The following is a 915,215-nucleotide window of genomic DNA, read 5'->3' as shown; positions in this document are numbered from 1 at the left end:
GACAGCAGCACGAAGTCCACGACGGTGTTCCACAGCCGCTCGAACTGGACGCGGCGGAAGCCCGAGCCCGAGATGAGCCAGTCCACGTGGGGCGGCCGGTGGGCGGGCTGGTCGAAGTGGCCGATGGCGTCCAGGTGGTCCGCGCGCACGGCGGCCAGCACGCGGCCGTAGACCTGCGAGCGCGTGGGGACGATGCCGTCACAGGCCTGGGGACCGGGCAGCGCGCCGTAGGCCTCCACCAGGGCCTCGGCCTGCACGGAAGTGAGGGGCGGAATGGCCGTGAGCGGCATGCGTTGCGTGCGCCCGTACAGGAACGCGTACACGGTGTGGGTGATCTGCGCGTAGGGGTCCAGGCCCGCGCTCAGCCGCGCGCGGAAGGAGGGCGGCCGCGCCTGGGTGATGACGGAGCCGTAGCGCACCCCGGGCCGGTCCTGACAGCTCGCGTTGAAGAGGTCGATGCCCTCCGGCGTGAGCTGGGGAATGAGCGAGGCGTCGTTGCCCACGTCCCCGAGGAAGCGCACCAGGTCCTCGCGGCGCTCGGCGGAGAAGTCCCCGAGCAGCTGCTCGAAGAGCTGGTCCAGGATGGTGGGCCGGAAGCCGAGCTGCTCGTCCCAGCGCGTGAGCAGGCTGCCCATGCGGAAGGCCACGCTGAGCGGCAGCCGGCCAAAGCGCAGCACGTACACGGTGAAGAGCGACAGGAGCTGCAGGAGCTTCTGGCCGAACAGGCCCAGGAAGAAGGACGCGAGCGGCGTGCCCGCGTGCGGCGTGGAGACGGTGACGACGGTGCGCACCCGGCGGGCGTAGCGCTCCGCGTCCAGGTCCTCGCCCAGCAGCACCCCGGGGCTCACGAAGAGCCGCGCGTCCAGTCCGCCCGTGGAGTGGCCGATGAGGTGGATGGGCCCGTCGTCGTCCTTCACGTGGGTCTGGATGGAGCGCAGCAAGTCCCCGGCGCGCGTGCGGATGGAGCCGGTGGGGTGGCTGAGCACCTGCACCACTTCCACCTCCACGCCGCGCCGCGCCATCTCCGCGACGAAGTAGTCGCGCACGTGGCCGAAGTACAGCAGCTCTCCCAGGTTGGCGAAGCCGAAGAAGCCAGGGACCAGGAGGATGTAGTGCTTCGTCGCCATTCCACCCGAACCTTCCGGGGTCCGGGCCTGCAACTCAAGCCCTAATGCATCCGGGACGGCTCCGGGTTGACGAGGCGACCCGTCGGGTCCACAACCGGACCCGTTCCCCCCTTGACTCACTGGAGTGCGCTTCCGTGTCGCGACGCCTTCTCGCCCTCGGCCTCTTGCTCGCCCTTCCCGCCGCCGCGGAGGAGGGCATGTGGACCTATGACGCCTTTCCCCGGGACGCGGTGGAGAAGGCGTATGGCTTCGCGCCTTCCCAGGCCTGGCTGGATCACCTCCGCCTGTCCTCGGTGCGGCTCGCGGGCGGGTGCTCCGCGAGCTTCGTGTCGCCCGGGGGCCTGGTGATGACCAACCACCACTGCATCCGCTCGTGCATCGAGGACCTGTCCTCCCCGAAGAACGACTATCTGGCCAAGGGCTTCCTCGCCCGCTCGGCCAAGGAGGAGCTGCGCTGTCCCAAGGTGGAGGCCAACCAGCTCGTGGAGATGACGGACGTCACCGCGCGGCTGGAGGGCGCCACCCAGGGCAAGCGCGGCGCGGACTTCAACACCGCGCTCAAGGGCGAGATGTCCCGCATCGAGTCCGAGTGCGCCCAGGGCCCGGACGTGCGCTGTGACGTGGTGACGCTGTTCAACGGGGGCCGCTACCAGCTCTACAAGTACCGCCGCTTCCAGGACGTGCGGCTGGTGTTCGCCCCCGAGTTCTCCATGGCCGCCTTCGGCGGGGACGCGGACAACTTCAACTTCCCGCGCTACGGCTTCGACGCCGCCTTCCTGCGCGTGTGGGACGCCGCGGGCCAGCCGCTCCAGACGGAGCACTGGCTGCCCTGGGCGAAGCAGGGCGCCAAGGAGGGGGACCTCGTCTTCGTGTCCGGGCACCCGGGCGGCACCGAGCGCCAGCGCACCGTGGCCGAGCTGGAGTTCCAGCGGGACGTGGCGCTGCCCTACCACCTGCTGTACCTGGCCGAGGAGCGGGGCATGTTGCGCGAGTACGCCGCGTCCTCCGCCGAGCGCTGGCGCACCACGCGCTCGCCGCTCCGGGGCGTGGAGAACGGCCTCAAGGCGCTGCGTGGTCGGCACCAGGCCCTGGCCGAGCCCGGCCTGCTCGCCGACAAGCGCGCGGCGGAGGCGGCCCTGCGCGAGCAGCCCGGCGTGGACGAGGCCCTCACGGCCACCGCGCGCGCGCTGGACACGTGGCGGCCCCTGTTCGCCGCGCACCGGCTGAAGGAGGGCGGAGACGGCTTTCCCTCGGAGCTGTTCGACCTGGCGCGGGGGCTCGTGCGCGCGGCGGAGGAGCTGCCCAAGCCCAACGCCGAGCGGCTGCCCGAGTTCACCGAGGCGCGCCTGCCCTCGCTGCGCCAGCGCCTCCTGCGCGACGCGCCCATCCCCGCGGACCTGGAGCGCGTGCGGCTCACCTTCGGCTTCAACAAGCTGCGCGAGACGCTGGGCGCGGACGATGCGTTCGTGCGCACGGTGCTCGGCCGCGAGGCGCCGGAGGAGCTGGCGCGCGCGCTGGTGAAGGGCACGAAGCTCTTCGACGTGAAGGAGCGCCAGCGGCTGCTCGACGGCGGCGCGGCGGCCATCGCCGCGTCCAAGGATCCGCTCGTCCTGCTGGCGCGCCGGGTGGACGCGCCCGCGCGCGAGACGCGCAAGCGCTACGAGGACACGGTGGAGTCGGTGCTCAAGAAGAACGGCGAATTGCTCGCCCGGGCGCGGCTGGCGGCCCTGGGCACCTCGGGCTACCCGGACGCGACCTTCACCCTGCGCCTGAGCTACGGCACGGTCCAGGGCTGGACGGAGCCGGACGGCGCGCGCGTGGCCCCGCTGACGACGTTCGCGGGCGCCTACGCGCGCCAGACGGGCAAGGAGCCCTTCCGCCTGCCGGACCCGTGGATGAAGGCCCAGGGCCAGGTGCCCGGCGAGACGCCGCTCGACGTGGCCACCACCAACGACATCATCGGCGGCAACTCGGGCTCGCCGCTGGTGGACCGCGAGGGCCAGGTGGTGGGCCTCATCTTCGACGGCAACCTGCACTCGCTCGGTGGCCGCTACGCCTACGTGCCGGAGACCCACCGCGCCGTGGGCGTGCACGGCGAGGGCCTGCTCCTGGGCCTCGAGCGGGTGTACGGCGCCGAGCGGCTGGTGAAGGAATTGCGCGCCGCGCGCCGCTAGGCCCGGGGCGGGGGCGGAGGCCACTCGGCCGGGGGCGGAGGGGGGGGCGCCCAGGCCCAGTAGAGCAGGGTGCCCAACAGGCCCGCCCACGGCACATAGGGCACCCCGGCGATCACGCCGTCCAGACACAGGTGGATGCGGCACTCGGGCCGCGCCCACGTGGAGAAGGCGCCCAGCAACAGCGGCACATGGCTGGTGATGAAGCCCATGCCGAGCCCGCGCACCACGTCGCCCGGGCGCCACTTCCGGGTGAGCAGCCGCCAGAGGCTGGGCAGCAGCACGAGCGTGGCGAGCGCGGTGAGCACCAGCCGCTCGTGACGCGCCGCGGTGGCCAGCAGCAACACGCCCAGCGCGAGCAACAACGGCGTCCACGGCGGGGGAGCGCGTTCCTCCGGAGTGGGCTCGGGCGCGGGCGCGGGCATGGGGTCCTCATCCTACAAGAGCCGTGCGACGCGGGCCGCCCCGACGCCCGCCCATCCCGGGATGATGACTGGTCAACCTCCGCGAGCGCCCTCGGGTTGTGCGCCGCGTCAGGGCAACCCTACCCTTGGCCTGAGCAGAAGATTCACTTTGACCAGGAAGCACGCCGGCTTGTCACCACGACGGTCGGCGCACCGATTTCCTCTTTGCGTGTGGAAGGGGGCGGACTGGAAACAGTCGAGTGTTGCTGAGGTAACATTCGAAGCCGGTCGGGATTGGGGGGGTGAAAGTGGAGACACGCGGATGTTGGCGGCTGAAGCGATGCAGCAGGACACGGTGAAGCAGGCGGTCATCATGTTCACGGACGTGGTGGTGCCGGGAGGTCGGCCCCTCGGGGACGCGGCGCTCGACAACGAACTGCGGGAGGAGCAGGGGCGGCTCGTCCGGGGCTTGCTGCCGGGCCACGGCGGACGGGAGATCAAACGGCTGGAGGATGGCTTCCTCGTGGAGTTCGACGGCGCGCTGCCCGCGGTGGCCTGTGCGCTGGAGCTCCAGTCCGCGTTGTGTGCGCGCAACGAGTGCGTGCCGCACGAGCGTCGGGTGCAACTGCGCATCGGCATCCACGTGGGCTCGGTGGTGCACCAGGACGGGGACGTGTTCGGCGAGGGCGTGAACCTGGCGGCCCGACTGGAGTCGCTCGCGCGGCCCGGCACCCTCTACGTGAGCGAGCCCGTGGCGCGCGAGGTGCGCGATCAGGGCGTGAGCGGCATGGTGCGGCTGGGCCGGGGTGACCTCAAGAACATCCGCCTGCCGGTGTCCGTCTACCGCATCGATCCGCCCGGGGCGCGCCCGCGCTCGTGGATGGCGCGGCTCAAGGCGCTCCTGCCCACGCGGGGGTGAGCCACCGCGGACGTCCCCGGGAGCGCTAGGGTCGCGCCCCATGCTCGAGCGGAACCCTGACGCGTTGACCCTCGTCGTCGCATCCAAACACCTGTCGTCCTGGTCCTTGAGGCCCTACCTCGCGCTCGCCCACACCGGGCAGCCCTTTGGCGAGGTGGTGATCGCCTTGGGCCAGGCGGACACGCCCGAGAACATCCGGAAGCATTCACCCAGCGGCAAGGTGCCGGTGCTGGTGCACGGCGCGCTGGCCATCTGGGATTCACTCGCCATCTGCGAGTACCTGGCCGAGCAATTCCCCGAGGCACGGCTGTGGCCCGAGGCGCGCGAGGCGCGGGCCTGGGCGCGCGCGGCCACCGCGGAGATGCACGCGGGCTTCCAGGCGCTGCGCGCGAACATGTCCATGGACTTGAGGAACATGAAGCCGGGCCAGGGCCGCGCGCCGGGCGTGGCCGAGGACATCGCGCGCATCACCTCGCTGTGGACGGAGTGCCGCGCGCGCTTCGGCCAGGGCGGGCCATTCCTCTTCGGCGCCTTCTCCATCGCGGACGCGTTCTACGCGCCCGTGGTCACGCGCTTCGTCACCTATGGCGTGGAGTTGGACGCCGGGTGCGCCGCGTACCGCGACGCGTTGCTCGCGCTGCCGGCGCTCCAGGCCTGGACCCGGGCGGCCCAGGTGTAGACCACCGCTCGCTCAGGCCCTGGGCTTGTCTGGGTTGCGAGGCCGCAGCTTGTAGATGAACAGCTCGAGGAGTTCGACCGGAGCCATGAGCGGGGCGTGGGCCTGCAGGTCATCACTGCCCGGATGGAAATGGCTCCGCATCCCGATGTCGTCGTTGTTGTGCTTGGGCGGGTTGAGGTCGAACCGCAGGAACCCAGGCACCATGCCCTCACCGTGAAAGCGAATCTCGAAGTCGTAGGCGATGAGCGTCAGTTTTCCTTCCGACGCTTCCTGGAGGGTGAGCGAGAAGCTGATGAGCGCGCCGTCGCGACGCTCGAACAGCTCTGCCTTGGTCCGCTCGCGCCGGAAGTCCTTGGCCTTCTCGACCATCCCTCCCGTGATGACATGCGTCTGGCTCTGTCCATCTTTCGAGGGGGTGAGCTTGAGTAACTTGAGAACCTGTTGAGGAGGGGACTTCAACTCCTTCTCGTCACTGGCGGACAACAGATACGCGGAGATCTCCTGGCGCAGTTGTTTCGCGGTCGAGGGCAAGGGCAGGTCCGCGCCACAGATCCGCTCCTGCAAGCGGCGAGCGTGTTCGCGGTTCACTTCAGAGGCCAAGCAGATCACCCCGATTCAGGAGAACGAGCCATTCGGCGTAGGCCGGGTCTGCCGGGAGCTGCCCTTGCATGGCCATTTCAACAACGCGCTCGTCTGTCATGCGGGCCCACTGACGAAGCGACTGGAGACGGGCTTCACGCTGCTCGGAGGAGAGGCTGTCCGCCTCGGGCTGGAGCACCCAGACGGAGCCACTGATCCAGCTCATCAGATTGGGTGCCGCTCGTTGGAGACGTTCCGCCGTGGACGTCTCCAGGATGAGCACGACGGCCTCCTCGCGCTGGAACTGACTGCGAAGCAGATCCACGTGGCGCCATTCATCCTCGGAAAACCCATCCAGGCCAGAAACCACGAGAACGCCGCTCGTCTCTTTTGACTGGCGAGCCAGTTCGCTCCCGTTGGTGGGGCGGTCCACGACACGGGCATCCTCGATACCGAGAGCGGGAAATTCCTCCAACAAGGCATCCGCTATCTGCTTGCCCTGTCTCTCGGGAATCAGCATCACGAACCAACCTCCGCGCCCGGGACGCGCCGAGATACGGAGCGCGAACTCTCCCAGGCTGAGCATTCTGGGAGGACCGCTCATTTCCCACCCGTGAGTTGCTTCAACAGAGGCTCGATCGTGGGATGCACCGTGTAGCGCACTCCGGGCGACCGGTACTCGAGTATCCGGCGCGTTGCCAGCAGTGCGAGGTCATCCTCCGAGGTCATGACGAACGAGCCTTGCTCTCGGACCAACTGGAGGACGTTGAGCTCGGCGGGTCTGAGTCCAATCATGAGACTGCGTCCGAGTGCATCCGCCGCGGTTAACACGTGACCACTGTTCACCGTGTCCGCCCCATCCAGATAAGCCTCTTCGACAGCTTGCCTCGCCAGGGAGATCAAATCCCTGAGCGCTCCTCCTGAGTACCTGACCAGCTGCATGCAAAGCTCTGCGGATATCAATGACTCTGGAGCGCGCTGCCGCAGGACCTGGAAGAGGAAGTCACGTCCGTGCGGGTCTTGTTGCACGTCGAGAAATGCTTGATGGTAGACGTAATCGAAGCGTTCCGCGGTGAGTCGCTGGAGCCCATGGATGGCTTGGATGGGACCTACGAGAACCAGCCCAATTCCAAGTGCCGAAATGGCCGCGATGTCTTGCTCCAAGAGCTTGGAAAGCGGCGCCAGTGTTGAGAGTCGATCGAGCGAGTCGATGATGAAGACGAGGTTTGGGCATTGGGTTGCCAAGGCCTCGCGTAGTTCGCCAAGCGAACTCTTCATGCGAGCCACGTCGAATTCGAGATCATGCGAAGGGGATGTGACGACCCCACCTACCCAAGGCCCAGGAGCCTCGTCGTATGCGAATGGATCCTCTTCGTATCCGTTCGCCCATAGCAGGAACCTGTTTTCGATTTTCGGACGAAGATCGCTTTCTTCATCCAACAGGCGAGAAAGGTCTAATCCCGCCAGGGTCAACAACACTCCAGGTTGGAGCTTCCTCAAATCTTGGTGCTTGCTGACATCAATATAGATGGCGAGGGTATCGCCTAGTTCCGTGAGCCGATCATTCGCCACCAGGAGCTGGGTCGTCTTGCCCGCGCCCACTCCACCCACGACAAGATGGGTGGACGCCGGCCGCAGTTCGAGGCGGCCAGCGATTTGCTCGGCGGTCCCTCGACCGGGCATCTGGACATAGAACCCCCGCTCAATGGCCAGGCGCGGATCCGCCGCCGCGTCGAGCAGGGACATGTACTCACGGAACTTTTCACGGCGATTGCTCACGTGGGAAGTATGGGAGCGGGTATTTGGGGTGTCCAGCGGGTGCACGGCTCCTCCGTCCTCGTCAGCGGTAGCCCGGTGGGGCCAGATCGATGAGGGGCGTCGGGTAGCCCTCGGGGCCCTGCAGCACGGTCTCGAAGCGTGGCACGTTGAGCACCACGGAGCCAGGAGTCTTGTCCACGAGCGCTGGATCCACCACGTTGCCGTCGAAGGGCACCTTCGCGTAGGTCGGGATGCCGTACTGGTGGATGGCGTCCACGGCCACGCCGCAGATGGGAAGCGTGGTGCCATCCGGCAGTCGCAGTCGGTTGAACTGGATGTAGACCCGAACGGGCGTGGTCACCGCCTCTCCAGTAATCTGTGTCTCCAGTTCGACTCCCTTGATCTTCGGGTACATGGTGGCGGTCACGGGTCCGGACTTGAGGTTCAATGCGCCACCGTCCTCAACGGAGAGATCCGAGGCCGGTGTTCCCACATCCAGGAACGTTGGGTTTTCACGGGGATCGAGCCCCAACTTCGCGGGCGTGGCACGTGCTTCGGGAGAACAGCGCGCGAGATAGCCCTCGGGGTCAGGCCGAGTGGGCACGGTCGCACAGCCCAGCAACTGCGCGACGGAGAGACCCACGACGTGGGTGAGCCACGTGCATGGGCGCGAGGGCGTGGATGGGGATGGCATGGCGGAGGTTCCTTGGTTGTGGGTGATGGGCGGGCCCAGTACACGGAGGATCATCCATCCCAGCCCGAGTAACAGCACCAACCCGGACGCTCGCATGAGAAGACGCCGGGCTCGCTCACGAGGCCAGCCCGCCCGATGCTGGGCGGAGGGGTCCGGTGAGTCTTCCCCCGTTTGTTCCAGGCGGTCGACGTCCGGGAACTGCTCCCGGAGTCGGGCACATTCGGAGGGACGCTGGGCGGGAGTCTTCCAGGACGTACCGTGGCCCTCCTCGCGGAGCAATCGTTCCAGTTCCTCTCGGACCACACGAGCACTCGGTGGACGGTGCTCGGGCTTCTTCGCCAGCAGTCGCATCGTCAGCGCGCAGAGCTCCGCTGGCACTCCAGGCGCGAGCCTCTGGGGTTCCAGGGGGGAGGTGGTGGCGATGGTCACGAGCAAGGCGTCCAACGTCAGTGCCGTGCTGAAGGGACGGCAGTTGGTGAGCGTCTCGTAGAGCAGCACACCGAAGGCATACAGGTCCGCCGAGGGCCGGGCTTCCAGCCTCTCCCCCTTCCGCGCCGCATCGGACACGAGAAAAGCGATGGCCTCGGGCGGCTGGCAGTAGAGCGTGCCCGGCGCCAACCCCTCCGTGACGGGTCGTGCCCACGGCAGGTGCGCCGCGCCGAAGTCGATCAGCAAGGGCATGTCGTCTTCCCGCCTCACGAGGATGTTGTCCGCCTTGATGTCCCGATGGCACACGCCGCGTGCATGCAGCGCCTCCAGGGTCTTCAAGTGCTCGCACAGCACGACCATGCACCGGTCCAGGGCGGCGCGCTCACGCCAGCGCCACTCATGGAAGGTGGAGGCCGCCTTATAGGGCATCACGAAGTAGCCGTAGCCCCCCACGGGCTCGGGCCAACGGCCCCACTCCAGCACGGGCAGCAGGTGGGGATGCTCCAAGGACTCCAGGGAGAGCACCTCGCGGCGCATCCAGGCGTCGACCCTGTCCACGTCCGTGGCGGATGCGGGTTGGGCCGCCATCTTCAACACATAGAGTTGACTCGCGCGCTCCACGAGGAAGACGAAGGCGTAGCCGCCCACGCCCAGTCGGCGCACGATCCGGAAGTCCCGCACGTGGTGGCCGATGCTCAGTTGATTGGGATGCAGGGGCCTGTTCATGGCGCCTCGGGCTCGTCGCTCGCGGACAGGGGACGAAAGCCGCCGGCCGTGTTCTCCTCGTCCAGCGCCAGCTCGAGTCTGGACGCGCCTTCGGGCAGAACGCTGGTGAGGACATGATGCTGTCGTCTGTTGTCTGGATCTCCCGACAGGAGGCGTCCAGGCCACTCCCACTGGGCGTTATCAACAACCTTTGCTCTCAGCCGTACCTGGACCAATCGTCGGAGCCGACCGCTCCTTCGAGGGCTCTGCACGCTCAACGTGATGAAGACGCGCCGACCCATCCACAGCACGGCGTCCACCTGGGCGAACGAGTTTCGCTGCGGGTATCTCACCTCTTGCTGTGGACGGGCGAGCGATGCGCGGGCCCGCGCCGTGGCGAGCAGTTGCTGCGCCAGCGTCTCCGCGGCGTCTTCCTCGGAGGACGTCGGAGCGGGGACGACCCGCACCCGCACGTCCGTTTCCTCATGCCGGGTCACGAGCGTGAAGCGCAGCACGCCCGTGGCGGTGCGCACGAGGAGTGGAATCCGCTCTCCCCGAGGAACATCGGAGGAGGGGAGGAGGATGAAGGCGCTCTCCTCGACGGGAATCAGCCGGACGGGCGCCTCTCCCGTGGGCAACTCCGGGGCGCCGGAGGCCCGTGGCACGTCCAGTCGCAAGAGCGTGGGGACCTGGCCCGCCACGCGGATTTCAAGGGGCGGGACTTCACCGGAGTGGGTGGGCGCCACCAGGACCCGCTCCCTCGACGGCCACGAGGCCTTTACCTCCTGCGCCGCAGCGGAAGAACACAGCACGAGCGGCGGGAGGATCAGCCAGCGAGCAAGGCGCACACGAGCCCTCGGTGAGTGGGCTCGCACGCTAAGGGAGAGGGGCGGGACGTGGCAAGCGCAAAACCACTTCCGCCGTCACCCCGTGCCGCACGACCTGTGCGGTTCGCTCCGCCCCACGAGGTGGCCTCGGTTTAGGAAACCCGGGGGTCCGCGTGCGGCGTCTTGCGGTCGAGGATGAACCACTCCTTGGCCTGGGCGCCGACGTAGCGGGTGAGCGCGTAGTTGGCGCTACTGCCGATGACGACGCCCACGCCGAAGGGCAGGGTGCGCTCGAGCGCCTTGCGCGTGAAGACGAGGCCCACGCGCCGGAAGAACTCCTTGAGGGCCTGGAGCGTGGCGCCCTTGATGTAGCTGCGCAGCAGCCGCACGCCCGCCTCGCTCGCGAGCTTCACGCCCACCGTCTCGCCCGCCTTCTCGATGGCGCCGCCCGCGGCGATGAGGAAGGCCAGGTGCCGGGCGTCCTCCTTGTTCAAGTCATAGCCGAAGCACTCGGCCAGGCAGCAGGCCATGTCCACCTGCAGCTTCATGCACACGGCCGTGTCCGCGAGCCCGCCGCCGAGCGCCGCGAGCGCCGTGCCGATGCCGGGCACCACGCCGGTGAGCGCCGTGGCCCCGCCCGACATGGCGGACAGCTTCGCGTACCGGCCGATGATCTTCTCCGCGACCCGCTCCTGATGCCGGGCCGGCTCGTCCTGGGGATGGGCGGACTCGGACTGCTTGCGGTAATTGCGCGCGATCTCCTTGGCATCCTCCGGGGACATCGCCCACCGGTGGATGAACTTGAGCAGCTTCGAGTCCTCGGGGTTCTCCGCTTCGGCCGTCATGGCGCACCTCTTTCCGTGGAATGGGAGCGTACTCCCAGTGATTTCCAGGGAACAGAAGCGTGTCACGGGCGCCGGAGGCTCAGGGCGGGCCCGCGCAATCCAGGAACAGCCGGGCCTGGTAGCGCGCCGTGGGGTCCTCGGGCTCGGGCAGCAGGATGCTGCGCGTGCAGTCCATCGCGAACGGATGTCGCAGCAGGTGGGCATGGCCCTGAACGGCCTCGGCGTAGGAGGGCCACTCCAGGGTGGTGACACAGGTGTGGCTCCGGCAGTCGATGTCCCGCACCGTGAAGGGCTGCTCCCGGGTGAGGGCCGCGAAGTCCGCGCCGAAGGCATCCCGGGCGCCTCGGGACCAGGTGGCATCGCCCGGCGCCCGGGCATGCTGGTCGAGTCGTTCCTGCTGATAGCGCAGCAGCCGCCGTCGCGCTTCCTCCCGCGTCGGGCGCTGCTCCATCCAGGCGGCCGGTCGCGGGTGTTCCCCATCCCGAGCGAGGGTGGCGGACGGGGTTGGCCGGGCCTCCCGTGGGACGGGGGGCGGGGGCTCGTGCTTCCGAGATGGCTCCCGCGGTGGATCCGGGTCCTCCACGGGAAGCGGCTCCTGGGGCAGGTAATGCGCGAGCGTGACGCCAGTCCCCGCGAACAGCACGGGAAGCATGAACAGCACGGCCTGTCGTTTCACCGGGTGCATGGCATCCTCCCGAGCGTCGGGCTCACGGATACAACTCGTAGCCGTGCACGGAGCTGGCCGTGCCGCTGGTGAAGGCCGGCAGGTTGATGACGAGGTAGCCGTAGTCCGAGGGGTAGGTGCTCCACACGCCAGGGCTCGGCGAGAGGGTCATCATGCCCATGCCCGTGCTGCTGGTGGAGGCGGCGGGACCGCATGCGCCGCCCATGCTGGACCAGAAGCTGACGCACGCGCGGACATCCACGACGGCCGCCGACGCGCCGTCATACACATCCACGAGCGTCGAGAGGATCTGCGACTTGGGCAGGACGCCGTCGTCGAGGATGGGACAGACGAGCCGCATCACCGAGGTGCTCCCGTTGCCGAGGGCGCCCGCGTCACTGCGCACGGACTGATAGGTCGAGGTGATGGGCGTGCAGAAGGCCGCGGATTGCCGCCGGTAGCCCTGCGCGGACGCCTCTTGGGGCACGCCCAGCAGCAGTCCCGCCCCCACGCATGCCGCCCCCATCACCCTGTGTGTCCACCGCATGGTCCGCTCCTTTCACCGCGTTCACCGCGGAGACCATGCTGGGCATGCGTGTCGCGGGTCGACAGTGCGCCGGCCGGACAATGGCCGCGAGGACAGGGCGCCGGGGCCTACAGCCCGAGCGCGCGCAACTGGGCGTCGAAGGCGTCGGCGGTGGTGAACAGGTGGCCCCGGATGCCCAGGGTGTTCGCCGCAGCCACGTACTCGGGCAGGTCGTCGAAGAAGGCCGCCTCGTCGGGCGCGCAGCCCGCGTGCCGCAGGGCCTCCTCGTAGATGGCGGGCTCGGGCTTCACGTGGCCCGTCTCGCAGCTGAGCACCAGATGGTCGAAGCGCTCGAGCACCGGCAGCCGGGGCTTGAGCCAGGCCACGTGCAGCACGTTGGTGTTGGACAGGAGCAGCCGCTTCACCTGGCCCTCCAGCCGCTCCACGTGGGGCATCACGGCGTCATGCAGGGTGAAGTGGCAGTTCCACAGCGCGGTGAATTCTTCCATGGGCACGTCCACGCCCAGGGCCTCGCACACGTCGCGCCGGATGCCCTCGGGGCCGAGCAGCCCCCGGTTGGCCGCCGTCCAGCCCGCGCCCGACAGCCGGCGGGCGGCCTCCTCGGCGTCCAGCCCCGCGCGCGCGCCCAGGCGGCGAAAGAGCAGGGCGTTGTCGTGGAAGGCGAGCACGTTGCCCAGGTCCAGGATGACGGCGCGCACGGGCGGGCTCATACGCGGTAGCTGCTCGCCATCTCGTGCATCTGTTGGGCGACGTCGCGCAGCTCGCCGGTGACCTCTTGGGTGGCCTGGAGGCTCGTCATGGTGTCGTGCATCATGCCGGACAACTCGGTCATGGCGTTGAAGATCTCCTGGAAGCCCGCGTTCTGCTGGCTCACCGCCGTGGCGATCTGTCGCACCGCGCTCATGTTGTCCTGCACGATGCCGCTGAGCGCCTGGATGCTCTCGCCGCTGATGCGCGCCTGGGTCATGCCCTCGTCCATGCGCCGCTGTCCCGCCTCGTGCAGCTCCACCGTCTTGTGGATGGAGTGGGTGATGTCCTCGAGCAGCGTGCCCACCTGGGTGGTGGAGTGGATGGACTGGTTGGCCAGGGTGCGGATCTCCTTGGCCACGATGGCGAAGCCCTTGCCGTGCTCGCCGGAGCGCACCGCCTCGATGGCCGCGTTGAGCGCGAGCATGTTGGAGCGGTCGGCGAGCCCCTTGACCGCCAGGGTGATGCCGCCGATGCGCTGGGCGCGCTCGTTGAGCTGGCTCACCTGGCCGGACATCTCCTCCACCTTGGTGCGCAGGGCCTCGAAGCCGCTCATGCTCTCCTCGAGCGAGCGCGCGCCGCCGCGGCCCAGCTCCTCCGCCTTGGAAGCCACCCGGAGCACCGCGCTGGCGCGCTCCGCGGCGATCATGGACGTCTGGCGGATCTCCTCCGCGGTGACCTGGGTCTGCTGCAGCGCCGAGGCCTGACGGGTGAGGTTGCTCTGCTCCTGTTCGGCCGCCCGGGTGAGCGCCGCCACGGTGTCGCCGAGCACGCGCGTGCCCCGCTGCAGGCCGCGGGTCGTCTCGCTCAGGTTGTGCACCATCTGCCGGAAGGACTCGGCGAGCTCGCCCACCTCGTCGTCGCCGTACACCTCGAGCTTGCGCGACAGGTCCGCCGTCCGCACGATGCGGCGCACCGCCTCGTTGAGCTGGGTGATGGGCTGGGTGATGCGGCGGGCGAACAGGTAGGTGAGCAGCACCACCACCGCGCCCACCACCAGGATGCCGACATAGAAGTGCACGCGCTGCGCGTCGACCTCGGCATAGACCTCGGCCGGGTCCGACAGCGCCACGAAGTGCCAGCCATCGCCCACGTCCGGCACGTCCGGACCGTTGATGGCCTGCTCGGCGACGGGCTCGGCCGTGTGCGGGGCCGCCGCGTCCCGCGAGTCGAACAGCACGCTGCCCGTGGCCGTGCGCACCTCCAGCGCGAAGCTGTTGTTCTTGCGCGCCTGAGCCCGGGCCAGCGCCGCCTTCACCACCTCGCCCACCTGTCCCCAATCATACGCCGCGAGCAGCACGCCCAGCCGCCGCCCGTCCGTGGACTTCCCCGAGCCCTCCATGACGGGCGCGGCCAGGTGCAGCACCCGCATGGCGAAGATGGGATCCTCCTCCATCAGGGTCTCGCTGGTGACGCGCCCTTGCTGGGCCGCCTTGAACCAGGGCGTCTGGCGCACCCGCCCCTCCTGACCCATGAAGGCGTCGCGCAGGGCCTCGGTGCTGGCGGAGATGGCCTTGCCCTCCTCGTTGAAGAGCACCAGGCCCGCGAACGTCGTGTAGCGCAGTTGCAGCCGCTCGAGCACCGCATCGCTGTCGCGCGTGTCTCCGGTGCGCAGGGCCTCGCGCAGCAGCGCGTCCTCGGCCCAGCTGCGCACGCTCGTCTCGCGCTCCACGAGCGAGGCTTCCACGAGGTCACGCAGCCCCTCGGCCTCGATGCGCAGCATCTCGTGCACCTGGGCGCTCATGGCCCGTTGGCTGTTGGTCAGCCCGGTGACCGAGACGCTCACCAGGGGAATGAGCGTGAGCAGGGTGACATACCAGGTCAGACGGCCGCGCAGCTTCAGGGTGCCGATCAAGGGTACTCGCATCAGCCTCCGGTCTACCACGGCACGGGACGGCGGACGTCGGCCCATCCGAGGCGACCCACGCACGGCCGCCCGGATGGCGGCTTCCAGGACCCGAAGGCCCCGGAAGTCCGTCAAATCATCACGTGAGCGGGATGCGGTCGGGCAGCTCGCGAGCGGGGATGTTCGAGAAGTCCGCGCGCATGTCCAGCATGAGGTGCTTGTGCACCCGGTCGCTGATGACCTTGCGCAGCCGGCCGAGGAACTCCGGCGGCGCGGCGATCACCAGCCGCTCGTACGCCCGCTCGTTGAGGCCCTGCTCGAGCCGCTCGGCGAGCTGCCGGGCGAAGCGCTCATGCTCCAGGGACTGCCGACCATTGGGCTCGTTCTCCGCGGAGGGCTTGCGCAGGGTGCCGGCGTTGGGGTTGTCCGGCTGGTTGAGCAGCTCCGTGGAGCGCTGCCGGCTCTCCTCGTGGAAGAGCTCCTCGCGCAGGTCCCACTTCTCCGCCCGCTCGTCCGTCGAGAACAGCCGGGCCCGGCTCGCATTGGCCACCAGAATCCACAAAGCATCCGCCATGGGTTCTTCCTCCTGGGGTTGAGGTGCGAAGCCTCCCGGCCCCCGGCAAGCTTCCCCGGGCTGGCGGTGTCTCGCTGGTGCGCCGGGCGGGCGGGCGGCGTCGTGGCTTCCGCCCACCCCGGGGGCTGGCATATGCCAGGGGGGGTCCGCCGGAGATGGCCTCCGGCGGGGCGGGAGGTCCCGACGATGCACGAGATGGGTGAAGCGGCGGCGCGCTGGCTGGTGGGCCGGGTGGGGGAGATGGAGCAGGCCCTCGCCGCGCTGGTGGAGGTCAACTCGTGGACGGAGAACCCGGAGGGCGGCCGGAAGGTCGGCGCCCTGCTGCGCGAGCAGCTCGCCCTTCCCGGGCTGACGGCCGAGGTGGTGGCGAGCACCCGCTACGCGGATCACCTCGTCTTCCGCTCCCAGGGGGCTCCGGGACGCGCGCCGCTGGCGCTGGTGGGGCACCTGGACACCGTCTTTCCGCCGGGCAAGTTCGAGGGCTACCGCGTGGACGGGCCGCTGCGGCGCGGGCCGGGCGTGCTGGACATGAAGGGGGGCCTGGTCGTCATCGCCTGGGCGCTCAAGGCGCTCGCGGCGGCGGGGGGCCTGGAGCGGCTGCCGCCCCTGCGGCTGGTGGTGGTGTCGGACGAGGAGGTGGGCTCGCCCGAGGGCACGCGCGTCATCCGCGAGGCCATCGCCGGGGCCGAGGCGTGCCTCGTCTTCGAGTCGGGCCGGGCGGGGGACGCCATCATCACCCGGCGCAAGGGCACCGGCATGGCCGTGGCCACGGCCCATGGCAAGGCGGCCCACGCGGGCAATGCCCACCAGGAGGGCGCCAACGCGCTCTGGGCCCTGGCCCGGTTCGTGGACCTGGTGCAGCAGCTGACCGACTACCCGCGCGGTCTCACCGTCAACGTGGGCAAGGTGACGGGTGGACAGGGCAAGAACACGGTGCCGGACCAGGCCGTGGCGGAGGTGGACCTGCGCTTCTGCACCCGGGCGGACGGCGAGAGCCTGGTCCAGCGCTTCCACGAGGCGGCCCGGGAGGCGGCGGCGGGGGTGCCCGGTACTCGCGTGGAGGTCCAAGGAGGGGTGGCGCGCGAGCCCCTGGAGCGCACCGAGGCGTCCGCCGCCCTGATGGACGCGTACGGCGCGTGTGCGCATCTGTCGGGACTGGGCCGGGGGGAGTCCCCCCTCGTGGGCGGTGGCTCGGACGCGAGCACCTCCTCGGCCATGGGGATTCCGTCCATCGACGGGCTGGGCCCCCGGGGCAAGGGCTTCCACACGGTGGAGGAGTTCATCGAGGTGGACACCCTGGTGCCCAAGGCCCAGGCCCTGGCGCGCTACCTCGCTTCTCGGGCGGGATGACGCCTGGAGTGCTCCCGCCGGGCAGGTGTTCAGGGTAGAACAGGGGGCATGCCTAACCGTTTCGTGTTGTCTGGTGCCTTGTTGCTGGCGCTCCTCGCGCTGGCCCCGGCGCCCGCCCGGGCCCAGGGTGGCTTCGGGCTGGATCTCTCCGGGGACTCGACGCCCCAGGCTCCGCTGGAGCAGGGCGAGGAGCCGCCCCCGGACTCGGGCTCGCTGGGCCTGGACTTGAGCTCGGGCCCGAACGCCGAGCTGCAGCCGCGACTGGCCTACGTGGGCCTGGACACGCCCGAGCGCGCGGGCGCCGCGGTGTCCAAGCGCTGGGTGGGGTGGTTGCAGTCGGCCGCCTTCCGCACGGGCCGCGTGGTGCGGGCGGCGGACCCCGCCGAGACGCGCAAGCAGCTCGGCGCCGAGTACGCGGCGCTGGTGCGCTGCCAGGAGGCCGAGTGCATGAAGGCCGCCGCGGACACGCTCGACGCGGACCTGCTCACCACGTCGCGGCTGGCGCTGGAGGACGACGGCTGGACGCTGCGGCTGTGGACGTATGACCGTGACCGGGGCGTGGTGGAGACGGACACGGTGACGGGCCGCAAGCCGGCCGACAGCGCCTTCATCCGCGAGGCGGGCACGGTGCTGGCCCGGCGCGTGACGGAGCTGGCGCGGCCGCGCGCGCTGCTCAAGGTGACGTGCAACGTGTCCCAGGCGGTGGTGCGCGTGGGCGAGCGCATGCTGGGCGTGGGCAGCGTCGAGGCGAAGCTGCCGCCCGGCGAGGTGCAGCTCATCGTGGAGGCGGACGACTACACCCCGTCCACGCGGACGCTCACGCTCGTGGCCGGCGAGACGAAGGAAGTGGCGGTGCGGCTGGAGCTCAATGGCCCCTCGCCCGAGGGCCCGGGCCTGGACGCGGTGGCCAACCTCAAGTCCTCGCGCAAGAAGTCCTCGGGCCCCTCGGTGTTCAGCCGGCCCGCGCTCTACACCACGGTGCTGGGCCTGGCGGCGGTGGGCGCGGGCGTGGCGCTCGGCATGGGCCTGCGTGACGTGGGGCAGGCCACCGACGCCGAGGGCGTGCGGCAGATCACCCGCACCGAGTACCTGGCCGCCCAGCGCAAGGACGCGCTCGCCACGGCGCTGATGGCTGGCGGTGGCGCGGTGGCGGCGGGCAGTCTGGTGTGGCTCATCGTGGTTCCGGCGCGCTCGGAGCCCGTGTCTTCCTCGGTGGCGCCCGTGGCGGGCGCTCCGGCGAGCCCGGGCATGGCGCTGCACTTCGTGTTTGGCGGGAGCTTCTGATCATGAAGTCCTTCAAGGCGTTCTCTTTCCTCGTGGGCTGTCTGGTGTGGGCGCTCGGCGCCTCGGCGTGTTGGGTGCCGGCGCTCCCGGACGACACCATCTTCAGCTGTGACTCCAATGCGGACTGCGCCGCCACGGGCGTGGTGTGCGCGCCCCGCGCGGAGCAGCGCGGCTACTGCTGCGTGCCCACCGCCGAGGTGTGCAACGGCGTGGACGACAACTGCAACGGCCTGCGCGACGACCTGAGCGAGGACCCCTGCTACACGGGGCCCGAGGGCACCGAGGGCGTGGGCCAGTGCCGCGGCAGCCAGTTCTCCTGCGTGGCGGGCAGCGGCGCCAAGGCGTGCACGGGCGAGATCCTCCCCACCGCCGAGGCCTGCAACGGCCTGGATGACGACTGCGACGGTCAGGTGGACGAGGACTTCGACCTGCAGAAGGACCTGCGCAACTGCGGCGCGTGCGGCAACATCTGCAACGCGGTGCGCGACCTGTGCGTCGAGGGCGTGTGCGTGCTGCGCAAGGAGCTCAACTGCTCGGACGGCGTGGACAACGACCAGGACGGCTTCACCGACTGCGAGGACTCGGACTGCGACACCCAGGTGTGCGGCGAGGGCCGCGCGTGCATCGCCCGCAAGTGCGGCGAAAGCGTGTGCACGGACAAGGTGGACAACGACGGCGATGGCACGACCGACTGCCAGGACTCGGACTGCGACAAGAAGGTCTGCGGCACGGGCGCGGGCTGCATCTGCGAGCGCACGGTGGCCAAGGAAGTCGACTGCTCGGACAAGGTGGACAACGACCAGGACGGCTTCACCGACTGCGCGGACAGCGACTGCACCGCGTGCGGCACGGCCTGCGTCTGCACGGGCGGCGTCGCCGTGGAGCTGAGCTGCACGGACGGCGTGGACAACGACAAGGACGGCAAGACGGACTGCGAGGACACGGACTGTGCCGGCAAGGATTGCGGCGGCAGCGGCGCCTGCATCTGCACCAACGGCGCCAGGCAGGAGCGCAACTGCGTGGACGGCGCGGACAACGACGGCGACGCGCTCATCGACTGCGCGGATCCGGACTGCACCGCGTGCGGCACGGGCTGTGCCTGCCGCAACAGCCAGCCCGCCGAGACCATCTGCTACGACGCCGCGGACAACGACCGCGACACGCTCATCGACTGCGCCGATTCCGACTGCAACAACCAGTCGTGCAACTCGGCCGGTGGCTGCACGTGCCGCTCCGGCGTCAAGGCGGAGACCACGTGCACCGACAACAAGGACAACGATGGCGACTCGCTCATCGACTGCGCGGATCCGGACTGCACCACGTGCGGCACCGGCTGCACCTGCACGGGCGGCGTCAAGGTCGAGACGACGTGCAACGACGGCCGGGACAACGACGGCGACACGCAGATCGACTGCGCGGACGCGGACTGCAACGGAAAGGTCTGCGCCAACGGCAAGACCTGCAAGTCCGGGGCGTGTAGCTAGCTGATCCGGCTCCGGGTGTCGTCCAATGGGCCCTCCTTCCCTACCGGAGGGAGGGTCCGGTTCGTACCCGTGGGCGAAGGGGCTTCACCGCAAGCGGATCCAGGGGTTTGAGAGGTCGTCCAGGTGACGACAATCGTGCGGGACGGGTTGCCAGGGAAAGAGAGGATGGAGAGGTTTGCCATCCAATGGGCGGCGACGACCTCATCCCGGGTACGGTACTCTCCACGGCTCCTCGAACCGCGAAGTCGGGTGGTTCATCTCAAGAGGAGAACGCGTTGCAGCCGGGTGACATCCTGGGCAGTTATCAACTGGAGCAGCTCCTGGGTGAGGGCTCCATGGGTCAGGTCTTCCAGGCGCGCCATGTGCGTCTGGGTCGCCAGGTAGCGCTCAAGGTACTGCGCTCGGCGTTCGCCCACGACTCCACCTTCGTGCGGCGCTTCTTCCAGGAGGCCCACGCGGTCAATCAGATCAACCACGAGCACATCGTGGAGATCTTCGACTTCGTCGAGGACACGGCCCACGGTCACGTCTACTGCGTGATGGAGCTGCTGCGCGGCCAGAGCCTGTCGGACCTGCTGCGCGACGAGAAGCTGTCGCTGGCGCGCATCCGCCGGCTCATGGTGCAGGTGTGCGCGGCGCTCGGCGCGGCGCACCACCTGGGCGTGGTGCACCGGGACATCAAGCCGGACAACCTCTTCGTCGCGCACAAGAACGGCCAGGAGGACTTCGTCAAGGTGCTCGACTTCGGCGTGGCCAAGGTGCTCACCGCCGAGGGCCTCAATGGCACCCTGGACGGCACCATCATCGGCACGCCCACGTACATGTCGCCCGAGCAGGCCGCGGGGCTGCCGGTGGACGCGCGCGCGGACATCTACGCCGTGGGCACGGTGCTCTACGAGCTGCTCAGCGGACGGCCGCCCTTCGTGGCGTCCAACTTCGGCCAGCTCATGGTGAAGATCCTCACCGAGGCGCCGCCCGCGCTGCCCACGCTCACGCCCGGGGGCGAGGCCATTCCTCCGGCGCTGGCGCACCTGGCGCTGCGCTGCCTGTCCAAGGATCCCGAGGCGCGGCCCGCCCAGCTCTCCGAACTCATCTCCGCGCTGGTGGCCGACTCCGTGGTGCCGGTGGCGCCCGAGGACCGGCCCACCCAGCCGGTGCGCGTGCCCCTGGCGCTGATCGCGCGGCGGCCCGTGGTGCGCGCCTCCGCGGGGCTGCTGGTCGCGGCCGTGGCGGGGCTCGGCGTCTGGTGGACGACCTCTCATGGCCACGCGTCCTCCGCGACGCCCGTGGCGCCGACCCCGGTCGCCGAGCGGCCCGTGCCCACGCCCGCGCCCGTGCCCGTGTCGCTCACCGTGCGCTCGGCGCCGGCGGGCGCCCGCGTGGTGCGCGCCGACACGGGCGAGATGCTGGGCGTGACGCCGTGGGTGGCGAACCTGCCCGCGTCCGCCGCGCCGCTGGGCCTGCGCGTGGAGCTCGCGGGCTACACGCCGAGCGAGCACAAGGTGTCGCTGGATGCGTCCTCCACGCTCGAGGTGCCCCTGGTGCCCGTGCCGGTGGTGACCAAACCCGCGCGGAGCACGTCGGCGCACACCCGCGCCTCCACCTCGCGCAAGTCCACCTCGGGAAGCCGTGATGCCGTCATCGATCCGTTCGCGCCGTGAGTTCTCCGGGCGCTGGTGGGGGCTGCTCGCCCTGGTGCTGCTCGCCCTGGCCCCGCTGTCCGCGCGCGCGGCCCCCGTCGGCAAGGCCCAGGTAGAGGCCCAGGCGCGCGCGAAGTTCGCCGAGGGCAACAGCGCCTACGAGAAGGCGGACTTCCAGGCCGCGCTGGACGCCTATGTCGAGGCCTACCGGCTGATGCCGCTGCCGGGCTTCCTCTTCAACATCGCCCAGTGCCACCGGCAGTTGGGTCGGCCCGAGCAGGCCGCCTTCCACTACCGGCGCTACTTGGCGCTCTCCAAGCGCCCGCCGCCCAACGCGCCCCTGGTGCGCGACCTCATCGCGGAGATGGACGCGGCGGCGAAGAAGCAGGAAGAGCCACGGCGCGACGAGCCCAAGACGGCGCCCCTGCGCACCCAGACGCAGGAGATCGCCGCGCGCCACGCCCGGGAGGACACCGCGCGCAAGCAGGCCGTGACCCCCCCCGCCGCGGAAGTGCAGGGCGAGAGCCTGGCGCGCAAGTGGTGGGTGTGGGCGGGCGCGGGCGCCGTGGCGGTGGTGGCTGGCGGCCTCATCTACGCGGCCACCGCGCCGGACCCCCGGCCCACCACGCTGGGCACCATCCGCTGAGCCTCAGAGCGGGCGGCCCGGGCCCCCGCGCGCGCTGGCCATCAGCAACTGGGCCGTGTCGGCCATGCGCTGGTGGAAGCTGTCCGAGTCGTGGAAGGTGAGCCGCACGTCCCCCAACATCAGGTGCATGCCGGGCCCCAGGGGCGCGGGCTGGCCGGGCGGCAGCCGTTGGCCCTCGAGCAGCGTCTGCCCGCTGTGCTCGTGCGCCTCCACCGTCCAGCTGTCGTCGCTCCGGGCGCGCAAGACCAGGTGCTCGCGCGACACCGTGGCGTCGTTGATGACGAACTGGTTGTGCGAGGCGCGTCCAATCGTCAGCACCCCCCGGCCCGGGCTCAGCTCGAAGCACATGGCGTCGCCGGTGGGCAGGCAGTCACTGAGATCGTCGTTGGGGACCCGTGTGGCGCCGTGGTTCTGCTCGCGGCCCTCCGACACGTTCCACGCGCCGGACTCCCAGACCAGCCAGCTATGCGGATAGCGGGCGCGGAACTTCTCCTTCAGTGCGAGGTGCTGCCGCACGAGCAGCGACAGCAAGAGGGAACGTGCCATGGCGGGGGCCAGCCAATCACCTTCACGCGGTGATCTCCACCCCGCGGTGCGGGGGTGATGCGGGCTTGTCCAGGAGTGCGCGTTTGCGCGGGGTGAAATCCGGGCTGGCCAGGCGTCCAGGTGTCGCCCGCGATTTTTCACCCGGCCCACCTCCGACGTAAGGTGTGGCTCGAATGTTTCAGTGGGTCGCGAGTCGTCGTGGCACCAACGAGGCCCCCTGCATTCCTACCCCGCCTCCGTTCCTCCCCAGCCCCAGGATCCGCATGCAACAGCTCCCCCGACCTCTCCTGGCCCTCCTCAGCGCGCTCTTCCTCCTCTCCGCCGCCTGCTCCTCGCCGTCCGAGGTCTGCGGCAACGGTGTCATCGAAGGAGAGGAGCAATGTGACGACGGCAACCGCGTGGACGACGACGCGTGTTCCAACAGCTGTCAGCTCGCCGAGAAAGCGGTGTGCGGCAATGGCAAGGTGGAGGTGGGCGAGCTGTGTGACGACGGCAACCAGGTGGACGGGGATGGGTGCCAGCGCGATTGCAAGCCGACGCCGCCGGATCAGGAGGTGCTGGCGATCTGCGGCAATGGCATCCGGGAGACGGGCGAGGCGTGCGATGACGGCAACCGGGTGGACGGGGATGGGTGCGAGCACGACTGCCAGGTGACGCCGCTGGTGCAGGAGGCGTGCGCCCCGGCGGAGAGCATGCCCCAGCCGGCCGCGGGCCAGACGTGCGCGGTGGTGGAGGCCGGCAGCGGCGGCGCGCGGCTGTTCCAGGGCACGGTGCTGATGGAGGGCCGGACGCTCCAGGGCGGCCAGGTGCTGGTGAACCGCGATGGCCTCATCTCCTGCGCGGCGTGTGACTGCTCGACCCATCCGGATGCCGCGGGCGCCACGCGCCTGTCCTGCCCCCAGGGCGTCATCTCCCCCGCGCTCATCAACGCGCACGACCACATCGACTACCAGAAGCCGCCCTCGGCCTCGCTGGAGGAGCGCTACGAGCACCGCCATGACTGGCGCTCGGCGGGCCCGGTGTCCCCCGGTCACACCAAGGTGCCCAGCGGCAGCACGGCGAAGATCGACACCATCCTGTGGGCGGAGCTGCGCCAGGTGATGTCCGGCACCACGGCCATCGCCAGCAGCGGCGGCCGCGCGGGCTTCCTGCGCGACCTGAGCACGGACGACTCGGCGGCGGAGGGCTACGCCCAGGGGGGCCTGCGCGCGCCCAAGCTGGACTTCCAGACGTTCCCGCTGGGGGACAGCTCCGGCCCGCTGCTCGCCAATGGCTGCGGCTACAAGAGCATCGACACGCCGAGCGCCATCCCCGCGCTGGGCGCCTACCTGCCGCACGTGTCCGAGGGCATCACCGAGGCGGCGCGCAACGAGTTCCGCTGCCTGTCCGGCCAGGGCGACAAGAGCCAGAACCTGATGACGGGGCGCACGGCCATCATCCACGGCGTCGGCGTGACGGCGGCCGAGGTGGCCACCATGGCCAAGACGGGCACGGGCCTCATCTGGTCGCCGCGCTCCAACGAGTCGCTGTACGGCGACACGGCCCAGGTGACGCTCTACAAGCAGATGGGCGTGGCCATCGCGCTGGGCACGGACTGGTTGCAGTCCGGCTCCATGAACATGCTGCGCGAGCTGCAGTGCGCCGACTACCTCAACCAGGTCCAGCTCGCCTACTCCTTCACCGACGAGCAGCTCTGGCGCATGGCCACGGGGACCGCCGCGGACCTGACGCTCACGGGCAACAAGCTGGGCCGCATCGCGCTGGGCAAGGTGGCGGACCTGGCCATCTTCCGCCTCAACGCGCACGTGCGCTCGCCCCACCGCGCCGTCATCGCCGCCAACCCCGAGGACGTGGTGCTCACCCTGCGCGGCGGCAAGCCGCTCTTCGGCGATGCGAACCTGGTGGCCGCCCTGACGGCGGACACGCTGTGTGACGCGCTGGACGTCTGCGGCTCGGCCAAGACGGTGTGCGTGAAGTCGGAGACCATGGCCGACGCCTCCAAGGGCGAGGCGACGGGCAAGAGCCTCGCGGACCTCCAGGCGGCCAACGCGACCTCCTACCCGCTGTTCTTCTGCGGCGCGCCGCCCACCAACGAGCCCACGTGCGTGCCGCGCCGCACCGCCACCACCGGCGCGCTCGCGTCCGTCAACGGCTCCAACCTCTACAACGGCCAGCGCCGGCTCGGGGACATGGACGGCGACGGCATCGACGACGCGCAGGACAACTGCCCCTTCCTCTTCAACCCCATCCGCCCCCTGGACAACGGCAAGCAGGCCGACACGGACGGCGATGGCGTGGGCGATGCGTGTGACCTGTGCCCGCTGGACGCCAACAGCAAGGCGTGTCTGGCCGCCGAGCCCATCGACCGCGACGGCGACGCCGTGCGCGACTCCGACGACAACTGCCCGGGCACCTACAACCCGGACCAGGCGGACTCGGACGGTGACGGCCATGGCGATGCGTGCGACGCGTGCCCCACGCCCAACCCCGACGACTCGGTCTGCTCCGTCTCCATCTACGCCATCAAGAAGCCCGTGGGCGGCAAGTACCCGCTCGTGGGCACCACCATCTCCATCCCCAGCGCGGTGGTGACGGCGGTGACGGGCAAGAATTACTACCTCCAGGTGCCCGAGGCCGAGCGCAGCCCCGACGGCGAGAAGTGGTCCGGCGTCTACGTCTACTCCTCCGGCACCACGCCCAAGGTGGGCGACCGCCTCACCATCAACTCGGCCAACGTGGTGGAGTACCACGGGCAGATCCAGCTGAGCGGCCGGGTCACCTTCACCAAGGGCGCGGCGCTGCCCGTGCCCGCCCCCATCCTCGTCACGCCCGCCGAGGTGGCCACGGGGGGCGCGCGCGCCGCGGAGCTCGAGGGCGTGCTGGTGCAGCTCAACGACGTCACGGTGACCCAGCAGGAGCCGCCCCTGGGCGCCGGGGACTCCTCGCCGAGCAACGAGTTCGTCGTCGACACCACCCCGGCCACGGGCGGCGTGCGCGTGAACGACTTCGTCTACGCCTACTCGCCCCTGCCCGCCGTGGGCACCCAGTACCGCTGGGTGCGCGGCGTGCTGGAGTGGCGCAACGGCAACTCCAAGGTGGAGCCCCGGGACGCGAGCGATCTGCTCGGGCCGCCCCCGGGCCTCCAGTCCTTCGGCGCGGCCTCGGGCCAGTTCATCCGGGTGCACGCGGGCTGTGACACCACGGGCTGCGCGCTCATCGGCCCGACGAAGCTCGAGCTGGTGCTCGCCGGGACGGACGGGCAGGACGTGGAGGTCACCGTCACCTCCAGTGACCCGAGCGCGCTCGGGGTGGCCAACGGCGGCCGGATCCTCATCCCCAAGGGCTCCACCCGCGTCGAGGTGCCGCTGATTCCCCTCGCGCAGGCGGCGCATGTGACGCTGTCGGCCCGGGTGCGTGGCTACGCGGCGCTCCAGACGGAGGTGCGCGTGCTGGGCACCAACGAGGCCCCCTCGCTCGTGTCCCTCTCGCCCAACCCCCTGCTCACCGCGCCGGGCTTCGCCCTGCCGGTGACGGCCACCCTGGACATCCCCGCCCCGGCGGGCACGACGTTCCAGGTGGCCGTGGCCCCGGAGCTGGGCTCGGCGCCCGCCACGGTGAGCTTCGCGGCCGACGCCACCACCGCCTCCTTCTCCTTCCTGGCCAACCGCGACGCGTCCACCTCGGCCACGGGCGCCATCGCGGTGCAGGGGGCCCAGGGCGTGGTGGGCTCGGCGCAGACCGAGGTCCGCTTCACCGCGGACTTCCCCAAGCTCCAGGCGCTCACGCCCGCGACGTCCACCGTCGTCCAGGGCGCGGCCCAGGAGTTCACCGTGACGCTCAACAAGGTGGCGGAAGGGGACACGTCCGTGTCCCTCACGGCCGCCGCCTCCGTCGCCGGGGCCACCTTCGGCGCGGTGCCCTCCACGGTGACGGTGCCCCGGGGCAGCGCCTCGGCCACGTTCCTCTTCACCGCCGACACCAAGGCCTCCGGCTCCGGCACCGTGCACGCCTCGCTCGGGCCCTCGGATGTCTCCGTGGCCATCTCCACGCGCGTGCCGTACCCCAAGCTCTTGAGCATCACCCCTTCCACGTTGCGCATCGCCCCTGGCGCCACGCGCACGCTCGTGGTGACGCTGGACAAGGCGGCCGAGGCGGGCGGCTTCCCGCTGACGCTCTCCCTGTCTTCCCCCGCGCTGGGCACGCTCGACAAGCAGAGCGTCACCATCGCGGAGAAGGCGAAGACGGCCGAGGTCACCTTTACCGCGGGTTCGGTGGAGACGACCGGCTGGCTGGACGCGCTGAGCCAGGTGGGCCCGGGCAGCTCGGTGGCCACGGGCCTCCAGGTGGCGCCGCCCCAGCCGCACGTGGTCATCAGCGAGGTGAGCGCGCGCGGGCCCACCGCCGCCTCGGATGACTTCGTGGAGCTGTACAACCCCACCGACTCGGACATCGACCTGAGCGGCTGGGTGCTCCAGTACCGCACCGCCAGCACGACCAGCGCCGCCGTGAACTACACGAACCTCAAGGTCATCGACACGGGCAAGGTCATCAAGGCGCACGGCTACTTCCTGCTCACCAACAACGCCTACTCGACCATCGGCACCAACAGCGTCCTCTCGGACCAGTCGTGGGGCGGCACGGACGTCTCGGCCACCGCCGCCAACCTGCGGCTGGGCACGAGCGCCGTCACCGTGGACCCCACGGTGCTCACGGGCGTGGTGGACACCGTGGCCTTCGGCACCGGCCGCATGCTGCCCGAGGGCAACGCCATCCCCTCGCATCCCGCGGCCGGAGGCAGCCTCGAGCGCAAGGCCCTGTCCACCTCGACGGCGGCGAGCATGGCCGCGGGCGGCGCGGACGCGCTCAAGGGCAACGGCTACGACGCGGACGACAACGCCACGGACTTCGTGGCGCGCGCCGCGCGGGATCCGCAGAACTCCGCGAGCCCCACCGAGGCGCCCTGAGCGCCGGGCCGCCGGAGCCCGTCAGCCCGCGCGCAGCGTGAGCCTGACGATCTCCGGCGGCGCGCCCACCCGCAGGGGCGGGCCCCAGAAGCCCGTGCCCCGGCTCACGTAGAGCGAGTGCGCGCCTTCCTGGAAGAAGCCCGCGTCGTGCTCCCACACGGCGGCCACCACCCCGGTGAAGGGGAAGAACTGGCCGCCGTGGGTGTGTCCGGACAGTTGCAGGCCCATGCCCGCCTTCTGCGCCTGCTCCCGCCAGCCCGCCGGCTGGTGCGCGAGCAGCACGGACGCCCGCGAGGGGTCTCGCCCCCGGGTGGCCGCCGCCAGGTCGTAGGAACGCGTGGGGAAGCCCGAGCGCGCCGCCGCCCAGTCATCCACGCCCACCAGGTCGAACGAGCCGCCCGCGTCGCCCACGCGCACGAAGCGGTTGCGCAGCACCGTCACGTCCATGCGGGTGAGGGCCTCGGCCCATTCCTCGTCGCCCGAGTAGTACTCGTGGTTGCCCGTGCAGAAGAACGTGCCGTAGCGCGAGCGCAGGTCGCGCAGCGCCGCCGCCGCCGGGCCGAGCTCCTCCACGCTGCCGTCCACCAGGTCTCCCGTGATGCACACGAGGTCACCCTTGAGCGCGTTGGTGCGGGCGACCAGCTCGTCCATGAAGCGGCGCTGGATGAGCGGGCCCACGTGGATGTCGCTGAGCTGCACGATCGTGAGGCCGTCCAGGACGCGCGGCAGCCCCGGCAGCTTCACCTCCGCCTCGTTCACCACGGGGGGGTGGAAGGCGCGCCACATGCCATAGCCGCTGAAGCCCCCGGTGACCGCCAGCGCCGCGCCCGCGCCCGCCCGGGCCAGCAGCTCGCGCCGCTCCTCGGACACGGGGGCCGGGGCCGCGAGGGTCGCGGAGGCGGGTGCCTTCGCGCGTCTCCGGGCCACCCACTCGACGAGGCCGCGCACACCGCCGAGCGTCATCACCGAGAGCAGCAGGTAGGTGGCCACGCCCATCCAGTACCAGCTGAACTGGGACAGGGCGCTCGTCGCGGCCGAGGGCAACAGGGCCGAGAGCGGCCGGGCGGTGACCAGCGTCGCGCCGAGCAGGGTCCACAGCACGAGCCCCACGCGCCGCCAGGTGGGGTGCCGGCCCGTGTCCCGCACGAGGCGCCGGTACAGATAGATGTGGCTGCTGATCACCAGGATGGACAGCAGACCGAGGAAGACGAGGAGCCGGGGGGGAATGGGCATGCGCCCCCTGTCTTAATGGGCCCCTGTTTCCACGCAACCACCGCGTGGGTGAAGAAGCGTGAAGTGTGCGTTCCTCCCGCCTCAGAGGGGCTACCGCCTTCGGGGTTCGCGCATCCTATCGTCCAGGACCATTGCAATCGGAAGAAGGCCCGTGCCATGGCGAATGCGCACAGAAGTCCATCGGAGTGAGCAGCGAGGCGCACAAGGCCGCGCTGAAGCGCACGGACCTGAACTTTGATGTCGCTGCCACGGGGTGCACCCGATGACCACTCGAGCCCGCATTCATCTGCACGTCTTCGCGCCAGCACTCACGGGCGACGATGGTCGTCCACTCGCCGCCGTTGAAGGGATGGAGCGCGCGCTCACCGGCTTGCGCCTGGCGTGGAAGATCTCCAAGGAGGGCCAACCCATCGCGCTGCCGCGACGCGAGGCGTGGCTGGCGGAGACCGCGGCGAGCGGCAAGTTCGGGTTGCTGTGCAATGGAGATGAGTATTACCCGGTGACGATGGGCGGCCGACGTCACTCCGGGGACTCGAGTCCTGGAGGGCAGCCCCGGTTGGTGGTGCATGCCGAATTGCCACAGGACACGGCCGTTGTCGCGGCGGCTGCGGACATGCTGGAGCGCGTCGCGGAGGGTGCTCTCGCCTGGTGGGGCGTCATCGCGCCCGGCCCCATGAGGGACATCATCGCGGACCAGATATGCCCCGAGGAGGTGGGGCCACATGCGCCGCCTCTCGGGTTGCCCGCGTTGAATCTCCCATGGAACATCCGCTCACCCGAGATTCCAGAGCACCTGGGATGGTTGAACTATTGGTCGGCGTCAGCCGCCCAGGCCATTGGTTTTCCGGAGGCCGCGTGCCATGCCGAGCTGATGTCACGGTCCCGACGAACGGCGTCGGGAGGGTGGGTGGTACGGCTCACGGATGCGCCACTCGATCCGAGCAATGCCGCGCATCTGGGGGTCCTCCGGCGGACCTACGAGCGCTTCCCCGTCATTGGCGGTCGCGCCGAGTCTTGAGGGAGGGTCTGGGCTTGATCCGCTGACGTGGCTCTCCCGCGCTTTATGTGCTTCGAAGAGGCAAGCAGGCACGGCGCGCTCGGGCAACTGGCCAGATGCACACGGGCTGCACACAAACTGCGGAAGAGCCGGTCGCAGGTACCACGTAGAGGGCCTCGGTTCCGGGGCCCGCATACGCCGGACGCAGCAGTAGCTTCAGCAAGACAGCACCACCACGCACACGAACAAGGCCGACAAGCCCAACAGCCCTCCATCAGGAACGGCAGCGCTCGGCCACGCGGTAGAGTTGCGTGAGGGAGTAGTCCAGCAGCGACTGGCGGGAGCGCATGTAACGGTGAGCCCGGACGAAAGGGAACCAGACGCGGTTGCCGACGAGAACCTGTGCCTCTTCGAGCTTCTTGCGCGGTATCCATTGTCCTCCCAGGTTCCGCACCAGCACCTCGCCCAGGTACGCGCCCACGGCCGGCACAGCATGCTCGTCGATGACTTCTCGTAGGCGGGTCTTCGGGAAGTCCTCGGACCAGAAGTAGACGTCGGTGTCCGTGAGCGACTCGGGGGTCGCCTTGAAGACCGAGGGCACGTTGGAGTGCAGGAGCGCCACGAGGCGTTCAGCGAGGTAGCCGTAGTGCTCGAGGACGCGCTCCGCTTCCTCCACGTCGGAAGGCAGCGCGGCGTCGGCGGGGAGCCACTCCTCCGGCTCGGGAGGCTGCCAGGCGTTGAGTTCGGTGATCTTGCGCTGGCGTTCACCGAGGGCGAAGTCGTCCACCGCGCGCGAGAGGAGCGGAGCCACGTCCGGGTGGAAGCGGGGCGCTACGGGGGCGAGCGTGGCGCTGCGCTCGCGCAGGGTCCGCAGGACGGTGTCCAAGTCCAGGTCCGGCCGGAGATGGACGAGCGCCCGGGCCTGGGCCTGGCGTGCCTCCTCGGAAGCGAAGTCCGCGGCGGTGGGCCAGGTCAGCAGGAGGATGGAGCCATTGGGGAGCTCCTCCACCCGGTGGGCCGGGGTGGAAAGCATGCGCTCGCGGCCGACGGTTTCCACCAACCTCGGGCCGAAGACATTGAGCCAGAACACCTCGTATACCTTGTCGAATCCATCTCGCCGCGTGGTCTCGTCGTCGCGGCCAAAATTGGGAGCACCCGACAACTGGTCATCCGCCATGCTGTGAGCCGAGGCACGAGTGACCGGGTAGCGGGAGGCCCAGGCGCGGACCATGTCCACGAATCCGCCGCAACGCTCCGTCCCCGCGAAGAAGGAGAGGGGTTGCACGTCGAGGCTGATGTCCAATACGGGAGGCTCTCGCGAAGACCGGAGCGCGAACGTCAGCAACAGGGCAGGCAATGCGGTGCGACGGAATTCGATGATTGAACCGTACGCATCGCGCTCCTCCTCCAGGGCCTTCCAAACAGCCGCGCGGGAGTACTTGCGTCGTCGCTTGCCCTCTACGATGTCCGGCATCCACTGGTCCGCGCCCCCCTCAAGTGCCTGGAGGAAAGATTCCAGTTCGCGCTCGAGTGCAGGCTGACGGTCGAGAGCGCCCTCGAAAAAGAACCTGAGACGGTCCTCCACGTTCAAGTTCCGAAACTTCAGCGCCTTCATTCGAACAGCACCTCTACCCCTCTGAGATTCCCTTCAACCGCCGTCGCTGCCTTCTTCACTGCTCGTGGGTCCGGGGTGAGCAAGCCGCCTTCATAAATGAGGCAGACCCTTTGGATCTGCACCTGCGTGCCGCGAAGGCCAAGGGAAGGCCGACGAATGTCCAGCGTCCCGCCGTAGTACTGCAAGGCGTCGTTCGCATCCACCCTCATCTGCGTCTCCAAGGATCTGCCCTCGAGCAGCTTGAGATTGCGGCTCTTGAAGCTGAAGGTCTCCATGCGGGGCGGCTGGCCCGCGGGCGGCTGCTTCTCGATGACGAGCACGTCCGCGAATCGGATGCCAGGAGTGCCCGGCTTCGCGACGCCCACGTACGTTTCGATGAGGGGCTGGTTGAAGTCCTTGAGGAAGCGGCGTTGCGCTCGTGGGAGGGCTGCATCGGCGCGCAGCAGGTCCACCATGGTCCTCTCGAATGCGAGCCCTCGGGCGAACAGCCCGCGCATCTGCTCGTAGCCCGCCCACGCCAGGGGCGGTTTGACTGCCTTGCGCTGATGGAGCTCCGCGAGGCGGTTCTCCCAATAGGCGACGTACTCGCTCCAGAGCGGGTGCCCCTGGGCTTCCGGCGGTGCCTTGACGGAGGGGCGCTGTTTCTCCAGCACCGCCACGTTCCCGGGCAGGCGCGGGCCCGCGGAGTCGAGTTCCACCTGAGAGAGCCTGGCTTCCACCACCTCCTGGGTGAGACCCGCCGCCTCGTCCAATAGGGATGCCGTGCTGCCGAGGCCCTTCCCGATACCGGCCCTCGTCGAGGTGGGCACCCCCGCGCTTCCAGACTTCGCTTCCGACAGCCACGCCTGCGCCCTGGCCACATTGCCCCGGGCCTCGTAGAGGGCCAAGGCACCCGCCTCTCCCCCCTCGTACACCAACAGGGCCGCCTCTCGGTTGGTCTGCATGTACCTGGCCAGCTCGCGGATACCCTCCCCTCCCAGCCGGTTCAGCAGCCGCTCCGCCACCTGCGCCAGTCCCTGGAAGCCCAACTCCGGTACCTGGAACTGCCCCACCCGTACCCACCGGCTGCCCGTGACCCCCCTCGCCTCTGAGAGGTAACGCATGCCCTTGCCTCCTGCGTACAAGGACACCAGCACCGCCGCGGCCGACAGCTCGCGCGTGGCCTGCTCGTAGCGGCCCTCCGACAGCGAGTACACCCCGTGGCACGTGCCGGCCACCAGGTTGTAGAAGCCCACCGGCACTCCAAACGTCAGCCTATCGAAGCCGCCCAGCAACACGTTGCCCGGTGAGAAGGCCGCCTCCATCTCCGCTCGCTCCACCTCGTCGAGCAACGCCTGGTAGGGCGGAGGCAGTTGCCCGCGCTGCGCGGAGTACGTCATGGCGAGGGCCCCCTGGACCAGATCGCTGGTGGACAGGGCCTCGCCGGCGGCGCTCATCAGTCCGCGGCCGATGTCACCCAGGCGCTCGGGCCGGTCCTTGTAGTCCGAGAGGCTCAGTCCCCGCTGCCGCAGCGCCTCGCGGACAGCGCCCATGCGTCCCAGTGTGTCTCCGAGCTGCTTGTCCCCGGCCAGCAGGAGGAGGACCTGCTGCAGGTCGTCGTCGAAGGCCGAGTGGATGAGGAAGAGGGCAAACAGCTCAGCCCGAGCGGCGCCATACTCCCGGGTGGCGGTGACGAGAAAGGCGGCGCGCTTGCGGTTGAGGACATCGGCACCCGCGCGCACAGGCCCCAGGGAGCCGAGCCGCACAGCGGACCAGTCATCCAGTTCCTCCACCAGCCGGACCATGTCCACCCCGCGCTGAAGCTCGATGAACTCCGCGGGCGAGTCGCACGCCAGGAAGGGGGCGAGCACCTCCTGGCTGGAGGACAGGTCGGGCCAACCTGGAGGCCCGCCTTGCAATGGGTCCACCGTCTGCCCGGGGAAGCCGCCCCCGCCTCCCGCCACATCCACCAGCGCAGGAGACGATGCCGACTGCCGTGGCCCGGCACTGGAGCGGAACGCGGAGGATCGCGAGTGCATGCCAAAGCCGCCCAGCAGACTCCCGCGTGGGTGGCCCGTGGCGCACCCGCCCAATAGCACCAGCGCCCACAGGGCCAGGAGGACCGGGCCGAGGTGATGCCGCCTCAAGCCTTCCGCGTGAAGCCGCTCCTCCCATCCGCTCAAAGGGACCAACGCACCACCCGGGGGTGGTGTCGCGCGCCTGATGGGCGCGGACCAACAAGACGGTTGGACATGCCGCACCTCCCCAGCGAACCACATGGCCTGGAAATCGTACTCCCGGAATTACACGGGGGTACGGATGCGGCCGTCAATTCACTGGGTGCGCAGCTGGCTGGGGGCTGCGGAAGGTGGGAAGCTGGCCCTCTCCTCCCGTCTCGCGCCGCAGCGCTACGGGAACGTCACGTTCCCGAGGGTGGGCATGATCCGCTGACGTGGACGCCGCAGCTTGTTCGATTTCCGCAGTGAGTCAGTGCGTCGTTCGAATCAACTCTCCTTGTCGGGGAGGAGCATGCTCAGCAACGCGTCATCGGGACCGTTCGGGCGCCAGCCGGGGGGCGGTGGCTGGGCGAGGAGCGCGTCACTGGCACGGTTGACTCGTCCCTGATGTGTCACGGGAGTGAAGCCGAACCAGGATCCGAGCGCCAATGCGATTTCCAGGCGGGTTTCCTCGTCCAGGACGGGGGGCCAGCCGTCAGGAAAGCTCTCGTGCAATTCACGAACGAATTGGCCGCGCACGAGACGGGTCACCTGATGGCTTCGTTCCGCCTCGTGCACCAGCCGTTTGAAGAGATGTACCGCGCTGAAGTCGTTCCCGAGCTGCTCGGCCAGTTCCACCAGGGGACGCGTCGGGTGCGCGTCCGCGAAGGCAGTGAGCGAGCTGAAACCGCGCTCGTGGAGCCGCTGCTCCAACTGGGCCGTCCAGTGGTCCTGCCCGAAGCGCTCTTCCGCCATGCCTCTTCTCCTCGCGCGTGTGCGCTCAAGCGAGCAGGGCGCGCAGGGCCGGGGCGAGGGCGGTGTACTGGAACGTGTAGCCCGCGTCCTGGGCCCCACGCGGCAGCACGCGCTGGCCGCCCAGCACCACGAGCGACATCTCCCCGAGTGCCGCCTTGAGCGCGAAGCCCGGCAGGGGCAGCAGGGACGGGCGGCGCAGCGCCGCGCCGAGCGTGTGCGCGAAGTCCTCGTTCGTCACCGGCTCGGGCGCCGTCACGTTGAGCGGCCCGCGCAGGGCCTCCTGCTCCAGCGCGAAGAGCAGCAGGCCCACCGCGTCGTCCCGGTGGATCCAACTGAGGTACTGCTTGCCCGAGCCCATGCGGCCCCCCACGCCCAGGCGGAAGGCGGGCAGCATCTGGCGCAGCGCGCCCCCGGACGGGTGCAGCACCACGCCCAGCCGCGCCACCACCGTGGGGATGCCCGCGGCGTCCGCCTCGTGGGCCTCGGCCTCCCACGCGCGGCACACGCGCGCGAGGAAGTCGTCCCCGGGCGCGCCCGTCTCCGTGAGTGGCTCGGCGCCCCGGTCCGCGCCGTAGTAGCCCGAGGCCGAGGCGGACACGAAGCGGCGCACCGTGCCCGCGGCCTTCATGGCCTCCACGAGCATGCGTGTGCCCACCACCCGGCTCTCCTGGATGCGCCGGCGCGCCGACTCTGTCCAACGTTGGTTGACCGTCTCGCCCGCCAGGTGGATGACCGCCTCGGCGCCCGCGAGCGCGTCCGGAGACAAAGGGGTGATGGTGTCGAAGTAGGAGCCCGTCACCCCCGAGGGCAGGCCCGAGAGGGCGCGCTTCACGTCACGCGCCAGCACGTGCACCTCGTGGCCTCGCTCCAACAGCCGCTGGACGAGGATGGGCCCCAGGAAGCCGCTCGCGCCGGTGACGGCCACCTTCATGGGTGGGCACCCTCGCCGGCTCCGGCGCCCGCGCCCATGTCACGCCCGAGCAGCTGTCCGAGCTTCTGGAAGAACTCGTCCATCTCCTCGCGGTCCATGCGACCCGAGTAGCGGAAGACGACCTGGCCCTCGGGGGTGAGCAGCATCACCGAGGACGTCTTCTTGGGCAGGCTCCAGGGCGCGCCGCTCATCGTGCCCTTGAGGTCCACCAGGATGGGGATGTTCCACTTCTTCTCCTCGTCCCGCACGTGCGACAGCGCGATGTCCCGCGCGGGGAAGAAGTCGAAGGACTCCAGGTTGGCCACCGCCACGACGAAGGCCGCGTCGAGCAGTCCCATCTGGCGTCCCCGGTTGAACAGGCTCTCCTTGAGCTGGCCGTTGAGTGTCGTGGAGTGGCGATCCTCGTAGAAGAGAATGACGGGTTTTCCCCGCCATTTGGACAGCGCCACTTCCTTTCCATTCGAGTTCCACAAGCTTGCATCCATCGGGCCTGCCTCCGGTGATGCGGCGAGTGCTGGGCTGGTGGCCAGGAGAGCGGTCATCAGCAGCCCCATCAGCCGCCGGGTCTTCAGGGATTGTCGTGAGTGGGTCATGTACAAACCTTGAACATAGCCTTGACAAACCTTATACGCAAAGCTTACATCTCCTTACGAGGGTAGGCAGGATCGCGAAGGAGTGCCGCATGGGGCTCATGCCGTTCATCAACCCGTCGGCCCCGCCTGCTCCCTCCGCGGAGCGGAACTGGCTGACGTTGGTCCGAGCCCAGGTGGACGGGGCGCTGGCGGGGCTGCTCGAGCTGCCGGACGAGGTGCGCCTGGACACGCAGTGGGCGGAGGCGCTGGCGCGGGTGCGGGGCGTGGTGCTGCGCCCGGCCGAGCGGCCCCGGGCCGCGCTGCTCCTGGCGGGCTATTGCCTCGTGCGGGGCTCGCCGGTGGTGCCCGCGGGGCTGTGGCGCTTCGCCGCGGGGCTGGAGCTGCTGCACGCGTCCCAGGCCATCCATGACGAGGTACTGCGGCAAGGGGATGCGCGGCGGCCGGCGGGGCTGTGCGCGCGGCTCGCGCCCGAGCGGACGGGCGAGCACCTGGCGGTGGTGGTGGGCGACCATCTCTTCGCCCGGGCCCTGGAGACCATGCTCGAGGCGGGAGTGCCGGGGGCCGGCGAGGCGGGCGAGCACTGCCTGCGCCTGCACCGTTACACGAGCGCCGGGCTGTTCCGCGCCGAACAGGGCGGCGGGCTCCTGGAGCCGGGCGGCGTGGGGCGGGCCATGCGCCTGGTGCGCTTGAGGGCCGTGCGCGAGGGCCTGGCGTCCTCCCTGGTCTGTGGGGCGCTGCTGGCCGGGGCGGACGCGGACACGCGGCTGCGGCTGGCGCGGGTGGGGCTCGGGGTGGGGCTGACGGTGGAGCTGCGCCGCGAGGGGGCCGGACTGGGCGAGGGCCCGGAGGCGGGCGGTGGGGTGGGGTTTGTCCAGGGCCGGTGCGGCTTTCCGCTGGTGGCCGCCTGGTGCCGCGCGCGGCCCGAGGTGCGCGAGGAGCTGTGGGCCCTGGCGCACCTGGCGCCCGAGGCGCGGGAGGGCGCGAGCCTCGCGCGGGTGCGCGGCCTGGTGGAGGACGCGGGCGGATTCGCGGCCACCGAGTCGGTGATGGCGCGCTCGACATTCATGGCGCTCCGGGCGCTCGCGTCCCTGCCCAATCCGCAGGGCGTGCGCGACCTGTTGCAGGCGCTCATCGGGCCCATGGCCCATCAGTCCGTGAGAGGAGAAGCACCGTGAAGCCAGGCAAACAACAGGCGGTGGTGGTGGGCGCCGGAGTGGGCGGACTGTCCGCCGCGGCGCGGCTGGCCCACGCCGGCTTCGAGGTCCACCTCTTCGAGAAGACGAACGGGCCGGGGGGCCGCTGCAACCAAATCAAGGTGGACGGCTTCACCTGGGACCTGGGCCCCACCATCGTGCTCATGCCCGAGGTGTTCCAGGAGACGTTCACCGCGCTGGGCCGGCGCATGGAGGACTACCTCACGCTGGAGCGGTGCGATCCCAACTACCGCATCCACTACCGGGACGGCTCGGTCATCACCTTCACCTCGGAGCTGTGCGCCATGGGGCGCGAGCTGGAGCGGGTGGAGCCCGGCAGCTTCCAGCGCTACCTGGCCTTCCTCGCCCAGGGCCGCACCCAGTACCGCACGGGCCTGGACCACCTGGTGGGGCGCAACTACTCGGGCATCTCCGACTACTTCGTGCCCTCGGTGCTCAAGCGCGTGTTCGAGGTGCGGGCCCACCGGCGCATGTACTCGGACGTGGGGCGCTTCTTCAAGGACGAGCGGCTGCGCGCGGCGATGACGTTCCAGTCCATGTACCTGGGCGTGTCGCCCTACGCGGCGCCGGGCGTGTTCGCGCTCCTGCCCTTCACGGAGCTGGGCGTGGGGGTGTGGTTCCCCAAGGGCGGCCTGTACGCCATTCCCCTGGCGCTGGAGAAGGTGGCGCGCGAGGAGGGCGTGCACCTGCACTACGGCCGTCCCGTGGAGCGCATCCTCACCGAGGGCAAGCGCACCACGGGGGTGCGGCTCGCGGACGGCGAGGTGGTCAAGGCGGACGTGGTGGTGTGCAACGCGGACCTTCCCTACGCGTACGAGAAGCTGCTCGATCCGTCCGTCACGCGGCTCAAGCGCAAGGACTCGCTGCGCTACACCTCCAGCGGCTACATGCTCTACCTGGGCATGAAGAAGCGCTACGACGGCTTCCTGCACCACAACGTCTACTTCGGTCGGGACTACAAGGGCTCGTTCGACGACATCTTCGAGCGCTTCCGCGTGCCCGAGGATCCGAGCTTCTACGTCAACGCCCCGGCCCACACCGACCCCAGCATGGCGCCGCCGGGCAAGGACGCGCTCTACGTGCTGGTGCCCGTGCCGCACCAGCACTCGGGCCTGGACTGGAAGGTCGAGGGCCCCCGGGTGCGCGCCAAGGTCTTCGAGCGGCTCGGGGAGCTGGGCTTCCCGGACCTGGAGCGGGACATCGAGGTGGAGCGCGTGGTGACGCCGGACGACTGGGCCACGAGCTTCAACCTGGCCAAGGGCAGCGCGTTCGGGCTCGCGCAGAACTTCTTCCAGATTGGCCCCTTCCGTCCGTCCAACCAGGACCCGCGGGTGAAGAACCTCTTCTTCGTGGGGGCCTCCACGCAGCCGGGCACGGGACTGCCCACGGTGATGATCTCCGCGCGGCTGGCGGTGGAGCGGATTCTGCAGTGGACGGGGGCGGGTGTGAGTACGGTGCGCGAGCCTGGGGGGACCGGGCGTGAATCTCTGGAGGAGGCGGCATGACGTCGCGGGACGAGAGCCTGGTGGCTGAGGGGTACAAGATGGCGGAGCGCGTGACGCGACATCACGCCAAGAGCTTCTTCTTCGCCTCGTTCATGCTCTTTGGCATGCGGCGCAAGGCGGCGTTCGCGCTCTACGCCTTCTGCCGACGGCTCGACGACATGGTCGACGTGGCGGACGGAGCGGACAAGGGCGCGGTGCCCGAGGACCTGGCCGAGCGGCTGGTGCGCGCGCGCCGGGCGGTGGCGGAGCTGTACCTGGAGACGCCCGAGCTGGCGGACCCGCGCATGCCGCCGCCCTCCACGCGCGCCTCGGGCGGCGAGGGGCCGTGGCACCCCGCCGAGATGGCGGCGCTCGTGGACTGCATCCGCCGCTTCCGCGTGCCCGAGTACCCCATGCAGGAGCTCATCTCTGGCATGGAGATGGACCTGACGCTGCGCCGCTACGAGACGGCCTCCCAGCTCGACCTGTACTGCTACCGGGTGGCGGGCGTGGTGGGGCTGATGATGGCGGCCATGCTCGGGTGCTCGGAGGAGTGGGCGCTGGGGCCGGCGGCGGACCTGGGCCGGGGCATGCAGCTCACCAACATCCTGCGCGACGTGGGCGAGGACCTGGAGCGCGACCGCGTGTACCTGCCCCTGGAGGAGCTGGCCGCGTACGGGCTGAGCGTGGAGGACCTGCGCCGGGGCGTGGTGGATGACCGCTGGCGCGCCTTCATGCGCGCGCAGATCGCCCGGGCGCGCGCCTACTACGCGCGCGCGGCCGAGGGGATTCCGGCGCTCCAGGGCTTCGGGGCCCAGCGCATGGTGAAGCTGATGGGCGCCATCTACGGGGACATCCTGCGCGTCATCGAGGCGCGCGACTACGACGTGTTCCACGGCCGCTCGTTCGTGACCAAGCCGCGCAAGCTGGCGCTGGCGGCCCAGGTGCTGTTCCTGCCGTCGGCGGTGCCGCTCATGGCGCTGCCGGCTCCCGGCGCCCAGGGCAAGAGCAAGGTGCCCCTGCTCTCCCCCGAACCCACGACAGGGACCGTGCGATGAGTGACGACAAGGTGCATCCCCTGCGACCGCCGCGCTCCTCGCGCCTGTCGGGCTTCTACCGGCAGACGCCCGCGCAGCGGCGCACGCGGCTGGTGGAGTCGCGGTGGCTGTCCGCCGAGGAGGCCGAGGCGTGCGCGAGCCTGGCGGGCTTCGACGAGGCGTGCGCGGACACGATGGTGGAGAACGTCATCGGCCTGCATGGCCTGCCGCTCGGGCTGGCGCTCAACTTCCGGGTGAACGGGCAGGAGCGGCTGGTGCCCATGGCGGTGGAGGAGCCGTCCATCATCGCCGCGGCGAGCTACGCGGCGCGGCTGTGCGCCGAGCACGGCGGCTTCGAGGTGACGGCGGACGAGCCCATCACCACCGCCCAGGTGCAACTGCTCGACGTGCGCTCGCCCGCCGAGGCCGAGGCCGCGCTGCGCGCGCGCTTCCCGGAGCTGCTCGGGGAGGCCAACTCGCACCTGGGGCCCATGTGCGCCCGGGGCGGCGGGGTGCGCGAGCTGGAGGTGCGCGTGCTGGACGCCACCACGCTCGTGGTGCACCTGCACGTGGACACCCGCGACGCCATGGGGGCCAACCTCGTCAACGGGCTCGCGGAGAAGATGGCGCCCCGGTTCGTGGCGCTCTCGGGGGGCCGCGCGGGGTTGAAGATCCTCACCAACCTGGCGGATCGCCGCAAGGTGTACGTGCGGGCCTCGGTGCCGGCGGACGCGCTCGTGTCCGAGGGCTTCGCCGACGGTGGCGCCGTGCGCGACGCCATCCTCGAGGCCCAGCGCTTCGCCGAACTCGACCCGTACCGGGCCGTCACCCACAACAAGGGCGTGATGAACGGCGTGGACGGCGTGCTGGTGGCATGCGGCAACGACTGGCGCGCGGTGGAGGCGGGCGCGCACGCGTGGGCGGCGCGCTCGGGCGTGTACCGGCCGCTGACCACCTGGCGCGCGGGCGAGGACGGCGCGCTCCGGGGCCTCCTGGAGATGCCGCTGGCGACCTCCACCGTGGGCGGCGCGGCGCGCACCCATCCCGGCGTGCTCCGGGCGCTCAAGCTCGCGGGCGTGTCGGGGGCGCTGGACCTGGCGGGGCTCGCCGCGGCGGCGGGGCTCGCCACCAACCTGGCCGCGCTCAAGGCGCTGTCCACCGAGGGCATCCAGAAGGGCCACATGGCGCTGCACGCGCGGCGCGTGGCGGCCGAGGCCGGCGCCGAGGGCGAGTGGGTGGCCGTGGTGGCCGAGCAGCTCGCGCGTGAGCGCGTCTACCGCCCGGAGCGGGCGCGGGAAATCCTCGACGAAGTCCGCCAGCAGCAAGGAGCGGTGCAATGAAATCCACGCGGGTGGCGGTGGTGGGTGGTGGCATCGGGGGCCTGACGGCCGCCGGACTCCTGGCGCGCGAGGGACATGACGTCACGCTCTTCGAGGGCAGCGCGTCCCTGGGCGGCAAGGCGCAGAGCGTCCAGGTGGACGGGCTGCGGCTGGACACCGGGCCCACGCTGCTCACGCTGCCCCACGTGGTGCGCGAGGTGTTCGAGGGCCTGGGGGCCGCGGATTTGCTGCCGCCGTTCTCCGAGCTGGAGGCGCAGTGCACCTACCGCTACCCGGACGGGTGCGGCTTCGTGGCGCACCGCGACCTGGACCGCACGGCGGAGAGCGCCGGGGCGCTGTGGCCGAGCGAGAAGCGCGGCGTGTATGGCTTCTACGCGGAGGCCGAGCGCATCTGGCGCGCCGCGGGCGAGCCCTACCTGGAGGCCCCCTTCGAGGGGATGACGGGCTTCATGGCGCGCGTGCTGCGCCGGGGCATGGTGGCCATGGCCCGGGGCATGAAGCTGGCCACGATGGATCAGCTCGCGCGGGCTCACTTCAAGACGGAACATCTATGGCAGTTCGTGGGCCGCTTCGCCACGTACACCGGGGCATCGCCCTACGAGGCGAGCGCGGCCTTCGCCCTCATCCCGCACATCGAGCGCGTCTATGGCGTGCACCACGTGCGCGGCGGCATGGGCGCGCTGGTGGACGCGCTCGGGGCGGCGGTGGCGCGGCAAGGGGTGCGCATCCACCTGAACACCCGGGTGCGCTACACGCGGGAGGCCCAGGGCTACCGCGTGGGCCCGAGCGGGGCCGAGGAGCCCTTCGACTCCGTGGTGGTGAACGCGGATCCGCTCGCGGGCCTGGGGCGGGGCAAGGAGCCGCTGTCGCTGTCGGGGTACGTGCTGCTCTTGGAGGTGGACGGCCGTCCGGCGCTGCCGCACCACACGGTGCTCTTCGGCGGCAACTACCGGCACGAGTTCGACGCGCTCTTCGCGGGGGAGCTGCCCGAGGACCCCACGGTGTACTTCTGCAACCCCTCGGCCACGGATGACACGGTGGCGCCCGCGGGCAAGACGGGCCTGTTCGTCATGGTGAACGCCCCGGCCCTGCCCCAGGCGCCCGAGGCCGCGGAGCAGGCGAGCGCCGCGTGGGAGCTGCACGCCGAGCGGGTGAAGCGGCAGATGATGGAGAAGCTGCTCAAGCACTACCCGGAGCTGCGCGGGCGCATGCGGGTGGTGGGGCAGCGCTCGCCGGTGGACCTGGCGGCGCTGGGCGCGCCGGGCGGCTCCATCTACGGCTTCCTGCCGCATGGCCGCTTCGGGGCCTTCCGGCGGCCGCGCATCCGCGGCGCCACGCCGGGCCTGTTCTACGCGGGAGGCGGCACGCACCCGGGCGGGGGCGTGCCCATGGTGATGCTGTCGGGCCAATTCGCCGCGCGCATGGCCTCCAACCACTTGAGGGAGGTCGCATGAGGCTCCTGGACGAGGTCTCCGTGCCCAGCGCCCATCGGGGCTACCAGTGGCGTGACGGGCTGCCCCACCTGCCGGACCGCCCGGGGGCCTATCGCTGGTTCTACGCCGACGCGACGGTGGGCGAGTACAGCGCCGTCTTCATCTTCATGCTCGGCTCGCTCTTCTCCCCCCGCTACTCGGTGGGGGTGAGTCGGGGGGCGCTGCCCCTGGGGCACAGCGCGGTGAACTTCGCGCTCTACCGGGGCGGGCGCCGCCTGTGCTGGGTGCTCAGCGAGTACGCGCACGCGTCCGTGGGGATGGCGGGCCGGGAGCTGCGCATCGGCCGCTCGCGGCTCGTGTACACCCCGGAGGGCCGGGTGAGCATGGAGGTGGACGAGCGGTGCGCGCCCTTCGGCGGCCAGATGCGGGCCCGGCTGCTGCTCACGCCCGAGGCGCCCGCGGCGGAGGAGGTGCAGCTCGTGCCCGGGGTGCCCCATTACTGGCGGGCCCTGGCGCCCCGCTCCTCGGCGCGGCTGGAAGTGTCGACGCTGGGCGTGGACGCCGACGGCCGCGGCTACCACGACACCAACCACGGCGCGGAGCTCCTGGGCTCGCGCCTGCCGGGCTGGCACTGGGCGCGGCTGCACGGGCCGGACGAGACGGTGGTGGAGTACCACCTGCCAGGCGGCGTGGCGCCGCTGCGCGTGACGTCGGGCGGCGGGGTGACGCGCGCGGAGCGCTCGCCGCTGCACGCCGGGACGCGGCCCTCGCGGCTGACGGGCTGGGGCCTGCGGGTGCCCCAGCACCTGAGCGCGGGCCCCACGGTGCGCACCGAGCCCCACCTCATCGAGTCCTCGCCCTTCTACGCCCGCCTGGAGGCGCGGCGCGGCGGCCTGGACGTGATGGGGGAGGTGGCCGACTTCCAGCGCTTCCACTCGCCCTACATCCGCTGGATGGCGCACTTCCGCACGCGCGTGGAGCGTCAGGCATGAGCGCGGGGACGGTCCTGGGCCTGGGGTGGGTGGTGCTGGCCGCGGGCTTCAGCGCGGTGGCGCTGGCGCGGCTGATGCGCCCCCGGGGCCCGGGGGCGTCCACGCACGTACCGGTGCTGCTCCTGCGCCCCATGGATGCGCCCAGCGCGCGGGAGCTGGAGAACCTGGCGGCGCCCATCGACTACGCGGGGCCCCTCGAGCAGGTGGTGCTCTCGCCCACGCGTCCCGCGCTGCCCGAGGGCGTGCGCTGGGTGCCGAGCGAGCCCCGGACGCCCAACCGCAAGGTGGGGCACGTGCTGCACGCGCTCGACACGCTGCCGCGCGAGGGGCGGGTGGTGTTGGTGGTGGACGCGGACGTGGCGGTGACGGGCGCGCTGGTGCGGGGGCTGGCGGCGCCCGTGGCGGCGGGTGTGGCGCTGAGCACGGCGGTGCCCACGCCGGTGGAGGCCCGGGGCCTCTCCGGACGCGCGGTGGCGGGCCTGCTGCGCCGCACGCACCACAGCTTCCGGGCCCTGCACGTGATGAGCGCGGGCGCCCAGGCGGTGTGCGGCAAGGCGCTGGGCCTGGGGCCGGCGGCGCTCGAGGAGCTGCCCGCGCTGGCGGACCACATCGGCGAGGACCTGGAGCTGTCCAAGCGGCTGTACGCGCGGGGGCTCGGCGTGGCGCTGTGCGAGGTGCCCGCGCGGGTGCCGCTCGCCGCGGGAGACTGGCGCGCCGCCCAGGAGCGCTTCACCCGGTGGATGCAGGTGCTGCGCAGCCACCGTCCGGGCCTCTACCCGACGGTGCCGCTGCTCTTCACGCCCACCTGGCCCTTGCTGGCCCTGGCCCTGCTCGGGGGCTCGGCCCCGCTGGCGCTGGGCGTGCTGGGGCTCGTGGCCGTGCGCTCGCTGTTGTCCTGGCGGCTGGCGGTGTTGAGCGCGTCCGGCGAGCCGGGCACGTTCCAGGGGGCCGACTGGCTGTTGGGCGAGGCCCTGCTATTGGCCGCCTTCGTTTCCTCCCTCGTGCGGGCCCCCCGGGTGACCTGGCGGGGGCGGACCTACGCATTGGATTCGGGAGGCCGCATGTCATTGCTCTGGGTGGGATTGAAGGAGGGTAGGCCATGACCTACGCGCGTTTCCTGGGGTTGTTCGTCGTGTTGCCCATTCTCTTCCTCGCCATCCGCTACGGGCGCACCTACACGCGCCGGGAGATGGGGGCCCTGGGCATCCTGATGCTCGTGGTCTACGGCGCGACGATGCCGTGGGACAACCTGGCGGTGAAGTGGGGCCTGTGGCACTTCCGGCCGGATCTCATCTGGGGCATCGTCGTGGGCTACCTGCCGCTGGAGGAGTACCTCTTCTTCGGCCTGCAGACCTTGCTGGTGGGGCTGTGGGTGATGGTGCGGCTGCGCGGCGTGTCGCTCGCGCCCTCGGCCCGGACCGTCACGCCCAAGGGGGCGTCCGAGCCCGAGCGGCGGCTGGGCACCCGGGAGGTGACGCCATGATGGACTCGCGCTGGGCGTACTTCATCCACCTGATGGCGTGGGCGGGCCCCTTCATCCTGTTGCAGGCGGTGGTGCTGCGCCTCTACTTCCGCGAGCGCGCGGGCCCCATCTTCCGCGCGGCGCTCGTACCCGCGCTCGTGGTGGGCGTGTACCTGTCCATCGCGGACCACCTGGCCATCGCCGAGGGCATCTGGGGCTTCGGCGAGGGCAAGCACCTGGGCATCTACCTGGGGGCGGTGCCCCTGGAGGAGCTGCTCTTCTTCGTGCTCACCAGCGTGATGGTGGCCCTGGGGCTCACCCTCTTCCTGGCCTTGTTGTCCCGGCGAGAGGCGCGTGTGCCTTGATCCACGCGGCCAAGGGGGGGCTTCTCGGCGGGGTGGCCGACGGGTACGTGGGCTGGAAGTTCCGGTCCGCCTTCCGAGGCTTGTGGGTGCGCGGACCCTTGGAGGGCGGCGCCCAGGCGCGGCTCGTCTACGCCAACCACACCAACTGGTGGGATGGGTTCGTGCTGCACCAGCTCGGGCGGGCGGCGGGTTGGGATGCGTACTGCGTCATGGAGGAGCACAACCTGGCGCGCTACCGCTTCCTGTCGCGGCTGGGGGCGTTCAGCATCCGCCGGGGTGAGGGGTCCTCGTCCCTGGAGACCCTGCGCTATGCGCGGGGCCTGCTGCGCAAACCCCGGGCCGCGGTGTGCATCTTCCCCGAGGGCGAGCTGCGGCCCTTCGGAGCGCGGGAGCTGCGGCTCGAGCGCGGCGTGGAGCTGCTCGCGCGGGTGGGGCAGGTGCCGTGCGTGCCGCTCGCCATCCGCTACGTCTTCTTCGAGCACGAGCGGCCCGACGTGCTGGTGCAGGTGGGCGAGGCCCATGCGGCCGGGCCCCTGGCGCGCTTCCAGGAGGCCCTGAGCGCCACGGTGCGCGCGCTGGAGTCGGTGACGAGCCTGGAGGGCTTCACCCGGTGCGTGGCGGGGGCCCGGGGCGTCGCGGAGCGGTGGGACGCCGTGCGCGGGCGGTCCCATGGCTGAGCGCACCTACCGCATCCACGTGGCCGCGGAGTTCTCCGGCGTGCGGGTGGAGCTCATCCGCGCCTGGGAGCGGCGCTATGGGGTGCTCTCCCCCCGGCGCACGCCCGCGGGCTACCGCGTCTACACGGACCGGGACGTGGCCCTGCTCAAGCGGCTCAAGCAGCTGACCGAGGAGGGGGTGTCCATCAGCGAGGCGGCCACGATGCTGCCGCAGCTCCTGGCGGAGATCGACGCCGCCCAGCCCGCCGTGTCCACCGCCCCCCAGGAGCCGGGTCCGGTGAGCGTCCAGTCCTGGCGCGAGGACATCCTCGAGGCGGTGCGCGCGCTGGACCAGCGGCGGGTGTCGGAGACGCTGGACGAGGTGCTGGGGGCGCTCTCGCCCCTGAGGGCCTACGAGGACGTGCTGGTGCCCCTGCAGCGCGAGGTGGGGGACCTGTGGCACTCGGGCGTCTTCTCCGTGGGCCAGGAGCACCTGGTGACCCAGGAGGTGCGCGCGCGGCTCATCAGCCTGCTGCACGCGGCGCCCAACAAGGGGCGGCGCCACGTGCTGCTCGCGTGCTTTCCGGAGGAGATGCACGAGATGGGGCTCCTGGGGCTGGCGCTGCGGATGCGGCATGCCGGCATGACGGTGACGCTGCTGGGCCAGCGCACCCCCGGCGACGAGGTGGTCCGCATGTCCCGGGCCCTGAAGGTGGACCTGGTGGGGCTCTCGGCGGTGCTGGATCCGGGCGCCGAGGCGTTCGAGGCCATGCTCAAGCCCATCATGCAAGGGCTGACCCCCGGCGGTCCTCCCGTCTGGGTGGGCGGGCAGGGCGCCCTGACCCATCGGGCTCTCTGCGAGCGCTGGGGCGCGCGCGTCTTCGCGGGTCCCAGTGACTGGGCACGGCTGCTGAGTAGCTGAGCCCCCCGGGCGTATACTCCCCAGCGGGTATGCAACGAAGGGACTTGTCATGAAGACCCCGCGCGTCCTGGCCAGCCTGGGCGCCTGTCTGTTGTTCGTGGTGGGGATGTTGTCGGGTTGTCGGAGCGCGCCGCTGTCGGTGCCCGTGGTGTCCGAGCGCGCCGTCGCCTTCGTGGGGGTCCACGTCGTCCCCATGGACACCGAGCGTGTCCTGATGGACCAGACGGTCGTCGTCCGCAATGGCTTCATCACCGCCCTGGGGCCCAGCGCGTCCATCACCGTGCCCGCCGACGCCGAGCGCATCGAGGGCCGGGGCCACTTCCTGATGCCGGGGCTGGCGGACTTCCAGATCCACCTGCACTCGGACGAGCAGCTGCTGTCGTACCTCGCCCACGGCGTCACCACCGTGTTCGACCTGAACGGCTCGCCGCGACAGCTCGCCCTGCGCGCCCAGCTCACCGAGCAGCAGCGCTTCGGTCCCCGGCTCTACACGAGCAGCCCGCTGTTCGACGGGCAGCCGGGACGCGGGGACGCGGTGGCGGTGACGAGCGCGGAGCAGGCGCGCATCGCCGTGGTGCGGCAGAAGCTCGCGGGCTACGACGCCATCAAGGTCTACCACACGCTGGATCCCGAGGTGTACGCGGTCATCTCCGGGATGGCGCGCCAGCAGAAGCTGCCCGTGGTGGGCCACGTGCCGCGCAAGGGCGGCGTGGACACGGTGCTGCGCGCGCGTCAGGCGCTCGTGGCGCCGGGCGCGGAGTTCTTCGCGCGGACCCTGCCGGAGGAGGCCGCCCTGGCCGAGCTCGCGCGCGCCACCAAGGCCGCGGGCACCACGGTGGCGCCGGGCCTGGTGCAGATCCACGCGCAGCTGCGGATGCTGGAGAACGTGGAGGGCGTCTTCGCGGACCCCGAGGCGCGCTACCTGTCCCCGGAGGTGCTGCGCACGTGGAGCTACACCAACCCGACGCGCCGCATCGACGTGGCGGCCTATGGGGAGCGCGAGCGCGCGCTCTACCCGCTGATGCGCGCCTTCACGCGGGCGCTCCAGAAGGAGGGCGCGCGGCTGGTGGTGGGCACGGACGCCTCGGACGTGGGGCTGTTTCCCGGCGCCTCGGTGCACCGCGAGCTGGGGGAGCTGGTGGACGCGGGCCTGAGCCCCTACGCGGCCCTGTGCGCGGCCACCCGCGACGCGGGCGCCTTCATCCAGGAGCACGTGGACCCGGCGGCGCGCTTCGGCACGGTGGCGGTGGGCCAGCACGCGGACCTGATGCTCCTGCCCGCCAACCCCCTGGAGGACGTGGGCCGGGTGGGGCAGGCGCTCGGGGTGATGTCGCGCGGCCTGTGGCTGCCGCGCGAGAAGCTCCAGCGCATGCGCGACAAGGCCGCCAAGGCGCTGCCAGGCCGCTAGCGCACCCCGCCCATCATCCCGCGCAGGGGCTTCACGCAGGCGGCGAGCACCCCGCCCGCCACCAGCGTGACGAGCGCCACCTGACCGAAGAGCTGGGGCAGGGGCATGGACTCGAACTGCCCCGCCACCCGGCCGGCGATGAGGTTGCCGAGCGCCATGGACAGGAACCACACGCCCATCATCTGGCCCACCGCGCGCGGGGGGGAGAGCTTCGTCACCGTGCTCAGGCCCACCGGGCTCAGGCACAGCTCCCCGAAGGTGTGCAGCAGGTAGGTGAGCACCAGCCACATCGGGCTCACCTTCTGGCCCCCCGCGGCGGCGAGCGACGCGGCCACCATGACGAGGAAGCCCGCGCCCAGCATCACCAGGCCGAGCGAGAACTTGGCGGGGCTGGAGGGCTCGCGTCCGCGCCGGCTCAACCGCACCCACAGCCAGGCGAACACCGGGGCGAGCGCGATGATGAACACGCCGTTGACGGACTGCAGGAAGCTGGCGGGCATGAGCCAGCCGAACACCTCGCGGTCCGTGAGCGAGCGGGCGAAGAGGTTGAGCGAGGAGCCCGCCTGCTCGAAGCCCGCCCAGAAGATGAACGAGCCGAGGAAGAACACGCCGATGACGCCCAGCCGCCGCTTCTCCTGGGCGTCCAGCCCCCCGGCGGTGAAGTAGTAGCCGAACACGGCCACCGACAGCGCCACGATGATGAGCAGCACCGTGTGGGCCAGACCCACCGCGCTCGTCATGTCCACGATGCCCAGCGCCTGCGCGCCCCCGAGCAGCGCCACCACCGCCACGCCCAAGCCCAGCGCCACGCCGCCGCTCGAGCCCCCGGACGCGGAGGCCTCCCCCGCGCGCGGCGTGGGCCGCCCCACGTCCCCCAGGTGCCGGGCGCCCGCCACGTACTGGATGAGCCCGAACACCATGCCCACGCCGGCCAGGCCGAAGCCCGCGTGCCAGCTCACGTTCTCGCCCAGGTAGCCGAGCACGATGGGCGCCACGGACACGCCGATGTTGATGCCCATGTAGAAGATGGAGAAGCCCGCGTCGCGCCGCGCGTCGCCCGGGGCGTAGAGCCCGCCCACCATGGCGCTGATGTTGGGCTTGAGCAGGCCCGTGCCGGTGACGATGAGCAGCAGGCCCAGGTAGAAGAAGGCCACCCCGGGCAGCGCCATGCTGAAGTGCCCGAGCGCGATGATGATGCCGCCCACGAGCACCGCGTGCCGCTGGCCGATGAAGCGGTCCGCGATCCACCCGCCCGGCAGCGCCGTGAGGTACACCGCCGCCGTGTACAGCCCGTAGATGGCGCTCGCCTTGTTCGTGTCGAAGCCCAGGCCCCCCTGCGCCGCCGAGGCCGTCATGAACAGGATGAGCAGCGCCTTCATGCCGTAGTAGCTGAAGCGCTCCCACATCTCCGTGAAGAAGAGCGTGGACAGGCCACGGGGATGTCCGAAGAAGCCATGGGGCTCACGGGGGAGGACGGCGCCGTCCTCCGCGCCCGCGGGCGGCGGAGGAGGCGGAGAAGCCAGGGTCTGCATCGTCACCGGATTCCGGAGAGAGAGGCCCCGGAGTCTAATGGATTTTTCCAGGAGCAATGGAGACCCGGACCGCGCGTGATGTTCGGGTGACGGCGGGTGGTTCACGCTACACTCGCGCGCCCGAGCGAACCGGAGCGCTCGGGCTCGCGTCTGGCGAGTCCACGAGGAAAGCGCATGCCTGTCCCTCAGAACGTGAGCACGGCGTATGGCTTTCGCGTGCAGGCGCCTGGCTACGTGACGCCCGCGGACGCACGGGCCTGGTTCGAGGATCTCCAGCGTCAAGTCTCAGCCCTGGAGGGACGGCCTTTCGGCCTGCTGCTGGACGCGCGCACGCAGCGCGCCAATCCCCCCGACACCCAGGCGCTCGTGCGCGAGGCGATGGCGTGGTCCCGGGCCCACGGACTGGAGCGCGCGGCGGTGGTGCTGGACAGCACGGTGGCGCTGATTCCCCTGCTGCGCGCGGCCAAGTCCTCGGGCACGGACGTCTACGAGCGCTACCTGGACGCGGAGAAGGACGCCGACTGGGAGGCTCGGGCGGAGGACTGGATCGTCCGCGGCACCGACCCGGACCTGCTCCCGCCCCCGTTCCCCAGGAACCGCTGAGTCGCTCCAGGGATGTCGCTTGGTGGGGCCCGCGTTATGTATGCCGTGTCTTCCTCCGTGGAGCCCCTGTGTCCGAGTCCCCGTCCGACATCGATCGCATCGCCCCCACGCGCAGGCCCGACGAGCGGCCGGTCATGTACCAGCGCTGGCGCCACCTGCTCTTCCTGCATTGGTCGCTGCCCGTGGACGTCGTGGCGCCCCTGCTGCCCAAGGGCCTGACGCTCGACACGTTCGAGGGGCGGGCCTGGATAGGCCTCGTGCCCTTCACCATGCGCGGCGTGCGCCCCCGGGGCCTGCCCGCCGTGGGCTTCCTGTCGGACTTCCACGAGACCAACGTGCGCACGTACGTGCATGCCGGAGGCAAGGATCCCGGCGTCTGGTTCTTCAGCCTGGAAGCCGCCAACGCCATCGCCGTGCGGCTGGCGCGGGCCTGGTTCAAGCTGCCCTACCACTACGCGCGCATGTCCCTGGACCTCGCGCCCGGAGGCGGCTCCCTGGCCTACCGCTCCGAGCGCCGCTGGCCCCCGCCGGCGCCCGCCTCGTGCGCGGTGCGCTGCACGCCCCGGGGCCCGGCGGCCCCCTCGGTGCCGGGCTCCTTCCAGCACTTCCTCGTCGAGCGCTACTTCCTCTATTCCCAGGCGCACGGCGAGCTGTTCCGCGGCCAGGTGCACCACGCCCCCTACCAGGTGCGGGAAGCCGACGTGGAGGGCTTGGAGGAGACGCTCCTGGCGGCCTCGGGGCTGCCGCGCCCCGCCGCGCCGCCCCTGGCCTTGTTCTCCGAGGGCGTGGACGTGGACGTGTTCCGGCTGCGGCGCGTGGCGCCCTGAGGCGGCGGGGCTAGCAGCCGCAATCGCTCGCGCACTGGCTGGGCAGGCCGCAGACCTCCGGCGCCTCGCAGGTGCCATTGCCGCAGTGGGCGATGTCCGCGACCTTCATGCGCGTGGAGAGCGGCCGCGTGTAGGTGGTGCCCCCGTAGGTGCAGGACGTGTAGAAGCCGCCGCTCGCGTCCAGGGTGCAGTGCGCCGCGCAGCTGCCCACGTACACCATGGGCTGGCACTGGGAGCCGGAGGGCACGCCCGGCAATCCGCACACCCGCGGGCTGCTCTCCCCGCTGCCCAGGCTCAAGCCGTCGTTGCCGCTGAAGACGCCCGTCTGGCCATCGAAGAGGTTGCCGAAGAAGCACGCCTCCTGGACGCCATAGACGGTGCTCTCCTGCAGGCTCACGGGCAGCACGTTGCCCCCCCCGTCCCGGCCGCGCACGGAGATGGTGACGTGGATACCGAACTTGTTGGCGTGGGCCGCCATGCAGGCGCTCACCACCTGGAGCTCCTCCAAGGTGGCCTCCTCCCCGTCGCTCCAGCCGGGCGCGAGCCCCAGCAGGCCCTCCCACCGGTAGGTCGTGCCCGTGGCGGTGTTCGTGAACGCGCGCGCCTGTCCCGCGGGCACCGCGCAGGCCACCACGTACTTCATCACCTCGGCGCGCTGCGTGGGCGCGCCCTGGAACCAGTCGCTGAAGCCCTTCGTCGCGAAGCCCTCGAGGCTCAGGCCCTGCGCCTCCAGCCCGTTGAGGTTGAGCCCGTTGAGGTTGAGCCCGTTGAGGTTCAGCCCGTTGCCGTGCTCCACCGCCCGAGACAGGGCGAGCACGGGTTCCTCCGGCTCCTGGAGCGGCCCCTCCGCGGGTCCGCACCCCCAGGCGCCGCCCAGCGCCCACAGCGTCGTGACCGCCCAGCCCGCTCCCCGAAGGACTCCGTCGCCGCGTCGTGACCCCAGCGTCTGCTTCAGCATGGACACTCCCTCCTGCGTTCGGATGTGGATGCCTTGATGGATTGACCGCCCCCCCACATGGAGTCTCGGAAACAGCCCGACAAGCCGTCCTCCATGTCTTCACTGTGACTCATGCCAAAGCAGGAAAAAAGGAGACCCCTCCAAGTCGGTTATTCCCCGGTTGCGCGGGGAACAGCCGTCTCGTTCCGCGGGGCAGGAAAACGCCCGCGGGGTGTCGTGCAGTGGAAAGCCCTCGGGACGCCCGGGCGGACAGACGGGGGGCCCCGGAGGGCCACGCCCCGTCTGTGGGGGTGAAGGAGGGTGAGGCAGGAGGGTGAGGCGGAGGAGCGACGGGGCCGCGCGGGGCGCGGCGGCTCAGGCGCGTGAGGCGGCGGGGGTGATGCCGAAGCCGCTCGCGTCACGCACCGACCAGTCGGTGATGTCCGTCAGGGGACCGCCGGTGATGTCGATGCCCTCGGGGCCGCGGCGGGCATCCACCTGGCCCACGTGGACACACGAGTGCACGCTCACGCGCGTGCCGCGGGCGAGCTCCCGGGCGTGCTCGTGCATGCGGCGCGCCGTGTCCAGCAGCGCGCGCACGTCGGTGGCGGGCGGCTCGTCCACGGGCCGCACGCCGAGCAGCGCCATGCCCGTCTGCACCGCGAGCACGAAGCCCGCGGCGCGCAGGTCCTGCTCCAGCCCGTCGAGCACCTCGGACACGGTGGTGTAGGCGGCGTCGTCCTCGGCGCCCTCGTCGATCACCACCTCGGTGTGCAGCGCGAAGGCGCGCACGCCGCGGCTCGTGCCGGTCAGGCTCGGGGTGGACGCGGGCAGCACCGCCTCGCGCAGCGCGGTGCGGAAGGTGTCCACGTCGGGGTAGCGCCGGTCGGCTTCCTTCTCCAGGCAGCGCAGCACCACGGCGTCCACCGCGGGCGGCACGGGCGCGGAGGAGCTCGGCCGGGGCGGGGGCGCCTCCAGGTGCATGCGCTCCACCTCCAGCCGGTCCTCGGACTGGAAGGGGTAGTGCCCGGTGAGCATCTGGTAGAGCAGCACGCCCAGCGCGTACACGTCCGTGGTGGGGCCGATGTGGCCGCTGCGGAACTGCTCGGGCGCCATGGCCTGGGAGGTGCCCAGGCGCTGGCCCGCCACCGTCAGGCCCTCCTGGCCCGGCTCGGGGTGGATGAACTTGGCGATGCCGAAGTCCAGGAGCTTCACCACCGGCGGCTCCGCCTCGGACACCACGGCCACGTTGCTCGCCTTGAGGTCGCGGTGCACCACGCCCGCGCGGTGCGCCGCCTCCAGCGCCTGGCACACCGGCTCCAGGTAGGCCAGGGCCCGCTCCGGCGACAGCCGCCCGCGCTCCTGCAACAGCTGGCTCAGCGTGCGCCCGGGCAACAGCTCCATGACGTAGTAGGGGCTGCCGTCCGGCAGCATGCCGAAGTCATACACATCCACGATGTGCGGATGGCGGATCTGATTGACGACCCGCGCCTCGCGCACGAAGCGCTGGAGCATCTCGCCCTGGTCCGTCAGGTGGGAGTGCAGGACCTTCACCGCCGCGCGCCGGCCGAGGATGCGGTGCTCGGCCTCGTACACGGCGCCATGCCCGCCCGAGGCGAGCACGGCCTTGAGCACGTACTCCCCCGCGAGCACGCCGGGGGCCACCTTGACGCGGGTGGCGGGGCTGTCTCGGGAAGGAGTGCGCTCCTTGTGGGGAAGGATGTGGAAGGTACTGTCCAGGTCCGCCATGCCCGGGATGGTAGCACCGGGTATTCCGTGCCCTCACCCCGCGGGGGGGCCACTGTCGAGCGGCGGGCAGTTGGGTTAACGTCCAGGCTCGGGGTGTTGGTTGGACGATGGATGCGGCGGCGGGTGTCCGGAGGGGTGTGATGCGGACGGCCCCGACTCTGCTGGATACTCCCCCTGGCGATGAACCCCTGGCCCTGGAAGAGCATGCCCATGAAGATGGTGGACGATCTCACGATGTGTGGAGGGCCCGCGAAGCCGCTCCCGTCCTCCGAGAGTGCGTGCCTCATCCTCACGAGCACCACGACCCCGGCGGCCATTGGCAAGGTGTTCCGCATCGACGCGCTGGAGCACGTGCTCGGCCGGGGCGCGGACGCGGGCTTCCAGATCAACGACCATGGGGTGTCGCGCCGGCACGCGCGCATCCAGCGCTCGCCCGAGGGCCACTACCAGCTGGCCGACCTGGGCTCCACCAATGGCACCTACCTCAACGGGGTGCGCATCGCGTCCGCCGACCTGCACGAGGGCGACCGGGTGCAGATCGGCACCGTGACGGTCCTGCGCTTCTCCATGCGCGAGTTGGTGGAGAAGGGCGAGGAGCAGATGCGCCAGGCGCTCAGCGCGGCGCGCGTGGGCATCTGGGACTGGAACGCGGTGACGGGCGCGGTGACGTGGAGCGAGCAGGTGGACCGGCTGCTGAGTCTGCCGGTGGGCACGCTGTCCGGACGGCCCACGGACCTGGCCGAGGTGGTGCAGGCCGCGGAGCTGCGGCGGGTGCGCGACGCGCTCGCCACGGCGCTGGCCCAGCGCGCCCACCTGGACGTGGAGTACCGCATCGAGGTGACGGGGGCGCGGGGCCGCTGGCTGTCGTGCAAGGGCGACGTGCTGTGCGACGAGACGGGCACGCCGGTGCGCATCACCGGCACGGTGATGGACATCACCGACAAGAAGCTCGCCGAGCAGGAGCTGCGCCGCCAGGCGCTCATCTTCGAGAGCCTGTGCGAGGGCGTGGTCGTCACCGACCGGGGCGGCCGCATCATCGATTGGAACGCGAGCGCGGAGAAGATGTTCGGCCGGGGCAAGGCCGAGGCCCTGGGCCAGACGCTCTTCTCGCTGCTGCACCCGCAGCAGGAGGACAAGCAGACGGGCGAGGTGCTGGCGGCGCTGGAGGCGCAGGGCCGGTGGACGGGGGAGCTGGACTTCCAGCGGCCCGACGGCACGCGCTGCTCGTGCGAGTCCGTGGTGGCGCCGCTGCGCGACGCCGAGGGGCGGACCATCGCGCACATCCTCGTGCACCGCGACACCACCGAGCGGCGGCTCTTGCAGAGCCGGTTGCAGACGGCGGACCGGCTCGCGTCGGTGGGCACGCTGGGCGCGGGCGTGGCGCATGAAATCAACAACCCGCTGGCCTACATGCTGGTGAACCTGCACCTGGTCTCCGATCGGCTCGACAAGCTCAAGAGCCGCGTGGAGGAGGCCGAGGTGGAGCCCCTGCAGCAGGTGGTGCGCGAGACGGTGGAGGGCGCCGAGCGCATCGCGTCCATCGTGCGGGACCTGAAGACGTTCGCGCGGGGCCAGCAGGAGGAGCGGCTGGGGCCGGTGGACGTGAGCAAGGCGGTGGAGCTGGCCTGCAAGATGGCGGACAACGTCATCAAGCACCGCGCGCGGCTGGTGACGCAGTTCGAGCCCGTGCCCACGGTGCAGGGCACCGAGTCGCGGCTGTGCCAGGTGTTCCTCAACCTGCTGCTCAACGCGGCGCACGCCATTCCGGAGGGGGACGCGCTGGAGCACGAGATTCGCGTCGTCATCCGGGCGGCCGGTCCGGGGCAGGTGGTGGTGGAGGTGCGCGACTCGGGCGTGGGGATGACGCCGGAGGTGCGCGCGCGGGTGTTCGACCCCTTCTTCACCACCAAGCCGGTGGGCGAGGGCACGGGGCTGGGGCTGTCCATCTGCCACGGCATCGTCGACTCCATGGGGGGCCGCATCAACGTGGAGAGCCAGCCGGGCAAGGGCAGCACGTTCTTCGTGTTCCTGGGCGTGGCCGGGGTGGCGGTGGAGGCCCGGCCGGAGCCGGTGGCGATCCCGTCCTCGGGCCGCGCGCGCATCCTGGTGGTGGACGACGAGCCGTACGTGACGCGCGCCCTGCAGCGCTCGCTGTCGCCCGAGCACGAGGTGGCCACCGTCAACGGCGCCCGGGCCGCGCTCAAGCTGATGGAGCAGGGGGGCCGCTTCGACATCATCCTGTGTGACGTGATGATGCCGGGCATGACGGGCATGGACCTGTACGCCGAGCTCAACCGCAGCCTGCCGGATCAGGCGCAGCGCGTGGTGTTCATGACCGGCGGCGCCTTCACGCCGCGCGCGCTGAGCTTCCTGCAGGAGGTGCCCAATCCCAAGCTCAGCAAGCCGTTGGACTTGCGCCAGTTGCGCGCCCTGGTGAGCCGCTCCGCGCAGCCGCTCGTCCCCGACGCCCCGCGCGCGCCCACGCCCGTGCCGCTGCGGCTCCAGGAGGTCGCGCGATGAGCGAGGGCTCCGCGGAGTTGGTGACCCCGACTCCGCCGGAGGCCGCGGGAGACGGCCCCCGACTCGTGCCGCGGGGGGCCCCGGTGGCGGCGCCCCGGGCCGAGTGGACGGGACGCGCCTGGGGCCTGGGCCTGGGGTTCGGCGCGCTGCTCGCCGTCACCAACGTGTACACGGGCCTCAAGGTGGGCTTCTGGGAGTCCGGGTGCGTGCTGTCCGCGCTGCTGGCTTTCGGAGGCCTGTCGGCGCTGGGACGGCGCGGCGTGGCGCCGACGGCCCTGGAGACGAACCTCGCGCAGACGACGGCGGTGTCCGTGGGCGCCCTGCCCGCGAGCGCCGGACTCTTGGGCACCGTGCCCGCGCTCGTGCTGATGGGCCTCCAGCCGCCCGGGTGGGCGGTGGCCGCCTGGGGCGTGGGCCTGGGTCTGCTCGGGGTGCTGTTCGCCTTCGCGCTGCGGCGGCGCCTGCTGGAGGAGGAGGCCCTGCCGTTCCCCACGGGCGTGGCCACCGCGGAGCTCATCACCTCGCTGCACACCACGGACACGGCCTATGCCACGCATTCGCGGGGCCTGTGGGGCGGAAGCCTCGTGTCCGCGCTCGTCGTGGGGCTCCGGGACGCGGTGGGCGCCATTCCCTCCGTGTCCTTGCTGCCCGCGGCGCTGCGGGTGGGCGGCCTGGGGGCGGACAGCCTGCAACTGGGCGTGCACTGGAGCCCGATGCTGCTGGGCATCGGCTCGCTCGTGGGCCTCCAGACGGCGCTGAGCCTGCTCGGGGGCGCGCTGCTGGGCTGGTGCGGCCTGGGGCCGGTGCTCGTGGGCCAGGGCCACGTGGCGGTGGGGGACCTGGCGTCCTGGCTGCTGCTGCCCGGCGTGGGGTTGATGGTGGGCGCCTCGCTGCCCTCGCTGCTGCCGCTGGTGCGCGCGCTGCCGTCCCTGTGGGGCGACGTCCGGGGCCTGGGCGCGGGCGGGGGCTGGGAGTCCACCGCGGGTCGGTGGGTGCGCCGGGGCGTGCTGCCGCTCGTGCTGGTGGCCCTGGCGGTGGGCGCGTCGGGCTTCGCGGTGGGCCCGCTGGCGCTCTTCCTGGCGCTGGTCCTGGTCTTCCCCCTGTGCGCGGTGTGCGCGCGCGCGACGGGGCAGTCGGACCTGGCGCCCATGAGTGTGGTGGGTCAGCTCACGCAGGTCGTCTTCGGGACGTGGGTGCCGGGGCAGCCCGGCCTGGGCGTGGCGGCGAGCGGCGTGGTGGCGGGTGCCGCGTCCCACACGAGCGCGAGCCTGTGGTCGCTCCAGGCGGGGCGGCGGCTGGGCGCGAACGTGTCCCGGCAGTTCCTCGCGCAGCTGTCCGGGCCGCTGGTGGGCGCCGCGGTGGCCATCCCCACCTTCTACCTGCTCGCGTCCACGCACCCGCTCGGCTCGGCCGCGCTGCCCGCGCCCACGGCGCAGCAGTTCAAGGTCTTCGCCGAGCTCACGTCGCGGGGCTTCGCCGGACTGCCGGCCGGGGCCGCGCCGGCCCTGGGCGTGGGCCTGCTCGTGGGCGTGGGCCTGTCGCTGGGCGTGTGGGGCCGGTGGGCGCGGGTGCTGCCCTCGGCGGTGGCCCTGGGCCTGGGCATGGTGCTGCCGCCCTTCTATTCGGTGACGATCGCCCTGGGCGCGCTCGTGACGTTCGCGGTGGGTCGGCTGCGGCCCGCGGCGGCGCCAGTGGCCCGCTCGGTGGGCATGGGCGCCATCCTCGGCGAGTCCGTGCTGGGCGTCGTCATCGCGGCGCTCGCGGCGCTGGGCCTCATCGCTTCGGGGTGATGCGCCGGCCGCCCGCCGCGGCCTCCGGCGCGAGCACCTCGGCGCTCGCGCCCTGCTCGGTGGATTGCTGCTGCGCGCGCTTGAGCATGCCCCGGAGCCGGTGGCCCATCAGGTTGGGCGTCGTCTCGGCCCGGCTCAGCGCCTCCTCGAGGATGCCCTGGGCCCGGAGGGGCTCGCCCCGCCGCAGCAGGTCCAACCCGCGCAGCTCCAGCACCTCCAGGGGCTCCTGCTCCACCGAGTACTCCTGCGAGCGGGTGAGCAGCTCGCTCCACTCCGTGTCGCTCGCGTCGCGCGTGGTCAGCTCCACCGCGGAGAAGAGCACCTCCTCCGAGGGGGTGAACTCCGCGCCGCTCTGCTTGAGGGTGCGGCGGATGTCGCGCAAGAGCTCGCCCGCCTTGTCGCGCTGGCCGTTGTAGGCGAGCGAGCGCGCCTTGAGCAGCTGCGCCCAGGGCCGGGGCGCCATCTCCGGGTGGTGCTTCTCCAGCTCGATGGCGCGCGTGATGTGGGGCAGGGCGTCGGCCACCCGGCCCGCCTGGTAGAGCAGCTCGCCCATGTTGTGCTCGGCGAAGTACTCCCAGCCCACCATGCCCAGCTCGCGGCCCAGGTGCATGAAGCGCTCCTGATCCTGCATGGCGCCCTGCAGGTCGTTGCGCGCCACCCACAGGTTGCGGCGGTTGCAGATGGCGCTGCCCAGGTGCAGCCGGTCTCCGCGCTCGGTGCACGCGTGGATGACCTCCTCGAAGAGCCTCTCCGCCTCGTCGATGCGGCCGATGTTGGGCAGGATGACGCCGAGCAACAGCTGCGCCACCACGCGCGACTCGTAGCCCGCGTCCCCGAGCTGGCGCGCGCGCTCGGCCGCCTCCTGCAGGGGCTCGCAGCACTCCTCCCAGCGGCCGTTGCGGAACTGCGCGCGCCCGACGCCGAGCAGCAGCCGCACCTGGAGCAGGGGCGACTTGTGGTTGCCCGCGAAGGCCATCTCCTGGGCCGCGTACACCCGCTCCTCGGAGCGCGCGTAATCGTTGATCCAGTCGTACGCCATGGCCTCTTCCAGCATGAGGTCCACCTCGTCCGCGGGAGCCCCGAGCTGGCGCGCCAGCTCGCGCGCGCCGGCGAAGTCCGCGAGCGAGTCCTCGTAGCGGCCCACCCGGTAGCGCATGAGGCCCCGGCCCCGGAGCACGGTGAGCTTGCGCCGCCGGTCCTCCGCGTCGAGCAGCTCCAGCGCGCGCGTGTAGGTGGACTCGGCCTCGATATAGGCGTGGCGGCCCCGGGCGGACTCGGCCAGGTCGATGTAGAGCGCGGCCGCCTCGTCGCGCATGCCGGCCGCCGCGGCGTGCAGGGCCAGGCGCGGCAGGCGCTGGCGCTCGGCGGCGCCCGCGTCGCTCAGGTAGAAGCGGAAGGCGGCGCGGTGGATGCGCTCGCGGTCCGCCTCGGGCAGGGAGCGCTCCACCGTGACGCGCAGCAGCTCGTTGCGGAAGCTCAGGCCCTCCAGGCGGTGGGACAGGAGCAGCCCCAGGTCCTGCAGCCGGCGCGTGGCGTGGCGGGGATCCAACGGGAAGTCCGCGGCGCCGCCCTCCTCCTCCAGCTCGAACACCACGCCCTCGGCCTCGGCGGCGGTGAAGTCCGGCCCGAGCAGGGCACACAACCGCGCGTGCGCCGCCAGCTCCACGGGCAAGGCCCCGAGCTCGCGGTCCGCCAGCCAGTCCACCAGCCGCAGCTCGGGCATCCGGTCCAGCTCGTCCGTGGCCAGGAACCAGCTGCCGCCGCTCGGCCGCTGGCGCACGAGCCCCTGGCGCTTGAGGCCGCGCACCAGCTCCACGAGGAACAGGGGCACGCTCTTGGCGCGCGCGACGAGCGATTCCAGCGCCGCGGCGGGCACGTTCTCCGCGGGGCGCAGAAGCGCGCGGCACAGCTCCATGGCGCTCGGGGGCGAGAGCGGCCCGAGCGGCAGCACGTGCCGGTAGGCGGCGCGCGTGCCCCACGAGGGCCGGATGCGCTCGAAGCCCGGGCGGGCGAACACGCACACCCACAGGGGCAGGTGGGACTCGGCGAGCGCGGCGTACTCCAGCGCGTCCAGGGCCGTCTCCTCGGCGAAGTGCGCGTCGTCGAGGATGAGGCACAGGCGCTGCGACTTGGCGCGCGCGGCGAGCAGCTCGCCCGTGGCGCGCATGGCCAGCGAGCGCAAGGCGCCAGGGGCGGCGGCCCAGTTCTGCAGGCCCGCGGCGCCGGGCGCCAGCCACCCCAAAGTGGAGGCCACGCCGGGCCACAGCTCCTGGGCGAGCGGCTCGCCGAGCAGCTTCACGCACCGCGCCTTGCCCTCCTCCTCGGAGCCCGTCAGGTCGTAGTCGCTGCGGAAGTCGTAGAGCGCGCCGCGCAGCAGCATGCGCAGGGTGCCCTCGGGGTCGCCCTGCACGGGCTCGCGGGCGCGCCACGTGGCGATGCGCGTGTGGGGCAGCGCCATGTGCAACTGCTGGACGAGCGCCGCGCTCAGGTGGGTCTTGCCCGCGCCCCGGTCTCCGAGCACCGTGCACAGCGTGGGCGCCTTCTCCACCAGCGCCCGGCCCGCGCTCTCCAGCAGCTCGGCCAGCTCGCTGCCCCGGCCCACCAGCACGCCGCTGCCATGCTGGAGGATGGTGACGTCCTCGGGTCCGCTGGCGGTGGTGGCGTTGCGGAAGATGCCCTCGCGGCCCGGCACCGGCTCGCACAGGAGGTCCGGCAGCGCCTCGGCCGCGGCGCCGGTGAACAGCAGCGGGGTGGGATCCTGATCCGTGGGGTAGCGATCCTGCTCCTTGAAGACGGGGCCGAAGTAGCGCGCGGGGCCCCCGGGGCGGTGGCGCACCGTCACCGAGGCCACGTCCACCAGCGCCGCCGAGGCCAGGTTCTGCGCGGCGAGCCCCTCGGCCGCCTGCCGTGCGCGCTGCACGGGATTCTCCCCGGCGTTGGGATCGAACACCCCGGCGAAGCGGGTGCCGTCATTGGAGGCCAGGTTGCCGCCGAAGCTGGCGAGCGCCTTCTGCACGGTGACGGGGTTGGCGCCCGAGCGGAAGAAGAGCACCGCCACCGAGCGCATCACCCCGGTGGGGGCCGACGCGGCGGGCCGCTCCGGCGGGGGCGTCTTCTCGGACGGGGCGCCCGGCGTGGCGCGGGCCGCCTGGGCCAGGGCCTCCTGGAGCGCCGCGCGCAACTCCTTCACCGTGTCGAAGCGGCGCTCGCGCTCCTTGGCCAGACAGCGCAGCACCACCTGCTCGATCGCCGGGTGCACCGGCGCGTGCTCCGAGGGCCGCGAGGGCCGACGCGCCAGGTGCGCCTGGATGACGTCCGTGGCGGTGCCCAGGAAGGGGGGCCGGCCGGTGAGCATCTCGTAGAGCAGCACGCCCGACGAGTAGAGATCCGAGCGGAGATCCAACCCCTGGGGACCGGAGCACTGCTCGGGGGACATGTACTCGGCCGTCCCCGCGAAGGACTCGCCCACGGGCGGGGTGGGCTCGTCGGCGCTGACGGAGGCCGGCGCGTTGACGAGCCGGGCGAGGCCGAAGTCGAAGAAGCCCACCCGCGACGCCTCCTCGTCGAGGAAGACGTTCTCCGGCTTGAGGTCTCCGTGCAGGTAGCCCCGGCCGTGCACCTGCTCCAGCGCTTCCAGGAGGGCGCTGCCCCAGCGGGCGAAGTCCGGCGGAGGCATGGGCCCGGAGGGCCGCGCCAGCCGCTGGGCCAGGGTGGGCGAGGCGATGTACTGCATGACCAGGTAGGGCGTGCCTTCCGGGAGCCAACCGCTCGCGTGCAGGGCGGGCACGGTGGGCGCGCCAATGGCCCCGAGCACCTGCGCCTCGCGCTCGAGCTGCATGCGCGCGAGCGGGTGGTCCGCGTGGGCCACCTTGATGGCCACGAGCTGGTCGTCCGATTCACGCCGCGCCGCGTAGAGCGTGCCGAACCCGCCCCGGGCCACCTCCCGCGTCACGGCGTAGCCCGGGATGAGACACGATGGCACCATCCGACCGCGCTCCTCGGAGAGCGAGTCGGTCGGGGTGGCCCCCCGGGGACATTGCGCGTGGGCCCCCTCCCAACGCTGTCCGCATGTCACGCACCGCGGCACGCCCTCAGTCTACCACCCCCCGGGCCGGGCCTCGTCGAAATGACCCCGGACGGTGGACATCGGGCGGCGCTCCAGGGCTCGCTGTGTTCACCGCGCGCCAGAAGGCCACCTGTCGGGGTGGGTTGTGTGGAGCCGACCCGGACACGCGGTGGGCGCGCGGCCGGCTACCGGCCGCCGAATCGGGCGCGGAACATGCCCACCAGGTCGTCGTCGAGCAGGTAGTCCTCGACATACGGGCGGGCCGCCTCGAAGCGCAGCTCGCGCAGCTTGCGGTAGTGCAGCTCCAGGTCGCGCAGGCCGGGCGTGCCCACCAGGCACGGCGCGTCCTCGAAGCGCGAGCTGAGGATGCTGGAGAAGACACAACCCATCAGGGTGTCCTCGGTGGGGTGCAAGAGCCTGAGCGCGGCGCGGATGCGCTGGTCCCACCCGGTGGCGAAGGTGAGCTCGCGGATTTCTCCAATGGGGCGGTGACTGCGCAGGGCGCCCGCCTCGCTGAAGAGCACGTCGCGCTTCTCCTGGAAGCGGCGGATGGCGCGGCGGGGCTCGAAGCAGTGGGGGGCCGAGTCGTCCACCACCAGGGTGCCGGGCCGCAGCCGGTGGACGTCCAACAGGCCGGGCACGTTCGTGGCGCACAGCACCAGCGAGGACGCGTACACCTCGTCGGGCAGGCCGTCGCCGGAGACGAGCGTCACCTCGAGCGCGCCCGGGCCGCCGGGCTCGGCGCTCAATTCCTCGACGAGCCGCGACAGGTGCTCGCGCCGCGCGGGCACGTCGCACAGCCGCAGCGAGCGGGGCGCGGGCAGGGTGCGGCGCAGCAAGCGCAGGATGGCGGTGCCGATGGAGCCCGCGCCGAGCAGCACCACGTCCTCCCCGTCCATGCGACGGCCGCCCGCGGCGAGCACCCGCTCCACCATCATCACGAAGCAGGCGGCGGTGGTGGCATGGCCGGTGGTGAAGCGGGGCAGGCCCGTGCGACCGCGCGTGGCCTCCTCGAGCGCGCGGCCGTAGTCGGTGGCCGAGGGGACCAGCCCCGTGAGCGACACCGTGTCCGCGCCCAGCCGCGCCGCCTCCTCCAGCCCCCGCACGACGGCGCCCACGGTGTGCCGCCGGTCCACGTACAGCTCCGCGTCCTCCATGGGCAGCACCACCAGCCCGATGCGGCCGAGGAACGTCTCGTACACGGTGACGAGCGTGGCCTCCTCGCGCATGCAGTCGCGGATGAACTCGCGGGGCGTGAACTGGAGCTGCTCCAGGAAGGCGCGGGGCAGGGTGGCGAGCGCCACCGCGTCCACGGACATGCGGGCGCTGTACTTCACCTCGCGCGAGGGGCGGCGCTCCCCGGCGAGCGTGTCGCCGTACACGTCCGTCACCTTCAAGAGGTGCACCGCGCTCTCGGGCAGCGTGGGCCCGGCGTAATAGAGCGGGAAGAGCACGCGCTCGAAGAGCACGGGGAAGGACAGCCGCGACTCCACGAGCGCCTCCAGCCGCGGGTCCAGCCGCGCGTGCGCGCCGGGCCGCTCGGCCCGCAGGTGCACGCACAGCCGCTCCCAGACGTGGAGGACGGAGAGCGTGTCCAGGAAGTCGGGCCCCTGGAACTGGTGGGGGAAGGGTGGGGGCCGGTGGGTGGTGCCGTTGCCCTCGGCCGCGAGGAAGGTGCGCACGGTGCCCGCCAGCAGGTTCAGCATGGCGAGGAAGTTGGCGTAGAACTCCCGGTCCGTGGTCACCTGGTGCATGGGCAGCACCGAGTCCACGTCCGCGAAGGCGCCGTTGAGCAGCACGTTCTGCGGCTCGATGCACTGGCCGTTCTTGAAGTGCTGGATGTCGCTCGGGAAGTAGCCCAGCCACAAGAAGCGCGCGGTGAGCCGCACCCAGGAGTCCACCACGGCGCCGGCGTCCAGGTTGTGCTTGAGCGTGGCGTGGATGAGGCGCGTGTTGGTGAAGCCCCCCGTGCCCGTGCGCTGGCTCTCCTGGGCGAGCGTGCCGGCGAAGTGGCTCACCCGGGGAAAGGGCGCCTGGGGAAACCAGTACACGTAGCAGGCGAGCCCGTCGCGCAGCTCCCCCTCGGCGATGCCCAGCGTGAAGCCGGAGAGCAGGGGCAGCAGCCGGCCCCGGAAGCGCGCCACCACCTCCTCGCTCCAGCGCACCACCAGCAGCGGCACCGGCAGCTCTCCCGGCGCGCCGTACTCCTCCAGGAAGCGGCCCTGGAGCTCGGCGGCGCGCCGGGCCTCGGTGAGCGCCTCCGGCAGCGTGAGCGCGCCAGGCACCTTGCGCTCCTGGAGCAGGAAGTACTCCAGCGTGTTCGTCACCGAGTAGCGCGCCTGACGCTCGAAGAGCCGCTGCCGCAAGAGCTCGAGGAAGCCCGCTTGATCCTCGCAGCGCACCTCCCCGCCCTTGAAAGCGAGCACGCCCTCGCCGGGGCCTCGCTGGTAGAAGGCGCGGAAGTGGCCGGCGGGCCGGAAGTGCTCGCCGGTGTCGAAGGTGCCGTTGGTGGGCGGCACGGGCAGCTCGCGTCGCAGCCCCTCCAGGAGCTCGGCCAGCCAGGGCTCGCGCTCCTCCAGATGGCGCCAGAGCGCCGGGGCCTCGCGGGCCACGTCCCAGACGGGGGCGCTGTCCGGCCGGGGCGCGGGCGCGGGGGGGCGGGGCAGGGCGCGCAGCCGCTGCTCCAGGAGCTGGCGCAGCTCGAGCTGCTGCAGGGAGTCCAGGCCCAGCTCGGAGATCGCGCGGGCCAGGGCCTCGTCGGTCGCGAGCGAGGGGCGCTCCCCCAGGGGCGCCGTGGGCGTCACGGCGCGCAGCACGTCCAGCCGACCCTCGAGGAAATCCTGGCGGCACGCGTGGCGTTGGATCTTCCCGCTGGACGTCTTGGGGATGGAGCCCGCGCGCACGAGCACCAGCGTGTCCAGGTGCACGCCATGGGCCTCGGCCACGGCGCGCCGCGCGGTGTGGGCGAGCGCGTCCAGGTCGGCGTGCGTGTGGTCGCGGTGCACCTCCTGGACGACGACGAGCCGCTCGGTGCCCCCGGTGTCCAGCGCGAACGCGGCGCCACAGCCCGGGCGCAGGGCGGCATGGCTCCGCTCGACGGTGAGCTCGATGTCTTGAGGGGCGTGGTTGCGGCCCCGGATGATGACCAGGTCCTTGAGCCGGCCGGTGAAGAACAGCTCGCCCTCGCGCAGGAAGCCCAGGTCCCCGGTGCGCAACCACCGCTCGCCGCCGGCGGCCTCGCCGCTGGCCAGCTCCGCGTGGAAGGTGGGGTCGCTCGTCTCGGTCTGGTTCCAGTAGCCCTGGGCCACGCTGGGCCCCGCCACCCAGATCTCCCCCACGCGCTCCGGCTCCAGGCGCACGCGGGTGTCGGGCGCCACGATGGCCACGCGCAGCTCCGGGCCTGGCTGGCCCAGGCCGACGAGGCGCCGGGTGTCGGCGGAGCCCTCGGGCCGCGGGACGACCTGGCCCGCGTCCAGCGGCGCGCCCTCCACGGTGAGCACCCGGGGCCGGGTGCCGCCCCCGCGCTCGCCCGTCGTCATGAGCGTGGCCTCGGCGAGCCCATAGAGCGGGTGCCACGCCTCGGCGCGGAAGCCGCTGGGCGCGAACGCGCGGGTGAAGCGCTCCAGGGTGTCGGCGCGCACGGGCTCGGCGGCGTTGAAGGCGTGGCTCCAGGTGCTCAGGTCGAGCGCCGCCGCCTGCTCGGGCGTCACCTTCCGGGCGCACAGGTCGAAGGCGAAGTTGGGGCCTCCGCTGATGGTGGCGCGGTAGCGGGAGATGGCGGCGAGCCAGCGCAGGGGCCGCCGCAGGAACTGCTCCGGGGGCATGAGCACCATGGGGAAGCCCGCGTACAGGGCATGCAGCACGCAGCCGATGAGCCCCATGTCGTGGTACAGCGGCAGCCAGCTCACCCCCACGCTCTCCTCGCAGGTGCCGAAGGCGCGCTGCATGACGCCCTGGTTGTGCATCAGGTGGGCATGGGTGAGCCGCACGCCCTTGGGCCGCGCGGTGGAGCCCGAGGTGTACTGGAGGAAGGCGAGCGTGCCCGGGGTGACGTCCAGGGGCCGCCAGTCCGCCTCCAGGTCCGGAGGCAGCGTGTCCGTGGCCAGCCAGTGCAGGGCGGCGAGCTCGGGGGCCTGCTGGGCCAGACCCTCCACCCACTCGCGGATGGCCTGGGTGGTGAGCACGCGGGTGGCCTGGGCGTCCTGGGCGATGGCGCGCAGCCGCGGCAGGGTGCGCTGGAGCCGCGAGGGGTCCGGCGGGTACACCGGCACGGCCACGACGCCCGCGTACAGCGCGCCGAGGAAGGCGGCGATGAAGTCCAGGCCGAAGGGGTAGAGCAGCAGGGCCCGCTCTCCGGGCCGCAGCTGCCGCCGCAGGAGCGTGGCGATGGCGCGGGCGCGTCGGTCCAGCTCCGCGTAATCCCAGACGGCGCTCTCCGCCTCACCCTCCTCGAGCAGGACGAAGGCGCGGCGCGAAGGCTGCTCGAGCGCCCGGCCCCTCAGGAGATCCACCCAGGTCGACTCGGGGGCCCGGCGTACCACCATCAAGGACTTCATCCCGGAATTCTCATCCGGCGTCCCTGTCCGCTTCAACAACGCAAGAAGGCCGCTCCCCCGCCGCGAGGGGCGTGGGAGCGGCCAGGGAGGGTACGGCTCGGTTTAGCGCCGGGTGGAACGGGGCGCGTGGGCGAGCGCCTTCTTGCGGCGGCTGGTCGCCAGCGCGATCGCCGTGAAGAGGCCCGCCATCAGCGCGGGCATGCCGCCGGTGGCCGAGGCGCCGCAGCTCGCGGCCGCCATGCCCTCGCCATAGGCGCCGTCGCCGGGGACGAGCCCCGCGGTGCCGGGCGAGTTGCCCGAGGTGGGCAGCGAGCCGATGACCCCGGACTCATCCAGGCTCTCGTCGAAATCGGGCGGACCCTCGTTGGGATCGGCCTGCTCGGGCACGGGGGCGACCTCGGGCTCGGCGACGATGACTTCGTTGGGGAGCACGTCATCGCGGTGGGTGCTCTGGGTGAAACCGTCGTGGTAGACGACGCCCTCCTGGGCGATGGACGCATCGCGGTACAGGCCCAGCTTGAGGTAGTTGCTCTGGTTGGAGAACTGCGTGGCCATGTAGGTCCGGGGCACGACGAGCTTGCCGTCGTGGAACAGCTCGATGAAGCCGGTGTCCTTCTTGGGGGACCACTTCACGTGCAGCACGAAGTCGTTCCAGTGCTCACGCTTCACGGGCTGGGTCCAGAGGATCTTCCCGGAGCTGCCACCCACGCGCAGCTTCATCTGATCGCCCGCCACGTACATCTCGAGCGGGGGCGAGCCGCTGTTGCCCTCCTGGTGCCACTGGGTGAAGAGCGCCCACTTGTCCGACTTGGGGAAGCTCTGGGGGAACATCGTGCTCCACTTGTAGAAATACTCGGAGCCGGGCTTCTCGTGGCTCAGATAGACCAGCTCGTTGCGGTTGCCGCTGGCGTTGATGGGATTGTCTCCCTTTCGCACGGTGACCTTGAGCGCGTACTTCCCCTCGCGCACGGGCGAGGAGACGACCATCAGGCGGTTCGAGGACACGCTCTGCTCTTTCGACCACTGCGAGAGGTTGCCGGTCTCGAGGTCGCCCTTCCAGACGACGGCGGCGGAGGCCAGCGTGGGCAGCAGCAGTGCGAAGGAGGCAATGTTCAACAGTCGCTTCAATCTGTGTCCTTTCGTCGTTGAGCCCGTAAGGACACGCGGCGCCTTTTCCAACTTCCCGCCCAGGCCCCTTGTCAGCCCTCCGAGTGACAAGTCCGAGCCCGCCCGCCTGGGCTCCCACCCGGCGCCCGAGGGCCCTGGGCGGGGCCCCCAGGCGGGGCAGCACGAAAAGACAGACGAATCAGGCGGTTAGCGCGGCGGCGTGGTGCCGCAAGTGGTCCGCCATGAAGGTCGAGACGAAGTAGTAGCCGTGGTCGTAGCCGTCCTGGGAGCGGAGCGTCAGGGGCTGCCCCACTTGCTCGCAGGCCTGGCGCAGTAAATCCGGCTTCAATTGCTCCGCGAGGAACTTGTCGCGCGTGCCTTGATCCACCAGGAGCGGGGGCACCTGGGCCCCACCGCGCAGCAGCTCCGTGGCGTCCCACTCGCGCCAGGCGTCCTGATCCGCGCCGAGGTACTTGCCGAAGGCCTTGTGCCCCCAGGGGCAGCTCCGGGGCGCGCTGATGGGCGCGAACGCGGAGACGGAGCGGTAGCGCCCGGGCTGGCGCAGGGCGCAGACGAGCGCGCCGTGGCCCCCCATGGAGTGGCCGAAGATGCCCTCGCGGTCCATGCGGGCGGGGAAGTGCTTGCCCACCAGCTCGGGCAGCTCCCGGGTGACGTAGCTGTACATGCGGAAGCGCGAGGCCCAGGGCGCCTGGGTCGCGTCCACGTAGAAGCCCGCCGCGGTGCCCACCTCCCAGTCGGCGTCCTCCTGGGGGATGCCGGTGTTGCGGGGGCTCGTGTCCGGCACCACGAGCATCAGCCCCAGCTCCGCCGCGAGCCGCTGGGCCCCGGCCTTGATCTGGAACGTCTCCTCCGAGCAGCTCAGGCCCGACAGGAAGTAGAGGACGGGGACCTTGCCCGCCCGGGCCTGGGGCGGCGTGTACACGGAGAAGCGCATCTCGCCGCCACACTCGCGCGAGGGGTGCTTGTAGAAGCCCACGGTGCCCCCGAAGCAGGCGTGCTCGGAGGCGGTCTGGAGGGTCGTCTCCATGGCTAGTAGGTCACCACCGTGCGGATGGACTCGCCCTTGTGCATCAGGTCGAAGCCCTCGTTGATGCGCTCGAGCGGCAGCGTGTGGGTGATGAGGTCATCCACGTTGATCTTCTTCTCCATGTACCAGTCGACGATGCGGGGCACGTCCGTGCGGCCCCGGGCGCCGCCGAACGCGCTGCCCTTCCACACGCGCCCGGTGACGAGCTGGAAGGGCCGGGTGCTGATCTCCTGGCCGGCCGCCGCCACGCCGATGACGACGCTCTCGCCCCAGCCGCGGTGGCAGCACTCGAGCGCCTGGCGCATGGTGTTCACGTTGCCGATGCACTCGAAGCTGTAGTCCGCGCCGCCCCCGGTGAGGTTGACCAGGTAGGGCACCAGCTCCGCGGCGGGCATGTCCGCCGGGTTCACGAAGTGCGTGAGGCCGAACTTCTCCGCCATCTCGCGCCGCCGGGGGTTCAGGTCCACGCCGACGATCTGATCCGCGCCCACCATGCGGCACGCCTGCACCACGTTGAGCCCGATGCCGCCCAGGCCGAAGACGACCACCCGCGCGCCCGCCTCCACCTTGGCCGTGTACACCACCGCGCCCACGCCCGTGGTGACGCCGCAGCCGATGTAGCAGACCTTGTCGAAGGGCGCGTCCTCGCGGATCTTCGCCACGGCGATCTCCGGCAGCACCGTGTACTGGGCGAACGTGGACGTGCCCATGTAGTGGTGGAGGGGCTCCTTGCCCAGGTGGAAGCGGCTGGTGCCGTCCGGCATCATCCCCTTGCCCTGCGTGGCGCGGATGGCCGTGCACAGGTTCGTCTTGCGCGACAGGCACGACTTACACTGGCGGCACTCGGGCGTGTACAGCGGGATGACGTGGTCGCCCTTCTTCACGGACGTCACGCCCGGGCCCGTGTCCACCACGATGCCCGCGCCCTCGTGGCCGAGGATGGCCGGAAACAGGCCCTCGGGATCCTTTCCGGACAGGGTGTACGCGTCCGTGTGGCACAGGCCCGTGGCCTTGAGCTCCACGAGCACCTCGCCCGCCTTGGGCCCCTCCAGCCGCACCGTCTCGATGCGCAGGGGTTTGCCGGGTTCGAACGCGATGGCGGCCTTGATGTCCATGGAAGGGGCTCCTGAAAAGGGATGGGTGGGGGTCGGAAACGACGAGACGCCGCGGAGCGTAACGGACGGGCTTGGCGCCCCTCGCGGAGATCTTCTCCGGCGGCCGAAGAATTGCGCTTGGTCTGCGTCGAGGTAACACATCCACCCTACATGAGTGTCGAGGTCGACAGAGCACACGCACGCGGAGGGGCCCGAGGGACACGGGCCGTCCTGGCGTTGCTGCTCGTGGTGTCGACCCTGGGCGGTGTCTCCTCGGCGGCCCTGGCGGCCCCGGGCGAGCCCCGCCCCACGTCCTTCCCCGGCTCCGCCAGGATCCGGGGAACCCTGCTCGTGGGCCTGGCGGTCCGCGAGTCCGGGACTTCGTCGCTCCCTCCGGGCGCCACCGTCGTGACGGTGGCGGCCCGGGCCACGCACCGGTGGGCACACCCGGCGCGTTCCCCGGAAGTCCAGGGGCGGGCGCATGCACTCCGTGAGGCGGTTGCCGGAGTCACGCGCCCGGATGGGGAGTGGGGGAAGGCGGGCACGCGGTTGGGCAGGGTCCGCGGCCAATGGATCGGGATTCCCCCGTCCATGGCCGAGCCCCCGCGGCATCCGTTCACGACCGGCGACTCCGCCGGGACCTCGGGTGCGCTGAACGACATTCGACTCGCGCGCCAGGCGCCCGGACCTTCCGGACCGCTTGTTGTCGCGGGGCGTCATCCCCAATTCCCCCTCCACCTCGACGCCGCCATCGCCTCGCGAGGATGGGCGGGCGCCGACAGGGGGAGACGCTCACATGAAGTGGGGTGGAGTGTGCCGGGCCTCTCGGTCGTGGGGGCTCGTGACGCTGCTGTCATGTCCGATGGGGGGGGCCGCGGTCGCGGCGCCGCTGACCTTTCCGGTGCTCCTGCCGGAAGGCGGGGGGCTGAGCGTGGAGAAGGCCTCGGCGCCTTCGCCTCGGGGGCCCTGGTGGTACGCCTGGCAGCGGGGGACCGAGTCCGTGGTCTGCCCGCCGAGCACGTGCACGCCGCCGCCCGGCGTGGAGGCGTGGCGCGTCTACCCGCAGGCCCATCCCGGCCAATGGCGGGCGGGCGTGGCCGTGGGCTCGCCGGGCCAGCCCGTGAGCGTGTCCGAGGTGGACTGGAGCGACCCGCTCGAGAACTCCACGGGCACCACCGCGTCGCGCATGCGGGTGGAGGTGGCGCTGTACACCGGGCTCGACGAGCCCCTGCCGACCTACGATCTGATGCGGCTGCCGGGCTCCGGCCCGCGGGGCGAGGCGTGGGGCGTGCGGGCCACGAACAGCGAGCCGGCGTCCGCGCTGGGCTCGTGGAGTGGGGACGCCACCGTCATCTCCCCGTGCGCGCGGCTCACCGTGCAGAAGCTCGTCGCGTCGGACGCGGCGGCGCGCCCTCGCGAGGACGCCTACCGCTGGAACGCCGTGACGGGCGAGTGGTCCGGCTCGGCCGCCACGCTCGTCAACCGGGCCGTCTGGGAGGACGACGGGCGCGGTGACGGTCCGCGCGCCTGGGTGGATGACCGGGGCAAGGCCGTGGTGCGTCTGGACTGGGAGCCCGGCCGGGCGCCGCTGCCCGCGCGGGTGTCCGCCGCGGGCTGGTACCGCCTGACACTCAGCCTGGATGGGAGCGTGGCCGGTGGCCGACGCTGTGGCCCCTTCGTGCTCAACACCTCGGTCACCGAGGCGGAGGTGGAAGCGGGCGAGCCGTACCGCGCGGTGATCGACGCGGTGTGGAACCTGTCCTACCTGGACGTCTTCGTGCGCGCCGAGGCACCGGAGCCCTCGGCCGACGTCGCTCAGATGTCCGCGGGCGAGTCGTAGTCCGGCGTCAGGTCCGCCCCGTACACGGTGAGCAGGTGGTAGACGATGACGTTGCTCACCCAGAAGAAGAGGGCCGGGAAGCTCACGTACACCAGCGCCGCGCCCGGCCACACCTGCAGGTGCTTGCCGGTGAGCTGCACCGCCATGAAGCCTCCCACCCACTCGCCCACCCAGCACACCGCCGAGGCGATGCCGATGCGCGTCCACAGCCGGTACTGCTTCGGGTGGAACCAGTAGTAGTGCAGCGTCCACATGAGGAACACCGCGCCCACCCACAGCACCATGCTCCCGAACGAGAACCACTGGTAGGGCGAGTCCGGGTACACCCAACCGAACGTGCCGTTCGCCGCCTTCCAGGCCTGGTTCTGCAGCAGCTCCAACAACCACAACAGGGGGGCGACGTAGAGGATCTGGGTGGCGAGCACCCGAGCGTACACGCCGAAGGAGCGCCGCTGGGCGGCCGCCTGGGTCAACGACATCGCGTTCATGGAACCCTCCCTGGACGCCTGCCGGCGCCGTGGTCCTCGCTGATTGCCTTGTTTTGGACCCGGGCGGCTTGTCTGGAACCGCCAACCGCTTGCGTCAAGGCGCCAATCCTCCGGGGGACGCCGTAGGCTCCCGGGCATGCCCTCGACCCCTGCCCGCAACATGACCGATTACGAGGCCACCCGGCGTGGCTTCCAGTGGGAGCGTCCCGAGTTCTTCAACTTCGCCGTGGACGTCACCGACCGGTGGGCGCGCGAGCGGCCCGAGGCCCTGGCCCTGCACTGGAGCGACGAGGGGGGCCGCGAGCGGACCTTCACCTGGGCGCAAGTGCGCGAGCGCTCGCTGCACGCGGCGCGCTTCCTCGCGGGCCTGGGCCTGGGCGCGGGGGACCGCGTCTTCGTGATGATGCCGCGGGTGCCGGAGTGGTGGTTCCTGGTGCTGGGTTGCATCCGCGCGGGCATCGTCTTCATGCCGGGCACGCCCATGCTCACGCCCAAGGACGTGCGCTACCGGCTGGAGGCCGCGCGGGCCCAGGCGGTGCTCACGGAGACGAGCTGCCTGGACCGCTTCGAGGGCCTGGTGGGCACGGGGGCCGTGAAGCACTGGGTGACGGTGGGGGCGGGGCCCGTGGGGTCCGCCTGGGTGGAGTACACCTCCGCCGAGGCGCCGGACGCGGGCGGCGCGACCTTCCCCCGCACGCGGGCGGAGGACCCGATGCTGCTCTACTTCACCTCGGGCACCACGGGCATGCCCAAGATGGTGGAGCACACCCAGGCGAGCTACGGCCTCGGGCACGCGGTGACGGGCCGCTACTGGCTGGACCTGGTGCCCGAGGACCGACACCTGACGCTGTCGGATACGGGCTGGGCCAAGTGCGCGTGGGGCAAGCTGTTCGGCCCGTGGAGCCAGGGCGCGTGCAACGTGGTGTACGACTTCCGGGGCCGCTTCGTGGCGGCGGCCTTCCTGCGGATGCTCGAGCGGCAGCGGGTGACGACGTTCTGTGCTCCGCCCACGGCCTGGCGGGCCATGGTGCTGCAGGACCTGTCCCGCTACGACCTGTCATCCCTGCGGCACGTGGCGAGCGCGGGCGAGCCGCTCAACCCCGAGGTCATCGACGCGTGGAAGAAGGCCACGGGGCTGCACATCCGCGAGGGCTATGGCCAGACGGAGTCGGTGGTGGTGGTGGGCATGTTCCCCTCGCTGGAGCCGCGCGTGGGCTCCATGGGCAAGCCCTCGCCGGGCTTCGACGTGTCCGTCATCGACGACGCGGGCCAGGAGGTGGAGGCGGGCCAGGAGGGAGACATCGCGGTGCGCATCCGGCCCGAGCGCCCGGTGGGCCTGTTCCAGGGCTACCTCGAGGACGACGCGGCGAACGCGAGCGCCTTCCGGGGGGACTGGTACGTGACGGGGGATCGGGCGGTGAAGGACGCGGACGGCTACTTCTACTTCGTGGGCCGGCGCGACGACGTCATCAAGACGTCCGGCTACCGGGTGGGGCCCTTCGAGGTGGAGTCGGCGCTCCTGGAGCACGAGGCCGTGGCGGAATCGGCGGTGGTGGGCGTGCCGGACGAGCGCCTGGGCCAGCGCATCAAGGCCTACGTGGTGCTGGCGCCGGGCTTCACGGGCTCGAGCGCGCTCGCGCGGGAGATCCAGGAGCACGTCAAGCGCGTCACCGCGCCCTACAAGTACCCGCGGGACATCGAGTTCGTGGCGGAATTGCCCAAGACGGTGAGCGGGAAGATCCGCCGCACGGACCTCCGGGCCCTGGCGCTCAAGGGATCTCCGAGCCCTCCCTGACAGGGCTGTCGCGGATGGGCCAGGCACTCTCTCGGGAGCGGGCGCTCCTCGTCTCCCTGGTTCATGCCTTGCAGTGGGGGAGCGTCCCTCCTTCCCCCTGAGGCGCTTGGATTCCACCGCACCGCACGTCATTCGTCCCCTCGAGGGCTGGTTGGACCGCTGGTTCCGGCCGCTGCTCCTGCTGGGCGTGCTCCTCAACCTGAGTGGCCTGACCACCGTGCTCATGGAGCCGGATGCCGCGCTCTACGCCTCGGTGGCGCGGCGCATGGCGGAGCACGGCGATGCCGTGAACCTCCTCTCCCAGGGGAGGGGTTGGCTCGACAAGCCACACTTTCCCTTCTGGATGACCGCGCTCGCCTTCCACCTGTTCGGCGTTGGCACGGCCGTCTACAAGCTGCCCGGGCTCGTGTTCTGGGCCGTGGGCGCGGTGTACACGTATCTCTTCGCCCTGCGCTTCTACTCCCGCGCGGTGGCGCGGCTCGCGGTGCTCCTGCTGCTCTCCGCGCAGCACCTGGTCATGTCGAACAACGACGTGCGGGCCGAGCCCTACCTGCTCGGCCTGGTGATGGGCGGGCTGTATCACTTCACGCGGGCCCAGGCGCATCGCTTCAGCCTCCATCTGGTCTGGGGAGCGGCGTGGGCCGCGTGCGCGGTGATGACCAAGGGGCTCTTCGTGCTGATTCCCATCGCCGGGGGCCTGGCCTTTCACTGGGCCCGTCGTCGGGACGGGTCCCAGTTCTGGCACCCGCGCTGGTGGCTGGCATTGCTCCTGGTGGGCGTGTTCACCGCGCCCGAGCTGTATTGTCTCCACCAGCAGTTCGACCTGCACCCCGAGAAGGAAGTCTTTGGCCAGGTGGGCGTGTCCGGCCTGCGCTTCTTCTTCTGGGACAGCCAGTTCGGCCGCTTCTTCAACACCGGCCCCATCCAGGGCAAGGGCAGTCCCTTGTTCTTCCTGCACACCGTGCTGTGGGCCTTCCTGCCCTGGTCACTCTGGTTCTACGCGGCCGTCGTCGGTGCACTCAGGCGGCGCGCCTCGTCCGAGCGACCCGGAGAGGACTACACGCTCGGCGCGGCGTTGCTCACGCTGCTCGTCTTCTCGCTGTCCCGCTTCCAGTTGCCGCACTACACGAACGTCCTCTTCCCTTTCTTCTGTGTCATCACCGCGGCCTGGCTGGACCGGCTGTCGGAGGGGCAGGCGCGCCAGGCCGCTCGGGTGCAGGGGGTCGTGGTCGCCGCGATGCTCCTGCTGCTGCCCGTGCTGCTGTGGACCGTCACGCCCGAGGGACTGAGGGGCGGCACGCTCGGGCTGGGCGCCGCCGTGGCGCTGACCCTGCCCGGGTGGTCCCGCGCCGACCTTCCCGGCGCCATCGGCAAGAGCTTTGGCGCATGCGTGGCGCTCAACCTCGTGCTCAATGTGCTCGTCTATCCCCGGCTCCTGGACTACCAGGCCGGAGACAAAGCGGCGGCCTTCCTCAATGGCCTGCCTTCCCGGCCCACCGGGCTGTATGGCTTCAACTCGTTCGCGCTCGACTTCTACGCGCGCGCCCCCATCGAGCGCTGGAGCCTGTCGGACCTCCAGGCTCGCACCGGGCCGGTCTATGTCGTCCTGGAGGCGCGGGCGGTCCCGGAATTGATGGAGGTGGGTCTGCGCGTGCAACCCCTGCGCGCGTTCAAGGACTACCGGGTGACGCGGCTCACGGGCCGCTTCCTGAATCCCGCCACGCGGGACGAGGCCACCCGCGAGGTGCTCGTGGCGCTAGTCTCCTCGGCTCCTCTCGCCGGAGTCCGATGATGCCTCCCTCGCCGCGTGCCGCGTTGCTCCTGTGTTGGCTGTGCTGTCTGGGCGCGGGTGACGCTCGGGCCGAGGAGATGCCCGAGCCCATCGACGCGGAGCGGGTGTCGCGCATCATCCAGACGCTCGCTTCCGACGCGTTCGCGGGCCGCGCGCCCGGCGGTCCCGGGGAGGCCCGGACGGTCGCGTACCTCATCGAGCAGTTCAAGGCGGTGGGCCTCCAGCCCGGCGGCGAGAAAGGGGGGTGGACCCAGAAGGTGCCCCTGGTCCACTTCCAGGTGGACAACGCCCGGGCCCGGCTGAGCCTCACGACGGGAGATCAGACGCTCGCCCTGCGCGTGGGCGAGGACGTCACGGTGGCCACCGCGCGCCCGGTGAAGCAGGTGCGCATCGACCAGGCCCCGCTGGTGTTCGTCGGCCATGGCGTCTCGGCGCCCGAGCGCGGCTGGGATGACTTCAAGGGCGTGAGCCTGCGGGGGAAGATCGCCGTCTTCCTCATCAACGATCCGGACTTCGAGGCCCAGCAAGGCGAGCCCGTCCGGGGCCGCTTCGGCGGGCGCGCGGCGACCTACTACGCCCGGTGGACGTACAAGTTCGAGGAGGCGGCGCGCCGGGGGGCGCTCGGGGCGCTCATCATCCACGAGTCCGAGGGCGCGGGGTATGGCTGGTCCGTCCTCCAGTCGGGCATGGGGGACACCTTCGACATCCGCCGGGCCCATCCCGAGCGCGACAAGGTGCTGCTCCAAGGCTGGCTCCAGCGCGAGGTCGCCGCCGGGCTCCTCGCCCGCTCGGGCCTGGACCTGGACACGCTCAAGCGCCAGGCGCGCCAGGCGGACTTCACGCCCGTGGAACTCCCGGGTGCCCGGTTCAGCGCGCGCTACGCCCTGACCCACACGCGCGTCGAGAGCCACAACGTCATCGGGCGTCTGCCCGGCGCGCGCTTCCCGAACGAGTCCCTCCTCTATGGCGCCCACTGGGATGCGTATGGCCTCGGGCCGCCGGATGCCTCCGGGGACCGCGTGCGCCGGGGCGCCGTGGATGACGCCATCGGCGTGGCCGGGCTCATCGAGATCGCGCGGGGCTTCCAGGCGGGGCCTCCCCCCGAGCGCTCGCTGCTGTTCGCCGCGTGGACCGCCGAGGAGCCGGGCCTCCTGGGCTCGGAGTACTACGGCGCGCACCCGCTCCAAGCCCTGGACACCCTGGTGGCCAACTTCACCCTGGACGTGCTGCAGACCGCCGGGCCCGCCCGGGACGTGGTGCTCGTGGGCCATGGTCAGAACGACTTGGAGGACCTGCTCACCGAGGCCGCCGCGAAGCAGGGCCGCACCGTCACGCCCGACGCGAAGCCCGAGCGCGGGCTGTTCTACCGCGCGGACCACTTCTCCCTGGCCCGGCGGGGCGTGCCGGTCCTCCTGCTCATGGGACTGGGCGGAGGCCATGACCTGGTGGCGGGCGGCCGGGAGGCGGGAGACCGCTGGGTCGCGGACTACACGGCGCGCTGCTACCACCAGCCGTGTGACGCCTGGCGCGCCGACTGGGACCTGCGCGGCGCCGTCCAGGACATGCGCCTGCTGCTCGACATGGGCCGGACCCTGGCCGGCTCCCGCCGCTGGCCGGAGTGGAAGTCCGGCTCGGAGTTCAAGCCCGCGCGGGACGCGAGCGCCGCCGCGCGGAAGGCCACCCCCCCGGACAACTAGGGGAGGTGCTCGCGGCCACGCGGCTCCTGGCGCGAGCGGTGCCGGAGCCGCTCGGACACGAGGTACACGACGATGACGGCGTTGAGCACCAGCACGATCGCCTTGGCGGCGCTCGGCTTGTGCCACAGCTCGTAGCCCTCGAAGGGCAGGAGCAGTCCCACGCTGAACGCCACGAGCCACTCGCCCCAGGGCTTGCCCAACGCGAGCAGGGTGCCCTCCAGGGCGGTGGTGAGCCCATCCAGCCACGCCACCAGGGCGGCCTGGTGGATGATCCGCTCCGTCAGGTGCGTGTGGAGCCACTCCCCGAGCCGCACGAGCACGGGCCGCGCCTCGACGAGCTCGTGGGCGACATGCTGGCCGAAGGTGTACGCGGCCGACGGGTCCACCGTGAACCACAACGCCAGGGCCAGCATCAGCGCGCCCTTCACGAACTTGTAGGCGATGATGAGCCGCAGGCCGAGCGTGCGCGGCACCGGGGTCATTTCCCGGGCCGCTCGATCCGGCCATCCGCGTGCCGGGCGAACCGTCCCTCCTCGCGGCCGTGCACCGGGTCCTGGTCGCCGAATGGCCAGCCCCCGAAGCGCGTGCGCTGGTAGTCGGTGACGGCCTGTTGGATCTCCGTGCGGGTGTTCATCACGAACGGGCCGTACTGCACGACGGGCTGCCCGATGGGGCGGCCCTGGAGCATCAGCAGCTCGACCGTTCCGCCCAGGGCCGCGAGCCGCAGGGGCACGTCGCTGCTCACCGCGAGGATCTGGTGCTCGCGGAAGGCCTGGTCCTCCACCCGGAGCCCGTCGCCCGCGAAGAAGTAGAGGGTGCGGTGGGCGCGCGGGTCCTTCGCCGGGGGGAGCGTCCAGGTGGCGCCGGGCTCCATGCGCACGGTCCAGATGGCCACGTCGGTGTCCGGCCGCGACGCCCAGGAGCGCGGGGGCGGAGGCGGCGCGCGCCGGCCCTCGAGCTCGCCCGCGGCGAGGGTGACCGTGGTGCGCCGGCCCTCGGAGTCGGTGAAGGGGATGCAGGGGATGTCCTGGCTCCAGAGCATCGCGAAGTGCGGCGGCGCGTGCTTGTCCTCGGCCGGCAGGTTGAGCCAGATCTGGAACAGCTCGGTGGGGTTGGGCTCGCCCTTCTTCACCAGCGGGAACATCTCCGAATGGACGATGCCCGTGCCCGCGGTGAGCCACTGCACGTCCCCGTGTCCGAAGCGCGCCGTGGCCCCGAGCGAGTCGGAGTGATCGATGAGCCCGTTGCGCACGATCGTCACCGTCTCGAAGCCCCGGTGGGGGTGCCCCGGGAAGCCCGGGATGCGCTCGCCGTGGTACATGCGCCAGCCGTCCTTGCCCGCGAAGTCCTGGCCCAGGTCGCGGCCCTCCAGCGATGCCTCGGGCCCCAGGTGCTCGTTGCCGGCGGGGTACTGGTCGTCGTGGTGCACGCAGAACAGGAAGGGATCCACGGTCACCCACGGGGGCGACCCGAGCGGCAGGGTCTGGAGGATGGGGCTCTTCATGCTCCCTTCTCTAACGGGCTCCCCCCGCGGTGTCAGGGACTCTCCGGACCGTCGCGCCCCCAAGCGTCGATTCCCTTGACAAAAAGACTGGAAACAACGGGAGTGCGGATATTCCTGGAATATCAGGAATTGAATCGTTCCCCCTGATCAAGGCGAGCCCCTCATGTTCCACTCCAGCAGGTCCAAGCTGTTCCTGGGCGCCACGTGCGCGGTGTTGTCCCTCACGAGCGCGTGCGCGCCGGAGGCCGAGCCCACGAGCGCTCCCGCGCCGGTGACGTCCTCGGCCGCGCCGCTGCTCTCGGGGGTGAGCTTCAAGACGGTGCTCGGCGGCCGCTATCTGGGGGCGCAGAACAACGGCGGCGGGGCGGTCAACGCCACGGCGACGGCGGTGCAGGCGTGGGAGCAGTTCGCCCTCGACGACATCAATGGCGGCGCGCTGCAGAGCGGCGACCAGATCTTCATCCAGGCCGGCACGGGCCAGTACTTCCAGGCGGCCAACGGCGGCGGCTCCTCGCTCAACGCCGCCAGCACCAACCGCCAGGGCTGGGAGACGTTCCGCATCGTCAAGCAGAGCGGCAGCGGGACGATCGTCAACGGGGACGTCGTGGGCCTGCAGACGGTGACGACGGGCCACTGGGTGTCCGCGGCCAATGGCGGCGGCGGCACGGTGTTCGCGTACGGCGGGGCGCTCGGGGACTGGGAGAAGCTGACCATCTCCGGCCTGTCCGGCGGCGGCACGACGCCGCCCCCGTCCACGTCGGGCACGCGCGTGATTGGCTACCTGCCCAACTGGAACGGCTCCTACGCGAGCTGGGTGGGCAAGGTGGACTTCAGCAAGCTCACGCACGTGAACCTGGCCTTCGCGCTGGGCGATTCGAACGGCAACCTCCAGCTCGCGTCGAGCGCGGACCTGGCCACGTTCGTCAACGCCGCGCACGCCAAGGGCGTCAAGGTGTTCCCCTCGCTGTGCGGTGGCGGCGGAGATCCGTACATCACGCCCTTCTACCAGCCGGGCCGGGTGGATGCCTTCGTGGACCACATCATCAACTACGTGGTGGCCAACAACATGGATGGCATCGACGTGGACGTGGAGGCCCCGGATCGCATGGGCGCCGCCTACGACACGTTCATCGCCAAGCTCATCGCGAAGGCCCGTCCGCGCGGCCTGCCGGTGACGGCCGCCGTGGCGCAGTGGATGCAGTACGGCATGTCGGACACGACGCTGCGCTCCTTCGACTTCATCACCATCATGTCCTACGACAACACGGGCACGTGGACGGGCGCGGGCGAGCACTCGAGCTACGCCCAGGCCCAGGCGGCGATCAACTTCTACGCGAGCAAGGGCGTGGCGCGCGAGCGCATGGTGCTCGGCGTGCCCTTCTACGGATACTGCTGGGGCAACTGCAACGGCAAGAGCTCCGACTACGTGCTCTACAAGGACCTCCTGGCGAAGTACCCCACCGCGGCCAACTCGGACTGGATCAGCGCCAACGGCGCCCAGTACTCCTACAACGGCCTGGCCACCATGCGTTCCAAGACGGCCCTGGGCAAGCAGTACGGCGGCATCATGATCTGGGAGCTCTCGGGCGACGTGGCCACGACGAGCGACCAATCGCTGCTGCGCGCCATCGACGGCGCGCTGCGCTAGTTTCGGTCTGATGGATGCAGGCGGCGCGAGTCACTGAAGAGGCGCGCCACCTGCACCAAGCAGAACTGTCGGGGTCAAGGGGCTCTCGGCGACGGCGGAGGAGCGCGTTACATGAAGAGCCCAGGAGCCGTCTCCAGGACGGCGCGCAGCTCGTCGACCGTGGTGCCACTCTTCTTGGAGATGGTGGGCGCGTGCCAGGCCGACGCGCTCGTGCCCGTTGGCGGATCGCACACCGTCCTGATCACCGAGTCGAAGGACCCGGGCCACACACGCCGCGCCAGTTCCGTCGCGTGCCGGCGTGCGTCCAGGAAGGTGAAGCACGGCCAGCGCGGCAGTTGAATCGTACGCATGTCGCAGTTGAAGAACCGACAGCCATTGAGCACTGCCTCCGAGAAGTCGCAGTCCTCGATTCCACCCGCTCGCCACCTCTCATCCACGTCCTCGCGGAACCCGAAGTCATTGCCGGTGAAGCGGCCCTTGAATCGGCATCCCTTCACCTTCATGGACGCCCAGGGCAGCGTTTTCAGCTCGCTCTTGGCCTGGATGGTGCAATCGCTCAGGGTTCCCGATACGAGATGAAGCCACCTCGCCGAAATGTTCGTGACCAGCGTGCAGCCCCGGAGCGTGACGTTCGGCCCGAACCAGTAGATGGCCGTCTTGTCCGTCAGTTCCAGGTGCTCGCCCTCGAGCTCTCGATTCGCGTAGTGGATGTTGAGAGTCACTTGGGCCTCAGAAGAAGATCATGCGGAAGAAAGTGCTCGCCATCCGGCGTCCGTGGAGCGCGAAGTTCGACTCCGTACCAGACAGGATTTCGTAGTGGTAGCCCTGGCCTCCAGGGCCGGTGACGTCCACGCCACGATTGTTCCAGGTCAGGTGCGGGAAACGGTTGGCCATCTGCCTCTCCACCCACCGCCCACGCGCCTGGCGCTCAATCAGATTTGACCGATGCTCCTTGCCAGCGCGCAGCATCAAGTCGATGGCCCGCGCCTCGTCATCGCTCAGCAACGCTCGGGACCATTTCGCCGCTTCCTGCCGCACGGCGGCCTGCAGTTCGTCGCCCAACGGGTCGTTGGCCGGAATGTCCCGGTAGCTCTTGCCTCGCGGAAGGTGCCACCGCTCCCCGTTGCCGAGGATGACCTGCGTGTTGCCCCCGCGATGCTGGAGGGCCACGGTCCCCGAATGCCCTTCTTGTGCGCCCGAGTCGCCGCTCCTCGCCAGGATGTCGAGGGCGATGCGTGCGTGCTGAGACGTGAGGACGACGAGGGTGCGACTTTGTTCCAGCACGACCTCCACCGCGACTGCTTCCTCCACGGCCACCGCCACCGAGCCCTCCATGCCCTGGGCCGACCACTGGGCTCGCACCTGGTTGAACCTGGGCAGCGAGCGCAGGTGCGTGGCCACCTCGCCCAACGTCCGCCCGGTGAGGGTGGCCACCGCGAGAATGAGGGCTCGGGCCGCGTCCGTCCCGATTCGCCTGCCGAAGGACTCGCCGACGTCGCGGAGCTCCTCGAAGGTGGTGGCTTCGTGCGCCGCGCGCGCCATGCGGGTCCACCCGTCCATGAGTCCCCACATGGCGTCCACGCCCAACCAAGCCAGCAGCATCACCGAGAGCGCGGCGGCCACTGCCTTCGTGCTCGGCTCCGGTAGGAGCCAGAGCGCCAGGTACAGGCCCGCCGCCCACACCAGGGAGGAGAGCATCGCCTGCGGACTGAGTTCGTGTCCGAGAGCCGCGCGCGTCTCGTCGAGCACTCCTCCGAAGGCCAGGGCGAGCGCGAGGGTGCGCCTGTCGTCGGTTCGCAGGTAGGGCCCATCCGTGAAGAGGCCCAGGCAGTCTCCGCTTCCGCGCGGTTGGCACCACCGGAGGTACTTTTCCTTGAGCGCCGCCTCTGCCTCGGGGACAAGTGAGCCCCTGTCAGTGAGGGGCACCAGCGTGAGGACCTTGTCCCGGTACACCTCCGCGAGCAGTTCCTCCTCGGGCATGGCCTGGAGCAGGCTTTGAGCGGACTCCTGGGCCGTCCCTCGCACCTGATGGTGCTGGAGGAGCCGCTTCACCGCGCGCTGGTATTCCTCTCTTTCGACCACCACCACCCGCGTCTGCCCGTGCGCCTCCACCTCGGCCGCGTGCACGACCAGTACCGGCCGCGGGTCCCTCGGCGCCGCTCGCGCCTCGCTCGCGGCGGCGTCGCCTCTTGTCCTGATGCCCCCGGCCTCCCTCCTGGTCGTGGGTCCCCGCGACGCACAGGCCGCATGGAGGAACAGAACGATGAGCCAGAGCGCCCCGGCAGGCGCCCATCGTGGAGGGCCCCTCCGGAGTGTCAGCCGTGGTTCGCTGCCCTTCTCCAACGCGGGATTTGGTTGCTTCTTCGACATGGCTCCGGCTCCTCCAGGAGCAGTCAGTCCAACAGGCCGCCCAGGCTGAGGTCGAGCCGGCTGTTCACGAGACCGAGGAGGCTCTCCAGCTCCCGGTCCTCGAGCTTCAAGCGGGCCTGGAGCTCGTGGCGCGTGAGGCGCAGGAGCCGCTCGCGCGCCTGGGCCACGTGGCGCGCGATGTTGGAGCGGGACTCGCCGTACATCGTCGCGAGCCGGTCCATGGTGAGGCCGTGCAGGTGGTGCAGGCGCAAGAGCGCGCGCTGGCGCTCGGGCAGCGCCGCCAGCGCGGCCTTCAGGGCCTCGGAGAGGACCTCGTTCGAGGCGGCGCGCACCAGCGCGCGCTCCGGATCGTCCGGCGCCAGCAGTTGGGTGAGGGCCTCCGGGGGCTCGGCGGTGGGCCGCTCGCGCCCCCCTTGCTCGGCCAGGACGGCGACGAGGCGCGCGGCGACGATGCGCACCCAGGCGCGCAAGGGGCCCCGGCCCGCGTAGTCGGCGATGCGCGGGGGCGCGTCCCCCACGCCCAGGAGCAGCCGCTGGCGCAGCCCCTGGAGCAGCTCGTCCACGGTGCTCGCGGGCAGGGGGCCCAGGCGCGCGGGCACCTTGCGCAGCACGTGCTGCTCGAAGGCGAGCAGGGCCTGGGGCTCGCCCTCCGCGCACGCGCAGGCGAGGTAGAGGTCCGCCGCGTGCAACCGCGCCAGCGCGTCCTCGGGCGCCTGGGGCTCGGGCAGGTGCCGGGCCAAGTGGCGCAGGAAGCGCTCGGGGGACAGCCGCACGCCGGGCCAGGCCGCCTGGGCCGTGGCGAGGTGCTCGGCGAGCAGCGCCTCCAGTCCGGGCCGCGTCCGGAGCCACTCGCGCCGGGCCTCGGGGGCATGGGTCCACAGCAGTCGGGACAGGGGCGCCGGGGTGTCGTCCGTCATGGGTGGTGGTCCCGCCAGGCCCGCAGGGCGCGGAGCTCCTCTCGGGCGCGGATCCCCAACCCTTCCAGCAACCCCTGGGCCTCGTCCAGCAGGGCCCGGGCGCGCGGCGCCGGGGCCTCCAGGGCCCGGGCGAGCAGGAAGCGCACCCACGCCGCGTCGCGCGTGTCCCCGGGGGCGCGCTCGTGGATGTCGAGGGCCCGCTCGAGCAGGGGGAGGGCCTGGGCCGGCTGGCCGAGCGCGAGCCAGGCCTCGCCCAGGCAGGCGAGGTCCAGCGCCACGTCCGGGCTCCCGGCGCCCTGGGAGCGCTCGTCGAGCGCGAGGGCCTGCTGGCACCCGGCGAGCGCCGCGCGGGGCGCGCCCGCGCGCAGCTCCACGAGGCCCAGCTCGCGCCGGGCGCCCGACGTCACGGCGCTGTCCGGGCCGTTCTCCTTCTGCAGGAGCCGCAGGGCGTGCTGCAGGCTCTCGCGTGCCTGGGCGGGACGGCCCGCGCGCAGGTGGATGAGGGCGAGCGTGCGCAGGGGCAGCTCGGCGCGGGGCGTGTCGGGTCCCATGCCCCGCTGGATGCGCGCGAGCGCCTGTTGCGAGAGGTCGAGCGCCTCGTCGAGCTTCTGCGCGTCGTAGGCCACCATGCCCAGGCCCCCGAGCGCGGTGACGGAGTTGGGGTGATCCGGGCCCTTGCTGCGCTCGAAGATGGCGAGCGCGCGCTCGAAGAAGCGGCGCGACTCCTCCAGCCGGCCCTCGCGCCGCAGCAGCACGGCCAGGTTGTTGAGGGGCGCGCCGAGGCTCGGGTGGTCCGGGGAGCGGGCGGCCTCCAGCAGCGCCAGGGCGCGATGGAAGGCGGCGAGCGCCTCGTCGGGCCGGCCCTGCTGCAACAGCTCGCTGGCGAGGTTGTTGAGGTTGAGCGCGAGGGTGGGGTGCTCCGGGCCCCACAGCCGCTCGCGCAGCTCCTGGGCCTGGCGGTAGAAGGCCAGGGCCTCGGGGCCGCGGATCTGCCGCGAGCGCACCCGGCCCATGCCGGACAGGAAGTAGGAGGTGCGCAGGCTCTCGGGGCCGTAGGCGCGGCGCGACAGCGCGAGCCCCTGGGAGAACTCCTCGTCCGCCTCGTCCAGCTTGCCCTGCACGAGCAGCTGCCCGCCCATGCGCAGGTGCAGCTCGGTGGCGAGCGCGGGGAAGCGCTCCCGGCCCAACCGGTCCACCGCGGCCCGGGCGTGGTGCACCAGCCGGTTGACCTCGTCCATGCGCGCCATCTGCTCGCCCACCACCCACAAGAGGAGGATCCACGCGCGCGCGGCCGTCTCGTCGTCGCGGCCGGCCTCGGCGGCCCACACGGCGCGGTAGAGGAAGTCCTCGGCCTCCTTGGGCTTGCCCGTCAACCCGTGCAGCTGGCCGTGCAGGGTGAGGACCTCGGCCTCCAGGGGCCGGTAGCCGATGCCCTTGAGCGCGGGCAGCAGGGCGGTGGTGACCTCGAGCGCGGCGGCGTGGTTGCCGGCATCCAGGCGCGCATGGGCCTCGGCGAGCTGGCGGAGCACGGCGTCCACCTGGGGGCGCAGGGTGTCCGGGGGTTGGGGCCGCAGGGCCAGCACCGGGGCCTCGGCGCACGCCTCCAGGCCCTCGAGCGAGGCGATGAGCTGGGGGGCGTTCTGCACCGTCTGGGCATCCGCCTTCTCCAGCACGCCGGTGACGGCGGCGAAGTGCCACAGCCGGGTGTCCAGGCAGGCCGTCGTCAGCCACGCGGCGCGGGGATCCTCCCGGTCGGCCGCCATGCAGGACTCGGTGCGCAGGGCGCGCCAGCGCGTGGCGTGGGCCTCCAGCGCGGGCGCGGCGGCCTCCCACGCCGCGGCGGCGTAGGGCTTGCCCGTGGCGAGGAAGGCCTCGTGCACGCGCTCGCGCTTGTCGGGGCTCCACGCCACGGCGAGCTTCTCCACCTCCTGCGCGCAGCGCGCCTCGCGCCGGTGGGCGGCCACGTACCCGAGCGCCACGCCCAGCAGGCTGGCCGCCACGGCGGAGCTGGCCACCCAGGCCCGGACGCGTCGGGGCGCGGGGGTGAGCTCCGCGAGCAGCGCCTCCATGGAGGGGTGGCGGGCCTCCGGCGCGGCCCTCAGCCCCCGACGCACCGCCCGGCGCACCCGCGCCGAGCCCTTCGCCTCCCCCAGGGCGGGCCGGATGCGCTCGGCGCGCATGGCCCGGGACAGCGCCCCGATGGTGTCGCCCTCGAAGGGCCGCAGGCCGTGGAGCGCCTCGTGCAGCGCCACGCAGAAGCTGAACTGGTCGGAGAGCGCGTCCGCGCCCTGGCCCGCGAGCTGCTCGGGGGCCATGTAGGCCGGCGTGCCCAAGAGCGCGCCCGTGCGCGTCAGGGGGGACACGGTGTCCTCGGGCGCGGGGGTCGCGGCGTCCTCGGGCGCGTCCGCCTGCTCCATGGCGCGCGCCAGGCCGAAGTCCGTCACCCGCACGCGCCCGTCCCGGCCCACCAGCACGTTGGCGGGCTTGAAGTCGCGGTGCACGAGGCCCGCGGCGTGCGCGGCGGCCAGTCCGCGTCCCGCGTCGATGAAGACCCGCAGCACCTCGGCGGTGGGCCGCGGCACGCGCAGCCAGTCGGTGAGCGTGTCGCCCTCCACCCGCTCCATGGTGAGGAAGACGCCCTGCTCGCACACCCCCGCGTCGTGCACCGCGACGACATGCGGGTGCGACAGCCGGGCGAGCGCCTGGGCCTCGCGCATCAGCCGCTGGCCCAGGGCCTCCACGCGGCGGCCCTCGGGGCGCAACAGCTTGAGCGCCACCTGGCGCGCCAGCTCCGGGTCGTACGCCGCGTACACCTCGCCCATGGCGCCGCGCCCGATGCGCTCGAGCACCACGTAGCGCGCCAGCCGGGCACCGGGCGCCAGGGGCGCGTCCGCCTCGCGGGCGAGCGGCACCTCTGGCAGGGAGCTGGTGCCGAGCGCCACCTGGCGCTGACACGCCTCGCAGCCCTCCAGGTGCGCGAGCACCTCGACCCGTGCGTCCTCCGGGAGCATGCCCGAGAGGAAGTCGCTCAGGGTCGTCTCATCCGGACACGCGGAGGGGGCCGTCACGATCCTCCAAGGAGTACACCGTTTGGAACTCCCTGGGAATCCGGCCCCCCGGTGGCACTAGCCGACCGTGCCGACCTTCTGGTCGCGGGCGAGGAACTTGCCCTTGGTGGTGCCCGAGTACCAGGCGGTGTTGTTCGTGCCGCTCTTGTCGTACTGCATGTGGGTGTGGGGACCGGTCACGTTGCCCGTGCCGCCCTCGTCGCCCACCTGGCAGCGGTCGCAGGTGCGGCTCTTGGACGTGGTGGACACGTACAGGAAGTGCCACTGGCGGAAGGTGTAGCCGTTGGAGAAGGTGTGCCGCACCTCGTTCTGGTTGCCGCTGCCGTTGCCGTTACAGACCCGGGCGGTGGTGCGCACGTTCACGGTCCAGGCGAGCGAGGCCTGCACGGCCGTCTCCACGCCCCAGTAGCCGCAGCCGTCGCCGCTGGCGAGGTCGATGGCGCCGTGGAAGGAGCCGCTCGAGTAGTAGGTGGCGGCCGTGACGGTGCCCGGGAAGGGCGCGCCGACGGTGTAGGCGCTCGCGGCGGTGGGCAGCAGGGACAGGGACAGCAGGGACGCCAGGGTCGTCTTCATCAGGTTGCGCATCGTGGCTCCTCGGGCCGATGGGTCGGCCCCCGGGGGGAATGGGGTGCTGCGTGGTCGGGCCTGGGACAGCCGCGGCTAAGCGCTCGGGAGCAGGCCCTACTCCAGAAGGTTCTCAGGGGTTCTGCCGCTTGCGGGCCGCCTGGATGAGCGGCCACTCCTGCAGGTTCATCTCCAGCACGCGCGTCCACGCGTCGATCTCCGGCGCCATGCGCGGATCCACGTCGCGCAGGCGCTTGAGCTCGGGAATGGCGCTGGAGAAGCCCAGCCGCGCGATGCTCTCGATCATCGCCTTGCGCGCCTGGGGATTGCTCTCCGCGCGGTACTGGGCGCTGAGGCTCTGGCGCGCGCTGGCCATCTCGGTCGCCGGCACGCCGCCGAGCGCCGTGCTCGCCGAGGCCCGCACCTCGGCGGAGTCGCTGCCCAGCATCCGCTCGAGCGTGCGCGCCGAGTCCGCGCTCACCTCGCCCGTCATGAGCTTGCCGAGGATGCGCGCCGTCGCCGCCGGATCGTTCGAGGCCGCCGCCGCCGCCACCGCCGCGTCCGCCGCCGGGCCGTGCCGCCCGCCGTACACCTCGAGGTTGTCGGTGACGAGGTTGGTGGCCGCCTCCTGCCGCACCTCGGGCGAGGGGTCGCGCATCAGGCGCTCGTACATGTCCCCGGTGCGCTCCAGGGCGCCCGTCTGGCGCATGGCCCGCACGGAGGCGGCGCGCAGGGTCGGGTCGCGGTCGCCCAGCGCCCGGCGCACCACGCTCTGCATCGCCTCGTCCTCCAGGCCGCGCTCGGTGCGCGCCACGAGCGCCGCCGCCAGGTGCTCGACCATGGCCGGGTCGTACTCCCGCTCGAAGGCCGCCAGGAGCTCGGGCAGCGGCAGGGTGACGGCGGACTCGCGCAGGAGCTTGCCCAGGTAGCGCTTGTAGGCCTCGGACTTGGAGCCCATGCCCTGGCGGATCTGCGTGAGCAGGCCGTCCAGCGAGCAGGTCTGGCGCTCGAGCGCGGGGGCCTCGGCCGCGGGCGGGGCGGTCCAGGCGGCGGCCGGGGCGAGCAGGGCCAGGGCCAGGGTCAGGGAGGACAGGGGGGACGGGCGGGGCATGGGGAGAGCGCTCGGGACTCAGTCGTCGTGGTGGTCGAGGCAGCCGTGGGCGTTCTGGTCGGGCAGGCCGAACCAGATGCGGTCGTAGTCGACGACGCCGCTCGCGTAGAGCCGCTCGATGTCCTGGTAGTTGGCCTGGAAGCGCGGGTCGATCATCGCCATGTTCGCCATGGTCGGCAGCGCGTCCTTGCCGGCCGCCCGCGCCGAGAAGCGGAAGAGCGCCCAGCGCACGCACAGGTCCCGCTCGGCGGCGAAGGCCTTGGCGTAGATGTCCAGCACCTGCTTCTTGTCCTCGGCGAGCGACAGGTCATGCGCCACCACCCGCCGCACGTGCTCGCTGCCCTCGGTGGACAGCAGCCTGGCCAGCCGCGCGGTCGACTTCGCGTCGAGCGGCGCGTCCGCGTGCATCTCCATCTCCAGCGCCAGGTAGCGCACGGGCTCGTCCTGGGACTCGGTGCCGATGGTGAGCAGCTTGTCGAGGTAGGGCTTGGCGGTACCCGTGCGCGCCAGGTCCTCCATCATCACCCGGCCGATGGCGCGGGTGGCCACCCAGCCCGCCTCCCCGGACGCGGCGTCCTTGGCGAAGTGGCCGAGGCGCTCGAGCTGGTGGGACTCCAGCCGGTGCAACTGCTGCACGCCGTCGAGGTAGCCCGCGCGGCGCTCCAGGTCCATCTTCGGATCGAGGCCCAGGTCGATGAGCCGCTCGGCCACCCGGGGCTTGAGCAGCGCCGAGGCGCCCCGGACTCCGGCGAGGAACAGCTTGAACTCTTCCGGAGGGGCCTCGCGCGCCCACTCCAGCACCTCCAGGGCCCGGCCCTCGTCGCCGCCGATGAGCTCGGCGAGGCGCTCCTGGAGGTAGGCGAGCACGTGCGGGTCGTTCGAGGCGATCAGCGGCCCGGCCCACGCGCGGAACGTGTCGATCGTCACCGCGTCATTGAAGCGCGCCAGGTCCGGCCAGCACGTGGTGGCGCTGAAGCGGGGGGCCTTCGCCTGGGCCTCCTCGGGGCCCGCGGCGGGGGCCGCCGCCCGGGAGGGGCCCGTGGAGGGCGCGGGGGGCGGGGCCGCCGCGGCCTGCTCGGCCGGACGGGCCTCCTCGGTGCCCTGGATGATCACCGCCACGGCCGCGACGACGGCCGCGATTCCCACGGCGACGGCGATCCGCGGACCCCGAGGGGTCGGTTTGCGCTCGGAAGGGGCGGCGGAGCGGGGCGGGGCGTCGGAAGTCATGGGGTCCAGGGCTGGGGTTGCACTGGCTAGGAGCGGCCCCGCCGACCCTCATCCCGGAAAAGATTAAAAAATCATTTTCTGATTATTTCCCGGAACTCCCCGGAGGTCGTCCGGGACAGCGCCTCCCGGAACCGACCCGTCCGCGCGGCCACACAGACCGTGAACCCCTCCAGCACGCCGCACGTCAGACGCTCGCCCATCCGCCGCATCCAGCCGTGCCGGGACGCATCCACCACATAGAGGGTGTCCTCGGAGAGCCGCCCGCCCTCCAGCGTGGCCTCGAGCGCCGCGCAGACCTCGGCCACGTGCCGCTCGTCCAGCCGGGCCGAGTAGCCACTGTTGGTGCTCAGCCCCCGGCGGTAGGCGAGGTCCCCGAAGCGCAGGTACTCGTCGTCCGGGAAGGTGTTGCGCACACACGGCACCCCCGAGCCATGAATGGACGGCGGATAGAGGACGATGTGCCGGTAGAAGGAATCCACCTGGGCCCACTCCGGGGCGCGCAGGCGGCGCCAGGGGTCCTCCAGGAAGCGGATGCGCCGCCACAGGTCGGGGGTGTCCAGGGCCTGCAGGAGCACGGCGACGCCCAGCACGGCGGTGGCCACCCGGGGCCGCGTGCGGGTCCGCCACAGCACCAGCGCGAGGATGCCCGTCATCAGCGTGTAGTGGAGCACCCAGATGAAGCGGCCCGAGGAGCGGAACGCGCCGAGCAGGGGCAGCAGGGGTTTGACCAGCGAGCGCAGGGTGAGCACCTCCTGGCCCGCCACCGTCATGACCGACGAGAAGGCGAGCAGCGCGCAGAGCAGCGCCACCCCCACGAGCGGCGCATGGGCCCGCACCGCCGCCCGGAGCGGGGGCCCCCACGACACGCGCCGGCCCACGAGCGCGCCCACGCCGAGCGCGAGCACCCCGGTGCCCAGATAGCCAAAGCCCTCGTACTGACCATCCCCGCTGGGCAACGAGGGCAGCACGCGGGTCCAGCCCCGGGGATTCACGAGCGTGAGCAGGTCGGCGCTGAAGAAGCCGAAGCCGCCCGCGCCACTGCTCACGCCCTGGCCCACGTAGCCGAAGAGCAGGAACAGGCCGCCCACGAGCACCCCCACACCCGCGAGCCCCGCTCCCACCGCGCGCCAGGACAGCCGCCGCGTCCGGGCCACGTCCAGCGCGAGCGCGAGCGTGAGCCCGAAGACCATCACCTCCAGATAGGGGTGGATGCCCGAGGCCAGCGCGTTGACACCCGCCGCCTGGCCGAGCGCGCGCCACGCGGCCCGGGCGTCCTCCCGCGGACGCAGGTTCAGGTAGAGCATCGCGAGCAGCAGCCAGTGGGCGCACAGCGTGTCGTGCTCGAAGCGGAAGAGGAGTACGGGCGACATCACGAACAGGGCGGAGCCGAGCAGCCGGGGCAGGGCGCGGGGCGTGAACAGGCCCACGAGCTTGACGCCCATCCACCCCTGGAGCGCGAAGCACAAGAGCAGCCACGGCCCGATGAACTGGAAGTCCCGGGGCAGCCAGCGCGAGAAGGGCTTGAGCAGGAGCGACACCCAGGGATTGGCGTCGGAGAAGCCCACCGTGGTGAGCAGGGGCCGCATGAGGCTGGGGGTGCGCCCCAGCGGCAAGCCCCACGGGGCGTCACGGAAGTGGAGCCAGCCGAGCGTGTGCTGCGCGAGATCGCTCGCGCCGAGCCAGTCCAGGTAGGTGGGGTCGAGGGTCCGGCCGCCCCCCACGGCGATGAACCAGAGCGCGCCAATGAGCGCTCCGGCCCAGGGGAGCGCTCCGGATGTCCTGGAGGAGATGCGGTCGTGTGGCACGGGGACTGCTTGACGCAGAATTCCGCCGATGGCGAGCGAGATTCTCAGATGCTCAACCGCCATCGAGGACGAGCCTGCCCAGGTCCAGGTCCTTCTCCTGTTCCACGGACACGGTGCGCTTCAGGGGCACGGCGCCCGGCTTGGAATCAATTTCCGACAGCTCGAGCGTGAGCGGGCCCGTGCACCAGAACTCCTGGACGAACCACCCCTGGGGGCTCGCCCGGGCCAGGCCATTGATGGTGTAGACGGTCACGGGTGAGCCGTCCGCGTGGATGAGCTTGCCTCGGACGACGGCCTTCTTCACCAGGACGGCACGCACGTCCTGAGTCCCAGGTGCCAGGCGCACCCCCCGACGTCCAGGTGGTGGGCCCGAGCAGGCCAGCACGAGTCCTTCCCTGGACACCTTCAGCTCGGCGTCGTCCGGAACCTGTTGGAAGGAGAAGCGGCCATCGGGTCCTGTCTTCCCCCCGAGGGGGCCCCCACAGCGCAGCACTTCCGCGCGCAGGGGCGAGACGACCTCGACGACGGCGCCCTCGACGGGCTGTCCTCGCGAGTCCACCACGACCCCGGAGAGCGCATGGCCTTTCTCCAAAACCAGACGGGTGTCCGCCCCCTGGGGTCCGACCGTCACGAGTGTCGTCGCGGTCTGGGTGATGTCCCCGAGGATGAACTCGGCGGTGAGCCGGTAGCGTCCCTCGGCGGGCGCGCGCAGTTGGAATTGGCCCCGTGCGTTCGTGTGGCCGTACGTGAGATGCCGTTGTGCGTCGCCAGGGGCCTCGGGCCACAGGGAGACCTCGACGCCAGACAGGGCCAATCCCGTGTCGTCCACCACCTCGCCTCGGAGGGTGGGCAGCCGCTGCACGGACAGACGCAATTCCGCGGGCGCGGTGACCTCCACCGGGGCCTGGGCCTGGCTGGTCCGGCCCATCACCTGCAAGTGATAGCGCCCCACCCGAGGCACATCGAAGGCGAAGCGCCCGTCCTGTCCGGAATCCGTCCGGAGCGTCTCCGCGAGCGCGGGCGACGTCAGTTGAAGGGACTCGTCCGCGACCGGTTGTCCGTCTTCGTCCACGAGCACGCCGCTGAGCACCGTCGCGGGGGCGAGGGTGAAGTCCTGCTCACGGGCGCCTCGGGTCAACTCCACCTCCTGACTCTCGGAGTCGAGATGACCCGCGGCGCCGGCGTGAACCCGGTAGTGGGCGGGGACGAGGTCTTCGAGGACATAGGCGCCGTGTTCATCCGTGCGTGCCGACCCTCCGAGCGCGTTGCCCTCCTCGTCCGAAGGCGCGACCTCGGCCTCGACGTGCGCGTCTGGAATGGGCCGACCCGTGGGATCCCGGACGACCCCTCGCAGTGCGACGGCGGGGGCCATCTCCACGGTCAGCGTGTCCGCCGACTCTTGCGGGTCGACCTCGAGGCTGCTCATCAATCCCGGGTGTCTGGCTTCGAGGGTGTAGTGTGGCTGGGCGGGCAGACCCTCGAAGGCGAAGTGTCCGCGCGCGTCCGTGCGCACGCTCCGCGCGAGGGCATCGCGGTAGCAATGGACGCTCACGCTCGCGTCCCCCACGGGCCGCCCCTCATGCAGGACGACGCCGGAGAGATCGCGGGGTCGGGTGAGCACGGGCTCCAGGCGCAACCGGGGCGCATGGGCCTTGAACTCGAAGGTGGTGGGGCTCAGTCCCGTCCGGGTGACGACGAGGGTGTAGTCGCCCCGGGGAAGGGTGCCCAGGTCGAACTGTCCCGCGCCGTCCGCGAGCGCCTCGAAGAAGCGGCTGTGCCGCGTGTAGATGGCGGTGACGAGCGCTCCCGGAATGGGCGCCTCGTCCTCGCCGCGCACGACCCCCGAGACCCGCGCACCCGGGTCGAGTTCGAGCGCGAGCTCCTCTTCGCCCGCCCGCACGTCGTGCCGGATCGCCACGCCCTCGGTGGACTCCACCCAGAGGGTATAGTGGTCCGCCCGAGGCACCTCGAGGGAGAACGTGCCATCCGACGCGGACGTGCCCTGGGCGAGCACGGGGACCTCGCCCGCGCGCTGGGCCACGAGCTCGAACAGCGCGTGGGGGTTGTGGCACTCGAGCAGCGGAAGATCGATGCCCTCGTGGCACGGCAGCGCCGACAGCGACTCCCCGGCCACGGACGTGGTGGCGAGCACCCGCGCACCGGCCACGGGCCCTCGGGTGTCCTTCACCCGGCCCCGGAGGCGCACGGCTTCGGTCGGCGGCACGCTGGCCGTCAGGGGAGACGTCGGGTCAATCCTTGGGAAGACGCCCGTCACGGCGGCTCTCCCTGCTGCCACGGGCGGAGGTGTCCGCGTGTCTCGCCACAGGGCCAAGGCCCCGGCGAGCACCAGTAGGGTGGCGACCCCCCACATCCACGCTTCGCGTCTCATGGCGATGTCTCCCGGGGCCCAGTCCAGATCAGGGAGGGAGGGCGAGTCAAACGCCGCTCTTCGGCCCCGGGTCATTCCAGGTTCAGGCCTCCGTCGATGCTGGTGGGCTCGGGCCGTGATTTCGGGACCGGCCAGAGGCACTGGCCTTTGTAGGCGACTGTTTGAGGAGGGCAGTCCGGGGGGTGTTGTTTGACGAGGGAATGCCAGCACCCGTCGGACAGCTCCACCTCCAGTCCCTTCGTACACGGCGCCCGCTTCTGATTCCGCACGGGGAGGGGCGCCTGTTCGGGCTGCACGGAGAGCGGATCCACGCGGGCCTCCGCCGTCCACCCGGCGTCTGGGAGGGGCGCCTCCGGGGGAGGCCGGGGCGCCTGGCCCACGGGGAGCAGCAGCCACGCCATCGCGGCGGCGAGCACCAGCCGACGAGGCCAGACGTGATGCCGACGCGGGGGAGTCGGCGACTCCGAGGTCCAGGCGGGGCGGGGCCTGGGCGGCCGGAGGATGTCTTGCTGCTCCCGCTCGAAGATGTCCGCGTCCCACGCGGCGTCTTCCTGTCGGGCCACCGCGACCAGGGCGTCGTGCAGGGCGGCGCCGCTCGGGTAGCGCGCCCGGGGGTCCTTCTCCAGCAGCCGGACGATGACCTCGCTCAAGGCCCGAGGCACCCGGGGATGGACGAGCGCGGGCGGGACGGGCCGCACATGGACGATGGCGGATTGCAGGACATCCGGAGGCCACCACTCGGGAAAGGGGTAATGCCCCGTGGTGGCCCGGTAAAGACAGACCCCCAGGGCATACAGGTCATCGGTGGGTTGATGGGCGTAATGCGTGCCGGGATGCTCGGCGCTCCGCCAGAGGAAGTTCACGGCCTCGGGGCTGACGAGGTAGCGCGTGGCCGGGGGCAGGGGGCCGGTGGTGAGCGGCGGGGCGTTCGGGTACCAGCCCACGCCGAAGTCGAGCAGCACGGGCTCTCCATCCGAGGCGCGTACCTGGATGTGCTCGGGCTTGAGGTCGCGGTGCAGGACGCCCCGGGCGTGCAAGTCTCCGAGGGTCCGCGCCACCGTGGCGCCCATCGTGGCGAGCCGCCGGAAGGTGGCTCCGGGTGACTCGGCCCAGACATCCAGGGCCTGGCCGGGCACCCAATCCATGACGAAACCCAGACGGCCCTCGCGAGGATGGGGCCAGCGGGCGCAGCCATGGAAGCGCACCACATGGGGATGCGCGGCCCGGCCCATCATCAGCGTGATTTCCCGCTCGACGCGTTCGTCTCGCGCGTGCAGCGCGAGCTTGAGCGCGTAGAAGTCACCGGGGCGCGCCATGTCCTCCACGCGGTACACGGCGCCCTGGCCGCCCATCCCCAGGCGTTCCACCACGCGCCAGGTGCCCACCTGCGTTCCGGGGGCCAGGGGCGCGTCTTCAGGACTTCGGGTCACTCGTTCACCTCCGCGTGCATCCGTTCGCCTGGGGGCGAGCGGATACCACGAGGTGACGGCGGAAGTCACGTCCGGGCGGAGGACCTGGGAGGCCGCTACCCGCCGCCGTAGGGCTTGGTGATGGCCTCCATGTAGTGGCCCGAGGGATCCTGGAAGTAGACGCCCCGGCCGCCATGGTCCGTGTTGATCTCCCCGGGGTGCTGGCCGCGCGGGTCGGCCCAGTGCGGGATGCCGCGCGCGCGGATCTTCGCGATCAGCGCGTCGAACACGTCGTCCGACACGAGGAAGGCATAGTGCTGGGAGGCGATGTCCTCGGTCGTGTCGATGTAGTCGAGCGACACGCCATGGGCCAGCTCCACCACCAGGAAGTGCCAGGCCGGTCTCGGCTCGGGCAGCCCGAGCAGCTCGGCGAGGAAGCGCGCGGAGCGGACCTTGTCCTTCGCCGCGACGATGGTGTGGTTGAACTGGACGCTCATCAGAAGGCGCCGCCGAGCGCGAGGGACACCCGGGGCGTGATGCTCCAGCCCTCGGGCTCGTACCCGCCCAGCAGGGAGCCGAGCCCACTGCCGACCTGGCTCGCGAGGAGGCGCCCCACCGCTGGCCGCGAGTCGGTGTCCAGGTGGTTGAAGCGCGCCACGAGATCCACGCCCACCTGCACGGCCAGGCCCGGCCCCAGGATGGCCGTGTAGCCCGTGCGCAGACTGCCTCCGTAGCTCACCGTCCGTCTCCAGACCTCCTGGACATCGGGTTGAGGTGCGAGTGGGTAGAAGCGCTCCGTGGTGTGTTGCGTGGAGACCTCCAGGTGGGGGCCGATCCAGAACCCCTCGGGAGCCCGGCCGGAGAGGTAGACGTGCACGCCCGGCTCCAGGGACAGGCCTTTGCGCTCGGTGCCGAGGTCGGTGGACTCGCGCGCGGGCATGAGCCGCGCCGTCACCCGCGCCGTGCCCGCCACGGTGAGCCGGGGCGTCAGCGTGTGCTCCGCGTCGAGCGCGACCGTGTCCAGCAGCAGGTCCAGCACCCGCGCCATCACCAGCGTGCGCGGCCGCGGCGGCGCCTCCTGTTCCTCCTGGGCCGCGCCCAGGCCCGGTGCCAGCAGCAGCATGATGCCCGCCGCGCGGGCCCCCCACGTCGTCTTCATCGTCTTCTCCAATTGAACCCGTGTGTCTCAGACCTCCGGACCGGTGGGCCCGGAGGCGTGTGGATCCCGCTCCTCGCGCTCGAGCGAGTCGGGGAGCAGGGCGTGGGCGAGGATACCCACGAGCGCGGCGAGCGCCATGCCGTGCAGCTCCAGGTGCAGCCCGCCCACGCTCACCGGCACCTTGGCGCCGCCCAGGCCGAGCACGAGGATGAGGCTCACCACGATGAGGTTGCGGCTGTGGGCGAAGTCGATGCGCGCCTCGGACAGCGTGCGGATGCCCACCGAGGCGATCATCCCGAAGAGCAGGATGCTCACCCCGCCGAGCACGCCCGGCGGGAAGCTCTGGAACACGGCGGCCAGCTTGGGTGACAGGCCAAAGAGCAGCGCGAAGCCCGCGGCGATGCGCAGCACGGCCGGGTCGTACACGCGCGTGACGGCGAGCACGCCCGTGTTCTCCGCGTAGGTGGTGGCCGCGGGCCCGCCGAGCGCGGCGGAGGTCATGTTGGCGATGCCATCGGCGAACAGGGTGCGCGGCAGGCCGGGCGACTGGAGGAAATCCTTGCCCACCACGCGGCCATTCACGATGACGTCGCCCACGTGCTCGATGAAGGTGACGAGCGCCACCGGGGCGAGCACGAACACCGCCGACCACGACAGGCTCGGCGCGTGGAAGGGCGGCAGGCCCACCCAGGCCGCGGCGCGGATGGCGTCGAGCCGGGCGGGCTCCACCGCCCCCAGCGCGAGCGCGGACAGGTAGCCCACCACCACGGCGACGAGGATGGGGATCATCTTGAAGAGGCCGCGGGCGAAGACGCTCGTGAGGATGGCGGCCAGCAGCGTGGTGACGGAGAGCCCCCAGTGGCTCTGCGCCTGCTGGATGGCGACAGGGGCCAGGCTCAGGCCGATGACGATGATGACCGGGCCGGTGACGACGGGTGGAAACACCCGCTGCACCCGCGCCACGCCCACCGCCTTCACCGCCGCGGCGAAGACCACGTACATGGCGCCCGCGGCGATGAGCCCTCCGCCCACCGCGCCCGGGCCCTCGGACTGGAGCACCGCGATGATGGGCGCGATGAAGGCGAAGCTGCTGCCCAGGAAGATGGGCACGCCCCACCCGGTGAGGGCGTGGAAGAGCAGGGTACCCAGCCCCGCGCCGAACAGCGCCACGCTCGGGTTGAGCCCGGTGAGCAGCGGCACCAGGACGGTGGCGCCGAACATGGCGACGGTGTGCTGCAGGCCCAGGACGACCTTCTTGCGCAGGGGGAGAGGCGTCATGTCGCCCGCCATAGCCCAACCCCCCGCGTCCGGCGACTAACCGGCGACATTGTAATTTTACTCCTACACTGCATTTTCCTGCTGTCTTTCCCGGATTAGTCGGTTAGAACTCCAACCGTCGCTCACGCCCTGAGCGGCGGGTTCTCCGGAGTTCCGGCGTCTGGCCGGTGTCTTGGGTTCCTTGTTCGTGGTCACTCCACAAGGAGAAAGCCTGTGAAGAATCAGTCCCTTGGATGGTGGGTGCTTCTCGGAATCGCCGCGTCGGCGTGCGGCGGGGTCTCGGAACTGGAGGCCGAGAAGGTCCAGGATGGCGTGGAGCAGAACGCGCGCTACACGGCTCAGGACGAGGGACAGACGGGCGACGAGGGCGGCAGCGGCGACGACGACGGTGAGCTGCCGTGGTGGGGCGAGGGTCCGCCGCCGTGGTGGAACGGCGGCGACGAGCCCGGTGATGGCGGGACGGGTGGCGGTGACGAGAACCCGGGCGGCGGCGAGGGCGGTGACGGCGGCACGGACGGGGGCGGCACGGACGGGGGCGGCGACGGTGGCACGGAGAACCCGAATCCGCCCAACCCCCCCAACCCGCCCAACCCGGAGCCCCCGACGCCTCCGGCGCCCAACCCCTGCGCCCAGGTGGAGCTGGGTGAGTACAACCTGTTCGTCAAGGGCAACTACACCCAGGGCCACGACGTGCAGGGCAAGGTGGCGGCCGGTGGCGACGTCTCGATGACGTACTTCGCGGTGGGCGGCAGCCTCGCGGCGAACAACACCAGCAACGTGCTGGTGGCGGGCGGCAACCTGTTCGTCAACAGCGGCTCCATCTACGGCAACGCCTACTACGGGGGCTACACCACCGCGGGCCAGAACGTGACGGTGCACCGCGGCACCCTGAGCAAGGGCACGCCCATCGACTTCGCCGCGCGCTTCACCCAGCTCGAGGCGCTGTCCGCGCACCTGGCCAGCAACCCCAACCCGACGGGCACCACCCGCATCGAGACCTGGGGCGGGCTGTTCCTGGAGGGCAACAAGCCCGGCGTGAACACGTTCAACGTGGACGCGAGCACCTTCGGCCGCACGGTCTATTTCAACATCAACGCGCCGGCCAACTCGCGCGTCGTCATCAACATCCGGGGCGCCTCCGCCCGCTTCGCCAACTTCGGTCAGTCGTTCAGCGGCGGCATCAACCAGAAGGGCGTGCTCTTCAACTTCGTGGACGCCACGAAGATCGAGGCCACCAGCTACGGCTTCTGGGGCACCATCCTCGCGCCCTACGCGGACATGACGTTCAACAACGGCAGCTGGGATGGCGGCATCTACGCCCGCTCGCTGACGGGCACCGCCGAGGGCCACGTCAACCCGCTCGACAACTTCGAGTACTGCAAGCCGGGTGGCGGGGTGTAATCCCACGCGCCGCGAGGCCCTGACGTGAACGACCCCGGAGCGCCACGTGGCGCTCCGGGGTTTTCTTTTGCCCCTTAAGCGCGGCGCGAGCGCCTTCGGGCCACGAGCAGCAGGGCGCCCAGGGCGAGGCCGCTGGGGAGCGCGCCGCCCGTGGCACAGCCGCCCTTGTCGGTGTCGGAGAGGGGAGGGCTCGTGGGCGCGCGCCGGCCCGTGCCGCTCACCGTCAACGTGGAGTCGGGCGTGCGCTGCTCCGCGAGCCACACCTCCACTTCATCCCGCAGATTGCCTTCCGCCTGGGGCTGGAACGTCACCGGCAGGGTCACGCTCGCCCCGGGCGCGAGGGGCTCGGCCAGTGGGGCATCATCCACCAGGAAGGACGCGCCGCTCGCCTCGCGTGGCTTGAGTGTCACGCGCTGGGGCTCGTTGGAGACGTTGGTCAGGGTGACGGCGCGAGGCTCGGAGCGCTGGCCCACCTCCACCTCTCCGAAGTCCAGGGCGCGTGCCGAGGTCTGAATGGAGTGGAGGCTGCCCTGGCCGCGCAACTCCACCTGGGTGCTCGGGCTCACGGGGTCGTCCGACTCCAGGCGCAGCAGGGCCGTGTACGCCTGGTCCCCCGATGGCAGGAAGACCACGTTCACCTCGAGCCGGGCCTCGGGCGCGAGGGTGTGGGGCAATGCGATGGGGTCGAGGGTGAAGGCCGCCCCCTGTGGGCCCTCCAGACGCAGGGTGCGCAAGGTGAGGGGGCTCGTGCCCGTGTTCTGGAGCGTGAGGCGCCGGGGGGCGGCGCTCTGATTCACCCGGATCGCGCCGAAGTCGAGGGACGTGGGGGTCAGTTGGGCACGGGGCGCGAGTCCCCGGCCATCGAACCTCACGGCACTGCGCACCTGCTCCCCGTCCTGCGTGTAGGCGATGGGGATGGCGAAGAGGGGGGGCAGGGGCGCCGTCTCGGTGGGAGAGAACGTCACGGGGACGGAGAGCTGGCTCTTGGCCTTGAGCCGCAGGGGCAGGGCGAGGTCAATCGAGACGCCCATGGACGTCCAGGCGCGCGGGGCGAAGTCGAGCCCTCCCGTCAGGAAGCCGATGGAGCGCAGCTCCACGTCGTCCTCACCCAGGTTGGAGAGGGTGAACACGCGGGATGCCGTCTGCCCCACGAGGACCGCGCCGAAGTCGATGGCGCGGGGCTCCGCCTCCAGTGAAATGCCGCCGCCCTGGCCCTGGACGGACAGCGCCACGAGCGGGGGGGCGGCGGCGTCGGTCTCAAGGGTGAACGTGCCGGAGGTGTCTCCCTCCGCCCGGCTCACGACGACGGGAGCGCGGGCACCCGGGGCGCTCGCCGGAAGGGCTCCGGCGGTGGTGCTCCAGGCGAACAGGACTCCCAGACAGGTCCAGCGCGAACGGCCTGATCGATACATGCGGCTTCCCCCAGAATGGATGCGTTCAACCCGGGAGCCGTGGGGCTCCCGGGCGTGCCCATCCTAGGGGAAAAGCCCTCAACTCCAGTCGGAGTGGACGAAGCCGGCGTCGGGGCGGTCCCGGCGCTGGTAGGTGTGGGCGCCGAAGGCGTCGCGCTGGGCCTGGGTGAGGTTCTGCGGCAGCTCCGCGCTGCGGTAGCTGTCGAAGTAGGCGAGGCTCGCGCTGAACACGGGCGTGGGGATGCCCAGCCGCGTGGCCACGCCCACCGTCTTGCGCCAGGCGGGCGCCAGCTTCGCGAGCACCGGGGCCATGTTGCCCGCGAGCATCAGGTTGGCCAGGTCCGGCTGCTGGGTGTAGGCCTCGCGCAGGGGCGTGAGCAGCTGCGCGCGGATGATGCAGCCGGCCCGCCAGATGCGCGCCAGCTCCGCGAGCGGCACGCTCCACTTGTACTCGCGCGAGGCGGCCTGGATGAGCCGCAGGCCCTGGGCGTAGGTGGCCACGCGCGCGGCGTACAGCGCGTCATGCACCCAGGCGGCCAGGTGGGCCTTCTCCTCGGCGGACAGGGACTCGCCCGAGGGGCCCGCGAGGACGCCACTGGCCGCCACGCGCTCGTCCTTGAGCGAGGACAGGTTGCGCGCGTCGAGCGCCCCGGCGATGGACGGCAGGGCCACGCCCAGGTCCAGCCCCACCTGCACCGTCCACTTGCCGGTGCCCTTCTGGCCCGCCTTGTCGAGCACCTGCTCCACCAGGGGCGTGCCCGTGTCCGGGTCCTTCTTGCGCAGCACCTGGATGGTCGTCTCCAGGAGGAAGGACTCGGCGATGCCCTGGTTCCACTGGGTGAAGAGGTCCGCGAGCGCGTCCGCGGACAGTCCGAGCCCCCGGCGCAGCAGGTCATATGTCTCCGCGAGCAATTGCATGTCCGCGTACTCGATGCCGTTGTGCACCATCTTCACGAAGTGGCCCGCGCCATCCGGGCCCACGTGGGTGACGCACGGCGAGCCATCGCGCTTGGCGGCGATGGCCTCCAGCACGGGGCGCACCAGGGAGTAGGCCTCGGTGGGGCCGCCGGGCATGAGCGAGGGGCCGTGGCGCGCGCCCTCCTCGCCGCCGGACACGCCCATGCCCATGAACTGCAGGCCCTTCTGCTTCCACGCCGCCTCGCGCCGCCGGGTGTCCTGGAACCAGGAGTTGCCCCCGTCGATGACGATGTCCCCCGGCTGCAGGAGCGGCTCGAGCCGCCCCATCACCGAGTCCACGGGCGCGCCCGCCGTCACCATCATCAGGATGCGGCGCGGGCGCTCCAGCGCGGCCACGAAGTCCTCGAGCGCCGCGTGGCCGTGGAGGCTCGGCGGCGCGCCCTTCTGCTTGAGGTCCTCGAAGCGCTTGGGCTCGATGTCCCAGACGGCCACCCGCACGCCCTGATCCGCCACGTTGAGCGCCAGGCTCTGGCCCATCACACCCATGCCCAGCACGCCGAACTGCGCCTGTTCCCGCTGCATGCTCCCGCCTCCCGCGTTGTCGGGGCCCGCCGCGGCCCGGTCCATCATCCACTCCGCTTGCCGAACCCGGGCCGCGGGCAGGTCCTCGCCCGCGCGAAAGCGCGCCACGATGTCGCGCTTGCCCGCGCCGGTGACCAGGCCCAGCACCTTCCGGGCCGCCTGGAGCACCGGCAGCGTGAGCGTCATGCGCCACGGGGGCGGCTTGGGGCCCACCACCGCGAGCACCCGCCGCCGCCGCTCCTCCAGCGCCGTGTGACCCGGGAAGAGCGAGGCGGTGTGCCCGTCCTCGCCCATGCCGAGCACCACCACGTCCAGCACGTCCGGCAGGAGCGCCTCGTAGTCGCGCGCCGCCTGATCGCGGTCCGTGCGCTCACCCTGCATGCGGAAGACCTGGTGGGCCTGGATGCCCAGGGGCTTGAGCAGCGTCTCCTCCGCCAGCAGGTAGTTGCTGTCGGGGTGCTCGGGCGGCACGAAGCGCTCGTCCACGAAGTAGAAGTCCACGAGCGCCCACGTCACGTCCTGCTTCACGAGCTCCCGGTACACCTGGCCCGTGGTGCTGCCCCCGGACAGGGCGAGGCTCACGCGCTGGCCGCCCGCCATGGCCTCGCGCAGCGCGTGCGCCACCCACCGGGCGCCCTCGGGGCCCAGTGCTTCCTTGTCCATCACCCGCGGCGTGGCGCTCATCCCTTCAGCTCCATCCAGCGCCGGCCGTCGCGCGCCATCAAGTCCCTCGCGGCATCCGGGCCCTCGGTGTTCGGGGCATAGGTGTGCATGGTGCCGCCCTGGCTCGAGTCCAGCGAGTCGATGATGGGCGTCACCCAGGCCCACGCCTGCTCCACGCTGTCCTGACGGGCGAAGAGCGTGGGGTTGCCGCGCATGGCGTCGAGCATCAGGCGCTCATAGGCCTCGGGCACGGGCTTGTCGAAGCTCTTGGCGTAGTCGAAGTCCATGGTGACGCCGGCGATGTTGATGTCCTCGCCGGGCACCTTGGACTCGAAGCTCAGCGCGATGCCCTCGCGCGGCTGGATGCGCAGCGTGAGCACGTTGGGCTGCAGGCGCTGGCACGTCTCGCTGGTGGTGAACAGGCAGTGCGGCACGGCCTTGAAGTGGATGGACACCTGCGTCACGCGCTTGCCCATGTTCTTGCCCGCGCGCACGTAGAAGGGCACGCCCTGCCAGCGCCACGTGTCGACGTACGTCTTGAGCGCCACGTAGGTGGGCACCTTGGAGTCCTTCGCCACGCCCTCCTCGCTCCGGTAGCCCTCGTACTGGCCCTGCACCACGGAGTGGGCCACCTCGCCGCCCTCCATGGGGCGCAGCGCGCGGAACACCTTGTTCTTCTCGTCGCGGATGTCCTCCGCCGCGAAGGAGATGGGCGGCTCCATGGCGCACATGGCGAGCACCTGCAAGAGGTGGTTCTGCACCATGTCCCGGATGACGCCCGTCTCGTCGTAGAAGCCGCCCCGGCCCTCCACGCCCACCTTCTCCGCGGCGGTGATCTCCACGTGGTCGATGTGCTGCCGGTTCCACAAGGGCTCGAAGATGGCGTTGGCGAAGCGGAAGACGAGGATGTTCTGCACCGTCTCCTTGCCCAGGTAATGGTCGATGCGGAAGATCTGCTTCTCGTCGAGCACCGCGCCCAGGGCCCGGTTGAGCTCCTTGGCCGTCTTCAAGTCGCGGCCAAAGGGCTTCTCCACCACGATGCGGCGCCAGGGCTTCTGCGCGTCCTCGGCGCGCTCGCGATAGAGCAGCTTCGCGCCCGCGAGCCCGTCGAGCAGCTGGGTGAAGGTGGAGGCGGGCGTGGCCAGGTAGTAGAGCTGGTTGCCCTGGGTGCCATAGCGTTTGGCCGTGTCGTCCAGGTGCTCGCTCAGCCGCTTGTAGGAGTCCGGGTCGTCATAGGCGCCCGACAGCATCTCCAGCCGCGAGGACAGGGTTTGCCACGCCGCCTCGTCCAGAGGTTTGGTGCGAGCATATTTCTCCAGTCCTTCTCTCACCTGGGCGCGCAGCTTCTCCACGTTGTGTTTTGAGCGGCTGAAGGCCACGATGGCGAACTGTTCGGGCAGGGAGCCCTGGCGGGCCAGCTCGAAGAGCGCGGGGAAGAGCTTGCGCTGGGCGAGGTCTCCCGTGGCCCCGAAGAGCACCATGATGCAGGGGTCGGGTCGGCCCGCGCGCAGCAGGGGATCTCCCTCTCGGGGATGGGTCTCGATGTGCAATCCCGTGTCTTCCATGTCGCCCTCCAGCGGGTAGGTGGGGAGTGAGATGCGCTCGTCCCCACGTCGTCGCGGCCATAACGCGCACGGACGCCATGCGCCAGAGCCATGTCATCTCGCTCTGTGCTATGCGGGACGACGCAACCGTTCGCCGGATGACGTGTGGTCCACCCTGGAGTCCCCCCCTCCAGCAGGAGTTCGCCATGTCCGAAGCCGTGCTGGCCCACCAGGTGCTGCAAACCATCCTCCGGCGCGGTGGACTCTGGACGGGTTCGCGCATTCGTGTGGTGCGCGGATGGGTGGCGGAGACCGACTCGGTGTGTCCCGAGCGCTTGTCCACGCACTTCGCGGCCCAGGCGCGGGGGACCCGGGCGGAGGGGGCCCGGCTCGCGCTGAACGTCATCCACGTGGAGGCGAGGTGCCGCACTTGTGGCCGCACCTACGCCCCCGTGCACTCGCTGTTGCGCTGCCCGGTGTGCGGCAGCGGCAACGGCGAGCAGTTGGGACAGACGGGGCTGTCCGTCACCGCCATCGAGGTGGAGTAGGCGCCGTCACAAGCCGAGCGAGCGCATCGCCGCGCAGCGCTCGAGGTTGAGCGGCGAGCCCGGGGCGACGTGCGTGTCGAGTCCGAGCACCGCCTCGTGCTTCGGGGTGAAGGCGGGCCACGCGGGGGCGCCCGTGCCGTTGGGGTCGCCCTGGGCGGCGAAGCGCGTCCAGTAGCCGATGATGGTCGAGGACAGGGCGCGCTCCGCGTCCGAGTCCAGGGCATAGCGGCCCTTCTGGAGGCCGAAGACGAAGGGCAGCTCCGCGGAGTGGTAGGACCCGAGCTTCAGGAAGCGGCCGAAGAAGCTGCCGAAGGCCCGCTTGGGTGCATAGGTGAAGGCGTAGACGTGCACCGGCGCGCCGCGCGCGCTCACCACCTGGGCGAACTGGTGGGTGGGGCAGCCGAAGATGGCATCGCCCAGCATCTGGCTGAACGCCGCCTTGGGCGAGTCGTAGTCGCTCGCGGGGTAGAGCTTGAGCAGTGCCTCGGCGTGCGCGGGCGAGCGCGTGCGCACCGCCTGGGCGTACTGCTCCGGCGTCTTGATCTCCGCCTTCATCGTGAAGAGGGTGCCCTCGTCCTTGTTGCTGCCGATCAGCACGGGCAGCTCGGGGACCTTCCCCGCGGACAGGAGCTCGGCGGGGGCCTGGGGAAGCACCGCCCCATCCACCACCGGCGCGAAGCTCACGTGGGGCTGGAGCAGATCCAACGCCACGCCGCTGGCGCCGAGCACCTGCTCGGGGCTGCGCGCGCGCAGGCACGCGGCGAGGTCCCCCTCGGTGCAGCCCAGGTCCCGGGCGAGGCGCTCGCCGCGCTCCTCGGCGCTGTCCTCGATGCCGGGCGTGCCCGGGTCGCGCAGGGGCGTGCTGCCCAGGTAGCAGGTGCCGCTCTGGGCGATGAGCCGGTGGAACAGGCCCTGGGCGGCGGGCGACAAGAGCTGCAGGCACGCGGAGATGGCGCCCGCGGACTCGCCGAACAGGGTGACGCGGGTGGGATCTCCCCCGAAGCGCGCGGCGTTGTCCCGCACCCACTCCAGCGCGAGCCGCTGATCCATGAGCCCGTAGTTGCCCGAGCTCCGGGTGTCCGTCTCGGCGCTCAGCGCGGGGTGGCCGAGGAAGCCCAGCGCGCCGAGCCGGTAGTTCATGCTCACGACCACCACGCCCGCCTGGGCCAGGGAGTAGCCGTCGTACAGCTCCTGGCTGGAGGCGCCCATGGTGAAGCCGCCGCCGTGGATGTAGACCATGACGGGCAGGGGCGCCGGGGGCTGGAGCGCGGGCGTCCACACGTTGAGGGACAGGCAGTCCTCGCTCGTGCCCTTCACCGGCTCGCCCTTCTGGAAGTCCACCTGGGGGCACATGGGGCCGAAGTGGGAGGCGTCCCGCGGGCTCGTCCAGGGGGAGGCGGGCGCCGGGGCCCGCCAGCGGCGCTCCCCCACGGGGGGCTCGGCGAAGGGGATGCCGAGGAAGGCGGCGCTGCCATCCTCATAGGCGATGCCCTGCACGGGGCCCGCGGCGGTGGGGACCACCGGAGCGGGGCCCGGGGCGGGGCGGGGGCCCGAGTGGGCGCAATGGGTGAGCAGCAGGGGGAGGGCGAGCGTCGCGAACCACTTCGCGGAGGCGGTCAGTCGCATGCGGCCCTTTAACCTATTGGACGCTCGCTTGTTGGGGCGGGTATGGGGACGGCGTCGAATAAGGGACGCCTCCCTTCGTCTGGAGAACCATGAACCGCTTGCTTGGCCCTGCTTCCCTCGGTGTGTCCCTCCTGGCGCTCGGCGTGGCCCTCTGGGGGCCGCGAGCGGAGCCCGTCGATGCGCCCCCGCCCGTCGCCGTCGCCCCGCCGGCCCGGTCCGCCCCGTCGCCCGAGCTGGAGGAGTCGGTGGAGGACCTGGAGGTGCGCATCAAGCTGCTCGAGGACAACGCGCTGAGCCTGTCCAAGCGCCTGATGCTGCTCGAGCAGCGCCCGGGCGGCGCGGGGGGCGCGGGTGCTCCGGCGTCCCTGGCCGCGGAGGTGGAGCAGCTGCGCGCGGAGGTGCGGGGGCTGGGCACGGGCCAGACGCTCCAGTCCGAGGGCGGACGGCAGTACTTCAAGGAGATGATGGTGTCGGTGCAGAACGAGATGCGCACCGAGCAGCTCCAGGCGCGCCAGCAGCGCGTGGAGCAGGACCAGGCGCAGGTCCAGGCCCAGCGCACCGAGCGCCTGCGCCGCTTCGCCTCCGACGCGCGGCTGAGCTCCTCCCAGGAGCGCGACGTCACGCGCCGCCTGGACGCGGAGAACGCCCAGCGCCAGGCCCTCTTCGACACCATGCGCTCGGGCGGCAAGGAGTTCCGGGACGTGCGGCAGGAGATGCGCGAGCTGCGCGAGAAGACGGACACCGAGGTGAAGGCCCTGCTCGACGAGTCGCAGCGCGCCCAGTACGATGACATGCGGCGCGAGGAGTGGCAGCGCGGCCGTCCCCGCGACTGGCAGCAGGGCTCGCGGCAGGGCCAGGGCCAGGGTCGGGTCGCCGGGGACCGGCAGCGCTAGGCCGTCGCGGGGGGCGACTCCTCGGGGGGCACCTGGAGGGGCTCCACCCGGGAGAAGGCCTCGAGCACGGTGCGCACGATGGCGCCCCGGCCGGTGACGAAGGCGCTCAGGTGTCCGCCGGGCAGGTAGCGCAGCTCCGCGCCCCGCCAGTGCCGCAAGAGGCGCAGCGTGGAGGCGGCGGGGACGAAGCCGTCCTTGCGCGCGGCCATGAGGATGGCGCGGCGCGGCTGGCTCAGGGGCGGCAGGGCGGTGGTGGACACGGCGGCGAGCACCTCCGCCAGCCGCGCGCGCGCCGCCTCGGGGCCGCCGAGCGCGCTTCCCAACGCGTCCCAATCTGGCACGGCGGACAGCACGCCCTCGGTGAAGACCGGGGCCGCGGAGTCGGCCACGGCCAGGGGGATGACGGCCACGGGCAGGGGAAACATGGCCGCGGCGTAGGCGGCGATGCTGCCGCCCATGCTGTAGCCGGAGATGCCCACCTTGGGGTGTCCCCGCGCCAGCAGCCACCCGAGCAGCGCCGTCGCCTCCACCGCCGTGGCGCGGAACATGAGCAGCAGGTCCGTCACCGTGCGCACCGCGGGGCCCACCTGGCCGGGCGGGCGGCGCGCGCCGTAGTAGGGGTTCTCCAGCAGCAGCGCGCCCACGCCCTCGCGCGCGAGCCTCCGGGCGAGGAAGCGCCGCAGGCCGAAGCCCTCGTCCCCCGAGGACGCCAGGAAGACGCACACCGGGGGCAGGGGCCCCGCCCCATGGGGCAAGAGGAACTGGAAGCGGGCCCGCGCGCACGCCTCGGGCAGGGAGCCCACCGCCGCGGGGCTGGGGAAGTGGCCTTCCTGGACGACCAGGGCGCCCTCGCGCCGCGCGGGGCCCAGGGTCACCTCGTGCAGCTCCGGGAAGGCGAAGCCCTGGGGCGCCCGGATGAGCTTCTCCAGGAGCGCGCTCGAGCCCCAGCCCTCCTCGAAGAAGCGGGGCCGGCGCGCCGCCACGAGTCTCGCGGCGAGCGCGTCCAGCCAGTGCATGCGGTTCATGGACCGCATCCTATACGCCGCTTCAGGGCAGGTCGTGGACGAAGCCCTGCGCGGGCTCGGGCGCGTCCGCCACCGACTCCAGCGTGTCCGCGGGCGGCACCACCCCGGGCGTGAGGAAGTCGGGCAGGCGGTGGGGGTCGTACCAGGGGCCCTGGACGGGCGCGCTGTCCGCGGGCTGGGCCGCGAGCGCCTGGGGGATGTCCGCGCCGCTGGCCACCGTCTTGGTGAGCGTGAGGCTGTCGCGCACGACGTTGCTGGAGCTGATGAACTTCGCCGTCAGCGTGCCCCCGTCCACCGCCACGTCCAGGTAGCCCACGTTGGTGTTGTCGCGGAACGCGGACCAGCTCGGCTGCGAGGTGCCGAAGGGGCGCAGGGTGGCGCCCCCGCTGCCCACCACCAGGTAGGGAATGCCGCGCGTGCCCGAGGCCGCCACCTCGCTGCCCTTCATCGGCTTGGAGCGCTCGTAGTTGTGATCATGCCCGGTGAGCACCAGGTCCACCCCGTACTGCTCGAAGAGGGAGGCGAAGGCGTTGCGCGTGCTCGTGCTCGAGCCGTGCTCGCCGCTGGACCACACGGGGTGGTGGAAGAAGACGATCTTCCAGGGCTGGCGGGTGGCCGCCAGGTCCTGCTTCACCCACGCCTGCTGCAGCGCCTTGGTGCACTCGGCCGTCGGGAAGCTGGAGCAGTTGGAGTCGAGCGACACGAAGTGCACCGGACCCCAATCGAAGGAGTAGTAGCGCTCGCTGCCCGCGGGGTTGTTGCTGGGCAGGTAGAAGTTGTCCAGGTAGGGCTGGGCGTTCTTGGTGATGTACTCGTGGTTGCCCGGCGTGGTGAACAGGGGCGTGCTCCGGAGCAGCGCCGCCATGGGCTTGAACATGTTGCTCTGGAACTCCGCCTCGGTGCCGGAGGAGTAGGCGTTGTCGCCGAGCGTGAGCAGGAATTCACCCGCGCGCGAGGACTGGCCGAGCAGGGCGAGCACCTTGGACTGGAGCGAGCCACCCGTGCCGAAGTCCCCCATGGCGGTGAAGCGCACCTTGCGGGTGTCCGGGCCGGTGGCGCTCTGGAAGCTGCGCACGCCGGTGGTGGAGCCGCACGCCTGCACCACGTAGCTGTAGGTGCGGCCGGGGGACAGGCCCGTGAGCTTGATCGCGTGCTGCCAGCCGGTGGCGGTGGCGGTGGCCGTGCGCGACACGTCCGCGCCCTCGCCGTAGCGCACCAGGGGCGAGCAGGAGGCGCTGGTGCGGAACGCCACGATGGCGCTCGTGGTGGTCACGCTCTGCAGGTAGGGCTGGCGGGGCAGCGCGGGGCCGGAGTCCGCCGAGGACGGCGGGGTCGGGGTCGGAGTCGACGACCCGCCCGCGCCACAGGCACGCGCCTCGGTGATGGAGCCCCAGTCGTTGGCGGTGTTGCCATTGACGGTGACGCGCACGTAGCGCGCCGTGCGCGCCGCGGAGAATGCATACGTCTGGGCGGCCGTCGTCAGGGCGCTCGTGCCCGAGCCCGCCTGGGTGAAGGTGGCGCCGTCGGTGGAGGTGGACAGGACGTACTGGTTCTGGCGCTTGTCGCCCTGATGCCAGGCGACGGCGACCCCGGAGAGGGATTGGGCGCTGCCCAGGTCGAGCGTGAGCCACACGCCCTTGCCCAGCGCGCTCCAGCGCGTGCTCAGGTTGTCATCCTGGGTGTGGCTGGCCACGTTGCCATCGCCGTCATCGCCGCTGGCGGACGGGGTCTGCGTGGGCAACACGTTGCAGTTGCTCACGACGATGGCGGACTCGTTGGGCTTGCCCACCTCCTCGCCGGAGGACTCCTCGGCGGGCTGCTCGGTGGGCTGGGAGGGGGCCTTGTCCGTCTCCCCTCCAATGGGCGTGGGCTCGGACGCGGAGGGGACGGGCGGGAGCGCGGAGTCGGTCTCGGGGGAATCACCACAGCCCGCGACGAGCAAGACACCCAGCAGGCGGGACACGGACAACAATCGGTTGGGTTTGTGCATCGTGGGGCCTGCAACGGGTGCGCAACCCCCCCATTTCCCCTTTGGAAATGTTTCCAGGTCTGTCTGGCTACTGTCCGGCCGGGCTGCCCAGGAAGGACCGCAGGAAGTCATCCGCCTCGGCGGCGATGCGGCCGAGGGACGCCACCAGCTCATGGCCGTCGTCCACCTCCACGAGGCGCACGTGGCGCTGGTCCCGGGCCCACTCGCGCGAGTAGCGGATGTCGGTGGTGGTGTCCTGCCGCCCATGGATGAGCAGCGTGGGCACGCGCACGTCCGGCCAGCCGTCGCCGCGCGCCTCGCTGGCGTCGAGCTCCCGGATGAACTCGAAGTGCACCCGGGTGTCGCGCTTCTCCGCGTGGTCCCGCGTGCCCCACCAGCCCGACTCCCGCCACTGGCGCAGCCCCTCCTCGCCCACGTTGCGCCGCATCTGCTCCGAGGCCCGGAGCGCCGGCGCGAGCAGCACCAGGGCACACACCCGCGCGTCCTCCTCCGCGACGCGGCACGCCGTGAGCCCGCCCAGGCTGGAGCCGAAGACGACCGCCCGGTCCCGCTCGCCGCCCAGCGCCTCGCGCACCGTGCGCATCATCGCGCCCAGGCTCAGCCGCTCGAGCGAGGGCTGGCGCAGGTTCAGCCGCTCCAGGTGGATGCCCTTCCGGGCGTAGTGCTCGGCGAGCGCCACGCCCTTGGCGGAGGCGGGGCCCGAGGCGAAGCCGTGCAGGTAGAGCCAACGAGGTGACATGCTCATGGCGGCGCACTCTACCCCCGGGGCGGGAAGGTGGTATGCCCCGGCGCATGACCAATGCTCCCGTGGCGCTCATCACCGGTGGTTCGCGTGGCGTGGGCCGCGCGCTGGCCCTGCGGCTCGCGAAGGCGGGCTACGACATCGTGTCCACCTTCCGCCGTGACGCCGAGGCCGCCGCCTCGCTCATCACCGAGGTGGATGCCCTGGGCCGGCGCTGCCGCACGGTCATCGCGGACCAGCTCGAGCCGGCCAGCCTCCACGCCGCCTTCGACCTGGTGCAGCAGGAGTTCGGCGGGCTGGACGTCTTCGTGGCCAACGCCGCCTCCACCGCCTTCGCCCCGCTGATGCAGACCAAGCTGCACCAGATGGACAAGACGTTCAACGTCACCGTGAAGAGCTTCCTGCTGGGCGCCCAGCGCAGCGCGCCCCTGATGGAGGGCCGCAAGGGTCGCATCGTCATGGTGTCCGGCATGGACTCGCGCATGCCCTTGCCCTTCCATGGCCTGCTGGGCGCCATGAAGGGGGCCATGGAGATCCTGGTGAAGTACCTGGCCGCGGAGCTGGCCGGCAACGGCATCCGCGTCAACGCCGTCAACCCGGGCTACATCGACACGGACTCCAGCCGCTTCTACATGGGCGAGGCCTGGGACGCGCTCGAGTCGAAGGTGCGCGAGAGCGTGCCCGCGGGCCACGTGGCCAGCGCGGACGACATCGCCAAGGCCATCGAGTGGCTGTGCGCCGAGGGCTCCTCGTACGTGAATGGCCAGACGTTGGTGGTGGATGGCGGACTGGAAATCAATTACGCCATGCAATTCGCCAGCGCCATCACCCAGTCCTCCAAGTAACCCCGGCCCCGAACCGACCCATGTCCATCCGTCTGCGCCTGTACCAGGTCGATGCCTTCACCTCCCAGGTCTTCGGAGGCAATCCCGCCGCGGTGTGTCCGCTGGACACGTGGTTGCCGGATGACGTGCTCCAGGCCATCGCCCTGGAGAACAACCTGTCCGAGACGGCCTTCGTGCTGCGCGACGAGGTGAGGGGCTGGCAGATCCGCTGGTTCACCCCCCTTCAGGAAGTGGACCTGTGTGGCCATGCCACGCTCGCCTCGGCCTATATCCTCTTCACGCGGCTGGCGCCGGGTCTGGAGCGGGCCCAGTTCAACTCGCGCTCGGGCCCCCTGGTGGTGACGCAGGGCGAGGACGGTTGGATGGAGATGGACTTCCCCTCGCGGCCGCCCGAGCCGTGCGCGCCGCCAGACGGGCTCGCCGAGGCCCTGGGCGCCACGCCCCGGGAGACGTGGCTGTCGCGTGACCTGCTGGCCGTCTTCGACAGCGAGGAGGAAGTGCGGGCGCTCAATCCAGACATGGGCAGGCTCGCCGCGCTGGACGTGTTCGCGGTGGTGGCCACCGCCCGGGGCGCCCAGGCGGACTTCGTCTCGCGCTTCTTCGCGCCGCGCGTGGGCGTGCCGGAGGATCCGGTGACGGGCTCGGCGCACTGCTCGCTAGTGCCGTACTGGGCCCGGGAGCTCGGCAAGTCCAAGCTGCTCGCGCACCAGGTGTCCGCGCGCGGCGGCGTGCTCCAGTGCGAGGACCGCGGCGAGCGCGTGGGCATCGCCGGCCAGGCCGTGCTCTTCCTGGAGGGCTACATCAGCCTGTGAGCCCCGTGCCGCCGGAGGGGAAAGCTTTGATGTCGCAAGGTGACGGATTGCGTTAAATCAGGGATAAATCATTTAGTCGTGATTTGCGGGAAATCGTGGTATGAGGCGCGCCATGACCACGATCACCCATTCGAAGCGTTCAGGCGGTTGGAAGCGTTTCCTGGCGTTGGGCCTTGGCGGCACGATGCTGCTCGCCGCCGGCTGTGGCGGCGAGTTGGAGCAGGGCGCGCCGGAGCAGGCCGGGCAGCAGGAGCAGAAGCTCGCGGGCTGGGTGCAGATCTGGAGCGACGAGTTCAACGGCACCAGCGTGGACCAGTCCAACTGGTCGTACATCACCGACATCCACGTCAACAACGAGCAGCAGCAGTACACCACCTCGTCGTCGAACGTGTCGGTGAGCAACGGCACGCTCAAGCTCACCGCCCGCGCGGAGTCCAAGAACGGCTATCCGTTCACCTCGGGCCGTCTGGAGAGCGCGGGCAAGCGCCAGTTCGGCCACACCCGCATCGAGGCGCGCATCAAGATGCCGGTGGGCCCGGGCCTGTGGCCGGCCTTCTGGCTGCTCGGCAGCGACATCAACCAGGTTGGCTGGCCCCAGTGCGGTGAGCTCGACATCATGGAGAACGTGGGCTACGGCGACTGGATCTCCGGCGCCCTGCACGGCCCCGGCTACTCGGGCAACACCCCCATCAACTCGCGCTTCTACCCGAACTCGTCGGTGAGCAACTTCCACGTGTACCGCACGGAGTACTCGCCCTCGGACATCAAGTGGTTCATCGACGGCGTGCAGGTCAAGCAGGTCAACAAGGCCGACGTCACCCGCTACGGCAACTGGGTGTATGACAAGCAGTTCTTCATCATCCTCAACCTGGCGGTGGGTGGCTCCTACCCGCAGGGCGTGAACGGCGCCTCCTCGCCGTACCCGGGCGTGCCGCAGTCCACGCTGGACCTCATCCGCAAGACGCCCCAGTCCATGGAAGTCGACTGGGTGCGCGTCTTCCAGTGGCAGTAAGTCCCCCGAGGGGATGACGCGTCCCTCGGCTGCCTGGGGCAGCCGAGGCGGGGCGGGTCTGGAGGCGCTCACGCCACGGACTCGCCCTTTGCTTTTCCCAAATAGGACAGTTGCTGCCGGAGGATCTCGTCCTCGCGGAAGTAGCCCAACAGGGCGACGGTCAGCGCATCGGGAGAACGGAAGCGCTTGTCTCGATCGAACTTGCCCAGGCTCAGGGCCTCCGTGGCCAGGAACACGCTCAACACTGCGGCCTGGTAGACCTCGCGGACCTTGATGGACACCTCTTCGGCGAGGTGGTCCGGGTAGCGCGCCTGCCACCGCTCGATCTGCTCGGTGATGATGCGGTGGTGCTCGTTGAGCTGAATGACGTTCTGCGCGTCGATCCACTGCGCGAAGTGGTTCTCGGGATCCTCGAAGTCCGTCTTCTCCCGCCAGAGGATGTGAGGAGGCTGACGTGGGTGCTCGATGCGCCTCGCGTTCTTCTGGTCACCGCCCTCCGCGTGCGTGTCGTTCGGCGTCCTCGCGGAGAGGGTGTGTGTCCGGCGCTCGCCCTGCCTGTCCGGGAGGAGGGGGTCAACCGGGTCGCCCGAGACGCCTGGACCCCCAGGCAGGGGCGTGTGGGGATCCATGGACTCGGCGCCCCCACCCTCGACGACCATCAACTTGCGCTGCTTGAACTTCTTGCCCCAGAGCTGAAGGTACTGCGACAGGCGCTCCATCAGCTTGGAGGTCAGGCCGGACTCCTCGCGCTGCTCGCCGAAGGCCGCCGCCAGCGCCTGGCGGATCTCCTCGGGCATGTGCCTGGCGAACTCCGCGAGCCAGTCATTCACGGGCAACGAGAGATCTGGCGTGAGCGAGCACTTGAGCGCGCTTCGGGCGCTCTCCGGGTAGACACCGCGCACGTCCGGGGGGTTGTCCAAGGGGGGCTCGATGATGACCCAGAGCCGGGATCGGACGATTTGCGGTGTGACCCCCATCGTGCGGTAGGCGGAGTGGTGCGAGGTCACGTTGTACAACTCGTCCTTGTAGAGCACCCCGATGAAGCTGTGAGCGGGCCCCTGGGCGGCATCCGGGAGATCGCCGCTCCGGAGGAGGAACCAGTGTGCGCGTGTGCTGTTGCTCAGCGCGACGGTGCCCGTGCGCACGTCCGCCTTGTCCCGCTTGCGCTCCTGGGTGATGTGCGTCCGACCCCCGTACAGACCGATGTACGCGCCCTTGCGCATGAGCCCCTCGATGGAGCTGCGGCCCTCGTGGATGGTCTTGGGCCAGTGGGGCTTATGGGTGTCGTTCAGGAACCGGTTGACCGTGACCTCGGCGCCGTCGGGGAGTGTCCAGAAGCGGTGATTCAAGTAGTGGATGAGGTTCTTCGAGGCGCTCTTCTCGGTGATCCTGGACGGGTCGCCGAGCACGGTGTCGTCCTCGGGCCTGTTGCCCAACAGGACGATGACGGTTCCGTGCTGGTCGATGATATCGGGTTTGACCTTGCGCCAATCACATCCGTGCTCGCGGTCATCAAAGGGCTCTACGACGTTCTCATCGTCGAACTCCTCGAAGTCGCGAAGTCCATACTCACCGGTCCGCGGGTCCTTCTGGATCCAGATCATCGAGGCCGAGCCCTCGACCCAGGACACGATGACAAGACCGTAGGTGTTCCAGGGCATCAGCGAAATCTTCGCGCCAATGCCGAAGTTGTCGTGTTCACCGCCGATGCGCTTCTCCCCGCTGCCCGCGTACGAGAAGTAGTCGTACAACTGCTTGCTCGTCATCCCCTTGCCATTGTCGGCGATGAGCCGACGGTACACGCCCAGGTTCGTGACGGCCTGATACTCGACTCCGAAATGGACCTGGGTGGCGCCGGCTTCGAGGGCATTCTTCAACGTCTCACGTGCCCACTGGAATGGCTGGCATTCGTTGTACGCGCGATTGATGAAGTTCTGGACCTCTTTGTATTGCACTGGCTTGAACGCCATCAGTCCCCTCCCGAGGCGTCCATCCTACGTCCATCCCGACGGGCCTGAAATGGCGTGCGGGTGGGGCGCGGCTCACCCCTGCGCGCCTGTTTAGTGGAGCGACTGGTTTGAACGGCGCCCCATACCCCAAGAGGGGTAGTTGCCCTGACCCCCGTGCCTGTCGCGTCTGTCGGTCCAATCCCTGGCGGAAGCGAGGGCGGGTCATGCGTCGGGTACTCCGTGCGGTGGGGTGATTTTCTCCGGGGCCGCGCATAGCCTCCCGGGGATGAGCAACGACCCTCACGACCTCGCCCGGTTCGTCCAGGCGCAAGAGGATGGTGGCACCTACGCGCGGGCCCTCGCCGAGCTGCGCCGCGGGCGGAAGACGTCCCACTGGATGTGGTTCGTCTTCCCCCAGGTGGCGGGGCTCGGCCGCAGCGCCATGGCCCAGCGCTTCGCGATCGGCTCGCTGGAGGAGGCGCGGGCCTATCTCGCCCACCCGGTGCTCGGGCCCAGGCTGCTCGATTGCGCGCGCGCCGTGGCGGAGTCGTCCGCCCCCTCCGCGGATGCCCTGCTCGGGGACATCGACGCGCAGAAGCTCCGCTCCTCGATGACGCTGTTCCTGCGCGCCGAGCCCTCCCAGGCCCTGTTCCAGCGGGTGCTCGACGTGTTCTTCGGCGGGCAGGCGGACGCGGCGACCGATGAGCGGCTGTGAGCCCCCGCCCGAGTGTCCGACATCGCCATGAGTTCGTTGGACGGGCTTCAGGACGCTTGATTGTGCCCGGGTGGGGGGATGGATAAGAGGGGTCCCCGCCTGTCCCTCGCGCCCCCATGACGCCTCCGCCCCCCATGTCCGCTCACTCTGGCCGTCTCGATGTCCTCGCGGGTGGTGAAATGGCCACGCGCGTCCGGGAGTTCGACTGGTCGACCACGCCCCTGGGCCCCCGGGAGGGCTGGCCCCCCTACCTGGCGACGACGGTCCACAGCCTGCTGCGCTCGCCCCTGCCCATGGCCCTGCTGTGGGGGGCCGAGGGGCACCTCGTCTACAACCAGGGCTATGCCCTCCTCTCGGGGACTCGGCATCCCGGGAGCCTGGGGCGCTCGGTCCTGGAGATGTGGCCCGAGGCGGCGGACTTCAACCGCTGCGGCCTCGACGCGGGGCTGCGTGGCGAGTCGCTGTCCTTCAGGCAACAGCCCCTCGTCCTCTCCCGCAACGGGACGCGGGAGGAGGCGTGGATGGATCTGTTCTACACGCCCCTGCTCGACGCCCAGGGGGGGCCCGTGGGCGTGCTGGCCGTGCTGACGGAGAACACCTCGAGCGTGCTGGAGGAGCGGCGCCGCCAGCGCGCCGAGGTGGAACTGCGCGAGGCCAACGAGCGCATCCAGTTGGCGCTGGGGGCCGGCGCGGTGATTGGCCTCTGGGCCTGGGACGTGGTCCACGAGCGCTTCACCGCCGACACCCGCTTCGCGCGCCGCTCCACGCTCTCGGCGGAGGAGCTCGCCGTGGGCGTCCCGATGGCGAAGGTGGTGCAGTCCATCCATCCGGAGGATCTCGCCAGGGCCGAGGCGAACCTCTCCCAGGCGCTCGAGCGGGGAGGCACCAGCCGGGCCGAGTTCCGCGTCCGGCAGCCGGATGGCTCCTGGTTGTGGATCGAGGCCAATGGCCACGTGGAGCGGGATGCCCAGGGCCGGGCCGTGCGCTTTCCGGGCGTGGTGCTCGACATCGACGCGCGCCGCAAGGGCGAGCAGCGCCGGGCCTTCCTGCTGGCGTTCTCGGACCGGTTGCGCACGCTCTCGCGTCCGCGGGACATCCTGGCCGTGGCGACCGAGATGCTGGGTCAGGAGTTGAGCTTGCACCGCGTGGCCTACGCCGAGGTGGACGCCGAGGCGGCCACGGCGACCCCGCTCGCGGAGTGGGGCGAGGGGTCGGCCTTGCTGGAGGCGATGGACGCCGCGTCCATCGCCGAGCTGGCCCGGGGGCGGACGGTGGCGCGCGACGGTCAGTGCCCGGCGGGACGCGCGGTGCTGATGGTGCCGCTCCTGCGGGCGCGGCGGTTGCGCGCGGTGCTCTGTCTGCACCACCCCCGGGCGAGGCCCTGGCCTCCAGAGGACATCGCGCTCGCCGAGGACGTGGCCTCGCGGACGACCGAGGCCGTGGACCGGGCCCGCGTGGAGGCGGAATCGCGCGCGCTCAACGCCACCCTGGAGCAGCGCGTCGCGTTCCAGACCCAGGAGCGCAACCGCCTGTGGGCGCTCTCCCAGGCGCCCTTCCTCATCACCGACCGGGAAGGGCGCTGGCTGAGCATCAGTCCCGCCTGGACGGAGCTGCTCGGCTGGTCCGAGAAGGAGCTGCTCGGCCGGGACGTGTCGTGGCTGGTGCACCCCGAGGACCGGGTCCAGACGCCTGGGGAGCTCGAGACGTTGTCCGCGCAGGGCGGCAACCTCCGCCTGGTCAACCGCCTGCGCCACCAGGATGGGTCCTACCGGTGGTTCTCGTGGCTGGCCGTGCCGGCGGACGGTCTGTTCTATTGCATGGCGCGTGACGTGACCCAGGAGCACGCGCACCAGGAGGAACTGGAGCGGACCCAGGAGCAGCTGCGCCAGTCCCAGAAGATGGAGGCCGTGGGCCAGCTCACCGGGGGCATCGCCCACGACTTCAACAACCTGCTGGCCGGCATCATCGGGGCACTGCAACTGCTCGGGCTGCGGATCCGCAACGGCAAGCTGGACAACACGCAGCGCTACATCGACGCGGCCGTCACCTCGGCCAACCGCGCCGCCGCGCTCACCCACCGGCTGCTCGCCTTCGCGCGTCGGCAATCGCTGGACGTGAAGCCCACGGACATCAATGCCCGGGTGGCGGCCCTGGAGGATCTGCTCCAGCGCACGCTGGGTGAGAAGGTCGCGCTGCGCCTGGCGCTCGAGTCCGGGCTGGGCCCCGCGCTCACCGACAGCAGTCAGTTCGAGAGCGCGGTGCTCAACCTGGTCATCAACGCGCGCGACGCCATGCCCACCGGCGGGGTGCTCACGATCGAGACGTCCCAGACGCACCTGGACGCGGCCGCCGCCCAGGCCTTCGAGGGGCTCGCGCCGGGCAACTACGTGCGGGTGTGCGTCCGGGACACGGGCCAGGGCATGCCACCGCACGTGGTGGCCCGGGCGTTCGAGCCGTTCTTCACCACCAAGCCCATGGGCCAGGGCACGGGGCTGGGTCTGCCGATGATCCACGGGTTCGCGCGCCAGTCCGGCGGCCACGTGTCCATCGAGAGCGAGGTGGGCCAGGGCACCGCCGTCACGCTGCTGCTGCCCCGGCACGCGGCCGAGCTCGCGCCCGCGCTGGCGGGCACGACGACGGGCGAGGCCCCCCGCGCGCTGGCGGGAGAGACCGTCCTGGTGGTGGAGGACGAGCCGTCCGTGCGCATGGTGGTGATGGACGTGCTGTCGGACCTGGGCTACCGGGCCCTGGAGGCGGGCAACGCCCCGGAGGCGATGCCCCACCTGGAGGGCCCCGCGCGCATCGATCTGCTCGTCACGGACGTGGGCCTGCCGGGGATGAACGGCCGGCAGCTCGCGGAGGTGGCGCGCCAGAAGCGACCGGGTCTCAAGGTCCTCTTCATCACGGGGTACGCCGAGGGCGCGGCGGTGCGCGGCGGCTTCCTGGCCGAGGGCATGGAGATGATCACCAAGCCCTTCGCCATCGAGGTGCTGGCGGAGCGGCTGCGCGCCATCCTGAGCCCGGACTAGCCGTTCTTCATCGTCATGTCGGCGTTGAGCTCCACCCATGTGCGCGTGGAGGCCGCGCGGTAGAGCGCCTCGATGAGGCGGATGTCGCGCAGGCCCATCTCCCCGGGGGTCCGCACCTCGCCCTTCTCCGCGATGACCTGGGAGAAGTGGTCGAGCTCCCCGGTGAACTGCTCGGCGCTGCTCTCGGTCAGCACCTCCTCCGCCTTCTGGGCGTTGCTCACCGTCAGCCGGTTGCCGTCGTAGGCGGTCGCCGGATCGAGCGTCGCGACGAGCTTGTCCCCCCACAGGTCGATGCGCTTCTTGTCCGCCGTGTATCCGGAGGAGATGGTGGCGCGCACGCCCGAGGGAAAGACGAGCTCGGCGGTGAAGACGTTCTCGACCTCGGTGAAGCGCGCATCGTCCGGCGGGGAGAACATCGACGCGGACACCGCGTTCGGGCTCTCGCCGAGCAGCCACTGCAGGCCGTTGAGCGAGTAGATGCCGATGTCCACCAGCGAGCCGCCCCCGGCGATGGCCTTCTTCACGCGCCACTGGTCGCGCGGGCGCGAGGGGTCGAGCGGCCGGTGGTGATCCGACGACGCGAACCAGACCTTGCCCAGCTCGCCCGCGTCCCGCATCTCCTTGGCGCGCACGTTGTGGGGCTCCCAGTGCGCGCGGTAGGCGATCATCAACTTGCGGCCCGCCGCCTTGGCCGCGTCGATCATCCGCTGGCACTCGGCGGAGGAGTTGGCCATGGGCTTCTCGCACAGCACGTGCTTGCCCGCCTCGAACGCCTTCACCGTCAGCTCGGCATGCGAGGAGTTGGGCGTGACGATGTAGACCACGTCCACCTCGCGGTTCTGGGCGAGCCGGCCCAGGGTGTCATAACCGTAGAGGTTCGCCGTCTTGATGCCATGGCGCGCGGCGACGGTGCGCGCCTTGTCCGCGTTGCCCGACACCAGCGCCGTCAGCTTCGAGCGGCGCGCCCGGCCGAGCGCCGGCAGCACGTACTGCTGGGCGTAGTGACCGAGGCCGACCACGGCCCAGCCGAGCTGCTTGTCCGCGGGCAGGGGCGGCTCCTGCTCGAGCTGGGGCTGGGGCCGGCCGGTGGGCCCGGTGGGGATGTCCTTCGCGTCGGCGCGGCCCGCCACCACCAGGCTGCCCAGTCCGAGGACCGAGCCAGTCATGAACAGACGGCGGGAGGGGACGGGGCGGGGTTCGTCGGACACGGGGGCTCCTGGGGGAGAGGGCGGAAGGGTCCACCCCAACAGCCCTCGACGGCTCCGGCAATCCACCCCGCGCGCCGCGTGCGCGCGGGCGTGCTCAATAGGTCCGATAGTAGATGAGCTGGCCGGCCTCGCCACCCTTGGCGCCCTCGCTGGGCAGGAACATGCTGACGGCGATGGCCCGCTGTCCGTTGGGCGCGGTCAGCACGGTGAGCGAGGGATTGGCGAACGCCGTGCTGCCCGCGTCGGTGCGCATGGCGAGCGGCTCGGCGTTGCCCGTCTGATAGTCGAAGATGAACGCGCGCCAGGAGCCGAAGTCGTTCTTCGTGTACTGCCCCTCCATGACGCCATAGGTGAACGACTTGTAGGCGAAGGCATCGCGGTCCCCGATGTTGCCGCCCACGCCCCAGTGCAGCAGGGCGTTGTCGAAGGTGCCCTGGGCGCTCGTGCTCCAGGCGCGGAAGTTGGTGAGCCGTCCGCGCTGCTGCCGGTCCCGGTCACAGTTCCAGTAGTAGTGGCCGCCCACCTCGATGACCGAGTGGTCGATGTCCGGCGACAGCGTCACCGAGTAGAGGTTGGGCGTGCCCTCGGCGCAGGAGGACAGGGTGCGTGGCGCGTCGAAGGAGCGCGAGGCCACGCCGCTGAGCAGATCGTTCCGGGTGGCGTAGTAGCGGAACGCCAGGTGGTTGTTGGGCTCCTGCTCCCAGGCCAGCAGATAGGCGCCGTTGGGCAACGCCATGATGTGGGGTTGGGAGGCGAGCGTGCCGAGCTCCCGCTGGAAGGTCCAGTTGAGCAGGTCCGCGGAGGTGGCCACGCTGACGCGGGGCGTTCCATTGAGATACGTGTGGTAGACGGCCAGGTAGCCACCCGCGGGATCCTGGATGAGCTTGGCGGTGTCCATGGTCCGGCCCATGCTGTCCCGGCTGCCATAGCGGCGCGCATTGGCCTGGGTGACGTTCTCGATGAGGCCATGCAGCTCGGCGCGTGGCCCGTCCGAGGGGGGCGCGGCGAGCGCCTCCGTGCTTCCACCCAGCACGCCCGCGAGGGCCATGGCCACCACCATCCTGTGTCGCTTCATCGGGAGCACCTGTCGGCGAGCGCGGTCCCACGTGGACCGGAAGTCCAGCAAAAACCCGTAAAAGCGGGATGTCAATGCTGGCGTCCCCACCCGCAGCGGCTCGGGTATATAGGCGCGTCCCATGCGGCTTCGCCCCTACCAGCCAGGCGATTGGGATGCGGTGTATGACATCTGTGTGCGCACGGGCGCCAATGGAGAGGACGCCCGGGGACACTACCCGCGCGACGCGCTGCTGCCGGACCTCTTCGCGGGCCCCTACCTCGCGCTCGAGCCGGAGCGGGCGTTCGTGCTGGACGCGGGTGAGCGGGTGGTGGGCTATGTGCTCGGCACCGCGGACACGCCGGCGTTCGTGACCGCGTGGCGCGAGCGGTGGCTGCCACGCGTGGCGGGAAGTCATCCCCCGCCCGTCGCATCGCCGCGCACCGCCGAGGAGCGACTCATCGCCCTGCTCCATCGCCCCGAGGCCCAGCTCTTCCCCGAACTGGCGCCCCATCCCGCGCACCTGCACGTCGACCTGCTGCCCGAGGCCCAGGGCGCGGGATTTGGCCGACGCCTGGTGGAGACCTTCCTCACGGCCGTGGCGCGGGCCGGAGCACCCTCGCTGCACCTGGGCACGGGCAGCGGCAACCTCCGCGCGGTGCGCTTCTACGAGCGCATGGGGTTCCAGCGGCTGTCCGTGGCGGGGGTCGAGGGCGCCACGTACTTCTGGCGCTCCACGGCGGTGTCCGGCGCCGAGGGGTGACGCGCCTCAGGCGCTCTTGCGCTCGCGCACCGGGGCCTGGGCCTCGGCGGGCAGGCCGAGCGCCTCGAGGTACAGGCCGCGCACCCGATCGGCGAGCGCCACGGGATCCTCGCCGAACGAGGCCACGGGCACCGGCGGCAGCACGCGCATGCGCACCCGGGCGCTCGGGCCCAGCCACAAGCCATCCCAGCCGAGGATGCGCGTCGTCCCCTCGATGACCACGGGCACCACGGGCACCTGCTCCGCGATGGCGAGCTGGAAGGCGCCGCGCTTGAAGGCCAGGGGCACGGGCGTGGAGGAGTAGGTGCCCTCGGGGTAGATGAGCACCGGCACGCCGCGCCGCAGCCACCCGGTGCAGTCCGCCAGCATGCGCTCCATGGCCTGGGCCGTGCCGCGCCGCACCGCCACGTACCCCATCCACGTCATCAACCAGCCCACCATGGGCGTGCGGAAGAGCGACGCCTTGGCGACGAACTTGTACGGGTGGCCCAGGCCCATGGCCACGAGGATGTCCGAGGCGGACTGGTGGTTGGCGACGATGATCGCCGGCCCCTCGGGCAGGTGCTCCCGACCCTCGATGCGCACCTTCCAGCCCGGCCAGGACAGGTAGAGCACGTGGCACCAGCGGCTCACGAAGGCGTGCAGCGCGGCGTGGTTGCGGTCGAAGGGCCAGGTGACGAGCCACAGCAAGCCGCCCACCGTCGTGCAGATCGGCGCGGTCGTCAGGAAGACGACCCAGAACCAGAGGGTGGCCAGGACCTTCATCTCGTGGGGCTCGTGGAAAAGGGGGGGACGGACGGCGCCGCCATGATGCCCGCCTGGCCTCGTCCGCGCACCGTCCATCCACCCGCCTCCCCGCCGCCCGCCCTCCAGGGAAGAGGACAGGCCTCGCTCGGGGGTTGGCAATCGCGCCCCACCCCGGCACACTGCCCCGTGCCTGAACGTGCGAGCAGGCAGGGGAGCCCTCCCTCCGCTCGCGACGCTCGGAGGGGATCGCACGGATGCGGCTGCTGCACACGTCGGATTGGCACCTGGGGCACACGTTGTACGACACCACGCGCGAGGCCGAGCACGCGGCCTTCCTCGAGTGGCTGCTCGACACCCTGGAGGCGCGCGAGGTGGACGCGCTGCTGGTGGCCGGTGACATCTTCGACACCTCGAACCCCAGTGCCGAGGCCCAGGCGGCCTGGTACCGCTTCGTCGCCCAGGCGCGGCGGCGGCGGCCCGAGATGGACGTCGTCGTCATCGGCGGCAACCACGACTCGGCGGCGCGGCTGGACGCGCCTCATCCCCTGCTGACGGCGATGGGCGTGCGGGTGGTGGGCGGCCTGTCGCGGCCCGGCGAGCCGGTGGACCTGGAGCGGCTGGTGGTGCCGCTGCATGACGCGCGGGGCGCGGTGGGCGCGTGGGTGGCGGCGGTGCCCTACCTGCGGCCCGCGGACCTGCCCCTGTTTCCCGAGGAGGTGGGGGACCGGCTCATCGAGGGCGTGCGCGCCGTCTACACCGAGGTGCTGGACGCGGCGCGGGCGCGGCGGGCTCCGGGACAGGCGCTCGTGGCCATGGGCCACTGCTACATGGTGGGCACGGAGCTGTCCGAGCTGAGCGAGCGGCGGATCCTCGGCGGCAACCAGCACGCGCTGCCCGTGGACCTGTTCCCCGAGGACGTGGCGTACGCGGCGCTCGGGCACCTGCACAAGGCGCAGCGCGTGGGAGGCCGCGAGGGCGTGCGCTACAGCGGCTCGCCCCTGCCCCTGTCCCTGTCCGAGCGGAACTACGCCCACCAGGTGCTGCTCGTGGAAATGGAGGGCGAGCGCCTGGGGCGCGTGGAGTCGCTGCCCGTGCCGCGCACCGCGGAGATCCTCCGCGTGCCCGAGCGGGGCGAGTCGCCCCTGGACGCCGTGGTGAAGGCGCTCCAGGCGCTGCCTCCGGCCGATGCGGCGCTGCCGGACTGGCGGCGCCCGTACCTGGAGGTGGGCGTGGAGCTGTCCCGCCCCGAGCCGTCCCTGCGCCGTCAGGTGGAGGCCGCGCTGGAGGGCAAGCACGCGCGGTTGGTGAAGCTCACCCCGCGCTACACGGGCTCGGGCCACGCCCTGTCCGAGGCCGCGCCGGGCGCCTCGCTCAAGGATCGCACCCCCGAGGACGTCTTCCGCGCGCGGTATGCCCGCGACTACACCGAGCCGCTGTCCCCCCAACTGCTCGAGGCCTTCCACCTGCTGCTCACCCAGGTGCAGGAGGACGCGTCATGAAGATCCTCGCCATCCGGGGCGCCAACCTCACCAGCCTCACGGCGTTCAAGCTGGAGTTGGATCAGCCGCCGCTCAGCGCCATGGGCCTGTTCGCCATCACCGGCGCCACGGGCGCGGGCAAGAGCACCGTGCTGGACGCCATGTGCCTGGCCCTCTTCGATCGCACGCCGCGCCTGGGCGAGGGTCGGGGCGTGCCCGTGGGCCGCGCCGAGGAGGACGAGGACGCGCGACTGCGCTCGCATGACGTCCGGGGCCTGTTGCGGCGCGGCACGGCGGAGGGCTTCGCCGAGGTGGACTTCCTCGGCCGGGATGGCCGCAAGTACCGGGCGCGCTGGTCCGTGCGGCGCGCGCGCAACCGCGCCGAGGGCCGATTGCAGGACCAGGAGATGCAGCTCACCGAGCTCACCTCGGAGGGCGTCGGGCCGCCCATCGGGCGCAAGAAGGGCGAGGTGCTCAAGGCCATCGAGGAGCGGCTGGGCCTGTCCTTCGATCAGTTCCGGCGCTCGGCGTTGCTCGCCCAGGGCGAGTTCGCCGCCTTCCTGCGCGCCAAGGACGAGGAGCGCGCGGAATTGCTCGAGCGCATGACGGGCACGGAGGTGTACAGCCGCATGTCCATCGCCGCGCACCAGCGCCACCGCCAGGCGCAGGAGGAATTGGCGAAGTTGGACCAGGGCGTGGCCGCCATCCAGTTGCTGTCCGAGGGCGAGCGTCAGGCGTTGACGGACGGGCTCGTGGGCGAGGAGCGGGCGCTGGCGGAGGCCCAGGCGTCACGGACGCGGGCGGAGGGCGCGGTGCGCTGGCACGAGGCGCGCGCGAAGCACCTGGCCGAGGAGCAGGACGCGGAGCAGGCGCGCACGCGCGCCGAGGAGGCCCTGCGGGCCGCGGAGCCCCGACGTCAGGAATGGGAGCGGGTCCGCGCGGCCGAGGCCCTGCGCGCGCCGGTGTCGGGCGTGGACGCGGCGGCGCACGAGCGGGCGCGCACGGAAGCGGAGGCGACGTCCCGGCGCGCGGAGGAGGAGTCGGCGCGCACGGGGGTGCACGAGCGGGAGGCGGCGCGCGAGGCGGCGGAGGCCCGGCGCGAGGCCGCGGTGCGCGCGGACGCCGAGGCCCGTCCGACCCTGGTGGCGGCGGAGACGCTGGACACGGCGCTCCAGCACGTCCAGGAGCAGGCGCGCGAGGCGACTCGCAAGTGGGAGGAGGCCCGGAAGCTGGAGGCGGCGGCCCAGGGCGTGCTCACGGCGCTGGCCGAGCAGGAAACCGCCGCGCTCAAACGCGTCGAGGAGATCCAGCTCTGGCGCGACAAGTGCAAACCCGTGGAGGCGGTGGCCCGGGAGTGGCCGCGCTGGGAAGAGGAGCTCAAGCGCTACCAGGCGGTGGTCGAGCGGGAGGCCGCGGTCCGCCCGTCGCTCGAGGACCGCCGCTCGCGCGCCGAGCCCTTGCGCCTGGAGGCCCACCGCCACGAGGTGGCGCACCGCGAGGCGGCCGCGCGGTGGCGTGAGGCGGAGGCGCGCGTCGTCCAGACCGAGTCCGAGCAGGGCCAGGACCTGGGCCCCGAGCGTCGACGGCAGCGCGAGGCATTGCGGACGCGGCGGGAAGTGTTGAAGGAGCTGGACGTGGCGCGGCGGGCGGCGCGGGAGGCCCTGGACGAGGCGGCCCAGGCCACGCGCGACGTGGAGGAGGCCCGGACGGCCCGCGCCACGGCCGAGGCCGAGGCGGTGGCCGCTCGGGCCCGGTGCACCGAGGGCGAGCTGTTCTTGAAGGAGGCGCGGCGCGCGTTCGAGCGGGCGCGGGACGCGCAGGGCCTCACCGCGCGCCGGGCGGATCTGTGTGACGGCGAGCCGTGTCCGTTGTGCGGCGCGACCGAGCACCCCTACCGCCGGGCCGGTGCGGCCCTGGAGGGTCTGGTCGAGGAGGGCCGCGCGCGAGTGGCCGAGCTGGAGGCCGGGCTCCAGGAGGCGACGCGCGCGGAGTCCGCCGCGAGTGCCCAGGCCGAGAGCGCGGGGCAGTCCCTGTCGCGGGCCGAGGCGCGACGCGACGCCGCCACGAAGCGGGGCGGGGTCCAGCGCGAGGCCTGGAGCCAGTCACGTGCCCGTCTCACGGAGCCGCGCCCGCCCGAGTCCGTCGAGGCACCCGACGCGGAGCGCTGGCTCGTGGATGCGCTCGAGGCGGCGCGAACGCGGGACGAGGCGCTGCGGGTGGAAGAGGAAGCCGCCGAGCAGCGGGCCGTCAAGGCCCGGGCCGCGCGCAAGGCGCGGGACGAGGCGCGCGTGGCGGCGGACGCGGCGGAGGGGGCCTGGCGTCAGGCGGACGAGGCCTCGCGGCGCAACGCCGAGGAGGAGACGCGGGGCCAGGAAGAGGTGGAGCGCCTGTCCCTGAGCCGGCGCGAACTCCAGACGGCCCTGGCGGTGGCCTTCAAGGACTGGCCCCAGTGGGAGTCGGACCTGTCCACGAACGCGGGGGCCTTCCACACGCGCTGCAAGAAGGCGGTGACGAACTGGAACGACAAGGAAAAGCTCCTGCGTCAGGAGGAGGGCACCGTCCGCGAACTGGCGGAGAAGCGCGCTCCGGCCGCGGCCACGGTGGAGCTGCGCCAGGGTCAGACGGAGGCGTGCGCGCGGGAGCGGACGCGGGTGGAGGCGGAGCGGGACAAGACGCGGGCCGAGCGCGCGGCGCTGTGCAACGGGCGGCCCACGGCCGAGGTGCGCGCGGAGCTGGAGCGGACGCTGGGCGTGGCGACGCGAGAGGCGGAGGCGCGCAAGGACGACGCCGCGAAGGCGGCCCAGGTGCTGGCCGTGGCGAGCACCCGCACCGAGTCGGCCTCCACGGCCGTGGTGACCGCGACCCAGGCCCACGAGCGCGCCGAGTCGCAGCTCGGCGCACTGCTCGCCGAGCGGGGGTTGTCGCTGGCGGCCGTCCGCGGCCTGCTCGCGCGCGACGCCGCGTGGTGTCAGTCCGAGGAGCGGGCCCTCAACGCGCTCACCCAGGAGCTCGCCCGGTGCGGCTCCGTGTGGGACGAGCGCCGCGCCCGGCGCGAGCGGCACGAGGGCACCGACGTGCCCGCCCTGGCGCGGGACGAGGCCTCGGCGGCGCTGGAGCGCGCCCGGCAAGAGGCGGACGCGCGACTGCGCGCGGCGGAGGGCTCGCGGGCCCGGCTCACGCTGGATGACCAGGCGCGCGCGAAGCAGGGCGAGCAGGCCCGGCTGCGCGCCCAGCGCGAGCGCGACAGCGAGGTGTGGCGCACGCTCAGCGAGCTCATCGGCTCGCACGATGGCAAGAAGTTCAAGGTGTTCGCCCAGAGCCTCACCCTGGACGCCCTGCTGCACTACGCCAACGCGCACCTGCGGGAGCTGGCGCCGCGCTACGGCCTCATGCGGGTGCCGGGGCATGACCTGGACCTCCAGGTGGTGGACCGGGACATGGGCGACGAGGTGCGGGCCGTCTCCAGTCTCTCGGGCGGTGAGAGTTTCCTCGTGTCCCTGGCGCTGGCGCTGGGCCTCGCCTCGCTCTCCTCCGAGACGACCCAGGTGGACACGCTCTTCATCGACGAGGGCTTCGGGACGTTGGATCCCCAGACCCTGGAGATGGCGCTGGCCACGCTCGACGCGCTCCAGGCCACGGGCCGTCAGGTGGGCATCATTTCCCACGTGTCCGGATTGGCCGAGCGCATTGGCGCGCAGGTGCGCGTGGTGAAGCAGGGCGCGGGTCGCAGTCTGCTCAAGGTAGTGGGCGACGGCGGCGCCTTCAGTGAGCTGCCCGCCACCCGTCGGCCCTCCGCGTCGGTGGCCTAGCGCGCTGTCCAACACCCACACCGGACCGGTCCACGGGGACTGGCTCCGGTGTTCGGGCCTCGTGGAATTCTTCGACACCCATGCACTCTCCGGCAGTGAACGGGTGCGTGCGCGTCTGCCCACCAGCCAGCGGATTTCCGCGGGGCTCTGTACGCGCGCGGGCAGCGGCCCTGGACGCGAGGGCAGGGCACCGTGAAACCCACTAGGCGACAAAAAAGCGGATCCCCAGATTCGCGGTCCCCTGTACCCCGCGAGGCTGTGTATGAGAGCCCCTCCCCGTATGCTCGCGGCCGCCCTGGCCGCGTTTGTCTTTGGTTGTGACGATGGTGGTGGCGCCAAACCCGGGCCCTTGGATCCCAACGCGAACTGCACGGATCCCAATGATCCCGCGTGTGTGGTGACGACGCCCACGGGCTGCCCGGACCCCAACAACCCGAGATGTCCTCCCACCGAGCCGCCCGAGCCCGTTCCTCCCGCGCCCCCCTATGGACCGCCCCCGGGGCCGCGCTCCTCCAACAACACGAAGATCGACTCCGACTGTGACGGCCTGTCCGACGCCGAGGAGTGGGGCAACATCTACGCGGTGGACGCGCGCACGGATCCGGGCAATTGGGACTCGGATGGGGACGGCCTGCGCGACGGTCTGGAGGTCGGTCGCACGGCCTCGCTCAATACCCTGCCGCAGTGTCTCAAGAGCTTCCAGTCGGACCTGGACCCCAGCAGCCGCACCAACCCCACCAACCCAGACACGGACGGGGACGGCATCCTGGATGGCCTCGAGGACCGCAACCACAACGGCCGCCTGGATCCGGGCGAGACGGATCCCGCCAACCGGGACTCGGACGGAGACGGGCTCTCGGACGGCGAGGAGGACACCAACCGCAACGGCAAGCTGGATCCAGGCGAGACGGATCCCCGCAAGCGCGACACGGATGGTGACAAGCTGTCGGACGCCACCGAGCGCAACGTCACCGGCACCGACCCGCTCAACGCCGACACGGACGGGGACTCGTGCCTGGATGGCGCCGAGGATCTCAACGGCAATGGCCTCAAGGATCCGGGCGAGACCGACCCCAAGGATGGGACGGATTGCGGCGGCGGTCCCCTCCAGGACTCCGACGGTGACGGCATTCCGGACCACATCGAGGACGCCAACCACAACGGCGTGCACGATCCCGGTGAGACGAACTGGCGCAACCCCGACACGGACGGGGACGGCCTCAAGGACGGCGTGGAGGACCGCAACCACAACGGCCAAGTGGACCGGGGCGAGACGGATCCCCTCTCCAAGGACTCGGACTGTGACGGGCTCCTGGATGGTCCCAACCAGGGCACCTTCCTGGGCGAGGATCTGAACGCCAATGGCAAGCGCGACCCCGGCGAGACGGATCCCACGGATCGCGACACGGACCATGACGGCCTGCTGGATGGCGTGGAGCGCGGGGTGCCGACGAGCGGCGCGCCCGTCACCACGTGCGGCTACGTGGGCGACGCGGACCCCTCCACCCAGACGGATCCGCTCAAGGCCGACTCGGACGGGGACGGCATCGCGGATGGCGCCGAGGACTCCAACCAGAATGGCCGGGTGGACCCAGGCGAATTGGATCCGCTCAATGGCCGGGATGGCAGCGGCCCCGCGGGCCACGCCTGCGCGGCGCAGAACCTGCGCCAGGTGAGCTTCCAGGAGGACAACGGCGGAGACATCCGGTTGGCGCTCCGGCCCTCCTTCAAGGAAGTGAAGCAGATCGTCGTGGGCGGCAAGACGCGGGGCTTCGTGGGGTACGACGACACGAACCAGGTGGCCTTCGTCGCCTACAAGCGCACCCAGGCGGGCTCGTCCACCACGGTGGTGGGCGACGAGCTGTACGTGCGTGGCCAGTTCTCCCCGGCGGTGAAGCCGGGCACCACGCAGACGTTCACCTCGTGGGACGGCTACCCCGCGGTGCAGGCCTTCTATGACCAGGGCTCGGCGGTGTCCCTGCGCGACTACGCCAACACGGTGGCCAATGGGCTGGTGGGCTCGGGCGCGGGCTCGCTCGCCGGGGGCGCGTCCACGCCCGGACCGTTCAAGATCCAGGCGCAGTACGTGCACCGCTCCAACGCGAGCGTGCTCGTGGTGGTGGCCATCACCCCCGCGGCGCGCTTCACCGAGCCGGGTCTCTTCGTGATGGGCGACACGGCGGGCGGCACGGCGCTGGCCCAGTTCGGTGACTCGGACGCGGTGCAGTGCGAGCCCTTCACCACTGGCAACGGCATGGCGGACTTCCTCTTCGTGGTGGATGACAGCGGCTCCATGGCCACGTCCCAGAGCGCGCTGGGCAACGCCGCCGCGGCGGTGGCCAACCGGCTGGGCAACTCGCAGCTCGACTGGCGCATCTCCATGGTGACCTCGTCGTATACCCAGATGGGCTATGGCCTGCCCAACGGCGGCGTGTTCCGCGGCTTCACCCGGGACATCAACCAGTTCAAGGCGTGGCTCCAGCGTGACGCCGCGTGCCCGGATACCACCCAGCGCTGCTGGATCGACGTGTCCGGCTCCAGCGAGGAGATGACCCTGGCGAGCGCGCGGGCCGCGGTGGACTACATGTCCAGCTCCAGCACGGCCGCGGACAAGAAGTACCGCGCCGGGGCGCGCCTGGTGGTCATCATCCTGACCGACGTGCGCGACACGAACGACACCACGCCCGTCAGCTCGTACATCGACTACTTCAAGGGCGCCAACCCCACCGGGACGCCCATCCAGATGCACGGCATCATCTGCGACTCCGCGGACGGCGGGGAGTGCTACCCGGGCGAACCCATCCACGACCTGCGCCACAAGGACGTCATCCAGGCCACCGGCGGCATCGTGGGCAGCATCCGCAGCACCAGCTCCATCCAGAACACCATCGGCAGCATCATGGACAGCGTGATCGCCTCCACGGGCTACCGCACGCTCAAGCCGCCCATCGGCGCCTCGGTGCGCGTGGCCGTGGAGGCGGTGCAGAACGAGTCCCTGTGCAACAAGAACGACCTGCCGCGCAGCCGCGTCAACGGCTTCGACGTGGACGGCATCAGCCAGGCCCTGGCCTTCTACGGCGCGTGCCGTCCGGCCAACGCGGGCGCCACCCGGGCGGCCATCTCCTACCGCTACTGGAGCGACCTGTCGCGCAACGCCGAGGGCAGCCCGCCGCCGTGCGCGACGGACGCGGGCTACTACGATCCCGCGGACCCGGACTTCTGCAAGGGCAACCTCGTGTGCAACCGGCAGACGAACCGGTGCGACTGCCCGTCGGACTGTGGCGGTGGGGGCGCTCCCGGCACGGTGTGCAACACGAACAAGAACGTGTGTGACTTCGCCTGCGGCTCGGAGTGCGGCGGCATGTGCGGCAGCTTCCAGGCCTGCAACACCAGCACCTGCACCTGCCAGTGCGCCGCGTCCGCGAGCTGCTCGCCGGGCTTCCGCTTCGACGCCACCGCCTGTGCCTGTGTCTGTGACACGGCGGCGCTCAACTGCGGCCCGTCCTACCAGGCGGATGCCAACTCCTGCGCCTGCATCTGCCGGGACAACTGCGGGGGCACCTGCGGCGGCGACACGCAGTGCAACATGAGCTCCTGCCGCTGCGAGCCGAAGCTCAACTGAGGCCGCGCGTCGGGTCGTCCCGGGGCCGGTGGTCCTCCTCACCGGAGGGTCGCCGGCCCCGCTGTTTTTTCCCTGGCGGACGGATGCCGGGAAAGTCGTTGGGCGGCGACGCCAGGGCTGGCTAGCCTGCGCGCTCCTGACAGAGCACATGGGGGCTGGGATGTCGCGTCATGCAGGCGTGGTGGCACTGGGACTGGTCGCGGCGCTGGGCTGGGCAACGCGGGCGGCGGCGGCCGAGGAAGAGGAGGCGTTCCAGAGCGGCAAGACGGTCTTCCTGCGGGGCGGCGGGGGCGTCTTCCCGACGGGCCTGGGCGTCGTCTCGCATCTGGGCCCGAGCTGGGGCGTGGGCGTGGCGTTCGAGCCCTCACGCTTCTTCGCCGTCGAGCTGAGCTACGAGGGCTCGAGGAACTTCTTCTATGACGGTGAGCGCTATGACCACCACCTGCTGCGCAACGGCGTCTCCGTGCTGGCCCGGCTCTCGCTGCCGGTGTCCCGGTTCGTGCGGCCCTTCGTGGGCGTGGGCGTGGGCGGCTCGTTCGCCCTGGAGCCGCGCGGTGACGAGCTGTTCGGACGCACGACGTTGCTGGGCGAGGTGCCCGTGTCCGCGGGCATCGAGTTCGGCTCGGGCCGCCTCCGGGTGGGCGCGCGCACGGCGTGGCGGCTGCTGGTGGGCTCGGAGGCGAAGGACCACGCGCTGTGGGACTACCTCGACCTGCTCGCCACCGCGGGCCTGCGCTTCTGATTCGTTCGCCGGGGGATGACCCGAAAATCCGTCGGGTTTCCTCCATTAGGGGAAATCCCGGAATCGGAGTTTTCCCCCATGCGGAACTTTCTCGTCGCGTCGCCCGTGGCCCTGCTGTCCCTGATGAGCGCGGGCACGTCCTTCGCCCACGGTTCCATCGAGGTCCCCCTGAGCCGCGTGTACGGCTGTTACAAGGAGGGGCCGGAGACGCCCAAGTCGGCCGCGTGCAAGGCCGCCATCGCGGCGGGCGGGACGCAGGCGTTCTACGACTGGAACGGCGTGCGGCAGGGCGACGCCAACGGCAATCACCGCGCGCTCATCCCGGACGGCAAGCTGTGCAGCGCCAACAGCGAGGTCCACAAGGGCCTGGACCTGGCGCGCTCGGACTGGCCGAGCAAGCGCATCGCGCCCAATGGGCAGGGCCGCTTCGACTTCGTCTACCACGCCACCGCGCCGCACGCGGCGCGCGACTTCCAGTTCTTCATCACCCGGCAGGGGTATGACCCGACCAGGCCGCTCAAGTGGTCGGACCTGGAGTCGACGCCCTTCTGCACGGTGCCGAGCGCGCCGCTCATCAACAGCCGCTACACGCTCAACTGCCCCTTCCCGCAGGGCAGGACGGGCAAGCACGTCATCTACAATATCTGGCAGCGCTCGGACAGCCCGGAGGCCTTCTACGCGTGCGTGGACGTGGAGCTCGGCGCGGCCAAGACGCTCGGCGGCCTGGCGTGGCGCGAGGTGGAGCCGGTGCTCGCGCGCGAGGCGCTGCCCGCGGGCAGCACGGTGACCTTCCGCGTGTTCGATGCCGAGGGCCATGACGTGGAGCGGCACCAGGTGCGGCTGGACGGCGCGGAGAGCCCCGCGGCGGATTGGCTCGGACGGCTGGCGCGCCGGGTGAACCAGGACTCGCGCGTCATGCGCGTGGGCACGCTCGACGCCGAGGGGGAGATCTCCCCGCTCGACGCGGCCCAGGGCAACAGTGTCTACGTGCGTGAGGACGGCTACCGCTTCCAGATCGACATCCAGAAGCCCGCCACCCAGCCCTGAGGTCCCGGGCGGCGCGACACCACTGTCCAACAATTCCACCGCGGGGGGATGCACACCCACGCGGTGGATGCCTAGCCTGCGCCCACGCATCGGCGAACAGGAGAGTGGACATGTCGCGTCAAGCAATGGCGGTGTTGGGACTGGTGGCGGCACTGGGCACGGCGGGAACGGCGGCGGCCCAGGAGGATCCCACGGGCAAGGTGAAGGTCTTCCTCAAGGGTGGCGTGGGCAACTACACGGGCACCCGAGGCAACTTCGTCCAGGTGGGCCCGTCCTGGGGTGCGACGTTGAATCTGCAACCCTTGCGCTTCCTCGGCTTCGAGATCGGCTACGAGGGGGCGTACAACCCCATCAGCAGCGCGGGCGTGTTCGACCTGGCCCTGACGCGCCACGGTGGCAGCGCGCTGGCCAAGCTGTCCCTGCCCTTCATCGAGGTGGTGCGTCCCTTCGTGGGCGTGGGCGTGGGCGGCTCGTACGTCTTCGCCGAGGGCACGCTGCTGGGCGGCTACCGGTCCGGCCTGGTGGGCGAGCTGCCCCTGGCCGCGGGCGTCGAGTTCAACGTGGGCAAGCTCACCGCGGGCGCCCGTGCGACGTACCGGCTGCTGCTCAGCGAGGACCTGTCCAACCAGGTGGAGGATCCGAGCGGCGGCTTCTTCGACGTCGTGGCCACGGTGGGTCTGCGCTTCTAGCGCGCGGCTACTGCAGGGGCCGGGCGAACGGCGCGTGGGTGTCGCCGAAGAGGCGCAGCCACTCCTCGCGCAGCGTGCGGTGGGTGGGAATGCCCAGGAACGAGCGCTGGAGCGACTCGTCCTGGATCTTCCCCACCAGCGTCTGCATCCGCTGGTGGGCCTGCTCCAGCACGAGCAGGGCGCGCCGGTCTCCCTGGGCGCGCAGCACCCGGAAGCAGGTGAGCCACATCCAGAAGGGCTCCTCCACGCCGTGGAGGCCCTCGGCCTGGAGCGCGGGCAATAGCTGCTCGATATACCCGAGCGCCAGCAGGGGGTGCCCACTGGCGAGCTCCACGGCGGCCAGCCCCGTCACGGCCTCCAACTCCAGGTGGGGCATGCGCGTCTCCACGCGGATGCGCCGCGAGTGGAGGAAGGCGTCGCGCGCCTCGCTCAGGCGCTCGAGCGCCATCAGCGCGAGCCCCCGGCTCATCCAGATGTAGCCCTGGTAGCGCGGACTGCCCGTCTCCTCGGCCAGCCGCAGCGCCTGGTCGGCCCAGTCCAGCGCGCCCTCGGAGTCGCCCAGGTGGTGGTGGATGCGCGCCAGGTTGCAGCAGTCCATGGTCTCCCAGAAGCGGTAGCCGATGACGCGGCTGAACTGGAGCGTCTGCTCGAAGTCGGCCCGGGCCCGGGCGAAGTCACCCAGGTCCTTGTGCATGTAGGCCAGGTAGCGCAGGGCGGAGATCTCCAGCCACCGGTCCCCGAGGGACTGGCAGAAGGGGAGGACCCGCTGGATGTGGGCCAGGCCCGCGGCCAGGTCTCCTCCCTCGTGCAGGGTGGCGCTCAGGTTGAGCATGCTCTCCACCTCCACCTGGACGAGCCGCGCCGACTCGGCGAGCGTGAGGCTGCGCTCGAAGTGGACGCGGGCCTGGACGAAGTCGCCCAGGTGGTGGCGCAGCATCCTGCCCCAGCGCAGGTGGGCGATGGCCTCGCTGGGCACGTCGCCCAACTCCTGGGCGAGCCGGATGGCCTTGTGCACCGCCTCCTCGCCCGTCTCCAGCTCCCCCACCTCCAGGGCGTAGAGCGCGCGGCGCAGGGCCGCCTCCGTCTGCCGTCGCTCGTCCCCCAGCCGCACCGCCAGGGACTCCATGGCGTCCAGGTCCAGGCGCTGCTCGGGCCGGTTGCCGAGGATGGAGTGCACGCGCTCGCGCGCGGCCACGATGGCGTAGCGCTCGGGGTGGTTGTCCTCGGCGCACAGGGCCAGCGCGCGCTCCAGGAAGGCCCGGGCCTCGGTGTGGGCGAACAGGCCCAGGGCCTCCTCCGCCGCGCGCCGCAGGGACGTGGCCGCGCGCTCGCCCTGGCCGGAGGCCTCCAGGTGGTCCGCGAGCAGCCCGAGGTGCTCGCGCGAGCGTCCGCCCCCGCGCGCCAGCAGCCACTCCGCGATGCTGCCATGGATGGTGCGCCGCTCGCGCTTGAGCACCGTTTCGTAGGCCACCTCGCGCACGATGGCGTGCTTGAAGATGTACTCGCGCGCGCCGGAGAACGAGGAGTTGGACTGCTCGAAGATGAGCTCGCGCTCCTGGAGGGCGGCGAGGATGTCGTGCAGCGCGGTGGACGTGGCGCCCTCGGCGTCCATGCTCAGGAGCGACTCGTCCCAGAAGATGCGGCCCACCACGGAGGCGCGCTGGAGGATCTCCCGCTCGCGCGGCGGCAGGCTGTCCAGGCGGGACTGGAGCACCCCGCTGAGGGTGGGGGGCACCTTGAGCGTGGTGAGCCGCCGGGCCTCCACGCGCCAGCGCTCGCCGGAGACGAGGATGACGCCCTCCTCCAGCAGCATCTGGATGAGCTCCTCCAGGTAGAAGGGGTTGCCCTCGGCCCGGGTGACGACGAGCGCCTCGAGCGCCGGGGGGATGTCCTCCACCTTGCGCAGGAGCTCCGAGAGCAGTCGGTGGCTGTCCTCGGGCACGAGCGGCGCGAGCTCCAGGCGCCGGTGCGCGCCGGCGTGGATCCACCGCGTGCGGCGCTCGAAGAACTCGGGCCGCGCGGTGCACACCACCAGCAGGCGCTCGGCGGACAGCGTCTGGAACAGGCGCTCGAGCAGATCCAACGCGCTGTCGTCCGCCCAGTGCACGTCCTCCAGGAAGAGCACCATGGGCTCGCGCCGCAAGAGGGCGTGGAAGTAGTCGCCCAGGGCGGCGAGGCCGCGCGCGCGCAGGCTCTGCTCGTCCATGTGCGTGCCCTTGAGGTGGGGGCTCGCGCTGAAGTCGAAGCCGATGAGGGCGCCGGCCAGGTGGGCGCGGATCTGACTGCCCTCGCCGGGGCCCAGCGCCGCCTGGAAGCTTTCCTCCATGCGCGCGCGGATGACGCCGGCCGAGTCGCTCTCCTGCACCTGGAGGTGGAAGGAGAACAGGTCGCGCAGCAGGGCGTTGGGGTGGCGGCGCATCTCCGGGCTGGCGCGGCCCCGGAGGCACAGGGGCGTCACCTCCAGCGCCTCCAGCCACGTCTCGAACTCGCCGAGCAGCCGCGACTTGCCGATGCCCGCCTCGCCGGTGATGGTGACCGCGCGCGCCTCGCCGCCGGCGATGACCTCGAGCAATTGCTCGCGCAGCGTGCCCAGCTCCCGCTCGCGCCCCACCAGCCGGGCCCAGATGCCCTCCAGGCCGCGGCGCCGCTGGAAGGCGCGGGGCCGGGCGGACAGCACCTGGTACACCTGGAGCGCCTCCTGTTTGCCCTTGAGCCGCAGGGCGGGCTGGGGCTCGGCCACGAAGGCCTCGCTCACCTGGCGCCACGTCACGTGGGACACGAGGATGCCGTCGGGCGGCGCGGCCTGCTCCAGGCGGCTGGCGGTGTTGACGGTGTCGCCCATCACCGTGAGCTCGCCGAGCGTGCCCACCACGCCGAGCAGCACCGGCCCCGTGTGGATGCCGATGCGCATGTGCATGCCCTCGGGCGGCGCGCCGGGAAACGCCGCCAGGCGCGACTGGATGTCCAGGGCCGCGTGGATGGCCCGCTCGGCGTCGTCCTCGCTCGAGCCATCCGCGCCCCAGAGCGCCATGACGGCATCCCCGATGTGTTTGTCGATGCGGCCGCCGTGCCGGAAGATGGCCGCGTCCACGCGCTCCCACAGCCGGTTCATCAGCTCGCCCACGTCCTCCGGATCCATCCGCTCGCTCAGGGCGGTGAAGCCGCACAGGTCCCCGAACAACACCGTGACGTGACGGCGCTCCAGCGGCATGTGGGCCGCCAGGGCGGTGAGCCGCGCGCGCAAGGCGGCCAACGCGGCCTCGGTGGCCTCGGCGCCGAGCACCGCGCGTTGGCCCTCCAGCACCGCCAGGGCCTGCTCGAGCAGGTCACGTTCGTTGTTCATCATCCTCCGGGGGCGGCCCACCTGCTCGACAAGTCCATTCTCCCAGTCGGAGCGCGAACCGTCGAGGGGAGCCCGGAAGTCCGGAGCTTCATCGGCGTACCGGTTTCAGGCCCGGCGGCGCCGTGTCCACGCGGAACACGGGGTAGAGGTTGAAGTGGGTGTCCCGGGCCGGGTGCCGCTCGGCGAAGAAGCGCAGGCGGGCCTTGGGGTCCCCGGCGAAGGTGGGGTCCTTCAGGCGCTCCTCCCAGGCGGCCTTCACGGCGGGGTCGCGCGCCAGCACTTCCCGGGCGAAGGGCTCCACCACGTACTCCTCGATGTACTCCTTGGTCTCGAAGTGGTTGTTGAAGAAGCCCCAGGACACGAGCGAGTCCGGTCCTTGGGGCTCCAGCAGGTGGGCCACGAGGGGCGCGCTCTTCTGGGCGGCGGGCACGTAGAGCGTGCCCTCGGGCAGGGGCCAGGTCTCGTGCGTCCACCCGCCCTGGACGGTGAGGCCCTGGTGGCCCTCGACGGAGTCCTGCCGCAGCGCGGTGGCGGTGGCGCGGAACACCTCCACGTCCGTGGGCGGCCGGGCCTGGCCGAGCCGCTGGAAGGCGAGGCCATGCGCGGCGAGCTTGGGGGCCACCCAGGCGGCATGCGCCGGGGGCACCAGGTAGCCGCCCCGGGGCAGGGTGGCGGTGCGCGCGGGGCGGATCTCCTCGAAGTAGGGAATGGTCCAGACCTGGGGTTTGGACGGGTCGTAGCGAATCCACGGCAATTGGGTGAGGTCGGACTTGGAGCGCTCGTAGGCATAACCCCGGAAGGCGATGGGGTGACTGGCCTTCGTGTTTTCCCAGGCGAGCACCACTTCGCGCACCTGGCCGGATTCGGCCTCGGCGTCCACCTGGGCGCGCGCCTTCATCAGGGCCTGGCCGTCCCGGGCGAACAGGGTGAGCAGGCCCTCGAGCACGTGGCGCGTGGTGGCCACGCGGTGGGCGTAGGGCTTCCAGGAGTGCGTCTCCACCAGCACGCCGTAGCGCCGGTTCACCAGCCAGTACGGGTGGCTGAAGCGCGGCGGGGACACGCCGTAGCTCACCCCGGAGGTCGGGTCGTCCCACTCCTCGAACGCGGGGTAGAAGGGCAGGGGCAGGTGCCCCCGGGCCTCGAGCCCCTGGAGCAGCTCCGCGACCATCTTCTCCCCGGCGCGTCGCAGCGGCTCGGGGCCCGTCTTCTGGGGCTCCATCTGCACGCTCACGTCGTGCTCGAACTGGGCCCCGTCGGTGACGTGCAGGTCGATGAGGACGAGCGGATCCCACGTGTGCAGGAGCGTGAGCATGGACACCATCTCCGGGGCGTCCGCCTTCACGTAGTCGCGGTTGAGGTTGTAGTTCTGTCCGGTGGTGCGCCAGCCCATCTGCTCGGGGCCCACCTGGTTGGGGCGGTTGTTGGGGCCGAAGCGCTCGTGCCCGTCCACGTTGAACACCGGCACGAAGACCGTGGTCACCGCCTGGAGCGTGCCCGGCAGGGCCTTGCCGTCGAGCAGGTCGCGCAAGAGCCAGAAGCCCGCGTCCTTGCCGTCGATCTCCCCGGCGTGGATGCCGCCCTGGAAGAACACCACGGGGCGCTGCTTCTTCGCCGCGGCGGCGGGGGTGAGGGTGCCGTCCGCGCTCGCCACGAGCGCGAGCAGGGGCCGACCCTCGGGCGTGGTGCCGAAGGTGTCACAGCGCACCTTGCCCGGGTAGCGCTTGGGGAAGGCCCGGCACAGGGCCTCCACCTCGGCGTAGCGGCCGGTGCGCGTCCAGCCGCTCGTCTCGGAGGCGGTGGTGAGGGGGGCCTGGTGCAGGGTCAGGGCGAGCAGGGTGGGCAGGAGCATGGGCGGGCCTGGGGTCAAGGCCGTCTGTTGACCACACCCGGCCGTCCGGCTCAACCCTGGCGCACGCCCAGACTCTCGCCCACGGCGAGCACGTGCAGGGGCTCGGAGGGCAGGGCCCGGCGCTTCCACTCCGCGTCCAGCCGCTGGGGCGGCTCGTCCAGGGGCTCGTCGGTGAGCTTGAAGGTGCCCCAGTGCATGGCGAGGAAGCGCCGCGCTCCCAGGTCCACGAAGGCCCTCACCGCCTCCTCGGGGTTCATGTGCTGCCGGGACATGAACCACTCCGGGTCATACGCCCCGATGGGCAGCAGCGCCGCGTCCAGCGCCGGAAAGCGCCGACCGATCTCCTGGAAGCCCTCGAAGTAGGCGGTGTCCCCCGAGTGGTAGACGCGGGCGCTCGTGCCCTCCACCACGAAGCCGCCCCAGAGCGTCTCGTTGGCGTCGTTCACGCCGCGGCGGCTCCAGTGCTGCGCGGGCACGAAATGCACCGTCACGGGCCCCACCCGGGTGGAGCCCCACCAGTCCAGCTCGGTGACGGGCAGCCGCGCGCGCTGGAAGTAGCGCGCGAGGCCCAGGCCCCCCACGATGGGGGCCCCCACCTGGCGCAGCGTGGGCAGGTCCAGGTGGTCGAAGTGGTTGTGGGACACCAGGCTGGCGGTGATGCGCGGCAGCCCGCTCACCGGAACCCCGGGCGGGGTGTTGCGCCGGATGAAGCCGGGAATCGTGTCGCCGAGCACCGGGTCGATGAGCAGGGACACGCCGTCGAGCTGCACGAGCCAGCTCGCGTGGCCGAGCCACGTGAGGCGGGCGCCCTCTCCCGGCGCGGGTGGCACCGCCAGGACGGCCAGGTCGGGCTCCACCCGACGCATGACGCAGGTGGCCGGACTCTGGCGACGCTTGCCCGCCAGCTTGTCGCCCACGGCCCATTTGAAGACGTTGCTCAGGGGATGGGGACCGGTGCCATCCAGGTTCTTGAAGCGCGGCGGCATGAGGGACCTCTCGGTTGGGTTGCCTACGCTAGCAGGCGAGAAATGATTTCTTCCCGAGTTCTCGGGGGTGGAGAAGTATCGGCCCATGAGCGTGCGGCATTTCGACATCGTGGTGATTGGTTCCGGTCCGGGCGGCGAGGGGGCGGCCATGAAGGCGGCCAAGTCCGGCAAGCGGGTCTGCGTGGTGGAGCAACAGCCCCTGGTGGGCGGCGCCTGCACCCACACCGCCACCATTCCGTCCAAGGCGCTGCGCCACGCCATCCAGCGGCTGGTGGACGTGCAGATCGATCACCCGGACCTGCGGGTCGAGCTGGCCCACCGCTGGAAGTTCAAGGACATGATGCGCAGCGCCACCTCGGTGGTGTCGCGCCAGGTGCAGCTGCGCACCACCTTCTATGAGCGCAACCGGGTGGAGCTGGTGGTGGGCCGGGCGCGCTTCCTGGACGCCAACACCCTGGAGGTGAGCGAGCCGCGGGGCGCCAGCGAGCAGCTGTCCGCCAAGTCCGTCGTGCTGGCCACGGGCTCGCGGCCCTACCACCCGCCGGACCTGGACTTCCAGCACCCGCGCATCTTCGACTCGGACACCATCTTCAACCTGCGCGACACGCCGATGACGATGATCATCTACGGCGCGGGCGTCATCGGCTGCGAGTACGCCTCCATGTTCCGCATGCTGGGCGTGAAGGTGGACCTGGTGAACACGCGCGAGCGGCTCCTGTCCTTCCTGGACGATGAGATCTCCGACGCGCTCAGCTACCACCTGCGCGAGCAGGGCGTGCTCATCCGCCACCAGGAGCAGATGGAGCGCGTGGAGACGAGCGACGACGGGGTGGTGCTGCACCTCAAGAGCGGCAAGCGCCTGCGCGCGGACATCTTCCTGTGGGCCAACGGGCGCACGGGCAACACCCAGGACATCGGCCTGCAGGCGCTGGGCATCCAGACGGACTCGCGCGGCAACATCCAGGTGAACGACGCCTACCAGACGGTGGTGCCCCACATCTACGCGGTGGGCGACGTGGTGGGCAATCCCTCGCTCGCGAGCGCGTCCTATGACCAGGGCCGCTTCGCCGCCACGCACATCGTCGAGGGCCGGCTGGAGCACAAGCTCGTCAAGGACATCCCCAGCGGCATCTACACGAGCCCGGAGATCAGCAGCCTGGGCCGCACCGAGCAGGAATTGACGCGCCAGGGCGTGCCGTATGAAGTCGGCCACGCCTTCTTCAAGAGCCTGGCGCGCGCGCAGATCACCGGCCGCACGGTGGGCATGCTCAAGATGCTCTTCCACCGGGACACGCGGGAGATCCTCGGGCTGCACTGCTTCGGGGACAACGCCTCGGAGATCATCCACATCGGCCAGGCCATCATGTCGCAGGAGGGCCCGGGCAACAGCATCGACTACTTCATCAACACCACCTTCAACTACCCCACCATGGCCGAGGCCTATCGCGTGGCGGCGCTCAACGGCCTCAACCGGCTGTTCTGAGCCCCGGGCGTCCCGCCCTCCACGACATTCCTGTCAGGGATTGGCGGAGGCGCGGGGGCATTCACCGGGCGTCTCTCCTCGGAGCGTCCCGGGCCCTCCCGGTTGGGAACACATCTTGCTCTGGCGGGGAGTCCCCCTCTCCTCGGGAGCAACGACATGATGCGACGATTCCTGGCCGTGGGTTGTCTGGCCTTGCTGTGGGTGGGTTGTAGCGGCCCGAGTCCGGAAGGGTTCCCCTCGGACATCGGAGGCGGGTTTGGCGCCACGCCCGGCGGGGCTCAGGACATGGCGCTGGCGCGGCGGAAGATCGCCGAGGGCCAGGTGCCCCACCCCGACGACTTCCTCGCCGAGGGGCTGTTCTCCGAGCATGACCTGCCCCTGGAGGGGCCGCCCTGTGAGCAGGTGTTGTGTCTGCGCACGGCCACGGGGATCGCCACCGCCCTCGACACGGACCGCCAGGAGGTGTTCGTGCAGGTGGGTTTCTCCTCCAATGTGGACCCCGCCACCTTCCGGCGCAAGCCGCTCGACGTGGCGCTCGTCATCGACCGCTCGGGCTCCATGATGGGCGAGCCCATGACTGCGGTGAAGGAGGCCGCGCGCCGCCTGGTGGGCAAGCTGGACGAGCGCGACACCTTTTCCCTGATCACCTTCGACGATGTGGCCGAGACGCTCGTCCCGCAGACCGCCCTGTCGGACCGCGCCGCCTTGCTGCGCGCCATCGACACCCTCGAGGTCCGGGGCTCGACCTGCATCGAGTGTGGGCTCCAGAAGGGCTATGCCCAGCTGTCCTCGCGTCCGCCAGACGCCGCGCGGGCCCGCCGCCTGTTCCTGTTCACCGATGCCATGCCCAACGTGGGACCGACGGGGGAGGGCGAGTTCATGCGCCTGGTTCGCGAGCAGTCCCAGCGGGGCCAGGATCTGACCGTCTTCGGCGTGAACATCGCCTTCAACCAGGAGTTCGTGGCCCAGATCTCCTCCGTGCGGGGCGCCAACTCCTTCTATTTGAGCGATGCCGAGCGCACGCGCTCCGTCTTCGATCAGGACTTCGACTACCTGGTGACGCCCATCGCGTATGACTTGAAGATGGAGCTCACCCCCGCCGAGGGCTACCGGATCGAGGCGGTGTATGGCCTGCCCGGGGTGAAGCCGGGTGATGCCCGGGCGGGCATGACCGTGTCCTCGGTGTTCCTGTCCCGCAACCGGGGCGCCGTCCTCGCGCGGCTGTCCCGCGTGGGCGAGGCGGTGCCGCCCGGTCAATCCCTGGCCGCCAGCGCGCTGTCGTTCCAGTCCACGGCGGGCGAGCCGTCCGCCACCCTGTTGACGGCGCGCTACGAGGGGAGCGAGCCGCTCACGGCCGAGGCGTCCTGGTACTCGCAGGAGCCGGTGCGCAAGACGGTCGCCCTGACCAACTTCATCCTCGGCGCGCAGGTGGCGTGCGAGAAGTGGCACGGGGGCGACAAGGTGGGGGCGCACGCCCTGGCGGAGCGAACGGCGCAATCCCTGGCCAAGGCGGCGGAGCAGCTGGACGACGCGCCCCTGCGCGCCGAGGCGGAGCTGGCGCGCAAGCTGACGGCGCTGCTCAAGCCCTCGGAGACCTAGTCCTTCTCGGCCCTCGGGGGGCTGACCTTGGCGACCTCGGGCTCGACTGGGGCCGCCAGGGGATCCGCCGGAGAGATCTGGGGCTCGGCGGGCGCCACCTCGGGCTCGCCCTTCTTCTTGTTCAACGCCCGCTTCCATCGCCCGGAGAAGTAATAGGCCATGCTGGCCGTCAGCGAGACGAAGAAGCTCAGGGCGATGGCGTACCAGATGCCCTTGACGCTGTGCATCTGGCGCGACAGCAGATAGGCCACCGGCACGCGCACCATCCACAGGGACACGAGCGACATGACCGTGGTGACGATCGTGTCGCCCGCGCCGTTGATGATGCCGTTGCTCACGAACATGAGCCCGAAGACGACATAACAGGCCCCGACGATGTGCAGGTACGACGTGCCCAGCTCGATGACGACCGGGTCCGTGACGAAGATGCGCAGCAGGGCCTCCGGAAACAGCACGGCCACCGCGGAGATGACGATCGTGATGGCGCCGCTGAACAGACACCCCGTCTTGAAGATCTGCCGGACCCGCGACTCGTGGCCCGCCCCGATGTTCTGTCCGGCGAGCGTGGAGATGGCCATGCCGAAGTTGATGGCGGGCAAGAAGGCGATCTGATCGATGCGCGAGGCCGCGCCATACGCCGCCGTGGCCACCTCGCCAAAGCCATTCACCACGCCCGTCACCAGCAGCATGCCAATGGACACGAGGCTCTGTTGGACGGATGCGGGCGCGCCGATGCGCACGGTCTTCTGGAGCATGGGCCGGAGCCCCCGCAGGACCGGCCAGCCCGGGGCGATGGGCGCCTTGGCCTTGTGCACGTAGACCATGGCGGCCAGGAACACCAACGCCTGGGAGATGAGCGTGGCCCAGGCCGTGCCATCGAGTCCCAGCCGGGGCAGCCCCAGCCAGCCGAAGATGAGCACCGGATCCAGCACGGTGATGAGCGCCACGCCCGCGAACTGGAAGTACAGGGGCGTCTTCGAGTCCCCCACGCCCTGGTACAGGCTGCGCAGCGCGAGCATGGCGAAGCTGAACGGCATGGAGAGCAGGAAGATGCGCAGGTAGCTCGTCGCGGCGGGGAAGACCTCGGCCGGCGTGTCCATGGCGCGCAGGATGGAGGGCGCGAGGACCTCGCCGAGTACCGTGAGCACGAGCCCCAGCCCGATCACGAGCACCGTGGTGCTGTCCACCACGCGCCGCAATTCCTCGAAGCGCCGGGCGCCATAGTTCTGGGACACGAGGATGTTGGTCGCCAGCGTCATCCCCATGCCAATGCCGAAGAGGATGAAGATGAAGGGGAAGCTCACCGTGACGGCGGCCAGCGCGCTCGTGCCGAGGAACCGGCCCACCCAGATGGCGTTGACGAAGCTGGAGGCCGTCTGGACCAGGCTGCCCAGGAGCATCGGCAGGGAGAACGTCACGATGTGCCGGGGGATGCTCCCGGTCGTCAAATCAGTCCCGAACTTCGTTGTCATGACGGCGCCTTTTGGGGGGCGGATGCGGCACACCCTCCCGCGCCGGGGTATGCCACCCGACGCCTGGGAACGCGAGCCCTTCGACGTTATAGGTCCCGCATGACTCACGCGCCCACGGGTTCTCCCTCGCCTTCTTCCTCGCCCTCCGTGCCAGAGGGGCGCGTGTTGGATCCGGTCTGCGGCATGACCGTGGATCCGGCGAACGCCAAGGGGGGCCACCACGAGCACGCCGGGGTGCGCTACTCCTTTTGCAACCCCAAATGCCGGGAGCGCTTCGCCGCTGATCCGGACAAGTACCTCGCGCCCAAGGCCGAGGCGCCCGCGCCCGAGACCCTGTCCCCCGGGACGACGTGGATCTGTCCCATGGACCCGGAGGTGCGGCAGGACCATCCGGGCGCCTGTCCCGTGTGTGGCATGGCCCTGGAGCCGGATCAGCCTGTCCTGACGGACGATGGGCCGGACCCGGAACTGGTGAGCATGACCCGGCGCTTCTGGGTGGGCGCGGTGCTCACGCTTCCCCTGTTCGTGCTGGGCATGGCGGAGATGCTGCCGGGCGCGCCCCTCGCGCACGTGCTCTCGCCGACGGCGAGGGCGTGGCTCCAGTTCCTGCTGGCCACGCCCGTGGTGCTCTGGGGCGGGGCGCCCTTCTTCGAGCGCGGCGCGGTCTCGGTGAAGAACCGCCACCTCAACATGTTCACCCTGGTGGCGCTGGGCACGGGCGCGGCGTACCTCTTCAGCGTCGTCGCCACGCTGGCGCCGGGACTGCTGCCCGACGCCTTCCTCGGACACGGCGGCGCGGCGCCCCTCTATTACGAGGCGGCGGCGACCATCATCACCCTGGTGCTGCTCGGCCAGATGCTGGAGCTGCGGGCGCGGCGCGCCACCTCGGGGGCCCTGCGCGCCCTGCTCCAACTCGCCCCGGCCGTGGCCCGGCGCGTGGGCGCGGACGGACGGGACGAGGACGTGCCGCTCGAGCAGGTGAAGGCGGGGGACACCCTGCGGGTGCGCCCCGGCGAGAAGGTGCCGGTGGATGGCGTGGTGCTGGAGGGCACGAGCGCGGTGGACGAGTCCCTGGTGACGGGCGAGCCGCTGCCGGTGGAGAAGACGGCGGGCGCGCGCGTCACGGGTGGCACGGTCAATGGCACGGGTGGCCTGGTGATGCGGGCCGAGCGGGTGGGCCGGGACACGCTGCTCGCGCGCATCGTCCAGCGGGTGGCCGAGGCCCAGCGCTCGCGCGCGCCCATCCAGCGGCTGGCGGACCGGGCGGCGGCGGTGTTCGTGCCCGCGGTCATCGCGGTGTCGGCGGTGACGTTCCTCGTCTGGGCCCTGGTGGGCCCCGAGCCCCGACTGGCGCACGCGCTGGTGAACGCGGTGGCGGTGCTCATCATCGCCTGCCCGTGCGCGCTGGGGCTGGCCACGCCCATGTCCGTGGTGGTGGGCATGGGCAAGGGGGCGGGAGTGGGCGTGCTCATCCGGGACGCCGAGGCGCTGGAGGTGCTCGAGCGCGTGGACACGCTGGTGGTGGACAAGACGGGCACGCTCACCGAGGGCAAGCCCCGGCTGGTGACGGTGGAGGCGCGGGGCATGGACGAGGCGCGGCTGTTGCGGCTCGCGGCGAGCCTGGAGCGGGGCAGCGAGCACCCGCTGGCGGCGGCGGTGGTGGCGGGCGCCGAGGCGCGGGGCGTGACGCCCGGGGCGGTGAAGGACTTCCGCTCGCTGACGGGCAAGGGCGTGGAGGGCGGGGTGGACGGGACGCGGGTGGCGCTCGGCAACCTGGCGCTGCTGGAGGCGTTGGGACTGGACGGGGGCGACTGGGGCGCGCGGGCCGAGGCACTGCGGCACGAGGGCCAGACGGTGGTGTTCGTGGCGGTGGAGGGCCGGGTGGTGGGGCTGCTCGGGGTGGCGGATCCGGTGAAGGCCACCACGGCGGAGGCGATCGCCACGCTGCACCGCGAGGGCCTGCGGGTGGTGATGCTCACGGGGGACAGCCGGACGACGGCGGAGGCGGTGGCGCGGGGCCTGGGCATCGACGAGGTGGTGGCCGGGGTGCTGCCCGAGGGCAAGGGCGACGTGGTGAAGCGCCTGCGGGCCGAGGGCCGCACGGTGGCGATGGCGGGGGACGGGGTGAACGACGCGCCGGCGCTGGCGGGCGCGGACGTGGGCATCGCGATGGGCACGGGCACGGACATCGCGATGGAGAGCGCGGCGGTGACGCTGGTGAAGGGGGACTTGCGTGGGATTTCACGGGCGCGGACGTTGAGCCAGGCCACGCTGCGCAACATCCGCCAGAACCTCTTCTTCGCCTTCATCTACAACCTGGTGGGCGTGCCCATCGCGGCGGGTGTGCTCTACCCGGTGTTCGGGTGGCTGCTCAGCCCGATGCTCGCGGCGGTGGCGATGAGCCTGTCCTCCGTGTCGGTGATTGGCAATGCGTTGCGCCTGCGGCGCCTGGACCTGTAGGTCTGTTTTGCGCAGAGCAGGGCGGACGCGCCTCGCTTGAGGTGCGGGCCCGGCCCCGGGACAGTGGGTGGACCATGCGCCTTCCTCCCGTGGTCCTTGGTCTGTGCCTGGGGCTGTCCGCCCAGGCTCAATCCCCCGCATCGGACTCGGAGCACGCCGGGCACATGGCGCAGGGCGAGTCCATGGCGGACATGGACCACGCGGCGCACATGGGCCACGCGGAGACCGAGGTGCGCTCCCTGCGCGACATTCCCCTGATGCGCCGGGGCTCGGGCACCTCCTGGCAGCCGGACCTCTTTCCTCCCGCCATGATCCACGGCCAGGTGGGCGATTGGGGCCTCATGTTCCAGGGTCTGCTCTTCGGCGGCTACGACGTCCAGGGCGGGCCCCGGGGCGCGCGGGCGCTCGAGGCCCTGGGCTGGGCGATGCTCATGGCCGAGCGGGAGGGGTCCTCGGGACAGCTCGTGCTCAGCCTCATGCTCAGCCCGGATCCCCTCACCGCGGGCGCCAACGGGGGCTACCCGCTGCTGCTCCAGACGGGGGAGTCCTACCGGGGCGAGCCCCTGCGCGACCGCCAGCACCCGCATGACCTGTTCATGGAGCTGGCCGCCAGCTACACGCACTATTTCTCCGACACCTGGGGCCTGATGCTCTACGTGGCCCCCGCGGGCGAGCCCGCCCTGGGCCCCGTGGCCTTCCCCCACCGCGTCTCCGCCCGGTTCGACCCCCTCGCCGTGCTGGGCCACCACTGGCAGGACTCGACCCACATCTCCTTTGGAGTGGTGACCGTGGGCGTCGTCACGCCGCTCGCCAAGCTGGAGGTCTCCGCGTTCAACGGCCGCGAGCCCGACGAGAACCGCTATGACCTGGACCTGCGCGCCCCGGACGCCTTCTCCGTGCGCCTGTCCGCCAACCCCACCCCGCGCGTGAGCGCCCAGGTGTCCTACGGCTACCTGCCGAGCCCCGAGGCGCTGGAGCCGGAGGTGTCCGTGAACCGCTTCACCGCCTCGGCCACGTACCACGCGCCCGTGGGCACCCAGGGCTTCTGGGCCACCACCGCCGTCTTCGGACGCAACCTGGAGTCCGGCGAGCCGCCCACGAGCTCCGCGCTCCTGGAGAGCAGCGTGGACCTGGATGGCCACCACGCCGTCTTCGGCCGGGTGGAGTACGTGCGCAAGACGGGGCATGACCTGGTGCTGCCCGAGGCCCTGGCGCACCAGACCTTCGACGTGGGCGCCCTGGCGCTCGGCTACGTCTACCAGTTTGGCCCCTGGGGACCCGTGAAGGCGGGGCTGGGCGCGCGGGGCGCGGTGAACCTCGTGCCCGAGTCCCTGGTGCCCTTCTACGGCGGCCGCACGCCGGTGGGCGGCATGGTGTACGTGCGACTGGCGCCCCTCCTGCGTCCCTGACATTAAATGGGGCCGTATGGGTTCTTCTCGTGAGGAAGCGCGCGGCGCGGTGGCACCGTCCGGTCTGGTCTCGGTGGTGCGCCTGCCCAACAGCTGGTTCATCCTCTGCACCTCGCGCGAGCTGGGCCGCAAGCCGCTCGCCCGCATGCTGCAGGGCGCGCCGCTCGTGCTCTTCCGCGACGCGCAAGGCAAGCCCGGCGCCCTGGCGGACCGCTGCCCCCACCGCAACGTGCCCCTGTCGCTCGGCCGGGTGGTGGGCGGGCAGTTGCAGTGCGGCTACCACGGGTGGCGCTTCGACACCCAGGGCCAGTGCCGCGCCGTGCCCGGCTTCACCGGCGAGCCCGAGGCCAAGAGCCGCTGCGCCCTGAGCTACGCCACGCGCGAGCAGGAGGGCTTCGTCTGGGTGTACTCCACGCCCGGCGTCGAGCCCACGCACGAGCCCTACCGCTTCCCGCTGCTCGACACGCCGGGCTACAGCACCGTGCGCCGCGTGCTGCGCGCGAAGGGCTCGCTGCACGCGCTCCTGGAGAACACGCTCGACGTGCCCCACACCTCGTTCCTCCACGGCGGCCTGTTCCGCACGGAGAAGAAGCGCGGGGAGATCGACGTGGTGGTGCGCCGGGGCGCGGACTCCGTGGAGGCCGAGTACGTGGGCGAGCCCCGGCCAGAGGGGCTCGTGGGCCGACTGCTGGCCCCGGGCGGCGGCGTGCTCAAGCACTTCGACCGCTTCCTCATGCCCTCCATCGCCCAGGTGGAGTACCAGCTCGGCGCGGACAGCCACATGATGGTGACCTCGGCCATGACGCCCGTGGAGGACTGGGACACGCTCGTCTACGCCGTGGTGACCTTCCGGCTGCCCCTGCCGCACTGGCTCATCAAGCCCTTCATCACCCCCGTGGCCCTGCACATCTTCCAGCAGGACGCCCGCATCCTCGAGCAGCAGACGGAGACCATCCGCCGCTTCGGCACGGAGGCCTTCGCCTCCACCGAGGTGGACGTGCTCGGCCCCTCCATCCTCCGGCTCATGCGCCAGGCGGACCGGGACCGCGCCACGCTGCCCACCGAGGTGCACGAGACGCGCCTCAAGATGCAGGTGTAGCGCGGGCACCCACACCCACGGACTCGCGGGGCTTTCCGACTTTTCACCAGCACACAGAGTCGGGGCGGGGGGGGTGGCCGCCGGGGAGGGGAAGGGTCACCTTCGCGACATGCCTGTGTCACTGCCCACCGAGAAGCGAGTCTACGCGCAGTCCGTGGATGCCTTGTTCGTCCGGGCCCTGGGGCCGCACCTGTCGCGCGAGGGCCGTCGGCGGCTCAAGGACGTGGGCCTGGACTTGAACGAGCCCCTGCGGCCGTCCTACGCGCTGGAGCAGTGGAAGGCGTGCCTGCGGGTGGCCGTGGAGGACGTGTTCCCCGGGCTGCCCGAGCGCGAGGCCTGGTCGCGCCTGGGCGAGCGCTACCTGCAGGGCTTCCGGCTGACGGCCCAGGGGCGCGCGAGCATGTCGCTCGTCACCCGGCTGGGGCCGCGCCCGACGCTGGAGCGCGTGCCGCACAACCTGCGCGCGGGCAACAACTTCAACGAGGTGCGGGTGGAGGAGCTGGGCACCCACGGCGCCCGGCTGTGGATGCGGGACATCGCCGCGGACAACCCGTACTTCGCCTGTGGCTTGCTCGCCGAGACGCTGCGCGCGGCGGGCGCCGAGGACATCCAGGTGGAGCCCGTGGCGCGCGAGGGCACGTCCGCCACCTTCCGCCTCACCTGGATGAACGCCACCCGCCGACCGGTGGCCAGCGGCCTGTCGCGCTGAGCGCGGGCCGTCAGTCCCGGCCCCGGCGCCTCCGGGACGTCAGCCGGGAGTCGCCGTGCCGTCCGCCGCAGCCGCCATGGGCCAGGGGGCCCGGGTGCGCGCGCGGCAGGGGCCGCGCCAGGGCCGTCGGGCGGTGCACGGTGATGTCGTGCAGGTAGATGAGCACCCCGGGGTCCCCGGGTGACACCGTCACCTCCCAGCAGCGCGAGGGGGAGCGCTCGGCGAAGCGCGTGGCCTGGCCCGTGGCGAGCACCCGCCGGGCCTGGGGGCTCAGGGTGGAGCCCGGTGCCCCGGCGTACTCCTGCTCCAGGGGCCGGCCGATGAGGGCTTGCCGCCCCTTGCCCAGCCACGACTCCGCCGCCGCGTTCACGTAGCTGAAGCGCAGGTGGGGATCGAGCGCGAGGAAGGGCGCCGGCATGGCCTCCACGAAGGAGAGCATCCGCTCCTCGAAGGCGGCCGTCTCGCTCATGAAGCGCTCGGTGTCCGTCACGTCCACGAGCCACACCGCGAGCAGGGCCTCCTCCACCCGGGCGGCGCGCGTGAGCACCCGGCGCGTCCCCGCGACCCGGCGCAGGGGCAGCACCCGCGTGAGGGGCACGCCCGTGAGCAGCACCTGCCGCCAGTCGCTCCGGCCTCCCGCCAGCTCCGGCCGGGCCCCGAGCAGCCGCAGGCCCACCGGGTCCTCCTCCAACAGGGCCTGGGCCGCCGGGTTGGCGTACTCGCACAGGAAGTCTCCGGCGTGAGGCCCTGTTGCCTCCAGACGAAGCGCGAGGAACGCCTCCGGATTGAGCTGCTCGAGGGCGTAGGCATGGCGCGGCGGGGACATGGGATGAGGCCTCCGAGGCCACGAAAGCACACCCCCTCCGCCGCCGTTGACGCGGGGCGTCTTCGCGGCAGGTGAATGGCGGCGTGACGACACTCCCTCGCAGGAGGCGTGAAGTGCCGCACACGGCGTTCAATGTTTGCCCAGGGGCTGTGCCGGGACGGTGGAGGGCCCGGCGGGCCGGGCGCCGCGCGTTGACCTTCCCCTAAACCCGTGTTCAGGCTGAGCGTGCGCCATGGCCCCGCAGATCGCCCTCGACTTCGCCACCCCCTCCCTCGTCCACCCGGCGCTCGCGCCCTTCCACCCCGTGGTCCAGGCGTGGTTCAGCGAGCGACTGGGCGAGCCCTCGCGTCCGCAGGTGGAGGGCTGGCCGCTCATCCAGGACTGGCGGGACGTGCTCATCGCCGCGCCCACGGGCAGCGGCAAGACGCTCACCGCCTTCCTCGCCGCCCTGGATCGGCTCTTCCGGCTCGCGCTGGAGGGCGTCCTGGAGGATCGCACCCAGGTGCTCTACGTGTCGCCGCTCAAGGCGCTGGGCAACGACGTGCGCAAGAACCTGCTGCAGCCGCTGGAGGAGCTGCTCCAGCGGGCGCGCGCCGCGGGCTTTTCGCCCCAGGAGCTGCGGGTCCAGGTGCGCACGGGCGACACCTCCGCCTCCGAGCGCGCGCAGATGGTGCGCCGGCCCCCGCACATCCTCATCACCACGCCGGAGTCGCTCTACCTCTACCTGACGGCGGAGCGGGCCCGGGCCACGCTCCGGGGGGTGCGCACCGTCATCGTGGACGAAATCCACGCCCTGGCGCGTGACAAGCGCGGCAGCCACTTCGCCCTGTCGCTGGAGCGGCTCAAGGCCATCACCGAGGTGCGGCCCCAGCTCATCGGCCTGTCGGCCACGCAGAAGCCCCTGGAGGCGATCGCCGCCTTCCTCACCGGCGAGCGCGACGAGCCCTGCCAACTGGTCCAGGTGGGGCACCAGCGGCCGTGGGATTTGCGGGTGGAGATTCCGGACGCGGAGCTGGGCTCGCTCGCCACGCACGAGATGTGGGGGCAGGTGTATGACCGGCTCCTGCAACTGGCCAGCGAGCACCGCACGACGCTCGTCTTCGTGAACACGCGCAAGCTGGCCGAGCGCGTGGCGCACGACCTGGGCGAGCGCCTGTCGCCGGACAAGGTGGCGGCGCACCACGGCAGCATGTCGCGCGAGCTGCGGCTGTCGGCCGAGGAGCGGCTCAAGGCGGGACAGCTGTCGGTGATGGTGGCCACGGCGTCGCTGGAGCTGGGCATCGACGTGGGCAACGTGGACCTGGTGGTGCAGCTGGGCAGCACGCGCTCCATCGCCGTGCTGCTGCAGCGGGTGGGCCGCGCGGGCCACTACAAGGGCGGCGTGTCCAAGGGCGTGCTCTTCGCCATGACGCGCGACGAGCTGATGGAGTGCGTGGCCCTGCTCAACGCCGTGCGCGAGGGCGACCTGGACGCGGTGCGCATCCCGGAGAAGCCCCTGGACGTGCTCGCGCAGCAGATCGTGGCCGCGTGCGCGTGCGAGGAGTGGGACGAGCGCGCGCTCTACAGCCTCTTGCGCCGCGCCTGGCCCTACCGTGACCTCTCCTACGAGGAGTACGAGAAGGTGTTGGAGACGCTGTCCGAGGGCGTGTCCCTGCGGCGCGGGCGGGCGGGGGTGCACCTGCACCGCGACCGGGTGAACCAGCGGCTCAAGGCGCGCCGGGGCGTGCGCATCACCGCGCTCACCAACGGCGGCGCCATCCCGGACACCTTCACCTTCAACGTGGTGGCCGAGCCCGAGGGCAAGGTGGTGGGCACGCTGGACGAGGACTTCGCGGTGGAGTCCTCACCCGGGGACATCTTCCTGCTGGGCACGACGGCCTGGCGCATCCAGCGGGTGATGGGGGCGTCGGTGATGGTGGAGAACGCCCACGGCCAGCCGCCCACGGTGCCCTTCTGGCGTGGCGAGGCCCCGGGCCGCACGGACGAGCTGAGCGTGCACGTGGGCCGGCTGCGCGCGGAGCTGCTCCAGCGCGCCGACGCGCCGCTCTTCCTGGAGAAGCAGCTCCAGGTGCCGCCCCCGGCGGTGGACGCGCTGCTCGCGTACCTGCGCGCGGGCCAGCAGGTGCTCGGGGTGGTGCCGAGCCAGACCACGCTCGTGGCCGAGCGCTTCTTCGACGAGGCGGGCGGCATGCAGCTCATCCTCCACGCGCCCTTTGGCAGCCGCGTCATGCGCGCCTGGGGCATGGCGCTGCGCAAGCGCTTCTGCCGCACCTTCGACTTCGAGCTCCAGGCGGCGGCCACCGAGGACGGGCTGCTCTTGTCCCTGGGCGAGCAGCACTCCTTCCCGCTGGAGGACATCTTCGGCTTCCTCAACCCGGAGAACACCGAGGAGGTGCTGGTGCAGGCGGTGCTGCAGTCGCCGCTGTTCGGCACGCGCTTCCGGTGGAACGCGACGCGGGCCCTGTCCCTGTCGCGCTTCTCCTCGGGCAAGCGCGTGGCGCCCAACCTCCAGCGCGCGCGCAGCGAGGACCTGCTCGCCGCGGTGTTCCCCGCCCAGGTGGGCTGCCAGGACAACCACCATGGCGCGGACGTGGAGGTGCCGGACCACCCGCTGGTGCGGCAGACGATGCAGGACTGTCTGCGCGAGGCCATGGACGTGGACGGCCTGCGCCAGGTGTTGCGCGGCATGAAGGAAGGCCGCATCCAACTGGTGGCGCGGGACGTGCCCGAGCCGAGCGTGTTCGCCCACCAGATGGTGAACAGCCAGCCCTACACCTTCCTGGACGACGCGCCCGCCGAGGAGCGCCGGGTGCGCAACGTGGTGCTGCGCCGCACGCTGCCGGCGGAGGACTCGGCGGCCTTCGGCGCGCTGGACGCGAGCGCCATCGAGCAGGTGGTGCGCGACGCGGCGCCGCCCCTGCGCGACGAGGACGAGCTGCACGACGCGCTCCTGCAACTGGTGCTGCTGCCCGAGGCGCGGGTGGTGGGGCGTTTCGTGGCGGGCCTCGCGGCGCAGCGGCGCGTGGCCTGGCTGGAGGTGGCGGGCCAGCGCTACCTCGTCCCCGCCGAGCGGATCCAGGCCGTCCGCGCGCTCTTCCCCGAGGCCGAGCTCCAGCCCGCCCTCCAGCCGCTGCCCGGGGACAAGCCCGTGGAGCGCGACGCGGCGGTGGCGCAGGTGGTGCGCGGGTGGATGGAGCTGCTGGGCCCCACGACCGTGGCGGAACTGGCGGCCCTCACGTCCCTGGACGCCACGGACGTGGACATCGCGCTGCACGCGCTGGAGGCCTCGGGCGGCATCCTCCGGGGACGCTTCCGTCCGGACGCCGTGCCGGGCGGAGTGGAGTGGTGCGACCGGCGCCTGCTCCAGCGCATCCACCGGCTGACGGTGGGCCGGCTGCGCAAGGAGATCGAGCCCCTGAGCGCGCGCGACTTCATGCGCTTCCTCTTCCGGTGGCACCACCTGGAGGAGGTGGACGCGCTCCGGGGCTCCACGGGCCTGTCCAAGGCCATCGGCCTGTTGCAGGGCTACGAGGCGCCCGCGTCCGCGTGGGAGCGCTTCCTGTTGCCCGCGCGGATGAAGGGCTACCTGGGCGACCTGCTGGAGCGCGCGTGCTACTCGGGCGAGGTGGCCTGGGGGCGGCTCACGCAGAAGGAAGCCAAACCAGTGGCGAGTCCCCGCCGGGGCGCGCCCGTGCCGCCCCCCGCGCCCGAGCCCGTGCGCTCGCGGGCGGCCTCGCCCAACCGCAACGCGAGCCTGTCCTTCGTGAAGCGCGAGGATCTGGACTGGATGCTGTCGGCGGCGCGGCCCGGCATGGTGCTCGCGGATGGCGGCGTGCGGGTGCCGGAGGACCTGTCCGCGCCCGCCCGGGACGTGGTGACGGTGCTGGAGCAGCGCGGCGCGTGCTTCTTCACGGACCTGTGCTCGCGCGCGCGGCGGCTGCCCTCGGAGGTGGAGGACGCGCTGTGGGAATTGGTGGCCCGGGGGCTCGTCACGGCGGACGCGGTGCAGAACCTGCGGGTGCTCCAGAGCCCGGCGCAGCGCAAGCGGCAGAAGCTGTTGCAGCGCGGCGGTCCGGGACGCTGGAGCCTGCTGGCGCCCTCCGAGCCCAAGGGCGAGGACGAGGTGCGCGAGTCGCTCGCGCGGCTGTTCCTGCAGCGCTACGGCATCGTCTGGCGAGACCTGGTGATGCGCGAGGCCCTGGCACCCTCCTGGCGCGAGCTCTTGTACGTGTACCGGAGGATGGAGGCGCGGGGCGAGATTCGCGGGGGCCGCTTCGTGGCGGGCTTCGTGGGCGAGCAGTTCGCGCTGCCGGACGCGGTGGACGTGGCGCGGGCGGTGCGGCGGCAGGAGCCCTCGGGGGTGCGGGTGCAGATCTCCGCGGTGGATCCGCTCAACCTCACGGGCGTGGTGACGCCGGGCCCACGCGTGCCCGCCACGGTGGGCAACGTCGTGCTCTACGTGGACGGCGTGCCCCAGGGCGTCGACGACCAGGGTGACGAGGCGGAGGACGAGGACGACTCGGCCGAGGTGGCCCAGGCGAGCTGAGCTTCATTCCAGGCGGTCGGGCTCTCGTCCCAAGGGATCCCACACGAACCGCTCGGTGGGCGTGAGCCGCATGTTCGTCAGTGCGTGCCGCGCGGCGAATCGAGCGAAACGCTCGGAGGCCACGAGTGTTCCCGCCAGGGCCCTCGGGCGAAAAATGTCTTCTTTCACCTGAGGCGGCTGTTCCAGGCAGAAGCCATGGATGGCATCCAGGCCGGACAACCTGCACCCATCACAGGTGAAGGGCCGTGGGCGGTGGAGCCGACTTCGTGTCTCATCCACGGCCGTTTCGGAGAAGTCGGGAGTGGCGAGAAAATAGAGTGGAGAGGCGAGCGTGGGCCCTCGGCGTTTTCGGAGCACGCGCGTCACTTCGACGGGGTGGAAGCTCCCGAGTCCCACGAGCCCTTCGTCGTGGTACGCGTCGCGGAAGCGTCTGGAGACAAGCAGGTCTCCTCCCGGACCCGTGGCGACATCCCCCCAGTTCGTGCCGTACGGCTCCAATTCCACCTGAAAGGGAGGAAGCCAGATCCGTGCTCCACGACCCTGGCCGCACCGAGGACAGCGAGGGGCGTCCCCCAGGTGGGGATTCACGGGGCTGAAGCGGGTGTCGTGGGACCCGAAGGCGTCATCCTGGAGCACGAAGAAGCGTTGCGTGGGTGAGGTCTCAGAAACCATGGGGAAAGCGATGGCGCAGATCTGGCCGAAGGTACAACTGGCGGAGGAAGGCCTCGAAGTGCTCCACCGAGGCCGTGGGGTTCTCACGGAGCCAGCGAATGATGGTGTCGTCGAGCTTGCGGTGCCAATCCTGGTAGCCCCAGTGTGACGCTTGGTCCCTGGCTTGGACGACGAATCGCGAGTCCCTGGGCGTGTAGTGGCCGCCGAGCGTCAGGTGTCGTTCGAGTTCCTTGGCGATGGGTCTCGAGATGACATGGTGGGTCTGGCCCGTGCATTCAGGCTCCATGTCGGGGCGCATCGACGGGCCGGTCGTGGAGGTCGCCATGGCCAGGGGGGCCGACGCCAGGGTGAGACTGGCACCCGCCGCTGTCACGCTGACCGCTTGCACTTCGGAGACGGCGGTCAGGTGGAGTCCATGGTGGGTCCGCGCGGCGAGTGACGCTTGCGCGAAGCCCGGGAGCGTGGGTCCGGTCACGGACAGCCCCGTGGTGGCGCCAAAGGCCGCTGTGGCCAGCATGACGAACAGCCTCGCGGCTCGAACACCGATGGCCTTCGCGTACTGGTCTCCCGCGGCTCGGAGTTCGACGAAGGTCGTGGCCCGGGAGGCGGAGTCCCTCAGCTCAACCCATCCGGAGACCAGGCCCCAGAACGTGTCCCAACCCAGATAGCTCAGAAGGAAAGCCGTGAGCGCCACGGCCACGGGCTTCGTCACGGGTTCAGGCGCGACCAGGACGAGCAGGTAGAACGTCATCGCCGAGAGCAGCGTGTTGCGGATGGTCGCTGGGTCCGCGAGCGCGCCGAACGCTCCCCGGGTTTCCTCCCATACGGAGCCGAAGGCCAACGCGAGGGCCACCTGCTGGCGGTCATGCGCGTCCAGCACAGGCTCGTCGCCGAGAAGCGAGAGGCAATCGCCCGTCGCGCGCGTGTGTGCGCACCATCGGAGGTAGTCGCGCGTCAAGGCAGGCGCGGGTGCGGTGGGCCATGCGGCCAGGGTGATGTGCGCCAGGCGCCGGGGTGGGGTGGATGCGGGGCGCTGGTGAACCCGAGCGATGGGCTGAAGCGGGAGGTCCAAGACCAATCCCGCCATGGCGCGGGCGAACTCCTGGGGCGTCACCTCTACGGGGCGTTGGGGTGGGACGCGCGACCCGCGACGGGTGGAGTTCGAGGCCGTGCAGCCCAACGAAGCGGCTCCGAGGAGCGCCAACAACGAGAGCAGTCTCCACATGTGCCGTGTCCTCTCCCGTTGCTCCCGACAACGGACCTCATCTCCGTCGTGAGCCTGTCATGTCCCAATGCCCTCTGGCCATATGGCCTTGGCGCCATCCCCTGACCTGCGTGAGCTGCGCGTGAGGTGCCCGCTCGCCTGGGGTCGAGGCATCCAGCCTGGCTCGGCGCGTCTCCCAGCGCGGGCCGGGCACGGACCCCATCTTGAGGGGACGTCTGTTCTGTCCGAGGGGAGGACCTCATGCCCATCCACCTGTGCCGCGCGTGTGGAACTTCCTATGACGCGCCCCAGGCGCCCGAGCACTGTCCCATCTGCGTGGACGAGCGGCAGTACGTGCCGCGGAGTGGTCAGGCGTGGACGACCCCCGAGGCGCTCGCGGCCGGGCATGTGAATGCCTGGCGCCAGCTCGAGCCGGGCCTGTTCGAGCTCCACACGCGGCCCGACTTCGCCATCGGCCAGCGCGCGCTCCTCATTCGTACCCCTCGGGGCAACATCCTCTGGGACTGCCTGGCACTGCTCGACGCGGCGACCGAGACGCTCCTCCGCGCGCTGGGCGGCCTCACGGCCATCGCCATCTCGCACCCGCACTACTACACCCGCATGCAGGACTGGGCGCGCGCGTTCCAGGTGCCCGTCCACCTGCATGCCGCCGACCGGGCGTGGGTGATGCGTCCGGACGCCTCGCTCCGGTTCTGGGAGGGCGAGACCCTGACCCTCGAGGAGGGCGTGACGCTGCTGCGGCTGGGCGGCCATTTCGCCGGAGGCACGGTGCTGCACTGGCGCGAGGGCGCGGACGGGCGGGGGGCGCTGCTCAGTGGGGACATCGTCCAGGTGGCGGCCGATACCCGCCGGGTGTCCTTCCTGTGGAGCTATCCCAACATGATGCCGTTGTCCGCGCGCACGGTGCGGCGCATCGCCGACACGCTCCAGCCCTGGCGCTTCGAGCGCGTCTACGGCGCCTTCCCGGGCCGCGAGGTGACGCGGGAGGGCTCGGCCGCCGTCCAACAGTCCGCCGCTCGGTACATCGAACTCCTGGCGGAGGAGGCTTCACCGTAGGCGTGGCCGGGTGGACGGGCTTTGGCCGACCGTGATTCTCTCCGGCCCATGTTCCCTTCTGGTTCCCGCAAGCTGTTCGGTGCCCTGTCCCTGGGCTCCCTGCTCGTCGCCGCGTCCAGCTGCCACGACGATCCCCCGGCCCCCGTCCCCGAGCCCACGCCCGAGCCCGTTCGTGTCCAGGTGCTGGCCTTCAATGACTTCCACGGCAACCTGGAAGCCCCCTCGGGCAGCAATGGTCGCATCAAGGTGCGTACCGAGAACGGCGGCACGGCCGACGTGAACGCGGGCGGCGCGGCGTTCCTCGCCCATCACCTCCAGGCCCTGAGGGCCCAGAACCCGGAGAACACCGTGGTGGTGTCCGCGGGGGATCTGATCGGCGCCTCGCCGCTCGTCTCCGGCATCTTCCACGATGAGCCCACCATCCAGGCGATGAACATGATGGGCCTGGACTACAACTCCGTGGGCAACCACGAGTTCGACGACGGCACCCAGGAGCTGCTGCGCATGCAGTCCGGCGGCTGCCACCCGGTGGACGGCTGTCAGGCGAGCACGAACTTCCCCGGCGCGACGTTCCAGTTCCTCTCGGCCAACGTGTTCACCGACCTGGCCGCCCGGAAGACGTTCTTCCCCGCCTATGGCATCCGCGAGTTCCAGGGCGTCAAGGTCGCCTTCATCGGCATGACGCTCGAGGGCACGCCGCAGATCGTCGCGCCGTCCGGCACGAAGGGGCTCTCCTTCCAGGACGAGGCCGACACGGTCAACGCGCTGGTTCCGGAGCTCCAGGCTCAGGGCGTGAAGGCCATCGTGGTGGTCATCCACGAGGGCGGCCTGCCCACGGGCCTCTACGACGAGTGCCCGGGCATCTCCGGCGCCATCAAGGACATCGTCGAGCGGCTGGATGCGGAGGTGGACGTGGTGGCCTCGGGCCATACGCACCAGGCCTACAACTGCGTCATCAATGGCAAGCGCGTCACCAGCGCGGCCAGCTACGGGCGCCTCATCACCGACATCGACCTGACGTTGGATCCCCGCACGGGCGATGTCGTGGAGGCGGACGCGCGCAACGTCGTCGTCACGCGGGAGACGCCGGATGCGGCGGTGGAGGCGTTCGTGCAGGGCATCGTCGCCAAGGCGGCGCCCCAGCGTGACAAGGTCATCGGGAACACGCCGAGCGAGTTGAAGGGCCCCGTGCGGCCCATTCCGGCGGGCGCCTCGGGCGAGTCCGTGCTGGGCAATGTCGTCTCGGACGCCATGCTCGCGGCCACGCGGGAGCCGGCCACGGGGGGCGCCGTCATCGCCCTGCAGAACTCGGGCGGTGTGCGCGCGGACATCAACGCGGGTGACATCACCTTCGGCGAGGCGTTCGCCGTGCAGCCGTTCGCCAACAACCTGGTGACGCTGACGCTCACCGGCGCGCAGATCGACACGCTGCTGGAGGCGCAGTTCCAGCCGAGCGGCACCTCCATCCTCCAGCCGTCGCGGGGCTTCGCCTTCGCGTGGAGCGCCTCGGCGCCCGCGGGCAGCAAGGTGGATCCCGCCTCCATCAAGCTGGACGGCGTGACGCTCGACCCCGCGGCGAGCTACCGGGTCACGGTGAACAACTTCATGGCCTCCGGCGGTGACGGCTACACAGTGCTGCTCGAGGGCAAGGCGCCGCTCACGGGGGCGATCGACGTCGACGCGGTGGAGGCCTACCTGCGCGCCAACAACCCCCTGTCTCTGCCCGCCCTGGGCCGCATCACCCTGCTGCCCTGAGGGTGGATGCGGGGACGTCCCCTCCTCGCCGCTGTCTCCATTGAACCTCTCAAGGCACGTTACGCGACTTGACTTGAGAGGTCGACGTTGCTCACATCAAGCGTGGGCCTGTCGTGGGAGCGCGAGGAGGGGCACGTGGAGGACGAGACGAAGGGGCAGGGTGATCGGGTGGGGGAATACCTGCTCGGGCGCGAATGCGAAGAGGTGGGCCCTGAACTGGGCCGCCTCCACGAGGCGCGCAACGAGCGCAACGGAAACTCCGCCCTGGTACTACGGCCCGAGACGCGCGTGGATTGGGACCTCGAGGAGGGTTGGCAGGTGCGCATCTCCAGCGAGCGCTCACGGGGCTTCGTGAGAATTGAAGTAGAGCGCTCACCCCCGTCAGGGCGGTTGACGAAGTTGGTGGACCTCATTGCCCTGGTCTTCGCCGCGCTCACTCGGGTGGAGGACAACGCGCGGGTCGGGGCCCATATGACGCGAGGGCGGTTGCGTTCGGCACTGAGTGTTGTCTGGGGCAGGGCGGGCCTCGTGGGTCTGTTGCTGTGTGTTGGGAGCCTGCTTTCGTGTCTCTCCGTCACGAGCCGTGTCGCGGAGGAACCGCGAAGCGGGCTTGGCATGGTCAGTGCGGGGCCCACGGACGCGGCGCAGACGATCAACGCTGCGGAGACAGGGCCCCTCCCCATCGCCTACCCGATGCCCGAAAAACCTTTTCGGAACCAAGCAAAACCGCCTTGTGATGTCGACCGGGACGAGGTGGAGATCAACGGAGGTTGTTGGATGGCGCTCGACCGCAAGCCGCCGTGCCTCGTGAAGAGTCAAGCCGTGCATCAGGGCAAGTGCTACCTGCCCGTGGGGAAACGAACCTCTCCGCTGCAATCCCTGGAGCCCTGATCCGGCGCGTGGCGCTTGGGGCGGCGCATGAGAGCGGTTAGGGTCCGCCGCCATGCAAGAGGTCCCCGAGGGCCGCTCCCGTTGGACCCTGCCGCCCCTGCCAGCGGTGCTGCTCGCCATCGTCAGTGTGCAGGGAGGCGCGGCGCTGGCCAAGGGGTTGTTCCCGGCGCTCGGCGCGGCGGGCGTGGCGGGCCTGCGCATCGTGCTGGCCGCGGTCATGCTGCTCGCGGCCTTCCGTCCGCCCCTGCTGCGCTTCACCCGGGCGCAGTGGGCCGCGGTCATCCCCTATGGGTTGACGCTCGGCCTGATGAACCTCACCTATTACATGGCCATCGCGCGCATCCCGCTGGGGTTGGGCGTCACGCTGGAGTTCGTGGGGCCGCTGTTGGTGGCGGTGTTGGGCTCGCGGCGCCTGGCGGACTTCTTCTGGGTGCTGGTGGCGGCGGTGGGCATCGTGTTGCTGACGCCATGGAGCGGGGCGCCGGGCGCGCTGGACATGAAGGGCGTGCTGCTCGCGCTCTTCGCGGGCGCCTGCTGGGCGGGGTACATCGTGCTGGGCGGCCGCCTGTCGCGGGTGATGTCCAGCGGACAGGGCGTCGCGGTGGGCATGGTGTTCGCGTCGCTCGTCGTGCTGCCCGTGTCCCTCTCCGAGGGCGGGATGGCGAGGCTGACGCCGGGATTGTTGGGCGCGAGTCTCGGCGTGGCGCTGCTGTCGAGCGCGCTGCCCTACACCCTGGAGATGGCGGCGCTGCGGGTGCTGCCCAGCCGCACCTTCGGCATCCTGATGAGCCTGGAGCCCGCGGTGGCGGCGGTGCTGGGCTTCCTGCTGCTGCACGAGCGGCTCACGTCCCTGCAATGGCTCGCGGTGGTGCTGGTGAGCGGGGCCTCGGCGGGCTCCACGCTCACCGCGGCGCGTCGTCCGCCGCCGCCCCTGGAGGCGTGAGGGCTCAGGGCCGCAGGGCTTGGAGCCGCGCGCTCTGGCCCGGCGCGGCGGTGGCCATGGCGTCGATGAGCGCGCGCGCCTCGGCGGGTCCCTGATTGGCGAATGTGGCCGGGGCAGCGCTCCGGCTGATCGCCCAGAACAGCAGGGCGTGAGACCGCGCGGGCAGCTTGCTGAAGGTCTCCAGGTTCGAGGGCGTCAGCCGATGTCCCAGGGAGCGCACGAGGTCGAAGCCCTCGGCCATGGCGGCGGCCATCTCGCGGGCCTCCTCCCAGGTGATTCCACGGCCCCGCTGGTAGGCGCGCAGGCACGTGGTCATGACGGGCGCCACCAGGGCGGCGTGCGTGCGCAGCCAGCTGTGCATCTCGGGCTGCGTGTCGGTGGGGATGCCGGCCTTGGAGAAGATCTCCGCCCAGCGGGGGTCCGTCACGATGGTGATCTGCAGGAACGAGAGCGCGCGCGGGATGACCTGGGCCTTGAGCTTGCCCTCCTGGAGCTGGGCCGCGATGGCGGGAAAGCCGAACACGAAGCGCTCCGCGCCCACCGCGTCGCGCAGCCGGTCGAACGGCGCGAAGGTGTTGAACATGAACATCACCTGCCTGGCGGCGCTCTGGCTCAGCGTGGGCAGCACCGCGTCCACCTGGTGATCGAGCACGCTGACGAGCACGAGGTCCCACGGCGTCTGGGTGTCGAGCGCGCCGCTCACCAGCACGGGCGCGCGCTCACCCTCCGAGGTGACGATGGCGCGCGTCTTCTCCAGGTACGCGAGGCGTTGGCCCCGCGCGACGACGGTGACGTCATGGCCCGCTCGGGCGAGGTGGTAGGCGAAGGTGCTGCCGATGGCTCCGGGGCCCACGATGGCGATGTTCATGGCGCTCCCGAATAATCCCCGCCCGCGCGGGGCGCACGATTACTCGGCGCAGGGAAACGACGTGTCGAGCGTCTTGCTGCCCTTGACCCCGGGGCCTGTCAGGGTGACGGTCACCTTGACGGCGGACGCGCACCGGTAGGGCACGAGGAAGGGCACCTGTGTGTTGCCATCCTCGGACAGCACCTCCAGGGTCTTCGTCTGGGTGACCTTCCAGCCGGGGCTGTCCCCCGTGGCCTCGGAGGACTCCTTGGGCGCGCTGACCACGAGCTTGAGCGTCAGGGGCTTCTCGCTCTGGTAGGTGCCCTGCAGCTTCACGAGGATGACGGCATCCGAGTTCATCCCGTAGGCGTCCGAGGACTCCTCCATCGTGACGATGGCGCCCTTCTGCCGATCGAAGACGCGGGCCTCGACGCTGGCGAGGGTGGGCTTGCTCGCGGTGGGCTCGCCCACGGCGGGGGCGGCGAGCAGCAGGAGAAGCAGGGGAGATGCGCGCATGAAAAGTTCCTGTCGGGGTTCCCGCGCATTCTCCAAACTCCTATGAGAAGAAGCCACCATGACCGACTGGAAGCGAATCGAGGGCCTCAACGGGGGAGCACGCCTCTACTACGTCGAACCACCGATCGACTCCGAGCGCGAGGTCTGGTTCTACGACGAGAACGCCATGCTGCGCGTGTGGAGCGATGGCGTCCTCTTCACGAACGACACACACGTGGACCCCGGGCCGGCCAGCGTCTCGGCGCGGTTCACGCTCTACCAGGTGCGCAACCAGCTCTTCGTCGACGTGGAGGTCCGGGGCGAGAAGGCCGTGGTCCGCCGGGGCGTGTTGAACGGGCGCTCCGTCCAGTCGCTCGCCGATGCCTCGGAGGTCGAGTCCCTGCTCGCGCGCTATCGGACGCTCCGGTTCAACGAGGGCACGCCCTGGAACGCCACCAAGACGCAGGTGACGGTGCGCGAGTACCGCGACGCGTCCTCCCAGGGGTGGACCGTGCGCGTGGATGGCTCGGCGGTCATGGAGTCCATGCGCGAGGCCGTGTCCCTGCCGAGCCGGGAGGCCGCCATCGCGCTCGCCGAGGAGCGCATCCAGGCCCAGGAACGGGAGGGCTTCCGGAGCTACCTCGTCGAGCTCATGCCCGCCCGCTTCCCCAATCCGGACCCGAAGCCCGTCAAGGGCGCGCCCAAGCGCAAGGCGCCCGCGAAGAAGGCCCCCCAGGCGAAGCCCACCACCGCCCACGAGGCCGTGGACGCGGCCGTCGCCCTGCTGAAGGATTTGCACACCCGTGTTCCCCAGGGTCACTTCGTGACGGAGTGCCTGGACCTGGAGACGGAGCGCGCGCGGGTCGCGTCCGTCGAGCGACACCCCGACTTCTTCCTCGACACGCACGCCGGACGGGTGGGGCGCTGGAGGGCGGCCGGGCCGCGGGCGCCCGAGGCGAACGAGTCGAGCTGGGATTACTTCGTGCGGGTGTACGGCACCCTCACGTGGATCCTCGATGACCAGGCCAACGCGGGGCTGGACATGTTCTATTGCGGCAACGTGACGGGCGGCGGCTGGAGTTGTCTGGAGTTGCCCGAGGCGGGGGACTACGACATCACGGCGCAGGCGGAGGCCACCGGGAACGAGGCGCTGAAGCAGCTGCACGTGTTCCACGGGGGCTGGCACACCGGGTGCTCGTGGGCCTTCGACCAGCGCGTGAAGTCGCCCACCGGGGAGTTCGCCATCATCCCCTTCGACGACACCCTGGACGAGCTGCCGCGCCGGGTGAAGCCCGAGCGCATCGTCCCCTTCGGAGACTGGCTCTACAAGCGCGTGGTATTGCTCACGCGCATCGCGGAGCGCAACCTGCGCGAGCTGGAGGACGACGCTCAGGCGTAGATGCCGACCGCGCAGTCGGGCAGCGCCTGGCGCAGGGCCTCCAGTTGCTCGCGGGGAATGGCGGGCGCGTGGAAGTCCAGCGTGCGCAGGCTCTTCAGGTGGAAGAGGCACGGCGGCACGGATGTCATCGCCGAGGCCTCCAGGCTGAGGAAGCGCAGGTGCGGGAGCTGCCCCAACTCGTCCGGGAGTGACGCGAGGCGGGTGGCGCGCAGGTTCAGCGATTCGAGGCACTGGAGCTGGCCCACCTCCGGGGGCAGGGCGCTCAGCTCCCGGTTGAAGGACAGGTCCAGCCGCTTCAGGGCCCGCAGCTGGCCCAGCTCCCGGGGCAGTTGCTTGAGGCCGGTGGAACCCAGCCACAAGTGCTCCAGCGCGGAGAACTCTCCGATCAGGGGCGGGAGTTCGCCCAGCTTCCGCCCGTTCAGGGTGAGTTCCTTCTCCGTCCGGTCGAACGCGGCCAGCACGGCCTCGGGCCCCTTGGCCTGGGGGCGTTTCTTCCGGAGGGGCAGGGACTCGCCCTCCAGGCCCAGGGGGTCGCCCTCGGGCGCCTCGCCCTCTCCGGCTTCGTGTCGCGCGAGCGCCTCCTCCAGTTCCCGCAGCTGGTGCTCGAGCCATTCCGGGAAGGCGCCGCACTCCTCCACGGGGAGGCTGTCCTCGACCGTCCAGACGACGAGCGCGCCGCCCTCCGCGCTCGGGCCGAAGGCGTAGCCGTTGGTGTCGTTGATGTCGTGCGAGGCGAACATCACGAAGCGGTAGGGATGGGTTCCCGCCTCGCGCTCGGCGCGGACCTCGGTCCAGGCGCGCTCGGGCTCGCCCATCTGTTGGGAGAGGTGGAGCCTCCAGCGGGGCGGCGGGAAGGCCAGGGCCCCGTCCCCGGTGGACAGCCACCGGTAGCCGAGCGCCTTCACGAAGGCGAGGTAGTCCGGCGGGAGCAGGGGCGTGTCATCGAACGCGTGTGGGAAGGCGAGCGCGCGCGGCTCGAGGGCTTCCGGGTACGTGCCCGCCGCGTCCTCGCCCAGGGTCTGGAGGACGTGCTTCTCCAGGCGCTTCCAGGCCTGGGCGGGGGAGGGGGTCTTCTTCGCCATGCCTTCCCCGTAGTCCACGCCGGGGGCGAAAAGAAGCGCCCCGCCGACCTGGGTGGGTCGAAGCGGGGCGCTCGGACTTGCAGCGGCGGGAAGCGCTACTTCACGCGGCCTTCCTTCCAGGCCTGGATGAGCTGCTCGTAGGGCACGGTCTCGCCCTTGGGCTTCTCGTTGGCGAGCTTGGGCTTGGGGGCGCCGGGCGCGTCGAACCAGAACTTGGCGTCCTTCACCTCGTTGAGCTTGGGGGGGCAGTTCTTCATGCCCGCGCGCTCCAGGCGGCCCATGACGTCGTCCATCTGCGAGGCGAGCGTGTCCATGGCCTCCTGGGGCGTCTTCTCGCCTTCCACGGCGAGGCTGATGTTCTGCCACCAGAGCTGGGCGAGCTTCGGGTAGTCCGGCACGTTGGTGCCCGTGGGCGTCCACGAGACACGCGCGGGGCTGCGGTAGAACTCCACGAGGCCGCCGAACTTGTCGGCCACCTTGGTCACGTGCTCGGAGCGGATGTCCGAGTCGCGGATGGGCGTGAGGCCCACCATGAACTTCTTGAGGGACGTGGTCTTGGCCACCACGAACTGGGCGTAGAGCCAGGCGGCCTTGCGGCGCTCGAGCGGGGTGCTCTTGAGCATGGTCCACGAGCCGGTGTCCTGGTAGCCGAGCTTCATGCCCTCTTCCCAGTAGGGGCCGTGGGGCGAGGGGGCCATGCGCCACTTGGGCAGGCCCTTGTCGTCCACCACGGGCAGGCCGGGCTTCATGAGGGGGGCGGTGAAGCCCGTGTACCAGAAGATCTGCTGGGCGATGTTGCCCTGGCCGGGCACGGGGCCGGCCTCGGAGAACGTCATGCCGGCGGCCTGGGGCGGGGCGTACTTCTTGAGCCAGTCGATGTACTTGGTGAGCGCGTACACGGAGGCGGGGCCGTTGGTGTCACCGCCGCGCGTCACCGAGGCGCCCACGGGGTTGCAGCCCTCCACGCGGATGCCCCACTCGTCCACGGGCTTGCCGTTGGGCAGACCCTTGTCGCCGGCGCCCGCCATGGACAGCCACGCGTCGGTGAAGCGCCAGCCCAGGGACGGGTCCTTCTTGCCGTAGTCCATGTGGCCGTACACCTTGACGCCGTCGATCTCCTTCACGTCGTTGGTGAAGAAGTCGGCGATGTCCTCGTAGGCGGACCAGTTCACCGGCACGCCCAGCTCGTAGCCGTACTTCTTCTTGAAGCGCTCGCGCAGGTCGGGGCGGCTGAACCAGTCGTGGCGGAACCAGTAGAGGTTGGCGAACTGCTGGTCCGGCAGCTGGTACATCTTGCCGTCCGGGCCGGTGACGAAGCTCTTGCCCATGAAGTCGTCGATGTCGAGCGTGGGCAGCGTCACGTCCTTGCCCTCGCCCTCCATGAAGTCCGTGAGCGGCACCACGTGGCCGTAGCGCACGTGGGTGCCGATCAGGTCGCTGTCATTGACGTACATGTCGTAGATGCTGCGGCCCGACTGCATCTGGGTCTGCAGCTTCTCGATGACATCGCCCTCCTGGATGATGTCGTGCTTGAGGGTGATGCCGGTGATCTCCGTGAACGCCTTGGCGAGCGTCTTGGACTCGTAGACGTGCGTGTCGATGCTCTCGGACACGACGTTGATGGTCTGCCCGCGGAAGGGCGCGGCGGCGTCGCGGAACCACTTCATCTCCGCGAGCTGCTGCTCGCGCGAGAGGGTGCTGGGCTGGAACTCCTCGTCCACCCACTTCTCGGCCGCCTTCTCCAGGGCGGCGGTGTCCACCTGCTGCGGCTGCGCGGCGGCGGCGGGCTTCTCCGCGTCCGCGGGCTTCGACTCCTTCTTGCAGCCGGCCATGGGAACGGCCAGGGCCACGGCCAGTGTCCAAACGGTTTTCTTCATGGTGCTACCCCCAGCGGGAAATGAAGACGAGGAACAACAACGACAGGCCCGTGGCGACCCAGACGGAGGCATCCGTCAGGCCCACCCAGGCGAGGTGGATGAAGGCACTGCCCAAGAGGCCCACGAACAGCCGGTCTCCCCGGGTGGTGGGCATGGGCAACAGGCCCCGGCGGGGCAGGGACGGGGCGCGGATGCCCCAGACCGTGTAGGCCGCCAGGGTGAGGACGATGAAGCCGAAGAAGCCCGCGGTGGGGAGCGTCCAGGCCATCCATTCGAAGTCCATGACGGCTCACACCCTTCCCAGGGCGAAGCCCTTGGCGATGTAGTTGCGCACGAAGTAGATGACCACCGCGCCCGGCACGAGCGTGAGCACGCCCGCCGCGGCGAGCACGCCCCAGTCCATGCCCGCCGCGCTCACCGTGCGCGTCATGGCGGCCACGATGGGCTTGGCCTCCACGGAGGTGAGCGTGCGCGCGAGCAGCAATTCCACCCAGCTGAACATGAAGCAGAAGAACGCCGTCACGCCCACGCCCGAGCGGATGAGGGGAAAGAAGATGCGCGTGAAGAAGCGCGGGAAGCTGTAGCCGTCGATGTAGGCCGTCTCGTCGATCTCCCGGGGCACGCCGGACATGAAGCCCTCGAGGATCCACACCGACAGGGGCACGGTGAAGAGCATGTGCGCGAAGGCCACCGCCCAGGGCGTGTCGAACAGCCCGATGCTCGAATACAGCTGGAAGAAGGGCAGCAGGAAGACGGCGGGCGGGGACATGCGGTTGCTGAGCAGCCAGAAGAACAGGTGCGTGTCGCCCAGGAAGCGGTAGCGCGAGAAGGCATAGGCGGCCGGCAGCGCGAGCAGCACCGAGAGCACCGTGTTGATGCTCACGTAGGTGAGCGAGTGCACGTAGCTCATGCTCCACGAGGGGTCCGTGAAGATGGTGGTGTAGTTGTCGAGCGTGGGCGCGCGCGGCCAGGCGGAGAAGTCGCCCAATATCTCCTCGTTCGTCTTGAGCGACATGCACACCAGCCAGTAGATGGGCGTGAAGCTCAGGGCCAGATACAGGGGCACGGCGAGGCGTCTCATCGCGCCTCCTTCTGCTGGGTCATGGCGGTGTAGAAGACGTAGCTGAACAAGAGGACGATGAGGAAGTAGACGAGCGAGAAGGCCGCCGCCGGGCCCAGGTCGAACTGCCCCACCGCGAGCCGGGTGAGGTACTGGCTCAGGAAGGTGGTGGCGTTGCCGGGGCCGCCGCCGGTGAGCACGAAGGGCTCGGTGTAGATCATGAAGCTGTCCATGAAGCGCAGCAGCACCGCGATGGTGAGCACGCCGCGCAGCCGGGGCAGTTGGATGAAGCGGAACGTGGCCCACACCGTGGCGCCGTCGATGCGCGCCGCCTGGTAGTAGGCCTCGGGAATGGCCTGCAGGCCCGCGTAGCACAGGAGCGCCACCAGGGGCGTCCAGTGCCACACGTCCATGAGCAGCACCGTGAGCCAGGCGTCCAGGGCGCTCGCCGTGTAGTTGTAGGAGATGCCCAGCGCGTTGATGGCCACGCCGAACAGGCCGATGTCCCCGCGGGCGAAGATCTGCCAGATGGTGCCCACCACGTTGAAGGGGATGAGCAGGGGCAGGCCCACGAGCACGAGGCTCGCCGACGCGGCCTTGCCCGCCTTGGGCAGCACCAGCGCGAGCAGCACGCCGAGCGGAATCTCCAGCGCGAGCACCGCGAACGAGAAGCCGAGCTGCCGCCTCAGGGCGCCGTGCAATTCCGGATCGCGCAGCACCTTGCTGAACCACTCGGTGCCCACGAACACGCGCTGCTCCGGGCCGAGGATGTCCTGCACCGAGTAGTTCACCACCGTCATCAGGGGAATGACGGCGCTGAACGCGACGGCCACGAGCACGGGCAGCACCATCAACCAGGCGCTCTGTCGGGTGGGTTTTTCCATGGGGTTGTCTCTCGGGCTCGGGACTCAGGAAACGGCGTGGCCCGCCGCGTACAGGAGGGTCCACGCGGGGGGCAGCTCCAGCCAGCAGGTGTCACCGGGCGCGAGCCGCTCTTCCTCGGACAGCCGCACCTTGAGCGTCTGGGTGCCCAGCCGCGCGGTGCCCAGCTTGTGCCGTCCCAGGTCCTCCACCTGGGTGATCTCCACGCGCACGGAGGAGGGGGTGGCCTCGGGCACGCGCCGCACGAACTCGGGCCGGATGCCGAGCTGCAACTCGCCGCCGGCGCCGCGCGCCCGCGCGCACAGGCCCGCGTCCAGGGGCAGCCGGTGTCCCTCCACCACCACGCCGCCCTCCTCCACGGTGCACGGCAGCAGGTTCATGCCCGGGCTGCCGATGAAGTAGCCGACGAAGGTGTCCACCGGGCGCTCGAACAGCTCGCGCGGCGTGCCCATCTGGACGACCCGGCCCTGGTTCATCACCACCACCCGGTCCGCCAGCGTCAGCGCCTCCACCTGGTCGTGCGTCACGTAGACGATCGTCATCTTGAGCTGCTCGTGCACCTGCTTGAGCTTGCGGCGCAAGAGCCACTTCACGTGCGGATCGATGACCGTCAGGGGCTCGTCCAGGAGGATGGCCGCCACGTCCCGGCGCACGAGCCCCCGGCCCAGCGACACGCGCTGCTTCATGTCCGCGGACAGGCCGCTCGCGCGCATCTTCAAGTCCGGGGTGAGCTCCAGGAGCTCGGCGACCTCCTCCACCCGCGCGCGCGCCTCGTCCGGGCCGAGGCCGCGGTTGCGCAGCGGGAAGGCCAGGTTCTCGAAGACACTCATGGTGTCGTAGATGACCGGGAACTGGAACACCTGGGCGATGTTGCGCCGCTGGGGCGGCTCGGCGGTGACGTCCGTGCCGTTGAACAACACCTGCCCGTGCGAGGGCTTGAGCAGCCCCGAGATGATGTTGAGCAGCGTCGTCTTGCCGCAGCCGGACGGGCCGAGCAGGGCGTAGGCGCCGCCGTCCTCCCACGTGAGCTCCAGGGGCCGGAGCGCGTAGTCCTTGTCGGAGGTGGGCGCCGGTCCATAGGCGTGGGCGACGCCGCGAAGCTCAATGCGGGCCATGCGCGGCCTCCTGCGAAGCGAACGGGGGAGCGGCCACGAGCGGGCCGCCGGGAGTGAAGGCGAACAGACGCGAGGGCGGGATGAACAGCGTCACCGGCGCGCCCGAGGGGTGGCGGTGCACGCCCTCCAACTGGGCGGCGAGCGCGAGCCCCGCGTGACCCGCGTGCACCAGTGTCTCCGAGCCGCTGACCTCCTCGAGCTCCACGTGCGCGGGCACGCGGATGTCCTCGGCGGAGGCGGGCGCGAGCCCCAGGTGGTGGGCGCGCAGGCCCAGGCGGTAGCGGCCCGGTGTCAGGCCCCGGAGGTGTCCGGTGAGCGGGAAGTCCACGTCGGAGGACAGGCGGGCGCGGCCGTCCGGCGTGATCTCCGCGTCCCACAGGTTCATCTGCGGATCACTGAAGACCTGCCCCACCTGCTCGTTGGCCGGGCGCTGGTACACCTCCAGCGTCGGGCCCGCCTGCAGCACACGCCCCTCGTGCAGCACCACCGTTTGACCCCCGAGCAGCAGCGCCTCGGTGGGCTCGGTGGTGGCGTACACCACGACGGCGGGCCGGCCGCGGAAGAGCTGGCGGATCTCCGTGCGCAGCTCCTCGCGCAGCTTGTAGTCCAGGTTGGCCAGCGGCTCGTCGAGCAGGAGCAGCGAGGCGTCCTTGGCGAGCGCGCGGGCCATGGCGGTGCGCTGCTGCTGGCCGCCGCTCAGCTCCGCGGGCAGGCGCTGGAGGAAAGGGTCCAACCGGAGCGCCGCGGCCGTGTCCCGCACGCGCTTGTCCAACGCCTTGGCGTCGAGCTTGCCCGCCAGCCGCAGGGGCGAGGCGATGTTCTCGTAGACGGTGAGCGAGGGGTAGTTGACGAACTGCTGGTACACCATGGCCACGTCCCGGCGGCGCACGTCCACGTGGGTGACGTCCTGGCCGTCCACGCGCAGCCGTCCGGCGGTGGGCGCGTCCAGCCCCGCCAGCAGCCGTAGGAGCGAGGTCTTCCCGGCGCGTGTGCGGCCCAGCAGCACCTGGAAGGAGCCGGGCTCGAGCCGCAGGTGGATGTCCGACAGGTGCGTCTCTCCGCCCACGACGCGCGTGATTCCGTCCAGCTCGATGCCTTGCCTCACCCGATGCATCCCTCGTTGTGTCTTCAGGCCAGGAGCGACCGCGGGCGCACTGTAGGGAGAAGCCTCCGCCCGGGTCCAGAAGCCGGCCGTGGGGGGATGCGGAATGGCGCGGTTCCTGCTTTGTTCCCGAGGGCCGTCTCCGTCTCGTCTAAGGACTTCTATGATCCGTCGTCTCGCCTTGCTGAGCCTCCTGGTTCTCTCCGCGTGTGAGGAGGAGGAGCCCACCACGCCCACTCCCTCGACGCCCAAGCCCACCGTGAAGACGGGCCGGGTGGGCGGCACGCTGACGCCCTTCCGCTCCTCGGCCGCGCTGCCGCCGCGCCCCGCGCCCGCGCTGCTGCGCGAGCCCGTCGCGCGCCAGGCGCTCGCGCAGGCCAACCAGTGGCTTGGCGCGAAGCGTCAAGCCCAGACGCAGGCGCTCACCGCGGGGTCGACGTCCGGGGCCGAGGCGGTTCCCGGTGACGTGCTCGTGCGCTTCGAGGAGGCGCGGCTCACCGAGGCCGAGGCGCTCGCGCGGGTGGAGCTGTCGGGCTATCAGGCGGTGCACAAGGGGCTGATCTCCGATCACGTCCACCTCATTGGCTACGCGCCCGTGGGGCTGCGCGCCATGCGGGTGGGCGAGACGGAGGAGCTCACCGGGCGCGTGGCGTCCCAGAAGGGCGTGCGGTTCGCGGAGAAGAACGTGCGCGTGCATGCGTTCGCCACGCCGAACGATCCGGGCTACCGGGACCAGTGGCACTACCCGCTGATGAACCTGCCCGCGGCCTGGGACGTGAGCACCGGTGGGGACGACATCACCATCGCCATCGTGGACTCGGGCATCGTGCGGCACCCGGACCTCAACGCGCGCCTGGTGCAGGGCGCGGACGTGATGCGCGATGCCGCCGCGGCGGGCGATGGCGACGGCATGGACATGGACCCCACGGACGTGGGCAAGGATCTGCCCAACGGCGGCTCCTCGTTCCATGGCACGCACGTGGCGGGGACCATCGGCGCGGTGTCCAACGAGGGCTACGGCGTCGCGGGCGTGACGTGGAAGGGCAAGCTCGTGCCGGTGCGCGCGCTGGGCGCCGAGGGCGGTGACTTCGCGGACATCATCACGGGCGTGCGCTGGGCCGCGGGCCTGGATGTCCCGGGCCTCCAGAAGAACGCGAACCCGGCCAAGGTCATCAACATGAGCCTGGGCGGAGAGATCAGCCCGAGCGCCGCGCTCCAGGAGACCATCGACGAGGTCACCCGGATGGGCGTGGTCATCGTCGTGGCCGCGGGCAACTCGAACGTGGACGCCAAGGCCTTCTCCCCGTGCAACCAGCAGAACGTCATCTGCGTGGGCGCCACGCGCTTCGATGGCAAGCGCGCGAGCTACTCCAACTTCGGCACCGCCGTGCACGTGATGGCCACCGGTGGCGAGACGGCCGAGGACCAGGACGGCGACAAGTACCCGGATGGGGTGCTCTCGACGATGCAGGACAAGGACAAGAAGTCCACGTGGGCCTACTACCAGGGCACCAGCATGGCCTCGCCGCACGTGGCGGGCATCGTGGCGCTCATGAAGGCGAAGAACGCCGCGCTCACCACGTCGCAGATCAAGACGATCTTCCAGGAGACCGCCGACGGGACGGCCAAGTGCACCGAGGGCTGTGGCGCCGGACTCATCAACGCCCACACGGCGGTGCTGCGCGCCACGGGCAGTCTGAACACCTCGGCGGTGCCCCGCCTGGCGTTGGGCAGCACGCGGCTCGCGTTCCTGGGCAATGGCACGCGCGCGGTGCCGGTGCGCAACGTGGGCGGCGGGACGCTCAAGGTGACGGCGGCGGTGGCGACGTCCGGGTCGCAGGCCAGGGCCCTGTCCTTCCCCGGGGGCGCGACGATCTCCGTGCCCGCCTACAGCACGGTCTGGATGCCCGTGGCCATGAGTTCCTCTGGCCTGTCGGATGGGGACTACGAGGCGCAGCTGTCCTTCACCCCGGAGAGCGGCACGGGCCAGACGGTGTCGGTGAAGTTCCGCGTGGGCTACCAGACGGACCGCGACGCGATCCTCATCTTCCTCTACGAGGGCACGGACGGGGAGCTGACCTTCGACGACAAGGAGGGCGTGGGGCTGGTCACCGCCGCCAGCCAGTACGCCTACAGCGCGACGCTGACCGCGCGGACCTACTACGTGATCGCCGCCATCGACGACAACGGCAACAACGAGATCGATGACGGAGACCGCGTGGGCTACTGGCGGGATGTCGCCAACGTGGAGCCCATCGTGCTCAAGGCGGGCCAGACGGTGACGGGCGTCAACTTCTCCCTCGTGCCCACCTTCTTCGAGGACTGACGTCCGCGGTGCCAGCCGGCAGGGCGGCGGAGCGAGCCTCCGCCGCATCCGGCTGGCGACAGGTGGACAGTTGGACGAGGGAGTCGTTTCCTCGCCGAGGGAGGGCGGCCATGCTCCCGCGCGCCGTGTTCCTTTCCGAATCCCGTAACCTGCTCCAGCAGTTGAAGGCGGAAACCCGCCCCCACCACGAGCGCGCCGAGCGTGTCGTGCGGTTGATGTCCCCGGGCCTGAGCCCGGAGGGATACCGCCGACATCTGGAAGCCCTCCACGCCGTGCATGGCGCGCTCGAACCCCTGCTCGCCGAAGCGCTGGATGGTTTCTCCTCCGAGCTTCTCCTGGCGGAGCGCTGGAAGCTGCCGCTCTTGCGTGAGGACCTCCTGGCCTTGGGCCACGACGAGGCCTCGCTGGCGCGCCTGCCCGCGCTCGCCCACCCGCCTTCGGTGCCGGGCGTCCCCGAGGCCCTCGGTGCACTCTACGTGCTGGAGGGCTCCACTCTGGGTGGGCAGATCATCCTGCGGCAGCTGGTGCGTCATTTCGAGGGCCAGTCCGTGGGACGCTTCGCGTTCTTCCGCGCCTACGGCGATGCCGTGGGGCCCATGTGGAAGTCCTTCGGTGAGGCCGCGCTGCGCATTTGTCCGGAGCCCGCTCAGGCGCCCCGGGTGATTCAAGGAGCCCAGGATGCCTTCGAGACCTTCGAGGCCCGGTTCCGCGAGATCCACGACTCATGACCCCTGTCACCGACACTGAACTGACCGAGTGCGATCGCGAACCCATCCACCTGCTCGGAGGCATTCAGCCTCATGGGGCCCTGCTGGCCTTCAGCGAGCCGGACTTGAGCCTCGCGGTGGTGAGCGCCAACACGCAGGAGTGGCTGGGGGTGTCGCCCCAGGCCCTGCTGGGCCGACCCCTGGCGGACGTGCTGCACCCCACGTCCCTGGCCCTGGTGTCGCGCGCGCTGACGCAGCCCGCGGGAGGCGCGCTGCGCATCGAGGCGGCGGGCCGCGTCTTCGTGGGCCTCTTGCACCGCCGTGATGGACTCGCCGTGCTGGACCTGGAGCCCGTCGTCGAGTCGTCCTCCGAGGAGGAGGCGCTGACGCGGGTGAACCAACTGCTCTCGCCGCTGACGCGGGCGCAGGGGCCGCGCGGGCTGTTGCAGGAAGTGGCCAACGCCGTGCGGGCGCTGTCGGGCTTCGACCGGGTGATGGTGTACCTCTTCGACGCGGACTGGCATGGCGAGGTGGTGGCCGAGAGCCTCGACCCGGCCATGGACAGCTTCATGGGGCTGCACTTCCCCGCGAGCGACATCCCCGCGCAGGCCCGGGCTCTGTACGTGCGCAGCACGCTGCGCCTCATCGCGGACGCGCGCGCCGCGCCCGTGCCCCTGGTGCCCGCGGTGCTCCCCGGCCTGGGGCGGCCGTTGGACCTGTCCGACTCGGCGCTGCGCAGCGTGTCGCCCGTGCACCTGGAGTACTTGGCCAACATGGATGTGCGTGCGTCCATGTCCATCTCCCTGGTGCGAGACGGCGTGTTGTGGGGCCTCGTCGCGTGCCACCACCGCCAGCCGCTGAAGGTGCCGGCCGCCACGCGCCGCGCCTGCGATGTGCTGGCGCGCCTGGTGTCGCTGCAGCTCGCCTCCGAGGAGCGCGCGACGATGTCCGAGGAGCTCGCCCGCCGCGCGTCCTTCCAGGCGCAACTGGTGGAGCGGCTGTCCGCCGAGGACACCGCGCTGACCACGTCCCTGTCGCGGCATGCGGACCTGCTGCTCGGGCTCACCCACGCGACGGGCGCGGCGCTGCTGTTGGGCGAGACGCCCGTGTTGCTGGGCGCCACGCCCACGCTGGACGAGGTGGGGGCCCTGGCCGCCTGGCTCGGCGCGCAGTCCTTCGACGCGACCCTGCACACCGAGAAGCTGGGGCAGCTCCACCCGCCCGCGCGGGCCTACGCGGATGTGGCCAGCGGTCTGCTCGTGGTGCGGCTGGACGCGGGCGCGCCGCGCTTCATCGTCTGGTTCCGTCCCGAGGTGGCACGCACCATTCGCTGGGCGGGCAATCCCCGCAAGCCCGTGGTGGAGGGACCGGGCGTGCGCCGGCTGCATCCGCGTGCCTCCTTCGACGCCTGGCAGGAGACGGTCCGGGGCGCCAGTGTGCCTTGGTCTGCGGAGGACCAGGCCAGCGCCACGGCGCTCCGGGGGGCCCTGGTGGGCGTGTTGCTGCGGCATGCGGCGGCCCTGTCCCGCTCCAACGCGGAACTGGACGCCTTCGGTGGCACCGTGGCGCATGACCTCAAGGAGCCGCTGCGCGGCATCCAGCAGTACGTGAGCTTCCTCCTGGAGGATGTGGGGGAGGCGGTGGGCAGCGAGGGCCGCAAGCAACTGGAAGAGGTGCGGTGGCTGGCGGGCCGGACGCAGGGGCAGATGGATGCCCTGTTCGAGTTCAGCCGGGTGGGGCGCCTGTCCCTGGCCTGGGGTGAGACGGACATGCAGGACCTGGTGGACGAGGTGGTCCTCACGGTGTCCGCCCGGTTGGTGGAGAACCAGGTGTCCATCCGGATGCCCCGCCGTTTTCCCCGGGTGGAGTGCGACCGCGTCCGCATCCAACAGGTCTGGGCCAATCTGCTGACCAACGCCGCCAAGTACCACCAGCCAGGCACGCCGCGCTGGGTGGAAGCGGGCTTCATCGCGCCCGACGAGCCCCTGGCCTCGGCGCGTCGGCACGGCAATGAATACGTCTTCTACGTGCGCGACAACGGCATCGGCATCCCCGAGCGGTTCCACGAGGTCATCTTCGAGATGTTCCGGCGCCTGCACCCGGCGCATTCCTTCGGAGGCGGCAGTGGCGCGGGGTTGTCCATCTCGCGCCGGCTCGTCCTGCTTCACGGAGGCGACTTGTGGGTGGAATCCGCGCCCGGCCAGGGTTCCACTTTCTACTTTACCCTGGGCAAAGGACCGGGGTGATGGACACCAAGCGACCCTTATTGCTCGTCGAGGACAGTGATCCGGATGCGGAGGCCCTGCAGCGCCTGGCGCGTCGGTTGCCCTTGTCCTGGCCCGTGGTGCGCGTCACCGATGGAGAGAGCGCGCTCGACTACCTCTATCAACGGGGGGCCTACGCGGACGCGCCCCGGCCGGTGATGGTGCTGTTGGACCTCAACCTGCCGGGCATCGGTGGCCGGGAGATCCTCGGCACACTCAAGGCGGACCCCGCGCTGCGCGGGCTGCCCGTCATCATCTTCTCCAACTCCACGCGCTCCGAGGACGTGAACGGGGCGTATGACGCGGGCGCCAACAGCTACCTGTTCAAGCCGAGTGAGCCGGCGGAACTCAAGGACGTGGCGTTCGCCCTGGAGCGCTTCTGGTTCGGGGTCGCTCGACTACCGGACGGGGAGCGCTGGGGATGAGTTTGCGTGTGCTCCTGGTCGACGACAGTCTCGCGGACCAGCGAGCGTTGCGGCGTGCCTTGGAGAAGGACACCGGAACCAAATGGGACGTGGAGCTGGCCGGCTCCGCCGAGGAGGCCTTGGAGCGTCTGGCGCAGCCGCCCATGCCCGATGCCGTCGTGCTGGACTTCCACCTGCCCGGCATCGACGGCGTGGCCCTGTTGCAGGGCCTGCGGGAGCGGTGCGGCCCGCAGATGCCGGCGGTGGTGGTCTTCACCGGCAGTGGCAACGAGCGCGTGGCGGTGGATGCGATGCGCGCGGGGGCCCACGACTACCTGCTCAAGGACGGCTTCTCCCCGGAGCGGCTGCGGCGCAGCCTCTCCAACGCGGTGGAGAACATGCGCATGACGCGCGAGCTCGAGGAGCGGCGGCAGCAGACGGAGCGCGCCGAGCAGGCCGCCCGCGCGGCGCTCGCCGTGCGCGACGAGTTCTTCGCCATCGCCACGCATGACCTCAAGGGGCCGCTGCAGAGCATCCTGTTGAGCACCCAGTTGTTGCGCCGCCAGCTGCCCGAGTCCGCCCACACGCCGGGCGTGGAGGCCCGGCTCGAGCAGATCCTCCGGGGCACCCAGCGCATGAGCGAGCTCATCGACCACTTCCTGGCCGTGTCCAAGGGCGGGGAGCGGCCGCTGCGGCGCGAGTCGGTGGATCTGCTCATGATGGTGCGCAACAAGGTGCGCGAGCTCATTCCGCTCGCGGCCACGCACCCGGTGAACCTGCACGTGGAGGGCCTGGACTTCCTCGGGCAGTGGGACGCGGCCAGCCTGGAGCGGGTGCTGGACAACCTGCTGGGCAACGCCGTGAAGTACAGCCCCAAGGGCGGCGCCATCGACGTGTGGCTGAGCGAGGCGTCCCCCGGGCCGGGCGGCTGGGTGTGCCTGAAGGTGCAGGATCACGGCATGGGGATTCCCGCCGAGGACCTGCCCCACATCTTCGAGCGCTTCCGCCGGGGCCGCAACGTGGCGCCGGCCATCTCCGGCAGCGGGGTGGGGCTGGCCAGTGCCTACCGGCTGGTGACGATGCACGGGGGCACGCTCGCCGTGGAGAGCGAGGAAGGCCGGGGCTCCACCTTCACCGTGTGCCTGCCCCGGCAGGTGCGCGTGGGCGAGCCGCCCGCTCCGCCGTCCGAGACGCGCCCGCCCTAGATGCCCAGGACGGCGAGGCTCAGGGCGAGGTGGGCAGGCTGCCGCGCAGCATGAAGAAGATGACCACGCCGGTCACGGACACGTAGAGCCAGATGGGCGCCAGCCACCGCGTGACCTTCTTGTGACGCTCCCAGGACGCGCGCCAGGCGAAGTAGAAGGCCAAGAGCGCGCCGGGCACCACCACCGTGGACAGCAGCACGTGGCTGGCGAGGATGAGCAGGTACACCACCTTGAGCGCCCCTCCGCCCGCGTAGCGCGTGTCGCCGTGGACGAAGTGGTAGGCGAGGTAGCACACCAGGAAGAGCGCCGAGGCGGCGAAGGCGGACACCATGAAGTACTGGTGCGCGCGCCGGGCCTTGCGGCGGATGGCCACCCAGCCCGCGGTGAGGCAGGCGGCCGCCAGGGCGTTGAAGCTCGCGTTCACCGCCGGCAGGAAGCGCAGGTCCACCCCCGCCACCGCGCCGCCCCGGCGGATGAGCAACAGCCAGGCCAGGAACGCCAGCGCGGCGGTGGAGACCACCGCGGTGAAGACATAGAAGGAGCGATCGCTCACCCGGGGGAGGGGGGCTGCGGCATCGGACATGGTGCGCCTTTTTGTCCCGCCAGGGCCCGGGATGCAACCACCCCCTCCGCCAAGTCCCTCGCCTTCCCAATAGGTAAGAAGGCGGATGGATGTTAGCGGGAATTCATGACATAAAGCGTAATTGAAGTTTCCCCCCGTACTACCTGGAGGTGCCCGTGCCCCTCGCACGAAGCGTCCTCGCCCCCCTGGCCGCTGTTGCCCTTCTGGGCTCTCTCCCGGCATGGGCCGAGGACGGACCGGTCTGCGCCCCGGTCACCAAGATTCCGCTGGAGCGCCACCTGCGCCAGCTCTCCCTGGACCTGCTCGGACGTCCCCCCACGGTGGAGGAGTACGAGGCCGTGCGCGCCAAGGGCGCGGTGACGGTCGAGGACGTGCGCGGCCTGATGACGTCGGATGCCTTCTACGATCGGATGCGCGCCTACCACCGCGCCCTGATGTGGAGCAACGTCAGCAGCAGCGTCAACAACAACTCCAACACTCGCGTGGGCGGCACCGGCACGGGCGTGGACCCGCTGTCGCTGCGCAACAACGCGAGCGGCGCCATCCGCGGCGGCAACGGGGCGAGCTGTGACGGCTACATCCCCCAGGACGAGTGCTCCAAGAAGGAGTACGTCCAGGATCCGCACGTGGACTCGGTCGGGGAGGCGCGCTGCTACGACAAGCACGACGTGCCCCTGCCGGTGAGCTGGGACTACGACAACACCCTGTACTACCAGTGTGACCGGCAGGACCTGGCGGCGGACGGCAAGACGGTCGATCCCGCCTACAACACCTGCGAGAAGGCCGCGGCCAAGTTCGGCGCGAAGTACCTCTACTTCTGCGACATGCGCCGGGTGGGCACGATCCTCGCCCCGCACCTGTGCAAGCCGAGCCCGAGCAAGACCACCACGGCGGTGCTCACCGAGGAGCGGCTGGACGCGTCCGGCAAGGTGATCGCCTTCGCGCACCCGAACCCCCCGGCGGGCACCGCGCTCACCGAGCTCAAGCGCTGCACGCTGGCGCTCGAGTCCCGCAACGGCGTGCAGGGCTCGTACGTCCCCCAGCGCGGCTGCATGGAGCGCGAGGGCTTCGTGACCCGGCCCGCGCCCTTCTGGAATGCCGGGGCCGCCGCCGTGCAGGTGTGCGCCGTGGAGGCGCAGACGCGCTCGGAGAACCCCTGGACGAAGGAGACCTGCACCACGTCGCGCTTCACCGGCGACCGCTCGTGCGGCTGCGGTGACAACATGCGCCGCTGCGAGGCGCCCAATGGCGTCACCCACAACGCCCGCGTGGCGGCCATCAACGAGGAGCCGGAGCGCATCGCCGACGCGGTGATCCGCAACGACGAGCCGTACTTCAACATCCTCACCACGCGCCGCTCGCTCGTGAACGGCCCCCTGTCCCAGCTCTACCGCGATGGTCAGCAGGGCGTGGGCGTCTTCGCGCTCTCCGCGCCCGCCGCCGCCGAGACGATGCCGGACGTGCCCTACGCGGACAGCGGCCGGTGGGACACCTACATCCGCGGTCCCCAGCACTCGGGTGTGCTCACCACGCCCGCGTTCCTCTACCGCTTCCCCACCCAGCGCGCCCGCGTCAACCACTTCTACTCGTCCTTCCTGTGCAAGGCGTTCGTGCCCTCCAACAACAAGCCGCCCCCGGCCGAGGACGCGTGCAACCGGGAGAACAACCTGGCCCGGCGCTGCGGCTGCAAGGACTGCCACGCCACCATCGAGCCCACGGGCGCGCACTGGGGCCGCTTCGCCGAGCGGGGCGCCCTGTACCTGGAGCCCTCGCGCTTCCCGCGCTACGAGCCCAAGTGCGAGGCGTGCGCCCTGGCGGGCAACGTGTCGTGCAACGGCGAGTGCGCCCAGTACGTGATGCAGGCGTATGACGGTGACGGCGCCGAGTCGCTCGGCCGGCTCACCAGCTACCTCTACCGCACGTCGGACGAGGAGCAGAACATCGAGGGCGGTCCCCAGGTGCTCGTGCAGCGCATGCTGCAGACGGGCGCCATGGAGCGCTGCGCGGTGCAGCGCATCTGGCGCGAGTTCCTCGGCCGGCCGATGTCGTCCCAGGAGCAGGTGCTCTACCTGGACCAGTTCGCCAACGACTTCGCCCGCGACAACTACCGTCTCAAGGGTCTCATCGAGCGTCTGGTCCTGTCCGACGCCTACCGGAGGATTGACTGATGCGCCGCCTGCTCTTGCTCGTGCTCGTCGCGCTCGGCACCCCCGCGTGTGACCAGAATGCCTCGCCCGTCTCGCCCATCCAGGACGGCTCGCTGGACCCCATTGGCGACCCCCACGGGGGCGGCAACAACGGAGGCGGCTCGACGGGTGGCGTGACGCCGCTGCCGGACCTGGAGGACCAGAACGGCCGCGTGGGCCGCTCGCCCCGCCGGCTCACCGTGGCGCAGCTCGGCCGCTCCATCGAGACCGCCGTGGGCCAGCCCTGGAAGGACCTGGACACCCGGGCGGCCTCGCTCGGCCGCGCCGACTTCGCCCTCATCAACGCGGAGAGCATCGAGCCCAACCTCGTGTTCGCCAAGTTCCTGGAGGAGGGCGCGCGCCGGGTGTGCCTGGATCAGTCCGTCGCGGAGCACAAGATCAACGACCCCAAGCTGCGCGCCCTGGCCCGTACGCTGCCCGCCGGGTCCATCAGCGACATGACGACGCTGGACACCACCCAGCGGCGTGAGTTGCTCCTGTACCTGTCCACGCGCTTCTGGGGCGCGCCCCTGCAGGGCGAGGAGCTCACGCGCTGGGAGGGGTTCTTCGTCAAGGCGGCCACCAGCTCCAAGGCCCTCAAGAAGCCGGAGCAGGGCCTGGCCGTGGTGTGCATCGCTCTGATCACCGACTCGCGCTTCTTGACCTACTGACGGCTCCGGGAACTCCGATCCATGAAGAAGAATCCTGAAACGAGTGCCGGGCGCCGCTCCTTCCTCAAGGCCGGCGCGGGCTTCCTGGGCGCCACGTTGTTCGGTGGGATGCCCTTCCGCTCCTTCGCGGCGACCGCGGCCCTGAGGCCCGCGGACCGCTGCTTCGTGTTCGTCTACTTCTCGGGCGGGTGGGACCAGCTGCTCGCCTTCGACCCGAAGGACCCGGCCGAGTTCACCGCCGAGCGCGTGAGCGAGACGCGCATCCTGCCGGGCTACAGCTTCACCGACGCGCGCTTCCCCTCCCAGCCCATCCGCCCGGACGTGGCGGGCAGGGGGCGCTCCAACATCGACTTCGGTCCGGCGGTGGGCGACTTCGCCAACCACTACGACCTGATGACGGTGGTGCGGGGCATCAACATGACCACGCTCGCGCACGAGGAGGGCATGCGCTACTTCATCACCGGCAAGCGCCCCATCGGCGCGGCGGCGCGTGGCTCGTCCACGGCGACCGAGGTGGTGGGGCAGATGTCGCCCGCGGTGCCCATCCCCTCCATCGCGATGAACGTGGAGTCCTACAACGAGGGCTACCCGGGCAGCGCCAACGCCCTGCGCGTGAACAACCGCAACGACCTGCTGCTCACGCTGGGCAAGACCAAGGTCCCGCTCGACAGCGAGATGGAGAAGCACCTGCTGGACCTCAACGGCCAGCCCATCACGTGCGAGGCCGCGGCGTATGGCGCGGGGGGCGTGGGCAAGACGTACGCGACGAGCCGCGAGCAGATGCAGCAGGTGCTCTCCAGCGGCCTGGACACGGCGTTCGACTTCGGGTTCAACGACCAGGAGCACGCGGACCTGCGCAGCGCGTACAACCTGACCAGCACGGCGTCGTATGATCAGCCCGCCGGGCGCGCGGCCCTGGTGGCCACGGCGCTCAAGAAGGGCATCAGCCAGTGCGTGTCCATCAACCTGGTGGGCGGCCTGGACACCCACTTCGGCACGCAGACGTCGCACGCCATCAACCAGCGCTCGGGCTTCGACGCCCTCAACCTGCTGGTGAAGGACCTGCGCAACAGCCCCCACCCGTCGGGGGGCAACTTCATGGACCACACCACCATCATGGTCTACTCGGAGTTCTCGCGCACGCCGCTCATCAACGCCTCGTCCGGCCGTGACCACCACCTCACCAACAGCTGCCTGCTGATGGGCGCGGGGCTCAAGAACAACCAGGTGTTCGGCCGCAGCGGCAACGTGGCCATGACGCCCGCCGTGGTGGACCTGCGCACGGGCGTGTCGGACCCCAACGGCAGCAACATCCTGCCCGAGCACATCATCGCGACGGTGTTGGCCTCGGCCAAGCTGGACTACAGCATCACGCGCGTGCAGCCGCTGCAGTCGCTGCTCGCCTGAGGAGGAACGGAGTGCCGGACATGATTTCGCGGACGTCCTGGCGGGGGTGGCGGGCGCTGGTGTTGGCGGGGGTGTTGGGGCTGGGGAGCGGAGGCTGTGGGGATCCCCGCGCCTCTCTTCCCCTGGAGCACCCCACGCCCACGCCCTTCGAGCCCATGCAGGTGCGGGCCCAGGCCAACGTGGCCGCGGTGCCCGGCTTCGCGGACCAGACGGGCGGCGGCGTCTTCGTGACGGCCATGGGCCAGGCCATCCGCGTGCGGTTGGATGGCTCGCTGGCGTCCTTGGGCAACCACCCGGGCAACCCCGTGGTGCCGGGCAAGGTCCACGCGGTGTTCCGCATGGGCACGGGCTCGGCGCTGGTGGAGACGGAGACGGGGCTGTTCCTCTCCCAGGGCAGCTGGCTCATCTCCCCGCCCTGGCGCGACGCGCTGTCCCCGGGTCTCAAGGCCACGGCGGCCACCCTCGACGGCGCGGTGTGGCTCGCCCATGCCTCGGGCCTGTACCGCCTGCGCGACGGCCAGCTCGCGGCGCTCAAGGTGTCCGGCGCGGCGCTCGATGGCATCTCCGCGATGGTGGCGGCGCCCACCGACGGTGGCGGCTCGGCGTTGTGGGTGGTGCGCCAGGGCGAGCTGCGGGTCGTCCTGCAGACGGCGGTGAATGTCTGGCAGGTGCGCCCCGTGGCGCTCCCCCTGGACTCGGACGAGCGCGTGGTGGACCTGGTGGGTCTGGGCGCCTCGGAGATGGGCCCCGCGGAGCTCTGGGTGCTCACGTCCCAGCGGCTCCTGCGGCGCGCGGCCGATGGCTGGCGGGGCGTGAGCCTGATGCAGCGGCCCACCCAGGTCCTGGCCTCCGGGCGCTTTCTCTGGGTGAAGGCGGGCGACACGCTCTTGAGCCATGACGCGGACGCGGGCACGTGGGGCGTGGTGTCCGGCCTGGACACGCGCGAGTTCCACTTCCTGGCGGCCGACGAGAGTGGCTGCGCCTGGGTGCAGCTCGGCGCGGAGACCGTGGCGATCAGCCGGGGCCCGGTGCCGCGCGTGCTCGGGCTGTACGAGGGCATGACCCTGGTGGACGACAACCTGGTGGTGAGCGCGCGTCCCGCGCCGGGCGAGGCGCCCCTGAGCTTCGCCTTCGAGCTGGGCGGCGTGCGCGTGCCCTCCTCGGGGCCGACCTACTACATGGGCGGCGTGGAGGCGGACGGCACGCCCCGGCCCTATTCCTTCGTGGGCCTGACGCCGGGGCGCCAGACGCTCAGCGCGGTGGCGCTCTACGCGAACGGCACCGAGTCCCGGCGCTCGGTGTCCTTCGACTTCCAGCCCGTGTCCACGCAGCCGGTGAGCTGGGAGGCGGACATCCGCCCCATCCACCAGGCCCGCTGCGCCAAGTGCCACGAGCTCAAGGGTCCCGGCCTGGACCTGTCCACGTACGCCCTGTGGAAGACGAACAAGGAGCGCATCCTCACGCAGGTGCGCCAGCAGTTGATGCCCGCGGACGGGCCCATGGATCCGCAGCTCATCACCCTCATCCAGCGCTGGGCCGCCACCGGCGCCAATCCCTAGAGTCGCCCGTACATGAATCCTGCCCTCCGTGCGTCCCTCGTGTTCGCGCTCCTGTCCTCGGCCTGTACTCCGGAGGGGGGCGATGACCTTCCCCTGGAGGGCGGGGTGGGGTTCTGCGACAGCCTGTCCCCACTGACCCTCACCACGGATGCCTCGCGCATCCGGGTCAACCAGAGCCTGCTGCTCAAGGCCTCGGGCGGCAGTGGCTCCTACCGCTACCGCATCGAGCCGGGCGGCTCCTCGGGACAGCTCAACGGCTCGAACTTCGTGGCCGGCGCCACGCCCGCCACGGACACGCTGGTGGTGGAGGATCAGCGCTGCCCCGGTGACGCGCGCGTCCAGGTGGAGGTCATCGCCGCCTTCGGCGTGGCGCCCGCGCGCGCCACGCTCAAGCCGGGCACGTCCTTCCAGGTGGAGGTGCGAGGCCTGCTCGGCCCGCCGGTCTTCACGCTGCGCGACAGCCAGGCGGGCAGTGGCATCACGGAGTCGGGCCTGTACACGGCCGGCGCCAAGGAGGGGTTGGATCTCATCGAGGTGCGCGACGGCCTCAAGGGCGACCTGGTGGAGCTGCGCTTCGAGGTGAAGGCGGACGCGGAGCTGCGCGGCGATCCGGCCTTCCTCGCGCTGCCCTCGGGCTCCTCGGCGCCGCTGGGCGCGGTGGGCGGCAGTGACCAGGTGCGCTGGACGAAGGTCTCGGGCCCGGGCGAGGTGGTCGCGGGCCGCTTCTCCGTGGGCGCCCAGGAAGAGGGCACGGCGGTGCTGGAGGGCTGGGACCGCTTCACCCAGCAGCGCACGAACATGTCCGTGCGCGTGCTCAAGGACCTGGGTCACCCCACGCAGGCGCACGGCCAGCTCACGGACCTCTCCTCGATCGTCACCGGCGACTTCGATGGGGATGGCCTCATGGACGTGGCCGTGGGCCGTCCGGAGAGCGACCTGTCCCGGCCCCAGGGCGGCGCGGTCTTCATCTACAAGGGCAGCACCGCGGGGCTTCCCTCCCAGCCCACCTGGACGCTCACCGGGGACTCGGACGCGGCGCGCTTCGGCGACACCGTGCTCGCGGGGGACCTGGATGGCGATGGCCGTCCGGACCTGGCCGTGGCCGCTCCGGGCGCGTCCCTGACCATCACCAACTCGGGCGCGGTGTTCCTCTACCGCTTCGGCGACAAGGGACCGGAGCCGCTGGGCGCGCCCCTGTCCAACACCGGCCGGGGCGCCTTCGGCACGGGCCTGGCGCTCGCGGACGTGGACGGCGACAAGGACCTGGACGTGGTGGTGGGCTCGCCCGCGGGAGACCTCGCGCCCACGTCGACGCTGTCCGCCCGGGGCATCATCGACGTCTACCTGCTCGCGCACGGCCAGCCCGTGCCCGCCCAGGCGAATTTCCGGATGGGCGGCATCAACCTCACCCAGGAAGGGAAGTTCGAGGCCAGGCGCTCCACGGACCTGGGGCGCGCGGTCGCGGTGGGGGACCTGAACGGCGATGGCCGTCCGGACATGGCGGCCCTCAGCAAGCTGTGGCGCTACGACACGGGCAACACCGACAAGCTGCAGCAGGCGGTGGCGGTGTACTTCGGGCGCGCGGACGGCTCGCCCCTGCGCTCCTCGCCGGACCTGTTCATCACGCCCTCCGTGCTGACCGACACCAACGAGGGCAACTGGAAGCTGGCGGTGCTGCCCGCCGAGGGCAGCCGTCCCACGGTGCTGGCGGTGTTGGCGGATCGCTCGGACTCGCCGGACCTGCGCACGCGCGGCGGACTGCAGGCCCTGAGCGACGCGGGCGTGGTGCTGCTCTTCGACCTGAGCACCCATACGTTCAAGGGCGACCCCTCCGACGCGCCGCCGCAGATCAAGCGCGACGCGGCGTGGGCCCAGCTCTACGGGGACACCGCCGGAGGCGTGGGCGGCCGGGGCTGGACGGTGATGGACGTGGACGGCACCCCCGGCGCCGAGCTGCTCATGGGCATTCCCTACTTCTCGCCCACCACGCCGCTGCGCATGGCGGGCAAGGTCATCGTCCATCCGCTGGCGACCCTGAAGAAGGGCGACGCCCTCAACAAGCCGTTGATGGTGCTGCAGGGCCTCGAGCGCTCGGACACCTACGGGGTGGGGCTCGCGGCGTGGCCGCTCAAGGACGGCGCGGGCACGGAGCTGCCGGGGCTGGTGGTGCTCGCCGCGCGCGCCTCGGCCATGGACCAGGGGCTGGCCTTCACGGGACGCCTGGATGCCTTCACCAAGGCGGGGGAGACGCTCGACAAGTGGAACCGCACGAGCACCATGCTGCCCGCCCGGCCGAGCGTGGAGCGCTACGGCGAGGTGGTGGCGGTGGCCCAGGGCACGAAGAGCGCGGTGGCGCTGGTGGGCTCGCCCGGCTGGGCCGGCTCCGGCGTCAACGGCGATGGCAACGACCTGAACGTGGGCCGCGCCTGGGCGGTGGCGCTCAACGACGCCGTGGGGGCGCTGGTGGACGAGGGCGCGTCCTCGCCCCTGTGGCGGGGCCGCAACGTGGGCACCGACGTGGACTTCTCCGACTTCAACGGGGACGGACGTCCGGACACCGTGGTGGGCGCGCCGGGCTTCACCGGGCCGGGCACCAACGCGCGCAACACGGAGATCACCCCCTACTACGCCAAGGAGGACGCCTCGTGCCTGCTCGCGGGCAACCAGGGCTCGGGCGGTGTGCTCGTGGCGCTCGGCCAGGCGGATGGCTCCTTCAAGCCGGCCTACCGGCTGTGGGGCCAGGGCGACATCTCGGGCTGCACCCCCGCGGGCGCCACCTGTCAGCGCCGCAGCATCGGGCGCGCGGTGGTGGGCGGCTTCGACTTCAACGGCGACGGCAAGGAGGACATCGGCGCGCTGCGCAACAACGGCTTCGAGCTCTTCCTCGGCCGCGCCCCGGATGACACCTCGCTGGCGAAGCTGACCATGGTGTGCGCGCCCGCCTATACCTCGCCCTACTTCGCGCAGCAGACCTCGGCGCCCGTGGCCTTCGGCGACCTGGATGGTGACGGCTGCGACGAGGTGGGCTGGCGCTACGCCGACGGCGCCAGCTCGGGCATCGTCATCCTCTTCGGCGCGGACGCCACCCGGTGCAAGCGCCGGGCGCCGGTCCAGCTGTGGCTCGCCGACAAGGAGGCCCAGGGCAACTTCCTCGGCCTGGGCCTGTCCACGACGCGCGCGGGCCGCCTGCAGGGCTCGGCCCGTCCGGACTTCATCGCCACCACGGCGACGAACTTCTCCTACCAGGGCCAGACGCAGCAGGTGGTGCTGCTGTTCAGCACGGCGCGGTTGAAGACGGAGCTGACGGCCATGGAGGCGGCCTCCGAGACGAAGCGGGTGCTCAAGGCCAGCGACTTCATCGAGGACGTGCTGGTGTCGCAGTCGCGCGCGGTGGGCTTTGGCGCGGTGATCCGCGGCGGCGCGGACCTGACGGGGGACGGGGTGGATGACCTGGTGGTGAGCGCGCCGAACGCCTCCATCGCCTCGGATGGCGGGGGCGCGGTGTTCGTCTTCGCGGGAGGGCCTCGGACCACGGGCGCGCTCTCGCCCTGGCTCACGCTCACCGGCGACGTGACCGAGCGCGCCAACTTCGGCCAGTCCGTGAACTTCGTCGCGGCCAAGAAGGACGCGAAGGGCGCCATCCTCCAGCCGCCCGCGCTCGTCGTCGGCGCGCCGCTGAGCTACCGCACCGGCACGCGCAATGGCGCGGCCTTCCTGGTCCCCCTCGGCTTCTGAGCCGGCGCCCGCCCGCCCGTCCGCTGTCCGGGCGGACGGGCTCCCATCGTCCAGACGGGGGATTGGCCTCCCGTGCAGGGGGGCAACACATTGCCCGGGGACGACGGGAGGGGGAGGGGCGATGGCGATGAAGCCCGAAGTGGAAAAGCTCAGGAGTCTGGCGCAGTTGGACGTGGATGCGGTGGGGGCCTACGACGCGGCCATCGCCCGGGTGCGCGAGCCGCTGGTGCGCGAGCGGCTCAACGAGTTCCGGGCGGACCACGTGCGGCACGTGCGCGATCTCAACACCTTCATCGTCGAGCTGGGCGGCGAGCCCCTGGAGCTGCGTCCGGACCTCAAGGGCGCGGCGATGAAGGGCCTCACGGCGATGACGAGCCTCATGGGCACGGAGGCGGCGCTCATGGCCATGCTCGGCAACGAGGAGATCACCAACCGGGTGTACGAGATGGCGCTGCACTTCGAATGGAGCGCTCCAGTGCGGCAGCTCGTCCAGTTGCACCGGCGGGACGAGGAGCGCCACATCACGTGGATCCGCGACGCCGTGCGCGTGCGCCCCTGGGCGGGAGACGAGCTCGGGGCGCCCGTCTGAGCACGTGTTCTCCTGGGAGTCGGCGGGGCGAGCGTCTACAGTCAGGGGCCCCGTGCTTTCTGGGAGAACCCCGTCATGAGCGACACCCTGCCCGCGCTGCGCGCCACGCTGACCGAACTGGTGGCGGTGGACACGACCTCCACGCGCACCAACGCGCCGCTGGTGGCGCTCGCGCGGGGGAAGCTGGAGGCGGCGGGCTTCCAGACGGAAGAGGTGCGCTACCGGGATGAGGCCGGGGTGGAGAAGGTCAACCTCGTCGCGGTAAAGGGCGGCGCGCCGGGGGAGCGGGCCGCCCTGGCGCTCGTGGGCCACACGGACTGCGTGCCCTATGACGCGGCGTGGACGGACGCGCTGCGGCTCACCGAGCGCGACGGCCGCCTCTACGGCCGCGGCGCCTGTGACACCAAGGGCTTCATCGCCTGCGCGCTGCACGCGGTGGCGAACCTGTCCCATCCGCTCCACGCGCCGTTGATGGTGCTGCTCACGGCGGACGAGGAGGTGGGGTGCGAGGGCGCCAAGCAACTCGTGGCCCTGGGCAAGGGCCGCGCCCGACACGCCATCGTGGGGGAGCCCACCCGGCTCGTCCCGGTGCGCGCGCACAAGGGCTACTGCCTGGCGGAGGTGGAGGTGCTCGGCCGCGAGGGCCACAGCGCCTATCCGGACGAGGGCGCCTCGGCCATCCTGCGCGCGGGGCGCTTCCTGCACCGGCTGGAGGTGCTCGCGCGCACGGTGCTGCGCGAGGACCAGGACGCGGACTTCGAGCCGCCCTTCACCACGGTGAACGTGGGCCGCATCAGCGGCGGCAAGGCGGCCAACGTCATCGCCGGCGCCTGCCGGTTCATCGTGGAGTGGCGGCCCCTGCCGCATCAGCCCCAGGAGCGGGTGCTGGAGCTGCTCGAGTCCATCCGCCAGGAGCTGGTGCGCGACGAGCCCGCCTACGAGGCCCGCATCCGGTTGCTGCGCGCGGAGTCCGCCGTGGACACGCGCGCGGACGCGGAGGTGGTGCGGCTGATGGCGGAGCTGTCCGGCCACGCGCCCATCACGGTCTCCTTCGGCACCGAGGCCCCCCAGCTCACCGAGCTGGGCGCCCAGGCGGTGGTGTTCGGTCCCGGCGACATCCGCGTGGCCCACCAGACGGGCGAGTTCGTCCCCGTCGAGGACCTGGTTCGCTGCGAGTCCTATCTCACCCGGGCCATCGCCCACTTCTGCGGCGGGACGGGAGCCCGCTCCCAGCCATGACTCGTTTCACTTCGAGCAGACCCGATGGGGTGTTCCAGACCCCTGACGTGATGGGTCACACCAACATTGTCGGCGGCCCGGGCCCGGGTGGTAGCCTCGGGCTCACGGAGAGCGCGCCGCGCCGGCGACAGTCCATGCCATTCGTTCCCTTCGAGACCGGCATCGAGATCAGTGGTCAGTCGGTCCGCGCCATCGTGGATGGGTTCCATACCTTCGCCGTGCTGGGCAGCTCCTATCTGTTGGAGTGGGGCCTCGGAAAGCCCACGGCACTCGGCCGGGCCGAGGTGGATCCGACCGCCTGGTACAAGCAGGAGGACTGGCTGCGGTGCCTGCGGGAGATCGGCACGCAGCTGGGCGAGCGGCGGGTGATGGAGGTGGGCCTCACCGTGCCGCGCAACGCGATGTTCCCCGAGGGCATCCGCGACATCCGCGAGGCCATCCGCTCCATCGACGTGTCGTACCACCTGAACCACCGCAAGAACGGCGTGCCCATGTTCGAGCCGTCCACCGGCCGCATGCAGGAGGGCATCGGGCACTACGGCTGCGAGTGGGTGCCACACCAGCGCAAGATCATCTCCCAATGCGAGACGCCCTACTCGTGCGCCTTTGATCGGGGCCTGCTCACGGCCATGGCGCAGCTGTGCGAGGCCAATGCGCGCGTGGCGCACGATCACTCCGATGCGTGCCGCAAACGGGGCTCGCGCTATTGCTCGTACGTCATCACCTGGTAGTCGCGTCACCGCGGAAGTCGCAGGAGGGGGGCCGCAACACGCATCCTGACGAGAGGTTTCCCGCGGGGGTGGACGACGCGAGCGGGGAACGTCGTCGGGGGAGCAGATCCCGGGCCCCCACGTTTCTTCCGAAGACATGGCTGATAGCCTGCCCCTTGGAGCGGACCATGGTTGCCTTCTCGAACTCGAACAGCACGACCGGCCGTGTTCTTCTCGTGGACGACAGTCCCATCGCCCTGGAGGCCATCGGCTCGCGCCTGATGGACAGCGGCCTGGACGTGGCGATGACGTCCTCGCCCCGCGAGGCGCTGGGGCTCGCCACGGAGGGGCCCCACCTCTTCGACCTGCTCATCCTCGACGTGATCATGCCGGAGATGAACGGGCACGAGCTGACGCGGCACCTGCGCGGCCACTCGCGCACGGTCAACACGCCCATCCTGCTGCTCACCTCGCTGGACTCCACGGATGATCGCGTCACCGGCCTGGTGGCCGGGGCCGACGACTTCTTCACCAAGACGGCGCCCGACGCCGAGATGCTCGCGCGCGTGCGCTCGTTCATCTCGCTGGGCAAGATGCGCGCCCACCTGCAGGCCCAGAACGAGGCCATGGCGCGCGTCATGCGCGAGCCCGAGTCGCCCACGCCGCCCCAGGCCCGGGTGGAGATCATCCACCACATGCCCGTGATGGGCGAGCGGCTCGCCCGGGCGCTGCGCGGCTCGCCCCTGGGCGGCGAGTTCCAGCTCACCCAGCGCGCGTCCTCGCAGCGCATGACCACCTCCGACGCGGACCTGCTCATCGTCAGCTACCCGGTGGCGCTCGAGGGGACCCACCCCTTGCTCAAGCGCTTCGGCTTCGACGAGGAGTCCCCCGCCATCCTCGTGGTGGACGAGAGCGAGTCCACCATGCGGCGCGTGGCCTCGTTCGACGCGGGCGCCGACGACTACCTCACCCTGGCCACGCCCATGGCGGAGCTCGCCGCGCGCATGGGCAGCGCCCTGCGCCGCCAGCGCCGCCAGCGTCAGCTGCGCACCTCGCGCGACCGCGCCATGCTGGTGGCGGTGACGGATCCGCTCACCGGCCTCTACAACCGCGCCTACTTCCACGAGGCGCTCGGCGTCGAGTTCCGGCGCGCCCAGCGCTACAAGCACCCGATGTCGCTCGTCATCCTGGACCTGGACCACTTCAAACAGGTCAACGACACGCTCGGCCACACCGCGGGCGACCAGGCCCTGCGCGAGGTGTCCCTGCGGCTGCGCCAGACGGCGCGCTCCACGGACGTGGTGGCCCGGCACGGCGGCGAGGAGTTCGCGATGATCCTCCCCGAGACGGACCTGGAGCAGGGGCTCATCGCCGCCGAGCGCTTCCGCGCCGCGGTGCAGGGCACGGTGGTCAAGGGCGCCCGGGGCGGCAGTCGCGACATCACCATCAGCGCCGGCGTGGGCTGCTACCCCGCGCACGCCTCGTCCGTGACGGAGCTCATCGAGCTGACGGACGCGGCGCTCTACAGCGCCAAGCGCCAGGGCCGCAACCGCGTCTGCGCCGTGTCGCACCTGCCCGAGCCGGAGACCCCGGTCGACGTCGCGCCCCCGACCTCGCCCACCAGCGTCATGGAGCGCCTGCGCCGCCTGGTGTCCGACGACGCGGACAGCCCCCTGTCCTCCACGCGCATCGCCGCGCGCATGCTGCACGAGGCCTCCGCCCCGGGAGACTCCCTGCACGTGCTCACCTCGCAGCTGCACACCTCCTCCGAGGACGTGCGGCGCGAGCTGCTCGCGCTCATGGACGAGCTGTCGCGCAACGTGCTCGACAGCACCCGGCGCGGCGCGCGATGACGGGTTTTCGCGTGCGGAGCCCCCTCCGTCGCGAATATCATTTGAGCTGAAACCATTTTCCGGTTTCCGCGGAGGAGAATCCGACATGCGGTCGAGGCTGTTGACCTCTCTTTGTGTGCTCGCGCTGGGCGCGGGGTGTGTGACGCAGGGCACGTACGACACGGCGATGCGGGACGCCGAGACGCAGCTCCAGGCGGAGAAGGCGGCGCGCGAGGCGGCGGGCCAGAAGGCCACCGAGCTGGAGACCCAGGTGCGCGCGCTGGAGGAGAAGCAGGCGGAGCTGGAGCGCGAGAAGGCGGCCCTGGACAAGCGCCTGCTCACCGCGGAGAGCGGCCTGACGGCGGGGGCGGCCGAGCGCCGCGCCCTGGAGCAGAAGAACGCGGAGCTCACGGCGCTCAACGACGAGCTGGCGCGCTCCAAGAAGAAGCTCACCGAGGCCAAGGAGGCCCTGGAGCAGAAGAGCTCCGAGTACGCCAACCTCGCCAAGAGCCTGGAGAAGGAGATCTCCGAGGGCAAGGTGGAGCTGTCCGAGCTGCGCGGCCGGATGACGGTGAACCTCAAGGACAAGATCCTCTTCGCCTCGGGCTCGGCGCGCGTGGGCAAGGAGGGGGAGGCGGCGCTCCTGAAGGTCGCCGAGGCGCTCAAGGGCGTGGATGGGAAGATCATCCGGGTGGAGGGCCACACGGACGACGTGCCCACGGATCCCAAGGGCCCGTTCCCCTCCAACTGGGAGCTGAGCCTGGCGCGCGCCATGGCGGTGGTGCGGGCGCTGCAGGACGCGGGCGTGGACCCCACCCGGCTGTCCGCCGCGGGCTATGGGCCCTACCAGCCCATCGCCGCCAACGACTCGCCGGAGCACCGCAGCCTCAACCGGCGCATCGAGATCGTCCTGGCGCCCAACACCGGCGGGCCCTCCGCCGCCCGGTAGCGCGGCGGCGGCGGCTCAGGCCTGGGGCTGCGCGCAGGTGAACAGGTCGCGCATCACCTTCTTGGCCTCGGCGATGAGGCCCTGCTCCCGCACCTCGGGGGCGGGCTTCACCAGGAGCTTGAGGTCCGGGGTGAGCCGGTAGTAGCCCTTGGAGCGCTGCACCAGGGCGAGCAGCTTCGCCCCGTCGAGCAGCGCGTCCGAGCCCAGCATCACCGACAGCCGCCCCGGGCCGCCCTCCAGTCCGCGCAGGCGCAGCTCGCGCATGTCGATCTTCACCAGCGCCTGCTCGCACAGGTTGTCCACCTCGTCCGGGGCCTCGCCGAAGCGGTCCACCAGCTCCGAGCGCAGCTCCTGCACCTCGTCCGGAGCGCTCGCCTGGCTGAAGCGCTTGTAGAAGACGAGCCGCTGGTGCACGTCCGCCACGTAGTCGTCCGGGATGAGCGCCGCCACGGGCAGGTTCACCTCGGGCTCGATGCGCACCTTGGGCGGCTCGCCCTGGACCTCGGCCACGGCCTCCTCGAGCAGCTGGGCGTACATGTCGAAGCCGATGGCGGAGATGGAGCCGGACTGCTCGCCGCCCAGGAGGTTGCCCGCGCCGCGGATCTCCAGGTCGTGGCTGGCGATGGAGAAGCCCGCGCCCAGCTCGGTGAAGCGCTGGAGCACCTCCAGGCGCCGCTGGGCGTCCTTGGTGACGGTGCGGCGCGAGGGCACGAGCAGGTACGCATAGGCGCGCTCGCGCGAGCGGCCCACGCGGCCGCGCAGCTGGTAGAGCTGGGCGAGGCCGAAGGTGTCCGCCCGGTCGACGATCATCGTGTTGGCGCTGGAGATGTCGATGCCGCTCTCGATGATGCTCGTGCACAGGAGCATCTGGAACTTCTTCTCGGTGAACTCGAGCATCACCTTCTCCAGCTGCCCCTCGCCCATCTGCCCGTGGGCCACGCCGATGGAGACGTTCGGCACGAGCTCGCGCAGCCGCGTCTCCATGGCGGGGATGGACTCCACGCGGTTGTGCACGAAGAAGACCTGGCCGCCGCGGGCCACCTCGCGCTCGATGGCCTCCTTGATGGCGGGCGGATCGAACTTCATCACGAAGGTGCGGATGGCGCGCCGGTCCTGGGGCGGGGTGGCGATGATGCTCATCTCGCGCACGCCGGACATGGCCATGTGCAGCGTGCGGGGAATGGGCGTGGCGGACAGGGTGAGCACGTCCACCTGCGAGCGCAGCTTCTTGATCTGCTCCTTGTGCTTCACGCCGAAGCGCTGCTCCTCGTCCACCACGAGCAGGCCCAGGTCCTTGAAGGCCACGTCGCCGCCGAGCAGCTTGTGGGTGCCGATGAGCACGTCCACCTTGCCCTCCTTGGCGCGCTTGAGCAGCTCGCGCGCCTCCTGGGGCTTCTTGAGCCCGGAGAGCACCTCCACCGTGACGGGGTAGTCCTTGAAGCGCCGCTTGAAGGACAGGTAGTGCTGCTGGGCGAGCACCGTGGTGGGCACCAGCACCGCCACCTGCTTCCTGTCCAGCGTGGCCTTGAAGGCGGCGCGCATGGCCACCTCCGTCTTGCCGTAGCCCACGTCGCCGCAGACGAGCCGGTCCATGGGCTGGGTCTTCTGCATGTCCGCGAGCACGTCCTCGATCGCCTTGGCCTGGTCGGGCGTCTCCTCGAACTCGAAGTCCGCCTCGAACTGGGCGTAGTACCGGTCCGGCGCGCTGAAGGCGTGGCCCGGGTGGGCGCGGCGCGCCGCGGCGATGTTGAGCAGCTCCGCGGCCATCTTGAGCAGCTGCTCCTTGACCTTCTTCTTCGTCTTCTCCCAGGACGTGGTGCCCAGCTTGTCCAGCGTCACCTGGGTGGGATCGCCGCCGGTGAACTTCTGGATGAGCCGCATGCGGCCCACCGGCAGGTACACCTTGTCCTTGCCCGCGTACTCGAGCACCAGGAAGTCACCGGGCACGCCGTTGACCTGCATCTTCGTCAGGCCCGAGTAGCGGCCGATGCCGAAGTCGGTGTGGACGATGAGGTCGCCTTCCTTGAGATCCTTGAAGCCCGCGGCGAAGGCATCCAGGCTCTTGGAGCGTCGGGCGCGGCGGCGCGAGCGGGCGCCGAAGATCTCCTCGTCCGACAGCAGCGCGAGCCCGTGCGGGTCCACGAAGCCGTGGCTGATCTCCCCCGTGAACAGGTGCACGGTCACGCTCGGCTCGTACAGGCGCGAGACGTCCGCGAGGGGCCCGGGCTGCACGCGCGCCATCACGTCCCGGTCGAGCAGCAGGCGCTTGAGCCGGTCCGCCTGGCCCGCGGTGCCGCACGCCACGGCGCAGGGCACGCGGTGGTCGCGCCAGGCGCGCAGCCGCTCGATGAGTGGCGTGAGCGCGCCCTCCTCGCCGTGGTGGGCGAGGATGGCCTCGCGCACGTCCTGGGTGGTGGCGTAGGGAAAGAGCACCGGCGGCTCGCCCTGGGACAGCGACAGGCCGCCGCCCTCCATGAGCCGGAACGCGCCCAGCCGCTGCTGCGCCCGCTCCAGGGTGAGGAAGTGGTCCTCGGCGGGGAAGGTGAGGTCCTGCCGCTCGGTGGCCGCCTGGGCCCCGCGGGAGATCTCCGCCCACAGGTCCTCGGCGGCGCGCTCGATGCCCAGCGGATCGTCCAGGTAGAACAGGGGCGACTCGTGCCAGGGCGCCAGGTAGTCGAACAGCGTGCCCAGGCCCTCGGGGAAGAAGCCCGGCAAGAGCCCCTCCAGCCCGAAGCCGGACAGCCCCTCCTGGAGCGCGTCCAGGTACTCGCGCAGCTTGGAGGTGGGCAGGTTGATGCGGTCGGCCAGGGCGCGCGCGGCCGTCTCGGCGTGCCCGCGCGTCACCTCGGAGAAGATGACCTCGCGCGCGGGCAGGAGGATGATCTCCTGCAGCGAGTCCACGGTGCGCTGGCTCTCCGGATCGAAGACGCGGATGGACTCGACCGTGTCCCCGAAGAACTCGATGCGCACGGGCTTCTCGTACAGCGGGCTGAAGACGTCGATGAGCCCGCCCCGCACGGAGAACGTCCCCAGGTCCTCCACGAGCGGACTGCTCGTGTAGCCCATGTGGGTGAGCCGGCGGGCGACCTCGTCGCGATCGAAGTCCTGTCCCACGGTGAGCCGCTCGGACAGGGACTTCATCACCGCGGGGGGCAGCACCTTGCGCAGCAGGCCCCGCACGGACACCACCACCGCCGGACAGCGCGTGCCCTGGGTCAGGTGGAAGAGCGCGCCGAGCCGGTCCGCGACGACCTCGCCATCCGGCGACAGTTCGTCATAGGGCAGCACCTCGTCCGCGGGCACACGCAGCACCCGGGGCTCGCGCGGCGTGCCCTTGCCGCCCAGGAAGAAGGCCAGGTCATGGGCGAGCGCGTCCGCGGCCTCCTCGTCCGGCGCCACACAGACGAGCGGGGCCTTCAGGGTGCGCTGCAACTGGGCGAGCGCATAGCCACGCGCGGCGCCTTGGAGTCCCTGGGTGCGCACGCGGTGCCCGACGCGCAAGGCCTCGAGGACGCGGGCGACGGGGTCACCGGCCACCGGGGGTGAGCGCTGCGCCCCCACATCGAGCTTCTGAGAGAAAGGAGTGTCCATCCGGAGGCGCGTGAAGGCGCCTCCGGGTAATTAGGAGCGCGACCCCGAGGGGTCAACGGAAGAGCGCGACGTCTGGTGGGTGGAGGTCACCCCGGACGGCGAGCGGTCGACTGCTCGTACCCCCCGGCGATCCGGTAATCCTCGTCGTCGTCGTCCGAGCCGCCGTCCCCCTTGCCGTCCTTGGGCCGGAGGGACTCGGCGGTGGCCGCCGGGTCCTGGGTGGAGGACAGGCGGGCAGGCGGACGCGTGGCGCAAACCAGGACGAGGAAGGTGGCGAGAACGAAGGTGAGGACGCGCATTCGGGGGATGCCTCCTGCCCGCGAGACGCGGGGCCCCAGGGAATATTCACGCCCTGGGGGGAGGCGCTAGCCCTTCTTGAGCGTGCGGACGTAGGCCACGAGGGCATCGATCTGCTTGTCGCTCAACTTGTCCTTGTAGGCCTTCATCTTCTTGTTCTTGGGCGAGCCCTCGGCGATCACCTGGCGGATGGCCGCGTCATCGTGGGCGGACTGCCAGGAGGGCAGGGAGAGGTCGTCGATGGCTTCCTTCTTGCCCATCTGGGTCTGCCCCTTGCCGTCCCCGCCATGGCAGGACTTGCACTTGGCCGTCCACGTCTCGGCGGCGGTCTCCTCCTCGGCGTGGACGACGGCGGCGAGCGACAGGCTGAGCAACAGGGCGAAGCGCGACTTCATGCGGACAACCTCCAGGGCACCGGCTGGGAAACAGCGTGGACGGCGCAACGATAGGGCAAGCGCGGGCCTGGACGAAATGTGGGGACGGCGGGGACGGGACTACAGCGCGTCGCTGCCGCGCTCCCCGGTGCGGATGCGCACGGCCTCGTCCACCGGCAGGACAAAAATCTTTCCGTCACCCATCTTCCCCTCGGCGCCCGAGCGTGCCACCCGCACGATGGCCTCCACCACCGCCTCCACCCGGTCGTCGTCCACCACCACCTCCACCTTCATCTTGGGCTGGAAGTCCACGGTGTACTCGGCGCCCTTGTAGAGCTCCGTGTGGCCCTTCTGCCGGCCGTAGCCCTTGACCTCCATGGCGGTGAGGCCGTGCACGCCCAGCTCCTGCAGCGCGTCCTTCACGTCGTCCAGCTTGAAGGGCTTGATGATGGCTTCGATCTTCTTCACGGGGTACCTCCCGTGGCGCGCGCCACGGCGAAGAGGCTCATTCCCACCGGCAGCTTCACCCGGCTCTCCGTCCGGGCGAACAGGGGAGCGAACCGGTCATAGACCTTGAGCTGGAACTTGGGCACCGAGCGGCGGCGCATCACCCGGCTGTTCATGAACCAGCCGGGGATGCCCACCAGGTTCATCCACTCCATGCGCTCGAGCGCGAAGCCGTTGCCCTCGAGCACCTGGCGCAGGGTGTCCCGGGTGTAGCGCCGGTGGTGGCCCACCGCCTCGTCGATGGCGCCGAAGAGCTGGGGCAGGGCGGGCACGAGCACCACCACCCGGCCGCCCTCGGGGAGGATCTGCCGGAAGCGGCGCACCGCCGAGGCATCGTCCGGGATGTGCTCCAGCACGTTGGACAGCACGATGGTGTCCAGGCGCTCGCGCTGGAGCGACTCCCAGTCCGCGAGCGCCACGTCCGACAGGTAGGGCCGCACGTGCGGCTTGCCCCGGAACTTGTTGCGCAGGCGGTCCACGTAGAAGCGCTCCACCTCGAGCGCGATGAGCAGCTCGAGCCCCGGCTCCAGCTTCTCGGTGATGGTGCCGATGCCCGCGCCGATCTCCAGCACGCGCCGGCCCAGGTGCTCGCTGAAGCGCTGGCCCAGCCAGGCGTTGTAGTTGCTTGCCCCGTCCATGCGCTCGAGCGTGGTGTAGCCCTCGTGCTGGTTGTCCGCGTCGTCGCGCACCGTGGCGTAGCGCATGAGCGTGCGCAGCCGCGACACCTGCGAGGCCAGCGGCCGGCTCGGCGTCGTCTCCAGGCCCACGGGCACTTCCGCCAGCCGGTAGAGCTGCGCCGCCAGCTTCACGACGATCTCCGCGTCCACCGCGTCGTCCTCGCTGGTGAGCGCCACGGACTTGAGCGCCTCGGTGCGAAAGGCGCGCTGGCCACAGAGCGGATCGGCGAGCGACACGTCCGTCACGAAGCGCGTGACGTGGCCCATGGCCCGCTCGGCCAGCAGGGTCGGGTCGAGCCCCGCCCGGGAGCGGTCCCCGAACACCGCGTCCGCCCGGTCCTCGCGGATGGGCTGGCACAGGGCGTCGCAGGCCTCCAGGGAGTAGGCCGGATCCGCGTCCTGCAGCACGGTGATGCTCCCCGTCACCCGGCCGAGCGCGGCGCGGATGGCGGCGCCCTTGCCGGCGGGCCCCGACAGCACGTGCACGTTGGGCGCGCGGGGGGCGTCCACGGCGCCCTCGCCGACGAGCACCACCTCGGTTCCCTCGCGGTGGGCGAGCGCATGGGCGAAGCGCGAGGCGGCGGACGCGGACCGGGGGCCGTAGGGGATGACGAACGAAAGGGAGGGGCTCACGGCTTGGTGACTACCACACCGCCGGGCCCGCCGCGCGCCGCGTCATGCCGCGGGGCGCCCGGTCCCCGGGGGGCCGCCGGGAAATGCCCTGTTTCCGCTACTCCCGGCCGAGGATGCGCCCCTGGCCGTCGAGGGCGTAGGTGGCCCCGGCGTCGAGCACGATGTAGCCCGGACCGCAGGCGCGCAGGTCCGGCACGAACTCCACGAAGAAGAGCGTCTCGCTCACCTGGAGCACGGTCGTCTGGATGGACTCCCAGCGGGCCAGACAGCTGTCCGGGGGCGTGAGCTTCTCCGGGCGGATGCCGGGCGGACGGTAGTCGTCCATGGCCACCTTGAGCGCGGCCATCATCGGCCCGGTGAGCCGCACGCCCGTCTCCAGGGAGTCGGGGAAGCGCACCGCGGCGGCCTCCTCGGGCGAGGCGCGCTCGGCCGGGGTGTGGCGGTAGTAGCCGAAGTAGCCGCAGCCGCTCAGCAACCCGGCGCACGCGAGCAGGACGGGGAGGAGCGATCTCATGGCAGCCAGTCCTTCCCCGCGAACATCTCCAGGTCGCCCGAGTCGTTGGTGACCTGGGCGATGGGCACCCAGACGCCCTCGCGCAGGGCGGACACCAGGCGCGAGAAGTTGTTGTACGTGTAGGCCCGGCACTCGCCCGTCTTCTCCCGGAAGAACATCAGCAGGTTGCGGTCGAAGACCTGGCCGGTGCTTTGGTCGGTGAAGCGGGTGGGGTTCCAGATGGCCGTGATGCCCAGGTCCCGCCGCGACAGGCGCCGGTTGTGCGGGTGGGTGTGCACGCCGCCCAGCACGATGCCATCCGGGTGCTGGGGATCCTCGACCGTGCGCGGCAGCTCGCAGCTCTTCGTCTCCGAGTTGAGGCTGCTCTTGATGTCCGACAGGTAGCTCAGGAAGTACGCCTTCTCCCCGGGCGAGTAGTAGTACAGGGCGCAGTACTCGGAGCCGTGCACCCCGTTGGACGCGCCGGGCTCGTGGGTCATCAGCTCACAGGCGTTGGCCGCCAGGGCCTCGAGTTTGGCGAAGGGTCCCGCGAGCGGGCCCTCGACCCGGAGCAGCCCGTTGTCCATGCGCTGCACCTTCACGTGCGGATTGCTGGCGCAGCCTTCCAGACCGCCGAGCAGTCCCAGCACCGCCCACAGGGCACGTCGTCGGCCCGTCGCTCCGGTCTTCATGTCGGCCGCGCCATGCTGGGTCCCCTGCGACAGGCTTTCCCGCTCAAACCAGGAAAAGTCGTTCTCACGGAGAAAGTAGCAGTGGCTTGCACTGTGGGTCAAGTTGAGGCGCGTGGTAGCGGGGCGGCCCGAGACGGTGAAGGAGGCGGGAGGTAGGGCCCGTCGGGCTCTCACGCCCGGGGGCGGGGGCGCCGGGTCCCGGCGGGCGCGGCGCGGCGGAGCGGACGGGCACATGGCCCTCCTCTACACCCGGTGGACGCCCGAAGTCACGTTGGAAGGGTGGACATGGGAAGTCAGGTGGGGAGGGCCCACCGGCCCGAGGCCTCAGTGGGCCGCCGCGCCGAGCACGGATTCGCGCCGCATGGGCTGGGCCTTGCCGTACGTGAGCGAGCGCCACAGCCACTCGGCGGGACCGAAGCGGAAGCGGGCGAGCCACCAGTGGCTGAACCCGATTTGAAGCGAGAACAGCCCGAGCGTGAGGGCGATGCACGCCGCGGGCTTCACCTGTCCCATGAGCCCCAGGCCCAGGCCGTAATAGATGACGATGCTCAGCACGCTCTGACACAGGTAGTTCGTGAGCGCCATGCGGCCCACCGGGGCGAGCACCCGCAGGGCCCGGGCCCAGGTCTCGCGCTGGAGGAGCAGCACGAGCGCCGAGGCATAGGCGGCGGCCATGCCCAGCTCGGCGAGCTGGCGCACCGGCATCAGGAACAACTGGAAGGCGCCGTGCGGCAGGAGCACCTTCTGGCGCACCAGGTGGTTGACCACGAGGATGGCCACGCTGGCGGCGCCGCCCAGCCCCAGGCTCCAGCGCAGCAGCTTGCGGAAGAAGGGCAGGTGCTGGTCCGCGTCGTGGAACAGCCGCAGCCGGCCCGCGAGGAAGCCCAGCAGGAAGCGCCCGAAGAGCGCGCTGAGCATGGGGGGGATGCGGCGGATGAACTCGCCGAAGAAGAACGACGCGTTGGCGCGCACCACCTCCAGGTAGCCGCCCGTCTTGAAGACGCGGCCCAGCTCCAGCCGGACGGCCTCGCTCTGGGCCAGGGACGCCCGCGCCGCCTCGCTCGCGCCGCCCGGCGTGCCCGAGAACAGGGGCGGCAGCCACCGCATGGCGCTGGCGATGACGAGCGGCACCACGAAGATGAGCACCAGCGCCCAGCGCAAGAGCGCCCGGTCCGACAGCCCCTGGAAGAGCAGCAGCAGGAAGCCCACCGTGGCGTAGGTGGTGAGGATGTCGCCGTACCAGAGCGCCGTGAGGTGCACGCCGCCGATGAGCAGCATCACCCCCAGGCGCCGCGCGTAGAGGCGGTTGATGGAGGTGCCTCGGGCCTGGGCGCGGAGCAACTGCACGGAGAAGCCCAGGCCGAAGAGGAACGAGAACAGGCTGATGAACCGGCCGGACACGAGCGCCGAGTAGAGCTGCGACGCCACCGTGTCCCACCAGGGCGCCGCCGCCAGCGCGGCCTGGGCCTGCTCGCGCGTCACGAAGACCATGCCCGTGAACCACACGAACACGTTGGAGACGAACACCCCCGCCAGCGCGAAGCCCCGGAGCACGTCCAGCAGGACGATCCGGTCGGTGGACGCCACGGGCTGGGCGGCGGTGTCGGGGGGCGGTGGGACGGGGCTCATGTCTGGGGAAGGGCGCCCAACAGCTCGCCCCCCTGGACTATTCCCGACGGACGCCGAGGCTTCCGATTGCGTCCCGGTCCGGGGTGTCGTTAAAGCAGCCCCCCCATGGCTCCCAGCCTCCTGGACACCTTCCGCATCCTCTCCTCCTTCGAGCCGCCGCGGGGCTCGCTGCGCGAGGCGCCCTGGGAGGCCTACGTCGACTGGGCCATCGCCCAGGGCCTGGCCCCGCTCGCCTCCTATAACCTGGAGTACCGCCTGCCGGGCGCCCTGGCCCCGGAGTGGGCGAGGGACAGGCTGTTGAGCATCTACTCGGGCTCGGTCAACGAGAACGTGATGAAGCTCGTCAACTTCAAGCAGTGCGTGGGCGAGCTGGAGGGCCGACAGGTGCTCGTCCTCGGGGGCGCGTCCTTCGCCGACACGCTCTACCCCCATGTGGGCTTCCGCCCCGTGCTGGAGATCCAGGTGCTCGTGCGGAGCATGGACGTGGAGGGCTTCAGCGGCTACCTCGCCCAGCACGACTTCCGCCCGGAGCCCAACGAGGCCCCGCACGGCGCGCGCAAGGTGCTGTCCGACGGCCGCACGCCCATCTACCTGTACGCGGACGTGCTCGGCGCCTCGCGCCAGGCGGAGCTGCGCGAGGTGTTCGCCCGCGCCCAGCCCATGAAGATATATGGCCCGTCCGTGTTCCGACCGGACCTGGAGGACGCGGTGCTGCTCGTGTGCCTGGAGCAGGCGCGCGAGGGCTACCAGCTGCCGTGGCTGTCCTTCGTGGACCTGCGCGAGCTGGTGCTCGGCGCGCCGCAGATGGGCGGGCTGTACTCGCGCCCCCTGGACGCGGCGGTGCTCCTGGAGCGGGCGCGGGCCTGGCGCCTGGAGCGCGCCCTGCACACCTCCCTGTCCATCGTGGCGCGCCTGTTCCCGGAGACGGCGCCGCGCGTGCAGCCCCTCCTGCCGCCCCTGCGCCGGGCCACGCGCGAGCTGCTCGAGCGGCTGGTGGTCGTCCCGGCGAGTGAGGTTGGAAAGATGCGGCATGTTCGTGGCTCGGAGCGGCTGCGCAAGCTGTTGACGGGGCAGTGAGGCGGGGGGGCGCACTCGACGCCCCTTCCCCTGACCCGCGTCCCGGCGTAAGAGCGGCCCTGGACCTCCAGCCCAGGAACGCGCATGCACATCGCCATCATTGGAACAGGCTACGTGGGACTCGTGGCGGGGACGTGTTTCGCGGACTCGGGAAACGACGTCACCTGCGTGGACATCGACGCGCGGAAGATCGCCCAGTTGCAGCGCGGCGAGGTCCCTATCTACGAGCCCGGCCTGGAGGAGCTCATCCGCAAGAACACGCGGGAGAAGCGCCTGTCCTTCACCACGGACCTGGCCGCCGCGGTGGCGCCCGCCCAGGTGGTGTTCATCGCCGTGGGCACGCCCGAGGGCGAGAGCGGTGAGGCGGATCTCCAGTACGTCCTGGCCGCGGCCGAGCAGGTGGGCCGCGCCATGCGCCACTACACGGTGGTGGTGGACAAGAGCACCGTGCCGGTGGGCACCGCGGACAAGGTGCGCGAGGCCATCTCCCGCGTGACGCAGGTGGAGTTCGACGTCGTCTCCAACCCCGAGTTCCTGAAGGAGGGCGCCGCCATGGACGACTTCTTCAAGCCGGACCGGGTCGTCATCGGCGCCGAGTCCGAGCGGGCGCGCAAGCTCATGGGCCAGCTCTACGCCCCCTTCGTGCGCACGGAGAACCCCATCCTCTACATGGACACGCGCTCGGCGGAGCTCACCAAGTACGCCGCCAACGCCATGCTCGCCACGCGCATCTCGTTCATGAACGACATGGCCGTGCTCTGCGAGAAGGTGGGCGCGGACGTGGACTTCGTGCGCAAGGGCATGGGCGCGGACAAGCGCATCGGCTACCCCTTCCTCTTTCCGGGCGTGGGCTACGGCGGCAGCTGCTTTCCCAAGGACGTGAAGGCGCTCGTGGCCAAGGGGCGCGAGCTGGGCCTGGAGTTGGACCTCTTGCGCGCCGTGGAGCGCACCAACGAGCGGCAGAAGCGGCTGCTCGTGAACAAGGCGCTCAAGCACTTCGGCTCGCTGGACGGGCGCACCTTCGCGGTGTGGGGCCTGGCCTTCAAGCCCAAGACGGACGACATGCGCGAGGCCCCGTCCATCGAGGTCATCGAGGGCCTGCTGGCCAAGGGCGCCAAGGTGGCGGCGCATGACCCGGTGGCCGAGCGCACCGCGCGCCGCGTCTTCGGCGACCGCATCCGCTACACCTCCTTGCCCTACGAGGCCCTGGAGGGCGCGGACGGCCTCTTCGTCGTCACCGAGTGGAACGAGTTCCGCCACCCGGACTTCGAGCGCATGAAGACGCTCATGAAGAGCCCCGTCATCTTCGACGGCCGCAACATCTACGACCCCGAGCGCATGCAGGAGCTGGGCTTCGCCTACATGGGACTCGGCCGCCGCTCGTAGTCCCGGAGCGCCCGCCCCATGCGCATCGCCTTCCTCAGCCAGAACCCCGAGTACCGCGCGTTCGCCGAGCGGCTCGGCCAGCGGCTCTCCGCCCACGAGGTGCGCTTCCAGCGGGTGCCCGCGGAGCTGGACCTGGACGGCGTCGGGGCCGTCATGGCCGCCGGGTGCCGCGTGGGCCGTGAGGTGCTGGAGCGGCCCTCGGTGGGCTTCGTGCAGACGATCGGCACCGGCTACGAGAACGTGGACGTGGCCGCGGCCTCGGCGCTGGGCGTGTGGGTGGCCAACCTGCGCGCCAACGTCACCGGCAACGCCGAGTCGGTGGCCGAGCACGCGCTCCTGCTCCTGCTCGCGCTCGCGCGGCGGCTGCGCGAGGCCGAGGCTTCCCTCGCCCAGGGCCGCTGGGCCCACCCGGTGGGCACGTCCCTGTTCGGCAAGGCGGCGTGTGTGGTGGGGCTCGGGGACATCGGCGCGCTCATCGCCGTGCGGCTCCAGGCCCTGGGCATGCGGGTGGTGGGCGTGCGCTCCCACCCCGAGAAGGGCGGGCCCGAGGGCGTCCAGGTGTTCGGCACGGACAGGCTGCACGACGCGCTCCGGGAGGCGGACTGCGTCGTGCTCGCCGCGCGCGCGGACGCCCACAACCAGAACCTCCTGGACGCGCCCGCCCTCGCCGCCATGAAGCGGGGCGCCCTGCTCGTGAACATCGCGCGCGGCAGCCTGGTGAAGCCCGAGACGCTGGAGGCCGCCGTGCGCTCGGGCCAACTCGGCGGCGTGGGCCTGGACGTCTTCTGGGAGGAGCCGGTGGACCCCCGGCACCCGCTGCTCCAACTGCCCCAGGTGCTTTGCACGCCCCACGTGGCGGGCCTCACCGACGTGAACCTCGCGGGCAGCCTCGAGTGGGCCGCGCGCAACCTGGAGGCCTTCGCCGCGGGCAGGCGCCCGGAGTTCCTCGTCAACGCGCCCTCCACGCCCCGCGCGGCGCTCGGCTAGTCCAGGGGCCAGTCCGGGAAGGCGAGCGTCATGAAGCCGCCTTGCCAGGAGGCGTAGGCCGCCTCGTCGGCGGGGTCTCCGGACTGGCCGTAGACGCGCTCGAAGTGCGCGCCCCAGTCCGGACGGCTCCCATCCACGTCGGTGAATCCGTACTCCCGGGCGAGTCCCCAGGAGCTGAAGACGCGGCCCGCCTTGCGCGAGACGTCGGGGTCCGCCGCGAGCGCCGCCACCGCGCGGCCCACGAAGGCGGGCGTCTCCGAGGCGATGAAGTTCGGGTCCTTCGCCGCGCCGTCGCGCCAGGTGGCCTCCGTCACCCCGAAGAGCTCCAGCATCTGCTCCGAGCGCAGGAAGCCCGGCGTCACCGCGAGCGCCGTGACGCGCGTGCGGCGCAGCTCCCGCGCCATCGTGAAGGCGAGCCGGACGGTGGACATCTTCGCCAGGTCGTACCAGACGTTGCCGCGGTAGCCGAACGAGTCCCCGTCGGTGATCTCCACCAAGAGGCCCCGGTCGCTCTCGAACAGCAGGGGCACCGCGTAGCGGCTGGTGATGAGGTGCGTGCGCACGCCGCGCTCCATCATCAACCACCCCTGGGCGGGGGACTGCTTCCAGAAGGCGGGCCCGAGCTCCAGGGACTCGCCGCCCCAGATGTCGTTGACGAGGAGGTCCAGGCGGCCCTGCTCGCGCCGGATGCGCTCGCACAGGGCCTTCACCTGGGGCTCCTGCGAGTGGTCCACCCGGACCGGGATGCCCCGGCCGCCCAGGGCGTCCACGCGCTCGGCGGTCTCCTCGATGGTTTCGGGCCGGCCGTCGGTGGCGGGCTCGCCGCGCACGCTGCGGCCCGTGCAGTACACCGTGGCGCCCGCTTCCCCGAGCATGGTGGCGATGCCCCGGCCCGCGCCCCGGGTGGCTCCGGCGACGAGGGCGATCCGTCCTGCGAGTGGCTTGGTCATGCATGCCACTCTACGAAGCCCCTCCCGACATTCCAGATGGAGGCTAGCGGTTCCAGGCCGTCGCGCCGCGCTGGGCGAGCCGTCGGGAGCCCGTCCGCGCCGCGGACCGGGCGCTCGCCTCCGGCTCCTCCTCGTCGCCGCCGAACAGCTCGAAGGACGTCGCGTACCACGCCGCGAAGCTGACGGAGTTGGCCAGGGAGACGGGCTCCCCGCGGCGCAGCACCAGCTCCGCGCCCACGGAGAACTGGTGGTTCTGTTCCTCGTCGAGCGAGAAGCAGATGCCCGGCAGCAGGGACAGCTCCGTCGTCAGCTCGCGCCCGCGGGAGAAGGGGTCGATGGCGCCCACCACCGGGTTGAGCTCGAAGTACACGCTGAACCGGTTGGAGAAGTGGTACTCGGGCGCCAGCATGGCGAACACCGTGCCCGAGCGCAGCCGGCCCGTGCCCCACTCGAAGTCGGGCCGGACGCCCGCGTTGAGCATCAGGGACACGTCGCCCCAGCTCAGGTTGGTGTGCAGCTCGCCGCCCAGGATGTAGCCCTCCTGGGGGGTGAGCATCAGCCGCAGCGCCAGCGCCGTCTCCTCGCCCACGTGGAAGCGCGGGAAGACATCCAGCAGGTCGAAGCCCGCGCCCTCGGCGCCCGCGTAGCCCCACAGGCCCACGTACACGTCCCAGGACGTGCCGATGCCCGCGGAGGCGTACAGCGACGGCCAGGTGTACCGGCCATCCCCGGAGACGTAGACGAGGGGGACGAGCTGCAGCGAGCCCAGCGGCGTCTGCTCTCCGGGCCAGGGGGTGATGGGGTCCGCCCGGGCGGCTCGCGGGGCGGCGAGCAGGGCGGCGAGCAGACACGCGGCGAGCCAGGAAGAGGAGCGGTTCACGCGAGCGGGTTCAGCGCGCCAGACCACAGGCGTCCTTGCCTTCGTCCGTCCGGAGGATGTCGCAGGTGGTGCGGTCCTCCGGGTCGATGTTGCAGGTGGAGAGGCGCTGCTCGCACACGTCGAGCTGCTCCTCGGTGGGCTCCAGGTCCCGCTCGCGCGCGGCCACGTTCTGCAGGCACAGGGTGCGCTGGTAGCGGTCGACGCAGTCACAGAACCGCTCCGACAGCTCCCGACAGGGGCTCTTGCAGCCGGCGAGGAGGGACAACGTGGCGAAGAGCAGCGGCAGGGCGGCGGGGCGGCGCATGAGGGGGCCGAAGATGCCAGAAGACGCCCTGGATGCAAGCGGCCGGTCCGTCAGCGCTGGAAGTCGTAGACGCTGCCCAGCCCGAGCAGGCCCGTGAGCGCGTCGAGCGCGGTGAGCGTCTCGCGCGCCAGCTGGGGATCCGCCAAGTCCTGGGCCCGCAGGTCCTCGCGGTAGTGCTTCGTCACCCAGGCGGCCAGCGCCGTGTGCAGCTCGGGCGTGTAGAAGACGTTCGCCTTCACCGCGGCGCGCTCGGCGTCCGTGAGCCACACCCGCTGGCGCAGGCACGCCGGGCCGCCGCCATTGTTCATGGACTGGCGCACGTCCAGGTAGTGCACCTGCTGGACCGGGTTGTCCTCGGCCAGCACGCGGTCCAGGAAGCGCCGCGCGCTCGGCGTGTCGCGGCTCTCCTCGGGCGCGATGATGGCCATGGTGCCGTCCGGCAGGGTGAGCACCTGGGAGTTGAAGGGATAGGCCTTCACCGCGTCCTTGGCGGGCAGCTCCTCGGCGCCCGCCAGGGCGTAGGTGAAGCCCTCGCCGAGCCGCTCGCGCAGCGTCTTCAAGAGGCCGTCCGCGTCCGCGAACGCGAGCGCGTGCAGCATGAGGAAGCCCCCGTTGCCCACCGCGAGCACGTCCGTGTGGAAGGCGCCCGCGTCGATGCCCTCGGGGGCCTGCTGGGGCAGGAGCACCTGGGCGGGGTCGAGCTGGTGCAGCCGCGCCAGGGCCTGGCTGGCCTCGTACGTCTGCCGCGCGGGAAAGCGCGTGGGGTGGCGCACGTCGTCCCGCCACGCCGAGCGGCCCCAGGCCAGCAGGTGCACCGCGCGGTGCCCCGGCGTCACCAGGCGCGTGTGGTTCGCGGCGCCCTCGTCCGCGAAGTGGCCGCCTCCGGGCAGGGGCGCGTGCACGGCGAAGTGCCGCTCGTCCGCGAAGATGGCGCCGAGCACCGCGTGCGTCGTCTCCGCCTCCAGCGCCCGGTGGAACATCTGCTGGAGGTTGGCCGGCGTCAGGTGCATGCGCCCGTCCGCCGTGTCCTCCGAGGGCGCCCCCGTGGCCGCGTTCGCCGTCCACATGGCCGCGGCGCTGGACGTCAGCCGCAACAGGTGGTTGGCCTCGCGCGCCGCGCGGGTGATGACCTGCTCGTCCGTGCCGGTGAAGCCCAGGGCCCGCAGCGCCTTGAGCGAGGGCCGGGGCTGGGGCGGCAGCACCCCCTGGCCCACGCCCAGCCCCGCCACGAAGCGCATCTTCTCCAGCCCCTGCAGGGCCGCGGCGCGGGGATGGCTCACCTCGCCGCCGTGCAGGGCGGACGCCAGGTTGCCGGGCGAGAGGCCGCCGTAATTGTGCGTGGGGCCAACGATGCCGTCGAAGTTGTATTCGCGCATGGGATATGGAACCGCTCGTGGAGCGTCCACCCTTAGCAAAACGCCTCAAGCGCTTCCTGCGCTACCTGCTGGTGCGTGCGGTTCTGGGCTTCGTGAGCGCGCTGCCCCTGGGGCTCGCCCGGACCCTCGGTGCGGGCTTTGGCCGCTTCGCCTTCGCCGTGGCCGGGGGCGAGCGCCGCAAGGCCCTCAAATCCCTGGCCCGCGCCTTCCCGGAGCGCTCCGACGCGGAGCGTCACGCGCTCGCCCGGGCCTCCTTCCGCCACCTGGGCATGGCCGCCTTCGAGGTGGGGGCCACCACGTCCCTGGACGCGAACCTGGAGCACCTGGTGCGCTGGGACGCGGAGGACCGGGCGGTGCTGGAGGCGGCGCTCGCGCGGGGCAAGGGCGTGGTGTTCGTCTCCGGGCACGTGGGCAACTGGGAACTGCTCGCCCGGCGCGTCGCCCGCGCGGGCTACCCGAGCCAGAGCATCGCCAAGGAGACCACGGACCCGCGGCTCACCGCGCTGGTGGAGCGCTTCCGGGCCCAGGGCGGCGTGCGCAGCATCTGGCGCGGCCAGGAGGGCGCGGCGCGCGCCATGCTCCGGGCGCTCAAGGCGGGAGAAATCCTCGGCCTGCTCATCGATCAGGACACGCGCGTGCAGTCGCTCTTCGTGCCCTTCTTCGGGGAGCTGGCGGCCACGCCTCGCGCCGCGGCGGACCTGGCGCTGCGCACCGGGGCCGCCGTGGTGGTGGGCTTCTGCCAGCGCGAGGGGCAGGGCTACCGCCTGTGGACCGAGGAGGTGGCGTGGCCCGCGGGGCCGGACCGCGAGGCGGATGCCCTCGGCCTCACGGCGGCCCTGTCCGCGCGCATCGAGGCGGCCATCCGCCGCGCCCCCGAGCAGTGGGTGTGGATGCACCAGCGCTGGAAGACGCGGCCTCCGGCCTGAGCCGCGCTCAGGTGTCCAGCACGTAGGCGAACATGAGCGGGGCCACGATGGAGGCGTCGCTCTCCACGATGTACTTCGGCGTGTCGATGCCGAGCTTGCCCCAGGTGATCTTCTCGTTGGGCACCGCGCCCGAGTACGAGCCGTAGCTCGTGGTCGAGTCGCTGATCTGGCAGAAGTAGCCCCAGAGCGGCACGCCCGTGCGCTGCAAGTCCTGGTGGAGCATGGGCACCACGCAGATGGGGAAGTCACCGGCGATGCCGCCGCCAATCTGGAAGAAGCCCACGGAGGTGCGCGGCGCCGTCTCCGTGTACCACTGGGCGAGCGTGGTCATGTACTCGATGCCCGTGCGCACCGTGTGCACGTTCTTCACGTCCCCCGAGATGCAGTGGCCCGCGTACATGTTGCCGAGCGTGGAGTCCTCCCAGCCGGGCACCCACAGGGGCAGGTTCTTCTCGCACGCGGCGAGCAGCCAGCTGTTCCTGGGATCGATCTGGTAGCGCTCGCGCAGCTTGCCGCTTCGGAGCACCCGGTAGAAGAACTCGTGGGGGAAGTAGCGCTCGCCCGCCTTGTCCGCGGCCACCCACTCCTCCAGCACCGCGGTCTCCAGGCGGCGCATGGCCTCCATCTCCGGGATGCACGTGTCCGTCACCCGGTTCATGTGCCGCTCGAGCAGCGCCTGCTCGTCCTGGGGCGTGAGGTCCCGGTAGTTCGGCACGCGCTCGTAGAACTCGTGCGCCACGAGGTTGAAGAGGTCCTCCTCCAGGTTGGCGCCCGTGCAGCAGAGGGCGTGCACCTTGCCCTGGCGGATCATCTCCGCCAGCGAGATGCCCAGCTCCGCGGTGCTCATGGCGCCCGCGAGCGTCACCAGCATCTTGCCGCCGCCGTCCAGGTGGCGCAGGTAGCCCTCGGAGGCATCCACGAGCGCCGCCGCGTTGAAGTGCTTGAAGTGGGTCCGACAGAATTCCCGGATGCGCATGACATGAAACTCCCGACGACAGGGGTCCGGATGTGGGACCCGCCGTCAGGGGCGCACCACTCCGAACGCCCTACGGTCCGGTGCGAGGCGGACCGCCATCGAGGCGTCGGGTGGCTGGTGCGGGCCTTATAAAGAGCCGGGTTTTGATCCGCAACTGTGTGGCGTCAAGGCGGGCGGCCCGGCGGCTTGTCGGGCCTGGAGAATCATGTTACCCACCGCCCAGCCACTCGGCGGTGCGATGGCGGCGTGCATGAGCGCGCCGTAGCCCGCTCCTCAGTGGTCATGCCCACCTCATTCACCGCGACACACGCGCCAGGCCGTGCCGGACATTCTCTCGGCCCGAGGTGCGCGCGCGGGGGAGAACCTCATGGACAAGAAGCCCTCACTCCAGGTCCCCACGGGAGACACGTCCTTCGTGCCGCCCGCGCCCGCCCACCGGCCCTCCTTCGAGGACGAGGCCGTCGACGGCTGGGGCTTCCGGGACACGAAGTTCGTGGTGCAGCCCAACGGCTCGGTGGTGCTCACCGGCACGCGCTACAACATCAGCAACGTCGAGCTGCCCTCGCTCATGCCGTGGTTCTCCAAGAAGCTCGCGGCGCCGCTGGGCTATGAGAACCGCAACGAGCCGCACTACCCGCCGCCCGTGCCCGAGGCGCTCGAGGCCCCCGAGCTCGTCGCCGCGCTGCGCGCCTTCCTCCAGGAGGATCAGCTCTCCGACGAGCCCACGGTGCGCCTGCGCCGGGGCCATGGCCACACGGGCGCGGAGATCTGGGCCATCCGCTACGAGCGCCTGGGCCGCGTGCCGGACCTCGTCGTCTTCCCCCACTCGCACGACGAGGTGGTGCGGCTGACCGAGGTGGCGCGGGCGCACGGCGCGTGCCTCATCCCCTTTGGCGGCGGCACCAACGTGACGGAGGCCCTGCGCCTGTCCGTGCACGAGCGGCGCTTCGTCATCGCCGTGGACATGCGGCGCATGAACCGCGTGCTCTGGGTGGACCCGGTCAACCGCACCGCCAGCATCGAGGCGGGCGCCACGGGCCGCCACATCGTGACCGAGCTCGCGAAGTACGGCCTCACCCTGGGCCATGAGCCGGACAGCCTGGAGTTCTCCACGCTCGGCGGGTGGATCGCCACCAACGCGAGCGGCATGAAGAAGAACCGCTACGGCAACATCGAGGACCTGGTGCTCGACATGCGCGTGGTGACGGCGCACGGCGTGGTGGAGCGCCCGGCCGTGGGCCCGCGCGAGAGCATCGGCGTCAACCCGCGCAACTTCATGTTCGGCAGCGAGGGCAACTACGGCATCGTGACGAGCGCCGTGGTGAAGCTCTTCCCCGTGCCCGAGGTGCAGCGCTACGGCAGCGTGCTCTTCCCGGACCTGGGCGCGGGCCTGGCGTTCCTCTACGAGCTGCAGCGCTCGGGCGCGGTGCCCGCGAGCGTGCGCGTCATGGACAGCACCCAGTTCCAGTTCGGCCAGGCGCTCAAGCCGGCCACCACCGGCGCCGCCGCCCAGGCCAAGAGCGCGCTGGAGAAGTTCTTCGTCACCCGGGTGAAGGGGTTCGATCCGGACAAGCTCGCGGTGGCCACGATCGTGTTCGAGGGCACGCGCGCCGAGGTGGAGTTCCAGGAGTCCACGCTCTACCGCATCGCCGAGCGCCACGGCGGCATGAAGGCCGGCGGCACCAACGGCGAGCGCGGCTACCAGCTCACCTTCGGCATCGCCTACATCCGCGACCTGACCTTCTCCCACTGGGCCATCGCCGAGAGCTTCGAGACGAGCGTGCCCTGGAGCCGCGCCCTGGAGCTGTACGAGCGCGTGCGCGACCGCATCCACCGCGAGCACGCCCAGCGCGGCCTGCCCGGCAAGCCGTTCTTCACCGGCCGGCTCACCCAGGTCTACCCGAGCGGCATCGCCATGTACTTCTACCTGGGCTTCTACGCCAAGGGCGTGGCGGACCCGGTGGCCGAGTACGCGGCGCTGGAGCACGCGGCGCGCGAGGAGATCCTCGCCTCGGGCGGCACGCTGTCCCACCACCACGGCGTGGGGAAGATCCGCCAGGACTTCCTCGGGGAGGTCTACTCCGAGGGCGCGCTCGCGCTCACCCGCGAGGTGAAGAAGGCCGTCGACCCGGACAACCTCTTCGGCGCGAACAACCACGGGGTGAAGGGAGCGGTGGAACTGGAGGCCCCGGACGCACCCCGCACCAACACCCGACGGACGGGGACCTGAGATGGGGCCCTCCGACGCCTCCGCGCACGTCCTGCTGACGGGCGCCACGGGGTTTCTCGGCAAGGTCGTCCTCGAGGAGCTCCTCCACCGGCGCGAGGCGTTGGGCATCGCGCGCGTGTCCGTGCTCGTGCGCGCGCAGAAGGGCCAGGGGGGCCGGGTCACCTCGCCCCAGGACCGCTTCCGCAAGGTGCTGCGCTCCGAGGTGTTCCGCCGCCTGCCCCCGGGCTGGGAGGCGTTCGTCGAGGTCGTCGGCGGGGACCTGGAGCAGCCGCGCTGTGGGCTCTCGCCCGAGGCCCTCGAGGCGCTGACGGCCCGCACCACCCACATCATCCACTGCGCGGCGAGCGTGGAGTTCGACCTGCCGGTGGCCCAGGCGGCGGCCTCCAACATCACCAGCGCCTTGAACGTGCTGGAGCTCGGGCGGGCCTGTCCCCGCCTGCACGGCCTGGTGGACGTGTCCACCGCGTACGTGACGCCCTGGCGGTCCGGCGCCCTGCCGGAGGCGCTCGCGCACCTGCCCAGGCCCGCGGAGGAGCTCTACCGCGCCATCCTGGACGGCTCGCGCCCCGAGGCGGAGCTCAAGGCGGAGACGGGCCACCCCAACACGTATACCTATACGAAGTGCCTCGCCGAGCACCTGCTGTGCGCGCGCCGGGGCGCGGTGCCCCTGCGCATCGTGCGCCCGAGCATCATCTCCGCGGCCTGGAAGGCGCCCTTTCCCGGGTGGCTGGACAGCGCGGCGGCCTTCGCCGGGTGCCTGCTCTACGCGGGCCTGGGCGTGGTGAAGGCCTGGGTGGCGGACCCCTCGGTGCGCCTGGACGTGGTGCCGGTGGACGTGGTGTCGCACGAGGTGGTGGCGGCGGCCTTCGAGGAGTCCATGCCCGCCCCCGGCGAGGCGGTGCCCATCCAGTACGCCGTCATGGGCATCGAGCGGGCGCTGCGCGTGGACCTGTCCGTGGAGTCCACCACGCGCTTCTTCCGGGAGCGGCCCGGCGGACGCGCCCGTCCGGGCATGTTCATCGGTCGGGCGGAGCACGGCTTCTGGCGCGAGGACTTCCTGCGGCGCGAGCTGCCCACGCGCGCGCTCAAGACGTGGTTCGCGGCGACGAACCAGCGGCGCGAGCGCGGCAAGCTGGAGAAGGTGGACGAGCAGGTGCGCTACATGAACTCGGTCTTCGAGTACTTCACGCACCACACCTTCGACTTCCACTCCCGGCGCGCCGCGGCCATCGAGGGCTACTCGCCCGAGGCCTACCTGGACGTGGTCAACCGCGGCCTGTACCGCCACCTGCTGCGCATGGACGAGACCCAGGTCACGCTCGCGGGCAAGGCGCACGACGACGCCCGCGGCGACGTGGCGTGGCTCCAGGAGCGCCCCCACGGCACCTGGGCCATCCGCACGCTGGGCATCGCCCTGCGCAAGTCCCTGCGCCGCTGCACCTCGCGCATCACCTTCGACCGGACGTCCTTCGAGCGCGCCGTGGACGCGGCCCCCGCGGACACGCTCTTCATCCTGGCGCCCTCGCACCGCAGCTACCTGGACTTCCTGCTGTCCAGCTACCTGTGCTTCCAGCACCCGGAGCTGGGCATTCCCGTGCCGCACATCGCGGCGGCCGAGGAGTTCTCCCGCATCCCCTTCGTGGGCCACGTCCTCCAGCAGGCGCAGGCCTTCTACTTGAAGCGGGGCGTGGGCAAGGAGTCCACCGAGCTGAACCAGACCCTGGGCGACATCATCTCGCGCCGCGCCTCGGTCATGTTCTTCGTGGAGGGCCAGCGCAGCCGCTCGCGGCACGTGCTCGCGCCCAAGCGCGGCCTCTTGCGCGGCCTGCAGCAGACGAACCAGGTCTTCACCGTGCTGCCCATTTCCATCTCCTATGACCGCGTGCCCGAGGAGCCGGCCCTGGAGCGGGAATTGTCCGGAGGGGGGCGCTCGCGCATGTCCCTGCGGGCGCTGCTCACCTGGCTCGGGCGGCTCGCCCAGGACGACGTCCGTCTGGGCCGCATCCACCTGTCCTGTGGCGCGCCCATCCTGATGACGCCCGCCTCGGACGTGCGCACGGTCTCCGAGCGCATCGTCGCCGCGCAGCAGCACGGCCTGGTGGCCACGCGCTTCCACGTGCGCGCCTTCCTGCGGGACACGCCGCTCGAAGGGGTGGACGAGGCCTGGCTCGTTGACGCCCTGCGCGCGCGCGGCGGACGGGTGCTCGACAGCGACCTGCCCGCGCCCGACGCGGCCTCGCCCGTCCTCCGCCAGTCCCTGCGCAACCAGTGGATGCACTGGTTCTACCCGGACGCGCTCGCGCTCTACCCGGACAGCCTCGCCGTGCGCGACCACGTGGCGCGCCGCGGCTGGCTCGACACGCCCACGCCCCGCCCCCCGAGCGACCCGCGCGTGCGTCGGCTCGTGGAGGCCCTGTTCGCGCCCATCGCGCGCGACTACGTGCGTGTGGCCGAGGCGCTCGGCTCCCCCGAGCGCATGCCGCTGCCCCCCGGGCCCAAGTCCCTCGTGGTCGCCCAGCCCGAGGCCCACCTGCCGCACCTGGAGGACGCCTACCAGGCGCTCGTGGACCAGGGCCTCCTGACCTCGTCGCGCCCGGGCATCTACGCCTGGGGCCCCCAGGCCCCGGCGCTCGAGGCCTTCCGGGCGGAGTGCCCGCTCCAGGGCGCGCCCCTCTCGCGGGCGGTGAGCGCATGAGCACGCCTCGTGTCCTCGTGACTGGCGCCACGGGCTTCCTCGGCCGCCATCTGCTCGGCGTGTTGCGCGCGGCGGCCGTACCCACCGCCGTGCTCGTGCGTGACCCCCAGGCCTGGGCGCGCCAGGACTGGGTCGCGGAAGCGGGCCCCGTGTCCGTTTTCGAGGGATCTCCCCAAATTCGGACACCGTGGCTGAACGCGCCCGGCCTGGGCGGGGTGAAGACCATTTTCCACCTGGCGGCGGCCGTCTCCCACTCGCGTCAGGCCGCTCCGGCGGATGACTTCAACGTCGAGAGCACCTTGCAGATGGTGCGCGCGGCGAAGGAGTGGGGTGCGCGGCTCGTCTTCATGTCCAGCTCGGGCACGGTGGGCTGCTTCCGCTTCCCCCGGCTCGTCGCGGACGAGCACTCGCCGTTCGCCGAGTCGCTCGCGGGCCGCTGGCCCTACTACGCGTCGAAGATCCGCGCCGAGCGGGAGGCGCGCCGGCTCGCGGACAAGCTGGGCGTGGAGCTGGTCATCCTCCGGCCGCCCGTGATGCTCGGGCCGGGTGACCACCGCCTGCGCTCGACCCAGCACGTGATGAAGGTGCTCGGGGGGAACCTGCCCGTCATTCCTCCGGGGGGCATGCACTTCACGGATGTGCGTGACGTGGCGGCGGCGCTGGGGCGGCTCGTGACGCTCGAGCGTCCGCGCGCCGTCTACCACCTGCCCGGCACGGCGTGCTCGCTCGCGGAGTTCTTCCACATGGTGGGCGAGGTGTCCGGCATGCCGGTGACCGAGCGGCGGGTGCCCGGCTGGGCGGTGAAGGGCGTGGCCCGGCTCACGCGTCGGCATGCGCCGGGCTGGATGCCGGATCCGGTCCTGCTGGAGATGAGCACCTGTTTCTGGGGCCTGTCGACGCTCTGGAGCGATCGGGAGCTGGGCTACACGCCACGGGCTCCCCGCCAGACGCTGGTGGAGACGGTGGCCTGGCTGCGGGCGCACCACCCCGCGCTGCGCGACGCGCGGGGGTGAGCGCGGGCCCACGAGGACGGCTTCACGGCGCCTCGTGGGTCAGCCGCTCCGCATCGCGCAGGAGCGTGCGCGCGCTCTCCGTGTCCTTCGCCACGGTGTAGTAGCCGCGGACGCGGGCCTGGGCGTCCAGGAGCACGAAGTGCTCTCCGTGGAGGATGCTCAGGAAGTCCTCGTCTCCCGCGTCCGCGTCCCGGCCCATCAGCACGCGAAAGCCGTCGATCACGGTCTGCTCGACAACGTCCAGGGGCCCGGTGAGCAGCGACCAGTTCCCCAGGTCGACGCCGTGCACGCGCGCGTACTCCTTCAACCGCGGGGGCGTGTCGTGACGGGGGTCCACGCTGAAGGACACGAAGCGCACGTCCACGCCCGAGGCCTTCGCCTCGCGCTGGAGCTGACGCATGCGCTCGGTGAGGACCGGACAGACGGTGGGGCAGCGCGTGAAGATGAAGTCGGCGATGAAGACGTGGCCACGCAGGTTCGCCTCGCCGAAGGGCCGGTCGTCCTGGTCGCGCAGCGCGAAGGCCGGGAGCTGTCCGTAGACGGGCAGGGACTCGGTGGGCCTGGGCATGCCCAGGAGCAGCGTGACGGCGAGGACGCCCAGCGCTCCGGCGCTCAGCAGCAGGACGAGGGGGAGGCGCTGGGACGGCGTCGGGGACAGCATGGTGCCTCGGACATTCCCTCAACGCAGGCGCGCTGGCGACGCGACAAGTTGTCGCGCGCGAGGCGGGCGCGGGCGTTGTTATGGCCAGGCCTTCCCCGCAGCCCTTCAGGAGCCAGACATGTTGAGAGCCGCCGTGTTGATGGGACTGGTGTTGGCCGCGCCGTCCACCCTGGCGAGCGAGGTGTCGATCGCCTCGGTGGCCAGCGCCTCGGGGCGCTTCCAGGTGGAGGTCCGGGCGCGGCAGGTCCCACTCAAGCGCGGGCCGCAGACCCTGCGCTTCGTGGTCACCGAGACGAAGACGCACGCGCCCGCCACGGGGCTTCAGCTGGCCTTGGAGCCCTGGATGCCGTCCATGGGTCATGGCATCAACGACACGCCCCAGGTCAGCGCCGTGGGACCGGGCCAGTTCCAGGTGGTGGACCTCGACCTGTTCATGCCCGGAGTCTGGGAGCTGCGCCTGCGCCTGTCGGGCGCCGCGACGGACCAGGCCGTGGTCACGCTCAAGCTCACCCGGTGAGCCCGTGCTCCGGGAGGCCCGCGCGAAAGGGGCCTCCCGGGGCGACATGGGAACTTCAGCGGTTGGTGTTCTCCACCGACACGAGCGAGAACATGCTCGCGAAGTCATTGGACAGCCGCTCGCGCTCCGTCTCGGTGCTGGCGTTGATGGTGGACGTGGTGTTCGGGCTGTAGGTGGTGAAGAGCCGGGCGGCGTCCGCGTTCAGCTTGATGTCCAGCTTCCTCTGGCTGTTCACCGTGACGGGCGAGGGGAAGGCGAAGCGCACGGTGCGCAGGTCCGCGTTGGTGCCCGTCTCCCAGGCGAACGGGGCGGAGGTGCCATCCGCCTTGACGTAGGTGCCCTGGGTCTTCGTGAAGATGTAGCTGGTGAACCACATCCAGGTGACCGCGCTCATGTTCTTGAGCACGCTCAGCTCGCCCGTCTGCCGGCTCAGGTTGTCATTGTAGGTGGGGTCCACGCCGAGGTTGAACGTGAGGGCCGTGTACTGGCCCGCGGGGACCTCGCGCGCCTGGACGGTGTCGCGGTGGGCCGCCTCCAGCGTGACCTCCGTGGACGTTCCGCTCAGCGGCTGCGCCTTCATGAAGTCCATCAGGTAGTAGCTGCCCGGAACGAGCACCCGCGTGCCGTCCGCCTTCTCCAACTGGACGCTCGTCAGCCAATAGCGCAGCTCGGTGAAGGAGATCCGCGCCCCGCTGGCCAGGGTGTACGGCCGGTCCAACGCCAGGGGCGCGCCGCCCAGTGTCAGCTCCGCCTTGAGGGACAGGGTGCCGTCGGTGCGCGCCAGCAGCTCCTGGACGCTCTTGAGCTGGGCATTGGCCTCCTGGAGGCGGCGCAAGGCGCCATCGTGGTCCTGGATCTCCAGCAGCTCCTGGGCCTCGGCGAGCTGCTCCTTCAGCCGGTCCACCTCCGACTGCATCCGCGCGTGTTCTCGCTGGGACGTGGCCGCGTCCTGCTGGCTCTGGTCGAGCTGGGCCTGCAACCGCGCGACCTCGGTCTTCAGGGCATCCACCTGCCCCTGGAGCTCCTGGTACTCCTGGGCGGAGTGCTCGGTGCCGGAGGCTGCCGTGCCGCACGCGGGCAGCACGAGGCACAGCAGGGCGAGCAGCAGGGAGCGCGCGGCTCCGGACGCGGGGGACGGGGACATGGGGTTCATGGCGGCACTATCCGCCAGGGCTCCGGCCACGGCGGCGCGGTGAATTGCCGCATCCCGTCCGCCGTGTCGCGTGCCGCACGGCTCAGGGGCCCGGCGGAGGTCCCAGGTCGGGGGACGTGAGGAAGGCCTCGTCCGTCAGCGTGTCGAGGAAGGCGAGGAGGGCCGTCTTCTCCAGGTCCGTCAGGGGCACGCCGGGAGGCGCGGGCGCGCGGCGGAAGGCCCCGTCCAACGTGGGGGAGTCCACCATGCCGTGGCGGTAGTGCTCCAGGACGGCGTCCAGGGTGGGGAAGCGGCCGTCGTGCATGTAGGGCGCCGAGCGCGCCACGTTGCGCAGCGTGGGCGTCTTGTAGCGCCCCGTGTCCTCGGCCCGCAGGGTGACGCGGCCCCGGCCCCGGGTCACCTGCTCGCCCGTGCCGAACACCGCGTCCAGGCCATTGTTGTGGAAGGCCTGGTCCGTGAAGAGTTCCGAGCCGTGGCAGGGCGCGCACCGCTCGCGCACGAGGTCGTGTCCGGCCCGCTCCAGGGTGCTCAGCCCGGCCCCGGGCTCGCCCCGGCGCCAGCGGTCATAGCGGGAGTCCGCCGACACGAGCGTGCGCTGGAACTGGGCGAGCGCCCGCAGCAGGTGGCTCAGGGACGGCCCTCCCGGACCGAAGGCGGCCTCGAAGCGGCGCACGGCCTCGGGCGTGGCGGCGAGCCGGTCCATCAGGGCCTGGAGGTCGGCCTGGCCCATCTCGTCCGCGTGGGTGAGGGGCGCGAGCGACAGCGACTCCAGGTTCTTCGCCCCGCCATCCCAGAAGAGCCCCCCGGCCCAGGCGAGGTTGATGAGCGTGGGGGTGTGGCGGGCGAGCGGCCGTCCACTCACGCCGAGCGTGGCCAGGGGCACGTCGAGCGCGAAGGCCCGGGCCTGGACGTGGCACGTGGCGCACGACACCTGGCCGTTGCTCGACAATTGGGGCGCGTAGAACAGCCAGCGGCCCAGCGCCACGCCCTCGGGGGTGAGGGGGTTGTCCTCCGGGGAGGGCAGGGCGGTGTGGCCCAGGGGGAGCACCGGGCCCGTGGGCGCCTGCCCGGGGCCCGGGTCCGACGCCGGACCCGGGCCACAGGCCACGAGCAGGGCCCCTCCCAGCACCGACGCGCGGCGAAGTTGTTGGAGCATGACCGCCGCACGTTAGGCCAGCGTGGCCCCCCGCGCCCCGAGGCGAATCGCCGCACCCGGCGCTAGTAGCGCCAGACCTCGGCCGAGGACACCTTGTCGTTGAACGTGCCGCCCAGGTTGCCCTGGCTCTGGGTGACGTACATCCCCGCGCCGCCCCAGTTCTCGTGCTCCCAGAGGTTCGCCCGGTAGTTGCCGATGATGCGCACCGAGGAGGCGCGGTCGTTGAAGCCCCGGCTGCCCAGCTCCTGGGCGGGGCCCGTGAGTTGAATCACGTCGCCCTGGAACTGGTCGTGCTCGTACAGGTACACGCCGGGCTGGGCGCCGTAGCCCCACACCGCGTAGGCGTAGTCCCCGTGCCAGCGCATGGAGTGCGCGCCCCACTGGGAGTAGGCCCAGTTGTTGAAGCCGCCGGGCGCGCGCTTGACCAGCACCGTCCAGTTCTGGAACGGGAAGCGCGCCCGCACGCGCGAGGCGAGCTGCGACGCCCGGTTCTCCGCCGAGCCGCTCAGGCTTCCCACCTGGCCATCCACGTAGCTCGCCAGGAAGCCCTCGCTCACGGCGCTGTCGTTGGACACCGTGTGGAACGCCACCTGGCTGTAGCCGTCCACCCAGTCCGACTGCCGGTACAGCCCGTTGTGCGTCGCCGAGTAGCCCCAGTTGTCGCCGCCCGGCGTCCCCGACACGATGACGTGCCAGTACACGCCCGGCACCGTGTGCTCCACGAACGCGCGCGCCTCGAGCAACCGGTCGCGCGCCTTGTCGTCCCCGTCCCCGTGCCAGCCGTAGGAGAGGTTGTTGAAGGCCGTGGCGAAGTCCGCGCCGAGGCTCGCCGCGCTCGGGGCCAGGCGGAAGTTGTGGGCGATGATGGCGTCGATCAGCGCCGCGCCCGGGAAGTCCATCATCAGGATGCCCGTGCGCTGCACGTTGGGGCCCATCAGGTAGTGCAGGGCCTGCTCGTTGACCGAGCCCGCGATGGCCGAGGGCGTGCCACCGGCGCCCGAGGCGCTCAGGAAGTTCATGGACAGCGCGTGGGTGTCTCCCGCGTTCGTCGCCACCAGGTGGTTGCGCACCAGGTTCCACTTGGTCGAGGTGTTCGTCTCCTCCCACGCGTCCTGCAGGCGGATGCTGCCCCAGTTGATGCCGTGGTCGCCGCCCGGAAAGTCATCCAGGATGACGATCTTCCCGCGCACCTCGCTCAGCGTGGGCACGTGCGTGCCGCGCCAGATGTAGGGGTTGTAGGCGGCCTGGTCGCGGTACCACTCGAACGTGGCGGCGAAGGAGCGCGAGACGTTCTCCTCGGTGTGCTCCTGCTTCACGCGCATGAGCACCGTCTCGGTGGGGTTGTCCTTGAGGAACTGCACCGTGGTGGCCAGCACGTTGTCGTACGTGGTCATCAGGTAGTACGCCCCATGGTGGATGGTGAAGCGATCCCCGATGTGGCGCGCCCGGATGTCCAGCGCCCGCACGCCCGCGTCCAGCTGCGGGCGCAGGTTCATCCCCTGGGTGAGGATCCACGCGCGCTCGAAGACGGTCACGTACCACTCCGTCTCGTCCGCCATGGTGTCGTGCGTGCCCGGCACCGACAGCGCCGACACCCGCGTGCCATCCGGCACCCAGCGCATCCAGTTGGGATGCTGCGTGGGGACGCTCGTCTCGCTGTTGTAGTACCGGCCATGCGCCGCGGCGAAGGGCGCCGGCAGCAGCAGGGCCAGCAGCAGGGCCAGCGCACCGCGCGGGCCACGGGACGGGCTGAGCAAGGGATTCATGCGTTCTCCAGGATGGGGGGTGCCACGTCCTGACGTAGCACGGGTCCATCCTGGAGAAACGCGCAAATCAGGAAATCACGTCACTCACAGGACTCGGTCTTCTGGGGCAGGGCGGCCTTCTGCGCCTCGCGCACGAAGAGGGGCCCCGCGCCGAAGAAGCCCTCGCCGCCCTGGACGCGGACGATGCCGCGCCTGGCGTCCACCACGGACCAGGTCAGCGGCCCGCCCGGGGTGAGCGTGAGCGTGTAGGCGCCCGAGGCCCCGGGCGTGAGCGCGGTGACGCGCAGCTTCTCCTGCTCCTGGCCGTAGTCGATGTCTCCCTGGCCGTCCGCGGCGAGGGTGAAGTGGGGGATGGCCGCGTCACACGGCTTGCTCACGACGTAGCCCTTGCCTTGCTTCTGCACGCGCCACCACGTCCCCGCGAGCGCCTGGGCGTCCACCGCGGCCGCGCCGCACTGGAGCTCCTCGCGCTTGAGCCAGCCCACGGTGGCCACCTGGGGGCCCACGAAGCGTCCGGGGATGAAGGCCGGCTCGGTGCCCGGCACGTACACCTGCACCGCGTCCCGGGCGAGGACGAACGCCTTGCGCTGGGTGTTGCGGGCGTCCGCGTCGTGGAAGTAGGCCTTGGGGGCCACCACCTGGCAGCGGGTGGGCGGCTTCACGCTCGCGCGCGCGAAGGCGCCCGAGCCCGGCCACCCCGCGCCACAGCACTCGGGAGGCTGGGCGCTCTCGAGCGTGAGCTGCTGGGGCGTTACCCTGAGGGTCCACGTGCCCTCGCCGTCCACGTCCTTGAGCGTCCAGCGGTCGGCGGCCTTCTTCTGGACCACGAGCGCGCACTCGCACGTCCCCTCGCTCTGGCCCTGCGCGAAGCTGGCGCCGTAGTTCACCAGCGTCTCGTTGCGGCCCTCCAGGATGGAGAGCTCCGCCTGCTGCCGCGCATACAGCCCCGACAGGTCCGGCGCGGGGGCCGCCGCCCCGGCGAGGGTCGACCCCACGCCGCACACCAGGATCACCGCCCAGCCCCCGCTCCGCATCGTCGCCTTCTGGCCCATCGTCCGTCCTCCTGTGAATCAACCTTCGTCCATGGCCTGCTCCTCGCCGAGCACTTCCTCGAGGGGCGTGGGTGGCTCCTCGTCGCTCTCCAGCGCGAGGGGCGCGGAGGTGGCGGGAGGCGTCACCGGCAGGAGTCGCGCCGCGTCGAGCACCAGGATGAGCAGGACCAGGGCACTGCCTACCACCGTCAGCCGCCAGGAGGGGCGGTGGGTCCACGTGCGCGGGCGCGGAGGGGATTCACGCTCGAACAGTCCCGCCAGGGCCCACAACATCCCCAGCCCCCCCAGGGCCACCAGGGTGTTGACCGCGCCCACCAGCCGCGCGCGCGCCGTCCACCGGGCGAGGAACAGCGCCACCCACACGTGCGCCACGTACATGAGCAGGCCATGGCGCCCCAGCCGGGTCACGAACGCCGTCAGCCGGCTGTGCCTCAGGCGCGGCCACGCCAGGTCACTCACCAGCATGAGGCTCGCCACGGCCGCCAGGTACTTGAGCGCCTCGCCCGTGGACAGGGGCGTCTTCCAGAACACGAGCGACAGCGGCGCCGCGAGCCCGAAGTCCTTGGCGTACGCGCTCGTCCACAAGAGTGCCCACCCGCTCACGGCGAGCAGTGCCAGCCGCGCCTTGAGCCCCCGGGGCAGGCCGCTCCACGCGGGCAGCACCCGGCCCCAGAGCAGTCCCGCCACGAACAGCAACTGCCAGAGCACCCAGCGGAACTCGTTCTGGATGGTGGGGCCCCCCCACGCGTTCTCGCCGAGCTGTCCCCAGGCGAACAGCCCCCCGCTCGCCAGGGCCAGCACCCACCACCGCCCCCGGCGGACGAGCTCCAGGAAGAGCGGGCTCAGGGCGATCATCACCATATAGAGCGGCAAGAGCCCGCCGCCCCGCTGGAAGGACAGGATCTCCCCCAGCGCCGCGCGGTAGGACTCCACGGGCATCCCCGTCACCAGGGGGTAGAGCAGGAGGTAGCTGAACTCCGCCGCCCAGTGCACGCCGAGCAGGAAGCCCACCCGCTGGAGCATCCACCGGTACGTCTGGCGCCGCTGCGCGGGCTCCCGGGTCCGGGGCAGGAAGACGACCCCCACGGACAGCCCCGAGATGAACACGAAGCCGCCCGCGGCGAAGCGGGTGTACTCCCCGAGGATCGCCGTGAGCGGCTGGCCCAGCGACAGGCCCTGGTAGACGAGGTGCACCAGCACCATGTCGACGAGGCACAGGCCTCGCCAGAAATCGATTCGGGAGTCACGGAGGGGGGTGGGGGAATTCATTGGTGCTCAACAGAATACCCGGCGCTCCCCGCTTCCGGGGAGGGGCGCCTCCTTAAGGTTCCCTCAAGAGCGCCCTCCTACGCTGGCTCCAACAGTGAGGAGGACGCACATGCACGGTGACGACCACGACCAGGGACTCGAGCACGACCTCGCGGTATTGGCGGCTCGGGTGGAGCGCAGGCGGGTGCTGCGGTGGATGGCGGGCGCGGCGCTGCTGCCGCTCGTGGGGTGTGGGGGCTCGGAGCAGGGCGGCTCGGCCTGCGAGTCGGAGATCCCCGAGGAGACCGCCGGCCCCTACCCGGGCGATGGCTCCAATGGCGCCAACGCGCTCGTGCTCTCGGGCATCGTGCGCCGGGACATCCGCTCGAGCCTCGCGGGCCAGTCGGGCACCGCGGAGGGCGTGCCCCTCACCGTCACGCTGACCCTGGTCAACAGCGCGGACGGCAGCTGCGCGCCGCTCGCCGGCTACGCCGTCTACCTCTGGCACTGCGACCGGGACGGCAAGTACTCGATGTACACCCTCACGAACCAGAACTACCTGCGCGGCGTCCAGGAGACGGGGGCGGATGGCACGGTGACCTTCACCACCATCTTCCCCGGGTGCTACTCCGGGCGCATGCCGCACATCCACTTCGAGATCTACCCGAGCCTGGCCAAGGCCACCGCGTCCGGCAACACGCTGCACACCTCGCAGCTCGCCCTGCCGGTGGACGCGTGCGACGCGGTGTACGCGACGTCCGGCTACAGCGCGAGCGTGAGCAACCTCGCGCGCATCAGCTTCGCCCAGGACAACGTCTTCAGCGATGGGACGAGCCTGCAGCTGGCGAGCGTGACGGGCAGCGCGGCGGAGGGGTACGTCGCGACGCTGACGGTGGGCCTGTCGGTCTGAGCGTCCCCTCCAGCGCGCCTCACGGCAGGATGGCGAAGACGCGCGCGGGGAAGCCCAGGCCGTTCTCCACCTTGGGCCAGGACGCCACGATGAGCGCGCCCGTGGCGGGCACCTGGTCCAGGTGGGCCATGACCTCGATCTGGTAGCGGCCCTTGCCCAGCAGGTACTTCTCCGCCTCCAGGGTGGGGGTGCTGTCCGTGTCGAGGGACTCGTGGCCGATGGCGACCACGTCGCGCTTCTCCACGAGGAACTTCACGGCCTCCAGGGACCAGGCGGGGAAGGGGTGGCGCTTGAAGCGCTCGGGGTTCTTCCAGTCCTTGGACAGGTCCGTGCGCAGCGCGGCGAAGGCGCCCGCGGGCACCCGGCCGTGCTTCTTCTCCCACTCCTGGATGTCCTGCACGCTCAGCGCGTGGTTCGGCTCCTTGCCCAAAAGCGGCGTGAGGTCGAACACCACCAGCGGGAGGATCATCTCCTTGAGCGGGATGCGGTCCTGGGTGACGGCGTTGGCGTGGAAGTGCGCGGGCGGGTCCACGTGGGTGCCGTACTGCCCCACCATGGAGTAGTAGGTCGTGCGAAAGCCGTCCTGCTCAAGGGTGTAGGGCCGGTAGCTCGCCGGGTCCGACGCGGCGGTGAAGCTGGCCTGGCCAAAGCCCTGCCACACCGGCGTGGTGGGGCTGAAGGACTGGGTGAGGTCCACCCAGGTGCGGCGGGTGAGGGCCTTGTAGGCCTGGGCCAGCGTCACGTCATCCGCGGCGAGGACAGGGGAGGACGACAGCAGGAGCAGCGCGAGCGGCGCCCGGCACGAGCGGGGGAACATGGGGGGGAAGGAGCCTCCTGGGAGTGTGGAGGCGCCACGTTACGTCAGGCGCTCGGCGGCGCGGGGACGGAGCGGCAGGGCAGCTCCAGCGTGAACGTGGCGCCGCGTCCCGGGCCCTCGCTGTGGGCCGTCAACGAGCCGCCCAGCTCCTGGGCCGCGAGGATGGCGGAGTGCAGCCCGAAGCCATGGCCCTTGGCGCGCGTGGTGAAGCCGTGCTGGAAGATGCGCGCGAGCAGCTCCGGCGCGATGCCGATGCCGTTGTCGCGGATCTCCACCCGGAAGCGCTCGGCGGAGGGCTGGTCCAGGCGGATGGTGATGAGCCGCTCGTCCGCGGGCATCGTGTCCAGGGCGTGCCGGGCGTTGCTGATGAGGTTGATGAGGATCATCAGCACCTTGTGCTTGTCGGTCAGCACGGGCGGCAGGGTGTCCATCCGCCGTTCCACCTTCACCTGGCGGTGGGCGAGCCGGGCCGCGTCCAGGCGCAGGGCGTCCTCCACGAGCTCCGCGAGGACGACGGGCTGGTGCGTGCGCGGCGTGCGGGCATGGTCCTGCTGCACGGTGATGATGTCGCCGATGTGCTCGGTGTAGCGGCCCACCTCGTCGAGCAGCGCGAGGATGCGCTGGCGCTCCTCGGCGAGGTGCTGGCCCAACTGGTCCATGAAGGGCAGGAGCACCCGGCCCCGCTCGTCCTGGCCGAGGAAGGCGGAGAGGTCCGCCTGGTGCTCGCGCAGGAGCGCCGCCATGCGGCCCACGGGCTCGATGCGCAACTGGTGCAGCCGCTCCCGGGCGAGCTGGGTGGAGGAGGTGACGCTGGAGAGCACGTTGCCCACGTTGTGCAGCACGTTGGTGGCGATCTCCGCCATGCCCTCGCGCCGCGCCGCCTCCACGAGCCGCCCGTGCAGGGCGGTGAGCTCCTGGGTGCGCTCGGCCACGCGCCGCTCCAGCCCGTCGTTGGCCAGGCGCAGCTCCTCCTCGCGCCGTCGCACCTGGTCCGCCATGCGCCGGAAGGCCCCGGCGAGCTGGCCGAGCTCGTCCTGGCGGGCGGTGTCCAGCGCGAGCTCGGTCTCCCCGCTGGCCACCCGGTCCGTGGCCTGGGTGAAGCGCGAGAGGGGCTCGGTGATCTGCCGCCGGAGCACCCAGGACATGATGCCGAGCTCCAGGAGCAGGGACGCCATGCCGAACACCAGCACGTAGCGCGCCGCCTGCACCGCGGGCTTGGACACCACGTGCGTGGGCAGCACCGTGACGAGGTTCCAGCCCGGGCCCTCCAGCCGCGCGTGGCCGAGGTAGGCGTCCTCCTCGGGCTCCTCCACCACCGTCTGGCCCGGGGCGGCCTGGAGGCGCGCGAACACGCCGCGCAGCCGCTCGCGCTGGCCCTCGGTGCCCAGGGGCGTGGGGCCGTGGGGGTGCTCGTCCAGCGCGGGCGCCAGCTCCGGGTGGACGATGGGCTGCCCCTCGTCCCCGAGGATCATGTTGTAGGCACCGGGCAGGTGATCCTGGCTGGCCCGCTCCATCAACTCCGCGAGCAGCACGTCGTTGCCGAGCGTGGCCACGTGCCGGCCCCCCACGTCCACGGGCGTGGCGACGGTCACCATCCAGGCATGGGTGTGCGGGTCCGCGTAGACGTCACACCAGACGGTGTGCCGGGTGGGGTTGTTCTCGGGCACGGTCCGGGTGAGGAAGTCGAGCGACAGGATGGAGAAGTCCGACGCGGCGTCCTGGAAGTAGGTGGGGCGCTCGGGCCAGTAGAGCACCACCACGCCCTCGGGCAGCACGATGTAGGTGTTGGTGAAGCGCGGATGGAAGGCGGGCCCGTAGGAGGAGAGGACGTCGTAGGCGGCGAGCACGCGGTGGCGCAGGTCGGCGTCCGGGGTCAGCTCGCGGGGGATGAAGATGCCCGGCATCCGCCGGCCGTCGAAGGACTCGGGGGCGTTGCGCCAGGTGCCGTCGGGCAGCCGCCGCACCAGCCGCGCGAAGCGCGCGTCGTCGGCTCCCGCCTGCTGGAGCCGCTCGGTGAAGGCGTCGCGCAGGACGACGTGGTTGTCCTCCGCGAGCAGGAAGATGATCTCCTCGCGGTGCGCGCGCTCCGCGACGTAGCTCGCCAGGCGTTCGAGGTGCTCGGCGCGCACGGTGCCCAGCACGTGCAGATAGCTGAGCAGCGTGGTCATCGCGATGACCGCCGCGATGCGCACGCCCATCTTCACCAACGTCGAGCGGGACAGCGAGGCCTGCGGGCGGGAGGTATGCGGCATGTCGGGAGGCGCCAGGCCAAGGGGCCCGGGGCCGCGGCAGTGTACTACCAGCCTTCCGTCCGACGCAGGATGTGGCCGCCGCTCAGGAACTACACGAGAGCGCCGAGCAGCCGGGCTTGGAGCGGGCCCAGTCGGGCCGCCGGGCCGCGTAGGCCTCCCGGCCGGGCTGCTCGTCGAAGGGCCGCCGCATCACCTCCTGCAAGGCGTGCACCTTCGAGTCGTCTCCCGCGTGCGCGGCGTCGATGGCCTCCTGGGCGAGCCAGTTGCGCAGCACGTACTTGGGATTGACCGCGTCCATGCGCCGGGCGCGCTCCTCGGGCGTGCCGGGCTCCTGCCGCGTGCGCCGCCACCAGGATTGGAGCCACGCGACGCCCCGCGCCACGTGCGCCGCCGGGGGCTGGCCGTAGAAGGCCTCGCGCAGGGCCTCGGGCCAGGCCTCGGGGGCGCTGGGGGCCGCCGCCACCCGCGACAGGCCCCGGAAGAAGAGCGTCATGTCCGTCTCCCATTCGGCCAGCCAGGCGAAGACGTCCCGCACGAGCGCGTCGTCCCCCTCCTGGTCCAGGGCGGACAGGCCGAGCTTCTCCGCATAGCGGCGCGCGGACTCGGCCTCGTAGGTGCGCTGGTACTCGTGCAGCCCCTCCACCACCGGCGCCTCGTCGTTGTCGAGCAGGGGCAGGAGCGCCACCCCCAGCCGCTCCACGTTCCACATGCCGATGCCGGGCTGGTTGCCGAAGCGGTAGCGGCGCCGCTCGGCGTCGGTGGTGTTGGGCGTCCAGCCGGGGTTGAAGTCGTCCACCCAGCCATAGGGGCCGTAGTCGATGGTGAGCCCGAGGATGGACATGTTGTCGGTGTTCATCACCCCGTGCACGAAGCCCACCGCCTGCCAGTGGGCGATGAGCCGCGCGGTGCGGCGCGCCACCTCCCGGTAGAAGGCCGCGTAGGCGTCCCGGGACGGCGCGCCGAGCTCCGGGAAGAAGTGCGTGAGCGTGTAGTCCGCCAGCTGCCGCAGCAGCGGCACGTCCTCGCGGCTCGTGCACAGCTCGAAGTTGCCGAAGCGCAGGAAGCTCGGCGCCACGCGGCAGACGATGGCGCCCGGCTCGGCCTCGGGGTTGCCGTCGTAGAACATGTCCCGGATGACCTGGTCCCCCGTGGCCACCAGCGACAGCGCCCGGGTGGTGGGCACCCCCAGGTGGTGCATGGCCTCGCTGCACAGGAACTCGCGGATGGACGAGCGCAGCACCGCGCGCCCGTCCGCGCGGCGCGAGTAGGGCGTGGGGCCCGCGCCCTTGAGCTGCACCTCCTGGGTCTGGCCGTCCGGCGCCACCAGCTCCCCGAGCACGATGGCGCGCCCGTCTCCGAGCTGGCCCGCCCAGTTGCCGAACTGGTGGCCGCCATAGTTGGCCGCGTACGGCACCATGCCCGGCCAGAGCCCGTTGCCCGAGAGCACCCGCAGAGCCTCGGCGGACTGGAGCGTCGCCGCGTCCAGCCCCAGCCCGGCCGCGACCTCGGGCGACCAGGCCACGAGCCGGGGCGCCGGCACGGGCGTGGGCTGGACCTTGGACCAGAGCGCACCCTGGACCTGACGCGGACGCCGGTCGGTGAGCGGGTCACCCGGCATGGAATCAATGAAGCGGGAGGTGAAACGAATCATGCGGTAGGGATGTCGGGCAGGCGTCCGGGTTGCAAGCGTGTCGTGGCGGAACCGTGCGTGGGCCCGCCTCCTCGCCTGCCTTCAGCGCGCGGCGAGCACGAGCGCCAGGGCGATGGCCGCCGGCACCGACTGCACATAGAGGATGCGCTTGCTCACCGTGGCCGCGCCCACGAGGCCCGCCACGATGACGCACCCGAGGAAGAAGAGCTTGAAGTGCAGCCCGATGGGATCCGCCGCCACCAGGCCATAGATGAGCCCCGCGGCGAGAAAGCCGTTGTAGAGGCCCTGGTTGGCCGCCAGCGTCGCCGAGGCCGCCGCGAACGCCGGCTCCGTCTTGAAAATCTTCATGCCCAGCGGCTTGGTCCACAGGAAGGCCTCCAGCACCACGATGTAGAGGTGGATGGCGGCCACCAGGGCCACGAACAGCAGTGCGAGCGCGTTCATCTCGGTCTCCTCAGGACGGGGGGACCCGGGGCCTCCCTCTCGGGGGCCGGGTCGGTTGGAAAATCAAACTGAACGCACCCTAGCACATGGGTTTGAAATTCCAACTGAGTTGTTAGGATGAGGGCATGGCGAAGCAGGTGGGAGGCCCGCGCGAGTGCTCGCTGGCCAGCGCATTGGAGGCGGTGGGGGAGAAGTGGTCGCTGCTCGTGCTGCGCGAGGTCTTCTATGGGGTGCGGCGCTTCGAGGGCATCGCGCACCACACGGGGGCGCCCCGGGACGTGCTCACCGCGCGCCTGCGCAAGCTGGTGGAGGCCGGGGTGCTGCGCCGGGTGCCCTATTCGGAGCGCCCAGTGCGCCAGGAGTACCACCTCACCGAGGCCGGAGCGGAACTGGCGCCCGTGCTGCTTGGGCTCCTGGAGTGGGGGCGCAAGTGGACGCCGGCGGGCCCGGCGCTCGCGGCGCCCTTCGTCCATGCCTGCGGCGCGCCGCTCCAGGCGGCCCTGACGTGTGGGGCGTGTGGGGGGCGCGTCACGGGCGCGACGGTGTCGCTCGACCCGGCCCGCGTGCCTCGGACGTAGCCCTGCCCGGGGGCGCGCCGCCGGGGTTCACTCCTGGATGGCCCGGCCCGCGCCCCGAGCCGGTGCTTTTGTTTGGGGTGGGCGCTCGGCATAGTGGTGGGCCGGGAGGGGGCTTTTGCCCGACCCGCCGCGATCATGAGCGCCGAGACCCTTTCCGCCCCCGCCGTCGACGAGCCCCTCCTGCCTTCCCAGGCCAGCGTGCTGGTGGTGGATGACGACGAGGTGGGCCGCTACATGGTCGAGCGGGCCCTCATGTCGCTCGGCCAGCGGATCGTCCTGGTGGAGACGGGCGAGGAGGCCCTGGCGCGCGCGGCCGAGGAGGACTTCGCCGCCATCGTGCTGGACGTCGGGCTGCCGGGGCTCAACGGCTTCGACGTGGCGCGCGCGCTCAAGCGCCAGGCCCGCGGCGCCCACATCCCCCTCCTCTTCGTCACCGGCCAGCCGTACACGGACGCGCTCGTCACCGAGGCCTATGCCACGGGCGCCTCGGACCTGCTCATCAAGCCGTTCAACCCCGCGGTGCTCACCACCAAGCTGCGGGTGTTCGTGGACCTGTACCTGCAGCGCCAGCACCTGGAGGTCCAGCGCAAGGCGCTGCTCGAGCGCACGCGGGCCCTGGAGGAGAGCCGCACGAGCCTGGGCCGCACGAGCGCCGAGCGCGCCCGGCTGCACGCCCTCTTCGCCCAGGCCCCCCTGGCCATCACCATCCTCCGGGGGCCGGGCTTCGTGCTCGACCTGGTCAACCCCCTGGCGTGCCGGCTCTGGGGCCAGCCCGCGGAGGCGCTGCTCGGTCGGCCCTTCGCGGACTGCTTCCCCACGCCCGAGTGCGAGCTCACGCTCGAGCGGATGCGGCGCGTGCTCGAGACGGGCGAGGGCTCCCTGGCCCGGGAGCAGCGCCTGGGGGAGGTGTTCCTCGACGTCTTCTACACGCCCCTGCGCGACGAGGCGGGCCTCGTGGAGGGGGTCATCGCCGTGGCCCTGGACGTGACCGAGGGCGTGCAGGCGCGCCGGCGCGTCGAGTCGGTCCAGGCCGAGCTGGAGGCCGTCTTCGAGAGCATCCCGGACGCGCTCTACGTGGGCGATGCCACGGGCATCAAGCGCGCCAACCGCCAGGCCCTGGAGATGCTGGGGTGCGCGGACCTGGCGCAGCTCAACGGCTACGGGGAGGGCAACGTCTCCCGGCTGCGCGCGCGGTGGGCGGACTCGGGCGAGGCCATGTCCCTGGCCCAGACGGGCTTCGTCCGGGCGCTCGCGGGCCACGCCGAGGAGCGCGACTGCCTCATCCACCACCCCCTCCAGAACCGCGAGGTGCGCGTGCGCTCGGCGGCCAACCCCGTGTGGATCAACGGCCGGGTGGTCGCCGCCGTCGTCGTCAACACGGACATCACCGAGCGCCATGCCGTGGCCGAGTCCCTGCGCCGCAGCGAGGAGGAGCTGCGCACCCTGGCGGACTCCATTCCCCAGGCGGTGTGGACCACCTCCGCGGATGGCTCGCTCACCTACGCCAACAGCGCCATGGTGCACTACACCGGCCTGCGGCTCGAGGAGCTGCGGGGCGCGGGGTTCTCCCGGCTGCTCTGCCCGGAGACCCGCGAGGCCACGCTGGAGATGATGGCGCGGCGGCTCGGCGACGGCCTGCCCTACGAGTGCGAGATGTGCTGGCTGCGCCTGGATGGGACGTCGCGCTGGCACCTGGTGCGGGTGGTGCCGCTGCGCGCCTCCGAGGGCGGGGTGTTGCGCTGGCTGGGCACGGCCACGGACGTGCACGACCTGCGGCAGTCCCAGACCGAGGCCCAGCGCCGCGCGGACTTCGAGCAGCAGCTCATCGGCATCGTGAGCCACGACCTGCGCAACCCCCTGAGCGCCATCCTCCTGGGCGTCACCACCCTGGCGCGCCGCGAGGGCCTCGACGAGCGCTCGCTCAAGTCCATCCTGCGCATCCAGTCCAGCGCCGAGCGCGCCGTGCGGATGATCCGCGACCTGCTCGACTTCACCCAGGCGCGGCTCGGCGGGGGCATCCCCCTCAAGCGCCAGCGCACGGACCTGCACCTGGTCACCCGCGGCGTGCTGGAGGAGGTGGAGGCGACCACCCCCGGCCGCGAGGTCCTCTTGCGCCACCTCGGGGACGGGCAGGGGGAGTGGGACGCGGACCGCATCGCCCAGGTCATCCAGAACCTGGTCACCAACGCCCTCAAGTACAGCGCGCCCGAGTCCCCGGTGCGCGTGGAGGCCACGGGGGATGACGGCTGGGTGACGCTGCGCGTGCACAACCACGGGACGCCCATCCCCGCCGAGCGCCACGCGAGCCTCTTCGAGCCCCTGCAGCGCGCCACCGCGGAGGTGGACCGGGTGGGGCGCAGCGTGGGCCTGGGGCTGTACATCGTGGATCAGATCGTGCGCGCCCACGGCGGCGCGGTCTCCGTGCACTCCACCGCCGAGGACGGCACCACCTTCACCGTGAAGCTGCCGCGCCGCGCGGACGCCGCCCGCCCATGAGCCCGGACGCCCTCCAGGAGAACCCCGCGCCCAAGCCCTCGCTCGCGTCGCGGTTCATGCGCTTTTTGCGCTCGAGCCTCGTGGGCATCGTGGCCACCGCGGCGGACTTCACCGTGCTCGAGGTGTGCATGCGGCTGCTGCACCTCGAGGCGGGCACGTCGAAGATCCTCGCCTTCCTGGTGGGCCTGTCGGTCCAGTTCTTCGGCAACCGCTCGTTCGCGTTCCACGCCACCGGCGGCAGCATGCGCCGCCAGGTGCTGCTGTTCTGCTGCGTGGAGAGCGTCGCGCTCACCCTGAACTGGGCCCTCTTCCGCCTGCTCGTGAACCGGGCCGAGCTGCCCCTCGAGATCGCGAACTTCATCGTGACGTTCGTGGTCTACGTGGGCTTCAGCTATCCCGCCTGGCGCATCGTCTTCCGGGTGCGCGGTCAGCCGAAGTCCTGAGCCGTCGCCGGGTGGGGGGCCCAGGGCCCCGTCTCCTGGCCCATCAGCCGCAGCAGGAAGCCGCCGAGGTGCCGGGCGCGCTCCACGTTCTCCTCGCGCAGCGCGCGCATGCGCTCGGCGCACACGCCCTGGAGCGGCGCCACGCGGGGCCCCGGGGGGAGGAGCCCCGTGGCCTGCGCCACCAGGTCCAGCATGGCGTCCGGGTGGGGCTCGAACAGGCCGAGCTCCTGCTCGACGATGTACTCCGGGTGGGAGTCCTCGCTGCCCGGGATGACGTGGAAGAGCAGGAGCGGGCCGCAGCGCGTCTCCATCAGCTCGTGCAGGGTCGCGGGCGCGAGGCTGCCCAGCACCGGCACGTCCGCCACCGCCATCAGCCGGGCGAGCAGGTGGGCGTCCACGAAGCCAAAGGGCACCACGTGCGGCAGCGCCGCCACCCGGGCCGTGAGCGTCTCGTGGAAGCGCGCGTTGCCGCCGCACACCACCACCACGTTGAGCCGCTCGTGCAGCGACGGGGTGCGCAAGAGCCGCTCGAGCACGGGCCCCGTCTTCTCCGTCCACGCCGAGCCGCCGAGGAACACCACCGTGGGCCGCGTGGCGTCCAGCCCGCGCGCCTCCGGGTACTCCTGGCGCACGGACTCGAGCAGCGCGGCTCTCCGCTCCCGGCTCAGCCGCGGCGCGGCGCCGATCTCCCGGCCCACCCGCTGGAAGGGCTCGCGGGGCAGGAAGCCCGAGAGGTGCACGCGCGAGGCGGGGTAGGTGCCCCGCTCCAGCAGCCGCTCGCGGACATGGGGCGCCATCACGATGATGCCCTCCAGGCGGTGGGCGCCCCGGGGCGCGAACACCTCCACGGGCTCGCCGTAGTCCGGGATCGCGTTGACCACCGGCACGTCCAGCCCCAGCCGCTTGCGCGCGCGCACGAACAGGGCCGAGAGCAGGAAGTGCGTGGCGACGACCGCGTCGGGCCGCACGCGCGCCAGCTCCGCCTGGACTTCCGCCTGCAGCACGGGGGTGGTCGAGGCGAGCAGGGGCAGGGTGGCGCGCAGGTCGGTCACGCTGTACTGCAACCGCTGCAACCACGGCGCCCGGTGGACGCAGAACTCGTAGATGCCGCGCAGCCGCGTGTCCTGGCTGTCGAAGGTGTGCGGCTCGAAGGGCTCGGTCCCGGGCGCGCCGAGCGCGAGCGCCGTGCGCAGCGAGTCCCGGAGCGCGAGGTGCCCGCCCCCCACGGGAAGGCTGGCGAAGAGGATGCGTTTCATGTGGCTCCCAGGATGGGCATGTCCCGGGGACCTATGTAGCCGCTCGCTCTCCAGGGTGGCCGGGCGGACAGGCCCGCTGTCGGATGCAGCACCCACCCTTGTCGGATGATAGACAGGTGCCTGTGCGAGCCGTCTTCACTCCCGTCGTCTGCCTCGTCCTCGCGGGCGCGTGTTCCCCGTCTTCCGGCCTCACGGATGCCGCCGCGCCCCCCGCCGTGGTGATGCGCGGCGTGCGGCTGCGCTCGTTCGAGGGCGAGACGCCCGCGCTGTCGGGCCAGGCCGAGCGCGCCACCTACGAGCGCAACGGGGAGCTCACCGCCACCCGCGCCACGCTCCGGGTGCCGGGCCGCACGCCCGCGGACGTGACGGTGGTGAGCGCCGCCCTGATGGAGGGCCACCTGGGCACGCGTGACCTGGTGGCCTCGGGCGACGTGGAGGTCCGCACCGGCGCGGGCATGGTGGCGCGCACCCCCCGGGCCACCTACTCCGGCGCCGAGCAGCGCATCTCCGGCCAGGAGGGCGTCCAGGTCCAGGCGCCCGACTACCGCCTGCGCGCCGACACCTTCGTGCTGTCCGTGCCGGACGCGCGCTTCACCTTCGAGGGCTCGGTCCACACCGTGCTGGAGTCCGCGCATGATTGAGTACCTGTTGACGGCCTTCTTCGTCGCCCAGCCCGTGGCCCCCGCCGCCGCGTCCGCCGTGTCTGGCAATGCCGCCCAGGCCCCGGTGCCCCGCCTGCGCGACCCGGTGGCCATCTCCTCCAAGCGCCTGTCGGGCTCGCGCGAGCGCGCCGTCTTCTCCGGCGACGTGGTGGTGACGCAGAAGGCGCTGGAGCTGCGCTGTGACGAGATGGCGGCGAGCTACACCGGCCCCCGCGAGGTGACGCGCGTGGAGTGCACGGGCCAGGTGCGCATGGTGGAGGGCCCGCGCACCGCCCAGGGCGAGCGCGCCGTGTTCGACGTGCCCGCCGGCGTGCTCTCGCTCTCGGGCAGCCCCGAGGCGAGCGATCCCACCACCCGGCTGCGCGGCGCGGAGATGCGCCTCAAGACGGGGGTGCCCGGCTTCGAGTACGAGGTGGACGAGGCCGTCGTCACGCTCGAGGCGGCGCCCCTGTCCCTGCCGCGCAAGTCCTCGGGCAAGGACGCCCCCGCGGCCCGCCTCCCCGCCGAGGTGAGCGCGCGCAAGGTGGTCGGCTCCCGCTCCCAGTCCGTCTTCACCGGCGACGTGGTGGTCAAACACCGCACCCTGGAGCTGCGCTGCGACAAGATGGTGGCCTATTACACGGCGTCCCAGCAGGTGACGCGCGCGGAGTGCGTGGGCCATGTGCGTGCCACGGACGCGGACCGCTCGGTGAAGGGCGAGCGGGCGGAATTCCGGGTGCCCACGGGCGTCCTGGTGGTGACGGGCAACCCCGAGGCGCGCGACGCGACGACCCGCCTGCGGGGCTCGGAAGTGCGAATGACGGTGGGCAACGCGAATTTCGAGGTGAAGGACGCCGTTGTGACGGTCGAGTCGGCGACGCCTCTTCCGGGCAGGGAGGCGGGCAAGGGCCCCCCGGCCTCCACGCCCAGCAACCCCCCTTCAGGAGGGACGAGGTCACCATGAGCGGTCGTCTGTTCGCCGAGGGTCTGCGCAAGACGTTCCACAAGCGCCAGGTGGTCCGGGACGTGTCGTTCCAGGTCGCCCAGGGCGAGGTGGTGGGCCTCCTGGGCCCCAACGGCGCGGGCAAGACGACGAGCTTCAACATTGTGGTGGGGCTGGTGCGGCCCGACGCCGGCCGGGTGCACATGGACGGGCAGGACCTGACGGCGCTGCCCATGCACCGGCGCACCCAGCACGGCCTGGGCTATCTGCCCCAGGAGTCCTCCATCTTCCGCAAGCTCACCGTGCGCGAGAACTTCCTGTCCGTGCTGGAGCTGCAGAAGGGCCTCACCCGCGCCGAGCGCGAGAAGCGCGCCCAGCAGCTCCTGGAGGAGTTCGCCCTGTCGCACGTGGCCGAGTCCCCCGGCGAGCCCCTGTCCGGCGGCGAGCGCCGACGCACGGAGATCGCCCGCTCCCTCATCCCCAACCCCCGCTTCATCCTCTTCGACGAGCCCTTCGCCGGCGTGGACCCCATCAACGTGGGCGACATCCAGCAGCAGATTTCCCAGCTCAAGGCCCGCGGCCTCGGCGTGCTCATCACGGATCACAACGTCCAGGAAACCCTGCGCATCTGCGACCGGGCCTACATCATCGCCCAGGGGCAGATCCTGGAAGAGGGCTCGCCCGAGCAACTCGCCGCGTCCACGCGGGCGCGCGAGGTGTACCTGGGCGACCGATTCCGCTTGCACTCCGTGTGAGCCCCGAGGAATCGGCATCCCCGGACGCCCGTCCCGTCCAGCGGTCGCATGCATCCCCGTGCCAACACGTCGACTCCTGAACGTCTCGGGGAGCTCATGGGCTCTCCAAGTTCCCGGAATAAATAGGGAATTTCACTTTGTGCAAGTCCCAGGCCGGACCCTGGGGGACTGGACGAAGTCGGGGGGCCTTGTTAGGTTGGCACGGTCCTTGATGGCGGTTCGCCATCGAGTCGAGTGTTGAAACGGGCGGGAGACCCCAGAAATGGCGATGGAACTCAAGCAGAGCCTGAAGCTTTCGCAGCAGCTGGTGATGACGCCCCAGCTGCAGCAGGCCATCAAGCTCCTGCAACTCTCGCGAATGGAATTGCTCGAGCAGGTGCGGGAGGAGATGGATCAAAACCCCCTGCTGGAGCAGCCGGACGAGACCCCCTTCGGCGACGTGGCGGACAAGGAGCCGGGCGAGGCCTCGCACGAGGCGGCGAACACCGAGATTCCGCGGGACATGGAGGCGCGCACGCCGGACACGGCCCAGGAGTTCAAGGCCGACAAGGACGGGCCGCCGGAGATCGACTGGGAGGCGTACCTCAACAGCTACCAGTTCAACGAGCCGACCACGGCGTCCAACAAGGGCAACGTGGCCACGGACGACATGCCCTCCTTCGAAGCCAACATGGTGGAGAAGGAAGACCTGGTGGACCACCTCCAGGAGCAGTTGGGCACGCTCCGGCTCAACGACGCCGAGCGCCGCATCGCCATGCTCATCCTCGGCAACCTGGACGATGACGGCTACCTCAAGCTGGAGGACGTGGAGGGCGACCCCCTCATCCGCCTGGCCAACGAGGGGGACGTGTCCATCAGCGTGGCCGAGCGCACCCTGCGCCGCATCCAGAACCTGGATCCCAAGGGCTGCGCCGCGCGCGACCTGCACGAGTGCCTGCTCATCCAGGTGGCCGCGCTCAAGGACAAGCACGCGCCGCTCCTGGGCCTCGTCATCAAGCGGCACATGAAGTACCTGGAGAGCAAGAACCTGCCGGCGATCGCCAAGGACCTCAAGGTGACGCTCGAGGAGGTGGTGGAGGCCTCCAAGCTCCTGCCCAAGCTGGACCCCAAGCCGGGCCGCAACTTCAGCGGCGACGACGCGCAGTTCATCACCCCGGACGTCTTCATCTACAAGATGGAGGACGACTACGCGGTGGTGCTCAACGACGACGGCCTCTCCAAGCTGCGCATTTCCGGCATGTACCGCAATGCCTTGAAGAGCGGCGGCGTGGGGCCCGGGCAGACCAAGGAGTTCATCCAGGAGAAGCTGAGGAGCGCCCAATGGCTCATCCGCTCCATCCACCAGCGCCAGCGCACCATCTTCAAGGTCACCGAGAGCATCGTGAAGTTCCAGCGCGAGTTCCTCGACCAGGGCATCGCGCACCTCAAGCCGCTCATCCTCCGGGACGTGGCCGAGGACATCGGGATGCACGAGTCCACGGTGTCGCGCGTGACGACGAACAAGTACGTGCACACGCCCCAGGGCATCTTCGAGCTCAAGTACTTCTTCAACTCGTCCATCGCGCGCGTGTCCGGTGAGGACACGGCGAGCGAGGCGGTCAAGCACCACATCAAGCAGCTCGTGGCGCAGGAAGACTCGCGCAACCCCTACTCGGACCAGAAGCTCGTGGAGCTGCTCAAGGCCCAGGGCACGGAGATCGCCCGGCGCACGGTGGCCAAGTACCGCGAGGTGCTCAACATCCTGCCGAGCAGCAAGCGCAAGAAGTACTTCTAGGCCGCCCTTACAGGACGACGCACGGCACGCGCTCCAGTGCCGTGCGCAGGGCCTCGGGGGTCGTGCCCAGCTTCTCGGCCAGCGTGGGCGCGTGCCAGGTCTCCGCCACCGAGCCTTCGAGCGCCGTGGCGAGCCCCGCGATGACCAGCCCGAACTGGCCGGGCCATTCCAACCGGCCCAGTGCTTCCGCGTGCTCCCGGGGATTCATCAGGGTGAAGCACGGCCAGCGCGGCAGCTGGAGGGTGCGCATGTCGCAGTTGGAGAAGCGGCACCCATGCAGCCGCGCCGACGAGAAGTCGCAGTCCTCGATGCCGCCCACCTTCCACGTGTCGGGGGGCTCCTCGCGAAAGCCGAAGTCGTTGCCCGTGAACCGGCCCGTGAACCGGCACCCCTTCAAGTGCACCCGCCCCCAGCGCAGCGTCTTCAACTCACTCGGGGCATGGAGGGTGCAGTCGATCATCCGCGCGGACAGCAGATGCAGCCCGCGCGACGCGACGTTCAGGCGCAACGTGCAACCCCGGAGCGTGACGTTGGGGCCTATCCAGTAGAGCGTGCCCTTGGAGAAATCCAACCGCTCGCCTTCGATCTCCCGGTTCTCGTAGTGGATGTTGGTCGTCACGCGAGACCTCAGAAGAAGAGCATGCGGAAGAAGGTGCTCTCCATCCGACGCCCATGCAGGGCGAAGTTCGACTCCGTACCAGACAGGATTTCGTAGTGGTAGGGCTGGCCTCCAGGCCCCGTGACGTCCACTCCCCGGTGGTTCCAGGTGAGGTGCGGAAAGCGGTCCGCCACCTGTTTCTCCACCCACCGCCCTCGCGCCTGGCGCTCGAGAAGCATCGCCCGGTGCTCCTTGCCCGCCGTGCGCATCTTGGTGATGGCGAGTTGTTCGTCCAGGGACAGTGCCGTCCGCGACCACCTCGCGGCTTCTTCCCGCACGGCCGCTTGTAACTCGTCGCCCAGGGGGTCTCGCGAGGGAATGTCGTGGAGGCTCTTGCCTCGGGGCAGGTGCCAGCGCTCCCCGTTGCCGAGGATCAGCTGCTTGTTTCCGCCCCGGTGCTGGATGGCCACGGTGCCCGAAGGGCCCCCGGTGGCTCCCGCGCTTCCACTCTTCGCCAGGACCTGGAGGGCGAGCGTCGCCTGGGGAGACGTGAGGACGACGAGCGCGCGGCCTTCCTCCGCCACCACCTCCACCGCCGTGGCCCGCTCCACCGCCACGGCCACCGCGCCCTCCATGCCCTGGGCCGCCCATTGCGCCTGCGCCTGATTGAGCCTCGGCAGCGCGCGCACGTGCGTGGCCGCCTCTCCGAGCGTTCGTCCACCGAGGGTCGCCACCGCGAGGATGAGCGCCCGGGCCGCGTCCTCGCCGAGTCTCTGGCCAAGGACTTCTCCCGCCGCGCGCAGCTCCTCGAACGTCGTGGCCTCGTGGGCCTGCCGCGCCAGGGTCGCCCACCCGTCCAGGAGGCCCCACAGCGCGTCCAGGCCCAGCCAGGCGAGCAGCACGACGGAGAGCGCGGCCGCCACGCCCTTCGTGCTCGGCTCTGGCAGCAGCCAGAGGGCCAGGTACAGGCTCGCGGCCCACACCAGCGAGGAGAGAATCGCCTGGGGGCCGAGCTCACGCCCGAGGGCCGCGCGCGTCTCGTCCAGCACCGTGCCGAAGGCCAGGGCCAAGGCCAGGGTGCGCCGGTCATCCGTGCGGAGGTAGGGCCCATCCGAGAAGAGGCCCAGGCAATCGCCCGCGCCGCGTGGCTCGCACCAGCGGAGGTAGTTCTCTCTCAGGGCGTGCTCCGCTTCGGGCACGAGGGGACCCGTGTCGTCGAGGGGCACGAGGGACACCACCTGGCCGCGGGACACCTCGGCGAGCCACTCTTCTTCTGGAGGCAGTTGGAGGAGGTGCTGGGCCGTCGCCTGGGCGCTGCCTTTCACCGCCCATCGGCCGCCGAGCGCCCGCACCGCGCGGTGGTACTCGGCCTGCGTGAGGGCCACCACGCGGGTGTCCGCGCGTGCTCGGGGATGGGTGGCGAGGACGAGCACGACGGGGTCGAACTCGCGAGTGCCGGTTTCGGCCGCCGTCGTTGGCGAGGACTGCCCGGGGTTGTTCCTCGCGACGCGGCCTCGCGCGGGGGCCTGGGTCGTGCAGGCGGCGTGGAGGAAGAGGACGATGAGGCCGAGCGCGGCCCAGCGCGGTGGGCCTCTCGCGTTCCTCCTGGCCGTGTGCGTCATGCTAGCGCGAGGCCACGATGGGGCCCGGCTCCGGCTTGCCGGGGGGCTCCACGGGCCCCAGGTTCGGGTCGTTGATGCTGTCCACGATGGCCACCTTGTCCCCCACGCTCAGCGCGTCATAGAGGGCGACGATGGCGGTGTTGTCGTGGCGGATGCAGCCATGGGACACGTCCTCGCCCAGTTGCAGGGGCGCGTTGGTGCCGTGCAGCTCCTCGCCGGAGCGCGCGCCCGTGGCCCACGACAGGTCCACCAGCCGGGGCCCGAAGACGGGGCCACCCCAGAGCTTCTGGCCCAGGGCATGGGCCGCCGCCTCGTCCAGCTTGCCCGTCACCTTCTTGAGGCCCGAGTCCGTCTGCGTGTAGCGCGTGCCCACCGCGTTGCCGAAGACGGCCTGGAGCTGCCCCTCGGGGGTGAAGAGGAAGGTGCGGTGCTCGTTCTTCACCACCACCACGCGCACGGGCGTGCCCTGGTAGCGCGGCCCGGGCAGGTGCGTGCGCTGGCCCTTCTGGCCCGGGGCGGGCGCCAGCGCGTCCAGCGCCCGCAGCGTGGCGGCGTCCACCGTGCCCACGGCGCGCACCAGCGGGAAGGCCGTGCGGGCGTGGATCTGGAAGTTGCGCACCGCCTTGGTGCTCTGCGCCCCGAAGGCCCCATCCGCCCCGCCATACAGGCTGAAGCCCAGGTCGACGAGCGCCTGCTGCACGGCGCGCACCGCCGGGCCCTTGGCGCCCGCGCCCAGGGTCGCCTTGCCCTCGAGCACCGGCAAGAGCTCCGGCACCGGGGTGAAGCGCTCGTTGCCCAGGGGCTCCGGCGAGCCGGCGCCCAGGGCGGACGCGGCGGGGGGGGAGGCGGCAGCGGCGGAGGAATCTTGGGTCATGGGCCCCGAGCATATACACGTCGCCTGACTCCATGAGCGCTCCGTCCGAACCCGGCCCCGATCCCGTCGCCGACCCCATCCCCCGGCGCGACCCCACGCCGCTCGTCGTCCCGCCGGTGAGCCTGGAAGGCGACACCGTCCGGCTGGTGCCCCTCACCCCGGCGCACGCCGCCGGGCTCACCGCCCTGGCCGAGCCCGAGGTCTTCGAGCACTACAACGTCGTGCTCGGCACGCGCGAGGACCTGGAGGGCTTCATCGCCCAGGCGCTCGCGGCGGCCGAGCGGGGGACCGAGTGCCCCTTCGCCATCCTGGAGCGCGCCACGGGCGAGGTGCTGGGCACCACACGCTACCTCGACATCCAGCGCGAGCACCGCACGCTGGAGATCGGCCACACGTGGCTGGGCCGACGCGCGTGGCGCACGGGGGTGAACACCGAATGCAAGGCGCTGCTCCTGGCACACGCCTTCGAGACGCTGGGGGTGATGCGCGTGCAGTTCAAGACCAACCGGCGCAACACGCGCTCGCGCGCGGCCATCGAGCGGCTGGGGGCGCGCTTCGAGGGCATCCTCCGCCAGCACCTGCTCATCCGCGGCGGCCTGGTGCGCGACTCGGCCTACTACAGCATTCTCGACACCGAGTGGCCCGAGGTGAAGGCGCGCCTGGAGCGGCTGCGCACGGGGCGTTAGGGTCCGGCCTCCCATGATCTCCGCCCGCTCCAGTCGTCGTGTCGTCCCGGGAGTGCTCGCCGCGCTGGCGCTCTTGCCGGCGTGTGGCTCGCCCGTGGCCGAGTCCGTGTCGCTCTCGGCCCTGCGGGGGCGCACGCTCCAGTTCGCCCTCACCGACGTGGACTCGCTGGAGCGGCCCTCCACGACGGGTGCCTACCGGGTGACGGTGGTGTTCTCCCCGGGCGAGGGGTGCGTGCAGCTGCTCGACGGGGTCCGCGCCAGCCTCAACGGCCAGCCCATGACGCTCCTGCCCGGCGGCCTGTCCGGCAGTGGGAGCCGCGCGACGTGCGAGTCGCCCCGGGCCACCTACGACTTCGATCCCGCGCAGTGGGCGGGCGGCACGAGCCCCGAGGACCTGCGCCTCACCCTGCGCGACGACTCGCACACGGTGGAGGTGGTGCTGGCGGCGGCCCGGACCAAGCGGCGCTTCGTGCGCGCGGACGGGATGACGGGCAACACCCTGCGGCGCGGCGAGCGGCACAGCTACGCCTGGCAGCCGGTGAGCGACACCGTGGTGGACGTGCTCAAGGTCAGCCTCACGCCGCGCGAGGGCGGCCTCACCACGAACCTGCCGGTGTCCCAGGCGGGCAACACGGGCGCCTTCCTTGTCCCCGAGGCCAGTACCGATGGCGAGTACGTGCTGCGCCTGGACGGGACGGCCACGGTGGGCGTGAGCGCGTGCACGGGCGTGGCGGCATGCGAGGGGGGCGTCGTGCACTCGGAGGAGTTGGTGGTCACCGTGGCCCGCTGAGCCCGGCCGCTCCTCGGGCGGCTGCGTGGACTCCGTTGGTGCATGGACGAGGGCGTCCCCACCGTGGGCGGGTACGCACACCTCTTCCTACGGAGAAGCACCATGGCTCAGAAGGATCCTCGCGAAGGCCAGCAGACCCCGCGCCCGCCCCAGGAGCAGGCCGCTCCGGGCATCGAGGCGAAGATGACGCCGGCGCCGGACTACGGCCTCACGTCCTACAAGGGCCTGGGTCGGCTCAAGGGCCGGGTGGCGCTCGTCACCGGCGGCGACAGCGGCATCGGCCGCGCGGTGTGCCTCGCCTACGCGCGTGAGGGCGCGGACGTGGCCTTCGGCTACCTCAACGAGGACGTGGACGCGGCCGAGACGCGGCGGGTGGTGGAGGAGGCGGGCCACCAGGTGGTCTCCTTCCGGGGTGACCTGTGTGACGAGGCGGTGTGCCGCCAGCTCGTCGAGGACACGGTGAAGCGCTTTGGCCGCATCGACGTGCTCGTCAACAACGCGGCCTTCCAGGGCAAGGCGGTGGAGCGCTTCGAGGACCTGACGGCCGAGCGCATCGAGCGCACCTTCCGCGCCAACATCATCGCGATGTTCCACCTGGTGCGCTACGCGCTGCCGCACATGAAGGCGGGCAGCTCCATCATCAACACCGCCTCGGTGCAGGCCTACCAGCCCTCGCCGCAGATCCTCGACTACGCGAGCACCAAGGGCGCCATCGTCACCTTCACCAAGGGCCTGAGCCAGTCGCTCATCGAGCGCGGCATCCGCGTCAACTGCGTGGCCCCGGGCCCCATCTGGACGCCCATCATCCCGTCCTCCTTCCCCCCGGAGAAGGTGGCGAAGTTCGGCGAGGAGAACCCCACGGGCCGCGCCGGTCAGCCCGCGGAGCTCGCCCCCTCGTTCGTCTTCCTCGCCTCGGACGAGTCCAGCTACGTGAACGGGGAAATCCTCGGCGTCACGGGCGGCAAGCTGCTCGCGTAGAATTTACCGTCCCCGGGCCGGGGCCCTCTCCCCGGTCCCCTCTTTTCTCCCCTGAATTCAAGGGGTTGGGCCCTGGCGGCGCTGGCACGGAGGATGCTCTGTGAAGAGGTCGTGCGGGCGCGGGGGTCGGGCGGGTAGGGCGGGGGGGCCGAGGCGTCGAGGGGTGTTGGAGGGGAGAGCCCTGTCAGGGGACGAAGTGGAGTACGTGGGGAGGGGCCGCCGGGGGGCGGCACCTCCCCATTTTCTTTTCCAGCCCGAGGGAACCCGTCATGGCGAGTGACAGCGAGAGTGACAGCGCGCGGTACAAGCGGCTGGCGGCCGAGCACGCGGTGGACGCCATCCAGTCCGGCATGCGGGTGGGGCTGGGCTCGGGGAGCACGGCGGCGCTCGTGGTGCGCGCGCTCGCGCGGCGGCTGGCGGAGGGGCGGCTCACGGACGTGGTGGGGGTGCCCACGTCGCGCGCCACCGAGGAGCTGGCGCGCTCGCTCGGGGTGCCGCTCACGACGCTGGACGAGCAGCCCGTGCTGGAGCTCGCCATCGACGGCGCGGACGAGGTGGACCCCCGGCTGGGCCTCATCAAGGGCGGGGGCGGGGCGCTCTTGCGCGAGAAGATCGTCGCCCAGGCGAGCACGCGCTTCATCATCGTGGTGGACGAGGCGAAGCTGTCGCCGCGGCTGGGCACGCGCTGGCCGGTGCCGGTGGACGTGCTGCCCTTTGGCTGGCGCTCGCAGCAGCGCTTCCTGGAGAGCCTGGGCGCCCGGGTGTCGCGACGCGAGGGGCCCGAGGGCACGCCCTTCCTGACGGACCAGGGGCACTTCGTGCTCGACTGCGCGTGGGGGCCGCTCGAAGCGCCCGCCGCGCTCGCCGAGCGACTGGCGGCGCGCGCCGGGCTGGTGGAGCACGGCCTGTTCCTGGGCATGGCGTCGGAGGTGGTGGTGGCGGGGCCGCGCGGGGTGGAGGTGCGCCGGCCCGGTTGAGGGGGGCTCCCTCGCCTGGTCGCCCCTCCCCACGGACGGGCCGATGCTTACCTCTTGGGACAGTCAAACAAGAGGGGGTCGTGCACATGGGTCTGGAAACGTTGGTGCTCTGGCTGTTCATCGGTCTCATCGCCGGGTGGCTCGCTTCCGCGGTGGTGGGGGGCGGCTACGGCATCGTGGGCGACATCGTGGTGGGCATCGTGGGGGCGTTCCTGGGCGGCTGGATCTTCCGTTCGCTGGGCGTGGGCGCTCCGGGCTCGGGCCTCGTGTCCTCGATCATCGTGGCCTTCGTCGGCGCGGTCGTCCTACTGTTGATCCTCAGGGCGATTCATCGAACGACGTACCGGGCCACCTGAGGCCCGCCGTGCGGCTGGGGTGAGGGGCCGTCGCGGCCCTTCCCCCCTCACCGGACGGTGCTTTCATGCGTGTGCTCTTCACGTCGTGCCCGGGAGATGGTCACATCCACCCGTTGGTCCCCCTGGCGAGGGCGCTCCGGGACGCGGGGCATGAGGTGGCCTTCGCCTCGGCGGAGTCCTACCGGGCCGGGGTGGAGCGCGGCGGGTTTCGCTTCTTTCCGGCGGGCCTCGACCCGGCGGGGATGATGGACCCCGAGGTCATGCGCGAGCACATGGAGGCGATGCTGGCGCATCGTCAGAGCGCCGACGCCCATGACGCGCACCTGGCGAGCGTGTTCGTGGACATGCAGGCGGCGCGCATGGTGCCGGATCTCGTGCGCATCGCGCGGACGTGGCGGCCGGACGTCTTCGTGCGCGACCTGATGGAGCTGGGCGCGTGCGTGGCCGCCGAGCGCCTGGGTCTGCCCTGTGCGTCCGTCCAGGTCGGGGCCCTGGCGCCCCAGGACTTCCGCTCCGAGCGGCTCTCCGCGCGCCTGGAGGCCCTGCGCGCCGAGACAGGGCTCGCGCCGGATCCCGGGCAGGAGATGCTCTACCGCTCGTTGCACCTGTGCTTCTCGCCCCCGTCCTACCTGGGCGCGGCGCCGCTGACGGCCACCACGCACTACCTGCGCCCCGCGCTCTTCGATCAGTCCGGCGACGAGCGGCTGCCGGAGTGGGCCGAGCGGTTGGGCCAGGACGGGCGGCCCGTGGTCTATGCGTCGCTGGGCACCGTCGTCAACAAGCTGCGGGGACCGCTGCGGGTCGTCCTCGAGGCCCTGCGCGACGAGCCGGTGGACGTGGTGATGACGGTGGGGAGGGATTTGGATCCCGCCGGGTTCGGACCCCAGCCCGCGCACGTGCACGTGGCGCGCTACATTCCGCAGACCCTGCTGTGGCCCCGCTGCGACGTGGCCGTCCTGCACGCGGGCTACAACAGCGCCACGTCGGCGCTGAGCCATGGGCTGCCCCTGGTGCTCCTGCCCATCCTCGCGGATCAGCCCCTCAACGCCCGGTGCTGCGAGGCGCTGGGAGCCGCGCGGGTGCTGGATGTGCTCGCCCTGCGGCCCGAGGCCGTCCGCGACGCGGTCCGCGAGGTGCTCGCGGTCCCGTCGTACCGGGAGTCCGCCTGGCGCTACGCTCGCGAAGCCCACGAATTGCCCGGAATCGAACGCGGGGTGTGGCTATTGGAACAACTCGTGGCGGGCGGGACGTCGGCGCCCGGGACGCCCGCTCGCTGAATCCTCCAGGCGGCGGGCCCTCCCCTCACAGGGACCTTGACGGCGGGGGCGGTGCCAGCGACCTTAGCACCGGTGAGCGCGCCTTTCGTTTCGCGCGCGCCCGGTTCCCACCAGGCGCCTGCTTCTGAGTCTTCCGGCTCGCCGTTCACGGCGGACGAGCGGCTCACGCTGTTGCTCGAGCACATGGCCGAGGCCTTCCTGTCCCTGGACGAGCGGGGGCGGGTGCTGCGCTGCAACGTGCGGGCGGCGAACCTGCTGGGCGTGGACCCGGAGCGGCTCGTGGGCCAGGAGCCCTGGGTGGCCGCGCCCGCGCTCGCGGGGCGCACCCTGCACGAGCGCCTGGCCGAGGCGCTCGAGGCGCGCAAGCCCGCGCGCTTCCTGGCCGCCCTGCCGCCGCGCACCTGGCTGGAGGTGTCCGTGGTGCCGGTGCGCGACGAGCTGTGGGTGATCGCCTCGGACATCACCCAGCGCGAGGAGGCCCAGGCGCTGGTGGAGCAGACCGAGAAGCGCTTCCGGCTGCTCGGCGAGCGCTTCCAGGTGGCGCTGGACTCCGCGCAGATGGCCGTCTGGGAGACCAACCTCGCCACCGGCCAGGTCTTCCGCTCCGAGGGGCATGATCAGCTCTACGGCTACACCGAGCCGCAGGCCACCTGGACGCACGAGATGTTCCTGGCGGCGCTGCACCCCGAGGACCGGCCGGCCGTGGAGGCCCAGGTGGCGGGCATCTTCGAGACGGGGGTGAAGTCCTATACCTCCACGTACCGGGTGCGGGGCGCGGAGGGCGGCTGGCGCTGGCTCACCAGCCGCGCGCGGGTGATGCGGGACGCGGACGGTCGGCCCATGGTGGTGCGCGGCGCCATGCTGGACATCACCCAGCTCAAGGAGACGGAGCTGGCGCTGCAGGACGCGGTGCGGGTGCGCGAGGACTTCCTGTCGCTCGCGGGCCACGAACTCAAGACGCCGCTGACGGGCCTGTCCCTCCAGTTCCAGATGCTGCGGCGGCTGGGCGAGGAGGACCTCCACACGCCGCTGCTGTCCGAGCGCGTCCAGGTGCGGCTCAACGCCATCGAGCGCGGGCTGCGGCGGCTGAGCACCCTGGGCGACAACCTGCTGGACGTGAGCCGCATCCGCCAGGGCCAGCTGGACTTCATCTTCGCCTCGGTGGACCTGTCCTCCCTGGTGTCCGAGGTGGTCACGCGCATGGAGGACGACGCGCGCACGGCCGGGGTGGAGCTGCGCGCCGCGCTCGAGCCCCGGCTCGTGGGGCGCTTCGACCGGCTGCGCCTCGAGCAGATCCTCGCCAACCTGCTCTTCAACGCCTTCCGGCATGGCGGGGGCCGCCCCGTGGAGGTGCGGCTCGAGCGCGTGCCCGAGGGGGCGCGCCTCACCGTCCTGGACGAGGGGCCGGGCGTGCCCGAGGCGGATCGCGAGCGCGTCTTCGCGCGCTTCGAGCAGATCCACGGCGCCGCGCGCGCGGGGGGCCTGGGCCTGGGGCTCTTCATCGTGCGCCAGTGCGTCGCGGGGCATCAGGGCCACGTGCACGTGGAGTCGGGACCCGGGGGCCGCGGCGCGGCCTTCGTCGTCGTGCTGCCCCTCTAGGGCCCGGTGTCGGGCCCGGTATCAGGCCCGGGTCGGGCCCGCGCCGCCGCCCGCTCGCCCGCTTTGTGCCCCCGTGAATGCAGCGGGACTGGAAAGTCCGGGTGGCACTGCCCGTTGGGAGGTGTGCGTCCAGCCGTCCTCGTGCGCGGGTGGGTTGCTTTCGTGGCCGGAGCGGGTTTCTGATCCGGGGTGCAGTGCTTCTTTCTCCCGCCCCAACAGGAGGCAGCAACGCATGCAGCTCAACATCACCTTTCGCCAGTTCGGTTCGTCCGATGCCCTCAAGGAGTACGCGAAAGAGAAGGTCGAGCGGGTGAACAAGTACCTGGACCGCGCCGGGGATGCGCACGTGGTGTTGTCGCTCGAGCGGCACCTGCACCACGCGGACATCACCATCCACTCGGGCGCGTGGGTGCTGCGGGGCCGCGAGAAGAGCGCGGACATGTACGCGTCCATCGATCTCGCCATGGACAAGATCGAGTCCCAGCTGCGCAAGTACAAGGAGAAGATCAAGAACCACCACGGGCGGGATCGGGTGCACCACCGCCAGGAACTGGTGAACACCTTCAAGGTCCGCCACAAGGTCTTCGAGCTGCCCGAGGAGCTGGGGCTCGACAGCGCCGAGGCGGCTCCGGCCACGGCGCCCGCGCCGAGCACGACCGCCCAGGCCGCCGCGGCCCCGACCACGCGCATCGTGCGCACCTCGGACATCACCGTGAAGCCCATGCCGGTGGACGAGGCCGTGATGCAGATGAACCTGCTCAACCAGGACTTCTACGTCTTCCAGCACGCCACCACGCACGAGGTCTGCGTGGTGTACCGGCGCAAGGACGACGGCCAGTTCGGCCTCATCGGCGTGCACTCGCCGCCGAACCCGTGAGCGGAGTCGCCGAGCGCGGACTCACGGACGGACGCGCGCCTGCTCCCGGCGGGGCGCGTCCAGGCCCGCCCCGAAGTGCAGCCGGCTGAGTCCCACGGGCAGCCGGCCCGGCGTCCCAATCTCCCCGAAGAGCGCCGCCGCGGCGGCCTCGGTGGCGGACGGTTGGTAGGAGTACACGGCGAGCACCGCCCGCGCCTCGTCCGCCTGTTCGGCGAGGTAGGGCAGGCCCATGGACACCACCACCACGGGGCGTCCGGTGGAGGCCGCCAGGGTGACGAGCTCCAGCTGGTACGCGTTGATGAGCCCCACCACCACCACGTCCGAGCCGAGCGCGAGCTGGCGCGCGCGCTGACGCAGCCGCGCCCGCTGGGCGCGCTCGGGCCAGGTGGGCACCGCGAGCACCCGGGCCCTGGGCGCTCGCGCGGTGATGGCCGTGCCGAGCGAGGCCTCGGGGGTGATGACCCCCACGCGCGCATGGGGCGTGAGCGGCAGGTGCTCTCCCTGGGCGCGCAGCAGCGTGACGGCGGCGCGGGCGATGCGGTGGGCCACCTCCTCGTTCTCGGCGGACGGGGGCGTGGCCAGCCGCTCCTCGAGCGCGGCCGGCGGTGAGAACAGGCCCCGGCGCTCCTTGACGGCGAGGATGTGGCGCACCGCCTCGTCCAGCCGGGCCCGCGGCAGCTCCCCCGAGAGCACCGCCGCGCGCAGCGCCCCGTAGACCTCCGCCTTCTTCTCCGCCCGCCAGGGCACCAGCACCATGTCCGCCCCCGCCCCGAGCGCGAGCACCGCCGCCTGGCCCACGCCATAGCGCCGGGCGATGGCGTCCATCTCCAACTCGTCGGTGAGCACCAGCCCCGTGAAGCCGAACCGCTCGCGCAAGAGCCCCTGGAGCAGTTGGGGGTGGAGCGTGGCGGGCACGTCGTCCCCGGTGAGGCCCGGCAGCGCCACGTGCGCCGTCATCAGCCCGTCCAACCCCTCGCGCATGACGTCCCGGAAGGGCTCCATCTGGGCGAGCACCTCCTCGCGCGGCGTGTGCAGGATGGGCAGCGCCGTGTGGCTGTCCGTGTCCGTGTCCCCATGGCCCGGGAAGTGCTTGGCCACCGTGACGAGCCCCGCCTCCTGCTGGCCCCGCACGAAGGCCCGCCCCAGCTCCGACACCAGCGCCACCGAGTCCCCGTAGGAGCGGCTGCCGATGACGGGGTTGCGCGGGTTGAGGTTCACGTCCAGCACGGGCGCCAGGTTCATGTTGAAGCCCAGACGCATGAGGTCCTGCCCCTGCGCGAGACCCGCCGCGTAGGCGAGCTCGGCCGAGCGCGTGGCCCCGAGCGCCATGTTCCCCGGCAGCACCACCACGCCGTCGCGCACCCGCACGACACTGCCCCCTTCCTGATCCAGGGTGAGGAAGGGCGGCACGCCCCCCGCGGACAGCGCGCGCAGGCCCGCGTTGAGCCGCGCCACCTGCTCGCCATCCGCGATGTTGCGCTTGAACAGGCACACGCCCCCCACGCGCCGCTCGCGCACCAGGTGCGCCATGGTGTCGTCCACCTCGGTGCCGCCAAAGCCCACCATCATCACCTGGCCCACCTTGTCCTCGAGCGACATGGCGCCCAAGAGCGCCTCCACCCGGGAGGCGGCGGGGGCAGGGGCGGGGCCGGGCGCCGGGGCCGCGGCCGGTGGGCGCTCGGGAGGCGGGGAGGCGGGGGGGACGGGTCCCGGGGCGGAGCGACAGGCGCCGAGGCCCAGCAGCAGGGAGGACAGGAGGGTGCGCGCGAGCCGGTGGGACACGTTGACGCGCAGACTAGACGAGCCCTTCCCCCCCCTCCATTTCTGGCCCGCGGCGGATAAGTCGCCCGAAGGAGGACACGATGGGCAGGCCGCCCTTGCGCGAACGCGGAGCGAGGAGTAATTGCGCGCAGGCAGCGCCACCGCGGGAGCGCCAGCTTTGCGAATCTCCGAGTTCCTCAGCCCACAAGCCGTCGTCGCGGACCTGCGGGCCCGTGACAAGCAGGGGATCCTGCGCGAATTGAGCGAGGCCCTGGTGCGGGCCCATCCCTCCCTGAAGGGAGACCGTCTGGTGGAGGTGTTGCGCGAGCGCGAGAAGCTCGGCTCCACGGGCATCGGCGAGGGCGTGGCCATTCCCCACGGCAAGCTGCCCGGGCTCACCCAACTCGTGGCCGCCTTCGGCGTGTCCCGTCCGGGCGTGGACTTCGAGGCCATCGACGGCAAGCCCACCCACCTCTTCTTCGCCCTGGTCGCCCCGGAGAACAGCGCCGGCGTGCACCTCAAGGCCCTGGCGCGCATCTCGCGGCTCTTCAAAAATCCACGCTTCCGCGCCTCCATCCTCGAGGCCTCGTCGCTCGAGGACATCCACGCCCTGATCGTGCAGGAAGACTCCCGGCCCTGAGGCCGTGGTAGGCTCGCCTGGATGCAACTGGTCCTTCGCCCGGTCAACGACCGTTTCTTTCATGAGCAGGTGTTGCCCTTCTTGTCGCTGTGCATGAGCGACTCGGCCAAGGCGCTGCGCTCCTTGTTGGGGCAGCTGGTGGACGAGACGTCACGCGCGCTGGGCGAGCGGCTGTTGTCCTCGCACATCGGCGGCGGACTGGGCGGCATGGAGCACGCGCCGTGGACGGCGTTGATGGAGCGGCTCACCGGCCAGCACTGGGCGCAGGAGGCCTCGGGCTGGCGCGTGGTGGGCGAGCGCCCGGGCTACGTGGGGGACTGGGACGAGGCCCTGCACCTGGCGCTCATGCTGGAGGATCCGACCTACCCCTATGCCCACGCGCGCGCCGCGCACGGCCGGCGCGAGGGCTTCCGGCGCCACCCGGTGGCGGACCTGGGGCTCGCGTCGCTGATCGGCGGCCAGTGGGAGCCCTTCCCCGCCTTCCCGCCGGATCGCGTCTTCTCGCCCATGGGGCATGGCGGCTATGTGCCGCGCGAGCAGTACGCCTTCGCCGACTGGGCCTGGCGGCCCGCGGCCACCGTGTCCCGGTGGCACGCGGAGCTGGAGTCCAAGCTCCTGCGCCTGCTGGAGCGCGAGCGCGAGCGGCTCTCGCCCGCCCAGCCGCCCGAGCTCGACGCGGTGCGCGATTACTTCCTGGGTCGCACGGCCGAGGCGCCCGCCCTGCCCGAGGCCCTGGTGGGCCCGCGGGGCTTCTCGTGGGTGCACCGCATTGGTTGGATGGCGGCGCTCCTGCGCGACGCCGTGCGCGAGGAGGCGGGCCTGATGGCGCGCATGACGCCGGCGCTCAACGCGCAGGTGCCGCCTTCGGAGGGCTCTCCACCAGCAGGGTGACGGGGCCGTCGTTGACGAGCGCCACCTTCATGTCGGCGGCGAAGATGCCCGTGCCCACCGTGAGGCCCCGGGCGCGCAGCGCCTCGCACACGCGCTCGTAGAGGGCCTTGGCGGCCACCGGCTCCATCGCCTCGATGAAGCTGGGCCGGCGCCCCTTGCGCGTGTCCCCGTAGAGGGTGAACTGGCTCACCACGATGAGCTGGCGCGAGGTGTCCTCCAGGGACAGGTTCATCTTGCCCGCGGCGTCCTCGAAGACGCGCAGCGTAGCGAGCTTCTCCGCCATCCACGCCACATCCGCCTCGCCATCCCCCTGGCCCACGCCGAGCAGCACCAGGAGCCCTGGTCCCATCTGGCTCACCCGCTCGCCCGCTACCGTGACGGACGCCTCGCGCACCCGTTGCACCACCGCCTTCATCGTGTGTCCCTCCCGGACCCGCGCCCTCCCGGGGCGCCCGCGCGCGAGCCTACCCCGGAGGCCTCGGCGCCGCGCCGCCGCCCGGCTGCACCCGGGACGGATGTGTGCGGGCGGGGCGGATGACTCGCCCGGGGGATTGCCGTAAAGTGAACGGACGCGACATGCGTTTCGGTGTTCGTGTCCCACGGGGGGTGCTCCCAGGCGGTGAGGGACGTGGGCCCGTGTTCAGGAGCCGTATCCATCCACATGGATTCTGATTTCGACGACAAGACGAAGCTGCATTCCGGGCGCATGGGGCTTTCTCCCGAGACCGGCGGCGGAGAGCCCCCGTGGGATGAGCGCACCGTTCGACGGGATCCCCTGGTGGGCCAGCGCATCGGCGAGTACCTGGTGCGCCGGCGCATCGGCAGCGGAGGGATGGGCGTCGTCTACGAGGGCGAGCACCCGGTCATCGGCCGCAAGGTGGCCATCAAGATCATCCGTCAGGACACCTCGGAGGAAGTGCGCGCGCGCGACCTCGCGTCCGAGGCCCGCGCGGTGAGCGCCATCCGCCACCGCGGCATCATCGACATCTTCGGCTTCGGCACCCTTCCGGGGGTGGGCGAGTACCTCATCATGGAGTTCCTCGAGGGCCGACCGCTCGACGAGATCCTCCGGGACCGCGCCCCGCTGCCCCTCATCCAGTCCCTGTGGCTCATCTGCGAGGTGCTCGCCGCGCTCTCGGCCGCGCACGCCAAGGGGGTCATCCACCGCGACCTCAAGCCCGGCAACATCTTCATCGTGCGCGAGTCGAACGGCTCGGAGTACGTGAAGGTGCTGGACTTCGGGCTCGCCAAGCAGGCCGCGACGCCCAACGGGGCCACGCCCCAGACGCGCGCGAGCATCATCCTCGGCACGCCCGAGTACATGGCGCCGGAGCAGGCCTGTGGACAGCCGGTGAGTCCCCGGACGGACCTGTACGCCGCGGGCATCATCCTGTTCGAGATGCTCACCGGACGGCTGCCCTTCCAGGGCGAGTCGCCCATGCACATCGCCGTGCAGCAGGTGCACGCCAAGCCGCCGCCGCCCTCGTCGGTCGTCGAGGGACTGCCCCAGGAACTCGACGCCCTGGTGCTGAGCCTGCTGGCCAAGGAGCCCGCGAACCGGCCGGCCTCCGGCGTCGAGGTGGCGGACGCGCTGACGGAGCTGTCCCGGAAGTGGGAGTCCGAGGGAGTGCTGGCCGCTTCCGAGACGCCGCGTGGGCCGTCCAGTGGCGCTTCGCCGAGCCCCCGGCGCTCGGGCCGGGTGTCCTCCCTGAGCGGCGAGACCCGGAGCTCCGCGGCCCCCTCGACCGCCGTGGGCCCGACGCTCCGCTCTCCCTCTCAGGAGGGACTGCTCGCGAGCGGGGCGCCGGGCGCCGACGCGCGCACCGACGTGATGGCCACCGTGCCGCGCCGACGCGCTCCGGCGCTCGTGGCCGTCGGGGTGAGTGTGCTGTCCGTGGCGTTGGGCGTGGGGGTCGTCCTGTTCAAGTCCTCGTCGCCGCCACCTCCTCCCGCGCCGGTGGCTCCCCCCGTGGTTCCCACGGTGGAGGCGGTGGTGGCGCCGCCCGAGCCCGTGCCCGAACCCGCGCCGGTACCCGAGCCCGAGCCCGAGCCCGAGCCCGCGCCGGAGAGCGCGCCCCGGGTCGGCGCGAACGGCACCCTCCAGTTCGTCTCGTTGTGCTGGGCCCAGATCTACGTGGATGGCCGACTGCGCGGGCGCATGCCGGAGCTCAAGATGCTGCCGCTCGCGCCCGGCAAGCACCGCATCGAGCTGCGCGAGAACAAGAACATCTCCAACCCCCGGAAGGTGGTCACCATCCAGTCGGGGTCCAAGACCACCTACAACGTCATCTGCCCGGACGAGGGCTAGCGGTTCCGTCCGGAGTCACCTCTCCATGACCTTGCGTCTGCTCTGTTGCGTCCTGCTGTGCGTGCCCCTCGTCACCTGGGCCGCGCCCGTGCGGGGAATCGATTCCTACGCGCGTGGTGATTATGAAAAGGCCATCTCCGCCTTGCGGCAGGAGGTGGAGAACCCCGCGCTCTCGGACAAGGAGCGCGCCCGGGCCCGCACCTACCTGGCCGCCTCGCTCTACGCGCGCGGCCAGATGGACGACGCGCGCGAGCAGCTCGAGGAGCTGGCGCGGCGGCACCCCGCGCAGCAGGTGGACTCGGCGCGCTTCCCGCCGGACTTCGTGGCGCTGGCGGAGCTGGCGCGCCAGAGCGTGGAGACCGAGCGGCTGCGGGAAGAGGCACGGCGGGAAGAGGCCGAGCAGCGGCGGCTGGTGGCGGAGCAGGCCCAGGCGCGCGAGGCCGAGCGGCAGCGGTTGCTGGCGGAGCAGGCCCAGGCGCGTCCGGTTCCCGCACCGTCCGCGCCGTCCGTGCCGGCCGAGGCCCCGTCGTCCTTTCGCGTGCGTCCGGAGCTGGTGGGCTTCAGTGACCTGGGCGGACTGGTGTCGGGCGTCGGCGAGCGCCGGCTGTCCGTGGGACTGGGCGTGGGCGCCTCGGTGGGGTGGGGTGGGCTGGAGGCGGGCGCGCGGCTGTTGCCAGGGCCCCAGGCGCGGTGGGGCGTGAGCGTGGAGCTGGGCTATGCCTTCGGCCGGGGCATGCTCCAGCCGCGCGTGGCCCTGCGCGGCACGGGCGTGCGGAGCGTGGGCGTGGGTGGCGGCGGGGTGGTGGGCCTGCGGCTCACGCCCGGGCGCCGGTTCACGGTGTTGGCGGATGTCGGCGCCGAGCGGTTCCGGATCGCCGAGGGCGCCAACTACCGGAAGCTCGCGCTGACGGCCTCGGTGGGTGTGGGCTTCAACCTGTTCTAGGCGGGCGTCATCGCCCTGAGGAAAACCTTCTTGTTCATGCACATGGGTCGTGGCGGCGCTCTGTCCGCCCTCCTGCTGTCCTCCCTGCTCACCGTGTGGCCCACGTCCGCCCGGGCCCAGACGTGCGAGGCAAAGCCCGCCGTCTCCTGGAACACCTACCTGGGTGGGGAGGGCCAGGATGTGGTGGAAGACGTCCTGGTCAATGCGGCGGGCGAGATCCTGGTGGCGGGGCGGACGAACTCGCGCTCCTTCCTCAAGAGTGACAGCGCGGGGGTGGATCTCGTGAACGAGAACGCCTTCGTCGCCAAGCTGAGCGCGGACGGCAAGCAGGTCCTGTGGTCTCGGGTCTTCGGCACCGGGGGCGCGGACTCCGCGGCGCGCATGGCGCTCGATGAGAACGGCGATGTGTATGTCGTGGGCCGGGTCGAGGGGACTTCTGTCCGTGACGACTCGGGAGCGAGCCTGTTCACGCCGGGCACTGGGATGATTGGGTCGAATGCCTTCGTCGCCAAGCTGACGGCGGAGGGTGTGCTGCGCTCGGTCTTGTTCTTGGGCGGAGATGGCTTCGACGAGGCACTGGGCGTCGCCGTGGAGAAGAACAGGCTCTACGTCGTCGGAAGGACCAACTCGGCCCTGTTCTCCACCTCGAAGGGCCCGATAACCACCTCACGCGGTGTGCGAGGGGATGGGCACGATGCCTTCGTCGTCCAGGTCGATGTGTCCGTGGAACTCACTCCGAGCCCCGTGTGGGTTCGTTTCTTGGGGACGAAGAAGGCTTCGGGTGGCGCCACGACCGCGGATGATGCGGCCCATGCCGTTGTCGTCTCGACGGAGGACTCGAAGGTCGTGCTCTTCGTGGGCGGAGTGGTGCGGGGCAATATCGCGGAGACCGATAGCGGTCTCATCCCCGTTACTCCCGGATTCCACGGCACGAAGGACGGCTTCGTCATGCAGTTGGATTCCGAGGGCGCCTTCAAGTGGCTCGTCCATCTGGGCGGCAACGGGAGCACCGAGTTGAGGGACCTCTTGCGGCAGCCCAACGGGGACCTGGTCGCGGTGGGTCATACGAACGCCACGGGTTTTCCGGAGGACTCGACCGGCGATGCGACCGATATCTTCGCGCACGCGGTGACCCGCGATGGTTCCCTGTCCCCCAATCAGAAGATACGGCTGGTTGCGCCGGGTGAGCAGTTCACGCACGGCCGTGCCGCCATCGATGCGTCGGGCCAGCTCTTGATCGGAGGCTCGACGGATGGGGAGTCGTTCGATCCGGCGTTCATGATGCGCGGCTTCTCTGCCGCCCCCTCTCCGTTGGGAGACGGTTTCGTCCTGGCGTTGGATACGATGCTGGAGCAGGTCCGGTGGGGGTCCTACGTGGGAGGCACTTCCACCCTTGCCGATCTTGAGAGTGTACGGGCGCTCGCCTTGGATGGGACGGGCGGTCGGCTCTTGATCGCGGGCGCCTCCAAGGCGAAAGACCTGCTCCGCCGGGATGTGGGCTACGCTGTCGAGGCTCCGGGAGGAATGAATGGCTTCCTGATCGGAGTGGGGCAGGACTCCACGGCGCCTTCCGCGGGCGAGGTGCGTGCTTCCCTCAACCCGGACGGCCGTATCACCGCCACCTGGAGCGGCTTCAAGGACGACGAATCGGGCATCGCGAAGTACGAGTGGTCCATCACCGACTCGGCGCAGGTCACGGTGCGCGATTTCACGCCGGTGTCGGACGGGCACGCGACGGCCGAGTCCCTCGTGCTCAAGCGGGGCGAGCGCTACTTCGTCCATGTGCGCGCCACCAACGGCGTGGGGTGTGACGTCACGGTCACGGCCCAGGAGTCCGTGGTTCTGAAGCCCCCCCCCGGGACGCCAGGTGAGGAAACGCCCGGTGAGCCGTCTCCGGGGCCCGAGGTCCCGGGCCTGGGCGATCCGCGCTCTCCGCTCGGCTGGGGCTGTGGGGTCACGCACCCGGGCGCGCTGCCGGGCGCGTTGGGCCTGGTGCTGCTGGGCCTGTTCGGAGCGCGGCGGGCCCGCCGGGGCGCGGCGCCCCGGGCCTGACAGTCACGGCTCCGGCGGCGGACGGTCGAGGCCCCGTAATTGTTCCTCGGCCATTCTGCGGTATTGCGGCACGATTTCCACGGCGAGCACGTCACGCATCTGCTGGCGCGCTCCGTCGACGTCCCCCGCATCTCGGAGGCTCGTCATCCGATACATCGCGCGCACGAAGCGATGTTGGCCGTCGCGCAGGCGAGAAAGAATCCGCTCCATGAGGGCCGTGGCGTCTGTTGGGCTCTTGAGGGCTTCTTCCGTCTCGTTGTCGCTGATGGCCGCCGTGGGCGCCATCCGGCGCAGAAGGGCGCGCACCTCGTCGGTCAGTTCCAGGGCGTGACCCTGCTGGATGCGCTGGGAGAGGGCCGTGAGTTGCGGTCGGTCATTCAAGCTCGGACGGAGCTGCCCGGTTGCGCGCACCTCCACCAACCCGGTCAACTTCTTCAGGCCAATCTCGGCCTGTTCCCGGTAGAAGGGGACAGGCTCAACGGCGAGTACGTCCCGCATGACTCGCCGTGCTCCCTCAAGATCGCCTGTGTCTCGTAGGTCATAGGCTTGGTTTTGAGCACGACTCAGTCGCCACGAACCGTCGACGATTCGTCGCCAGATGTCCTCGAGCAGCGTTCGGGCCGTGGACTCGCCATGGAGGGCTGTTGCTGTCTCCTCGTCGGTGATGGCCACTTCGCGAGCCGTCCGCAGCAAAAGAGCGCGCATCTCCTCGGTGAGAACCAAGGGCTCGCCTTGCTCGATGACTCGTTTGGCCAGAGCCCGAATCGCGTCCCAATCAAGCTGCCTGTCGGCCATCTTGGCTCCTACTTCTCATGCGGATCGGGGCACCAGTCACTTGGCCATTGGTACTGGCCTTCACACTGGCGCAGACAGTCGTAACAGGACCCACTCCAGCCTTCATCCTCGCAACGGACGAAGTTCCTGATGCAGAGCTGCTTCCACTCGGGCAGGTCCTTGTTGTTCTCGAAATCCTCATCGTCGATTTTCAGCGACAAGTCCCGCAGGACCCGAAGCACGTCCGCGCGACTGGCGGTGCAACGCTCCATCGCGGTCAGCGAGTGCTTCTTGATGCAGCAGTCCACGGTGGACTCTCCTGGCCGGCAGGCGATGGCCGCCGCACAGCCCGAAACGAGCCCACCGAGCAGCACGGCCACCCAAAGGCGCGCGGTGGAAGGCAGGATCTTCATGTCTCCGAGGCCAGGTCGAACTGGCCGCGCACCATGTCCACGTGGGGAATGCCGTCCTCGTCGTACACGTCCCCCACGGCGCGAAAGCCGAAGCCCTCGTAGAAGCGCCGCAGGTAGTCCTGGGCGCCGATGCGGATGGGGGCTTGGGCATGGTGGGTGGCGAGGAAGTCCAGCCCCCGGCGCACCAGCTCCTGGCCGTACCCGTGGCGCCGCGCGTGCGGCGCGGTGAGGACCCGGCCGAGGCTCGCCTCGGGGTACTTGAGGCCCGGCGGCAGCACCCGCAGGTAGGCCGCGAGCCGGGGCCCCTGGGGCGTCTGTTCCACGCCCAGCAGGTGGTGGCAGCCCGGGTCATACCCGTCCACGTCCAGGTAGAGGGAGCGCTGCTCCACCACGAACACCTCCTGGCGCAGGGCCAGCAGGCGGTAGAGCTCCTCGAGCGTCAACTCCGGGAAGGCCTTCCACGTCCAGGTGAGCATGGCGGGGCGTTATCGGTGGTGGGGCGCCCGCGGGTCCAGTGCGTCGCGCACGGCGTCGCCGAGCAGGTGGAAGCCCAGCACGGCGAGCGCCAGGGCGAGCCCGGGAAAGAGCGCCACGTGGGGCGCCACGAGCAGGTACTGGGTGCCCTGATCCACGAGCGCCCCCCACGAGGGCGTGCCCGGCGGTGCGCCCAGGCCCAGGAAGCTGAGCGAGGACTCGGCGAGCAGCGTGCCGGGCAGGGCGGACGTGGCCTGCACCACCAGGGGCCCGGCGGCGTTGGGCAGCAGGTGGTGCCAGAGGATGCGCGCGTCGCTCGCCCCGAGCGCGCGGGCGGCCTGGACGTACTCGCGCCCGCGCAGGGTGAGCACCTGGGCCCGGGCCAGCCGCGCGTAGCCCGTCCAGCCCGTGGCGCTCAGCGCGAGCACCACGTGCGTGAGCGAGGGGCCCATCACCGCCGTGAGGAAGAGCGCGAGCAGGAGGCCCGGGAAGGCGAGCAGCACGTCGGTCAGGCGCATGAGCAGCTCGTCCAGCGGCCCGCCCACGTACCCCGCCATCCCGCCGAGCAGCGTGCCCACCGCCGCGGACAGCGCCACGGTGAAGAAGGCCACGCCGAGCGACAGCCGGGCCCCGTACAGCACGTGGGTGAGCAGGTCCACGCCGTTCTCCCCCGCGCCCAGCGGGTGGCCGGGGCCGGGCGGGGTGAGCTCGCGCGCGAGGTCGATCGCCTCGGGGCTCGTGGGGCTGAGCACGGGGGCCAGCAGCGCGGCGAGCACGAGCGCGCCCGTCACGGCGAGCCCCACCCGGGCGCCCAGGGCGCGCGGCGGCCTCATGCGCGCCTCCGCACGCGCGGGTCGGCGAGCGCGTAGGCCGCGTCGGTGAGCGCGTGCACGAGCAGGTAGCAGCCGGTGAAGACGAGCACGGTGGCGCGCACGGTGTTGTAGTCGCGCCGCTCGATGGCCTGCAGCAAGAGCGTGCCCATGCCGGGCCAGGCGAACACCTTCTCGGTGACGATGGCGCCGCCGAGCAGGGCGCCGAACTCGAGCCCGAGCACGGTGAGCAGGGGCAGGAGCGCGGTGCGCAGGGCGTGGCGCCAGAGCACCCGGGTGGCGCTGAGGCCCTGGGCCCGGGCGACGGTGATGTAGTCCTCGCGCAGCACCTCCAGGAGCGCGGCGCGGGTCATGCGCGCGAGGAACGCGGCGAGCGCGCCGCCCAGGGTGAGCGCGGGCAGCACCAGGTGGTGCCAGGAGCCCGCGCCGGACACGGGCAGCCAGTCCAGGCGCAGGGCGAACAGGAGGACGAGCAGCGGCCCCACCCAGAAGCGCGGCAGGGCCACGCCCACCACCGCGCTGGCCATGGCGAGCGCGTCCGCCCACGTGCCCCGGCGCGCCGCGGCCACCAGGCCCAGGGGCAGGGCGAGGCTCACCGCCACCGCCAGGGCCGCGAGCGCGAGCACCCCGGTGTACGGCAGCGCCGCGCCGATGGCGGGCAGCACCTTCTTCTGGAAGGGCGGCAGGGACGTGCGCAGCTCCCCGGTGAACAGGTCGCGCGTGAAGCGCCAGAGCTGCACGGGCACGGGCGCGTCCAGGCCCACCGCGCGGCGCAGCGCCTCCCGGTCCACCTGCATCGCCTGCTCGCCGAGCATCACGTCGATGGGGTCTCCCGGCACCAGGTGCAGGAAGAGCGACACGAGCACGAGCGCGCCCAGGGCCGCCCCGAGCGTGGAGACGAGCCGCTTCATGGGTCCACCTGCCGCGCGCGCGCCAGCGGGGTGAAGAGGCCCAGGGGACTCGGCTCGAAGCCCTGGAGGCGCCGGGACACCACGGCCACCGAGTCCTCGTGCCACAGGGGCACCATGGGCACGAGCGCGTCCAGGCGCTCCTGGGCCCGGGCATAGAGGACGCGGCGCTCGGGGGTGGACACGCGCGCGGCCTCGTCCAGCAGCGCGTCGAGCGGCGCGTCCCGGAGCGCGCCCCGGTTGAGGCCCCCGAAGTGGTTGGCCGCCGAGGGCACGTGGCTCGAGTGGAAGGCGCCGCGCATCAGGTCCGGCTCGACGATGGAGGCCCACTTGAGGGTGTACAGCTCCACGTTGCCCCGGCGCACGTCGTCGAAGAAGGTGCCGAACTCCAGCGAGCGCACCTCCACGGCCACGCCCCCCTGGGCCAGCTGCTCGCGCAGCACGAGCGCGATGGAGCGGCGCAGCCGGTCCGTGCTCGTCTTGAGCTGGAGTCGGAGCCGGGGCGCGCCGCCGGGCCCGTCGGGGTCCGGAAAGCCCGCGGCGTCCAACAGCCGCGCCGCCGCCTCGGGGTCATGCGCGCAGCCGGGCACGGGCGCATGCGCCCAGTTCCTCTCCGGCAAGAGCCCCCGGGCGGGCCGGGCCAGGCCCCGGAGCTTGTGGGTGACGAGCGGCTCCACGTCCACGAGGTGACACAGGGCGCGGCGCACCCGGGCGTCGGCGAGCGGCCCCGCGCGCAGGTTGAGGCCCAGGTAGGCCAGGCCCGTGCCCGGCCGGGTGAGCACGCGCAGGCCGGGCGCGCGCTCCAGGGCGGGCAGGGTGGCGGGGGACACGGCGTTGAGCACCAGGTCCGCCCGGCCCTTGAGCAGCTCCAGCACCCGGGTCGTCTCGTCGCGCACCACCCGGAAGCGCAGCCGCGAGAGGGCCGGCGGCCCCCGCGCGTGGCCCGCGAAGGGCAGGAGCGTCAGGTGCTCCTCGTCCGGCTGGGACTCGAAGCGGAAGGGCCCCGCGCCCACGGGGGCCGTGCCCTGTGCCTCCTTGAAGGCGGCCCCGGCGCGCCGGGCGGGGAGGATGCCCAGGGACAGCTCGACCACGAGGGGCGCGTAGGGCTCGCGCAGGTGGAAGCGCACGGTGCGCGCGTCCACCGCCTCCACGCGCGCGAGGGCCGCGTACCGGTCCGCCCGGGGGCTGCCGAGCGCCGGGTCGCGCACACTGTCGTAGGTGGCCTTCACGTCCTCGGCCGTGAGGGCGCCGCCGTCGTGGAAGGTGAGCCCCGGGCGCAGCGTGAACTCCACGAGCGTGGGGCCCAGCTCGCGAAAGGACTCGGCCAGGTCCGGCACGGGCGCGCCGGTGTCGTCGAAGGTGACGAGCCCCGGGGTGATGAGCTGCGCCACCCGCTGCCCCAGGGCGCTGAGCGCCATCCGGCTGTCGAGGCTGTCCGGCGTGGCCTCGAGCAGCACGGTGATGCCGTCGGCGGGCGGCTCGGCGCGACAGCCGGCCTGCGGTACCAGGCCGAGCACCCCGAGGAGCGCCAGGAGGACGGAGCGGAGCGGCGGGGGCATGAGGGGGGCCGTTGTGGCACAGGCACGCCGGAGGGTCGAGTGGGGGAGGGCTCGTGTATGGTTCATCCACGGAGAGCCCCCATGACCGACCATCCGCTCGAGGATCCCCGCAGCACCCAGGCGCTCATCGCGCTCGCCCTCGAGGGCGGCGAGGAGGACGACCGGGCCTGGGAGGCCATCCGGGTGCTCCAGGAGCGCGGCACGCGGGAGGTGCTCGACGCGGCGGCGCGGCTGCTCGTGGCGCCCGAGGACACGGCGCGCGCGCGGGGCGCGGACATCCTCGGGCAGCTGGGCGTGGAGATGGACCTCTTCCACGAGGAGCGGCTGGGGCTCCTGCTGGACCTGGCGCGCCGCGAGCGGGTGCCCGGGGTGCTGGCCTCCACGGTGTCGGCGCTCGGGTTCCTGGAGGACGAGCGCGCCGTGCCCGGACTCGTGGCGCTCAAGGGACACCCGAGCGGCCCGGTGCGCTGCGCGGTGGCCCAGGCCATGCCCGCCACGGCGCTCACCGAGGCGGTCGCCGCGCTCGTGGACCTGTCGGCGGACGAGGACCGGGACGTGCGCAACTGGGCCACCTTCCAGCTGGGCTCGGTCTGCGAGGCCGACACCCCGCTCTTGCGCGAGGCCCTGCTGCGCCGCGTGACGGAGACGGACCTGGAGATTCAAGGCGAGGCCCTGCTCGGGCTCGCCCAGAGGAAGGCTCCCCAGACGCTGGCCCCGCTCCTGGGGGCCCTGGCGGCCCGGACCGTGAACGTGCTCGCGGTGGAGGCGGCGCTGGAGCTCCAGGACGCGCGGGTGTACCCGGCGCTCCTGTCGCTCCGGGACCGGGAGGGCGAGGCGGATCGCCACTTTCGTGGAGTTCTCGACGGCGCCATTCGCGCCTACGAGACATCCGGCGCGATTTGAGTGCGCGCGGGCCCCTGCCGGTCAACGTCTCCATCCTTACCCTGCGTGCCGGGGGTGCCGAACATGGAGAAGATGACGGGAGTGGCGCTCGTGACGGGGGCCAACCGGGGAATCGGTTTCGAGGTCTGCCGGCAGCTCGGCCAGCGAGGCCTGCGGGTGCTCGTGTCGGCGCGGGACATCGCCGAGGGCGCGCGGGCCACCGCCACGCTGCGCGAGGAGGGGCTCGATGTGGGCTTCGAGCCCCTGGACGTCACGTCCGAGGAGAGCATCCACCAGTTGACGGATCGGCTCGCGCGCCAGGAGCTGCGGCTCGCGGCGCTCGTGAACAACGCGGGCGTGGCCCTGGACGGCTTCAACGCGGAGGTGGCCGAGCGCACCCTGGCGGTGAACTTCTTCGGCGCGCTGAACCTCACCGAGCGGCTCTTGCCCTTGATGGCGGACCACGGCCGCGTCGTCATGGTGTCCAGTGGCCTGGGGGTGCTCGAGGGGCTCGCGCCCGCGCTGCGCCAGCGCATCGATCCGCCCGCCTCGAAGGAAGCGGTGTGTGATTTCGTGCGGTCCTTCGTGGAGGACGTGCGCGCGGGCCAGCACGAGGCCCGGGGCTGGCCGTCCTCGGCCTACCGCGTCTCGAAGTTGGGGCTCAACGCGCTCACCCGCGTGTTGGCCGATGAACTCCGGCCACGCCACCTGCTCGTCAACGCGGTGACGCCCGGCTGGGTGAAGACCCGCATGGGGGGCGAGCGGGCCTCGCGGGGGGTGCAGGAGGGCGCGGACACCCTCACGTGGGCCGCCACGCTGCCGCCCGGGGGGCCCACCGGGGGCTTCTTCCGAGACCGTCAGGCCATCGCCTGGTAGGCCGGGACGCCGGGCGCGGGGACCCCGCCGGACAGTGGCGTTGACGCTTCGTCGCCTGGTGGAAGGCCGGGCGCGCGGTGGGGAGCACGGGAGCCCGCGTCTCCCTTGAAGGCCTGGGGGGCGCCTTTCATAATGAACGCCCCTTCCCCGGAGCGTGCGTGCAGGTCCCCCGAGCCAGAACCTTCATGGCCGTGATGGTCGCCTTTTTCGTCGTCCAGCCCCGCCCCGCCGGGGCGGCGGACGACAAGAAGCGCGCCGAGCGCGAGGCCCTCAAGGCGTCCCTGATGCAGGTGCTGCAGCGCGAGCCGCTCAACGCCAGCCGCGTGGCCGTGCACATGCTGAGCCTGGATGACGGCTCGGTGGTGTTCAGCCACAACGCGGACGAATTGCTCAACCCCGCCTCCAACGTGAAGCTCGTCACGAGCGCCGCGGCGCTCGCCACGCTGGGCTCCGAGCACCGCTTCGAGACGGACTTCCTCCTCGAGCCCGAGTCCGATGGCATCAAGGCCAAGACGCTCTATGTGCGGGGCAAGGGCGACCCGTCCATCACCACCGAGCGGCTGTTCGGCATGACGGGTGACCTGTTCCACACGGGCCTGCGCGAGGTGCAGGACATCGTCGTGGACGACTCGTGGTTCGACGCCGAGCGCACGCCCTCGGGGTACGATCAGGAGGACACGGACCGGGCCTACATGGCGCCCACCGGCGCGCTGAGCCTCAACTGGAACGCGGTGGGCGTGTACCTGCGCGCCGGCGACAGCCTGGGGTCCAAGGGCGTGGTGGAGCTCGAGCCCGCGAGCGACTACTTCGTGGTGGAGAGCACGCTCACCACGGGCGACAAGCGCGCGCGGCGCTTCTCGGTGGCGTCGGACGCGGCGGGCGCGCAGCAGAAGATCCTCGTGCGCGGCCAGGTGCCCCAGGGCGGCGGCGCCATGAGCGTGTGGAAGAAGATCGACAACCCGCCCATGTACTTCGGGCAGACGCTCAAGCAGATGCTCGTGGCGCGCGGCATCAAGGTGAAGGGCAAGGTGAAGCCCGGCGTCACGCCGCCGCGCTCGCGGCTCGTGTACACGGCCACCTCGGACACCTTCGACCTCATCCTCAAGAAGCTCAACAAGGTGTCGAGCAACTTCATCGCGGAGATGCTGCTCAAGAGCATGGGCGCCGAGTCGCGGGGCGCCCCGGGCTCGTTCGCCAAGGGCCTGGACGTGGTGGAGGAGTTCCTCGCGCGGGACGTGGGCATTCCGCGCGGCACCTACGTGATGAAGAACGGCAGCGGCCTCAACGACACCAACCGCTTCTCCGCCACGCAGTTCGACAAGCTCTTGCGCTACATGTACGAGCGCTTCCCGCTCGCGCCCGAGTACCTGTCCTCGCTGGGCATCGCCGGCAAGGACGGCACGCTCAAGTACCGCTTCGATGGCACGGACGCCGTGGGCCGGCTGCGCGCCAAGACGGGCACGCTGGAGAACGTCTCGGCGCTCAGCGGCTACGTGCAGGCGGCCGGCGGCGAGAAGTTCATCTTCTCCATGATGGTCAACGACTACCCGGGCCGCTCGGGCCCGGTGGTGCGGGGCCTGGACGCGCTGGGCACGGCCGTGGCCTCGGTGGGCTCCACCCAGGGGCCGGGCCGCGCGGTGGCGGCGCTCGCGAGCGAGGAGAAGCCCAGCAGCCCCATGGCCGAGGTGAGCAGCCGCGTGAAGACGTACCTGGCGCTCACGAGCCAGCGCGACCCGCGCAACATCGGCTTCTTGCGCACCGCGTGGCGCAGCGAGAAGGACCCCGCGGTGCGCGCGGTGGTGGCCGAGGGCCTCTACCAGAGCAACCCCCAGGACTACCTCGGGGTGCGCACGCTGCTGGACAGCTACTCCGCGGGCAGCGAGGTGTATGGCCGCCTGCGCGGCGTGGCGCGCGAGCTGTCCGTGGAGGTGCCGGGCCTGGGCAGCCTCGTGGAGCTCGCCGCCAACGGCAACGCCGAGGCGCTCAGCCGCGTGGTGGAGCTGGCCGGGGCCTCCACCGGGGACGTGCCCGCCGAGGGCGAGATGACCGAGGGCCTGGGCGCGGTGGCGCGCACGGCGCCCGAGGAGCTGGTGCAGGCGCTGCGCGGTGCGTCGGATCGGGACCGGGACGCCGCCGTGCTCCTGCTCTCGCGCGGCTTCGTCCAGGCCGCCGAGGCGGACCATCCCTTCTGGAAGTCCCTGCGCAAGAGCATGGGCGCCGCGGACCCCAAGCTCGCCGACTTCGCCCGGGGGCTCGAGGGCACCCTGTCGCGGCAGATCGCCGAGGCCAAGGCGCCCAAGCCCGCCGTCCCCCCGCCGGGCGCCGCCGTGGCCGCGCCCGGGGCCCCCAAGGCCACCGCCGAGAGCCGTCCCGGAGGGTGAACGCCCGCCCGCTTCTCCGCTCCCCGTCCCTTCGTCCGGGAAGACGTGGGGGTTGAACCCCTGTTCAGGTGGGTGTCAGCCCCTTATGGTAGCGTCAGAGAAGTGGCGCGGGAGGCATTCCCGCCCTTGGATGTAGGTAACCGGCCCGTGGTGGGCCGGTGCTCGACGAAAGGACGGCATCATGGCTGGAGGCGTCAACAAGGTCATCCTCATTGGCAACCTGGGGGCGGACCCGGAAGTGCGCTTCACCCCGGGCGGACAGGCGGTGGCCAACTTCCGCATCGCGACCAGCGACAACTGGACCGACAAGAACGGCCAGAAGCAGGAGCGCACCGAGTGGCACCGCATCGTGGTGTGGGGAAAGCTCGCGGAGCTGTGCGGTGAGTACCTGAAGAAGGGCCGTCAGTGCTTCATCGAGGGCCGGCTGCAGACGCGCGAGTGGACCGACAAGGAAAACCGCAAGAACTACACCACCGAGGTGGTGGCCAGCGGCGTGACGTTCCTCGGCGGCCGTGATGGCGCCGGTGGGGGCGGCGGCGGTGGCGGTGGCGGCGGGGGAGGCGGCGGCCGGGGCGGCGGCTACGGGCAGCCGCGCGGCGGCGGCCAGAACCAGGGCGGCGGCTACGACGATTACGGCTCGGGTCCTCCCATGGACGACGGGCCCATGGGCGGCCCCGGCGGCGGCTCGGACGACGACATTCCCTTCTAGGTGTTTGCCCGGGCGTCGCCCTTCCCCGCACGGGGAGGGGCGATGCGCCCCCCTGGAAACGACAACGGCCGCTCCGGGAAACCGGGGCGGCCGTCGTGTTTCGGGACGAGCGGGGGGGCCGCTCAGTGCATGTCGCCCTGGGTCTGCACGATGGCGTCACGCGCCTGCATGATGGCCTCGGTGCCGCCGGCCTGGAACATGGCGTAGAGCACGCCCCAGCCCATGGCGAGCAGCACCAGGAAGAGGCCGATGGTCCACGGCTCGAGGCGGCGCATGGAGCGCTCGCTGGCGACGAGGCCCCAGCCCATGGCGAAGCCCTGCAGGCCGTTGGCCAGGTGGTACGCGGTGCCGAGGATGCCCAGCGTGTAGACGATGAGCGTGGGCGGGTGCCAGCGCATCTCGTAGGCGATGACGGCGAAGGGCTCGGCGGCGCCGTGCATGAGCCGCGGCTGGAGGAAGGCCAGCCAGATGTGGGCGCCCAGGAAGCCGAGCACACCCACGGACGCGGCGCGCTGGAGGATGTACTTGATGTTGCCGTAGTTGTTGTAGGCGACGTTGTTCGGCCGGAAGCTGAACAGGCGCATGATGCCCCACCCGGTGTGGAAGAGCAGGGGCAGCAGCACGATGATGAAGGTGAAGATCTGGGAGAAGGGGTGCTTGTACTCCGTCACCGCCGACTGCCAGGCCTGGGCGCCCTGGAAGGCGGCGAGGTTGGCCCAGAGGTGGTTCACCACCCAGATGCTCAGCGGCACCACGGCGAGGAACGAGCCCAGACGGGACTGGAGGAGCGGCGTCTTCTGGGGGAGCGCGGTGGCGCTGGTGGCGGCTTGGGTGCTCATGGAGACTCCGGACTTCGGGCGGCCAGGACCGCGCCGAGGATCATGCCGAGGATCATTCGGACGGCGCGTTATAGCCCGTCCCGGCGGCCGGGTAGGATTTTCCACCCGCAAAGCGCCCGGTCCGGCGCACGGAGGTATCAGCCGGGGTGATGCGAAGCCCCCCGCCTGGCCCCAGTGCCTGCCCGGCCGGGGGCCCACCGGGGAACTTTGCCCCATCCGGGCTGCGCATTGTCATTGGCGAGCGCCCTCGGGAACGGCACGCTAGTTCCCCTTATGGCCGATGAACTCGTCAGTGGGCTGTTGAAGGAGTCCGACCTGCGCGTGGTGCTCGTCACCGCGGGCGATCTGTCGCGCCGGGCGCGGGAGCTGCACCGCTCGTCCTCGGCCTCGGCGGCGCTGATGGCCCAGGCGCTCACCGCGGGCGCGCTGCTCGCGGCGCTGCAGAAGAACGACTCGCGCATCAACCTGCAGCTCGAGTGTGACGGGCCGCTCCGGGGCCTGTTCGTGGACGGGGACGGGTCCGGGGTGTTGCGCGGCTACGTGAAGAATCCGCTCGTGTCGCACGCGGGGTTGGACGGCGAGTACCACTGGCGTCCGGTGCTCGGCAACCACGGCTTCCTCTCGGTCCTGCGCGACCTGGGGGATGGCGAGCACTACCGCTCGGCGGTGGAGCTGGAGAGCTTCGAGCTGGCCAAGGACATGGAGCGCTACTTCGCCATCTCGGATCAGCTCCCCTCGCGCGTGTACCTGACGGTGCAGCCGGAGGGCGAGGAGCGCCTGGGGCTCGTGGCGGGGCTGCTCGTGCAGCCGCTGCCCAACGGGGACCTGCAGACCTTCAAGGACCTGGGCGAGCGGCTCACCCGGGACTTCGAGCCCACCGTGCGGGCGCTCGCCGGCCAGGGCGCGAGCGCGCTGCTCAAGGCGCTCGTGCCCCACTCGGACCTGGAGGTCATGTCCCGCTACCCGGTGTCCTTCACCTGCAGTTGCAGCAAGGAGCGCGTCAAGCGGGCCCTCTTGTCCCTGGGCCGCGAGGAGCTGGAGGACATCCTCGTCAAGGAAGGCAAGGCGGAGGCGGACTGCCACTTCTGCACTACGCACTACGTCATCAGCGGCGAGGAGATTCGCGAACTGGTGGCGGCGATGGATCCGGCGGCGAGCTGACGCGCCGCTCCCTCGGCTGGCAGTGGCGGGCCCGCGCCTGCCGGGGTATGACGCCGCCGTTTTCTTCCCCTCATCCCCGGAGTCCTCACCGTGGCCATCAAACGGGCGCAGCCCAAGGGCACGAAGAAGGGCAAGCCCTCCGCCAAGCAGGTGGAGACGATCGTCTCCATCCCCCCGGACGTGGTCCTGGCGCCTCAAGTGGAGGCGCCCCGGCACCCCACCGGGCGCGATCAGTCGCTCGCCAAGACGCGCATCCACGAGCTGAGCTGGGCGGAGTTCGACCGCTCGGTGCAGGCGCTCGCGCGCACCATCCGCCAGGGCTACGAGCCCCAGGCCGTGGTGGGCGTGGCGCACGGCGGCGTGTTCGTGGGCGGCGCCCTGTCCAGCGCGCTCGGGGCGGAGTTCTTCCCGGTGCGCATCAGCCGCCGCAGCCGCGACAAGGCGGTGAGCAAGCCGAAGCTCAGCGGCGACATGCCCCAGGAACTCAAGGGCAAGCGCGTGCTCATCGTCGACGACGTGGCGTCCAGTGGGGACACGCTGGAGCTGGCCACGGCGCTCGCGCTCAAGGCGGGCGCGCGCGAGGTGAAGACCACCACCCTGGTGCGCCGGGCCGAGGGCTTCTCCCCGGACTTCGTCGCCCTGACCACCGAGGCCCTCGTCGTCTTCCCCTGGGACTACGAGGAGGTGGTCGAGGACGGGCGCTTCGACGTGGATCCGGACAAGGCGGGGGCATGAGCCACCGGGCGCGATGATCATCGGCACCGCGGGGCACATCGATCACGGCAAGACCTCGCTGGTCAAGGCGCTCACCGGGATCGACACGGACCGCCTGCCCGAGGAGAAGCGCCGGGGCATCACCCTGGAGCTGGGCTTCGCGCACCTGGTGCTCGGGGACGGCCGGGTGGCGGGAGTGGTGGACGTGCCCGGCCACGAGCGCTTCGTCAAGGCGATGGCGGCCGGGGCGGGGGGGGTGGACCTGGCGGTGCTGGTGGTGGCGGCGGACGAGGGGGTGATGCCCCAGACGCGCGAGCACCTGGACATCTGCCGGCTCTTGGGGGTGCGCGCGGGGGTGGTGGCCCTCACCAAGGCGGACCTGCTCGAGGGCCTGGGACCGGACTGGCGCGCGCTGGTGGAAGCGGACGTGGCCACGCTGGTGGCGGGCACCTTCCTGGAGGGCCGTCCGGTGCTGCCCGTGTCGTCGCGCACGGGCGAGGGGCTGGAGGCCCTGCGCACCGCGCTCGGCCAGGTGGCCCGGGACGTGCCGCCGCGCTCGGCCGAGGGGCCCGTGCTGCTGCCGGTGGACCGGGCCTTCAGCCTCAAGGGCTTCGGCTCGGTGGTGACGGGCACGCTCCTGTCGGGGACGCTCGCGCTGGAGGAGTCCGTGGCGGTGCTGCCGGGGCTGCCCGGGCCCCTGCGGGTGCGGGGGCTGCACGTGCACGGCCTGCCGGTGTCGCGGGGCGTGGCGGGGCAGCGGGTGGCGGTGAACCTGGCGGGCGTGGAGGCCGAGGCGCTCTCGCGCGGGGGCGTGCTGGTGCGCGCCGGGGAGCTGCCCGAGACGTCCATGTTGGACGTGGAGGTGAGCCTGTTGGCCGCGGCGCCCGAGGCCCTGCCCCGGCGCCGCAAGCTGCTCTTGCACCTGGGCACCGCGCGGGTGGAGGCGACGCTGGCCCTGTTGGATGTGGAGCGGCTGGAGCCGGGGGAGACGGCGCTCGCGCAGCTGCGGCTGAGCGCGCCGGTGGTGGCCCTGCCCGGGCAGCGCTTCATCCTCCGGGGCGCGCGTGCCCTGCCGGGGCGGGGGGCGACGCTCGCGGGAGGCCGGGTGCTCTCCATCACGCCGCCCCGGCGCCGGCGGGGGGGCGCGGGGGTGGTGGCCCCCCTGTTGGAGGCGGATCCCGCCCGCCAGGTGACGTGGCTCTTGCGGCAGGCCGGCTATCGTGGACTCACCTCGCGCGAACTCTTCGCCCGTTCGGCGCTCGCACCCAGGGTATTATCCCGGGTGTTGGAGCCCTTGGGGGCTCGGGGGGAGATCGTGCTGGTGGATCGAGAACAGCGACTCTATCTGTCGGGAGAGATGCTCGAGGGGCTCAAGGCCCGGGCCCTGGCCCTGCTCGCGGCCTTCCACGAGCGCGAGCCCCTGCGCGAGGGGCTGCCCCGCGAGGAACTGCGCCAACGGCTGTCGGACACACTGGATGCCCGGGTGTTCACCCGGCTGGTGCATGCCCTGGTGGAGGGCCGCCGGGTGGAGGGGGAGCGGGACTGGCTGCGGCTGCCGGGCCGGGGCCGCACGTTGTCCCTGGACGCGGACGCGGCGCGCACCCGACTGGTGGCGGACCTCGTGGCGGCGGGCCTCGCGCCGCCCACGCTCACCGAGCTGGCCGAGCGCGTGAAGCTGCCCGTGCCACGGGTGCGGGAGCTGCTCCGGGTGGCGGTGGCCGAGGGGCGGGTGGTGGGCGTGAGCGAGGAGCTCTACTTCGACGCGGGGGCCCTGGCCGGGCTCAAGGAGCGCCTGATTGCCTACCTGCGCGAGAAGAAGGAGATTTCCACCCAGGGGTTCAAGGAGTTGGTGGGGCTGAGCCGGAAGTTCGTCATTCCCCTATCGGAGCACTTCGACCGCGAGAAGGTGACGCTCCGGGTCGGAGAGAAGCGGGTGCTGCGGCGCGCATGACGAAGAATCGCTATAGCGAGGCGTCCCTGCGGAGCCTCATCGAGAGTCTCACCAACCCCATCGCCGTGGTGCAGGAGGGTCGCATCCGTCTGGCCAACGAGGCCTACGTGCGGATGATCGGCCTGGGCCGCGAGCAGGTGGAGGGCCGTTCCTTCTTCGACTTCCTCTACACGGAGGACCGGGCGCGGCTGCAGGCGCGCTACCGGCGGCGCGAGCAGGGCATGCTCAAGCAGGAGGCGCCGCGGCGCTACCTGCTGCCGCCGCTCGCCGGGCATGGGCCGCGCGAGCTGGCCGTGCACGTGCAAGAGGTGGAGCTGGAGGGCAGCGGCTGGGCCATGCTCTGCAACCACCTGATCCTGGGGGAGCGGCCCGGGGAGCTGCAGGTCGCCGAGCGCCTGGTGGAGACGTCCGCGGAGCTCGTGGCGGCGCGCTCGGAGGAGGCGGTGCGGCGGCTGGCGGTGGAGGGCCTGACGCAGGCGAACCTGTCGGCCCGCTTCCTGGCGACGCACGAGGGCGAACTGAGCGAGAAGGGCGAGGCGGACGAGGACGGCGAGCCGGGCCGCCAGGCGCTGCGCGATGGCCGGCCGGTGTTCGGCCCCTCGGATGGGATGACGGTGCCCGTCTACCTGCCCCTGGGCGCGCCGCCCGCGGAGCTGTTGTGGGTGTCGGGCCCGGAGCTGACGCCCTCGTATGGCCCGGTCCTGGCGCTCTTCGCCAAGGTGGTGGGCGCGGCGCTCATGGACGCGCGCATGTTGGCGGACGTGGAGCGCGGCCGCTGGGAGATGTCGGTCGTGGCGGAGACGGCGCGCTTCGTGGCCCTGCCGGAGCCGCCCTCGCTCGAGGACTTCCTCTCCCGGCTGACGGCGCTGTTGAACGCGGAGGCCGCGGTGCTGCACGTGCCGGTGTCCTCCGAGCGCGACGAGTGGCACCTGGTGGCCCGGGTGGGCCTGGACGCGCCCCTGGTGGAGGCCTTCGCCACGCCGCCGGGTCCGCCGCCCTCGGTGACCCCCGCGCGGGGCGTGGAGCCCCTGGGCGAGGAGGAGGAGCGCCGCTGGCGGGCGCTGTCCGGAGGGCGGTTGGGTCGGGGCGCGCTCGTGCACATGTCCCAGGGCGGGGCGCGTCAGGGCCTCCTGCGCGTGGTGCGCGGGCCCGAGCGCCCCCTGGGCTCGGATGACCTGCGCCTGCTGGGCACGCTGGCCGAGCTGTTGATGATGCTCATGGATCAGCGCCGCCTGCGGGCCGAGTCCGCGCGTCAGCTCTCCGACTCGCGCCTGCTCCTGGACATGGCGCGCACCACGGCGGCCACCCTGGAGGTGGCCAGCATCCTGGAGGTGGCGTCGGACTTCCTCGTGCGGCTGCTGGACGTCACCGACTGCTTCATCTACCTGTACGACGAGCAGACCCACACGCTGCGCAGCGCCACCGCCTCCTCGCCCCAGCGCGAGTCCTTCCGGGGGTTCACGGTGCCGGTGGCCGACTCGCTGACGATCGCCGGACGCGTGGCCCGCGCCCGCCAGCTCGTCACCGTCTCGGACGTGGTCAAGAACGGCGGGGAGCTGGCGCGCACCGAGCTCGCCCTGCGCTTCCAGCCACGGGCCCTGCTCGGCTTGCCGCTCACCTCGCGCGAGGACTTGATCGGCGTGGTGGTGGTGTCCGACACCCGCCGGCCGCGCGTCTTCTCGCCCGCCATCCTGGAGCTGGCCGAGGCCACGTGCGGGCAGATCGCCCTGGCCATCGCCAACGCGCGGCTCTACGAGTCGTTGTGGGCCTCCTACGCGGAGCTGGCCGCGGCGCGCGCGGAGATGGTCAAGCGCGAGCGGCTCGCGGCGCTCGGCGAGCTGTCGGCCATCGTGGCCCACGAGGTGCGCAACCCCCTGGGCGTCATCTTCAACGCCGTGGCCTCCCTGCGCCGCCTGCTCGGCGCCAACGCCGACTCGGCCATGCTGTTGGACATCCTCTCCGAGGAGAGCGACCGGCTCAACCGCATGGTGAGCGACCTCTTGGACTATACCCGGCCGCGCGAGCCCATCCGCCAGCCCGAGGACGTGGCGCGCCTGCTCCAGGAGATCGTCGAGTCGGCGTGGAGCCAGCAGGGCAGTCCCTCGAACATCTCCGCCGTCAGCGACGCGGCCGAGGACCTGCCCCGCGTGCCGTTGGACCGCCGGCTCATCCGCCAGGCGCTCACCAACGTGCTCGTCAACGCCTTCCAGGCCACGTCCTCCCAGGGCGGGGCCGTGCGCGTGTCCGCCCGCACCGAGCTGTACGACGGGCGGGACATGCTGCGCATCGACGTGTCCGACCAGGGCGGCGGCATTCCCGCGGAGCTCCTGCACCGGGTCTTCGAGCCCTTCTTCACCACCAAGGCCCAGGGCACGGGGCTGGGGCTCGCGGTCGTCAAGCGCATCATCGAGGAGCACCACGGCGAGGTGTCCCTGGTGAGCACGCTGGGCCGTGGCACCGTCTTCTCCATCCGTCTTCCCCTCTTCCAGCCGACGAGTCCTCCGTGAAAGACGCCTCTCCGCCTCGCGGACACATCCTGGTCGTGGACGATCAGAAGAACATGCGCGCCACCACCGCGCTCCTCTTGAGCTCGGAGAACTACGACGTGCAGCAGGCGGCCGGGGGCGAGGAGGCCCTGGCCAAGCTGGGCTCCAGCCGCGTGGACCTGATGCTCACCGACTTGAAGATGGAGCCCATGGACGGGCTCACCCTGCTCAAGAAGGCCCTGGAGGTGAACCCGCGGCTGCAGGTCATCATGATGACGGCCTTTGGCTCCATCGAGAGCGCGGTGGAGGCCATGCGTCAGGGGGCGTTCGACTACGTCACCAAGCCCTTCAAGGAAGGCGAGCTGCTCTACCGGGTGCAGCGCGCGCAGGAGCGGGCGCAGCTCCTGGCCACCGTGGATCGGCTGACGGGCGAGTTCAACGAGCGCCACGGCCTGAGCGCGCTGGTGGGCAGCAGCCCCGCCATGACGGAGCTGTCCTCGCGGCTCATGCGCGTGGCGCAGAGCGATGCCACGGTGCTGGTGCAGGGCGAGAGCGGCACGGGCAAGGAGCTCGTCGCGCGCGCGGTGCACGCCCACAGCCGGCGGCAGAAGCTGGCCTTCGTGCCCGTCAACTGCGCGGCCATCTCCGAGACGCTCCTGGAGAGCGAGCTGTTCGGCCACGCCAAGGGGGCCTTCACGGGCGCGGTGCGCGCGCGCCGCGGCCTGGTGGAGGAGGCCCACGGGGGCACGCTCTTCATCGACGAGGTGACGGAGACGACGCCCGCCTTCCAGTCCAAGCTGCTGCGCACGCTGCAGGACGGCGAGGTCCGGCGCGTGGGCGAGTCCATCACCCAGAAGGTGGACGTGCGCATCGTCGCCGCCACCAACCGCGACATCGAGCTGGAGGTGCGCGAGAAGCGCTTCCGGCAGGACCTCTATTACCGGCTCAACGTGGTGACGCTGCGGGTGCCGCCGCTGCGCGAGCGCCTGGAGGACGTACCGGCCCTGGCCGAGCACTTCCTCAAGCGCGCCAATGCCCGCAGCTCCAAGCGCAAGAGCCTGTCCACCTCGGCGGTGGAGCACCTCATGGGCTACAGCTTCCCGGGCAACGTGCGCGAGCTGGAGAACCTGGTGGAACAGGCCGCCGCCCTCTCCGAGAGCGACGAGCTCCTGCCCGAGGACTTCCCCCTGCGGCCCAACCGCGTGACGGGGGGCGAGCTGGGCGCGCCGCCCCTGCCGCTCGCGGCGGAGAGCGGCGGTCGGCTGCCCACGCTCGCCGAGTCCGTGGAGGACGCCGAGCGCCGGGCGATCGCCCAGGCCCTGGAGCGCTACCAGACGGACCTCGGCCGCGTCGCCGAGGAACTGGCCATCTCCTCCACCACCCTCTGGCGCAAGATGAAGCGCTTGAACCTGCGCCCCGCCGGGGGCGAGCACCGCGAGTGAGGGCCCCTGTCGGAAATGAAATCGAGGTTTCAACGCTGAAACGTATAAGCCCCCGAGAGCACTGGGGATTTGCAGACCTGCAAAGGCATTGCAGAGGTGCAATGCCCCTCGGGGGCGCGCGGAGGGTGAGGGGAGATGCCAAGTACCCGGAATGACTGGGGTTGGCGCGGAAACGTGGGCTGGCATGGGGTGTGCTAGGTAATCCCGTCAGAGCACGTTGACGCGGCGATGAAGTGGTTCCCCCCCACCCCTTCAGCGCTCCGATGTGCTTCCTTTGGAAGAACCCGCGGCCCGGTTCGCTCTTCGGAGAGGACCGGGCCGCCTTCTTTTCCGGCCTCGAAGCCTCCGCGAGCCGGGCCGCCTTTCAGATGTGAAAGGCCATTTCACCGCTGCAATTGCAGGAGTGAAAGCTGGACGCGGTAGCGGTGGGTCCCCTCGTGCCAACCCCTTGGAATCGCGGGGCTTTCTCGTGCCCGTGGGCGTGGCACGCGGGGTGCTATAGCCCTCCGTCGGAGCATGTCGAAGCTGGTCGAAGGAGGTTCCCCCCCACCGCCTTCAGCCCTTCTGGCGAGCTTCTTGAGAAGAACCCGCGGCCCGGTCACCCTTTCTTCGGAAGGGTACCGGGCCGCCTTCTTTTTCCGGCCTCGGAGCCTCCGAGCGCCCCCGTGAGCCCGTCTGGGCCGGGCCGCCTTTCAGATGTGAAAGGCCATTTCACCGCTGCAATTGCAGGAGTGAAAGCTGGACGCGGTGGCGGTGGGTCCCTTCGCGCCAACCTCTTGGAATCGCGAGGCTTTCTCGTGTCCATGGGCGTGGCACGCGGGGTGCTATAGCCCTCCGTCGGAGCATGTCGAAGCTGGTCGAAGGAGGTTCCCCCCCACCGCCTTCAGCCCTTCTGGCGAGCTTCTTGAGAAGAACCCGCGGCCCGGTCACCCTCTCTTCGGAAGGGTACTGGGCCGCCTTCTTTTTCCGGCCTCGGAGCCTCCGAGCGCCCCCGTGAGCCCGTCTGGGCCGGGCCGCCTTTCAGATGTGAAAGGCCATTTCACCGCTGCAATTGCAGGAGTGAAAGCTGGACGCGGCGGCGGTGGGTCCCTTCGCGCCAACCTCTTGGAATCGCGAGGCTTTCTCGTGTCCATGGGCGTGGCACGCGGGGTGCTATAGCCCTCCGTCGGAGCATGTCGAAGCTGGTCGAAGGAGGTTCCCCCCCACCGCCTTCAGCCCTTCTGGCGAGCTTCTTGAGAAGAACCCGCGGCCCGGTCACCCTCTCTTCGGAAGGGTACCGGGCCGCCTTCTTTTTCCGGCCTCGGAGCCTCCGAGCGCCCCCGTGAGCCCGTCTGGGCCGGGCCGCCTTTCAGATGTGAAAGGCCATTTCACCGCTGCAATTGCAGGAGTGAAAGCCCGAGGTGGCCCTCGCCGCGCCTCCCGCGCCAACCTCTTGGAATCGCGAGACTTTCCCTCGCCCATGGGCGTGGCACGCGGGGTGCTATAGCTCTCAGACGAAGCACGTTGCCGCGAGATCGAAGGAGGTTCCCCCCCACCGCCTTCAGTCTTCCGACGTGTTTCTTGAGAAGAACCTGCGGCCCGGTATCCCCCATGGGGTTGCCGGGCCGCCTTCTTTTTCGGGCCGGGAAGGCGCCTGGCGCGCGGGGATGCCCCTGGAAACGACAACGCCCGGGCGGTGAGGCCCGGGCGTCGCAACCGCGGCGTGAGGGCGTCTCAGCGGCCCAGCAACGTTCCGGCCTGGTTGATCCACTCGCTCAGGGGGCCGGGCAGGATGCCCAGCAGCACCACGGCGGCGGTGGAGATGACGAGCACGAGCTCCGTCATCCACGCGCGCTCGAGCGGCTGGGCGCCCTCGGGCACCGGGCGCATGTACATGTAGATGACCACGCGCAGGTAGTAGTAGGCGCCGGCCACGCTGGAGAGCACCGCCACGAGGGTGAGGCCGATGAGGCCCGCGTCCACGGCGGCGCGGAACAGCAGCAGCTTGCCCATGAAGCCCACGGTGGGCGGAATGCCCGCCAGCGACAGCATGAAGGCGGCCATCGCGAAGGCCCAACCCGGACGGCGCTGGGCGAGCCCGCTCAAGCGGTCGCGGTCCCACGCCGTGCCCTTCTCCTCGTCCTCGCGCCGCTCCACGAGGGACACGATGCCGAAGGCGCCCATGGTGGTGACGGTGTAGGCGAGCAGGTAGAAGAGGATGCTGCGCAAGGCCTCGGTGTGCACCACGGCCTGGGCGCTGGCGCCCACCACCGAGGTGGCGCCCAGCAGCCGCAGCCCCGTCTCCGGCTGGACGCTGAAGAGCGCCGCCACGCCCAGCAGCAGGTAGCCGGCGTGCGCGATGGAGGAGTAGGCCAGCATGCGCTTGACGTTGCGCTGGGGCAGGGCGAGCAGGTTGCCGCCGACCATGGTGAGCAGCGCCAGCGTGGAGAACAGCGCGAAGGGCAGCTTGGGGCTGATGCCCGCGCCCACGGTGACGAACACGCGCACGAGCGCCACGAAGGCGGCGGCCTTCACGCCGGCGCTCATCAGCGCGGTGACGGGCGTGGGGGCTCCCTCGTACACGTCCGGCGTCCACATGTGGAAGGGCACCGCGGCGACCTTGAAGGCGAAGCCGGCGGCCACCAGCACCGCGCCCGCGTACACGAGCGGCGCCTGGGTGCGCATGGCGGCGCGCAGCGGCTCGATCATCTCCCCGAGCAGCGTCGTGCCCGTGGCCCCGTAGAGCAGCGCCGCGCCGTAGAGCAGCACCGCGGACGAGAAGGCCCCGAGGATGAAGTACTTGAAGCCCGCCTCGCTCGGACGAGTGCCCCGGCGCAGGAAGCTCGTGAGCGCGTACGTCGAGATCGACAGCACCTCGATGCTGATGAAGAGCGTGATGAGCTCGTTGGACAGGCCCAGCAGGCTCATGCCCGCGCCCGCGAAGAGCATCAGCGCGTAGAACTCGCCGCGCTCGGCGCCGCGGCGGCGCAGGAAGGTGGCCGCGGTGAGCGCCGCCAGGGTCAGCGCCACGCAGACGATGAACGTGAGGAAGCTGGAGAACGGATCCAGGGCGCCAAAGCCGAGGAACACCTGGCGCGCGGGCTCGAACAGCAGCCGCAGGGACACGGCCCCGGCGATGACGGACGTGAGGGCGGTGAGGGCCGCCTGGTAGCCGCGCGACGCGCCCGCGGAGAGGAACACCTCCGAGAGCAGCAGCACGCACGCTCCCACCACCAGGATGATGGCGGGCAGCAGGGGGAGGAAGTCCGCCGAGGTGATGTTGGGCAGATTCATGGTCGGAAGGTCTCGACTAGCGTCGGTCGGCGAGCGCGCCCGCCGGCGGATCAAGGGGAGCGGCGGCCTCGGCGGAGGGCGGCAGGCCCTTCACCGTGATGTTCACGTCCCCCGCGGGACGCGCACCGGGCACGCCCAGGCTGGCGCGCGCCACGAAACGCTCGGTGGCGGGATTGATGCGATCCAGGAACGGCTGCGGCCTCAGGCCCATGACCACCACCAGCACCAGGAAGGGCAGCACGGTGACGAACTCCCGCGCGTTGAGATCCGTGAGGGCCTGGTTGTCGCGGTGGGTGAGGGGGCCGAAGAACACCTTCTGCACCATCCACAAGAGGTACACCGCGCCGAGGATGACGCCCACGGTGCCGAGCACCCCGAAGGCCACGCCCAGGCCGCTCTTGAAGGTGCCCAGCAGGATGAGGAACTCGCCCACGAAGCCGTTGGTGCCGGGCACCGCCAGCGACGAGAAGGTGAGCAGGAGGAAGGCCGTCGTGTACACGGGCACCACCTTGGCGATGCCGCCGTAGTCGGACATCAGCCGCGAGTGGCGCCGCTCCTGGAGGAAGCCGAACAGGAGGAACAGCGCGCCGGTGGACACGCCGTGGTTGAGCATCTGGTAGGCGCTGCCGCTGGCGCCCTCGCCCGTGAGCGCCACGAGGCCCAGCATGCAGTAGCCCAGGTGGCTCACCGACGAGTACGCGATGAGCTTCTTCACGTCCCGCTGCGCCAGGCACATGAGCGCGCCGTAGATGATGCCCACCACCGCCAGCGTCGCGAGCACCGGCCGGTGCTGGTGGGCCGCCGCCGGGAACAGGGGGATGGCGAAGCGCCAGAAGCCGTAGAGGCCGATCTTCGCCATGATGCCGGACAGGAGCGCCGACGCGCCCGCGGGCGCCTGCACGTAGGCGTCCGGCAGCCAGGTGTGCAGCGGGAAGAGCGGCACCTTGATGGCGAACGCCAGCGCGAAGGCGGCGAACAGCCACGGCCCCCAGCGGAAGAGGATGCCGCCCATGCCGTCGAGCCGTGTGCAGTCCCGGCCCACCGCGCTCACGCACGCGGCGATGTCACGGTTGGCCACCACCAGGCTGTTGTAGATGCTGGCGTAGTCGAAGGAGCGCGTGCCCGGGGTGCTGCTGATGAAGTAGAGCGCCACGATGGCCACCAGCATCAGCAGGGAGCCGGCCAGCGTGTAGAGGAAGAACTTGAGCGCCGCCGCCTGACGATCCTCGCCGCCCCACACGCCCACCAGCAGGTACATGGGGATGAGCATCGCCTCCCAGAAGACGTAGAAGAGCAGCACGTCCAGCGACACCAGCGCGCCCATCATCGCCACCTGCAGCAGCAGCAGCGACAGATGGAACTCCTTGACGCGCTCGGTGATGGACGTGCTCGAGGCGAGCACCACCACCGGGCCCAGGAACACCGTCAGGAGCACCAGGCTGATGGACAGGCCGTCCACGCCCACGTGGTAGCTGGCGCCGAGCTGGTCGAGCCACCGCACGCGGTACTCGAGCTGGAACTCGGAGCCCGAGGGCTCGAAGCGCGCGTAGGCCCAGATGCCGAGCACCAGGTCCACGGCCATGCCGATGAGCGTGACGGCGCGGATCTGTCCGCGCTCACCCGCGGGCAGGAGCGCCACGAGCACCGCGAAGAGCAGCGGCAGGTAGACGACGAGGTTGAGCAGATGGGTGTCGAAGAAGCTCAATTGAGCACCTGGATGATCGCGTAGACGGCACCACCGAGCAGGGCCAGGGCCATGACCGCGGCATAGACCTGGGCGTCTCCCGTCTGCAGGTAGCGCAGCGTGATACCGGTGAAGTTGGTGACCCACGCCGTGCCGTGCACCAGGACCCGGTCGATGAAGGCCTCCACCATCTTGAACACGAGGGTACCGAGCCCCTTGACCGGCCGGATGACGACGGCCTCGTAGACCTCATCCACGTAGAACTTGTTCTGCGTGAAGCGGCGCACCGAGCGGGCCCAGACCGGCGCCGGCATGCCCGCCCTCGAGGGGAAGTACTTGAGGTAGGCGAACGCCGCGAGGCCGCCGCCCACGAGCGCCGTGACCCACGCCACCAGGTAGTCGACGATGGAGGGCAGGCTGTGGTCCAGCTTCACCTGGCCGCCCCGGGCGGCGAGGCGCTCGGCGCTGGCGAACACGGGGCCCAGGAAGTTCTCCATGACCGGCTGGCGCACCCCATTGCGGCCCGGCATCAGCGGCAGCGCGTAGAACAGCGCCACGATGCTCAGGATGGCCAGCAACACGAGCGGCACCGTCATGTACCCGGAGCTCTCGTGGGCATGCGCCACGCGGGCCTCCTTGGAGCGCTCGCCCTCGAAGGTGAGCAGGTACACGCGCGTCATGTAGAAGGCCGTGCACACGGCGATGAGCAGGCCCAGGGCGTAGAGCGCGTTGGCCGCGCCCTCGAAGCCCACCAGGTGGTTGTGGTGCACGCCGTGCAGCAGGGCGTCCTTGGAGAAGAAGCCCGAGAGGGGAAAGATGCCGGTGATGGCCAGGGTGGCGACGGCGAACGTCCACCACGTGGTCTTCATCTCGCGGCGCAGGCCGCCCAGCTTCTTGATGTCCGTCTCGTCCCCGTTGCCGTGCATCACGCTGCCGGCGCCCAGGAAGAGGCACGCCTTGAAGAAGGCGTGGGTGACCAGGTGCAGCACCGCCGCCCAGAAGATGCCCGTGCCCACGCCCATGAACATCAGGCCCAGCTGCGACACGGTGGAGTAGGCGAGCACCTTCTTGATGTCGTCCTGCGCGAAGGCGATGAGCGCCGCGAGGAGCGCGGTGACGGCGCCGATGATGGCCACCGTCAGCATGGCCGTGGGGCTGAGCACCAGGAGGTAGCTCATGCGGCAGAACAGGTACACGCCCGCGGTCACCATCGTGGCCGCGTGGATGAGCGCGGAGACGGGCGTCGGGCCCGCCATGGCGTCCGGCAGCCAGACGTACAGCGGGAACTGGGCGCTCTTGCCCGCGGCGCCCAGGAGGAAGAGCAGCAGCGTCACCGTGAGCACGCCCCCGAAGGTGCGGCCCTCGAGCGGCCCCTGCGCGATGGGCGACTGCAGGGACAGCGCCGCGGCCGGGTTGCTCTCCGCCGTGACGGGCAGCGCGTTGGCCATGATCTCCAGGCCCATGAAGCTCAACGGACCCTTGAACGCCAGGCCCTCGGCGTAGCGCGTCTGGGCCGCCGAGGGGTCCACGCCCACGCTGGTGTAGTTGGCCGGGTTGGCCTGGCCCGTGAAGGCGCCCACCAGCAGCACGAGCAGGAAGGAGGCGATGAGGAAGGCGAAGTCGCCGATGCGGTTGGTGACGAACGCCTTGCGGCCCGCCCAGGCCTTGGCGGCGTCCGTGTACCAGAAACCGATGAGCAGGTAGCTGGCCAGGCCCACGCCCTCCCAGCCCACGAACAGGAGCACCAGGTTGTCGGCGAGCACCAGCGTGAGCATCGCCGCGACGAAGAGGTTGAGGTAGGCGAAGTAGCGCCAGCCGCTCTCGTCGTGCTCCATGTAGCTCGTGGAGTACAGGTGGATGAGGAAGCCCACGCCGGTGATGACCAGCAGCATGATGCCCGACAGGTGGTCCACCATCAGACCCAGGTTCACCCGGAAGTCCCCGGCGGCGAACCAGATGCCGTAGTCGTAGCCGATGCTGTAGCGCAGCGCGCTCGCGGAGAAGGGGTTCTCCATGCTCACCGGCAGGCCGCCCTGGGGCGCGTGGTTGACGCACCAGAAGGCGATGGCCGACAGCACGAACGCGCCGGCCACCGACGCGCACGCGATGAGGTGCACGTTGCCGCGGCCCAGCCGCTTGCCGAACACGCCACACACGAACGCCCCGAGCAGGGGCAGCGCGATGATGAGCCACAACGACTGCGCGAACTCGGCGGGCTCCACCGGCGCGGTCATGAAGAAGGACTTGAGGGCATCCATGGCGGACAGGGCTCTCTAGGGCGGAAGGAGGGTCCGGACCCTCAGTGTTTCATCGTCCGGATGTCTTCGATGTTGACGGTGCCGCGGCTGCGGAACACGGCGATGACGATGGCGAGCCCGATGGAGGCCTCCGCCGCCGCCACGGCGATCACGAAGAAGGCGGACACGTGGCCCGTCACATTCCCGTGCTGCTTGGCGAAGGCGAGGAACGTCAGGTTCGCCGCGTTGAGCATCAGCTCCACGCACATGAACACCACCAGGGCGTTGCGGCGCACGAGCACGCCGAACATGCCCAGGCAGAACAGGACGGCGGCGAGGATGAGGTAGTATTTGATGTCGACGGAGTTGGCCATGGCCGGTGGACGGAGGGCGGACGCGGGCCCGCCTTCTAGCAGAGGGTTGAAGGGGACGGACTCAAATCCGCGATTTGGCCACCACGACCGCGCCCACCATGCCCACCAGCAACAGCAGGCTGACGGCCTCGAAGGGCAACAGCCACTGGGTGAAGATGCTCTCTCCCACCCGCGCGAGCGTGCCGAAGCCCTCGCTCACCGCGCGCTGCCCGGACAGGGGCTCCACGTCCGGCAGGCGCCAGATGGCCATCACCAGCACCACCAGCAGCCCCGCGGCCGACACGCCGCCGGCCACGCGCGGCAGCGTCAGCAGCGGACCCGCCGCGCCCCCGGTGGACTCGCCCAGGTTGAGCAGCATGATGACGAACAGGAAGAGCACCATGATGGCGCCCGCGTAGACCATCACCTGCATCACCGCCACCGTGTGCGCCCACAGGAGCACGTAGATGCCGGCCAGGAAGAAGAACGTGGCCACCAGCGACATGGCGGAGCTGATGGGGCTCTTGGCGAAGATGACCAGCAGGGCCGACACCACCGTGAGGAGGGCGAAGGCTCCGAAGAGAACGTGCTCGATGCTCACGACCAGTCTCCCAGCGCGCCCCAGGGCTTGTCGCCGAACGGGCAGCGGTGCTCGCGGATGTGCGCCTCGAACTCGTCGCGAAAGCGCATGAGGAAGGAATGGGTGGGCAAGGCCGCGGCGTCGCCCAGCGCGCAGATGGTGTTGCCCAGGCCGATGGGCGGGTAGGGCGCGATGGAGGAGGCCACGTTGTACAGCTGGTCCACGTCTCCCGGCTCGCCCCGGCCCTCCTCGATCTTGCGCAGGATGCGCGTCTGCCACGGCGTGCCCTCGCGGCACGGCGTGCACTGACCGCACGACTCCTCGGCGTAGAAGCGCGCGATGCGCCACAGGCAGCGCACCATGCAGGTGGTGTCGTCCATGACGATGACCCCGCCGGAGCCCGCCATGGTCTGCTTCACCTTCACCGCCTCGAACTCCATGGCGATGTCCAGCTCGTCCGGGCTCAGGATGGGCGCCGAGGAGCCGCCGGGCACGATGGCCTTGATCTTCCGGCCCGCGGGCAGGCCCCGGCCGTACTTGTCCTCGAAGATGAGCTGGCTGAACGTCGTCTCCAGCGGCACCTCGTACACGCCCGGCCGGTTCACCGTGCCCGACAGGCAGATGAGGCGCGTGCCGCCCGACTTGTCCGTGCCCAGGCCCGCGTACCAGGCCGCGCCCCGGGTGAACACGTGCGGCACGCTGGCGAGCGTCTCCACGTTGTTGACCACCGTGGGGCAGCCGAACAGGCCCACCACCGCGGGGAACGGCGGCTTGAGCCGGGGCCAGCCCTTCTTGCCCTCGAGGCTCTCGAGCAGCGCCGTCTCCTCGCCGCAGATGTAGGCGCCCGCGCCGCGCACCAGGTACACGTCCAGCGCGTAGTCCTTGCCCAGGAGCGTCTTGCCGAAGATGCCCGCCGCGTACGCCTCCTTGATGGCCGCCTGCAGGCGCTCCGCGGGGAACTTGAACTCGCCGCGCAGGTACACGTAGCAGGTGTGCACGTTGAGCGAGTAGGACGCGATCGCGATGCCCTCGAGCAGCATGTGCGGGTCATGCGTGAGGATGTTGCGGTCCTTGAACGTCCCCGGCTCGGACTCGTCGCCGTTGACGGCGAGGTACTTGGGCTTGGGGTTGTTCTGCGGAACGAAGCTCCACTTGAGGCCCGTGGGGAAGCCCGCGCCGCCGCGGCCCCGCAGATTCGACTTCTTCACCTCGTCGATGATCTGCGCCTGCGTGAGCTCCAGCGCCTTCTCGAGCCCCTTGTAGCCCCCGCGCTTCTTGTACGAGTCCATCGTCCAGGACTGGGGCTGACCCCAGCCGGTCGAGATGACGGGTTCGAATGCCGTTGTCGCCATGGAAATCAGATCCCTTGATGCAGTGGGTCAGGAGAGCTTGCTGAAGAGGGCGTCGAGCTTGGCCCGGTCGAGGTTGTCGTGGTGGTCCTCGTTGACTTGCAGGCAGGGCGCCGTGCCACAGGAGGCCAGGCACTCGGTCTCGCGCAGGGTGAAGAGCGCGTTGGCCTCACCGGCCTTGAGGCCGAGCTTGCGCTCCAGATAGGCGAGCATCTGCTCCGCGCCCCTGAGGGCACAGGGCAGATTCGTGCAGACGTCGATGACGTACTTGCCCGGCTTCTTGAGGTGATACATCACGTAGAAGCTCGCCACCTCGTAGGCGCGCTCGGGCCGCACTTCCAGTGCGCTCGCCACCAACTTGATGCCTTCAGGGGGCAGCCATCCCTTGATGTCCTGCAGCACCCGAAGCGCTGGCAACATGCCTGCGCTCTTCCGATCCGGAGGGTAGTGCGACAGGATCTCGGAGATCTGCGCATCGAACTTCTTCTGCTCTTCAGGGGTGAACAGGAGCTCCGCCATGGCGGGGCGGTTCGTAAGTCCCTGACGCCCGCGTTGTCAACATAAACCCACGGCGCTACACTGCGCCGCATCAGCGAAAATCCGAGCGATTTCAACACTTTGTTATGAATCGGGGATCAGAAGATAAACGAGAGGAGCCCCGAGTGCCGCTCGTGCTGCGGGTTCGGTTTCCGGATCAGTCCCGCATGGCGGAGGTGACGGAGAATCTGTCGCGCGGAGGAATCTTCGTGCAGACGGATCGTTCGTTCACCCAGGGCCAGCAGGTGGGCTTGGCACTTTCTTTCCCGGGGCTGGTGGATCCGGTAGAAGTCGTGGGAACGGTGGCCTGGGTACGGCCCGTGTCGCCCGAGGCCCCGGCGGGAGTGGGCATCCGGGTGGTGCGCGATGAGGACCGGCAGCGATTGGGTGACATCTTGAGTGCATCAGGACAGACCCGCCCATCGGACCGCGCGACCCACCCCGCGGAGGGCTATCGCGTCCTCATCGTCGAGGACAACCCGCACATCATCGAGATGTACAGCTACGTGCTCAAGAAGCTGGCGAGCGGCGAGCTGGGAGGGCAGATCCCCCTGGAGGTGCATTTCTCCCCGGACGGCCACCATGCCCTGCAGGCCCTGCGCTCCAGCCGCTTCAGTCTGGTGATGACGGACCTGTACATGCCGGTGATGGATGGCTTCGCCCTCATCGAGCGCATCCGCGCCGAGGAGGCCCTGCGCTCCATTCCCGTGGTGGCCATCTCCGCGGGGGGCCCCGAGGCCCGCGAGCGCGCCATGCAGCTCGGGGTGGACATCTACCTGCGCAAGCCGGTGCGCTTCCAGGAAGTGCTGGAGACGGTGAAGCAGCTGCTCCACATCGCCTGAAGCGCCCCTGAAGCGCCCCTGAAGCGCCCCTGAAAAGCCCCCCGCCGATTCTCCGACGGGGAGTGTGGGGCGTTGATTGGACGGCGGACGCTGACAGCGTAGAGTCCGCCCCCCATGCCCACGCCCCCCATCCACCGCGACACCGTCTGCGGCGAGGCGCTGTTCATCCTCCAGAGCCTGAGGGAGAACGGCCGGTTGGGCCGCTCGAACAAGCTGGCCGATGTGAAGGCCACCCTCGAGCCGTCCGTCTCGCTGGAGTTCGACAGCTACTACCTCTTCCTGCGCAAGTACCACTACATCAGCCTGGACCCCCGCGAGGCCCAGCTCCGCCTGACCGAGCTGGGAGAGCGGGCGGTGGACGGGGGTCAGCACGAGCAGTTCATCCAGCCGGTGGAGGAGTTCTTCGCCGAGCAGCTGGGCCTGTCCGAAGCCGCCGCGCTGCTCGCCGAGGAGATGAACGCCCGCCGGCCGCCGCCGCCGCCCGACAGCATGCTCGAGGAGGGGAAGCGGAGCGCGGAGCCGCCGGCCCTGCCTCGCGCGCGTCCCTCCGGGGCCTTCGCGGTGGAGCCGTCCGCTTCCGCCGCGCCGCCCTCGGTGCCCGTTTCCGCTCCCGCCGTGGCTCCGTCCGCTCCCATGACTCCTCCCCCCGCCGTGTCCGCTTCGCCCGTGTCCTCCGCGCCCGCGTCCAAGGGCGCCGAGCTGTTGGATCAGCGCTACCAGAAGCTCGACACCATCGGCGCGGGTCCGCTGGGCACCACCAGCAAGGGCCGCTTCAACGCGCTGGGGCTCGACATCTGCGTGAAGGAGCTCAAGGACATCTTCGGCTACTTCTCCTTCCTGCAGCGCGGGGAGGTGCTCAAGCGGCTCAAGCGCGAGCTGTGCGCCCAGGCCCAGGTGCGCCACCCCGGCATCGTGCAGGTGCTGGACCAGAACACCGAGACGGCGCGGCCCTACTTCGTGCTCGAGCTCTTGCAGGGCAACCTCAAGCACGAGCTGGAGCAGGGCGGGGGCAAGGGCGTGCCCGTGCCCTTCGCCCAGCGCTGCTTCCTGCAACTGGCCTACGCGCTGCGCGCCGCGCACGCCGTGGGCCTCACCCACCACAACCTCAAGCCGGAGAACGTGCTCTTCGACCTGCACGGCAACGCGAAGCTGGGCGACTTCGGCCTGAGCCGCGTGGTGGAGCAGGACTCGTCCAAGGGCCTGCCCCAGGTGTTCGTGGGCGCCGGCGGCATGGTGTACCTGGCGCCCGAGCTGCTCCAGCCCCACCGGGCCAAGGAGGCGGGTCCCGCGTCGGACGTCTACGGCCTGGGCATCCTGCTCTACGAGATGCTCACCGGGCAGATTCCCGGCCGCCGCTCGCCCTTGCCCTCCGAGGTCAACCCCGAGGCCCCCGCCGGCCTGGACGCCATCTTCGACAAGATGACCCAGGACAAGGTGGAGCAGCGCTACCCGGACCTCGATGCCATGCTCGAGGAGTTCTACAAGGCCTTCCCCGAGGCGCCCTTCCTCACCAAGGGCGATCTCATCCTCTCCTCGGAACCGCGCTAGCGCCGCGAGCCGCCATGTCCTCCCGTGCCCCGTCCTCCGAAGCGCTCCTGCTCACCCTCACCGGCCGGGACCAGCCGGGCATCACCGCCCGGCTGACGGGCCTGCTCGCGGACCAGGGCGTGGTCCTGCTGGACCTCGAGCAGGTGACGGTGCGCGGCCAGCTCACCCTGTGTCTGGTGGTGCGCCCGCCCGAGGCGCCGGGCGCGCGCGAGGCCCTGGCCGCCGCCGTCCAGGCGCTGGGGCTCTCCCTGGATGTCTCTCCCGCGCCCGCCGAGGAGGGCCTCGTCGCCAGCCGCCATGTCGTCACCCTGGTGGGCCGCTCGCTCGGGGCCCGCGAGGTGCACGCGGTGACGGAGCGGCTGGCCCAGCATGGGGCCCACATCGTGCGGCTCCACCGGTTGTCCGACGTGGAGCCCGGCTCGCTGGAGCTGCACGTCACGCTGCCGCCCGGCCACGCGTCCCAGCCGCTGCGGCGCTCGCTGCTGGAGCTGGCCATGTCCACGACGGCCTTCGACGTGGCCTTGCAGCCGGAGGGCCTCTACCGGCGCGCCAAGCGGCTGGTGGTGATGGACATGGACTCCACGCTCATCCGCATCGAGGTCATCGACGAGCTGGCGCGCGCGCACGGCGTGGGCGAGCAGGTGTCGCGCATCACCGAGCGCGCCATGCACGGGGAGATGGACTACGACGAGTCCCTGCGCCAGCGCGTGGCGCTGCTCGCCGGTCTGGACGAGCGGGTGCTGCGCGACCTCGCGGCCCGCCTGCCCCTGACGGAGGGCGCCGAGACGCTCATCCGCGTGCTCAAGCGCCTGGGCTACCGCACCGCCATCCTCAGCGGCGGCTTCTCCGTGGCGGCCGAGGCGCTCCAGGCCCGGCTCGGCATCGACGCGGCGCACTCCAACGTCCTGGAGGTGGTGGACGGCAAGCTCACGGGCCGCACCCTGGGACCCATCGTCAACGCGCGGCGCAAGGCGGAGCTGCTGGAGCAGATCGCCCACGAGCAGGGCCTCCTGCGCGAGCAGGTCATCGCCGTGGGCGATGGCGCCAATGACTTGTTGATGCTCGAGCGCGCGGGGCTGGGCATCGCCTTTCGCGCCAAGCCCAAGCTGCGCCAGGCGGCCGCCGCCTCCATCTCCGCGGGCGGGTTGGACACCATCCTCTACCTCCTGGGCCTCACCGCGCGGGAGGTCCAGGAGGTGCGCGACTAGCTGCCCTGCGAGGCGCGCATGCGCGCGGCGAGCTCGCGCTGCTGAAACTGCTGCTTCTCCAGGAGCAGCTCCAGGAGCGCCCGGAGGATCTTCGAGCTCTTCTCCTGGTTCTGCTGCACCGCCTGCAGCCGCTGCATCTCCTCGGCGGAGAACGCCTCGGCGGCGGGCGGCGAGGCGTTGAGGATCTCATCGAGCAGGTCCGACGCGCTCGTCGACAGGCTCGGACGCGCGGGCATGGGGGCGCTGGGCGCCGCCTGGCGGGCCGCGTTCTCCCGGGCCACGTTCGGCGCGATGTCGGTGATGGCCTTCATCACCGTCTTGCCGCTCATGTCGACGATCTTGAACTCGTCCTCGTCCCCGCCGGACTTCTTGCCCGTGGGGGCGCGCACGTTGCCCGCCGACTGGGACGGCTCCATGTTGCGGTAGTGCCGCTGGATGGCGTTCTCGATCTCCCGGTCGCCCGCCACCACGGTGATGACGCGGGTGCGGCTCAGGGCGGCCACCTTGTCGATGGTCGCCAGGTCCGTGGGGTCCGCCATGGCCAGCACGAGCGTCTTGCCGTTGTCGCGCAGGGACACCGGGAAGATGCCCTTCTGCTCGGCGAAGGTGACGTCCAGTTTGGCGAGCGCTCCCGCGTCCTTGGTGGTGCCTAGCTGCATGCGCTGCATGCCGAGCCCATCGGCCACGGCCTGGGTGAGGGTGTCCTCGGCGGTGATGCCCATGTCGCTGATGATGCGCGTGAGGCGGCCGCCCCACTGGTCATGCTGGGCGAGCGCGCTGCGCAGCTGCATCTCGTCGATGACCCGGGCCTTGACGAGAATCTCTCCGATACGGTTGCGAGGTGAGGCCATGCTCCTCAGTGTAAGGGGGATGCTGGCCGGAGTCGCGTTTCGATGCCCCACCGCTTCCCCGATTGCCTCCGCGAGGGCGTGACGCTCTTCGACACGGGCGCCTTCCACGCGGCCCACGACGTCTGGGAGGACGGCTGGCGCGTGGCCGAGGGGCCCCGGCGCGCGCTCCTGCAGGGCCTCATCCTCGTGGCGGCGGGCTGGCTCAAACGCGAGGCGGGCAACCAGGTGGGCCCCCCGCGGCTCTTCTCCCGAGCACTCGACAGGCTGTCGTCGTTGCCCGCCCGGTACGAGGGCGTGGACGTGGAGGGTTTACGCCACGGCATCTCCTACTGGCGTACGGGTGAGCACACCGACAGGCCCCTGCTCGCCCGGTGGGTCACCCCGGAGCAAGGAGCGTCTGATGCAACCCTTCGCCGATGAGCAGTCCCATCAGTGCCCGTATTGCGGTGAGGCCGTGGACGTATCGGCCGACCCCGTGGGGGTCTCCTCGGAGACGTATACGGAGGACTGCCCGGTGTGCTGCCGGCCCTGGGTGGTGCACGTCTCGCGCGAGGAGGACGCCGTCTCCATTTCCCTCGGGCGCGAGGACGACTGAGCGGCGTGGCTTGACACGTTCCGAAGCATGGTTCTCTTGGATGTGTGAGTCGCGGGGCGGCTCACGAACCCGAAAGTTCAATCTCAACCGCGTGCCGCGGCTCCGTGAGGAGTGCGGCGCGAACAGGAGACGTCCATGCAGAACAGCCGTTGGAACCCGTTCGAGACGAGCAATGGTGCCGTGGCGCTGGGCCCTCTGGTGATGAGGGAGTTCGACCAGCTCTTCCGTGACCTGTCCGTGCGCCAGACGGGCGCGCGCGAATTCATCCCCGCCGCCGACATCTTCGAGAGCGCCGAGGGCATCACCCTGCAGGTGGACCTGCCGGGCCACGACGCCAAGAGCATCCAGGTGCGCGTGGAGAACGACACGCTGACGCTCACGTCCGAGCGCAAGCGCGACCCCTCCGCCGAGACCCAGAAGACCGAGGGCGCGCGCCGCCTGGAGCGCGGCTTCGGCGTGTACACGCGCTCCTTCGCGCTGCCGCGCACGGTGGACGCGTCGCGCGTGGAGGCCCGCTACGACAACGGCGTGCTCACCCTGACGCTGCCGCGTCGGGAGGAGACCAAGCCGCGCGTGGTGGAAGTGAAGGTGAATGGCTAGGCCGGGAAGGAGCGAGCCCCCTCGGGGGCTCGCTTCCTCCTGTCGGACGAAGCCCGCATCGCGCATGCGCCGCCCACCAGGGCCGCCAGAAGGGGGCCCTGGGGTGGCGCGCGTCGCGCCTAGCGCTTGAGCGCGTCCTGCGCGGTGCCGCCGAGCGCCAGCGGCACGCGGAACAAGTCCAGCACCTGCTGCACGTCCAGGGGCTTGGGCAGGCACGCCACGGCGCCGGCCTGCTTGGACTGCTCCACCACGTCGCTCGAGTGGGCGGACGTCATGGTGATGAGCCGCACGCCCTCCATCTGCTTGCGCGCGCGGATGCGGCGGCAGACCTCGATGCCGTCGATGTCGGGCATGTTCAAGTCGATGAGCATGCCGTGGGGCTTCTGCTCGGACACCAGCAGGAGCGCCTCGACGCCGCTGGTGGTCGTCTGCAGTTCCACCTGGTTGGCGTACGGCTTGAACGCACGCTTGATGGCATCCAGGACCTGGCGCTCGTCATCCACCACCAACAGGCGCACGGTGCTGCTGCCCAACTCCTCGGGCACCGGCATCTGATGGGTGATGAGGAACGTGCGCAGATCCGCCGAGCGCACCCGCCGGTGACCACCCGGTGTCCGGAACGCCATGAGGATTCCGCGATCGATCCACTTGCTCACCGTGGACGGGTCCACCTGGAGCAACCGACTGATGTCGTGGGTCGTGTAGAGCTGATCCGTCATCGAACTCCCCTCACTCTGCCCTGCTTCATTCCGGCCTTCATAGGATAGGACACCTACCGGGGAAGCGAAAATTCTTTGCTTTCACAACTTGACAGCTTGTAGGGCCTCGGGGGCCTTCATGTGTTGAACGGTGGCTTCCCACTGCCCCGTCGCCCTCAAGCACAACTCGACCAGCTCACGCGCGGCGCCCTGACCACCCCGGTTGCGCGCGATGTAATGCACTTCCTGCCGCACCTCGGAGGCCGCGTCCGCCGGGCAGGCCGACAGCCCCGCCAGGCCCAAGGGTCCCAGGTCGTTGATGTCATCTCCCATGTAGGCGCACTCCTCGGGCGCGACCGCGAGCTGGGTGAGCAGCTCGCGAAAGCCCGCGGTCTTGTCCTTGCGACCCTGGAAGATGACGGAGACGCCCAGCTCACGGCCCCGCGTTTCCACGATGGAGGAGGAGCGCGCGGTGAGGATGGCGGTGCGCAGACCCGCGTGCCTCGCCATCACCAGCCCGTGCCCGTCCTTCACGTCGAAGCGCTTCATGAGCTCGCCCCCATCGCCGTAGTACAGCCCGCCGTCCGTGAGGACGCCGTCCACGTCGAACACGAGTACCCGAACGCGGCGCGCGCGCTCCGTCAACTCGTCCCGGCTGGGTTTGGGCAGCTCCGTCATGTCGTGACCCTTGGATTCCCCTTGGCCGACTTCGATTCGCTAGGCCGGCTCGTGCCCGAGGGCACGTCGGATAGCGAGTACCTGACGTAGCACGTCCTCGAACATCTGGGGGGACAGTGAACACGGTCCGTCACACAAGGCACGGTCCGGGTCTTCATGCACTTCCGTGAAAAGCGCGTCTATACCGGCCGCCGCGGCGGACCGCGCGAGCAGCGAGACGAACTTCCGTTCCCCGCCAGTCTGGCCATCCCCGGAAGACGGGAGCTGGACGGAGTGGGTGGCGTCGAAGCAGACGACGAGGCCGGCCTCGCGCATCTGGGCGAAGCCGCGCATGTCGACCACGAGGTTGTTGTAGCCGAAGGTGGCGCCGCGCTCGGTGACGAGCACGTTGGGGTTGCCCGTCTCCACGGCCTTGCGGGCCGAGTGGACGATGTCCTTGGGGGCCACGAACTGGCCCTTCTTGAGGTTGACGCCCTTGCCCGTGCGGGCCACGGCCTCCACGAGGTCCGTCTGGCGGCAGAGGAAGGCGGGAATCTGGATGATGTCCACCACCTCGGCCGCGGGGCCCACGTGGCTCGTCTCGTGGACGTCGGTGAGGATGGGCACGCCGACTTCCCGCTTGATGCGCTCCAGGATGCGCAGGCCTTCCTTGAGGCCGGGGCCGCGGAAGGACTTGCCGCTCGTGCGGTTGGCCTTGTCGTAGGAGCACTTGAAGGCGTAGGGCACGCCCAGCCGCGACGTCATCTCCTTGAGCAGGCGCGCGTGGCGCAGCGCCATGTCCTCGGACTCGATGCTGTCCGGGCCGGCGATGACGAAGAGCTTCTGGCCCGCGCCCACCGTGTGGCCGCACAGTTGGATGGTGCTCATGCCTGGGTCCTCGCCCCGTCACGCTGCGCGAGCGCCGCGCGGATGAAGCCGGAGAAGAGCGGGTGGGGCGCGAAGGGCTTGCTCTTGAACTCCGGGTGGAACTGGCAGCCCACGAAGTAGGGGTGGCCGGGCAGCTCGATCATCTCCACGAGGTTGAGCTCGGGGTTGTGGCCGGACACCACGAGTCCCGCCTCCTGCATGCGGCCGCGGTAGAGGTTGTTCACCTCGTAGCGGTGGCGGTGGCGCTCGTGGATGATGTCCTCGCCGTAGAGCTGGTGCGCGAGCGAGTCCGGCTTGAGCGCGCAGGAATAGGTGCCCAGGCGCATGGTGCCGCCCTTGTCCTGCACCTTCACCTGGCTCTCCATGAGCGTCACCACCGGGTGCGGGGTGTGCTCGTTGAACTCGAGCGAGTTGGCGCCCGCGAGCCCCAGCACGTGGCGGCTGAACTCCACCACCGCCATCTGCAGGCCCAGGCAGATGCCGAAGAAGGGCACGCGCTTTTCCCGCGCGTACCTCACCGCGGAGATCTTCCCCTCGGTGCCGCGCACGCCGAAGCCGCCGGGCACGAGGATGGCGTCCACGTCCCCGAGGATCTTCTCCGGGCCCTTGTCCTCCACCTCCTGCGAGTCCACGAAGCGCAGGTTCACCTTCACGTCGTTGGCGATGCCGCCGTGCATCAGGGCCTCGTTGAGGCTCTTGTAGCTCTCCTTGAGGTCCACGTACTTGCCGACCATGGCGATGGTGACCTCGCCCCGGCCCGGCGCGTACACCTTGCGGCAGATGTCCTCCCAGCGCTCGAGCCGGGGCGCCCGGCTCCAGATGTTGAGCGTCTCGGTGAGCCGCTCGTCCAGGCCCTGGCGGTGCAGCTCCAGGGGCAGCTCGTAGATGCTGCGCACGTCCGGCGAGGTGAACACGTTGCCCGGTTCCACGTTGCAGAACATGGCGATCTTGTCCTTGAGCTCGCGCGAGATCTCCCGGTCCGTGCGGCAGATGAGGAAGTCGGGCTGGATGCCGATCTCCCGCAGCTTCATCACCGAGTGCTGGGTGGGCTTGGTCTTCACCTCGCCCGCGGCGCCGATGTACGGCAGCAGCGTCAGGTGGATGTAGATGGTGTTGCCCGCGCCCACGTCGTAGCGCATCTGGCGGATGGCCTCGAGGAAGGGCAGGGACTCGATGTCGCCCACCGTGCCGCCCACCTCGACGATGACCACGTCCACGCCCTGCGCCGCCTGGCGGATGCAGGACTTGATCTCATCGGTGATGTGCGGAATCACCTGGACGGTCTTGCCCAGGTACTCGCCCCGGCGCTCCTTCTGGATGACGGAGTGGTAGATGCGCCCGGTGGTGAAGTTGTTGAGCCGGGACATGCGCGCGTTGGTGAACCGCTCGTAATGCCCCAGATCCATGTCGGTCTCGCCGCCGTCGTCGGTGACGAAGACCTCGCCATGCTGGAACGGGCTCATGGTGCCCGGATCGATGTTGATGTACGGGTCGAGCTTGAGCAGGGTGAGATCGAGCCCGCGGTTCTCCAGCAGGGCGCCGATGGACGCGGACGCGAGCCCCTTGCCCAGCGAGCTCACGACGCCGCCGGTCACGAAGATGAACTTGGTCTTCTTGGAGCGCATGGCCCTTCCTGCCAAGAGAGGCCCGGGGCGTCAATGTTTTGTCCGTCCCGGGCCCCGGGCGCACCCGTCCGCCAGGACGGCCAGTGCGGGGCCGCGTCAGTCCTGGCCCTGGCTCCGGGGCCGGCTCTCGGCGTAGTCGCGGGCCTGGGGCACGGCGCCCCGTTGGTTCTTCAGCGGGCAGTGACGGCACGTCCAGCCATCCCAGGCGCGCTTCACCGCCAGGTGCAGGCAGGCGTCATAGTTGTAACAGAACAGATTGCGTTGGACCTCCACCACCGATTCGTCGCGCAAGGCGGAAGGCAGCGGGCTCGGACAGGGCGTGATGGACAAGTCGGGTCTCCAGCGAATGAAACGAAACCGTCCCCCCTCGTAGGGCGTGCAACAGGAGCGTCGCGCCGCCATTCCCGAGGCGGACGACGAAAAAAGGCCCGCCCGGTCCACGGCCCCGTCGAATGGTGGGGTGCGTGGGCCCGGGCGGGCCGGACTACCTTCGGCGTCAACTTCCGCCGGACGGACGCTTGATCAGCGGGCCGTGCCGACGGAGGTGGACGCCTGACTCTTGCTTTCAGTCAAGGCATCACCTCCTTTCGTCTGCGGAGGATTTACTAATCACCCGCTTCGCGCCGCGCCACCCGTCGGGCGGCGTTTTCGAGGCCGCCCGTCGAGCAGCCAGGCGAGCGGGCGGGGCTCACGCGGCCACGAACTGACGTTCCACGAGCCGCCGGTACAGGCCCTCCTGGCCCATGAGCGTGGCGTGGTCGCCGCTCTGCACCACCTGGCCGCCCTCCATCACCACCACCCGGTCCGCGCCCACCACCGTGGACAGCCGGTGGGCGATGATGAGCGTGGTGCGCCCCTGCATCAGCCGCTCCAGGGCCTCCTGCACCAGGTGTTCGCTCTCGGCGTCCAGGGCGCTCGTCGCCTCGTCGAGCACGAGCAGGCGCGGATCCTTGAGCACCGCGCGGGCGATGGCGATTCGCTGCTTCTGGCCGCCGGACAGCTGCACGCCGCGCTCGCCCACCAGGGTGCGGTAGCCCTCGGGGAAGCGGGAGACGAAGTCGTGGGCGTTGGCGGCGCGCGCGGCGGCCTCCACCTCGGCGTCCGAGGCGGCCGGCCGGCCGTAGCGGATGTTGTCCGCGATGGACGAGGCGAAGAGCATGGGCTCCTGGGCCACCGTGCCCACCTGCTGGCGCAGCCACTCCGGGTCGAGTCCGGTGAGCTCCCGCCCGTCCAGCCGCACCCGGCCCTCCTGCGGGTCGTACATGCGCGCGAGCAGCGCGGCGATGGTGGACTTGCCCGCGCCCGAGGGGCCCACGATGGCCACCACCTCGCCCGGGGCCACGTCCAGGTGCACGCCCTTGAGCACCGGCACGTCCCGGCGCGTGGGGTAGGCGAAGCGCACGTCCTGGAACTCCACGTGGCCGCGCACGCTCGCCAGCCGCTCGCCCCCGGAGGCGGGGATGGCCGGCACGCGGTCCGTCAGCTCGAACACCCGCTCGGCCGCGCCCGAGGCGCGCATGAAGTCCGCCCACAGGTCCGCCAGCGACCCCAGGGCCACGGCCACCATGAGCGAGTAGATGAGGAAGGAGGTGAGGTTGCCCACCGTCATGGCACCGTCCAACACCAGCCGCCCGCCGTACCAGAGCACCACCGCCGAGGCGAGGTAGCCCGCGGAGGAGGCGCCCGCGAGGAAGTACGAGGACTGCATGATGCGCCGGCGCGCCACGTCGTACGCGCGCTCGGTGGCGGAGCGGTAGCGCTCCACCTCGTGGCGCTCGGCGGCGAAGGACCGCACGGTGCGCACCCCCGACAGGCTCTCCTCGGCCACCTCGTTGGCGGCGGCCAGCGCGTCCTGGGCCTCCTTGGACAGCCCACGCACCTTGCGCCCGTAGGACACCGCGCCCACCGCCACCGCGGGCACGATGGCGAGCATCAGCGCGGTGAGCACCGGCGAGGTGTAGAGCAGGAGCGCGATGCCGCCGAGCGCCTGGGCCGCGTTGCGCAGCGCCATGGAGATGTTCACGCTCACCGTGTTCTGCAGCACCGTGGTGTCCGAGGACAGCCGGTTGGTGAGCTCACCCGTCTTGCGCTCGTCGAAGAAGCCCACCTCCTGGGACAAGAGGCTCTGGAAGAGATCCTGGCGCAGCCGCGTCACCACGCGCTCGCCCGCGGTGGTGAACAGGTAGTAGCGCAGCGCCATGGCCACGCCCTGCACGAGGAAGACGCCCACCATGGCCAGGGCGATGCGGTCGATGCGGGCGCGGTCCCCCGCGTGCAGCGCCTGGTCGATGATGTCGCCGATGACCTTCGGGTACACGAGCCCGAGCGCGCTGGCCACGAGCAGGAAGAGCGTGCCCAGCAGGATGCGGCGCGCCTGGGGCCGGGCCAGTCCCATGATGCGGCGGAACGTGACGCGGGAGAAGCGGGGTTTCTTGTTGGCGGGAGCGGGGGTCGGAGCGGGGTCGGACACGCGCGCAGCCTAACGCGGCGCGGGCCCGGTGGGAGTTTCCCCGCCTCCAGCCGGTGCGCCGCCCGCCTGGCCGCCCGGCTCAGCCGCCGCGCAGCAGCGCTTCCACCCGGGCCACGTCCCCGGGCACGTCCACCGCCACCGAGCGGCCCGTCACCTGCCCACAGCGGATGCGCACGCCGTGCTCCAGCGCTCGGAGTTGCTCCAACTTTTCCGCGCCCTCCAGCGGGGTGGGGCTCAGCCGCGCGAGCCGCATCAGCGCCGGACGCCGGTAGCCGTACAGCCCCAGGTGGGCCCAGCGCGGCACGGGAGGCCCCTCGGCGGGCTCGCGCACGAAGGGCAGGGCGGCGCGGCTGAAGTAGAGCGCGTCCCCGTTGACCGCCAGCACCGCCTTCACCACATGGGGGTTGTGCACCTCCTCGGCGTCCAACGGCCGCACCAGCGTGCCCATCTGCACCTCCGGGTCGGCGAAGAGGCCCGCCAGCACCCGCAGGGACTCCGGGTCCACCAGCGGCTCATCTCCCTGCACATTCACCCACACCTCCACGTCCGCGCGGGCCCGGGCCACCTCGGCCACCCGGTCCGTGCCCGTGGCGCAGTCCGGCGACGTCATCACCGCCGTGCCGCCAAAGCGCGCCACCTCGTCCTGGATGCGCCGGTCATCCGTGGCCACCAGCACGTCCGCGAACACGCGCGCCTCCTGACAGCGCCGCCACACGTGCTCGATCATCGTCCGGCCGGCGATGAGCGCCAGGGGCTTGCCGGGAAAACGCGTGCTGGCGTAGCGGGCGGGGATGACGGCGACGGGGTAGGGCGCGGGCATGAGACGGGCTGTCTATCAGATTCAGGACGCTGCATGGCCCCCCCGGTCCGTGGAGCACTGGCCTAACAGGTGACCATGCATAGCTTCGGCCATCATGAAGGTTCTCCACATCGTCGGGGCTCGCCCCAATTTCATGAAGGTCGCGCCCATCCATCGGGCCATCCGTGAGCGCGGCGTGCTCTCTCAAGTCCTGGTGCACACCGGCCAGCACTACGACGTGAAGATGAGTGACGTCTTCTTCACCGACCTGGGCATGCCCGCGCCGGACATCCACCTGGGCATCGGCTCGGGCAGTCACACCGAGCAGACGGCCCGGGTGATGCTCGAGCTGGAGAAGGTCTTCACCGCCGAGAAGCCCGACATCGTCTCCGTCGTGGGCGACGTCAACAGCACCCTGGCCGGGGCGCTCGTGGCGGCGAAGATGGGCATCCAGCTCGCGCACGTGGAGGCGGGCCTGCGCAGCGGCGACCCCACCATGCCCGAGGAGATCAACCGCCTGCTCACCGATCGCGTGTCGGACCTGCTCCTCACGCCCTCGGCCGACGCGGACGCCAACCTGCTGCGCGAGGGCCTGGAGCGCTCGCGCATCCATCTGGTGGGCAACGTGATGATCGACTCCCTGCTGGGAGCGCGCGAGCAGGCGCTGCGCCTGCCCACCCTCAAGGACCTGGGCTTCAGCCCGCGGGGCTACGCCGTGTGCACCCTGCACCGCGCCTCCAACGTGGACGACGCCCAGACGCTGCGCGGCCTCTTGTCGGCGCTCGCCCACGTGGCCAGCCGCCTGCCCGTCGTCTTCCCCGTCCACCCGCGCACCCGCAAGCGCATCGCGGACATGGGGCTGGGCGCGAGCCTGGAGCGCACCCCGGGCCTGCACCTGGTGGATCCGCTGGGCTACCTCGAGTTCCTCGCCCTCACCTCCCAGGCCCGGCTCGTCTTCACCGACTCGGGCGGCCTGCAGGAGGAGACGACCGTGCTCGGCATCCCCTGCCTCACCGTGCGCGAGAACACCGAGCGGCCCGTCACCGTGGACGTGGGCACCAACCTCGTCGTGGGCACCGACCCCGCCCGCATCCAGCAGGCGGCCGACCGCATCCTCGATGGCCACGAGAAGAAGGGCCGCGTGCCCGACATGTGGGATGGCCGCTCCGGCGAGCGCATCGCCCGGCTGTACGAGCAGGTGCTCGGCGTGGGCGAAACGCCCCGTCTCGCCGCCGTCTAGGCATGGTAAGTGCGGCGCCACGCCGCATGCATCCCACCGACGACGAGGCCTCTCCCGCGCCCTCTGACGCGCCTGTCCGTGAGTCCACCGGCGTGCCGGAGGGCTTCTCCGAGACGACCTTCGTCGTCGAGCCGAACTACGCCGGGTGGCGGCTCGACCGCTACCTCGCGCAGAAGCTCCGGCGGCTGTCGCGCGAGCGGCTCCAGGGCATCATCCAGCGCGGCGTCGTGGGCGAGGGCCGTCGGCTCAAGCCCTCCACGCCCGTCTACCCCGGGCTCGTCTTCCGCCTGCGTCGGCCCGCCCGGGTCGAACCCGAGACGCCCACCCACCTGCCCATCCTCTTCGAGGACGACTGGCTCGTGGTGGTGGACAAGCCCGCCGGCCTGCCGCTGCACCCCACCGCGCGCTACGACAAGGGCACGCTCGTGTCCCTGCTGCGCGAGCGCCTGGACCGGCCCTCCGCGGAGCCCGCCCACCGCCTGGACCGCGAGACGAGCGGACTGGTCGTCTGTGGACGCACCACCGAGGCCTGCCGGGTGCTGGGCCGACTCTTCATGTCCCGCGAGGTCCACAAGGAGTACCTGGCTGTCTGCGAGGGCCACCCCGCGGCGGACCACTTCCGCGTGGACGCGCCCATCGCCGAGGGCACCGAGCTCATCCGCATCGCCGTGCGGATCGATCCCGTCGCGGGCCGGCCCAGCCACACCCGCTTCGAGGTGCTCGAGCGCTTCCGGCGCGCGGGGGAGCCCTTCGCCCTGGTGCGCTGCTTTCCCGAGACGGGCCGCCAGCATCAGATCCGCATCCACCTGCGCGAGGCGGGCCACCCCCTGGTCGGGGACAAGATGTATGGCCCGGATCCGGGCTACTTCGACCGCTTCAGCAAGCGCTGCCTGGAGCCGGAAGCCTGGACGCGCCTGCGCCTGCCCCGCCACGCGCTGCACGCCGCGCGCATCGCCTTTCCCCACCCGGACACGGGTCAACCGGTTTGCTTCGAGTCCCCATTGCCCGAGGATCTCCGGGACTTCATCGCGGGTCGGCCTCCGGGGCAGTCCGACGGCAGCGAGACGGAGGGTGCATAAACTTCTCGCATGAGTGAAGTGCCATCCTCGTGCGACGAGGGCTCCGGGCTCCTGGGTCATCGCTTGAGCCTGGAGGCCGAGGACCCGTCCGACATCCTGCTGGATTTGTTGCCCGATGGGCTGTTCGCCGTGGACGCGGACTGGCGCATCACCTTCGTGAACAGCGTGGCCGAGCGGCTGTTCGGGCGCCCGCGCGAGGCGCTGTTGGGCCGGATGCTGTGGACGGAGTTCCCGCTGCTCTTGGACACCCCGTTCGGCACGGCGTACCTGCGCGCGCGCAGCGAGGGCCTGCCCCTCACGGTGGAGAGCCTCACCTCCCACAACGCCAGTTGGTACGAGGCGCGCGCGGTGCCCTGGGGCCGGGGGCTGGTGGTGCTCTTCCGGGACGTGACGGCGCGGCACCTGGCGGAGCTCGCCCGGGAGCGCAGCGCCAGCCGGCTCGCGCTCTTGCAGGAGGTGACGGTGAAGCTGTGCGCGGCGGCCTCCGCGGCGGACGTCGTGGACGTGCTCGCGCGCAACGCCCTGGCCGCCCTGGAGGCCCGGAGCCTGTCCATTGGCCTGCCCGAGTCGGACCGGCGCACGTTGCGCGTGCTGCACCGGGACCACCTGGCCGGCGGTCCGGGCTACCGGCTGGAGCGCGTGCGGCTGGAGTCCGACGTGGCCCTCACCCGGGTCTTCCGCTCGGACGTGCCCGAGTGGCAGGGCTCGGTGGCCGCCCTGCCCATCCGCACCAAGGGCCGCTCGCTCGCGGTGATGTGCATCGCGTTCACGCCCCCGCGCACCTTCGACGACGCGGACCGCTCCTTCCTGCTGTCGCTCGCCCACCAGGCCGGACTCGCGCTGGAGCGGGCCCGGCTCTACGACAAGGAGCAGGAGGCGTGCGCCGACGCCGAGCGCCAGCGCGCCCGGTTGCACGCGCTGGTGATGCAGGCCCCCATGGCGGTGAGTGTCATGCGGGGCCCCTCGCATGTCATCGAGCTGGACAATCCGCCCCACCGCGCGCTGCTCGGCGGTCGGGACGTGGTGGGGCAACCCGCCCACGAGGCCCTGCCCGGTCTGGCCTCCCTGGGCCTGCTGGAGGAGCTCGATCGGGCCTATGCCTACGGCGAGCCCTTCCTGGCGCGCGAGATGTCCGTGCGCATGGATCTGACGACCGGGGCCCTGGCGGAGGAGCACTTCCACCACGTGCGCTACCAGCCCCTGAGGGATGCCTCGGGACGGGTGGACGGCGTGGCCTTCTTCGGCTTCGACGTGACGGATCAGGTGCGCGCGCGGCGCGACCTGGAGCTGGCGGTCGAGCGGCAACGGCTGCTGTCCGAGGCCAGCACGCTCCTGGGCGACTCGCTCGACTACTCCCTCTCCCTGGAGCGGCTCGCGCGGCTGATGGTGCCCCGGCTCGCCGACTGGTGCTCGGTGCACATGCTCGCCGACAACGGCGAGGTGGAGCTGCTCACCCGGTTGCACCGGGACGAGACGCACGCGGCGGTGGTGGACGAGGTGCTGCGCCTGCAGCCGGTGCACCTGTCGGACGCGTCCGGGCTCGGCCGGGTGCTGCGCACGGGGGAGACGGAGCTCATCGAAACCTGCTCTCCCGAACAGATCCGGAGTCTGGCCCACTCCCCGGAGGCCGCTCGGATGTTGGCCTCCCTGCACATGTCCTCCTCGCTGTGCGTGCCACTGCTGGCCCGTGGACGGGTGCTGGGGGCCTTGCTGCTGGTCCACGACGACAGCGGCCGGCACTTCTCGCGGGAGGACCTGCGCCTGGCGGAGGACCTGGCGCGCCGGGCGGCGTTCAGCGTGGACAACGCCCGGCTCTACCGCGAGGCCCAGGAGGCCATCCGGCTGCGCGACGAGTTCCTGTCCATCGCCAGCCACGAGCTCAAGACGCCCCTCACCTCGCTGCGGCTCCAGCTGTCGTTCCTCGAGCGGCACATGCCCGAGGGGGCCCGCGCGTGCCTCGGGGGCAAGCTGGACATGGCCCACCGTCAGGCCCGGCGCCTCTCGCAGCTCATCACCCTCCTGCTCGACGTGGGCCGCATCGTCACCGGCCGGGTGTCCCTGGAGCGCTCGGAGGTGGACCTGGTGCGCCTGGTGCGCGAGGCCCTGGAGCGCCTGCGTGACATGTTCGCCCAGTCCGGGAGCGAGGTGACGCTGGACGCCCCCGCGCCGGTGCGGGGCCAGTGGGACGCGCTGCGGCTCGAGCAGGTCATCGTCAACCTCTTGTCCAACGCGGCCAAGTACGGCCAGGGCCGGCCCGTCACCGTCTCCGTGCGCGACGGCCCGGACACCGCCCGCCTCGTCGTGCGTGACGAGGGCATCGGCATCGCCGCCGAGGACCTGCCCCGCATCTTCGACCGCTTCGAGCGCGCCGTGAGCGTGCGCCACTACGGCGGCCTGGGCCTGGGGCTCTACATCAGCCGGGAGATCGTGGAGTCCCACGGGGGCCGCGTGCGCGTGGACAGCACGCCGGGTCAGGGCTCCACCTTCACCGTGGAGCTTCCCCGTCGGCCTGGCGGCTGAGCCTCCGGGGCGCCGACCGCCTCCTGCACACGCGTCACATGCGGCTCCACCTTTCTCTTGCGGAGAGGAGGACTCATGGGACAGCGATTGGACATCCTGATCGGAATGGACGTGAAGAGCCGGGATGGGCGCGCTCTGGGCAAGGTCATCGGACTGGCGGACGATGCCTTCGTGGTGGAGCGGGGCGTGTTCTTCGCCCACGACTACCGGGTGCCGTTCCGGGCCGTGGAGACCATCGACCGGGAGCACATCTACCTGAGGCTCGACCGCGCGCAACTGTCCCATGCCCACCTGGGCGACGTGCTCGAGGTGACCGGGCGGCTCACGCCCTCGCCCGCGGCCCTGTCCGCGGCCCGCATGGGCACCGTCGTGGACGAGGACGAGGCGCGGGAGGACGACGCCCCCTCGCGCCCCATCGGCTTCCGGGTGGAGCCGGCGAGCCCCGACTGAGAAGACGTGAAGGGGCTCCGGGAGGAGGGGCGCCCCCCGCAACCCCTCACCGCCTGGCGAGCCCGCTTCAGCTCGCCCGGCGCAGCTCCTCATCCGTGGGCGTCGGGCGCAGCAGGCGAGGGGGGAGCTTGCCGCGCAACGAATCCGTGTAGCGGGTGAAGAGCTGGTACATCACGGGCAGCAACACCAGGGTGAGCACACAGGCGGAGAGGGTTCCCGCCACGATGACCACGGCCAGGGGCTTCTGCGTCTCCGAGCCGATGCCCCGGCTCATGCACGCGGGCACCAGGCCCAGGGCCGCGAGCGACGCGGTCATGAGCACCGGCCGCAGCCGCTCCAGCGCGCCGTGGAGGATGGCCGAGTCCATGGCCTCGCCCGCCGCGCGCCGCTCGGCGATGGCGCTCATCACGAGCACCCCGTTGAGCGACGCCTGGCCGATGAGGGCGATGAAGCCCACCGCGGCCGCCACCGACAGCGGCATGCCCGCCAGGGCCAGGCCGAACACGCCGCCCATGAGCGCGAAGGGCACGTTGAGCAGGGTGATGACGGCGCGGCTGAACGAGTCGAAGGCCTTGAAGAGCAGCAGCAGGGTGATGACGAGCGCCACCGGCACCACCGTGAGCAGCCGGTTCATCGCGCGCTCCTTGCTCTCGAACTCGCCGCCCCACTCGATGCCCACGCCCTGCGGCAGCGGCACCTCGCTGGCCACCTTGGCCCGGGCCTCCTCCACGAACGAGCCCATGTCCCGGCCGCGCACGTTCATGCGGATGCCGATGTAGCGCCGGCCATTCTCGCGGTTGATGGACGCCCGGCCCTCGCCACTGCCCACCTGGGCCAGCGCCTCCAGGGGCACCATCACGCCGCCGTCCACCGGCACGCGCAGCTTGCGGATCTTCTCCACGTCGTCCCGGCTGGAGGAAGGCAGGCGGATGACCACGTCGAACTTGCGCTCGCCCTCCCAGAACTCGCTCACCGGCTGGCCGCCGAGCGCTGTCTGGAGCACGTGCTGGAAGTCCTCCATGTCCAGGCCGTGGCGCGCGAGCGCCATGCGGTCCGGCGACACCTGCACCTGCATCACCGGCGCGCTCTTGACCAGGCCCAGGTCCGCCACGCCCTCCACGCGCGAGATGGTGCCCTTCACCTTCTCCGCCAGCGTCTGCAGCGCCGCCAGGTCGTCGCCGAAGAGCTTCACGGCGATCTGCCCCTGCTGGCCGGAGATGCTCTCGTTGACGTTGTCGCCGATGGGCTGGCTGAAGTTCACCTCCAGGCCGGGGATGCCGTCGATGGGCCGCTTGAGCCGGTCCATCACGTCATCCAGCGTGGGCGTGTCCTTGGGCCACTCGTGGGGCGGGCGCAGCTTGACGAAGAACTCCAGGTTGTTGGTGAGCTTGGCGTCCGTGCCGTCCTCGGGCCGGCCGAGCGCCGAGAGCACCTGCTCCACCTGGGGCGCCTCCTCGAGGATCTTCGTGATGCGCGGCACGAGCTTGCGCCCCTCGTTGAGGGAGATGTTCGAGGGCAGGCTGAACGTCATGTAGATGCTGCCCTCGTTGAGCGCGGGCAGGAACTCGCTGCCCAGCCGGGGCAGGGTGATGCCCGCGGCCACGAGGCCCACGGTCGCCAGCGCCAGCACCACCGCGGGCCGCTTGAGGGAGAACTTGAGCACCGGGGCATAGGCGCGCTCGGCCAGCTTGAGCACGGGGCTCTCGCGGTGCTTGACGCCCTTGCGGTAGGCGAACGAGGCGAGCACCGGCACCAGCGTCACCGAGAAGATGAGCGCGCCCACGAGCGCCGCCACCACCGTGTTGGCCATGGGGCTGAACATGCGCCCCTCCACCCGCTCCAGCATGAAGATGGGCAGGTAGGCCGCGATGATGATGAGCATGGCGAAGACCGTGGGCCGCACCACCTGGCTCGTCGCCTGGCGGATGCGCGCGTCCACCGAGACCTCTTCCTGGCCGGGTTTGTTCGCCGCGCCATGCCCGTGGTCCATCGCCAGCTTGAGCAGGATGCTTTCGATGATGACCACGCCGCCGTCCACGATGATGCCGAAGTCCACCGCTCCCAGGGACAGGAGGTTGGCCGACATGCCGCGCATCTTCAGGTAGATGAAGGACGTGAGCAGCGACAGGGGGATGAGCGTGCCCACCACCAGCGCCGCGCGCAGGTCCAACAGGAAGATGAAGAGCACCAGCGTCACCACGATGCCGCCTTCCAGCAGGTTGTGGCCCACCGTCTTGAGCGTGGTGTTCACCAGGTCCGTGCGGTCATAGAAGGGGGTGACCTTGGCGCCCTCGGGCGCGAGCCGGTGGTTGATCTCCCCCACCGCGTCGCGCAGCCGGTGGAGCACCTCGGAGGGGTTCTCGCCCCGGCGCATCAGCACGATGCCCTCCACCGTGTCGTAGTCGTCGCCCCGGCTCACCACGCCCTGGCGCGGTGCCCAGCCGTCCGTCACCTCGGCCACGTCCTTGACGAACACGGGCGTGCCCTCGTGCGTGGCCACGCGCACCAGGCGGATGTCGTCCAGGGTGGTGAACAGGCCCTTGCTGCGGATGACGAGCTGCTCCGAGCCGCGCTCGAGGATGCCGCCCGAGGCGTTGCGGCTACCGTCGCGCAGCGCCCGCTCCAGGTCCTCGAGCTGCAGGTCGAAGGCCGCCAGGCGCGCCGGGTCCGGCTGCACGTGCACCTCGCGCAAGAGGCCACCGATGGACACCACGTCCGCGATCCCGTTGACGCGCAGCATCTGCGGGCGCACCACCCACTCCTGCAGCGTGCGCAGCTTCATCGGGTCGCCCTTGGCCCCGGTGAGCGTGTAGCGGTACACCTCGCCGATGGGCGTGGCATACGGGCCCAGCTCCGGGTTGATGCCCTCGGGCAGTTCCGCGTCGCGCAGCCGCTCGAGCACCTGGGCGCGCGCCGCGAGCCCGTCCACCCCGTCATTGAAGGTGAGCGTCACGAAGGACAGGCCGAAGAGCGACAGGTTGCGCAGCCGGTTCATCCCCGGCGTGCCGTTGAGCGCGCGCTCCAGGGGCAGGCCGATCTGCCGCTCCACCTCCTCGGCGGGCTGGCCCGGAAACAGGGTGATGACCTGCACCTGGGTGTCCGTGGGGTCCGGGAAGGCCTCGATGGTGAGCCCCTTGAAGCTCACCCAGCCCCAGATGGCCACCAGCACCGTGAAGAACAGGACCGCGGCCCGGTTCTTCAGGGAGAAATCCACCAACTTGTCGAACATGCGTGTGTCTCCGGGGGAGGGCGCGAAGGGGGGAGGGGACGGCGGCTAGTCGGCCAGTTCGATGGTGTTCTCGAGGAGCAAGGCGCCCCGCGAGACGTAGCGGCTGCCGGCCTCCAGCCCGGCGATGAGGTCCACCTCGGCGCCGCGACGCCGACCCACCGTCACCGGCACGCGCTCGAGGTGGCCCGCCTCCCGGGCCACGAACACCACCGCGCGCTCGCCGTTGGTCACCACCGCGCTGGCCGGCACCCGCACCCGCGTGGCGTCACTGCTCGTCACGGCCGCCATCTCCACGAAGGCGTTGGGCCGCAGCGCCCGGTCCGCGTTGAGCACCCGCGCGCGCACCGACACCGTGCGGCGCTGCGGATCCACCACCTCCGACACCCGCTCCACCGTCCCCTTGCGCACCACCGAGCCGCCCTGGGTGGTGATGCTCACCTCCTGGCCCTCGCGCAGCGCCGGGGCGTCCGCCTCCTGCACGTCCGCCACCACCAGCACCTCGTCCAGGTCGGAGATGCGCACGAGCGGCCGATCGCGCTCGGGCGTCACCTCCTGGCTGTCCACCACGTCCAGGTCCACCACCGTGCCCGCGCGCGGCGCCTTCACCCAGAAGAGGTTGTCCCCCTGCGCCGCCACCGACAGGCTCGAGCGCTTGGCCTGGGCCGCCTGCAGCGAGAGCCGGGCCTGGCGCAGCTCGGCCTCGGCCGACTGGAGATCCTTCTCCGGCGCCGCCTGCAACTGCACGAGCGAGCGCACGCGCTCGGCCACGCGCTGCTTGTCCATCACCTCGGTCTCGGCGCTCTTGAGCTCGCGGTCCAGGTCCGCGAACGCCGCCGAGCGCACGGAGAAGAGCTTGTCGCCGGCCTTCACGCGATCCCCGATGCGCACGCGCAGCTCGTCCACGCGGCCGGTGAGCGGCGTGCCCACGCTCGCCGTGCGGCGCAGGTCCAGGTCCACGCGGCCCGGCGCCGGCAGCGGCACGAGCGCCGGAGCCACGGCCGCCACCGCCAGGTCGATGTACTGCCACTGCGGCCCGTCCGGAGACAGCTGCACGCTCTCGCCCTTCACGATGGGCGCGATGGACGAGGGCGACTCGGCCACGGCGGCCGTGGAGCAGCCCAGCATCGAGCCCAGGGTGACGGCGGCGCCCAGGAGCAGGCTGGCGGAGGTGAGGCCACGGACGAGACGGGAGGCGGGAGCGGTCATGGGAGGGATTCCTGAGAGGGAAAGAGGAAAAGGGGTTCTAGAAGTGGCTGCCCAGCTCGCCGGGGGCCCGGGGCCCGGCGGCGCTCGCGCGCTCGAGCTCCACCGAGAGGTGGTAGGCGTTGAGGTCGAGCTGCGCGGCGTCCAGCAACAGCTGGCCGTAGGTGCGGCGCGCGAAGATGAGGTCCTGCAGCGAGGCGCCGCCCGCCTTCACCGCGGCCTCCAGGCGCCCGACGAGCGAGGACGCCAGGGGCAGGTTCTTCTGGCGCACTTGCGCGCGCCGGGCCTCGAGCGCGTCGCGCTGGGCGATCAGCGCCGTGACGTCCCGCCGCGCCTGGGAGGTGAGCTGCTGGCGCGTGCGCTCGGCCGCCTCGGCCTGGGCGCTCGCGAGCCGCGCGGACGCCTGGCCGTGGTCGAACACGGGCAGCGGGAAGGACATGCCCACGAAGACCGAGTTGAGCTGGTTGCCCGACTCGACGAAGCGGTCATGCACGTAGCCCACGCGGAAGGTGGGGTCCGGCACCCAGCCCCGCCGCGCCAGCGTGAGGCTCTCCTGGGAGCTCTGGCGCTGGGCCTGGAGCGCGCGCAGGTCGGGCCGCTGCGGGAGGTCCTCGGTGTTCGGCGCCTGCGTGCGCGACAGGCGCCGCTCGAGGAAGGAGGCCGCCAGCTCGCGCGCGGAGAAGGGCACGCACGCGAGGCCCGCGGCGCGCGAGCACTCCAGCAGGGCCTCGGACAGGTTGGAATGCTCCTCGGCAAGCTGGCCCTGCAACTGCGCCTCCTCGAGCACCGCCCGGTCCACGTCCAGCCCCGCCGTGTCGCCGCGCTGCTGGCGGATGCGCTCCAGCTCGGTGAGCCGGGCGGCGTCGGCGGCCAGGCCCTCCAGCTCGGCCAGGCGCACCTGCGCGGTGGCCACGGCCGCCACGCGTTGCAGGAAGTCGTACGTGAGCTCGCGCAGCTCCGCCTGCACGTCGAGCGCGGTGGCGGACAGCGCGGCGCGGGCCGAGCGCTGACGGGGGCCGCGCTTGCCCAGCTCCACGAGCTGCGACACGCCGGCCTGGTAGTTGGGCACGTCGCGCAGCCGGTCGAGTCCGGGCGGGTTGGTGGGGCCGAGCGGCAGCGTGTTCCACGACAGATCCAGCTCGGGGTTGGGCAGCAGCTGGGTGCGCGTGAGCTCCGCCTGCGCCTCGTCCACGCGGATGCGCGCCTGGGTGAACTGGGTCGAGCGCTCCCAGAGCAGCGCGGCGACCCCGTCCTCGTCGGGCAGGGAGTCCAGGGTGACGGAGTCGCGGGCGGGAGCGGTGGACGGCGCGGCCTCGCCCTTCGATGCGGCCGAGGCGGCGGGGGTCCCGAGGAGCAGGCAGGAAAGGATGAGGGTTGGAACGCGGCGCAAGGACAAGGCTCCCGGTGGGGTTGTGTCCTGCCATGGCAACATCCATGCCCGGCGCGCTCCAAGAGATTCCGGGGGGTTGGCGTCCACCCCACTTCAAGGAACTTGAAGCGGCGCGTCGGACTTCAAGATCCTTTCATTCAAGAATCTTGAAGTTCCCTCGGGAGGAGATGTGGGTTTGAGCAACCACCGTGTAGGTGCGTGGGCGTTGCTGGTGCTGGTGCTGCACGCGGCGTGTGCCACGGGCGTGCCCCACACGCGGGCGAGGCCTCGACCGGAGGCCGTGCCCGCGGTGGCGTACGACCTGGAGGTCCTGGAGGGGGGCGAGGGGCCAGGCGTCGTGGGGGGCTCCGAGTTCCAGCGAGCCGTGCGGCGGGTGGTTCGGTAGTCGAATCTGGCGCGGCATGGCAGGCGCATGGCGGGCGAGTTCTTCCGGATGCTCACCTTTTGAGGGCGGGGATGCTCTTCACCAAGGTCTTCTACGAAGACAAGACCATCGAGAATGAGCGGTTGGAGCTGACCGACAAAGGCGCGCTCTACTTCCTTGGCGCCAACCTGACGTTGATCAACTGCACGCTCATCTTGAAAGTGCCCGCTCGAAACCTCTTCATCGATGCGGTTCGATTCATCGACTGCACCTTCGAGGTGAAGCAGGAGCTGAAGAACTTCCAGGAGTGGATCGGGGCCTCCCTCAAGGGGTGCCGCTTCAAGGGCCGTTTGTGTGGGAATTCCTTCGGACACTGGCCCGGCTATGCGAAGGGCTACGAGCACGGCGCCATCGAGGACTGTGACTTCACCGAGGCGCGTCTGGACGACTGCCGCTTCATGGGCTGCGATCCGGACACCCTGCGCCTTCCTGGCTGGCCGCACTTCACCGTGGTGGATGTCGCCCGCCGGGCGCCGGAGTTGCTCCGTGTTCCCTGGCCGGGCCGTTCGGGGAACGTCACGGTGAGCGTGATCAACCAGCAGCCTCCGGAGACCGCCGCGCTGACGATGTTCGCCCCGCTCGTCGCGAAGGCGGACGAGTCCACCGAGGAGGACCTCCGCGCGCACATCGCGCGCTTCGACTTCATCCGCGCCTGAGGCGTCAGCCGCCCTCGCCCAGGCGCTTGAGGAAGGTGGGGTAGGACAGCCCGAGCACCTTGGCCGCCTCCATGCGCCGGCCGCCCAGCCGCTCCAGCGCCCAGCGGGTGTAGAGCCGCTCCACGTCCTCGAGCGCGCGCGGCGGACCCGACAGCAGGAAGGCGTCGGGATCCGCGGGGGCCTGGGCCGGAGCGGACACGGCGGAGGCCGCGCCGCCACTGTGCAGCAGCTCCAGCTCCAGCTCGGGGCCCGCCTCCATCACCAGCGCCCGCTCGATGATGTTGTGCAGCTCGCGCACGTTGCCCGGGAAGGCATACGCGGCGAGCCGGGCGCGGGCGCGCGGTCCGAGCGTCGCTTCCTTGCGGCCCAGCTCCCGACGCAGGTCCATGAGCATGCCCTCGGCCAGCGGGAGGATGTCCTCGTGCCGCTCGCGCAGGGGCGGGATGTCGATGCGGAAGACGCTCAGGCGGAACCACAGGTCCTCGCGGAACTCGCCGCGCGCCATGAGGGCGGGCAGGTCGCGGTTGGTGGCCGCCACGATGCGCGCGCCGCTGGAGTGCTCCTGCGTGCCGCCCAGCCGCCGGAAGCGTCCCGAGTCGAGGAAGGTGAGCAGTTTGGCCTGCAGGCCCAGGGGCAGCTCGCCCACCTCGTCGAGGAAGAGCGTGCCCCCGTGCGCTACCTCCACCAGGCCCCGGCGCGTGGTGCGCGCGTCGGTGAAGGCGCCCTTCTCGTGGCCGAACAGCTCGCTCTCCACCGTCTGGTCCGGCAGGGCCGCGCAGTTGACGTGCACGAAGGGCGCGCCCTCGGTGGGAAAGGACAGGGCGTGCAGGTGGCGCGCGAGCATCTCCTTGCCCGCGCCCGTCTCACCCAAGAGCAGCACCGCGCTGCGCGGCGAGGCGGCGATGCGCTCGAGCGCCGCGAGCACCCGCTGCATGGCCGCCGACGCGGGCGGAATGAGGCGGCGCTTGCCGGACAGCTCGGCCTCGGCCGCGGCCAGTCGCTCCTTGAGGCGGCCCGTGTCCAGGGCGCGGCGCACGCGCAGCACCAGGTCGGCGAGCTCCACCGGCTTGGCCACGTAGTCCGCGGCGCCCGCGCGCACCGCGTCCACGGCGCTCGCGATGTCGCCGTACGCCGTCACCATCACCACCGCCGCGCCGGGCGCCTGCGCCTTGAGCTCGGGCAGGAAGGTGAGCCCGTCTCCGTCCGGCAGCCGCCGATCCAGCACCACCAGGGCGGGGGTCAGCCGCGCGAGCGCCGCGCGGGCCTCGTGCAGCGAGCGCGCCAGGGTGACGGCGTAGCCCTCGCGCTGCAGGGCCGCCGCCGCCAAGGACGAGAACGCCCGGTCATCGTCCACGAACAAGAGGGGCGGGCTCATGCGGAGGTCTCCGGGACGTCCAGGGGCAGGCGCACGCTGAAGCGGCTGCCCCCGGGGATGCGGGTGAAGGTGAGCTGGCCGTGCTGCTGCTCCACCGCGCGGCGGGTCATGGACAGGCCCAGGCCCACGCCCTTGGGCTTGGTGGTGACGAAGGGCTCGAAGAGCCGCTGCTCGAAGCCCGCCGGGGGGCCCCCGGCGTTGTCCTCCACGTCCACCACGGCATGGGCGTCTTCCCGCCGCACGCTCACGCGCACCTCGGGGTTCTGCACCTGGCCCAGGTCCTTGGCGGCCACGGCGGCCTCCATGGCGTTGCGCACCAGGTTGTCCAGCGCCGTGGCCAGCAGCAGGGGGTCCCCATCGAGCGACAGCGCCTCGGGCAGCCGCGCGTCGAGCTGGACCTCCTCGGCCTCGGGCAGCACGCTCAGGCCCTCGATCACCTCGCGCACGAGCGCGGGCAGGTCCATGGGGATGCGCTGCACGCGCGGCGGCTTGCCGAAGTGCAGGAGCGACGTGGCCAGGTGCGCGAGCCGGTCGATCTGCCCGCGCAGGGTGCGCACCGCGAGCGCCTGCTCCTCGAGGGGCGAGAGCATGCCGGTGGCCACCTTGAGCCCGTTGAGGGAGTTCTTCACCTCGTGGGCGATGAGGCTCGCGGCCGAGCCGAGCGCCGCCAGGGTCTCCTTCTCCGCCGCGCGCCGCTCCACCTCCAGGAAGAGCCGGTAGACGCGCCGCCCGTACAGGCCGACGAGCAACAGCGTGCCCACCTGCAGGATGACGATCACCAGCAGTTGGGTGAGCAGCCGGTCCCGGATGCTCTCCATGCTGGCCGTCTCGTCCGCGGCGAGCACCAGGCGCAGCTCGGTGCCGGGCACGGGCGTGGCCCAGGCGAACACCTCGCCCCGGCCCGTCTCCATCTCCTGGCCCCGCTCGGACAGGAGCGTCTCCACCTTGGCGGCGAAGCCCTTGGTCAGCGCCCAGTCCGGAGGCGAGTTGGGGACGAAGAGGTCGCCCGCGCGGTTGAGCACCAGCAGCGTCAGGTGCTCGCGCGTGGGCCGGGCGCCGGGCAGGTCCGCGCTGGCGTCGAGCAGTCCGGCCAGCACGCCCAGCGTCTGGCGCTCGCGCACGATGGGCACGGCGACGACGAAGGTGGAGGCGCCAGGGCTGATGGCGTCGACGGTGGGCGACTGCTTGACGAGCAGGTGTTGGAACCAGGCGCGGTTGAGCTGGCTGCCTTGTGTGAGCAGATCCGGGGGCTCACTCCAGCGCGCCTTGCCCGTGGCGTCCATCAGCACGATGCCCTGGCGGAACAGGCCGGTGTTGGGGCCGGTGAGATCCTGCACGTCCTCGAGCGAGTGCTCGCGCCGCAGCTCCGGGCCCACGCCCAGCGCCACGCGCGTCAGCTCCGACTTGAGCAGTTGCAGGTGCAGGCCCAGGGACTGGGCGTACACCCGGCCCTCGCGCGCCACGCGGGAGCGGAACTGGTGGCGCATCTCGTCGACGTCACTCCGGTAGGACACGAGCGGCCCGCCCAGGGCGACGAGGCCCATGAGGAACAGGCCCAGGAGCACCGAGCGGGTGAAGCGCCGCTCGGCCGCGTGCAGTCCGGAGTGCGGGGGGCTCGTCATCTCGGGGCGCGGGGCCTCAGGCCCGGACGAGCTTGGGGGGCGCGGGCGGCTCCTCGGGGACGCCCGGGCTCAGGTTGCCGGTGAGGTACTGGCCGGAGAAGCACGCCGTGCAGAAGGTGGTGCGCTCGCGGTCACCCACCGCCGTGCCCAGGCCGTCCAGGGAGATGTAGCCCAGCGAGTCCGCCGTCACGTAGCGGGCGATCTCCTCCACGCTGTGGCTGGAGGCGATGAGCTCCTGGCGGCTCGGCGTGTCGATGCCGTAGTAGCAGGGCCACTGGGTGGGCGGCGAGGAGATGCGCAGGTGCACCTCCAGCGCGCCCGCGGCCTTGAGCATCTTCACGATCTTGCGGCTCGTGGTGCCGCGCACGATGGAGTCATCCACCACCACCACGCGCTTGCCCTTGAGCACCTGGCGCACCGCGGACAGCTTGAGCTTCACGCCGAAGTGGCGGATGGACTGCTGGGGCTCGATGAAGGTGCGGCCCACGTAGTGGCTGCGGATGAGGCCCACGTCGTAGGGGATGCCGCTCGCCTGCGCGTAGCCGATGGCCGCGGGCACGCCCGAGTCGGGCACCGCGATGACCAGATCCGCGCCCGGCACGGGCTGCTCGCGCGCCAGCTGCCGGCCCAGCTCCTTGCGCGTCTCGTACACGCTCGCGCCGAAGAGGACCGAGTCCGGCTTGGCGAAGTACACGTGCTCGAAGATGCACCGGCCCTGGCGCGAGGGCGTGAAGGGGTGGCTGGTGCGCAGGCCGTCCTCGTCGATGACGACCATCTCGCCCACCTCGATCTCCCGGATGAACTCCGCCTCGATGAGATCCAGCGCCGTCGTCTCGCTCGCCAGCACCCAGCTGTTCTTGAGCCGACCGAGCACGAGCGGCCGGAAGCCGAACGGGTCGCGCACCGCCACGAGCTTCTTCTCGGTGAGGAACAAGAGGCTGTAGGCGCCCTTCACCCGGCCCAGGGCCTCCACCACCTTCTGCTCGAAGGTGGCCTGCTTGGAGCGGGCGATGAGGTGGATGACGACCTCGGTGTCCGAGTCCGACTGGAAGATGGCGCCGTCGGCCTCGAGCGCCTTGCGCAGCTCCAGGGCGTTGACGAGGTTGCCGTTGTGGGCCACCGCCATGTGGCCGCCCACGTACTCCACCGTGAGGGGCTGGGCGTTCTTGAGCCGGCTGACGCCCGCGGTGGAGTAGCGCACGTGGCCGATGGCCGCGCCGCCGGGCAGGTCCTCGATCACCGGCGCGGTGAAGATGTCCGCGACGAGCCCCATCTCCCGGTGCGCGCGCAGGCTCTCACCATCCGAGGCGACGATGCCCGCGGACTCCTGACCCCGGTGCTGCAGGGCGTGCAGACCCAGGTACGTCAGGTTGGAAGCCTCTGGGTGACCGACGATTCCGAAGATTCCACACATGGCCGGTGCCTTATCCCCTTCGGGTGTTGAACGGAACTCCAGAACGGTTGTTCCGTTCCGGGGTATTCCTGTGGGGAGGAGTCGGAGGCGGGCGGGCGGGCCCCTTCCGGACCGGGAATTTCCGGGTTCCCGCCGAGACTTGGGGCTTGTCATGTCGTCCATCTCCCGTCGCCACCGGTGGCGCTCGTTGCTTCCCCTGCTCGTGCTGACGGTGGGCTCGGCCTACGCGCTCGCCTCGTGGAACTGGTGTGGCCGCTGGAAGGACGACGCCCCCGTGGTGCTGGGTCAGGCGCGGGCCGAGGGGCCGTGGAAGGCCGGCGCGGCGCGGGTGGCCCTGGTGCCGCCCTATCCGGTGGTGGTGGCGGGCTATGGGTTCGCCCCGCCCGAGGCCCGGAGCGCCGGCCTGCCGCCCCAGGCGCGCGCGGTGGTGCTGGAGTCGGGGGGCCTCAAGGTGGGGCTGGTGTCCCTGGAGCTGATGCTCGTGCCGGACGCGCTGGTGGCCGCGGTGCGCGAGCGCGCCGCGCCCCTGGGGCTCAACGCCGTGCTGGTGGTGGCCACCCATACGCATTCCTCGTTCGGCGGGTATGACCACCGTCCCGCCTCACAGCTGTCCGGCACGGGGCGCTTTCGCGAGGACGCCCTGCGGGCGGCGGCCACGGGCGCGGGCGAGGCCCTGGCGCGGGCGGCCGCCCGGCTCACCGACGTCACCCTGGAGGTGGGCGAGGCCCGGGAGCCGGGGCTCGTCCGTTCGCGCTCCGGAGGCGAGCCGCCCTCGGGCACGCTCACCCGCGTGGCGCTGCGGAGCGCCGAGGGGCCCGTGGCGGAACTGCTGCTCTTCGCGGCGCACCCCACGCTCGTCCCCCGGCGGCGTGACGTGCTCGACCCGGACTGGCCCGGCCGCCTGAGCGAGGCCCGCGAGGCCGAGGGGGGCGTGACGCTGGTGTTGCAGGAGGCCTCGGGCAACGCGTCGGCGGTGTCGGACGGGGCCGAGGGCCTGGAGCGGGCGGTCGCCTACGCGAAGGCGGTGGACGCGCTCGCGGACAAGGCCGCGCCGGTGGTGACCGAGGCGCCGGTGCTGGGCTACGCGCGGGTGTCCGTGGCGCTGCCCCGGCCGGATGCCTCCCGGCTGGTGCCCGGCTACGCGCGGGCGGCGGGGGACAACTTCCTGTGTGCCTCCTCCGCGCGCACCGGGGAGGTGGGGGCGCTGCGGCTCGGGCCCTTGCGCTGGGTGCTCGTGCCCGGCGAGCCCACCGTGCAGGCGGGCGCGGCCCTGGCGCGTCGCACGGGGGCCAGCGCGGTGCTGGGGCTCGTGGACGGCTACCTCGGCTACGTGGAGACGCCCGAGCGCGTGGAGGCGCGTGAGGGCGAGGCGCATCGGCAGTACTTCGGCCCGGGGCTCCTGGAGCGGCTGGGCGTGGGCGCCGAACAGGCCGCCCACGCGGCGGGCTTCTCGCCCTAGAACTTCGGGAACTTCGAGTCCTCTTCGCGCTTCTTGAAGAGGAGCACGGTGCGGCCCAACAACTGCACCAGATGGGCGCCCGCGCCCTCGGCCAGCTTCTCGGCGGCGTCGTGGCGCTCCTCGGGGCCCTCGTTGAGCTTCACCTTGATGAGCTCGTGGTCCTGGAGCGCCTGGTTGACGGCGCCGATGATGCCCTCGCTCACGCCCGACTGGCCCACGATGACCACGGGCTCCAGGTGATGTCCCAGTGCGCGAAGCTCGCGGCGCTGCTTTCCGGTCAACGGCAAGATTGCTTCTCCTCGAATGAGGGGAGCGCGGTGGCGCCCCCGGGTGTCGCACCCTACTTCTTTTGGGCCGCCATGCGGATCTCCCGCTGCGCGTCGATGTGGTTGGGCTGCAGTTCCACGGTCTTCTGGAAGTGCTTGAGCGAGCCGCTCGTGTCCCCACACAGCTTGGCGATGACTCCCAGGAAGTAGTGCCCGGCGGCCACCCTGTCGTTCTTCTTGAGGCACACCTGGATGTCGCGGAAGGCCTCGTTGAAGCCCTGCTTCTTGTCCTCGAAGGTGAAGAAGCGGGCGTAGCCGCGCCAGGCGTAGAACTCGGCCTCCTCGGGGTTGAGCTGGATGGCCTCGTCGAGCAGCTTCGCCGCGTCGGCGAACTTGCGGTTCTTGAGGTAGACGCCCGCGCGGCGGAAGAGGTCCTCGCTCTTGAGGATGCCCTCCACGTCCACCTCGGCCTCCTTGTTGCCGCCGTGCTTGAGCTCGTCGATGTAGGCCACGCGGCTCTTCTCGTCGGAGAGCACGCGCTGGGCCTCGCCGATGTAGGCGAAGATGTCCGCCTTGAGCTTCTCCAACTCGGGCGGCGCGCCGGGCGGCAGCGTGTCCGGGTGGTACTGCTTGGCCAGCTTGAAGTAGGCGATCTTCACCGCCGGGCCATTGGTGTCCGCGCCCACGCCCAGGCGCTCGAAGTGGTTCTGCTCCTTCATCTTCTGGGCGAGCTCGCGCAGGGCGGGCAGTTCGCCCGCGCCCGTCGCGGCGGCTGGAGCGGCCGAGGCGGGAGCGGCCGGGGCGGGAGCGGCCGGGGCGGGGGCCGCGGGCTTGGCGATCGGAGCGGGCGCGGGAGCGGCGGGCTTGGCGACCGGAGCGGCGGGCTTGGCGACCGGAGCGGGGGCGGCGGGCTTGGCGACCGGAGCGGGGGCGGCGGGCTTGGCGACCGGAGCGGGAGCGGCGGGCTTGGCGACCGGCGCGGCGGGGGCGGGAGCCGCGGGTTTGGCGGCAGGGGCCTGGGCGGCGGGAGCGGGCGCGGCGGGCTTGGCGACCGGCGCGGCGGGCTTGGCGGCGGGGGCCTGGGCGGCGGCCGGAGCCGGTGCGGCGGGTTTGGCGGCGGGCGGAGGGGCCTCGGGCGCGGGGGCACGCGAGGCGGCGAAGGACACGCTCCCAAGCTCCTTGAGGAGGAACACGAGCCGCAGCAGGTGCTCGGCGTCCTGGGGAATGTCGTTGAGGAACTGGGCCGTGGAGCGCACGCCGTCGATGAGGGCGAGCACGCGCACCTCATGCGGGGTGAGGCGCAGGTCGCCGGTGGCCACGTGCCCGTTGGACTTCATCACCGGCAGGGCGATGACGGGCTGGAGCAGACGGCGCAGGTCCGCGCTGGGAATGCGGCGCACCAGGTCGCTGAGCACGGCCCACTTGTTGCCCAGGGGCATGGCCTTGGCGGCGGGCAATTCCTTGGGCTCGAAGGTGAAGCTGCCCGCTTCGGCGCGCAGGCCCTTGAGCAGGATGCCCTGGGCGCGCTGCGCGAGCTGGGCGAAGGCCGAGGCGGGCTGGAGCAGGCCCAGGCCGAACAGGGCCGCGAGCACCTCGCCGCCGAAGCGGCCCTTGGCGGCCTCGGCCTGCTGGTACTGCTCGGGGGAGACGAGCTTGGAGCGCTGGAGCCAGGTCTCCAGGGCGTCATCGGGATGGGACGACTCGATGAGCTCGGGGTTGCCCTTGCGGAAGTGGATGCCGACGGTGCCGTCGGCCAGGACGAGCGAGAGCAGGCCGGTCTGGTTGCCCGCGGCGATGAGGCCGTAGAGGCGCACGGGCGAGTGCGCCGCGAGCGAGCCCTGGGCGGGAGGCGGCTCGACGGTCTCCGGCGCGACCGTGGGGACGCTCATGGTGATGGGCGAGGTCGGGGTCGCCGGCCGGGCCGGAGGGGGCGCGGCGGGAGCGGCCGGCTTCGGCGCGCCTGGGGGCGGGGCGCCCGGGGCGGGAGCGCCGGCGGCGGCCGGTTTCGGGGCTCCGGGAGGCGGACCCGGAGGCCGGGCGGGCGGCGGAGGCCGGGTGATGGGGGTGCCGGGCTTGGGAATGCCGGGACCGGCGAGGGGCACGCCGCCCGCGGGCGCGGGTCCGTGGGGCGCCGGAGCCGTCACGGGCGCCTGGGGCGCGGCGGCCGGCGGAGCGCGAACGGCTCCGGGCGGCACGACGTCTCCCCACATCTCCCGGGGGAAGCTGTCACGCACCTGGGGCATGCGCCCGGGCAGGACGAAGTTGATGCCGTCCTCGGACACCTGGAGCCGACCCTGGATGGCGCCGTTCTCGATGAGCAGCTCGATGGTGGCCCGCTCGAGGGGTCCCCAGATGGCGCCCTTGTCGTTGCGCACGAAGTACTGCCGGATGTCTCCCTCCGCCATCTTGGGATGTGCTCCTTGCTAGGCCCTGGACACCCTAACCTTGCTGACGGATCTGGGAAAGCAAACGGCCACGCCACCCTTCACCGGACGGAGTCCAGCGTGGCCATTCCCAGGATGTTCAGGCAGGCGGCATCCGCGTCCTGGGCGGCGGGCGGATCGAAGCAGTGCACCTCGGTATCGAACACCTTGCACAGGCCCTTGGGCGTCGCGGCGCAGGCGGCCTTGGCGTAGGACTTGGTGCAGCCGTAGCCACACACCGGGTGTCCGTCGCTCATCATGCACTGCAAGGGGGGCAGGGACTTGCCCCAGGCACAGAGCGTCTGGGCGGGGGGATCGAAGCACTTGAGCTGGAGGCCATCGCTCTTGCACACGCCCAGGGGCGTGGCGTTGCAGGCGACCTGGCCGGCGCCCTGGGTGCACTTGTAGCCGCAGGCCACGTCCTGGTCGTACCCCTTGCACTCGGCGCGCGGCGTGGCCTTGCCGTACACGGCGTACACGTGGGGAGGCGGATCGAAGCAGACGATCTCCCCGGCGCGGGTGCCACAGGTGCCCGCCGGGGTGCGCGCGCACTTCACCTTGCCGGCCTGGACGGCGCACTGGTAGCCGCAGCCCACCTGGCCGTCGATGGTCTTGCACTCGGGGGGCGGCAGCGCGTCGCCATAGAGGCGGACGATGAAGGCGGGGGGATCGAAGCACACCGCCTGCCCGTCGATGACCTGGCAGGTGCCCTGGGGCGTCTGGGCGCAGCGCACCCGCTGTCCGTCGGACTTGCACTGGTAGCCGCACGCCACGTGCCCGTCGATGGCGCGGCAGGTGGGCCCGCCGGCGTCCACGGGCGCGGCCGTCAGCAGCGCGAGCGTCATCACGGAGACCAGGGTCGTGAGCACGGGGAGGTCCTTGGGGTGAGGGGGCCCCCGATTGACGCCCAGAGCCGTCGCGCACGCAAGCTTTGGACATGCTAGGTGGCCGGTCGTGGACTTGTCCTTCTCGCAGCTCGCCCTGTTGTGCGCCGCGGCCCTCATCGCGGGTGTGGTGGATGCCATCGCGGGGGGTGGAGGGCTCGTGACCCTGCCCGCCATCCTGGCGGTCGGCCTGCCGCCGCACGTGGCCCTGGGGACGAACAAGGGGCAGTCCGTGTTCGGCGCCTTCGCCGCGCTGCTGCGCTTCTGGCGGGCGGGGCTCGTGCGGCGCGACCTGTCCACCGTCACGTTCCCCCTGGGCCTCCTGGGCGCGCTGCTGGGCACGGGCCTGGTGCTGCTCATGCGGCCCGAGGTCCTCAAGCCTGTGGTGCTCGTGCTGCTGGTGGTGGTGGCCGCCTTCCTCGCCTTCCGTCGGGGGCCTCCTCCCGGCACCCGGCCCCAGCCGCCGCTCGCGCGCGCGCGGGCCCTGGGCGCCATCATCGCCCTGCTCGTCGGGGCCTATGACGGCTTCTTCGGCCCCGGCACGGGCACCTTCCTCATCATCGCGTTCTCGGGGCTGCTCGGGCACTCGCTCACGCACGCCTCGGCGGACGCGAAGGTGGTCAACTTCGCGACCAACCTGTCGGCGGTGGCGCTCTTCTCCTCCCGGGGCCTCGTGCTCTGGCACGTGGCGCTGCCCATGGCCGCGGCCCAGTTCACCGGGGCCTGGCTGGGCGTGCACCTGGCCGTGCGCGGCGGCGACACGCTCGTGCGCAAGGTGGTGCTGGGCGTGGTGGTGGCGCTCGTGCTCAAGCTGGGACGGGACGTGCTCGTCGGCTGACGCTAGCCGATGAACACCAGCAGGCCGAGTCCCCGCCGCGCCACCTGGCCGGTGAACTCCTGGAGCTCCGCGAAGTAGGACAGCAGCTCCTCGCGGGGATCCAGATCCTCCGGAGGCTCCTCCCAGAAGCCCGGGTAGATGTCCTCCTCCTGCATGCGCGCGGGCGCGTAGCGCTGGCTCAGCGTCTTCTCGGGCAGCGCCTGGAGCGCCTGGGCGAGCGCCTTCACCTGGGCGGCGGAGAACAGCCGCGCGGTGCCCTCGTCGGAGGGGATGTCGCCCACGTCCTCGCCGCCGCGCACGAGGAAGTCCAACGGGGCCTGTCCGTCCCACGCCGTGCCCGTGAGCAGGTACTGCAGGCCGTGCCACGTCTCGCCGATGTCCAGCTCCAGGAAGCGCACGCCGTCGGCGTCCCCGAAGTCCTCCTCGTCGTCGATGAAGGCCTCGAGCTGGCCGGGCGCCGCGAGCAGCGCCCGACGCTGGGTCTCCGTCAGGCTGCGCAGTGAGCAGAGCATTTCCATGCGGATCAGACCTCTCCGGGGTTCATGTCCAACGGGTTCATGCCGAGGGGGGGCGTCGGCCCCGTCCCCGCCTGTAGTCCAGGATGCGCTCCCAGGGAACCGAGTACTCGGTGAAGGCGTCGCGCAGCGGGGCGAGCTCCTCGTCGCTTCCCCCCACGATGACGCCATGTCCCGTGAACGAGGCCTCCAGCAGCAGGCGCGCGCCGTCCGCGTCGAGCTCGCGCGCGGCCACCATCAGCCAGTCGGGGTCCTGGCGCAGCACGGCCCGCATGCGCGGGGTCAGGCCGTACTCCGGCGAGGCCACGAGCCGCTCGAGCTCCGGGCGCGTCAGGTGGGGTTGCAACTCGTCCAGGTCCGGCTCGTCGACGAGCAGGAACAGGGGCGCTTCGAACGTGGGCACCCCCATCCACCGGGCGATGGGATCCTGGGGGTGCAGCCGCTCGCGCAGGGCCTCGCGCCGCTCGGCGTCTCCTCCGTCCCCGTCGAAGAGCACCCAGCGCGAGAGGACCTCGGGCTCGCGGCGGGGGGCCTCGTGGTATTCGCGGGCGAAGGCCGCCAGCTCGTCGTCCCCCACGCCCGCGCGCCAGAGCGCGAACAGCACCCGCGAGGCGAGCCGGGGCGAGGTGCACTTCTCGGGGACCCGCACGGCACAGGCCTCGCCCCGGGACGTGAAGCCGATGGCGATGTCCGGGTGGAGCACCGGGCCGGGGGCGGGCACCCGCGGCGGGGGGTCCCAGCGCGGCGCGTCGGGCAGCAGGTGGGGCTCCAGGTCCTCCGGCCACCGCTCGGCGATGGCGCGGATGAACGTCTCCCCCGCGTCCAGGCCATCCGGCCACACCTCGGGCACCAGGGAGACGAGCGGAATGCCGCGCTCGCTCGCCCACCGGGCCGTCCACCGGAACAGGTCCGAGGCGAGCGGCTCCACTTCCCGGGCCGCCCACGCGATGCGCGAGACGAACCCCGGGCCCTCGAAGTCGCGCTCCACCCAGTTCTGATCCCACAGGTGGAAGGTGTGCTGACACATGGCCGCGTACAGCTCGTCGAGCGCCCACGTCACGCGCTCCACCGGGGCCAGCCGACGCGCCGCCTCGTCCACGCCGCAGTGGCCCTCGCCCAGCCGCGCGTCGATGCGCTCGCGCACGGACTCGTAGCTGCGCACCGGCCGGGGCTCCAGGCGGAAGGGGCGGGGCGCGTTCACCCGGGTGCGCAGGGGGTCGAAGCGCGCGTCGCCTGGATCCTCCAGGGGCATCCACCGCGAGAGGGTGTCGAGCTCCTGGCCCCAGGCGCGCAGGAAGTCCTCGTGGAAGCGCACCAGCGCCGCGTCCTCGGCGCCCACGCGCCACAGCGCGAGCAGGGCCTGGGACAGCACCTCGCCCCGCGAGAAGGGCTCCGGGCCGTCGTCCGGGGCCCAGCGCGCGAGCGGGAAGAGGACACCCACCTCGGCGGCGGCGCGGACTTCCCGGCGCGGCTCGGGCGCGAGAGGCAGGCCCTCCAGGGCGAGCTTCTCCGGCCAGCGCCGCACGAGCGTCTCCAGCAGGCCCCGGAGCGCCTCGGCCCGGGTCAGCCAGAGCGCGGGCACGACGCGGGCCAGGGGGCTCTCCGGCGACACGCGCAGGGTCCAGCGCGCCAGGGCGACGACCTCGGGCGCGAAGGCCTCGCCCAGGGCGAGCAGGGCGTCGAGCCGCTCCCGGGCGAGCCCGTCCCCCGGGGAGAAGACGCCCCGCCAGGAGGACAGCGGCCCCTGCTGGGTGGTGGCCTCCTCGAAGTCGTCCGTCAGCCACAGCACCTGCTGGGGCGGGGTGAGCAGCGCAGCGACCTCGGCGAAGCGCGGCGGGGGCTCACGTCCCACGAGGCCCGCCGCCCGGAGGGGCGCGTCCACCTGGGTGAGCACCTCGGTCCATTCGCGCAGAAGCGGGAGGTTCGGATCCAGCCGCATGGTCGCTCCGCAGGGCCCTCGCGCTACTCGACGACCACGAGCTAGGCGTTGATCTCCACGGCGGTGCCCTCGCGCGCGGGCAGCTCCACCACCTTGCCGGCCTTGGGGCTCTTGAGCTCGTTCTCCATCTTCATGGCCTCGACGACCACCAGGCCCTGGCCTTCCTTCACCTCGTCGCCGAGCTTCACCAGCACCTTGAGCACCTTGCCGGGCATGGGGGCGGCGATGAGCTGCTTGCCCTCCACGGAGAAGCCCGCCTTGCCCGCGCGCAGGCGCAGCCGCCGCTCGTCGGCCACGTCCATGCGCGCCGTCTGCCCGCCCACCTGCACGAGCACCTCGTCGCCCACCTCGTCGAACTCGACGTGGTGCGACACCCCGTCCACCAGCAGCGACAGCGAGCTGGCGTCGATGGCCAGCGCGTCCACCACCACGGTGCGGCCCGCGTACGTGAGCGTGTAGCGGTTGTCACCGGCGGGCTCGATGTCCACCGGCACCGCGTCCTTCTGTCCCTGCCGCTTCGTGAAATAACGCATGCGTTTGGAATCCCGGGAGAGTGACGGCCTAGTTGCCGTGGCGCAGGGCCCGCCGCCAGGTGGAGATGCCCGCTTCGCCCGCCGCGGTCGTGGCCGCGGGCTGGCCGCGCAGGCGCTTCTGGTCGCGCTGGTAGGCGTACACCACGCTGGCCAGCAGCGCCGCCTCGCTGACCTGGGGGTCCTCCGCCTGGGCCACGAGCGCCTCGTGCCCCCGCGTGAGGAAGCTCGTGTCGTAGTCGCCGCCCACGAACTCCGCGTGCGAGAGGATGGCGTGCAGGTAGCGCACGTTGGTGGTGATGCCCTTGACCACGTACTCGTCCAGCGCCCGCTTGGCCCGCGCGATGGCCTCCTCGCGCGTGGGGCCCCACACGGACAGCTTGGAGATCATGGGATCGTAGAAGTTGGGCACCGTGTAGCCGGTGAACACGCCCGAGTCGTCGCGCAGGTTGGGGCCGCCGGGCACGCGCAGCGTGGTGATGCGGCCGGGGCTCGGCATGAAGTTGCGCGCCGGGTCCTCCGCGTACACGCGCACCTCGATGGCGTGGCCGTTGGGCACGGGCGCCTGGGTGAGCGGCAGCTTCTCGCCCTCGGCGACCTTGATCTGCCAGGCCACCAGGTCCAGCCCCGTCACCCACTCCGTCACGGGGTGCTCCACCTGGAGGCGCGTGTTCATCTCCAGGAAGTAGAAGTTGCGGTGCACGTCGACGAGGAACTCCACCGTGCCCGCGCCCACGTAGTTCACCGCCCGGGCCGCCTGCACCGCCACCTCGCCCATCTTCGCGCGCAACTCCGGCGTCAGGATGGGGCTGGGCGTCTCCTCCACCACCTTCTGGTGCCGGCGCTGCGCCGAGCACTCGCGCTCGTTCAGGTGGATGGTGGTGCCGTGCGTGTCGGCGAAGACCTGGATCTCCACGTGGTGGGGCTTCTCCAGGTACTTCTCGATGTAGACGGCGTCGTTGCCGAAGGCGTTGAGCGCCTCGCTCTTGGCGCCGCGCCAGGCGGAGTCGAAGTCCTCCAGGCGCTCCACGCGGCGCATGCCCTTGCCGCCACCGCCGCCCGCGGCCTTGAGCATGATGGGAAAGCCGATCTTCACCGCGTAGTCGCGCGCTTCCTCGCTGGTCGCGAAGGGCTCGGTGCTGCCGGGCACCACGGGCACGCCCGCCTTGATCATGTTCTGCCGCGCGCGCGTCTTCTCGCCCATGGAATCCATGGCGGAGGCGGGCGGCCCGATGAACGTGATGCCGGCCTGCTCGCACGCGCGCACGAAGGACGCGTTCTCGGACAGGAAGCCGTAGCCGGGGTGGATGGCATCCGCGCCCGAGCGTCGGGCGACCTCGAGGATGCGCTCCTGCACGAGGTAGCTCTCACGCGAGGGCGGCGGGCCCACGCAGAAGGCCTGGTCGGCCATGCGCACGTGGGGCGCGGAGCGGTCCGCCTCGGAGTAGACGGCCACCGTGGCGATGCCGAGCTCCCGGCAGGTGCGGATCACCCGGACGGCGATCTCCCCGCGATTGGCGATGAGGATTTTGCGGATCTTGCCCATGGGCGCCCCTTTAGCACACGGGGACGCGGGCCCGGCCAGCACGATGGCGGCCGGGGGCGCTCGGGCCTCCGCGGACTGACTACTTCCGGGTGCTCAGGTACTGCTCCATGAGGCGCTTGGCCTCCACCAGCTTGGCCTCGACGAAGCGGTCATCCTCGTCCGGCTCCGGCGGCGCGGGCGGCCCCTCGGCGCGGCGGCCCGTCTTGCCCCCGGCGGGCGCGGCGCCCTGCTTGGGGGCCTCGCCCCCGAAGTCCACCGCGGCGGCCAGGAGGTTGCGCGCCGTGGCTCCGCCGTCCAGCAGGCGGCCAAGCACCGGGGCCTCCACGCCAAGCCACCGGGCCGTCTGACGCACCACGTCGATGTACTCGCCCTCCAGCGAGCGCGAGGGACGGCCGGGCTCGCTCAGGGAGGCGCGGCCGTAGCTGCCGGCCTTGTCGGTGTAGAGCCCCACGGCCTGGTCGCGGAAGTCGCGCGCCACGGCCCGGACGATGGAGTCGAGGTGATCCTCGGGAACGGCCTTGCCACTGGCGGGCATGAGCTTCACCTCCGCCACGCGCCAGCCCGCGTCGGCCATGGCCGCGGCGGTCTCCACCCAGCGGACCTCGGGCGGAGGGACATGGGCGAGCTCACACGCACGGGACAGGGTCTGACGCAGGGCGGTGAGGTTGCCTTCGATGTCGGCGAGGAAGAGGACGAGGCGGGGCTGAGACAAACGGGGCTCCTTTTGGTGTGCGCTCCTTGAAGCGCGAACGGCCCCCCCAAAATTTCCCCGGGACGCCGCTGCAGGGTTTCCAGTCAACGGTCTCCGCCTGCCTGCCTGCCTTGGGCGGGGGCCCGTCCGTCATTCAATCCGGCAGGCCTCGGCGAAGTCCAGCCGGGGGCCGCGCGGGTGCAGCTTGGTCGAGTCCCCGTAGCCCAGGTTGAGCAGGAAGTTGCTCTTCCACTGACCGTCCGGGAAGAACGTCTCGTCCACCTTGGCGTTGTCGAAGCCCGCCATGGGGCCGCAGTCCAGCCCGAGCCCCCGGGCCGCGACGATGAGATAGCCGCCCTGCAGCGAGCTGTTCATGTGGGCCATCTTGCGCACGTTCTCCTCCGGCATGGCCTGGAACATGGGCTTGACGTCCCGGGCCGGGAAGAGCTTGTGCATCTGCTCGTGGAAGCGCGAGTCATAGGCGACAATGGCCGTCACCGGCGCGCTCATCGTCTTGTCCACGTTGCCCGCGGAGAGCGCCGGCTTGAGGCGCTGCTTGGCCTCGGGGCTCTTGACGAACACCAGGCGCAGGGGCTGGGTGTTCATCGACGTGGGGCCCATGCGCGCCAACTCGTAGAGCCGCTGGAGCAGGGCATCCTCCACGGGACGGTCCAGCCACACATTGTGGGTGCGCGCGTCGGCGAAGAGGGTGTTGAGCGTCGCGGTGTCGAGGGGGAGGCGGGGGTCGGACATGGCCCCCCTCCCTAATCATCCCGACAGACCCGTGCAAGCGGATGCGCTGGCCTAGAGCGGAATGTTGCCGTGCTTGCGCGGCGGGTTCTCCTGGCGCTTGTTCTTGAGCATTCCCAGGGCGCGGATGACACGCGCGCGGGTGTGCTCGGGCAGGAGCACCTCGTCGATGTAGCCGAGCTCCGCCGCCTTGAAGGGGTTGGCGAACTTCTCGCGGTAGTCGTTGACCAGCCGCGTGCGCTCCACCGCCGCGTCCGGGGCCTTCTTGAGCTCGTCGCGGAAGATGATGTTCACCGCGCCCTCGGGGCCCATGACGGCGATCTCCGCGGAGGGCCAGGCGAAGTTGACGTCCGCGCGGATGTGCTTGGAGGCCATGACGTCATAGGCCCCGCCGTACGCCTTGCGGGTGATGACCGTGACCTTGGGCACCGTGGCCTCGGCGAAGGCGTAGAGCAGCTTGGCGCCGTGGGTGATGATGCCGCCCCACTCCTGATCCGTGCCCGGCAGGAAGCCCGGCACGTCCACCAGCGTGACGAGCGGGATGTTGAAGCAGTCGCAGAAGCGCACGAAGCGCGCCGCCTTCACGCTCGCGTCGATGTCCAGGCAGCCGGCGAGCACCGCGGGCTGGTTGGCCACGAAGCCCACCGAGCGGCCCCCCATGCGCGCGAAGCCCACCACCATGTTCTTGGCGAAGTGCTCCTGCACCTCGAAGAAGTGCCCGTCGTCCACGATGGCGTGGAGGATCTCCTTCACGTCGTAGGGCTTGTTGGGGTTGCCAGGCACCACCGTCTTGAGGCTCTCGTCGGCCCGGTCCACCGGGTCCTCGCTCGGCTGGACGGGCGGGTCCTCCTGGTTGTTGGAGGGCAGGTACGAGAGCAATTCGCGCGTCAGGGCGATGGCCGCCGGCTCGTTCTCCGCGGCGAAGTGCGCCACGCCGGACTTCTGGTTGTGCGTGAGCGCGCCGCCCAGCTCCTCCTTGGTCACCTCCTGGTGCGTCACCGTCTTGATGACGTCCGGGCCGGTGATGAACATGTAGGACGTGTCCTTCACCATCATGATGAAGTCCGTGATGGCGGGCGAGTACACCGCGCCGCCCGCGCACGGGCCCAGGATGAGGGAGATCTGCGGCACCACGCCCGAGGCGAGCGTGTTGCGCAGGAAGATGTCCGCGTAGCCCGCCAGGCTCTCCACGCCCTCCTGGATGCGCGCGCCGCCCGAGTCGTTCAGGCCGATGACGGGCGCGCCCACGCGCATCGCCGTGTCCATGATCTTGCAGATCTTCTGCGCGTAGGCGCCCGAGAGCGAGCCGCCGAAGACGGTGAAGTCCTGGGCGAAGACGAACACCTGGCGCCCCTCCACCGTGCCGTAGCCCGTGACCACGCCATCGCCGGGGATCTTCTTGTCCCCCATGCCGAAGTCCGTGCTGCGGTGGGTGACGAACTTGTCCATCTCCGTGAAGGAGCCGGGGTCGAGCAGCAGGTCGATGCGCTCGCGCGCGGTGAGCTTGCCGGCCTCGTGCTGCTTGGCGATGCGATCCGCGCCACCGCCCAGCTCCGCGCGCTCGTTCATCTGACGCAGGCGGTCACGCAGGGGGTCTGTCTCGGAGGGTCCGTTCATGCGCGCGCATCTAGCACGAAGCGGACGCGGGCGGCACCCCGAGCACACGGGGGCGCGCCGTTGCCCCAAAAGCAACTGCGCTTCATACGAAATCCTCTCCTGCGTCGGATGATTGACAATTATCGGGCGCGGACGCTGAACTGATTCGCATCGGCCCGGGCCTGTCTCCCCTCAGGGAGCGTCCGGCCGTTGAAGGATTCCCCGCTATGTCTTCCCGGAAGAGCTGTTTCCGTGCCGCGCTCCTGCTCGGTCTGGTGCTCGCGCCCCTCGGTGCGGGGGCCCTGGCCCAGGAGGCGCCCGTGGTCGCGCCCGCGCCCGAGTCGCAGGCCGCGCCCGAGCCTCAGGCCGCGCCCGTCCCCGACGCCGCGCCCGTGCCCCCCGCGGTGCCGTCGGATCTGCCCACCACCGCCCCCCAGGTCCAGCTGGAGCCCGCGCCCGTGGAGACCCCGCGTGAATACGGGGGGCCGGACGAGTGGGCCGACTCCGGCCTGGGCTTCAACCTCTCGAGCCTGGGCACCGAGCGCTTCCAGGGGCGCTTCTACGAGGTGGGCGTCCTGGGCGGCGTGGGCGGCCCGTTGGCCGTCCGGGGCGCGCAGTCCGGGGTGTCCCTGGCCGGGGTGCACATCTTCGAGAACCGCGGCTACGTCACCAAGTTCACCCTGGGCATGCTCGTGGCGCTCGCCGTGGCCGCCGCGGGCAACGAGGTGCACGTGGGCTCCAAGACGGAGCAGTACGGCGGCTACACCGTGCGCACGGACTACTACCGCACGCTCACGCCGGACGAGCAGGCCCGGCGCAACGCCCTGGCGGGAGAGGCCTTCGACGAGGACTACGCCGTGGAGCTGTCCGTGTACGCCCCGCGCATGCCCACCGTGAGCGCGTTGAGTGGCCGGCCGGCCGCCTCGGGCTTCGAGCTGTACATCGGCGGGCCGATGGTGTCCGAGGGCGCGCTGCCCGTCATCTTCCAGTACGGCTTCGCGGCGTCCTACATCGGCGTGAAGGGGGTGGACTTCGCGGCCGGGGAGGGCCCCAACGCCCTGCTGGCGGGCAACGAGGGCCGGGTGCACCGCGAGGACTTCCACTACGCCAACGCGGGCGCCATGGTGCGCCTGACCTTGCCGGTGACGGCCTTCGCCGAGGTGCGGGCCCAGTGGGACATCAACGCCTTGCAGCTGTTCAAGTACGGCGGTGAGAAGGACGCGCGCGTCCAGGAGGGCCGCTACTACACGAGCCCGTTCCGGCTGGGCGCGGTCATCAACGTGTCGGACCGCTTCTACGGCGGCGTGACGGGCGTGCTCAACGGCCTGGGCTGGCATGGCCTGGGCGGGACGGCGGAGCTGGGGGTGCGGCTGTGAGCGCGCGTCTCCACCACCTGGGCCCGTCGCTGCTCGTGCTCGCGCTGGGGCTGCTGCCCGGCGCCTCCCGGGCCGAGGGGTACGATCCCTTCGACGGCTACGGCAACCACAGCCTGCGCCTGGGCCTCACCGGAGACCTGGTGTCGGGCGAGCTGCCGCGCTCGGGCGGCGCCACGTACGTGCAGAAGACACTCATGGCCGAGTTCAACGCGATGGCGTTCTCGGACCCCACGGTCTTCGGCACGCTGCTGGGCGTGGACTTCGATGTCGCGCTCGGCATCCGCGTGGTGGACCGGCCCGAGGGCTTTTCGGGCGCGGAGGAGGCCATCGACGGCGTGAAGGTCGCCGCGCGGATCGACTTCGAGTTCACGTACGACCTGCTGCGCTGGAAGATCCACGCGCTGCGCCAGCGGCTCATCCTGACCGCGGGCGGTGGGGCGGACTACAACTCGCACCCCTGGCAGTTGCTCAACGGCAGCGAGAGCGGCTGGCGCGCCTATCCGCTCATCGGCCTGCACCTGCAGTCGGCCCTGGGCTCGGTGCTGGTGCTGGACGTGGCCTACCGCTACGTGCCCACGCAGTCCAAGGACGACGTGGGCGCCGAGCACCGCGCCGAGGTGGCGCTCGTCATCAAGCCCCTGGTGGTGGGCGTGCAGCTCACCACCACCCGACTGCTCGCGGACCCCAGCGGCCCGCTCGACCAGCGCCAGCTCGGGGCGTTCCTGGCCTGGGCCTTCTAGGCGTCAGCGCGCGGGCGCGAGCGTCCACCGCGAGGAGAAGCGGTGGCCTCCGCCCGCCAGGCCGTCGATCCAGCCGGTGATGGCCTCTCCGCGGTTGAGCAGCGGGCCCAGCTCGATGCCCGCGGTGAAGAGCGCCGCGAGCCGCTGGTCGCCCACCACGTCCATCAGCGACACCTGCTTGAGGCCGTGCGCCACGCGCCGCGGGTCCACGGTGAAGTCCACCGCGTGGGGCACGGGGCCGCCCGTCTCGGGGATGCGGGAGAGGACCGCGTCCGTCAGGGCCTCGTCGTTGCCCAGCACGAGCTGCCGTCCCTTGAGGCGCAGGAAGAGGGTGCCCCCCTTCACGCCCAGGGCGTGTCCGTCCGCGAGCGCCCGCGCCCCGGGGAATCTCGCCAGCGGCGCGAGGGCCTGGGTCATCGCCGCCACGTCCGTCACCTCGGCGGCGAGCGCCGTTCTCGAGGCGAAGAAGCGGCCCTCGGGCGAGCGCATGTCGGGGCGCGAGCGCACGCCGTCCACCGCCACGAGCACCTGCCCGGTGAGGCGCTCGGTCACCGCGCGCGCCACCGAGGCCACCTCGGCCGGGGGACACGTGGTGCACACCTGCTGGACCAGGGCGCGCACGTTGCCCATGGCCGCGGCGATTCCCGCCGGCGCCATCCGGGCGCGCGAGAAGAGCAGGCCCTCGGGCTTGAGGGTGCCGTAGGGGCTCGGGCCCGCGGCGGCGGGGAAGGGGGGCAGGGGCAGCTGCGTGCCGATGCCCTCCACCCGCAACTCCGAGGCCCCTCCGTCCAGCCCCACCACGAGGCCCCGCTTGGGAATGGACACGAAGGCGGCGCCGGCGAGGGGCGCGAGCCGCGCGTCCGGCTTGGGCGTCTGGGTCACCAGCCGCGAGGCCTCCTTGAGGAGCACCTTGCCCTGCCCGTCGTCGACGAAGCCCCCGCCGCCGCTCGCGAAGGCACACGCCTCCTGGCCCTTGAGCGCGTAGCCCGCCTGGCCCCCGGCCTCACGCGGGGCGAGCACCGTGGTGACGCCCGCGGTGGTGGTGGGCTTGAGCTGCAGCGCCTTGCCACTGCCCGCCACGAGCCGCTCGGTGGCCTTCTGCTGGAAGCGCTGGGGGTCGCTCAGGCGGGTGCAGGAGATGCGGCCCGTGGGGCGCAGGGAGAGCGTCACCGCGCCGGCGGGATCGATGCCCAGGGCCTGGAGCGCCTCGGGCTGGCCGGGGGAGAGGGTCAGGTAGGGGTGGAGCTCGGCGAGCCAGGCGTCGGGGCGCAGCAGGGCGGCGTTCTGCCCGGCCTCGGTGAGGAAGGCGGTGAGGCCCTGGAGCGCGTCCAGGCGGGGAATGTGGACGACGGTGTCCGCGCCAGTGGCGGCACGGGGAGACGGGGCGGCGGCGAGCGAGGCCGCGAGGACGAGGGGGAGCATGACCGAGGGAGACCAGTGGACCCGTGGACTGTCAAGGCGGGCGCGGAGGGTCGCTCGGCCCTGGCATAGGCTCGTGTCCGGTACTGAGTGCACTGGGAGCGCGCCCATGACGAAGCGGATGCACGTGCTGTGGCTCGTGGGGCTCGTGTTGCAGGCCGCGTGCGCGACCCCTGTCCCCGTGCGGGGCCGGGTGGTGGACGCCGAGTACGAGGTCGCCCTCCTCGAGTCCGGGCCACGAAAGGCCCCTCCCGTGGCGGTGGCCGAGGCGGAGTTCGCGGAGACGTGGCGTGCGCTCGCGCGGGATCGGCGGGTCGGCGGCACGCCCCAGGAGGAGGCACGACGGGCGCTGGGCCTCGGGTGGGAAGAGGAGTGGCTGGCGGAAGTGGAGGCGGGACGTGTGCTGAGTCTGTCGCCCGTGGAGGAGGCGGCGGCGCTCACTCCGGAAGCCGCGAACCGCTTGCGCGGCCACTACCTGGCGTGGTGCGCGCGGCGGGGCGGCGGGGATTGCCTGGGCCTGTTGGATGACGGGCCGGTGTTGCGAGAGGAGGACCGCCGGACGCTGGCGTTGGCGCTGGCGTTTGGCGAGGTGCTGGAGGAGACGCGGCGGGCACTGGAGCGGGAGGTGAGTGCGCGAGCACTGGTGGCGACGGTGGTGTGGACGGTGGGGCTGTACCTGACGCTGTGGCTGCTGCCCGAGCCGAGCACGAAGGGGGTCGCGGCGAGCGTGACGGTGGTGTTGGTGGGCTGGTTGGGGGTGGACACGGTCTGGGGATTGATGGAGGGCTGGACGCGGCTGTGCGCGCGGGCACGGGCGGCGAGCACGTTCGAGGAACTGCGGGAGGCGGGCGAGGCCTACGCGCGGGTGATGGGGCAGGACACGGCGCGGATGGTGGTGCTGGCGGTGGCGGCGCTGACGGGCCGCGCGGCGGAGGGCGTGGCGGCGAGGGTGCGGGCCTTGCCGGGCTTTCCCCTGGCGCGGGTGGGGTGGGCGGCGGCCCAGGAGGGCGTGGCGGTGGCGGGCCTCGCGGAGGTGGCCCAGGCGGTGGAGTCGGTCGGCGTCGCGGCGCGAGGCGCGCTGGTCGTGGTGTCGCTGAAGGCCGCATCGGGCGGAGGTGCGGCGTCCGGGAGCGGCGGACCGGTGACGGTCATCCGCCACCAGGGAGGCAACCGACAGGTGGTGCTGGGCAATGGGCAGCGCTGGCACCTGCCTCGGGGCAAGTCATCCCAGGACATTCCGGGGGAGGATCGGGCAGGAGACCAGCTCCAGGAGGCCGTCACCCAGGCGGCGCGACAGTGGGGACCCGACAAGCTGTCGCGCAACGAGGATGCCGCGATAAAGAAGGCCCTCAAGGCGGGCGAGTACTGGCTGGCGCGGCTGTTGGAGCGTGAAGCGCGAGGCCGCTTCGTTCACGATGCGGTCAAGAAGCGGTTCGAGGGACGCTTCAAGTTCAATCCGAAAGGAGTGGATGTGCTCGACCCCGCGACGGGTTTCCAATACGAGCTCCTGTCCGGTTCGGAGTCGAATCTGGCGCGGCACGGCAGACGCATGGCGGGAGACTTCTTCAGGATGCTGACTTTTTGAGGTGAACGGCTGTGGATGGGCTCACCAACGTCGTGTGGAAGGACAAGAACCTTCGAGGCGAGCGCCTGGAGCTGACGGACAAGGGGATGCTCTACTTCCTCAGCACGGGCCTCGTGTTGCGTGAGTGCACGGTCGTCTTGAAGGCGTCAGCGAGGAACATCCTCATCAATCAGGCGTCCTTCATCGACTGCGCCTTCGAGGTGAAGCAGGAACTCAAGAACCATCAGGCCTGGGTCTTCGCGTCGCTCAAGGGCTGCCGGTTCACGGGACGCCTGTCGGGGTGTGACTTCGGCCGGTGGCCCGGCTACGCGGACGGCTGGGAGCACGGCGCCATCGAGGACTGTGACTTCTCCGAGGCTCGCCTGGACGGCTGCCGGTTCATGGGCTGCGAGCCCACGTCGTTGAAGTACCCCGGGTGGCCCTGCTTCACGATCCTGGAGCCCCTGCGTGTGGCCGCCGACTTGCGCCGCGCCGAATGGCCGGGGAGCTTTGGCGACATCGTCGTGGACACGCTGCACGAACAGCCCGCGCCCACCCGGGCCCTGACGCTGTTCGCCCCCGCGGAAGCCAAGCGGTTCGACACCACCCCGGAGGCGCTCCGGGCGGTCATCGAGCGGTTCGACTGCATCCTCTATTGAGCCGCCGCCTCAGCCCTCGTGAGGGGTGAGGTGGCGCAGCAGCTCCGCCTCGTCCGTGGAGGCCAGCCGCTCGATGCCGTCGTGCTTGGCGTGGCGCTGGATTTGAAGGATCCCGGCGCTGCTGCGCACGAACACTCCCACCCGGCGAAAGCCCCCCAGCCAGCGGTGCAGCTGCCGCCGGATGGCCACGTCGAACTCGGGATCGTTGCGGCCGGCCACGGCCCTCATGTCCGCGAGCAGCGCGTAGCGCGAGCGGCCCAGCTCGTCCAAGGCATCGCCCAGCTCGTCGAAGATGTCGTCGAGCACGGCGAGGTTCGCGAAGGGCACCTCGCTGCGCACGGTGATGGCGATGCGCTGACGCTCCTCCACGCGCAGGGTGAAGTAGTCGTTGCGGAAGACCTGCCGGGCGGTGGAGAGCGCGCTCATCAGGGGAGGAGGCGCGCGCGGCGGGAGAGAGGCCATGGAATCCGGTCTCGGGGGGGACGGCGTTCGAGCCACCCTCTCATGGCGGGGAGCGGCGAGGGAAGCGCCGCGCACGGGCTTTGGCGGGGACGTGCACTCCCGGACGCCCGGAGCGCCTTCCCTCTCCGGGAATGCTGCCAATCCCCGAGCTGTGCCTTACCTTTCCGCCCCATGACCGTCCCTGCTTCCGACAATCCGTTGCTGCAGACCGAAGGACTTCCGCGGTTCGATCGCATCCGCCCCGAGCACGTCGAGCCGGCCGTGCGCGCGCTCCTGGCGCGCCTCAACGCGGACCTGGACGCGCTGGAGCGCGACGTGCAGCCCACCTGGGCGGGCACCGTGGAGCGCCTGTCCACCCTCACCGAGCCCCTGGGCCTCGCCTGGGGCGTCATCAACCACCTCATGGGCGTGCAGAACAGCGCCGAGCTGCGCGAGGCGCACGCCGCCGTCGAGGGCGACGTGGTGGAGACCTTCATGCGCGTGGGCCAGAGCGTGCCGCTCTACCGGGCCTACAAGACGCTGCGCGAGGGCGGCGAGTGGGCCCGGCTGGAGGAGGCCCAGCAGCGCGTGGTGGAGGCCACCCTCCGGGACATGGACCTGTCCGGCGTGGGTCTGGAGGGCGCCGCGCTCACGCGCTTCCAGGCCATCGAGCGCGAGCTGGCCGAGCTGTCCACGCGCTTCGCCAACAACGTCATCGACTCCACCAAGGCGTGGTCCATGACTCTCACCCAGCCGGAGGAGGTGGCGGGCCTGCCGCCCAGCGCGCTCGCCATGGCGGCCCAGGCGGCCCAGCAGGGTCTGCCCGAGGGCGCGCCCGCGCCCACCCCCGAGGCGGGCCCCTGGCGCATCACCCTGGACGCGCCCAGCTTCGGCCCCTTCCTGGAGCACTCGCGCCGCCCGGAGCTGCGCGAGAAGGTCTACCGCGCCTACGTCACCCGCGCCTCCTCGGGCCCGGCGGACAACACGCCGCTCATCGAGCGCATCCTCGCCCTGCGGGACGAGAAGGCGAAGCTGCTCGGCCATGGCTCCTTCGCCGAGGTGAGCCTCGCGGCCAAGATGGCGCCCGGCGTGCAGGCCGTGGAGCAACTGCTGGGCGAGCTGCGCGGCGCCGCGCGGGCGCGGGCCCAGGGCGAGCTGGACGAGCTGACGGCGTTCGCGCGCAAGCAGTCGGGGGACGCCGGGCTGAAGCTCGAGCTGTGGGACATGGCCTTCTGGGCCGAGCGCCTGCGCGAGGAGCGCTACGCCTATACGGACGAGGAGCTGCGCCCCTACTTCGCCCTGCCGCGCGTGCTGGAGGGCCTGTTCGACACGGCCCGGCGCCTCTTTGGCGTCACGGTGCGCGCCGCGGACGGCGAGGCGCCGGTGTGGGACCCGAGCGTGCGCTTCTTCCGCATGGCGGACGAGTCCGGCAAGGACATCGCCGCGTTCTACCTGGACCCCTACAGCCGACCGGCCACCAAGCGGGGCGGGGCGTGGATGAACGGCGCGCTCGACCGCAAGCGCCTGCCGGACGGGAGCCTGCGGCTGCCGGTGGCCTACCTCGTGTGCAACGACACGCCGCCGGTGGGGGACAAGCCCGCGCTGCTCACCTTCCGTGAAGTGGAGACGCTCTTCCACGAGTTCGGCCACGGCCTGCAGCACATGCTCACGCGCGTGGACTACCCCGAGGCCGCCGGCATCAACAACGTGGAGTGGGACGCGGTGGAGCTGCCCAGCCAGTTCATGGAGAACTGGTGCTTCCACGAGGAGACGCTCTCGCGCCTGGCGCGGCACGTGGACACGGGCGAGCCCCTGCCGCGCGCGCTCCAGGAGAAGATCCGCGCCGGGCGCATCTACCGCGCCGCCTCCATGACGCTGCGGCAGGTGTACTTCGCCACGCTGGACCTGGAGCTGCACCACCGCCACACGGGCGGCGACGTGGCGGAGACCCAGCGGCGCGTGGCCCGGGACAACACGGTGGTGGCCCCGCTGCCCGAGGACCGCTTCCTCTGCGCCTTCACCCACATCTTCGCGGGGGGCTACGCCGCCGGCTACTACAGCTACAAGTGGGCCGAGGTGCTCTCCGCGGATGCCTTCTCCGCCTTCGAGGAGGCGGGCCTCGGCGACGAGCGGGCCGTGGAGTCGACGGGGCGGCGCTTCCGGGACACGGTGCTCGCGCTGGGCGGCAGCCGCCATCCGCTGGTGGTGTTCAAGCAGTTCCGCGGCCGTGAGCCCAGCACCCAGCCCCTGCTCCAGCAGACGGGCCTGGTGGAGCAGCGGCCCCGGGCCTGAGCCCGTGGCTCAGCCGGGCTTGGGCCCTCGCACGCGCCGCTCTTCCTCCAGGCGCTCGAGGGCCCAGGCCTCGGCGCTGTTCCAGTCCGGGACGATGACCACCGGCAGGGGCACGCGCTTGAAGTACATGATGGCGCTCACCGACAGTCTCACCAGGGGCGAGGTGATGATGTTGGCCGAGCCGATGATGAGCTCGCGCACCTGCTGCTCGCGCTCCTCGAACCACTCCACCTGCCGCCAGCGTTGATCCAGCGGCACCATGCTCACCCGGCTCAGGTCCACGATGAGCACGAAGCGCTCGCCCCGATCCAACTGGCGGCCGAAGGCGGCGAGGCAGTCCTCGTACGCGCGCGAGGCCAGCGTGCCGGGCAGCCGCAGCTGGAGCAGAGGCCAGCGCGAGTCATCGAAGAGGTCCGGGGAGGGCGGCTGCATGGCGTGGGTATACGACGAGGAGGCACGGGGAGATTCGCCCCGGGGCCATTCTGACAGCCCCGGGGAAACGTGCTATGCCCCCGCGCCCCCGGCGGCGCGACGCGCGCCGGTGGGTTGGAGCCGTCGCGATGGATTCACGCAGAACCGAGGGATTTGTCTACCTGGCGGGCTTTGGCGCCTCGATTCCTCTCTCCAACTGGATGCTGGGCCACGTGGGCCTCGCGTGCTCGGACATGGGGCCCTGCCTGCTGCCCGTGGGGCCCGGCCTGATGGCGCCCAGCGGCGTGCTCATCGTGGGGCTGGCCTTCGTGCTGCGCGACCTCGTGCAGCGCCGCCTGGGCAAGGGCTGGACCTTGCTGGCCATCCTCGCGGGCGCGCTCCTGTCGGCGCTGCTCGCCCCGCCGGCGCTGGTGCTCGCCTCGGGCGGCGCCTTCGCCGTGTCGGAGCTGGCCGACTTCGCCGTCTACACCCCGCTGCAGAAGCGCGGCCTGGTGCTGGCGGTGCTCGCCAGCAGCCTGGTGGGCCTCGTGGTGGACAGCGTGCTGTTCCTGCAACTGGCCTTTGGGGGGTTGGACTTCCTCGCGGGGCAGGTGGTGGGCAAGGCGTGGATGGTGGGCCTGTCCCTGCCGTTCATCGCCTGGCTGCGCCGACGCGATGAGCGCCTGGGCATCCAGCTGGCTTGAGCTCCACGGACACGCGGACGCGCGCTCGGCCGCCAGGTCGCTCTCTCCGAGGAGAAACGGAAAATCCCCCGCCATCGCGGGCGCATCTTTCCGCCGGTGATGCGTCATGTTCACCGCCGACGCTCCTGAAGTCGGAGGATGCGAAGGGACGTGCGCGGCATGCATTAGAGTGCGGTGAGCATGCCCCCGCTGAGCCCGTCAGAAGTCCGCGCGCAGGATCGGATTCCCCCCGTGCGTCCGGCGTCCAATCATCTCCCCTCGTCGCCCCTGGCGACGTGCGTGGTGTGGATTTCCCTGCCCACGCATGGGGATGAACTCAACGGCAAGGCGCTCTGCGAGCGCATCCGTCAGTTCGTGCGCGCGCACCACTCGGGCACCTTCTGCTTCGTGCTCGAGGGCGCGGAGATGGTGAACGCGCGCATCGGTTTCGCCAACGCCTTCAAGGAGCTGGACCGGGAGCTGGGCGGCCGCATGGAGGTGGTGTGTGCCATTCCCGCGCCCATCCCCCGGATGATGGCCTACACGGTGGCGACCATGGCCCAGGCCCCCTGGAGCATCTTCCGCACGCGCCCGGAGTTGGAGCTGCACCTGCGCATGCGCGGCTATGCCGGAGACGAGGGCGGTGCGCCGGGCGGACGGCCTCCCCACCTGCGCTTGCACAACCACGTCTGAGCCGGGCCCCGGACGCGGAGTCAATTCCTGGCACTTCCTATTTCCTCGCAATCCAGGTACTTTGGGCTCTTCTGGGTTCAAGGACTCGGAGCACCGGTGCGTCGCGCCGGTTGGGGGGAAGACACATGCTGATGAATCTGATGAGTCTGCGCAGGCAGACCTGGGGTGACGTGCAAGCGCGGTTGAGGCATCTGCCGAGGAACCCGTTGCGCGGCCTCCTGGCGGACGTCCCCGAGCTGGCGAGCCCCACTCCGCGAGACGCACCCGTGGTGGACACCGAGCGGGTGACGGCGTTCCGGCGCGCCATCGAGCGCTACGTGGGCCCGGAGCAGACGGTGGTGGACGTGGGCACGGGCAATGGCTTGCGCGCCATGCTCGCGGCGCGGTGCCAGCCGGGTAAGCTGTACGCGGTGGATGCGTCGCGCAACCTGGACACGGCGCAATGGGTGGCATGCCGCAACGGCTTCACGGACATTGAATTCGTCCGCGCGGACATCTCCCGCTTTCAGCCCTCCGAGCGGGTGGACGTGTTGCTACACGAGCAGGTGGGTGATGGCATCTTCGACACGGGGCTGATTCCGAAGCTGCTGGACGCGCGGGATCGGCTGCTCGCGCCGGGGGGCCGCATCCTGCCCAACCGCTTCGACATCTTCTTCGAGCCGGTGCAACTGCGCGAGGAGGCGCGGGTGCCCTTCATCTGGGACCAGCGCCTGCCGGACGTGGACTTCAGCTGCCTGCAGATCCTGCGGGACACGTTGGATCCGGCGTACTTCACCCGCCTCATCCGGCCGCAGGACGTGGAGCGCTCGTTGTGCGAGGCCCAGCCCGCCTTCACGCTGGACCTGGAGACGCTCAAGGCCGGCGCGCTGCCCAAGCGCCTGTCGCTGGAGCGCTCCGTCGAGCGCGCGGGCCGCATGGACGGCCTGTGCCTCTTCTACCGGGCCCACTTCGACGCCACGCTCTCCTATGACACCGTCCCCGAGCGGCCCCGCGCGTGCGCGCCGGTGATGTTGCTGCGCACGGATTGTCGGGAGTTCACGCGCCGGGACACGCTGCGCGTGGAGCTGTCCCTGCCGGACCTGGCGGACATCACCACCTGGCGATGGAACGTCGCCTGAGTCCGTGGGCGCGAGTGCCCGCTACGTGACGCTCCTCGGGGGGGACGTGTTGCCAGCGCGGCGGGACGTCACCACATGGCGGGGGAACTCCCTCGCGAGGTACGTCCCCTGACCGCTCCCCGATTCGTCGCCTTCCTGCTGCTCGTGTCCACGTCCGCCGGGGCCCAGGCGCCCGCGGTGACCCAGGGGGCCGGCACCCCCCGCGAGATGGCGGGCCGCTGTGGCTCGGCCAACTGGGCCTGCGTGGCGCGCTGCATCGACGTGGCGTGCGTGGACGCATGCCTCGCCAAGGGGTGCCAGGAGGCGCTGGACAAGCTGGCGGGCTGCGCCGACGCGAGCGGCTGCGGCGCGGACGACTCCGCGTGCGTGGCCCGGGCGTGTGACACCCAGTGCGGCCGCTCCTTCGAGCCCGCGCCGCCCAGCCCCGTGAAGGAGACGCCCGACCCGTGCGAGGACGGCTCGGTGGCCTCGAGCAAGGTCCCCAAGAAGATGGTGGGGGACTGGTCCCTGGAGGCCGCGAGCGTGCGGCCCGAGGAGAAGTCCAAGGTCGTCGTCAACGAGGACCAGCGGGACGTCAAGCCGCGCGCCGACTTCGACCGCGCGCTGGTGGTGTCGCCCAATGGCTGCTTCCTGTTGCGCACCCGGCTGGAGAGCGCCACGCTGGGCAAGGGCAACAGCCTGGAGGTCCGCTCCTGGGGCACGCTCCAGGTGAACGAGAAGAAGGACACGGTGGAACTGCGCACGACGTCCGGACAAGCGGTGGGCACCATCTGCGGCAAGCCGCGCGTCATCGCCCTGTCCAAGGGCTCGTCCCAGCGCCCCGCCTACACCTACGAGCTGGACGGCGACACGCTCGGGCTCACGGCCCAGACGAAGTCCAAGCAGACCTTCCAGTTCCGCCGTCAGCCGCTGAAGAAAGACGAGTAGCCCCGTATGTCCGAGCGGATGAACCCCGTGGACGCGGCGTGGCTCCAGATGGAGGAGCCCACGAGTCTCATGGTCATCACCGCGGTGCTCTGGTTCGACACGCCCCTGGAGTGGGCGCGTCTGGTGCAACGGGTGCGCGAGCGGCTCGTGGAGCCTCATCCGCGCTTCCGCCAGCGGGTGGTGCCCGGGGGCGTGTGGAGCGCGCCGCGCTGGGAGGACGTGCCGGACTTCGCGCTCGAGGCCCATCTGCGGCGCACGCGGCTGGAGGCCCCGGGCGGCCCGGAGGCCCTGGCGCCCCGGGTGGGCGAGTCCATGAGCACGCCGCTCGACCCCGCGCGCCCGCTGTGGGAGCTGCACCTGTTCGACGGGTATGCCTCGGGCAGCGCGCTGCTCGTGCGGGTGCACCACGCCATCGCGGACGGCATCGCGCTCGGGCGGGTGCTCATGTCCCTGACGGACGCGAGCGCGGACGGGGCCCGGCGGCCTCCGGACTTCGAGGAGCCCACGCCCGGGCCGGGGACGTGGGGCCGGCTGTGGCGCGGCGCGCTCAAGGTGGCCGACTCCACCCAGGCCGCCTGGAAGCGGGGCGGGGAGCTGTGGGCCGAGCCCATCCAGCTCATGGACCTGGCGGTGGAGGGCGCGCGCGGGGCGTCGGCCGTCAGCCGGCTGCTGACGCTGCCGAGGGATCCCCCCTCGCCCTTCACGGGGCGGCTCGGCCGAGCCAAGCGCGTGGCATGGTCCCGGCCGGTGCCCCTGGAGCAGGTGCGCGAGATTGGCCATGGCACGGGCAGCACGGCCAACGACGTGCTGATGGCGGTGGTGGCGGGCGCCCTGCGCCGCTACATGCGCGCGCGCGGCGTGCCCACCCAGGATTTGAGGGCCGTGGTGCCGGTGAACCTGCGCTCGCTCCACGAGCCCCTGCCGCGCACGCTCGGCAACCGCTTCGGCATGGTGTTCCTGCCCTTGCCGGTGGGCGAGGAGGACGCCGTGGCGCGGCTGTGGGAGCTCAAGCGGCGCATGGACGCGCTCAAGCGCTCGCCGGAGGCGGCCCTGGTGTTCGGCCTGCTGAGCGCGGCGGGCCTGGCGCCCGCGGCGGTGGAGCGCGCGGCGGTGGACGTCATGCGACGCAAGTCCTCGCTCGTGCTCACCCACGTGCCTGGCCCCAAGCGGCCCGTGTACCTCGCGGGCGCGCGGTTGTCGGGCATGGCCTTCTGGGTGCCCATGGCGGGGCGGCTGGGCCTGGGCCTGAGCCTCTTCAGCTACGCGGGCCACATGACGCTGGGCGTGGCGGCGGACGCGGGGCTCGTGCCCGAGCCGGAGGCGTTCATCGCGGACTTCGAGGCGGAGCTCGAGGCGCTGGCCCAGGCGGTGCGTGACGCGCACGCCCCCGCCGACTCCTGAGCCGCCGGGCGCGGGCTACCGGCCGCGCTTGCGCGGGGGAGGGGCCTTCTCCTGGCGCCCGCGGGTGCGCAGGGGCGCGTCGTGCTCGGGGCGCGCCACTTCCTGGTTCAGCTTGTGGAAGGCCTCCAGCCGCTCGGCGGGCAGGGTGCCCATGCGCACCGCCTCGCGCACGGCGCAGCCCGGCTCGCGCTCGTGCCGGCAGTCACTGAAGCGGCAGCCCGTGGCCAGGGCCTCGATGTCCGTGAACGTCGCGCGCAGGCCCTCCTCGTTCTCCATCACGCCCAGCTCGCGCATGCCGGGCGTGTCGATGACGAGGCCGCCGCCGGGCAGGATGAACAGCTCGCGGTGCGTGGTGGTGTGCCGGCCCTTGTCGTCCTCGCTCACCTCGCGCACTTCCTGGCGGGCACTGCCGAGCAGCCGGTTGATGAGCGTGGACTTGCCCACGCCGGACGAGCCGATGAGCGCCACCGTCTGGCCCGGGCCGAGGTAGGGCGCGAGCGCGTCCAGGCCCTCGCCCGTCACGGCGCTCACGGTGTGCACGGGCACGTCCTGGGCGAGCGCGGCGATGCGCTCGCGCTCGCGCGGCGCGTCCTCGCTCAAGTCCGACTTGGTGAGCAGCACCACGGGCCGGGCGCCGCTGTCCCACGCCACCGTGAGGTAGCGCTCGAGCCGCCGCGGGTTGAGATCCTTGGTGAGCGCGGACACGAGGAAGACGCCGTCCAGGTTGGCGGCGACCACCTGCTCCTCGGCGGTGCGGCCCGCGGCCTTGCGCGTGAGCTGGGTGCGCCGGGGGAGCACGGACTGGATGACGGTGGTGCCTTCCTGGGCGCGCGGCTCGAAGGACACCCAGTCGCCCACCACGGGCCGGGCCGAGTCGCCCTTGCGGATGGCCATGCGCAGCTTGCCGGGGATGGTGGCGCGCAGCTCTCCGTCCGTCGTGCCGAGCAGGTACTCGACGCCATAGTCCGCGGTGATGCGCGCGGGCTGCTCGCCCGGACCCGCCTGGACGCGCCACGCCTCGCGAAACGGCGCGCCCCAGCCCCACTTCTCCAACACCCGCTCATCCATGCCGAGGGCTCATTGAATCTCCATGCGACGGGGAGGGCCCTAGACGAGCCCGTACTCCTCCAGCTTGTTGTACAGGGTCCGGCGGCTGATGCCGAGCAGTCGCGCGGCCAGGGTGCGGTTGTCCCCGGCGCTCTTGAGCGCGTCCACCAGGGCCTGGCGCTCCGTCTCCTTGCGCTGGGACTCCAGGGTGCGTCCCTCGCTCGCGCCCGGGGCCGCCGTCGGGCCGCCCGGCACCGGGGTGAGGGCGGGGGCGGGCAGCAGGGGGATGATGCCCGGCTGCCGCTCGAGCTCGCGCCGCACCTCGTCGCCGGTGAGCAGGGGCCCGTCGGAGAGCACCACCAGCCGCTCGATGAAGTTCTGCAACTGGCGCACGTTGCCGGGCCAGGGCTGGGCGCACAGGGTGGCCAGGCCCTCCGGCGTGAGGGTGAAGGCGGGCCGGCCATTGGCGCGCGCGTGCACGTCGAGGAAGTGGCGCGCGAGCGGCTCGATGTCCTCGGGCCGGGCGCGCAGGGGCGGCAGCCACACCGGCACCACGTTGAGCCGGTAGAAGAGATCCTCGCGGAAGGTGCCCTCGCGCACCAGCGTCTCCAGGTCCCGGTGCGTGGCCGCCACGAAGCGCACGTCCACCTTGAGCGTCTGCGTGCCGCCGAGCCGCTCGAACTCGCGCTCCTGCAGCAGGCGCAAGAGCTTCACCTGCACCTGGGGGGTGATGTCGCCGATCTCGTCGAGGAAGAGCGTGCCGCCGTGGGCCAGCTCCACGCGGCCGGGCTTGCGCGTGGCCGCGCCAGTGAAGGCGCCCTTCTCGTAGCCGAACAGCTCGCTCTCCAAGAGCGTGTCGGGCAGGGCCGCGCAGTGCAGCTTCACGAAGGGGCCGGCGTGGCGGGGGCTCGCGTCGTGCACGGCCTTGGCGGCCAGCTCCTTGCCCGTGCCGGACTCGCCGCGCAAGAGCACCGTGGCCGTGCCCGCCGCCGCGCGCGCGAGCAGGGCCTGGACGCTGGACATGGCGGAGCTGCGGCCCACGAAGCTCCCGGCGTCCTTGCCCACGGGGGGGCGGGAGGCCTCGGGCTGCTGGGCGCGCAGGAGCGCCTTGCGGATGCTGAAGAGGATCTCCTCGCGATCGAAGGGCTTGAGGGCGAAGTCCGTCGCGCCCGCCTTCATGGCCTCCACGGCCAGGGGCACGGTGCCATGGGCGGTCAGGAGGATGACGGGCAGGTCGGGCCAGGAGCGGCCCACCTCGGCGAGCAGCTCCAGGCCGCTCATGCCGGGCATGCGCACGTCACTCACCACCACGTCGATGGGCTTGCGGCCCAGCAGGGCGAGCGCCTCGTCTCCCCGGGAGGCCGTGTGCACCGACAGGCCCGCTTGTCCCAGCAGCGCGCCGAGCACCTTGGCCACGGCCGGGTCGTCATCCACCAACAACACACTGCCCTTCAACGGCTCGGCCAAGGTGCTCTCGTCTCCTGGAACGGGTCGCCCATCCTACTCCGGCCGGACCCGGGGCGTCAGCGCCAGGGCCGCTCGGGGGACGGCCGAGCGGGCCTCATGGGGACGGGGGACTACCGCTCCGGGCCGGGACCGGAGACGGGCAGCCGCAAGGTCACCGTGGTGCCGCGTCCCTCGTGGCTCGTGAGTTTCACCCGGCCGCCATGGGACTCCACTACCCGCCGCACGAAGGCCAGTCCCAGCCCGCTGCCCGTGGCCTTGGTGGTGTAGAAGTCGTCGAATGCCCGCTCGCGGGTGCGCGCGTTCATGCCCTCGCCCGTGTCCTCCACGCCGAGCACCACGCTGCGCACCTCCCGCCGCGTGCGCACGGTGAGCGTGCCTCCATTCGGCATGGCCTCCAGGGCGTTGCGCACCAGGTTCTCCACCGCGTTGACCAGCAGATCCCAGTCTCCCGCGCAGGGCAGCGCCCCCGGCGCCAGCTCCTGGCGCAGCTCCACCCCGGGCCTTCCCGTGAGGCCTTGCAGCGACAGCACGCTCGTGGCCAGTTGGTTCAGGTCCACCGGCTGCATCAGGGGCTCCACCCGCCCGAGCCGCTGGTAGGTGTCCACCACCCGATCCAACCGCTCCACCTGCTCGAGCAGCAGGTCGAGGAACTCGCCCTTGTCGTCCCACGGCTGGCCCCGGGCGTGCTCCTCCTGGAGGTACTGGGTGGCGCCCTTGAGCGCGGCGATGGGGTTCTTCAGGTCATGCGCCATCTGCGCGGAGAAGCGCCCCAGGGTGGCCATCTGCGTGAGCCGCTCGCGCTGGGCCACGAAGGCGGACACGCCCCGGCGGGTGATGCCCAGCAGCGCGAGCGTGATGGCGACCGTGCCCACCACGAGCGCGCCCCGCCGCTCGGCGAAGGCGCGGAACACGCCCAGGTAGGACAGGACCCCGATGAGCGACAGGAGCAGCGCGTACGCGGCGTGGACGTTGGTCAGCTCCTGGCCGAAGAGCCGCAAGCGCAGCGCCACCACCGCGATGGCGGGCAGGCCGAGCAGCGTGCCCAGGCCCCCCAGGCGCGGCACGTTGCCACCCAGCTCCGCCGCCACGTCCGTGCCGAAGAGCACCACCAGCAGCGCCAGGCCCGTGAGCAAGAGCCGCGTGCGCATGCGCTCGATGGCGCGCGGCTCGCGGCGCAGGTGCCGCCCGAGCAGCCAGAACGCCGTGCCCAGCACGGGCAGGAACAGGCCCACCAGCACCCAGGTGAAGCCCCGCGAGGTGACGCTCGCCGCCACGCGCTCGGCGCCCAGCCCCCCGAGCGCCACGAGCGACAGGGCGCCGAACAGCCCATACGTGGCGTACATCACCCCGGACAGTCGGCGCCGCTCGCCCACGAACGACAGCAGGAAGTGCAGCAGGGGCGGGGCGCTCATCATCGTCGACATCGTGGCGATGAGCCGCCAGCCCGCGCCGCCCGAGCGCACCAGGGCGAAGTCGGCGAAGTTCCACGTGGACAGGGTGATGCAGAGCACCGCGAGCGGGAGCGCCAGGGGGCTGCGGCCCACGCGCACCAGGGCCAGCACGGCCAGCGCCAGCAGGCCCGCACAGGCCCCGAGGCTCAGCCACGCCTGGGTCGTCATGACGGAGCGTCTCCCTCGCGGCCTAGAGCAGGGTCAGTCGGCGCGAGCGCCCGGGGTCCGCCGCCACGGCTTCCCAGCGGCGCACGGCCGCCTCGCGCTCGGGCTCGGGTGCGTCGGCGTAGTAGCCGAGTGTGTCGTTGAGGGCCCGGCTCAGCTCCTCGATGGAGGTCAGGCGCACGTCGAGCTCCGGGTGCCGCAGCGCCGTCACGAGCCAGTCCGCGCGGCGGCGCGCGCGGTTGTCCGCCCACCAGGTCATCCAGGCCCGGGCGTCCAGCCCCAGCGACACCCGCGTCAGCTCGCGCAGCGCATCCGCGGCGGCCTGGGCGCACAGGGGATCGCTCGTGCCCGTGAGCGGGATGAGGCTCTCGATGGACTCGCGATCGTGCAGCGTGCCCAGGGCGCGCGCGGCGAGCGAGCGGCGCAGCGGATCGCGGTGCTGGAGCTCCTGGCGCAGCTCCCGACGTGCCGCGTCCAGGCGAGGCAGGTGCTTGAGCGCGGCGGCGGCGGCGCGCGCGGCGCTGGACAGGTCCGGCTCGGCGTCGAAGAGGCCGCGCAGGATGCCGTCCACCAGCTCCACGTAGGGCAGGTTGCCCGCGGTGAGCAGGGCGAAGTAGCGCGTGTCCGAGTCGGGCGAGTCCAACAGCGGCGCCAGGGCCTGGGCCGCGGGCCGACCGAGCCGCGACAGGGCGCCGGCGATGGGGCCGAGCTCGTCCGCCTCGGGCAGCTCCAGCACGGGCAGCCGGCTCCAGGCGGAAGGGCCGGGAAAGTGCGTGACGAGCACCCGGGCGCTGGCCTCGGGCGAGCGTGCCAGCTCCGCCATGGCGCTCGCGCGCTGGTTGGCGTCCGGGCCGGTGAGGCGCTTGATGAGGGGGCCGAAGTCCGGGGGCGGGCGCTCCTCCTGGGACATGACCAGGGGCGCGAGCGAGGCGGCGCGGCCCATCGCGCCCGAGGAGCGGGTGGCGAAGGGGCTCCAGCCCAGGCCCGCGGCGAGCGACGGCTGCGGGGCGGGAGCGGCGGGCTCGTCCAGCTCCACGTCCACGTCCACGTCGAAGCTCATGCCGCTGCCGCGCTGCGGCGCCTGGCGCTGTTTGCGAAAGAGCAGCAGCTCCTGGAAGGCGGCGGGCAGCTCCTGGCAGAAGAGGAGGTAGTCGGACAGTCGCCGCTGGCTGATGGGCTTCTGGCCGCAGTCGCCGTAGAGCACCGCCACGAGCCGGCCGCGCACCTCCACCGGGTAGAGGAAGAGGGTGCGCGGCGGCTGACGGCCGAACAGCTCCAGGTAGTGCCGGGTGAGGCTGTCGGGGGGCACGGGGCCCGCGTAGCTGCCCCGGGTGACGGCCACGGTGCGAAAGACACTGCTGGCGTCGAGCGGGATGGACACCTGCGCGAGCGACTCCGCCGGGAGCCCCTCGCCTCGCGCGTCCCAGCCCACCGCCGCGCCGCGCATCACCGCGAAGGCGGCCACGTAGTCGAAGGTGCGGCGGCCAAAGCGCAGGGCCGTGTCGATGAGCCGATCCCGCTCGCGCGTGGCGTCCTTGAGGGCGGCCCGGGCCTGCACGAGCGTCCAGTCGGGCACGTCATCGCTCGCGGCCCGGGGGGCCTCGGCCTCCGGCGCGCGGGCCTCGACCGGCGCGGGCGCGGGGCGCGGGGGCGCGGGTGGGGGCGCCACGGGCGCGGCGGCCACCGGGGCCGGAGGCGGCGCGGGCGCGGGCGGAGGGGGCCGGGGGGCCACGGGCGCGGGCGCCTGGGGCGCGGGCCGGGCCTGCGGCGGCTGGGCCGGGGGCGGAGGCTGAGCGGGCGGCGGAGGCTGGGCCGGGGGCGGGGGCCGCGGCGCGGGCTCGGCCATGTTCAGCCGCAGGGGCTCACGGGCGGGCGCGGACGCGGGAGGCGGCGCGGCGGGCGGGGCCGCGGGGGCGGGCGGGCGCGCGGCGGTGGGGGCGGGCGGGCGCGCGGCGGGCGCCGGACGCGGGGGGGGCGGGGCCGCGGGGGCCGGGGGGGCCGCGGGCTTGGCCGTGCGCTCGAGCGACACGGGCTCGGCGGCCACGTTGCGCGCGAGCCGCTCCACCATCTCCACGGTGAGGGTGGACTCCTCGGGTTGCGGCGGCGGCGGCGGCCGGGGCGCGGGAGGCGGCGCGGAAGGTGCGGGGGCGGACGGTGCGGGCGCGACAGGTGCTGGCGCGGAAGGGGGCGGCGGGGCCCCGGCGCCCATGCGCTCGGGATCGAGCAGGGCGAGCACCGCGCTCTGGCGCGGCGAGAGCGGCAGCCGGTAGATGACGGAGATCCACTCGCGCACCCGCACCTCGGTGGCCACCCACAGCTCCAGGGGCTTGCCGAGCAGGAAGCCCACTTCCTCCAGCTCCTTGCGAGGCACCGGGTAGCCGCAGGCCACGTGCAGGGTGGTGCCATCGAGCGACAGGGGCACCACGCACAGCCGGTCGGCGATCTTCGGGGGGATGAAGGAGGCGACGTCCGCGTTGGGCTCGAAGTCGGCCAGGTTCACCGGCCGCAGTCCCGATGCCTCCCCGAGTGCGTGCAGCACCTGGGGCTCGGTGAGCATGCGCCGCTCGAGCAGGGCCGTGTCGAGGGCACCCCCTTGAGCCGCCTGATGGCGCAAGGCTTCCTCGGCCTTGTCCTGGGGAAGGAGGCCCTGCGTGATCAGGGTCTGGGCGAGATGGGCAGGCATGGGGGCGAGGCATCTTAAGGCCGTGGCAGGCGGGCACAATGAATCCGCGCAATGAATCCTTCGCCGCCGTCCGCCCGGCCCCCCTTCGGGCACTTCCGCCCGGGTCCGGACACAACCCGTCGTCGGGCCTCCTTTCCCATTGCCCGGCGGGCGGCGCGCGGCGACAGTCCGGGCGGCTCCTTTCCATGACCGCCCCGTCCGACATTCAAGTGGCCCTGGAGGCCGAGATCTCCCGTCTGCGGGGGCTGTTGCAGCAGGCGGGGCTCGACGCCGAGGGCCAGGCCCTGGCCTCCGCGCCCTCGCCACTCGAGCCGGCCCGCTTGCTGCGTCTGGCCCAGGGGGCGGGGGGCATCGGGGTGTTCTCGCTGGAGCTGGCGACCGGGTTGATGACCGTCACGCCGGCGTACTGCGAGCTGTTCGGACTCGACCCGGTGGAGGTCCTTCCCGCCGAGCGGATCGAGGCCCTCCTGCTCGCGGACGACCCCTCCGAGTCCCCGCTGGAGCGCCGGTCGCGGCCGCAGCGCGGCTTGAGCACCGAGTTCCGCATCCGCCATGCGCGCACCGGGGCCCCGCGCTGGATCTCCCGCCGGGCCGAGTATGTCCGGGACGAGCAGGGGCGGCCGGTGCGGCTCATCGGCGTCGTGCAGGACATCACCGAGCGCCGGCGCATCGAGGACGCGCTGCGGGATGCCAACGAGCGCATGCAGCTCGCGCTCAACTCGGACGTGGTGATGGGCACCTGGGTGTGGAACATCCCGGAGGACCAGCTCATCGCGGACGCGCGCTTCGCCCAGGCGCTGGGGCTCGACGTCCAGGAGGCGGCGCGGGGCCTGCCGCTCGAGGCGTTCGTGCGCGCCATCCACCCGGACGACCGCCCCCGGGTCGAGGCGATGATCGCCAAGACGGTGCGGCTGGGCAGCCCCTACCGCGCCGAGTACCGCGTGCTGCACGCCCAGTGGGGCTACCGGTGGATCGAGGCCAGTGGCCACTGCGAGCTGTCCGCCGAGGGGCAGCCGCGGCGCTTTCCCGGCGTGTTGATCGACATCCACGATCGCAAGGAAGGCGAGCTGCGGCTGGCGGCGCTCGTGGAGGTGGGCGACCGGCTGCGCGACCTGGAGACGACCTTCGCCATCGCCAGCACGGCCATGGACGTGGTGGGCCCGCTGATGGGCTGCATCCGGGCGGCCTACGGGACCATCGACAGCCCGCGCCGGGTCATCGAGGTCCAGCGCGACTGGGTGGCGCGTCCCGACGTGCTCAGCGTGGCGGGCCGGCACTCCTTCGATGACTACGGCGTGCACCTGGAGGACCTCAAGCGCGGGGAGACGGTGGTCATCCCCGACGTGGAGAAGGATCCGCGCACGGCGCCCCACGCGGCCAACTTCGTGGCGCTCGGGGTCCGCTCGCTGCTCAACGTGCCCCTGATGGAGCACGGGCGGCTCGTGGCGGTGCTGCTGCTGCACGACACGCGCGTGCGCGACTGGAGCGAGGACGAGATCGACTTCCTGCGCAACATCGCCGATCGGGTCTGGGCGACGAGCGAGCGCTTCCGGGTGCTGGCGGAGCTGCGCCGGGCCAACGAGGACCTGGAGCTGCGGGTGGCCCAGCGCACGCGCGAGCGGGACCGCGTGTGGAAGATCTCCCAGGAACTCCTGGGGGTGATGGACACCGGCGGGCGGCTGCTCAGCGTGAACCCCGCGTGGAGCGCGGTGCTGGGCTGGCGCGAGGACGAGCTGGTGAGGGGGACCCTGGACTGGCTGGAGGCCGAGGGCCACGCGGCCATGCGGGCGGAGCTGGCCCGGCTCACCGCGGCGGACGCCACGCGGCGCTTCGAGACGCCGCTCAAGCACAAGAACGGCTCGGTGCGGCACCTGTCCTGGACGGCGGTGCTGGTGCCCGAGGAGGGCCTGGTCTACGGCGTGGGCCGGGACGTGACGGAGCAGCGCCGCGTGGAGGAGGAGCTGCGCCAGTCCCAGAAGATGGAGGCGGTGGGCAAGCTGACCGGCGGCGTGGCGCACGACTTCAACAACCTGCTCCAGGTCATCTCCGGCAACCTCCAGCTGCTCCAGCGCGACGTGGCGAGCAACGAGCGCGCCCAGCGCCGCGTGAACAACGCCATCGGCTCGGTGAACCGGGGCGCCAAGCTCGCCTCCCAGTTGCTCGCCTTCGCCCGGCGCCAGCCCCTGCGGCCCCTGGTGCTGGACCTGGGTGGCCTGGTGCGCGGCATGGATGATCTGCTGCGCCGCTCGCTCGGCGAGGACGTGCGGGTGGAGGCCATCATCGCCGGGGGGCTGTGGAACACGTTCATCGACCCCAACCAGATGGAGAACGTCCTGCTCAACCTGGCCATCAACGCGCGCGACGCGATGGCGGGCAGCGGCACGCTCACGCTGATGGCGGACAACGTCGTGCTGGGGGAGGAGTACGTGCGGCTGCACCCGGAGGTGGCCCCGGGCGCCTACGTGATGCTGTCCGTGACGGACACGGGCAGTGGCATGTCCCCGGAGGTGATGGAGCGCGCCTTCGAGCCCTTCTTCACCACCAAGCCCGAGGGCCGGGGCACGGGCCTGGGCCTGAGCATGGTGTACGGCTTCGTCAAGCAGAGCGGCGGCCACGTGGAGCTGCGCAGCGAGCTGGGACGCGGCACCACCTTCAAGCTGTACCTGCCGCGCACCGAGCAGGAGCAGGCCGTCCAGCCCGAGGTGCTCTCGGGTCCGGTGGAAGGCGGCTCCGAGACCATCCTCGTGGTGGAGGACGACATGGCGGTGCGCGCCACCACCGTGGACATCCTCTCGGACCTGGGCTACCGCGTGCTCAAGGCCGTGGACGGCCAGAGCGCCCTGTCACTGCTGACGCGCGGCGATCCGGTGGACCTGCTCTTCACCGACGTGGTGATGCCCGGCCCGGTGCGCAGCCCGGAGCTCGCCCGTCAGGCCCAGGCCTTGTTGCCGGACCTGGAGGTGCTCTTCACCTCCGGCTACACCGAGGACGCCATCGTGCACGGGGGCCGGTTGGACCCGGGCGTCCACCTGCTGAGCAAGCCCTACCGGAGCGAGGATCTGGCGCGCAAGGTGCGGCAGCTGCTCGACCAGCGCGACCAGAAGCGCGCCGCGCGCGTGCCCACCCCACCCGAGTCCCGACGCGCGCCGGACAAGACGCGGCGCCTGCGGGTGCTGCTGGTGGAGGACGACGAGGACATCCGCTCCTCGGCCTACGAGCTGCTGGGCCTGCTCGGCCATGACGTGGTGGCGGTGGCCAGCGCCGAGGAGGCCAGCGAGGTGCTGGCGGTGGACGCCTTCGAGCTGCTCTTCACGGACGTGACCCTGCCGGGCCGCTCTGGCGTGGAGCTCGCGCGGGACGCGGTCCGGCTCCGGCCGGGGCTGCGGGTGCTCATCGCCTCGGGACATGCCAGCGCGGCGCTGCCCCCGGAGGATGCGCTGCGCATGGGCGCCGTCCTCCTGCCCAAGCCCTACGCCCTGCTCCAACTGCAGAAGGCCCTGGAGCAGGTGGCCGCCTCGCTCTAGCTCGGCCGCACCACGTAGGTGGACGTCAGCTTGTCGTGCAGCGTCTGGCCTCGCCGGTCGAAGAGGGCCATCCAGAAGCCGGCGAGGAAGAAGCCGAAGGACACACACGCGAGCAGGGCGCGGACGATGGCCCGGCCCGGCGCCGGGGCCATGCCCCGGGTGTCCACGAGCTTGAGGCCCAGCACCCACCGGCCCAGGGTCCGGCCATTCCAGAGGAAGGCCGCCACGGCGCAGTACACGAGCGAGAGCACGACGAGCAGCGCGGCGCCGGGAATGAGCACGGCCTGGAGCGCGCGGACCTGGACGAGGAACGCATCGAGCCCGGTGAGGTTCGTCTGGGCCTTGTGCACGCCCGCCACCGACGAGGCGAGCAGCAGGTAGAGCGCGACGATGCCCGCGATGGCGCCCGTGTCGATGCTGAAGGCCAGCAGGCGGCGCCAGAGCGAGGCCGGGCGTGCATGAACCTCACCCGCGGCGGCGGGCATGGGCGGTGCCACGGGCTTCGCGCGGGCGGGCGCGGGGGCCGCGATGGGCACGGGGGCCGGGGCCGCGACGGGAACCGGGGCGGGCACGGGTCGCACGGGCGCGGCGGTGTTCACGGGCAGGGTCTCGGGTGCTTCCTCGTCGACGTCGACGGAGAAGGACGCGTCCTCGGCCTCCGACGCGGCGACAGGCGGCGCGACGGGAGCCGGAGCGGGACGCGGCGGCATGACGGGCAGTCCCGGCGTGCCGGGGGGACGCGCGGCGGCGGGCGGCGGAGCGGCACGGGGAGCCGGCGCGGAGACCCCGGGCCGAGCGACCGCGGTGGGCGGCATGGGCGAGTGGGGCGTCGGCGGAGCGGCGAGGGCCTGGGGCGCGGCGGCCGGAGGCGGCCTCGGCGCGGCGACCACGGGGGCCACGTTGCGCACGGTGGGCGGAGGCGCGGCGGTGGGCCGCTGCGCGGGCGCCATGCCGGGCGGCGTGGCGGGCCGGGCGATCATCCCCGGGGGCAGGGCGGGCTCCGAGGGCAGCGTGGCGGGGTCCTCCTCCCGCTGCGCGCGTCGGCGGTCGATGTGGATGTCCTTATCCAACATGGCGGGCACGGCCCGGCTGGCGGGTGGGAGCGCGGCGGCGGCGCAGGCGGGGCACTCCCCCACGGGCGGCAGCGAGGCTCCGCACTTCAGGCACTTGGACAACGGTTCCTCCAGGCTGAAGAAGGCTGTAGCACCATGAAACGCCCTCCCCGTGCCCGGGGCAAGAAAACGGCCGTCGACCCGAGGACCCCCGCTCGCCGAGGGCCTTCGTCCGCTCAGGCGGCGTAGCGCCGGCGGGCCGCCAGGTGCATGGCCACCGACACCGCGAGCGAGCCGACGACGGCCAGCACGACACCCAGGGGGCTCAGGGTCGAGACGCTCGGGGGGGAGATGGAAGAGCCGAACAGTCCGCCCACGATTCCGCCCAGCAGCCCGAGCAGCCCGCTGGAGAACAGGCGCACCTTGGTTTCCGACGGCATCGCCACGAAGGCGAGGGCGCCCACGACGAGTCCAATGAAGGCGTAGACGAACATGGCCATGGAGACGGCTCCCTTCGGAGGGGTTCGCTCCAAACCTAGGGACGTGGCGTGGGTCGGACAGACGGGGGCGGGTGAGGGCCCGTCTTCCCGGCCCCTAACCGAGCTCCCCGTCCAGATGGGCCATGACGGTGAGCGCGGCGAGGGCCGCGGTCTCCGTGCGGAGGATGCGGCGGCCGAGCGTGACGGGCCGGGCGCCCAGCGCCTGGAGCGCGCTCACCTCCTCGCGGGCCAGTCCGCCCTCGGGGCCGATGACGAGGGCCACGGGCGTCCCGGGAGCGCTCGCGCGGAAGAGCTCGCCCAGGGGCGCCGCGGACTCCTCCTCGTCGAGCACGAGCAGCAGCGTGCCCGGCGCGAGCGCCCGGGCGGCCTCGACGAGCGGGCGGGGCGGGTGCACGAGCGGCACGTCGTTGCGGCGGCACTGCCGCGCCGCCTCTTCGACGATCTTCATCCACCGCGAGGTGCGGTCCTCGGCGCGCTTGGGGTCGAGCTTCACCACGCTGCGCGCGGTGGCCACGGGGTGGAAGGCGGCGGCGCCCAGCTCGGTGCCCTTCTGCAGCACCCACTCCAGCTTGTCGCCCTTGGGAAGGCCCTGGAGGATGTGCACCGCGCGCGCGGCCGGCGTGCTCCGCGCCTCGCCGAGCGTCAGGCGCACCGTCTCCGGCTCCACGGCCGCCACGCGCGCGTCGAAGGCCCGGCCCGCGCCATCGAAGACCTCGAGCGCGTCGCCCTCGGCCAGGCGCAGCACGTGCAGCAAGTAGTGGCGCCGGTCGCCCGAGAGGGTCACCTCGGAGGGCGCGTGCTCGGGGAGCGGCACGAGGAGTCGGATCACGGCGGGAGCGGGCCTTTGACGAGGGGAAGGCGCGACTTCACCAGGAAGCCGCGCCCTCCACCAGGACTGGATTCAGTGCCGCAGGTCGCGCAGCTCGAAATCGGCGATGCACGGCAGGTGGTCCGAGGCGTCCGTGGAGTGGTCCACCTCGAGCAGCAGGGGCTCGAGCTCGCGCGAGGCGAAGAACGTGTCGAAGCGCTTGCCGGTGGCGGGCACGACGCCCGCGCCGTCGGGCAGCGAGTTGAGGGTGGACATGTCCGCCACGTCCTGCAGGCGCATCCACATGGCCGAGTTCTTCGGGTGGGTGCCCTTCACGAGGATTTCACGCGCCTCGTCCGGGCTCATGTGCGAGCCGTCCGGCATGCGCACGCGCAACGCCCGCGCCCGGCGCAGGGGGTCGGGCAGCTCGTGCTCGAGCGCGTGGAGGGCGCGGCGCACGCGCACGTCGGCGATGTTGCCCACGCCCCAGTCGCCCACGCTCGGGTGCACGTCGCCGTAGCGCGACTCGTAATCGAGCACCGTCTCGGTGGGCTCGTGCTTGCGCAGCGGGTTGGGCAAGAGCGAGTAGTGCTGCTTGACGTTGATGTTGGCGTTGAAGTCGCCCAGGGCGATGGAGGGCACGCCTTCTCGGGCGTGCACGAGCGCCTGGAGCTGCCAGAGCTGGCCGGCGTTGATGCCGCTGTCACCCAGCGAGTGGTGCACGTTGTAGAGGGCCACCGGGCGGCCGCACACGTCGATGAGCGCGAAGATGGCGCCGCGGTCCTCGTCCAGCTCGCCCATGAAGCCCTGGCGCGTGGCGGCGGCCACGCGCGCTTCCGTGGGGAAGTCGTAGGTGAAGTGCACCGCCTCCAGCAGGGGGTAGCGGCTGAGGATGGCCTTGCCGTTGACCACCGGCCCGTCGATGTCGCGCCCCTGGTAGGCCAGGTGGAAGCCATAGTCGCGCGCGAGCTCCACGGCGGTGGGCTGGCACGCCTCCTGGAGGGCGATGATGTCCGGCATCCGCCCCGTCTCCTCGAGCGCGGCGAAGTAGGCCTCCAGCAGCGCCCGGCGCTCGCCGCCCAGGAGGATGTTGTACGTCATCACCCGCAGGGGCCCCTGCCGCACGGGGCGGGGATGGGGGTGGTGCACGAGCATCGTCACGCCGTCGCCCAGCAGTCGCGGCCCGGTGGCCGGCGGCAGGTCGTCGAAGCCCTGGTAGACCCGGAGGGCCTCGCGGCGGGGCAGGTGCGTGGGCGGCGCGACGGGCACGCCTTCGATGATGCCCCGCCCGAAGGGGAGGCGATCCAAGAGTCGAGAAAGGGCCTGTCCTGGCATGGGTCCTCGGCTGGAGCTGCGTGTGGCCTGTTACCAGTGCTTCACCGTCGCGCGTCCACCCGTACCAAGGGGACGCCTTCCCGGCCGGAGACATCCGGACCCGGGAGGAGGGGGAGCGGGGACGTGCTGGACATGCCTGCCATCGTGGGCTCCTGCGCGGTGGAAATGAGTGCCTTCCCACAATCTCGGACGCGCGGTGCCTCTCGCCAACCCGGCCAGCCCTCCCCGTGGCAGGGGAGGGGGCGGCGGAGCGAGCCCTCCAGGGCGCGCTAGGGGACCGTCTGGGGCGTGCCCACGGGCCGCTCGGGCAGCGCGTAAGCCCCCGAGAGCAGGGCCACGAAGAACAGCGGCCCCACCAGGGCGTGCACCAGGTTGGTGAAGAGGGAAGGCGACTTCTTTTCCCACACGGCGTGCCCGGCGAGCTGAATGAGCCAGCCCCCCACCGCCAGGGCGATGACCGCCCAGACGGGCAGCAGCCGACCGAGCGGGATGCACAGCAGCATGAAGGCGGACACCAGCGCGCCGAGCTTCGGGTCCGCGCGCAGGTACCACGCGGTGGAGAACACCCAGGCCACCATCGCGAGCGTGAGCACGCCTCCGGGCAGGGCCGGCACCTCCACGAGCCTCACCCAGTCCAGCATGGCCACGGCGTGCAGGACGATGACGGGAATGGCGATTTTATGGGTGAGCCGGTTGGTGGGATGCTGATGGGAGGAGACGTACTCGTCGAAGAGTGCCCGCGTGTGTGGTGTCAGCATGCGCGGAGTCTAACCCCGGTGGAAGTCCAGGCGCACCCATTCGCCCTGCTGCGCGCCCGGCTCCGGCACCAGCCCGAGCTTCACGTACGCCGCCTCCACGTCCGCCTTCTGGTGGGCGAGCACCCCGGCGAGCAGCAGCCGGTCCTTGACGTGCGCGGTGATGAGCGGCGCCAGCTCGATGAGCGTGTTGGCGAGGATGTTGGCCACCACCAGGTCGAAAGGACCCTGAACGGCGTCCAGCGACTTGCCGGAGAACTCCACCTCCGGAGTCGCATTCACCTCGGCGTTCTCCCGTGCCAGCTCCACCGACACCGGATCGTTGTCCGTGCCCACCACCCGCCCGGCCCCCAGCTTCTTCGCGGCGATGCCCAGCACCCCCGTGCCCGTGCCCACGTCCAGCACGCTCGCGCCTGGATGGTCCGCCATGTAGGCGTCCACCGCACCCAGGCACAGCGAGGTGGTGGGGTGGTCGCCGGTGCCAAAGGCCATCTTCGGCTCGATGACCAGGCGCACCCGATCCGCGGGTGCGTTGGGCACGTCCCAGGGCGGGCCCACCCAGAGCCGGCCCACCTGCACGGACTTGATGTGCGCCTTCCAGGCGTTGCTCCAGTCCTGCTGCGCTTCCTCGGCCAGCGTCAGCCGCGCCGAGGGGAAGGCCTCGGCCAGGGCCTCGCGGGCCTCCTGGGCCGTGGCCGCGTCCTCGAAGTAGGCCACCAGGATGGCCGCGCCGGCCACGGGGGCCCGCACTCCGGGCATGACGGGGGCCTCGCGGTCCCGCACCTCCAGTCCCAGGATTCCCGACTCGTGCAGTAGGTCCTGCGCCGCTTCCGACTCGCCCTCCGACAGGTCCACCGTGAGGGTTTGATACGTGCCCGTCATGTCGCTCTTCTCCTAGCTCTCCGCGCTCCCGGGAAGATGCCGGGATGGCTGCAGCCGGGGAAGAAATTTCCGAACCGGGCCGCGTCACCTCCCAGGTCCTACAGTGAGCAGGCGGACGATGCGATATTCGCGTCAGGAATTTACGGTAAGCTGGAGCCTCGGAGACCAGTAAGAGTGCGTCGAAGTCCAGTGTTTTTGTGTCCGACCCTGATTCGGGTTGGAGTGTGCCGTCCCCGGGGCACCTCGTGATGAACTCCCCTATGAAGCGAACCCGTCGCAACTCCGGCTTCACCATTGTCGAGATGGCCACCGTGGTGGGCATCATCGCGGTGCTCGCCGCGCTCTCGTATGCCGCGCTGGAGGTGCTGCCCCAGCGCACGCGCCTGACGGGCGGGGCACTCGAGTTCGCCGCCGTCATCTCCAGCGCGCGCTCGCACGCCTATGGCCGCAACCAGCGCGTGGCGGTGATTCTCAACGCGGATGGTCCCAGCCTGGGCGAGCCCATCCGCTACTGGGTGGTGGTGGACCCGTGGTCCAGCATCACCAAGACGCTGGAGACCCACTCGGACTGGAGGTCGCTCAAGGACCTGGTGCCCGAGGCGCCGGCGCCCTCGGGCGCGGAGTACACGGTCTTCGACTCCGGCAACTTCAACGCCACGGTGCGCGTGCTGGACATGGGCTTCGCCGACGCGGTGGGCCGGGTGAAGCACAAGGGCTGCTCGGACGCGCTCATCGACCGCATCGGTCTGGCCAAGGGGCCGTCCACCGCGGCCTCGGGCGTGTCCTATACCTTTCCGCCGCCGTTCTGCTCGGTGCCCAACGACGTGGCGTGCACCTTCTGCTCCGGCGACGGCACGCCCGCCAATCCCCTGCGCGGCGTCATCCTGTTCGAGCCGGACGGCTCGGTGACCTTCGCCAACGCCAAGGGCGTGGCGTCCAAGGCGGGCTCGGCCTCGCTCACCCTGCGGGCCACGGGCTCGGGTGGCACGGACAGCGCCCAGGCCATCGTCATGACCAACACGGGTCTCGTGCGGACCTTCTCGGCCAACTCCTCGAGGTGAATTCCATGCAGCCACGGATTGTTTCGCGCCCCCGGGCCGGCTTCACGACGATCGAGTCGCTCATCGCCGCGGTGGTGTTCCTCGTGGGCCTCGTGGGTTTGCTCAGCGCGCTCGTGCAGGCGCGCGGGGCCACCTCCCAGGCCCGCCGCATCATGCAGGCCACGGACGTGGCCAACGACCTGGCCGAGCAGATCCACCTCTGGAAGTTCAGTGACGACCGCCTCGCGGACAACGCGACGGGCCCGTGCACGGAGGACCCCCTGGACAAGAAGAACGTGCTGCTCGATCCGGACGAGAACAGCTCCAAGACCTACCGCGACTGCATGCACGGCGAGAGCATGCTCACCTTCAATGGCGCCAAGTTCGGCGGCCTGCGCACGCCCTCGTTCACCGACGAGGAGGGCCACCCGACCCGCTTCGACCGCTACTACATCGTGAAGAAGCAGGCGGTGCGCGAGGGGGTCGAGCGCAAGCAGATCTGGGTGAAGGTGCGCTACTTCGACGCGGGCCAGCCGCGCGTCATCACCACCCAGACCCTGCTCATCAACATGGGAGGCGTGTGATGGACCGGCGGCGGCGAGGCTTCACGCTCATCGAGTTGATGGTGAGTTCGGCCGTGACCTTCGTCACGGTCCTGGCGGTGTCCGCGGCGTTCCTGGGCTACACCCAGTCCTTCTACACCCAGGCGGGCATCCGCGGCGGCCAGGCGTCCCTGCGCCAGACCCACCTGATGGTCGTGCGCAACCTGCGCATGGCGGGCTACGGCATGGAGCCGCCCCTGGCGTTCGACTTCCCGGCGGGCTGGGGGCGCGATGGGACCAACTCGGTCAATCGCTCCAACCAGCTCTCCTTCCGCATGCGCAACCCCGCGTTCAACGCGTTCGCGTCCAACGTGGGCAGCACGTCCATCACCCTGGCCGAGCCGCTGACGGAGGGCTTGCGCAAGGGTCAGGTCATCCAGGTGGTGTGCACGGGCGCGCTGGACTGGACCTACGCGCAGCTGAGCGAGGACGCGCCCAAGGGCAGCGCGGCGCTGCCCCTGGAGGTCGCGGATCCCGACGGCAAGTTCCCGCGGATGAACAAGTTCACCCCGCTCTGCTTCAACTCCGCGGGCGGCTCGGCCAAGACGGCCATCTTCAAGATCGACGTGTTCCACTACTCGGTGCGCCTCGTCGACGACGATGGCGACGCGACGACCCCGGGCCGTCCCTACCTCTTCCGGCGCCATGGGCTCGGGGAGAAGAACCCCCTGGAGGACAACTACGGCGAGCCGGTGGCCGAGGACATCGAGGCCATGCGCGTGAGCTTCCTGCGCGAGGATGGCTCGTCGTTCATTCCCGACCCCATCGAGCCGGCCCCGGGCTACTACACGCCCTTGGACGACCCGCTGCGCAAGAACAACAGCCCGGCCAACATCCGCGCCGTGGTGATTGGCCTCGTGGCGCGCAGCAGCACGCGCGACTCGGGCGCGAACAAGGACATGATGAACGACATCCCCGCCTTCGGGCGCAAGCTCGTGCTGTCGGGCAAGGATCTCATCGAGCTGCCCGAGGAGGCGCTCACCACGGATCCCGTCACCAACAAGCCCATCGCGTACGGCTTCCGGCGCGTCGTGTCAGAAATGACGGTCCAGGTGCGTAACATGCGCTCCTCGGAGCTGCCGATGCCCGTCTACTCCCTGAACGCGGGCACTCCGGACGAGTGCAAGGGCAAGCTTCCCACGGACAACTTCAATTGCGCTGGCGGCTAGGGCTAGGAGGATTCCCCATGAGAAAACACCTCGACAGGCGCGGATCGGTGCTGTTGCTGGTGGTGGTGCTGTTGGCGGTCATCAGCCTGTTGGCGGCGGCCGCCGTGTCTTTTTCCCAGAGCGAGCTGGGCGCGGCGCGCAACGAGCGCTCCGGCGACGAGCTCCTGGCGTGCGCCGACGCGGGCCGTCAGTACATGCTCTCGCGCTTCAGCCTGCTGGACGGCAGTCCGGTGGACCTGTCCGCGGTGAACGTGAACCTCAACGCCGTGGGCATCGACGATTGCCCGGAGACCCCGGACGTCCCCAAGGACGCCCGGTGTGTGCGCAGCGGCCACATCAACCAGAAGACGAAGGTGGCGGGCATCACCGCCGTGGAGTCCAAGGCCGGCGGCAACCGCCGGGCCCTGCGGGATTTGAGCAACAATGTTGGACGAAGCACTTTTGGCGGGGTCCCCCACAAGATTACTGTCCACTGCCTGGATGAAAACGGTCGTGGGACCGAAGTCGAGTTCGTCGTGCGGTTCGGTCTTTAGGAGCCTCTCATGATGCGCATCAACATCGAAACGCTGCGACGTGCGTTACGCTCGCCCTTCCAACGCAGGGTGGCGTTGGCCTCCGGACTGGTCATGGGCGGCGCCGTGGGCCTGGTGGCCCTGGAGAGCCAGTCGGACTCGCTGCCGCTGCCCACCAAGGCCGCGTGCTGCACGAGCGCCCTGTCCGTGGGCGAGGCGAAGGTCAGCCCGCCGGATGGCGCGGACAAGGACTTCTTCGAGGTCAAGGGCACGCCCGCGGCGGTGATGTTCCTCGTGGGCAACAACGAGTCCATGCAGGACTACCCCCAGTACCTGCCCGAGGTCTACGACACTAAGGCCCCGGCCCCCCCGCCCGCCAAGAACCCGGGTGACCTGGGCGGCGATGGTCCCTCGGGCCACATGCTGCGCACGGGCTGCACGGACTCGGAACTCGTCAAGGCGATGGACTGGTTCAAGAAGGACAGCACGGAGCCCACGCTCAACGGCAAGAACGTCTACGACACCGAGGGGCTCAATTCTCCGTTCTTCGACCCCACCAAGTTCTACCACTCGCGTGGTCGGCGCATCGGCTGGCAGGTGAAGGAGGCGCCGTACTCGCTCACCGTGAGCTTCAAGCAGCTCGACCCCACCTCGGACATCGAGACCGCCTGCTGGCAGGTGCTTGGCTGGGAGAACGTCTACAGCGGCTCGGCGGTGCTCAACGAGTGCAAGGCGTGTCTGACGAGCGTGGGCTGGTGGCGTGGCCCCATCGTGTCCGCCAAGACGACGGGCACCATGAACAGCCCCTCGCGCGGATGGTACGAGCCGCCGCTGCCCGCCGAGGCCAACCGCAAGTGGATCCTCAAGGGGGGCGCGCTCAACCTGCGTCCGCCCAAGTTCGTCATCACCCGCAAGGTGATCAAGGACATCATCAGCTCCAAGCAGCCGGTGCGCGTGGGCCTGGCCACCTTCGGCAAGGATCACGGCTGGTACGACCCGCCGGAGATCCTCGCGCGTATGCACCCCAACTGCAGCAAGGCCGCGCCGGATTTCGAGCTCACCGACAGCGACACCGCGACGCTCAAGACCGCCATCAACAACCTGGAGTACCGCCACGACGAGCGCGCCATCGGTGAGGCGCTGTTCGGCCTCGGTGGCTACTTCTCCTCCACCAAGCGCCAGACGGCCTTCAACACGTGGGAGAAGTGGTTCCAGCAGAGCATCAACCCGGGCTACGGCTGGCCGGGCTGCTGCAACGGCGGCACCGAGGACAACCCGAACACGGGCCAGGAGGGCTTTGCGTACGGCTCGGCCAAGGACGAGTGGCTCAAGGAGCCGCAGGTCTACAACGGCGTGTGGCTGCCCGGTCAGCCCTGGGAGCCGTGGAACCCCGAGGAGAAGCTGGTGTGCAGCGAGTGCCAAGTCAACTCGGTCATCGTCATCGCGGACGGCGCGCCCAAGTACGACAACACCGTGCCCATCACGAAGATGATGGAGATCCTCACCAAGAACAAGGCGCGGCACGTGACCGACGGGTCGCTGGTCCAGTTCAACAGCCTCAATCCGAAGACGAGCCCGGACGTGGGCGGCATCAACTACTGCGACCAGTTCCCCATCCCGGGTGACCCGGAGGGCAAGCTGTACCCGAAGACGGTCTGTGACTACGGCTACGAGTACTGGAACTGGCCCACGGGTCTGGGCGTGGGCAACAAGAACTTCATGGACGACGTGGCCTTCTTCCTGGCCAACACCGACCTGCGCGAGGACATGGCGGGCAAGCAGACCATCCGCACGTTCACCATCGGCTTCGGCGAGCGCCGCGACTCCGTCACCGGCAAGCTGCTCGAGGACACGGGCGTGATGCTGCAGAGCATCGCGCTGGCGGGCAACGGCAAGTTCTTCCGCGCGGACAACACCGACGACCTCAAGAGCCGCATCAACGAGGTGCTGGGCGAGATCCGCCAGCTGTCCACGTCGTTCGCCACGGCCAACATCGCCAGCGTGCAGACGGGCGGTCAGTCCTCCGTGTACGTGCCGCGCTTCGTGCCGCGCATGGGCCGTCCCTACGAGGGCCACCTCTTCCGCTTCTTCTTCTTCAGCGAGTTCGCCCAGGGCTGCGATGTCGCCAAGAAGAAGGACGGGAAGATCCCGTTCGACCTCAACGAGGACGGGGACTGCGAGGACTCGTTCTACGTGGACAAGCCCACGAAGCTGAAGGGCCTGGTGCCCCAGGCGAGCGACTTCTCCATCAACAACATCGTCCAGGAGAACACCGACGGCATCTGGGTGAAGGTGATCACGGCCACGAAGCTGGAGGACGGCCGGGTCGAGAAGGGCTCGGCGGCCATTCCCTTCTGGGATCTGGGCGAGACGCTCGGCGCGCGCAAGGCGGCCAAGAAGTGCGACCTGTCCAACCCGCTGGGGGCCGACAGTGGCCGCTGCATCTTCACGGTCGTGGACCGCAACAACGATGGCAAGTTCACCGATGCGGACAACCCGCCCGTGGAATTCCATACGGACAACATGGCCCTGCTCAAGCCGGCGCTGCTCGCGGGCGGCGATGACTTCTGCGCGCCGCTGCTCAACTCGATTGGCGAGGACGCCTCGTCCACCACGCTCACCAACGCGCAGCGCGACCAGTGCGTGGAGCTGCTCATCAACCACGTGCGCGGTCTGGACTACGCCGGCAAGGAGCTCACCGGGACCGGCTCCGTGTTCAAGTACAAGGAGCGTCCGTGCGCGGATGACAAGACGGGCAAGAAGTCCTGCAAGCTCGCGGACATCTTCCACTCCACGCCCGTCACGGTGGAGCCGCCCGTGGAGCCGTTCTTGTGCAACCTGGGCCTGAGCAGCCAGTGCGTGTCCACGCTCTACGACGACTTCTCCTCGTCCGTGTCCTCGGAGGCGCTGTGCGGCGCGGGGGGTGGGGGCAAGAGCTGCTACGCCCGCACGCCCTTGGAGAAGGACACCGACTCGTCCGGCGCCGAGTACCGCTACGGCTCCTACGACCGCTACCGCAAGGAGCGGCAGAAGCGTGAGCGCATCGTGCTGGTGGGCTCCAACGCGGGCATGCTGCACGCCATCCACGTGGGCTCGGCCCTGCCCGACAGCGCCGACGAGAACGGCAACGGCAAGCCGGACTGGCAGGAGAAGGGCGTGCTGGACGACCTGCACGACATCGGCTCGGGCCAGGAGATGTGGGCCTTCATCCCGCCGGACCTGACGGCCAAGCTGTCCCTGCAGCTCGGCGCGTCGCGCAACCACCACTACTTCGTGGATGGCACCGCCATGGTGCGTGACATCTGGGCCGACGGCGTGAACAAGGCCGACGGCAAGAAGCAGTGGGACGAGTTCCGCACCGTCGCCGTCGTGGGCGAGCGCAGCGGTGGCGATCGCTACACGGCGCTGGACGTGACGGATCCGCGCCTCATGCTCGAGGCGGTGCGCAATCCCTCGGGCGGGCACAAGCCCTTCCGCTGGATGTTCCCGAACGCGTGCGATCCCGAGTCGCTGAGCGTGGGCCAGTCGTGGTCCAACTTCGCGCCCAAGCCGCCTCCCATTGGCCCGGTGCGGATCAAGAGCACGGATGCGTCCAACGCGCGCGGCTGGGACGAGCGCTGGGTGGCCGTGCTCAACGGCGGCTACAGCCCGGACCTCTCGCGTGGCCGCGGCGTGTACATGGTGGATGCCTGGACGGGCAACAAGGTCTGGTCCGCGGAGGCGCGTCCCGGCGCGGGCGGCTCCGACTACCAGACGGTGCTCAACCAGATGATGCCGGTGGTGGCCGCGCCCGCGCTCATCGACGTGGGCGAGGCCAAGGGCGTGCAGCGTGACCTGGACGGCTTCTTCGACACGATGATCGTCGGCGACATGGGCGGTCAGGTGTGGACGTTCCGCATGCACGAGCCGGGCGTGCTCGACACGGGCACCGGCACGGTGAGCAACTGGTTCGGTGCGCGCTCGCTCGAGGTGCAGCGCCAGGATGGCTCGGCGTTCGGTTCGCCCAACGCCTTCGAGAAGGCGCCGTTCTTCCACATGGCCTCCACCGTGCTCCAGCCGGACACGGGGTGGCTGCGCAGCTTCCTGGGAACGGGTGACCGCCAGCACATGCGTGCCATGCCCAGCACGGGCTGCAGCCCGCAGAACCTGGTGGCCTGCCTGCGCCTCAAGTGCAACGTGGACGAGACGTTCGTGTCCAAGGTCAATGGCCAGGAGCGCACCACGGAGATCAAGTACGTGGCGGGCGTGCTCCAGGTGAACAAGGAGACGTGGAAGAGCGACTCCGCGGTGGAGGCGTGCAGCAACACCAGCCGCACGCTCACCAACCTCACCATCTCGTGCCCCAACGCCACGTCCCCGGGCTCGGGTTCCTACCCCGTGGGCAGCTCGGACAAGACGTCGTTCAGCGCCGGCACCTCGTGCTCGGTGAAGAGCGGCGTGTGGAGCTGCACGAGCTCGACGCTGCCGTCGTTCAAGTCCGACCTCAAGCTCAACCCCGAGGAGCAGTGGACCGTGGGCGGCAACAGCTACTTCGGCTTCCACGCCTACGGTGGCGCCAAGCGCACCTTCAAGGACTCCATCTCCGCGGTGGCCTTCGACAAGACGCGCGTGACGGACAAGCAGGGCGTCTCGTGCGAGGGCATCAACTGCTCGCTCGTGGACGTGACGATTCCCAAGGAGCTCTACAAGACGTTCAAGGACGCGTCCGGCGTCGAGCAGCGCTACCTGAGCGCGTCGGATCTGCCCAAGCTCAAGTCCGCGGGCTCCGAGTCGGCGGGCTGGTTCATGAAGTACGACAACAAGGCCACCGAGCGCACCGCGTCGGGCTCCACGGTGCTCGCCGGCGTGGTGTTCTGGTCCTCGTTCGCTCCGGCGGACGGCGTGGGCGCGGCGGCCTGCTCGCTGAGTGGTCCGGGTGACATGTCCTACGCCTGGCAGGCGGATGCCATCACGGGTCTGCCGGATCAGGCGGCGGGCTTCCGGTTGGATCTCGGCGCGGGCGGCACGGGTTGGATCCGCGGCCGTGGCCGTCCCACCACCGCGCCTCCGGGCGAGCCGGCGCCGATCGTCGCCCTGTCCAAGACGGGCGGCATCCGCTACGAGGTCGCCCTGTCCGCTCCGGGCATGGCGGTGGAGACGGAGAAGCTCGGCTCGCAGAAGAACGTGACGCCGGACATCTCCTGGCTGGAGGTGCCGCGCAACCTCCACGAGTGCCGTCACGAGAACTCCGAGGCCTGCAGCGAGTAGGCCCCGAAGTCCTCCCGGTTCGCCGGGCCTCGCACCGAGGCCCGGTCTCCCCGCTCCCTCCTCCCGTCACCGGGAGGGGGGAGTCGTCTTTTCAGGGCCCGGCTTCAGGGGCCGGCTTCAGGGCCCGACAACCGCGAGCGCGCTCCGCTCGAAGTCGATGAGCTGGCGGGCCACCGCGCGCACGTCCTCGGCCGTCACCGCCGCCACGCGCTCGGCGTAGTGCTGGAAGTTCTCCTGGCCCAGGCCGTAGCACGCGTCCAGCGCGAGCAGCGCGGCGCGCGCGCTGTTGCGCTGCAGGCCAATCTCGTGCGTGCCGATGAGGTGCCGCCGGGCGCGGGTGAGCTCGGCCTCGGTCATGGGCTCGTCGCGCACGCGGGTGAGCTCCGCGCGGATGCCCTCCAGCGCCGCGTCCAGCTTCTCCGGGCTCGTGCCCATGTAGACGGCGAAGTAGCCCGGGTCCACGCCCTCCACCGAGAAGCTGCTGATGCTGTAGGCCATGGAGCGCTTGTCACGCAGCTCCACGAAGAGCCGTCCGCCCTGGCCGCTGAGCAGCGTGGAGAGCACCTCCAGCGCGTGCCGCCGCGGATCGTCCAGCCGCACGCCGGGGAAGCCCAGCACCAGGTGTGCCTGGGCGCGCGCGAGCTGGCGCTTGTCCTGGCGGGGCGCCGTGGGGGGCGACTCGGGCGGGACGTGGGGCGGGGGTCGGGCCTGGCCCCGGGAGGCGCCAAAGGCCTCGTGCGCGAGCGCGAGCACCTCGTCCACCGCCACGTCGCCCACCACGCTCAGGGTGAGCTGGGACGGGTCCATGTGCGCGGCGTGGTAGGCGCGCAGGGTGTCCGGCCCCAGGCGCTCCACCGAGGCCTGCTCGCCGAGGCCCGGCAGCCGGTAGGGGTGCGTGTGGAAGAGCGTGCGGCCGAACAGGTCGAACGCCACGCCGCTGGGCTTGTCCTCGCGCGTGAGGATGTCCTGCAGGAGCAGGGCGCGCTCGCGCGCCACCTCGGCCTCGGGGAAGAGCGGCTGGTTGAGGCACTCGGCGAAGAGGCGGAAGGCGGGCGCGAAGTGGCGCGCGAGGACCTCGCCCCGCATGCCCACCGAGTTGCGGCCCCCCTGGCCCGAGAGCGAGCCGGCGAAGCCGTCGATGAGGTGGGAGATTTCCTCGGCGTCATGCGAGGGCGTGCCGCGCGTGAGGGTGCGCGCGAGCAGGGTGGTCAGGCCGTTGGTCTCCGCCGTCTCGTAGCGCAGGCCGCCGGGAAACACGGCGCGCAGGGCGACGAGCGGCACGGCGTGCTCCTGGCGCACGAGGATGCGCGCGCCCGACGGCAGGCGCTCCTCCACCACGCGGCCCGCGGTGTCCCGGGGCGGGGGCGCTCGGGGCGCGGGCGTGGGCGGGGGGGGCGGCACGCGCCGGGGCGGGGCCTCGGCGGGCGCCTCCTGGGGCACGCGATCGAGGATGTCGGTGACGTGCTCGGCGCCGAAGGCGGTGCCCGGGGGCAGCAGGCCCGTGACGATGGCGTGCTCGAAGCGCAGGTAGCGCTGGGCCACGTCCTGGATGTGCTCGGGCGTCAGCCGCGCGATGGCCGCGTAGTAGCGCGCCTCCGCGTCCAGGTCGCCTTGCGCGGACTGGTAGTGGCCCAGCTTGCGCGCCACGCCCTGCACCGTCTCGCGCTGGTAGATGGACTCGGACTCGATGAGCGACTTCACCGTGGCCAGCTCGTGCTCGGGCACCGGGGTGGTGCGCAGCGCGGTGAGCCCGCGCACCGTCTCCTCGAGCGCCGCGGCGAGGTGCTGCGCGGGCAGGGTGAGGCTCGTGGCGAACAGGCCCGGGTCGCGCGGCGTGTACGCGTAGGCGTGCAAGTCATTGACGAGGCCCCGCTTGCGCTTGACCTCCAGCACCAGCCGCGAGGCGTCTCCCTGGCCGGCGATCATGGCGAGCGCGTCCAGCGCGGGCACGTCCGGGTGGTCCGCCTGGGGGATGGGGAAGGCGAGGTTGAGGTAGGCCTCCTTCACCTCGTCCGGGCGCAGGTGGATGCGGCGCCGGGTCATCTCGGGCTCGCGCACGCGCGGCAGCACGCCCTCGAAGGGCCGGCCCCAGTCGCCGCCGAAGAACTCCTCCACCCACGCGCGCAGCTCCGCCTCGGTGAAGTCCCCGGTGGCCGAGAGCACGAGGTTCCGGGGCGTGTAGTGCCGCCGGTAGAACTCCAGCACCTTGTCCCGGGTGAAGCTGCGCACGCTCTCGGCGGTGCCGATGACGGGGTGGCGGTAGGGGTGCTCCTGGTACACCGTGGCGAACAGGTCGCGCGAGGCGCGGCGCGCGGGCGTGTCCTGGCCGCGCTTGATCTCCTCGCACACCACCTCGATCTCCCGCGCCAGCTCGTCCGCGTCGAACGACGAGGCGCGCACGGCGTCACTCAGGATGTCCAGCCCCATGCGGGCGAACTGGCTGGCGATGACGATGTGGTAGACCGTCTGATCGAAGGACGTCCAAGCATTGATCTCCCCGCCGTGCGCCTCCACGTCGCGGGCGATCTCCCCCGGGGCGCGGCGCGCCGTGCCCTTGAAGAGCATGTGCTCGTGCAGGTGGGCGAGTCCGGCCTGGTCGGGACGTTCATCCGCGCTGCCGACCTTGACCCACACCTGGAAGGCGGCCACCCGGGCGGCGTGCTGCTCCTGGAAGACGACGGTGAGTCCGTTGGACAGTGTGTAGCGTTGAGCCATGGGCGGGCGACCCTGGCACCCACCGCGGGGGGTGGCAAGGCACGGCCGAGGCCTTTCCGCCCACTGTCCAACGCCTCCCCACCCCCCCGTCCCGCGAGGTGTACGCCTGGAGACCAGCCGGGAGGGCGGGGTTGTCGGGAGATACCGTGTCCGGTGGAGAAGCGGGCGCGTGGGCGGTAACGTACGGGGACATGGAGTCGTCAGAGGAAATGGATCCCCTCGCCGAGCTGCGCGAGAGCCTGCTGGAGCCGGAGGCGGTGGCCGTGGCCGCGCCGCCCCCGTTGCCTCCGCGTCGCACCGCGCCCGTGCCCGCGGTGCGTGCGCCCACGGGCTCGACCGCCGCCTTCCGGCCCTCGGGGTCCGTGCCCTCCGCGCGTCCGCCCGCGCGGCCCTCGCAGGCGTCCCAGGCCTCCGTGTTCCCCGAGGCGGCGGCCCGGCCCGTGGGGACGGATCCCTTCGCCGAGCCCGTGGAGCCGCGCGCCCCGGTGGGCGCCTCCGCCGAGGCGATGGTGGCGCACCTGCGCGCCGTGCTCGCCCAGAAGGTGGACACGCTCGCGCGCGCCCGGACGCTCTACGAGGACCGGGACAGCGACCTGCGCGCCTCGCGCATCGCCGAGACGACGCTGCGCGCCCAGGTGGTGGAGACCCAGGGCCAGCTGGTGGGGCTCAAGGTGGCCGCGGCGCAGAAGGAGCAGTCCTCCGCGGCGCTCACGCGGGAGATGGCCCGGACGGCGGCCGCCGAGTCCCAGGTGGCGCGGCTGGAGGCGGAGCTGGGCCGCGTGGAGGAGGACCGCAAGGACTTGTCGCGCGCGCTGGCCGAGGTGGAGGCCGAGCTCACGCGCCTCACCGACGCGCTGACGAGCGAGCGCGAGGCCCGGGGCGCGATCGCCGAGGAGCTGATCGGCGCGAAGGAGGCGCTGTCGCTCGCACAGGACCGCGTGTCCGAGCTGGTGACCGAGCACCTGGAGACGCAGGGCGCGCTGGAGGCCGTGCGCGACGAGTACCAGGCGACGCTGGCCGAGGTGGAGAGCGGCGCGGAGCAGTTGCAGGCGGCCCTGCGCGAGCGCGAGCTGCTGGCCGCGGAGCGCGCGGGGCTGTCGGCGCGCGTGACCCAGCTGGAGTCGGCGCTCTCCGAGTCGGAGTGGTCCTCCAGCGCCCTGGACGAGATCCGCGCCCGCTCGATCGAGCTGGAGGACGAGAAGGTCGATCTCGTCGCGCGCCTGGACGACGCCGAGACGGAGATGGTGCGGCTGCGCGAGCGCATGGACTCGGACACGGCGGCGCTCTCCGAGGTGGCGGAGACGGCCGAGGCCCAGGTGACGCGGCTGGAGGAGGAGCTGCGCACGGCGACGGCGGACCGGCAGGACCTCACGCGCGCGCTGGCCGAGGTGGAGGCCGAGCTCACGGCGCTCCGGGCGCAGGGCGCGTCCGCGGAGGACGAGGCGCTCGAGGTGGAGGAGCTCAACGCCGACAGCCGGGTGCGCGAGGCCGAGGACCTGGCCGAGCGCATGCGCCAGCGGGTGAAGATGCTGGAGGGCGCGCTCGAGGTGTCGCGCAGCAAGGGCGTGGCCACCGAGGCGGAGGCCGCCGCGCGTCAGGCGCTCCAGCGCCGGGTGGCGGAGTTGGAAGAAGAGCTGGCCGAGGCGCGTGCCCAGGCCGCCGAGGCGGCCCCGCCCGCCGAGGCCCCGTCCGCCGAGGCCGACGCGGACCTGCTCGCCGAGCGGGACCAGCTGCGCGCGGACGTGGCGAGCATGAAGCGCAAGCTCATGGCGGCGGAGCTGGCCCTGGAGACGGCGGCCAGCCACAAGATGAAGGTGACGCGGCTGGAGGCCCAGCTCGCCCAGCTCCAGAGGGCGAAGTAGCGGCATGGGGTTCGCGGGTCCGACTGACCCCCTCACGGGTACCCCGGCGGCGCGCTTCGGGCTGTACGTGCACTTCCCGTACTGCGTGGCGAAGTGCCCCTACTGCGACTTCGCCGTGGCGGTGGTGCGCGAGGTGCCCGAGGAGCGCTACGCGCGCGCGGTGCTCACCGAGCTCGACGCGCGGCTGGCGGTCTGGCCCGCGCTGCGCGAGCGGCCCCTGGAGTCCATCTTCCTGGGCGGGGGCACGCCGTCCCTGTGGCACCCGCGCTGGGTGGCGCACGTGCTGGAGGGCATCGCGGCGCGGCTGCGCGTGGCGCCGGACGCGGAGGTGTCCCTGGAGGCCAACCCGGGCCTCGCGGACGCCGAGCGCTTCGCGGGCTACCGCGCCGCGGGCGTCAACCGGTTGTCGCTGGGCATGCAGTCCTTCCAGGCCGAGACGCTCCAGGCCCTGGGCCGCGAGCACACCGGCCCCCAGGGCGTGGCCGCGTACGACATGGCCCGGCGGGCGGGCTTCCCCCTCGTGTCCATGGACTTCATCTACGGCGTGCATGGCCAGTCGCGCGCGCAGGTGGAGGCGGATGCGCGCCAGGCCGTGGCGCTCGCGCCCGAGCACCTGTCCACCTACGCGCTCACCGTGGAGCGCGAGGTGCTGGCGGTGGCCACGCCCCTGTCGCGGCAACTGGACGCGGGCACCCTCGTCCTGCCTCCGGACGAGACCGTGGTGGAGATGGCCCAGACCCTGCGCGACGTCTACGCCGCCGGGGGCCTCGCGCGCTACGAGATCTCCAACCATGCCCGACCGGGCCTGGGCTCGCGCCACAACGCGCTGTACTGGACCGGCGGCGAGTACCTCGCGCTGGGCGTGGGCGCCACCGGCATGCTGCTCACCGAGGGCACGTGGGAGGCGCCCGCGCGGGGCCAGCGCTACGTGAATCCCCGGGGCTCGGGGGCGTACCTGCGCGCGGTGGAGGAGGGCCAGACGCCCACCATGGCCACCGTGGAGGACCTGGGCCCCGAGGAACTCTTCGAGGAGCGCCTGTCCATGGGCCTGCGGCTGCGCTCGGGCGTGGACTGGGAGGCGGTGTGTACGCGCTATGGCCAGGCCGTGGAGCCCCGGCGCGCGGAGGTGGCGCGGCTGGTGAAGCACGGCCTCGCCCGGCTGGACGGCCCCCGGCTGGTGCTCACCGACGCGGGCGCCGACGTGCACAGCGCCATCTGCGCGCGGCTGTTGTGAGCCCGCGCCCGGCCGCTCAGGGCGTGCCGCGCGAGAGCTCCACCCGGCCGTCGGGGTAGAGCGCCGTGAGCGTGTCGCCCTTGAGCTCCAGCGCCGCCAGGTGGTGGCCGTAGCCGGTGCTCAGGCCCGTGTCGATGAGCACCGCCTTGCCCCCGAAGCGCGCGCGGATCTTCCCCTCGCGCTCCGTGGTGTGGCCCATCACCATCCGCCGCGCCCCGAAGCGTCCCAGCACGCCATCGAGCGCCTGCTCCGCGCCGTCCTCGCCCAGGGCGTAGCCGCGGAACCACAAGGGCCCCTGGGGATCGCGCGCGCCGCCCGGGGCATTGCCCGGGGTCAGGTCCTGCCGCACCCACGCGTTGAGCTCGCCCAGCGTCTTGGCGGGCACGCTGGGCGCCACGCCGCCGTGGACGAACAGCGTGTCGTTGATGCGCACCACCGCGGCGTGCGTGCGCAGCCACCGGCCGTAGCGCCCCTCGGGGCCATAGGCCGCCCGGTGGCCGGCGAGCCCCTTGGGCTGGCCCTCCGCGTCCGCCTGGGGCGTCTGGTCCGCGAACGAGGCCAGCTCGCCGCTCGTCACGTAGCGCAGGTCCCCGAGCATGTTCATCACCTCGTGGTTGCCGAGCAGCGCGTGCACCCGGCCCCCCGCGGCGAGCGCCTCCTTCTCCAGCCGCATGAGCAGCTCGAAGGCCGCGCGCGAGTGGTCACCCCGGTCCGGGATGTCCCCCGTCTGCACCAGGTGGGCCTTGCCGCCCGTCCACTTGCCCTTGGCGTTGATGAGCCCCGCCATGCGCAGCACGTCCTTGAGCGCGTCCACGTCGCCGTGCACGTCGCCCACGGCCACCACGCGCTCCACGCCGGTGAAGACGTCCGGCTCCTTCGGCGCGGCGGCGGACGGGGCGGACGGAGGGGCCGCCGCCAGGAGCAAGGGGACGATCAAGGCCACGATGCGGGGGGACAGGTCGGGCATGGAGTCTACCTCGGCGAGGGGGGGCGGAAACGCGAACGGCGCGAGCAGGTCATGTGCCTGCCCGCGCCGTTCCTGTCCAGCCGCTCGTGAGGGGCCGGGCCCGGGCCTACTGCTGGCCCGCCAGCTTCAGGATGTTGAACTCGACGCGCCGGTTGTTCTCCCGGCCGAGCGCCGTCTTGTTGGTGTCCACGGGGCGGGTCTCGCCGTAGCCCTCCGCCTCGAGCCGCTCGGCCGCGATGCCCTCCTTGATGAGGAACTGGCGCACCGTGCCCGCGCGGCGCTTGGACAGGTTCAGGTTACTCGCGTCATTGCCCTGGTCATCCGTGTGGCCCTCCACGCGCAGCAACTCGATCTGCGGGTTGGCCCGGAGCACCGAGCCCACCTGCTTGAGCAGGTTGAACGACTTGGGAAGGATCACGTCCTTGGCCGTGGCGAAGTACACCTTGTCCAGGATGACGATGCGGTTGCCTTCCAGGCGCACCTTGGACTTGCCCTCGTCCGGGCAGCCGTCCTCGTCCTTCACGCCGTTGATGGTCTCCGGCTCGTTCGGGCACTGGTCCTGCGCGTCCGGGATGCCGTCCTGATCGTTGTCCGGATCCGGGCAGCCGTCCTCGTCCTGGAAGCCGTCCTTGTCCTCGGCCACCAGCGGGCACTTGTCCTTCACGTCCGGGATGCCGTCCCCGTCCGAGTCCTTGTTGGGATCCTCGTCCGGGCACCCATCCTCGTCCTGGTAGCCGTTGACCGTCTCGGGCTGCAGCGGGCACTTGTCCTTGGTGTCCGGGATGCCGTCCTTGTCGTTGTCCGGATCCGGGCAGCCGTCCTCGTCCTGGAAGCCGTCCTTGTCCTCGGGCTGCGTGGGGCACTTGTCCTTCACGTCCGGGATGCCGTCGCCGTCCGAGTCCACCGGCCCGGCGGGGACCGGCGCGGGCGCGGGAGTCGGCGTGGTCTCGGCCCGGGCCGGCTCACCCTCCGGCCTGCCCCAGTCGAGCCCCGCGAAGACGCGGAAGCCCGGCGTGCCGTAGCCGCGGGTGATGCCCGGGCCGCCGCCGATGTGGGCCGCCAGTCCGGGATTGAAGCGGTACTGCAGCGCCGCGAGCACCTCGAGGGGCCGCCCCGAGAAGTCGTTGTCGCCGAGCGCGAACGCGCCCGCCAGGTTGGCCCGGAGCGCCAGCTTCTGGGTGAAGGGCAGCTGGGCGCCCAGCGCGTACATCAGCTCGGTGCCCGCATCGAGGTTGCGCAGCTGCGCGGCCCGCTGGACGTTGGCGCCCAGGTTGGCCACCAGTCGGAAGCCCGCGGGCTCCCGCCCCCACTCGGCGATGAGCTGGGGACGGGCGCTGACACTCGCGCCGCCGCGGTAGTCCGCGCCTCCCGCGGTGGGCAGGTGGATGGGCACCACGAGGCCCAGGCCGAAGGCGCCCGCGGACACCAGGTGCGCCTTGGGCACGAGCCTCAAATCCCCGAGCCCCGAGCCCGTCGTCCCGGTGGCGAAGGGCGTGCCGGAGGTGGCCGCCTGCCCGGCCTGGTAGGTGAGCGGCACCGCCACCCCCAGCTCGAAGCGCTCCCACAGCGACAGCGAGCCCATCAGGTCGAGCGTCGCCTGGTCCGACACGATCTCGTGGACGAAGGTGTCCGTGCGAGGGTTGAAGATGCCCAGGGGGTTGCTCGCGTAGTTGATCGACGCCCCGAGGTGCCATCCCAGGTGCTGGCCCACCCGGGCGCCGTGCACGCCCAGGATGTCGTTGATGCCCGGGCCGGGCTTGTAGCGCTGTGCGTCGATGGACTCGGACAGGGGTGCCGCCGTCACCTGGGCGTGCGCGGTCGGAGCCGCGAGCACGCCCATGAGACCGAGCAGGCCCCCCTTGGCCAGCGCCCCCCGGAGCGAGGAGCGCCGCGAGCGCAGCCAGGGCGCGGCGAGCAGCGCCGTGGTGAGCCACGCGAGCGGAGCGCCGCCCGAGCTGCTGCAGCCCCGGCCACCGATGAGGTAGTCGTCGCGGCCATCCAGCGGGTTGGTGCCGCTCTTCACCTCGTCGTAGTCGTTCACGCCGCCGCCGTCGGTGTCGGCCTTGAGCGGATCGCTCTCACCCGGGTCCACCTTGCCGTTCTGGTTCTTGTCCTCCTCGCCGTCCTTGAGGCCGTCGCCGTCGGTGTCCGCGTTGTTCGGATCCGTGCCGTTGGCGATCTCCACGCTGTCCGGGATGCCATCGCCGTCCGAGTCCACGCCGCCACCGGGGGTGGGCTGATCGTCCGCGGGGTTGTTGGGATCCGTCTCGCCCGCGTCGATGCGGCCGTTGTGGTTCCGGTCCTCGCCACCGTCCGGCACGCCGCCCTTGTCGGTGTCCGGATCCAGCGGGTTGGTCTGGGTGGAGGGGTCCTGGTCGGGGACGAAGACGGACAGGTCGGTGCCCGTGCCCTGGGGCGCGGTCAGGCCAATCTCGGTGCCGTCCTGGATGCCATCGCCGTCGGTGTCGGGCTTGCGCGGATCCGTCTCGCCCGGGTCCACCTTGCCGTCGTGGTTCTTGTCCTCGTTGCCGTCGGTGATGCCGTCGTTGTCCGTGTCGTCGCTGCTCGGGTTGGTGCCGTTGGCGACCTCGGTGGCGTCGGGGATGCCATCGCCGTCGGAGTCCTTGGTGGGGTCGTCATCCGCGGGGTTGTTGGGATCCGTCTCGCCCGCGTCGATGCGGCCGTTGTGGTTCAGGTCCTCGGCGCCGTCCCACACGCCACCCTTGTCGGTGTCCTTGTCGAGCGGGTTGGTCTTGGTGGAGGGGTCCTGGTCGGCGACGAAGAGGGCGGGGTTGGTGCCCGTGCCCTGGGGCGCGCTCAGGCCCAGCTCGGTGCCGTCCTGGATGCCGTCGCCGTCGGTGTCACGGTTGCGCGGATCGGTCTCGCCCGCGTCCACCTTGCCGTCGTGGTTCTTGTCCTCGTTGCCGTCCTTGATGCCGTCGTCGTCCGAGTCGTCGTCGTTCGGATCCGTGCCGTTGGCGTTCTCGATGACGTCGGGCAGGCCATCGCCATCGCTGTCGACCGTCACGTCGTCCGCGGCGTTGTTCGGGTTGGTCTCGCCCGCGTCGATGCGGCCGTTGTGGTTCTTGTCCTCGACGCCGTCCCACACGCCACCCTTGTCGGTGTCCTTGTCGAGCGGGTTGGTCTTGGTCGAGGGGTCCAGGTCGGCGATGAAGAGGGCGGGGTTGGTGCCCGTGCCCTGGGGCGCGGTCAGGCCAATCTCGGTGCCGTCCTGGATGCCGTCGCCGTCGGTGTCACGGTTGCGCGGGTCGGTCTCGTCCGCGTCCACCTTGCCGTCGTGGTTCTTGTCCTCGTTGCCGTCCTTGATGCCGTCGTCGTCCGAGTCGTCGTCGTTCGGGTCGGTGCCGTTGGCGTTCTCGATGACGTCGGGCAGGCCGTCGCCGTCGCTGTCGATCAGGCCGTCATCCGCGGGATTGTTCGGGTCGATCTCGCCCGCGTCGATGCGGCCGTTGTGGTTCTTGTCCTCGACGCCGTCCCACACGCCACCCTTGTCGGTGTCGCGGTCGAGCGGGTTGGTGGTGGTGGAGGGGTCCAGGTCGGCGATGAAGACGGCGGGGTTGGTGCCCGTGCCCTGGGGCGCGGTCAGGCCCAGCTCGGTGCCGTCCTGGAGGCCGTCGCCGTCGGTGTCACGCTTGCGCGGGTCGGTCTCGTCCGCGTCCACCTTGCCGTCGTGGTTCTTGTCCTCGTTGCCGTCCTTGATGCCGTCGTCATCCGAGTCATCGTCGTTCGGGTTGGTGCCCGTGGCGATCTCGACGCTGTCGGGGATGCCGTCGTTGTCGCTGTCGGTCAGGTCGTCCGCGGGGTTGTTCGGGTCGGTCTCGCCCGAGTCGATGCGGCCGTTGTGATTGAGGTCCTCGATGCCATCGGGCACGCCGCCGTTGTCGGTGTCGGCGTCCAGCGGCAGCGTGGTGGTGGAGGGATCCTGGTCGGCGATGAAGACGGCGAGGTTGGTGCCCGTGCCCTGGGGCGCGGTCAGGCCCATCTCGGTGCCGTCCTGGATGCCGTCCCCGTCGGTGTCCTTGAGGCGGGGGTCCGTCTCGCCGCCGTCCACGACGCCGTTGGCGTTCGTGTCCTCGTTGCCATCGAGGATGCCGTCATCGTCCGTGTCATCGTCGTTCGGGTTGGTGCCCGTGGCGGTCTCGATGCTGTCGGGGATGCCGTCGTTGTCGCTGTCGAGGCCCACGAGCCACGTGTAGGTGGCGGGCGTGGTGTCCACGAAGCCCGAGTAGTTGCGGGCGCGCACGCGGAAGGTGTGCCGACCATCCGGCAGGTCCGTGTACGTCTTCGTGTACACGAGCGTCGGGGTGCAGGTGGTGAAGGTGACGCCATTCAGGCTGCACTCGAAGCTCTGGATGCCACCGGACGGGATGCCCTCGTACTCGAAGGTGGCCGTGCGGTCGAGCGTCTTGGCCGGCGGGTTCTTGGTGATCTTCGTGTCGGGCGGGTTGACGCTGATGCTGAAGGGCACGCTCGTGGCGGTGCTCTCGTTGCCCGCGGCGTCCTTGGCCGTGGCGCCCACGGTGTGCGGGCCGTCGGCCAGCGCCGTGGGGGCGATGAGGAACCAGTTGCCCGAGCTGTCGGCGCGGATGCGGCCGATGACCCGGCCGTCCACGCTCACGGTGACCAGGGCGTTGGGCTCGGCGGTGCCCTCGAAGGTGGGGCGCTGGGTTTTGTCGAACACCTGGCCCGAGGTGGGCGCGGTGATGACGGGCGGCGAGGGGGCGATGGCGTCCACCGTGAAGTCGTTGCGCACGATGTCGCTCGTCACACCGGCGGCGTTGCGCGCCTGGGCGGTGACATTGTGGGCGCCCTGGGCCAGGTCGGCGCGGCCCGTGGGGGTGGGGCAGGACCAGTTGCCCGCCGCGTCGGCGGTGGTGGTGCACAGGTCGGTGCCATCCACCTTCACGATGACCGTGTAGCCCGGCCGCGCGGTGCCCGAGTACACGGGGCGCTTGTTGTTGATGAGCGCGCCGTTGGCCGGCACCTTGATGACGGGCCGGGGAACCTCGGCGACCTCGAAGTCGGTGGGGCCCGAGCCCTCCGGGCTCTGCGAGGGCGTGTCCACCGGATCGATGCCGAGCATGCCGCCGGCGGTGATGATGGCCTGGTTCTCGACGATGCCCGAGACGCCGGACTTCACGATCGCGACGAAGGTGAGGCTGGTGCTCTCGCCCACGTCACCCGGCTGGATGATGCCCCGGAGCGTGCCGCCGCGGGTGGGCGTGGCGCCCTTGCCCAGGTACACGGTGATGGTGCGCGTGGCCGTGTCGTAGTGGCCCACGTCGTCGCCCTTGGCGTCGGTGAGCTGGCCGAGCGGTGTGCTGTCGCCGGGCGCCACGCTGAGCAGCTCGAGCGAGTCCGCCTCGTAGTCCAGCTGGGGGGGCAGCTTGTCGTTGACCACCGTGTCCTTGGAGTGGTCATCGCCCGTGTTCTGCGTGGTGATGGTGTAGCGGATGCGGTCGCCCGGACGCACCGTGCCGTCCTTGCGCGTGAGGTTCTCGGCCGTCTTGAGGGTGTTGGTGAAGTCGGGCGCCTGGGTGGTGATGGAGGTGATGAAGCCCGCGAGCCAGAAGCGGTCACCCGAGGTGTTGGCGAGCGCCGTGGCGGTGTGGTCGCCCGCGGCCACCGTGACGTCCACCACGTCCAGGTCGATGCCGGACATGCTGCCCGGCGTGCCGGTGAGCTGCGGCCGGTCGTTGCGGTTGCTGATGGGGTAGGAATCGAACTTGCCGTCGGAGCCCGGGTCCAGGCCGGTCAGCGGCGTGTCCGTGGTCACGCCCGTCTTCGTGGTGCTCCACGAGCGCGTGCTGTTGAAGAAGTTGTTGGGCGGGTTGAGGTCGTTGCTGACGATCTTCCCGTTGAAGGAGAACGTGTCGTTGATGTCCGGCGCGGGGTCGTCGCCCTCGAAGGCGATGACGCCCAGCTTGGCGTCCACCGCGTACGTGGGCACGTAGAAGCCGCTCAGGGTGAAGGACGTGCCCGGCGCCCCATCCACGATGCGCATGCTGTCGAAGAGCTTGAGGTGGCGCTTGGTGGCGCCCGGCACCTCGTAGAACACCGCCATCCACCAGCCGTCGAAGATGTACTCGCCGCCGCCCGCGCTGGTGTCCAACGACACCGCCAGCACGTCGCTGATCTGATAGCGGCCCGCGCCGTAGTTCTTCACGATGTCGGTGATGTCCGCCGTGGACTGGTACTGGTACTCGCCGCCCGCCGTGTACTGGAAGGCGTAGTCGTCCGCGGTGAGGTCCATCTCGAAGCCGGCCACGCCCGGCCGGGACAGGTGCGCGGTGAGGTCCGGCGCCTGGACCTTGTCGCCGGCGCCCGCGGTGAAGCGGGTGGCCGCCCAGTACAGCCGCGCGTAGACCACCGTGGCGCCCGTGGGCAGCGACAGCGCCGCCTGGCTCGAGGCCGTCAGCGGGTTGATGCCCTTGCTCGAGGTGGTGATGGGCGCGGCGGGCTGGGTGGTGGCCCCCGTGGTCTCCATGGCCGGGTCATTCAACGTCCAGAAGAAGTCCGGGGACGTGTCGCGCTGGTAGCAGGCCGGATCGCCCGGCACGAACGTTTCCACCGGCGGCATGCGGCCGGTGATGGGCAAGGGCGTCGTCTTGCGGCAGTCCTGCGCGAGCGTATTGCCGACGAGCGCGAAGTTGCCGCGCAGGTCCTCGGCGTAGCGCAGCTTGGGCGGCGCGTTGCTCACGGGCTGGGCCTGGACGGCGCCCGAGGTGAGGCTCATCGCGACGGCGATCAGCAGCGCCGGGATGCTCGAGCGCATCGCGCGACCTGCACCGGATGAGGGGGGCGGCGAGGGGTCGGGATTTCTCATGAAGTCCACGGGGTTCAAGAGGGAGTGGAAAAAAGAAGGCGGAGCGCGCTGCTGCAATGTCGACGCCAGGGGGGTTGCGACTGTCGATCCTACGCCAGTGCTCCCAGGGGCCGCGAATTCCCGGTCGATTCCGCTTGCAATCCCGAAAAACGCGCCCCGAACACTCGGCAATGCATGGAATTCAGGCCGCCGGGCCGCCCTCCGCGAGTGGCGCGAAACGCCCCCCGGGGCGAAACGCCACGCCCCACAACGCCCCCGGAGGGGCGCGGGGGCCGGGGGGATGGGCGGCGCTCCGGACCTGCTGATATGAGGCGCGCGCGATGATCAAAGGTTGGCTGTTGTGGATGCTGTTGGCGCGGCTGACGGGCAGCCCGGTGCTCTCGGCGCTGGTGGTGCTCGGCGCGCTGTGGCTGTTGGATCGCGCCACGGTGGGTGTGCTGCCCCGGCCCATGCGGGCGCTGGCGCGCTGGCGCCGGGCCTCGCAACTCCAGCGCACGCTGCACACCAACCCCCATGACCGCCGCGCCCGCGCGGAGCTGGCGGACCTGTACGTGGGCTGGGGCCGCCATGCGGCGGCGGTGGAGGTGCTCAAGCCCAACCTGGAGGCGGGGGACGAGGACGTCGCCACGCTCTACCTGCTGGGCGTGGCGTACCTGGGCTCGGGGGACAAGGCCCGGGGCGAGCTGTTGCTCGACGAGGCCGAGAAGCTCGACGCGCGCTACCAGATGGGCGCCATCGACCTGGAGCGCGGGCGCCACCGGCTGGCGCGCGGGGACTTCCCGGGCGCCATCGAGGCCCTGGGGCGGCTGCGCGAGGCGCGGCCCGGCACGGTGGAGGGCCGGGTGCTGCTGGCGCGCGCGCTCGACCGGGCGGGCCGGGACGCGGACGGGGCGCTGATGCGCGAGGATGCCTGGCGCGAGTACACGGCCGCGCCCTCCTTCCAGCGGCGGCGCGAGCGGCTGTGGGCGTGGCGGGCGCGTCCCAGCCGGCCCCTGCTGTACGGGGGCGCCCTGGTGGTGGGGCTCGTGCTCGTGGGCACGGTGCTCACGCGGCTGACCCCCTCGGAGACCGAGTACTACCAGCCGGATGGCACCTACGCCTGGGAGGACGACGGGGAATAGGGGACTTGAGCCCCAGCGGATATTTCCTGACTCCCCCGGAGAACCGCTAAGCTGGGGCGCCATGTTCGCCACGCCCGCCCAGGTCCTCAAGCAGCGCGACGGGGCTCTCGCCGAGACGCCCTTCCCGCTGTTGCTCCACGCGCTGTCCATCGAGGAGCGCTCGTGCACGCTGGAGCTCAAGGTGCGCCAGCGCGAGAAGCGCATCACCTTCGAGGACGGCGCGCCGGTGGCGAGCTCCAGCAACCTGCTGCACGAGACGTTGGGCAAGTTCCTCGTGGAGAAGGGCAAGCTCTCCGAGGTGGACTACCAGAAGGCGCTCGCCGAGAGCGTGAGCACGGACGTGCCGCTCGGCGGCCTCCTGGTGCAGAAGGGCCTCATCAGCCCGTTCGACCTGTACAAGCAGATGCAGGCGAACATGGCCATGAGCCTGTTGGACTGCTTTCGCTGGACGGACGCGCGCTTCCGGCTCATCGCGGACGTGGAGCCGCCGGACACCAGCGTGCGCATGAACAGCTCGCAGCTCATCCTCACCGGGGTGAGCAACGTGATGCCCTTCGACGAGGTGGCCACGCACTTCGCCTTCACCGACGAGCAGCGCTTCGCGCAGGTGCCCGGCATCGAGGGGCCCAAGCTGTCGGCCAAGGACGCGCGGCTCTTCCAGGCGCTGCGCTTCCGGCCCACCTTCTCCGAGCTGATGGAGCGCTCGGGCATGGACACCGACGCCACGCTGCGCCGGCTCTACGCCTTCTGCCTCCTGGGGCTCGCGGACTTCACCGAGGAGGTGGACAAGCGGCCCGCCCCCGTCGCGGCGGGCTCGGGCGCGCACGCCGTGGCGCCGCCCCCGCCCGGGCCCGCCCTCACGCCCATGCCCGGCACGCTGGAGACGGTGTCGGCCGTGCCCGCGGGCCTGCCGTTCTCGGACGAGGACGACGGCGTGAAGAACGCGCTGCTCAGCGCCTTCCTCTCGCACCGCAGCCAGGATCCGTTCGACCTGCTCGCCGTGCCGGAGAACGTGCAGCCGGTGGCGCTGCGCAAGGCGTTCCTCGCGCTGTCCGACAAGTTCTCGCCCCTGCGCTTCCAGACGGCGGACCTCAAGGAGAAGGCCGAGGGACTGCTGGTGGCCTACGCGCGCGCGTACGGGGCGCTCACCGAGGTGGAGCAGGCGGCGCTCTGGCGCAAGCGGCGCCAGGCGGCGCGCGAGAAGAAGACGAACAACACGGGCCGGCCCTCCACCGCGGAGCAGTTCCGCATCCGCACGGACCTCTTGGACGCGACCACCCAGTTCGACGAGGCGATGAAGCGCCTGAAGGCCACCAACCACGCGGGCGCCTTCGAGTACTTCGAGTACGCGTGCGACATCGACCCGAAGCCGCTCTACAAGGCCTACCGCGCCTGGGCGCGCTACCTGATGAAGCCCGAGTCGCACGGCAAGCTCGCGCTGCAGGAGTTGCAGGACGTGCTCAAGCAGGAGCCCGGGTGCGAGGAGGCGTGGTTCTTCACCGGCGAGGTGTCGCGCGGCGAGGGCCAGTGGGCCCAGGCCGAGGACGCCTACCGCAAGGCCTTCAAGATCAACCCGAAGAACCGCCAGTACGTGGACCTGGTGCAGGAGACGATGAAGCGCGTGAAGCGCTGAGGCTCGGTGCACTGCCTCAGTGCACCACCGTCACGGGGCGGCTGGCGTGGTGGATCACCCGGTCGCTCACCGAGCCGAGCAGCCACTTGCCGCCGGCGTTGAGCCCCCGGGCGCCCACGACGATGTGGTCCGCGCCGAGCCGGTCGGCCTGCTCGACGATGGTGTCCGCGGGTCGGCCGATCTCCACCACCTTCTGCACCTGGGCGCGGGGCAGGTCCGCGGCGAGCTCGTCGAGCAGGCGCTTGACCCGCTCCATGTCCTCGGCCGAGCGCTGACCGGTGGAGATGAGCTCCGAGTCCAGGAAGCCGAGCGGCACCATCCGGGGCGGTTCGAGCACGAAAAGCAGGGTGATGCGCGACTGGGTCTGCTGGGCCAGATCATGCGCGAAGCGCGCGGCCTTGCGCGAGGTCTCCGAGCCATCGATCGCGACGAGGATGTGCTGAATCACGTCCGCCCTCCTGTGGCCTGTGGGTCCTCCCTTCAGGGTGGGGCCGCGGGCGTCAGGAGCAAGCCCGGCGCCTGGCGCCCCGCTCCGGCACCAGGCGGGCGGGGAGGGGCTCGGGAGGGACTCAGTACGGAGGCAGGAGCCGCCGGAACCCGTGGCCCAGCACCACGACGAGCACGAGCAGGTTGCGCGGCACGAGCGCCGGCCAGAACAGGGGCAGGGCGCCCGGGGACGTGTCCGTGGCGGGGCCCGCGAAGCGCGCGGCGAGCCGTCCCCCGAGCCGCCGCATCCACGCCACGGAGCGGGGCCACTCGGCGATGGGCGCGAGCCACTCGGCGGGGATGGCGCCCGGACCGAGCGTGGCGCCCATGAGCGCTCCGACGATGGCGCCCGTGGTGTCGCTGTCCCCGCCGAGCAGGATGGTTTCCTCCACCGCCCGCCGGAAGTCCGTGGCGTGCCGCAGCCAGGCGTAGAGCACCACCGGCACGGTGTGCAGGACGTAGCCGCTCACGCCGTCTCCGAGCCCCAAGTCCTCGGCGAACGCCGCCACGCTCGCCCCGCGCTCCCAGGCCGCGCGGAGGCAGGCGAATGCCTCGCGCAGGAGCGGCTCGTCGACATGGGCCGCCCACTCGCGCATCACCTCCTCCGCGTCCACGCCCGCGGGTCCGCGCCGGGCGCCATGGGCCGCCGCCAGCGCCACCGCCAGGGCGCCCTGCTCGGCGCGGGCATCCCGGTGGGTGAGCCGGCTCGAGGCCCGCACGAAGGCCGCCAGCCGCTCCGGCTGCTCGGCGAAGCACACCCCGAGGAGGGGCGCGCGCATGGCCGGACCATTGCCCGCGGACACCACCCCGCTGTGCTGGGGGGAAAAGCCGAGCCAGAGCTTCACCGTGGCGCGCAGCGTGGCCCAGCCCACCCCGGCGGGCAGCCCGAGCAGCCAGCCGCGCAGCCGCCACGCGAGGCTCCGGGCGAAGCGCTCGGGGGCCTCGGGCGCGGCGAGCAGGGCCTGGCCGACCATGCACGCATGCTCGGTGTCGTCGCTGCCCACGCCCCGGCCGAGCAGGAAGCGGTGGTGCAGCGGGGCCGGGCCGAACATGCGCAGGGCGCGCCGGTGGGACAGGCCCTCGCGGGGCAGCCCCAGCGCGTCGCCCACGACCGTTCCCAGCAGCGCCCCCTCGAACGCATCGGCTCTCATGCCGCGAGTGTACCCCGTCCGCCCGACGCTCCAGGGGCCCCGGGCCCCGTGATACACGTCCCCCTCATGATGGATGTGTTCGCACGAGAGCTGGCGTGGGCGCGGCTGCACATGCCCCTGACGCGCGCCGGGGGCGAGGCGCTGCCGGACCTGAAGGGCATCCGGCTCGCGTGCTCCATGCACCTGGACCTCAAGATGATCCCCGCCGTGGAGGCCTTGCTCGACAAGGGCGCGGCGGTGTTCCTCACCACGTGCAACGCCACCACGGTGCGCGACGAGGTGGTGGCGTGGTTGCGCGCGCGCGGCGCCGAGGCCCATGCGTGGAAGGACATGTCCCCGGAGGCGCTGGCCGAGGGCACCGCGCGGGCGCTCGCCTGGGGCCCCACGCACCTGTGCGAGATGGGCGCGGACCTCTCCGGGGCGCTGCACGCGCGCGAGGGCGGGCCCGCGGTGCGCGGGAGCCTGGAGGCCACGGGCTCGGGCATCGCCCGGCTGCGCGCGCTGTCCCCGCGCTACCCGGTCTTCAACTGGGACGACCTGCCCATCAAGGAAGGGCTGCACAACCGCTGGCTGGTGGGGCTCACCACTTGGCTGGCCTTCTGTGAGCGCACGCACCTGTCCCTGCACGGCAAGCGGGTGCTGGTGGTGGGCCATGGGCGGGTGGGGCAGGGGGTGGCGGACGTGGCGCGGGCCTTCGGCGCGACGGTGGAGGTGGCCGAGCGGGACGCGGCGCGGCTGCTGGAGGCGCGCTACGCGGGTTGGGACGCGGGGCCGCTGACCCCCGAGCGGCTCGCGCGCGCGGAGGTGATCGTCACGGCGACGGGCGCCGCGCGGGTCATCGGTGCGCCAGAACTGGCCCACCTGCGCGCGGGCTGCTTCCTGCTCAACGTGGGCCACGTGGCGGACGAGCTCGACGTGGCGGCGTTGGGGCCGCGGCGCGAGCTGCTTCCCCACGTGGAGGAGGTGTCACCGCGGGGCCGGCCCCTCTACCTGTTCGCCGGGGGCTCCATGGCCAACCTCACGGCGGGCTGGGGGGACAGCCTCAACGCCTTCGACGTGACGCTGGCCACGCTGCTGGCCGGGCTCGGCTTCCTCTTCACCGAGGGCGAGCGCCAGGCGCCGGGACTCCACCCCCTGCCGCGCGCCGTCTGGGCCTCGGTGGCCGTGGCGGCCGCCGCCCGCTGAGCGAGGGGGTTGCTCCAAAAGGAAAAGGCCCGGCCTCACGCGGAGACCAGGCCTTCGATGAATCAGACGTCGGCGATCAGATCGCGCGGACGTTCTGCGCCTGCAGGCCCTTGGGGCCACGGGCGACGTCGAACTCAACCCGCTGTCCCTCCTGGAGGGAGCGGAAGCCGTCGGCCTGAATCGCGGTGTGGTGGCAGAACAGATCCTCGCCGCCGCCCTCCTGCGTGATGAAACCGAAGCCCTTCGCGTCGTTGAACCACTTCACGGTACCAGTTGCCATTTACTCGTCTTCTTTCTTGTCCGGGCGCATGAGTTGCACCGGAAGCCGCTTCGCATACGAACGCAGCGAAGCCGGTGTGTCATACTTCGTAACGCTTGGGAAGAGGGGAGATGTAAAAAAGTGATCTATTCCTTCTCCACCGCCAGGCGGCCCGAGCGGATGGCCTTCTGGAACAGGCCGTAGTCGCGCTCGGTCTGGTCCGCGTAGGCCCGGGCGAACGCACACAGCGCGCGGTCGAATGTCTCGCTGCGTCCGAGGTAGCCCCGCAGCACGGCGGCATCGCCTCCCCGGGCGTGGGCGCGGGCGAGCGTGCGCCCACACAGGGCGGCGTACTGGCGCAAGCCCCGGGGCGACAGCCGCTCCACGTCCGTGGAGCCCTTCATGTCCCGGAGCTGCCGCACGTAGAAGTCCCGTCCGCCCACGCGGCACCAGCCGAGGAAGATGTCGCACGCGGCCTGCATGAAGCGCTGCCCCTCCACCACGCGCTGACCGGCGTTGGTGTACGCCGTCTTGCCCGCGAAGGGCTCGAGCACCGAGGCGTTGGCCTCCTTCACCTGGAGGAAGAGCGGGTCCTCCGCGTGCGCGCCCAGGAGCAGCGCCAGGTAGCAGCGCGTGCCCACGCTGCCCACGCCCACCACCTTGCGGGCCACGTCCACCATCGTGTAGCGCCGCACCAGCGTGCTGCGCTCCCCGGAGAGCGTGGACAGGTAGCCGTCCCCCATGACCTGGAGCACCTCGGCGAGCAGCTCCGCGTCGTCGCGCCGGGTGTGCGCCACCAGGGGCGGGTCGTCGATGATGCAGCGGCGGCCCTCGCGCAGCTCGGTGAGCTTGGGCAGGGTGGCCAGTTGGGTGCGCCGGCGCGCCTGGGCGAGTGTCTTCTCCGCGCTCGCGCCCTCGTGCTTGTAGAGCGTGTCGCGCAATTCCTCGGCGTCCACCCGCGCGTACCACACGTCCAGGAAGCTCCAGTGCGACAGGGTGTTCATCCACCGCCGGTACTCGCGCGCGCACGCCTCCACCGCCGCCTCGCACTGGGACTCGGAGTCGCCATGGGCCCGGCCCGCCACCCACACGCTGGCGACCAGGCGCTTGAGGTCCCACTCCCACGGCGCGGGCAGCGTCTCGTCGAAGTCGTTCAGGTCGAAGACGAGGTTGCGCTCGGGCGTCGCGAACATGCCGAAGTTGGCCAGGTGCGCGTCCCCACAGGCCTGGACCTTGATGCCCACCGTGGGCGTGGTGGCCAGGTCGTTGGCCATGATGACGGCCGAGCCGCGCAGGAAGCTGAAGGGGTCCACGCTCATGCGCGCATGGCGGATGGGCACGAGCGAGCCGAGCCGTCCCACGTTGGACGCCTCCAGCAGGGCGATGGGATCCGTCCGCTCGCGGCCCGCCTTCCACTGGGCATGGGTCTCGCGGGGAAACTTGTCGCGGAGGATCCGCCCCTGCCGCTTGCGCTCGGCGCGCACGGGGATGTGATCCGGCACGAGCGGCGGGCCCTGCTCCGGTTCGGTGAGATCCTGTTGGACCTTGACGCGCCGGGAGGGGCGGGTGGCGTGGAGGGCGTTCAGACGACGGGTGGCGCTACGGGCCCGGGAACGAGACGGCATGTCCGAAAGGTAGGCACTCGCGGAGCATGGGACAGGAGGGGTCGCCCGGATGCCCCCTTGGCCCCGGTGGCCCGGGCCGGTTCCCGGAGGGGCTCCCCGTGCCTACCCTGGACGCCCATGAAGACGGCCTCCACGACCTCCGACTCTCCTGACACGAAGTCCTCCGCGCGCCGCGGCGACCGCGCCCTGATCGCCCAGTTGGAGGCGCGCTTCCGCGAGGTGACGCTCCTCCTCTACGACACGAGCGTGCCTCCGGCCGAGCTCAGCGAGCGGCTCGCGCCCTACATGGCCGAGGACATCGTGTTCGTGGACCCCTGGCAGACGGGCGGGGGTCGCGAGACCTACCGGCGCGGCGCGGAGGGCTTCCACCGCATGCTGCGCTTCGACTTCGACATCACCCAGCTCAACGTCCAGCTCGAGGAAGGCCAGACGCGGGGCCGCGTCCTCGTGGACGGAATCATGAACCTCAAACAATTCAGCTGGCTGTACACCTACCCGCTGCGCACCTTCCTCGTCTACGAGTTCTCCCTGGAGCGCACCGAAGACGGGCAGATGCAGCCGCGCATCCACTTCCACGAGGAGATGTGGAGCCTGGGGGACATGATCGCCGCGGTGCCCGGGGTGAACTGGTTCTACACCAAGGTCTTCCGGCCCGCGTTCAGCGTGGGCTTCCTCGCGGCCTCGGAGTTCTACCGTCGCCGTGAAGCGCATCACCCCCCCAGCACGGCGCACTGAGCGCCGCGCGGGAGGGGTGGGGGACTCCCAGGGTCGTCTCGGGTCCGGGACTAGGCGGGCAGGGTGCCGTTGCCGGACTCGATCGTCTTCCAGAAGCTGTTCACCTTGTCCACGTAGGTGGCGTCGCCCGTGCCGGCCGGCAGCGCGCGCGGGTCGTTGCGGTCCACGCCGTTGGGGCCCGAGTTGTAGCCGCGCAGCGCCAGGTCCCAGTTGCCGCCGAACTGCTCGTTCATGTCCTTCATGTAGAAGGCGCCCGCGAGGATGTTGGTCTCGGGATCCGCCAGGTTCTTGCCCTGGAGCTCCGGGTGCTTGGCCTGCAGCTCACCGAAGGTGTTGGGGTTGACCTGCATCAGGCCCGTGTCCGACAGGCCGTTGCCACCGTTGGTGGTGATGGCCTCGATGTTGCCGCGCGACTCCTGCCAGATCTGCCCGGCCAGCATGTTGGCCGGCACGCCCGCCTTGGCCGCCGCGGACTCGATGGCGCCCTTGAACTGATCCAGCTGCTTGGGGAAGCCGGGGCCGAGCTTCGCGTCACCCGAGCCACCGCCCGAGCTCACGCCGTTGCTCGCGCCGCCCGCCGCGCCCGCGCCACCCACCGGAGCCGGAGCCGCCGCGCCACCCACCGGGGCCGGAGCCGCCGCGCCACCCGCGCCGCCCACCGGAGCCGGAGCCGGAGCCGCCGCGCCACCCGCCGCGCCACCTGCCGCGCCGCCCGCCGCATCCAGGCCACCGGCCGCCGCGTCATCGCCGAGCTCGGGCACGCCCCCCTCCAGCAGATCCTTGAGCTGGTTGAGCGTCTCGACGAGCTGCTTGGCGCCCTCGAGGAACTGCTGGAGACCGCCGCCCTTCTCCGCGCCGCCGAAGCTGTCCTTGAACAGGTCGCCCAGGGGGTTGCTCGCCGGGCTCGTCTGGCCCGGGCAGCAGCCACCGGCCTGGATGGACGTGGGCCGCGCCTCGCTCACCGCGGACTCGATGTTCTGCTGGGGGATGCGGAAGGCGGCGTTGCTGTTCGACAGGGACGAGATGGACATGGCGGGAGTCCTCGGGGAAGGCGAAGTGGGGTGAACCGATGCTCTGACCTATTGCAGTCGGTGTGCCAACCCCGGATGCGCGGAAGTCCTCGCGCAAGTACCTGTTTTCCTTGAGGCCCTCCGGGTCTCCCCCGGTGACTCCAGGCCGTGCGGGGTGGGGAGGGGGCCCCGGCCCCTGGTGCCTGGTGTCATCCCATGGTGACACCCGTCACCACCGGGCGGTGACTACGGCTTCACGGTGGTGACGAAGCGCCGGGTCTCGCCCTCGACCTTGAGAATCACCGCCTCCTTCACCGCGTCGCGGTGCGCGTCCAGGTTGATGGTGCCGCCCACGCCGGGGAAGTCCCGGGTGGCGGCGAGGGCATCGCGCACCGCGCGTCCCGACAGGTCCGGCGCGCGCCCGATCGCGTCGATGGCCAGGCGCGCGGCGTCATAGGCCAGGGCCGCCACGCTGTCGGGCGCCTCCTTCCACTCGGCCTTGTAGCGGGTGATGAAGTCCTGGGTGCGCGGGTCCGGGTTGTCCACCGCGTAGTGATTGACGTAGTAGCCGCCCTCGAGCGCGCCGCCGCTCAGCTCGAACAGCCGGTCCGACTCCCACCCGTCGCCGCCGAGCAGCGGCACCGCCAGCCCCAACTCCCGCGCCTGCCGGGCGATGAGGGCCACGTCCGTGTAGTACCCGGGCACGAAGAGCGCCTGCGGCTTGAGCTTCTTGAAGGTGGTGAGCTGCGCGCGGAAGTCCGTGTCCCCCTTCGAATAGCTCTCCGTGGTGAGCACCTGGCCCCCGCGCGCGACGAAGGCCTCGCGGAACGTGTCCGCCAGGCCCACCGAGAACGCGCTCTTGTTGTCCTGGAGCACCGCCACGCGCTCGAACTGGAGCGTGTCGCGGGCGAACTTCGCCATCACCCCGCCCTGGAAGGAGTCGATGAAGCAGACGCGGAAGATGTAGTCGCCCTTGCGCGTGACGTCGGGATGGGTGGACGTGGGGGTGATCATCGGCACCCCGGCCGCCTGGGCCTTGTCCGCCATGGCCAGGGAGTTGGAGGACGCGGCCTCGCCGAGCACCACCACCACCTTGTCCTGACTGATGAGGCGCATGGCCGCCTGGGCCGCCTCCTCGGGCCGCCCCTGGCTGTCATAGACGCGCACCGCGAGGGGGCGTCCCTTCACGCCGCCCGCCGCGTTGGCCTCGCGCACCGCCATGGCGATGCCGTGCTTCGCCGACTGGCCGAAAGTGGCTTCACTGCCCGTGAGGCTGCCCACCTGCCCCAGCAGGATGGGGCCCTCGGCCGCCGGGCCTCCCGTGCTCGCCGCCGCGGGGGTGGGGCTCGCCGGCGCGGGCGCGCTCTTCTTCTCACACGCCGCGCTGCTCATGAGGAGCACGGCGACCATCAGTCTCGGGAACGGACGCATGCGGCCTTCTAACGCGGTGGGCCAGAGGACGCCGGGTGAGACGAGGAGGGTTTCTTGCCCACACGGTAGGGAAAGTGCGGAGAAAGTGCGGAGACAGGCAACTTGCCGGGCGTGGGGACGACAATGGAAATATCCACGCGCCGCCCCCCCGCGGCCGTTCTCAGAGGCCTTCGTGATGCTCCTGCGCTCGACCACCACCGCTCCCCGCCCGCTGTCCTCGTCGCCGGCCCCCACGACCGAGGCCCCGCGCGCTTCCGCAGTGATCTCGCGCGGTGCCGCCGCCAGCGTGGACAGCTTCACGTCCGCGGCCAAGCCGCGCCCCACGCCGGGCCCGACGACGCCCACGACGCCCACGACGCCGGGCAAGGGCGGCTCCACGGACGGGCTCAAGGACAAGGCGCTCATCAAGGCGCTGCACGACGCGGCGGCCCAGCACAAGGACCTGGGCTACAACCAGGCGCGCAAGGTCATCTTCACCGAGCTGGACAACCACGACGGCAAGGTGGAGTGCGTGTACACGGGCCGTGAGCTCGCCACGAACAAGATTCCCAACAGCAGCGACATGAACACCGAGCACTCGTGGCCCCAGTCCAAGGGCGCCACGGGCGCGGCCAAGAGCGACCTGCACCACCTGTTCCCCACGGACAGCAAGGCCAACTCCATCCGCAGCAGCTACCCGTTCGGCAAGGTGGTCAAGGACGTGAAGTGGAGCCAGGACGGCTCGAAGCTCGGCAAGGACGCCAACGGGCAGACGGTGTTCGAGCCCCGGGACGAGCACAAGGGCAACGTGGCGCGCGCCCTCTTCTACTTCTCCACGGTGTACGGCAAGCCCATCCCCGCCGGGGACGAGGCGGTGCTCAAGCAGTGGAACCAGATGGACAAGGTGGACGCGGCCGAGGTCGCCCGCAACGACGCCATCCAGGGCTACCAGGGCAACCGCAACCCCTTCGTGGATGATCCCTCGCTGGCGGATCGCATCTCGGACTTCTAGGCTCTCGGCCTGAATGGACGCTTCTTCCAAGGTATGGGCGCTCGTGCCCGCGGAGTCCGGAGTGCCGCTCGCCCAGGTGGGCGGCGCGCCGGAGCCCGCGGGCGCCGTGCGTTGGCCGGTGTGCGCGACGTGTGGCGCCCCCATGCGGTTTCTCTTTCAACTGCCGCACGTGCCGGGCCGCCTGGACCTGGCGCCCCACGCGGCGCTCTACGTCTTCCAGTGCGAGAACCCGGACACGGTCTGCTTCCGGTGGGACGCGCACGCGGGCGCCAACGCCGTGGTGGCCGTGGTGTCGGGCCCGCCCTCGGTGACGGGCGCGCCGGCGTCACCCGCCGCGCTGGAGCGGACGCGGCTGGACTTCACGCCCGCCCAGGAGGACACCGAGGCCCTGTCGGTGGACGTGAACACCGCCACGGACGCGCAGCTCGAGGCGCTCGACCGGGCGCAGGCCGAGGCCCCCGAGAGCAAGGTGGGCGGCGTGCCCGTCTGGGTGAATGGCGAGGCCGAGCCCACGTGCTGCGGCGCGCCCATGCGCTTCGTGGCGCAGCTCGCGTCGCTGCCCTTCGGACTGGCCTTCGGGGACGGGGGCCGGGGCTACGTGTTCCGCTGCGCGACGGGCGCCTGCGGCACGCCCTTCCGCTTCCTCTGGCAAGGCGCCTGAAGCGGCGCGCGGGCCGTGCCTGGAATGGCACGGCCCGCGGGGACTACTTGCCCACGCCCACCGCGGTCCAGGCGTCCTTCACCTTCTGCAGCTCCACGGACCTGGCGCCGTAGAGGTCCGTGGCCGCCTTGAGCGTGGCCTCGCGCGCCTGGGCGAAGGTCGTCTTGGGCGTCATGTACGTGGTCAGGGCGCGGCCGAAGATCTTCAGGCTCTTGTCCATGCCGATGCCGCCCTTGACCTCCAGGCCGGAGGTGCGGTTCTTGCCGCCCTCGGTGAGCAGGTAGAAGGCGTTGTTGGCGATGCCGCTGGAGCCGTGCACCTCCTGCTGCTTCGGGTAGTCCTTGTAGTTGTCGATGGAGTACCCGTCCTTCTTCGGGTCGTTCATGTAGCGCAACCCGTCCTCGTTGCTCCCGTTCTTGGGCGTCCACGCCGCCTCGCCCACGGTCCAGTTGAACTTCACCCCGGGGTTCTTCTGCGAGGCGTACCACTCCACGCCCGCGCCGATGATGTCGCTGAAGGACTCGTTGAGGCCGCCGGACTCGCCCTCGTACACGAGGCCCGCGGTGCGCTCGGTGAGGCCGTGGGCGATCTCATGGCCGGCGATGTCCAGCGTGGTGAGCGGGCCGGCCGTCTGCCCGTCGCCATCGCCGTAGTTCATCTTCTCGCCGTCCCAGTAGGCGTTCACGAAGTTGTTGCTCACGTGCACGTAGGACGTGAGCTTCTCGCCCGCGTTGTCCAGGGAGTTGCGGCCCAGCACGTCCTTGAGGAAGTCGTACGTCATCTCCGCGCCGTAGTGCGCGTCCACCGCGGCCTTGGCGCGCGGGTTGTCCGTGGCCTCGCCCCACACGTCGTTCTTGTCGGTGAACTGCGTGCGCCCCGAGGCCTGCTCGGCGTTCTTGGCGTCGTACGTCACCACGCCCTTGCCGCGCGAGGTGTCCTCGAGGGTGTAGGTGCCGTCGGCCTTCTTCGTGGTGGAGAGGTCCACCTTGCCGCTGTACATCGTCTGATCATCGGCCTTGCGCGTGCCGGGCGCGGTGGGCGCGGACGGGGCCGCCTCCGACGGAGCGTGGGCGCCGTGGCCGCCGTGGCGTCCCGCGGAGAAGCCGTCGATCTGATCGAACTGGCTGAGCAGCTTGCCGGTGTTGGCGTCCAGCATGTAGTTCATCTGGCGCGGCAGCTCCTCGCCGGACGTCTTGGAGATCTCCACGCGGTAGGCCGAGTGGTACGTGCCCGAGGCGTCCTGGTAGACGGTGCGCTCCACCGCGGGCTGCTTGTCCGGCTTCTCGCCGAAGGCCTCGCGGCCCAGCTGCTCGGCCTGGGCGGGGGACAGCTTGGGCGTCTCGCGGCCGAGGCCCGCGGGAATCGGGTTCCGCTCGCCCGTGGTGCCCGTGAGCTTGCCGTCCTTGTCCAGGTGGCCGATGACCTGCTCGCCGAAGACCTTCACGCCCTCGTGCCGCCGGTCCAGGCGCACGTGCGTCATGCCGAGCGCATCGCGCTCCACGCTGCGAGGCACGTACTCCTGGCCCGCGGCGCCGAGCGTCGGGGGCGCGCCGGCGTTGAGCCCCGCGAGCGTCGTCTGGATGGCGCCCTGGGCCTCGGCGCTCGCCAGGGGCAGCCGGCCCACGCCCTGGGGCGCGGAGGGCAGCAGGGTGTTCGTCTGACCCGCGGGCGCCTTTGTCGCGAAGCCATCCTGGGCGAAGGGCGAGGCCGCCGGCGCGTCCGTCGAGGTCGCCTTCACGGTGTTCTTCTCCACGGGCGCGGGCGCGGCCTCCGTGGCGGCGGGACGGGGAGTGAGAACGGGACCTTGACCCTCGGTGCGGCGAACGCTCATGGGGGAACTCCACTGCGGGGGATGGTGGAATTATCGCATGGGGCTGTCGCCGGTTGCTCGCTCGGCGAGTGAAATGGTGACGCACTCGCTCGTCGGGGGGCTCCGAGGGGAGGGATGGAAGGAGCCGCCCGACCGCCCGCTCGCCTTGGACCTGGGCACGGCGCGGGGGCCTCCTTACCTCATGGAAGCATGATGCCTCCGAGCCCAGCGGATTCCCTGGTGATGCGCGAGAAGCACTCCACCGAGCATGGGGAGGGCCGTGGTCGGCTGTCGCCCCAACGCGAGGCGCTGCTGTCCGCGCGCATCAAGGACCTGTCCTTGCGGCTGGCGGGCACGCCCCTGGAGCGCAGCATCGCGCAGCTGCACGCGGAGCTCGAGGCCAAGGGGATTTCCTTCAAGCCCCAGTGCTACCTGTCGGACGAGTGGGGATGCCCCTCGGGGGTGCCGGTCATCGGGCTGCCGTTCTACCTGGCGGACCCGAACCTCCTGTCCATCGAGGCGGACCTGGGCGGCGGCGCGGAGACCGAGGCGGAGATCCTCATGTACCTGCGCCACGAGGCGGGCCACGCCTTCAACTACGCCTACCGGCTCTACGAGACGCAGGAGTGGCTGCGCACGTTCGGGGACTACTCGCGCCCGTACCGCGACGACTACAAGCCGCAGCCCTTCTCGCGCCGCTACGTCTCGCACATCTCCGGCTGGTACGCCCAGAAGCACCCGGACGAGGATTTCGCCGAGACCTTCGCCGTGTGGCTCACCCCGGGCAGCGACTGGGCGAAGCGCTACCAGGGGTGGGGCGCGCTCAAGAAGCTGCAGTACGTGGAGGCCATCGTCGCCACGCTCGGCCGCCGGCCGCCGGTGGTGACGCTGGCCACGCCCGACTTCACCACCGAGGAGATGGAGGGCACGGTCCAGGACCACTACCGCCAGCGCGACCTGGACGAGAAGGTGGACCTGGAGCTGCGCGACGCCTTCGACCAGTCGCTGGACGACATCTTCGAGGGGCCCGGCGAGGCGCCCGTGCGCGCGGAGACGCTCGTGCGCGCCGAGCGGCAGCGGATGATGGCCCTGGTGAGTCAGTACTCCGGCGTGAGCCGAGGCGTGGTGCGCGCGCTGGTGGACCACCTCATCGAGCGCACCGCGGCGATGAACCTCTCCCTGCATCCCGACGACAGCCGCGAGGCCATCTGCCGCCTCGTGTCGCTGGTGACGGTGATGTCCATGAACTACCTCTACACCGACCGCTTCTACGAGGAATGACACCCATGGCCTTGTCTCCCCTGCGCATCGCGGTCCTCTACTACCAGTCCGGACAGGACGAGGCCGATCCGGTCGTCGAGCAGGTCTCCCAGTGTCTGAGGGACGCGGGACACACGGCGGTGCCCGTGCGTGTCGACGAGAGCCTGTCGGACCTGGTGCGGCGGCTCACGCGCAGCAACGCGGACCTCGTCTTCAACCTGTGCGAGACCTTCGCCGATGACTACCGGCTGGAGGTGAACGTGGCCGCCGTGCTGGAGCTGGCGCGTCTGCCCTTCACGGGCTCGGGGACGGCGGGCCTGCTGCTCGCGCAGGACAAGGTCCTCACCAAGCAATTGCTCCAGTTCCACGGCGTGCTCACGCCGCGCTTCGCCACCTTCGACGGCCAGTCCATGGTGGCCCATGGCGACCTGTCCTTCCCGCTCATCGTGAAGCCGGCCCGCTCGGATGCGTCCATGGGCCTGGGCGTGGAGAAGGACCTGGAGGGCCTGGCGCGCCGGGTGCGGCTCATCCGCGAGGAGTACGACGACGAGGCCCTGGCCGAGGAGTTCATCGAGGGCCGCGAGGTGTACGTGGGCGTGCTCGGGGACCACACGAAGCCCCAGGTGCTGCCCGTGGTGGAGCTGGACTTCGGCAGCAAGTGGAGCCGCAAGCGCATGAAGATCGCGGACCGGGAAGTGAAGTTCGGCCCCGAGGGCCCCGGCGAGCCCGCGCTGGTGATGCCCAAGGACCTCTCGGACGAGCTGGTGGGCCGCATCGAGCGCGCCGCGGTGACGGCCTTCCGGGCGCTCAAGCTCAGCGACTACGCCCGCATCGACTTCCGCGTGTCCAGCACCACCCGCGAGCCGTACCTGCTCGAGGTCAACCCGAACCCCTACCTCGAGGAGAAGTGCGAGGTGGCCATGGGCGCGCGTGAGGTGGGCCTGTCCTACCCCCAGCTCATCCAGCGCATCGTCGAGACGGCGGCGCGGCGGTGCGGGCTGGGCCAGCAGGCGCGCCCGTCCGCACCGGAGCCCGAGGCGGAGGCCGCGTCCCTGGGCTGACACCGCCCCTCCGGAGCTCTCCCGGCACGAAAAAGCAATACCCGCCAAACGGGTAAATCGTGCTAGGCGACGGGTGGCCCCACCTCGGGGCGACCTGCCGGGAGAGAACCATGCGTCATGTCTTCGGCGCGCTCACGAGCGCGTGCCTGTTGCTGTCCTCCGCCGCCGCCGAGGCGGCCATTTCGGGGGTGGTGCTGAGCAACGACGCCACCCACGTCACCTACCAGTTCCAGTTCACGGGCGCGCCCGAGTTCGTGCGCGCGTATATCGACACGGATCGCAACCCGGCGACGGGCCTCGCGCTGCAGGGCACGGGCGCGGACTACCTGCTGGAGAACGGCTTTCTCTACAAGCACCTGGGGGGCGGCTGGAGCTGGCAGCAGGTGGGCGCCGTGACGCACACGAGCACCAACGGCACGGCCTATTGGAAGGTGGCCCGCGCGGACCTGGGCGAGACGGCGACGCCGAACGACGCGGACCTCGTCTTCCAGACCGAGCCGCCGCAGGAGACGTCCGCCAAATCCACCCACGTCTACAGCGGCGGGACGACGCCGGGCACGGGCACGACGACTTGGTACACGGCGAGCACCGCCACCCTCGCCAACCCCGAGCGCGGCTTCTACCGCTACCCCCAGGACTGCGACAAAGCCGACTTCAACGTCACCACGCTCAAGGGCTACCGCGAGACGCAGAAGATCACCCAGGTGATGTGCATCTTCTACCTGGCGGAGTTCAAGAACGGGCCCATCAGCCAGGCCCAGCTGGATCGCTTCCAGCGCCAGTCGGACACCGTGCGCGCCGCGGGTCTCAAGATGATCATCCGCTTCGCGTACACGCTCAACACCTCGGGGGATGACGTGCCCCTGAGCCGGGTCTCCGCGCACCTGGACCAGCTGGCGCCCTTGCTGAGCAAGAACGCGGACGTCATCGCCGTCGTGCAGGCGGGCCTCATCGGCGCGTGGGGCGAGTGGTACTACACCCAGAACTTCGGCAACGCGGGCGTGGTGTCCACGCAGGACTGGAGCAACCGCAAGGCGGTGGTGGACAAGCTGCTCGCGTCGCTGCCCGCCTCGCGCATGGTCCAGCTGCGCACGCCCAAGTTCAAGCGGACGATGTATGGCACCTCGGCGCTCACCTCCGCGCAGGCCTTCAGCGGCACCGCGGCGGCGCGCATCGGGCACCACAACGACTGCTTCCTCGCCAGCGCCACCGACTTCGGCACGTACGAGAACACCTCGGTGGAGTACCCCTACCTGGCGGCGGAGACCCAGTATCTCTCCATGGGCGGCGAGACGTGCGCCCCCAACCCTCCGCGCTCGGACTGCGCCAGCGCGCTCACCGAGATGGCCCAGTTCCACTACTCGTACCTGAACAACGACTACGAGAGCACGGTGCTCAACAGCTGGAGCAACGCGGGTTGCCGGCCGGAGATCGATCGGCGGCTGGGCTACCGCTTCTCGCTCGTGTCCGCGACCCTGCCCACCACGGCCAGCCGGGGCTCCGTCCTGTCCGTGTCACTGGCCCTCAAGAACGAGGGCTTCGCCGCGCCCTACAACCCGCGCGGGGTGGAGCTCGTCCTGCGCCACGCGTCCACGGGCGCCGTCCACCGGCTGCCCCTGTCCTCGGATCCCCGCCGCTGGGCGCCGGGCACCACCACCACCGTCAGCCAGGGCGTCACGCTGCCTTCCTCGCTGCCCTCGGGCTCCTACGCCGTCCTGCTGAACCTGCCGGACCCGACGGCGTCGCTGAACACCCGCGCGGAGTACGCCATCCAGCTCGCGAACACGGGCACCTGGGAGGCCACCACCGGGTTCAACTCCCTGCAGCGCACCCTGAGCGTTCCGTGACGTCCGGCCGTCTTCCTCCGGTCCTCGCCCTGACGTAAAAGCCACCCCGCGAATCCAGGGAGGCGACATGGCGGTGACCGGAGTGGGTGGCATCTTCTTTCGTGCGCGGGACCCCAAGGCGTTGTCGGAGTGGTACCGCACGCACCTCGGCGTGGGTCCGGGGTGTAACCCCTCTGGCATGGCGCAGCCGGACGACTGGTACTGGCGCACCGCCGCCGGCCCGGTGGTCTTCGCGCCCTTTCGCGCCGAGACGGACTACTGGGCGGCGGACAAGGCGTGGATGCTGAACCTGCGGGTCGAGGGGCTCGACGCGATGCTCGTGCGGCTGCGGGGCTCGGGCATCGCGGTGGAGACGCGCGCGGACTGGGACACGCCCGAGACCGGCCGCTTCGCGCGCATCCACGACCCGGAGGGCAACGCCATCGAGCTGTGGGAGCCGCCCGCCGCTCCCACGCCCCAGGGCTGAGTCACCTCACGGCGCGCGCGGGCCCGCCCCGGGCTTCTCGGCGGTGTAGAGCATGCCCACCGCGCCGGGGCTCGAGCCTCCCACCACGAGCACGTCGCCCGTGGACGTCATCACCGCCTGATGGGCCATGCGCTCCTCACCCATTCGCGGCTGGGGCGTCGAGGTCCGCGTGCGCGGGTCATACAGCTCCACCTGCGTCGGGTATCCGGGGGCTCCGCCCACCACCAACACCTTGTTCGTGGAGAGGCGCGTCGCCGTGTGCCCCTGGCGCGGTGCGAGGAGCTCGCCCTGGACGGTCCAGGTGTCGCTCGTCGGGTCGTACTCCTCCACGGCGCGGTGCGTGGCCGTGCCGCCCATCACGAGCACCCGGCCCCAGGGCAGCAGCACGGCCGTGTGACCCTGCCGGGGGAGGGAAAGACTCGCGGCGGGAGTCCAGGTGCCCAGGGCGGGGTCGTACAGCTCCGCGGTGGGGGTGGCGCGCGCGGTCTCATCGCGTCCGCCCACCACCAGCACCCGGCCCGAGGGCAGGCGCGTCGCCGTGTGACCGATGCGGGCCTGGGCCATCGGCGCCGTGGCGCTCCAGGTCTCGAGTTCCGCGTCGTACACCTCCGCGTGCGCGGTGGGAGCCCTCGACTGCGTCCGTCCACCCACCACCAGCACCCGGCTCGGCGAGAGCGGGGTCGCCGTGTGCTGGGCCCGTCCCAGGCGCAGGGGGCCGGTGGGGCGCCAGGCGCGGGTCTCGGTGTGGTACAGCTCGGCCGAGTCCTCGACGCTTCCGGTCGGAGACTCGCCCCCCGCCACCAGCGTCTGGAAGTACGACAGGGTGGTCGCCGTGTGGTCCCGTCGGGGCTGGCGCATGTCCTGGGCCTTGGACCAGACCTGGGTGGTGGCGTCGTAGATCTCCGCGGAGGGTTCCCGCGTCGGCCCCTGGCCCGTCACCAGCACGTGGACCGCCCCCAGGAGGCTCACGGCGTGCCCTTCCCGGGACGAGCGCTGGGGCCCTGACTGGTTCCACTTCCAGGTCACGGGATCGAACAGGCTCAGCGTGTGGGCGGCGCCGTCGTCCTGGAGGCGCACCACCTGGCCCGAGGTCAGCGACACGAGCCGCGAGGGCCCGGAAGACGGGGCCTCCAGGGTCTGCCACATGAGCGCCCGTGGATCGTAGCGCGCGGTCCATCCCGTGTGTCCCGCCACCAGGAGCGCGTCGAAGGGCAGCCGTACTCCCGAGGCGACACCCCCGGACTCGGCGGGCCCTGGCATGTCGGACCAGGTGTTCGACACCGGGTCGTAGCGCACCAGTCCCGAGCGGGCCTGGGCGATCACCACCTCACCGGAGGGCAGGACGATGACGGCGCGTCCCAGGCCCTCGCGCGGGTACTTGGGGGGAGCGCTGACGCTCCAGGTTTCCGTTTCTGGATCGAAGAGCTCCAGGGGCCGGTCGGCCTCCAGGTTCACCTTCACGACCTTGCCGGAGGGCAGCAGGTGCGCGGTGTGCTCGGCGGGAGGACCCGGTGGCGCGGAAACCGGGCGCCAGGTGCCCGTGAGGGGCTCGTAGAGCTCGGGCGCCGCGCCGGTGGCGTCCATCACCAGGACGCGACCCGAGCGCAGCAGGGTCGCGGAATGCCGCTCCCGACTCGTGGCCATGCTGCCCGTGGCGCTCCAGGTTCCGCTGTCCGGGTCATACAGCTCCGCGGTGGGTGTGCCACCGCCCGCCACGAGGACCTTGCCCGAGTGCAGTGGGGTGGCGGTGGCGTGCGTGCGTTCCCGGTGGACCATGTCCCCCGTGGGCAGGGTCAGGCCCGTGCGGGCATCATGGACCTCGGCGGGCCAGGAGGACTCGGAGAGCACGCCGCCCACCACCAGCAGCCGATCCCAGCGCAAGGCCGCCACGCTCATCCCCTCGCGCCCCCGGAGCAGGGTGTGGATGGCGGCCCACGCGCCGGTGGGCGGAGGCGCGGGCCTCGTCTCGGCTTCCACGTGGACGGTGAGCGCGCGGGACGTGGAGGCTCCTCGGACGTCCTTCACCTGGAAGGTCAGGGTCACCGGTCCTGGTTCGAGCGGCGCCGTCCACTCCGTCTCCAGCTCGAGCGGTGTGCGGAGCGTGCCCGCGGAGGCGACCCAGGAGGACACGCTCGTGTTCGGTCCATCGGGATCATGCGCGCGGGCGCTCAGGTACACCGGGCCCCCGGGCAGCACCCGCTCCGCCGTCGCCGCGAGCGAGTCGATGACGGGCGGTGCATTGAGGACCGGCGTGTCGTGCGGCCCCGAGCAGCCCACGACTCCTCCCCACATCAGACCCACCGTGATCCACGGCCACCTGGCCCCCACCACGCTCGTTCGCATGAACAGCCCCTCTCTGCCCCCACTCCCCGGCCGGGTGGTGGATTCGCGCGAGACCGTAGGGGCGGACGCCTGCGCGCCTGTGTGAGCGCTTTCACAGGCGCGGTGCTTTTGTTGTGCACGGAGGTGCTCACCCCGGCGCGCCCTCCTCTCGGGGAGGGGCATGGCCACGCCCTTGCCGTCCTGGGACGTCAGGACCGCGATTCGTTTCCTGCTGTCGTGTCTGGTGGGTGTGGCGCTCGCCTTGGGGCTCGTGGGCACGCACCTGGGTTATTCCCAGAAGGGCGCCCTCGTGGGCATGGGCGGCGTCTTCTGAACCCTCACCGCGCGGCGGAGGCGGGGAGCGCCGGGCGCTTGGGCGCGCTCACCCGCGCGAGCAGCTTCACCGCGAAGGCCCGCGAGAAGAACCGCACGCAGAAGGCGGCCACCGTGTTCAGGACGCCGTGGATGGTCGAGGGCCGGTTCTTCTGGAAGGCGTCGAGCCCGAGCCGCACCACGTCCTCCGGGCGCGCCCGCGGCACGCCAGCCCCCGCGCCTTCCCCCGCGCGCTCGAAGAAGGGCGTGTCCGTCGCGCCCGGAGACAGCGCCACTACCCGCACGCCCCGGTCCTTGTACTCGGCCCACAGCGCCTCGCTGAAGGAGAGCACGAAGGCCTTGGTCGCGCCGTACACCGCCATGTAGGGCGTGGGCTGGTAGGCGGCCGCGGACGCCACCTGGAGGACGCCGCCCCGCCGCCGCTCGAGCATCGGGAGGAACAGGTAGGTCAGCTCCATGAGCGCCCCGACGTTGAGGTCGATCTGCCCGCGCTGGGTCTCCAGGGGCGTGTCCAGGAAGGGGCCGTGCATGCCGAAGCCCGCGTTGTTGATGAGCACGTCCACCTCGAGCCCCCGCCGCGCCACCTCGTCGAACACGCGCCGCGCGGCGCCGGGCAGGGTGAGATCCTCCGCGATGACGTGCGCGTCGCGCAGCTGGCCGGCGAGGGCCTCGAGCTTGTGCTGACCGCGCGCCACGAGCACCAGCCGGGCCCCTCGGGCATCCAGCTCGCGGGCGAAGGCCTCTCCGATGCCCATGGAGCCGCCCGTCACCACCACCGTCTTTCCCTTGAAGTCGAAGTCGTCCATGCGCCCAAACATACGCGCCGGGTATTTTCCGGAAACGGGCATGTCTGGTAATCAAGTTTCCATTCATGGAAAGCCCCAACGCCCCCCTCTGGGATGACCTGCGCGTGCTGCTCGCGCTGCACCGCCACGGAAGCCTGCTCGCCGCGGGGCGCGCGCTCGGGGTGTCCACCTCGACGGCGGCCCGGCGCATCGAGGCCCTGGAGAAGGCCCTGGGCCGGCCGCTGGTGCATCGCTCGAGCGCGGGCACGTCCGTGGAGCCGGAGGCGCTGGAACTCATCCGCCTCGCCGAGCAACTGGAGTTGGGGCTCCTGGCCGTGCGGCGGGACGAGGGCGACGAGGCGATGGCGGGCACGGTGCGCCTGTCCTTGTCCGATGGCTTCCTGCGGCCGGTGACGCAGGTGCTCGCGACGCTGCGGCGGCTGCACCCGGCGCTGCACTTCGAGCTGAGCGCCGAGACGCGCCTGGTGGACCTCGCGCGGCGCGAGGCGGACATCGGCATCCGCAACAGCCGCTCCACGTCTCCGGTGCTCATCCAGAAGCACCTCGGGGCGGTGCGGTTGGGGCTCTACGCGGCGCCGTCGTACATCGAGCGGCGCCTGCGCGATGGGCGGCTGCGGCGCGAGGACATGGCCCGGCACGACTTCCTGGGCTTCGACGTCGACCTCGACAAGCTGCCGCAGGCGCAGTGGCTGGCGGCGCACGGGGCGAAGCGGTTCGTGTTCCGCAGCAACTCCTACTTCGCGCTGCTGGAGGCGGCCGAGCAGGGGCAGGGCATCCTGGTGCTGAGCGCGGCGCTGGCCTCGCCGCTGGTGCGGCTGGAGACGGACGTCGAGCTGCCGGAGGTGTCGGTGTACCTCGCGTTCCACCGCGAGCTGCGCCAGGTGAAGCGCGTGCGGGTGGTGGTCGATGCGCTCGAGGCCGCCATCCGCGCCGCGATGGCGTGAGGGGGGCGCTACTTGGCGTCCTCCTGGGCCCGCTGCTTCTGGATGGCGCTCAGCAGGGCCTCGTCGGAGAGGGACTTCTCCCAGTCCTCCGGCAGCTCGATGCGCACGGACCTCGCGTTGCCACTGGGCGTGCAGACGACGTGGAACCGGTTGCCCGAGTCCTCCACGCGCGCCGCCTCGGTCTTCTCCGGGTCCTTGCCCAGCCCCGCGAAGGCCTGGATGCAGTTCCACTTGATTCCATCGCTGTCGGTGACGTCCCTGGGCATGCCCACCTCGTGGAGGCTCACGGTGGGCATCGTCCCCAGGTCCGTACAGTCATTCCAAAGCGAGACACCCCTGGACGTTGGCCAGTCGGGGAGCAGGCAGGAGACCAGGCGCTCAGGGACGATTTTTAATGCGGACCAGTTTGGTCCTGTTTAAAGAGGCCCTGATGCCGCGCGCCCTGGACGTCCCCGGGGGGCCGGCCGGGTGGAGAGACTTCCGAATGCTCCGGATGAGCAAGATGACGGACTACGGCATCGTGTTGCTGGCCGAGCTGGCGCGTGCCGGCTCCGGGACGCGCACGGCCAAGGAACTGTCGGCGTGTACCCAGGTGCCGCTGCCCTCGGTGAGCAAGGTGCTCAAGGGCCTGCACGGGGCCGGCCTGCTCGTGTCCCATCGGGGCGCGAGCGGCGGCTATGGGCTCGCCCGCCCGCCCGAGGCCATTCCCCTCACGGAGATCATCACCGCCCTGGAAGGGCCCGTGTCCTTCACCGAGTGCGGCGCCCACGGCACGCCCGAGGCCGGGGGCACCTGTGAGCTGGAGACGGTGTGCCGGGTGCGCGGCCACTGGCGCATCATCAACCGCACCCTCCAGGACGCGCTCGGCCGCTTGAGCCTCGCGGACCTGTGTGGCCCCGTCGGTCGGCTCGTCACCCTGTCCACCCCGGCCCCGGCGCCCGTGCCGCTTCCCTCCACCGTGCGAGGCAACCCTTCATGAGCACCCAGACCCTGCAGGAACTCACGAAGCGCCCCTACGAGGCGGGCTTCGTCACCGACATCGAGTCGGAGACGATCCCCCGGGGCCTCAACGAGGACATCGTCCGCATCATCTCCGCCAAGAAGAGCGAGCCGGAGTTCATGCTGGAGTGGCGGCTGCGCGCCTACCGCCACTGGCTCACCCTCAAGGAGCCGCGCTGGCCGAAGGTGGACTACCCGCCCATCGACTACCAGGACATCATCTACTACTCGGCGCCCAAGCAGAAGCCGCGCCTGGACAGCCTGGACCAGGTGGACCCCGAGCTGCTCAAGACGTACGCCAAGCTCGGCATCCCGCTCGAGGAGCAGAAGCGGCTGCAGAACGTGGCGGTGGACGCCGTGTTCGACTCGGTGTCCGTGGCCACCACGTACAAGGACAAGCTCGCCAAAGCGGGCGTCATCTTCTGCTCCTTCTCCGAGGCGGTGCGCGAGCACCCGGAGCTGGTGAAGAAGTACCTGGGCACGGTGGTGCCGCACTCGGACAACTACTTCGCGGCGCTCAACTCGGCGGTGTTCAGCGACGGCTCGTTCGTCTACATCCCCAAGGGCGTGCGCTGTCCCATGGAGCTGTCCACCTACTTCCGCATCAACGCGGAGAACACTGGCCAGTTCGAGCGCACCCTCATCGTCGCCGACGAGGGCTCCACGGTGAGCTACCTGGAGGGCTGCACCGCGCCCCAGCGCGACACCAACCAGCTGCACGCGGCCGTGGTGGAGCTCGTGGCGCTGGACGGGGCCACCATCAAGTACTCCACGGTGCAGAACTGGTACCCCGGGGACGAGCAGGGCCGCGGTGGCATCTACAACTTCGTCACCAAGCGCGGCATCGCGCACCACCGCTCCAAGATCTCCTGGACGCAGGTGGAGACGGGCTCGGCCATCACCTGGAAGTACCCGAGCGTCATCCTCAAGGGGGATGACTCGGTGGGCGAGTTCTACTCCGTGGCGCTCGCCAACCACCGGCAGCAGGCGGACACGGGCACGAAGATGATCCACCTGGGCCGCAACACGAAGAGCACCATCGTGTCCAAGGGCATCTCCGCGGGCCGGGGGCAGAACACGTACCGGGGCCTGGTGAAGGTGCTCAAGAGCGCCGAGGGCGCGCGCAACTACACCCAATGTGACTCGCTGCTGCTCGGCAGTCAGTGCGGGGCCCACACGCTGCCATACATCGAGGTGAAGAACGCCTCGGCGCAGGTGGAGCACGAGGCGTCCACGTCGAAGATCGGCGAGGACCAGCTCTTCTACTGCCAGCAGCGGGGCATCTCGAAGGAAGACGCCGTGTCGATGATCGTCAATGGCTTCTGCCGGCAGGTCTTCAAGGAACTGCCCATGGAGTTCGCCGTGGAAGCGCAGAAGCTGCTCAGTGTGAGCCTGGAAGGAAGCGTGGGATGAAGCCGTTGCTCAGCATCAAGGACCTGCGGGTGCGCGTGGCGGGCCGTGAGGTCCTCAAGGGAATCAACCTGGAGCTGCAGCCCGGCGAGGTGCACGCCATCATGGGCCCCAACGGCTCGGGCAAGAGCACCCTGTCGCAGGTGCTCTCCGGCCGCGACACCTACGAGGTGACGGGCGGCGAGGTGCTCTTCGACGGGCAGGACCTGCTCGCCATGCAGCCCGAGGCGCGCGCCCACGCGGGCGTGTTCATGGCCTTCCAGTACCCGGTGGAGATTCCGGGCGTGGGCAACCTGCACTTCCTGCGCACGGCGCTCAACGCCCGGCGGCGCGTGGAGGGCAAGGAGGAGCTGGACGCCATGGACTTCCTCAAGCTCGCGCGCGAGAAGAGCAAGCTCGTGGAGCTGGATCCCGCCTTCATGCAGCGCTCGGTGAACGAGGGCTTCTCCGGCGGCGAGAAGAAGCGCAACGAGATCTTCCAGATGGCGGTGCTCGAGCCGCGCCTGGCCGTGCTGGACGAGACGGACTCGGGCCTGGACATCGACGCGCTGCGCATCGTGTCCGGGGGCATCAACGCCCTGCGCTCGCCCGAGCGCAGCATGCTCGTCATCACCCACTACCAGCGGCTGCTGGAGTACGTGGTGCCGGACCGGGTGTCGGTGCTGGCCGGCGGGCAGATCGTCCGCACGGGCGGGCGCGAGCTGGCGCTGGAGCTGGAGAAGAAGGGCTACGCCTGGCTCAATGAAGGCAAGGGCGACGGCAAGGGCGACGGCAAGGGCGGCAAGGAGGCGCGGCCGTGACGGACGGAGGGCTGCGGCACTACCTCGACCTGGCCGAGCGGTTCCAGGCGGAGCGGGCCGTGGGGGCCCCGGCGTGGCTGCGGGCCCTGCGGCAGGACGGCATCGCCCAGCTCGCGCGGCAGGGGTTTCCCACCTCGGCCCACGAGGACTGGAAGTACACGAACGTGGCCCCGGTGCGGGAGCAGACGTTCGCCCCGGTGCACACCGTGCACGAGGCGAGCATGACCGAGGCGGTGGCGCGGCTGAGCCTGCCCGGACCGGGTCCCCGGCTGGTGTTCGTGGACGGGTGGTTCGTGCGCGAGCTGTCGCGGCTGGACGGCCTGCCCGAGGGCCTGACGGTGCGGGGCCTGCGCGAGGCGCTGCAGGAGGGCCTGGTGCCCGAGGACCTCGTGGGCCAGCGGGCCCGCGCGGACGCGAGCGCCTTTACCGCGCTCAACGCGGCGCTGCTGGAGGAGGGCGCCTGGGTGGACGTGGCGCCGGGCACGGTGTGCGCCGAGCCCGTGCAGCTGCTCTTCCTGTCGCGTGGCGTGGGCACGCTGGCGCTGGCGAGCCCCCGCGTCGTGGTGCGGGTCGCCGAGCGCGGTGAGCTGACGCTGGTGGAGAGCTACGTGGGCGCCCAGCCCGGCCTGTCCTTCACCAACACGGTGACGGAGGCGACGATTGGCGACGGGGCCCGCTTCACCCACCTCAAGCAGCAGGCCGAGGCGGACGAGGCCCTGCACATCGGCGCCCTGCACGCGGCGCTGGGGCGCGAGAGCCACTTCGCCTCGCACGTGCTGTCCTTCGGGGGGACGCTCGCGCGCAACGAGGTGCACACCTTCTTTGGCGCCGAGGGCGGTGAGGCCACGCTCAACGGCCTGTACGTGGGCCAGGGCGCGCAGCACCTGGACCACTGGACGAACCTGGACCATGCCCACCCGCGCTGCACGAGCCGCGAGCTGTACAAGGGCGTGCTGGACGGGCAGTCGCGGGGCACCTTCCACGGCAAGGTGATGGTGCGTCTGGACGCGCAGCGCACGGACGCGCGCCAGGCGTGCCGCAACCTGCTCCTGTCGGAGAAGGCGAGCGCCGAGGCGCGGCCCCAGTTGGAGATCCTCGCGGACGACGTGAAGTGCGCGCACGGCGCCACCGTGGGCCGCCTGGACGCGCAGGCCCTCTTCTATCTGCGCTCGCGCGGCATTCCCCGGGACGAGGCGGAGCGGCTGCTCACGCTCGCCTTCGCGCAGGAGGTGGTGGCGGCGCTGCCGCTCGCGCCGCTGCGCGCCCAGGCGGAGGCGTGGCTCGCGCGCAAGCTTCCGGGAACCCAGGAGGGACGGTCATGAGCGCGGCAACCCTGGACATGGCGCGCATCCGCGCCGACTTCCCCATCCTCCACCAGGAGGTGCGGGGCCGGCCGCTGGTGTATCTGGACAGCGCCGCCACCACGCAGAAGCCCCAGGCCGTCATCGACGCGCTGGTGCGCTACTACACGCACGACAACGCCAACGTGCACCGGGGCGTGCACGCCCTCTCCGAGCGCGCCACCCTGGCGTACGAGGGCGCGCGCGAGCGGGTGCGCCGCTTCATCAACGCCCGCGAGACGAAGGAGATCATCTTCGTGCGCGGCTGCACCGAGGCCATCAACCTGGTGGCCCAGACGTACGGGCGCAAGAACGTGGGCCCGGGCGATGAGGTCCTCATCACCGGCATGGAGCACCACTCGGACATCGTGCCCTGGCAGATGCTCTGCCAGGCCGTGGGCGCCACGCTCAAGGTGCTGCCCGTGGACGAGCGGGGCGAGCTGCGGCTGGAGCTGCTCGACACGCTGCTCACCGAGCGCACGCGGCTGTTCGCGGTGACGCACGTGTCCAACGCCCTGGGCACGGTCAATCCCATCCGGGAGCTGGTGCGCCAGGCCCACGCGCGCGGGGTGCCCGTGCTGGTGGACGGCGCCCAGGCCATGCAGCACTTCCGCGTGGACGTGCGCGAGCTGGACTGCGACTTCTACACGCTCTCGGGCCACAAGATGTTCGGCCCCACCGGCATCGGCGTGCTCTACGGCAAGGCCGAGGTGCTGGAGACGCTCCCGCCCTGGCAGGGCGGCGGGGACATGATCCTCTCCGTCACCCTGGACAAGACCGTCTACAACCGCCTGCCGTACCGCCTGGAGGCGGGCACGCCGGACATCTCCGGGGCCATCGGCCTCGCCGCGGCGCTGGACTACCTGGATGGCGTGGGCCGCGAGGCCATCGCCGCGCATGACCAGGAGCTGCTGGAGTATGGCACCCAGGCGCTGGAGAGCGTTCCCGGCTTGCGGATCATGGGCAAGGCGCGCGAGCGCTCGGGGGTGCTGTCCTTCCTCATGGAGGACGTGCACGCGCACGACGTGGGCACCATCCTGGACCGCGAGGGCGTGGCCATCCGCGCGGGGCACCACTGTGCCCAGCCGCTGCTCGCGTGCTTCGGCGTGGCGGCCACGGTGCGCGCGAGCCTCGCGCTGTACAACACCCGCGAGGACATCGACGCCCTGGTGCGCGGGCTGCACAAGGTGCGGGAGGTGTTCGCATGAGCTCCGAGCTGCAGGACCTGTATCAAGAAGTGGTGCTGGAGCACGGCAAGCGGCCGCGCAACTTCCGCGAGGTGGAAGGGGCCAACCGGCGGGCGGATGGCTACAACCCGCTGTGCGGCGACCAGCTCACGGTGACGCTGCGCATGGACGGCGACGTCATCCAGGACGTGGGCTTCGTGGGGCAGGGGTGCGCCATCTCCCGGGCCTCGGCGTCGCTGATGACGGGCGCGGTGAAGGAGCTGTCGCGCGAGGACGCCGAGCGGCTCTTCGAGCAGGTGCACCGGCTGGTGACCGAGGGGCCCGAGGGCATGGATGTGGAGGCGCTGGGCAAGCTGGCGGTGCTCTCCGGGGTGAGCGCGTTTCCCGCGCGGGTCAAGTGCGCGAGCCTGGCGTGGCATGCGCTGCGCGCGGCGCTCGAGGGCAAGGCCGCCTCGGTGTCGACGGAATAGCGAGGGACATGGGGATGAGAGGGTTACAGACACTGCTCTCGCGTGACTGCGAGGTGACGATGATCCCGAGCGGCGAGCGCGTGGTGGTGCCCGAGGGCACCGAGGTGCGCGTGCTCCAGACGCTCGGCGGCAACGTGACGGTGCAGGGCGACTACGGTCAGCTCATGCGCATCGACGAGAAGGACGTCGAGGTGCTGGGGGCCGACTACCTCGCGCAGCTCGCGAAGTCCGCGCCGCCGCCCGCCGTGACCGCGCCGGAAGGCGAGTTCGACCCGGAGCGCATCTGGGACGAGCTGCGCACGGTGTACGACCCGGAGATTCCGGTGAACATCGTGGAGCTGGGGCTCGTGTACGAGTGCAAGGCCAGCCCCCTGCCCGAGGGCGGCCAGCGCGTGGAGATCCAGATGACGGTGACCGCGCCCGGCTGTGGCATGGGCCCGGTGCTGGTGGAGGACGTGCGGCAGAAGGTGAAGGCCGTGCCGGGCGTCGCCGAGGCGGACGTGCAGCTCGTGTGGGATCCGCCCTGGAGCCAGGACCGGATGTCGGACGTGGCGAGGCTCCAGCTCGGATGGATTTGAGGCGCGGCCCTACTTCTTGAGCACCAGGTCGCGCGACTGGACGAGGTCCACCTCGCCCGCGAAGTGCGCGAAGTCCTCGTACTGCTTCACCGGGATGCGGCCGCGCTCCACGCGCAGGGTCTCGTCGACGACGAGCGCGCCGCCCTCCTGCTTCTCCGTGCGCAGCAGCCGGCCGAAGGGGCTGTCCGACTTGAGCTGGGCCTGGGGATCCGTGAGGCGGTAGCCCGCGGGCATCTTCAGCGTCACCACCGTGTGGGTGGCGTCCGTGCGGTCCAGGAAGAGGGGGATGGTGCGGGTGCTCAGCTGCACGTACTGGCGCCCGAGCAGCGCGGGCATGGTGATGGGCGGCACCACCAGCGTCGTGCCCTCCACGCGGGCGAAGTTCGTCGCCTTGAAGGCGTACTTCACCGTGAAGGGCGCGCCCACCTCCTCCTTGTGCTCGAAGGCGAGCTCGGTGAGGTCCGCCCCGTTGAAGTAGCGGCCCACCGCGCCCTGCATTGCCTGGCGGCGGCGGTCTCCGGAGATGGCGTCGAAGGCCTCGGCGAGCTGGGCCGCCTCATGGCCCGAGTACGTCTCCTCGCCCTGGCCGGTGAGCTGGCCCGCGGCGTCCACCTCCAGGGTGAGCTTCACCTGCTTGCCCTCCCGGGCCGTCAGGGGCGGCGTCTTCACCTTCTCCAGCGCGCGGCCGGGCTCGGGCAGCAGCCAGGCCTCCAGGCCGCCCAGGGTCGTCTCGGGCATCTCCCCGAAGGGCGCGAAGCGCGTGCTCGTGTCCAGCCACACCGGCCCCGTGCCCGGCACGTCCGCGCGCAGGGCCACGTAGGAGAGCAGCGACTCCTCGGGGAAGAGGTAGGGCGAGGGGTCCGAGGAGAAGGTGCGCACGAGCGTGAGCCGCGTGGGAATGCCCAGTGACTCCAGGCCCGCCTTGAGCAGCCACATGCGGCTGCCCCGGTCCTGCGCGATGGTGGACGCGGCCGACAGCGACAGCCCCGAGTCCCGGCCGCCCACGCGCTTCATCACCGCCGTGTAGAGCGCCCGCACGGCCTCCACGCCCTGCTTGTCACCCACCGCCTCGCGCGCGAACGCCTCCACCTCCCAGTTGATGACGCCCCGGTCCAGGAACGCGTCCGCGTACGTCTTCACCAGCCCGTCGTTGCCCGTCTCGCCCGCGCCCACCGTCACGAAGGGCAGGTACTCCTTGCTGGAGGGCGCGTCCGGCTCGGGGATGAGCGGCGGCACGTTGCGCGCCTCGTGGGTGAACACCTCCTGCTCGCCCTTCACCTGGGGCGGCGTCACCTGGACGTTGTGCGCGTCCACCCGCATGCCCGTGCCCTTGGGCGCCACCACCGTGTAGCTCGCCCGGTGGTCCGGCATGTCGGCGACGCTGAAGTAGAAGTCCGAGGCCTTGAAGCCCGGCTGCCCCGGCCCGCGCGCGGCCTCGGCGAGCAGGTACTCCACCTCCACGAAGTCCCCCACCTGTACGCCCGGCAGGCTGACGGTGTCCTTGCCCTCGATGTTCTCCGGCTCCAGCACCCGGCCGTCCGCCTTGACGGTGCGCAGCGCCAGCGTCTGGGCCCCGGAGGGCAGGCGCACCTCGGCGATCTCCTGCACGCCGCTCTGATCCAACGCCTTCTGCAGCATGTGGATGCGGCTCACCTGCGAGCCGTCCGGGTAGACCTGGGTGGCCGCCGCGTCCAGCACGTAGGCCGCCGAGGCCGTCTCCGAGCGGTTGTTGGCCTCGTAGTCGCGGATGGCCTCGCGCCCGTCGATGGCGTGGGCCTGCAGCGGCTCCTGGCCCGTCGTCTCGCGCGTCACGGCGCGGCGCAGGGCGAGGTTGCTCCCGTCCAGCAGCAGCGCGCGCTCGCGCAGCGCCAGCGCGCCCGCCTTGTCCCCCGCCAGCTCACGCACGTCCGCCCACTTCTCCACCACCCGGGCGTTGCGCGGCCAGAGCAGGCTGAGCGCCTGGAGGGTGGAGGTGGCCTCGGGGAAGCGGCGCTGGGCCACCTGCGCGGCGGCGAGCGCCAGGGCGGTGGAGACGTCGCCGGGGTTGCGCCGCAGCTGCTCCTGATAGAGCGCCTCCGTGCGCGCCTGATCTCCGCGCAGGCGCGCGTGGTCCGCCGCCCGGTTGAGCGCGCCCGGGCAGTTCTCCATGGCCGTGGCGAGCTCGTCCGCGCGCTGCACCGCGTCCCGGCGCCGCGCCAGGCTGTAGCGCAGGGTGAGCGCCTCGCACAGGCCCGGCTGGGCCTGGAGCGCCCCGGTGAGGCTGTCCTCGGCGGCGTTGTCCACCTCCAGCGCGAGCGAGGCGCGCGCCTCCAGCATGAACAGGGGCCAGCCCACGGGCGTGGCCGCCGCCCGGGCCGTCTTGAGCGTCTCCAGCGCCGCGGCCGGCTGGTTGTCATTGAGCGACAGCTCCGCGCGCAGGAGCAGCGCCGTCACGTCGCGGGGATCCTTGGCGAGCACCACCTCCAGGTCCCGCGTGGCGCGGCCCCGGGCCACCTTGCTGGGAATGGTGCGATCCTGCGCGGCCAGCTCCGCGCGCAGCGACAGGAGCGCGGACGTCTGGGTGAGCGTCTGCAGCCGCGTCATCAACCGCCAGGCGCCATCCGGGTCGCGCGCCATGCCGTCACGCACCGCGATGAAGCCGGACAGCAGGGGCCCGGCCTCGTCGGCGAGCGCGGCGGCCAGGTCCCCGGCGCGCGGGTAGACGAGCGGCGCGCGGATGTCCCGGGGCGCCTGGCCCCACGTGGCGGGCGCGGCGCCGGTGGCCGGGCTGAAGCGCACCCCCGAGGGGCGCCCGTCCGCGCGCAGCAGCGCCACGCTCACGTTGGAGGAGCGCTGCTCGCGCAGCAGCTTCACGATCACGCGGTGGCGGCCCGCCGTCAGGTGCACCGCGCGCGTGTCCACCGTGGACGCGGCGAGCGCGAAGCCCCGGCGCTCGAGCACGCGCGTGCCATCCAGGTGCAGCACGTACGAGGAGGCGGACGCGGCGCGCGCCACGTAGTCCCCCGCCTCGGGCACCTCCGCGTCCATCGCCAGCAGGTAGACGTCCCCCGAGGACGTCTCGCCCGCCACGTCCAGCCGGCCGTCCGGCGCGCGCAGCACGCGCGGCTGCAAGGGGCCGAAGGGGCCGGGCAGCGCGTCCGCGAGCGAGCCCGTGCGCTCCGGGGCCAGCGGCTCGTCGAAGCCGAGCAGGTGCCAGGCGGAGAAGGGGCCGAGCAGGGTGGCGGTGTCCGCGGCGCCCATGTCCTGGAGCGCCGCCGCCTGGGCCGCGCGGTCGCTCCGGGTCCCGAGCACGAGGGCCTGGGTGGCGCGCAGGAGCTGGGCGGCCTCGCCGATGCCGCCGGCGTCGAGCGCGGCGTGCACGCCCGTGAGGATGGCGTCATCCAGCACGGCGGAGGCGCCCGCCAGCTCCAGCACGTAGCGCGCGCTGGGCGCCGCCAGCGGGTGGGTGGGGGCGCGCGTGGCCACCGCGAGCGCGGTGTCCAGGGCCCGGCGCGGCTGGCCGGCCCGGCGCGCCAGCAGGTGCTGGCCGTACAGGACGTAGGGGTCCGAGGGATCCTTCGCGGCGCCCTGGTCGAAGCGGGCCTGGGCCTCCGTGGCGTCGCCCTTCACCAGCCAGGCGTGGAAGCCCGCGAAGGCGAGCGTACGGGCCTCGGAGGCGCCCTTGTCCGCCGCGCTGGCGGCCCGTTCGAGCACCCCGGCGGACGAGGCGGTGTGGGCGGCGCATCCGGACATCAATCCGGTGGCGAGCAGGAGCGCGGGCAGGACTCGGCGGGGGGGCGTGCGCATAGGGTCCCCAGGGATAGTTCAATCCCCCGGGTGAGGCCACATCCGCATGCGGCCCCGATGCCCCCGTCGGCCTATTTCGACCGTTTGCCCCGCGAGGGGGCGGGGGCGGGCTTGTGGACCACCCGCTTCACCGGCGCGGGGGCGGCCGCCCGCACGGGCTCCGCCCGGGTCGTCTCGGCGACGGGGGCGGGGGCGCGGAGCGGCGGCACCGGGCGGACCGTGTAGGAGAAGTTCTCCGCCTGACACACGCCCTCGATACAGCCCAGGGCGGGCACGGGCTCGTCGCCGAAGCGCTTCTCCTGCCAGTGGGGCCCCAGGTGCAGGGGCTCGGCCACGAGGCGCCGGTCCTCCTTGCTGCCCACGGAGGCCTGGAGCACGCCGTCCTCGTCCACCTCCAGCTCCAGGTCGATGGGGCCCTCGGGCGAGTCGGGCCCGATCATCGTCCCGCGCTTCTCCCCGAGGTTCCACTCCAGGCGCAGCGGGGCGCCCTGGCCGCTGTAGACGAACGCCACGTAGCGGCCCGTGCTGCCCAGCAGCATGAGGGCGGTCTCGGGCGGCGGGGGCGCGCCGTAGAACAGGGCCTTGAGGCGCCTGCCGAAGGTGGGCTCCGAGCCCCGCGCGCTCACCCGCGCCACGAAGCGCGCCTGATCTCCGCGCATGTTGGGCACGTCCACGCGCATGAGCCCCACGCGGGACTGGCCCTCCACGGCCGGGAAGAGCAGCTTGCGGTCCTCCAGCACGAGCGGACGGCCGGACACCAGCAGGGAGGGTTTGTCGGGGCCCTCGCCGAGCGTCACCTTGCGCGGCTCGCCGTCCACCGAGGACAGGCGGCCCGCCAGGGGCTGCACCGAGGGCGGGCCCAGGTCCGCGGTCAGCGCGGTGCCTGGCGTCACCGGCACCCGCTGCTCGGTGGTGCGCAGCCACGCGGCGCCCAGCACGCCCACGGAGGCCAGCACCATCAGCGAGGCCGTCACCTGCGCGCACACCCGCAGGCCCCGCGCCGCGCGCTGCTTCCAGCGCTGCGCGCGGCTGAGCTTCGCCGGGGACACCGTGGTGAAGTGCGGCACCATCGGCTCCAGGTCGCGCATCAGCGCGGACACGCTCGCGTAGCGGTCCGCCGGCAGCTGCTTGAGGCAGTTGGCGATGATGCCATCCAGGCGGGGATCCAACCCGGGCTTGCGCCGCGAGGGCGGATCATAGTGGCCCGCGGGCAGTTCCCCCACGAGCAGCTCGTAGAAGATGAGGCCCAGCGCGAAGATGTCCGCCCGTGCGTCCGCGCTCTTGGCGTCCACGCGCTGCTCGGGCGCCATATAGGACAGCGTGCCCATGGCCACGTGCGTGCTGGTGAGGGCGAAGCGCGCGCTCGTGTCCTCCAGGAAGGAGGCGAGCCCGAAGTCCGTCACCTTGGGAAAGTCCCCCGCCTGCGTGTCGAAGAGGATGTTCTCCGGCTTCAAGTCGCGGTGGATGACGCCCCGGTGGTGCGCGTACTCGATGGCCCGGCAGATCTGCAGCATGACGCGCAGCTGCTCGAGCGGGTCCGCGGGCGGCTGGCGGATGCGCTCGCGCAGGGACGGCCCGTCCACGAACTCCATCACCAGGTAATAGGTGGTGGGGGTGCTGCCCTTGTCCAGGATGGAGACGATGTGCGGGTGGTGCAGGGTGGCGAGCGCCGCGGCCTCCTTCTGGAAGCGAGCGACGAAGCTCTCGTCCTGGGCGAGCTGGGGGCTGAGCAGCTTGATGGCCACGGTGCGGCCCAGGGACAGCTGGGTGGCCTTGTGCACCTCGCCCATCCCGCCGGTGCCGACGAGCTTCTCCAGGCGATAGCCGGGAATGAGATCCGGCGCATGCGTCCGGTTGATGCTGGTGGAGGTGGTGTCGAGTGCGGACATGGGGGGGCGCGCGCAGGCTAGCAGAACAGGCCGCCACGGGACTGTAGCGTTGCCCCCCCACACCTCCGGCGATGTGCACCCCCCGATGAACGAGCGGCGGGCAGGCGAGCAGGGCTGTCACGTGGCGGCCACTCGTCTCCTACACGGGGGCTCGCCGCCCGGATTGCACCCCCGGCGGATTCCGTCCGTGCGCTACCCATTAAATCCCCGCGCTTCCGGGCGGAGTGGGCGGGGGCGGATTCCATCAACACCCTGTGGTGCGAAGCCGGGAATCACGGCCTCTCCGACTTTCCCCTCCCCGGAGCCACGACCCCCATGATCGCGATGTCCTCGTGCCGGAGGCGCCCATGAGGCTGCTTCCGCTCGCCACGCGCAACCTCCTGCGCAATCCCCGCCGGACCGCCATCTCGCTCGCCGCGCTGGTGGTGGGGGTGGGCGCCCTGGTGGGCCTGAGGGGCTTCATCAACGGCCAGCAGCGCGCGGTGCTGGAGAACATCGTCCTCGGGCAGGTGGGGGCGCTCCAGGTGCACCGCGCGGGCTACCTGGCCAATGTCCAGGCCTCGCCCTTGACGTTGGACCTGGAGGACTCGCCTGGCTTGCGCGCGCGGCTGGCGGACGTGGCGGGCGTCACCGGCGTGGCGCCGCGGATCGTCTTCGGAAGCATGCTGTCGCTGCCGGACGGGGCCGAGGGCGAGGCGGGCCGCACGGGCTACCTCCTGGTGACCGCGTACGAGCCGGAACTGGAGCCCCGGGTGACGCCGCGGCGGCTCACGTGGCTCGTGGCGGGCGAGCACCTGTCGGGGGTGGACGCGCCGGGCCTGCTGCTCGACGCGGACATGGCCCGGAGCCTCGGGGCCCAGGTGCGGGGCGCCCGGACGGAGCCGGACACCTGGCCCGCGCTGCTCGCGGCGGATCGGGAAGGGGTGCTCAACGGCGAGGCGGTGCGGCTCACCGGCACCCTGGTGGGCGCGCCCCTGGGAGACCAGCGTCAGGGCTACGTGCCGCTGGGCACGGCGCAGCGGGTGCTGCGCATGGAGGGGCGCGTCACCGAGTACGCCCTGTCCGTGGAGGACCTGGGGGAGGTGCACGCGGTGCGCGACGCGGCGCGGGCGGCGCTCGGCCCGGGCTACGAGGTGCATGCGTGGGATGACGTGCTGCCCTTCGTGGCGCAGCTCGCGCGGCACCAGGACTTCGTCTTCGCCGTCATCACCGCGGTGTTCCTGGTGACGGTGCTCCTGGGCGTGGTGAACGTGATGTTGATGAACGTGCTGGAGCGGGTGCGGGAGATCGGCACGCTCCTGGCGGTGGGCCTCAAGCGCCGGCACGTGGTGTCGCTCTTCCTGCTGGAGGGCGCGGTGCTGGGGCTGCTCGGGGGGGTGCTCGGCGCGGCGGTGGGGTGGGGCGCGACGTGGTGGCTGGGCCGACACGGCATCCACCTGCCGTCCTCCGACGCCGCGTCGCAGAGTGTCATCCGCCCGTTCGTCTCCGCCGGGTACGTGGCGCGCGCGGTGGGGCTCGCCACGGTGGGCGCGGCGCTCGCCGCCCTGTGGCCCGCCTGGCGCGCCGCCCAGCTGCGTCCCGTGGAGGCGCTGGCCCACGTATGAGCTCGCTCGCCTCCATCGCCGTGCGCAACGTGGCGCGCAACGCCCGCCGCAGCCTCGTCACCCTCGCCGCCGTGCTCCTGGGCGTCACCGCCGTGCTCGTCCTGGAGGGCTTCATCGGCGGCTTCCTGCGCCTCATCGTGGAGGACATCGTGCTGGGCAAGACGGGCGCCCTGCAGGTCCACACCACCGGGTACATGTCCAGCCGGGACGCGCTGCTGCTCGAGCCGAGCATCCCCTATGACGAGGCGCTGCTCGCCCGGGTGCGCGCGGTGCCCGGCGTCACCGGGGTGACGGGCCGCATCCAGTTCTCCGGGCTGGTGGGCAATGGCCTCTCGCAGACGATGTTCGTGGGGCGCGGGTTGGATGTGAGCACGGAGGCCCAGGCGGTGCCCCGCGCGGGCTTCGACGTGCTGCCCGGCGGGCGGATGCTCACGCCCGAGGACCATGCCCGGGCCGTGCTCGGGGACGCGCTGGCGCGGGCCTTCCACACCCAGGCCGAGGGGCGGGTGACGCTCGCCTCGTCGAGCCCCCGGGGCCGGGCCAACGCGCTGGACGTGGCGGTGGCGGGCTTGAGCGTGTCGGGCCTGCCGCACGAGAACAAGAGCGTGGTGACGGTGCCGCTGGCGCTCGCGCAGGAACTCTTGGGCCTGGAGGGCCGGGTCACCGAGCTGGCCGTGGCGGTGGAGGACCTGGAGGCGCTGGATCACGTGGCCACCGCGCTGCGCGAGCGGCTGGGGCCCGGCTACGAGGTGCACACCTGGCGTCAGCTCCAGCCCTTCGTGGGCGACACGCTCGGGCGCATGCGCTTCGTGCTGGGGCTCATCGGGCTCATCCTCTTCGTCATCATCCTCACCGGCATCCTCAACACCACGCTCATGAGCGTGTTCGAGCGGGTGCGGGAGATTGGCACGCTCCTGGCGGTGGGCATGCGGCGGCGGCAGGTGCTGGTGCTCTTCCTGTGGGAGGCGGCGCTCCTGGGCGTGCTCGGGGCGGTGGGGGGCGTGGCGGTGGGCTGGGCGCTCGTGCGCGCCATCGCCGCGCGGGGCATCCCCATGGCCATGGTGTTCAACACGGGCTCCACCTCGCTCCTGCGGCCCGAGCTGCGCCCGTCCTTCGTGCTGCTCACCTTCGCCGTGGCGGTGGCGGGCGCGCTCGCCGCCGCGGCCTGGCCGGCCTGGAAGGCCAGCCGCCTGCGTCCCGTGGAAGCGCTGCGCTCGGTGTGACGTGCCGTTCAACCCTGTCCCGATGCCCGAGGAGTGTATGCGGATGAGAGTGTTCTGCCTGGCGGTGATGACGTGGCTCGTGGCGGCGCCGGCGCTGGCCGGTGAGCCCACGGCGGCCGAGCTGCTCGCGCGCTACGACGCGGTGATGGGCCCGCCCACCTTCGAGTCCGAGTCGGAGATGACGGCGTACCGCGAGGACGGCTCGCACCGCACCTACGTGATGAAGATGCTCCGGGGCGAGGAGGACCGCTTCCGCGTCTGGTTCAAGGATCCGGCGAGCGCGCGGGGCCAGGAGATGCTGCGCTCGGGCGACAACATGTGGGTGTACCTGCCGTCGCTCAAGCGCGCCACGCGCATCGCCAACCGCGACAGCTTCCAGGGCGGGGACTTCAACAACGCGGACGTGATGCGGGTGAACTACACGAAGGACTACGCCTGCGAGCGCGTGGACTCGGCCGTGGCGGACACGTACGCGCTGGTGCTCAAGGCGAAGTCGCCCGAGACGGCCTACGACGTCATCAAGCTGTGGGTGCGCAAGAGCGACGGGCTGCCCGTGCGCGGCGAGTACTACGGCACGAGCGGGCAGCTCCTGCGCAGCGCGGAGTTCACCGACTACAAGGAGTTCGAGAAGGGCTACACCCGGCCGGCGCGCGTGGTGATGCGCAACGAGCTGGTGAAGGCGCGGCGCTCGGAGCTCGTCATCCACGCCATGCACCTGCGCGTGGAGGCGCCGCCCCAGCGCTTCACCCAAGTGGACCTGGGCCGCTGATCATGGATGCCGCGCGCGTGAGCCTCTTGATGGGCGTGCTCTGGGCGAGCGCGCCCGCGTCCGCCGCCGAGGTGACGGGCTACGTGGAGAGCCGCACCCAGTTCCAGCGCTCGCGCGTCGCGGGTCTCGTGCCCACGGACGAGCAGGCCGAGGTGCAGCAGCTCCTGGAGTTCAACGTGCAGCCCTGGCACGCCTACCGCGAGGGCGGCTTCGTGTCGGCGGACCTGTCGCTCTTCCTTCAGACGGGGGGGCGCTACCGGGGGCTGGATGCCGCGGGCCGCGAGGTGGCGCTCGCCGAGCGGGCCACGGGCGCGGCCCGGCCCGTGGTGTCGCTCAACGAGCTGTACGTGAGCCACGAGGTGCTGCCGCAACTGCACCTGCTCGCGGGCAAGAAGCGTGTCGTCTGGGGCGCGGGGCTGGCCTACAACCCGACGGATCTGCTCAACCCCCCCAAGGATCCGACGGACCCGGGCCTGCAGCGCGCGGGCGCCTACCTGGCGCGGGTGGAGGTGCCGCTCGAGCGCTTCGCCTTCACCTTCCTGGCGAGCCCCGCGGTGCTCGCGCAGCACCAGGGCCTGCCCCAGGCGCTGCTCGTCTACCCGAAGTGGGACCGCCAGGACACCCAGGCGCACTACCTCCTGGCCGCGCGCGTCTACGCCCTGGTGGCCGACGCGGACGTCAACCTGATGCTCTTCCACTCCAACCTGTACGGCGACGCGCTGGAGTCCAAGACGCGCGTGGGCCTGTCCTTCTCGCGCTACTTCCTGAAGGACTACGAGCTGCACGTGGAGGCGCTGGTGGGCCGGGGCTCGGCGCGGCGCTACCCGGTGGGCGCGTGCGTGGCGGATGGCGCGGCGGCCGCGGGGTGCGTGCTGAGTGAGCAGCCGCTGTTCGCCGCGCGGCGGCGGGACGAGCGCACGCTCCGGCCCCGGGTGCTCGCCGGCTCGCGCTACCAGTTCGGCGACGAGTCCCTGCTGTCGCTCGAGTACCTGTACCAGTCGGATGGGCTCACCCGGGGCGAGTTCCAGGACTACGTCAACGCGCTGGGCCTGCCGCGTGAGCTCCAGGACGCGGGGCGGGGCCTGGGGGCGCCGGAGGCGGGCGTGGACACGGGCGCGCCGCGCAAGTTCAGCTTCGAGCCCTTGGGGCGGCACTACGCCTTCCTGAGCTTCCAGAAGCCGAAGATCCGCGAGGACTTCACCCTGGCGGTGACGGTGATGAGCCACCTGGGCGACCTGTCGGGGCTCGTCACGCCGAGCCTCGCCTGGGCCAGCACCGAGTGGATGACGCTCACGCTGTCCGGCTTCGTGCCGTGGCGGGGGCCGCGCGCGCTCGCGGCCACGCGGCCGGGCACGTCCACGCCCGTGAGCGAGCTGGGGCTCTTGCCCCTGGAGTACCGCGCGCTCTTCCAGGTCCACCTCTTCTATTGACGAAGGATGTCCCGCACATGCCCTCTCATTCCCTTCTCGAACTCCGTGGCATCACCCGCGACTACGCCCTGGGCAAGCACCGGGTGAGCGCGCTGCGGGGCGTGGACCTGTCGGTCGCCCCGGGCGAGTTCACCGTGGTGACGGGCCCCTCGGGCAGCGGGAAGACGACGCTGCTCAACATCCTCGGGTGTCTGGACCGCGCCACGAGCGGCTCCTACCGCTTGGACGGAGAGGAGGTCGGCGACCGGGACTTCGACGCGCTCGCCGAGGTGCGCAACCGCAAGGTCGGCTTCATCTTCCAGAGCTTCAACCTCATCCCCGTGCTGGACGTGGCGGAGAACATCGAGTTGCCCTGCCGCCTGCGCCCCGACAGCGGCCGCCACCGGCGCGCCCTGCGCACGCGCGTGGAGGCCCTGGCGGACGCGGTGGGCCTGTCTCCCTTTCTGCATCACAAACCGGACGAGCTGTCGGGAGGGCAGCGGCAGCGCGTGGCCATCGCCCGGGCGCTCATCACCGAGCCGCGGCTGGTGTTGGCCGACGAGCCCACGGCCAACCTGGACTCGACGACGAGCCAGCAGATCCTCGACCTGATGCTGCGGCTCAACCGGGAGCAGGGGGTGACGTTCCTCTTCTCCACGCACGACCCCCGGGTGGTGGAGCACGCCTGGCGGGTGGTGCACATGCAGGACGGTCGGCTCGTGCCGGGCGAGCTGCCCGCGCTCGGCCGTCGGGCCTCGATCGCGTCCTGAGGCCGAGGCGGGCCGGGAAAAAACAACGGGGGCGTCCCTTCCACGGATGGGAAGGAACACCCCCGACGAGGAGGTTCGCGTCACCGCGAGCCCTCAAGAGCGCACTACTTGCTCTTGGTCTTGGTCTTCTTGGTCTCCTCGGTCTTGGTCTTGGTGTTGCCGTCCTCGTCCGAGTGCATGGTGGTGGTCTCGGTCTTCTGCTCGCGAGGCGCGTCACCCTCCATGCCGTTCATCTGGGTCTTGGTCTCGGTCTTGGTCTCGGTCTTCTTGGTGTCGGCGGCGAAGGCGGAAACGGAAACAGACATGAGGGCGATGGCGAGAATCTTCTTCATGGTGTTAATCCCCTGAGCTCAAACCAACTCGCTGACGCCGCGGAATGCGGCCTGGCGAAGCTAGGTCCAGAGCATCCGCCGTGCCATGTCTGGCTTGAGAGGAACGGCCCCCGCGGCGGTGGGGAGATTCTCGCCAGCTCGCTGGGGGAGGTAGGGCGCGGGAGCGCGGGACCCGGTGCTCTGTCCTCAAACGGTGGCGGAAACGACACGGGGCGCCTTCCGGAGGTCCGGAAAGCGCCCCGCGCGGGCCTCGGGTGGAGGCGCGGTGACTACTTGGTCTCGGCGGCGGCCTCGGTCTTCTTGGCGGCCTTCTTGGCGGGCTTCTTGGCCGGCTTCTTCTCCATGGAGTTGGCCTCGGCCTTGACGCCCTCGGGCTTCACCTCGGAGCGGGCCGTCTCGGCGGGGGCGGCCTCGGCCTTCATCGGCTCGGCCTTCATGGGCTCGGGGGTCTTCATGGGCTCGGCCTTCATGCCCTCGGGCTTCACCTCGGAGCGCGCGGTGGGCGCGGGAGCGGCGGCGGCGGGCTTGGCCGTGTCGGCGGCGAAGGCGGACAGCGAGGCGGAGACGACGAGGGCGGCGATCATGTTCTTCATGGGGGGCTCCTGAGACGGACGACTCATCGCGGGATTGCGACGTTCCATTTGAGACACTCAGCAGCCGCCGTGCCACGGTGGATTGCGGGGAGGGGAGGTGTTGGGTTGCGGAGATTCTCCCCATGTCGCCTGCCCGGACTGGGGGCACCCTCCCCAGGAAGGCCATCGGGTCTTTGACGCCACCGCGCATCTTGGGGATGCTGCCGCACGTCAGCCGGTCGCGTTAAAGCCCGGCCTCGCCACAGGCGCATGACGCGCACGCGGAGGGACGGGAACGACGGTATGCGGTACCTCTATATCGCCATGGCCGTGGTGGGGTTGGGTGCCGGGTGTGCGACTCCCCGGGTGATCGTGCCGCCGCCGGTGTCGGATGATGTGGAGCGGTGGCGGGCGCGGTATCTGGCGGAGAGCGAGCGGGCGGAAGCGCTCGCGGTGCGGCTGGCCGCGGCGGAGAGCGCGCTGGAGGTGGTGGTCCACGAGCGCGCCGAGTCCATCCGGCTCACGCGTCAGGTGATGCAGGAGCGGCTGCAGGAGGAGCAGGATCGGGCGGCGGCCGAGCGTCACTCGCTCGTGGAGCACAACGCCCACCTGGTGACGCGCCAGCGCGAGTTGACGGCCATCCAGGAGGAAGTGGAGGACGTGTGGTTCCAGTCCGCGCTGTCCCGGGCCCGGCGCCGCAGCCAGCCGCAGGGCGCGCCCGCGCCCGTCCCCGCCGCCGTGCCCGCGCCCCCCGCGCCCGCCGTGCCCGCGCCCTCGCCGCCCCCCTCGTCCGGTCTGCCGTGAGCGCCCGCGCGACCATCCGGGGCTACCGCGTGGCGTTCCTCTTCGCGGTGCTGCTGATGTCGGCCGTGGCGGGCTTCACGCTCTGGACGGACGTGCGCACGAGCCACGACGTGGCCGCGCGCTTCCAGGAGGCGCTGGACCGCGCGGGCCTCATCGGCCGCATCCGCGTGGACGCGCTCTCCCTGGAGTCCGCCATCGAGGCGCACATCCGCGCCACCGACGACTCCGAGCGCCAGGCCGCCGACGAGGTGATGGAGGACATCCTCGCGGACGTGCGCGAGGCCTCCGAGGCCTACACGCGCAGCCTGCCGCGGGACGACACGCTCGGGGTGTGGCTGCGCTTCAACCAGGCCTGCAACCGCCTGGCCGAGCAGGTGCGTGCCGCCGCGCTCCTGTCCAACCGCCAGGAGGCCGAGCGGGCCCGGCATCACCTGGTGGCCCAGGTGCGGCCGGTGGCGGACGAGATCGACGGGCTGGCCGGGCAGCTCACCCAGGAGAACGCGGACGAGTCGCGCATGCTGCTCAGCCACCTGGCGTCCCTGCGCGCGCGCAACCTGGGCCTGGGCGTGGTGGTGACCGCGCTGGCCCTGCTGGTGTCGCTCGTGGTGGGGCTGCACATCACCTCGGTGCTGGGCCGGCAGGACGCCACCATCCAGGAGCAATTGAAGGAGCTGGACCGGCGCAACCAGGAACTGGACGCCTTCACCCAGCGCGTGGCGCACGACCTGATGGGGCCCCTGTCGCCGCTCAAGGGCTACCTGACGCTCCTGCGCCGCTCGGGGGCGGTGAAGGACCCGCAGGCGCTGGAGCTGGTGGGCCTGTCCGAGTCGAGCGCCAAACGCATGGGCGAGCTCATCGAGGCGCTCTTGCGCTTCTGCCGCTCGGGCACGCGGGGCGAGCCCACGGTGGGCGAGCTGGACACGGCGGTGACGACGCTCCTGCTCGAGGTGAGCCAGACGGCCGCCGCGCAGGGCGTGGCGCTCGAGCGCGACGTGAGCGCCGGGGTGCGGGTGGCCTGTCCCTCGCAGCTCTTGCAGCTCGTGGCGCAGAACCTGTTGTCCAACGCGGTGAAGTACACGGCGGGCCGGCCGGACGCGCGGGTGAGCGTGCGCGTGGCGAGTGAGGGCGGCCAGGCGGTGCTGGAGGTGGTCGACAACGGCGTGGGCATGAGCGCGGAGACCCAGGGCAAGCTCTTCCAGCCCTTCTTCCGGGCGCCGGAGACGCGGGAGATCCCCGGCCACGGCCTGGGCCTGGCCACCACCCGGCGGCTGGTGGAGGCCCACGAGGGCACCCTGCACCTGCGCTCGGCGTTGGGCGAGGGCACGCGGGTGACGGTGCGCTTCCCGCTCGTGGCCGAGGCCCCGCCCACCCTGCGCCGGGCGGGCTAGAGTGGGGACCATGAGTCCCGCCGCCCGCATCCTCGTCGTCGACGATGACCCTCACGCGAGGGATCTGCTCAAGCGCCTGCTCGGCATGCTCGGGGAGGTGACACAGGCGTCGGATCCGAAGATGGCCGCCACGCGCCTGAGCGAGGAGGGCCCCTTCGACCTGGTGTTCACGGACATGATGATGCCCCACGCGGGTGACGGGCTCACCGTGCTCAACGAGGTGCGCGCGCACCTGCCGGACACGCCCGTCATCGTGGTGACGGCGTTCGGCAACATCGAGGGCGCGCTGGACAGCATCCAGCAGGGCGCCTTCGACTACCTGTCCAAGCCCTTCGACGTGGACGCCATCGTGCGGGTGGCGCGGCGGGCGCTGGAGCAGAAGCGGCTGGTGGAGGAGAACCGCTCCCTGCGCAAGCAGGTGGAGCGCGGCGCCATGGTGGGCCGCAGCCCGGCGCTGCTGGAGGTGTACAAGCAGGTGGCGCGCGCGGCGGCCACGGCGGTGCCGGTGCTCATCACCGGCGAGACGGGCACGGGCAAGGAGATGGTGGCGCGGGCGCTGCACCGGCGCTCGCCCCGCTCCCAGGGCCCCTTCATCCCGGTGGACTGTGGCGCCATCTCCGAGTCACTCATGGAGAGCGAGCTGTTCGGCCACGCGCGCGGCTCGTTCACCGGCGCCACCGGAGCGCGGCGGGGCCTGTTCGAGGAGGCCCATGGCGGCACGCTCTTCCTGGACGAGATCGGCGACGTGGGCCCCAAGGTGCAGGCGCAGCTGTTGCGCGCGCTGCAGGAGGGGGAGATCCGCCGGGTGGGCGAGAGCGCGCCGGTGAAGGTGGACGTGCGGGTGGTGGCCGCGACGAACAAGGACTTGAAGGCCCGGGTGACCGAGGGCCTGTTCCGCGAGGATCTGCTCTACCGCCTGGACGTGGTGCACCTGCACCTGCCGCCCCTGCGCGAGCGGCGCGAGGACATTCCCGCCCTGGTGGATCACTTCGCCGCGCTGCAGGCCCGTGGCGGGGTGGCGCCGGTGGTGGCGCGCGAGGCCATGGCGCGGCTGACGGCCTATGACTGGCCGGGCAACGTGCGGCAACTGGAGAACGTGGTGGCGCGCGCCCTGGCGCTCAACGTGACGGGCGTGCTCGGGCCGCCGGACTTCCCCGAGCCCATCGGCGACGCGCCCCGCAAGCTCAGTGGCCTCGCCGGGGACATGCCGAGCCTGGCCGAGCTGTCCCGGCGCTACGCGGCCCACGTGCTCCAGCACGTGGGGGGCAACAAGAGCGAGGCGGCGCGCCTGCTGGATGTGGATCGCAAGACGCTCTACAAGCTCCTGGAAGGGCAGGTCCCCGAGTCGTAGCTCAGGCGGGCGCCCGGGGCAGGGTGAAGAAGAAGGTGCTGCCTTCCCCGTACCGGGACTCCACGCCGATGGTGCCGCCATGGGCCTCCACGATGCCCTTGGCGATGCTCAGCCCCAGGCCCGTGCCCTGCGCGGTGGCGCGGTGGGCCCGCCAGAAGCGCCCGAAGACGTGCGGGAGGTCCTCCGGGGAGATGCCCGGGCCCGTGTCCTCCACGGTGATGCGCACCTGCCCCGGCTCCGGGGTGGCCCGTAGGGTGATGCGGCCTCCCGAAGGGGTGTACTTCAAGGCATTGCCCACCAGGTTGGCGAGCACCTGGTGGATGCGCTCCCGGTCGACGCTCACCAGCGGCAGCCCCGAGGATGGCTCCACCCTCAGGCGCTGCTCCTTGTGCTGGGCGAGCGGCCGCAGGCTGTCACACGTCTCGTGCAGGAGCTCCTCCACCCGCTGCGGCTGGGGGGTGAGCGGCACGGGCACGCCCTGCATGCGCGCGCGATCCAGGATGTTCTCGATGAGGCCGCGCATGCTCTCCTCCGCCTGGAGGATGCGCTCCAGGTACTTCTGCTGCCGGGGGTTGTCCTCGGGGCGCGCGCCCGCCTGGGCCATCTCGGTGTTGAGCCGCACCGCGAGCAGGGACGTCTTGATGTCGTGGGACACGGTGGCCAGCATCTCCTCGCGCCAGCGCGACGCCTCCTCCGCCTGCTGGTAGAGCCGCGCCAGGTCCACCGCCATCGCGATGCGCTGCGCGAGGGCCTCGAAGAGGGCGAGCTCGGCGGGGCCGTAGCGCCCGGGCCGGGCGGAGACGAGGCTCACCGCCCCGAGGGTGCACTCCCGCACGCGGATGAGCAGGCGGAGGTTGGAGGGAAAGCCGGGGGCATCCATCCGCTCCACCAGGGCGTGGCCCCGGGGCGGGTGATCGAGGCCCCCCGTGGACGCCACCCAGGGGTGGCTTCGCAGCACGTGGGTGACGAAGGCGTCCTGTCCGGGCATCGCGTCCTGGGGCGCGGCGGCCACCGTGGCGATGCGGCGGGGAAGCACCCGCTGGGCGTTCCGGGGATCCTCCTCGAAGAGCTCGATGGCGCAGCAGTCGGCCCACGCGGGCACCAGCAGGCGCGCGAGCGCGCCGAGCGAGGCCTGGGGGTCCAGGGAGGTGGAGAGCACGGCGCCCGCCTCGGCCAGGAGCGTCTGCCGCCGGTGGGCCGCCTCGCTCTCCAGACGCGCCTCGCGCTCGCGGGCCAGGAACTCGCGGTGGGCCCGCTCGAGCGTCTCGGCGCGCTCGCGCAGGTGCACCTCGCGCCGCAGCGCATGGTGCCGGTCCAGCGCTCCCGCGAGCTGGTGGGCCACCGCGGCGATGAAGGCCAACTCCTCCTCGGCCACGCCGCCGGTCATCTCCAACTGGAGCGTGCCGAACACGCGCCCCTTGATGGCCAGCGGCAGGGTGATGAGGGGCGGGGGCGTCGGCGCGGGCGTCGGGGCGCGTCGTCCCCGGACGTCGGCCACGGCCTCGCCCCGCACCTCCACGACCTTCTGGCCGAGGAGGTAGGCATAGGTCTCGGTCGCCTGTTGGAGGGCCAGGCGGAGCTGCTGCGCGGACATGCGCCCTCGCCGCCAGACCGTCACGTGAGGCCGCGCCTCGCTTGGCTGGCCGCCCTCGTCCACGCCCTCCAGCAGCAGCACCGTGCGCAGGGGGACCACCTGGGCGGCGAGCGCCATCACCTCGGGAAAGGTCCGCGCCACGCTCTCGAAGCAGGTGAGCCGCTTGCTGATGTCGTACAGGGGCTCCAGGTGGCGCCGGGTGGGCGCCTGCGTCGGCGTGCCCGGGAAGGCGCCTGGCGAGTCCGTCGGTGTCAGGTGCTGCTCGTCCATGCCAGGCGCTCCAGACCGTGACCGTGGGGGGCTTGCGTGAACGCTACTTGGAGCGCCTCCAGGGGAAGGTCCGCCGGTGTTTCCGCTTCGTGCTGGAAAGTAGGGATTCCTCCTCGAACCTGCCAGTCAGCGTCACGCCGCCCTCGCCAATGGAGAGGCAGTGGCTGGCCCGATCATGCGCGCTGCCGCGCGTCTTCACCACGGTGAGCACGGGCACGAGCACGCCTTCCTGCTGGGCGTAGCGGAGCATGAGGATGTTGTCGGCGAGCGGCGACAGTCCCCGCTCGCTGATGATGTCGGAGACGAAGAGCGAGCGGGCCTCGAGCGTGAAGAGGCTGGTCACCCCCAGGCCGCGCAGGCGCAGCACGAGGCTGTGGAGCAGCCGCCGCAGCTCATCGGAGATGAACCCGAGCACCTCGATGTCGCTGGCGCTGTCGAGCACCAGGCGCGTGGGCCTGCCGCGGCGGATGGTCTCCTCCACCAGGCTCAGGAAGCGCGCCGCGTGCATGTGCTCGCGGGGCAGGTAGAGGAACTCCACCCAGCCCGCGTCCAGGGCCTCCTGCAAGGGCAGCCCCAGGGACCGGGCGCCCTGGATGAGCTGGGCGGGATGCTCCTCGAGCGTGATGTACAGGGCGCGCTCCTGGCGGCGCGCCGCCTCCAGCACGAACTGCATGCAGAGGATGCTCTTGCCCGTGCCGGGGCTGCCGGACAGCAGGGTCACGCTGTCGGTGATGAACCCGCCGCCCAGCAGCTCGTCGAGCCGTGGCACGCCCGAGGACATGCGCTCGAGCGTGGACGTGGCGCGCGTGTCCAGCCTGCGCTGCTCGTCGACGCGCGGATAGAGGGTGATGCCCCCGCGACCAATGGTCATCGAGTGGCGCCCCGTGGCATGACCCGTGTTGCGCAGCTTGTTCACCTCCAGGTAGCGCTGCCGCTCCATGCCCTCCGCCTCCCACGACAGGAAGATGAGCCCGTCCACCACCGTCTCTTCCACCCCAAAGCGCGTGAGCTGACGCGTGCCCTCCGGGACGTCGTTGGTGAACAGGCCCACCGCGCGCTGGTTCTGGATGACGTTGGACAGCCAGAACACCTTGTCCCGGACGAGGCGCCGATCCTCCACCTTGTGGAGGAAGACGGACATCGAGTCGAGCACCACGCGCCGGGCCCCGAACGTCTCGACCTGGTGCTGCAACTCTTGGATGTCCCGGTCCACCAGGATGTCTGGCTGGGGGATGAAGAGGAGCCGTACGAGTCCCCGCTCGATCTCCCGGTCCAACTCCCAGCCGAGTCCCCGCGCCGTGGCGAGCAGGCGCTCCTCGGTCTCCTCGAACGAGAGGAACACGCCCTTCTCGCCGAGGTCCCGCGCGCCCCGGTAGAGGAACTCCAGTCCGAGGATCGTCTTGCCCGACCCCGGCACGCCCGAGACGATGAGGCTGGAGCCGAGCGGGATGCCCTCGCCCATCAGCTCATCGAGCTTGGAGACGCCCGTCTTCATCCGCTGGGTGGGGGCCTGTCCCAGGCCGTGGTTCTTGCGCTGCAGCCGGATGCTCGGCGCGTACACCTCGACACCCGCCTGGGTGATGACGAAGGGGTGCTCCTCGCGGCTGTGCGAGGTGCCGCGCAGCTTGACGACCCGCAGCATCCGCTGATGCTCGCCGGACAGCTCGCGCTGCCGCACGGTGATGATGCCGTCGATGGCGGAGTAGGCCGGGTGCTCGAAGTGCTCGGGGTTGTATTCGCCGAGCAGCAGACAGGTGCACTCCCAGGCCATCAGCCGGACGGTGATCTCGTAGGTGAACTTGCGCAGATCCTCGGCCGACTGGGCCAGGTCATCGAAGACCTTGAAGCTGTCGATGACCACCAGGCTGGGCTTGAACTGCTTGATGTGATCCATGAGCAGGTTGCTCGTCAGCTCGAGCCCCTTGGTGCGCAGGATCACGCCCAGGTCGATGAAGCGGATGCGCTCCTGGATCAACTCCGGATCGAAGAACGAGAAGGGGCGCAGATACAGCAGCGTCTTGGCCGTCGACTCGGAGAGGGTGTTGAAATAGAGGACCCGCCCGCCCCGCGCCGCGTGATGGAAGCAGATCTGCTGGGTGAGGATGGTCTTGCCCGAGCCGGGAGGCCCCGCCAGCACGGTCACCACGCCCTTGGGCAGACCCCCATGGAAGATGGCATCCAGGTTGGGGACGCCCGTTTCCAATCGGGGGATCAACGGCTGTTCACCTGGACCGCTCATACCTTGACACCCTTCTTTGCCTCCTCGGGACGCACCCGATGCAGCTCCGCGTGGAGCGCCGGAGTGAGGATCTCTCCCGTGAGTGTTCCCAGCACGCGCAGCAGCTCACCCAGCAGGAACGTCAGGGACTCCTCGAGCAGTGTCTCCGCGAGGGCCTGTACGCTCTGCCGCAGCTCGCCAAAATTCAGACCACTCGTCTCGAGCTTGAGCACCGCGAGGTGGGGATAGCGCTCGGTCCCGTCGTGGAGCACCCGGTCCACGATGGCCATCAGGGTGATCTCTCCCAGGCTCAGATGGGCCCGGCGCCAGAGCCCATCCAGGGCCCGCTCGAACAGGTCGAGCAGCTCGGTGCGCGTGGGCGTCGCCGACCACGTCTCACGCCACGTCCGCACGGCCTCGGTGTGGCTGGAGCGCTCGGTCGTCTTGGGAGGATTAGGCACGGGACTGAGTTCGAGCGGAGAGCGTGGCCGACGACGGCGCCTTAACGGGAAAGGACCGGGGATGTCCAGTGCGCCGTCCGTACTCGCGCGGTGGTTAGTTCACGATGGAAACGGTCACCCGGCGCTGATGCGGCGCGGTGCGGTGCTCCCAGACATAGAGCCCCTGCCAGGTGCCCAGGTGGGCCGCGCCGTCCTGGATCGGGACACTCAAGGAGTTCTGCGTGAGCACCGTGCGTACGTGCGCGGGCATGTCGTCCGGGCCCTCGGCGTCGTGGCGGAAGAGCGGATCGCCGTCCTGCACCAGCCGCGCGAAGAAGGCCTCCAGGTCCCGGCGCACGTCCGGGTCCGCGTTCTCGCACAGGATGAGCGAGGCGCTGGTGTGGTGCAGGAAGACGGTGCACAGGCCCTGGGCCGCGCCGCTCGCGGCCACGGCGCGCTGCACCTCGGCGGTGATGTCGTAGAAGCCCCGGCCCCGGGTGGCCACCGTCAATTGCTTCGCGTGGTACATGGGCTCGCTCCCGGGGGCTGGGGGTCGTTCAGGGCTGCTTCTTCAGACGGATATGGAGGAACTCCGCCAGCCGCCGCAACTCGTCGGGATCGATGGTGTGGGGCCCGTTGAACGGCAGGAAGTCCACCAGGAGGCCGGCCTCCTGGAGCAGGTCGCGCAGCTTCTCCGCCTGGGCGAAGGGCAGCACGTCGTCGGACTTGCCATGCGCCTGGAGCACGGGCAGGCCCTTGCGCTTCTGGGCCCGCTGCTTCCACTCGTCCTGGCAGATGAGCGTGCCGGAGAGGATGCACAGGCCCGCGGGGGCCTCCTCCAGGCGCAGCGCCAGGTCGGTCGTCACCATGCCGCCCTGGCTGAAGCCGCCGAGGACGATCTTCCCGTAGGGCAGCTTCGTGGCCGCGGACAGGGCGGAGAGCAGGCTCATGAGCCCGCGCCGGGCCTGGGCGAGCCCCTCGGGCACGGACTTCTCGAACGAGGGCCAGTCGCGCTTCTGGCCCATGAGCACCTCCATGGGCAGGTGGAACCAGGCCCGGCCGGACGGCATGCCCAGGGAGGCGAGCGACAGCGGCGCCGCGGGGAACACGAAGCGCACCTTGGCGCTCAGCTCGGGCTGGCTCTCCACCAGCTCACGCGCCAGGGGGACCAGGTCCGTCGCCGGCGCGCCGAAGCCATGGCACAGCACCACCGCCAGCTCCGGCGCGGTGCCCTCCGGCAGGGCGTCCACCACCTGGCAGTCCAACTCTCCGAGCTTCGTGCTCACGCGTCGCATGGGGGGCCTCGTTCCTACTTGGGCTGGGTGTCGCTGAGCGTCACCTTCTTGAGCACCACGTCCTTGACGGGCTTGTCCATGGGCCCCGTCTGCACCTGGGCCATGGCCTGCACGATGTCATAGCCCTTCACCACCTCGCCGAAGATGGTGTGCCGGCCGTTGAGGTGGGCGGGCGTGGAGACGGTGATGAAGAACTGGCTGCCGTTGCTCTGCGTGCCCGCGCCCCGGTTGGCCATGGCGAGCAGGCCCGGCTTGTCGAAGGAGCGGCCGCTGCGCACCTCGTCCTCGAAGCCGTAGCCCGGCGTGCCCGTGCCCGTGCCCAGGATGTCACCGCCCTGGATCATGAAGCCGGGGATGATGCGGTGGAAGATGACGTCCTTGTACAGCGGCGTCTTCTGCTGGAGCTTGCCCGTGCGCGGGTCCGTCCACTCCTGCTCGCCGTTGGCCAGGCCCACGAAGTTGGCCACCGTGATGGGGGCGTCCTTGGCGAAGAGCTTGATCACGATGTTGCCCTGGCTCGTCACCATCGTGGCGTAGAGGTCCTTGCCCTCCAGCGCCTTCTTCTGCCAGGGGCCGGGCTTGTCCGCGGGCGGGCGCGTGCGGGGCGCGGCGCTGGCGCCGTGCTCGGCCTGGGGCTCGGGCGGCTCGGGCGGCGGCAGGGGGGCCGGCGGCGTGAGGCTGGGGGGCGGCGCCGGCGGCGGCGTCTGCCGCGCGACGGGGGGCGTCTCGGTCTTCGTGGCGGGGGGCGGCGTGCTCTTCTCCTCGGTGCAGGCCGTCAGGGTCAGCAGGAGGAGTCCGGTCTTCAAGAAGGACGTGCGCATGGGGCGGGCATCCTAGCGGGGAATGAAACGCCCGGAACGGCCATTTGAGCGCCGGGGGGCGCCCGGAAGCGTTCAATCCCTCACGCTCGGAAGTCTCGGTCAGGTGGGAGGGGAACCCTAGGATAGCGGCTATCGTCAGTCCTCCTGGGGCCCGCGCGTACGAGCCCCGGGAGCGTGCTCCCAGGAGGAGGAAGCCCATGGCCGCCGTCATCAAGGATGTCGTCGTTCTTCTGCCAGGTCTGCTCGGCAGCGTGCTGCAGCGCGAGGGCAAGGAGATCTGGGGCCTGTCGGGCAGCGCCATCTTCCGCGCCCTGTTCAGCGGCCTGGGCAGCGTGAAGTCGCTCACGCTCAAGTCCGACGCGGGCGGCGCGCTCGCCGACGACGGCGTGGAGGCCGTGAGCGTGCTGCCCGACACGCACCTCATCCCCGGCCTGTGGAAGGTGGATGGCTATACGCGCGTGGCCGAGACGCTCGTGGACCGGCTGGGGCTCATCCCCGGCGCCAACTTCTTCGAGTTCCCCTACGACTGGCGGCGCGACATCCGCTTCACCGCGAAGCGGCTCCAGGAGCAGTGCGCGCGCTGGCTGCACACCTGGCGGCACAGCAATGGCGGCTCGCCGGACGCGCGCCTCATCCTCGTGGGCCACTCCATGGGCGGCGTCGTGTCGCGCTACTTCCTCGAGTGCCTGGGCGGGTGGAAGGACACGCGCGCGCTCATCACCTTCGGCACCCCGCACCGCGGCTCCTTCATGGCGCTGCAGGCGCTCGCGCTGGGCTTTCGCAAGGACCTGGGGCCCGTGAACCTGGTGGACCTGACGGAGATGGTGCGCTCGCTGCCCAGCGCCTACCAACTGCTGCCCATGTACCCGTGCGTGCAACTGCCCGACGGGCGCATGGTGCGTCCGGGCGAGGCCCCGGCCCTCGGCGGGATGGACCCCGCGCGCGCCGCCCAGGGGCTCGCCTTCCACCGGGAGATCATGGGGGCGCTGGAGACGAACGCGCGCGAGGCGGCCTACGTGGAGCGCGGCTACCACCTGCACCCGGTGGTGGGCACCTTCCAGCCGACGTTGCAGGGCGCGCGGCTCAACGCGGCCGGCGGCCTGGAGATGCTCTGGGGCGAGGCGGACGGCACGGACCACGGCGGGGACGGCACCGTGCCGCGCGTGTCCGCCCTGCCGCTGGAGGAGCGCCACCAGGTGCGCGCCATGTACAGCCCCACGTCCCACGCCTCGTTGCAGAACGCCTTCGAGGTGCTGGCCCACGTGGAGGGCGTCATCACCGGCCAGCACCTGCAACTGGACAAGTACCGCGACGCCCTGTTCGGCCCCGCGCCGCGCATGCTCTCCTTGAGCCTGGAGGACGCGTTCGGGCACGACGAGCCCGTGCCGGTGCGCGTGCGGCCCTCGGCCGAGCCCGTGGCGCTGCGGGCCTACGTCTCCAACGTGAAGACGGGGGAGTCCTTCGCCGAGCCGCTGGTGCGCGGCCCGGACGGCTTCCACACGGGCACGTTCCGTCCGCTGCCGCCCGGCATGTACCGGCTGAGCGTCAAGGGCGGCCCCGAGGTCATCCCCGTGAGCGACGTGTTCGCCGTCTTCCACCGCGCGGGCGAGCTGCCCGATGACGAGGAGACGCGCGAGTTCTGCGCGAGCCCGGGCATTCCGGGGGGACCCGCGCGGGACATGCGCTCGGCGGTGCCCGCGGCGTCGCCGCCGCCGCCGGCCGGGCAATCCGCGCTGGACCACGTGCCCCAGCCCGCGGTGCGCGACGAGGGGCAGACCATCACCCGCTACCCCTCGGTGGAGCCCATCATCCCCGCGCGCGCGGGCCAGCCCTTTCCCCTGACGGTGGACCTGGCGCTCGCGGAGGTGGGCCCGGAGACGGAGTCCGCGGGCGTGCAGATGAGTGGGCTCGCGGCCGACTGGAAGGAGCTGCCCGTCAAGGTGCGCCTCTTGTGCTCGGAGATGACGTTCCGCCCCGGGGCGGACACGGGCGTGGTGCTGGTGCGGCGCAATGACAGCTCCATCGCGGCCACCCTCACCGGCACCGTGAACGCGGGCGCCACGGGCGAGCTCACCGTGGTGGCCACCTTCGAGTACGAGGGCCGCTTCTGCGGCGCGGCCCGCCGGCGCGTGCCCATCGAGTCCTCGGGGACGGGCGGGCCCGGGCCGTCCACGTCCCGCGCGCCCTCGGGCGGGGGAGGCGCGGGCGGCCTGTCCGCGGCCTCGGACGACGAGGCCCGGGGCACGTTCGCGCTGGAGGCGGGGGCCCAGAAGCCCCACCTGACGGTGCAGATCCACCGCCTGGATCCGAGCAGCCCCCAGCGCCTGTTCTGGATGCTCCAGGTGTCCGTGCCCTGCGAGGGCCTGCCGGCGCGGCTGTCCGGAGAGCACAACCTGGGCAGCGATCCGGCGGCGTTCTTCCAGAGCGTGGCCAACACCGCGCGCGAGCTGCGCGCCGGAGAGCACTTCGCCTGGTTCATGGGGCTCGGCAAGCTGCTCTACCAGCGCGCGCCGCACGTCTTCCGCGAGACGTACAAGGCGCTGCGCCAGCAGTACGGCGCGGGCTTCCCCATCCAGTTCATCACGGATGACCCGCACATCCCCTGGGAGTTGATGTCACCCGCGGACGTGCCGGGCGCGGAGCTCTTGTGCATGGAGCATCCGGTGGCGCGCTGGCTGCTCGACTACCAGACGTCACTCACGTCGCGGCTGATGCGCGGAGACATCCTCACCATCGCGCCGGACTACCAGTTCCACCCGCACCTGGCGCCGCTGCCCCAGGCGCAGGAGGAGTCGCGGCAGCTCGGTCGGCGCTTCCGCGCGGTGAAGGTGGCGGGCCGCCGTCAGCCCCTCATGAGCCTCCTGGGCGGCAGCTATCCCAACCGCGTGGCGCTGTTGCACTTCGCGGGACACGGCAAGTACAGCGCGAACAACGAGGTGTCGCCCTCGTGCGTCTACCTGGAGGACGGGGAACTCAAGACGCTGGAGGTGCGCAGCGCCTTCACGATGCTGGGCCAGAAGTCGCGGCCGCTCGTCATCTTCAACGCGTGCGAGGTGGGCACGGCCACGGACATGCTCGGTGGCATTGGCGGGTGGGCGGAGACGTTCGTGAGCGAGAAGTTCGCGGGCTTCATCGCGCCCCTGTGGCCGGTGCAGGACGCGCACGCGCGCACGGCGGTGGAGCAACTGGTGACGGACCTGTGGGAGAAGCAGCTGCCGGTGGGCGAGGCGCTGCGGCGGCTGCGCCAGAGCGAGGCGAAGACGTCGCCCACGTACCTGTCCTACGTGTACGTGGGGGATGTGATGGCGCGCTTCTCCCAGTCCGCCGCGGCGTGACGCCCTCCCTCCGTCCAGACGCTCCGCGCGGGGGCCCGTCTCGCGGGCTCCCCTTTCGCGTCTGGACGCTCCTCGTCCTCTTCCAGTTCGCGTGTGCCACGGGGGCGCCTCCCGGACGGCGGGCCGTCCCAGCGGAGTCCGCGCGTGAGGCGACCGTGGAGTACGGGGTGGACTTCCTGGAGCCTGGGGCCGCCGCGATGCGGCCGGTGCCCATGTCCCGGGCCGAGTTCCAACCCGCCTTCCTGCGGCTCGTCCGCGACGTGCGGTGGGGCGCGCGAACACCCCGGGAGGCCGCCCATGCGTTGTGGGGCCTCGCGACAACGTCCGCGGAGACTCCGACGGTGGCCGGTTCGGGCGACTGGACACTGGAGCACCGCCACGGCGAGGGACTTACCTGGATCCCCGAGCGGCAGGCGGGCCTCGGGGTGCTCACTCCCCAGGTCGAAGAAGCCCTGCGGACGAAGTACCTGCACTGGTGTGAGCGGCGGGGCGGGGGCGATTGTCTGGGCCTTCTGGACGATGGTCCCTACCTGCGCGCGGATGACCGACGGGCGTGGGCGCTGGCCCTGGCTTTCGGCTCGGTGCTCGACGAGACGCGGGGGGCGCTCCAGCACGGGTTGCTGGACGCGCGGGCACTGATCTCCCTGGTGGTCTGGACGGTGGCGCTCTATTGCATGATGTGGGTGGTGCCCGAGCCAGTGACGAAGGCCGTGGCGGCCAGCCTGACGCTCCTCCTCGTGGGGTACCTGGGCCTCGAGACGGTGTATGGGCTCATGGAGGGCTGGGCCCGTTTGGTCGACACGGCGCACCACGCCACCACCTTCGAGGAACTTCGCGGAGCGGGCGCGGCGTTCGGCAAGGTCCTGGGCGAGGACGCGGCACGGGCCCTGATCCTCGCGGTGGCCGCGCTCAGTGGACACACGCTGGGGCAGGTGGCTTCGCGGGTGAAGTCACTCCCCGGCGTCTTCGTCGCGGGAGAACGGTTCGCGGCCCAGGGCGGCGGCGCCGTGATGGGTCGCTGGGCTCCGGACGCACTCGCGACGGAGGGCGTGCTGGTCCAGGCGGTCGTGGCCGTGGACGCGGTGGCGATCTCGCCGCACGGCCCCATGGCCGTGGTGATGCTCAAGCAGGGCGCGGGCGGAAGCGCGGGCCAGGCTCCGGGGGGACGCTCCGCCAAGACCCTGCTGCGTCATCGGGGTGGCAACCGGCAGGTGGAACTGAGCGATGGTCAGCGCTGGCACCTGCCCCGAGGCAAGTCGACCTCGGACATCCCCGCCCGTGACACCGTGGGTGACATGCTTCAGGACGCGGTCACTCAGAGCGCGAAGGAGTGGAACTCCAGCAGGCTCTCGCGCAGCGAGCGAGAAGCCATCGCGGGCGCGCTCCAACAGGGAAAGTATTGGTTGGCCCGGTTGTTGGAACGTGAGGCACGAGGGCGCTATGTGCACGCGCGTCTGAGGGCACAATTCGAGGGACCCCTTCGATTCAATCACAAGGGGGTGGACGTGATTGATCCCTCCACGGGTTGCAAGTACGAGATTCTCTCCGGGTCGGAGTCAAATCTGGCACTGCATGGCAGGAGAATGGCAGGCGAATTCTTCCGGATGCTCCCCTTTTGAGAGGAACGATCGTGGTCGGGCTCGAGAACGTCATCTTCAAGAATCAGGAGATCAAAAACGAGCGATTGGAGCTGACGGACAAAAATTCGCTCTACTACCTCAGCACCGCGTTGACGCTGCGCGAGTGCACCCTGGTGCTGAAGGTTCCCGCGAGTCGACTGATCATCAAACAGGCCCGCTTCATCGACTGCACCTTCGAGGTGAAACAGGAGTTGAAGAACTACCAGAGCTGGACGGCCGCGTCCCTCAAGGGCTGCCGCTTCAAGGGGCGTCTGTCGGGCTGCGACTTCGGGTACTGGCCCGAATACGCGAGTGATCCCTGGTATCAGCACGGGTCTATCGAGGACTGTGACTTCACCGAGGCCCGGCTGGATGGCTGCCGCTTCCTGGGCTGTGACCCCGCCACCCTCCGTTTTCCCAAATGGCCCTGCTTCACCCTCCTGGAGCCCATCGCACGCGCCGACGAGCTCAACCGTGTCGAATGGCCGGGAGGGTACCGCCCGATCGTCGTGGACGGGCCGTACCAGGACCCTCCTCGTACGAGGGCCGTGACATTGTACGCCCCGTCAATCGCCAGGCGCTTCAAGACCACCGAGGACGCCTTCCGGGAGGTCATCGAGCGGTTCGACGGCATCGTCTACTGACGGAGCCCCCGGGACTCAGGCGCGCCGGGTCTGGCCCTCGATCTGCTCGCGCAGGCGGTCCTCCGCCGCGCGCAGCTCGGGGGGGAGCGCCTCGCCGAAGTCCTCGGGCGCGAAGATCTGCCGGATCTCGATCTCGCTGTCCTCCAGCATCGGGTTGGGGCAGCGCTTGACCCACTCGATCGCCTCCTCGCGCGAGCGCACCTGGAAGATCCAGAAGCCGGCGACCAGCTCCTTCGTCTCGGCGAAGGGGCCGTCCACCACCGTGCGCTGCGTGCCGGAGAAGCGCACCCGGGCGCCCTTGTTGCTCGGGTGCAGGCCCTCGCCCGCGAGCAGGATGCCCGCCTTGACCAGCTCCTCGTTGTACTTGCCCATCTCCGCGAACATCTGCTCGCTCGGCATGACGCCCGCCTCGGAGTCCTTCGTCGCCTTCACCAGGATGAGGAACTTCATGGTCGTGAATCCTTTCGGGGACCGCGTCGGTTTCATCCTGATGTCGAACGGGCCCGGCGGAAATCGACACGGGCGCTGATTTTTTCCGCGCCCGGGTCAGACCTCCGGAATCCCGGGGCTTTAGAAGTGCAGGGGAATGGACTCGAAGCCCCGCATGCCGGCGCGGGTGCTCCAGCGCAGCGCGTCGGCGGACCCGGCGAGCTGGAGCGAGGGGTAGCGCCGCAGCAGGGTCGTGAAGGCCAGCTCGGCCTCCAGGCGGGCCAGGGGCGCGCCGATGCACACGTGGATGCCCTTGCCGAAGGCCAGGTGGCGCTGGGCGTCGGGGCGCGTGACGTCGAACACGTCCGGGTTGGCGAAGCGCGCGGGGTCGCGGTTGGCCGAGGCCAGGCCGATGGACAGTTGCTCGCCCGCGCACACCCGGGTGCCCGCCAGCTCCAGGTCCGCCAGGGCGATGCGCGGCGTGGTCATGTAGTCCACCGGGCCCCAGTAGCGCAGGGTCTCCTCGATGAGCCCCTTGATGAGCGAGGGATCCTCCCGCACGCGCTCGTACTGGCCGGGCTGGGTGAGCAGCGCCACCACGCCATTGCCCAGGAGGTTCACCGTGGTGATGTGTCCGGCGAAGAAGAGGATGATGACCATGGACATCATCTCCACGTCGCTCAGCCGGTCGCCGTCTTCCTGGGCGTGGACCATCTGGCTGATCATGTCCTCGGTGGGGCTCTGGCGCCGCTGCTCGAACAGGCCCTTGAGGTAGCCCTGGAACTCGCGCATCAGCTCCATGCGCATCCCCATCTGCGAGGGGTCGCGCGGGTTGCTCGAGGCCAGCTTCTCCATCCACGCGTGCAGCCAGTCACGGTCCGCCTCGGGGATGCCGAGCATGTCGCTGATGACCGCCACGGGCAGCGGGTGGGCGAAGGCCTGGCGCCAGTCCATGGTGCGCGTGGGGGCGGCCTCTCCGCGCGCGGCGGCGGCGCGCTCGGCCTCGTCCAGCAGCCGGTCCACGATGTGCTGGACGCGCGGGCGCAGGCCCTCCATGGCCCGGGCGGTGAAGTTGGGCTGGACGAGCTTGCGCAGCCGGGTGTGGTCCGGGGGGTCGAGCATCAGCAGGCTGTAGGCCAGGGGCTTGAGCTCCTCGGGCATGTGCGCGAGCTGCGCGCGCTGCGGGGGCGTGAGCGCCGTGCGGAAGTCCGAGGAGAGGCGGTCATCCAGCAGCGCCTCCACCGCCTCGTCGTAGCGCGTCACGAAGAAGCGCTCGTGGAGGGGCGGCGGGCCGCCGGGCTTCTTGTCCAGGGTGGACTGCACGGCGTCCGCGAAGCCCCGACCAAAGGCCGCGCGCACGACGGGGCCCTGGGCTCGCAGCTCCGCGTAGGTGGCATAGGCGGTGGCCAGGAACGCCGGATTTTCCTTGTCCAGGTGGACGGGACAGCGCGCCGGCTCCCCGGTCTGCTCGGGCTGGGACTCGGTCGGGTGCTTCGTCATGAGGGGCTCCTTCGCTTTCGCGGGAAGGCCCTCTTCTCCCACGCGCCCGGCACCGTCAAGCGAGGGCCGGGCGCGCGCCCTCCGTCCGGCTCAGAAGAGGACGGGCACCTGTGTGTAGCCGCGCAGGCTGCTGGTGCCCAGGCGCAGCGACTCGACGGGCACCGCGAGCCGCAGGTCGGGATAGCGGCGGAACAGGGTCTCGAAGGCGAGCTGGCCCTCCAGGCGGGCGAGGGGAGCGCCGATACACACGTGGATGCCCTTGCCGAAGGCGATGTTGCGGTGGGCGTCCGGCCGGGTGATGTCGAAGGCGTCGGGGTTGGCGAAGTGCCGGGGGTCGCGGTTGGCCGAGGCGAGCCCCACCGTCAGCTTCTCGCCCCGGGCGACGGGGCACCCGGCGATCTCCATGTCCTCGCGGACGATGCGCGGCGTGCTCATGTAGTCCACCGGCCCCGCGTAGCGCAGGGTCTCCTCGACGGCGCCCTTGGCGAGCGCCGGGTCCGCGCGCAGGCGCGCGAGCTGCTCCGGGTGCGTGAGCAGCGCCACCACGCCGTTGCCGATGAGGTTCACCGTGGTGACGTGCCCGGCGAAGAAGAGGATGAACACCATGGAGACCATCTCCTGCTCGCTCAAGCGGTCTCCCTCCTCCTGGACCACGAGCATCTGGCTGATCATGTCCTCGCCGGGCGTGCGCCGCTTGCGCTCGAACAGGCCCGTCAGGTACCCGTTGAACGTGCGCAGCACGGCGCGCCGCTGCTCGTTCATCTCCTTCGCGCCGTCCTCGGACAGGAGGCCCTCGGCCCACGTGTGCACCTGGGCGCGGTCCTCGTCGGGGATGCCGAGCATGTCGCTGATGACGGTGATGGGCACCGGGTAGGCGAAGGCGCGGATGAGGTCCATGCGGCGCTCCGACACGGCCTCGCCCCGCATGGCGGCCTCGCGCTCCACCTCGTCCAGCCGCTGGTCGATGATGCGCTGGATGCGCGGCCTCAGCGTCTCCATGGCCCGGGCGGTGAAGCTCGGCTGGACGAGCTTGCGCAGCCGCGTGTGGTCCGGGGGGTCCAGCATCAGCATGCTGTACGCCAGGGGCTTGAGCTCCTCGGGCATGGAGGCCAGCCGTCCGCGCTGCTCGGGCGTCATCCCGGTGCGGAAGTCCGAGGAGACGCGGTCGTCGAGCAGCGTCTCCACGGCCTCGTCGTAGCGCGTCACGAAGAAGCGCTCACCGCCGGGCGGCGTGCCCGGGGCCTCGAGGTCGTCCGTGAGCCCGCGACCGAAGTGGGCCCGCACGACGGGGCCCAGCTCGCGCAAGTGCGTGTAAGCCTCGTGGGCCCCGGCGAGGAACCGGGGGTCCTCCCGGTCGAGCACCACCGGACCGCCGTGCGGCGCCTGCTTCATGGGACAGCCCGTCGCCCGCTGCTCCTGCTCCGTCGGATTCGTCGCCATCGCAACAACCCCCTGGGGACTTCGCGTGATGATTTCCAAGGGAAGTCATATGCGAAGCAAATCATTCCGACAATCCCGACCGGACCGTACGAGCGCGTCCGCTGGACAACGGCTTCACCGCGGTCTCCTTGCGCGGGGTGAGGCCTGCCGCGGCCGCTACTTCGCGTGCATGCGCAATGCCCTGCATGCCTTCTCTCCGGAGGGGATGATTCTTGCGGCGGCGCTTGAGCATTCGCTCCGCTTCCGCGAGAAGGGCGAATGCCCGTCGAGCTCGCTCGGGGAACCGGGGCACTGCTTGGACGAAGAGGCACGCCACATGGACCCGGTGGGTGATGTCCGCGTAGCCAAGCCGTCGAATGCGGCGCAAGAGCGCGCCGAACTCGTTCCAGTCGGCCCCACTCGCGTAGGCCTCCGTGATGAGCTCTTGCAGGGTGAGCCGCTGGATGTGGCGGGATTCAGCAGGACTGACCGCCTCGCGCATCAGGTCCCTGGCCTGCTCGAGCAACTGGCGCTTGTGCTCCTCATAGGGCGCCTTGGCCTTCATCAGCTCGATCGAGAGTTCATCACGGCGCTTCGCCACGCTCTGCCACCAATTCGCGCGTGTGCTCCGCACACTCAACCTCCCGGGCAGGGATGCCCGCTGAACTCCGTCGGCCATCGGCCCGTGCGTCGACAGACGCGCGAACACGATTGGCACAGGCTCTCCCCGTAGACCCGGGGTTCCTTCATCCCCGCGAAGTAGCCCGTGCACTTGATGTAGTGGTCCGTGCAGCGCTCACGCCACTCCGCGTAGTCCGCCGGATGGGGATCGGTCGGAACGAGCGGCTGGGGGTTTTGTTTGGGGTCGGGTGGGCTCTTGGAGGTGGGCTTTCGCTTCGATGCGTAGGCATCCAACTCCGCCTCGATGGCGAGGGCCACCACGACGACCCCGAGAACGAGCACCGTCCCAACAACGATCTCGGGAGCCGCGAAGATGCAAAGTCCCACGCCCAAGGCTGCCGCGCCCGCCGAGGCGACCGCGCATTGTCCCGTGACATCGTGGAACTCGACCCTGTCGTGGTCGAGCGCGTGAAAACATCTCTCCGCCAGGACGGGCCAGCCCTGCGCGGCTTCTCGCACTACGCAATGCCCGTCATCCGTCCAGGGATACCGCGCGGCCCGCTGAAGGTTGTCGACAGCTGGAGTCGGGGCTTCCTGTGTGAGCGGCCTCGGATCCGTTGTCGCACATGCCAAGAGCAGCAGGAGCGTGGTGTGAAGGAGAGGACGCATGGCGACGTCCTTTCAAAAGCGCGGGGCGTCGAGCGCCAGGGCGACCATCGTCTCGGTGAGGGCGCTCGGGAAGTAGTTGGAGAAGCCGGGCAGGCCGGTCATGGCCGCCTCGGCGTGGTCCATGTCGCCGAGCCGCACCACGCGCGAGCCGGGGATCTCCGCGTCCAGCGCGGCCACCAGGCCATCACAGCCCCAGCCGTAGCGCTCGTGGACATAGGCGCACAGCGGGCGCAGCACCGAGCGCCGGGACAGCCGTGAGGTGGCCAGGGACACGGTGGGGATGCCGGCCGGATAGGGATGGCGGCGCACGAAGTCCTGGCGCCGGGCGTAGGACAGGTCCTCCACCGAGGCGCCATCGCCCTGGAAGAGCGAGGGGAAGGCCACGTCCACCAGCCGCCGGAGCGCGGGCGACGCCACGAGATCGTTGGCGATGACCGAGCCGCCGTAGGGCGCCTGGAGCGTCACCACCGCGCGCACGACCTCGCGCAATTCCGGGTGGAGCGCGAGCGCGCTCAAGGCCTCCACGCCCCCCTTGCTGTGCCCCACGAGCACCACCGAGCGGCGGAAGTGCCGGGCATCCAGCAGCGCCTCGCGCACCACGGCCACGTTGTCCAGCAGCCGGCCCTCGGTGTCCACCGCCACCCCGCGCGTCTCCAGGCCACGCTCCTCCAGGCGGCGCTGGTTGTCGTCCAGGTAGCCGGGCAGCTCGTCCCCCAGCATGCCCTTGATGAGCAGATACTGGTGGCGCCGCGCCTCGTCCGGCAGCACCGCCTCGTTGTCCCGCACGCGCGCGTAGACCGCGTGGAAGCGCGCGGTGACGTCCTCGAGAGGCGGGGGCGTCTCGGCCTTGAACCAGCCCGCCAGGCCCGTGCTGCCCGGCGCCGCCGACGGGTTGTGCCGGGCCTCGGGCAGGGCGCGCAGGGACTGGAGCATCCGCGCGATCACGCCCGGCGCGGCGGGGGTGGGGACGGGGCCAGGGGGGGGCGGCGGGGGGGAGGGACGGAGATCCTTCGAGGCCATGCGCCCGGCAGTCTATCAGGCCCGCCCCGCCCATTGTCGGAGGCACCCCGGCGGGCGGCCCGTGCTAGAAGGAGGGCGGCTCCAGGGGAGGCAGGCGTCTGACGACCGGACAGGAATGGCTGGTGGATGTGCGGGGGTGCATGCCCGAGCGTCTCAAGGACGCCCGGAGCCTCGCGGCCCTGTTCGAGGAGCTCGTCGTGCTGCTGGACCTGCGGGTCATCGGCCAGCCGCAGTGGCATGTCTTCCCGGAGCCGGGAGGGGTCACGGGACTGGCGCTGCTGGCCGAGAGCCATCTGGCCCTCCACACCTTTCCCGAGCACGGCTTCGCCGCGCTCAATGTCTATTGCTGCCGGGTGCGCGCGCGTCCGGACTTCGAGTCGCTGCTGGCGCGGCACCTGGGCGCGACGTCCTGCCACGTGCGGGAGCTGCCACGGGGGGGGGAGGCGTGACGCAGGGGAAATGTCCCGCGTGTGGCGCGGCGGTGGAGTTCACCGCGGGGTCGGCGCAGGTGGTGGTGTGCGGCCATTGCCAGACGGTGGTGGCCAAGAAGGGGTTGGACCTGGAGGCCCACGGCAAGGTGGGCGCCGTCGTCGACACCGACTCGCCCCTGCGGCTCGGGGTGGAGGGCCGCGTGGGCCGCGAGGCCTACCGGGTGGTGGGCCACCTGCAGAAGGACCATGGCGCGGGGCCCTGGGACGAGTGGTACGTGGAGTTCGATGACGGGCGCACGGGCTGGTTGAGCGAGGCCGAGGGCGCCTTCTACCTCCTGTACGCCGAGGGCCTGGAGCCGGAGCTGAAGCTCCAGGACTTCGCGCCCGGCCGCCGCTTCAGCCTCCGGGGACATCGGCTGGCGGTGGAGGAGCGGGGCCATGGTCGGGTGGTGGCCGCCGAGGGCCAGCTCCCCCACGACGTGGACCCGAGCGCGGACAGCCACTACGTGGATGCCTCGGGCCCGGGTGGCGTCTTCGTCACGCTCGACTTCGGCGCCTGGGCGAAGGAGCCCGAGGTCTTCATCGGCCGGAAGCTGAAGCTCACCGAGCTGGGCATCCCGCCGGATCAGCTCCGGCCCCGGGTGAAGCAGGTGGCGCTGGTCCAGGCGCGTTGCACCGAGTGCAATGGCCCCCTGGAGCTGCGCGCCCCGGACCAGAGCAAGCGCGTGGCGTGTCCCTACTGCGGCGCGCTCCTGGAGGTGGGCCGCAATGGCCGGCTCGCCTTCCTCGAGCTGCTCCAGAAGCCCGACCACCCCTTCGCGCTGGAGCTGGGGGCCCGGGGCACGCTCGACGCCGCGGAGTGGATCTGCATCGGCATGATGGTGCGCTCGTGCGAGGTGGAAGGGGTGCGCTACCCCTGGGAGGAGTACCTCCTCTTCAACCGCGGGCGCGGCTTCACCTGGCTGATGAGCTCCAACGGGCACTGGGTGTTCCTCAAGCCCCTGGACGCGGGCGAGGTGTCGGCCCGCTCGGGCGTGGCCGCGCACCTGGGGGGCGAGCGCTTCGTGGCCTTCCAGCGCGTGACGGCCGTCACGGAGCTGGTGCTGGGGGAGTTCTACTGGGCGGTGCGGGCGGGCGAGACGGCGACGGCCGAGGAGTTCGTGGCGCCGCCGCTCTCGGTGAACGAGGAGGAGACGGAGACGGAGGTCTCGTACACCCGGGGCGAATACCTGTCGCCCGAGGTGGTGCGCGAGGCCTTTGGCTTGAAGGAGCCGCTGCCCACGCCCCACGGCATCGCCCCGAGCCAGCCCAACCCGCACCGGAGCGCCACCGCGTGGCGGTGGGTCGGCCTGTGGGCCGCGTTCCTGCTCTTCATCTACATCGGGGTGAACTCGCGCGCGGCCAACGAGGTGGTGCTCCATCAGACGGTGGCGCTGGCGCCGGACGCCCACTCCGGCACGGCCACGGCCGTGTGGTTCAGCGAGCCCTTCGAGATCCATCAGCGCGGCAACCTGCGGGTGTCGTTGGGCGCGAACGTGAACAACAGCTGGCTGGGCGTGGAGGGCGAGCTGCTCAACCAGGACACCCAGGAGGTCATCGGCTTCTACGAGGAGGTGAGCCTCTACACGGGGAGGGACTCGGACGGCGCGTGGAGCGAGGGCGGCCTCGAGACCACGGATTACCTGTCCTCGGTGGAGGCGGGACGCTACGTGCTGCGCACCCAGGCGAGCTTCAGCAAGCAGCTGCCCAACTACCGGCTCAGGCTCGTGAGCGACTCGCCGCGCTTTCTGTGGCTGTTCTGTTCCTTGATGCTGTTGCTCATCGTTCCCGCGTGGAACCTGCTGCGCTCCTCCCTGTTCGAGAGCTCGCGCTGGAGCGAGAGCAACTTGAAGCAGGGGAGTTGAGGGGAGGACGGGATGAAGTACTTCGGTGGAATCATCGTGCTGCTCTACGGCCTCATGGCGGTGCTCGGCTTCGAGCCGTTCAGCGGCGCTCAGCGCGGCAAGTCCGACGGCGCCCGGGGGGCGGTCGGCGCGGCGCGCTATCGCAGTGGAAGCTTCATGGGAGGGAAGTGATGCCGATGGGTGTGCTGGCCGTGGTGGTGAACGTGGACAACCTGCTGGCGAGCCTCGTGTACTCGCTGGTGGGGTTGGCGGTGTTCGTGGCGGGGCTGTACGTGTTCCGGCTCATCATGCCGTTCGACGTGCACAAGGAGATCGAGGTCGATCAGAACACGGCGCTCGGCATCGTGATGGGTTCCTTCATCCTGGGGCTGGCCATCATCGTGGCCGCCGCCATCTCGGGTTGATGAACAAGAAGCTCCTTTTCGTCACCGTGCTCGTCATCGCCACGTGTGGGCTCATCTACGAGCTCATCGTGGGCGCGCTGGCGAGCTATCTGCTCGGCGACTCCATCACCCAGTTCTCCACGGTGATTGGCTGCTACCTGTTCGCCATGGGCATCGGCAGCTGGCTGTCGCGCTTCGTGGAGCGCGGACTGGCGCAGCGCTTCGTGGAGGTGGAGCTGGCCGTGGCGCTCATCGGCGGCTGCTGCGCGCCGCTGCTCTTCCTCACCTTCGCCTTCACGGACGTCTTCCGGGTGGTGCTCTACGGCAGCGTGCTGCTCATCGGCACCCTGGTGGGGCTGGAGATTCCGCTTCTCCTGCGCCTGCTCAAGGACGAGCTCCAATTCAAGGACCTGGTCAGCCAGGTGCTGACGTTCGACTACCTGGGCGCGCTGGCCGCGAGCATCAGCTTTCCGCTGCTGTTCGTGCCGAAGCTGGGCCTGGTGCGCACGTCGCTCCTGTTCGGTCTGCTCAACGCGCTGGTGGGCCTGTGGAGCACGTGGCTGCTCCAGCCGGTGCTGGCCCACCCGAACCGCCTGCGCATCAAGGCGGTGCTGCTCAGCCTCTTCCTCGTGGCGGGCCTGGTGATGGGCGAGCGGCTGAACAACTTCTCCGAGGAGCACCTCTTCTCCGACGAGGTGGTGCACGCGACGAGCTCGCCCTACCAGCGCATCGTGCTCACGCGCGGCAAGCGGGGCTTCTCGCTCTACCTCAATGGCAACCTGCAGTTCGCCAGCGTGGACGAGTACCGCTACCACGAGGCCCTCGTGCATCCGGCCGTCACGCGCGCCGGCAAGCTCGAGCGGGTGCTGGTGCTCGGCGGCGGGGATGGGCTCGCGGCGCGGGAGATCCTCAAGTACCCGGAGGTCAAGCACCTGACGCTCGTGGACCTGGATCCGGCGATGACGGGGCTCGCGCTGCGCTGGAACGAATTGGCGGAGCTCAACGGCCGCGCGCTCGAGGATCCGCGCATGCGTGTGCTCAACACGGACGCGATGCAGTTCCTGCGCGAGGACACGAGCCACTGGGACGTCATCGTGGTGGACTTCCCGGACCCCAACAACTTCGCCCTGGGCAAGCTCTACACCACGGGCTTCTACCGGCTGCTCAAGCGGCGGCTGGCGTCGGACGGCGTGGCCGTCATCCAGAGCACCTCGCCGCTGTACGCCCGGCGCTCCTTCTGGTGCGTGGACACGACGCTCCGGGCGGCGGGCTTCTGGACGCACCCCTACCACGCGCTGGTGCCGTCCTTCGGGGAGTGGGGCTACGTGCTGGTGGCCCACGAGGCCGCGGCTCCCCGCCGTCCCCTGGCCGAGGGCCTGCGCTTCCTGTCCGAGGACACGCTGGACACGCTCTTCCACTTCCCCGCGGACATGAGCCCCCTGCCCGCGGAGGTCAACCGGCTCAACAACCAGGTGCTCGTGCACTACTACGAGGAGGAGTGGCGGCGGTGGAACTGAAGCGGCGCGAGCTCATCGCCGCGTTCCTCGGCTCGGCGGTGGCGACGAGCGCCTGCCGCGATCGGACGCCGCGCGCGCCCGTGCCCGGGGGCGTGGTGGACCGGGTGGTGGACACGGGGCACCGGCTGCGCGGCGCTCCCTTGCCGCGCGCGGCCGAACTCCAGACGGTGGACGTGCTGGTGGTGGGCGCGGGGGCCGCGGGCCTGAGCGCGGCGTGGCGGCTGGCGGCCGCGGGCGTGCGGGACGTGCGCGTGCTGGAGCTGGACACGGAGGCGGGCGGCACGGCGCGCGCGGGGAAGAACGCGGTGTCCGCCTTCCCCTGGGGCGCGCACTACCTGCCCGCGCCGCTGCGGGACACCGGGCCGGTGATGCGGCTGTTGCGCGAGATGGACGCGGTGACGGGCGTGGACGACACGGGCCAGCCCCTCTTCGACGAGGAGCTGCTCGTGCGCGAGCCCGAGGAGCGGCTCTTCTACCGGGGCGAGTGGTACGAGGGCCTGTACCTGCGCGCCGGGGCGAGCGCGGAGGACCTGGCGGAGCTCGCGCGCTTCGAGTCCCGGATGAACGCCTTCGCGGCGGCGCGGGATGCCCGGGGCCGCAAGGCCTTCGCGGTGCCCACGGCGCTCTCCAGCGACGACGCCGAGTGGACGGCCCTGGACGCGCTCACCATGGCCCAGTGGCTCGAGCGCGAGGGCTTCCGCTCGCGGCGGCTGCGCTGGCTCGTGGACTACGCGTGCCGGGACGATTACGGCACCACGGCCGAGGGCGTGTCGGCGTGGGCGGGCATCTGGTACTTCGCCGCGCGGCAGGACGGGCGAGGCGAGCGCAGCGAGGGTTTCCTGAGCTGGCCCGAGGGCAATGGCCGGCTGGTGCGCCAGCTCCTGTCCGCGCTGCCCGCGGGGCAGGTGGAGCCCGGCGTGCTGGTGCACTCCGTGGAGCCGGAGGCGGGCGGCTGCCGGGTGGACGCGCTGGAGGCGGCCACGGGTCGGCCTTGGGCCTGGCGGGCGCGGCAGGTGGTGCTGGCCTGTCCCCGCTTCGTGGCCGCCCACGTGGTGGCTCCCTGGCGGCAGCGGCGTCCCGAGTGGCTGGACGCCTTCCAGTACGGGCCCTGGGTGGTGGCCAACCTCACGTTGTCCGAGGCGCCGAGGTCCCACGGCTTTCCCCTCGCCTGGGACAACGTCCTCTACGAGAGCCGGAGCCTGGGCTACGTGGTGGCCACGCACCAGCTCGCGCGCCAGGACGAGCGCGGCCCCACGGTGCTCACCTGGTACCTGCCCATGGCGGGCCTGGACATGAAGGCCGAGCGCCAGAAGGCCCTGTCCGCGAGCTATGCCGATTGGGAGGGGCTGGTGATGGCGGACCTGCTCCCGGCCCACCGGGGTCTCGCCGCGAGCGCCCAACGCCTGGAGGTCATGCGCTGGGGCCACGCCATGGTGCGGCCCGTCCCGGGCTTCCTCTGGGGCCCCGCGCGCCAGGCCGCGCAGGAGAGCCTGGGCGACGTGCTGCACTTCGCGCACTCGGACCTGGGCGGCCTGGGCCTCTTCGAGGAGGCCAACTGGTTCGGGGTGCGGGCCGCCGAGCGGGCCCTGGCGGGCCTGGGACGCACCGCGCCCAGCTGGCTCTGAGGCAAGCGTCCGGGGACGAACGGATTCCGGACACTCTCCGCGGTGGGGCGCTCCACGTCCGGCGGGGGACTCCCTACCCGTGGAGGACATGACTTCCCGACGCCGTCCGCTCGTTCCGTGTCTCCTCCTCGCGCTCGTGCTCGCCTGGAGCCCCGCCGCCCACGCCTTCTGTCCGACCAACGGGCTGCGCTGCGGCGCCAGTGGCGTGGGCGTCACCCACCAGGACATGACCGAGGAGGCCCTGGAGGAGCTGGGCCAGGAGTTCTTCGGCCTCGCGCCCACTCCGGGCATGAAGGGTGCCGCCGAGCAGGTGTGGAAGGCCAACGCCGAGGTCGACGCGGACCAGGTCAATGGCTTCCTCCACTTCGACGGCGAGAGCTTCGTCGCGGGCAAGCAGCGGCTCGTCGCGCTCTTCGATGGCATCCCGCGCTCGCTCCGCGCCGGGGACGCCGAGGGGGGGCGGCGCCAATTGGGCCAGGCCCTGCACTCGGTACAGGACTTCTACGCCCACTCCAATTGGATCGAGTCGGGCCAAGCCGGCGCGCTCCCGAGCCTCTGGCGTTCCGCGGAGCCCCTGCCGGCGCTGGCCGGGGAGCAGACGCCCACGTGCGCGCCGTGTGAATTCTCCATCGGTCTGGACGGCAACCTGCTCGTCAACTGCGACCGCAACGTGTCCACCTCCGCCCTCACCAGTGGTTACTACGGTGGGGAGAACGAGGTGCCCGCCCATGACGCCAAGTGCCGCCATGGCGGCCCCACCGACACGGGCCCCGGGCCCTTCGGCGGCATCAACAAGGACACCTGGATGCAAGCGCTCTCGCCCCACCACGCGCTGCACGGCGAGGCCGCCGTGTCCGCCCTGGAGGCGAGCAAGCAGTTCATCCGGGACCTGAAGGCCCAGCTCACCGAGTCCCAGCTCAAGCTCCTGTTCGGCGTGGGTCCCACCCTGACGGTGGCCGTCGACACCTCGGCGGGCATGGGCCCCTGGCTCCTTCAGGCCGCGCGCCAGTTGGGCCCGCTGCTCGAGTCCCGGCTCGGCACCGGCGAGGCGCCCACGCGGTATGTCCTCGTGCCCTTCCAGGGACAGGCCCCGGGGGCCACCCGGGTGGCGGACGCACCGCGCGCGTTGCAGGAGGTCTTCTCCACTCCGGGCACCCGCGCGTCGGGGACGTGTTCCGCGCCGTCCCTGGCGGCGGTGCTCCAGGCGCTCGAGGCCTCCTCGGACGCGGGAGAGCTCTTCCTCCTCACCCAGTCACGCGCCTCGGACGAGGGCCTGCTCGCCGCCGTCAGTGGCCTCGCCCGGCGCAAGCACATCCGCGTCCACGCGCTCCTCACGGACACCTGTGGCGCCGCCGCCAGCACGCAGGCCGTGTACCGGCGACTCGCCGAGGAGACCGGCGGTCAGGTGTTCTCGCTCCGGCTCTCCGACGTGGGCGTGCTCACCCGGCTCGTCGACGCCACGGTACGCGCCCGCCCGGTGACCCTGCTGTCCGTCGTGGACGCGGCGGGTGGAAGCCGGACGCTGAACGTCCCCGTGGATCGCTCGATCTCACAGGTGACGTTCTCCCTGAGCGGCGCGAACACCCTGCGCCTGGTCCGTCCCAATGGCGTGTCAGTCACCCCGAGGGATCCGGACGTGCGCGTCGCCCAGGGGGCCTCGGGCGCCGTGGTGACGGTGCTCGCGCCCGCCGCCGGGACCTGGCGGGTGGGCTTCGCTTCCGCCGGGGCGTTCTCCTTCCAGGTGCGCGGGGAGAGCCCGCTGGACGTGGAGCGCTTTGACTTCGTCGAGGCGCTGGGCCGTCCAGGACACCAGGGCTACCTGCCCTCGCTGGCCCTGCCCGGCCCCGTGCCTCGGCTCGCCGCGGCCCAACTGTCCGGGGACGTGGCCTCCGCCCGGTTCGAACTGCGCACGCCCGGGGGCACGCCGCTGCTCCCCCTCGCCCTGGCCCCGGAGGCGGGCGGCTCGTCGCGGGAGTTCTTCGGCCTCGTGCCCCTGTCCACCCAGTCCTTCGTCCTCCAGGCGGAGGGCCGCACCGCCACCGGTGAGACCTGGCAGCGGGTCGTGCCCGGGGTGGTCCGGCCGCGCACGGTGGCGCTGCGGGCGCCGGGGACGCAGCGGCTCGCTCCGGGAGAGCGCGTCTCGGTGCGTGTGCGGGTGGAGAACCTGGGCGCGTCCGACGTCTTCCGGCCCTCGGTCCTCTCGGCCCGGCGCCTGGGTGCCCGCGTCACGCCGGAAGTCCTCTCCCTGGGGCAGGGACAGGAGGGGTTCTTCACGGTGGAGTGGGAGGTGCCCCGGGACGCGACGCCCGGGACAAGCATCACCGTGTCCACGCTCCTGGAGGGGCGCGGAGCCCCGGGTACGGAGAACGTCGTGGACGTGGTGGGGATCGTCTCGCGGCCGTGATAGAGGCCGTGGGCCATGGACCCACGCGTGCGTGCCCTGGGGCAGTGGTTGGTGCTCGGCTCGGTGGTGGGCGTCGTGTGTGGCGCCGCCTCGGCCCTATTCCTCTTCCTGCTGGACGAGGCGACGCACTGGCGCCTCCAGCACGCGTCCGTCGTGTTCCTGCTGCCGGTGGCGGGCCTCGCCATCGGGGCCCTGTACGGCCGGTGGGGCGCTTCCATCCGGGGCGGCAACAACCTGGTGCTCGACACGGTGCACGAGGGCGACGCGCGGCTGCCCCTGCGCATGGCGCCCATGGTGCTGGTGGGCACGGTGCTCACCCACCTCTTCGGCGGCAGCGCGGGCCGCGAGGGCACCGCCGTGCAGATGGGCGCGAGCCTCGCGGATGCCGTGGCCGGGCGCTTGAAGGTGTCTCCCACCACGCGCCGGGAGCTGCTCGCCGCGGGAATCGCGGGGGGTTTTGGTGCCGTGTTCGGCACGCCCATCGCGGGGTGTGTCTTCGGGCTCGAGGTGCTCTGCGTGGGCCGGATGACCTACGAGGCGCTCGTGCCGGCGCTGGTGGCCGCCGTGGTGGGGGACCTCGTCACGCGCGCGCTGGGCATCCACCACTCCGTGTACGCGCTGCCTGAGGCGCTCGCGCTCACGCCCGCCGTCATCGGCAAGTGGCTCGTCTTCGGCGCGGCGGTGGCGCTGGTGGCGGTGGTGTTCGTGGAGGGCGTGCACCGGCTCAAGAAGCGGCTAGAGAAGGTGGTGCCCTCGCTCGCGCTGCGCATGGCGCTCGGCGGCGCGGGCGTGGTGGGCCTGTGGCAGCTCGTGGGCACGAGCGACTACCTGGGCCTGGGCGTGCCGATGATTCAGCGGGCCTTCGTGGACCCGGCCCTGCCGCCCGAGGCCTTCGCGCTCAAGCTGCTCTTCACCGTCGTCACCCTGGGCGCGGGCTTTCTCGGCGGCGAGGTGACGCCCCTGTTCTTCGTGGGCGCGGCGCTCGGCAACGTGCTCGGCAGGTTGCTGGGCCTGCCGCTGGAATTGGCCGCGGGGGTGGGCATGGCCGCGCTCTTCGGGGCCGCCGCCAACACGCCCCTGGCCCTGTCGATCATGGCCGTGGAGCTGCTGGGCGCGAGCGTCTTGCCCCACGTGGTCATCGTCACCGTGGCGGCCTACGTGCTCACCGGCCAGCGCGGCATCTATCCCGCCCAACGCATTGGCCAGCTCAAGCACGGCGGGCCTCTCTTGGACCGGCTCGTGCCCCTGCGCGACGTGGGGGGCTCCCAGGCCCCCTCGGCCAAGCCGCCGCGTCCGCCCTCGTAGCAGACGTCGTTCTCGCCCGGTCTCCAGACAAAGGGGCGAGGGTCGCGCCATTTCACCTGGCGTGCATGGTTGCGGATGTCTTCAGGGGTTGGTCCGGGGAGCCAAATCCTTCCGGAGACCATCGTGAAGCCGTTTGTGCAAACACTCGTGCTGCTGATCCTGAGTTGTGTAGCGGGGGACTTCTTGGGGTCGGGTGTCCGCGAAGCCCGGTTGCGAGACGCAGAAGACTTCTACAAGCGGGGTCGTGCTCTGATGTACGAGGGGCAATATGCGGCGGCCACCGAGCTGGCCGAGCGAGCCTTGATGCTGCGTGAAGCCGAACTTGGCGAGCTGCACAGTGATGTCTCGCATACGTTGGGTTTGCTGGGCAGCCTGTGGTCGCAAAGAGGAGAACTGAGTCGGGCGGAGACGCTCTTCAAGCGAGCGCTCGACATTGACGAGCGGCTGCTGGGTCCTCGCGCCTTCGATACCGCGTCCTCGCTCAACAATCTCGCCATCGTTTACAAGAACCAAGGAAACTATTCCCAGGCGGAGCTCTTGTTCAAGCGGGCCATCGAAAATCAACGCGGTGTTCTGGGCAAGAGTGACATCCGCCTCTCCCCCGCGCTCGGCAATCTCGCTGAACTCTACAAGTATCAAGGCCACTACTCCCAGGCGGAGTCGCTCATGAAGGAGGTGCTCGAACTGCGGCGGAGCCACCTGGGCGAGGAGAATCCGGGCGTGGCCTCCGCCTACTACAACCTGGGGGTACTCCATTACAAACAGTGGAGACTGGCCGAGTCCCGGGAAGCCATCGAACAAGCTCGCGTTTGGCTCGAGCGGCACCCTGGCCAGCACGGGCTTCTCCATGCGAATGTGCTCTATTCGCTGGCTGCGGTCCTCGGTGATCAAGGCGAGGTCCTCGCGGCCGAACGGCTCATGACCCGGGCACTCGAGATGTTCGAGGTGATGTTCGGAGAGAAGCATTCCAATGTAGCGAACGTGCTCGGCGATCTGGCCCTGCTCGCCAGTCGACAGGGAGATCACGCCCGGGCCGAGAGGCTCTTCTCTCAAGCGCTGGAACTCCAGGAGTCACTGCTTGGGTCTATGGACCTCGAGGTCGCGACCACGCTCTTCAATTTCGCGTTCGCCATCGAGCAGTGGAGCCATGCGGATGAATCCCGTTCATCCGATGTGTCCCATCTGGACAGGCTCCTGCCGATGTTGGAGCGGGCTTCCAACATCAGCGAGACGCACCTGCGCCAGGAAGTGCTGAGCCTCTCGGATGGACGCATCAGCGGTGTGATGCGCATTCGGGGGGTCGATGAGGAGCGACTTTACGACTTGATCCTCGAACACGCGGATGACGAGCGGGTGCGTCGACTCGTGCTGACCAGCGCGTTTCTTCGGAAGGGCCGCTCCGGCGAGGAGTTCGCGGATACCTCGCGCATCCTCCACCGGAGTCTTGGCGTGGTTCATCAGGAGTCCCTGTCACGCTTGCGTCGGTTGCGCACCCAGTTGAGCCAGTTGGCGCTCGCGGGTCCTGGAGTGGCCGCGGCGGATGTGTACCCGCGTCGTTTGGAGGATCTCGGCGTGCAGGTGGGCGAACTCGAAGCGGAACTGGCGAAGTACTCCCTGCCTTTTCGCGCACTGTATGCCTATCCTGACCCAGGCCATTTCCTGACGGAGGTGGCGAAGCGCTTGCCCGCGGATGGTGCCATCGTCCAGTACGTCGTCTCCCCGGGGCCGGACCCCGAAGACAGGCGCTACTTCGCGCTGCTGCTGCTTCCCGATGGACGCACGAGGGCCGTGGACCTGGGAAAAGCCGAAGTCATCAATGGAGCTGCCTCACGTTTTCACAAGGCCCTCATGGACAGCGGGACATCGAGTGACTCTCCAGAAGCCAAGGCGCTTTACCGACAGGTGTTCGCTCCGCTCAAGCCGTGGCTCGGCCAGTCACGTCGGCTCTTCATTTCGCCCGAAGGGCAGCTGTCGCTCATTCCATTCGATGCGCTCCATGATGGGCACGACGTCTTGTTGGAGTCCTTCGACATTTCCTACCTTTCCTCGGGAAAGGACGTGTTGTCCTTCCGGTCGGAGGAGCGAGGCTCCCAGGCGCTGGTCATCCTGGCGGCGCCCGACTATGGCTCGGCGAGGGCTCCGACCGCCTCCACTCACGCGGCACGCACGACGCGTGCGGACGCCTCGCCCACATCCGCGAAGCGTATCTGGGACGAGCTTCCCGGAGCGCTTCAGGAGGCCCGCGCCATTCAGGCGTTGTTCGAGACATCGCCCTTCACCCCGCGGCTCTTGTTGGGCAAGGACGCGACCAAGGATGCCCTGCTGGCATTGGCTCGGCCGAGTCTGTTGCACATCGCCACGCATGGTTTTTTCATCCAGGATGCCTCGGCGTCCACCCAGGGAGCGCGCAAGGTCGGGGTCTTCGAGCCACCAGGCGGCATGAACCAGTCCGTGCGATTGGATGACCCCATGCTGCGCTCGGGTCTGGTGTTGGCGAACGCGAACGAGCGTGGAACCGACTCCCGCGTCACCTCCCTGGAATTGGCGGGCATGGACCTGTGGGGCACGCAGCTGGTGGTGCTCTCCGCGTGTGACACGGGTCGCGGCGACATCCGCGTGGGGCAGGGCGTCTACGGCTTGCGGCGGGCGCTGAGCATCGCGGGCGCACAGACGGTCGTGACGAGCCTGTGGAGTGTGCGGGATGACTCCACGGCCGAGTTGATGGAGGCCTACTACGGCCACCTGAAGGCGGGACGCGGTCGGCTCGAGGCCCTGCGCCTCGCGATGAAGGATCTGCGCCGCATTCACCCCGAGCCCTACTTCTGGGCCCCCTTCGTGGGCATGGGCCTGGATGAGCCCCTGATGCTCGGCCCCTAGCCGAATAGGAGAGCGCGCGTTTCTCCGGCGCCGAGAAATCTTCGGATGTTGAACAGAGGCCAGATGGACCCGGGATGGGTTCCTCCTGACTTCGCTTCCGTGGGAGTTTGGGTGTCGGTGGAGGCTCGGTGTGGACTCCGCCCGAACGGGACGCCCATGGAATCGCCACAGGAGGGAGTCGAGCGGATCGGAGCGCTCCCGCGCGTGGAGGCGCGGCTCCAGGACGAGCAGCGCCTGCTCTACGCCTCCGCGCTCGTGTGGCTGTTGTTCTGGGGCCTGGACGTGCTGTGGAGCCTCACGCCCACCTGGGACACCCTCGCGCTGCGCGGAGGCTGGGCCGCGGCCACGGCCCTCGTGGGCGTGTCCCTGAGTCGGGTGGGGCCCGGGTGGCGCGCCGTCCTGCGGACGCTCGTCGCCGTGGTCCTGCCCAACGTCTTCATGGGACTGCTCATCCTGCGGCTGGGGGGCTCGGCGGGCCATCTGTTCAGCTGGCTCGGGGTGATGCCCGCCGTGGCCCTGCTGGTGGGCGGCGGCGTGTGGCACGCCGTGGCGAGCACCGTGTTGTGTCTGCTGATGGCGAGCCTGGTGCTGGGCGCGGAAGGGGCCCCCGCCTCGAAGATCTGGGTGAGCCTGTTGATGCTCGTCTTCCAGACGGTGGGCATCCAGTGCGTCTTCTTCTACCAGCGGCTGCTCCTCGAGCGCGTGAAGAGCGAGGCGGAGAAGCGCCTGGCGGTGCAGGAGCTCAACGCGTCCAACGAGCGGGCCCTCAGGGCCGAGCGGCTCGCGCAGGTGGGGCGGCTCGCGGCGGGCGTGGCCCACGAGGTGCGCAACCCCCTCGCCTACGTCCAGGCCAACCTGCGCTTCCTCCAGGAGGAGTGGGCCCTGGCCTCCGCCGAGGGCGGTGATCCCGAGGTGGTCGAGGCGCTCCAGGAGTCGGCGCAGGGCGTGGAGCGCATCCATCAGATCGTGAAGGATCTGACGGCGCTCTCGCGCGCCGAGGAGCTGGCGGCGCCGGCGGGGCGGTGTGCCCTGGGGCCGGTCATCGACACGAGCGTGCGGTTGGCGAGCGTGCGGCTCAAGTCGCTGGTGACCCTGGCGGTGGACATGCCGGGCGCGGCCGTGGCGCATGCGGAGCCGCGCCGCCTGGGCCAGGTGCTGCTCAACCTCCTGCTCAACGCGGCGGACGCCATCGAGGACGCGAAGGTGCGCGACGGGCGGGTGGCGCTGCGGGTGCGGCAGGACGCGGAGCGGGTGTGGCTGCTGGTGGAGGACAACGGGCCGGGCATCCAGGCCGAGCACCTGTCCAAGCTCTTCACCTCCTTCTTCACCACCAAGGCGCCCGAGAAGGGCACCGGTCTGGGACTCGCCCTGTCCCGGCAGTACGTGGAGTCCTTTGGCGGCACGCTGCGCGCGGAGAACCGCGCCGAGGGCGGCGCCCGCTTCATCGTGGAGCTGCCCGCGGTGTGAGCCCGCTGGTGACTGGGAACTCCGGGTGGTGACGGGCGTCACCAGTCCAGGGCCCCCGTTTCGGAGCGCGGCGCTCCCTGGCGCGGAGGCGCTTCCGAGGGAACGCGCGTCCAGAGGGGCCTGTGGGGACGGCGGTGAGGCCTTGGCATGCCTCCTGCTAAACCCATGGACATGCCACGCAGCGGTGGCCCTGGTCTCCTCCTCTCTTCCGCAGGACTCAACGCCATGTCCATCTCCGCCCTGTCCGCCCGCTCCGCTCCTTCCTTCGCCAACACCTCCGCCGCCTCCAACATCGCGGCGCCGGCCATCGCGTCGAAGATTCCCTCCGAGGTGGCGCCCCAGGGGCTCGAGGGCAAGAAGATGCTGGCGGACTCCTTTGACGGGGCCGACAAGGCCGAGGGCGGCGTCAAGCAACTCCTCCAGAAGCTGGAGGAAGTGACCAAGACGCTCAGCCAGCTCATCGAGACCCTCACCGGCCAGAAGCAGGGCGCCGAGGGCGGCGCGGCTCCGGCGGGCGGCGCGGGCGAGGTCAAGAATCGCTGTGGCGTGGGGGGTGCCGGTGAGGGCGCGGGCGCGGCTCCGGCGGGCGGCGCGGGCGAGGTCAAGAATCGCTGTGGCGTGGGCGGCGCCGGTGGGGGCGCGGACGCGGCTCCGGCGGGCGGCGCGGGTGGCGCGGCTCCGGCGGGTGGCGCGGGTGAGGTCAAGGATCGCTGCGGCGTGGGCGGCGCGGGTCAGGCCGGTGGCGCCAAGGGCGCCGGTGGCGCCGAGCGCGGCCCGGCGGCCATCATCGAGAAGCTGACCAGCGCGCTCAAGGACATCATCGAGAAGCTGGCCAGCGGCGATGCGTCGAAGATCGCCGAGGCGGGCAAGGCCCTGGAGAAGCTCGCCGGCGAGATGGACACGCTCTCGCCCAAGCAGAGCGAGGGTCCCCAGCAGCTCGCGGTGGACCCCTCGGTCCCCACGCTGTGAGGTTTCCCGGGACGCACCGTGCGTCCCTCGCACCCCGGGAGTCCCACCCGATGAGGGGGGGCTCCCGGGGTGTTCGTCTTTCAGGCGCCCGGGCTCAGGGCGAGAAGACGCCCGACAGCGCCGACGCCGTGTAGCGCACGAGCGAGTCGTCGAAGGGGTTGTTCGCGTCCTTGGCGGGCGCGAAGGTGGACACCACCTGGAGGAGGTAGCGCTCGCCCGCGACGAGCAGTCCGGGCGGCAGGCGCACCTGGGTCGCCGAGGTGCTCAGCGTGGCCACGTGCTCGCGGTACGCGTAGGTGCCGAAGAAGACGAAGCGCTGGAGGCGCACCTGGTAGTGGGTGGTCGTGTCGATGGCGTGGGGCGTCCAGCTCACCAGCGGGGTGAAGCCCACGTCCGTGCGTCTGCCGGTGGCGCTCACGCCATTGAGGGCCAGGTTCTGGGCCGGGCCCACGCGGGGCTGGATGGTCAGCGGGCCGGTGGCGGGCAGGGCCTCGCGCACGGCGAGGCTCGTGGTGACGTTCACGGGCGACGTGGTTCCCCCACCCGGCAGCTCGAGCGTGTAGGCCACCCGCGCGCCCACCAGCGTGTAGGCGAAGGGCGTCCAGGTGCTCGGGTAGGGGTTGCCGTACTGGAAGTGGGCGGTGAAGTCGCCGCGTCGCGACGGAGTCTCGGCGCTGGCGATGTCCGGCCAGCCCGTGTTGGCGATGCCGGTGTCATGCGCATCCGCCTGGAGCCCGAGGGTGGCGACCTGGCCCGACAGCGTCGCGCTGGGATGGGCGGCGAGCGCCAGGGGCTCGAAGAGGGACGCCCGGAAGATCAGGTCCCGCTCGATGAGGGGCAGCGGGACGAGGGTGCCCTGGACCTGGAGCGGCGCCCCGGGCGCGCGCACCGGCCCTTGCACCCGCGTGGAGCGGCGCAGCTCCTGGTAGAGCAGGCCCGTGCCCGGCTCGGTGCGCGCCACGAGCTGGTCGAGGTACAGCGTGTCCCGGGCATCGAAGCGGGGCGGCCGGAGGCCGCAGGACTCCATGAAGGTGGGGAAGTCGGCGCCGCCCGAGAAGGTGGTGGCGCCCTCGGCCGGCCAGCCGAAGTCCTCGAACGAGCAGGCCTGGAGGCCCGCGAAGCCCACGCCCGCGCCCGGCGCGTACAGCCGCAGATCGTCCCCCGGCCTCCAGGGCGACAGCCCGGCCAGCTCGAGCGTGATGGGGAAGGGCTCCTCCTCGAGCGTCAGGTCCGCCCGGCCCAGCTTGGGCTCGCTGAAGTCCAGCCGCCGCTGATCGGTCCAGAGGTACTGGTCGCCGAAGCGCACCAGGAAGAAGCCACCGGGCACCTGGGGGATGGAGAAGGTGCCGTCGCTCGCGCCCTGGCCCGCGCTCCAGGTGTAGCCGGTGCCGTCCGGGGTGGGCACCCACGCGCCGATTTCCCGGGTGGACAGGTCGTCGGCCACGCGCGTGGCGGGGCCATTGCCATGCACATGGCGCCAGTCGCGCTTGCCCCGCACCGTGGCGTCCACGTGCAGCCACAGCGTGCCCGCGTGGTGGCCGCCCCGGGTGTCCTGGACCGCCAGGGAGATGGGGCAGCGGCCGCTCGCGGGCAGCTCGTGCAGGGTGAACGTGGCGCTCGTGGCCGTGGTGTCATTGAAGACGCCCTGACAACCGGAGGTCCAGGTGCCGACCAGCATGTCCCCGTCCGCGTCGGTGACGGTGGCGGACAGGCGCGTGGTGGTGCCGGGCCGCAGCAGGGACGGGGTGCCATTCATGGCCTGGATGGAAGGCCAGTGGTTGATGCGCGCGGACACCGAGGTCTCGGCGCCACTGCCGGGCCGCGCCACGCTCACCTCCAGGCTCAAGGTGGCGCTGGCGCCCTTGGAGTCCGTCACCGTGAACGTGAGTGACTGGGGGCCCTCGGTGGTGGGCGCCTTCCAGGTGGACGTGAGGGCCTGGGGCGAGCCGAAGGTGCCGGCGCCCGCCGTCCAGGCGTAGCGCAGCGTGTCGCCCGCGTTGGCGTCCGAGACCTGCGCCGTCACCGTCAGCAGGCCCTCCGGGGCCACGGGATTGGCGGACAGCACCAGGGAGGTGATGCGCGGCGCCTCGTTCTCGAAGGGCGCCTCCGGGGACGCGCGCTGCATCAGGATGACGACGTTGGGCGTCGTGCCCGGCTCGAGGGTGAGCGGCCCCACCGCGCCCGTGTAGAGCGTCGTGCCCGCCGCGTCCTGGGCGGTGGCCCGGAAGAGCCGGTCCTGGCCATGGGGCACGCTGGCGATGCGCCCTCGCCAACTGTCACCCGCCTGGGCGAGCTCGGTGGTGATGACCGGCGAGATGCCGGGCCCGGAGACCTCGACCCGCACGCGCGTGATGCCCGCGTCGGTGAGCTCCTGGGACACATGGACCTGGATGTCGGCGCTCGTGGTCCCGGGCGGACCCTCGCAGCCCGCGATGAGACCCACGGCCAGCAGGAGCGCCAGGGACACGGCGCGCCCGCTTCCATTCAACGAACACATGCTGGTGGTTTCCCCCTGAAAGAAGGCGTTTGTCGTACGCCGTCCGGACGCGGGGACGCAAGGGGGCCCGGGTGGGCGGGCTCAGAGCGGCGGCGCCTGGGTGACCGCGGGCGGCGGCACGGCGGGCCAGGCCAGGGGGCGCGCCACGTGCTCGGCGGACACCCGCAGGCTCACGGGGTCCACCCAGGCCCCCGCGTGCTTCACCTGGTAGTGCAGGTGGGGCCCGGTGACGCGCCCCGTCTCGCCCGAGAGCGCCACGCGCTCGCCCGCGCTCACCTTCTGGCCCCGCTTCACCTCGATGAGCGACAGGTGGCAGTAGACCGTGTGCACGCCGGCCTCGTGGCGCAGCTCCAGGAACTGGCCATTCACGGGGCCCTCGCGCACGCCCACCACCACGCCATCCGCGGGGGCGCGCACGGCGGTGCCCGTGGGCACGCCGATGTCCACGCCCCGGTGCTCCGACAGCTTCCCGATGAGGGGGTGCACCCGCGGGCCGAAGCGGGACGTGAGCCGCCAGCCCCGCTCGACCGGCCACGCCAGCCCATAGAGCACCGACAGCTCCCGTGCCTCGCGCACGAACCGCAGGAGGCCGCGCTCGCGGCGCGTCAGCCGGTTCGCGAGCGCCTCCAGGCCGAAGCGCTCGGGCGGCAGTCGCGAGCGCTGGCGCGCCCGGTCCACGGGCTCCGGTCCCAGGAAGAACGCCGCGAGCGCCAGGTCCCGACCGCCCTGGGTGTCATACAGGCCGCGCAGCGTGGCCAGCACGTCCACGGACTCCGGGGACAGGGGCGTCGCGGCGGGAAGGGTCGTCGGTCCTGGCGCGGGCGGGGGCTCGACGGTGATGGGCGCGAGCCAGCGCGACAGGACGCGGCCCCGCTCGGGCTCGGGCAGCTTCAGGAGCACGGCGCGCACGGCCTCCGCCGCCGCCTGCGTGCCGTCGAGATCCGCCTCCACCGCGAAGGGGGGCCGGAAGAACCAGGACGACGCCTCGGGCCGCGACGCGGGCCGCTCGGAGGGCAGGGGACGTGACGAGCCGGGCTGACAGGCGGCGAGCGACGCCACCAGCGCCAGCCAGGGGGTGAGGGAAAAAGGGCGGGAAATCAGCAAGGCGAGCGGTAACACGCGATCGGGGCGGGCATTCAGACGCCGCCATCGCCCGCCCGCCGGGCCGCTGGGGTGTCAGGCCGCCTCGCGCGCGAGCAGCCGCTCCAGGCTCCGGGTGTGGGCGCGCGTGAAGAAGGTCAGCGCCAGCACCGCGCCGCACAGACACAGGAACATGTCCCACTGCGCGTCCCAGATGTCGCCCTGGGTGCCGAGGAACGCGTCCCCGCCGGCGGGGTCCAACAGCAGGGCGGCCCACCACTCGAACAGCTCGTAGCTGGCGCCGATGGCCAGACACACCGCGCCGGTGAGGAAGCTCACCCACCCGCCCGGGCGCAGCGGCGTGCGGCGCAGCAGCACCTCGCGGACGATGAAGGCCGGGAAGAAGCCCTGGGCCAGGTGCCCCAGCCGGTCATACGGGTTGCGCGTCAGGTGGAAGGTGTCGCGGGCCCAGTGGCCCAGGGGCGTGAGGGCATAGGTGTAGTAGGCCCCGTAGGTGAGCACCAGCACGTGCAGGAAGACGCACACGTAGACCCAGCGCGACAGGGGGAAGCGGCGGAAGGTGCCCGCCAGCACCGCGATGCCGATGAGCCCCGGGCCCGTCTCCAGCACCCAGTTGAGCCGGCCCGCGGGCGTGAAGACGCAGGTCGCGAGCAGGACGGGCGCGAGCACCGCCAGCAGGAGCAAGGGCGTGCGCGCCTCGCGGGCGCCCCCGTGCACGGCGGGAAGGGTCTCGCCGGGGAGGGAGACGTCGCTCACAGGTTGAAGCCCACGTTGCCGATGGAGATGCTGGGGCCGAAGATGAAGGACCACTTGCTCGCGGGCACGCGCAGGTCCGTGGTCGCGGGATCCTCGCCCGCGCGCAGGTCGCGGGTGATGTCGCCGCGGAACTCGCGGGCGATCCACGCCTGCACGCCAATGGCCGCGCCCGTGCCCACCGGGATGCGCAGGCCCAGGCCGCCCACGAGCGCCAGGGTGGGCGGAAAGCGCGTGTTGGTGGCCTGGGGGATGAGCCCCATGCCCATGAGCCCCACCTCGATGCCGATGAGCCGCTCCTGGCCCTCCTGGTTGAGCAGCACCAGGCGCGAGAGCACGCCGAAGTTGAGCGTGAGCTGGCCGCTCGGGGTGGTGGCCCGGTAGAGCCCCGCGGGCACCGCGCCCGTGGCGTACAGCCGCAGGAAGCCGCCCTCCACGATGGCCGTCCACTGCGCCGAGGGCAGGCCCGTGCGCTCCGTGGTGCTCAGCGCGTAGCGCGACTCGTCGGCCACGTGCGACACCTGCACGAGGATGCGATCGAACTGGGCCAGGTTGCCCTGGATGGGCAGCACCCGCTGCTCTCCTCCGGGCCGCAGGAGCATGCGCTGCTCCAGCTGGCTCTCGCCCCGGGCGGACCCGTCCTGGCTCGTGACGGCGATGCGCAGGACGATCTCCTGGACGCCCTCCTCGGGGGTGAGCCGCTCGCGGTGGATGATGACCCGGCAGGTGTTGCGGCTGACGTAGGGGATGCGGAAGGGGGGGCTGCTCGGCTCGATGACCTTGTCCAGGCCCTTGCCGTCCGCGCACACGAACTCGAGCAGGTTGCCGACGTTGGCCGGGACGCTCGCCTCGCGCACCGCGCGCTGCACGCGCTCGTCCACGAGCGCCAGGTCCGTGCTGGCCAGCTCTCCGGGCAGCGACGGCACCCGGTAGCCGAAGCGCAGCGCCACGAAGCCGCCCGCGGTCGTGTCGCCGAGCACCTGGGTGGCGGCCGGGTCCTGCGTGCTCACGCGGTAGGCGCCCTCCAGCGCGTGCACGACGAAGCGGCCCAGCTCGCCGCCTCCGGCCACCCGCACGAGCGCCGGGCGGTTGATGGGGATGAAGTCGATGGGGCCGTGCTGGGGCAGCTCCAGCGTGGCGCGCGGGAAGGGCAGGGGCAGGGTCTTCGCCGTCGTCGACGCCACGACCGTGCGGCCCACGGGCTCGTTGGTGGCGGTGACGTTGACCTGCTGGCCCGACACGCCCTGGGTCTTGAGCAGCACGTAGACGCCGTCGGTGACCTTCACCACCTGCCCCACGCCCGCGCGGTCTCCATTGACGCGCCAGCGCAGGTCGCGCGGCTCGTAGCCGCACGCGGGGTCCATGCGCACGACGATCGCCGAGGCCTCCGCGTCCCGCACGGCCGTGCCGTCCACCACGGACAGCGGGCAGGACAGGATGGGCAGCGCCTGCGTGACCGTGGTCTCCAGGACCTCCCCCCGGGCGAACACCACCCGGGGCGCCAGGCGCATGCGCAGGTTGACGGTGTCCACGCCCGACACGTCGCGGATGGCCACGCCCCCCTCGTTCGTCTCGCAGCGCGCGGGCGTGCAGTCCACGGAGGCGATGGACTCGGGGTGGGTGAGCGTCACCTGGCCCGGTCCCTTGGCCAGGTCCACGCCATTGTTCTTCACCAGCGGCCGCGTGAGCACGGTGCGGCCCGGGCGCACGACGAAGCTCTCGGCGTCCACCAGGGTGCCGTTGGCGTCGTAGGTCGTCACGTCGGGGCCGCGCCGGCCCTGGGGCGGCACCCAGTAGAGCTGCGCGTCCGAGGGCAGCCCGGAGTGCAAGGGCACGACACACTCGGACTGCTTGCCGGTGGAGGTGGGGTTGAGGCAGACGTCCTGTCCCGAGGCGGGCGGCTCCGACGACGAGCGCGCGGGCGCGGACCAGGCCACGGCGACGTCCTGGAGCCGCTGGCCCTTGAGCTCCAGGCGGCCCTCGTCCGGAAAGAAGCTGCTCGCCGCGGCGTCGAGGTTCGGGAAGGCCCCGGTGGCGATGACGGTCACCGTCTCCTGGCTGGTCGCGCACTGGGCGGCGTCCTCGGACACCTTGAGGTCCAACGTGCGCGCCAGGTTCTCCGTGTCCGCGGTGGGCGGGCGCAGGGAGCGCCCGTCGGCGGACAGGGTCCAGCCCCCGGTCACCGGGCCGCAGACCACGCCCTTGGACACCACGGGGATGGCGCGCCCGCCCAGGGGCACCTGTTTGACGGGCGCCGCGATCGCTGGAGCACCGAGGATCACGATCAGCAGCAGGGAGGCCACGAGGCCAGGGGCCGGGCGGCGCGCGAGAATCGAGCCAGCGGAAACCATGCGCTCTTTCTCTTAGCCGAATCCGACTCGTGACGGCATGGCCCGGCTGGCTCCTCCCCGGTCTTCCTCCGGGGGGCGTCTTTTCGAGGGGTCGGGGGCGTCTTGTATGGTCCGCCGCATGAAGGATTCTTCCGCCTCTCATGAAGAGATTTCGTCATTGTCTCCCGCCCAGCGTCGGGTGTGGCTGCTAACGGAGTTCGAGTCCGCGCATTCCGGTCATCACGTCGCGGCGGCGTGGCGGCTGGAAGGCGCGCTCGAGGCGGGTCCTCTCGAGGCGTCCCTGCGCGAGGTGGTGCGGCGGCATGCCCTGGTGCGCTCGCGCCTGCTGGAGGAGGATGGCGAGCCCCGGCTCCAGGCGCTGTCCGAGGAGTCCGTGCGGCTGGTGCACGAGGACCTGCGGCCGGTGCCCGCCGCCGAGCGCGAGGCCCGACTGGAGGCGCGGCTGGGCGAGGAGGCGCGGCGCCCGTTCGCGCTCTTCGAGGGGCCGCTGCTGCGCGCCACCCTGTTCCAACTGGACGCGCGGACGCGGGTCCTGCTCTTCGTGGCGCACCGGCTCGTCGCCGACGCGGCGTCGCTGGGGGTGCTCGCGCGGGAGTTGTCCGTGTTGCGCACCCAGGCCGCCTCGTCCGCGGGCAGCCTGTCCATGGGGGATGCGTTCCTGTCGGGCCGCATCTCGTACGGCGACATGCTCGCGTCCCAGAAGGGCCTGCCGCCTCTGGCGTTGAGCGCCGCCGAGCACCTGGAGGCGCGGCGCGTGTGGTTCGGCGGCCCCGAGGCGGCGCGGCGGCTCGCCGGGTGGAAGGAGCGGCTCGCGGGGAGCACGCCCCTGGAGCTGCCCCTGGACAGGCCCCGTCCGCCGGTGCGCTCGCAGCGCGGTGGCTGCCATGACTTCACGCTGCCCGCGCCGCTCGCCGAGCGGGCCCGGACCCTCGCCCGTCAGCGGGGGGGGACGCTGGAGGCCGTGCTGCTGGCGGCCTTCGCGGCGGTGCTCTCGCGCGCCTCGGGACAGACGGAGGCCACCGTGGGCGTGGGGCGGGAAGGCCGCGAGCGGCCGGATCTCAAGGCGCTGGTCGCGCCGCTGGCCGACGAGCTGCCGCTGCGCGTGTCCCTGCCGGGCGAGGAGGGCTTCGCGGCGCTCGTGGGGCGCGTCTCCGAGGCGCTCGCGGCCCTGCGCGTCCCGGAGGACATCCCCTTCGGCCTGCTCCTGGAGGAACTGCGGCCCCCTCCGGACTTGAGCCGCACGCCGGTGTTCCAGGTGCTGTTCTCCCTGGAGGAGGGGCTCCCGGGACTGGAGCTGCCCGGCGTGAAGTCCTCGCCCGTGGAGGTGGAGTCCGGCGCCACGCCGGTGGACCTGTACCTGCGGGTCATGGGCGGCGGCGGGGGCGCGCTCCGGGCCCGCCTGACGTACGACACCGCGCTGTTCGAGGCCTCGACGGCCGAGCGCCTGGCCTCGCAACTGGGCACCCTGCTGGAGGCGGCGCTGGCGGCGCCCGAGCGGCCCGTGTCCACGCTGCCGCTGATGGCCGAGGAGGCGCGGCGGCGGCTGTTCGCGTCGTGGAATGACACGCGCGAGGACTTCCCCCGGGACAGCACCTACTCCGCGCTGTTCGAGGCCCAGGTGGCGCGCACGCCGGACGCGGTCGCCCTGGAGTTCGAGGGGGAAGTGCTCACGTACCGGGAGCTGAACGCGCGGGCCAACCGGCTCGCCTGGCACCTGCGGTCGCTGGGCGTGGGTCCCGAGGTGCTCGTGGGCGTGGCCGTGGAGCGCTCGCCGGCGCTGGTGGTGGCCCCGCTGGCGGTGTTCAAGGCGGGCGGCGCCTACATCCCGTTGGATCCCGCCTACCCGCGCGAGCGGCTGGCGAACATGCTCGCCGCGGGCCGTCCCCCGGTGGTGCTCACCACCCGCGCGTCCCAGGGGGCGCTGCCCGACACGGGCGCGCGGCGCGTCCTGCTCGACACCCTGGACCTGGCCTCGGGGGGACAGGACACCAACCCGCCCGAGACGGCCACCGCGGAGCACCTCGCCTATGTCCTCTTCACCTCGGGCTCCACCGGGCAGCCCGCGGGCGTGCAGGTGCCGCACCGGTCGCTGGTGAACGTCCTGACCACCTCGCGTGCCTGGCCCCGGCCGCACGCGGGGGAGTCGCTGCTGGCCGTCACCACGCTGTCCTTCGATCTGGCCTGCATGGAGCTCTTCCAGCCCCTGCTCGGGGGCGCGCGGCTCCTCTTGGCGCCGCGCGACGTCGTCACCGACGGGGCGCGGCTGCGCGAGTGGCTGGAGACCCGCTCGCCCACGCTGTTCATGGCCACGCCCGCCACGTGGCGGATGGTGCTGGAGGCCGGCTGGTCCCGGGGCACGGGCCTCCGGGCCGTCAGCGCTGGCGAGGCGCTGCCGGCCGAGCTCGCCCGGCGCCTGCTCGCCACGGGGCTCGAGCTGTGGAACGGGTATGGCCCCACCGAGACGACCATCTACGCCACGGTGGCCCGCATCGACGGAGCGGGGCCCATCTCCATCGGCCGGCCCCTGTCCAACACCACGCTCCACGTGCTGGACGCGCACCTGCGGCCCGTGCCGGTGGGCGCGCGCGGCGTGCTCTACATCGGGGGCGAGGGCGTGTCGCGCGGCTACCGGGCGCGCCCCGAGCTGACGGCTCAGCGCTTCCTGCCGGATCCCTTCTCGTCCGTGCCGGGCGCGCGCATGTACCGCTCCGGCGACGAGGTGCGCTACCTGCCGGACGGCTCGCTCGAGTACCTGGGCCGCGAGGACTTCCAGGTGAAGGTGCGCGGCTTCCGCATCGAGCTGGGGGACGTGGAGGCGGCGCTGGCGCGCCATCCCCAGGTGAAGCAGGCCGTGGTGGTGGCGCGCGAGGACGCGCCGGGCACGCGGCGGCTCGTGGCGTACGTGGTGCCCCAGCCGTCGGGCACGCCCTCGTGGACGGAGCTGCGCGCCTTCCTGGGCGGCATCCTCCCCGAGTTCATGGTGCCCTCGGCCTGCGTGGTGCTCGAGGCGATGCCGCTGTCGCCCGTGGGCAAGGTGGACCGCTCGCGCCTGCCCGCGCCCGAGAGCGCGCTGCCCGCGCTCGACGGGGCGCGGGTGCCGCCGCGCACGCCCGAGGAGCACACCCTGGTGGGCCTCTGGCGCGAGGTGCTGGGCCTCGAGTCGGTGGGCATCCGCGATGGCTTCTTCGAGCTGGGTGGAGACTCGCTCCTGGCCACGCGCGTGGTGGCCCGCGCGGCCCGGGCCGGTCTGCGCCTCACCGCGCGGCAGTTCGCCCTGCACCCGACGATCGAGGAGCTCGCGGCGGTGGCCACGTCCACCCAGGAGGCCCCCCGGAGCGAGGCGTCGTCGGGGGAGGACCTGGTGCTCCCGCCCATCGTGCAGTGGTGGCTGGAGCGCGGCGCGGGCTTCCCGGACCACGACAACTGCGCGCTCATGCTCGAGGTGCCCGTGGACGTGGACCCGGCGCTGCTCGAGCAGGCCTTCCGGGCGCTCATCGCCCACCACGATTCCCTGCGCCTGCGGCTGCAGCGCCGCGCGGACGGAAGCTGGCGGATGTTCTACGGCCCCGCCACCCAGGATGCGTTCTGGTCCATCGTCGACCTGTCCGCGGTGCCCGCCGAGCAGCTGCCCGGCGCCCTGTTCGGGGAGACGTGCCGGCTCAACGCGAGCCTGGACCTGGCCCGGGGGCCGCTCATGCGGGTGACGCTATTGCGTCTGCCCGGACCGTCGTGCCGGCTGCACCTGGTGGTGCACCACCTGCTGGTGGACGAGGTGTCCCTGCGGCTCTTGGTGGATGACCTGCAACTGGCCTACACCCAGCTCCAGCGGGGCGAGCCCGTGCGCCTGGCGCCCCCGGCGACCACCGTTCAGCGCTGGGGCGAGCGCCTGCGCGAGTACGCGCGCGCGCCGGAGGTGCTCCGGGACCTGCCCTACTGGCGGCGGCGGGTCCAGGCGCCCTTCCATCCGCTGCCGGTGGACTTCCCCTCGGGCACGTCGTTCAACGCCGCGGCGCGCTTCACGCCCACGGGCCTGTCGCCCGACGAGACGCGCGCGCTGTTCGAGGGGCTGCCTCGCAAGCTCGGCGTCACGGCGGATGACCTCCTGCTCACCGCGCTCGTCCTGGCGCTGGAGGGGCTGACGCACCGGCGCGACCTGCACCTGCACGTGGCGGGGCATGGCCGGGACGTGGAGGTGCCGGGCGTGGACGTGTCCCGCACGGTGGGGTGGATCAGCTCCATCACCCCCTTGTACCTGGACGCGGGGGGCACCGCGGACACCCCGAGCGCCCTGCGGGCCATCCAGGCGCAACTGCGCGCCGTGCCCGCCAAGGGCCTGTCCTGGTCCCTGTTGCGCTACCTGAGCGATGACGCGGCGCTGCGCCAGGAGCTGGCCGCGGCGCCCCAGCCGGAGGTCGTCTACAGCTTCATCGGCTCGGTGGACCCCACGCTGGACCCCACGGCCCTGCTGCGTCCGGCGCGGGAGTTCGCGGGCATGGAGCACGCCCCCCAGGCCCTCCGGACCGACCGGCTCGCGCTCATCGGCCTGATCATGGGCGGGCAGCTCCAACTGATGGCCCTCACCTGCGACACCCTGTTCCGGCAAGAGACGATCCAGGCGCTCATGGACCGCCTGCGGGGCCACCTGCTCGAACTGGCCGCCCTGGCCACCGACGGGTAGCCGGGAAGGGGAGGGGGGGGTAGCAACTTCGAATCCCATTCCGCGATAATCGAGAATATGAGGATTCAAAGCCCCGGCACCCCCGCTCCCCGGATTCCGACCGCCCGCACGGACGCGCCCGCTCCCGCGGCGAACACGGTCCGGAGCCCCGCCTCCGGGGCGCCCGCCGCGCGCGCGCGGGACACCTTCGAGCCCGGCAAGGCCCAGGGCGCGGTCCCGGCCGCCCGGAGCAACGCGGCGCGCAACCTGCCCGCGGAGATCCCCACCGGCACCCCGGACTACTACCGCCAGCGCGCCGACGACTTCCGGCGCCGCAACCCGGGCATGGAGCCGCCGGCCTACTATATGGAGTACGGGCAGAAGTACTGCGACCGCTTCTCCAGCCTGGGGCCCAAGGATCTGACGCCCGAGGGGCTCGCCTGGCGGGATCGCACGCTCGATGCGCTCCAGAGCGCCATCGAGACCAAGCGCATGGAGGATCCCGCCGGCTTCGCCCAGCTCGAGCGCGACCCGGAGGCCTTCAAGCGCTTCGCCTACGACTCGCACCCGGACGCCTACGTGGACTCGGGCCTCTACAAGCTGCCGGTGCAGGACCTGATGAAGATCGGCACCACGCCGGACATCAAGGACCTGCTGACCAAGGACGGCGTGCGCCAGGTCATCGACGCGCTGGGCAAGATGTCGCCCGGGGACGCGGCGAAGGTGGCCAAGGAGTCGGCCAAGGAACTCGTCCACGACGTGAAGGACTTCTTCTCGGGCCTCAAGCCGCCGAAGATCAACCTGCCGCACCTGTCTCTTCCCTGGTAGCGGGCGGGCTGGCATCTTCCCGCCGCGCAGTGTCCGCGAACCCCGAGGTTGACGCGTGCCGGAGAGAGACTGGGAGAGGCTGGGAGATGTGCCGGAGGGTGGCAAGATCGGCGCGGTGGTCGCGAGCCCGGAGGGCTTCGGGCTCATCGGCACCGTGACCGAGCCGTCCGCGGGCAGCCTGCTGGAGAAGATGAAGAGCCGCCGTGCGCGCCTGCTGCGGGTCGCCGAGGGCGCCGTGACGGTGGCGTGGGAGGGGCCGGGGTGGATCCAGGCCCTGGACGCCCACGGCCAGGTGGCGGCGGCCATCGTGGCCACGCTCAAGCCCTCGGGCTCGGGCTCGGACTACTTCCTGCTGGTGTCCACGGACGGCGGCCGGGAGTGGAACACGCGCGGCCCCGTGGGCGCGCCGAGCCTCGCCCAGGTGCGCATCGTCACCGAGCGGGAGCTGGGCGTGCTGGGCGCGTGGTTCCTCGGCGTCACCCAGGACGGCGGCGCCTCGTGGTCGGAGGTGGAGCTGGACGGGGAGCGCAACCCCAACACCGAGCGGCTGCGCCGGGTGGACGGCGGCCTCGCGCTGTTGGGCAAGGGCCTGACGCTCCAGCCCCAGAGCGCGCCCCGGACGAGCCTCGGGGAGTCGGGCGCCACGCGGCTGGTGGACGCGGACGGGGCCCATGTGGTCGCGGTCGTGGACGGCCAGACGCGCGTGGGTGAGCGCCAGGACGGCGGCGTGCGCTGGCTGGAGCCGCTGCCCGCGGGCCGCGAGCCCCTGCGCCTGGTGGCGGGCGAGGGCGTGCTGCGCCTGCTCACCCGGGGCGCGGATCCCTCCAAGGGCGCGGACCCCATGGTGCACACGAGCGAGGATGGCGGGGCGACGTGGACGCACCAGGCCCTGCCGCTCGGGGCCCACGTGGACATCGCCGGCCGCGAGTGGGGCCTGGGCGTGCACGCGAGCGGCACCGTCTACGGCCGCCTGGCCTGAGCATGGACGACGGGCTCCAGGCCCTGCGCGAGCGCGTCGAGGCGCATGTCGAGCGCGGGGAATGGGCGGCGGCCGTCCAGGTCGCCTCGGAGGCCGTGGCGCGTGCGCGCGGGCTTCGCCGTCAGGAGGGCGACACGCACCACGCGCTGATGTCCCTCGCGCTCACCCTGACCGTGCTGGCCACGGTCCATCAGGCCGGAGGGGAGTGGACCGAGGCCCTGCGGCTGCACGAGGAGTCCCTGGGGCTGCGGCGGCAACTGCGGCGGCTGCTGGGCGGCACACCCGAGGTCCTGGATCGGCTCACCATCGGGCTCAACGCCGTGGCCTCCCTGCACATCGAGCGCGAGGCGTGGGCGCTGGCGGCGCGGGCTCGGGAGGAGTCGTTGGGGCTGCAGCGGGAGCTGACCCGGCTGTCCGAGGACTCGCCCGAGTCCTGGCGGGACCTGTCGCTCGCGCTGGACGAGTGGGGCCACCTGCTCGGGGACCTGGGCCGGTTTCCGGAGGCGGTGGAGGCCTACGAGGAGTCGCTCGCGCTCACCCGGCGGCTGCTCGCGGAGGCCGACGCGCCGGGTACGCTCGTGGAGGAACTCGTCTACTGCCTGGAGAACGTCGCCGACGCGCGGGAGGCCGCCGGGGACCGGATGGGGGCGCGCATCGCGCGGACGGAAGCCGAGGCGCTCCAGGTCCCCCGCGCCTGACGCGCCCGGGGCTCACTCCAGGGCGAGCAGGCGGCGGCGCACCTCGGGGGGCGGCACGGGGCACGCGTCGTACTTGCCGAACTCGGCGTAGCGCGTGCGGGCGCGGCGCTCGTAGTACCGGTTGCCCAGCGACAGCGGCACCAGCTTGAGCAGCCGCCCCACCCAGCCCAGGGCGCCCGGCAGCAGGGACATGGTGGAGGTGACGGCCTCGAACTTCCAGACGACGCGCTCCTGGGGCGTGCCGTAGCCGAAGAGGAGGTACATGGAGTCCATGTCCGAGGCGTTGTGCCCATGGCGGGCGAGCACCTCGTGCGCGAAGCGGCTCTGCAGGGGCGCGAAGCGCAAGACATCCCGCGTGTCCGCCTCCGAGTAGACGCGCACCCCGTCGTTACACATCACGCACACGCCGTCGTAGAAGAGGATGCACTTGCTCCCGTCGAGGGACACCTCGGGGGAGGGCGGCGCGGCGGCGGCGGTCGCGGGGGCGGACATGGGGGCTCCAGGCTGGGGACTCCGGGGCGGCGCAGTCTAGCAGGTGCCCTCCCTGGTAGAGTCGCCGGACCGATGTCCCGTCTCCTCGCTCCCTCGCAGGCTTGGCTCTTCGGCCGTGGCGTGGACCTGTCCGTGTTCGCCGGCAGCGCGCTCGTGTCGGTGGCGCTCGTGCTCGCCGCGCCCGCGCTCGGCGCCGCGGGCGAGACACCCCCGTGGGCCTGGCTGCTCCTGGTGGTGGGCGTGGACGTGGCCCATGTCTGGTCCACGCTCTTCCGCACCTACTTCGATGGCGAGGAGGTGCGCCGCCGGCCCGCCCTCTACGCCATCGTGCCCCTGGCCGCGTACCTCGCGGGGCTCGGCGCGTACCTCGTCTCGCCGGCCACCTTCTGGCGGCTCTTCGCGTACACCGCGCTCTTCCATTTCATCCGCCAGCAGTACGGCTGGGTGGCGCTCTACGGCCGCAAGGCCCGCGTCTCCTCCACCGAGCGTGTCCTGGACGCCGCCGCCATCTACGCGGCCACGCTCGGGCCCGTGGTGTGGTGGCACGCCCACCTGCCGCGCGCCTTCTGGTGGTTCGTGGAGGACGACTTCCTCGCCGGGCTGCCCCCCGGGGTGGGCACGGCGGCGCTCGTCGCGCAGGGCGCGGTGCTCACCGTGTGGGTGGGCTACCAGGGCGCGCGGGTGCTGCGCGGGGACGGGCTCCAGGTGGGCAAGGGACTGCTCGTGCTGGCCACGGCGGTGACGTGGTTCGGCGGCATCGTGCTCGCCCAGGACGACTTCACCTTCACGGTGATGAACATCGTGCTGCACGGCGTGCCGTACTTCGCGCTCCTGCTGCGCTATGCCCGGGGCCGATTGGAGGAGGGCGGCTATGGCACGCTCGCGCCCCTGGTGCGCACGGGTCTGCCGGGCTTCCTCGGGGTGCTGCTCGTGCTCGCGCTCGGCGAGGAGCTGCTCTGGGACAAGCTCGTGTGGCACGAGCGGCCCCGGCTCTTCGGCGAGGACGGCGTGTGGCTGTCGCCCGAGGTGCTGGCGCTGGTGGTGCCCCTGCTCGCGCTGCCCCAGGCCACGCACTACCTCCTGGACGCCTTCGTCTGGAAGCCGGGGCGCGAGCCCGCGCTCCTGGCGCGCCTGGGCTGGGCGCCGCGCGGGCGCGATGGTTCTCCAGCGAGCACCCCCGGTGAATCGCGGGTGACCCATCCGGGGGCCGCCAGCTAGGAGGGGGACGCTATGTCCAGACTCCTGCTCGTCTCCAATCGACTTCCCGTCACCGTCAAGGCGGACAAGGACGGCGTGTCCGTGGTCCGCAGCGCGGGCGGACTCGCCACCGGCCTGAGTGGGCCCCACGAGAACTCCGGAGGCCTGTGGATCGGCTGGCCCGGCGACGTGTCGCGGCTCACCCAGGCCCAGCGCACCTCGGTGGAGGAGCAACTCACCCAGCAGCGCTGCGTGCCCCTGTACCTGAGCGCCAGCGAGGTCAGCCGCTTCTACGAGGGCTACTCCAATCAGGTGCTCTGGCCGCTGTGCCACTACCTGCTCGAGCGCGTGCCCCGGCAGGACCGGGACTGGGACATCTACCGCAAGGTGAACGAGCGCTTCGCCGAGCTGACGGTGCAGCACTACCAGCCCGGCGACACCATCTGGGTGCACGACTACCAGCTCATGCTGGTGCCCGCCCTGCTGCGCGCGCGGCTGCCCCAGGCGCGCATCGGCTTCTTCCACCACATCCCCTTTCCCTCGAGCGAGATCTTCCGCACCCTGCCGCACCGCCTGGAGCTCGTGCGGGGCCTGCTCGGCGCGGACCTCATCGGCTTCCACACCAACTCGTACGTGCGCCACTTCGCCAGCACGCTCGTGCAGCTGTGCGGCATCGAGAAGGTGGGCGATCGCATCGAGCAGGACGGCCGCCAGGTGCGCCTGGGCGCCTTCCCCATGGGCATCGACGCCGAGTCCTTCGAGAGCCAGGTGCAGGAGCCGGCGGTGCTCGAGGAGGTGCGCATGCACCGCGAGAAGAGCGCGGGCCAGCGGCTGGTGCTGGGCGTGGACCGGCTGGACTACACCAAGGGCATTCCGCGGCGGCTGCTCGCGGTGCAGCGGCTGCTCGAGCGCGAGCCCGCCTGGCGCGGCAAGCTGCGCCTGGTGCAGGTGGCCGTGCCCAGCCGCAGCACGGTGGCCGACTACGCCGCCTACCGCGAGCGGGTGGACGAGCTGGTGGGCCGCATCAACAGCCTCTACGGCTCGGTGCACAGCGTCCCCATCCACTACCTCTACCGCTCGCTCAACGCCAAGCAGCTCGCGGCGCTCTACCGGGCCGCGGACGTCATGTTCGTCACCCCCATCCGCGACGGCATGAACCTGGTGGCCAAGGAGTTCTGCGCGGCGCGCCCGGATGACGACGGCGTGCTGGTGCTCAGCGAGTTCGCCGGCGCGGCGGACGAGCTGACGGACGCGGTGCTGGTCAATCCCTACGACGTGGATGGCATGGCGGACGCGCTGGAGGCGGCGCTCGAGATGCCCGAGGAGGAGCGGCGCACGCGCATGCGCGCCTTGCGCGTGCGGGTGAAGGAGTACGACGTGCACTGGTGGGTGCGCTCCTTCCTGGACACGCTCCAGGCCACGCCCACGGCGCCGCCCCGCGTGGAGGCCCGGGGCGCCGAGGACGCGCTCGCCCTCATGCGCGAGGCGCCCTCCCTGCAACTGCTGCTCGACTACGACGGCACGCTCGTGCCCTTCACCGCGCGGCCCGAGCAGGCCTCGCCGGACGGGGAGCTGCTCGAGCTGCTCAAGCGCCTGACCGAGCGGCCCCACACGCGCGTGAGCATCGTGAGTGGCCGGAGCCGCGAGGTGCTGGAGGCCTGGGTGGGAAGTCTGCCCATGGGCCTGCACGCCGAGCACGGCCTGTGGTCGCGTCCGGCCCCGGGCGAGCCCTGGAAGATGCTCGAGGACGTGCCCACGGACTGGAAGAACCTGGTGCGGCCCATCCTGGACTCCTTCGCGGCGCGCGTGCCCGGAGCGCTGGTGGAGGAGAAGCACGCCTCGCTCGCGTGGCACTACCGGCAGGTGGAGCCGGTGCTGGGCACGAAGCTGGCGCGCGAGCTGCGCATGCACCTGGGCGAGGTGTTCGCCCACGGCCCGCTGGAAGTGCTGCCCGGCGACAAGGTGGTGGAGGTGCGCGCGCGGGGCGTGAACAAGGGCCGGGTGGTGGGCCGGGTCATGGAGGGTCAGGCGCCCGGCACGCGCGTGGTGGCCATTGGCGACGACCGCACGGACGAGGACCTGTTCGCGGCGCTGCCGCCGGACGGCATCGCCATCCACGCGGGCGGCAAGGAGTCGCGCGCGGGCTACCGGGTGAAGGGCCCCGCCGAGGTGCGCCAGCTCCTCGCCGCGCTGCTGAAATAGCGGGCGCGAAAAAGGTTGGAGCGTGAATAAAGTCCTCTGGAGGCCGGTCTTCAGCTGACCCCGGGGGTAATCATGCGAACCGTGTTTGTTCTCGCGCTTGTCGCGGTGGGCAGTGTCGGATGCAGCGCGGCGCGGCGGTATGACACCGCCGTGTCCTCGGGCGTCCCGCTGGATGTGGAGCGCCTGTCCATCTCGCTGTCCGGGGACACGGTGCCATCCGAGCGTGAGGACCGGCCCATGGCGAGTCTGGTGACGAACCTCGTCCACAGGCCCTTCGTGGGCGGCATCTACGTCCCCGCCGATCGAATCTCCTGGGCGGAGGTCCGCATCGGACTGCTCTCCGACACGTTCAAGCTCATCGGCTACGCGTCGCGGGAGTTCGATGAGACGTCCTTCGTGGCCTCCCTCGCGCCAGACGGTCAGGCCCTCACTTTCGTTCGCGAGGGACTCGGCGGGACGGATGTATCGGGCGGCACGGCGATCGACGTGCGACTCGCCGCGGTGGCGCCGAAGTCCACCCAGGTCCATGTGTTCACGGAGGCCCAGGACGCCAAGGGCCGCATCACGCTGGGCACGGAGTCGCTCCGCTACCCCGCGTGCAACCGGCTCGGGTTGTCGGTCCGGGCCATCGCCGTCATCCGGCACGTCGACCCGAAGAACGCTCGGACGATCGACGAGGGCGATGACGCGGTCACCTACGAGTGGCATCAAGCGTCCGGCGCGCCGGTGGCGCACGAGCTGGAGCTGGCGCCCACGGTCCTCTACAGACTGCGCACCGCGCGGGGCGAGGTCCTCAAGGTAAATGCCGGAGGGCGGCCGGTGGAGCTGGCGCTGGGGAGCGACGCCGAAGCGCATGCGCTCCAAGCGTGGCTCGCCGCCAACCGCGACAAGCTCGGGGCACTCCAGGATGAAAAGCTCCCCTTCGTGGATGACCAGGGCAAGCCGCTGACTTTCACTGCGGACCCGGGCTTCGGCATCGAGGCCGTGGCGCTCAACGACGTGCCCTGCGCGAGTGCCCCCGCGCCCTGACATGGACGACACGACCTTGTGGCGCCGGGCCTTCTGGGGCCTGGCGCGGCTCGCGGTCGCGATGGCGCTGTTCGTCTTCGTGCCCGCCGGAACACTCGGGTACGGGCGCGGCTGGGTATTCCTGGCCGTGTTCCTGGGCGCCTCGCTCGCGGTCACCGTCCGCCTCTTGCGGAGCGACCACGCCCTGCTCGAGCGCCGGTTGAAGGCCGGGCCCACGGCCGAGTCCAGGCCCCTCCAGAAGGTGCTCCAGGGCCTCGCGGGCCTCGGCTTCGTGGGCGTGCTCGTGCTGCCCGCGCTCGACGTGCGCTGGCATGGGCCGCGCTGGTCGTGGGCCGTGTCGCTCGGGGGCGTGGTCCTCGTGGCGCTCGGCTATGGGATCATCGCCCGGGTGTTCCAGGAGAACTCCTTCACCGCGGCGACGATCGAGGTGGGCGCCGGGCAGACGGTGACGACGACCGGGCCCTACGCCGTCGTGCGCCATCCCATGTACGCGGGGGCGCTGGTGCTGTTCCTGGGCATCCCGCTGGCGCTCGGCTCGCCGTGGGGCTTTGGCGCGTCGGCGCTGGTGGCGCTCACGCTCGTGGGGCGGATCCTCGACGAGGAGACGCTGCTCGTGCGCGACCTGCCCGGCTACGAGGCCTACCGCCGCCAGACGCGCTACCGGCTCATTCCCTACGTCTGGTAGGCGGTAGGCTGGGGTCATGTCCTCCTCCGAATACGCTCCCGTGGTGGATGCCCTGCGCGCCCGCGTCCAAGCCGGGCTCTCGATGGACGAGGCGATCGTCGTCCTCCAAGAGCAGGGCGTGCCCATCGTGCCGTCCATGAAGGTGGTCATCGACCTGTTCGGCGTGTCCCTGGACGAGGCGAAGCAGCGCGTGGCCGGGCATCCCGTGTGGGCGGGAATGCGCGGGGCGAGCGAGCCGCTCCACGATGCGCTGGAACTGCTGGCGGACGCGATGAAGGGCCAACCCTTCCGCAAGCCCCACCTCTACCGCGTCGTGGTCACGGCGCTCTTCCCGCTGCTCGGGCTCAAGCCCATCGCCGAGGATTGGTCGGGGATGGATGCCGTCCTGCCGTTGCTCGAGCGCATGCGCCAGGACGGGGCGGTGGTGATGGTGAAGTGGGATGGTGAGCGCAAGGCCCCGGGGGATGCGCCGCCCTATACGGTCCTCGCGTCGGTGCCGGGGCGCCCGGAGCTGTTCTTCAGGGCCGACCTGCCCGTGCTCGAGGACGCGCTCGCCCGGGTCGTCGTCGAGTACGCCGTGAAGGTTTGGAACCCCTGAGCCCGCGCGCGGCCCTCGGCCAGGAGGTCGCGCACTTCGGGCTCGCGGTGTCCGCCTACTCGCCCACGCTGGTGGGCAGGCGCTTCTTCTCGGCGACGGGAACGTGGCAGCGCCCCTCGTACTCGTAGAGGTCACCACATGGAGGACGCGCTTCCAGTGTCATCCAGCAGGCGTTGTTGAGCACGACCTGCGCGGGGGTGTCGCCACAAGGGGGGGTCTGCTGCCCCCGCCATTCCGGCACCTCGGTATCCCACACGTCGAATGTCCTGGTCGCTCGCGGCGTCCGGCCGTCACCGAGCGAGAGGATGCTCCCGCTGGCAAGACACACGGCGAGCGCCCCCACGGCCTGCGGGGCCCACGAGGGCCATACTGGGAGCATTCTCCGACCACCCCGTCGCGCGGGGGCGGCCCGAAGCACGACCCGCATCGCCAGGAGCACGGGTTCCACGGAGCCCACCGCCCTCGCGCACGCGACGGAGAAGTGGAGGAGCCGCAGCCCGCCGAGCCCGTGCCGCCTGGCGCTGAGGAAGACGCGCGCCCACTGCCGCCTTTTCTTTGGAGTCATATGGGCGGGGTGACTTAGCGCGTCGGGTGCGCGTGCGTCCACGGTCCACTCCCGTGGATGCCCTCCTCCGGGGCCGAGGGCTCAGAGGCGGATGTTCTGGTGGTCCAGCAGCGCCACGAGCCCGTCCTCCAGGGCCTCGCGCGCGAGGGCCACCTGGCGGTGCAACAGCCCGTGCAGGCGCAGCTCCTTCTCGTCGGGCCGCTCGCACCCGCCCGCGTACTCCTCGAAGCCGCGCAGTCCGCCGACGAGCCGCGCGAGCTGGTGGGCGCACTCGCACGAGCCGCGCGTGGACAGCTCCATGAGCTGGCCGAGCTGCTCGGGCGAGAAGCGGGGCGGACGGGGCACGCGCGGCATGCCCAGGACGTTGGACTCGGGGCGCCGGGGCTCGTCGAGCACCCGGTGCACGTGGGCGCGCAGCACGCTCAAGGGCGTGGGCCCCTGGATGAAGCGCACGCGCGGCGAGCTGAGCGACTCGAGCAGCGCGTGGTGCGTCTGCCGGTAGCTCACCAGCGCGTGCCGGGCGCCCGTGAGCTCCATCAGCTCCGGCACCAGCTGGGGCGGTACCTTGCCCAGGTCCGTGAAGTCCAGCGCGAGCACGTTGGGCCGCAGGCGGGGCACCTCGGCGCGGAAGACCTCCTGGGACTCGCCCACCCACACCACGTCCAGCTCGCCCAAGGCACGGGGATTGACCCGGAGCTGTGAGGGATAGGTGTCTCCCAACATCGCCAGTTTCTTCATATGTGCGCCCCCCCGGCCTGGCCGGACACCGGCCACGCGTGGAGGGCCTGATGCGCGGGGCGCGCGCGCGTTGTCCCCCTGGCACCTCGGGACGAGCGGGATGTCCGTCGGGAAACGAGCCGGGCCCCGTCCTCTTCCCCGTGTGAGGAAGAAGACGGGGCCCGGAGGGAGGGCGAAGTGCCCGGGGCTCAGCGCTCGGCGGTGGTGGGCGGCCCGCGCAGGGTGACCTTGCGCGCGAAGCCCTGGTCCACCCGGCCGAGGAAGGCGCGGAAGGCGGCGTAGTCGTCGGCCTTCACGCGGGCGGTGGTGAGGGCCACCTCGCCCTCGGCCACGAGCTGCTGACCCTCCTGCGTGTAGCTCAGCCGCACCCGGCCAAAGGGCGTGTCCTCCAGGAGCGCGGGCGGCAGCTCCGCCACGCTGTAGCCCGTGGGCAGGGTGTAGCGGAAGGCGAAGCGGTTGACCCAGGGGCTGCTCATCACCAGGTCGAAGCGGCGCTCGGCGAGCGACGCGTACGTCTGGGTGTAGGCGCGGCCGGTGCCGAAGGGCAAAAAGCGCAGCTGACCGGGCAGCGCCTCGGCGAAGCGGGGGATGGACATGCGGAAGTCCACCTTCACGTCATCGTCCAGGAGCGTGGTGTCGTTGAGCTTCACGTCCTGCACGGTGAGGCCGGGGAAGCTCTGGGCCCAGGCGCGCTCGAAGGTGGACTTGCGCGAGGACACGGCGCGGTAGGCGCGGCGGTACTCGGGCGCCATGTGTCCGCCCACCGTGGAGGCTCCGGCCACCGTGGCGCTGCCGTCGGGGCGCAGCACCACGTCCATGCCCAGGCGCGTGGCGTTGTCGTCGGCCTTGGCCTCGGGCGTGGTGAGGAAGGTGGCCTTGCCGCCAGGCTCCACCACCAGGACGTTGGCCACGCGGTCCGCGCTGGGCAGCTCCTTGGCGCCGTGGAACTCGGCGGTGCCGTCCAGGTACAGGTCCATGCCCGGCACGTAGACGATGGCGTGGTTGAAGGCCGCGAGGCTCGCCGGCTCCTGGCCGATGGAGCCCAGGTCACGCATGCGCAGGAGCACCAGCCGGCTGTCCACCCCCGCCACCTTGAGCATGGCGTGGATGAGGCTCGCCTTGTCCTTGCAGTCGCCGAAGCGGCGCGAGAGCACCCGGTCCACCCGGTAGGGCTTGAAGCCGTGGATGCCGAACTCCAGCGCCACGTAGCGCGTGTTGGTCACCACGAAGTTGTAGACGGCGCGCACCACCGCCTGCTGGTTCTTGCGGTCCACGCCCTTGAGGACCGTGTCCACCGTCTGGCGCAGCTCGTCGTTGGGCGTGAGCTGGTCGCGCACGAGCCCCCACCAGTAGCGGCCCACCTCGTCCCAGGTGCGGTAGGTGGACACGTGCAGGTTGGCGGCCACCTCGGCCCAGCCGGGCATGTTCGGCTCGGGCACCACCTTGGCCACGTGCGTGGCGCTCCAGCGGTAGAGTTCGCGCGTGCCGTTCTCCACGGGCTCGTGGGCGTACTTCACCCCGGCGAGCTTCTTGTCGTTCCAGTAGAGGGGCCGCTCCTTGGGCATCTCCACGAGGAACTGGTAGCTCACCTTCGGGTAGACGCCCTGCACGTGCTCCACGTCCCCCCAGTAGTCGGACAGGAGGTTGTCCTGCGCGGTGTCGTCCAGGCGGTACTGCAGCTCCAGGATGTCGCCCACGCCGAGCGCCGGGAAGGAGAGCATCTTGGCGCGCGCGTCGTAGTACATGCCCGTCCAGGGCTCGTTGATGTTGCGGTCGCTCTCGCCGTAGCTGTCCACCACGGAGCCGTCTGGCTTGGTGATGCGGGCGCGCAGGATGCGCACCTCCTGGCGGTCCGGCGAGTAGGTGACGGGGATGGAGCGGAAGGCGTCCACGCCGCGGGGGTTGAGCACCTTCACGGCGAACTGATGGAGCCGGCCCGCGAGGCCGCTCTTCTGCACGCGCACGTAGGTGCTGTCCGTGAGGTACACGGCGTCCTCGTGCACGTAGCCCTCGGCCTGTTGGATGAGGGGCTTGAAGTCCGGCAGGTACTGCAGGCCCGCGCTCGCCGACTCGCCCTTGAGGGTGCGCACGGCCTCCTTGAGGGTGGGGTTCTGCGGGCGCAGCGCGAGCGCGCGCTCGAAGGACGCCACGGCCTCGTCGCGGTGTCCGGCGGACAGGAGCGCCTTGCCCTCGCGCTCGTACACGTCGGGCTCGTCCGGGGACAGGGCGCGCGCGTCGGCGAAGGCGGCGCTGGCGGCCTCCAGCTGGCCGTTGGCGGCGCGCAGCTCGGCGAGCTTGATGCGGGTGGCGTTGTCGTAGGGGTAGAGGGCGAGCAGCTGGCCGTACTCGCGCGCGGCGGCGTCCGTCTGGCCCTGGTCCGCCAGCAGCGTGGCGAGCAGGGTGCGGCTGGTGCGGTCGTCATGGCGCAGCGCGAGCGCCACGCGCAGCCGGCCCACGGCCTCCTGGGGCCGGTCCAGCGCGCGGGCGGAGCTGGCGGCGGCGCGCACCACGCGGGGGATGCGGGGCAGCTTGCTCAGCGCCTCCTCCACGAGCATGTGCGCGCGGGCCGACTCGCCCAGCGTCTCGTGCGTCCGGGCGAGCGCGAGCCGGGCGGCGGCGGACTCGGGGGCGTCCTTCACCACGGCGCCGAGCAGCTCCAGGGCGCGCTCGGGGTGGCCGCGCTCCAGCTCGAACTCGGCGAGCGCCACGCGGGCCTGCACGGACGTGGGGTCGGCGCGCAGGGCGGCCTCGAGGAAGACGCGGCGCTGGTTCAAGTCCTCGCGCTGGGTGGTGGCGGCGAGCAGCTGCAGGCGCACGTCGGTGGGGGCGGCGCGGGCGGCGCGCTCGGCCTCCACGGTGGCGGTGTGCTCGCGCTCGTCGAAGGCGCGGAAGTAGTCGAGCACCGTGGCGTACTCACCGCGCAGCGTGGCGTCGTTGGGCGCCTTGGCCACGGCGTCCTTGAGGGCGGAGGTGAGCGTGGGCAGCACCTGGGGCGCGGGCGAGAGGCCCTTGGCGAGCGCGGGGGGCGTCTCGGGCAGGGCCACGCGGATGCGGCCGGGCGGGTCGCGCCGGAGGAAGAAGCCCATGGGGCCGGTGTCCTGGCACACCTTGACGAGCACGCGGTTGAGGCCCTTGCGCAGGCGCACGGACACGCGCGCCTGGTCGGGCCGGGGCAGGTGGTACTGGTCGCCGCTGGCGGCCTTCTCGCCGTTGACCCACAGGCGGAAGGCGCCCGAGGTGCCCACGTCGAGCGCCACGCGCGTCTCCGCGGGCGCCTCGAGCCAGGTGAGCGCGTAGGCCACGGACTCGCGGTTGGGCCGCAGCGCGGCGCCCAGGTCCACGTAGCCCTCCACGGGGGTGACGGACAGCTTGCGCCACGCGGCCTCGCGGCCCTTGGCGCCCGGGTAGCGGGCGGACAGGTCCAGGCTCGCCGCCTCGGGGCCGAAGTCCGTGTCACAGCCGGACTTGCCCTCGTTCTCGAAACCTCCGACGACGTAGTAGTCGCCCACGAAGCCCAGGCCCTCGCGCACCTCGGCGGCGCGGGTGGTCCGGCCGCGCGCACGCTCCAGGTCCATCAGCAGGAACTGGGCGGTGGCGCGGGTGTGGGGGTCCGTCCGACTCCGGCCGGCCACCTCGGCATACGTCTTGGCCAGGGGGGTGAGGTCCTCCAGCTCCTGCTCGAAGGACTGCAGGCGGAGCAGGTGCGCGGCGCCTCGGGGCGAGTTGGCCAGGGACTGCGCCAGCTCGGCTTCCTGCCGGGCCTCGTTGACGCTCGTGTCGGTGGGGGCGGCGAGGCCCGTCAGCGGGCAGGCGAGCAGCAGCAGGGTCGCGAGCCAGGGGGCGGAGGGGCGCGGGGCGAGCCGTGGGGTACGAGACATCCGGGTTCCTCGTCCATCGGAAAGGGGGGCCGGGCAATCATCCCGGCGCCGGGGAACAACTAGGCTTCAGGCACTCTTCCCTGCATGCGCCGTCGGGGGCGGGCAGGCAACTGAAATGTCGGGGGTCGGGCGGCCGGACGGGCGCTCCTGGACCCTCAGGCGAGGGAGAAGGCCCGGGCGAGGGTGAGGACCTCGACCCGCCGGGCCCCGGCGTCGAGCAGGGCCTGGGCGGCGGCCCGGACGGTGGCGCCGGTGGTGAGCACGTCGTCCACGAGGAGGAAGTCCCGTCCGGCGGCGGAGGCGGTGGCGCGAAAGGCGTCGGCCACGTTGAGGGCGCGCTCGGCCTCGGAGAGGCCCACCTGGCGGCGGGTGGCGCGGGCGCGCCGGAGCACGTCGGGGTCGGCCTCGCGCCCGGTGGCGCGCGCCAGGGCCTGGGCGAGCAGCCATGCCTGGTCATACCCCCGCTCCCGGAAGCGCGAGCCATGCAGGGGCAGGGCGACGAGGGTGGGCGGCGCGCGGGCGAGGAACCGTCCACATTCGGAGACGAGGAGCGCGGCGAGCGCGGGGGCCAGTTCGGGATGGTCCTCGTACTTGAAGCGGTGGATGGCACGGGCGATGGGCCCTTCGTGGGCGAAGGCGGCCCAGGCGCGGGTGAAGGGGGGAGGGGCGTCGTGGCAGCGGGGGCAGGTATGGCGCGGGAAGGCGCCGGGCTCGGCGCAGGTATGGCAGCGCGCCGTGGGCAGCCGTTCCACGGCGAGATCACACGTCTCGCAGAAGGCACCGCGCACGGGCAGCACCTTCGCGCAGGCGATGCACGCGGGCGGATAGAGCAAGTCGAGGAAGTGCTGGAGCACGCATCCGGCGGATGCAACCGCGAGGCCGCCGTGTCTTCTCCCTGGGCTCGTCCGCCCTTCCAGGTCAGGATGAGCTCAAACCGCCAGGGAGACCCATGAAGAAGCTCGCCATCGTCGTCGCCGGGGGCCCCGCCCCGGGCATCAACAGCGTGATTGGAGCGGCCACCATCCGGGCCCGCCTCGCCGGGGTGGACGTCATCGGCCTTCAGGACGGATTCAAGTGGCTCGCCGAGGGTGACACCTCCCACGTCATCCCCCTCACCATCGAGGACACCAGCCGCATCCACTTCCGCGGCGGCTCGTACATCGGCATCTCGCGCGCCAACCCCACGCGCTCTCCCGAGCACCTGCAGCGCACGCTCGAGGGACTGGAGAAGCTCGACGTGGGCATGCTCATCACCGTGGGCGGCGACGGCACCGCCACGCTCGCGCAGATCATCTCCGAGAAGACGCGGGGCCGTATCCGCGTGGTGCACGTGCCCAAGACGATCGACAACGACATCGACTTGCCCGACGACACGAGCACCTTCGGCTTCCAGACGGCGCGCCACGTGGGCGTGGAGATCGTCAAGAACCTCATGGTGGACGCGAAGACGACCTCGCGCTGGTACTTCGTCGTGGCGCAGGGCCGCAAGGCGGGCCACCTGGCGCTCGCCATCGGCAAGGCCGTGGGCGCCACCGTCACCCTCATCCCCGAGGAGTTCCGGGGCAAGAAGGTGCCCTTCGCCACCGTGGCGGACCTGCTCGCCGGCGCGGTCATCAAGCGCCAGGCCTACGGGCGCGCGGATGGCATCGCGCTGCTCGCCGAGGGGCTCGCCGACTGCATCGATCCCGAGGACCTGGCGCGGCACACGGACCTGCCGCGCGACCACATGGGCAACCTGCACGTGGCGGACGTGCAGCTCGGCGAGGTGCTGGAGAAGGGCGTGAAGGAGCGGCTCGCGCAGTTCGGGCTCAAGGCCACGCTCATCCCCAAGTACATCGGCTACGAGGTGCGCTGCGCGGACCCCATCCCGTTCGACATGGAGTACACGCGCGACCTGGGCCACTGCGCGGCGCGCTACATCATCGAGGGCGGCACCGAGGCCGTGGTCTCCATGATCAATGGCCGCTTCCTCGCCGTGCCCTTCGAGCAGATGAAGGACCCCGCCACGGGTCGGCCCCGGGTGCGCATGGTGGACGTGGACTCGGACCGCTACCGCATCGCCCGGAGCTTCATGCTGCGGCTCAAGCGCGAGGACTTCTCCCGCGCCGAGGAGCTGGCGCGCTTCGCCAGGCTCACCGGGCTCACGCCCGAGGCGTTCACCGAGCAGTTCTTCCACCTGGTGAAGGACGAGCCCGAGGTGTCGGTGGACATCGGCCTCGCCCTGGCGGCCAAGCCCAAGCGGGGCGGGCCCGCCGAGGGCTCGGACAAGACGGAAGAGGGCACGCCCATCTCCTGAGCCCGAGGCCGAGGCTACTCGCGCGCGCTCCGGGTCTTGTAGGTGAGCACCGGGGCGAGCGTGGCCACCACGCGCACGAGCCCCGCCTCCACCAGGTCGCCCACCACCCGGTCGATGGCCTTGTAGGCGGGGGGCGCTTCCTCGAAGAGCAGGTCGCGGTCCTCGCAGACGACGTGGCTCTTGAAGGGGGTGCGCTGGAGGGCGTCGGCGGTGAAGCGCTCGCGCATGCGCTCGCGGGCGTGGGTGCGGGTCCACTTGCGGCCGGCCCCGTGCGCCAGGCTGTGGGCATGCGCCTCGCCGTCGCCCAGGGGCCGCACCAGGTAGCTCAGCGCGCCCCGGCTGCCGGGAATCACCACCAGGCCCTCGTCCGAGGGCGCCGCGCCCTTGCGGTGCAGCCAGTGGCGCTCGCCCGCGCGCTGCCTCGGGGTGACGCTGTTGTGGCACACGTCGAGCACGCGGGGGCCGCCCGGGCCCTCGCCCGCGCCCACGCCCCGCATCACGCGCGCGGCGATCGTCGCGCGGTTGGCGCGGGCCCAGCCCACGGCCTGGTCATGCCGCGTGAGGTAGGCGTGGGCCTCGGGGGAGTCCTCGGCGAGGCCGCCCGGGCCGTGCCGGTCCACGTGCGCGCGCAGGATGGCCTCGCCCAGGCCGCGCGAGCCGGAGTGCACGAGGAGGAGCAGCCGCGTGGCGTCCAGCTTCAGCGCGGCGAAGGCGGCGGGGTCGTGCACGGCCTCCACCCGCTGCACCTCGGCGAAGTGGTTGCCGCCGCCCACGGTGCCGAGCGAGGCCTCGAAGCCACACGGCTTCACGCCGTGGCGCGCGAGCATGCCCTCCGCGTCGCCGTCCCAGGGGCCCTCCAGGTCGAGCCGCGCGGCCCAGCGCTCGGGCCGGGCCTTGCGCACGGGCAGGTCCAGGGCCCAGAGCCCCATGCCGCAGCCGATGTCGTTGCCCACGAGGAAGGGATAGAAGACGCCGTGCGAGGCGAACGCGGCGCCCACCGGCGCGCCCTTTCCCGGGTGCAGGTCGGGCAGGCCCACCGCGGCGCGCATGCCGGGCAGGCGCGCCACGGCCTCGAGCTGCCGCAGGGCCTCGCCCTCCACCCACGACTGGGGCGAGGCGATGACGCGGACGGTGGCGGGGTGCTGGGAAGGAGTGTCCATGCCCCCGCCGACGCGCGCGGCCCGCGAGGCCTGACGCGCCGGGCGGGGCACCGCTCGGGGGCGGCTACTTGTGGTACGGCTCGCCCTTGAGGAGCGTGAAGGCGCGGTAGAGCTGCTCCACCAGCACCACGCGCGCCAGGCGGTGGGGCAGCGTCATCTTGGAGAGCGAGAGCACCAGGTCCGCGGACTGCCGCACCCGTTCGTCCAGGCCCTCGTCCCCGCCGATGACGAGGAGGAGGTCCTTGGCGCCATCGCGCGCCTTGCCCACGTAGCGGCTGAACTCCACCGAGTCGAGCAGCTTGCCGCGCTCATCGAGCGCCACGAGCAGGTCCTGCGGCTTCTTCCGGGCGAGCAGGGCCTCGGCCTCGCTCGCCCGGGCGCTTCCCTCGGCCGTGCGGCCCTTCTTGCCGCCGGCCTCGGGCAGCTCCACCAGCTCGAAGCGGGTGTAGTGCGCCAGGCGCGAGGCGTACTCCTGGACCGCGGGCTCGTACAGGCCCGAGCGGTCCCTGCCCACGGAGACGAGGCGGACTTTCAGGCCACCTTCTCCCGGCCCGCGTCGGCCCAGAGGCCCTCGAGGTCATAGTGCGCGCGCATCTCGGCGTGGAAGATGTGGGCCACCACCTCGCCGAAGTCCAGGAGCACCCACTGGCCGGTGTCCATGCCCTCGTGGCCCACGGGCCGCAGGCCCTCGGACTCCTTGAGCTTGATGAGCACGTGCTCGGCCATGCTGGACACCTGGCGGTCGCTCTCGCCCGAGGCCACCACGACGTAGTCCGCGTAGGACGTCATGCCGCGCACGTCGAGCAGGGTGATGTCGACGGCCTTCTTGTCCGACAGCAGGGTGCCGATCTTGCGCGCCAGCGCGTGGGCGCGCGGGTTCTCCTGGATGGAGGGGGCGGCGGTCTCGGCCGTCTTCTTGCGCGCGGCCGTCTTCTTGCGCGCGGGCAGCTTGCGGGCCGTCGCCTTCTTGGCGGTCGTCTTCTTGCGCGCCGAGGGCTTCTTCGCCGCGCTCTTCTTCGCCGCGGGCTTCTTCTTGGTGGTCTTCTTGAGTGCCATACGTGTCCGGCGCACCCTAGCGCACCTGGCCCTGTCCGTGGATGACGTACTTCTGACTGGTCAATTCCTTGAGGCCCATGGGTCCAAAGGCGTGCAGTCGGCTGGTGGAGATGCCGATTTCCGCCCCCAGGCCCAGCTCCCCGCCGTCATTGAAGCGGGTGGAGGCGTTCCAGGCCACGCCGCTGGCCTGGACCTCCCGGGTGAAGCGGCCGGCCACCGAGGCGTCCTGGGTGACGATGGCCTCGGTGTGCTCGCTGCCGTAGCGCGCGATGTGGCCCAGGGCGGCGTCCAGGCCGTCCACCACCTTCACCGCGAGGATGAGGTCCAGGAACTCCTGGCCCCAGTCCTCGGGGACGGCCGGTTTGACCGCCACCCCGGCGTCCGAGAGCACCCGCCGGGTGGCCTCGTCCCCGCGCAGCTCCACGCCCTGGGCCACGAGCGCCCGGCCCACCTGGGGCAGGAAGCGGCCGGCCACGGCGGCGTCCACCAGCAGGCACTCGGCGGCGTTGCACACGCCCGGGCGGCTCGTCTTGGCGTTGAGGGTGATGCGCGCGGCCATGTCCAGGTCCGCCGCGGCGTGCACGTACACGTGGCAGACGCCCTTGTAGTGCTTGACCACCGGGACGCGGGCGTTCTCCGCCACGAAGCGGATGAGCCCCTCGCCCCCGCGCGGGATGCACAGGTCGATGAGGCCCTCCAGCTTGATGAGCTCCAGCAGCGTCTCGCGCTCCCCGGGGGGCACCGCCTGGATGCACGCGGCGGGCAGGCCCGCCTCGGTGAGCCCCGCGGCGAGCGCCCCGGCGATGGCCGCGTTGGAGCGCGCCGCCTCGCTGCCGCCGCGCAAGAGCGCCGCGTTGCCGCTCTTGAGGCAGAGCGCCGCCGCGTCGCTCGTCACGTTGGGCCGGGCCTCGTAGATCATCAGCACCACGCCGAGCGGCAGCCGCACCTTGCGCACGTGCAGGCCATTGGGCCGCTCCCACGCCTCGGTCTGCTCGCCCACGGGGTCCGGCAGGCCGACGATGGCCTCCACCGCGCGGGCCATGCCCTCCACGCGCCCCGCGTCCAGGAGCAGCCGGTCCAGGAAGGCCGAGGGCTTGCCCGCCTCGCGCGCGACCGCCACGTCCTGGGCATTGGCCTCGAGGATGGCGGGCAGCCGGGCGCGCAGGTGGCGGGCCATGGCCCCGAGGGCCGCGTCCTTCTGGGCGGTGGACGCGGTGGCGAGCACGCGCGAGGCCGTCCGGGCGGCCTCGGCGAGGGAGCGCACGTCTTGCTTGGCAAGGGACATGGCTCTCCTCTATCACCTCGCCATGAGCGACGCCCGGGTGGAGCAGTTCAGGAAGATGGCGGAGCAGTTTCCCGACAACGCGATGGCCCAATTCTCCCTGGGCAAGGCCCTGCTGGAGGCCCGGCGCTACGCCGAGGCGGTGGGGGCCCTGGAGTCCGCCGTGCGCCTGGAGCCCGCCTACGCGGCGGCCCTGGTGTCGCTCGGGGATGCCCACGCGGGCGCCGGCCAGACGGCCCAGGCCCGCGAGGTGCTTACCCGGGCCCGGGACACCGCGCTTGCCCAGAGCCACGCGAGCCTCGCCGAGGAGATCGACGAGCGGCTGTCCGGACTGGACTGAGCCCGGCCGGGCACCCCCCGCCCTGGCTCCCACGCCGGCGGCTCACGGCCGCCAGGTGAGGCCCAGCCCGCCCACCTGCCGGAAGTAGGACAGGCCGTTCTGTGGCAGCCGGGTGCCATAGGCCGCGTAGGACAGCTCCACGTCCAGGTGCTCGCTCACCGGGCGCACGAGCCGCACGGACAGCATGTTCTGGGCCTCGTCGTCGTCGAGCAGGATGATCTCCGGCGAGAGGTAGATGCGGTCCGGGTAGAGGTTGAGCCCGAGCGCGCCCTGGCCCAGGAGCATCATCCGCCAGGGCAGGTGCACGCCGACGGTGGCGCCCAGCCGGTGGCGCTGCATGGACTCGCCGAAGCTGTTGGAGCGCGTCTCCAGGTAGGTGTAGGCGAGCGTCAGCGCCAGGGGCCCTTTATAGGTGTAGCCCGCCTGGGCGAGCAGGGCGCCGTCGCTCCGGCGCGGCATGGGCCGGGGGGGCACGTCCGGGGCCAGGCGCGCGGCGCCGGGGTAGCGCCGCGTGCCGTACTCGCCCGATACGCTCAGGGCATGGCGGCGCGCCAGGCGGTAGCGCAGGAGCGCCCCGGCCTCCAGGGCGCCGAAGTTCACGGTGGCGTCCGGACGGAAGAAGAAGCGGTGGGCGCCCAGGCGCAGGCGCAGGGCGAGCCGCGCGTCCGGCGCGTACTCGACGAAGGCCGAGCCCGCCAGGTCCGAGTACGCGCGCGCGCCGCCCCGGCGGTCCTTGACGCGGCCCTCCAGGCCCGCGCCCAGGCTCGGGCCCAGGGCGTGCGAGCCCTCCACGGCGGCGGCCTGCACCCAGGTGTTCTCCTGGCTGAAGTCCAGGTAGGCCCGGCCGCCCCCGTCATATCGCCCCACGAGCTGCCAGCGCTCGGCGGTGTAGCGGCCCTCGGCCGAGGCGAGCAGGCCCAGCACCCAGTCCGAGGTGTCGCCGCGCCCGCTGGCGCTCAGGGTGAAGTCCCGGGGGGCATTGCCGTCGCGCAGCAGCCGACCCGTCACGCGCAGGCGTCCGTCCATGTCGGCGGCCTCCGCGCCACCGGCATGCATCCCGAGCCACACCAGCAGCGCGACGAGGAGCCGTTTCAAGCGGGGCGCACCATACTCCGGGTCCCTTGGCCCCGTCCCCTGCGCGAGAGGGCCCGTGGCGCGCGCGGCTCGCCCCGGGCCCGGCGGTGACGGCATCCCCGCCCCGCCGTTAGATTCCCGGCATGCGCCCTCTTTCCGTGCTCCCCGTGTGTGCCGTGCTCGCGCTCGTGGCCTGCGGCTCCCCCACTTTCGTCGCGGAGGTGAAGGGGGAGACGACCGTGCCCGCCGCGCCCCTGGGCGAGCCCGTGCCGCCGCTCGACGCCTTCCCGGCCATCGCCAGCTTCACCGGCCTGGACTTCAACCTGAATCAGGACTTCCAGAACCAGGGCATCACCAAGGACCAGGTCGCGAGCGCGAAGCTCAGGTCCTTCCAGCTCAAGGTGCTGGCTCCCGCGGACCAGGACTTCGCCTTCCTCGACACCCTGGAGTGCTACGCCCGGACGGGCGATCAGGTGGTTTTGGTGGCGAGCCGGCAGAACATCGCGGCGCTGCGGCTCAGCGCACCCAACCCGGTGCTGTCCCTGGAGCTCACGGACGTGGACCTGCAACCCTTCCTCTCCGCGCCGTCCATGAGCCTGTCCGTGCGCGGCAAGGGCCGGATGCCACCCCGGGATGTGCGCCTGCAGGCCACGGTGACCCTGGACGTGCAGGCGCGGCTATGACCGGCGCGGTCTAGACCGGGCGGACGTTCTCGGCCTGCAGGCCCTTGGGGCCCTTCTTCACCTCGAACTCCACCTTCTGCCCCTCGGCGAGGGTGCGGAAGCCATCGGACTGGATCGCGGTGTGGTGACAGAACACGTCGGGTCCCCCGCTGTCCTGGGTGATGAAGCCAAAGCCCTTCGCGTCGTTGAACCACTTCACCGTTCCACTGGCCATGTTGCTGATCCTTTTTCCCGCCCGCTCGGGCGTGCGTCGCCCGGGCCGTCCGTTCGATCCGAGCGACGTCGAAGTCTATCCGGCTTCGAGGACGGACGGACGGCGAAATCCGCCAGGACGCGCCGCGAGACGTTCATTCACGAACTAGCGCAGCTCGCGGGCCCGGCGCTCCAGGGAGCGGGCGCGCGTGTCCAGCTCGCGCGCGAGCGCCTCGAGCCGCGCCGTCTCCCGCTCCAGGGCGCGCACGTCATCCGGCACGTCACTGGCCAGCGTCTGCGCGCGCACGGTGCCCACCTGCGGTCGGCTGTCGGCGGCCTGGGTGGCGGTCACCGGGGGCTGGGACGTCCCGGCCGCGTCGCCGCCTCTCGGCGCGCCGCCCACGTTCGGCGGGGTGTCCATGCCCGGCTCCGAGGTGGGCGGGGGGGTGGGCGTGGCGGGGGTGGGGTCCCGCTCGGGAGCGCTCTGGACGGCGTCCGCGGTCCCTCCGGTGCTCAGGAGGTTGCCCCCGGTGCGCGGGGTCGCGTTCACCGACATCTTCCCGGTGCTGTCCAGGCGCAGGCTCAGGCGCCGGTCCTGCTCGTCGAACATGGACTCCTCGCCGAGGAAGTCGCTCATGCGCCGGTCCAGCTCCCGCTCCTCGCGCACCTCGGTGAGCCGGGCCCGCAGCAGCTTGAGCCGCTCGCGCACCTTGTCCTCCGAGTCGCGCAGCGCATCCACCTGCTCCAGCAGATCCTCCGAGTCGTCGCTCGTGGCCAGCGAGGGCGGGCTCAGCTCCTGGGAGGCGGGCAGCGAGGCGCGCAGCGTGTCGCGCTCGGCGCGCAGCTCGCGCATCCGGGCGACGAGCTCCGCGCGGGCGTGGCGCTCGCGCGTGGCCTCCCAGGCGGCGCGCACCCGGACGAGCTCCTGCGAGAGCACCGTGTACAGCGCCAGGTTGCCGCGCTCCGCCTCGGACTCGGCGCCGGCGAGCGACTGGGCCAGTCCGGTGAGCTGGCCGGACAGCTCCTGCGAGCGCCGCAGGGCGTCCTGGAGCTCGGGCGTGGCCACCAGCCGGCCCTTCTGCTCCGCCTTGAGCCGCTCGATGTGGGCCGCCAGGGTGTTGAGCTCCAGGCGCAGCCGCTGCTGATTCTCGCGCAGCTCGCGCACCCGGCCCCGCGCGCGCTGGGCCTCCTGGCGCGGCGCGTCCAGTCCCGACGCCGCCCACACGGGCGTCGCCAGGGCGAGGCACAGCAGCAGGGGCAGCCAGGCGCGCTTCATCACCTGTGTCCTATCAGCAAGCCGGATGCCAGGGCCACTGCCCGGCGGGAGGAGTGCTCCACCCGTCAACCCGTGTGGTTCCAGGGGGTTCGGCCAGGCGGTGACGGGCGGCGGCCCGCGGGGGTGATGGAAAACCGATTCGCGCGCCGCGCGGGTGTTGGATTTTCGAGGTTCGCGTCCGGGCTCAGCTGTCCTCGGGCCGCTCTCCCTTGGAGATGAAACCGTATTTCTCCAGCTTGTAGTACAGCGCCGAGGTCTTGATGCCGAGCAGCCGGGCGGTCTCCGTCTTGACGCCCCCGGCCTTCTCGTAGGCGCGCGCGATGAGCTGCCGCTCCAGGTCCTCGAGGATGTCGGGCAGGGGCCGGTCTCCCGAGGGGATGGGCAGTCCGGTCTCCACGCGCGTGCCCGGGCCGTGCAGGTGCGTGGGCAGGTCCTGCGCGCCGAGCGTCTCGCCCTCGGCGAACACGAGCGACTGCTCGATGACGTTCTCCAGCTCGCGCACGTTGCCCGGCCACGCGTAGCGGCCCAACGCGCGCAGGGCGCTGTCGTCCAGGCCCTTGATGCGCTTGTTCACGCGCGGCCCGTGCCGGGTGACGAAGTGCCGCGCGAGCGTGGTGATGTCCTCGGGGCGCTCGCGCAAGGGGGGCAGTTGCAGCGGGACGATGTGCAGCCGGTAGTACAAGTCCTCGCGGAAGCGGCCCGCGCGCACCTCGGCCTGCAGGTCGCGGTGCGTGGCGCTCACCACGCGCACGTCCACCTTGAGCGTCTCCTCGCCGCCCACCCGCTGCAGCTCCTTCTCCTGGAGCACGCGCAGGAGCTTCGTCTGGACGCTGGCGGGAATCTCGCCGATCTCGTCGAGGAAGAGCGTGCCGCCGTCGGCCAGCTCGAAGCGGCCCAGCTTGCGCTTGATGGCGCCGGTGAAGGCGCCGCGCTCGTGGCCGAACAGCTCGCTCTCCAGCAGCGTCTCGGCCAGGGCCGCGCAGTGCACGACGATGAAGGGCCCGTCCTTGCGCGGCGAGCACTGGTGGAGCATGCGCGCCACCAGCTCCTTGCCGGTGCCGGACTCGCCGCGCACGAGCACCGTGGCGTCCGTGGCGGCCGCCTTGCGCACCTGGGTGACGAGCCGCTGCAGGGGCTCGCTGTCGCCCACGAGCAGCCCGCCATGGGTGCGCGCCACGTCGGACTCGAGCGCCTCGGTGCGCGCGGACAGGCGCTCCACCTGCCGGCGCGTGGAGGACAGCTCCAGGCCCTTGTCCACCTTGACGCGCAGCACGTCCGGGGTGAAGGGCTTGGTGATGAAGTCGTAGGCGCCCTGCTGCATGGCCTGCACGGCGGTCTCGATGGTGCCAAACGCGGTGACGACCATGACGACGGCCGCGGGGTCGTGCGCCTTGAGGTTGCGCGTGACGGCGATGCCGTCCATGCCGTCCATCTTCAGGTCCGTGACGACCAGGTCGAACGGCGTCTTCTTGTAGGCGGCGACGCCATCGGCGCCCGAGCGAGCGGCGGTCACGGTGTGGCCGGAGCGGGTGAGGGTGACCGCCATGCCCTCTCGGAGCGTGTCGTGGTCGTCGATGACGAGGATGCGAGCCATGGGCGGGGACCCTATCCCGTTCTGGCGCCCGGACGCGAAGTGGGCACAATGCGCTCCCCATGACGACCCCCGCCCCCTCCGAGCCCCTGCGCGCCCTGCTGTCCGCACATGTCCCTCGGGACACGAAGGAGCACGAGGATCTGGCGCTCATGCGCCGCTTCGCCGCCGAGCTGGAGCAGCCCCTGTCTCGCGCGCAGTCCCGGGCGCACTTCACCGCGAGCGCGGTGGTGGTGGACCCCTCGGGCGAGCGCGTGGCCCTGGTGCTGCACGGCAAGCTCCAGCGCTGGTTGCAGCCCGGAGGACACGTGGAGGAGGCGGACGGGGGCTGCCTGGAGACGTCGGCCCTGCGCGAGGTGCGCGAGGAGACGGGCTGCCGGGTGGCGCTGCACCCGCGCGCCCCGAGGCCGCTGGACGTGGACGTGCACGGCATCGCCGCGCGCAAGAGCGAGCCCGAGCACCTGCACCTGGACGTGCGCTTCCTCGTGGTGGCGGAAAACCCCGAGGCCCTGCTGCATGACCCGAACGAATCCGCGGGGGCCCAGTGGCTCGGGTGGGACGAGGCCCTGGCGCGCACGCAGGGCGAGCTCGCGCTGCGCCGCCTGCTGGAGAAGGCCCGGGCGGTGGTGGGCCAGGGCTGAGCGTCACCTGCCCGCGAGCAGGCGCCAGTGGTACAGCCAGGCGGTGAGCAGCGCCGCGCCGAGGGCCACCGCCATCGCGAAGCCCAGCCACGCGGTGCGGGTGCTTCCTCGCGCGCGGGCGCTCCAGAAGAGGAGCCCGGGGGTGAGTCCGCCGGTGAGCAGCGCGCCCCACCGCACGGCCGCGAGCAGCCCGGGGGCCGCGTGGGCGTCGAAGGGCGCCAGGGGGCGCAGCAGCAGCGTGACCCCGGCGAGCACCAGCAGGTGACACCCCGCCAGCCCCGCGAGGACGCCCTGGGCCGGGGTGCGCTGGACGAGCACGCCCAGCACCGTCAACCCGAAGAGGCCAGCGCACCCCGCGAGCAGGGCGAGGGTCAGGGGCGCGGCGTCGTACCAGGGCGCGCGCTCGTAGGCCTCCTGGGGCCGGGCGCCGAGGAACAGGTGGGTGATGCGGCCCCCGTTGTCCGCCCGGAACGCGATGCGCTCGGAGGACTGGGGATCGTCGGTGGGACGGAACAGCAGCGGCTCGATCTCCACCCAGGACCGCGCGGAGCCGTCCGGCCGCCGGAGGATCAGGGAGGCCCCACCGTACGCGCTCACGTGGACCTCTTGCCGCCAGGCGAGTGAGGCCTCGGAGGTGCCGTAGGCCCGCCAGGTCGTCTGGTAGGAGCCGGCGAAACGCTCGGCGTTTTCCGTGGGGAGCAGCACCAGGATGGGACGCGGCGCGGGGAAGTCCCGGCCGAGCAGGGCCTCGAGCAACTCCATCCGGGCGTGCTGCGCGGCGTTCTTCTCCCCCAGGCCATTGTAGGAGACGAACAGCCCCCACCCGCGCTCGGGCACGAGCGCCAGCAGCGAGATGAACTGGTAGGCGTCGCCCGTATGGCCGATCAACCGCTGGCCATGGACGTGGAACTCCATGAAGCCATGGGCCCACCCGGCCAGCCGGTCATGGTGCGTGAAGTGCTGGCGATGCATCCGCCGCACGGTGTCCTCGCCCAGCACACGCTGGCCGTCCACCTCGCCGCCGCGCAGGTGCGCGAGCATGAAGCGCGAGACGTCCGCCGCCGTCGTGAGCATCGAGCCGCTCGAGGCCACGACCACCCGCTCCACGGGCTCGGCGCGCGGCTGGCCCCGCACCACGTCGTGCCCTCGGGCCACGTCCTGGACGAGCGGGGGCGGCACCGTCCGCCGGAACAGCGTGTGCCGCATGCCCAATGGCTCCCAGACCGTCTCCCGGAGATGGTCCTCGAAGCGCTGGCCGGTGACCCGCTCCACGAGGTGCTGGGCCAGGGTCGTTCCATAGTCCGAGTACGCGGAGAGTTCGCCTGGAGGCCGCACCCGCTGGGGCTCGCGCGTCTGGAGGTACGCCTCCACGGAGTCGGGCACGGGCCCCGCGGGCCAGAGGCGCTCGAGGACCTCGTGGCCTCCCGTGTGCGCCATCAGGTGCCGGAGCGTGAGGGGCCCGTATTCGCCCGGCGGTCGCCGGAGCCCGTCCTCCAGCCAGGTGTTCACGTCGGCGTCCAGGTCGAGCCGCCCCTGCTCGACGAGCCGCATCACCGCCGTCCAGACGAACAGCTTGCCCACCGAGGCCACGCGGAAGCGCGTGCGCTCGGCGTCCACGGGAATACCGCCGCCGACCTCCGCTTCTCCGTAGCCCTGGAGGAGGGCCACCCGCCCGTCGCGCACCACCGCCACGGTCGCCCCGGGAATCCGGTGCTGGGCGAGCTGTCGGGTCACGATCCGGTCGACGGCGGCCTCCAGGGACTCGGCGCGCGCGGGAAGGGCACCCAGGAGCACGAGCACCAGGAGGGTGAGGCCCATTTGGAGGCGGGGGGCGAGGGGCTCGGGCATGAGGCGGGTGTAGCGGACTTCCCTCCCCGGAGGAAACGCCTCACCGTGAGTGCAGGGCGTTCCCGAGGAACGTTCGGGTTCCCGTCACCAGGAGGCCGTCATGGAGCAGCGCGCACTCGGACGTCAGGGCTTGAAGGTGTCCGCCCTGGGTCTGGGCTGTATGGGCATGAGTGATTTCTACGGCGCGCGGGATGACGCGCACTCCATCGCCGTCATCCACCGGGCCCTGGAGCGGGGTCTGGACTTCCTCGACACCGCGGACATGTACGGCCCCTTCACCAACGAGCAGTTGGTGGGCCGGGCGATCGCGGACCGGCGCGACCGGGTCGTCCTCGCCACCAAGTTCGGCAACATGCGCACGCAAGACGGGGCCTATCTCGGCATCAACGGCAAGCCCGCCTACGTGCGCGAGGCCTGTGAGGCCTCGCTCAAGCGCCTGGGGGTCGACCACATCGATCTCTACTACCAGCACCGCGTGGACCCCACGGTCCCCATCGAGGAGACGGTGGGCGCCATGGCGGAGCTGGTGAAGCAGGGCAAGGTGCGCTACCTGGGCCTGTCCGAGGCCTCGCCCTCCACCATCCGCCGCGCCCACGCCGTGCACCCCATCAGCGCGCTGCAGACGGAGTACTCGCTCTGGAGTCGGGACCCCGAGGACGAGCTCCTCCCCACGGTGCGCGCGCTGGGCATCGGCTTCGTCGCCTACAGCCCGCTGGGCCGGGGCTTCCTCACCGGCCGCTTCCGCAGCGTGGAGGACCTGGAGCCCGGGGACTACCGCCGCAACAGCCCGCGCTTCCAGGGGGAGAACTTCGCCAAGAACCTCCAACTGGTGGACAAGGTGAACCAGCTCGCCGCGCGCAAGAGTGTCCAGGCTTCCCAGCTCGCGCTCGCGTGGGTGCTCGCGCGGGGAGAGGACATCGTGCCCATTCCCGGCACCAAGCGGCTGCCCTACCTGGAGGAGAACCTGGCCGCCGCGGACATCCGCTTGTCCGCCGAGGAGCTGCGGGAACTCGACGCGATCGCGCCCCTGGGGGCCGCCGCGGGCCTGCGCTACCCCGAGGCCAACATGAAGTCCCTCAACCGCTGAGCCGGGCCGTCACTTGCCCGGAGCGGGTGGGGGGACGGGGTGGCGGGGCAGCCGCACGGCGAAACGGGTGCCCTCGCCCTCCAGGGACGTCACCCGGATGCGCCCGCCGTGGGCGAGCACGAGCTGCCGGGTGATGTAGAGCCCCAGGCCCACGCTGCCCGCGCCATTGCCCGCCTGCCGACCCCGGCGAAAGGGCTCGAAGAGGTCCGGCAGACTCGCCGGGTCGATGGGCGAGCCCTCGTTGTGGATCTCCACGAGCACCGTGCTGGGCTCCCCCGCGCAGCGCACCCGCACCATCGAGCCCGGCGGGCTGTGCTGGATGGCGTTGCCCACGAGGTTGCCGAGCACCTGCGCGAGCCGGTCGCCATCCCACTCGCCGTGGCCGTCGCCCTCCTGGCTGAAGTCCAGCGGGCGCTCCGGGTGGCTCGCGGCGAACTCCTCCACCACGCCCCGGGTCACCTCGAAGAGGTCCGCGCGCTTGCGGTCCACGGGGATGCCGCCGCCGAGCCGCGCCTGGCTGAAGTCCAGCAGGTCGCGGATGAGGCGGGTGGAGCGGTCCGTGGCGGTGATGATGCGCGTGAGGCTCTTGCTCTGGCGCTCGTCCAGGCCCGTGCGCGCGAGCAGCGTGGAGGCGGAGATGCGGATGACGCTCAGGGGGTTGCGCAGGTCGTGGCTCACGATGCCGAGGATCTGCCGCTCGAACTCGGCGAGCTGGCGCGCCTCGGCCTCCTGCTGCTTCTGCACCGTGATGTCCACGCACGCGCCCGTCATGTAGAGCGGGCGGCCGTGGGCGTCCACGAACGTCTTGCCCTTGCTGCTCAGCCAGTGCACGCGCTCGTCCGGCCACATCACGCGGAAGTCCATCTCGAAGTCCGCGCCCTCGGTGGCGCACGCGCGGGTGCGGCGGCGCGCCTCCTCGCGCTCCTCGGGGTGCACCAGGGCGAGGAACTCGTCGATCGTCTGCACGGTGCGGCCCGGGGGCAGCCCGAAGAGCTGGTCCAGGTTCTCGTCCCACTCCAGGCCGCCGGTGCGCAGGTCCCAGCGCAGGGTGCCGGTGCCACTGGCCCACAGGGCCGCGCGCAGCCGCTCGTCGCGCTCCTGGAGCGTGGCCTCCATGCGCTCGCGCTCGGCGAGCACGTGGCGCAGTTGGGTCTCACTCGCCTCGGCGGCGGCGCGCGCCTGCTGGGCGGACTCGTAGAGCCGGGCGCGCTCCAGCGCCTGCGCGCCCTGCCGCGCCAGGGCGAGGAAGAAGTCCTGCTCGTCGGGTTGGAGCACGCGCCGGCGGGTGAAGTTCACCACCAGGGCGCCCATGACGCCCCGGCTGCCGCGCAGCGGCATCACCGCCGAGGCCTCGAAGGGCAGCCCCTGCCGGGCGAGCCCCGGGTAGCGGTGGTCGCGCTCCTCGCGGGTGGAGTAGGTGACGAGCCGGTCCTGGTTCACCGCCTCGGCCACGGCCACGGGGGCATCCAGGGGGATGTGCTCCAGGCCCCGCGACAGCTCGCGCGCGCCGGGTCCCACGGCCTCGAGCGCGGGCGCGTCCTCGGCCATGAGCCACACCGCGCCCGCCTGGGCATCCAGCGCCGCCTGGCCCTGGGTGATGATGACGTCGAGCACCTGCCGGGGCGAGGGGGCCTCGGAGAGGGCGGCGGTGACGGCCTGGAGCCGGGAGATGCGCTCCTGGGCCCGGCGCTGGCCGTCGATGTTCGCGTTGGTGCCGAACCAGCGCAGCACCCGGCCGCGCGCGTCGCGCAGGGGCTGGGCGCGCAAGAGGTGCCAGTGGTCCTGGCCCTCGGGCCCCCTCAGGCGGGCCTCCACCTCGAAGGGCTCGCCGGTGGCCAGGCTGTGCCGCCAGTGCTCCAAGAGCCGCGGCTGGTCATCCGGGTGCACCGCCTCCATCCACCGCGAGGGCTCGCCCGGGGGCACGTCCAGGGTGTCCAGGCCACGGCGGCTCACGTAGTCCATCTGCCCGTCGGGGCGGCTCGCCCAGATGGTGTGCGGCAGCACCTCCGCGAGGGTGCGGAACTGCTGCTGGGCCTCGTGCAGCCGCATGGCCTGGCGCAGGATGTGCGCGAGCCGCTCGGCGGTGAGCGCGGACTTGCCCAGGTAGTCCGTGGCGCCCGCCTTCATGAGCTCCACGGCCGTCTGCTCGTCGCCCTGGCCGGTGAGCATGATGATGGGCGTCTCCACCAGGGCGGCGCGCGCCTCGCGCAGCACCTGGAGCCCGTCGCGGCCCGGCATCTGGAAGTCGAGCAGGGCGCAGTCGAAGGGCTCGCGCAGCAGCGCGGCGAGCGCGGCCGAGCCGTCCTCCACCTCGACGAGCTGCGCGCTGACGCCCGCCTTGAGCAGGGCGCGCCGCACCGCGAGCCGGTCCACCGCGTCGTCGTCCGCCACCAGCAGGCGCAGCCGTTGATCCTCCATGTGCTCCTCGGGCTTCACGGCAGCTCCACCCGCGTCCAGTATGCGTTGAGCGCGGCCATCAACTCCACGAAAGCCGGAGAGGTGACGGGTTTGAGCAGGTAGCCGGCGACATGGTGGGCGTAGCTCTGCACCCGGTCCCGGTCGTCGTTGGAGGTGGTGAGCACCACGACGGGCGTGCTGCTGAGCGCGGGGTCGGAGCGGATGGCGCTCAGGAACTCCAGGCCATTCATCCGGGGCATGTTGAGGTCCAGCAGGATGAGCCGGTTGTTGGCGGGCACCTGTCCCTCGCGCAGCATCTCCAGGGCCTGCTGGCCGTCCTGTGCCAGGTGCAGCACGCTCTGGATGTTGCTCTTCTTGAAGGCGCGCTGCACGTGCATCACGTCCACCGAGTCATCCTCCACCAGGAGGATGTTGAGCCGCTTGGGGGGGAGGTTCATCGGCCTTCATCCGCGGACATGTGGGGCCAGGTGAAGAAGAAGGTGGCGCCCTGGCCCGGCGTGGACTCCAGCCAGGCGCGGCCACCGCGCGCCTCCACGCTCTTCTTCACCACGGACAGGCCGATGCCGGTGCTCTCCACCTCGTCGCGCGCGCGCAGCGTCTGGAAGATGCCCCAGATGCGCTCATGGTACTCGGGCGCGATGCCGGGGCCGTTGTCGCACACGGAGAACTCCCAGAAGTCTCCCGCCGCGCGCACGCCCACGCGCACGCGGGCGTCGGCGTGGGTGGCGTGCTTGAAGGCGTTGCCCAACAGGTTGAGGAACACCTGCTGCAAGGGCACGCGCTCGGCGCGCTGGAGCACGGGCAGGCCCGCGGGAAGCTCCACCTGCGTGCCCTCGGGGGGATCGAGCAGCTCCACGCACTCGGCGACGAGCCGGCCCACGTCCACGCGCTCGGGCCGCCCGCGCATCCGGCCCGCGCGGCTGTAGTCGAGGATGCCGTTGATGAGCGACTCCATGCGCTGGACCCGCCCGCGCAACAGCCCCATCTGCTCGCGCGTCTCGCCGGTCATCACCCCCTGCAGGTCGTCCTCGATCCACTGCGACAGGTTGGCGATGCCGCGCAAGGGGGCCTTCAGGTCGTGGCTGGCCACGTAGGCGAACTGGTCCAGCTCCTGGTTGCTGCGCTCGAGCGCGCCGATGAGCCGCTCGCGCTCGGCCTCGGCCTGCTTGCGCTCGGTGATGTCCAGCACCACGGTGGCCACGCCCAGGGTGCTGCCCTCCGCCGAGCGCACGGGCGCGTAGCGCGCCAGCCACGCGCGCTCCTCGCCCGAGGGCAGCCGCGTGGTGGACTCCACCGTCTGGGTCTCCCCCGTCTCCAGCGCCTTGACGAGCGACTGGACGACGAGCGCCGCGCCCGGGCCCTCGGTGGACACGGCGCCGGTGAGGGCGGTGTCGGGTCCATCCCCGGGGGGGCGGTTGAGGTCACGCAGGGCGCGGTTGACGCGCACGAAGCACAGGAGCCGGTCGAACAGCGCGATGCCCGCGGGGGCCGCGTCCAGCAGGGTGTCGAGCATGGCCCGGGCCTGTTCGGCCTGGTGCCGCTCGTGCTGGGCGCGGCTCACCGCGTCCTGGCTCGCGCGGTACATGCGCGTGTTGTCCAGGGCGAGCGCCGCGCGCCGCGCGAACTCCTCGGCCAGGGGAAGGTCCGCGGCGGAGAAGGCGCGGTGGGGCTGGGACTGGGCGAGCGTGATGGCGCCCAGGGTCCGGCCGTGCACCACCATGGGCACCGTCATGCTCGAACACAGCCCCACCTCCGACAGCAGCTGGAACTCCTCGGGGTCCTTGGCCAGGCTGGAGAGCATGGCGTCGGTGATGGTCTCCAGCAGCTCCGGCTCGCCCGTGCGGATGACGTACCCGGTGCCGTGCGTGGCGTTGCCCAGGTCCACCGGCGAGCGGCGCGCCAGCTCCCAGACCAGGGCCTCGCGCGTGGGGTCCGCGTGGGTCACCGCCGAGCGCTCCACGCGCTCCTCCGGCCCCACCAGGTCCACGGTGCACCAGTCCGCCAGCCGGGGCACCGCCAGCCGGGTGAAGTGCCGCAGCGCCTCCTCCGGGTCCAGCGTGAGCGCCAGCAGGGAGCTCGCCTCGGCGAGGAAGCTGTGGATGTCGGAGGTGCGCTTCTGATCGTCGATGTCGGTGCAGGTGCCGAACCAGCGCAGCACGCGGCCCTGGGCATCCCGCACCGGGATGGCGCGCACGAGGAACCAGCGCCACACGCCATCCAGGCGGCGGCAGCGCTGCTCCACCTCCAGGGACTCGCCCGTGGCCAGGCTGTGGCGCCAGCGCGCGTCGTACTCGGGCAGGTCGTCCGGATGGAACGCGCGCATCCAGGCGTCCCCCTGGCACTCCTCTGGCGACAAGCCCGTGTACTCGAACCAGCGGTGGTTGAGGTAGTCCTGCACCCCGTCGGGACGGGCCGTCCAGACCATCTGCGGCAGGGCCTCGGCGAGCAGGCGGAACTGGTCGCGCTCGGTGTCGAGCCGCTGCTCCGGCGCCGCGCCGCCCATGGGAGCGCGCAGGGGCCGCTGCGCGGTGACATCTCCATCGAGAGGGCGGGACACGTCGCGGACTCCTTCACTGAGAACGGGGGAGCACCTGCCCGAGACGTCCTCCATGCGCCGTCGGCGGCCCCCCTGGATGCTCCTGCTTAACCCGGAGCAGGGTACGCCATCCTGGAGGCGATGCCAGCGGTGTCGTCCGCGCAACAAGGCGGCCGAGGGGGTTCATTTCCCTTGGACGGGAGGCATCCCCGGGGAAGGCCCGGCCGGTCGTCCGTCCACGGGACGAGGGGCCTGGGACCCGAGGGGCAGGGCGAGCTCGAAGGTCGTTCCGCCCGGCGTAATCAGGAGACTCAGCTCCCCCCCGTGGGCCCGGGCGATCTTCCGCGACAGGGGCAGGCCCAGGCCGGTGCCCTTCTCCCGCGTGGTGAAGAAGGGCTCGAAGACGCGCTCGCGCTCGGCCTCGGGAATGCCCGCGCCCTCATCCCGCACCTGGATGCGGTAGCTCGGGCCCGCGTCCCGCCCCGTCACCTGGACGCGGCCACCGGGTGCCGAGGCCTGCACCGCGTTCTTCACCAGGTTCACCACCGCCGCGGTCAGCAGGCTGCCATCGGCCTCCAGCATCGCCGCGTCCGCCACCACCACCACCTCCACGTGCCGCGCCGCGGCATCCGCGGCGAGCAGGTCACTCGCCTCGCGCAGGAGCGCCAGCGCGGCCACGGGCGCGCGAGACACGGGCTGCTCGCGGGCGAAGGCGAGGAAGTCCTCCACGATGCGCTGCAGATAGGCGGCCTCGTGCTGGATGCGCGTCACGTGGCCGCCCGCGTCCTGGAGCGCGCCCGCGGCCAGGTCCTCGGCGAGCAGACCGGAGAAGAGGGAGATGCCCCCGAGGGGGTTGCGCACCTCGTGGGCCACGCCCGCCAGCATGAGCTTGAGCTGCCGGTCCCGGCTCTCCAGGGCGCCGCGCATCACCTCCAGCTCGCGCGCGAGCACGCCAATCTCCCGCGTGGGCTCGGGGGGCACGGGCGTGGTCAGATCTCCCCGCCCGATGCGCAAGGCCGAGTCCATGAGCCGCCGCAGGGGCCGGGCGAGGCCCCGCGCGGTGACGAGCGCCACCAGGGCGAGCACCCCGAGCGCGCCCACGCTCGCCGCCGCGAAGGATCGCGACAGGCGCGCGAGCGGTCCGAAGAAGGCGGCGCTGCCCTCCACGGCCACGGCGCCCACCACCTGGCCCTCGCGGCGCACGGGGGCGTAGCCCGTCTTGTAGAGCAGCCCGTCCGAGCCCTGGAAGAGCACCTGGCTGGCGGCGCGCTGGCCCGCGAAGACCCGCGACAGCTCCAGCCTGTCCCGCGCGAGCTCGGGCGCCTCGGCGCCCACGGGCAGCCCGCCACCCACGTCCACGCGCACCCGCCCCGCGGTGTCCACGAGGAAGACGCGCCGCAGCCCGCTGGCGTCGCGCACGTCGGTGAGCTGGCGCACGAGGTTGCGCCAGGTGCGCGTCTCCGTGACGTCGTCGCCGGGCTCGAGCGTGAGCATGCGCTCGCCGTTGACCTGGGCGGCGGTGGCCGCGGCGAGCGCGGACAGGCTCGTGCCCAGCTCGTCCTCGAGGATGGAGCGGGCGAGCGCGTAGACGGCGGTGCCGGTGAGGGCGAGAAAGAGCAGCGTGGGCACGAGGAACGCCCCGAGCAGGCGCGCGGAGAGCGAGCCGAGGGTGTCCTTCACACGGGGGAGCCAGCGCATGCCCCCGAGCCTATCCCGGGCCCGCTTCAGTCGAACATGGCCCCGAGCGCCTCGGACAGCGTCTCCACGCCCACCACCTCCAGCTTGGAGCCCTCCAGCCGGCGCGCGCTGCCCTTGGGGATGACGGCGCGCTGGAAGCCCATCTTCGCCGCCTCGGCGAGCCGGGGCTCCACCTGGCCCACGGCGCGCACCTCGCCGGCGAGGCCCACCTCCCCGAGCACCAGCGTCTGCGCTTCCAGGGGCCGGTTCTGCAGGCTGCTCACCAGCGCCGCGCACACGGCCAGGTCACACGCGGGCTCGGACAGTTGCATGCCGCCGGCCACGTTGACGAACAGGTCGCAGCCCACGAGCGGGATGTCCTCCTTCTTCTCCAGCACCGCGGCGAGCAGCGCCACGCGGTTGCCGTCCACGCCGATGGCCGTGCGCCGCGCCGTGCCGTAGCCCGTGGGGGCCACCAGCGCCTGGACTTCCACCAGGAGGGGCCGGGTGCCGTTGAGCGTGCACGTCACCACGCTGCCCGCCTTGCCCGCGGGGCGCTCGGCGAGGAAGAGCGCCGAGGGGTCCGCCACCTCCACCAGCCCGGCGCCCTTCATCTCGAAGACGCCGATCTCGTTCGTGGAGCCGAAGCGGTTCTTGTGCGCGCGGAGGATCCGGAAGGGGTGGCCACGCTCGCCCTCGAAGTAGAGCACCGTGTCCACCATGTGCTCGAGCACGCGGGGGCCGGCGATGGAGCCCTCCTTCGTCACGTGGCCCACGAGGAAGGTGGGCACGCCGCTGCGCTTGGCGAAGGCCATGAAGCGCCCGGCCACCTCGCGCACCTGGGAGATGCTGCCCGGGGCGCTGCCGAGCTCCGGCAGGTACATGGTCTGGATGGAGTCCACCACCAGCGCCCGGGGCTTGAGCGACTCGGCCACGGTGAGCACCCGCTCCGCGTCCGTCTCCGCGAACAGGTGGATGGAGTCGCCCTCCACCTTCAGGCGCTCGGCGCGCATCTTCGTCTGGCGCAGTGACTCCTCACCCGACACGTAGAGCACCGGGCCCGCGAGTCCCAACCGGTCGAGCGCCGCGAGCAACAGCGTGGACTTGCCGATGCCGGGGTCGCCGCCGAGCAGCACGAGCGAGCCGTCCACCACGCCCCCGCCGAGCACCCGGTCGAACTCGGTGATGCCCGTCTGCCGGCGCTGCTCCTGCTCGCCGCTCACCTCGCGCAGCCGCACGGGCTTGGACGCGCCCCCCGAGGCGCCCCAGGCCGGACGCTTCTCGTCCACCTTGGCCTCGGTCTCCTCGGCCAGGGAGCTCCACGCGCCGCAGTCCGGGCACTTGCCCATCCACTTCGCCGACTGATACCCGCACGCCTGACACGCGTAATGCGTCTTCGCCTTCGCCATGGACTGCGTTCTCTAGCGCACCCGTCCCACGTTGCCCCGGCTTTCGCACACCGGCCCCCGCCCGCCTGCCCTGCACTGGGCCCGCTGGAGGGCAGGCAGGCGGGCGTGAGGGGGGTGCTGAATCTGACGGGTCAAGTTGTGCGGAGGGGAGGGGAGTCCCAACTTGCTTTCCACTGGGGCCGCACGGTGCGGCGCCCGATCAAGGAGAGCGAAGATGAGCATTCTCTGGTTCATCGTGGTGGGTCTGGTGGCGGGTCTGATCGCGCGTGCTCTGGTTCCGGGCCGTCAGTCCATGGGTCTCATCGCGACCATGCTGCTGGGTATCGTGGGCTCCTTCGTGGGCGGTTTCATCGGCGCCCTGTTCTCGCCGGGTCGCAGCGTGTTCGACCTCCAGGCCTCGGGCCTCATCATGTCGGTCATCGGTTCCATCGTGGTGCTGTTCCTGGCCGGTTGGGCGGGCAGGGGCCGTCGCATCCACGCCTAAGGTCGGGGGCTTGAGCGGGGCATGACCCCGCCGCGAGTCCTCGGACATCCGGAACGCCCGGGGGTCGTCAACCCGGGCGTTTCGCGTGGTTGACAAGTGGTTGACAAGGTGTGGGCGTCCTGGCCACCGTGCGTGCTCCCGCGAGGAGCCCCATGTCCGACGCCGCTTCCGATTCGTTCCACGGTCACGCCCACTTCAACGCGCCCCCCGCCGGGGTCTCCGTCCGTCACGACTGGACACTGGACGAGGTGCGGGCGCTCTACACCCGGCCGCTGTTGGAGCTCGTCCACGCGGCGCAGACCGTCCACCGGGCGGTGTTCCAGGACAACAAGGTCCAGCTCTGCTCGCTCCTGTCCATCAAGACGGGCGGCTGCCCCGAGGACTGTGGCTATTGCCCGCAGGCGGCGCGCCACCACACGGGGGTGAAGGCGGAGAAGCTGATGCCGGTGAGCGCCGTGCTGGAGGCGGCGGCCCAGGCGCGCGCGGCGGGCGCCACGCGCTTCTGCATGGGCGCGGCCTGGCGCGAGGTGAAGGACGGGCCGCAGTTCGACAGCGTGCTGGAGATGGTCGAGGGCGTGAAGGCGCTCGGCATGGAGGCGTGCGCCACGCTGGGCATGCTCTCCGACAGCCAGGCCCAGCGGCTCAAGGGTGCGGGCTTGTCGGCGTACAACCACAACCTGGACACCTCGGCGGAGCACTACGGAGACATCATCTCCACGCGCACCTATGAGGACCGGCTGCGCACGCTGGCGCGCGTGCGCGACGCGGGCATCTCCGTGTGCTCGGGCGGCATCATCGGCATGGGCGAGAGCGTGGAGGACCGCTGCGGGCTGCTGCGCACGCTGGCCAACCAGGAGGTGCACCCGGAGTCGGTGCCCATCAACGCGCTGGTGGCGGTGAAGGGCACGCCCCTGCAGGACCAGAAGCCGGTGGACTCGGTGGACATGGTGCGCACCATCGCCACGGCCCGCCTGCTCATGCCGCTGTCCATGGTGCGCCTGTCCGCGGGCCGCAAGCAGATGAACGAGGAGGCGCAACTGCTCTGCATGCTCGCGGGCGCCAACTCCATCTTCTTCGGGGACAAGCTGCTCACCACGGGCAACCCCGAGTACGCCCAGGACATGGCGCTCCTGGAGAAGGCTGGCATCCGGCCCCTGGAGCCGAACCCGTCGCGGTGAGGCCGGCGTGGGGCACAGGGCTCGCGGGCGCGCTCCTGCTGGCGTGGCCCCCGGGTCTCCAGGCCCAGACGTTCGACTCGGTGACGGCCGCGTGCCGGACCCGGCCGACGGGGTGCGCGGGCGGGGCGGGAGACGCGGCCCTCGTTCCCCAGGGGACACGCTTGGCGGAGGCCGGGGTCCGACTGGGCACGATCGCCGCCGCGTTGGAAAAGGCGGAGCGGGTGCGCCTCGAACGCGCGCTGACGGAGTGCGCGGACCAAGCGCGCTCCGAGGTGCTCGAGCGGCACCTGGAGGGCCGGAGCCCCACGGCCGCGGAGTGCCAGGAGAAGGGGCTGTTCGGAGGGCGGCATCGGACGCGTGCCATGTACCTGGGCGAGGAGATGCACCGGGTGGCGCTCGCGTGCGCGGCGGCGGTGTTGAGCGCGCTGCGTCCAGGCGGCTTCAGCGTGGAGCCGCGCTACCGGTACGAGCCCCGAACGAAGCAGTGGGAGTGCATGAGCGCGGAGACGGAGACGATGTTGCTGGAAGAGGGCTGTTACGGCGAGTTGAAGGGCACCCTCAAGCCGGACATCGTCATCCACTCGGGCCATCCGCTCCGGGCCCTGGCCGTGTATGACTTCAAGGTTCCCTGCTTTCGATTGGAGCCCGGAAATTGGTGCAGGTATTCGAGCGGGCCACATCAAGGCCTCACTCAAGACTGGGTCTATGAAAAAGCCCTGCACGTGCAGCCCTTCAAGATTCTTCCGCGGGTAGGAGTGATGCCGTGAAGGCGTTGGTTCCCCACATTCGAATCCAGGATCCGAGTGGAGCCACGCTGCTCCGTGACGGTCTGAGCCTCGTCTTCTACATGCGCCATCCCCATCGTGAGATCGCACGAGCCGTGGCGCACGCGCTGGACGTCTATGCCGATGAAGTGGGTCGAGGAAGGCTTGTATGGTTCGTCGACACGGAAGGGTACTCGCAGGCGTTGGATGCGTCCGAGTGGGAGCGCATTCGACGAGAGGTGCTCGAGGAGCCGTGGGCGTTCTTCAACGTGTGGGACGAGCTGGGCAGTGAGGGCCTCTACCATGCTGAATACGTAGGCAAGGCCCTGAATGAGCCTGTCATGGAGGACAGGCCTCATGCTTCTTGCTCATTGGAGTTCTGGCTGCCCACGGAGTACGTGGAGGTGAAGGGTCCCGGGCGACTGCGTGAGTTCGCACTGGCATTGGCCGCGCCGCTGCCCTTCGCCTTTGGGCATGTCGGTTTTTCCTTCAATGGAGACAAGAGCTTGTTGGGCGTCATGCGGCTGATTCGCGAGCACTGTTTTCGCTACCCGGGCATGACGATTCCCGAGGTGCAGTGGTTCGCGGAGAAGCTCGGAGGGCGTGTCCATGCCCCTTCGTGGATGACGTTCCTGGGGCAGCCGGTGCTCGGCGCGCTGGGCGGCGCGGAGGCCCTGCGCGCCCGGCTGTCCTCGCCGGGCACCACGGTGCAAGCGCTGGACGCGGAGCGCGCGGTCGTCACCCTGGGGCCCGCTCCCGACGCGGGAGACGTGGAGCAGGGCCACGTGCTGCCCGCCTATCGGGAGCTGGCGCGTGTCCTGGAGCCCTGGCTCTACCCGTGGCCCGACCTCCACTCCCCCGACTTTTCCGCCGAGGACAGGCGCCGCTGGGAGCGGCGCTTCCTCGATTGAAGATGGAGCCGTTCGTGACGACACCTTCCGTGGCCACCGCCTGGGCCCAGGATGACCTGGAGGCCCTGAGGGCCCGGGGTCTGCGCCGCTTCCTGGAGCCGCTCGACTCACCCCAGGGCCCGCTCGTGCGCGTGGGCGGCGAGACGCTCGTCAACTTCTCCTCCAACGATTACCTGGGCCTGGCCGGCTCGCCCACGGTGCGCGCCGCCGCCGCCGCCGCCCTGGAGGTGCATGGCGTGGGCTCGGGCGCCAGCCGGCTCGTGGTGGGAGACACCTCCGCGCACCACCGGCTCGAGGCCCGGCTCGCCGCCTTCGAGCGGGCCGAGGCCGTGCTCGTCTTCAACTCGGGCTACGCCGCCAATGTGGGCACGCTCCAGGCGCTCGTGGGCCCCGAGGACGCCGTCTTCTCCGACGCCCTCAACCACGCCTCGCTCATCGACGGCTGTCGCCTGTCGCGCGCCCGCACCGTCGTCTACCCGCACGCGGACGTGGAGGCCCTGGCGCGGGCCCTGGCCACCACGCCCGCGCGGCGCCGGCTCGTGGTCACCGACAGCGTGTTCTCCATGGATGGCGACCTCGCGCCGCTCCGGGAGATTTCCGAGGTGTGCCAGGCCGAGGGCGCCGCGCTGCTCGTGGACGAGGCGCACGCCACGGGCGTGCTGGGCGAGCGGGGCGCCGGGCTGTGCGAGGCGCTGGGCCTGGAGTCCGTCGTGGACGTGCGCATGGGCACCCTGAGCAAGGCGCTCGGAGGCCTGGGGGCCTACATCGCCGCGTCCCGCCCGGTGGTGGACCTGGTGCTCCAGCGGGCCCGGCCGCTCGTCTTCTCCACGGCGCTGCCCGCCGCCCTGTGCGCCGCGGCCGAGGCGGCCGTGGACATCGCCGAGCGGGATGACGTGCTCCGGGCCCGCCTGTGGCGCAACATCCACCGCTTCTCCGCGGGCCTGCGCGCGCTCGGCTTCATCGCCGAGCCCCGGAGCGCTGTCTTCCCCGTCATCGTGGGAGACGCCCCGCGTGCCGTCGCCGCCTCCCAGGCGCTGCGCGCGCGCGGCCTGCTCGTCAAGGCCATCCGTCCGCCCACCGTCCCCGAGGGCACCAGCCGGCTGCGCTTCTGCCTCTCCGCCGCGCACACCGAGGGCCAGCTCGACCTGGCGCTCTCGGCCCTGCGCTCGCTCCACCTCTAACGAAAGCCCCGTCCCCATGGCCCGCCGCGCCGCTGCTCCTCCCGCTCCGCCCCGCTTCTTCGTCACCGGCACCGACACCGGCGTGGGCAAGACCCAGGCCTCGTGCGCCCTGCTGTCCCTGCTGGCCGACGCGGGACACGCCCCCCAGGGCTTCAAGCCCTACGAGAGTGGCTGTGCGTCACTCAAGGCCCCCGCGGACGCGCTGGCGCTTCGCGCGGCGGCGCGCAGTGAGCTGCCGTTGGACCTCGTCTGTCCGCACCGCTTCCGCGCGCCCCTGGCCCCGGGCATCGCCGCGCGTCGGCTCGGCCGCGAGCCCGACTGGGGCGTCACGCTCTCGGCCTGGGAGCGCGTGGGGCGGGGCGCCGCGGTCGTCGAGGGGGCGGGGGGCCTCTTCGTGCCGCTCGACGCCTCCCATGACGTCATCGATCTCATCGCCACGCTCGCGCTGCCCGTGGTGCTCGTGGCGCGCGCGGGTCTGGGCACGCTCAACCATACAGCCCTGTCGCTCGCCGCCCTCGCCGCGCGCAACATCCCCGTAGCGGCCCTGCTGCTGTCCCGCTCCTCGCCCACGCGCGATCCCTCCGAGCGCGACAACGCGGCCCTGCTCGCCGAGCGTCATGCGCTACAGGTCCTGGGTCCCGTGCCCTACCTGGTGGAGCCGCGCAGGCGTCACGCGGCGTTCCGCGCGGCGCTCGCGCCTCTGGTGCCCGATCGCGCGCGAGCCCGATAAATCGGCCTCGGCGGCGTCACGAGTCCTCGCGCGAGTGGCAAGTTTTCGCGCTTCTGCGCCGTGAAATGGACGCATCTTTCGATCCGGGTGAGAACCCCCGGCGAATGGCCGACATCATCGACCTCTCGCTCCTCGCTGATTCCAGACGGTACCTTTTGAAGCTCCTCGATACGCGCGGTCTGTCCTACTTCCTGCAGAAGGACGGCTCCCGCCTGTTTCACATCGAGCCGAGCAAGATCGAGCTCGTGCTGCGCACCGTGTTGCGCTCACGCGCGGAGGATTTGCCCACGCCGCACCCGAAGGCCATCGAGCATTGCCGCAAGGAGATCCGCCGCGAGCTCATCCGCCGCGTGGCCTCGGCGATGCTGCAGACGGGGCTGTGAGCCCGTTCTCCGCGCGCACGGACGTCGCGCGGACGTGGAACCCGCTGGCGCGGGCCCTCGCCGAGCGCCGCGCGCGGGGCCTGCCGCTGCTGGACCTCACCGAGACCAATCCCACCCACGTGGGGCTGCCCGCCCCCGGGCCCGCCCCGCTCGCCCACCCGGACGCGCTGCGCTACGCGCCCGAGCCCCTGGGCCTGTTGTCCGCCCGCGAGGCCGTGGCGGACTACCTCTCCGGACGGGGCGCCCCCGTCCTGCCCGAGCACCTGCTGCTCACCGCGAGCACGAGCGAGGCCTACGGCTGGCTCTTCAAGCTCCTGTGCGAGCCGGGGGACAGCGTGCTCGTTCCCGCGCCGTGCTACCCCCTCTTCGAGTCCCTGGCGCGGCTGGAGGGCGTGCACCTGCGGCACTACCGCCTGTCCTCCGCGCAGGGCTTTGGCCTGGATCTGGAGGCGCTCGCCGCCGCGCGGGACGAGCGCACGCGGGCCGTGCTGGTGGTGAACCCCGGCAACCCCACGGGCCACTTCCTGCACGAGGGGGAATTGGAGGCCCTGGGCGCGTGGTGCGCGCGCGAGGGCCTGTCCCTCGTGTCGGACGAGGTGTTCTCGGACTTCGCCTGGACGGAGGCGCCCGGACGCGTGCGCACGGTGGCCGGACGCGCGCTGCCCATGCCCACCTTCTGTCTCTCGGGACTGTCGAAGGTGGCGGGGCTGCCGGGCCTCAAGCTCGCGTGGATGCACGTGGGTGGCCCCGAGGCGGCGCGGCACGAGGCCCTGGCGCGACTGGAGCCCTTGGCGGACACCTACCTGCCGGTGAACGTGCCCGTGCAGGTGTCCCTGAGGGACTGGCTCGCGGGGGCGCCGCGCTTCCAGGCCGCCGTGCTCGAGCGCGTGCGGGCCAACCGGCGAGCGCTGCGCGAGGTCCGGCCGTCCGATGCGTCCTGGAGCGTGGTGCCCGCGGAGGGCGGGTGGAGCGCGGTGCTGCGCATTCCCCTCGAACCCGGTGAGGAAGCGACCTGCCTGGCTCTACTGGATGCGGGCGTGGTGGCACACCCGGGCTACTTCTACGACTTCGTGGGAGGCGCGTACCTGGTGCTCTCGCTGCTGCCTCCGCCGGACACCTTCACGGCCGCCTTGGGGCCCCTCGTGCGCGTGCTGGGCGGGGGCGCCTGACGCCCGCTCAGTGAAGGGCCCCGACGGTCTCGCGAGGGACCTTGCCCGTGGCCACCAGGCTGCCCGCCAGGCCGTAGCACTCGATGCTCAGCCGCTGATCCCACTGGGACTGGGTCTCGATGCGGCTCGCGCGCCGCCGCGCCAGCAGCGCCGGCAATTGCGTCACGAAGAGGCCGTAATAGCCGCCCGCGTCCTCTCCCAGCTCGGCCGCGGCCACCCCGAACTCCGTCTCCAGGTGACGCAGCGCGCAGAGGAAGCGGTTCTCCTGGTCCTCGTTGGAGGCGCCGCCCCGATTGCCCTCGAGGACAAGCTCCACGAGCGAGCGGCCCGGCGTCCCACGCGCGACTTCCTGACGGATTTTGTGGCGGCGCTCCCGCGCATCGACGAGCCGGATCTCTCCACTCTTCGCCAAGGCTGTGTTCATGGGTTCCTCCCCCGGGTCCTGTGGATGGATGCAGCCCGCGTCCCGGGTGAGATGCGGACGCCGCCATTGCGTTGCCCTGACCTGGAGATGGGCCCTGCCCGCTCCTTCTTCATGCGGGCGGGACCCGGATCGTCCTCCATGCTTCACAAATCCGTTGAGGGTGTCCAGGAAGTGACCGCGAACCGACGGTTCACCTCCCGTGAGGCCGGGGCCTACACCTCGGCGGGCTTGCGCGAGACGCGGTAGAGCACGCCGCACATGAGGGCGAAGGCCAGCACGCCGATCAGGTGGTAGCCCCCCTCGCCCACGGCGGTCACGAGCGCGTGCTCCACGGACAGCCGGGAGATGGTGGCGTTGATGCCCTCGTTCACCGAGAGGATGGCCACCACCACGCCCGCCAGTGCGCCTCCGGCGACCAGACCCGTGGAGAAGAGGTTGCCCGGCCCGAGCTCGGACTCCTCCACGTGCTCGCCCTTGCGCGTGGCCATGTAGTCCGACAGGCCCTTGAGCGCGCCGCCCACGAAGATGGGGGCGGTGGTGGACAGGGGCAGGTAGGCGCCCACGGCGAAGGACAGCGACTTCACGCCGCACAGCTCCATGGTCACCGACAGGAAGACGCCCACCAGCACGAACTGCCAGTCCAGGTTGAAGGACAGCAGGCCCTTGATGAGGGTGGCCATGAGCGTGCCCTGGGGCGCGGGGAACTTGTCCGTGCCGATCATGTGCTCGACGCCCTGGGCGCGCAGCTCCGCGGTGGGCGTGTCGAGCAGCTGCATGGTGAGGCCGATGACGATCGCCGCGGCCACCGCGCCGATCATCAGGCCGATCTGCTGCGCGCGCGGGGTGGCGCCCACCAGGTAGCCCGTCTTGAGGTCCTGCGAGGTGGCGCCCGCGTTGGCCGCCGCGATGCACACCATGCCGCCCACGCACAGCGCCATGGGCTGGTAGACGTCACCCGTCCAGCCAATGCCGATGAAGATGAGGCAGGTGGCCATGAGCGTGGCGATGGTCATGCCGGAGATGGGGTTGGACGACGAGCCGATGATGCCCACGATGCGCGAGGCCACCGTCACGAAGAAGAAGCCGAACACCACGATGAGCACGCCGAGCATCAGCCGCCCGAGCACGCTGCCCGGCAGGAAGGGCAGGGCCGCCATCACCAGGATGAGCGCCGCGCTGCCAAAGAGCACCACGGTGATGGGCAGGTCGTTCTCGGTGCGCTTCTGCACGGCCTTGCTCGCGCCCTCCTTGAAGGACGAGAGGCTCTCGCTGAAGGCGGACACGATGGTGGGCAGCGTCTTGATGAGGGTGATGAAGCCGCCGGCGGCCACGGCGCCCGCGCCGATCTGCCGCACGTAGGCGCGGTAGATGGCGCCCGCGGTGTCGCGGAAGGTGTGGGTGGCGGGGTCCCAGCCGCCCGGGCCTCCGACGGTGGTGAGGCTCTGCAGGTAGCCGAGCTTCACGAGTTGCTCGGCGATGGTGTCCCCGGGCACCAGCGTGGCCAGCAGCGGGATGAGCCCGAGCCAGGCGAGCACGCCACCGGCCACCAGCACGCCGGCGATCTTCGGGCCCACGATGTAGCCCACGCCCAGGTACTCCGGGGTGATGTCACCGTTGAGCGTGGCCGAGGGGAAGTACTTGTTGGTCTGCTTCGTCACCAGCGCGGGCGTCTCCGCGATGAGCCGGACGATCTTCTGCAGGAGCGCGTACACGAACGCGAAGCCCACGCCCTGGAAGGCGATCTTCGCGAGGTTGCCGCCCTTCTCGCCGGCGATGAGCACCGAGGCGCACGCGGCGCCCTCCGGGTAGGGCAGGTTGCCGTGCTCCTTGACGATGAGCGAGCGGCGCAGGGGCACCATCATCAGCGTGCCCAGCACGCCGCCGAGCAGCGCGAGCGTGAAGATGGTCCAGTACTCGAAGAAGCTCGCGCCCTGGCTGTCCGCGCTCAGGAAGAGGAAGCCGGGCAGGGTGAACACCACGCCCGCGGCGATGGACTCGCCCGCCGAGCCGATGGTCTGCACCACGTTGTTCTCGAGGATGGTCGAGCCGCCCAGCTTCTTGAGCAGGGAGATGGCGAGCACCGCGATGGGGATGGAGGCCGAGACCGTCAGGCCCGCCTTGAGCGCCAGGTACACCGTGGCGGCGCCGAAGACGATGCCGAAGAACACGCCGATGAGGATGGCCTTGGGGGTGAACTCGGCCACATCGGTCCGCTCGGGGGCGATGTACGGCTGGAACTCGGGGACGGACTTGGTGTCTGACGCCGTGGCGCCAGCGGTTTCGGGCTTCATGTGCGGGAGGCTCCCAGGAGGAGGTCGGGACGGGCCGGGGGAGGGTTCTACAACCGCCTCCCGGCTCCTCCAAATGTCTGGGAGCCGTCTGGGAGCCTCCGCGAGCCGCTCAGGCCGCGTTATCCAGCCGGCCCGAGGGCCGGGGGGGCGGCGTGGAGGGGTGGGGTGGCAGCGTGTCCAGGTTGGCCCGCTGGGCGCGCGGGACGACCAGGCTCTTGAGGTTGTAGCCGAGCAGCGCCCGGGCGAAGAGGGGGTCCAACAGTCCCTCCAGGCCCTTGCGCATGTGCAGCACGTCGTAGAAGCGCTGGCAGGCGCGCGCGTCCACCGACGTGAGATCGATCATGTTGTTGAAGGACCACTGCAGCAGCTTGAGGCCGGGCTTGCGCGCGCCCTCGGCCCGGGGATAGGCGAGGTCCTGCGTGGTGGTGAGCATCCAGCACAGGCCCACGACCTTGCCGAGCTCCTTCTGGAAGCGCCGCGACATCTCCGCGGGCGGCCCCTCCGGCGTGCCCTGGCTCCGGGCCAGGCCCTCGCCCAGGAGCTTCGCCCCGAGCGCGGCCACCGTCATGCCCTGGCCGAACACGGGGTTGAGCGAGCAGACCGCGTCGCCCACGAGCACCAGCCCCGCCGGCATGCGCGCCAGGCGCTCGTAGTGCAGCCAGCGGCTGGAGGAAATCTTGTGCAGCACGGGCGCGCTCAGGGGCCGGGCCTGGCGGATGTAGTCATACAGGTGGGACGTGGGCAGCTGGCGCGCGAACTCCAGGAAGCCCGCGTCGTGGGTGGGGGCGTGGTCGCCGAAGTAGCCATTGAGGCTGACGATCCACCGGTGGCCCTCCACGTTGGAGATGAAGCCCGAGCGCGAGGCGTCCGGGGCCCGGCCATTGATGACGAGGATCTTCCACGCATCGATGCCCTCGGGCCGCTCGTAGAGGCGGCTGGTGTACCCCAGGTCGATGCGCACCTGCTCCTGGGCCACGGCGCCAAAGCCGAGCAGCTCCAGCCACTGGGGCGTGCGCGAGCCCCGGCCGCTGGCGTCCACCACCAGCGCGCCCCGCAGCTCCTGCTCGCCCTCGGGGCCCTTCACCCGCACGCCCACCACGCGGCGGTTCGTCGCGTCGAGCACCAGGTGCTCGACGCTCACGCCCTCGCGCAGCTCCACGTTGGGCAGCGCGGCGACCCGGCCGCGCACCTTGCTCTCCAGGAAGGGCCGGGACACGAGGATGCTCTCCACGTCGCCCTCGTAGCGCGCCTTCCAGCTGCCGGACTGGAGCCAGGCGGCGTCGCGCGCCATGTCGATGCGCTCGACGCCCTCGGACTCCATCTCCCGCGTCATGCCGGGAAACAGGTCGTCCAGGATCCGCAGGCCGGCCTCCAGGAGGGCGTGGATGTGGTGGCCCTGGGGCACGCCCTTGCGCGCCTCGGGCCCGGCGGGAAGCGCGTCCCGCTCGAGCACGATGACCTTCTCGAAGTGCTCGGACAGCACCCGGGCGCTCAACAGCCCCGCGATGCTTCCTCCAATGATGAGCGCCTGGCCGAACTTCCGGGTCTCGGATGACATCCGTTCTCCAACGATGAATGAGGTGGGGAGGGGGGCTGGTCCGCGCCGCATCATAAAATCCCCGCGTGTGACGGGCCAACGCACCCGGTGTCGAGGCGCCATGCGAGGCCGAGTCCTGGCCTCTTGTCCCGGCTGGGCGCAGGATTCGGGTCGCATGGGAAAGCTCGATCAGAAGGTGGCCATCGTCACGGGGGCGTCGAGGGGGATCGGGGCCGCCGTCGCCCGGCGCCTGGCCGCCGAGGGCGCCAGCGTCATCGTGAATTACGTGAACAACGCGGAGGCCGCCGCGGCGGTGGTGGGGGCCATCCAGGGCGCGGGAGGAGCCGCACTCGCCGTGCGCGCGGACGTCGCCGACGAGTCGCAGGTGCAGGCGTTGTTCGCGGCGGCCCTGGAGCGCTACGGCCGCCTGGACGTCCTGGTCAACAACGCGGCGGCCTTCGGCTCGGGGCCGCTCGAGCAGGTGGACCGGGCGCTCTTCCAGCGGCTCGTGGACGTCAACATCTGGGGCCTGGTGGTGGGCTGTCGGCTCGCCGGGCGCCACATGACCCCGGGCGGGCGCATCATCAACTTCTCCTCCATTGGCGTCCACAAGGGCTTCGCGGGGGGAGGCCTGTACGCGGCCACCAAGGCGGCCGTGGAGTCGCTCACCCGCACCGCCGCCACGGAGCTGGCCCCGCGCGACATCACCGTCAACGCGCTCATCATCGGCCAGGTGGCCACGGACATGGGCGCCGAGGTGCCTCCGAAGATGCGCCAGCAGATCGCCTCCCAGACCCTGCTGCGCAAGATTGGCCGCCCGGAAGACGTGGGCGGCGTGGTCGCCTTCCTCGCCTCCGAGGACGCCCAGTGGGTGACCGGACAAACCCTGGGGGTCAACGGCGGGTACTTGATGCGTTGAGTGACATCGTACTTCACCGGACAGCAGCCGGGCATCCAGGCGGAGGGGAAAAGAACACTCTCGATGGAGATCCCGCTAGAATCGCCGGCGATGACGCAAGGTGAGCTGAAGAAACTGGTCCTGAAGGGTTTCCTGGAACAGCAGGTCTCGATGCTGACCGCGTTGGCACCCGTGGCCTACATGTTGTCACTGGTGATGGGTCTGCCCGTGGAGCAGGCCATTCGCGTGTCGCTCATCAACGTGGCGTTCAACAGCCCCATCTTCGGAATCGTCATTCCGGTGGTGCTGATCTGGTCCGTGATGGGCCAGGCGCTCGCGCACCTTCCCTCGGACCGTCCTGGAGATCGGCTGACGCGCATCCTCAAGGCGCCCCGGCGGATCGAGTACGGGGTGCTGGTGAGCTACGCGGTGTCGTGCACCATCTGGGCGGGCTGGCCCACGGTGGTCTACGACCTGGATCCGGTGATCATCCCGCAGGCCGTCATCTGCTTCGTGCTGCTGGCGATGGTGGTGGGCATCCGCCTGTCGCTGCGACTCGAGCGGCTGCTGCGCCCGTACGCGCTGGAGGAGTTCCACAAGCACCCGCACCTGCGGCTGCAGGGCCAGGGTTTCCTGTGGCCCAAGCAGAGCTGGTACCTGCCGTACTGCTTCTCGCTGCTCGTGTTCGCCGCGCTGACGGTGACGGGCATCATCATCCTCAAGAAGAGCGGCACGGGCTTCGGCGCGCTGTACGCGGAGGTGGCGCGGGTGGCGCCCCAGCTGGTGGGGCTCCTGCGCGAGCGCGTGGGCGTGGTGCTCAGCGACATGGTGCTGCCGGTGGTGGGCGTGGGCGGCTTCCTCATCGCGGCGGCGGCGTGGTGCGCGTGGGAGATCGCGCGCCACCAGAGCCAGGGCACCATCGCGGTGCAGAAGTCCATCGAGTCCATCGCCTCGCGCAAGCCGGCCCTGCCCGAGTGGGTGTCCACCGACGAGGTGGGTGACCTGTCCATCGCCACCGCGTCCGCCTTCGAGCGGCTGCGCACCTTCTCCGCCTCGCTGCAGGAGTCGGCGATGATGCTGGGCAACTCCGCCGGGCGGCTCAACGCCACCCACCAGGAGCAGACCGAGTCGCTGTCCATCCAGGCCGCGGCGCTGCAGGAAACCCAGGTCACCGCGCAGGAAATCAAGCAGACCTCGCTCGTGGCCGCGCAGAAGGCCGAGGACGTGCTGCGCCAGGCCGAGCGCGCGGACACGCTCGGCCGCTCCGGCGACGTGGCGCTCGAGCAGAGCCTCTCGGACATGCGCGACATCCAGCAGGAGGTGTCGCACATGGCCCAGAGCATCCGCGCGCTGGAGGAGCAGGCCAAGCAGATCGCCAACATCACCATCACGGTGAAGAGCCTGGCGGACCGCTCCACCATGCTCGCGCTCAACGCCGCCATCGAGGCGGTGCGCTCGGGCGAGCACGGCAAGGGCTTCGCCGTGGTGGCGCGGGAGATCCGCAGCCTGGCGGATCAGTCCATCAAGGCCACGCACAACGTGCAGAACATCCTGCAGGACCTGAGCACCGCCATCCGCGCCACGGCGGACCGCTCGGAGAGCGGCTCGAACAAGGTGGTCAGCAGCGCCAAGCAACTGCGCGTCTTCGGCGACAACGTGCGGCAGATGTCGAGCATCATGCGCGACAACGCCAACTCGGTGCGGCAGATCTCCGCCGCCGTGACGCAGCAGAACCAGGGCATCGGGCAGATCTTCCAGGCCGTCAGCTCGCTCACGGAGATCATGGACCAGACCATGGGCAGCCTGCGCACGAGCGACGAGGCGGCCGAGCAGATGCGCCACGTGGCCACGCGCGTGTCCGCGGCCGTCTGGGAGCAGGACTGGAACGGCGAGCAGGCGCGGCCCATCGTCCCGCCGCCGCTGCCGGGCCCCCGCAAGGGCAAGGGCCCGTAAGGGCACGAGCGCCTAGCCCGCGAGCGCCAGGACGCGCCCGGAGGCATCGCCCTCCAGGCGCGCGGCGAGGTGGACGGGCGGCGGGCCGAGTCCCGGCGGCAGCCAGCCCGTCTCCACCGTCAGCCGCAGGCCGAGGGTGTCCCCCTCCACGTCGACCAGCTCGGGCCGCACGGCCACCTGACGCAGGGGCGCGCGCAGGCCCACCCCCCACACCTTGAGCACCGCTTCCTTCAGCGCCCACGCGGCGGTGAGGGGCTCCAGCCGTCCGGCGCACACCCCGGCATACCGCTCGTGCTCACCGGGGGCGAAGGCCTCCTCCAGGAAGGCCGGGCCCGCCTCCACGGGCTGTTCCAGGTCCACGCCCAGGGGCGCGCCGGGCGCGAGCGCCGCCACCGCGAGCCCGCCGGAGTGGGTCAGCGAGAGCGCGAGTCCCCGCTCGGGCCAGAAGAAGGGGCGTCCCTCGTCGGGGGTGCCCTCGCGCGCGCGCACCTCCGCTCGGGCGCCGGGCGCGAGCCGCGCGAGCGCCCGGTGCGCGGCGACGCGGCCCGCCACGAACTCCTGGCGCCGCTTGTCCGTGCGGCAGCGCGCGAGCGCCTCGCGCTCCCCGGGCCCGAGGGACGCGTCGTCCCGCGCGCCCACATCCGCCCAGCCGAGCACCACCTCCCGGCCTCCCGGGAGCCACAGCCGCTCAGCCCTCCACAAACCGGCGATCCCCCCGGCGCAGCCGCCGGAACCACAGGCCCGTGCCCCCGAGCAGCAGCGCGCCGTCCTCGCCGTGCACCTCGAAGTCGTAGAGCACGTCGTCGCCCTCGGCGCGCACCATGCGCGCGCGCACGTGGCCCGCCTCGCCGAGGCTCCGGGGCCGGCCCCGCTCCAGGTAGTCCACGCCCATGGGCACCGACACCAGGTTGTTGTGGTGGCCGTCCCAGTTGGCCGCCACCTGGAAGGCGGCGTCCAGCAGCAGGGGATCCAACTGGAAGTGGGGCCCGGACACGTGGGTGAAGATGTCGCGCTGCCGGGGCGCGCGGATGATGCCCTCCACCTCGGTGTCGCCCACGTACACCCACTCGGCGCGGCAGAAGAGGGGGCCCAGGTACAGGGGCTCCTTGGCCAGGTGGAAGATGGAGCGCGCGCGCGAGCCGGGCAGGGCCTCGGGCAGCTTGCCCTCGCTCAGCTCCAGGGGCCGGGGCGGCCCGAGCACGAACATGCCCTGCTGGTGGATGCGGCGCTGGGTCTGCTCGGAGCGTCCGCCGAGCGCCAGGTCACTGCTGGACTCGACGTAGAGCGTGACCTCGTCGCCCTCCTGCCGGATGACCTGGGCGGTGAGGGTGACGTGCACGGGCTTGCCCCGGGCGCGCGGGCCCACCGTGGAGGGGCCCTTGAAGAACTTGAGCGGCGTCTCGATGCGCAGGTTCTCCGCGCGCAAGACCTCCAGGTCCGGCCGGAAGAGCGCCGCCACCTCCGCCAGCATCTCGAAGCCGAAGGTGCCGGGCATGATGGGGATGGAGTCCAGCTGGTGCTGGAGCACGAAGGGGTCCGTGGACAGGTCGAACGTGCGGGTGGCGATGAGCCCCTTGCGGTCATGCTCCTGCACGCAGTCGAGCATCGGGTAGTCCGAGGGCACGAGCAAAAGGCCCCGGTCGTCGTACACGGTGCGCGCGTCCGGGCCGTCCGCGCTGGCGCCGAGGAAGGGCCACTCGCGGAAGAGCCGCTCCTCGAAGATGGCCACCTCGCGCTCGGTGTGGCCGAGCAGCAGCTCGTTGATGAACCAGTAGGAGCCCTCGGCCGGGCTGATGAAGGAGACGCCCGTGCCCTGCACCACCTCGCGGTTGCGCGCCGCGGCGCCCACGCTCTCCCACGCCGTCCAGTCGATGGTGACGCAGCGGGTGTGGGGCCGGGCCCGGTGCGCGTACGCCATGGCGCACTTGCTCATCAAGTCATTGGCGGCGCTGTAGTCCGCCTGGCCCTTGTTGCCGAAGCGCCCCGCGCCCGAGCCGAAGCACATCATCAGCTTGAGGTCATCGCGCCGCGTGGCCTCCAGGATGTTGATGAGGCCGAGCACCTTGACCTCCACGGTGGCGGCCACGATGCCGGGCGTCTTGTCCGGCAGGCTCTTGGAGGCCTCCACCATGGCGCCGTGCACCACGCCGTCGATGTGGCCGTGGTACTCGCGCACCCGGTCCACCATGGCGCGCACGTCCGCGGCGTTGCGCACGTCGCACAGCTCGTACTCGATGGGCAGGCCTTGCGCGTAGACTTCCTGGAGGTTGCGCCACAGCTCGCGCGCCCGGACGCACGCCTCGAAGGACTCGTTGAAGCGCACCATGGTGAGCGCCGGGTCCGCCTTCTTGCGCCGCCGCAGCTCCTCCTTGCGGAAGGTGTCGAACTCCTCGTCGTCCATGGACAGGTAGGGCTCGTCCCCGGTGGGCGCGGGGGTGCGCCCGGTGACGATCACCTTGGGGCCCAGGCGCGCCACGGACTTGGCCACCTCGAACACCGCGCCCCGGCCTCCGCCGGTGAAGAGCAGCACCCAGCTCGGGTCGAGCTGGCGCGGCTCCTGCTGATCCTCCGGCGGGAAGTCCGCGCGGCGCAGGCCCGACACGAAGCGGCGGCCCGCCATGTAGCCCACCTCGGTGCGGTCGCTGCCTTCCTCCAGCTCGCGCGCCACCGTCTCGGCCACCACCCAGTGCGAGGCGCGGGGCTCGAAGTCGATCGTCTTGGCGACCAGCTCCGGCAGCTCCTGCTTGAGCCCCTTGAGGAAGCCCGCCAGCGAGCCGCCCATCACGTTGCCGCCGTCGCCGAGGAAGCCGAAGTCCCCACCCATGCTGGTGACGGCCACGTAGCAGGCCGAGCGATCCGTCTGCTCGCTGAAGCGCGAGTACAGGGCGCGGCCCGTGCCATGCCAGCGCGCGGTGGTCTCCGCCATGCGGCGCGCGAAGCGGCTGCTGCCCAGGGTGAGGAAGTACTCGGCGGGGCCGAAGGCGCCCAGGTCGATGACGCCGTCGACGCCCCCGAGCTCGTCGCTGGCCTGGCGCACCCGGCGCTCCACCTCCAGCGGATCCACGATGCCCGTGAGCGGCACCGCGCTCACGCTCACGCCCTTGCCCAGCAAGAGGCGGCTGAAGGCCGCGACCAGGCCCGGCTCGTCGCCCACGAGCAAGAGCTTCTTGCCCGCCAGCCGGTAGCGCTTCTCCGCGGAGAGCGACAGGGGCACCAGGTCCACGCGCCAGCGCTGCGCGGTGAGGCCTCGGCTGGGCATGGGGTAGCGCGTGGTGGCGGGCGCGTCCGTGGGCTCCGGCTGGGTGCGCCGGTGGCTGTTGTCGTGATCCTCCAGGAGCAGGTGGTAGTTGGTGCCGCCGATGCCGAAGGAGCTCACCCCGGCGTAGCGGCGGCCCCCGCGCGGCGTGGGCCAGGGCCGGCTCTCCATGGAGAGGGCGATGGGCAGCTTGTCGAAGGGGATTTCCGCCTTGGGGAACTCGCCGCCATTCATGGGCGGCAGGATGGCCTCGCTCACCGCGTAGGCCGTCTTGATGAGCGCGAGGATGCCGCTGGCGGACGAGGTATGGCCGATCTGTGACTTGAGCGTGCCCATGGGCACCGGGTTGTCGCGGCCCCGGCTCTGGAAGGCCTCGCCGTAGGCGGCCGCCTCGGTGGCGTCGCCCATGCGCGTGCCCGTGCCGTGCGCCTCGAGCAGGCCCACCTGGTCCGGGTGGACCTTGGCGTCCTCCAGCGCGCGCTCCACCGCGCGGGCCTGGCCGCGGGGGTTGGGCGTGAAGAGGGTGGTGCCGCGCCCGTCGCTGGAGAAGCCGATGCCGGAGATGACGGCGATGATGCGATCCTTGCGCGCCTCCGCGTCCTCCAGCCGCTTGATGACCACGGCGCCCGCGCCCTCGGCGGGCACGAAGCCGTCCGCGCGGTCATCGAAGGGGAAGGTGCCCCGGGGCGAGAGGATGCCGAGCACGGCGAGCGCGGCGGCGTACTCGGGCACGAGGTTGAAGGCCACGCCGCCGGCCACCACCACGTCCACGTCCCGGTTGGCCAGGGCGAGCATGCCGGCGTGGACGGCCGCCGGGGAGCTGGCGCACGCGGCGTCCGTGGCCATGACGCCGCCGCTGAAGTCGTGCAGCGCGGCCAGCCGCGACGCGCACGCCAGGCCCGAGTAGTACTGGGTGGCGTTCTCGTCCAGCGGGGGCACCGTGGCGAGCACCCGCTGGCGGACCGCGTCGAGCAGGGGGGCGCTGTTCGTGTCCTCGAGCCCCTGGGCGCGCAGGGCCTCCGTCGCCAGCTTCAGGTAGCGCTCGAGCACGAAGCGCACCTCCACCTCGAACTCCTTGGCGCGCACGGGCAGCTGCCCCACCACCACCTGCACGCGCCGGCCATCCCAGTGCCCGGGCTCGTGGCCCGCCTGGGTGAGGGCCTCCTCGGCGGCCTTGACGAACAGGGGCACGGCGGGGTCCAGGGCCGCGGCCTGGGCCGGGGGCAGCTTGAGCCAGCGCGTGTCGGTGGGGGGAATCTCCACGGTGCCCGCCAGGCGCGGCACCACGTCCTGGTTCTTGAGCAGCGCGCCCAGGGTGCGCGTCACGTCGAAGCGCGAGGCGGGCAGGTCGCCGATGGCGTCCGCCTTGGACAGCGTGTTGTTCCAGAGCGCGGGGGCGTCCGGCGCGCCCGGCGCGAGCGCGCCCATGCCCACGATGGCGAACTTCTGCGTGGGCGGGCGCATGGGGCGGATCTCCGACCAGGCCTCGCGCGTGGGGGCGGGCCCGAGCAGCGCGTGCCACGCCATGTTGTTCCACCCGAGCGAGCTGACGCCCACGCAGGCGCGCGCGGGCAGCTTCTCCGGCCGGGTGAGGAACTGCAGCTTGCCGTCCTCCGCGTGGCGCGGCGCCGTCAGCCCCACCACGGGCGCGCAGACGCCCGCGTGCAGGCTCAGGGCCGCGCGCATCACCGACACGAGCCCGCTGGCCCCCTGCTGGAAGCCCACCTGGGGCGCCGCGGTGGACACCGTCAGGGGCTCGCTCCGGGTCGCGCAGAAGGCCGCCTTGAGGCCGAGCAGCTCCTGGTCCTCCAGGCCCCGCACGCCGCACGCCTGCAGCTCCAGGTGCCGCACCTGGTCCGGCTCCACCCCGCCCAGCTCCATGCAGGCGCGCGCCGCCCGGTCCACCAGCCGCGACATGCGCGACAGGCCCGTGCGCGGATTCATGTCCGAGCCCACCCCATGGAGCACCGCGTAGATGCGCTGCTTGTCCGCGAGCGCGTCATCCAACCGGCAGAGCACGAGCGCCACGGCGCCCTCGCCCGGGAGCGTGCCGGCGGCGCGGCCGTCCAGGGCGTACAGCTCCTCGGAGGCGAGCCAGCCGCGCGCCGACAGCAGGCCGAACGCCGAGGGGCTGAGCAGCGGGGACACCGCGCCCACCACCGCCACGTCACACTGCCCGAGCTGCAGCGAGAGCGAGGCCATGCGCAGCGCCGCCATGGACGAGCCCGTGCCCGCGTCCACCGCGAAGTGCCCGCCGCGCGTGTCCAGCAGCGAGGACAGGCGGTTGGCCACCATGGTGGCCGTCATGGGCACCGTCTCGGTGACGATGGGCGGGGCGTGCTGGTCCACGTAGCGCGCCACGGCCTCCAGCAGCCGGGCCCCGTCCGGGCGGCCCTGGAAGAGCGTCGCCAGGTGCTCGCTGAACTCGGGCGTACGCAGGCGCAGCGCCTGGTCGATCTTCACGTCCACGCCCAGGCCCGTGGAGCCCAGGTAGATGGCGCAGCGCGCCCCCGGGCTCTTGTCCGGGCCGTAGCCGGCGTCCTGCGTGGCCTGCACGAGCGTGAGGTGCAGCAGCCGCTCCATGCGGTGCATCTTCTCCACGTGGGTGGGCGGCAGGCGGAAGAGCTTCCAGTCCTTGCCCTCCTCGGGAACGAAGCCCCCCAAGAGCGCGTGGCGCACGCCGAGCCCGGCGTTCCAGTCCCCGGGGGCGGCCGTGAGCGCCCGCATGCCCTCCAGGGACTGGTTCATGAAGCGCGCGGGGCTGTCGGCGCCGGGCAGGCGGCAGCCGAGTCCGATGATGGCCAGGGGGATGTTCGTGGAGGGAGTCATCGTGGGGAGAGGCTCTTGACGAAGGACTGCCAGGTGACGCGGGGCGGGGCGTACGCGGCCTCGTCCAGGGGAAGGGACGCGAGGCCCAGGCCGCGCAGCTCCAATACGGGGATGCCGTCCTGCCCCAGGAGTTGCGCGTCGAACGAGGCCAGACCGTTGCCCGCGCCACACAACCGCGCGTCACACAGCAGCCGCTCGTCCCGCCGGGGCATGCGGTACCAGGTGGCCTCCGAGAGCGCCATCTCCCGGCCGCCTTCCCCCGCGAAGGCGTACCAGAGCCACTTGGCCAGGTGCAGCGCGCCCTCCAGCGCCGCGGGGGCCACCTGGATGCGGCTGGCGGGCAGCGCCCGGGTGAGCGCGCGCGGCTGGACGATGCCGCCCTGGATGCGCCCCAGCTCGTACAGCCGCGCCCAGGCGACCACCTGGAGCGACTCGGGGGCGCGCTCGCCCTGGCCTCCCGCCGAGGCGTACAGCTGCCGGCCATTCTGCGGCGGGTCCGCCCGGGGCGTCGTCTGCGCGTGCTGGGGCCAGGGCGCGGGCCCGTAGGCCTGCTTGAACTGGAGCGTGGCGCGGCAGACGGGGATGGGCTCCTCGCCGCCGTCCTCGGGGCCGCCCCCGGCGCTCACCAGCTCCATGGAGAGGAAGACGGACACCTCCCCCTCCACCTCGCGGCGGGCCCGGCCCACCAGCCGCGCCGCGGGCGCGCTCGCCGCGGCGCGCAGGAACCAGTGCACGTCCCGCATCCCCACGAGCACCCGGTCCGGGTAGACGAGCGCGCCCACCTCGGCGAGGAACTCCAACTCCAGGGACGCGGACAGGGGGCGCCCCTCCGCGTCCAGCTCGGTGGGCAGGCGCACCTCGCGTTTGGCGACCGCGCCCTCGCCCCGGAAGACCTCGGAGATTTCCTCCAGCAGCGGGTATTGCGAGGTGTCGGGTTGCACGTCCTAGCGCTCCTTGCGGAGCTGCCGCACGAGCTCACCCAGGGTGCGCACCTGGCCCATGTCCGGCGAGGCGGTGCCCAGCCGCGAGGCCACCGCCTGGCCCAGGCGCAAGAGCTCCTCCTCGTGGGCGCCCACCTGCCGCAGGTCCATGGCCAGCAGCGCGTCACGCACCGAGCGCGGCGCGGACGGCTCCGCGCGGCGCGGGGCCTCCTGGGGCGCGGGGGCGAGGGGGGCGGGGGCCGGCGCGGGCATCGCCGCCGCGGCGGGGCTCGGGGCGCCATTGCCCCGGGCCATGCGCGCGCGCTCGACGATGTGGTCGATGGCCTTGCGCAGGGTGTTGAACTCGCGCAGCGAGCGGTTGGGATCGCACGTGGCGCCGAAGGCCTCGCGGGTGCGCGCGAAGATGTCCACCTGCTTCACGGTGTCGATGCCGAGGTCGGCCTCCAGGTCGAGGTCCAGCTCCAGCATGTCCTCCGGGTAGCCCGTCTTGGCCACCACGTTGAGCAGCATCAGGTCGCGCACCTGCTCGAAGAGGTTGATCGACAGCGCGAGGCCCTGGGCCACCGCCGGGAAGGAGCCGGAGGTGAGGGGCGCGGTGGGGAACACCTGCGTGGGCGCGGGGGCGGGGGCGGGCGCCGCGGGCCGGGCCGCGACGGGCGCCGGGGCGGGGGCCGGAGCGGGCGCCGGAGCGGGGGCGGAGGCGCCCTGGGTGGCGAGCACCCGCTCGACGATGTGCTCGATCACCTTGCGCAGGGTGTTGAACTCGCGCAGCGAACGGTTGGGGTCGCGCTGCACGCCGAAGGCCTCGCGGGTGCGCGCGAAGATGTCCACCTGCTTCACGGTGTCGATGCCGAGGTCGGCCTCCAGGTCGAGGTCCGGCTCCAGCATGTCCTCCGGGTAGCCCGTCTTGGCCACCACGGTGCCCATGAGCACGCGGCGCACCTCGGCCTCCAGCGTGATGGACTTCTGCACGGTGGTGACGGGCTGGGCGTGCACCGGCGCGGGCGCGGGCGCGGGGGCCGGCGCGGGTGCGGGCACGGCGGCCTGCCGGGGCGCTTCCCCGCTGGCGGCCAGGCCCGTGCGCAGCTGCTCCACCAGGGCGACGATGGACTCGAGCGTGCGCAGGTTCTCGGCCCGGGCGCCCGAGGCGTCCACGCCGAACTCCCGGCCCAGCACGAGGGCGATCTTCATGGCGGTGGCCGGCTCGAGCACGCCCTCCAAAGGCATGCCGAGCAGCACCTGCTCGACGCTGGCGGCGCCTGCCGAGCCGTCCGCGGAGAGCTGACCCACGCCATTGACGAAGGTGTATCCGACCATGCGTTTGAACTGTTCCATGTCACCTACCTTGGGATGAATCGACGCGACGGCACCATGGGTCCGGCCCTTGAGTGTCTCGCGGGTGAATTGGGTGAGGGACCACTTGGGTCCCGCTTCGATGAAGAGGCGCGCGCCCCGGCGGTGGGCCTCGCCGAGCGCCTGGCGCAGCCGCACCGGCTCGACGAGCTGCCGGCCGAGGAAGGACGGGAAGTCCTGGGGGGGCCGGGTGCCGTAGTCCTCGCCGTCGATGGTGGACACGATGCTCGTGTCCGGCGCGCGGAACGTCACGCTCCTGAGCACGCCCTCGTAGACGGGCCGGGCGTCCGCGATGAGCGCGGAGTGGTAGCCGTGGGACACCGCGAGCACCGTGGCGTCGATGGAGCGCGCGGCGCAGCGCTCCTGCAGCCGCACCAGGGACGCGCGGTCCACGGACACGATGCAGGCGCGCGGCCCGTTGTCGGCCGCCAGCGTGGCGTAGCCGGGCAGGCCGTCGATGAGCTCGGGCACCTGGTCCGAGGAGCAGGTGAGCGCCAGCATCTGCCCGGACTTGCCCGGAGGCAGCGCGAGCACGGCGCGGGTGCGCCCGAGGATGGCGCGCAGGCCGTCCTCCAGGGACAGGCTGCCCGAGGCCACCAGCGCCGCGAGCTCGCCCGCGCTCTGGCCCACGAGCACGTCGGCGCGGATGCCGTGCGCGCGCAGCAGGCGGAAGAGCGCCACGTTGACCAGGAGCACCGCCGCGTGGATGTCCTCGTCGTTCTGCTGGTAGCCCTTCACGTTCTCGGTGAAGAAGCTGCTGGTGAGCGTGCGGCCGGTGAGCGGCTGGTAGACGCGGTCCGCCTCCGCGAGCGTGGCGGCCACCACCGGGTAGGCGCGCGCGAGCGGCCGCAGCATGTTGGCGTACTGGCCGCCCTGGCCCGGGAAGGTGATGGCCACCGGCGCGCCCCGCAGGGGCGAGTCCGGGCCCGCGGCGAACACGCCGGACTGGCCGAGGAAGTCCAGGTCCCCGCCCGTCTCCAGCGCCTTGCGCAGGAAGTCGCGCTTCTTGCGCAGCTCCTCGCGGGTGCGCGCCGTGACGGCCACGCGGTAGGGCCCCTCGGGCGTCTGGCGGGTGTCTTCCAGCGCGTCCGTGCGCTCGCACTCGGCGTCCAGCCGCGCCAGACAGGCCCGGGCATCCGCCCCCGCCACGGCGATGAGCCGGGGCTCGGCCTCGGCGGGGTCCTTCTCCGGGCGCTCCGGGCGCTCGGGGGGCGTCGGGAGCGAGGGGGGCGCGGCGGGCGCCCGGTACTCCTCCAGGACGGTGTGGAAGTTGGCGCCGCCCACGCCGAAGGAGTTCACGCCGGCGCGCCGGGGGCCTCCGTCCGCGGGCGCGGGCCACTCGCGCGTGGCCGTCACCACCTCCACGCCCGCGGGCACCTTGGGGTTGCGCGGCTCGCTCTTGATGGAGGGCGGCAGGCGGTGCGTGTGGAGCGCGCGCACGGCCTTGATCATCCCCGCCACGCCCGCGGCCGCGTTGAGGTGGCCGATGTTGCTCTTCACCGAGCCGATGAGCACGGGGCTGGCGCGGCCCTCGCCGTAGACGGTGTGGATGGACCTGGTCTCCACCACGTCGCCGAGCGCGGTGCCCGTGCCGTGGCACTCCACGTACTCCACGCTCGCGGCGGGCACGTTCGCGCTGCTCAGGGCGCGGCGCATGGCGAGCGACTCGCCCATCTCGCTGGGCGGCAGCACCGAGCGGCCCTTGCCGTCGCTGCTGCCCGCCACGGCGCGCACGACGGCGTGGATGCGGTCCCCGTCGCGCTCGGCGTCCGACAGCCGCTTGAGCACGAGGATGCCCGCGCCCTCGCCCGGCACGAAGCCGTCCGCCTCCGCGGAGAAGGGCGTGCTGCCCCGGGCGGACAGCGCGTTGAAGCGGCAGCCGGCGACGTAGAACTCGGGCGACATGTCGCACCACACGCCGCCGGTGAGCACCACGTCCGCCTGGCGGTGCTGCAGGAGCTTCCACGCGGCGTGCAGCGCGGACAGGGAGCTGGCGCACGCGGCGTCCGTCACCATGTGCGGGCCGTGGAAGTCATGCAGCGCGGCGATGCGGCCGGCGTTCAAGCACCCCAGGTAGCCGGTGAGGGTGTCCTCGGTGATGGGCGGCAGGCCTTCCTTGTAGCGCGCCTCGGCGGTGCGCAGGAGCGGCCCCGTCACCGACTCGGGCAGGCCGCTCTTGTCCAGCGTGTCGCGCAGCTCGTGGGCGAACTCGGCCCAGCGCACGCGCGTGTCCAGGAGGAACTTCATGCCCTGGTTGGGCAGGAAGCCCAGCGCGATGGCCACCCGATCCCGGTCCCACTTGTCTGGCGCGTAGCGCGCGTCCTTGAGCGCCTGCTCCGCGCTCAGGAGCGTCACCACGTGGGAGGGGTCCAACGACGCCCAGGCCGCGGGCGGAATGCGCATCTCCAGCGTGGGCTCGGGCACCTTCTCCAGCCAGCAGCCCAGCTTGGTGTACGAGCGCTCCGGCCGGTCCGGGTGCACGTAGCGCTCGAGCTTCCAGCGCTCGGCCGGCACCTCGCGCGTGGCGTCGTGGCCCTTGAGCAGCCGCGTCCAGAGCGCCTCCACGTCCGGCGCGTCCGGGAAGATGCCGCCCATGCCGACGATGGCCAGGGGCTCGCTCGCGCGGCGACGCGGGGTGCTCGGGCGCGAGGGGCTGGGCCGCCAGGCCTCCAGCACCGCGTGGTAGTTGTTGCCGCCGAAGCTGAAGGCGCTCACGGCCGCGAAGGGCGTGGGCCCGGGCCGGAAGGGCTGGGCCTTGCGCGGCACGAAGAAGGGCGTGCGATCCAACTCCAGGCGCGAGTTGAGCCGCTCCACGCCCGGCTGGGGCGGAATCTGCCCGTGGTGCAGGGAGAGCACCGCCTTGAGCAGGCCCGCCGAGCCCGCGCCCGCGCGCAGGTGGCCGATGTTCGCCTTCACCGAGCCGATGGCGATGGCGCCTCCGGGCGCCGCCCCGTACACGCTCGCCAGGGCCTGCACCTCGCTGGCGTCACCCACCTGGGTGCCGGTGGCGTGGCACTCCACGTATTGCACGTGCGTGGGGTCCACCCCGGCGTCATCCAGCGCGCGGCGCATGGCCAGCGCCTGGCCCTCGCGCCGGGGCGACACGAGCGACTTGCCCCGCCCGTCCGACGAGCCGCCCACGCCCCGGAGCACCGCGTAGATGGTCTCCCCGTCGCGCTGGGCGTCCTCCAGGCGCTTGAGGGCGAAGAGCGCCACGCCCTCACCCAGCAGCGTGCCGTCCGCCTCCTCGGCGAAGGGCCGCACGTGCCCGCGCGCGGACATGCCGCCGAGCTTGGAGAAGGAGATGAACTCCAGCGGGGAGAGCAGCTCGCTCACGCCGCCGGCCACCGCCAGGTCGAACTCCCCGTCGCGCAGGCCCCGCACCGCCAGGTCCACCGCCGCCAGGGACGAGGCATAGCCCGCGTCCACGGTGTAGTGCGCGCCCTTGAGGTCGAAGTGCATGTTGATGCGCCCGACGGCCACGCTCGCCGAGGAGCCGAGCACGTTGTCGTCGCTGCACTCCTTGAGGCGCGCGCGCACGCGCTGGGCCGTGGTGTCCAGCACCTCGCGCTGGCGGGCCTGCGGCAGGGCGTTGAACGCGTCCGTGGCGCGCACCGCGTCCAGCATGTCCTCGAGCCGGATGTGCATGCCGCTGTCGCGCTGGTTGCCCAGGCTCGTGGCGCCCAGGATGATGCCCGTGGTGTCCCGGGGCAGCACGCGCACCTCGGAGAGCGCCTGGATGCCCGCGTCGAGCATCATCCACTGCATGGGGTTGACCTTCTGGGCGTCCGCGGGCGGCACCTTGTGCTTGCGCCAGTCGAAGACGAAGTCGTTCACGAAGCCGCCCACTTCCGCGTAGCTCCGGTCCGGCATGGCCCGGTCCGGGTGGAAGTAGAGGCTGTGGTCCCAGGCGCGGGGGGGCACGGCGGTGAGTGACAGGCGTCCCGCGCAGATGCTGGTCCAGAAGTCTGGGACGCGGAGTGCGTTGGGGAGGACGCAACCCAGTCCCACCACGGCGATGGCATCCATAGGGGCTCTCTCTCCAGCCAGGCCCCACGACAGCAGGAGGAATGGAGCCCTCGGTCAGGAGGCGCGAGCCTAGCATGGCCCTCGCGGCCCGCTGCACGGATGACTCCGGGTCCGCCGCCCGCCCCCCGAGGGAGCGCGGGGGGACGGGTCTTTCTCACCGGCTGTGAAGCCCGGGCGCGGGGCCTCCGCACGTCCCAGGCCGCTTGCTCGGCCTCCTGACTGGAAGGCGGGCCCATTCCCACGGAATCCGGGGCGGACCTACCTTGTGCCTTGGGGGAGAAACGCCATGCACTACACGGTGGAGATTCCGAAGCGGGACTGGTTCGGTTATTTCGAGCTCTTGAGCGAGCGAGCGGTGAGTCACACCGTCCGCATGCGCCTGGAGTCCAGCGACGTCGGCGACCAGTTCCTCAACCGCCCGCTGCCCCTGGTGGGCATCGACGTGGAGACGAAGGGGCCGAGCGCCGGCAGTGTCGAGGTGACGGTGGGCGACATGCGCCAGGAGTTCATGCACCACATCGATGACCCCGCCAGCATCTTCCTGATGATGGACGATGACGGGAACATCGACTGCTTCTGCTTCGTGTCCGAGGACAACACGAAGACGCTGCTCTTCTTCGAGGGTGAGGAGAAGATTCCAGCCTGGTACCACTCCGACGCGGCCCGGGCCGAGGAGCACACGTCCGGACTGTGACCTCTGGCGCCACCGCGCGGCGGCCTCCCACGGAGGGGCGGGCCGCGCGCGGCGGGGTGCGTCACGGGGTGCTGGCGGGCGGGTCGATGGCCGCCTGGACGGTGACGAAGTTGCTGCCCTGCACCTGCCACAGCTCCATGGGCGCGGGGGCGTCGCCGTTGGCGTCGAAGTCCAGCTTGCCGCTGGCGCCGTCCACGTTGACCGTGCGGCCCGCGGCGAGGTCCGCCGAGAGCGCGGTGAAGTTGGTGCTGGTGAGCTGCAGGGAGGTCTGGCCGTTGGAGACCTTGGTGAGCGCCTCGGCCATCTTGGGCCCCGTCACCGCGCCGGTGGTGTTCAACGAATAGGACGCGCCGAGGGTCAACAGGTACATGGCGTCATAGGCGTTGGACGTGTAGGCGTAGCCGCTGGGGTCCGTCTTGAAGCGGCTGTTGAAGGCGTCGCGGAAGGCGGCGAAGGCCTGGCCGGTGCCCTGGGCGGGCGCGGTGCCGTAGAAGTTCTGGGCCTGGGCGGCCGCCGTGCTGTTGGCCAGCAGGCTCAGGTCCTTCACGCTGTCGGTGAAGAACCAGCGGTGCCCCGAGCCGGTGCGCAGGTTGGGCTGGGTGGACGACTCCACCAGGATGTTGGTGACGTCGTCCGTGAAGCCCACCACCACGGTGAGGTCCGGGTCATACGTGTTGAGATCCTGCACCGCGTCGCGCACGTTGCCGCGCCGGGGGTAGGGGATGCTGCGGTTTTCCCGCACGCCGGCGAGCCGCGTGGCCACGACGTCCTTGAGGCCCTGGCCGTACGTCTCGTTCACGTAGAGGATGGCCACCTTCTTCGGGTTGCCGAAGCGCGTGTCCGTGGTGCTGCTGAGCAACTGGCCGATGACGGCGCCCTGGATGGCGTCCGAGGGCGAGGTGCGCCACACGAGCCCCACCGGGCCCCCATTGGTGTCCGGCAGCGCGGACAGCTCGGGCGAGGAGGCGCTGTAGCTCATGAGCAGCACGTTGGAGGGGATGGTCACCGACTGGGCCACCGTATAGGTCTGGCTGCTGCCGGCCGTCAGCACCGCGGCGACCTGCTTCTCCTTCACCAGCCAGTCCGCCTGGATGCGCGCGCGCTCGGCGTCGCCGCCGGTGTCGCACAGGTACAGGGCGAACTGCTTGCCGTTGATGCCCCGCGCGTTGACCTGCTCCATCGCCAGCAGGGCGGCGTTGAAGGCCTGCTCGTCCGACTCGTCCTTGGGCGCGTTGGCCTCCGTGCCGGAGTGGATGGGGAAGAGCCCACCCAGCGGGATGTCCCCCGCCTCGGCGCGGCCGTAGATGCGGCCACACCCGGTGGGCAGGGGCAGGCACACGCCCTGGCTGCAGACCTTGTCCGCGCCGCACTCGGCGCTCGTCTCGCACTCCTCGAGTCCCGCCGCCGTGGTGAAGCTACAGCCGGTGGCCAGGACGGCCGACATCACTCCCATCAGCAACCGCGTGCGCATCAAAACCTCACCTCCATGCCGAGCCCCGAGCCCGCGGGCGCGGAAATCAAGCGCGCCTGCCCGGGCGGCGGCACGACGTCCTTGGGGTAGAGCAGCACCGCCGCCACGGCCCCCACCAGGCCCACGCCGAAGCCGATGTCCGCCAGGAGCGCGTTGCTCCGGGTGGTGTCCCGCGCCGCCACCTTGCCCTCCAGCGTGGTGGCGCCGTCGAAGTCCGCCCGCGCCGCGCGCGCCTTGAGCCCGAACACGGTGCCCACGGCCACGCCCGCCACCGCCACGCCGCCCAGCGTGAAGGCCGTCACCTGCATGCGCCGGCGCGCGGACAGCGACTCCTCGTAGGCCGCGGTGAGCCGCTGCTGGTTGGCCTCCTCGGCCACCCGCGCCGCCTCGCGCTCCTCCTGGGCGCGGCGCTGGGCCCCTTCCGCCTCCTGCTGCAGGCGCTTGCGCTCGTTCTCCACCTCGGTCGCCGCGGCCGCCTCGCGCTCCTGCTGCAGCCGCAGCCGGTCCACCGACGAGCGCGCGCGCTTGCGCAGCTGCGCGTCATCGCCCTCCGTCATGTACTGCTCGTAGTACGAGATGGCCTCGCCCACGTTGCCCGCCTGGTCGTACGCGCGCGCCATGTTGTAGATGAGCCGCGAGTCGGGGGCGAGCTCGTTGGCCCGGGCGAGCGCCTCGGCCGCCTCCAGGTACTTCTTCTGCTCGAAGAGCTTCTCGGCCTGCTTGATGAGTTCCTTTGGATTGCGCGAGGCGCCGGCACGCTGGGCGTGGGCCGGTCCGGGAATCATCAACAGGGCCGCCAACAGGACGGGGACCATTCTCATGGCCCGAGAGTCTACTCCAAAACATCGGGGCCGCTCCCTTCCGTGTGGGGAAGAGGGGCGGCCCCGGAGGACTGTCGCGGTGCGTGCGGGTCTCAGCTCTCCAGGCGCGAGATGAGCAGCTTGCGCTGGAGCATCAGGGCCTCGGGGGCCTTGGTCCCGAGCGACTCGAAGAAGGTCTCCTGGCTCTTGAGCTCGGCGCGCCACTCATCGGTGCGGATGGAGGTGACGTCGGCGAGCGCCTCGCGCGACAGGTCCAGGCCCTGGGTGTTGAGGCCCTGGTCGGCGCGGGGCACCCAGCCGAGCAGCGTCTCCTCGGTGGGCACGCGGCCGTGCACCCGGTTCACGATCCACTCCAGCACGCGCATGTTCTCCCCGAAGCCCGGCCAGATGAACTTGCCGTTCTTGTCCTGGCGGAACCAGTTGACCTGGAAGATCTTCGGCGGGTGGGAGATGGCCTTCTGCATGTCCAGCCAGTGCTGGAGGTAGTCACCCATGTGGTAGCCGCAGAAGGGCAGCATGGCCATGGGGTCGCGCCGCACCACGCCCACCTTGCCGGTGGCCGCGGCCGTGGTCTCGCTGCCCATGGTGGCGCCCAGGAACACGCCGTGGGTCCAGTTGAAGGCCTGGAGCACGAGCGGCACCGTGGTGGAGCGCCGCCCGCCGAAGATGATGGCGGAGATGGGCACGCCCATGGGGTCGTTCGCCTTGGCGCTCAACACGGGGTTGTTGGCCATGGGCGCGGTGAAGCGGCTGTTGGGGTGCGCGGCCTTCTCCGGGCTGCCCTTCTTCCAGGGCCGGCCCTGCCAGTCGGTGAGCTCCTCGGGCACCTCGCCGTCCATGCCCTCCCACCACACGTCGCCGTCCGGCGTCAGGGCCACGTTGGTGAAGAGCGTGTCGCGCGACACGGTGGCCATGGCGTTGGGGTTGCTCTTGTGGTTGGTGCCCGGGGCCACGCCGAAGTAGCCCGCCTCGGGGTTGATGGCCCACAGCCGGCCGTCCGGACCCACGCGCATCCACGCGATGTCGTCCCCGATCGTCTCCACCTTCCAGCCCGCGTACTCCTTGGGCGGAATCATCATGGCGAAGTTCGTCTTGCCGCACGCGGAGGGGAACGCCGCCGCCACGTACGTCGTCTCGCCCTTGGGGCTCGTCACCCCGAGGATGAGCATGTGCTCGGCGAGCCAGCCCTCGTCCTGCCCCAGGTAGCTGCCGATGCGCAGCGCCAGGCACTTCTTGCCCAGCAGCACGTTGCCGCCATAGCCGCTGCCGAAGCTCCAGATGGTGTTGTCCTGGGGGAAGTGGCAGATGTAGCGGCGGTCCGGGTTCAGGTCCCCCGTGCTGTGCAGGCCGCGGTTGAAGTCGCCCGAGTCCCCGAGCATCTCCAGCGCCGCGCGCCCCATGCGCGTCATGATGCGCATGTTGAGCGCCACGTAGATGCTGTCCGTCAGCTCCACGCCCACCTTGGCGAAGGGGCTGCCCGGCGGGCCCATGATGTAGGGCACCACGTACATCGTGCGGCCCTGCATGCTGCCGGAGAACAGGTGGGTGAGCTTGGTGTACGCCGCCTCGGGCTCCATCCAGTTGTTGGTGGGCCCGGCGTCCTCCTTGTTCGTCGTGCAGATGAAGGTGAGGTGCTCCACCCGCGCCACGTCATTGGGGTTGGAGCGGTGCAGGTAGCAGCCCGGCCGCTTCTCCGGGTTGAGCGGGATGAGGATGCCCTCCGCCACCGCCTGCGCCGTCAGGCGCTCCTTCTCTTCCTGCGAACCGTCACACCACACGATCCGGTCCGGCTGCGTGAGCCGGGCCATCTTCGAGACCCAGGCCATCAACTCCGGGTTCTTCGTGGGAGCGTTGTCCTGGATCCCTTGGTTCTGGAGCGAGGCCATGTCCATCTCCTTGTAAAAGGTTCGGCTACCTTTCTGGCTTCGCTTTGTAAAAGCAATGGCGCACGGCGTCGTTCCGCCCTCGGACGCTGGCCACTTTGTGCAATTTTACTAATTGAATCGTGTCTATCCGGAAGTGGACGTTGGTGGCCCCATCAAAAGTCGAGGAAGGGCACGCCGCCGCCCACTCGGAGTCGGTGGAGGAACACGCCCAGGCCGGCCGAGCCCGTGGCGTAGTCGGCCGACACGCGCAGGAGGCCCTCGCCCGGGGACACCCAGCCCGTGGGTCGGTCGATGGCGTAGAGCAGCGCGCGCTCGCCGAAGCGCAGGGCCTCCTCGCGCGCCTCGGCCTCGCCGGTGTGCTGGTGCAGGTCCACGAAGAAGTGGCCCAGGCCCGCCATGCCGTAGAAGTGCGAGGGGAAGACGGTGTACTGGCCGCGCAAGTCCCGCGCGATGCGCCGGGCGGCCTCGAGGTAGCGCGGCTCGCCCGTCACCGCGTGGAAGCGCAGCGCGAGCGCGCCCAGGCCCGCGCCCCCCATGGCCCAGTAGGGGTAGAGGACCTGCTCGCCCTCCGAGCGCTGGAAGCACAGCGCGCCGTCGCGCTCCTGTCCCCGGCCCAGGTCATGGTCGAGCAGGGCCCGTGCCCGCTCGAGCCAGCCGGGCTCGCCGGTGGCCTCGGAGAGCCGCAAGAGGAAGTAGCCGATGCCCGCGCTCCCGTGGGCCAGGCCGCAGTAGACGTCGCCCCGGTTGCGGTAGTGCGGTCCCGCGGGGCCCTGCTCCAGCATCGCGTCGATGCGCACGGCGGCCTCCCGGGCCGCGTGCAGGTAGCGGGCGTCCCCCAGCCGCTGGTGGAAGAAGAGCTGGGCGAGTCCCCAGCCCGCGTCGCCGTAGAACAGGTCCGCGCCCTGGCCGAGCAGCGGAGACGCCGCGCCCGTGGCCAGCAGCCGCTCGGCCGCCTCGTGCTGGCCCAGTTCCAACAGGCTCCAGGCGATGCCCGCCAGGCCCACGTACAGCCCCGGAGGGTAGTGCGCATGGTCCGCGCGCGCCGCCTCGTCCCGGAGCGCCGTGAGGAATCGCTCGGGCACCGCGCCGCGCAGACGATGGAGCGCCAGGGCGATGCCCGCCGCCCCGTAAGCCACGCCCAGCCGGTTGGTCACGCAGCGCCGGTAGTCGGTGGGCAGGCCGAGCGGGTCCGCTTCATGCGCGATCTCCTCCTCGAGGTAGCGCGCCGCGCCGTCGATGCGCGCGCCGAGCGTCGCCGCGTCCAGCCGGGGCGGGGGGCGCGAGGGCGCGGGGGGCACGGTCCGCTCCGCCTCGTCGAGCAGGGCCTCGAAGCGGACGGGCTCCTCGGCGGCCAGGGCGAGCTGGACGAACACCTCGGGGATGCCGCGCTCCCGGGCGAAGTGCGCGAGCAGGGGCTCCCGACGCTCGGGGGCGAGCGCGAAGAACGGGGCCACCGGGTGGAAGAGCTCCCCCAGGACCCGGCCCAGGGCGCGCAGGTCCTGCTCGCGCGTGGGCGCGTCGCGGTTGCGCGGGTCGTGCGGGTCCAGGCCGAAGCCGGGCGTGGCCAGGGGAATGAGCGGGCTGGCGACGTCCGCGTGCTCGCAGTACGCGGACTCGAAGTCGATGAGCGTCACCCGGCCGCTCTCCGGGTCGAAGAGGATGTTCTGGGGCGCGAGGTCCCGGATGACCACGCCCCGGGCGTGGATGGCCCGCACGTGGGCCGCGAGCTGACGGGCCAGGTGCGTGAAGGTCCGCGCGAAGGTCCTCAACTGGTCGGCCGTGGGACGGCCCTCCAGCACGAGCCCGAGGGCATTGCGCGCCAGCAGCCGGGGCAGGCTCATGCCCGGGGCGCGCTCCATGACGAGGAAGTGGTGTTCCCACTCCTGGAACGCGTCCAGCACCCGGGGCGCCGCGTCCGTGCCCTCCAGGCGCCGCAGGACGCGGCGCTCGTTCTCCAGGCAGGCCACGGCGTCATGGGGCTGATGCCGGCCCCGGTTGACGTGGGGCCGCGCTTCCTTGACCACCACCTCCCGCCCCGTCTGGAGGTCCTGGCAGAGGTAGACGCCGCCCTTGCTCGACGTGCCCAGGACGGAGAGGGGTTGGTAGCGGTGGTGGAGCGCGTCGTCCTCGTCCTCCGCGCCGGGCGCCTCGGGGAACGGATCGCTCACCCCGTCGGGCAGGGTGAAGTAGGGCAGGCGGGGATCCTCCACGCGTCGGCCATCGGGGCCGAGCGGGCACGTCTCGGGCTCGCCCTGGAGGTTGACCTCGTGGGGCGCGTGGAAGGTGCCGTGGCGGTAGAAGAGCACCTTGCTGTCCCGGTACGGCCGGTCCGAGAGGATGTAGGGGCCCACGAAGCCCCGGGTCACTGGCTCCAGGCGCTCGAGCAGCCGCCGGAACTGGTCCAGGTCCTGGGGGTAGACGGTGATGAACTTCCCGCAGCCGCCGCCGGAGCTCAGGCTGGAGTTGCCCAGGTCGAGCATGGCCGCGTCGACCAGGAGCTTGAAGGCGACCCCCTCGGCGAGCAGCACCGGCACCACGGCGGTCACCAGGGCCTGGGCCTGCTCGGGCACGGAGGACAGGTGGAGCTTGAAGCCGGAGACGGGCGTGCGGTTGTCCGGGGGCAGCACGTGGTACCAGATGCCGCGCGGGGCCGCCCGCCAGCCCTCGGGCAGCAGGGGCGCGAGCAGCTCCGCGAAGCCCGGCTGCCGGGAGCGGTAGGTATCCAACCCCTCGTAGCGCTCCGGATGCAGCAGGGTGAAGAGATAGAGGTCCCGGTGCGCCCTGCGCTCAATGCCTTCCATGCGTGTTTCCCCCCGTCGAATAAAACGGAGGGCCACGGGGCCCGGGGGTGTGCCCGGTGTCCGTGACCCTCCCGGTGACAGCTGCGCGGCTCCGCTAGGCCAGACAGGCCAGCAGGCTGAGACCCGAGCGTGGCCAGGCCTCCTGCTGCGTGACGTTCGAAGCGAGCTGCTGCAACGCGAGTACCTTGCGTTTCATGACCGACCCCCTTGCCACTGAGGTGAGGAGAGCGAGAGCCCATCTCCCGCTCGTTCACCTCGTGGCTCAAGGTGTTGGCCAGGGGCGCCCGCGCCAAGTCCGGGTCCCGGTGGGGCCAAGGACTCGTCTGGCGGTGCGCCCCTCCTCGCGGGGTGGCCCGCTCAGCCGCAGGTGTACGACCAGCGGCAGTTGTTCGACAGGCACTCGTTGTTCGCCGAGCAGATGGCGCCCCGGGCCTTCTTGTTCTGGCAGGCGCCCAGGTTGAGGCCCCAGCCGCAGTACTGCTGGGCGCCGCAGTCGTTGTCGCCATCGCAGATGCAGGTGCCGGTGACCTTGCCGCAGTCGGACGAGGTGCACTTGGCGCTCACGCACTCCTCGTTGAAGCGGCACACCTCGCCGAGCACCTTGGAGTTGGGGGCGTACGCCTTGCCGCACACCTGGGGGTACTGGGCCTCCCGGGTGGCCTTGGGCACGTACGCCGCCACGCCGCCGGTGTCGATGTCCGCCGCCGCGTCCACCATGCCCGCGCGCGTGGACTGCGCGCGCTCCCACATGCGCAGGAAGACCTCGGACGAGCCCTCCAGGCCCGTGGTGTTGGCGCCCAGCTGCTTGAGATCCCGCAGCAGGTCGGGCAGCAGGCCCACGTGCGCGAGCCCGTACGTGTCGAAGTCGGTGCCCAGCCGCGGCGGGCCGGACACGCGCTGCTGGGCGGCCTGGGCATCCGCCTCGGCCTTGAAGCCCGCCGAGCACGCGCCGTAGGAGCCGAAGCGCGGCCGCGTCTGCTGGATGAAGCCGTTGAGGTCCGCGCCGAAGGCCATGGGCACCTTGAGCCCCTGGCGGCCGAACTCGTACGCCTGGGCGAAGGAGCGCGTGGAGCCCTGGCAGGAGTTGGCGATGGGCGTGCGCGTGTAGTCGCGCGTCTCGTCATGCGCGGTGCGCAGGCCGAAGATGCCGCCGGACTGGCGCAGGTAGCGCACGATGTGGGCGGGCGTGGACTTCTCGGCGTCCGCGACGTCCGGGTTCATCACCTCGCGGAAGTGGCCGTGGGAGATGTAGACCGGGTAGTAGGTGTTGGAGCGCGTCAGGGCGACCGTGTCCTCGACGGCGCGCTCGGACATGTGCGCCATGTCGATGAGCATCCCCTTGGCCATGAGCTCCTGCACCAGCGCCTTGCCGTCGGGGGTGAGGCCCTTGACGTTGCGGCAGTTGGCGTCCACGTCGAAGCCGAGCGTGAAGCCCGCGCCCGTGGCGCCGCAGTCGTAGTCGATGTGGCAGTTCTCCAGGAACTGGGCGGCCTGGAAGATGATGTTGTGCAGCGCCGCGCCGCCGAAGCGGTTGTCCAGCTGGTGCACGGGCTGGAGCGAGCGCACGCCCAGGGCGTGGAAGCGGTTGAGCTCCGAGCGCCAGTCCTTGGTGCCGAACAGCTTGCTCACCTCGATGGAGAGCACCATCGCGAGCTTGCCCGAGGCGATGATCTGCCGGGCATGCGCGGGCGACAGGGCGATCTCCGCCCAGGACGTGCGCGCGTCGAAGTCCTTGGCCATTTGAATCTGCACCTCGACGTCGGCCATCTCGTCGCAGGGGCGCTTGAGGTTCTGGTAGGGCAGGGCGCTGCACAGGAAGCCGTTGCTCACCAGGGACACCGTCACGAGCGACAGGCCGCCCAGGTGCGCCTGGCGCAGGGAGCCCTCGAAGGCCTGCTGGTGGGCGATGGTGTCCCAGCGCGGCCACTGGGTCTGGACCTGCTTGCGGCCCAGGTGCAGGCCGGTGTCACCCTCGGTGCCCTCGATCTTCCCGATGAACTCCGAGGCCACCGCGCCGCCCACGCCGAACAGGGAGCTGAGGATGGGCACGCCGCCCAGGTTCACCGCGCCCGAGTTGGGGCACAGGTTGAGCATGTTGCTCAGGTCCATGCGCACCCGGGCATGGCTGCTCTCGGGCATGCCGCCATCGCAGCTCGTCAACTCACCCGTGTGGCTGCCATGAAACCACCCGCCGCCAAACGCCGCCTCGGCGAACATGTGGTGGTGCAACTCGGCGAAGCCCGCCACCGCCGCCTTCTGCTCCACCGCGGCCGGGGCCACGGGCTGCGCGTCGGGCACGCTCTCGTCCACCGGCTGGCAGCCGGGCGCGAGGGACAGCAGGGACATTAAAGACAACGGAACCAACGGGTTTCGGGTCATGCGCGGCAGCTCCTGTGGGGCAGAGGGCCGCATCCCAACCCGTGTGAAAAATGAAAATCAAGGCAGGGCGGGACAAATGGGATGTCCCGCCCCCGGTGTTGCCTCGCCAGCAACGCGGGGCGCGCTCCGGGTGTGCCTGCTTCAGGCGTGGTGCGCCACCGCGGCCTTCACCCAGCGCAGGATGCTCGCCTCGTGGAGGTCCGCGTCGCCGCGCACCTTGAGGTGGCGCATGGTCTTCCCGGTGCCCTCGAGCCGTCCTTCCGGATCGTCGAGCTTCTCCGGGGGGGCCATGATGTTGAGGCCGGCGTAGGTCGACGCGGCGTAGAGCGAACAGAACCCGCCCTTCAGCTCGTAGTAGGGCATGCCCCACTTCATGGACTCGCGGGCTCCGGGAGCGGCCTTCTTCACCAGGGCCCGCAGGGCCTCGAGGTGCTCGCGCCGCTCCGGGGGCTGCTGCGCGAAGAAGTCGTCCGCCGGGGCGCCGAGGTCCGCGCGGCGCGAGGAGGGGCGGGCAGGGGTCTTCTTCTTGGCCGCGACCTTCGCCGGGGTCTTCACGGGCGTCTTGCTCGCGGCGCTCTTCGTCGCAGCGAGTTTCTTCGCGGGCGTCTTCTTCGCGGGCGTCTTCTTCGTGGACGTCTTCTTCGCCATCGCCTTGCGTGCTGCCATCCGATCCTCCCAAGCCCCAGCGCGCCCGGGGCAGGCGGGGATGCTACCTCCCCGTGAAGGTGTCAGACCACCGAGAGGGGCAGCGTTTCCCCGACCAGATCAGACCCATGGCCGTGGCCCGAGAGCGTCGTCGCGCATGGATGGAGATGGAAACCCAGGCACCACATGGAAACCCTGTCTTCAAGCCGTAAAACTTGATTTAACGTTAAATCCGTGTCACTGTCCATCCTGCCCTGTCCACTGAGTGGTGGACAGGCGCAGCTCCGGCGGCCTCGCACCGCTGGTGGGGGAGGACAGCTCACGTGAAAGCGATTCGGACGTTGACGCCCTGGGCGGCGGTGCTGGCACTGCTCAGCCAGACACCCAGCATGGCACAGCAATTCAGCTACTCGGCCGCGCACATCACCAGCTGGGATGGCTGTGAATGCAGCTCCAGCTCGCTGAGCTTCACGGACGACCAGATGAACGGTTTCGACGCCGCGCTGGCCTCGCGTGGGCACATCCGGATGCATCGGTTCGCCAACACGGATGTCTGGGCGAGCGACTACACCGAGGATTCGTTCGGCGGGTTCGACCACATCTCCAGTGACGACTCGGACCTCATCGCCTACTCGGGCCATGGTGCCGCGCCGAAGTACTCGTCGGGGCAGACGTACAAGGCGCCCGTCTGCAGGTCGGGCAGCACCAGCTCCTGCTGGTTCGACTCGCAGAACATCCGGTTCGGCGAGCGCTCGGGCAGTCATGCCACTCCCTTTGTCGGCGAAACGCGCTGGTCGCTGTGGTTCACCTGCTACAGCGTGGACGAGCGTCCGGATCAGCAGTGGGGCGCCGCGCTGCTGCAGGGGCATGAGTACGTGATGGGCTACCGCGACACCTCCCTGGACTTCTACACCACGGACGAAGTGCCCTCGGACTGGGTGGACCGGGCCATTGGCGGCGCGGACTCGTTCAAGTCGGCGTGGTTCTGGGCGGTGGAGGACTGGTGGGCCAACGACACGGGCGGCCTGGTGACCGCCGGCCCGGACTCGAACAGCACCCTGTACCGCCTGGACCACCTGAACAAGACCTGGGCCCGTCGGGATGCCTCCGACTACGGCCTGTGGATCGCCTGGTCATATCACCAGGGATGAGCCCCACCCCCCGCGATCCAGGAGAGAAGACCATGAGAAAGAACATCGTCGTGGGCCTGGTGCTCGTCGGCCTGACCGGGATGGGCTGCGCCGACAAGGGCGAGCCGTCCGTCTCCCCCGCCTCCACCTCCGCCCAGACCCTGGCCACCTCCGTGGCGGAGACGCCGGACCAGGACACCCTCGCGACCCAGGCCTACGCGCGGGTGCAGCGGGAGTTCGTGGCGGGCCGCTCGGCCAGCCTGCGCTACCCCATCTACACGCTGCGGCCCGTGGGTGACGCCACCGAGCAGGTGCGGGAACGGGCCCGCGTCCTGGGCCTGGACACCCAGACCCTGAAGAAGACCGAGCAGGACGTCTCGGTGACCGGCAACGGCTGGGAGCTGCGCATGGACGCGCGCAGCGGCGCCGAGATGTTCCTGGACAAGACGCGCTTCCACGCGAGCCCCGGCGTCGCGGCCCTGCCGCTCAAGGAGTCCGATTACATCGCCCTCGCCCGGGCCCACGTGCGGCGGAAGCTGCCCGAGGCCGCCGCGCACGACCTGCGGCCCTACCGCGTCCGCCGGTACATGAACGACATGACCGACCCGAAGGGCAACCGCGTGGGCGCCACCGTGTACCAGGTGGCGGTGGCCTTCCACGAGCAGCTGGCGGGGCTGCCCGTCATCGGGGCGGGCGGCAAGGTGGCGGTGCACCTGACGCCGGCCGGTGAGGTCATCTCCCACGAGGCGACGGTGCGCGACACGGCGCAGCGCTTCGCGGAGGTGTCTGGCCAGCAACTGCTCGCGCCGGACGACGCCCGTCGGCGAGCGGAGGATCAGCTGACGGCCCAGGGCGTGAACCTGGCCGACTACGTGCTGACCCGGGCGGAGCTGGGCTACTACCGGCTGGGGCGTCACGGCCTGCAGTCGGTGCTGGCGCCCCACTACGCGTACTTCTACGAGCCCGCCTCGACCCGGGTGGTGGGCAAGAAGCGCCTGGCGGTCATCCCGGCCGTCACCGACCCGGCCGTGCTCGAGCGGCTGCGACAGGACGAGCGCGAGGACGCCACGCGCAAGGCGGACTTCCGGTCGCGCGTGGCACCGCCCGACAGCAAGTAGGCGGACGGGCATTCGGGGGGGCGGAGCACCGGGGGGCCGTCTCCCGGTTCTCCCCCACGGGAGACATGGCACATGCGAGAGCCCTGGCGAGCACGAACGTGGGGAGGGGTCCTGGCGGGCGCGGCGGCGCTCCTGACGGCCTGCCCATCCCCGGGGGCGCGCGAGCGCTACGAGCTGGAAGTGCTGGGCAGCCGCGCGGCGCTCGAGCGGTACACGGTGGAGGTGGAGGGCTTGAGGGACGAGGGTCTCCTCGCGTCGGAGGACCCCTCGTTGCGGCGGTGGTCGACGGAGGCGGAGACGGGCGTGCTCGTCCGGGCGCCGTGGGTGATTCGGAGCCGCGACGGCGAGCGGGTGGTGGACGAATTGGCCCTGGAGCCCTTCGTGTGCCGCCACCCTCCGGCCCGCTACGCGCGGATGCGCGAGGAGGGCTGGCGCTTCGTCGAGCGCCATCAGATCCAACTCACGGCGGAGGGCCGGCTGCGGCGCGATGCGGACCTGGACCGGCCCTTGTCGTACGCGTGTGAGGCCTCGCCCCCCTCGGCCCGGGACAGTCGCGAGGGCTGGAGCACGCCGCTGGGCACGCTGGGCGCCTGCACCGAGCCGGAGCGTGCCGCCACCCAGGTGGTTCTCGAGACCGGGGACGAGCGCCGGGCGGCCCACCTGTGCCACGCCACGTACCTGCCCGCGCATGGCGGCGCGGTGTCTCTCGGCTTCGCGTTCACGGTGCCCGGCGACGAGGTGCCGCTGACGGTGGCGCTCTGGCACTGCATGGATCCCCTCACGGCCACCTACCCGCTGGCGCTCGAGGTGGGCCAGGGCTTTCCGCGCGAGGACTGCCCCCGGCGGCCGGGCGCCTCGGGGCTCGTGGGCGGAGCGCCCCGCGCCGCCCCCGTCCTGCGCGGCACGTGGCGCATCTCACGGCTCGACTTCACGGACGGCGGACGCCTGGTGGGCGAGGTGGACGCGGTGTTCGCCGTGCCCGGGGGCAACGGTGAAATGCGCTTGCGCGGCCCCGTGGATCTGCCCTTGCTGCGCATCCCCTTGTCAGGAGGACATAGACCATGAAGGGACCGAGCCGGGTGTGGATGGGGCTGACCGCGGTGTTGGCCTGTTCGGGATGCGCGCAGGAGGGCTACGAGGTGCGGCTGGAGGTCACCGGGCCTCCCGCGGCCTTCTCGGGACGGACGCTCGAGGTCCAGGGCATCACCGCCCCCGCCGCCCGCGTGCGCACGGGACACACCAGCCTGTGGACCACGGAGGTGGTGCTCTGTACCCGGAACCGTGAGGCCTTCCTCTCCCAGCCCCTGCGCGTGCGGGTCCTGGAGGGCGAGCAGGTGCGTGAGGACCGGCAGGTGCGGCGCACGGCGTGCCGGTCGAGCGGGGAGCGCGCCGGAGAGCGCGAGCACGACATCCTCTACCTGGGGGAGGATGGAATGCTCGTGACGGACTTCGGCGAGGACTCCCGGACGGAGGCGGTCTGCTATCCCCCCGACGCGCCCATCCCGTGTCCCAAGCCCGACTTCTAATTCACGGCTCGGGTGAATCCGTCGGAGCGCGACGGGCAACCTCTCGGTGGCTGCTCAGGTTCAGGCCGAACGCGACGCCGTGGCCGCGATCAGCGCCTCGGCGGCCGTGAAGAGCGCCGCGCCGAGGAGCATCAAATCCTTGAGCAGAAAACCGCCCACTGGACTGGTGGGCTCCAAGACCCCAGGCGTCGTGACGAGGAAACTCAGGGTCATGACGAACATGCCCGAGGCGGCGAGGCTCGCGAGCCCCGAGAGTCGCGGGGCCCACCGCCGCGTGGCGATGAACAAACCCATGCCAACCTCGACAACTCCAATCAGAGCGGATGTGGTGCGCACGCTGAACACCGCGTACAACCACGACATGAACGGCGAGTATTCGATCAGGGGCTTGATCTCCTCGGCTTCGAACGCGAAGAACTTGAACGTGCCGTACAGCAGGATGATGAAGACGAGCCCATAGCGAAGCAGCCCGATGGCCACTGTCTGGAGGAATTGGAGACGGACCTCGTGGGAATGACCAGCCTCGGAAGAGGCGGGAGCGGGCGCTGACGTTGTCATGTGGGGCTCTTGTGCGCGCGAGGGGTAGGCAGGCGACCACGCTGCACGATTTGCGTTGTATATGCGCCGAGCATATAATGCAAGGAATGGATGGGGACAACATTGGAAACGTGCTGGGCGCTCTCGCGGAGTGGGTCACGGCGCAGGTGCGGAGCGCGGTGGCCCTGGAGGGCCTGAACCCCGCCGAGGTGAGCGCCTTGTTGCTCCTCTCGAAGTATCCCGACCGCTCGATTGAATTGCTGAGGGCGCCCCTCGACCTGTCGCACTCAGGTTGTGTCCGGCTCGTCGATCGGCTCGTTCAGGGAGGTTATGTGGAGCGGCGCGAGGGCGAGGATGCCCGCAAGGTCGCGTTGCACCTCACCCTCCAGGGCCGTGAGTTCGCCCGGACCGCGAGGGAGCAGCGCGCCGAGGCCCTGGCACGTCTCCTTCACGGACTGGATGCGGAAGAGCGGGAGCGCCTGGGGCGGCTCGCGAGCAAGCTGCTCGAGCAGTCGGTTCCTCAAGCGAGCACGGCGATGAAGGTCTGCCGGCTCTGCGACTACGACGCCTGTGTCGAGTGCCCGTTCGATGGGTTGGGCCCCTGACGGCCTGGACCATGGGCGGCGATGGCATCGAGCCACGCAGCGCGGCACGTCCCTCGTGCTTTCAACGTTCCGCGAGCGCACGCGCCATTCGCCGCGCGCTCTCGGGGCCGACGGGAGAATAGAAGAGGACTCGAAGCGTGCGTGCGTCCGGCTCGATGTGCATCAGCGTCACGTGCGCGAGCTCGATGCGGCCGGTTCCGGGGATGTCGACGACCTTCGTGCCCTCGGGCTCGGCATCCAAGTCATGCAGCGTCCAGAGTCGGCGGAACTCGGGGCTCCTCGCCGTCAGCTCGTCCACGAGTTCCTGGAACCGCTCATGCGCACTCGCGCGCGCGGCTTCCGCGCGAAAGCGCGCCACGAGGTTTCGTGCGTGGGCCTCGTGCTCCACCGTGACGAGCGGCGGTCCCTGGCCGAGGAAGATGTTCCGCAGGGCATTCGTGCCACGCCGATCACCCCAAAGCTTCAGCGCGGGCTGGTTCATCGCGACGACGTCCCAGCGCATGGTCGAGACCGTCACCGGATGGTGATGCGCCTCGATCGTGCGCGCGAGCAGGGGGCTCACGAGCGGCGGCGTCGCGGCCACCGGACGGGGCGAGCGACCTTGGGCGAGCTCGAACAGGTACGACCGTTCCGCCGCATCGAGGCGCAGCGCGCTCGACAGTCGCTCGAGCAGCGCCTCCGACACGTGGATGTCGCGACCCTGCTCGAGCCACGTGTACCAGCTCACCCCCACCTCGGCGAGCTGCGCGACCTCCTCGCGCCGCAGCCCTGGCGTGCGCCGCCGCGCGCCCTCGGTCAGCCCCACATCGGACGGCCGCAGCCGCGCCCGGCGGGTCCGGAGAAAGTGCCCCAGCTCGGAGCGCGGAGACGACAGGGACGCGGCGGTCACGGGCCGCAGTCTAGCGCAAAGAATCATCGTCCAAACTGAGTCTGGAGCCGTTCGGGCACGCGCGCGCCGTGAATGCGAATGTGAGCCGAGGCCTCCTCGATGCGCTGCAAGTCGCCCGGCGTCAGCTCGATGTCGAGCGCGCCCAGGTTCTCGTCCAACCGGTGCAACTTCGTGGTGCCGGGGATGGGAACGAACCAAGGCTTCTGGGCCAGCACCCAGGCAAGCGCGACCTGGGCCGGGGTGGCTCGCTTGTCGTCCGCGATGTGCTGGAGCAGGCGGACCAGCGCCTGGTTCGCCTCCATCGCGTCCTGGGAGAAGCGCGGCAGGAGCCGGCGGAGGTCGTCGTCGGCCAACGGCGTGTGGGCGTCCATCTTGCCGGTCAGAAAGCCTTTCCCAAGGGGGCTGTAGGGCACCAGCCCGATGCCCAGCTCCTCGAGGGTCGGAATGATCTCGGCCTCATGCTCTCGCGTCCAGAGTGAGTATTCGCTCTGCAACGCCGTCACGGGATGCACGGCGTGCGCGCGGCGGATCGTCGCCGCGCCGGCCTCCGACAAGCCAAAGTGTTTGACCTTCCCTTCGGCGATCAGGTCCTTCACGGTGCCAGCGACGTCCTCGATGGGCACCTCCGGGTCGACACGATGCTGGTAGAGCAGGTCGATCCGGTCGGTCCGCAAACGCCTCAGAGAGGCGTCCGTCACGCGACGTATCTGCTCGGGTCGGCTGTCGACCCCTGACAGCGGGCTCGGCCCGTTCTCGCCATGCTTGATGCCGAACTTGGTGGCGATCACCACCTGGTCGCGCACTGGCGCGAGTGCCGCACCGACCAACTCCTCGTTGAGAAAAGGTCCGTAGACTTCCGCGGTGTCGAAGAGCGTGACGCCGCGGTCAACCGCCGCGCGCAGCAGCTTCGTCATGTCCGCGGTGTCCTTGGGAGGACCGTAGAAGAAGCTCATGCCCATACAGCCGAGGCCGAGCGCCGATACTTCCAATCCCTGTCCAAGCTTGCGCTTTTGCATCTTGATCCTCAGCCGTTGACGTTAGCGAGCGTTCTTCGGTGCTCTGCCCAGGTTTCCCAGGAACTCGATCATCCAGCCCGGGTATTCGGTGGGCAGCGCGCTCACCGTGTCGAGCTCGGCGATCTCGGCGGGGTCGAGCACGAAGTCGCTCGCCTTCAGGTTGTCCCTGAGCTGCTGCTCGTTCTTCGCGCCGACGATGATCGCGGAGACGTGGGGCTTCGCGAGCAGCCATGCGAGCGCGACGCACGCGACGCTCGCGCCCTTGGCGTCGCCAATCTTCCGCATCGCGTCGATGCAGTCGAAGGCGCGGTCCTTGTTGACGGGCGGGAAGTCGAAGCGGGCGCGGCGCGAGCCGTCAGGGCCCTTGCCGTCACGGCCATACTTTCCGGACAGCAGGCCCCCGGAGAGCGGGCTCCAGACCATGAGCCCCATCTGGGCGTCGTTCAGGAGCGGCACGAGCTCGCGTTCGAGATCGCGGGTGGCGATCGTGTAGTGGGCTTGCAATGACTCGAAGCGAGCCCAACCACGCTGCGCCGCGATGCCGTTGGCCTTGGCGAGCTGCCAGGCCGCCAGATTCGAGCAGCCGATGTAACGCACCTTGCCCGAACGGACGACGTCGTCGAGGGCACGCAGTGTCTCGTCGAAGGGGGTCACCGGGTCGAAGCCGTGAATCTGGTAGAGATCGACCCAGTCGGTCCCGAGGCGCTTCAGGCTGCCTTCGATGGAGCTCAGGATGTGCGCGCGGGAGAGGCCCTGCTGGTTCGGACCCGTGCCGACCTTGCCGCGCACCTTCGTGGCGAGCACGACGTCCTTGCGACGCGCGCCGAGGGCCTTGCCGAGGATCTTCTCGGACTCGCCCTCGGAGTAGACGTCCGCGGTGTCGAAGAAATTGATGCCGCTCTCGAGCGAGAGGGACACGAGTTCGTCGGCCTCGGCCTGGGCCGTCTTTCCAATGGGCTCGTAGAAGCCCTTCCCGCCAAAGGTCATCGCTCCGAAGCAGAGTTCCGAGACGTAAAGGCCCGTGCGGCCGAACAGTCGATAACGCATGCGTCATTCCCCTTCATGCAGGCCACCGGATGCCTCGATCGGCCTGCTCATGGCGCTCACGATACGACCGGCGTGAAAGGGTGCCAGAGGGAGCTTTTATCCTGGGACCGCCACCACCCGTCTCAGCGGCTGTCCATCGGGGCGCGCGGGCGGCTCAAACGATCCGGCAGGACTCGTCGAAGCTCAGCCGCGGTCCGCGCGGGTAGAGTTTCGACTCGTCGCCATAGCCCAGCGTGCAGAGGAAATTCGACTTCCAGGTCGTCCCCTGGAAGAAGCTCTGGTCCACCAGGGCGTTGTCGAAGCCCGACATGGGGCACACGTCGAGCCCCAGCGCGCGGGCCGCGAACATCATGTAGGCCCCTTGCAGGGAGCTGTTCCGGAAGGCCGTCGCCTCGCTCAAGCGAGTGTCATTGGCGAAGAGCTCGGTGGCGTCGTAGGCGGGGAAGAGCTTCTTTGAATGCGCGAAGAAGCGCTCATCGAAGGCGACGATCGCGGTCACCGGGGCGGTGCGGATCTGTTCGACGTTGGAGCCCATGACACACGGGACGAGCTTCTCTTTCTCCGCGGCGCTTTGCACGAACAGCAGCCGGGCGGGCATCGCGTTGACCGAGGTCGGTCCCCACTTCATCAGTTCGTAGATGGCCCGCAGCGTGTCTGGGGTGACGGGCTGATCGGTCCAGTGGTGGTGCGATCGGGCCTCGGTGAAGAGTTGTTTCACGGAATCCGGCGAGATGGGCGGGCGCATGTCGTGCTCCTTCCAGAAAGATCGACGCGCAATCTCCCGCGAAACACCGGTCTTGTTAAGGCCGGATAATCCGGAGATATTCTCCGGCAGGGCGGACAATGGGCATGGACCTCAATGCGGCGCTCGTCTTCGTGCACGTCGTGAACAGTGGAAGTTTCACGGGCGCGGCGCGCGTGCTCGGGATTCCCGCCTCCACCGTGAGCGACCGGGTCGCCGCGCTCGAGGCCTCCCTCGGAAGCAGTCTGCTCACGCGGACGACGCGCACCTTGAAATTGACCGACGTGGGGCGCGAGTTCTTCACGAAGGCCGAGGCCGCGGTGAATGCGTTGCTCCACGCGGGCGAGGAGGCCTCCCAGGCGCAGCAGCGCCCGACGGGCGTCTTGCGGATGACGGGGCCGAGCGATTTCGCGACCCGGGAGATCGCGGAGTCGATCGCCGAGTACCATGCGAGGTTTCCGGGCGTCCGGGTCGAAACCCATCTCAGCAATCGTGCGGTCGACGTGATCGCGGAGGGGTTCGACATCGCGATTCGCGGCGGCGACCTCGACGACTCGAGCCTCATCGCGAAGCCCATCGGTGCGGGATGCCAGATCCTGGCGGCGAGTCCGGCCTACCTGCGCCGCGCTCCCGCGATCGACGCACCGGAAGAGCTCTCCCGGCACCCCTGCATTGGCTTCCTGATGAGCACGAGGAAAGGCGCGGAGCCGCCGTGGGTGCTCCGGACCGCCGCCGGCAAGACGACCCGCGTGAAGCCGGGGATCACGAACGCATCGACGTCATTCGCGATGATCATCGATCTCATGAAGGCCGGTGAGGGCATCGCGCTTCTTCCGGAGACGTTGATTCAGGACGAGCTCGAGGAGGGAGGGTTGATCCGGGTCCTCCCTGGATGGTCCACGGCGCGCGCGCCCGTCCACCTCGTCTATCCCCGGCATCGCTTCGCGTCACCGAAGATCCAGGAGATGCTTCCCATCCTGGAGCGGCGGCTGCGCGCACGACTCACCACGCGGCCCGCGCGGAGGTGATCGTCGGCCCCGGTCTGGTAGACTCCTCCAGGCGCGCCATGAGCTCATCTTCCTCGCAATGCCCTTGGGCCGGCTTTCTGGGCACCTGGGTTCTGATTCCCGAATCCTGCAACCACGAGCAGGGGCTGCCCCCGCGCGCGGGCTGGTACGTCATCTCCGAGGCCGAGGGGCGCCTGACGTTCACGATCGACTGGGTGGACGCCGCGGGTGCGAGCCACCAGGTCAGCTTCTCTGGCATTCCCGACGGAGCGCCCGCTCGTTTCGCGGGAGGCGAACTGGCCGATGCGCTCGCCGTCTCGGCGCCTTCCGCGCGTCGCCTCGATTCAGTGGCGTTCAGGGGCGGCCAGGCGCTGATGTTCGCCGAGCGGCAGCTCGATGACGTCGGAACGACGATGCGTGTCGTCCAGCAGGTGAAGCTTCCCGACGGGTCGCGCCCCACGAACGTCAGCCTGTACCGGAAACATCTTCCGAGCTGAAGGGATGATGCTCCGCACGGCGCGGAGCGGCTCCCGCTGAGAATCAAGGGAGGGCGGGGCACAGGAAATGCTCCGCCCTCCGTGCTTCTACAGCAGCTTGTCGAGGGTGATGGGCAAATCCCGCACGCGCTTGCCGGTGGCGTGGAAGATGGCGTTGGCCACGGCGGCGGCGACGCCCGTGGTGCCCACCTCACCAATGCCCTTGATGCCCAGCGGGTTGACGTGGGGGTCCTTCTCCTCGACGAAGTGCACGTCGATGTCCGGCACGTCCGCCTGCACGGGCACGTGGTAGTCCGCCAGGTCCGCCGTCATGACGCGGCCCGAGCGCGGGTCCCGCAGCGTCTCCTCGGTGAGCGCCATGCCCAGGCCGAAGATGACGCCGCCGGAAATCTGACTGCGCGCCGTCTTGGCGTTGAGGATGCGGCCGGCGGCCATGGTGGTGACGACGCGGCTGATGCGCGCGGTGCCCAGGGCCTCGTCCACGCGCACCTCGATGAAGTGGGCGCCGAAGGCGTGCGAGCTGTACTTCTTCTCCTCGGGCTTGGGGGCCGCGTCGCCCTTGCCCTCCACGTGGGGGAGGTTCTGGCGCGCGAGCAGTTGGGCATACGTCTCGCCCTTGCTCTTGTCCTTGCTGGAGAAGAGCCGGCCGTCCTCGACGAGCACGTCCTTCTCGGCCAGGCCGCTCAGGGGCGACTGCTTGTCGGCCACGGCGAGCTGGACGAGCTTCTTGCGCGCCTCGGCGGCGGCGGTCTGCACCGCGGGCGAGGCGGAGGCGGTGGTGGACGAGCCGCCCGCGAGCGGGCCCAGGGGCAAGAGGCTGTCCCCCATCTCCATGCGCACCTTGCCCACGGCCATGCCCAGGGCGTCGGCGGCCACCTGGGTGAGCACCGTGTAGGCGCCCGTGCCTAGGTCGGACGCGCCGCACTGCACGAGCGCCGAGCCGTCCGGCATCACGCGCGCCACGGCGGAGGCCGGCGAGCGCATGGCGGGGAAGGTGGCGGTGGCCATGCCCCAGCCGATGAGCACGTTGCCGTCCTTCATGGAGCGCGGCGCGAGGGGCCGCTTGGCCCAGCCGAAGCGCTCGGCACCCGTGCGGTAGCACTCCAGCAGGGACTTGCTGGACCAGGGGTGGCCGTGCTCGGGATCCGTGTCCGCGTGGTTGATGCGGCGCACCTCCAGCGGATCCATCTTCAGCGCGTGGGCCAGCTCGTCCATGGCGCTCTCCAGCGCGAAGGTGCCGGGGGCCTCACCCGGGCCGCGCATGAAGGTGGGCGTGCTGACGCTCAGGCGCGCCACCTGCTGGGCCGTGGTGACGTTGGGGCACGCGTAGAGCATGCCGCTCACGCCGGTGAAGAGCTCCGCGAAGCTGTCCTCCTCGGACAGCTCCGACTGGCCCGTGTGGCGCAGGGCGGTGAGCTTGCCCTTGGCCGAGGCGGCGAGCTCCACCTTCTGCTCGGTGAAGGGGCGGTAGCCCACCTGCATGTTCATCTGCCGGCGCGTGAGCACGAGCTTCACCGGCCGGTTCACGTGCTTGGCCGCGAGGATGCTCAGCACCACGTGGGCCCAGGGCAGCGCCTTGCAGCCGAAGCCGCCGCCGATGTAGCGCGCGAGCACGCGGATGTTCTCCTGCGGCATGCCGAACAGCACGGAGAGGAACTGCCGCATGAAGAAGACGCCCTGGTTGGCGTCGTAGAGCGTGAGGTGCTCGGGGTCGTCCCAGACCGCCACGGTGGCGTGGGGCTCCATGGGGTTGTGCGTCTCGGCGGGCGTCGTGTACGTGCCCTCCACGCGCACGGCGGCGGCCTTGAGCGCGGCGGCCACGTCCCCGCGCACGTGCCCGGGCGGGGGTCCGCCGAAGATGCCCGGGGCGGGCTCGATGCGCGCCTTCTTGAGGTCCAGCGTGGCGGGCTTGTCCACGTAGGTGGTCGTCACCAGCGAGGCGGCGTGCGTGGCGCGCTCCAGGCTGTCGGCCACCACCAGGGCGATGGGCTGGCCGTTGTAGAGCACCTCGCTGTCTTGCATGGCGGTGACCCGGGGCAGCACGGAGATGGCGGCGTACTGCGCCAGGCCCGCCAGCTTGGGCGTGTTGCGCGGGGTGAGCACCGCGAGCACGCCCGGGGCCTGCTCCGCCTCGGCCGTCTGCATGCGCAGCACGGTGCCGCGCGCCACGGTGCTCTGGACGATGACGGCGTAGGCCGTGTTGGGCAGCGTGTGCTCGGCGGCGTAGCGCGCCTGGCCCGTCACCTTGAGCCGACCATCCACCCGGTCCACCGGGGGACCCATGAGCTTGTTCGTCATGACTTGCCTCCGAGCGTCGTGAGGGACCGCACGATGAGCCGCCGGGCCAGTTCCACCTTGAAGCCGTTGTGGGCGCGCGGCTGGGCGCCCTCGAGCGCCGCGGTGGCCGCCGCCTCGTACAGCGCGGGCGAGGCCTGCTGGCCGATGAGCTTCTGCTCGGCCGCCGTGGCGCGCCAGGGCTTGGTGCCCACGCCGCCCAGCGCGATGCGGGCCGTCTTCACGCGGCCCGCCTCCAGCTCCAGCACCGCGGCCACCGAGGCCAGGGCGAAGGCGTAGGAGGCGCGGTCGCGCGCCTTCATGTACAGCGAGCGGCGCGCCGCGGGCAGCGCGGGCAGGTCCACGGAGAGGATGAGCTCGCCGTGCTCGAGCACCGTCTCGCGCTCGGGCGTGGAGCCCGGCAGGAGGTGGAACTCGGTGAAGGGCACGGTGCGCTCACCCCGGGGGCCGAGCACCCGCACGGTGGCGTCCAGCGCCGCGAGCGGCACGCACATGTCCGAGGGGTGGGTGGCGATGCAGGCGTCGCTGCCGCCGAGCACCGCGTTGGAGCGGTTGATGCCCTCGAGCGCCGAGCAGCCCGTGCCGGGCGCGCGCTTGTTGCAGGCAGTGGCCGTGTCGCGGAAGTACGGGCAGCGCGTGCGCTGCATCACGTTGCCGGCCACGGTGGCCATGTTGCGGATCTGCCCCGACGCCCCGGCGAGCAGCGCCTGGGAGAGTGCGGGGTAGCGCTCGCGCACGAGCGGGTGGTTGGCCACGTCGCTGTTGCGCGCCAGGGCGCCCAGGCGCAGGCCGCCCTCGGGCAGTTCCTCCACCTGGGCGAGCGGCAGCTTGCGCACGTCCACGAGGAGCTGGGGGGTCTGGACGCCGAGCTTCATCAGGTCCAACAGGCCCGTGCCGCCGGCGAGGAAGGTGGCCTGGGGCGAGCCGCTGACCTGGCCCACGCCGGCGCCCGGTTCTTGCGTCTGCACGTAATGGAAGGGATGCATGTGCGTTCTCCCGGGAGGGGGTTACTGGGGCTGCCGCCGGACCTGCTGGATGGCGGCGACGATGTTGGGGTAGGCGCTGCACCGGCAGATGTTGCCGCTCATGGCCTCGCGCACGTCCGCGTCCGCAGTGCCACAGGGCTCGGACAACAGGCCCACGGCGCTCATGATCTGCCCGGGCGTGCAATAGCCACACTGGAGCGCGTCGCAGGTGAGGAAGGCCTCCTGCATGGGGTGCAGCGTCTCGCCCTGGGCGAGGCCCTCCACCGTGCGCACCTCGGCGCCCTCCTGCATGAGCGCGAGCGACAGACAGCTCAGCTCGCGCCGGCCATTGACGAGCACCGTGCACGCGCCGCACTGGCCATGGTCACAGCCCTTCTTCGTGCCGGTGAGGTCCATGCGCTCGCGCAGCGCGTCCAGCAGGCTCGTGCGGGGATCCACCTTGAGCGCGCGGGGCTGGCCGTTGACGGTGAGGTGGACCTCCATCTCGCCGGGGGGGGGGGCTCCGGGCGTGGGCCCGGGCGCGGAGGGGGGAGGGGCGGCGGACGTGTGTCCGCAGGCCTCCAGCAGCAGGGCCCCGCCCACGGTGATCGTGGTGGCGGTGGCGATGAACTCGCGGCGGGTGGCGCCTTCGGGCACGTCGGAGGCGGGGGCCTCCGGGCGCGAGGCGTCCTCGGGAGGGAGCGACTTGGGGTCCGTCATGACAGCTCCAGTCTGATGACAACGGACGGGAGGCTAACGCGAAGACAACTCGCGCGCGCCAAGACATTCCAGGATTCGTTGACCCCGCTCACCCCAGGTGGGTGGGTGTCAGTCCGCCGTCGCGGTGAGCACACCATGCAGCAGCGCGAGCACCACCGTGTACGCGAGGAGCTGGGGCGCGACGAACGCGATGCCGAAGCGCTCGGCCACGAAGCCCGCGGCGCTCGGGAGCACGGCGATGCCCACGGTGCCCGCGCTCACCTGGAAGCCCACGGCGTGCGCGGCCACGTCGCCGCCCACCCGCCGGGGCGTCTCCGACATGAGCGCGGGGTAGATGGGCGCGATCGCCAGTCCCAGCAGGCCCAGGCCCAGCGCGGGGGGCAGGGCGGGCACGGCGAAGAGCAGCGCGGCCAGCACCGCGAGCCCCATGCTCCCGCGCAGCAGGCGCACCGGACCGAGCCGCTCCACCACGAAGCCAGACAGCACGCGGCCCACGAACAGGCTGCCCCAGTAGAGGCTCACCCAGGTGCCCGCCTCCGCGGTGCCCAGGCCCCGGCCCTCGGTGAGCACCGTGTAGCTCCACTGGCCCGCGGTCACCTCCACGCCCACGTAGAAGAAGAAGATGAGGCTCTGCAGCCGCACCCGTGGCCGGCGCAGGGCCTCCAGGGCGGTGGTGGTGGGGGGAACGCTCGTCTCGGCGGGCGCCTCGGACGCGTCCGGCGCGCGCGTCCAGCGCTGGCGCATGGCGAGGAAGACGAGCGCGAGCAGGGCGAGGATGCCCCCGAGGGTGGCGTAGCCCGCGCGCCAGCCGGCGCCCCGCGCGAGCAGGGTCGTCATGAGCACCGGGCCCAGCGTGGCGCCGATGCTGTAGGCCGCATGCAGCCACGTCATGTGCTTGGGGCCGAAGTTCCGCGCGGCGTAGGTGTTGAGCGTCGCGTCGATGGCGCCCGAGCCGAAGCCGATGAAGCACGCCGCGCCCAGGAAGAGCACGAACACGGGCACGGTCGCGTAGCCGAACAGGCCCAGCGCCACGAGCGCCGTGCTCAGCGCCAGCAGGCGGCCCACGTGGAGCGCGCGCAGCAGCCGTCCGGCGAACATGCCCGAGGCGAAGTAGGCCGTCGCGCTCGCCGCGAGGATGGCGCCCATGCCCACCTGGGGCAGGGCGAACGTGTCACGCAGGGACGGCCAGGCGAGGCCGAGCACCGCGTCCGGCAGCCCCAGGCTCACGAAGGCCAGATAGGCGAGCGCGAGCAGCGCGGGACGGGGACGCACGAGGCTGGAAACGGCGGAGGCGGGGGAACCCATGGCGGCGCAACCTAGTGCACCGCCGGTTCCTCCCGCCTCTCAATCCGACCGACCGTGGGGGTGGCGCGACGCCACTAGAGCTTCACGATCTCCACGTCATCCATGTGGACGAAGTTGGCGCCGTCCGCCGTGGTGGCCTGGGTGTGGAAGCCGAACTCCAGGTAGCCCGAGGTGACGTTGATGGTGGGCGTCTCCACGAGCGTCCAGCCGCTGTAGGTGCCCAGGTTGGTGTACACGGGCGCCGCGGAGCCGCTCGTCTTGCCCTGCAGGCGGGCGATGGGGAAGTTGCCACCCTTGCGCACCCAGGCGCGCACCTTGTAGCTGCCGTTGGCCAGGCCCGTCTTCACCTGGTACGTCCAGGTCTCGAAGGGCGCGCCGCTCCAGTGCGTCAGGTGGTAGGAGCCCGTGCGCGCGCCGTTGTACGTCTCGCTGATGGCGGCACCCGCGGTGCCGTTGGGCGTCCACGTGGTCCAGTCAGACAGGCCCGACTCGAAGCTCGCGTTGGACACCGAGCCGCTGCCCGAGGGCGGAGGCGTGGTGCCGCCCTTCTGGTACCAGCGCACCCACTCGACTTCCATGGTCTTGGGCTGGCCCTGCGTCAGCGCGATGCTGCCGGCCGCGGGGAAGCCGTACCAGTTGCCGCCCATGGCCAGGTTCAGGATGAGGTAGTGGTTCTGCTGGAACTCGGACTCGTTGTGGTAGAACGTCGTGCCCGCGTACCGGCCGTCCAGCCGGAACACCATCATGCCGGCGTCCCACTCCACCTCGTAGGTGTGGAAGGAGTCGGCCAGGTTGCCGCTGCCGCTCTGGCCGGTGCCCCAGTCGGCCTGCTGGTTGTTGGCGTTGGCCCAGTGCACGGCGGACTTCATCCACGAGGGCTCGTTGGAGTGCCACTCGAGGATGTCGATCTCACCGCTGGCGGGCCAGCCGGCCTGCTGCACGTTGGAGCCCAGCGTCCAGAAGGCCGGCCACATGCCGTAGCCCGAGGGCACCTTGATGCTCGCCACGATCTTGCCATAGCGCCGCTCCACCTTGCCCTTGGTGTGCAGGCGGCCGGAGAACAGCGTGCGCTGGTGGCTGCCGCACCGGGTGTCGCTCACGGTGGTGGGGCTGGTGCGCTCGGCCTTGATGATGAGCTTGCCGCCGCTCACCGAGACGTTCTGCGTCCGGGGGTACTCGATCTCACCCGTGCCGAAGTTGCAGTTGTTGGTGACCGGATCGAGGTCGCTGTTGAGCGTGGTCCAGTTGCCGGTGTTGAGGCTCGAGCCCTCGAACTCGTCCGACCAGCCCAGGCTCCAGCCCGAGCCCGGGTTGTAGTCGAGCTCGCCCTGCACCTGTCCCACGACCTCGGGCGCCTGGGCGGGGTTCACGTCTTGCTCGGCGCCGTCCATCGCGCAGCCAGAGAAGGCCGTCAGCGCGCAGGCGGCCAGGAACTTCGAGGTAAAGGTCGGTCGGGACATGTTCGTGCCTGGGATCGAGAAAGGAGCCTTCGGGGCTGAAACGAGTCAGTCCCGAAGGCTCTTCAATACCAGAAATCACGGTTTATGAGAACAAGACAGTGAAAACTGTTCTTGTCTTGTTCCCCAGTCGACTGACGCGGCGTGCCATCCGCCCGGGGCTCAGGGCACCTGGGTGCCGTCCATGTTGGAGGGCTCGGAGAGGAGCGCGCCCTTGAAGGCGCGCACCCGGTAGAAGTAGTTGCCCGAGGGCACCTGCTTGTCCACGAAGGCGCGGACGTTGGCGCCCACGCGGCCCACTTCCTGGAAGTCGATGGGCCAGGAGGTGACGCCGCGCTCGACGAGGAAGCCCTCCTCGCTCTGCGAGGTGTCCGTCCAGCGCAGGGTGATGTCCTGGCCGGAGCGCTGCGCGTAGAAGCTGGTGGGCGTCTCCAGGGTGGTGGCGGTCACCTGGACGGTGGTGGTGGCGGAGGCGGTGGCGCCGCGGTTGTCCTTGACGGTGAGCGTGACGGTGAAGGTGCCGCCGCGCGTATAGGTGTGGCTCGCCGTGGCGCCCGTGGCCTGCGTGCCGTCGCCGAAGTTCCAGGCATGGCTCTCCAGCGTGCCGTCCGGGTCCGCGGAGCCCGCGGCATCGAAGGCCGTCACCAGCGGGGCGGGGCCCGAGGTGGGGGTGGCGGTGAGCTTGGCCACGGGCGGCTGGTTGCCGGTGGCGCTGCCCGAGGGGAGGACGATGAGGGTGACGCTCTGGCTGGGCACGCTCGTCTTCACCACGCCCGCCTCCACGGCGAGGTCCGCGAGCGGGGTGATGGCGTTGGCGGACGTGAGCTGCCACACCTGGGCCTTCTGTCCGGAGCTGAAGCCCGACACGTTGAGCGTGACGGCCGTGTCCCCGGAGAGCACCTTGCTGATGACCATGACGGTGAGGGCCCCGTCGCTCCCGCGCTCGGCGGCGAAGGCGGACAGGTTGTCCGGGTTGGCCACGGCGCAGGCCACGCTCGTGTCCCCGAAGGTGGACTTGAGGCCGTCATAGTTGCGGTAGAGCTTCATCGCCTTGTAGGTGGGCGTGGTCGCCGCGGGCGTCTCCCAGCGCGCGGCGTAGTCCAGGCCCTCGCGGCCGAAGATGCCGAGGATCTCCGCCTGGGTGGTGGCGCCGTTGATGTGCCCCTCGGCGCCCCAGTTGTACTCGGTGATGCCCACCGCGGTGTCGGGGTAGTAGGTGGCCACCCACTCCTTGAGCCGGGGCACCAGCCGCACCTTGTCGTTGATCCACGTCTCGTCCACGTAGTTCGCGTCCCACAGCGAGCGCGTGGAGCGGTTGCGCCGCAGTTGCATGGCGCTGGAGGTGTCGGTGCTGAACTCGCCGCCCTGCGGGTAGTAGTGCACGGTGAACACGTCCAGCAGCCGCTGGCCCGTGGACTGCTCGTGCTTGTGGAACTGGTCGAGCAGCCAGGGCAGGTAGTCCCAGTCCCCGTTGGCCTCGCGGTCCGGGTAGCGCGTGTAGCCGCTCTTGGGGCCCTCCTGGTGGTCGTAGCCGCTGTAGAGAAAGCCGCTCCAGCCCCACTCCTCGGGGCCCATGATGAGGGCCGCCGGGTCCACGCTCTTGACCATGGCGGCGTGCGCCAGGTGCTTGTCGCGCAATTCCTTCATGGTGAGCCCCACGGGCTGCGCGTCGCGGTGCGTCTGGTGCCAGAGGCTCGGCTCGTTGTCCATGATGTAGAAGCGCTGGCCGCCGTTCGCCGCGCCGCCCCAGCGCGCGAGCAGGTGCTCCACCCAGCCCTTCTGGAACTCGGGGGTGGATGCCACGTTGGCGTCCGCCGGATCGTTGACGATGTTCTGCCCGCTGGCGAGCACGCCATTGCCCGCGTCCGGGTAGTACGCCCGATCGCTGTCCTGCTGCGCGCCATACTTGGCGACGGAATAGCTGCACATCTTCGCGCGGCCCGGACCCAGGTTGGCCACCCAGCCGACGAGCGGGATGGTGATGAGCGGCTCGGCGCCCGCGGCGCGCGTGCTCTGGATGAAGGCATCCGCCTCGCCCCCCGGCTCCGGGCTGGAGTAGGGCAGACTCTCGAAATAATAGTCATTGGCGCGGTTGGCCGCGTTGAGCTTCCAGTTGTAGCGCGAGGTGGCGTTGCCGCCCCGGCGGTTGAGCGGCGCGTTGAGATCCGCCAGCTGCTCCTGGGTGCCATATGCCACGCCATAGATGAACGGATTGATGGCGTGCCGCCCGGCCGCCACGTTGATGTCCACCGTCGCCGCCGCGTTCTGCGCCCACACGGGAGAGGACAGACACAGGCCCAGGCCCAGGAGCCACGGCATCGACTCCTGTTGGAGTTGCTTTATCTGCGTGTAGACGGACCCGTTGCCATGAAGACGACGCTGCCACTTCATCCGTTTCCCCCCTTGCATGGGTACTCCCCATGCTCTTGACATCCGGGGCAAACCTTGAACACGCGCAATACATCCAGCAACCTGCACCCGGGATGGAATCCGCGCGGAATGAGTCTCGCTTTATGGCGGCGTGGCAAACCGCGGCGGTTCACCCGATGCAAGGCATTGGGCTCGTCCCGGAAGCGGGGACGGGCGGCACTTCCGGGAGGCTGTCGTGCTCAGTGAATGGCGGCGCGCAAGCCCACGCGCTCGAGCACCTGGGCTTCGAGCTGCAAGAGTTCGTCCAGTCGGGCGTCCACCTGCGCCACGTCGCCGTCGGCGGCGGTGACGGCGAGCCGGAAGAAGAGCGACTGGTGGCCGTCCTCGGACTGCGCCAGCTCCGCGTAGAAGCGGCGCAGGGGCGGCTCCTCCAGGCCCTCGGCCAGCAGGGACAGCCGCTCGCAGGAGCGCGCCTCGATGACGGCCGCCACGAGCAGTCGGTCCACCCGGCGGCCCTCGTGCGAGGTGCGCACCGCCTTCTGCAGTCCCTGGGCGTAGGGGTCGCCCACGTCGCGGCCGAGCGTCAGGCCCCGGTCGGCCATCAACTCCAGCACCCGCGCCAGGTGCGAGCTCTCCTCGCGCGCCAGCCGCGCCATCTGCGCGGGCAGGCCCGGCAGGTCCGGGTAGACCTGGATCATCGACAGGGCGTTGGCGGCGGCCTTCTTCTCGCAGTGGGCATGGTCCACGAGCACTTCGTCGAAGCGCTCGAGCGCGAGGGGCAGCCAGCGCGGATCCGTGGGGACCCGGAGGATGACGGGGCCCTCTCCGGAGAGGGGACGGCGGTCGAGCGTGGGGCGGGACATGAGGCGGCGGACTCTATCAGTCCATCAGCACCAGGCGCTGGGTGCGTCCGGCCAGGTAGCCCACCCGCCGGGCGATGCGCGCCATGGACTCGTCCTTCTCCTCCACCCGGAGCGTGAGTCGTGGCAGGGACGAGAGCAGGAAGCGGGAGATCTGTCCCAGGCACAGCACGGCGTGGCCCTTGCGGCGGTGGGCGGGCACTGTGTACAGGCCCTCCAGCTCCGCGCCGTATTGGGAGCGGCTGCCGATGTCCACCTTGAACACCAGCTCGCCGTTCTCCTCCAACACGTAGGTGCGCCGCGCGCGCACCCGCTGGGCCACCCGCTGCTCGAAGCGCGAGTCCTCCACGAGGGGATCCCGCTCGTGCAGCTCCTTCACCGCCCCGGCCGCCAGGGGCAACAGGCGCGCGAGGTCCTCGTCGCGCGCCAGCCGCAAGAGCGGGTTGGTGAAGGGGCCCAGGTCATCGGCGGACACGGAGAAGAGCCGGTAGGTGCGCGAGAGCTTCGGCTTGCCCGTGCACAGGCTGCGCACGAGCGCGTCCACCGCGGGCTTCTCGCCCACCGCCGAGCGCAGCCGCACCCGATCCGCCAGCGCGTCCGCGATGACGCCCGTGGACGCGCCGTCATGGGCCGAGGGCACCAGCAGCCCGCCCTCGCCGCCCACGAAGAGCGCCGCGGTGAGCGTGCCGCCATCGAAGCGCCCCCAGTAGGAGAAGCTGCCCCGCTGCTCCGCGGACACGAGGCCGAACTCCTCCAACAACCCCAGGAGGTAGAGGTTGTGGGCTGGATCCCGCGCGAGCAGCGCCCGCAGCGCTTCGGTGTCCCGGGGAACGAGCTGTTGAACGGTGACGGGCATGTCGCGAGCGAGGGCATACACCATAACGCACCGCCCCGGATTTCAAGAACGTCTGTTCTCGCGGGAGTCCTCCCGTCGGCCCTCGCGGCAGACCGGGTGGAAAATTGTGCGGCGATCACCCGGCGCCCGCGGCCCGGACGGGGGGTGTGGGCTCAGCGCGCGGCGCGCGAGTGGAACGGGTAGGTGAGGGTCAGCGGTGGCCGACCCTCGGGCGCCGGGAAGGTGGTGTCCTCCAGGGTGTCCTGCAGGCAGGCGAAGACGAAGGGATCCTGCAGGCTGCTGTCCACCACCTCGCCGCGCAGGAAATGGCCCCGCCCCTCGCGGGACTCGAGGGTGAAGCGCATGCGGACGTCCTGGGGTCCCACGTGGCGGCCCTCGGCGTCCCGCAGACACTGGCGCATCAGCGGCTGGATCGCCTGGAGCGCCACGTGGACCTCCTCGGGGCGCCAGGTGCCCGGGGGAATCTCCGGCAGGGGCGGGTCCTCGGGGGCCGGGCGCGGCGGCGGCGGGACTGGCCGCGCGAGCGGGGGCGGCGCGGGCGGCTCCGGCGTGGGCTCGGCGGGCGGAGGCTCGGGCGCCAGGGGGACGGGCACCACACGGATGGGCGCGGGCGGAGGCTCGCGCGTCCACCAGAGCGCCAGCGCGCTCAGGGCCACGAAGGGCAGGGCTATCCAGAGGAACACGGCGCGTCCCGACATACCCACCTCAACCCCTCGGTGCGGGCTCCCATCCCAAGGCTTCTCGCAGCAGGGCTTCCCGGGCCACCACGGGCGCGCGAGGCAGGGCACCCGGCTCGAAGCGGCGGACGAGCTCGGCGAGCGTCACCGGGCTTCCATCCCCGAGCCCGCTCCAGGCGGCGAGCACTCCCAGCACGCGCTCGACGGGAAGGCCCCGCTCGCGCAGCTCGGCCACCGCGAAGGCGCCCTCGCGCTTGGCCAGCCGCTTGCCGTCCTCGCCCAGCACCAGGGGCACGTGCCAGAAGCGGGGCGGTGGGGCGCCCAGCGCCTGGTACAGCTGGAGTTGCCGGGGGGTGGAGCCGAGCAGATCATCGCCCCGGAGCACGTCGGTGATGCCGCTGGCCACGTCGTCCACCACCACCGCGAGTTGGTAGCTGGCCACGCCGTCATTGCGGCGCACGACGAAGTCCCCCACCAGCGTGGCCACGTCCTGGCACACCGGGCCGTGCAGCCCGTCCTCGAAGCACCACGCGCCCGGCAGGGGCTGGAAGCGCATCGCCGGGGGCCGGGTGCGCGCGCGCTCCTCGCGGACCTCCCGGGGCAGCAGGGCGCAGGTGCCGGGATAGCGGGGGCCCTCGTCGCCCAGGCCGTGGGGCGCGCTCGCCGCCCGGGCGATCTCCGCGCGTGTGCAGAAGCAGGGGTAGACGCGGCCCAGGCGCTCCAGCCGCTCCAGGGCGTCGCGGTAGAGGTCTCCGCGCTCGCTCTGCACGAGCGGGGGCTCGTCCCAGTCCAGCCCCAGCCACGTCAGGTCCCGGTACAGGTCCTCCAGGAAGGCGGGCCTGCAGCGTGCGCGGTCCAGGTCCTCGATGCGCAAGAGGAAGCGGCCCCCGGCCGCGCGGGCCTGCAGCCAGCCCAGCAGGGCACTGCGGGCATTGCCGAGGTGGATGCGGCCGGTGGGGCTGGGCGCGAAGCGTCCGCGAAAGCTCATGGGGTCGAGCCGGGCAGCCTAGCTTGGCCCCCGCGCGCGGCGTGCGCAGTTTTCGCGAGGAGGAGACGGATGCGCTTCCTGCACTGCTCGGATGTCCACATGACGGCGGACTACGCGGCGCTGCCGCTCGGGCCCCTGGGCTGGCGGCGGTGGCTCGCCATGTTCGAGCAGTGGGGGGGGCGGCGAAAGGCCTTCGCGCACGCCCCCGGGACGTTCGCCGCCATCGCGCGCGACTCGCTGCGGCCCGGCGTGGATCACCTCATCGTCACCGGAGACCTCACCCAGTACGCGCTGGAGCCCGAGTTCGTGCTCGCGCGCCAGTCGCTCGGGCCCCTGGCGGACATGCCGCGCCGGTGCACGGTCATTCCCGGCAACCACGACGTCTTCACTCCGGGCAGCCACCGCACGGGGCGCTTCGCCCGGCACTTCGGCGCGTTGATGGAGAGCGACCTGCCCGAGTACCAGCGCGAGGGCGCCTTTCCCTTCGTGCGCCTGGTGGGCGACGAGGCCGCAGTGGTGGGCCTGTCCTCGGCGCGGGTGCCGCCCGTGCCTGGGCTCGCCTATGGCCACATCGGCGCGGCGCAATTGGAGGGACTGGCGGGAATCGTGGAGGACCCACGGCTCGCGGGCCGGGCCGTCCTGGTGGGCGTGCACCACGCGCCCTTCACCGCACGGGGCCGCGCGGATCACCGCTTCCATGGCTTGAAGGATGCCCAAGCGCTGTTGTCCCTGCTGCCGGGGCCGCGCTTCGCGGTGCTGCATGGCCACATCCACCGGCGCTACCACCATCCGGCCACCGCGGAGCGCCCCCACGTGTTCGGCGCGGGCTCCTCCACGCAGGCGGGCCGCGAGGGGTACTGGCTCATCGAGGTGGAGGGCGGCCAGGTGACGGGCGGGCGCATGGCCCTCCCCGGTGAGGGGGAGGCGGATGCGCCCGCGGGGCTTCACGCCTGAAGGCGCGCAGAGGCGTAGCGGCGCACGAAGTGGATCCACCGCCGCTCGTCCACTTCCACCTGCCACTCGCTGTTGGGCGTGAGCGGCAGGCGCTGCTTGAGGAACGTCTCCAGGTGGTCCGCCGCCTTCACCGGCGTGAGGCCCGGCGCGCGGAAGGCCACGCGCAGGAAGACTTCCAGCGAGGGCGCGACCTCCACCACCGCGTACACGCGCAGCGCTCCCACGCGGCGCTGGTTCTGCACGTCCTGAGCGGGCACCGACGCGGGTGCCTGCCCCGTGGCGGTGGCCGTCATCCAGTTGGAGGGCTCCAGGACGAACTCCAACAGTTCGTCGCTGGCCTCTTGCAGATTCGTATGCTCATGAATGGAAAGCATTCCCCCGCCTCTCTGTAATGGCCGTCCGCGAGGGAGAATGTGCCCACGCTCCGAGGGCATGCAAGGGGACAGCGGGCTGGGGCGGACGCTTCCCGTTCAGACGTCATCCACGCGTCAGTGCACGCCGGTGACGCACCGCGCGGAGGCGGCCCGGGCGCCGCCGGTGAACACTCGTCTCGTCCTCGGGCGCGAGGCGCCGCCCCGCTCAGCTGCGGAAGGTCACCGCCGCGAGGAAACGCCAGGACAGCCGCGTCGCCTCGCCACTGAGCACGTCGATGAGCTCGTCCCCGGCCCAGGTCTCCTGGTTGGCGATGCGGAAGACGCGGTCGAGCATGCGCGGCCGCTCGAAGGCCCACATCAACCGACGATTGAGCCGGAACGCGGTGCGAAAGCGCGGGCGCCAGCGCCGCGCGTAGCCGTGCAGTCCCCGCGCCGACAGGTCTCCCGTGGAGAAGGCCTCCACGAGCGTCTCGGCGGCGAAGGCGCCCGACTCCAGGGCGAACTCGATGCCCTCGCCCGTGAGCGGATTGACGAAGCCGGCCGCGTCGCCGAGCAGCAGCGCGCGATCGAAGGTGGTCTGGTGGGCCGAGGAGCCGTAGGGCAGGTGGTGGCCCTTGACCCGGCCCACGCGCCGGGCGCCCGTGAGCTCCCGGGCCACGTGGGGGCTGGCGCAGAAGCGCTCGAGCAGCTCGGGCAGCCGCGCGCCGGACGCGGCGAGCTGGTCGGCGCGCATGCCGAGCCCCACGTTGGCGCGGCCTCCGGGCAGCGGGAAGATCCACCCGTACGCGGGCAGCAGGGCCTCCTCCCAGAAGAAGCCCATGCTGCGCGGGTGGGTCAGCCGCACGTCCTCATAATAGGCGCGCACGGCGAAGGCGCCCTCGTGCTCGGGGAACGCCGGGGCGCCGAGCGCGCCGCGCACCACCGAGGGCGAGCCGTCACACCCGAGCACCACGTCGGCGTCGAGTGGCTCGCCGGTCTGACAGTGTACGCGCAGCGCGTCGCGCGCGCGCTCCAGGCCCACCACCCGCACGCCCTCGCGCAGCGTGGCGCCCACCTGCACCGCGCGCCGCACCAGCCGCTCGTCGAGCACCTCCCGGGGCACCACGCTGGCGCGCCCGCCAAAGAGCCGCTCGGGGATGACGGCGTTCCACGTGAGGCCGCCGGGGGACACGGCGCGCACCGAGTCCACCGGCGCGCCCACCTCGTCGGGCAGGGCGCCGAGCCCCAGCCGCTCCAGCATCCACAGGGCCCGGGGCGTGCAGCCATCCCCACACGTCTTGTCCCGGGGGAAGCGGGCGCGCTCGAGCAGGGTGACGCGCGCGCCCCGCTGCGCGAGCAGGATCGCGGCCGAGGAGCCCGCGGGGCCCGCGCCGACGATGACGATGTGGGGAGTCAAGGCGCTCGCCATGGGCGTCCCGGGACGGGGGCGAGCCTCCGTCAGGAGGGCGTGGCCGCCACACGCGCCGGGCGTGCGCGCTCCACGGCGGCCTTGAGCTGGCCACACCCCGCGTCGATGTCGATGCCCCGCCGCTGCCGCACGGTGCTGGGCAGGCCGTAGCCCGCGAGGATGTCCTGGAAGCCGCGCACGGCGTCCGGGCCGCTGGGCGCCTGGGCGTAGCCCACCGTGGGGTTGAGGGGGATGAGGTTGACGTGGGCGTCCATGCCCTGGAGCAGGGCGCCCAGGGCGTGGGCCTGCGCGGGCGTGTCGTTCTGCCCGGCGATGAGCGCCCACTCATAGAAGATGCGGCGCTTGCGCTTGTCCGAGTAGTAGCGGCAGGCGTCCATCAGCTCGGCGAGGGGCCACTTGCGCGCCGTGGGCACCAGCGCGCCGCGCTCCGCGTCCGTGGCGCCGTGCAGGCTGACGGCCAGCTGCACCGGCCGGTCCTCGTCCGCGAGCCGGCGGATGCCGGGCACCACGCCCACGGTGCTCAAGGTGATGAAGCGCGGCCCGAGCGCCAGGCCCAGCGCGTCCACGAGGATGTCCACCGCCGCGAGCGTGCCCTCGTAGTTGTGCAGGGGCTCGCCCATGCCCATGAGCACCACGTTGCGCAAGGTCTCGTTCGTCTCGCGCAACAGCCGCGTGACGTGCAGCACCTGGCCGATGATCTCCCCGGGCGACAGGTGCCGCACGAAGCCCATCTGCCCCGTGGCGCAGAAGACGCAGCCCATGGCGCACCCCGCCTGGGTGCTCAGGCACACCGTGGCCCGGCCCTTGAACCGCATGAGCACCGTCTCCACCGTCTGCCCGTCGTGCATCCGCAAGAGCAGCTTGCGCGTGAAGCCGTCCGTGCTCACCGCCTCGTGGTGCGGCGCGGGCCTGTCCAGCCGGGCCTCCGCGCGCAGCATCGCCACCAGCTCGGGCTTGAGGCCCTGCAGCTCCTCGAGGCCGCCCACCTGCTGGCGGTAGAGCGCGCTCCAGAGCAGATCCCGGTAGTGGGCGCTGTAGCCGCGGGTGCTCAGCCACTCGCCCAGGGCGGCGCGGGGCATGTCATAGAGGTTGACCCCGGCGGGGGCGGCGGCGGGCGGCGTCGGCGGCATCGTCCCCGAGCGATAACACACCCGGCGCCGCCATGCGCTCCGGGCCCCGGGGAGGGACGGACCCCTCGGGGGGGGGACGGGCCGCGCGGGGGGCTTGCCCTTGGAGGAGTCCAGACCGGTGCACGGCTGGTCGGCTGGGGTAGAGGCGGACCGGGGGGATGTCGACCCGGACCCCCGGACTTAGACTCCCGGGGTGAGCTCCGAGCGGCGGTGGGATGTCCTGGTGGTGGGTGGCGGTGCGAGTGGGACACTGCTGGCGGTGCAGCTGTTGCGTCATGCCTCGGGTCCGCTCCGGGTGGCGCTCCTGGAGCGCTCCGGAAACATTGGCCCGGGACTGGCCTACTCCACGCCGAGCGCGAGTCACCTCCTCAACGTTCCCGTGGCGAAGATGAGCGCCTTCGCGGACGACCCCGAGCACTTCCTGCGCTGGATGCGCCGCGTGGCGCCGGACACGGCCCCGTGTGACTTCGTCCAGCGCCGGCGCTACGGCCAATACCTGGAGTCGGTGTTGCGCACGGCGCGCCGGCACGCCGCCCCCCAGGTGAGCTTCATGCCCCTCAAGGGCGAGGCCGTCTCCTTGTCCCGGGCGGACGGCGGGGGCTACCAGGTGGAGCTGCTCGACGGCTCCCGGCTGGAAGCCCAGCGGGTGGTGCTGGCGGTGGGCAATGCCCAGCCCGCGGACCTGCCGGTGGAGGATCTCGGGCTGTTCGCCAGCCCCCGGTATGTCCGCTCGCCCTGGGCTCCGGGCGCCCTGGACGGCATCGCGCCGCACGATCCGGTGCTGCTCATCGGCACGGGCCTGACCATGGTGGACACGGTGCTGTCGCTCGCCGAGCGCCACCACGAGGGCCGCATCCACGCCGTGTCGCGGCATGGCCTGCTGCCCCACGTGCACCGCCATGGGCCCGCCGCGCCGCCGCCGACGTTCCCCGCGCCCCGGCATGTCCGCTCGCTGCTCGGCACGCTGCGGCGAGAAGCGGCCCGGGCACCCGAGGATTGGCGAGGGGTCGTGGACGCGCTGCGGCCCGTGACGGCCTCGCTCTGGGGGGACCTGGCGCCCTCCGAGCGCCGCCGCTTCCTGTGCCACCTGCGCACCTTCTGGGACGTGCACCGCCACCGCATGGCCCCGAGCGTCAACGAGACCGTGCGCCAGCTGCGCAGCGCGGGCGTGCTGCGCCCGCAGGCGGCGCGGGTGCGGGGCTTCCGGATGGTGGACGAGCAGTGGGTGGAGGCGCGGTTGAGCCCTCGCGGGCTCGGGCGCGAGGAGTCCCTGCGCGTGCGGCACGTCATCAATTGTACCGGTCCGGATGCGTCCCTCGGCCGGGGTCATCCTCTGCTGCGCGCGCTGCTCGACTCGGGGCTGGGCCGGTTGGATTCCCTGGGCCTGGGCCTGGCCACGGACGGGGAGGGCGCGCTGCTCGACGCCCGGGGCCGGGTGGCCGAGGGGCTCTTCACGCTCGGACCGCTGCGCCGGGGCGAGCTGTGGGAGAGCACCGCGGTGCCGGAGATCCGCGCCCAGGCGACCGCCCTGTCCTCGCGACTGCTGCGCGCCTTCGCGTCCCAGCCGGGACTGTCCCCCTCTCGCCTCTCGCTCCCGCTGTCCTGAGGAGGTAGCGCCATGGGCCTGCAAATCCAGTCGGAGACCTTCACGGACGAGGAGTACGGCCGGTTCAGCCAGCGGCTCGAGGAGAGCCTCGGCGTGCTGCGCGAGGTGCTGGCGCGGCCCGGCTTCGGCGTGGGCGAGCACTCGCTGGGCGCCGAGCTGGAGCTGTTCCTGGTGGACACGCACGGCCGGCCCCTGCCGCTCAACAAGGAGGTGCTCGGCCGGACGGAGGACCCCCGGGTGACGGTGGAGATCGGCCGCTTCAACCTGGAATGCAACATGCTGCCCGGCCCGCTCGCGGGGCGCCCCTTCTCGGCCATGCGCGCGGAGTTCGAGAGCGCGCTCGCGGAGGTGCGGCGCGCGGCGGCCACGGTGGGCGGACGCGTGGTGGTGACGGGCATCCTCCCCACGCTGCGCGACGGGGACCTGGGCCCCAGCTCCCTCACCCCCATGGCGCGCTACCGGGCCATGGCCACCTCCCTGCGCCGCAACCGGGGCGCCGAGCCCGTGCGGGTCGTCATCCAGGGGGAGGACCAGTTCTCGCGGGAGTGGGACGAGGTCACGCTGGAGGGGGCCAACACCTCGGTGCAGTTCCACCTGCGCACCAACCCGGCGGACTTCGCGCGGCTGTACAACGCGTGCCAGCTCGCCACGGCGCCGGTGCTGGCCATCAGCGGCAACTCGCCCTTCCTGCTCGGGCGGCGGCTGTGGGACGAGACGCGGGTGGCGCTCTTCCGCCAGGCGGTGGACGACCGGGGCGAGGTGTCCGCCGAGGCGCCCCGGCCGGGCCGGGTGTCCTTCGGGCACGGCTGGGTGCGCGAGGGCCCCTGGGAGCTGTTCGCCGAGTCGGTGGCGCTCTATCCGCCGCTCCTGCCCGTGATGGGGGAGGAGTCCCCTCGCGAGGCCCTGGCCCGGGGCGCGGTGCCCCGCCTGGACGAGCTGCGACTGCACCAGGGGACAGTGTGGAGCTGGAACCGCGCCGTGTACGATCCCGGTGACGGCGGCCACGTGCGCATCGAGATGCGGGCCCTGCCCGCCGGTCCCACGGTGGAGGACATGCTGGCCAACGGCGCGTTGTTGTTGGGCCTCACCCTGGGTCTGGGTCGCCAGGTCGACGCCTGGCTGCCCGCGATGCCCTTCGCCTACGCCCAGCAGAACTTCCTGCGCGCCGCGCGCCAGGGCATGGACGCGACCCTGCTGTGGCCCGAGCGCCCCTTGTCGATGCCCCGGCCCGTCTCCGCGCCCGTCCTGGTGGAGCGCCTGCTGCCCATCGCGCGCGAGGGCTTGGTGGGCGCGGGCGTGGACCCCACCGAGGTGGAGGCCCTGCTCGGTCTCATCCAGGCCCGGGTGCGGGCCCGGTGCACGGGAGCACGCTGGCAGCGGAAGATGTTGGCCCGCCTGGAAGGTCACATGCCCCGGCCCGACGCCCTGGGCGCACTGCTGGAGCGCTATGTGGCGCTCTCGGCGTCCGGCAGCCCGGTCCACGAGTGGCCGGGAGATTGAAATGACACTCCGGTCGCTTCGACCCTTGCGACCATGCCCCCACCTTTGCGACGCTCGGCGCCTCTTGCATGCCCCTCGTCGTGTTGGTGTGCCCTGGTGAGTGAGCCTGTTGCTGCGAAGGTCCTAGTGGTCGAGGACAACCGGACGATGCTGGCCCTGATGCAGTACTACCTGAGCAAGGACTTCACCGTCTTTCTCGCCAGGTCCGCGGAGGAAGCGCTCGAAGTCCTCCAGCGGGAACAACTGCACGCGGTCGTATCGGATCAAAACCTTGGTGACGGGCTCATGGGGGTGGATCTCCTCAAGCGCGTCTCCGAGCTCCAACCCCATGCCGCGCGCATCCTGGTGACGGCATCCCAGAAGCTGGAGGACGCCCAGAAGGCCATCAACGAAGCGCGGGTGAACCATTTCCTCACCAAGCCCTTCACCGAGCAGGAGCTCAAGAACACCGTGGGCCAGGCGGTGCACAACGCCGCCCTGGTGGCCATCCGCGACAAGATGGTGCTCGAGCTCAAGGAGCAGCTCGGCCTGCGGCCCGCGCTCAAGCCGGCCACGGGGCGCTCGCCCCTGTCGAGCACGCGGGTGAAGACGGTGGAGCCGCGCTCGGCCGAGTCGCGCGTCAGCTCCCAGCCCCTCATCCCCGAGAGCGAGCGCCTGGCGTTCCGCGACGGGCTCACCGGGCTCTACAACCACCGCTACTTCCAGGAGGCCCTGAGCGCGGGCCTGCTGAGCGCGCGGCGCCGCGAGCAGAAGCTGGTGCTCCTGATGGTGGACATCGACGGCTTTCGCCACCTCAACCTCACCCGGGGCTATGCCGAGGGCGACAAGCTCCTGCGCCGCGTGGCCCAACTGGTGACGGACCTGATGGAGGACCCCGTCACCCACGCGCGCAGCGACAACTCCTCGGAGATCTCCGCCCGCTACGACTGGGACGTGTTCGGCGTGGTGCTCTGCAACGCCGACCTGGACCGGGCGCTCAACTACGCCGAGCGTCTGCGCAAGGCGGTGGAGGAGCTGGACTTCCCCGAGGGCACGGGCGCCGCGGTGGGCGCGGTCACCGTGAGCACCGGCGTGGCCGTCTTCCCGGATCAGGCCCGCACCGAGCAGGACCTGGTCTCCGCCGCCGAGCGGGCCCTGCGCGCGTCCAAGGCCGCCGGCCCCAACCGCATCTTCGTGGCCCCCAAGGGCTGAAAAAAGCGGCGCTTCCGCCCGGTTGTCGACAGGGGCGGGGGCGCGCTCCGGTGGGGGGGTTGTCTCGGGGGAGGGGCGGACGCATATGTGCCCCCCCTGGGAGCCTGGAGCACGAAGATGCCCACCATGTCGTCGTGGTTGACCCGCGTGTCACTCGTCGCCGCGCTGAGCGCCTGTTCCGCCGCCGCGCCTCCGCGAGAGACCGTGTCCGCCGCGCCCCTGGACGAGCTCGCCATCGAGGCTCCCGTGGCCTCTCGCGCCTTCGTCTCCTTTCCCGCGGTGGGCTCGCCCACGCCCCTCCAGGTGGCGGGTCTGCTCAGCGTGCCCCAGGGCCTGTCGGGGCGGATGCCCGCGGTGGTGATCGCCCATGGCTCGGGCGGTGTGGACACCCGGGGCGCCTTCTACGCCCGGGCGCTGCACGAGGCGGGCATCGCCACGCTGGAGATCGACATGTGGGCCGCCCGGGGCCTGACCGGGGGCGCCGAGGGCCGGCCCCAGGCCGTCTCCGAGACGCTGCCGGATGCCTACGGCGCCTTGAAGTACCTGTCCGCCCACCCGGCCATCGACGCCTCGCGCATCGGCATCATGGGCTTCTCCTGGGGCGGGGTGATGTCGATGCTGACCGCCACGCGCGAGAACGAAGCCCGCGCCGAGTCCGGCCAGCGGTTCGTGGCCCACGCGCCGCTCTACCCGGTGTGCTGGGTGTACAACCGCGTGCCCGGCTACGGCTTCTCGAACCTCACCGGCGCGCCGGTGTTCATCCAGGCGGGCACCGCGGACGCGTATGACGCGCCCGACTCCTGCCGCACGCTCATCGACAGCCTGGGCCGCTCGGACAACGCGCACGTGTCCCTGGCCGTGTACCCGGGCGCCACCCACGGGTGGGACCGGTTGCAGCCGGCCGCGCGCATCACCGACCCCTACTCCCACCGGGGCGAGGGCGGCGAGGTGGACCTCGTCCCGTCGCCGGAGTCGGCCTTGGAGTCGCGCAAGGCGCTGGTGCTCTTCTTCCAGCGCGCCTTCGAGCTGATTCCCTAGGCGTCGCTCACGTCGATGACCTGGGTGTCCGCGATGTAGTCGTGCAGGCAGCGGCTCTGCTCGGAGAAGATGGCCAGCGCGTCCACGAGGGAGAAGATGCTGCACGTGGCCTGACCGATGGCGGCGGGCACGACGTTGCGCAGGAAGAGCAGCCGCAGCAGGCCCACGTCGCTGCCGTCCATGCGCACCACCTTGATGTCCAGGGCCCGCTTGCCGATGCTCTGCCCGTACTTGTCGAGCATGATGAGCTGGATCACGCCCACGATGACGAAGGCCGAGAGCGCCAGCACGAAGACGGCCATCGGCTCCTTCGAGATGCCCCCCACGATGCCGCCCACGAGGGCGCCGCCGAAGAGCAGGAGCTGGTCCACGATCACGGCGCCCAGCCGCGACATGCGCGTGGCCGGCCGCACCACGGAGCGCGGCATGCAGGCCTCGCAGTAGTCCTGCCGGTCGGGGGCCACCTGGAAGCACAGCTCGCAGGCGTAGTTGCCACAACGGTTGCAGATGGTGGCGGCGGAGCGCTCGGGATGGAGGGCGCACACGGCGCCCCGGGGCTGGGGCTCGGCGGACTGCGGCTGCTGGGACATGGGCCGGATGTTCGCAGTGGAACCCTTGCTCCTTCAAGGGGGGCTCACCCCGTGGGCTCCTCCTCGCCGCCGCGGCGCAGGCCCAGGCGCCGGCGCAGCTCGCGCGCGGACTGGCGGCTCACCTCCACCGTGTGGCCCCGGCCCGTGCGCGCCAGGTAGCCGCCCGTCTCCAGGGGCTCCAGCCGGGTGACGTGGGCGAGGTTGAGCAGGGCCCGGCGGTGCACCCGGTGGAAGCCCTCGGCGGGCAGGCGCTCCACCAGCTCCTGGAGGGAGAAGTCGGTGAGGAAGTCCCCCTGGGCGGTGAAGACGGTGACCAGCTCGTCCTCGAGCGTGGCGTGGGAGATGGCCTCCGGCGCCACGAGCACGATGCCCTGGCGCGTGGGGATGGGCAGCCGGTCCAGGGGCCGCGCGGGCGCCTCGCTGGGCGGCGGCGGCGCCCTCCGGGAGCGGGCGCGCTCCAGCGCCTTGTGCAGCCGCGCGGCGTCCACGGGCTTGAGCACGTAGTCCACCGCCCCGTGCTCGAAGGCCTCCACGGCGTGGTCCGGGTGCGCGGTGACGAGGATGACGTGGGGGCCGCCCGCGGGCAGCAGCGCGAGCGCGTCCAGGCCACTCAGGCCGGGCATGTGGATGTCGAGCAGCACCACGTCCACGCCGCCGGCGCGCACCGTGTCGAGCACGGCTTCCCCGTCCGCGACCTCGCCACACACCGTGCTGTCGGGCAGGGCCGCCACCAGCCGCGCCAGCCGCCTGCGGGCCACCAGCTCGTCGTCGGCGATGAGGATGCGCAGGGGAGGGCTCACGCGTTCGTACTCTAGGCCAGCTCAGGGCCCCCGGGGGAGCTGCCGCAAGGTGAAGCCCCTCTCGCTCAGGAGCGCCAGCAGGCCCTGCTCGCCCACCAGGTGGCCCGCGCCCACCACCACGAAGGCGGTCTCGCTCCCGCCCGCCAGCTCGGCGATCCGCTCGGCCATGCGCCGGTTGCGCGCGTAGAACAAGGCCTCGTAATAGGCGGTGTACAGGGGGTCGCTCTTCTTCTCGAAGACGAGGGCCTCCAGGGTGTCCGGGTCTCCCGACTCCCACGCCGCGAACAGGCGGGCGATGAGGTCCTCCTTGCTCCGGGTGGGCGCGAGCTGTTCCTTGAGCTGCGCCTCCTGCACCGCGTCCGACATCCCCGCGAACATCCGCAGCTGCTCCTCGGCCGTCTCCAGCTCCACGACGCGATGGGTGCCCCGGGCCTCCATCAAGAGGAGCGGATCCACGCCGCCCTGGTCCGAGTAGCCCGCGTGCGTCATGTCCGTGACGGCGAGCATGAGCGTCAGCAGCCAGGGCCGGAAGTGCTCGGCGACGGCCGGGGTCATGTGGATGCGCTCGAGCGCCGGGGGCAAGAGCGCCCGGGTCTCCGCGCTCAGGTGCGCGCTCAGGCCGTCCGGCGGGGTGAAGGTGCCCAGGTGTTTCACCATGGCCTGCATGTCCGCGGCGTTGACCCGGGCGGGATCCAGCTCCACCACCATGACCTGGGAGCGCGCGAGCGCGGCCTTCATGGAGGGCCAGAAGGCGTACTGGCCAGGCTTGCCCACATGGATGGAGCCCGTGAGGTAGAGCGGCCGGTCCGGCGTCTCCGGGCGGGTCACCTCCCAGAGGAAGGCGCGGGAGGCGGCGCCATCGGCGGCCTCGGGCGGGGGCGCGGGGGTCGTCGCACAGGCCGTGGTGAGCAGGGCGACGAGGGGCAGGAGCCATCGAGAGGTGTGCATGTGCGGGCCCGGGTCGGAGGGCCCCCCATCATGACGGTCCTTCGGCGTCCGCGCACACTTGCCAGGAGGTGTCTCGAACGCGATACGCTGGGGCTTCCTCTTACGGAGACCCGGGCGGCACGGGGCCTCAAGGCGCGAGCGCGGGAATGAGGTATTCAGCGGTCAGGTGGCTGCATCCCGGCCAGGACTTCCCCGTCCTGCTGTTGAGCGAGCACGACGACGCGGGCTGGGAGCAGCGCAAGGTGGACGTCTACCAGGACGGCCGGGTGGGCTTCGCGGACGCCCAGGAGGCCCACGAGACCCAACTGGCGTGTGTGCGCCTGCCGGGCCTGGACGACGTCGCCAAGGAGATGGCCTTCGATCCCACGGTGCTCACCCGCGAGGAGTTCGAGCACTTCTGGGCGCGGCGCCGCTCGGGCGGCCACGATTTCTGGAAGTCCGTCCTGCGGCACCACGGCTCGCCGCGGGAGACCTGAGCCGTCAGGCGCGCCGCCGCCGCGCGCTCCGGGGCGCGGGCATCTCCACCACGTCCTCTCCCGCGACGACGAAGAGGCGCTCGTCCGCGCCGGCCCGCATGTCCAGGCCGCCGGTGAAGGCGCTGAACGCGGGCAGCACGCCCACGCGGGGCCCCAGGTGGAAGCAGGGCAGGCGCAGCCGATCCGCCCCCGAGTCGAGCCGCACCGTGGGGTGCAGGTGGCCCGCGCACACGTAGCGGCCCGGGGCGGGCTCCGGGTGGTGGGCGAAGCGGAAGGGGCCCTCGTCCAGGTGCGACTCGACGAGCCGCATGCGCCAGGAGGCGGGCAGCACGTCCAGGTGCCGGTCATGGTTGCCGCGCACGAGCACCAGCTCCACGTCATGCCCCGCACGCCAGGCCGCCACGCGCTCCACCACGTCGGCGGTGAGCCCCCGGCGCGAGTGGATGAGGTCGCCCACCAGCAGCACCCGCCGCGCCCCCGTGGCGTGCAGCGCGGCGGACAGGCGCGCGAGGTCGTCCTCCAGCACGCCCGTGGGCAGGGGAATGCCGTGCTGGTGGAAGCTCTCGGGCTTGCCCCAGTGCAGGTCCGCCACGGCGAGCACGCCCGCCTCGGGCCAGTGCAGGGCCCGCTCGGGACGCAGCTCCACCGGGGTGTCGCCTATGCGGGTGAGGAGTCCTCTCGCAGCCATTTTTCCTTCATGCGCTGCACCCGGTCCAACAGCGTCTCGTTGGACAGGGTGGCGCCCATGCGCTCGACGATGAGCGGAAAGGCCAGCGGCGTGGGCCGTGGCACGTGGACACATTCGATGGGGGTTTTCTCCAGGCGCTCCAGCGTGCTCACCAGGCGCACCTGCTCGAAGTGTTGCTCCAGCACCTCGCGCCGCGCCTGGACGAGCAGCAGGTGGTCCGGCTCGTAGCGCGCGAAGACGTCGTAGAGCAGGCCCGTGCTCGCTTGAATCTGCCGGGTGGACTTGCGCGCCCCGGGCAGGCCCGGCATCACCAGCCCCGCCACGCGCGCCACGTCGCGGAACTGCCGCTTGGCCAGCTCCCCCAGGTTGACGCTCTCCAGGATGTCCTCCACCAGGCGCTCGCGCGTGAAGAGCGCGGGGGTGAGGCACTCCTCGAACGGGAAGGGCGTGGGGGACAGCAGCTCCAGTCCGTAGTCGTTCACCGACAGGCTGAACGTGCCCTTCTTCAGCCGCGTGAGCCGCAGGGCGAGCAGCGCCGCGAGCCCCTCGTGCACGAGCCGACCCTCGAAGGGGTAGAGGAAGAGGTGGTGGCCCTCGCGCGTGCGGCACAGCTCCGCGAGGCACGTGTCGCTCGCGGGCACCCGGGACAGGCGGGCCTGGGCCTCCAGCACCGGGCGGGCCGCGCGCAGCTCCTCGGCCTCCAGGTGGCCCTCGCGCACGGTGTGGAAGGTGTGGCGCACCGCCGCGGCGAGCGAGCCGGACAAGGGCAGCCGTCCGCCGCTCCACCGGGGTGTGGCCGAGGCCCGTCCCTTGGCGGGCTTCACGTAGGCCGTGAGGTCCTTCATCCGGCAGAACTCCAGCCGTTTGCCCGCGAAGAGGAAGGTGTCGCCCGGACGGAGCCGGCCCACGTACGACTCCTCCACCGAGCCCAGCCGTCCGCCCGACCAGTAGCGCAGATCCACGGAGGAGTCCGAGGCGATGGTGCCCACGTTGAGCTTGTGCAGCCGCGCCACGCGCGCGTCCATCACCACGTAGCGCTCGTCCAGCTTCTGCACGCGGCGGAACTGCGGGTAGGCGCGCAGCGTGGGCCCGCCCTCCGTCACCAGGAGCAGGGTGCGGTCGAAGTCCTCCGCGCTCAGCTCCCGGTAGGCGAGCGTGTCACGCACCTCGGCGAGCAGGCCGTCGCGGGTGAAGCCGCCGCCCACCGCGCAGGTGACCATGTGCTGGGCGAGCACGTCGAGCGGCTGGCGCAGGGGCGTGCGTGGCTCCACGGCCCGGTGGGCGAGCGCGTCCCGGGCGGCCGCCATCTCCACGAGCTCCAGGGCATGCGTGGGCACGAAGAGCAGGTGCGCGGTGGCGCCGGGCCGGTGGGCGCTGCGGCCGGCGCGCTGGAGCGTGCGGGAGATGCCCTTGGGGCTGCCCACCTGCACCACGCGCTCCACGGGCCCGAAGTCCACGCCCAGGTCCAGCGAGGACGTGCACACCACGAGCCGCACCGTGCCGTCCTTGAGCCCTCGCTCCACGGACTCGCGCGTCTCCCGGTCGATGGAGCTGTGGTGCAGCGCGAGCACGTCCTCCCACTCGGGGTGGAGGAAGCGCAGGCCCTCGAACCAGCGCTCGGCCTGGGAGCGCGTGTTGGTGAAGAGCAGCGTGGGGTGCTTGGGGTCCAACCAGTCCGACACCTTGCGCAGCATGGCCATGCCGAGGTGGCCCGCCCACGGAAACGCATCCACCGTGTCGGGCAGCAGCGTCTCGATCTTCACGTCGCGCTCGAGCCCCGCGCTCACCAGCGTGGGCGGCACGTCGGGCCCCACCACCGCGCGGGCGGCCTCGTCCAGGTTGGCGAGCGTGGCGGACAGGGCCCAGGTGCGCACCTTCGGGGCGAAGCGGCGCAGCCGCGCGAGCGCGAGCTCCACCTGGGTGCCGCGCTTGCTGCCCAGCAGCTCGTGCCACTCGTCGACGATGACCGAGCGCAGGGGCGCGAACAGCTCCTCGGCCCGCTCGTGGCACAGCAAGAGCGACAGCGACTCCGGCGTGGTGATGAGCACCTCGGGCAGCCGGTCCTTCTGCTTGCGGCGGATGCTGCTGGAGGTGTCGCCCGTGCGGCTCTCCACGGTGATGTCGGCGTCGAAGGCGGACAGGGGCGCGAGCAGCGCCAGCTCGATGTCGCGGGACACCGCGCGCAGGGGCGTGATGTAGAGCACCTGCAGGCCCTTCTCCCGGCGCCGGGCCACGTCCATGAGCGGCCCGATGTAGGCCGCGTACGTCTTGCCCGCGCCCGTGGGCACGTGGATAAGGCCGCTCTCGCCCCGCTCGTACGCCGCCCAGGCCTCGCGCTGGAAGGGAAACGGCGCCCAGCCCCGCTCCTCGAACCACGCCTCGATGCCTCCCGGCGCCGGGGCGGGAGGCGGCGGGAGCTTGACCTGGGGCTTCTTCCGGGGCGCGGTGGCCGCGCGCGGAGAGGTGGTCCGCGCGCGCCTAGGCGGGGGCATGGATGAGTCCCTTGAGCTGGTCGAGCGTGTCCGCGTCCTTGGGCGCCTTGTCCGCGCGCCACCGGGCGATGCGCGGGAAGCGCAGCGCCACGCCGGACTTGTGCCGGGGCGAGGCGGCGATGCCCTCGAAGTGCAGCTCGAACACCTGCTCGGGCTCCACCGAGCGCACCGGGCCGAACTTCTCCTTGGTGTGGGCGCGGATCCACCGGTCGAGCTTGGAGATCTCCTGGTCCGTCAGACCCGAGTACGCCTTGGCCACGGGCGTCAGGTCATCCCCGTTCCACACCGCGAAGGTGTAGTCCGTGTAGAGCGCGGCGCGCTTGCCATGGCCCGGGTGTGCGTAGAGCAGCACGGCGTCCACGGTGAAGGGATCGATCTTCCACTTCCACCAGTCCCCGCGCTTGCGCCCGTGCAGGTAGGGCGACTCCAGGCGCTTGAGCATGAAGCCCTCCACGTTGCGCTCACGGGACTCCTCGCGCGCGGTGGCGAGCTGCTCCCAGGTGGGCGCGGTGATGATGGGCGAGATGGGGAACTGGGGCTTGTCCTTGAGCAGCGCCTCGAGCCGCGCGCGGCGCTCGCGCAGGGGCCGCTGGCGCAGGTCCTCGCCGTTCTCCTCGAGCAGGTCGTACGCCATGAAGGCCGCGGGGGCCTCGGCGAGCACCTTGGCGGTGAGCTTCTGGCGGCCAATGCGCCGCTGCAGGCGGCTGAAGGGCAGGGGCTGGCCCTCGGCATAGGCGAGCACCTCGCCGTCGAGCACGGTGCCCGGCGGCAGGCTCGCCGCGGCGGAGGTGATCTCCGGGAAGCGCTCGGTGATGAGCTCCTCGCCCCGGCTCCAGAGCGCGAGCGAGCCCTGGCGGTGGATGAGCTGTCCCCGGATGCCATCCCACTTCCACTCGGCCATCCACTCCTCGCGCCCGCCCAGGTCCTCCACGGGCTGCTCCAGGGGGCTGGCGAGGTAGAACGGGTAGGGCCGCGAGCTGTCGGCGTCCGAGACGTCCGGCGCGATGAGCTGCTGGAAGAAGGCTTTCGAGGGCGCCCAGGTGCCCATGAGCCGGTGGGACACGGAGGCGGGCGGCAGGCCGGCGAACTGCGCCAGCGCGCGCACCACCAGCGTGTCCGAGACGCCCACGCGCAGCTCCCCGGTGAGCAGCTTGTTGAAGAGGAACAGCTCGCGGCGCGGCAGCAGGTGCCACCAGCCGGTGATGCGCTCGCGCTGCTCGGGTAGGGACAGTCCGGCGAGCGGCTGGATGCGCTCCTCCACCCACCGCGACAACGACAGTTCCTCGGTCTCGGCGGGCCGCTCGGCCTGGTCGAGCAGGAGCGCGATGATCTCCGCCAGGTCGCCCACGGAGGCGTAGGCCTCGTCGAAGAGCCACTCGGGGGTGTCACTCAGCTCGCGCACCCATTGTTTGAGCCCCTTGGAGGCCACGAGCCGCTTGAGGCGGCGCCCGGTGAGGAAATACAGCGCCCAGGCGGCGTCCTCGGGTGGCGCCGCGCGGAAATAGGCGACCAGGGCCTCCACCTTGGCGTTGGTGGAGGTGGTGGAGTCCAGGGCTTCATAGAGGTCCACGAACCGTCGCATGCAGCAGTCTCCCTCCCGGTCAGAGGCGGCCCCGACCTGGGGACAACTTGGTAACGGGGACTCGTATTGGCGGCGAGGGAGCGGGCAGGCAGGCAAGGGCCCCTGCCGCTCCCTGTCAGGTGGGCGGCGAGGACGCGCCGTTGCCCCGTGGACGTTGTCATCCGTGCCGCCGTGGACGCCCGTGATCGGCGTGTGCACGCTCACGCGGCCCATGTTCGCCAGTCCAGCGCTCCTGCTGCTCGTGACCCTCGCCGCCACGTCCACTCCCGAGACTTTCGAATCGACCCGAGCGCGAGCGGTCAAGGCCTACCGGGCCCGGAACTTCCCCCGCGCCTGCGCCCTGTTCTCGCGCGCCGCCGGGCTCGACCCCGAGCACGCGTCGGTGCATGTGGACCTGGGGCAGTGCCTGGCGCGCCGGGGACGCAAGGCCCGGGAGGCCGCCGCCCGCGAGCACGCGCGGGCCGTGTTCCTCGCCCGGCCCAACCGGGAGCCCTCCCGGTCGAGTGACGAGCCCACGCGCAAGGCGGCCTATCTCCAGCTCTTCCGGATGGGGACGCGCCTGGCGGTGCCCAAACCCGGGGAGTGCACCGCGCTGCCCCAGGCGCCGGAGTGTTCCCGGGTGGTGCACGCCTGTGGGGCGTACTTCAACGAGCACGGGTCTGCGGGGGGCGTCTCGGGCGAGGCGGTCCGGCTGGCCTTGTCACCGGCCGCGGCGGCGCCTCGTGCGAGCGAGGACTCCGAGACGGGAGGCCTCGCCGTGGACCGCACGCGGGTGCTGGACTTCCTGCCGGATGGGCAGGTGCCTCGGGAGGAGGCGTTCTCCCTCGCGCTCGTGAACGAGGCGGAGGATCTGGCCGTGGACTGCGCCGAGACGGGCGCGTGCCCGGCGAAGGTGTCCGGGCTCAATGACACACGGTGCTCCCTGGTGCTCGCCGATGCGTGCGCGGGCGTCGTGGGCGTGGTGTGCGAGACGCGCGTGCGGGGCAAGAAGGCCCGGCCGGAGCAGCGCGTGGGCGAAGTGGTGCTGACGAAGGCCCCCTGAGCGCGAGGGCCGTCTCGCGGGCGTTCCCTCTCCTGCCGACATGAGGCAGTCTACGGACAGAGGGGGCAACACCCATGCCGACGTCCGCGAATCGAAGTGAGGCATTGTGATTCGGCGAATGCCTTTGTGGTCACTGGGCTTGTTGGTGTGGATCGTGACCTTCGTCGCGGTTTCAAGCCTCTGGCTCTATGTGGCGTGGAGCCGAGGCGAACAGGATCCAATTGATTGGCTGGGACTGGCTGTGATGGCACTAGGCCCAGCGGGCTTGGTCATGATGATCGTGCAGCGCGTACGTGCTCAGCCCACCGCCGAGCAACGGGCGGCCCTCGAAGCCATCTTCGAGGCGGGACCTGGCACACGTGGCGCCGTCGTCGTGACGCGGGACGGGGCGCCAAAGGTCATCGCCACCGTGCGCAGCAAGGATGAGTACCTGGAATTGGCGCGCTCGGGCCAACTGCCCGAGGACCATCGTGTCTACCTGCCAAGTGACTCATGATATTGCCCGAGCGCAATCAACAATTACTACTCCGCATCGTTTGCGGAGGGCGATGGCGTCTTGAGCGCCTGCTTTAGGTTGCTGTCACGTATGACGTTGAAAATCAAGCTGTCGATTTTGCCAACATGCCCGCTTGATGCACTGGCGAGGTCTCGAACAGTGCTCGCAAGAAATTCGGCTTCTAGGACGTTGAAAGGGCCTGCTACGCTAAGTGCCCTGAGAATGGCTTCAACCTCATTGCGCGACAATAATTCTTCACGCGATAGGGCTACAGCGCCATCCAATGTGAATCTTAGTGTTTGAGTGTCTCTGCTGACAGACAGAAGCATGGGCAAAAGAGGAACAACTGCCTGCCGGACTTCTGGATGTCTACCGATTGTGCTGCGAAACATGTATGCGACGTTGCGGCGTAGGTTTTCGTTCTTGTGCAAAATGTCTTGGACGACGAGGCGAACGCTTGTGTCTTCGAAAGATTTGGGAAGCCCAGGAACGGACGAGCGGAGAAATGCGAAGTAGATAATAAATCGAGTTAACCCATTCTCTGCATCGTCGGCTTGATAGTTCGCGAGCGTTCTGAGAACACGCGTCACGTCGTCTTCGGTTAGGTCATGGATTTTACTTAAGGTGGTTGCCGCAGCGCTCTCTAGTTTGTTTGTGAATGACTGTGTCACGTAGTCAAGCCAAAGGCTTTTGATTGCTGAGCGGAGTTTTTCGTCGAGTAGGAAGGATCCTTTTTCGGTGACGTCGCGCCAAGCCATTAGTATGCCAAGGGGACGTGCTGCCGCGCGTTGTACGTCATGGTTTTTGTCATTGGAAAGTTGGATGGTGATTTCTAGAAACTCTACAAGGGAATCTTTGCGGGCTTTGGCTATGACGCCACTCAGTAGTCTGGCTACGTTGCCTCTTACTGTCGTGTCTGATTCGTCCGTCGCTTCGTCTACTGGTGGTGTTGGGTCTGCATCTGGATGTGGGTCTGTATGAAATGTTCGTACTATCCACGCTGCATCGTCGTAATGACCCCTTTCTAGAAGTTTGATCCCGTGTTGGGTGAGTGCTATGCGAGTGTTTTTGCTGATTTTATCGGTGTGTTTTTTCTCTGTGTAGAGAGTCTTTATCGTCGTGAAGGCGCCGTCTTGGTCGTGTTCAATTCGAGCGCGAAGCCATGTGTCAGTTAGGTCTGCGTGTGTGATCGGGAATGTGCTGCGGCCTGCGAGGTAATCGCGAACTTCGCGTGCATAGATGGTGGATATCTTGCTTTGGCTGAGGGATGCGTAGATTACGCGATCTGCATTTTTGATGCGGAATAGATCATTGCGTAGCGCCAATTTGCTGGAAATTTCATCCGCGCCTATCAGAATTCCAGATGGAACGACTGCGAGGATTCTTTCCGAGGCGGGCAGAGCCAACTGCTCGTCTTTGTCGGTGAGCGTGTCGAGTACTGTTGCAGTCACGTCAGTCGGACTTACCCATCTTGCTGAGCCATGGGCGTAGTTGCTGATGCCATCTATCCACTGGGAGCGCTGGAAGTGGACGTCCTCGATCGAGAAGTTTGAGACGGTGGGATTCTCTAGAATGAATTTGGCTGCTTCGGTAGCGATTTGGGGGGCTAGTTGTTTATTGATTTCCCTAGGTTTTTTGCTTGTTGTCCATGGTGTGCGCACAACGAATCCAGACACTCCACGCTTCGCGCACTCAGCTTTTAGTGCTTCCCAAAGTATTGAGCGCCATCGATGCTGTTCCATCGCTTCTGGTGCCTCTACTAGGCGAACTATTTCTATTGCAATTGTTGAGGAGTTGTCTGCGCTAGTGAGGACGTAGTCGCAATTCTTTCTTCCTACGGGTACGTGCTCGCCCGTGATGCTGTACTCGGCTCCTCGGCTGGTTTTTAGATGGTTTATTATTTGTTCGATTACTTCTTGTTCATATGGGTGCCTGTTTGACATGACTGCATCCTGGACGTTGAGGGGTTTCGATAGGGTTTTGAAGGGTTGCAAGAGATATTGCATGCAGCTGCGCATCGACGTGGTCTGAGCCGCCGCTCAGTCCTCGGTTTCACCCTCGAAGGGCGTGGCCAGGGGCGCGGCGTCGATGCCCATGTTCTCGCGCAGATAGCGGGAGAGGATCTCGCTGGAGCCGTGGGTCGCCAGCACGCGCGAGGCACCCGTCTCCTTCGCCGTGCGCAGAAGGCCCGGCCAGTCCGCGTGGTCCGAGAGGACAAAGCCCCGGTCATAGCCCCGGCGACGCCGGTTGCCGCGCACCCGCATCCAGCCCGAGGCGAAACCCGTCTCGTGCTCGCCGAAGCGGCGCATCCACGTGCTGCCCGCCGCGCTCGGAGGCGCCAGCACCAGCGCCCCGGCGTAGGACGTGCCCTTCTCCACCTCGGACACGGGACGTGTGGGACTCATGGCCACGCCAGCCTCGCGGTACACCTCCACGAGCGCGTGGGTGGCACCGTGCACCAGCACCTCCCGGTCCGTGAGGCGCACGAGCTCCGCGAGCAGCCGCTGGGCCTTGCCCAGGGCATAGCAGAAGAGCACCGACGCCTTGCCCGCCTCCCGGTTGGCGTCCCACCAGCGCAAGACTTCCTCGGCGGTGAGCCGCGTGTCTTCCCACCGGTAGATGGGCAGCGCGAACGTGGCCTCGGTGATGAAGGTGTCGCAGGGGACGACCTCGAAAGGCAGACACGTGGGGTCCGGGTCCCGCTTGTAGTCCCCGGAGACCACCCAGACCTCGCCCTTGTGTTCCAGGCGGATCTGCGCGCTGCCCAGCACGTGGCCCGCGGGGTGGAAGCTCACCGTCACACCGCCAATGGTGATGCACTCGCCATAGTCGAGCACGGAGATGTCCGCCTCCGCGCCCAGGCGCTTGCGCAGCAGTCCCTGGGAGGGCTTCGTGCCCAGGTACTGCTGGCTGCCCCAGCGGGCGTGATCGCCGTGCGCATGGGTGACGAGCGTGCGCGGCACGGGCCTCCACGCATCGATGTGGAAGTCGCCCTGCGCGCAATACAGACCGTCGGGCGTCACGGACACCAGGGGCGGCCTACGGGTCGAGGTGGACACGCTCATGGGACGCTCGCCTGGTGAGAGGGGACGCTAGTCCTTCTTCTTCTTGGGCTTGCCTCGGCCGCCGTGCTTCTCGTACTCGTTGGACAGGCCCGTCTCCAGGCTCCGACTGTTCCAGGGGTTGCCCACCTCGGAGCGCTGGCCGCCGTTCTGTCCCGTGATGTCGTTGAGCTCCTCGGCCCGGCCCTCGGCGGGAACCCGGTCGCCGTGCTCCTCGGGGTCCTTCTGCTTCGCCGGGTCCAGGGGGATGCCCATGGAGCGGTTCAAGTAGTCTTTGGGATCCATGCCGTCACTCCCTTGGTGAGATTCCTACAAGGTGTGCACGGATGTTCCCGGGTGCTGGCCCTCCGGGTGCCCATGTCGGCGGCCTGGAGGGCGGGCGAGCGGTCAGGCCCTGGCCGTCATTCGTCGACGGCCTCGTCCTTCCACAGCGCGAAGCCGCCGAGCAGGCCGGCCACGTTGTCGGTGACGGTCACGTTCTTGGGCAGCTCGAAGTCGATGAGCCGCGCGTTGCCGCCGCCCAGGTAGATGCGCCGGGGGTTCCAGATGGGTTGGATCTGCTCGAGCACCTTGTGCACGTGCTTGCTCCACTTCTTCTTGCCCACGCGCTCCAGGGCGGCCTGGCCCACGTAGTCCTCGTAGGTCTTCTTGCCGTGGAACGGGTGGTGGGCGAGCTCCAGGTTGGGCACGTACTTGCCGTCCACGTAGAGGGCGCAGCCCATGCCGGTGCCCAGGGTGAGCACCATCTCCACGCCCTTGCCCTCGATGACACCAAAGCCCTGCACGCCGGCGTCGTTGAGCACGCGGACCGGGCGGTTCGTCATCTTATGGAGCTCCGCGCCCAGGTCGAAGTCCGCCCAGTCCGGGTGCAGGTTGGGCGCGGTGCGAGTGACACCGTCGTCCACCACGCCGGGAAAGCCCACGGACACCCGCTCGAAGTCGCCGAGGGTCTTGATGAGCGCGTGCAGCGCGGCCAGGACGGCCTTGGGCGTGGCGGGGCGGGGCGTCTTCACGCGCTGCCGCTCGTCGAGCGCCTTGCCCTGCGGCCCGAGGACGAGCGCCTTGAGGCCCGAGCCACCGATGTCGATGGCCAGGGTGCGGGGCGTGGTGGCGCGGGTCTCGCGAGGGGTCTTCTTCCGGGGGCTCGGAACGGGCACGGCTTGCTTGGGCGCGGCTTGCTTGGGCATCCAGGGCTCCAACGTGAGGGCCCCACTCTAGGCCGCGCGGGAGCGGGCGGGGGAAGACTGTTCACCGGCCCGGGCTCCCTGTGCGCGAGACGACAGGCTCGGTCAGCCGCGCCGCGACCGGTAGCGCAGGCCCAGGGCCATCAGGAGCAGCCAGGCCCCGGCCAGGTGTCCGCCGCCCGTGGCCCCGCAGCCGTAGCTCCCGCCGCCTTCTCCGCCGAAGGCCCGCACCTGCCCGCGCAGCCCGACGGTGACGTCCGTCGCGTTGTCCCCCTGCAGCCGGAGCTGGAGCTCGCCCGTGCTGTCTCCCGCCGCGCTGGGGTGGAACGTCACGCGCAGCCGCGTGGTGCCCCCGGGCGGCAGCTCCTTGCCCGGCTCGAGCGCTTCCACCGTGAAGAGCTCGGGGTGCGTGACCTCCGGGATGAGCACCCGCGTGCCCGTGCGGGACTGGTTGGTGAGGGTGATCTCCCTGGGCTCGATCGTCTGGCCCAGGTCCACCCAGCCGAAGTCCACCTCCATCGGATCCACGAGCAGCACGCTGGAGACCATCTCGCCCTTGAGCGCGACGCGGGCGGCCGGAGGCTGCTCCGCGCTGGTGCTCGTGCTCGTGGCCAGCTCCAGCACCAGCACCGCCGACGACAGGGTGACGCGCCGGGCCGCGTAGGTGAGCAGCAGCTCGCACGTCTCGCCCATGCGGATTTCAATCTCCTGCGTCGTGCCCACCGTCCGGCACGTCCCACCGCCATCCGCCGCGGCGGTGAAGTCCTCCTTCTGGGCGCCGTCCACCCAGACGCGCTTGACGAAGATGGACCGGTCGAGCTGGTTGTGCAGCGGGAAGCGCACGGGCGGCTTCGGCTCGGACAGGCGCTGGGTGCCGAAGTCCACCTCCCACGCGAAGTCCTTGAAGCCGGAGAACAGTCCCGTGGCCACGCCCTTGAGCTTGAGCTCGAGCTTCTTTCCGGTGCGCGTGTAGAGGTGGGCCGTGGCCGTGCGCGTGCCCGCCGCGCCAATCCGGGGCTTGAAGGCCAGCTTCAGCTCCACGCCGCCCCGGCCCGGGACCTTGAGCGGGGTGGAGGCGGTCACGTTCACCACGGAGAAGTCGAGCGCGTCCGCCTCCGAGAAGGTGACCGAGGTGATGGAGTCCTCGGCCTCCGCCGTGTTGGTCACGCCCACGCCCTTCTCCACGAGCGTGGTGGGCAGCTTGTTCATGTCACAGGTGCCGAACTCCACGGTCTCGGTGGGGACGGACACCCCATCCACGCCGACGAGCAAGGCCACGGTCTTGGTGAAGCCGTCGGCCGACTCCTCGTTGGTGGAGAGGCTGAGCGAGCCCGACATCTTCTCGCTCGTGGGCGTCACCTGCACCTGGAGCAGTTGCGCTTCGTTGGGCAGCAGCGTGATGCCCGCGAAGTCGGGGAGCGTCCGCTCGATGCAGTCCCCACTCAGGGTCAATTTGACGCAGAAGTGGCTGCTGAGCTGGAGGCTGCGGATGACGAGCGGCGCGGTGCCCTCGTTCTTCACCTGGAGATTGCGGATCATGGCCTGGTAGCCCGTTCCTCCCGGGTTGAGCGCCACCTTGTCGAAGAGCAGGACCGAGTCCACGACCAGCTTGGGCTTGGAGCCCGCGCCCTCGACGGTGACCGACGTGAGGGGGAAGAGGGAGTCATTGCTCGGAAAGACGAGCGTCTCCGAGACCTTGGGCAAGGCATCCGGGTGGAACTCGATCACGAAGTCGTAATACTTGTACTGGGTGGCATCCTTGTCCTTGATGTCGATGACCACGGGCCAGTCCCCCGCGGGCGCGCGGACCCGGAAGTGGGGGCTGGGATTGACCTTGTTGATCCTCAGGGGCGAGGAGCCCACGTTGGACACCCGCAGCCTGCCCAGGCCCGTCTGTCCCAGGGGCGTGTTCTCCACCACGAGCGTCGTGGGCTCGAAGAGCGCCTTGGCGGCGGCGCCTCGGCCAGACAGCCGGATGGTCGTCTTGCCCGCCGTGACGTTGCTGCTCGTCGCGTTGGACGCGATGACGAGATCCGCGGTGACGGCATCCAGCCGGTTGGGCGCGAAGGTGATGGAGATGACTTCCGTGCCATCCGGCGGCACTTCCCGAGGCCAGTTGATCTGCCCCAGCAGGAAGGCGCTGCCCGTGAGTCCCTCGAGGCTGTTGAGCCGCAAGGGAGACTTGCCCTTGTTGGTGAGGGTGAGGCTCAAGCTCTTGGCCTGATTGAGCTCCACATCGCCGAAGGACAGGATCGACTCCACGTCCAGCAGCGCGGTCGCGCCCACACCGCTGAGCGGAACGAACCGCGTGACGGGCACCCCGGTCAGGGTTCCCTTGTACTCGATGCGCAGGGAGTCCGTGGACGTCCTGTCCACGATGGTGGGGCGGAAGATGACCTCGATGTCGAGGAACTCGCCCGGGCCCGCCTTCTGGCCCGTGTAGGAGCCGCCCAGGGAAAACTCCACGGTCTTGTCCTTGATGGTGATGCTGACGATCTCGAGCGTCTCGGGGGCGAGCCGGTCGTTGCTGATGCGCAGCTTGCGGGAGGTGGGCTCGTTGATGCGCTGGGCCCTGTAGTCGAGGTCCCCCGAGACCGTGGCGGAGGGGCCGGAGGCCGTTCCACTCAGTTTGATCTGCGGAGAGGGCAAGAGCGTGCCGGGCGTCCCCACGTAGAACTGGAGGCTCTCCTCCTTCAAGCCGAGGCTCGTGGGCGCGAAGACGACTTCGAACGTGACGGTGGCGTTGGGCGCCACGGTGCGCGGCGGGTTGAGCCCCTGGACCTTGTAGTTCTCCATCGTGGAGGTGCGCGCCAGGGTGAGCTCCGCGTCGCCCGTGTTCTTCAACGTCACGCTCCGCGGCGTCTCGGTCCCCAGGGCCTGGGGTCCGAAGTCCACGTTCAGTCCCACGGGGTCGATGACGGTCAACACGGGCGCGAGCGCCGTGCCCACGAGCCGCACCGGCGCGACGGCCTCGGTGGCGTCGCTGGTGAGCCGCAGCGTGGTCTCCCACGGCTGGCGGCTGACCGGGTCGAAGTAGAGGGTGATGCTCTTCGCGTCGTTGGCGGGGATGTCCACGGGCAGGTCCCCGGCCTTGACGGAGTAGGGGCCGAGCGTGCCGGCGGCCACGGTGTACACCCGGACGGGCAGGGCGGTGGGGTTGCGCAGCACGAGCCCCTGGGCTTGGGGCGTGCTGCCCACCACCTGGTCGGTGAACGACACCGTCGTGGTGGAGGGCTCGACGCGCGTGCGCACCACCTCGCCCTGCAAGGGCAGGGTGGCCTGCCGCGACGTGTTGGCCTGCGAATCACGTCCCGTCACGTTGAGCTGCCCGAGCAGGAGCCCCGAGGCGGCGGTGGTGGCGGGCTTCAGCGTGACGGTCATCTGCTGCTTGCCGCCGGGCCCGAGGGTGAAGGTGCCCTTGGGCTCGAAGTCGAAGGCGGTGGACGCACCCGTCGCGGCCACCGCGGCGGTGACATCCAACGACACGAGGCCGGGGTTCTCGATGCTGACCGTCTGCTGGGTCACCTCCCCTGGACGCTGCTTGGGGAACGTGAGCGCGTGGGGCGTGAGCTGGAGCAGGGGGGCTTGCACGCCCGTGCCCGTGAAGCGGGTGGTGGTGGCCAGGGCCGTGCCGTCGCGGATGAGCTGGAGCGTGGCCTGCTTGTCTCCGAAGGACGTGGGGTTGAAGCGCACCGACAGGACACGCTGCGCCGACGGCGCCAGGATGAAGCCACCGCTCGGGCTCACGATGAACTGGGCCGTGCTGTCGGTGCTTTGGAGCGAGAGCGAGTCGACGACGAGGGGCGCCGCGCCCTGGTTGCTGACGGTCACGGTCTGGGTCGCGCTGGTCGTGCCCACCTCCTGGTTGCCGAAGGCGAGCAGCGCGGGCGTCATCGCCGGGACGGCGCCGGCCGCCCTGCCGCTCAAGGTGAGCCGCGGCGTCGTGAGGGGCGTGCTGGACGCGCCCACGTAGAACTGGAGCGTCTCGCCCTTGCTTCCCGCGCTCGTGGGGGCGAAGACCACCTCGAAGGTGACGGTGTCGTTGGGCACCAGGGTGCGCGGCGGGTTGAGCCCCTCCACCTTGAAGTCCGTCAGCGTGGAGTGCCGGGTCAGGACCAGGTCCGCGTCGCCCGTGTTCTTCACCGTGACGTTCTGGCGGGTCTCGCTGCCCGGCGCATGGAGGCCGAAGTCCAGGCTCGAGGACACGGGGTCGGTGACGGTCAGCACCGGCGCGAGCGCCCTGCCGGTGAGCCGCACCGGCGCGATGGCCTCGGTGGCGTCACTGGTGAGCTGCAGCGTGGTCTCCCACTGCTGGCGGCTGGCCGGGTCGAAGAAGAGGGTGATGCTCTTCGTGTCGTGGGCGGGGATGTCCACGGGCAGGTCCCCGGCCTTGATGGCGTAGGGCCCGAGCGTGCCGGCGGCCACGGCGTGCACCCGGACGGGCAGGGCGGTGGGGTTGCGCAGCACGAGTCCCTGGGCCTGGGGCGTGCCGCCCACCACCTGGTCGGTGAACGACACCGTCGTGGTGGAGGGCTCGACGCGCGTGCGCACCACCTCGCCCTGCAGCGGCACGAAGCCCTGCCGGGTCGAGGAGGACGCGAGGTCGCGGCTGGTCAAGGTGAGCTGGCCGTTGAGCACGCCCGAGGAGGCACTGCTCGCGGGCGCCAGGGTGACGGTCACCTGCTGGGTGGCATGGGGCGCGAGGGTGAAGGTGCTCTTGGGCTCGAAGTCGAAGGCCGCGGGGGTGGAGGCGCTCAGCGTGGCGGTGACCTGGAGGGACACGGAGCCGGGGTTCTCGACCGTGACCGTCTGCTGCGCCACCACGCCCGGGCGCTGCTTGGGGAACGTGAGCGCCTGCGGCGTGAGCTGGAGCAGGGGGGGCAACACGGCCTTGCCCGTGAGCCGGGTGGAGGGGGTCAGGGTCGTGCCGTTGCTGACGAGCTGGAGCAGGGCCTGCTTGTCACCGGCGGTGGTGGGGTTGAAGCGCACGGACAGGGCGCGCTGCTCCGACGGCGCCAGGACGAAGCCGCCGCTCGGGCTCACGGTGAACTGGGCCGTGGTGTCGGTGCTCTGGAGGGAGAGCGAATCGACGGTGAGCGCCGCCGCGCCCTGGTTGCTGACGGTCACGGTCTGGGGCGTGCTGACCGAGCCGACCTCCTGGTCGGCGAAGGCGAGCAGGGCGGGGCTCATCGCGGGGGTGGCGCCGACCGCTCTTCCCCGGAGGGTGAGCCGCGGAGACGGGAGGGGCGTGCTGGACGCGCCCAGGTAGAACTGGAGCTCCTCCATCTTGTTCCCGACGCTGGTGGGGGTGAAGAGGACGTCGAACGTGACGGTCTCGTTGGGCACCAGGGTGCGCGGCGGGTTGAGGCCCTGGAGCCGGAAGTCCGCCAGGATCGAGGTCCGGGTCAGGACGAGGTCCGCATCACCCGTGTTCTTCAGGGCCACGCTCCGGCGGGTCGTGCTGCCCGGCGCCTGGAGGTCGAAGTCCAGCTCCAGCGACACGGGGTCGGTGATGGACACCACCGGCGCGAGCGCCTTGCCGGTGAGCCGCACCGGCGCGATGGCCTCGGTGGCGTCACTGGTGAGGCGCAGGGTGGCCTCCCACTGCTGGCGGCTGGTCGGGTCGAAAGAGACGGTGATGCCTCGGGAGTCGTTGGCGGGGATGTCCACGGGCAGGTCGCCGCTCTTGATGGCGTAGGGCCCGAGCGTGCCGGGAACCACGGCGTACACCCGGACGGGCAGCGCCGTGGGGTTGGTCAGGACGAGCTCCTGGGCCTGGGGCGTGCTGCCCACCACCTGGTCGGCGAACGACAGGAGCGGGGTGGAGAGCTCGACGCGGGTGCGCACCACCTCGCCCCGCAGCGGCACGGGAATCTGCCGGGACATGGGGGAGGTGGAGTCACGGCTGGTCACGGTGAGCTGGCCGAGCAGCGGTCCCGAGGCGGCGCCGCTGGCGGGGGCCAGGGTGACCGTCACCTGCTGGGTGGCATGGGGCGCGAGGGTGAAGGTGCTCTTGGGCTCGAAGTCGAAGCCCGCGGGGGTGGAGGCATCCAGGGCGGCGGTGACCTGGACGGACACGGAGCCGGGATTCTCGAGGGTCAGGGTCTGCTGCCCCACCTGGCCCGGGCGCTGCTTCGCGAACACGAGCGACTGCGGCGTGAGCTGGAGCAGGGGCGCCTGCACGCCCCTGCCCGTGAGGCGGGTGCTGGCGGCCAGGGCCGTGCCGTTGTGGATGAGTTGGAGCGTGGCCTGCTTGTCGCCGGCGGTGGAGGGGTTGAACTTCACCAACACGTCGCGCTGGTGCCCGGGCTCCAGCACGAAGCCGGTCGTGGGGATCACGGTGAACTGCGAGCCGGAGTCCGACGGCCCCTGGATGGCGAGGGTGTCGACGATGAGCGGGGCAGCGCCCGAGTTGGTGATGCTCACACCCTGGGCGGCGCTGATCGTGCCCACCTCCTGGTCGACGAAGGCGACCAGGGCGGGGCTCATCGCGGGAGTGGCGCCGGAGCCCTTGCCGCGCAGTGGGAGCTGCGGCGAGGCGAGCGGGGTGCTGGACCCGCCCAGATGGAACTGGAGGCTCTCCGTCTTGTCCCCGAGGCTGGTGGGGGCGAAGACGACCTGGAACGTGACGGTGTCATTGGGCGCCACGGTGCGCGGCAGGCTGAGCCCCTGGAGCCGGAAGTCCGCCAGGAGCGAGGTCCGGGTCAGGACGAGGTCCGCGTCGCCCGTGTTCTTCAGGGTCACGCTCCGGGGGGTCTCGCTGCCCGGTGCCCGGGGACCGAAGTCCAGGAGCTGGGACACGGGGTCGGTGATGCTCAACACGGGGGCCAGGGCCTTGCCACTGAGCGCCACGGGCGCGATGGGCTCGGTGGCGTCGCTGGTGAGGCGCAGGGTGGCATCCCACTGCTGACGGCTGGTCGGATCGAAGGACAGGGTGAGGCCGTGGGCCCCATGGGCGGGGATGTCCACGGGCAGGTCGCCGCTCTGGAGGGCGAAGGGCCCGAGCGTGCCGGGAACCACGGCGTACACCTTGATGGGCAGGTCCGTGGGGTTTTGCAGGACCAGCCCCCGTATCTGGGGCGTGGCACCCACGACCTGGTCGGCGAACGACACCGTCGCGGTGGAGAGCACGATGCGGGTGCGCACCACCTCGCCTTGCAGGGGCAGGGGCGTCTCACGCGTGCTGGACGTCACGGTGTCACGGCTGGTGAAGGCGAGCTGGCCGAGCACGGGCCCCGAGACGGCGGTGCTGGCGGGGGCCAGGGTGACGGTCACCTGCTGGGTGGCATGGGGCGCGAGGGTGAAGGTGCCCTTGGGCTCGAAATCGAAGCCCGCGGGCGTGGAGGGCGCGAGCGCGGCGGAGAACTGGAGGGACACGGAGCCGGGGTTCTCGACGGTGACCGTCTGTTGCGTCACCGCTCCCGGGCGCTGCTTCGGGAACACGAGCGACTGGGGCGTGAGCTGGAGCAGGGGCGCCTGCACGGCCTTGCCGCTGAGCTGCGTCGTGGGCGTCAGCGCCGCGCCGCCCTGGATGAGCTGGAGCGTGGCCAGCTTGTCACCGGCGGTGGTGGGGTTGAACCGCACCGACAGGCTGCGCTGGTGTCCCGGCTGAAGGACGAACCCGCTCTGGGGGCTCACGATGAACTGCGAGGCGGAATCCGATGCGCCCTGGAGCGAGACGGAGTCGACGGTGAGCTGGGCCGCGCCCTCGTTGGTGAGGGTCACGGTCTGGGTGGCGCTGAGCGTGCCCACGTCCTGGTCGGCGAAGGAGAGCTGGGTGGGGTTGAGCGTGGGCGCCGCTCCGGCCGCGCGAAAGCCCGAGAGCGGAAGCTGGAGCGCCGGCGAGCACGGATCGTCGCTGGTGATGAGCAGCGTGTCCGTGAAGAACGCGGCGCTGGAGGCCGCGGGCGGGGCGAAGGTCACCACCAGGCTCGCGCTCTCCCCAGGCTCCAGCGCGGTCTTCGAAAGCGAGGCGGTGAACGCGGGGCTGGCGGAGCTGAGGGCGAGCGAGGTCAGCCGCTCCGTGCCCCGGTTCGTCAGCGTCACCGTGCGACGGAACGAGGTGTCCGCGACTCCGCCATCGCCCGTGCCGGCGTCCGCCGGGGTGCCCGCGTCGTCCGTGCCGGCGTCATCCGTGCCGGCATCCGCCGGGGTGCCCGCGTCATCCGTGCCCGCGTCGTCGGCCGAGAACAGGAGCGCCGAACGAGGACCAGATTGCGTGCCGGGGGACCCGCTCAGGACGAGCGAGGTCGGGTTCAGTTCGAGATGCGGACCGGTGCCCGTGCCCGACAAGGCGATCCGGAGGGTGGACCTCACGGAGTCGTCGCTGAAGATCTGGAGCTGGCCGTTGAAGGAAGCGGGGGCCCGGGGATTGAACTTCACCCGGAAGCTCATCCGCTTCTGGGCCCCCAGGCTGAAGGGCAGGGTCCGCGCCGTGCCGTCTTCATCCCGGATGTCCGTCACGGCGAACGGGTCGGAGGTCTCGGTGAAGAGGAGGGTGCGCGCGTCCGTGGCGTCATCGTTGAACACCGTGAGCGTCAGCTCGGTGCCCGTGCCGCACACCCGCTGGGTGGGAAAGCTCAAGCTGGGCACATCGGGCGCGATGAGCGGGGCCGGGCCCGTGCCGAGCTTCACCTCGAGGGCGGCCTCGTGAACCGCGAAAGAGGCCTCATTCCCCGAAGAGGAGGGGGGGCCGCAGGCCGCGAGCAGGCACGACGCCAGCACGAACAGGGAAGGAATGCGTTTCACCGGGACCTCGGAGCGACAGGGGGGGCGCAGGGGCGGATGTCAGGAAGCGGCGGGCGCGGGGGGGGCGGGAGGCGCTGGGGCCGCGGGGGGGGCGGCCTTGGCGTCGGACGGCGCGGTCGTCGGGGGGGGCGGTCCCGTGTGGATGCGGCCCTCGCTCAACTCGACATCGAGCGAGGGGGGCAGCGGCATGCCGACGAAGGACTGCCAGGTGCCGTCTGGCGCCGTGAAGAGGAACGACACGGCGAGGTCCGAGTCCCCGGGGACCTTCACCTCGAGCCGGCGCACCGTGCCCGGGTAGATGATCTCCGAGTGGAGGAGGTTGGGGTCGGCCTGGACGAGGCGGACCGAGACCTCGGCGTAGGACTCGGCGGCGTACTGCTTCGCGTCCACCTTGCGCACGAGCATGTACAGGGGGCGCCCCTGGTTGGTGCCAGGGGGGGCCTTGATGCGCAACTGGATCGTGGACGGCTGGCAGGCGGCGGCCAGCACCAGCGCGAGGGCGCTCAATAGCAGGCGCGAGGGCTTCACTGTGGGACCTCCCGGAACGGCGTCCAGGGCTCGCCCTTGAGGCCGAAGCGGACCTCCAGGGTGTGTTGGGTGTTGCCGCTGCGCCCGAGCAGGCTCCACAGGCGCTGCTGATCCTTGGTGGCCACGGAGGCCTCGAGCAGGCGGAAGCAGCTCCAGGCCGAGCGCGTCTTCTCCAGCGAGCCGTACTGCACGGCATGCTGCTCGGGCGAGCGCACCTCCAGCACCAGCGCGGCGGTCTGCTGGTCCCACCACTCCAGCGGGAAGCCCTGCCAGGCGGGGCTCTGGTTGTAGGCGAAGGCCGAGGTCTTGCCGCACTTGAGCGAGCCCAGGGTGACGAAGCTGCCGGGCGTGGGCGCGGGCGGCAGGGGCAGGGGCATGACCTGGAGCATGAGCGGGCGCGGGCGGCCCTCGGCGTCCCAGAGCACGCGCGACAGCCGCGAGAGCCGCGAGAGCGTGGGCAGCAGGTTGTCGGGCAGCACGAGCTGGTCACGCAGCGCTCCGCGCACCACCCACTCCGTGCCTCGCTCCTCGCACACGGGGCTGAGCACCCGGTCCACGAAGGACCAGAGCACGCCGTCCTGCCGGCGGAGGATTTCCAGATCCCCCGGCTCCACTTCCTGGGTGGACTGGGCGTTGAAGGGGTAGTTGTCCAGCAGGGGCCGCAGCATGCGGGTCCAGGTGGTGTCCCACTGCTGGCGCAGGGTCTGCTCGACCTCCTGCTGACCCAGATCCCGCACGGTGAGGAAGGGCTGACGGAAGGGCTGGCGCAGCTCGCCGATGATGCCCTGCGCGTCCAGCCAGGCATCCACCTTGCGCAGGTAGGAGCCCTCCTCCTCGAGCATCATCGAGAAGGCGATCCGGCCCAGCGGGGTGAGCATCTCCGTGAGCCGCGCGGCCCCGCCCCCGGGCTTGCCGGGCGGAGCGGGCTCGGCGGCGGCGGGCGGAGCGCGGGAACCGCCGCGGGCCACGAGCTCGTCGGACATCTGCGCCACCAGGGCCCGGTAGGGGTTGAGCAGGGCGTAGTTGCCGCTCTCGTCCGGCTTCATCACCTGAACGATGGGCTTGAAGGGCGCCACGGTGTTGCGCAGCGACTCGTAGTAGGGCCCCTCGAGCGGATCCAGGTGGGCGCCCTTGGCCACGTCGCGCAACATGTCCACCAGCTCCGAGGAGGGCTGGGTGAGGCGGGACAGCTCCTCGGAGAGCCGGCTGGGAGTGAGCGCGTTGAAGCGGTAGGTGTTCGCGCGCTGGAAGAGGCGCTGGCGGTAGCGCAGCGAGAACTGATCCACCTGCCGGCGCACCTGCTCCTGGCGCTGGGAGGCCTCCTCCACGGGCAGCTCGGCGTTCTTGAGCCGCTGGGTGAACTCGTCCACCAGGGGCCGGATGCGGGTGTCGAAGGAGAGCCGCTCCTCGGCGAGGGTGGATGCGCCGAAGCCCGGCTCCTCGCTCCGGGCGGTGCCGAAGGGCAGGCGGCCCGTGCGCGCGTAGTGGCGCAGGATGGCCTGGTGCATGTCGCGCGCGCTGTTGCGCGGGGAGAACTCGAGCGCGCCGAGCGTCACCGTCACCTGGAAGGGGCCCTTGGTGGCGGCGCCCGGCTGCCACACCCCGTCGCGCACGAGCAGCTCCGCCACGCTCATCTTCTGCGCGGCCTTGAGGCCCGCGTACATCTCCTCCTCCATGTGCAGCAGCGCGGTGAGCACCTCGCGGTTCTTGTTCATCCACTCCACCGCCTGGAGCGTGGTGGACACGCCCTTGAAGCGGCTCATGTCCACGCGGGCCTCGGAGGCCTTGAGCAGGTCGAGCGCGCGCGGCAGGCTGGCGAAGATGGCGCTGTCGTCCAGCCAGGCCTGCAGCCGCAGCCGCTCCTCCTGCATCGTCTCCAGCTCCGCGTTGAGCCGGTCCGCCGGCCACGGCTCGCCGGACTGGTCCGTGAGGAACTGCTGCAGGTGCTTGAGGTGGGCCTGCCACGGCGCCAGCTGCCCGTCGAAGGTGAAGGGCTCCGGGAAGGGCCAGTGGGCCCAGGTGGCCTCCGCCGTCGCCTGCCAGGGCTTGTCGCTGATGACCGCGTAGTCCCCGACGAGGGACTCCGCCAGGGAGACGGCGGTGAGCCACGAGCGCTTGGACTCGAGCGGCTCGGCCTCGGCCGCGGCCCCGGCGGGCTGCCCCTGGCCCACGAAGCTCCACGAGCGCCGGTTGCGCAGGCTGGAGAGGACGAACTGGCCGAGCGGCTCCTCGCGCGAGGCGTGCAGGGCGGCCAGCATGAAGACGACCTGCTCGGGGCGGCACGCGTGGGGCTGCTGGTGGCAGCGCTCCAGGGCGGGGCGCAGGTGGGCCTCCCGGATGCCGCGCGTGAGCCGGTGGCGCAGCTTGTCGCGCGCCTCGGTGAAGCTGTAGGGCAGCACGGGCCAGTAGCTCCGGGCCCGCGCCATCTCCTCCATGGCCTGGCCGGCGGCGAGCACCTGATCCTGCACCACGCTGCCGGACACCTCCTGGCCCTGGGCGCGCATGCGCTGCACGGTGTCCTCGAAGCGTCCCACCTTCTCCTGGGCCTGGGTGAGCCGCCAGGAGAAGTGGGCGTAGGTGCCGAGCATGGGCAGGGCGCACACCGCGGTCAGGAGCGCGCAGCGCTGCAGGTGCGTGCGCAGGTAGCGCTGGCGCAGCCGCTGGGCATCGTGCGCCTCGCTGGCGACCGAGAGCACCCCGGCCGCGCGCGACGTGAGCGAGGACAGGTACACCCGCGACAGCCGGGGGGCGAAGGCGAGCGAGCCCCCCTCCAGCAGCGCGGTGACGAAGCGCGCCAGGGCCTCGAAGGGCGCGTGGCCCTGGGAGTAGAAGCGCTCCAGGCGCTCGAAGGCCTCCACCGGCAGCGACGTCAGCCCCAGGGCGAGGTACTTCTCCTGCGCCTGCAGCAGCGACGCCAGCCGTCCCTCCTCCCCGCGTGGGGGCAGCTCGAAGGACAGCGGCACCCGGTGATCCTGCAGCAGCCGCGCGAAGTCCTCGAAGCCCTCCACCGTGTCCAGGTGGGTCAGGCACAGGCGCGTCTCCACCGGCGCGCGGCGCACCTCGGCCAGGAGGTTGAGCTTGCCGCGCAAGAGCTGCGCGGTGCGCCGGACCTCGTCGGGCGGGGTGTCCGACAGCCACCGCATGTCCAGCACGACGACGGCCAGCGCGGACTGCCCCTGGCCGAAGGCGTCCTTCCACAGCCGCCGCAGGGCCCGGCGCGCCTGCGGGGTGTCGTCCTCGAGCAGGGGCGCCGACACCTCCTGCACCACCGTGTCCGGCCCCAGGTAGATCTGCAGGAGCGAGTCGCTCGTGTGGCTGGGCAGGAAGTGGTGGGCCTGGCGCTGCCAGTCCGCGTCCAGGCCGACGAGCTTGGACTTGCCGCCGCCGGCGGGCCCGAGCACCACCGCGCCAGGCATGTCCTTCACGGCCACGCGGTGGCGCAGCGGCAGGGCCGCGAGGAAGCGCTGGCGGATGCGCCGCAGCCGGTTGCCCGGCATGGGCGGGGGCGCGCCCGAGGCGGTGGCGCCCGCCTGCCGCCGCGCGCGCAGCCACAGCACCAGCGGCACCAGGATGGCGAGCAGCGCCAGCCCCAGGACGACCCACTTCTTGTACGGCCCCGGAATGAGCGCCGCGAGCTTGCGGAGAGTCTCCATTACACGCCCCTCCCGGAGGCGTCAGGGAGGCGGCGCGCGCGGGCGGCGCGCTGCAGCGCCTCGAGGTTGTCCTCCAGGAAGTCCATGAGCCCCGCGACCCGGGCGCGGTATTCCTCCTGCTGTGCGGGCGGCGGATGCCGACCGCCGGCGGCGGGGTAGAGCGCGCCGAGGCACTCGCGCAGCTCGGCCAGGGCCGGCTCCACGCCCTCGCGCAGCGGGCCCAGCTCGCGGTCGATGTGCCGCTCCAGGGCGGACAGCAGGCTCGCGGTCGGCTCCGAGAGGCCCGGGGCCGGTGGAGGCACGGGCCCTGTGGTGAGGGGCGCCTGATTCGGGGGGATCGGGGCGCGCTCGCTCCGGGTCATCACGGGGGCTTCCTTCATGGAAGTACGGCTCAGTTGGACGTCCACCACAGCAGCACCTGCAGGCCCAACAGGCCGAGGCCGGTGACGGCGTAGTAGCGGGCGGGGAAGGCGTAGAGCAGCGGCCGCTCGCGGGGGGCCTCCGGGGCCGAGGCGGCCACGGGCTCCGGGGTGGCGATGCGGGCCGCCAGCCGCTGCTTGTACTCGCGCAGCTTGGCGGTGTTGCCGGGGTAGCGGCCGGTGAAGCCCGCGGTGAGGCAGAAGTGCAACAGCTCGAAGAGCAGCGGCGGGGTGCCCGGCTGGTGCAGCCGCTGGTCCGCCAGCTCGAAGAAGAGGTCACCGCCTCCCTCCTGGCCCAGCATCCGGTACTGCAACAGCGGCCACTCGGTCTGCTCGCTCTCGGCGAGCCGCCGCAGCACCAGCTCGTCCACCAGGTAGATGAAGGGCATGAGCGCGTCCTCCACCTCCTCGGAGCGGTAGTGCGCGCCCAGCTCGGCGCGCAGGTTCTCCACGACCCCGAGCAGCTGGGCCTGCAGCTGGTGGAGCGCCGCGGAGCCCACGAGGAGCTGGGGGGCCTCCGCGCTCCCGGTCGGCTCGGCGGGAAGCCACTGGTCCAGCAGGCCCCGCGCCTGCCGGTACACCTTGAAGACGATCTGCCAGTGTTCGAGTTTCATGCGCTCCCTAACCCAGGCTGACCGGGGTGCCGCTCACGGTGGTCATGGTGCCCTTGAGCTTCGCCTGGCCCGTGGACTCGAGCGCCAGCTCGGCCTTGGCGCTCACCTTGACGGTGGCCGCCTCCAGCGCCGCCTCGGCCGTGCCCTTCATGGCGAGGCTCTTGGCCTTGAGCTCCAGCGCGCCCGAGGGGGCGGAGAGCTGGACGTTCATGCCCTCGAGCGTGAAGTCCTTGGCGGCCTTCACCTCCATCGTGTCGTCGGAGGAGAACGAGGCGCCCTTCTTGGCCTGCTGCGTGAGCTTCTCGCCGCTGGTGAGCGTCATGTCCTTCTTGCTCTCCAGCTGGAGCACCTGCTCGCTCTTCCACGCCGAGTCCTTCTTGGACTCGAGGGTGATGGTGTCGGCCTTCACGCTGAACGCCTTGCAGCTCATGGTGATGCTGTCCGCCTTCTGCACGATGGTGCTGGTGTCCGAGTCGCTCTTCACCTCGAGGGTGATGGCCTGACCGTCGAAGGTGATCGTCTGGGAGAGCTTCCCGTCGGGATCCTCGACCTTCAGCGTCAGGCCCTTCTCGTGGTCCATCTCGAGGGTGCAGGTGAGCTTGCCCATGACGTCTGACTCCTCGCCTCAAGGGGCCCGCGCGGTGTCAGACGCGCCGCCAGAATAGGAAGACCTGCGCCCCGGCGAACGCGGGCGTGTCGGAGAAGGAGAGGCCGTCCTCGCGCAGCGCGGCGTGCCACTCCTCGCCCTCGCACGTGAGCTGGTACCAGTCGATGTCCGCGTCGAAGGAGTGGGGAAAGGACGGGTAGGCGACGTGCCGGTAGGAGATGCCCTTGAGCGCCTGGCGCCGCACCACCGACAGGCGCAGCGGGCTGGCCAGGCGGATGCCCTCCATGCCCCGGGGCTTGTCCCGCTCGTGGCGGCGCACCAGGAGGTAGAAGTCGTTGGGCGCGGGCTTGTCCTGAGGCAGCGGCGTGAGCACGAAGCGCCCGTCCCGGAACTCGAAGGGCCGGTAGGAGCGCTGGCTCGTCTGGGGACGGAAGCTGCGCTCGAGCAGCTCCATCCACCGCAGCAGCCCGGGGCCCGGCTCCTCGTGGAGATACGGCGGCAGCTCCTCCTCGGGCTCCGCCTCCAGGTAGCAGCACGTCTCGAAGTACAGCCCGCGCAGCGCCTCGAAGAGGCGGTAGGTGGACGGGTAGATGCCATGGCGCATGTCCACGCGCAGCGCCTGGAGCTGGCGCACCGCGCACAGGGCCCGCCGCGCGTTGGACAGCCGGTCCCCGCGCACGTAGCCGTCCCGGATGGAGGTGCGCATCTGGCCGTGGGCCTGCTCCAAGAGCCCGTCGAGCTGGACGAACAGCGGGGCGAGGAAGGGGTGCGGGCCCACCTGCAACAGGGGCGGCAGCAGCTCCCGCGCGAGCTTCCACCGCCCGTGCTCGTCCCGCGCGAGCCCCGCGAGCATGAGCGAGCTCACCATGCCGTCCACCGTGGGCTCCGCCGAGAGCTCCAGCACGTTCAGGGCCCGCTCCAGGTCGGGCGGATCCTCCGCGTACAAGGGCAGCCCCTCGGCGCCGCGCGTCTCGCGCAACAGGTGCAGGTACACGGTGAGCTGCGAGCGGCCCGTCTCCTCCAGGGAGAAGGGCGCCACGGTGGCGTTGCCGGGCACGTCCACCAGATGGCCTCCGGGCAGCACCGCGCTCAACGACGAGAGCGCCAGCGTCCCCTCGGCGAGCAGCACCGGGTTGAACTCCAGCGCGCTGATGCCGAGCAGGGGCAGTCCCGAGAGGCGGGCATAGCGCTGGGCCTCGCCCTGAAGGGCGCTCTCCTGCGCGCGGAAGTGATCGGGCAGCAGTGTCTGCCCCACCTGCCAACGGACGCGGGCGAGCTTGTGTGGCTCCATGGCTCTCTCAATGCCTTTCAGGATGCACCCCGGGCCGGGGGCCGCCAGTGCGCCCGCCGCTCCGTCCTGGTGCGTGAAACCGCGAGGGATTCCGCCAATCCAAGAAGAATGAATCGTCAAGAAAGGTACAGACCGTCCCTGGTGGCGTCAAGGGGCGGAAAAGTTGCTTGATTTGTCTGGTGGGTTGTTTGTTTTTGTATGACTGACTTTGAAGGTAGTCGCGGGTCGTCCGAGGGGCGGCCTGGGCTGATTTATCGAGTGGGTTGCCCGTCTGTGTATGACTGACTCTGAAAGTAGAGACTGGGTCCGGACAGACCATTGAGACGCTGTCTGGTGGGCGCGCGGACGCCGGAAGGCGAAGACAAGAATTAGACAGGGGGTGTCTTGCATCCGACGAAAATTTTAGGTTATCAGTGAAGACCGAGATGTGGCGGCCCGCCGCATCCGCGTAATGCCATTCATTGGGGCGCCCATGGCCATCAACGACGACATTCCCAAGTCACGCATCACCCTTACCTATCGCACCACCGTCAACGGAGAGCGGACGGAGAAGGCGCTGCCCCTTCGGCTGTTGATGATGGGGGACTTCTCCAGCGGCACCTCCACGGATCAGCGCAAGGACCTGGACCAGCGGCAGATCCGCAACCTGGACGGCAAGAACCTGGACCAGGTGATGCGCGACATGGACATGACGCTCCAGTTCAAGGTGCGGAACCGGATCGACCCGGGCACCGCCGAGCAGCTGGACGTGACCCTGCCCATCGCGTCGATGAAGTCCTTCACGCCCGCGGAGCTCGCCAAGAACATGCCCAAGGTGCGCGCGCTGCTGCTGCTGCGCAAGCTCCTGCTCGAGATGCAGGGCAACCTGGACAACCGCAAGGAGTTCCGGCGCATGGTGCGCGAGCTGGCGCAGAACCCGGAGGCCGTCGCCGCGCTGCGCAACGATCTCCAGGACTTCAACGGCCTCGCCCTCCCCAAGCCCCAGCTCCCCGCGGGTGATGCTCCCCCGGCGTCGCCCTCCCAGCCGGCGGCGGAGTGAGCCCCCGGGGCTCCTCCTCGCTTTGAAAGGTACTCCTCCATGACGAACACGACGAAGACGGTCTCCGCCCCCAACGCCGAGCCGATGGACGTGAATTCCCTGGGCCTGCCGCAGTTCCTCTCCAGCGTCCGTTTGAGCACGGACCTGCCGCAGCGCCGGCCCATGGTGACGAGCAACTTCCAGTCGGTGACGGAGGACGTCAGCGCGGAAGAACGCTTCCTCTCCGGCCTGGCGGCCATGGTCTACAACATGGATCCGGAGGTGGGCCGCTTCGACAAGCAGACCATCCAGGAGCTCGTCGGCACCATCGATCAGCTGGTGGATGCGCAGCTCAACGAAGTGCTGCACGCCCCGGCCTTCCAGAAGATGGAGGCCAACTGGACGTCGCTGGCGGACCTCATCCAGCACACCAACTTCAAGGCCGGCGTGCAGCTGAGCCTGCTGGACGTCACCAAGGACGAGGCCTACGCGGACCTGGAGCTCAACGCCGCGGACGTCGCCGGCTCCGAGTTCTTCAAGAAGCTCTACGTGTCCGAGTACGACCAGTACGGCGGCGCGCCCTACGGGGGCGTGGTGGGCCTGTACGAGTTCGCCAACACGCCGCAGGATCTGCTGTGGCTGCGCACCATGGGGAAGATCTGCACGGCGAGCCACGCGCCGTTCCTGTCCGCCGTGTCGCCCAGCTTCTTCGGCTGCGGCAGCATGCGCGAGGTGTCCCAGCTGCGCGACCTGAGCAGCCTGCTCGACTCGCCCAAGTACGCCGCCTGGAACGCGCTGCGGGAAACGGAGCAGGCCGCCTACATCGGCCTCACGCTGCCGCGCTACATCGTGCGCCAGCCGTACAACCAGGAGACGAACCCCGCCCACGGCATCCTCTTCACCGAGAAGATCCGCGGGGACGACGACGGCGAGTACCTCTGGGGCAACGCGGCCATGCTCTTCGCGCGCAACCTCGTGCGCTCGTTCGAAACCAGCGGCTGGTGCCAGCACATCCGCGGCCCCAAGGGCGGCGGGCGCGTGGATGACCTGCCGGTGCATGTCTTCAACCTGCGCGGCGAGGAGGAGCTGAAGCTGCCGGTGGAGATCGCCATCCCGGACTTCCGCGAGTTCGAGCTGGCCCGCGCCGGCCTCATCCCGCTCATCCAGAAGAAGGGCTCCGCGGATGCCGTCTTCTTCAGCGCCCAGTCCCTGAAGAAGTCCCACGCCTTCAAGGATCCCAAGGACTCGGAGAACTCCCAGCTCGTCACCAACCTCTCCTACACCTTCTCCATCAGCCGCATCGCGCACTACCTCAAGTGCATCATGCGCGACAACATTGGCAGCACCGCCAATGCCCAGACGGTGCACGCGCAGATCGACCGGTGGATCTCCGGCTACATGACGTCGCTGGTGAACCCGGATGACTTGACGCTGCGCTACTACCCCTTCAAGGCCTACAACCTGGCGGTCAACGCGGTGCCGGGCAAGGTGGGCTGGTACCACTGCAACCTGTCCATCCTCCCGCACATCCAGTTCGAGGGCATGGACGTGGACCTGCGCGTGGATGCGCGGCTCGGCTGAGTCGATTGAGTGACCCCCGCCCCATTCCGGGGCTCAACCGCAGTGGAGGATGACCATGTCTGTATCGATTAATTGTTCGTGGATTGACGGGTTCGTGATGGACCCGACCCGCAAGCAGCCCGTGGGCTATCTGCTGGCCTTCGAGGGTCTGAACATGGGCGAGTTCCTGAAGCCCGACCTCAGCCTGTTCTCGCCCTTCAACACCGGGTCGGCGCCGTCGTACGCCGAGGCCAAGCTGGACACGGAGAAGCAGCTCATCTCCTGCGTGGGCATCATCTCCAACATCACGCTGCCCACGGGCGTGGGTGACCCCATCGAGATCGACGCCTACATCTCCGCGGCCAACGCCAACCAGATCCGCGGCAAGCTGGAGAAGTCCCTGACCACCACCACCGTGACCAAGCTCGCGTGGTGGGTCTGCGGCTTCGACGAGAACAACAAGGGCTGGTACGAGATCTCCCACCCCCTGGATCCGGCGACGGTGAGTGGACAGCTCAATGCCCGTGGGGGCGGCGAGTACCACATCAACGTGCAGGATGCCGTGAAGATCGGCGGGGGCATCGACATCGCGGTCCATCCCTTCAGCTTCCAGGTGATCCCGGCGGCCGACGCCACCTTCAACTTCCACCGGGCGACCTCGATGAACGAGAAGTCCGTGATCCGCTGGGGCCTGAAGATCGGCAGCGCCGCCTAGTCGTCTCGTGCTGTCGCGCTGTCCTGGCCTGGTCGGCTGTCCCCGCTCACGGGACAGCCGGTCGGGCCGTCTGTCTAGGTGCTCGAGCCCCACTGCTTGACCAGACGGAGCGTGGTGCCGTTGGCGAACTCCAGCATGCAGGTCTTCTTGCTGGCGGGCACCACCTGGAACTCGAAGCCATACAGATTGATGTCGATCTCCTTCGAGACGCGCACGGCGTGGCTGGCGATGAAGATCTGCATCTTCCCACCCTCGCTGTCGATGCTGGCCTCGGCCGTCTTGGCGCTCTTGAGATAGGCCGACTTGAACCACTTCTGGTCGTTCTCGTCGAAGCCGATGATGTACCAGGCCAGCTTCAGCTTGGGATTGGGCAGGGCATCGGCGAGCTTGGTGCGCAGCTCCGCCGCCGTTCCCGCGCTCACATAGGCCTTGATGCGGATGGGATCCGTGGGGCCTCCCGTGTAGCGGAACGTGGAGATGAGGCCCACGCATTTGATCGAGCCCTCGGAACCCGAGCCCCCGAGGGGATTGGGCACCTCGATGTCTTGCTTGAGCGCGAGGCCCCCACACCCGCTCCAGTCGAGCAGGTAGCCCAGCGTGTTCTTGAATCCCGGGCGGACGTCGATGCCGGACTGCCAGCTGCAACGAAAGTTCAGGTGATTGCTGTCCATGTCCATGTCCTGGTCCTCGTCCGCCCGCCGGGCGGCCTCCCGAGTCGTATTCATGAGGTGTGCGATGCTTGAAGTTGGCTGGTGTTGATGCTAATCGTTAGCACGAACATTCCTCGAAAGCGATGCCATCCGCCAGCGGATGCCGCCAGGGAACAACGAACCCCATGAGAGACCTGAGCCGGTGCGTCCGCGCGTTCGAGAGCGATTGCGAGCGCCTCGAGGCGCATGATCCTCGCTTCCAGCGAATCGTCGAGCTGGCGCAGGCAGGCCAATACACAGAGGTGGCGGATGGCGTGGAGGAGCTCCTCGCCGAGAACCTCTTCGAGGTGCGCCTGCTGAGCTACCACCTCTTCGCTGTGTTTCATGAGGAGGGCCTGGCGCGGCTGCCCGACGTCCTGGAGACGCTGGTCGAGCTCATCCGGCGCAACTGGGCGGAGCTGGCGCCGGGCGACAAGCGGATGGCGCTGCTCAACAAGGGCGTGACGTGGTTCTTCCAGACCCTGCACGACACCCTGAGCTACCACCAGACCCAGAAGGACGCGCGGTGGCAGGCGTGGTGGAAGGTGTCGACCGAGGCGGGCGCCTCCCGGGCCGCGCAGGCGGTGCGCACGCTGATGGAGCTGCTGTCCGCGGGCGCCTACCGCTCGGGCTCCGAGGCGCTCGCGAAGCTGTTGCCGTGGCTCGGGGAGCTGCGGGCGCAGATCCTCGCGAACCTGCCGCAGGATCCGCCGCCGGCGCCCGCGGAGAAGAAGGCCGAGGCCGCGCCCCCGCCGCCCCCGCAGGAGACCTCGCCCTTCCTGAAGCTGGGGCAGCCCGTGCAACTGGTGGGCTCGGCCCATCTGGTGGAGCTGTGCAACAAGCTCAAGGCCTTCGAGCTGCTCATCGAGCGGGGGGAGTACCAGCGGGCCGCGCTGGTGAGCGACGACATCCTCTCCACGCTGGAGGGCTTCGATCCGCGGCGCTTCTTCCCCGACCTGTTCTCCTCCTTCGGCGCGCTGCTCAACAAGCACGTGCGGCACATCCAGGAGCACTGGGAGACCAAGGACTCGACGCAGTGGAAGACGCTGGCGCAGTTCTACCAGGTGGACCTGGAGCGGTTCGTCCGCTCGGAGTGAGGGCGCGAGCACCATGACCGCGATGCCGTTGGAGCTCACGCCCACCGAGGCGCGGATCGTCGCCCGGGCGAGGGAGTTCGACCTGGGGCCGCTGCTGCGGCTGCTGGATGCGGAGGGCTACCCGTCCGAGAGCATCCTCTTCGAGAGCAACCCCGAGTCGGTCTCCGCCGCGTCGCTGGTGGAGGCGGTGACCTTCCATGCCGTGCCCCACCGGCGCGTGGTGGTGACGCTCAACCTGGGCCTCCTGGGCGCCAACGCGCTCGTGCCCAGCTACTTCCTGGAAGTGGCCGAGCAGAGCCACAACCCGGATGCCTTCTTCGACTTCATCCGCTTCTTCGACCACCGACTGCTCGAGGAGTTCGTGCGGGCGCTGCACCCCGAGCGGGACAGCGCGCGGTTCGGCGACTGGGAGCGCACCAAGGGGTTCTACTTCCGCATGACGGGCGTGGGCTCGGTGGCCACGCTCCAGTGGCTCTTCCAGCTCTACTTCCCGGAGCTGCGCGCCTGGGTCACCCCGCAGGCCTTCCGGCACACCACCAGCGGGCATGGCCTGCGCACCGGGCTCGCGCCCCTGGACGGCTCGGCGGCGTTGGGCAACACGTACACCACGGAGGCGGCGGGCTTCCGGGTGGAGCTGCACGCCGACAGCGAATCGGACGCGCGCGGGGAGGACTGGCCCTGGGTGGTGGAGCGCCGTCTGGCGGCGCACCTCTGGCCGCTGCTCTCGCCCCTGCGGCTGCGCCTGGAGGTGGGCCTGTCGGTGGCGGCCCACGCGCAGTGGGCGCGGCTCACCCAGCGCACCTTCCTCGGGTACGAGCGCCTCCAGGGCGAGACGCGGCCGGGACACCGGCTGGTCATCTTCCACGGGGACACGGGGGACAGCCTCCCGGCGCGGGCGCGGGCGTCCGCCGAGGGCCGGGGCATGACGATGGGCGGGGCGCCCGGCGGCGCGAAGAGGCGCTCGGCATGAGCTTCCTGTACCGCAAGTTCCTCCGCCGCCAGGACTCGCTCCTGGAGGACGTGCTGCGCAACCTGGGCCATCTCCTGCGGGCCAAGCGGGGCGCGGCCTCGTTCCTGCCCGACTTCGGCTTGAGCGAGACGGGCTTCCGCACGGCGGAGGAGATGCTGCGTCAGCTGGGCACGGAGATCCGCGAGAACATCCTGCGCTACGAGCCGCGCGTCGAGCTGACGGAGATCGAGGAGGACTATGACGGGCCGGGGGGCCACCCGCGCCTGGTGGTGCACTGCCGGCTGCGCGGCTCCGCCGAGCCCCTGTGTCTCGTGCTCGACCCCCATGCCCGCGAGCTGTCCGTGCGGCCGTCGGCTCCATCGGAGGACATGCCATGAGCTTCGTCGACCGGGTGAAGATCGGGCTGGTGTTGAAGCTGGGCTCGGAGGAAGTGACCATTCCCGCCGGGAACATCAAGCGCGTGTCCGTGGCGGCCCACGGCCATGGCTTCTCCGCGACGGTGGAGTGGTGGATGGTGTCCCAGCAGGACGCCAGCGAGGACAAGCTCTTCGCGCACTTCATCAAGCAGGAGCCGGCGGAGGTGTCGTTGACGCTGGCCCGGGCCCACGCCGCCGAGGGGATCACCGCCGAGCCCCTGGTGTTGCCGGGTCGGGTGACGGGGCGCCGGGTGCGCGAGCGCGCCTTCAAGGACGTCAAGGACGGGCCCGTGCTGCACCGCCGCTACCAGGTGCGGTTCGCCGACGCGGTCACGGTGCTCTGGGGACAGCACTTTCCCTCGGGCATCTGGGTGGAGCAGAGCCTCCAGGAGGTCTTCAAGGCCCAGGCGCCTCCGGGCGTGAAGCTCGCCTTCCAGTGGGAGGGGACCGAGGCCAAGCAGCCCCTGCATGCCCTGGGCTTGGGGGCCGAGGGCAACACGGCCAGCTTCCTGGACTTCGTGCACTGGCTGCAGGCGCGGGAGAACGCGGGCCTCTTCTTCTCGCCCGCCACTGGAGAGTACGCGCTGCGGGACAAGAAGCCCGAGGGAGGCAAGCCCGTGCCGCTGCCGCGCCGGGACGTGGCGACGGTGGAGGTGGTGCTGCCCGAGCCGGGACGCGCCCAGGTATCGGTGCTCAACAGCTACGTGGAGGCGGGCACCCGCAAGAAGGAATTGGAGAACGCCGTGAAGGTGGAGGGCGTGAAGCACGAGTACCTGCTCACCTCTCCCTTGGAAGGCGACCTCACCCAGCGGGCCACGGTGGAGGGCAAGCGGCACCATCCCGCCGAGCCCGAGCTGCGCGTGCGCTTCAAGCGCTACCCCAGCATGACCCTCGCCCTCAACGGGCTCTATGAGTTCGCTGCGGGCTGGAGCACGAAGCTCTACACCCAGGGCAAGCAATACCGGCTGTATGGCCTGTTCATCGAGGCGCGGGCGAAGTCGGCGGATGCCGCCACCGACCTCGGAGACGCGGACAATGTCTACGAGCTGGACGTGAAGGCGTCCCTGGAGCTCGCCTCGGACGCCACGTTCCGGCGGCCCGCCTTCCGTGCGCCGCGGTGGCCCTTCCTCGCCGAGGGGCTGGTGGTGAGCGAGGTGGGCGAGGACGCGGAGCGCACCTACCAGGCCAAGCAGGACGACAAGACGTCCCTGGAGTACTACCGGGTGAAGCTGCCCCTCTGGGAGGAGAAGGAGGTGCTCATGCCCTACGAGCCCCACCAGCAGCCCGGGCACTTCTACTTCCCCGCGGACAAGGGCACGCGCGTGCTCCTGGCGTTCGACTTCCGCGCGGTCCGCCTGGAGCGATTCCTCGCCTGGCGCCCGGGCGCGAAGCTGCCCAAGGAGTCGCAGGGCAATCACCTGCTGCTGGGCAAGAAGCCGGAGAGCGAGACGTCCATCCAGCACGTCTACCAGGACGCCAAGCCCCTGATGCGCATCCAGCGCACCTCGGACAAGGACACCCAGCTCATCGAGGTGGCCGAGGGACGACTCAAGATGTTGGTGACCCAGAAGAAGTAGCGGTGCCGCCGGAGAGACCCGGGAGCCACACGGATGCGGATGGACGAGACGCTGTACCAGTCGTTCCTGGAAGAGCTCCAGGCGCTGGAGAAGTTCCGGATGGGCTACTCCGCGCTGTACCCGGCGGCGCCCCTGGAGCACGAAGACCCGGACGTGCGGCGCCTCACCGAGGCGCTCGCGCTGTTCAGCACCCGGACCCGGCTGGCCGGACAGCGGGTGCTCGCGCGCGGCACGATGCGCCTGTTCCAGCAGCACTTCTCCTACTTGCTCAACCCCGTGCCGGCCATGGCCATGCTGCGCGCCACCCCGGACGCGCGCTTCGTGGATGCCACGGAGCTGGCGCGCGGCACGTCCCTGCTGCTCAACCCCGGCGCGGCGGGCGCTCCCACCGGGCCGCTCTCCTTTCGCACCGAGTCCACGCTGCGGCTGCTGCCCATCCGCCTCACCCAGACGCGGGTGGAGCGGCGGGGGGCGGACGCGAGCCGGCTGCGGTTGACCTTCGAGAGTGGCTTTCCCCGTAACGACGCGCCCGGCGTCCTGCGGCTCTACATCAACCACCTCAATGACTTCCGGGCCTCGCTCGCGGTCTTCCACCACCTCAAGTACGCCCTGCGCGCGACGAGTGTGCTCTTCGACGAGAAGGGGGCCGAGGTGGTGGTGGCGCCCACGGATGAGCGGGACAAGCCGGTGCGCTTCGGCGCGCCCCGCCTTCCGCCGGGCGAGGCCGCGCCCTTCGACCATCCCCTGCAGCGCGTGCGCTCCTTCATCCACTTCCCCGAGCAGGAGCTTTTCCTGGAGGTGCGGATCCCGACGCCGCCGCGCAACTGGACGGGCTTCACCGTGTGCCTCGACCTGGGGGGGCGCTGGCCCGCGGAGCTGATGCTCACGCCGGACACCTTCCTGTTGAACGCCGTGGCCGTGACCAACCTCCAGCAGGCCATGTCCAACCCCATCGAGCACGATGGGACCAAGGAGCGCCATGCGCTCCAGCATCCGGAGTTCGAGCGGGGCTTTCGGCTGCACTCCGTGCTCGGCGTCTACCAGATGGAGGCCAAGGGCATGCTGCCCCTGCGCCCCGGGGTCATCTCCGGCGGGCCGGGCAGCTACGAGCTCGAGCACGAAGGCCAGGCCCGGGCGCGCAAGACGTGGCTGTCCGTGGAGCTGCCGGGGGCCTTCTCCCGCGCGGCGCGCGTGGCCGTGGAGGCGAGCTGGCACCAGCCCTTGCCCGCCCAGTTCGACGCCAGCGGCTACCGCGCTGTCCTGGCGGACCGGTCCATCGAGGGCATGCAGTGGGCGATGCTGGGCGCGGTCGTGCCCGGGGTGGACAACCCGGTGGAGCACCACCAGCAGGCGCTGCTGCAATTGCTCTCGCTGCGCTCCCAGCGCTTCCTCGGGCTGGAGGACCTGGTCTTCCTGCTGGAGACCCTGGGCGTGCGCCAGCAGCGCTACTTCCGCGACCTGCTGCCGCGCCTGTCCTCCGTGAAGGTGCAGTCCAAGCCATTCACCCGGAGCGCCGCGGGCTTCAAATACATCTACCAGCTCACCTTCTCCGACCTGGCGCCCACCCTGCTGCCCACCGTGGACCTGTTCTCGGAGCGGCTGCTGGACCTGCTCGGCGCCTGGAGCACCGAGGACGTGGTGGAGCTCGAGGTGAAGCTCCCGCATCTGGAGAAACCCCTGCATTACGCCCGCCCGTGGAGCGCCTGACATGTCTTTGCTGACGTCCACCCGAGTGGTCTTCCTGGCGACCGTCCTGAGCGGCGCCTCGGCCTGGGCCCAGGCCTCCCTGCCGGGCTTCGCCTTGGAGCGCCTGGAGCTCAACTCCGGGCGGGGCTCCCTGGTGTCTGGCAATGGCGAGCTGCTGCCCGAGGGCGGCTTCCGCGTGGGCATGATGGGGCAGTACCAACACCTGCCCTTCGTGCTGCGCAATGGCACCCAGCGCCTGGAGCTGGTGCGGGGCCGGGCCTCCACGGTGCTCGCGGGCAGCTATGGCTTGTTCTCGTGGCTGGAGCTGGGCCTGCAACTGCCCGTGGTGCTCTGGCAGCACGGGGAGAACCCGGGCAACCTGGGGCTGACGCCCCTCACGCCCGCCGCGCTCGACACGCCGGTGCTCCAAGCGCGCCTGGGCGTGCTGGCGCAGCGCCACGAGCAGCCCGTGGACCTCTCCGTGGACCTGGCCGTGGGGTTGCCCCTGGGCAGTGGTCAGGCGCTGGCGTCCGACTCGGGCCTGCGCTTCCGCGCGCGCGCGACGGTGGGCAGGCGGGTGGGGTGGCTCCACCCGGCGCTGGAGGCGGGCGTGCTGGTGCGCCCGCGCAGTCCCCTGGCCGCCGCGGGCTCCTCCCAGAGCCTGGAGGTGCGCGGAGGCGCGCTGGCGACCACCACGGGCGAGGGCCTTCGGGGCGAGCTGGCCGTGCGAGGCGCCTTCGCCGCCGACACCGGTCAGTCCTCCCTCGAGCTCCTGGGCGGCGTGCGCCTGCCGCTCTCCCCGGCGTTCGATTTGTCTGTCCTGGGCGGTCCGGGCCTGGGCTCCGCGCCCGGGACCCCCATCGCGCGTGTGCTCGTGGGACTGAACTTCCGCTCCGAGCCTCCGCCCGCGCTGGAGCGCCTCGCGGAGGCCGTCCCCCAGTTCCGCCTGGAGGAGGCGAACGTCCCCTCGTCGCGGGTCGTCACCGCCTCGGTGCTGCCCGTGCCCACGCGGGAGCTGCTCCCGCCGCACGTCGCGGCGGAGCCGCTCCGGGCCGACACGGGCGCGCCGCCGGCCCTGCGCGGCACGGTGCGCTTCGAGCCGGGGGGCACCGCGCTGGCCGGAGATCAGCCGGAGCTGAGGCAACTGCTGCCGCTGCTGCGCGCCCTGCCCGCGGAGACCACCGTGCTCATCGAGGGCCAGCCGGAGCTGGAGGCCCGCGACGCGTCCGATCGGCTGCTGCCGCTGCGGCGCGCGCAGGCCCTGCGCCACCACCTGGCCGCGCAAGGGGTGCCCATGGAGCGCATGCAGGCGCGTGTCTCCGGCACGAACCACGTGGAGGTGCTGGTCACGGGAGCGGCCCCGGTGCTCTCCCAGGAGACCCCATGACGCCCACTCCCCCGGCCCACGAGCTCCGGGCCATCCTCGCCGCGTACGAGACGGCCACGCCGCCCGAGGCGGGCGTGCCCGACTGGCTCCGCCGCAGTTGGAACGATCCGGAGGGTTTCGCCGCGACGCTCGCTCCGGCGCACGTGGGCCGGGGGGCGCCCTTCAAGAGCCGCGCGGGCCAGCACCACGACTTCTTCCACGACCTGATGGGCCGCCACGCCGCCACGGAGCGCATCGCCCTGCGCACCTATGACCGCGCGCGCGGGTGGCAGACGCTCAGCTACCGGCAGTTGCACGACCAGGCGGTGCGGCGGGCCGCGGCGTGGGCGCAGCAGGGCGTCAAACCGGGCGCGAAGGTGTGCCTGGTGTTCAACCCCGGGCCGGAGCTGCTGGTGAGCCTGGGGGCCGCCCTGGGCCTGGGGGCCTGCATCAGCCTCCTGCCACCCGTGGGCCGGCGCTTCGTGGCCCGCCGCCTCGCCGCGCTCGCCCCCGAGCACGTGGCCGCCGAGGCCCATCAGGCGCCGCTGCTGGGTCCGTTCGCCAAATGTCTGCTGGCCACGCAGGGGCCGCCGACCCCGACGATCGCCTCCTACACTTACAAGCCGGGGGAGGTGGTGGGCCTGCTCTTCTCTCCCTTGGCGACACCGGCCGGCGTCCCAGTGCCCCTGCTCGCCGGAGACGCCTGGTTGGGCGCGCTGGTGGATGGCCTGCTCACCTTCGGTTTGTCCCCCGGCGAGCATCTGGCCGCGCCCGGCTTCCACCCGCTGCAACACCTGCCGGCCCTGCTCTTCGCCACGCTGCTGCGTGGCGCCACCTACCTGCATCTCGAGCCGGCGGACGTGGAGGCCTCACCGGCCCTGCTGACCGAACATCCCATTCGCGCGCTCGGCGTGACGCCAGCCCTGCGGGACGCCTCGCTGCGCGCTCGGACCTCGCTCAAGACCGTGGGCCATTGGTTTCGCAATCCCGAGGGCCCCCTGGACTGGCAGGCGTGGCGCGCCTGGGTGAAGCAGTGCGGCCTCGCCGCGGTGCCCTGTGCCAATGTGCTCGTGGACGCGGCGGCGGGTGGGACGGTGCTCTGCTCCCAGCGGCGCGTGGGGGATGTGCACCTCGACGCCGCCCCGGCGCCAGGCCGCCGCTGGGCCCTGTGGGACTTCACCCAGACCGGGCAGGAGACAGCGGGCGACACCGGCCTCTTCACCCTGCTGCCCCCCGAGGGCCGCGCCCCCAGCCACATCATCCTCACGCGGGTGAACGAGCACTACCAATACGCCGGCGGTCGCGAGGCCCGGCGCGAGGGGCGGGTCTACCCGGCGGGCGAGGTGACAGAGGCGCTGCGGGAGGCGCCGGGCCCGGCCCTGGTCACCTCCGTGCTGCCCGTACCCACGGGCCTGGCGGGACAGTACCGGCAGGTGTTGCTCGTCTTCACCGAGGGCCGGATGCCAAGCCCGGAGTCCTCCGCCGCGGAGATCCGCCGACGTCTCGAATTGCAGCTGGGGGCCGAGTTCTTTCCCGACCGCGTCGAGTGCTTTCCCCTACACGCCCGCCGGACGGAGGGCCAGTTGAACGAGGCGTGGTGCCATGCCCAGTACCTGACGGGCTCCTTGAAACACAAGGCCTCGGACCCCCTGTTCCAGTCCCTCACCGCCCTGCGCGGCCACGTCCTTTCTCCTGGGTATTGATTTGAAGCGGAAAATTGGTGTGCGGAGGCCGAAATGAAACCCGTTGTGCAGATGGCTGTCCAAGCTCCCTTGCGGCTCCGCCCCAGTGCCCTCGCGGTCTTCAAGCATGGCTTTTCCCATTTCATGCGCGAGCGTTGGGCCCTCGGTTCGCCATCCGTGTCCGCCACGAACGTTGTCCAGACCCTGCCTCTGAGGTCTCAGACTCAGGAACCGCCGTTGCCCGCGAGCGTGGCCTTGGCATCCATGGTCCCTGCCCGCGGTCGCCCCGTGAGCGCGTCTTCCCCGCTGCGAAGGAATACGCTCACGCGGTCCACGACGTCGGTCTCGAGCGTGGGAATGGGGGGGCAGATGCGGCGCTCGTTCGGCACGTCCGCTCGCCCGCCGCTGCCCGAGACCGACAACATCGACGCGTTCACGACGCTGATGAACAAGTATTGGGAGGCGAAGGCGAGTCGATCCCAGGAGGTGAAGAACCACTTCGTGGCCACGCACCTGTCGGAGTTCTTCACCCAACTCACCGAGAGCGGAAAGCTCACACCGTTCGCGTTCAATGACGGCTTCGTCATGCTCTCCTATCTGTCCTTGAAGAAAGGCCTGCGGTTCGATGCTTTTCTCGACGGGGAGGTCGCGGAGTTCTTCGGTGGCGCCAAGACGGGGGCCTCGGTCGAGTTCACGCTCGTGGAGAGCTATACGCAGTCGCTCTCTCCCGAGGCACTCGCGGATCTGCCCTGGTCGGTCCAGCCGGGGACGGCCGTGTTCATCTTCCAAGCCCGGTGCGGGAGCAGGACACGCAACATCGCGACGTTTCGAGGCACCAACTCCGTGGGCAAGGGGCGCGATGCGCTCCTCGGGTACATGGACAGCACCGGTGCCCTGGCCAACTGCTCTCCCGATGAGATTGGCGGGGGCTGCGTCAAGTACTGGTTGAGCTGCAAGGACCATCCGATCGCGAAGTATGCCGATAAAATCGACCTGGTGATCGGGCACAGTCTGGGGGCGGCGCTCGCCCAGGACTACACCGAAGAGGTCCTCCTGCGCACGAGGCTGGCGCCCCTGGGTTACTTCGCGGCGGCGCCCAGACGGAATCGTGCGCCGTGCGCGCTCTGGTTGCAGAACATCCACCGCTTCTTCTATCCATGGAGCGCGCAGGATCCCGTGACCCGGGGCGGCACCCGCGTCTGGCCGGGGATGGAGTTGCGGTTCAGCTGGCTCGACGCCCCCGTCCTGCCAGGGCTCATCGACAGCGGGATGGATCGGGTCTTCTCTCAGCATGGTGCCCTCATTGGCATCCTGGACATCCTCACGAAGGGCAACCGACCGCGGCTGGCCGAGCGACGCGGTACCGAGATTTCCGCCGAAATCTCCGCGTTGGATGAAATCGACCTGGGCCCTTTCGGAAACGATTTCGCGGATGTCTTCCGCCCTCATGTCGTGAGACATGCCTTCTCGCCGACGACCATCGAGTTCATCATGCGGACCCTCGAGGACTACGGTATCGACAAGCAGTTCGGCAAAGGGAAGACCGAGAAGCGGGGACCCGTCTACGGCGAGTTCGTCCACCTCGTCGCGGAACTGATGGCGGAGTCGCCACTTTTCGGGAGCCATTTCCAGTCAGACCCTTACACCACGCTGTGGATTACCTCGCAGCGGATGCATACGTTGTGCAAATCAGAGGAGACCCTGAGCACCTCATTGACCCAGCTCATCGAGGCGCTCGTGAACGGGGTCGAGACCCACATCATGGTCGATGCGTTTGTCTCAGGAGGGCGCGACAGGACCGAGGCGCGCATCCGCCAGGCGCGGCGCTCCTTCGAGAAGCACGGCATCATCACCCTCTAGACGGGCGCGGGTCGGGGCGGAAAGGTCAAGACCGGACTTCGATTCGTTTGTTGTCTCCTCCGCGTTCGTTGAGTGCGCTAGACGCTCCGCAACAGCGACGTCCTCGGGAGGCTCCATGAATCGGGTTCTGGGTGGTGTGATGGTGTGCTGGGTGCTGCTCGCGCCCTCGATGCTTCAGGCGCAGGAGGCGCGCGCTCCGGAAGGGGACGCGGCCACCCACGAGGCGCTGCGCGCGCTCAAGAACGACATGGAGCAGGCGCTCAACGCGCAGGACCTGGACCGGTTGCTCTCGCACCTGCACCCGGACGTGGTCTTCACCACCATGAACAACGACGTGCGCGTGGGCAAGGACGCCATCCGCGCCTACTACGAGCAGATGCGCAATGGCCCCCACCGCGTGGTGGAGAAGCTCACCGCGAAGTTCGAGGTGGATGACCTGACGCGCCTGTACGGCGACACGGGCCTCGCCCAGGGCTCGTCCACGGACCACTACGTGCTCACGGATGGCTCGGACCTCGTCGTCCACGGCCGTTGGAGCTGCGCCCTGGTGAAGCAGGGGGACCGGTGGCTCATCGCCTCCTTCCACTACTCCACCAACGTGTTCGACAACCCCGTGCTGGACCTGGTGAAGAAGCGGGCGGCCACGTTCGGCGGCGTGGGCGGCGTGGTGTTGCTGCTCGGCGGCATCGCCGTGGGCCGCTTCATGGGGCGCCGGAAGGCGACGGGCTGACGCCCTCCGGGACGCGCAGGAACGGCAGGCGCCGGGGCAGGCGCTTCGCCCAGAAACCCTCGATGGAACGTTGGAACAGCCCCAGCAGGGCCACGCCGGAGCGGCCCTCGAGCGCCTTCAGTTCCTCGCGCGCCGTGTCGAGCAGCGCCCGCGCCCGACGGTGCTCGGCGCGCAGCCATGCCTGGCCCGCCACCGAGTCCACGAGCGACGGGTAGTGCCAGGGGTCTCCGCCCTCGGCCCGCACCGCCCGGGCCACCTCGGCGGGGACGTTGAAGAGGCCCTTGCGCAGGTCCTCTCGCAGGTCGCGCATCGCCGAGCACCAGCCGAACGCATCCAAGAGCGCCGGGGCCTCCAGGGCGCGTGCCTCGGCCCGCGCCGCGTGCAGCATCAGGCTCACGGACAGGGTGAAGGTCTCCCGGTGGTGGGCGCGCAGCGCGGCCTCGGAGAGCTCCTGGCGGCCCCGCACGCGCTCGCGGTCGCGCCGCATGGTGCGCACGAGCTGGAGCACCTCGGCCCGCGCCTCGTCGTTGCGCAGCTCCGCGAGGAACCACCGGCCCAGGGTGAGCGCCACGTCTCCGGGGTCGCTGCGTCCCGACTCCAGCCGCGCGAGCAGCCCGTCCACCCACTCGAGCGGCTCGCCCTCCACCGCCCGGTCGCCGTCCAGCACGTCGTCCACGAGCTGCAGGAAGCAGAAGCCCGTGCGGGCCACGCGGGTGGTGCGCCAGCCCGTCAGCGCGTAGCGGTAGAGCACCAGCGCGGGCGGGAGGTAGCGCAGGTGCCGGCGCGAGAAGCGGTACATCTCCCGGGCGCAGAGCGCCTCCACGCGCAGGGCCTCCTGGACGTCCGCGCGCCGGGCGAACGGGGCCACGAGGCGCCAGGTGCCCCAGGCGAGCAGCGCCCCCGCGAGCACGTCCACCAGGTGGTGCTCGTGGATGAGCAGCGTGGAGGCCGCGATGGCCAGGGCCCACAGGGAGAAGCCCACCCGCGCGAGCCACCCGCCGCGCTCGCCATAGGCCAGGGCCCCGGTGCACGCGAACGCGACATGGAGCGACGGCAGGTAGTTGCGCTCCAGGTTCATCGTGTCGGCCACGAGGAACATGAAGGCGGAGCCGTCGTGCACCTGCCGCGCGGGCCAGGCCACCTCCACGGGCAGCACCAGGAAGCACACCGCGCCCACCACGGTCTCCACCGCGAGCGCGAGCACCAGGGGCAGCAGGTCCTTCCACGTGCGCAGGACGAACAGACACAAGAGCAGCAGCACGTCCATGCTCACGTAGACGGCCGACCACGCGGGCACGAAGGGGATGTGACGCTCGAAGGGCAGGTCCACGCGCACGCCGCCCGGGTAGAAGCCCGTCACCCAGCTCGCGCCGCCGTACACGAGCAGGAAGAAGAGCGTGAAGCCCGCGGCCATCGCGGCCGTGAGCGCCACGTCCTCGCGCCGGGGCAGGGCGAACAGCGGCGGGCGGCTCATGGCCGCTCCCCAGGGACGGGCAGCGGGCGGGGGCCCCGCCACATGGACAGCCACACCTGGGAGAACGCGGGGCGGGGCGCCTCGGGGTCCACGTAGCGGCCCAGGTGGATCCACGGCACGCGCGGGTGGCGGTGGTGGGCGCGGTGGTAGTGGTAGTTGAGGAAGAGCCAGCGCACGGGCGCGCTCACGCGCAAATCCCACGCGCCCTCGTGCACGTCCAGGGGCGACCAGGCATGGTCCGCGTACTGGAGCGAGCTCCAGTTGACGGCGAAGGCCCCGTAGCACAGGGCCCATCCGGACGCGGTGAGCCCGAGGCCCCACACCAGGCCGAGCTGCACGCCGAGCGCGAGCAGGGCCTCGGCGCGGAGCGTGGCGGGGGGCAGGTGCTCCACCCGGGCGAAGTAGCTCTCCGCGCCCGTCTGCGCCCCGTAGCGCGTGCCCTTGCCCTGGAGCCGCCGCGCGAGCCCGGGGAAGAGCGCGAAGGTGGCGGCGCCCACCGGCACGAAGGCCCAGTAGAGCCCGGTGAGGATGGAGTACCACTGCGCGTGCTTGAGGAAGCGGTTGTCGCCGGGTTGCAGGTAGTCGAAGCGCTCGCGCGGGGTGCGGTTGTCGCGGTGGTGGGTGAGGTGGAAGGCGCGCTGCAGGGTGTAGAGCGTGGGGAAGAAGGCGGCGGCCAGGCGCCCCAGGGCGTCGTTGACGCGCCGCGAGGGGTGGAGCACGCCGTGGGTCGCCTCGTGCAGCAGCGAGAAGACGGTGTTGTTGACGTAGGAGAAGGCGAGGGCGGCGAGCAGCCGGGCCCACAGCGGCTCCAGGTGCGAGGCGAGCCACAGGCACGCCATGGCGCCCGCCAGCGCGCCCGCCAGGAGCACGCCGTTGAGGGTGGCGGGAATGGGCGTGTCATCCGGGGGGCGCGTCATCCGGGTCCTCGGGCAGCTGGGCGATGAAGTCGAGCAGGGGGCGCAGCACCGGGTCCTCCCGGGCGGCGGCGGACTGGAAGCGCATGCCCTCCAGCACGGACAGGTCCCGGTGGAGGAACGCCGTGTAGAGCCAGCGCGACAGGGCGAGCCGGGCCGGGGCGAGGCCCGGCAGGAGGCTCGGGGGCGAGGCGACGGACAGCGTCACCTGGGTGCCCTCGGGGTGGGGGAGGAAGGCTGCGAGCAGGGCGCCACGCACGCGGCCGAGGTCGCTCTCCACCGCGAGCAGGCTGCCGCCATACAGCGTCAGGGTGACGCGGATGTGATCTCCGGACAATGCCTTCATCATCCGGTCCGACAGCCCGTTGCCGGTCACGCGCGAGGTGAAGCGCAGGCGCAGGGTGAAGGCATCGGGCCGCTCGAGGCGCGGGGGCTCGCGCAGTTCGCGCAGATGCACGGTGCGCAGGTGCTCGATGTCGAAGGCGTTGGTCACCAGGGGCAGCCACCCGCACTTCACCGTCACGGGCGGGGCGGCGCGCCAGCGCAGCGCGGGCGGGCCCACCTGGGGCGGGGGAAAGAGCACCACCGGCCCGTTGAACACGAGCACGTTGCCGTGGCGCTCCACCACGGGAAAGGCCCGCTGGGACAGCCGCCGCGGGGGATGACAGACGCCGCGGCCGTCGAACGCCAGGTGGTGCAGGGGACAGCGCAGGCACTCGCCCACCACCGTGCCCCGCGCCAGGTGCGCGCCCATGTGGGGACAGTGCGCCGCGAGCGCCTGCACCTGTCCCGACTCCGTCCGGAAGAGCACCAGCTCCCGTCCCGCCAGACTCCACGCGCGCACCTGTCCGGGCCGCAAGTCCTCCGAGGCGCAGGCCGCGTACCAGGCGCGGAACCACGGGGACTCCGGGTGGCGCGGGACGTGCGCCGATGCCGCGACATTGACCGCCATGCCCTGGACCCTAGCGGATGGCGGGTGGGTGGTCGACGGTCCCTCCTTCGTGTTAGGGCTCGCGCCCCATCGGGAAACACCGACAGTGGAGGCAACCATGGCGGATTGGGCGATCATCACCGGCGCGAGCCGGGGCATTGGACGCGCGGCGGCGGCGCGCTTCGTCGCGGAGGGCTGGCGCGTGATGAATGTCTCGCGCCAGGCGTGCCCCGAGCCCGGCGTGCTCAACCTGTCCGTGGACCTGTCCGTCCCGGGCTGGGAGGCCACCGTGGAGCGCGCCCTGGGCGAGTCGCTCGGACAGGCACCGGGCGGCCGGGTGTGCCTCGTGCACAACGCGGCCTTGTATGGGCATGACGACGCGCTGTCCCTCACGGGCGCGCACCTGCGGCGCGTGCTGGAGGTCAACGTCGTGGCCCCCGCGGTGCTCAACGCCCTGGCGCGCCCCTACCTCACCGATGGCTCCTCCATCCTCTACGTGGGCTCCACGCTGTCGGAGAAGGCCGTGCGGGGCGCCGCCACCTACGTGACGTCCAAGCACGCGCTCGTGGGGCTCATGCGCGCCACCTGCCAGGACCTGACGGGCACGCGGATCCACACCGTGTGCGTCTGCCCCGGCTTCACGGACACGGAGATGCTGCGCGAGAGCGTGGGCAGCAGCGAGGCGGCGCTCGCGGCCACGGCGGCGCGGCACACCCAGGGCCGGCTCATCGCTCCCGAGGAGATCGCCGACGTGCTCGTGTACTGCGCCCGCTCGCCGGTGCTCAACGGCGCGGTGCTGCACGCCAACCTGGGGCAGATCGAGACCTGAGCGGCCTCAGGTGCCCGCGGCGTAGACGGTGCACGACGAGGTGCACGTCTCGGAGACGCGGACCTTGGCCACCTGGGTGCCGGGGATGTTCACGCGCTCGAACACCCAGGCCGCGAGCAGCTCGCTCGTGGGGTTCTCCAGGCCGGGCACCTCGTTGAGCAGGCGGTGATCGAGCTGGGCGTGGAGCGGCTGCCAGAGGGCGGTGAGCTCCGCGAAGTCCACCACCCAGCCTTGCACGGGGTGCACGGGACCGCGCAGGGTGACCTCCACGCGGTAGCTGTGTCCGTGCACCCGCGCGCACTTGTGCCCCGGGGGCACGTGGGGCAGGAAGTGCGCGGCCTCGAAGGTGAACTCCCGCGCGATCTCCGTGACGAGGGCGGGCTTCTTGACGGTGGTGGGCTCCATGGGGGCGGGCTTGTACCGTCATTCCGGCGCGGGCGTCGAGCCGGGGGGCTCGCGGCTCAGATTTCGTGGCCCGTCTGCTCGTACACGAGCACCTTGTAGGCGCTCGGCAGGAGGATGACGTTGAGCGTGCGCCAGTGGTCCCCGTTGGGTCCGGTGGAGAAGCGCCGGAAGGAGGAGCGGACCTGGACGGTCTCGGGCGGACGGCCGTAGGTGCTCAGCAGCGCCGGGTGCAGGGACTGGTACTGCGAGTACATGCGCGAGGGGAGCTGGGCATAGGCGAAGGTCTCCGGCGCGGGGTCCGCGCGGTAGCCCGCGTAGAGCGGCATCGCCAGCACGGCGCTCGCGGCCTGCTCCAGTGCCGCCGCGCCCGTGTACGGCCAGGCGAAGTCGAACCGGCGCAGGTAGGCGTACTGGTCCTCGCGCCAGGTGTTGGCCGCGTCCAGCGCCGTCTGGAGTCCGGGCGCGAGGGGCTGCTCCAGCAGGGTGAGCGTGTGGCCGGACGGGGCGGGCGGGGGCTGGGTCACGCACGTGCCGCCGACGCAGTCCACCTGGAGGCGGTACTTCTTGCCCGCGGCGTTGCCCCAGCCCACCACCACCAGGTACTCACCCGAGGTCGGCAGGGTCGCCACGTCGATGCGGCTCAGCTCGCCATAGCCCGAGTCGTCATCCTGGAAGAGCACCGGGCCGGCGTAGCCGCCGTTCGCGTCCTTCGGTCCGTAGAGGAACAGGCCCGTGTCCAGGTACATGGAGCTGCCCGCGTGTGTCACCTCCAGCCGCACCTGGGTGCCCGCGGTGGCCTGGAGCGTGTAGCCGTCATAGCCGGGCCGCGAGCCACAACTCGCCTGCACGGCGCCGCCCATGGCCACGGTGCCGCCGCGCGCGACCCACGCGCTGTCCGTCGCCGGAGGCGGGGCGATCTGTGCCTGGGCCTCCTCCGTGGGCGTCACCGGCGCGGGTGTTCCCGGCATGGCGGCCTCCGGTGCCTCCGACTCCGACACCGGCTCGAGCGGCCCTCCACACGCGCCCAGCAGCACCACCGGCGCGATCCATTTCATGGCGTTCCTCACATCACCTCGCATCGTCCTGACCTCCTTCGCGACTCGTTCGCTCAAGCCGTCCATGTGTTGCCCAACGAACCTCCTTTTCTCGCGGATCGCGAAACACCGTCTATACGTGGACGAGGGGCACCGCTAGACTCGGGTTGACGCGCGGCGTCGTGCGTTCCCGGGCCCGCCATCCCGGGCAGCGGAGAGCCCACACCACAGAATGAGACAACCACCGCTTCCGCACGACCCGGGTCTGTTCGCCGGTTACGGCCTCATGCCGGGCAGCATCGACGAGCTGATGGGCCCCGATGGCGTCGCCCGACAGGACTTCCAGAAGCTGTTGGCCGTGTTGGGCGCGCGCCCGCCGGAGGACTTCGCGCGCATGCAGGCCCTGGCGGAGCGGGCCCTGCTCAACCAGGGCGTGACGTTCTCCGTGTACTCGGACCAGCGGGGCACCGAGCGCATCTTCCCCTTCTGCCTCATACCGCGGCTCGTGTCGGCGTCGGACTGGGCGCACATGGAGCGGGGCCTGGAGCAGCGCATCCGCGCGCTGGGCCTCTTCCTGGATGACGTGTACGGCCCGCAGCGGCTGTTCGCCGAGCGGCCGGAGTTGCGCGAGCTCATCCTCAACACGCCGCTCTATCTGCCGCGGCTGAGGGGCGTGCGGCCCGCGGGCCGGGTGCGCATCCACATCGCGGGCATCGACCTCATCCGCGACGGGCGCGGCACCTACCAGGTGCTGGAGGACAACCTGCGCACGCCCTCGGGGGTGTCCTACGTGATGGAGGGCCGCATCCTCTCCAAGCGCGTGGTGCCCGACGTGCTGGAGATGGCGCGCGTGCGCCGCGTGGACCACTACCCGGCGCGGCTCGCCGAGACGCTGCGCGCCGTGTCGCCCGAGGATCCGGAGCACTCCACCGTCGTCATCCTCACGCCCGGGCCGTACAACTCCGCCTACTTCGAGCACAGCTTCCTCGCGCGCACCATGGGCGTGCCGCTCGTGCATGGCGAGGACCTGTTCGTGGACGACGACCGCGTCTTCCTGCGCACCACGCGCGGGCCGCGCCGCGTGCACGTCATCTACCGGCGCATCGACGATGCCTTCCTGGACCCGGAGGCCTTCCGTCCGGACAGCATGCTGGGCGTGCGGGGGCTCTTGCGCGCGTGGGCCGCGGGCAACGTCACCCTGGCCAACGCGCCGGGCAACGGCGTGGCGGACGACAAGGCCACGTACGCCTTCGTGCCGGACTTCATCCGCTTCTACCTGGGCGAGCAGCCCATCCTCGAGCAGGTGCCCACCTACGTGTGCGCCCGCGAGGAGGACAGGCGCTACGTGCTCGAGCACCTGAACGAGCTGGTGGTGAAGACGGTGGACGAGGCGGGGGGCTACGGCATGTTGATGGGTCCCCAGTCCACCGCCGAGGAGCGCGAGGACTTCCGCCAGCGCATCCTCGCCCACCCGCGGCGCTACATCGCCCAGCCGCGCGTGGAGCTGTCCACCTGTCCCACGTGGGACGCGGCCACGCGCAAGGTGGTGCCGCGTCGCGTGGACCTGCGGCCGTACATCCTCACCGGGCCCCAGGGGCCCTGGGTCCTGCCCGGAGGCCTGAGCCGCGTGGCCCTGCGCGCGGGCTCCTACGTCGTCAACTCCAGCCAGGGCGGCGGCTCCAAGGACACCTGGGTGCAGAAGGAGGCCGTATGATCGCGCGCATCGCGGAGAACTGTTTCTGGTTGGGCCGCTACCTGGAGCGCGCGGAGAGCACCGCCCGGGTGTTGCAGATGACGGGGCAGCTCGCGCTGGACGCGGAGCTGGGCGCCGAGCAGTTGTGGACGCCCGTGGTGGTCGTCTTCGGCGAGCACCCCGCCTTCACCGCGCGGTATGGCGCGGAGCGCGAGGCGGACGCCGAGGACGTGCAGCGCTTCATGACGTGGGAGGAGTCGAACACCTCCAGCCTGTTCAACACCCTCTCGGCGGCCCGCGAGGCCGCGCGCACCATCCGCGAGGTGGTGAGCAAGGAGTGCTGGGAAGTCACCAACGAGCTGTACCTGTGGCTCCTGGGCGACGCGGGCCGCGAGGAGTTCGAGCACTCGCGCTACGGCTTCTTCCAGCACATCCGCCGCATGGTGCAGCTGTGCCTGGGCCTGTTTCGCAGCACCATGCTCCACGACACGCCCCTGGACTTCATCTGGCTCGGGGTGATGCTCGAGCGCGTGGGCCAGACGGCGCGCCTCTTGGACGTGCACCACCACGTCTTCTCCGGCATGCGTCCGGGCCACCCGGTGGTGGAGACGGCGCTGTGGCTGTCCCTCCTGCGTGCCTGCTCCGGCTTCGAGCCCTTCATGAAGACCCACTCGGGCCGGGTGACGGGGGACGCCGTGGCGTCCTTCCTCCTGTTCGAGTCGCGCTTTCCCCGCTCGGTCCACTACTGCCTCGACTCGGCGTACCGCTACCTGGTGCGCCTGTGCCCGCCGGACGCCGAGCCCCAGCTGCCAGGCAGGCGGACGCTGGCCCTGTCCCTGCCCCTGCTCGCCGAGCTGCGCCCGCAGGCGCTCGCGAGCCCGGATGCCACGGTGCATGCCCTGCTCACCCGGATGGTGGAGGGGACGGCGGACCTGTGCGCCCTCATCTCCGAGGAGTATTTCGGCCGCAAGCCCCCCGAGGCCCCCGTCGCACTGGGAACGCAGGTGATGGCTGGGTAGATTCGCGGGCCACATGCTCAACCTGCTCGCGCTGTCCTTCGAAGGAGAGCTCGCCCCCAGCCTCGACCTGCGCTGCCTGTCCCCGGGCCGCAAGCCGCCCGATGGCTGGGGCGTGGGCTACTACCCGGGGGGCGAGTTCGCCGCCGCGCTGCTCAAGGAGGCCGGCCCCCACCCGGGCAGCACCCGCAGCGAGCTGGTGAGGACGTGGGATCCGCTGGAGTCCTCCATCTTCCTGCTGCACCTGCGGACCGCCACCTGGGGGCCCATCACCGAGGCCAACACCCAGCCCTTCTGTCGCAGCGCGTGGGGTCGCGACTGGCTGCTCGCGCACAGCGGCAGCCTCGAGCAGCGTCTGCCCATTCCGCCGGGCGCCACCTTCGAGCCCGTGGGCTCCACCGACTCGGAGGCCCTGTTCTGCCGGCTGCTCGACTGGATGCGCGAGCAGGGCTGGCACAGCCTCGGGGACGCGGATCCGGCGCAGCTGCGCGGCTGGCTCGAGGAGATGAATGGCCTGGGGCCCATCACGCTCGTCATCTCGGACGGGCAGGACCTGTGCGTCTACGCGGACCGCACCGGCGCCACCAGGTGCTGGCTGTGGCAGCTCGCGCCGCCCTATGAGCGGCTCATCCTCGGCGACGAGGACCTGGAGCTGGACCTCACCAAGCGCGGCGCCAAGAGCCGCAAGGGCTTCATCGTCAGCACGGATCCCCTGACCTCGCGCACCGAGGTGCCCGCCCACTGGAAGCAGATCTCCCCGGGCGCGCTGCTGCTCATCCGCCAGGGCGCCTTGCGCGCCGAGGTGCTGCCCTCCTGGAGCCAGGAGGCGGGCGCGCCCCCGTCCTCCGCCGTCACCGAGTTCGAGGCCCGCAAGCGCCTGCGCCGTCCGCCGGTGGCCCCGGTGCGCGTCATGGACGTGGTCCACCGCACCGTCTACCGCTACGACCAGCCCGTGGAGCGCAGCGCGCACAAGCTGCGGCTCACCCCGTTCCACGACCGGCTCCAGTCCCTGCTGTCCCACGAGGTGAGCATGTCCTCGGGCGTCACGCGGGCCGACTACGAGGACGTCTTCGGCAACCGCGTGCGCAAGGTGCTCGTGGAGTCGCCCTACACGGAGCTCGTCATCGAGGGCCGCTCGCGCGTGGAGCTGCGGGACACGGATCCGCTCGGCTACCGCCCGCTGCGCGAGCGCTCCACGCTGCCGCTCGTGTGGATGCCCTGGCAGCGCAACATGCTCCAGCCCTACCTGCTGCCGCCGGAGCTGCCGGACACCCAGTTGGACGAGCTGGTCGAGTACGCGATGAGCTTCGCGCGCCGCAACGACTTCGACCTGCTCGACACGCTGCTGGACATGAACTTCAGCATCTACAAGGAGTACCGCTACGTCCAGGGCTCCACCACGCTGAGCACCACGCCCTTCGACGTGTATTCGGAGCGCCAGGGCGTGTGTCAGGACTTCGCCAACGTCTTCATCTGCCTGGCGCGCCTCTTGGGCGTGCCCGCGCGCTACACCTGCGGCTACATCTACACGGGCCCCAAGCACGCCAACCAGGCGCAGGCCGAGGCCTCGCACGCCTGGGTCCAGGTGTATCTGCCCGAGGTGGGCTGGAAGGGCTTCGATCCCACCAACGGCATCCTCACCCAGACGGACCACGTGCGGGTGGCGGTGGGCCGTCAGTACACGGACACCACGCCCACCGCGGGCACCATCTACCTGGGCGGTGGCCGCGAGCGCCTGGAGGTGTCCGTGCGCTGCGAGCCGGTGGAGGGCTGACGGGCGCGCTCAGTACCACGCGCGCAGGCGCACCTCGATGGCCCCGTCCGGGCCCACCAGGCGCTTGAACTCGTTCAGGTCGCTGCCGCGCGAGTGGTACGGGTAGACGATGCCGGGCGTGAACGCGCGCACCGCGTCCGCCGCCTGCTGCACCGTCATGGTGTAGGGCAGGTTCATCGGCACGAAGGCCACGTCGATGTCGCGCAGCGCGCGCATCTCGGGCGTGTCCTCGGTGTCGCCGGCGATGTAGACGCGCCGCTGCGTGTCCGAGAGCACGTAGCCGTTGCCCCGGCCCTTCTCGTGGTAGCCCAGGCGCTCGGGCGTGAGGTTGTACATGGGCACCGCCTCGACGCGCAGGCCCGCCACGCTCGTGGTCTCCCCGTTGGCGAGCACCCGCGTGACGGCCTGGAGCGCGGCCGGCAGCTGCGTGTACACGGCCTGGGGCGCGACGATGACCGTGTCCGGCGTCACCAGCGCGCTCAACCGCTCCACGCTCAGGTGGTCCGCGTGGAGGTCGGTCAAGAGGATGACGTCCGCGGCGGGCAGGCCCTCGAAGCGCGCGGCGTCTCCCACCGGATCGACGTAGTGCGTCTTGCCCATCCACCCGAGCGCGAGCGTGGCGTGGTTGATGGGGTGGATGACGATGTCGCCCTGGGCCGTCGGGACGCGGTCTCCCGACATGTCCACGTCGGGGATGTTCGTCCCGGGCGGGGTCACCGGCTCGGCGGTGCAGGAGGACAACAGCAGCAGGGTCGTGGTGGTGGCGAGGGCGCGGCGCAGGTGCATGGGAGTCCAGGGACAGGGCTTCACTTCTGGGATTCGGGCGTCTTGCGGGCGGTCCGCTTGCGCCGGGACGACGCGCCCACCTTCACCTCGTCGCTGCGCTGCACGCGCACGTGCAGGAAGCGCTGGAGTTGCTGCAGGGCCATGTCGTGGTCGGTGTCGCTCTCCGCGGCGCAGCAGTCGCTGAGCACGGTGATCTTGTACTCGTGCATGTGCGCGTCATGGGCGCTGAAGAACACGCACAGGTTCGTCGCCAGGCCCGCCATGAGCAGCCGCTTCGTTCCGAGGTGCTCCAGCAACGGCACGAGCGACGTGGCGAAGAAGGCCGAGTGCTTGGGCTTGAGGATGAAGTAGTCGTCGGGCGCGGGCTTGAGGGCGCGCGCCACGGCGCGTCCCCGGGCGTCCTTGCGCGTGCAATACCGGTAGAGCTCGGCGAAGTCGCTGTGCCACTGGTCGAAGTTGTCGTTGACGTAGATGACCGGCACGTTGGCCTTGCGCATCTGCTCGGCGAACGGCCCCAGCCGCTCGGTCATGCGCAGGGCCCAGGGCAACACGCGTTCACCTCCGGGGAACTCCAGATCATTGAGGACGTCGATGATCAACAGGGCGATGTCGGAGCGCTGGTCGGGCATGGGCGTGGGCCAAAGGGCCGAACGTAACGAGCACGTGCGCCCTGCTCCATCCCGCCGCGCGGGAGTGTCCCCTGGAGGTCAAACGAGCCGCCCAGCCCCCCGCGCGGGTGTGAACCAGTTCATATCTCCGCGTGAAGTCCATGCGGTAGAGGGGGCGGGTTTTTCTCCCGAGAGGCTGTCCGCAACCCCATGAAAATCGCTCAGTCCTGGCTGTCGTGTGCCGTTCTGATGTCCAGTCCCGCCCTCGCCGCCGCGAACGCGGACGCCGTGCCGGATCGCGCGGCGCTCGAGCGCTCCGTGGCCAGCGCGCTGCACGTGCTGTCCACCGCGCCCAACACGGACGAGGCGCTGCTCCAGTTGGAGACGCTGATGCCGCACCTGGGCGGGCTCTACCTGGGCGAGGATGGCGCGGCGCACGTGCTGTTGACGGAGGATGCCCCCCGGGGCGAGCGGCTCACGGCCCAGTCCATCGGAGAGGCCGTCGCCCAGCTGCGCTCCCACTCCGTCACGGGCCAGCGGCAGCAGCGCCTGGCGCCCGCGCAGGTGGAGTCGGCGCGCTTCCGCTTCTCGGAGCTGGCGCGCATTCGCGACTACGCCACGGACGTGCTGAACCTCGAGGACGTGCAGAGCCTGGACGCCAACGAGCGCGCCAACCGGGTGTCGGTGGGCGTGCTGTCCGAGAAGGCCGAGGCGCACGTGCGGGAGTACTGGGCGCGGCTGGGTCTGCCGGCCGAGTCCCTGGACGTCACCCGGCAGCGGCGGCTCGAGGCCATGGCGACCCTGAGCACCCAGACGCGGCCCATGCCCGGCGGCTACTCCATCCGCAATGGCAACTTCAGCTACACCACCTGCACCGCGGGCTACACCGCGTACAGCGCCTCGGTCGGCCGGTTCGGCTTCATCACGAACTCGCACTGCACCAACACCTCCGGCGGCGTGGAGGGCACGCTCTTCTACCAGGGGGGCCCCTTCGCCTTCGCCACGGAGTACCTGGATCCCATCTTCCAGACGTCCTCGAGCGTGCCGGGCTGTCCGTCCGGGCAGCTCTGCCGGCGCAGTGACTCGGCCTTCGCGGGGGACGCGAACTCCTCCAACTTCGAGCTGGGGGCGGTCGCCCAGCCGGTGGGGTACTGCTCGCTGCCGCAGACCCACTGCACCACGACGGTGAACACCTCCTCGCTCATCTACCCCCGCACCTTCGCCAGCGCACCGATGGTGGGCCAGTACTTCGAGAAGGTGGGACAGACCACGGGCTGGACCTATGGCCAGCTCGACAATTCCTGCACGACGGTGCGCGATGCCAGCTCGGGCCGCTACTTCGTGTGCCAGTACACCGTCTACGCCGGCGTGGACGCGGGCGACAGCGGCTCGCCGGTCTTCACCTGGAACGGCACCCACAACCCCATCGGCGGCATGCTGTGGGGCGGGGATCCGGCGACGCACGATTACTTCGTGTTCAGCCACTCCTCGGACATCGCCGCGGATCTGGGCACGCTGTACTACTACTAGCCGCGCGGATGGGGACACGGAGGGCGGCGAGGGCTGTGGTAAGTAGCGCGCCGCCCGCCCCATGACCCTTCCGTCCTCCTCGCGCACGCTGTTGCTCCTCGCCCTGGCCCTGGTCGCGCTCGGGTTGAGTCTGAAGTTGAAGCACTACGCCGGGCCCAACCTCTATGGCCTCCAGGCCCAGTCCTGGCTGGAGGGGCGCTGGGACGTGCCCGGGCCGGTGGAGGACGTGAGCCAGTACGGGGAGCGCTACTACGTGGCCTTCCCGCCGTTCCCCTCGGTGGTGCTGCTGCCGGTGGTGGCGCTCGTGGGGCACGAGCGCGTGCCCTACCGCGCCCTGGCCGTGGTCATCTCGGGCCTGACGGCGTGGGCCGCGTGGCGCGTGCTGCGGCGGTTGGACATCCCCGAGGCGGATCGTCCCTGGCTGGTGGCGGCGCTCCTGGCGGGCACGGCCTTCTGGTTCTGCGTGGTCCAGAGCGAGGCCGTGTGGTTCTTCGCGCACGTGGTGGCGGTGACGTGCTCGTTGCTGGCCTTGGAGGAGGCGCTGGGCCCGGCGCGAGGCTGGCGGGCGGGGCTGTGGGCGGGGCTGGCCTTCCTGTGCCGCCAGCTCTGTGTGTACCTGGTGCCCTTCATCGCGCTGATGGTGTGGTGGCGCCACGCGGGGGCGGGCCGGCGGCGGCAGGCGCGCGAGGCGGTGCTCGCGCTCGCGCTCGTGGGCGTCTGCGGGGGCCTCTACCTGATGCTCAACGCCGTGCGCTTCGGCCACCCGCTCGACACGGGCTACGCGGGCATGCCCCTGAGTGAGTTCCTCGCCGAGCGCGTGGCGCGCTACGGGCTGTTCCATCCCGCGTACGTGCCCTTCAACTTCTTCCACATGTTCCTGGAGGGGCCGCACTTCGAGTTCGGCGGGGCCCGGAAGCTGGCGCCGCTGGGCATTGACGGCATGGGGACCTCGCTCACCCTGGCCAGCCCCTTCGTCTTCGTGGCGCTGGCGGCGCGGCCGGAGCGGTTCCTGCGCCAGGCGGCGTGGGGCATGGTGGGCCTGTCGCTCCTGCACATGCTGCACTACTACAACAACGGCTGGGTGCAGCTGAACGCGCAGCGCTTCAGCCTGGACTTCCTGCCGGTGCTCTGGGTGCTCGTGGCGCTGGGCACCCGGCACGTGGAGGCGCGGTGGTGGAAGGGCCTGGTGGCCTGGTCCATCGGGCTCAACGTGCTCGTGCTGGCCGTGCTGCCCGAGCTCGTCCATGCGTGGCGCCGGCTGTGAGCCCGGCGCCCCCGCTCACGTGACGAGGCCCGCGGCGGGCCGCGCGCGGGGCAGGGTGACGGTGACGCGGGTGCGCCCGGCGTCACTGCTCAGCACCAGCCGGGCCTGGCCCGGGTAGGTGAGCGCGAGCCGGCGCTCCACGGTGGGCAGGCCGCTGCTGCCCGCGCGCGGGCCCTGGGACGCCCCGGGATTCTCCAGGCTGAAGACGAGCGTGTCCTCGTGGGCGCGCACGGACAGCCGCAGGGGCCCCCGGTGTCCCGCGGCGGGCCCATGCTTCACCGCGTTCTCCGCGAGCGGCAGCAGCACGAGCGGCGGCACGGGAAAGGCCTCCAGGCCCGGCTCCACCTCGACGTGCAGCTGGAAGAGGTCCGGGTCGCGCAGCAGGTGCAGCTCGAAGAGGGTGCGCACCAGCTCCAGCTCGCGCTCCAGGGGCCAGGTGGCGGCGCGCACCCCGGCGAGCACGCCGCGCAGCATGGAGGACAGCCGCAGCACGGCGGCCTCGGCCACGGCGCCGTCCGTCTGGCACCACTCGGCGATGGCGTTGAGGGTGTTGAAGAGGAAGTGGGGATCCAGGTGGCTGCGCAGGGCGAGCAGCTGCGCCTGCTCCGCCTCCACCTCGAGCCGGGCGGCCCGGGCACGCTCGCGGGCGAGCGTCTCCTCGAAGCCGATGTCCCGGCCCAGGCCCCAGCCGCCCACGAGGAAGAGCCCCGCGCAGACGGCCAGGCTGTAGCGGTCCGTGAGGAAGGTGGGCCCGAGATCGAGCACCCGGGGCAGCGCGGCGCCGCCGGTCAGCACCACGCCCGCGCCCACGGTGGCGTAGAGCACCAGGCGGATGCCGCCGTGGCTCAGGTCCAGGCCCTCGGGGAAGAGGACGCGGTAGGACACGGGGGCCACGGTGATGCACAGCACGCACAGCAGCAGGCCCAGGGGCCCGGCCATGGGCTCGCCGTCGCTGAAGCGCACCTGGGCGGCCACCATCGGCGCGCACACGAGCACGATGGGCAGGAGCCGCCGGGGCAGGAAGAGCGCCTTGAGCGTGGCGCGCACGAGGGAGCCTTCGTTCATGGCTCAGCGCAGCAGCGCGTCCACCCGCGCGGTGGCGTCGCGCACGCAGTCGGTGAGGCCCACGCCCCGGTAGGCGTTGCCCGTGAGCGTCAGGCCGGGCAGGTGGGTGAGCGCCGCGTCGATGGCCGCCAGCCGCTCCAGATGGCCCCGGTTGTACTGGGGAATGCCCCGGGGCCAGCGGATGGCCTCGGTGAGCACGGGCTCGGCCGTCACGCCCGCCATGAGCCGCAGCTCCTCCCGGGCGAGCGTCACCAGCGCGGCCTCGTCCAGCGCCACGAGGTCCGGCCGGGTCGCGCCGCCGATGAGGCAGGTGTAGAGGACCCGGCCGCCCTCGGTGCGCCAGGGGAAGGTGGACGAGACGTGGATGACGCCGAGCACGCGGCGCTTCTCGGCCGCGGGCACCAGGAAGCCGAAGCCGTCCGGGGGCGGCACCGCGCCCGGGGCGAAGCCCAGGTGCACCACCGCGATGGGGGCGTAGACGATGCCCTCCAGCCGCTCGGCGAGCGCCGCGTCCAGGGGCCGCACGAGCGAGGCCGCCCCGTGCGCGGGCACCGCCAGCACCACCTGGTCCGCCTCCCATTCCTCGCGCTGTCCGGCGTGCTCCGCCGTCACCCGCCAGGCCGGGCCCTCGCGCCGCAGCGCCACCGCCCGCGTCCCGGTGCGCAGGGCGGGACCGAGCGCCCCGGCGAGCGCGTCCACCAGCACCCCCAGGCCCCCGTCGAACGAGGCCACGGCGCCCGTGGTGGCCGGAAGGCCCGTGGCGGGAGGGGGCGCCGCGCGCCGGGCCTTCTGGGCGCGCACCATGCCCACGAGCAGGCTGCGGTGCTGCTTCTCCAGGGCGGCCACCTGGGGAAAGCACGCCGCCACGCTCAGCGCCTCCAGGTCGCCCGCGTAGATGCCCGTCTGCATCGCGTCCACCAGCACCCGCGTCGCGGCCTCGCCCACGTGGCGCCGCCCGAAGTCCGCCAGGGACTCGTCGCCGCCCGGCGCCGGGGCGGTGAAGGGCTCGCGGAGCATCCGCAGCTTCGCGCTCCAGGGCAGCACGTCCGAGCGCAGCAGGGCGGGCGGCGAGGCGGGCAGGGCGCGCAGTCGGCCTCCGGTGTAGAGGTAGCGCCGCTTCGCCGCGGGATCCGCCGTGCGGATGCGCTCCTCGATGCCCAGCCGGGCCGCGAGCGCGCGCAGGGTGGGCTCCTTGTCCAGGAAGCTGTTGGGACCGGCCTCGGTGGTGAAGCCCGCGTGGTGGCGCGTCTGGATGTTGCCGCCCGGGCGCGCGCCCGCCTCCAGCAGCGTCACGCCGACGCCCCGCGCGAGCAGGCCCTGGGCGAGCACCAGCCCGCTGATTCCACCTCCGATGACGACGACACGCATGCCCGTGTTCCTTTCGCTCCGGCTCAGGGATAGAGCGCTTCGGTCCGCCAGCCCGCGCCCTCGCGCACGTAGACGAGCCGCTCGTGCAACCGGCTCGGGCGGCCCTGCCAGAACTCGATGCGATCCGGCACGACCCGCAGGCCCGTCCAGTGCGGCGGCCGGGGCACCTCGTGCTCCGCGTACTGGTGGGTGACGGCCTCCACGCGCTCCTCCAGCACCGCGCGCGAGGGCAGGGGCTGGCTCTGCAGGCTCGCCCACGCGCCAATCTGGCTGCCCCGGGGACGGCTCTGGAAGTACGCGTCCGCCTCCTCGTCCGAGACGCGTTCCACGCGGCCCTCGATGCGCACCTGCTGCTCCATGGGCTTCCAGTGCACGCACAGCGCCGCCCAGGGCTGGCCGAGCAGCTCGCGGCCCTTGCGGCTCTCCAGGTTGGTGTAGAAGACGAAGCCGCGCTCGTCGAAGTCCTTGAGCAGCACCACGCGCGCCGAGGGTCGGCCCTCCGCGTTCACCGACGCCACGACCATGGCGTTGGGGTCCACGGGAATGACGCGCCGCGCCTCGTCATAAAGGACGGCGAAGCGCTCGAAGGGGTCCGCTGGCAGTTCCACGGTCGTCTCCATGGGGGGTCACTCTCCGCGTATGAGTCCACGCGCGTGGGTGTTGACTCGTGCGTCCCACACGTCATCGTCTGGGTCCATGAAGATTCTCTACGTGGCCTCAGAAGTCACGCCCTTCTCCAAGACGGGAGGGCTTGGAGATGTCGCGGGAGCGCTGCCCGCCGCGCTCGCGGCGCTCGGCCACGACGTCAAGGTCGTCTCCCCGCTCTATGGCTCCATCCGCGACGAGCGCATCGTGCCCACCGGCCAGTCGCTGGAGCTGCGCTTTCCCTTCGGCACCGAGCGGGGCGCCCTCCAGTCGCTGCGCGTCTCGCCCACGCTCGAGCTGCTCTTCCTGGAGCACGCGGGCTACTACGACCGGGAAGGCCTCTACGGGGATCGGTCCGGGGAGTTCGGCGACAACCACCGCCGCTACGCCTACCTGTCCCTGGGGGCGCTCCAGGCCTGCCAGCGTCTGGACTTCACGCCGGACATCCTCCACGTGAACGACTGGCAGACGGGGCTCTTGCCGGTGGCCCACAAGCGGGGCTTCCTGGGCACGGCGCTCGGGCGCGCCAAGAGCGTGCTCACCATCCACAACCTCGCCTACCAGGGGCACTTCGGCAAACAGATCATGCCGGAGCTGGGGCTGCCGTGGGATCTCTTCAACGCGGATCAGGGGTTGGAGTTCTACGACGGGGTGAACTTCCTCAAGGGCGCCATCCAGTTCAGCGATGCGCTCACCACGGTATCGCCCACCTACGCGCGGGAGATCCAGTCGCCCGAGGCGGGGGCCAACCTGGATGGGCTCCTGCGCCGGCGCCAGGACGCGCTCAGCGGCATCCTCAACGGCATCGACGTGGAGGAGTGGAACCCCGAGACGGATGGCTTCCTGCCCGCGCGCTATGGCCCGGAGGACCTCTCGGGCAAGGCGGCGTGCCGCGCCGAGCTGCTGCGGCGCTTCGGGCTGGCGCCCACGGACGCGCCGGTGTTCGGCATCGTGTCGCGGCTGGCGTGGCAGAAGGGCGTGGACCTGCTCCTGGAGGTGCTCCCCGGGGCGCTCGAGCAGGGCATCCGCTTCGTGGCGGTGGGCAGCGGCGAGGGCCGCTACGTGGACGGGCTCCAGGCGCTCCAGGCGCGCTACCCCGGCCAGGTGGGCATCTTCATCGGCTTCGACGCGGGCCTGTCGCACCTGGTGGAGGCGGGCTCGGACTTCTTCGTCATGCCCAGCCGCTACGAGCCGTGCGGCCTCAACCAGATGTACTCCCTGCGCTACGGCACGATTCCCCTCGTCCGGGCAACGGGCGGACTGGCGGACACGGTGAGTGAAGGCGCCGAGGGCAATGGCGTCGTCTTCCACGACTTCCAGCCGGACGCGCTGCGGGCGGCCATCGACCGGGCCCGGGCGCTGTACGCCGACGCGGGCCGCTTGAGGGCCTTCCAGCGGCGGGGCATGGCCCAGGACTTCTCCTGGGACGCGTCCGCGCGACGCTACGAGCGGCTCTTCACCTCCCTGCTGTCGGAATAGTGGGGCTTCCGACAAAGCTGGGGTAGGGTGAGGCCGTGGCGTCTCAACCAGACCTGGGTGGTTACGAGGTCGTCGGCCGTCTCGCGGTTGGCGGGATGGCGGAAGTGTACCAAGCGAGGGCCAAGTCCTCGACGCAGCGCTCGCCGGGAGAGCCGGACGAGATCGTCCTCAAGCGCCTCTTGCCCGCCTACCGCAACGAGGGCGCGTACGTGAAGGCCTTCGTCGACGAGGCGAAGCTCACCGTGCGCCTGCGTCATCCGAACATCGTGCGCACCTTCCGCCTGTTCAAGGCGGGCCCGGACTACCTGATGGTCCAGGAGCTGGTGTCCGGCCGCACGCTGGGCTTCATGCAGGAGCTCCTGTTCAAGGCGGGCGCGGCGATGCCGCCGGAAGCGGCGTGCTACATCGCCTGGTGTGTGCTCAAGGCGCTGGACTACATCCACCGCGCCAAGGCCGGCGAGGGTGGGGCCACCATCATCCACCGCGACGTCAACCCGGCCAACGTGCTGCTGAGCGTGGCGGGCGACGTGAAGCTCACCGACTTCGGGGTGGCGGACGTGGAGGGGATGATGCGCGGGGACTCGGGTGCGCTGCGCGGCACGCTGCCGTACATGAGCCCCGAGCAGGTGCTGGGCCAGCCCGTGGACGCGCGCAGTGACTTGTTCTCCGTGGGCGTCATGCTCTGGGAGATGCTGGCGGGTCGCCGGCTGCACGTGGCCGAGGGCGAGGCGGAGCTGATGCACCGGGTGCGCGATGCGCGCGTGCCGCTGCTGTCCTCGCTGCCCCTGGAACTGCCCGACTACGCGGTGCAGGTGGTGCGCAAGGCCCTCTTCGCGGACAAGACGCGGCGCTTCCAGTCCGCCGCGGAGTTCGTCCGCGCGCTGGAGTCCCTCTCGCGCCGCACGGGTTGGCCGCTCACCGTGGAGGCCCTCAAGCCGCTGCTGGGGGGCTGATGCACCGGCGCCTCTTCCTGTCGCTCGTGCCGGGCCTCGTGGGCTGTGCCGGGGTGTCCCTGCGCTCGGATGCCCTGGACGACGCGGTGCGGGTGCGGGACGTGACGCTCGTCTTCACGCCCAAGGGCGAGGGTTCGCTCACGCTGGTGCTGGACGTGGACAATCCTTCCGCCTGGGACGCGACCCTCTCCGGCGTGGACTACACCCTGCGCTTGGACGGGCGGCGCTACGCGGTGGGCACACGGGGTGAGGCGCTGGCCCTGGCGGCCCGGGCGCATCAATCGCTCACCGTCTCCTTTCCGCTCGTCTGCGAGCCCCAGGGCTCCTCCCTGGAGCGTACGCGCTCCTGGCGGGTGGCGGTGGACGGCGCGGTGGCGCTCACCTTCGCCGGGCACACGGTGCGTCGACTGCCCTTCCGGGACCAGCGCGACCTGCGGCTCGCCCGCTTCCAGCCCCTCCAGCTCAAGCCGGAGTGAGGCCGCGCATTCAGCGCTTGCTCTCGGACGACTCGGAGGCGTCCGGGGGCGCGCCGACCGCCGCGTCCTTCTGGCTCGGCGAGGCATCCTTGGGCGAGGGCGGCTTGAGCTTGTACAGCCGCACCCGATCCACCCGCGCGCCTTCCTTGGCGAACACGGTGAAGGCCCAGCCGTTGTAGGTGAAGCGCTCGCCCACGTCCGGCAGGTGGCCGGCCATGGAGGACAAGAAGCCGCCCAGGGTGTCGAAGTCGCCCTCGGGCAGCGGGAAGCCGAAGGCCTGGGTGAAGCGGTCCACCTCCAGCGCCGCGTCCACCAGGAAGCCGCCGTCGGCCAGCTTCTCCACCTGCTTCTCCTCCCGCTCGAACTCGTCGCCGATGTCGCCGACGATCTCCCGCAGGATGTCCTCCAGCGTGACGATCCCCATGAAGCCGCCGTACTCGTCCACGACGATGGCCATGTGGATCTTCTGCCGCTGCATCTCGCGCAGCAGGTCGCCGATGGGCTTGAGCCAGGGCACGAAGTGCGCCGGACGGATGGTGTCCTGCAGCACGATGAGCTCGGGGTGCTGCAAGAGGGGAATCAGGTCGCGCGCGTGCAGCACGCCGACGATGCGGTCCACGTCGTCGCGGTAGACGGGGATGCGCGAGTGGTTCTCCTCGGCCAGGAGGCGCAGGACCTCCGTGGGCGTGGTGGACACGTCCGCGCACACCACGTCCGTGCGCGGCACCATCACGTCCCGGCAGCGCTTGTCGGACAGCTCGAAGATGGAGCGGATGAGCTGGGGCGCGCTCTGGTCCACCTCTTCCTGGGCGGCCTGGGCGGCGAGCAGCTTCTCCAGCTCCTCGAGCGGCGGCGGCGGCGGCTCGAAGCGCAGCGTGCGGCCAAAACCCCGGGCCACCAGGTTGATGGGCGCCATGCACAGGCGCATGGGCGGATAGAAGACGAGCACGAGCAGCGACACGAGCCAGGACAGGCGCAGCGCCCAGCGCTCGGGACCGGCGTTGGCCAGGCCGCGCAGCGTCACCTCCACCAGCGTGGCGAGCACGCCCACCAGCAGCGCGCCCGCGAGCACCGTGGCCACGTCCAGCGTGGGCTCCTCGCCCAGGCGGGTGAAGTCCAGGAGCTTGGGCGGCACGAAGGCGCCGATGGCCGCCGCGAGAAAGCCGCTGATGACCATGCCCACCCGCAGGGCGGTGGCGGTGGGCTCGCGCTCCGTCTTGTGCCGGAGCACCCGGTCGCCCGAGCCCGGATGGGTCTTGGCCAGCTCCTGGGCCTTCAGATCGGACGTCCCGTAGAGCGCGGACTCGGCGGCGGCGATGAGCCCACGGAAGAAGACGAGGGCCAGGCAGGCGGTCCAAAGGACCCAGGTAGGCATAGGGGCGTCCTTCATACCCCGTGGTAAGAGACAGCGCACTCATTCGTGAAGGAGGCTTTCTTATGCGTCCAACAGTGAGCCGATCCGCCGTCTTCGCCCCCCTGGCCGCGCTGGGGCTGTGGCTCGTGTCCTCGGAGGCCCGGGCCTGGCCGGTGGACGTGGCGGTGCGGCTGGAGCCGGACAAGGAGCGCTTCCACAAGCTGAGCGCGGTGGACTGGGTGGAGGTGGAGGACCCGGCCGTGGTCACGGCGGAGGTGCTCACGGGCAGTAGCGAGCTGTTGCTCACCGGACTCAAGCCGGGCCGCACCCTGCTGCTGCTCTACGCGGAGGGGAAGTTCGCCGTGTGGGCGCTGACGGTGGCGCCGACGGGCGCGAGCGAGCCCGCGCGCAAGCCAGAGCTCCTGGCGGTGGCGCGCAAGGCCTGCCCGGGCTTGAAGGCGACCGAGGGCGCCGAGCGCTCCTTGACGGTGGAGGTGAAGGACACGCGCTGCCGCGACGCCCTGCGTCCGCTCCTGGAGACGGAGGCCTGGCTGGCGCGCGAGCTGGACCTGACCTTCGCGCTGCCCCTGATGCAGGAGCAATTGGCGGCCCTGACCGCGCCGCTCAAGGCGCAGGGGCTGCGCGCGAGCTACCACGGCGCGGGCCTGCGGTTGGAGGGCAGCACCACGCCCGAGGGTCACCGCAAGGCGCTGTGGGCGCTGTTCCGCCAGTCCCTGGGCCGCGTGCCCTTGGAGGATCGGGTGGAGGTCCAGCGGCCCGCACCGCCCGAGGACGCGGGCACGCCGAAGCCCCTCACGCCCTGAGCCCTGGCGCGTGATGGGGATGCGGACCCGTGGGCCGCACCTTGCCCTTCGCTTCTGGGGGCTACGGCTGCTTATCGCAGTACTTGCGAGGGTTCGCGAACTGCCAGCCAGTGGTTGTGCAGACGAACGTTTCATTCCACAGTCCACACACCTCCTTGCCGCAAGTCGTTACGGTCGGGATGCTTGCACCGCCCAGGTATTGCCCACCGCTACAACTGCACGTGTCCAAGGACTTCGACACCGTCTCCTGCGCGGAGGCGGTGTCGTCCTGCTCCTGGACGGCTCCCCCACACCCCGCGGTGAGGAGGAGAGAAGACACACCCACCACGAGCCACGACCCCCAAGAACATCCCTTACCGCGCATTGATGACTCCCCTATGGCCAGGTGATTGGCCATGAATTGAGTGAGGTGGGTACCACCACGCCAGCCGTTGCCCGGCGCGAACCAAGACACCGGGCCGGCATGTCTGGTGTACGTGAAGTCCAGACGCGGAGATGTGAAGTGGTTCACGCGTCGGGACGATTCACGGCGGCGCGCGGTTGTTTGAAGGATCCGCCTCGCGCGCGGCGAACCCAAGGCATGAACACTTCTCAGGGAGGGGGCGCGGCGAGGAAGGACTCGATGCTCGCGCCCTGGGCGGCCTTGAAGGCGATGCACAGGTCGATGGACTCCAACACCTGGGCGAGCATCCGGGCTCCTCCCTGGGCGCGGGCCATACGCTCGGTGAAGAAGGCCGCGGTGCCCTGGCGGTGGGCGGCATCGCAGTGGCTGGAGGCCACCCGCGCCAGGCGCGCCTCGTCCTCCTCGGGCAGGCGCGCGGCCAGTGCGTCGTAGTGCGCCTGGGTGAAGGCCTCGGCCACCTCGGGGTGCCGCGATTGGTTGCCGCTCATCATGAGCAGGATGGTCAGCTCACGCGGGTCCACATCGGGCTCCAGCAACAGCGCCAGGTTCTTCTTCACCAGGTTCGGGTCGCGGAAGAAGCCGAGTGCCCAGATGAGCTGCTGGCGCCTGCCGCGCTCCTTCTCCGCGCGCAGCGCCGTCATCAACTTCGTGTGCAGGGCCGCGTCGCCATGGGCCGAGGCCAAGGCCAGGGTGGAGTCCACGAGATCCGGCACGAGGGCCTGGCGGTCGCTCAACCAGCGCTCGGCGAGCGCGCGGGCCTCGGCCACTAGTGCGGGCTCTCCGCCTTCCCGCCCCGCGAGGCGCAAGAGCGCGGGTCGCAGCAGTCGGGTGTCCTCGTCCTCCCCGGCGCGCGGGGTAAAGCCCAGCGCCCGGGCCCGGGCCCCATAGGTCTCGCGCAGGAAACGCTCGCGGTGGGCGCGGCCGGCCTCGGTGAGCAGCTCGGGCCGCATCAGGGACAGCAGGTCCGTGGCCGCCTCGAACACGTAACGATCCGTTTCTCCCGCCAGGCCCGGCAGCAGGGCGAGCGCCTCCGCCGCGGGCATGACGCCCGCCTTCGCCAGGGCCTGGACATCTCCGAGGAGGGCCACACGCTCGGGCCGGGTGAGGTGGCGGCGCTCCGTGGTCAGCAGTGCGCCGAGCGCGCGCGCCTCCATCGCGGTGCGGTAGTAGCCCGCGCCCTCCGCGTTGGGCAGCATCCACGTGGGACAGCCCTTCGCCCCGGTCAGGGGCAGCTCGCCCGTGGTGCCCGCGAGCACCGTGCAGGCCTGGCCCGCCGTCTGGCCGTCGCCGTGGCGCACGCACAGCGGCACCTTCCACGACAGCGCCGTGTCGCCCGTGGAGCCCAGGGGCAGGAAGCGGCGCTGCGACAACCTCACCGTGGGCACCCGCGCCGAGCAGTCCAGCCGCGCGGTGACGAGCGGGGCGCCCGGCTGGTCCAGGAAGGAGCCGAGCACGCCCGACACGTCCTGGCCCGCCTCGGCGGACAGGGCCGCGAGGAAGTCCTCCGCGGTGGCGTTTGCCTGGGCGTGGGCGGACAAGTAGCGGCGCACGCCCCGCTGGAAGACCTCCCGGCCCAGCCAGCGCTCGGTCATGCTCAGCACCGCCGCGCCCTTGTTGTAGGTGATGCCGTCGAAGGCGTTGACGATGTCGCTCTCGCTCTGGATGGGCTGGCGGATGCGGCGCGCCGTCATCAGGCTGTCCCGGTCGAGCGCCGACGAGCGGTCGAGCACCCGCCGCAGGGGCACGTCCCACGTGGGTTGGGCGCTCTCGAGCATGCGCGGCTCGGCCCAGGTGGCGAAGGCCTCGTTGAGCCACAGGTCGTCCCACCACGCCAGGGTGACCAGGTCGCCGAACCACTGGTGCGCGAGCTCGTGCACCTGGGTGCTGTAGACGGCGCGCTGCCGCCAGAGCGTGTAGGCCTCGGGCCGGGCGAGCATGAACGCCGCGTCGAACGTCACCAGCCCCGGGTGCTCCATGGCACTGCCCAGGTTGGGCACGGCGAGCACGTCCAGCTTCTCGTACGGGTAGGGCTGGCCGAAGTAATCCTCCAACGGGCCGAGGATCTCCGGGGTGATGCGGGCGGCATAGGCGCCCTCGGGTGCGCGGCCCCGGGGCAGGAGGACGCGGGTGCGCACGGCCTTCTGGCCCGAGGGCCGTGCCTCGACGAAGTCGAAGGGGCCCACGCCGAAGGCGAGGAGGTAGCTGGGCAAGGGCGGGGTGCGCGCGAAGCGGAAGGTGGTGCCGCCGTCGGCGCGCTGCTCCTCGGCGAGGAGCGGGGTGTTGGTGACGGCCACGCTGCCCGCGGGCACATGGAAGGTGAGCTGCCAGGGCACCTTGAAGCCCGGCTCGTCGAAGCAGGGGAAGACCCGCCGGGCCCCCAGCGGCTGGAACTGGGTATAGGCATACCAGACACCGTCGTCCTGGGCGCGGAAGGCCCCCGAGGTCTCGCGCTCGGAGAGCTGTCCTTGATAGATCAGGCGCAAGTGCGCGTGCCCGGGGGCGAGCGGCTGTTCGGACACGAAGCCGAGGAAGTCCCCGGTGCCCTTTGTGGGCGTGACGCGCACGGGCTGGTCCCCCACGGTCAGCACCGCCTCCGTCACCGTGAGCGCACGGCCCTGGAGCCAGAGGGTCGAGGTGGCCTCGCGCACCTCCAGGTCGATGTCGATCACCCCCTGGAAGGTGGGCTGGGCCGGGTCCAGGGTGAGCGCGGCGGTGTAGGCGGTGGGCCGGACCTGGGTGGGCAGGCGCAGGGAGGGCGACACGGGCGCGAGCGAGGCTTCGGGCTCGGGTCGCGCCTGACGCGCACCACAGGCGCTCAGGAGGACGAGCAGGACACTCGAGACGCGCCGGAAGGTCATGGGCATGCATCGGGGTCTAATTCATTGGAGACCACCGATGTTGTCTTCCCGACTGTCAGCCGCTCGGGCTACTCTGGGGGTCCTGCGTCGGTGGGGAGACCTGCGAATGGCCGAGGAACGGACGTACCTGGAGCTGTCGGAAGAGGGCAGCAGCGCGCACAAGTTCTACGAGGTGACGGTCGCGGGCAGCACGCTCACCGTGCGCTACGGCCGCATCGGGGACAAGGGCCAGACCCAGGTGTCCGAGCTCGCCTCTCCCGAGAAGGCGCTCGCCGAGGCCCAGAAGAAGCTGCGCGAGAAGACGCGCAAGGGCTATGCCCCCGCCGTCATGGGCGAGCGCAAGAAGCGCACCGTCACCCGCCGGGAGATCTCCAGCGGTCAGTCCACCGCGAACCAGGCCCCGCTGCTCTGGAAGTTCAAGTCCGGCGACCAGGCCTTCGGCATCTTCGTGGATGACCAGCGCTGCTGGGTGGGCAACCAGGGCGGCTCCATCTACTCGATGGACCTCGAGGGCAACAGCCTGTCCCAGCACCGCCTGCCCGAGGGCGTCAAGTGCATCGTCGCCGATGACCAGTGGCTCTACGCCGGGTGTGACGACGGCAACGTCTACGACCTGGGCGGCAAGGTGGCGCGGGTGGCGTACTCCATCTCCGAGGACGTGGACATCTTCTGGCTGGACATCAAGGACGGGGTGCTCGGCGTGGCGGACCGTCGCGGCCAGCTCACCGCCGTCAACCACGAGGACGAGTCGCAGTGGATGAAGCAGAGCACCGGCGACTGCGGGTGGATGGTGCGCTGCGATGAGCTGGGCATGTACCACGGCCACTCGCGCGGCCTGACCATGTACGACTGGGAGGACGGGCGGGAGATCTGGCACCAGGCCACCCAGGGCGGCGTGCAGTTCGGCTGGCAGGAGGAGTCCTCGCTCTACGCCTGCACCAACCGGGGCGTGGTGCACCGCTTCTCCAAGAAGGGGGAGCCGGGGCCCGTCATGAAGTGCGACGCCTCGGTGTTCTCCTGCGCCGCGGTGGACGACGGCCGCTACGTCTTCGCGGGCGACAACATGTCCAGCGTCTACTGCTTCAACCACAAGGGCGAGCGGCTGTGGAAGCTGGCCACCGGGTGTGGCTCGGCCTACTCCATGCAGTTCTTCCAGGACCGGCTCTACCTGGTGACCACGGACGGCTCGTTCGCCTGCATCGACGCGAGCGAGAAGGCCATCCAGTCCGCGCAGTCCGGCTCGGTGCCCACGGCCCGCACCGTCCAGGCGCCCAAGCCGGTGGCGGCCGTGCCCTCGGCCACGGTGGAGACCATCCGCGAGGTGGGCTCGGGCGTGCTCGTGGAGTGCTACCAGGACGGGGCCCAGGTGCGCGTGCGGGTGCTCTCTCCCGGCTTCCGTCCGGACTGGCACGTGCAGTTCCCCAAGGACATCCGCCAGGCGGGCGCGCGCTACGTGGTGGCGGCGGTGCGCGAGTCGGGCCGCGGCGGCTTCTACCGGGCGCAGGGCGACATCCGGAAGCTGGTGGGCTGACGTGAAGCTGCTCGCGCAGGCGCGACTGCTCTTCCAGGAAGGCAAGAGCGACAAGGTGTACGAGGTGGACCTGCTCGAGGTCTCGCCGGGCCAGTGCGTGGTCAACTTCCGCTATGGCCGCCGGGGCACGAGCCTCAAGGAGGGCTCGAAGACCACCGCGCCTGTCTCCGAGTCGGAGGCGCGCAAGGTCTACGACAAGCTCGTCCAGTCCAAGGTCACCTCGGGCTACCTGCCGGAGGGCGCGCCCGGGAGCACGTCCGAGCCCCGTCCGCCCGCGGCCGCGCCGCCGCCCCGGCCGCCGCCCGCGCCCGGGGAGGACCCTCGCGAGCGCGTCCTGCTCGAGCAGTTGCAACGGGCGGCGAGCGCCCCCGCCGCGTCCACCGCGTCCCGGTGGTTCCGCCGGAGCAGCACGCGCGCGCCCAAGACGCGCTCGCTCGAGCGCATCGTCTGGAGCCTGGGGGAGCTGCGCGTGCGCGCCGCCGAGCCCCTGCTGTTGCCGCTGTTGGAGCGCGCCACGCCCCTGCGCGCCTACTGCATCGTCGCCGCCCTGGGCCGGCTGGGCTCCGAGGCCTCGGTCTCCACGCTCGGGCGGCTCTACGCGGACCCGTCCACGCCGGACATGGTGCGCCGCATGGCCACCGAGGCGCTGCTCCAGCTCTCCGACGAGGCCACCCGGGCCGAGTTCCGCCGGGACGAGCAGCAGAAGCTGCCCGCGGCGCTGCGCCTGCGGCTCGAGAAGCAGGATGCCCCGGGCTTCGCCGAGGCGCTCGAGGCGCACTTGTCGTCCGGCGCGGACGATGCCCCCGAGGTGCTCGAGGCGCTCTACCGGGTGGACGCGGAGCTGGCCCGGCCCGCCTTCTTGAAGGCGCTGCGCACGCTGCCCTTCCGGGTGCGGACGGTGCGCACGCTGCGCCACCTCTTCAAGATGGCCGAGTACCGGAAGGACGGCGAGGTGTTCGGCCTCATCGCCTGGCGCTACGAGAAGGAGCGCTCCCTGGGCAGCCAGCACGTCCGGGCCTTCAGTCGGGAGACGCGCCTGTACCTGCGGCGCCGGGTGTGGCGCACGCTGCGCGAGCTGGGCGAGGCGCAGAGCCCGGACTACGTGCGCATGGCGGTGGGGGTGTTGCTCGCCTTCCAGGACTCGGACGCGCACGCGCCTTCCGTCTCCGGGTGGGGCCGCCACCAGCGGCACTGGGATGCGTGGTGGCCCTACTGGGCCTTCAACCAGGTGCTCCACCGCGAGAGCCCCCGCTACGAGCCCGTCGAGAACTCGCTCATGTTCCGCTGCCGGGCCTCGTGGACGCCGGGCTCCCCCGTGCCGTCCGTGCGCGAGGAGGCCTTCCCGCGGCTGTGGGAGCGCACGCCGCAGGGCCTGCTGCACCTGCTGGACGAGAGCCGCTGCGCCCCGGTGCACACGTTCGCCACGCGGGCCCTGCGCGCCTGCCCGGACTTCCTCGCCGAGCTGGACGTGGACGCGCTGAGCATGCTGCTCGGGCGTCCCTACGAGACGACGGCGCGCCTCGGCTTCGAGCTGGCCTCCAAGCGGCTGGACGCGCGACGCGAGCCCCGGGCGCTGCTGCTCGCGGTGGCGCGCGCCGCCTACGCGCCCGCCCGGCAGCAGGCCTTCCAGTGGATGGACGAGGTGCGCCACACGCTGCTCGAGGACACGGGCTTCCTCGCGGGTCTGGCCACCGCGCCGTTCGCGGACACCCGGGCCTATGCCTTCCAGCTCGTGCGCGCCTCGGTGTTGCCGGCCGCGACGGCCCAGACGCTCGTGGGTCGGCTGGTGGCGGCCCTGCTGGCGCTCCCGTCGGGCGAGGACCCGGCGCTCGCGGTGGACGTGGGCCGCGTGGTGCTCGCCGTGTTGGACGCCTCCCCGCGCCCGGTGGGCCTGGAGGTGGTGCGCGACCTGCTCGGCCATCCGCTGACCCAGGTGCAGGAGGTGGGCGGCGAGCTCCTGCTGCGTCGGGATCCGCGCGGCGAGCCCCTTCCGGAGGAGCTGCTCCTGCGCCTGGTGCAGGCGGAGCATGCGCCCCTGCGGGCCATGGGCATGCGGCTGCTCGCGCGGCTCGCCGAGTCGGAGAGCACGCTGCTCGCCCAGGAGTCGCTGCTCTCGCACCTGGCGACGAGCCGCGTGGCGGACGTGCGCGCCGCGGTGCGGCCCCTGCTCGCGCGGTTGGGCGCGGTGAGTCCCGCGGCGGGCGCGCGGCTCGTGGAGTCGCTGCTGGCGGCCCTGCTGCGCCGCCGGCTGCCCGAGGGCGTCCCGGGCCATGTGGTGTCGCTCTTGTCCGAGGAGCTGGCGTCCGCGCTGGCCGGGCTGCCCGCGGAGACGACGTGGCGGCTGCTCGAGTCCGAGGATGGGGACGCGCAGGCGCTGGGCGGAGTGCTGCTGGAGCGCCGGGGCGCGGAGCTGACGGTGGACGTGGCGCGGGTGGTGCGGCTGTCCGGCCACGAGGTGCGCGCGGTGCGTGCGTGGGGCTGGCGCTGGCTGGAGGCCCATGTCCCCGAGGTGCGCGCCGAGCTGTCCACCGCGGTGGGCCTGCTCGACGCGCGCTGGACGGATGCGCGGGAGTTCGGCTTCCGCTACTTCCGCGAGCGCTTCGCCCCGGAGGACTTCACCCTGGAGGTGCTCGTCTCGGTGGCCGACAGCGTGCGCAAGGACGTGCAGGCGTTTGGCCGGGAGTTGCTCACGCGCTCCTTCCGCGAGGACGAGGGGCCCGAGCTGCTCCTGCGCCTGTCCGAGCACCCCATGCCCGAGGTGCAGCTGTTCGCCACCAACTACCTGGATCGTTTCGCCCTGGGCCATCCCGAGCGGGTGGCCCGGCTCGCGCCCTTCTTCATCCGGGTGCTGGGCCAGGTGAACAAGGGCCGGGTGGCGCGCCAGCGCGTGCTCGGCTTCCTCAAGCGCGAGGGCGCGGGGAGCGAGGCCTCGGGGCGCGTGGCGCTGGAGGTGTTGCACCGCCTGTCCGCCACCATCGCCGTGGAGCACCGCGCCGCGGCGCTCGAGGCGATGCTCGCCATCGTCAAGGCCCAGCCCTCGCTGAGCGTTCCCTTCTCCATCCGTCCGGTGGAGGTCCGCCGTGCAATTTGATTACGCGTACCGGGGCAGCACCGCGGTGAACAACCAGGGGGATCGCACGGAGCTGTCCTTCTCCCCGGACGTCACCCGGCCGCCCACCTACTTCTCGGGCCAGCTGCGCCAGAACGTGGCCTTCCGCGAGGCCATCTCCGCGTTGCACGACGTGGTGGTGTCCGACCTGCGCTTCAAGCCCAAGGACAAGACGGCCTACAAGGCGTGGGCCGCCCAGCAGGAGCAGGTGGACCTGGAGGCCATCGCCGGGCAGCGCCGCGAGGTGGCCGGCCGGGTCAAGGTCCTGCGCGAGGAGCTGCACGCGCTGGAGAAGGAGAGCGCCTCGCGCATGCAGCCGTTCTACGCGGCCCGCCAGCGCTACTTCCAATACCTGTACGAGAAGAACCGGGACCTGTGGTTCGTGTTGGATCCGGTCATCACCGTGCACCCGGACGAGGCCTTCTTCGAGTGCTTCAGCCAGGACGAGTCCAGCTACGGGCGGCTGGGCGCCAGCTACGAGGTGTTCCAGGACGTGGGCGAGTTCTCCTGCGGCACCACCAACGTGGACTACTCCTCGCCGCTGTACGACGAGTTCCAGAAGATCCGCTCCTACAAGCAGACGCGCTTCACGGTGGACCCGAGCGGCTTCACCACCCAGACGGGCGGGGACGCGGCCTACAAGGAAGTGAAGATCGACCTGCCGGACTCGTGGGTGCGGGGCTTCCTCCAGGTCAACTCGGCCATGGCGCTGCCCGCGGTGCGCTTCAGCCTGCACCCCATGGACGTGCACAACCTGCTCTTCGTGCTCAAGCGCCACAAGGAGAAGAAGGGGCCGCGCGCGCTGCGCTACCTGCTCACGCCGGGCCGGCCGGTGACGCTCGTGCTGGAGCCGTGGGGCACCCGGGTGGAGTGTCCCCGCTCGGTGTACGAGGGCCCCGGCACGCACGACATCCGCGTGTGGGGCCGACGGCGCCTGGGCGTGCTCGAGCGGCTCATCCCCGTGGCGCGGCGCTTCACCGTGCACCTGCTGGGCACGGGCCTGCCGTCCTTCTACGTGGCGGACCTGGGCGACCTGTCCTTCACCCTGGGCCTGTCCGGGTGGACGGCCAATGACTGGTCCACCGCGGGCAACTTCGACCTGATGGCGCCGCGGGGCCAGGTGGACGCGCTCACGCGCGACCGGGTCTTCGGGGCGCTCAAGGAGACGTGGCTGGCCACCCCGGAGGCCCTGGCCGCGCGGCTGGGGCTGGAGCGGGGCACGGTGCTCGGCGCGCTGTCGGCGTGGACGCAGGCGGGACGCGCCATCTGGGACTTGAACAAGGGCGTGTACCGGGCGCGCGAGTTGAGCCGCGAGCCCCTGCCCGTGGAGGCGCTGCGCTTCTCCAACGAGCGCGAGGCGAGCGCCACGCGCTTCGTGGACGCGGGGTCGGTGACGGTGCGCGCCCAGCCCTCGGCCACGGACGGCTCGCTGACGCTGGAGGGCACGGTGCGCGAAGGCAAGCACGTGCTTCGTCCCTCTTTGCGACTGGACGCGGATCAGCGTATGGTTTTCGGCGAGTGCACGTGCAATTTCTTCCAGCAGAACAAGCTGTTCCGGGGCCCCTGCGAGCACCTGCTCGCGTTGCGGCTCGGGAATGCACGGGCGGCTCGCTCATGACGTACGGAAGGGTTCGCGCACGCGGCGGTCAGGGGGCTGTTCCTTGCAATCCGGGCGGTGTTTCGCCGTCCATGCCTCATGGCCTGTCATGCATCACTGGCCCGCTCTTCACTGTGCGGGTCCTCCCTCCCTGTAGCGGCGGCGGTGTCAACCGCGTCGGTTCCGCGCGCCACAGGGAGGGGGACCCGCTGGAGTTGAGACGGTCCAGTCCCGAGAGCGGTTCGAAGGTGCTCCCGGACCGCCGCGTGGACGAACCCTTCCCTTGCGCGTGAGTGCCCATGTCCTCCCAACCTCCCCGTACGCGACAAGAGCTGTATGACCGCATTCGCGCCACCTCGCGCGAGGAAGTCATCCTCGAGGACATGGTGCGTCTGGGCTTCTGGCCGGCCCGCACCGAGCAGCCGGGAGATCCCGCGGAGGTCATCCACCGGCGCAATGACCTGATGGGCCAGCTCCGGGCCCTGACCACCGAGCAACACCGGCTGGGCAACCTGGAGGCGATGAAGCGCGAGCTGCGCAAGCGGCGGCTCGTGGAGAGCAAGCGCAAGCAGCAGGAGACGCGGGAGCGGCGCGAGCGCGAGCGCGTGGCCAAGGCGGCGGCGTGGCGCGAGCGCAAGGGCAAGGAGCTGCTCTTCCTCGGCCGGGGCGTGTCTGGCGGACTGAGCGCGCGTGAGACGGACGAGGCGCGGCTCACCCGGCTGGGCCTGCCGGTGCTCACGTCCCCCGAGGCGCTCGCCGAGGCCCTGGGGTTGCGCGTGGGCCAACTGCGCGCCCTGTGCTTCACGCGCACCGCGTCCACCACGCACCACTACGTGCGCTTCCTCCTGCCCAAGAAGACGGGGGGCACGCGGCTCATCTCCGCGCCCCTGCCTCGGCTCAAGGCGGCGCAGGCCTGGGTGCTGACGCAGGTGCTGGAGAAGGTGCCGGTGCACGAGGCCGCCCATGGCTTCCGCCCCGGACGCTCCATCGTCACCAACGCCCGGCCCCACGTGGGCGCCGCCGTGGTGGTGAACCTGGACCTGAAGGACTTCTTCCCCTCGGTGGGCTACCGGCGCGTCAAGTTCGCCTTCATGCACCTGGGCTACAGCGAGGCCACCGCCACGGTGCTGGCGCTGCTGTGCACCGAGCCCGACGTGGACGAGGTGGAGCTGGATGGACGGCGCTACTACGTCTCCCAGGGCACGCGGCGGCTGCCGCAGGGCGCGCCCAGCTCGCCCGCGATCACCAACCTGCTGTGCCGCCGGTTGGACGCGCGGCTCACGGGCACCGCGCGCGCGCTCGGCTTCGTCTACACCCGCTACGCGGATGACCTGACGTTCTCCGCCACCGGTCCCGGGCACCATGATCCCGGCACGCTGCTGCGGCGGGTGCGCTGGCTCGTGAAGCAGGAGGACTTCACGCCCCACCCGGACAAGACCCGGGTGCTGCGCCGGGGTCGCCAGCAGGAGGTGACCGGCGTCGTCGTGAACGACAAGCCCGGCGTGGATCGCCAGACCCTCAAGCGCTTCCGCGCCCTGCTGCACCAACTGGACAAGACGGGCCCCGAGGGCAAGCGCTGGGGCGCGGGCGCGGACGTGCTCTCCTCCGCGGTGGGCTACGCCCACTTCGTGGCCATGGTGGATCCGCTGAAGGGCCGGGCGCTCGAGCTCAAGGCCCGGGAGCTCGAGCGGCGCTATGGCCGCCGTCCGCCTCCCGCGCCGCCGACGCCTCCGCCGGCCGCCACCGCGGCCCCGGCGCCCGAGCCCACCCCCCCTCCTGCCCCTCCGACGGAGCCGACCCCCGCGTCTCCCGAGGCGCCCAAGAAGAAGTGGTGGAAGCTGTTCTGAGTCCGCCCGCGGGGCCCGGCTTGTCTCGGCGCGCCATGCCGTACTAGGAGGGGCCTCCCTGGACATGGCTCAGTGGGAGGGCTCGCGCCGTGAAGGCTTCATCCGTGGTGGTGGTTCCCTGTTACAACGAGGCGCGCAGGCTCTCGTTGACGGGCTTCGAGCAGTTCCGTCAGTACCCGAACGTGCATCTGATTTTCGTGGACGACGGCTCCACCGATGACACCCAGGCGGTCCTCTCGGACCTGTGCGCGCGTCTTCCGGGTCAGGCGCGCGTGCTCGTCCAGCCGAGGAACGGCGGCAAGGCGGAGGCGGTGCGCGCGGGCATGCTGGCGGCCTATGACGCGGGGGCCGAGCGCATCGCCTACCTGGACGCGGACCTGGCGACGCCGCCCGAGGAGATGGCGCGCCTGTTGGAGGTCCTCGAGGCGCGGGACGTGGCGGTCGTCATGGGCGCGCGCGTGGCCCTGTTGGGCACGCACATCGAGCGCAGCGCGAAGCGCCACTACATGGGCCGCGTGTTCGCCACCTTCGCCTCGCTCATCCTCTCGCTCCGGGTCTACGACACCCAGTGTGGCGCCAAGGCCTTCCGCCGCTCGGAGCGGCTGCGCGCCGTGCTCGCCACGCCCTTCTCCAGCCGGTGGGCCTTCGACGTGGAGCTCATCGGGCGCCTGATGGTGGACCGTCCGGGACTGCCCGGCCTGTCGCCCCAGGACTTCGTGGAGGTGCCGCTGCAGACCTGGCAGGACATCGCCCAGTCCCGGCTGACGTTCTGGGACGTGCCGAAGATGGGCCTGGACCTGATGAAGATTTCCCTGCGGCTGCAGGCCCTCAAGCGCGTGCCGTAGGCCCGGAAAACCCATGTCGAAACCGTTTGTCCGTCACGCCGTGGCCCTGCTGGGCATGGCCGTCGTGTTCGTGGCCGCCTTCGCGCGGCTCATCTTCCAGGCGCCGGATGGCACGCCCTTCGGGCTCATCCCCTGGGACTTCATGAGCCAGTGCTATCCCTGGCAGGTGTACATCGGGGACACCTTCCAGGCGGGCAAGTTCCCGCTGTGGGTGCCCTACGTGGGCGCTGGCAGTCCCTTCTTCATCAATCCCCAGAGCCAGCTCTACTCGCCCGTCACGCTGCTCGTGTCGCTGCTCTTCGGCTACACGCAGCGCTCGGTGCAACTGCACACCCTGGCGATGCTCTTCATGGGCGGGGTAGGGGCCTACCTGCTGTCCGTGGAGCTGTGGCGCGGCCGCGCGGCGGGCGTGGTGTCGGGATTGGCCTTCTCCCTGACGAGCGCCGTCTACGGCAACCTCGAGCACATGACGACGACGAACACCTACGTGCTCATGCCGTGGCTGTTCTGGACGAGCGTCCTGGCGGTGCGCCGGGGCAAGCGCTGGGCCCTGCCGCTGCTGGCCTTCTTCATCTACTTCCTCATCACCTCGGGCTACCCCACCATCATCCTCATGACGCTGCTGTGGGTGGGGGCGTACACGCTCTTCGAGCTGCACGCGCGGTGGGGCGAGCCGGCGCGGGAGCGGCTGCGCCTGTGGGGGAGCGTGGTGGCCGCGTGGGCGCTGGGCGTGGGCCTGGCGGCCGTGCACTGGCTGCCCATCGGCCTGCACAGCGGGGAGTTCACCCGCGGCAAGCCCATGCCGGCCGAGCAGGTGCTCGCGCAGCACGGCAACATCACCTTCAAGGACCTCTGGGGGGTGCTCTTCCAGTTCATGACCGTCTCGCCCCTGCCGGGCTCGTCGACGGACATCTCCATGCGCGGGCTCTACTTCGGCGTGCTGGCGCTGGTGCTGGCGCTGGTGGCGGTGCGTCGCAGCCCCAGTCGCTTCGTGGGGCCGCTGGTGGTGCTCACCTCGGGGGCCTTCCTCATGGCCTGCGGCGCGGTGTTCTTCGGCCGCGCCTTCCTGCACCTGAGCATCCCCGCCTTCAACCTCTCGCGCTTTCCGGCCAGCGACAGCCGGGCGCTGGCGGTGCTCGGGGCGGTGACGCTCGCGGGCGGGGGCGCGCAGCTCTTGCGCTCGGGGGACGCCGAGGCCTTCCGGCTCGCGCGCCGCACCTGTGTCGTGCTGCTCGGGCTGCTGCTCGTGGGCCTGGTGTTCCTCAAGGACCTGATGCCCGCGGAGACCTACAACGAGACGGTGCTCCTCTACACCTCGGCGGAGCTGCTCTTCGTCGGCTGCGCCCTGCTCGTGCTGGAGCGCCCGGCCGCGTTCACGACGAGCCTGTCCCTGGCGGTGCTGCTCTCGCTCGAGCTGGGCACGGGCGTGCTGTCCAACACCTTCGCCATCGCGCACCCCATCAAGCCCGAGGCCTACGCCCTCATGACGGCGCGGCACCAGCGGCGCTTCACCCTGGAGGGCGTCAACGTGCCCCGGGAGTACGACGGCAACCCCATGTCCGAGCAGTCGCAGTGGGGCTTCGTGGAGAAGCGCTTCATGCTCTCGGACTACAACCCGATGCGCCTGGGCCGCTGGGTGGAGCTGGAGAAGCGGGGCTTCACGGACTGGCTGCGCACGGGCGCGCGTGTGGTGGCGCTGCCGCCCGGCGCCCAGCCCGAGAACGCCGCGGCGTTCCAGGCCGCCCTCAAGCCCGTGGACTTCGAGATCACGCGCTACGAGCCCAACCGCGTGGACTACCGCCTGGTGCTCGCCGAGCCGAGCCGGGTGGTGTTCAACGAGATCTACTTCCCGGGCTGGCGGGTGTCGGTGGATGGGGGCGCGCGGCAACCCCTGCTGGATGTGGCCGGCGGACTGCGGGCGCTCGAGCTGCCCGCGGGCACGCATGAGCTGCGCACCTCCTTCGCGCCCCGCACCTTCGGGGTGGGGCTCACCGTGAGCCTCGTGTCCCTGGCGGTGTGGCTCGGGTGGGTGGGCGTGCTCGCCTGGCGGGCCCGTCGGCGCCGCCAGGATGCTCCCCCCGCGCTGCCCCCGGCGGGGGCGCCGGACGCCCCGGCGAGCGCCTGACGCCGGGGGCGGACGCCCTCGCGGAACGTCAGGCGGGGACGGGCTCGCCGGAGGGCGGCTCGGAGGGCGGCTGGCCGGAGAGCACGGCGCGCGCCGAGTCGATGGCCTCGTGGGTGCCCGCCAGCGCGAGCACGTCGCCCGCCTGGAGCTGCTCGTCCGCGGTGGGGACGACCACCTTGTCCTCGCCGCGCCGGATGGCGAGCACCGTGGCGCCCGTCATGCCGCGCAGGTTGAGCTCCGCGAGCGTGCGGCCCACGGCGGGGCTCGACGCCTCGAGCCGCACCGGGGTGGGCTCGCCCAGACCGGGCAGGATGGCGCGCAGGGTGTCCAGGCTGTGGTTGTGGTCGACGTGCCCGTCCGCCGCCTCGGGCTTGACGCGGGACTGGGCCCGCAGCGCCTCGACGATGACCTGGGAGCCCGCGCGCACGTGGCCCTGCAGGTTGGTGGCGCTGCGCCAGAAGCCCACCCCCAGCACGGCGAGCAGCACGAGCAGCAGGCCGGCGCCGAGGAAGCCCGGCACGAAGGGCTGGGTGATGGCCACCAGGGGCGCGCCCACCGCGAGCACGCTCGCCAGCTGCAGGGTCACCACGAGCGCGCGCCGGGGCGCGGCCGCCCGATCCAACCGGCCCGAGGCCGCGGGGAAGGCCGCCTCCGCGAGCAGGTTGCCCAGCGAGCGCGCCTGCCGCACCACGCCCACGAGGAAGGGCGCGGCGAGCGCGCCGGCCAGGCCGATGGCCAGGGGCTGCACCACCGCGGCGCCCAGGCCGCTGCGCGTCTCCAGCTCCGCGGTGATGCGCTTGAGGAACAGGGACGTGCCGATGATGATGGCGGCGATGAGCGCCGCGTCGAGCACCAACAGGCGCACCTTGCCGCGGATCTTCGAGCCCGCCCCCGCCGTCTGCCGGGGGGGCGCCTTGCGCATCTCCTCCACCCAGCTGCCGTAGAGCGAGGCGAAGGTCTGCAGCGGCTTGGGCAGCGCGGCGTCCACGAAGTTGGCCGCCGGCCCCGAGGCGCGGATGAGGAAGGGCGTGGTGAGCGTGGTGATGGCGGACACCGCCACCGCCACCGGGTAGAGGAAGTCCCCCGTGGCGTTGAGCGTGAGGCCCAGGCCCGCGATGATGAAGGAGAACTCGCCGATCTGCGCCAGGCTCAGGCCGGACTGCACCGCCATGCGCGTGCCGTTGCCCGTGAGGAACACGCCGAGCGACACGCCCACGAGCTTGCCGACGATGACCACCAGCGTGAGCACCACCACCGCCGCCCAGTGCTCGGCGATGAGCCCCGGGTCGATGAGCATGCCCACCGACACGAAGAAGATGGCGGCGAAGATGTCGCGCACCGGCTGCACCAGGTGCTCGATCTCCTTCTCCTCGCCGGACTCGGCCACGAGCGAGCCGGCCAGGAACGCGCCGAGCGCCACCGAGTAGCCGAAGCTCTGCGCCAGCAGCGCGACGGCGAAGCAGATGCCGATGCTCGTGACCAGCAGCGTCTCCGGGCGGTTGAGCCGGTGCACCGCGCGCACCGTGCGCGGGATGATGAACAGGCCGCCCACCACCAGGCCCACCAGGAAGAGCGCCAGCCGGCCCACCGTCAGCGTGAGCTGGCCCGCGGACAGGCCCGCGCCCGTGGACACGGCCGTGAGCGTCGCCATGAGCAGGATGGCGATGAGATCCTCCACGATGAGGATGCCCACCACGACCTCGCGCAGCTTGCCCTTGATGCCCTGCTCGTCGAAGGCCTTGGCGATGATGGTGGTGCTGGAGATGGCGATGATGGCGCCCGTGAAGATGCTCTCCTTGGCCGTCCACCCGAAGGCCCGGCCCACCACGAAGCCCAGCCAGATCATCAGGCTGCACTGGATGGCGGCGGTGATGCCCGCGGTGGAGCCCACGGCCAGCAGCTTGCGCAGGCTGAACTCCAGCCCGAGCGAGAACATGAGCAGGATGACGCCCAACTCGGACAGGGTCTGGACGATGCCGGGATCGGCCACCAGGGGAATGGGCACGTGCGGGCCCATGATGAGGCCCGCGATGATGTAGCCGAGCACCACCGGCTGGCGCAGCCGCTGGAAGAGGATGGATGTCAGGGCCGCGACACAGAGGACGGTCGCCAGGGCCTGGAGGAAGTTGTGAGCATCGTGCATCGCCGAATCACCCGCTGAACGAAAGAAGCCAACCGAGAGGACACCGTGTCGCTGGACCGTGAGCCGGGGCTCACGCGTGGCGGGGTGGTCCCTGCGGCGGGCAGTTGGCGATGTCGGGACGGTCTGGCCGCCGGTCCTCCGGGGGCGCGGAGGCGGCGTGCGGGGCGAGCCCCAGCCTCCGGGCACTGGGCTTGTGCTCCGGCGCGATCGCGGGCCAGTGCCGGGGATCGAGGCGGGAGTCGGACGCGGGGGACTCGGCGAGGCAGCCGAACACGCCCTCGGTGCCCGACGGGGCTTCCGGCGCCCGGCGCAGCCGCTCCTGGGTCCCGGCGCGCACCGTCGGGTGCACGAGCCGCCGGGTGACGACGGGCCGCCGTCCCGGCTCGGTCGACACACGCTCCCCGACGAGGAGGACCAGGAGCAGGGCGCAGGCCACTGCCGCCAGGGCCCTGCCTCGCGCGACGGTGCGTTCGCGGCGAGGGGAGCAAAGGAGCGTCTTCATGGGCGGTGCCCTTGTCTGTACACCCCTCGTGCCGGGAATGCAGCAGACAATGGCACCGCGCCCACGCGACGCGTCGTCGGCGCTACTTCTTGGGCTGGGCCGGAGCGGGGGCCGGAGCGGCCGGGGCGCCGGTGGTGCCGCCCATGGTCGGGGCCATGGCGGCGCCCGCGCCCTGCGGGCTCAGCTTGCCGAGCAGCGCGTAGACGTGCTGACGGTGCTGGGCCACGCTCTGGGAGAGCTCGTCCACCAGCGCGGACAGCTCCGCGTCACCCGCGGCTGCCTGCTTGCCCGCGGCCAGCTTGCCGAGCACGTCGTCGTGGGCGCCCAGCTGCGCCGACAGGTAGGCGCCGTCGAACGCCTCGCCCTTGAGCGCCTTGAGCTTCTCCATCGTGGCCTTGTCCGCCGCCAGGCACTTCTTCTCCGCGTCGTTGAGCGGCTTGGGCATGTCCGCCAGCTTGAGCTTCTTGGTCTGCGCGAGCGCCTGGACCTTCTGGTCCGCGTCGGTGTGCTGACGCACCATCTGCTCGGCGAACATCTTCACGTCCGGGTTCTGGGACACCTGCTGGGCGAGCTGGCCCTGCTTGATCTCATCCTGGTTGGCGTAGTGCAGCCGCTCGAGCATCCCCTTGGCATCCGCGGGCACGACGAAGCCCTTCACGTCCGCGGTCCCCGCCTTGTCCGCCGCCATGGCCCCGCCGCTCACCGCCAGCGCTCCGGCCACCACGAACCCCTGAATCATCCGCTTCATTTGGTGTCGCTCCTGTTTACGTTGAAAAGGAATGCGCGCGCACAATGCCGAGAATCACTTGCGGTTCCATCGTCCCGCGGTCACGAGCGTGCGTTAGCACACGCTCGCCCTCCCCTCTGATGGATGGCGGACGGTTGGCTGTCCCCCCGTGCGAAGCGTTGATGCGGTTTCCATTCCGCTCGTACATCTTCAATGGCAACACGTTGGAAAGGATGTCGGAGCGTATGACGAGGGAAGTGTGGCCGGGCAATCCGTATCCCAGGGGGGCGACGTTCGACGGGGCTGGAGTCAACTTCGCGGTGTACTCGCAGGTGGCCACCCGCATCGAGGTGTGTCTGTTCGACCCGCGGAATCCCTCTCAGGAAATCGAGCGTTTCGACCTGGCGGCGACCACGGACTGTGTGTTCCACGGGTATGTGCCCGGCATGGAGCCGGGCACGCTCTATGGCCTGCGGGTGCATGGGCCGTACGAGCCGCAACATGGCCATCGGTGCAACCCCCACAAGCTCCTGGTGGACCCCTACGCCAAGGCCCTGGTGGGCGAGGTGGACTGGTCCACGCCCGTCTTCGGCTATCCGCTGGGGCACGAGCAGCAGGACCTGATGCGCGACGAGCAGGACAGCGCCGCGGGCATGCCCAAGTGCGTGGTGGTCAGCGACTTCTTCGACTGGGGCAATGACCGCTCGCCCAACGTGCCCTGGCGCAAGACGGTCATCTACGAGGCCCACGTCAAGGGGCTCACCATGCGCCACCCCAAGGTGCCCGAGAACCTGCGCGGCACCTACGCGGGCCTGGCCCATCCGGCCATCATCGAGCACCTGACGAAGCTGGGCATCACCGCCATCGAGCTGCTGCCCATCCACGAGTACGCGGACGACTCCTTCCTCGGCGAGAAGGGCCTGTCCAACTACTGGGGCTACAACACGCTGTGCTTCTTCGCCCCGGAGCAGAAGTACGCGAGCCGCAAGACGCCGGGCGCCGTGGTCAACGAGTTCAAGTCCATGGTGAAGGCGCTGCACGCGGCGGGCATCGAGGTCATCCTCGACGTCGTGTACAACCACACCTGCGAGGGCAACCACCTGGGGCCCACGCTGTCGCTCAAGGGCATCGACAACGCGTCGTACTACTGGCACATGCCGGATGCGCGCTACGACCTGGACTTCACCGGGTGCGGCAACAGCGTGAACGCCTCCAACCCCGCCGCCGCGCGGCTCATCGTGGACTCGCTCCGCTACTGGGTGGAGGAGATGCACGTGGACGGCTTCCGCTTCGACCTGGCGAGCGTGCTGGGCCGGCAGAACAAGGGCGAGTACTCGCCCAACGCCGCCCTCTTCCAGATCCTCAACCAGGACCCGGTGCTCAGCCGGGTGAAGCTCATCGCGGAGCCCTGGGACGTGGGCATGGGGGGCTACCAGGTGGGCAACTTCCCCGCGCCCTGGCGCGAGTGGAACGGCAAGTACCGCGACGCCATGCGCCGCTACTGGAAGGGGGACGAGAACCTGGTGGCCGAGGTGGGCCACCGGCTCACGGGCTCCTCGGACATGTTCCAGGGCGCGCGGCGCCGGCCCCAGGCGAGCATCAACTTCATCACCGCCCACGACGGCTTCACCCTGCACGACCTGGTCACCTACAGCCACAAGCACAACGACGCCAACGGCGAGCGCAACCGCGATGGCGCCGACGACAACCAGGCGTGGAACTGCGGCGCGGAGGGCGAGACGGACAACGTGGACATCGTCTCCTTGCGCGAGCGCCAGAAGCGCAACCTGCTCGCCACGCTCTTCCTGTCCCAGGGCGTGCCCATGCTGGTGGCCGGCGACGAGATGGGCCGCACCCAGGGAGGCAACAACAACGCCTACTGCCAGGACAACGAGTTGTCGTGGGTGGACTGGAACCTGGACGAGCGGCGCCAGTCCCTCCTGGACTTCACCGCCCGCCTCATCCAGTTCCGCCACCACCAGCCCGTGCTCCAGCGCCGCCGCTTCTTCCAGGGCGAGCACATCTGGGACAGCGAGCACAAGGACTTGACCTGGTTCAAGCCCGATGGCCGGGAGATGGACGGCGGCGACTGGCAGAAGCCCTTCGTGCGCTCGCTGGCGTTCCTCCTGGGCGGCGACGCCATCCCCTCCATGGACGAGCGCGGCCAGCGCATCATCGGGGATGCACTCCTGGTGTTGCTCAACGCGCACCACGAGCCCGTGCGCTACACCGTGCCGCCGCCCGCCGAGGGCACCCGGTGGACGGTGCAGCTGTACACCGCGGATGACGCGCTCGGGCCGGACGCGCCCGTGCCCGAGGGGCCCTTCGAGCTGACGGGCCGCTCCTTCGCCGTGTTCCGCCAGGCCAAGCAGGACTGAAGCGCCGCTCCGCCCCGCTGAACCCACACCCTCCACCCCCTTTCGGGGTGGAGGGTGTCCGCGTTTTACGGGGGTGACGGCTTTTTGGAGTGTCCTCCTGGGTGGGTGTCCGGCGTAGAATCGGGGCAAGGGAAGCCGGAGGGTGTCCGGTTTCCATCATTCCCGTGACGGTGAGTTAGGGATGGGGGCCTGCGTGCACACGTCATCATCGAACTGCCCGGTAGCGGGGCAGGAAGGCCCGACCATGAGTTCCTCCGCGGATGAGCGGCATCGCATCCTGGTGGTCGACGACAATCCCTCCATCCAGCAGGACTTCCAGCGCATCCTGGCGCGCACCGAGGATGATCGCGCGGACCTGGACGAGATGGAGTCCTTGCTCTTCGGCGCGCCGGCGCGCGTGCGCTCGGACACGACCCTCTTCGAGTTGGACTTCGCCTCGGGCGGCGAGGAGGGCGTGCGGCGCGTGCGCGAGGCGGTGCGCGCGGGGCGTCCCTACGCGCTGGCGTTCGTGGACATCCGCATGCCCCCGGGCATGGACGGCGTGGAGACGACGCTGCGCATGTGGCGCGAGTCCATGGACCTGCAAGTGGTGCTCTGCTCGGCCTACTCGGACTACTCCTGGGACGAGCTGGCGCGCCGCCTGGAGACGAGCGAGCGGCTGCTCATCCTGCGCAAGCCCTTCGACAGCATCGAGGTGCGCCAGATGGCGCACGCGCTGTGCGAGAAGTGGGAGCTCTTGCGCGCGAGCCACCAGCGGCTGGAGGACCTGGAGCTCATGGTGGCCGAGCGCACGCGGGCGCTGGCGGAGGCCAACGCGCGGCTGCTCCATGCCCAGAAGCTGGAGGCGCTCGGGCGCATGTCCGCGGGCCTGGCCCACGAGGTCAACAACCCGCTGAGCTACGTGATGTCCAACCTGCGCCACGTGCTCGACGGGCTCAAGAGCCTGCCGTGCCAGGACGAGGTGGTGGGGCGGCGCGACGAGCTGAGCGATGCGTGTCAGGACGCGCTGCTGGGCGCCGAGCGCATCGCGCGCATCGTGCAGGACGTGCGGGTGTTCGCCCGGGTGGACGAGCCGCCGCGCGACCGCGTGGAGCTGCACCGGGTGGTGGAGTACGCGCTGTCCATGGTGTCCGAGTCCCTGCGCGCGGGCATCCGCCTGGAGCGCGACTTCCACGAGGTGCCCGCGGTGCTGGGCAGCGATCACGCGCTGGGCCAGGTGTTCCTCAACCTGCTCGTCAACGCGGTGCATGCCTTGAAGGGCCGGCCGCACCCCGTGGTGCGCGTGGGGCTGCGGCGCTGGGGGGAGGATCGCGTCGCCGTGGAGGTGCAGGACAACGGCTGTGGCATCCCCAAGGAGAACCTGGGCCGGCTCTTCGAGCCCTTCTTCACGACCAAGCCCGTGGGCACGGGCACGGGCCTGGGGCTGTCCATCTGCCATGGCATCGTGACGCGCCTGGGCGGGGACATCCAGGTAGAGAGCACTCCTCAACAGGGCACCCTTTTTCGGGTGGTGTTGCCCGAGGCCCTGGGGGACGCTTTGTCGCACCCGACGGACGCCTGAGTCCGCTGTCCGAGTCGTTTCGGGTGGGGGGATGGGCGAACCATGAGAGGCAATCCGCGTGTCTGGCTGCTGCGCTGCCTGGATGAGGCCCTGCGCGCGCGTGAGCGGGGGCTGCGTGGGGACGCGCTGCGGCGCTTCCGGGTGGTGCTGGGGGCCACGAGCCTCGTGCTGCTGTTGGACCTCATCTACCTGGGGGTGATTTTCCGGCTGCCTCCCTCGCGGCAGGCCTCGCAGGCGCTGGCCGTGGGGCTCGGGCTGCTGTTGGGTGGGGCGAGCCTGGTGCTCGCGCGCCGGGGGCGCTCGTCCCAGACGCCCGCGCTCTTGCTGTGCGGCTCGCTGTCGGCGGGGATCATCCTGGCGACGCTGGCGGTGGAGCAGCCCGGCGCGGTGGTCCACGCGGCGAACATGCTGGCGCCGGCGCTGGCCGTCTACCTGCTGGGCGCGCGCCCGGGGTTCGCCTTCACGGCGCTGCACGTGTTCCACGCCGGCTTCCTGCACGAGTTCGTGCACTCGGGCTTCGGCCTGACGCGGCCCCTGTTCTCCCATCCGGAGACGTGGTGGGGCAACTTCATGGGCTGCGTGGCGCTCGTGCTCGGCTGGGCGCTGAGCTGGTTGCACAGCACCGCGAGCGAGGAGGCCCGGCGCGAGCTGGAGCACGCGCTGCGCACGCTGCGCGAGAGCGAGGGCAAGCTGCTGAGCCTCTTCGAGAGCTCGGACGACGCGGTGCTGTCGGTGGACGCGCGGCTGTGCCTGGTGATGGCCAACACGACGGCCCAGGGCCTGTTCCGCGAGGTGACGGGGGGCGCGCTCCGGCCGGGCAGCTCCGTGCCGGATCAATGTCCGCCGCCCTTGCGCGCCTGGGTCAAGGAACTCAGTGCCCAGGCGCTGACGGGCCAGCGCATGCGCGGCGAGATGGACGTGGAGATCCAGGGCGCCCGGCGCACGGTGGACGTCATCTTCACGCCGGTGTGGGAGGGCGAGCGCGTGGTGGGCCTCACGCTCTTCAGCCGCGACATCACCGAGCGCAAGCGGGCCGAGACGAAGCTGGGCGAGATGCACCGCAGCCTGCTGGACGTGTCGCGGCAGGCGGGCATGGCGGAGATCGCCACGGGGGTGCTGCACAACGTGGGCAACACGCTCAACAGCGTGAACGTGTCGGTGAACCTGGTGGTGGAGCGGCTGCGCGCCACGCGGGCCGCGGGGCTCGAGCGCTGCGTGGCGCTCTTGCGCGAGAACGCCTCGCGGCTGTGCGCCTTCTTCACCGAGGACCCGCGGGGCCAGCAGCTGCCCTCCTACCTGGAGGCCCTGGCGCTGCAATTGTCCCAGGAGCGCGCCACGGTGATGGAGGAGATGCGGCGGCTGAGCGAGAGCGTGGACCACATCAAGTCCGTGGTGAGCATGCAGCAGCGCCACGCGCGCATCAGTGGGGTGCTGGAGCACGTGGCCGTGCCCTCGCTCATCGACGACGCCCTGCGGCTGCACGCCGTGTCCTTCGAGCGCCTGGGCATCGTGCTCAAGCGCGACTACGCGAGCGCCGTGCCGACGGTGCTGGTGGACCGGCACAAGCTGCTGCAAATCCTGGTGAACCTCTTGAGCAACGCGCGCCACGCCCTGTTGGAGCGCACGGGGGAGGACCGGCAGCTCACCTTGAAGGTGGCGCGCGCCGGGGCCCGGTTGAACATCTCCGTGAGCGACAACGGGGTGGGCATCGCGCCGGAGACGCTCCACCGCCTGTTCACCCAGGGCTTCACCACCAAGCGCGACGGGCATGGCTTCGGGCTGCACATCAGCGCCCTGGCGGCCCGGGAGATGGGGGGCCAGTTGTCCGGAGCGAGCGAGGGCCGCTCCCACGGCGCCACCTTCACCCTGGAGCTGCCCCTGGTGGCGCCGGACATGTCCGGCCCGCGCGCCTAGTCCAAATCCGAAGTCCAGGGCCCGCGGCGCGTGGGCTCGCCGAGCGCCACGGCGAGCGCCTGGAGGAAGTGCCGGCGCGGCCAGTGCTGGGCGCCAAAGCGCGCCAGGTGCTCGGTCTCCACCTGGCAGTCGATGAAGTGGAAGCCCCAGGCCTGAAAGCGCGTGACGGCCGTGGCGAAGGCGACCTTGGAGGCGTCCGGCGCGTGGGCGAACATGCTCTCGCCGAAGAAGGCCGCCCCGAGCGACACGCCGTAGAAGCCGCCCACGAGCGTGCCGCCGGACCAGGCCTCCACCGAGTGCGCGTAGCCGCGCGCGTGCAGCTCGATGTAGGCCGCGCGCATGTCGTCGGTGATCCACGTGCCGTCCTGGCCGGGCCGGGGCACCTGGGCGCAGGCGGTGATGACGTCGGCGAAGGCGGTGTCCCAGCGCACGTCGTAGACGCGGGCGTTGAGCGCCTTGCGCAGCGAGCGGCCCACGTGCAGCTTCGCGGGCTCCAGCACGAAGCGCGGGTCGGGCGAGTGCCACAGCACGGGCTGGCCCGGGTTGTACCAGGGGAAGATGCCGCGGGAGTACGCGGCGAGCAGCCGCTCGGGGCTCAAGTCTCCGCCCACGGCGAGCAGGCCGGAGCGGTCCGCGCGCTCCGGAGGAGGGAACAGCTCCGGGTCGTCTCCGAGCAGGTAGATGGGCACTTACCGCGACACGTTGAGCTTCACGTCTCCCGACAACGAGTAGGGGATGCGCACGCGCGGGCCCGTGAGCTCGCCCGCGACCTCGTACGGCAGCGTCCCCTTGGCGATGAGCGCCCGCACGTCCTTGCCCCACGTCTCCTTCGTCACCGCCAACTCCACGGGATACACCCCGGTGGCCGCCGCGTCCACGGTGTCGTGCTCGGCGCGCACGCCGTGGCCCAGCTCCCGGCCCTGGATGCGCAAGCGCCAGCTCAGCCCGTCCAGCCGCAGCGCGAAGGGGTTGGGGTTGTCCACGCCCAGGCGCAGCACCAGGTCCACCTGCTCGTTGGAGTAGCGCGCGCCCTCCACGGACACCACCTTCACCCGCGGCAGCCGGGGGCCGCGCACCTGGCGGGACGCGGCGAAGGGCACGGTCTGCACGGCGCCGCCCGCGCGCACCGTGAGCGTGCCGCGCAGGGCCACGAGCACCGAGCCGCCCTTCTGGCTGAGCGCCGCGAGCGCCTCGGCGGAGTCCACGTAGGCGGCGCGCGCCGGGAAGGAGAAGGGCGTGGCGGCGCCCGGGGCGAGCGTCACCTGGAGGGGCGCCGTGCCCCGGTCCACCACCTGCCCGTCGGACACGAATTCGTAGTCGGCCTTCTCCAGCACGGCGGGGCCGGGGCTGGTGAGCTGGCCCGAGTAGCGCAGCTCCAGGTCGGCCAGCCCCTGCTCTCCCACGGCCGTCTCCTCGGCGGCGAGCGAGACGGGCCCCACGGGGACGGGGGGGGGCGGGGTGGCACACCCGACGAGCCAGGCGGCGAGCGTCAGGAGGTGGACGGTGGCACGCGGGGCGAAGCGCATGACGGCAGCCTGCGGCGCGGCGGGGGCTGCTCTCAAGCGCATTTGCGGTACACTGTTGACTACACGTGGCCTCCGTCCGCCCCAACCTCAACAAGGCGCTGCGCGCCCTGATTCGCGACATCGCCGCGAAGATGCCCGAGTTCGCCCACGTGAAGGCGAGCCGCATCCTGGTGGTGGCGGGTGAGGCCCGGCGCGCCTCGCGGGGGACGGTCAAGCCCTTGTGCTTCCGGGGTGGGCGCTGCGTGGACCGCAAGGGCCGCCGCAAGCCCGTCATCCGGCTCAAGGGCAGGCGGATGCTCTACTGCATCACCCTCCGGCCGCTCTTCTTCCGGGCGTCCACGCCCCGGGGCCGCATCCAGACGGTGATGCACGAGCTCTTCCACATGTCGCGGCGCTTCGACGGCACGCTGCACGCCGGGCGGCGGCACTCGGTCTTGGGCAAGGACTTCGGCGCGCGCCTCAAGCCGCTCGTGTCGCGCTACTTGAAGCAGTGTCCGCCCGAGCTGCTCGTGGCCTTCGCCCACTCGGGCGAGGCGCGCGTGCTGCAGTGGCTGGAGCGGCCCGGGCCCGCCTACGTGCCGGGCACGCCCCGGGTGCGCAGGGTGTACACCGAGGAGCAGCTCTACCTGGGGGTTACCCGCATGGTGACGCGTCGGCCCTCGGCCAGCGCGCGGCTCGCCAAGGCGCGGCGCAAGGAGCGGGTGGAGAAGGAGCGGGTGCACTGAGCCCCCGCGGGCCGTTCAGTTGAGGTAGCGCGGGCGGGAGGGCGCGGGCGGCGCGTCCGGCTGGGCATTGAGCATCTCCAGGCCCTGGCGCGTGAGCAGGAAGCGCACCGTGCCCGAGCCCCGCTCGGTCTCGATCTCCGCCTCGAAGGCGGGTCCGACGAGCGTGCCCATCTGCACGTCCTGGCGCAGGTTGCGCACCGTGCCGGTGAGGAGGTCGCCCGCCACGCGCTGCTCGGAGCCGCCGTGCCGGTAGAGCTCGAAGGCCGCCTGGTGCAGGGTCATGGCCAGCGAGGGCGTCAGCGGCTGCGAGCTGAACAGGACCGAGATGAGGACCCAATAGGGAGGGGACTGTTCCGCCATCCCCGGCACTCTAGCCCCAGGCGCCACCCGGGCCCCACACGTTTCCCGTCCGACGCTCCGGGGCCTGACACGGCGTGGGGGAGGGCCCCGGCTCGCCTGCCCGGGGGAAAGGCGCTAGAGCCCGTGTCCGCCTCATCTCTTTTTTCTGGAGGACCCGATGCTCAAGAAGAAGACCCCTGGTGGCCTGTTGTTCCTGGCGTGGACCCTGGCCCTGGCGGGCGCGCCGGCGGCGCTCGCCGGACCGCTCGATGGCAACAGCGGTGACGTGATGTTGCAGGGCTTCCACTGGACGTCCTACCAGAGCAAGCCCTGGTGGAGCGTGGTGCAGGGCAAGGCGTCGGACATCGGCGCCAGTGGCTTCTCCATGGTGTGGCTGCCGCCCTCCAGCGACGCGGCCTCCAGCGAGGGCTACCTGCCCCGGAAGCTGGAAGTGCTCGACAGCCAGTACGGCACCGAGGCGCAGCTCAAGTCGGCCATCGGCGCGCTGCACACCTACAACGTGAAGGCCATCGCGGACATCGTCATCAACCACCGCGTGGGCACCACCAACTGGGCGGACTTCACCAACCCCACGTGGGGCTCGTGGGCGGTGACGCGGGGGGACGAGTGGACGGGGGCCACGGGGGCCGCGGACACGGGGGATGGCTACGGCGCCGCGCGTGACCTGGACCACACGAACACCACCGTGCAGAGCGGCATCACCACGTGGATGAACGGCCTGAAGTCCAAGACGGGCTACGACGGCTGGCGCTACGACTACGTGAAGGGCTACGCGGGCCGCTACGTGGGCCAGTACAACACCGCCACCGTGCCCTACTTCTCCGTGGGCGAGCTGTGGACGGACCTGAACCTGGACAACCCCAACCCCCACCGCCAGCAGCTGATGAACTGGATCGACGCCGCCGGGGGCAAGTCGGCCGTGTTCGACTTCACCACCAAGGGGCTCCTGCAGCAGGCCGTGCAGTACAACCAGTTCTGGCGGCTCAAGGACAGCGAGGGCAAGCCCGCGGGCGCCATCGGCTGGTGGGCGGCCAAGTCCGTCACCTTCGTGGACAACCACGACACGGGCCCGAGCACGGGCGGCACGAGCCAGAACCACTGGCCCTTCCCGAGCGACAAGGTGATGCAGGGCTACGCCTACATCCTCACCCACCCGGGCGTGCCGTGCGTCTACTGGGTGCACTTCTACGACTGGGGCCACAAGGCGGCCATCACCAAGCTGATGTCCGTGCGCAAGGCCAAGGGCATCCACTCCTCGTCCGCGGTGAGCATCCAGGTGGCGGACACCAGCCGCTACGCGGCGATCATCACCGGCACCAAGGGCAGCGTGGCGATGAAGGTGGGCCCCGGGGACTGGTCGCCCGGCACGGGCTGGACGCTGGAGACCTCGGGCACCAACTACGCCGTGTGGTCGCGCTAGCCCCGCGGGGATGAGCTGGAGCGGCCCCGGTGTTAGGGTCGCGGGACCAGGAGAGCCGCGCGCCATGGCGATGATCCAATTCACCCGCAACTACACCGACCGCTCCAACGACTACGGCTTCCAGTTCGAGTTCCACTGCGACAAGTGCGGCAACGGCCACATGTCGCCCTTCATCGCGAACAAGGCGGGAATGGCCTCGAGCTTCCTCAAGGCGGCGGGCTCCTTCTTCGGGGGCTCGCTGTCGCGCGTGGCCTACGCGGGGGACCACGTGAAGGACGCCCTGCGCGGCGGGGCGTGGGACGACGCCTACGGCCAGGCGGTGGGCGAGGCCAAGCAGCACTTCAAGCACTGCACGCGCTGCGGCCACTGGGTCTGTCCCCAGGTGTGCTGGAACGCGGCCCGGGGCCTGTGCGAGGACTGCGCGCCGGACCTCCAGGAGGAGGCCGCCCACATCCAGTCCCGGGTGGCCGTGGAGCAGGCCTGGCAGAAGGCGCGCGAGGCGGATCAGGTGGGCGCGCTGGACTTGAAGACGCACCAGTCGGCGGCGGCCGCGTCGTGTCCGCACTGCCAGGCCCGGGTGGAGGGCGGGAAGTTCTGTGGCGAGTGCGGCAAGCCGCTCGCGCGCGCCAAGGCCCACTGCACCGAGTGCGGCGTGGAGATGAAGCCCCAGGCGCGCTTCTGCTCGGAGTGCGGCACGGCGCGCGGCGGCTAGGGGCGCGCGCTACTTGCGCTTGGGGCGCCCGGGCGTCTTCTTGGCCGCGGGCTTCGCGGGCCTGGCGGGCGTCTTGGCCGTGGAGGCGCGGCGGCGCGGGGCGCCTCCCACGGGCTTGCCCTTGCGGTCGAAGAACGCGTCGAGCAGCTCGCTGCCCGTGAGGAACCCGGGCGTGGAGGGCGCCGGCGACACGTAGACGTGGCCCTGCTCGTCCTGGCGCAGCACGAACACCTCGTCCTGCTCCAGGCCCGGCAGCAGCATGGCCGAGTGCGTGGTGGCGATGAACTGCAGCCGGGGAAAGAGGCCCTTGAGCGTGGCGATGAGCGACGTCTGCCAGTGCGGGTGCAGGTGCAGATCCAGCTCGTCCACCAGCACGAGGCCCTCCATGCGCTCGGGCGCCACGGGCTTGCCTGCCTCCAGGAGCACGTGGCCGATGAGATCCGCCAGCCAGGCGATGGCGCCCTGGTAGCCCCGCGACAGCCACGTGGCGGGCAGCTTCACGCGCTGGCCCCCGAGGTTGAACTCGAAGCGGTGGGCCTCCAGCAGGTCCTGCCGCGTGCGCACCACGCCGTGGCTCTGCAGCTCCAGGTCCACCACGCCCGGCAGCAGGTTGCCCTCCAGGAGCACCTGCTTGAGCAGCCGCGTATAGGCCTTGGCCTGCGTCGACTCGAACACGTCGGCGAAGCCCGTGGCGATGAGGCCGCCCTGGTCGAACAGGTTCGCCATGCGCTGCTTGAGCGGGTCGGACAGGCCCTCCACGTGCAGCGAGTGCGGCCGGGGCAGGGTGCGCGCCGTGCCGTAGCCCGCGACGAACCAGCCCGGCAGCTGCGTGCGGCGCGCCTCGCGCACCGGATCGAACACCTGCGTGTGCTCCACGCCCACGTAGCGCGAGCTGCCCACCAGTTCGCGCCAGGTGCTCTTGGCCGCGATGGAGCTGCGCAGGTACGGGGGCAGCGAGTGCCGCGTGTCCAAGCCCGGATAGGTGCGCGCCTTGTGCCCTTCCGTGCCGAAGGTGAACTCGGCGCCGATGAGCATCAGCTCGCTCGTGGGCTGACGCCGGTCCGGCAGGCTCGTCACGTCCGCGAGCTCACTGCCCAGGGACGAGCCGCTCGCCGCGAGCGCGATGGCCTGGAGGATGGCCGTCTTGCACAACCCGTTCTCCCCCACGAAGACGGTCCACGGTCGGACCTCTCCGTCCGGACGGGTGAAGGAGAGTTCGACCTCCCGCAGGAGCTTGAGGTTCTGGAGCGTCAGGCTGCGCAGGTACATGTATTCCCACCATATCCCCACCCGACCCACTTGTGGGGAATTCAGGGCAGTGAGACATCCACCTCCAGGGTGGCCCCGGGGCGTAGCACCACCGCGCGCTCGCCCTGGAGCCCGTCCTGGGTGCGCACCCGGAGCAGGGCGGGGCCCGCGGGCACGTCCCGGACCTGGAAGCGCTCGCCGGAGAACTCCCAGGGGCCGGGCTTCTGGGCGAGCGGGACGAACTGCTCGGGCTCCAGGGTGAGGGTGAAGCCCTGGACGGGCGCGCCCGTCCGCACCACCCGGCCACTCAGGGTGGCCCCGGGCGCGAGCCGCACGTCCGCCCCCTGCAGGCCCGTGCGCACGCCCGCGAGCTGCCCCCGGCGCCCGCCGTTGGCCGCCTGCAACTGGAGTCGCTCCAGGCTGGCGCGCTCCGGCAGGAGGTTGATCTGGAAGCGGCCCTCGCCGTCCGTCCAGGTCGCGCCGATGATCTCCCGCTCCTCTCCGTCGGTGAAGGCCAGGACGAGGGCGCTCGGCGAGGGCGCGCCGTCCGGTTCGAGGACCCGGCCCCCCACCTCGCCCGTGCTCTGGGCCGCCTCGCGCCAGAGCAGCTCGGCCCGGGTCGTGCTCCCCGCCCGGACCTCGATGCGCTCGGCGGGGCTCGCCGCGCGTGTGCTCGCGAGCGCCACCTGATAGCTGCCCGGAGCGAGCACCAGCCGGAAGGCGCCCGCCGCGTCCACCGGGGTGCCGCGGCGCTCGGACCAACCCGGCCCGTGGCGCTCGGTGGGGGTGGCCGTCACCTCCAGGGGCTCGTCGGGCAGGCGGCCGCGCACCACGCCTTCGACCACCCCCGTGGTCTCCAGGGTGAAGTCCACCCGGGCCGGGCCGCTGTCGCCCACCTCCACCGGGCGCACCATGCCCTGGGTCGCGCCGTCCCGGCGGGCGACGAGCCGCTGGGGGCCGGGCGTCACGCCCTCGAGCCGGTAGTGGCCCTCGGCGTCGGTCCGGGTCTCCACGGCCGGCGTGTCCAGCGGGTCCTGCCGCGGGAAGGCGAGCACCCGCGCGCCCTCCACGGGTCGGCCCTCTGGGTCCCGCACGTGGCCCTCCACCGAGCCCAGGCCCCCGAGCGTCACGTCCAGGGTGAAGTGCTCCCGGCCGCGCAGCATCACCCCCCGGCGCAGCACGGTGGCGAAGCCCTGGGCGCCCACCACCACGTCATAGGCGCCCGACGCGAGCCCCCGCACCTGGAAGCGGCCGTCCGCGTCCGTCGAGGCGCGGCCCAGGTCGCCGTTGCCGCCCAGGGGGCTCACGTCCACGCGCGCCTGCGCCACCGGCGCGCCCGAGGCCTTGGCCCACACGCGCCCCTCCAGCACGGCGCCGGGCCCGAGCTGCAGCCGTACACCCCGCACCGTCATGCCCGCGCTCACCACCACGGGCGTCTCCAGGGCCCCTGCCTCCTCGCCCCGCCGCGCCATCACCGTGTAGGCGCCCGCTTCCACCTCGCCGGAGAAGCCACCGCCCTCGCCCGTGACGAGCTGCTGCGCCGTCTTGCCGCCCAACTGGACCTCGGCGCCCGCGGCCGGCTCGCCCCGCGCGTCCACGACGAAGCCCTCGATGATACCCGCGGCCTGGAGCGCCACCTCCAGGGGCTTGCCCGCGGGCACCTTCACCTGCTCGATCACCGTGAGCGCGTAGCCGGGGGTGTCCGCCTCCAGCCGCCAGACGCCCGGCGCGAGTCCGTCCACGCGGAACAGGCCCCGCTCGTTGCTCGTGACCTGGACGCGCTCGTCCTCGGGCAGCTCGGGCTGGAGCCAGAACGCGAGCTCCGCGGAGCGCCGCGCCAGGACGAGCCGCACCAGGGGCAGGGGCTCGCGGGTCGTGCCCACCACCGTGCGCCCCTCGAGCCGCACGCCCGGCTCCACCTGGAGCACCACGCGGGTGCGGGCCTCCGCCTGGGGTCGCACCACGTCCCGCACGAGCGGCGCATGCCCCTCCACGCGCACCGACACCAGGTAGTCTCCCGGCCCCGCCGCGAGCACCACCCGTCCCGCCGCGTCCGTGAGGCCTTCCCCGACACGCCACCAGATGAATGTCCCCAGGTTGGGATCCCTCGGGCCGCGCCGGTACAGCCGCGCGGGCGCGCCGGGCACGGGCCGCTCCCCCTCGCGCACCTCCACCTCGAGCACGCCGTCCGCCGCGGTGGGGGTGTCGGGGGTCGAGGGGGACGCGTCAGGGTCCCGGGCCTCGCGGGGGCGGGCGGCGACCGGGGCCCGGGGCGTCCGGGGACCTGACGCTTCCGCGCCCTCGGGGTCCTGCTCCGGCGTGCCTCCGGTCAGACGCCAGAGGGCGAGCAGCATCAGGACGCCGACGGCCAGCAGCGCTCCCCATCGCAACCGCCCACGCATCAGGTGCTCCTTTCCTTCCACGCCCGTTTCCTTGTGACCCATACGGTCCGCACGGGCCAGCCGATGCCGCGATGTGTCGGAGGGGGGTGGGAGAAAGACGGGAAATACGTTAAAGGGCCGACATTTTTATCTGGGAGGCTTCATGTCGTCGCGTTCAATCGTCGTGGGAGTGTTGTCCGTGGGGTTGTTCTCCAGTCCGGTCCTGGCCCACTCGGGAGGCATGGTCGGCTACTCGGGTGTGTCGGGGGCGACGTGCGCCAATTGCCACTCGGGGGGCGCCAACCCGACCGTGCAGTTCATCGGCCCCACCACGGTGACGCCGGGCTCGGTCAATACGTATGCCTTCGTCATCCGGGGCGGCCCGGCCGCCGTCGGGGGCCTCAACCTGGCGGTGAACGGGACCGCGGATCTGCTCTCCGTGCTGGATGCGTCCCTGCAGAAGTCGGGGCGGGAGCTCACCCACAAGGCCTCCAAGGCCTTCACCTCCACCGCCACGGGGCCGGAGGTGCGCTTCGACTTCTCCGTGACGGCGCCCGCCACCGAGGGCGCCTTCACCCTGTATGGCGCGGGCAACTCGGCCAACAACAACCGGACGACCGCCGGGGATGGCGTGGCCGCCTCGACGCTGGCGGTGCAGGTGCGCGCCGAGACGGTGCCGGACGCGGGCACGGAGCCGGACGCGGGGAGCTCGCCGGACGCGGGCACGGAACCGGATTCCGGCACCGCGCCGGATTCTGGCACCTCGCCGGATGCCGGAACCCCGCCGGATTCCGGCACTCCGCCGGACGCGGGCACGGGGACGGGCAGCCCGGACGCCGGCTCGGGCGGAGAGCCGCCGCCGGGGAACGGTCAAGATGACGGAGGCGGTTGCTCTTCGACCGCCGGAGCGCCGATGCTCTCGTTCGTGCTGGGCGTCGCCGCGTTGATCCGGTTGCGCCGCCGCCGCGCCTGATTCTTCGTTCTTCGCACCCACACCGAGTTCTTCGTGACGATCATCTCCTCTCGCCACCCGCCGCGCTCCCGCCTGGGGCGGGGCCTGCTGCTCACGGTGTGGGTGCTGGCCCTCCCCGTGGCCGAGGCCGCTCCGGCCAAGGCCACCAAGACCAGCAAGGGCGCCAAGAGCGGCAAGGGCGCCAAGACCCCGGCCGCCGCGCCAGCCCCGACCCCGGCGCCCGAGCCCGCGCCGGCCCCGGTGCCGCCTCCCGCCCCCGTGCCCGTGCCCGAGGTGAAGCCCGTGCCGGAGGTGAAGCCCGCCCCGGTCCGGCCCGCCGCGCCGTCCCGGTCGGCCGCCGCGTCCCGGACCCCCGAGCCCGAGCCGGTGGCCACCTCGAGCCGGCTGCGGCTGGGGCTGGGGCCGGACCTCTTCGTGGAGAGCGCGCGGCTCAACGCCACGCAGAGCATCAACGCCACGGTCCGGGACGAGTCCTTCGACTACACGAGCGACGGCTTCCTGTCGGCCACGCTCTGGCTGAGTGTCCCGGTGTCCTCGGTGAGCGAGCGGCTGCGGGCGGGCGCGGGCGCGCGCATCTTCGGCAACTACGGCGCGGGCGGTGGGCGCACGTATGGCTTCGGCATCCTCAACGAGCTGTTCGTCTCCGGCGAGTACGGCCTGCCACTGACGGAGAAGATGGAACTGGTGCTGGCGGCGCGCGTGGGCCTGTCGGTGCTGGTGCCGGGCCGGGAGTTCGCCCAGGAGATCGCCCGGCTGCAATCGCAGGGCGTGAACGTGTGGGGCGTGCCGCGCGTGGGCTGGCTGGCGGGTCCGTCCGCGGGTGCCCGCCGCCGCATGTCCGAGCGCATCTGGCTGCGCGCGGACGTGCTCGCCCACGTGCAGCAGCAGTACCTGTTCGCCACGAGCCAGGAGATCTCCGGGCTCCAGTACGCCAAGAACTGGAGCACCCTGGCGCTGCGCCTGGGCCTGTCGCTCGGCGCCGAGTTCGGTTTCTGAATCCCCCTGCCTGGAGCCACGCATGACCGTGTCCCGTCCGCTCCTGTTGTCCGTGCTGGCGCTGCTGGCCGCGTGCCAGCCCACCTACACCTTCGAGCCCGAGCAGCTCGCCTCGGGCCCCGGCGGCATGGTGGGCAATGGCGAGCCCCTGACCCCGGGGGAATTCGAGGGGGGTGACGACGTGCTGCCCGCGCCGCGCGCCGTGCCCCCGCCCAACGAGACGCGTCCGCCGGACTGCGACGCGGACTGCGCGGCGTTCTGCGAGGGCGCGGGGCTGAAGAATCCCGTCAACCAGGGCCTGTGCCGCAGCCTCTGGGGCGTGGGGCTGCCGAGCCGGCCCGTGCGCGCGGCCGAGGCGTGCCGCCGGCTCTTCGTGGACATGCTCGGGCGCATGCCGGACGCGGACGAGGCCGAGGCCACGTGCCAGGGCGGCTGGGGCGACACCGTGCGCCGGCTCATGGCGCGCGACGAGTTCCTCCACGTGCAGCAGCGCCGCATGGCGGACCGCTTCCTCTACAGCAACGAGGTGACGAGCCTCCAGTCCATTTACGACATGGATCGCCTGGTGGCCCGGCTGTACCAGGGCCGCGTGCCGTACGATCAGTTCGCCGCGGTGGTGAGCGCGCACCCGGTGTTCACCCGCCGCTACGCGGACCCCGGGGACAAGGCCGAGGCGCTCTTCCTGCGCTTCCTGGGCCGGCCTCCCTTCGAGCACGAGCGCGCGGACATGGCGCGGCTCTACAAGCTGTGGCACTCGGGCTACTACGACCACCCCCAACTGGGCATGCGCCTGCCGGATGCCTTCGTGCGCTTTCGCTGCCTCAACGACGAGGGCGGCGTGGACGACGTGTCGCGCGGGGGCTGCGCCAGCGTGCTCTGGGGCTACAACGAGCTCGTCTTCACCCCGGACTGGCGCTCGGCGCGCGATCCGAGCCTCAACAACGCGCTGACGCTCTGGAGCGGCCTGCTCACGCCCGAGGAGTGGGCGCGGTTGCAGATCCCCGGCCGCATCCTCGCCCGGGAGCTGGCCTTCTGGGAGCGCGCGGTGGACGACGTGCTCGAGCAGTACCTGGGCTACGAGCTGTCCGCGCGGGTGCCCGAGGTGCGCGGCGCGCTGGTGCGCTGGCTGCTCGCGCATCACGGCGACATCCGCTCGGTGCACTTCGCGGTGGCCACCTCCGTGGCCTACCTCCAGTCCGCCGAGGGCGAGGCCCCCTCCACCTACCGCTGGAGCTACGGGCCGCTCAAGCAGGTGGACGCCGAGGTGTGGCTCGACTCGCTCGCCCGGAACACGGGCTACACGCTGCCCGCGTGTGACCACCGCATCAGCCGGCCCAAGGCCCTGCTCGACGCGGGCAGTGTCGCCGGCTACCGGGTGCTCCAGGAGTCGCTCTGGAAGTTCGACGGCGAGGGCAAGCTCGACGAGCGCTACGCGCAGCTGGCGCGCACCCTGGGCGGCTGCCCGGAGAACGTGGTGGGCGGTCGCTTCCGCGTGGTGAGCATCCTCACCACCGCCACCCAGCTCGCCTTCGTGCAGGAGCTGTGCAACCCCTCGCTGGACCCGAAGGTGCCGGGCGCCGCGGTGGAGCGGCTGCTTCCCGAGGCCCTCTCGGCCCGCGCCGCGATGACGCCCGAGGTGGGCGAGCGCGTGGCCACGCACCAGTACCGCGTGCTGCTCGGCCGCGCGCCCGAGGCCCTGGAGCTCACCGAGGCGCGCGAGGCGGCCACCGAGTGCGCCCGCGAGAACTGCACGGCGGAGGAGTTCGGCCGCGCCTACTGCTTCGCGCTGCTGTCCAGCGCCGAGCGCCTCTTCTACTAAACCCCCCCGAATCCCCTGGAGCCCACCGATGTCCGACTCCGATGATTCCAAGCCCCAGTCGCCGGGCCGCCGCCAGTTGCTCAAGGGCCTGGGCGCGGGTGCCGCCGCGCTGGCCTTTCCCCATTTGTGGTTGCCGCGCACGGCGCTCGCCCAGACGGCGGGCCGGGGCAGTGTGCGCCACCTCATCTACATCCGCCTGGCGGGAGGCTTTCGCTTCACCACCGCCTACAACGGCGACGTGGCCGACCAGTTCAACCCCTTCGGGGCCTCGTCCAAGCGCGCGGCGGGCACGGAGTGGGGCGTGAGCACGCTGCTCGAGCGCGCGGGGTGGCTCGAGGGCGAGGCGAACAAGGCCCGGCGCGACCTGGGCATGAAGTCCGTGGCGTCCTTCTCCAACGAACTCTGCGTGCTGCCGTGCGTGGACCACGAGCCCTTCTCCGCGCGGGCGGACGGGGGCCATGGCACGGGGCTGGAGCGCTTCCTCACGGGGTACGTGGGCGGCGCCACGGGGTTCATGACGCTGGTGAACTACGGGGTGCGCGCGCGTGTGGCCGAGGCGGCGGCGCGGGGCGTGACGCTCCTGCCCGCCTTCAGCCTGGGCGAGGCGGGCATGGCCTCGGGCGCGGGCACCTACGCCACCTTCCGGCCGCCGGTGCTCGAGGGCAGCGGCTTCGAGCGCTTCGGCGCGGATCCGGACGCGAGCCTCAAGCCGTGGGCGTCCCGGGTGGCGCAGAACGTGGACGCCCGCTTCCGCCAGCGGCTGCACCTGCCCCTGCGCGCGGGGGCGGACACCTACCAGCAGACGCGCAAGGCCTCGAGCGACTACGGGAAGATCTTCCGCGACCCGGTGCTCCGGGTGAGCGCGGACTCGGACGAGATGGTGGACGGCATCAGCAACCGGCAGTTGCGCACGCTCTTGGGCACGGACACCACGGGCCTCCGGGCGGCGCTCGCGCTGCGCCTGTTCCACTTCGGCTGCCCGGCGGTGTTCCTCAACCAGGGGGGCTACGACTTCCACTCGCGCGAGGACGCGGAGCTGCCCGAGGAGCTGGACGGGGCCAACCGCCTGGTGAGTGGCCTGCGCACGGCGCTGCAGCGCATGGAGCACCCCGAGGGCGGCACCTACTGGGACAAGACGCTGGTGGTGCTGGGCAGCGAGTTCGGCCGCACCACGGGCGGCAGCCGCTACAACTCCGCCAACGGCAGCGACCACGGCAGCGACTTCGCCACCCGGTGGATGTCCATGCCCTTCATGGGCGGCGTCATCTCCCAGGCGGGCAAGGGCGGCAAGAGCCTGGGCTCGGTGCGCGGCTCGGACCTCAAGGCCACCGGTCAGGTGTACTCCTACCGCGCGGTGCTCAAGACGATGATGGATCTGCTCGGCGCGGATCACGAAGGCATCTTCCCCGCGGACGCCCCCCTCCAGGACTTCTTCGCATGACACGCTCCCTGCTCCTCGCCGTGCTGGGGGCCGCGTCCCTGGCGTGTGGTGGTCCCATCGGCAACTCCGAGCCCACCGGCACCATCCCCTTCGAGCCCGAGCGGCCCACGCCGGGCGGGGTGACCCGGACGCCCGCGTACACGGGCTCGGACACGGACGTGCTCGCGGCCCAGCGCACCTACGCCACGGGCCTGGACCTGCACCGCAAGCTCGTCTTGCGCACGTGCGGCGGCACCAACGGCGTGTGCCACAACCAGAAGGAGTACCCGGACCTGCACACCGCGGGCACGTTCCTGGCCGCCATCGGCGCGCCGTGCAACGTGCAGTCCGGCAACCCCACGGGCGTGTACGACCGGTGCGAGCGCCTGGGCGACCGCTTCCGCTTCATGGAGAAGGAGTTCCGGGAGATCGAGATCGGCTCCTTCGATCTCGTCCGGGGCGAGACGCCCAAGCTGGACCCCAAGGGCGCGCGGCCGGACGCCGCCACGCCGGGCCTGCACCTGTACCTGCATGACCCCGTGCCCGGCGCGGAGGAGCGCATGTGGGTGACGGGCACCTTCATCCGCAGCTTCATCGAGGGGGGCGAGGTGCGCACGCTGCCCTTCACGAGCTACCAGACGAACTGGTGGGTGCTCGAGGACCGGCGCCACCTGTTCGCCGAGGTGAACGAGGGCCAGCGCGACACGGTGGAGGGCCTGGCGGCCAGCGGCATCGTGCAGGGCGACCAGAACCGCAATGGTGTCTACGGGGCGCGCACCGCCACGCCGGTGCCCCTGCTCAACCCGGGCCAGCCCGAGGAGAGCTACCTGGTGGCGCGGCTGCGCGGGACGATGAAGGGCGAGCCCATCCCGGGCACGCGCATGCCCCTGGCCAACCAGCCCCCGAGCGTGCAGGACATGCTCGCGCTCATGTGCTTCATCCAGGGCCTGGATCCCAAGGCGGGCCAGTGGAGCCTGGAGTCGAGCATCGACTACGCGAACTGCACGTACTCCAAGGACCCCAAGGCGCTGAGCCTCGCGGGCGCGGGGGCCTCGTGGAAGGGGCGCGTGCTGCCCATCCTCCAGTCCAACTGCGGTGGCTGCCACGGCGGGGACAACCCCCAGGGCGGGCTCAACCTGCTCGGCACCGCCGACGAGGTGCATGCGCGGCTGCTCAAGCCGTCCGCGCAGCGCCCGACCCAGCCGCTCATCCAGCCCGGCAAGCCGCAGGAGAGCTACCTGTGGCTCAAGCTCTCGGGCGACGGCAGCGTGCTCGGGGCGCGCATGCCCATCAATCCCCTCAACGGCAACGCCGCGCTGCCCGAGGACCAGCTCAACGACATCCAGGAGTGGATCCTCTTCGATGCGCCCAAGGACTAGGGTCGTCCGGGGCCTCGCCGCGGTGGGGGGGCTCGGGCTCCTCGTGCTCCTGCTGGGCTGTGGCGTCACCACGCAGGTGCGGCCGGTGGCGCGCGGGACGTGGGGCGTGGAGGCCGCGGCGGGCGGGCCCCTGGTGCGGCTCTACGGCATCGTGCTGCCGGTGCCGCTGAGCAGCGCGGGCGTGCGCTACGGCGTGGCCGAGCGCGCGGACGTGGCGGCCCATGTCCACCTCACCTCGCTCACCTTCGGCCTCGCGGGCGTGGACGTGGGCGGCTCGTGGCTCGCGGTGGAACAGGCGGGCGCGGTGCCGGCGGTGAGCGTGGGCGGCCGCCTCTATGGCTTCGCCCAGGTGCTGCCCGGCCGGGACGCCTCGCCGCGCGCCTACCTCGAGCTGTCCCCGGCGGTGAGCTACCGCTTCGCGGAGCGCTTCCTCTCGTATGCCTCGGCCTCGGGCCTGGTGCAGTTCGCCGGAGGGCGGCCCCTGTTGTCCCTGGCGGTGGGCGAGGAGGTGCGCCTGGCGTCGTCCTGGGGCCTGTGCCTGGAGGCGCGCTGGTACGAGCCCCAGGCCCTCACGCGCTTCCACGCGGTGGACTGGGTGGGCGTGGGCGAGCGGGGGGCCCTGGGCGTGATGCTCGGGGCGCGCTACCACTTCGGAGGCGGGCCATGAGCCGTGGGGTGCGTCTGGGCGCGGTGCTGCTGGCGGCGGTGGGGTGGGGCGCCTGCTACGCCCTGGACCCCTTCCTCTACGCCCGGGTCCTGGTGAACCAGTATTCCTACACCGCCGAGGGTGGCTCGCCCGAGGAGTCCGTGCCGCCCGGGAGCCTGGAGCCGGTGACGCTCGAGGTGGAGGACGGGGTGCGGCTCGGGGCCGTGTATGTGAAGTCTCCCCAGCAGCCGCCCCGCGCCCACGTGCTCTACTTCCACGGCATCTGCTGCAACCTGGACGTGCACGTGGACCGGCCCAAGCGTCTGGCCAACCTGGGCTACGACGTGCTGGTGTTCGACTACCGGGGCTGGGGCATGTCCACGAACGTGCCCCCCACGGAAGCGGGACTGCTCGCCGACAGCCGGGCTGCGCTCGGGTGGCTCTCCGCGCGCGCGGGCCTGCCCCCGGAGCGGCTTGTCTATTATGGCCGCTCCTTCGGCACGGCGGTGGCCACCCAGCTCGCGGCGTACCACCCCCCGGCGGGCCTGGTGCTCGAGTCGCCCTTCAGCTCCGTGGAAGGCCTGATGCGGGACTCCAGCCACATGGACCTGCCCGCGGGCTTCCTCTCCCAGAGTGCTTGGGACACCGAGGGCCGTCTGCGCGCGCTGGAGGGGGTGCCCCTGCTGCTGCTGCACGGCACCGAGGACGACTTCGTGCGCCCCGAGTTCTCCGATCGCCTGTACGCGGTGGCCCGCGAGCCCAAGCGGCTCGTCCGGGTGGACGGCGCCGACCACGACGACATCCCCGCCCGCATGGGCAGTGTGGCCTACGCTCGTACCCTGGAATCCTTCCTGGCTGACATACACACACAACCCTAGGCGTCGGACAACCTGTCAGGGCAAAAAGTGCGTCCGCCACCCGATAATCGACCCTGTCGGGAGGTGCGGCTTGCAGGATCGGTTTTATTTTTAAGTCGTCATTGGTGTAAAAATACACCACCCGTCCAGATGTCGCTGTCACCGCGTGTGGCCGGGTACCGATGACGATCCAAGGGTTCAGTGTCACACCAACCGCATGGCCCTCCCCCCCGGAGTGTCGCGATGCGTGCAAGGCATAGGGAGGGTACGGATGCGTTCTGATACCCAGATGAAGAGTCGTAGTGGCATCCGCGGGTTGTGGATGGCTTTGAGCATGTTGGTGCTCGCGGCCTGCGGAGAGGGGATTGCCCCGGACGCCGAGGAGGGACTGATGTCCACCCCCGTGTCCCCCCAGAGCGTGGGCACGCGCCCGCAGGGGCTGGCCAGCTCCAACAAGGTCCTCATCCTGTCGGGCACCGTGACCGGTGGCACCAACAGCATCGAGGCCATCAGCGCGCGCAACCTCGGCTACACCGTGGAGTTCGCCACCGACGACCAGTGGAAGGCCAAGACGTCCGCGGACTTCGCCACCTACCGCGCGCTCATCCTGGGGGACCGCACCTGCAGCACCGCGCGCACCCTCTTGGCCGCCGCCGAGCAGAGCACCGCCAAGTGGGGCCCGGTGGTCGACGGCAACGTCGTCATCATGGGCACCGACCCCGTCTACCACGAGGAAGATCAGGTCACGATCAACTCGGTGAAGTTCGCCGCCGCCCAGGCCGGCAAGACGGGCATGTACGTCAACCTGTCCTGCTACTACCACGAGACCGCGCCCCTGACGGCCGTGCCCGTGCTGGCGCCCTTCGGCAACTTCACCGTCACGGGCGTGGGTTGCTACAACACCGCGCACATCGTGGCCACGCACGCGGCCCTCACCGGGCTGACCGACAGCATCCTGTCCAACTGGAACTGCTCGGTGCACGAGGCGTTCGACACCTACCCCGAGGCCAACTTCACCCCGCTGGTCATCGCGCGGGACCCCACGTACGGCGCGCGGCTGCCGGGCAGCAAGGACTTCGCGGACGGCTCGCACGGCGTGCCCTACGTGCTGGCGCGCGGCGCGGTGCCGCTGCGCTGTGGCGACGGCGTGGTGCAGTACCCCGAGGAGTGTGACACGGGCAGCCAGAACGGCGTGCCGGGCACGGTGTGCTCGTCGGTGTGCCGCAAGAACTGGTGCGGCGATGGCGTGGTGAACCCCGGTGAGGAGTGCGACACGGGCGCCGCCAACGGCACGGGCACCTGCTCCGCGTCCTGCCGCTCCACCGGCCCGACCAACCGTCCTCCCGTGGCCAAGTGCAAGAACATCGACCTGTCGCTCAACGCCACCTGCGGCGCCACGGGCTCCATCAACGATGGCTCGTACGACCCGGACAACAACCTCAAGGAGTGCGTGCAGAGCCCCACGAGCTTCACCGGCGCGGGCAGCACCACCGCGACCCTCACCTGCACGGATACGGCCGGCTTGAGCGCCAGCTGCACCGCCACGGTGAAGACCGCCGACGTCACGCCGCCCACCGTGCGCTGCCCGGAGAACGTGCGGCTGGATTGCGTGAACGCGGGCCGTTGGTACTCGCCCGGCCCCGCGTCCTACAGCGACAACTGCAAGGTGGTGTCCTCCACCGCGGCGCCGCCCACCACGCACCTGGGCGTGGGCACCCACACCTTCACCTATTCGGCCTCGGACGGCACGCAGAGCGCCAGCTGCAACACCACGGTCACCATCTACCGCAACAACGTGGACGTCGAGCTGAGCGGCGCTCCGGAAGTGACGCTGGCGTGCGGCGCTCCCTACGTGGAGATGGGCGCGGGCGGCTTCGACTCGTGCTCGGCCGGTCCGATTCCCGTCACGGTGTCCGGCGCGGTGAACAACAAGGTGCCGGGCGTCTACTTCATCACCTACACGGGCCGTGACATGGGGGGCTACGTGTCGACCGTCACGCGCAAGGTGACGGTGACGCCGAGCGCCGCGTGCGGCCTGGACGAGCCCAAGGGCGGCTGGATTCTCACGGGCAGCATGGCGCTGCCGCGCCTGCAGCACACGGCCACGCTGCTGGACGACGGCCGCGTGCTGGTGGCCGGCGGCTACAACACCAGCTCCGAGCTGTATGAGCAGGGCACCAAGGTGTGGACGGCCACGGGCAACACCCTGGGCGCCCACCGCGGCCACACGGCCACCAAGCTGCAGAACGGCCAGGTGCTGATTGCCGGCGGCGGCGCGTGCCCCATCACGAGCGCCTCGGCGGAGCTGTACGTGCCGGCGCAGGGCAAGTGGAAGCCGGCGGGCCTGCTGAGGACGCAGCGCTTCAACCACTCCGCGGTGCTGCTGCCCAACGGCAAGGTGCTAGTGGCCGGTGGCTTCACCAGCGAGTTCTACGGCACGGCCCTCTCCTCGGCCGAGCTGTACGACCCGGCGACGGGCACCTGGAGCTACACGGGCGCCCTGTCCCAGGCGCGCGGCTACCACACCCTGACGCTGCTGCCCAACGGCAAGGTGCTCGTGACGGGTGGCAGCAACGTGGCGGAGGACAACGCGGAGAACCCGAACCTGCTGGCCTCGGCCGAGCTGTATGACCCGGCGACGGGCACGTGGTCGAGCGCGGGCGGCCTGAGCACGGGTCGCGCGTGGCACTCGGCGACGCTCCTGCCCAACGGCCAGGTGCTGGTGGCGGGCGGCGCGGGCATCGACGTGGCCAAGAGCCAGTCGGCCGAGCTGTACAACCCGGCGACGGGCACGTGGACGACGACGGGGAGCATGAAGTCGCCCCGTCGCTGGCACACGGCGACGCTCATGGAGAACGGCGAGGTGCTGGTGGCCGGCGGCTACCACCAGCTCACCGGCATCCAGGTGGCGTCCGAGCGCTACAACCCGGCCACGGGCAAGTGGACGGCCACGGTGAACATGAACGTGGACCGCTACCGTCACACGGCGACGCTGCTGCCCAACGGCACGGTGCTCGCGGTGGGCGGCGCCAGCAACCACGACCAGGCCTCGGCCGAGTACTACGACCTGCGCAAGCTGTAGTCCGGGTCGGCCGCCCGCCCGGTGATGCAAACCGGGCCGGAGCGGGGTTTCATACAGGGGGCGCGGGCACCGGGACGACTTCCCGGGGCCCGCGCCCCCTGCGCTTTTCTGGAAAGGACATACGCGGATGGTTCATCGGACGCTGAAGTGGGGCCCGTCCCTGGCGCTCCTCCTGGTGGGAGCGGGGGCCTCGTCCGCCGCGGCGCGAGCCACACGCGCGCCCGGCTGCGAGCGGCCACCGGTGGCGCTCGCGGACGTGGCGCCGGGCCCGGACGGCTCCTCGCCCGCCAACTTCCTGCGCATCGGCGAGACGGTCTACTTCTCCGCGGACGATGGCGAGCACGGCGTGGAGCTGTGGAAGAGCGACGGCACGTCCGCGGGCACCGTGCTCGTCAAGGACATCAACCCGGGGCCGGGCAACGGCAAGGTCCGGGGCCTGGTCGCCTTCCAGGGGCGGCCCTTCTTCATCGCGACGGACGGCGAGCACGGCAACCAGTTGTGGTCGAGCGACGGCACCGAGGCGGGCACCCGGGTGGTGCGCGAGCTGGGCTCGGGCGTGGAGGGCGGCAACGTCGATGATCTCGTGGTGATGGGGGGGCGGCTCTTCTTCTCCGCCTCGGACCACGTGCTGGGCAAGGAGCTGTGGGCGAGCGACGGCACGGCCGCGGGCACCCTCATGGTCAAGGACATCAACGTGGGCGAGGGCAGCGCCATCTCCACGGGCTCCCTGCGCGTCGTGGGCACCACGCTGTTTTTCAGCGCCTACACGGACGCCGAGGGCTTCGAGCTGTGGGCGAGCGACGGGACGGAGGCGGGCACGCGGCTCGTCCTGGACGTGTACCCCGGCGCGGGCAGCGCCAACCCCGAGCAGCTCACGCGCGTGGGCGACGCTGTCTACTTCACCGCCACGGATGGGCGGCGGGATCTGGAGGTATGGCGCACGGACGGCACGGAGGCGGGCACGCGGCGGGTGACGGACCTGACGGCCGCGGGGGACTTCGCCTACCCGGACGCGCTCACGGCGGTGGGCACGCGGCTCTTCTTCAGTGTGAGCTTCGGGGGAGAGGACGCCGAGCCGTGGGTGAGCGAGGGCACGGTCGCGAGCACCCGGCGCGTCAAGGACATCCGCCCGGGCCCCGGGGGCTCGGAGCCGGCGAACCTCACCGCCTGGGGCGACACGCTGCTGTTCACCGCGGACGATGGCGTGCATGGCCGCGAGCCGTGGGTGAGCGATGGGACGGAGGCGGGCACGCGCCTGGTGCGGGACGTGCGCGCGGGGGACGAGGGCTCGGGGCCGCGCGCGCTGGTGGCCGCGGGCGCGCGGCTCTACTTCGTGGCGGACGCGGAGGGCACGGGGGCGCGGCTCTGGGAGAGCGATGGGACGGAGGCGGGCACCCGGCGGGTGTCGGCCGTCGCGGAGCTCGAGCCGGAGCGGCTCACGTACACCCAGGACACGCTCTACTTCTCCGCCCAGGTGTCGGGCTGGGGCCGGGAGCCCTATGCCCTGGCGCCCGCGTTCTTCGGCGACTGCACCCCGCCCACGCTCACGTGCCCGGAGCCGGTGACGGTGGAGGCCACGGGCCGGGCCGGCACGCCCGCGACGTATGGGACCGCCCGGGCGACGGACGACAGCGGCGCCCCGCCCGCGCTCGTCTACAGCCATGCCACCGGGGGGCCGTACCCCGTGGGCGCCACGTCGGTGACGGTCACCGCCCGGGACGCGGCGGGCAACACCCAGACGTGCGCCTTCCCGGTGACGGTGCGCGACACCCGGCCGCCCACCGTGACGTGTCCGGCGGACGTGACGCTCCCGGCCTCGAGCGAGGCGGGCGCCGCCATCACCTACTCCCCCGCCCAGGCGACGGACACCGTGTCCGACGTCACCCTCGAGTACTCCCAGCCGTCCGGCACGACGCTCGCCCCCGGAACGCACTCCCTGGAGGTCACCGCGCGGGACGCCTCGGGCAACAGCGCCGCGTGTGCCTTCCGTGTGACGGTGACGCCGCTCGAGGCCGTCTCCGGGTGTGGCTGCGCCTCGGGCGCGGGCGCGGGGGCGGCCTGGGTGCTGCTCGGGGTGCTCGTGCCCCTGCTGAAACGACGACGCCCCGGCGCCTGAGACTTCCAGGTACCGGGGCGTCGAGGGGCCGGGGCGTGTCGGGCGCCCCGGCCGGGCGTGGGGTAAGGCTAGTTGCCGGTGTAGATGCCCAGGGCGCCGGGCACGTGCGTCTCGTCGCTGCCCATGAAGCCCACGAGCACGCGCCGGGTGGGCGAGCTGGTGTCCACCTGGATGTCGGAGATGCGGTTGCCGCACAGCTGCCGGCCGAACTCGGTGCAGCTGTAGGTGCGCTGCACGCCGTTCTGGATGCGGTAGACCACGCCCAGCCACCGCGCGCCCGTCCAGACGCCCTCGCCGGAGGGATCCGCGGCCACCGTGGACAGGGCCGTCTCGCCCACGTTGACGTACTGGACGTCTCCGCCCTGCGCGTTCATCCGCGCCAGGCCCCGGGTGAAGGAGCTCACCCACACGGTGTCACCGAGCACCGCCATGCCCGACACGTTGTCGTCCACGCGGTCCGCGGGCTTGGGCGAGCTGGGCTCCTGCACCTTGTCCGCCCAGATGTCGAAGCGGTTCCAGGCGTAGGACTTGTCCTCGCTCTCGCTCTGCGAGCGCCAGTAGTTGAGGCCGTTGCTGCCGTAGCGGAAGCGGGTGGAGCGGTTGGCGCCGCCGAAGAAGGCATCGCCGCTCGAGTGCACGGCCACGCCGTAGTAGGCGTCGGTGAGCAGGATGGAGTTGCCGCTGTTGTCCTGGGCGTTGATCGCCGGGTGCACGTGCTCGAACACGCCGGTGCAGCTCAGCTGGCCGTTGCAGGTGTGGTTGCCCTGGAAGGTGGCGTCGCCGCGGGCGAAGCCGTGGTTGCCGCCGAACCAGACGCTCTGGGTGTTCTTGTCGTAGACGATGCGCAGGATGTTGCAGAGCTTCTCGCGGCCCCGCATCTCGGCGGACACCACGTTGGGGCCGGAGAAGATGTCGTAGTGCACGACGCTGATGGAGCCATCCGCGTTGAGCGTCACCTTGTCCGCGTCACCGCTCTTGTAGCGCGAGGGATCCGGCCGGGGGCCGTCCCAGTTGTTCTCGCAGTGGTCCGCGCCCGAGCCGGGCCGACCCTCGTAGCCCACGAACACCGTGCCCGCGGGACCGCCCGCCACGGAGATGGCCTTGAGGTACTTCTCGCCCGGGGTGTCGCTGCCGTCGGCCATGTAGCCGTAGGGGTGCAGGCCGTCGGCCATGGTGTAGCGCCGCAGGGTGGTGGCGCCGCGCGTGAGCACGAAGAGGCCGTCCTCGCCGCCCGCCACCCAGACGTTGCCACCCTCGTCCGCGCTCACGCCGTAGATGCGGCGCGGGCCGCCATGCTGGGTGCCGTAGAACTGCCAGCCCGGCGTGGTGGGGAAGACGATCTCCGCCTCGGGCGGCTGCGTGACCGGCGGGGGCTTGGTGCCGCCATCGCCGGTGCCGCCGTCCCCCGTGCCGCCATCGCCGGTGCCGCCGTCCCCCGTGCCGCCATCGCCCGGGTCCGGGTTGGGAATGGGCAGGGGCTTGTCGGGCTGCGCGGGCTCCTCGCGGGGCGAGTCCAGTCCCGGATTGTCCTGCTCGGACTGGTCATTCACCTGCGCCGTGGGCGCGCAGCCCGCCCACATCGCGCCCGTCACCATCGCCGCCGCCGCCCACTTCCATCCAGCCTTCATGTCTCTGCCCACCCGTTCTGTGGAATCCGGTCGCCTCGTGGCACCCCGTGTCCGACTCCTCTCGCAATCCGGGTGCCAGCGCCTACAGGCCCCGGGGACGGTCCGGACGTCGACTCACGGACAGGGCGTGGGTAATTCTCTGCCCACCTGGGGAAGCGCGGTCGCCCCTTTGGGGAGCCAATCGTGTTACTCCGGGCGCATGGCCGGAAATGACGCGCGGGGCCGCACGCCGCTCTCCCTGGTCGGGCAGGATCCCGATCTCCTCTTCTACACGCGCCAGGCGACGGCGGTGGGCGGGCCGGTGCTGGTGCTCGGCGCGGCCAACGGGCGCGTGGCGTGGACGCTGGCGCGGGCGGGCCTGAGCGTGCTCGGAGTGGATTCCTCCGAGCGCATGGTGCAGGCGGCCGAGGAGATGCGCGGCGCGGAGTCCCTGGAGGTGTCGGGCCGGGCGCGACTGCTGCACGCGGACCTGCGCTCGCTGCGGCTGGACGAGCGCTTCCGGGTGGTGCTCGCGCCGCACCACGCCCTGGGGTTGATGACGACGATCGCGGACCTGGAGGCGATGCTCGCCACGGTGCGCCACCACCTGGAGCCGGACGGGTTGTTCGTCTACGACGTGCTCAACCCACGCGCCGAGCCGCCTCCGCCGGGGAACGAGGAGGACGAGCCGGGGGCCGCGGTGGCGCCGCGCCGCCCCGTGTTCACCTTCCACCTGCGCGAGCGCAAGCGCGCGGACGCGCCCTCGGGCATCCACCGCCTCAAGTTCAAGCCCTTCTCCAGCGAGGAATTGGAGACGGCGATGACGGCGAGCGGCCTGACGCCGCGCGAGCGCTACGGCACCTTCGAGGGCAAGCCCTTCGAGCCGTCGGACGCGCACCACATCGGCGTCGTCGACGGGTAGGGACGGGGAGGGCGGGGGCCTCAGCGCTCGAAGCGGTAGCCGAGGCCGCGCACGGTGAGGAAGTGGATGGGGGCCTCGGGGTCCGCCTCGAGCTTGAGGCGCAGCTGGCGCATGAAGTTGTCCACCGTGCGGGCGCTGCCCTCGTAGGCGTAGCCCCAGGCGGCGCTCAGGAGCTCCTCGCGGCTGAAGGTGCGCCCCGGGTGGGCGAGGAAGTGGGCGAGCAGCTTGAACTCCTGCGCGGTGAACTCCACGGGCTGGCCCGCGCGGCTCACGGTCTTGGCCGTCAGGTCCACCTGGACGTCGCCGAAGCCCACGGGGGGCTGGGTGGTGGTGGGGTAGCGGCGGCGCAGCACGGCCTTGATGCGCGCGAGCAATTCCTGCAGGCCGAAGGGCTTGACCACGTAGTCGTCGGCGCCGAGGTTGAGGCCGATGATCTTGTCCGTCTCGGCGCTCTTGGCGCTGAGCACCACCACGGGCGTGTCCCGGCCGCGCTGGCGCAGCTCCTTGAGGACCTCGAAGCCATTGAGCTCGGGCAGCATCAGGTCGAGCACCATCAGGTCCGGCGCCTCGTCGAGCGCGAGCGCGAGGCCCTGACGCCCCTCCTGGGCCTGGAGGACCTCGTAGCCCTCGAAGCGCAGGTTCATGGAGAGCCCGGTGAGAATGGCCAGGTCGTCCTCCACCACCAGGATGCGTCGTGGCTTGTCGCTCATGCAGGGTGCTCTACCGCACCTTCCGGGTGCTCGGAAGAGGACCCTTGGGCGGCGCGCGTGTCATGGGCTCATGGTCCTCGGTGGCACGTCCGGTAGCGTGCCGGGATGCGCGTTGTCCTGCTGGGGCTCATGGGGGTGCTGGCCGCATGCGGTGGCCGTCAGGGGCCGCGCCCGGACGAGGTCATACCCTCGGCGCACCGCGTCGCGTCTGACGCTGTGCTGGTCTGGAGCGTGGACCCGGAGGGGCAGGCGGCCCAGTCCTGGCAGCCCGCCGCGCTCTGGCGCCGGGAGTTGAGCGCGGCGCGGGCGCGCGTCCCGCGTCGGACATCTCCCGTGGTCCTCGTCTCCTCGCGTCCCCGCGACTGCGATCAGGAGCAGCTCGACTGCCACCGGGACTGCATGAGCCGCAAGCCGCCCTATCCGCATGGTGCGCGCTTGAATCACGGGCACGTGAACTACTGCGACACCAAGTGCCTCAATGCGTACATGGACTGTTTGAAGGCACAGCAAGCGGCTCCCCTGCGGCTGCATGAGGGAGCGACCTCCGCGACCTGGTTCCAGAACCATCAGGACGCGTTGACGGTCGGAGGCATCGTCATCGTCGCGGGGGTCGCCTGCGTCGTCATTTCCGTTGGGGTGGGCGTGTGGGTGCTCGCTCCCCTGGCGCTGCTGTGATGAGGGGTCTTCGTGCGATTTGATCTCGAGACGTCCTGTGCGGTGCTCCAGCGGCTGGAAGAGACCACGGGTGCTCGCTCCGAGGCGGATTCCCTGCGGCTGGCCGCCATGGCCCTTCACTTCATTTCGGGGCAGGGCTCACTTCTCGACTTCGAGGACTATCTCGCGTGCTTCGAGGCCGAACTGCCCGAGGCGTCGCTTCCTCGATTCGCCACGCGAGAGCTCGCACAGGACGAATTACGTCAAGCCGCCGTCTCCGCCGTCTCCCCATGCGTAGTGGTGGCGGGGCGTCGGCACTCCATGGGTTATTCCCTGGATGAAGGGGAGCGATTCCTGATTCCCGTTCCATCCAAGGAGGAGGTGCGGACGGTGGGGCCCGGGTCCATGCCCCGGTTGGTGTCGGGAGTACACGGTCTCCTCCGCGCGGAGGTGCATGCCACCTCCTCCGAGGAACACGCGTGCTTGCAACTGGCTCTGCTCGCGTTCCACTTCATTGGGGAGAGTGGACGATGGGTCGAGTTCGAGCGGTTCACGCGGCTCTTCGACACGCAAGCGCCTGTGCTTCCCCTGCGTGTTTTCTCCTCCCGGCAGGAAGCGGAGCGCTGGTTGAGCGATCATCCCCGGCCGCCGCATGGGGTTCAGGTTCAGATCGCGGGGCAGCGGTTCGTGGTGGGCTATGATCGAGAGACCGCTCTCCGAGTCTTGGTGCGCAGCCCCTCGCTCCATGAGCTGGGGTTGTCCCGAGCACCCGATGATTCCGCCGGGTAGGCGCTCGCCCGCGAAGCGCCACCCGTCCGAGCCCGGCTTGCTCACGGACAGTCTGAAGGCGCGGGACGTGACCGCTGAACTACTCGGGCTTCGCCTTCTGGGGGTACGGCGTCTCGTGGCGCGCGAGCATCTCGACGAACTGGACGATCTTGCGCGCGCGCGTCTCCGCCTTCTTCACCGAACCCAGCCGGTGGATGAGCGCGTAGCGGTTGGTCTTGTTCAGCACGTCGAACATGGCCTGGGCCTCGGGGACAGCCGCGATCGCCGCGGCGAGATCCTCCGGCACGACCGCCTCGGACGGTGCCGCGTAGGCGGCCGCCCACCGGCCGTCGGACCGCGCGGCCTCGACCGCGGCCCGGCCCGGCGGCAGCATGCGGCCCGCCGCCTCGAGCCGGGCCACGTTGGCGACATTGCGCTGGGACCAGGCGCTGCGGGGCCCACGGGGGGTCAGCCGAACGAACGACGACTCCGCGTCACGCTTGCGGCCTTGCCCGTCGATCCAGCCCACACACAGCGCCTCGTCGACCGCGAGCTGCCAGGTCACCGTGGTGACCGACCCGCCCTTCTTGTGCAGCGCCAGCCAGACGCCTGGTGAGGTGCCGTGGTGTCTTCCCAACCACGCCCGGAGCGCCTCGGCATCCGCGACCACCAATTCCTCCAACTCCGCCTTCGCCATGTGTCGCAGGATAGCCGTCGGCGCCGACGAGTACACTCGAGTACACAGCGAAGTTGCCCGCGTAGCCGCGCAGGAAGACCACGGCGGTGGATGCCGGCTCCGAGGACTCCGGCGGGATGAGGACGGCGTCGGAGGCCTCGGGGCGCTGCATGCCCAGCCAGGTCGCGACGGCGGGCGTGGCCACGGAGCCCTCCGTCTCGCGCATCCGGGTGAAGGCGGACTCGAGCGCGGGCACGAAGCTCGCTGCCTCCGCGCGCGGCAGCAGAAGCGCGCACCGTCACAGCACTTCGTCAGGCGATCGAGGACGCCATGCCGCTCATTTCTGCCTCGGATGCGGCCCAATGGTTCAAAGCCTGTGGCTTTCAGCCTCAAGCCACGTGAGCTCCGCTGTGAACGGGACGGCCCCCGGGCCCGTTGCCTTCCGGGTGCGGGGGCACGAGGACGCCCCCGCGCGAGGAGTTCCGCGCGCGGAGGCTCGCGGCGGGCGCCGCTCAGGGCAGGTAGAGCTCCGCCTCCGCCATGTCAGCGGAGAAATAACCTCCCGCGAGGAGCACCTGGCCATTGGGCAGCAGCGTGGCCGTGTGTTGCAAGACTCGAGGGAATGCGAGGGTCCCCGCCGCGCTCCAGGTATTCGTCGTCGGGTCGTAGGCCTCCATCTGTGACGAGAAGACATCCCGCCACTCCGTGACCAGCACCCGACCGTCGGACAGCAAGGTCACCGAGGGCTGGAAGCGGCGCGTGATCCGAGGGCCGGTGGTGCTCCAAACGCCCGTGGTCGGGTCGTACAACTCCGGGCGTTCCAGGTCGACGCTGCCCTCGCCCTCGGTGACGAGCACCTTGCCATTGGGCAGCAGCGTGGCCGAGTGGCCGGCGCGGGCCGACGCCATCGCACCCGTGACACTCCAGGACCCCGAGGCCGGATCGAACACCTCCGAGGTCGTCAGGGTCGAGGTGTCCTGACTGCCTCCGGTGACGAGCACCTTGCCATTGGGCAGCAGCGTGGCCGTGTGGCCGGAGCGGGGGACGGTCATGGCGCCGGTGACGCTCCAGGTGTTCGCGGCCGGGTCGTACAACTGCGCCACGGGGGTGTGGCCGATGGATTCCCCCGAGACGAGCACCCGGCCATCGGGAAGCAGGGTCGCCGTATACCGGAGGCGAAGCGGTAGGGCCAGGGCGGTCGTGGGGCTCCAGGTGCCCGACGCGGGGTCATACACTTCCCCGGTCGCGAGGTCCTCGATCCAGGGGTTGCTTCCCACGACGAGCACCTTGCCATGGGGCAGCGGCGTGGCCGTATGGAGAAAGCGAGGCGAGGACATGGGGGCCGTGGGGCTCCAGGTGCCCGTGGCCGGGTGATAGATCTCCGCCTCCGCGAGCGGACCGCTCTCGTTCATCCCCCCCACGACGAGTACCCGGCCGCCGGACAACAAGGTCGCCGTGTGGAATCGGCGAGGGGTGTTCATGGCGCCCGTGGCGATTCCCCCCGAGAAGCGGGCGTCGGGCGTGTAGACCTCCGCGCTGCCCTCATTGGACTGGCCTCCCGAGACGAGCACCTGGCCGTTGGCCAGCAACGTGGCGTCATGCCAGGAGCGAGACGCGGTCATGCTGGTGACCGTGCTCCAGGCGTCCGTGGCCGGGTCGTACACCTCCGTCTTCGCGGTGGGCGCGGAACTGATTCCTCCCGCGACGAGCACCTTGCCATTGGGCAGCGTCACGGCTGTGTGGAAGGCGCGAGGCGTGGCCATGGACGCCGTCATGCTCCAGGCGCCCGTGGCCGGGTCGTACATCTCCGCCGTCAACAGAGTGGACCAGGTGTCACCCTGGCCTCCCACGGCGAGCACCTTGCCCGTGGGCAGCAGCGCCGCCTTGTGGAAGGAGCGGCGCTCGGTCAGCGAGCCCGTGATGCTCCAGGTGTTCGAAGCCGGGTCGTACACCTCGGTCGAGGCAGTGCCCCCTCCCGCGACGAGCACTCGACCATTGGACAGCAAGGTCGCCGTGTGGAGACTGTGCGGCGCGTGCATGGCACCGGTGGCGCTCCAGGCGCCCGTGGCCGGGTCGTACACCTCCGCCGCGGGGTCGTCCGCCTGTCCCACGACGAGGACCTTGCCGTTGGGCAGCAGCGTCGCCGTGTGGACGTAGCGAGACGCGTTCAAGGCACCCGTGGTGCTCCAGGCGTTGGTGGCCGGATCATAGACCTCCGCCGTCCTCGCGCCCTCATCGCCTCCCACGACGAGGACCTTGCCGTCGCTCAGCAGCGTCGCCGTGTGTAAGGTGCGAGGCGAGGTCATGGACGCCGCCATGCTCCAGGCGCCGGTGGCTGGGTCGTACACCTCCGCCGTCGCCAGGACGCGGCCTATGCCATCCCCTCCCACGGCGAGCACCCGGCCGTCGGTGAGGCGCGTTGTCGTGTGTCCCGAGCGAGGCGTGCTCATGGTGCCCGTCGACACCCAGGCGAGGGGGCTACAGACGGGGAGCCCCGTCAGGGTGAAGCGGTTGGTGACCGTGAGGTGGAAGGCATTGGTGACGGTCGCGGTGACGACGAGGGGAATGCCCGCGCTGCTGACGCAGGTGGGCGCCGTCCAGGTGACGCGGCTGCGGGTGGCACCGGTGGAGGCCGCGTCCAACACGCCCACGCTCGCGCTCCAGAAGAATGAGAGCGCGGAGCCCTCGGGATCGCGGGCCACCACGTCGAAGTGGATCTTCTGGGAGGGCGCGGCGGTGGGCGAGGATGCGGCGGCGGACACCAGCACGGGGGGCAGGTGGGGCGCGGGCGCGGAATCGTTGCTCACGCACAGGGCCACGCTCCCGGTGTGCTGGGCCCCCCGACCATCGGAGACGGAAACGGTGAGGCGACAGTTGTTGCAGGCCTCGGAGGGAAGGGCGGTCGGGGTGAATCGGGCGGAGGCGGAAGCGGCGTTGGCCCAGGTGCCCGCGCAGGAGGCACTCCAGGCATAGCTCAGGCGGTCTCCCTCCAGATCGGAGGCCAGGGCGGAGACGGAGACGGTCTGTCCGACGGCCAGCCAGGAGGGGGCCGCGCTGATGGCGGACACCAGCGGGGCGGTATTGAAGGAGATGAAGAACCAGGCATTGCCCTCCACGCCACTGGCGGTGACGGCGACGCGCAGGGAGATGGAGGCGGCGAGGCCGCGGGAGTCGGTGACGGTGACGGTGAGGGTCTGGAGGCCGGAGGCGGCGGGCGCGGTCCAGGACGTGGCGCTCCCGGTGGGCGAGGAGAAGGCGCCCGCGGTGGAGGTCCACGCGTAGGTGAGCGTGTCCTCTGGGTTGGGGTCATGGGCGGTGACGGACAGAGAGATCGTGCCGCCCACGGCCACGGAGGTGGCGGAGGCGAGGAGCGAGTCGATGAGGGGGGCTTCGTTGTCGAACGGAGGCGGGGACGAGAGGGGCTGGAGGGTGAGCGCGACGAGGGCGGTCTGGTCCGGGAGGATGGTGATGCCGGAAGCGGAGCCTTGGAAGAGGAGGGTGTCGGAGGCGTCGAAGGCCTGGGCGAAGAAGGCTCGGTCGGCTCCGGCGGGAATGTGCCCGAGGAAGCCGCTCCAGACGCCCTCCGAGACGACGAGGTCGACGGAGCGGGGGGCGAAATCAGACGCGCTCGCGGTGACGGTGACGCGCGCGATGGACGCGGAGAGTTGCTGGGCGAGGGCGACGGCGAACCGAGCCGAGCCGTCGGGGGAGGATGCGGTCGGGGTGCATCCCGCGAGCAACATCAGACACAACGCCAGTGGCAGGAGAGAGGAAATCCGTTTCATACATCCTGAGGGGCAAGGGGAGGCGGAAGTCAAACACATCTCCCGAGAGCCAACCCCATCCCTTGTCGCGCACCCAAGCGTCCGCGTCAGTGCTCCCGCGCGTGCAGCCACGTGGCGATGGTGCTCCGACATTTCGCGTGATGGTCCAGGAAGGCGAAGTGGCCGCTGTCGACCTCCACGGAGGTGGCGAGGCGTCCCGCGCGCCGGGCGTACTCCCGCATCAGCCGCGCGGGCATCATCGTGTCCCGTGCGCCCTGCACGAGCAGCACGGGCACCCGGGGCGGAGCCTCCTTCGTCTCGGCGCCCGAGATGAGCACCAGGCCTCGGAGCTCCAGTCCGGCGGGGACGGGCCGGTTCACGAGCACGCTCGCGCCCTCGCCACCGTTGGACAGGCCCCCCAGGTACACCCGGCGGATGCCTTGCTTCACGAGCCAGGCATACGTGGCCGCGAGCGTCCGCTCGCCTCGCGGCGACTTCCAGCGGCCCTCGGGCCCCACCGAGGGGCAGAGGGTGAGCGCGGAGATGGCATGGGCCGCACGGCTCATCTGCCAGCAGTACACGGCGAAGTTGCCCGCGTAGCCATGGAGGAAGACCACGGCGGTCGAGGTCGGCTCCGAGGACTCCGGTGGGATGAGGACGGCATCGAAGGCCTCGGGGCGCTGCATGCCCAGCCAGGTTGCCACGGCGGGCGTGGCCACGGGGCCCTCCGCCTCGCGCATCCGGGTGAAGGCGGACTCGAGCGCGGGCACGAAGTCCTGGGCCTCCGCGCGCGGCAGCCGTCCGGAGAGGCGGAGCGCATGGGCGGCGAGGAGCGTTCCATCCCGCTCGTCGACGAGCCGGTTGACGAGTCGCGTCCCTCCGTCCGGCAGCCGCTGAACGGACAGCGCTCCCCGCTCCGTGAGCAGCACACGCGCGCCGAGGACGAACACGAGCAGGCCCAGCCCCGCGCGGGTGAGGCCCCGCCAGCGCCTCCGACGCCGGGTGAGGAGCCCCACCGTGGTGAGCAGCGCGCCCAGCACATACCCCCAGCCCGAGGGACTGGCGCCGATGAGGAGCGCCGCCCCGAGCAGCGCGGCCACGAGCGGCGCGGCGAGCGCGCCCAGGAGCAGGGCCGCCCTGGACACGGCCGGGCTCAGACCTTCTCCACCGGGAGCTGGAGGGTGAAGCGGCTGCCCTTGCCCAGCTCGCTCTTGAGGAGGATGTGCCCGCCGTGCGCCTCCACGATGCGGCGGGCGATGGCCAGGCCCAGGCCGCTGCCCTCGGTGCGGCGCGTGAGCAGGTTGTCCACCCGGTAGAAGCGCTCGAAGATGCGCCGGTGGTCGCGCCGGGCGATGCCCACGCCGTGGTCCTCCACCGTCAGCTCCACCCACCGCCGATGCTGGCGCACGCTCAGGGCGATGCGCTTGTCCTCGCGGCTGTACTTGTAGGCGTTCTGCAGGAGGTTGAGCAGCGCCCCGGCGATGGCCACCCGGTCCACGTGCACCGGGGGCGGCGGCTCGGGCACCTGCACGGTGAGCTTCAAGTCCCCCTCCAGCCGCTGGGCGCGGAAGGCCGCCACGGCCGTCTCCACCACGTCCGACACGGGCAGCGTCTCCGGGTGGTACTCCTTGCGGCCGCTCTCGATGCGAGACCAGTCGAGCACGCGCTCGATGAGGGTGCTCAGGCGCTCGGTCTCCTGGGTGAGCATGCGCAGCACCTCCTGCGTCTGGGCGGGGTCCTGCACGCGCCCCAGGGCGAGCGTCTCGATGAACATGCGGATGGAGGTGACGGGGGTGCGCAGCTCGTGGCTCACCAGGGAGACGAAGTCCGTCTTCATGCGCGACAGCCGCGCCTCGCGGTAGAGCACGCGGCCCGTGTAGACGACGCCGAAGGAGAGCGTGAGGTAGAAGAGCGCGAGCAGCACCACGTAGACGAGCCGGTTGCGCGTGGAGGCCCGGGCCACGGGATCCTCGCCCAGGGGCACCACGCCCAGCCGGAAGTCCTGCAGGGGCACGTCCAGCGTGCGCTCGGCGAGCGTGGGCGGCCCGAGCGCGCTGGCGCGGGCCTGGGCCACCTCGGAGGCGAGCTTGCCCATGAGGCCCTCGCCGGGAAGTGGCTCCTGCCGGGCGAGCAGCACGAAGCGCACGGGCTCGCTGGACGTCTGCTGTCCCTCGCCCCACTCGGCGAGCAGGGCCTCCACGGCCTCCTGGGACACGCGGGCGCCATACACGGTGCCATCGCGCGGCTCGGCGGCGAGGAGCGTGGCCTTGCCGCCCACCACGAGCGAGAAGAGCGAGGTGCCCCGAGGGAAGTCGGAGGACGAGGTGCCCGTGGCCTGCAGCGCGGTGGCCAGGTCCTTGTCGGCCGTGCGCACCTGCTTGCCCTCCAGCTCGAAGGTGTCGCGCGTGGACAGCCGACGGCCCGCGGCGTCCACGAGCCACCACTGCCCTTCCTCGCGCTCGAAGCTCGCCGCGCGCAGCACCGTGGGCAGCTCCTCGGCGAGCCCCTCCAGCGTGCCCTTCCAGGCCGCCTCCAGCCGCTTCTCCACCGCGGCGCGCTCGTTGATGATGGCCACGACGCCAAAGCCGGACAGGCCCGCGGACGGCAGCACCACGAGGACGATGAGCAGCGCGAAGGTGCGCCGGAAGCTCAGGATGATGGGCGGGGGATGGGTGGCCACGGGGCGTCTCCGTGCGGCGCGTCGGGGCTCAGCGCGGGCCGGCGTCGGGAAGGGGGCCGGCGTCGGGAGGAAGGCCGGCGTCGGGAAGGGGGCCCGCGTCGGGAGGGCTCGCCACGGCGGCCTGGGCGAGCCGCTCGGGCGTGGTGGCGTAGAGCGTCATGCGGGCCAGGTCGAGCGCGCGCTCCTTGTCCGGGCCCAGCCAGGTGACGACGATGCCGCAGGGCGTGTCCTCGTCCCAGGCGGACACCTGGAGCATGCCCGGCACGGGCTCGCGCCGCGCCGCGGCCTTGCCCATGGCGGGCACCTCCGTGCCACCGGCCTTGATCGTCGGGGTGAGCAGGGCGCGCGTGTCCTCGCCCTCGAAGCGCGGGCGGCAGTCGTAGGCGATGGAGACGGAGACGTCGCGGCGCTCGGTGGAGCGCAAGACGCACAGGGGGCCGCAGGTGGGGCAGGGGCGCTCCTGCGTGAGGGTGAAGCCGGGCAGCGCGTCGCGCACCTCCAGCGCCACGAGGCCCTCGCACCGCAGGGTCTCCTGCGGGGGCACGCCCGCGTCCGGCGCGCTCGGCGTCCGCGAGCGGCACGCGCCCAGCGCCAGCATCAGCACCACCACTCCCACGCCCCGGCCTGCCCGCATCCCGACATCCCTCCTCGCGCCCCGTGAAGGCGGCGGATGGTAGTCCGCCCGGTTCCGGAGGGAGCGGGGGAAAGTGGGCGGCTGCTCGCTGTCAGACGCCACGCGTCATCCGCCGTGCCCGGGATTGCTCGTTTCCGGGCGCGGGGCTGGTCTACACTGCGCCCCCCCTCCTCCGACACCCAGGAGATGTGCTCCATGCGCGCCAGCGTCATCGGTTCTGGCTCTTTCGGCACGGCCCTCGCCAACGTCCTCGCGGTGAACTGCGAGCATGTGGGCCTGTGGGGCCGGGACGCCGCGCTCGCCGAGGCGATCAACACCCGCCACGAGAACGGCACCTACCTGCCGGGCATCCCCATCTCCCCGCGCGTGAGGGCCACGACCGTGCTGGCCGAGGCGCTGGAGGGCGCGGAGCTGGTGGTCATGGCCGCGCCCAGCCACGCCACGCGCCAGGTGGTGGCCCAGGCGCTGCCGCACCTGCCCCGGCACGTGCCGCTGGTCACGGTGGCCAAGGGCATCGAGAACGACACGCTGCTCACCATGACGGAGCTCCTGGAGGACTGCCTGCCGGAGGAGTTCCATCCGTACATCGCCGTGCTCTCGGGGCCGAGCTTCGCCAAGGAGCTGGCCCAGCGCATGCCCACGGTGGTGACCATCGCCTCGCCCTGGGACAAGGTGGCGCTGCGCTGCCAGAAGGCGCTGCAGACGGAGACGTTCCGCTCCTACACGTCCAGCGACGTGGTGGGGGTGCAGTACGGCGGCGCGCTCAAGAACGTCATCGCCATCGCGGCGGGCATCGCGGACGGGCTGGGCATGGGCCACAACGCCCGCGCGGCCATCATCACCCGGGGGCTCGCGGAGATCACCCGGCTGGCGGTGCGCAAGGGCGGCAACCCGCTGACGCTCTCGGGCCTGTCGGGCATGGGGGACCTGGTGCTCACGTGCACGGGGGAGCTCAGCCGCAACCGGCACGTGGGCATGGAGCTGGGCCGGGGCCGCTCGCTGCCGGACATCCTCGCGGACATGAAGCAGGTGGCCGAGGGCGTGAAGACGGCCAGGAGCGCGCGGGATTTGTCGCAGAAGGTCGGCGTGGAGCTGCCCATCTGCGAGAAGGTGTATGCCATCGCCTACGAGGGCAAGAGCGCTCGGGCGGCGGTGGTGGAGCTGATGACACGTCAGCCCAAGAACGAACTGGTGTGAGGCCTGCGCGCCTCACCCGAACGCGGTGAACCACCACCTGGGGGTCGAGCCAATGAGTTGGAAGAAGCGCTGGTCGGGAGCGGGTCTGGTCGTGCTGACGGCGTGTGTCGGCGTGGCGGGCTGTGACAAGGACAAGCCGACGCCCGAGCCGGAGCCGACGCCGTCCGTGCGCCGCAACAAGATGATCATCTTCGTGTGGGACGGGCTGCGGCCGGACTACATCAACGCGGCGGACACGCCCAACGTCCACGCGCTGCGCACGCGGGGCGTGTGGTTCGAGGACAACCACTCGACCTACCCGACCTTCACGCTCATCAATGGCGCCACGTTCGCCACGGGCGCGTTCCCGGCGGTGACGGGCTTCAACGGCAACGCGGCCTACGCGCCCGGCCCCAAGGTACAGAACGCCACGGGCGCCACCGCGGACTTCCACGCGCCCGTCTTCGTGGACGACTGGCGGCTGCTCGACCAGCTTGGCAAGTACTACGAGGAGACGTTCCACGAGCCCCTGCTCAACGCGGACACGCTCTTCGCGGCGGCGCACGGCGCGGGCCTCAAGACGGCGACGATTGGCAAGAGCGGCCCGGCCTACCTGCAGGACACCGCGCGCGGCGGCGTGCTCATCGACGAGAACACCGTCTGGCCGCTGGCCACCGCCGAGGACATGCAGCAGAAGGGCTTCAAGCTGCCGAAGAACACCCCCCTGATGCACCCGGGCCTGACGCTCGCCGCGGACAACGGCTCGCCCACGGGGACCTCGTCCATCATCTTCTTCTCCGATGGCAAGACGCCCGACGCGTCCGACAGCGCCGGCGGCCGTCACCTCACGCAGAACCAGAACCTGGCGGACTACTACACGGGCTACGTCCTGCCCCAGGTGATGCCGGACCTGTCGCTCATCTGGCTGCGCACGGTGGACGCCGCGCAGCACGACTACGGCCCGGGCTCGGCCAACGCCCTGGCCTCCTTGCGCCTGCAGGACAAGCTGCTCGGGCAGATCGTCTCGACGCTGGAGGCGCGGGGCGAGCTCGCCACGACGAACATCCTCATCGCCTCGGACCACTCGCACTCGTCGGTGTCCGGGCCGCTGTCGCTCTTCCCGCTGCGCGGCGTCACGCCGGACGGGACCACGGGCAAGAACACGGCGGGCGAGGTGAGCGCCACGGGCTTCTCGGCGTCCGGTTTCGTGCGCAGCGCGGACCTGCTCACGCGCGCGGGCTTCCACGCGTATGACGGCTCGGGCTGCGACAACTCGCCCGTGCTCAGCGGCATCCGCGCCGATGGCACCCCCGTCTATCCCCAGCGCACGGACACCGAGGGCGCGCTGTGCGGCACCAAGGGCGCCAGGTACACGACGCCCGCCTACGCGGTGCCCGCGACCCTGCCCGCGGACGCCATCATCATCGCGGCGCCGGGCGGCTCGGATCAGTTCTACATCCCGAGCCACGACCCCGCGCTGGTCAAGCGGCTGGTGTCCTTCCTGCAGAGCCGCGAGGAGTACGGCGCCATCTTCGTGGACTCGCGCTACGGGGACATCCCGGGCACCTTCCGTGCCTCGGCGGCCAACCTGGAGAACGCCTCGGGCCGCAGCCCCGACGTGACGGTGAGCTTCATGTGGGATGACCAGGCGTCCATCAACGGCAAGCCGGGCATCGAGTACAACTCCTACCCGCCGTACCGGGGCATGCACGGCAGCTTCAGCCCGGTGGACGTGCACAACACGCTCATCGCGTCGGGTCCGGACTTCAAGGCGGGCGTCAACAGCACCTTGCCCTCGGGCAACACGGACGTGGCGCCCACGGTGGCCCACCTGCTCGGCCTGTCGCTGCCCACGGCGCAGGGCCGCGTGCTGGTGGAGTCCCTGCTCAAGCCGCCCTCCGAGCCCGCGCTCACGGTCAAGACGGTGACGGTGGAGGCCACGCCCGTGAGCGGGCTCCAGTTCCAGATGCCCACGGACCCCTCCGGCGCCACGCTCGACACCGCGCTCCAGGGCAACTACTCGGCGGTGCTCCAGATGAAGCAGCTCGATGACGGCCAGGGCAAGACGTTCACTTACTTCGACCTGGCGCGGGTGACGCGGAAGTGAGCCGTCGCGTGGGCGTGCTCGGGGTAGGGCTGTGCGCCGCGAGCGCGCTCGCGGCGGCACCGGAGTCGGCCGGAGGTCTCTCCTGGGAGAAGACCTTCGGCCCGCCCGCCACGAAGCCGGACCTCCAGGTGAAGGCGCGCACGGAGGATCCCTCCGGAGGCACCCATACCCTGGAGCTCTGGCGGGACGGCGAGCGGTGGCTGCGGCGGCGCACGGACGGGCTCCTGGAAGTCTGGGTCGAGGACCAGGGCCCGGCGGGCGCGCCGGCGCACGCGGTGACGGTGGTGGATCGGCGCTCGGGTACGGTGCGCCGCGTGTCGGTGGAGCGCAGCGCGAAGCTGGGCCCGGCGTTCACGTGGTGGCCGCTCGCGCACCTGCTGCCCTTGCCCGGGCCGCGCTACACGCTGCGGCGGCTGAAGGCGCCCGCGCTGCGGGTGGGGAGCGCGCGGTGTGACTGGTACGTGTTCCTCCCGGAGGGCCAGCCCGAGCAGCGCATCTGCTGGTCGCGGGAGTACGCGCTGGCCCTGCGGCACGAGGAGAAGCGAGGGGCGGGCTGGTGGACGCGGCTCGCGGTGGACAGCGTGGGGCCGCTCACCGACAAGGCGGCGGCGTTCCACCTGGAGTCGGAGGGCCTGAGGGACGTGCCCCTGCCCGAGCCCGCCGAGGACTAGGGGTCCGGTGGGCGTGCCACACGGAGTTGGAGAGGGGCGAGGCCTGTGAACGACGAGTTGAGCCGGATCTGGAATCTCTACGGGACCGGGGGACTGGGGGCCGCCGTGCGGGCCGGGACGGTCACGCCGGACGGTCACCTGTACCTGGCGCTGTTGGCCTTCGCGGAGGAGCGCTACGCCGAGGCGGCGGAGCTCGCGGCGGGCGCGGCGAGGGCGGAGCCGGAAGCGCTCCTGCCCCGGGCGGCGGCCACCTACCTCGCGCGGGTGGCGCGGGAGGGCAAGCGCGACGTCTACGTGTCGGCGGAGGGCTTTGGCGCCTTCATCCGGGGTGGGGGCAACGTGCCGCTCTACCAGGCGACGAGCGCGGCGCTGGCCCGGAACCATCCCCAGACGTCCTTCGAGCTGTTGGACATCGGCGTGGGAGACGGTCTGGCGCTGTTGCCGTCGCTGACGTCGCGGGTGGAGGGGGTGACGCTGGTGGAGCCCGCGGTGCCCCTGCTCGCGCGGACCACCGAGGCGCTCGCCCAGAAGCGCATCGGGTTCGATGCCTACGCCGGAAGCCTCCAGGAGTTCGCGGCCGAGCCGCGCTCGCGCTCACGCCGCTGGGACGTGGCGCAGGCGACCTTCAGCTTGCAATCGCTCGCGCCGGCGGACCGACCGGCGATGCTGCGCTGGCTGAGGGCGCGGTGTGACGTCCTGTTGATCGCCGAGTTCGACCCGCCGTGCATGGACGAGCCGTTGAAGCCCGAGACGGCGGCGCACGTGTTCGCGCGCTACCGCGAGGGCCTGGCGGAGTACGTGGGGGCGGACTTCGAGACGGTGGCCCAGGGCTTCCTGATGCCGGTGATGTTCGGCTACGCGGACCGGAGCGTGGCGCGCACCAACTTCGAGCAGCCCCTCGCGCAGTGGGAGCGGCTCTTGCGCGAGGCGGGCTTCGAGAAGGTCGAGCGCCAGCTGCTGTACCCCTATTGGTGGGCTCCCGCCTGGTTGCTCGTGTCGTCCCCCGCGTCACCTTCGGGCGCGCAGCGGGTATTGGAATGAACTTCCGGATGGGAGGCGGCTTGCTCCTCCTCCTGTTTCTCCAAGCCGCGTGTGTCACGGGCTCGTCGCGAGGACTGACTTCAAGACGTGATCATTCCCCTGTTCAGGTCTCGGACCTGGAATTTCGGCATGCGTTCACCCGGCTCCTCCTTGATGTTCCCCTTCGGATCACCGACGCCTCTCCAAGACCTGGTGTTGTCCGCCTGAGAAGGGCGATATGGCCATCGAATGCCGTGGGGGACGCCTCCGTGGAGGCGGGTTACGCACGCTGGTGCGCGCGACGCGGCTCTCCGGGCGATTGCTTCCTGCTCCTCGGTGAGGGGCCATATGACGCCACGCTCGGTCAGAGGGACAGATTCATCCTGGCCCTCGGTCTCGCGTTCACCCCATCCGTGGAGGCCGCCATGGGGGTTCTCCGGGATTTCTCTCGGGAGGCCATGACGGTCATGGTCACGGGGCTGTCGCTCTATCTGGTCGTCCTCCTGGCTCCAGAACCCCTGTCCAAGGGTCTCGCCACGGCGATGACGCTTTTTCTCTGGGGCTACCTCGGCCATGAACTCTGGGGGTTGATTTCCGCCACGACGCAGCTCTGGGACGACGTGCAATCCGCTCGGACGTTCCACCAACTCCGTGGTGCGAGCGAGCAGTACGCCCAGGTCCTCGGGCCCAACACCCTGCGTCTCCTCATTCTCCTGGCGACATGGCAAGCGGGTGTTCATGGCAAGGACTTCACGACGGGACATGGGCTGCCGGGCTTCTCCCAGGCGGTGCGGAACGCCGCGAGCCTGGGCCGCATCGACCTGACCGCGGTGGCCGCCGAGGCGACGTCGGTATCGTTGGCCGAGGGGCGGCTCGTGCTCACGTATCCCTCCGGCGCGGCGGTGGTCCTCTCCATGCGGACGGGGGAGGATGAGGCGGGAGAGGTCCACCACATCGCCACCGTGGAGAACGAGAAGTCCGCGCTTCGCGGAGGACCTTGGACGCCTCGGTTCAAGAGGTTCTTCGACAAGGCGGGTATGTCGATGGAGGACCCCGCGAACAAGGTCCGCGTTCCGGGGCACAAAGGTCCTCATCCCCAGGCGTACCATGAGCGTATCCACCGGCGTCTCTCGGGCGCGATGGAGGACTGCGAAACCACGGTCCAATGCCAGGAGGTCCTCTCACGGGAGTTGAAGGCCTTGGCCGAACAGCTGCGAAGAGCGGGTTCCGAGTTCAACAAGCTGATTACGGGAAACCCGTGAGGTGAGGAGTGCCGCATGACGCGACGGTATTTCGAGCTGACCGATGACATGACCCACCCGGAGCGCTGGTTGCTGGGGGACCCCCTGGACGAACAGGGAAAAGAGGTGCCCGCACGGCGGTTCATGAGCGGAGCGCCCACCCACGTCGATGGACGGCTTCGAATCCCCGTCTACCACCCGGGACCTCCGCTCGATTTCACGCGCGCCGACACAGGAAGCATCCCCGTGGTCAGCGAGAAGGTGGCTCGGGTCCTGTCCGAGTCGGCGCCCAGTGACGTTCAGCTCTTCCCCGTGGACGTGGACTCGCGGCCAGAGCACTTCTTCCTGGTCAACGTCACGCGCCTCGTGAAGTGCATCGATGACGCGGCTTCCACGGAGGTGCTGTACTGGACGCCGGAAGATGGTCGACCCGGGAAGGTCGGGCAGTACCGGGATGTCCACGGCATGCGCATCGATCCCTCCAAGGTCGTGGGGGCGAAGGTGTTCCGGCCTTGGGGCTGGAGGGGGTCCCTCCTCGTGGCCGACGAGGTGAAGGAGGCCCTCGTGCGCAGCGGCGCCTCGGGGCTCGTCTTCCAGGAAGTGACCGGCCCCGGGTGAGGCTCGGAGCGTGCTCCCTCAGTACCGGCTGCCCACGCCCTTGACCCGCCACACCGTCTGCCGCTGGGTGGTGACGTGGGACATGAGCACGTTGTCCTGCTGCATCTGGTCCAGCAGGCGCACGAGCTTGCTGCGGTCCAGGCCGGTGGCCTCGGCGAGGTCCGGCGTCTCCAGGCCCGCCGGGTAGCGGCGCAGCTCGTCGACGATCAGCTTCTTGAACTCGAGCTTGGCGGCGCCATCCATGTCCTGGGCCTTGGAGGCCTGCACGATGGCCCAGGACACCAGCGCCAGCACCACCAGGGCCAGGGCGGGGTAGACGATGTGGCTGTTGCGCTCGAGGACGTCGAAATAGCTCGGGTCCACCGACGAGGCGGGCTTGTCGGGACCCGGATCCAGTCCAGGAATGGAGATCTGCGCGAGCAGGGCGAGGGCGGAGGGAGTCAGCACGGCCCCGGAATCCTAGAAGGCTCCGGAGCCGTCGGCAACCTCACGCCCGCACTCTTCCTACATCACGCCCAGGCCCTGCGAGGCGCCCTCGGCGAACAGCGTGGTGTCCGCCTTGGCCAGGAGCGAGGCCAGTCCCTCGCGCTGCACGGCGCTGATGGCCACGCCGCCCCGGGAGCGCAGGAGGGCTTCCACTTCCTCGGCCGTCAGCTGGTCGGCCTTGTTCCACACCATGAGGCGCGGCTTGGCCATCAGCTCCAGGGAGTCGAGGATGTTCTCCACGGCCTCCACCTGCTCGTCGCGCGCCGGATCGCTCGCGTCCACCACGTGCAAGAGCAGGTCCGCGTCGTACAACTCCTCCAGCGTGGCGCGGAAGGCGGCCACCAGGTCCTTGGGCAGGTCGCGGATGAAACCCACCGTGTCGGTGATGATGACCTCGCGCTCCTGGGGGAAGCGCAGCCGGCGGCTGGTGGGATCCAACGTGGCGAACAGCTTGTCCTCCGCGAGCACCTCGGCGCCGGTGATGGCGTTGAGCAGCGTGCTCTTGCCCGCGTTGGTGTAGCCCACGATGGAGATGACCGGCAGGTCGCGCCGGTTGCGCTGGGCGCGGCGCACCTCGCGCTCGCGTGACAGCGAGTCGATGCGCTTCTCCAGGTGGTTGATGCGATCGCGCGCGCGGCGGCGGTCGATCTCGAGCTTCGTCTCACCGGGGCCGCGTCCGCCGATGCCGCCGGCCAGACGGCTGAGCGAGGTGTCACTCTGCACGAGCCGCGGCAGCCGGTACTTGAGCTGGGCGAGCTCCACCTGGAGCTTGCCCTCGGCGCTCTGCGCCCGCTGGGCGAAGATGTCGAGGATGAGCTGGGTGCGGTCGATGACCTTGAGGCTCGTGGCCTCGCTGATGTGCCGACCCTGCGAGGGCGTGAGATCCTTGTCGAAGATGAGCAGGTCGGCCATGGCCTGCATGGAGCGCAGGTTGAGGTCCTCGAGCTTGCCGCGCCCGATGAGGTAGCGCGGGTCGGCCTCGCGGCGCATCTGCAGGACGCTGTCGAGCACCTCGACGCCGGCGGTGCGCGCCAGCTCCTTGAGCTCGGCGAGGCTGGCCTCGGCGGCGGCGCGGTTGCCGTCCAGGCACACCGCCACGAGCAGGGCCTTGTCACGACCGGACACCCGGCGCGCGGCGGCCTTGCGGTTGAGCTCCTCCTCCAGCGCCTCCAGCGTGTCGAGCACGTCGGGCTGACCGTCGTGCACGTCCGGCAGGGTGGTGACGCTCCAGAAGGTGCCGTCGCCGTTCTCGGGGACCAGGTGCGCGTAGTGCAGCACGCCCGGCAGGCCCTCCTCGCCCACGCCGATGGCGGCGACCATGTCCAGGCGCAGCAGCGCCAGGTCCGTCAGGTCGTCCTTGGTGAGCGGCTCGCTCTTGAGGTGCGTGTGCACGAGCCGCAGGCCACGCAGACGCACCTGGCCCGCACGGGCGCGGCCGATGTCGGGCAGCTCCAACTTGTGGGCGTTGCCCACCACCACGTGCTCGATTTCCCCCTTGCGGTTGAGCAGCACGCCCACCTGCCGGTTCATCTCCCGCGACAACTCGGTGAGGTGGCGGGCGAGTTCAGGGGAGACGATCTCGTGGGGCGACACGCGGCGCCGATAGGTGTTGCGCAAACGACTCTGCTCGCTTGCCTTGAGGCCCAGGGTGTTGCCGTAGATGTCCTTCAAAACAGTCCTTCTCCCACGCGGATGAGGAAGGGCGCCCGCGTCTCGCCGTCGGCCTGCTTGGTCTCTCCAGGAGCATAAGGGCCCCCTGGTCGGGTTTCATCCCCGGGTGTGTCAAATGCCGACCTCATACAACACGTCCCCACGACGGGCTCTTCCGGCGTACCCTGACAGCGTGAGCCTTTCGGGACGAGAAGCGGTGCGCGCCGCCCGGCGCGTGGTGGTGAAGATCGGGACCAATGCCCTCACGAACGCCACGGGGCGCTTCAACCGGGCCCACTTCGAGGCGCTGAGCGAGGACCTGCTCTGGGCGGCCCGGGACCGGGAGCTGGTGGTGGTGTCCAGCGGCGCCGTGGCCCTGGGGGTGGAGCGGCTGGGACTGCCCGCGCGGCCCAAGGACATTCCGGGCAAGCAGGCCTGCGCGGCGGTGGGCCAGAGCCGGCTGATGCAGGCGTACGAGGAGGCGTTTGGCCGGGCGGACCGACGGGTGGCCCAGGTGCTGCTCACGCACGGGGATGTGCAGGACCGGCGGCGCTACCTCAACGTGAAGCACGCGCTGGAGCGGCTCATCGAGGCCCACGTGGTCCCCATCATCAACGAGAACGACACCGTGTCGGTGGACGAGCTCAAGTTCGGCGACAACGACACCCTGGCGGCGCTCGTGGCCGGGGGCGTGGAGGCCGATGCGCTCGTCGTCCTCTCGGACGTGGAGGGGCTCTACACGGCGGACCCGCGCAAGCACCCGGACGCCCAGCTCATGCCCCAGGTGGACACCGTCACGCCGGAGTTGCTCGCGCTCGCCGGGGGTTCGGGCAGCCAGGTGGGCACCGGCGGCATGGCCACCAAGATTCGCGCCGCCGCGCGCGTCACGGAACTGGGCGTGCGCTGCGTCATCACCTCGGGCGCGGTGCCGGGCCGGCTGCGCGCGGTGCTCGCCGGCGAGTCCGTGGGCACGCTCTTCGAGACCTCGGGCAGCCGGCGCAGCGCGCGCATGGCGTGGATCGCCCACGCGCTCAAGTCCAAGGGCCGGGTGCTCGTGGACGAGGGGGCGCGCACGGCCGTCGTCACCGCCAAGCGCAGCCTCCTGCCCTCGGGCATCCGCTCGGTGGAGGGGGATTTCGGCCGGGGAGACCCGGTGGACCTGGTGGACGCGCGGGGCGAGGTGTTCGCCCGGGGCCTGAGCGCCTACGACGCGGGCGAGCTGCGGCGCATCGCGGGGCTCAAGAGCACCGACATCGAGCCCGCGCTCGGCTACCGCTACATCGACGAGGCGGTGCACCGGGACGATCTGGCCGTCCTCTAGGCGCGCCGCCCTGGGCTCAGATGGCGCGCTCGCCGCCGGCCGCCTCGGCCGCCTGGGTGAGGTCCATCAGCGCGCGGAACTCCGGCGAGTTCACCTTCATGAGGAGCAGGGACACCTCCAGGTCTCCCGACCCGCGGCCGAGTCGCACGCGGCTCTCCTGGCCGTGGCGCAGCGAGACATCCCGCCAGTGGCCGGACGCCTCGGGCAGGACCAGGTCCAGCTCCAGGTGGAACGTGTTGCCCTCGGCGGTGGGGGTGAGGACCAGGCGGTAGTCGGGCACCTGGGCACCGGGCTGGCGGCGCTCGGCGCGCACCGTGCGGCCCGTCTCCCCGAGCAGCTTGGGCTGGGCCACGAGCCGCCCCTGGCTGCGCACCTCCAGGGCGAAGTACAGCGGCTCGGCCTCGGCCTGCCTCGGCACGGTCCAGATGCAGGCCCACCCCACCAGCGCCAATCCCAGGCACAGCTTCTTGAGGAGCGTGGCGCGCATCATGTGGTTCCCTCTCCGAGTGAACAGGCCGCCTGCCGGGCCGGTTCGTGAGCGGACAAGCCCGCCCCACTCCGGCCCCGACGGTGTCGATTGCTAGGAATATCCCAGTTGGCCGCCGTTCGCGAGACTCCCCACCGCGCTCGGCTCCCCGGCTACCCGGGTCGCCACCGCTCCTTCCTCGACATACCTGCCTGCCCGTTCAGTAAAAAGTTGTCCAAGCGCTCGTCTCGCGGGTAGATCCCGATGGGTGGGAAAGCCCCACATGCCGTCCCGTGTTGTTCCTGGTTCCTCGCCTTGACCCCACGCATCGCTTTTGCGCATTGTCGAAGACTTGCCCATGGACCGGACCGAACGTCTCCTTGATCTCGTGGCGCTGTTCCTGGACGCTCGGGAACCCATTTCCTGGGCGGAGCTGCGCGAGCACTTCCCCGAGGACTACCGGGGCATCTCCGACGATGCCGCCGAGCGCAAGTTCGAGCGCGACAAAGCCGAGCTCCTGGAGCTGGGCTTTCCGCTCACCTACATCCAGGGCGATGACGAGCGGCGCGACGGCTATGTCGTCAACCGCGACGCCTACTACCTGCCCGAGGTGGACCTGACGAAGGAGGAACTGGCGGTGCTCTACGCCGCGGGCAGCGCCGCGCTCACCTCCGGGGCCTTCCCGGGCCGGGACGACCTGTCGCACGCCCTGCGCAAGATTGGCTTCTTCGCCGGAGACGCGCTGCCCACCCCCGGCGTGCGCATGGAGCTGGGCGCGGAGCAGGACGGCCCCCGGCTCGCCGCGCACCTGGAGCAGCTCTGGGGCGCGTGCGCCACGCGCAAGTGGGTGCAGATGTCCTACCGCTCGCCCAAGCGCCCCGACCTCACCGAGCGCCGGGTGGACCCGTACGGGCTCGCGCTGCGCCGGGGCATCTGGACGCTCGTGGGCTACTGCCACCTGCGCCAGGGGGTGCGCACCTTCCACGTGCACCGCATCCACAGCCTCAAGCCGAACACGGCCCGGCCGCGCACGCCGGACTTCGATGTCCCCGCGGGCTTCTCCTCGGACGACTACGTGGCCAGCTACCCCTGGCAGCACCGCTTCCACCCCCGGCTCGAGGCGCGGCTGCGGCTCACCGGGGAGCTGGCCGGGCGCGCCGCCACGCTGTTTCCCGGGGCCCAGGTGACGCCGGCCGCGGAGGGCGGGGGCATGCTCGTGACCCTGGGCGTGACGTTCCTGGATGGGCTCCTGCGCTTCTGCATGCAGCTCGGGCCGGAGTGCCACGTGGAGGGTCCCGAGGAGGGCCGGCAGGGCATGAAGGACATGGCGACGCGCATCCTCCAGAAGCACGCACCCCGCTCGGAGGTGGCGGCATGAGTGTCCACGAGCGTCTGCGCCGGCTGCTCTTCCTCGTGCCCTACGTGTCCTCGCGCCAGGGCATCACCGTGGAGGAGCTCGCCCGGGCCCTCAACGTCAGCCGCGAGCACCTGCTGGCGGACCTGGACCTGCTCACGTGCGTGGGCCGGCCCCCCTTCAACCCGGACGACTACATCGACATCTACGTCGAGAACGACCGGGTGTACGTGGACCTGGACCAACGCCTGTCCGCGCCGCCCCGCCTGACGGTGGGGGAGGCCAGTGCCCTGGCGGCCTCGGCGGAGCTCTTGCGTCCGGCGGCCGGGGACGCGCTGCGCGGCGCGGTGGAGAAGCTCGAGCGCGTGCTGCCCCCGGGCGCCGGCGACCGCTTCCGCGAGATGTACCGGAAGATCGACGCCGCCGAGGACGCGCCCGTGGCGCTCGGGCCGCTCACCCAGGCCATCCACGGCCGGCTGGAGGTCACGTTCGACTACGCGGCCCAGGGCCGGGAGGCCGCCGAGCCCCGGCGGGTGCGGCCCCACGAGCTGCTCAGCCACCGGGGCCAGTGGTACCTGCAGGCCTGGTGCCTCACGCGCCAGGACGACCGGCTCTTTCGCGTGGACCGGATGCGGGACCTGGCGATGACCACCACGCCCTTCCAGCCGCGCGAGGGCGCCCGGGCCGAGGTCCCCAACCCCGCCCGCCGGGACGCCGACGTGCGCGTGCGGTTTTCACCCTTGGTGGCCCCCTACGTCCGCGAACGGTTCGGCGAGGATGCCCGCCTGCTGGCGGACGGTGGGGTCGAAGTGCGCGTGGCCGGAGACAACGAGCGCTGGCTGACGCAGTGGGTGCTATCGTTCGGCGGCGAGGCGGAGGTGCTCGAGCCGGCCTCGGTTCGCGCGGCGGTGGCCCGCGCGGCGAAGACCGCGCTAGGAGTTTGAGGGTTTCATGAGCTTTCAGTTGACGATCGCCGAGGGCAAGGAGGCCGGAAAGGAGTTCGTCTTCGAACTGGACTCCGTGCTCATCGGTCGGGTGTCCGAGTGTGATGTCGTGCTGTACGACTCGGGGATCTCCCGCCGCCACTGTCGCGTCTTCTCCGAGGCGGGGGCCTACTTCGCCGAGGACCTGGGCAGCTCCAACGGCACGCGCGTCAACGGTCAGACCATCAAGGGCAAGCACGCGCTGGGCGAGGGCGATCAGCTGACGCTCGGCCCCGTGGTGTTCGTCTTCAAGCGCGTGTCGGCGGCGGACGAGAACGAGTCCACCGCGCCCATGCCGGCGGCCGATGGGGCCAACAGCACGCGCATCGTGGCCGTGGACGCGCTGGCGCGCCGGCAGAAGAACAAGGGCGAGGCCCTGGCGCCCGAGGGCGCGAACAACGAGGAGCTGGACGCCGTGCAGCGCGTGGCCACGCGCGCCATGCCCGCCCTGCGCCGCACCGGGGCCCAGGCCGCGCAGCCCGACGACGACTCCACCTCGCCGCCGCGCTCCCCGCGCTCGACCGCCAGCGGCGCCGCCCTGGCGCGGGCTTCCGAGTCGGCGCCCGTGCCCGCGCGCCGCGCCGGCTCGGGCGCGGTGGCCCGGGCCTCGAAGAGCGCGCCCGGAGGGGGCCTGTCCGCCGCCGAGCGTGCCCGCATCCGGCGCGAGGCGCCCGGCGCGCTGGGCAACCTCAAGCTCTTCTGGGCCCAGGCGTCCCGGCCCCTGCGCCAGGGCATCATCGCCGGCGGCGCCCTGCTGGGCCTGATGCTCGTGCTGCTCGTCTTCAAGCTCATCATCGGCGATGACGTGAAGGTGATGCGCGGCCCCGAGCCCAAGGTCTTCAGCAGCGTCAACAGCAGCGAGCAGATCATCACCGACTCGTTCGGCCTGGGCGATGGCGTGGACTGGGAGAACGCCGACCAGAAGTCCTTCGAGCTGGAGTTCACCTCCGCCACGCGCACGCTCGCCATCCTCCACTACCAGGCCCAGGGCATCTCGGACGGTGAGGTGGTGGTGACCATCAACGGCGTGGACCTGGGCAAGGTGCCGCCGGACACGCTGGCCAGCCAGGACCGGGTCCTGGAGATCATGATCCCCTGGCAGCTGCTCAAGAAGGGCGAGAAGAACACCATCACCTTCGACAACACCCACAACCCGCCCGGGGAAGACGCCTGGATGATCTGGAACATCTGGCTGGAGCGGGTGCCCCTGCCGGAGCTGTCGCCCGAGCAGATGGTCGAGGAGGCCTCCAAGGCCTACAAGCGCGGGCGCAAGCACCTGGACACGGTGAACGTGGGGGCACGCAACGGCTACGAGGCGTGGAAGTCCTTCCGCGAGGCGTGGCTGCTCCTGGAGGTGCACCCCGAGCCCCGGCCGGACCTCTACTACGAGGCCCAGGAGCGCATGCGCGAGGCGCAGACGCTGCTCGACCGGGTGTGCTCCAAGCTCATGCTGGAAGTGGAGCGCTACGCCAACCAGAGCAACTGGGAGGCGGCCTCCGCCACGCTCGACCACACCAAGGACTACTTCCCGGAGAAAACGGGGCAGATCTGCGCCCAGAAGGCGGAGATGAAGCGCGAGGAGCTCGGGTTGTAGGGCCGGGCGGTGTCCGGCGCCGGACATGTTCGGCGCTGGATGGTTGCCACGCGACCTTGCCGTTCCCACCCTTGCTCCACCATGCGTGAGTGGGATGGGGGCGGGGCAGGGGAGTTGAGGGTTCGGACGGAGGACGTTCCGGTGCCGCGCGAGCCGCGTCCGCCTGCCTCCTCGCCCCGGTGGAACGCCCAGGTCTCCACGGCCTTGCTGGCGCGCTACTACCTGCCCCCCGCGCACTCGCCGCTCCAGGGCAACGCCTGTGAGCTGTTGCGCGATGGGACCGAGGTCTACCCCGCCATGCTGCACGCCATCCGGTGCGCGCGGCGCTACGTCCACCTCGAGACGTACATGTTCCTGTCCGACGCGGTGGGGGAGCTGTTCGGCGAGGCGCTGGCGGAGGCGGCCGGGCGCGGCGTGCACGTGAAGGTGCTCTACGACGCGCTGGGCTCCTGGTCGAGCCGGGCCGAGTTCTTCGAGTCGCTGCGCGCGCGGGGCGTGGACATCCGCCCCTTCAAGCCCTTTCGCAGCCTCACCCGGGGCCTGGGCTTCCTCTTGCGGCGCGACCACCGGAAGATCCTCTCCGTGGACGGCGAGGTGGCCTTCATCGGGGGCGTGAACATCGCCGTGCACTGGGCGCCCCGGGGGCACGGGGGCGAGTGCTGGCGGGACGACGTGCTGCGCGTGGAGGGCCCCGCGGTGCACGAGCTGGAGCGCCGCTTCGTGGCCACCTGGCGCATGGCCTTCCAGGACCGCTTCCGCTCCTGGCGCGAGGGCCGCCGACTGCGCAAGCAGCTGCGCCGCCGTCCGGTGGGCGGGGTGCAGGGCGACATGGGGCTGGCGGTGCTGTCCAACCGCCGCAGCATCCACCGCGCCTACGTGCACGCCATCTCCCGGGCGCGCCGCAGCGTGCTGGTGGCGGCCGCCTACTTCGTGCCGGACCGCAAGCTCGTGGCGGCGCTGCGCGACGCGGCCCTGCGCGGCGTGGAGGTGCGCCTCCTGCTCAACTCCCGCGGCGACCACCCGTGGATCATGAACGCCACGCGCGCCTTCTACGAGAAGCTGCTCGGCGCGGGGGTGCGCATCTTCGAGTGGGAGCAGTGCGTGCTGCACTCCAAGACGGCCGTGGTGGACGGGGCCTGGGGCACCATCGGCTCGTTCAACCTCGAGCGCCTCTCCTTCTTCTTCAACCACGAGGCCAACGCCGTCTTCACCGATCCGCGCCTCGGCCGGCAGATGGAGGAGGGCATCCGCCGCGACTGCGAGGACTGCCGCGAGGTGGACCTCGCCACGTTCCGCCGCCGGCCGCTCTGGCGCAAGGTGCTCGAGCGCGTGCTGTACGTCTTCCGCCGGGTCATCTAGCCGGCAGCCGGAGGATGTGACCTCGGGCGTCTCCCCGCGCGCTTGACGGGCGGAGTGAGGGAGGCAGCCGTGAGGGGTAGGCCCGGCCGCGCTTTGCCCGGTGGGTAGGCCGTGCCGACCTTCAGGGGGTATGACGACCTCGCGACGTTCTCGACCCGCCGCCCGGAAGCGTCTGGGCACCTATCGCGAGAAGCGGGACTTCTCGCGCACGAGTGAGCCTTCCGCGGACGCCCCCGCGACGCCCGGGGGTGGCGTCTTCGTGGTGCACAAGCACGACGCCACGCGCCTGCACTACGACCTGCGGCTGGAGATCGACGGGGTGCTCGTGAGCTGGGCCATTCCCAAGGGCCCGAGCTACGACCCGGCGGACAAGCGGCTCGCGGTCCAGACGGAGGACCATCCGCTGGCCTACGCCACCTTCGAGGGGCGCATCGCCGATGGCAACTACGGCGCGGGCGACTCGCTCCTGTGGGAGTCGGGCACCTTCGACACGGTGCCGCCGGGCGAGGCCTCGGCCCAGCTCGCGCGCGGCCGGCTGCACGTGGCCCTGCACGGCCAGAAGCTCGAGGGCGAGTGGCACCTCATCCGCACGCGGCCCTCGGGCAAGAAGGCCCAGTGGCTGTGCTTCAAGGCCAAGGATGGCACCGAGCGCGCCGACCATGACGTCACCGTCGAGCGGCCCGAGTCCGTGAAGTCCGGTCAGCGCGTCACCCAGGGGCCCCAGCGCCGCACCCGGCGCGCCACGCGGGCCTCGCCCCCGGCCGCCCAGCGGCGGAGCACCCAGGCCCGCTCGCCCTCGGCCCTGCTCGAGCACGTGGGCGCGCCCATGCTGGCCACGCTCGCCCAGGTGGAGGCCACGGACGCGGCGGACTGGTGCTTCGAGGTGAAGTACGACGGCTTCCGCGCGCTCGCGGCCGTGCGCGCGGGGAAGGTGGCCCTGCACTCGCGCGGCGGTCATGACCTGTCCGAGCGCTTTCCCGCCCTCGTCCAGGCGCTCGCCGCGCTGGGCGACCACGAGGTGGTGCTGGACGGGGAGATCGTCGCGCTGGATGACGCGGGCCGCTCGCGCTTCCAACTGCTGGGCAAGGGGCACGAGGAGCGCTTCGTGGCCTTCGATCTGCTCTGGCGGGACGGCGAGGACCTGCGCGGCCTGCCGCTGGAGGCGCGGCGCGAGGCCCTGGAGCGGCTGCTCGCGCGGGTGAAGCCGCCCGTCATGCTCGCCGAGCGGGTGGAGGGCACCGCGCGCCAGGCGCTCGCCCAGGCCCGGCGCCACGCGTGGGAAGGCGTGATGGCCAAGCGTGTGGGCAGCGTCTACGCGCCGGGTCGGGGCGAGGCGTGGCTCAAACTCAAGGTCCAGGCCAACCAGGAGGTGGCCATCGTGGGCTACACCCCCATGGCCAACGATCGGCCGGAGATCGGCGCGCTGCTGGTGGCCGTGCGCGAGGACGGGGCCTGGCGCTACGCGGGCAAGGTGGGCACGGGGTACTCCACCGAGGTGCGGCGCGACCTGCTGCGGCGCCTGTCGCGCGATCGGGTGAAGCGCTCGCCGGTGAAGGACGCACCGCTGGTGCGCGACGCCCTGCGCCATGAGCAGGCGCTCTGGGTGAAGCCCCGCCACGTGGCCCAAGTGGCCTTCACCGAGTGGACGGAGGACGGACGGCTGCGCCACCCGTCCTTCCAGGGCCTGCGCCAGGACAAGCGCCCGGAGGACTGCGTGCGCGAGCGGCCCCGGCAAGCGCCCGTGCGCCCGCGCGCGGCCGCGCGCGGGCCCCACCGGCGCACGGGGAGCAAGTCCCGGCCGACGAAGCGGGCCGCGGGCCGGACCGCCACCGCGCGTGTCCAGCGCGCGCCCACCGTCGAGCTCACCCACGGGGAGCGGGTGCTGTTTCCCGACCGGGGCTACACCAAGGCGGACGTGTCCGCGTACTTCCGGGACGTGGCGCCCCTGATGGTGCCGGTGCTCGCCGGGCGGCCGCTCACCCTGCAGCAGTGGCCCCAGGGCATCCAGGCGCCCGGCTTCTTCCGTCAGGACGTGGAGGGGACGCCGGACTGGATGACCACGGTGGCGCTGCGCCACGAGTCGCGCCGCGTGTCCCACGTGGTGGTGGACCGTCCCGAGTCCCTGCTGTGGCTGGCCAACCACTCCGCGCTCACCCTCCACATGTGGTCGAGCCGCGTTCCCCACCTCGAGCAGCCAGACTGGGTGGTCTTCGACCTGGACCCTGGACCCAGGGGCACCTTCGAGGAGCTGATCGAACTGACGCTGGGGCTGCGGCGCTACCTGGAGCGGCTGGAGCTGACGAGCGTGCCCAAGACGTCCGGCAAGCGCGGCCTGCACGTGCTGGTGCCCCTGGCGCCCGGTCACACCTACGCCCAGACGCGGACCTTCGCCCACCAGGTGTTCGAGGCCCTCGCCCAGGAATTCCCGGAGCTGGCCACCACCGAGCGCGCCAAGACGCGGCGCGGCGGACGGCTCTACCTGGACGCGGATCAGAACGCCTGGGGCAAGACGGTGGTGGCGCCCTACGCCCTGCGTCCCCTGCCGCATGCCCCCGTGTCCACCCCCCTGCGCTGGTCCGAGGTGACGCGCCGCCTGGACCCCACGCGCTTCACGCTCCGCACGCTCCGCCGGCGCCTGGATCGGGTGGGGGACCTGTTCGCACCCGCGCTGAGCGGGCGACAATCGCTCCCTCGCCCGTGAGCTTGCCGGTGGGAAGCGACCCGGGAAGTGCTAGGGTGCCGCGCCCGTGAGCCTACACACGGATGAGTACGAGGCGGACCCCGTCATGCGACAGCGGGCCCTGGTGGGGCGGATCGCATCCCGGGGCCGGGTGGATCACGCCCTCTCCGAGCTGCGACGGCTCGAGCAGCTGGGCACACCGGGCGAGGCCATCGCGGTGTGCGAGGCGCTCGCGCGGCACTGGGCCCAGGGCAGTCAGCTGCTGCGCTCCATCGTCATGTGCAAGCACCTGGCGTGGTTGGAGCCGGGCCACACGCGCACCCAGGCCTTCATCGCCACCCTCTACGCGCGCTACCCCGGCTCGGCCTCGGAGGAGGGCGATGGCCGGGTGCTCGACGACCTGGAGCTCTTGCTGCCCGAGCGGGAGGACTCGGTGGCGGTGCCGCTCTTCTCCATGCTCAGCCAGGAGGCCTTCGTGGCGCTGGTGGACGCGGTGGAGGTGCGCCACCAGGGCGTGGGCCTGCCCATGATGCGCGAGGGGGACATGGGCGCGTCCATGTTCTTCCTGGTGGAGGGCAAGGCGGACGTGCTGCGGATGCTCGAGGGCCGGGGCGCCCCGGCGCAGGCGGTGGGCGAGGGGGGCGTCTTCGGGGAGCTGACGCTCATCGCCGAGGGGCCCCGGCGCGCCTCGGTGATTCCCTCCACGCCCTCGGTGTTCCTGGAGCTGTCGCGGGCGCGGCTCTCGGCGCTCGCCGAGAAGCACCCCCTCGTCGAGCGGGTGGTGCGGGGCTTCTGCCGCAAGCGCGCCGCGGACCAGATGCTGCGCGCCCACGCCATCTTCTCCTCCCTGCGCCTGGCCCAGCGGCGCAGCCTGTCGCGGGAGTTCGAGCTGTGCCATGCGCGGGCGGGCGAGGCCCTGCTGACGGCCGGGCAGAAGGGCGAGGGGCTCTACCTGCTCCTGCGCGGCCGTTGCACCCCCTATGGCGTGCGCGAGGGCGGCCAGGAGATCCCCCTGGCGGTGCTGCGCGAGGGCGACGTGTTCGGGGAAATCTCCCTCCTCTTGGACACGCCGGTGACGGCCACGGTGCGCGCGGACGTGGACAGCGTGCTGCTGCGGCTGAGCCGTCCGGCGTTCGAGCGCCACATCGCCACCCAGCCGGACCTGCGCGAGGCGCTCACCCGTCTGGCCTCGGAGCGCATGCAGAGCACCGCGCGCCTGTTGTCCGCGCGCTGAACCCCCGGACTTCCCGGGTCCCGCGCCTCGGCCCTTTGCAATTGCAAGCCGGGGGCGGCGGGCCTAGAAGACCCTTGGATTGACCCCTGATTCCTGACGGATGGACAGAAGGACGGCACCTACAATGACGGACAGTTTCAAGAGCAAGAGCCAGCTCAAGGTGGGCTCGGCCACGTACGACATCTACAGCCTGGCCAAGGTGGGCAAGGACCACGCCTCGGTGGCGCGCCTGCCCTTCTCGCTGAAGATTCTGCTCGAGAACCTGCTGCGCAATGAAGATGGCCGCGTGGTCAAGCGCGAGCACGTGGAGAAGATGCTCGCGTGGGATCCGAAGGCCGAGCCGGACACGGAGATCTCCTTCCACCCGGCGCGCGTGCTCCTGCAGGACTTCACGGGCGTGCCGGCGGTGGTGGACATGGCCGCCATGCGCGAGGCGCTCGCGGCCCTGGGGGGAGATCCCACGAAGATCAACCCGCGCAACCCCGCCGACCTCGTCATCGACCACTCCTTCCAGGTGGACGTGTTCGGCACCTCGGACGCGTTTCGCGCCAACGCGGAGCTGGAGTTCGAGCGCAACCAGGAGCGCTATGCCTTCCTGCGCTGGGGCCAGAACGCGTTCAAGAACTTCCGCGCGGTGCCGCCGGACATCGGCATCTGCCACCAGGTGAACCTGGAGTACCTGGCCCAGGTGGCCTTCCGCCAGGGCAGCACCGTGTACCCGGACACGCTCGTGGGCACCGACAGCCACACGACGATGATCAACGGCCTGGGCGTGGTGGGCTGGGGCGTGGGCGGCATCGAGGCCGAGGCGGTGCTGCTCGGCCAGCCCATCACCATGCTCATTCCCCAGGTGGTGGGCTTCAAGCTCACCGGCAAGCTGCCCGCGGGCGCCACGGCCACCGACCTGGTGCTCACCGTCACGCAGATGCTGCGCAAGCGCGGCGTGGTGGGCAAGTTCGTGGAGTTCTTCGGTGACGGCCTCAAGGGCCTGTCCCTGCCGGACCGCGCCACCATCGCCAACATGGCGCCCGAGTACGGCGCCACCATCGGCTTCTTCCCCGTGGACGAGGAGAGCCTCAACTACCTGCGCTTCACGGGCCGCCCCGAGGAGACCGTGGCGCTGGCCGAGGCCTACTTCAAGGAGCAGGGCCTCTTCCACACGGAGAGCACCCCGGACCCCGTCTTCACCGACACGCTCAGCCTGGACCTGTCCACGGTGGTGCCGAGCCTCGCCGGCCCCAAGCGCCCGCAGGACCGCGTCACGCTCAAGGACATGAAGGCCACCTACGAGAAGTCGCTCGTGGAGATGCTGGCCGCCGGCAAGAGCAAGGGCGAGGACGACGAGGGCGGCGGCAAGGCCAAGGCCCCCGCGGCGGCCGTGCCCCCCGAGCGCCTGAACCAGACCGTCACCGTGAAGGCGGGCAACCAGTCCTACGAGCTGGGCCACGGCGCCGTGGTCATCGCCTCCATCACCTCGTGCACCAACACCTCCAACCCGGCGGTGCTCCTGGGCGCGGGCCTCCTGGCCAAGAAGGCCGTGGAGCGCGGCATCAACGTGAAGCCCTGGGTGAAGACGAGCCTGGCCCCCGGCAGCCGCGTGGTGACCGACTACCTCAAGGAGGCCGGCCTCATGCCCTACCTGGAGGCGCTCGGCTTCCACGTGGTGGGCTACGGCTGCGCCACCTGCATCGGCAACTCCGGCCCCCTGCCCGAGCCCGTCACCGAGGCCGTCACCTCGGGTGACCTGGTGGTGGCCGCGGTGCTCAGCGGCAACCGCAACTTCGAGGGCCGCATCAGCCCGCACGTGCGCATGAACTACCTGGCCTCGCCCCCGCTCGTGGTCGCCTACGCCCTGTCCGGCGAGGTGGGTCGCGACCTGGACACCGAGCCCCTGGGCACGGACCGCAACGGCCGCCCGGTGTTCCTCAAGGACATCTGGCCCACCAACGAGGAGATCCGTCAGGCCATCTCCACCGCGGTCAAGCCCGAGCAGTTCCGCCACCAGTACTCGCGCGCCATGGAAGGCGACGTGCTCTGGCAGCAGCTCAAGGTGGACGGCGGCAACACCTTCAAGTGGGATCCCAAGTCCACCTACGTGCGCAAGCCCTCCTTCCTGGAGAACATCCCCGCCGAGCCCAAGCCGCTCGCCGACATCAAGGCCGCGCGCGTGCTGGCGCTCTTGGGTGACTCGGTGACGACGGACCACATCTCGCCCGCGGGCAACATCGCCAAGACGAGCCCCGCCGCGCGCTACCTCATGGAGCAGGGCGTGGAGCCCAAGGACTTCAACTCCTACGGCGCGCGCCGCGGCAACCACGAGGTGATGGTGCGTGGCACCTTCGCCAACATCCGCCTGAAGAACCTGCTGGTGCCCGGCGTGGAGGGCGGCGTGTCCGTCCACATCCCCACGCGCGAGCGCATGAGCATCTACGACGCCTCGCAGAAGTACCAGCAGGAGGGCACCCCGCTCGTGGTGCTCGCCGGCGCCGAGTACGGCACGGGCTCCAGCCGTGACTGGGCCGCCAAGGGCACCGCGATGCTCGGCATCAAGGCCGTCATCGCCAAGAGCTTCGAGCGCATCCACCGCTCCAACCTCATCGGCATGGGCGTGCTGCCCCTGCAGTTCGAGGCGGGCCAGGACGCGCAGGGCCTGGGCCTCACCGGCCACGAGACGTTCGAGATCACCGGCGTGGCCGAGGGCCTCGCGCCCCAGAAGAAGCTCACCGTGAAGGCCACGGGCGAGGGCGGCACCAAGGAGTTCACCGCGCTCTGCCGCATCGACACGCCCAACGAGCTCGACTACTACCGCCACGGCGGCATCCTGCTGTACGTGATGCGTCAGCTCGCCAAGGGCTGATCCCGCGCCGCTCCGGCGGCAATTTCACCGTGGCCCGGTGCGCCTGTGTCCTGGCGCATCGGGCCATCTGTTTTCGAGGGAACGGGCTCTTCCTGTCTTTCCTCGAAGCATAGTAGGATGGCTTCACGCATCGACATTCCCGGGGGGGGAATCACGAATGTCACAGTCCATCTACGAGCGGCTCAACGTGCGGGTTCTGGGCTCCATGGGGCCGCCACTCATCCTGGCGCACGGATTTGGCTCCGAGCAGCGCGCCTGGCGGCATCAGGTGGCGGCTTTCAAGGATCGCTACCAGATCATCCTGTTCGACCACATGGGGTGTGGGCGTTCGGACTTCAACGCCTACAGCGCCGAGCGCTACGGCAGCATCCACGCCTACGCGGAGGACGTGCTGGAGCTGTGCGAGGAGCTGGACGTCCACGACGGCATCCTGGTGGGGCACTCGGTGAGCGGCATGGCGGGCTTGCTGGCGGCGGTCGCCGAGCCCGGGCGCTTCCAGAAGCTCGTCTTCGTGAAGGCCTCGCCGCGCTACCTCAATGACGAGGGCTATGTGGGCGGCTTCGAGCAGCACCAGCTCGACGCGCTCTACGACGCCATGTCGACGCAGTTCCACGCCTGGGCGACGGGCTTCGCCCAGCAGGTGATGAACACGCCGGACATGCCGGAGCTGGCGCAGGAGTTCGCGCGCACGCTGTCCTCCATGCGCCCGGACATCGCCCTGGCGACCGCGCGCTTCATCTTCGAGTCGGATCTGCGCGCGGAGCTGCCGCGGCTCAAGATCCCCACGCTCGTCCTCCAGTCCGGCGGGGACATCGCCGTGCCCGACGAGGTGGGGCTCTACCTGGCCCAGAACATCCCGCTCGCGCAGCTGGCGCGCATCGACGCGGCCGGCCACCTGCCGCACCTGAGCGCGCCCCGGGCGGTGAACCAGGCGCTCGAGGACTTCCTGTCGCACCGCGCGCCCCGCGCTTCGCAAGCCGTGTCCGTGCTGGAGTCGCTCAAGCCCCGGTCGGGTGGAGTCGGAGAGCATCTGAACTGACGGTCGTGATCGTCGGGCAACACACGTGGGGGGGACACCATGATGCGGACAGCACCCGGCCTCGGGACGGCCATGCCATGCGAGCGTGCCGAGTGAGCGCGCTCGACTCCCTCGATGGGGGACGCGGGGCGCTCTGGAGCCGACCTTCCTTGCGCCAGCGATGGCTGCTGGCCGGCGGCGTGATGGGCGTGCTCATGGCCCTGGGCTTCTGCGTCGTGTCCGGCGCGTACCTGGAGTCCCGGGCCCGGCACCACCTGTCGCTGCGGGTGCAGGAGGTCGCGCGGCTGATGGCCCTGGGCAGCGCGCCGGCCCTGGCGTGGGACGAGGCCCCGGGGGGGCCGCGCCCGCTGGAGGTGCTGGGCACGGTGCCCGAGGCGCTGTTCGGCGTGCTGTCGCGCGCGGACGGGACGACCGTGGCCGCCTGGCACCCCGAGCGCGTGGCGGCGCGGGAGGGGGCCTCCGCGCGGGTGCTGGCCCATGCCCCGGTGGTGGGCCCGAGGGGCGAGCGCGGCCTGCTGCTCGTGGGCCTGAGCACCGAGGCGATGACACGCGACGTGCGGCACGCCTGGGGGCTGCTGGCCGCGGGCTGTCTGCTGCTGTGGTTGTTGGGAATGGGGACGCTCGTGCGCCTGGGGGGCGCCGCCATGGGCCCGCTCGAGCACGTCACGCGCGCGCTGGAGCGGCTCGCCGGGCGCACCCCCGTGCCCGAGGGCTTCACCACGCCCGGGGGGCGCGACGAGCCGGAGCGACTGGCCGCCGCGCTCGCGCGCCTGGAGGCCGGACGCGACACCCAGGTGTCCGTGCTCGAGGGGTTGATCGACGAGGCGCTCACCCACCAGGAGCGGCTGTACACGCAGCAGGGCCTGCTCGACACGCGCATGCGCGAGCTGCGGCTCTTGCAGGATCAACTCGTGGTGGCGGACCGGCGCACGTCGGTGGGCACGCTCTCCGCGGGCGTGGCGCACGAGATCAACAACCCGCTGGCCTACATCACCGCGAACATCCAGTTCGCCCAGCAGGAGCTCAACCAGTTGGAGGAGTCGCTGCGGCCCCTGCTGCCGGAGGGGGCGGTGGACTGGGCGGAGCTGCTCAACGCCCTGTCCGAGGCGAGCGACGGGTGCATCCGCGTGCAGCACATCGTGCAGAGCCTCAAGTCCTTCTCGTGCGGGGACGATGGCAAGTCGCAGTCCGTGGAGCTGGCGTCGGCCCTGAAGACGGCCGTCAACATGGCGCGCAATGAAATCCGCCACCGGGCGAGCCTGGTGGTGGACCCCTCGGTGAGCGCGCGGGTGGATGCCAACGAGGTGCGGCTGGCGCAGGTCTTCCTCAACCTGCTCATCAACGCCGCGCACGCCATCTCGCCCGGCGACGTGGAGCACAACGAGATCCGCGTCTCCATGCGCCACGGCGCCGAGGGCGAGGTGCGGGTGAGCATCACCGACACGGGCAGCGGCATGACCCCCGAGGTCCAGGGGCGGCTCTTCACCCCGTTCTTCACCACCAAGCCCATCGGCGTGGGCACCGGGCTCGGCCTGTCCGTGTGCCAGGGGCTCGTGCACGGCATGGGCGGGGAGATCGAGGTGCTGAGCGAGCCGGGCAAGGGCAGCACCTTCACGGTGATTCTTCCAGCGGCTCGGACGGCTCTTCGAGCGCTAGTGCCGGGCAGGGCGGTGGCGCCCCAGGCCCCGCGCGCGCGCCTGTTGGTGGTGGACGACGAGCCGCGGGTGGGCATCTCCCTGCGCCGGGCCCTGAGCCGCGAGCACGAGGTGACGGTGGCCTCCAGCGCGCGCGAGGCGCTCGCGCGGCTGGTGCAGGCCGAGCCCTTCGACGTCATCCTGTGTGACCTGATGATGCCGGAGATGAACGGCATGGAGTTCTTCCACGCGCTCCAGCGCGACCACGCCGCCCAGGCGGAGTCGGTCCTGTTCATCTCCGGCGGGGCCTTCACCGAGGAGACGCGGGGCTTCCTCGAGGCGCACGAGGCGCGGCTGCTGCGCAAGCCCATGGACATGGACACCTTGCGCGAGCGCCTGCGCCAGCTCGTGGACGCCCGGCGCCTCGCCCGGCGCGCCCCGGAAGGGGCCGAGGCCCCTCCGGAGTCGGCGCCGGGTCCGGCGATCCTCCCGGCTCAGTGCGTGTAGGTGTAGTGCACCGAGTCGTACTGGGGCCCGGACTTCTCGTAGGTGAACCAGTACTCCAGCTTGCCGCCCGAGCTCAGGCCGCTCACGGTCTGGGTCCAGGTGCCGCCGGACTGGGCCATGCGGAAGTTCTGCTGGGCGCCGCCGTTGAGCAGGTAGTGCACGTCCACGTAGAGCGCGGAGGTGGTGGGCTTGAAGCTCAGCTGCGCCTGGGTGGTGGACAGCCGCGTGGCGCTGGCCGTGTAGTCGCCCGTGGTGCCGCCGCTGCCGCCGCCCGAGGCGCTGGTGGTCACGCTCACCGCGCCGCTCGCCGCGGAGGTGTTGCCCGCCGCGTCACGCGCCCGGACGGTGAAGGAGTAGGCCGTGCTCGCCGACAGCCCGGTCACCGTGTAGCTGGTGGACGAGGAGGAGCCCGCCAGCGTGGTGCCGCGGTAGACGTCGTAGCCGGTCACCCCCACGTTGTCCGTGGAGGCGCTCCAGGAGAGCGTCACGCTGGTGGCCGTCTTGGACGGGGCGCTCAGGCCGCTCGGGGTGCTGGGCGCCTGGGTGTCGCTCGGGTTGGTGGTGCCGCCGCCGGTGATGTACGCGCCGGTGAAGGGGTTGAAGCGGTGGATGGCGATGATGAGCCAGCCGGTGCTCGACACGCAGTTCTCCTGCGCCATGCGCCAGTAGTTGTTGCTCGTGCCCTTGAGCGAGTAGGGCACGCCGCCGAGCAGCGTGCCGCTCTTGCCCTGCTTCTTGATGATCTCGTCGATGATGGTGTCGGCCTTGGTCGTGTTGCCATTCATGTGGTGGGCGACCGACATGAACGCCGAGCCCTCGAACCAGATGTCCGCGCAGCGGTCCCCGTTGTAGTTGCCGTTCTGATCCTTGGCCGCCGCGCAGTCGTACTGCCAGTCGAAGTCGTAGGCGGTGATGGTGGTGCTCTCGTAGGGCAGCGAGTGCACGTACTTGGGATCCCCCACCGTGCCCGCGCCCTTGGCGTTGTCCACCGAGGCGAGCGACGACTTGTAGTCGCGCGTGCCCGACAGGCCCAGCGCGAGCACGCCCCAGGGATTGACGTCCAGGGGCACGTTGGTGTCGAGCAGGTTCGTGTTGTTCTTCCACCCGCCGTAGAAGCGCTTGGTGGTGTTGTTCCACATCACGTTGTCCAGGAACTGCTTGGCGCCCGAGGCCGCGTCGTTGTACGCGCTCGCGCGGTCGGAGAACTTGCCCGCGTAGTAGCGGTAGATGTTGTAGATGTCCTGGTTGTGCTCGGTGGAGCTCCACACCTCGTCCGTCCACACGCCCTGGATGTCCCAGGTGGTCCGGCCGCCGGCGATGGCGCCGTTGGACTTCTTGAACGTGAGCATCCAGTCGAGCGCCTTGCGCGCCGGGGCCTGGTAGGTGGTGCCCCCGTAGAGCTTCTCGTGCGTCATGAAGGCCATGACCACCCAGGCCACCGGGCCCACGTGCTTGCGCAGCTCCTCGCCGTAGCCGTTCCACCAGTAGGAGTTGATCCACGAGCCGTCGGGATCCTGGATGGCCACGAGCTTGTTGAGCACCTTCTCCGCGCGCGCCCGGTCCCCCTTGTTCATGAAGGCGATGGCGGCCACGGCCTGGTCGTACGTGTAGACGATCTGCTTGCGCTCGGTGGCGTTCCACCAGTCATCGAAGCTGTCCACCAGGCCCGCCAGCGCGAAGCCGGTGGTGAGATCCTGCTGGGCCTTGAGCCACTGGTAGGCCTGGTCCGAGGCCTGCGCGCGCTCGGCCGCCGTCAGCTCCTGGACACTCCGCGCCCGCGGCTCGGCGTCCTCCTCCGCCAGGGGCGCGCCCCCACAGCCCAACGCGAACGCCAGCGTGCCCGCGAGCAGCTTCTCGGCCATGCGACTTCCAGACATCGTGCACCCCTCACCGTGATGGGCGCGTGTCGGGCTCGGCTCCGTGAAGTCGAAGGTGACACGCTTCACCCGTTTGTCGGGGATTTATGGGAATCCGATGCCCGTTGTCCAGGGGGGCGGCGCACAATCGCGCTCAAGCGTCGCGCAGGGACTGCCAGGCGGCGCGGTAGCGGGCGAGGCGCGCGGCGTCCGTGTCGGTGACGGCGGGCAGCCGGCGCACGTCCATGTTGTCCTCCAGGTCGGCGAGCTTCACCCGGCGCGCGAGCGGGTGGGGGCGCAGGCGCTGGATGAAGGCCTCGTAGGACTCGCCCTCGCGGCGGGTGAGCAGCGCGAGCGCCTCGAGCACGGGCTCGGGGTAGCCGCGGGCGCGCAGGTCCTCCAGGGTGAAGGCCGAGTCCTCCACCACGTCGTGCAGGAGCGCCACCATGCGCTCCGTCTCGGACTCCAGGCGCAGCATCACGCGCAAGGGGTGCAGCAGGTACACCTGACCGGCCTTGTCGCGCTGGCCCCGGTGGGCCTCCAGCGCCAGGGCGAGGGCGTCTTCCAGGGTGGGCATGGAGCGGGTGCCTACCAGTCGCCCTTGCCGCCGCGCGAGGCCTTCTTCTCGCCCGTGCGCTTCTTGGTCTCCAGACGCCGGCGCTGGGAGCCCTTGGTGGGCTGGGTCTTGTGGCGCTTCTTGGGCACGAAGGTGAGTACCCGCAGCCCCTCGCGCAGCCGCTCCAGCGCGACGCCTTTGTTCTGTACCTGACTGCGGCGCTCGGTGGCGGACACGGACAGCTCCGTGGGGCCATGGGTCAGGCGCACGCCGCTGGCGGTGGTGTTGCGGTGCTGGCCGCCCGGGCCGGAGCCGATGAAGTACTCCACCTCGCACGCCTTGAGCAGGGCCTCGTCGTCCAGGGCGAGCGCCGCGAGCGCGGCGTGTCGGCGGGTCGGGGAGACGGTCATGGGGTGCACGCTAATCATGTCTGCCGTCCTTGTGCAGCGGCCGGGTCCGGCCCGTGCGCCGCGGGTGTTCGCGCGACCCCAGGGGTCGCGGAGGGTGTCCCGTCCACCCGGTGCCGCCCTCGGGCTCCGGGCCGGCGACGCCGGGGCGAGTCCCGACTCACCCAGTTGAGTTTCCCAGGGCATTGGCCGCATATGCGGGATTTACCGTTTCAAGGTCACTCAAAAAATCACGTGACGGTCGAACGACGTAATCCGGGCCTCTCCCCTGACATCTGGCCCCGGGAAAGGAAGTGCATGATGGACCCGAGCTTCTCCAGGCGCCCGCGGGTGCCGTTCCCCCTGCTGCTGCTGTGGGCGTGTCTCGCGTGTGGAGACGCGCCGTTCTCCCCACCGGCCGAGGCCCTGGCCTCGCGGGCGGACGCCGTCGCCGGACAGGACCCGGCCTTCCGGCTCGCGGCGGGCACGAGCCACGCGCTGTTCGTCACGCCGATGAGCACGGTGTGGAGCTGGGGCGGCAATGCCCAGGGGCAGTTGGGCGATGGCACCCAGACCCATCGCCCGGTGCCGCAGCAGTTGGGGCTCACGTCGGTGCGGGCGGTGGCCGCGGGCAACGTGCACTCGCTGGCGCTCCGGGATGATGGAACGGTGTGGGCCTGGGGCGGCAACTCCGACGGGCAGCTCGGGGAGTCCGGCCTGTCCGCGCGGCTGACGCCCGGACAGGTGCTGGACGTGTCGGAGGCGCGGGCGGTGGCCGCGGGCTTCGTGCACTCGCTGGTGCTCAAGACGGACGGCACGGTGTGGGCCTGGGGCAACAACAGCTCGGGACAGCTCGGGGACGGCTCCACCACCGCGCGCTCCCGGCCCGTGCGCGTGCAGGGGCTCGCGGGCATGACGGCCATCGCGGCGGGAGACTTCCACGCGCTGGCGCTGCGGGAGGACGGCACGGTGTGGACCTGGGGCGCCAATGCCGCCGGACAGCTCGGGGATGGCACCACGGGCGCGCGCGTCGCCCCGGTCCAGGTGCCGGGCCTCTCGGGCATCATCGGCGTGGCGGGCGGTGGCTCGCACAGCCTGGCGGTGGACTCCAACGGGCGCGTCTGGGCCTGGGGCGACAATGCCTTGGGCCAGCTGGGCCTGGGCGCGTCGGGGGCCACCTCGGCGCCGGTGCGCGTGCCGGGACTGGTGAGTGTCTCCCACGTGGAGGCGGGCACGGGCCACTCCCTCGCCCGGACGAGCGACGGCGCGGTGTGGGTCTGGGGTGACAACACCCAGGGGCAGGCGGCCCAGGGCACGCTCGCGCCGGTGCGCGAGCCGGTGCGGCTCTCCGCGCCGTCCAAGGTGCGGAGCATCGCGGCGGGCGGGGCCTTCTCGCTCGTGTCGCGCGAGGACAACGGCGTGTGGGCCTGGGGCGCCAACGGCGTGGGCCAGCTGGGCAATGGTTTCTCCAGCTGGCGGGGCGTGCCGGCGGTCATCCAGGGCCTCGTCGGGGTGGAGTCCCTGGTGGCCGGGGATCTGCACGCCTTCGCGCTGCGTCCGGACGGCTCGGTGCTGGCGTGGGGGGACAACACCTATGGCCAGCTCGGGGACACGGGCTTCGGCTCGCGCTCCACGCCGGTGACGCTCGCGCTGCCGGCGGTGCGAAGCCTCGCCGCGTCCTCCTTCCACTCGCTGGCGCTCCTGCGTGATGGCGCGGTGTGGACGTGGGGGGACAACAACTATGGCCAGCTGGGGGATGGCACCTCGGGACGGCGCGCCACGCCGGCCGCGCTCCCGGGCGTGACGGGCATCCAGGCGATCGCCGCGGGCGTGTACCACTCGCTGGCGGTCCGCTCGGACGGCCAGGTGCTGGCGTGGGGCGACAACAACCACGGCCAGCTGGGCAGCGGCTCCACCGCCTTCGCGCCCCGGGCGCCGGAGCTGGTGTCGTCCCTGTCGGGCGTGCGCCACGTGGCCGCGGGCATGTACCACTCGCTGGCGCTCAAGACGGACGGCGGCGTGTGGGCCTGGGGCCAGAACAGCTCCGGCCAGCTGGGTGATGGCTCCACCGTCGGGCGCACCCTGCCCGTGCGGGTGGGGGGCCTGCCCGTCATCGTCGCCATCGCCGCGGGGCCGTCCTTCTCGGCGGCGCTGGACGAGCACGGGGGCCTGTGGACGTGGGGCGACAATGCCTCGGGCCAGCTCGGGGATGGCTCCACGGCGCAGCGCTCGGCGCCCGCGCGCGTGTCGGGCGTGACGGACGTGCTCGTGGCGCTCTCTCCGCGCTCCACCCACGTGCTGGCGTTGAGCGCCGAGGGCGCCGTGTGGACCTGGGGCCGCAACGCCACCGGGCAGCTGGGCAATGGGAGCACGGTCTCGGAGCTGTCGCCGCTGCGCGTGCCGGGCTTCGCGCGGGTGACGGGCCTGGCGGCGGGCGGACGCACCTCCTTCGCGCTGCGCGAGGACGGCACGGTGTGGTCCTGGGGGGACAACACCTCGGGCCAGCTCGGCAACGGCTCCACCACGCTCTTGCCCGTGCCCGCCCCGGTGCGGGGCCAGACGCGGCCCGTGCCGCTCGCCTCGGGCGCCCACCACGTCCTGGCCTCCTACGTCGATGGGGCCGTGTGGACCTGGGGCAGCAACTCCCACGGCCAGCTGGGTCCCGAGGCCGAGGGCTTCCGCGACGCGCCCGGCTTCATCCGGCCGCCGGTGTGCATCGACGCCGTGGCGGCCGGGGCCGCGTTCTCCCTGGCGCTCCAGTGTGATGGCACGGTGTGGACCTGGGGCGACAACACCCGCGGCCAGCTCGGGACGGAGACGGCCCTGGGCGGCACGCGGGCCACGCCCCAGCAGGTGCCGGGGCTCATCAATGTCGTGGCGCTCGTCGCGGGGGACACGCACGCCCTGGCGCTGCGCGCGGATGGCTCCGTGTGGGCCTGGGGAGACAACACCCAGGGCCAGCTCGGCGAGGGCACGACGGGCACCTTCCGCTCCACCCCCGCGCGGGTGGGCGGGGTGCTGGACGTGGTGTCGATCGCCGCGGGGGCCGGCCACTCCCTGGCGGTGCGCGCCGACGGAACGCTCTGGGCCTGGGGCGACAACACCCACGGCCAGCTCGGTGTGGGGGGCGCCTCGACGCCGCGGACCACGCCCGTCCTGGTGCCGGCGCTCCCGGCGCTCCAGTCCGTCGTGGCCGGCGCCCGGCACACGCTCGGCCTGACGCGCGAGGGCTCGGTGTGGGCCTGGGGCGACAACACCCAGGGGCAGCTGGGGGTGGGCTCCAGCGCCGCCTCGCTGCCGACCCCCGTGCGGGTGGAGGGCCTCTCGCGCGTCACGTTCCTCGCGGCGGGCGGCGCGCACTCGCTGGCGCGCTCGGACACCGGGCTGTGGACGTGGGGCGACAATGCCGCGGGGCAGCTCGGCGACGGCGGCACCGAGGCGCGCTCCACGCCCGGGGCGGTGCCCGCGCCCGAGCACGTGCGCGCCATCGCCACGGGCCGCCACCACACGGTGCTGCTGCTCGAGGACGAGAGCTCCGTGCTCTGGGGCGACCTGCGCTGAGCCGGGCCGGGGCTCCTCGCGCGAGGGTCGCGCGAGGGGCTCCGGGCGCTTCAGGCGTGGGCGCGCAGGAACTCGAGCAGGGGCGGGTTGACCACGTGGGGGTGGGTGAGGCTGATGGCGTGGGCGCCCTCGTGCACGGGGACGAAGCGCGTGCGGCCGGGCAGGGCGTCATGCAGGGCGCCCCCCTCGCCGGCGGGGATGGCCACGTCCGCCAGCCCGTGGAACACGATGGCCGGGGCGCGGATGTCCCCGAGCCGCGGCGCGATGTCATCGCGCTCGAGCAGGGTGTTGATGGCGGCCACGAAGGCGTCGCGAGGCGTCTGGCGCCAGCGCTCCATCCACTCGGGCGCGAAGCGGTCATCCCCGATGATGAGGCTCGCGTAGCTGCGCACGATGTTCTCCGTGGCGCCGGGCGTGCCCCACAGGTCGCGCACCTGCCGGTAGCCGGCGCCTTCCGCGGGGTTGAGCCGCCCGCTGGTGCTCATGAGCACGAGGCCCCGCACGCGCTCGGGCGCGACCAGGGCGGTGCGCAGGGCGCAGTAGCCGCCCTGGGACAGGCCGCCGACGAAGGCCTGGGCGAGGCCCAGGTGGTCCATCAGCGCGAGCGTGTCCGCGGCCGAGTCATAGAGGGTGAAGGGGCGGCCATCCCAGCGGGTGCGGCCCAGGGCGCGCGCGTCCCAGCGGATGACGCGGAAGCCCGGGGCGAGCGCCTCCACCTGGGGCTCGAACATGCGGCCATCCATGAGGAAGCCATGCGCGAGCACGAGCGCGGGTCCGCTGCCGCCCGAGTCCTCGAAGTAGATGTCTTGATGGTTGAGGTGCGCGAAGGGCATGCGGGTTCTCCAGCGGGAGCGGGGCGTGGGGGGGGCTTTGTCTCACGCGGCGTGGTGTGGGAAGGCACGGCGCGTTAGGAGTGTCGTCCACGAATCCTTCGCGGGGAGCGACACGTCATGGAGTTCAGAAGACTGGGTGGTTCGGGTTTCAAGGTGCCGGTGCTGAGCCTGGGCACGGGAACCTTTGGGGGCAACAACGACTTCTTCAAGGGCTTTGGCAGCTCGGACGTGAAGGAGGCCACGCGCCTGGTGGACATCTGCCTGGAGGCGGGGCTCACCATGTTCGACTCGGCGGACGTCTACTCCCATGGCCTGTCGGAGGAAATCCTGGGCCAGGCGCTCAAGGGCCGCCGGGACCAGGCCATCATCTCCACCAAGGGCACGTTCCGCATGGGCCCGGGCGCCAACGACGTGGGCTCCTCGCGCTTCCACCTCATCCGCAGCGTGGAGGGCAGCCTCAAGCGCCTGGGCACCGACTACATCGACATCTACCAGCTGCACGGCTTCGACGCGTCCACGCCGGTGGAGGAGACCCTGGGCTGCCTGGACGACCTCGTGCGCGCGGGGAAGATCCGCTACATCGGCTGCTCGAACTTCTCCGGCTGGCACCTGATGAAGTCGCTGGCGGTGAGTGAGAAGTACGGCTGGGCGCGCTACGTGGCGCACCAGGCGTACTACTCGCTCATCGGCCGCAGCTACGAGTGGGAGCTGATGCCGCTCGGCCTGGACCAGGGCGTGGGCGCCATCGTCTGGAGCCCGCTCGGGTGGGGCCGGCTGACGGGGAAGATCCGCCGGGGCCAGCCCCTGCCGGAGACCAGCCGCCTGCGCTCGGCGGCGACCATGTCGGGCGGGCCGCCGGTGGAGGACGCGTACCTCTACCAGGTCGTGGACGCGCTGGACGCCGTGGCCCAGGACGTGGGCAAGACGGTGCCCCAGGTGGCCCTCAACTGGCTCTTGCGGCGGCCCACCGTGGCCAACGTCATCGTGGGCGCGCGCACCGAGGAGCAGCTGCGCCAGAACCTGGGCGCGGTGGGCTGGAGCCTCACGGACGAGCAGGTGGCGCGCCTGGACGCCGCGAGCGCCACGACGCTGGCCTACCCGTACTTCCACCAGCGCGGCTTCGCCGATCGCAACCCGCCCCCGGTGCGCTGAACCGGACGGGGGCGGGGCGCCTCACTCGCGCGTCACCGCCCGCAGCACCCGTTCCTTGCGCTGCTCGAGCAGCCGCAGCGCCAGGGGCAGCAGCGCCAGGTACAGCCCGAGCGTCACCGTGGCGCTCAGGGCGAGCAGCCCGAGCGTGCCGGGGGTGGTGCCCGCGTGCGCGGTGAGGCGCAGGGCGGTGACGAAGGGGGCGCAGCCCACGCTCGCCGCGACGATGCCGAGCAGGGACGCGGTGAGGGGCAGCTTGTCGCGGCGCTTGAGGCTCGCGTGGAACTTCACCGGGAAGTAGAGCGAGAGGAAGTTGCCCGCGGTGAGCAGCACCGGGATGACGGCGAGCACGGCGAGCAGGGCGCACGCGAGGTCGAGCGCCGTGCCCCGGCCGAAGTACACCCGGTAGAAGAGGCCCACGCAGAGCGCCATGCCGCCGGCGGCCAGCCCCTGCACCCGGTTCTTCGCCCGGAGCACCTCGCCCAGCTCCACGGGCGCGGCGATGAGCAGCGCGAGCCCGTGGCCGTCATAGGCGAAGGTGTTCTGCGAGAACGTGGAGGCCATCACCACCGCGCCATAGATGCACAGGCCGCCCATGAGCCACGCATCGGCGCTCTCGCCCACGGCGAACTCGAGCAGGCCGCGGCCCGAGGTGAGCTTGAGCAGGATGGCGAGCACGAAGGGCACCGCGGCGAGCAGCCGCGCGCGGGGGTTGCGCCACAGGTCCAGCGCCTCGCGCACGACGAGGGTGGTGAAGCGCGAGCGCGTGCGGGCGAAGGGGTCGCCATCCGGGGACACCTTGCCCACGGGCCCCGCGCGGCCCACGCCCCGGTGGAAGCGCAAGAGCAGCGCGTAGGCGAGCGCGAAGCCCATGACGGTGAAGAAGAGCATGCCCAGGCCATCCGCGAAGGCATTGCGCCGGTAGCCGTAGGACAGCTCCAGGAGCGCGTCGCCGAAGAGCCCCGGGGGCACCCGGCCCAGGGCGAGCGTCGCGTCCACGAGGATGGCCATGTCCAGCTTCTCCACGCCGCCCTCGCCCACGGCGGTGAGCCAGGACGTGTCGATGGGGGGGATGAGCGAGGCGCCCGCGAGGAACAGCACGAAGCCGCCGCCGAGCAACTGGGCGCTGTGCTTCTCGCGCAGCACGTTGAGCACCATGTACAGGCCCACCCGGCTCCAGGCGGCGTTGAGCAGCGCGAAGAGCACGTAGAGCCCCAGCGCGTAGCCCGGCAGCCGCACCGGGTGCATGGACGCGTAGCCGAGCGCCGCGCCCGTCAGGGGCGCGTAGAAGACGAGCGCGCGGGGCTCCAGGAGGCTCGCCCCCGTGGAGGCGATGAGCAGCCGGAAGGGGGAGATGGGGAAGGCCGCGTAGCGGCTGAGCTCCGAGTGGTCATCCACCCCCGCGCTCATGAGCGGCCACGTCACCCACACCGCCGCGGTGACGAAGCACAGGAGGTTGAGGATGAAGAAGGGCCACACGTCGTTGTGGGCCACCCCGGGCAGGCGCATCAGCCCATAGAAGGACACGCCCAGGCCCCACGCGGGCGCGCTGGAGAGCAGGAAGGCGCCCACGGCGAAGAGCGGATGGCGCCCCGAGCCCTGGTTGAGCCCGATGTTCACCCGCAGCGCCCAGAGCAGCCACAGGTGCCGGAAGAAGCCCGGCGCGGCGGGCCGGTTCACGCGGACCCCCGGCGCAGCGGCACGACCTCGGCGGGGGGCGCGTCTCCATAGAAGGAGAGCCGGGCGTTGCGCGCGGCCGGCACCGCGATGAGCTTCTCGAAGACGGCCTCCAGCGAGCCCGCCCCGTTGCGCTCCTTGAGCTCCTCCACCGGACCCTGATCCAACATCCGTCCGCCCCGGATGACGCCCGCGTGCGTGGCCAGCCGCTCGGCGATCTCCAGCACGTGCGTGGTGAGCAGCAGCGTCACCCCCCGCCGGCTCAGCTCCCGCAGCAGCTCGCGGATGACGCCCGCGGCCAGCACGTCGATGCCCTCGAAGGGCTCGTCCAAGAGCACCAGGTCCGGCGCGTGGATGAGCGACGCGGCGATGGCCAGCCGCCGCCGCATCCCCTTGGAGTACTCGGCCACGAGCGACCCCGCCTTGTACGTGAGCTCCGTGAGCTCCAGCAGCTCCGCCGCCCGCGCCGCCGCCTCGTCCCCACTCAGCCCGTACATGCGCCCACAGAAGGTGAGGTACTGCCGCCCGCTGAGCCGCTCGAAGAGGCTCAGCTCCTCGGGCACCACGCCCAGGTGGCGCTTGACCTCCAGGGGGCGCGCCACGGCGTCCACGCCCAACAGCCGGATGTGGCCGGAGTCCGGGGCGTACACGCCGGTGAGCAGGGCGATGGTGGTGGACTTGCCCGCGCCGTTGGGCCCGAGGAAGGCATAGAAGGCACCACGGGGGATGAGCAGCTCCAGGCCCTGCAGCGCGGTGAAGTCACCGAAGCGCTTCACGAGGGCCCGGGCGTCCACGGCCAGGTCAGAAGGAGGCGGTAGCATGGGGACGCCCATCTCAGCCGACCCGGGCTCACCCCCACAACCCCCCGCCCGCCCGCCCGCTCCCTCCCGGGAATGCCCGGCGCGTGACACCGATTCCCCCCTGGCTTGACCGCCGGGTTTTTGAAACCTATTCTCAATATCACTTGGCGATCGCCTGTCGCGGTCGTCCTCTCCTCTGAGCTCTCGAATGATCGTCTGCCTCTGCCACGCCGTCTCGGACCGCATCATCCGCGCCCGTATCGCCGAGGGAGCGCGGACTGTGGAGAAACTGGGGGAGGTGTGTGGCGCGGGGACGGGATGTGGGGGGTGTCACGATCAGATGACCCAGCTCATCGGGGAGGGGCGGCAGGCGAACGCCGTGCGTCCCTCGTGTCGTGAGAGTTGTGCCCTGGCGACCTCACGGGTAGCTTCCGTGGCGCTATGAAAGGCCACCCCCAGATCATCGACCTGCTGAACGACGTCCTCACCACCGAGCTGACGGCGATCAACGAGTACTTCCTGCACGCGCGCATCGCGGAGAACTGGGGGTATGACCGGCTCGCCAAGAAGATCTACGAGGAGTCGATTGGCGAGATGAAGCACGCCGATCGCCTGGTCAAGCGCGTGCTGTTCCTGGAGGGGCTGCCCAACCTGCAGCGCCTGGCCAAGGTGAACGTGGGCGAGACCGTGCCGGAGATGCTGCGGCTGGACCTGGCCCTGGAGGCCGGCTCCCAGAAGCGCCTCAACGAGGGCATCGAGCTGTGCCGGACCCTCGGGGACAACGGCAGCCGCGAGGTGCTGGAGTACATCCTCGCGGACACCGAGGAGCACATCGACTGGCTGGAGGCCCAGCTGGAGCTGATGAAGCAGGTGGGCGAGGTCAACTACCTGGCGCAGCAGATCAAGAAGGATCCCTGAGCCCGCGCGGATGGCTGCCCCTGCCTTGAACGCCGAGCGCGCCCGGCTGCTCATCACGTGCGTGGACCGTCCCGGCGTGGTCGCGGCGGTGACCCAGCTGCTCTTCGAGCAGGGCGCCAACGTGGTGGACTCGCACCAGCACACCGAGCCCGACGACTCGCGCTTCTTCATGCGCCTGGAGTTCGATCTGCCCGGGCTCGCCGAGCGGCTGCCCGGGCTGGAGCGGGCCATGGGGCCGGTGGCCGAGCGCTTCGCCTTGAGCTGGCGGCTGACGCCCGCGGCGCGCGTCAAGCGCATGGCCCTGTTCGTCTCCAAGCAGGATCACTGCCTGCAGGAGCTCCTGTGGCTGTGGAAGAAGGGGGAGCTGGCGGCGCACATCCCGCTGGTGGTGAGCAACCACCCGGACGCGCGCGAGGTGCTGGCCCCCTTCGGCATCCCCCTGCACCACGTGCCCGTGACGCCCGAGACCAAGGCGGACGCCGAGGCGGCCCTCCTGGAGCTGCTGCGCGCGCACCAGGTGGACCTCCTCGTGCTCGCCCGCTACATGCAGATCCTCAGCGGCGACTTCATCCAGCGCTTCGGCGGGCCCATCATCAACATCCACCACAGCTTCCTGCCGGCCTTCGTGGGCGCCAACCCCTACGCCCAGGCGCACACCCGGGGCGTGAAGCTCATCGGCGCCACGGCGCACTACGTGACGGCCGAGCTGGACGCCGGCCCGATCATCGAGCAGGACGTGCACCGGGTGGGACATCGCAACGCGGTGGAGGAGCTGGTGCGCATCGGGCGCCGGGTGGAGCGCACGGTGCTCGCGCGGGCCGTGGCCTGGCATCTGGAGGACCGGGTGTTGCCGCATGGCAACAAGACCGTCGTCTTCTCCTGAGCGGCGCTTCCAGCCTGGCTGGTGAGGGGCGGCGGTGAAGCGGGCCGTGGGGCCCGTCCGCCTCAGTGCATCATGGCCACTTCGGGCGGACCGACGATGCGCTGCACCGTCATGCGCACCTTGTCCAGGTCCACCGGCTTGGAGATGTAGCCGGCGGCGCCCACCAGCTCCGCCTCCCACTCGAAGCCGTAGCCCGAGATGATGATGATGGGCAGGCCGCGCGCCCGGGGCATCTTCTTGAGGGCATCCAGCAGTCCCCAGCCGCTCATGACGGGCATGCGCAGGTCGAGCAGCACCGCCTGGGGCAGGTCGTCCTCCAGCAGGTCCAGCGCTTCACGTCCATTGCCGGCCTCTTGGGTCTGGTAGCCCATGTCTTGAAGGGCATCGCAGATCAGCGTGCGGTGGCTCGCGTCGTCGTCGACGACCAGGATGTGGCAGGACATAGCGGGGCCTCGAAGCGGATTCGGTGGCGAAAGCGGGATTCTATGGGGGGCAAGATGCGAACGGCTGGTCAGTTGCGGAAGGGGTCTGCGCGCTTTTCAACATTCCCCGTAGAGCTTCAAGGCATTGCCCCCGAGGATGCCTGCCTCCACCTCGTCCCCGAGCTTGAGCGCGAGCAGCCGGTGCAGCTCGCGATCCCACGCATAGGGCAGGTGGGGAAAATCCGTCCCGTAGAGGATGCGCTCGGGACGCACTTCGAGCAAGCGGCGCGGCGGCTCCTGGGGAAAATAACCGGCCAGCGCCATGGTGGTGTCGAGCCACAGCGAGTCGTACCGCTCGAGCAGCCGGGTGTAGGCGTCGAACTCATCCAGACCCAGGTGGGGCACGCACAGCTTGAGGGTGGGGTGGGCCTGGAGCACCCGCTCCACGCGCTCGGCCGAGCACAGGGCGTGGACGTCACATTGATAGTGGGGGCTGGCCGGCTCGCGTCCCGCGTGGAGCACCACGGGCCGTCCCGCCCGGGCGCAGGCCGCGTACACCTCGTGCATCTCGGGGGCGTCCGGGGCCAGGCACTGCACGTGGCTGTGCAGCTTCACGCCCCGGAGGCCGGCGGCGAACGCCTCGGCGAGGATGTCCCCGGCGCCCGGCTCCCCGGGCAGGACCGTGGCCAGGCCCAGCACCCGCGGCTCGGCGCGCGCCACCTCGGCGATGTACGCGTTGAGCGCGCGCGCCATGCCCGGGGTGTGGGCGTAGTGCAGCGCCACCACCCGGTGCACCCCCCGGGACAGCAGGAAGGACACCACCTGGGGCGTGTGCAGCTTGTAGCGGATGGGCCAGCCGTACCGCTCGAACCAGCGCCAGATGGCCTCGAAGACCCGGTCCGGGAAGAGGTGCACGTGGGCGTCCACCACGGGCGGCAGTCCCTCGGGCAGCCGCGCGCCCTCGGCGTCGTCGAGCGCGGGCAGGGGGGGCTGTCCGTCCCCCCGGGGGGTGAGCCACCCCGCGCCGCCCAGGCACGCGGGCGGGGCTCGCGGGTCATGGTCCAGGGGCGTCTCCGGGGGCGTCTCCGGGGGCGTCATGGGTGGGGCGGCGTCGGGTCCGTGGGCGCCTGGGACGGGGGCGCGTCCGCCGGAGGCTTGTCCAGCCGCTGCAGCAGGGTGTTCTGCGCGTAGCCGGCCCGCTCCAGGCGCTGGGACTCGATGACGTCGGCGACCTTGGTGCACACCTGTCCCAGCACGCGCAGGGACTCGGCCAGGACCTTCTCCAGCTGATCCTGGGCGTTCGCTCGCTGGATGACGGACCGCTCGCGGCGGAACAGGGAAGGCAGCTTCATCCCGCCCAATCTAAGGGATGCCTCCCTCCGGGGCCACTGCCTCCGTGCGTTGACAAACCGTCCGGTCGGGGGGCCGGGGGTCATCAACAGATTGACCGGGCAATCGATTTACAACCTGGCCTCCGGGGTGGGGTTCCGGAGGGGAAGTCCGAGGGAAAATCCCTCCCGAAACGTTCCCTACTGGACCCTTTCCGGGCCCTTTCACGGATTTTCAGCCGGGGGGATGACGCACCGCGAACTTGTGGTTAATCTCCACTCCTCACTTCCCGGCCTGCCGCCGGGACGTTCGAAAGGGGGACTGCGCGATGGCTTACGACGGCGAATTGGTGAAGATGGAGAATGGCCGCTGGGCGCGGTTCCAGCGCTGCCAGGTGTACCGTCCCGGCGTCGAGGACGCGGGCGAGACGATGATGTTGATCGCTGTGGAGTTGGACGAGCGCTACCAGAAGCTGTTGGACGAGGCGGCGCAGTCACTGGCGGACTACCGGCACCGGGGCATCCCCGTGCAGGCGACGCTGGATGACGCGGCGCAGCGGCTGACGCTGCACCCGGAGCAGGTGGTCAGCGCGCTGCACTGAGTCAGCGGGGACGGTAGAAGCGCGCGGCGTTGTCGTGCGCCACGCGCTTCACCACGCGCTCGGAGAGCCTGGCCTTGGTCAGCAGGTGGGCCACGCGCGCGAGCCCCAGGATGTCGCCGGCGCCATCGCCGGCGTCGGAGTTGAGCACCAGTCGCTCGCTGCCCAGGCGGCGCACCAGCAGCACGGCGCGCTCGGCCTTGAGGGCCTCGGGGTGCAGGCTCAATCCGGCCCAATGCCCACAGCCGAGGATGTTGCGCACGGTGCGCGCGTTGGCGTGGTCCACCAGCACGCGTGAGGGCTGGATGCCCGACTCGCGCACGAGCGTGAGCAGCCGCCGCGTGTGGCGCTCCTTGTCCTTGAGCGGCGTGTGCACCACGACCCGGAGCTTGAGCTGGCGCGCGAGCGCGAGCTGCTCCAGGAAGGCCTCCTCCTCTTCAATGCCCCCCGCGTGCAGGCCCGTCTCCCCCAGGGCCACCACGCGTCCGCCCTGGAAGTAGTCCGGCAGGTGGGCGAGCACCTCGGACAGGCCGCGGCGGGGGATGCAGCGCGGGTGCACGCCCAGCGCCGCCCAGGCCCGGATGCCCAGGCGCTCCAGGCGCGGCAGTTGTTTGTGCACCAGGTCGTCGAAGTGCTTGCGCAGCGCCTTGGGCGTGGGCTCGGGCAGGTGGTGGGCCACCACGAGCGCGCGCTCCACGCCGAAGAAGCGCATGGACTCGAGGTCCTGATCGCTCAGGGCCTCGGGGTGCAGGTGCGCGTCGAAGAGCTGGAGGAGTTCGGGCACGGGGGCGGTCTCAGTCCTGGCCGAGCGCGGCGCCTTCGTTGCGGGGATCGCTCGCCGCGCTGCGCAGGTTCGTCTGGGGATCGCTCACCACGGCCTCCGCGTCCCCCCAGTTGGGAATCCGGCGGATCTTATGGCCCTTCGCCTCGAGGATGGCCAGCGTGGCGGGCTCCAGGGCGTACTGGTCCACCCACAGCTCATCCGGCAGGTACTGGTGGTGCAGGCGGCCCTGGCCCACCGCGCGCGCCACGTCCATGCCCTGGTCCACCACGTTGGAGATGACCTGGATGACGGTGGTGGGGATGGTGGAGCCGCCGGGGCTGCCCACCGCGAGCATCACCTTCTTGGGATCCTCCTTGGAGAAGACGAGCGTGGGGGACATGGAGGACAGGGGCACTTTGCCCGGGGCGATGGCGTTGGCCTCGCCGCCCACCAGCCCGTAGGCGTTGGGCACGCCGGGCCGCGCGGAGAAGTCGTCCATCTCGTCGTTGAGCAGGATGCCGGTGCCCTTGGCGACCAGGCACGAGCCGAAGCCGTAGTTCACCGTGGTGGTGAGCGCCACGGCGTTGCCGTCCTTGTCGATGACGGAGATGTGCGTGGTGTTCTTCTTGTCGGCGGGGGCGTGGGACGGGTCGTACCAGCCGCCGTCGGAGGGCTTGAGCGTGGACTCACCCGCGCCCTCCCCGGGCGCCAGCAGCGAGGCGCTGGGCGTGGCCTTCTTCGGATCGATGCTCCCGGCCAGGTCCGCGAGGTAGCCCGACGAGGTGAGCCGCTCCATGGGAATCTTCACCTGGGCGGGGTCCCCCAGGTACTTCGTGCGGTCCACGTACACGCGCCGCACCGCCTCGGCGTACAGGTGCACCTCCTCGGCGTCGCGGAAGGCGAGCCCCTGGGGCCGCAGCCGCTCCAGCGCGCCGAGCACCTGCACCACCGCGAGCCCCCCGGCGCTCGGCGGCGGCATGGTGAGCAGGCGGTGGCCGCGGTAGCTGCCCTCGAGCGGCGCGTGGGTGCGCGTCTGGTAGGCCTTCAAGTCCTCGCGCGTGAGCACGCCGCCGGCGGCCTTCACCGTGTCCACCACCGCCTGGCCGAGCGCGCCGGTGTAGAAGGGCGCCGCGCCGCTCTTGGCGAGCGTGGTGAGGGTGCGCGCCAGGTCCGGCTGCTTCACCAGGCTGCCCACGGCGGGCACGTCCGGCTCGCCCGCGGCGTTCTTGCCCAGGAAGATGCGCGCGGCCTCGGGATCCTGGGCGAGGCAGTCGCGCCGCAGCTTCGCCACGGCCTGGTACTTGGGCGTCACCCAGAAGCCCGCGCGCGCCGCGTCGATGGCGGGCTGGAGCACCACGGCGCGCGGCAGCTTGCCGTGCTTCTCCACGAGCTCCAGGTAGCCGGCCACCGCGCCGGGCACCGCCACGCTCAGCGCGCCGTCGGTGGACAGCCCCGGCACCACCTTGCCGTCCTTCACGTACATGTCGCGCGTGGCCGCCCGGGGCGCCACCTCGCGGAAGTCCAGGGCGCGCGTCTCGCCCGTCTTCGCGTCGTGCACCAGCGCGAAGCCGCCCCCGCCCAGGCCCGAGTGGTAGGGCCCCACCACCGCCAGCGTCGTGGCCGCCGCCACCGCCGCGTCCACCGCGTTGCCGCCCTTCTGCAGCATCTTGAGCGCGGCCTCGCTCGCCGCCGGGTGCGCCGTGGCCACCGCGCCGCCCCGGTAGGGCCGGGCCGCGCTCGCGGAGCCTCCGGCACACAGCAGCGCCAGCGCCAGCGTCCAGCCATTCCGGGGAGACCACATCTTTACCGTATCCACGTGCCACGCCTCCGTGAGTGGGCCGCGATTCGCCCATGTCCCTGTGGGGGGTTCTGGAGTATCCCGGCGGCCGCCCGGACTCACCACAAACCATTTCATCCCGAAGTGTCCGGCGGATGCCAGGTGTTCCGGCCAGGGGTTGGACCCGGTGGGGGGCGCGAGGCATCTTGCGCACGACTCCGTGTGGCGCCGGGGGGAACATGATCGCCGACCCGAAGACATTCCGACCGCCGTCCCCGCCCCTCCAGGGCCCGGTGACGACCCTCTTTCTCAAGCCCGCCTACGGCATCACCGTGCGGCGCAATACGCTGGCGGTGTCCGTCACGGCGCATCCGGAGGAGCCTCGGGGGCCTCGTCCGCACGCGCGCGGTTGACGCGCCCCCGAGCCATCCCTAGTTATCGCCGACATGACAACTCCTCTTGCGGCGGTGGTGCTGTGCGCGGGCAAGGGCACCCGGATGCGCTCGGAGAAGGCGAAGGTCCTTCATCCCATCCTCGGCAAGCCCCTGTGCTTCTATCCCCTGATGCGGGCGCTGGAACTGGGCGCCTCCCCGGTGGTGCCGGTGGTGGGCCACCAGGCGGCGGAGGTGGAGCAGGCCGTGCGCGCGCTCTTCCCCGCGGGCCCCCTGCGCTTCGCGCTGCAGAAGGAGCAGCGGGGCACGGCGGACGCGGTGCGCTCGGCGGAGGGCGCGCTCCAGGGCTTCGAGGGCCGGGTGCTCATCCTCTACGGGGACGTGCCGCTCGTGCGCCGCGAGACGCTCGCCGCGCTGGTGGACGCGCACGAGCGGGGCGGCGGAGTGCTCTCGCTCGTGTCCACGCGCCTGGAGGACCCCACGGGCTACGGCCGGGTCATCCGCGAGGGTGGCAAGGTGGTGCGCATCGTCGAGCACAAGGACTGCACCCCCGAGCAGCGTGAGGTGCGCGACTGCAACGCGGGCATCTACCTCGTCGACTCGTCCTTCCTCTGGACGGCGCTGGCCAACATCCGCAGCACCAACGCCCAGGGCGAGTTCTACCTCACGGACCTGGTGGAGATGGCCGCCGCCCAGGGCCCGGTGCCCGCCATCGACGCGGACTTCAACGAGACGGCCGGGGTGAACGACCGGGTGGAGCTGTCCGCCCGCGCGCGCGACCTGCAGGCGCGCATCAACATCCAGCACATGCGCAACGGCGTGTCGCTCGCCGACCCCGCCACCACCTACATCGAGGAGGGCGTCACCATCGGCTCGGACACCGAGGTGGGTCCAGGTGTGAGCCTGTCAGGCGCCACCGTGGTGGGCCGCCACGTCTCCATTGCCCAGGGCTGCGTCCTGCACGCCTCCTCGGTGGCCGACGGGACGACCCTCAAGCCCTACACGGTGCTGGAGGAGGCCAAGGTGGGGGAGCGGTGTATCCTGGGGCCCTTCTCGCGGCTGCGTCCGGGCACGGACCTCGCGGAGGAGGTGCATCTGGGCAACTTCGTGGAGACCAAGAAGGCGCGCATCGGCAAGGGCTCCAAGGCCAACCATCTGGCCTACCTGGGCGACGCGAAGATCGGCTCCGGGGTGAACGTCGGCGCCGGCACCATCACCTGCAACTATGACGGAGTGAACAAACACGTCACCGAGCTGGGCGACAAAGTGTTCATTGGCTCGGACTCCCAGCTCGTGGCCCCGGTGAAGGTGGGCGACGGTGCCTATGTCGGTGCGGGCACCACGGTGACGAAAGATGTGCCTCCCGGAAGCCTCGCCGTGTCTCGCACGCCGCAGGTGAACCTGGAGGGATGGGTGGAGCGCAAGAAGGCGCGGAAGGCCAAGTCCGCGGAAGCAGACCCGGTCAAGCCGGACAAGGTGTCGGTGGGGTAGTGGCGTAGCTCTTGCTTGTCGTCAGGGTGACAGGTGTCGCCCAGTGTAGGTCAAATCATTCCCCGCGCCCGGCGCGGGGAGCTTGGGCGTGAGAGAGGCAGGACAACATGTGCGGGATCGTCGGTTATGTGGGTGACAAGCAGTCGGCTCCGATTCTGGTCTCCGGTCTGAAGAAGCTGGAGTACCGCGGGTACGACTCGGCGGGCGTGGCGGTGATCAACCGCAATGTGCTCAACGTGGTGCGCGCCACGGGCAAGCTCAAGAACCTGGAGAGCCGGGTGCAGAGCGACTCGCCGCAGGGCACCGTGGGCATCGGCCACACGCGCTGGGCCACGCACGGCCGTCCCTCGGACGAGAACGCCCACCCGCACACCTACGGCGGCGTGGCCGTGGTGCACAACGGCATCATCGAGAACCACCTGGCGCTCAAGGACGAGCTCAAGCGCCAGGGCCACGTGTTCGCCTCGGAGACGGACTCCGAGGTGTTCGCCCACCTCATCTCCGACCAGCTCAAGCTGGGCAAGGACCTGCCCGCGGCGGTGCGCGCCGCCGTGGCGCGCGTCAAGGGCACCTACGCCCTGGCGGTGGTGACCGAGAGCGATCCGGACCGCATCGTGTGCACCAAGGAGTCCTCGCCCATGGTGCTCGGGCTCGGCCAGGGGCAGAACTTCGTGGCCAGCGACGTGCCGGCGCTGCTCGAGCACACGCGCGACTTCATCTACATGGAGGAGGGGGACCTGGCCATCCTCACCTCGGGCGGCGTGGACATCTACAACCGCGCCAACCAGAAGGTGAACCGCGCCACGCGCCGCATCGACTGGACGCCGATGATGGCGGAGAAGGGCGGCCACAAGCACTTCATGCACAAGGAAATCCACGAGCAGCCCCGGGCCGTGGCGGACACGCTGCGCGGCCGCATGCTGCTCACCGAGGGTGACGTGCACTTCGAGGGGTGGAACCTGAGCGCGGAGAAGATCCAGGCGCTCACGAAGATCACCATCCTCGCGTGCGGCACCTCGTGGCACTCGGGCATCGCGGGCAAGGCGATGATCGAGTCGCTGGCACGCATCCCGGTGGAAGTGGAGCTCGCCAGCGAGTTCCGCTACCGCGACCCCATCGTGGAGTCCACGCACCTGGCCATCGCCATCAGCCAGTCGGGCGAGACGGCGGACACCCTGGCGGCCTTCAAGGAGGCCAAGGCCCGGGGCGCCTCCACGCTCGCGCTGTGCAACGTCATCGGCAGCGCCATGACGCGCGAGGCGGAAGTCACGGTGCTCACCAACGCCGGCCCGGAGATCGGCGTGGCGTCCACCAAGGCGTTCACCACGCAGCTCGTCGGCCTGTACCTCCTGGCGGTGAAGCTCGGCCGCGCCCGCGGCACGCTGAGCCTCAAGGCGGCCCAGGAGCACCTGACGTCCATCACCCAGATTCCGAAGATGATCGAGGACGTGCTCAAGTGCGAGCCGGCGGTCAAGCGCGTGGCGCGTGACTTCATGGGCGCCCAGGACTTCCTCTTCCTCGGCCGCGGCCCCATGCACCCGGTGGCGCTCGAGGGCGCGCTCAAGCTCAAGGAGATCTCCTACATCCACGCCGAGGGCTACGCCGGCGGCGAGATGAAGCACGGCCCCATCGCGCTCATCGACGAGAAGATGCCGGTGGTGGTCATCGCGCCCAAGCAGCCGCACGTGGCCTACGAGAAGATCATCGGCAACATCGAGGAGGTGCGCGCGCGCGGCGGCAAGGTCATCGCCGTCATCGACGAGGACGACACGCACGCGTCCACGCTGGCCGACCACGTCATCCGCATCCCCGCGGCCTCGGCGCTGCTCGCGCCCGTGGTGGCCACCATCCCGCTGCAGCTGCTCGCCTACCACGTGGCGGACCTGCGCGGGAACGACGTGGACCAGCCGCGCAACCTCGCCAAGAGCGTGACGGTGGAGTAGCGCCACGCCCCGTCACCGCCGCGTGACGGAGGTGAAGACGCCCGGGTGTCCTCCCTCGTGGAGGCCCCGGGCGTTCGTCGTCGAGGGGCGCCCCTCTTGCCCCTGTCTCAGGTGAGTGTGAGCGTCACGGTGCTCGTCTCGCCGGGCAGCACGGTCACGATCTCCTCGACGGACACGGGCCGGCCGCCCCGCCGGGCCTTCACGCGCAGCACGTACTGGCCGGGTGACAGGTGCGCGAACGCCTTGGTGGGGCCGGTATGGGTCTCGCTGGGGCCATCGCCGAACTGCACTTCGCACTCGGGCGTCTCCAGGGTGTCGAACCCGGCGATCTGCACCCGGAGCGCGCCCTGGGTGGCGTTGAGGCCCTGGCCGAGCTCCCCGAGCGCACCGCGCTGGGCCACGGCGGACTTCTCCAGGTCCTGCAAGGCCCCCGAGAAGCGCGCCACCCACTCCTGCGTCTCGTCCTTGAGCACCTGGTTGATCGCGAGGCGCGTGGCGTAGAGCAGTTGGATGCCCGCGGCGAGCCGCTCGCTCTGGGTGCCGCCGCCCAGCCGGGCCTCGAGCGCGCGGCGGCTCCAGTTGAACTGGAGCAGCTCGCGCTGGGCCTGCAGCTCCAGCAGGGCGGTGACGTAGCGCATCCAGCTGACCGAGAAGCCGAAGAGCCGATCGAGGCCGACACAGCCCGCGCTGAACGCCGCGAGGATGGAGGCGACGGGCACCCAGCGCTGGGGCTGCAAGACGGGGGCGAGCATGGACACGGCGATGGGGACCACGGAGGCGACCCCCGCCAGCACGATGGCCGTGCCCCGGAGCCTGGACGCCCAGCGCTTGTTGTGACTCTTGCGCCGGTCGTACCAGCCGATGGTCTCCTCCAGCTTCGCCATGACCTCGTCGTAGAGCACCTGGAGATCCTCGTCCTGATGCGGCTGACGGACCGAGGACAGCTTGAGCGGCTGGAGGTTTTCGGATGGTTTGGGGGCCGAGGAGGTCGCCATGTCGCCGCGAGGCTAGCGCAGTGGCGCGCGGGGTGGGGGACGGCCGTCCTTGCGTTCGGCTCCCCCGCGTGAGACGCCACGCGCCGTCATGACAGTGTGGACCCAGTGGGAGTGGCCGTGAGCGCGGTGCGCAAGGGAGCGGATGCCTTCGCCCTGCAGGTGATGACCGCGCTGTGCCTTGTGTGGGGCGTGCAGCAGGTGGTGATCAAGGTGGCGGCGCCGGACATCGCGCCCCTCGTGCAGGCGTTTGGCCGCTCGGGCATCGCCGCCGTGCTGGTGGGCCTGCTGATGACGCTGCGGGGCGGGTGGGAAGGGCTGAAGGGAACGGTGCCCGCGGGCCTGCTGGCGGGGCTCCTGTTCGCCCTGGAGTTCCTGATGCTGGCCAAGGGGCTCCAGTACAGCACCGCCTCGCACATGGCGGTGTTCCTCTACACGGCGCCCATCTTCTCCGCGCTGGGCCTGCACGTGCTCCTGCCCAGTGAGCGCCTGCGGCGGCTGCAGTGGGGGGGCATTGGCCTGTGCTTCGCGGGGATCGCCCTGGCCTTCGGGGGGGGCCTGAACCTCGAGGCCCTGGACTCCCGGATGCTGCTCGGGGATGCGCTGGGGGTGCTGGCGGGCATGGCCTGGGGCTTCACCACGGTGGTGGTGCGGACCACCCGCCTGTCCGAGGCGCCCCCCGCGCTGACGCTGTTCTACCAATTGGCCGTGGCCACGCTGCTCTTGGGCGTGGTGGCCGGGGTGATGGGGGAGTTCGGCCGCGTGCACCTGACGCCCCGGGCGGTGGGCAGCGTGCTGTTCCAGGGCGTGGTGGTGTCGTTCATCACGTACACCCTTTGGTTCTGGATGCTGCGCCGCTACCTGGCGTCCAACCTGGCGGTGCTGTCCTTCATGACGCCGCTGTTCGGCGTCACCCTGGGCGTGGTGCTGCTGTCCGAGCCGCTGACGCCCCAGTTCGTGGGGGGCGCCGTGCTGGTGCTGCTCGGCATCACCCTGGTGAGCGGCGAGCCGTGGATCCGCCGGGTGTTGCTCCGTTCTGGCGTTTGAGCGGTCGATTTCCTCATTCGTGTGGACAAAAGGGCAGAGTCCTTATTGGAAATTTGGACTGCTCAGATTTAGGAGCGCACCGCTCAAGTCTGTTGCTCAAGACTACCCAGCCAGCGGTGCGCTTGAACCCATGCGCAAATTCTGCAAGTGATTTTACTTGAAATTACAGCATATCGCTACCGCGGTCATCTGCCCTGGCGATCCCGCTGAAAGCACGCAAATATAAGCATCGACGTATATGCTGGCTGAAAACGTAGCACCAGCTGCGCTCACCGAGCACGCACCGCCAGTCGCCGTCCAAGATGCTGGGCAGTACGCAATCGAATGGTTGGTCGGGGTGACCGTGGGGCCAAGAGTCCGTGTGCATTGAATGGCGTTCTTGGGGCTTGGTGCGCCTGTATCGCCTTTGTCTCCCTTGGGACCCTGCGGCCCTGTAAGGCCAATGTCACCCTTTTCACCTTTGTCTCCCTTGGCGCCGGTGTCTCCCTTCGGCCCTTGCTGACCGACCGCTACGCCGATGCAAGAGTTGTCATCCATGCCTGAACCCTTCGAGACACAGAGCAAATACGTCCCGGGGGTGTTGAGCAGTCCGTAGGGAATAGCAACGGTGAGGTTTGTGTCTGAGTTGGAATCTGTCGACACGGGAATGTTGGCGAATCGCACAGAGGGCGTTGTCCCAAAATTCTCGCCGTAGATGTGCAATCGCGCAGTAGACGGCTCCGGATGCGTTGACGTGACCAGCAGCGGAGCTGCCTGAGCGGCCGACGCTAAAGTCAATGCCGCGACAAGACCGGACGTTTGGTGGTTCTTGAACAACCGTACGCGCTTCATATTGTTCTCCTGGTAGAACGGGTCTGTGACACTTCCTCGGAAACCAGCTGAACTCGCGCGAGGTGCACTCGTCCATTAGAGGCCAGTGTATCTCCTGGAGAATCTGTCCGTGTGTAGCGAGCCACTCGTCCAGCATCGAGACGACAATGGACGATGGTGACTGCCGGTAGGCCCTCTTGAGGCGCGAGTCCGCCCGAGTGACATCCTTGTCATGCTGCGCGGGGCCGTGCGTCAGCCGTCCGTGGCATCGGTCGAGGCGGACAGGGATGACACTGCAGTGGGGCTGCCGTGCGCATCCAGCGCCACGAAGACGAACCGCCCCCGACGAGCTGGCCCTGACGCACCGGCACGTGGACGTCCACTTTCCCGCTGCTCGCCGTCACCAGTTAGCGAGCCGTCTGGCGCCCGCGTCTGAAGGTGCTTCAGGGCGCGCGACCTACACCACGGGCCGCCGGTTGGCGCGGGAGACGTGCTCCTCACCGGCTTGTGCGAAGCGCCGCGCCAGCTCCGCTGTCCCCTCTCTGGAGTGCCTTGACACGTACTCCAATTCCGCGGGGAGCAGGGCCTTGACGGTGACGAGCCGCACGTCTCCGAAGGGGGTGGGGAAGTGCCTGGGCAGTGTTCGCGACTCCATGCCGAGCAACATGCCCACGCGGCCCTCCTTGCTGACCAGTGCCGGGGGCATGCCGTCGCCCGCGACCTCCAGCATGAGCAGGCCCACCTTGGCCCTCTCGCGCACGTGCTCGTGGACCACGACTTCCTTTGAGACCCTCTCCAACAGCGTGTAGGGCCAGCTCCCCTCGATGTCGTCGAGAGGCACCTCCGCTTCGTCTGTCTCCAGGGCGAGCTCCAGGCCAAAGCCCACCGAGGGCTCCAGCTTGGAGATGAAGGGGTCCGAGAGGCCCTCGGAGACGAGGAGGGTGCGTCCCTCCTCGCGATGGATGACGCCCCAGTTCTGGCGATGGCCCGGCCAGTCGTCGCGGATGGCCCTGGGGGCAACGGCCAGGTCATCCAGCGTGCCGAGTGATTGCCATGCCGCGCGTCTGGCGGCTGGGGGCGGCTCCAGAAGCTCGCGGCACTTGCGCTTGTAGGCGCGCTCCTCTTCGCTGAGGGGGCTGGGCCCGGTGACCTCCCTGAACTCCAGGCCCGAGGCGCCAGTGCGCTCGAGCGCCTCCTTCACGTCCTCGGCGACGAGAAGGGCCGCTGGATATCCCCAGGGCCGGAAGACCTTGGCCTCACCGACCTTGGCGGGGTCGATGCGCATGCCGTGGACCGCGCGGTACTGCCCGACCTTGTCGGGCCGTCCATGCTCTGGTTTCCAGTACCGCACCTCGGTGCAGGCCGCGTCGTCGATGCACTTCACGAGGCGCGCGACGTTGACCAGGAAGTAAGGCTCTGACCGCAAGTCCACTTCGGCGGGGTAGAGCTGGACGTCGCCCGAAGTCCGTTCGGCAAGCGCGCTGGCGACCGCTTGCGTGACCACGGGGAAATCCCCGCCGTTCGCCAATGAGAAGTCGAGCGGGCTTCCAGGATGGAGAAGGGGAACGCGCAGGAGACCGTCGAAACGAGTGGCGGCCTCGTTCAGGTACAGCCGCTCACCCACCTCCAGTCCTTGAGCGTCGAGCGCGTCGCCCAGCACCCAACGCTCCGGATGGATCATGTCCTCGGTCAGCTCAAAGTACCGTCGTGCCATGTCGGTCTCGTGGCCTCACTGGTTCCGGGTGACCAGCCTGTTGAGTTCGGAGCCTGCCTCCGCGAGTTCATCGGCCAGGTTCTTCAACTCATGGGTCAGCGCCTCCCGGCACTGGGCGGGGGTCTTGCACCGCCTGACCGCATCCCGGAGCTGCCGAAAGACGCGCTCATGATACTCCCTGGGGTGGGGCCCCTTGTGTCCGCGAATGCGGACCTTGTTGGCTGGCTCCTCCATCGACATGCCCGCCTTGTCGAAGAGCTCTTGGAGCTTTGGCGTCCACGGCCCGCCCCGCGCGGGGGACTTCCCGTTCTCCACGGTGGCGATGTGGTGGATGTCGCCTTCCTCCAGCATGGAGAGGACGGCACTCGAGCTGGCGGGAAGGGTGAGCGTCAGTCCGCCCCCCGCCACGGACACCGACGTCGCATCGGAGGCCGCTACGGGCAGGACGACGTGGCCCGCACGGGCGGCATTCTGCACCGCCTGGGGAAAGCCCGGCAGCGTGCTCCCTGTCATGGCCTCCTTGCCCTTGGCGCCCGCTTTCCAGGTGGCCAGGAGGATGAGGACACGCAGCGTGTTGGGTCCGAGTACCTTGGCGTACCGCTCGCTCGCGTCGCGCAGTTCGAGGAAGGTCCTGGCGGCCTCCGCCTCGTCCCAGAGGCCCTGGGTGGCGGAGAGCAAGTCCCAGAGTTCGCTGCCCAGATAGCCCCAGAGCCAGAGGGTCATCGCGGTGGCGAGGCCCTTGGAGATGGGCTCCGGCGCCATGAGCACCACGAGGTACAGGGACAGGCCCGTGAGGAGCATCGTCAGGGCGTGCTCGGAGGCGTCCCGGAGGACGCCCGTGGCCGCATCCACCGCGGGAGCGAGCGCGAGGCCGAGGGCCAACGCGAACCTGTCAGGGTGGCTGAGGGTGGTGTCGTGGGGTCCGTCCCTCAGGAGCCAGAAGCAGTCCCCCGGAGCGCCGCGCCGCTCGCACAGGCGCGCGTAGCCACCTTCGACGCTGGAGTCCCCCGCGCCACGCGGAGGCCAGGAGGCCCGCACCAGGCGGCCGGAGCGCGGCTGGGGCGGGCGGGGGGCCACCCGGAGAGGGACTTCCAGCAACAGCTGGGTGAAGGCCTCGCGAAACTCCGCATCCGAGACCTGCACGGGCGCGAAGTCGCCGTTGGGCGTGAGTGTGACGGACTCCCTGGGGGCAGAGTCGTGGCGGTGGCTCACCCGCATGCCGCCGGTGGCACAGGCGGCCTGAAGGAAGAGGACGAGGAGAAACCAGCCGCCCGAGAGGCGCAGCCGAGCGCCCGTCATTCGGCGCGGGGCCGTGCGTCAGCCGCCCGTGGCATCGGTCGAGGTGGGCAGGGGCGGCACGGCGGTGGGGCGGCCGTGCGCGTCCAGCGCCACGAAGACGAACCGTCCCCGGGTGCCGAGCTGCCGGTCCCCGGTGAGCAGGTCCTCCGCGAACAGGTCCACCTCCACCGTCATGGAGGTGCGGCCCGTGGCGACCACGCGCGGGTGCAACTCCACGAGCTGGCCCTGACGCACCGGCACGTGGAAGTCCACCTTCTCGCTGCTCGCCGTCACCACGTTGCGCCGGGCATACCGCGAGGCGACCACGAAGGCCGCCTTGTCCATCAGCGCGAGCGCCTGTCCGCCGAACAGCGTCCCGTAGTGGTTCGTCTGCTCGGGGAACACCATCTCGATGAGCCGGGCCTCGGTGACGCGGCCCGGCTCCATCTTCTGAGCCGGCTCGGCGGGCGGCTCAGAACGAGGCATCGAAGGTGACCTCGCCCTCGACGCCCACCTGGTAGGCCGACACGCGGCGCTCGAAGAAGTTGGCCAGCTCCTGCACGTCCTGCAGGTCCATGAAGTTGAAGGGGTTCTTGGACCCGTAGCGCTTGGGCAGCTCCAGCATGACCAGCCGCTGGTCCGCCACGAACTCCAGGTACTGGCGCATCTCCTTCACGGACAGGCCGGCGACGCCGCCCTGGAGCAGGTCCTCGGCGAAGCGCAGCTCGCACTCCACCGCCTCCTCCATCATGGAGACGACTTCGCGCTCCATCTGGGCGTCGAAGAGGCCCGGCTCCTCGCGCCGCACCGTCTTGACCACGTCGAAGGCGAAGGCCATGTGGGCGCTCTCGTCGCGGAACACCCAGTTGGTGCCCGCGGCCAGTCCGTGGAGCAGCCCGCGCGAGCGCAGGAAGTACACGTAGGCGAAGGCGGCGAAGAAGAACAGGCCCTCGATGCACGCGGCGAAGCAGATGAGGTTGAGCAGGAAGGTGCGCCGCTGCTCGCGCGTCTCCAGCCGGTCGAGCTGGTGCACCGAGTCCATCCACTTGAAGCAGAAGGCGGCCTTCTGCTGGATGCTCGGGATGTTGTCGATGGCGGCGAACGCCTTGGCGCGCTCGGCGGGGTCCGGCACGTAGGTGTCCAGCAGCGTGAGGTAGAACTGCACGTGCAGCGCCTCCTCGTACAGCTGGCGCGACAGGTACATCCGGGCCTCGGGCGAGTTCACGTGCTTGTACAGGTTGAGCACGAGGTTGTTGGACACGATGGAGTCGCCCGTGGCGAAGAACGCCACCAACCGCTGGATGAGGTGCCGGTCCGCGGGTGACATCTTCGCGCGCAGGTCGCCCACGTCCGTGGAGAAGTCGACCTCCTCCACGGTCCACGTGTTCTTGATGGCGTTGCGGTACATCTCGAAGAACGCCGGGTACTGCATGGGGCGCAGCGTGAGGTTGAGCCCCGGGTCCAGCAGGCGCCCGCCCGTCTTGGGCGAGGCCTGCGAGGGCCGCGAGGGCTTGAGGGACATGGCGGCGGTCACTGGCAGGCCTCGCAGCTCTCGGGGTTTTCCAGGGAGCACGCGATGGCCTGCTCCTCGGTGGCGGTGTTGGAAGCGGGCTTCTGCTCGCGGGGCGTCTCCACCGTGGTCTTGGCGATGCGCGTGGCGGGACGCGAGCGCAGGTAGTAGGTGGTCTTCAGGCCCTTCTTCCAGGCGTACATGTACATGGAGCTGAGCTGGCCGATGTTGGGCGCCTCCATGAACAGGTTGAGCGACTGGCTCTGGTCGATGAAGGCGCCGCGGTCGGCGGCCATGTCCACGAGCGAGCGCATGGGCAGCTCCCACGCGGTGCGGTACACGGCGCGCAGGTGGGCGGGGATCTCCGGGATGTTCTGGATGGAGCCCTCGGCCAGCTTGATGCGCGTGCGCATGTCCTCGTTCCACAGCCCCAGCGTCTTGAGCTCCTCGACGAGGTAGCGGTTGACCTGGAGGAAGTCCCCCGAGAGCGTCTCGCGCTTGAAGAGGTTGGACACCTGGGGCTCGATGCACTCGTAGCAGCCCGCGATGGACGCGATGGTGGCCGTGGGCGCGATGGCGATGAGCAGGGAGTTGCGCAGGCCGCCGTCCTTGATGCGCGTGCGCAGGGCCTCCCAGCGGGCGGTGTCCTCGGGCGTCACGCCCCAGGCGTCGAACTGCAATTCGCCCCGGGCCGCGCGCGTCTCGGCGAAGGCCGGGTGGGCGCCGTGCTCGGCCGCGAGGTCCGCCGAGATGCTCAGCGCGTGGAAGTAGATCTCCTCGGACACCCGGCGCGACAGGGCGCGGGCCTCGGGGGCGTCGAAGGGCAGGCGCATCTGGAAGAAGACATCCTGCAGGCCCATGATGCCCAGGCCCACCGGGCGCCAGCGCAGGTTGGAGCCCTGGGCGGTGGGGATGGGGTAGTAGTTCAGGTCGATGACCCGGTCGAGCTGGCGCACGGCGGTGCGCACCGTGTGGCCGAGCTTCTCCCAGTCGAACACCACCCGGCCCGCGTCGTCGATCGTCGTGTGGCGCGCCAGGTTGATGGAGCCCAGGTTGCAGACGGCCGTCTCCTCTTGGCTCGTCACCTCGAGGATCTCCGTGCACAGGTTGGACAGGTGCACGACGCGGCCGGGCAGCGCGGTCTGGTTGCAGGCCAGGTTGGACTTGTCCTTGAACGTCATCCAGCCGTTTCCGGTCTGGGCGAGCGTGCGCATCATGCGCGCGTAGACCTCGCGCGCCTTGAGCGTCTTGAGCGCCAGGCCCTGGGCCTCGGCCTGCACGTAGGCCTGCTCGAACGCGGCGCCGTACAGGTCCGTCAGGTGGGGCACGGCCTTGGGGTCGAACAGGGACCAGGGGCCGTCGGACTCCACGCGCTTCATGAAGAGGTCCGGCACCCAGTTGGCCAGGTTCAGGTTGTGGGTGCGGCGCGCCTCGTCGCCCGTGTTCTCGCGCAGCTCGAGGAACTCCTCCAGGTCCGCGTGCCACGTCTCCAGGTACACGCAGCACGCGCCCTTGCGCTTGCCGCCCTGGTTCACCGCCGCCACGGACGCATCCAGCGTCTTGAGCCACGGCACGATGCCGTTGCTGTGGCCGTTGGTGCTGGTGATGAGCGAGCCGCGCGAGCGCACCCGGTGGTACGCGAGCCCGATGCCGCCCGAGAACTTCGAGAGCATGGCCACGTCGGTGTAGCTCTTGTAGATGGCGCTCAGGTCATCCTGGGGCGAGTCGAGCAGGAAGCACGAGGAGAGCTGCTCGTGCAGGGTGCCCGAGTTGAACAGGGTGGGGGAGCTGGGCACGTACTCGAGCAGCGAGAAGCGCCGGTAGAGCTCCAGCGCCTCGGCCACCGACTCGCCCAGCGCCACGGCGATGCGCATGAAGAAGTGCTGGGGCGTCTCCAGCACCGCGCGCGTGGTGGGGTTCTTGAGCAGGTAGCGGTCGTACACGGTGCGCAGGCCGAAGTACTCGAAGAGCCGGTTGCGCGAGGGATCGATGGCGTCGTTGAGCTTGCGCGCGTTGGCCGCCACGAGCTGCGCCACGCGCTCGTTGACCAGGCCCAGGCGGTGCCCGGCGGCGATGGACTGCGAGAAGGAGTGCACCTCCTGCCCGGACAGCTCCTTGTCGATGTAGGTCGCGAGCAGGCGCGCGGCGAGCTTCGCGTACTCGGGCTCCTCCAGCGTGAGCGAGGCGGCCGTCTGGATGGACAGCTGGTCGAGCTCCTGGGTGGACGCGCCATCGTAGAGCCCGGCGATCGTCTTGGTGGCCACGCGGATGGCGTCCACCTGTCTCAGGCCATCGCAGCAGCGGCTGATGGCGCGGACGATCTTGTTCAGGTCGGCGCCCTCGAGCGTCCCGTTGCGCTTGCGCACCCGCATGGTGGTGGGCGTGGGGGGCGGGGACGAGGGGGACGGAATGGGGCTCGTGGTCAACATGGTGCTGCTCTCCTCCTTCACGACCGCGTGAAACCGGAGGAGGCACGGGAGACGTCCGGGCATGCGCGAGTCCCAGGGCCACTGGGCTCTCCCGGACGACCTCGCGCCCCCACCGGGCAGCTGGCGCACGGCGTGGGAGCACGGACGGACCCGGGACGTTCGCGGAGCCCCGCGGCGTCTCGGACCGATCGCCTCCCCCGAGGTGGACCAGGTCGAACCGGCCGGGCTGTCTCTCCCGGCTCGGATTACTGGCAGGTTTTCGGGCTCGCGAGCGGCTGGCGGACCGCGCCAGCGGACATCCTTCCTACCTCCGTCCCCTTCCCAGCCTTGGAGGGCCAGTGGATGTGGACGGGCTCGTTCTCGCAGACCGCTGCGGGGCAGCTCCGGCCTCTCACCGGATTCCCTTTCAAGCCCGGTCCCTCTCGGGGCCGGGCACCAGCAACGGGGCACACATTAGGGGGGGGCGGCCGAGAGTCAAAGAACCCGCCAGGCCGCCCCCTGGGCTGTCCGCTTCCGGACGCCGCGCGGAGGAGCCGTGGGCCCGCCGGACCGTTGGTGGCTCCGGGGACCGGCGTTACAGTCCAGGGGTGTCCCACTCCTCGCGCTCCCGTCCCTCCGCTCTTCATGGCGCCCTCGAGGGCGCGGATCAGGACGTGCCCGTCTCCCTGGCTCCGTGGGAGCCGTCGGCCGATCTACCGTCGGCCGTTCTCGAGGAGGAGGCGCTGGCCCGGCTGGTGACGGAGGCCCGCGAGGCCTCGGGCGAGGCCCGCCAGGCGCTCTTGCTGCCCCTGGTGTCGCGCCTGGAGTCCCTGGGCGCGGGGGGCGGCTCGCGCGAGAACGCGGACGTGCTGCTCCGGCTCCTGGAGGGGGATCTCCTGCGGAACCTGGAGGCACGCGGTGGCCGCCCGCTCCGGTCCCTGGCCGTCGAGGCCCTCCTGCGCATGGGCTACCCCTACGCCCTGGAGGTCCGTCCGGAGGACCTGGCGTTCCTGCGCGACGAGCAGGCGCCGACGTTCAACGTGCCGCTCATCGCCCGCTCCGGCGCGGTGGGCGCCCTGGCGCTGGGCTTCTTCTTCCAGTGGGGCGCGGTGCCCACCATCCACAGCCACTCCTTTGATGCGGGCATCGACCCGCCCCTGGCGCTCGCCATGGGCCTGTCGGCGCTGTCCCTGGTGGCGGGCCTGCTGGGCCCCCCCCGCTCGCTGACCCGCCAGGTGGGCCTGGGGCTGCTGGTCGTCCTGGGCGTTCTTCAGCTGTGGATGGGGTCGCGCTCCGGTTATCACGGGCAGGTCAGTGGGGCGGCCGGACTCCTGGCCTGGCTGCTGCTCGTGCTGGCGCGCCGCTGAACGTTGTGGGTCATGTCAGAGGGATGGACTAGGGTAGGTCCATCGCGATACTAAACGCGAGTTCAGGTGGGCCGGGGTGGCTCGCCGCATACGCAAGGAGCAAGACGAAATGGCCGTGAATCCAGAGAAGGAAAAGGCGATCGAACTGGCGATGTCCGCGGTGGAGCGGCAGTTCGGCAAGGGCTCCATCATGCGGCTCGGCAACGAGGAGCCGTTGGTCCGGGATGTTCAGGCCATTTCGACGGGAAGCGTCTCGCTCGACATCGCCTTGGGCGTCGGTGGCGTGCCCAAGGGCCGTATCGTGGAAATCTACGGTCCGGAGTCCTCCGGTAAGACGACCCTGTGTCTGCACATCGTGGCCGAGGCGCAGAAGCGCGGCGGCGTGGCGGGCTACATCGACGCCGAGCACGCGATGGACATCGGCTACGCGCGCAAGCTGGGCGTGCGCACGGACGACCTGCTCCTGAGCCAGCCGGACACGGGTGAGCAGGCGCTGGAGATCGCCGAGATGCTGGTGCGCTCGGGCGCCATCGACGTGCTGGTGGTGGACTCGGTGGCGGCGCTCGTGCCCAAGGCGGAGCTCGAGGGCGAGATGGGCGATGCGCACATGGGCGTGCAGGCGCGCCTCATGAGCCAGGCGCTGCGCAAGCTCACGGGCACCATCAGCAAGAGCCAGACGTGCGTCATCTTCATCAACCAGATCCGCATGAAGATTGGCGTGATGTTCGGCAACCCCGAGACGACGACGGGCGGCAACGCGCTGAAGTTCTACGCGTCGCAGCGCCTGGACATCCGCCGCGTGGGCGCCATCAAGAATGGCGAGAACGTGGTGGGCAGCCGCACGCGCGTGAAGGTGGTGAAGAACAAGGTGGCGCCTCCCTTCAAGGAGGTCGAGTTCGACATCATGTACGGCTCGGGCATCTCGAAGGAGGGCGACCTCATCGACCTGGCCTCGGCGGACAACATCATCGAGAAGAGCGGCAGCTGGTTCTCCTTCAAGGGAGAGCGCATCGGCCAGGGCCGCGAGAACGCCAAGGACTACCTGCGTGAGCACCCGGAGGTCGTCAAGGAGGTGGAGCGCCAGGTGTTCGAGAAGTACGGCATCGGCAAGTCGCCCGTGGCGGCCGTGCCGGCGCCGGCGGACGGCGAGACGCCCCCCGAGGGCGCTCCCGAGAAGCGCCGCGTGAAGGCCGTGAAGTAGTCCCGGGGCCTTCCGGGTGTCGTCTCCCAGGGCCGTCTCCCGCGAGGGGGGCGGCCCTTTTGTCTTGGCTCGCCTGGCCGCATGGGAGGCGGGCCCGGTGGGGGCGTGATGCTTCGGCGGGCGCCGCGCGTTCCCGTGCACACCTGCCGCCCCCGGGGCCGCCAAGGGCATTGCCCCCAAAGGGGGGCTGTGCTGCGCTGCCCCGAGGGACTGAAGACAAGGAGCTGGGATGATGCGCCGCATCGAGAGTGCCGTGCTGGCCGTGCTGTGTTCCGTGGGCTTCGTGGCCTGTTCCGCCTGTGGCTCGGGGACGGGGGGCACGGGGGACCCGGGCACGCCGTCGGGGTCGGACAAGGCGGTGGGCCGGTTGGGGCAGTTCTTCCTGCCCACGGGCACGCCGCGCAACACGGCCAACCCCCATGTGGAGACGGATGCCCAGGGCAACGTGCACATGGTCTACCCCGCCTACTCCCAGGGGGACGCGTACTACGCCTGGTGTCCGGCCAACTGCACCTCGGCGGACAAGGTGAAGGTGGTGCACCTCAAGACCCAGGGCACGGTGGACAACGCCATGCTGGCGGTGGGGGCGGACGGGCGGCCCCAGCTGCTCTTGAGCACCTACCTGCGCGTCTACTACGCCACGTGCACGGGGGACTGCACCCAGGAGGCGTCCTGGTCGGTCACCCCCATCCTCGAGCACAAGGGCGAGCGGGAGGTGTCCGGCGAGGCCTTCGCGCTCACGCCCGACGGCAAGCCGCGCTTCGTGATGCATGGCTTTCGCAGCTTCGGGGGCGTGGGCTCGCCCACGCGGGCGACCTTCTATGTCGAGTGTGACGCGGACTGCCAGCAGCCGGCGAGCTGGCGCACGAGCCAGATCGCCAATCAGGTCTGGCAGGAGGTCACCCTGCGCTTCACCCGCGCGGGCCAGCCCCGGTTGACCAAGTCCCAGGTGCAGGACAACGGCTACTTCATGGGCTCCTACGCGGCGTGTGACGCGGACTGCACGTCTCCGTCCGGCTGGAAGGAGGGCGAGCTGTACACCACGTTCTACGGCCCCACCGAGGCGGTGCGCATGCCGCCCACCATGTCCCTGGCGCTCACCCGCCAGGATCAGCCCCGGGTGCTCCTGCTGGGCGCGGACAAGGACCAGCGCAACCTCATCTATTCCGAGTGCGACGCCAACTGCACCGACGACAGCCAGTGGCGCGCGCAGTTCCTGCTGCCCTCGGGCCCGGACGGCAACACCCTGCGCGCGGGCCTGGACCTGGCGCTGGACGCGCAGGATCGGCCGCGCATCGTCTACACGGCCAACTGGAACATCCTGGTGGGCTCGTGTGACAAGGACTGCACCAACGCGGATGTGTCCTCGTGGAAGCTCGGCAAGGTGGAGTTCAGCGGGGAGATGCAGACCGACAGCGTCATCCCCTACAACAACTGCACCATGGCCTCCTGGTTCCTGCACCACCCGTCGATCGCGCTGGGCAAGGACGGCATGCCCCGGGTGGCCTACCGCGCCCAGGACATCAGCGGCGGAGGCAGCGGCAACACGCCCCCGCCGGGCACCTCGCAGTGCGTGGCGGGCCCGGACATGACCTTCTCGCGCTTCGCCCAGCTCACCACGCTCACGGCGAAGTAGCTCAGGGCACGAACGCGAGCGCGCCGGCGGGCAGCGGAGTGCCCGCCGGCCACAGCAGGTAGGCCGAGCGGTGGGAGTGGTCCCACGCGCGCAGCAGCGCCTCGCGCGGGTACGTCACGTTCACCGTTTCGTCGTTGGGGAAGGCGGGGTCGTTGCAGACCACGTCGCCCGTGGCGGTGAAGCCCTTGACCACCAGCAGGTGGCCGTTGGAGCTCGCCACGGGAGAGCCCGGCAGCTCGCCCGCCCCGTAGGCCACGCTGATGCTCACGGGGATGCCCTCGGCGATGAGCCGCTCCACCTGGGTGAACGAGTCGAAGCGGACCACCATGCCGTGCAGGGCGCCGTCCGCCAGCGCCGAGGCGTAGGCGGTGTTGAAGGGCCAGTTGCCGGTGCCCGCGTAGGTGGCGTCGTAGACGCGCGAGGCCGCCTCGGGCACGGGCACCACCAGCGCCTCACGGCCGAGCCGGCCGCTCCAGTACGCGAGCAGCATGGACACCGAGGTGGGCGAGCACCACACGCCGCCATCGGGCGGGTAGAGCAACTGCGAGCGCCCGGGCACCGGCAGCACCGTGCCCCAGGCGCGCCCGTCCGAGCGCTCCTCGGGGGCCTCGCGCCGGGTGTCCGTCACCGCCGCGGCGAGCGCGCGCACCCGGGGCGACACTCCGGGCTGGGTGGAGTGCAACCACACCGTCAGGCGCAGCGCGTCCGCGGGCCGGGCGAGCACGAGCGTGTCGGTGAGCACCTTGCCGTGCGTGTCCTCCTGGCGTCCGGCGCTGCGCCGCGTCACCGTGTCCGCGTCCAGGGCCCAGACGCCGAAGTCGTACGCCTTCGTCCAGGTGCCGTCCACGCGCGCGGAGAGGGTGAGGCGCACCCAGGTGCCCGGCGGGGTGTGCACGTCGAAGGAGGGCACCACGTTGTCGAAGCCCCCGGGCACGAGCCGCTCCTCGGACATGGCGTGGCCCACGCGGTGGCCGCCCTCGGGCCGGGCGGGATCGCTGCCCGCGGGCGCCAGGGCCGCCGAGGCGTCCAGCGCGAGCGCTCCGTCCGGGGTGAGGGTGGTGCCCTCGCGGGCGAAGCGCTGGAAGTCGCGCGCCTCGGCGCTCGTTCGCCAGATTCTCGCCACGGGCTCTTCCTCTCGCAGGGTGGGCCGGAGGCCCGGGCCACACGCCGACAACAGCAGGGTCATCAGGGACAACACACAGCGCACGGGGACGGGGGAGGGACGCATGGCGCTCGCTCGGGACTCTCGGCTTGGGGAGGACATCACTTCACCAGCTCCACCAGCAGCCGGTGGACGAATTCGGCGCCCGGCTGCAGCGAGGCCACCGGAATGCGCTCGTTGGGGGCGTGGGCCGTGCGGGCATCCTCGGGCGTGAGCGCGAAGGGGTCGATGCCGTAGGCGTGGATGCCCACCCGGCGCAGGGCGGTGGACTCGGTGGTGCCGGTGGACATGCGGGGAAACAGGGGGGCGCCAGGCCAGACGTGGGCGGCGGCGGCGGTGGCGGCGCGGAACATCGCGTTGTCCCCCACGGGCGAAGCGGGCGAGTCCAGGGGCTTCATGTTCATCTCCACCTGGATGTCGGGGTCCGCCACCGCCTCGACGATGCGGGCGCGCACCTGCTGGACGTCGTCGTCCGGCAGCAGGCGGCAGTTGAGCGTGGCCTCGGCGGTGGCGGGGATGACGTTGGGCCGGGTGCCCGCGTGGAAGACGGTGGGCACGCAGGTGGTGCGCAGCACGGCGGCCAGCGCGGGGTCGAGCCGCGCGAGGGTGTCCACGGCCTCCGGGGGCGGGGCGTCCGGCTGGGCCACGAGCCGCTGGAGCGCCTGGTCCACCTCCCCCGGCGTCACCTTCACCCGGCCCTCCACGTTGAGGCGGGTCACCGGCGTCAGGCGGGGCGGGAAGGTGAGCGCGCCCACGCGGGCGACCGCCGCGGCCAGCCGCACCAGCGGCGAGGGCGTGGGGGGTGGCACGGAGGAGTGGCCGCCGGGGCCCGTGGCCTTGAGCACCACCTGGCGCGACACCCGCTCGGCGGCCTGGAGGTTCACGAAGCGCACTCGGCGGCGATCCGCGGTGAGCTCCGTGAGGCCGCCTTCGTTGAGGGCGAACTCCGCCTCGCGCAGCTCCGGGCGGCGCTCGAGCAGCTTGTCGATGCCCGCCTGCGCGCCCACCTCCTCGTCCGCGCTGAGCACGAGCACCACGTCGCGCGAGCGGGGCGTGCCCGAGCGGTGCAGCCGTCGCAGCGCGAGGATGCTGGCGGCCACCATGCCCTTGTTGTCCTGCACGCCGCGGCCGTAGAGGAAGCCGTCGCGCTCGGTGAGGGTCCACGGGTCGCTCGCCCACTCGGAGCGGTCCGCGGGCACGGTGTCCACGTGGGCCAGCACGAGCACGGGGCGCGCGGCGCCGGTGCCGGGCAGCCGCGCGACGAGGTGGACCCGGCCGGGGGCGATCTCGACGCGCTGCGAGTCGATGCCCGCCTCGCGCAGCCACCGCGCGGCCACGTGCGCGGCGGCGGCCTCGTTGCCGGGCGGATTGGTGGTGTCCACGGCGATGAGCTCGGCGAGCAGGGCGCGCATGTTCCCCGCTTCGTCGGTCGGGGCGGGCGTGACGCGGCCCGGCGCGGCCAGCAGGGTGAGGGCGAGGAGCAGGGGAGACATGCCGTCAGTTTAGGGGAGTCCGCCGGGCTGTGCTAAGGGCGCCCCTCCTTGCCCCGAGGTTGTCCACATGCCCCTGCGGATGGATGTCCGAGTTCTCGAGCTGCCCCTGCGCCACGCCTGGACGATCGCGCGGGGGACGAGCACCTCCAAGCGCAACGTCCTGGTGGAGCTGCGGGCGGAGGGGGTGGTGGCCCGGGGCGAGGCCGCGCCGAACGTGCGGTATGGGGAGTCGGCCGAGACGGTGACCCAGGCGCTGGACGCGCTCGCGCCGGCGCTCGCGGGGGATCCGTGGCACTTCCGGGTGTTGTCCGAGCGCGTCGACGCGGCGCTCCCCGGCAACCACGCGGCGAAGGCGGCGCTGGACATCGCCCTGTATGACCTGGCGGGCAAGCGCCTGGGGGTGCCGCTGCACCGGATGCTGGGGTTGGATCCGGCGGCCATGCCGCTCACGTCCTTCTCCATCGGCATCGACGACCCGGCGGCGCTGGCGCGCAAGGTGGAGGAGGCGGCGCCCTATCCGGTGCTCAAGGTGAAGCTCGGCGCCAAGGACGTGCGCGAGACGTTCGGCGCGGTGCGCGCGGCGACGACCAAGGTGGTGCGGGTGGACGCCAACGAGGCCTGGAGTCGCGAGGAGGCGCTGGCGCACATCGAGTGGCTGGCCACCCAGGGCGTGGAGCTGGTGGAGCAGCCCCTGCCGGCCGCGGACGTGGAGGGCGCGAAGTGGCTGCGCGAGCGCTCGCCCCTGCCGCTGGTGGCGGACGAGGCGTTGATGATGGCCTCGGACGTGCCGCGGCTGGCCGAGGGCTACCACGGCATCAACGTGAAGCTGCAGAAGTGCGGCGGCATCCGCGAGGCGCTGCGCATCATCGAGACGGCGCGCGCCTGTGGGCTCAAGGTGATGATTGGCTGCATGGTGGAGACGTCCGTGGGCATCGCCGCGGCGGCGCACCTGGGGCCGCTGGCGGACTGGCTGGATCTGGACGGCAACCTGCTGCTGTCCCGCGACCCGTTCCAGGGCCACCCGGTGGTGGACGGGCGCATCCGCCTGGGGACGGGCGCGGGGCTGGGCGTGGAGCCCGTGTCCACCCCATGACCGGACCGCTCATCCAGGCGCCCATGGCGGTGCTGGTGGTGCTGCTGGCCGTCCTGGCGCTGCTGCTGCTCGCCGAGCGCCACCCCGTGCTCGGGCGCGTCTTCAAGGTCGTGCCCCTGCTGGTGCTCGTCTATTTCGTGCCCACGCTGCTGTCCAACACGGGCGTCATCCCCACGCGCTCGGACCTGTACGGCTTCGTGTCGGCGTACCTCTTGCCCGCGAGCCTCGTGCTCCAGGTGCTGGCCATGGACCTGGGCGCCATCTCCCGGCTGGGGCGGGGCGCGGTGCTGCTGTTCCTCGCGGGCACGGTGGGCATCATGCTGGGCGGGCCCCTGGCCTACCTGCTGCTGGGCCGCTGGGTGCCGGCGGACCTGGGGGACCAGGCGTGGAAGGGGCTGGCGGCGCTCAGTGGCTCGTGGATTGGCGGGAGCGCGAACTTCGTGGCCATCGGGCAGAGCGTGGGGGCGCGCGACGACACGCTGAGCATGATGGTGGTGGTGGACGTGGGCGTGTCGAACCTGTGGACGGCGGTGCTCCTGTGGTTCGCGGGGCGCGAGCGCCAGATGGACGAGCGGCTGGGCGCGGACCGGCGGGCCATCGATGTGGTGCGCGAGCAGGTGGAGCGCTTCCACGCCGCGGTGTCCCGGCCCACGCGCATGCAGGACCTGGTGTGGCTCCTGGCCCTCTCCCTGGGCACGACGGTGGTGTGCACGGAGGTGGCGAAGCACCTGCCGGACGTGGGCACGTTCATCACCGGCTTCACCTGGGTGGTGCTCCTGGTGACGACGGTGGGCGGGCTCATGTCCTTCACGCGCCTGCGCGAATTGGAGGGCGCGGGCGCGAGCCGCGTGGGGGCGCTGTTCCTCTACGTGCTGGTGATGACCATTGGCGCCAAGGCGGACTTCCGGCGACTGCTGGACGCGCCGGCCATGGTGGCCGTGGGCCTGGTGTGGATGGCGGTGCACGCGGGCATCGTGCTGGGCGTGCGCAGGTGGTTGCGTGCCCCCATCTTCTTCGCGGCCGTGGGCTCCCAGGCCAACGTGGGCGGCGCGGCGTCGTCGTCCGTGGTGGCCGCCGCGTTCCATCCCGCGCTCGCTCCGGTGGGCGTCATGCTCGCGGTGGCCGGCTACGTGCTGGGCACCTATGGCGGCCTCGTGTGCGCGGTGATGCTGGAGCAGGTGTACCGACTGCTTCATTGAGGGAAGGTTGCTCGAGACGCAATGACAAGTCCGTCCGGAGGCCGTGCTAGACCTCGCCTGTGGTCCTGGCTGCTGCGAGGTCTCCGATGATCGGACTGTCTGTGCCTGCGAGCCAAGCCACCACGCTAGTGCCACAACGAGCAGGGCCGTTGCTTGCGTGAGCGGCTATGTCGTCCCAGAGCGAGGCGTGCGTGCTGTCGGTTCCGGGTGACCACGACGATACGGCCGCGACCGCCACAGCGCTCTTACCGGCTACCGCGAGCAGCACGGGCCAAGAGACGCCCGGGACCAGGACGGGTTCTTGTTCTTCGCCACGGCGGACCACATCTACGAATTCAGCTGGGCGGCCTCGTCCATCGACTGCGACCACGACGGGTGTCTCTACCCCGATCACCGTGTATGCCCCGGACAAAACGACGGCGATCTCCACGGGCTCCAGCCCGCGTGCCTTCACGAGCCACGCAGCGGGCGGAGCACTACATCCGCGTGTCGGGCATCAAGACAGGGCGTACATAGTCAAAGTGCAGTAGACGCCGAGGTCGGCGTGTCCAGCGTCCGCTCCGGTTTGAGCACGGACGCGGCTACAGCGTTCAGGCCAATGAGCACCAGGAGGTTGGGGAGGATTTGCAGGCCGTTCATCATGTCTCCCCTCCTTGCGAGGGTGTAAAGAAATTGCACCATCAAAGCGTGACCACGCAAACACCCTGCCTGTAAACGGTGATTCCGCCGTCCGAGCTGACTTTGATTGCGAGGCCGTATTCACTTGCCCCAATTGCAGCCCTCGAACGAGCCCCCTGTTGAGCGGTATTGGATTTGGCTCGAACCATTGCGCCGTATGCCACAAGCCGTCCTGAACGATGAATGACGAGCGCTCCATCTAGACTGGCTAGGTCGGCAAGCACTCTTCTATCCATGGTCAAAATTGATTTTTCGGAGAGAGAGTTGTCGAGTGCCTGCTCGGAGTTGCTCCTGCTCGAAGCTCCAATCAGGTCACCCTTGGCTGTAACGAGTTTATCAGCTTTTTTCCAAGTTGAGGCAACGACGAGAAGTCCGCCAGAGCGCCGAAATGCCAAGTCGAGTGCAACTCGATACAGAGCAACCAACACTCTATCAAGATTCCCGGGGTGGCCTCTGGTTAGCCAGGAGTCTCTTACTGCTGAGGTTATAGCGCTATGCCTCCAAAGCCTCCACTCTCCTGCTCGCTGTGAGATCAAGAGTTCCCTGTCTTTTACAACCAAAATGTCACCGCCCTTTGTTAGGGCAACTCCAATTCCACCCTGACTTGACGCTGTATCGGCAAGCGGACCGATCCACCAGGGACGTCCCAAACTGGAGTTTTTGTTTTCTTTCTTTGCCGTTAGCGACGTCAATTGGACGATTGAGCCGTTAACATCGAGCGAAATGGCCGTTGAGAATCCATCGGTTAGTCTTTTGAATCTCTTGTTGTCGAACTCTAGTACTGAGGATGCGGCTCGCTTTTTCTGGGGAAGTAAAATGAGCCCGTACGATATCCTTTGGTTTTCATATGTCTCGCCAGAGAGCGAGCGAAGAAACTTAAAATAGTTTTTGACTTGAGCGGACGACACGGGGTGCGCTGATGATTCGGAAATATATTTGGCGATTACGCTGGACATGGCGTTTACTCCAAAGTCTGCAAGTGAAACGCCATTGTCAGTCGACGCTTGAATCAATCCAGCGGCTTCCTGGCACAGATCTCTTAGTACTTGGAGATCATCATTGCTGAGGGTTTCTTTTCTGGAGAAGACTTCAATGGCGATATGTGCGTCTTTGATCTGGACGTGGCAATGAGCCCCAGTTTTTGTGCGATGCGCAAAAGAGTCACCCTTCTCTTCGAATACTGTCCAGTTGTCCGAAAATTTCAGATGCGGCATCGCTTTGGGTATTCTTGATAGAACGAGTTGAATGTCTTGCGGATTTAGTTTGCTGCCTTTGACCACTGCGAGAGCTTTTTCGTCGAAGTTGTGCATGGTTTTGTTTTAGGTGAAATGGGGGCTCGCGTTTGCGTCGTGTTGTTAAGAAATTTGATTTGGGGCCGATTTGGATGTCGTGTTTTTCAGGGCCGTGAGACCACGGGCCGCTCCGGTTTGAGCACGGACGCGGCCACACCGCTCAAGCCAATGAGCCCCACGAGGTTGGGGAAGATCTGCAGGCCGTTCATCAGGTCTCCCCACGCCCAGATGGTCTCCACCTTGCCCGTGGCGCCGAAGACGACCAGGCCGCAGTACACCCAGCGGTAGGGCACGGTGAGCCGGGGGCCGAACGCGTACTCGAGGAACTGCTCGCCGTAGTACGCCCAGCCAATCAGCGTCGTGTAGCCGAAGAGGAAGGCGCAGAAGGCCACCACCCAGCCGCCCACCGTGGGAATGGCGGTGTTGAAGGCCTGGGCCACCACGGCGGTGCTCGTGAGCCCGGACTTCCACACGCCGCTCACCAGGATGACCAGCGCGCTGAGCGTGGACGTCACGCACGACACGATGAACACCTCCATCACCGCCTGGAGCCCCTGGCGCACGGGGGCATCGGTGCGCGCCGTGCCATAGGCCACCGCCGCCGTGCCGTAGCCGGCCTCGTTGGCGTAGATGCCCCGGGCGATGCCGTAGCGCATGGCCGTCATCATCCCCACGCCCAGCGCGCCACCGCCCGCGGCCTCCATCGAGAAGGCCTCGCGCACCACGAGCGCCAGCACCGAGGGCAATTGGCCCAGGTGGGTGATGACGACCACGAGGCCGCCCACCAGGTACAGCCCGACCTTGAGGGGCGCGAGGCGCTCGGCGGCCCGGCCCACGCTCTTCACGCCGCCGATGACCACGAGCCAGGTGAGCACCGCGATGCCGATGCCCGAGGCGAGCGGCGGCAGGTCGAACTGGCTGTGCAGCACCACGGCGATGGAGTTGGGCTGGGTGAAGGGGGTGGTGGTGAGCGCGGCCACGCCGGCGATGAACGCGTAGAGCCAGGCGAGCCGGGGCGCGCCCAGGCCGTCCTTGAGGTAGTGCATGGGGCCAGCCGACAGCCGCTCGCCGTCCCACCGGCGGTAGCGGATGCCCAGCACGGCCTCGCAGAACTTGATGGCCGTGGCGAAGAAGCCGTACACCCAGATCCAGAACAGCGCCCCGGGCCCGCCGCTCACGATGGCCGTGGCCACCCCCGCGATGTTCCCCGTGCCGATGGAGGCCCCCAGCGCCGTCATGAAGGCCTGGAAGGGCGTGAGCGCCCCCGCGCCCGTGGCCCGCTCCGGCACCATGGCGCGCACCGCCTCGCGCAGGCGCACCACCTGGACGAAGCGCAGGCGGATCGTCAGGAACACACCGGTTCCGAGCAGCAGGGCCATCGTCCACGGACCCCAGACGGCGTTGCTTGCTACATCGATGGCGTTGCGCAGGAATTCAGGGAACATGGAGTCCCCGTCATACTAAGGAGTCGATGCCCGTGTCCGTCCTCACCGCGCCTCGTGACCTCGCCGACCTGTGTCTGGGGTTGCACCTGGAGGGCCTGCCCCCGCCGCCGCTCGTGCGCGAGCCCCACGTGGGCGCCTGCCTGGCGCGGCTGCGGACGCTCGCCCCGGACCTGTTCCAGGTCGACGAGGTGGGGCGCTCGGTGGAGGGCCGTCCGCTGCGGCTCGTGCGCTTCGGCCACGGTCCGCGTCCGGTCCTGCTCTGGTCTCAGATGCACGGGGACGAGCCCACCGCCACCACGGCCCTGCTGGTCCTGTGCGAGTACGTGCGCCAGCACCGAGACGCGCCCCGGGTGGCGAAGCTGCTCTCGGAGTTCACCCTGCACGCGCTGCCCCTGCTCAACCCGGACGGCGCCGAGCGCTTCCAACGACGCAACGCGCAGAACCTCGACATCAACCGGGATGCCCTGGTGCTCCAGACGCCCGAGGGCCGCACGCTCAAGGCCCTGCGCGACCGGCTCGAGCCCGTGCTGGGCTTCAACCTGCACAACCAGAACTGGCGCACGGCGGTGGGGGAGACCCGCCAGCCCGCGTCCATCTCCCTGCTCGCGCCGCCCTTTGACGCCGCGCGCAACGACAACCCGGGGCGACTGCTCGCCAAGAAGGTCTGCGCCGTCATCCGCGATGCCCTGGAGCCCCTCATCCCGGGGCGGATCGGCCGCTACGACGACGGCTTCGAGCCCCGGGCCTTCGGGGACAACCTGGGCCGCTGGGGCACGCCCACGGTGCTCATCGAGTCCGGGCCGTGGCCGTCCGCCGAGCCGGAGCAGCCCCTGGTGCAGATGAACTTCGTGGCCCTGGTGTCCGCGCTGGAGGCGCTGGCCGGGGGGCACGTGGAGCGGGCGGACCTCGGGCGCTACACGTCCATTCCCCTCAACTGGGGGCAGGGCTACCTGCACCTGCTGCTCCGGGGCGGCCAGGTGTTCGGCGAGGCGGGAGAGGCCTTCGTCGCGGACGTGGGGGTGGAGGGGCTCCGGGCGGTGCGCGGGGAGGGGAGCGAGGCACGGGTCGTGGTGACGGGGCGCGTCGAGGAATTGGGCGACCTGCACGTCTTCGGGGCCCAGGAGACGCTCGACGTCACGGGGTGCTGGGTGGTGCCGCTGCCGCCCGGCGACGTGGGGGAGGGCCAGGTGGTACCCCTGCCGCCACGCGAGGCCCGGACGCTGCGGCTGGAGCAGCCCGCGGAGCTGCTGGTGCTGCGGCCCCTGGCCGGGGCGCCCGAGCGGGGCCGGGTGGAGCGGGTCATCCGCTACGCGCGCTGATTTCCCACCGTCTGGGAATCGTGTCCGGAATGTGGCAAAGAAGGCCCCCTCATCAGGAGGGGAAGACATCGTGGACTGGTCCGTTCGACGCGTGCTCGCGTGGTGTACGGTATTGCTTTTGTGGGGCACCAGCGCACTGGCGCAGGGCACGGCGGTCCTCGTCGGCAAGGTGAGCAACGCCGCCGACAAGAAGCCCCTCGCGGACATGGTGGTGACGCTCACCTCGCCGAGCCTTCAAGGCGAGCAGGTGGTGGTGACCGACTCCAGCGGCCTCTACCGCATTCCGCAGCTGCCGCCGGGCACCTACACCATCCGCGTGGAGGGGGAGCGCTTCCGGATCTTCTCGCGCTCGGACATCCAGCTGCGCATCGACCGCACCATCCGCTTCAACGTGGAGCTCCTGCCCGAGGAGGGCCTGAGCGAGGAGGTGGTCGTGGTGGCCCGGCCGCCCACGGTGGACGTGGGCTCGAGCGCGCAGGGCCTGAGCGTGGACACGAGCCTCATCCGCAACCTCGCCCTGAACCGTCCGGGCTCCAAGGGTTCGGCGTCGCGCTCCTTCGAGTCCCTGGCCGAGCTGGCGCCGGGCGCGCAGGAGGACTCCTACGGCGTGAGCATCAACGGCGGCACCTCGCCCGAGAACCAGTACGTGGTGGACGGCCTGTCGGTGAATGACCCCTCGGTGGGCACCGTGGGCACGCCCCTGTCGGTGGAGTTCGTCAAGGAGGTGAACGTCATCACCGGTGGCTACATGCCCGAGTACGGCCGCTCCACGGGTGGCGTGCTCAACGTGGTCACCAAGTCCGGCTCCAACGAGTTCCACGGCTCCTTCTTCGGCAACGTGGCGCCGGGCTTCCTCCAGTCCTCGGGCCTTCAAATCCAGCGGGCCGGCAGCGTCATCTCCGCGCGGGGCACGCCCTGGAACCAGGGGGACGTGGGCTTCGAGATCGGCGGCCCCATCCTCAAGGACAAGCTGTGGTTCTACGCGGGCGCCGCGCCGGCGTTCAACCGCATCCAGGTGTCGCGCCAGTTGAGCGCGCTCGACCTGTGCACCGAGGTCAACCCCGACATCGGCTGCGCGCGGGTGGGGGACGCGCGCAAGGATCCCGCCACGGGCTTCCAGCTCGCCACGCCCATCGCCGGCACCCAGGTGGACCGCTTCGCGGACGAGCGGACGCTCCAGTACATCGGCAAGCTCACCTACAACTTCAACCAGGACCACTCGCTGGCCCTGTCCGTGTACGGCACGCCCACGAGCTCCGGTGGCCCGGGCCGCTACGCGTTCAGCCGGGACGGCGCCCCCGAGGTGTGCTCGGGCCTGTCCTGCACCGCGTATGTGCAGGGCTCCTACGAGTCCATCGCCACCCGGCGCACGAGTGGCGCGCTGGACATCGTGGCCAAGCAGTCCTCGTCCTTCTTCAACAAGGACCTGCTCATCGACGCCACGGTGGGCTGGCACCACCAGAACGCGTCCACGCTGCCCTCGGACGGCTCGGGCCTGTCCAGCGGCGTGGGCCTGTCCGCGCAGCCCACCATCAACTACCGGCGCACGCCGGTTCGGACCGCGGATGGATGGTCGCGCTACCCGCACACCATCAACGAGTTCGAGACGCTGGAGGACCCCTCGGTCTGTGACCTGCCGGGTCTGCCCCCGGGCGTCCGCTGTCCGGTCAGCTCGTATTCGATTGGCGGCCCGGGCACCATCCAGATCTCCGAGCTGAGCCGCTTCCAGGGCAAGGTGCTGGGCACCTATCTGCTCAACGCGCTCGGCCACCACGTGCTCAAGGCGGGCTTCGACGCGGAGGGCGCGAGCTTCTACAACAACCGCGCGCGCACGGGTCTGGCGCCCTGGTTCGAGTGCACCTCGGGCGCCTGCTTCTACACGCTCAACCAGTACGGCTACCTGGAGGCGCCGGACCAGCCCGTGTTCCTCGCCTCGAAGGAGGGCACGTCCACGTCGGCGACCCTGGGCGGCTTCGTGCAGGACAGCTGGTCGCTCTTCGACAAGGTCACGCTCAACGTGGGCGGTCGCTATGACACACAGACGCTCTGGGGCCTGGATGGCCGGGTGGGTCTGAGCCTGCCCCACCAGTGGTCGCCCCGGCTGGGCGTCATCTACGACTTCACCCAGCAGGGCCGCTCGAAGCTCTACGTCAACTACGCGCGCTTCTACGAGAACGTGCCCCTGGACATGGCGGACCTGTCCTTCCCCCAGCAGCGGCAGCTGTCGACCACGCTCAACGCGTCCTGCAACCCGGCGGATCCGGCGGCGCTCGCGCCCGGCGGGGCCTGCAACGTGGATGGCAACCGTCAGGTCATCGGCAACCCGGAGAGCCCCAGCCAGTACTGGAACGCCGAGGGCGGAGACCGCGTGCCGGTGGACCCCAACATCCGCGCCCAGTCCAGCGACGAGTTCGTGGTGGGCGGCGAGTACGAGATCATCGTCGGACGCCTGGGCCTGTCCTACACCCGGCGCTACCTCAACAACGTCATCGAGGACATGAGCCGCGACGACGGCAGCACCTTCTTCCTGGGCAACCCGGGCAAGGGCATCTCGTCGGACTTCCCGCTGGCGCGCCGCGACTACGACGCGGTGAACGTCTACTACACCAAGGCCTTCGCCAACTCGTGGCTGGCGCAGGTGAGCTACACGTGGTCTTCGCTGCGCGGCAACTACTCGGGCCTGTTCCGCGCGGACACGGGCCAGCTGTCGCCCAACCTGACGCGCGACTTCGACCTGCTGTCGCTCACCGTCAACCGCGACGGCCCCCTGCCGGGTGATCGCACCCACGCCTTCAAGGCCTTTGGCGCCAAGGAGTTCCGGCTGACGCGCGACCTGAGCATCGACGTGGGCGGCGGCTACCGGGCGCGCTCGGGTGCTCCCATCAACTACCTGGGCTTCCACCCCCGCCGCAGCGGCGCCGAGACGTTCATCCTCCCGCGCGGCAGCGGCGGCCGTCTGCCCTGGGTGCACAACCTGGATGGACACGTGGGCATGAGCCAGCGGCTCGGCAAGGACTACGTGCTCAGCGTGTCACTGGACGTCTTCAACCTCTTCAACTTCCAGCAGGTGACGGACGTGGACCAGGTCTTCACCTTCAGCCGCGTCCTGCCGCTCGAGCAGGGCGAGAAGGTTGCGAACGTGGAGAGCTGCCGCCAGGAGGGCAACCCCGAGTGCCTGCTGCGGACGACGGCCGCGGGCAACCCGGTCCTGCCCATCGGGGAGATCAACCCCAACTACAAGCAGCCCATCGCCTACCAGTCCCCGCGCTCGGTGCGCTTTGGCGTGAAGCTGAGCTTCTAGGCCCCCCTTCTAGAGAGAGACATCATGAAGCGTTCATTGATTGGTGTGGGGCTGCTCCTGAGCGCCTGCGGTGCCCAGCAGCAGGATCCGCAGTGCGTGGTGGCCCGGGCGGTGTCGGACGGGTCCACGGGCTCGTTCGCGGTCACCTACTCGCCCAAGCCGGGACAGAACCCGACCCTCGCCTGCACGCGGTTGGACTCCGAGTCCGTGGGCCTGCAGAAGTTCCTCAACGCGGACCCCGTCCAGAAGGACACGGTGGGCCTGCGCTCGGGGCGGTTGGGCGGTCTGCTGCGCACCGAGGCGGCTCGCGTGGACGCCGCCCTGTCCCAGGCCAATGCCGTGGGCACCCTGGAGACGGAGGCGCCGGGTCCGGACAACTTCTGCGAGGTGCCCGTGCTCAACGCCGAGCGGGTGGTGCTGAACGCGGCCGGGGGCAAGGCGGCGCAGGACATCACCTACGCGTGGTCGGGGCTGCGCATCTACAACACGCCCGACATCCCCGGCACGCAGTTCATCGCGGACCTGAAGTACACGGTGGATGGCTGCACCGCCGAGTTCACGGCGCGAGGCATCTGGCCGGTGGTCTCCTGCTCGACGCCGGATCCGGTGACGAAGGTCCCGATGCCGGACGAGACGAAGTGTGACCCGTACGCGGATCCGCCCACGCGGCTGCGAGGCTCGGGCATCAACCCGAGCTTCCCGGTGAAGTGCGATCCGGTGATCCGCATCTGCGTGCTGACGGGCGAGGTTCCGTCGGTTCCGTAGTGCACGGAGAGGCGCACCCCATGCGAGGCCGCGCACTGCTCGGGGTGTGGCTGGCGGTGTGGTGCCTGGGGGCGAGCGGCTGCGCCACGCTCGCCGCTCACGAAGGTGGCGCGGGAGGTTTTCCCGCGTCGCCCGGGAATGGCTTCCTCCAGGTCCAGGAGGCCAGCGGGCTGGCTCCAGACGTCTGGCACGCCGAGGGCACGGCGCTGGACCTGGAGCGGGCGCGCGCGCTGTGGGCGGCGTTGGCGCGGACACCGCTCACCCCGCGTGCCTTCGCACCCCGGCGAGTGCTCGCGTGGCTGTTGAGCGAAGTGCTCCAGGGTGGCGAGCCGGTGGTCCACGCCGAGCTCCAGCGGCGGGCGCAGCGCTTCGAGCGTCTGGTGCTGGTGCGTCCGGATGGCTACCTGGTGACGGCGCTCGGGGGGCATCCGCTCCAGCGCAGGGGCCCGGTGCTCCTGGTCGATGGCCAATGGCGGGTGGGGCACCTCGTCGTGGGCGACTTCTATGTCTCGCACGGAGGCGTCCTCTACCCGGCGACGGAGGCCCTGCGGCGCGCGGAGGGTCCCCCCGTCGCGGAACTGGGCCTGGAGCGGGACTGGCTCAACGCGGCCCTGGATGGGGCCCAGGACGCGGTGGGGGAGATGGCGGTCGCGCTCGCGGAGACGGTGCGACATCCCATCCGGAGCGTGGAGGGCCTCGCGCAACTGCCGAGCGGGGTCGCGCACCTCATCGCCTCGTCACCCGAGTACCTCGCGCGCTACGGCGCCATATCCCGGCAGGAGCAGATCCGCGAGGCGGCGCGTCTGTCCACGCATGTGCTCTGCTTGCTGGGCCCCGGTACGGGGGCCGTGGGGCGGCTGGGCGGGCTGGGCGCGGAACTGCCCGCGTTGTCGCTCTCCGCGCGGGGCGAGTTGACGTTGGCCGCGGTTCGCGTGGGGTCGGGGTCCGCCGCCTTGGCGCGCCCGGGGGCGCTCACGGTGCTCCACATGGCGCGAGCTCCCTCCGGGAAGACGGGCCGCCCGGGACCGGGCCACTGGACGTACAAGACGCCCACCACGACCTCCGAGGAGGCGCTGGCGTTTCAGGCGCAGGTGACGGGGCGCCCGGCGTGGTGGGTGTACATGGTGGAAGACGTGGAATTCGATGGCTTCACGGGCACGGTGTTGCTCGAGGCCAAGGGCCCGGGCTACTGCGCTTTCTTCAACGCGGACGGGACGCCCAAGTACTGGTACAGGAACTCGGGGAAGTTCGACCAGATGATGGAACAGGCGAAGCGGCAGCGAGACGTGTCCATTCAGTCTGGGATTCCCGTGATCTGGCATGTGGCGGATGCCAAGGTCGCCGATTTTCTTCGTCGGCTCTTCCAGCGGTACGACTGGAGGAGCATCGACGTTCGCCATACCCCACCCAGGCAGTGAGGGCGTGATGATGACGGATGACCACTACGTGGGGGCTTATTGGGGAGCTCGTCGGGAAACAGCGGCGGAGTGCGCGCGGCGTCTGTCGCGCTTCTTCCAAGGGCTGGCGCAATGCGATCCGACTTTTACCCATTGGTACAGTGGCGGTCCCGGTGTTCCGCGCGGCGCGCCAGGCCATTCTGTCTCCACGGACGAGCGCTTCCTCGCGGCGCTGCTGGAGAAGAGCAGGAGCCGAACAGACAGGGGAAAGAAAGTCATTGAGCCACTGGGATTCAGTCGGATCCTCTGGAATGCGAAGCGGGATGCCAGTGAAATCCACTTGTCCTGCGGTGGGTACTCCCCTGGGATGATGAACTTCTGTCTGTTCAATCCCATCCGACAGGGCCCTGTTCGAGAACGGCTGCTGACCGAGCCCGTGATGACGGGAATCCTCACCCGCATGGCCACGGCCTGGGAGCCGGACTACGCGATGGTCAGCTCCTCCGAGATGGTCGAGGCCACGCGAAAGCAGGAGGGTGAGGTCCGCGTGGGTTGGCTCACGTACCTGTCCCGGCGCCTGGGCGCGCTTCCTCCTCTGCCCGCGCCGGTGCGCATCGAGCCGGTGGGAGACCTCGGGTGGTTGCTGGTCCTCTCTTCCGAGCCCCTGTCGGCGGGCAATCCCGAGCATGTGGCGTTCACGGCGTCCATCCGCGAACGCTTGGACCGCGCCGGCCTCATCGCGCTCCCGCCTCCCGCCTAGGCTCGGCGGGATTCACGCCAAAGGAACAGGGGTCATGGGTCTCTTCGACAAGATGATGGGCAACGCGGAGGTCTCGGGGAAGTCGGCCTACCAGGTCGAGCGCTTCCTGGGAGACGGAGAGCAGGTGCTCGCCGTGTTCCGCTTCATGCGGGACGAGATCGTCGTCACCGATCGCGGGCTCTTCGCCGTCGACGTGCAGGGCATCACCGGCGCCAAGAAGGAGTACAAGTACTTCCCCCTCAAGGGCATCAAGTACGTCTCCTACGAGAGCGCGGGCACGTTCGACCTCGACGCGGACATCAAGATCGGCGTGGACGGCCACACCCAGCTCGTCGAGCACGTGATGGTGAGCGCCCCCCTGTCCTTCAAGATTCCCAAGGCCCAGGCGGCCGACGGCGAGCGCTTCTTCAAGCTCATCAAGGCGGCGGTCGATGGCAAGCCGCCCCCCCGCGCGCCCACTCCCTGAGCGCTTCGTCTGAAGCTCACCCCGCGCGGGCCAGCGGCTCCTGGGTGCCGTTCTCCTCCGCCCGCGTGATGGCGCGCTCGCTGCGCGCCTGCATCTCGATGACCGCGCGCAGCTTCTCCTCGCGCTGGTGGGTCTCCTGGCCGCTCGCGGCGCCCTCGCCGGCGGGCTTGCGCAGGCCCTCGACCTCCTGCCGCACCGCCGAGATGCGTTGCTGCTCGCGCAACAGATTCAACCCGTCCTGTGCACTGATGGTCCCCTTGCGCATGCCCTCGGAGATCCGCTGCACCTGGACGCTCTGGCGATCCCGGCTGTCCCGGGTGTCGATGGCGGCGAGGTTCGAGAGGGTGGGACGCGTCACGGGAAACTCCGGGGCTCGGCGGAGGGTGGGATCGCCGGGTTGGAATTTTCCATGCACTCCACATGCCACGCGGACGCACACGCCGGGCGCTCCTTCCAGCCGAGTTCCGCGCGGTTACGCACGGCGGGCCCAGGCCATTGCCACCCTCGGCCTGGAGGACTCCCTTTTTTACCGGTGTCTGTTGTCACCAGGCGGTCATTCTGGGAGTCGCCGGCCTCTCGCCAGGGCGTGTGGGATGGTGTAGGGTCCAGGTCGCCATGCACGTCTACGCCATCGAGCTGTCGAAGGAGCTGGGCCTCAAGCCCGAGCAGGTGGATCGCACCCTGGCGCTGAGCGCCGAGGGAGCCACGGTCCCGTTCATCGCCCGCTACCGCAAGGAGGTCACGGGGGGCCTCGACGAGGTGCAGATCCAGGCCATCCTGGACGGCGCCGCCTCGCGCGCCGAGCTGGACGAGCGCCGGGAGACCATCCTGCGCTCCATCGAGGGGCAGGGGAAGCTCACCCCCGAGCTGGCCCAGGCGCTCAAGCGGGCGCGGACGCGCACGGAGCTGGAGGACCTGTACCTGCCCTACAAGCCCAAGCGCCGCACCCGGGCCGCCATCGCCCGGGAGCGGGGGCTGGAGCCGCTGGCGGACCTGCTCTGGAAGCAGGAGGGGACGCGGGGGGAGGACATGAATGCCCGGGTGAAGGCCTTCATCAACCCGGACAAGGATGTCGCGGATCGCGACGCGGCGCTCGCGGGCGCGCGGGACATCTGCGCCGAGCGCGTGGCGGAGGACGCGGGCCTGCGCCGCGGGGCGCGGGAGCTGTGCGTGAACAAGGGCCGGCTGCGCTCGGCCGTGGTGGCGGCCAAGAAGGGCGAGGCCACCAAGTTCGACAACTACGCGGACCACGAGGAGGACCTGTCCAAGGCGCCCTCGCACCGCATCCTCGCGCTCCTGCGCGGCGAGACGGAGGAGGTGCTGCGGCTCAAGCTCGCCCTGCCGGATGACGAGGTGAAGGGCACGCTGGTGACGCGCGTGGTGACCCGGCCCCAGTCGCCGTTCGCCTCCGAGCTGCGCGCCGCGGTGGAGGACTCGTGGGAGCGGCTCATGGGCCCGTCGCTGGAGGCCGAGCTGCGCCACGAGCTCAAGGAGCGCGCGGATCGCGAGGCCATCACCGTGTTTGGCCAGAACCTGCGCCACCTGCTCTTGTCCGCGCCCGCGGGCGGCCGGGCGGTGCTCGCGCTGGACCCCGGCCTGCGCACGGGCGTCAAGGCCACCATGCTGGATGGCACGGGCAAGCTCGTGGAGTCGGCCACGCTCTACACCGAGCGCGGCGCCAACGAGCGCGCCACCGCCGCCCGGCAGTGTGGCGCCCTCATCCAGAAGCACAAGCCCGAGCTCATCGCCGTGGGCAACGGCACGGGCAGCCGCGAGGCCGAGGGCTTCGTGCGCGAGGTGCTCAAGGTGCTGGGGGCCCCGGTGCCCGTGGTGTCCGTGAGCGAGCAGGGCGCCTCCATCTACTCGGCCTCCGAGGTGGCGCGCGAGGAGTTCCCCGACCTGGACGTGTCCCTGCGCGGCGCGGTGTCCATCGGCCGGCGGCTGCAGGATCCGCTCGCCGAGCTGGTGAAGATCGACCCCAAGAGCATCGGCGTGGGCCAGTACCAGCACGACGTGGACCAGACGCAGCTCAAGAAGAAGCTGGGCGAGGTGGTGGACTCGTGCGTCAACGCCGTGGGCGTGGACGTGAACACCGCGTCGCCGCAGCTGCTCGAGCACGTGTCCGGCATCGGGCCCACGCTGGCCAAGAAGATCGTCACCCACCGCGCCGCCAAGGGCCGCTTCACCACGCGCCGGGAGATCCTCAAGGTGAGCGGCCTGGGGCCCAAGACGTACGAGCAGGCGGCGGGCTTCCTGCGCGTGCATGGCGCCGAGCCCCTGGACGCGAGCGCCGTGCACCCCGAGCGCTACGGCGTCGTCGAGCGCATGGCGAAGGACCTGGGCGTGGACGTGAAGCAACTGGTGGGCAACGCCTCGCTCGTGCGGAAGATCGATCCCAAGCGCTACCTGGGACCGGACCTGGGCGACATGACGCTCCAGGACATCCTCGCCGAGCTGGAGAAGCCCAGCCGTGATCCGCGCGGCGACTTCACCGCGCCCGCCTACCGGGAGGACTTGCAGAAGCTGGAGGACGTGAAGGAGGGCATGGTGTTGCAGGGCGTGGTCACCAACGTCACCGCCTTCGGGGCCTTCGTGGACGTGGGCGTGCACCAGGACGGACTCGTCCATGTCTCCCAGCTGTCCACGCGCTTCATCAAGGACCCGTCCGAGGCCGTGAAGGTGGGGGACCGGCTCACCGTGAAGGTGGTGAGCGTGGACCTGGTGCGCAAACGGCTCGCGCTGTCCGTGCGCGCGCTCACCGAGGGCACGCCGGCCCCGTCCGGCCGTCCCGCGAGCGCGCCCGCACGGGAGGTCTCAAGTGGACCGCGGGGCGGGGGCAAGCCCGCGCCGGCCAAGCCCGCCGCCAAGCCGTCGTCCGAGCCGTTCAACAATCCCTTCAGCAAGCTCAAGCGCTGAGCGGAGCGCCGGGTTAAGTCCGGCGCATGAACTTTCGCTTCCTGGGCAGGAGTGGACTGAAGGTCAGTGAGATCTCCTACGGCAACTGGTTGACCCACGGGTCGCAGGTCGAGGAGGAGGCGGCGCTCGCGTGTGTGCGCGCCGCGCTGGACGAGGGCATCACCACCTTCGACACGGCGGACGTCTACGCCGGCACGCGCGCCGAGGCCGTGTTGGGCCGGGCGCTCCACGGCCAGCGCCGCGAGGGCCTGGAGATCCTCACCAAGGTGTACTGGCCCACGGGCCCCGGACCCAATGACCGGGGCCTGTCGCGCAAGCACATCCTCGAGTCCCTGCACGGCTCGCTGCGGCGCCTGCAGACGGACTACGTGGACGTGTACCAGGCGCACCGCTACGACCACGAGACGCCGCTGGAAGAGACGATGCAGGCCTTCGCCGACGTCGTCCGCCAGGGCAAGGCGCTCTACATCGGCGTGTCCGAGTGGACGGCGGCGCAGCTGCGCGAGGGCGTGCGCCTGGCCCGCCAGCTGGGCTTCCAGCTCGTGTCCAACCAGCCCCAGTACTCCATGCTGTGGCGGGTCATCGAGGCCGAGGTGGTGCCCACCTCCCAGGAGCTGGGCGTGGGGCAGGTGGTCTTCTCGCCCATCGCGCAGGGCGTGCTCACGGGCAAGTACAAGCCGGGCCACAAGCCGCCCGAGGGCAGCCGCGCCACGGACGACAAGGGCGGCGCCAGCTTCGTCAAGCGCTACCTGGGCGACGAGGTCCTCACGCGCGTGCAGCAGCTCCAGCCCGTGGCCCAGGAGGCCGGGCTGTCGCTGGCGCAGCTCGCCGTGGCGTGGGTGCTGCACAACCCCAACGTCTCCTCCGCCATCATCGGTGCCTCGCGGCCCGAGCAGGTGAAGGAGAACGTGAAGGCCTCGGGCGTGACGCTGAGCCCCGAGGTGCTGCGCCGCATCGACGAGATCACCGGCCCCATCGCCGAGCGGGACCCCGCCCGGACGGCGAGCCCGCCCCAGCGGCCGTGACTCCGGTGGGGGGGCGCTCGCGGCCTCAGCGGGCCCGGGGCGCCTTGAGCTCCAGGGCCGCGGACTCACCGGGCGCGGGCTCCACGGCGAGGCGGGCCTTCTCGCCCGCCAGGGCCGCCGGGGTGGTCAGCGGGGCGCTCATCGCGTCCGCGTCGGCCACGTCCGTGAGCCGCTGGTGGCCGTAGGGGTTCGTCGCCAGGTCGATGCCGGGCGTCAGGTAGGCGATGACCGTGAAGAGGTACGTCTGGCCGGGCTGGAGGATGCCGGGGAACACGGTCACCGAGGTGTCCTTCGTGGACAGGTAGGCCACGTGGGTCGCCACGGTGCGCGTGCCGCTCGCGGACAGGCGCGAGACGCGCACGCGGTAGGCCGAGGGCGTGCCCACGAGCGGCGCCTTCCAGCGCACGGTCGGCGTGAGCGAGCCGAGCGTCCGGGCCTGCTGGGCGTCGACCCCGTCCACCGTCACGTCCTGCGCGGGCGTGATGCGCGGGGCGAAGGGCTGCTGCGGGGAGACGTGCGCGATGGGCCGCGTGTCGGCCAGGCCCACGCTGATGGAGCCCGAGGTGGTGCCCGGCAGCCGCAGGTTGACCTGGAAGTTGTGGGAGAGCGTGAGCACCTCGCCCCAGCTGAACGGGTAGGGGTTGCCGTAGCTGAAGACCAGGCGCTCGTCGCTGTAGCCCTGCATGGCGGCGGTGGACATGAGGTCTCCCACGTAGCCGTACCAGTGGTCGGCGCTCCACGCCGTGGGCGAGACGGTGAAGTACTGGGCGCTGCGCACGACCTGGGTGCTCACCTGGTGGCGGTAGGCCTCGAAGCGCGAGCGCCACCAGTCGAACACCAGCGTGCGGGGACGGGACTCGAGCAGCTCCCCGCGCACGACGAGCGGCGTGCCCGGGTTCATGCTCAGCCCGCCCTGGGTGAAGTAGCGGTCGACCGCCGAGTAGAACAGGCCGGCCCCGGTGCTGCGCTCCGCGAACGTGGTGATGTACTGGTAGTCCCCGCGCGAGGCGTCCAGGCGCACGGGGTTGGCCGGGTAGTACTGGGAATAGGTGGCGGGGCGGTCGACGATCGCCGTCGCGCCCCCCGGCACGGCCTCCTCGAGGTCGATGTACGCGCTCAGCCCGAGGTTGGAGCTGATGGCCTGCACCGTGGGGAAGCTGTCGAACTCCGGCGGCGGCAGGTTGTACGCGGTGAGGGTCGCCGGGGAGAGGGCCTCGCCGGGCTGCGCGTCCTGACGGCCGAGCTCATAGCCATCCAGGTTCACGGAGCGCGCGTCGGTGAGCAGGTGGAGCGTGCCGTAGCGCAGGTAGTACTGCCCCGCGGGCGCGTCGGGGATGCGGAAGGAGCCGTCCGCCGCCAGCGCCACCGTCAGGGGCCGCAGGCCGCCCCCGGACTCGAGCGCGAAGGCCTGGATGCCCGTCGACGGCGGGGAGCGGGGCTGGGTGAAGTCCGCCACGTCCGTGCGGTAGTGCAGCAGGTGGCTGCCGTGCACCACGAGGGAGCCCGCGTCCGGACCGCCCGCGTCCGGAAGGCCCGCGTCGAGGTCGGGCGGGCCCGCGTCGGGAACACCGGCATCCGTGGCGGGGGGACCCTGGTCCGGGACGGGGGGACGGGGCTCCTGGACGCCGGGACCCGGAGCCGGCTCGGTCGGCCGGGGCTCGGGGGTGACGTCGTTCCCAGGCGCTTCCGGGGTCGGGACGGGGGTCGCTGGCGCGGGAGGCTCGCCGGGACCACAACCCACCCAGAGCGTGGAGGCGAGGACAAGAGAAACGAGCGACCGCTGGACAGACACGTGGCATCCCCCTGGTCCCGGGTTCATCCCGGGAAAGACGGGGCGCAAACTACCACCGTTTCAATCCGGGACGTCGATGGGGAAGGGGCGGGCCTCGGCGCCCAGGGTGCGCGTGCGCTCGAGCAGGCCCCGGAAGCGCGCCGTGCCGTTGCGCGTGTCGAACCGCGCCGCGATCGTCTCCGCCTGGAGGGCGAACCAGTCGCGCAGCGCCCGCGTGTCGTAGACGCCCTCGGGGGCGTGGAGCGGGAAGGCACGGGGCAGGGCGAGCGTCACCCGGGGCTCACCCTCCACGAGCCGCCGCTCCAGCAGGGCGAGCGCGGCCGCGTGGAAGGAGAAGCGGTCGCGCTGGCTCGCGTGCGTGAGGGCCCAGGGCAGGTGCCGCTCGAGCAGGCGCAGGCCGCGCGCCACGTTGCCCGTGAGCGCGAGGAACTCCAGGTGCTCGCCCACGGTGGCGAGGAACTCCCGGTTGTCGCGCACCAGGGCATAGCCGCGCAGGTGGCAGTCGCGCGCCTGCTCCAGGTGGCCCAGCTTGAAGAGCGGGTAGAGGACGCTGCCCAGCGTCTGGTGGGGCACCTCGGCGCAGGCATGGCGGCCATCCAGCAGGGGCTGGGCCTTGCGCACCACCTGCGCGTAGTCGCCTTGCGAGAGCGGATGGTCCAGCTCGTCGTCGAGCTCGCACGCCAGACAGTCCGTGAGGTGATCCCTCGGGGCCTTGCGCCACTGGGCCCACAGCGCCGTGGCGCGCTCCGTGTCGCCCATGTCCTGGGCCGTCTGGTAGCGCAGCTTGAGGATCGCGCGCTCGCCCGCGCCCGCCTTCTCGAAGCCCCGCGCCGCGTCCTCCAGCGCCTCCTCGATCCGCTGGCGGCTGATGTGGGGGAACTCGTCGAGCCGGCCGACGATCCACTTCTGCTTCCAGAGCAGCCCCTCGGGCTCGAAGCGCTCGGGGTCGCGCTGCTGCTGGGCGCGGCACCAGGCGAAGGCCGCCAGGGCCCGGTCCGGAAAGCCGCCGAAGGTGGCCGCGTCGATGAGCGCGTCGCGCACGTCATAGGCGAGCCCCGTCTCCCCGTGGGCATCCGCCAGCCGGGCCGCCTCCTCCAGCGTCATCACCTTGGCCTCGCCGGGCTCCAGCTCCGAGGCGCGATCGAGCAGCTCCTCCAGCCGCGCCCGCCAATCCTCGCCGCTCAATGCAGACCTCCGGAGTCCTCGTCGTCGACGAGCTTCGCCTCGATGAGGCCGAGCAGGCCCCGGTTGAGCAGCGCCATCTCCCGGGCGTTGAGCGGGCGGTGGCCCAGCAGCAGGGCCTGCACGTAGAGCATCTCCACGGACAGCCGGAGCTGGGCGGTGTCGCGCACCCGGGCGAGCCGGCGCACCACGGGGTTGCGCAGGTTGAAGCACAGCTGGGGCCGCGCCTCGGGCGCCTCGGGCTCCTGGGCGCCCTCGAGCAGCGAGGCGTAGAGCGAGTCGGACTCCTCGCGCGCGCGCTCCAGGTCGCGCCGGAAGGGGCCCTCCTCCACGTCGCCATAGAGCGTGGGCACCTCGGTGGGGAGGAACTTCTTGAGGCTCACCTCGCAGTCGAAGGACGCCAGCGCCTCCTCGGCCACGCGCCTCAGCCGCGAGACGCCGTCGCGCTCCTCGGCCGTGAGCTCCTCGAAGCCCTGGGGCAGCTGGGCGGCGGAGAAGAGCTCCACGCGCGTGTCCTCGAGCACCCGGGGCAGCTTCTCCAGGAGCGCGGCGTCATGGGTGTAGGCGGCGTTGATGATGCACAGCCCCTGGGCGGCGGCCACCCGGGACACCTGGCGGAAGGTGTCCAGGGTGGTGACGTAGCGCACGGTGGACGAGGCCTGGCGGTAGTGCTCCAGCGTCATCATCCCCAGCGTGGTCTCGAAGGGCAGCCAGTGGATGACGAGCCGGTAGAAGTCGTCATCGTCCAGGGCGAGCGCCTTGACCGACAGGCCATGCAGGGCGATGAGCCGCTGGAGCGTGCGCGGCTCGTGCGTGGCGAGATCCACGAGGTACTGGCGCAGGCACTGCCCGAGCGCGGCGCGGGCGCGGGCGAGCGTGGCGTCCTCGTAGAATGCCTCGCGGCTGGCCGTGGGCCGCAGCTCCTGGGCGTTCACCACGCAGCGCACGAAGAAGGCCCAGTCGGGCAGCAGGTTCTCCGCGCGCTCGGACAGGAGCATGTCCTTGAGGTAGACGCGGTGCGTCTGGCGCGCGTGGAAGTTCGGCGAGAAGGGCAGCACGTACGCCACGCCCTCCACCTGTCCGGCCTCCGCGCGCAGCGGCACGCAGTCCACGAAGTCCATGCCGAACACCGCGCGCCCATGGGCCAGCAGGGCCTGGCGCCGCTCGCCCGCGCTTCCATACGCCCGGCGCCACGGGGGCGGCTCGGGGTTGAGGTGCTCGGTGCGGCCGTGGGCGGTGAGGTGGATGGGAAAGGGCAGCAGGCCTCCATAATGGAGGGCGAGCTGACGCACGCGCTCGGGCGTGAAGTACTCGACGGCGTCCGCCCGGGCGATGAGGAACACCTGGGTGCCGGGCTGGGCGAGGCGGTGCTCGGAGGGGCGCACCGAGTACGTCCCGTCCTGTCGGCCGCGCCACTCCCACGTCTCGTCCCCGCCCTTGACCGAGCGCGTCACGACGAGCAGCTCGTCACACACCATGAAGCAGGAGAGCAGGCCGATGCCGAACTGGCCGATGAAGTCGTTGCGGTGGGCCTCCAGGGCCTCGCGCTTGGAGCTCTCGCCGATGGTGGCCAGGAAGCGGTGCAGCTCCTCCTCGGTGAGGCCCACCCCCTCGTCCTCGAAGAGCAGGGTGGGGCGCCCTCCGTCCTGTTTCTCGATGAGCTCCACGCGCACCCGCCCTGGGTGGGTGGGCTCCAGGTGCCGCCGGGCCCGGGTGGCGTCGGTGGCGTTCTGGAGCAGCTCGCGCACGAAGACCCCGGGCGAGCTGTAGAGATGATGGGAGAGGAGGTCGATGACTCCCCGCAGGTTGACCTGGAAGCGATGATCCACGCGCCCGCGAGCCTAGCGCATCGGCGGCGGATGTCCGCTAGCGGCACTTGTCCGGCTTTTCCGCGTTTCGCGGTGGTGGCGTCGGGCAAAGGGGTGGAGTATGGGCGGGGTCACGGGAGGGCCGGCTCCCGGGGGTGGATGGTTCCAATGAAGAGCAAGGTGGCGTGGTTCTCCTCGCTGCTGGAGCACAACCTGCACTGGCTGCGCTGGGAGGCGCACGAGACGGCGGAGGTGTATCGGCTGTGGCGCCGGGCCCGGCGCGGCACGCCCCTGTCCTTCGAGGAGCGGCGGCGGGTGCGCGCCCAGCTCATCGACCTGGCCAAGGCGATTCCCGCGCTCGTGGTGTTCGCGGCGCCGGGCGGCCTGGTGCTGCTGGTGGTGCTCGGCAAGGTGCTGCCCTTCAGCCTCTTGCCCAGCGCGTTCCGGACGCCGCCGCCGACGGCGACGCCCGCGCCGGCGCCCGCGCGCGAGGACGGGCCGCCGGTGCGCGAGGTGGGCTGAGCCGCGCCGCGAGTTCTTGCCCGGCGGGGGAAAAGCGCGCTCTGCTGCGCGCCATGCGGACCGATCTCCCGGGTGACTCCACGCCGTCGCACGCGCAGCGACCGCTCTCCGGCCAGGACGTGAGGACCCTCGCGCTGGCGTCGTTGGGGGGCGCGCTGGAGTTCTACGACTTCATCATCTTCGTGTTCTTCACGGGGGTCATCGGCCAGCTCTTCTTCCCGCCGGACACGCCCGAGTGGCTGCGGCAGTTGCAGGCCTTCGGGCTGTTCGCGGCGGGCTACCTGGCGCGGCCCCTGGGCGGCATCGTGATGGCGCACTTCGGGGACCGGGGGGGCCGCAAGCGCATGTTCACGCTCAGCGTGTTCCTGATGTCGGTGCCCACGCTGCTCATCGGGCTGTTGCCCACCTACGCCACGGCCGGGTACGCGGCGCCCCTGGCGCTGCTGGTGCTGCGCATGCTGCAGGGCGCGGCGGTGGGCGGGGAGGTGCCGGGGGCGTGGGTCTTCGTCTCCGAGCACGTGCCCGAGCGGCGGGTGGGCCTGGCGTGCGGCACGCTCACCGCGGGGCTCACGTTCGGCATCCTCCTGGGCTCGCTGGTGGCCACGGCGGTCAACCAAGTCTACACGCCCGCGCAGGTGCGCGACTTCGGCTGGCGGCTGCCCTTCCTGGTGGGGGGCGTGTTCGGCTTCTTCGCCGTGTTCCTGCGCCGGTGGCTCGCCGAGACGCCGGTGTTCGAGGAGATGCGGCGGCGCAAGGCGCTCGTGCGCGAGCTGCCGCTCAAGGTGGTGCTGCGCGGCCAGCGCACCGGCGTGGGGGTGTCCATGCTGCTCACCTGGGTGCTCACCGCGGGCATCGTGGTGGTCATCCTGATGACGCCCGCGCTGATGCAGAAGCTGCACGGCCTGGCGCCCGCGCTCACGCTGAGGGCCAACACCCTGGCCACGTTGAGCCTCACCGTCTCGTGTATCGGCTTCGGCCTGGCGGTGGACCGCTTCGGGCTCGGTGGCGTGCTGGCGGTGGGCTGCCTCTCGCTGGTGGGGGGCACCTACGCGCTCTACCTGGGCGTGGGCGCGCGGCCCGAGTCCCTGGTGGCCCTCTCCATGCTCGCGGGCGGGGGCGTGGGCGTGGTGGGCGTGGTGCCCGCGGTCATGGTGCGCGCCTTCCCCTCCGAGGTGCGCTTCTCCGGGCTGTCCTTCTCCTACAACGTGGCCTACGCGGTGTTCGGCGGCCTGACGCCCCTGGTGGTGACGCTGCTCACCGAGCTCACCCCGCGCGCGCCCGCCCACTACGTGGCGGGCGTGGGCGCCGTGGGCCTGGCCGTGGCCGCCTTCCTCCTGCGCGCGGGCCCCTCGCGCTTCGGCGCGCTCGACGCCTCCTCCTGATCCACCCCGCGCGGCGTTGAGCGGGGGGACTTGCCATCCGGTCCGGATTGCGGATAGGGTGCGCGCACTTGATGATTTTGATTTTCATTATCAAAATCATCGTGAGCGTCGGGCCTTCTGGAGAACGTCGTGACCGTGTCCCCCTCGCCGCGGCGGGAGCCCTGGGTGCTCCTGCTGCTGGCCGCCGTGCAGTTCACCCACCTGATGGACTTCATGATCGTCATGCCGCTGGGGCCGGAGTTCATGCGCCTCTTCGGCATCTCGGCGGCGAGCTTCGGGGTGTTGGTGTCGGCGTACACGCTGGCGTCGGCGGGGATGGGGCTGTTGGGCGGGCTGTGGCTGGACCGGTTCGATCGCAAGCGCACGCTGCTGGTGCTGTACGCGGGGTTCATCGGGGCCACGTGTCTGTGTGGCCTGGCGGCGGGGCACGGGGGCCTGCTCGCGGCGCGCACCCTGGCGGGGGCCTGCGCGGGGCTGATGAGCGCGGTGATCCAGGCCACCGTGGGGGATTTGATTCCCGCGGAGCGCCGGGGCCGGGCCATCGGCACGGTGATGGCGGCGTATGGCTTGAGCGCGGTGGCGGGGGTGCCGGTGGGGTTGGGGCTGGCGAGCCAGTGGGGCTGGCGCGCGCCGTTCTGGGCCATTGGCGCCCTGGCGGCGGCGGTGTGGGTGGGGCTGGCCGTGCTGATGCCCGCGGTCGACGGGCACCTGTCCCGCGAGCCCGCGGCGCGCGGGTCCCCGGCGCGGCCGGAGTGGACGCCGGGCCTGGCGCTCGGATGGGTGCTGACGTTCGGCGTGGTGTTCGCCGGCTTCCTGCTCATTCCCTATTTGAGCCCCTTCATGGTGGGCAACCTGGGCCTGCGGCTGTCGGACCTGTCCTGGGTGTACCTGTGCGGCGGGGCGGCCTCGCTCGTGAGCGCGCGGGGCATCGGCCGGCTCGTGGACCGCCTCGGTCCGGTGCGGGTGCTGGGCGGCCTGCTCGTGGCCACCACCGTGCCCTTCCTCGTGTTCACGCACCTGTCCGCGGCCTCGCCGCCGGTGGTGGCCGGGGTGTTCGTGCTCTTCATGGGGCTGACGTCGGGCCGGGCCATTCCCACCATGGCCCTGGTGGCCTCGCGGGTGCCGCCCGCGCTGCGCGGCCGCTACCTCGCGGTGAACATGGCGGCGAGTGATGGCGCCTCGGGCCTGGGCGCGTGGGCCAGCGGCCTGCTCATCACCGTGGCCCCAGGCGGCGCGCTCGAGGGCCTGGGCACGGTGGGCTGGCTCGCCGTGGGCGTCACCGGCGGGGCGCTCGTCACCCTGTGGCTGTTCACCCGCCGCGTTCCGGTGACGGGCGCGCGCGCGGCGCCGGCCTGAACTCCTCTTCCGCAGTCCCTGCTTCCCACCCCCAAAGGACGTCGCATGACCTCTCCGACCCGACACCCCTCGCTGCCCCGGCCCATCGAGGGCGGCATCCAGCTGACCGAGTCCCACCGCCTGATGGCCGAGGCGAAGAAGCTGGTGCCCGGCCTCACCCAGACGATGATGAAGAAGCCGGAGATGTTCGCCCCCGGCGCCTTCCCCGTGTACCTCGCCCGCGGCCAGGGCTCGCTGGTGGAGGACGTGGACGGCCAGCAGTACATCGACTTCATCTGTGGCCTGGGCGCCAGCTCGCTCGGCCACAACCACCCGGCCGTGGTGGAGACCATTCGCGCGCACCTCACGGATGGCATCCTGCACTCCCTGCCCACGGCGTGGGAGGTGAGCTGCGCGCGCACGCTCGTGGAGATGATCCCCGGCGGTGAGCAGGCGCGCTTCTTCAAGACGGGCGCGGATGCCACCTCGGCGGCGGTGCGGCTCGCGCGCATCGTCACCGGCCGCGAGCACATCATCACCATCGGCTACAACGGCTGGCACGACCACTTCATGTACGACACACCGGGCGTGCCCGCGGTGATGGCGCAGTACACCACGCGCATGCCCCTGTTCGAGGCGCCCGACGAGGCGGCCCTGCTCGCGCGCATCGAGCAGACCGGGAGCCAGCTCGCCGCGGTGCTGCTGTCGGTGCCCTTCAACCGCTGTCTCACCCGCGACTTCATGCACACCCTGCGCGCCACGTGCACCCGGCACGGTGTGCTGCTCATCCAGGACGAGGTCATCACCGGCTTCCGCCTGGCCCGGGGCGGCGCCCAGGAGTTCTTCGACGTGCGGGCCGATTTCGTGTGCGTGTCCAAGGCGCTCGCCGCGGGCATGCCCCTGTCGGCGGTGGTGGGGCCGGAGAAGTACCTGAGTCGGTTGGCGGACACGCAGGTGTCCACCACGTTCGGCGGTGAACTGCTCTCGCTCGCGGTGTGCGAGGCCGTGCTCAAGGAGACGGCGAAGCCGGGCTTCATCGAGCACCTGGCGGCCATGGGCCGGCGGCTCGCCACGGGCATCAACGCCCATGCCGAGCGTCTGGGCTCGCCCCTGCGCGTGCTGGGCTATGACGCCATCCCCCTGTTCCGCTTCTCCCCGAATCCCATGGAGAACGCGAAACTCACCCAGCCCTTCCAGGCCGCCATGGCTCGCCGGGGCGTCATCCTGCGGCGCGACCTCAACTTCATCTGCTCGGCGCATACCCCGGAGCAGATCGACTACACGGTGGACATGGCCGCGGAGTCGATGCGCGAGTGCCTGAACACGGGCGCCCAGGCGGCCTGAGTCGCGGGGGGGTATTGGTTGGGCCGTGCACCGGCCCAACGCCTCCGGGCACTTGGCTCGCCTGGTCGCCTGGAGGCTGAGTTCAAATCCTCTCATTCATTAGAGGAGATGAAGACGACTGCACGCCGCATTCGTTTGGTGTTCCGCTTTTATTTGCATCCGTGGCGGATGATTCCTAGGTGTTAGGGGGAGCAACCAACCCCAGACAGGAGTCCGTCATGAAGAAGCTCGTCATCCTCGCCACCGCCGCCATGGGCGTGTGGGGCTGCTCGCACTCGTCCACCGCCGGCCAGCGGTCCGATGCGCACCAGCCGACCTATCAGCGGCCGCTCGAGCGTCGTCCCCAGCCCGCGGATCAGAACGAGAAGGAGCGCGCCCAGAGTGACCGCCGGGGCGCACCCACCGTCTATGACGGCGAGGCCACGGGTGGCTCGGGCCACTCGGTGACGACGCCCGAGGGCCAGACCTGGACGCCCGAGTCCGCGCCCGGCAACACCGTCGCCCATCCGCCCGGGCCGTCCTCGCCCGACAGCCAGTCCGACGTGAGCGACGAGGGCCCGTCCCCGGACGCCACGCGCCGGTGATGAATCGTTGCAGCCTTCCTATTTGGATGCACTCCGCAAGCAATTGGGTGCGGCTTGCAAACAATTGGATGGGTCATGCAATGAGTTGACCGCGCGTCAACACAGACACGTCAAGGCAGACTCGATTCAGTGATATCACTCCGGGAACCGCGTCCGACCCCCCCCCAGCGAGGCGGGTCCGCGGTTCCCGCGGAGGCATCCGCCCCCGAGGCCGGGTACTCCCGCCGTAAACCCGGCATGTCGGAAGGTGCGAGCCAACCCGGGAGATTGCAGTACGCTGCCCCCGCCATGTCCTTCGACCCCGCCCCCCCGGCGCGCCCCCATATCCTGCGGCGCCAGTACCTGCTCGATGCCGGATTCCAGCTGCGCTACATGCTGCGCCTCGCCGCGCTGGGCGGTGGGGGGGTGATGCTGGTGGGGGTGCTGGCCTGGCGCTCGCACCAGTCCGTGCTGGAGCAGGGCGCCACGCCCGAGGCCCTGGCGCTCAGCGGCGAGACGATGCTGTGGCTCACCGGCCTGGGCGCGCTCGCCATGGCGGGGGTGCTGGCGCTCTTCGGGCTCGTCCTCACGCACCGCGTCGCGGGGCCGGTGTACGTGATGAACCTCTACCTGGCGGCGCTCGCCGCGGGGCGCTTTCCCCGGATGCGGCCCCTGCGGCGCCGGGACGAGCTGCGCGGGTTCTTCTCCCAGTTCAGCGGCACCGTGGACCGCCTGCGCGAGCGCGAGGCGGAGGAGGCGCGGCTCTTGTCCGAGGTCATCGACGCCCTGGCGCCCGTGGCCTCCACCCAGGATGCCCAGGCGGCCCTGCGCATCCTCGGCTCGCTCCAGGCCCGCAAGCGTCAGGCCATCGAGGGCCCCACCTCCGGGGCGCTCAAGTCCGTGGCCTGAAGCGGCCCCGACGGGCCTTCCTTGTCGACTACACTGCTCCCGCCCCGCCTCATTCCATGACCCGTCCCCGCATCGTGTTCATGGGCACGCCTGAGTTCGCCGTGCCCTCCCTGGCCGCCCTCTTCGAGCTTGGCGACGTGGTGGCCGTCGTCACCCAACCGGACAAGCCCAAGGGCCGGGGCCAGGCGCTGGCCATCTCCCCGGTCAAGGCCTACGCGCTCGAGCGGGGCGTGCCCGTGCTCCAGCCCCAGAAGCTGCGCACGCCGCCCTTCTCGGAGGTGCTGCGCGAGTACCAGCCCGACGTCGCCGTGGTGACGGCCTACGGGAAGATCCTCCCCAAGGATCTGCTCGACACGCCCCGGCACGGCTGCCTCAACGTGCACGCCTCGCTCCTGCCGCGCTTCCGGGGCGCCGCGCCCATCCAATGGGCCATCGCCCACGGGGACCCCGAGACGGGCGTGGCCCTGATGGTGATGGACGTGGGCCTGGACACCGGGCCGGTGCTGGCCGAGAAGCGCCTGCCCATCGCCCCGGACGAGACGAGCGCCACGCTGCACGACAAGCTGTCGCACCTGGGCGGGGCGCTCTTGCGCGAGCACCTGCCGGCCTACCTGCGCGGGGAGCTGACCCCGCGGCCCCAGCCCGAGGAGGGCATGGTGCTCGCGCCCATCATCGCCAAGGAGGAGGGCAAGCTCGACTTCTCCCAGCCGGCGGTGGTGCTGGAGCGGCGGCTGCGCGCCTTCACCCCCTGGCCGGGGGCCTTCACCTCGCTGGAGGGCAAGCTCTTCAAGGTGCACCGGGCCCAGGTGGGCACGGGGCAGGGCGCGCCGGGCACGGTGCTGAGCGCGGGTCCGCAGGGCCTGGAGGTGGCGTGCGGCGAGGGCTCCCTCGTCCTGCTGGAGGTCCAGCCCGAGGGCAAGCGGGTGATGCCGGCGGGCGATTTCCTCTCGGGCCGCAAGCTCGCGCCGGGCAGCCGGCCCTTCGACACCTAGGAGACACGCGACATGGGCAAGAGGCTGTTGGTGCTGCATGGGCCGAACCTGAACCTGGTGGCCGGCCTGGACGCCGCCGTGAAGGCGCGCGCGGCGCAGTTGGGCCTGGAGCTGATCGGGGTGCAGTCCAACCACGAGGGCGTCCTGCTGGACACCCTCCACGCCGAGCGCTCCCGGGTGCAGGGCGTGGTGGTGAGCCCCGCGGGCCTCTTCGGCTCCTACCCGCTGCGCGATGGCCTGGAGGCCGTGGGCCTGCCCGTGCTCGAGGTGTACGTGTCTCCGCTCGGCGAGCGCGTGTCCGTGGTGGCCGAGGCCTGCGCCGACACCCTGGAGTCCGAGGGGCTCGACGCCTACCTGGAGGCCCTGACGCGCTTCGCGAACGATGACCTCACCGGGGAGGACGGCGAGGACGACGAAGAGGACGAGGACGCGGACGAAGAGGACGACGACTCGGACGACGACGTGGTCGTGGGGCCGGGCAAGACGCTGGGCCGCAAGCCCAAGACCGCCGCCGCGCCGGCCGCGCCCGGCCCGGGCTCGCGCAAGACGCTGGGCCGCAAGGTCGTGGAGGCCCCGGCGCCGGCCGCCTCGTCCTCGAAGACGTTGGGCCGCAAGCCGAAGGGCACCTCCGAGGCCCTCTCCGAGGACGTCGTCTCGCGCGCGCTCGTCCACAAGAAGATCTCCGACCGGCTCGCGGGCCGCCTGTCCCCGGCGGAGCTCGCCGCCTGGGCGCGCACCCGGTGGCTGGAGGTGCAGGGCGGCGGGCCGACCGAGAGCGGCCAGCGCGACCTGTTGGAGGAGACCCTGCAGCGCCTCACCCTGTCCAACATCCCCGCGAGTCGTCTGTCCGAGCGGGAGCTCGTGGACCTGATGACCCGGATGGACCGATAACGCCCGCCATGAACGCACGCGCCACCACCATCCAAGTCCTCAGCCGGGTCCGGGCGACGGACGCCTATCTCAACGTGGTGCTCGACACGACCTTGTCGGAGTCACCGCCGGCGGACCCCCGGGACACGGCCTTCATCACCGAGCTCGTCTACGGCACCACGCGCCGCGAGCTCGCCCTGGACTACGCCATCACCCGCTTCGCCGACCGCAAGCTGGAGGCGCTCGAGGACAAGGTCCTGGCGGCGCTGCGCGTGGGGGCCTACCAGCTCTTCTACACGCGGGTGCCGGCGCGCGCGGCGGTGGCCGAGACGGTGCAGGCGCTCAAGGACGTGGGCCTCTCGCGTGCCTCGGGCTTCGCCAACGCCATCCTGCGCAAGCTGTCCACGCTGCCCGGCCAGCCGCTGCCGCCCGAGGACGACCTGGCGGAGTTCCTCTCCGTGCGCGAGAGCCATCCGCGCTGGCTCGTGGAGCGCTGGCTGCGGCAGTTCGGCCGGGAGCGCGCCGAGGCGATGCTGGTGGCCAACAACCAGACGCCCTCGGTGGTCATCCGCGCCAACAGCGCGAAGGTGACCCGCGACGCGCTGCTCGAGCAGCTGCGCGAGGCGGGCCTGGAGGCGCGGCCCACGGCGGTGTCGCCGGTGGGCATCGTGCTGCCGCCGGTGGGCCGGGTCGAGGACGTGTACGGCTACGCCGAGGGCCTGTGGCAGGTGCAGGACGAGGCGGCGCAGCTCGTGGGCGTCTATGGCGCCATCCCCGAGACGGCGCGGGTGCTGGATGCGTGCGCGGCGCCGGGCGGCAAGGCGTGCCACCAGGCGGAGACGCACGAGGTGGTGGCCACGGACGTGCACGCGAACAAGATGCGGAAGATTCTCTCCGAGGCCCGGCGGCTGGGCCTGATGGGGAAGCTGCGCGCCGAGGTGCACGACGCGACCGAGCCCTGGCCGGAGGCGTGGGGCGAGTTCCACGCGTTCGTGGTGGACGCGCCGTGCTCGGGCCTGGGGACGCTGCGGCGCCACCCGGAGCTGCGCTACCGGCGCAAGCCCGAGGACTTCGCGCGGCTGGCGGTGCTGCAGCGGCGCATCCTGGAGAACTGCCAGGAGGCGGTGCCGCCCGGGGGGCTGCTCGTGTACGCGGTGTGCACGCACGAGCCCCAGGAGGGGCAGGACCAGGTGGAGATGTTCCTGCGCAGCCATCCCGAGTGGACGGCGGAGCCGCCGGTCCCGCGTGAGGGAGTGAAGCTGCCGCTCACGCAGGCCTACCTGCGCACGCTGCCGGGCCCGGAGGGCTGGGACGGCTTCTTCGCCGCGCGGCTGCGCAAGCTGTACTGAGCCGCGCGTCACTCGCGCGAGGGCAGGGTGAGCGGATCCGGCGGCTCGGGCTCGTAGTTCTCCGGGCGGGGCGGGGCGGGGTCGGGCAGGGTGCGCAGGATGGGCTTGAGGGCGCTCCACGCCTCGGTGGCGCTCGCGAAGCGGCGCGAGGGCTCGCTCGCCGTGGCCTTCTCCACCCACGCCTCCCATCGGCCCGTCCACGCGCCGTCCTTCCGCGTGGCCAGCATGTCCCGCACGATGCGGCCGTAGGCGAACAGGTCCGCCGTCGCGGGCACGGGCCCCGACTCGCCCGACTCGGGGGCCAGGTACTCCTCGCCCACCTGCGGCGGCTTGAGCCAGTCCTGGCCCTGGGCGCGCCGGAACTGCTCCCACCCCAGGTCGAGCACGCATGCCCGCGCGCCGCCCTCACCCGAGGCCACCAGCACCCGCGAGGCGCGCAGCCGCCCGTGCACCAGCCCCGCGGCATGCGCCGTGTCGAGCGCCTGGGCGAGCTGCTCCGCGAGCGCCTGGAGGTAGGGGATGTCCAGCCCCACCGCGTGCAGGCCCCCCAGCATGGAGGGCAGCGACTCGCCGTTCCACCAGGGGCGCACCACCCAGAGGGCCTCGCGGGCCGGGTCGTACCCGACGTCCTTCACCGGCGGGAAGGCCGCGTTGCCGGTGGCCTCCGCCGCGCGCATCGTCCGCGAGAAGTGCTCCAGCTCGCCGGGCGTGGGGGCGCGCAGCGTCCGCCACAGCGTCAGGCGGCCCGGACCTTCTCCCTGGGTAGGTTCCACCTGACACTCCGTGTCGGGTTCATCGCCAAGGGCGGCGCGGACGACCCGCCATGTGCCTGCGAGGATGTCACCTGGGCTCAGTGGGTTCATGGTCGGGAGTGTAGACTGGATGGACCCCCCCGACGGCAGGACCTTGGGTCGAATGCCGTCCAGCCTCCAACAGCTGACGGGGTCACCTGCCCCCCCGGCCACCGAGCGAGCGATGACGGAGAAAGGCTCACCTCAGGACCTGGAAGAGCGGATGGCGCTCGTCGCCCCCGAGGCCACGCTCCGGGGCTTCTTTTTTACCGGGATCCTCGCCCAGGTGCGGCTGCTCGGGGACGAGGCGGTGACGCGCCAGTGCGAGGAGGCGGCGGGGGGAGACCGCTTCATGTTCTTCTTCAGCTACCCGGTGTCGGCCATGCTCCGGCTGCTCTACACGGCCGCCTGGGCCCTCAAGGGTCCCCGGGGAGACTTCGCCCAGGTGATGCGGCACCTGGGCCAGGAGATCGCCCCGGACTACCTGGAGTCGGGCACGGGGCGGGTCCTGGTGCTGCTGGCCGCGGGCGAGCCCCGGCGGCTGCTCAACGGCTTTCCCTCGGCCTACCGCACCGCCGTGCGGCATGGGGACTGCACGGTGACGTGGATGGGCACCCACGCGGCCCGGATCTCCATCCAGGGCAGCCCGCTGCCGGCGGAGTACTACGAGGGCGCGGTGCGGGGCGTGTTCTCCTTCACCCAGGTCGCCCAGGTGGCGACCGTGGTGCGGCAGGTCTCCCCCCTGCTCATCGAGGTGGACGTCTCGTGGTAGGCACGCGCCCTGGACGAGCGTGAGGAGCCCGATGCGGCGCGAGGTGGAGCTCAAGGCGGTGGCGGGGCGGGGCCCCCGGGTGCTCCTGTTGCCCGGCCTGGGCGCGCGCGGCTCGGGCTTCGAGGCGCTCGCCGAGCGGCTGTCGCGGGTGGCGCGTCCCGTGCTCGTCGAGTACCCGGAAGGGCCGCACGCGGCGCGGGGCGCGGGGGCGCTCGCGCGGGAGGTGCTCGCGGCCGCGGGGGCCGTGGACGCGGTGGTGGCGAGCTCCTTCGGGGGCATGGTGGCCGCCCACCTGGCCCTGGCGGGGGCCGTGCGGGGCGTGGCCTTCCTCGGCTCCTTCACCCGGCCCGAGCACCTGGGCCCCCGGGGTCATCTGCTGCCCATCATGGGGCCGCTCGCGCTGCTGGGCCGGCCGGGCCCGCTCACGGCGGCCCTGGCCTCGTGGCGACCCGTGGCCTGGTCGCGCGTGCCCGAGGTGGTGCCCACCACGCGGCGCGAGCGGATGAGCACCTGGCACCGGGCCTTCGCCATTCCCCGGGAGCCACCGCCCGCGCCGCTCAACGCGCTGCCGGTGACGTGCGTGTGCATCCAGGGCAGCCATGACGTGCTGGTGCCCGCGGCGTCCATGGCGCGGCTGGCGGCCTCGCTGCCGCCCGGCACGCCCCAGCATCTGCTGCGGGGCGCGGGCCACGTGCCCTACTTCACCCACCCCGACGACTGCGCGCGCCTGCTCACCCCGTGGCTCGCGGCGCTGCCCGCGGCGGAGTGAGGCCGCGCCGACTCAGGACTCGTCGCCCGCGGCCTCGGCCAGCTTGAAGGCCTCGAGCACCGCGGCCGAGGCCCGGTCCAGGTACTTGCCCTTGCGGATGAGCAGGCCGATGGGCCGCGACACCGCGCCCTCGGCGAAGGGCTTGGACACGAGCGTGCCCTGCGCCACCTCGGCCGACACCGTGGCCATGGGCAGGATGGCCACGCCGATGCCCATCTCCACCGCGCGCTTGATGGTCTCGACGTTGTCGATCTCCATCACCGGGTTCAGGTCCAGGTTCTTCTCGCGCACCAGCCGGTCCAGCGCCTTGCGCGTGGGTGCCTCGCGGTCGAAGGCGATGAAGGGCACGCCCGAGAGCGCCGTGAGGCTCACCTTGCTCTTGGTGGCGAAGGAGTGGTTGGGCGCGCACACCACCGCGAGCTTGTCGTCGCGAAAGGGGTGGATGTCCACGCCCGCGCGCGGCTGCGGGTAGGCCACGATGCCAATCTCCGCCGCGCCCAGGATGACGTCGTCGTACACCTGGTCGTTGCGCCGGTAGTTCAGGCGCATGTTCACCTTGGGGTGCGTCTTGAGCAGCTGCTTCTGCACGTTGCGCAGCTCGTGCAGGCCCACCGAGTAGATGGTGGACACCGTCGTGGTGCCCTGCACCTCCGTGGACTGCTCGCGGATCTCCTGCTCCACCTCGGCGAAGCGGGCGAGGATCTCCTTGCACCCGCGGAACAGCCGCTCGCCGGCGGGCGTCGGCGTCACCTGCCGCGCGCTGCGCGACAACAGCTTCTGCTCGTACCGGTTCTCCAGGGCGCGGATCTGCTGGCTCACCGCCGACTGCGTCACGTGGTTGAGCTGCGCGGCTCGCGAGAAGGAGCCCGTCTCCACCACGTCACAGAACATCTTCAAGGATTCAAGCTGCATAGGGCGGTGCCCCTCCTAACCGAAGCCTTATGACGTGGCCAGCCATAATTAGTGGTTCTACGTCCACCGCCAAGATGTCTTCACCCGGAGCGGGGCCGCTTGAGCCCCAAACATCATGCAGTGGGCGCGGGGGCCTTGGGCTGCCGCAAGAGGAGGATGCCGGCGATGCCCAGCGCGAGCAGGCCAGCGCCCATCAGGGTCTGGAAGCGCCCCATGCTCACGGAGGCGTCGCGGGTGAAGCCGCACTGCACGTCCGACAGGTCCAGGCAGTCCACGGGGACCAGGCGCGTATAGAACCCGAGCGCCAGCAGGGCGAGGCCGCCCAGGAGCAGCCCGCCGCTCAAGCCCATCAATCCCGCGCGCACCAACCGCTTCGATGTCGCCGCCTCCTGGGGGCCGCTCGCCTCTGATTGCATGGGGGCGGACGCTAGCGCCCATGGCCTCCGGGCGCCACATCCCGCGTATGCTCGGGCCATGCGAATCCTCTACGGTGTCGTTGGCGAAGGCATGGGTCATGCCACCCGCTCCCGGGTCCTGCTCGAGGAACTCACCCGGGAGCACGAGGTGCAGATCGTCGTCTCCGGGCGCGCCAAGGACTACCTGTCCAAGCGCTTCGAGAACGTCCACGGCATCTGGGGCCTCACCCTGGCGTACGAGGGCAACTCGGTGAAGAAGCTGCAGACGCTGCTGCAGAACCTCTCCGGCGCGGTGAAGGGCTGGCCGCACAACATCCGCCAGTACTTCGAGCTGGCGGAGAGCTTCAAGCCGGACGTGGTGGTGAGCGACTTCGAGAGCTTCAGCTACCTGTTCGGCCGCAACCACCGCCTGCCCGTCATCAGCGTGGACAACATGCAGATCATCAACCGGTGCAAGCACGAGCCGGAGCTGCTCGCCGGGTGGGAGGACGACTTCGAGGGCACGCGCGCGCTCGTGAAGGCGAAGCTGCCCGGGTGCTTCCACTACTTGGCCACCACGTTCTTCTATCCGCCCGTGCGCAAGGAGCGCACGTCGCTGCTGCCCTCCATCCTGCGGCCGGAGATCCTCGCCGCGAAGTCCGAGCCCGGTGAGCACCTGCTCGTCTACCAGACCACCACCACCAACACGGCGCTGCCGGACATCCTCAAGCAGAGCGGCCTGACGTGCCACATCTACGGCCTGCGCCGCGACCTCACCGAGGACGTGCGGGACGGCAACCTGCTCTACCGGCCCTTCAGCGAGAAGGGCTTCATCGACGACCTGCGCACCGCGCGCGCGGTGGTGGCCGGCGGGGGCTACACCCTCATGAGCGAGGCCGTCTACCTGCGCAAGCCCATGCTCACCCTGCCGCTCAAGGGCCAGTTCGAGCAGGTGCTCAACGCGCTCTACCTGGAGAAACTCGGCTACGGCATGCACGCGTCCGAGCTCACCGTGGACGTGCTGCGCGACTTCCTCCAGCGCGTGCCCCGGTGCCAGGAGGCCCTCAAGGGCTACGAGCAGGACGGCAACGTGAAGATGATCGCCGCCCTGCGCGAGCAGCTCGCCCGGGCCGCCGAGGACAAGGGCCGCTGGTGGGACGCCGCCGAGCGCGATGGCCTCGTGAAGGGCTGAGCGCTCGCCCGCCTGGCCGCTGTCCGGTCAACCCTGGCCGGGGGACTGGCCCCTCTGTCCGCCCTCCCTATCTTCCCCTCACCACAGGGAGGCGAGCATGGAATACAAGAAGCCGGGGAAGGTGAAGGAAGCCCTGAAGCGCGACTGGGAGCAGACCAAGCACGACTTCAACAAGAAGAAGGGCACGGAGCTCAACCAGGATGCCGGTGACACCTTGAAGCAGGCCGCGGGCAAGGAGCCGATTCCTCCGCCCTTCGTGCCGAACATCGACGTGGACAAGAAGTAGTTCTCCGTCCACCGGTCGTACTCCAGGCTCCCCCCGGGTCATCCCCGGGGGGAGCCTTCTTCTTTGGGGCCTCCTTGGCGCCTCAGTGCAGCAGTTCGTTGTTGCGCAGGGCCGCCCAGCGCGTGAGCTGCGTCACCCACGAGCGCGTCAGGGGCGTCTCGCTGTCCCGGCCCCGGTGGCGCTCCGTGCTGCCGTCCTGCGGCATCATCCGGTTGATGCCCGCCAGCACCGCCGCCGTCAGCTCGGGGGCCAGGGTGCGCGCGAGCGCCGCCAGCTTCGCCGTCGCGCCCACCAGCGCCTCCGCGTCACCCCGGCGGCACGCCTCGACGATCTGCCCCGCCGCGCGCTCGGCGCTGATCGACAGCAGCGGCAGCGAGTCACCCGTCACGAACCACGCGTACTCCGCCTCGTGGTCCCCCTTGAAGAAGGCGTTGGGCGGGCTGCCCGTGCGCATCAGCGTGGGGCACACCGTGGTCACCCGGATGCCGTCCTGGGCCAGCTCCGCGCGCAGCCCGTCCGACAGGCCCACCAGGGCGAACTTGCTCGCGCTGTAGGGCACCAGGTGCGGCACGCTCACGCGTCCGCCGATGGAGGACACGTTCACGATGCGGCCCCAGCCCCGCCGCTTCATCTCCGGCAGCACCGCCAGCGTCATGTACAGCGGACCCCAGAAGTGCACGTTCATCGCCTCCTCGAAGTCCTCCTCCGTCATGGACTCGAGAGGCCCCACCTGGATGATGCCGGCGTTGTTCACCAGCACGTCCACCACGCCGAAGCGCTCGTGCACCCGCGCCACCAGGGCCTCCACCTGCACGCGGTCCGTCACGTCACACGGCAGGGCGAGCACCTCGCCGCCCGCGCGCTCCAGCTCGTCCCGGGCCCGCGCCAGCTCCACTTCCTCGCGGGCGCAGAGCACCACCCGGGCGCCCTCGGCCACGAACCGCCGCGCCATCACGAGCCCCAGGCCCCGCGAGCCGCCCGAGATGAGCACCGTGCGCCCCTTGAAGCTCACGGGCTCCCGGCGCAGGGCCTTGAGGCCCATCACCGCGCCCAGCCCCGCCGCGGCGAGCGCGCCCAGGGTGAACCGCGAGCCCGTTGCGTCCTTCTTGTTCCGTCCAGTCATGTGTCCTCCTCGGGATCAGGGCGCGTGGGCGTCCTGGGAAAGAGACTCCGCGTGGGTGAGCTGCTCCAGCAGCGGCCGCAGCACCGCCTCCACCGACTCCTCGCCCGTCACGCGCAGCCGCATGACGAGTCGCGCGTCGTAGACGAGGTAGCTCGGGGAGCCATCCACCCCGTAGGCCAGGGCCATGGAGCCGTCGTCCGTCGCCACCGGGTGGTGGAAGCCCAGCCGCTTCGTCAGCGTCTCCAGGCGGTTGGTGTCCATGGCGCGCTCCAGCGCCTCGCCAGGCAGGGGCACGTGCACGCTGATGACCTGCAGGCCCCGGGGCTGGAATTCCTCGATCAAGGCCTTGAACTGGGGCAGTCGGGCCCGGCTGCCCACGTCCCGCTCGTTCCAGAAGTGCAGGAGCACGGGTCGGCCATGCAGGTCATGCACGTGCACCGGGGCGTTGATCCAACCGCCCTCGGGATCCAACAAGGTCAACGGAACGTCGAGCGTGGACATGGGCGGCCCTCGGGCAGAAGTGGTGCTCCGCTCAAGCTATGCATCCAGTGTCGTGCGACCGACACACCCGCTCTCCCGCCTGTCCTCCCCCCGGGAGGGCCCTGGAAAAGCGGATTTGACGCGTTGAGTCGTCAAGTCTCGACTTCAGGGGGATTGAAGAGTTCCTGAATTCTAAGAAAGAGTGGACGCCCCGGCTGGCTGCCCGCCAACCGGGTTCCCTCATTCCCCCATCGAGCAGCAGGAGCCCTTCCCATGAACACGTTCATCCGCGCGGTCGCCGTGACGGCCGCCCTGGTCGGCGCCGAGGCGTCGGCCACCAACTACACGCTGTGGATCCACGGCAAGAACGACAACAAGACCCAGGGCGGCAACCACGCCGACTTCTCCTACTGGGGCCCGAGCAGCGCCGCGGCGGGTGTGAACAAGAAGGCCGTCAACTGGAACGGCACCCAGCGCATCTCCGTGGAGAACTACCGGGTGCGCGACGCGCTCGACTGCTACTGCACCAATGGCAACTGGTGCTACGTCGCCGTGCACAGCGCGGGTGACCTGCAGATCGGCTACGCGCTGTCGATGTACGGCGGCTCCGCGCGCAACAAGAAGGACGCCCGGCCCAACTCGAGCGGCGTGTGCGGCGACGTGGGCGGCACCCAGACGGGCTGGAACATCAAGTGGGTGGACGTGGCCTCGGGCGCGTCCGGCGGCAGCGAGCTCGCGGACAAGGGCGAGTGGGCGGTGAAGGACCCGCTCGTGAGCGACCTGGTCACCACCACGGCGCGCGCCATGTACAACCACAACACCACGCGCTCGGTGTGGTTCTACAACTTCGCCGGGTCCAAGGGCACGCTCTACTCGGGCATCCTCCCGGGCCAGGACGACGAGGCCGTGTCGTACCACTCCACCGGCGGCGTCTCGGGCTCCTCGGGCGCCTCGCTGTGCAACCCGGGCGATCTGTTCTGCGGCGGCACGCTCAACACCGGCACCTCCGCGTGCAGCAGCGGCCAGGCCAAGTGGTCCTACCACTCGGTGAAGCTGCGCGATGACAATGAGGCCTACGATCACCACGCCGCCGGCAACTGGGCGGGTATCATCGCGCCCGTGCGCGCCGACGTGGCCACCAACGCGAAGTAGTCCCCATCGCGCCTCACCGGAAGACCTCTCATGAAGCACACCCCACGCCGCAACCGGTGGTCCCTCTTGCTGCTTCCGCTCGTGCTGGGAATCGGCGGGGTGCTGCTCTCCCTGACGCTCTTCCGGTCCACGCCGGGCCCGGACGAGGTGCCCTCCCGGGGGTCCTCGTCCGCCGCTCGGGCCGAGGTCCCTCCGCCCGGTGCGCCCCGCGCCCCCAAAGCGGGGCCGCCCCGGGTCGATGCGCCCGTGTTGTCCGCCGCCGAGGCCGAGCGCGCGCTGTGGCGCGAGCGGCTGGAGCGGGCCCGCTTCTCGCTGGACTCCTACCGGAGCTCCACGCGCTATCCGCCCGAGTCCCGCCCCATCGAGGAGCACCCGGACCAGGTGTACCCGGCCTCGCCCGAGCGCCGGCAGCCCCTGGGCAAGGAGCAGGGGGACATCGCGCTGCGCCTCAAGCAGGAGAAGGTCTTCGTGGTGGGCGAGGAGGTCGTGCGCTTCTTCGTGGGCTGCGAGAACCGACACACCGGTCAGCCGCTGTCCTGCGAGGTGCACTCGGCCACCGCGCACGAGGCGCCACACATGGAGCTGGCGGGACAGATGGCCCCCATGCCCCTGACGTTCAACGACTCGGGCCACTCGGGGGACGACGTGGCGGGAGACGGCCAGTGGACCGCGTCCTTCCAGCCCGCGCGCCAGGGCTTCGCGATGTTCGAGGGCACCTTGCGCGTGGACTTCCGCGTGCGTGCCCAGAACAACGCGGAGGGCGGCGCGTTCTTCGACATCATGTTCACCGCGGCGCCTCCGGCCACCTTCACCGGCAAGGTGCGCGAGGCCGTGGAAGGGGGACATCTGCGGCTCTACCTGGGCCTCCAGGTCCGCAAGGCGGGCCGGTATGTCTTCGCGGCGCGCGTGGACGACGAGGCGGGCGTGCCCTTCGCCTACCTGAACTTCAACGACGAGCTGCAGGCGGGCACGCGCGAGGTGCCGCTGTACATCTCCGGCCTGCAACTGCACGACAAGAACCCGGACTTCCCCCTGCGGCTGCGCGACGTGGACGGCTTCCTCCTGCACGAGCGGGGAGACCCGGATCGCTCGCTGGTGAAGCCCCTGCCGGGCCTCGTCCACACCACGGGCGCGTACACGCTGGACCGCTTCTCCCGGGACGAATGGACGAGCGAGGAGCGCGAGCGCTACCTCGCCGAGTTCGGCAAGGACGTGGCCGAGGCCCAGCAGCACCTGGACGCGCTGGCGGGCGCGGGCGCTCCCTGACCGGCTGACTCGTCAGTCGTCCCGTCGGTACGCCCTGAGTGGAAGGCCTGGCCTCTGGGCGGATTGAGATGCGCACGCCGAGTGCGTTGTGTATGGGTCCTTCACTCCAGGAGGAACTCATGACCGTGACCTACAAGATCAAGATCCGCACGGGCGCTCGCGCGGGCGCGGGCACGGACGGCGACATCTCGGTGGTCCTGGTGGGCGCGAAGGGGGAGAGCGAATCGCACGCGCTCGACAAGCGCTTCTACAATGACTTCGAGGCGGGCGCCGAGGACGTCTACGACATCAAATCCCGGGAGCTCGGCGAGCTCCTGGCGCTGCGGTTCTCCAACGAAGCGGGCGTGACGGGGGACTGGTTCCTCGACTTTGTCGTCGTCTCCCTGGGAGACAGACACTGGCGCTTTCCGCACTACCGCTGGGTGCTGCGCAACTCGACGGTCGAGGTGCTCGAGGGCACGGCGCGGCTGCCGCAGCACGAGACCGAGCCCCGGCTGGCCGAGGCCCGGCGCGCGCAGCTCCACGAGCGCCAGGAGATGTACACGTGGCGTCCCGCCGGGGCGACCGCGGGCCTGCCCGGCGCGATGGAGATCAGCGCGCGGCGGCCCCTGCCCAAGGACGAGCTGTACCGGGGCTTGTCCCAGGGCGGCTCCGAGTCGGTCATCGCCAAGACGATGGCCGGTCTGCGCACGAACATGCCCCTGCTGGGCAAGGCGTGGAACGGGTTGGTGGACACGCTCGGGCTCTTCAAGGGCCAGGACAAGCCCCGGGTCGCCCCCCGCTGGCAGGACGATCACGAGTTCGCGCGCCAGGCGGTGCAGGGGGTGAGCCCGCTGCACATCACCTCCATCACCGCCCTGCCCGAGGGCCTGCCGCTCTCGGACACGGAGGTGCGCGGCCTGCTGTCTCCGGGCTCCACCCTGGCCGAGGCCCTCGCGGCCCGGCGCGTCTTCCTGCTCGACTTCGAGATCCTCGACGACATCCCCATGTTCCGTCGGGTCGACAAGGAGGGCGTGGAGGAGCGGCGATGGGCACCCCCGGCGCGCTGCCTGCTGTACCTCGAGGACTCGCGCAAGCTGCGGCCGCTGGCCATCCAGCTCGGACGCGATCCGGCGACCGCCCCCGTCTTCACGCCGAATGATCCGGCGCAGGACTGGCTCGCCGCGAAGCTCTACCTGCGCTGCAGCGAGGGCAATACCCACCAACTGGTGTCCCACGCGCTGCGCACGCACTTCGTCGTGGAGCCCTTCGTCGTGGCCTCCCTGCGCAACCTGTCCGACCGACACCCCGTCTACAAGCTGATGCGGCGCCACTTCCGCTACACGCTCGCCATCAACGAGGGCACGCGCAAGAGCCTGCTCGACGCGGGCGGGGTGTTCGACGAGTTCATCGCCACGGGAGGTCCGGACAAGGGCCACCTCAAGCTGGGCCAGAAGGGCTATGGCCGCTGGACGCTGCTCGACAACAAGCCGCGCGTGGACCTGGCGCGCCGCGGGGTGCTGGCGCCCTCCGTCCTCCCGGACTACCCCTACCGCGACGATGCCCTGCCGCTGTGGGACGCCCTGGAGGCGTTCGTGAGCGACACCCTGGCGCGCTTCTACAAGTCCAGCGCCGAGCTGCTCCAGGACACCGAGATGCAGGCCTGGTGGAAGGACCTCACCACGCACGGCCTGCCCGTGGACAAGCTGCCGTGCACGGAGCTGACGCGGGTGGCGGACCTGGTGGACATCCTCACCACGGTGCTCTTCACGGGCAGCGTGCACCACGCGGCGGTCAACTCCCTGCAGTACGAGCACTATGCCTTCGTGCCCAACGCGCCCTTGTGCATGCGCCAGCCGCCGCCCACGAAGAAGGGCGTGCTCCAGGCGGCGGACTTCGCGGAGATGATTCCCACCCGGGCCCAGACGCTCTGGCAGGTGGCCATGGGCCGCGCGCTGGCGAGCTTCGGCGAGGACGAGGAGTTCCTGCTCAGCGAGGGGGGCTGGCGCGAGACGTACTTCCACGAGCCCGAGTTCCTCGCCATCCGCGAGCGCTTCCACACCCGGCTGCGCGGGCAGCTCGCGGCGGTGAAGCTGCTCAACGCCACGCGCGAGGTGCCCTACACCGTGCTCCAGCCCGACAGGATTCCCTGCGGCATCACCGTCTGACTCACCCCTCCGGGGCGGTGAAGACCGCCAGGGCGACGGAGCGCACGAAGGCATGGGGGTGGCGGCGCAGGGCCCGCAGGGCCTCGGCCGCGTCCTCACGCCAGTGCAACCGCTCACCCGCCCGCGCGACGAGCGCCACCGCGCCCAGGGGCCAGCGGGCCTGGACCCCGGCGGCCGTCTCCAGGAGGACCTCGGGCACGCACTCGTCCTTCGCGGCCTCCAGCACCTGCGTCATCAGTCCGGAGAGCAGCAGGGCCTGGTAGGGCTCCGCGTCCACGTGGGCGGCCAGCTCCAGCAGGGTCCGGACGTTGTCGGCCGCGTCGTTCCAGGGCAGGCCCGCCAGGCGCAGCGCCACGCCCTGCTCCCACAGGGTGGGCTCGCGCGCGAGCTCCCGGGCCACGGCGTCCAGGTGGGGTCGGAGCTCGAGCCGCTCGGACCGGGGCCGCTGCTCCAGGGCGCCACACAGCCGCAGGAGCCGCTGGCGCTCGGGCACGTCGCGCTCGGGGGTGGCGTCGGCGGAGGGCACGGCGGAGACGAGCCGCGCGACGCACGCCTTCACCTGCTCGAAGGCCCGGGCCTCGCCCATGACCCCCACCAGGGCGCCCAGGGCCTCGGGCCACTCGGCGCCGTGGGCGATGTCCAGCACCCGGGCGGCGGCCTCTCGCGCCACCGCCTCCTCTTCGTTCTCGGCCCAGGCGGGCAGCGCGGTGAAGGCGCGGCGGCGCGTGTCCAGGTCCGGGTGGCGCGACACCTGGAGCAGGAGCGCGAGGTAGCGCTGGCGGAACTCGGGCGTCAGGGCCATGGGCGAGGCATCCAGCAGGCTCCGGGCCATGTCCGCGTCCGGGGCGCGCGCCATCTCCTCGAGCAGCTCCCACGCCTCGGGGGTGTCGAGCCACTGCCGCGCGGCATGGCCCATGGCGATGCGCACGTCCCGATGCAGTCCGGGCCGCGCCCACTGTCGGCGCAGCAGGGCCAGGCCGTGCGCGGAGCGGAAGGTGCCGAGCAGCCGCAGGGCCTCCTTGGCCACCGTCACCTTGAGCCGCTCGCGGGAGAGCACGGCCTCCAGCGCGGCGTTCAACACCCGGGAGGGCACGCGCCGGGCCACGCGCGGCACCGCGTACATGGCCACCCGGGCCCGGTCTCCGTCCAGGTGCTCCATCAAGAGGGGCAGGGCGGGCTCGGGCCGGTCCAGCGCCGCGAGCGCGCCCAGCGCCGCCTCCACCACGGGCACGCTGGGCGAGGCGAGGAAGGGCGCGAGCGTGGTCGTGTCCACCTCGGGCATGCCCGGGAGGATGCGCACCACGCGCATGCGCTCCCAGTCACTGCGCTGGGTATCGCCCGCGATGAGCAGCAGCACGTCCAGGAAGTGCTCGCGCTGTCGGGGCAGCCAGCGCAGGAAGCCGTCGGTGGCCGGGGGCACCCAGCCCGTCTTGCCCGTGCTGTAGCGCCCCCGGAGCGCCCGGCCCTGGAGGAAGGGATCCAACCACTCCTGGCGGCGCCGATGGACGTGCGTGAAGACGGCGGGCAGGGTGATGGTGCTCTCGTCGCGATTGAGCAGCGCCCGCACGCGCGCGTCCCGGGTGCGGGGCGGGGCGAGCCAGAGCTGGATGGCCTCCTGGGCCCACATGTCCGGGGTGGCCCGGGTGATGTTGGCGAGCAGGTCCTGCAGGGGCTCCACGTTCCAGGCCCTCCGGCCGAGCGACCGCGCCAGCGCGAGGATGAAGGCGTGGCTCTCGCGCTCCTGGGCGGCGCGCAGCAGGGGCCGCAGGGCCTCGAAGAGGGTGTGCTCGGTGCCCCGGGGCAGGTCACGCTCCAGGGGCGGCAGGACGAGCGCGCCCGAGTGGGCCGCCAGCCGGCGCAGCGTCTCCAGCGCGAAGGCGAACAGGGGATGCCCGGGGGCGGTGGCATGGGCCCGCATCTGCTGGAAGGCCAGCCGTTGCACGGCCCGCTGGGTCTGCAGTGAGGTGTCCCGCGCCTCGACGACGTAGGTCACCAGCGACTGGAGCGCGGGCACCTGCCCGGCGGAGAACTGGCCCGGGGGCACGTCGGCGAGCGCCTCCAGGGCGGCGGCGCGCACCGGATCCTGCTCGTTCTTCAAGCGCGCGAGGGCGCCCAGCGTCTCGTCCAGCCCCCGCCGCGACAGGGCGGTGCAGGACACGAGCAGGTCGAGCGCCCACGCCCGGTCCTCCGCCTTGCTGGCGCGGGCCGCCTCCATCAAGGGGGCGCGGGCGTGCTCGATGTGGCGCGAGGCCAGCGTGGAGAACCACTGGGACTTGTTCTCGCGGACCTCACGCAGCTCGAGCTGTCGCGCGGCCTCGGCGTCCCGGGTCGCGGTGGGCAGCGTGTTCAACAGGCTGGTGGGGTGGACGAGGGGCGGCGCGCCCTCGTAGGCGTGGGCGAAGAGGGCGGGGCGCTCGGGGGGCGCGAAGGACTCGAGGAACCGGGCGAGGGTGACGGGATCGTCCGCCAGGGCGCGCGCGAGGGCGAGCCGGTGCTCGGGGGAGAAGAACCGGGCCTCGCGCGCGGCGCCCGGGCGCAGCCACCGCTCTTTCAGCGCCCCCCGGTAGGCGGGGCGCAGCAGCAGCCCGGCGATGGCGGCGGGGTGCTGGCGGATGAGGTGGGGGAGGTACTTCTCCAGGAAGGACGGCAGCTCGTTCGGGGGAGCGCACGCGTGCGTGAGCGCGAGCACCGCGTCCGCGCGCACGAGGAGCAACTCCTGCAGGGGCGTGCGGAAGACGAGGAAGAGCGCGCGGCGGTAGGGCTCGGAGGCGGAGGTGATGCTCTCGCGGAGGAGGTCCCACACGACGTCGGGGTGGCGGCGCACGAGCGTGGACCAGGCGGAGCACACGTGGGCGAGCCCGGGCAGGTGCTCGCCCACCGTGTCCGCGTCGAGCATGGGCAGCAGGAGCGCGGCTTCCGCGTCGCCATGGCGGGAGCGAACCAGGGGAAAGAGCCGGGCGGCGAGGGCTTCCCTCCGCGCGAGCACGATCCTCTTGAGCAGGCGGCGGCGCACGGCGGGGGCGAGCTCGGGCAGACGCTGTTCGAGCGCGGCCTCGTCCCGGACATGGGCCCCGGCGAGCGAGGCGGCGCGGAGCTGGACGGCGCACGAGGCATGGGTGAGGCCCTCGAGGAGGAGGGCCTGGTTTCCCGAGGCGCGGGCCATCTCCATCGCGAGCAGGGCCTCATCGACACTGCCCGCGACGAGGTCATTCAAGAGTCGGGCGAGGTCGGGGTGCTCGCGGCCCTCGTGGGCCAGCCGGGCGGCTCGCGCCACGCGCGCGCCATACCCCAATGGGTCCAGCTCGGACCGCAGTGTCTTGCGCGACGGAATCTTCATGGCGGCTCGCTCCTGGAAGGAGCCGCGACGTTAGACCAGGGCGGGGGCCGGATTCACTCCCACTGCTGCTCCGCTGTGCCACTCGGTCGTCGCGGAGGTTTCCTTGAGTTCTTCACGGGTCGGACTGGAGAAAACAAGCCCTTCCGGAGACGATTGTCGATGAATCCCTTCTGCCTCGCCGTGCTCAGTGCGCTTTCCGTGAATGGTGGAGTGGACACCTCGCTGCCGCTCGTTCCGCTCCCAGACATGGGTCTCTCCGCCACGTCTTCCTCGTCCGAGCGCCGCATCCACTGGCCCGAAGCGCTCCAACCCCTGGCCACGCTGGAGGGTCCCGCCGTTCTCGCCGCCAACGCCGTGCTCCAACACGTCCTCGCCGGTTTTCCCGGCGGGACGTGGGCGCTTGCGAATACTCCGCGCGCGCCCTGGATGTGGTCGTTGGCCAGGAAGGGGGCCTCTATTTCGTTCGGATCGATCGGCGGCCCGATCGGTGTGGCTGGGCCGTCGGCGTGAGCCTCGAGTTCGATTGGTTCGAGTTGTACGCCGTTTCACCTGATGGACGGATCCTGGAGCGCTACCCCTCCACGCCGTGACGCATCGCGGGGGGGCTCAGCCCGCCTCGCCGCCGTCGATGTTGTACGCCGAGCCGGTGATGGTGGCCGCCGCGTCCGAGGCCAGGAAGAGGCAGAGCGCCGCCACCTCGTCGGGCTGGATGACCCGGCCCATGGCGTTCATGTTCGCCAGCGCCGCGTGGGCCTCCTGCTCCGAGCGGCCCGTGCTCTTGCTGATGGCCGCCTTGGCGTTGCTGAGCATGTCCGTCTCCACCCAGCCCGGATTGACGATGTTCACCGTCACGTTCTTGCGCGCCCACTCCGCGGCCAGCGAGCGCGTGAGCCCCAGGAGCGCGTGTTTGGACGCGCAGTAGACGGACGTGTACTTCACCCCGCGCGTCGCGGCCATGCTGCCGATGTTGATGACCCGCCCGCCGCCCGCCGCCGCCATCGCCGGAATCAGCTCGCGGCACAGCAGGAAGGGCGCCGCCACGTTCACCGCCATCACCTTGTGGAAGTCCTCCATGCTCGTCTTGTTCAGGGGCGCCGACACGGTGATGCCCGCGTTGTTCACCAGCACGCGGGGTGTCCCCGCCTCGCGGATCTTCTGCGCCGCCGCGAGCACCGCCGCCTCGTCCGCCACGTCGAGCGGCAGGGGGCGCACCGCGCCATTCGACTCGGCCGCGAGCTTCTCCAGCGCATCCGCCGCCCGCGCCAGGGCCCACACCTCGTAGCCCTCCTTCACGAAGCCGCGCACCAGCGCCAGGCCGATGCCCCGGCTCGCCCCCGTCACCACCGCGATTTTCTTGGATGTCGTCATGGGCACCGAGGATAGCCGGGTCCTCGTGCGCCCGGGGGCTCCGGTGTTACAAGGCGCCCATGCCCCGCGCGGACATCACCGATCTGCTTCGCCTGGATGACCTGCTCTCCGACGAGGAGAAGGCCGCCCGGGACTCCGTGGCCCGCTTCGTCGACGCCGAGATCCTGCCCATCATCGGGCAGCACTTCCGCGACGGCACCTTCCCCGCGCACCTCGTGCCCCGCATCGCCGAACTCGGGGTGCTCGGCGCCAACCTCCAGGGGTATGGCTGCGCGGGCATGAACACCGTGAGTTATGGCCTCGTGCTCCAGGAACTGGAGCGGGGGGACTCGGGGCTGCGCTCCTTCGCCTCCGTGCAGGGCTCGCTGTGCATGTTCCCCATCCACGCCTACGGCAGCGAGGAGCAGAAGCAGCGCTTCCTGCCCGCCATGGCCCGGGGCGAGCGCATCGCCTGCTTTGGTCTCACCGAGGCGGACTTCGGCTCCAACCCCGCCGGCATGCGCACCCGGGCGCGTCGGGACGGGGACACGTGGGTGCTCAACGGCTCCAAGACGTGGATCACCAACGCGTCCATCGCCGACGTGGCCGTGGTGTGGGCCAAGACGGACGACGGCGGCCCGGAGTCCGTGCGTGGCTTCCTCGTGGAGCGGGGCATGCCGGGCTTCACCACCCGCGAGATTCCGGGGAAGTTCTCCCTGCGCGCCTCCACCACGGGTGAGTTGTTCTTCGAGGACGTGCGGGTGCCCGACGCGAACATGTTGCCCGGGGTGAAGGGGCTGCGCGGCCCGCTGTCCTGTCTGAACAACGCGCGCATGACCATCGCCTTCGCCGTGACGGGCGCCGCCATCGCCTGCTTCGAGGGCGCGCGGGAGTACGCGCTCAGCCGGGGCCAGTTCGACAAGCCCATCGCCGCCTACCAGCTCACCCAGGAGAAGCTGGCGGACATGCTCCAGGAGATCGTCAAGGCGCAGCTGTTGTCCCTGCGCCTGGCGCGGCTCAAGGACGAGGGCAAGCTGACCCCCGTCATGGTGAGCCTGGCCAAGCGCAACAACGTGAAGGCGGCGTTGGACATCGCCCGCTCGGCCCGGAGCATCTACGGCGCCAATGGCGTCACCGACGCCTACCCACCCATCCGCCACATGCTCAACCTGGAGAGCGTCTTCACCTACGAGGGCACCCACGAGGTGCACACCCTGGTGCTCGGCAAGGCCATCACCGGCCACGACGCCTTCGGGTAGCGCCAGGGGCCCCGCGTCAGCGCCGGGCCTTCTTCTGCTTGCGGTAGGCGGCCAGCCAGTCCGGGTGGGTGCGCGCGTCCCGCACGTCCACCATCTCCAGCAGGTAGCCCTGGGGCTCGTTCGAGCGCGCCCAGAGCTTGAGCTCGATGAGCACCCACTGGCCCTTGCCGAGCCCGCCCAGGACGTAGTGCTTGTGAATCTCCAGGCCGATGTTCACGTACTCGACGTGGTCATGCCGCTGGAGGACGGGATCCCCCAGCGCCGCGAGCGCGGACCGGAAGAAGGGCTCCCGCTCGGCCTCGTACGTGACCTTCAGCTCCCGGGTCATCGTCTCGTGCTGGGGCATGGCGAAGGCCGTCGACACGACCTCTCCAATGAACGTCCAGGAAATGCTGTGTCCTGACTCAACGAGCATGGGGCGCTCTCTCCCCGTGTTCGCGCGGCGCGGGGAGCGCGAGCATACCCGCTAGGCGCGGGCGTGGGCCGCGGGAGCGAAGGGGCTCGTGTACGGCGCGTGGGCCAGGGGGGCCCAGGTGTCGTGGCGCCCATCGAGGTAGTTCACCGGCACGCCCGCGAAGTCCACCCCGTCCAGGCAGTTGAGGTTCACCGAGGAGTAGGCGCCGCCCAGCTCGGGGACGTTCCCGTGGCTGAAGACGCGGATGCCGCACACCCCACAGAAGCGGGCATGGGAGGCCTCCGAGCGCGAGAAGTCGCGCAGGGACTCCTGGCCGGACACGAGGCGGAAGGCCTCGGGCTTGACGACCATGCTCCACCAGCCCGTCTTGGTGCAGCTGATGCAATTGCACCGGATGGTGCCGGTGCTCAGGTCGAGGCCGACCTCGAAGCGCACGGCGCCACACTGGCAGCTGCCGGCATACGTCTGGACACCCGGGGCGCGGGAAGAAGTGGCGGAAGTGGTCGTCATGGTCGGAACTCCTGGGCGGAGGGGCGGCGCTTTCGGGCTCGCCCCGGTGACAAGGAGAAGGTAGGAAGAATCGCGGACAGATACGGTCCGCGATGTGAGGAGCGCTCGCCATGGTCCAGACTTCCGCCCGGCTGCTCAAGGTGCTGTCCCTGCTGCAATCCCGGCGCTTCTGGGGCGGGGGGGAATTGGCGGACCAGCTCGGGGTCACCGAGCGCAGCGTCCGCCGGGACGTGGAGCGGTTGCGGACGCTGGGCTACCCGGTGCACGCGGCGGGGGGCGTGGGCGGCGGCTATCAGCTCGGCGCGGGCAAGGAGCTGCCCCCGCTGCCGCTCGAGGACGACGAGGCCGTGGCCATCGCGGTGGGCCTGCGCGCCGCGGCGACCGGTCCAGTGCAGGGCGTGGAGGAGGCGGCGGTGCGGGCCCTCGGCAAGCTCGAACAGGTGCTGCCCAAGCGGCTGCGCCGGCAGGTGAACGCGCTACAGAAGGTGAGCGTGCGGCTCGGGGACTCGGGGCCCGTCGTGAACGCCGAGGCGCTGGCGGTGATCGCGGGCTGCTGCCGCGACGAGGTCCAGCTGCGCTTCGACTACGGCAACCGGGACGGCGTGGCGAGCCAGCGGTCGGTGGAGCCCTACCGCCTCGTGCACACGCGCTCGCGCTGGTACCTGTTGGCGTATGACCTGGAGCGGGACGCCTGGCGCACCTTCCGCGTCGACCGCATCGGTCCGGCGCCCCGGCCGGGACGCGCCTTCCGGCCCCGGCCCCTGCCCTCCGAGGACGTGGCGGCCTACGTCTCTCAGGCCGTCTCGACGGAGGTCTACCGCATCCACGCGCGGGTGACGTTCCTGGCCCCGGCGCGTGTGGTCTCCGAGCAGTTGTCCGCCGTCGCCGTGCGCATCGAGGAGGAAGGGGAGGGGTGGTGCCGCGTGAGCACGGGCGGGGACAGCCTCGAGATGCTCACGTACTTCCTGAGCGCCACGGGTTTCGACTTCGAGGTCCACGAGCCGCCCGAGCTCCGCGAGCACCTGCGACGGCTGTCCGAGCGCCTGGCCCGGGCCGCGGGTGCCGCCCCCGCTTCGAGCAGCTCCCGGTCATGCGACAATCCGCATCGATGAGCCTCCGTCCCAGACCCGCCCAATCCCGTGGGGCGTCATCGGCTGGGTGCGCTGACGCCGCCATGCGCTTCGCTCCGCTCTCGATCCTTCTGCTCGCCCTGCTGCCGCCGTGGGAGGCCTTGTCCGCGGAGCCCGTCGAGCAGGGACAGCCCCTCTTCCTCGGGACCCGCTTCACCCTGCACTCGGACACGCTCGGCGAGGACCGGTCCTTCCTCGTCCATCTGCCGCCCGGTTACGAGGCCTCGTCGGAGCGTCATGTCGTCCTGTACCTGTTGGATGGCGATGAGCACTTCCACCACGTCACGGGGCTCGTGGACTTCCTGGCGCGGGGCGGGTTCATCCCCCCGTTGATCGTCGTGGGCATCTCGAACACGGAGCGGGCGAGGGATCTCACCCCGCCCGTGGTGGGAGATGCCCGGCTGCCCAACGCCCCCACGATCCGGGTCGCCCAGGCCCTGCCCTCGGCGGGCGGCGCGGAGCGGTTCCTGCGCTTCCTGGACGAGGAACTGCGACCCCGCATCGAAGCGCGCTACCGCACGCTGCCGTATCGGATCCTCGTGGGCCACTCGTACGGCGGGCTGTTCGGCCTGTCGACCTGGGTGACTCGGCCCCAGGCCTTCCAGGCCCTCATCCTCAGCAGCCCGAGCCTGTGGTGGAACCATGGCCAGTGGGCGCGAGACGCGGCCCAGGCTCTCGGACGACTGCCTCCACCCGAGCGCTTCCTCTACATGAGCATGGGCAACGAAGGGCCCGCCATGCTCGCGCCCATCCAGGGGCTCGCGCGCACCCTCTCGCGCACGCGCCCCCCGGGGCTGCGGTGGCACTACGCCTTCCTGAAGAAGGAGCACCACGTCAGCACGCCCCACCGCACCCTCGCCGAGGGCCTGGAGTCGCTCTTCGAGGGATGGATCGTGCCCGAGTACCCGGCGACGCCCGGGACACTGGCGAAGGTCGAGGCGAACTACGCGCGCCTGTCCCAACGGCTCGGCCTGGAGCTGCACCCCGCCGAGGACATGCTCAACGGCGTGGGCTACCAGTTGCTGGAGCAGGGCCACACGCGCGCCGCGCTCGCCGCCTTGCGCCGCAATGCCGAGTGGTATGCCCACTCCGGCAATGCCTGGGACAGCCTGGGCGAAGCCCTGGAGGCCGCGGGCCAATGGGCCGAGGCGCGTGACAGCTACACGCGCGCCCTCGCGCTCGAGCCCGCGCGTCCCGCCTTCCAGCGGCACCTGGAGCGCGTCACCGCCCGGCTGCGTCCCCCCGAGCCGTGAGCCGGGTTCAGGCGGGGTCGAGCAGCCGGAGGAAGGCCCGGACGACCTGGGCGTCCTCGAGGCCCGCGAGGCCCTCGCCGACCTGGAGTTCCGTATCGACGACCCCCGGGACCCGGGTCTGGCCGAAACCGTGCGTCAGCCAGAGGGAGTCCTCGCGCGCGATGCGATCCCGGCGGCGGGAGAACTCGGCGGCGTCGCCGCGCAGGAAGACGCGGAACATGTTGGTCTGGGCGGGCCGGGGCAGCACCACGAGCCGGGAGTCGGCGGCCAGTGCCTCGGACAGGGCCTTCGCGCGCCGCACCTGCTGGGGCAGGCGCTCGAGGGCCGTGTCCAGCTTCATCGCCGCCGAGGCGACGTAGGGCAGCAGTTGGAAGAGGTTGCCGCCGTGCCGGTGCCGCCACATCCGCGCGGTCCGGATGAAGTCCTTGCTCCCGACGACCATGGCCCCGCCCAGGGCACCCACCCGCTTGTAGAAGGAGACGTACACCGAGTCGAAGCCCCGGCAGATGTCCGCGTACGAGCGGCCATAGAAGGGCTGGCTCTCCCACAACCGGGCGCCATCCATGTGCAGCTTCACCCCCCGCTCGCGGCACGTGCGCTTGAGCTCCTCGAGCTGTTCCCAGGTCTGGAGCTGTCCTCCGAGCCAGCGCACGGGCAACTCGACACTGAGCGTGCCCAGGCGCTCGCGCGCGTTGCGCACGTCGTCCGCGAGCACGGGCCGGGTCCAGGGGCAGAGCACCACCGGCTGGAGCCCATGGAGCACGGTGTGGCTGTCACTCTCGTGCAACACGTGGTGGGAGGAGGGATGGAGGCCCACGGTGCGGGTGCCGCCCTCGTCCGCGTAGATGCGCAGCGCGATGAGCTGGCCCATGGTGCCGGTGGGCATGAAACACCCCGCCTCGAAGCCGAGCCGTTCCGCGATCTTCTGCTCGAAGCCCTGGATGAACGCGCTCTGCCCATACGCATCCGAGGGCAGGCCCTGGTCGCGAATCCACTCGCCCAGGCGGATGAGCTCGGTGCCCGCGTCCTCGGGGGTGCTGCCGGTGAACGTGGCGCGGCAGCTTCGCCGCAGGCTGTCACCTTGCGGGGGCTCCGGCGGCGGGGGCGCGGGCTTCGCGGTGGGTTTGGGGGCCGCGTCCGCCCGGCGGGGGAGCAGCGAGGAGCCGGCCAACAGGCTCGTGAGGGAGAGGAACTCTCCCCGGCTGAGGTGTCGAGGGTTCATGGAGACGAGCTTGGCATGGGCTCGGCCGCTCCGGAGGGATAGGCTCGGCCGCATGCGTCTCGAAACGACGATCGTGGGGAGCGGCCCCCGCCGCATCGGCCTGGTGCATGGACTCGGTGCGGATGCGTCCACCTGGGAGCCCTTCATCGAGCAACTCCGTGCCTCGGGCCAGGTGACGGTGTTCGCGCCCGACTTGAGGGGCCATGGCCGCAGCGCGCGGGCGGAGTCGTGGTCGCTCGCCGAGTTCGCCGATGATCTCGTCGAGACCCTGCCGCACGACCTCGACGTCGTCGTGGGTCACTCGCTCGGGGGCGCGGTGCTCGCGGCGGCGGTGGAGCGCCTGCGGCCCGGCCACGCGGTGTACCTGGACCCGGGCTTCCAACTGGGCCTGCCGACCACCGGGCTCCGGGGCCGGCTGTTCTGGGCGGTGCCCGCGCTGACCCTGGGCGTGGCCGCGCTCCTCACCGCGCGGGCGAGCGCGGCGGCGCGCAAGGGCTACCCGGAGCGCACGCGGCGCCTCATGGCGGACGCGACGAAGCGCTTCGACAAACGGATGGCGATTGGCATCTTCCGGGACATCGCCTTCCACCCGGTGGCCGCCGCCCGGCCCCCGGTTCCCTCCACCGTCGTGCTCTCCGCGGACAGCAAGGCCGTGCTGCCCGAGGGGCTGGCCACGGCCCTGACGGGGTTCGGGTGGGACGTGCGCAGGCTCTCCCACCTGCACCACGACATGCAGCTCCAGGATCCGGCGGCGACGTTCACGCTCCTGCGGGACGTGCTGCTCGGCCCGTGACGTCCCGCGCGGCCCTGGCTCAAGGTTCAGTTCTGCAAGTAGTAGCTAACGTAGGAGTCTTCCGTGCATGCCTTCCCGAGGGCGGCGATGGGCACGTCGCCTTGGGCATTCTTGACGGACCGCGCGGCCAGGTCCGCCTCTGATTTTTCCGTGAAAACCGCCTGCGTGCTGACGGTGACATACTTCACGACATCCCCCAGGTCCAGCTTGCCCAGGGCGATGCATTGATCCGACGCGAGCGGTCCGACGCTGATGACGCCAAGGTTGCGACCAGGGCTGAAGTCTGTCGCACCAAACGTCATCTTGGCGGGAGCGATGGGCAGGTCGTATCTGGCATTGCCGTCTGCGTAGGTCTTGGGGAGGGCGCCAAAGTCCACGGCGACCTGACCGGTCAGCTCCTTCATGTTCTTTCCCTGGAACAGGTCGGAGATTTTCTGGACGGCGGAGACGATGAGCTGCGAGGTGTCTGTGATCTTGCGCTGGTTGGAGGTCGACAGATAAAGGACCACTACTCCTCCGATCACCACCCCGGCGATGGCCAGAACGATGGCGACTTGGATGAGGGCGAGACCGCGTTGTCTGGGAGAGCGGGGGGGATGCAGGTGGGTCACGAGGGCGCCGTCCAATGCACGTGAGGGGAAGCGAGGCATTGCTTCGCAACGCCGAGTTGGAGCGTCTGGATAGACGACACGGCCCGACTTGTCTACTCCGCGGGTCCGCTCACCCCTGATGCGTCAGTGACATGTCAATCTAAGGCATCGCCACGAGGATGAGGCTGGTGCTGATGCTCATGAGGAAGAAGTAAGGTCCGCTGACCAGGCTGTACATCAACGGGCGGGGCATGTTGGGGTTGATGGCCGTGTTCGCCATGGTCGCGACGAAGTAGCCCAGGCCCACGACTGCTCCGAAGGCGAGGGCCTCCCCGGCCGAGGAGAGGTTCAGGGCCTTCATCAGGAGCGCGCTGGTGATGATGGCGGCCAGCGAGCAGACCATGGGCCCCACGATGAAGAGGGGGGCGGGCTTCGCCTTCGGATCGTAGGCCCGGCCGAGGACGGTCGCATACGTCTTGCCGAACAGGGCCGTGAACCACACGCCACCGAGTCCGGTGGCCGCGACGGTCGCCGCGAGGACGGCGAGCCAGTTGATGCGAGTCAGTGCGTCGAGCATGTGTGCCATTTCCTGGAATCTGGGGGACGGGCCCTTGGGCTCACCCGGTGACCAGAAGAAGGTAGGAGGAATCGCGGACAGATTCGGTCCTCGATTCGAGGCGCGACGCGGTGTACACGGACTTCCTCGCGGTGCTCAATCGAACCCGTCGGACGGGTCCATCAGGTCGAGCAGCTCCTGGAGCTCGAACAGGGTGTCGGCGCGCACGGCGTCGCGCCCGTGGCCCACGAGGAGGCGCACGGGCCGGTCGACCAGCGGGAGGTCCTCCTCCACGAGCGTGCGAGCGAGCTCCTCGGACAGGTGGAGCCAGACCACCCCGAAGGGGGTCCCGTGCTCGTCCCGCTCCACCTCGTAGTCGAGTTCCACCCTTTCACCGTGAAGGTCCACCGTGTCCGGCAGCGCGAGGAAGCGCTCGCGGACCTCGCGCGGCAGTACCGCCTCCAGGTCGAGCGCCAACGGGTGGGCATGGAATGCGTCCATCGACGTGACGTCTCCGAGCTGGGCCGCGTAGAGGGCGGTCAGCTCGGGTACACCGAGCTTCGCCGTGCGTCCGCCCGAGCGGCGCCACACCTCGCGCACCTCGTCGATTCCCGGCTGGTTGCGACGCACCGCTGGATGCTCCGCCTCGCCGCGCGCCATCGCCTCCGCGAGCGCATGCCGTGCGCGGTCCACCCGCTCGGGCCCCCAGGTGGACAGCACCTCGCGCTCGCGCTCCAGCTCGAAGCCCGCGGACGTCACGCGCCACTCGACCACCAGGGACAGGTGCCACGGATCGTAGAGGATCCCCGCCTCGGCGCGGTGCGCGTACGTCCTCAACAGGTCCGCCGGGAGGTGGGTGCCGTCGATGGACGCATGCGGAGTCCCCGAGCGGTCGGCGAAGTAGCGGAGCACCCCCGTCACCGCGCCCCAGTTGCCACACACGCTCGTCTTCGCGACGCGCGCCTGCTCGCCCGCGGCCGTCCGCTCGTCGATGACGAGGTCGAAGGGCATCACCCGCGCGAGCAGGTCCGCGAAGCGGCGGTACACGTCCCCGTCCACGGGGGGCAGGTGCTCGGGCAGGGCGACCCCCACGCTCCGGTAGACCCCCGCCGTCACCAGGGCCGCTTCCTCGAGGGCCTTCACGAGCACGCCGCGCCGCTCGGCCCAGCGCTCCAGCTTCTCCGCGTGGAACAGGTGGCGCGCGAGCCCGTACACCTCCCCGATGAAGCCCGCTTCCTGGTACGCCTCGGCGTAGAGGGCGTAGGCGGTGAGGTGGTCGCTCCCCGCGACCTCCACCCCCGCCAGGTCCCGCGCCTCGCGGGTCATGCGGTGCAGCGAGTCGATGGCGCTGCACACGGCGAGGAAGGGCAGCAGGGAGTCCTCCGCCTGGACGAGCAGCTCCGCCCAGGCCCGCTCCACTGGGAGGGTCTCGACGGCACGCCCGTAGGAGGTGAGCCGTCCCTGCTCATCGACGATGCCGCGCGCCTGGAGCCGCTGGAACACGCGGCGGTAGGTGGGCACATCGAGCGGGACGGGCAGGTCCAGCGTATCGGCCCGGACGCCCAGGGCGGCGGCGGTGAGCGCCACGCGCTCCGGGTCCCCGGCGAGCTGGAACTCGGGCCCGGTGGGACGGAGCGCGAAGAAGTCCAGCTCGCGCTGGCTCAGGATGAAGACGCGGCCCCCCTCCACGCGGCCATGGACGCGCCCGGCCATCTGCAGCAGCTCGTTGTTGCCCAGGGGCACGCGCGTGAGGACGTTGCGCCCGCGCTCGATGACGTTGGCGAAGCGCGAGTCCTCGATGACGACGGTGTCGAGCCCCTGTACGTTGAGCGCGCTCTGGCCCGCGGCCGTCATGGCGAGCAGGTAGGGCAGGGGGGGCGGGCCCTCGAGGAACGGCCGGAGGGCGCGCAGGGGCTCCCCGCCGTGGTAGTGCGCCGCGTGGATGCGCGGCTCGAGGGTGCGCGTGTGCAGGGCCGCCTGCTCGACCGCCGCCCGCGTGGGAAGGAAGACGCCCACCCCCCGCCGCTCCTTCTCCACGGCGAGCAGGAAGGTCGCATCGAGGAAGGCGAGTGGCTCGCGGCGCACGAGCGTGACGGTGGCCACCTTCCTTGGATCGAACGCCTGGACCTCGAGCACGTCGGCGCTGTCCAGGTAGCGCGCGTAGAGCGCCGGGTCCACGGTGGCGGACAGCCAGATGAAGCGGCAGCCCGCGCGCTTGCCGAGCGCGAGGCACAGCTCCAGCTCCGCCGATGTCTGGTGGATCTCGTCGATGACGAGCGTGTCGTGCGGGAGGATGTCGCCGTTCTGGAACCAGCGCCGCGCGATGCCGGTCGTCACGATGATGACGTTCCAGGTGGGCAGCTCGGGCGTGGCCTCGCGCTCGCGGTTCACCACGCCCACCCGGAGCGGAACCGTGCCCGCCTGGCCGACCACTTCCTCGGCGATGAGCCGGATGGCCAGCGTCTTCCCCGTCCCCGTTCCGGCCACGATGCCAAAGCCCGCGCCGGCCCGGGCCAACGCGCGCACCCGCGGGCCGTGGTGCGTCTCGAGGTAGGTCTCCAGGTGCAGCCCGAGCGCGAGCTCGATGGTCTCGCACGCCGCGCGCGTGGGGGCGATGACGAGGACGCGCCCGGTGGGGGGCTCGGCGGAGCGGAACGCCTCGCGGTCGGGCGGCAGATGGCGGTCGGTCGGCGTGCGCATGCGGGGGACAATCACGCATGCCAGCGGTTCGTCTGGAAGGGCGCTTCTCCGAGATGGCCGCTAGGGGACAAAAATCCAGCGGATGTTCCGGACACCAGTTGCCGGGTCCGCGCATGCCTGGACCAGCGCGCGCATGTCGAAAGCGATCTTCCCGGAGGCATCCCTGGAGCGAATGGTCTGGGTCCGCCCTCCGGTCTGCGCGTCCTGAACGAGCAGACTGTCCGCGAAGAGGTTTTCCTTCCCCACCGCCATGCAGCTCTTGGCGTCCTTGAACGTCATGCTCCAGATGAGCCCGCCAGGAGGGCCACTCTCCGTCGCGGGATAGACCGTCACGCCGGCGCCGTTGGGGAGGACATACTTTCCGGCGCCGTTGGGGACGCTCGCGTCGTCAGGGCGCCAGTATTCTTCGGGCAGGATCCTGGCCCTGTGGATGACGATGTTGTCGGCGGTGAAGGCGTGGGGGTCCGCCTTCGTCCCCGCGAGCAGCGCGAGCAAGCGTTGGACGCCCGAGAGCGCGGCGGCGATTGATTCCGTGTTTTTTCGCTGGTTGCTGGTGCTGAGATAGAGCGTCAGCACGCCCCCGATCACCACGGCGGCGAGGGCGAGCACCATCGCGACCTCGATGAGGGTGAGGCCGCTTCGCTTCGGGGGGGACTGTGGAGGAAGATGAGTCACGCGGGCGCCGTCCGATGTCCGTGATTGAATGTGAGACATTGCTGGCAAGGCCAGGCCGAGGCGCTGGATAGACGACACCGTCCGACTTGTCCATGCCGCGGGTCTCTCCGACCTTGGCCACGGCGTGAGCAATGACATGTCAATGTCTTGTCAGTCCCTCCATCCAGTCGTGTTGTGTTTGAGCTCAAGCGCCATCGTGTTCTCGCGGCCCGCCATGCCGATGGGGCGGAGGGGGTTGGCGTCCCACATGTCGGTGGAAGTGTTCGCGCAATGAGATCGAGCCGAGGCGCGAAATCCGGTATTAAGCGACCAACAGGAACACCCTGTTGATTCCCATGACCCGAATCCCGCCCCCAGGGGCTCTCTAACCTCCAGGGCACCCTCCACCTCCTTCGTCAGACAAGGACGAGTCCATGTTCCAGTTCAATCGCTCCAAGCTGTTCCTGGGCGCCACGTGCGCGGTGTTGTCCCTCACGAGCGCGTGCGCTCCGGTGGAGGGTTCTCCCGACGGGCTGGAGGACGTGACCGAGGCCGCCGCGAGCCCCCTGGTCTTCTCCGGGGTGAGCTTCAAGACGGTGCTCGGCGGCCGGTTCCTGAGCGCGCAGAACAACGGCGGCGGGGCGGTCAACGCCACGGCGACGGCGGTGCAGGCGTGGGAGCAGTTCGCCATCGACGACATCAACGGCGGCTCGCTGCAGAGCGGCGATCAGGTCTTCATCCGCGCCGGCTCGGGCCAGTACTTCCAGGCGGCCAACGGCGGCGGCTCCTCGCTCAACGCCGCCAGCTATAACCGCCAGGGCTGGGAGACGTTCCGCATCGTCAAGCAGAGCGGCAGCGGGACGATCGTCAACGGGGACGTCGTGGGCTTGCAGACGGTGACGACGGGCCACTGGGTGTCCGCGGCCAACGGCGGCGGCGGCACGGTGTTCGCGTATGGCGGCGCGCTCGGGGATTGGGAGAAGCTGACCATCTCCGGCCTGTCCGGTGGCACGACGCCGCCTCCGTCCGGGTCGGGCTGTGACGCGGCGGGCCTCGTCTGGAAGACCGCCAACAAGACCAACTACACCTCGTACCCGGACCCGGGCAGCGAGGAGTGCGTCAAGTACAACGGCTGTACCTGGGCCGGGCAGTTCGCGGCGTGCTCGGGCACGAAGTCCGAGGCGTGGGTGTCGGCGCGCAACATCGCCGCCGTGTTCCCCAACATGAACGCCTACAAGCTCCATGACCTCTGCCTGAAGTCCGGCTCGAAGACGATCGTGGTCACCGTGTACGACACGTGCGCCGACTCGGACTGCAGCGGCTGCTGCACCCGGAACAAGGGCAGCGCCGACGCGCTCATCGACCTGGAGAGCTACACCAACGCGCGCTGGGGCGTCCCCGACGGGCAGATCCAGTGGGCCGACCTCGGCCCGACCAAGGGCACCGGCTGCAACTGAGCGCCTCCCCACGTTGACGTCGTGAATCGCCGAGCCTCCCGTCCGGGGCTCGGCGATTCGCTTTGCGGGGGACTGGTTGGACCCGGGCTCCGTCCGGTTGACGAGATGTAACAGTGCTTATATATCGGGGTCATGGCTCCTGCTTCTCCGACGTTGGGCACGCTCGTGCGGCACTTGATCGACCTGCTCGACCAGGACGTCGAAGCGGCCTATGCGGCCGCCGGGCTGACGTGGCGCCCCCGCTACACCCCCGTGCTCCGTGCGCTCATGGCGACCGGGCCCTCGTCGATCCGGTTGTTGTCCCGCCACATCGGCATCAGCCATTCGGCCGTGAGCCAGACCGTGTCGCAGATGGTCAAGGACGGGCTGGTGGAGCTCCGACCGGGCGATGACGCGCGAGAGCGGATCGTCGTGTTGACCGGGCGGACCGAGAAGATGATCCCGGACCTTCAGCGGCAGTGGGCCGCCACCAACGCCGCCGCGGCCCAGCTCGACGCGGAGCTCTCCGCGCCGCTGTCCCGGATCGTCGGCGAGGCGATCGACGCGCTCACGCAACGTCCCTTCGGGGAACGGATTCAGCAACAGGCCCAGGCCCTGGCCGCGAAATCCCAGTCGTAATCCCTCTCACGACATTCTTGGAGTTGCTCATGCGCTTGAACTCGATTTCAGCCGCCGCGATGGCGCTCGTCCTGATGGGCTGCCGCACCCCCGCCGAGGCCCAGGTGCGCACCCCCATGACCGAAGCCAAGGGAGTGCAATCCCTGTCGTCGGCCCAACGGGACGCGGTGCTGAGCGCCGTCAAGGCCGCCTACCAGAAGGCCTACGTGTTCCCCGAGAAGACGCCCGCCATCCTCGCGAGACTGGACCAGGCCAGGGCGGCCGGACGGTACAACGTCGAGGCTCCCAACGAACTCGCGAGCCTGGTCTCCCGTGACCTGCGGGAGGCGAGTGGCGACGGCCATGCGTTCCTCGAGTTCAACCCGCAGCGCTATGCCGCCGCGACGGCGCCCGCCGCGGGCCCGCCCGGGCAGGACCTGGCGGGCTTCGACGCCACGGCCGCGCGCCGCGAGAACCATGGCCTGAGCGACATGCGCATCCTGGAGGGCAATGTCCGCTACCTGCGAATCACCGCGTTCCACTGGGTCAGTGACGAGACGGGACAGGCCTATGACGCCGCGATGCGCTTTCTCAAAGGCGGCGACGCCGTGCTCATCGACCTGCGCGGGAATGGCGGCGGGGCCTCCGAGGCGGTGCAGTACCTGGTCAGCCACTTCCTGAAGCCGGGCACGCTCGAGATCACCTTCCTGCGTGCCGGGCGCGAGCCCGTGCAGACGCGGGCGCTCGATCACCTCCCGGCGGGTCGGATGCCCGGCACGCCGCTCCATGTCCTCATCGACCAGGGCTCGGCGTCGGCGGCCGAGTCCTTCGCGTACGACGTGCGGCAGTTCAAGCTGGGCACGCTGGTGGGCGCGGGCACCGCCGGCGCGGCCAACAACAACGACTTCGTGCCCATCGCGCCGGGCTTCATGCTGAGCGTCTCGGCGGGGCGTCCGGTCCATCCAGTCAGCCAGACGAACTGGGAGGGCACGGGCGTGGCCCCGGACGTGGCCACCGCGTCGGAGCAGGCGCTGGACGCGGCGCATGCGCGGGCCTTGAAGGCGCTCCTCGCGGCGAAGCCCGCCCCCGGCGCGGGTGCCGACTATGCCTGGGCGCTGCCGGCGGTCGAGGCGCGCCTCCAGCCCGTCACGCTTCCCGCGGCCACGGTCCAGGCCGCCCCCGGGACCTACGGCACGTACGTGGTGACGGCCGGGAAGGACGGTCTGTGGATCGCGCGCCCCGGCCATCCGCTCTGGCCGGCGCCCCGCCACCTGACGCCGTTGACGACCGGCGGCCTGTTGGCGGTGGACGGGGTGGACATGCTGCGAATCGGCCTCAAGCCAGACGCCCTGGAGCTGTGGTGGAAGGGCGAGGCCACGCCTCGCCTCCTCAAGCGGGAGTGACCGCCGCGTCGGCTGTTCAACCCGAGCGGGGCAGGCGCACGGTGAAGCGCGTGCCCTCGCTCGCGCTCGACGTCACCTGGACGCCGCCGCCATGCGCGCGCGCGATCTGCTCCACGATGTACAGGCCCAGGCCCACGCTGCGCGTTGCCTTGTCGTTGCCCGCCACCGCGCGCTGCAGGGGCTGGAAGAGCCGCGGCAAGGCCTCGGGCGCGATGGGCGCGCCGCCGTTGTGCACCTCCAGCCACAGGGCCTCGGGATCTCCCACCCCGCGCACGGTGACCGGGCTGTCCGCCGGGCTGTACTTGAGGGCATTGCTCACCAGGTTGCCGAGCAGTTGCGCCACCCGGTCTCCATCCCACGCGCCGTGTCCGTCTCCGTGCTGCTCCAGCCGCAGCTCCCGCTCGGGGTGCGTCATCCGCAGTTCCTCCACGACGCCGAGCACCACCGGGTGCATGTCCATGGGCGCGCGCTCCATCTTCAAGCCACCGCCCAGCCGCGCCTGGGTGAAGTCGAGCAGGTCGCGCACCATGCGCACGGCGCGCTCGGTGCTCGATTGGAGCCGGAGCAGGGACTGGAGGGTGCGCGCGTCCAGGGACTCGCGGCGCAGCAGGAGCTGGAGCCCGAGCAGGATGGCGCTCAGGGGATTGCGCAGGTCGTGGCTCACGATGCCGATGAGGTGCTGCTCGAAGTCGCGCAGCCGGCGCTCCTCCTCCGCCATGCGTTGGGCGTCGCGCCGCGCGTGCACCTGTTTGGTCACCTCGAGCCCCAGCGTGAGGATGCCGGCGACACCGCTGCCCGGAGCGCGCACCGGTTGGTAGACGAAGTCCAGGATCATCTCGTGCGCGGGCTTCTCGGGGGTGGACTCCATCCGCAGCAGGGTCTCGTAGTTCACCAGGGGCGCCCCGGTCTCACGCACCCGGTCGAGCATCGCGGTGAATCCCTGCTGGTGCAGCTCCGGAAAGGCTTGCCGGAAGGGCTGGCCCAGCGAGTCCCGGCCCGCCAGCCGGCGGTTGAGCGCGTTCTCGGTCTGGGCGACGTAGTCGGGGCCGTGCAGGTAGCTCATGGCGATGAGCGACTGCTCGGCGAGCGCATCCATCACCGCGGCCCGGGCCTGCTCGGCTTCCTGGGACCGCCGCAGCAGGGCCTCCACCCGCTGGCGCGCGAGCACCGCTTCGCTCACCTCCGTGGCGATGAGCAGGACGCCCTCGATGTGGCCCGCTTCGTCGCGCAGGGCGTCGTAGACGAAGGAGAAGTGCCCGGGCTCCAGGGCTTCGCCCGGGCCTCGCTTGAATTGAACCGGCAGCTCCGTGGCCACGAAGGGCACGCCCGTGGCCATCACCCGGCGCACCTCGTCGTCGAGTCCCATGCCGCGCATCTCCGGCAGGGCGTCCATCGCGGGCCTGCCCAGCACCTGCTCGGGCTCGCGTCCCCAGAGGCGGCACAGCAGGGGATTGGCCACCTCGATGACGACCTCGGGGCCGCGCAGGACGCCGATGGCCACGGGGGCCTGCTGGAAGAGGGCGTTGAGCCGGGCGCGCTCGCCTTCCGCCTGGTGTCGCAGTTGCTCGGTCTCCCGCAGCAGCCGCTCGCGCTCGGTCTCCTGGCGCTTGCGCTCACGCAAGTCCCGGCCGATGGAGCCGAGCAGCTCCACCTGTCCGTGCTCGTTCTTGACCGGGAAGGTGTGCGCGGCCAGGGGGATGGCCTCGCCCGTGCCGAGGTGGCGGTGGAGGACCTCGCCCTGCCAGGTGTGCCCCTGGAGCAGCTGGGGCACCACGTCGCGCGCCACGAGTTCCTGGGAGTCCTCGCTCACGAACGCCATCATCGAGGTGGCGCGCGCCTGCTCCAGACTGGAGAAGCCCAGCAGCCGCTGGCCCGCGGGGTTCAAGTAGGTGACCTGCCCCTCGAGGTCGACGAGCGCGATGTAATTGTCGCTGGCCTCGACCAGGGACTTGAAGGTCCGCAGCTCCCGCTCCTGCTGCCGGGTGTGCTCCTCCACCGCCTCGGCGATGGCCGTGGCCACGAAGTTGGTGAGCAGCCGCACCTCCTCCAGCGAGACGCGCAGTCCCTGCTCGGCGATCAGATCCAACAGCACGTCGCGCAGCAGGCCGTACTCGCGCACCAGCGCGCCCAGCGCGAAGCCCAGCCGGAAGCGCTGGGCGCCATGCTCGCGGCCCACGGCGCTCGTGCCCGCCTCGGGCGAGACGTGGTCCCGGGAGGTCTCCCCACGCAGGACCGTCCGGAGCTGCCTCAGGAAGAGGGGGATGTGATCCTCAAGCTCCGCGTGGGTCTCGCCCCCAGGCGCCAGATGTTGGCGCACCTGGCCCATCCACGCGCGAAGGACGTCCTCCTCGCGCTCCTCAAGCACCTTCGCCAACTGACTCATGACCTCCTGGTTCTAGCCGGTCGGTTCCAGGAGGAAAGCGCTTCGGTGGGGGAATCGAGCCCTTGCCTGCTTCCTTTTCACAGGGAAGTCCGACCTCCAGGGGTCCGCGCGCGCACTCGGCGTCACGCGCCAGGGGCCGTACGGCCTCAACGCTTCGGCTTCCCGGGGAGCCCCTTGTCCGCTTCGCGTGCGGCGCGCGGGTTGTCCGCGTCCGCGGCCCACACGGTGCCCGCGGGGGTCTCCACCTTCACGCGAGGGGACGCACGGACATCGACCGAGCCGGGCACCGTCGCGTTGAACGTCTTCACGACGCGCTCGTCCTCGGTCATATGCCGGCCGGACTCCATGAGCACCTGCTCCGTGTCCTCCTCCTCGCGCGAGCCCGGCAGCATGGCGACCGCGCGCCGCGCGTCGTTGGCGCCATCTCCGGTCTGCCCGAGTTTGGCTTCCTCCACCTCCACGGAGATGGTCGTCGCGGCGGGTCCGCGCACCGTCCGCACGGTCTCCACGTGGATGGCACCGGGAGCAACCTTCGCTGGGTCTTCTCGCTTCGACATGGGTTCGCCTTTCGTGTTCAACGCGCGGCAAACCTATGGACCCGACCCCGAACGACAAGGGGCACCCATTTCGCCTGGAATCCGAGCGGAGGAAGGCCCTGCGCTGGTTAATTCCTCGCGCCGTCTCCCGCGCGTCGTGTCAAAGGCGCCCGTGTCGGGGTGTCAAGACACGGCTTGTCACCGTGTCAAAGGCGCTTTTGTAAGGGTGTCAATGGGAGGAGAAACGACCGGCACTTCGTTTCAGCGGAACTCGTCCACGACGTAGACGCCCGCTTGAGGGACATCGAGGAGGGCCGTGCCGGGCTTGGACTCGGGGCGCTTGCGCAGTTGTCCCATTCCAAGTCGTGCCACGGCGCAGATGGGGATCGGGTCGCTGCCATTCATGGGCTGGGCGGAGTAGTAGCGAATGACGGCCTGGGCCCCCCCCGTCCAAACCCTGCCATACAGCCGGGCGGGTGCTTCGAGCAGTCCAAGGTTCTCCTCGAGCACGCTCTCGATGCTGCCGTCGTACAAGGTGACGGGGCGGACCCGGGTCTGGTTCGCGTCGAGCTGCACCCAGGCGGACTCCCCCACGAACATCTGCAAGTACTTCATCGCCTTCTTGGCTTCTTGAGGGCAGTCCTCCTGTTCAGGCGTGCCATCGGCACGGAGGGACACCTTTCCCGCCACGGAACCGGAGCAGCCGGGGGCCGTCGCGAGCAGGAGGAGGCAGGTCGAGAGCGCGGTCCAATGGATGTTCATGACGTTTCCTCCTATCTCGCGAGCAGTGAGGGATCTAGCTGGACGACGGCCTGTCGCGTTCCATCGTCTCGGTAGATCTCGAGCCACAGACTCGTCAGTGCCCCCTGCTCGACGAAGGCGCTGCCATCCACGACGAGTGCGATGACACCCGATTGGCCGGATGAGATCTCGCGCGCTGTCGCACGAAAGGCGAAGGCGCGCTCATGGCCCTCCGCGAGGGTCGTCAGTCGTGCCGACCGCATGCTCCAGGACTGGTCGGTCGCGAGGTTCTTGATGTCGAAAACGACCGCTGCCTTGTTCTTCCCTTGGAAGACCCTCGCGGTGATCTTCGTGCTCTCGTCCTCGCCATAGATGCGGTCCACGACCTTGAAGGGCGTCTGCGCGAGCGCACCAGAGGCCAGCAGGGCCGCGAGCGCGTGGTCCTCCGAGGCCTCCTCCGCGCGGCACCGCTCGCTCTCCTCGAGGAGCGACCTGTTGTGCCGGAGCGCGTCCATCAAGGCCGCATGCAGGGCGGTGGTGCTCTCGTGATCCTGGAACACGTCGACCTGCTGGTCCGTGGGCGCGCCCTCGCGCGGGTCCGGCGGCCTGAGCAGGAAGGACACCTCGGTCCCATCCACCAGGGTCACCACCAGGGGAATGGCTTCCTGGGCGTCCAGGTCATGGAGCGGCTCCAGCACCACCTTGTCGCGGACCACCGCCAGCGGCTCCAGGCGGCCTTCCCCCCCGAGCAGCTTCGTCTTGCCCGCGTCGACCGGCCGCTCGAAGCGGAGCGTGGTGACGATCCGGCCCCTCACATGAACGCGGTGGGTGGTGTCATTCGGAGGCGCGACGAGGCGCACGGAGCGCACCGACGGCCGGTCACGTGTCTCGCCCGCCAGCGCCGCCGTGGCCAGGAGCACGGCGGGCAGGGTGTACCTCAAAGGTCGCATGAGCGGGCGAACCTAACACGTCAGGGGCCGAGCTGGAAGAAGAGGAGATCCGAGGCGCCCTGGGGCAGGTAGAGCCCGTCTCCGTGCGTGAAGGGCGCGCCGAGCGTCGCGCCCACCACCACGCGGTCCGACGGCTGGGCCGCGAGCAGGAACTCCGCGGGGAAGATGTTCTGGGGCGGGTGCTCGAAGACGTGCGCGCCCAGCGCCGTGCCGGTCTCCGAGTAGCGCGCCACGAAGCGTGTGTCGCCCCAGGCGCTCGTGTCATCCGTGCCCCGGCCGGTGAGGGTGCGCGTGCCATGGGTGCCCTCCACGAGCCCGCGCAGCGTGACGTGCCCCAGGTCGCGCAGCCACCGGTCCGTGCCCACCAGGCGCAAGGAGCCCGTGTAGCCCCGGAGCAGGCCGGGCTCCTCGGCCTCGTGCGCCTGGCCGCCGAAGGTGAAGGCGCCGCCCAGGTTGGCGTTGAAGGCCACGTCGCGGGTGCGCAGGCCCTCCAGGGCGACGACCTCGCCGTCCGTGCCCGGGAACAGGCGCTTCCACATCAGGGCCCCAGAGCTTCCATGGTAGCGGGCGATGAACGCCCCCGCGTCCTCCACCGCGCCGTCCCCCAGGTCCGTGCCCCGGCTCACCCGGCCGCCCACGAGCAGGTGGCCCGTCACGTCGGTGGCCGCCGTGCGCACCTGGGCCCACGTCCCCGTGGGGAGGGCCGGGAAGGCACGCGACCACTGGTGCTGTCCCTCGGCGGAGAAGCTCACCACGAAGCCGCCGGGGCAGGACGCGTCATCCGACAGGCTCGGCTCGCCCGCGAAGCGCGGCCCGCCCCCGAAGTCCACCGTGCCGTGGAAGTGGCCCACCACCCGGAGGTCTCCCTGGGCACTGGCGGTCATCGCGGTGGGAATCACCGAGGCATACCCGCGCCGTCCTCCGGGGAGTTCCAGGGTGCCGATGAATCCGCGAGTCCAGAGCGTGCGGCCCTCCGGCGAGAAGCGCGCGAGGAACAGGCCGGAGCCGGAGTTGGGCACGGGCGGCAGCGGCCCCGCGCCCAGGTCCGGGCTGTCGGCGTAGGCGCCCACCACCAGCACGTCCCCCGACGCGAGGACCGCGGCCCCGAGCGCCCGGAGGTCCGCGGTGGTCGTCACCTGCCGGCTCCACATGCGCGTGCCATCCGGGCGGTGCCGCGCGAGGGCCAGGCCCGTGCCCTGGGGAAAGGGCGCCGGTCCGAAGAGGCCCGCCACCACGAAGCCGCCCTGGCCGTCCGGCGCGAGCGCGTGCACCTGCTCGGCGCCGGGGCCTCCGTCCTGGCGGATCCACCCGGGGGCGAGCGCCGCCTGCTCCTGGGGGGCGGGGGAGACGGGCGTCTCCGGCACCGCGTCTCTCCCCGCACACCCCGCGAGCCACACCATCACCGCCAACCCGCTCCTCCACTGCTTCCCCCACGGTCCCGCGTGCATCCGAAGCTCCCCCTCGCGCCGATCGTCCGGCGCGCGGAGGGCGGGTGCATCCCGTGTGCCCCGCTCAAGGGCTCAAGGCTGGAGCCGGAAGTAGAACAAGTCCGAGGGACCCTGGGCCGTGTAGGCCGTCCCGTCCACCCGGGCGGTGCCGGTGAGCGTGGCCCCGACGAGCAGCGCGCCGCCCGGCTGGGGCGCCAGCAGGAGGCGGGGCGTGATTTGTCCGGACTCGTGGAAATTCGAGTCGAACAGGCGGGACCCGAGGTGCGCCCCCGTCGCGCTGTAGCGGGCCACGAAGGCCGTGTCCGGAGTGGCGTCGTGGTACGGGCCGAGCGGACCGCCGCCCAGGTCGTACGTGCCGCCCGCGTGGCCGGTGAGGGTGACGGCGCCGTCGCTCCCGACGACGAGCCCGCCCAGCCGGCCCCAGGACGTGTCCACCGCGCGCAGCCAGCCATCCGTGCCCGTGGCGCTCAGCCGACCGGTGAAGCCCGAGAGGTTGGTGGGCAGCACCTCGTCGGACGGCTCGCCGCCGGTGTAGGGCACGCCGCCGAAGCTGAAGGCGCCGCCGAGGTTGGCGTTGAAGGCCACGCCGCCCGAGGGCAGCGCCTGGACGGCCTCCACCTCGCCGAAGGTGCCCGGGAACCCGCGCTTCCAGAGGAGCGTGCCCGTGGGCCCGTACTTCGCGACGAAGGGCTGGGCCTGGCCCAGGGCGCCATCGCCCAGGTTGGCCAGGGGGCTCGCCCGGCCCGCGAGCAGCACGTTGCCCTGCGCGTCCGTGGCCACGGCGCGCGGCAGGTGGGACTGCTCGGAGACGCTGGCCTCGAAGGCGCGCGAGAAGACGTGCTGGCCCTGCCAGGTGAACTTCGCCACGAAGCCGCCCGCGTAGGCGTCCGTCATGCCGGTGCTGGCCGGGCCCGCGTGGATGTAGCCGCCGCCCAGGTCCACCCGGCCGAAGAGCTGGCCAGTGACGACGAGGCTGCCCTGCGCGTCCGTGGCCACCGCCACCGGGGCGATGTGCGTGGTGCGGGAGTTGTCGTCCGGCAGGCCGTTGTTGGCGGTGAAGCCGCGCGTCCACACCGTCTGGCCGCTCGGGGAGAACTTGGCGAGGAACAGGCCGCCCGTGGAGGGCAGGGGGCCCGCGCCCAGGTCGACCGCGCCCAGGTAGTGGCCCACCACCAGGATGTTGCCCTCGGGCGTCACGGTGAGCGCCGCGGCGCGGACGTTGCCGTGCGTCACCTCGCGCGACCACAGGGGCGTGCCCTGGGCGTCATAGCGCGCGAGCGCGAAGCCCTCGCGGTTGGGGAAGGGGGCGCTCCCGAACAGGCCCAGCGCCACGAAGCCTCCCTGGGCGTCGGTGGCCAGCGCGCTCAGCACCTCCTCGCCCTGGCCGCCATAGCGCTTCGTCCAGCCCACCGTGCCGCCCGCGCCCCGCGCGGTGCAGTAGGGGTCGGACTCGAGCGCGAGCTCCAGCCAGGGCCGGTTCGCCGGGGTGATGGAGTCCGACGAGGCGTACTGCACGAACTCGGAGGAGCCCGGCACCAGACCGACGGAATAGACTTGGCCCGGTGTGGTCATCAGGCTCGTCAAATCGTAGTGCGCCCACGTGCCGGGCTCGATGGGCGCTCCACCCCTGAGGAAGGGGCTGAAGATGCCGGGCCGGGTGTTCCAGTCGAAGTCCTGGCCGAGAACGGGGTCCGCGGGCCAATGGGGGTCCGCGCCGTAGAGATAGGGACCGGTGTTCGCGCCTGTCTCGACGAACAGGTTCAGGCCCACCCGGCGCGGCTGCCAGTGCGCGGGGAGGTCGAGGCGCATGCGCAGGTAGCTCTCGCGCCGACCCGAGCCGCTCACGACGAGCGAGGGCGCGCTGCCGTGGCGGCGCGTGGGCTCGAGCTCGTAGGCGTAGCCGTCCTGCATCACCGGGGAGCGCAGCGTCCGGGTGTCCGTGCGGGGCAGGCAGCTCGCGAGGGGGTCCACCGTGAGCAGCAAGCGGGGGCGGCGCTCGGGGCGGCTCGCCTCGCGGGAGGCGAAGTCCACGCCGTCGCTCGAGTCCGCGCGGAGCATGAAGCCGACGGTGCCATCGGTGCCGACGGTGCGGACGGCGGCCGTCACGTCGAAGTCCACATAGCCGCCAGCGGCGATGGCGCCCGCGTCCGCGAGCACGGCGCTCAAGGGCTGCCCGCGGTTGTACCAATCCACCGCCAGCTCCGCGAAGTAGGGGTTGGTGGCGAACACGCGCGGCCCGTTGTTCGTGCCGTCGATGGCGTAGAGCCGCAGCACGGCGCGCGTCACGGTGGCCGGGGACACGTCCCCCAGGTCGAAGCGCAGGAGGCTCTCCTCCTGGGGCGAGGCGTCCACGCCCAGCGTGGGCTCGGCGCCGAAGCGTCCCGCGGGGCGCGAGGCCTCCACGCGGGCATCGGACGTGGCCTCGAGGGCCACCCCCGAGCTGGCCACCCCCGAGCTGGCCTCCTGCCACCGCGTGGCCAGGGCCGGGTCCTCCGGTCCCTCGGGGCCCGCGCCCCCTTCGAGGCCTCCGCCACAATGCGTCAGCACCGCCACCGCCACGACGCCGCCCACCGCCCGCCTTGCCCACCGCTGTCCATCCATCGCCCTGTCTCTCCGCGCTGAGTGTCCGAAGCGACCCGAGCCCCTGCACCGGGTGTGCCCCTGGCGAGGGCTGTCGGAGGGGGTCCAAGGGTCCGCCGGTGGACGGCGACCCCTCCCCGAGGGGTGGGGTTCTGGCGAGGGGAGGCCACACCGTGGGTGGGGGCGGGGGGCGAAGTGGGTACGGGGCGACGCCCGGCATGCCCCCGGGGGCGCCCTGGCCGGTGGGGGAGGGGCCCGGCGGGCGCGAGGGGACGCCCATCCGAGGGCCGGGTGGTGTAGAGGAGAGGACGTTTCGCGACCTTTCCATCCGGAACCGGAGCCCTTCCCCATGAGCACCCCGCAACGGCTGAACAGCACCACCGCCACCACGTCGTCCGAGCGCATCTGGGAGGAGGAGATCGTCCCCCGGCTGCACGAGTACATCCGCATCCCCAACAAGTCGCCGAGCTTCGACAAGGAGTGGGTGAAGCACGGGCACATGGACAAGGCGGTGAAGCTGGTGGCCGGCTGGTGCGAGTCCCAGGTCAAGCACATCCCCGGGCTCACGGTGGAGGTGCTCACGCTCAAGAACGAGCAGGGCGAGCCGCGCACCCCCGTCATCTACATGGAGATTCCGGGCACGGGCGACGACACGGTGGTGCTCTACGGCCACCTGGACAAGCAGCCGGAGATGACGGGCTGGCGCGCGGGCCTGTCGCCGTGGGAGCCGGTGCGCGAGGGCGACAAGCTCTTCGGGCGCGGCGGCGCGGATGACGGCTACTCGGCGTTCGCCTCGCTCGCGGCCATCCGCCTGCTCAAGGAGCAGGGCGTGCCCCACGCGCGCTGCGTGGTGCTCATCGAGGCGTGCGAGGAGAGCGGCAGCTATGACCTGCCCGCGTACATCGAGCACCTGGCGCCGCGCATCGGCAAGGCGTCGCTCGTGGTGTGCCTGGACTCGGGCTGCGCCAACTACGAGCAGCTGTGGATGACCACGTCCCTGCGCGGCCTCGTGAGCGGCAACCTGCGCGTGGACATCCTCTCGGAGGGCGTGCACTCGGGCGACGCGAGCGGCATCGTGCCCTCGTCGTTCCGGATCCTCCGGCAGATCCTCTCGCGCGTGGAGGACGAGCAGACGGGCCGCATCCGCGTGGAGGGCCTGCACGTGCACATCCCCCAGGCGCGGCGCGACCAGGCGGCGGCCGTGGCGGAGGTGATTGGCGAGGAGGTGTACTCGAAGTTCCCCTGGGTGGAGGGCTCGCACCCGGTGACCACGGACCGCGCGGAGCTCATCCTCAACCGCACGTGGCGGCCGGCCCTGTCGGTGACGGGCGTGGAGGGCATGCCGGCCCTGGGCGGCGCGGGCAACGTGCTCAGGCCCTTCACCTCGGTGAAGCTGTCCATGCGCATCCCCCCGCGGCTGGACGCCAAGGCGGCCACGCAGGCGCTCAAGGCGGCCGTGGAGGCCCACCCGCCCTACGGCGCGAAGGTGACGTTCGAGGGGGAGAAGGCGAGCGCCGGCTGGGACGCGCCGCCCCTGGAGAAGTGGCTGGAGGCGGCCACGCACGAGGCGTCGCGCACGTACTTCGGCCGGCCCTTCATGGCCATGGGCGAGGGCGGCACCATCCCGTTCATGGAGATGCTCGGCAAGCGCTTCCCCCAGGCCCAGTTCCTCATCACCGGCGTGCTCGGGCCCAACAGCAACGCGCACGGCCCCAACGAGTTCCTGCACATCCCCACGGGCAAGAAGCTCACCTGCTGCGTGGCGAGCGTGCTGTCCGCGCACCACACGCGCTGACACACGCGCTGAAACGACCACGCCCCGCGGCCGCTGTTCGGGCGGCGCGGGGCGCGGGGCGGTTCGGGATGCCGGGGGACGGCTCAGGAGGCGGTGGGCTCGGACTCGGGCTTGGGCTCGGTGCCGGCCTCCGGGGCGCTCTCGGGCGCGGCGGCCTCCGTGGCCTCCGTGCTTTCGGCGGACTCCTCACCGGTGGGCTCGTCGTCGCCCTCGTCCACGGGGGCATCGCCCCGGGCCTCGGCGGCCTGCTGCTCCTTGACCTGGTCGTCGCTCATGAAGCCGATGGGCGACTCCTTGCGGTTGAGGAAGCGCACCGACTTCTTGGAGAGCGCGTACATCTGCTCGGCCACGGCGGCGGGCACCAGCGAGTGCTCGATCTGCGCGGGCTCGGGCCGCTCCACCACGCCGAGTCCCCCCTCCTCGAGCTGCTTGGCCTGGGGCTCGGTCAGCTCCAGCCGCCGCAGCTTGCCCTTGCGGGTCATGAAGTAGAACACGGTGGCGCCCACGTCCACGGGCACCTGGTTCGTGTAGACGAGCTCGCGCAGACGCCGGTCCTGCTCCACCTGCTTCTTGGACTCCATGCGCTGGGCGGCCTTGGAGCCGGGCAGGGGCGGCAGCTTGGGCACGGGACGGGCCGCGTCCGCGCCGCCACCGCTCGGGGCCGGACGGCCGCCCTGGAAGCGGGCACCGCCCCCCGGGGGACGGTTGCCGCCGGGGCCCTGAGGCCGGCCGCCGCCCATGCCCTGGGGACGACCGCCGCCCATGCCCTGGGGACGACCGCCGCCGGGGCCATCGCGGCGGGGCGGGCGGTCGTCACGTCCGCGCGACTCGCCGCGCGACTCGCGGGGCGGACGCTCGCTCCGCTCTTCCCCCGAGCGCTGGGGCGCGGGAGACGGGGAGGGGCGGGCGGTCTTCGCCGTTTCCACCTTCTTCGCCTGGTCCTCGGAGACCAGGCCAGCCTTCAAGAGCTTGTCACGCAGGTTCTGCATGGCATGCCTTCTATCCCGTACATTGGCGCGCGCAAAGCCGTCCCTTGCTCCTGTTGTCGCCCGCCCCCTAATTTGGACGGCCCACCCGTCTGGAAGTCCGAGGACCCGTGACCCGTTTGCCCAAGTTCCTTCTCGCCGCCACCCTGGCGTGCGCCGCCACGGCCTGTCAGAGCGACAAGGTCGACCAGGACGCCAAGAGGCGCATCTTCTCCCCGGAGGATCCGCCCCAGGTGGTGGCCTCGGCCGCCGAGAAGCTCAACCCCCAGGACGTGGCGGACAACCCCCGCGTGGCGCGCCGCATCCTGTCCATGGACGCCGCCGAGGTGACCGAGCGGCTCGGCCCCCACGCCTATACCGCCACCGTCACCTACGAGTGGTCGGGCGCCCAGGGCAGCGGCACGAACAAGCTGTCCGAGACGCGCACCTTCCGCGCGGGCCCGGGCGGCGTGGGCGGCGACTTCCACGGCGTCCTGGAGAACAGCCGGGACCAGGGCCTGGAGGTCATGCGGGTGGACGGCAAGGTGTACGCGCGCAACCGCTACGGCACCTTCCGCCAGCGCCTGCGCGACCGGGGCATGGCCGAGCGCACCCGCGCGGAGCTCACCGGCGCCATCCGCGACGTGGACGCCCTGTTCCGGGGCCGGCTGCACCTGACGGCCCAGAACACCGTCACCTACGAGGGCCGCACCGCGTGGCGCTACGCGGTGGACCTGGGGCCGGAGGGCGACACCGGCACCACGCCCCGGGTGCTGCCCGCGCTCGCCGAGCCCAAGGGCGGCCGGGACGAGACCACCCGCCGGCGCCTGGCCTTCTTCGACCGGCGCGTGCCCCAGTCGCTCAGCGGCGAGGTGCTCGTGGACGCCGACACCGCCGTGGTGCTCAAGGTCCGCCTGGATGGCCGCATCGCCGTGCCCGCCAACGACGCCGCCGGCGCCGCCGAGCTGCGCATGGTGTTGGAATCCAGCCTGACTGAAATCGGGAAGGACCCCCGGCTGCAGGCGCCGGAGAATTTCCTGCCGGACGCGGACAAGCCCCAGGGCATCGCGGACGCGATGGATCGCTTCGGCATCCCGCGCGTCAAACCCGAGGGCGCCACCCCCGCTCCGGGGGCCGCTTCTCCCTCGGAGGAGCCCTCGGACGAAGAGGCGAATTGAGGCCCGGGGACGTCGCGTCGGACCGGCAGGTCGCTACAGGTTGGCAGCGTCCTGTTGGAAGAAAATTTGACCATCCTCTTGCGATCTCTAGAATCCTCGACGGTTGCGGCTCGTACGCGTCCGACATGATCGGACGTTCAGGGGCCATCGCAAGGGGAGCGGAAGATGGAGCGCAAGGTCAGCGGTAGCACGACGGTGACGTCCAAGGAGCTCAAGGTGGCGCTGGAGAAGGCGCGCACCCTGGCCCCCGAGGAGGAGAAGGTGCTGCGCATGCGGCATGGCGCGGGCACTTCCAAGACCGCGCCGCTGCCCCGCGCCGCTGGGGACAACGCGGAGCTGGGCGACGAGCTGCTGCTCATCGAGATGCAGCTGATGAAGGCGATGCGCGAGCGCACGGGCCAGGCCAAGACGGCCACGAACAAGCCCAAGGCCGCGGCCACCGCGAGCGCGACGAAGCAGAAGATCGTCCGCGCGCTCAAGAAGAAGTAGTCCTCCGGGACACCCCGGCGCGCACGCTCAGCGATTGAGCAGGGCCACGAGGCGGTCACCCGCCTCGGGGAGCGCCAGGCTATTGCCCGAGAGCTCCTGGGACAGGGCCTCGGCGTCGTCGGTGCCACCCCGGGCGAACAGCCCCTGGAGCCACTGGCGCGCGGCGGGGTTGCGCCACCAGTCCTCGTTGAAGCGCGCGGTGAGCCGCGGGGTGAGTCGTGTCTCCAGCGCCCAGGCGCGCAGGTAGCGCGTCACGTACAGCTGCGGGTCCACGTCGAAGAGGAAGAAGCCCGGGTGGGGCTCGACGAAGAGCGCGGCGCGCTGCCGCTCCACGTACTCCTCGGCGCGCTCCTCCGAGGCGCCGTGGGCGTAGAGCGACAGCTCGTGGGCGAGCCGGGCGCAGTGGCGGCGCAGCACGGTGAGCCCCTGGAAGGCCGCCATGCGCGCCGCGTCCCGCGCGGGCTCGGACGGCAGGCGCGCGTAGCGCTTGAGCCACTCCTCGTCCAGGAGCAGCCGCTCGAACAGCGTGGCGTAGGCCTCCGTCACCGACGCGTCCTCCAGCCGCCGCAGCTCCAGGGGCAGGGTGTCCGAGACGTGGGCATGGTGCAGGGCATGGCCGTACTCGTGAAGCAGGCCGCCCAGGGCATCCAGCCCCGCGCGCCGCCGCAGCACCAGGCGCACCTCGCCGGGCACGCGCACGGCCGCGGTGAGGGGGCGGGTGGCCTTGCCGGGCCGCTCCTCGTCGTCCAGGCGGATGCGGCCCTCGGCCGAGGGGTGGAAGCCCCACTCCTGCAGCCAGCGGATGACCCCGGGCAGGCCGTCCTCGCGCCGGAAGAAGGCGTGCATCCACGGCGCCTGGAGCGCGGCCTGCACGTCGTGTCGCCGCGCGTGGCCCGAGGGCAGGGGCTTGAGCGTGGGCTCCACCTTGCGCAGCACGTAGGCGAGCACGTCCCGGTAGGCGTCCTCGGTGCGGCGCAGCGTCTGGGCGGCGGCCTCGGCCAGGGGCCCGAGCGCGATGCCGGACACGTCCTCGCGCAGGGCGGCGTAGCTCGGGGCGCGCAAGGCTTCCGCCACCTGGAACGAGGCGTCGCGGCGCGCGCCGTAGCGGCCCCGGTTGTCCCAGAGAAAGCCGCCCGCGGCGTTCTCCAGCACGGTGCGCCGGCTCCGGTTGGGCTCGTGGGGCAATTGGGCCAGCACCTCGCCGAGCGGCAGCGCGCCGTCGTCCACCGGCAGGCTGGAGCGGGCCTCCAGCTGGCCCACGGCCTCGGCGTCGGGCGCGGCGAGGGACTCCTCCACCTGGGTGGCGATGAAGTCGCGCAAGAGCCGCAGCCGCCGCAGGCCCAGCGTGTCCCCCTTGGCCTGGGCCTTGGGCACGGCCTCGGTGGCGGCGGCGAAGGCCTCGGGGGCGGTGATGTCGGGCGAGTCCTCGAGCAACTGGCGCGGGGACATGTCCACGGGCAGGCCCGCCGCGGCGCGCCAGGCCCGGGTGGCCAGCGCCGCGAGGAAGTCATCCAACTCCGCGCGCAGCAGGGGAAGGGGGCGGTTCATGGCCCCGTGTCATACTCCAGCGCCGCGCCGCTGGCTCACCGGCTCGTCACGGCGCGCCGGGCGCTCTTCTTGGCGGCGGGCGCGCGGCGCTTGGTGCGCTCCGTGGTGCGGCCCGTGGCCCGGCTCACGGCCTTGACCGCCCGGCGGCTGCCCTCGCGCGCCGCGTCCCGGCCCGCGTCCATGAGCTTGGCGAGCACGCCCGCGATGAGGTTGCCCGGGGGCGTGTCCGGCGACTTGGGGTGCGGACGGCTGGGCACCGTCTTCTTCGCCTGCGCCAGGGCCTCGCCCAGCGCCTCGAGCTCCGCCTTGCCCATGAGCTTCTCGAGCTTGGGGAAGAGTTCGGTCTCCTCCTCCTTCACGTGGTGCCGCACGCTCTCCATGAGCACGGTCACCTTGGCGTCGAAGCGCTCGTCCTCGGGCGACATGCCCTCGAGCTCCTTGAGCGTCCACTTCACCACGTGGTGCTCCTCGAGCGCCTCGAGCACGTCCGACTTGAGCCGCTCGTCCCGGGCGCGCGCCAGGGGGTAGAGCAGCTGCTCCTCGATGGCCGCGTGGATGGACAGCTCCTTCACGATCCACCGGACGATTTCCTGCTTCTCCTTGAGGGCCTTGTCGCCCGCCTTCTCGAATTGTTTGAACAGGGCCTCGACGATCCGGTGATCGTGCTTGAGCAGTCTGAGTGCGTTCATGGGCGGACACGATTGGGACCGGCGTCCAGGATCGGGAGTGTCCCCCCGCGCACGTCCTGGAGGCTCTGTTCACCCGGAGACACGCACGGGGCGAGATGTTGGCTGGTGGAAGGGCTCCCGCCTCGGTGGGACGGCGCGGTATACGCGACGGGGCGTGCCGAGCCCCGAGGTCGTCCCATGAAGCGTCGCACCTTCCGTGTCGAGACCGCCCAGGTGGGCCGCCCCCTGGGCGAGGTGTTGGCGGAGGTGCTGGCGCTGCCGGGCGAGGAGGTGGCGCGGCTGGTGGACGTGGGCGCGGTGTACGTGGGCGGCCGCCGGAGCCGGGACGCCCGGGCGCGGTTGGACGCCCAACAGGTGGTGACGGTGGTGTTGGAGGAGGGGGGCGTGAGTCCGCTCGCACCCGCCGCCGCGCCGGTGGCGGCGCTTCGCGTGCTGTTCGAGGACGCGGCGGTGATCGCGGTGGACAAGCCCGCGGGCATGACGGCCCAGCCCACCGAGGGTCGGGTGGGCGACAGCCTGGTGGACCGGGTGGGGACGCACCTCGGACGGCCCGCGGGGCTCGTGCACCGCCTGGATCGCGAGACGTCCGGGGTGACCGTGTTCGGCAAGAGCCCCGAGGCGACGGCCGCCCTGGCCGGGGAGTTCCGCGAGGGCCGGGCCCACAAGCGCTACCTGGCGGCCGTGGGGCCCGTCGCGCTGCCCCCCTCGGGCACCATCGACCTGCCCCTGTCGCGCGACCCGTCGCGTCCGGGCCGCTGGCGCGCCACCCGCGCGGCCAATGGCATTCCCGCGCTCACCCTCTTCCGCGTGGTGTACGCCGGCCCGGATTTCCACCTGGTGGAATTGTTGCCCCAGACCGGACGCACCCATCAGTTGCGCGCACACCTGACGGCCCTGGGCGCGCCCATCCTGGGGGACACCCGCTATGGCGGCGCCCCCCGGGCGGGGAGCCTCGCCGCGCCCCGCTGCCTGCTGCACGCCCAGGCGCTGGAGATCGCCCACCCCCGCTCGGGGAGCCCCCTGCGCTTCGAGGCGCCGCTGCCCGAGGACCTGGCGCTCTACTTCACGGCGGCGGGGCTCGTCGCGCCCGTGTAGACTGGGCGCCCCATGGGTGGCGTGAGAGACGGCAAGGATTCCAAGCCTCCGGAGAAGGGCGAGGCCCGACAGCGCATGGCCACGGCCCCGCCCCGGTTGCGCACGACGGAGACGCCGGACTTCGTGGAAGGCCACCGCAAGCAGGCGGCCCGGCTGCTGCGCGAGGGCCACGCCGCGCGGGCCTTTGGCGAGCTGGTGCGCGCCAGCCGCTCGGTGCCCATGACGGCCCGGCTGGCCGCGGTGCTCGTCGCCTTCTCGCTGCGCGCGGGCACCGAGGCGGCCGCCATCGCGCTGCTCACGTCCGCGCTCGGCCATACCCGGGGCGACACCCGCCGCGCCGTGCGCCTGCAACTGGTGCGCGTGCTGCGCCGCGTGGAGCAGGTGCCCCGCGCCCTCGAGATGCTCCAGGCCCTGGTCGAGGAGTCTCCCGGGGACCGGCATGCCCTGCGGCTGCAGGCCCTGCTGTCCGGCCGCGAGCCGCCCCCCTCCCGCGTCACGCGCCCCAAGGGCCTCGTGCCCCTGCCCGCGCGTGCGGACCCGTCCGCCGCGCCCCGTCCCCAGGGGGCCTCGTCCGCGCCGCCCCAGGTCTGGGAGGAGAGCACCGCGGGCTCCGCCACGCCCCCCGACGCGCGCTTCGCGCCCCGCGCGGCCACCGAGCCGCGCGACGCGGAGGCGTACACCGTGGAGGCCAGCGCGCCTCCCGCGCCGCGGCCGCCTCCGCCCCTGCCCGAGGAGGAGCGCACCATGGAGGCCCCGGCGCCCCTGCTCGCCCGGTTCGCTCCGCCCGAGGAGTCGTACACCTCCGAGTTCGTCGCGCCGCCGCCCGAGCCGGAGGCACCCGCCGCGTCCGTGGACCGCCACGGCACCCTGCTCGACATGCCCTCGCCCTGGTCCCAGGACGACGACGTCACCTCGGAGTCGTCCGGGCTGCCCTTCGGGCTCTCCGGGCCGTCCGCGTCCTCGCCCCGGGATGACTCGGGCGGCGCGGCCTTCAGCCACCGGCGCGAGAGCATCGAGGTGACGGACTTCCCCTCGGACGAGCCGCCCGCTCCAGCGCCGCCCGCGCGCACCGCCGCCCCCGTGCCCTGGGGCGCCGACGACGAGCCGGGCCCCGCGCCCGCGCGCACGCCCCGGCGCGACAGCCCGGACGACACGCGCGTGGAGGCGCAGCTCATCGCGCGCCAGGCCTGGCGCGAGCTCGCCAGCTTCTACCTGGCCTGGGCCGAGCGCGCCGGAGAGCCCGCCGAGCGCGCCGAGGTGCTCACCCGGCTCGCCGAGCTGCTGGAGGACGAGCTGAACGACGAGGCGGAGGCCGCGCGCGTCTACGGGCAGATCGTGGCGCTCACCGGCGACAAGGCCGCGCTCGCCGAGCAGGTGCGGCTCTTGTCCCAGCGCAGCGAGGGCGATGACTGGGCGGTGCGGCGCGTGCTCGACGAGGCCGTACAGCGCGCCACGACGCCCGCGGCCCGGGCCGCCGCCTTCCTCGCGCGGGGTGCGCGGCTGCTGGCCACCGGGGACAAGGCCGCGGCGCTCGCGGACTTCGAGGCCACGGTGGCGCTCGATCCCCACTCCCTGCCGGCCCTGATGGGCTGGGCGCGGTGTGTCGACGCGCCCGCGCGACCCGGAGCCGCCGAGCGCCTGCGCGCCGAGCTCGCCGCCATGCCCCGCCGGGCCCCCTCGCGCACCGAGGGCCTGCGTCTGCTCGCCGAGCTCGCCTCGGGCGAGGAGGGCAAGGACGCGCGGCTCGCCTCGTGGGCCTGGAGCGAGGTGCTCGTCGAGCACCCGGAGGACACGCACGCCCAGGAGCGGCTGCTGGCGCTGGCGCGCGAAATCGGAGATCCGGCCGCGCTGGGCCGCCTCTTGCGCGCCAGCCTCGCGCGCGAGCCCCGGGGCCCCGCCGCGCGCAAGGCCCGCCTGGAGTTGGTGGCCCTGCTGGAGGCCGGGGGCGAGCACACGGCCTCGCTCACGGAGCTGCGCCAGGCGGTGCGCTTCGAGCCTGGCCACAAGGACGCGTGGCTCTTGCTCGTGGAGCGGCTCATCGCGCTCGGCCAGAAGGGCGAGGCCGCGTGGGCCCTGGAGCACGCCGCCACCGCCACCGAGGACGACGCGGAGCGCATGGGCACGTGGGAGCGCCTGGCGCGCTTCTGCCGCGAGGTGCTCGGGGACGCGACCAAGGCCCAGGTGTACGCCACCCGCGCGGACAACCTGCGCGAGGCCCTGGCCGAGCAGAGCCGTCCGCCCGAGCCGCCGCGCAGCGCCACGCCCAAGCGCGAGCCGAGCGGCTCGCGCACCGTGGTCCTCATCCCGCCGCCCTCCTCGCTCATCGCGCCCTCGGCGATGCCGCCGCCGCTGCCGCCCGTCGCGCTCGAGTCCATGCCCACGGTGCTCGAGATGCCCGCGATCGAGCTGCCGCCGCCCCCACCCGCGCCCGCGCCGCCCCCCGCGCCCGTGCCGCCTCCCGCGCCCCGGCCCGCGGCGCCCCTGGTGGGCGAGAGCGTGGCCGTGAAGCCGCCGCCGCCCGCGCCCAAGCCGCCCGGGGTGTTCGAGGGCGCGATGGATGCCGTGGAGAGCACCAAGGTGCTCTCCTGGAACGCGCCTCCGGGGAAGATGGACGCCGTGCGCCGCCGGGTCCGGCCGGGCGCTCCCGAGTCCGCCCCCGCCGCGCCCGGCGCCGAGCCCTCCGTCGTCACGAGCAGTCCGGGCCGCACCGCCGTGGCCGAGTTCCGTCCCGGCGTCGTCGAGCGCGTGCGGGAGCGTCCCCTGGATGCCGAGGCCTATCGCGAGCTGTCGGCCTTCTTCGTGAGCCGGGGAGACCAGGCGCGCGGCGCGTTGATGGCGGACGTGGCCTCGGCGCTCGCGGGCGTGCGCGAGGGGTCGAACCGGCCTCCCCGTCGGCCCCTCACCGTGGAGGAGCGCGCGGGCCTGCGCCACCCGGGCCTGCGCAACCCCGCGGGCGAGCTGCTCGCCCTCGTGGGCATGCCCCTGTGCCGTCTGTTCCCCACCTACGGCCGGGCCGCGGGCACCTCGGAGCCGCTCTGGCCAGACGCGGGCCCGGGCGCGCGCGCGGCCCTGGACGTCTTGCAGGCCGTGGCCCGGCTGCTCGACGTGCCACTGCCCGAGGTCTGTCTGTCGGAGGACGACGGCCCGCCCATCTCCCTCGTCTACCCGGGCCATGCCCGCGTCCTCGTGGGCCGCCAGGCCGTGCGGCAGGTGCTGCCCGAGTCCGAGCTGCGCTTCTTCGCCGGCCGCTCGCTGTTCTGCCTGGGGCCGGATCTGCTCGCGCTGCGCTGCCTGCGCAAGGATCAGCTCCTGCGCGCGGTGGCGCTCTTGACCTCGGTGCTGCGCGGGGGCTCGGAGTTCGGCCCCGAGGCGCGGGTGGTGCTCGACGCCTTGTCGCCCCGGGCGCGCGAGCGGGCCCTGTCCCTGCTGGAGCCGGCGCAGAAGGGCTTCGACGCCGGCGCGCTCTCGGAGGCCGCGCGCCACTCGGCCAACCGCGCGGGCCTGGTCGCCTGCGGAGGCCCGGGGCCGGCCGTGGCGGCGCTGCGGGCCCTCAAGGCCAGTGAGCCGGAGAGCGTGGAGCTCGTGCGCTTCTCCGCCTCCGAGCGCTACCTGCCCCTGCGCGCCCTGGGCGCCTAGCGCACCTGGACCTTGAAGGTGAGGGAGAGCAGCCGGCCTCCCTCGCCGCCGAAGTCGTGGTGGTAGCCCAGGTCGATGCCGCCCCCGGACGTCACCACGCCAATGCCCACGCCCGCCTGGGACGTGCGGGTGAAGCCGTCCCAGGTGTAGCCCACGCGCACGGGGATGTTCTGGCCGAGCACGTACTCCAGGCCGCCGCTGTAGGTGAGCGTGCGGCGCGCGTCCGTGGCGAAGTCCCCGCGCACGTCGGCGGCGATCGTGAGCTGCCCCACGAGCACCCCGGCATGGGCCGAGTAGTAGCGGGTGAGCTCCGCGTGCTTCGTGTCGATGAGGTTGTGGGCGGACACGCCCAGGGCGAGCAGCGGGGTGGGGCGCAGGAGCACGCCCGCGTCCATCGTGAGGGCGTTGGCCTGCCGTCCGCCGCGCATGACGAGGTAGCGGCCGGAGACGCCGATCATCAGGTTCTCGCTCAGGGGGGCCGCGAGCGCCAGCGTGTTGAGGTGCGCGGTGGTGCGCGCCGCGCCCTTGCCCAGGGTGATGAGCTGGTAGGAGATGCCCGCGCCCAGGGGGCTGGTGGCGGAGTCGGCGACGGCCACCGTGGCCGCGGCGTCCTTGCCCACCCAGTCCCAGCCGCCCGTCGCCTCCACGCGGTAGCCGCGCACGGCGGCGACGCTCGCGGGGTTGCCCGTGCCCGTGGCCGCGTCCGAGCCCAGCGCGCGCCAGGCGCCGCCCATGCCGTAGGCCCGCGCGCTCGACAGATCGCGCAAGTCCTCCGCGACGGGGGCCTGGAGTGCGTCCGCCTCCTGGGCGAGCGCGGAAGAAGAGAGACAGAGGGCGAGCAGCAGCGTGGCGCGATGCGACATGCCGGGCATCCTAACTGCCTTGATGGAGGGGGAGGCCATCACTAGATTCCCCGCCCCTATGTCCACCCCCCCTCCGACGACCGTGCCCCTCCGCCGACGTGCCCGCGCCCCGTGGCGACCGGCCTTGCTCCTCGGCGCGCTGGTGGCCCTGAGCGCCGGGGCCTACGTGCTGCCCGGCGGCTCCATCATGCGCCGCATGGTGGCCGCGCGCGAGGCGCAGACCTTCGCCTCGCTCAAGGCGGACGGCTCGCTGCGCTTCTATGGACCGGGGGTGCGCGAGGCGGGCGCGGCGCTGGGCCTGCCCACCGACAAGCCGGACCTGGAGGTGGACGGCACGGTGTACATCCGCCCGCCGGGCCGCTGCCGCTTCGAGGCGAAGGCGCGCGCGGGCGGGGCCGTGGCCTCGGTGTTCTCCGCGGGCCGCAAGCGCGTGGAGGGCCCGGAGATTCCGGCGCTCAGCGAGGCGGTGCGCGAGCTGTGCGCCCTGCTCACCGCGCGCAGCCGGGACGAGCTGGAGGCGCACCTGTCGTCCCTGGGCATCGAGCCGCGCACCACGTCGCTCGCGCGCTTCGGCGGCGAGGTGGTGTACGTGCTGGGCGGGCCCGCCGAGGGCCAGCCGCAGTTCTGGATCTACAAGGACACCTTCCGCCCCGCGCGCCTCAAGCACAAGGAGGGCAAGGGCCCCGAGTGGGACGTGCGCCTGCAGGACTACACGTCCTCGGCCACGGGCGAGATGATGCCGCGCACCGTGGAGGTCTGGCGCGGCGGCGAGCGGCTCCTGCGCTTCACGGCGCTCACCGGGGACACGCGCTCGAAGCCCGCGGACTCGCTGTTCTAGGCGCGCCATGGCCGAGGCGGACCGGGAGCGGTGGAACCAGCGCTATCGCGAGCGGGGCGAGGGCCCCGGCGCCCCCTCCGACTTCCTGCGCGCGTGGGAGGACCGGCTGCCGCGCGCGGGGCGGGCCCTGGACGTGGCGGGGGGCCTGGGCCAGGACGCGCTCGGGCTCGCGCGGCGGGGCCTGGACGTCACCCTGGTGGACGTCTCGGACGTGGCCCTGGAGGCCGCCGCCGCGGCCGCGCGCGCGCAGGGGCTGGCGCTCACGTGCCTGCCCCGGGACGTGGAGGCCGTGGGTCCGCCGCCGGGCCCCTTCGACGTCGTCGTCTGTCTGAACTACCTGTGGCGCCCCCTGTTCGCCGCGCTGCCCGGGGTGCTCGCGCCCGGGGGGTGGTTCCTCTTCGCCCAGCCCACCCGGAAGAACCTCACGCGGCACGCGCACCCCTCGGCGCGCTTCCTCCTGGAGGACGGTGAGCTGCCGGGACTCGTCCAGGGCCTGCGGGTGGTGGAGCTCACCGAGGGTTGGACCGGGGCGGGCCGGCACGAGGCGCGGCTGGTGGCGCGGCGCTGAGCCCCGGGGAATGCGCCCGGGCGACGCGCGGTATCTCCGGGCCTTTCGGGCTCCTTTCGCGTGGCGGGGTGTGCGTTGCCGTTCCGGTTCTCCTTCTTCTCCGTCCTCATCCTGGGCGGCACGGTGCTGGGCCACCTGTACCTGTACCGGCGCCTGGTGCGCGACACGGTGCACGGCCGCGCGCTCCGGTGGCTGGCCCTCGCGTTCTTCGTGCTCATGAGCGTGCCGTTGATGTTCCGGCGCTCGGTGCGCGACGTGCTGCCCGAGTCCCTCGCGGAGCCGGTGGCGCGGGTGACCTACGCGTGGATGGGCGTGGCGCTTTTTCTCGTGCTGGCGCTGCTCGTCTGGGACCTGGGCCGGGCCCTGTGGACGCGGGGCCAGAAATGGCGCCAGCGCTCCCGCGCGCCCGAGCCGCCGGCGGTGGACGAGGCGCGGCGGCGCTTCCTGGCGCGCACGGTGGCCGGGGGCGCGGGGGTCACCGGCGGGACGACGGCCGCCTACGGCAGCTGGCGCGCGTTCTCCGCCCCCGAGGTGACCGAGCGGGTGGTGCGCATCCCCAAGCTGCCCCGCGCCCTGGAGGGCCTGAGCATCGTGCAGCTCACGGACGTGCACGTGGGCGCGTTCATCCAGCGCCACTTCATGGACGAGCTGGTGCGCCGCGCCAACGCGCTCAAGCCGGACCTCGTCGCCATCACCGGAGATCTGGTGGACGGGGACGTGCCCACGCTCGGCGGCCACGTGGCGGCGCTGGCGAACCTCCGCTCGCGCTTCGGCAGCTACTTCGTCACCGGCAACCACGACTACTCCTCGGGCGCGGACGCGTGGTGCGCGTACCTGGAGTCGCTCGGCATCCCGTCCCTGCGCAACCGCCACGTGCGCATCGGCGACGCGGGCGGCTCGCTGGACCTGGTGGGCGTGGACGACTGGAGCGGCGGCCGGCGCTTGGGCGTCAGGGGGTATGACCTGGAGCGGGCGCTCGCGGACCGCGACCCCGAGCGCGCCTGCGTGCTGCTCGCGCACCAGCCCGCCCACTTCCGTGTCGCGGCCGAGCGGGGCGTGGACCTGCAGATTTCCGGTCATACCCACGGCGGCCAGCTCGTCCCCATGACGTTCCTCATCGGCCTGGAGTGGGAGTTCTCCGCCGGGCTCTACCGGCACGGGGACTCGCACATCTACGTGAGCCGGGGCTGCGGTTTCTGGGGGCCGCCCATGCGCGTGGGCAGCCCGCCGGAGCTCGTCAAGCTCGTGCTGACCTCGGGGTGACTCTTGGAGTGGGGCGGGGGGCCGCGCCGTCCACCGCCCGACATTCCATAACCCCCGGAAATCCTTGAGCGGAGTGGACGCCCCCGCGCGCCCGGCGCGGTGCCGTCCTCCGCGGGACGAGGGCCCCGGCATGTCAGACCCAGCGGGTAGTTTCGTCCGTGTCGCGGCCAGGAGGGTCTCATGCGAACGAAGCTGTGTGTGTTGGGGGCGGTGTTGGGCTCGGCGTCGATCCTGCCAGCGGTGTGCGTGCCCCCGGAGGTGACGCGGGGGCTGGACGTGTCGCGGCTGCGCGAGCGGGCGTCCCCGCGGGGGGAGTGGCCCACCGAGACGCCGGCGGCCGTGCCCGCGGGTCCGGCCCTGGACGGTCCCCGGCACCCGTGCGAGCTCATCACCGTGATGCAGGTGCCGTGTGATCCGGCGCTCGCCACGTGCGAGTACACCTACTGGGAGTGCCCGCCGGACATGCTGCCCTTGAGGGCCTGACGGACTCGGGGCCGCGCCGTCCGCACGCGGGGTGAGGGCGCCCGCGTGAACGGGGCGCTCGGTTGGCTGGAAACTACCGGTGTCAGGAGCCGCCGCTAGAGTGGCCGCTCGCCGCCGTGAATGCCTCCGCCCTCGCCTCCGTCGCCGTCGGCCGTCCCGTCCGGGGCGAGTTCACCTATGTCGTCCCCGAGGCGCTGACCGGGCGGCTCTCGCCGGGCCAGCGCATCCTCGTGCCCTTTGGCCGCAGCATGACGCTGGGCTTCTTCCTCGGGCCGGCGGTGCCTCCCGCCGAGGGCGCGAGCGTCAAGCTCAAGCCCATCCTCAAGGTGCTCGAGGACTCGCCGTCCCTGCCGCCGGACCTCATCGCGCTGCTGCGCTTCGCCGCCGAGCACTACCGCTACCCGCTCGGGGAGGTCATCCGGGGCGCGCTGCCGCCGGGCCTGTCCACCGCCCAGGACGAGAAGGAGGCCCGGCCCGACATCCAGGAGTTCGCCGTGGCGCTCGTCACCGAGACGCCCGACCTGCTGCGCCGCGCCCCGGCCCAGTCCGCCGCCCTGGCGTACCTCCTCGCGGTGGGGGGCCGGGCGCCGCTGGAGGAGGTGGCGCACGCCATTCCCGGAGCGCGCGAGACGCTCAAGAAGCTGGCCGCGCGGGGCCTCGTGCGGCTGGACCAGGTGGTGCTCGCGCCCGGGGTGCGCGAGGGCCTGGGGCAGAACCGGCCCGAGCGGCTCACCCCCGAGCAGGCCGCGGCGGTGGACGTGCTGCATGGGGCGGTGGACACGCCGGGCTTCCAGCCCTTCCTCCTGCACGGCGTCACCGGCAGCGGCAAGACGGAGGTGTACCTGCGGGCCGTGGAGCGCGCGCTCGAGCGGGGCCGGGGCAGCCTGGTGCTGGTGCCGGAGATCGCGCTCACCCCGCAGCTCGTGGGGCGCTTTCGCAGCCGCTTCGGCGGGGACGTGGCCGTGCTGCACTCGGCGCTCAAGGATCGCGAGCGGCTCTTTCACTGGCAGGCCCTGCGCAAGGGCACGGTGCGCATCGCGGTGGGCGTGCGCTCGGCGGTGTTCGCCCCGGTGGCGGACCTGGGCCTCATCGTCGTGGACGAGGAGCACGATCCGTCCTTCAAGCAGGAGGACAAGCTGCGCTACCAGGCGCGCGACCTGGCCGTGGTGCGCGGCAAGCAGGCCGGGGCGGTGGTGGTGCTCGGCTCGGCCACGCCGTCGCTGGAGACGCTGGAGAACACGCGCAAGGGCCGCTACCGCAAGCTGGAGCTCACGCGGCGCGTGGATGACCGGCCCATGCCCACCTTGCAGTGCGTGGACCTGCGCCAGGAGCGCCCGAAGGATCCGCTGGTGATGCAGGAGGCGCCCATCCTGTCCGCGCCCCTCTTGGACGCCATGGCGGAGACGATCGGCCGGGGCCAGCAGGTCATCCTCTTCCTCAACCGGCGCGGCCACAGCACCTTCCTCCTGTGCGAGGTGTGCGGCGCGTCGGTGAAGTGCGGCGACTGCGACGTGTGCCTCACCTACCACCGCTCGCAGAACCGCGCGGTGTGCCACTACTGCGGCGAGGCCCACCCGGTGCCCGAGCACTGCCGCGAGTGCACCGGGCCCCTGCTCAAGATGGGCGTGGGCACCGAGCGCGTGGAGGCGGAGGTGGCCGAGCGCGTGCCCCAGGCCCGCGTGGCGCGCCTGGACCGGGACTCGGCCACGAGCGCCGAGCGGCTCACGGAGCTGCTCGCCTCCTTCGCGCGCCGGGAGATCGACGTGCTGGTGGGCACGCAGATGGTGGCCAAGGGGCATGACTTCCCCGGCGTGACGCTCGTGTGCGTGGTGATGGCGGACACGTCGCTCGCGATCCCGGACTTCCGCGCCGCCGAGCGGACGTTCCACCTGCTCACCCAGGTGGCCGGCCGCGCCGGGCGGGGCAAGGATCCCGGGCGCGTGCTCGTGCAGACGTACAACCCGGACGCCGAGCCCGTGCGGCGCATGCTGGTGCACGACTTCGACGGCTTCGCCGAGGGGGAGCTCGCGCGGCGCCGCGCCCTGTCCTGGCCGCCCTACACGCGCATGGCCTCGGTGCGCCTGGAGGGCGAGAGCCCCGAGCAGACCGCCAGCGTGGCGCGCTTCCTCGGCGACTACCTGGGCCGTCACATGCCGCCCTCGTCCTGGGGGGTTCGCCTGCTCGGGCCCGCCGTGGCCCCCATCGCCCGCATCCGCGGCAAGACGCGCTGGCAGATGTTGCTCAAGGGCCCCACGCACGCGGCGCTCGCCCCACTGCTCGCCCGCCTGGAAGCGAAACTGGTCGACATTCCCTCCGCCGTGCGCGTCACGATCGACGTGGATCCCGCGGCCATGCTGTAGACTGCGCGCCCCCCTCCTGTGGCTGCCATGGCTGAATCCGTCCTCCTCGTCCACGACGACATCGCCATCATCGCCTCCGTGCGGCGACTGCTCGCGCGCGAGGGCTATGAGGTCATCCTCGCCACCTCCGTGGCGGATGCGCTCATCGGCTTCGGGCACCACCTGCCCGTGCTCATCGTCCTGGCGCCCGGCGTGGAGAGCGGACGCGGCCACCTGGTGCTGGAGGAGCTGGGGCTGCATCCGGACATGCGACTGGCGCGGGTGCTGCTGCTCGGCGACGGCATCGAGGGCAGCGCCGCCCCGGTGTCCCCCCTGCCCCTGGACGGGGCGGGCTTCATGAACCAGGTGACGTCGCTCATCGCCGCGCCGCCGGGGCCCGAGTCCTGGTTCGTGGTGAAGGACGAGGTGGAGGCGCCCGTCTCGCCCACGCCCCTGCTCGCGAGCCCGCCGGGACTGCAACCCCGGGGCGCCGCCCCCTCGCGCAACCTCGGCCTCGAGCAGGCGCTCTTCAACGAGCCGGTGTCCCCGTTCGCGCTCGACGCCGAGCCCCCCGCGCCCGCCTCGACGTCCGACGCGCTGCCGCCCCTGCCCGACGCCTTCCTGCCGGAGCGCGAGCGGGCGCTGTCGCCCCTGGCCGCCGCCCTCGCCGAGGCCGAGGCGGACGCGGAGGCCGAGTCCCTCTTCGGCCAGACGGAGCAGGCGGTGGCGGGCTCGGGCCGCATCGCCCCCGAGCCCCTGTCCGACGCCGAGGCCGCCGGGCCCGCGGGCGGGGCGCGCTCCCGCGCGTCCGCCCATGGTGCCATCCCCACCATCACCGCCGTGAGTCGGGTGGAGATGGGGCCCGTGGAGAGCCCCCAGCCCGTCGCCGAGCCCGTCAAGCCGCTGCCCTCGCTGCCCCCGGTGAAGGCCGTGGACATCGAGGCGGAGGCGCGCGCGGAGGCCGAGCGCCTGGCGCAGTGGGAGATCGACGCGGCGGCCGAGCCCGCCGAGTCCATGGCGCCCCCGCGCAGGGCCGGCCCCCAGCTCGGGGACGAGGGCTTCTTCGACGTGGAGCTGACGCCCGCGCGGCCCACGCCGTCCCTGTCCCTCCTGGAGGCCGCCGCGGCCGCGGCCACCGCTCCGGGCGCCCTGGAGGGCGATGGCTCGGAGCTGGAGCCCGTCCCCGACGACGCGCCTCTGCCCTCGGAGGCCGAGGCCCCGCGCGCGGAGGACGTGGGCGCCACCTGGTTCGATGACGAGGTGTCCTCTCCGGGCACGCCCGCCCTGGGCACGCCCGCGCTCCCGCCGCGCGATGTCGATCCCACGCCGGAAGGGGAGCTGTCTCCCCGGACGGACAAGTTCCCGCTGCGCGACACCCCGGAGGCGCCGGCGCCGGCGGTGGAGGCGCTCGACGCGGAGGACGCGCTCGCGCTCATGGAGGTGCGCCTCATGCGCGCCGAGCGGCGGCTCGCGCAGCTGCAGTCCGAGCGGGACGAGGCGCGCGAGGCCCTCGCGGCGGGCACGGAGCGGCTGCGCGCCGAGCTGCGCACGCGCGAGGAGGCCCACGAGGCCCACGCCGTGTCGCTCCGGACCGAGTGGGACCGGGCCCAGCGCGAGGTGGAGGGTCTGCGCGAGCGACTCTCCGCGGTGGCCGAGGAGCAGGCACGCGCGCGCGGCGAGGAGGAGGCGCGGAGCCGCGCGCTCCAGGAGCAGGTGGAGCGCGAGACGCGGGCGAGGAGCGAGGCGGAAGCGCGGGCGCGGAGCGAGGCGGACGCGCGCGCCCAGGCCGAGCGCCGCGCGACGGACGTGGATGCGCGGGCGCGCTCCACCGCGGACGCGCGGGTGCAACTGGAGATGAAGGCGCGCGCGGACGCGGAGGCCCGCGCGCAGGCGGCGGACAAGGCGCGCGCCGGGGCCGAGGCCCAGGCCGAGACGGAGGCGCGGGCCCGGGCCCGCCTGGAGCTGAGCGCGGAGGCGGCGGAGAAGGCCCGGCAGCGCTCGGAGACGCGCCTGGGCAAGGCCGAGCAGGAGCGCGGCGAGGCGCATGCGCGGGCCGAGTCCCTGGCGAAGGCCCGGGGCGAGGCGCAGGCGCGCGCGGAGGCGGAGGCCCTCTTGCGCGCCGAGCTGGAGGAGCGCGTCGAGCGCATGCAGCGCGAGCACGCCGGGCTGGAGAACCAGCTGGAGCGGCTGCGCGAGGTGTCCGAGGAGCGCGTCGCGCGGCTGATCCAGACGCACACCGAGCGGGACGCGGAGGCGGAGGGCGCGCACCGGTCCCTGGAGGCCGAGGTCGATCGGTTGCGCCAGACGCATGCCGAGGTGGACGGCACGCGCCGGGCCCTGGAGGCCGAGCTCGAGCACCTGCGCCAGACGCACGCCGAGCGGGAGGCGGAGGCGGAGGGCACGCGCCAGGCCCTGGAGGCCGAGGTCGAGCGGCTGCGTCAGGCCCACGCGGAGCGGGAGGCGGAGGCGGAGGGCACGCGCCAGGCCCTGGAGGCCGAGGTCGAGCGGCTGCGTCAGGCCCACGCCGAGCGGGAGGCCGAGGTCGAGCGGCTGCGCCAGACGCACGCGGAGCGGGAGGTGGAAGCGGAAGGCACGCGCCAGGCCCTGGAGGCCGAGGTCGAGCGGCTGCGCCAGGCCCAGGCGGAGCGGGAAGCCGAGGTCGAGCGGCTGCGCCAGGCCTCGGTGGCCGAGGCCGGTGAGCACGCGCACGCGCGGGCCGCGCACGAGGCCCATGCCGAGCAGGCCCGTCAGGCGCTGGCGGCCGAGGTCGAGCGCCTCCAGCGCGCGCACGCGGAGCTCCAGTACCAGGCGGAGGAGCTGGAGCGAGCGCGGGTGGATGCCGAGACGCGGGCGATGAACGCCGAGCGGCTGCGGGTGGAACAGGAGGCGCGCAACGAGCGCCTGACCCAGGCCCGCGCCGCGCTCCAGGAGCGCGCCGACGAGGCGGACAAGCGACTGGCCAAGGCCGAGCGGCTGCGGGGAGAGCTGGAGGGGCAGGTCGAGAACGCGGTGAAGGCGCTGGGCGCGGTGGAGGCGCAAGCCGAGGAGCTGGAGCGGGCGCGGGTGGACGCGGAGACGCGGGCGGTGAACACCGAGCGGCTGCGGCTGGAGGCGGAGGCCCGGATCGAGCGCGTGGAGAAGGAGCGCGCCGCGGCGAGGTCCCGTGCCGCCGAGGAGAAGCACGCCCGGGTCGAGGTGGAGACGCGGCTCGGTCGACTCGAGGAGTCGCTGACGGAGCGCGGCGGGCTCCTGGACGCGGCCCGCGCGGAGGCCGAGCAGCTCGCGCGCGCCCTGACCGAGGAGCGCGAGGCACGGGTCCGGCTGGAGTCGCTGCGGGCCGAGGCCGAGCGCGCCCACCAGGAGGCCGAGGCGCGGGTGCTGCGCGAGGCGGAGGCGACGGTGGCCCGGGTGCGCGCGGAGACCGAGGCGGCCATCACCCGCGCCGAGGCCGAGACGGCGGACCTGGCGGCCCGCGCCCGTGCCGCGCTCATCACCTTCCAGGCCCCCGAGGGCCCCGCGGTGGACATCCCCCGCGGGGGCAGCGTGAATGGCGAGGGGCTGGCGCGGCTCGTCATCCGGCTGCGCGAGGCGCGGATCCAGGTCCGCTTCGAGCTCAAGGGCGCCCGGGCCCTGCGGGTGTTGTGGCTGCGGGACGGCGCGCTCGTGGGCGCCATGTCCTCGGCGCCGGAGGAGTCGCTGGTCGATCGCGCGCGGGCCGATGGGCTCATCGACGCGCGCCAGGCGAACGAGTTGCGGCTCGTGCGGGGCACCTCCAACACCGCGCTCCTCGAGGCCATGCGGGGCCGGGGCTACGTGCGCGAGACCGAGGTCATCCCGCTCGTGCAGCGCTACACCGAGCAGGTGGCCCTGGACGCGCTTGCCGAGGACGCGTCGCTCTACCGGCTCGTGGAGGAGGCGCCGCCGCACGAGGTGGCCCTCGCCGCGTCCACCCGGCCCCTGTTGCACCTGCTGACCGAGGCGCTGCGCGATCGGGTCTCGGCCGAGGCCTTCCTGTCGCTCGCCGGGGGACTGCGCGCGGGCGTCTTCCGCCTGGGCGCCGAGCCCGAGCCCGACACCTTCGGCCTGTCCTCGCGCGAGTCGCGGCTGCTGGCCGAGGTGGATGGCGAGCAGACGATCGAGCAGCTCGTGCTGGGCGCGGGGCTGCCCCAGGACACCGCCCTGCGGGCGCTCGGGCTCGGGCAGGCGTTGGGCCTGCTCCAGGTGCGGCCCGCCGAGGCCGCCGAGCCCGATGACGACACGCCGGGCGAACTGGACGTGCGCCGCCTGGAGTCCAAGTTCGAGGAGATCCAGGACGCGGACTACTTCTCCGTGCTGGGCCTGGCGCGCACCGCCGGAGGCGAGGACGTCAAGCGCGCCCACGCGCTGCTGTCCGCCGAGTTCCACCCCCTGCGCTTCGCCGGGCACCCGGACCCCGTGCTCCAGCACCGCGCCCAGCAGATCGCCACCTCGCTGAGCGAGGCGGCCCGGGCGCTCGCGGATGATCGCCTGCGTGAGGAGTATGCGCGCAGCCTGCGCGACTGAGGCCCGGAGGACGGCGCGGTGGACCTGTCCCGGGAGGCGGTTGCCCGTCCGCCCGGGTCGGGGTTAAGAGGGACGGCATGGTTCGCGAAATCCTCATCTGGCCCCATCCCACCCTCAAGCAGAAGGCCCGGCCGGTGGCCCGCGTGGACGACGCCACCCGGGCGCTCGTGCGCGACATGTTCGAGACGATGTACGCCGCCGAGGGCGTGGGCCTCGCGGCGCCGCAGGTGGGCGTGCTGCAGCGGGTGATCGTCCTGGACTGCCGCTCGCGCCAGCCGGAGATCCAGCCGCTGGCGATGATCAACCCGGAGATCATCTCCCTGGAGGGCAAGGTGGTCTTCAACGAGGGCTGCCTGTCCATTCCCGGCGAGGGCGAGGACGTGGAGCGCGCGGCGAAGGTGGCGGTGCGCTACCTGGATGCCGAGGGGCAGGAGCAGACGCTCGTGTGTGACGACCTCCTGGCGATCGCCGTGCAGCACGAGGTGGATCACCTCGACGGCATCGTCTACGTGGACCACGTGTCGTCGCTCAAGCGCGAGCTCATCCGCAAGCGGATGAAGCGCGTCAAGACGTCTCGCGAGTCGCGTCCGACGGCTTGAGCTTCACGCCCTTCTTCGGGCACAGCTCCGCCACGGTGCAGCGCTCGCACGCGGGCGAGCGCGCGAAGCACGTGCGCCGCCCATGCCACACGAGCAGTTGATGCCCCTTCATCCACCGGGGCGAGGGCAAGAGGCGGCACAGGTCCTCCTCCACCTTGTCCGGCGCCGTGTGCCGGGTGAAGCCCAGCCGGAAGGCCAGGCGTTTGACGTGGGTGTCCACGGGGAAGGCCTCGTCGCCGCCCAGGTGCATGCACACCACGCCCGCGGTCTTGTTGCCCACGCCCGGCAGTGTCGCCAGCGCGGCGCGCGCGTGGGGCACCTCGCCGCCATGCTCGGCCAGCAGGGCGCGCGCCGCCGCCACGATGTTCTTCGCCTTGGCGCGGTACAGGCCACAAGACTGGATGAAGGGCTCCACCTCCTCCACGCTCGCGCGGGCGTAGGCGGCCGCGTCCGGGAAGCGCGCGAAGAGGGCGGGGGTGACGAGGTTCACCCGCTTGTCCGTGCACTGGGCGGACAGGATGACGGCCACCAGCAACTCCAGCGGCGTGCGATAATCCAACTCGATGCGCACGTCCGGCATGGAGCGCTCCAGCCGCTCCACCACCTCCACCGCCCGCTGCCGCTTCGACTCCATCGTTTCACGTGCCACGGGAGGCGCTGTACGCCAGCGCGACCTGGGCAGTAAAGCAGTTTCCACGACCTCCCAGGACACCCTGTCCGAGGACTCCATGAAGACCATCGATCTGCGCTCCGACACCGTGACCAAGCCCACCCCGGCCATGCGCCGCGCCATCGCGGAGGCGGACGTGGGCGACGACATCTACGGCGAGGACCCCACGGCCCGTCGGCTCGAGGAGCGTGTCGCCGAGCTGCTGGGCCTGGAAGCGGCGCTCTTCGTGCCCACGGGCACGCAGGCCAACCAGATCGCCATGGGGCTGCACTGCCGCCTGGGTGACGAGGTGCTGGCCGAGGGGGGCAGCCACATCATCCACTACGAGAGCGGCGCCCTGGCGGGCTTGTGGGGCGTGCAGCCCGCGCCCCTGGAGGGGGAGCGGGGCGTGTTTTCCCCCGAGCAGGTGACGGCGGCGGTGCGCACGGACTTCATCGGGCCGCGCTCGCGGCTGGTGTCCCTGGAGAACACCCACAACCGGGGCGGCGGCAAGGTGTGGCCCCTGGAGCGCTTCCGCGCGGTGGTGGAGGCGGGGCGCGCGGCGGGCCTCGCGGTGCACCTGGACGGCGCGCGGCTCTTCAACGCCGCGGTGGCCGCGGGAGTGCCCGCGTCCGCCTGGGCCTCGCTCACGGACACCACGGCGGTGTGCTTCTCCAAGGGCCTGGGCGCGCCGGCGGGCTCGGCCATCGTGGGCTCGCGCGCGCTCATCGCCGAGGCCCGGCGGCTGCGCAAGCGGCTGGGCGGGGCCATGCGCCAGGTGGGCGTGCTCGCCGCCGGCGCGCTGTACGCCCTGGAGCACCACGTGGAGCGGCTCGCCGAGGACCATGCCCTGGCGCGGCGGCTCGCGGCGGGCCTCGCCGAAGTGCCCGGCGTGACGGTGGACCCGCGGCAGGTGGAGACGAACATGGTCGTCGCCGAGTTCGCCGCCCCGCAGGCCGAGTCGGTCGCTCGGCTGGCGGCCCAGGGAGTGCTCGTGGGCGCCACGGGCTCCAGCCCGCGCGCGGTGCGCCTGGTCACCCACCTGGACGTCTCGGCGGCGGACATCGACGAGGTGCTGCGGCGCGTGCGCCAGGGGCTGGCTGGCTGATTCCCGGGGCCCTGGTAGACTCCCGAGTCCTTGCGCCGTCTCGTTCCCCTCCTGTGGCTCGCCCTGTCGTCGGCCTGTGTCGTTCCGGCCGCGCGGCAGAAGATGAGCTTCGACGAGTTGTACTCGGACCCCGCGCCCTATCCCACGGGTGACGAGGCGCCGTCGGCCTCCGTGCGCTCCGCGCCCCCATCCCGGCTCACCGCCGAGGGAGACGGGCTCGACTCCCCCGAGCTGCGCCAGGCCCTGGAGCACTTCGTCACCCTGGCGCGCGCGACCCGCCAGGACGTGGTCCAGGGCAGCCCCATGCCCGACGCCCAGGTGGTCAACTGGCGGGAGATCAACACGTGGCTGGACGTCTTCCTGCGCGCGCCCGTGCCCAGGACGTCCTCGCTGGACGTGGTGCGCACCCGCACGACCCTGGAGTCCGAGCTGGAGCTGGACGCGCGCCTCTACGGGGACATCCCCGCGGACCTGGCCGACGCGGTGCTCGCGCGCATGGACGCGCTCGCCACGCGCATGGCGGAGCTGCGGCGGCTGCAGGCGCGGGCCGCCCGCCGCTCGACGTCGCTCCAGTCGAACCGCTTCGCCTGGCCCGTGGATCCCGTCGTCGTCACCAGCGTCTTCGGCAGCCGCCTGCACCCCATCCTCGGCACCGAGCGCGACCATCAGGGCCTGGACCTGGCGGCCAAGGCGGGCCAGCTCGTGACGGCCTCGTCCCCGGGCGTCGTCCTGCGCGCCGGGCCGGCCGGGGGCCACGGCAACCAGGTCATCCTCCAGCACGACGGGGACATCACCACCCGCTACAGCCACCTGTCGCGGGTGCTGGTGGTGGTCGGGGACGTGGTGGAGCAGGGGGACGTGGTGGGCGCGGCTGGCCGCACGGGCCTGGCCACCGGCGTCCACCTGCACTTCGAGCTGTGGAAGGACGGCGTGCCGGTGGATCCGCTCGACGAGCTGGGCCCCACCGACTCGGGCGAGGAGCCCGCGTTCGTCCAGCGCGTGGCGCCCGTGGGCCCCTACATGACACAGGGGCGCCGTCCCTAGCGGACGACGCCCCCGGTGGACGGCCCCTCGCGCGGCGCGAGCGCCTGGGCCCTCTACAGCGAGTTCTTCAGCTCCTTGGCGGGGCGGAAGCCCACGGTCTTGCTCGCCTTGAGCTTCATCATCTCGTTGGTCTGGGGGTTGCGGATCTTCCGCGCCTTGCGCGAGCGGACCGACCAGGTGCCGAAGCCGGGGTAGCTGAAGCGCTGGTCCTTCTTCACCGCCTTGCCGATGTTGGCGAAGACGATGTCGAGAATCTCCGCCGCCGACTTCTTCGTCAGCCGCGACTGCGCCGCCACCACCTCCACGAGCTCTGCCTTGGTCATCCGCTACTCCTCCACGCCACGTTGAACTGCGAAAGCCAGAGGTTGGTAGCAAATCGCTCTTTTGCCTGTCAACGCTGACAGGGGTTGCGGGCCCGGTAGATCGGCCCCGTGCGCGGGATGTGAGGAATTTGACGGGGGGCCTGTCTCCTCTAGAAAACCCCGAGGACATACGTGGCGTGTGTGCCGTTGCACGGCTTTCAAGCAGACAGTCCGGAGGGGTGGATGTGATCGATTGGCGACGGTTTTCTTTGTCATTTCGATCCCTTGCGCGGCCGGTCTGATCCGGACGGGACTTGGGACCGGGGCTGGCCGTAGGCTGGGGGACCCATGAACCGTGCGCTCCTGCTGATCGCCTGCCTGCTGCCGCTGGCCTGCTCCTCCCGGAAGGACGCCTCCCCGCCCGATCGCCCCGGCCCGGGGCCCGAGGTGTGGGTGGACGGCACACGGGGTGAGGCCGGAGAGGGCTCCCGGACGCGGCCCTGGCGCTCGCTGGCCGAGGCCCTGGCGCGGGCCGACGGGCCGCGGCCCCCGCGCATCCATCTGGCGCCGGGCGCCTACCCGGGTCCCTTCGTGCTGCCGGCCGGGGCGGAGGTGGTGGGCGAGGGCGCGGTGCTCGTGGGGGGCGGCGAGGGGCCGGTGGTGCGGGCCGCCGGAGGCGCGCTCCTGCGGGGCCTGACGCTCCAGGGCGGCGCGTGGGGCCTGGAGGCCGCGGGCGGGATGCGCCTGGAGGCGGTGCGCTTTCAGGGGCAGCGCGAGGGCGGCGTGTCGATGGGGGCGGGGGACCTGACGGTGGAGGGGAGCCGCTTCGAGGCGGGCGGTCCGGGGACGGTGGGCCTGCGCATCGACGGGGCGCGCGCGCGGGTGCGGGACACCGTCTTCACGGGGGCCTTCCGGCGCGCCCTGGAGGCACGTGACGCCGAGGTGGACGGGGAGGCGCTGCGCGTGGAGGGCGCGGCCACGGGGCTCCACCAGTCCCGGGGGCGGGTGGTCCTGCGACAGGTGACGGTGACGCCCGGCCCGGAGGTGGGGCTCTTCGTGGATCACGGCACGCTGCGGCTCGAGGACGTCACCGTCACCGGACACGAGTATGGCGTCCAGGCCCTCCAGGGCACCCTGGAGACGCGGGGCCTCACCTCGCTGGGCGCGGTGCGCGCGGGCGTGTCGCTCGTGGGCGCGCGGGGCGAGCTGGTGGACACGCGGGTGCGCGGCAGCGGCAACTTCGGCGCCGTGTCCCTGGTGGGCTCGGACACGGTGCTGCGCGGCCTCCGGGTCGAGGACGCGGAGGCCTATGGCCTCACCGCCACGCGCGGCACCGTGCGGCTGTCGCGCGCCCTGTTCACCGGGCTGACCTCGCGCGAGGGCGACTCCGGAGACGGGCTGCACCTGCGCGACGTGGACGTGGAGGCCCGGGGGCTCGTGGTGCGGGGCGCGGCGGGCGTGGGCGTGCTGGCGGCCCAGGGCGCGCGGGTGGTGCTGCGCGACGCCTCGCTGGAGGCGTGCCACGAAGCGGGCGTGTGGAGCGAGACCCTCGCGCGCGTCTCCGCCGAGCGGCTCCGCGTCCAGGACGCCCAGGGCCCCGCGCTCGTGGTGTTGGAGAACGGCGTCTTGCACGCGGACGGGCTCGTGGCGGAGCGCAACGCCGGAGGCCTCGCCGCGGCGGCCGACTGCACGGGGGGCACCCGGGTCACCTTCCACCGCGTGGTCGGCGAGGGCCTCGTGGGGCCCGCCGTGCCCTGCGTGGGCGAGGCCTCACGCTGAGGTCGGCGCCTCGGCCGGCTCTGTCCACGGCGTGGCATGGGACGCGAGCCAGGTGCGCACCTCCTGGTGCACCTCCTGCGCGACGCCCGTGCCGAAGAGCAGGTCCCCATGCCCGTAGTCCATCTTGTCCCCCCGCTCGCAGCCGAAGATGTACAGGTGCTTGTCCGGCGAGCCCACCAGCTCGAACTGCGCGCGCAGGTTCTTGGGGGGCGCGAGCCTGTCCTGACTGCCGCCCATCACCAGCACGGGCAGGGTGAGCCCCGACAGCCCCGCGCGCCAGTCCACGCTCCCGTCGAACGAGCGGAACGCGTCATGGTCGATCCAATCGCGGAACTGCCGCAGCACGTTGCGGCTCATGGACGCCATCATGTTCGCGTAGACCTTGCGCTGGATGGCCGGGGGGATGTGCTTGGGGTTGATGATGACGTCGGACAGGGGCAGGGTGACGTAGCCGAGGAAGGGCGCCAGGGTGCGGCTGAGCCACTCGTTGCGCAGGCCCCGTGGCCACGAGGCCCGGTTGCCCGCGTGGATGAGCTGGCGGATGAGCCGATCCGGCGGGAAGAACACCGGCGCGCCCAGCGCGAGCAGGCCCGCGAGCTTGTCCGCGTGCGCGCCCTGGGCCACCGCGTAGCCCACCAGCCCACCGAGCGAGTGGCCCACCCAGAAGGCCCGCCGGGCACCCGTGCGGGCGAGCGCCAGGTCGATGAGCGCCGGCCCGTCCTGGGCGACGATGTCGTCCACGGTGACGTCCGGCCAGCGTCGGCCCCGGGGCGGGGGCCGCGAGCCGCCGATGCCCCGCCACTCGACGATGAAGCAGTCGAAGCCCGCCTCCGCGAGCGCGTGCGAGAGCGAATAGGGGGGCTCGAAATCGAAGGTGTAGCGGTTGGCGGCGAGCCCATGGCACAGCAGCACGGGCTCCTCGTAGCGCCGCTGGGCCGCGCGCCGGAAGTACACCGTCAGCTCCCAGCCGTCCTGACACCGCGCCCGGAGCAACTCGGGAGGCGGGGTGCGCAGGCGGTACCACCAGCGCACGGCCGCGATCCACAGGAGGTTGAGCGCCCCCAGGACGAGCACCGCGCCGAGCACCCACGGAGTCCAACGCACCGCGTCCATCATCCCTCCGGCCTGAATGGGGCAAATAAAACCCTGATATGATCCGTTCTCGTTCGGCTTTCACCCGAACGGCCACTGGCCGACACAGGAGGCGGGATACACCTGATGAGACCGCGCAAACTGTTGTTTGTTCTCCCCAATCTCTTCACGGTGACGTCCATCCTGTGTGGCTTCTATGCCATGACCCTGTGCGCGGGGGCGGAGGTGGGCCCCGCCCAGCTGCACCAGGCCTCGCTGGCCATCCTCTTCGCCATGTTCTTCGATGGCTGTGATGGCCGGGTGGCGCGCCTCACGCGCACCCAGAGCGACTTCGGCATGCAGCTCGACAGCCTGGCGGACGTGGTGTCGTTCGGCGCCGCGCCCGCCCTGCTCATCTACAAGTGGGCATTCGAGCCCATGGGCTTCCTGGGCCTGTTCCTCGCCTTCGCCTTCGCCGCGTGCGGCGCGCTGCGGCTGGCGCGCTTCAACGTCATCGCCATGCGCAGCCCGAGCGGCGGCGGCGGCAACTTCTTCGTGGGTCTGCCCATCCCGCTGGCCGCCAGCGTGCTCGTGTCGATGATCATCGCCCACCACGCCGCGACGGGGGGCGAGGTGTTGTCCGACGCGGCCCGGGGCCCCGTGGCCGTGGCGTCGGTCGTGCTCTCGCTCCTCATGGTGTCCACGGTGCGCTACCGCACCTTCAAGGACCTGCGCCTGTCGCCGCGCGCCGTGCTCGTGCTGGGCGCGATGCTGACCGGCGGCGTGCTCATCGGCTCGCGCTTCCACCCGGCCTACGTGCTCGTGGCCTATTCGTTCGCCTACCTCGCCTACGGCCTCGTGGAGTCGGCCCTGGTGATGCGCCACCGGCTCGCCACGCGCAAGGCGGGCGCCGCGCCGCCGGCCCTGACGCTCCTGGAGGAGACGGACGAGGACGAGGGCGACCTCGACGAGCGTCCGGCGGACGAGCAGGGCGTGGCGTAATCGCGCCGGGCGGCTAGGATGCGCCGCCCATGCGCGTCGAGCTGCTGTGCACCGGGGACGAGCTCGTCACCGGTCTGACCCCCGACACCAACAGCCCCTTCCTGGAGGCCCGGCTCTTCGAGCTGGGCATCAAGGTGGATCGGGTGGTGCTGGTGGGGGATGTACGAGAAGACATCACCCGGGGGCTGGAGGAGGCCGCGGCCCGCGCGGACGTGGTCATCGTCTCCGGGGGCCTGGGCCCCACGGCGGATGACTTCACGGCGGAATGCGCCGCGGCGGCCGCGCGGGTGCCCCTGGTGGAGGACGCGGCGACCCGGGAAGCCCTGGCCGAGCGGGCCCGGAAGCGTGGCCGCGAGCTGACGCCCAACGTGGCCCGCATGGCGCTCGTGCCCCGGGGCGCCGAGGTGGTGCCCAACCCGGTGGGCGCGGCGCCCCTGTTCATCGTCCGGCTCGGAGACTGTCAGCTCTTCTTCCTGCCCGGCGTGCCGCGCGAGTACCGGGCCCTGGTGGACGGCGAGGTGTTGCCGCGGGTGCGCGCGGAGCTGGAGCGGCGGCCGGGACGTGTCTGGCGGGCCTTCCGCCTGCTGCGCACGGTGGGCCTGCCCGAGTCCGTGCTCGACGCGCGCGTGGCCCCGCTGGCCGTGGCGCACCCCCGGGTGGTGTTCGGCTTTCGCACGCACGCACCGGAGAATCAGCTCAAGCTCATGGCCGAGGCGCCCTCCCAGGCCGAGGCGGACGCCGCCCTGGCCGCCGCCGAGGCCGCCGCGCGCGCGGAGCTGGGCCCGGCCGTCTATGGCGCGGACCAGGACACCTACGCGGCCGTCCTGGCGCGGCGGCTCACGGACGCCGGGGCCACGCTGGCCCTCGCGGAGAGCTGCACCGGGGGCCTCATCGCCTCCCAGCTCGCCGCCATTCCCGGCGCGAGCGCCTTCCTGGTGGGCTCCGCGGTCGTCTACGCCGAGCGCATGAAGACGGCCTGGGCGCACGTGTCGCCGGAGCTGCTGGCGCGCCATGGCGCCGTGTCGCGGCCGGTGGCGGTGGCCATGGCCGAGGGCATCCGCGCCGCCTGCGCGACGACCTACGGCCTGTCCGTGACGGGGGTGGCGGGCCCCACCGGGGGCACGCCCGAGGAGCCCGTGGGCTCCGTCTACTGCGCGCTCGCCGTGGAGGGCGGCCCCACGCGCGCGGAGCGCTTCTCGCTGTCCGGGGATCGCGAGCTCATCCGCCTCTTCGCCGCCTCCCACGCGCTCGAGCTCTTGCGCGAGCACCTGCTGTCGTCCGCCTCCCGCCCATGAGCCGCCCTTCCGCTCCGTCGTCATCGTCCGAGACCTCTCCGGGCTCCCCCTCTCCGAGCCACACCCCGGTGCCCCCCGTGGCCGCTCCCGGCGAGCGCAAGGGAGGCGGGGTGGGGGTCGCGGCGCGGATGTGGCTCGCGGCGTACCGCGTGGAGGTGGTGCTCTTCCTGGTGAGCTTCGCGGTGCTGGCCAGCTTCAGCTCGCAGCGCTTCCTGCGCCAGAGCGCGGCCCCGCACTTCGTGTACCAGGCCCGGGGCTGGCTGGAGGGCCGGCTGGACGTGGACCCCGAGGTGCTGCCCAACCTGGAGGACTGGGCCTGCGTGCGCGAGGTGGCGGGCACGAAGACGCGCTGCGAGGGCCGCACGCGGCCGGGGGACCGCTGGTACGTGAGCTTCCCGTCCTTCCCCGCGGTGGTGATGGCGCCCTTCGTGGCGCTGCACGGCTACCAGTTCAACGACACCTCCTTTGGCGTCATCGTCGGCGCGCTGGCGGTGGCGCTCTTCTACTCGCTCTTGCGCTTTCTCTCCCAGCAGGGGGAGAGCGCGCGTGAGCGCCCGGAGAACGTGGCCCTGGCCCTGGTGCTCGCCTTTGGCACGCTCTTCTTCTACGCGGCCATCCGGGGCGAGGTGTGGTTCAGCGCCGAGGTCATGGGCGTGGCCTTCACGTGCCTCTACGTGCGCCACGCGGTGCGCGCGCACCGGCCCCTGCTCGCCGGCGTCTTCTTCTCCATGGCCACGCTCACGCGCACGCCGCTCTTGTTCGCCGGCCTGTTCTTCGTGCTGGAGGCCGTGTGCCCCGGTCCGGATCGGCTCGCGCAACTCCGGGCGCTGGGGGCGAACTGGAGGCCCGTGGCGCGCAAGCTGGGCCTGTTCGCCCTGGGGGCCGCGCCCCTCGGCCTGTTGGCGGCGGCCTACAACGTCTATCGCTTCGGCCGCCCGGGCGAGTTCGGCCACGCGTTCCTCTACAACAACCGCGTCAACGCGGACATCGATCGCCTGGGCCTGTTCAACCTCGCCTACCTCGGGCGCAACCTGGAGGCGGCCTTCCTCAAGCTGCCCGGCATGTCGTGGCACCCTCCGCGCCTGACGTACGACCCGCACGGCCTGACGCTGCTGCTCACGCTGCCGCTGCTCGTCCTGCTGCTGGTGCCGAGGACACGCCCGCGCCTGCACTGGCCGTTGTGGCTCACGGTGGCCGTGACGGCGCTGCCCGGCCTCTTCTACCAGAACACGGGTTACATGCAGTTCGGCTTCCGCTTCAGCCTCGACTACACGCCCTATCTCCTGCTGCTCTTCGCCCTGGGGGGCTGGTCCCTGCGTCATCGGGCGGTCCTCTCCCTGCTCGTGCTGGGCGTGCTGGTGAACTTCTGGGGCGCGGTGGCCTTCCGGGGCTACACCGAGCTTGTTCGGAACTGGTAGGGCCCGCGCCCGTTCGGGCTTGACCGGTCGCGCCGGGACGCGCACATCTGCCGTGTGAGCACACCGCCCGCACCGCCCTCGTCTCCTCCTCCTCCTGGCACGCGCTGGCACACGCGCGAGGACAGCGGCATCCGCCTGGATGCGCGGTTGCGCTGGTGGCACGACGACGCCCCCATCGAGCACCCGCGCATCATCGAGCTCTTCAACAGCTCCCTGGTGCTCGACGAGACGGGGCGCTACCAACTGCGCATTGGCGCGGACTGGTGCTACGTGACGGTGGAGGGCGCCGCCTACGAGGTGCGCACCGTGGATGTCTCCGAGGCGCGCGTCTCGGTGCGCTTGAGCGATCGCAGCGCCGAGGCCCTGGAGCCCTCGTCCCTGGACGTGGACGCCGAGGGCGTCTTGACGTGCCAGGTGAAGGGCGGACGGGCCCGGGCGCGCTTCTCGCGCGACGCCCAGTACCAGCTCGGCGAACTGTTGGAGCAGCAGGCCGGGGGCCGCCTCGCCCTGCGCGCCGGGGAGCGCTTGCTGCCCCTGCCCGCGTCGCTGGTCCTCCCGGAGGCCTAGGCCTGGGCCGTGGGCGGCTCCGCCTCCGGCTCGGCGGCGGGCCGCGTGGGGAGCGCCGTGGCCACGAGCTCCCGGGCCACCGCCTCCAAGGCCTCCGGGTGCTCCCGCAGCCACTCGGCGGCCCGCTCGCGCCCCTGACCGATGCGCTCACCCCGCAGGCTGAAGTGGCTGCCCGCCTTGTCCACCAGTCCCGCCTGCACGCCCAGGTCCAGCACCTCCCCGGCGCGGTGGATGCCCACGCCGTAGAGCAGGTCGAACTCCGCCTCCTGGAAGGGCGGGGCCACCTTGTTCTTCACCACCTTCACCCGGGCCTTGGTGCCCACCACGCTCTCGCCGTCCTTGAGGTTGCCCGTGCGGCGGATCTCCAGGCGCACCGAGGAGTAGAACTTCAGCGCGTTGCCACCCGTGGTCGTCTCGGGGTTGCCGAACACCACGCCAATCTTCATGCGGATCTGGTTGATGAAGATGATGCAGCACCCCGTGCGGCTCACCGCCCCGGTCAGCTTGCGCAGCGCCTGACTCATGAGCCGCGCCTGCACGCCCATGTGCGCATCCCCCATCTCCCCCTCGATCTCCGCGCGCGGCACCAGCGCCGCCACCGAGTCCACCACGATGAGGTCCACGGCACCCGAGCGCACGAGCTGCTCGGTGATCTCCAGCGCCTGCTCCCCCGTGTCGGGCTGGGAGATGAGCAAGTCCTCCACGCGCACGCCCAGCTTGCGCGCGTAGTGCACGTCCAGGGCGTGCTCCGCGTCGATGAAGGCCGCCACGCCGCCCTGGGCCTGCACCTGGGCGATGGCATGCAGCGTGAGCGTCGTCTTGCCCGAGGACTCGTTGCCGAACAGCTCCACCACCCGGCCCCGCGGATAGCCGCCCACGCCCAGCGCCCGATCCAACCCCACCGAGCCCGAGGGAATCACCGCCACCCGCTGCTCGCGCGCCTCGCCCCCCAGGGGCATCACCGCCCCCTTGCCGAACTGCTTCTCGATCGCCGCCACCGCCGCCGCCACCGCCTTGAGCTTCTCCGTCAGCTTGTTCATCCGTCGCTCCTCGCCGCCCGTCCCCGGGGAGGCCCCGCGCGGGGACCGGCAGGGTCCAGGCGGGGGCCGAGGGATGGCGAGAGCAACCGCCGTGCCGTCCGAGGTTTCCTGGGAAGAAGCGACCTCGGGCGTCTCCTCTCGCGCGAGGCGTCCCGTGCGCGGGAGGGCGGGGCCTCAGGACGGGGAGGAGCCGTTGGCGGCGCGCTCGCGTCGCGTGGCCCGCCGCGCCTCGCGCGTCTCCTGGGGCGCGCCGCCCGCGCCTCCGATGTCGCGGTGCAGTCGCACGAGCGCCTCGCGCACCTCGTGCAGCAAGGCCTCCCGCTCGGCCCCGGTCCGGCCCGTGGTGGGGATGGGGGGACCCACCTTCACGCGGATGGGGTGGCGGCGGGGCAGGGGCAGGGGGCCCTCGGTGGGCAGGGACTGGCGCGAGCCCTCGATGGCCACGGGGACGATGGGCACGCCCGCCTCCAGCGCCAGCGCGAAGCCTCCGGTCTTGAAGGGCAGCAGCACCCCGTCGCGCGAGCGCGTCCCCTCGGGGAACACGAGGATGCTGGCGCCCGCGCGGATGCGCTCTCCGGCCTTCGCCAGGCTCTTGACGGCCTCGCGCCGGTGGGTGCGGTTGATGAAGATCATCCCCGTGCCCGCCATGTACCAGCCGAGGAAGGGCACCCACTTGAGCACGTGCTTGGCGATGAAGCGCAGGTTGACCGGCAGCACCGCGAACGCCACGGGGATGTCCAGGGTGGACTGGTGGTTCATCATGAAGATGTGGGGCTGGCGCCAGTCGATGTCGGGCAGCGGCTCCACGTGCAGGGGCGAGCCCGTGATGCGCCAGTGCATGGGCGCCCAGAAGCGCCGGGCCATCACCAGGGGGAGCGCTCCGTTGAGCGTGACGAGCGCCGCCAGCCCGGAGAGGGTGATCCAGAACGCCAACCACCCGCAGAGAAAGAGCATCCGGAGCAGCGCGACGACGAAGGACAAGGGCTTCATCGCCCCCCTTCTTAACGCGTCCTGGCGCCTCGTGGGGGGACGGCGCGCCTCACGGGTCTCCGGGCTCCCGGAAGGCGGGCAGCGCGCGCGGAGGGCCTCCCTGGGTGTTGACATGGAGCCAGCCCCGGCGATCCATCTGTCGGCAATCGATGGCCAGCGCCATGTCGATGTCCTCGATGCGCGCGTGTCCTTCCAGGTCCGCCCGGGTCAGCGCCAGCTTGAGGATGCGGTCGTGGGCGCGCGCGGACAGGCCGAACCGTCGCACGGCGCGCTCCAGCATCTGCTCGGCACGGGGCGTGGACTGACAGTGGCGGTGCAGCAGCCGGGTGGGCATCTGGGCGTTGCAGTACACGCCGGGCTCGTCCTGGAAGCGGCGCCGCTGACGCTCGCGCGCGGCCTCCACGCGCTCGCGGTAGTGGGCACTGGAGGGCTCCGAGGTGCCCCCGCGTCCCATGTGGTGGAACTCCACGGGCCGCGTCTGCAGGGTGATGTCGATCCGGTCGAGCAGGGGGCCACTCACCCGGGAGTGGTAGTCGTGGACGCGGTTCTCCGTGCAGGTGCACGTGCGTCCCGGGACGTTGAAGTAGCCACACGGGCAGGGGTTCATCGCCGCCACGAGCATCACCCGGCACGGATAGGTCACGTGCTGGCTGGCGCGGGCCAGATGGATGGCCCCCTCCTCCATGGGCTGGCGCAGCACCTCCAGCACGTTGCGGCGGAACTCGGGCAGCTCGTCCAGGAAGAGCACGCCATGGTGCGCGAGCGACAACTCTCCGGGACGCGTGGCGGGGCCTCCGCCCACGAGGCCCGCGTCGGAGATGGTGTGGTGGGGGGCGCGAAAGGGCCGCTCGCGCATGAGGGACTGGGTGTCGCCGAGCAGTCCCAGCACCGAGTAGATCTTCGTCACCTCCAGGGCCTCGTCGAAGGTCATCGTGGGGAGGATGCCGGGCAGCCGCCGGGCCAGCATGGTCTTGCCCGAGCCCGGAGGCCCGCAGAGCAGCACGTTGTGACCCCCGGCCGCGGCCAGCTCCAGCGCCGTCTTCAGGTCCGCCTGGCCCCGCACGTCGCACAGGTCCAACGGGGCGGGGTGGGCCGAGGCCCGGCCGCGTCCGGGGGGCTCGCGGAGGAAGGCGCTCAGGGGCTTGTCGCCGCTCAGGTGCCCCACCGCGTCGCGCAGGTGCCGCACCGCCAGCACCTCGAGCCCTTCCACCAGGGCGGCCTCGGCCGCGTTCGCCTCGGGCACCATCACCCCGTGGTAGCCGCCGTCGCGCGCCGCCACCGCGAGCGGCAGGACACCCTTGATGGGCTTGACCCCACCGTCCAGGGACAACTCCCCGCCGAAGAGGAAGCGCCCCAGGGGCTCCTCGGCCAGCAGCTTCGCCGCCGCGAGCACGCCCAGGGCGATGGGCAGCTCGAAGGCGGCGCCCTCCTTGCGGATGTCCGCGGGCGCCAGATTCACGGTGATGCGCTTGGAGGGCAGCTCGAAGCCGCAGTTCTTGAGCGCCGAGACGACCCGGACCTTCGATTCACGCACCGCGCCCTCGGGCAGCCCCACCACGTTGAAGTAGGGCAGCCCCAGGGCCATATCCACCTCGCACTCCACCACCACCGCGTCGATCCCCATCAACGCGCCCGACCGAACCCGCGCCAGCATGTCCCGCCCTCCTGGGCTCGCCAGAGGAGCAAGGCGCGTACCGTCCCGGGGCCCGGAGGCAGACACCGGCGGAGGTGTCTTCGGCGGCGGATGCCGCGTCCCGGGGCGCCGCATGACTGAAACGTGGGAGCGGACGTCGTGTCAGGAGTTCAGCTAATCTCAATCCTCATGGAACAAACCGCTCCGGCCACACCCGCCGCCTCCGTCCACGTCCGCCGCGCCGACATCAAGCGCAACGCGCGGCTCAAGCTGACGTTCGCCATCTTCCGCTTCTGTCTCTACGGAATGGTGGGCCTGTCCTCGGAGATCTTCTTCTACAACCTGGTGCGGATCGCCCGGCACGTGCCGGTGCTGGAGATGCTCTTCCGCTTCCAGTGGCGGGTGGATGACCGGCTGGGCCTCAACGGCATCTGGGACACGCCCGTGTCCACGGCGTACGGCCAGTGCTCGTTGTGGATGTTCCTCATCTACGGCGTGGCCTGCTTCTTCTTCATCGAGGCCATCTACCGCCGCACCTTCCGCCACCCCACGCTGCTGCGCGCGGTGCTCTACGGCTTCGCCATCCTCTTGTTCGAGGGCCTCAGCGGCGTGTTCCTCCTGAAGCTGACGGGCTACCAGATCTGGTACTACGCGGACGCGGGCGCCATCCTCTGGCAGATGACGTCGCTCTACATCCTGCCCATCTGGATGGTGACGGGCCTCCTCGCGGAGGTCATCTACAGGGAGTTGATGGATCCGGACCTGGTGGCGGCCTTGGAGTCGCCCTTGCCCGCGACGCCCGAGGCGACCGAGGCCTCGCTCCAGTTGATGCAGTAGGTGCAGGCGTGGCCGTCGTAGCCGGCCAGCGCGACCTGGATGTTCTCCGCGCCGGCCGTGCGCAGGCCGGCGTGGATGATGCCCGCGGTGAACATGGGCAGGGGGCCCACTTCGTTCATCCACAGCTCGAACTGGCGCGGCCCCAGCTCCTTGAGGCGTGACTCGGTGTAGTTGTTGCCCGAGCGGAAGTTCTGCGTGGCGCGCATGAGGGCGCGTCGCGGCCCGAGGACGCGCAAGAGCGAGAGCACGGCGCGCCCGAGCATCGTCTCCCGGTAGCCGTCCATATAGGCCTCGCCGAGCTTGAACGCGCTCTGGTCGAGCGGGAGCTGGGGGTAGAGCTCCTCGGCGGTGATACGCAGGAAGTTCATCCACGCATCGAACGGGTAGGCGGGCCTGAGCTTCTGGCCGAGGTCGAGCCCCGCCTTGAGCAGGCGCTCCTTGCAGGCCGGCGACAGGCGCCCATGCAGCGCGCGCACGAAGACTGCTTCGATGGTCTGCTCAAAAATCAGGAGCTCGTCGGCCATGGGAATCTTCCCACTCTAACCGACGAGCCCTGGGTTGTGAAACGGGACTGAGCGTCAGGGCGTCGGGACGGGGGCCGGCGCGGCGCCCGGATCCGCCGAGCCCGCGGGGGCCAGGGGGATGTCCTCGGTGGCCATGCCGAGCACGAAGGCGCCGGCCTGCTTGGCGCCGTCGAAGGCGGCCACGAGCTTGCTGTAGCTGGCCTTGTCGTCGGCCACGAAGAAGACGATGCGGTCTTCCTTCTTCTTGGCGCTCAGCATGCGCTTGAGCTTGTTGACGTAGTCGGTGGGCGAGACCGGCTCGGTGTTGATGGAGTAGCTGCCGTCGGGGTCCAGCTTGACGATGAGCTGGGTGTCGTCCTGCGGCTGCTGCTCGGCGGGGACCTCCTCGGTCTCCGGGATGCGCACCTCGATGTCCTTCTCGAGCAGCGGGGTGACCACCATGAAGATGATGAGGAGCACCAGCACCACGTCCACCAGCGGCGTGACGTTGATCTCCGAGTTGGGGGGCGTGGTGGGCTTGACGAATTTGCGCGTGGCCATGGCTAGTTCTTCTGCTCCTCGACACCGAGGAAGACCTTCTTGGCCTTGGCCTTGCGGGTGATGTCCATCACCTGGCGCACGTCGCCCACGGTGAGGGTGCTGTCGCCCTTGAGGAGGATCTTCTTGTTGGGCAGGTAGGCGAGGTCCGTGCGCAGCTTCTGCTCGAGCGCGGCGGCATCGAACTCGTCCTGCTCGATGTACGTCTTCTTGTCCGCGGTCACGGAGAGGACGATGGGATCGGGATCCTTCTGGGATTCTTTTTCACCCTCGACCTTGGCGGCCTTGGGCAGGGTGACGGACTTGCCACGCTGGAGCATGGGCGTGACGACCATGAAGATGATGAGGAGCACCAGCACCACGTCCACGAGAGGCGTGACGTTGATCTCGGCCTTGGGGCCCCCTTGGGAGCCACCGGTTGACATACCCATCGTGCACCTGCTGCTTGGAAGAGGAGAGAGAGGCCCGGCCCTGCACGTCCCTCCCGCGGCGCGGGAGGAGTCGGGCCGGAAGCTCTCGAGGGAGGGAGTGCGCTACGCCTGGGGGGCGTGCGAACCACCACCGAAGTGCCGCGCCACCACGTCCAGGAACTCGTTGGACGACTCGGAGATGTCCACCGAGCGGCCGTCCACCCAACCGGACAGGAAGTTGTAGGCGATCACGGCGGGGATGGCCACGAGCAGACCGAACGCCGTGGTGATGAGCGCCTCGGAGATACCGGCCGAGATGGTGGCCAGACCGCCCGAGCCCGCCGCCGACATCATCTGGAAGGCGTTCACGATACCCATCGTGGTGCCGAGCAGACCGACGAACGGAGACGTGGAGCCCACGGTGGCCAGCACGCCGAGGCCGCGCTTGAGGCTCTGCACCTCACGCTGCGCCTGGCGCTCCAGGGCGCGCGCCACGGACTCCACCGCCACGTCCTTGTTGGCCGGGCTGATGCGGAAGGCCGTCAGGCCCGAGTTGATCACGCGGCCCAGGTGGCCCACGTCCTTGCCCAGGTTGGCGCCGGCGGCCTGCTGCAGGTCCCCCTTGGCCAGGATGGCACCCATCTTGGCGGCGAAATTGCGCGAGTCCTTGCGCGTCTTGCGGAAGACGAGCATGCGCTCGGCCATCACGACCAGGGACGACACGGACATGAACGCCAGGGTGAAGATGATGAAACGGGCGAAAGCACCCGTGCTCTCCCAGATGTGTGCGAGTGAGAAATCCATGATTGGGGGAACGCTCCTCCTCGAGCGCGGTTGGGTACGGCGGGAACGACAGGGGGGGTAAGGAAGAACTAGCGGGGCAGGCTCAGGCGGATGTTGAAGGTGTAGTCGACCTGGACGGCGCGGCCCTGGAAGGTGACGGGCTTGTAGCGCTGGGCGTACAGCGACTCGAGCACGGCCTGATCCATGTGGGGCAGCGGCTTGATGATGCGGCAGCGCTCGACGGCGCCCTCGGTCGTGATGACGCACTTGACGATCATCAGGCCCTGCACGCGGGCCTCGAGGGCCTCGCGGGTGTACTGCGGCGCGGGACCGGACATCTTCTCCGGACGCGTCATGCCGGCGCCGAAGGGGAGCACGTCCGTGCCGGTGCCGCCCAACTGGCCGCCGAGCACGCCGCCCACCACGCCGCCGATCACCCCGCCCACCACGCCGCCCTCGACGCCGCCTTCCACGCCGCCCTCGACCTCCTCCTCGCTCGCCTCCTCTTCCTCCTCGGCGGCGGGCTCGGGCTCGACCTCCTTGGGCGGCTCCTTGGGCATCTCCTTGGGCTGGACGATCACGTCCGGCTTCTTCACCACCGGCTTCTTGGTGGGGTTGCTCTTCTTCTTCGCCGGAGGCGGGGGGGGAGGCGGCGGAGGCGCGGCCACGGGCGGAGCCATGGCCTGCTTGAAGGTCACCTCGACCTCCTTCTCCTTTTCCTTCGGGGGCTGGATCGACAGCCACCCGATGAGACCCACCAGACCGACGTGCAGAACCACCGAGACGGCGGCGCCCAGCCCGATACGGGACTTGGGGCCTTGCCCGCGGTCAAGGACAGAGTCGAACATGCGCTAGAGCTCCTCTACTCACTCCGGTGGATACCCACCACATCCCGTCCGGATCGCAAAAGGCGCGCTACATTACAAAAACCGGGAACGGGTGCAAGTGACCCCACCCTGGAAGTCCACCTGCGAGGACGCGCAATGCCCCAGGAGTCACCAAAAAGCAACGCCGTATTGACAACTGGTGGACCTCGGATATTTTCCCGAGCCATTTTATAGTTGCAGTTGAAGTGCAGCCCACCTTGGAGGGGTTCCCAGCATGCAAGTGAGACGAATGCTCCGGGCGACTGGAGCGGTCGTGGTCGCGGGTCTGACGTACGGGACTGCGGCCTACGCGGACAGCGTCATCATCGGTACGGTCGTTAGCGCCGAGAACAAGAAGCCGGTCGCGGATGTCGTGGTCACCGCCACCTCGCCGAACCTTCAAGGTGAGCAGGTCGTCGTTACCGACGCGCAAGGCCAGTACCGTATTCCCCAGCTGCCGCCGGGTGTGTACACGCTGCGCTTCGACAAGGAGCAGTTCAAGCCCTACGCCCGCTCGGAGATCCAGCTGCGCCTGGATCGCACCATCCGCGTGAACGTGGAGCTGCTGCCCGAGAGCTTCACCGAGGTCATCGACGTGGTGGCCCGCCCGCCGACGATCGACGTCGGCTCGACGAACGTGGGCGTCAACGTCGACCAGGACTTCATCAAGCGCATCGCCGTGAACCGTCCGGGCGGCAAGGGAGGCGCGGCGCGCTCCTTCGACAGCCTGGCCGAGCTCGCCCCCGGCGCGCAGAACGACTCCTACGGCGTGTCCATCAACGGCGCGACGTCGCCCGAGAACGGCTACGTGGTCGACGGTCTGTCGACGAACGACCCGGCCTTCGGCGTCAACGGCAGCCCGCTGAGCGTCGAGTTCGTGCAGGACGTCAACATCATCACCGGTGGCTACATGCCGGAGTACGGCCGCTCGACGGGCGGCGTGCTCAACGCGGTGACGAAGTCCGGCTCCAACGAGTTCCACGGCTCCGTGTACGGCACCGTTACCCCGGGCCTGTTCGAGGGTGAGCGCCAGCGGGTCATCAGCTCGAACTCGGTGGTCGGTGGCCGCAACGCCCTGAACCTGCTGGGCGACGTGGGCGCCACCCTCGGTGGTCCCATCCTCAAGGACAAGCTGTGGTTCTTCGCCGGCGTGGCGCCGTCGTTCAGCCGCTACACCCACACCCGTACGGTCAACTACTACGAGTCCGAGGGCACGGGGGCTGACCGCTCGCTGAAGATCGATCCGGAGACGGGCGGCTACGTCGCCTCGCCGATCCCGGGCTCCAACCGCGACTACCGCGTCCAGGCCCAGGCGCTGCAGTACCTGGCCAAGTTGACGTACCTGGTGAACCAGGATCACAACGTGTCGCTGTCCATCAACGGCACGCCGAGCTCCTCCGGTGGTAACGGGGTGCTCTCGATCGACCCGCAGTCGGGGGGTCTGCCGAGCCGTCTGCCCGGCAAGCCGGACAGCTACGGTCAGGTCGTGGACGTGGCGAGCAGCACCGCGGTGGCCCTCAAGTACGCGGGCGCGTTCATGGAGAAGAAGCTCCTCCTCGACGCGACGGCGGGCTGGTTCCACCAGGTGGCCTCCACGCTCCCGTCCGATGGCACCGCGGTGGGCGCCACCACGGGCCTGGCGGGTCTGGCGGCCGTGCAGTACCGCGCCAACCGCTCCATCGAGTACTACGAGCCCACCCTGGCCTACCAGGGTCTGTGCGAGACGCTGCCCAACGGCGCCCTCACGTGCCCGGCCCAGACGTACAACGCCGGCGGCCCGGGCTTCATCAGCGACGGCAAGCTGGACCGCTACCAGGTCAACGCCAAGGCGACCTACCTGCTCAACGCGCTGGGCAACCACGTGCTCAAGGCGGGCGTGGACGTGGAGCAGCTGAGCTACAACCAGCTCAAGGCCTACTCCGGTGGCGTGTTCCTGCGCGAGGCGCTCAACGGCAACACGTTCGCGGACTACCGCCGCTACGGCTACCAGACGGCGCCGGACGTCGCGGTGCCCGCGCTCACCCAGAGCTCGGTCTCCACCAGCACCACGGCGGGCGGCTTCCTCCAGGACAGCTGGACGATCGCCAACCGCGTGACGCTCAACGTGGGCGTGCGCTACGACGCGCAGTTCCTGTTCGGCGGTGACGGCAACCTGGCGTTCGTGCTCGGCAACCAGCTGTCGCCCCGCGTCGGCCTGATCGTGGACCCGCTGGCCAACGGCCGGATGAAGCTGTTCGCGAACTTCGCGCGCTACTACGAGCAGGTGCCCATCAACCTGCTGGACCGCGCCTTCCCGGGTGAGCGCCGCTACGCCGCCAACCGCGTGGGCGGTGCGGGTCGGCTGTGCGACCCGGCGACCGTGGACACGGCCGAGGGCCAGGCGGGCTGCATCTCCGACGCCGCGCTCGTGACCAACGCGCCGACGAGCCTCAACCCGAGCTTCAAGTACTCGGGCGGCAAGGCCGATCCGGAGCCGGTGGACCCGAACCTCAAGCCCCAGGGCTCCGACGAGTTGCTCCTGGGCGCCGAGTACGAGCTGCTCGCGAACATCCGCCTGGGTGCCAACTACACCTTCCGCAAGATGAACTCGGTCATCGAGGACATGAGCCGCGATGACGGCAACACGTACTTCCTGGGCAACCCGGGCGACGGCTTCGCCAAGGACTTCCCGAAGGCCGTGCGTGACTACAACGCGGTGACGGTGCTCCTCAACCGCACCTTCGATCAGGGCTGGCTCGCCCAGGCGAGCTACACCTGGTCGCGCCTGACCGGCAACTACCCCGGTCTGTTCCGTCCGGAGAACGCGCAGCTCGATCCGAACATCCTCTCGGACTTCGACCTCGTCTCGCTGCTCAAGAACCGCTCGGGCCTGCTGCCCTTCGACCGCACGCACGCCATCAAGCTCTTCGGCGCCAAGGAGTTCCGCTTCTCCAACGCCCTGAGCGCCAGCCTGGGTGTGTCCTACCGCGGCAACTCCGGCACGCCCATCAGCTACATCGGTGGTCACCCCCTGTACGGCCCGAGCGAGGCGTTCATCCTCACGCGTGGCACCGGCGGCCGCACGCCCTGGGTGAACAACATCGATGGCAACATCGGCGTGAACTACAACATCACCAAGACGAACCAGCTGTCGTTCACGCTCGACGTCTTCAACGTCTTCAACTTCCAGCAGATCGCCACGGTCGACTCGAACTACACCCTGTCCAGCGTGCTGCCCATCGACGGCGGCAAGGCGGCGGGCAGCGAGCTGACCCCGGGCGAGGTGTTCAACGTGGACGAGGGCCGCCCCCTGGAGGCCTCGGAGGTCAACCCGAACTTCCGCAAGGCCACCTCTTACCAGCCGCCCCGGCAGATCCGTCTGGGCATCAAGTACACGTTCTAGTCCTCCAGCCAGATGGGAACTCCAAGACACATGAGCAAGCGCATTTCAATGGCAGTGGCCGTGCTTGGCGCGGTCGGTACCCTGGCGGGTTGCAACCTCGAGCAGCCCACGGCGGGCTGCTTCGTGCAGGACGCGAGCGCCTACGCGTGGCAGGCGAAGTACATCCTCAAGAACCCGGCCGACGCGGCGCTGTCCTGCGGCCAGTTCAAGGGTGAGGACATGGGCGTGTTCAAGTACACGAACCCGGACGCCTCGGCGGCCGAGGTCGCCGAGAACCGGGGCGCGCGCATCGCGATCCGTCCTCGGCGGCTCGCCTCGCTGTTCCGCGCCACCTACCAGCGTGATGTCGTCGGTCCGGACGGCAATCCGCTGACCGCCACGGTGCGTCGCGCCGAGGGCGTGGTGGACCCGACCGCGGCGACGGGCCTGTCGACGACCCTGGCCCAGGAGCCGGACGCCGATGGCCTGTGCCTCGCCACGGGCTTCAATGAGGCCCGCGTGGCCGCGCCCGCCGCCTACAAGAACGCCGCGGATGGTGGCGGTCTCATCGTGGGTGCGCAGACGTTCGCCTACCAGTACGAGAACGTCGAGGTGTACTCGGCGCCCTCGGCTCCTGGCACGCAGATGCGCGGCACGGTGAAGATCACCGACGACACCTGCACCGCGGAGTACGAGATGTGGGCCCTGTGGCCTGCCGCTCCGTGCGACCCCGGCGCGCCCCTGGATGAGGAGAACTGCGGTCCGACCGCGGGCGTCAACCCGGACTTCAACGTGGTGTGCGACCCGGACCTGCGGCGCTGCGTGCCCGCGGTGCGGCCGCCGTCCTTCAAGCCCGGCACCGTGCAGTAGCTCGACCGCCCGGCGGCTCACCCGCCGGGCGTCGTTCCGCTCGAATTCCACTCCGGCCCCGGCCGCCGCTCCCCAGAATGGGAGTGGGGGTACGGGGCCGCGGTGTTATGGACGGACCTCGTCACACGGTTTCCCCAGGAAGGTGCATGGAGGGTCGCTACTCACTCGTCGAACGCGCTCGGGCCTTGTTGGCCGACGAGCAGGGCACGCTCTACAAGGAGGCCCCCTACCGGGTCGCCCTCTGCTACCCGAGCCCCTACCACGTGGGGATGAGCTCGCTGGGCTACCAGGCCATCTACGGCGAGGTGCATGCCCACCCCGGGGCCACCGCCGAGCGCGTCTTCCTGCCGGATGACGTGGAGGCCTATCGCCGCACCCGCACGCCGCTCTTCTCGCTCGAGACGCAGTCGCCCGCGGCCGACTTCCACCTGCTGGCCTTCTCGGTGGCCTACGAGCTGGAGCTCACCGGGCTGTTCTCCATGCTGGAGCTGGCGCGCATCCCCCTGCTCACAGCGGAGCGCACCGAGCGCCATCCAGTCATCGTCGCCGGTGGCCCGCTCACCTTCTCCAACCCGGATCCGCTCGAGCCCTTCGTGGACGTGCTCGTGCAGGGCGAGGCGGAGGATCTCATCCACGTGCTCCTGGACGCGGCGCAGTCCATGGACAAGGAGGCCCTGCTCGCGCACCTGGCCACCGTGCCGGGCTTCCGCGTGCCCGGGCGCGGCGGCACGCGCTACCACGTGGCCAAGGCCACGGACGGTCGGCTCCCGGCGCGCTCGGCCATCGTCACGCCCCACACCGAGCTGCGCTCCATGTTCCTCATCGAGCCGGAGCGGGGCTGCTCGCGCGGGTGCCACTACTGCGTCATGCGGCGCACCACCAACGGGGGCATGCGCACCGTGCCGCCCGAGCGCGTGCTCTCGCTCATCCCCGATTATGCCAAGCGCGTGGGGCTCGTGGGCGCGGCGGTGACGGACCATCCGCGCATCGTGGAGCTGTTGCGCACCCTGGTGGACGCGGGCCGCGAGGTGGGGGTGTCCTCGCTGCGCGCCGACCGGCTCACCCAGGAGCTGGTGGACCAGTTGCGGCGCGGCGGCGCCACCAACCTCACCGTGGCCGCGGATGGCGCCTCGCAGCGCATGCGCGACCTGGTGGATCGCAAGCACTCCGAGGAGCAGATCCTCCGCGCGGCCCACTTCGCCAAGACGGCTGGCATGCGGCAGCTCAAGGTCTACAACGTCGTGGGCCTGCCCCTGGAGGAGGACGCGGACGTGGACGAGCTGGCGCGCTTCACCACGGAGCTGTCGCGCATCATGCCGGTGGCGCTCGGCGTGGCTCCCTTCGTGGCCAAGCGCAACACGCCCCTGGACGGGGCCCCCTTCGCGGGCATCCGCGAGGTGGAGGCCCGCCTGGAGCGGCTGCGGCGCGGGCTCAAGGGCCGTGCCGAGGTGCGGCCCACGTCGGCCCGCTGGGCGTGGGTGGAGTACATGCTCGCCCAGTGTGGGCCCGAGTCGGGTCTGGCCGCCCTGGATGCCTGGAAGGACGGAGGCAGCTTCGCCGCCTTCAAGAAGGCCTTCCAGGCCCGAGGCTGTCAGCCCTACATGGCCCGCCGGGTGGAGGACGGCCGACGCCGGGCCGTCACCTGGCCCATTGTCGACGGGGTGGCACCGCCGAGCGCCGCGTGAGGCCGCGCGCGGCGAGCCCTTGCCCGCCTCCTCCCGCTGTCTGTTAGAAGGCCCCACGCGCCGCTTCCGGCGCCCAGGAGGCTTGCAGCCGCAGTGAGCACGGAACGCGTGGACAAGGCGTGGCAGGGCAAGGGACTCAAGGACTACTCGACGGATGCCATCCTCGGCACCCTCGGCAACTACGGCATCCAGGTGAGCGAGGCGGACTTCCGTCAGCTCGCCGAGAAGGCCTATCCCTCGGGCATCGCCGAGCAGTGGTTGATGGCGTGGAAGGGCACCGGCCAGTTCAAGCCCTTCCCGTTCGCCGCCGCCGGCGAGCTGTGGCGCCGCTGGCTGGGGGATCGGCTCGCGCCCTATGAGTTCTCCGAGGGACTCGCCCAGCTCATGGGCTCGCTCGGCCAGCTGCTCCAGGGTCAGAAGCAGGCCCCGGTGGCGCCCGCCTTCGAGCGCATCGGGGAGCTGCGCAAGCGCGTGCCCACCAACGACAAGGGCGAGCCCGAGGTGAACTTCATGCAGGAGGCGCTGCGCGTGTTCGACGAGCGCTCCGCCCGCGTGTTCGACGACCTGGCGGAGATGCTCGCCAAGGCGGGCCATGGCGACTTCGCCGACGCCTTCGCCGACCTCGAGGAGTTCCTCCTGCCGGATCGTCGGGGCGTGGCCAAGCCCATCATCCGCGCCGCCAAGGGCGAGCGTGACCCGGCGATCGAGGAGCTGCAGAAGGTCGTCACGGACGGGGGCCGCACGCCGCTCTCGCGCGTGCTCGCGGTGGATGCCCTGCTGCACCTGGGCGCCAACGACAAGGTCGCCGCCGTGGGCCGTCCCCTCCTGGAGGAGGGCGAGCGGGGCCAGGACTGGCACCTCGCGCTGGACATGATCGCCCGCCTGGAGCACGCCTACAAGCAGCTGGGTGACCGCGGCGCGCTCCAGGCCCTGGAGCAGGACCGCGCCCGGGTGGAGAAGGCGCACGACGAGGCCCACCCCGGCCACCGGCGCCACCAGCACCGGCACTGAGCCTACTTCCGTCCCTCCGTCGCCCGGCTCCGGGCGGCGCGGGGGCGCGGACGGCGCTCAGTAGGGCACGTCCTCCTCGGTGGGCTCCGGGGTCGCCGCGCTCGCGGCGGCGAGGGAGGCCTCCGAGGTGGACGCCTCCGGCTCCTCGCCCCGGCGGGGCAGGCGGATGACCTTCACCGCGGCCACCCCTTCCTGCACGTCCTTCACCGGCACGATGGCGCCCACCGTGGTGTAGCGGATGGCGCCCGTCTGCGTGAAGGTGTGGCGCAGCTCGTACGCCTTGGCCCTCGGCAGGAACCACTCGCGCACCGCCTTGAGCGGCAGCACGTGCAGCTCGCCCTGCACGAGGAACACGTAGAGCATCAGGTCCGCGCCGCTGTAGAGGAAGCAGCCCGGGGTGTCGCGCTCCAGGTTGGAGACGAGCTCGAAGAAGTAGCGCTTGCGGCGGGGCTGCCGGTCGCCCTTCACCTCGATGCCGCGCACCTCGCCCGAGGGCAGCTCCCAGAGCAGGTCCACGCCCCGGTGCTGGAAGCGCGGGTCCTCCTGCACGTCATGGACGCGGGAGCCCGGCTCCTGGGATTGCAACCAGGCACGGGCGTGCTGGACGGCGCGGTCACCCACGCCCATCACGCCCCGCATGCTGAAGCCGCGTGCCATGGGGGGGGCCTAGCGGCGCAGTTCCACGCCGGAGGCCACGAGCTGCACCTCGCGCGGCTTGCCGTCGCCGCCGCGGGGGACGATGGCGCCCTCGGCCTCGTAGTGCCTGGCCATGTCCTCGGTGAGCTCGGACACCTTCACCACGCCCTCCACGCGCGCCGCCGAGCCCGCGGCGTCCAGCGGGACGAAGAAGCCGTAGTTCTTGAACGTCACCCGCACGCCCGCGCCCTTGTCGCTGGAGGCGAGTTCCATCCAGCAGCCCTTCTTCTGGCAGGCCTTGCGCACCTGGCCCTCCACGCGCACCGTCTGGCCGTCGTGGGCCTGGGGCTTGGCGAGCAGCTCGGTGAGCGCCACCGCGGGGGCGCCCTTGAGGGGCTCGCCGCGCGTGAGCGTCCAGTCCTCCTTGGGCTTCTCGCCGGCGGCGGCCTCGTGGGGGTGGGGGCACTCGGCCTGGACGGCCGCCTTCTCGGCCGGCTTCTTCGCGGCCGCCTTCTGGGCGGCGGGCGGGTTTCCGGCGAGGGCCACGAGGGGAAGGGCGAACAGCGTCACCAAGGCAGCGCGCGAGGTCTTCATCCCCCAGGAATTAGCGCGAAAGCCTTTGGGCGGGCAAGGCGCGGGGCTTCCCGAGTACACTCCGCGACGTGAAGCTCCATCTTCCCGCGCCCAACCGCGTCTTCGGGGTGTCCGACACCCTGGGCGTCGTGGGCCTCGTCGGGCTGTTCGTGGCCCGCTACATCCCCGTGGCCCGGCTCATCCCCTTCTGGGGCTGCACCTTCCGGGAGCAGACCGGCTGGCCGTGCCTGGGCTGCGGCCTCACCCGCGTGGCGGATCGGGTGGCGCACTTCCAGTTCGCCAGCGCCTGGCACGTCAACCCGCTGGGCACCGTGGCCGCGTTCTTCTTCGCGCTCATGGCCGTGGTGACGGTGCTGCACCTGGCCTTCGCCATGCCCGTGCCCCGGCTGGAGCTGTCCGACACCGAGTGGCAGCGGGTGCGCCTCGTGGCCATCGCCCTCATCCTCGTCAACTACGCCTGGGTGGTGGTGGTGACGCGCTTTCCCTACCTGCTCACCTGACAAGGCGGTCCGCCGTGTCCACCGCCGCCGCGCTCCTCCTGCTGGGCTACCTCGCCGGCTCCATCCCCTTCGGCGTGCTGCTCACCCGGTGGGTGCGCGGCGTGGACGTGCGCCAGAGCGGCAGCGGCAACATCGGCGCCACCAACGTCACGCGCGTGGCGGGCAAGAAGCTCGGCGCGGTGGTGCTCCTGCTCGATGCCCTCAAGGGCTCGCTCGCCGTGGCCGCCGCGCTGTGGCTCGTGCCGGAGGCGCCCCGGCTGCATGCGGCGGTGGGGCTCGCCGCCTTCCTCGGTCACGTCTACCCCGTGTGGCTCAAGCTCCAGGGGGGCAAGGGCGTGGCCACGGCGCTCGGGGTGCTCGTCGTGCTCGTGCCCGTGGCGGCGCTGTCCGCGGCGCTCGTCTACGCGGGGCTCGTGGCCGCCTGGCGCGTGAGCTCCGTGGGCTCGCTGGCCGGCGCGGTGACGGCCGTGGCGGTGGCCGCCCTCACCGCGCGCGCCCCCGAGTACGCGGGGCTCACCTTCCTACTCCTCGCCCTCATCTTCTGGACGCACCGCGGCAACATTCACCGGCTGGTGCGGCGCACGGAGCGGCGCTTGTGACGGCCGCGTGCGCGCCTCTTGTGCCGGCCGCGTGCGCGCCTCTTGTGCCGGCCGCGTGCGCGCCTCGTAGAAGGGCGGGTAGCCGAGCAGCGTGCACTCGATGGGGCCGTTCCAGAGGTCGCGGCGGACGCTCGGGCGCGCGTGGAAGGCGCTCTCGAAGGCCACGTTCCCCGAGAGCACGAACAGCCGCCAGCCCTTCTGGGCGCGCAGGCTGTCGCCCAGCTTGAAGTAGAAGCTCTTCATGCCCTTCTGGCCGCCCGCGCCGCCGATGCGGTCGCCATAGGGCGGGTTGGTGAGCAGCAGGCCCGGGGGCTCGGGCAGGGGCGGCAGCTTCGTGGCATCGCCCTCGGTGAGCTGAATCTCCTCGCCCAGCCGCGCCGCCTTCACGTTGCGCAGCGCCGCCTCCAGGGCCTCGGGATCCTTGTCGAAGCCGAGCAGCGGCACGGCCACCTTGCGCTCGTTGCGGCGCGCGTCCGCGCGCATGTCCTCGAGCAGCTCGCGCGCGCGGGTGCCCAGGTGGGGCCACTTCTCCACGGCGAACGTCCGGGTGAGGCCGGGCGCGCGGCGGCGGGCGATGAGGCCCCCCTCGATGAGCACCGTGCCCGAGCCGCACATGGGGTCGACGAGGGCCTCCTCGCCGGTGTAGCCCGCGGCGCGCAGCAGGGCGGCCGCCAGCGTCTCCTTCATGGGGGCGGCGGTGGGGCGCACCCGGTAGCCGCGCCGGTGCAGGGGCTCGCCGCACAGGTCCAGCGACAAGGACAGCTTCTCGCGCACCAGGTGGGCCACCACCCGCACGTCCGGGTCGCGCGTGTCCACGTCCGGCCGGGCGCCGCGCTTGTCGCGCATGCGGTCCACCACCGCGTCCTTCACCTTGAGCGCCACGAAGCCCGTGTGGCTGTGCTCGCTGTCCTTGAGCGTGGCCTCCACCGCGAACGTCGTCTCCGGGGTGAGGTGCTCCTCCCAGGGGACGCTGGCCACGGCCGCGTACAGCCCGTCGGCGCCCCGGGCCTCGAACTCGCCCAGGGGGTAGAGCACGCGCATGGCGATGCGCGACCAGAGGCAGACCTTGAGGGCCTCGTCGAGCGAGGCCATGAAGCGCACGCCGCCGCGGTCCTGGCGGATGCGGCGCGCACCCAGCTCCTTGAGTTCCTCGGCGAGCAGGTCCTCGGTGCCGCGGGCGGTGGTGGCGAAGAGGGCGAGACGTTCGGCCATGGGCACGGCCCATATCCGGATGTGGGCCCCGGGACCAAGAGGAAAGCCGGGGGGAGGGCCCGGTTAGCGCGCCAACACCTCGTACAGCGTGAAGGTGGCGTCCTGGCGTGCGCTCGCCGCCCGGGTGGCCTTGAAGTCCTCGGATTGGAAGTACGCCTTCATGCACTCCTTGTCCCGCCAGCGGGTGATGAGGAGCAGCTCCGGCTCGGGCTCGAAGGAGCGCAGCACCTCGAGCCCGAGGAAGCCCTCGTACCGGTCCACCGTGCGCGAGCGGGCCCCGAAGGCGGCTTCCAGGTGCGTGGCTTCCTGGGCGGACACGCGGAAGCGGTTGATGGTGACGAGCATGGCGGGGGGACTCTGGAGGGCGCCCGGGGCCGCTGGCAACCCCCCCGGGGGACTGGGCTCAGGCGCGGGTGGGCAGGGCGTCGGTGTCGGGCGGGGCCTGGTGCTCCACGGGCCGCACGACGAGGACGTAGACGAGCACCGAGGCGAGCGCGAAGCCCGCCATCACCACCGCCACGGGGAGCGCGCTGGTGCCCTGGAAGAGGACGGCCACGAGCGCGCTGGACGCCGCGGCCACGAGCATGCGCAGGGCATTGAGCACCGCGCTCGCCACGCCGGCGATGTCCGGCATGGGCTGCAGCGCGCCGTGGGTGGCGTTGGGGGTGATGAAGCCGAGGCTGAAGTTGGTGAGCGCGAACAGGGGCAGCAGCGTGGCCACCGAGGCCAGGCCCGTCCCGGTGACGAGCACGAGCAGCAGCGAGCCGAGGCCGCCCAGGGCGAGCCCCAGCGTCAGCAGCCGGGCCGCCGGGACGCCCCGCGCGCTGAGCCGGCCATTGGCGAACGCGCCCGCCATCATCGCCAGGGCGGTGAGGGCGAAGCAGGTGCCGTAGACCGCGGTGGACACGCCCAGCACGTCCATGAGCACCAGGGGCGAGCCGGAGATGTAGGCGAAGCAGCAGCCGAACGACAGGGCGCTGAGCAGCGAATAGCCGAGCGACAGCCGGTGGCCGAACACCCGCGCGTAGCTCCGGGCGAGGCCGCGCGGCGACAGGGGCGCCTGGCTCCGGGGCGCCGACTCCTGCAAGCCCCCGGCGGTGGCCAGCAGCAGCACGAGCCCGCCCGCGGCGAGCGTGAAGTAGATGGCGCGCCAGTGGCTCACCGCCAGCACCCCGGCGCCAATCGTGGGGGCGATCATCGGCGCCACGCCCATGACGAGGCTCACGTAGGACAGGCGCGTGCGCGCGACGGCGCCCTCGAACAGGTCGCGGATGATGGCCATCACCAGCACGGAGCCCGCGCCCGCGCCCGCGCCCTGGATGAACCGGCACACGAGCATCACCGGCAGCGAGCCCGCGAGCGCGCAGCCCACGCCCGCCGCCACGAACACCCCACAGCCCACGAGCATCAACGGCCGGCGCCCGTAGCGGTCCGACAGGGGCCCGTACACGAGTGGCCCGAGCGCGAAGCCCACCATGAAGAGGCTGAGCGACAGGCTCGCCCCCGCGCTCGTCGTGCCCAGCGACTGGGCCATGAGCCCGAGCGCGGGCAGCCCCATGTCGATGGAGAAGGGCGGCAGCGCGCTGAGCGCGCCCAGCAGCAGGGTGAAGACGAAGGACTGGGGACGGATGCGCACGGCCGAACCTTTCTCACGGCCCCGACAAGGATGTACCACGATGCGGTACAGTGTATTGTGGAGCGGTACAACCCTTAAAGGCCAGGACGCACGGTGTCAATGCCGGCGCCCGGGAGGTGCTCTGCGGTGGGGGACAGGACGAAGGACGAGGAGACGACGGCCCGGGAGGGGCGGGGGGAGTCCATCCAGGTCATCGCCCGGGCGGCGGCCATCCTCCGGGCGCTCGCGAGCCAGTCCGAGGGCTCGAGCCTGGGGCGGCTCGCCCGGCAGGTGGGGTTGCCGCGCTCCACGGTGCAGCGGATCGTCGGGGCGCTGCGGGACGAGCAGTGGGTGACGGTGGAGGACGGCCTCCGGCTCGGGCCGGGCCTGGTGGCGCTGGCGGGCGCGGCCCGGGGGGACGTGCTGTCGGTGGCCCAGCCGCACCTGGACGCGCTGCGCCAGCGCGTGGACGAGACCGTCAACCTGACGCTGCTCCAGGGGCGGCGCGCGGTGAGCGTGGCGCGCAGCTTCTCCGACCGGCCGTTGAGTGTCCGCGGCGCGCTCGGAGACACCTACCCCCTGCACAGCACCTCCCACGGCAAGGCCCTGCTCGCGGAGATGACGGACGAGCAGGTGCGCCGGCTCATGGGCTCGCGGCTGGAGCCGCTCACGTCCCGGACGCTGCGCACGCTGCCCGCGCTGCTCGAAGACCTGCGGGGCGTGCGCGAGCGGGGCGTGGCCGTGGACGAGGAGGAGCACGCCGAGGGCATCTGCGCGGTGGGTGTGGCGCTGCGGCTCGCCACGGGCCCGCGCTACGCCCTGGCCATTCCCATCCCCGCGAGCCGGTTCGCGGCCCGGCGGGACGTCCTGCAGCGCGAGCTGCTGCGCTGCCGGGAGGAACTGGAGGCCACGATGGCGGGAGTGCTTCCCCCGCCGGGCCCCTGAGCGCCTCACGCGGCGCCCTACATCGCGCTGGTGCCCATCTCCCCCACGCCGCGGATGAGCACCTCGCGGGGCTTGGCCCCGTCGGCCGGGCCCACCACGCCCTCGCGCTCCATGCGCTCGATCATCCGGGCCGAGCGGTTGTAGCCGATGCGCATCTTGCGCTGGAGCATGGAGATGGAGACGGCCTTCATCTCGCTCACGGTGGCGAGCGCCTGGTCGTACAGCTCGTCGGACAGGTCGTCCTCCTCGCCGCCGCCGCCCTCGCCGTCCTCCTCGCGCGGCTTGAGGATGGACTCGTCGTAGACGGGCTTGCCCTGGGACTTGAGGTGGTCCACCGCGCCCTTGATTTCGCTCTCCGACACGAAGGCGCCGTGCACGCGCTGCAGGTGCGCGCTCGTGGGCGGCATGATGAGCATGTCGCCCATGCCGAGCAGGGCCTCGGCGCCCACCGTGCCCAGGATGGTCATGGAGTCGGGCTTGGAGCGCAGCATGAAGCTGATGCGCGTGGGGAAGTTGGCCTTGATGATGCCCGTGACCACGTCCGTGGAGGGGCGCTGCGTGGCCACCATCAGGTGGATGCCGGCGGCGCGCGCCATCTGCGCCAGGCGCGCCACGTACGTCTCCACCTCGCGGCTGGCCACCATCATCAGGTCGGCCAGCTCGTCGATGATGACCACGATGTAGGGCAGCTTCTTCCACTCCTTCTTCTCCTCGGGCGCGTCGCCCGAGTCCCCGGCGGCCCCGAGCGCGGCGTCCACCGCCTCGTCCATGCCGTCGTCGTCCTCGTCCCCGGCCGCGTCGAGCGCGGGGGCGTCCTCGGACTCGGGCGTGGCCTCGAGTGCCTCCTCGTCATCGTCGAAGCGGGGCGCGGCGACCCCGGGCCCGGCGCTCGTGGGCGCGCTGGGCTCCTCGAACTGGGCGTCCTCGGGCGTGGCCGCGTCCACCACCAGCACCTTCTTGGGCTTCTTCGGGACGCTGGCCTTGCGGGGCGCCTCGTGGGCGGGCTTGGAGGCGCGCTCGGCCTCGGTCGTCTCCACGAGCTTGTTGAAGCCGGCGATGTTGCGCACGCCCGCCTCGGACAGCATCTGGTAGCGCCGCTCCATCTCCTCCACGGCCCAGCGCAGCGCGAGCGCCGCCTTCTTGGGGTCGGTCACCACGGGCAAGAGCAGGTGCGGGATGCCCTCGTACACGGAGAGCTCCAGCATCTTCGGGTCCACCATGATGAAGCGCACCTCCTCGGGTGTGGACTTGAGGAGGATGCTCATGATCATGGAGTTGACGGCCACGGACTTGCCCGAGCCGGTGGTGCCGGCGATGAGCAGGTGGGGCGCCTTGGCCAGGTCGAAGACGTACGGCATGCCCTCGATGTCCTTGCCCACGCACATGGTGAGCTTGCTGCTGGCCTTCTGGAACAGGTCCTGCTCGGCGATCTCCTTGAGGAACACCGTCTCGCGGTCGCGGTTGGGCACCTCGATGCCGACCACGCCCTTGCCGGGGATGGGCGCCACGATGCGCACGCGCATGGCCTCCATGGCCATGGCGAGGTCATCCTGCAGCGCGGCGATCTTGCTCACCTTGATGCCGGGCCCCGGGAGGAACTCGTACATGGTGACCACGGGGCCGGGACGGATTTCCACCACCTCGCCGGTGATGCCGAAGTCGGCGAGCTTGGCGCGCAGCTTCTCCGCGGTGGTGAGGAAGGCGTCCTTGTCGAGCGCCGAGCGCTCCTTCTTCTCGACGGAGAGCACGTCCAGCGGGGGCAGCGAGAAGCTGGTGCGGCCGCCCACGAACTGGAACTCGTGCTCCTTCTTCTTGGCGACGACGGCGGTGGGCTTGGGCGGGGCCTTGGGCTCCACGATGAGGGGCGTGCGCGCGGCGAGCGCGGAGGGCGGCGCGGGGATGAGGGCCGAGGGGGCCGCGGGCGCGGGCAGGGGAGCCTCGGCGTCGAGCGCGTCCACGCCCGGGCCGGTGATGATGTTCGGGGCCTTGGGGCGCTTGCCCTTGGCGGGCTCGGCGGGGGCGGGGGCGGCGGCCTGCGGCGGGGGCACGGCGTTGGCCGCGCCCGAGGGGGCCAGGAACGACGCCCACACGGGATCCGCGCCGGGCGTGGGCCGCGCGGGGGCGGCGGGCGGGGTGACGATGACGGGGGTGGAGGCGGGCAGCTCCGGGTTCTTCCGGGCCTCGCGCGCCGCGTCCTTGGCGTCCTTGGCGGCCTTCTTCGCTTGGAGCAGCCGCTCCTTCTCCTCCTGGCGGGACAGGCGCAGGGACTCCTCGGCCATGGCCTCGGCCTCGGCCTCCTCCGCCTCGGCGATGAGCTGCTCGGCCTCGTCGAGCTCGGCCTCCTCGGCCTCCAGCTGCGCGAGGAAGGCGTCCTCCTCCTCCTGATCCTTGGCGGACTGCTCCTTGCGCTCCTGGTAGGCCTGCTTCTGCTGTTCCCAGAAGGCGAGCGCGCTGGCCTCCACGCGCTGGGCGATCACGCTCGCCCCCTGCCACGCGAGCGAGCACAGCTTGAGGAAGGTGTACTGGGTGCCGACGATGAGCGCCGCGGCGCACACCGTGGTCACCAGGATGATGGTGCCCACCGTGGAGAACAGGCCCACGAGCACGCCGCCCAGGCTGGAGCCGATGAGGCCCCCGGGGGGATGGGCCTGCCCGGGCTGGTTGCCGAGGAAGAGCTGGGCGAGCACGGCGCCGCTCAGGGTGAGCAGCACGAAGGCGACGAGCTGGGGCCAGCGCCGGCGCTCGCGGCTGCCCACGAACACGACCATGGCGGCGTAGAAGCCGCACAGGGGCAGCAGGTAGGCCCACACGCCGAGCAGGCCGCGCAGGTTCTCCGCGATGAGGTGCCCCATGGGGCCCACCGCGTTCTGGAAGCCGGGGCCGCGCCGGTCCTTCATGTTGTAGGTGGCCACCGACACCAGCGACAGCACCGAGGCCGCCAGGAGCACCAGGCCGATGAGCGCCTTGCGCCCCGGTCCGGCCTCCTCCTCGCCCAGGCCCCGCTTGGCCTTCTTCTCCGCGATGGCCTTGCGCCTCGAGGCGATGTCCTGCCGAGACAGGACCGTCTTCTCCGCCCTGGCCGTCTTCTCCGCCCTGGCCGTCCGTTCCGCCATGACTTGCTCTCACTCCCCAGTAGCGGCCTGTAGCAGCCGTCGGGCGGAGTGTAGGGAGGGCAGGGGGCCGGTCAATTTTCCGGCGGGTCGTCCAGGGAGCCGCGCCCACCACTTTGGGGCGCCGCCCGGGAGCGGAGCATGTATCTTGCCCTCATACCGTCGCGTCGCACCTGGAGCCAGCCCTCATGTCTCACATCGAGAAGCCGTCCACCCCCGAAGAGGCGTACTTCCAGCACGAGGAGATCGAGAAGAAGCGCAAGCTCGCCTTCGAGCAGGCCCAGCGGCTGCAGATCCAGCAGCGCGAGGAGCTCAAGGCCCTGCACTACATGAAGTGCCCCAAGTGCGGCCTGGACCTGCAGCCCGTCGTGCGCGCCGACGTGGAGATCGACACCTGCTTCAACTGCCACGGCATCTTCCTGGACGCCGGCGAGCTCGAGGTGCTGCAGAAGCAGATGAAGCACGAGAACGACGGCAAGTGGATGGGCGCGGTGCTCAACCTCTTCAAGAACAAGTAGTCATGAAGCTCTCCGTCGAGCAGGTCCGTCACGTGGCCGGTCTGGCCCGCCTGTCGCTGTCCGCCTCGGAAGAGGAGCGCTACGCCGTGCAGCTGTCGGCCGTGCTCGACGCGGTGGCGCAACTGGAGGAGCTGGACGTGGAGGGCGTGGAGCCCACCTCGCATGCCTCGCTCGCCGCGGCGCTCCTGCGCGAGGACACGCCCCGGCCGTCGCTCACGCCGGAGCGCGCCCTGGCCAATGCCCCGGCGCGGGGCGGCACCAGCTTCGCCGTCCCGAAGATCCTGGAGTGACGCCATGTCGTTGACCGACCTCACCCTGTTGGAGCTGGCGGAGAAGCTCGCCTCGGGACAGACGAGCGCCGTGGAGGCGACGCGGGCGTGCCTGGCGCGCATCGCCCAGGTGGACGGGAAGGTGAAGGCCTTCCTGCGTCTGGACGAGCGCGGGGCGCTGGCGGCCGCCGAGGCGAGCGACGCGCGCCGCGCCACGGGCACGCGCCTGGGCCCGCTGGATGGCGTGCCCGTGGCCGTCAAGGACATCTTCCTCACCGAGGGCGTGGAGACCACGTGTGCCTCGCGGGTGCTCCAGGGCTTCGTGCCACCCTACGACGCCACGGCGGTGACCCTGCTCAAGCAGGCGGGCATGCCCATCGTGGGCAAGCTCAACCAGGACGAGTTCGCCATGGGCTCGTCCAACGAATCGAGCGCCTTCGGGGCGTGCCACAACCCGTGGGATTTGACGCGCACGCCGGGCGGCTCCTCGGGGGGCTCGGCGGCGGCGCTGGCGGCGCGCGAGGTGTTCGGCACCCTGGGCACGGACACGGGCGGCTCCATCCGCCAGCCCGCGGCGCTCACCAACACGGTGGGGCTCAAGCCCACCTACGGGCGCGTGTCGCGCCAGGGCGTCATCGCCTACGCCTCGTCGCTGGATGCGCCGGGCCCCATGGGGCGCACGGTGGGCGACGTGGCGGCGCTGCTGCAGGTGCTCGCGCGGCATGATCCGCTCGACTCCACCTCCGCGGCGGTGGAGGTGCCGGACTACCGGGCGGACCTGGAGGCGGGCGTGGCGGGGCTCAAGCTGGGCGTGCCGCGCGAGTACTTCGTCGAGGGCATGGACCCCCAGGTGGAGGCGGCGGTGCGCGCGGCGCTCGCGGCCTACGAGAAGCTCGGGGCCACGCTGGTGGACGTGTCCCTGCCGCACACGAAGTACGCGCTGGCGACGTACTACCTCCTGGCCCCGGCGGAGGCCTCGAGCAACCTGGCCCGCTATGACGGCGTGCGCTACGGCTTCCGGGCGCGCGAGGGCAAGGGGCTCAAGGACATGTACGGCCAGACGCGGGACCAGGGCTTCGGGCCCGAGGTCAAGCGCCGCATCATGCTGGGCACGTACGCGCTGTCGGCGGGCTACTACGACGCCTACTACCTCCGGGCCCAGAAGGTGCGCACGCTCATCCGCGAGGACTTCACGCGCGCCTTCACCCAGGTGGACGCCATCGTGACGCCCACCTCGCCCGTGCCGGCCTTCAAGCTGGGCGAGAAGGTGGAGGACCCGCTGTCCATGTACCTCATGGACGTGTGCACGCTGCCGTGCAACCTGGCGGGGCTGCCCGGGCTGTCCCTGCCCTGTGGCTTTACCCGGGAGGGGCTGCCGGTGGGCTTGCAGCTCATGGGTCGGCCGTTCGACGAGGCGCGGCTCTTGCGCATCGGCCGGGCGTTCGAGCGGGAGCACGACTTCACGCGCCGCCTGGCGCCCCTGTGAGACCCACGGGAAGAGACACGGAGACGCCATGTCGCTGAGCGATTTCCAGCCGGTCATCGGGCTCGAGGTCCACGCCCAGATGCTGACCCACACGAAGCTCTTCTGTGGCTGCGCCACCGCGTTCGGCGCGGCGCCCAACCACCACACCTGCCCGGTGTGTCTGGGGATGCCCGGGGTGCTGCCGGTGCTCAACCAGCGCGTGGTGGAGTACGCCATCCGCGTGGGCCTGGCGCTGGGCTGCACGGTGAAGAAGACGAGCGTGTGGAGCCGGAAGAACTACTTCTATCCGGACATGCCCAAGGGCTATCAGATCACCCAGTACGATCAGCCCATCTGCGAGTGGGGCCACCTCGCGCTGGACACCCCCGAGGGCGAGCGGCGCATCCGCGTGCGCCGCATCCACATGGAGGAGGACGCGGGCAAGAGCGTGCACGACGCCTCGGCGAGCGAGTCCCTGGTGGACTTGAACCGCGCGGGCGTGCCGCTCCTGGAGATCGTGAGCGAGCCGGATCTGCGCACCTCGGACGAGGCGGTGGACTACCTCAAGTCCCTGCGGGACGTGCTCGTCTACCTGGGCGTGAACGACGGCAACCTGGAGGAGGGCTCGTTTCGCTGTGACGCCAACGTGTCGGTGATGCGCAAGGGCGCCACCGTGTACGGCCAGCGCGTGGAGCTCAAGAACATCAACTCGTTCCGGTTCGTGAAGCAGGCGATCGACTACGAGATCTCCCGCCAGGTGGATCTGATCGAATCGGGCGGGAAGGTGGACCAGCAGACGCGGCTGTACGACCCGAACAAGGGCGAGACGCGCGCGATGCGCTCGAAGGAGGACGCGCACGACTACCGCTACTTCCCGGAGCCGGACCTGCCGCCGCTGCACCTGACGGACGCGCAGCTGGACGAGGCGGGGCGGTCGCTGCCGGAGCTGCCCCGGGCCAAGGTGTCGCGCTTCATGAGCCAGTACGGCCTGCCGGCGTACGACGCGCGCATCCTCTGCGCCGAGCGCCCGCTGGCGGACTACTTCGAGGCGGTGGCGCAGCACCACGCGGACGCCAAGCGGGTGTCCAACTGGTTCCTGGGCGAGCTGTTGCGGCTGCTCAAGGAGGAGGGGGGCAGTGTCACCACGCTGCGCTTCTCCACGGTGCAGTTCGGTCGGCTGCTGGGCGCGGTGGAGAAGGGGACCCTCTCGTTCAACGCGGGCAAGGACGTGTTCGGGGAGATGTTCCGCACGGGCCGCGAGCCCGAGGCCATCATCGAGGAGAAGGGCCTCGCGCAGGTGAGCGACACGGGGGCCATCGAGGCGGTGGTGGACGACGTCCTCGCCCAGAACGCGGACACGGCGGAGAAGTACCGGGCGGGCAAGAAGCAGATGTTCGGCTTCTTCGTGGGCCAGGTGATGAAGGCCATGAAGGGCAAGGGCAACCCGGTCCTGGTGAACGAGCTGCTCAAGAAGAAGCTCGGCGACTAGCCGGTCCGCCCACCAGTCGGGGGGGCGGGCGGGGTCGGGGGCACGCTCCGGGCCATGCCTACCCTCAAGGCATGGACATCCTCCCTTTTCCCCGACAGACCCCCCGTCAGGCGGCGAGTGTCCCCGTGTCCGTGCGCGAGCACACGGGACTGCTGGACACGAGCGCCGCGGCGGGCATTCCCGCCATGCCCCTGCTGGGCGTGCTGCCCGTGCGGCGGCTCATCCCGCAGGACCTGCACTCGGTGCTCGACTACCAGGGCGCGCTGAGTGTCCTGGGGGCGGGTCTGCTGTCGGAGAGTCGGGGGGCGCGGCTCGCGGGCGTGGTGCTGGGGAGCGCGGGCCTGGGGGTCGCGCTGCTCACGGACTACCGGCTGAGCCTGCGCAAGTTCATCCCCATCGAGGTCCACGAGGCCATCGATCACCTCTGGAGCCTGGGGGTCATCGCCGCGCCCTTCGTGCTGGGCTTCGCGCGCCGGAGCCGGTGGGCCACGGGCGTGAACCTGCTGGTGGGCGCGACGACGATCCTCGGCTCGCTCTTCACCGACTACCGGGCCCAGCGCGGGGTGCAGTGGGGCCGCGGCGCGGTGACGGACCTGGGGCCCGTGGGGGCCTGAGCCCGTCACCCGGGCCCTCCACTCGGGCCCATCTACTTGATGAGGCCGATCTCCCGCAGGCGCTGCTGGAGGAAGGCATCGGCGGTGATGGGGGGCTGGCCCGGCTTCTCCGGCGAGGTGGTGCCGGGCAGGGCCTCGAGCATGCACTCCGGATAGGGGTGCACGAAGAAGGGCATGGAGTAGCGCGTGTTGTCCTCGGCGAGCGAGGGCGGGTTGACCACGCGGTGGGTGGTGGCGGGGATGATGCCGTTGGTGATGCGGCTGAGCATGTCGCCCGAGTCCACGACGATCTGTCCGCGCAGCGTGTCCACGGGGATCCACTCGCCGTCGCGGGTGAGGATCTCCAGGCCGGACGCGGTGCCCTCGCACAAGAGGGTGATGAGGTTGATGTCCTCGTGCTCGGCGGCGCGCACCGCGCCCGGGACGAACTTCTCCTTGAGGGGCGGGTAGTGGATGACGCGCAGCACGGAGGTGCCGTCCTGGGCCATGTCGCTGAACGTGGTGCGCGGCAGCTCGAAGTACTCGGCGATGGCCTGGAGCATCACGGCCGCCGCGTCGTCGAGCGCGTTGAAGAGGGCGAGCGTGTTCTCGCGGAAGGTGGGCACCTCCTCGGGCCAGATGTTGTGGGCCGCGGTGTTGGGCCGGCGCGGGTGGCCCTCGGGCAGGTCTCGCCCCACGTGCCAGAACTCCTTGAGGTCTCCCACGGTGCGGTTCTTCGCGTGCTCCTTGCCAAAGGGCGTGTAGGCGCGCTGACCGCCGTAGGCGGGCACGTGGTAGCGGTGCTTCACCGCGTCGCTCTGACGGAAGAAGGACTCCACGTCCGCGTAGGTGCGGCGGATGAGCCCATCCTCGATGCCGTGGCCCTCGACGGACACGAAACCGAATTCCTTGAGGGCGTCTCCGAACACGCGCACGAAGCGGGCGCGCTCCTCGGGGTTGCCCGAGCGGTAGTGGGACAGATTGACGAGGGGGATGCGGCGAGAGGCTGGGGACATGGCCCGCCCACTCTAGCCGCTCGCGGGGGGGCGGGTGAACACCACCCCGAAACGAGGACGGCCGGTGGCTCGTGCCACCAGCCGTCTTCACGCGCCCGGAGGCGCGACCCGACTAGTCGTTACCGAGGGCGTTCTGGCAGGCCTCGCTGATGTTCTTCTGGTTGTTGGCGCAGTCGGTGAGGGCGCCCAGGAACGTGAGCTCGCTGCCCTTGGCGCACGCCTTGATGCCGTTGAAGCAGTCCACCGTCTTCAGCAGCGCCTCCTTGTCGGCGTCGGAGCAGCTCTTCTCGACGCTCTCCTTACACTGGTTGATCTCGGCCTCGGTGGGCTTGGTGAAGGGCGACTCCGAGCCATCCGAACAGGGCTCGAACTTCTTCGCGAGCGACTCGGAGGAATCGGCCACTTCTTCGCACACGTTGCTGCTGCAGCCGGTCAGGGCCAGGGCCACCGCCGCGATCGCGAACATCTTCTTCATGGTGTGTTCTCCCCCTCAGGGATTGCTACTGGGTGTGGATGTGAAGCGCGCCTTGGAGCGATCCATTCGCTCGGTTATTCATGCGCGCGTCAGGTCGTCGGAGAGGCGCTCCCCATCCTCGGGGCCGCTCCTCCTGAAATCTCACGGACAGTGAGATTGGCCGCGCATCCTAGCGATCCGCTGGCTGATTGCGAGAAGTCAGCCGCGTGGGATCATCAGAACAGGGCCGCCTCGCACGCATTGCTCGGCGCCGCGCCATCACAACGGGCCATGGCGTCCAGGAAGGCGTCGCGCTGATCCGGCACACACGCCTCCAGCCGCGCGTAGCAGTCCAACTGGGCCTGGAGCCGCTCGCGATCCTTGGCATCGCAGGCATCGGCCTGGCGCTCGCAATTCGCGGCGGTGAAGGCGGGCAGGGGCGCGCGCGCCACGCAGGGCCGGGCCTTCTGATCCACCTGGGCGTAGGCGTCCGCGATCTCCGCGCACAGCGTGTCACGGCAGCCGCCCAGGACTCCCGCCGTCAGGCAGGCCAGTATCCATGCGGACTTCCTCATCGAGACGACTCCCAGGTGGTGGGCGGAGACATTGACGCAGAGAGAGGAGATAAAGGAGGAGACAAATGAGGGCGCCCATCCTACCTTCAGGGGCGACCGGCGAGGGGCGTGAGGCCTGGACCGCGGGGATGTTCCCCTGCACCATCTGCCTTGACTCCCCAGGGCTTCTCCCGTAGATCGGGCCCCCTTTGCATCGTGGGGCGGGTTTGTCCGTCCGACATGCTCACCGGTATTCCACGGGTTGGCTAGACCCGGACAACCAGGGGTTCAACGATGTACGCAGTCATTCGCACGGGCGGCAAGCAGTACCGCGTGGCCGAGGGCGACGTGCTCCGGATCGAGAAGGTCACGGGCGACGTCGGCACCGAGGTGACGTTCAACGACATCCTGCTGCTCGGCGGTTCCGACAGCCCGAAGGTGGGGCAGCCGACCGTGTCGGGCGCGAAGGTCGTGGGCAAGATCCTCGCCCAGGACAAGCACCGCAAGGTGTTGCACTTCCGCAAGGAGAAGGAGGGCTGGACGCGCCGTCGTGGCCACCGTCAGCCCTACACCGAGGTCAAGGTCACCTCCATCTCCGGCTAGTCCAGCCCCCCACTTCCCGGAGCGCCGAGTGGCGCGCCGGCAGTCCTAGGAATCGGTGTCATGGCACATAAAAAGGGTCAGGGTTCTTCTCGCAACGGTCGCGATTCCAACCCGCAGTACCGGGGCGTGAAGGTGTACGCGGGCGAGACCGTCACCGCGGGCAGCATCCTCGTGCGTCAGCTCGGCACGGTCATCCACCCCGGTAGCAACGTGAAGCTCGGGCGTGACTACACGCTCTACTCCACGGTCGACGGTGTGGTGAAGTACGAGCGTCAGGGTCGGGACCGCAAGAAGGTCTCGGTCTATCCGGCCCAGGCGAGCGCCTGATTCAAGGCGTCGTCTGAGTGAGGGGAGCCCGGAGTGCAAGGGCTCCCGGATTACCTCGCGAACGGGTCGCTCCCGGTCCATCCGCCCCTGGCGCTTGGACGTGGAGGCGGCCCGTTCCGCGTTTCAGAGGGTCTGATGAAATTCGTTGATGAAGTCCGCATCCAGGTGAAGGCGGGTGATGGCGGCAATGGTGCCGTGGCCTTCCGCCGGGAGAAGTACATCGACCGGGGTGGCCCCAACGGCGGGGATGGCGGCAATGGCGGCTCGGTCATTTTCGTGGCCGATCCCCAGCTGACGACGCTGCTGGACTACCGCTACCAGCAGCACCACCGGGCGCGGAACGGGGAAGGGGGCATGGGCAACGACTGCAACGGCCGCTCGGCGGAGGATCTCGTCCTCCGGGTGCCCGTGGGCACGCTCCTGCGCGACGAGGCCACCGAGGAGATCCTGGCGGACCTGAGCGAGGCGGGCCAGCAGGTGGTGGCGTGCAAGGGCGGCCGGGGCGGCCTGGGGAACATGAACTTCGCCACGTCCACGCGGCAGACGCCGCGCTTCGCCCAGGACGGCACGCCGGGCGAGGAGCGCATGCTGCGCCTGGAGCTCAAGCTGCTCGCGGACGTGGGCCTCTTGGGCTTTCCCAACGCGGGCAAGAGCACGCTCATCTCCATCGTGAGCCGGGCCCGGCCGAAGATCGCCAACTATCCGTTCACCACGCTCGTGCCCAACCTGGGTCTGGTCCAGTACAAGGACGGCCTGTCCTTCGTGATGGCGGACATCCCGGGCCTCATCGAGGGCGCCAGCGACGGCGTGGGCCTGGGCCACCAGTTCCTGCGGCACGTGGAGCGCTGCAAGGTGCTCGTGCACCTGCTGGACATGGGCACCGAGAGCGAGGACCGCGATCCCCTGCGCGACTTCGACACCCTGAACCAGGAGCTGGCGAAGTACAGCGAGGAGCTGTCGCACAAGCCCCAGGTGGTGGCCCTCAACAAGCTGGACCTGCCCCATGCCCAGGAGCGCGTGGAGCCGGTGACGCGGGCCCTGCGCGAGCGTGGCATCGCGGTGTTCCCGGTCTCGTGCGCCACGGGCCTGGGCATGCAGCCCCTGCTCGACGCGATGGCCGAGGTGCTCTTCACCGGTCGCACGGACAAGCTGCACGTCGAGCCCCCGCCCAAGGTCCGGGCCGAGAAGAAGGCCCCGGCCAAGAAGCCGACCGCCCAGAAGGCCCCGGCCAAGAAGGCGTCGGCCTCGAAGGTCGCGGCGAAGAAGTCGGCCTCCGCGAAGAAGGCGCCCGCCAAGAAGGCTCCAGCCAAGGTCGCGGCGAAGAAGTCGGCCTCCGCGAAGAAGGCGCCGGCCAAGAAGGCCTCGGCCAAGAAGGTCGCGGCGAAGAAGTCGGCCGTGAAGAAGGCGCCCGCGAAGAAGGTCGTGAAGAAGGCCTCGGCCAAGAAGGCGCCGGCGAAGAAGTCGGCCGCGAAGAAGGCCCCGGCCAAGAAGGCGAGCGCGGCGCGCCGTCGGAGGTCCTGAGTCCATGGCGGGTGGCGGTCCTGGTTACGAGAAGCAAGAGAAGGCGCGCCTCGATCCGGAGTCGCTCCTGCTCGACGTGCGCAAGGAGAAGATCGACAAGGTCATCTCCCAGCGCACGCGCACCTTCACGATCGTGTTGGATCGCCTGGAGGACAGCTTCAACATGGCGGCGGTGATGCGCACCTGCGAGGCCAATGGCCTCCAGGAAGTGCACGTCATCGTCAACCCCGCGGCGCCCTTCATGCCCAACTCCCGCGTGGGGCAGGGGTGCGACAAGTGGCTCGACGTGAAGCTCTACAAGGACTTCGCCTCGTGCCGCGAGCACCTCAAGTCGCGGGGGTTTTCTCTGTACGCCTCGGCGATCCGCGAGGATGCCCAGAGCCTCTACTCCCTGCGCTTCGACTCGAAGGTCGCGCTCATCTTCGGCAACGAGCGTGACGGCGTGAGCCAGGAAGTGCTGGACGGCTCGGATGGGACCTTCTGGATTCCCATGCGCGGCTTCAGCCAGAGCTTGAACATCTCCGCCGCCGCCTCGGCCTGTGTCACCCGCGCCATCTCCTGGCGCGAGGAGCACCTGGGCCGTGTGGGAGATCTGACGGAAGCCGAGGCCCAGGTCCTGCGCGATCGCTTCTATGTGCTCGCCGTGAAACAGCGGCGGAAGATCTTCAAGAAAGCGCCTCCGACGCCGCCTTGAATGCCCGGCCCGCGCGGCGCGTCCGTACGAATGGACGGAACACGCGGGCCCCCACGCCCGCTCGGAGAGAGAGCCACGCCATGCACCTCGAGATGCTGCTCATGACCCTGCTGGCCGCCCCCGTGGTGGCCCCGGTGAAGACCCCGGCCGCTCCTCCGGCCGCCCAGGCACCCACCCAGCAGGCGTCCGCTCCCGCCGAGAAGGCCCCCGAGCCGAAGAAGGCGGCCCCGACGCCCGAGGTGAAGGACCTGGTCGACCGGATGCAGGCCTTCTACGAGAAGACCCAGGACTTCACGGCCGACTTCAAGCAGGACTACAAGTACAAGGTCCTGCGGCGCACCCAGTCCTCCACGGGCAAGGTCATCTACAAGAAGCCGGGCCTCATGCGCTGGGAGTACGAGAAGCCCTCGGTGCGCACCTTCGTGCTCGCGGGCGAGAAGGTGTACGCGCACGACCCCGAGGCGCAGACGCTCAGCGTGGGCCGCATCGACACCAACCAGCTCTCCGCCTCGGTGACGTTCCTCTTCGGCAAGGGCAAGCTCGCCGACGAGTTCTCCATCTCCAAGGGCGAGTGCAAGGACTGCAAGGGCACGCTGCTCGTGCTGGATCCGCTCAAGGAGGAGCCGCGCTTCCGCCAGGTGCGCCTGGAGGTGGACCCGAAGACGGCGCAGGTGCTCAAGAGCACCGTGGTGGATCCGGACGGCAGCGAGAACGCCATCGCCTTCCTGAACCTCAAGACGAACGTGGGCGTCGACGCCGAGCGCTTCAAGATCAACCCGCCCCAGGGCACGCGCATCGACGATCTCACGAAGCTGATGCAGAAGTAGTCCATGCGGATCGCGCGCGCCGGGGCCCTGTCGTTGCTGCTCGCCGGGTGTCACCCCGCGGCGCTGGCTCCACCGGTCGAGGCCCCGGGCAGTCTCGCGGGCCTGACGCTGCCCTTGTTACCCTCGCCGCACCTGCGGCTCGCGGTGGAGGGCGACTTGAATGGCCGTCCGCTGCCCGTGGTCCTCGATGTCGCCCGGGCGCTCTCGGCGGTGTCCTCTGGCTGCTGGGACGAGAAGCGGCCCGCGCCGCCCGTCATGGGCTCGGCGCGGGTGCCCGATGTCTCCGCGCTTCCGGGCAACCTGCGGGACTGGCCGCTCGTGCGGCTGACGGGCCTGCGCGTGGGCGGCGTGCTCCTGGGCCCCCGGGGCGTGGGCCTCACCGGGGAGCGCGCCTGCGCGGTGACGCTCGGCGCGGACGTGCTCGGGTCCTATGCCTTCACGCTGGATCCCCTGCGCCGCGAGGTGACCTTCGAGCCCTCGCGTCCCCGGGCCGCCTGGCTGGCCGCGCTGCCCGCGACCGACGCGAACTCCGCCGAGGACGTCCACGTGCTGGAACTGTCGCGCGAGCCGGTGGGGGACTGGCCCCTGCTGGCGGCGCGGCTGACCCAGGGCGAGGCGGTGCTCACGGGCCCCTTCGTGCTGGTCTCGCGCGAGCCCTTCTCCCGGCTGGCCCAGGGCTCCGCCGAGGCCCAGCGGCTGCACCCCCTGGAGACCGCCGCCCGGCTGCCGCCGCGGGCCTACGTGATGGACGCGGTGGAGGTGGCCACGGGCGTGGGCGTGGCGCCCGTGGTGCTGGAGGCGGGCGTGGGGTGGCGCAATCCCACCACGCTGGGCCGGCTGGGGCCGGACGTGTGGGGCCGGTTCCGGGCCACGGTGGACGTGCAGGGCAACACGCTGCTGCTGCGGCGGCCCCGGGTCCAGCGCTCGGAGAACGTCCAGCGCTGTGCCCGTCCCTCGGCGACGGGGGGCGCGGAGACCTGGCGCGAGGAGGACTGCTTCGCGCTGCACGTGCGGCGGGGGGCGGGTGGACGCACGGCGGCCACGGCGGCGGTGTTCCGCGACCTGCCCGAGGGCGGGCGGCTGTACCTGGAGCCGTTGGGGGAGAAGGGCGAGCCCTTGTCGCTCGCATGCCAGGTGGGCTTCTCGTTCTCCCCCACCAGCCGGGGCGTGACGACGCAGCACCTGTTGCCCTGGCCGAACCTGTCGCGCTCCCTGCCCGAGTGCGCCGAGGCGCTCCAGTCGGCGCGGGGCTTCGCGCTGGCGCTCTTCGAGGAGGGGCCCATGCCGGAGTGCCCCAACGCCTGCGCCTTCGTGCACGAGTCCAACACCCGGCGCACCGTGTGCGAGTGCCAGCCCACGCCGCTGGGGGACGCGCTCGTGCCCCAGCGTGGCTCCACGCCCCGCCCCCCCACGAAGAAGGAGCGGGAGTTGGAGCCCGAGGATCCCCGCTAGCGGGGCGCCGTCACCACGGGCAGCGGCAGGGTGTCACGCGCCTTGAGCACGCGATCCTTGGGGTTGGGCCGCTCCACCACCTTGCCCACCAAGTCGTAGTCGTGCGCCTCGGTGATCTCCAGCGTGACGAACTCGCCCGGGTAGGCCAGGCCATCGTTGATGTAGACTTGTCCGTCGATCTCCGGCGCCTGACCCTCGTGACGGCCCACCAGCAGGTGCTCGGACTCCTCGCTGGGGCCCTCCACCAGGACCTCGATGCGCTTGCCCACGAGCTTTTTGTTCTGCTCGCGGTTGATGCGCTTCTGGATGGCCATCACCTCGCGCCACCGCCGCTCGATGGTCTGCTTGGGCACCTTGTTCTCGTAGTCGAACGCCGCGGTGCCCTCCTCGTCCGAGTACTGGAACACGCCCAGGCGCTCGAAGCGCTGCGCCTTGACGAACTCCTTGAGCATCTCGAAGTCCTCCTCGGTCTCGCCGGGCAGGCCGACGATCATCGAGGTGCGCATGACGAGCCCCGGCACGCGCTCGCGCAGCTTGGTGAGCAGGCCCTTGAGGAACGTGGAGTCGCGGCCGCGCTTCATGGACAAGAGCAGCTTGTCGCTCGCGTGCTGCAGCGGCATGTCCAGGTAGCGGGCGATCTTCTTCTCCGTGGCCATCAGCTCGATGAGCTCGTCGGTGAAGACGCGCGGGTAGGCGTAGTGCAGGCGGATCCACCGCACGTCCACCTTCACCAGCTCGCGCAGCAGGTCGTGCAGCTTGGGGCGCCCGGGCAGGTCGTGCCCGTAGGCCGTCAGGTCCTGCGCCACCAGGTTGAGCTCCTGCACGCCCTGGTCCGCGAGCTTCTGGGCCTCGGCCACCACGTCCGCGATGGGGCGCGAGCGCTGGCCACCGCGCAGCGTGGGGATGATGCAGAAGGCGCACGCGTTGTCACACCCCTCGGAGATCTTCAGATAGGCCGTGTACGACGGCATCGAGTTCTCGCGCGGGGTCTGCGCGTCGTGGATGTAGTCCGGGTCCGGAATCACCTGCCGGGGGCTGGCCTCGGCGGCGAGCAGGTCGCCAATCTGGGCGTAGGCGCTGGTGCCGAGGAAATGGTCCACCTCGGGCATTTCCTTGGACAGCTCGGCGCCATAGCGCTGGGACAGACACCCGGTGACCACGAGCGTGTTGCACACGCCCGTCTTCTTGAGCTCGGCCATCTCCAGGATGGAGTCCACGGACTCCTGCTTGGCCGGACCGATGAAGGCACAGGTGTTGACGACGATGACGTCGGCGGTGGCCGGATCCTGCACCAGCGAGTAGCCGCGCTGCTTGAGCGTGCCGAGCATCACCTCGGAGTCCACCCGGTTCTTCGGGCAGCCGAGGGTCATCATGTAGAGGTTCTTGTTTTCAGAAGTGGTGCGCACGGCTCTCCTACCGCATTCCAAGTTCGGTCCGCTCGAAGTGATCGACACTCCAAGCGAAGTTGATGGTCGGGCCGTTCGAGTAACCAATCCGCAACGTGCCTTCTTCGTCCAGCACCATCGAATTCGCGCGGCCCAGAGCGCAAGTGGCGGCCGGCCACTCGAGCGCCCGTTGGGCCGTCTTGCCCTTCACCAGGTAGAAGCCAAACCGCAGCTCCTTGTCGGCGTCGCAGGTGCCCTTGGCGCTGTAGGGGTTCTCGCCCGACAGCACGACGACCAGGGGCTTGCCGTTGGGCAGGGACAGCTCCTCGGGCACGTGCAGGCCCGCCTGCTCGGCGGAGATGCCGCCGGGGGCGACCATCTGCTCCAGCGAGTCGGCCGTCAGGGCCGCGTCGCCCTCCACCCAGGACGGGTAGCTGAGGATGCCGTAGCCGAGCCATCCGCCCGCGTTGCCCTCGAGCCCCACCACGTTCTCGGGCGGCTTGAGCTTGAGGCCCTTGCGGAACTCGTCCGGCAGGCGCAGCGCCTCGCCGATCATCCCGCCGTCCTTGCAGTTGGACACGGCCGAGCGCGTGCCCTCGCCGTCCACGTCCTCGTAGGTGAGGCACAGGTCGAGCACGAGCGGATCCACCGCGGGGAAGCGGGGCAGGGCGCGCGCGGGCACGGCCACCTCGAGCACGAGCGTGTTGTCCTTGCGCTCCACGCCGGCCTCCACGAGCTTCTGCGCGTAGGCCGAGGTGTTGCTCTCCGGCGGCGAGGCGCGCTTGCCATCGAAGGCGAAGCGGAAGGTGTTGCCGGTGGCGGCCACGCCCGCGTCGGGAAAGAAGAGCGTCAGGGTGAGCAGGTCCCCGGACAGGAGCTGATCGTCCGTGGTCTCCACCGCCAGGAAGAGCGTGTCCTTGCGCCAGCCGACCCGGGCGGTGAACGACGCGCTCGCGTCCAGCGACGCCGGCGGCTTGAGGGTGAGCGTGGCGGGGAAGTCCTTGAGCTTCCCGTCCAGCTTGACCTCCCGGGCGAGCGCGGGGATGGCGCGAATGGGACGCGGCTTGGGCTCGGCCGGGGCGGGGGCCGGGGGCTGGGCCACGGCGGACAGGGGCAGCAGCGCCGCGAGCACGGCGGAGGCGACGAGTGAGCGCACGGCTTAGTCCCGGAAGTTGGTGAACTGCATGTCCAGCTGCAGCGTGTCCTGCTCCTTGCGGAACAGGGCCATGGCCGCCTGGAGGTCGTCCTTGTTCTTGCCCGTGACCCGGAGCTGGTCCGCCTGGATGGAGCCCTGGACCTTGAGCTTGGAGTCCTTGAGCAGCTTCACCAGCTCCTTGGACTTCTCCACCGGAATGCCCTGCTGCAGCTTGATGAGCTGCTTCACGTTGGACAGGCCCGTCTTCTCGATGGGCTCGTACTCCAGCGCGTTGAGCGAGATGCCCCGCTTGGCGAGCTTGGCCAGCAGCACTTCCTTGGCCGTCTGCACCCGATCCTCGCTGTTGGCCTTCACCGTGAGCGACTGCTTGTCCGGTGCGAGCACGATGTCCGCCTGGGCGCCCTGGAAATCGTACCGCGTGGCGATTTCCTTCTTGGCTTGGTTGACGGCGTTGTCGAGCTCGGCCAGGTCGATTTTGGAGACGACGTCGAAAGAGGGCATGGGCTGGGGCCGCTTATCACACCTTGAGGACCATCGGCACCACCACGGGCCGCTTGCCGCTGTGGAGCCGGAACGCCCGGCGCACGGCCTTCACCAGCTCCTCGCGCACCCGGGCGTCATCCCCTCGCAGCTCCCGGGACATCTCCAGGAAGAGCTCCCGCGCGTCCTGGGCCACCCGGGGCAGGGCGACCTGCTCGTCCAGGTTGAGCCCCTGCCCGGTGATCTGGGGGCCCGAGAGCACCTCGAGGTTCGCCCGCTGGATGACCACGGCGGCCACCAGGAGGCCCGTCTCCGCCAGCCGGGTGCGCTCCTGGAGGACATCCTGCGTCACCACCCCCTGGCCGAACCGGTCCCGGTACACCCGGCCCGAGGGCACGCTGCCCGCGAAGCGGCCCCGGCCCTCCTCGAACTGGAGCAAATCCCCGTCCTGGGCCAGCAGCAGCTGCTCGGGGGCGAGGCCCGTCTCCTTCGCCGTGGCCAGGTGGCGGTGCAGGTGGTGGAGCTCCCCGTGGATGGGGACGAAGTTCTTGGGTCGTACGAGCTCCAACACCCGCCGCTGCTGGGGCTGACTCGCGTGCCCGGACACGTGCACCCCGGGCTCCACGTCCGGGTAGACGACCTTCACCCCCCGCCAGAGGAACTGGTCGATGAGGCCCGACACCGCCCGCTCGTTGCCGGGGATGGCGCGAGCGCTCAACACCACCAGGTCCCCGGGGCCCAGGCGCACGGCCCCCTCGCCCGAGGCGAGCTGGGACAGCCCCGCGCGCGGCTCGGCCTGGGAGCCCGTGGCCAGGATCAGGGTGCGCTCGGGGGGCAGCAGGGCGGCGTGCTCGGGGGCGACGAAGAAGGAGTCCGAGACGCCGGGCAGGTAGCCCAGCTCCCGGGCCATCTCGATGTTGCGGGCCATGCTGCGCCCCATGAGCACCACGCTGCGCTCCAGCTTGCGCGCCAGCTCCAGCACGTGGCGCACGCGGTGCAGGTGCGAGGCGAACATGCCCACCACGATGCGGCCCTTCACGTCCTTGAACAGCCGCTCGAAGGTCTGCTCCACCAGCCGCTCGCCGCCCGTCTCGTGCGCGCGCTCGGAGTTGGTGGAGTCGGACAGGAGGCACAGCACGCCCTCCTCGCCCAGCTCCCCCCAGCGCTCCAGGTCCGTGCGCAGGCCGTCGATGGGGTCCGGGTCCAGCTTGAAGTCCCCCGTGTGGATGAGGGGGCCCTCGGGGGTGCGGATGATGTAGCCCACCGCGTCCGGCACCGTGTGGGTGACCCGGGTGGCCTCCACGGTGAAGTGCTCGCCCAGTCGCAGGGGGTGCCGGGGCTCGATCTCCCGCAGGTCCGCCTCCACCCCCAGCTCGTTGAGCCGGTGGCGCACCATGCCCAGGGTGAAGCGGGTGCCATAGACGGGGACGGGCACCTCGGCCAGCAGGAAGGGCAGGGCGCCAATGTGGTCCTCGTGCCCATGGGTGAGCAGGACCCCCTTCATCAGGGCGGCGTTCTGGCGCAGGTGGGTGAAGTCCGGGACGACGATGTCCACCCCCAGGTTGCCCACGGGCGGGAACATCAAGCCGCAGTCGACGAGCAGCATCTCCCCCCGGCAGGCGACGACCATCGCATTGAGGCCAATCTCGCCCAGCCCGCCCAGCGGTATGACGTGGAGCATGCCCCCACATATAAGGGCAGTGCCGTCAGGAGACCTCAGGAATCGACCGCCCGTCCGGGGTCCGCCAGGTTGGACCCCCGCCGACCCGGAGACACGAGGCCCCCGGGTGGGGGGGAGCCCTCAGGCGCCCTCGCCGACCACCTGGTCGATGGCGCCGAAGATGGAGGCGCCGGCCTCGTCGCGCATCTCGATGCGCACCCGACTGCCCCGCTTGAGGAAGGGCGTGCGGGGCGCGCCGCCCTGGAGCGTCTCGACCGTGCGCAACTCCGCGAGGCACGAGTAGCCCGCGCCGCCCTCGGCGATGGTCGTCCCGGGGCCGCCATCCGGACCCCGGTTGGACACCGTGCCCGAGCCGATGACCGTGCCGGCGCACAGCGTGCGGGTGCGGGCCGCGTGCGCCACCAGCGTGCCGAAGTCGAACGTCATGTCCACCCCGGCGTTGGCGCGGCCGAAGGGCTGACCGTCGAGGAAGACCTCCAGGGGGCGGTGCAGCTTGCCCTCGCGCCACGCGCCGCCCAGCTCGTCCGGGGTGACGAACACCGGTGAGAGCGCCGAGGCGGGCTTGGACTGGAAGAAGCCGAAGCCCTTGGCCAGCTCGTTGGGGATGAGGTTGCGCAGCGACACGTCGTTGACGAGCCCCACCAGGACCACGGCCTCGAGCGCCTGCTCGCGGGTGATCCCGAGCGGCACGTCGCGCGTGACGACCACGACCTCGCCCTCCAGGTCGCAGCCCCACGCCTCGTCGGCGAGCGGAATGGGCTGGCACGGGCCGAGGAAGCCATCCGAGCCGCCCTGGTACATCAGCGGATCCGTCCAGAACGACGCGGGCATCTCCGCCTTGCGCGCCTTGCGCACCAGCTCCACGTGGTTCACGTACGCCGAGCCGTCCGCCCACTGGTAGGCCCGGGGCAGGGGCGCCGCGCACCGGGTGGGGTCGAAGGGCTCGCCCGCGAGCGCGCCGCTCTCCAGCCGCTCGGCGAGCGCGCGCAGCGCCGGGGCGTGGCGCTCCCAGTCATCCAGCGCGGCCTGGAGCGTGGGGGCGATGGCCGACGCATCGGCCCGCCGCGAGAGATCCCTGGACACGACGACGAGGCGGCCATCCCGCCCCTCCTTCAGTGATGCGAGCTTCATTGCGCGGAGCCTTTCGGCGCGGGCACCTGGGCCTTGCGGAGGTCCGCCCAGCAGGTGTCGTAATCGGATTGCAGCGACGGGCTCTCCATCGCCGCGCGGGTGGGGGAAATCACCCAGCGCGTCTCGAACATGAACGCGAGGGTGTTGTCGATCTTCTTCGGCGCGAGCTCCGCGGCCACGGCCGCCTCGTAGGTCTTGCGGTCGGGGCCGTGCGAGCTCATGCAGTTGTGCAGCGACACGCCGCCGGGCACGAACTGATCCGCCTTGGCGTCGTAGACGCCGTGCACCAGGCCCATCAGCTCGCTCATCACGTTGCGGTGGAACCAGGGCGGCCGGAAGGTGTGCTCGGCCACCATCCACCGGGGCGGGAAGATGACGAAGTCGCAGTTGGCCGTCCCCGGCGTGTCGCTCGGCGAGGTGAGCACCGTGAAGATGGAGGGATCCGGGTGGTCGAAGCTCACCGTGTTGACGGTGTTGAAGCGCGCCAGGTCATACGTGTACGGCACGTGGCTGCCGTGCCACGCGACGACATCGAAGGGGGAGTGGTCGAGCGTCGTCTCCCAGAGGTGGCCCTGGAACTTCTGCACCAGGCGCGTGGGCCGCTCGACGTCCTCGTAGCTCGCCGTGGGGGCGATGAAGTCGCGCGGGTTGGCCAGGCCATTGGAGCCGATGGGACCCAGCTCGGGCAGCCGGAAGGGCGCGCCGTGGTTCTCGCAGACGTAGCCGCGCACCGGGCCGTCGGGCAGCTCCACGCGCAGGCGCAGGCCGCGCGGGATGAGCGCGATGTGTCCCGGGGGCACCTGGAGCACGCCCAGCTCGGTCACGATCCGCAGCGTGCCGGACTGGGGCACGATGAGCAGCTCGCCGTCGGCGTTGAAGAACGCCGTGTCCACCATGGAGGTGTTGGCGAGGTAGGCGTGGATGGCCGCGCCGTCGCCGTGGGCGGGAGAGCCGTTGCCGCCGAGCGTGAACAGCCCCTCGAGGAACGTGGTGGGCGCGGTGGGCATGGGCAGCGGGCTCCAGCGCAGCCGGTTGGGGCTCGGGGGGACCTCGGTGAACGGTCCGCTGCACAGGCTCCGGGCCTCGGTCCGCCGGTAGGGCGGGTGGGAGGCCGTGGGCCGCAGCCGGTAGAACCAGGTGCGCCGGTTCTCCGCGCGGGGGGCGGTGAAGGCCGTACCGGAGATCTGCTCGGCGTAGAGCCCGAAGGCGACCTTCTGCGGCGTGTTCTGGCCAATGGGCAGCGCACCGGGGAGCGCCTCCGATGCGTGCTCGTTTCCGAAGCCAGTGAGGGGGCGGATCATGTCCATGGGGGGCGGGATGGTAACAGATGAAACCAACTGGACCAACTCAAGGGGTGGGCCGCAGGGCGCGAATCGCCGAGCGCTCGACACGCTCGAGCAGGGTGCGCAGCGTCGCGCGCTCCCGGGGGGCGAGCTCGGCGAGTACCTCCGCCTCGGCCTCCAGGGCGGCGGGTGCCACACGCTCGTAGATGCGGCGACCCGAGGGGGTCAATGACAAGCGCCGCGAGCGGGCATCGTGCTCGCTCTGGGTGCGCCGCACCAGGCCGCGGTCCTCCAGGGCGCGCGCGGCGCGACTGACCGGAACCTTCTCCATGCGCGTGCGCTTGACGAGGTCGAGCTGGGTGCGCTCCCCGTCTTCCCCGAGCACCGCGATGAGCCGCCACTCCTGGGTGCTCAAGCCGTACTGCTCCGCGTAGACGCGCGCGACCCGTTGGCTGACCGCGTTCGCCGCGACCGAGAGGCGGTAGGGAATGAACGCATCGAGGGTCAGGGTCGCGGGGCGCGCTCGGCTCATCGCGCGGAGTATAGCCAGCGCGTGCGGCGGACTTCTCCGTTCCTGGCGTCCCTCCTCTGTCACATGTCCCGGGGCCCGCGTCCATCGCCACGGGCAGGGTGCCCACGGGAGCGAGGATCCATGAGAGTGAATGACCTGGCGAGGGTGGTGGGGTTGGTCTGGCTCGCGGTCGGCGGTGTCTCCAGGAGTCAGACCTTCACCGTTGGTGACCAGTGCTACCTGCCTGGACCCAAGACGGAGGGCCGCTGCACCGCCTCCTACCAGGTGAAGGACAACCCGGCGAACAACATCGTCTGCCTCTGGTCGGGCGACAGCGTGCATGCGTGTGAGGGCCGCACGATGTGGGGCGGTGGCTTCGAGTGGGTGAGCCCTCCGGGCGCGACCCTGGAGTTTCGTCGCCACACGATCTGGCCCACGCAGGACCCCGCCTGGCCGGATGCCAGGGCCGTGCGGCTCAAGGGGCGGCTGCTGGCCTCCAAGTACGTCGCCACCGTGTCCTTCTCACCGCCCCTCGCGCCTTGCGGCGTCGTCCTGTCTCCCGGCGCGGACATCCAGGCCGCCCTGGACGCGGGGCATGGCACCGTGTGCTTGCAAGGAGGGCTCTATCCGACCGCGGCGAGCGTGCGGCCCCACGCG

The 915,215-nt window shown here is 71.2% G+C and carries 729 protein-coding genes and 1 riboswitch (2 of these 730 only partly in view); of the genes, 371 read left to right on the top strand and 358 right to left on the bottom strand.

Annotated elements, in window-relative coordinates; genetic code table 11:
• Positions 1–1,127: the 5' portion of an esterase/lipase family protein gene (locus I3V78_RS37255; RefSeq protein ID WP_204495567.1), read on the bottom strand. It extends 7 nt beyond the left edge of the window; 1,127 of the gene's 1,134 nt are visible here — the first part of the coding sequence; its start codon is at positions 1,125–1,127; its stop codon lies beyond the left edge, outside the window.
• A 134-nt stretch (positions 1,128–1,261) separates the two neighbouring features.
• Between I3V78_RS37255 and I3V78_RS37250 the strand changes: the two genes are divergently transcribed.
• On the top strand, positions 1,262–3,301 hold the full coding sequence (locus tag I3V78_RS37250) for a S46 family peptidase (RefSeq protein ID WP_204495565.1): 2,040 nt from the start codon (positions 1,262–1,264) through the stop codon (positions 3,299–3,301).
• On the opposite strand, the gene I3V78_RS37245 is transcribed toward I3V78_RS37250, so the two are convergent.
• The gene (locus tag I3V78_RS37245) at positions 3,298–3,723 is read right to left on the bottom strand and encodes a hypothetical protein (RefSeq protein ID WP_204495563.1); all 426 of its coding nucleotides are present in this window, start codon (positions 3,721–3,723) and stop codon (positions 3,298–3,300) included. The two genes, I3V78_RS37250 and I3V78_RS37245, sit on opposite strands and share 4 nt — an antisense overlap.
• A 301-nt stretch (positions 3,724–4,024) precedes the next feature.
• Between I3V78_RS37245 and I3V78_RS37240 the strand changes: the two genes are divergently transcribed.
• Both I3V78_RS37240 and I3V78_RS37235 read left to right on the top strand, forming a co-directional pair.
• Positions 4,025–4,621: an adenylate/guanylate cyclase domain-containing protein gene (locus I3V78_RS37240; protein ID WP_420840444.1), complete on the top strand. Its 597-nt coding sequence runs from the start codon at positions 4,025–4,027 to the stop codon at positions 4,619–4,621.
• 40 nt (positions 4,622–4,661) lie between these two features.
• Complete coding sequence (locus I3V78_RS37235) at positions 4,662–5,300, top strand: glutathione S-transferase family protein (RefSeq protein WP_204495561.1); 639 nt, start codon at positions 4,662–4,664, stop codon at positions 5,298–5,300.
• A gap of 12 nt (positions 5,301–5,312) precedes the next feature.
• On the opposite strand, the gene I3V78_RS37230 is transcribed toward I3V78_RS37235, so the two are convergent.
• From I3V78_RS37230 to I3V78_RS37180, 11 genes are all read right to left on the bottom strand, one after another.
• Complete coding sequence (locus I3V78_RS37230) at positions 5,313–5,900, bottom strand: hypothetical protein (protein ID WP_204495558.1); 588 nt, start codon at positions 5,898–5,900, stop codon at positions 5,313–5,315.
• Positions 5,890–6,402: a hypothetical protein gene (locus I3V78_RS37225; RefSeq protein ID WP_204495556.1), complete on the bottom strand. Its 513-nt coding sequence runs from the start codon at positions 6,400–6,402 to the stop codon at positions 5,890–5,892. Before I3V78_RS37225 ends, I3V78_RS37230 begins: the two co-directional genes overlap by 11 nt.
• 77 nt (positions 6,403–6,479) lie before the next feature.
• A complete protein-coding gene (locus tag I3V78_RS37220) occupies positions 6,480–7,625 on the bottom strand; it encodes a Cdc6/Cdc18 family protein (RefSeq protein ID WP_204495554.1) in 1,146 nt (381 codons plus the stop codon).
• A gap of 94 nt (positions 7,626–7,719) precedes the next feature.
• Positions 7,720–9,486, bottom strand: a complete 1,767-nt coding sequence (locus I3V78_RS37215; RefSeq protein WP_204495552.1) for a protein kinase domain-containing protein — start codon at positions 9,484–9,486, stop codon at positions 7,720–7,722.
• A complete protein-coding gene (locus I3V78_RS37210) occupies positions 9,483–10,277 on the bottom strand; it encodes a DUF2381 family protein (RefSeq protein ID WP_338023864.1) in 795 nt (264 codons plus the stop codon). The genes I3V78_RS37215 and I3V78_RS37210 overlap by 4 nt, the downstream gene beginning before the upstream one ends.
• 167 nt (positions 10,278–10,444) lie before the next feature.
• Positions 10,445–11,137: an EcsC family protein gene (locus I3V78_RS37205; RefSeq protein WP_204495548.1), complete on the bottom strand. Its 693-nt coding sequence runs from the start codon at positions 11,135–11,137 to the stop codon at positions 10,445–10,447.
• A gap of 79 nt (positions 11,138–11,216) precedes the next feature.
• Entirely contained in the window at positions 11,217–11,588 is a 372-nt protein-coding gene (locus I3V78_RS37200; protein WP_204495545.1) for a hypothetical protein, read from the bottom strand.
• Positions 11,589–11,844: 256 nt separating this feature from the next.
• The gene (locus I3V78_RS37195) at positions 11,845–12,348 is read right to left on the bottom strand and encodes a hypothetical protein (RefSeq protein WP_204495542.1); all 504 of its coding nucleotides are present in this window, start codon (positions 12,346–12,348) and stop codon (positions 11,845–11,847) included.
• A 107-nt stretch (positions 12,349–12,455) separates the two neighbouring features.
• Entirely contained in the window at positions 12,456–13,058 is a 603-nt protein-coding gene (locus I3V78_RS37190) for an HAD family hydrolase (protein ID WP_204495540.1), read from the bottom strand.
• Positions 13,055–14,962 carry a methyl-accepting chemotaxis protein gene (locus I3V78_RS37185; RefSeq protein WP_204495538.1) on the bottom strand — a complete coding sequence of 636 codons (1,908 nt, stop codon included), beginning with the start codon at positions 14,960–14,962 and terminating at the stop codon, positions 13,055–13,057. The genes I3V78_RS37190 and I3V78_RS37185 overlap by 4 nt, the downstream gene beginning before the upstream one ends.
• Positions 14,963–15,080: 118 nt before the next feature.
• Entirely contained in the window at positions 15,081–15,515 is a 435-nt protein-coding gene (locus I3V78_RS37180; protein WP_204495535.1) for a host attachment protein, read from the bottom strand.
• A gap of 186 nt (positions 15,516–15,701) precedes the next feature.
• Between I3V78_RS37180 and I3V78_RS37175 the strand changes: the two genes are divergently transcribed.
• From I3V78_RS37175 to I3V78_RS37155, 5 genes are all read left to right on the top strand, one after another.
• The gene (locus tag I3V78_RS37175; protein WP_204495533.1) at positions 15,702–16,865 is read left to right on the top strand and encodes a M20/M25/M40 family metallo-hydrolase; all 1,164 of its coding nucleotides are present in this window, start codon (positions 15,702–15,704) and stop codon (positions 16,863–16,865) included.
• A gap of 48 nt (positions 16,866–16,913) precedes the next feature.
• A complete protein-coding gene (locus I3V78_RS37170; protein WP_204495530.1) occupies positions 16,914–18,149 on the top strand; it encodes a PEGA domain-containing protein in 1,236 nt (411 codons plus the stop codon).
• Between the two features lie 2 nt (positions 18,150–18,151).
• Entirely contained in the window at positions 18,152–19,633 is a 1,482-nt protein-coding gene (locus I3V78_RS37165) for a hypothetical protein (RefSeq protein WP_204495528.1), read from the top strand.
• A gap of 185 nt (positions 19,634–19,818) precedes the next feature.
• Positions 19,819–21,294, top strand: coding sequence for a serine/threonine-protein kinase (locus tag I3V78_RS37160; protein ID WP_204495525.1), 1,476 nt, complete (start codon positions 19,819–19,821; stop codon positions 21,292–21,294).
• Positions 21,266–21,919, top strand: coding sequence for a tetratricopeptide repeat protein (locus I3V78_RS37155; protein WP_239576956.1), 654 nt, complete (start codon positions 21,266–21,268; stop codon positions 21,917–21,919). Before I3V78_RS37160 ends, I3V78_RS37155 begins: the two co-directional genes overlap by 29 nt.
• 3 nt (positions 21,920–21,922) lie before the next feature.
• Here I3V78_RS37155 and I3V78_RS37150 read toward each other — a convergent pair whose 3' ends face one another.
• A complete protein-coding gene (locus tag I3V78_RS37150; RefSeq protein WP_204495524.1) occupies positions 21,923–22,465 on the bottom strand; it encodes an FHA domain-containing protein in 543 nt (180 codons plus the stop codon).
• A gap of 263 nt (positions 22,466–22,728) precedes the next feature.
• On the opposite strand from I3V78_RS37150, the gene I3V78_RS37145 reads away from it, so the two are divergent.
• Positions 22,729–27,429, top strand: coding sequence for a DUF4215 domain-containing protein (locus I3V78_RS37145; RefSeq protein WP_204495521.1), 4,701 nt, complete (start codon positions 22,729–22,731; stop codon positions 27,427–27,429).
• 21 nt (positions 27,430–27,450) lie between these two features.
• Here the strand turns inward: I3V78_RS37145 and I3V78_RS37140 are convergent, their stop codons facing one another.
• Positions 27,451–28,662, bottom strand: a complete 1,212-nt coding sequence (locus I3V78_RS37140; RefSeq protein WP_204495520.1) for a metallophosphoesterase — start codon at positions 28,660–28,662, stop codon at positions 27,451–27,453.
• Positions 28,663–28,924: 262 nt separating this feature from the next.
• Between I3V78_RS37140 and I3V78_RS37135 the strand changes: the two genes are divergently transcribed.
• Positions 28,925–29,680, top strand: a complete 756-nt coding sequence (locus I3V78_RS37135) for a DUF5953 family protein (protein WP_204495519.1) — start codon at positions 28,925–28,927, stop codon at positions 29,678–29,680.
• Positions 29,681–29,933: 253 nt separating this feature from the next.
• Here I3V78_RS37135 and I3V78_RS37130 read toward each other — a convergent pair whose 3' ends face one another.
• From I3V78_RS37130 to I3V78_RS37110, 5 genes are all read right to left on the bottom strand, one after another.
• Entirely contained in the window at positions 29,934–31,274 is a 1,341-nt protein-coding gene (locus tag I3V78_RS37130) for a hypothetical protein (protein ID WP_204495517.1), read from the bottom strand.
• Entirely contained in the window at positions 31,271–33,181 is a 1,911-nt protein-coding gene (locus I3V78_RS37125; RefSeq protein WP_338023833.1) for a hypothetical protein, read from the bottom strand. Before I3V78_RS37125 ends, I3V78_RS37130 begins: the two co-directional genes overlap by 4 nt.
• Positions 33,182–33,757: 576 nt before the next feature.
• Positions 33,758–34,225: an NUDIX hydrolase gene (locus I3V78_RS37120; RefSeq protein WP_204495515.1), complete on the bottom strand. Its 468-nt coding sequence runs from the start codon at positions 34,223–34,225 to the stop codon at positions 33,758–33,760.
• A 25-nt stretch (positions 34,226–34,250) separates the two neighbouring features.
• Positions 34,251–35,156, bottom strand: coding sequence for a TIGR01777 family oxidoreductase (locus I3V78_RS37115; protein WP_204495513.1), 906 nt, complete (start codon positions 35,154–35,156; stop codon positions 34,251–34,253).
• Positions 35,153–35,641, bottom strand: a complete 489-nt coding sequence (locus I3V78_RS37110) for a peroxiredoxin family protein (RefSeq protein WP_239576951.1) — start codon at positions 35,639–35,641, stop codon at positions 35,153–35,155. The genes I3V78_RS37115 and I3V78_RS37110 overlap by 4 nt, the downstream gene beginning before the upstream one ends.
• A gap of 197 nt (positions 35,642–35,838) precedes the next feature.
• Here I3V78_RS37110 and I3V78_RS37105 point away from each other — a divergent pair, with 197 nt between their 5' ends.
• Genes I3V78_RS37105 through I3V78_RS37050 form a run of 12 tightly spaced genes read left to right on the top strand, consistent with a single transcriptional unit; the run spans position 35,839 to position 48,062 of the window.
• Positions 35,839–36,924 (top strand): polyprenyl synthetase family protein, encoded by a 1,086-nt coding sequence (locus I3V78_RS37105; protein WP_204495512.1) that lies wholly within the window; start codon positions 35,839–35,841, stop codon positions 36,922–36,924.
• Positions 36,921–38,468, top strand: a complete 1,548-nt coding sequence (locus I3V78_RS37100; protein ID WP_204495511.1) for a phytoene desaturase family protein — start codon at positions 36,921–36,923, stop codon at positions 38,466–38,468. Before I3V78_RS37105 ends, I3V78_RS37100 begins: the two co-directional genes overlap by 4 nt.
• Positions 38,465–39,505: a phytoene/squalene synthase family protein gene (locus I3V78_RS37095; RefSeq protein WP_204495510.1), complete on the top strand. Its 1,041-nt coding sequence runs from the start codon at positions 38,465–38,467 to the stop codon at positions 39,503–39,505. The genes I3V78_RS37100 and I3V78_RS37095 overlap by 4 nt, the downstream gene beginning before the upstream one ends.
• Positions 39,502–40,824, top strand: a complete 1,323-nt coding sequence (locus I3V78_RS37090) for a hydroxymethylglutaryl-CoA reductase, degradative (protein WP_204495508.1) — start codon at positions 39,502–39,504, stop codon at positions 40,822–40,824. Before I3V78_RS37095 ends, I3V78_RS37090 begins: the two co-directional genes overlap by 4 nt.
• Positions 40,821–42,278: a phytoene desaturase family protein gene (locus I3V78_RS37085; RefSeq protein ID WP_204495507.1), complete on the top strand. Its 1,458-nt coding sequence runs from the start codon at positions 40,821–40,823 to the stop codon at positions 42,276–42,278. The genes I3V78_RS37090 and I3V78_RS37085 overlap by 4 nt, the downstream gene beginning before the upstream one ends.
• On the top strand, positions 42,275–43,249 hold the full coding sequence (locus I3V78_RS37080) for a carotenoid 1,2-hydratase (protein WP_239576948.1): 975 nt from the start codon (positions 42,275–42,277) through the stop codon (positions 43,247–43,249). The genes I3V78_RS37085 and I3V78_RS37080 overlap by 4 nt, the downstream gene beginning before the upstream one ends.
• Entirely contained in the window at positions 43,246–44,352 is a 1,107-nt protein-coding gene (locus I3V78_RS37075) for a glycosyltransferase family 2 protein (protein ID WP_204495506.1), read from the top strand. The genes I3V78_RS37080 and I3V78_RS37075 overlap by 4 nt, the downstream gene beginning before the upstream one ends.
• Positions 44,349–44,732, top strand: a complete 384-nt coding sequence (locus tag I3V78_RS37070) for a lycopene cyclase domain-containing protein (protein ID WP_204495505.1) — start codon at positions 44,349–44,351, stop codon at positions 44,730–44,732. Before I3V78_RS37075 ends, I3V78_RS37070 begins: the two co-directional genes overlap by 4 nt.
• Complete coding sequence (locus I3V78_RS37065) at positions 44,729–45,076, top strand: lycopene cyclase domain-containing protein (RefSeq protein ID WP_204495503.1); 348 nt, start codon at positions 44,729–44,731, stop codon at positions 45,074–45,076. The genes I3V78_RS37070 and I3V78_RS37065 overlap by 4 nt, the downstream gene beginning before the upstream one ends.
• Positions 45,073–45,753: a lysophospholipid acyltransferase family protein gene (locus tag I3V78_RS37060; protein WP_204495502.1), complete on the top strand. Its 681-nt coding sequence runs from the start codon at positions 45,073–45,075 to the stop codon at positions 45,751–45,753. Before I3V78_RS37065 ends, I3V78_RS37060 begins: the two co-directional genes overlap by 4 nt.
• Positions 45,746–46,654: a MerR family transcriptional regulator gene (locus tag I3V78_RS37055; RefSeq protein ID WP_204495500.1), complete on the top strand. Its 909-nt coding sequence runs from the start codon at positions 45,746–45,748 to the stop codon at positions 46,652–46,654. Before I3V78_RS37060 ends, I3V78_RS37055 begins: the two co-directional genes overlap by 8 nt.
• 49 nt (positions 46,655–46,703) lie before the next feature.
• Entirely contained in the window at positions 46,704–48,062 is a 1,359-nt protein-coding gene (locus I3V78_RS37050) for an amidohydrolase family protein (RefSeq protein ID WP_204495499.1), read from the top strand.
• Here the strand turns inward: I3V78_RS37050 and I3V78_RS37045 are convergent.
• Entirely contained in the window at positions 48,059–49,594 is a 1,536-nt protein-coding gene (locus I3V78_RS37045; protein ID WP_204495497.1) for a peptide MFS transporter, read from the bottom strand. The genes I3V78_RS37050 and I3V78_RS37045 overlap by 4 nt on opposite strands.
• 174 nt (positions 49,595–49,768) lie before the next feature.
• On the opposite strand from I3V78_RS37045, the gene I3V78_RS37040 reads away from it, so the two are divergent.
• Entirely contained in the window at positions 49,769–50,197 is a 429-nt protein-coding gene (locus I3V78_RS37040; RefSeq protein WP_204495496.1) for a hypothetical protein, read from the top strand.
• A 68-nt stretch (positions 50,198–50,265) separates the two neighbouring features.
• Positions 50,266–51,024, top strand: a complete 759-nt coding sequence (locus I3V78_RS37035; RefSeq protein ID WP_338023832.1) for a YqjF family protein — start codon at positions 50,266–50,268, stop codon at positions 51,022–51,024.
• A gap of 10 nt (positions 51,025–51,034) precedes the next feature.
• Here the strand turns inward: I3V78_RS37035 and I3V78_RS37030 are convergent, their stop codons facing one another.
• Both I3V78_RS37030 and I3V78_RS37025 read right to left on the bottom strand, forming a co-directional pair.
• Entirely contained in the window at positions 51,035–51,982 is a 948-nt protein-coding gene (locus I3V78_RS37030; RefSeq protein ID WP_204495495.1) for a hypothetical protein, read from the bottom strand.
• Positions 51,983–52,336: 354 nt separating this feature from the next.
• Positions 52,337–53,710 (bottom strand): serine/threonine-protein kinase, encoded by a 1,374-nt coding sequence (locus tag I3V78_RS37025; RefSeq protein ID WP_204495494.1) that lies wholly within the window; start codon positions 53,708–53,710, stop codon positions 52,337–52,339.
• Positions 53,711–53,890: 180 nt separating this feature from the next.
• On the opposite strand from I3V78_RS37025, the gene I3V78_RS37020 reads away from it, so the two are divergent.
• Together I3V78_RS37020 and I3V78_RS37015 are read left to right on the top strand one after the other, a co-directional pair.
• Complete coding sequence (locus I3V78_RS37020; protein ID WP_239576946.1) at positions 53,891–56,230, top strand: serine histidine kinase EspA; 2,340 nt, start codon at positions 53,891–53,893, stop codon at positions 56,228–56,230.
• Complete coding sequence (locus tag I3V78_RS37015; protein ID WP_204495493.1) at positions 56,227–58,020, top strand: OPT/YSL family transporter; 1,794 nt, start codon at positions 56,227–56,229, stop codon at positions 58,018–58,020. Before I3V78_RS37020 ends, I3V78_RS37015 begins: the two co-directional genes overlap by 4 nt.
• Here the strand turns inward: I3V78_RS37015 and I3V78_RS37010 are convergent.
• From I3V78_RS37010 to I3V78_RS36990, 5 genes are all read right to left on the bottom strand, one after another.
• The gene (locus I3V78_RS37010; RefSeq protein ID WP_204495491.1) at positions 58,004–62,005 is read right to left on the bottom strand and encodes a serine/threonine-protein kinase; all 4,002 of its coding nucleotides are present in this window, start codon (positions 62,003–62,005) and stop codon (positions 58,004–58,006) included. The two genes, I3V78_RS37015 and I3V78_RS37010, sit on opposite strands and share 17 nt — an antisense overlap.
• A gap of 266 nt (positions 62,006–62,271) precedes the next feature.
• Positions 62,272–66,642, bottom strand: a complete 4,371-nt coding sequence (locus I3V78_RS37005; RefSeq protein WP_204495490.1) for an AMP-binding protein — start codon at positions 66,640–66,642, stop codon at positions 62,272–62,274.
• A 102-nt stretch (positions 66,643–66,744) separates the two neighbouring features.
• Positions 66,745–67,770 carry a polysaccharide lyase family 20 protein gene (locus I3V78_RS37000; protein WP_204495489.1) on the bottom strand — a complete coding sequence of 342 codons (1,026 nt, stop codon included), beginning with the start codon at positions 67,768–67,770 and terminating at the stop codon, positions 66,745–66,747.
• Between the two features lie 178 nt (positions 67,771–67,948).
• Positions 67,949–68,797 (bottom strand): S-formylglutathione hydrolase, encoded by an 849-nt coding sequence (gene fghA / locus I3V78_RS36995; protein ID WP_204495487.1) that lies wholly within the window; start codon positions 68,795–68,797, stop codon positions 67,949–67,951.
• A gap of 2 nt (positions 68,798–68,799) precedes the next feature.
• Entirely contained in the window at positions 68,800–69,912 is a 1,113-nt protein-coding gene (locus I3V78_RS36990; protein ID WP_204495486.1) for an S-(hydroxymethyl)glutathione dehydrogenase/class III alcohol dehydrogenase, read from the bottom strand.
• Positions 69,913–70,687: 775 nt separating this feature from the next.
• Here I3V78_RS36990 and I3V78_RS36985 point away from each other — a divergent pair.
• Positions 70,688–71,731, top strand: a complete 1,044-nt coding sequence (locus I3V78_RS36985; protein WP_204495484.1) for a hypothetical protein — start codon at positions 70,688–70,690, stop codon at positions 71,729–71,731.
• Here I3V78_RS36985 and I3V78_RS36980 read toward each other — a convergent pair.
• Positions 71,707–72,219, bottom strand: coding sequence for a hypothetical protein (locus I3V78_RS36980; RefSeq protein WP_239576944.1), 513 nt, complete (start codon positions 72,217–72,219; stop codon positions 71,707–71,709). The two genes, I3V78_RS36985 and I3V78_RS36980, sit on opposite strands and share 25 nt — an antisense overlap.
• A gap of 136 nt (positions 72,220–72,355) precedes the next feature.
• Here I3V78_RS36980 and I3V78_RS36975 point away from each other — a divergent pair, with 136 nt between their 5' ends.
• The 3 genes from I3V78_RS36975 (at position 72,356) to I3V78_RS36965 (ending at position 77,503) form a co-directional block, all read left to right on the top strand.
• Positions 72,356–74,014, top strand: coding sequence for an acetate--CoA ligase (locus tag I3V78_RS36975; RefSeq protein WP_204495482.1), 1,659 nt, complete (start codon positions 72,356–72,358; stop codon positions 74,012–74,014).
• 151 nt (positions 74,015–74,165) lie between these two features.
• Positions 74,166–75,806, top strand: a complete 1,641-nt coding sequence (locus tag I3V78_RS36970) for an ArnT family glycosyltransferase (RefSeq protein ID WP_204495480.1) — start codon at positions 74,166–74,168, stop codon at positions 75,804–75,806.
• Positions 75,806–77,503 carry a M28 family peptidase gene (locus tag I3V78_RS36965; protein WP_239576942.1) on the top strand — a complete coding sequence of 566 codons (1,698 nt, stop codon included), beginning with the start codon at positions 75,806–75,808 and terminating at the stop codon, positions 77,501–77,503. Before I3V78_RS36970 ends, I3V78_RS36965 begins: the two co-directional genes overlap by 1 nt.
• On the opposite strand, the gene I3V78_RS36960 is transcribed toward I3V78_RS36965, so the two are convergent.
• Positions 77,500–77,985 carry a DUF2127 domain-containing protein gene (locus I3V78_RS36960; RefSeq protein ID WP_204495475.1) on the bottom strand — a complete coding sequence of 162 codons (486 nt, stop codon included), beginning with the start codon at positions 77,983–77,985 and terminating at the stop codon, positions 77,500–77,502. The genes I3V78_RS36965 and I3V78_RS36960 overlap by 4 nt on opposite strands.
• The gene (locus tag I3V78_RS36955; RefSeq protein WP_204495473.1) at positions 77,982–79,007 is read right to left on the bottom strand and encodes a pirin family protein; all 1,026 of its coding nucleotides are present in this window, start codon (positions 79,005–79,007) and stop codon (positions 77,982–77,984) included. Before I3V78_RS36955 ends, I3V78_RS36960 begins: the two co-directional genes overlap by 4 nt.
• 163 nt (positions 79,008–79,170) lie before the next feature.
• Between I3V78_RS36955 and I3V78_RS36950 the strand changes: the two genes are divergently transcribed.
• Complete coding sequence (locus I3V78_RS36950; RefSeq protein ID WP_204495471.1) at positions 79,171–80,655, top strand: glycosyl hydrolase family 18 protein; 1,485 nt, start codon at positions 79,171–79,173, stop codon at positions 80,653–80,655.
• A 107-nt stretch (positions 80,656–80,762) separates the two neighbouring features.
• Here the strand turns inward: I3V78_RS36950 and I3V78_RS36945 are convergent, their stop codons facing one another.
• From I3V78_RS36945 to I3V78_RS36885, 13 genes are all read right to left on the bottom strand, one after another.
• Positions 80,763–81,377 carry a hypothetical protein gene (locus I3V78_RS36945; RefSeq protein ID WP_204495469.1) on the bottom strand — a complete coding sequence of 205 codons (615 nt, stop codon included), beginning with the start codon at positions 81,375–81,377 and terminating at the stop codon, positions 80,763–80,765.
• A gap of 7 nt (positions 81,378–81,384) precedes the next feature.
• A complete protein-coding gene (gene sitA5, locus I3V78_RS36940) occupies positions 81,385–83,025 on the bottom strand; it encodes a SitA5 family polymorphic toxin (RefSeq protein ID WP_476756496.1) in 1,641 nt (546 codons plus the stop codon).
• Positions 83,026–83,048: 23 nt separating this feature from the next.
• Positions 83,049–83,942 carry a sigma-70 family RNA polymerase sigma factor gene (locus tag I3V78_RS36935; protein WP_204495466.1) on the bottom strand — a complete coding sequence of 298 codons (894 nt, stop codon included), beginning with the start codon at positions 83,940–83,942 and terminating at the stop codon, positions 83,049–83,051.
• Positions 83,939–87,010, bottom strand: coding sequence for a tetratricopeptide repeat protein (locus tag I3V78_RS36930; protein WP_204495464.1), 3,072 nt, complete (start codon positions 87,008–87,010; stop codon positions 83,939–83,941). The genes I3V78_RS36935 and I3V78_RS36930 overlap by 4 nt, the downstream gene beginning before the upstream one ends.
• A gap of 57 nt (positions 87,011–87,067) precedes the next feature.
• The gene (locus I3V78_RS36925; protein WP_204495461.1) at positions 87,068–87,595 is read right to left on the bottom strand and encodes a M23 family metallopeptidase; all 528 of its coding nucleotides are present in this window, start codon (positions 87,593–87,595) and stop codon (positions 87,068–87,070) included.
• Between the two features lie 112 nt (positions 87,596–87,707).
• On the bottom strand, positions 87,708–88,685 hold the full coding sequence (locus I3V78_RS36920) for a HEAT repeat domain-containing protein (protein WP_204495459.1): 978 nt from the start codon (positions 88,683–88,685) through the stop codon (positions 87,708–87,710).
• A gap of 18 nt (positions 88,686–88,703) precedes the next feature.
• On the bottom strand, positions 88,704–89,831 hold the full coding sequence (locus I3V78_RS36915) for a hypothetical protein (RefSeq protein WP_338023830.1): 1,128 nt from the start codon (positions 89,829–89,831) through the stop codon (positions 88,704–88,706).
• 152 nt (positions 89,832–89,983) lie between these two features.
• Positions 89,984–91,717, bottom strand: coding sequence for a DUF6311 domain-containing protein (locus I3V78_RS36910; RefSeq protein ID WP_204495456.1), 1,734 nt, complete (start codon positions 91,715–91,717; stop codon positions 89,984–89,986).
• A gap of 52 nt (positions 91,718–91,769) precedes the next feature.
• Positions 91,770–93,941: a carboxypeptidase regulatory-like domain-containing protein gene (locus I3V78_RS36905; protein ID WP_204495454.1), complete on the bottom strand. Its 2,172-nt coding sequence runs from the start codon at positions 93,939–93,941 to the stop codon at positions 91,770–91,772.
• A gap of 236 nt (positions 93,942–94,177) precedes the next feature.
• Positions 94,178–95,536, bottom strand: a complete 1,359-nt coding sequence (locus I3V78_RS36900) for a serine/threonine protein kinase (protein ID WP_338023829.1) — start codon at positions 95,534–95,536, stop codon at positions 94,178–94,180.
• Positions 95,537–95,631: 95 nt separating this feature from the next.
• Positions 95,632–96,012 (bottom strand): VOC family protein, encoded by a 381-nt coding sequence (locus I3V78_RS36895; RefSeq protein WP_204495452.1) that lies wholly within the window; start codon positions 96,010–96,012, stop codon positions 95,632–95,634.
• Positions 96,012–96,674 (bottom strand): DUF3575 domain-containing protein, encoded by a 663-nt coding sequence (locus tag I3V78_RS36890; protein WP_204495449.1) that lies wholly within the window; start codon positions 96,672–96,674, stop codon positions 96,012–96,014. Before I3V78_RS36890 ends, I3V78_RS36895 begins: the two co-directional genes overlap by 1 nt.
• Positions 96,675–96,701: 27 nt before the next feature.
• The gene (locus I3V78_RS36885) at positions 96,702–97,952 is read right to left on the bottom strand and encodes a uracil-xanthine permease family protein (protein ID WP_204495448.1); all 1,251 of its coding nucleotides are present in this window, start codon (positions 97,950–97,952) and stop codon (positions 96,702–96,704) included.
• Between the two features lie 240 nt (positions 97,953–98,192).
• Here I3V78_RS36885 and I3V78_RS36880 point away from each other — a divergent pair, with 240 nt between their 5' ends.
• Positions 98,193–99,353, top strand: a complete 1,161-nt coding sequence (locus I3V78_RS36880) for a choice-of-anchor A family protein (protein ID WP_338023828.1) — start codon at positions 98,193–98,195, stop codon at positions 99,351–99,353.
• A 74-nt stretch (positions 99,354–99,427) separates the two neighbouring features.
• Here I3V78_RS36880 and I3V78_RS36875 read toward each other — a convergent pair whose 3' ends face one another.
• The 3 genes from I3V78_RS36875 to zwf form a co-directional block, all read right to left on the bottom strand.
• Entirely contained in the window at positions 99,428–100,765 is a 1,338-nt protein-coding gene (locus I3V78_RS36875) for a choice-of-anchor D domain-containing protein (RefSeq protein ID WP_204495446.1), read from the bottom strand.
• A 78-nt stretch (positions 100,766–100,843) separates the two neighbouring features.
• Positions 100,844–102,949: an NADP-dependent phosphogluconate dehydrogenase gene (gene gndA, locus I3V78_RS36870; protein WP_239576933.1), complete on the bottom strand. Its 2,106-nt coding sequence runs from the start codon at positions 102,947–102,949 to the stop codon at positions 100,844–100,846.
• On the bottom strand, positions 102,946–104,493 hold the full coding sequence (zwf, locus tag I3V78_RS36860; protein WP_204495444.1) for a glucose-6-phosphate dehydrogenase: 1,548 nt from the start codon (positions 104,491–104,493) through the stop codon (positions 102,946–102,948). Before zwf ends, gndA begins: the two co-directional genes overlap by 4 nt.
• Positions 104,494–104,678: 185 nt before the next feature.
• Here zwf and I3V78_RS36855 point away from each other — a divergent pair, with 185 nt between their 5' ends.
• On the top strand, positions 104,679–105,020 hold the full coding sequence (locus I3V78_RS36855; RefSeq protein WP_204495442.1) for a hydrogenase maturation nickel metallochaperone HypA/HybF: 342 nt from the start codon (positions 104,679–104,681) through the stop codon (positions 105,018–105,020).
• A 6-nt stretch (positions 105,021–105,026) separates the two neighbouring features.
• Here the strand turns inward: I3V78_RS36855 and I3V78_RS36850 are convergent, their stop codons facing one another.
• The gene (locus I3V78_RS36850; protein WP_204495440.1) at positions 105,027–106,646 is read right to left on the bottom strand and encodes a carboxylesterase/lipase family protein; all 1,620 of its coding nucleotides are present in this window, start codon (positions 106,644–106,646) and stop codon (positions 105,027–105,029) included.
• A gap of 89 nt (positions 106,647–106,735) precedes the next feature.
• Here I3V78_RS36850 and I3V78_RS36845 point away from each other — a divergent pair, with 89 nt between their 5' ends.
• Positions 106,736–107,539 carry a hypothetical protein gene (locus I3V78_RS36845; RefSeq protein WP_204495437.1) on the top strand — a complete coding sequence of 268 codons (804 nt, stop codon included), beginning with the start codon at positions 106,736–106,738 and terminating at the stop codon, positions 107,537–107,539.
• Here I3V78_RS36845 and I3V78_RS36840 read toward each other — a convergent pair.
• The 3 genes from I3V78_RS36840 to I3V78_RS36830 all read right to left on the bottom strand — a co-directional run bounded on the left by I3V78_RS36840 (position 107,536) and on the right by I3V78_RS36830 (position 111,299).
• Positions 107,536–108,564 carry an alpha/beta hydrolase family protein gene (locus I3V78_RS36840; protein ID WP_204495435.1) on the bottom strand — a complete coding sequence of 343 codons (1,029 nt, stop codon included), beginning with the start codon at positions 108,562–108,564 and terminating at the stop codon, positions 107,536–107,538. The two genes, I3V78_RS36845 and I3V78_RS36840, sit on opposite strands and share 4 nt — an antisense overlap.
• Positions 108,565–108,586: 22 nt before the next feature.
• Positions 108,587–110,554 carry a metallophosphoesterase gene (locus tag I3V78_RS36835; protein ID WP_204495432.1) on the bottom strand — a complete coding sequence of 656 codons (1,968 nt, stop codon included), beginning with the start codon at positions 110,552–110,554 and terminating at the stop codon, positions 108,587–108,589.
• A gap of 67 nt (positions 110,555–110,621) precedes the next feature.
• Positions 110,622–111,299, bottom strand: a complete 678-nt coding sequence (locus I3V78_RS36830) for a YqiA/YcfP family alpha/beta fold hydrolase (protein ID WP_204495430.1) — start codon at positions 111,297–111,299, stop codon at positions 110,622–110,624.
• Between the two features lie 47 nt (positions 111,300–111,346).
• Between I3V78_RS36830 and I3V78_RS36825 the strand changes: the two genes are divergently transcribed.
• The 3 genes from I3V78_RS36825 to I3V78_RS36815 all read left to right on the top strand — a co-directional run bounded on the left by I3V78_RS36825 (position 111,347) and on the right by I3V78_RS36815 (position 113,965).
• Entirely contained in the window at positions 111,347–112,141 is a 795-nt protein-coding gene (locus tag I3V78_RS36825; RefSeq protein ID WP_239576931.1) for an SDR family NAD(P)-dependent oxidoreductase, read from the top strand.
• A 20-nt stretch (positions 112,142–112,161) separates the two neighbouring features.
• Complete coding sequence (locus I3V78_RS36820; RefSeq protein ID WP_204495425.1) at positions 112,162–112,953, top strand: PhzF family phenazine biosynthesis protein; 792 nt, start codon at positions 112,162–112,164, stop codon at positions 112,951–112,953.
• A gap of 112 nt (positions 112,954–113,065) precedes the next feature.
• Positions 113,066–113,965 carry a glycoside hydrolase family 16 protein gene (locus tag I3V78_RS36815; protein WP_204495423.1) on the top strand — a complete coding sequence of 300 codons (900 nt, stop codon included), beginning with the start codon at positions 113,066–113,068 and terminating at the stop codon, positions 113,963–113,965.
• Positions 113,966–114,033: 68 nt separating this feature from the next.
• On the opposite strand, the gene I3V78_RS36810 is transcribed toward I3V78_RS36815, so the two are convergent.
• Positions 114,034–115,935 carry an ATP-binding protein gene (locus I3V78_RS36810; RefSeq protein ID WP_204495420.1) on the bottom strand — a complete coding sequence of 634 codons (1,902 nt, stop codon included), beginning with the start codon at positions 115,933–115,935 and terminating at the stop codon, positions 114,034–114,036.
• Between the two features lie 265 nt (positions 115,936–116,200).
• On the opposite strand from I3V78_RS36810, the gene I3V78_RS36805 reads away from it, so the two are divergent.
• Entirely contained in the window at positions 116,201–116,629 is a 429-nt protein-coding gene (locus I3V78_RS36805) for a DUF1810 domain-containing protein (protein WP_204495418.1), read from the top strand.
• A gap of 179 nt (positions 116,630–116,808) precedes the next feature.
• A complete protein-coding gene (locus I3V78_RS36800) occupies positions 116,809–119,658 on the top strand; it encodes a PAS domain-containing protein (protein WP_204495416.1) in 2,850 nt (949 codons plus the stop codon).
• Here I3V78_RS36800 and I3V78_RS36795 read toward each other — a convergent pair.
• Together I3V78_RS36795 and I3V78_RS36790 are read right to left on the bottom strand one after the other, a co-directional pair.
• Positions 119,655–120,866, bottom strand: a complete 1,212-nt coding sequence (locus I3V78_RS36795) for a Gfo/Idh/MocA family oxidoreductase (RefSeq protein ID WP_204495410.1) — start codon at positions 120,864–120,866, stop codon at positions 119,655–119,657. The genes I3V78_RS36800 and I3V78_RS36795 overlap by 4 nt on opposite strands.
• Positions 120,867–120,960: 94 nt before the next feature.
• The gene (locus I3V78_RS36790) at positions 120,961–121,941 is read right to left on the bottom strand and encodes a glycoside hydrolase family protein (protein ID WP_239576929.1); all 981 of its coding nucleotides are present in this window, start codon (positions 121,939–121,941) and stop codon (positions 120,961–120,963) included.
• Positions 121,942–122,062: 121 nt separating this feature from the next.
• Between I3V78_RS36790 and I3V78_RS36785 the strand changes: the two genes are divergently transcribed.
• Positions 122,063–122,683 (top strand): GNAT family N-acetyltransferase, encoded by a 621-nt coding sequence (locus I3V78_RS36785; RefSeq protein ID WP_204495407.1) that lies wholly within the window; start codon positions 122,063–122,065, stop codon positions 122,681–122,683.
• A 6-nt stretch (positions 122,684–122,689) separates the two neighbouring features.
• Here I3V78_RS36785 and I3V78_RS36780 read toward each other — a convergent pair whose 3' ends face one another.
• Positions 122,690–123,448: a lysophospholipid acyltransferase family protein gene (locus I3V78_RS36780; protein ID WP_204495405.1), complete on the bottom strand. Its 759-nt coding sequence runs from the start codon at positions 123,446–123,448 to the stop codon at positions 122,690–122,692.
• A 236-nt stretch (positions 123,449–123,684) separates the two neighbouring features.
• Here I3V78_RS36780 and I3V78_RS36775 point away from each other — a divergent pair, with 236 nt between their 5' ends.
• The 6 genes from I3V78_RS36775 to I3V78_RS36750 all read left to right on the top strand — a co-directional run bounded on the left by I3V78_RS36775 (position 123,685) and on the right by I3V78_RS36750 (position 134,817).
• Complete coding sequence (locus tag I3V78_RS36775) at positions 123,685–124,929, top strand: exonuclease SbcCD subunit D C-terminal domain-containing protein (protein WP_204495403.1); 1,245 nt, start codon at positions 123,685–123,687, stop codon at positions 124,927–124,929.
• Entirely contained in the window at positions 124,926–128,717 is a 3,792-nt protein-coding gene (locus tag I3V78_RS36770) for an AAA family ATPase (protein WP_204495401.1), read from the top strand. Before I3V78_RS36775 ends, I3V78_RS36770 begins: the two co-directional genes overlap by 4 nt.
• Positions 128,718–128,997: 280 nt before the next feature.
• Positions 128,998–132,339 carry an adventurous gliding motility lipoprotein CglD gene (gene cglD, locus I3V78_RS36765; RefSeq protein WP_239576927.1) on the top strand — a complete coding sequence of 1,114 codons (3,342 nt, stop codon included), beginning with the start codon at positions 128,998–129,000 and terminating at the stop codon, positions 132,337–132,339.
• 160 nt (positions 132,340–132,499) lie between these two features.
• Entirely contained in the window at positions 132,500–133,081 is a 582-nt protein-coding gene (locus I3V78_RS36760) for a hypothetical protein (RefSeq protein ID WP_204495396.1), read from the top strand.
• 78 nt (positions 133,082–133,159) lie between these two features.
• Positions 133,160–134,128, top strand: a complete 969-nt coding sequence (locus I3V78_RS36755) for a lytic polysaccharide monooxygenase (RefSeq protein WP_204495394.1) — start codon at positions 133,160–133,162, stop codon at positions 134,126–134,128.
• A gap of 110 nt (positions 134,129–134,238) precedes the next feature.
• Positions 134,239–134,817, top strand: coding sequence for a hypothetical protein (locus tag I3V78_RS36750; protein ID WP_204495392.1), 579 nt, complete (start codon positions 134,239–134,241; stop codon positions 134,815–134,817).
• A gap of 7 nt (positions 134,818–134,824) precedes the next feature.
• Here the strand turns inward: I3V78_RS36750 and I3V78_RS36745 are convergent, their stop codons facing one another.
• The 3 genes from I3V78_RS36745 to I3V78_RS36735 all read right to left on the bottom strand — a co-directional run bounded on the left by I3V78_RS36745 (position 134,825) and on the right by I3V78_RS36735 (position 140,995).
• The gene (locus I3V78_RS36745) at positions 134,825–138,160 is read right to left on the bottom strand and encodes an ATP-binding protein (protein ID WP_204495390.1); all 3,336 of its coding nucleotides are present in this window, start codon (positions 138,158–138,160) and stop codon (positions 134,825–134,827) included.
• Between the two features lie 88 nt (positions 138,161–138,248).
• Entirely contained in the window at positions 138,249–140,009 is a 1,761-nt protein-coding gene (locus I3V78_RS36740) for a M14 family zinc carboxypeptidase (protein WP_204495388.1), read from the bottom strand.
• A 50-nt stretch (positions 140,010–140,059) separates the two neighbouring features.
• Positions 140,060–140,995, bottom strand: coding sequence for an MBL fold metallo-hydrolase (locus I3V78_RS36735; RefSeq protein WP_204495387.1), 936 nt, complete (start codon positions 140,993–140,995; stop codon positions 140,060–140,062).
• 85 nt (positions 140,996–141,080) lie between these two features.
• On the opposite strand from I3V78_RS36735, the gene sthA reads away from it, so the two are divergent.
• The gene (gene sthA, locus I3V78_RS36730) at positions 141,081–142,478 is read left to right on the top strand and encodes a Si-specific NAD(P)(+) transhydrogenase (protein WP_204495386.1); all 1,398 of its coding nucleotides are present in this window, start codon (positions 141,081–141,083) and stop codon (positions 142,476–142,478) included.
• 156 nt (positions 142,479–142,634) lie between these two features.
• Entirely contained in the window at positions 142,635–144,077 is a 1,443-nt protein-coding gene (locus I3V78_RS36725) for a vWA domain-containing protein (protein WP_204495385.1), read from the top strand.
• Here I3V78_RS36725 and I3V78_RS36720 read toward each other — a convergent pair.
• Positions 144,074–145,549, bottom strand: a complete 1,476-nt coding sequence (locus I3V78_RS36720) for an MATE family efflux transporter (RefSeq protein ID WP_204495384.1) — start codon at positions 145,547–145,549, stop codon at positions 144,074–144,076. The two genes, I3V78_RS36725 and I3V78_RS36720, sit on opposite strands and share 4 nt — an antisense overlap.
• A 99-nt stretch (positions 145,550–145,648) precedes the next feature.
• On the opposite strand from I3V78_RS36720, the gene I3V78_RS36715 reads away from it, so the two are divergent.
• The 4 genes from I3V78_RS36715 to I3V78_RS36700 all read left to right on the top strand — a co-directional run bounded on the left by I3V78_RS36715 (position 145,649) and on the right by I3V78_RS36700 (position 151,226).
• Complete coding sequence (locus tag I3V78_RS36715; RefSeq protein WP_204495383.1) at positions 145,649–148,009, top strand: heavy metal translocating P-type ATPase; 2,361 nt, start codon at positions 145,649–145,651, stop codon at positions 148,007–148,009.
• 74 nt (positions 148,010–148,083) lie between these two features.
• Entirely contained in the window at positions 148,084–149,418 is a 1,335-nt protein-coding gene (locus I3V78_RS36710; RefSeq protein WP_204495382.1) for a hypothetical protein, read from the top strand.
• Positions 149,419–149,434: 16 nt separating this feature from the next.
• The gene (locus tag I3V78_RS36705) at positions 149,435–150,517 is read left to right on the top strand and encodes an aromatic ring-hydroxylating oxygenase subunit alpha (protein ID WP_204495380.1); all 1,083 of its coding nucleotides are present in this window, start codon (positions 149,435–149,437) and stop codon (positions 150,515–150,517) included.
• A 109-nt stretch (positions 150,518–150,626) separates the two neighbouring features.
• The gene (locus I3V78_RS36700; RefSeq protein ID WP_204495372.1) at positions 150,627–151,226 is read left to right on the top strand and encodes a DUF2378 family protein; all 600 of its coding nucleotides are present in this window, start codon (positions 150,627–150,629) and stop codon (positions 151,224–151,226) included.
• A gap of 10 nt (positions 151,227–151,236) precedes the next feature.
• Here the strand turns inward: I3V78_RS36700 and I3V78_RS36695 are convergent, their stop codons facing one another.
• Positions 151,237–152,052, bottom strand: coding sequence for a PAS domain-containing protein (locus tag I3V78_RS36695; protein ID WP_204495370.1), 816 nt, complete (start codon positions 152,050–152,052; stop codon positions 151,237–151,239).
• A gap of 232 nt (positions 152,053–152,284) precedes the next feature.
• Between I3V78_RS36695 and I3V78_RS36690 the strand changes: the two genes are divergently transcribed.
• A complete protein-coding gene (locus tag I3V78_RS36690) occupies positions 152,285–156,598 on the top strand; it encodes a DNA glycosylase AlkZ-like family protein (protein ID WP_204495362.1) in 4,314 nt (1,437 codons plus the stop codon).
• 661 nt (positions 156,599–157,259) lie between these two features.
• On the opposite strand, the gene sitA5 (I3V78_RS36685) is transcribed toward I3V78_RS36690, so the two are convergent.
• A complete protein-coding gene (gene sitA5, locus I3V78_RS36685) occupies positions 157,260–158,495 on the bottom strand; it encodes a SitA5 family polymorphic toxin (RefSeq protein WP_476756495.1) in 1,236 nt (411 codons plus the stop codon).
• 240 nt (positions 158,496–158,735) lie between these two features.
• Between sitA5 (I3V78_RS36685) and I3V78_RS36680 the strand changes: the two genes are divergently transcribed.
• From I3V78_RS36680 to I3V78_RS36665, 4 genes are all read left to right on the top strand, one after another.
• On the top strand, positions 158,736–159,551 hold the full coding sequence (locus I3V78_RS36680) for an MBL fold metallo-hydrolase (RefSeq protein ID WP_204495358.1): 816 nt from the start codon (positions 158,736–158,738) through the stop codon (positions 159,549–159,551).
• Positions 159,552–159,599: 48 nt separating this feature from the next.
• The gene (locus I3V78_RS36675; RefSeq protein WP_204495356.1) at positions 159,600–161,306 is read left to right on the top strand and encodes a bifunctional metallophosphatase/5'-nucleotidase; all 1,707 of its coding nucleotides are present in this window, start codon (positions 159,600–159,602) and stop codon (positions 161,304–161,306) included.
• Between the two features lie 135 nt (positions 161,307–161,441).
• Positions 161,442–162,197 (top strand): hypothetical protein, encoded by a 756-nt coding sequence (locus I3V78_RS36670; RefSeq protein ID WP_204495354.1) that lies wholly within the window; start codon positions 161,442–161,444, stop codon positions 162,195–162,197.
• 52 nt (positions 162,198–162,249) lie between these two features.
• Positions 162,250–163,140: an EamA family transporter gene (locus I3V78_RS36665; RefSeq protein WP_204495352.1), complete on the top strand. Its 891-nt coding sequence runs from the start codon at positions 162,250–162,252 to the stop codon at positions 163,138–163,140.
• A 4-nt stretch (positions 163,141–163,144) separates the two neighbouring features.
• Here I3V78_RS36665 and I3V78_RS36660 read toward each other — a convergent pair whose 3' ends face one another.
• Together I3V78_RS36660 and I3V78_RS36655 are read right to left on the bottom strand one after the other, a co-directional pair.
• Positions 163,145–164,008 carry a ketopantoate reductase family protein gene (locus tag I3V78_RS36660; RefSeq protein ID WP_204495350.1) on the bottom strand — a complete coding sequence of 288 codons (864 nt, stop codon included), beginning with the start codon at positions 164,006–164,008 and terminating at the stop codon, positions 163,145–163,147.
• Positions 164,009–164,047: 39 nt separating this feature from the next.
• A complete protein-coding gene (locus I3V78_RS36655) occupies positions 164,048–164,503 on the bottom strand; it encodes a hypothetical protein (RefSeq protein WP_204495348.1) in 456 nt (151 codons plus the stop codon).
• Positions 164,504–164,561: 58 nt separating this feature from the next.
• Here I3V78_RS36655 and I3V78_RS39655 point away from each other — a divergent pair, with 58 nt between their 5' ends.
• Positions 164,562–165,881, top strand: a complete 1,320-nt coding sequence (locus I3V78_RS39655) for a hypothetical protein (protein WP_239576925.1) — start codon at positions 164,562–164,564, stop codon at positions 165,879–165,881.
• Here I3V78_RS39655 and I3V78_RS36645 read toward each other — a convergent pair.
• From I3V78_RS36645 to I3V78_RS36615, 7 genes are all read right to left on the bottom strand, one after another.
• Positions 165,872–166,963, bottom strand: coding sequence for a leucine-rich repeat domain-containing protein (locus tag I3V78_RS36645; protein WP_204495346.1), 1,092 nt, complete (start codon positions 166,961–166,963; stop codon positions 165,872–165,874). The genes I3V78_RS39655 and I3V78_RS36645 overlap by 10 nt on opposite strands.
• A 95-nt stretch (positions 166,964–167,058) precedes the next feature.
• The gene (locus I3V78_RS36640; protein ID WP_204495344.1) at positions 167,059–168,840 is read right to left on the bottom strand and encodes an ABC transporter substrate-binding protein; all 1,782 of its coding nucleotides are present in this window, start codon (positions 168,838–168,840) and stop codon (positions 167,059–167,061) included.
• Positions 168,841–168,844: 4 nt separating this feature from the next.
• Positions 168,845–169,108 carry a DUF2160 domain-containing protein gene (locus I3V78_RS36635; RefSeq protein WP_239576923.1) on the bottom strand — a complete coding sequence of 88 codons (264 nt, stop codon included), beginning with the start codon at positions 169,106–169,108 and terminating at the stop codon, positions 168,845–168,847.
• 21 nt (positions 169,109–169,129) lie between these two features.
• Positions 169,130–169,921 (bottom strand): carbohydrate ABC transporter permease, encoded by a 792-nt coding sequence (locus I3V78_RS36630; RefSeq protein WP_204495341.1) that lies wholly within the window; start codon positions 169,919–169,921, stop codon positions 169,130–169,132.
• Complete coding sequence (locus I3V78_RS36625; protein ID WP_204495339.1) at positions 169,918–170,784, bottom strand: carbohydrate ABC transporter permease; 867 nt, start codon at positions 170,782–170,784, stop codon at positions 169,918–169,920. The genes I3V78_RS36630 and I3V78_RS36625 overlap by 4 nt, the downstream gene beginning before the upstream one ends.
• Positions 170,785–170,808: 24 nt before the next feature.
• Complete coding sequence (locus I3V78_RS36620; protein WP_204495338.1) at positions 170,809–171,897, bottom strand: ABC transporter ATP-binding protein; 1,089 nt, start codon at positions 171,895–171,897, stop codon at positions 170,809–170,811.
• A complete protein-coding gene (locus tag I3V78_RS36615) occupies positions 171,884–173,011 on the bottom strand; it encodes an ABC transporter ATP-binding protein (RefSeq protein WP_204495336.1) in 1,128 nt (375 codons plus the stop codon). The genes I3V78_RS36620 and I3V78_RS36615 overlap by 14 nt, the downstream gene beginning before the upstream one ends.
• A gap of 151 nt (positions 173,012–173,162) precedes the next feature.
• On the opposite strand from I3V78_RS36615, the gene I3V78_RS36610 reads away from it, so the two are divergent.
• From I3V78_RS36610 to I3V78_RS36590, 5 genes are all read left to right on the top strand, one after another.
• On the top strand, positions 173,163–175,325 hold the full coding sequence (locus I3V78_RS36610; RefSeq protein WP_204495334.1) for a S8 family serine peptidase: 2,163 nt from the start codon (positions 173,163–173,165) through the stop codon (positions 175,323–175,325).
• 110 nt (positions 175,326–175,435) lie between these two features.
• Positions 175,436–176,053, top strand: coding sequence for a biliverdin-producing heme oxygenase (locus tag I3V78_RS36605; RefSeq protein ID WP_204495331.1), 618 nt, complete (start codon positions 175,436–175,438; stop codon positions 176,051–176,053).
• The gene (locus I3V78_RS36600; RefSeq protein ID WP_204495329.1) at positions 176,050–178,278 is read left to right on the top strand and encodes an ATP-binding protein; all 2,229 of its coding nucleotides are present in this window, start codon (positions 176,050–176,052) and stop codon (positions 178,276–178,278) included. The genes I3V78_RS36605 and I3V78_RS36600 overlap by 4 nt, the downstream gene beginning before the upstream one ends.
• A complete protein-coding gene (locus I3V78_RS36595) occupies positions 178,278–178,721 on the top strand; it encodes a response regulator (protein ID WP_204495327.1) in 444 nt (147 codons plus the stop codon). The genes I3V78_RS36600 and I3V78_RS36595 overlap by 1 nt, the downstream gene beginning before the upstream one ends.
• Positions 178,718–179,905 carry a hybrid sensor histidine kinase/response regulator gene (locus I3V78_RS36590; protein WP_204495325.1) on the top strand — a complete coding sequence of 396 codons (1,188 nt, stop codon included), beginning with the start codon at positions 178,718–178,720 and terminating at the stop codon, positions 179,903–179,905. The genes I3V78_RS36595 and I3V78_RS36590 overlap by 4 nt, the downstream gene beginning before the upstream one ends.
• 19 nt (positions 179,906–179,924) lie before the next feature.
• Here I3V78_RS36590 and I3V78_RS36585 read toward each other — a convergent pair whose 3' ends face one another.
• The gene (locus I3V78_RS36585; protein ID WP_204495323.1) at positions 179,925–180,488 is read right to left on the bottom strand and encodes a DUF420 domain-containing protein; all 564 of its coding nucleotides are present in this window, start codon (positions 180,486–180,488) and stop codon (positions 179,925–179,927) included.
• Positions 180,489–180,643: 155 nt separating this feature from the next.
• Here I3V78_RS36585 and I3V78_RS36580 point away from each other — a divergent pair, with 155 nt between their 5' ends.
• The 10 genes from I3V78_RS36580 to I3V78_RS36535 all read left to right on the top strand — a co-directional run bounded on the left by I3V78_RS36580 (position 180,644) and on the right by I3V78_RS36535 (position 195,365).
• Positions 180,644–182,656 carry a DUF1585 domain-containing protein gene (locus I3V78_RS36580; RefSeq protein WP_204495321.1) on the top strand — a complete coding sequence of 671 codons (2,013 nt, stop codon included), beginning with the start codon at positions 180,644–180,646 and terminating at the stop codon, positions 182,654–182,656.
• Positions 182,656–183,345 carry a hypothetical protein gene (locus I3V78_RS36575; RefSeq protein ID WP_204495319.1) on the top strand — a complete coding sequence of 230 codons (690 nt, stop codon included), beginning with the start codon at positions 182,656–182,658 and terminating at the stop codon, positions 183,343–183,345. The genes I3V78_RS36580 and I3V78_RS36575 overlap by 1 nt, the downstream gene beginning before the upstream one ends.
• Positions 183,346–183,366: 21 nt before the next feature.
• Complete coding sequence (locus tag I3V78_RS36570; RefSeq protein WP_204495317.1) at positions 183,367–184,752, top strand: DUF1501 domain-containing protein; 1,386 nt, start codon at positions 183,367–183,369, stop codon at positions 184,750–184,752.
• 20 nt (positions 184,753–184,772) lie between these two features.
• Positions 184,773–186,311, top strand: coding sequence for a hypothetical protein (locus tag I3V78_RS36565; protein ID WP_204495316.1), 1,539 nt, complete (start codon positions 184,773–184,775; stop codon positions 186,309–186,311).
• Positions 186,312–186,323: 12 nt separating this feature from the next.
• Entirely contained in the window at positions 186,324–190,046 is a 3,723-nt protein-coding gene (locus I3V78_RS36560; protein ID WP_204495314.1) for an FG-GAP-like repeat-containing protein, read from the top strand.
• Positions 190,047–190,167: 121 nt separating this feature from the next.
• Entirely contained in the window at positions 190,168–190,635 is a 468-nt protein-coding gene (locus tag I3V78_RS36555) for a ferritin-like domain-containing protein (RefSeq protein ID WP_204495312.1), read from the top strand.
• 75 nt (positions 190,636–190,710) lie between these two features.
• Positions 190,711–191,874 (top strand): acetylornithine deacetylase, encoded by a 1,164-nt coding sequence (gene argE, locus I3V78_RS36550; RefSeq protein ID WP_204495311.1) that lies wholly within the window; start codon positions 190,711–190,713, stop codon positions 191,872–191,874.
• A 134-nt stretch (positions 191,875–192,008) separates the two neighbouring features.
• Positions 192,009–192,605, top strand: coding sequence for a hypothetical protein (locus tag I3V78_RS36545; RefSeq protein ID WP_204495309.1), 597 nt, complete (start codon positions 192,009–192,011; stop codon positions 192,603–192,605).
• 167 nt (positions 192,606–192,772) lie between these two features.
• The gene (locus tag I3V78_RS36540; protein WP_204495307.1) at positions 192,773–194,437 is read left to right on the top strand and encodes a diguanylate cyclase; all 1,665 of its coding nucleotides are present in this window, start codon (positions 192,773–192,775) and stop codon (positions 194,435–194,437) included.
• 85 nt (positions 194,438–194,522) lie between these two features.
• Positions 194,523–195,365 (top strand): OmpA/MotB family protein, encoded by an 843-nt coding sequence (locus I3V78_RS36535; RefSeq protein ID WP_204495305.1) that lies wholly within the window; start codon positions 194,523–194,525, stop codon positions 195,363–195,365.
• A gap of 15 nt (positions 195,366–195,380) precedes the next feature.
• Here I3V78_RS36535 and mfd read toward each other — a convergent pair whose 3' ends face one another.
• The 8 genes from mfd to I3V78_RS36495 form a co-directional block, all read right to left on the bottom strand.
• On the bottom strand, positions 195,381–198,956 hold the full coding sequence (mfd, locus tag I3V78_RS36530) for a transcription-repair coupling factor (protein ID WP_204495303.1): 3,576 nt from the start codon (positions 198,954–198,956) through the stop codon (positions 195,381–195,383).
• A gap of 86 nt (positions 198,957–199,042) precedes the next feature.
• Positions 199,043–199,255, bottom strand: coding sequence for a hypothetical protein (locus I3V78_RS36525; RefSeq protein WP_204495301.1), 213 nt, complete (start codon positions 199,253–199,255; stop codon positions 199,043–199,045).
• A gap of 66 nt (positions 199,256–199,321) precedes the next feature.
• Positions 199,322–199,648, bottom strand: a complete 327-nt coding sequence (locus I3V78_RS36520) for a c-type cytochrome (protein ID WP_204495299.1) — start codon at positions 199,646–199,648, stop codon at positions 199,322–199,324.
• A gap of 99 nt (positions 199,649–199,747) precedes the next feature.
• Positions 199,748–200,095 carry a P-II family nitrogen regulator gene (locus tag I3V78_RS36515; protein WP_204495296.1) on the bottom strand — a complete coding sequence of 116 codons (348 nt, stop codon included), beginning with the start codon at positions 200,093–200,095 and terminating at the stop codon, positions 199,748–199,750.
• Positions 200,092–201,444: a methyltransferase domain-containing protein gene (locus tag I3V78_RS36510; protein WP_204495294.1), complete on the bottom strand. Its 1,353-nt coding sequence runs from the start codon at positions 201,442–201,444 to the stop codon at positions 200,092–200,094. Before I3V78_RS36510 ends, I3V78_RS36515 begins: the two co-directional genes overlap by 4 nt.
• Before the next feature lie 97 nt (positions 201,445–201,541).
• Positions 201,542–201,958 carry a hypothetical protein gene (locus I3V78_RS36505; protein ID WP_204495292.1) on the bottom strand — a complete coding sequence of 139 codons (417 nt, stop codon included), beginning with the start codon at positions 201,956–201,958 and terminating at the stop codon, positions 201,542–201,544.
• A complete protein-coding gene (locus I3V78_RS36500; protein ID WP_239576921.1) occupies positions 201,955–202,629 on the bottom strand; it encodes a hypothetical protein in 675 nt (224 codons plus the stop codon). The genes I3V78_RS36505 and I3V78_RS36500 overlap by 4 nt, the downstream gene beginning before the upstream one ends.
• Before the next feature lie 324 nt (positions 202,630–202,953).
• Positions 202,954–204,258 carry a DUF418 domain-containing protein gene (locus I3V78_RS36495; RefSeq protein ID WP_204495290.1) on the bottom strand — a complete coding sequence of 435 codons (1,305 nt, stop codon included), beginning with the start codon at positions 204,256–204,258 and terminating at the stop codon, positions 202,954–202,956.
• Positions 204,259–204,363: 105 nt separating this feature from the next.
• On the opposite strand from I3V78_RS36495, the gene I3V78_RS36490 reads away from it, so the two are divergent.
• The 3 genes from I3V78_RS36490 (at position 204,364) to I3V78_RS36480 (ending at position 207,708) form a co-directional block, all read left to right on the top strand.
• A complete protein-coding gene (locus tag I3V78_RS36490; RefSeq protein WP_204495287.1) occupies positions 204,364–205,335 on the top strand; it encodes a nucleotidyltransferase family protein in 972 nt (323 codons plus the stop codon).
• Between the two features lie 84 nt (positions 205,336–205,419).
• Entirely contained in the window at positions 205,420–206,721 is a 1,302-nt protein-coding gene (locus tag I3V78_RS36485) for a UDP-glucose dehydrogenase family protein (RefSeq protein WP_204495286.1), read from the top strand.
• Positions 206,722–206,739: 18 nt separating this feature from the next.
• Entirely contained in the window at positions 206,740–207,708 is a 969-nt protein-coding gene (locus I3V78_RS36480; RefSeq protein WP_204495284.1) for an NAD(P)-dependent oxidoreductase, read from the top strand.
• On the opposite strand, the gene I3V78_RS36475 is transcribed toward I3V78_RS36480, so the two are convergent.
• From I3V78_RS36475 to astB, 4 genes are read right to left on the bottom strand one after another with little or no spacing between them, the layout of a single operon-like run.
• Complete coding sequence (locus tag I3V78_RS36475; protein WP_204495282.1) at positions 207,705–208,658, bottom strand: SDR family oxidoreductase; 954 nt, start codon at positions 208,656–208,658, stop codon at positions 207,705–207,707. The genes I3V78_RS36480 and I3V78_RS36475 overlap by 4 nt on opposite strands.
• A 43-nt stretch (positions 208,659–208,701) precedes the next feature.
• Positions 208,702–209,538 carry a hypothetical protein gene (locus I3V78_RS36470; RefSeq protein ID WP_204495279.1) on the bottom strand — a complete coding sequence of 279 codons (837 nt, stop codon included), beginning with the start codon at positions 209,536–209,538 and terminating at the stop codon, positions 208,702–208,704.
• Between the two features lie 10 nt (positions 209,539–209,548).
• Positions 209,549–209,842 carry a hypothetical protein gene (locus I3V78_RS36465; RefSeq protein ID WP_204495277.1) on the bottom strand — a complete coding sequence of 98 codons (294 nt, stop codon included), beginning with the start codon at positions 209,840–209,842 and terminating at the stop codon, positions 209,549–209,551.
• Between the two features lie 50 nt (positions 209,843–209,892).
• Positions 209,893–211,218 (bottom strand): N-succinylarginine dihydrolase, encoded by a 1,326-nt coding sequence (gene astB / locus I3V78_RS36460; protein ID WP_204495274.1) that lies wholly within the window; start codon positions 211,216–211,218, stop codon positions 209,893–209,895.
• Positions 211,219–211,235: 17 nt separating this feature from the next.
• Between astB and I3V78_RS36455 the strand changes: the two genes are divergently transcribed.
• The gene (locus I3V78_RS36455) at positions 211,236–212,144 is read left to right on the top strand and encodes a lysophospholipid acyltransferase family protein (protein ID WP_420840443.1); all 909 of its coding nucleotides are present in this window, start codon (positions 211,236–211,238) and stop codon (positions 212,142–212,144) included.
• A 7-nt stretch (positions 212,145–212,151) separates the two neighbouring features.
• Here I3V78_RS36455 and I3V78_RS36450 read toward each other — a convergent pair whose 3' ends face one another.
• Positions 212,152–213,120, bottom strand: a complete 969-nt coding sequence (locus tag I3V78_RS36450) for a deoxyhypusine synthase family protein (RefSeq protein WP_204495269.1) — start codon at positions 213,118–213,120, stop codon at positions 212,152–212,154.
• Between the two features lie 367 nt (positions 213,121–213,487).
• On the opposite strand from I3V78_RS36450, the gene I3V78_RS36445 reads away from it, so the two are divergent.
• The 3 genes from I3V78_RS36445 to I3V78_RS36435 are packed head-to-tail and all read left to right on the top strand — an operon-like array spanning position 213,488 to position 219,058.
• Positions 213,488–215,350 carry an FAD-binding oxidoreductase gene (locus I3V78_RS36445; RefSeq protein WP_204495266.1) on the top strand — a complete coding sequence of 621 codons (1,863 nt, stop codon included), beginning with the start codon at positions 213,488–213,490 and terminating at the stop codon, positions 215,348–215,350.
• A 1-nt stretch (position 215,351) separates the two neighbouring features.
• The gene (locus I3V78_RS36440) at positions 215,352–218,045 is read left to right on the top strand and encodes an SDR family oxidoreductase (RefSeq protein WP_204495263.1); all 2,694 of its coding nucleotides are present in this window, start codon (positions 215,352–215,354) and stop codon (positions 218,043–218,045) included.
• The gene (locus I3V78_RS36435) at positions 218,042–219,058 is read left to right on the top strand and encodes an NAD-dependent epimerase/dehydratase family protein (protein WP_204495261.1); all 1,017 of its coding nucleotides are present in this window, start codon (positions 218,042–218,044) and stop codon (positions 219,056–219,058) included. The genes I3V78_RS36440 and I3V78_RS36435 overlap by 4 nt, the downstream gene beginning before the upstream one ends.
• Positions 219,059–219,080: 22 nt before the next feature.
• On the opposite strand, the gene I3V78_RS36430 is transcribed toward I3V78_RS36435, so the two are convergent.
• Positions 219,081–219,719, bottom strand: coding sequence for an SCO family protein (locus tag I3V78_RS36430; RefSeq protein ID WP_204495259.1), 639 nt, complete (start codon positions 219,717–219,719; stop codon positions 219,081–219,083).
• Positions 219,720–219,837: 118 nt separating this feature from the next.
• Between I3V78_RS36430 and I3V78_RS36425 the strand changes: the two genes are divergently transcribed.
• Positions 219,838–220,236, top strand: a complete 399-nt coding sequence (locus I3V78_RS36425) for a FixH family protein (RefSeq protein WP_204495256.1) — start codon at positions 219,838–219,840, stop codon at positions 220,234–220,236.
• Between the two features lie 55 nt (positions 220,237–220,291).
• On the opposite strand, the gene I3V78_RS36420 is transcribed toward I3V78_RS36425, so the two are convergent.
• The 5 genes from I3V78_RS36420 to opgC all read right to left on the bottom strand — a co-directional run bounded on the left by I3V78_RS36420 (position 220,292) and on the right by opgC (position 226,632).
• The gene (locus tag I3V78_RS36420) at positions 220,292–221,389 is read right to left on the bottom strand and encodes an MbnP family protein (RefSeq protein ID WP_204495254.1); all 1,098 of its coding nucleotides are present in this window, start codon (positions 221,387–221,389) and stop codon (positions 220,292–220,294) included.
• 82 nt (positions 221,390–221,471) lie between these two features.
• On the bottom strand, positions 221,472–222,545 hold the full coding sequence (locus I3V78_RS36415) for a cytochrome-c peroxidase (protein ID WP_204495252.1): 1,074 nt from the start codon (positions 222,543–222,545) through the stop codon (positions 221,472–221,474).
• A 62-nt stretch (positions 222,546–222,607) separates the two neighbouring features.
• The gene (locus I3V78_RS36410) at positions 222,608–224,311 is read right to left on the bottom strand and encodes a phosphatidylinositol-specific phospholipase C domain-containing protein (protein WP_204495250.1); all 1,704 of its coding nucleotides are present in this window, start codon (positions 224,309–224,311) and stop codon (positions 222,608–222,610) included.
• An 80-nt stretch (positions 224,312–224,391) separates the two neighbouring features.
• Complete coding sequence (locus I3V78_RS36405; RefSeq protein ID WP_204495248.1) at positions 224,392–225,363, bottom strand: hypothetical protein; 972 nt, start codon at positions 225,361–225,363, stop codon at positions 224,392–224,394.
• 18 nt (positions 225,364–225,381) lie between these two features.
• On the bottom strand, positions 225,382–226,632 hold the full coding sequence (gene opgC, locus I3V78_RS36400) for an OpgC domain-containing protein (RefSeq protein WP_204495246.1): 1,251 nt from the start codon (positions 226,630–226,632) through the stop codon (positions 225,382–225,384).
• 109 nt (positions 226,633–226,741) lie between these two features.
• Between opgC and I3V78_RS36395 the strand changes: the two genes are divergently transcribed.
• Positions 226,742–227,521 carry an intradiol ring-cleavage dioxygenase gene (locus I3V78_RS36395; protein WP_204495244.1) on the top strand — a complete coding sequence of 260 codons (780 nt, stop codon included), beginning with the start codon at positions 226,742–226,744 and terminating at the stop codon, positions 227,519–227,521.
• A 19-nt stretch (positions 227,522–227,540) separates the two neighbouring features.
• Here the strand turns inward: I3V78_RS36395 and I3V78_RS36390 are convergent, their stop codons facing one another.
• The 4 genes from I3V78_RS36390 to I3V78_RS36375 all read right to left on the bottom strand — a co-directional run bounded on the left by I3V78_RS36390 (position 227,541) and on the right by I3V78_RS36375 (position 232,685).
• Positions 227,541–228,338, bottom strand: coding sequence for a cyclase family protein (locus I3V78_RS36390; protein ID WP_204495242.1), 798 nt, complete (start codon positions 228,336–228,338; stop codon positions 227,541–227,543).
• A 44-nt stretch (positions 228,339–228,382) separates the two neighbouring features.
• The gene (locus I3V78_RS36385) at positions 228,383–230,590 is read right to left on the bottom strand and encodes an ATP-binding protein (protein ID WP_239576919.1); all 2,208 of its coding nucleotides are present in this window, start codon (positions 230,588–230,590) and stop codon (positions 228,383–228,385) included.
• Positions 230,591–230,672: 82 nt separating this feature from the next.
• The gene (locus tag I3V78_RS36380) at positions 230,673–232,241 is read right to left on the bottom strand and encodes a protein adenylyltransferase SelO (RefSeq protein ID WP_204495240.1); all 1,569 of its coding nucleotides are present in this window, start codon (positions 232,239–232,241) and stop codon (positions 230,673–230,675) included.
• 81 nt (positions 232,242–232,322) lie between these two features.
• Positions 232,323–232,685, bottom strand: a complete 363-nt coding sequence (locus I3V78_RS36375) for a DUF1304 domain-containing protein (RefSeq protein ID WP_204495238.1) — start codon at positions 232,683–232,685, stop codon at positions 232,323–232,325.
• Between the two features lie 125 nt (positions 232,686–232,810).
• Here I3V78_RS36375 and I3V78_RS36370 point away from each other — a divergent pair, with 125 nt between their 5' ends.
• The 3 genes from I3V78_RS36370 to I3V78_RS36360 all read left to right on the top strand — a co-directional run bounded on the left by I3V78_RS36370 (position 232,811) and on the right by I3V78_RS36360 (position 236,202).
• The gene (locus I3V78_RS36370; protein ID WP_204495236.1) at positions 232,811–233,263 is read left to right on the top strand and encodes a winged helix-turn-helix transcriptional regulator; all 453 of its coding nucleotides are present in this window, start codon (positions 232,811–232,813) and stop codon (positions 233,261–233,263) included.
• 135 nt (positions 233,264–233,398) lie between these two features.
• On the top strand, positions 233,399–235,759 hold the full coding sequence (locus tag I3V78_RS36365; protein WP_204495234.1) for a PAS domain S-box protein: 2,361 nt from the start codon (positions 233,399–233,401) through the stop codon (positions 235,757–235,759).
• On the top strand, positions 235,756–236,202 hold the full coding sequence (locus I3V78_RS36360; RefSeq protein WP_204495232.1) for a GtrA family protein: 447 nt from the start codon (positions 235,756–235,758) through the stop codon (positions 236,200–236,202). Before I3V78_RS36365 ends, I3V78_RS36360 begins: the two co-directional genes overlap by 4 nt.
• On the opposite strand, the gene I3V78_RS36355 is transcribed toward I3V78_RS36360, so the two are convergent.
• A complete protein-coding gene (locus tag I3V78_RS36355) occupies positions 236,187–237,458 on the bottom strand; it encodes a glycosyltransferase family protein (RefSeq protein ID WP_204495230.1) in 1,272 nt (423 codons plus the stop codon). The genes I3V78_RS36360 and I3V78_RS36355 overlap by 16 nt on opposite strands.
• A 116-nt stretch (positions 237,459–237,574) precedes the next feature.
• Between I3V78_RS36355 and I3V78_RS36350 the strand changes: the two genes are divergently transcribed.
• The 4 genes from I3V78_RS36350 (at position 237,575) to rpoN (ending at position 241,571) form a co-directional block, all read left to right on the top strand.
• Positions 237,575–238,099 carry a hypothetical protein gene (locus I3V78_RS36350; protein ID WP_204495228.1) on the top strand — a complete coding sequence of 175 codons (525 nt, stop codon included), beginning with the start codon at positions 237,575–237,577 and terminating at the stop codon, positions 238,097–238,099.
• Complete coding sequence (locus I3V78_RS36345; protein ID WP_204495226.1) at positions 238,092–239,063, top strand: LptA/OstA family protein; 972 nt, start codon at positions 238,092–238,094, stop codon at positions 239,061–239,063. Before I3V78_RS36350 ends, I3V78_RS36345 begins: the two co-directional genes overlap by 8 nt.
• Complete coding sequence (gene lptB, locus I3V78_RS36340) at positions 239,060–239,797, top strand: LPS export ABC transporter ATP-binding protein (protein ID WP_204495224.1); 738 nt, start codon at positions 239,060–239,062, stop codon at positions 239,795–239,797. Before I3V78_RS36345 ends, lptB begins: the two co-directional genes overlap by 4 nt.
• A gap of 262 nt (positions 239,798–240,059) precedes the next feature.
• A complete protein-coding gene (gene rpoN / locus I3V78_RS36335; RefSeq protein WP_204495222.1) occupies positions 240,060–241,571 on the top strand; it encodes an RNA polymerase factor sigma-54 in 1,512 nt (503 codons plus the stop codon).
• Between the two features lie 7 nt (positions 241,572–241,578).
• Here the strand turns inward: rpoN and I3V78_RS36330 are convergent, their stop codons facing one another.
• The 3 genes from I3V78_RS36330 to I3V78_RS36320 are packed head-to-tail and all read right to left on the bottom strand — an operon-like array spanning position 241,579 to position 244,665.
• On the bottom strand, positions 241,579–242,190 hold the full coding sequence (locus I3V78_RS36330; protein WP_204495220.1) for a pentapeptide repeat-containing protein: 612 nt from the start codon (positions 242,188–242,190) through the stop codon (positions 241,579–241,581).
• Between the two features lie 8 nt (positions 242,191–242,198).
• Positions 242,199–243,791 (bottom strand): SitA5 family polymorphic toxin, encoded by a 1,593-nt coding sequence (gene sitA5, locus I3V78_RS36325; protein ID WP_239576917.1) that lies wholly within the window; start codon positions 243,789–243,791, stop codon positions 242,199–242,201.
• Position 243,792: 1 nt separating this feature from the next.
• A complete protein-coding gene (locus tag I3V78_RS36320) occupies positions 243,793–244,665 on the bottom strand; it encodes a L,D-transpeptidase family protein (protein ID WP_204495218.1) in 873 nt (290 codons plus the stop codon).
• A gap of 32 nt (positions 244,666–244,697) precedes the next feature.
• Here I3V78_RS36320 and I3V78_RS36315 point away from each other — a divergent pair, with 32 nt between their 5' ends.
• From I3V78_RS36315 to hpf, 8 genes are all read left to right on the top strand, one after another.
• Entirely contained in the window at positions 244,698–245,351 is a 654-nt protein-coding gene (locus tag I3V78_RS36315) for a GNAT family N-acetyltransferase (RefSeq protein WP_204495216.1), read from the top strand.
• A gap of 13 nt (positions 245,352–245,364) precedes the next feature.
• The gene (locus I3V78_RS36310; protein ID WP_204495214.1) at positions 245,365–246,141 is read left to right on the top strand and encodes a hypothetical protein; all 777 of its coding nucleotides are present in this window, start codon (positions 245,365–245,367) and stop codon (positions 246,139–246,141) included.
• Positions 246,142–246,243: 102 nt separating this feature from the next.
• Positions 246,244–247,119: an SDR family oxidoreductase gene (locus I3V78_RS36305; protein WP_204495212.1), complete on the top strand. Its 876-nt coding sequence runs from the start codon at positions 246,244–246,246 to the stop codon at positions 247,117–247,119.
• A 269-nt stretch (positions 247,120–247,388) separates the two neighbouring features.
• Complete coding sequence (gene rpiA, locus I3V78_RS36300) at positions 247,389–248,096, top strand: ribose-5-phosphate isomerase RpiA (protein ID WP_204495210.1); 708 nt, start codon at positions 247,389–247,391, stop codon at positions 248,094–248,096.
• 86 nt (positions 248,097–248,182) lie between these two features.
• Complete coding sequence (locus I3V78_RS36295) at positions 248,183–248,452, top strand: GlsB/YeaQ/YmgE family stress response membrane protein (RefSeq protein WP_204495208.1); 270 nt, start codon at positions 248,183–248,185, stop codon at positions 248,450–248,452.
• 65 nt (positions 248,453–248,517) lie between these two features.
• On the top strand, positions 248,518–249,729 hold the full coding sequence (locus I3V78_RS36290) for a glycosyltransferase (RefSeq protein WP_204495206.1): 1,212 nt from the start codon (positions 248,518–248,520) through the stop codon (positions 249,727–249,729).
• 72 nt (positions 249,730–249,801) lie between these two features.
• Positions 249,802–251,328: an ATP-binding protein gene (locus I3V78_RS36285; RefSeq protein WP_204495204.1), complete on the top strand. Its 1,527-nt coding sequence runs from the start codon at positions 249,802–249,804 to the stop codon at positions 251,326–251,328.
• A gap of 232 nt (positions 251,329–251,560) precedes the next feature.
• Entirely contained in the window at positions 251,561–252,205 is a 645-nt protein-coding gene (gene hpf, locus I3V78_RS36280; RefSeq protein WP_204495202.1) for a ribosome hibernation-promoting factor, HPF/YfiA family, read from the top strand.
• A 21-nt stretch (positions 252,206–252,226) separates the two neighbouring features.
• Here the strand turns inward: hpf and nagZ are convergent, their stop codons facing one another.
• Positions 252,227–253,804 (bottom strand): beta-N-acetylhexosaminidase, encoded by a 1,578-nt coding sequence (nagZ, locus tag I3V78_RS36275; RefSeq protein ID WP_204495200.1) that lies wholly within the window; start codon positions 253,802–253,804, stop codon positions 252,227–252,229.
• Between the two features lie 340 nt (positions 253,805–254,144).
• Between nagZ and I3V78_RS36270 the strand changes: the two genes are divergently transcribed.
• Entirely contained in the window at positions 254,145–254,606 is a 462-nt protein-coding gene (locus I3V78_RS36270; protein WP_204495198.1) for a PTS sugar transporter subunit IIA, read from the top strand.
• Between the two features lie 21 nt (positions 254,607–254,627).
• Positions 254,628–255,497 (top strand): hypothetical protein, encoded by an 870-nt coding sequence (locus tag I3V78_RS36265; RefSeq protein WP_204495196.1) that lies wholly within the window; start codon positions 254,628–254,630, stop codon positions 255,495–255,497.
• Here I3V78_RS36265 and dtd read toward each other — a convergent pair.
• Positions 255,451–255,912: a D-aminoacyl-tRNA deacylase gene (gene dtd / locus I3V78_RS36260; RefSeq protein ID WP_204495194.1), complete on the bottom strand. Its 462-nt coding sequence runs from the start codon at positions 255,910–255,912 to the stop codon at positions 255,451–255,453. The two genes, I3V78_RS36265 and dtd, sit on opposite strands and share 47 nt — an antisense overlap.
• A gap of 246 nt (positions 255,913–256,158) precedes the next feature.
• On the opposite strand from dtd, the gene I3V78_RS36255 reads away from it, so the two are divergent.
• Genes I3V78_RS36255 through I3V78_RS36245 form a run of 3 tightly spaced genes read left to right on the top strand, consistent with a single transcriptional unit; the run spans position 256,159 to position 260,800 of the window.
• A complete protein-coding gene (locus I3V78_RS36255; RefSeq protein WP_204495192.1) occupies positions 256,159–257,805 on the top strand; it encodes a serine/threonine-protein kinase in 1,647 nt (548 codons plus the stop codon).
• 25 nt (positions 257,806–257,830) lie between these two features.
• A complete protein-coding gene (locus tag I3V78_RS36250; RefSeq protein WP_204495190.1) occupies positions 257,831–258,748 on the top strand; it encodes a tetratricopeptide repeat protein in 918 nt (305 codons plus the stop codon).
• Positions 258,749–258,784: 36 nt separating this feature from the next.
• Complete coding sequence (locus tag I3V78_RS36245) at positions 258,785–260,800, top strand: fibronectin type III domain-containing protein (protein WP_204495188.1); 2,016 nt, start codon at positions 258,785–258,787, stop codon at positions 260,798–260,800.
• Between the two features lie 3 nt (positions 260,801–260,803).
• Here the strand turns inward: I3V78_RS36245 and I3V78_RS36240 are convergent, their stop codons facing one another.
• Genes I3V78_RS36240 through I3V78_RS36215 form a run of 6 tightly spaced genes read right to left on the bottom strand, consistent with a single transcriptional unit; the run spans position 260,804 to position 265,758 of the window.
• On the bottom strand, positions 260,804–261,595 hold the full coding sequence (locus I3V78_RS36240; RefSeq protein WP_204495186.1) for a DUSAM domain-containing protein: 792 nt from the start codon (positions 261,593–261,595) through the stop codon (positions 260,804–260,806).
• Between the two features lie 8 nt (positions 261,596–261,603).
• Positions 261,604–261,987, bottom strand: coding sequence for a hypothetical protein (locus tag I3V78_RS36235; protein ID WP_204495184.1), 384 nt, complete (start codon positions 261,985–261,987; stop codon positions 261,604–261,606).
• The gene (locus I3V78_RS36230) at positions 261,984–262,463 is read right to left on the bottom strand and encodes a GNAT family N-acetyltransferase (protein ID WP_204495182.1); all 480 of its coding nucleotides are present in this window, start codon (positions 262,461–262,463) and stop codon (positions 261,984–261,986) included. Before I3V78_RS36230 ends, I3V78_RS36235 begins: the two co-directional genes overlap by 4 nt.
• 9 nt (positions 262,464–262,472) lie before the next feature.
• Entirely contained in the window at positions 262,473–263,294 is an 822-nt protein-coding gene (locus I3V78_RS36225) for an ABC transporter permease (RefSeq protein ID WP_204495180.1), read from the bottom strand.
• Entirely contained in the window at positions 263,291–264,202 is a 912-nt protein-coding gene (locus tag I3V78_RS36220; RefSeq protein ID WP_204495178.1) for an ABC transporter permease, read from the bottom strand. The genes I3V78_RS36225 and I3V78_RS36220 overlap by 4 nt, the downstream gene beginning before the upstream one ends.
• Complete coding sequence (locus tag I3V78_RS36215; RefSeq protein WP_239576915.1) at positions 264,199–265,758, bottom strand: ABC transporter substrate-binding protein; 1,560 nt, start codon at positions 265,756–265,758, stop codon at positions 264,199–264,201. Before I3V78_RS36215 ends, I3V78_RS36220 begins: the two co-directional genes overlap by 4 nt.
• Before the next feature lie 81 nt (positions 265,759–265,839).
• On the opposite strand from I3V78_RS36215, the gene I3V78_RS36210 reads away from it, so the two are divergent.
• The 4 genes from I3V78_RS36210 to ssb all read left to right on the top strand — a co-directional run bounded on the left by I3V78_RS36210 (position 265,840) and on the right by ssb (position 270,606).
• On the top strand, positions 265,840–266,661 hold the full coding sequence (locus I3V78_RS36210) for a HEAT repeat domain-containing protein (RefSeq protein ID WP_204495176.1): 822 nt from the start codon (positions 265,840–265,842) through the stop codon (positions 266,659–266,661).
• Between the two features lie 63 nt (positions 266,662–266,724).
• Complete coding sequence (locus I3V78_RS36205) at positions 266,725–267,516, top strand: SDR family oxidoreductase (RefSeq protein WP_204495173.1); 792 nt, start codon at positions 266,725–266,727, stop codon at positions 267,514–267,516.
• Positions 267,517–267,674: 158 nt separating this feature from the next.
• Complete coding sequence (gene dacB, locus I3V78_RS36200; RefSeq protein WP_420840442.1) at positions 267,675–269,897, top strand: D-alanyl-D-alanine carboxypeptidase/D-alanyl-D-alanine endopeptidase; 2,223 nt, start codon at positions 267,675–267,677, stop codon at positions 269,895–269,897.
• A gap of 181 nt (positions 269,898–270,078) precedes the next feature.
• Positions 270,079–270,606, top strand: a complete 528-nt coding sequence (gene ssb / locus I3V78_RS36195; RefSeq protein ID WP_204495169.1) for a single-stranded DNA-binding protein — start codon at positions 270,079–270,081, stop codon at positions 270,604–270,606.
• Positions 270,607–270,728: 122 nt separating this feature from the next.
• Here the strand turns inward: ssb and I3V78_RS36190 are convergent, their stop codons facing one another.
• Positions 270,729–271,445 carry a succinate dehydrogenase/fumarate reductase transmembrane subunit gene (locus tag I3V78_RS36190; protein WP_204495167.1) on the bottom strand — a complete coding sequence of 239 codons (717 nt, stop codon included), beginning with the start codon at positions 271,443–271,445 and terminating at the stop codon, positions 270,729–270,731.
• A 273-nt stretch (positions 271,446–271,718) separates the two neighbouring features.
• Here I3V78_RS36190 and hslO point away from each other — a divergent pair, with 273 nt between their 5' ends.
• From hslO to I3V78_RS36165, 5 genes are all read left to right on the top strand, one after another.
• Entirely contained in the window at positions 271,719–272,606 is an 888-nt protein-coding gene (gene hslO / locus I3V78_RS36185; protein WP_204495165.1) for an Hsp33 family molecular chaperone HslO, read from the top strand.
• Between the two features lie 90 nt (positions 272,607–272,696).
• Positions 272,697–273,341, top strand: coding sequence for a phosphoribosyltransferase family protein (locus I3V78_RS36180; RefSeq protein WP_204495163.1), 645 nt, complete (start codon positions 272,697–272,699; stop codon positions 273,339–273,341).
• A gap of 13 nt (positions 273,342–273,354) precedes the next feature.
• Positions 273,355–275,271: a selenocysteine-specific translation elongation factor gene (gene selB / locus I3V78_RS36175; RefSeq protein ID WP_204495160.1), complete on the top strand. Its 1,917-nt coding sequence runs from the start codon at positions 273,355–273,357 to the stop codon at positions 275,269–275,271.
• On the top strand, positions 275,268–277,778 hold the full coding sequence (locus I3V78_RS36170; RefSeq protein WP_204495158.1) for an ATP-binding protein: 2,511 nt from the start codon (positions 275,268–275,270) through the stop codon (positions 277,776–277,778). The genes selB and I3V78_RS36170 overlap by 4 nt, the downstream gene beginning before the upstream one ends.
• A 35-nt stretch (positions 277,779–277,813) precedes the next feature.
• Positions 277,814–279,199, top strand: a complete 1,386-nt coding sequence (locus I3V78_RS36165; RefSeq protein WP_204496924.1) for a sigma-54-dependent transcriptional regulator — start codon at positions 277,814–277,816, stop codon at positions 279,197–279,199.
• A gap of 1,713 nt (positions 279,200–280,912) precedes the next feature.
• Here the strand turns inward: I3V78_RS36165 and I3V78_RS36160 are convergent.
• The 7 genes from I3V78_RS36160 to I3V78_RS36130 form a co-directional block, all read right to left on the bottom strand.
• The gene (locus I3V78_RS36160) at positions 280,913–282,472 is read right to left on the bottom strand and encodes an NADH-quinone oxidoreductase subunit N (RefSeq protein WP_204495156.1); all 1,560 of its coding nucleotides are present in this window, start codon (positions 282,470–282,472) and stop codon (positions 280,913–280,915) included.
• A 16-nt stretch (positions 282,473–282,488) separates the two neighbouring features.
• Positions 282,489–284,177 (bottom strand): complex I subunit 4 family protein, encoded by a 1,689-nt coding sequence (locus I3V78_RS36155; protein ID WP_204495154.1) that lies wholly within the window; start codon positions 284,175–284,177, stop codon positions 282,489–282,491.
• Entirely contained in the window at positions 284,174–286,414 is a 2,241-nt protein-coding gene (gene nuoL, locus I3V78_RS36150) for an NADH-quinone oxidoreductase subunit L (RefSeq protein WP_204495135.1), read from the bottom strand. Before nuoL ends, I3V78_RS36155 begins: the two co-directional genes overlap by 4 nt.
• 41 nt (positions 286,415–286,455) lie before the next feature.
• Positions 286,456–286,767 (bottom strand): NADH-quinone oxidoreductase subunit NuoK, encoded by a 312-nt coding sequence (nuoK, locus tag I3V78_RS36145; RefSeq protein ID WP_204495132.1) that lies wholly within the window; start codon positions 286,765–286,767, stop codon positions 286,456–286,458.
• A 61-nt stretch (positions 286,768–286,828) separates the two neighbouring features.
• Positions 286,829–287,347, bottom strand: coding sequence for an NADH-quinone oxidoreductase subunit J (locus tag I3V78_RS36140; protein WP_204495130.1), 519 nt, complete (start codon positions 287,345–287,347; stop codon positions 286,829–286,831).
• A complete protein-coding gene (gene nuoF / locus I3V78_RS36135) occupies positions 287,344–288,678 on the bottom strand; it encodes an NADH-quinone oxidoreductase subunit NuoF (RefSeq protein ID WP_204495128.1) in 1,335 nt (444 codons plus the stop codon). Before nuoF ends, I3V78_RS36140 begins: the two co-directional genes overlap by 4 nt.
• A 27-nt stretch (positions 288,679–288,705) precedes the next feature.
• Entirely contained in the window at positions 288,706–289,194 is a 489-nt protein-coding gene (locus tag I3V78_RS36130) for an NADH-quinone oxidoreductase subunit NuoE family protein (protein ID WP_204495126.1), read from the bottom strand.
• 104 nt (positions 289,195–289,298) lie between these two features.
• On the opposite strand from I3V78_RS36130, the gene I3V78_RS36125 reads away from it, so the two are divergent.
• From I3V78_RS36125 to serB, 3 genes are all read left to right on the top strand, one after another.
• Positions 289,299–290,054: a TIGR02266 family protein gene (locus I3V78_RS36125; protein WP_204495124.1), complete on the top strand. Its 756-nt coding sequence runs from the start codon at positions 289,299–289,301 to the stop codon at positions 290,052–290,054.
• A 114-nt stretch (positions 290,055–290,168) separates the two neighbouring features.
• Complete coding sequence (locus I3V78_RS36120; protein ID WP_204495122.1) at positions 290,169–291,602, top strand: serine/threonine-protein kinase; 1,434 nt, start codon at positions 290,169–290,171, stop codon at positions 291,600–291,602.
• Between the two features lie 14 nt (positions 291,603–291,616).
• Entirely contained in the window at positions 291,617–292,810 is a 1,194-nt protein-coding gene (gene serB, locus I3V78_RS36115) for a phosphoserine phosphatase SerB (RefSeq protein WP_204495120.1), read from the top strand.
• On the opposite strand, the gene I3V78_RS36110 is transcribed toward serB, so the two are convergent.
• Positions 292,807–293,661: a GspE/PulE/PilB domain-containing protein gene (locus tag I3V78_RS36110; RefSeq protein ID WP_204495118.1), complete on the bottom strand. Its 855-nt coding sequence runs from the start codon at positions 293,659–293,661 to the stop codon at positions 292,807–292,809. The two genes, serB and I3V78_RS36110, sit on opposite strands and share 4 nt — an antisense overlap.
• A 42-nt stretch (positions 293,662–293,703) precedes the next feature.
• Here I3V78_RS36110 and I3V78_RS36105 point away from each other — a divergent pair, with 42 nt between their 5' ends.
• The 3 genes from I3V78_RS36105 to I3V78_RS36095 all read left to right on the top strand — a co-directional run bounded on the left by I3V78_RS36105 (position 293,704) and on the right by I3V78_RS36095 (position 294,856).
• Positions 293,704–294,081 carry a DUF309 domain-containing protein gene (locus tag I3V78_RS36105; RefSeq protein ID WP_204495116.1) on the top strand — a complete coding sequence of 126 codons (378 nt, stop codon included), beginning with the start codon at positions 293,704–293,706 and terminating at the stop codon, positions 294,079–294,081.
• Complete coding sequence (locus I3V78_RS36100) at positions 294,062–294,256, top strand: zinc ribbon domain-containing protein (RefSeq protein WP_204495113.1); 195 nt, start codon at positions 294,062–294,064, stop codon at positions 294,254–294,256. Before I3V78_RS36105 ends, I3V78_RS36100 begins: the two co-directional genes overlap by 20 nt.
• A 135-nt stretch (positions 294,257–294,391) precedes the next feature.
• Entirely contained in the window at positions 294,392–294,856 is a 465-nt protein-coding gene (locus I3V78_RS36095; protein ID WP_204495111.1) for an Hsp20/alpha crystallin family protein, read from the top strand.
• A 119-nt stretch (positions 294,857–294,975) separates the two neighbouring features.
• Here the strand turns inward: I3V78_RS36095 and I3V78_RS36090 are convergent, their stop codons facing one another.
• The 7 genes from I3V78_RS36090 to kdsB form a co-directional block, all read right to left on the bottom strand.
• On the bottom strand, positions 294,976–295,575 hold the full coding sequence (locus tag I3V78_RS36090) for a response regulator (RefSeq protein WP_204495109.1): 600 nt from the start codon (positions 295,573–295,575) through the stop codon (positions 294,976–294,978).
• An 81-nt stretch (positions 295,576–295,656) separates the two neighbouring features.
• Positions 295,657–296,232 (bottom strand): KdsC family phosphatase, encoded by a 576-nt coding sequence (locus I3V78_RS36085; protein ID WP_204495107.1) that lies wholly within the window; start codon positions 296,230–296,232, stop codon positions 295,657–295,659.
• A gap of 39 nt (positions 296,233–296,271) precedes the next feature.
• Positions 296,272–297,099 (bottom strand): 3-deoxy-8-phosphooctulonate synthase, encoded by an 828-nt coding sequence (gene kdsA, locus I3V78_RS36080; protein ID WP_204495104.1) that lies wholly within the window; start codon positions 297,097–297,099, stop codon positions 296,272–296,274.
• Positions 297,096–298,724, bottom strand: a complete 1,629-nt coding sequence (locus tag I3V78_RS36075; protein WP_204495102.1) for a CTP synthase — start codon at positions 298,722–298,724, stop codon at positions 297,096–297,098. The genes kdsA and I3V78_RS36075 overlap by 4 nt, the downstream gene beginning before the upstream one ends.
• A gap of 96 nt (positions 298,725–298,820) precedes the next feature.
• Entirely contained in the window at positions 298,821–299,054 is a 234-nt protein-coding gene (locus tag I3V78_RS36070; protein WP_204495100.1) for a hypothetical protein, read from the bottom strand.
• Positions 299,055–299,412: 358 nt separating this feature from the next.
• A complete protein-coding gene (locus tag I3V78_RS36065; protein WP_204496923.1) occupies positions 299,413–301,119 on the bottom strand; it encodes an ABC transporter ATP-binding protein in 1,707 nt (568 codons plus the stop codon).
• Between the two features lie 154 nt (positions 301,120–301,273).
• Entirely contained in the window at positions 301,274–302,014 is a 741-nt protein-coding gene (kdsB, locus tag I3V78_RS36060) for a 3-deoxy-manno-octulosonate cytidylyltransferase (protein ID WP_204495098.1), read from the bottom strand.
• A 91-nt stretch (positions 302,015–302,105) separates the two neighbouring features.
• Between kdsB and wecB the strand changes: the two genes are divergently transcribed.
• The 4 genes from wecB to I3V78_RS36040 all read left to right on the top strand — a co-directional run bounded on the left by wecB (position 302,106) and on the right by I3V78_RS36040 (position 307,282).
• Entirely contained in the window at positions 302,106–303,233 is a 1,128-nt protein-coding gene (gene wecB, locus I3V78_RS36055) for a non-hydrolyzing UDP-N-acetylglucosamine 2-epimerase (protein WP_204496922.1), read from the top strand.
• Between the two features lie 26 nt (positions 303,234–303,259).
• The gene (locus tag I3V78_RS36050) at positions 303,260–304,312 is read left to right on the top strand and encodes an RluA family pseudouridine synthase (RefSeq protein WP_204495096.1); all 1,053 of its coding nucleotides are present in this window, start codon (positions 303,260–303,262) and stop codon (positions 304,310–304,312) included.
• A 9-nt stretch (positions 304,313–304,321) separates the two neighbouring features.
• Complete coding sequence (locus tag I3V78_RS36045) at positions 304,322–306,832, top strand: ATP-binding protein (RefSeq protein ID WP_204495093.1); 2,511 nt, start codon at positions 304,322–304,324, stop codon at positions 306,830–306,832.
• Between the two features lie 75 nt (positions 306,833–306,907).
• Positions 306,908–307,282 carry a hypothetical protein gene (locus I3V78_RS36040; RefSeq protein ID WP_204495090.1) on the top strand — a complete coding sequence of 125 codons (375 nt, stop codon included), beginning with the start codon at positions 306,908–306,910 and terminating at the stop codon, positions 307,280–307,282.
• Between the two features lie 67 nt (positions 307,283–307,349).
• Here I3V78_RS36040 and I3V78_RS36035 read toward each other — a convergent pair whose 3' ends face one another.
• The 3 genes from I3V78_RS36035 to I3V78_RS36025 are packed head-to-tail and all read right to left on the bottom strand — an operon-like array spanning position 307,350 to position 313,104.
• Positions 307,350–310,511 carry an efflux RND transporter permease subunit gene (locus I3V78_RS36035; RefSeq protein ID WP_204495088.1) on the bottom strand — a complete coding sequence of 1,054 codons (3,162 nt, stop codon included), beginning with the start codon at positions 310,509–310,511 and terminating at the stop codon, positions 307,350–307,352.
• A gap of 45 nt (positions 310,512–310,556) precedes the next feature.
• A complete protein-coding gene (locus I3V78_RS36030; RefSeq protein ID WP_204495086.1) occupies positions 310,557–311,717 on the bottom strand; it encodes an efflux RND transporter periplasmic adaptor subunit in 1,161 nt (386 codons plus the stop codon).
• A 37-nt stretch (positions 311,718–311,754) separates the two neighbouring features.
• Positions 311,755–313,104, bottom strand: a complete 1,350-nt coding sequence (locus I3V78_RS36025) for a TolC family protein (RefSeq protein ID WP_204495084.1) — start codon at positions 313,102–313,104, stop codon at positions 311,755–311,757.
• Positions 313,105–313,279: 175 nt separating this feature from the next.
• On the opposite strand from I3V78_RS36025, the gene I3V78_RS36020 reads away from it, so the two are divergent.
• Positions 313,280–313,489, top strand: coding sequence for a hypothetical protein (locus I3V78_RS36020; RefSeq protein WP_204495082.1), 210 nt, complete (start codon positions 313,280–313,282; stop codon positions 313,487–313,489).
• Between the two features lie 71 nt (positions 313,490–313,560).
• Complete coding sequence (locus I3V78_RS36015; RefSeq protein ID WP_204495080.1) at positions 313,561–314,184, top strand: hypothetical protein; 624 nt, start codon at positions 313,561–313,563, stop codon at positions 314,182–314,184.
• A gap of 4 nt (positions 314,185–314,188) precedes the next feature.
• On the opposite strand, the gene I3V78_RS36010 is transcribed toward I3V78_RS36015, so the two are convergent.
• From I3V78_RS36010 to purF, 3 genes are read right to left on the bottom strand one after another with little or no spacing between them, the layout of a single operon-like run.
• Positions 314,189–315,559, bottom strand: coding sequence for a sigma-54-dependent transcriptional regulator (locus I3V78_RS36010; RefSeq protein ID WP_204495077.1), 1,371 nt, complete (start codon positions 315,557–315,559; stop codon positions 314,189–314,191).
• Positions 315,556–317,181, bottom strand: a complete 1,626-nt coding sequence (locus I3V78_RS36005; RefSeq protein WP_204495074.1) for a sensor histidine kinase — start codon at positions 317,179–317,181, stop codon at positions 315,556–315,558. The genes I3V78_RS36010 and I3V78_RS36005 overlap by 4 nt, the downstream gene beginning before the upstream one ends.
• 16 nt (positions 317,182–317,197) lie before the next feature.
• Positions 317,198–318,595, bottom strand: a complete 1,398-nt coding sequence (gene purF / locus I3V78_RS36000) for an amidophosphoribosyltransferase (RefSeq protein WP_204495072.1) — start codon at positions 318,593–318,595, stop codon at positions 317,198–317,200.
• Positions 318,596–318,746: 151 nt separating this feature from the next.
• Here purF and I3V78_RS35995 point away from each other — a divergent pair, with 151 nt between their 5' ends.
• A complete protein-coding gene (locus tag I3V78_RS35995) occupies positions 318,747–320,054 on the top strand; it encodes a hypothetical protein (protein ID WP_204495070.1) in 1,308 nt (435 codons plus the stop codon).
• On the opposite strand, the gene yhbY is transcribed toward I3V78_RS35995, so the two are convergent.
• From yhbY to I3V78_RS35980, 3 genes are all read right to left on the bottom strand, one after another.
• Positions 320,051–320,341 carry a ribosome assembly RNA-binding protein YhbY gene (gene yhbY / locus I3V78_RS35990; protein ID WP_204495068.1) on the bottom strand — a complete coding sequence of 97 codons (291 nt, stop codon included), beginning with the start codon at positions 320,339–320,341 and terminating at the stop codon, positions 320,051–320,053. The genes I3V78_RS35995 and yhbY overlap by 4 nt on opposite strands.
• Positions 320,342–320,394: 53 nt before the next feature.
• Complete coding sequence (locus I3V78_RS35985; RefSeq protein WP_204495066.1) at positions 320,395–322,725, bottom strand: J domain-containing protein; 2,331 nt, start codon at positions 322,723–322,725, stop codon at positions 320,395–320,397.
• An 80-nt stretch (positions 322,726–322,805) separates the two neighbouring features.
• Positions 322,806–323,612, bottom strand: a complete 807-nt coding sequence (locus tag I3V78_RS35980; protein WP_204495064.1) for a hypothetical protein — start codon at positions 323,610–323,612, stop codon at positions 322,806–322,808.
• A gap of 85 nt (positions 323,613–323,697) precedes the next feature.
• Here I3V78_RS35980 and I3V78_RS35975 point away from each other — a divergent pair, with 85 nt between their 5' ends.
• Positions 323,698–324,465 (top strand): TSUP family transporter, encoded by a 768-nt coding sequence (locus I3V78_RS35975; protein WP_204495062.1) that lies wholly within the window; start codon positions 323,698–323,700, stop codon positions 324,463–324,465.
• A 2-nt stretch (positions 324,466–324,467) separates the two neighbouring features.
• Here I3V78_RS35975 and I3V78_RS35970 read toward each other — a convergent pair whose 3' ends face one another.
• The 7 genes from I3V78_RS35970 to I3V78_RS35940 all read right to left on the bottom strand — a co-directional run bounded on the left by I3V78_RS35970 (position 324,468) and on the right by I3V78_RS35940 (position 332,053).
• Positions 324,468–324,983 (bottom strand): YfbM family protein, encoded by a 516-nt coding sequence (locus I3V78_RS35970; RefSeq protein WP_204495060.1) that lies wholly within the window; start codon positions 324,981–324,983, stop codon positions 324,468–324,470.
• 37 nt (positions 324,984–325,020) lie between these two features.
• Entirely contained in the window at positions 325,021–326,919 is a 1,899-nt protein-coding gene (locus I3V78_RS35965; protein ID WP_204495058.1) for a P-loop NTPase family protein, read from the bottom strand.
• 41 nt (positions 326,920–326,960) lie between these two features.
• Positions 326,961–327,452, bottom strand: a complete 492-nt coding sequence (locus I3V78_RS35960) for an acyl-CoA carboxylase biotin carboxyl carrier protein subunit (protein WP_204495056.1) — start codon at positions 327,450–327,452, stop codon at positions 326,961–326,963.
• A 28-nt stretch (positions 327,453–327,480) separates the two neighbouring features.
• Positions 327,481–328,995 (bottom strand): acetyl-CoA carboxylase biotin carboxylase subunit, encoded by a 1,515-nt coding sequence (gene accC, locus I3V78_RS35955; RefSeq protein WP_204495054.1) that lies wholly within the window; start codon positions 328,993–328,995, stop codon positions 327,481–327,483.
• Positions 328,996–329,074: 79 nt separating this feature from the next.
• Entirely contained in the window at positions 329,075–329,707 is a 633-nt protein-coding gene (locus tag I3V78_RS35950) for a hypothetical protein (RefSeq protein WP_204495052.1), read from the bottom strand.
• A gap of 129 nt (positions 329,708–329,836) precedes the next feature.
• Positions 329,837–330,439, bottom strand: coding sequence for a malonic semialdehyde reductase (locus I3V78_RS35945; protein WP_204495050.1), 603 nt, complete (start codon positions 330,437–330,439; stop codon positions 329,837–329,839).
• Between the two features lie 51 nt (positions 330,440–330,490).
• Positions 330,491–332,053: an acyl-CoA carboxylase subunit beta gene (locus tag I3V78_RS35940; protein WP_204495048.1), complete on the bottom strand. Its 1,563-nt coding sequence runs from the start codon at positions 332,051–332,053 to the stop codon at positions 330,491–330,493.
• A gap of 206 nt (positions 332,054–332,259) precedes the next feature.
• On the opposite strand from I3V78_RS35940, the gene I3V78_RS35935 reads away from it, so the two are divergent.
• Both I3V78_RS35935 and I3V78_RS35930 read left to right on the top strand, forming a co-directional pair.
• The gene (locus tag I3V78_RS35935; protein ID WP_204495045.1) at positions 332,260–333,408 is read left to right on the top strand and encodes a hypothetical protein; all 1,149 of its coding nucleotides are present in this window, start codon (positions 332,260–332,262) and stop codon (positions 333,406–333,408) included.
• Complete coding sequence (locus I3V78_RS35930) at positions 333,405–334,148, top strand: hypothetical protein (protein WP_204495043.1); 744 nt, start codon at positions 333,405–333,407, stop codon at positions 334,146–334,148. The genes I3V78_RS35935 and I3V78_RS35930 overlap by 4 nt, the downstream gene beginning before the upstream one ends.
• 3 nt (positions 334,149–334,151) lie before the next feature.
• Here the strand turns inward: I3V78_RS35930 and I3V78_RS35925 are convergent, their stop codons facing one another.
• Positions 334,152–335,570 carry a hypothetical protein gene (locus tag I3V78_RS35925; protein WP_204495041.1) on the bottom strand — a complete coding sequence of 473 codons (1,419 nt, stop codon included), beginning with the start codon at positions 335,568–335,570 and terminating at the stop codon, positions 334,152–334,154.
• A 106-nt stretch (positions 335,571–335,676) separates the two neighbouring features.
• On the opposite strand from I3V78_RS35925, the gene sitA5 (I3V78_RS40030) reads away from it, so the two are divergent.
• Together sitA5 (I3V78_RS40030) and I3V78_RS35915 are read left to right on the top strand one after the other, a co-directional pair.
• Positions 335,677–337,152 (top strand): SitA5 family polymorphic toxin, encoded by a 1,476-nt coding sequence (gene sitA5 / locus I3V78_RS40030; protein ID WP_275583520.1) that lies wholly within the window; start codon positions 335,677–335,679, stop codon positions 337,150–337,152.
• Between the two features lie 11 nt (positions 337,153–337,163).
• On the top strand, positions 337,164–337,790 hold the full coding sequence (locus I3V78_RS35915) for a pentapeptide repeat-containing protein (protein WP_204495039.1): 627 nt from the start codon (positions 337,164–337,166) through the stop codon (positions 337,788–337,790).
• 9 nt (positions 337,791–337,799) lie between these two features.
• Here the strand turns inward: I3V78_RS35915 and I3V78_RS35910 are convergent, their stop codons facing one another.
• Positions 337,800–338,252, bottom strand: coding sequence for a hypothetical protein (locus I3V78_RS35910; protein WP_204495037.1), 453 nt, complete (start codon positions 338,250–338,252; stop codon positions 337,800–337,802).
• Between the two features lie 198 nt (positions 338,253–338,450).
• Between I3V78_RS35910 and I3V78_RS35905 the strand changes: the two genes are divergently transcribed.
• Complete coding sequence (locus I3V78_RS35905; protein ID WP_239576911.1) at positions 338,451–340,523, top strand: M3 family metallopeptidase; 2,073 nt, start codon at positions 338,451–338,453, stop codon at positions 340,521–340,523.
• 9 nt (positions 340,524–340,532) lie between these two features.
• Here the strand turns inward: I3V78_RS35905 and I3V78_RS35900 are convergent, their stop codons facing one another.
• Positions 340,533–340,955, bottom strand: coding sequence for a hypothetical protein (locus I3V78_RS35900; RefSeq protein WP_204495034.1), 423 nt, complete (start codon positions 340,953–340,955; stop codon positions 340,533–340,535).
• Between the two features lie 128 nt (positions 340,956–341,083).
• On the opposite strand from I3V78_RS35900, the gene I3V78_RS35895 reads away from it, so the two are divergent.
• The 5 genes from I3V78_RS35895 (at position 341,084) to I3V78_RS35875 (ending at position 345,756) form a co-directional block, all read left to right on the top strand.
• Positions 341,084–341,638, top strand: a complete 555-nt coding sequence (locus tag I3V78_RS35895; protein ID WP_204495032.1) for a VUT family protein — start codon at positions 341,084–341,086, stop codon at positions 341,636–341,638.
• Between the two features lie 180 nt (positions 341,639–341,818).
• A complete protein-coding gene (locus I3V78_RS35890) occupies positions 341,819–342,310 on the top strand; it encodes a hypothetical protein (RefSeq protein WP_204495031.1) in 492 nt (163 codons plus the stop codon).
• A gap of 131 nt (positions 342,311–342,441) precedes the next feature.
• Positions 342,442–343,428 (top strand): methyltransferase domain-containing protein, encoded by a 987-nt coding sequence (locus tag I3V78_RS35885; RefSeq protein ID WP_239576909.1) that lies wholly within the window; start codon positions 342,442–342,444, stop codon positions 343,426–343,428.
• 75 nt (positions 343,429–343,503) lie between these two features.
• Positions 343,504–344,355 (top strand): hypothetical protein, encoded by an 852-nt coding sequence (locus I3V78_RS35880; protein ID WP_239576907.1) that lies wholly within the window; start codon positions 343,504–343,506, stop codon positions 344,353–344,355.
• A gap of 6 nt (positions 344,356–344,361) precedes the next feature.
• Positions 344,362–345,756, top strand: coding sequence for a WS/DGAT/MGAT family O-acyltransferase (locus tag I3V78_RS35875; protein WP_204495029.1), 1,395 nt, complete (start codon positions 344,362–344,364; stop codon positions 345,754–345,756).
• Between the two features lie 15 nt (positions 345,757–345,771).
• On the opposite strand, the gene rsgA is transcribed toward I3V78_RS35875, so the two are convergent.
• The 4 genes from rsgA to I3V78_RS35855 form a co-directional block, all read right to left on the bottom strand.
• Positions 345,772–346,824 (bottom strand): ribosome small subunit-dependent GTPase A, encoded by a 1,053-nt coding sequence (rsgA, locus tag I3V78_RS35870; protein ID WP_204495027.1) that lies wholly within the window; start codon positions 346,822–346,824, stop codon positions 345,772–345,774.
• Between the two features lie 39 nt (positions 346,825–346,863).
• Positions 346,864–348,270: a sigma-54-dependent transcriptional regulator gene (locus I3V78_RS35865; protein ID WP_204495025.1), complete on the bottom strand. Its 1,407-nt coding sequence runs from the start codon at positions 348,268–348,270 to the stop codon at positions 346,864–346,866.
• A gap of 110 nt (positions 348,271–348,380) precedes the next feature.
• A complete protein-coding gene (locus tag I3V78_RS35860) occupies positions 348,381–349,889 on the bottom strand; it encodes a sensor histidine kinase (protein ID WP_204495023.1) in 1,509 nt (502 codons plus the stop codon).
• Between the two features lie 22 nt (positions 349,890–349,911).
• Positions 349,912–352,569, bottom strand: coding sequence for a GspE/PulE/PilB domain-containing protein (locus I3V78_RS35855; protein ID WP_204495021.1), 2,658 nt, complete (start codon positions 352,567–352,569; stop codon positions 349,912–349,914).
• Between the two features lie 185 nt (positions 352,570–352,754).
• Here I3V78_RS35855 and I3V78_RS35850 point away from each other — a divergent pair, with 185 nt between their 5' ends.
• Positions 352,755–356,093, top strand: coding sequence for a PAS domain-containing protein (locus I3V78_RS35850; protein WP_204495019.1), 3,339 nt, complete (start codon positions 352,755–352,757; stop codon positions 356,091–356,093).
• On the opposite strand, the gene I3V78_RS35845 is transcribed toward I3V78_RS35850, so the two are convergent.
• From I3V78_RS35845 to I3V78_RS35820, 6 genes are all read right to left on the bottom strand, one after another.
• The gene (locus tag I3V78_RS35845) at positions 356,090–357,268 is read right to left on the bottom strand and encodes an RDD family protein (protein ID WP_239576905.1); all 1,179 of its coding nucleotides are present in this window, start codon (positions 357,266–357,268) and stop codon (positions 356,090–356,092) included. The genes I3V78_RS35850 and I3V78_RS35845 overlap by 4 nt on opposite strands.
• A gap of 113 nt (positions 357,269–357,381) precedes the next feature.
• Positions 357,382–357,645, bottom strand: a complete 264-nt coding sequence (locus I3V78_RS35840) for a hypothetical protein (RefSeq protein WP_204495017.1) — start codon at positions 357,643–357,645, stop codon at positions 357,382–357,384.
• 94 nt (positions 357,646–357,739) lie between these two features.
• Positions 357,740–358,474, bottom strand: coding sequence for a 16S rRNA (uracil(1498)-N(3))-methyltransferase (locus I3V78_RS35835; RefSeq protein ID WP_204495014.1), 735 nt, complete (start codon positions 358,472–358,474; stop codon positions 357,740–357,742).
• A gap of 72 nt (positions 358,475–358,546) precedes the next feature.
• A complete protein-coding gene (locus I3V78_RS35830; protein WP_239576903.1) occupies positions 358,547–359,761 on the bottom strand; it encodes an endonuclease/exonuclease/phosphatase family protein in 1,215 nt (404 codons plus the stop codon).
• A gap of 296 nt (positions 359,762–360,057) precedes the next feature.
• Positions 360,058–360,546 (bottom strand): Mpo1 family 2-hydroxy fatty acid dioxygenase, encoded by a 489-nt coding sequence (locus I3V78_RS35825; protein WP_204495011.1) that lies wholly within the window; start codon positions 360,544–360,546, stop codon positions 360,058–360,060.
• Between the two features lie 9 nt (positions 360,547–360,555).
• Complete coding sequence (locus I3V78_RS35820; RefSeq protein WP_204495009.1) at positions 360,556–361,425, bottom strand: 50S ribosomal protein L11 methyltransferase; 870 nt, start codon at positions 361,423–361,425, stop codon at positions 360,556–360,558.
• Positions 361,426–361,685: 260 nt separating this feature from the next.
• Between I3V78_RS35820 and I3V78_RS35815 the strand changes: the two genes are divergently transcribed.
• From I3V78_RS35815 to I3V78_RS35795, 5 genes are read left to right on the top strand one after another with little or no spacing between them, the layout of a single operon-like run.
• The gene (locus I3V78_RS35815) at positions 361,686–362,486 is read left to right on the top strand and encodes a pilus assembly FimT family protein (RefSeq protein WP_204495007.1); all 801 of its coding nucleotides are present in this window, start codon (positions 361,686–361,688) and stop codon (positions 362,484–362,486) included.
• 5 nt (positions 362,487–362,491) lie between these two features.
• The gene (locus I3V78_RS35810) at positions 362,492–363,049 is read left to right on the top strand and encodes a type IV pilus modification PilV family protein (protein WP_204495004.1); all 558 of its coding nucleotides are present in this window, start codon (positions 362,492–362,494) and stop codon (positions 363,047–363,049) included.
• Positions 363,049–364,236: a prepilin-type N-terminal cleavage/methylation domain-containing protein gene (locus I3V78_RS35805; protein ID WP_204495002.1), complete on the top strand. Its 1,188-nt coding sequence runs from the start codon at positions 363,049–363,051 to the stop codon at positions 364,234–364,236. The genes I3V78_RS35810 and I3V78_RS35805 overlap by 1 nt, the downstream gene beginning before the upstream one ends.
• Before the next feature lie 17 nt (positions 364,237–364,253).
• On the top strand, positions 364,254–364,769 hold the full coding sequence (locus I3V78_RS35800; protein WP_204494999.1) for a hypothetical protein: 516 nt from the start codon (positions 364,254–364,256) through the stop codon (positions 364,767–364,769).
• A 9-nt stretch (positions 364,770–364,778) separates the two neighbouring features.
• Positions 364,779–369,995, top strand: a complete 5,217-nt coding sequence (locus I3V78_RS35795; RefSeq protein ID WP_204494997.1) for a pilus assembly protein — start codon at positions 364,779–364,781, stop codon at positions 369,993–369,995.
• A gap of 117 nt (positions 369,996–370,112) precedes the next feature.
• Here I3V78_RS35795 and I3V78_RS35790 read toward each other — a convergent pair whose 3' ends face one another.
• The gene (locus I3V78_RS35790) at positions 370,113–372,710 is read right to left on the bottom strand and encodes a M16 family metallopeptidase (RefSeq protein WP_204494995.1); all 2,598 of its coding nucleotides are present in this window, start codon (positions 372,708–372,710) and stop codon (positions 370,113–370,115) included.
• Positions 372,711–372,919: 209 nt separating this feature from the next.
• Here I3V78_RS35790 and I3V78_RS35785 point away from each other — a divergent pair, with 209 nt between their 5' ends.
• Together I3V78_RS35785 and hemW are read left to right on the top strand one after the other, a co-directional pair.
• Complete coding sequence (locus I3V78_RS35785; RefSeq protein WP_239576901.1) at positions 372,920–374,572, top strand: coiled-coil domain-containing protein; 1,653 nt, start codon at positions 372,920–372,922, stop codon at positions 374,570–374,572.
• Positions 374,573–374,576: 4 nt separating this feature from the next.
• On the top strand, positions 374,577–375,806 hold the full coding sequence (hemW, locus tag I3V78_RS35780) for a radical SAM family heme chaperone HemW (protein ID WP_204494990.1): 1,230 nt from the start codon (positions 374,577–374,579) through the stop codon (positions 375,804–375,806).
• Between the two features lie 16 nt (positions 375,807–375,822).
• On the opposite strand, the gene I3V78_RS35775 is transcribed toward hemW, so the two are convergent.
• Both I3V78_RS35775 and I3V78_RS35770 read right to left on the bottom strand, forming a co-directional pair.
• The gene (locus I3V78_RS35775; RefSeq protein WP_204494988.1) at positions 375,823–376,773 is read right to left on the bottom strand and encodes a metallophosphoesterase; all 951 of its coding nucleotides are present in this window, start codon (positions 376,771–376,773) and stop codon (positions 375,823–375,825) included.
• Between the two features lie 106 nt (positions 376,774–376,879).
• Positions 376,880–383,569, bottom strand: a complete 6,690-nt coding sequence (locus I3V78_RS35770) for an Ig-like domain-containing protein (protein ID WP_204494985.1) — start codon at positions 383,567–383,569, stop codon at positions 376,880–376,882.
• Positions 383,570–383,940: 371 nt separating this feature from the next.
• Here I3V78_RS35770 and I3V78_RS35765 point away from each other — a divergent pair, with 371 nt between their 5' ends.
• A complete protein-coding gene (locus I3V78_RS35765) occupies positions 383,941–384,741 on the top strand; it encodes a tetratricopeptide repeat protein (protein WP_204494983.1) in 801 nt (266 codons plus the stop codon).
• A 61-nt stretch (positions 384,742–384,802) separates the two neighbouring features.
• The gene (locus tag I3V78_RS35760; protein WP_204494981.1) at positions 384,803–386,374 is read left to right on the top strand and encodes a DUF4388 domain-containing protein; all 1,572 of its coding nucleotides are present in this window, start codon (positions 384,803–384,805) and stop codon (positions 386,372–386,374) included.
• A gap of 16 nt (positions 386,375–386,390) precedes the next feature.
• Here the strand turns inward: I3V78_RS35760 and I3V78_RS35755 are convergent, their stop codons facing one another.
• A complete protein-coding gene (locus I3V78_RS35755; RefSeq protein WP_204494979.1) occupies positions 386,391–386,822 on the bottom strand; it encodes a universal stress protein in 432 nt (143 codons plus the stop codon).
• A 121-nt stretch (positions 386,823–386,943) separates the two neighbouring features.
• Positions 386,944–388,011, bottom strand: a complete 1,068-nt coding sequence (locus tag I3V78_RS35750; protein WP_204494977.1) for an ADP-ribosylglycohydrolase family protein — start codon at positions 388,009–388,011, stop codon at positions 386,944–386,946.
• A gap of 66 nt (positions 388,012–388,077) precedes the next feature.
• Here I3V78_RS35750 and I3V78_RS35745 point away from each other — a divergent pair, with 66 nt between their 5' ends.
• Positions 388,078–389,196 carry an adenosylhomocysteinase gene (locus I3V78_RS35745; RefSeq protein ID WP_204494975.1) on the top strand — a complete coding sequence of 373 codons (1,119 nt, stop codon included), beginning with the start codon at positions 388,078–388,080 and terminating at the stop codon, positions 389,194–389,196.
• A 76-nt stretch (positions 389,197–389,272) separates the two neighbouring features.
• Here I3V78_RS35745 and I3V78_RS35740 read toward each other — a convergent pair whose 3' ends face one another.
• Positions 389,273–389,476 carry a cold-shock protein gene (locus I3V78_RS35740; protein WP_204494973.1) on the bottom strand — a complete coding sequence of 68 codons (204 nt, stop codon included), beginning with the start codon at positions 389,474–389,476 and terminating at the stop codon, positions 389,273–389,275.
• A gap of 125 nt (positions 389,477–389,601) precedes the next feature.
• A complete protein-coding gene (locus I3V78_RS35735) occupies positions 389,602–391,080 on the bottom strand; it encodes a DUF2252 domain-containing protein (RefSeq protein ID WP_204494971.1) in 1,479 nt (492 codons plus the stop codon).
• 117 nt (positions 391,081–391,197) lie between these two features.
• Here I3V78_RS35735 and I3V78_RS35730 point away from each other — a divergent pair, with 117 nt between their 5' ends.
• Complete coding sequence (locus I3V78_RS35730) at positions 391,198–391,815, top strand: hypothetical protein (RefSeq protein ID WP_204494969.1); 618 nt, start codon at positions 391,198–391,200, stop codon at positions 391,813–391,815.
• A 50-nt stretch (positions 391,816–391,865) separates the two neighbouring features.
• Here the strand turns inward: I3V78_RS35730 and I3V78_RS35725 are convergent, their stop codons facing one another.
• Together I3V78_RS35725 and I3V78_RS35720 are read right to left on the bottom strand one after the other, a co-directional pair.
• The gene (locus I3V78_RS35725; protein WP_204494966.1) at positions 391,866–392,846 is read right to left on the bottom strand and encodes a lytic transglycosylase domain-containing protein; all 981 of its coding nucleotides are present in this window, start codon (positions 392,844–392,846) and stop codon (positions 391,866–391,868) included.
• A gap of 225 nt (positions 392,847–393,071) precedes the next feature.
• Positions 393,072–394,256 carry an ABC transporter substrate-binding protein gene (locus I3V78_RS35720; protein WP_204494964.1) on the bottom strand — a complete coding sequence of 395 codons (1,185 nt, stop codon included), beginning with the start codon at positions 394,254–394,256 and terminating at the stop codon, positions 393,072–393,074.
• Between the two features lie 175 nt (positions 394,257–394,431).
• Between I3V78_RS35720 and I3V78_RS35715 the strand changes: the two genes are divergently transcribed.
• Positions 394,432–395,247, top strand: a complete 816-nt coding sequence (locus I3V78_RS35715) for an endonuclease I family protein (RefSeq protein ID WP_204494962.1) — start codon at positions 394,432–394,434, stop codon at positions 395,245–395,247.
• Between the two features lie 13 nt (positions 395,248–395,260).
• Positions 395,261–395,908, top strand: a complete 648-nt coding sequence (locus I3V78_RS35710; protein WP_204494960.1) for a hypothetical protein — start codon at positions 395,261–395,263, stop codon at positions 395,906–395,908.
• Positions 395,909–395,951: 43 nt separating this feature from the next.
• On the opposite strand, the gene I3V78_RS35705 is transcribed toward I3V78_RS35710, so the two are convergent.
• Positions 395,952–397,739 (bottom strand): M4 family metallopeptidase, encoded by a 1,788-nt coding sequence (locus I3V78_RS35705; protein WP_204494957.1) that lies wholly within the window; start codon positions 397,737–397,739, stop codon positions 395,952–395,954.
• Positions 397,740–397,961: 222 nt separating this feature from the next.
• On the opposite strand from I3V78_RS35705, the gene I3V78_RS35700 reads away from it, so the two are divergent.
• The 4 genes from I3V78_RS35700 (at position 397,962) to I3V78_RS35685 (ending at position 402,352) form a co-directional block, all read left to right on the top strand.
• Entirely contained in the window at positions 397,962–398,999 is a 1,038-nt protein-coding gene (locus I3V78_RS35700) for a putative zinc-binding metallopeptidase (protein WP_239576899.1), read from the top strand.
• A 5-nt stretch (positions 399,000–399,004) separates the two neighbouring features.
• Positions 399,005–400,039, top strand: coding sequence for a D-alanine--D-alanine ligase family protein (locus tag I3V78_RS35695; protein ID WP_204494955.1), 1,035 nt, complete (start codon positions 399,005–399,007; stop codon positions 400,037–400,039).
• 110 nt (positions 400,040–400,149) lie between these two features.
• Positions 400,150–401,886, top strand: coding sequence for a DUF4832 domain-containing protein (locus I3V78_RS35690; RefSeq protein ID WP_204494953.1), 1,737 nt, complete (start codon positions 400,150–400,152; stop codon positions 401,884–401,886).
• 67 nt (positions 401,887–401,953) lie between these two features.
• Positions 401,954–402,352 (top strand): VOC family protein, encoded by a 399-nt coding sequence (locus I3V78_RS35685; RefSeq protein WP_204494951.1) that lies wholly within the window; start codon positions 401,954–401,956, stop codon positions 402,350–402,352.
• A gap of 6 nt (positions 402,353–402,358) precedes the next feature.
• Here the strand turns inward: I3V78_RS35685 and I3V78_RS35680 are convergent, their stop codons facing one another.
• On the bottom strand, positions 402,359–404,695 hold the full coding sequence (locus I3V78_RS35680) for a Kelch repeat-containing protein (RefSeq protein WP_204494949.1): 2,337 nt from the start codon (positions 404,693–404,695) through the stop codon (positions 402,359–402,361).
• A gap of 160 nt (positions 404,696–404,855) precedes the next feature.
• Here I3V78_RS35680 and I3V78_RS35675 point away from each other — a divergent pair, with 160 nt between their 5' ends.
• Positions 404,856–405,008, top strand: a complete 153-nt coding sequence (locus I3V78_RS35675; protein WP_204494947.1) for a hypothetical protein — start codon at positions 404,856–404,858, stop codon at positions 405,006–405,008.
• Between the two features lie 4 nt (positions 405,009–405,012).
• On the opposite strand, the gene I3V78_RS35670 is transcribed toward I3V78_RS35675, so the two are convergent.
• On the bottom strand, positions 405,013–405,813 hold the full coding sequence (locus I3V78_RS35670; RefSeq protein ID WP_204494945.1) for an SDR family NAD(P)-dependent oxidoreductase: 801 nt from the start codon (positions 405,811–405,813) through the stop codon (positions 405,013–405,015).
• A gap of 65 nt (positions 405,814–405,878) precedes the next feature.
• On the opposite strand from I3V78_RS35670, the gene I3V78_RS35665 reads away from it, so the two are divergent.
• A complete protein-coding gene (locus I3V78_RS35665; RefSeq protein WP_204494942.1) occupies positions 405,879–406,757 on the top strand; it encodes a LysR family transcriptional regulator in 879 nt (292 codons plus the stop codon).
• Positions 406,758–406,765: 8 nt separating this feature from the next.
• Here the strand turns inward: I3V78_RS35665 and I3V78_RS35660 are convergent, their stop codons facing one another.
• Positions 406,766–407,053: a hypothetical protein gene (locus I3V78_RS35660; RefSeq protein WP_204494940.1), complete on the bottom strand. Its 288-nt coding sequence runs from the start codon at positions 407,051–407,053 to the stop codon at positions 406,766–406,768.
• Positions 407,054–407,241: 188 nt separating this feature from the next.
• On the opposite strand from I3V78_RS35660, the gene I3V78_RS35655 reads away from it, so the two are divergent.
• Genes I3V78_RS35655 through sufT form a run of 7 tightly spaced genes read left to right on the top strand, consistent with a single transcriptional unit; the run spans position 407,242 to position 413,541 of the window.
• The gene (locus I3V78_RS35655; protein ID WP_204494938.1) at positions 407,242–407,736 is read left to right on the top strand and encodes an SUF system Fe-S cluster assembly regulator; all 495 of its coding nucleotides are present in this window, start codon (positions 407,242–407,244) and stop codon (positions 407,734–407,736) included.
• Positions 407,733–409,169, top strand: a complete 1,437-nt coding sequence (sufB, locus tag I3V78_RS35650) for a Fe-S cluster assembly protein SufB (protein WP_204494936.1) — start codon at positions 407,733–407,735, stop codon at positions 409,167–409,169. Before I3V78_RS35655 ends, sufB begins: the two co-directional genes overlap by 4 nt.
• Complete coding sequence (gene sufC, locus I3V78_RS35645; RefSeq protein ID WP_204494933.1) at positions 409,166–409,966, top strand: Fe-S cluster assembly ATPase SufC; 801 nt, start codon at positions 409,166–409,168, stop codon at positions 409,964–409,966. Before sufB ends, sufC begins: the two co-directional genes overlap by 4 nt.
• Entirely contained in the window at positions 409,963–411,288 is a 1,326-nt protein-coding gene (gene sufD / locus I3V78_RS35640) for a Fe-S cluster assembly protein SufD (RefSeq protein WP_204494931.1), read from the top strand. The genes sufC and sufD overlap by 4 nt, the downstream gene beginning before the upstream one ends.
• Entirely contained in the window at positions 411,285–412,514 is a 1,230-nt protein-coding gene (locus tag I3V78_RS35635; protein ID WP_275583519.1) for a cysteine desulfurase, read from the top strand. The genes sufD and I3V78_RS35635 overlap by 4 nt, the downstream gene beginning before the upstream one ends.
• Positions 412,511–412,963, top strand: a complete 453-nt coding sequence (sufU, locus tag I3V78_RS35630) for a Fe-S cluster assembly sulfur transfer protein SufU (protein WP_204494928.1) — start codon at positions 412,511–412,513, stop codon at positions 412,961–412,963. The genes I3V78_RS35635 and sufU overlap by 4 nt, the downstream gene beginning before the upstream one ends.
• Positions 412,964–412,977: 14 nt before the next feature.
• Positions 412,978–413,541 (top strand): putative Fe-S cluster assembly protein SufT, encoded by a 564-nt coding sequence (gene sufT / locus I3V78_RS35625; RefSeq protein ID WP_204494926.1) that lies wholly within the window; start codon positions 412,978–412,980, stop codon positions 413,539–413,541.
• A 9-nt stretch (positions 413,542–413,550) separates the two neighbouring features.
• Here the strand turns inward: sufT and I3V78_RS35620 are convergent, their stop codons facing one another.
• Positions 413,551–417,327, bottom strand: a complete 3,777-nt coding sequence (locus I3V78_RS35620; protein WP_204494924.1) for a DUF3857 domain-containing protein — start codon at positions 417,325–417,327, stop codon at positions 413,551–413,553.
• A gap of 71 nt (positions 417,328–417,398) precedes the next feature.
• Positions 417,399–419,216, bottom strand: a complete 1,818-nt coding sequence (locus I3V78_RS35615) for a serine/threonine-protein kinase (RefSeq protein ID WP_204494922.1) — start codon at positions 419,214–419,216, stop codon at positions 417,399–417,401.
• 347 nt (positions 419,217–419,563) lie between these two features.
• Here I3V78_RS35615 and I3V78_RS35610 point away from each other — a divergent pair, with 347 nt between their 5' ends.
• The 5 genes from I3V78_RS35610 to I3V78_RS35590 are packed head-to-tail and all read left to right on the top strand — an operon-like array spanning position 419,564 to position 424,991.
• Complete coding sequence (locus I3V78_RS35610) at positions 419,564–420,820, top strand: ABC transporter permease (protein WP_204494920.1); 1,257 nt, start codon at positions 419,564–419,566, stop codon at positions 420,818–420,820.
• Positions 420,817–422,043: an ABC transporter permease gene (locus tag I3V78_RS35605; protein ID WP_204494918.1), complete on the top strand. Its 1,227-nt coding sequence runs from the start codon at positions 420,817–420,819 to the stop codon at positions 422,041–422,043. Before I3V78_RS35610 ends, I3V78_RS35605 begins: the two co-directional genes overlap by 4 nt.
• Positions 422,044–422,086: 43 nt before the next feature.
• Entirely contained in the window at positions 422,087–422,812 is a 726-nt protein-coding gene (locus I3V78_RS35600) for an outer membrane lipoprotein-sorting protein (RefSeq protein ID WP_204494916.1), read from the top strand.
• Between the two features lie 17 nt (positions 422,813–422,829).
• Positions 422,830–424,242: a hypothetical protein gene (locus tag I3V78_RS35595; protein WP_204494914.1), complete on the top strand. Its 1,413-nt coding sequence runs from the start codon at positions 422,830–422,832 to the stop codon at positions 424,240–424,242.
• 17 nt (positions 424,243–424,259) lie between these two features.
• Positions 424,260–424,991 carry an ABC transporter ATP-binding protein gene (locus I3V78_RS35590; RefSeq protein ID WP_204494912.1) on the top strand — a complete coding sequence of 244 codons (732 nt, stop codon included), beginning with the start codon at positions 424,260–424,262 and terminating at the stop codon, positions 424,989–424,991.
• Between the two features lie 104 nt (positions 424,992–425,095).
• On the opposite strand, the gene I3V78_RS35585 is transcribed toward I3V78_RS35590, so the two are convergent.
• Both I3V78_RS35585 and I3V78_RS35580 read right to left on the bottom strand, forming a co-directional pair.
• Positions 425,096–425,323: a hypothetical protein gene (locus I3V78_RS35585; protein WP_204494910.1), complete on the bottom strand. Its 228-nt coding sequence runs from the start codon at positions 425,321–425,323 to the stop codon at positions 425,096–425,098.
• A gap of 269 nt (positions 425,324–425,592) precedes the next feature.
• Positions 425,593–425,916, bottom strand: a complete 324-nt coding sequence (locus I3V78_RS35580) for a hypothetical protein (protein ID WP_204494907.1) — start codon at positions 425,914–425,916, stop codon at positions 425,593–425,595.
• A 282-nt stretch (positions 425,917–426,198) separates the two neighbouring features.
• Between I3V78_RS35580 and I3V78_RS35575 the strand changes: the two genes are divergently transcribed.
• The 3 genes from I3V78_RS35575 to I3V78_RS35565 are packed head-to-tail and all read left to right on the top strand — an operon-like array spanning position 426,199 to position 429,438.
• Positions 426,199–426,699 (top strand): hypothetical protein, encoded by a 501-nt coding sequence (locus I3V78_RS35575; protein WP_204494906.1) that lies wholly within the window; start codon positions 426,199–426,201, stop codon positions 426,697–426,699.
• Positions 426,696–428,087, top strand: coding sequence for an ATP-binding protein (locus I3V78_RS35570; RefSeq protein WP_204494905.1), 1,392 nt, complete (start codon positions 426,696–426,698; stop codon positions 428,085–428,087). Before I3V78_RS35575 ends, I3V78_RS35570 begins: the two co-directional genes overlap by 4 nt.
• Positions 428,088–428,097: 10 nt before the next feature.
• Positions 428,098–429,438: a sigma-54-dependent transcriptional regulator gene (locus I3V78_RS35565; RefSeq protein ID WP_204494903.1), complete on the top strand. Its 1,341-nt coding sequence runs from the start codon at positions 428,098–428,100 to the stop codon at positions 429,436–429,438.
• 1 nt (position 429,439) lies between these two features.
• Here I3V78_RS35565 and I3V78_RS35560 read toward each other — a convergent pair whose 3' ends face one another.
• The 6 genes from I3V78_RS35560 to I3V78_RS35535 form a co-directional block, all read right to left on the bottom strand.
• The gene (locus I3V78_RS35560; protein ID WP_204494901.1) at positions 429,440–431,302 is read right to left on the bottom strand and encodes a sensor histidine kinase; all 1,863 of its coding nucleotides are present in this window, start codon (positions 431,300–431,302) and stop codon (positions 429,440–429,442) included.
• Between the two features lie 43 nt (positions 431,303–431,345).
• Positions 431,346–433,505 (bottom strand): ATPase domain-containing protein, encoded by a 2,160-nt coding sequence (locus I3V78_RS35555; RefSeq protein ID WP_204494900.1) that lies wholly within the window; start codon positions 433,503–433,505, stop codon positions 431,346–431,348.
• Positions 433,506–433,537: 32 nt separating this feature from the next.
• Positions 433,538–433,981: a hypothetical protein gene (locus I3V78_RS35550; RefSeq protein WP_204494899.1), complete on the bottom strand. Its 444-nt coding sequence runs from the start codon at positions 433,979–433,981 to the stop codon at positions 433,538–433,540.
• A 94-nt stretch (positions 433,982–434,075) separates the two neighbouring features.
• A complete protein-coding gene (locus tag I3V78_RS35545) occupies positions 434,076–434,489 on the bottom strand; it encodes a secondary thiamine-phosphate synthase enzyme YjbQ (RefSeq protein ID WP_204494898.1) in 414 nt (137 codons plus the stop codon).
• 28 nt (positions 434,490–434,517) lie between these two features.
• Entirely contained in the window at positions 434,518–435,255 is a 738-nt protein-coding gene (locus tag I3V78_RS35540; RefSeq protein ID WP_204494897.1) for an alpha/beta hydrolase, read from the bottom strand.
• 14 nt (positions 435,256–435,269) lie between these two features.
• Positions 435,270–436,076, bottom strand: coding sequence for a peptidylprolyl isomerase (locus tag I3V78_RS35535; protein ID WP_204494896.1), 807 nt, complete (start codon positions 436,074–436,076; stop codon positions 435,270–435,272).
• A gap of 197 nt (positions 436,077–436,273) precedes the next feature.
• On the opposite strand from I3V78_RS35535, the gene I3V78_RS35530 reads away from it, so the two are divergent.
• The 3 genes from I3V78_RS35530 to I3V78_RS35520 are packed head-to-tail and all read left to right on the top strand — an operon-like array spanning position 436,274 to position 441,674.
• Positions 436,274–439,411, top strand: a complete 3,138-nt coding sequence (locus I3V78_RS35530) for a lipase/acyltransferase domain-containing protein (RefSeq protein WP_204494895.1) — start codon at positions 436,274–436,276, stop codon at positions 439,409–439,411.
• Positions 439,408–441,030: a SitA5 family polymorphic toxin gene (gene sitA5, locus I3V78_RS39635; protein ID WP_476756494.1), complete on the top strand. Its 1,623-nt coding sequence runs from the start codon at positions 439,408–439,410 to the stop codon at positions 441,028–441,030. Before I3V78_RS35530 ends, sitA5 (I3V78_RS39635) begins: the two co-directional genes overlap by 4 nt.
• Before the next feature lie 11 nt (positions 441,031–441,041).
• Positions 441,042–441,674 carry a pentapeptide repeat-containing protein gene (locus I3V78_RS35520; protein WP_204494894.1) on the top strand — a complete coding sequence of 211 codons (633 nt, stop codon included), beginning with the start codon at positions 441,042–441,044 and terminating at the stop codon, positions 441,672–441,674.
• A gap of 15 nt (positions 441,675–441,689) precedes the next feature.
• Here I3V78_RS35520 and I3V78_RS35515 read toward each other — a convergent pair whose 3' ends face one another.
• From I3V78_RS35515 to I3V78_RS35490, 6 genes are all read right to left on the bottom strand, one after another.
• Positions 441,690–442,124, bottom strand: coding sequence for a YciI family protein (locus I3V78_RS35515; RefSeq protein ID WP_204494893.1), 435 nt, complete (start codon positions 442,122–442,124; stop codon positions 441,690–441,692).
• Positions 442,125–442,244: 120 nt separating this feature from the next.
• Complete coding sequence (locus I3V78_RS35510) at positions 442,245–443,603, bottom strand: cytochrome P450 family protein (protein ID WP_204494892.1); 1,359 nt, start codon at positions 443,601–443,603, stop codon at positions 442,245–442,247.
• A 90-nt stretch (positions 443,604–443,693) separates the two neighbouring features.
• Positions 443,694–445,043, bottom strand: coding sequence for a cytochrome P450 family protein (locus I3V78_RS35505; RefSeq protein ID WP_204494891.1), 1,350 nt, complete (start codon positions 445,041–445,043; stop codon positions 443,694–443,696).
• Between the two features lie 61 nt (positions 445,044–445,104).
• Complete coding sequence (locus I3V78_RS35500; protein ID WP_204494889.1) at positions 445,105–445,623, bottom strand: hypothetical protein; 519 nt, start codon at positions 445,621–445,623, stop codon at positions 445,105–445,107.
• Between the two features lie 35 nt (positions 445,624–445,658).
• Positions 445,659–446,030 (bottom strand): hypothetical protein, encoded by a 372-nt coding sequence (locus I3V78_RS40415; protein ID WP_204494888.1) that lies wholly within the window; start codon positions 446,028–446,030, stop codon positions 445,659–445,661.
• 294 nt (positions 446,031–446,324) lie between these two features.
• Entirely contained in the window at positions 446,325–447,332 is a 1,008-nt protein-coding gene (locus I3V78_RS35490; RefSeq protein ID WP_204494887.1) for a PGAP1-like alpha/beta domain-containing protein, read from the bottom strand.
• A gap of 140 nt (positions 447,333–447,472) precedes the next feature.
• Between I3V78_RS35490 and I3V78_RS35485 the strand changes: the two genes are divergently transcribed.
• From I3V78_RS35485 to I3V78_RS35435, 11 genes are all read left to right on the top strand, one after another.
• Positions 447,473–447,781, top strand: coding sequence for an S-adenosylmethionine decarboxylase family protein (locus tag I3V78_RS35485; protein WP_239576897.1), 309 nt, complete (start codon positions 447,473–447,475; stop codon positions 447,779–447,781).
• On the top strand, positions 447,778–449,667 hold the full coding sequence (locus I3V78_RS35480; RefSeq protein WP_204494886.1) for a DUF4178 domain-containing protein: 1,890 nt from the start codon (positions 447,778–447,780) through the stop codon (positions 449,665–449,667). Before I3V78_RS35485 ends, I3V78_RS35480 begins: the two co-directional genes overlap by 4 nt.
• A gap of 12 nt (positions 449,668–449,679) precedes the next feature.
• Positions 449,680–449,838 (top strand): hypothetical protein, encoded by a 159-nt coding sequence (locus I3V78_RS35475; protein WP_204494885.1) that lies wholly within the window; start codon positions 449,680–449,682, stop codon positions 449,836–449,838.
• Positions 449,839–449,843: 5 nt separating this feature from the next.
• Positions 449,844–450,071, top strand: coding sequence for a DUF350 domain-containing protein (locus tag I3V78_RS35470; protein WP_204496913.1), 228 nt, complete (start codon positions 449,844–449,846; stop codon positions 450,069–450,071).
• Positions 450,071–451,567 carry a polyamine aminopropyltransferase gene (locus I3V78_RS35465; protein WP_204494884.1) on the top strand — a complete coding sequence of 499 codons (1,497 nt, stop codon included), beginning with the start codon at positions 450,071–450,073 and terminating at the stop codon, positions 451,565–451,567. The genes I3V78_RS35470 and I3V78_RS35465 overlap by 1 nt, the downstream gene beginning before the upstream one ends.
• Positions 451,558–453,192, top strand: coding sequence for an FAD-dependent oxidoreductase (locus I3V78_RS35460; protein WP_204494883.1), 1,635 nt, complete (start codon positions 451,558–451,560; stop codon positions 453,190–453,192). Before I3V78_RS35465 ends, I3V78_RS35460 begins: the two co-directional genes overlap by 10 nt.
• Positions 453,193–453,280: 88 nt before the next feature.
• On the top strand, positions 453,281–455,596 hold the full coding sequence (locus I3V78_RS35455; RefSeq protein WP_204494882.1) for a vWA domain-containing protein: 2,316 nt from the start codon (positions 453,281–453,283) through the stop codon (positions 455,594–455,596).
• A 15-nt stretch (positions 455,597–455,611) separates the two neighbouring features.
• The gene (locus I3V78_RS35450) at positions 455,612–456,901 is read left to right on the top strand and encodes a chloride channel protein (RefSeq protein WP_204494881.1); all 1,290 of its coding nucleotides are present in this window, start codon (positions 455,612–455,614) and stop codon (positions 456,899–456,901) included.
• Between the two features lie 123 nt (positions 456,902–457,024).
• A complete protein-coding gene (locus I3V78_RS35445) occupies positions 457,025–459,778 on the top strand; it encodes a CHAT domain-containing protein (protein ID WP_204494879.1) in 2,754 nt (917 codons plus the stop codon).
• A gap of 156 nt (positions 459,779–459,934) precedes the next feature.
• Positions 459,935–461,245, top strand: coding sequence for a sensor histidine kinase (locus tag I3V78_RS35440; RefSeq protein WP_204494878.1), 1,311 nt, complete (start codon positions 459,935–459,937; stop codon positions 461,243–461,245).
• A 225-nt stretch (positions 461,246–461,470) separates the two neighbouring features.
• Positions 461,471–462,214 (top strand): hypothetical protein, encoded by a 744-nt coding sequence (locus tag I3V78_RS35435; protein ID WP_204494877.1) that lies wholly within the window; start codon positions 461,471–461,473, stop codon positions 462,212–462,214.
• Between the two features lie 94 nt (positions 462,215–462,308).
• Here I3V78_RS35435 and I3V78_RS35430 read toward each other — a convergent pair whose 3' ends face one another.
• The 4 genes from I3V78_RS35430 to I3V78_RS35415 form a co-directional block, all read right to left on the bottom strand.
• Positions 462,309–464,711, bottom strand: coding sequence for an Ig-like domain-containing protein (locus tag I3V78_RS35430; protein WP_204494876.1), 2,403 nt, complete (start codon positions 464,709–464,711; stop codon positions 462,309–462,311).
• 81 nt (positions 464,712–464,792) lie between these two features.
• On the bottom strand, positions 464,793–465,815 hold the full coding sequence (locus I3V78_RS35425; RefSeq protein WP_204494874.1) for a M23 family metallopeptidase: 1,023 nt from the start codon (positions 465,813–465,815) through the stop codon (positions 464,793–464,795).
• A gap of 72 nt (positions 465,816–465,887) precedes the next feature.
• A complete protein-coding gene (locus I3V78_RS35420) occupies positions 465,888–466,568 on the bottom strand; it encodes a DUF2238 domain-containing protein (RefSeq protein ID WP_204494873.1) in 681 nt (226 codons plus the stop codon).
• Positions 466,565–468,916 carry a hypothetical protein gene (locus I3V78_RS35415; protein WP_239576893.1) on the bottom strand — a complete coding sequence of 784 codons (2,352 nt, stop codon included), beginning with the start codon at positions 468,914–468,916 and terminating at the stop codon, positions 466,565–466,567. Before I3V78_RS35415 ends, I3V78_RS35420 begins: the two co-directional genes overlap by 4 nt.
• A gap of 157 nt (positions 468,917–469,073) precedes the next feature.
• Between I3V78_RS35415 and I3V78_RS35410 the strand changes: the two genes are divergently transcribed.
• The 4 genes from I3V78_RS35410 (at position 469,074) to I3V78_RS35395 (ending at position 476,078) form a co-directional block, all read left to right on the top strand.
• Positions 469,074–473,594: a non-ribosomal peptide synthetase gene (locus tag I3V78_RS35410; protein WP_204494872.1), complete on the top strand. Its 4,521-nt coding sequence runs from the start codon at positions 469,074–469,076 to the stop codon at positions 473,592–473,594.
• Positions 473,595–473,651: 57 nt separating this feature from the next.
• A complete protein-coding gene (locus I3V78_RS35405; RefSeq protein ID WP_204494871.1) occupies positions 473,652–474,401 on the top strand; it encodes a hypothetical protein in 750 nt (249 codons plus the stop codon).
• Between the two features lie 88 nt (positions 474,402–474,489).
• On the top strand, positions 474,490–475,380 hold the full coding sequence (locus I3V78_RS35400; RefSeq protein WP_338023825.1) for a beta propeller repeat protein: 891 nt from the start codon (positions 474,490–474,492) through the stop codon (positions 475,378–475,380).
• A 2-nt stretch (positions 475,381–475,382) separates the two neighbouring features.
• On the top strand, positions 475,383–476,078 hold the full coding sequence (locus I3V78_RS35395; protein WP_204494868.1) for a tetratricopeptide repeat protein: 696 nt from the start codon (positions 475,383–475,385) through the stop codon (positions 476,076–476,078).
• A gap of 12 nt (positions 476,079–476,090) precedes the next feature.
• Here I3V78_RS35395 and I3V78_RS35390 read toward each other — a convergent pair whose 3' ends face one another.
• Entirely contained in the window at positions 476,091–476,570 is a 480-nt protein-coding gene (locus I3V78_RS35390) for a thiol-disulfide oxidoreductase DCC family protein (RefSeq protein ID WP_204494867.1), read from the bottom strand.
• A gap of 72 nt (positions 476,571–476,642) precedes the next feature.
• On the opposite strand from I3V78_RS35390, the gene I3V78_RS35385 reads away from it, so the two are divergent.
• The 6 genes from I3V78_RS35385 to I3V78_RS35360 all read left to right on the top strand — a co-directional run bounded on the left by I3V78_RS35385 (position 476,643) and on the right by I3V78_RS35360 (position 482,409).
• On the top strand, positions 476,643–477,788 hold the full coding sequence (locus I3V78_RS35385) for a hypothetical protein (RefSeq protein ID WP_204494866.1): 1,146 nt from the start codon (positions 476,643–476,645) through the stop codon (positions 477,786–477,788).
• A 12-nt stretch (positions 477,789–477,800) separates the two neighbouring features.
• Positions 477,801–479,969, top strand: a complete 2,169-nt coding sequence (locus I3V78_RS35380; protein ID WP_204494864.1) for a bifunctional alpha,alpha-trehalose-phosphate synthase (UDP-forming)/trehalose-phosphatase — start codon at positions 477,801–477,803, stop codon at positions 479,967–479,969.
• A 72-nt stretch (positions 479,970–480,041) separates the two neighbouring features.
• Positions 480,042–480,998 (top strand): hypothetical protein, encoded by a 957-nt coding sequence (locus I3V78_RS35375; RefSeq protein ID WP_204494863.1) that lies wholly within the window; start codon positions 480,042–480,044, stop codon positions 480,996–480,998.
• Between the two features lies 1 nt (position 480,999).
• Positions 481,000–481,683 (top strand): methyltransferase family protein, encoded by a 684-nt coding sequence (locus I3V78_RS35370; protein WP_204494862.1) that lies wholly within the window; start codon positions 481,000–481,002, stop codon positions 481,681–481,683.
• 16 nt (positions 481,684–481,699) lie between these two features.
• Positions 481,700–482,281: a hypothetical protein gene (locus I3V78_RS35365; protein WP_204494860.1), complete on the top strand. Its 582-nt coding sequence runs from the start codon at positions 481,700–481,702 to the stop codon at positions 482,279–482,281.
• Entirely contained in the window at positions 482,269–482,409 is a 141-nt protein-coding gene (locus tag I3V78_RS35360) for a hypothetical protein (protein WP_204494859.1), read from the top strand. The genes I3V78_RS35365 and I3V78_RS35360 overlap by 13 nt, the downstream gene beginning before the upstream one ends.
• A gap of 518 nt (positions 482,410–482,927) precedes the next feature.
• On the opposite strand, the gene I3V78_RS35355 is transcribed toward I3V78_RS35360, so the two are convergent.
• From I3V78_RS35355 to I3V78_RS35345, 3 genes are all read right to left on the bottom strand, one after another.
• Positions 482,928–483,584: a hypothetical protein gene (locus I3V78_RS35355; protein ID WP_204494858.1), complete on the bottom strand. Its 657-nt coding sequence runs from the start codon at positions 483,582–483,584 to the stop codon at positions 482,928–482,930.
• Between the two features lie 188 nt (positions 483,585–483,772).
• On the bottom strand, positions 483,773–487,462 hold the full coding sequence (locus I3V78_RS35350) for a transglutaminase family protein (protein ID WP_204494857.1): 3,690 nt from the start codon (positions 487,460–487,462) through the stop codon (positions 483,773–483,775).
• Positions 487,463–487,617: 155 nt separating this feature from the next.
• Entirely contained in the window at positions 487,618–488,316 is a 699-nt protein-coding gene (locus I3V78_RS35345) for a phosphoribosyltransferase family protein (RefSeq protein WP_204494855.1), read from the bottom strand.
• A gap of 95 nt (positions 488,317–488,411) precedes the next feature.
• Here I3V78_RS35345 and pfp point away from each other — a divergent pair, with 95 nt between their 5' ends.
• A complete protein-coding gene (gene pfp, locus I3V78_RS35340; RefSeq protein ID WP_204494854.1) occupies positions 488,412–489,758 on the top strand; it encodes a diphosphate--fructose-6-phosphate 1-phosphotransferase in 1,347 nt (448 codons plus the stop codon).
• A 14-nt stretch (positions 489,759–489,772) separates the two neighbouring features.
• On the opposite strand, the gene I3V78_RS35335 is transcribed toward pfp, so the two are convergent.
• The 4 genes from I3V78_RS35335 to I3V78_RS35320 form a co-directional block, all read right to left on the bottom strand.
• A complete protein-coding gene (locus tag I3V78_RS35335) occupies positions 489,773–490,918 on the bottom strand; it encodes an RNA ligase RtcB family protein (RefSeq protein ID WP_204494853.1) in 1,146 nt (381 codons plus the stop codon).
• A 64-nt stretch (positions 490,919–490,982) separates the two neighbouring features.
• Entirely contained in the window at positions 490,983–491,453 is a 471-nt protein-coding gene (locus I3V78_RS35330) for a 23S rRNA (pseudouridine(1915)-N(3))-methyltransferase RlmH (protein WP_204496911.1), read from the bottom strand.
• On the bottom strand, positions 491,450–491,974 hold the full coding sequence (rsfS, locus tag I3V78_RS35325; protein WP_204494851.1) for a ribosome silencing factor: 525 nt from the start codon (positions 491,972–491,974) through the stop codon (positions 491,450–491,452). Before rsfS ends, I3V78_RS35330 begins: the two co-directional genes overlap by 4 nt.
• Before the next feature lie 16 nt (positions 491,975–491,990).
• Positions 491,991–493,259: a glutamate-5-semialdehyde dehydrogenase gene (locus I3V78_RS35320; protein ID WP_204494850.1), complete on the bottom strand. Its 1,269-nt coding sequence runs from the start codon at positions 493,257–493,259 to the stop codon at positions 491,991–491,993.
• Here I3V78_RS35320 and I3V78_RS35315 point away from each other — a divergent pair.
• Positions 493,258–493,596 (top strand): tetratricopeptide repeat protein, encoded by a 339-nt coding sequence (locus I3V78_RS35315; protein ID WP_204494848.1) that lies wholly within the window; start codon positions 493,258–493,260, stop codon positions 493,594–493,596. The two genes, I3V78_RS35320 and I3V78_RS35315, sit on opposite strands and share 2 nt — an antisense overlap.
• 42 nt (positions 493,597–493,638) lie before the next feature.
• Here the strand turns inward: I3V78_RS35315 and I3V78_RS35310 are convergent, their stop codons facing one another.
• Positions 493,639–494,691 carry a hypothetical protein gene (locus tag I3V78_RS35310; RefSeq protein WP_204494846.1) on the bottom strand — a complete coding sequence of 351 codons (1,053 nt, stop codon included), beginning with the start codon at positions 494,689–494,691 and terminating at the stop codon, positions 493,639–493,641.
• 122 nt (positions 494,692–494,813) lie between these two features.
• Here I3V78_RS35310 and I3V78_RS35305 point away from each other — a divergent pair, with 122 nt between their 5' ends.
• On the top strand, positions 494,814–495,353 hold the full coding sequence (locus I3V78_RS35305; protein ID WP_204494844.1) for a hypothetical protein: 540 nt from the start codon (positions 494,814–494,816) through the stop codon (positions 495,351–495,353).
• A gap of 10 nt (positions 495,354–495,363) precedes the next feature.
• Here the strand turns inward: I3V78_RS35305 and I3V78_RS35300 are convergent, their stop codons facing one another.
• The 3 genes from I3V78_RS35300 to I3V78_RS35290 form a co-directional block, all read right to left on the bottom strand.
• Positions 495,364–495,567: a cold-shock protein gene (locus I3V78_RS35300; protein WP_204494842.1), complete on the bottom strand. Its 204-nt coding sequence runs from the start codon at positions 495,565–495,567 to the stop codon at positions 495,364–495,366.
• Between the two features lie 144 nt (positions 495,568–495,711).
• Entirely contained in the window at positions 495,712–496,821 is a 1,110-nt protein-coding gene (locus I3V78_RS35295; protein WP_204494840.1) for a coiled-coil domain-containing protein, read from the bottom strand.
• A gap of 184 nt (positions 496,822–497,005) precedes the next feature.
• Positions 497,006–498,415: a sigma-54-dependent transcriptional regulator gene (locus I3V78_RS35290; protein ID WP_204494838.1), complete on the bottom strand. Its 1,410-nt coding sequence runs from the start codon at positions 498,413–498,415 to the stop codon at positions 497,006–497,008.
• Between the two features lie 59 nt (positions 498,416–498,474).
• Between I3V78_RS35290 and I3V78_RS35285 the strand changes: the two genes are divergently transcribed.
• Positions 498,475–499,053 carry an NUDIX hydrolase gene (locus I3V78_RS35285; RefSeq protein ID WP_204494835.1) on the top strand — a complete coding sequence of 193 codons (579 nt, stop codon included), beginning with the start codon at positions 498,475–498,477 and terminating at the stop codon, positions 499,051–499,053.
• Positions 499,054–499,056: 3 nt separating this feature from the next.
• Here I3V78_RS35285 and I3V78_RS35280 read toward each other — a convergent pair whose 3' ends face one another.
• The gene (locus I3V78_RS35280) at positions 499,057–500,901 is read right to left on the bottom strand and encodes a serine hydrolase domain-containing protein (protein ID WP_204494833.1); all 1,845 of its coding nucleotides are present in this window, start codon (positions 500,899–500,901) and stop codon (positions 499,057–499,059) included.
• Between the two features lie 100 nt (positions 500,902–501,001).
• Here I3V78_RS35280 and I3V78_RS35275 point away from each other — a divergent pair, with 100 nt between their 5' ends.
• Positions 501,002–501,988 (top strand): aldo/keto reductase, encoded by a 987-nt coding sequence (locus tag I3V78_RS35275; protein ID WP_204494831.1) that lies wholly within the window; start codon positions 501,002–501,004, stop codon positions 501,986–501,988.
• 9 nt (positions 501,989–501,997) lie between these two features.
• Here the strand turns inward: I3V78_RS35275 and I3V78_RS35270 are convergent, their stop codons facing one another.
• From I3V78_RS35270 to radA, 5 genes are all read right to left on the bottom strand, one after another.
• A complete protein-coding gene (locus I3V78_RS35270) occupies positions 501,998–504,424 on the bottom strand; it encodes a PAS domain-containing protein (RefSeq protein ID WP_204494829.1) in 2,427 nt (808 codons plus the stop codon).
• Positions 504,421–504,843, bottom strand: a complete 423-nt coding sequence (locus I3V78_RS35265) for a response regulator (RefSeq protein ID WP_204494826.1) — start codon at positions 504,841–504,843, stop codon at positions 504,421–504,423. Before I3V78_RS35265 ends, I3V78_RS35270 begins: the two co-directional genes overlap by 4 nt.
• Positions 504,840–506,963: a PAS domain-containing protein gene (locus tag I3V78_RS35260; protein WP_204494824.1), complete on the bottom strand. Its 2,124-nt coding sequence runs from the start codon at positions 506,961–506,963 to the stop codon at positions 504,840–504,842. The genes I3V78_RS35265 and I3V78_RS35260 overlap by 4 nt, the downstream gene beginning before the upstream one ends.
• A 162-nt stretch (positions 506,964–507,125) precedes the next feature.
• Positions 507,126–508,640, bottom strand: a complete 1,515-nt coding sequence (locus I3V78_RS35255) for a sensor histidine kinase (protein ID WP_204494822.1) — start codon at positions 508,638–508,640, stop codon at positions 507,126–507,128.
• A 26-nt stretch (positions 508,641–508,666) separates the two neighbouring features.
• The gene (gene radA / locus I3V78_RS35250) at positions 508,667–510,028 is read right to left on the bottom strand and encodes a DNA repair protein RadA (RefSeq protein WP_204494820.1); all 1,362 of its coding nucleotides are present in this window, start codon (positions 510,026–510,028) and stop codon (positions 508,667–508,669) included.
• Positions 510,029–510,242: 214 nt separating this feature from the next.
• Between radA and I3V78_RS35245 the strand changes: the two genes are divergently transcribed.
• From I3V78_RS35245 to I3V78_RS35210, 8 genes are all read left to right on the top strand, one after another.
• Positions 510,243–510,512 (top strand): GlsB/YeaQ/YmgE family stress response membrane protein, encoded by a 270-nt coding sequence (locus I3V78_RS35245; protein WP_204494818.1) that lies wholly within the window; start codon positions 510,243–510,245, stop codon positions 510,510–510,512.
• A gap of 152 nt (positions 510,513–510,664) precedes the next feature.
• On the top strand, positions 510,665–511,690 hold the full coding sequence (bioB, locus tag I3V78_RS35240) for a biotin synthase BioB (RefSeq protein ID WP_204494817.1): 1,026 nt from the start codon (positions 510,665–510,667) through the stop codon (positions 511,688–511,690).
• On the top strand, positions 511,687–512,457 hold the full coding sequence (locus I3V78_RS35235) for a hypothetical protein (protein WP_204494815.1): 771 nt from the start codon (positions 511,687–511,689) through the stop codon (positions 512,455–512,457). Before bioB ends, I3V78_RS35235 begins: the two co-directional genes overlap by 4 nt.
• Positions 512,454–513,365, top strand: coding sequence for a type VI immunity family protein (locus I3V78_RS35230; RefSeq protein WP_338023824.1), 912 nt, complete (start codon positions 512,454–512,456; stop codon positions 513,363–513,365). Before I3V78_RS35235 ends, I3V78_RS35230 begins: the two co-directional genes overlap by 4 nt.
• A 14-nt stretch (positions 513,366–513,379) precedes the next feature.
• Positions 513,380–514,546 carry an 8-amino-7-oxononanoate synthase gene (gene bioF, locus I3V78_RS35225; RefSeq protein ID WP_204494813.1) on the top strand — a complete coding sequence of 389 codons (1,167 nt, stop codon included), beginning with the start codon at positions 513,380–513,382 and terminating at the stop codon, positions 514,544–514,546.
• 16 nt (positions 514,547–514,562) lie between these two features.
• Positions 514,563–515,276, top strand: a complete 714-nt coding sequence (gene bioD / locus I3V78_RS35220) for a dethiobiotin synthase (RefSeq protein ID WP_204494811.1) — start codon at positions 514,563–514,565, stop codon at positions 515,274–515,276.
• Between the two features lie 104 nt (positions 515,277–515,380).
• The gene (locus tag I3V78_RS35215; RefSeq protein WP_204494810.1) at positions 515,381–515,659 is read left to right on the top strand and encodes a hypothetical protein; all 279 of its coding nucleotides are present in this window, start codon (positions 515,381–515,383) and stop codon (positions 515,657–515,659) included.
• Positions 515,656–516,828, top strand: coding sequence for an aminotransferase class I/II-fold pyridoxal phosphate-dependent enzyme (locus I3V78_RS35210; protein ID WP_204494808.1), 1,173 nt, complete (start codon positions 515,656–515,658; stop codon positions 516,826–516,828). The genes I3V78_RS35215 and I3V78_RS35210 overlap by 4 nt, the downstream gene beginning before the upstream one ends.
• Before the next feature lie 7 nt (positions 516,829–516,835).
• Here I3V78_RS35210 and I3V78_RS35205 read toward each other — a convergent pair whose 3' ends face one another.
• The 3 genes from I3V78_RS35205 to I3V78_RS35195 form a co-directional block, all read right to left on the bottom strand.
• On the bottom strand, positions 516,836–517,252 hold the full coding sequence (locus I3V78_RS35205; protein WP_204494805.1) for a hypothetical protein: 417 nt from the start codon (positions 517,250–517,252) through the stop codon (positions 516,836–516,838).
• Positions 517,253–517,464: 212 nt separating this feature from the next.
• Positions 517,465–519,543 carry an OPT family oligopeptide transporter gene (locus tag I3V78_RS35200; RefSeq protein ID WP_204494804.1) on the bottom strand — a complete coding sequence of 693 codons (2,079 nt, stop codon included), beginning with the start codon at positions 519,541–519,543 and terminating at the stop codon, positions 517,465–517,467.
• A gap of 109 nt (positions 519,544–519,652) precedes the next feature.
• Complete coding sequence (locus I3V78_RS35195) at positions 519,653–521,101, bottom strand: FAD-dependent oxidoreductase (RefSeq protein ID WP_204494802.1); 1,449 nt, start codon at positions 521,099–521,101, stop codon at positions 519,653–519,655.
• Positions 521,102–521,255: 154 nt separating this feature from the next.
• On the opposite strand from I3V78_RS35195, the gene I3V78_RS35190 reads away from it, so the two are divergent.
• Together I3V78_RS35190 and I3V78_RS35185 are read left to right on the top strand one after the other, a co-directional pair.
• A complete protein-coding gene (locus I3V78_RS35190; RefSeq protein WP_204494800.1) occupies positions 521,256–521,999 on the top strand; it encodes an SDR family NAD(P)-dependent oxidoreductase in 744 nt (247 codons plus the stop codon).
• Between the two features lie 150 nt (positions 522,000–522,149).
• Positions 522,150–523,931, top strand: coding sequence for a methyl-accepting chemotaxis protein (locus I3V78_RS35185; protein ID WP_204494798.1), 1,782 nt, complete (start codon positions 522,150–522,152; stop codon positions 523,929–523,931).
• A 12-nt stretch (positions 523,932–523,943) separates the two neighbouring features.
• On the opposite strand, the gene I3V78_RS35180 is transcribed toward I3V78_RS35185, so the two are convergent.
• The 4 genes from I3V78_RS35180 to I3V78_RS35165 are packed head-to-tail and all read right to left on the bottom strand — an operon-like array spanning position 523,944 to position 536,339.
• Complete coding sequence (locus I3V78_RS35180; protein ID WP_204494797.1) at positions 523,944–524,633, bottom strand: 4'-phosphopantetheinyl transferase family protein; 690 nt, start codon at positions 524,631–524,633, stop codon at positions 523,944–523,946.
• The gene (locus I3V78_RS35175; RefSeq protein ID WP_204494794.1) at positions 524,620–530,016 is read right to left on the bottom strand and encodes an SDR family NAD(P)-dependent oxidoreductase; all 5,397 of its coding nucleotides are present in this window, start codon (positions 530,014–530,016) and stop codon (positions 524,620–524,622) included. Before I3V78_RS35175 ends, I3V78_RS35180 begins: the two co-directional genes overlap by 14 nt.
• Positions 530,013–530,957: a hotdog family protein gene (locus I3V78_RS35170; RefSeq protein WP_204494793.1), complete on the bottom strand. Its 945-nt coding sequence runs from the start codon at positions 530,955–530,957 to the stop codon at positions 530,013–530,015. Before I3V78_RS35170 ends, I3V78_RS35175 begins: the two co-directional genes overlap by 4 nt.
• A 3-nt stretch (positions 530,958–530,960) precedes the next feature.
• Positions 530,961–536,339 (bottom strand): type I polyketide synthase, encoded by a 5,379-nt coding sequence (locus I3V78_RS35165; RefSeq protein WP_204494791.1) that lies wholly within the window; start codon positions 536,337–536,339, stop codon positions 530,961–530,963.
• Between the two features lie 286 nt (positions 536,340–536,625).
• On the opposite strand from I3V78_RS35165, the gene I3V78_RS35160 reads away from it, so the two are divergent.
• Positions 536,626–537,033, top strand: a complete 408-nt coding sequence (locus tag I3V78_RS35160; RefSeq protein ID WP_204494789.1) for a DUF5335 family protein — start codon at positions 536,626–536,628, stop codon at positions 537,031–537,033.
• A 61-nt stretch (positions 537,034–537,094) separates the two neighbouring features.
• On the opposite strand, the gene I3V78_RS35155 is transcribed toward I3V78_RS35160, so the two are convergent.
• The 6 genes from I3V78_RS35155 to I3V78_RS35130 form a co-directional block, all read right to left on the bottom strand.
• Positions 537,095–538,504 carry an ABC transporter substrate-binding protein gene (locus tag I3V78_RS35155; RefSeq protein WP_204494787.1) on the bottom strand — a complete coding sequence of 470 codons (1,410 nt, stop codon included), beginning with the start codon at positions 538,502–538,504 and terminating at the stop codon, positions 537,095–537,097.
• Positions 538,504–539,325, bottom strand: coding sequence for a hypothetical protein (locus I3V78_RS35150; RefSeq protein ID WP_204494784.1), 822 nt, complete (start codon positions 539,323–539,325; stop codon positions 538,504–538,506). Before I3V78_RS35150 ends, I3V78_RS35155 begins: the two co-directional genes overlap by 1 nt.
• Positions 539,326–539,417: 92 nt before the next feature.
• Positions 539,418–541,211: a phosphoenolpyruvate carboxykinase (GTP) gene (locus tag I3V78_RS35145; RefSeq protein WP_204494782.1), complete on the bottom strand. Its 1,794-nt coding sequence runs from the start codon at positions 541,209–541,211 to the stop codon at positions 539,418–539,420.
• A 152-nt stretch (positions 541,212–541,363) separates the two neighbouring features.
• A complete protein-coding gene (lanKC, locus tag I3V78_RS35140) occupies positions 541,364–544,012 on the bottom strand; it encodes a class III lanthionine synthetase LanKC (protein ID WP_204494780.1) in 2,649 nt (882 codons plus the stop codon).
• 357 nt (positions 544,013–544,369) lie between these two features.
• Entirely contained in the window at positions 544,370–546,358 is a 1,989-nt protein-coding gene (locus I3V78_RS35135; RefSeq protein WP_239576883.1) for a membrane dipeptidase, read from the bottom strand.
• 174 nt (positions 546,359–546,532) lie between these two features.
• Positions 546,533–547,057, bottom strand: a complete 525-nt coding sequence (locus tag I3V78_RS35130) for a DUF1801 domain-containing protein (protein WP_204494775.1) — start codon at positions 547,055–547,057, stop codon at positions 546,533–546,535.
• 302 nt (positions 547,058–547,359) lie between these two features.
• Between I3V78_RS35130 and I3V78_RS35125 the strand changes: the two genes are divergently transcribed.
• The 4 genes from I3V78_RS35125 to I3V78_RS35110 all read left to right on the top strand — a co-directional run bounded on the left by I3V78_RS35125 (position 547,360) and on the right by I3V78_RS35110 (position 550,810).
• On the top strand, positions 547,360–548,187 hold the full coding sequence (locus tag I3V78_RS35125; protein ID WP_204494773.1) for a DUF6345 domain-containing protein: 828 nt from the start codon (positions 547,360–547,362) through the stop codon (positions 548,185–548,187).
• A gap of 32 nt (positions 548,188–548,219) precedes the next feature.
• Positions 548,220–549,284: a hypothetical protein gene (locus I3V78_RS35120; protein ID WP_204494771.1), complete on the top strand. Its 1,065-nt coding sequence runs from the start codon at positions 548,220–548,222 to the stop codon at positions 549,282–549,284.
• Positions 549,285–549,356: 72 nt separating this feature from the next.
• Positions 549,357–550,349: a hypothetical protein gene (locus I3V78_RS35115; RefSeq protein WP_204494769.1), complete on the top strand. Its 993-nt coding sequence runs from the start codon at positions 549,357–549,359 to the stop codon at positions 550,347–550,349.
• A complete protein-coding gene (locus tag I3V78_RS35110) occupies positions 550,346–550,810 on the top strand; it encodes a hypothetical protein (protein ID WP_204494767.1) in 465 nt (154 codons plus the stop codon). The genes I3V78_RS35115 and I3V78_RS35110 overlap by 4 nt, the downstream gene beginning before the upstream one ends.
• A gap of 60 nt (positions 550,811–550,870) precedes the next feature.
• Here the strand turns inward: I3V78_RS35110 and I3V78_RS35105 are convergent, their stop codons facing one another.
• The gene (locus I3V78_RS35105; RefSeq protein WP_204494764.1) at positions 550,871–551,368 is read right to left on the bottom strand and encodes a DUF417 family protein; all 498 of its coding nucleotides are present in this window, start codon (positions 551,366–551,368) and stop codon (positions 550,871–550,873) included.
• Positions 551,369–551,478: 110 nt separating this feature from the next.
• Here I3V78_RS35105 and I3V78_RS35100 point away from each other — a divergent pair, with 110 nt between their 5' ends.
• The gene (locus tag I3V78_RS35100) at positions 551,479–551,952 is read left to right on the top strand and encodes a MarR family transcriptional regulator (protein ID WP_204494762.1); all 474 of its coding nucleotides are present in this window, start codon (positions 551,479–551,481) and stop codon (positions 551,950–551,952) included.
• Between the two features lie 61 nt (positions 551,953–552,013).
• Here the strand turns inward: I3V78_RS35100 and I3V78_RS35095 are convergent, their stop codons facing one another.
• The 4 genes from I3V78_RS35095 to I3V78_RS35080 all read right to left on the bottom strand — a co-directional run bounded on the left by I3V78_RS35095 (position 552,014) and on the right by I3V78_RS35080 (position 555,649).
• Positions 552,014–552,841 (bottom strand): helix-turn-helix transcriptional regulator, encoded by an 828-nt coding sequence (locus tag I3V78_RS35095; protein ID WP_338023823.1) that lies wholly within the window; start codon positions 552,839–552,841, stop codon positions 552,014–552,016.
• A gap of 23 nt (positions 552,842–552,864) precedes the next feature.
• Positions 552,865–553,857 carry an aldo/keto reductase gene (locus I3V78_RS35090; RefSeq protein ID WP_204494758.1) on the bottom strand — a complete coding sequence of 331 codons (993 nt, stop codon included), beginning with the start codon at positions 553,855–553,857 and terminating at the stop codon, positions 552,865–552,867.
• 21 nt (positions 553,858–553,878) lie between these two features.
• Complete coding sequence (locus tag I3V78_RS35085; RefSeq protein ID WP_204494756.1) at positions 553,879–554,904, bottom strand: aldo/keto reductase; 1,026 nt, start codon at positions 554,902–554,904, stop codon at positions 553,879–553,881.
• 154 nt (positions 554,905–555,058) lie between these two features.
• Complete coding sequence (locus I3V78_RS35080) at positions 555,059–555,649, bottom strand: malonic semialdehyde reductase (protein ID WP_204494754.1); 591 nt, start codon at positions 555,647–555,649, stop codon at positions 555,059–555,061.
• A gap of 104 nt (positions 555,650–555,753) precedes the next feature.
• On the opposite strand from I3V78_RS35080, the gene I3V78_RS35075 reads away from it, so the two are divergent.
• Positions 555,754–556,674: a LysR family transcriptional regulator gene (locus I3V78_RS35075; protein ID WP_239576881.1), complete on the top strand. Its 921-nt coding sequence runs from the start codon at positions 555,754–555,756 to the stop codon at positions 556,672–556,674.
• Positions 556,675–556,712: 38 nt separating this feature from the next.
• The gene (locus I3V78_RS35070) at positions 556,713–557,150 is read left to right on the top strand and encodes a hypothetical protein (protein WP_204494750.1); all 438 of its coding nucleotides are present in this window, start codon (positions 556,713–556,715) and stop codon (positions 557,148–557,150) included.
• An 87-nt stretch (positions 557,151–557,237) separates the two neighbouring features.
• On the opposite strand, the gene I3V78_RS35065 is transcribed toward I3V78_RS35070, so the two are convergent.
• From I3V78_RS35065 to gluQRS, 10 genes are all read right to left on the bottom strand, one after another.
• Positions 557,238–559,448 carry a xanthine dehydrogenase family protein molybdopterin-binding subunit gene (locus I3V78_RS35065; protein ID WP_204494748.1) on the bottom strand — a complete coding sequence of 737 codons (2,211 nt, stop codon included), beginning with the start codon at positions 559,446–559,448 and terminating at the stop codon, positions 557,238–557,240.
• The gene (locus tag I3V78_RS35060) at positions 559,445–560,431 is read right to left on the bottom strand and encodes an FAD binding domain-containing protein (protein ID WP_204494746.1); all 987 of its coding nucleotides are present in this window, start codon (positions 560,429–560,431) and stop codon (positions 559,445–559,447) included. Before I3V78_RS35060 ends, I3V78_RS35065 begins: the two co-directional genes overlap by 4 nt.
• A 21-nt stretch (positions 560,432–560,452) precedes the next feature.
• The gene (locus I3V78_RS35055) at positions 560,453–561,130 is read right to left on the bottom strand and encodes a (2Fe-2S)-binding protein (protein ID WP_204494744.1); all 678 of its coding nucleotides are present in this window, start codon (positions 561,128–561,130) and stop codon (positions 560,453–560,455) included.
• A 108-nt stretch (positions 561,131–561,238) separates the two neighbouring features.
• The gene (locus I3V78_RS35050) at positions 561,239–562,435 is read right to left on the bottom strand and encodes an MFS transporter (RefSeq protein ID WP_204494742.1); all 1,197 of its coding nucleotides are present in this window, start codon (positions 562,433–562,435) and stop codon (positions 561,239–561,241) included.
• 74 nt (positions 562,436–562,509) lie between these two features.
• Entirely contained in the window at positions 562,510–563,895 is a 1,386-nt protein-coding gene (locus I3V78_RS35045; protein WP_204494739.1) for a glycoside hydrolase family 16 protein, read from the bottom strand.
• 159 nt (positions 563,896–564,054) lie between these two features.
• Positions 564,055–566,283 (bottom strand): glycoside hydrolase family 44 protein, encoded by a 2,229-nt coding sequence (locus I3V78_RS35040; RefSeq protein ID WP_239576879.1) that lies wholly within the window; start codon positions 566,281–566,283, stop codon positions 564,055–564,057.
• 218 nt (positions 566,284–566,501) lie between these two features.
• A complete protein-coding gene (locus I3V78_RS35035) occupies positions 566,502–567,125 on the bottom strand; it encodes a MiaE family protein (RefSeq protein ID WP_204494736.1) in 624 nt (207 codons plus the stop codon).
• A gap of 16 nt (positions 567,126–567,141) precedes the next feature.
• Positions 567,142–567,978, bottom strand: coding sequence for a GNAT family N-acetyltransferase (locus I3V78_RS35030; protein ID WP_204494718.1), 837 nt, complete (start codon positions 567,976–567,978; stop codon positions 567,142–567,144).
• 152 nt (positions 567,979–568,130) lie between these two features.
• A complete protein-coding gene (locus tag I3V78_RS35025; protein ID WP_204494716.1) occupies positions 568,131–568,676 on the bottom strand; it encodes a hypothetical protein in 546 nt (181 codons plus the stop codon).
• Positions 568,677–568,683: 7 nt separating this feature from the next.
• Positions 568,684–569,643, bottom strand: coding sequence for a tRNA glutamyl-Q(34) synthetase GluQRS (gene gluQRS / locus I3V78_RS35020; RefSeq protein ID WP_204494714.1), 960 nt, complete (start codon positions 569,641–569,643; stop codon positions 568,684–568,686).
• A 69-nt stretch (positions 569,644–569,712) separates the two neighbouring features.
• On the opposite strand from gluQRS, the gene I3V78_RS35015 reads away from it, so the two are divergent.
• A complete protein-coding gene (locus I3V78_RS35015) occupies positions 569,713–570,597 on the top strand; it encodes a metallophosphoesterase family protein (protein WP_204494713.1) in 885 nt (294 codons plus the stop codon).
• Here I3V78_RS35015 and I3V78_RS35010 read toward each other — a convergent pair.
• The 3 genes from I3V78_RS35010 to rlmN form a co-directional block, all read right to left on the bottom strand.
• Positions 570,588–570,971: a hypothetical protein gene (locus I3V78_RS35010; protein ID WP_204494711.1), complete on the bottom strand. Its 384-nt coding sequence runs from the start codon at positions 570,969–570,971 to the stop codon at positions 570,588–570,590. The two genes, I3V78_RS35015 and I3V78_RS35010, sit on opposite strands and share 10 nt — an antisense overlap.
• Positions 570,972–571,176: 205 nt before the next feature.
• Positions 571,177–572,367 (bottom strand): NAD(P)/FAD-dependent oxidoreductase, encoded by a 1,191-nt coding sequence (locus I3V78_RS35005; RefSeq protein ID WP_204494709.1) that lies wholly within the window; start codon positions 572,365–572,367, stop codon positions 571,177–571,179.
• Positions 572,368–572,408: 41 nt separating this feature from the next.
• On the bottom strand, positions 572,409–573,509 hold the full coding sequence (rlmN, locus tag I3V78_RS35000; protein ID WP_204494707.1) for a dual-specificity RNA methyltransferase RlmN: 1,101 nt from the start codon (positions 573,507–573,509) through the stop codon (positions 572,409–572,411).
• A 193-nt stretch (positions 573,510–573,702) separates the two neighbouring features.
• Between rlmN and I3V78_RS34995 the strand changes: the two genes are divergently transcribed.
• The 4 genes from I3V78_RS34995 to I3V78_RS34980 all read left to right on the top strand — a co-directional run bounded on the left by I3V78_RS34995 (position 573,703) and on the right by I3V78_RS34980 (position 578,844).
• Complete coding sequence (locus tag I3V78_RS34995) at positions 573,703–575,115, top strand: FAD/NAD(P)-binding protein (RefSeq protein ID WP_204494704.1); 1,413 nt, start codon at positions 573,703–573,705, stop codon at positions 575,113–575,115.
• A 12-nt stretch (positions 575,116–575,127) separates the two neighbouring features.
• Positions 575,128–576,615, top strand: a complete 1,488-nt coding sequence (locus I3V78_RS34990; protein ID WP_204494702.1) for a glutamate-cysteine ligase family protein — start codon at positions 575,128–575,130, stop codon at positions 576,613–576,615.
• Between the two features lie 33 nt (positions 576,616–576,648).
• The gene (locus tag I3V78_RS34985) at positions 576,649–577,806 is read left to right on the top strand and encodes a GGDEF domain-containing response regulator (RefSeq protein ID WP_275583518.1); all 1,158 of its coding nucleotides are present in this window, start codon (positions 576,649–576,651) and stop codon (positions 577,804–577,806) included.
• Positions 577,807–577,932: 126 nt separating this feature from the next.
• Positions 577,933–578,844: a dienelactone hydrolase family protein gene (locus tag I3V78_RS34980; protein ID WP_204494691.1), complete on the top strand. Its 912-nt coding sequence runs from the start codon at positions 577,933–577,935 to the stop codon at positions 578,842–578,844.
• On the opposite strand, the gene I3V78_RS34975 is transcribed toward I3V78_RS34980, so the two are convergent.
• From I3V78_RS34975 to I3V78_RS34965, 3 genes are read right to left on the bottom strand one after another with little or no spacing between them, the layout of a single operon-like run.
• The gene (locus I3V78_RS34975; protein WP_204494689.1) at positions 578,841–579,434 is read right to left on the bottom strand and encodes an RDD family protein; all 594 of its coding nucleotides are present in this window, start codon (positions 579,432–579,434) and stop codon (positions 578,841–578,843) included. The two genes, I3V78_RS34980 and I3V78_RS34975, sit on opposite strands and share 4 nt — an antisense overlap.
• A 44-nt stretch (positions 579,435–579,478) precedes the next feature.
• Positions 579,479–580,234: a response regulator gene (locus I3V78_RS34970; protein ID WP_204494687.1), complete on the bottom strand. Its 756-nt coding sequence runs from the start codon at positions 580,232–580,234 to the stop codon at positions 579,479–579,481.
• A 21-nt stretch (positions 580,235–580,255) separates the two neighbouring features.
• Complete coding sequence (locus I3V78_RS34965; RefSeq protein ID WP_204494685.1) at positions 580,256–581,182, bottom strand: TraB/GumN family protein; 927 nt, start codon at positions 581,180–581,182, stop codon at positions 580,256–580,258.
• A gap of 146 nt (positions 581,183–581,328) precedes the next feature.
• Here I3V78_RS34965 and I3V78_RS34960 point away from each other — a divergent pair, with 146 nt between their 5' ends.
• Complete coding sequence (locus I3V78_RS34960; protein WP_204494683.1) at positions 581,329–581,658, top strand: DUF6881 domain-containing protein; 330 nt, start codon at positions 581,329–581,331, stop codon at positions 581,656–581,658.
• Between the two features lie 4 nt (positions 581,659–581,662).
• Here the strand turns inward: I3V78_RS34960 and pdeM are convergent, their stop codons facing one another.
• From pdeM to I3V78_RS34945, 3 genes are read right to left on the bottom strand one after another with little or no spacing between them, the layout of a single operon-like run.
• Positions 581,663–582,346: a ligase-associated DNA damage response endonuclease PdeM gene (gene pdeM / locus I3V78_RS34955; protein ID WP_204494681.1), complete on the bottom strand. Its 684-nt coding sequence runs from the start codon at positions 582,344–582,346 to the stop codon at positions 581,663–581,665.
• A complete protein-coding gene (locus I3V78_RS34950; protein WP_204494679.1) occupies positions 582,316–584,838 on the bottom strand; it encodes a ligase-associated DNA damage response DEXH box helicase in 2,523 nt (840 codons plus the stop codon). Before I3V78_RS34950 ends, pdeM begins: the two co-directional genes overlap by 31 nt.
• Positions 584,825–586,420 carry an ATP-dependent DNA ligase gene (locus tag I3V78_RS34945; protein WP_204494677.1) on the bottom strand — a complete coding sequence of 532 codons (1,596 nt, stop codon included), beginning with the start codon at positions 586,418–586,420 and terminating at the stop codon, positions 584,825–584,827. Before I3V78_RS34945 ends, I3V78_RS34950 begins: the two co-directional genes overlap by 14 nt.
• A gap of 163 nt (positions 586,421–586,583) precedes the next feature.
• On the opposite strand from I3V78_RS34945, the gene I3V78_RS34940 reads away from it, so the two are divergent.
• Positions 586,584–587,462, top strand: coding sequence for a tetratricopeptide repeat protein (locus I3V78_RS34940; RefSeq protein WP_204494675.1), 879 nt, complete (start codon positions 586,584–586,586; stop codon positions 587,460–587,462).
• A 154-nt stretch (positions 587,463–587,616) separates the two neighbouring features.
• Entirely contained in the window at positions 587,617–587,958 is a 342-nt protein-coding gene (locus tag I3V78_RS34935; RefSeq protein WP_204494673.1) for a hypothetical protein, read from the top strand.
• 26 nt (positions 587,959–587,984) lie between these two features.
• Here the strand turns inward: I3V78_RS34935 and I3V78_RS34930 are convergent, their stop codons facing one another.
• From I3V78_RS34930 to tssK, 11 genes are all read right to left on the bottom strand, one after another.
• Positions 587,985–589,964 carry a hypothetical protein gene (locus I3V78_RS34930; protein ID WP_204494671.1) on the bottom strand — a complete coding sequence of 660 codons (1,980 nt, stop codon included), beginning with the start codon at positions 589,962–589,964 and terminating at the stop codon, positions 587,985–587,987.
• Between the two features lie 33 nt (positions 589,965–589,997).
• On the bottom strand, positions 589,998–591,023 hold the full coding sequence (locus I3V78_RS34925) for a ligase-associated DNA damage response exonuclease (protein ID WP_204494669.1): 1,026 nt from the start codon (positions 591,021–591,023) through the stop codon (positions 589,998–590,000).
• Between the two features lie 27 nt (positions 591,024–591,050).
• Positions 591,051–591,305, bottom strand: coding sequence for a hypothetical protein (locus tag I3V78_RS34920; RefSeq protein WP_204494667.1), 255 nt, complete (start codon positions 591,303–591,305; stop codon positions 591,051–591,053).
• Positions 591,306–591,421: 116 nt separating this feature from the next.
• On the bottom strand, positions 591,422–592,207 hold the full coding sequence (locus tag I3V78_RS34915; RefSeq protein ID WP_204494665.1) for an ROK family protein: 786 nt from the start codon (positions 592,205–592,207) through the stop codon (positions 591,422–591,424).
• Between the two features lie 102 nt (positions 592,208–592,309).
• Positions 592,310–600,952, bottom strand: coding sequence for a choice-of-anchor D domain-containing protein (locus I3V78_RS34910; protein ID WP_204494663.1), 8,643 nt, complete (start codon positions 600,950–600,952; stop codon positions 592,310–592,312).
• Positions 600,953–600,991: 39 nt separating this feature from the next.
• Positions 600,992–601,480 (bottom strand): hypothetical protein, encoded by a 489-nt coding sequence (locus I3V78_RS34905; RefSeq protein WP_338023822.1) that lies wholly within the window; start codon positions 601,478–601,480, stop codon positions 600,992–600,994.
• The gene (locus I3V78_RS34900) at positions 601,477–605,133 is read right to left on the bottom strand and encodes a type VI secretion IcmF C-terminal domain-containing protein (protein WP_204494660.1); all 3,657 of its coding nucleotides are present in this window, start codon (positions 605,131–605,133) and stop codon (positions 601,477–601,479) included. Before I3V78_RS34900 ends, I3V78_RS34905 begins: the two co-directional genes overlap by 4 nt.
• Entirely contained in the window at positions 605,133–605,513 is a 381-nt protein-coding gene (locus I3V78_RS34895; RefSeq protein WP_204494658.1) for a hypothetical protein, read from the bottom strand. Before I3V78_RS34895 ends, I3V78_RS34900 begins: the two co-directional genes overlap by 1 nt.
• An 11-nt stretch (positions 605,514–605,524) precedes the next feature.
• Positions 605,525–606,166: a DotU family type IV/VI secretion system protein gene (locus I3V78_RS34890; protein ID WP_204494656.1), complete on the bottom strand. Its 642-nt coding sequence runs from the start codon at positions 606,164–606,166 to the stop codon at positions 605,525–605,527.
• A 7-nt stretch (positions 606,167–606,173) separates the two neighbouring features.
• The gene (locus I3V78_RS34885; RefSeq protein ID WP_204494654.1) at positions 606,174–606,773 is read right to left on the bottom strand and encodes a DUF2345 domain-containing protein; all 600 of its coding nucleotides are present in this window, start codon (positions 606,771–606,773) and stop codon (positions 606,174–606,176) included.
• A gap of 37 nt (positions 606,774–606,810) precedes the next feature.
• The gene (gene tssK / locus I3V78_RS34880; RefSeq protein ID WP_204494652.1) at positions 606,811–608,064 is read right to left on the bottom strand and encodes a type VI secretion system baseplate subunit TssK; all 1,254 of its coding nucleotides are present in this window, start codon (positions 608,062–608,064) and stop codon (positions 606,811–606,813) included.
• A 472-nt stretch (positions 608,065–608,536) separates the two neighbouring features.
• Between tssK and tssB the strand changes: the two genes are divergently transcribed.
• The 3 genes from tssB to I3V78_RS34865 all read left to right on the top strand — a co-directional run bounded on the left by tssB (position 608,537) and on the right by I3V78_RS34865 (position 611,357).
• Positions 608,537–609,103, top strand: a complete 567-nt coding sequence (tssB, locus tag I3V78_RS34875) for a type VI secretion system contractile sheath small subunit (RefSeq protein ID WP_204494650.1) — start codon at positions 608,537–608,539, stop codon at positions 609,101–609,103.
• Between the two features lie 39 nt (positions 609,104–609,142).
• Positions 609,143–610,663: a type VI secretion system contractile sheath large subunit gene (tssC, locus tag I3V78_RS34870; protein ID WP_204494648.1), complete on the top strand. Its 1,521-nt coding sequence runs from the start codon at positions 609,143–609,145 to the stop codon at positions 610,661–610,663.
• A 94-nt stretch (positions 610,664–610,757) separates the two neighbouring features.
• Positions 610,758–611,357 carry a hypothetical protein gene (locus tag I3V78_RS34865; RefSeq protein WP_204494646.1) on the top strand — a complete coding sequence of 200 codons (600 nt, stop codon included), beginning with the start codon at positions 610,758–610,760 and terminating at the stop codon, positions 611,355–611,357.
• A 74-nt stretch (positions 611,358–611,431) separates the two neighbouring features.
• Here the strand turns inward: I3V78_RS34865 and I3V78_RS34860 are convergent, their stop codons facing one another.
• Positions 611,432–612,082 carry a hypothetical protein gene (locus I3V78_RS34860; protein WP_204494644.1) on the bottom strand — a complete coding sequence of 217 codons (651 nt, stop codon included), beginning with the start codon at positions 612,080–612,082 and terminating at the stop codon, positions 611,432–611,434.
• 110 nt (positions 612,083–612,192) lie between these two features.
• On the opposite strand from I3V78_RS34860, the gene I3V78_RS34855 reads away from it, so the two are divergent.
• The 9 genes from I3V78_RS34855 (at position 612,193) to I3V78_RS34815 (ending at position 623,430) form a co-directional block, all read left to right on the top strand.
• Positions 612,193–613,143 (top strand): type VI secretion system protein IglI family protein, encoded by a 951-nt coding sequence (locus I3V78_RS34855; protein ID WP_204494642.1) that lies wholly within the window; start codon positions 612,193–612,195, stop codon positions 613,141–613,143.
• A gap of 13 nt (positions 613,144–613,156) precedes the next feature.
• Positions 613,157–614,113, top strand: a complete 957-nt coding sequence (locus I3V78_RS34850) for a type VI secretion system baseplate subunit TssG (RefSeq protein ID WP_204494640.1) — start codon at positions 613,157–613,159, stop codon at positions 614,111–614,113.
• Positions 614,110–614,490, top strand: coding sequence for a GPW/gp25 family protein (locus I3V78_RS34845; RefSeq protein ID WP_204494638.1), 381 nt, complete (start codon positions 614,110–614,112; stop codon positions 614,488–614,490). The genes I3V78_RS34850 and I3V78_RS34845 overlap by 4 nt, the downstream gene beginning before the upstream one ends.
• The gene (locus I3V78_RS34840; RefSeq protein ID WP_204494636.1) at positions 614,487–616,106 is read left to right on the top strand and encodes a hypothetical protein; all 1,620 of its coding nucleotides are present in this window, start codon (positions 614,487–614,489) and stop codon (positions 616,104–616,106) included. The genes I3V78_RS34845 and I3V78_RS34840 overlap by 4 nt, the downstream gene beginning before the upstream one ends.
• Before the next feature lie 39 nt (positions 616,107–616,145).
• Positions 616,146–617,813 (top strand): type VI secretion system baseplate subunit TssF, encoded by a 1,668-nt coding sequence (locus I3V78_RS34835; RefSeq protein ID WP_204494634.1) that lies wholly within the window; start codon positions 616,146–616,148, stop codon positions 617,811–617,813.
• A 1-nt stretch (position 617,814) separates the two neighbouring features.
• Positions 617,815–619,179 (top strand): OmpA family protein, encoded by a 1,365-nt coding sequence (locus I3V78_RS34830; RefSeq protein ID WP_204494632.1) that lies wholly within the window; start codon positions 617,815–617,817, stop codon positions 619,177–619,179.
• Positions 619,176–620,861, top strand: coding sequence for an AMP-binding protein (locus tag I3V78_RS34825; RefSeq protein WP_204494630.1), 1,686 nt, complete (start codon positions 619,176–619,178; stop codon positions 620,859–620,861). The genes I3V78_RS34830 and I3V78_RS34825 overlap by 4 nt, the downstream gene beginning before the upstream one ends.
• A gap of 348 nt (positions 620,862–621,209) precedes the next feature.
• Positions 621,210–622,700 (top strand): alpha/beta hydrolase family protein, encoded by a 1,491-nt coding sequence (locus I3V78_RS34820; protein ID WP_204494628.1) that lies wholly within the window; start codon positions 621,210–621,212, stop codon positions 622,698–622,700.
• Between the two features lie 115 nt (positions 622,701–622,815).
• The gene (locus I3V78_RS34815; RefSeq protein ID WP_204494625.1) at positions 622,816–623,430 is read left to right on the top strand and encodes an SgcJ/EcaC family oxidoreductase; all 615 of its coding nucleotides are present in this window, start codon (positions 622,816–622,818) and stop codon (positions 623,428–623,430) included.
• Here the strand turns inward: I3V78_RS34815 and I3V78_RS34810 are convergent.
• From I3V78_RS34810 to I3V78_RS34800, 3 genes are read right to left on the bottom strand one after another with little or no spacing between them, the layout of a single operon-like run.
• Entirely contained in the window at positions 623,402–624,904 is a 1,503-nt protein-coding gene (locus tag I3V78_RS34810; RefSeq protein WP_204494623.1) for a phosphatase PAP2 family protein, read from the bottom strand. The genes I3V78_RS34815 and I3V78_RS34810 overlap by 29 nt on opposite strands.
• Positions 624,901–625,821 carry a fatty acid desaturase gene (locus I3V78_RS34805; protein WP_204494620.1) on the bottom strand — a complete coding sequence of 307 codons (921 nt, stop codon included), beginning with the start codon at positions 625,819–625,821 and terminating at the stop codon, positions 624,901–624,903. Before I3V78_RS34805 ends, I3V78_RS34810 begins: the two co-directional genes overlap by 4 nt.
• Positions 625,802–626,770: a Rieske 2Fe-2S domain-containing protein gene (locus I3V78_RS34800; protein ID WP_204494617.1), complete on the bottom strand. Its 969-nt coding sequence runs from the start codon at positions 626,768–626,770 to the stop codon at positions 625,802–625,804. The genes I3V78_RS34805 and I3V78_RS34800 overlap by 20 nt, the downstream gene beginning before the upstream one ends.
• Positions 626,771–626,867: 97 nt before the next feature.
• Here I3V78_RS34800 and I3V78_RS34795 point away from each other — a divergent pair, with 97 nt between their 5' ends.
• Positions 626,868–627,578 (top strand): SDR family oxidoreductase, encoded by a 711-nt coding sequence (locus I3V78_RS34795; protein ID WP_204494615.1) that lies wholly within the window; start codon positions 626,868–626,870, stop codon positions 627,576–627,578.
• A 6-nt stretch (positions 627,579–627,584) separates the two neighbouring features.
• Here the strand turns inward: I3V78_RS34795 and queD are convergent, their stop codons facing one another.
• Positions 627,585–627,983, bottom strand: a complete 399-nt coding sequence (queD, locus tag I3V78_RS34790; protein ID WP_204494613.1) for a 6-carboxytetrahydropterin synthase QueD — start codon at positions 627,981–627,983, stop codon at positions 627,585–627,587.
• Positions 627,984–628,039: 56 nt separating this feature from the next.
• Positions 628,040–629,038, bottom strand: a complete 999-nt coding sequence (locus I3V78_RS34785) for a hypothetical protein (protein ID WP_239576877.1) — start codon at positions 629,036–629,038, stop codon at positions 628,040–628,042.
• Between the two features lie 211 nt (positions 629,039–629,249).
• On the opposite strand from I3V78_RS34785, the gene I3V78_RS34780 reads away from it, so the two are divergent.
• The 3 genes from I3V78_RS34780 to I3V78_RS34770 are packed head-to-tail and all read left to right on the top strand — an operon-like array spanning position 629,250 to position 633,500.
• Positions 629,250–630,731: a circularly permuted type 2 ATP-grasp protein gene (locus tag I3V78_RS34780; RefSeq protein WP_204494609.1), complete on the top strand. Its 1,482-nt coding sequence runs from the start codon at positions 629,250–629,252 to the stop codon at positions 630,729–630,731.
• Entirely contained in the window at positions 630,728–631,729 is a 1,002-nt protein-coding gene (locus I3V78_RS34775; RefSeq protein ID WP_204494607.1) for an alpha-E domain-containing protein, read from the top strand. The genes I3V78_RS34780 and I3V78_RS34775 overlap by 4 nt, the downstream gene beginning before the upstream one ends.
• A 13-nt stretch (positions 631,730–631,742) precedes the next feature.
• Positions 631,743–633,500: a class II glutamine amidotransferase gene (locus I3V78_RS34770; RefSeq protein ID WP_204494605.1), complete on the top strand. Its 1,758-nt coding sequence runs from the start codon at positions 631,743–631,745 to the stop codon at positions 633,498–633,500.
• A gap of 9 nt (positions 633,501–633,509) precedes the next feature.
• Here the strand turns inward: I3V78_RS34770 and I3V78_RS34765 are convergent, their stop codons facing one another.
• Together I3V78_RS34765 and I3V78_RS34760 are read right to left on the bottom strand one after the other, a co-directional pair.
• Positions 633,510–634,286, bottom strand: a complete 777-nt coding sequence (locus I3V78_RS34765; RefSeq protein ID WP_204494602.1) for an MBL fold metallo-hydrolase — start codon at positions 634,284–634,286, stop codon at positions 633,510–633,512.
• A 20-nt stretch (positions 634,287–634,306) separates the two neighbouring features.
• On the bottom strand, positions 634,307–634,915 hold the full coding sequence (locus tag I3V78_RS34760) for a cysteine hydrolase family protein (RefSeq protein ID WP_204494599.1): 609 nt from the start codon (positions 634,913–634,915) through the stop codon (positions 634,307–634,309).
• A gap of 189 nt (positions 634,916–635,104) precedes the next feature.
• On the opposite strand from I3V78_RS34760, the gene I3V78_RS34755 reads away from it, so the two are divergent.
• Both I3V78_RS34755 and I3V78_RS34750 read left to right on the top strand, forming a co-directional pair.
• A complete protein-coding gene (locus I3V78_RS34755; RefSeq protein ID WP_204494597.1) occupies positions 635,105–636,424 on the top strand; it encodes a chymotrypsin family serine protease in 1,320 nt (439 codons plus the stop codon).
• Positions 636,425–636,485: 61 nt separating this feature from the next.
• Complete coding sequence (locus I3V78_RS34750) at positions 636,486–637,688, top strand: glycosyltransferase family 39 protein (RefSeq protein ID WP_204494595.1); 1,203 nt, start codon at positions 636,486–636,488, stop codon at positions 637,686–637,688.
• A 15-nt stretch (positions 637,689–637,703) separates the two neighbouring features.
• Here I3V78_RS34750 and I3V78_RS34745 read toward each other — a convergent pair whose 3' ends face one another.
• From I3V78_RS34745 to pdxH, 3 genes are read right to left on the bottom strand one after another with little or no spacing between them, the layout of a single operon-like run.
• The gene (locus tag I3V78_RS34745) at positions 637,704–638,753 is read right to left on the bottom strand and encodes a sensor histidine kinase (RefSeq protein WP_204494592.1); all 1,050 of its coding nucleotides are present in this window, start codon (positions 638,751–638,753) and stop codon (positions 637,704–637,706) included.
• A 3-nt stretch (positions 638,754–638,756) separates the two neighbouring features.
• Positions 638,757–640,148 (bottom strand): protoporphyrinogen oxidase, encoded by a 1,392-nt coding sequence (hemG, locus tag I3V78_RS34740; protein ID WP_420840464.1) that lies wholly within the window; start codon positions 640,146–640,148, stop codon positions 638,757–638,759.
• The gene (pdxH, locus tag I3V78_RS34735) at positions 640,145–640,741 is read right to left on the bottom strand and encodes a pyridoxamine 5'-phosphate oxidase (RefSeq protein ID WP_204494587.1); all 597 of its coding nucleotides are present in this window, start codon (positions 640,739–640,741) and stop codon (positions 640,145–640,147) included. Before pdxH ends, hemG begins: the two co-directional genes overlap by 4 nt.
• Positions 640,742–640,817: 76 nt before the next feature.
• Between pdxH and glgA the strand changes: the two genes are divergently transcribed.
• The 3 genes from glgA to I3V78_RS34720 are packed head-to-tail and all read left to right on the top strand — an operon-like array spanning position 640,818 to position 643,674.
• Entirely contained in the window at positions 640,818–642,245 is a 1,428-nt protein-coding gene (gene glgA / locus I3V78_RS34730) for a glycogen synthase GlgA (RefSeq protein ID WP_204494585.1), read from the top strand.
• A gap of 35 nt (positions 642,246–642,280) precedes the next feature.
• Positions 642,281–643,198 carry a protein kinase domain-containing protein gene (locus I3V78_RS34725; protein ID WP_204494583.1) on the top strand — a complete coding sequence of 306 codons (918 nt, stop codon included), beginning with the start codon at positions 642,281–642,283 and terminating at the stop codon, positions 643,196–643,198.
• Positions 643,198–643,674 carry an LEA/WHy family protein gene (locus I3V78_RS34720; RefSeq protein ID WP_204494581.1) on the top strand — a complete coding sequence of 159 codons (477 nt, stop codon included), beginning with the start codon at positions 643,198–643,200 and terminating at the stop codon, positions 643,672–643,674. The genes I3V78_RS34725 and I3V78_RS34720 overlap by 1 nt, the downstream gene beginning before the upstream one ends.
• 10 nt (positions 643,675–643,684) lie before the next feature.
• Here the strand turns inward: I3V78_RS34720 and I3V78_RS34715 are convergent, their stop codons facing one another.
• Entirely contained in the window at positions 643,685–645,049 is a 1,365-nt protein-coding gene (locus tag I3V78_RS34715) for a hemolysin family protein (RefSeq protein ID WP_204494579.1), read from the bottom strand.
• 62 nt (positions 645,050–645,111) lie between these two features.
• Here I3V78_RS34715 and I3V78_RS34710 point away from each other — a divergent pair, with 62 nt between their 5' ends.
• Complete coding sequence (locus tag I3V78_RS34710; protein ID WP_204494576.1) at positions 645,112–645,852, top strand: pilus assembly protein N-terminal domain-containing protein; 741 nt, start codon at positions 645,112–645,114, stop codon at positions 645,850–645,852.
• 591 nt (positions 645,853–646,443) lie between these two features.
• Here the strand turns inward: I3V78_RS34710 and I3V78_RS34705 are convergent.
• The gene (locus I3V78_RS34705) at positions 646,444–649,119 is read right to left on the bottom strand and encodes a M1 family metallopeptidase (protein ID WP_239576873.1); all 2,676 of its coding nucleotides are present in this window, start codon (positions 649,117–649,119) and stop codon (positions 646,444–646,446) included.
• Positions 649,120–649,219: 100 nt separating this feature from the next.
• Between I3V78_RS34705 and I3V78_RS34700 the strand changes: the two genes are divergently transcribed.
• The 6 genes from I3V78_RS34700 to I3V78_RS34675 all read left to right on the top strand — a co-directional run bounded on the left by I3V78_RS34700 (position 649,220) and on the right by I3V78_RS34675 (position 660,167).
• Positions 649,220–650,644, top strand: a complete 1,425-nt coding sequence (locus I3V78_RS34700; RefSeq protein ID WP_204494574.1) for a WGR domain-containing protein — start codon at positions 649,220–649,222, stop codon at positions 650,642–650,644.
• Between the two features lies 1 nt (position 650,645).
• On the top strand, positions 650,646–653,735 hold the full coding sequence (locus I3V78_RS34695; RefSeq protein ID WP_204494572.1) for a WGR domain-containing protein: 3,090 nt from the start codon (positions 650,646–650,648) through the stop codon (positions 653,733–653,735).
• Positions 653,725–655,371: an SWIM zinc finger family protein gene (locus tag I3V78_RS40275; protein ID WP_204494570.1), complete on the top strand. Its 1,647-nt coding sequence runs from the start codon at positions 653,725–653,727 to the stop codon at positions 655,369–655,371. The genes I3V78_RS34695 and I3V78_RS40275 overlap by 11 nt, the downstream gene beginning before the upstream one ends.
• A 278-nt stretch (positions 655,372–655,649) precedes the next feature.
• Complete coding sequence (locus tag I3V78_RS34685) at positions 655,650–657,197, top strand: reverse transcriptase family protein (RefSeq protein ID WP_204494568.1); 1,548 nt, start codon at positions 655,650–655,652, stop codon at positions 657,195–657,197.
• 89 nt (positions 657,198–657,286) lie between these two features.
• A complete protein-coding gene (locus tag I3V78_RS34680) occupies positions 657,287–658,042 on the top strand; it encodes a glycosyltransferase (RefSeq protein WP_204494567.1) in 756 nt (251 codons plus the stop codon).
• Positions 658,043–658,055: 13 nt separating this feature from the next.
• Positions 658,056–660,167, top strand: coding sequence for a glycosyltransferase family protein (locus I3V78_RS34675; protein WP_204494566.1), 2,112 nt, complete (start codon positions 658,056–658,058; stop codon positions 660,165–660,167).
• Positions 660,168–660,195: 28 nt separating this feature from the next.
• On the opposite strand, the gene I3V78_RS34670 is transcribed toward I3V78_RS34675, so the two are convergent.
• From I3V78_RS34670 to I3V78_RS34660, 3 genes are all read right to left on the bottom strand, one after another.
• Positions 660,196–662,310: a monovalent cation:proton antiporter family protein gene (locus I3V78_RS34670; RefSeq protein WP_204494565.1), complete on the bottom strand. Its 2,115-nt coding sequence runs from the start codon at positions 662,308–662,310 to the stop codon at positions 660,196–660,198.
• Positions 662,311–662,380: 70 nt separating this feature from the next.
• Positions 662,381–662,704: a hypothetical protein gene (locus I3V78_RS34665; protein WP_204494564.1), complete on the bottom strand. Its 324-nt coding sequence runs from the start codon at positions 662,702–662,704 to the stop codon at positions 662,381–662,383.
• Positions 662,705–662,894: 190 nt separating this feature from the next.
• The gene (locus I3V78_RS34660) at positions 662,895–663,560 is read right to left on the bottom strand and encodes a DUF4142 domain-containing protein (protein ID WP_204494563.1); all 666 of its coding nucleotides are present in this window, start codon (positions 663,558–663,560) and stop codon (positions 662,895–662,897) included.
• 224 nt (positions 663,561–663,784) lie between these two features.
• Between I3V78_RS34660 and glgX the strand changes: the two genes are divergently transcribed.
• From glgX to I3V78_RS34645, 3 genes are all read left to right on the top strand, one after another.
• Positions 663,785–665,917, top strand: coding sequence for a glycogen debranching protein GlgX (gene glgX, locus I3V78_RS34655; RefSeq protein ID WP_204494561.1), 2,133 nt, complete (start codon positions 663,785–663,787; stop codon positions 665,915–665,917).
• 244 nt (positions 665,918–666,161) lie between these two features.
• On the top strand, positions 666,162–667,478 hold the full coding sequence (locus I3V78_RS34650) for a hybrid sensor histidine kinase/response regulator (RefSeq protein ID WP_204494558.1): 1,317 nt from the start codon (positions 666,162–666,164) through the stop codon (positions 667,476–667,478).
• A gap of 42 nt (positions 667,479–667,520) precedes the next feature.
• Entirely contained in the window at positions 667,521–669,392 is a 1,872-nt protein-coding gene (locus I3V78_RS34645; RefSeq protein ID WP_204494556.1) for an ATP-binding protein, read from the top strand.
• Here the strand turns inward: I3V78_RS34645 and aat are convergent.
• Both aat and I3V78_RS34635 read right to left on the bottom strand, forming a co-directional pair.
• Positions 669,389–670,081 (bottom strand): leucyl/phenylalanyl-tRNA--protein transferase, encoded by a 693-nt coding sequence (aat, locus tag I3V78_RS34640; RefSeq protein WP_204494553.1) that lies wholly within the window; start codon positions 670,079–670,081, stop codon positions 669,389–669,391. The two genes, I3V78_RS34645 and aat, sit on opposite strands and share 4 nt — an antisense overlap.
• Positions 670,082–670,918 carry an LEA type 2 family protein gene (locus I3V78_RS34635; RefSeq protein WP_204494551.1) on the bottom strand — a complete coding sequence of 279 codons (837 nt, stop codon included), beginning with the start codon at positions 670,916–670,918 and terminating at the stop codon, positions 670,082–670,084. It lies immediately after the preceding gene.
• A gap of 65 nt (positions 670,919–670,983) precedes the next feature.
• On the opposite strand from I3V78_RS34635, the gene I3V78_RS34630 reads away from it, so the two are divergent.
• Positions 670,984–671,643 carry a hypothetical protein gene (locus tag I3V78_RS34630; protein ID WP_204494549.1) on the top strand — a complete coding sequence of 220 codons (660 nt, stop codon included), beginning with the start codon at positions 670,984–670,986 and terminating at the stop codon, positions 671,641–671,643.
• 15 nt (positions 671,644–671,658) lie between these two features.
• On the opposite strand, the gene I3V78_RS34625 is transcribed toward I3V78_RS34630, so the two are convergent.
• Positions 671,659–672,003, bottom strand: a complete 345-nt coding sequence (locus I3V78_RS34625) for a hypothetical protein (RefSeq protein WP_204494546.1) — start codon at positions 672,001–672,003, stop codon at positions 671,659–671,661.
• A gap of 157 nt (positions 672,004–672,160) precedes the next feature.
• On the opposite strand from I3V78_RS34625, the gene I3V78_RS34620 reads away from it, so the two are divergent.
• Positions 672,161–673,423, top strand: coding sequence for a glucan 1,4-alpha-maltotetraohydrolase domain-containing protein (locus tag I3V78_RS34620; protein WP_204494544.1), 1,263 nt, complete (start codon positions 672,161–672,163; stop codon positions 673,421–673,423).
• Positions 673,424–673,487: 64 nt separating this feature from the next.
• The gene (locus I3V78_RS34615; protein WP_204494541.1) at positions 673,488–674,135 is read left to right on the top strand and encodes a zinc ribbon domain-containing protein; all 648 of its coding nucleotides are present in this window, start codon (positions 673,488–673,490) and stop codon (positions 674,133–674,135) included.
• Between the two features lie 9 nt (positions 674,136–674,144).
• Here I3V78_RS34615 and I3V78_RS34610 read toward each other — a convergent pair whose 3' ends face one another.
• Both I3V78_RS34610 and I3V78_RS34605 read right to left on the bottom strand, forming a co-directional pair.
• Entirely contained in the window at positions 674,145–675,404 is a 1,260-nt protein-coding gene (locus I3V78_RS34610; protein ID WP_204494539.1) for an AAA family ATPase, read from the bottom strand.
• Positions 675,405–675,445: 41 nt separating this feature from the next.
• Positions 675,446–677,785, bottom strand: a complete 2,340-nt coding sequence (locus I3V78_RS34605; protein WP_204494537.1) for a carboxypeptidase-like regulatory domain-containing protein — start codon at positions 677,783–677,785, stop codon at positions 675,446–675,448.
• A 142-nt stretch (positions 677,786–677,927) separates the two neighbouring features.
• On the opposite strand from I3V78_RS34605, the gene I3V78_RS39620 reads away from it, so the two are divergent.
• The 9 genes from I3V78_RS39620 to I3V78_RS34560 all read left to right on the top strand — a co-directional run bounded on the left by I3V78_RS39620 (position 677,928) and on the right by I3V78_RS34560 (position 691,052).
• Positions 677,928–678,737, top strand: coding sequence for an MXAN_6652 family MXYO-CTERM-anchored protein (locus tag I3V78_RS39620; protein ID WP_239576871.1), 810 nt, complete (start codon positions 677,928–677,930; stop codon positions 678,735–678,737).
• A gap of 33 nt (positions 678,738–678,770) precedes the next feature.
• Complete coding sequence (locus I3V78_RS34595; protein ID WP_204494535.1) at positions 678,771–679,733, top strand: hypothetical protein; 963 nt, start codon at positions 678,771–678,773, stop codon at positions 679,731–679,733.
• 22 nt (positions 679,734–679,755) lie between these two features.
• The gene (locus I3V78_RS34590; protein ID WP_204494532.1) at positions 679,756–681,552 is read left to right on the top strand and encodes a hypothetical protein; all 1,797 of its coding nucleotides are present in this window, start codon (positions 679,756–679,758) and stop codon (positions 681,550–681,552) included.
• Positions 681,553–681,580: 28 nt separating this feature from the next.
• Positions 681,581–682,993 carry a DUF1501 domain-containing protein gene (locus I3V78_RS34585; protein WP_204494529.1) on the top strand — a complete coding sequence of 471 codons (1,413 nt, stop codon included), beginning with the start codon at positions 681,581–681,583 and terminating at the stop codon, positions 682,991–682,993.
• On the top strand, positions 682,990–684,351 hold the full coding sequence (locus I3V78_RS34580) for a hypothetical protein (RefSeq protein ID WP_204494527.1): 1,362 nt from the start codon (positions 682,990–682,992) through the stop codon (positions 684,349–684,351). The genes I3V78_RS34585 and I3V78_RS34580 overlap by 4 nt, the downstream gene beginning before the upstream one ends.
• Positions 684,335–685,018, top strand: coding sequence for a hypothetical protein (locus I3V78_RS34575; protein ID WP_204494524.1), 684 nt, complete (start codon positions 684,335–684,337; stop codon positions 685,016–685,018). The genes I3V78_RS34580 and I3V78_RS34575 overlap by 17 nt, the downstream gene beginning before the upstream one ends.
• Positions 685,015–685,875, top strand: a complete 861-nt coding sequence (locus tag I3V78_RS34570; RefSeq protein WP_204494522.1) for an alpha/beta hydrolase — start codon at positions 685,015–685,017, stop codon at positions 685,873–685,875. The genes I3V78_RS34575 and I3V78_RS34570 overlap by 4 nt, the downstream gene beginning before the upstream one ends.
• 370 nt (positions 685,876–686,245) lie before the next feature.
• Positions 686,246–688,936, top strand: a complete 2,691-nt coding sequence (locus I3V78_RS34565; RefSeq protein WP_239576869.1) for a Kelch repeat-containing protein — start codon at positions 686,246–686,248, stop codon at positions 688,934–688,936.
• A gap of 127 nt (positions 688,937–689,063) precedes the next feature.
• Complete coding sequence (locus I3V78_RS34560; RefSeq protein ID WP_204494519.1) at positions 689,064–691,052, top strand: ELWxxDGT repeat protein; 1,989 nt, start codon at positions 689,064–689,066, stop codon at positions 691,050–691,052.
• Between the two features lie 68 nt (positions 691,053–691,120).
• Here the strand turns inward: I3V78_RS34560 and I3V78_RS34555 are convergent, their stop codons facing one another.
• Complete coding sequence (locus tag I3V78_RS34555) at positions 691,121–692,680, bottom strand: ligand-binding sensor domain-containing protein (RefSeq protein WP_204494517.1); 1,560 nt, start codon at positions 692,678–692,680, stop codon at positions 691,121–691,123.
• 199 nt (positions 692,681–692,879) lie between these two features.
• On the opposite strand from I3V78_RS34555, the gene I3V78_RS34550 reads away from it, so the two are divergent.
• Positions 692,880–693,581: a class I SAM-dependent methyltransferase gene (locus I3V78_RS34550; protein ID WP_204494515.1), complete on the top strand. Its 702-nt coding sequence runs from the start codon at positions 692,880–692,882 to the stop codon at positions 693,579–693,581.
• Between the two features lie 20 nt (positions 693,582–693,601).
• Here the strand turns inward: I3V78_RS34550 and I3V78_RS34545 are convergent, their stop codons facing one another.
• Positions 693,602–694,291 (bottom strand): response regulator transcription factor, encoded by a 690-nt coding sequence (locus tag I3V78_RS34545; protein WP_204494513.1) that lies wholly within the window; start codon positions 694,289–694,291, stop codon positions 693,602–693,604.
• Between the two features lie 105 nt (positions 694,292–694,396).
• Between I3V78_RS34545 and I3V78_RS34540 the strand changes: the two genes are divergently transcribed.
• Positions 694,397–694,966, top strand: a complete 570-nt coding sequence (locus I3V78_RS34540) for a hypothetical protein (protein WP_204494511.1) — start codon at positions 694,397–694,399, stop codon at positions 694,964–694,966.
• A 12-nt stretch (positions 694,967–694,978) separates the two neighbouring features.
• Positions 694,979–695,734: a hypothetical protein gene (locus I3V78_RS34535; protein ID WP_204494508.1), complete on the top strand. Its 756-nt coding sequence runs from the start codon at positions 694,979–694,981 to the stop codon at positions 695,732–695,734.
• Positions 695,735–695,813: 79 nt separating this feature from the next.
• Here I3V78_RS34535 and I3V78_RS34530 read toward each other — a convergent pair whose 3' ends face one another.
• The 5 genes from I3V78_RS34530 to I3V78_RS34510 form a co-directional block, all read right to left on the bottom strand.
• On the bottom strand, positions 695,814–696,383 hold the full coding sequence (locus tag I3V78_RS34530; RefSeq protein WP_338023862.1) for a YdeI/OmpD-associated family protein: 570 nt from the start codon (positions 696,381–696,383) through the stop codon (positions 695,814–695,816).
• Positions 696,384–696,901: 518 nt separating this feature from the next.
• Positions 696,902–700,132, bottom strand: coding sequence for an Ig-like domain-containing protein (locus I3V78_RS34525; protein WP_239576865.1), 3,231 nt, complete (start codon positions 700,130–700,132; stop codon positions 696,902–696,904).
• A 128-nt stretch (positions 700,133–700,260) separates the two neighbouring features.
• Positions 700,261–701,298, bottom strand: coding sequence for an alpha/beta hydrolase (locus tag I3V78_RS34520; protein WP_204494501.1), 1,038 nt, complete (start codon positions 701,296–701,298; stop codon positions 700,261–700,263).
• Between the two features lie 8 nt (positions 701,299–701,306).
• The gene (locus tag I3V78_RS34515; RefSeq protein WP_204494499.1) at positions 701,307–702,833 is read right to left on the bottom strand and encodes an ATP-binding protein; all 1,527 of its coding nucleotides are present in this window, start codon (positions 702,831–702,833) and stop codon (positions 701,307–701,309) included.
• 28 nt (positions 702,834–702,861) lie between these two features.
• Complete coding sequence (locus tag I3V78_RS34510; protein ID WP_204494497.1) at positions 702,862–703,467, bottom strand: hypothetical protein; 606 nt, start codon at positions 703,465–703,467, stop codon at positions 702,862–702,864.
• Positions 703,468–703,662: 195 nt separating this feature from the next.
• On the opposite strand from I3V78_RS34510, the gene I3V78_RS34505 reads away from it, so the two are divergent.
• The 6 genes from I3V78_RS34505 to I3V78_RS34480 are packed head-to-tail and all read left to right on the top strand — an operon-like array spanning position 703,663 to position 710,300.
• Entirely contained in the window at positions 703,663–704,664 is a 1,002-nt protein-coding gene (locus I3V78_RS34505; protein ID WP_204494495.1) for an NAD(P)H-dependent glycerol-3-phosphate dehydrogenase, read from the top strand.
• A gap of 52 nt (positions 704,665–704,716) precedes the next feature.
• Positions 704,717–706,750 (top strand): alkaline phosphatase family protein, encoded by a 2,034-nt coding sequence (locus I3V78_RS34500; RefSeq protein ID WP_204494493.1) that lies wholly within the window; start codon positions 704,717–704,719, stop codon positions 706,748–706,750.
• Complete coding sequence (locus I3V78_RS34495) at positions 706,747–707,421, top strand: hypothetical protein (protein WP_204494491.1); 675 nt, start codon at positions 706,747–706,749, stop codon at positions 707,419–707,421. Before I3V78_RS34500 ends, I3V78_RS34495 begins: the two co-directional genes overlap by 4 nt.
• Positions 707,422–707,466: 45 nt before the next feature.
• On the top strand, positions 707,467–708,462 hold the full coding sequence (locus I3V78_RS34490; protein ID WP_204494489.1) for a class I SAM-dependent methyltransferase: 996 nt from the start codon (positions 707,467–707,469) through the stop codon (positions 708,460–708,462).
• A complete protein-coding gene (locus tag I3V78_RS34485) occupies positions 708,459–709,703 on the top strand; it encodes an AHH domain-containing protein (RefSeq protein WP_204494487.1) in 1,245 nt (414 codons plus the stop codon). The genes I3V78_RS34490 and I3V78_RS34485 overlap by 4 nt, the downstream gene beginning before the upstream one ends.
• Before the next feature lie 15 nt (positions 709,704–709,718).
• The gene (locus I3V78_RS34480; RefSeq protein ID WP_204494484.1) at positions 709,719–710,300 is read left to right on the top strand and encodes an imm11 family protein; all 582 of its coding nucleotides are present in this window, start codon (positions 709,719–709,721) and stop codon (positions 710,298–710,300) included.
• Positions 710,301–710,318: 18 nt separating this feature from the next.
• Here I3V78_RS34480 and I3V78_RS34475 read toward each other — a convergent pair whose 3' ends face one another.
• Both I3V78_RS34475 and hflX read right to left on the bottom strand, forming a co-directional pair.
• Entirely contained in the window at positions 710,319–710,747 is a 429-nt protein-coding gene (locus tag I3V78_RS34475) for a hypothetical protein (protein WP_204494481.1), read from the bottom strand.
• Between the two features lie 57 nt (positions 710,748–710,804).
• Positions 710,805–712,457, bottom strand: a complete 1,653-nt coding sequence (gene hflX / locus I3V78_RS34470) for a GTPase HflX (protein WP_204494479.1) — start codon at positions 712,455–712,457, stop codon at positions 710,805–710,807.
• Positions 712,458–712,653: 196 nt separating this feature from the next.
• Between hflX and proB the strand changes: the two genes are divergently transcribed.
• Positions 712,654–713,757, top strand: coding sequence for a glutamate 5-kinase (gene proB / locus I3V78_RS34465; protein WP_420840441.1), 1,104 nt, complete (start codon positions 712,654–712,656; stop codon positions 713,755–713,757).
• A 16-nt stretch (positions 713,758–713,773) separates the two neighbouring features.
• Here proB and I3V78_RS34460 read toward each other — a convergent pair whose 3' ends face one another.
• The gene (locus I3V78_RS34460) at positions 713,774–714,247 is read right to left on the bottom strand and encodes a hypothetical protein (protein WP_204494475.1); all 474 of its coding nucleotides are present in this window, start codon (positions 714,245–714,247) and stop codon (positions 713,774–713,776) included.
• Between the two features lie 334 nt (positions 714,248–714,581).
• On the opposite strand from I3V78_RS34460, the gene I3V78_RS34455 reads away from it, so the two are divergent.
• From I3V78_RS34455 to I3V78_RS34415, 9 genes are all read left to right on the top strand, one after another.
• Positions 714,582–715,601 (top strand): helix-turn-helix transcriptional regulator, encoded by a 1,020-nt coding sequence (locus I3V78_RS34455; protein ID WP_204494472.1) that lies wholly within the window; start codon positions 714,582–714,584, stop codon positions 715,599–715,601.
• Positions 715,598–716,521, top strand: coding sequence for a helix-turn-helix transcriptional regulator (locus I3V78_RS34450; protein WP_204494470.1), 924 nt, complete (start codon positions 715,598–715,600; stop codon positions 716,519–716,521). Before I3V78_RS34455 ends, I3V78_RS34450 begins: the two co-directional genes overlap by 4 nt.
• A gap of 7 nt (positions 716,522–716,528) precedes the next feature.
• Positions 716,529–718,154, top strand: a complete 1,626-nt coding sequence (locus I3V78_RS34445) for an FHA domain-containing protein (RefSeq protein ID WP_204494467.1) — start codon at positions 716,529–716,531, stop codon at positions 718,152–718,154.
• 141 nt (positions 718,155–718,295) lie between these two features.
• Complete coding sequence (locus I3V78_RS34440) at positions 718,296–719,513, top strand: phospholipase D-like domain-containing protein (RefSeq protein WP_338023821.1); 1,218 nt, start codon at positions 718,296–718,298, stop codon at positions 719,511–719,513.
• Positions 719,514–719,643: 130 nt separating this feature from the next.
• A complete protein-coding gene (ligD, locus tag I3V78_RS34435; protein ID WP_204494463.1) occupies positions 719,644–722,214 on the top strand; it encodes a DNA ligase D in 2,571 nt (856 codons plus the stop codon).
• Positions 722,215–722,299: 85 nt separating this feature from the next.
• Entirely contained in the window at positions 722,300–723,427 is a 1,128-nt protein-coding gene (locus tag I3V78_RS34430) for a cyclic nucleotide-binding domain-containing protein (protein WP_204494460.1), read from the top strand.
• A 124-nt stretch (positions 723,428–723,551) separates the two neighbouring features.
• On the top strand, positions 723,552–726,284 hold the full coding sequence (acnA, locus tag I3V78_RS34425; RefSeq protein ID WP_204494458.1) for an aconitate hydratase AcnA: 2,733 nt from the start codon (positions 723,552–723,554) through the stop codon (positions 726,282–726,284).
• Positions 726,285–726,441: 157 nt separating this feature from the next.
• Positions 726,442–727,323, top strand: coding sequence for an alpha/beta fold hydrolase (locus I3V78_RS34420; protein WP_204494455.1), 882 nt, complete (start codon positions 726,442–726,444; stop codon positions 727,321–727,323).
• 149 nt (positions 727,324–727,472) lie between these two features.
• On the top strand, positions 727,473–729,464 hold the full coding sequence (locus I3V78_RS34415; RefSeq protein WP_204494453.1) for a hybrid sensor histidine kinase/response regulator: 1,992 nt from the start codon (positions 727,473–727,475) through the stop codon (positions 729,462–729,464).
• On the opposite strand, the gene I3V78_RS34410 is transcribed toward I3V78_RS34415, so the two are convergent.
• From I3V78_RS34410 to I3V78_RS34400, 3 genes are all read right to left on the bottom strand, one after another.
• Positions 729,452–731,326, bottom strand: a complete 1,875-nt coding sequence (locus tag I3V78_RS34410; protein ID WP_239576861.1) for a fibronectin type III domain-containing protein — start codon at positions 731,324–731,326, stop codon at positions 729,452–729,454. The two genes, I3V78_RS34415 and I3V78_RS34410, sit on opposite strands and share 13 nt — an antisense overlap.
• A gap of 148 nt (positions 731,327–731,474) precedes the next feature.
• A complete protein-coding gene (locus I3V78_RS34405) occupies positions 731,475–731,897 on the bottom strand; it encodes a GTP pyrophosphokinase (protein ID WP_204494448.1) in 423 nt (140 codons plus the stop codon).
• A gap of 11 nt (positions 731,898–731,908) precedes the next feature.
• Positions 731,909–732,286, bottom strand: a complete 378-nt coding sequence (locus I3V78_RS34400) for a peptide chain release factor-like protein (protein WP_204494445.1) — start codon at positions 732,284–732,286, stop codon at positions 731,909–731,911.
• Positions 732,287–732,580: 294 nt separating this feature from the next.
• On the opposite strand from I3V78_RS34400, the gene I3V78_RS34395 reads away from it, so the two are divergent.
• Positions 732,581–735,823 carry an RCC1 domain-containing protein gene (locus I3V78_RS34395; RefSeq protein WP_204494442.1) on the top strand — a complete coding sequence of 1,081 codons (3,243 nt, stop codon included), beginning with the start codon at positions 732,581–732,583 and terminating at the stop codon, positions 735,821–735,823.
• 50 nt (positions 735,824–735,873) lie between these two features.
• On the opposite strand, the gene I3V78_RS34390 is transcribed toward I3V78_RS34395, so the two are convergent.
• Positions 735,874–736,656: an alpha/beta fold hydrolase gene (locus tag I3V78_RS34390; protein ID WP_204494440.1), complete on the bottom strand. Its 783-nt coding sequence runs from the start codon at positions 736,654–736,656 to the stop codon at positions 735,874–735,876.
• A 117-nt stretch (positions 736,657–736,773) separates the two neighbouring features.
• Between I3V78_RS34390 and I3V78_RS34385 the strand changes: the two genes are divergently transcribed.
• Entirely contained in the window at positions 736,774–737,808 is a 1,035-nt protein-coding gene (locus I3V78_RS34385; protein ID WP_204494438.1) for an aldo/keto reductase, read from the top strand.
• Between the two features lie 21 nt (positions 737,809–737,829).
• Here I3V78_RS34385 and I3V78_RS34380 read toward each other — a convergent pair whose 3' ends face one another.
• A complete protein-coding gene (locus I3V78_RS34380) occupies positions 737,830–739,485 on the bottom strand; it encodes a hypothetical protein (RefSeq protein ID WP_204494436.1) in 1,656 nt (551 codons plus the stop codon).
• Positions 739,482–740,303 carry an ABC transporter ATP-binding protein gene (locus tag I3V78_RS34375; RefSeq protein ID WP_204494433.1) on the bottom strand — a complete coding sequence of 274 codons (822 nt, stop codon included), beginning with the start codon at positions 740,301–740,303 and terminating at the stop codon, positions 739,482–739,484. The genes I3V78_RS34380 and I3V78_RS34375 overlap by 4 nt, the downstream gene beginning before the upstream one ends.
• Before the next feature lie 187 nt (positions 740,304–740,490).
• On the opposite strand from I3V78_RS34375, the gene I3V78_RS40410 reads away from it, so the two are divergent.
• Genes I3V78_RS40410 through purU form a run of 3 tightly spaced genes read left to right on the top strand, consistent with a single transcriptional unit; the run spans position 740,491 to position 742,083 of the window.
• Positions 740,491–740,727: a (2Fe-2S)-binding protein gene (locus tag I3V78_RS40410; RefSeq protein WP_204494431.1), complete on the top strand. Its 237-nt coding sequence runs from the start codon at positions 740,491–740,493 to the stop codon at positions 740,725–740,727.
• Positions 740,724–741,200, top strand: a complete 477-nt coding sequence (gene bfr, locus I3V78_RS34365) for a bacterioferritin (protein WP_204494428.1) — start codon at positions 740,724–740,726, stop codon at positions 741,198–741,200. Before I3V78_RS40410 ends, bfr begins: the two co-directional genes overlap by 4 nt.
• Before the next feature lie 10 nt (positions 741,201–741,210).
• On the top strand, positions 741,211–742,083 hold the full coding sequence (gene purU, locus I3V78_RS34360; RefSeq protein WP_204494426.1) for a formyltetrahydrofolate deformylase: 873 nt from the start codon (positions 741,211–741,213) through the stop codon (positions 742,081–742,083).
• Positions 742,084–742,145: 62 nt separating this feature from the next.
• Here purU and I3V78_RS34355 read toward each other — a convergent pair whose 3' ends face one another.
• The 3 genes from I3V78_RS34355 to I3V78_RS34345 all read right to left on the bottom strand — a co-directional run bounded on the left by I3V78_RS34355 (position 742,146) and on the right by I3V78_RS34345 (position 743,857).
• Complete coding sequence (locus I3V78_RS34355; RefSeq protein WP_204494423.1) at positions 742,146–742,526, bottom strand: response regulator; 381 nt, start codon at positions 742,524–742,526, stop codon at positions 742,146–742,148.
• A gap of 96 nt (positions 742,527–742,622) precedes the next feature.
• Positions 742,623–743,603, bottom strand: coding sequence for an amidohydrolase family protein (locus I3V78_RS34350; RefSeq protein WP_204494421.1), 981 nt, complete (start codon positions 743,601–743,603; stop codon positions 742,623–742,625).
• The gene (locus I3V78_RS34345; protein ID WP_204494418.1) at positions 743,600–743,857 is read right to left on the bottom strand and encodes a hypothetical protein; all 258 of its coding nucleotides are present in this window, start codon (positions 743,855–743,857) and stop codon (positions 743,600–743,602) included. Before I3V78_RS34345 ends, I3V78_RS34350 begins: the two co-directional genes overlap by 4 nt.
• Before the next feature lie 305 nt (positions 743,858–744,162).
• Between I3V78_RS34345 and I3V78_RS34340 the strand changes: the two genes are divergently transcribed.
• Positions 744,163–744,435, top strand: a complete 273-nt coding sequence (locus I3V78_RS34340) for a hypothetical protein (RefSeq protein ID WP_204494415.1) — start codon at positions 744,163–744,165, stop codon at positions 744,433–744,435.
• Position 744,436: 1 nt separating this feature from the next.
• Here I3V78_RS34340 and I3V78_RS34335 read toward each other — a convergent pair whose 3' ends face one another.
• Together I3V78_RS34335 and ggt are read right to left on the bottom strand one after the other, a co-directional pair.
• On the bottom strand, positions 744,437–745,216 hold the full coding sequence (locus I3V78_RS34335) for a TatD family hydrolase (protein ID WP_204494412.1): 780 nt from the start codon (positions 745,214–745,216) through the stop codon (positions 744,437–744,439).
• Between the two features lie 10 nt (positions 745,217–745,226).
• Positions 745,227–746,996: a gamma-glutamyltransferase gene (gene ggt, locus I3V78_RS34330; protein WP_204494409.1), complete on the bottom strand. Its 1,770-nt coding sequence runs from the start codon at positions 746,994–746,996 to the stop codon at positions 745,227–745,229.
• Between the two features lie 422 nt (positions 746,997–747,418).
• On the opposite strand from ggt, the gene glmU reads away from it, so the two are divergent.
• A complete protein-coding gene (gene glmU / locus I3V78_RS34325; RefSeq protein ID WP_204494407.1) occupies positions 747,419–748,855 on the top strand; it encodes a bifunctional UDP-N-acetylglucosamine diphosphorylase/glucosamine-1-phosphate N-acetyltransferase GlmU in 1,437 nt (478 codons plus the stop codon).
• 107 nt (positions 748,856–748,962) lie between these two features.
• A complete protein-coding gene (gene glmS / locus I3V78_RS34320) occupies positions 748,963–750,798 on the top strand; it encodes a glutamine--fructose-6-phosphate transaminase (isomerizing) (protein WP_204494404.1) in 1,836 nt (611 codons plus the stop codon).
• A 107-nt stretch (positions 750,799–750,905) separates the two neighbouring features.
• Here glmS and I3V78_RS34315 read toward each other — a convergent pair whose 3' ends face one another.
• Complete coding sequence (locus I3V78_RS34315) at positions 750,906–751,793, bottom strand: SLATT domain-containing protein (protein WP_204494401.1); 888 nt, start codon at positions 751,791–751,793, stop codon at positions 750,906–750,908.
• A 117-nt stretch (positions 751,794–751,910) separates the two neighbouring features.
• Between I3V78_RS34315 and I3V78_RS34310 the strand changes: the two genes are divergently transcribed.
• Positions 751,911–752,837: an EamA family transporter gene (locus tag I3V78_RS34310; protein ID WP_204494398.1), complete on the top strand. Its 927-nt coding sequence runs from the start codon at positions 751,911–751,913 to the stop codon at positions 752,835–752,837.
• Positions 752,838–754,104: 1,267 nt separating this feature from the next.
• On the opposite strand, the gene I3V78_RS34300 is transcribed toward I3V78_RS34310, so the two are convergent.
• From I3V78_RS34300 to I3V78_RS34280, 5 genes are read right to left on the bottom strand one after another with little or no spacing between them, the layout of a single operon-like run.
• Complete coding sequence (locus I3V78_RS34300) at positions 754,105–755,361, bottom strand: imm11 family protein (RefSeq protein ID WP_204494393.1); 1,257 nt, start codon at positions 755,359–755,361, stop codon at positions 754,105–754,107.
• A gap of 15 nt (positions 755,362–755,376) precedes the next feature.
• A complete protein-coding gene (locus I3V78_RS34295) occupies positions 755,377–756,660 on the bottom strand; it encodes an AHH domain-containing protein (RefSeq protein ID WP_204494391.1) in 1,284 nt (427 codons plus the stop codon).
• An 18-nt stretch (positions 756,661–756,678) separates the two neighbouring features.
• The gene (locus tag I3V78_RS34290) at positions 756,679–757,125 is read right to left on the bottom strand and encodes an acyl-CoA thioesterase (protein WP_204494388.1); all 447 of its coding nucleotides are present in this window, start codon (positions 757,123–757,125) and stop codon (positions 756,679–756,681) included.
• Positions 757,112–758,161, bottom strand: coding sequence for a ribonucleotide-diphosphate reductase subunit beta (locus I3V78_RS34285; RefSeq protein ID WP_204494385.1), 1,050 nt, complete (start codon positions 758,159–758,161; stop codon positions 757,112–757,114). The genes I3V78_RS34290 and I3V78_RS34285 overlap by 14 nt, the downstream gene beginning before the upstream one ends.
• Positions 758,162–758,169: 8 nt before the next feature.
• The gene (locus I3V78_RS34280; protein ID WP_204494382.1) at positions 758,170–760,578 is read right to left on the bottom strand and encodes a ribonucleoside-diphosphate reductase subunit alpha; all 2,409 of its coding nucleotides are present in this window, start codon (positions 760,576–760,578) and stop codon (positions 758,170–758,172) included.
• Positions 760,579–760,811: 233 nt separating this feature from the next.
• A riboswitch (cobalamin riboswitch) is annotated at positions 760,812–761,033 on the bottom strand.
• 198 nt (positions 761,034–761,231) lie between these two features.
• Between I3V78_RS34280 and I3V78_RS34275 the strand changes: the two genes are divergently transcribed.
• From I3V78_RS34275 to I3V78_RS34265, 3 genes are all read left to right on the top strand, one after another.
• Entirely contained in the window at positions 761,232–761,924 is a 693-nt protein-coding gene (locus tag I3V78_RS34275; protein WP_204494380.1) for a hypothetical protein, read from the top strand.
• 109 nt (positions 761,925–762,033) lie between these two features.
• A complete protein-coding gene (gene recA / locus I3V78_RS34270; protein ID WP_204494378.1) occupies positions 762,034–763,125 on the top strand; it encodes a recombinase RecA in 1,092 nt (363 codons plus the stop codon).
• A 229-nt stretch (positions 763,126–763,354) separates the two neighbouring features.
• On the top strand, positions 763,355–764,761 hold the full coding sequence (locus tag I3V78_RS34265; RefSeq protein WP_204494376.1) for a hypothetical protein: 1,407 nt from the start codon (positions 763,355–763,357) through the stop codon (positions 764,759–764,761).
• Position 764,762: 1 nt separating this feature from the next.
• On the opposite strand, the gene I3V78_RS34260 is transcribed toward I3V78_RS34265, so the two are convergent.
• Positions 764,763–765,989, bottom strand: a complete 1,227-nt coding sequence (locus I3V78_RS34260) for a peptidase C39 family protein (RefSeq protein WP_239576859.1) — start codon at positions 765,987–765,989, stop codon at positions 764,763–764,765.
• Between the two features lie 35 nt (positions 765,990–766,024).
• A complete protein-coding gene (locus tag I3V78_RS34255) occupies positions 766,025–767,416 on the bottom strand; it encodes a M20/M25/M40 family metallo-hydrolase (protein WP_204494373.1) in 1,392 nt (463 codons plus the stop codon).
• A gap of 67 nt (positions 767,417–767,483) precedes the next feature.
• Between I3V78_RS34255 and I3V78_RS34250 the strand changes: the two genes are divergently transcribed.
• Entirely contained in the window at positions 767,484–768,509 is a 1,026-nt protein-coding gene (locus I3V78_RS34250) for a dipeptide epimerase (protein WP_204494370.1), read from the top strand.
• Positions 768,506–769,708, top strand: a complete 1,203-nt coding sequence (locus I3V78_RS34245) for a DUF819 family protein (RefSeq protein WP_204494368.1) — start codon at positions 768,506–768,508, stop codon at positions 769,706–769,708. The genes I3V78_RS34250 and I3V78_RS34245 overlap by 4 nt, the downstream gene beginning before the upstream one ends.
• A gap of 516 nt (positions 769,709–770,224) precedes the next feature.
• Here the strand turns inward: I3V78_RS34245 and I3V78_RS40025 are convergent.
• The 3 genes from I3V78_RS40025 to I3V78_RS34235 all read right to left on the bottom strand — a co-directional run bounded on the left by I3V78_RS40025 (position 770,225) and on the right by I3V78_RS34235 (position 773,123).
• Positions 770,225–770,350, bottom strand: coding sequence for a hypothetical protein (locus I3V78_RS40025; protein ID WP_275583517.1), 126 nt, complete (start codon positions 770,348–770,350; stop codon positions 770,225–770,227).
• A 38-nt stretch (positions 770,351–770,388) separates the two neighbouring features.
• On the bottom strand, positions 770,389–771,696 hold the full coding sequence (locus I3V78_RS34240) for a diadenylate cyclase (RefSeq protein ID WP_204494365.1): 1,308 nt from the start codon (positions 771,694–771,696) through the stop codon (positions 770,389–770,391).
• An 86-nt stretch (positions 771,697–771,782) separates the two neighbouring features.
• Entirely contained in the window at positions 771,783–773,123 is a 1,341-nt protein-coding gene (locus I3V78_RS34235) for an alanine/glycine:cation symporter family protein (protein ID WP_204494363.1), read from the bottom strand.
• A gap of 26 nt (positions 773,124–773,149) precedes the next feature.
• Here I3V78_RS34235 and I3V78_RS34230 point away from each other — a divergent pair, with 26 nt between their 5' ends.
• The 6 genes from I3V78_RS34230 to I3V78_RS34205 all read left to right on the top strand — a co-directional run bounded on the left by I3V78_RS34230 (position 773,150) and on the right by I3V78_RS34205 (position 781,131).
• The gene (locus tag I3V78_RS34230; protein WP_204494360.1) at positions 773,150–774,442 is read left to right on the top strand and encodes a M14 family metallopeptidase; all 1,293 of its coding nucleotides are present in this window, start codon (positions 773,150–773,152) and stop codon (positions 774,440–774,442) included.
• 70 nt (positions 774,443–774,512) lie between these two features.
• A complete protein-coding gene (locus I3V78_RS34225) occupies positions 774,513–777,743 on the top strand; it encodes a TonB-dependent receptor domain-containing protein (RefSeq protein WP_204494358.1) in 3,231 nt (1,076 codons plus the stop codon).
• Between the two features lie 24 nt (positions 777,744–777,767).
• Positions 777,768–778,508, top strand: a complete 741-nt coding sequence (locus I3V78_RS34220; protein ID WP_204494356.1) for a hypothetical protein — start codon at positions 777,768–777,770, stop codon at positions 778,506–778,508.
• 20 nt (positions 778,509–778,528) lie between these two features.
• Positions 778,529–779,926, top strand: a complete 1,398-nt coding sequence (locus tag I3V78_RS34215) for a Tox-REase-5 domain-containing protein (RefSeq protein WP_204494353.1) — start codon at positions 778,529–778,531, stop codon at positions 779,924–779,926.
• A complete protein-coding gene (locus I3V78_RS40270) occupies positions 779,829–780,665 on the top strand; it encodes an Imm52 family immunity protein (protein ID WP_338023819.1) in 837 nt (278 codons plus the stop codon). Before I3V78_RS34215 ends, I3V78_RS40270 begins: the two co-directional genes overlap by 98 nt.
• 34 nt (positions 780,666–780,699) lie before the next feature.
• Positions 780,700–781,131, top strand: coding sequence for a PH domain-containing protein (locus I3V78_RS34205; protein ID WP_204494351.1), 432 nt, complete (start codon positions 780,700–780,702; stop codon positions 781,129–781,131).
• A gap of 16 nt (positions 781,132–781,147) precedes the next feature.
• On the opposite strand, the gene I3V78_RS34200 is transcribed toward I3V78_RS34205, so the two are convergent.
• Entirely contained in the window at positions 781,148–781,489 is a 342-nt protein-coding gene (locus tag I3V78_RS34200; protein WP_204494349.1) for a hypothetical protein, read from the bottom strand.
• Between the two features lie 257 nt (positions 781,490–781,746).
• On the opposite strand from I3V78_RS34200, the gene I3V78_RS34195 reads away from it, so the two are divergent.
• Positions 781,747–784,047 (top strand): Tex family protein, encoded by a 2,301-nt coding sequence (locus I3V78_RS34195; protein ID WP_204494347.1) that lies wholly within the window; start codon positions 781,747–781,749, stop codon positions 784,045–784,047.
• 26 nt (positions 784,048–784,073) lie between these two features.
• Positions 784,074–785,072 (top strand): aldo/keto reductase family protein, encoded by a 999-nt coding sequence (locus I3V78_RS34190; RefSeq protein ID WP_204494345.1) that lies wholly within the window; start codon positions 784,074–784,076, stop codon positions 785,070–785,072.
• Positions 785,073–785,097: 25 nt separating this feature from the next.
• On the opposite strand, the gene I3V78_RS34185 is transcribed toward I3V78_RS34190, so the two are convergent.
• The 3 genes from I3V78_RS34185 to I3V78_RS34175 are packed head-to-tail and all read right to left on the bottom strand — an operon-like array spanning position 785,098 to position 789,875.
• Positions 785,098–786,864 carry a fibronectin type III domain-containing protein gene (locus I3V78_RS34185; RefSeq protein ID WP_204494343.1) on the bottom strand — a complete coding sequence of 589 codons (1,767 nt, stop codon included), beginning with the start codon at positions 786,862–786,864 and terminating at the stop codon, positions 785,098–785,100.
• 60 nt (positions 786,865–786,924) lie between these two features.
• Positions 786,925–788,049 (bottom strand): hypothetical protein, encoded by a 1,125-nt coding sequence (locus I3V78_RS34180; RefSeq protein ID WP_204494340.1) that lies wholly within the window; start codon positions 788,047–788,049, stop codon positions 786,925–786,927.
• Complete coding sequence (locus I3V78_RS34175; RefSeq protein WP_204494338.1) at positions 788,046–789,875, bottom strand: HSP90 family protein; 1,830 nt, start codon at positions 789,873–789,875, stop codon at positions 788,046–788,048. The genes I3V78_RS34180 and I3V78_RS34175 overlap by 4 nt, the downstream gene beginning before the upstream one ends.
• A gap of 147 nt (positions 789,876–790,022) precedes the next feature.
• Between I3V78_RS34175 and I3V78_RS39610 the strand changes: the two genes are divergently transcribed.
• From I3V78_RS39610 to rsmB, 9 genes are all read left to right on the top strand, one after another.
• Positions 790,023–790,376, top strand: coding sequence for an LETM1 domain-containing protein (locus I3V78_RS39610; protein ID WP_239576855.1), 354 nt, complete (start codon positions 790,023–790,025; stop codon positions 790,374–790,376).
• Positions 790,377–790,429: 53 nt separating this feature from the next.
• The gene (locus I3V78_RS34165) at positions 790,430–791,758 is read left to right on the top strand and encodes an MFS transporter (protein WP_204494334.1); all 1,329 of its coding nucleotides are present in this window, start codon (positions 790,430–790,432) and stop codon (positions 791,756–791,758) included.
• Positions 791,759–791,887: 129 nt separating this feature from the next.
• Positions 791,888–793,114, top strand: a complete 1,227-nt coding sequence (gene mxcK / locus I3V78_RS34160) for a myxochelin export MFS transporter MxcK (protein WP_204494331.1) — start codon at positions 791,888–791,890, stop codon at positions 793,112–793,114.
• A gap of 45 nt (positions 793,115–793,159) precedes the next feature.
• Complete coding sequence (gene mxcL, locus I3V78_RS34155; protein WP_204494329.1) at positions 793,160–794,437, top strand: myxochelin B biosynthesis transaminase MxcL; 1,278 nt, start codon at positions 793,160–793,162, stop codon at positions 794,435–794,437.
• Positions 794,438–794,655: 218 nt separating this feature from the next.
• Positions 794,656–795,021 carry a putative periplasmic lipoprotein gene (locus tag I3V78_RS34150; protein WP_204494327.1) on the top strand — a complete coding sequence of 122 codons (366 nt, stop codon included), beginning with the start codon at positions 794,656–794,658 and terminating at the stop codon, positions 795,019–795,021.
• A 288-nt stretch (positions 795,022–795,309) separates the two neighbouring features.
• Positions 795,310–795,909, top strand: coding sequence for a signal protein (locus I3V78_RS34145; protein ID WP_204494325.1), 600 nt, complete (start codon positions 795,310–795,312; stop codon positions 795,907–795,909).
• A 56-nt stretch (positions 795,910–795,965) separates the two neighbouring features.
• Positions 795,966–796,901, top strand: a complete 936-nt coding sequence (fmt, locus tag I3V78_RS34140; protein ID WP_204494323.1) for a methionyl-tRNA formyltransferase — start codon at positions 795,966–795,968, stop codon at positions 796,899–796,901.
• Positions 796,902–796,913: 12 nt separating this feature from the next.
• Positions 796,914–797,792: a type II 3-dehydroquinate dehydratase gene (locus I3V78_RS34135; protein WP_204494320.1), complete on the top strand. Its 879-nt coding sequence runs from the start codon at positions 796,914–796,916 to the stop codon at positions 797,790–797,792.
• Between the two features lie 8 nt (positions 797,793–797,800).
• Entirely contained in the window at positions 797,801–799,120 is a 1,320-nt protein-coding gene (gene rsmB, locus I3V78_RS34130) for a 16S rRNA (cytosine(967)-C(5))-methyltransferase RsmB (RefSeq protein WP_204494318.1), read from the top strand.
• 8 nt (positions 799,121–799,128) lie between these two features.
• On the opposite strand, the gene I3V78_RS34125 is transcribed toward rsmB, so the two are convergent.
• Entirely contained in the window at positions 799,129–799,893 is a 765-nt protein-coding gene (locus I3V78_RS34125) for a serine/threonine-protein kinase (RefSeq protein WP_204494316.1), read from the bottom strand.
• A gap of 241 nt (positions 799,894–800,134) precedes the next feature.
• Between I3V78_RS34125 and I3V78_RS34120 the strand changes: the two genes are divergently transcribed.
• Positions 800,135–800,683: a DUF2378 family protein gene (locus I3V78_RS34120; RefSeq protein ID WP_204494314.1), complete on the top strand. Its 549-nt coding sequence runs from the start codon at positions 800,135–800,137 to the stop codon at positions 800,681–800,683.
• 31 nt (positions 800,684–800,714) lie between these two features.
• Positions 800,715–801,452 (top strand): alpha/beta fold hydrolase, encoded by a 738-nt coding sequence (locus I3V78_RS34115; RefSeq protein WP_204496903.1) that lies wholly within the window; start codon positions 800,715–800,717, stop codon positions 801,450–801,452.
• A 12-nt stretch (positions 801,453–801,464) separates the two neighbouring features.
• Here the strand turns inward: I3V78_RS34115 and I3V78_RS34110 are convergent, their stop codons facing one another.
• On the bottom strand, positions 801,465–802,364 hold the full coding sequence (locus I3V78_RS34110; protein WP_204494312.1) for a LysR family transcriptional regulator: 900 nt from the start codon (positions 802,362–802,364) through the stop codon (positions 801,465–801,467).
• A gap of 113 nt (positions 802,365–802,477) precedes the next feature.
• Positions 802,478–802,780, bottom strand: a complete 303-nt coding sequence (locus tag I3V78_RS34105) for a hypothetical protein (RefSeq protein WP_204494310.1) — start codon at positions 802,778–802,780, stop codon at positions 802,478–802,480.
• A 58-nt stretch (positions 802,781–802,838) separates the two neighbouring features.
• On the opposite strand from I3V78_RS34105, the gene I3V78_RS34100 reads away from it, so the two are divergent.
• Both I3V78_RS34100 and I3V78_RS34095 read left to right on the top strand, forming a co-directional pair.
• Positions 802,839–803,951 (top strand): MJ1255/VC2487 family glycosyltransferase, encoded by a 1,113-nt coding sequence (locus I3V78_RS34100; protein WP_204494308.1) that lies wholly within the window; start codon positions 802,839–802,841, stop codon positions 803,949–803,951.
• Positions 803,952–804,048: 97 nt separating this feature from the next.
• Entirely contained in the window at positions 804,049–804,237 is a 189-nt protein-coding gene (locus tag I3V78_RS34095) for a hypothetical protein (RefSeq protein ID WP_204494307.1), read from the top strand.
• 82 nt (positions 804,238–804,319) lie between these two features.
• On the opposite strand, the gene I3V78_RS34090 is transcribed toward I3V78_RS34095, so the two are convergent.
• Both I3V78_RS34090 and I3V78_RS34085 read right to left on the bottom strand, forming a co-directional pair.
• Entirely contained in the window at positions 804,320–805,360 is a 1,041-nt protein-coding gene (locus tag I3V78_RS34090; RefSeq protein ID WP_204494305.1) for an SDR family NAD(P)-dependent oxidoreductase, read from the bottom strand.
• 15 nt (positions 805,361–805,375) lie between these two features.
• Entirely contained in the window at positions 805,376–805,861 is a 486-nt protein-coding gene (locus I3V78_RS34085; RefSeq protein WP_204494303.1) for a TlpA disulfide reductase family protein, read from the bottom strand.
• A 252-nt stretch (positions 805,862–806,113) separates the two neighbouring features.
• Here I3V78_RS34085 and I3V78_RS34080 point away from each other — a divergent pair, with 252 nt between their 5' ends.
• The 3 genes from I3V78_RS34080 to I3V78_RS34070 all read left to right on the top strand — a co-directional run bounded on the left by I3V78_RS34080 (position 806,114) and on the right by I3V78_RS34070 (position 810,405).
• Positions 806,114–806,992: a hypothetical protein gene (locus I3V78_RS34080; RefSeq protein ID WP_204494302.1), complete on the top strand. Its 879-nt coding sequence runs from the start codon at positions 806,114–806,116 to the stop codon at positions 806,990–806,992.
• A gap of 30 nt (positions 806,993–807,022) precedes the next feature.
• The gene (locus I3V78_RS34075) at positions 807,023–808,258 is read left to right on the top strand and encodes a hypothetical protein (RefSeq protein WP_204494300.1); all 1,236 of its coding nucleotides are present in this window, start codon (positions 807,023–807,025) and stop codon (positions 808,256–808,258) included.
• A gap of 119 nt (positions 808,259–808,377) precedes the next feature.
• Positions 808,378–810,405 carry a lipoxygenase family protein gene (locus I3V78_RS34070; protein ID WP_204494299.1) on the top strand — a complete coding sequence of 676 codons (2,028 nt, stop codon included), beginning with the start codon at positions 808,378–808,380 and terminating at the stop codon, positions 810,403–810,405.
• A 1-nt stretch (position 810,406) separates the two neighbouring features.
• Here the strand turns inward: I3V78_RS34070 and I3V78_RS34065 are convergent, their stop codons facing one another.
• Together I3V78_RS34065 and I3V78_RS34060 are read right to left on the bottom strand one after the other, a co-directional pair.
• On the bottom strand, positions 810,407–813,742 hold the full coding sequence (locus I3V78_RS34065) for a hypothetical protein (protein WP_204494298.1): 3,336 nt from the start codon (positions 813,740–813,742) through the stop codon (positions 810,407–810,409).
• A gap of 606 nt (positions 813,743–814,348) precedes the next feature.
• Positions 814,349–815,110 (bottom strand): SDR family NAD(P)-dependent oxidoreductase, encoded by a 762-nt coding sequence (locus I3V78_RS34060; protein ID WP_204494296.1) that lies wholly within the window; start codon positions 815,108–815,110, stop codon positions 814,349–814,351.
• A 59-nt stretch (positions 815,111–815,169) separates the two neighbouring features.
• On the opposite strand from I3V78_RS34060, the gene I3V78_RS34055 reads away from it, so the two are divergent.
• A complete protein-coding gene (locus tag I3V78_RS34055; RefSeq protein ID WP_204494295.1) occupies positions 815,170–816,348 on the top strand; it encodes an acyl-CoA dehydrogenase family protein in 1,179 nt (392 codons plus the stop codon).
• Positions 816,349–816,364: 16 nt separating this feature from the next.
• Here the strand turns inward: I3V78_RS34055 and I3V78_RS34050 are convergent, their stop codons facing one another.
• Together I3V78_RS34050 and I3V78_RS34045 are read right to left on the bottom strand one after the other, a co-directional pair.
• Positions 816,365–816,712 carry a hypothetical protein gene (locus tag I3V78_RS34050; RefSeq protein ID WP_204494293.1) on the bottom strand — a complete coding sequence of 116 codons (348 nt, stop codon included), beginning with the start codon at positions 816,710–816,712 and terminating at the stop codon, positions 816,365–816,367.
• A gap of 102 nt (positions 816,713–816,814) precedes the next feature.
• A complete protein-coding gene (locus I3V78_RS34045; RefSeq protein WP_204494292.1) occupies positions 816,815–817,273 on the bottom strand; it encodes a GFA family protein in 459 nt (152 codons plus the stop codon).
• 110 nt (positions 817,274–817,383) lie between these two features.
• Here I3V78_RS34045 and I3V78_RS34040 point away from each other — a divergent pair, with 110 nt between their 5' ends.
• The gene (locus I3V78_RS34040) at positions 817,384–818,385 is read left to right on the top strand and encodes a helix-turn-helix transcriptional regulator (protein WP_204494290.1); all 1,002 of its coding nucleotides are present in this window, start codon (positions 817,384–817,386) and stop codon (positions 818,383–818,385) included.
• A gap of 62 nt (positions 818,386–818,447) precedes the next feature.
• On the top strand, positions 818,448–819,656 hold the full coding sequence (locus tag I3V78_RS34035; protein ID WP_204494289.1) for an alpha/beta hydrolase-fold protein: 1,209 nt from the start codon (positions 818,448–818,450) through the stop codon (positions 819,654–819,656).
• Between the two features lie 7 nt (positions 819,657–819,663).
• On the opposite strand, the gene I3V78_RS34030 is transcribed toward I3V78_RS34035, so the two are convergent.
• Complete coding sequence (locus tag I3V78_RS34030) at positions 819,664–820,878, bottom strand: threonine aldolase family protein (protein ID WP_204494287.1); 1,215 nt, start codon at positions 820,876–820,878, stop codon at positions 819,664–819,666.
• Positions 820,879–820,930: 52 nt separating this feature from the next.
• Between I3V78_RS34030 and I3V78_RS34025 the strand changes: the two genes are divergently transcribed.
• The gene (locus I3V78_RS34025; RefSeq protein ID WP_239576853.1) at positions 820,931–821,671 is read left to right on the top strand and encodes an alpha/beta fold hydrolase; all 741 of its coding nucleotides are present in this window, start codon (positions 820,931–820,933) and stop codon (positions 821,669–821,671) included.
• Between the two features lie 26 nt (positions 821,672–821,697).
• Here the strand turns inward: I3V78_RS34025 and I3V78_RS34020 are convergent, their stop codons facing one another.
• The 4 genes from I3V78_RS34020 to I3V78_RS34005 all read right to left on the bottom strand — a co-directional run bounded on the left by I3V78_RS34020 (position 821,698) and on the right by I3V78_RS34005 (position 826,231).
• Positions 821,698–822,282, bottom strand: coding sequence for a hypothetical protein (locus tag I3V78_RS34020; RefSeq protein ID WP_204494286.1), 585 nt, complete (start codon positions 822,280–822,282; stop codon positions 821,698–821,700).
• 139 nt (positions 822,283–822,421) lie between these two features.
• The gene (locus I3V78_RS34015; protein ID WP_239576851.1) at positions 822,422–822,838 is read right to left on the bottom strand and encodes a DUF1761 domain-containing protein; all 417 of its coding nucleotides are present in this window, start codon (positions 822,836–822,838) and stop codon (positions 822,422–822,424) included.
• A 135-nt stretch (positions 822,839–822,973) separates the two neighbouring features.
• On the bottom strand, positions 822,974–825,517 hold the full coding sequence (locus I3V78_RS34010) for a DEAD/DEAH box helicase (RefSeq protein WP_239576849.1): 2,544 nt from the start codon (positions 825,515–825,517) through the stop codon (positions 822,974–822,976).
• A 60-nt stretch (positions 825,518–825,577) separates the two neighbouring features.
• Positions 825,578–826,231, bottom strand: a complete 654-nt coding sequence (locus tag I3V78_RS34005) for a PilW family protein (protein WP_275583669.1) — start codon at positions 826,229–826,231, stop codon at positions 825,578–825,580.
• Between the two features lie 374 nt (positions 826,232–826,605).
• On the opposite strand from I3V78_RS34005, the gene I3V78_RS34000 reads away from it, so the two are divergent.
• The 3 genes from I3V78_RS34000 to I3V78_RS33990 all read left to right on the top strand — a co-directional run bounded on the left by I3V78_RS34000 (position 826,606) and on the right by I3V78_RS33990 (position 829,628).
• A complete protein-coding gene (locus I3V78_RS34000) occupies positions 826,606–827,628 on the top strand; it encodes a fascin domain-containing protein (protein ID WP_204494282.1) in 1,023 nt (340 codons plus the stop codon).
• A 165-nt stretch (positions 827,629–827,793) separates the two neighbouring features.
• Positions 827,794–828,246 carry a MarR family winged helix-turn-helix transcriptional regulator gene (locus I3V78_RS33995; RefSeq protein ID WP_338023861.1) on the top strand — a complete coding sequence of 151 codons (453 nt, stop codon included), beginning with the start codon at positions 827,794–827,796 and terminating at the stop codon, positions 828,244–828,246.
• Positions 828,247–828,281: 35 nt separating this feature from the next.
• Entirely contained in the window at positions 828,282–829,628 is a 1,347-nt protein-coding gene (locus tag I3V78_RS33990) for a S41 family peptidase (RefSeq protein ID WP_204494279.1), read from the top strand.
• Positions 829,629–829,644: 16 nt separating this feature from the next.
• Here the strand turns inward: I3V78_RS33990 and I3V78_RS33985 are convergent, their stop codons facing one another.
• The 6 genes from I3V78_RS33985 to I3V78_RS33960 all read right to left on the bottom strand — a co-directional run bounded on the left by I3V78_RS33985 (position 829,645) and on the right by I3V78_RS33960 (position 838,287).
• Positions 829,645–832,011, bottom strand: a complete 2,367-nt coding sequence (locus tag I3V78_RS33985; protein ID WP_204494277.1) for a PAS domain-containing protein — start codon at positions 832,009–832,011, stop codon at positions 829,645–829,647.
• Positions 832,012–832,157: 146 nt separating this feature from the next.
• Entirely contained in the window at positions 832,158–832,568 is a 411-nt protein-coding gene (locus tag I3V78_RS33980; protein WP_204494275.1) for a hypothetical protein, read from the bottom strand.
• Between the two features lie 240 nt (positions 832,569–832,808).
• Positions 832,809–833,309, bottom strand: a complete 501-nt coding sequence (locus I3V78_RS33975) for a hypothetical protein (protein ID WP_204494274.1) — start codon at positions 833,307–833,309, stop codon at positions 832,809–832,811.
• 11 nt (positions 833,310–833,320) lie between these two features.
• Complete coding sequence (locus I3V78_RS33970; RefSeq protein ID WP_204494273.1) at positions 833,321–834,238, bottom strand: DUF2381 family protein; 918 nt, start codon at positions 834,236–834,238, stop codon at positions 833,321–833,323.
• A 20-nt stretch (positions 834,239–834,258) separates the two neighbouring features.
• Positions 834,259–835,602, bottom strand: coding sequence for a hypothetical protein (locus I3V78_RS33965; protein WP_204494271.1), 1,344 nt, complete (start codon positions 835,600–835,602; stop codon positions 834,259–834,261).
• 156 nt (positions 835,603–835,758) lie between these two features.
• Positions 835,759–838,287, bottom strand: a complete 2,529-nt coding sequence (locus tag I3V78_RS33960) for a DNRLRE domain-containing protein (RefSeq protein WP_204494269.1) — start codon at positions 838,285–838,287, stop codon at positions 835,759–835,761.
• A gap of 328 nt (positions 838,288–838,615) precedes the next feature.
• Here I3V78_RS33960 and I3V78_RS33955 point away from each other — a divergent pair, with 328 nt between their 5' ends.
• On the top strand, positions 838,616–840,061 hold the full coding sequence (locus I3V78_RS33955; protein ID WP_204494268.1) for a M20 family metallopeptidase: 1,446 nt from the start codon (positions 838,616–838,618) through the stop codon (positions 840,059–840,061).
• Positions 840,062–840,144: 83 nt separating this feature from the next.
• On the opposite strand, the gene I3V78_RS33950 is transcribed toward I3V78_RS33955, so the two are convergent.
• Entirely contained in the window at positions 840,145–841,050 is a 906-nt protein-coding gene (locus I3V78_RS33950; protein ID WP_204494266.1) for a DUF2058 family protein, read from the bottom strand.
• A 107-nt stretch (positions 841,051–841,157) separates the two neighbouring features.
• Between I3V78_RS33950 and I3V78_RS33945 the strand changes: the two genes are divergently transcribed.
• Both I3V78_RS33945 and I3V78_RS33940 read left to right on the top strand, forming a co-directional pair.
• Positions 841,158–842,204: a hypothetical protein gene (locus I3V78_RS33945; protein ID WP_420840440.1), complete on the top strand. Its 1,047-nt coding sequence runs from the start codon at positions 841,158–841,160 to the stop codon at positions 842,202–842,204.
• A 165-nt stretch (positions 842,205–842,369) separates the two neighbouring features.
• The gene (locus tag I3V78_RS33940) at positions 842,370–842,693 is read left to right on the top strand and encodes a hypothetical protein (protein WP_204494264.1); all 324 of its coding nucleotides are present in this window, start codon (positions 842,370–842,372) and stop codon (positions 842,691–842,693) included.
• A 27-nt stretch (positions 842,694–842,720) separates the two neighbouring features.
• Here the strand turns inward: I3V78_RS33940 and I3V78_RS33935 are convergent, their stop codons facing one another.
• A complete protein-coding gene (locus I3V78_RS33935) occupies positions 842,721–844,241 on the bottom strand; it encodes a peptidase M3 (RefSeq protein ID WP_204494262.1) in 1,521 nt (506 codons plus the stop codon).
• A 35-nt stretch (positions 844,242–844,276) separates the two neighbouring features.
• Positions 844,277–844,930, bottom strand: coding sequence for a hemerythrin domain-containing protein (locus tag I3V78_RS33930; RefSeq protein ID WP_204494260.1), 654 nt, complete (start codon positions 844,928–844,930; stop codon positions 844,277–844,279).
• A 177-nt stretch (positions 844,931–845,107) separates the two neighbouring features.
• Here I3V78_RS33930 and I3V78_RS33925 point away from each other — a divergent pair, with 177 nt between their 5' ends.
• Positions 845,108–846,025 (top strand): RluA family pseudouridine synthase, encoded by a 918-nt coding sequence (locus I3V78_RS33925; RefSeq protein WP_204494258.1) that lies wholly within the window; start codon positions 845,108–845,110, stop codon positions 846,023–846,025.
• Between the two features lie 12 nt (positions 846,026–846,037).
• Positions 846,038–849,661, top strand: coding sequence for a hypothetical protein (locus I3V78_RS33920; RefSeq protein WP_204494257.1), 3,624 nt, complete (start codon positions 846,038–846,040; stop codon positions 849,659–849,661).
• Here the strand turns inward: I3V78_RS33920 and I3V78_RS33915 are convergent.
• Entirely contained in the window at positions 849,658–850,524 is an 867-nt protein-coding gene (locus I3V78_RS33915; RefSeq protein WP_204494255.1) for a PorV/PorQ family protein, read from the bottom strand. The two genes, I3V78_RS33920 and I3V78_RS33915, sit on opposite strands and share 4 nt — an antisense overlap.
• Before the next feature lie 124 nt (positions 850,525–850,648).
• On the opposite strand from I3V78_RS33915, the gene I3V78_RS33910 reads away from it, so the two are divergent.
• The 7 genes from I3V78_RS33910 (at position 850,649) to def (ending at position 861,156) form a co-directional block, all read left to right on the top strand.
• Entirely contained in the window at positions 850,649–851,362 is a 714-nt protein-coding gene (locus I3V78_RS33910) for a hypothetical protein (protein ID WP_204494254.1), read from the top strand.
• Between the two features lie 7 nt (positions 851,363–851,369).
• Positions 851,370–851,930 carry a class I SAM-dependent methyltransferase gene (locus tag I3V78_RS33905; RefSeq protein ID WP_204494253.1) on the top strand — a complete coding sequence of 187 codons (561 nt, stop codon included), beginning with the start codon at positions 851,370–851,372 and terminating at the stop codon, positions 851,928–851,930.
• 75 nt (positions 851,931–852,005) lie between these two features.
• Positions 852,006–853,193, top strand: coding sequence for a metallophosphoesterase (locus I3V78_RS33900; protein ID WP_204494251.1), 1,188 nt, complete (start codon positions 852,006–852,008; stop codon positions 853,191–853,193).
• 180 nt (positions 853,194–853,373) lie between these two features.
• On the top strand, positions 853,374–853,676 hold the full coding sequence (locus tag I3V78_RS33895) for a hypothetical protein (protein ID WP_204494250.1): 303 nt from the start codon (positions 853,374–853,376) through the stop codon (positions 853,674–853,676).
• Between the two features lie 116 nt (positions 853,677–853,792).
• Positions 853,793–856,036: a replication restart helicase PriA gene (gene priA / locus I3V78_RS33890; protein WP_204494249.1), complete on the top strand. Its 2,244-nt coding sequence runs from the start codon at positions 853,793–853,795 to the stop codon at positions 856,034–856,036.
• 27 nt (positions 856,037–856,063) lie between these two features.
• On the top strand, positions 856,064–860,557 hold the full coding sequence (locus I3V78_RS33885) for a response regulator receiver protein (RefSeq protein WP_204494248.1): 4,494 nt from the start codon (positions 856,064–856,066) through the stop codon (positions 860,555–860,557).
• Positions 860,558–860,634: 77 nt separating this feature from the next.
• On the top strand, positions 860,635–861,156 hold the full coding sequence (def, locus tag I3V78_RS33880; RefSeq protein ID WP_204494246.1) for a peptide deformylase: 522 nt from the start codon (positions 860,635–860,637) through the stop codon (positions 861,154–861,156).
• Here def and nth read toward each other — a convergent pair.
• Positions 861,122–861,790, bottom strand: a complete 669-nt coding sequence (gene nth / locus I3V78_RS33875; protein ID WP_204496900.1) for an endonuclease III — start codon at positions 861,788–861,790, stop codon at positions 861,122–861,124. The two genes, def and nth, sit on opposite strands and share 35 nt — an antisense overlap.
• Positions 861,791–861,884: 94 nt before the next feature.
• Between nth and I3V78_RS33870 the strand changes: the two genes are divergently transcribed.
• The gene (locus tag I3V78_RS33870; protein WP_204494245.1) at positions 861,885–862,913 is read left to right on the top strand and encodes a threonine aldolase family protein; all 1,029 of its coding nucleotides are present in this window, start codon (positions 861,885–861,887) and stop codon (positions 862,911–862,913) included.
• Between the two features lie 30 nt (positions 862,914–862,943).
• The gene (locus I3V78_RS33865; RefSeq protein ID WP_239576843.1) at positions 862,944–863,957 is read left to right on the top strand and encodes a M23 family metallopeptidase; all 1,014 of its coding nucleotides are present in this window, start codon (positions 862,944–862,946) and stop codon (positions 863,955–863,957) included.
• 53 nt (positions 863,958–864,010) lie between these two features.
• Here the strand turns inward: I3V78_RS33865 and I3V78_RS33860 are convergent, their stop codons facing one another.
• Positions 864,011–864,280, bottom strand: coding sequence for an HU family DNA-binding protein (locus I3V78_RS33860; RefSeq protein ID WP_043430183.1), 270 nt, complete (start codon positions 864,278–864,280; stop codon positions 864,011–864,013).
• A 327-nt stretch (positions 864,281–864,607) separates the two neighbouring features.
• Between I3V78_RS33860 and I3V78_RS33855 the strand changes: the two genes are divergently transcribed.
• The gene (locus I3V78_RS33855; RefSeq protein ID WP_204494243.1) at positions 864,608–866,038 is read left to right on the top strand and encodes a hypothetical protein; all 1,431 of its coding nucleotides are present in this window, start codon (positions 864,608–864,610) and stop codon (positions 866,036–866,038) included.
• On the opposite strand, the gene I3V78_RS33850 is transcribed toward I3V78_RS33855, so the two are convergent.
• Positions 866,030–867,151: an alpha/beta fold hydrolase gene (locus tag I3V78_RS33850; protein ID WP_204494242.1), complete on the bottom strand. Its 1,122-nt coding sequence runs from the start codon at positions 867,149–867,151 to the stop codon at positions 866,030–866,032. The two genes, I3V78_RS33855 and I3V78_RS33850, sit on opposite strands and share 9 nt — an antisense overlap.
• Before the next feature lie 105 nt (positions 867,152–867,256).
• On the opposite strand from I3V78_RS33850, the gene pssA reads away from it, so the two are divergent.
• The 4 genes from pssA to I3V78_RS33830 all read left to right on the top strand — a co-directional run bounded on the left by pssA (position 867,257) and on the right by I3V78_RS33830 (position 871,391).
• Positions 867,257–868,111 carry a CDP-diacylglycerol--serine O-phosphatidyltransferase gene (gene pssA / locus I3V78_RS33845; RefSeq protein WP_204494241.1) on the top strand — a complete coding sequence of 285 codons (855 nt, stop codon included), beginning with the start codon at positions 867,257–867,259 and terminating at the stop codon, positions 868,109–868,111.
• A gap of 29 nt (positions 868,112–868,140) precedes the next feature.
• Entirely contained in the window at positions 868,141–869,406 is a 1,266-nt protein-coding gene (locus tag I3V78_RS33840; RefSeq protein WP_204494240.1) for a CinA family nicotinamide mononucleotide deamidase-related protein, read from the top strand.
• Positions 869,407–869,534: 128 nt separating this feature from the next.
• Positions 869,535–870,824, top strand: a complete 1,290-nt coding sequence (locus I3V78_RS33835; RefSeq protein WP_338023860.1) for a hypothetical protein — start codon at positions 869,535–869,537, stop codon at positions 870,822–870,824.
• Positions 870,825–870,878: 54 nt separating this feature from the next.
• Entirely contained in the window at positions 870,879–871,391 is a 513-nt protein-coding gene (locus I3V78_RS33830) for a DUF1285 domain-containing protein (protein ID WP_204494237.1), read from the top strand.
• Here the strand turns inward: I3V78_RS33830 and recA (I3V78_RS33825) are convergent.
• The 3 genes from recA (I3V78_RS33825) to I3V78_RS33815 all read right to left on the bottom strand — a co-directional run bounded on the left by recA (I3V78_RS33825) (position 871,388) and on the right by I3V78_RS33815 (position 875,075).
• The gene (recA, locus tag I3V78_RS33825; RefSeq protein WP_204494235.1) at positions 871,388–872,431 is read right to left on the bottom strand and encodes a recombinase RecA; all 1,044 of its coding nucleotides are present in this window, start codon (positions 872,429–872,431) and stop codon (positions 871,388–871,390) included. The two genes, I3V78_RS33830 and recA (I3V78_RS33825), sit on opposite strands and share 4 nt — an antisense overlap.
• 174 nt (positions 872,432–872,605) lie before the next feature.
• Positions 872,606–873,421 carry a lysophospholipid acyltransferase family protein gene (locus I3V78_RS33820; protein WP_204494233.1) on the bottom strand — a complete coding sequence of 272 codons (816 nt, stop codon included), beginning with the start codon at positions 873,419–873,421 and terminating at the stop codon, positions 872,606–872,608.
• A gap of 49 nt (positions 873,422–873,470) precedes the next feature.
• Positions 873,471–875,075 (bottom strand): YifB family Mg chelatase-like AAA ATPase, encoded by a 1,605-nt coding sequence (locus tag I3V78_RS33815; RefSeq protein WP_204494232.1) that lies wholly within the window; start codon positions 875,073–875,075, stop codon positions 873,471–873,473.
• Positions 875,076–875,243: 168 nt separating this feature from the next.
• Between I3V78_RS33815 and I3V78_RS33810 the strand changes: the two genes are divergently transcribed.
• Complete coding sequence (locus I3V78_RS33810; RefSeq protein WP_204494231.1) at positions 875,244–875,891, top strand: hypothetical protein; 648 nt, start codon at positions 875,244–875,246, stop codon at positions 875,889–875,891.
• Here I3V78_RS33810 and I3V78_RS33805 read toward each other — a convergent pair.
• From I3V78_RS33805 to I3V78_RS33785, 5 genes are all read right to left on the bottom strand, one after another.
• Positions 875,792–876,415, bottom strand: a complete 624-nt coding sequence (locus I3V78_RS33805) for a DUF2378 family protein (RefSeq protein WP_204494230.1) — start codon at positions 876,413–876,415, stop codon at positions 875,792–875,794. The two genes, I3V78_RS33810 and I3V78_RS33805, sit on opposite strands and share 100 nt — an antisense overlap.
• A 54-nt stretch (positions 876,416–876,469) precedes the next feature.
• Positions 876,470–876,955 carry an ExbD/TolR family protein gene (locus I3V78_RS33800; RefSeq protein WP_204494228.1) on the bottom strand — a complete coding sequence of 162 codons (486 nt, stop codon included), beginning with the start codon at positions 876,953–876,955 and terminating at the stop codon, positions 876,470–876,472.
• A 2-nt stretch (positions 876,956–876,957) separates the two neighbouring features.
• The gene (locus I3V78_RS33795; RefSeq protein WP_204494227.1) at positions 876,958–877,383 is read right to left on the bottom strand and encodes an ExbD/TolR family protein; all 426 of its coding nucleotides are present in this window, start codon (positions 877,381–877,383) and stop codon (positions 876,958–876,960) included.
• Positions 877,384–877,485: 102 nt separating this feature from the next.
• On the bottom strand, positions 877,486–878,166 hold the full coding sequence (locus I3V78_RS33790; protein WP_204494226.1) for a MotA/TolQ/ExbB proton channel family protein: 681 nt from the start codon (positions 878,164–878,166) through the stop codon (positions 877,486–877,488).
• Positions 878,167–878,234: 68 nt separating this feature from the next.
• Positions 878,235–878,993 carry an energy transducer TonB gene (locus I3V78_RS33785; protein WP_204494224.1) on the bottom strand — a complete coding sequence of 253 codons (759 nt, stop codon included), beginning with the start codon at positions 878,991–878,993 and terminating at the stop codon, positions 878,235–878,237.
• A 292-nt stretch (positions 878,994–879,285) separates the two neighbouring features.
• Between I3V78_RS33785 and I3V78_RS33780 the strand changes: the two genes are divergently transcribed.
• From I3V78_RS33780 to I3V78_RS33765, 4 genes are all read left to right on the top strand, one after another.
• Positions 879,286–882,393: a TonB-dependent receptor gene (locus tag I3V78_RS33780; RefSeq protein WP_476756493.1), complete on the top strand. Its 3,108-nt coding sequence runs from the start codon at positions 879,286–879,288 to the stop codon at positions 882,391–882,393.
• 30 nt (positions 882,394–882,423) lie between these two features.
• Positions 882,424–883,242 carry a hypothetical protein gene (locus I3V78_RS33775; RefSeq protein ID WP_204494220.1) on the top strand — a complete coding sequence of 273 codons (819 nt, stop codon included), beginning with the start codon at positions 882,424–882,426 and terminating at the stop codon, positions 883,240–883,242.
• A 146-nt stretch (positions 883,243–883,388) separates the two neighbouring features.
• Positions 883,389–884,927, top strand: coding sequence for a radical SAM protein (locus I3V78_RS33770; protein ID WP_204494218.1), 1,539 nt, complete (start codon positions 883,389–883,391; stop codon positions 884,925–884,927).
• Between the two features lie 93 nt (positions 884,928–885,020).
• Positions 885,021–885,938, top strand: coding sequence for a hypothetical protein (locus tag I3V78_RS33765; RefSeq protein ID WP_204494216.1), 918 nt, complete (start codon positions 885,021–885,023; stop codon positions 885,936–885,938).
• A gap of 57 nt (positions 885,939–885,995) precedes the next feature.
• Here the strand turns inward: I3V78_RS33765 and I3V78_RS33760 are convergent, their stop codons facing one another.
• Positions 885,996–886,595, bottom strand: a complete 600-nt coding sequence (locus I3V78_RS33760) for a hypothetical protein (RefSeq protein ID WP_239576841.1) — start codon at positions 886,593–886,595, stop codon at positions 885,996–885,998.
• A 9-nt stretch (positions 886,596–886,604) separates the two neighbouring features.
• Positions 886,605–887,168 carry a DUF4920 domain-containing protein gene (locus I3V78_RS33755; protein ID WP_204494214.1) on the bottom strand — a complete coding sequence of 188 codons (564 nt, stop codon included), beginning with the start codon at positions 887,166–887,168 and terminating at the stop codon, positions 886,605–886,607.
• A gap of 68 nt (positions 887,169–887,236) precedes the next feature.
• On the opposite strand from I3V78_RS33755, the gene I3V78_RS33750 reads away from it, so the two are divergent.
• Positions 887,237–887,668: a DUF2752 domain-containing protein gene (locus I3V78_RS33750; RefSeq protein WP_204494212.1), complete on the top strand. Its 432-nt coding sequence runs from the start codon at positions 887,237–887,239 to the stop codon at positions 887,666–887,668.
• A 14-nt stretch (positions 887,669–887,682) separates the two neighbouring features.
• Positions 887,683–888,267, top strand: a complete 585-nt coding sequence (gene plsY, locus I3V78_RS33745; protein ID WP_204494210.1) for a glycerol-3-phosphate 1-O-acyltransferase PlsY — start codon at positions 887,683–887,685, stop codon at positions 888,265–888,267.
• On the opposite strand, the gene I3V78_RS33740 is transcribed toward plsY, so the two are convergent.
• The 3 genes from I3V78_RS33740 to I3V78_RS33730 all read right to left on the bottom strand — a co-directional run bounded on the left by I3V78_RS33740 (position 888,190) and on the right by I3V78_RS33730 (position 891,115).
• Entirely contained in the window at positions 888,190–889,479 is a 1,290-nt protein-coding gene (locus tag I3V78_RS33740) for a THUMP domain-containing class I SAM-dependent RNA methyltransferase (RefSeq protein ID WP_204494207.1), read from the bottom strand. The two genes, plsY and I3V78_RS33740, sit on opposite strands and share 78 nt — an antisense overlap.
• Before the next feature lie 63 nt (positions 889,480–889,542).
• Complete coding sequence (locus I3V78_RS33735) at positions 889,543–889,824, bottom strand: antibiotic biosynthesis monooxygenase family protein (protein WP_204494205.1); 282 nt, start codon at positions 889,822–889,824, stop codon at positions 889,543–889,545.
• A 58-nt stretch (positions 889,825–889,882) separates the two neighbouring features.
• The gene (locus I3V78_RS33730) at positions 889,883–891,115 is read right to left on the bottom strand and encodes a Bcr/CflA family efflux MFS transporter (protein ID WP_204494202.1); all 1,233 of its coding nucleotides are present in this window, start codon (positions 891,113–891,115) and stop codon (positions 889,883–889,885) included.
• Positions 891,116–891,241: 126 nt separating this feature from the next.
• Between I3V78_RS33730 and I3V78_RS33725 the strand changes: the two genes are divergently transcribed.
• Entirely contained in the window at positions 891,242–892,039 is a 798-nt protein-coding gene (locus I3V78_RS33725) for an IclR family transcriptional regulator domain-containing protein (RefSeq protein WP_204494200.1), read from the top strand.
• A gap of 17 nt (positions 892,040–892,056) precedes the next feature.
• Here the strand turns inward: I3V78_RS33725 and I3V78_RS33720 are convergent, their stop codons facing one another.
• Positions 892,057–895,152, bottom strand: coding sequence for an FtsK/SpoIIIE family DNA translocase (locus I3V78_RS33720; protein WP_204494197.1), 3,096 nt, complete (start codon positions 895,150–895,152; stop codon positions 892,057–892,059).
• Positions 895,153–895,337: 185 nt separating this feature from the next.
• Here I3V78_RS33720 and I3V78_RS33715 point away from each other — a divergent pair, with 185 nt between their 5' ends.
• The 5 genes from I3V78_RS33715 (at position 895,338) to I3V78_RS33695 (ending at position 899,504) form a co-directional block, all read left to right on the top strand.
• Entirely contained in the window at positions 895,338–895,667 is a 330-nt protein-coding gene (locus I3V78_RS33715) for a TFIIB-type zinc ribbon-containing protein (protein ID WP_204494195.1), read from the top strand.
• A 2-nt stretch (positions 895,668–895,669) separates the two neighbouring features.
• Entirely contained in the window at positions 895,670–895,957 is a 288-nt protein-coding gene (gene gatC / locus I3V78_RS33710) for an Asp-tRNA(Asn)/Glu-tRNA(Gln) amidotransferase subunit GatC (protein ID WP_204494192.1), read from the top strand.
• 4 nt (positions 895,958–895,961) lie between these two features.
• Entirely contained in the window at positions 895,962–897,422 is a 1,461-nt protein-coding gene (gene gatA / locus I3V78_RS33705) for an Asp-tRNA(Asn)/Glu-tRNA(Gln) amidotransferase subunit GatA (RefSeq protein WP_204494190.1), read from the top strand.
• A gap of 28 nt (positions 897,423–897,450) precedes the next feature.
• Entirely contained in the window at positions 897,451–898,890 is a 1,440-nt protein-coding gene (gatB, locus tag I3V78_RS33700) for an Asp-tRNA(Asn)/Glu-tRNA(Gln) amidotransferase subunit GatB (RefSeq protein ID WP_204494187.1), read from the top strand.
• Between the two features lie 71 nt (positions 898,891–898,961).
• A complete protein-coding gene (locus tag I3V78_RS33695; RefSeq protein WP_204494186.1) occupies positions 898,962–899,504 on the top strand; it encodes a hypothetical protein in 543 nt (180 codons plus the stop codon).
• Positions 899,505–899,536: 32 nt separating this feature from the next.
• On the opposite strand, the gene I3V78_RS33690 is transcribed toward I3V78_RS33695, so the two are convergent.
• The 3 genes from I3V78_RS33690 to I3V78_RS33680 all read right to left on the bottom strand — a co-directional run bounded on the left by I3V78_RS33690 (position 899,537) and on the right by I3V78_RS33680 (position 901,528).
• Positions 899,537–900,499, bottom strand: a complete 963-nt coding sequence (locus tag I3V78_RS33690; RefSeq protein WP_204494184.1) for an isopenicillin N synthase family dioxygenase — start codon at positions 900,497–900,499, stop codon at positions 899,537–899,539.
• Between the two features lie 112 nt (positions 900,500–900,611).
• Positions 900,612–900,974 (bottom strand): hypothetical protein, encoded by a 363-nt coding sequence (locus I3V78_RS33685; protein ID WP_204494182.1) that lies wholly within the window; start codon positions 900,972–900,974, stop codon positions 900,612–900,614.
• A 215-nt stretch (positions 900,975–901,189) separates the two neighbouring features.
• Entirely contained in the window at positions 901,190–901,528 is a 339-nt protein-coding gene (locus tag I3V78_RS33680; RefSeq protein ID WP_204494180.1) for a hypothetical protein, read from the bottom strand.
• A gap of 273 nt (positions 901,529–901,801) precedes the next feature.
• Between I3V78_RS33680 and rplU the strand changes: the two genes are divergently transcribed.
• From rplU to I3V78_RS33650, 6 genes are all read left to right on the top strand, one after another.
• Positions 901,802–902,110, top strand: a complete 309-nt coding sequence (rplU, locus tag I3V78_RS33675) for a 50S ribosomal protein L21 (protein WP_204494178.1) — start codon at positions 901,802–901,804, stop codon at positions 902,108–902,110.
• A gap of 60 nt (positions 902,111–902,170) precedes the next feature.
• Complete coding sequence (gene rpmA / locus I3V78_RS33670) at positions 902,171–902,437, top strand: 50S ribosomal protein L27 (RefSeq protein WP_204494176.1); 267 nt, start codon at positions 902,171–902,173, stop codon at positions 902,435–902,437.
• A 135-nt stretch (positions 902,438–902,572) separates the two neighbouring features.
• A complete protein-coding gene (gene obgE / locus I3V78_RS33665; protein ID WP_204494174.1) occupies positions 902,573–903,958 on the top strand; it encodes a GTPase ObgE in 1,386 nt (461 codons plus the stop codon).
• A gap of 4 nt (positions 903,959–903,962) precedes the next feature.
• Positions 903,963–904,652, top strand: a complete 690-nt coding sequence (locus I3V78_RS33660; RefSeq protein WP_204494172.1) for a TrmH family RNA methyltransferase — start codon at positions 903,963–903,965, stop codon at positions 904,650–904,652.
• An 80-nt stretch (positions 904,653–904,732) separates the two neighbouring features.
• Entirely contained in the window at positions 904,733–905,479 is a 747-nt protein-coding gene (gene lolA, locus I3V78_RS33655; protein ID WP_204494170.1) for an outer membrane lipoprotein periplasmic chaperone LolA, read from the top strand.
• 3 nt (positions 905,480–905,482) lie between these two features.
• On the top strand, positions 905,483–906,931 hold the full coding sequence (locus I3V78_RS33650) for a hypothetical protein (protein ID WP_204494168.1): 1,449 nt from the start codon (positions 905,483–905,485) through the stop codon (positions 906,929–906,931).
• On the opposite strand, the gene rimO is transcribed toward I3V78_RS33650, so the two are convergent.
• The 7 genes from rimO to I3V78_RS33615 form a co-directional block, all read right to left on the bottom strand.
• On the bottom strand, positions 906,928–908,301 hold the full coding sequence (gene rimO, locus I3V78_RS33645; RefSeq protein WP_239578681.1) for a 30S ribosomal protein S12 methylthiotransferase RimO: 1,374 nt from the start codon (positions 908,299–908,301) through the stop codon (positions 906,928–906,930). The genes I3V78_RS33650 and rimO overlap by 4 nt on opposite strands.
• A gap of 43 nt (positions 908,302–908,344) precedes the next feature.
• A complete protein-coding gene (locus I3V78_RS33640) occupies positions 908,345–909,472 on the bottom strand; it encodes a DOMON domain-containing protein (protein WP_338023817.1) in 1,128 nt (375 codons plus the stop codon).
• A 3-nt stretch (positions 909,473–909,475) separates the two neighbouring features.
• Positions 909,476–909,973, bottom strand: a complete 498-nt coding sequence (locus I3V78_RS33635) for a YajQ family cyclic di-GMP-binding protein (RefSeq protein WP_204494165.1) — start codon at positions 909,971–909,973, stop codon at positions 909,476–909,478.
• A 16-nt stretch (positions 909,974–909,989) separates the two neighbouring features.
• Positions 909,990–911,633 (bottom strand): ribonuclease J, encoded by a 1,644-nt coding sequence (locus I3V78_RS33630; RefSeq protein ID WP_204494163.1) that lies wholly within the window; start codon positions 911,631–911,633, stop codon positions 909,990–909,992.
• A gap of 120 nt (positions 911,634–911,753) precedes the next feature.
• On the bottom strand, positions 911,754–912,764 hold the full coding sequence (locus I3V78_RS33625; protein ID WP_204494160.1) for a fumarylacetoacetate hydrolase family protein: 1,011 nt from the start codon (positions 912,762–912,764) through the stop codon (positions 911,754–911,756).
• On the bottom strand, positions 912,761–914,071 hold the full coding sequence (gene hmgA, locus I3V78_RS33620; RefSeq protein ID WP_204494157.1) for a homogentisate 1,2-dioxygenase: 1,311 nt from the start codon (positions 914,069–914,071) through the stop codon (positions 912,761–912,763). The genes I3V78_RS33625 and hmgA overlap by 4 nt, the downstream gene beginning before the upstream one ends.
• 40 nt (positions 914,072–914,111) lie before the next feature.
• Positions 914,112–914,579: a MarR family winged helix-turn-helix transcriptional regulator gene (locus I3V78_RS33615; protein WP_204494155.1), complete on the bottom strand. Its 468-nt coding sequence runs from the start codon at positions 914,577–914,579 to the stop codon at positions 914,112–914,114.
• A 120-nt stretch (positions 914,580–914,699) separates the two neighbouring features.
• On the opposite strand from I3V78_RS33615, the gene I3V78_RS33610 reads away from it, so the two are divergent.
• Positions 914,700–915,215, top strand: partial view of a right-handed parallel beta-helix repeat-containing protein gene (locus I3V78_RS33610; protein WP_204494153.1) — the 5' portion only. It continues 804 nt past the right edge of the window; 516 of the gene's 1,320 nt are visible here — the first part of the coding sequence; its start codon is at positions 914,700–914,702; its stop codon lies off the right edge, out of view.

It is taken from the genome of Archangium primigenium, assembly GCF_016904885.1.
Taxonomy (GTDB): domain Bacteria; phylum Myxococcota; class Myxococcia; order Myxococcales; family Myxococcaceae; genus Cystobacter; species Cystobacter primigenius.
The sequence above is the reverse complement of the archived record's forward strand: the minus strand, read 5'-3'. Positions and strand labels throughout refer to the sequence as shown.

What these genes read in the sequence shown, in the direction of transcription:
- I3V78_RS37245 (WP_204495563.1), bottom strand. Translation starts at nt 3,723, where the DNA reads ATGCCCGCGCCCGCGCCCGAGCCCACTCCGGAGGAACGCGCTCCCCCG.
- I3V78_RS37240 (WP_420840444.1), top strand. Translation starts at nt 4,025, where the DNA reads ATGTTGGCGGCTGAAGCGATGCAGCAGGACACGGTGAAGCAGGCGGTC.
- I3V78_RS37235 (WP_204495561.1), top strand. Translation starts at nt 4,662, where the DNA reads ATGCTCGAGCGGAACCCTGACGCGTTGACCCTCGTCGTCGCATCCAAA.
- I3V78_RS37220 (WP_204495554.1), bottom strand. Translation starts at nt 7,625, where the DNA reads ATGTCCCTGCTCGACGCGGCGGCGGATCCGCGCCTGGCCATTGAGCGG.
- I3V78_RS37215 (WP_204495552.1), bottom strand. Translation starts at nt 9,486, where the DNA reads ATGAACAGGCCCCTGCATCCCAATCAACTGAGCATCGGCCACCACGTG.
- I3V78_RS37205 (WP_204495548.1), bottom strand. Translation starts at nt 11,137, where the DNA reads ATGACGGCCGAAGCGGAGAACCCCGAGGACTCGAAGCTGCTCAAGTTC.
- I3V78_RS37200 (WP_204495545.1), bottom strand. Translation starts at nt 11,588, where the DNA reads ATGGAGCAGCGCCCGACGCGGGAGGAAGCGCGACGGCGGCTGCTGCGC.
- I3V78_RS37195 (WP_204495542.1), bottom strand. Translation starts at nt 12,348, where the DNA reads ATGCGGTGGACACACAGGGTGATGGGGGCGGCATGCGTGGGGGCGGGA.
- I3V78_RS37190 (WP_204495540.1), bottom strand. Translation starts at nt 13,058, where the DNA reads ATGAGCCCGCCCGTGCGCGCCGTCATCCTGGACCTGGGCAACGTGCTC.
- I3V78_RS37185 (WP_204495538.1), bottom strand. Translation starts at nt 14,962, where the DNA reads ATGCGAGTACCCTTGATCGGCACCCTGAAGCTGCGCGGCCGTCTGACC.
- I3V78_RS37180 (WP_204495535.1), bottom strand. Translation starts at nt 15,515, where the DNA reads ATGGCGGATGCTTTGTGGATTCTGGTGGCCAATGCGAGCCGGGCCCGG.
- I3V78_RS37175 (WP_204495533.1), top strand. Translation starts at nt 15,702, where the DNA reads ATGCACGAGATGGGTGAAGCGGCGGCGCGCTGGCTGGTGGGCCGGGTG.
- I3V78_RS37170 (WP_204495530.1), top strand. Translation starts at nt 16,914, where the DNA reads ATGCCTAACCGTTTCGTGTTGTCTGGTGCCTTGTTGCTGGCGCTCCTC.
- I3V78_RS37165 (WP_204495528.1), top strand. Translation starts at nt 18,152, where the DNA reads ATGAAGTCCTTCAAGGCGTTCTCTTTCCTCGTGGGCTGTCTGGTGTGG.
- I3V78_RS37160 (WP_204495525.1), top strand. Translation starts at nt 19,819, where the DNA reads ATGGGCGGCGACGACCTCATCCCGGGTACGGTACTCTCCACGGCTCCT.
- I3V78_RS37155 (WP_239576956.1), top strand. Translation starts at nt 21,266, where the DNA reads ATGCCGTCATCGATCCGTTCGCGCCGTGAGTTCTCCGGGCGCTGGTGG.
- I3V78_RS37150 (WP_204495524.1), bottom strand. Translation starts at nt 22,465, where the DNA reads ATGGCACGTTCCCTCTTGCTGTCGCTGCTCGTGCGGCAGCACCTCGCA.
- I3V78_RS37145 (WP_204495521.1), top strand. Translation starts at nt 22,729, where the DNA reads ATGCAACAGCTCCCCCGACCTCTCCTGGCCCTCCTCAGCGCGCTCTTC.
- I3V78_RS37140 (WP_204495520.1), bottom strand. Translation starts at nt 28,662, where the DNA reads ATGCCCATTCCCCCCCGGCTCCTCGTCTTCCTCGGTCTGCTGTCCATC.
- I3V78_RS37135 (WP_204495519.1), top strand. Translation starts at nt 28,925, where the DNA reads ATGACCACTCGAGCCCGCATTCATCTGCACGTCTTCGCGCCAGCACTC.
- I3V78_RS37130 (WP_204495517.1), bottom strand. Translation starts at nt 31,274, where the DNA reads ATGAAGGCGCTGAAGTTTCGGAACTTGAACGTGGAGGACCGTCTCAGG.
- I3V78_RS37120 (WP_204495515.1), bottom strand. Translation starts at nt 34,225, where the DNA reads ATGGCGGAAGAGCGCTTCGGGCAGGACCACTGGACGGCCCAGTTGGAG.
- I3V78_RS37115 (WP_204495513.1), bottom strand. Translation starts at nt 35,156, where the DNA reads ATGAAGGTGGCCGTCACCGGCGCGAGCGGCTTCCTGGGGCCCATCCTC.
- I3V78_RS37110 (WP_239576951.1), bottom strand. Translation starts at nt 35,641, where the DNA reads ATGGATGCAAGCTTGTGGAACTCGAATGGAAAGGAAGTGGCGCTGTCC.
- I3V78_RS37105 (WP_204495512.1), top strand. Translation starts at nt 35,839, where the DNA reads ATGGGGCTCATGCCGTTCATCAACCCGTCGGCCCCGCCTGCTCCCTCC.
- I3V78_RS37095 (WP_204495510.1), top strand. Translation starts at nt 38,465, where the DNA reads ATGACGTCGCGGGACGAGAGCCTGGTGGCTGAGGGGTACAAGATGGCG.
- I3V78_RS37090 (WP_204495508.1), top strand. Translation starts at nt 39,502, where the DNA reads ATGAGTGACGACAAGGTGCATCCCCTGCGACCGCCGCGCTCCTCGCGC.
- I3V78_RS37085 (WP_204495507.1), top strand. Translation starts at nt 40,821, where the DNA reads ATGAAATCCACGCGGGTGGCGGTGGTGGGTGGTGGCATCGGGGGCCTG.
- I3V78_RS37080 (WP_239576948.1), top strand. Translation starts at nt 42,275, where the DNA reads ATGAGGCTCCTGGACGAGGTCTCCGTGCCCAGCGCCCATCGGGGCTAC.
- I3V78_RS37075 (WP_204495506.1), top strand. Translation starts at nt 43,246, where the DNA reads ATGAGCGCGGGGACGGTCCTGGGCCTGGGGTGGGTGGTGCTGGCCGCG.
- I3V78_RS37070 (WP_204495505.1), top strand. Translation starts at nt 44,349, where the DNA reads ATGACCTACGCGCGTTTCCTGGGGTTGTTCGTCGTGTTGCCCATTCTC.
- I3V78_RS37065 (WP_204495503.1), top strand. Translation starts at nt 44,729, where the DNA reads ATGATGGACTCGCGCTGGGCGTACTTCATCCACCTGATGGCGTGGGCG.
- I3V78_RS37055 (WP_204495500.1), top strand. Translation starts at nt 45,746, where the DNA reads ATGGCTGAGCGCACCTACCGCATCCACGTGGCCGCGGAGTTCTCCGGC.
- I3V78_RS37050 (WP_204495499.1), top strand. Translation starts at nt 46,704, where the DNA reads ATGAAGACCCCGCGCGTCCTGGCCAGCCTGGGCGCCTGTCTGTTGTTC.
- I3V78_RS37045 (WP_204495497.1), bottom strand. Translation starts at nt 49,594, where the DNA reads ATGCAGACCCTGGCTTCTCCGCCTCCTCCGCCGCCCGCGGGCGCGGAG.
- I3V78_RS37040 (WP_204495496.1), top strand. Translation starts at nt 49,769, where the DNA reads ATGCCTGTCCCTCAGAACGTGAGCACGGCGTATGGCTTTCGCGTGCAG.
- I3V78_RS37030 (WP_204495495.1), bottom strand. Translation starts at nt 51,982, where the DNA reads ATGCTGAAGCAGACGCTGGGGTCACGACGCGGCGACGGAGTCCTTCGG.
- I3V78_RS37025 (WP_204495494.1), bottom strand. Translation starts at nt 53,710, where the DNA reads ATGGCGGACCTGGACAGTACCTTCCACATCCTTCCCCACAAGGAGCGC.
- I3V78_RS37020 (WP_239576946.1), top strand. Translation starts at nt 53,891, where the DNA reads ATGAACCCCTGGCCCTGGAAGAGCATGCCCATGAAGATGGTGGACGAT.
- I3V78_RS37015 (WP_204495493.1), top strand. Translation starts at nt 56,227, where the DNA reads ATGAGCGAGGGCTCCGCGGAGTTGGTGACCCCGACTCCGCCGGAGGCC.
- I3V78_RS37010 (WP_204495491.1), bottom strand. Translation starts at nt 62,005, where the DNA reads ATGGTGCCATCGTGTCTCATCCCGGGCTACGCCGTGACGCGGGAGGTG.
- I3V78_RS37005 (WP_204495490.1), bottom strand. Translation starts at nt 66,642, where the DNA reads ATGAAGTCCTTGATGGTGGTACGCCGGGCCCCCGAGTCGACCTGGGTG.
- fghA (WP_204495487.1), bottom strand. Translation starts at nt 68,797, where the DNA reads ATGGAGACGACCCTCCAGACCGCCTCCGAGCACGCCTGCTTCGGGGGC.
- I3V78_RS36990 (WP_204495486.1), bottom strand. Translation starts at nt 69,912, where the DNA reads ATGGACATCAAGGCCGCCATCGCGTTCGAACCCGGCAAACCCCTGCGC.
- I3V78_RS36985 (WP_204495484.1), top strand. Translation starts at nt 70,688, where the DNA reads ATGAAGTGGGGTGGAGTGTGCCGGGCCTCTCGGTCGTGGGGGCTCGTG.
- I3V78_RS36980 (WP_239576944.1), bottom strand. Translation starts at nt 72,219, where the DNA reads ATGAACGCGATGTCGTTGACCCAGGCGGCCGCCCAGCGGCGCTCCTTC.
- I3V78_RS36975 (WP_204495482.1), top strand. Translation starts at nt 72,356, where the DNA reads ATGCCCTCGACCCCTGCCCGCAACATGACCGATTACGAGGCCACCCGG.
- I3V78_RS36965 (WP_239576942.1), top strand. Translation starts at nt 75,806, where the DNA reads ATGCCTCCCTCGCCGCGTGCCGCGTTGCTCCTGTGTTGGCTGTGCTGT.
- I3V78_RS36960 (WP_204495475.1), bottom strand. Translation starts at nt 77,985, where the DNA reads ATGACCCCGGTGCCGCGCACGCTCGGCCTGCGGCTCATCATCGCCTAC.
- I3V78_RS36955 (WP_204495473.1), bottom strand. Translation starts at nt 79,007, where the DNA reads ATGAAGAGCCCCATCCTCCAGACCCTGCCGCTCGGGTCGCCCCCGTGG.
- I3V78_RS36950 (WP_204495471.1), top strand. Translation starts at nt 79,171, where the DNA reads ATGTTCCACTCCAGCAGGTCCAAGCTGTTCCTGGGCGCCACGTGCGCG.
- sitA5 (WP_476756496.1), bottom strand. Translation starts at nt 83,025, where the DNA reads ATGTCGAAGAAGCAACCAAATCCCGCGTTGGAGAAGGGCAGCGAACCA.
- I3V78_RS36935 (WP_204495466.1), bottom strand. Translation starts at nt 83,942, where the DNA reads ATGACGGACGACACCCCGGCGCCCCTGTCCCGACTGCTGTGGACCCAT.
- I3V78_RS36925 (WP_204495461.1), bottom strand. Translation starts at nt 87,595, where the DNA reads ATGCGCAACCTGATGAAGACGACCCTGGCGTCCCTGCTGTCCCTGTCC.
- I3V78_RS36920 (WP_204495459.1), bottom strand. Translation starts at nt 88,685, where the DNA reads ATGCCCCGCCCGTCCCCCCTGTCCTCCCTGACCCTGGCCCTGGCCCTG.
- I3V78_RS36895 (WP_204495452.1), bottom strand. Translation starts at nt 96,012, where the DNA reads ATGAGCGTCCAGTTCAACCACACCATCGTCGCGGCGAAGGACAAGGTC.
- I3V78_RS36890 (WP_204495449.1), bottom strand. Translation starts at nt 96,674, where the DNA reads ATGAAGACGACGTGGGGGGCCCGCGCGGCGGGCATCATGCTGCTGCTG.
- I3V78_RS36885 (WP_204495448.1), bottom strand. Translation starts at nt 97,952, where the DNA reads ATGACGCCTCTCCCCCTGCGCAAGAAGGTCGTCCTGGGCCTGCAGCAC.
- I3V78_RS36875 (WP_204495446.1), bottom strand. Translation starts at nt 100,765, where the DNA reads ATGTATCGATCAGGCCGTTCGCGCTGGACCTGTCTGGGAGTCCTGTTC.
- gndA (WP_239576933.1), bottom strand. Translation starts at nt 102,949, where the DNA reads ATGAGCGCCACGCCGCGGGTGATGGACAAGGAAGCACTGGGCCCCGAG.
- zwf (WP_204495444.1), bottom strand. Translation starts at nt 104,493, where the DNA reads ATGGAAGACACGGGATTGCACATCGAGACCCATCCCCGAGAGGGAGAT.
- I3V78_RS36855 (WP_204495442.1), top strand. Translation starts at nt 104,679, where the DNA reads ATGTCCGAAGCCGTGCTGGCCCACCAGGTGCTGCAAACCATCCTCCGG.
- I3V78_RS36850 (WP_204495440.1), bottom strand. Translation starts at nt 106,646, where the DNA reads ATGCGACTGACCGCCTCCGCGAAGTGGTTCGCGACGCTCGCCCTCCCC.
- I3V78_RS36845 (WP_204495437.1), top strand. Translation starts at nt 106,736, where the DNA reads ATGAACCGCTTGCTTGGCCCTGCTTCCCTCGGTGTGTCCCTCCTGGCG.
- I3V78_RS36840 (WP_204495435.1), bottom strand. Translation starts at nt 108,564, where the DNA reads ATGAACCGCATGCACTGGCTGGACGCGCTCGCCGCGAGACTCGTGGCG.
- I3V78_RS36835 (WP_204495432.1), bottom strand. Translation starts at nt 110,554, where the DNA reads ATGCACAAACCCAACCGATTGTTGTCCGTGTCCCGCCTGCTGGGTGTC.
- I3V78_RS36830 (WP_204495430.1), bottom strand. Translation starts at nt 111,299, where the DNA reads ATGAGCATGTCACCTCGTTGGCTCTACCTGCACGGCTTCGCCTCGGGC.
- I3V78_RS36825 (WP_239576931.1), top strand. Translation starts at nt 111,347, where the DNA reads ATGACCAATGCTCCCGTGGCGCTCATCACCGGTGGTTCGCGTGGCGTG.
- I3V78_RS36820 (WP_204495425.1), top strand. Translation starts at nt 112,162, where the DNA reads ATGTCCATCCGTCTGCGCCTGTACCAGGTCGATGCCTTCACCTCCCAG.
- I3V78_RS36815 (WP_204495423.1), top strand. Translation starts at nt 113,066, where the DNA reads ATGACCACGATCACCCATTCGAAGCGTTCAGGCGGTTGGAAGCGTTTC.
- I3V78_RS36810 (WP_204495420.1), bottom strand. Translation starts at nt 115,935, where the DNA reads ATGGCGTTCAAGCCAGTGCAATACAAAGAGGTCCAGAACTTCATCAAT.
- I3V78_RS36805 (WP_204495418.1), top strand. Translation starts at nt 116,201, where the DNA reads ATGAGCAACGACCCTCACGACCTCGCCCGGTTCGTCCAGGCGCAAGAG.
- I3V78_RS36800 (WP_204495416.1), top strand. Translation starts at nt 116,809, where the DNA reads ATGGCCACGCGCGTCCGGGAGTTCGACTGGTCGACCACGCCCCTGGGC.
- I3V78_RS36790 (WP_239576929.1), bottom strand. Translation starts at nt 121,941, where the DNA reads ATGAAGCGACACAGGATGGTGGTGGCCATGGCCCTCGCGGGCGTGCTG.
- I3V78_RS36785 (WP_204495407.1), top strand. Translation starts at nt 122,063, where the DNA reads ATGCGGCTTCGCCCCTACCAGCCAGGCGATTGGGATGCGGTGTATGAC.
- I3V78_RS36780 (WP_204495405.1), bottom strand. Translation starts at nt 123,448, where the DNA reads ATGAAGGTCCTGGCCACCCTCTGGTTCTGGGTCGTCTTCCTGACGACC.
- I3V78_RS36775 (WP_204495403.1), top strand. Translation starts at nt 123,685, where the DNA reads ATGCGGCTGCTGCACACGTCGGATTGGCACCTGGGGCACACGTTGTAC.
- I3V78_RS36770 (WP_204495401.1), top strand. Translation starts at nt 124,926, where the DNA reads ATGAAGATCCTCGCCATCCGGGGCGCCAACCTCACCAGCCTCACGGCG.
- cglD (WP_239576927.1), top strand. Translation starts at nt 128,998, where the DNA reads ATGCTCGCGGCCGCCCTGGCCGCGTTTGTCTTTGGTTGTGACGATGGT.
- I3V78_RS36760 (WP_204495396.1), top strand. Translation starts at nt 132,500, where the DNA reads ATGTCGCGTCATGCAGGCGTGGTGGCACTGGGACTGGTCGCGGCGCTG.
- I3V78_RS36755 (WP_204495394.1), top strand. Translation starts at nt 133,160, where the DNA reads ATGCGGAACTTTCTCGTCGCGTCGCCCGTGGCCCTGCTGTCCCTGATG.
- I3V78_RS36750 (WP_204495392.1), top strand. Translation starts at nt 134,239, where the DNA reads ATGTCGCGTCAAGCAATGGCGGTGTTGGGACTGGTGGCGGCACTGGGC.
- I3V78_RS36745 (WP_204495390.1), bottom strand. Translation starts at nt 138,160, where the DNA reads ATGAACAACGAACGTGACCTGCTCGAGCAGGCCCTGGCGGTGCTGGAG.
- I3V78_RS36740 (WP_204495388.1), bottom strand. Translation starts at nt 140,009, where the DNA reads ATGCTCCTGCCCACCCTGCTCGCCCTGACCCTGCACCAGGCCCCCCTC.
- I3V78_RS36735 (WP_204495387.1), bottom strand. Translation starts at nt 140,995, where the DNA reads ATGCCGCCGCGCTTCAAGAACCTGGATGGCACCGGTCCCCATCCCCTG.
- sthA (WP_204495386.1), top strand. Translation starts at nt 141,081, where the DNA reads ATGAGCGTGCGGCATTTCGACATCGTGGTGATTGGTTCCGGTCCGGGC.
- I3V78_RS36725 (WP_204495385.1), top strand. Translation starts at nt 142,635, where the DNA reads ATGATGCGACGATTCCTGGCCGTGGGTTGTCTGGCCTTGCTGTGGGTG.
- I3V78_RS36720 (WP_204495384.1), bottom strand. Translation starts at nt 145,549, where the DNA reads ATGACAACGAAGTTCGGGACTGATTTGACGACCGGGAGCATCCCCCGG.
- I3V78_RS36715 (WP_204495383.1), top strand. Translation starts at nt 145,649, where the DNA reads ATGACTCACGCGCCCACGGGTTCTCCCTCGCCTTCTTCCTCGCCCTCC.
- I3V78_RS36710 (WP_204495382.1), top strand. Translation starts at nt 148,084, where the DNA reads ATGCGCCTTCCTCCCGTGGTCCTTGGTCTGTGCCTGGGGCTGTCCGCC.
- I3V78_RS36705 (WP_204495380.1), top strand. Translation starts at nt 149,435, where the DNA reads ATGGGTTCTTCTCGTGAGGAAGCGCGCGGCGCGGTGGCACCGTCCGGT.
- I3V78_RS36700 (WP_204495372.1), top strand. Translation starts at nt 150,627, where the DNA reads ATGCCTGTGTCACTGCCCACCGAGAAGCGAGTCTACGCGCAGTCCGTG.
- I3V78_RS36695 (WP_204495370.1), bottom strand. Translation starts at nt 152,052, where the DNA reads ATGTCCCCGCCGCGCCATGCCTACGCCCTCGAGCAGCTCAATCCGGAG.
- I3V78_RS36690 (WP_204495362.1), top strand. Translation starts at nt 152,285, where the DNA reads ATGGCCCCGCAGATCGCCCTCGACTTCGCCACCCCCTCCCTCGTCCAC.
- sitA5 (WP_476756495.1), bottom strand. Translation starts at nt 158,495, where the DNA reads ATGTGGAGACTGCTCTCGTTGTTGGCGCTCCTCGGAGCCGCTTCGTTG.
- I3V78_RS36680 (WP_204495358.1), top strand. Translation starts at nt 158,736, where the DNA reads ATGCCCATCCACCTGTGCCGCGCGTGTGGAACTTCCTATGACGCGCCC.
- I3V78_RS36675 (WP_204495356.1), top strand. Translation starts at nt 159,600, where the DNA reads ATGTTCCCTTCTGGTTCCCGCAAGCTGTTCGGTGCCCTGTCCCTGGGC.
- I3V78_RS36665 (WP_204495352.1), top strand. Translation starts at nt 162,250, where the DNA reads ATGCAAGAGGTCCCCGAGGGCCGCTCCCGTTGGACCCTGCCGCCCCTG.
- I3V78_RS36660 (WP_204495350.1), bottom strand. Translation starts at nt 164,008, where the DNA reads ATGAACATCGCCATCGTGGGCCCCGGAGCCATCGGCAGCACCTTCGCC.
- I3V78_RS36655 (WP_204495348.1), bottom strand. Translation starts at nt 164,503, where the DNA reads ATGCGCGCATCTCCCCTGCTTCTCCTGCTGCTCGCCGCCCCCGCCGTG.
- I3V78_RS39655 (WP_239576925.1), top strand. Translation starts at nt 164,562, where the DNA reads ATGACCGACTGGAAGCGAATCGAGGGCCTCAACGGGGGAGCACGCCTC.
- I3V78_RS36645 (WP_204495346.1), bottom strand. Translation starts at nt 166,963, where the DNA reads ATGGCGAAGAAGACCCCCTCCCCCGCCCAGGCCTGGAAGCGCCTGGAG.
- I3V78_RS36640 (WP_204495344.1), bottom strand. Translation starts at nt 168,840, where the DNA reads ATGAAGAAAACCGTTTGGACACTGGCCGTGGCCCTGGCCGTTCCCATG.
- I3V78_RS36635 (WP_239576923.1), bottom strand. Translation starts at nt 169,108, where the DNA reads ATGGCCTGGACGCTCCCCACCGCGGGCTTCTTCGGCTTCATCGTCCTC.
- I3V78_RS36630 (WP_204495341.1), bottom strand. Translation starts at nt 169,921, where the DNA reads ATGAGACGCCTCGCCGTGCCCCTGTATCTGGCCCTGAGCTTCACGCCC.
- I3V78_RS36625 (WP_204495339.1), bottom strand. Translation starts at nt 170,784, where the DNA reads ATGGAAAAACCCACCCGACAGAGCGCCTGGTTGATGGTGCTGCCCGTG.
- I3V78_RS36620 (WP_204495338.1), bottom strand. Translation starts at nt 171,897, where the DNA reads ATGGCCCGCATTGAGCTTCGCGGCGTCGCCCACGCCTATGGACCGGCG.
- I3V78_RS36615 (WP_204495336.1), bottom strand. Translation starts at nt 173,011, where the DNA reads ATGCATCGGGTGAGGCAAGGCATCGAGCTGGACGGAATCACGCGCGTC.
- I3V78_RS36610 (WP_204495334.1), top strand. Translation starts at nt 173,163, where the DNA reads ATGATCCGTCGTCTCGCCTTGCTGAGCCTCCTGGTTCTCTCCGCGTGT.
- I3V78_RS36605 (WP_204495331.1), top strand. Translation starts at nt 175,436, where the DNA reads ATGCTCCCGCGCGCCGTGTTCCTTTCCGAATCCCGTAACCTGCTCCAG.
- I3V78_RS36600 (WP_204495329.1), top strand. Translation starts at nt 176,050, where the DNA reads ATGACCCCTGTCACCGACACTGAACTGACCGAGTGCGATCGCGAACCC.
- I3V78_RS36595 (WP_204495327.1), top strand. Translation starts at nt 178,278, where the DNA reads ATGGACACCAAGCGACCCTTATTGCTCGTCGAGGACAGTGATCCGGAT.
- I3V78_RS36590 (WP_204495325.1), top strand. Translation starts at nt 178,718, where the DNA reads ATGAGTTTGCGTGTGCTCCTGGTCGACGACAGTCTCGCGGACCAGCGA.
- I3V78_RS36585 (WP_204495323.1), bottom strand. Translation starts at nt 180,488, where the DNA reads ATGTCCGATGCCGCAGCCCCCCTCCCCCGGGTGAGCGATCGCTCCTTC.
- I3V78_RS36575 (WP_204495319.1), top strand. Translation starts at nt 182,656, where the DNA reads ATGCGCCGCCTGCTCTTGCTCGTGCTCGTCGCGCTCGGCACCCCCGCG.
- I3V78_RS36570 (WP_204495317.1), top strand. Translation starts at nt 183,367, where the DNA reads ATGAAGAAGAATCCTGAAACGAGTGCCGGGCGCCGCTCCTTCCTCAAG.
- I3V78_RS36565 (WP_204495316.1), top strand. Translation starts at nt 184,773, where the DNA reads ATGATTTCGCGGACGTCCTGGCGGGGGTGGCGGGCGCTGGTGTTGGCG.
- I3V78_RS36560 (WP_204495314.1), top strand. Translation starts at nt 186,324, where the DNA reads ATGAATCCTGCCCTCCGTGCGTCCCTCGTGTTCGCGCTCCTGTCCTCG.
- I3V78_RS36555 (WP_204495312.1), top strand. Translation starts at nt 190,168, where the DNA reads ATGGCGATGAAGCCCGAAGTGGAAAAGCTCAGGAGTCTGGCGCAGTTG.
- argE (WP_204495311.1), top strand. Translation starts at nt 190,711, where the DNA reads ATGAGCGACACCCTGCCCGCGCTGCGCGCCACGCTGACCGAACTGGTG.
- I3V78_RS36545 (WP_204495309.1), top strand. Translation starts at nt 192,009, where the DNA reads ATGCCATTCGTTCCCTTCGAGACCGGCATCGAGATCAGTGGTCAGTCG.
- I3V78_RS36540 (WP_204495307.1), top strand. Translation starts at nt 192,773, where the DNA reads ATGGTTGCCTTCTCGAACTCGAACAGCACGACCGGCCGTGTTCTTCTC.
- I3V78_RS36535 (WP_204495305.1), top strand. Translation starts at nt 194,523, where the DNA reads ATGCGGTCGAGGCTGTTGACCTCTCTTTGTGTGCTCGCGCTGGGCGCG.
- mfd (WP_204495303.1), bottom strand. Translation starts at nt 198,956, where the DNA reads ATGGACACTCCTTTCTCTCAGAAGCTCGATGTGGGGGCGCAGCGCTCA.
- I3V78_RS36525 (WP_204495301.1), bottom strand. Translation starts at nt 199,255, where the DNA reads ATGCGCGTCCTCACCTTCGTTCTCGCCACCTTCCTCGTCCTGGTTTGC.
- I3V78_RS36520 (WP_204495299.1), bottom strand. Translation starts at nt 199,648, where the DNA reads ATGAAGTCGCGCTTCGCCCTGTTGCTCAGCCTGTCGCTCGCCGCCGTC.
- I3V78_RS36505 (WP_204495292.1), bottom strand. Translation starts at nt 201,958, where the DNA reads ATGAGATCGCTCCTCCCCGTCCTGCTCGCGTGCGCCGGGTTGCTGAGC.
- I3V78_RS36500 (WP_239576921.1), bottom strand. Translation starts at nt 202,629, where the DNA reads ATGAAGACCGGAGCGACGGGCCGACGACGTGCCCTGTGGGCGGTGCTG.
- I3V78_RS36495 (WP_204495290.1), bottom strand. Translation starts at nt 204,258, where the DNA reads ATGAGCCCCGTCCCACCGCCCCCCGACACCGCCGCCCAGCCCGTGGCG.
- I3V78_RS36490 (WP_204495287.1), top strand. Translation starts at nt 204,364, where the DNA reads ATGGCTCCCAGCCTCCTGGACACCTTCCGCATCCTCTCCTCCTTCGAG.
- I3V78_RS36485 (WP_204495286.1), top strand. Translation starts at nt 205,420, where the DNA reads ATGCACATCGCCATCATTGGAACAGGCTACGTGGGACTCGTGGCGGGG.
- I3V78_RS36480 (WP_204495284.1), top strand. Translation starts at nt 206,740, where the DNA reads ATGCGCATCGCCTTCCTCAGCCAGAACCCCGAGTACCGCGCGTTCGCC.
- I3V78_RS36475 (WP_204495282.1), bottom strand. Translation starts at nt 208,658, where the DNA reads ATGACCAAGCCACTCGCAGGACGGATCGCCCTCGTCGCCGGAGCCACC.
- I3V78_RS36465 (WP_204495277.1), bottom strand. Translation starts at nt 209,842, where the DNA reads ATGCGCCGCCCCGCCGCCCTGCCGCTGCTCTTCGCCACGTTGTCCCTC.
- astB (WP_204495274.1), bottom strand. Translation starts at nt 211,218, where the DNA reads ATGCGCGAATACAACTTCGACGGCATCGTTGGCCCCACGCACAATTAC.
- I3V78_RS36450 (WP_204495269.1), bottom strand. Translation starts at nt 213,120, where the DNA reads ATGCGCATCCGGGAATTCTGTCGGACCCACTTCAAGCACTTCAACGCG.
- I3V78_RS36445 (WP_204495266.1), top strand. Translation starts at nt 213,488, where the DNA reads ATGGACAAGAAGCCCTCACTCCAGGTCCCCACGGGAGACACGTCCTTC.
- I3V78_RS36440 (WP_204495263.1), top strand. Translation starts at nt 215,352, where the DNA reads ATGGGGCCCTCCGACGCCTCCGCGCACGTCCTGCTGACGGGCGCCACG.
- I3V78_RS36435 (WP_204495261.1), top strand. Translation starts at nt 218,042, where the DNA reads ATGAGCACGCCTCGTGTCCTCGTGACTGGCGCCACGGGCTTCCTCGGC.
- I3V78_RS36430 (WP_204495259.1), bottom strand. Translation starts at nt 219,719, where the DNA reads ATGCTGTCCCCGACGCCGTCCCAGCGCCTCCCCCTCGTCCTGCTGCTG.
- I3V78_RS36425 (WP_204495256.1), top strand. Translation starts at nt 219,838, where the DNA reads ATGTTGAGAGCCGCCGTGTTGATGGGACTGGTGTTGGCCGCGCCGTCC.
- I3V78_RS36420 (WP_204495254.1), bottom strand. Translation starts at nt 221,389, where the DNA reads ATGAACCCCATGTCCCCGTCCCCCGCGTCCGGAGCCGCGCGCTCCCTG.
- I3V78_RS36415 (WP_204495252.1), bottom strand. Translation starts at nt 222,545, where the DNA reads ATGCTCCAACAACTTCGCCGCGCGTCGGTGCTGGGAGGGGCCCTGCTC.
- I3V78_RS36410 (WP_204495250.1), bottom strand. Translation starts at nt 224,311, where the DNA reads ATGAATCCCTTGCTCAGCCCGTCCCGTGGCCCGCGCGGTGCGCTGGCC.
- I3V78_RS36405 (WP_204495248.1), bottom strand. Translation starts at nt 225,363, where the DNA reads ATGGGCCAGAAGGCGACGATGCGGAGCGGGGGCTGGGCGGTGATCCTG.
- opgC (WP_204495246.1), bottom strand. Translation starts at nt 226,632, where the DNA reads ATGAATTCCCCCACCCCCCTCCGTGACTCCCGAATCGATTTCTGGCGA.
- I3V78_RS36395 (WP_204495244.1), top strand. Translation starts at nt 226,742, where the DNA reads ATGCACGGTGACGACCACGACCAGGGACTCGAGCACGACCTCGCGGTA.
- I3V78_RS36390 (WP_204495242.1), bottom strand. Translation starts at nt 228,338, where the DNA reads ATGTTCCCCCGCTCGTGCCGGGCGCCGCTCGCGCTGCTCCTGCTGTCG.
- I3V78_RS36385 (WP_239576919.1), bottom strand. Translation starts at nt 230,590, where the DNA reads ATGCCGCATACCTCCCGCCCGCAGGCCTCGCTGTCCCGCTCGACGTTG.
- I3V78_RS36380 (WP_204495240.1), bottom strand. Translation starts at nt 232,241, where the DNA reads ATGATTCGTTTCACCTCCCGCTTCATTGATTCCATGCCGGGTGACCCG.
- I3V78_RS36375 (WP_204495238.1), bottom strand. Translation starts at nt 232,685, where the DNA reads ATGAACGCGCTCGCACTGCTGTTCGTGGCCCTGGTGGCCGCCATCCAC.
- I3V78_RS36370 (WP_204495236.1), top strand. Translation starts at nt 232,811, where the DNA reads ATGGCGAAGCAGGTGGGAGGCCCGCGCGAGTGCTCGCTGGCCAGCGCA.
- I3V78_RS36365 (WP_204495234.1), top strand. Translation starts at nt 233,399, where the DNA reads ATGAGCGCCGAGACCCTTTCCGCCCCCGCCGTCGACGAGCCCCTCCTG.
- I3V78_RS36360 (WP_204495232.1), top strand. Translation starts at nt 235,756, where the DNA reads ATGAGCCCGGACGCCCTCCAGGAGAACCCCGCGCCCAAGCCCTCGCTC.
- I3V78_RS36355 (WP_204495230.1), bottom strand. Translation starts at nt 237,458, where the DNA reads ATGAAACGCATCCTCTTCGCCAGCCTTCCCGTGGGGGGCGGGCACCTC.
- I3V78_RS36345 (WP_204495226.1), top strand. Translation starts at nt 238,092, where the DNA reads ATGATTGAGTACCTGTTGACGGCCTTCTTCGTCGCCCAGCCCGTGGCC.
- lptB (WP_204495224.1), top strand. Translation starts at nt 239,060, where the DNA reads ATGAGCGGTCGTCTGTTCGCCGAGGGTCTGCGCAAGACGTTCCACAAG.
- rpoN (WP_204495222.1), top strand. Translation starts at nt 240,060, where the DNA reads ATGGCGATGGAACTCAAGCAGAGCCTGAAGCTTTCGCAGCAGCTGGTG.
- sitA5 (WP_239576917.1), bottom strand. Translation starts at nt 243,791, where the DNA reads ATGACGCACACGGCCAGGAGGAACGCGAGAGGCCCACCGCGCTGGGCC.
- I3V78_RS36320 (WP_204495218.1), bottom strand. Translation starts at nt 244,665, where the DNA reads ATGACCCAAGATTCCTCCGCCGCTGCCGCCTCCCCCCCCGCCGCGTCC.
- I3V78_RS36315 (WP_204495216.1), top strand. Translation starts at nt 244,698, where the DNA reads ATGAGCGCTCCGTCCGAACCCGGCCCCGATCCCGTCGCCGACCCCATC.
- I3V78_RS36310 (WP_204495214.1), top strand. Translation starts at nt 245,365, where the DNA reads ATGATCTCCGCCCGCTCCAGTCGTCGTGTCGTCCCGGGAGTGCTCGCC.
- I3V78_RS36305 (WP_204495212.1), top strand. Translation starts at nt 246,244, where the DNA reads ATGGCTCAGAAGGATCCTCGCGAAGGCCAGCAGACCCCGCGCCCGCCC.
- rpiA (WP_204495210.1), top strand. Translation starts at nt 247,389, where the DNA reads ATGGCGAGTGACAGCGAGAGTGACAGCGCGCGGTACAAGCGGCTGGCG.
- I3V78_RS36295 (WP_204495208.1), top strand. Translation starts at nt 248,183, where the DNA reads ATGGGTCTGGAAACGTTGGTGCTCTGGCTGTTCATCGGTCTCATCGCC.
- I3V78_RS36290 (WP_204495206.1), top strand. Translation starts at nt 248,518, where the DNA reads ATGCGTGTGCTCTTCACGTCGTGCCCGGGAGATGGTCACATCCACCCG.
- hpf (WP_204495202.1), top strand. Translation starts at nt 251,561, where the DNA reads ATGCAGCTCAACATCACCTTTCGCCAGTTCGGTTCGTCCGATGCCCTC.
- nagZ (WP_204495200.1), bottom strand. Translation starts at nt 253,804, where the DNA reads ATGTCGCTCGAGGACAAGGTGGGCCAGGTGATGATGGTGGGCTTTGGC.
- I3V78_RS36265 (WP_204495196.1), top strand. Translation starts at nt 254,628, where the DNA reads ATGCAACTGGTCCTTCGCCCGGTCAACGACCGTTTCTTTCATGAGCAG.
- dtd (WP_204495194.1), bottom strand. Translation starts at nt 255,912, where the DNA reads ATGAAGGCGGTGGTGCAACGGGTGCGCGAGGCGTCCGTCACGGTAGCG.
- I3V78_RS36255 (WP_204495192.1), top strand. Translation starts at nt 256,159, where the DNA reads ATGGATTCTGATTTCGACGACAAGACGAAGCTGCATTCCGGGCGCATG.
- I3V78_RS36250 (WP_204495190.1), top strand. Translation starts at nt 257,831, where the DNA reads ATGACCTTGCGTCTGCTCTGTTGCGTCCTGCTGTGCGTGCCCCTCGTC.
- I3V78_RS36245 (WP_204495188.1), top strand. Translation starts at nt 258,785, where the DNA reads ATGCACATGGGTCGTGGCGGCGCTCTGTCCGCCCTCCTGCTGTCCTCC.
- I3V78_RS36240 (WP_204495186.1), bottom strand. Translation starts at nt 261,595, where the DNA reads ATGGCCGACAGGCAGCTTGATTGGGACGCGATTCGGGCTCTGGCCAAA.
- I3V78_RS36235 (WP_204495184.1), bottom strand. Translation starts at nt 261,987, where the DNA reads ATGAAGATCCTGCCTTCCACCGCGCGCCTTTGGGTGGCCGTGCTGCTC.
- I3V78_RS36230 (WP_204495182.1), bottom strand. Translation starts at nt 262,463, where the DNA reads ATGCTCACCTGGACGTGGAAGGCCTTCCCGGAGTTGACGCTCGAGGAG.
- I3V78_RS36225 (WP_204495180.1), bottom strand. Translation starts at nt 263,294, where the DNA reads ATGAGGCCGCCGCGCGCCCTGGGCGCCCGGGTGGGGCTCGCCGTGACG.
- I3V78_RS36220 (WP_204495178.1), bottom strand. Translation starts at nt 264,202, where the DNA reads ATGAAGCGGCTCGTCTCCACGCTCGGGGCGGCCCTGGGCGCGCTCGTG.
- I3V78_RS36215 (WP_239576915.1), bottom strand. Translation starts at nt 265,758, where the DNA reads ATGCCCCCGCCGCTCCGCTCCGTCCTCCTGGCGCTCCTCGGGGTGCTC.
- I3V78_RS36210 (WP_204495176.1), top strand. Translation starts at nt 265,840, where the DNA reads ATGACCGACCATCCGCTCGAGGATCCCCGCAGCACCCAGGCGCTCATC.
- I3V78_RS36205 (WP_204495173.1), top strand. Translation starts at nt 266,725, where the DNA reads ATGGAGAAGATGACGGGAGTGGCGCTCGTGACGGGGGCCAACCGGGGA.
- ssb (WP_204495169.1), top strand. Translation starts at nt 270,079, where the DNA reads ATGGCTGGAGGCGTCAACAAGGTCATCCTCATTGGCAACCTGGGGGCG.
- I3V78_RS36190 (WP_204495167.1), bottom strand. Translation starts at nt 271,445, where the DNA reads ATGAGCACCCAAGCCGCCACCAGCGCCACCGCGCTCCCCCAGAAGACG.
- hslO (WP_204495165.1), top strand. Translation starts at nt 271,719, where the DNA reads ATGGCCGATGAACTCGTCAGTGGGCTGTTGAAGGAGTCCGACCTGCGC.
- selB (WP_204495160.1), top strand. Translation starts at nt 273,355, where the DNA reads ATGATCATCGGCACCGCGGGGCACATCGATCACGGCAAGACCTCGCTG.
- I3V78_RS36170 (WP_204495158.1), top strand. Translation starts at nt 275,268, where the DNA reads ATGACGAAGAATCGCTATAGCGAGGCGTCCCTGCGGAGCCTCATCGAG.
- I3V78_RS36160 (WP_204495156.1), bottom strand. Translation starts at nt 282,472, where the DNA reads ATGAATCTGCCCAACATCACCTCGGCGGACTTCCTCCCCCTGCTGCCC.
- nuoL (WP_204495135.1), bottom strand. Translation starts at nt 286,414, where the DNA reads ATGGATGCCCTCAAGTCCTTCTTCATGACCGCGCCGGTGGAGCCCGCC.
- nuoK (WP_204495132.1), bottom strand. Translation starts at nt 286,767, where the DNA reads ATGGCCAACTCCGTCGACATCAAATACTACCTCATCCTCGCCGCCGTC.
- nuoF (WP_204495128.1), bottom strand. Translation starts at nt 288,678, where the DNA reads ATGGCGACAACGGCATTCGAACCCGTCATCTCGACCGGCTGGGGTCAG.
- I3V78_RS36130 (WP_204495126.1), bottom strand. Translation starts at nt 289,194, where the DNA reads ATGGCGGAGCTCCTGTTCACCCCTGAAGAGCAGAAGAAGTTCGATGCG.
- I3V78_RS36125 (WP_204495124.1), top strand. Translation starts at nt 289,299, where the DNA reads ATGAATCGGGGATCAGAAGATAAACGAGAGGAGCCCCGAGTGCCGCTC.
- I3V78_RS36120 (WP_204495122.1), top strand. Translation starts at nt 290,169, where the DNA reads ATGCCCACGCCCCCCATCCACCGCGACACCGTCTGCGGCGAGGCGCTG.
- serB (WP_204495120.1), top strand. Translation starts at nt 291,617, where the DNA reads ATGTCCTCCCGTGCCCCGTCCTCCGAAGCGCTCCTGCTCACCCTCACC.
- I3V78_RS36110 (WP_204495118.1), bottom strand. Translation starts at nt 293,661, where the DNA reads ATGGCCTCACCTCGCAACCGTATCGGAGAGATTCTCGTCAAGGCCCGG.
- I3V78_RS36105 (WP_204495116.1), top strand. Translation starts at nt 293,704, where the DNA reads ATGCCCCACCGCTTCCCCGATTGCCTCCGCGAGGGCGTGACGCTCTTC.
- I3V78_RS36100 (WP_204495113.1), top strand. Translation starts at nt 294,062, where the DNA reads ATGCAACCCTTCGCCGATGAGCAGTCCCATCAGTGCCCGTATTGCGGT.
- I3V78_RS36095 (WP_204495111.1), top strand. Translation starts at nt 294,392, where the DNA reads ATGCAGAACAGCCGTTGGAACCCGTTCGAGACGAGCAATGGTGCCGTG.
- I3V78_RS36090 (WP_204495109.1), bottom strand. Translation starts at nt 295,575, where the DNA reads ATGACGGATCAGCTCTACACGACCCACGACATCAGTCGGTTGCTCCAG.
- I3V78_RS36085 (WP_204495107.1), bottom strand. Translation starts at nt 296,232, where the DNA reads ATGACGGAGCTGCCCAAACCCAGCCGGGACGAGTTGACGGAGCGCGCG.
- kdsA (WP_204495104.1), bottom strand. Translation starts at nt 297,099, where the DNA reads ATGAGCACCATCCAACTGTGCGGCCACACGGTGGGCGCGGGCCAGAAG.
- I3V78_RS36075 (WP_204495102.1), bottom strand. Translation starts at nt 298,724, where the DNA reads ATGCGCTCCAAGAAGACCAAGTTCATCTTCGTGACCGGCGGCGTCGTG.
- I3V78_RS36065 (WP_204496923.1), bottom strand. Translation starts at nt 301,119, where the DNA reads ATGGGACTGGCCCGGCCCCAGGCGCGCCGCATCCTGCTGGGCACGCTC.
- kdsB (WP_204495098.1), bottom strand. Translation starts at nt 302,014, where the DNA reads ATGCCCGCGCCCTACCCCGTCGCCGTCATCCCCGCCCGCTACGCCAGC.
- I3V78_RS36050 (WP_204495096.1), top strand. Translation starts at nt 303,260, where the DNA reads ATGCATCCCACCGACGACGAGGCCTCTCCCGCGCCCTCTGACGCGCCT.
- I3V78_RS36045 (WP_204495093.1), top strand. Translation starts at nt 304,322, where the DNA reads ATGAGTGAAGTGCCATCCTCGTGCGACGAGGGCTCCGGGCTCCTGGGT.
- I3V78_RS36040 (WP_204495090.1), top strand. Translation starts at nt 306,908, where the DNA reads ATGGGACAGCGATTGGACATCCTGATCGGAATGGACGTGAAGAGCCGG.
- I3V78_RS36035 (WP_204495088.1), bottom strand. Translation starts at nt 310,511, where the DNA reads ATGTTCGACAAGTTGGTGGATTTCTCCCTGAAGAACCGGGCCGCGGTC.
- I3V78_RS36030 (WP_204495086.1), bottom strand. Translation starts at nt 311,717, where the DNA reads ATGACCGCTCCCGCCTCCCGTCTCGTCCGTGGCCTCACCTCCGCCAGC.
- I3V78_RS36015 (WP_204495080.1), top strand. Translation starts at nt 313,561, where the DNA reads ATGCTCTTCACCAAGGTCTTCTACGAAGACAAGACCATCGAGAATGAG.
- I3V78_RS36010 (WP_204495077.1), bottom strand. Translation starts at nt 315,559, where the DNA reads ATGAGCCCGCCCCTCTTGTTCGTGGACGATGACCGGGCGTTCTCGTCC.
- I3V78_RS36005 (WP_204495074.1), bottom strand. Translation starts at nt 317,181, where the DNA reads ATGACGAGCCCCCCGCACTCCGGACTGCACGCGGCCGAGCGGCGCTTC.
- purF (WP_204495072.1), bottom strand. Translation starts at nt 318,595, where the DNA reads ATGTGTGGAATCTTCGGAATCGTCGGTCACCCAGAGGCTTCCAACCTG.
- I3V78_RS35995 (WP_204495070.1), top strand. Translation starts at nt 318,747, where the DNA reads ATGTCGTCCATCTCCCGTCGCCACCGGTGGCGCTCGTTGCTTCCCCTG.
- I3V78_RS35985 (WP_204495066.1), bottom strand. Translation starts at nt 322,725, where the DNA reads ATGGCGGAGGGAGACATCCGGCAGTACTTCGTGCGCAACGACAAGGGC.
- I3V78_RS35970 (WP_204495060.1), bottom strand. Translation starts at nt 324,983, where the DNA reads ATGGAAATGCTCTGCTCACTGCGCAGCCTGACGGAGACCCAGCGTCGG.
- I3V78_RS35965 (WP_204495058.1), bottom strand. Translation starts at nt 326,919, where the DNA reads ATGCGGCTGGATCCGAACCTCCCGCTTCTGCGCGAATGGACCGAGGTG.
- I3V78_RS35960 (WP_204495056.1), bottom strand. Translation starts at nt 327,452, where the DNA reads ATGCGTTATTTCACGAAGCGGCAGGGACAGAAGGACGCGGTGCCGGTG.
- accC (WP_204495054.1), bottom strand. Translation starts at nt 328,995, where the DNA reads ATGGGCAAGATCCGCAAAATCCTCATCGCCAATCGCGGGGAGATCGCC.
- I3V78_RS35945 (WP_204495050.1), bottom strand. Translation starts at nt 330,439, where the DNA reads ATGTCCGACCCCCGCCTCCCCCTCGACACCGCGACGCTCAACACCCTC.
- I3V78_RS35940 (WP_204495048.1), bottom strand. Translation starts at nt 332,053, where the DNA reads ATGAACGGACCCTCCGAGACAGACCCCCTGCGTGACCGCCTGCGTCAG.
- I3V78_RS35935 (WP_204495045.1), top strand. Translation starts at nt 332,260, where the DNA reads ATGTCTTCCCGGAAGAGCTGTTTCCGTGCCGCGCTCCTGCTCGGTCTG.
- I3V78_RS35925 (WP_204495041.1), bottom strand. Translation starts at nt 335,570, where the DNA reads ATGCTCCCCCTCGTCCTCGCGGCCTCGCTCGCCGCCGCCCCGTCTCCC.
- sitA5 (WP_275583520.1), top strand. Translation starts at nt 335,677, where the DNA reads ATGACGAAGCGGATGCACGTGCTGTGGCTCGTGGGGCTCGTGTTGCAG.
- I3V78_RS35910 (WP_204495037.1), bottom strand. Translation starts at nt 338,252, where the DNA reads ATGGCCTCTCTCCCGCCGCGCGCGCCTCCTCCCCTGATGAGCGCGCTC.
- I3V78_RS35900 (WP_204495034.1), bottom strand. Translation starts at nt 340,955, where the DNA reads ATGCAGCCGCCCTCCCCGGACCTCTTCGATGACTCGCGCTGGCCTCTG.
- I3V78_RS35895 (WP_204495032.1), top strand. Translation starts at nt 341,084, where the DNA reads ATGGATTCACGCAGAACCGAGGGATTTGTCTACCTGGCGGGCTTTGGC.
- I3V78_RS35890 (WP_204495031.1), top strand. Translation starts at nt 341,819, where the DNA reads ATGCCCCCGCTGAGCCCGTCAGAAGTCCGCGCGCAGGATCGGATTCCC.
- I3V78_RS35885 (WP_239576909.1), top strand. Translation starts at nt 342,442, where the DNA reads ATGAATCTGATGAGTCTGCGCAGGCAGACCTGGGGTGACGTGCAAGCG.
- I3V78_RS35880 (WP_239576907.1), top strand. Translation starts at nt 343,504, where the DNA reads ATGGCGGGGGAACTCCCTCGCGAGGTACGTCCCCTGACCGCTCCCCGA.
- I3V78_RS35875 (WP_204495029.1), top strand. Translation starts at nt 344,362, where the DNA reads ATGTCCGAGCGGATGAACCCCGTGGACGCGGCGTGGCTCCAGATGGAG.
- rsgA (WP_204495027.1), bottom strand. Translation starts at nt 346,824, where the DNA reads ATGGATGAGCGGGTGTTGGAGAAGTGGGGCTGGGGCGCGCCGTTTCGC.
- I3V78_RS35860 (WP_204495023.1), bottom strand. Translation starts at nt 349,889, where the DNA reads ATGACGACCCAGGCGTGGCTGAGCCTCGGGGCCTGTGCGGGCCTGCTG.
- I3V78_RS35855 (WP_204495021.1), bottom strand. Translation starts at nt 352,569, where the DNA reads ATGCCTGCCCATCTCGCCCAGACCCTGATCACGCAGGGCCTCCTTCCC.
- I3V78_RS35850 (WP_204495019.1), top strand. Translation starts at nt 352,755, where the DNA reads ATGACCGCCCCGTCCGACATTCAAGTGGCCCTGGAGGCCGAGATCTCC.
- I3V78_RS35840 (WP_204495017.1), bottom strand. Translation starts at nt 357,645, where the DNA reads ATGGCCATGTTCGTCTACGCCTTCATTGGACTCGTCGTGGGCGCCCTC.
- I3V78_RS35825 (WP_204495011.1), bottom strand. Translation starts at nt 360,546, where the DNA reads ATGCTGACACCACACACGCGGGCACTCTTCGACGAGTACGTCTCCTCC.
- I3V78_RS35820 (WP_204495009.1), bottom strand. Translation starts at nt 361,425, where the DNA reads ATGACGGGCACGTATCAAACCCTCACGGTGGACCTGTCGGAGGGCGAG.
- I3V78_RS35815 (WP_204495007.1), top strand. Translation starts at nt 361,686, where the DNA reads ATGAAGCGAACCCGTCGCAACTCCGGCTTCACCATTGTCGAGATGGCC.
- I3V78_RS35810 (WP_204495004.1), top strand. Translation starts at nt 362,492, where the DNA reads ATGCAGCCACGGATTGTTTCGCGCCCCCGGGCCGGCTTCACGACGATC.
- I3V78_RS35805 (WP_204495002.1), top strand. Translation starts at nt 363,049, where the DNA reads ATGGACCGGCGGCGGCGAGGCTTCACGCTCATCGAGTTGATGGTGAGT.
- I3V78_RS35800 (WP_204494999.1), top strand. Translation starts at nt 364,254, where the DNA reads ATGAGAAAACACCTCGACAGGCGCGGATCGGTGCTGTTGCTGGTGGTG.
- I3V78_RS35795 (WP_204494997.1), top strand. Translation starts at nt 364,779, where the DNA reads ATGATGCGCATCAACATCGAAACGCTGCGACGTGCGTTACGCTCGCCC.
- I3V78_RS35790 (WP_204494995.1), bottom strand. Translation starts at nt 372,710, where the DNA reads ATGGCTCAACGCTACACACTGTCCAACGGACTCACCGTCGTCTTCCAG.
- I3V78_RS35785 (WP_239576901.1), top strand. Translation starts at nt 372,920, where the DNA reads ATGGATCCCCTCGCCGAGCTGCGCGAGAGCCTGCTGGAGCCGGAGGCG.
- hemW (WP_204494990.1), top strand. Translation starts at nt 374,577, where the DNA reads ATGGGGTTCGCGGGTCCGACTGACCCCCTCACGGGTACCCCGGCGGCG.
- I3V78_RS35775 (WP_204494988.1), bottom strand. Translation starts at nt 376,773, where the DNA reads ATGCCCGACCTGTCCCCCCGCATCGTGGCCTTGATCGTCCCCTTGCTC.
- I3V78_RS35770 (WP_204494985.1), bottom strand. Translation starts at nt 383,569, where the DNA reads ATGCGCTCGAGCATCCCGGCGCTGCTGATCGCCGTCGCGATGAGCCTC.
- I3V78_RS35765 (WP_204494983.1), top strand. Translation starts at nt 383,941, where the DNA reads ATGATCAAAGGTTGGCTGTTGTGGATGCTGTTGGCGCGGCTGACGGGC.
- I3V78_RS35760 (WP_204494981.1), top strand. Translation starts at nt 384,803, where the DNA reads ATGTTCGCCACGCCCGCCCAGGTCCTCAAGCAGCGCGACGGGGCTCTC.
- I3V78_RS35750 (WP_204494977.1), bottom strand. Translation starts at nt 388,011, where the DNA reads ATGAGAGCCGATGCGTTCGAGGGGGCGCTGCTGGGAACGGTCGTGGGC.
- I3V78_RS35745 (WP_204494975.1), top strand. Translation starts at nt 388,078, where the DNA reads ATGATGGATGTGTTCGCACGAGAGCTGGCGTGGGCGCGGCTGCACATG.
- I3V78_RS35740 (WP_204494973.1), bottom strand. Translation starts at nt 389,476, where the DNA reads ATGGCAACTGGTACCGTGAAGTGGTTCAACGACGCGAAGGGCTTCGGT.
- I3V78_RS35735 (WP_204494971.1), bottom strand. Translation starts at nt 391,080, where the DNA reads ATGCCGTCTCGTTCCCGGGCCCGTAGCGCCACCCGTCGTCTGAACGCC.
- I3V78_RS35730 (WP_204494969.1), top strand. Translation starts at nt 391,198, where the DNA reads ATGAAGACGGCCTCCACGACCTCCGACTCTCCTGACACGAAGTCCTCC.
- I3V78_RS35725 (WP_204494966.1), bottom strand. Translation starts at nt 392,846, where the DNA reads ATGTCCATCTCGTCCCTGTCGAACAGCAACGCCGCCTTCCGCATCCCC.
- I3V78_RS35720 (WP_204494964.1), bottom strand. Translation starts at nt 394,256, where the DNA reads ATGCGTCCGTTCCCGAGACTGATGGTCGCCGTGCTCCTCATGAGCAGC.
- I3V78_RS35715 (WP_204494962.1), top strand. Translation starts at nt 394,432, where the DNA reads ATGCTCCTGCGCTCGACCACCACCGCTCCCCGCCCGCTGTCCTCGTCG.
- I3V78_RS35710 (WP_204494960.1), top strand. Translation starts at nt 395,261, where the DNA reads ATGGACGCTTCTTCCAAGGTATGGGCGCTCGTGCCCGCGGAGTCCGGA.
- I3V78_RS35705 (WP_204494957.1), bottom strand. Translation starts at nt 397,739, where the DNA reads ATGAGCGTTCGCCGCACCGAGGGTCAAGGTCCCGTTCTCACTCCCCGT.
- I3V78_RS35700 (WP_239576899.1), top strand. Translation starts at nt 397,962, where the DNA reads ATGCGCGAGAAGCACTCCACCGAGCATGGGGAGGGCCGTGGTCGGCTG.
- I3V78_RS35695 (WP_204494955.1), top strand. Translation starts at nt 399,005, where the DNA reads ATGGCCTTGTCTCCCCTGCGCATCGCGGTCCTCTACTACCAGTCCGGA.
- I3V78_RS35690 (WP_204494953.1), top strand. Translation starts at nt 400,150, where the DNA reads ATGCGTCATGTCTTCGGCGCGCTCACGAGCGCGTGCCTGTTGCTGTCC.
- I3V78_RS35685 (WP_204494951.1), top strand. Translation starts at nt 401,954, where the DNA reads ATGGCGGTGACCGGAGTGGGTGGCATCTTCTTTCGTGCGCGGGACCCC.
- I3V78_RS35680 (WP_204494949.1), bottom strand. Translation starts at nt 404,695, where the DNA reads ATGCGAACGAGCGTGGTGGGGGCCAGGTGGCCGTGGATCACGGTGGGT.
- I3V78_RS35675 (WP_204494947.1), top strand. Translation starts at nt 404,856, where the DNA reads ATGGCCACGCCCTTGCCGTCCTGGGACGTCAGGACCGCGATTCGTTTC.
- I3V78_RS35670 (WP_204494945.1), bottom strand. Translation starts at nt 405,813, where the DNA reads ATGGACGACTTCGACTTCAAGGGAAAGACGGTGGTGGTGACGGGCGGC.
- I3V78_RS35665 (WP_204494942.1), top strand. Translation starts at nt 405,879, where the DNA reads ATGGAAAGCCCCAACGCCCCCCTCTGGGATGACCTGCGCGTGCTGCTC.
- I3V78_RS35660 (WP_204494940.1), bottom strand. Translation starts at nt 407,053, where the DNA reads ATGCCCACCGTGAGCCTCCACGAGGTGGGCATGCCCAGGGACGTCACC.
- I3V78_RS35655 (WP_204494938.1), top strand. Translation starts at nt 407,242, where the DNA reads ATGCTCCGGATGAGCAAGATGACGGACTACGGCATCGTGTTGCTGGCC.
- sufB (WP_204494936.1), top strand. Translation starts at nt 407,733, where the DNA reads ATGAGCACCCAGACCCTGCAGGAACTCACGAAGCGCCCCTACGAGGCG.
- sufC (WP_204494933.1), top strand. Translation starts at nt 409,166, where the DNA reads ATGAAGCCGTTGCTCAGCATCAAGGACCTGCGGGTGCGCGTGGCGGGC.
- I3V78_RS35635 (WP_275583519.1), top strand. Translation starts at nt 411,285, where the DNA reads ATGAGCGCGGCAACCCTGGACATGGCGCGCATCCGCGCCGACTTCCCC.
- sufU (WP_204494928.1), top strand. Translation starts at nt 412,511, where the DNA reads ATGAGCTCCGAGCTGCAGGACCTGTATCAAGAAGTGGTGCTGGAGCAC.
- sufT (WP_204494926.1), top strand. Translation starts at nt 412,978, where the DNA reads ATGAGAGGGTTACAGACACTGCTCTCGCGTGACTGCGAGGTGACGATG.
- I3V78_RS35620 (WP_204494924.1), bottom strand. Translation starts at nt 417,327, where the DNA reads ATGCGCACGCCCCCCCGCCGAGTCCTGCCCGCGCTCCTGCTCGCCACC.
- I3V78_RS35615 (WP_204494922.1), bottom strand. Translation starts at nt 419,216, where the DNA reads ATGTCCGCACTCGACACCACCTCCACCAGCATCAACCGGACGCATGCG.
- I3V78_RS35610 (WP_204494920.1), top strand. Translation starts at nt 419,564, where the DNA reads ATGAGGCTGCTTCCGCTCGCCACGCGCAACCTCCTGCGCAATCCCCGC.
- I3V78_RS35605 (WP_204494918.1), top strand. Translation starts at nt 420,817, where the DNA reads ATGAGCTCGCTCGCCTCCATCGCCGTGCGCAACGTGGCGCGCAACGCC.
- I3V78_RS35600 (WP_204494916.1), top strand. Translation starts at nt 422,087, where the DNA reads ATGAGAGTGTTCTGCCTGGCGGTGATGACGTGGCTCGTGGCGGCGCCG.
- I3V78_RS35590 (WP_204494912.1), top strand. Translation starts at nt 424,260, where the DNA reads ATGCCCTCTCATTCCCTTCTCGAACTCCGTGGCATCACCCGCGACTAC.
- I3V78_RS35585 (WP_204494910.1), bottom strand. Translation starts at nt 425,323, where the DNA reads ATGAAGAAGATTCTCGCCATCGCCCTCATGTCTGTTTCCGTTTCCGCC.
- I3V78_RS35580 (WP_204494907.1), bottom strand. Translation starts at nt 425,916, where the DNA reads ATGAAGAACATGATCGCCGCCCTCGTCGTCTCCGCCTCGCTGTCCGCC.
- I3V78_RS35575 (WP_204494906.1), top strand. Translation starts at nt 426,199, where the DNA reads ATGCGGTACCTCTATATCGCCATGGCCGTGGTGGGGTTGGGTGCCGGG.
- I3V78_RS35565 (WP_204494903.1), top strand. Translation starts at nt 428,098, where the DNA reads ATGAGTCCCGCCGCCCGCATCCTCGTCGTCGACGATGACCCTCACGCG.
- I3V78_RS35560 (WP_204494901.1), bottom strand. Translation starts at nt 431,302, where the DNA reads ATGGACGAGCAGCACCTGACACCGACGGACTCGCCAGGCGCCTTCCCG.
- I3V78_RS35545 (WP_204494898.1), bottom strand. Translation starts at nt 434,489, where the DNA reads ATGTACCACGCGAAGCAATTGACGGTGGCCACCCGGGGCCGGGGCTTC.
- I3V78_RS35540 (WP_204494897.1), bottom strand. Translation starts at nt 435,255, where the DNA reads ATGCGACGCGTGAGCACGAAGCTCGGAGAGTTGGACTGCCAGGTGGTG.
- I3V78_RS35535 (WP_204494896.1), bottom strand. Translation starts at nt 436,076, where the DNA reads ATGCGCACGTCCTTCTTGAAGACCGGACTCCTCCTGCTGACCCTGACG.
- I3V78_RS35530 (WP_204494895.1), top strand. Translation starts at nt 436,274, where the DNA reads ATGGCCGCCGTCATCAAGGATGTCGTCGTTCTTCTGCCAGGTCTGCTC.
- I3V78_RS35515 (WP_204494893.1), bottom strand. Translation starts at nt 442,124, where the DNA reads ATGAAGTTCCTCATCCTGGTGAAGGCGACGAAGGACTCCGAGGCGGGC.
- I3V78_RS35510 (WP_204494892.1), bottom strand. Translation starts at nt 443,603, where the DNA reads ATGACGAAGCACCCGACCGAGTCCCAGCCCGAGCAGACCGGGGAGCCG.
- I3V78_RS35505 (WP_204494891.1), bottom strand. Translation starts at nt 445,043, where the DNA reads ATGGCGACGAATCCGACGGAGCAGGAGCAGCGGGCGACGGGCTGTCCC.
- I3V78_RS35490 (WP_204494887.1), bottom strand. Translation starts at nt 447,332, where the DNA reads ATGGCCTCGAAGGATCTCCGTCCCTCCCCCCCGCCGCCCCCCCCTGGC.
- I3V78_RS35485 (WP_239576897.1), top strand. Translation starts at nt 447,473, where the DNA reads ATGCCCGAGCGTCTCAAGGACGCCCGGAGCCTCGCGGCCCTGTTCGAG.
- I3V78_RS35475 (WP_204494885.1), top strand. Translation starts at nt 449,680, where the DNA reads ATGAAGTACTTCGGTGGAATCATCGTGCTGCTCTACGGCCTCATGGCG.
- I3V78_RS35470 (WP_204496913.1), top strand. Translation starts at nt 449,844, where the DNA reads ATGGGTGTGCTGGCCGTGGTGGTGAACGTGGACAACCTGCTGGCGAGC.
- I3V78_RS35465 (WP_204494884.1), top strand. Translation starts at nt 450,071, where the DNA reads ATGAACAAGAAGCTCCTTTTCGTCACCGTGCTCGTCATCGCCACGTGT.
- I3V78_RS35455 (WP_204494882.1), top strand. Translation starts at nt 453,281, where the DNA reads ATGACTTCCCGACGCCGTCCGCTCGTTCCGTGTCTCCTCCTCGCGCTC.
- I3V78_RS35450 (WP_204494881.1), top strand. Translation starts at nt 455,612, where the DNA reads ATGGACCCACGCGTGCGTGCCCTGGGGCAGTGGTTGGTGCTCGGCTCG.
- I3V78_RS35440 (WP_204494878.1), top strand. Translation starts at nt 459,935, where the DNA reads ATGGAATCGCCACAGGAGGGAGTCGAGCGGATCGGAGCGCTCCCGCGC.
- I3V78_RS35435 (WP_204494877.1), top strand. Translation starts at nt 461,471, where the DNA reads ATGTCCATCTCCGCCCTGTCCGCCCGCTCCGCTCCTTCCTTCGCCAAC.
- I3V78_RS35430 (WP_204494876.1), bottom strand. Translation starts at nt 464,711, where the DNA reads ATGTGTTCGTTGAATGGAAGCGGGCGCGCCGTGTCCCTGGCGCTCCTG.
- I3V78_RS35415 (WP_239576893.1), bottom strand. Translation starts at nt 468,916, where the DNA reads ATGGTTTCCGCTGGCTCGATTCTCGCGCGCCGCCCGGCCCCTGGCCTC.
- I3V78_RS35405 (WP_204494871.1), top strand. Translation starts at nt 473,652, where the DNA reads ATGAGGATTCAAAGCCCCGGCACCCCCGCTCCCCGGATTCCGACCGCC.
- I3V78_RS35395 (WP_204494868.1), top strand. Translation starts at nt 475,383, where the DNA reads ATGGACGACGGGCTCCAGGCCCTGCGCGAGCGCGTCGAGGCGCATGTC.
- I3V78_RS35390 (WP_204494867.1), bottom strand. Translation starts at nt 476,570, where the DNA reads ATGTCCGCCCCCGCGACCGCCGCCGCCGCGCCGCCCTCCCCCGAGGTG.
- I3V78_RS35385 (WP_204494866.1), top strand. Translation starts at nt 476,643, where the DNA reads ATGTCCCGTCTCCTCGCTCCCTCGCAGGCTTGGCTCTTCGGCCGTGGC.
- I3V78_RS35380 (WP_204494864.1), top strand. Translation starts at nt 477,801, where the DNA reads ATGTCCAGACTCCTGCTCGTCTCCAATCGACTTCCCGTCACCGTCAAG.
- I3V78_RS35375 (WP_204494863.1), top strand. Translation starts at nt 480,042, where the DNA reads ATGCGAACCGTGTTTGTTCTCGCGCTTGTCGCGGTGGGCAGTGTCGGA.
- I3V78_RS35370 (WP_204494862.1), top strand. Translation starts at nt 481,000, where the DNA reads ATGGACGACACGACCTTGTGGCGCCGGGCCTTCTGGGGCCTGGCGCGG.
- I3V78_RS35365 (WP_204494860.1), top strand. Translation starts at nt 481,700, where the DNA reads ATGTCCTCCTCCGAATACGCTCCCGTGGTGGATGCCCTGCGCGCCCGC.
- I3V78_RS35355 (WP_204494858.1), bottom strand. Translation starts at nt 483,584, where the DNA reads ATGAAGAAACTGGCGATGTTGGGAGACACCTATCCCTCACAGCTCCGG.
- I3V78_RS35350 (WP_204494857.1), bottom strand. Translation starts at nt 487,462, where the DNA reads ATGTCTCGTACCCCACGGCTCGCCCCGCGCCCCTCCGCCCCCTGGCTC.
- pfp (WP_204494854.1), top strand. Translation starts at nt 488,412, where the DNA reads ATGAAGAAGCTCGCCATCGTCGTCGCCGGGGGCCCCGCCCCGGGCATC.
- I3V78_RS35335 (WP_204494853.1), bottom strand. Translation starts at nt 490,918, where the DNA reads ATGGACACTCCTTCCCAGCACCCCGCCACCGTCCGCGTCATCGCCTCG.
- rsfS (WP_204494851.1), bottom strand. Translation starts at nt 491,974, where the DNA reads ATGGCACTCAAGAAGACCACCAAGAAGAAGCCCGCGGCGAAGAAGAGC.
- I3V78_RS35315 (WP_204494848.1), top strand. Translation starts at nt 493,258, where the DNA reads ATGGCTCTCCTCTATCACCTCGCCATGAGCGACGCCCGGGTGGAGCAG.
- I3V78_RS35320 (WP_204494850.1), bottom strand. Translation starts at nt 493,259, where the DNA reads ATGTCCCTTGCCAAGCAAGACGTGCGCTCCCTCGCCGAGGCCGCCCGG.
- I3V78_RS35305 (WP_204494844.1), top strand. Translation starts at nt 494,814, where the DNA reads ATGCGCCCTCTTTCCGTGCTCCCCGTGTGTGCCGTGCTCGCGCTCGTG.
- I3V78_RS35300 (WP_204494842.1), bottom strand. Translation starts at nt 495,567, where the DNA reads ATGGCCAGTGGAACGGTGAAGTGGTTCAACGACGCGAAGGGCTTTGGC.
- I3V78_RS35295 (WP_204494840.1), bottom strand. Translation starts at nt 496,821, where the DNA reads ATGAAGCGCGCCTGGCTGCCCCTGCTGCTGTGCCTCGCCCTGGCGACG.
- I3V78_RS35290 (WP_204494838.1), bottom strand. Translation starts at nt 498,415, where the DNA reads ATGGCTCGCATCCTCGTCATCGACGACCACGACACGCTCCGAGAGGGC.
- I3V78_RS35285 (WP_204494835.1), top strand. Translation starts at nt 498,475, where the DNA reads ATGACGACCCCCGCCCCCTCCGAGCCCCTGCGCGCCCTGCTGTCCGCA.
- I3V78_RS35280 (WP_204494833.1), bottom strand. Translation starts at nt 500,901, where the DNA reads ATGCCCGAGCCCCTCGCCCCCCGCCTCCAAATGGGCCTCACCCTCCTG.
- I3V78_RS35275 (WP_204494831.1), top strand. Translation starts at nt 501,002, where the DNA reads ATGGAGCAGCGCGCACTCGGACGTCAGGGCTTGAAGGTGTCCGCCCTG.
- I3V78_RS35265 (WP_204494826.1), bottom strand. Translation starts at nt 504,843, where the DNA reads ATGAACCTCCCCCCCAAGCGGCTCAACATCCTCCTGGTGGAGGATGAC.
- I3V78_RS35255 (WP_204494822.1), bottom strand. Translation starts at nt 508,640, where the DNA reads ATGCGCTGGCTCCCCCGTGTGAAGGACACCCTCGGCTCGCTCTCCGCG.
- radA (WP_204494820.1), bottom strand. Translation starts at nt 510,028, where the DNA reads ATGGCGAAGGCGAAGACGCATTACGCGTGTCAGGCGTGCGGGTATCAG.
- I3V78_RS35245 (WP_204494818.1), top strand. Translation starts at nt 510,243, where the DNA reads ATGAGCATTCTCTGGTTCATCGTGGTGGGTCTGGTGGCGGGTCTGATC.
- bioB (WP_204494817.1), top strand. Translation starts at nt 510,665, where the DNA reads ATGTCCGACGCCGCTTCCGATTCGTTCCACGGTCACGCCCACTTCAAC.
- bioD (WP_204494811.1), top strand. Translation starts at nt 514,563, where the DNA reads ATGGCCCGCCGCGCCGCTGCTCCTCCCGCTCCGCCCCGCTTCTTCGTC.
- I3V78_RS35215 (WP_204494810.1), top strand. Translation starts at nt 515,381, where the DNA reads ATGGCCGACATCATCGACCTCTCGCTCCTCGCTGATTCCAGACGGTAC.
- I3V78_RS35205 (WP_204494805.1), bottom strand. Translation starts at nt 517,252, where the DNA reads ATGAACACAGCCTTGGCGAAGAGTGGAGAGATCCGGCTCGTCGATGCG.
- I3V78_RS35200 (WP_204494804.1), bottom strand. Translation starts at nt 519,543, where the DNA reads ATGAAGCCCGAAACCGCTGGCGCCACGGCGTCAGACACCAAGTCCGTC.
- I3V78_RS35195 (WP_204494802.1), bottom strand. Translation starts at nt 521,101, where the DNA reads ATGTCATCCGAGACCCGGAAGTTCGGCCAGGCGCTCATCATTGGAGGA.
- I3V78_RS35190 (WP_204494800.1), top strand. Translation starts at nt 521,256, where the DNA reads ATGGGAAAGCTCGATCAGAAGGTGGCCATCGTCACGGGGGCGTCGAGG.
- I3V78_RS35185 (WP_204494798.1), top strand. Translation starts at nt 522,150, where the DNA reads ATGCTGACCGCGTTGGCACCCGTGGCCTACATGTTGTCACTGGTGATG.
- I3V78_RS35175 (WP_204494794.1), bottom strand. Translation starts at nt 530,016, where the DNA reads ATGACTCCCTCCACGAACATCCCCCTGGCCATCATCGGACTCGGCTGC.
- I3V78_RS35165 (WP_204494791.1), bottom strand. Translation starts at nt 536,339, where the DNA reads ATGGATGCCATCGCCGTGGTGGGACTGGGTTGCGTCCTCCCCAACGCA.
- I3V78_RS35160 (WP_204494789.1), top strand. Translation starts at nt 536,626, where the DNA reads ATGCACTACACGGTGGAGATTCCGAAGCGGGACTGGTTCGGTTATTTC.
- I3V78_RS35155 (WP_204494787.1), bottom strand. Translation starts at nt 538,504, where the DNA reads ATGCGCACGCGGTTGCTGATGGGAGTGATGTCGGCCGTCCTGGCCACC.
- I3V78_RS35150 (WP_204494784.1), bottom strand. Translation starts at nt 539,325, where the DNA reads ATGAGAATGGTCCCCGTCCTGTTGGCGGCCCTGTTGATGATTCCCGGA.
- I3V78_RS35145 (WP_204494782.1), bottom strand. Translation starts at nt 541,211, where the DNA reads ATGGCCTCGCTCCAGAACCAAGGGATCCAGGACAACGCTCCCACGAAG.
- lanKC (WP_204494780.1), bottom strand. Translation starts at nt 544,012, where the DNA reads ATGGAAGGCATTGAGCGCAGGGCGCACCGGGACCTCTATCTCTTCACC.
- I3V78_RS35135 (WP_239576883.1), bottom strand. Translation starts at nt 546,358, where the DNA reads ATGTCCCTGCTGTCCCTCGCGCCCGGCTGCCAGCCGGTGGACGAGAGC.
- I3V78_RS35130 (WP_204494775.1), bottom strand. Translation starts at nt 547,057, where the DNA reads ATGGCAGCACGCAAGGCGATGGCGAAGAAGACGTCCACGAAGAAGACG.
- I3V78_RS35120 (WP_204494771.1), top strand. Translation starts at nt 548,220, where the DNA reads ATGAGAAAGAACATCGTCGTGGGCCTGGTGCTCGTCGGCCTGACCGGG.
- I3V78_RS35115 (WP_204494769.1), top strand. Translation starts at nt 549,357, where the DNA reads ATGCGAGAGCCCTGGCGAGCACGAACGTGGGGAGGGGTCCTGGCGGGC.
- I3V78_RS35110 (WP_204494767.1), top strand. Translation starts at nt 550,346, where the DNA reads ATGAAGGGACCGAGCCGGGTGTGGATGGGGCTGACCGCGGTGTTGGCC.
- I3V78_RS35105 (WP_204494764.1), bottom strand. Translation starts at nt 551,368, where the DNA reads ATGACAACGTCAGCGCCCGCTCCCGCCTCTTCCGAGGCTGGTCATTCC.
- I3V78_RS35090 (WP_204494758.1), bottom strand. Translation starts at nt 553,857, where the DNA reads ATGCAAAAGCGCAAGCTTGGACAGGGATTGGAAGTATCGGCGCTCGGC.
- I3V78_RS35085 (WP_204494756.1), bottom strand. Translation starts at nt 554,904, where the DNA reads ATGCGTTATCGACTGTTCGGCCGCACGGGCCTTTACGTCTCGGAACTC.
- I3V78_RS35080 (WP_204494754.1), bottom strand. Translation starts at nt 555,649, where the DNA reads ATGCGCCCGCCCATCTCGCCGGATTCCGTGAAACAACTCTTCACCGAG.
- I3V78_RS35075 (WP_239576881.1), top strand. Translation starts at nt 555,754, where the DNA reads ATGGACCTCAATGCGGCGCTCGTCTTCGTGCACGTCGTGAACAGTGGA.
- I3V78_RS35070 (WP_204494750.1), top strand. Translation starts at nt 556,713, where the DNA reads ATGAGCTCATCTTCCTCGCAATGCCCTTGGGCCGGCTTTCTGGGCACC.
- I3V78_RS35065 (WP_204494748.1), bottom strand. Translation starts at nt 559,448, where the DNA reads ATGACGAACAAGCTCATGGGTCCCCCGGTGGACCGGGTGGATGGTCGG.
- I3V78_RS35060 (WP_204494746.1), bottom strand. Translation starts at nt 560,431, where the DNA reads ATGCATCCCTTCCATTACGTGCAGACGCAAGAACCGGGCGCCGGCGTG.
- I3V78_RS35055 (WP_204494744.1), bottom strand. Translation starts at nt 561,130, where the DNA reads ATGACGGACCCCAAGTCGCTCCCTCCCGAGGACGCCTCGCGCCCGGAG.
- I3V78_RS35050 (WP_204494742.1), bottom strand. Translation starts at nt 562,435, where the DNA reads ATGGGTTCCCCCGCCTCCGCCGTTTCCAGCCTCGTGCGTCCCCGTCCC.
- I3V78_RS35045 (WP_204494739.1), bottom strand. Translation starts at nt 563,895, where the DNA reads ATGTCCCGACCGACCTTTACCTCGAAGTTCCTGGCCGCCTGCGCGCTG.
- I3V78_RS35040 (WP_239576879.1), bottom strand. Translation starts at nt 566,283, where the DNA reads ATGAAGTGGCAGCGTCGTCTTCATGGCAACGGGTCCGTCTACACGCAG.
- I3V78_RS35035 (WP_204494736.1), bottom strand. Translation starts at nt 567,125, where the DNA reads ATGTCCCGCCCCACGCTCGACCGCCGTCCCCTCTCCGGAGAGGGCCCC.
- I3V78_RS35030 (WP_204494718.1), bottom strand. Translation starts at nt 567,978, where the DNA reads ATGCCCGTCACCGTTCAACAGCTCGTTCCCCGGGACACCGAAGCGCTG.
- I3V78_RS35025 (WP_204494716.1), bottom strand. Translation starts at nt 568,676, where the DNA reads ATGTCGGGACGCGCCGTGTTCCTCTGGATAGCCCTGCCCTTCGTGGCC.
- gluQRS (WP_204494714.1), bottom strand. Translation starts at nt 569,643, where the DNA reads ATGAGCTTTCGCGGACGCTTCGCGCCCAGCCCCACCGGCCGCATCCAC.
- I3V78_RS35015 (WP_204494713.1), top strand. Translation starts at nt 569,713, where the DNA reads ATGCGCTTCCTGCACTGCTCGGATGTCCACATGACGGCGGACTACGCG.
- I3V78_RS35010 (WP_204494711.1), bottom strand. Translation starts at nt 570,971, where the DNA reads ATGCTTTCCATTCATGAGCATACGAATCTGCAAGAGGCCAGCGACGAA.
- rlmN (WP_204494707.1), bottom strand. Translation starts at nt 573,509, where the DNA reads ATGCCGCCGACGCCGCCCGCCGCCGCCCCCGCCGGGGTCAACCTCTAT.
- I3V78_RS34990 (WP_204494702.1), top strand. Translation starts at nt 575,128, where the DNA reads ATGGGCCTGCAAATCCAGTCGGAGACCTTCACGGACGAGGAGTACGGC.
- I3V78_RS34985 (WP_275583518.1), top strand. Translation starts at nt 576,649, where the DNA reads ATGCCCCCACCTTTGCGACGCTCGGCGCCTCTTGCATGCCCCTCGTCG.
- I3V78_RS34980 (WP_204494691.1), top strand. Translation starts at nt 577,933, where the DNA reads ATGTCGTCGTGGTTGACCCGCGTGTCACTCGTCGCCGCGCTGAGCGCC.
- I3V78_RS34975 (WP_204494689.1), bottom strand. Translation starts at nt 579,434, where the DNA reads ATGTCCCAGCAGCCGCAGTCCGCCGAGCCCCAGCCCCGGGGCGCCGTG.
- I3V78_RS34965 (WP_204494685.1), bottom strand. Translation starts at nt 581,182, where the DNA reads ATGCACACCTCTCGATGGCTCCTGCCCCTCGTCGCCCTGCTCACCACG.
- I3V78_RS34960 (WP_204494683.1), top strand. Translation starts at nt 581,329, where the DNA reads ATGAGGTATTCAGCGGTCAGGTGGCTGCATCCCGGCCAGGACTTCCCC.
- pdeM (WP_204494681.1), bottom strand. Translation starts at nt 582,346, where the DNA reads ATGGCTGCGAGAGGACTCCTCACCCGCATAGGCGACACCCCGGTGGAG.
- I3V78_RS34950 (WP_204494679.1), bottom strand. Translation starts at nt 584,838, where the DNA reads ATGCCCCCGCCTAGGCGCGCGCGGACCACCTCTCCGCGCGCGGCCACC.
- I3V78_RS34945 (WP_204494677.1), bottom strand. Translation starts at nt 586,420, where the DNA reads ATGCGACGGTTCGTGGACCTCTATGAAGCCCTGGACTCCACCACCTCC.
- I3V78_RS34930 (WP_204494671.1), bottom strand. Translation starts at nt 589,964, where the DNA reads ATGCAATATCTCTTGCAACCCTTCAAAACCCTATCGAAACCCCTCAAC.
- I3V78_RS34925 (WP_204494669.1), bottom strand. Translation starts at nt 591,023, where the DNA reads ATGAGCGTGTCCACCTCGACCCGTAGGCCGCCCCTGGTGTCCGTGACG.
- I3V78_RS34920 (WP_204494667.1), bottom strand. Translation starts at nt 591,305, where the DNA reads ATGGATCCCAAAGACTACTTGAACCGCTCCATGGGCATCCCCCTGGAC.
- I3V78_RS34915 (WP_204494665.1), bottom strand. Translation starts at nt 592,207, where the DNA reads ATGCCCAAGCAAGCCGCGCCCAAGCAAGCCGTGCCCGTTCCGAGCCCC.
- I3V78_RS34900 (WP_204494660.1), bottom strand. Translation starts at nt 605,133, where the DNA reads ATGGAGACTCTCCGCAAGCTCGCGGCGCTCATTCCGGGGCCGTACAAG.
- I3V78_RS34895 (WP_204494658.1), bottom strand. Translation starts at nt 605,513, where the DNA reads ATGAAGGAAGCCCCCGTGATGACCCGGAGCGAGCGCGCCCCGATCCCC.
- I3V78_RS34890 (WP_204494656.1), bottom strand. Translation starts at nt 606,166, where the DNA reads ATGAAACTCGAACACTGGCAGATCGTCTTCAAGGTGTACCGGCAGGCG.
- I3V78_RS34885 (WP_204494654.1), bottom strand. Translation starts at nt 606,773, where the DNA reads ATGGGCAAGCTCACCTGCACCCTCGAGATGGACCACGAGAAGGGCCTG.
- tssK (WP_204494652.1), bottom strand. Translation starts at nt 608,064, where the DNA reads ATGGAGCCACACAAGCTCGCCCGCGTCCGTTGGCAGGTGGGGCAGACA.
- tssB (WP_204494650.1), top strand. Translation starts at nt 608,537, where the DNA reads ATGGCCATCAACGACGACATTCCCAAGTCACGCATCACCCTTACCTAT.
- tssC (WP_204494648.1), top strand. Translation starts at nt 609,143, where the DNA reads ATGACGAACACGACGAAGACGGTCTCCGCCCCCAACGCCGAGCCGATG.
- I3V78_RS34860 (WP_204494644.1), bottom strand. Translation starts at nt 612,082, where the DNA reads ATGAATACGACTCGGGAGGCCGCCCGGCGGGCGGACGAGGACCAGGAC.
- I3V78_RS34855 (WP_204494642.1), top strand. Translation starts at nt 612,193, where the DNA reads ATGAGAGACCTGAGCCGGTGCGTCCGCGCGTTCGAGAGCGATTGCGAG.
- I3V78_RS34850 (WP_204494640.1), top strand. Translation starts at nt 613,157, where the DNA reads ATGACCGCGATGCCGTTGGAGCTCACGCCCACCGAGGCGCGGATCGTC.
- I3V78_RS34845 (WP_204494638.1), top strand. Translation starts at nt 614,110, where the DNA reads ATGAGCTTCCTGTACCGCAAGTTCCTCCGCCGCCAGGACTCGCTCCTG.
- I3V78_RS34840 (WP_204494636.1), top strand. Translation starts at nt 614,487, where the DNA reads ATGAGCTTCGTCGACCGGGTGAAGATCGGGCTGGTGTTGAAGCTGGGC.
- I3V78_RS34835 (WP_204494634.1), top strand. Translation starts at nt 616,146, where the DNA reads ATGGACGAGACGCTGTACCAGTCGTTCCTGGAAGAGCTCCAGGCGCTG.
- I3V78_RS34830 (WP_204494632.1), top strand. Translation starts at nt 617,815, where the DNA reads ATGTCTTTGCTGACGTCCACCCGAGTGGTCTTCCTGGCGACCGTCCTG.
- I3V78_RS34825 (WP_204494630.1), top strand. Translation starts at nt 619,176, where the DNA reads ATGACGCCCACTCCCCCGGCCCACGAGCTCCGGGCCATCCTCGCCGCG.
- I3V78_RS34820 (WP_204494628.1), top strand. Translation starts at nt 621,210, where the DNA reads ATGCGGCGCTCGTTCGGCACGTCCGCTCGCCCGCCGCTGCCCGAGACC.
- I3V78_RS34815 (WP_204494625.1), top strand. Translation starts at nt 622,816, where the DNA reads ATGAATCGGGTTCTGGGTGGTGTGATGGTGTGCTGGGTGCTGCTCGCG.
- I3V78_RS34810 (WP_204494623.1), bottom strand. Translation starts at nt 624,904, where the DNA reads ATGAGCCGCCCGCCGCTGTTCGCCCTGCCCCGGCGCGAGGACGTGGCG.
- I3V78_RS34805 (WP_204494620.1), bottom strand. Translation starts at nt 625,821, where the DNA reads ATGACGCGCCCCCCGGATGACACGCCCATTCCCGCCACCCTCAACGGC.
- I3V78_RS34800 (WP_204494617.1), bottom strand. Translation starts at nt 626,770, where the DNA reads ATGGCGGTCAATGTCGCGGCATCGGCGCACGTCCCGCGCCACCCGGAG.
- I3V78_RS34795 (WP_204494615.1), top strand. Translation starts at nt 626,868, where the DNA reads ATGGCGGATTGGGCGATCATCACCGGCGCGAGCCGGGGCATTGGACGC.
- queD (WP_204494613.1), bottom strand. Translation starts at nt 627,983, where the DNA reads ATGGAGCCCACCACCGTCAAGAAGCCCGCCCTCGTCACGGAGATCGCG.
- I3V78_RS34785 (WP_239576877.1), bottom strand. Translation starts at nt 629,038, where the DNA reads ATGAAATGGATCGCGCCGGTGGTGCTGCTGGGCGCGTGTGGAGGGCCG.
- I3V78_RS34780 (WP_204494609.1), top strand. Translation starts at nt 629,250, where the DNA reads ATGAGACAACCACCGCTTCCGCACGACCCGGGTCTGTTCGCCGGTTAC.
- I3V78_RS34775 (WP_204494607.1), top strand. Translation starts at nt 630,728, where the DNA reads ATGATCGCGCGCATCGCGGAGAACTGTTTCTGGTTGGGCCGCTACCTG.
- I3V78_RS34770 (WP_204494605.1), top strand. Translation starts at nt 631,743, where the DNA reads ATGCTCAACCTGCTCGCGCTGTCCTTCGAAGGAGAGCTCGCCCCCAGC.
- I3V78_RS34765 (WP_204494602.1), bottom strand. Translation starts at nt 634,286, where the DNA reads ATGCACCTGCGCCGCGCCCTCGCCACCACCACGACCCTGCTGCTGTTG.
- I3V78_RS34760 (WP_204494599.1), bottom strand. Translation starts at nt 634,915, where the DNA reads ATGCCCGACCAGCGCTCCGACATCGCCCTGTTGATCATCGACGTCCTC.
- I3V78_RS34755 (WP_204494597.1), top strand. Translation starts at nt 635,105, where the DNA reads ATGAAAATCGCTCAGTCCTGGCTGTCGTGTGCCGTTCTGATGTCCAGT.
- I3V78_RS34750 (WP_204494595.1), top strand. Translation starts at nt 636,486, where the DNA reads ATGACCCTTCCGTCCTCCTCGCGCACGCTGTTGCTCCTCGCCCTGGCC.
- I3V78_RS34745 (WP_204494592.1), bottom strand. Translation starts at nt 638,753, where the DNA reads ATGAACGAAGGCTCCCTCGTGCGCGCCACGCTCAAGGCGCTCTTCCTG.
- pdxH (WP_204494587.1), bottom strand. Translation starts at nt 640,741, where the DNA reads ATGGAGACGACCGTGGAACTGCCAGCGGACCCCTTCGAGCGCTTCGCC.
- glgA (WP_204494585.1), top strand. Translation starts at nt 640,818, where the DNA reads ATGAAGATTCTCTACGTGGCCTCAGAAGTCACGCCCTTCTCCAAGACG.
- I3V78_RS34720 (WP_204494581.1), top strand. Translation starts at nt 643,198, where the DNA reads ATGCACCGGCGCCTCTTCCTGTCGCTCGTGCCGGGCCTCGTGGGCTGT.
- I3V78_RS34715 (WP_204494579.1), bottom strand. Translation starts at nt 645,049, where the DNA reads ATGCCTACCTGGGTCCTTTGGACCGCCTGCCTGGCCCTCGTCTTCTTC.
- I3V78_RS34710 (WP_204494576.1), top strand. Translation starts at nt 645,112, where the DNA reads ATGCGTCCAACAGTGAGCCGATCCGCCGTCTTCGCCCCCCTGGCCGCG.
- I3V78_RS34705 (WP_239576873.1), bottom strand. Translation starts at nt 649,119, where the DNA reads ATGCCCATGACCTTCCGGCGCGTCTCGAGTGTCCTGCTCGTCCTCCTG.
- I3V78_RS34700 (WP_204494574.1), top strand. Translation starts at nt 649,220, where the DNA reads ATGGCCGAGGAACGGACGTACCTGGAGCTGTCGGAAGAGGGCAGCAGC.
- I3V78_RS34685 (WP_204494568.1), top strand. Translation starts at nt 655,650, where the DNA reads ATGTCCTCCCAACCTCCCCGTACGCGACAAGAGCTGTATGACCGCATT.
- I3V78_RS34675 (WP_204494566.1), top strand. Translation starts at nt 658,056, where the DNA reads ATGTCGAAACCGTTTGTCCGTCACGCCGTGGCCCTGCTGGGCATGGCC.
- I3V78_RS34670 (WP_204494565.1), bottom strand. Translation starts at nt 662,310, where the DNA reads ATGCACGATGCTCACAACTTCCTCCAGGCCCTGGCGACCGTCCTCTGT.
- I3V78_RS34660 (WP_204494563.1), bottom strand. Translation starts at nt 663,560, where the DNA reads ATGAAGCGGATGATTCAGGGGTTCGTGGTGGCCGGAGCGCTGGCGGTG.
- glgX (WP_204494561.1), top strand. Translation starts at nt 663,785, where the DNA reads ATGACGAGGGAAGTGTGGCCGGGCAATCCGTATCCCAGGGGGGCGACG.
- I3V78_RS34650 (WP_204494558.1), top strand. Translation starts at nt 666,162, where the DNA reads ATGAGTTCCTCCGCGGATGAGCGGCATCGCATCCTGGTGGTCGACGAC.
- I3V78_RS34645 (WP_204494556.1), top strand. Translation starts at nt 667,521, where the DNA reads ATGAGAGGCAATCCGCGTGTCTGGCTGCTGCGCTGCCTGGATGAGGCC.
- I3V78_RS34635 (WP_204494551.1), bottom strand. Translation starts at nt 670,918, where the DNA reads ATGCGCTTCGCCCCGCGTGCCACCGTCCACCTCCTGACGCTCGCCGCC.
- I3V78_RS34625 (WP_204494546.1), bottom strand. Translation starts at nt 672,003, where the DNA reads ATGGCGGAACAGTCCCCTCCCTATTGGGTCCTCATCTCGGTCCTGTTC.
- I3V78_RS34620 (WP_204494544.1), top strand. Translation starts at nt 672,161, where the DNA reads ATGCTCAAGAAGAAGACCCCTGGTGGCCTGTTGTTCCTGGCGTGGACC.
- I3V78_RS34615 (WP_204494541.1), top strand. Translation starts at nt 673,488, where the DNA reads ATGGCGATGATCCAATTCACCCGCAACTACACCGACCGCTCCAACGAC.
- I3V78_RS34610 (WP_204494539.1), bottom strand. Translation starts at nt 675,404, where the DNA reads ATGTACCTGCGCAGCCTGACGCTCCAGAACCTCAAGCTCCTGCGGGAG.
- I3V78_RS34605 (WP_204494537.1), bottom strand. Translation starts at nt 677,785, where the DNA reads ATGCGTGGGCGGTTGCGATGGGGAGCGCTGCTGGCCGTCGGCGTCCTG.
- I3V78_RS39620 (WP_239576871.1), top strand. Translation starts at nt 677,928, where the DNA reads ATGTCGTCGCGTTCAATCGTCGTGGGAGTGTTGTCCGTGGGGTTGTTC.
- I3V78_RS34590 (WP_204494532.1), top strand. Translation starts at nt 679,756, where the DNA reads ATGACCGTGTCCCGTCCGCTCCTGTTGTCCGTGCTGGCGCTGCTGGCC.
- I3V78_RS34585 (WP_204494529.1), top strand. Translation starts at nt 681,581, where the DNA reads ATGTCCGACTCCGATGATTCCAAGCCCCAGTCGCCGGGCCGCCGCCAG.
- I3V78_RS34580 (WP_204494527.1), top strand. Translation starts at nt 682,990, where the DNA reads ATGACACGCTCCCTGCTCCTCGCCGTGCTGGGGGCCGCGTCCCTGGCG.
- I3V78_RS34575 (WP_204494524.1), top strand. Translation starts at nt 684,335, where the DNA reads ATGCGCCCAAGGACTAGGGTCGTCCGGGGCCTCGCCGCGGTGGGGGGG.
- I3V78_RS34570 (WP_204494522.1), top strand. Translation starts at nt 685,015, where the DNA reads ATGAGCCGTGGGGTGCGTCTGGGCGCGGTGCTGCTGGCGGCGGTGGGG.
- I3V78_RS34565 (WP_239576869.1), top strand. Translation starts at nt 686,246, where the DNA reads ATGTCCACCCCCGTGTCCCCCCAGAGCGTGGGCACGCGCCCGCAGGGG.
- I3V78_RS34560 (WP_204494519.1), top strand. Translation starts at nt 689,064, where the DNA reads ATGGTTCATCGGACGCTGAAGTGGGGCCCGTCCCTGGCGCTCCTCCTG.
- I3V78_RS34555 (WP_204494517.1), bottom strand. Translation starts at nt 692,680, where the DNA reads ATGAAGGCTGGATGGAAGTGGGCGGCGGCGGCGATGGTGACGGGCGCG.
- I3V78_RS34550 (WP_204494515.1), top strand. Translation starts at nt 692,880, where the DNA reads ATGGCCGGAAATGACGCGCGGGGCCGCACGCCGCTCTCCCTGGTCGGG.
- I3V78_RS34545 (WP_204494513.1), bottom strand. Translation starts at nt 694,291, where the DNA reads ATGAGCGACAAGCCACGACGCATCCTGGTGGTGGAGGACGACCTGGCC.
- I3V78_RS34540 (WP_204494511.1), top strand. Translation starts at nt 694,397, where the DNA reads ATGCGCGTTGTCCTGCTGGGGCTCATGGGGGTGCTGGCCGCATGCGGT.
- I3V78_RS34525 (WP_239576865.1), bottom strand. Translation starts at nt 700,132, where the DNA reads ATGTTGCTCGCGGGATGCACCCCGACCGCATCCTCCCCCGACGGCTCG.
- I3V78_RS34510 (WP_204494497.1), bottom strand. Translation starts at nt 703,467, where the DNA reads ATGCGGGCAGGCCGGGGCGTGGGAGTGGTGGTGCTGATGCTGGCGCTG.
- I3V78_RS34505 (WP_204494495.1), top strand. Translation starts at nt 703,663, where the DNA reads ATGCGCGCCAGCGTCATCGGTTCTGGCTCTTTCGGCACGGCCCTCGCC.
- I3V78_RS34500 (WP_204494493.1), top strand. Translation starts at nt 704,717, where the DNA reads ATGAGTTGGAAGAAGCGCTGGTCGGGAGCGGGTCTGGTCGTGCTGACG.
- I3V78_RS34485 (WP_204494487.1), top strand. Translation starts at nt 708,459, where the DNA reads ATGAACTTCCGGATGGGAGGCGGCTTGCTCCTCCTCCTGTTTCTCCAA.
- I3V78_RS34480 (WP_204494484.1), top strand. Translation starts at nt 709,719, where the DNA reads ATGACGCGACGGTATTTCGAGCTGACCGATGACATGACCCACCCGGAG.
- I3V78_RS34460 (WP_204494475.1), bottom strand. Translation starts at nt 714,247, where the DNA reads ATGATGCGCGCCACGCTCCTCAAGAAGCTGTGCCTGGGATTGGCGCTG.
- I3V78_RS34455 (WP_204494472.1), top strand. Translation starts at nt 714,582, where the DNA reads ATGGACCGGACCGAACGTCTCCTTGATCTCGTGGCGCTGTTCCTGGAC.
- I3V78_RS34450 (WP_204494470.1), top strand. Translation starts at nt 715,598, where the DNA reads ATGAGTGTCCACGAGCGTCTGCGCCGGCTGCTCTTCCTCGTGCCCTAC.
- I3V78_RS34445 (WP_204494467.1), top strand. Translation starts at nt 716,529, where the DNA reads ATGAGCTTTCAGTTGACGATCGCCGAGGGCAAGGAGGCCGGAAAGGAG.
- ligD (WP_204494463.1), top strand. Translation starts at nt 719,644, where the DNA reads ATGACGACCTCGCGACGTTCTCGACCCGCCGCCCGGAAGCGTCTGGGC.
- I3V78_RS34430 (WP_204494460.1), top strand. Translation starts at nt 722,300, where the DNA reads ATGCGACAGCGGGCCCTGGTGGGGCGGATCGCATCCCGGGGCCGGGTG.
- acnA (WP_204494458.1), top strand. Translation starts at nt 723,552, where the DNA reads ATGACGGACAGTTTCAAGAGCAAGAGCCAGCTCAAGGTGGGCTCGGCC.
- I3V78_RS34420 (WP_204494455.1), top strand. Translation starts at nt 726,442, where the DNA reads ATGTCACAGTCCATCTACGAGCGGCTCAACGTGCGGGTTCTGGGCTCC.
- I3V78_RS34410 (WP_239576861.1), bottom strand. Translation starts at nt 731,326, where the DNA reads ATGGCCGAGAAGCTGCTCGCGGGCACGCTGGCGTTCGCGTTGGGCTGT.
- I3V78_RS34405 (WP_204494448.1), bottom strand. Translation starts at nt 731,897, where the DNA reads ATGCCCACCCTGGAAGACGCCCTCGCCCTGGCGCTGGAGGCCCACCGG.
- I3V78_RS34400 (WP_204494445.1), bottom strand. Translation starts at nt 732,286, where the DNA reads ATGACCGTCTCCCCGACCCGCCGACACGCCGCGCTCGCGGCGCTCGCC.
- I3V78_RS34395 (WP_204494442.1), top strand. Translation starts at nt 732,581, where the DNA reads ATGATGGACCCGAGCTTCTCCAGGCGCCCGCGGGTGCCGTTCCCCCTG.
- I3V78_RS34390 (WP_204494440.1), bottom strand. Translation starts at nt 736,656, where the DNA reads ATGCCCTTCGCGCACCTCAACCATCAAGACATCTACTTCGAGGACTCG.
- I3V78_RS34385 (WP_204494438.1), top strand. Translation starts at nt 736,774, where the DNA reads ATGGAGTTCAGAAGACTGGGTGGTTCGGGTTTCAAGGTGCCGGTGCTG.
- I3V78_RS34375 (WP_204494433.1), bottom strand. Translation starts at nt 740,303, where the DNA reads ATGCTACCGCCTCCTTCTGACCTGGCCGTGGACGCCCGGGCCCTCGTG.
- I3V78_RS40410 (WP_204494431.1), top strand. Translation starts at nt 740,491, where the DNA reads ATGATCGTCTGCCTCTGCCACGCCGTCTCGGACCGCATCATCCGCGCC.
- bfr (WP_204494428.1), top strand. Translation starts at nt 740,724, where the DNA reads ATGAAAGGCCACCCCCAGATCATCGACCTGCTGAACGACGTCCTCACC.
- purU (WP_204494426.1), top strand. Translation starts at nt 741,211, where the DNA reads ATGGCTGCCCCTGCCTTGAACGCCGAGCGCGCCCGGCTGCTCATCACG.
- I3V78_RS34355 (WP_204494423.1), bottom strand. Translation starts at nt 742,526, where the DNA reads ATGTCCTGCCACATCCTGGTCGTCGACGACGACGCGAGCCACCGCACG.
- I3V78_RS34350 (WP_204494421.1), bottom strand. Translation starts at nt 743,603, where the DNA reads ATGACGCCCCCGGAGACGCCCCCGGAGACGCCCCTGGACCATGACCCG.
- I3V78_RS34345 (WP_204494418.1), bottom strand. Translation starts at nt 743,857, where the DNA reads ATGAAGCTGCCTTCCCTGTTCCGCCGCGAGCGGTCCGTCATCCAGCGA.
- I3V78_RS34340 (WP_204494415.1), top strand. Translation starts at nt 744,163, where the DNA reads ATGGCTTACGACGGCGAATTGGTGAAGATGGAGAATGGCCGCTGGGCG.
- ggt (WP_204494409.1), bottom strand. Translation starts at nt 746,996, where the DNA reads ATGTGGTCTCCCCGGAATGGCTGGACGCTGGCGCTGGCGCTGCTGTGT.
- glmU (WP_204494407.1), top strand. Translation starts at nt 747,419, where the DNA reads ATGACAACTCCTCTTGCGGCGGTGGTGCTGTGCGCGGGCAAGGGCACC.
- glmS (WP_204494404.1), top strand. Translation starts at nt 748,963, where the DNA reads ATGTGCGGGATCGTCGGTTATGTGGGTGACAAGCAGTCGGCTCCGATT.
- I3V78_RS34315 (WP_204494401.1), bottom strand. Translation starts at nt 751,793, where the DNA reads ATGGCGACCTCCTCGGCCCCCAAACCATCCGAAAACCTCCAGCCGCTC.
- I3V78_RS34300 (WP_204494393.1), bottom strand. Translation starts at nt 755,361, where the DNA reads ATGGCACGACGGTACTTTGAGCTGACCGAGGACATGATCCATCCGGAG.
- I3V78_RS34295 (WP_204494391.1), bottom strand. Translation starts at nt 756,660, where the DNA reads ATGACGGGCGCTCGGCTGCGCCTCTCGGGCGGCTGGTTTCTCCTCGTC.
- I3V78_RS34290 (WP_204494388.1), bottom strand. Translation starts at nt 757,125, where the DNA reads ATGCCTCGTTCTGAGCCGCCCGCCGAGCCGGCTCAGAAGATGGAGCCG.
- I3V78_RS34285 (WP_204494385.1), bottom strand. Translation starts at nt 758,161, where the DNA reads ATGTCCCTCAAGCCCTCGCGGCCCTCGCAGGCCTCGCCCAAGACGGGC.
- I3V78_RS34280 (WP_204494382.1), bottom strand. Translation starts at nt 760,578, where the DNA reads ATGTTGACCACGAGCCCCATTCCGTCCCCCTCGTCCCCGCCCCCCACG.
- recA (WP_204494378.1), top strand. Translation starts at nt 762,034, where the DNA reads ATGGCCGTGAATCCAGAGAAGGAAAAGGCGATCGAACTGGCGATGTCC.
- I3V78_RS34265 (WP_204494376.1), top strand. Translation starts at nt 763,355, where the DNA reads ATGATGCGCCGCATCGAGAGTGCCGTGCTGGCCGTGCTGTGTTCCGTG.
- I3V78_RS34260 (WP_239576859.1), bottom strand. Translation starts at nt 765,989, where the DNA reads ATGCGTCCCTCCCCCGTCCCCGTGCGCTGTGTGTTGTCCCTGATGACC.
- I3V78_RS34255 (WP_204494373.1), bottom strand. Translation starts at nt 767,416, where the DNA reads ATGTCTCCCCTGCTCCTCGCCCTCACCCTGCTGGCCGCGCCGGGCCGC.
- I3V78_RS34250 (WP_204494370.1), top strand. Translation starts at nt 767,484, where the DNA reads ATGCCCCTGCGGATGGATGTCCGAGTTCTCGAGCTGCCCCTGCGCCAC.
- I3V78_RS34245 (WP_204494368.1), top strand. Translation starts at nt 768,506, where the DNA reads ATGACCGGACCGCTCATCCAGGCGCCCATGGCGGTGCTGGTGGTGCTG.
- I3V78_RS40025 (WP_275583517.1), bottom strand. Translation starts at nt 770,350, where the DNA reads ATGATGAACGGCCTGCAAATCCTCCCCAACCTCCTGGTGCTCATTGGC.
- I3V78_RS34240 (WP_204494365.1), bottom strand. Translation starts at nt 771,696, where the DNA reads ATGCACAACTTCGACGAAAAAGCTCTCGCAGTGGTCAAAGGCAGCAAA.
- I3V78_RS34235 (WP_204494363.1), bottom strand. Translation starts at nt 773,123, where the DNA reads ATGTTCCCTGAATTCCTGCGCAACGCCATCGATGTAGCAAGCAACGCC.
- I3V78_RS34230 (WP_204494360.1), top strand. Translation starts at nt 773,150, where the DNA reads ATGCCCGTGTCCGTCCTCACCGCGCCTCGTGACCTCGCCGACCTGTGT.
- I3V78_RS34220 (WP_204494356.1), top strand. Translation starts at nt 777,768, where the DNA reads ATGAAGCGTTCATTGATTGGTGTGGGGCTGCTCCTGAGCGCCTGCGGT.
- I3V78_RS34215 (WP_204494353.1), top strand. Translation starts at nt 778,529, where the DNA reads ATGCGAGGCCGCGCACTGCTCGGGGTGTGGCTGGCGGTGTGGTGCCTG.
- I3V78_RS40270 (WP_338023819.1), top strand. Translation starts at nt 779,829, where the DNA reads ATGTGGCGGATGCCAAGGTCGCCGATTTTCTTCGTCGGCTCTTCCAGC.
- I3V78_RS34205 (WP_204494351.1), top strand. Translation starts at nt 780,700, where the DNA reads ATGGGTCTCTTCGACAAGATGATGGGCAACGCGGAGGTCTCGGGGAAG.
- I3V78_RS34195 (WP_204494347.1), top strand. Translation starts at nt 781,747, where the DNA reads ATGCACGTCTACGCCATCGAGCTGTCGAAGGAGCTGGGCCTCAAGCCC.
- I3V78_RS34190 (WP_204494345.1), top strand. Translation starts at nt 784,074, where the DNA reads ATGAACTTTCGCTTCCTGGGCAGGAGTGGACTGAAGGTCAGTGAGATC.
- I3V78_RS39610 (WP_239576855.1), top strand. Translation starts at nt 790,023, where the DNA reads ATGAAGAGCAAGGTGGCGTGGTTCTCCTCGCTGCTGGAGCACAACCTG.
- I3V78_RS34165 (WP_204494334.1), top strand. Translation starts at nt 790,430, where the DNA reads ATGCGGACCGATCTCCCGGGTGACTCCACGCCGTCGCACGCGCAGCGA.
- mxcL (WP_204494329.1), top strand. Translation starts at nt 793,160, where the DNA reads ATGACCTCTCCGACCCGACACCCCTCGCTGCCCCGGCCCATCGAGGGC.
- I3V78_RS34150 (WP_204494327.1), top strand. Translation starts at nt 794,656, where the DNA reads ATGAAGAAGCTCGTCATCCTCGCCACCGCCGCCATGGGCGTGTGGGGC.
- I3V78_RS34145 (WP_204494325.1), top strand. Translation starts at nt 795,310, where the DNA reads ATGTCCTTCGACCCCGCCCCCCCGGCGCGCCCCCATATCCTGCGGCGC.
- fmt (WP_204494323.1), top strand. Translation starts at nt 795,966, where the DNA reads ATGACCCGTCCCCGCATCGTGTTCATGGGCACGCCTGAGTTCGCCGTG.
- I3V78_RS34135 (WP_204494320.1), top strand. Translation starts at nt 796,914, where the DNA reads ATGGGCAAGAGGCTGTTGGTGCTGCATGGGCCGAACCTGAACCTGGTG.
- rsmB (WP_204494318.1), top strand. Translation starts at nt 797,801, where the DNA reads ATGAACGCACGCGCCACCACCATCCAAGTCCTCAGCCGGGTCCGGGCG.
- I3V78_RS34120 (WP_204494314.1), top strand. Translation starts at nt 800,135, where the DNA reads ATGGCGCTCGTCGCCCCCGAGGCCACGCTCCGGGGCTTCTTTTTTACC.
- I3V78_RS34115 (WP_204496903.1), top strand. Translation starts at nt 800,715, where the DNA reads ATGCGGCGCGAGGTGGAGCTCAAGGCGGTGGCGGGGCGGGGCCCCCGG.
- I3V78_RS34110 (WP_204494312.1), bottom strand. Translation starts at nt 802,364, where the DNA reads ATGCAGCTTGAATCCTTGAAGATGTTCTGTGACGTGGTGGAGACGGGC.
- I3V78_RS34105 (WP_204494310.1), bottom strand. Translation starts at nt 802,780, where the DNA reads ATGCAATCAGAGGCGAGCGGCCCCCAGGAGGCGGCGACATCGAAGCGG.
- I3V78_RS34100 (WP_204494308.1), top strand. Translation starts at nt 802,839, where the DNA reads ATGCGAATCCTCTACGGTGTCGTTGGCGAAGGCATGGGTCATGCCACC.
- I3V78_RS34095 (WP_204494307.1), top strand. Translation starts at nt 804,049, where the DNA reads ATGGAATACAAGAAGCCGGGGAAGGTGAAGGAAGCCCTGAAGCGCGAC.
- I3V78_RS34090 (WP_204494305.1), bottom strand. Translation starts at nt 805,360, where the DNA reads ATGACTGGACGGAACAAGAAGGACGCAACGGGCTCGCGGTTCACCCTG.
- I3V78_RS34085 (WP_204494303.1), bottom strand. Translation starts at nt 805,861, where the DNA reads ATGTCCACGCTCGACGTTCCGTTGACCTTGTTGGATCCCGAGGGCGGT.
- I3V78_RS34080 (WP_204494302.1), top strand. Translation starts at nt 806,114, where the DNA reads ATGAACACGTTCATCCGCGCGGTCGCCGTGACGGCCGCCCTGGTCGGC.
- I3V78_RS34075 (WP_204494300.1), top strand. Translation starts at nt 807,023, where the DNA reads ATGAAGCACACCCCACGCCGCAACCGGTGGTCCCTCTTGCTGCTTCCG.
- I3V78_RS34070 (WP_204494299.1), top strand. Translation starts at nt 808,378, where the DNA reads ATGACCGTGACCTACAAGATCAAGATCCGCACGGGCGCTCGCGCGGGC.
- I3V78_RS34065 (WP_204494298.1), bottom strand. Translation starts at nt 813,742, where the DNA reads ATGAAGATTCCGTCGCGCAAGACACTGCGGTCCGAGCTGGACCCATTG.
- I3V78_RS34060 (WP_204494296.1), bottom strand. Translation starts at nt 815,110, where the DNA reads ATGACGACATCCAAGAAAATCGCGGTGGTGACGGGGGCGAGCCGGGGC.
- I3V78_RS34055 (WP_204494295.1), top strand. Translation starts at nt 815,170, where the DNA reads ATGCCCCGCGCGGACATCACCGATCTGCTTCGCCTGGATGACCTGCTC.
- I3V78_RS34045 (WP_204494292.1), bottom strand. Translation starts at nt 817,273, where the DNA reads ATGACGACCACTTCCGCCACTTCTTCCCGCGCCCCGGGTGTCCAGACG.
- I3V78_RS34040 (WP_204494290.1), top strand. Translation starts at nt 817,384, where the DNA reads ATGGTCCAGACTTCCGCCCGGCTGCTCAAGGTGCTGTCCCTGCTGCAA.
- I3V78_RS34035 (WP_204494289.1), top strand. Translation starts at nt 818,448, where the DNA reads ATGCGCTTCGCTCCGCTCTCGATCCTTCTGCTCGCCCTGCTGCCGCCG.
- I3V78_RS34030 (WP_204494287.1), bottom strand. Translation starts at nt 820,878, where the DNA reads ATGAACCCTCGACACCTCAGCCGGGGAGAGTTCCTCTCCCTCACGAGC.
- I3V78_RS34025 (WP_239576853.1), top strand. Translation starts at nt 820,931, where the DNA reads ATGCGTCTCGAAACGACGATCGTGGGGAGCGGCCCCCGCCGCATCGGC.
- I3V78_RS34015 (WP_239576851.1), bottom strand. Translation starts at nt 822,838, where the DNA reads ATGCTCGACGCACTGACTCGCATCAACTGGCTCGCCGTCCTCGCGGCG.
- I3V78_RS34010 (WP_239576849.1), bottom strand. Translation starts at nt 825,517, where the DNA reads ATGCGCACGCCGACCGACCGCCATCTGCCGCCCGACCGCGAGGCGTTC.
- I3V78_RS34005 (WP_275583669.1), bottom strand. Translation starts at nt 826,231, where the DNA reads ATGTCTCACATTCAATCACGGACATCGGACGGCGCCCGCGTGACTCAT.
- I3V78_RS34000 (WP_204494282.1), top strand. Translation starts at nt 826,606, where the DNA reads ATGTTCCAGTTCAATCGCTCCAAGCTGTTCCTGGGCGCCACGTGCGCG.
- I3V78_RS33985 (WP_204494277.1), bottom strand. Translation starts at nt 832,011, where the DNA reads ATGAGTCAGTTGGCGAAGGTGCTTGAGGAGCGCGAGGAGGACGTCCTT.
- I3V78_RS33980 (WP_204494275.1), bottom strand. Translation starts at nt 832,568, where the DNA reads ATGTCGAAGCGAGAAGACCCAGCGAAGGTTGCTCCCGGTGCCATCCAC.
- I3V78_RS33975 (WP_204494274.1), bottom strand. Translation starts at nt 833,309, where the DNA reads ATGAACATCCATTGGACCGCGCTCTCGACCTGCCTCCTCCTGCTCGCG.
- I3V78_RS33970 (WP_204494273.1), bottom strand. Translation starts at nt 834,238, where the DNA reads ATGCGACCTTTGAGGTACACCCTGCCCGCCGTGCTCCTGGCCACGGCG.
- I3V78_RS33960 (WP_204494269.1), bottom strand. Translation starts at nt 838,287, where the DNA reads ATGGATGGACAGCGGTGGGCAAGGCGGGCGGTGGGCGGCGTCGTGGCG.
- I3V78_RS33955 (WP_204494268.1), top strand. Translation starts at nt 838,616, where the DNA reads ATGAGCACCCCGCAACGGCTGAACAGCACCACCGCCACCACGTCGTCC.
- I3V78_RS33950 (WP_204494266.1), bottom strand. Translation starts at nt 841,050, where the DNA reads ATGCAGAACCTGCGTGACAAGCTCTTGAAGGCTGGCCTGGTCTCCGAG.
- I3V78_RS33940 (WP_204494264.1), top strand. Translation starts at nt 842,370, where the DNA reads ATGGAGCGCAAGGTCAGCGGTAGCACGACGGTGACGTCCAAGGAGCTC.
- I3V78_RS33935 (WP_204494262.1), bottom strand. Translation starts at nt 844,241, where the DNA reads ATGAACCGCCCCCTTCCCCTGCTGCGCGCGGAGTTGGATGACTTCCTC.
- I3V78_RS33930 (WP_204494260.1), bottom strand. Translation starts at nt 844,930, where the DNA reads ATGAACGCACTCAGACTGCTCAAGCACGATCACCGGATCGTCGAGGCC.
- I3V78_RS33925 (WP_204494258.1), top strand. Translation starts at nt 845,108, where the DNA reads ATGAAGCGTCGCACCTTCCGTGTCGAGACCGCCCAGGTGGGCCGCCCC.
- I3V78_RS33920 (WP_204494257.1), top strand. Translation starts at nt 846,038, where the DNA reads ATGGGTGGCGTGAGAGACGGCAAGGATTCCAAGCCTCCGGAGAAGGGC.
- I3V78_RS33915 (WP_204494255.1), bottom strand. Translation starts at nt 850,524, where the DNA reads ATGTCGCATCGCGCCACGCTGCTGCTCGCCCTCTGTCTCTCTTCTTCC.
- I3V78_RS33905 (WP_204494253.1), top strand. Translation starts at nt 851,370, where the DNA reads ATGGCCGAGGCGGACCGGGAGCGGTGGAACCAGCGCTATCGCGAGCGG.
- I3V78_RS33895 (WP_204494250.1), top strand. Translation starts at nt 853,374, where the DNA reads ATGCGAACGAAGCTGTGTGTGTTGGGGGCGGTGTTGGGCTCGGCGTCG.
- I3V78_RS33885 (WP_204494248.1), top strand. Translation starts at nt 856,064, where the DNA reads ATGGCTGAATCCGTCCTCCTCGTCCACGACGACATCGCCATCATCGCC.
- def (WP_204494246.1), top strand. Translation starts at nt 860,635, where the DNA reads ATGGTTCGCGAAATCCTCATCTGGCCCCATCCCACCCTCAAGCAGAAG.
- nth (WP_204496900.1), bottom strand. Translation starts at nt 861,790, where the DNA reads ATGGAGTCGAAGCGGCAGCGGGCGGTGGAGGTGGTGGAGCGGCTGGAG.
- I3V78_RS33870 (WP_204494245.1), top strand. Translation starts at nt 861,885, where the DNA reads ATGAAGACCATCGATCTGCGCTCCGACACCGTGACCAAGCCCACCCCG.
- I3V78_RS33860 (WP_043430183.1), bottom strand. Translation starts at nt 864,280, where the DNA reads ATGACCAAGGCAGAGCTCGTGGAGGTGGTGGCGGCGCAGTCGCGGCTG.
- I3V78_RS33855 (WP_204494243.1), top strand. Translation starts at nt 864,608, where the DNA reads ATGAACCGTGCGCTCCTGCTGATCGCCTGCCTGCTGCCGCTGGCCTGC.
- I3V78_RS33850 (WP_204494242.1), bottom strand. Translation starts at nt 867,151, where the DNA reads ATGGACGCGGTGCGTTGGACTCCGTGGGTGCTCGGCGCGGTGCTCGTC.
- pssA (WP_204494241.1), top strand. Translation starts at nt 867,257, where the DNA reads ATGAGACCGCGCAAACTGTTGTTTGTTCTCCCCAATCTCTTCACGGTG.
- I3V78_RS33840 (WP_204494240.1), top strand. Translation starts at nt 868,141, where the DNA reads ATGCGCGTCGAGCTGCTGTGCACCGGGGACGAGCTCGTCACCGGTCTG.
- I3V78_RS33835 (WP_338023860.1), top strand. Translation starts at nt 869,535, where the DNA reads ATGTGGCTCGCGGCGTACCGCGTGGAGGTGGTGCTCTTCCTGGTGAGC.
- recA (WP_204494235.1), bottom strand. Translation starts at nt 872,431, where the DNA reads ATGAACAAGCTGACGGAGAAGCTCAAGGCGGTGGCGGCGGCGGTGGCG.
- I3V78_RS33820 (WP_204494233.1), bottom strand. Translation starts at nt 873,421, where the DNA reads ATGAAGCCCTTGTCCTTCGTCGTCGCGCTGCTCCGGATGCTCTTTCTC.
- I3V78_RS33815 (WP_204494232.1), bottom strand. Translation starts at nt 875,075, where the DNA reads ATGCTGGCGCGGGTTCGGTCGGGCGCGTTGATGGGGATCGACGCGGTG.
- I3V78_RS33810 (WP_204494231.1), top strand. Translation starts at nt 875,244, where the DNA reads ATGGAACAAACCGCTCCGGCCACACCCGCCGCCTCCGTCCACGTCCGC.
- I3V78_RS33805 (WP_204494230.1), bottom strand. Translation starts at nt 876,415, where the DNA reads ATGGCCGACGAGCTCCTGATTTTTGAGCAGACCATCGAAGCAGTCTTC.
- I3V78_RS33800 (WP_204494228.1), bottom strand. Translation starts at nt 876,955, where the DNA reads ATGGCCACGCGCAAATTCGTCAAGCCCACCACGCCCCCCAACTCGGAG.
- I3V78_RS33795 (WP_204494227.1), bottom strand. Translation starts at nt 877,383, where the DNA reads ATGGGTATGTCAACCGGTGGCTCCCAAGGGGGCCCCAAGGCCGAGATC.
- I3V78_RS33790 (WP_204494226.1), bottom strand. Translation starts at nt 878,166, where the DNA reads ATGGATTTCTCACTCGCACACATCTGGGAGAGCACGGGTGCTTTCGCC.
- I3V78_RS33785 (WP_204494224.1), bottom strand. Translation starts at nt 878,993, where the DNA reads ATGTTCGACTCTGTCCTTGACCGCGGGCAAGGCCCCAAGTCCCGTATC.
- I3V78_RS33775 (WP_204494220.1), top strand. Translation starts at nt 882,424, where the DNA reads ATGAGCAAGCGCATTTCAATGGCAGTGGCCGTGCTTGGCGCGGTCGGT.
- I3V78_RS33770 (WP_204494218.1), top strand. Translation starts at nt 883,389, where the DNA reads ATGGAGGGTCGCTACTCACTCGTCGAACGCGCTCGGGCCTTGTTGGCC.
- I3V78_RS33760 (WP_239576841.1), bottom strand. Translation starts at nt 886,595, where the DNA reads ATGGCACGCGGCTTCAGCATGCGGGGCGTGATGGGCGTGGGTGACCGC.
- I3V78_RS33755 (WP_204494214.1), bottom strand. Translation starts at nt 887,168, where the DNA reads ATGAAGACCTCGCGCGCTGCCTTGGTGACGCTGTTCGCCCTTCCCCTC.
- I3V78_RS33740 (WP_204494207.1), bottom strand. Translation starts at nt 889,479, where the DNA reads ATGGCCGAACGTCTCGCCCTCTTCGCCACCACCGCCCGCGGCACCGAG.
- I3V78_RS33735 (WP_204494205.1), bottom strand. Translation starts at nt 889,824, where the DNA reads ATGCTCGTCACCATCAACCGCTTCCGCGTGTCCGCCCAGGAAGCCACG.
- I3V78_RS33720 (WP_204494197.1), bottom strand. Translation starts at nt 895,152, where the DNA reads ATGGCGGAACGGACGGCCAGGGCGGAGAAGACGGCCAGGGCGGAGAAG.
- I3V78_RS33715 (WP_204494195.1), top strand. Translation starts at nt 895,338, where the DNA reads ATGTCTCACATCGAGAAGCCGTCCACCCCCGAAGAGGCGTACTTCCAG.
- gatC (WP_204494192.1), top strand. Translation starts at nt 895,670, where the DNA reads ATGAAGCTCTCCGTCGAGCAGGTCCGTCACGTGGCCGGTCTGGCCCGC.
- gatA (WP_204494190.1), top strand. Translation starts at nt 895,962, where the DNA reads ATGTCGTTGACCGACCTCACCCTGTTGGAGCTGGCGGAGAAGCTCGCC.
- gatB (WP_204494187.1), top strand. Translation starts at nt 897,451, where the DNA reads ATGTCGCTGAGCGATTTCCAGCCGGTCATCGGGCTCGAGGTCCACGCC.
- I3V78_RS33695 (WP_204494186.1), top strand. Translation starts at nt 898,962, where the DNA reads ATGGACATCCTCCCTTTTCCCCGACAGACCCCCCGTCAGGCGGCGAGT.
- I3V78_RS33690 (WP_204494184.1), bottom strand. Translation starts at nt 900,499, where the DNA reads ATGTCCCCAGCCTCTCGCCGCATCCCCCTCGTCAATCTGTCCCACTAC.
- I3V78_RS33685 (WP_204494182.1), bottom strand. Translation starts at nt 900,974, where the DNA reads ATGAAGAAGATGTTCGCGATCGCGGCGGTGGCCCTGGCCCTGACCGGC.
- I3V78_RS33680 (WP_204494180.1), bottom strand. Translation starts at nt 901,528, where the DNA reads ATGAGGAAGTCCGCATGGATACTGGCCTGCCTGACGGCGGGAGTCCTG.
- rplU (WP_204494178.1), top strand. Translation starts at nt 901,802, where the DNA reads ATGTACGCAGTCATTCGCACGGGCGGCAAGCAGTACCGCGTGGCCGAG.
- rpmA (WP_204494176.1), top strand. Translation starts at nt 902,171, where the DNA reads ATGGCACATAAAAAGGGTCAGGGTTCTTCTCGCAACGGTCGCGATTCC.
- obgE (WP_204494174.1), top strand. Translation starts at nt 902,573, where the DNA reads ATGAAATTCGTTGATGAAGTCCGCATCCAGGTGAAGGCGGGTGATGGC.
- I3V78_RS33660 (WP_204494172.1), top strand. Translation starts at nt 903,963, where the DNA reads ATGGCGGGTGGCGGTCCTGGTTACGAGAAGCAAGAGAAGGCGCGCCTC.
- lolA (WP_204494170.1), top strand. Translation starts at nt 904,733, where the DNA reads ATGCACCTCGAGATGCTGCTCATGACCCTGCTGGCCGCCCCCGTGGTG.
- I3V78_RS33650 (WP_204494168.1), top strand. Translation starts at nt 905,483, where the DNA reads ATGCGGATCGCGCGCGCCGGGGCCCTGTCGTTGCTGCTCGCCGGGTGT.
- rimO (WP_239578681.1), bottom strand. Translation starts at nt 908,301, where the DNA reads ATGACCCTCGGCTGCCCGAAGAACCGGGTGGACTCCGAGGTGATGCTC.
- I3V78_RS33635 (WP_204494165.1), bottom strand. Translation starts at nt 909,973, where the DNA reads ATGCCCTCTTTCGACGTCGTCTCCAAAATCGACCTGGCCGAGCTCGAC.
- I3V78_RS33630 (WP_204494163.1), bottom strand. Translation starts at nt 911,633, where the DNA reads ATGCTCCACGTCATACCGCTGGGCGGGCTGGGCGAGATTGGCCTCAAT.
- I3V78_RS33625 (WP_204494160.1), bottom strand. Translation starts at nt 912,764, where the DNA reads ATGAAGCTCGCATCACTGAAGGAGGGGCGGGATGGCCGCCTCGTCGTC.
- hmgA (WP_204494157.1), bottom strand. Translation starts at nt 914,071, where the DNA reads ATGGACATGATCCGCCCCCTCACTGGCTTCGGAAACGAGCACGCATCG.
- I3V78_RS33615 (WP_204494155.1), bottom strand. Translation starts at nt 914,579, where the DNA reads ATGAGCCGAGCGCGCCCCGCGACCCTGACCCTCGATGCGTTCATTCCC.